The organism is Flavihumibacter cheonanensis (genome assembly GCF_022352215.1).
Taxonomy (GTDB): Bacteria; Bacteroidota; Bacteroidia; order Chitinophagales; family Chitinophagaceae; genus Flavihumibacter; species Flavihumibacter cheonanensis.
In genome coordinates this window covers 460,559-1,383,304 of record NZ_JAKRWF010000001.1, presented here as the reverse complement: position 1 = coordinate 1,383,304, position 922,746 = coordinate 460,559, and the positions used below count along the sequence as shown (strand labels likewise).

At 43.8% G+C, this 922,746-nt stretch carries 814 protein-coding genes, 11 tRNA genes, 1 other RNA gene and 3 pseudogenes (2 of these 829 only partly in view); 468 read left to right on the top strand and 361 right to left on the bottom strand.

Annotation, left to right across the window (positions count from 1 at the left end):
- On the top strand, positions 1 to 474 hold the end of the coding sequence (hisB, locus tag MD536_RS06165) for a bifunctional histidinol-phosphatase/imidazoleglycerol-phosphate dehydratase HisB (protein WP_239596784.1). 672 nt of this gene lie to the left of the window's left edge; 474 of the gene's 1,146 nt are visible here — the last part of the coding sequence; its start codon lies beyond the left edge, outside the window; the stop codon is at positions 472 to 474.
- A 1-nt stretch (position 475) separates the two neighbouring features.
- On the opposite strand, the gene MD536_RS06160 is transcribed toward hisB, so the two are convergent.
- On the bottom strand, positions 476 to 1,105 hold the full coding sequence (locus tag MD536_RS06160; protein WP_239596783.1) for an NAD(P)-dependent oxidoreductase: 630 nt from the start codon (positions 1,103 to 1,105) through the stop codon (positions 476 to 478).
- 10 nt (positions 1,106 to 1,115) lie between these two features.
- Positions 1,116 to 1,400 (bottom strand): GNAT family N-acetyltransferase, encoded by a 285-nt coding sequence (locus MD536_RS06155; RefSeq protein WP_239596781.1) that lies wholly within the window; start codon positions 1,398 to 1,400, stop codon positions 1,116 to 1,118.
- 222 nt (positions 1,401 to 1,622) lie between these two features.
- Here MD536_RS06155 and MD536_RS06150 point away from each other — a divergent pair, with 222 nt between their 5' ends.
- From MD536_RS06150 to MD536_RS06080, 15 genes are all read left to right on the top strand, one after another.
- The gene (locus MD536_RS06150) at positions 1,623 to 3,053 is read left to right on the top strand and encodes an anthranilate synthase component I family protein (RefSeq protein WP_239596779.1); all 1,431 of its coding nucleotides are present in this window, start codon (positions 1,623 to 1,625) and stop codon (positions 3,051 to 3,053) included.
- A gap of 31 nt (positions 3,054 to 3,084) precedes the next feature.
- Entirely contained in the window at positions 3,085 to 3,666 is a 582-nt protein-coding gene (locus MD536_RS06145) for an anthranilate synthase component II (protein ID WP_239596777.1), read from the top strand.
- Positions 3,667 to 3,704: 38 nt separating this feature from the next.
- Positions 3,705 to 4,697: an anthranilate phosphoribosyltransferase gene (gene trpD / locus MD536_RS06140; protein ID WP_239596775.1), complete on the top strand. Its 993-nt coding sequence runs from the start codon at positions 3,705 to 3,707 to the stop codon at positions 4,695 to 4,697.
- Between the two features lie 3 nt (positions 4,698 to 4,700).
- Positions 4,701 to 5,495, top strand: a complete 795-nt coding sequence (trpC, locus tag MD536_RS06135) for an indole-3-glycerol phosphate synthase TrpC (protein ID WP_239596773.1) — start codon at positions 4,701 to 4,703, stop codon at positions 5,493 to 5,495.
- A 79-nt stretch (positions 5,496 to 5,574) separates the two neighbouring features.
- Entirely contained in the window at positions 5,575 to 6,210 is a 636-nt protein-coding gene (locus tag MD536_RS06130; RefSeq protein WP_239596772.1) for a phosphoribosylanthranilate isomerase, read from the top strand.
- 13 nt (positions 6,211 to 6,223) lie between these two features.
- Positions 6,224 to 7,420 (top strand): tryptophan synthase subunit beta, encoded by a 1,197-nt coding sequence (gene trpB / locus MD536_RS06125; protein ID WP_438839264.1) that lies wholly within the window; start codon positions 6,224 to 6,226, stop codon positions 7,418 to 7,420.
- Positions 7,420 to 7,890, top strand: a complete 471-nt coding sequence (locus MD536_RS06120; RefSeq protein ID WP_239596769.1) for a GNAT family N-acetyltransferase — start codon at positions 7,420 to 7,422, stop codon at positions 7,888 to 7,890. Before trpB ends, MD536_RS06120 begins: the two co-directional genes overlap by 1 nt.
- A 10-nt stretch (positions 7,891 to 7,900) precedes the next feature.
- Positions 7,901 to 8,668, top strand: coding sequence for a tryptophan synthase subunit alpha (gene trpA, locus MD536_RS06115; RefSeq protein ID WP_239596768.1), 768 nt, complete (start codon positions 7,901 to 7,903; stop codon positions 8,666 to 8,668).
- Positions 8,669 to 8,677: 9 nt separating this feature from the next.
- Positions 8,678 to 9,295, top strand: a complete 618-nt coding sequence (hisH, locus tag MD536_RS06110) for an imidazole glycerol phosphate synthase subunit HisH (RefSeq protein ID WP_239596766.1) — start codon at positions 8,678 to 8,680, stop codon at positions 9,293 to 9,295.
- Positions 9,292 to 10,722 carry a pyridoxal phosphate-dependent decarboxylase family protein gene (locus MD536_RS06105; RefSeq protein WP_239596764.1) on the top strand — a complete coding sequence of 477 codons (1,431 nt, stop codon included), beginning with the start codon at positions 9,292 to 9,294 and terminating at the stop codon, positions 10,720 to 10,722. Before hisH ends, MD536_RS06105 begins: the two co-directional genes overlap by 4 nt.
- Positions 10,719 to 11,150, top strand: a complete 432-nt coding sequence (locus MD536_RS06100) for a GNAT family N-acetyltransferase (protein ID WP_239596762.1) — start codon at positions 10,719 to 10,721, stop codon at positions 11,148 to 11,150. The genes MD536_RS06105 and MD536_RS06100 overlap by 4 nt, the downstream gene beginning before the upstream one ends.
- Positions 11,150 to 11,881, top strand: coding sequence for a 1-(5-phosphoribosyl)-5-[(5-phosphoribosylamino)methylideneamino]imidazole-4-carboxamide isomerase (gene hisA, locus MD536_RS06095; protein ID WP_239596760.1), 732 nt, complete (start codon positions 11,150 to 11,152; stop codon positions 11,879 to 11,881). The genes MD536_RS06100 and hisA overlap by 1 nt, the downstream gene beginning before the upstream one ends.
- 1 nt (position 11,882) lies before the next feature.
- Entirely contained in the window at positions 11,883 to 12,644 is a 762-nt protein-coding gene (gene hisF / locus MD536_RS06090) for an imidazole glycerol phosphate synthase subunit HisF (protein WP_239596758.1), read from the top strand.
- A gap of 26 nt (positions 12,645 to 12,670) precedes the next feature.
- Positions 12,671 to 13,267, top strand: coding sequence for a bifunctional phosphoribosyl-AMP cyclohydrolase/phosphoribosyl-ATP diphosphatase HisIE (gene hisIE, locus MD536_RS06085; RefSeq protein WP_239596757.1), 597 nt, complete (start codon positions 12,671 to 12,673; stop codon positions 13,265 to 13,267).
- A 9-nt stretch (positions 13,268 to 13,276) separates the two neighbouring features.
- Positions 13,277 to 14,374, top strand: coding sequence for a TlpA disulfide reductase family protein (locus tag MD536_RS06080; RefSeq protein ID WP_239596755.1), 1,098 nt, complete (start codon positions 13,277 to 13,279; stop codon positions 14,372 to 14,374).
- 87 nt (positions 14,375 to 14,461) lie between these two features.
- On the opposite strand, the gene MD536_RS06075 is transcribed toward MD536_RS06080, so the two are convergent.
- Positions 14,462 to 16,897 (bottom strand): TonB-dependent receptor, encoded by a 2,436-nt coding sequence (locus MD536_RS06075; protein ID WP_239596754.1) that lies wholly within the window; start codon positions 16,895 to 16,897, stop codon positions 14,462 to 14,464.
- A gap of 176 nt (positions 16,898 to 17,073) precedes the next feature.
- Between MD536_RS06075 and MD536_RS06070 the strand changes: the two genes are divergently transcribed.
- Positions 17,074 to 19,257, top strand: a complete 2,184-nt coding sequence (locus MD536_RS06070; protein ID WP_239596752.1) for a carbohydrate binding family 9 domain-containing protein — start codon at positions 17,074 to 17,076, stop codon at positions 19,255 to 19,257.
- Positions 19,258 to 19,307: 50 nt separating this feature from the next.
- Here the strand turns inward: MD536_RS06070 and MD536_RS06065 are convergent, their stop codons facing one another.
- Entirely contained in the window at positions 19,308 to 20,831 is a 1,524-nt protein-coding gene (locus tag MD536_RS06065; protein WP_239596750.1) for a DUF4394 domain-containing protein, read from the bottom strand.
- Positions 20,832 to 20,900: 69 nt separating this feature from the next.
- Positions 20,901 to 21,620, bottom strand: coding sequence for a pyridoxine 5'-phosphate synthase (locus MD536_RS06060; RefSeq protein WP_239596748.1), 720 nt, complete (start codon positions 21,618 to 21,620; stop codon positions 20,901 to 20,903).
- On the opposite strand from MD536_RS06060, the gene MD536_RS06055 reads away from it, so the two are divergent.
- On the top strand, positions 21,614 to 21,769 hold the full coding sequence (locus MD536_RS06055; RefSeq protein ID WP_239596746.1) for a hypothetical protein: 156 nt from the start codon (positions 21,614 to 21,616) through the stop codon (positions 21,767 to 21,769). The two genes, MD536_RS06060 and MD536_RS06055, sit on opposite strands and share 7 nt — an antisense overlap.
- Positions 21,766 to 22,119 (top strand): four helix bundle protein, encoded by a 354-nt coding sequence (locus tag MD536_RS06050; protein WP_239596744.1) that lies wholly within the window; start codon positions 21,766 to 21,768, stop codon positions 22,117 to 22,119. Before MD536_RS06055 ends, MD536_RS06050 begins: the two co-directional genes overlap by 4 nt.
- A 60-nt stretch (positions 22,120 to 22,179) precedes the next feature.
- On the opposite strand, the gene MD536_RS06045 is transcribed toward MD536_RS06050, so the two are convergent.
- Genes MD536_RS06045 through MD536_RS06035 form a run of 3 tightly spaced genes read right to left on the bottom strand, consistent with a single transcriptional unit; the run spans position 22,180 to position 26,352 of the window.
- Positions 22,180 to 24,636 (bottom strand): carboxypeptidase-like regulatory domain-containing protein, encoded by a 2,457-nt coding sequence (locus MD536_RS06045; protein WP_239596742.1) that lies wholly within the window; start codon positions 24,634 to 24,636, stop codon positions 22,180 to 22,182.
- A 29-nt stretch (positions 24,637 to 24,665) separates the two neighbouring features.
- Positions 24,666 to 25,316: a ribulose-phosphate 3-epimerase gene (gene rpe / locus MD536_RS06040; RefSeq protein ID WP_239596741.1), complete on the bottom strand. Its 651-nt coding sequence runs from the start codon at positions 25,314 to 25,316 to the stop codon at positions 24,666 to 24,668.
- A gap of 25 nt (positions 25,317 to 25,341) precedes the next feature.
- The gene (locus tag MD536_RS06035; protein WP_239596738.1) at positions 25,342 to 26,352 is read right to left on the bottom strand and encodes a tetratricopeptide repeat protein; all 1,011 of its coding nucleotides are present in this window, start codon (positions 26,350 to 26,352) and stop codon (positions 25,342 to 25,344) included.
- 70 nt (positions 26,353 to 26,422) lie between these two features.
- Between MD536_RS06035 and MD536_RS06030 the strand changes: the two genes are divergently transcribed.
- Together MD536_RS06030 and MD536_RS06025 are read left to right on the top strand one after the other, a co-directional pair.
- Entirely contained in the window at positions 26,423 to 27,529 is a 1,107-nt protein-coding gene (locus tag MD536_RS06030; RefSeq protein ID WP_239596736.1) for a TolB family protein, read from the top strand.
- A 23-nt stretch (positions 27,530 to 27,552) separates the two neighbouring features.
- Positions 27,553 to 28,020, top strand: a complete 468-nt coding sequence (locus MD536_RS06025) for a hypothetical protein (protein ID WP_239596733.1) — start codon at positions 27,553 to 27,555, stop codon at positions 28,018 to 28,020.
- A 72-nt stretch (positions 28,021 to 28,092) separates the two neighbouring features.
- Here MD536_RS06025 and MD536_RS06020 read toward each other — a convergent pair whose 3' ends face one another.
- Both MD536_RS06020 and MD536_RS06015 read right to left on the bottom strand, forming a co-directional pair.
- The gene (locus tag MD536_RS06020) at positions 28,093 to 29,244 is read right to left on the bottom strand and encodes a pyridoxal phosphate-dependent aminotransferase (protein WP_239596732.1); all 1,152 of its coding nucleotides are present in this window, start codon (positions 29,242 to 29,244) and stop codon (positions 28,093 to 28,095) included.
- A gap of 46 nt (positions 29,245 to 29,290) precedes the next feature.
- Entirely contained in the window at positions 29,291 to 29,794 is a 504-nt protein-coding gene (locus MD536_RS06015) for a metallophosphoesterase family protein (protein WP_239596729.1), read from the bottom strand.
- A gap of 173 nt (positions 29,795 to 29,967) precedes the next feature.
- Here MD536_RS06015 and MD536_RS06010 point away from each other — a divergent pair, with 173 nt between their 5' ends.
- From MD536_RS06010 to aroQ, 12 genes are all read left to right on the top strand, one after another.
- Positions 29,968 to 31,125, top strand: coding sequence for a homogentisate 1,2-dioxygenase (locus MD536_RS06010; protein WP_239596727.1), 1,158 nt, complete (start codon positions 29,968 to 29,970; stop codon positions 31,123 to 31,125).
- Between the two features lie 187 nt (positions 31,126 to 31,312).
- Complete coding sequence (locus tag MD536_RS06005) at positions 31,313 to 31,708, top strand: hypothetical protein (protein WP_239596725.1); 396 nt, start codon at positions 31,313 to 31,315, stop codon at positions 31,706 to 31,708.
- Between the two features lie 186 nt (positions 31,709 to 31,894).
- Positions 31,895 to 32,113, top strand: coding sequence for a translation initiation factor IF-1 (gene infA / locus MD536_RS06000; RefSeq protein WP_234863970.1), 219 nt, complete (start codon positions 31,895 to 31,897; stop codon positions 32,111 to 32,113).
- Between the two features lie 10 nt (positions 32,114 to 32,123).
- Positions 32,124 to 32,240 (top strand): type B 50S ribosomal protein L36, encoded by a 117-nt coding sequence (gene ykgO / locus MD536_RS05995; protein ID WP_014220631.1) that lies wholly within the window; start codon positions 32,124 to 32,126, stop codon positions 32,238 to 32,240.
- A 52-nt stretch (positions 32,241 to 32,292) separates the two neighbouring features.
- Positions 32,293 to 32,673 (top strand): 30S ribosomal protein S13, encoded by a 381-nt coding sequence (rpsM, locus tag MD536_RS05990; RefSeq protein ID WP_234863969.1) that lies wholly within the window; start codon positions 32,293 to 32,295, stop codon positions 32,671 to 32,673.
- A 110-nt stretch (positions 32,674 to 32,783) separates the two neighbouring features.
- Positions 32,784 to 33,185, top strand: a complete 402-nt coding sequence (gene rpsK, locus MD536_RS05985; protein ID WP_234863968.1) for a 30S ribosomal protein S11 — start codon at positions 32,784 to 32,786, stop codon at positions 33,183 to 33,185.
- 130 nt (positions 33,186 to 33,315) lie between these two features.
- A complete protein-coding gene (gene rpsD, locus MD536_RS05980; RefSeq protein ID WP_239596723.1) occupies positions 33,316 to 33,921 on the top strand; it encodes a 30S ribosomal protein S4 in 606 nt (201 codons plus the stop codon).
- A 46-nt stretch (positions 33,922 to 33,967) separates the two neighbouring features.
- Entirely contained in the window at positions 33,968 to 34,966 is a 999-nt protein-coding gene (locus MD536_RS05975) for a DNA-directed RNA polymerase subunit alpha (protein ID WP_239596721.1), read from the top strand.
- 156 nt (positions 34,967 to 35,122) lie between these two features.
- On the top strand, positions 35,123 to 35,632 hold the full coding sequence (gene rplQ / locus MD536_RS05970) for a 50S ribosomal protein L17 (protein ID WP_239596719.1): 510 nt from the start codon (positions 35,123 to 35,125) through the stop codon (positions 35,630 to 35,632).
- 91 nt (positions 35,633 to 35,723) lie between these two features.
- Positions 35,724 to 36,833 carry a glutamine-hydrolyzing carbamoyl-phosphate synthase small subunit gene (gene carA, locus MD536_RS05965; protein WP_239596717.1) on the top strand — a complete coding sequence of 370 codons (1,110 nt, stop codon included), beginning with the start codon at positions 35,724 to 35,726 and terminating at the stop codon, positions 36,831 to 36,833.
- A 16-nt stretch (positions 36,834 to 36,849) separates the two neighbouring features.
- Positions 36,850 to 37,383 carry a GNAT family N-acetyltransferase gene (locus MD536_RS05960; protein ID WP_239596716.1) on the top strand — a complete coding sequence of 178 codons (534 nt, stop codon included), beginning with the start codon at positions 36,850 to 36,852 and terminating at the stop codon, positions 37,381 to 37,383.
- Between the two features lie 3 nt (positions 37,384 to 37,386).
- Positions 37,387 to 37,803, top strand: coding sequence for a type II 3-dehydroquinate dehydratase (gene aroQ, locus MD536_RS05955; RefSeq protein ID WP_239596714.1), 417 nt, complete (start codon positions 37,387 to 37,389; stop codon positions 37,801 to 37,803).
- Here aroQ and MD536_RS05950 read toward each other — a convergent pair whose 3' ends face one another.
- Positions 37,804 to 40,332 (bottom strand): VPS10 domain-containing protein, encoded by a 2,529-nt coding sequence (locus MD536_RS05950; protein ID WP_239596712.1) that lies wholly within the window; start codon positions 40,330 to 40,332, stop codon positions 37,804 to 37,806. It abuts the gene before it with no gap.
- A 43-nt stretch (positions 40,333 to 40,375) separates the two neighbouring features.
- On the opposite strand from MD536_RS05950, the gene MD536_RS05945 reads away from it, so the two are divergent.
- Positions 40,376 to 41,041 carry a toxin-antitoxin system YwqK family antitoxin gene (locus tag MD536_RS05945; protein WP_239596711.1) on the top strand — a complete coding sequence of 222 codons (666 nt, stop codon included), beginning with the start codon at positions 40,376 to 40,378 and terminating at the stop codon, positions 41,039 to 41,041.
- On the opposite strand, the gene MD536_RS05940 is transcribed toward MD536_RS05945, so the two are convergent.
- A complete protein-coding gene (locus MD536_RS05940) occupies positions 41,035 to 41,883 on the bottom strand; it encodes an alpha/beta hydrolase (RefSeq protein WP_239596709.1) in 849 nt (282 codons plus the stop codon). The two genes, MD536_RS05945 and MD536_RS05940, sit on opposite strands and share 7 nt — an antisense overlap.
- 127 nt (positions 41,884 to 42,010) lie before the next feature.
- Between MD536_RS05940 and MD536_RS05935 the strand changes: the two genes are divergently transcribed.
- Both MD536_RS05935 and MD536_RS05930 read left to right on the top strand, forming a co-directional pair.
- Positions 42,011 to 42,874 (top strand): SPFH domain-containing protein, encoded by an 864-nt coding sequence (locus MD536_RS05935; RefSeq protein ID WP_239596708.1) that lies wholly within the window; start codon positions 42,011 to 42,013, stop codon positions 42,872 to 42,874.
- 19 nt (positions 42,875 to 42,893) lie between these two features.
- Complete coding sequence (locus MD536_RS05930; RefSeq protein ID WP_239596706.1) at positions 42,894 to 43,151, top strand: type II toxin-antitoxin system antitoxin; 258 nt, start codon at positions 42,894 to 42,896, stop codon at positions 43,149 to 43,151.
- 901 nt (positions 43,152 to 44,052) lie between these two features.
- On the opposite strand, the gene MD536_RS05925 is transcribed toward MD536_RS05930, so the two are convergent.
- Complete coding sequence (locus tag MD536_RS05925) at positions 44,053 to 46,422, bottom strand: M1 family metallopeptidase (protein ID WP_239596705.1); 2,370 nt, start codon at positions 46,420 to 46,422, stop codon at positions 44,053 to 44,055.
- Positions 46,419 to 47,039 carry a HupE/UreJ family protein gene (locus MD536_RS05920; RefSeq protein ID WP_239596703.1) on the bottom strand — a complete coding sequence of 207 codons (621 nt, stop codon included), beginning with the start codon at positions 47,037 to 47,039 and terminating at the stop codon, positions 46,419 to 46,421. The genes MD536_RS05925 and MD536_RS05920 overlap by 4 nt, the downstream gene beginning before the upstream one ends.
- Positions 47,040 to 47,097: 58 nt before the next feature.
- Here MD536_RS05920 and MD536_RS05915 point away from each other — a divergent pair, with 58 nt between their 5' ends.
- A complete protein-coding gene (locus MD536_RS05915; RefSeq protein WP_239596701.1) occupies positions 47,098 to 47,586 on the top strand; it encodes a DUF6702 family protein in 489 nt (162 codons plus the stop codon).
- Here the strand turns inward: MD536_RS05915 and MD536_RS05910 are convergent.
- Positions 47,583 to 48,884, bottom strand: coding sequence for a hemolysin family protein (locus MD536_RS05910; protein ID WP_239596699.1), 1,302 nt, complete (start codon positions 48,882 to 48,884; stop codon positions 47,583 to 47,585). The two genes, MD536_RS05915 and MD536_RS05910, sit on opposite strands and share 4 nt — an antisense overlap.
- A gap of 11 nt (positions 48,885 to 48,895) precedes the next feature.
- On the bottom strand, positions 48,896 to 49,483 hold the full coding sequence (locus tag MD536_RS05905; protein ID WP_239596697.1) for a phosphatase PAP2 family protein: 588 nt from the start codon (positions 49,481 to 49,483) through the stop codon (positions 48,896 to 48,898).
- 79 nt (positions 49,484 to 49,562) lie between these two features.
- Here MD536_RS05905 and MD536_RS05900 point away from each other — a divergent pair, with 79 nt between their 5' ends.
- Positions 49,563 to 51,563, top strand: a complete 2,001-nt coding sequence (locus tag MD536_RS05900; protein WP_239596695.1) for an LTA synthase family protein — start codon at positions 49,563 to 49,565, stop codon at positions 51,561 to 51,563.
- Here MD536_RS05900 and MD536_RS05895 read toward each other — a convergent pair.
- On the bottom strand, positions 51,556 to 52,311 hold the full coding sequence (locus tag MD536_RS05895) for a class I SAM-dependent methyltransferase (RefSeq protein ID WP_239596693.1): 756 nt from the start codon (positions 52,309 to 52,311) through the stop codon (positions 51,556 to 51,558). The two genes, MD536_RS05900 and MD536_RS05895, sit on opposite strands and share 8 nt — an antisense overlap.
- 116 nt (positions 52,312 to 52,427) lie before the next feature.
- Between MD536_RS05895 and glmM the strand changes: the two genes are divergently transcribed.
- Both glmM and MD536_RS05885 read left to right on the top strand, forming a co-directional pair.
- The gene (gene glmM, locus MD536_RS05890; RefSeq protein WP_239596691.1) at positions 52,428 to 53,810 is read left to right on the top strand and encodes a phosphoglucosamine mutase; all 1,383 of its coding nucleotides are present in this window, start codon (positions 52,428 to 52,430) and stop codon (positions 53,808 to 53,810) included.
- 83 nt (positions 53,811 to 53,893) lie between these two features.
- Positions 53,894 to 55,021 carry a cysteine desulfurase family protein gene (locus MD536_RS05885; protein WP_239596689.1) on the top strand — a complete coding sequence of 376 codons (1,128 nt, stop codon included), beginning with the start codon at positions 53,894 to 53,896 and terminating at the stop codon, positions 55,019 to 55,021.
- Here MD536_RS05885 and MD536_RS05880 read toward each other — a convergent pair.
- A complete protein-coding gene (locus MD536_RS05880; protein WP_239596688.1) occupies positions 54,993 to 56,036 on the bottom strand; it encodes a glycerophosphodiester phosphodiesterase in 1,044 nt (347 codons plus the stop codon). The genes MD536_RS05885 and MD536_RS05880 overlap by 29 nt on opposite strands.
- Positions 56,037 to 56,053: 17 nt before the next feature.
- Positions 56,054 to 58,681: a DNA mismatch repair protein MutS gene (gene mutS / locus MD536_RS05875; RefSeq protein ID WP_239596686.1), complete on the bottom strand. Its 2,628-nt coding sequence runs from the start codon at positions 58,679 to 58,681 to the stop codon at positions 56,054 to 56,056.
- Positions 58,682 to 58,772: 91 nt separating this feature from the next.
- Between mutS and MD536_RS05870 the strand changes: the two genes are divergently transcribed.
- Genes MD536_RS05870 through MD536_RS05850 form a run of 5 tightly spaced genes read left to right on the top strand, consistent with a single transcriptional unit; the run spans position 58,773 to position 62,183 of the window.
- A complete protein-coding gene (locus MD536_RS05870) occupies positions 58,773 to 59,300 on the top strand; it encodes an RNA methyltransferase (RefSeq protein WP_239596684.1) in 528 nt (175 codons plus the stop codon).
- Between the two features lie 5 nt (positions 59,301 to 59,305).
- Entirely contained in the window at positions 59,306 to 60,193 is an 888-nt protein-coding gene (locus MD536_RS05865) for a UbiA-like polyprenyltransferase (RefSeq protein WP_239596682.1), read from the top strand.
- An 11-nt stretch (positions 60,194 to 60,204) separates the two neighbouring features.
- Positions 60,205 to 60,618: a Holliday junction resolvase RuvX gene (gene ruvX / locus MD536_RS05860; RefSeq protein ID WP_239596680.1), complete on the top strand. Its 414-nt coding sequence runs from the start codon at positions 60,205 to 60,207 to the stop codon at positions 60,616 to 60,618.
- Between the two features lie 26 nt (positions 60,619 to 60,644).
- Positions 60,645 to 61,223 (top strand): peptide deformylase, encoded by a 579-nt coding sequence (gene def, locus MD536_RS05855; RefSeq protein WP_234863942.1) that lies wholly within the window; start codon positions 60,645 to 60,647, stop codon positions 61,221 to 61,223.
- Between the two features lie 12 nt (positions 61,224 to 61,235).
- Positions 61,236 to 62,183, top strand: a complete 948-nt coding sequence (locus MD536_RS05850) for a hypothetical protein (protein ID WP_239596679.1) — start codon at positions 61,236 to 61,238, stop codon at positions 62,181 to 62,183.
- Here MD536_RS05850 and MD536_RS05845 read toward each other — a convergent pair.
- On the bottom strand, positions 62,163 to 63,239 hold the full coding sequence (locus tag MD536_RS05845; RefSeq protein ID WP_239596677.1) for an RluA family pseudouridine synthase: 1,077 nt from the start codon (positions 63,237 to 63,239) through the stop codon (positions 62,163 to 62,165). The two genes, MD536_RS05850 and MD536_RS05845, sit on opposite strands and share 21 nt — an antisense overlap.
- Positions 63,240 to 63,296: 57 nt before the next feature.
- On the opposite strand from MD536_RS05845, the gene lipB reads away from it, so the two are divergent.
- Positions 63,297 to 63,998, top strand: coding sequence for a lipoyl(octanoyl) transferase LipB (lipB, locus tag MD536_RS05840; protein WP_239596674.1), 702 nt, complete (start codon positions 63,297 to 63,299; stop codon positions 63,996 to 63,998).
- Positions 63,999 to 64,000: 2 nt separating this feature from the next.
- Here lipB and MD536_RS05835 read toward each other — a convergent pair whose 3' ends face one another.
- A complete protein-coding gene (locus MD536_RS05835; RefSeq protein ID WP_239596672.1) occupies positions 64,001 to 64,915 on the bottom strand; it encodes a hypothetical protein in 915 nt (304 codons plus the stop codon).
- Positions 64,916 to 64,954: 39 nt separating this feature from the next.
- Complete coding sequence (locus MD536_RS05830) at positions 64,955 to 65,854, bottom strand: 1-aminocyclopropane-1-carboxylate deaminase/D-cysteine desulfhydrase (RefSeq protein ID WP_239596670.1); 900 nt, start codon at positions 65,852 to 65,854, stop codon at positions 64,955 to 64,957.
- 40 nt (positions 65,855 to 65,894) lie between these two features.
- Between MD536_RS05830 and MD536_RS05825 the strand changes: the two genes are divergently transcribed.
- From MD536_RS05825 to MD536_RS05805, 5 genes are all read left to right on the top strand, one after another.
- The gene (locus MD536_RS05825; RefSeq protein WP_239596668.1) at positions 65,895 to 66,794 is read left to right on the top strand and encodes a nucleotidyltransferase family protein; all 900 of its coding nucleotides are present in this window, start codon (positions 65,895 to 65,897) and stop codon (positions 66,792 to 66,794) included.
- A 134-nt stretch (positions 66,795 to 66,928) separates the two neighbouring features.
- Positions 66,929 to 69,343, top strand: a complete 2,415-nt coding sequence (locus MD536_RS05820; protein ID WP_239596667.1) for a DUF1549 domain-containing protein — start codon at positions 66,929 to 66,931, stop codon at positions 69,341 to 69,343.
- Between the two features lie 14 nt (positions 69,344 to 69,357).
- The gene (locus tag MD536_RS05815; protein WP_239596664.1) at positions 69,358 to 70,797 is read left to right on the top strand and encodes a DUF1501 domain-containing protein; all 1,440 of its coding nucleotides are present in this window, start codon (positions 69,358 to 69,360) and stop codon (positions 70,795 to 70,797) included.
- Between the two features lie 14 nt (positions 70,798 to 70,811).
- Positions 70,812 to 73,457, top strand: a complete 2,646-nt coding sequence (locus tag MD536_RS05810; protein ID WP_239596661.1) for a c-type cytochrome — start codon at positions 70,812 to 70,814, stop codon at positions 73,455 to 73,457.
- A 1-nt stretch (position 73,458) separates the two neighbouring features.
- Positions 73,459 to 74,187, top strand: a complete 729-nt coding sequence (locus MD536_RS05805; protein ID WP_239596659.1) for a 3-keto-disaccharide hydrolase — start codon at positions 73,459 to 73,461, stop codon at positions 74,185 to 74,187.
- Here the strand turns inward: MD536_RS05805 and MD536_RS05800 are convergent.
- Positions 74,181 to 75,275 (bottom strand): S1 family peptidase, encoded by a 1,095-nt coding sequence (locus tag MD536_RS05800; RefSeq protein WP_239596657.1) that lies wholly within the window; start codon positions 75,273 to 75,275, stop codon positions 74,181 to 74,183. The genes MD536_RS05805 and MD536_RS05800 overlap by 7 nt on opposite strands.
- Complete coding sequence (locus MD536_RS05795) at positions 75,272 to 75,841, bottom strand: RNA polymerase sigma factor (RefSeq protein ID WP_239596655.1); 570 nt, start codon at positions 75,839 to 75,841, stop codon at positions 75,272 to 75,274. Before MD536_RS05795 ends, MD536_RS05800 begins: the two co-directional genes overlap by 4 nt.
- Positions 75,842 to 75,976: 135 nt before the next feature.
- Here MD536_RS05795 and MD536_RS05790 point away from each other — a divergent pair, with 135 nt between their 5' ends.
- The 5 genes from MD536_RS05790 to MD536_RS05770 all read left to right on the top strand — a co-directional run bounded on the left by MD536_RS05790 (position 75,977) and on the right by MD536_RS05770 (position 83,575).
- Positions 75,977 to 76,186: a hypothetical protein gene (locus tag MD536_RS05790; protein WP_239596653.1), complete on the top strand. Its 210-nt coding sequence runs from the start codon at positions 75,977 to 75,979 to the stop codon at positions 76,184 to 76,186.
- A 421-nt stretch (positions 76,187 to 76,607) separates the two neighbouring features.
- Positions 76,608 to 78,584: a T9SS type A sorting domain-containing protein gene (locus MD536_RS05785; RefSeq protein ID WP_239596652.1), complete on the top strand. Its 1,977-nt coding sequence runs from the start codon at positions 76,608 to 76,610 to the stop codon at positions 78,582 to 78,584.
- Positions 78,585 to 78,605: 21 nt separating this feature from the next.
- Positions 78,606 to 79,154, top strand: coding sequence for a T9SS type A sorting domain-containing protein (locus MD536_RS05780; RefSeq protein WP_239596650.1), 549 nt, complete (start codon positions 78,606 to 78,608; stop codon positions 79,152 to 79,154).
- A gap of 26 nt (positions 79,155 to 79,180) precedes the next feature.
- Positions 79,181 to 83,302: a beta strand repeat-containing protein gene (locus MD536_RS05775; RefSeq protein ID WP_239596648.1), complete on the top strand. Its 4,122-nt coding sequence runs from the start codon at positions 79,181 to 79,183 to the stop codon at positions 83,300 to 83,302.
- A gap of 6 nt (positions 83,303 to 83,308) precedes the next feature.
- Positions 83,309 to 83,575, top strand: coding sequence for a hypothetical protein (locus MD536_RS05770; protein ID WP_239596643.1), 267 nt, complete (start codon positions 83,309 to 83,311; stop codon positions 83,573 to 83,575).
- A gap of 66 nt (positions 83,576 to 83,641) precedes the next feature.
- On the opposite strand, the gene MD536_RS05765 is transcribed toward MD536_RS05770, so the two are convergent.
- Entirely contained in the window at positions 83,642 to 84,877 is a 1,236-nt protein-coding gene (locus MD536_RS05765; protein WP_239596642.1) for an isocitrate dehydrogenase (NADP(+)), read from the bottom strand.
- A 103-nt stretch (positions 84,878 to 84,980) separates the two neighbouring features.
- On the opposite strand from MD536_RS05765, the gene MD536_RS05760 reads away from it, so the two are divergent.
- Both MD536_RS05760 and MD536_RS05755 read left to right on the top strand, forming a co-directional pair.
- Positions 84,981 to 85,574 (top strand): Crp/Fnr family transcriptional regulator, encoded by a 594-nt coding sequence (locus MD536_RS05760; protein WP_239596641.1) that lies wholly within the window; start codon positions 84,981 to 84,983, stop codon positions 85,572 to 85,574.
- A gap of 4 nt (positions 85,575 to 85,578) precedes the next feature.
- On the top strand, positions 85,579 to 86,190 hold the full coding sequence (locus MD536_RS05755; RefSeq protein ID WP_239596640.1) for a Crp/Fnr family transcriptional regulator: 612 nt from the start codon (positions 85,579 to 85,581) through the stop codon (positions 86,188 to 86,190).
- On the opposite strand, the gene MD536_RS05750 is transcribed toward MD536_RS05755, so the two are convergent.
- Positions 86,191 to 86,865, bottom strand: a complete 675-nt coding sequence (locus MD536_RS05750; RefSeq protein WP_239596639.1) for a metal-dependent transcriptional regulator — start codon at positions 86,863 to 86,865, stop codon at positions 86,191 to 86,193. It abuts the gene before it with no gap.
- Between the two features lie 97 nt (positions 86,866 to 86,962).
- On the opposite strand from MD536_RS05750, the gene MD536_RS05745 reads away from it, so the two are divergent.
- The 3 genes from MD536_RS05745 (at position 86,963) to MD536_RS05735 (ending at position 90,081) form a co-directional block, all read left to right on the top strand.
- Positions 86,963 to 87,937: a hypothetical protein gene (locus tag MD536_RS05745; RefSeq protein WP_239596637.1), complete on the top strand. Its 975-nt coding sequence runs from the start codon at positions 86,963 to 86,965 to the stop codon at positions 87,935 to 87,937.
- A 69-nt stretch (positions 87,938 to 88,006) separates the two neighbouring features.
- A complete protein-coding gene (gene glgP, locus MD536_RS05740) occupies positions 88,007 to 89,671 on the top strand; it encodes an alpha-glucan family phosphorylase (RefSeq protein WP_239596635.1) in 1,665 nt (554 codons plus the stop codon).
- A 77-nt stretch (positions 89,672 to 89,748) separates the two neighbouring features.
- Positions 89,749 to 90,081, top strand: a complete 333-nt coding sequence (locus MD536_RS05735) for a PKD domain-containing protein (protein WP_239596633.1) — start codon at positions 89,749 to 89,751, stop codon at positions 90,079 to 90,081.
- A gap of 153 nt (positions 90,082 to 90,234) precedes the next feature.
- Here the strand turns inward: MD536_RS05735 and bamJ are convergent, their stop codons facing one another.
- Entirely contained in the window at positions 90,235 to 90,984 is a 750-nt protein-coding gene (bamJ, locus tag MD536_RS05730) for a BamJ family beta-barrel-assembly machinery protein (RefSeq protein ID WP_369075797.1), read from the bottom strand.
- 115 nt (positions 90,985 to 91,099) lie between these two features.
- Here bamJ and MD536_RS05725 point away from each other — a divergent pair, with 115 nt between their 5' ends.
- Positions 91,100 to 91,834 (top strand): DUF4197 domain-containing protein, encoded by a 735-nt coding sequence (locus MD536_RS05725; RefSeq protein ID WP_239596631.1) that lies wholly within the window; start codon positions 91,100 to 91,102, stop codon positions 91,832 to 91,834.
- A 65-nt stretch (positions 91,835 to 91,899) separates the two neighbouring features.
- Positions 91,900 to 93,120 carry an MFS transporter gene (locus MD536_RS05720; protein ID WP_239596630.1) on the top strand — a complete coding sequence of 407 codons (1,221 nt, stop codon included), beginning with the start codon at positions 91,900 to 91,902 and terminating at the stop codon, positions 93,118 to 93,120.
- Positions 93,121 to 93,124: 4 nt separating this feature from the next.
- On the opposite strand, the gene MD536_RS05715 is transcribed toward MD536_RS05720, so the two are convergent.
- Positions 93,125 to 95,017: an ABC-F family ATP-binding cassette domain-containing protein gene (locus tag MD536_RS05715; RefSeq protein ID WP_239596627.1), complete on the bottom strand. Its 1,893-nt coding sequence runs from the start codon at positions 95,015 to 95,017 to the stop codon at positions 93,125 to 93,127.
- A 56-nt stretch (positions 95,018 to 95,073) separates the two neighbouring features.
- On the opposite strand from MD536_RS05715, the gene MD536_RS05710 reads away from it, so the two are divergent.
- Both MD536_RS05710 and MD536_RS05705 read left to right on the top strand, forming a co-directional pair.
- Positions 95,074 to 96,132, top strand: a complete 1,059-nt coding sequence (locus MD536_RS05710; RefSeq protein WP_239596625.1) for a DUF4421 domain-containing protein — start codon at positions 95,074 to 95,076, stop codon at positions 96,130 to 96,132.
- Between the two features lie 4 nt (positions 96,133 to 96,136).
- Positions 96,137 to 97,531, top strand: a complete 1,395-nt coding sequence (locus MD536_RS05705) for a serine hydrolase domain-containing protein (RefSeq protein WP_239596623.1) — start codon at positions 96,137 to 96,139, stop codon at positions 97,529 to 97,531.
- Position 97,532: 1 nt separating this feature from the next.
- Here MD536_RS05705 and MD536_RS05700 read toward each other — a convergent pair whose 3' ends face one another.
- Positions 97,533 to 98,663, bottom strand: a complete 1,131-nt coding sequence (locus MD536_RS05700; protein ID WP_239596622.1) for a lactonase family protein — start codon at positions 98,661 to 98,663, stop codon at positions 97,533 to 97,535.
- A 9-nt stretch (positions 98,664 to 98,672) separates the two neighbouring features.
- The gene (locus tag MD536_RS05695) at positions 98,673 to 99,323 is read right to left on the bottom strand and encodes a J domain-containing protein (RefSeq protein WP_239596621.1); all 651 of its coding nucleotides are present in this window, start codon (positions 99,321 to 99,323) and stop codon (positions 98,673 to 98,675) included.
- 100 nt (positions 99,324 to 99,423) lie between these two features.
- Here MD536_RS05695 and MD536_RS05690 point away from each other — a divergent pair, with 100 nt between their 5' ends.
- Entirely contained in the window at positions 99,424 to 100,284 is an 861-nt protein-coding gene (locus tag MD536_RS05690; RefSeq protein WP_239596620.1) for a polysaccharide deacetylase family protein, read from the top strand.
- Here the strand turns inward: MD536_RS05690 and gcvP are convergent, their stop codons facing one another.
- Entirely contained in the window at positions 100,285 to 103,167 is a 2,883-nt protein-coding gene (gene gcvP / locus MD536_RS05685) for an aminomethyl-transferring glycine dehydrogenase (RefSeq protein WP_239596619.1), read from the bottom strand.
- Between the two features lie 147 nt (positions 103,168 to 103,314).
- Here gcvP and MD536_RS05680 point away from each other — a divergent pair, with 147 nt between their 5' ends.
- A complete protein-coding gene (locus tag MD536_RS05680) occupies positions 103,315 to 103,797 on the top strand; it encodes a YkgJ family cysteine cluster protein (protein WP_239596618.1) in 483 nt (160 codons plus the stop codon).
- Positions 103,798 to 103,840: 43 nt separating this feature from the next.
- Entirely contained in the window at positions 103,841 to 106,078 is a 2,238-nt protein-coding gene (locus MD536_RS05675) for a monovalent cation:proton antiporter family protein (protein WP_239596617.1), read from the top strand.
- Here MD536_RS05675 and MD536_RS05670 read toward each other — a convergent pair.
- Genes MD536_RS05670 through folK form a run of 3 tightly spaced genes read right to left on the bottom strand, consistent with a single transcriptional unit; the run spans position 106,075 to position 108,455 of the window.
- A complete protein-coding gene (locus tag MD536_RS05670; protein ID WP_239596616.1) occupies positions 106,075 to 107,331 on the bottom strand; it encodes an MFS transporter in 1,257 nt (418 codons plus the stop codon). The two genes, MD536_RS05675 and MD536_RS05670, sit on opposite strands and share 4 nt — an antisense overlap.
- A 9-nt stretch (positions 107,332 to 107,340) precedes the next feature.
- Positions 107,341 to 107,973: a deoxynucleoside kinase gene (locus MD536_RS05665; RefSeq protein ID WP_239596614.1), complete on the bottom strand. Its 633-nt coding sequence runs from the start codon at positions 107,971 to 107,973 to the stop codon at positions 107,341 to 107,343.
- Positions 107,970 to 108,455: a 2-amino-4-hydroxy-6-hydroxymethyldihydropteridine diphosphokinase gene (gene folK / locus MD536_RS05660; protein WP_239596612.1), complete on the bottom strand. Its 486-nt coding sequence runs from the start codon at positions 108,453 to 108,455 to the stop codon at positions 107,970 to 107,972. Before folK ends, MD536_RS05665 begins: the two co-directional genes overlap by 4 nt.
- Positions 108,456 to 108,514: 59 nt before the next feature.
- Here folK and sppA point away from each other — a divergent pair, with 59 nt between their 5' ends.
- From sppA to MD536_RS05630, 6 genes are all read left to right on the top strand, one after another.
- Positions 108,515 to 110,272, top strand: a complete 1,758-nt coding sequence (gene sppA, locus MD536_RS05655; RefSeq protein WP_239596610.1) for a signal peptide peptidase SppA — start codon at positions 108,515 to 108,517, stop codon at positions 110,270 to 110,272.
- Between the two features lie 17 nt (positions 110,273 to 110,289).
- Positions 110,290 to 110,745, top strand: coding sequence for an SRPBCC family protein (locus MD536_RS05650; RefSeq protein ID WP_239596602.1), 456 nt, complete (start codon positions 110,290 to 110,292; stop codon positions 110,743 to 110,745).
- A gap of 19 nt (positions 110,746 to 110,764) precedes the next feature.
- On the top strand, positions 110,765 to 111,253 hold the full coding sequence (locus MD536_RS05645) for a DUF2911 domain-containing protein (protein WP_239596601.1): 489 nt from the start codon (positions 110,765 to 110,767) through the stop codon (positions 111,251 to 111,253).
- A 167-nt stretch (positions 111,254 to 111,420) separates the two neighbouring features.
- Positions 111,421 to 111,993 carry an RNA polymerase sigma factor gene (locus tag MD536_RS05640; protein ID WP_239596600.1) on the top strand — a complete coding sequence of 191 codons (573 nt, stop codon included), beginning with the start codon at positions 111,421 to 111,423 and terminating at the stop codon, positions 111,991 to 111,993.
- On the top strand, positions 111,980 to 113,473 hold the full coding sequence (locus tag MD536_RS05635) for an outer membrane beta-barrel protein (RefSeq protein ID WP_239596597.1): 1,494 nt from the start codon (positions 111,980 to 111,982) through the stop codon (positions 113,471 to 113,473). The genes MD536_RS05640 and MD536_RS05635 overlap by 14 nt, the downstream gene beginning before the upstream one ends.
- 7 nt (positions 113,474 to 113,480) lie before the next feature.
- A complete protein-coding gene (locus MD536_RS05630) occupies positions 113,481 to 114,722 on the top strand; it encodes an LVIVD repeat-containing protein (protein WP_239596595.1) in 1,242 nt (413 codons plus the stop codon).
- Here MD536_RS05630 and queG read toward each other — a convergent pair.
- On the bottom strand, positions 114,716 to 115,657 hold the full coding sequence (gene queG, locus MD536_RS05625; protein ID WP_239596593.1) for a tRNA epoxyqueuosine(34) reductase QueG: 942 nt from the start codon (positions 115,655 to 115,657) through the stop codon (positions 114,716 to 114,718). The two genes, MD536_RS05630 and queG, sit on opposite strands and share 7 nt — an antisense overlap.
- A 38-nt stretch (positions 115,658 to 115,695) precedes the next feature.
- Here queG and MD536_RS05620 point away from each other — a divergent pair, with 38 nt between their 5' ends.
- Together MD536_RS05620 and MD536_RS05615 are read left to right on the top strand one after the other, a co-directional pair.
- The gene (locus MD536_RS05620) at positions 115,696 to 117,723 is read left to right on the top strand and encodes a DUF3858 domain-containing protein (RefSeq protein ID WP_239596591.1); all 2,028 of its coding nucleotides are present in this window, start codon (positions 115,696 to 115,698) and stop codon (positions 117,721 to 117,723) included.
- A complete protein-coding gene (locus MD536_RS05615) occupies positions 117,720 to 119,630 on the top strand; it encodes a DUF3857 domain-containing transglutaminase family protein (protein WP_239596589.1) in 1,911 nt (636 codons plus the stop codon). Before MD536_RS05620 ends, MD536_RS05615 begins: the two co-directional genes overlap by 4 nt.
- Positions 119,631 to 119,641: 11 nt before the next feature.
- On the opposite strand, the gene MD536_RS05610 is transcribed toward MD536_RS05615, so the two are convergent.
- Positions 119,642 to 120,700, bottom strand: a complete 1,059-nt coding sequence (locus MD536_RS05610) for a serine hydrolase domain-containing protein (protein WP_239596587.1) — start codon at positions 120,698 to 120,700, stop codon at positions 119,642 to 119,644.
- A gap of 208 nt (positions 120,701 to 120,908) precedes the next feature.
- Here MD536_RS05610 and clpB point away from each other — a divergent pair, with 208 nt between their 5' ends.
- From clpB to MD536_RS05560, 10 genes are all read left to right on the top strand, one after another.
- A complete protein-coding gene (clpB, locus tag MD536_RS05605) occupies positions 120,909 to 123,509 on the top strand; it encodes an ATP-dependent chaperone ClpB (protein WP_239596585.1) in 2,601 nt (866 codons plus the stop codon).
- Positions 123,510 to 123,521: 12 nt separating this feature from the next.
- The gene (locus MD536_RS05600; RefSeq protein WP_239596583.1) at positions 123,522 to 124,262 is read left to right on the top strand and encodes an SOS response-associated peptidase; all 741 of its coding nucleotides are present in this window, start codon (positions 123,522 to 123,524) and stop codon (positions 124,260 to 124,262) included.
- 9 nt (positions 124,263 to 124,271) lie between these two features.
- Positions 124,272 to 124,787 carry a YdeI/OmpD-associated family protein gene (locus MD536_RS05595; RefSeq protein ID WP_239596581.1) on the top strand — a complete coding sequence of 172 codons (516 nt, stop codon included), beginning with the start codon at positions 124,272 to 124,274 and terminating at the stop codon, positions 124,785 to 124,787.
- A 51-nt stretch (positions 124,788 to 124,838) separates the two neighbouring features.
- The gene (locus MD536_RS05590; RefSeq protein ID WP_234863890.1) at positions 124,839 to 125,387 is read left to right on the top strand and encodes a DsbA family protein; all 549 of its coding nucleotides are present in this window, start codon (positions 124,839 to 124,841) and stop codon (positions 125,385 to 125,387) included.
- A 36-nt stretch (positions 125,388 to 125,423) separates the two neighbouring features.
- Positions 125,424 to 126,113, top strand: coding sequence for a hypothetical protein (locus tag MD536_RS05585; RefSeq protein ID WP_239596578.1), 690 nt, complete (start codon positions 125,424 to 125,426; stop codon positions 126,111 to 126,113).
- Positions 126,114 to 126,122: 9 nt separating this feature from the next.
- Positions 126,123 to 126,302: a hypothetical protein gene (locus MD536_RS05580; RefSeq protein ID WP_239596576.1), complete on the top strand. Its 180-nt coding sequence runs from the start codon at positions 126,123 to 126,125 to the stop codon at positions 126,300 to 126,302.
- A 29-nt stretch (positions 126,303 to 126,331) separates the two neighbouring features.
- A complete protein-coding gene (gene queD / locus MD536_RS05575; protein WP_234863886.1) occupies positions 126,332 to 126,688 on the top strand; it encodes a 6-carboxytetrahydropterin synthase QueD in 357 nt (118 codons plus the stop codon).
- An 80-nt stretch (positions 126,689 to 126,768) separates the two neighbouring features.
- Positions 126,769 to 127,089, top strand: coding sequence for a hypothetical protein (locus MD536_RS05570; RefSeq protein WP_239596575.1), 321 nt, complete (start codon positions 126,769 to 126,771; stop codon positions 127,087 to 127,089).
- A gap of 63 nt (positions 127,090 to 127,152) precedes the next feature.
- Entirely contained in the window at positions 127,153 to 128,199 is a 1,047-nt protein-coding gene (locus tag MD536_RS05565) for a hypothetical protein (RefSeq protein WP_239596573.1), read from the top strand.
- A 2-nt stretch (positions 128,200 to 128,201) separates the two neighbouring features.
- Complete coding sequence (locus tag MD536_RS05560; protein ID WP_317208105.1) at positions 128,202 to 128,687, top strand: nucleoside deaminase; 486 nt, start codon at positions 128,202 to 128,204, stop codon at positions 128,685 to 128,687.
- On the opposite strand, the gene MD536_RS05555 is transcribed toward MD536_RS05560, so the two are convergent.
- Both MD536_RS05555 and MD536_RS05550 read right to left on the bottom strand, forming a co-directional pair.
- Complete coding sequence (locus MD536_RS05555; RefSeq protein ID WP_239596572.1) at positions 128,684 to 129,040, bottom strand: hypothetical protein; 357 nt, start codon at positions 129,038 to 129,040, stop codon at positions 128,684 to 128,686. The two genes, MD536_RS05560 and MD536_RS05555, sit on opposite strands and share 4 nt — an antisense overlap.
- Complete coding sequence (locus tag MD536_RS05550) at positions 129,037 to 129,615, bottom strand: RNA polymerase sigma factor (protein ID WP_239596570.1); 579 nt, start codon at positions 129,613 to 129,615, stop codon at positions 129,037 to 129,039. The genes MD536_RS05555 and MD536_RS05550 overlap by 4 nt, the downstream gene beginning before the upstream one ends.
- Before the next feature lie 63 nt (positions 129,616 to 129,678).
- On the opposite strand from MD536_RS05550, the gene MD536_RS05545 reads away from it, so the two are divergent.
- The gene (locus MD536_RS05545; protein WP_239596569.1) at positions 129,679 to 130,440 is read left to right on the top strand and encodes a C40 family peptidase; all 762 of its coding nucleotides are present in this window, start codon (positions 129,679 to 129,681) and stop codon (positions 130,438 to 130,440) included.
- Here MD536_RS05545 and MD536_RS05540 read toward each other — a convergent pair.
- The 7 genes from MD536_RS05540 to MD536_RS05510 form a co-directional block, all read right to left on the bottom strand.
- Positions 130,433 to 130,852: a TSUP family transporter gene (locus MD536_RS05540; RefSeq protein ID WP_239596567.1), complete on the bottom strand. Its 420-nt coding sequence runs from the start codon at positions 130,850 to 130,852 to the stop codon at positions 130,433 to 130,435. The genes MD536_RS05545 and MD536_RS05540 overlap by 8 nt on opposite strands.
- Entirely contained in the window at positions 130,852 to 131,397 is a 546-nt protein-coding gene (locus MD536_RS05535) for an inorganic diphosphatase (protein WP_239596565.1), read from the bottom strand. Before MD536_RS05535 ends, MD536_RS05540 begins: the two co-directional genes overlap by 1 nt.
- Positions 131,398 to 131,426: 29 nt before the next feature.
- The gene (locus MD536_RS05530; RefSeq protein ID WP_239596563.1) at positions 131,427 to 131,834 is read right to left on the bottom strand and encodes a nuclear transport factor 2 family protein; all 408 of its coding nucleotides are present in this window, start codon (positions 131,832 to 131,834) and stop codon (positions 131,427 to 131,429) included.
- Between the two features lie 51 nt (positions 131,835 to 131,885).
- Positions 131,886 to 132,857, bottom strand: coding sequence for a PhoH family protein (locus tag MD536_RS05525; protein ID WP_239596562.1), 972 nt, complete (start codon positions 132,855 to 132,857; stop codon positions 131,886 to 131,888).
- An 86-nt stretch (positions 132,858 to 132,943) separates the two neighbouring features.
- The gene (locus MD536_RS05520) at positions 132,944 to 133,345 is read right to left on the bottom strand and encodes an SET domain-containing protein (protein ID WP_239596557.1); all 402 of its coding nucleotides are present in this window, start codon (positions 133,343 to 133,345) and stop codon (positions 132,944 to 132,946) included.
- Complete coding sequence (gene cysM, locus MD536_RS05515; RefSeq protein ID WP_239596554.1) at positions 133,342 to 134,229, bottom strand: cysteine synthase CysM; 888 nt, start codon at positions 134,227 to 134,229, stop codon at positions 133,342 to 133,344. The genes MD536_RS05520 and cysM overlap by 4 nt, the downstream gene beginning before the upstream one ends.
- 40 nt (positions 134,230 to 134,269) lie before the next feature.
- On the bottom strand, positions 134,270 to 134,536 hold the full coding sequence (locus MD536_RS05510) for a hypothetical protein (RefSeq protein ID WP_239596552.1): 267 nt from the start codon (positions 134,534 to 134,536) through the stop codon (positions 134,270 to 134,272).
- A 92-nt stretch (positions 134,537 to 134,628) separates the two neighbouring features.
- Here MD536_RS05510 and MD536_RS05505 point away from each other — a divergent pair, with 92 nt between their 5' ends.
- Entirely contained in the window at positions 134,629 to 135,087 is a 459-nt protein-coding gene (locus MD536_RS05505; protein ID WP_239596550.1) for a DUF4268 domain-containing protein, read from the top strand.
- Here the strand turns inward: MD536_RS05505 and MD536_RS05500 are convergent, their stop codons facing one another.
- Entirely contained in the window at positions 135,088 to 136,980 is a 1,893-nt protein-coding gene (locus MD536_RS05500) for a beta-N-acetylhexosaminidase (protein WP_239596549.1), read from the bottom strand.
- A gap of 75 nt (positions 136,981 to 137,055) precedes the next feature.
- On the opposite strand from MD536_RS05500, the gene MD536_RS05495 reads away from it, so the two are divergent.
- A complete protein-coding gene (locus MD536_RS05495; RefSeq protein ID WP_239596548.1) occupies positions 137,056 to 137,562 on the top strand; it encodes a hypothetical protein in 507 nt (168 codons plus the stop codon).
- Between the two features lie 59 nt (positions 137,563 to 137,621).
- Here the strand turns inward: MD536_RS05495 and ahcY are convergent, their stop codons facing one another.
- From ahcY to MD536_RS05470, 5 genes are all read right to left on the bottom strand, one after another.
- The gene (ahcY, locus tag MD536_RS05490; protein ID WP_239596547.1) at positions 137,622 to 138,950 is read right to left on the bottom strand and encodes an adenosylhomocysteinase; all 1,329 of its coding nucleotides are present in this window, start codon (positions 138,948 to 138,950) and stop codon (positions 137,622 to 137,624) included.
- A 90-nt stretch (positions 138,951 to 139,040) separates the two neighbouring features.
- Complete coding sequence (locus MD536_RS05485) at positions 139,041 to 139,508, bottom strand: NUDIX hydrolase (protein ID WP_239596546.1); 468 nt, start codon at positions 139,506 to 139,508, stop codon at positions 139,041 to 139,043.
- 3 nt (positions 139,509 to 139,511) lie between these two features.
- The gene (locus tag MD536_RS05480; protein WP_239596545.1) at positions 139,512 to 140,450 is read right to left on the bottom strand and encodes a magnesium transporter CorA family protein; all 939 of its coding nucleotides are present in this window, start codon (positions 140,448 to 140,450) and stop codon (positions 139,512 to 139,514) included.
- A 12-nt stretch (positions 140,451 to 140,462) separates the two neighbouring features.
- A complete protein-coding gene (dapF, locus tag MD536_RS05475) occupies positions 140,463 to 141,275 on the bottom strand; it encodes a diaminopimelate epimerase (protein WP_239596540.1) in 813 nt (270 codons plus the stop codon).
- On the bottom strand, positions 141,253 to 142,128 hold the full coding sequence (locus MD536_RS05470) for a nucleoside phosphorylase (protein WP_239596539.1): 876 nt from the start codon (positions 142,126 to 142,128) through the stop codon (positions 141,253 to 141,255). Before MD536_RS05470 ends, dapF begins: the two co-directional genes overlap by 23 nt.
- Before the next feature lie 85 nt (positions 142,129 to 142,213).
- Between MD536_RS05470 and MD536_RS05465 the strand changes: the two genes are divergently transcribed.
- The 5 genes from MD536_RS05465 to MD536_RS05445 all read left to right on the top strand — a co-directional run bounded on the left by MD536_RS05465 (position 142,214) and on the right by MD536_RS05445 (position 146,536).
- A tRNA-Cys gene (locus tag MD536_RS05465) sits at positions 142,214 to 142,284 on the top strand.
- 699 nt (positions 142,285 to 142,983) lie between these two features.
- Positions 142,984 to 143,826, top strand: coding sequence for a vWA domain-containing protein (locus MD536_RS05460; RefSeq protein ID WP_239596537.1), 843 nt, complete (start codon positions 142,984 to 142,986; stop codon positions 143,824 to 143,826).
- Entirely contained in the window at positions 143,827 to 144,570 is a 744-nt protein-coding gene (locus tag MD536_RS05455) for a protein phosphatase 2C domain-containing protein (RefSeq protein ID WP_239596533.1), read from the top strand. It abuts the gene before it with no gap.
- Complete coding sequence (locus MD536_RS05450; RefSeq protein ID WP_239596532.1) at positions 144,570 to 146,249, top strand: hypothetical protein; 1,680 nt, start codon at positions 144,570 to 144,572, stop codon at positions 146,247 to 146,249. Before MD536_RS05455 ends, MD536_RS05450 begins: the two co-directional genes overlap by 1 nt.
- Positions 146,246 to 146,536 carry a DUF4236 domain-containing protein gene (locus MD536_RS05445; RefSeq protein ID WP_239596530.1) on the top strand — a complete coding sequence of 97 codons (291 nt, stop codon included), beginning with the start codon at positions 146,246 to 146,248 and terminating at the stop codon, positions 146,534 to 146,536. Before MD536_RS05450 ends, MD536_RS05445 begins: the two co-directional genes overlap by 4 nt.
- A 708-nt stretch (positions 146,537 to 147,244) precedes the next feature.
- On the opposite strand, the gene MD536_RS21920 is transcribed toward MD536_RS05445, so the two are convergent.
- From MD536_RS21920 to MD536_RS05435, 3 genes are read right to left on the bottom strand one after another with little or no spacing between them, the layout of a single operon-like run.
- On the bottom strand, positions 147,245 to 147,589 hold the full coding sequence (locus MD536_RS21920) for an ATP-binding protein (protein WP_262915899.1): 345 nt from the start codon (positions 147,587 to 147,589) through the stop codon (positions 147,245 to 147,247).
- A complete protein-coding gene (locus tag MD536_RS21915) occupies positions 147,570 to 147,893 on the bottom strand; it encodes an ATP-binding protein (protein WP_262915898.1) in 324 nt (107 codons plus the stop codon). The genes MD536_RS21920 and MD536_RS21915 overlap by 20 nt, the downstream gene beginning before the upstream one ends.
- A 17-nt stretch (positions 147,894 to 147,910) precedes the next feature.
- Complete coding sequence (locus tag MD536_RS05435; protein WP_239596528.1) at positions 147,911 to 148,957, bottom strand: Mu transposase domain-containing protein; 1,047 nt, start codon at positions 148,955 to 148,957, stop codon at positions 147,911 to 147,913.
- Between the two features lie 723 nt (positions 148,958 to 149,680).
- Between MD536_RS05435 and MD536_RS05430 the strand changes: the two genes are divergently transcribed.
- The 7 genes from MD536_RS05430 to MD536_RS05400 all read left to right on the top strand — a co-directional run bounded on the left by MD536_RS05430 (position 149,681) and on the right by MD536_RS05400 (position 159,693).
- Positions 149,681 to 150,244, top strand: coding sequence for a restriction endonuclease subunit S (locus tag MD536_RS05430; RefSeq protein WP_239596526.1), 564 nt, complete (start codon positions 149,681 to 149,683; stop codon positions 150,242 to 150,244).
- A gap of 5 nt (positions 150,245 to 150,249) precedes the next feature.
- A complete protein-coding gene (locus MD536_RS05425) occupies positions 150,250 to 151,779 on the top strand; it encodes a type I restriction-modification system subunit M (RefSeq protein ID WP_239596524.1) in 1,530 nt (509 codons plus the stop codon).
- 76 nt (positions 151,780 to 151,855) lie between these two features.
- Positions 151,856 to 153,085, top strand: a complete 1,230-nt coding sequence (locus tag MD536_RS05420) for a restriction endonuclease subunit S (RefSeq protein WP_239596523.1) — start codon at positions 151,856 to 151,858, stop codon at positions 153,083 to 153,085.
- 8 nt (positions 153,086 to 153,093) lie between these two features.
- On the top strand, positions 153,094 to 154,455 hold the full coding sequence (locus MD536_RS05415) for a hypothetical protein (protein ID WP_239596520.1): 1,362 nt from the start codon (positions 153,094 to 153,096) through the stop codon (positions 154,453 to 154,455).
- Between the two features lie 11 nt (positions 154,456 to 154,466).
- The gene (locus MD536_RS05410) at positions 154,467 to 155,690 is read left to right on the top strand and encodes a Shedu immune nuclease family protein (protein ID WP_239596514.1); all 1,224 of its coding nucleotides are present in this window, start codon (positions 154,467 to 154,469) and stop codon (positions 155,688 to 155,690) included.
- On the top strand, positions 155,687 to 158,992 hold the full coding sequence (locus tag MD536_RS05405) for a type I restriction endonuclease subunit R (protein ID WP_239596513.1): 3,306 nt from the start codon (positions 155,687 to 155,689) through the stop codon (positions 158,990 to 158,992). The genes MD536_RS05410 and MD536_RS05405 overlap by 4 nt, the downstream gene beginning before the upstream one ends.
- On the top strand, positions 158,992 to 159,693 hold the full coding sequence (locus MD536_RS05400) for a M48 family metallopeptidase (protein ID WP_239596511.1): 702 nt from the start codon (positions 158,992 to 158,994) through the stop codon (positions 159,691 to 159,693). The genes MD536_RS05405 and MD536_RS05400 overlap by 1 nt, the downstream gene beginning before the upstream one ends.
- Positions 159,694 to 160,084: 391 nt before the next feature.
- Here the strand turns inward: MD536_RS05400 and MD536_RS05395 are convergent, their stop codons facing one another.
- A complete protein-coding gene (locus MD536_RS05395; RefSeq protein ID WP_239596509.1) occupies positions 160,085 to 160,495 on the bottom strand; it encodes an XRE family transcriptional regulator in 411 nt (136 codons plus the stop codon).
- 127 nt (positions 160,496 to 160,622) lie between these two features.
- Here MD536_RS05395 and MD536_RS05390 point away from each other — a divergent pair, with 127 nt between their 5' ends.
- The 19 genes from MD536_RS05390 to MD536_RS05305 all read left to right on the top strand — a co-directional run bounded on the left by MD536_RS05390 (position 160,623) and on the right by MD536_RS05305 (position 176,969).
- On the top strand, positions 160,623 to 161,096 hold the full coding sequence (locus MD536_RS05390; RefSeq protein WP_239596507.1) for a hypothetical protein: 474 nt from the start codon (positions 160,623 to 160,625) through the stop codon (positions 161,094 to 161,096).
- Positions 161,097 to 161,106: 10 nt separating this feature from the next.
- Positions 161,107 to 161,718, top strand: coding sequence for a hypothetical protein (locus MD536_RS05385; RefSeq protein ID WP_239596505.1), 612 nt, complete (start codon positions 161,107 to 161,109; stop codon positions 161,716 to 161,718).
- Positions 161,715 to 161,957 (top strand): hypothetical protein, encoded by a 243-nt coding sequence (locus MD536_RS05380; protein ID WP_239596503.1) that lies wholly within the window; start codon positions 161,715 to 161,717, stop codon positions 161,955 to 161,957. The genes MD536_RS05385 and MD536_RS05380 overlap by 4 nt, the downstream gene beginning before the upstream one ends.
- A gap of 9 nt (positions 161,958 to 161,966) precedes the next feature.
- Positions 161,967 to 162,515, top strand: a complete 549-nt coding sequence (locus MD536_RS05375) for a hypothetical protein (protein WP_239596501.1) — start codon at positions 161,967 to 161,969, stop codon at positions 162,513 to 162,515.
- A 76-nt stretch (positions 162,516 to 162,591) separates the two neighbouring features.
- A complete protein-coding gene (locus MD536_RS05370) occupies positions 162,592 to 163,146 on the top strand; it encodes a hypothetical protein (protein ID WP_239596493.1) in 555 nt (184 codons plus the stop codon).
- Positions 163,147 to 163,765: 619 nt separating this feature from the next.
- Entirely contained in the window at positions 163,766 to 164,548 is a 783-nt protein-coding gene (locus tag MD536_RS05365) for a hypothetical protein (RefSeq protein ID WP_239596491.1), read from the top strand.
- Between the two features lie 529 nt (positions 164,549 to 165,077).
- Positions 165,078 to 166,037, top strand: coding sequence for an alpha/beta hydrolase family protein (locus MD536_RS05360; RefSeq protein ID WP_239596489.1), 960 nt, complete (start codon positions 165,078 to 165,080; stop codon positions 166,035 to 166,037).
- 132 nt (positions 166,038 to 166,169) lie between these two features.
- Positions 166,170 to 166,613, top strand: a complete 444-nt coding sequence (locus tag MD536_RS05355; RefSeq protein ID WP_239596487.1) for a hypothetical protein — start codon at positions 166,170 to 166,172, stop codon at positions 166,611 to 166,613.
- The gene (locus tag MD536_RS05350) at positions 166,610 to 167,221 is read left to right on the top strand and encodes a hypothetical protein (protein ID WP_239596485.1); all 612 of its coding nucleotides are present in this window, start codon (positions 166,610 to 166,612) and stop codon (positions 167,219 to 167,221) included. The genes MD536_RS05355 and MD536_RS05350 overlap by 4 nt, the downstream gene beginning before the upstream one ends.
- Complete coding sequence (locus tag MD536_RS05345; protein ID WP_239596484.1) at positions 167,218 to 167,454, top strand: hypothetical protein; 237 nt, start codon at positions 167,218 to 167,220, stop codon at positions 167,452 to 167,454. The genes MD536_RS05350 and MD536_RS05345 overlap by 4 nt, the downstream gene beginning before the upstream one ends.
- Before the next feature lie 634 nt (positions 167,455 to 168,088).
- Complete coding sequence (locus MD536_RS05340) at positions 168,089 to 168,877, top strand: trypsin-like serine peptidase (protein WP_239596482.1); 789 nt, start codon at positions 168,089 to 168,091, stop codon at positions 168,875 to 168,877.
- A 732-nt stretch (positions 168,878 to 169,609) separates the two neighbouring features.
- Positions 169,610 to 172,054, top strand: coding sequence for a hypothetical protein (locus MD536_RS05335; protein WP_239596480.1), 2,445 nt, complete (start codon positions 169,610 to 169,612; stop codon positions 172,052 to 172,054).
- 78 nt (positions 172,055 to 172,132) lie between these two features.
- Positions 172,133 to 172,918: a trypsin-like serine peptidase gene (locus MD536_RS05330; protein ID WP_239596479.1), complete on the top strand. Its 786-nt coding sequence runs from the start codon at positions 172,133 to 172,135 to the stop codon at positions 172,916 to 172,918.
- Positions 172,919 to 173,280: 362 nt separating this feature from the next.
- Positions 173,281 to 173,403 carry a hypothetical protein gene (locus MD536_RS21910; protein WP_262915897.1) on the top strand — a complete coding sequence of 41 codons (123 nt, stop codon included), beginning with the start codon at positions 173,281 to 173,283 and terminating at the stop codon, positions 173,401 to 173,403.
- A 66-nt stretch (positions 173,404 to 173,469) separates the two neighbouring features.
- Positions 173,470 to 173,760, top strand: a complete 291-nt coding sequence (locus MD536_RS05325) for an RNA polymerase sigma factor (RefSeq protein ID WP_239596477.1) — start codon at positions 173,470 to 173,472, stop codon at positions 173,758 to 173,760.
- An 11-nt stretch (positions 173,761 to 173,771) separates the two neighbouring features.
- Positions 173,772 to 174,641, top strand: coding sequence for a hypothetical protein (locus tag MD536_RS05320; RefSeq protein WP_239596476.1), 870 nt, complete (start codon positions 173,772 to 173,774; stop codon positions 174,639 to 174,641).
- Positions 174,638 to 175,105: a response regulator transcription factor gene (locus tag MD536_RS05315; RefSeq protein ID WP_239596474.1), complete on the top strand. Its 468-nt coding sequence runs from the start codon at positions 174,638 to 174,640 to the stop codon at positions 175,103 to 175,105. Before MD536_RS05320 ends, MD536_RS05315 begins: the two co-directional genes overlap by 4 nt.
- 112 nt (positions 175,106 to 175,217) lie before the next feature.
- A complete protein-coding gene (locus MD536_RS05310) occupies positions 175,218 to 175,721 on the top strand; it encodes a DUF4199 domain-containing protein (RefSeq protein WP_239596472.1) in 504 nt (167 codons plus the stop codon).
- Between the two features lie 729 nt (positions 175,722 to 176,450).
- On the top strand, positions 176,451 to 176,969 hold the full coding sequence (locus MD536_RS05305) for a hypothetical protein (protein ID WP_239596470.1): 519 nt from the start codon (positions 176,451 to 176,453) through the stop codon (positions 176,967 to 176,969).
- Here MD536_RS05305 and MD536_RS05300 read toward each other — a convergent pair.
- Together MD536_RS05300 and MD536_RS05295 are read right to left on the bottom strand one after the other, a co-directional pair.
- Positions 176,947 to 177,828 carry a nucleotidyl transferase AbiEii/AbiGii toxin family protein gene (locus MD536_RS05300; RefSeq protein WP_239596468.1) on the bottom strand — a complete coding sequence of 294 codons (882 nt, stop codon included), beginning with the start codon at positions 177,826 to 177,828 and terminating at the stop codon, positions 176,947 to 176,949. The genes MD536_RS05305 and MD536_RS05300 overlap by 23 nt on opposite strands.
- Entirely contained in the window at positions 177,825 to 178,463 is a 639-nt protein-coding gene (locus MD536_RS05295; RefSeq protein ID WP_239596466.1) for a type IV toxin-antitoxin system AbiEi family antitoxin domain-containing protein, read from the bottom strand. The genes MD536_RS05300 and MD536_RS05295 overlap by 4 nt, the downstream gene beginning before the upstream one ends.
- A gap of 132 nt (positions 178,464 to 178,595) precedes the next feature.
- Here MD536_RS05295 and MD536_RS05290 point away from each other — a divergent pair, with 132 nt between their 5' ends.
- The 5 genes from MD536_RS05290 to MD536_RS05270 all read left to right on the top strand — a co-directional run bounded on the left by MD536_RS05290 (position 178,596) and on the right by MD536_RS05270 (position 182,472).
- Positions 178,596 to 179,168, top strand: coding sequence for a Crp/Fnr family transcriptional regulator (locus tag MD536_RS05290; protein ID WP_239596464.1), 573 nt, complete (start codon positions 178,596 to 178,598; stop codon positions 179,166 to 179,168).
- Positions 179,169 to 179,252: 84 nt separating this feature from the next.
- Entirely contained in the window at positions 179,253 to 179,885 is a 633-nt protein-coding gene (locus MD536_RS05285) for a hypothetical protein (protein ID WP_239596463.1), read from the top strand.
- 104 nt (positions 179,886 to 179,989) lie between these two features.
- A complete protein-coding gene (locus tag MD536_RS05280; RefSeq protein WP_239596456.1) occupies positions 179,990 to 181,072 on the top strand; it encodes a serine hydrolase domain-containing protein in 1,083 nt (360 codons plus the stop codon).
- Between the two features lie 2 nt (positions 181,073 to 181,074).
- On the top strand, positions 181,075 to 181,617 hold the full coding sequence (locus MD536_RS05275; protein ID WP_239596454.1) for a hypothetical protein: 543 nt from the start codon (positions 181,075 to 181,077) through the stop codon (positions 181,615 to 181,617).
- A gap of 132 nt (positions 181,618 to 181,749) precedes the next feature.
- Positions 181,750 to 182,472 carry an energy transducer TonB gene (locus tag MD536_RS05270; protein WP_239596453.1) on the top strand — a complete coding sequence of 241 codons (723 nt, stop codon included), beginning with the start codon at positions 181,750 to 181,752 and terminating at the stop codon, positions 182,470 to 182,472.
- Positions 182,473 to 182,490: 18 nt separating this feature from the next.
- Here MD536_RS05270 and MD536_RS05265 read toward each other — a convergent pair whose 3' ends face one another.
- On the bottom strand, positions 182,491 to 184,392 hold the full coding sequence (locus tag MD536_RS05265; protein ID WP_239596451.1) for an MGH1-like glycoside hydrolase domain-containing protein: 1,902 nt from the start codon (positions 184,390 to 184,392) through the stop codon (positions 182,491 to 182,493).
- Positions 184,393 to 184,571: 179 nt separating this feature from the next.
- On the opposite strand from MD536_RS05265, the gene MD536_RS05260 reads away from it, so the two are divergent.
- Both MD536_RS05260 and MD536_RS05255 read left to right on the top strand, forming a co-directional pair.
- The gene (locus MD536_RS05260; protein ID WP_239596448.1) at positions 184,572 to 185,036 is read left to right on the top strand and encodes a VOC family protein; all 465 of its coding nucleotides are present in this window, start codon (positions 184,572 to 184,574) and stop codon (positions 185,034 to 185,036) included.
- Between the two features lie 79 nt (positions 185,037 to 185,115).
- Complete coding sequence (locus MD536_RS05255; RefSeq protein ID WP_239596446.1) at positions 185,116 to 186,780, top strand: alkaline phosphatase family protein; 1,665 nt, start codon at positions 185,116 to 185,118, stop codon at positions 186,778 to 186,780.
- Positions 186,781 to 186,786: 6 nt separating this feature from the next.
- On the opposite strand, the gene MD536_RS05250 is transcribed toward MD536_RS05255, so the two are convergent.
- The gene (locus MD536_RS05250) at positions 186,787 to 187,485 is read right to left on the bottom strand and encodes a hypothetical protein (protein ID WP_239596445.1); all 699 of its coding nucleotides are present in this window, start codon (positions 187,483 to 187,485) and stop codon (positions 186,787 to 186,789) included.
- 202 nt (positions 187,486 to 187,687) lie between these two features.
- On the opposite strand from MD536_RS05250, the gene MD536_RS05245 reads away from it, so the two are divergent.
- The 3 genes from MD536_RS05245 to MD536_RS05235 all read left to right on the top strand — a co-directional run bounded on the left by MD536_RS05245 (position 187,688) and on the right by MD536_RS05235 (position 190,489).
- A complete protein-coding gene (locus tag MD536_RS05245; RefSeq protein ID WP_239596443.1) occupies positions 187,688 to 188,122 on the top strand; it encodes a response regulator in 435 nt (144 codons plus the stop codon).
- A gap of 94 nt (positions 188,123 to 188,216) precedes the next feature.
- Positions 188,217 to 188,798: a YciE/YciF ferroxidase family protein gene (locus tag MD536_RS05240; RefSeq protein WP_239596441.1), complete on the top strand. Its 582-nt coding sequence runs from the start codon at positions 188,217 to 188,219 to the stop codon at positions 188,796 to 188,798.
- A 230-nt stretch (positions 188,799 to 189,028) separates the two neighbouring features.
- The gene (locus MD536_RS05235) at positions 189,029 to 190,489 is read left to right on the top strand and encodes a sigma-54-dependent transcriptional regulator (protein ID WP_239596438.1); all 1,461 of its coding nucleotides are present in this window, start codon (positions 189,029 to 189,031) and stop codon (positions 190,487 to 190,489) included.
- A 48-nt stretch (positions 190,490 to 190,537) separates the two neighbouring features.
- On the opposite strand, the gene MD536_RS05230 is transcribed toward MD536_RS05235, so the two are convergent.
- Positions 190,538 to 191,161, bottom strand: coding sequence for a response regulator (locus MD536_RS05230; protein ID WP_239596436.1), 624 nt, complete (start codon positions 191,159 to 191,161; stop codon positions 190,538 to 190,540).
- 18 nt (positions 191,162 to 191,179) lie between these two features.
- Entirely contained in the window at positions 191,180 to 193,111 is a 1,932-nt protein-coding gene (locus tag MD536_RS05225; RefSeq protein ID WP_239596435.1) for a tetratricopeptide repeat-containing sensor histidine kinase, read from the bottom strand.
- A gap of 162 nt (positions 193,112 to 193,273) precedes the next feature.
- Between MD536_RS05225 and MD536_RS05220 the strand changes: the two genes are divergently transcribed.
- From MD536_RS05220 to MD536_RS05200, 5 genes are read left to right on the top strand one after another with little or no spacing between them, the layout of a single operon-like run.
- The gene (locus MD536_RS05220) at positions 193,274 to 193,789 is read left to right on the top strand and encodes an Hcp family type VI secretion system effector (protein ID WP_239596434.1); all 516 of its coding nucleotides are present in this window, start codon (positions 193,274 to 193,276) and stop codon (positions 193,787 to 193,789) included.
- 12 nt (positions 193,790 to 193,801) lie between these two features.
- On the top strand, positions 193,802 to 194,263 hold the full coding sequence (locus tag MD536_RS05215; protein ID WP_239596433.1) for a hypothetical protein: 462 nt from the start codon (positions 193,802 to 193,804) through the stop codon (positions 194,261 to 194,263).
- Between the two features lie 23 nt (positions 194,264 to 194,286).
- Positions 194,287 to 196,347 carry a tetratricopeptide repeat protein gene (locus tag MD536_RS05210; RefSeq protein ID WP_239596432.1) on the top strand — a complete coding sequence of 687 codons (2,061 nt, stop codon included), beginning with the start codon at positions 194,287 to 194,289 and terminating at the stop codon, positions 196,345 to 196,347.
- Positions 196,348 to 196,358: 11 nt separating this feature from the next.
- Entirely contained in the window at positions 196,359 to 197,729 is a 1,371-nt protein-coding gene (locus MD536_RS05205; RefSeq protein WP_239596431.1) for a hypothetical protein, read from the top strand.
- Positions 197,730 to 197,746: 17 nt separating this feature from the next.
- The gene (locus tag MD536_RS05200; RefSeq protein ID WP_239596430.1) at positions 197,747 to 200,515 is read left to right on the top strand and encodes a TolB-like translocation protein; all 2,769 of its coding nucleotides are present in this window, start codon (positions 197,747 to 197,749) and stop codon (positions 200,513 to 200,515) included.
- Positions 200,516 to 200,773: 258 nt separating this feature from the next.
- Here MD536_RS05200 and MD536_RS05195 read toward each other — a convergent pair whose 3' ends face one another.
- From MD536_RS05195 to MD536_RS05180, 4 genes are all read right to left on the bottom strand, one after another.
- Positions 200,774 to 201,652, bottom strand: a complete 879-nt coding sequence (locus tag MD536_RS05195) for an alpha/beta fold hydrolase (protein WP_239596429.1) — start codon at positions 201,650 to 201,652, stop codon at positions 200,774 to 200,776.
- 101 nt (positions 201,653 to 201,753) lie between these two features.
- A complete protein-coding gene (locus tag MD536_RS05190) occupies positions 201,754 to 202,335 on the bottom strand; it encodes a Crp/Fnr family transcriptional regulator (protein WP_239596427.1) in 582 nt (193 codons plus the stop codon).
- Positions 202,336 to 202,377: 42 nt separating this feature from the next.
- The gene (locus MD536_RS05185) at positions 202,378 to 203,247 is read right to left on the bottom strand and encodes an alpha/beta fold hydrolase (protein ID WP_239596425.1); all 870 of its coding nucleotides are present in this window, start codon (positions 203,245 to 203,247) and stop codon (positions 202,378 to 202,380) included.
- Between the two features lie 32 nt (positions 203,248 to 203,279).
- Entirely contained in the window at positions 203,280 to 203,669 is a 390-nt protein-coding gene (locus MD536_RS05180) for a RidA family protein (RefSeq protein WP_239596423.1), read from the bottom strand.
- Between the two features lie 153 nt (positions 203,670 to 203,822).
- Here MD536_RS05180 and MD536_RS05175 point away from each other — a divergent pair, with 153 nt between their 5' ends.
- The 3 genes from MD536_RS05175 (at position 203,823) to MD536_RS05165 (ending at position 206,004) form a co-directional block, all read left to right on the top strand.
- On the top strand, positions 203,823 to 204,587 hold the full coding sequence (locus MD536_RS05175) for an SDR family NAD(P)-dependent oxidoreductase (RefSeq protein ID WP_239596421.1): 765 nt from the start codon (positions 203,823 to 203,825) through the stop codon (positions 204,585 to 204,587).
- A gap of 242 nt (positions 204,588 to 204,829) precedes the next feature.
- Positions 204,830 to 205,255, top strand: coding sequence for a hypothetical protein (locus MD536_RS05170; RefSeq protein ID WP_239596418.1), 426 nt, complete (start codon positions 204,830 to 204,832; stop codon positions 205,253 to 205,255).
- A 212-nt stretch (positions 205,256 to 205,467) separates the two neighbouring features.
- The gene (locus MD536_RS05165; protein WP_239596416.1) at positions 205,468 to 206,004 is read left to right on the top strand and encodes an STM3941 family protein; all 537 of its coding nucleotides are present in this window, start codon (positions 205,468 to 205,470) and stop codon (positions 206,002 to 206,004) included.
- Positions 206,005 to 206,040: 36 nt separating this feature from the next.
- Here the strand turns inward: MD536_RS05165 and MD536_RS05160 are convergent, their stop codons facing one another.
- Positions 206,041 to 206,580, bottom strand: a complete 540-nt coding sequence (locus MD536_RS05160) for a hypothetical protein (RefSeq protein ID WP_239596414.1) — start codon at positions 206,578 to 206,580, stop codon at positions 206,041 to 206,043.
- 96 nt (positions 206,581 to 206,676) lie between these two features.
- Between MD536_RS05160 and MD536_RS05155 the strand changes: the two genes are divergently transcribed.
- The 8 genes from MD536_RS05155 (at position 206,677) to MD536_RS05120 (ending at position 211,487) form a co-directional block, all read left to right on the top strand.
- Positions 206,677 to 207,126, top strand: a complete 450-nt coding sequence (locus tag MD536_RS05155; RefSeq protein WP_239596412.1) for a RidA family protein — start codon at positions 206,677 to 206,679, stop codon at positions 207,124 to 207,126.
- Positions 207,127 to 207,266: 140 nt separating this feature from the next.
- Entirely contained in the window at positions 207,267 to 207,545 is a 279-nt protein-coding gene (locus MD536_RS05150; RefSeq protein WP_239596410.1) for a hypothetical protein, read from the top strand.
- A gap of 59 nt (positions 207,546 to 207,604) precedes the next feature.
- Positions 207,605 to 207,943: a hypothetical protein gene (locus MD536_RS05145; RefSeq protein WP_239596408.1), complete on the top strand. Its 339-nt coding sequence runs from the start codon at positions 207,605 to 207,607 to the stop codon at positions 207,941 to 207,943.
- Positions 207,944 to 208,084: 141 nt separating this feature from the next.
- A complete protein-coding gene (locus tag MD536_RS05140) occupies positions 208,085 to 208,537 on the top strand; it encodes a YybH family protein (RefSeq protein ID WP_239596406.1) in 453 nt (150 codons plus the stop codon).
- A 183-nt stretch (positions 208,538 to 208,720) separates the two neighbouring features.
- A complete protein-coding gene (locus tag MD536_RS05135; protein WP_239596405.1) occupies positions 208,721 to 209,239 on the top strand; it encodes a hypothetical protein in 519 nt (172 codons plus the stop codon).
- Positions 209,240 to 209,336: 97 nt separating this feature from the next.
- Positions 209,337 to 209,906 carry a hypothetical protein gene (locus MD536_RS05130; RefSeq protein WP_239596404.1) on the top strand — a complete coding sequence of 190 codons (570 nt, stop codon included), beginning with the start codon at positions 209,337 to 209,339 and terminating at the stop codon, positions 209,904 to 209,906.
- A gap of 6 nt (positions 209,907 to 209,912) precedes the next feature.
- Entirely contained in the window at positions 209,913 to 210,638 is a 726-nt protein-coding gene (locus MD536_RS05125) for a hypothetical protein (RefSeq protein WP_239596403.1), read from the top strand.
- A gap of 105 nt (positions 210,639 to 210,743) precedes the next feature.
- Positions 210,744 to 211,487, top strand: coding sequence for a hypothetical protein (locus MD536_RS05120; protein ID WP_239596402.1), 744 nt, complete (start codon positions 210,744 to 210,746; stop codon positions 211,485 to 211,487).
- A gap of 192 nt (positions 211,488 to 211,679) precedes the next feature.
- On the opposite strand, the gene MD536_RS05115 is transcribed toward MD536_RS05120, so the two are convergent.
- Both MD536_RS05115 and MD536_RS05110 read right to left on the bottom strand, forming a co-directional pair.
- Positions 211,680 to 212,405 (bottom strand): hypothetical protein, encoded by a 726-nt coding sequence (locus MD536_RS05115; protein WP_239596401.1) that lies wholly within the window; start codon positions 212,403 to 212,405, stop codon positions 211,680 to 211,682.
- A gap of 53 nt (positions 212,406 to 212,458) precedes the next feature.
- Entirely contained in the window at positions 212,459 to 213,475 is a 1,017-nt protein-coding gene (locus MD536_RS05110; RefSeq protein WP_239596400.1) for a hypothetical protein, read from the bottom strand.
- A gap of 181 nt (positions 213,476 to 213,656) precedes the next feature.
- On the opposite strand from MD536_RS05110, the gene MD536_RS05105 reads away from it, so the two are divergent.
- Positions 213,657 to 213,935, top strand: a complete 279-nt coding sequence (locus MD536_RS05105) for a histidine kinase dimerization/phospho-acceptor domain-containing protein (protein ID WP_239596399.1) — start codon at positions 213,657 to 213,659, stop codon at positions 213,933 to 213,935.
- Positions 213,936 to 213,964: 29 nt separating this feature from the next.
- On the opposite strand, the gene MD536_RS05100 is transcribed toward MD536_RS05105, so the two are convergent.
- Together MD536_RS05100 and MD536_RS21905 are read right to left on the bottom strand one after the other, a co-directional pair.
- Complete coding sequence (locus MD536_RS05100) at positions 213,965 to 214,240, bottom strand: DUF2846 domain-containing protein (protein ID WP_239596398.1); 276 nt, start codon at positions 214,238 to 214,240, stop codon at positions 213,965 to 213,967.
- 2 nt (positions 214,241 to 214,242) lie between these two features.
- Complete coding sequence (locus tag MD536_RS21905; protein WP_262915895.1) at positions 214,243 to 214,377, bottom strand: hypothetical protein; 135 nt, start codon at positions 214,375 to 214,377, stop codon at positions 214,243 to 214,245.
- A gap of 163 nt (positions 214,378 to 214,540) precedes the next feature.
- Between MD536_RS21905 and MD536_RS05095 the strand changes: the two genes are divergently transcribed.
- Positions 214,541 to 215,884 (top strand): serine hydrolase domain-containing protein, encoded by a 1,344-nt coding sequence (locus MD536_RS05095; RefSeq protein ID WP_239596396.1) that lies wholly within the window; start codon positions 214,541 to 214,543, stop codon positions 215,882 to 215,884.
- A 6-nt stretch (positions 215,885 to 215,890) separates the two neighbouring features.
- On the opposite strand, the gene MD536_RS05090 is transcribed toward MD536_RS05095, so the two are convergent.
- Entirely contained in the window at positions 215,891 to 217,717 is a 1,827-nt protein-coding gene (locus MD536_RS05090; RefSeq protein ID WP_239596395.1) for an alkaline phosphatase family protein, read from the bottom strand.
- 54 nt (positions 217,718 to 217,771) lie between these two features.
- Positions 217,772 to 218,647, bottom strand: a complete 876-nt coding sequence (locus tag MD536_RS05085; protein ID WP_239596394.1) for a helix-turn-helix domain-containing protein — start codon at positions 218,645 to 218,647, stop codon at positions 217,772 to 217,774.
- Between the two features lie 120 nt (positions 218,648 to 218,767).
- Here MD536_RS05085 and MD536_RS05080 point away from each other — a divergent pair, with 120 nt between their 5' ends.
- The 5 genes from MD536_RS05080 (at position 218,768) to MD536_RS05060 (ending at position 222,907) form a co-directional block, all read left to right on the top strand.
- Positions 218,768 to 219,316, top strand: coding sequence for an SRPBCC family protein (locus MD536_RS05080; RefSeq protein ID WP_239596391.1), 549 nt, complete (start codon positions 218,768 to 218,770; stop codon positions 219,314 to 219,316).
- Entirely contained in the window at positions 219,306 to 219,899 is a 594-nt protein-coding gene (locus MD536_RS05075) for a Crp/Fnr family transcriptional regulator (RefSeq protein ID WP_239596389.1), read from the top strand. Before MD536_RS05080 ends, MD536_RS05075 begins: the two co-directional genes overlap by 11 nt.
- Positions 219,900 to 219,902: 3 nt before the next feature.
- Positions 219,903 to 220,727 (top strand): helix-turn-helix domain-containing protein, encoded by an 825-nt coding sequence (locus tag MD536_RS05070; protein ID WP_239596387.1) that lies wholly within the window; start codon positions 219,903 to 219,905, stop codon positions 220,725 to 220,727.
- Positions 220,728 to 220,810: 83 nt separating this feature from the next.
- A complete protein-coding gene (locus MD536_RS05065) occupies positions 220,811 to 221,623 on the top strand; it encodes an oxidoreductase (protein ID WP_239596386.1) in 813 nt (270 codons plus the stop codon).
- Between the two features lie 57 nt (positions 221,624 to 221,680).
- Entirely contained in the window at positions 221,681 to 222,907 is a 1,227-nt protein-coding gene (locus MD536_RS05060) for a glycosyltransferase (RefSeq protein WP_239596384.1), read from the top strand.
- Between the two features lie 8 nt (positions 222,908 to 222,915).
- Here MD536_RS05060 and MD536_RS05055 read toward each other — a convergent pair whose 3' ends face one another.
- Complete coding sequence (locus tag MD536_RS05055) at positions 222,916 to 223,566, bottom strand: hypothetical protein (protein WP_239596382.1); 651 nt, start codon at positions 223,564 to 223,566, stop codon at positions 222,916 to 222,918.
- Positions 223,567 to 223,585: 19 nt separating this feature from the next.
- On the opposite strand from MD536_RS05055, the gene MD536_RS05050 reads away from it, so the two are divergent.
- Positions 223,586 to 224,041 (top strand): hypothetical protein, encoded by a 456-nt coding sequence (locus tag MD536_RS05050; RefSeq protein ID WP_239596380.1) that lies wholly within the window; start codon positions 223,586 to 223,588, stop codon positions 224,039 to 224,041.
- 17 nt (positions 224,042 to 224,058) lie between these two features.
- Here MD536_RS05050 and MD536_RS05045 read toward each other — a convergent pair whose 3' ends face one another.
- From MD536_RS05045 to MD536_RS22040, 3 genes are read right to left on the bottom strand one after another with little or no spacing between them, the layout of a single operon-like run.
- Positions 224,059 to 225,255, bottom strand: coding sequence for an alpha/beta hydrolase-fold protein (locus tag MD536_RS05045; RefSeq protein ID WP_239596378.1), 1,197 nt, complete (start codon positions 225,253 to 225,255; stop codon positions 224,059 to 224,061).
- On the bottom strand, positions 225,252 to 225,893 hold the full coding sequence (locus MD536_RS05040) for a DUF1326 domain-containing protein (RefSeq protein ID WP_239596376.1): 642 nt from the start codon (positions 225,891 to 225,893) through the stop codon (positions 225,252 to 225,254). Before MD536_RS05040 ends, MD536_RS05045 begins: the two co-directional genes overlap by 4 nt.
- An 11-nt stretch (positions 225,894 to 225,904) precedes the next feature.
- Entirely contained in the window at positions 225,905 to 226,822 is a 918-nt protein-coding gene (locus MD536_RS22040) for a GlxA family transcriptional regulator (protein ID WP_239596373.1), read from the bottom strand.
- Positions 226,823 to 226,940: 118 nt separating this feature from the next.
- Between MD536_RS22040 and MD536_RS05030 the strand changes: the two genes are divergently transcribed.
- The gene (locus MD536_RS05030) at positions 226,941 to 230,027 is read left to right on the top strand and encodes a sensor histidine kinase (RefSeq protein WP_239596372.1); all 3,087 of its coding nucleotides are present in this window, start codon (positions 226,941 to 226,943) and stop codon (positions 230,025 to 230,027) included.
- A complete protein-coding gene (locus MD536_RS22035; protein WP_239596370.1) occupies positions 230,024 to 230,632 on the top strand; it encodes a response regulator transcription factor in 609 nt (202 codons plus the stop codon). The genes MD536_RS05030 and MD536_RS22035 overlap by 4 nt, the downstream gene beginning before the upstream one ends.
- A gap of 13 nt (positions 230,633 to 230,645) precedes the next feature.
- Here MD536_RS22035 and MD536_RS05020 read toward each other — a convergent pair whose 3' ends face one another.
- From MD536_RS05020 to MD536_RS05005, 4 genes are read right to left on the bottom strand one after another with little or no spacing between them, the layout of a single operon-like run.
- Positions 230,646 to 231,974, bottom strand: a complete 1,329-nt coding sequence (locus MD536_RS05020) for a metal-dependent hydrolase family protein (RefSeq protein WP_239596368.1) — start codon at positions 231,972 to 231,974, stop codon at positions 230,646 to 230,648.
- 2 nt (positions 231,975 to 231,976) lie between these two features.
- Entirely contained in the window at positions 231,977 to 233,695 is a 1,719-nt protein-coding gene (locus tag MD536_RS05015) for an amidohydrolase (protein WP_239596366.1), read from the bottom strand.
- A 12-nt stretch (positions 233,696 to 233,707) separates the two neighbouring features.
- Positions 233,708 to 234,226: a hypothetical protein gene (locus MD536_RS05010; protein ID WP_239596365.1), complete on the bottom strand. Its 519-nt coding sequence runs from the start codon at positions 234,224 to 234,226 to the stop codon at positions 233,708 to 233,710.
- 6 nt (positions 234,227 to 234,232) lie between these two features.
- Positions 234,233 to 235,021: a hypothetical protein gene (locus MD536_RS05005; RefSeq protein ID WP_239596363.1), complete on the bottom strand. Its 789-nt coding sequence runs from the start codon at positions 235,019 to 235,021 to the stop codon at positions 234,233 to 234,235.
- Between the two features lie 139 nt (positions 235,022 to 235,160).
- Here MD536_RS05005 and MD536_RS05000 point away from each other — a divergent pair, with 139 nt between their 5' ends.
- Positions 235,161 to 235,940, top strand: a complete 780-nt coding sequence (locus MD536_RS05000; protein ID WP_239596360.1) for a Fic family protein — start codon at positions 235,161 to 235,163, stop codon at positions 235,938 to 235,940.
- 10 nt (positions 235,941 to 235,950) lie between these two features.
- A complete protein-coding gene (locus MD536_RS04995; protein ID WP_239596357.1) occupies positions 235,951 to 236,340 on the top strand; it encodes a hypothetical protein in 390 nt (129 codons plus the stop codon).
- A 30-nt stretch (positions 236,341 to 236,370) separates the two neighbouring features.
- Here MD536_RS04995 and rocD read toward each other — a convergent pair whose 3' ends face one another.
- From rocD to MD536_RS04970, 5 genes are all read right to left on the bottom strand, one after another.
- Positions 236,371 to 237,606 carry an ornithine--oxo-acid transaminase gene (rocD, locus tag MD536_RS04990; RefSeq protein WP_239596356.1) on the bottom strand — a complete coding sequence of 412 codons (1,236 nt, stop codon included), beginning with the start codon at positions 237,604 to 237,606 and terminating at the stop codon, positions 236,371 to 236,373.
- 164 nt (positions 237,607 to 237,770) lie between these two features.
- Positions 237,771 to 238,583: a 4-(cytidine 5'-diphospho)-2-C-methyl-D-erythritol kinase gene (gene ispE, locus MD536_RS04985; RefSeq protein WP_239596354.1), complete on the bottom strand. Its 813-nt coding sequence runs from the start codon at positions 238,581 to 238,583 to the stop codon at positions 237,771 to 237,773.
- A gap of 17 nt (positions 238,584 to 238,600) precedes the next feature.
- On the bottom strand, positions 238,601 to 239,188 hold the full coding sequence (locus MD536_RS04980; RefSeq protein ID WP_239596352.1) for a bifunctional nuclease family protein: 588 nt from the start codon (positions 239,186 to 239,188) through the stop codon (positions 238,601 to 238,603).
- Between the two features lie 90 nt (positions 239,189 to 239,278).
- Positions 239,279 to 240,241, bottom strand: a complete 963-nt coding sequence (locus MD536_RS04975) for an electron transfer flavoprotein subunit alpha/FixB family protein (RefSeq protein WP_239596350.1) — start codon at positions 240,239 to 240,241, stop codon at positions 239,279 to 239,281.
- Between the two features lie 30 nt (positions 240,242 to 240,271).
- A complete protein-coding gene (locus MD536_RS04970) occupies positions 240,272 to 241,015 on the bottom strand; it encodes an electron transfer flavoprotein subunit beta/FixA family protein (RefSeq protein ID WP_239596349.1) in 744 nt (247 codons plus the stop codon).
- Between the two features lie 112 nt (positions 241,016 to 241,127).
- Between MD536_RS04970 and MD536_RS04965 the strand changes: the two genes are divergently transcribed.
- The gene (locus MD536_RS04965; protein ID WP_239596347.1) at positions 241,128 to 241,439 is read left to right on the top strand and encodes a tetratricopeptide repeat protein; all 312 of its coding nucleotides are present in this window, start codon (positions 241,128 to 241,130) and stop codon (positions 241,437 to 241,439) included.
- Here MD536_RS04965 and MD536_RS04960 read toward each other — a convergent pair.
- Positions 241,429 to 242,112 (bottom strand): hypothetical protein, encoded by a 684-nt coding sequence (locus MD536_RS04960; protein WP_239596345.1) that lies wholly within the window; start codon positions 242,110 to 242,112, stop codon positions 241,429 to 241,431. The genes MD536_RS04965 and MD536_RS04960 overlap by 11 nt on opposite strands.
- Positions 242,113 to 242,214: 102 nt before the next feature.
- Between MD536_RS04960 and tilS the strand changes: the two genes are divergently transcribed.
- Entirely contained in the window at positions 242,215 to 243,582 is a 1,368-nt protein-coding gene (tilS, locus tag MD536_RS04955; protein ID WP_239596343.1) for a tRNA lysidine(34) synthetase TilS, read from the top strand.
- Here tilS and MD536_RS04950 read toward each other — a convergent pair.
- On the bottom strand, positions 243,566 to 244,207 hold the full coding sequence (locus MD536_RS04950; RefSeq protein ID WP_239596341.1) for a rhomboid family intramembrane serine protease: 642 nt from the start codon (positions 244,205 to 244,207) through the stop codon (positions 243,566 to 243,568). The genes tilS and MD536_RS04950 overlap by 17 nt on opposite strands.
- 37 nt (positions 244,208 to 244,244) lie before the next feature.
- Positions 244,245 to 244,709, bottom strand: coding sequence for a 23S rRNA (pseudouridine(1915)-N(3))-methyltransferase RlmH (locus MD536_RS04945; protein WP_239596338.1), 465 nt, complete (start codon positions 244,707 to 244,709; stop codon positions 244,245 to 244,247).
- A gap of 30 nt (positions 244,710 to 244,739) precedes the next feature.
- On the opposite strand from MD536_RS04945, the gene MD536_RS04940 reads away from it, so the two are divergent.
- Positions 244,740 to 245,285 (top strand): DinB family protein, encoded by a 546-nt coding sequence (locus MD536_RS04940; protein WP_239596336.1) that lies wholly within the window; start codon positions 244,740 to 244,742, stop codon positions 245,283 to 245,285.
- 63 nt (positions 245,286 to 245,348) lie between these two features.
- Here MD536_RS04940 and MD536_RS04935 read toward each other — a convergent pair.
- From MD536_RS04935 to MD536_RS04925, 3 genes are all read right to left on the bottom strand, one after another.
- Positions 245,349 to 245,422: transfer RNA gene (locus tag MD536_RS04935), tRNA-Arg, on the bottom strand.
- A 79-nt stretch (positions 245,423 to 245,501) separates the two neighbouring features.
- A complete protein-coding gene (nagB, locus tag MD536_RS04930) occupies positions 245,502 to 247,415 on the bottom strand; it encodes a glucosamine-6-phosphate deaminase (protein WP_317208117.1) in 1,914 nt (637 codons plus the stop codon).
- A gap of 12 nt (positions 247,416 to 247,427) precedes the next feature.
- Positions 247,428 to 248,006: an RNA polymerase sigma factor gene (locus MD536_RS04925; RefSeq protein ID WP_239596333.1), complete on the bottom strand. Its 579-nt coding sequence runs from the start codon at positions 248,004 to 248,006 to the stop codon at positions 247,428 to 247,430.
- A 140-nt stretch (positions 248,007 to 248,146) separates the two neighbouring features.
- Here MD536_RS04925 and MD536_RS04920 point away from each other — a divergent pair, with 140 nt between their 5' ends.
- The 8 genes from MD536_RS04920 to MD536_RS04885 all read left to right on the top strand — a co-directional run bounded on the left by MD536_RS04920 (position 248,147) and on the right by MD536_RS04885 (position 265,450).
- Positions 248,147 to 249,157: a FecR family protein gene (locus MD536_RS04920; protein ID WP_239596331.1), complete on the top strand. Its 1,011-nt coding sequence runs from the start codon at positions 248,147 to 248,149 to the stop codon at positions 249,155 to 249,157.
- 35 nt (positions 249,158 to 249,192) lie between these two features.
- Positions 249,193 to 252,819 carry a SusC/RagA family TonB-linked outer membrane protein gene (locus MD536_RS04915; protein ID WP_239596329.1) on the top strand — a complete coding sequence of 1,209 codons (3,627 nt, stop codon included), beginning with the start codon at positions 249,193 to 249,195 and terminating at the stop codon, positions 252,817 to 252,819.
- A 2-nt stretch (positions 252,820 to 252,821) separates the two neighbouring features.
- Positions 252,822 to 254,417 carry a SusD/RagB family nutrient-binding outer membrane lipoprotein gene (locus MD536_RS04910; RefSeq protein WP_239596327.1) on the top strand — a complete coding sequence of 532 codons (1,596 nt, stop codon included), beginning with the start codon at positions 252,822 to 252,824 and terminating at the stop codon, positions 254,415 to 254,417.
- 10 nt (positions 254,418 to 254,427) lie between these two features.
- Positions 254,428 to 255,846, top strand: coding sequence for an alpha-L-fucosidase (locus MD536_RS04905; protein ID WP_239596325.1), 1,419 nt, complete (start codon positions 254,428 to 254,430; stop codon positions 255,844 to 255,846).
- A gap of 130 nt (positions 255,847 to 255,976) precedes the next feature.
- A complete protein-coding gene (locus MD536_RS04900; protein WP_239596324.1) occupies positions 255,977 to 259,069 on the top strand; it encodes a SusC/RagA family TonB-linked outer membrane protein in 3,093 nt (1,030 codons plus the stop codon).
- An 11-nt stretch (positions 259,070 to 259,080) separates the two neighbouring features.
- Complete coding sequence (locus MD536_RS04895) at positions 259,081 to 260,700, top strand: SusD/RagB family nutrient-binding outer membrane lipoprotein (RefSeq protein WP_239596322.1); 1,620 nt, start codon at positions 259,081 to 259,083, stop codon at positions 260,698 to 260,700.
- A gap of 131 nt (positions 260,701 to 260,831) precedes the next feature.
- The gene (locus MD536_RS04890; protein WP_239596320.1) at positions 260,832 to 264,116 is read left to right on the top strand and encodes a VCBS repeat-containing protein; all 3,285 of its coding nucleotides are present in this window, start codon (positions 260,832 to 260,834) and stop codon (positions 264,114 to 264,116) included.
- 5 nt (positions 264,117 to 264,121) lie between these two features.
- Entirely contained in the window at positions 264,122 to 265,450 is a 1,329-nt protein-coding gene (locus MD536_RS04885; RefSeq protein ID WP_239596319.1) for a vanadium-dependent haloperoxidase, read from the top strand.
- Here MD536_RS04885 and MD536_RS04880 read toward each other — a convergent pair.
- Entirely contained in the window at positions 265,415 to 267,286 is a 1,872-nt protein-coding gene (locus MD536_RS04880; protein ID WP_239596316.1) for a CocE/NonD family hydrolase, read from the bottom strand. The genes MD536_RS04885 and MD536_RS04880 overlap by 36 nt on opposite strands.
- Before the next feature lie 93 nt (positions 267,287 to 267,379).
- Between MD536_RS04880 and MD536_RS04875 the strand changes: the two genes are divergently transcribed.
- Together MD536_RS04875 and MD536_RS04870 are read left to right on the top strand one after the other, a co-directional pair.
- Positions 267,380 to 268,408: a glycosylasparaginase gene (locus MD536_RS04875; protein ID WP_234863710.1), complete on the top strand. Its 1,029-nt coding sequence runs from the start codon at positions 267,380 to 267,382 to the stop codon at positions 268,406 to 268,408.
- Positions 268,408 to 269,136: a copper homeostasis protein CutC gene (locus MD536_RS04870; RefSeq protein WP_239596311.1), complete on the top strand. Its 729-nt coding sequence runs from the start codon at positions 268,408 to 268,410 to the stop codon at positions 269,134 to 269,136. The genes MD536_RS04875 and MD536_RS04870 overlap by 1 nt, the downstream gene beginning before the upstream one ends.
- 80 nt (positions 269,137 to 269,216) lie before the next feature.
- On the opposite strand, the gene pyk is transcribed toward MD536_RS04870, so the two are convergent.
- Both pyk and pfkA read right to left on the bottom strand, forming a co-directional pair.
- Positions 269,217 to 270,707, bottom strand: coding sequence for a pyruvate kinase (gene pyk, locus MD536_RS04865; protein WP_239596310.1), 1,491 nt, complete (start codon positions 270,705 to 270,707; stop codon positions 269,217 to 269,219).
- 35 nt (positions 270,708 to 270,742) lie between these two features.
- Positions 270,743 to 271,729, bottom strand: a complete 987-nt coding sequence (gene pfkA, locus MD536_RS04860; RefSeq protein WP_234863703.1) for a 6-phosphofructokinase — start codon at positions 271,727 to 271,729, stop codon at positions 270,743 to 270,745.
- A 196-nt stretch (positions 271,730 to 271,925) separates the two neighbouring features.
- On the opposite strand from pfkA, the gene MD536_RS04855 reads away from it, so the two are divergent.
- Positions 271,926 to 274,034: a prolyl oligopeptidase family serine peptidase gene (locus MD536_RS04855; protein ID WP_239596308.1), complete on the top strand. Its 2,109-nt coding sequence runs from the start codon at positions 271,926 to 271,928 to the stop codon at positions 274,032 to 274,034.
- A gap of 1 nt (position 274,035) precedes the next feature.
- Positions 274,036 to 274,929, top strand: a complete 894-nt coding sequence (locus MD536_RS04850; RefSeq protein ID WP_239596306.1) for an SDR family oxidoreductase — start codon at positions 274,036 to 274,038, stop codon at positions 274,927 to 274,929.
- On the opposite strand, the gene ctlX is transcribed toward MD536_RS04850, so the two are convergent.
- The 3 genes from ctlX to MD536_RS04835 all read right to left on the bottom strand — a co-directional run bounded on the left by ctlX (position 274,918) and on the right by MD536_RS04835 (position 278,269).
- Positions 274,918 to 275,835 carry a citrulline utilization hydrolase CtlX gene (gene ctlX / locus MD536_RS04845; protein ID WP_239596303.1) on the bottom strand — a complete coding sequence of 306 codons (918 nt, stop codon included), beginning with the start codon at positions 275,833 to 275,835 and terminating at the stop codon, positions 274,918 to 274,920. The genes MD536_RS04850 and ctlX overlap by 12 nt on opposite strands.
- Before the next feature lie 17 nt (positions 275,836 to 275,852).
- The gene (locus MD536_RS04840) at positions 275,853 to 277,298 is read right to left on the bottom strand and encodes an arginine deiminase family protein (protein ID WP_239596298.1); all 1,446 of its coding nucleotides are present in this window, start codon (positions 277,296 to 277,298) and stop codon (positions 275,853 to 275,855) included.
- 149 nt (positions 277,299 to 277,447) lie between these two features.
- A complete protein-coding gene (locus tag MD536_RS04835; RefSeq protein WP_239596295.1) occupies positions 277,448 to 278,269 on the bottom strand; it encodes a universal stress protein in 822 nt (273 codons plus the stop codon).
- A 71-nt stretch (positions 278,270 to 278,340) separates the two neighbouring features.
- On the opposite strand from MD536_RS04835, the gene MD536_RS04830 reads away from it, so the two are divergent.
- Positions 278,341 to 279,933, top strand: a complete 1,593-nt coding sequence (locus MD536_RS04830) for a peptide chain release factor 3 (protein ID WP_234863685.1) — start codon at positions 278,341 to 278,343, stop codon at positions 279,931 to 279,933.
- Positions 279,934 to 279,950: 17 nt separating this feature from the next.
- Here MD536_RS04830 and purB read toward each other — a convergent pair whose 3' ends face one another.
- On the bottom strand, positions 279,951 to 281,294 hold the full coding sequence (gene purB / locus MD536_RS04825; RefSeq protein WP_239596293.1) for an adenylosuccinate lyase: 1,344 nt from the start codon (positions 281,292 to 281,294) through the stop codon (positions 279,951 to 279,953).
- A 65-nt stretch (positions 281,295 to 281,359) separates the two neighbouring features.
- Here purB and MD536_RS04820 point away from each other — a divergent pair, with 65 nt between their 5' ends.
- A complete protein-coding gene (locus tag MD536_RS04820) occupies positions 281,360 to 282,109 on the top strand; it encodes a menaquinone biosynthetic enzyme MqnA/MqnD family protein (RefSeq protein WP_239596291.1) in 750 nt (249 codons plus the stop codon).
- Positions 282,110 to 282,145: 36 nt separating this feature from the next.
- A complete protein-coding gene (locus MD536_RS04815; protein WP_234863679.1) occupies positions 282,146 to 283,366 on the top strand; it encodes a LamG domain-containing protein in 1,221 nt (406 codons plus the stop codon).
- A gap of 52 nt (positions 283,367 to 283,418) precedes the next feature.
- Here the strand turns inward: MD536_RS04815 and MD536_RS04810 are convergent, their stop codons facing one another.
- Positions 283,419 to 284,906, bottom strand: coding sequence for a polysaccharide biosynthesis C-terminal domain-containing protein (locus MD536_RS04810; protein ID WP_239596290.1), 1,488 nt, complete (start codon positions 284,904 to 284,906; stop codon positions 283,419 to 283,421).
- A 214-nt stretch (positions 284,907 to 285,120) separates the two neighbouring features.
- On the opposite strand from MD536_RS04810, the gene rfbF reads away from it, so the two are divergent.
- From rfbF to MD536_RS04765, 9 genes are read left to right on the top strand one after another with little or no spacing between them, the layout of a single operon-like run.
- Positions 285,121 to 285,897, top strand: coding sequence for a glucose-1-phosphate cytidylyltransferase (gene rfbF, locus MD536_RS04805; RefSeq protein ID WP_239596288.1), 777 nt, complete (start codon positions 285,121 to 285,123; stop codon positions 285,895 to 285,897).
- Complete coding sequence (gene rfbG, locus MD536_RS04800; protein ID WP_239596286.1) at positions 285,882 to 286,982, top strand: CDP-glucose 4,6-dehydratase; 1,101 nt, start codon at positions 285,882 to 285,884, stop codon at positions 286,980 to 286,982. Before rfbF ends, rfbG begins: the two co-directional genes overlap by 16 nt.
- Positions 286,970 to 287,503, top strand: coding sequence for a dTDP-4-dehydrorhamnose 3,5-epimerase (gene rfbC, locus MD536_RS04795; RefSeq protein ID WP_239596284.1), 534 nt, complete (start codon positions 286,970 to 286,972; stop codon positions 287,501 to 287,503). Before rfbG ends, rfbC begins: the two co-directional genes overlap by 13 nt.
- Positions 287,504 to 287,510: 7 nt before the next feature.
- Positions 287,511 to 288,743 (top strand): class I SAM-dependent methyltransferase, encoded by a 1,233-nt coding sequence (locus tag MD536_RS04790; protein WP_239596281.1) that lies wholly within the window; start codon positions 287,511 to 287,513, stop codon positions 288,741 to 288,743.
- Entirely contained in the window at positions 288,736 to 289,602 is an 867-nt protein-coding gene (locus MD536_RS04785; RefSeq protein ID WP_239596279.1) for an NAD-dependent epimerase/dehydratase family protein, read from the top strand. The genes MD536_RS04790 and MD536_RS04785 overlap by 8 nt, the downstream gene beginning before the upstream one ends.
- Complete coding sequence (locus MD536_RS04780) at positions 289,595 to 290,329, top strand: cephalosporin hydroxylase family protein (protein WP_239596276.1); 735 nt, start codon at positions 289,595 to 289,597, stop codon at positions 290,327 to 290,329. The genes MD536_RS04785 and MD536_RS04780 overlap by 8 nt, the downstream gene beginning before the upstream one ends.
- Positions 290,330 to 290,334: 5 nt before the next feature.
- On the top strand, positions 290,335 to 291,375 hold the full coding sequence (locus MD536_RS04775; protein WP_239596275.1) for a glycosyltransferase family 2 protein: 1,041 nt from the start codon (positions 290,335 to 290,337) through the stop codon (positions 291,373 to 291,375).
- An 8-nt stretch (positions 291,376 to 291,383) separates the two neighbouring features.
- On the top strand, positions 291,384 to 292,289 hold the full coding sequence (locus MD536_RS04770) for a glycosyltransferase family 2 protein (RefSeq protein WP_239596274.1): 906 nt from the start codon (positions 291,384 to 291,386) through the stop codon (positions 292,287 to 292,289).
- Positions 292,286 to 293,284, top strand: coding sequence for a glycosyltransferase family 2 protein (locus MD536_RS04765; protein ID WP_239596273.1), 999 nt, complete (start codon positions 292,286 to 292,288; stop codon positions 293,282 to 293,284). Before MD536_RS04770 ends, MD536_RS04765 begins: the two co-directional genes overlap by 4 nt.
- Here MD536_RS04765 and MD536_RS04760 read toward each other — a convergent pair.
- Positions 293,279 to 295,822: a YfhO family protein gene (locus MD536_RS04760; RefSeq protein WP_239596272.1), complete on the bottom strand. Its 2,544-nt coding sequence runs from the start codon at positions 295,820 to 295,822 to the stop codon at positions 293,279 to 293,281. The genes MD536_RS04765 and MD536_RS04760 overlap by 6 nt on opposite strands.
- A 41-nt stretch (positions 295,823 to 295,863) precedes the next feature.
- A complete protein-coding gene (locus tag MD536_RS04755; protein ID WP_239596271.1) occupies positions 295,864 to 296,781 on the bottom strand; it encodes a glycosyltransferase family 2 protein in 918 nt (305 codons plus the stop codon).
- Between the two features lie 29 nt (positions 296,782 to 296,810).
- Between MD536_RS04755 and MD536_RS04750 the strand changes: the two genes are divergently transcribed.
- From MD536_RS04750 to MD536_RS04740, 3 genes are all read left to right on the top strand, one after another.
- Positions 296,811 to 297,083: a hypothetical protein gene (locus tag MD536_RS04750; protein WP_239596270.1), complete on the top strand. Its 273-nt coding sequence runs from the start codon at positions 296,811 to 296,813 to the stop codon at positions 297,081 to 297,083.
- Positions 297,080 to 297,853 carry a queuosine precursor transporter gene (locus tag MD536_RS04745; protein WP_239596269.1) on the top strand — a complete coding sequence of 258 codons (774 nt, stop codon included), beginning with the start codon at positions 297,080 to 297,082 and terminating at the stop codon, positions 297,851 to 297,853. The genes MD536_RS04750 and MD536_RS04745 overlap by 4 nt, the downstream gene beginning before the upstream one ends.
- An 87-nt stretch (positions 297,854 to 297,940) precedes the next feature.
- Entirely contained in the window at positions 297,941 to 300,283 is a 2,343-nt protein-coding gene (locus MD536_RS04740) for a hypothetical protein (RefSeq protein ID WP_239596268.1), read from the top strand.
- On the opposite strand, the gene MD536_RS04735 is transcribed toward MD536_RS04740, so the two are convergent.
- Positions 300,280 to 300,780, bottom strand: coding sequence for a GNAT family N-acetyltransferase (locus tag MD536_RS04735; RefSeq protein WP_239596265.1), 501 nt, complete (start codon positions 300,778 to 300,780; stop codon positions 300,280 to 300,282). The two genes, MD536_RS04740 and MD536_RS04735, sit on opposite strands and share 4 nt — an antisense overlap.
- Positions 300,773 to 301,480: a PrsW family glutamic-type intramembrane protease gene (locus MD536_RS04730; RefSeq protein ID WP_239596263.1), complete on the bottom strand. Its 708-nt coding sequence runs from the start codon at positions 301,478 to 301,480 to the stop codon at positions 300,773 to 300,775. Before MD536_RS04730 ends, MD536_RS04735 begins: the two co-directional genes overlap by 8 nt.
- A 56-nt stretch (positions 301,481 to 301,536) precedes the next feature.
- Between MD536_RS04730 and MD536_RS04725 the strand changes: the two genes are divergently transcribed.
- A complete protein-coding gene (locus tag MD536_RS04725) occupies positions 301,537 to 304,338 on the top strand; it encodes a TolB-like translocation protein (RefSeq protein WP_239596262.1) in 2,802 nt (933 codons plus the stop codon).
- Between the two features lie 34 nt (positions 304,339 to 304,372).
- Positions 304,373 to 306,142 (top strand): glycoside hydrolase family 9 protein, encoded by a 1,770-nt coding sequence (locus MD536_RS04720; RefSeq protein WP_239596260.1) that lies wholly within the window; start codon positions 304,373 to 304,375, stop codon positions 306,140 to 306,142.
- 2 nt (positions 306,143 to 306,144) lie between these two features.
- Here the strand turns inward: MD536_RS04720 and MD536_RS22030 are convergent, their stop codons facing one another.
- Both MD536_RS22030 and MD536_RS04710 read right to left on the bottom strand, forming a co-directional pair.
- Complete coding sequence (locus MD536_RS22030) at positions 306,145 to 306,780, bottom strand: phosphatase PAP2 family protein (RefSeq protein ID WP_317208104.1); 636 nt, start codon at positions 306,778 to 306,780, stop codon at positions 306,145 to 306,147.
- A 3-nt stretch (positions 306,781 to 306,783) separates the two neighbouring features.
- Positions 306,784 to 309,486 carry a valine--tRNA ligase gene (locus MD536_RS04710; RefSeq protein WP_239596258.1) on the bottom strand — a complete coding sequence of 901 codons (2,703 nt, stop codon included), beginning with the start codon at positions 309,484 to 309,486 and terminating at the stop codon, positions 306,784 to 306,786.
- Positions 309,487 to 309,670: 184 nt separating this feature from the next.
- Between MD536_RS04710 and MD536_RS04705 the strand changes: the two genes are divergently transcribed.
- Both MD536_RS04705 and MD536_RS04700 read left to right on the top strand, forming a co-directional pair.
- Positions 309,671 to 310,981, top strand: coding sequence for an exonuclease domain-containing protein (locus tag MD536_RS04705; protein WP_239596255.1), 1,311 nt, complete (start codon positions 309,671 to 309,673; stop codon positions 310,979 to 310,981).
- Between the two features lie 297 nt (positions 310,982 to 311,278).
- Entirely contained in the window at positions 311,279 to 312,010 is a 732-nt protein-coding gene (locus MD536_RS04700; RefSeq protein WP_239596253.1) for an esterase family protein, read from the top strand.
- A gap of 1 nt (position 312,011) precedes the next feature.
- Here MD536_RS04700 and aat read toward each other — a convergent pair whose 3' ends face one another.
- The 5 genes from aat to mtaB form a co-directional block, all read right to left on the bottom strand.
- Positions 312,012 to 312,662 (bottom strand): leucyl/phenylalanyl-tRNA--protein transferase, encoded by a 651-nt coding sequence (gene aat, locus MD536_RS04695; RefSeq protein ID WP_239596252.1) that lies wholly within the window; start codon positions 312,660 to 312,662, stop codon positions 312,012 to 312,014.
- Between the two features lies 1 nt (position 312,663).
- Positions 312,664 to 312,963, bottom strand: a complete 300-nt coding sequence (locus MD536_RS04690; RefSeq protein WP_239596251.1) for an ATP-dependent Clp protease adaptor ClpS — start codon at positions 312,961 to 312,963, stop codon at positions 312,664 to 312,666.
- A gap of 58 nt (positions 312,964 to 313,021) precedes the next feature.
- Positions 313,022 to 313,096 (bottom strand) — tRNA-Val (locus MD536_RS04685).
- A gap of 10 nt (positions 313,097 to 313,106) precedes the next feature.
- Positions 313,107 to 313,181, bottom strand: a tRNA-Val gene (locus MD536_RS04680).
- A gap of 89 nt (positions 313,182 to 313,270) precedes the next feature.
- A complete protein-coding gene (gene mtaB / locus MD536_RS04675; protein ID WP_239596250.1) occupies positions 313,271 to 314,545 on the bottom strand; it encodes a tRNA (N(6)-L-threonylcarbamoyladenosine(37)-C(2))-methylthiotransferase MtaB in 1,275 nt (424 codons plus the stop codon).
- Between the two features lie 30 nt (positions 314,546 to 314,575).
- On the opposite strand from mtaB, the gene MD536_RS04670 reads away from it, so the two are divergent.
- From MD536_RS04670 to priA, 3 genes are read left to right on the top strand one after another with little or no spacing between them, the layout of a single operon-like run.
- The gene (locus MD536_RS04670) at positions 314,576 to 314,959 is read left to right on the top strand and encodes a DUF4258 domain-containing protein (RefSeq protein WP_239596249.1); all 384 of its coding nucleotides are present in this window, start codon (positions 314,576 to 314,578) and stop codon (positions 314,957 to 314,959) included.
- 12 nt (positions 314,960 to 314,971) lie between these two features.
- The gene (locus tag MD536_RS04665; protein WP_239596248.1) at positions 314,972 to 315,721 is read left to right on the top strand and encodes a lysophospholipid acyltransferase family protein; all 750 of its coding nucleotides are present in this window, start codon (positions 314,972 to 314,974) and stop codon (positions 315,719 to 315,721) included.
- Positions 315,721 to 318,213, top strand: coding sequence for a replication restart helicase PriA (gene priA, locus MD536_RS04660; RefSeq protein WP_239596247.1), 2,493 nt, complete (start codon positions 315,721 to 315,723; stop codon positions 318,211 to 318,213). The genes MD536_RS04665 and priA overlap by 1 nt, the downstream gene beginning before the upstream one ends.
- Here priA and MD536_RS04655 read toward each other — a convergent pair.
- Entirely contained in the window at positions 318,188 to 318,871 is a 684-nt protein-coding gene (locus tag MD536_RS04655) for an NAD(P)H-binding protein (protein WP_239596246.1), read from the bottom strand. The genes priA and MD536_RS04655 overlap by 26 nt on opposite strands.
- Before the next feature lie 22 nt (positions 318,872 to 318,893).
- Here MD536_RS04655 and murB point away from each other — a divergent pair, with 22 nt between their 5' ends.
- Together murB and MD536_RS04645 are read left to right on the top strand one after the other, a co-directional pair.
- Positions 318,894 to 319,919 carry a UDP-N-acetylmuramate dehydrogenase gene (gene murB / locus MD536_RS04650; protein WP_239596245.1) on the top strand — a complete coding sequence of 342 codons (1,026 nt, stop codon included), beginning with the start codon at positions 318,894 to 318,896 and terminating at the stop codon, positions 319,917 to 319,919.
- A gap of 48 nt (positions 319,920 to 319,967) precedes the next feature.
- Positions 319,968 to 320,879, top strand: coding sequence for a hypothetical protein (locus MD536_RS04645; RefSeq protein ID WP_239596243.1), 912 nt, complete (start codon positions 319,968 to 319,970; stop codon positions 320,877 to 320,879).
- Here MD536_RS04645 and MD536_RS04640 read toward each other — a convergent pair.
- From MD536_RS04640 to MD536_RS04620, 5 genes are all read right to left on the bottom strand, one after another.
- On the bottom strand, positions 320,840 to 322,378 hold the full coding sequence (locus MD536_RS04640; RefSeq protein WP_239596239.1) for a sigma 54-interacting transcriptional regulator: 1,539 nt from the start codon (positions 322,376 to 322,378) through the stop codon (positions 320,840 to 320,842). The two genes, MD536_RS04645 and MD536_RS04640, sit on opposite strands and share 40 nt — an antisense overlap.
- Before the next feature lie 63 nt (positions 322,379 to 322,441).
- Positions 322,442 to 323,539 (bottom strand): vWA domain-containing protein, encoded by a 1,098-nt coding sequence (locus MD536_RS04635; protein ID WP_239596237.1) that lies wholly within the window; start codon positions 323,537 to 323,539, stop codon positions 322,442 to 322,444.
- Between the two features lie 120 nt (positions 323,540 to 323,659).
- Positions 323,660 to 326,698, bottom strand: a complete 3,039-nt coding sequence (locus tag MD536_RS04630; protein ID WP_239596234.1) for a glycosyltransferase family 117 protein — start codon at positions 326,696 to 326,698, stop codon at positions 323,660 to 323,662.
- A gap of 85 nt (positions 326,699 to 326,783) precedes the next feature.
- The gene (locus tag MD536_RS04625) at positions 326,784 to 327,605 is read right to left on the bottom strand and encodes an SAM hydrolase/SAM-dependent halogenase family protein (RefSeq protein ID WP_239596233.1); all 822 of its coding nucleotides are present in this window, start codon (positions 327,603 to 327,605) and stop codon (positions 326,784 to 326,786) included.
- Positions 327,606 to 327,623: 18 nt separating this feature from the next.
- A complete protein-coding gene (locus tag MD536_RS04620) occupies positions 327,624 to 328,433 on the bottom strand; it encodes an SDR family oxidoreductase (protein WP_239596232.1) in 810 nt (269 codons plus the stop codon).
- Positions 328,434 to 328,619: 186 nt separating this feature from the next.
- Here MD536_RS04620 and MD536_RS04615 point away from each other — a divergent pair.
- Positions 328,620 to 328,692: transfer RNA gene (locus MD536_RS04615), tRNA-Lys, on the top strand.
- A gap of 205 nt (positions 328,693 to 328,897) precedes the next feature.
- On the opposite strand, the gene MD536_RS04610 is transcribed toward MD536_RS04615, so the two are convergent.
- The 3 genes from MD536_RS04610 to MD536_RS04600 all read right to left on the bottom strand — a co-directional run bounded on the left by MD536_RS04610 (position 328,898) and on the right by MD536_RS04600 (position 332,578).
- Entirely contained in the window at positions 328,898 to 330,358 is a 1,461-nt protein-coding gene (locus MD536_RS04610; RefSeq protein ID WP_239596231.1) for a serine hydrolase domain-containing protein, read from the bottom strand.
- Positions 330,359 to 330,733: 375 nt separating this feature from the next.
- Positions 330,734 to 332,065, bottom strand: coding sequence for a T9SS type A sorting domain-containing protein (locus tag MD536_RS04605; RefSeq protein ID WP_239596230.1), 1,332 nt, complete (start codon positions 332,063 to 332,065; stop codon positions 330,734 to 330,736).
- Between the two features lie 189 nt (positions 332,066 to 332,254).
- Positions 332,255 to 332,578 carry a hypothetical protein gene (locus MD536_RS04600; protein ID WP_239596228.1) on the bottom strand — a complete coding sequence of 108 codons (324 nt, stop codon included), beginning with the start codon at positions 332,576 to 332,578 and terminating at the stop codon, positions 332,255 to 332,257.
- A 281-nt stretch (positions 332,579 to 332,859) separates the two neighbouring features.
- Between MD536_RS04600 and MD536_RS04595 the strand changes: the two genes are divergently transcribed.
- From MD536_RS04595 to MD536_RS04585, 3 genes are all read left to right on the top strand, one after another.
- On the top strand, positions 332,860 to 334,200 hold the full coding sequence (locus tag MD536_RS04595; RefSeq protein ID WP_239596226.1) for an SWIM zinc finger family protein: 1,341 nt from the start codon (positions 332,860 to 332,862) through the stop codon (positions 334,198 to 334,200).
- Between the two features lies 1 nt (position 334,201).
- Positions 334,202 to 337,039: a DUF6493 family protein gene (locus tag MD536_RS04590; RefSeq protein WP_239596224.1), complete on the top strand. Its 2,838-nt coding sequence runs from the start codon at positions 334,202 to 334,204 to the stop codon at positions 337,037 to 337,039.
- Positions 337,040 to 337,665: 626 nt separating this feature from the next.
- On the top strand, positions 337,666 to 338,493 hold the full coding sequence (locus tag MD536_RS04585; RefSeq protein ID WP_239596223.1) for a hypothetical protein: 828 nt from the start codon (positions 337,666 to 337,668) through the stop codon (positions 338,491 to 338,493).
- 5 nt (positions 338,494 to 338,498) lie between these two features.
- Here MD536_RS04585 and MD536_RS04580 read toward each other — a convergent pair whose 3' ends face one another.
- A complete protein-coding gene (locus MD536_RS04580) occupies positions 338,499 to 339,389 on the bottom strand; it encodes an AraC family transcriptional regulator (protein ID WP_239596221.1) in 891 nt (296 codons plus the stop codon).
- Between the two features lie 180 nt (positions 339,390 to 339,569).
- Here MD536_RS04580 and galK point away from each other — a divergent pair, with 180 nt between their 5' ends.
- The 13 genes from galK to MD536_RS04515 all read left to right on the top strand — a co-directional run bounded on the left by galK (position 339,570) and on the right by MD536_RS04515 (position 353,564).
- Complete coding sequence (gene galK / locus MD536_RS04575; protein WP_239596219.1) at positions 339,570 to 340,769, top strand: galactokinase; 1,200 nt, start codon at positions 339,570 to 339,572, stop codon at positions 340,767 to 340,769.
- Between the two features lie 31 nt (positions 340,770 to 340,800).
- Complete coding sequence (locus MD536_RS04570; RefSeq protein ID WP_239596218.1) at positions 340,801 to 341,247, top strand: RrF2 family transcriptional regulator; 447 nt, start codon at positions 340,801 to 340,803, stop codon at positions 341,245 to 341,247.
- A 175-nt stretch (positions 341,248 to 341,422) separates the two neighbouring features.
- On the top strand, positions 341,423 to 343,279 hold the full coding sequence (locus MD536_RS04565; RefSeq protein ID WP_239596216.1) for an assimilatory sulfite reductase (NADPH) flavoprotein subunit: 1,857 nt from the start codon (positions 341,423 to 341,425) through the stop codon (positions 343,277 to 343,279).
- 81 nt (positions 343,280 to 343,360) lie between these two features.
- Complete coding sequence (locus tag MD536_RS04560) at positions 343,361 to 345,070, top strand: NADPH-dependent assimilatory sulfite reductase hemoprotein subunit (RefSeq protein ID WP_239596214.1); 1,710 nt, start codon at positions 343,361 to 343,363, stop codon at positions 345,068 to 345,070.
- A 1-nt stretch (position 345,071) separates the two neighbouring features.
- On the top strand, positions 345,072 to 345,869 hold the full coding sequence (gene cobA / locus MD536_RS04555; protein WP_239596213.1) for a uroporphyrinogen-III C-methyltransferase: 798 nt from the start codon (positions 345,072 to 345,074) through the stop codon (positions 345,867 to 345,869).
- Between the two features lie 11 nt (positions 345,870 to 345,880).
- Complete coding sequence (epsC, locus tag MD536_RS04550; protein WP_239596211.1) at positions 345,881 to 346,693, top strand: serine O-acetyltransferase EpsC; 813 nt, start codon at positions 345,881 to 345,883, stop codon at positions 346,691 to 346,693.
- 27 nt (positions 346,694 to 346,720) lie between these two features.
- Positions 346,721 to 347,632 carry a cysteine synthase A gene (cysK, locus tag MD536_RS04545; protein ID WP_239596209.1) on the top strand — a complete coding sequence of 304 codons (912 nt, stop codon included), beginning with the start codon at positions 346,721 to 346,723 and terminating at the stop codon, positions 347,630 to 347,632.
- A gap of 6 nt (positions 347,633 to 347,638) precedes the next feature.
- Positions 347,639 to 348,349: a phosphoadenylyl-sulfate reductase gene (locus MD536_RS04540; protein ID WP_239596207.1), complete on the top strand. Its 711-nt coding sequence runs from the start codon at positions 347,639 to 347,641 to the stop codon at positions 348,347 to 348,349.
- Positions 348,350 to 348,372: 23 nt separating this feature from the next.
- A complete protein-coding gene (gene cysD, locus MD536_RS04535; RefSeq protein ID WP_234863590.1) occupies positions 348,373 to 349,284 on the top strand; it encodes a sulfate adenylyltransferase subunit CysD in 912 nt (303 codons plus the stop codon).
- 105 nt (positions 349,285 to 349,389) lie between these two features.
- On the top strand, positions 349,390 to 350,079 hold the full coding sequence (locus tag MD536_RS04530; RefSeq protein ID WP_239596206.1) for a DUF2490 domain-containing protein: 690 nt from the start codon (positions 349,390 to 349,392) through the stop codon (positions 350,077 to 350,079).
- The gene (locus MD536_RS04525; protein WP_239596204.1) at positions 350,076 to 351,563 is read left to right on the top strand and encodes a TSUP family transporter; all 1,488 of its coding nucleotides are present in this window, start codon (positions 350,076 to 350,078) and stop codon (positions 351,561 to 351,563) included. Before MD536_RS04530 ends, MD536_RS04525 begins: the two co-directional genes overlap by 4 nt.
- 17 nt (positions 351,564 to 351,580) lie before the next feature.
- Positions 351,581 to 352,828, top strand: a complete 1,248-nt coding sequence (locus MD536_RS04520; protein ID WP_239596201.1) for a sulfate adenylyltransferase subunit 1 — start codon at positions 351,581 to 351,583, stop codon at positions 352,826 to 352,828.
- A gap of 46 nt (positions 352,829 to 352,874) precedes the next feature.
- Complete coding sequence (locus MD536_RS04515; protein ID WP_239596199.1) at positions 352,875 to 353,564, top strand: cell division ATP-binding protein FtsE; 690 nt, start codon at positions 352,875 to 352,877, stop codon at positions 353,562 to 353,564.
- Here the strand turns inward: MD536_RS04515 and MD536_RS04510 are convergent.
- From MD536_RS04510 to MD536_RS04500, 3 genes are read right to left on the bottom strand one after another with little or no spacing between them, the layout of a single operon-like run.
- Positions 353,545 to 354,672 carry a glycosyltransferase gene (locus tag MD536_RS04510; RefSeq protein ID WP_239596197.1) on the bottom strand — a complete coding sequence of 376 codons (1,128 nt, stop codon included), beginning with the start codon at positions 354,670 to 354,672 and terminating at the stop codon, positions 353,545 to 353,547. The genes MD536_RS04515 and MD536_RS04510 overlap by 20 nt on opposite strands.
- A 7-nt stretch (positions 354,673 to 354,679) precedes the next feature.
- A complete protein-coding gene (locus MD536_RS04505; protein ID WP_239596195.1) occupies positions 354,680 to 355,765 on the bottom strand; it encodes a glycosyltransferase in 1,086 nt (361 codons plus the stop codon).
- Positions 355,758 to 356,804, bottom strand: coding sequence for a Gfo/Idh/MocA family protein (locus MD536_RS04500; protein WP_239596193.1), 1,047 nt, complete (start codon positions 356,802 to 356,804; stop codon positions 355,758 to 355,760). Before MD536_RS04500 ends, MD536_RS04505 begins: the two co-directional genes overlap by 8 nt.
- Before the next feature lie 105 nt (positions 356,805 to 356,909).
- On the opposite strand from MD536_RS04500, the gene rpsO reads away from it, so the two are divergent.
- From rpsO to MD536_RS04470, 6 genes are all read left to right on the top strand, one after another.
- A complete protein-coding gene (gene rpsO, locus MD536_RS04495) occupies positions 356,910 to 357,182 on the top strand; it encodes a 30S ribosomal protein S15 (protein WP_234863579.1) in 273 nt (90 codons plus the stop codon).
- Between the two features lie 115 nt (positions 357,183 to 357,297).
- Positions 357,298 to 359,472 carry a polyribonucleotide nucleotidyltransferase gene (locus MD536_RS04490; RefSeq protein WP_239596192.1) on the top strand — a complete coding sequence of 725 codons (2,175 nt, stop codon included), beginning with the start codon at positions 357,298 to 357,300 and terminating at the stop codon, positions 359,470 to 359,472.
- Positions 359,473 to 359,531: 59 nt separating this feature from the next.
- Positions 359,532 to 360,353: a 50S ribosomal protein L11 methyltransferase gene (gene prmA, locus MD536_RS04485; protein ID WP_239596190.1), complete on the top strand. Its 822-nt coding sequence runs from the start codon at positions 359,532 to 359,534 to the stop codon at positions 360,351 to 360,353.
- A 77-nt stretch (positions 360,354 to 360,430) separates the two neighbouring features.
- Complete coding sequence (gene plsY / locus MD536_RS04480; RefSeq protein ID WP_239596188.1) at positions 360,431 to 361,078, top strand: glycerol-3-phosphate 1-O-acyltransferase PlsY; 648 nt, start codon at positions 360,431 to 360,433, stop codon at positions 361,076 to 361,078.
- 64 nt (positions 361,079 to 361,142) lie between these two features.
- Positions 361,143 to 361,955 (top strand): M48 family metallopeptidase, encoded by an 813-nt coding sequence (locus MD536_RS04475; RefSeq protein WP_239596186.1) that lies wholly within the window; start codon positions 361,143 to 361,145, stop codon positions 361,953 to 361,955.
- Between the two features lie 101 nt (positions 361,956 to 362,056).
- On the top strand, positions 362,057 to 362,728 hold the full coding sequence (locus tag MD536_RS04470) for a YdeI/OmpD-associated family protein (RefSeq protein WP_239596184.1): 672 nt from the start codon (positions 362,057 to 362,059) through the stop codon (positions 362,726 to 362,728).
- A gap of 6 nt (positions 362,729 to 362,734) precedes the next feature.
- On the opposite strand, the gene dnaG is transcribed toward MD536_RS04470, so the two are convergent.
- Entirely contained in the window at positions 362,735 to 364,669 is a 1,935-nt protein-coding gene (dnaG, locus tag MD536_RS04465) for a DNA primase (protein ID WP_239596182.1), read from the bottom strand.
- Positions 364,670 to 364,726: 57 nt separating this feature from the next.
- On the opposite strand from dnaG, the gene MD536_RS04460 reads away from it, so the two are divergent.
- Positions 364,727 to 365,479 (top strand): tRNA threonylcarbamoyladenosine dehydratase, encoded by a 753-nt coding sequence (locus tag MD536_RS04460; protein ID WP_239596180.1) that lies wholly within the window; start codon positions 364,727 to 364,729, stop codon positions 365,477 to 365,479.
- On the opposite strand, the gene MD536_RS04455 is transcribed toward MD536_RS04460, so the two are convergent.
- The 4 genes from MD536_RS04455 to MD536_RS04440 are packed head-to-tail and all read right to left on the bottom strand — an operon-like array spanning position 365,459 to position 367,244.
- The gene (locus tag MD536_RS04455; protein ID WP_239596179.1) at positions 365,459 to 366,154 is read right to left on the bottom strand and encodes a thioredoxin domain-containing protein; all 696 of its coding nucleotides are present in this window, start codon (positions 366,152 to 366,154) and stop codon (positions 365,459 to 365,461) included. The two genes, MD536_RS04460 and MD536_RS04455, sit on opposite strands and share 21 nt — an antisense overlap.
- 8 nt (positions 366,155 to 366,162) lie before the next feature.
- Positions 366,163 to 366,681, bottom strand: a complete 519-nt coding sequence (locus MD536_RS04450) for a YkgJ family cysteine cluster protein (protein WP_239596177.1) — start codon at positions 366,679 to 366,681, stop codon at positions 366,163 to 366,165.
- A complete protein-coding gene (locus MD536_RS04445; protein ID WP_239596168.1) occupies positions 366,674 to 366,943 on the bottom strand; it encodes a hypothetical protein in 270 nt (89 codons plus the stop codon). Before MD536_RS04445 ends, MD536_RS04450 begins: the two co-directional genes overlap by 8 nt.
- 34 nt (positions 366,944 to 366,977) lie before the next feature.
- Positions 366,978 to 367,244, bottom strand: coding sequence for a hypothetical protein (locus tag MD536_RS04440; RefSeq protein ID WP_234863567.1), 267 nt, complete (start codon positions 367,242 to 367,244; stop codon positions 366,978 to 366,980).
- A 358-nt stretch (positions 367,245 to 367,602) separates the two neighbouring features.
- Between MD536_RS04440 and MD536_RS04435 the strand changes: the two genes are divergently transcribed.
- From MD536_RS04435 to MD536_RS04420, 4 genes are read left to right on the top strand one after another with little or no spacing between them, the layout of a single operon-like run.
- Positions 367,603 to 369,498: a DNA topoisomerase IV subunit B gene (locus tag MD536_RS04435; RefSeq protein WP_239596166.1), complete on the top strand. Its 1,896-nt coding sequence runs from the start codon at positions 367,603 to 367,605 to the stop codon at positions 369,496 to 369,498.
- An 11-nt stretch (positions 369,499 to 369,509) separates the two neighbouring features.
- Positions 369,510 to 370,340: a DUF1835 domain-containing protein gene (locus MD536_RS04430; protein ID WP_239596164.1), complete on the top strand. Its 831-nt coding sequence runs from the start codon at positions 369,510 to 369,512 to the stop codon at positions 370,338 to 370,340.
- Positions 370,337 to 370,720 (top strand): SMU1112c/YaeR family gloxylase I-like metalloprotein, encoded by a 384-nt coding sequence (gene gloA2, locus MD536_RS04425; protein ID WP_239596162.1) that lies wholly within the window; start codon positions 370,337 to 370,339, stop codon positions 370,718 to 370,720. Before MD536_RS04430 ends, gloA2 begins: the two co-directional genes overlap by 4 nt.
- 13 nt (positions 370,721 to 370,733) lie before the next feature.
- Positions 370,734 to 373,256 (top strand): DNA gyrase/topoisomerase IV subunit A, encoded by a 2,523-nt coding sequence (locus MD536_RS04420; protein ID WP_239596160.1) that lies wholly within the window; start codon positions 370,734 to 370,736, stop codon positions 373,254 to 373,256.
- A gap of 75 nt (positions 373,257 to 373,331) precedes the next feature.
- Here MD536_RS04420 and MD536_RS04415 read toward each other — a convergent pair whose 3' ends face one another.
- The 6 genes from MD536_RS04415 to MD536_RS04390 form a co-directional block, all read right to left on the bottom strand.
- Entirely contained in the window at positions 373,332 to 374,303 is a 972-nt protein-coding gene (locus tag MD536_RS04415; RefSeq protein WP_239596159.1) for a hypothetical protein, read from the bottom strand.
- 68 nt (positions 374,304 to 374,371) lie between these two features.
- A complete protein-coding gene (gene smpB, locus MD536_RS04410; protein WP_239596158.1) occupies positions 374,372 to 374,806 on the bottom strand; it encodes an SsrA-binding protein SmpB in 435 nt (144 codons plus the stop codon).
- A 20-nt stretch (positions 374,807 to 374,826) separates the two neighbouring features.
- Positions 374,827 to 375,744: an acetyl-CoA carboxylase, carboxyltransferase subunit beta gene (accD, locus tag MD536_RS04405; protein WP_239596157.1), complete on the bottom strand. Its 918-nt coding sequence runs from the start codon at positions 375,742 to 375,744 to the stop codon at positions 374,827 to 374,829.
- 48 nt (positions 375,745 to 375,792) lie between these two features.
- Positions 375,793 to 376,101, bottom strand: coding sequence for a hypothetical protein (locus MD536_RS04400; protein WP_239596156.1), 309 nt, complete (start codon positions 376,099 to 376,101; stop codon positions 375,793 to 375,795).
- Between the two features lie 54 nt (positions 376,102 to 376,155).
- On the bottom strand, positions 376,156 to 377,805 hold the full coding sequence (pgi, locus tag MD536_RS04395) for a glucose-6-phosphate isomerase (protein ID WP_239596155.1): 1,650 nt from the start codon (positions 377,803 to 377,805) through the stop codon (positions 376,156 to 376,158).
- 29 nt (positions 377,806 to 377,834) lie between these two features.
- Positions 377,835 to 378,851: a threonine aldolase family protein gene (locus MD536_RS04390; protein WP_239596154.1), complete on the bottom strand. Its 1,017-nt coding sequence runs from the start codon at positions 378,849 to 378,851 to the stop codon at positions 377,835 to 377,837.
- A 293-nt stretch (positions 378,852 to 379,144) separates the two neighbouring features.
- On the opposite strand from MD536_RS04390, the gene smc reads away from it, so the two are divergent.
- Positions 379,145 to 382,663 carry a chromosome segregation protein SMC gene (gene smc, locus MD536_RS04385; protein WP_239596153.1) on the top strand — a complete coding sequence of 1,173 codons (3,519 nt, stop codon included), beginning with the start codon at positions 379,145 to 379,147 and terminating at the stop codon, positions 382,661 to 382,663.
- Between the two features lie 220 nt (positions 382,664 to 382,883).
- The gene (locus tag MD536_RS04380; protein ID WP_239596151.1) at positions 382,884 to 383,213 is read left to right on the top strand and encodes a DMT family protein; all 330 of its coding nucleotides are present in this window, start codon (positions 382,884 to 382,886) and stop codon (positions 383,211 to 383,213) included.
- On the opposite strand, the gene MD536_RS04375 is transcribed toward MD536_RS04380, so the two are convergent.
- The 3 genes from MD536_RS04375 to MD536_RS04365 all read right to left on the bottom strand — a co-directional run bounded on the left by MD536_RS04375 (position 383,214) and on the right by MD536_RS04365 (position 386,200).
- Complete coding sequence (locus MD536_RS04375) at positions 383,214 to 383,876, bottom strand: tRNA1(Val) (adenine(37)-N6)-methyltransferase (RefSeq protein ID WP_239596149.1); 663 nt, start codon at positions 383,874 to 383,876, stop codon at positions 383,214 to 383,216. It abuts the gene before it with no gap.
- Positions 383,877 to 383,952: 76 nt separating this feature from the next.
- Positions 383,953 to 384,954, bottom strand: a complete 1,002-nt coding sequence (gene tsaD / locus MD536_RS04370; RefSeq protein ID WP_239596147.1) for a tRNA (adenosine(37)-N6)-threonylcarbamoyltransferase complex transferase subunit TsaD — start codon at positions 384,952 to 384,954, stop codon at positions 383,953 to 383,955.
- Between the two features lie 4 nt (positions 384,955 to 384,958).
- On the bottom strand, positions 384,959 to 386,200 hold the full coding sequence (locus MD536_RS04365; RefSeq protein ID WP_234863547.1) for an ABC transporter permease: 1,242 nt from the start codon (positions 386,198 to 386,200) through the stop codon (positions 384,959 to 384,961).
- Positions 386,201 to 386,336: 136 nt separating this feature from the next.
- On the opposite strand from MD536_RS04365, the gene MD536_RS04360 reads away from it, so the two are divergent.
- The 8 genes from MD536_RS04360 to MD536_RS04325 all read left to right on the top strand — a co-directional run bounded on the left by MD536_RS04360 (position 386,337) and on the right by MD536_RS04325 (position 394,730).
- On the top strand, positions 386,337 to 386,714 hold the full coding sequence (locus MD536_RS04360) for a hypothetical protein (protein WP_239596145.1): 378 nt from the start codon (positions 386,337 to 386,339) through the stop codon (positions 386,712 to 386,714).
- A 107-nt stretch (positions 386,715 to 386,821) separates the two neighbouring features.
- Positions 386,822 to 388,957, top strand: a complete 2,136-nt coding sequence (gene fusA2 / locus MD536_RS04355) for an elongation factor G2 (RefSeq protein WP_239596143.1) — start codon at positions 386,822 to 386,824, stop codon at positions 388,955 to 388,957.
- A 106-nt stretch (positions 388,958 to 389,063) separates the two neighbouring features.
- Positions 389,064 to 389,309, top strand: coding sequence for a hypothetical protein (locus MD536_RS04350; RefSeq protein WP_239596141.1), 246 nt, complete (start codon positions 389,064 to 389,066; stop codon positions 389,307 to 389,309).
- A 42-nt stretch (positions 389,310 to 389,351) separates the two neighbouring features.
- The gene (locus tag MD536_RS04345; RefSeq protein WP_239596139.1) at positions 389,352 to 390,377 is read left to right on the top strand and encodes an AI-2E family transporter; all 1,026 of its coding nucleotides are present in this window, start codon (positions 389,352 to 389,354) and stop codon (positions 390,375 to 390,377) included.
- Between the two features lie 65 nt (positions 390,378 to 390,442).
- Entirely contained in the window at positions 390,443 to 391,624 is a 1,182-nt protein-coding gene (locus tag MD536_RS04340; protein WP_239596137.1) for an acetyl-CoA C-acyltransferase, read from the top strand.
- Positions 391,625 to 391,633: 9 nt separating this feature from the next.
- Positions 391,634 to 392,167 carry a GNAT family N-acetyltransferase gene (locus tag MD536_RS04335; RefSeq protein WP_239596136.1) on the top strand — a complete coding sequence of 178 codons (534 nt, stop codon included), beginning with the start codon at positions 391,634 to 391,636 and terminating at the stop codon, positions 392,165 to 392,167.
- 75 nt (positions 392,168 to 392,242) lie between these two features.
- Positions 392,243 to 393,625 carry a S41 family peptidase gene (locus tag MD536_RS04330; protein ID WP_239596134.1) on the top strand — a complete coding sequence of 461 codons (1,383 nt, stop codon included), beginning with the start codon at positions 392,243 to 392,245 and terminating at the stop codon, positions 393,623 to 393,625.
- 115 nt (positions 393,626 to 393,740) lie between these two features.
- On the top strand, positions 393,741 to 394,730 hold the full coding sequence (locus MD536_RS04325) for a pyruvate dehydrogenase complex E1 component subunit beta (RefSeq protein ID WP_239596131.1): 990 nt from the start codon (positions 393,741 to 393,743) through the stop codon (positions 394,728 to 394,730).
- A 144-nt stretch (positions 394,731 to 394,874) separates the two neighbouring features.
- Here MD536_RS04325 and MD536_RS04320 read toward each other — a convergent pair whose 3' ends face one another.
- Together MD536_RS04320 and MD536_RS04315 are read right to left on the bottom strand one after the other, a co-directional pair.
- Complete coding sequence (locus MD536_RS04320; protein ID WP_234863533.1) at positions 394,875 to 395,015, bottom strand: hypothetical protein; 141 nt, start codon at positions 395,013 to 395,015, stop codon at positions 394,875 to 394,877.
- Positions 395,016 to 395,123: 108 nt separating this feature from the next.
- Complete coding sequence (locus MD536_RS04315) at positions 395,124 to 395,915, bottom strand: DUF4846 domain-containing protein (protein ID WP_239596129.1); 792 nt, start codon at positions 395,913 to 395,915, stop codon at positions 395,124 to 395,126.
- Positions 395,916 to 395,995: 80 nt separating this feature from the next.
- Between MD536_RS04315 and MD536_RS04310 the strand changes: the two genes are divergently transcribed.
- Positions 395,996 to 397,159 (top strand): sigma-54-dependent transcriptional regulator, encoded by a 1,164-nt coding sequence (locus MD536_RS04310; protein ID WP_239596127.1) that lies wholly within the window; start codon positions 395,996 to 395,998, stop codon positions 397,157 to 397,159.
- On the opposite strand, the gene MD536_RS04305 is transcribed toward MD536_RS04310, so the two are convergent.
- On the bottom strand, positions 397,134 to 398,039 hold the full coding sequence (locus MD536_RS04305) for a MerR family transcriptional regulator (RefSeq protein ID WP_239596125.1): 906 nt from the start codon (positions 398,037 to 398,039) through the stop codon (positions 397,134 to 397,136). The genes MD536_RS04310 and MD536_RS04305 overlap by 26 nt on opposite strands.
- A gap of 148 nt (positions 398,040 to 398,187) precedes the next feature.
- On the opposite strand from MD536_RS04305, the gene lepB reads away from it, so the two are divergent.
- On the top strand, positions 398,188 to 399,744 hold the full coding sequence (lepB, locus tag MD536_RS04300) for a signal peptidase I (protein ID WP_239596123.1): 1,557 nt from the start codon (positions 398,188 to 398,190) through the stop codon (positions 399,742 to 399,744).
- A gap of 30 nt (positions 399,745 to 399,774) precedes the next feature.
- Positions 399,775 to 400,266 carry a cytidine deaminase gene (locus MD536_RS04295; RefSeq protein ID WP_239596121.1) on the top strand — a complete coding sequence of 164 codons (492 nt, stop codon included), beginning with the start codon at positions 399,775 to 399,777 and terminating at the stop codon, positions 400,264 to 400,266.
- A 3-nt stretch (positions 400,267 to 400,269) separates the two neighbouring features.
- On the opposite strand, the gene MD536_RS04290 is transcribed toward MD536_RS04295, so the two are convergent.
- Entirely contained in the window at positions 400,270 to 400,602 is a 333-nt protein-coding gene (locus MD536_RS04290; RefSeq protein ID WP_239596119.1) for a tRNA-binding protein, read from the bottom strand.
- A 114-nt stretch (positions 400,603 to 400,716) separates the two neighbouring features.
- On the opposite strand from MD536_RS04290, the gene MD536_RS04285 reads away from it, so the two are divergent.
- On the top strand, positions 400,717 to 402,138 hold the full coding sequence (locus tag MD536_RS04285; RefSeq protein ID WP_239596117.1) for a Gfo/Idh/MocA family protein: 1,422 nt from the start codon (positions 400,717 to 400,719) through the stop codon (positions 402,136 to 402,138).
- Between the two features lie 179 nt (positions 402,139 to 402,317).
- On the opposite strand, the gene MD536_RS04280 is transcribed toward MD536_RS04285, so the two are convergent.
- Both MD536_RS04280 and topA read right to left on the bottom strand, forming a co-directional pair.
- Entirely contained in the window at positions 402,318 to 403,193 is an 876-nt protein-coding gene (locus MD536_RS04280; protein WP_239596115.1) for a transglutaminase-like domain-containing protein, read from the bottom strand.
- Between the two features lie 163 nt (positions 403,194 to 403,356).
- Positions 403,357 to 405,966, bottom strand: a complete 2,610-nt coding sequence (gene topA, locus MD536_RS04275; RefSeq protein WP_239596113.1) for a type I DNA topoisomerase — start codon at positions 405,964 to 405,966, stop codon at positions 403,357 to 403,359.
- Positions 405,967 to 406,147: 181 nt separating this feature from the next.
- Between topA and MD536_RS04270 the strand changes: the two genes are divergently transcribed.
- Entirely contained in the window at positions 406,148 to 407,215 is a 1,068-nt protein-coding gene (locus tag MD536_RS04270) for a DUF4407 domain-containing protein (RefSeq protein ID WP_239596111.1), read from the top strand.
- Between the two features lie 68 nt (positions 407,216 to 407,283).
- Here the strand turns inward: MD536_RS04270 and MD536_RS21880 are convergent, their stop codons facing one another.
- On the bottom strand, positions 407,284 to 407,406 hold the full coding sequence (locus tag MD536_RS21880) for a hypothetical protein (RefSeq protein ID WP_262915891.1): 123 nt from the start codon (positions 407,404 to 407,406) through the stop codon (positions 407,284 to 407,286).
- Positions 407,375 to 407,803 (bottom strand): hypothetical protein, encoded by a 429-nt coding sequence (locus MD536_RS04265; protein WP_239596109.1) that lies wholly within the window; start codon positions 407,801 to 407,803, stop codon positions 407,375 to 407,377. Before MD536_RS04265 ends, MD536_RS21880 begins: the two co-directional genes overlap by 32 nt.
- 66 nt (positions 407,804 to 407,869) lie before the next feature.
- On the opposite strand from MD536_RS04265, the gene MD536_RS04260 reads away from it, so the two are divergent.
- Positions 407,870 to 408,322, top strand: a complete 453-nt coding sequence (locus MD536_RS04260) for a nuclear transport factor 2 family protein (protein WP_239596107.1) — start codon at positions 407,870 to 407,872, stop codon at positions 408,320 to 408,322.
- Here the strand turns inward: MD536_RS04260 and MD536_RS04255 are convergent, their stop codons facing one another.
- On the bottom strand, positions 408,323 to 409,639 hold the full coding sequence (locus MD536_RS04255; protein WP_239596106.1) for a hypothetical protein: 1,317 nt from the start codon (positions 409,637 to 409,639) through the stop codon (positions 408,323 to 408,325).
- Between the two features lie 142 nt (positions 409,640 to 409,781).
- A complete protein-coding gene (locus MD536_RS04250) occupies positions 409,782 to 410,216 on the bottom strand; it encodes an Hsp20/alpha crystallin family protein (RefSeq protein ID WP_239596104.1) in 435 nt (144 codons plus the stop codon).
- 218 nt (positions 410,217 to 410,434) lie between these two features.
- Between MD536_RS04250 and MD536_RS04245 the strand changes: the two genes are divergently transcribed.
- The 11 genes from MD536_RS04245 to MD536_RS04195 all read left to right on the top strand — a co-directional run bounded on the left by MD536_RS04245 (position 410,435) and on the right by MD536_RS04195 (position 423,481).
- Positions 410,435 to 410,848 (top strand): BrxA/BrxB family bacilliredoxin, encoded by a 414-nt coding sequence (locus MD536_RS04245; RefSeq protein WP_239596102.1) that lies wholly within the window; start codon positions 410,435 to 410,437, stop codon positions 410,846 to 410,848.
- Between the two features lie 106 nt (positions 410,849 to 410,954).
- Complete coding sequence (locus MD536_RS04240) at positions 410,955 to 412,115, top strand: prolipoprotein diacylglyceryl transferase (protein ID WP_239596100.1); 1,161 nt, start codon at positions 410,955 to 410,957, stop codon at positions 412,113 to 412,115.
- A 249-nt stretch (positions 412,116 to 412,364) separates the two neighbouring features.
- Positions 412,365 to 414,845 carry an outer membrane beta-barrel protein gene (locus MD536_RS04235; protein WP_239596098.1) on the top strand — a complete coding sequence of 827 codons (2,481 nt, stop codon included), beginning with the start codon at positions 412,365 to 412,367 and terminating at the stop codon, positions 414,843 to 414,845.
- 227 nt (positions 414,846 to 415,072) lie between these two features.
- Complete coding sequence (locus MD536_RS04230; protein WP_239596096.1) at positions 415,073 to 417,529, top strand: TonB-dependent receptor domain-containing protein; 2,457 nt, start codon at positions 415,073 to 415,075, stop codon at positions 417,527 to 417,529.
- A 108-nt stretch (positions 417,530 to 417,637) separates the two neighbouring features.
- On the top strand, positions 417,638 to 418,132 hold the full coding sequence (locus MD536_RS04225) for a YajQ family cyclic di-GMP-binding protein (RefSeq protein ID WP_239596094.1): 495 nt from the start codon (positions 417,638 to 417,640) through the stop codon (positions 418,130 to 418,132).
- A 130-nt stretch (positions 418,133 to 418,262) separates the two neighbouring features.
- The gene (locus tag MD536_RS04220; RefSeq protein WP_234863509.1) at positions 418,263 to 418,511 is read left to right on the top strand and encodes a type B 50S ribosomal protein L31; all 249 of its coding nucleotides are present in this window, start codon (positions 418,263 to 418,265) and stop codon (positions 418,509 to 418,511) included.
- Positions 418,512 to 418,558: 47 nt separating this feature from the next.
- Positions 418,559 to 419,746, top strand: coding sequence for a putative sugar nucleotidyl transferase (locus MD536_RS04215; RefSeq protein WP_239596092.1), 1,188 nt, complete (start codon positions 418,559 to 418,561; stop codon positions 419,744 to 419,746).
- 14 nt (positions 419,747 to 419,760) lie between these two features.
- The gene (tpiA, locus tag MD536_RS04210) at positions 419,761 to 420,525 is read left to right on the top strand and encodes a triose-phosphate isomerase (protein ID WP_239596090.1); all 765 of its coding nucleotides are present in this window, start codon (positions 419,761 to 419,763) and stop codon (positions 420,523 to 420,525) included.
- A gap of 3 nt (positions 420,526 to 420,528) precedes the next feature.
- Positions 420,529 to 420,996 (top strand): hemerythrin domain-containing protein, encoded by a 468-nt coding sequence (locus MD536_RS04205; protein WP_369075796.1) that lies wholly within the window; start codon positions 420,529 to 420,531, stop codon positions 420,994 to 420,996.
- Positions 420,997 to 421,036: 40 nt separating this feature from the next.
- Positions 421,037 to 421,600 (top strand): NAD(P)H-dependent oxidoreductase, encoded by a 564-nt coding sequence (locus MD536_RS04200; protein WP_239596087.1) that lies wholly within the window; start codon positions 421,037 to 421,039, stop codon positions 421,598 to 421,600.
- Positions 421,601 to 421,603: 3 nt separating this feature from the next.
- Positions 421,604 to 423,481 carry a monovalent cation:proton antiporter-2 (CPA2) family protein gene (locus MD536_RS04195; RefSeq protein ID WP_239596085.1) on the top strand — a complete coding sequence of 626 codons (1,878 nt, stop codon included), beginning with the start codon at positions 421,604 to 421,606 and terminating at the stop codon, positions 423,479 to 423,481.
- Here the strand turns inward: MD536_RS04195 and MD536_RS04190 are convergent.
- Positions 423,478 to 424,614, bottom strand: a complete 1,137-nt coding sequence (locus tag MD536_RS04190; protein WP_239596084.1) for a glycosyltransferase family protein — start codon at positions 424,612 to 424,614, stop codon at positions 423,478 to 423,480. The genes MD536_RS04195 and MD536_RS04190 overlap by 4 nt on opposite strands.
- A 38-nt stretch (positions 424,615 to 424,652) precedes the next feature.
- Here MD536_RS04190 and MD536_RS04185 point away from each other — a divergent pair, with 38 nt between their 5' ends.
- Positions 424,653 to 425,675: a glycosyltransferase gene (locus MD536_RS04185; protein ID WP_239596082.1), complete on the top strand. Its 1,023-nt coding sequence runs from the start codon at positions 424,653 to 424,655 to the stop codon at positions 425,673 to 425,675.
- Here the strand turns inward: MD536_RS04185 and MD536_RS04180 are convergent.
- Entirely contained in the window at positions 425,665 to 425,919 is a 255-nt protein-coding gene (locus tag MD536_RS04180) for an acyl-CoA-binding protein (protein WP_239596080.1), read from the bottom strand. The two genes, MD536_RS04185 and MD536_RS04180, sit on opposite strands and share 11 nt — an antisense overlap.
- Positions 425,920 to 426,047: 128 nt before the next feature.
- Here MD536_RS04180 and lepA point away from each other — a divergent pair, with 128 nt between their 5' ends.
- Entirely contained in the window at positions 426,048 to 427,841 is a 1,794-nt protein-coding gene (gene lepA / locus MD536_RS04175; RefSeq protein WP_239596079.1) for a translation elongation factor 4, read from the top strand.
- Here the strand turns inward: lepA and MD536_RS04170 are convergent, their stop codons facing one another.
- From MD536_RS04170 to MD536_RS04135, 8 genes are read right to left on the bottom strand one after another with little or no spacing between them, the layout of a single operon-like run.
- Positions 427,842 to 429,293, bottom strand: coding sequence for an oligosaccharide flippase family protein (locus tag MD536_RS04170; RefSeq protein WP_239596078.1), 1,452 nt, complete (start codon positions 429,291 to 429,293; stop codon positions 427,842 to 427,844).
- Positions 429,280 to 430,311 (bottom strand): hypothetical protein, encoded by a 1,032-nt coding sequence (locus MD536_RS04165; protein ID WP_239596077.1) that lies wholly within the window; start codon positions 430,309 to 430,311, stop codon positions 429,280 to 429,282. The genes MD536_RS04170 and MD536_RS04165 overlap by 14 nt, the downstream gene beginning before the upstream one ends.
- Positions 430,312 to 430,331: 20 nt before the next feature.
- On the bottom strand, positions 430,332 to 430,895 hold the full coding sequence (locus MD536_RS04160; RefSeq protein WP_239596076.1) for a D-glycero-alpha-D-manno-heptose-1,7-bisphosphate 7-phosphatase: 564 nt from the start codon (positions 430,893 to 430,895) through the stop codon (positions 430,332 to 430,334).
- Positions 430,895 to 431,470, bottom strand: coding sequence for a D-sedoheptulose-7-phosphate isomerase (locus MD536_RS04155; protein ID WP_239596075.1), 576 nt, complete (start codon positions 431,468 to 431,470; stop codon positions 430,895 to 430,897). Before MD536_RS04155 ends, MD536_RS04160 begins: the two co-directional genes overlap by 1 nt.
- Before the next feature lie 7 nt (positions 431,471 to 431,477).
- Positions 431,478 to 432,611: a glycosyltransferase gene (locus MD536_RS04150; protein ID WP_239596073.1), complete on the bottom strand. Its 1,134-nt coding sequence runs from the start codon at positions 432,609 to 432,611 to the stop codon at positions 431,478 to 431,480.
- 9 nt (positions 432,612 to 432,620) lie between these two features.
- Positions 432,621 to 433,568 carry a glycosyltransferase family 2 protein gene (locus tag MD536_RS04145; protein ID WP_239596071.1) on the bottom strand — a complete coding sequence of 316 codons (948 nt, stop codon included), beginning with the start codon at positions 433,566 to 433,568 and terminating at the stop codon, positions 432,621 to 432,623.
- Between the two features lie 9 nt (positions 433,569 to 433,577).
- On the bottom strand, positions 433,578 to 434,099 hold the full coding sequence (locus tag MD536_RS04140) for a DUF4199 domain-containing protein (RefSeq protein WP_239596069.1): 522 nt from the start codon (positions 434,097 to 434,099) through the stop codon (positions 433,578 to 433,580).
- Entirely contained in the window at positions 434,096 to 435,361 is a 1,266-nt protein-coding gene (locus tag MD536_RS04135) for a dihydroorotase (protein ID WP_239596068.1), read from the bottom strand. Before MD536_RS04135 ends, MD536_RS04140 begins: the two co-directional genes overlap by 4 nt.
- 115 nt (positions 435,362 to 435,476) lie before the next feature.
- On the opposite strand from MD536_RS04135, the gene MD536_RS04130 reads away from it, so the two are divergent.
- Positions 435,477 to 435,550, top strand: a tRNA-Pro gene (locus tag MD536_RS04130).
- Between the two features lie 155 nt (positions 435,551 to 435,705).
- A complete protein-coding gene (locus tag MD536_RS04125) occupies positions 435,706 to 436,206 on the top strand; it encodes a DinB family protein (protein ID WP_239596066.1) in 501 nt (166 codons plus the stop codon).
- Here the strand turns inward: MD536_RS04125 and MD536_RS04120 are convergent.
- The 3 genes from MD536_RS04120 to MD536_RS04110 form a co-directional block, all read right to left on the bottom strand.
- Positions 436,188 to 436,781, bottom strand: a complete 594-nt coding sequence (locus MD536_RS04120) for an SGNH/GDSL hydrolase family protein (protein ID WP_239596064.1) — start codon at positions 436,779 to 436,781, stop codon at positions 436,188 to 436,190. The two genes, MD536_RS04125 and MD536_RS04120, sit on opposite strands and share 19 nt — an antisense overlap.
- Before the next feature lies 1 nt (position 436,782).
- Positions 436,783 to 437,535 (bottom strand): SDR family NAD(P)-dependent oxidoreductase, encoded by a 753-nt coding sequence (locus MD536_RS04115; protein ID WP_239596062.1) that lies wholly within the window; start codon positions 437,533 to 437,535, stop codon positions 436,783 to 436,785.
- A gap of 66 nt (positions 437,536 to 437,601) precedes the next feature.
- Positions 437,602 to 438,918 carry a 4Fe-4S dicluster domain-containing protein gene (locus MD536_RS04110; RefSeq protein WP_239596061.1) on the bottom strand — a complete coding sequence of 439 codons (1,317 nt, stop codon included), beginning with the start codon at positions 438,916 to 438,918 and terminating at the stop codon, positions 437,602 to 437,604.
- A gap of 82 nt (positions 438,919 to 439,000) precedes the next feature.
- On the opposite strand from MD536_RS04110, the gene MD536_RS04105 reads away from it, so the two are divergent.
- Positions 439,001 to 439,504, top strand: a complete 504-nt coding sequence (locus MD536_RS04105) for a phosphoribosyltransferase family protein (protein ID WP_239596058.1) — start codon at positions 439,001 to 439,003, stop codon at positions 439,502 to 439,504.
- 1 nt (position 439,505) lies between these two features.
- On the opposite strand, the gene MD536_RS04100 is transcribed toward MD536_RS04105, so the two are convergent.
- The gene (locus MD536_RS04100) at positions 439,506 to 440,525 is read right to left on the bottom strand and encodes a DUF2279 domain-containing protein (RefSeq protein WP_239596056.1); all 1,020 of its coding nucleotides are present in this window, start codon (positions 440,523 to 440,525) and stop codon (positions 439,506 to 439,508) included.
- A gap of 99 nt (positions 440,526 to 440,624) precedes the next feature.
- Here MD536_RS04100 and MD536_RS04095 point away from each other — a divergent pair, with 99 nt between their 5' ends.
- Positions 440,625 to 442,349, top strand: coding sequence for a phospho-sugar mutase (locus MD536_RS04095; protein WP_239596054.1), 1,725 nt, complete (start codon positions 440,625 to 440,627; stop codon positions 442,347 to 442,349).
- 44 nt (positions 442,350 to 442,393) lie between these two features.
- Positions 442,394 to 443,053, top strand: coding sequence for a protein-L-isoaspartate(D-aspartate) O-methyltransferase (locus MD536_RS04090; protein ID WP_239596052.1), 660 nt, complete (start codon positions 442,394 to 442,396; stop codon positions 443,051 to 443,053).
- On the opposite strand, the gene MD536_RS04085 is transcribed toward MD536_RS04090, so the two are convergent.
- Positions 443,050 to 443,892 carry an alpha/beta hydrolase gene (locus tag MD536_RS04085; protein ID WP_239596050.1) on the bottom strand — a complete coding sequence of 281 codons (843 nt, stop codon included), beginning with the start codon at positions 443,890 to 443,892 and terminating at the stop codon, positions 443,050 to 443,052. The two genes, MD536_RS04090 and MD536_RS04085, sit on opposite strands and share 4 nt — an antisense overlap.
- 16 nt (positions 443,893 to 443,908) lie before the next feature.
- On the opposite strand from MD536_RS04085, the gene MD536_RS04080 reads away from it, so the two are divergent.
- Positions 443,909 to 444,718, top strand: a complete 810-nt coding sequence (locus MD536_RS04080) for a Rossmann-like and DUF2520 domain-containing protein (RefSeq protein ID WP_239596049.1) — start codon at positions 443,909 to 443,911, stop codon at positions 444,716 to 444,718.
- Here MD536_RS04080 and MD536_RS04075 read toward each other — a convergent pair.
- Positions 444,699 to 445,715 (bottom strand): SRPBCC family protein, encoded by a 1,017-nt coding sequence (locus MD536_RS04075; RefSeq protein WP_239596047.1) that lies wholly within the window; start codon positions 445,713 to 445,715, stop codon positions 444,699 to 444,701. The two genes, MD536_RS04080 and MD536_RS04075, sit on opposite strands and share 20 nt — an antisense overlap.
- Before the next feature lie 112 nt (positions 445,716 to 445,827).
- On the opposite strand from MD536_RS04075, the gene MD536_RS04070 reads away from it, so the two are divergent.
- The 4 genes from MD536_RS04070 to MD536_RS04055 are packed head-to-tail and all read left to right on the top strand — an operon-like array spanning position 445,828 to position 449,186.
- Positions 445,828 to 446,349, top strand: a complete 522-nt coding sequence (locus MD536_RS04070) for a KdsC family phosphatase (RefSeq protein WP_239596044.1) — start codon at positions 445,828 to 445,830, stop codon at positions 446,347 to 446,349.
- A 23-nt stretch (positions 446,350 to 446,372) separates the two neighbouring features.
- Positions 446,373 to 447,305 carry a geranylgeranylglycerol-phosphate geranylgeranyltransferase gene (locus tag MD536_RS04065; protein ID WP_239596042.1) on the top strand — a complete coding sequence of 311 codons (933 nt, stop codon included), beginning with the start codon at positions 446,373 to 446,375 and terminating at the stop codon, positions 447,303 to 447,305.
- Entirely contained in the window at positions 447,302 to 447,871 is a 570-nt protein-coding gene (locus MD536_RS04060; RefSeq protein ID WP_239596040.1) for a Maf family nucleotide pyrophosphatase, read from the top strand. Before MD536_RS04065 ends, MD536_RS04060 begins: the two co-directional genes overlap by 4 nt.
- Positions 447,872 to 447,914: 43 nt before the next feature.
- The gene (locus tag MD536_RS04055) at positions 447,915 to 449,186 is read left to right on the top strand and encodes a DUF2851 family protein (protein WP_239596039.1); all 1,272 of its coding nucleotides are present in this window, start codon (positions 447,915 to 447,917) and stop codon (positions 449,184 to 449,186) included.
- Here the strand turns inward: MD536_RS04055 and MD536_RS04050 are convergent.
- On the bottom strand, positions 449,174 to 449,578 hold the full coding sequence (locus tag MD536_RS04050; protein ID WP_239596036.1) for an OsmC family protein: 405 nt from the start codon (positions 449,576 to 449,578) through the stop codon (positions 449,174 to 449,176). The two genes, MD536_RS04055 and MD536_RS04050, sit on opposite strands and share 13 nt — an antisense overlap.
- A gap of 50 nt (positions 449,579 to 449,628) precedes the next feature.
- On the opposite strand from MD536_RS04050, the gene MD536_RS04045 reads away from it, so the two are divergent.
- From MD536_RS04045 to MD536_RS04035, 3 genes are all read left to right on the top strand, one after another.
- Complete coding sequence (locus MD536_RS04045; protein ID WP_239596033.1) at positions 449,629 to 450,432, top strand: hypothetical protein; 804 nt, start codon at positions 449,629 to 449,631, stop codon at positions 450,430 to 450,432.
- Between the two features lie 17 nt (positions 450,433 to 450,449).
- Complete coding sequence (lipA, locus tag MD536_RS04040; RefSeq protein WP_239596030.1) at positions 450,450 to 451,397, top strand: lipoyl synthase; 948 nt, start codon at positions 450,450 to 450,452, stop codon at positions 451,395 to 451,397.
- A gap of 215 nt (positions 451,398 to 451,612) precedes the next feature.
- The gene (locus tag MD536_RS04035; RefSeq protein WP_239596029.1) at positions 451,613 to 452,494 is read left to right on the top strand and encodes a phosphodiester glycosidase family protein; all 882 of its coding nucleotides are present in this window, start codon (positions 451,613 to 451,615) and stop codon (positions 452,492 to 452,494) included.
- A 362-nt stretch (positions 452,495 to 452,856) separates the two neighbouring features.
- Here MD536_RS04035 and MD536_RS04030 read toward each other — a convergent pair whose 3' ends face one another.
- Entirely contained in the window at positions 452,857 to 453,852 is a 996-nt protein-coding gene (locus MD536_RS04030) for an ROK family protein (RefSeq protein WP_239596028.1), read from the bottom strand.
- A 12-nt stretch (positions 453,853 to 453,864) separates the two neighbouring features.
- Positions 453,865 to 455,469, bottom strand: a complete 1,605-nt coding sequence (locus MD536_RS04025; RefSeq protein ID WP_239596027.1) for an MFS transporter — start codon at positions 455,467 to 455,469, stop codon at positions 453,865 to 453,867.
- Positions 455,470 to 455,610: 141 nt separating this feature from the next.
- Here MD536_RS04025 and MD536_RS04020 point away from each other — a divergent pair, with 141 nt between their 5' ends.
- The 4 genes from MD536_RS04020 (at position 455,611) to MD536_RS04005 (ending at position 461,798) form a co-directional block, all read left to right on the top strand.
- Complete coding sequence (locus MD536_RS04020; RefSeq protein ID WP_239596026.1) at positions 455,611 to 457,029, top strand: glycogen synthase; 1,419 nt, start codon at positions 455,611 to 455,613, stop codon at positions 457,027 to 457,029.
- Positions 457,030 to 457,074: 45 nt separating this feature from the next.
- Positions 457,075 to 458,352, top strand: a complete 1,278-nt coding sequence (locus MD536_RS04015) for a glucose-1-phosphate adenylyltransferase (RefSeq protein ID WP_239596025.1) — start codon at positions 457,075 to 457,077, stop codon at positions 458,350 to 458,352.
- A 161-nt stretch (positions 458,353 to 458,513) separates the two neighbouring features.
- Complete coding sequence (locus MD536_RS04010; RefSeq protein WP_239596023.1) at positions 458,514 to 459,923, top strand: MFS transporter; 1,410 nt, start codon at positions 458,514 to 458,516, stop codon at positions 459,921 to 459,923.
- A gap of 24 nt (positions 459,924 to 459,947) precedes the next feature.
- The gene (locus MD536_RS04005) at positions 459,948 to 461,798 is read left to right on the top strand and encodes a glycoside hydrolase family 13 protein (RefSeq protein WP_239596021.1); all 1,851 of its coding nucleotides are present in this window, start codon (positions 459,948 to 459,950) and stop codon (positions 461,796 to 461,798) included.
- A 6-nt stretch (positions 461,799 to 461,804) separates the two neighbouring features.
- Here the strand turns inward: MD536_RS04005 and MD536_RS04000 are convergent, their stop codons facing one another.
- A complete protein-coding gene (locus tag MD536_RS04000) occupies positions 461,805 to 462,554 on the bottom strand; it encodes a GLPGLI family protein (protein WP_239596018.1) in 750 nt (249 codons plus the stop codon).
- 4 nt (positions 462,555 to 462,558) lie between these two features.
- Positions 462,559 to 465,324 (bottom strand): outer membrane beta-barrel family protein, encoded by a 2,766-nt coding sequence (locus MD536_RS03995; RefSeq protein ID WP_239596016.1) that lies wholly within the window; start codon positions 465,322 to 465,324, stop codon positions 462,559 to 462,561.
- A gap of 147 nt (positions 465,325 to 465,471) precedes the next feature.
- Between MD536_RS03995 and glgB the strand changes: the two genes are divergently transcribed.
- Positions 465,472 to 467,427: a 1,4-alpha-glucan branching protein GlgB gene (gene glgB, locus MD536_RS03990; RefSeq protein WP_239596014.1), complete on the top strand. Its 1,956-nt coding sequence runs from the start codon at positions 465,472 to 465,474 to the stop codon at positions 467,425 to 467,427.
- Between the two features lie 28 nt (positions 467,428 to 467,455).
- Positions 467,456 to 468,481, top strand: a complete 1,026-nt coding sequence (locus tag MD536_RS03985) for a tetratricopeptide repeat protein (RefSeq protein ID WP_239596012.1) — start codon at positions 467,456 to 467,458, stop codon at positions 468,479 to 468,481.
- A 100-nt stretch (positions 468,482 to 468,581) separates the two neighbouring features.
- On the opposite strand, the gene argS is transcribed toward MD536_RS03985, so the two are convergent.
- Positions 468,582 to 470,360, bottom strand: a complete 1,779-nt coding sequence (gene argS, locus MD536_RS03980) for an arginine--tRNA ligase (protein WP_239596010.1) — start codon at positions 470,358 to 470,360, stop codon at positions 468,582 to 468,584.
- A 27-nt stretch (positions 470,361 to 470,387) separates the two neighbouring features.
- Here argS and MD536_RS03975 point away from each other — a divergent pair, with 27 nt between their 5' ends.
- From MD536_RS03975 to MD536_RS03945, 7 genes are all read left to right on the top strand, one after another.
- The gene (locus MD536_RS03975; RefSeq protein ID WP_239596008.1) at positions 470,388 to 470,885 is read left to right on the top strand and encodes a GtrA family protein; all 498 of its coding nucleotides are present in this window, start codon (positions 470,388 to 470,390) and stop codon (positions 470,883 to 470,885) included.
- A gap of 176 nt (positions 470,886 to 471,061) precedes the next feature.
- Positions 471,062 to 472,954: a molecular chaperone DnaK gene (dnaK, locus tag MD536_RS03970; RefSeq protein ID WP_239596006.1), complete on the top strand. Its 1,893-nt coding sequence runs from the start codon at positions 471,062 to 471,064 to the stop codon at positions 472,952 to 472,954.
- A gap of 138 nt (positions 472,955 to 473,092) precedes the next feature.
- Positions 473,093 to 473,248, top strand: coding sequence for a hypothetical protein (locus MD536_RS03965; protein ID WP_234863458.1), 156 nt, complete (start codon positions 473,093 to 473,095; stop codon positions 473,246 to 473,248).
- A gap of 129 nt (positions 473,249 to 473,377) precedes the next feature.
- A complete protein-coding gene (locus MD536_RS03960) occupies positions 473,378 to 476,050 on the top strand; it encodes a 4-alpha-glucanotransferase (RefSeq protein ID WP_239596005.1) in 2,673 nt (890 codons plus the stop codon).
- A 17-nt stretch (positions 476,051 to 476,067) separates the two neighbouring features.
- Entirely contained in the window at positions 476,068 to 477,099 is a 1,032-nt protein-coding gene (locus tag MD536_RS03955; protein WP_239596004.1) for a dipeptide epimerase, read from the top strand.
- 56 nt (positions 477,100 to 477,155) lie between these two features.
- Positions 477,156 to 477,229: transfer RNA gene (locus MD536_RS03950), tRNA-Pro, on the top strand.
- Between the two features lie 146 nt (positions 477,230 to 477,375).
- Positions 477,376 to 480,378, top strand: coding sequence for a beta-L-arabinofuranosidase domain-containing protein (locus tag MD536_RS03945; RefSeq protein WP_239596003.1), 3,003 nt, complete (start codon positions 477,376 to 477,378; stop codon positions 480,376 to 480,378).
- Between the two features lie 6 nt (positions 480,379 to 480,384).
- Here MD536_RS03945 and MD536_RS03940 read toward each other — a convergent pair whose 3' ends face one another.
- Positions 480,385 to 481,251 (bottom strand): AraC family transcriptional regulator, encoded by an 867-nt coding sequence (locus MD536_RS03940; protein WP_239596002.1) that lies wholly within the window; start codon positions 481,249 to 481,251, stop codon positions 480,385 to 480,387.
- Positions 481,252 to 481,374: 123 nt separating this feature from the next.
- Here MD536_RS03940 and MD536_RS03935 point away from each other — a divergent pair, with 123 nt between their 5' ends.
- The 3 genes from MD536_RS03935 (at position 481,375) to MD536_RS03925 (ending at position 485,968) form a co-directional block, all read left to right on the top strand.
- Positions 481,375 to 482,574: a Gfo/Idh/MocA family protein gene (locus tag MD536_RS03935; protein ID WP_239596001.1), complete on the top strand. Its 1,200-nt coding sequence runs from the start codon at positions 481,375 to 481,377 to the stop codon at positions 482,572 to 482,574.
- Positions 482,575 to 482,588: 14 nt separating this feature from the next.
- Complete coding sequence (locus MD536_RS03930; protein WP_239596000.1) at positions 482,589 to 483,416, top strand: phytanoyl-CoA dioxygenase family protein; 828 nt, start codon at positions 482,589 to 482,591, stop codon at positions 483,414 to 483,416.
- A gap of 167 nt (positions 483,417 to 483,583) precedes the next feature.
- Positions 483,584 to 485,968: an ABC transporter permease gene (locus MD536_RS03925; RefSeq protein WP_239595998.1), complete on the top strand. Its 2,385-nt coding sequence runs from the start codon at positions 483,584 to 483,586 to the stop codon at positions 485,966 to 485,968.
- Between the two features lie 7 nt (positions 485,969 to 485,975).
- Here MD536_RS03925 and MD536_RS03920 read toward each other — a convergent pair whose 3' ends face one another.
- A complete protein-coding gene (locus tag MD536_RS03920) occupies positions 485,976 to 486,557 on the bottom strand; it encodes a PhnA domain-containing protein (protein ID WP_239595996.1) in 582 nt (193 codons plus the stop codon).
- Between the two features lie 156 nt (positions 486,558 to 486,713).
- On the opposite strand from MD536_RS03920, the gene MD536_RS03915 reads away from it, so the two are divergent.
- On the top strand, positions 486,714 to 487,439 hold the full coding sequence (locus MD536_RS03915; protein ID WP_239595994.1) for a DUF4397 domain-containing protein: 726 nt from the start codon (positions 486,714 to 486,716) through the stop codon (positions 487,437 to 487,439).
- A 43-nt stretch (positions 487,440 to 487,482) separates the two neighbouring features.
- A complete protein-coding gene (locus tag MD536_RS03910; RefSeq protein WP_239595992.1) occupies positions 487,483 to 488,235 on the top strand; it encodes a GDSL-type esterase/lipase family protein in 753 nt (250 codons plus the stop codon).
- Here the strand turns inward: MD536_RS03910 and MD536_RS03905 are convergent.
- Positions 488,227 to 489,558: an MATE family efflux transporter gene (locus MD536_RS03905; RefSeq protein ID WP_239595990.1), complete on the bottom strand. Its 1,332-nt coding sequence runs from the start codon at positions 489,556 to 489,558 to the stop codon at positions 488,227 to 488,229. The genes MD536_RS03910 and MD536_RS03905 overlap by 9 nt on opposite strands.
- Before the next feature lie 73 nt (positions 489,559 to 489,631).
- Between MD536_RS03905 and MD536_RS03900 the strand changes: the two genes are divergently transcribed.
- Positions 489,632 to 490,873, top strand: a complete 1,242-nt coding sequence (locus tag MD536_RS03900) for a DEAD/DEAH box helicase (protein ID WP_239595988.1) — start codon at positions 489,632 to 489,634, stop codon at positions 490,871 to 490,873.
- A 1-nt stretch (position 490,874) separates the two neighbouring features.
- On the opposite strand, the gene MD536_RS03895 is transcribed toward MD536_RS03900, so the two are convergent.
- Positions 490,875 to 491,582, bottom strand: a complete 708-nt coding sequence (locus MD536_RS03895; protein ID WP_239595986.1) for a FadR/GntR family transcriptional regulator — start codon at positions 491,580 to 491,582, stop codon at positions 490,875 to 490,877.
- Between the two features lie 148 nt (positions 491,583 to 491,730).
- Here MD536_RS03895 and MD536_RS03890 point away from each other — a divergent pair, with 148 nt between their 5' ends.
- The 8 genes from MD536_RS03890 to MD536_RS03855 are packed head-to-tail and all read left to right on the top strand — an operon-like array spanning position 491,731 to position 503,280.
- The gene (locus MD536_RS03890) at positions 491,731 to 495,114 is read left to right on the top strand and encodes a SusC/RagA family TonB-linked outer membrane protein (RefSeq protein ID WP_239595984.1); all 3,384 of its coding nucleotides are present in this window, start codon (positions 491,731 to 491,733) and stop codon (positions 495,112 to 495,114) included.
- Positions 495,115 to 495,138: 24 nt separating this feature from the next.
- A complete protein-coding gene (locus MD536_RS03885) occupies positions 495,139 to 496,719 on the top strand; it encodes a RagB/SusD family nutrient uptake outer membrane protein (RefSeq protein ID WP_239595977.1) in 1,581 nt (526 codons plus the stop codon).
- 23 nt (positions 496,720 to 496,742) lie between these two features.
- Positions 496,743 to 497,684: a dihydrodipicolinate synthase family protein gene (locus MD536_RS03880; protein WP_239595975.1), complete on the top strand. Its 942-nt coding sequence runs from the start codon at positions 496,743 to 496,745 to the stop codon at positions 497,682 to 497,684.
- Between the two features lie 5 nt (positions 497,685 to 497,689).
- The gene (locus MD536_RS03875; protein WP_239595973.1) at positions 497,690 to 498,844 is read left to right on the top strand and encodes a tRNA wybutosine-synthesizing protein 4 beta-propeller domain-containing protein; all 1,155 of its coding nucleotides are present in this window, start codon (positions 497,690 to 497,692) and stop codon (positions 498,842 to 498,844) included.
- Position 498,845: 1 nt separating this feature from the next.
- Positions 498,846 to 500,072 (top strand): MFS transporter, encoded by a 1,227-nt coding sequence (locus MD536_RS03870; RefSeq protein ID WP_239595971.1) that lies wholly within the window; start codon positions 498,846 to 498,848, stop codon positions 500,070 to 500,072.
- Positions 500,059 to 501,264 carry an AGE family epimerase/isomerase gene (locus tag MD536_RS03865; protein ID WP_239595969.1) on the top strand — a complete coding sequence of 402 codons (1,206 nt, stop codon included), beginning with the start codon at positions 500,059 to 500,061 and terminating at the stop codon, positions 501,262 to 501,264. Before MD536_RS03870 ends, MD536_RS03865 begins: the two co-directional genes overlap by 14 nt.
- Entirely contained in the window at positions 501,246 to 502,112 is an 867-nt protein-coding gene (locus tag MD536_RS03860; RefSeq protein ID WP_239595967.1) for a DMT family transporter, read from the top strand. Before MD536_RS03865 ends, MD536_RS03860 begins: the two co-directional genes overlap by 19 nt.
- Position 502,113: 1 nt before the next feature.
- Positions 502,114 to 503,280: a sialidase family protein gene (locus tag MD536_RS03855; RefSeq protein ID WP_239595964.1), complete on the top strand. Its 1,167-nt coding sequence runs from the start codon at positions 502,114 to 502,116 to the stop codon at positions 503,278 to 503,280.
- Between the two features lie 6 nt (positions 503,281 to 503,286).
- Here the strand turns inward: MD536_RS03855 and MD536_RS03850 are convergent, their stop codons facing one another.
- From MD536_RS03850 to MD536_RS03840, 3 genes are read right to left on the bottom strand one after another with little or no spacing between them, the layout of a single operon-like run.
- Positions 503,287 to 504,306 carry a proline iminopeptidase-family hydrolase gene (locus tag MD536_RS03850; RefSeq protein WP_239595963.1) on the bottom strand — a complete coding sequence of 340 codons (1,020 nt, stop codon included), beginning with the start codon at positions 504,304 to 504,306 and terminating at the stop codon, positions 503,287 to 503,289.
- A 5-nt stretch (positions 504,307 to 504,311) separates the two neighbouring features.
- Positions 504,312 to 505,823 (bottom strand): NAD(P)H-hydrate dehydratase, encoded by a 1,512-nt coding sequence (locus tag MD536_RS03845; protein ID WP_239595961.1) that lies wholly within the window; start codon positions 505,821 to 505,823, stop codon positions 504,312 to 504,314.
- A 29-nt stretch (positions 505,824 to 505,852) separates the two neighbouring features.
- Positions 505,853 to 507,064, bottom strand: coding sequence for a serine hydrolase domain-containing protein (locus MD536_RS03840; protein WP_239595959.1), 1,212 nt, complete (start codon positions 507,062 to 507,064; stop codon positions 505,853 to 505,855).
- A 115-nt stretch (positions 507,065 to 507,179) separates the two neighbouring features.
- Between MD536_RS03840 and serA the strand changes: the two genes are divergently transcribed.
- Positions 507,180 to 508,412, top strand: coding sequence for a phosphoglycerate dehydrogenase (gene serA, locus MD536_RS03835; protein WP_239595957.1), 1,233 nt, complete (start codon positions 507,180 to 507,182; stop codon positions 508,410 to 508,412).
- A 169-nt stretch (positions 508,413 to 508,581) separates the two neighbouring features.
- Positions 508,582 to 509,868 (top strand): NAD(P)/FAD-dependent oxidoreductase, encoded by a 1,287-nt coding sequence (locus tag MD536_RS03830; RefSeq protein ID WP_239595955.1) that lies wholly within the window; start codon positions 508,582 to 508,584, stop codon positions 509,866 to 509,868.
- Positions 509,869 to 510,024: 156 nt separating this feature from the next.
- Here the strand turns inward: MD536_RS03830 and MD536_RS03825 are convergent, their stop codons facing one another.
- Positions 510,025 to 511,308 (bottom strand): hypothetical protein, encoded by a 1,284-nt coding sequence (locus MD536_RS03825; protein WP_239595954.1) that lies wholly within the window; start codon positions 511,306 to 511,308, stop codon positions 510,025 to 510,027.
- A gap of 37 nt (positions 511,309 to 511,345) precedes the next feature.
- Positions 511,346 to 513,919, bottom strand: a complete 2,574-nt coding sequence (gene gyrA, locus MD536_RS03820; RefSeq protein WP_239595953.1) for a DNA gyrase subunit A — start codon at positions 513,917 to 513,919, stop codon at positions 511,346 to 511,348.
- 209 nt (positions 513,920 to 514,128) lie between these two features.
- On the opposite strand from gyrA, the gene MD536_RS03815 reads away from it, so the two are divergent.
- Positions 514,129 to 515,124, top strand: a complete 996-nt coding sequence (locus MD536_RS03815) for a hypothetical protein (RefSeq protein WP_239595952.1) — start codon at positions 514,129 to 514,131, stop codon at positions 515,122 to 515,124.
- A gap of 4 nt (positions 515,125 to 515,128) precedes the next feature.
- On the opposite strand, the gene MD536_RS03810 is transcribed toward MD536_RS03815, so the two are convergent.
- The 3 genes from MD536_RS03810 to MD536_RS03800 are packed head-to-tail and all read right to left on the bottom strand — an operon-like array spanning position 515,129 to position 517,567.
- A complete protein-coding gene (locus MD536_RS03810; protein ID WP_239595951.1) occupies positions 515,129 to 516,421 on the bottom strand; it encodes a hypothetical protein in 1,293 nt (430 codons plus the stop codon).
- 46 nt (positions 516,422 to 516,467) lie between these two features.
- Complete coding sequence (locus tag MD536_RS03805; protein ID WP_239595950.1) at positions 516,468 to 517,157, bottom strand: SIR2 family NAD-dependent protein deacylase; 690 nt, start codon at positions 517,155 to 517,157, stop codon at positions 516,468 to 516,470.
- Positions 517,154 to 517,567, bottom strand: a complete 414-nt coding sequence (locus MD536_RS03800; RefSeq protein ID WP_239595949.1) for an EVE domain-containing protein — start codon at positions 517,565 to 517,567, stop codon at positions 517,154 to 517,156. Before MD536_RS03800 ends, MD536_RS03805 begins: the two co-directional genes overlap by 4 nt.
- A 90-nt stretch (positions 517,568 to 517,657) precedes the next feature.
- Between MD536_RS03800 and MD536_RS03795 the strand changes: the two genes are divergently transcribed.
- Complete coding sequence (locus MD536_RS03795) at positions 517,658 to 518,221, top strand: fasciclin domain-containing protein (protein ID WP_239595948.1); 564 nt, start codon at positions 517,658 to 517,660, stop codon at positions 518,219 to 518,221.
- A gap of 25 nt (positions 518,222 to 518,246) precedes the next feature.
- Here MD536_RS03795 and MD536_RS03790 read toward each other — a convergent pair whose 3' ends face one another.
- From MD536_RS03790 to pdhA, 4 genes are read right to left on the bottom strand one after another with little or no spacing between them, the layout of a single operon-like run.
- The gene (locus MD536_RS03790; RefSeq protein ID WP_239595946.1) at positions 518,247 to 518,969 is read right to left on the bottom strand and encodes a (Fe-S)-binding protein; all 723 of its coding nucleotides are present in this window, start codon (positions 518,967 to 518,969) and stop codon (positions 518,247 to 518,249) included.
- Between the two features lie 5 nt (positions 518,970 to 518,974).
- A complete protein-coding gene (ribH, locus tag MD536_RS03785) occupies positions 518,975 to 519,475 on the bottom strand; it encodes a 6,7-dimethyl-8-ribityllumazine synthase (RefSeq protein WP_239595944.1) in 501 nt (166 codons plus the stop codon).
- A gap of 5 nt (positions 519,476 to 519,480) precedes the next feature.
- Positions 519,481 to 520,161: a YfgM family protein gene (locus MD536_RS03780; protein ID WP_239595943.1), complete on the bottom strand. Its 681-nt coding sequence runs from the start codon at positions 520,159 to 520,161 to the stop codon at positions 519,481 to 519,483.
- Positions 520,162 to 520,178: 17 nt separating this feature from the next.
- The gene (gene pdhA / locus MD536_RS03775) at positions 520,179 to 521,174 is read right to left on the bottom strand and encodes a pyruvate dehydrogenase (acetyl-transferring) E1 component subunit alpha (RefSeq protein WP_239595941.1); all 996 of its coding nucleotides are present in this window, start codon (positions 521,172 to 521,174) and stop codon (positions 520,179 to 520,181) included.
- Between the two features lie 79 nt (positions 521,175 to 521,253).
- On the opposite strand from pdhA, the gene recF reads away from it, so the two are divergent.
- Both recF and MD536_RS03765 read left to right on the top strand, forming a co-directional pair.
- The gene (gene recF, locus MD536_RS03770; RefSeq protein ID WP_239595938.1) at positions 521,254 to 522,342 is read left to right on the top strand and encodes a DNA replication/repair protein RecF; all 1,089 of its coding nucleotides are present in this window, start codon (positions 521,254 to 521,256) and stop codon (positions 522,340 to 522,342) included.
- 379 nt (positions 522,343 to 522,721) lie between these two features.
- Positions 522,722 to 523,003: a DciA family protein gene (locus MD536_RS03765; protein ID WP_239595936.1), complete on the top strand. Its 282-nt coding sequence runs from the start codon at positions 522,722 to 522,724 to the stop codon at positions 523,001 to 523,003.
- A gap of 2 nt (positions 523,004 to 523,005) precedes the next feature.
- On the opposite strand, the gene MD536_RS03760 is transcribed toward MD536_RS03765, so the two are convergent.
- The 3 genes from MD536_RS03760 to MD536_RS03750 are packed head-to-tail and all read right to left on the bottom strand — an operon-like array spanning position 523,006 to position 525,813.
- Positions 523,006 to 524,145, bottom strand: a complete 1,140-nt coding sequence (locus MD536_RS03760) for an ABC transporter permease (RefSeq protein ID WP_239595933.1) — start codon at positions 524,143 to 524,145, stop codon at positions 523,006 to 523,008.
- Positions 524,146 to 524,154: 9 nt separating this feature from the next.
- Entirely contained in the window at positions 524,155 to 525,240 is a 1,086-nt protein-coding gene (locus MD536_RS03755) for a BT_3928 family protein (protein ID WP_239595932.1), read from the bottom strand.
- Positions 525,241 to 525,246: 6 nt separating this feature from the next.
- Positions 525,247 to 525,813: a DUF1599 domain-containing protein gene (locus tag MD536_RS03750; protein ID WP_239595931.1), complete on the bottom strand. Its 567-nt coding sequence runs from the start codon at positions 525,811 to 525,813 to the stop codon at positions 525,247 to 525,249.
- Between the two features lie 31 nt (positions 525,814 to 525,844).
- Between MD536_RS03750 and folP the strand changes: the two genes are divergently transcribed.
- Positions 525,845 to 526,675 carry a dihydropteroate synthase gene (gene folP, locus MD536_RS03745; protein ID WP_239595930.1) on the top strand — a complete coding sequence of 277 codons (831 nt, stop codon included), beginning with the start codon at positions 525,845 to 525,847 and terminating at the stop codon, positions 526,673 to 526,675.
- Between the two features lie 148 nt (positions 526,676 to 526,823).
- Here the strand turns inward: folP and MD536_RS03740 are convergent, their stop codons facing one another.
- The gene (locus tag MD536_RS03740) at positions 526,824 to 527,729 is read right to left on the bottom strand and encodes an FKBP-type peptidyl-prolyl cis-trans isomerase (protein ID WP_239595929.1); all 906 of its coding nucleotides are present in this window, start codon (positions 527,727 to 527,729) and stop codon (positions 526,824 to 526,826) included.
- Between the two features lie 3 nt (positions 527,730 to 527,732).
- Positions 527,733 to 528,746, bottom strand: coding sequence for a DHH family phosphoesterase (locus MD536_RS03735; RefSeq protein WP_239595928.1), 1,014 nt, complete (start codon positions 528,744 to 528,746; stop codon positions 527,733 to 527,735).
- A 58-nt stretch (positions 528,747 to 528,804) separates the two neighbouring features.
- Between MD536_RS03735 and MD536_RS03730 the strand changes: the two genes are divergently transcribed.
- Positions 528,805 to 529,224 carry a nucleoside-diphosphate kinase gene (locus MD536_RS03730; RefSeq protein WP_239595927.1) on the top strand — a complete coding sequence of 140 codons (420 nt, stop codon included), beginning with the start codon at positions 528,805 to 528,807 and terminating at the stop codon, positions 529,222 to 529,224.
- Positions 529,225 to 529,316: 92 nt separating this feature from the next.
- Here MD536_RS03730 and MD536_RS03725 read toward each other — a convergent pair whose 3' ends face one another.
- From MD536_RS03725 to thrS, 8 genes are all read right to left on the bottom strand, one after another.
- Entirely contained in the window at positions 529,317 to 530,195 is an 879-nt protein-coding gene (locus MD536_RS03725; RefSeq protein WP_239595926.1) for a TraB/GumN family protein, read from the bottom strand.
- Between the two features lie 2 nt (positions 530,196 to 530,197).
- Positions 530,198 to 531,064, bottom strand: a complete 867-nt coding sequence (locus tag MD536_RS03720) for a DUF6089 family protein (RefSeq protein WP_239595925.1) — start codon at positions 531,062 to 531,064, stop codon at positions 530,198 to 530,200.
- 126 nt (positions 531,065 to 531,190) lie between these two features.
- Complete coding sequence (locus MD536_RS03715; RefSeq protein WP_239595923.1) at positions 531,191 to 532,585, bottom strand: type III PLP-dependent enzyme domain-containing protein; 1,395 nt, start codon at positions 532,583 to 532,585, stop codon at positions 531,191 to 531,193.
- A 132-nt stretch (positions 532,586 to 532,717) separates the two neighbouring features.
- Complete coding sequence (gene rplT, locus MD536_RS03710; RefSeq protein WP_150847143.1) at positions 532,718 to 533,062, bottom strand: 50S ribosomal protein L20; 345 nt, start codon at positions 533,060 to 533,062, stop codon at positions 532,718 to 532,720.
- A gap of 35 nt (positions 533,063 to 533,097) precedes the next feature.
- Positions 533,098 to 533,358 (bottom strand): 50S ribosomal protein L35, encoded by a 261-nt coding sequence (gene rpmI / locus MD536_RS03705; RefSeq protein WP_438839263.1) that lies wholly within the window; start codon positions 533,356 to 533,358, stop codon positions 533,098 to 533,100.
- A 53-nt stretch (positions 533,359 to 533,411) separates the two neighbouring features.
- Positions 533,412 to 538,676 carry a S8 family serine peptidase gene (locus MD536_RS03700; RefSeq protein WP_239595921.1) on the bottom strand — a complete coding sequence of 1,755 codons (5,265 nt, stop codon included), beginning with the start codon at positions 538,674 to 538,676 and terminating at the stop codon, positions 533,412 to 533,414.
- A gap of 114 nt (positions 538,677 to 538,790) precedes the next feature.
- Entirely contained in the window at positions 538,791 to 539,381 is a 591-nt protein-coding gene (gene infC, locus MD536_RS03695; protein ID WP_234866102.1) for a translation initiation factor IF-3, read from the bottom strand.
- A 47-nt stretch (positions 539,382 to 539,428) separates the two neighbouring features.
- On the bottom strand, positions 539,429 to 541,366 hold the full coding sequence (gene thrS, locus MD536_RS03690; RefSeq protein ID WP_239595919.1) for a threonine--tRNA ligase: 1,938 nt from the start codon (positions 541,364 to 541,366) through the stop codon (positions 539,429 to 539,431).
- Positions 541,367 to 541,509: 143 nt separating this feature from the next.
- Here thrS and MD536_RS03685 point away from each other — a divergent pair, with 143 nt between their 5' ends.
- Positions 541,510 to 542,568 carry a hypothetical protein gene (locus MD536_RS03685; RefSeq protein WP_239595916.1) on the top strand — a complete coding sequence of 353 codons (1,059 nt, stop codon included), beginning with the start codon at positions 541,510 to 541,512 and terminating at the stop codon, positions 542,566 to 542,568.
- A complete protein-coding gene (locus MD536_RS03680) occupies positions 542,565 to 543,419 on the top strand; it encodes a hypothetical protein (RefSeq protein ID WP_239595915.1) in 855 nt (284 codons plus the stop codon). The genes MD536_RS03685 and MD536_RS03680 overlap by 4 nt, the downstream gene beginning before the upstream one ends.
- A gap of 229 nt (positions 543,420 to 543,648) precedes the next feature.
- On the opposite strand, the gene MD536_RS03675 is transcribed toward MD536_RS03680, so the two are convergent.
- A complete protein-coding gene (locus MD536_RS03675) occupies positions 543,649 to 544,257 on the bottom strand; it encodes a TetR/AcrR family transcriptional regulator (RefSeq protein WP_239595914.1) in 609 nt (202 codons plus the stop codon).
- 281 nt (positions 544,258 to 544,538) lie between these two features.
- Here MD536_RS03675 and MD536_RS03670 point away from each other — a divergent pair, with 281 nt between their 5' ends.
- From MD536_RS03670 to MD536_RS03655, 4 genes are read left to right on the top strand one after another with little or no spacing between them, the layout of a single operon-like run.
- Positions 544,539 to 545,171 (top strand): TetR/AcrR family transcriptional regulator, encoded by a 633-nt coding sequence (locus MD536_RS03670; protein WP_239595913.1) that lies wholly within the window; start codon positions 544,539 to 544,541, stop codon positions 545,169 to 545,171.
- A gap of 13 nt (positions 545,172 to 545,184) precedes the next feature.
- Complete coding sequence (locus MD536_RS03665) at positions 545,185 to 546,555, top strand: TolC family protein (RefSeq protein ID WP_239595912.1); 1,371 nt, start codon at positions 545,185 to 545,187, stop codon at positions 546,553 to 546,555.
- Positions 546,556 to 546,562: 7 nt separating this feature from the next.
- A complete protein-coding gene (locus MD536_RS03660) occupies positions 546,563 to 547,630 on the top strand; it encodes an efflux RND transporter periplasmic adaptor subunit (RefSeq protein ID WP_239595911.1) in 1,068 nt (355 codons plus the stop codon).
- 12 nt (positions 547,631 to 547,642) lie between these two features.
- On the top strand, positions 547,643 to 550,819 hold the full coding sequence (locus tag MD536_RS03655; RefSeq protein WP_239595910.1) for an efflux RND transporter permease subunit: 3,177 nt from the start codon (positions 547,643 to 547,645) through the stop codon (positions 550,817 to 550,819).
- A gap of 23 nt (positions 550,820 to 550,842) precedes the next feature.
- On the opposite strand, the gene MD536_RS03650 is transcribed toward MD536_RS03655, so the two are convergent.
- Entirely contained in the window at positions 550,843 to 551,901 is a 1,059-nt protein-coding gene (locus tag MD536_RS03650; protein WP_239595909.1) for an AI-2E family transporter, read from the bottom strand.
- A 66-nt stretch (positions 551,902 to 551,967) separates the two neighbouring features.
- Positions 551,968 to 554,325, bottom strand: coding sequence for a TonB-dependent receptor (locus MD536_RS03645; protein ID WP_239595907.1), 2,358 nt, complete (start codon positions 554,323 to 554,325; stop codon positions 551,968 to 551,970).
- Positions 554,326 to 554,416: 91 nt separating this feature from the next.
- Here MD536_RS03645 and MD536_RS03640 point away from each other — a divergent pair, with 91 nt between their 5' ends.
- The gene (locus MD536_RS03640; protein WP_239595905.1) at positions 554,417 to 556,357 is read left to right on the top strand and encodes an ABC-F family ATP-binding cassette domain-containing protein; all 1,941 of its coding nucleotides are present in this window, start codon (positions 554,417 to 554,419) and stop codon (positions 556,355 to 556,357) included.
- Between the two features lie 11 nt (positions 556,358 to 556,368).
- Positions 556,369 to 558,639, top strand: coding sequence for a patatin-like phospholipase family protein (locus MD536_RS03635; RefSeq protein ID WP_239595902.1), 2,271 nt, complete (start codon positions 556,369 to 556,371; stop codon positions 558,637 to 558,639).
- Here MD536_RS03635 and MD536_RS03630 read toward each other — a convergent pair.
- From MD536_RS03630 to MD536_RS03600, 7 genes are read right to left on the bottom strand one after another with little or no spacing between them, the layout of a single operon-like run.
- A complete protein-coding gene (locus tag MD536_RS03630; RefSeq protein ID WP_239595900.1) occupies positions 558,636 to 559,697 on the bottom strand; it encodes a formimidoylglutamase in 1,062 nt (353 codons plus the stop codon). The genes MD536_RS03635 and MD536_RS03630 overlap by 4 nt on opposite strands.
- A gap of 12 nt (positions 559,698 to 559,709) precedes the next feature.
- Complete coding sequence (locus MD536_RS03625) at positions 559,710 to 560,942, bottom strand: cation:proton antiporter domain-containing protein (RefSeq protein WP_239595899.1); 1,233 nt, start codon at positions 560,940 to 560,942, stop codon at positions 559,710 to 559,712.
- Positions 560,943 to 560,969: 27 nt separating this feature from the next.
- Entirely contained in the window at positions 560,970 to 562,205 is a 1,236-nt protein-coding gene (gene hutI, locus MD536_RS03620) for an imidazolonepropionase (protein ID WP_239595895.1), read from the bottom strand.
- A 1-nt stretch (position 562,206) separates the two neighbouring features.
- Entirely contained in the window at positions 562,207 to 563,583 is a 1,377-nt protein-coding gene (locus MD536_RS03615; protein WP_239595893.1) for a UDP-N-acetylmuramate--L-alanine ligase, read from the bottom strand.
- Positions 563,580 to 565,241 (bottom strand): urocanate hydratase, encoded by a 1,662-nt coding sequence (gene hutU / locus MD536_RS03610; protein ID WP_239595891.1) that lies wholly within the window; start codon positions 565,239 to 565,241, stop codon positions 563,580 to 563,582. The genes MD536_RS03615 and hutU overlap by 4 nt, the downstream gene beginning before the upstream one ends.
- Before the next feature lie 11 nt (positions 565,242 to 565,252).
- A complete protein-coding gene (hutH, locus tag MD536_RS03605) occupies positions 565,253 to 566,815 on the bottom strand; it encodes a histidine ammonia-lyase (protein WP_239595890.1) in 1,563 nt (520 codons plus the stop codon).
- Positions 566,812 to 567,294 (bottom strand): MarR family winged helix-turn-helix transcriptional regulator, encoded by a 483-nt coding sequence (locus MD536_RS03600; RefSeq protein ID WP_239595889.1) that lies wholly within the window; start codon positions 567,292 to 567,294, stop codon positions 566,812 to 566,814. The genes hutH and MD536_RS03600 overlap by 4 nt, the downstream gene beginning before the upstream one ends.
- 91 nt (positions 567,295 to 567,385) lie before the next feature.
- Between MD536_RS03600 and MD536_RS03595 the strand changes: the two genes are divergently transcribed.
- Positions 567,386 to 567,459, top strand: a tRNA-Arg gene (locus MD536_RS03595).
- A gap of 45 nt (positions 567,460 to 567,504) precedes the next feature.
- On the opposite strand, the gene MD536_RS03590 is transcribed toward MD536_RS03595, so the two are convergent.
- Complete coding sequence (locus MD536_RS03590) at positions 567,505 to 569,238, bottom strand: hypothetical protein (RefSeq protein WP_239595887.1); 1,734 nt, start codon at positions 569,236 to 569,238, stop codon at positions 567,505 to 567,507.
- A gap of 234 nt (positions 569,239 to 569,472) precedes the next feature.
- Here MD536_RS03590 and MD536_RS03585 point away from each other — a divergent pair, with 234 nt between their 5' ends.
- Complete coding sequence (locus MD536_RS03585; RefSeq protein WP_239595885.1) at positions 569,473 to 570,009, top strand: CAP domain-containing protein; 537 nt, start codon at positions 569,473 to 569,475, stop codon at positions 570,007 to 570,009.
- On the opposite strand, the gene MD536_RS03580 is transcribed toward MD536_RS03585, so the two are convergent.
- Complete coding sequence (locus MD536_RS03580) at positions 570,010 to 572,133, bottom strand: GDSL-type esterase/lipase family protein (protein WP_239595884.1); 2,124 nt, start codon at positions 572,131 to 572,133, stop codon at positions 570,010 to 570,012.
- A 6-nt stretch (positions 572,134 to 572,139) separates the two neighbouring features.
- Positions 572,140 to 573,186, bottom strand: coding sequence for a glycoside hydrolase family protein (locus MD536_RS03575; protein WP_239595881.1), 1,047 nt, complete (start codon positions 573,184 to 573,186; stop codon positions 572,140 to 572,142).
- 85 nt (positions 573,187 to 573,271) lie between these two features.
- On the opposite strand from MD536_RS03575, the gene MD536_RS03570 reads away from it, so the two are divergent.
- Positions 573,272 to 574,876: a DUF7133 domain-containing protein gene (locus MD536_RS03570; RefSeq protein ID WP_239595879.1), complete on the top strand. Its 1,605-nt coding sequence runs from the start codon at positions 573,272 to 573,274 to the stop codon at positions 574,874 to 574,876.
- A 12-nt stretch (positions 574,877 to 574,888) separates the two neighbouring features.
- Here MD536_RS03570 and MD536_RS03565 read toward each other — a convergent pair whose 3' ends face one another.
- The 3 genes from MD536_RS03565 to MD536_RS03555 are packed head-to-tail and all read right to left on the bottom strand — an operon-like array spanning position 574,889 to position 577,937.
- Positions 574,889 to 575,923 carry a DUF6807 domain-containing protein gene (locus MD536_RS03565; protein ID WP_239595872.1) on the bottom strand — a complete coding sequence of 345 codons (1,035 nt, stop codon included), beginning with the start codon at positions 575,921 to 575,923 and terminating at the stop codon, positions 574,889 to 574,891.
- Between the two features lie 8 nt (positions 575,924 to 575,931).
- Complete coding sequence (locus tag MD536_RS03560; RefSeq protein ID WP_239595871.1) at positions 575,932 to 577,287, bottom strand: Gfo/Idh/MocA family protein; 1,356 nt, start codon at positions 577,285 to 577,287, stop codon at positions 575,932 to 575,934.
- Positions 577,288 to 577,346: 59 nt separating this feature from the next.
- Entirely contained in the window at positions 577,347 to 577,937 is a 591-nt protein-coding gene (locus MD536_RS03555) for a DUF937 domain-containing protein (RefSeq protein WP_239595869.1), read from the bottom strand.
- A gap of 78 nt (positions 577,938 to 578,015) precedes the next feature.
- On the opposite strand from MD536_RS03555, the gene ung reads away from it, so the two are divergent.
- Together ung and MD536_RS03545 are read left to right on the top strand one after the other, a co-directional pair.
- Positions 578,016 to 578,687: a uracil-DNA glycosylase gene (gene ung, locus MD536_RS03550; RefSeq protein ID WP_239595867.1), complete on the top strand. Its 672-nt coding sequence runs from the start codon at positions 578,016 to 578,018 to the stop codon at positions 578,685 to 578,687.
- Between the two features lie 14 nt (positions 578,688 to 578,701).
- The gene (locus tag MD536_RS03545) at positions 578,702 to 579,442 is read left to right on the top strand and encodes a lysophospholipid acyltransferase family protein (protein ID WP_239595864.1); all 741 of its coding nucleotides are present in this window, start codon (positions 578,702 to 578,704) and stop codon (positions 579,440 to 579,442) included.
- Between the two features lie 67 nt (positions 579,443 to 579,509).
- Here MD536_RS03545 and MD536_RS03540 read toward each other — a convergent pair whose 3' ends face one another.
- The gene (locus tag MD536_RS03540; protein ID WP_239595862.1) at positions 579,510 to 582,218 is read right to left on the bottom strand and encodes a putative LPS assembly protein LptD; all 2,709 of its coding nucleotides are present in this window, start codon (positions 582,216 to 582,218) and stop codon (positions 579,510 to 579,512) included.
- 56 nt (positions 582,219 to 582,274) lie between these two features.
- On the opposite strand from MD536_RS03540, the gene MD536_RS03535 reads away from it, so the two are divergent.
- The 8 genes from MD536_RS03535 to MD536_RS03500 all read left to right on the top strand — a co-directional run bounded on the left by MD536_RS03535 (position 582,275) and on the right by MD536_RS03500 (position 593,640).
- Positions 582,275 to 583,255, top strand: coding sequence for an N-acetylmuramoyl-L-alanine amidase family protein (locus MD536_RS03535; RefSeq protein ID WP_239595859.1), 981 nt, complete (start codon positions 582,275 to 582,277; stop codon positions 583,253 to 583,255).
- Between the two features lie 30 nt (positions 583,256 to 583,285).
- The gene (locus MD536_RS03530) at positions 583,286 to 584,284 is read left to right on the top strand and encodes an MlaD family protein (RefSeq protein WP_239595858.1); all 999 of its coding nucleotides are present in this window, start codon (positions 583,286 to 583,288) and stop codon (positions 584,282 to 584,284) included.
- Position 584,285: 1 nt separating this feature from the next.
- Entirely contained in the window at positions 584,286 to 585,971 is a 1,686-nt protein-coding gene (locus tag MD536_RS03525) for an OstA-like protein (RefSeq protein ID WP_239595857.1), read from the top strand.
- 1 nt (position 585,972) lies between these two features.
- On the top strand, positions 585,973 to 587,160 hold the full coding sequence (gene nhaA, locus MD536_RS03520) for a Na+/H+ antiporter NhaA (RefSeq protein WP_239595855.1): 1,188 nt from the start codon (positions 585,973 to 585,975) through the stop codon (positions 587,158 to 587,160).
- Positions 587,161 to 587,248: 88 nt separating this feature from the next.
- Entirely contained in the window at positions 587,249 to 587,998 is a 750-nt protein-coding gene (locus MD536_RS03515) for a DeoR/GlpR family DNA-binding transcription regulator (protein ID WP_234866063.1), read from the top strand.
- A gap of 42 nt (positions 587,999 to 588,040) precedes the next feature.
- Positions 588,041 to 591,223, top strand: coding sequence for a SusC/RagA family TonB-linked outer membrane protein (locus MD536_RS03510; protein ID WP_239595854.1), 3,183 nt, complete (start codon positions 588,041 to 588,043; stop codon positions 591,221 to 591,223).
- Between the two features lie 21 nt (positions 591,224 to 591,244).
- Positions 591,245 to 592,879: a SusD/RagB family nutrient-binding outer membrane lipoprotein gene (locus MD536_RS03505; RefSeq protein WP_239595852.1), complete on the top strand. Its 1,635-nt coding sequence runs from the start codon at positions 591,245 to 591,247 to the stop codon at positions 592,877 to 592,879.
- 14 nt (positions 592,880 to 592,893) lie between these two features.
- On the top strand, positions 592,894 to 593,640 hold the full coding sequence (locus MD536_RS03500) for a DUF4397 domain-containing protein (protein ID WP_239595850.1): 747 nt from the start codon (positions 592,894 to 592,896) through the stop codon (positions 593,638 to 593,640).
- A gap of 64 nt (positions 593,641 to 593,704) precedes the next feature.
- Here MD536_RS03500 and MD536_RS03495 read toward each other — a convergent pair whose 3' ends face one another.
- Positions 593,705 to 594,943 carry a nucleoside recognition domain-containing protein gene (locus tag MD536_RS03495; protein ID WP_239595848.1) on the bottom strand — a complete coding sequence of 413 codons (1,239 nt, stop codon included), beginning with the start codon at positions 594,941 to 594,943 and terminating at the stop codon, positions 593,705 to 593,707.
- A 151-nt stretch (positions 594,944 to 595,094) separates the two neighbouring features.
- On the opposite strand from MD536_RS03495, the gene ychF reads away from it, so the two are divergent.
- Positions 595,095 to 596,195, top strand: a complete 1,101-nt coding sequence (gene ychF / locus MD536_RS03490; RefSeq protein WP_239595846.1) for a redox-regulated ATPase YchF — start codon at positions 595,095 to 595,097, stop codon at positions 596,193 to 596,195.
- A gap of 285 nt (positions 596,196 to 596,480) precedes the next feature.
- Here the strand turns inward: ychF and MD536_RS03485 are convergent, their stop codons facing one another.
- Together MD536_RS03485 and MD536_RS03480 are read right to left on the bottom strand one after the other, a co-directional pair.
- Complete coding sequence (locus tag MD536_RS03485) at positions 596,481 to 597,545, bottom strand: fasciclin domain-containing protein (RefSeq protein WP_239595844.1); 1,065 nt, start codon at positions 597,543 to 597,545, stop codon at positions 596,481 to 596,483.
- A 15-nt stretch (positions 597,546 to 597,560) separates the two neighbouring features.
- Complete coding sequence (locus tag MD536_RS03480) at positions 597,561 to 600,278, bottom strand: TonB-dependent receptor (RefSeq protein WP_239595842.1); 2,718 nt, start codon at positions 600,276 to 600,278, stop codon at positions 597,561 to 597,563.
- Positions 600,279 to 600,369: 91 nt separating this feature from the next.
- Here MD536_RS03480 and MD536_RS03475 point away from each other — a divergent pair, with 91 nt between their 5' ends.
- The 6 genes from MD536_RS03475 to MD536_RS03450 all read left to right on the top strand — a co-directional run bounded on the left by MD536_RS03475 (position 600,370) and on the right by MD536_RS03450 (position 606,647).
- Positions 600,370 to 601,296, top strand: a complete 927-nt coding sequence (locus MD536_RS03475) for a phosphoribosylaminoimidazolesuccinocarboxamide synthase (protein WP_239595840.1) — start codon at positions 600,370 to 600,372, stop codon at positions 601,294 to 601,296.
- A 5-nt stretch (positions 601,297 to 601,301) separates the two neighbouring features.
- A complete protein-coding gene (locus tag MD536_RS03470; RefSeq protein ID WP_239595838.1) occupies positions 601,302 to 601,877 on the top strand; it encodes a Crp/Fnr family transcriptional regulator in 576 nt (191 codons plus the stop codon).
- Between the two features lie 106 nt (positions 601,878 to 601,983).
- The gene (locus MD536_RS03465) at positions 601,984 to 604,374 is read left to right on the top strand and encodes a TonB-dependent receptor (protein WP_239595836.1); all 2,391 of its coding nucleotides are present in this window, start codon (positions 601,984 to 601,986) and stop codon (positions 604,372 to 604,374) included.
- A 34-nt stretch (positions 604,375 to 604,408) separates the two neighbouring features.
- A complete protein-coding gene (locus MD536_RS03460; protein WP_239595834.1) occupies positions 604,409 to 604,843 on the top strand; it encodes an ABA4-like family protein in 435 nt (144 codons plus the stop codon).
- Complete coding sequence (locus MD536_RS03455) at positions 604,833 to 605,606, top strand: hypothetical protein (RefSeq protein ID WP_239595832.1); 774 nt, start codon at positions 604,833 to 604,835, stop codon at positions 605,604 to 605,606. The genes MD536_RS03460 and MD536_RS03455 overlap by 11 nt, the downstream gene beginning before the upstream one ends.
- Positions 605,607 to 605,624: 18 nt before the next feature.
- Complete coding sequence (locus MD536_RS03450) at positions 605,625 to 606,647, top strand: WD40/YVTN/BNR-like repeat-containing protein (protein ID WP_239595829.1); 1,023 nt, start codon at positions 605,625 to 605,627, stop codon at positions 606,645 to 606,647.
- 5 nt (positions 606,648 to 606,652) lie between these two features.
- Here the strand turns inward: MD536_RS03450 and MD536_RS03445 are convergent, their stop codons facing one another.
- The gene (locus MD536_RS03445) at positions 606,653 to 607,225 is read right to left on the bottom strand and encodes a peroxiredoxin-like family protein (protein ID WP_239595827.1); all 573 of its coding nucleotides are present in this window, start codon (positions 607,223 to 607,225) and stop codon (positions 606,653 to 606,655) included.
- 206 nt (positions 607,226 to 607,431) lie between these two features.
- On the opposite strand from MD536_RS03445, the gene MD536_RS03440 reads away from it, so the two are divergent.
- The 8 genes from MD536_RS03440 (at position 607,432) to MD536_RS03405 (ending at position 619,182) form a co-directional block, all read left to right on the top strand.
- Positions 607,432 to 607,515: transfer RNA gene (locus MD536_RS03440), tRNA-Leu, on the top strand.
- 79 nt (positions 607,516 to 607,594) lie between these two features.
- The gene (locus MD536_RS03435; RefSeq protein WP_239595825.1) at positions 607,595 to 608,089 is read left to right on the top strand and encodes a hypothetical protein; all 495 of its coding nucleotides are present in this window, start codon (positions 607,595 to 607,597) and stop codon (positions 608,087 to 608,089) included.
- A gap of 284 nt (positions 608,090 to 608,373) precedes the next feature.
- The gene (locus tag MD536_RS03430; protein ID WP_239595823.1) at positions 608,374 to 610,701 is read left to right on the top strand and encodes a hypothetical protein; all 2,328 of its coding nucleotides are present in this window, start codon (positions 608,374 to 608,376) and stop codon (positions 610,699 to 610,701) included.
- Positions 610,702 to 610,719: 18 nt separating this feature from the next.
- Positions 610,720 to 613,446, top strand: coding sequence for a hypothetical protein (locus tag MD536_RS03425; RefSeq protein ID WP_239595821.1), 2,727 nt, complete (start codon positions 610,720 to 610,722; stop codon positions 613,444 to 613,446).
- Between the two features lie 11 nt (positions 613,447 to 613,457).
- On the top strand, positions 613,458 to 615,155 hold the full coding sequence (locus MD536_RS03420; protein WP_239595819.1) for a caspase family protein: 1,698 nt from the start codon (positions 613,458 to 613,460) through the stop codon (positions 615,153 to 615,155).
- A 40-nt stretch (positions 615,156 to 615,195) separates the two neighbouring features.
- Positions 615,196 to 615,873 carry a response regulator transcription factor gene (locus MD536_RS03415; protein WP_239595817.1) on the top strand — a complete coding sequence of 226 codons (678 nt, stop codon included), beginning with the start codon at positions 615,196 to 615,198 and terminating at the stop codon, positions 615,871 to 615,873.
- Positions 615,874 to 615,882: 9 nt separating this feature from the next.
- A complete protein-coding gene (locus MD536_RS03410; RefSeq protein ID WP_239595815.1) occupies positions 615,883 to 617,193 on the top strand; it encodes a sensor histidine kinase in 1,311 nt (436 codons plus the stop codon).
- Positions 617,194 to 617,229: 36 nt separating this feature from the next.
- On the top strand, positions 617,230 to 619,182 hold the full coding sequence (locus tag MD536_RS03405; RefSeq protein WP_239595814.1) for an LTA synthase family protein: 1,953 nt from the start codon (positions 617,230 to 617,232) through the stop codon (positions 619,180 to 619,182).
- Positions 619,183 to 619,193: 11 nt separating this feature from the next.
- On the opposite strand, the gene MD536_RS03400 is transcribed toward MD536_RS03405, so the two are convergent.
- Together MD536_RS03400 and MD536_RS03395 are read right to left on the bottom strand one after the other, a co-directional pair.
- A complete protein-coding gene (locus MD536_RS03400; RefSeq protein WP_239595812.1) occupies positions 619,194 to 620,330 on the bottom strand; it encodes an FAD-dependent monooxygenase in 1,137 nt (378 codons plus the stop codon).
- 58 nt (positions 620,331 to 620,388) lie between these two features.
- Complete coding sequence (locus tag MD536_RS03395; protein ID WP_239595810.1) at positions 620,389 to 620,985, bottom strand: Crp/Fnr family transcriptional regulator; 597 nt, start codon at positions 620,983 to 620,985, stop codon at positions 620,389 to 620,391.
- Between the two features lie 118 nt (positions 620,986 to 621,103).
- Between MD536_RS03395 and MD536_RS03390 the strand changes: the two genes are divergently transcribed.
- From MD536_RS03390 to MD536_RS03380, 3 genes are read left to right on the top strand one after another with little or no spacing between them, the layout of a single operon-like run.
- Positions 621,104 to 621,430 (top strand): ArsR/SmtB family transcription factor, encoded by a 327-nt coding sequence (locus tag MD536_RS03390; protein ID WP_239595808.1) that lies wholly within the window; start codon positions 621,104 to 621,106, stop codon positions 621,428 to 621,430.
- Positions 621,427 to 622,410, top strand: coding sequence for an SRPBCC domain-containing protein (locus tag MD536_RS03385; protein WP_239595807.1), 984 nt, complete (start codon positions 621,427 to 621,429; stop codon positions 622,408 to 622,410). The genes MD536_RS03390 and MD536_RS03385 overlap by 4 nt, the downstream gene beginning before the upstream one ends.
- Positions 622,400 to 622,777, top strand: a complete 378-nt coding sequence (locus tag MD536_RS03380; protein WP_239595805.1) for a DoxX family protein — start codon at positions 622,400 to 622,402, stop codon at positions 622,775 to 622,777. Before MD536_RS03385 ends, MD536_RS03380 begins: the two co-directional genes overlap by 11 nt.
- A 104-nt stretch (positions 622,778 to 622,881) precedes the next feature.
- Here MD536_RS03380 and MD536_RS03375 read toward each other — a convergent pair whose 3' ends face one another.
- Both MD536_RS03375 and MD536_RS03370 read right to left on the bottom strand, forming a co-directional pair.
- A complete protein-coding gene (locus MD536_RS03375; protein WP_239595803.1) occupies positions 622,882 to 623,499 on the bottom strand; it encodes a porin family protein in 618 nt (205 codons plus the stop codon).
- A 70-nt stretch (positions 623,500 to 623,569) separates the two neighbouring features.
- Positions 623,570 to 625,456 (bottom strand): CocE/NonD family hydrolase, encoded by a 1,887-nt coding sequence (locus MD536_RS03370; protein WP_239595802.1) that lies wholly within the window; start codon positions 625,454 to 625,456, stop codon positions 623,570 to 623,572.
- Between the two features lie 63 nt (positions 625,457 to 625,519).
- Here MD536_RS03370 and MD536_RS03365 point away from each other — a divergent pair, with 63 nt between their 5' ends.
- Positions 625,520 to 625,912: a putative quinol monooxygenase gene (locus MD536_RS03365; RefSeq protein ID WP_239595801.1), complete on the top strand. Its 393-nt coding sequence runs from the start codon at positions 625,520 to 625,522 to the stop codon at positions 625,910 to 625,912.
- Here the strand turns inward: MD536_RS03365 and MD536_RS03360 are convergent.
- Entirely contained in the window at positions 625,897 to 626,646 is a 750-nt protein-coding gene (locus MD536_RS03360) for an energy transducer TonB (RefSeq protein ID WP_239595800.1), read from the bottom strand. The genes MD536_RS03365 and MD536_RS03360 overlap by 16 nt on opposite strands.
- Positions 626,647 to 626,683: 37 nt before the next feature.
- On the opposite strand from MD536_RS03360, the gene MD536_RS03355 reads away from it, so the two are divergent.
- From MD536_RS03355 to MD536_RS03345, 3 genes are read left to right on the top strand one after another with little or no spacing between them, the layout of a single operon-like run.
- On the top strand, positions 626,684 to 627,559 hold the full coding sequence (locus MD536_RS03355; RefSeq protein WP_239598171.1) for a helix-turn-helix domain-containing protein: 876 nt from the start codon (positions 626,684 to 626,686) through the stop codon (positions 627,557 to 627,559).
- 36 nt (positions 627,560 to 627,595) lie between these two features.
- Positions 627,596 to 628,003: a hypothetical protein gene (locus MD536_RS03350; protein WP_239595798.1), complete on the top strand. Its 408-nt coding sequence runs from the start codon at positions 627,596 to 627,598 to the stop codon at positions 628,001 to 628,003.
- 9 nt (positions 628,004 to 628,012) lie between these two features.
- Positions 628,013 to 628,642: an HNH endonuclease gene (locus MD536_RS03345; RefSeq protein WP_239595796.1), complete on the top strand. Its 630-nt coding sequence runs from the start codon at positions 628,013 to 628,015 to the stop codon at positions 628,640 to 628,642.
- Here MD536_RS03345 and MD536_RS03340 read toward each other — a convergent pair.
- Positions 628,615 to 629,427, bottom strand: a pseudogene (locus MD536_RS03340) (SDR family NAD(P)-dependent oxidoreductase). The gene MD536_RS03345 and the pseudogene MD536_RS03340 overlap by 28 nt on opposite strands.
- Before the next feature lie 212 nt (positions 629,428 to 629,639).
- On the bottom strand, positions 629,640 to 629,810 hold the full coding sequence (locus tag MD536_RS03335; protein ID WP_239595795.1) for a hypothetical protein: 171 nt from the start codon (positions 629,808 to 629,810) through the stop codon (positions 629,640 to 629,642).
- A gap of 200 nt (positions 629,811 to 630,010) precedes the next feature.
- On the opposite strand from MD536_RS03335, the gene MD536_RS03330 reads away from it, so the two are divergent.
- Positions 630,011 to 630,388, top strand: a complete 378-nt coding sequence (locus MD536_RS03330) for a cupin domain-containing protein (protein ID WP_239595793.1) — start codon at positions 630,011 to 630,013, stop codon at positions 630,386 to 630,388.
- Between the two features lie 47 nt (positions 630,389 to 630,435).
- Here the strand turns inward: MD536_RS03330 and MD536_RS03325 are convergent, their stop codons facing one another.
- The 3 genes from MD536_RS03325 to MD536_RS03315 all read right to left on the bottom strand — a co-directional run bounded on the left by MD536_RS03325 (position 630,436) and on the right by MD536_RS03315 (position 638,303).
- On the bottom strand, positions 630,436 to 633,690 hold the full coding sequence (locus MD536_RS03325) for a GH92 family glycosyl hydrolase (RefSeq protein WP_239595791.1): 3,255 nt from the start codon (positions 633,688 to 633,690) through the stop codon (positions 630,436 to 630,438).
- 162 nt (positions 633,691 to 633,852) lie between these two features.
- On the bottom strand, positions 633,853 to 635,289 hold the full coding sequence (locus tag MD536_RS03320) for a RagB/SusD family nutrient uptake outer membrane protein (RefSeq protein WP_239595789.1): 1,437 nt from the start codon (positions 635,287 to 635,289) through the stop codon (positions 633,853 to 633,855).
- 17 nt (positions 635,290 to 635,306) lie between these two features.
- Complete coding sequence (locus MD536_RS03315; protein ID WP_239595787.1) at positions 635,307 to 638,303, bottom strand: SusC/RagA family TonB-linked outer membrane protein; 2,997 nt, start codon at positions 638,301 to 638,303, stop codon at positions 635,307 to 635,309.
- A 203-nt stretch (positions 638,304 to 638,506) separates the two neighbouring features.
- Here MD536_RS03315 and MD536_RS03310 point away from each other — a divergent pair, with 203 nt between their 5' ends.
- Positions 638,507 to 638,710, top strand: a complete 204-nt coding sequence (locus MD536_RS03310) for a dodecin family protein (RefSeq protein WP_239595785.1) — start codon at positions 638,507 to 638,509, stop codon at positions 638,708 to 638,710.
- Positions 638,711 to 638,727: 17 nt separating this feature from the next.
- Here MD536_RS03310 and MD536_RS03305 read toward each other — a convergent pair whose 3' ends face one another.
- Entirely contained in the window at positions 638,728 to 639,687 is a 960-nt protein-coding gene (locus tag MD536_RS03305; protein WP_239595784.1) for a D-2-hydroxyacid dehydrogenase, read from the bottom strand.
- A gap of 30 nt (positions 639,688 to 639,717) precedes the next feature.
- On the bottom strand, positions 639,718 to 641,847 hold the full coding sequence (locus MD536_RS03300) for an alpha-galactosidase (protein ID WP_239595783.1): 2,130 nt from the start codon (positions 641,845 to 641,847) through the stop codon (positions 639,718 to 639,720).
- 157 nt (positions 641,848 to 642,004) lie between these two features.
- Between MD536_RS03300 and MD536_RS03295 the strand changes: the two genes are divergently transcribed.
- The gene (locus tag MD536_RS03295; RefSeq protein ID WP_239595782.1) at positions 642,005 to 642,868 is read left to right on the top strand and encodes a dienelactone hydrolase family protein; all 864 of its coding nucleotides are present in this window, start codon (positions 642,005 to 642,007) and stop codon (positions 642,866 to 642,868) included.
- A gap of 13 nt (positions 642,869 to 642,881) precedes the next feature.
- Here the strand turns inward: MD536_RS03295 and MD536_RS03290 are convergent, their stop codons facing one another.
- On the bottom strand, positions 642,882 to 644,609 hold the full coding sequence (locus tag MD536_RS03290; RefSeq protein ID WP_239595781.1) for a phytoene desaturase family protein: 1,728 nt from the start codon (positions 644,607 to 644,609) through the stop codon (positions 642,882 to 642,884).
- A gap of 74 nt (positions 644,610 to 644,683) precedes the next feature.
- Here MD536_RS03290 and MD536_RS03285 point away from each other — a divergent pair, with 74 nt between their 5' ends.
- The gene (locus MD536_RS03285) at positions 644,684 to 644,932 is read left to right on the top strand and encodes an acyl carrier protein (RefSeq protein WP_234866023.1); all 249 of its coding nucleotides are present in this window, start codon (positions 644,684 to 644,686) and stop codon (positions 644,930 to 644,932) included.
- On the opposite strand, the gene MD536_RS03280 is transcribed toward MD536_RS03285, so the two are convergent.
- Entirely contained in the window at positions 644,929 to 645,375 is a 447-nt protein-coding gene (locus tag MD536_RS03280) for a DoxX family membrane protein (protein WP_239595780.1), read from the bottom strand. The genes MD536_RS03285 and MD536_RS03280 overlap by 4 nt on opposite strands.
- A gap of 170 nt (positions 645,376 to 645,545) precedes the next feature.
- On the opposite strand from MD536_RS03280, the gene MD536_RS03275 reads away from it, so the two are divergent.
- The gene (locus MD536_RS03275; protein ID WP_239595779.1) at positions 645,546 to 646,133 is read left to right on the top strand and encodes a diheme cytochrome c-553; all 588 of its coding nucleotides are present in this window, start codon (positions 645,546 to 645,548) and stop codon (positions 646,131 to 646,133) included.
- 62 nt (positions 646,134 to 646,195) lie between these two features.
- Here MD536_RS03275 and MD536_RS03270 read toward each other — a convergent pair whose 3' ends face one another.
- From MD536_RS03270 to MD536_RS03255, 4 genes are read right to left on the bottom strand one after another with little or no spacing between them, the layout of a single operon-like run.
- On the bottom strand, positions 646,196 to 646,939 hold the full coding sequence (locus tag MD536_RS03270; RefSeq protein ID WP_239595777.1) for a hemerythrin domain-containing protein: 744 nt from the start codon (positions 646,937 to 646,939) through the stop codon (positions 646,196 to 646,198).
- A 10-nt stretch (positions 646,940 to 646,949) separates the two neighbouring features.
- On the bottom strand, positions 646,950 to 647,630 hold the full coding sequence (locus MD536_RS03265; RefSeq protein ID WP_239595775.1) for a DUF8737 domain-containing protein: 681 nt from the start codon (positions 647,628 to 647,630) through the stop codon (positions 646,950 to 646,952).
- 32 nt (positions 647,631 to 647,662) lie between these two features.
- A complete protein-coding gene (locus MD536_RS03260) occupies positions 647,663 to 648,445 on the bottom strand; it encodes a DUF5602 domain-containing protein (RefSeq protein ID WP_239595773.1) in 783 nt (260 codons plus the stop codon).
- The gene (locus MD536_RS03255; RefSeq protein ID WP_239595771.1) at positions 648,393 to 649,775 is read right to left on the bottom strand and encodes a glycosyltransferase; all 1,383 of its coding nucleotides are present in this window, start codon (positions 649,773 to 649,775) and stop codon (positions 648,393 to 648,395) included. Before MD536_RS03255 ends, MD536_RS03260 begins: the two co-directional genes overlap by 53 nt.
- Before the next feature lie 73 nt (positions 649,776 to 649,848).
- On the opposite strand from MD536_RS03255, the gene MD536_RS03250 reads away from it, so the two are divergent.
- Positions 649,849 to 653,082, top strand: coding sequence for a ligand-binding sensor domain-containing protein (locus MD536_RS03250; RefSeq protein WP_239595769.1), 3,234 nt, complete (start codon positions 649,849 to 649,851; stop codon positions 653,080 to 653,082).
- 196 nt (positions 653,083 to 653,278) lie between these two features.
- On the opposite strand, the gene MD536_RS03245 is transcribed toward MD536_RS03250, so the two are convergent.
- The 4 genes from MD536_RS03245 to MD536_RS03230 form a co-directional block, all read right to left on the bottom strand.
- Positions 653,279 to 654,058 (bottom strand): LytR/AlgR family response regulator transcription factor, encoded by a 780-nt coding sequence (locus MD536_RS03245; RefSeq protein WP_239595767.1) that lies wholly within the window; start codon positions 654,056 to 654,058, stop codon positions 653,279 to 653,281.
- A gap of 89 nt (positions 654,059 to 654,147) precedes the next feature.
- Positions 654,148 to 655,194, bottom strand: coding sequence for a sensor histidine kinase (locus MD536_RS03240; RefSeq protein WP_239595765.1), 1,047 nt, complete (start codon positions 655,192 to 655,194; stop codon positions 654,148 to 654,150).
- 106 nt (positions 655,195 to 655,300) lie between these two features.
- Complete coding sequence (locus MD536_RS03235) at positions 655,301 to 656,206, bottom strand: DUF1338 domain-containing protein (protein WP_239595763.1); 906 nt, start codon at positions 656,204 to 656,206, stop codon at positions 655,301 to 655,303.
- A gap of 47 nt (positions 656,207 to 656,253) precedes the next feature.
- Entirely contained in the window at positions 656,254 to 657,324 is a 1,071-nt protein-coding gene (locus MD536_RS03230) for a saccharopine dehydrogenase family protein (RefSeq protein ID WP_239595761.1), read from the bottom strand.
- Positions 657,325 to 657,592: 268 nt separating this feature from the next.
- Between MD536_RS03230 and MD536_RS03225 the strand changes: the two genes are divergently transcribed.
- The 3 genes from MD536_RS03225 to plsX are packed head-to-tail and all read left to right on the top strand — an operon-like array spanning position 657,593 to position 659,350.
- Positions 657,593 to 658,153, top strand: a complete 561-nt coding sequence (locus tag MD536_RS03225; protein ID WP_239595760.1) for a YceD family protein — start codon at positions 657,593 to 657,595, stop codon at positions 658,151 to 658,153.
- A 26-nt stretch (positions 658,154 to 658,179) separates the two neighbouring features.
- Entirely contained in the window at positions 658,180 to 658,374 is a 195-nt protein-coding gene (gene rpmF, locus MD536_RS03220) for a 50S ribosomal protein L32 (protein ID WP_239595758.1), read from the top strand.
- Between the two features lie 34 nt (positions 658,375 to 658,408).
- Complete coding sequence (gene plsX / locus MD536_RS03215; protein WP_239595756.1) at positions 658,409 to 659,350, top strand: phosphate acyltransferase PlsX; 942 nt, start codon at positions 658,409 to 658,411, stop codon at positions 659,348 to 659,350.
- A gap of 6 nt (positions 659,351 to 659,356) precedes the next feature.
- On the opposite strand, the gene MD536_RS03210 is transcribed toward plsX, so the two are convergent.
- Both MD536_RS03210 and MD536_RS03205 read right to left on the bottom strand, forming a co-directional pair.
- Positions 659,357 to 660,736, bottom strand: coding sequence for an amidohydrolase (locus tag MD536_RS03210; RefSeq protein ID WP_239595754.1), 1,380 nt, complete (start codon positions 660,734 to 660,736; stop codon positions 659,357 to 659,359).
- Between the two features lie 16 nt (positions 660,737 to 660,752).
- On the bottom strand, positions 660,753 to 662,318 hold the full coding sequence (locus MD536_RS03205; protein WP_239595752.1) for an amidohydrolase family protein: 1,566 nt from the start codon (positions 662,316 to 662,318) through the stop codon (positions 660,753 to 660,755).
- 136 nt (positions 662,319 to 662,454) lie between these two features.
- Here MD536_RS03205 and MD536_RS03200 point away from each other — a divergent pair, with 136 nt between their 5' ends.
- From MD536_RS03200 to rnpB, 5 genes and pseudogenes are all read left to right on the top strand, one after another.
- Entirely contained in the window at positions 662,455 to 663,384 is a 930-nt protein-coding gene (locus MD536_RS03200; RefSeq protein WP_239595750.1) for a CPBP family intramembrane glutamic endopeptidase, read from the top strand.
- 52 nt (positions 663,385 to 663,436) lie between these two features.
- Positions 663,437 to 663,826: pseudogene (gene arfB, locus MD536_RS03195) on the top strand (alternative ribosome rescue aminoacyl-tRNA hydrolase ArfB); the annotation flags it as partial.
- 20 nt (positions 663,827 to 663,846) lie between these two features.
- Entirely contained in the window at positions 663,847 to 664,581 is a 735-nt protein-coding gene (locus MD536_RS03190) for an acetolactate decarboxylase (protein WP_239595747.1), read from the top strand.
- A 48-nt stretch (positions 664,582 to 664,629) separates the two neighbouring features.
- Complete coding sequence (locus tag MD536_RS03185; RefSeq protein WP_239595745.1) at positions 664,630 to 665,730, top strand: DNA alkylation repair protein; 1,101 nt, start codon at positions 664,630 to 664,632, stop codon at positions 665,728 to 665,730.
- Positions 665,731 to 665,806: 76 nt separating this feature from the next.
- An RNA gene (rnpB, locus tag MD536_RS03180) (RNase P RNA component class A) lies at positions 665,807 to 666,199 on the top strand.
- 5 nt (positions 666,200 to 666,204) lie between these two features.
- On the opposite strand, the gene MD536_RS03175 is transcribed toward rnpB, so the two are convergent.
- Positions 666,205 to 667,185 (bottom strand): GlxA family transcriptional regulator, encoded by a 981-nt coding sequence (locus MD536_RS03175; RefSeq protein WP_239595744.1) that lies wholly within the window; start codon positions 667,183 to 667,185, stop codon positions 666,205 to 666,207.
- 106 nt (positions 667,186 to 667,291) lie between these two features.
- On the opposite strand from MD536_RS03175, the gene MD536_RS03170 reads away from it, so the two are divergent.
- The 5 genes from MD536_RS03170 to MD536_RS03150 are packed head-to-tail and all read left to right on the top strand — an operon-like array spanning position 667,292 to position 669,517.
- Entirely contained in the window at positions 667,292 to 667,795 is a 504-nt protein-coding gene (locus tag MD536_RS03170) for a VOC family protein (RefSeq protein WP_239595742.1), read from the top strand.
- A gap of 5 nt (positions 667,796 to 667,800) precedes the next feature.
- Positions 667,801 to 668,094 carry an RNA polymerase alpha subunit C-terminal domain-containing protein gene (locus MD536_RS03165; RefSeq protein ID WP_239595740.1) on the top strand — a complete coding sequence of 98 codons (294 nt, stop codon included), beginning with the start codon at positions 667,801 to 667,803 and terminating at the stop codon, positions 668,092 to 668,094.
- The gene (locus MD536_RS03160; RefSeq protein WP_239595738.1) at positions 668,094 to 668,438 is read left to right on the top strand and encodes a nuclear transport factor 2 family protein; all 345 of its coding nucleotides are present in this window, start codon (positions 668,094 to 668,096) and stop codon (positions 668,436 to 668,438) included. Before MD536_RS03165 ends, MD536_RS03160 begins: the two co-directional genes overlap by 1 nt.
- 6 nt (positions 668,439 to 668,444) lie before the next feature.
- The gene (locus MD536_RS03155) at positions 668,445 to 668,939 is read left to right on the top strand and encodes a VOC family protein (protein WP_239595736.1); all 495 of its coding nucleotides are present in this window, start codon (positions 668,445 to 668,447) and stop codon (positions 668,937 to 668,939) included.
- A gap of 11 nt (positions 668,940 to 668,950) precedes the next feature.
- Positions 668,951 to 669,517: a dihydrofolate reductase family protein gene (locus MD536_RS03150; RefSeq protein WP_239595734.1), complete on the top strand. Its 567-nt coding sequence runs from the start codon at positions 668,951 to 668,953 to the stop codon at positions 669,515 to 669,517.
- Between the two features lie 98 nt (positions 669,518 to 669,615).
- Here MD536_RS03150 and MD536_RS03145 read toward each other — a convergent pair whose 3' ends face one another.
- The 6 genes from MD536_RS03145 to MD536_RS03120 form a co-directional block, all read right to left on the bottom strand.
- Positions 669,616 to 670,644 carry a Smr/MutS family protein gene (locus MD536_RS03145; protein ID WP_239595732.1) on the bottom strand — a complete coding sequence of 343 codons (1,029 nt, stop codon included), beginning with the start codon at positions 670,642 to 670,644 and terminating at the stop codon, positions 669,616 to 669,618.
- Positions 670,645 to 670,657: 13 nt separating this feature from the next.
- The gene (locus MD536_RS03140) at positions 670,658 to 672,337 is read right to left on the bottom strand and encodes an APC family permease (RefSeq protein ID WP_239595731.1); all 1,680 of its coding nucleotides are present in this window, start codon (positions 672,335 to 672,337) and stop codon (positions 670,658 to 670,660) included.
- 44 nt (positions 672,338 to 672,381) lie between these two features.
- The gene (locus MD536_RS03135) at positions 672,382 to 673,347 is read right to left on the bottom strand and encodes a polyprenyl synthetase family protein (protein ID WP_239595730.1); all 966 of its coding nucleotides are present in this window, start codon (positions 673,345 to 673,347) and stop codon (positions 672,382 to 672,384) included.
- Between the two features lie 51 nt (positions 673,348 to 673,398).
- Complete coding sequence (locus tag MD536_RS03130; RefSeq protein WP_239595728.1) at positions 673,399 to 673,695, bottom strand: hypothetical protein; 297 nt, start codon at positions 673,693 to 673,695, stop codon at positions 673,399 to 673,401.
- Positions 673,670 to 674,182, bottom strand: a complete 513-nt coding sequence (locus tag MD536_RS03125) for a class I SAM-dependent methyltransferase (RefSeq protein WP_239595726.1) — start codon at positions 674,180 to 674,182, stop codon at positions 673,670 to 673,672. Before MD536_RS03125 ends, MD536_RS03130 begins: the two co-directional genes overlap by 26 nt.
- A gap of 74 nt (positions 674,183 to 674,256) precedes the next feature.
- Positions 674,257 to 675,420, bottom strand: a complete 1,164-nt coding sequence (locus MD536_RS03120) for a tetratricopeptide repeat protein (protein WP_239595724.1) — start codon at positions 675,418 to 675,420, stop codon at positions 674,257 to 674,259.
- Positions 675,421 to 675,766: 346 nt separating this feature from the next.
- Here MD536_RS03120 and MD536_RS03115 point away from each other — a divergent pair, with 346 nt between their 5' ends.
- The 3 genes from MD536_RS03115 to MD536_RS03105 are packed head-to-tail and all read left to right on the top strand — an operon-like array spanning position 675,767 to position 678,396.
- Entirely contained in the window at positions 675,767 to 676,390 is a 624-nt protein-coding gene (locus MD536_RS03115; RefSeq protein ID WP_239595722.1) for a hypothetical protein, read from the top strand.
- Positions 676,391 to 676,405: 15 nt separating this feature from the next.
- The gene (locus MD536_RS03110; protein ID WP_239595720.1) at positions 676,406 to 676,948 is read left to right on the top strand and encodes a M23 family metallopeptidase; all 543 of its coding nucleotides are present in this window, start codon (positions 676,406 to 676,408) and stop codon (positions 676,946 to 676,948) included.
- 29 nt (positions 676,949 to 676,977) lie between these two features.
- Entirely contained in the window at positions 676,978 to 678,396 is a 1,419-nt protein-coding gene (locus tag MD536_RS03105) for a hypothetical protein (protein ID WP_239595718.1), read from the top strand.
- On the opposite strand, the gene MD536_RS03100 is transcribed toward MD536_RS03105, so the two are convergent.
- The gene (locus MD536_RS03100; RefSeq protein WP_239595716.1) at positions 678,389 to 678,949 is read right to left on the bottom strand and encodes an ankyrin repeat domain-containing protein; all 561 of its coding nucleotides are present in this window, start codon (positions 678,947 to 678,949) and stop codon (positions 678,389 to 678,391) included. The two genes, MD536_RS03105 and MD536_RS03100, sit on opposite strands and share 8 nt — an antisense overlap.
- A 128-nt stretch (positions 678,950 to 679,077) precedes the next feature.
- On the opposite strand from MD536_RS03100, the gene MD536_RS03095 reads away from it, so the two are divergent.
- The 3 genes from MD536_RS03095 to MD536_RS03085 are packed head-to-tail and all read left to right on the top strand — an operon-like array spanning position 679,078 to position 681,358.
- Entirely contained in the window at positions 679,078 to 679,875 is a 798-nt protein-coding gene (locus tag MD536_RS03095; protein ID WP_239595714.1) for a DUF3108 domain-containing protein, read from the top strand.
- Complete coding sequence (locus MD536_RS03090; RefSeq protein ID WP_239595712.1) at positions 679,872 to 680,465, top strand: hypothetical protein; 594 nt, start codon at positions 679,872 to 679,874, stop codon at positions 680,463 to 680,465. The genes MD536_RS03095 and MD536_RS03090 overlap by 4 nt, the downstream gene beginning before the upstream one ends.
- Positions 680,462 to 681,358, top strand: a complete 897-nt coding sequence (locus MD536_RS03085) for an alpha/beta hydrolase fold domain-containing protein (RefSeq protein ID WP_239595710.1) — start codon at positions 680,462 to 680,464, stop codon at positions 681,356 to 681,358. Before MD536_RS03090 ends, MD536_RS03085 begins: the two co-directional genes overlap by 4 nt.
- On the opposite strand, the gene MD536_RS03080 is transcribed toward MD536_RS03085, so the two are convergent.
- The 7 genes from MD536_RS03080 to MD536_RS03050 form a co-directional block, all read right to left on the bottom strand.
- Complete coding sequence (locus MD536_RS03080; RefSeq protein WP_239595708.1) at positions 681,345 to 681,929, bottom strand: Crp/Fnr family transcriptional regulator; 585 nt, start codon at positions 681,927 to 681,929, stop codon at positions 681,345 to 681,347. The two genes, MD536_RS03085 and MD536_RS03080, sit on opposite strands and share 14 nt — an antisense overlap.
- Before the next feature lie 10 nt (positions 681,930 to 681,939).
- Positions 681,940 to 685,104, bottom strand: coding sequence for an ABC transporter permease/M1 family aminopeptidase (locus MD536_RS03075; protein WP_239595706.1), 3,165 nt, complete (start codon positions 685,102 to 685,104; stop codon positions 681,940 to 681,942).
- Positions 685,101 to 685,976 carry an ABC transporter ATP-binding protein gene (locus MD536_RS03070; RefSeq protein WP_239595704.1) on the bottom strand — a complete coding sequence of 292 codons (876 nt, stop codon included), beginning with the start codon at positions 685,974 to 685,976 and terminating at the stop codon, positions 685,101 to 685,103. The genes MD536_RS03075 and MD536_RS03070 overlap by 4 nt, the downstream gene beginning before the upstream one ends.
- Positions 685,977 to 686,050: 74 nt before the next feature.
- Positions 686,051 to 686,257, bottom strand: coding sequence for a helix-turn-helix domain-containing protein (locus tag MD536_RS03065; RefSeq protein ID WP_234865984.1), 207 nt, complete (start codon positions 686,255 to 686,257; stop codon positions 686,051 to 686,053).
- A gap of 1 nt (position 686,258) precedes the next feature.
- Positions 686,259 to 686,774, bottom strand: coding sequence for a hypothetical protein (locus MD536_RS03060; protein WP_239595702.1), 516 nt, complete (start codon positions 686,772 to 686,774; stop codon positions 686,259 to 686,261).
- Positions 686,775 to 686,844: 70 nt separating this feature from the next.
- On the bottom strand, positions 686,845 to 687,981 hold the full coding sequence (locus MD536_RS03055) for a type 1 glutamine amidotransferase domain-containing protein (protein ID WP_239595700.1): 1,137 nt from the start codon (positions 687,979 to 687,981) through the stop codon (positions 686,845 to 686,847).
- An 84-nt stretch (positions 687,982 to 688,065) separates the two neighbouring features.
- The gene (locus tag MD536_RS03050; RefSeq protein ID WP_239595695.1) at positions 688,066 to 689,136 is read right to left on the bottom strand and encodes a helix-turn-helix domain-containing protein; all 1,071 of its coding nucleotides are present in this window, start codon (positions 689,134 to 689,136) and stop codon (positions 688,066 to 688,068) included.
- Between the two features lie 94 nt (positions 689,137 to 689,230).
- Between MD536_RS03050 and MD536_RS03045 the strand changes: the two genes are divergently transcribed.
- The gene (locus MD536_RS03045) at positions 689,231 to 690,337 is read left to right on the top strand and encodes a DUF5700 domain-containing putative Zn-dependent protease (RefSeq protein WP_239595692.1); all 1,107 of its coding nucleotides are present in this window, start codon (positions 689,231 to 689,233) and stop codon (positions 690,335 to 690,337) included.
- Between the two features lie 5 nt (positions 690,338 to 690,342).
- Here the strand turns inward: MD536_RS03045 and MD536_RS03040 are convergent, their stop codons facing one another.
- Positions 690,343 to 691,959: a serine hydrolase domain-containing protein gene (locus tag MD536_RS03040; RefSeq protein ID WP_239595690.1), complete on the bottom strand. Its 1,617-nt coding sequence runs from the start codon at positions 691,957 to 691,959 to the stop codon at positions 690,343 to 690,345.
- A 34-nt stretch (positions 691,960 to 691,993) separates the two neighbouring features.
- Between MD536_RS03040 and MD536_RS03035 the strand changes: the two genes are divergently transcribed.
- Entirely contained in the window at positions 691,994 to 692,170 is a 177-nt protein-coding gene (locus MD536_RS03035) for a DUF695 domain-containing protein (protein ID WP_239595688.1), read from the top strand.
- Positions 692,167 to 692,484: a ribonuclease E inhibitor RraB gene (locus tag MD536_RS03030; RefSeq protein ID WP_317208116.1), complete on the top strand. Its 318-nt coding sequence runs from the start codon at positions 692,167 to 692,169 to the stop codon at positions 692,482 to 692,484. Before MD536_RS03035 ends, MD536_RS03030 begins: the two co-directional genes overlap by 4 nt.
- An 11-nt stretch (positions 692,485 to 692,495) precedes the next feature.
- Here the strand turns inward: MD536_RS03030 and MD536_RS03025 are convergent, their stop codons facing one another.
- The 5 genes from MD536_RS03025 to MD536_RS21870 form a co-directional block, all read right to left on the bottom strand.
- Entirely contained in the window at positions 692,496 to 692,960 is a 465-nt protein-coding gene (locus MD536_RS03025; protein WP_239595684.1) for a phosphate-starvation-inducible PsiE family protein, read from the bottom strand.
- A 1-nt stretch (position 692,961) separates the two neighbouring features.
- Positions 692,962 to 693,726 (bottom strand): transporter, encoded by a 765-nt coding sequence (locus tag MD536_RS03020; protein ID WP_239595683.1) that lies wholly within the window; start codon positions 693,724 to 693,726, stop codon positions 692,962 to 692,964.
- A 10-nt stretch (positions 693,727 to 693,736) separates the two neighbouring features.
- The gene (locus MD536_RS03015; RefSeq protein ID WP_239595682.1) at positions 693,737 to 694,378 is read right to left on the bottom strand and encodes a TetR/AcrR family transcriptional regulator; all 642 of its coding nucleotides are present in this window, start codon (positions 694,376 to 694,378) and stop codon (positions 693,737 to 693,739) included.
- 88 nt (positions 694,379 to 694,466) lie between these two features.
- Complete coding sequence (locus tag MD536_RS21875) at positions 694,467 to 695,159, bottom strand: sulfatase-like hydrolase/transferase (protein WP_317208103.1); 693 nt, start codon at positions 695,157 to 695,159, stop codon at positions 694,467 to 694,469.
- 1 nt (position 695,160) lies between these two features.
- Complete coding sequence (locus MD536_RS21870) at positions 695,161 to 695,991, bottom strand: sulfatase-like hydrolase/transferase (protein WP_262915888.1); 831 nt, start codon at positions 695,989 to 695,991, stop codon at positions 695,161 to 695,163.
- A 119-nt stretch (positions 695,992 to 696,110) separates the two neighbouring features.
- Here MD536_RS21870 and MD536_RS03005 point away from each other — a divergent pair, with 119 nt between their 5' ends.
- Entirely contained in the window at positions 696,111 to 697,151 is a 1,041-nt protein-coding gene (locus MD536_RS03005; protein ID WP_239595681.1) for a SphA family protein, read from the top strand.
- Here the strand turns inward: MD536_RS03005 and MD536_RS22025 are convergent.
- Together MD536_RS22025 and MD536_RS02995 are read right to left on the bottom strand one after the other, a co-directional pair.
- Positions 697,075 to 699,612, bottom strand: a complete 2,538-nt coding sequence (locus MD536_RS22025; protein ID WP_239595680.1) for a carboxylesterase family protein — start codon at positions 699,610 to 699,612, stop codon at positions 697,075 to 697,077. The two genes, MD536_RS03005 and MD536_RS22025, sit on opposite strands and share 77 nt — an antisense overlap.
- Before the next feature lie 130 nt (positions 699,613 to 699,742).
- Positions 699,743 to 700,684 (bottom strand): hydroxypyruvate isomerase family protein, encoded by a 942-nt coding sequence (locus MD536_RS02995; RefSeq protein ID WP_239595679.1) that lies wholly within the window; start codon positions 700,682 to 700,684, stop codon positions 699,743 to 699,745.
- A gap of 53 nt (positions 700,685 to 700,737) precedes the next feature.
- On the opposite strand from MD536_RS02995, the gene MD536_RS02990 reads away from it, so the two are divergent.
- The 5 genes from MD536_RS02990 (at position 700,738) to MD536_RS02970 (ending at position 708,608) form a co-directional block, all read left to right on the top strand.
- Complete coding sequence (locus MD536_RS02990) at positions 700,738 to 701,769, top strand: FAD:protein FMN transferase (protein ID WP_239595678.1); 1,032 nt, start codon at positions 700,738 to 700,740, stop codon at positions 701,767 to 701,769.
- Positions 701,770 to 701,799: 30 nt separating this feature from the next.
- Positions 701,800 to 702,765 (top strand): formylglycine-generating enzyme family protein, encoded by a 966-nt coding sequence (locus tag MD536_RS02985; RefSeq protein ID WP_239595674.1) that lies wholly within the window; start codon positions 701,800 to 701,802, stop codon positions 702,763 to 702,765.
- A gap of 65 nt (positions 702,766 to 702,830) precedes the next feature.
- The gene (locus tag MD536_RS02980; RefSeq protein ID WP_239595673.1) at positions 702,831 to 704,165 is read left to right on the top strand and encodes a Gfo/Idh/MocA family protein; all 1,335 of its coding nucleotides are present in this window, start codon (positions 702,831 to 702,833) and stop codon (positions 704,163 to 704,165) included.
- Between the two features lie 284 nt (positions 704,166 to 704,449).
- Complete coding sequence (locus MD536_RS02975) at positions 704,450 to 706,069, top strand: amidase (RefSeq protein ID WP_239595672.1); 1,620 nt, start codon at positions 704,450 to 704,452, stop codon at positions 706,067 to 706,069.
- A gap of 10 nt (positions 706,070 to 706,079) precedes the next feature.
- A complete protein-coding gene (locus MD536_RS02970; protein ID WP_239595671.1) occupies positions 706,080 to 708,608 on the top strand; it encodes a cation-translocating P-type ATPase in 2,529 nt (842 codons plus the stop codon).
- Here the strand turns inward: MD536_RS02970 and MD536_RS02965 are convergent.
- The gene (locus MD536_RS02965) at positions 708,568 to 710,904 is read right to left on the bottom strand and encodes a PAS domain S-box protein (protein ID WP_239595669.1); all 2,337 of its coding nucleotides are present in this window, start codon (positions 710,902 to 710,904) and stop codon (positions 708,568 to 708,570) included. The genes MD536_RS02970 and MD536_RS02965 overlap by 41 nt on opposite strands.
- 101 nt (positions 710,905 to 711,005) lie before the next feature.
- Between MD536_RS02965 and MD536_RS02960 the strand changes: the two genes are divergently transcribed.
- Together MD536_RS02960 and MD536_RS02955 are read left to right on the top strand one after the other, a co-directional pair.
- Positions 711,006 to 711,563 carry a LemA family protein gene (locus MD536_RS02960; protein ID WP_239595667.1) on the top strand — a complete coding sequence of 186 codons (558 nt, stop codon included), beginning with the start codon at positions 711,006 to 711,008 and terminating at the stop codon, positions 711,561 to 711,563.
- An 11-nt stretch (positions 711,564 to 711,574) separates the two neighbouring features.
- Complete coding sequence (locus MD536_RS02955) at positions 711,575 to 713,710, top strand: DUF2207 domain-containing protein (protein WP_239595666.1); 2,136 nt, start codon at positions 711,575 to 711,577, stop codon at positions 713,708 to 713,710.
- 12 nt (positions 713,711 to 713,722) lie between these two features.
- Here MD536_RS02955 and rluF read toward each other — a convergent pair whose 3' ends face one another.
- The 12 genes from rluF to MD536_RS02895 all read right to left on the bottom strand — a co-directional run bounded on the left by rluF (position 713,723) and on the right by MD536_RS02895 (position 725,214).
- Entirely contained in the window at positions 713,723 to 714,661 is a 939-nt protein-coding gene (gene rluF, locus MD536_RS02950; RefSeq protein ID WP_239595663.1) for a 23S rRNA pseudouridine(2604) synthase RluF, read from the bottom strand.
- A gap of 4 nt (positions 714,662 to 714,665) precedes the next feature.
- The gene (gene rnr / locus MD536_RS02945) at positions 714,666 to 716,711 is read right to left on the bottom strand and encodes a ribonuclease R (RefSeq protein ID WP_239595661.1); all 2,046 of its coding nucleotides are present in this window, start codon (positions 716,709 to 716,711) and stop codon (positions 714,666 to 714,668) included.
- Positions 716,712 to 716,721: 10 nt separating this feature from the next.
- Complete coding sequence (gene lpxK / locus MD536_RS02940) at positions 716,722 to 717,798, bottom strand: tetraacyldisaccharide 4'-kinase (protein WP_239595659.1); 1,077 nt, start codon at positions 717,796 to 717,798, stop codon at positions 716,722 to 716,724.
- On the bottom strand, positions 717,788 to 718,360 hold the full coding sequence (locus MD536_RS02935) for a 5-formyltetrahydrofolate cyclo-ligase (protein ID WP_239595657.1): 573 nt from the start codon (positions 718,358 to 718,360) through the stop codon (positions 717,788 to 717,790). Before MD536_RS02935 ends, lpxK begins: the two co-directional genes overlap by 11 nt.
- Positions 718,361 to 718,362: 2 nt before the next feature.
- The gene (locus MD536_RS02930; RefSeq protein WP_239595655.1) at positions 718,363 to 718,905 is read right to left on the bottom strand and encodes an RsmD family RNA methyltransferase; all 543 of its coding nucleotides are present in this window, start codon (positions 718,903 to 718,905) and stop codon (positions 718,363 to 718,365) included.
- On the bottom strand, positions 718,893 to 719,738 hold the full coding sequence (locus MD536_RS02925; RefSeq protein WP_239595653.1) for a DUF3822 family protein: 846 nt from the start codon (positions 719,736 to 719,738) through the stop codon (positions 718,893 to 718,895). Before MD536_RS02925 ends, MD536_RS02930 begins: the two co-directional genes overlap by 13 nt.
- Before the next feature lie 32 nt (positions 719,739 to 719,770).
- A complete protein-coding gene (locus MD536_RS02920) occupies positions 719,771 to 720,529 on the bottom strand; it encodes a tetratricopeptide repeat protein (RefSeq protein WP_239595652.1) in 759 nt (252 codons plus the stop codon).
- 1 nt (position 720,530) lies between these two features.
- On the bottom strand, positions 720,531 to 720,887 hold the full coding sequence (gene folB / locus MD536_RS02915) for a dihydroneopterin aldolase (RefSeq protein WP_239595651.1): 357 nt from the start codon (positions 720,885 to 720,887) through the stop codon (positions 720,531 to 720,533).
- Between the two features lie 69 nt (positions 720,888 to 720,956).
- The gene (gene trxB, locus MD536_RS02910; RefSeq protein WP_239595650.1) at positions 720,957 to 721,910 is read right to left on the bottom strand and encodes a thioredoxin-disulfide reductase; all 954 of its coding nucleotides are present in this window, start codon (positions 721,908 to 721,910) and stop codon (positions 720,957 to 720,959) included.
- A 63-nt stretch (positions 721,911 to 721,973) separates the two neighbouring features.
- Positions 721,974 to 722,855, bottom strand: coding sequence for a DUF4249 domain-containing protein (locus MD536_RS02905; RefSeq protein ID WP_239595649.1), 882 nt, complete (start codon positions 722,853 to 722,855; stop codon positions 721,974 to 721,976).
- A gap of 91 nt (positions 722,856 to 722,946) precedes the next feature.
- Complete coding sequence (locus MD536_RS02900) at positions 722,947 to 723,804, bottom strand: sigma-70 family RNA polymerase sigma factor (protein WP_039132713.1); 858 nt, start codon at positions 723,802 to 723,804, stop codon at positions 722,947 to 722,949.
- Positions 723,805 to 724,038: 234 nt separating this feature from the next.
- Positions 724,039 to 725,214: an AIR synthase related protein gene (locus MD536_RS02895; protein WP_239595648.1), complete on the bottom strand. Its 1,176-nt coding sequence runs from the start codon at positions 725,212 to 725,214 to the stop codon at positions 724,039 to 724,041.
- 77 nt (positions 725,215 to 725,291) lie between these two features.
- Between MD536_RS02895 and MD536_RS02890 the strand changes: the two genes are divergently transcribed.
- Positions 725,292 to 726,242: a bifunctional riboflavin kinase/FAD synthetase gene (locus tag MD536_RS02890; RefSeq protein ID WP_239595647.1), complete on the top strand. Its 951-nt coding sequence runs from the start codon at positions 725,292 to 725,294 to the stop codon at positions 726,240 to 726,242.
- Here MD536_RS02890 and holA read toward each other — a convergent pair whose 3' ends face one another.
- Complete coding sequence (gene holA, locus MD536_RS02885; protein ID WP_239595646.1) at positions 726,243 to 727,241, bottom strand: DNA polymerase III subunit delta; 999 nt, start codon at positions 727,239 to 727,241, stop codon at positions 726,243 to 726,245. It lies immediately after the preceding gene.
- A 210-nt stretch (positions 727,242 to 727,451) separates the two neighbouring features.
- On the opposite strand from holA, the gene MD536_RS02880 reads away from it, so the two are divergent.
- On the top strand, positions 727,452 to 728,426 hold the full coding sequence (locus MD536_RS02880) for a DUF8428 domain-containing protein (protein ID WP_239595645.1): 975 nt from the start codon (positions 727,452 to 727,454) through the stop codon (positions 728,424 to 728,426).
- 34 nt (positions 728,427 to 728,460) lie between these two features.
- A complete protein-coding gene (locus MD536_RS02875) occupies positions 728,461 to 728,607 on the top strand; it encodes a hypothetical protein (protein WP_239595644.1) in 147 nt (48 codons plus the stop codon).
- A gap of 505 nt (positions 728,608 to 729,112) precedes the next feature.
- Here the strand turns inward: MD536_RS02875 and MD536_RS02870 are convergent.
- The 3 genes from MD536_RS02870 to MD536_RS02860 form a co-directional block, all read right to left on the bottom strand.
- Positions 729,113 to 730,873 (bottom strand): tetratricopeptide repeat protein, encoded by a 1,761-nt coding sequence (locus tag MD536_RS02870; protein WP_239595642.1) that lies wholly within the window; start codon positions 730,871 to 730,873, stop codon positions 729,113 to 729,115.
- 118 nt (positions 730,874 to 730,991) lie between these two features.
- The gene (locus MD536_RS02865) at positions 730,992 to 731,510 is read right to left on the bottom strand and encodes a hypothetical protein (protein WP_239595640.1); all 519 of its coding nucleotides are present in this window, start codon (positions 731,508 to 731,510) and stop codon (positions 730,992 to 730,994) included.
- A gap of 119 nt (positions 731,511 to 731,629) precedes the next feature.
- Positions 731,630 to 735,112: a DUF8818 domain-containing protein gene (locus tag MD536_RS02860; protein WP_239595637.1), complete on the bottom strand. Its 3,483-nt coding sequence runs from the start codon at positions 735,110 to 735,112 to the stop codon at positions 731,630 to 731,632.
- Positions 735,113 to 735,152: 40 nt separating this feature from the next.
- On the opposite strand from MD536_RS02860, the gene MD536_RS02855 reads away from it, so the two are divergent.
- A complete protein-coding gene (locus tag MD536_RS02855; RefSeq protein WP_239595635.1) occupies positions 735,153 to 736,031 on the top strand; it encodes a hypothetical protein in 879 nt (292 codons plus the stop codon).
- Here MD536_RS02855 and MD536_RS02850 read toward each other — a convergent pair whose 3' ends face one another.
- Entirely contained in the window at positions 736,032 to 737,672 is a 1,641-nt protein-coding gene (locus MD536_RS02850) for an ABC-F family ATP-binding cassette domain-containing protein (protein WP_239595633.1), read from the bottom strand.
- A 204-nt stretch (positions 737,673 to 737,876) separates the two neighbouring features.
- Here MD536_RS02850 and MD536_RS02845 point away from each other — a divergent pair, with 204 nt between their 5' ends.
- Together MD536_RS02845 and MD536_RS02840 are read left to right on the top strand one after the other, a co-directional pair.
- On the top strand, positions 737,877 to 738,614 hold the full coding sequence (locus MD536_RS02845) for a hypothetical protein (protein WP_239595625.1): 738 nt from the start codon (positions 737,877 to 737,879) through the stop codon (positions 738,612 to 738,614).
- Positions 738,615 to 738,711: 97 nt separating this feature from the next.
- Positions 738,712 to 738,948 (top strand): HP1242/YdcH family protein, encoded by a 237-nt coding sequence (locus MD536_RS02840; RefSeq protein ID WP_239595623.1) that lies wholly within the window; start codon positions 738,712 to 738,714, stop codon positions 738,946 to 738,948.
- A gap of 149 nt (positions 738,949 to 739,097) precedes the next feature.
- Here the strand turns inward: MD536_RS02840 and MD536_RS02835 are convergent, their stop codons facing one another.
- The 5 genes from MD536_RS02835 to MD536_RS02815 all read right to left on the bottom strand — a co-directional run bounded on the left by MD536_RS02835 (position 739,098) and on the right by MD536_RS02815 (position 745,220).
- A complete protein-coding gene (locus MD536_RS02835; protein WP_239595622.1) occupies positions 739,098 to 739,859 on the bottom strand; it encodes a succinate dehydrogenase/fumarate reductase iron-sulfur subunit in 762 nt (253 codons plus the stop codon).
- A gap of 28 nt (positions 739,860 to 739,887) precedes the next feature.
- Positions 739,888 to 741,861 (bottom strand): fumarate reductase/succinate dehydrogenase flavoprotein subunit, encoded by a 1,974-nt coding sequence (locus MD536_RS02830; protein WP_239595620.1) that lies wholly within the window; start codon positions 741,859 to 741,861, stop codon positions 739,888 to 739,890.
- A gap of 111 nt (positions 741,862 to 741,972) precedes the next feature.
- Entirely contained in the window at positions 741,973 to 742,674 is a 702-nt protein-coding gene (locus MD536_RS02825) for a succinate dehydrogenase cytochrome b subunit (RefSeq protein WP_239595618.1), read from the bottom strand.
- Between the two features lie 169 nt (positions 742,675 to 742,843).
- Positions 742,844 to 743,266 carry a DUF3276 family protein gene (locus tag MD536_RS02820; RefSeq protein WP_234865943.1) on the bottom strand — a complete coding sequence of 141 codons (423 nt, stop codon included), beginning with the start codon at positions 743,264 to 743,266 and terminating at the stop codon, positions 742,844 to 742,846.
- Positions 743,267 to 743,372: 106 nt separating this feature from the next.
- A complete protein-coding gene (locus tag MD536_RS02815) occupies positions 743,373 to 745,220 on the bottom strand; it encodes an ABC transporter ATP-binding protein (protein ID WP_239595617.1) in 1,848 nt (615 codons plus the stop codon).
- 142 nt (positions 745,221 to 745,362) lie between these two features.
- Between MD536_RS02815 and MD536_RS02810 the strand changes: the two genes are divergently transcribed.
- Together MD536_RS02810 and MD536_RS02805 are read left to right on the top strand one after the other, a co-directional pair.
- Positions 745,363 to 747,312, top strand: a complete 1,950-nt coding sequence (locus MD536_RS02810; RefSeq protein WP_239595615.1) for a peptide-N-glycosidase F-related protein — start codon at positions 745,363 to 745,365, stop codon at positions 747,310 to 747,312.
- A gap of 74 nt (positions 747,313 to 747,386) precedes the next feature.
- Positions 747,387 to 748,361, top strand: a complete 975-nt coding sequence (locus tag MD536_RS02805; RefSeq protein WP_239595613.1) for a sugar phosphate isomerase/epimerase family protein — start codon at positions 747,387 to 747,389, stop codon at positions 748,359 to 748,361.
- A 23-nt stretch (positions 748,362 to 748,384) separates the two neighbouring features.
- On the opposite strand, the gene MD536_RS02800 is transcribed toward MD536_RS02805, so the two are convergent.
- The 11 genes from MD536_RS02800 to fucP form a co-directional block, all read right to left on the bottom strand.
- On the bottom strand, positions 748,385 to 749,866 hold the full coding sequence (locus MD536_RS02800; RefSeq protein WP_239595610.1) for a TolC family protein: 1,482 nt from the start codon (positions 749,864 to 749,866) through the stop codon (positions 748,385 to 748,387).
- Entirely contained in the window at positions 749,841 to 752,987 is a 3,147-nt protein-coding gene (locus tag MD536_RS02795) for an efflux RND transporter permease subunit (RefSeq protein ID WP_239595608.1), read from the bottom strand. The genes MD536_RS02800 and MD536_RS02795 overlap by 26 nt, the downstream gene beginning before the upstream one ends.
- A gap of 8 nt (positions 752,988 to 752,995) precedes the next feature.
- Positions 752,996 to 754,108 (bottom strand): efflux RND transporter periplasmic adaptor subunit, encoded by a 1,113-nt coding sequence (locus MD536_RS02790; RefSeq protein WP_239595606.1) that lies wholly within the window; start codon positions 754,106 to 754,108, stop codon positions 752,996 to 752,998.
- A gap of 58 nt (positions 754,109 to 754,166) precedes the next feature.
- On the bottom strand, positions 754,167 to 754,550 hold the full coding sequence (locus MD536_RS02785) for a hypothetical protein (RefSeq protein WP_239595604.1): 384 nt from the start codon (positions 754,548 to 754,550) through the stop codon (positions 754,167 to 754,169).
- A gap of 139 nt (positions 754,551 to 754,689) precedes the next feature.
- The gene (locus MD536_RS02780) at positions 754,690 to 755,253 is read right to left on the bottom strand and encodes a Tll0287-like domain-containing protein (protein ID WP_239595602.1); all 564 of its coding nucleotides are present in this window, start codon (positions 755,251 to 755,253) and stop codon (positions 754,690 to 754,692) included.
- A 15-nt stretch (positions 755,254 to 755,268) separates the two neighbouring features.
- Positions 755,269 to 756,051 carry a carboxylesterase family protein gene (locus MD536_RS02775; protein WP_239595601.1) on the bottom strand — a complete coding sequence of 261 codons (783 nt, stop codon included), beginning with the start codon at positions 756,049 to 756,051 and terminating at the stop codon, positions 755,269 to 755,271.
- A gap of 53 nt (positions 756,052 to 756,104) precedes the next feature.
- A complete protein-coding gene (locus MD536_RS02770; protein ID WP_239595598.1) occupies positions 756,105 to 757,742 on the bottom strand; it encodes a UxaA family hydrolase in 1,638 nt (545 codons plus the stop codon).
- A 9-nt stretch (positions 757,743 to 757,751) separates the two neighbouring features.
- A complete protein-coding gene (locus tag MD536_RS02765; RefSeq protein ID WP_239595596.1) occupies positions 757,752 to 758,537 on the bottom strand; it encodes an L-fucose dehydrogenase in 786 nt (261 codons plus the stop codon).
- A 15-nt stretch (positions 758,538 to 758,552) separates the two neighbouring features.
- Positions 758,553 to 759,407 carry a fumarylacetoacetate hydrolase family protein gene (locus MD536_RS02760; protein WP_239595594.1) on the bottom strand — a complete coding sequence of 285 codons (855 nt, stop codon included), beginning with the start codon at positions 759,405 to 759,407 and terminating at the stop codon, positions 758,553 to 758,555.
- 2 nt (positions 759,408 to 759,409) lie between these two features.
- Entirely contained in the window at positions 759,410 to 760,177 is a 768-nt protein-coding gene (locus MD536_RS02755) for an SDR family NAD(P)-dependent oxidoreductase (RefSeq protein WP_239595591.1), read from the bottom strand.
- Between the two features lie 11 nt (positions 760,178 to 760,188).
- Positions 760,189 to 761,469: an L-fucose:H+ symporter permease gene (fucP, locus tag MD536_RS02750; RefSeq protein ID WP_239595589.1), complete on the bottom strand. Its 1,281-nt coding sequence runs from the start codon at positions 761,467 to 761,469 to the stop codon at positions 760,189 to 760,191.
- Positions 761,470 to 761,713: 244 nt separating this feature from the next.
- Here fucP and MD536_RS02745 point away from each other — a divergent pair.
- A tRNA-Ser gene (locus MD536_RS02745) sits at positions 761,714 to 761,798 on the top strand.
- Between the two features lie 62 nt (positions 761,799 to 761,860).
- Here MD536_RS02745 and MD536_RS02740 read toward each other — a convergent pair.
- The 3 genes from MD536_RS02740 to MD536_RS02730 all read right to left on the bottom strand — a co-directional run bounded on the left by MD536_RS02740 (position 761,861) and on the right by MD536_RS02730 (position 763,725).
- Positions 761,861 to 762,373, bottom strand: a complete 513-nt coding sequence (locus tag MD536_RS02740) for a nicotinate-nucleotide adenylyltransferase (protein ID WP_239595587.1) — start codon at positions 762,371 to 762,373, stop codon at positions 761,861 to 761,863.
- 67 nt (positions 762,374 to 762,440) lie between these two features.
- Positions 762,441 to 763,067 (bottom strand): phosphoribosyltransferase, encoded by a 627-nt coding sequence (locus MD536_RS02735; protein ID WP_239595585.1) that lies wholly within the window; start codon positions 763,065 to 763,067, stop codon positions 762,441 to 762,443.
- Between the two features lie 10 nt (positions 763,068 to 763,077).
- Entirely contained in the window at positions 763,078 to 763,725 is a 648-nt protein-coding gene (locus MD536_RS02730; RefSeq protein ID WP_239595582.1) for a dienelactone hydrolase family protein, read from the bottom strand.
- Between the two features lie 103 nt (positions 763,726 to 763,828).
- Here MD536_RS02730 and MD536_RS02725 point away from each other — a divergent pair, with 103 nt between their 5' ends.
- Complete coding sequence (locus MD536_RS02725) at positions 763,829 to 765,166, top strand: erythromycin esterase family protein (protein ID WP_239595579.1); 1,338 nt, start codon at positions 763,829 to 763,831, stop codon at positions 765,164 to 765,166.
- A gap of 20 nt (positions 765,167 to 765,186) precedes the next feature.
- Here the strand turns inward: MD536_RS02725 and MD536_RS02720 are convergent, their stop codons facing one another.
- Positions 765,187 to 766,338: an exo-beta-N-acetylmuramidase NamZ family protein gene (locus MD536_RS02720; protein ID WP_239595577.1), complete on the bottom strand. Its 1,152-nt coding sequence runs from the start codon at positions 766,336 to 766,338 to the stop codon at positions 765,187 to 765,189.
- Between the two features lie 82 nt (positions 766,339 to 766,420).
- On the opposite strand from MD536_RS02720, the gene MD536_RS02715 reads away from it, so the two are divergent.
- Positions 766,421 to 766,996 (top strand): DUF4256 domain-containing protein, encoded by a 576-nt coding sequence (locus tag MD536_RS02715; RefSeq protein WP_239595574.1) that lies wholly within the window; start codon positions 766,421 to 766,423, stop codon positions 766,994 to 766,996.
- A gap of 1 nt (position 766,997) precedes the next feature.
- Here MD536_RS02715 and MD536_RS02710 read toward each other — a convergent pair whose 3' ends face one another.
- The 3 genes from MD536_RS02710 to MD536_RS02700 all read right to left on the bottom strand — a co-directional run bounded on the left by MD536_RS02710 (position 766,998) and on the right by MD536_RS02700 (position 769,077).
- Entirely contained in the window at positions 766,998 to 767,207 is a 210-nt protein-coding gene (locus MD536_RS02710) for a helix-turn-helix domain-containing protein (RefSeq protein ID WP_239595571.1), read from the bottom strand.
- A gap of 3 nt (positions 767,208 to 767,210) precedes the next feature.
- Positions 767,211 to 767,759: a DUF2975 domain-containing protein gene (locus MD536_RS02705; RefSeq protein WP_239595569.1), complete on the bottom strand. Its 549-nt coding sequence runs from the start codon at positions 767,757 to 767,759 to the stop codon at positions 767,211 to 767,213.
- Positions 767,760 to 767,865: 106 nt separating this feature from the next.
- Complete coding sequence (locus MD536_RS02700) at positions 767,866 to 769,077, bottom strand: purple acid phosphatase family protein (protein WP_239595566.1); 1,212 nt, start codon at positions 769,075 to 769,077, stop codon at positions 767,866 to 767,868.
- A 32-nt stretch (positions 769,078 to 769,109) separates the two neighbouring features.
- Here MD536_RS02700 and MD536_RS02695 point away from each other — a divergent pair, with 32 nt between their 5' ends.
- The 6 genes from MD536_RS02695 to MD536_RS02670 all read left to right on the top strand — a co-directional run bounded on the left by MD536_RS02695 (position 769,110) and on the right by MD536_RS02670 (position 775,687).
- Entirely contained in the window at positions 769,110 to 770,210 is a 1,101-nt protein-coding gene (locus MD536_RS02695) for a Gfo/Idh/MocA family protein (protein ID WP_239595563.1), read from the top strand.
- A 12-nt stretch (positions 770,211 to 770,222) separates the two neighbouring features.
- Entirely contained in the window at positions 770,223 to 770,798 is a 576-nt protein-coding gene (locus MD536_RS02690; RefSeq protein WP_239595561.1) for a hypothetical protein, read from the top strand.
- A 94-nt stretch (positions 770,799 to 770,892) separates the two neighbouring features.
- Positions 770,893 to 772,053, top strand: coding sequence for an acyltransferase family protein (locus tag MD536_RS02685; RefSeq protein WP_239595558.1), 1,161 nt, complete (start codon positions 770,893 to 770,895; stop codon positions 772,051 to 772,053).
- A gap of 6 nt (positions 772,054 to 772,059) precedes the next feature.
- Positions 772,060 to 773,127 (top strand): sensor histidine kinase, encoded by a 1,068-nt coding sequence (locus MD536_RS02680; protein ID WP_239595555.1) that lies wholly within the window; start codon positions 772,060 to 772,062, stop codon positions 773,125 to 773,127.
- Complete coding sequence (locus tag MD536_RS02675; protein WP_239595539.1) at positions 773,124 to 773,825, top strand: LytR/AlgR family response regulator transcription factor; 702 nt, start codon at positions 773,124 to 773,126, stop codon at positions 773,823 to 773,825. The genes MD536_RS02680 and MD536_RS02675 overlap by 4 nt, the downstream gene beginning before the upstream one ends.
- Complete coding sequence (locus tag MD536_RS02670) at positions 773,822 to 775,687, top strand: alpha-amylase family glycosyl hydrolase (RefSeq protein ID WP_239595537.1); 1,866 nt, start codon at positions 773,822 to 773,824, stop codon at positions 775,685 to 775,687. The genes MD536_RS02675 and MD536_RS02670 overlap by 4 nt, the downstream gene beginning before the upstream one ends.
- A 6-nt stretch (positions 775,688 to 775,693) precedes the next feature.
- Here the strand turns inward: MD536_RS02670 and MD536_RS02665 are convergent, their stop codons facing one another.
- The gene (locus MD536_RS02665) at positions 775,694 to 776,980 is read right to left on the bottom strand and encodes a Gfo/Idh/MocA family protein (protein ID WP_239595534.1); all 1,287 of its coding nucleotides are present in this window, start codon (positions 776,978 to 776,980) and stop codon (positions 775,694 to 775,696) included.
- A 50-nt stretch (positions 776,981 to 777,030) separates the two neighbouring features.
- Here MD536_RS02665 and MD536_RS02660 point away from each other — a divergent pair, with 50 nt between their 5' ends.
- From MD536_RS02660 to MD536_RS02650, 3 genes are read left to right on the top strand one after another with little or no spacing between them, the layout of a single operon-like run.
- Positions 777,031 to 778,062 (top strand): SMP-30/gluconolactonase/LRE family protein, encoded by a 1,032-nt coding sequence (locus MD536_RS02660; protein WP_239595532.1) that lies wholly within the window; start codon positions 777,031 to 777,033, stop codon positions 778,060 to 778,062.
- 21 nt (positions 778,063 to 778,083) lie between these two features.
- Entirely contained in the window at positions 778,084 to 778,611 is a 528-nt protein-coding gene (locus MD536_RS02655) for a DinB family protein (protein ID WP_239595530.1), read from the top strand.
- Position 778,612: 1 nt separating this feature from the next.
- Positions 778,613 to 779,596, top strand: coding sequence for a Gfo/Idh/MocA family protein (locus MD536_RS02650; protein WP_239595528.1), 984 nt, complete (start codon positions 778,613 to 778,615; stop codon positions 779,594 to 779,596).
- Between the two features lie 2 nt (positions 779,597 to 779,598).
- Here the strand turns inward: MD536_RS02650 and MD536_RS02645 are convergent, their stop codons facing one another.
- Genes MD536_RS02645 through MD536_RS02625 form a run of 5 tightly spaced genes read right to left on the bottom strand, consistent with a single transcriptional unit; the run spans position 779,599 to position 787,538 of the window.
- Positions 779,599 to 781,929, bottom strand: coding sequence for a glycoside hydrolase family 20 protein (locus tag MD536_RS02645; RefSeq protein WP_239595526.1), 2,331 nt, complete (start codon positions 781,927 to 781,929; stop codon positions 779,599 to 779,601).
- A gap of 41 nt (positions 781,930 to 781,970) precedes the next feature.
- Entirely contained in the window at positions 781,971 to 782,957 is a 987-nt protein-coding gene (locus tag MD536_RS02640) for a helix-turn-helix transcriptional regulator (RefSeq protein WP_239595524.1), read from the bottom strand.
- On the bottom strand, positions 782,954 to 783,772 hold the full coding sequence (locus MD536_RS02635) for an aminotransferase class IV (RefSeq protein ID WP_239595521.1): 819 nt from the start codon (positions 783,770 to 783,772) through the stop codon (positions 782,954 to 782,956). Before MD536_RS02635 ends, MD536_RS02640 begins: the two co-directional genes overlap by 4 nt.
- Complete coding sequence (locus MD536_RS02630; protein WP_239595519.1) at positions 783,769 to 784,929, bottom strand: DmpA family aminopeptidase; 1,161 nt, start codon at positions 784,927 to 784,929, stop codon at positions 783,769 to 783,771. The genes MD536_RS02635 and MD536_RS02630 overlap by 4 nt, the downstream gene beginning before the upstream one ends.
- Positions 784,926 to 787,538: an MGH1-like glycoside hydrolase domain-containing protein gene (locus MD536_RS02625; protein ID WP_239595516.1), complete on the bottom strand. Its 2,613-nt coding sequence runs from the start codon at positions 787,536 to 787,538 to the stop codon at positions 784,926 to 784,928. The genes MD536_RS02630 and MD536_RS02625 overlap by 4 nt, the downstream gene beginning before the upstream one ends.
- Before the next feature lie 98 nt (positions 787,539 to 787,636).
- On the opposite strand from MD536_RS02625, the gene MD536_RS02620 reads away from it, so the two are divergent.
- A complete protein-coding gene (locus tag MD536_RS02620) occupies positions 787,637 to 788,068 on the top strand; it encodes a CBS domain-containing protein (protein ID WP_239595515.1) in 432 nt (143 codons plus the stop codon).
- Between the two features lie 109 nt (positions 788,069 to 788,177).
- On the opposite strand, the gene MD536_RS02615 is transcribed toward MD536_RS02620, so the two are convergent.
- The 6 genes from MD536_RS02615 to MD536_RS02590 form a co-directional block, all read right to left on the bottom strand.
- Positions 788,178 to 790,295, bottom strand: a complete 2,118-nt coding sequence (locus MD536_RS02615; protein ID WP_239595512.1) for an endonuclease MutS2 — start codon at positions 790,293 to 790,295, stop codon at positions 788,178 to 788,180.
- 70 nt (positions 790,296 to 790,365) lie between these two features.
- Positions 790,366 to 791,703 (bottom strand): sensor histidine kinase, encoded by a 1,338-nt coding sequence (locus MD536_RS02610; protein ID WP_239595509.1) that lies wholly within the window; start codon positions 791,701 to 791,703, stop codon positions 790,366 to 790,368.
- 110 nt (positions 791,704 to 791,813) lie between these two features.
- A complete protein-coding gene (trhO, locus tag MD536_RS02605) occupies positions 791,814 to 792,848 on the bottom strand; it encodes an oxygen-dependent tRNA uridine(34) hydroxylase TrhO (protein ID WP_239595507.1) in 1,035 nt (344 codons plus the stop codon).
- A 75-nt stretch (positions 792,849 to 792,923) separates the two neighbouring features.
- On the bottom strand, positions 792,924 to 795,392 hold the full coding sequence (locus MD536_RS02600; RefSeq protein ID WP_239595505.1) for a DUF5686 and carboxypeptidase regulatory-like domain-containing protein: 2,469 nt from the start codon (positions 795,390 to 795,392) through the stop codon (positions 792,924 to 792,926).
- A 2-nt stretch (positions 795,393 to 795,394) separates the two neighbouring features.
- Positions 795,395 to 795,739: a hypothetical protein gene (locus MD536_RS02595; protein WP_239595503.1), complete on the bottom strand. Its 345-nt coding sequence runs from the start codon at positions 795,737 to 795,739 to the stop codon at positions 795,395 to 795,397.
- A gap of 17 nt (positions 795,740 to 795,756) precedes the next feature.
- The gene (locus MD536_RS02590) at positions 795,757 to 798,222 is read right to left on the bottom strand and encodes a penicillin acylase family protein (protein ID WP_239595502.1); all 2,466 of its coding nucleotides are present in this window, start codon (positions 798,220 to 798,222) and stop codon (positions 795,757 to 795,759) included.
- A 201-nt stretch (positions 798,223 to 798,423) separates the two neighbouring features.
- On the opposite strand from MD536_RS02590, the gene MD536_RS02585 reads away from it, so the two are divergent.
- A complete protein-coding gene (locus tag MD536_RS02585) occupies positions 798,424 to 799,038 on the top strand; it encodes a MiaE family protein (RefSeq protein ID WP_239595500.1) in 615 nt (204 codons plus the stop codon).
- Here MD536_RS02585 and MD536_RS02580 read toward each other — a convergent pair.
- From MD536_RS02580 to MD536_RS02555, 6 genes are read right to left on the bottom strand one after another with little or no spacing between them, the layout of a single operon-like run.
- Positions 799,035 to 800,021, bottom strand: coding sequence for a GSCFA domain-containing protein (locus tag MD536_RS02580; protein ID WP_239595498.1), 987 nt, complete (start codon positions 800,019 to 800,021; stop codon positions 799,035 to 799,037). The genes MD536_RS02585 and MD536_RS02580 overlap by 4 nt on opposite strands.
- The gene (locus tag MD536_RS02575) at positions 800,018 to 800,893 is read right to left on the bottom strand and encodes a hydroxymethylglutaryl-CoA lyase (protein ID WP_239595495.1); all 876 of its coding nucleotides are present in this window, start codon (positions 800,891 to 800,893) and stop codon (positions 800,018 to 800,020) included. The genes MD536_RS02580 and MD536_RS02575 overlap by 4 nt, the downstream gene beginning before the upstream one ends.
- 35 nt (positions 800,894 to 800,928) lie before the next feature.
- Complete coding sequence (rlmB, locus tag MD536_RS02570) at positions 800,929 to 801,708, bottom strand: 23S rRNA (guanosine(2251)-2'-O)-methyltransferase RlmB (RefSeq protein ID WP_239595488.1); 780 nt, start codon at positions 801,706 to 801,708, stop codon at positions 800,929 to 800,931.
- A gap of 44 nt (positions 801,709 to 801,752) precedes the next feature.
- Positions 801,753 to 803,006: a methionine adenosyltransferase gene (metK, locus tag MD536_RS02565; RefSeq protein WP_239595487.1), complete on the bottom strand. Its 1,254-nt coding sequence runs from the start codon at positions 803,004 to 803,006 to the stop codon at positions 801,753 to 801,755.
- Between the two features lie 48 nt (positions 803,007 to 803,054).
- On the bottom strand, positions 803,055 to 804,482 hold the full coding sequence (locus MD536_RS02560; RefSeq protein WP_239595485.1) for a DUF4270 family protein: 1,428 nt from the start codon (positions 804,480 to 804,482) through the stop codon (positions 803,055 to 803,057).
- 44 nt (positions 804,483 to 804,526) lie between these two features.
- Positions 804,527 to 805,339, bottom strand: a complete 813-nt coding sequence (locus MD536_RS02555; protein ID WP_239595483.1) for a glycogen/starch synthase — start codon at positions 805,337 to 805,339, stop codon at positions 804,527 to 804,529.
- 88 nt (positions 805,340 to 805,427) lie between these two features.
- Between MD536_RS02555 and panC the strand changes: the two genes are divergently transcribed.
- Genes panC through rfaE2 form a run of 4 tightly spaced genes read left to right on the top strand, consistent with a single transcriptional unit; the run spans position 805,428 to position 808,196 of the window.
- Positions 805,428 to 806,282, top strand: coding sequence for a pantoate--beta-alanine ligase (gene panC, locus MD536_RS02550; RefSeq protein ID WP_239595480.1), 855 nt, complete (start codon positions 805,428 to 805,430; stop codon positions 806,280 to 806,282).
- Between the two features lie 48 nt (positions 806,283 to 806,330).
- The gene (gene panD, locus MD536_RS02545; protein ID WP_234865882.1) at positions 806,331 to 806,675 is read left to right on the top strand and encodes an aspartate 1-decarboxylase; all 345 of its coding nucleotides are present in this window, start codon (positions 806,331 to 806,333) and stop codon (positions 806,673 to 806,675) included.
- An 11-nt stretch (positions 806,676 to 806,686) separates the two neighbouring features.
- Complete coding sequence (locus MD536_RS02540) at positions 806,687 to 807,694, top strand: lysylphosphatidylglycerol synthase transmembrane domain-containing protein (protein WP_239595478.1); 1,008 nt, start codon at positions 806,687 to 806,689, stop codon at positions 807,692 to 807,694.
- A 7-nt stretch (positions 807,695 to 807,701) separates the two neighbouring features.
- On the top strand, positions 807,702 to 808,196 hold the full coding sequence (rfaE2, locus tag MD536_RS02535; protein ID WP_239595475.1) for a D-glycero-beta-D-manno-heptose 1-phosphate adenylyltransferase: 495 nt from the start codon (positions 807,702 to 807,704) through the stop codon (positions 808,194 to 808,196).
- 208 nt (positions 808,197 to 808,404) lie between these two features.
- Here the strand turns inward: rfaE2 and MD536_RS02530 are convergent, their stop codons facing one another.
- Positions 808,405 to 809,562 (bottom strand): Gfo/Idh/MocA family protein, encoded by a 1,158-nt coding sequence (locus tag MD536_RS02530; RefSeq protein WP_239595473.1) that lies wholly within the window; start codon positions 809,560 to 809,562, stop codon positions 808,405 to 808,407.
- Between the two features lie 145 nt (positions 809,563 to 809,707).
- Between MD536_RS02530 and MD536_RS02525 the strand changes: the two genes are divergently transcribed.
- Positions 809,708 to 810,313 carry a helix-hairpin-helix domain-containing protein gene (locus MD536_RS02525; protein ID WP_239595470.1) on the top strand — a complete coding sequence of 202 codons (606 nt, stop codon included), beginning with the start codon at positions 809,708 to 809,710 and terminating at the stop codon, positions 810,311 to 810,313.
- Positions 810,314 to 810,325: 12 nt separating this feature from the next.
- Here the strand turns inward: MD536_RS02525 and MD536_RS02520 are convergent, their stop codons facing one another.
- From MD536_RS02520 to MD536_RS02510, 3 genes are all read right to left on the bottom strand, one after another.
- Positions 810,326 to 810,979: a DUF4294 domain-containing protein gene (locus MD536_RS02520; protein ID WP_239595467.1), complete on the bottom strand. Its 654-nt coding sequence runs from the start codon at positions 810,977 to 810,979 to the stop codon at positions 810,326 to 810,328.
- A 66-nt stretch (positions 810,980 to 811,045) separates the two neighbouring features.
- Entirely contained in the window at positions 811,046 to 813,496 is a 2,451-nt protein-coding gene (ccsA, locus tag MD536_RS02515) for a cytochrome c biogenesis protein CcsA (protein ID WP_239595465.1), read from the bottom strand.
- Positions 813,497 to 813,508: 12 nt separating this feature from the next.
- Positions 813,509 to 813,913, bottom strand: coding sequence for a cytochrome c maturation protein CcmE domain-containing protein (locus tag MD536_RS02510; protein WP_234865874.1), 405 nt, complete (start codon positions 813,911 to 813,913; stop codon positions 813,509 to 813,511).
- A gap of 134 nt (positions 813,914 to 814,047) precedes the next feature.
- Here MD536_RS02510 and MD536_RS02505 point away from each other — a divergent pair, with 134 nt between their 5' ends.
- The 6 genes from MD536_RS02505 (at position 814,048) to MD536_RS02480 (ending at position 820,143) form a co-directional block, all read left to right on the top strand.
- Positions 814,048 to 815,088: an agmatinase family protein gene (locus MD536_RS02505; RefSeq protein WP_239595448.1), complete on the top strand. Its 1,041-nt coding sequence runs from the start codon at positions 814,048 to 814,050 to the stop codon at positions 815,086 to 815,088.
- Positions 815,089 to 815,105: 17 nt separating this feature from the next.
- Positions 815,106 to 815,660: a hypothetical protein gene (locus MD536_RS02500; protein ID WP_239595445.1), complete on the top strand. Its 555-nt coding sequence runs from the start codon at positions 815,106 to 815,108 to the stop codon at positions 815,658 to 815,660.
- A gap of 28 nt (positions 815,661 to 815,688) precedes the next feature.
- Positions 815,689 to 816,981: a radical SAM family protein gene (locus MD536_RS02495; RefSeq protein ID WP_239595442.1), complete on the top strand. Its 1,293-nt coding sequence runs from the start codon at positions 815,689 to 815,691 to the stop codon at positions 816,979 to 816,981.
- Entirely contained in the window at positions 816,981 to 817,883 is a 903-nt protein-coding gene (locus MD536_RS02490; RefSeq protein ID WP_239595439.1) for a DMT family transporter, read from the top strand. Before MD536_RS02495 ends, MD536_RS02490 begins: the two co-directional genes overlap by 1 nt.
- A gap of 72 nt (positions 817,884 to 817,955) precedes the next feature.
- Complete coding sequence (locus tag MD536_RS02485) at positions 817,956 to 818,834, top strand: hypothetical protein (protein ID WP_239595437.1); 879 nt, start codon at positions 817,956 to 817,958, stop codon at positions 818,832 to 818,834.
- A 19-nt stretch (positions 818,835 to 818,853) separates the two neighbouring features.
- On the top strand, positions 818,854 to 820,143 hold the full coding sequence (locus MD536_RS02480) for a bifunctional folylpolyglutamate synthase/dihydrofolate synthase (RefSeq protein WP_239595434.1): 1,290 nt from the start codon (positions 818,854 to 818,856) through the stop codon (positions 820,141 to 820,143).
- Here MD536_RS02480 and MD536_RS02475 read toward each other — a convergent pair.
- The 4 genes from MD536_RS02475 to fbp are packed head-to-tail and all read right to left on the bottom strand — an operon-like array spanning position 820,133 to position 822,918.
- The gene (locus MD536_RS02475) at positions 820,133 to 820,684 is read right to left on the bottom strand and encodes an NUDIX hydrolase (protein ID WP_239595431.1); all 552 of its coding nucleotides are present in this window, start codon (positions 820,682 to 820,684) and stop codon (positions 820,133 to 820,135) included. The two genes, MD536_RS02480 and MD536_RS02475, sit on opposite strands and share 11 nt — an antisense overlap.
- Positions 820,685 to 820,721: 37 nt before the next feature.
- The gene (locus tag MD536_RS02470; RefSeq protein WP_239595429.1) at positions 820,722 to 821,240 is read right to left on the bottom strand and encodes a YfiT family bacillithiol transferase; all 519 of its coding nucleotides are present in this window, start codon (positions 821,238 to 821,240) and stop codon (positions 820,722 to 820,724) included.
- Positions 821,241 to 821,297: 57 nt separating this feature from the next.
- Positions 821,298 to 821,798 carry a CAP domain-containing protein gene (locus MD536_RS02465; protein WP_239595426.1) on the bottom strand — a complete coding sequence of 167 codons (501 nt, stop codon included), beginning with the start codon at positions 821,796 to 821,798 and terminating at the stop codon, positions 821,298 to 821,300.
- Between the two features lie 37 nt (positions 821,799 to 821,835).
- Positions 821,836 to 822,918 carry a class 1 fructose-bisphosphatase gene (gene fbp / locus MD536_RS02460; protein ID WP_239595424.1) on the bottom strand — a complete coding sequence of 361 codons (1,083 nt, stop codon included), beginning with the start codon at positions 822,916 to 822,918 and terminating at the stop codon, positions 821,836 to 821,838.
- Between the two features lie 14 nt (positions 822,919 to 822,932).
- On the opposite strand from fbp, the gene MD536_RS02455 reads away from it, so the two are divergent.
- On the top strand, positions 822,933 to 824,225 hold the full coding sequence (locus MD536_RS02455) for an aspartate kinase (protein ID WP_239595420.1): 1,293 nt from the start codon (positions 822,933 to 822,935) through the stop codon (positions 824,223 to 824,225).
- Positions 824,226 to 824,877: 652 nt separating this feature from the next.
- Here MD536_RS02455 and MD536_RS02450 read toward each other — a convergent pair.
- Positions 824,878 to 826,077: a L,D-transpeptidase family protein gene (locus MD536_RS02450; protein WP_239595418.1), complete on the bottom strand. Its 1,200-nt coding sequence runs from the start codon at positions 826,075 to 826,077 to the stop codon at positions 824,878 to 824,880.
- An 88-nt stretch (positions 826,078 to 826,165) separates the two neighbouring features.
- Entirely contained in the window at positions 826,166 to 827,293 is a 1,128-nt protein-coding gene (hppD, locus tag MD536_RS02445) for a 4-hydroxyphenylpyruvate dioxygenase (RefSeq protein ID WP_239595414.1), read from the bottom strand.
- 213 nt (positions 827,294 to 827,506) lie between these two features.
- Between hppD and MD536_RS02440 the strand changes: the two genes are divergently transcribed.
- From MD536_RS02440 to purE, 5 genes are all read left to right on the top strand, one after another.
- On the top strand, positions 827,507 to 828,628 hold the full coding sequence (locus MD536_RS02440; RefSeq protein WP_239595412.1) for a 5-(carboxyamino)imidazole ribonucleotide synthase: 1,122 nt from the start codon (positions 827,507 to 827,509) through the stop codon (positions 828,626 to 828,628).
- A gap of 164 nt (positions 828,629 to 828,792) precedes the next feature.
- Complete coding sequence (locus MD536_RS02435; protein ID WP_239595405.1) at positions 828,793 to 829,863, top strand: efflux RND transporter periplasmic adaptor subunit; 1,071 nt, start codon at positions 828,793 to 828,795, stop codon at positions 829,861 to 829,863.
- A 6-nt stretch (positions 829,864 to 829,869) separates the two neighbouring features.
- Complete coding sequence (locus tag MD536_RS02430; protein ID WP_239595404.1) at positions 829,870 to 832,962, top strand: efflux RND transporter permease subunit; 3,093 nt, start codon at positions 829,870 to 829,872, stop codon at positions 832,960 to 832,962.
- A 16-nt stretch (positions 832,963 to 832,978) separates the two neighbouring features.
- On the top strand, positions 832,979 to 834,295 hold the full coding sequence (locus MD536_RS02425) for a TolC family protein (protein ID WP_239595403.1): 1,317 nt from the start codon (positions 832,979 to 832,981) through the stop codon (positions 834,293 to 834,295).
- 41 nt (positions 834,296 to 834,336) lie between these two features.
- Positions 834,337 to 834,864 carry a 5-(carboxyamino)imidazole ribonucleotide mutase gene (gene purE, locus MD536_RS02420; RefSeq protein WP_239595399.1) on the top strand — a complete coding sequence of 176 codons (528 nt, stop codon included), beginning with the start codon at positions 834,337 to 834,339 and terminating at the stop codon, positions 834,862 to 834,864.
- A gap of 68 nt (positions 834,865 to 834,932) precedes the next feature.
- On the opposite strand, the gene bshC is transcribed toward purE, so the two are convergent.
- The gene (gene bshC, locus MD536_RS02415) at positions 834,933 to 836,591 is read right to left on the bottom strand and encodes a bacillithiol biosynthesis cysteine-adding enzyme BshC (RefSeq protein WP_239595392.1); all 1,659 of its coding nucleotides are present in this window, start codon (positions 836,589 to 836,591) and stop codon (positions 834,933 to 834,935) included.
- Positions 836,592 to 836,654: 63 nt separating this feature from the next.
- Positions 836,655 to 837,902 carry an NAD(P)/FAD-dependent oxidoreductase gene (locus MD536_RS02410; protein WP_239595390.1) on the bottom strand — a complete coding sequence of 416 codons (1,248 nt, stop codon included), beginning with the start codon at positions 837,900 to 837,902 and terminating at the stop codon, positions 836,655 to 836,657.
- A 61-nt stretch (positions 837,903 to 837,963) separates the two neighbouring features.
- Between MD536_RS02410 and MD536_RS02405 the strand changes: the two genes are divergently transcribed.
- Entirely contained in the window at positions 837,964 to 839,223 is a 1,260-nt protein-coding gene (locus MD536_RS02405; protein ID WP_239595387.1) for a sterol desaturase family protein, read from the top strand.
- Here the strand turns inward: MD536_RS02405 and MD536_RS02400 are convergent.
- Complete coding sequence (locus MD536_RS02400) at positions 839,213 to 840,625, bottom strand: glycoside hydrolase family 140 protein (RefSeq protein WP_239595384.1); 1,413 nt, start codon at positions 840,623 to 840,625, stop codon at positions 839,213 to 839,215. The genes MD536_RS02405 and MD536_RS02400 overlap by 11 nt on opposite strands.
- A gap of 79 nt (positions 840,626 to 840,704) precedes the next feature.
- Between MD536_RS02400 and MD536_RS02395 the strand changes: the two genes are divergently transcribed.
- Both MD536_RS02395 and MD536_RS02390 read left to right on the top strand, forming a co-directional pair.
- The gene (locus MD536_RS02395) at positions 840,705 to 841,373 is read left to right on the top strand and encodes a DNA alkylation repair protein (RefSeq protein WP_239595383.1); all 669 of its coding nucleotides are present in this window, start codon (positions 840,705 to 840,707) and stop codon (positions 841,371 to 841,373) included.
- Positions 841,374 to 841,434: 61 nt separating this feature from the next.
- Positions 841,435 to 843,615 (top strand): xanthine dehydrogenase family protein molybdopterin-binding subunit, encoded by a 2,181-nt coding sequence (locus MD536_RS02390; RefSeq protein ID WP_239595381.1) that lies wholly within the window; start codon positions 841,435 to 841,437, stop codon positions 843,613 to 843,615.
- Positions 843,616 to 843,631: 16 nt separating this feature from the next.
- Here MD536_RS02390 and MD536_RS02385 read toward each other — a convergent pair whose 3' ends face one another.
- Together MD536_RS02385 and rimO are read right to left on the bottom strand one after the other, a co-directional pair.
- Complete coding sequence (locus tag MD536_RS02385) at positions 843,632 to 844,036, bottom strand: c-type cytochrome (protein ID WP_239595379.1); 405 nt, start codon at positions 844,034 to 844,036, stop codon at positions 843,632 to 843,634.
- A 15-nt stretch (positions 844,037 to 844,051) separates the two neighbouring features.
- Positions 844,052 to 845,368 carry a 30S ribosomal protein S12 methylthiotransferase RimO gene (rimO, locus tag MD536_RS02380; protein ID WP_239595376.1) on the bottom strand — a complete coding sequence of 439 codons (1,317 nt, stop codon included), beginning with the start codon at positions 845,366 to 845,368 and terminating at the stop codon, positions 844,052 to 844,054.
- Positions 845,369 to 845,483: 115 nt separating this feature from the next.
- On the opposite strand from rimO, the gene MD536_RS02375 reads away from it, so the two are divergent.
- Positions 845,484 to 845,987: a hypothetical protein gene (locus tag MD536_RS02375; RefSeq protein ID WP_239595374.1), complete on the top strand. Its 504-nt coding sequence runs from the start codon at positions 845,484 to 845,486 to the stop codon at positions 845,985 to 845,987.
- 15 nt (positions 845,988 to 846,002) lie between these two features.
- Here the strand turns inward: MD536_RS02375 and ftsY are convergent, their stop codons facing one another.
- The 4 genes from ftsY to rpmB all read right to left on the bottom strand — a co-directional run bounded on the left by ftsY (position 846,003) and on the right by rpmB (position 847,825).
- A complete protein-coding gene (gene ftsY / locus MD536_RS02370; RefSeq protein ID WP_239595372.1) occupies positions 846,003 to 846,965 on the bottom strand; it encodes a signal recognition particle-docking protein FtsY in 963 nt (320 codons plus the stop codon).
- Positions 846,966 to 847,141: 176 nt separating this feature from the next.
- Positions 847,142 to 847,315, bottom strand: coding sequence for a DUF4295 family protein (locus MD536_RS02365; RefSeq protein WP_234865845.1), 174 nt, complete (start codon positions 847,313 to 847,315; stop codon positions 847,142 to 847,144).
- Positions 847,316 to 847,357: 42 nt separating this feature from the next.
- The gene (rpmG, locus tag MD536_RS02360; protein ID WP_039132552.1) at positions 847,358 to 847,540 is read right to left on the bottom strand and encodes a 50S ribosomal protein L33; all 183 of its coding nucleotides are present in this window, start codon (positions 847,538 to 847,540) and stop codon (positions 847,358 to 847,360) included.
- A gap of 48 nt (positions 847,541 to 847,588) precedes the next feature.
- Positions 847,589 to 847,825: a 50S ribosomal protein L28 gene (rpmB, locus tag MD536_RS02355; protein ID WP_239595370.1), complete on the bottom strand. Its 237-nt coding sequence runs from the start codon at positions 847,823 to 847,825 to the stop codon at positions 847,589 to 847,591.
- A 226-nt stretch (positions 847,826 to 848,051) separates the two neighbouring features.
- Between rpmB and ppk1 the strand changes: the two genes are divergently transcribed.
- The 6 genes from ppk1 to MD536_RS02325 all read left to right on the top strand — a co-directional run bounded on the left by ppk1 (position 848,052) and on the right by MD536_RS02325 (position 855,921).
- Positions 848,052 to 850,190, top strand: a complete 2,139-nt coding sequence (gene ppk1 / locus MD536_RS02350) for a polyphosphate kinase 1 (RefSeq protein ID WP_239595368.1) — start codon at positions 848,052 to 848,054, stop codon at positions 850,188 to 850,190.
- A gap of 22 nt (positions 850,191 to 850,212) precedes the next feature.
- Positions 850,213 to 851,100, top strand: a complete 888-nt coding sequence (locus MD536_RS02345) for a Ppx/GppA phosphatase family protein (protein WP_239595359.1) — start codon at positions 850,213 to 850,215, stop codon at positions 851,098 to 851,100.
- Positions 851,101 to 851,160: 60 nt separating this feature from the next.
- Positions 851,161 to 851,976 carry a 3-methyl-2-oxobutanoate hydroxymethyltransferase gene (panB, locus tag MD536_RS02340; RefSeq protein ID WP_239595357.1) on the top strand — a complete coding sequence of 272 codons (816 nt, stop codon included), beginning with the start codon at positions 851,161 to 851,163 and terminating at the stop codon, positions 851,974 to 851,976.
- Between the two features lie 55 nt (positions 851,977 to 852,031).
- A complete protein-coding gene (gene amaB, locus MD536_RS02335; RefSeq protein ID WP_239595356.1) occupies positions 852,032 to 853,555 on the top strand; it encodes an L-piperidine-6-carboxylate dehydrogenase in 1,524 nt (507 codons plus the stop codon).
- A gap of 95 nt (positions 853,556 to 853,650) precedes the next feature.
- Positions 853,651 to 855,360, top strand: coding sequence for a S8 family peptidase (locus MD536_RS02330; RefSeq protein ID WP_239595352.1), 1,710 nt, complete (start codon positions 853,651 to 853,653; stop codon positions 855,358 to 855,360).
- 60 nt (positions 855,361 to 855,420) lie between these two features.
- Entirely contained in the window at positions 855,421 to 855,921 is a 501-nt protein-coding gene (locus tag MD536_RS02325; protein WP_239595349.1) for a DinB family protein, read from the top strand.
- A 97-nt stretch (positions 855,922 to 856,018) separates the two neighbouring features.
- On the opposite strand, the gene MD536_RS02320 is transcribed toward MD536_RS02325, so the two are convergent.
- Positions 856,019 to 858,184: a carboxy terminal-processing peptidase gene (locus MD536_RS02320; protein WP_239595345.1), complete on the bottom strand. Its 2,166-nt coding sequence runs from the start codon at positions 858,182 to 858,184 to the stop codon at positions 856,019 to 856,021.
- A gap of 187 nt (positions 858,185 to 858,371) precedes the next feature.
- On the opposite strand from MD536_RS02320, the gene MD536_RS02315 reads away from it, so the two are divergent.
- The 4 genes and pseudogenes from MD536_RS02315 to MD536_RS22135 form a co-directional block, all read left to right on the top strand.
- Positions 858,372 to 858,445: transfer RNA gene (locus MD536_RS02315), tRNA-His, on the top strand.
- Positions 858,446 to 858,488: 43 nt separating this feature from the next.
- A complete protein-coding gene (locus MD536_RS02310; protein ID WP_239595343.1) occupies positions 858,489 to 859,097 on the top strand; it encodes a DUF445 domain-containing protein in 609 nt (202 codons plus the stop codon).
- 156 nt (positions 859,098 to 859,253) lie between these two features.
- Positions 859,254 to 861,896 (top strand): TonB-dependent receptor, encoded by a 2,643-nt coding sequence (locus tag MD536_RS02305; RefSeq protein WP_239595340.1) that lies wholly within the window; start codon positions 859,254 to 859,256, stop codon positions 861,894 to 861,896.
- A gap of 3 nt (positions 861,897 to 861,899) precedes the next feature.
- Positions 861,900 to 862,304: pseudogene (locus MD536_RS22135) on the top strand (GNAT family N-acetyltransferase); the annotation flags it as partial.
- Here MD536_RS22135 and MD536_RS02300 read toward each other — a convergent pair.
- The 10 genes from MD536_RS02300 to MD536_RS02255 all read right to left on the bottom strand — a co-directional run bounded on the left by MD536_RS02300 (position 862,273) and on the right by MD536_RS02255 (position 868,721).
- Positions 862,273 to 863,064 (bottom strand): LysE family transporter, encoded by a 792-nt coding sequence (locus MD536_RS02300; protein ID WP_239595338.1) that lies wholly within the window; start codon positions 863,062 to 863,064, stop codon positions 862,273 to 862,275. The pseudogene MD536_RS22135 and the gene MD536_RS02300 sit on opposite strands and share 32 nt — an antisense overlap.
- Before the next feature lie 11 nt (positions 863,065 to 863,075).
- Positions 863,076 to 864,140 (bottom strand): ATP-grasp domain-containing protein, encoded by a 1,065-nt coding sequence (locus MD536_RS02295; RefSeq protein WP_239595336.1) that lies wholly within the window; start codon positions 864,138 to 864,140, stop codon positions 863,076 to 863,078.
- Positions 864,137 to 864,868, bottom strand: a complete 732-nt coding sequence (locus MD536_RS02290; RefSeq protein ID WP_239595333.1) for an NRDE family protein — start codon at positions 864,866 to 864,868, stop codon at positions 864,137 to 864,139. Before MD536_RS02290 ends, MD536_RS02295 begins: the two co-directional genes overlap by 4 nt.
- The gene (locus MD536_RS02285; protein WP_239595330.1) at positions 864,856 to 865,356 is read right to left on the bottom strand and encodes a DinB family protein; all 501 of its coding nucleotides are present in this window, start codon (positions 865,354 to 865,356) and stop codon (positions 864,856 to 864,858) included. Before MD536_RS02285 ends, MD536_RS02290 begins: the two co-directional genes overlap by 13 nt.
- Positions 865,357 to 865,417: 61 nt before the next feature.
- Positions 865,418 to 865,957, bottom strand: coding sequence for a YceI family protein (locus MD536_RS02280; protein WP_239595328.1), 540 nt, complete (start codon positions 865,955 to 865,957; stop codon positions 865,418 to 865,420).
- A 5-nt stretch (positions 865,958 to 865,962) separates the two neighbouring features.
- Positions 865,963 to 866,673, bottom strand: a complete 711-nt coding sequence (locus tag MD536_RS02275) for a hypothetical protein (RefSeq protein ID WP_239595327.1) — start codon at positions 866,671 to 866,673, stop codon at positions 865,963 to 865,965.
- A gap of 29 nt (positions 866,674 to 866,702) precedes the next feature.
- Entirely contained in the window at positions 866,703 to 867,119 is a 417-nt protein-coding gene (locus MD536_RS02270; protein WP_239595322.1) for a DM13 domain-containing protein, read from the bottom strand.
- Positions 867,116 to 867,505: a DoxX family membrane protein gene (locus MD536_RS02265; RefSeq protein ID WP_239595319.1), complete on the bottom strand. Its 390-nt coding sequence runs from the start codon at positions 867,503 to 867,505 to the stop codon at positions 867,116 to 867,118. Before MD536_RS02265 ends, MD536_RS02270 begins: the two co-directional genes overlap by 4 nt.
- 17 nt (positions 867,506 to 867,522) lie before the next feature.
- Positions 867,523 to 867,975, bottom strand: coding sequence for a YHS domain-containing (seleno)protein (locus tag MD536_RS02260; protein WP_239595316.1), 453 nt, complete (start codon positions 867,973 to 867,975; stop codon positions 867,523 to 867,525).
- Positions 867,976 to 868,025: 50 nt separating this feature from the next.
- Positions 868,026 to 868,721, bottom strand: a complete 696-nt coding sequence (locus MD536_RS02255; RefSeq protein ID WP_239595313.1) for a Crp/Fnr family transcriptional regulator — start codon at positions 868,719 to 868,721, stop codon at positions 868,026 to 868,028.
- A gap of 97 nt (positions 868,722 to 868,818) precedes the next feature.
- On the opposite strand from MD536_RS02255, the gene MD536_RS02250 reads away from it, so the two are divergent.
- On the top strand, positions 868,819 to 869,595 hold the full coding sequence (locus MD536_RS02250; RefSeq protein ID WP_239595310.1) for a (Fe-S)-binding protein: 777 nt from the start codon (positions 868,819 to 868,821) through the stop codon (positions 869,593 to 869,595).
- Between the two features lie 67 nt (positions 869,596 to 869,662).
- Here the strand turns inward: MD536_RS02250 and MD536_RS02245 are convergent, their stop codons facing one another.
- Both MD536_RS02245 and MD536_RS02240 read right to left on the bottom strand, forming a co-directional pair.
- Positions 869,663 to 870,304, bottom strand: coding sequence for a DUF6565 domain-containing protein (locus tag MD536_RS02245; protein ID WP_239595305.1), 642 nt, complete (start codon positions 870,302 to 870,304; stop codon positions 869,663 to 869,665).
- Positions 870,305 to 870,442: 138 nt separating this feature from the next.
- Positions 870,443 to 871,189, bottom strand: a complete 747-nt coding sequence (locus MD536_RS02240) for an MBL fold metallo-hydrolase (protein WP_239595302.1) — start codon at positions 871,187 to 871,189, stop codon at positions 870,443 to 870,445.
- Between the two features lie 72 nt (positions 871,190 to 871,261).
- On the opposite strand from MD536_RS02240, the gene MD536_RS02235 reads away from it, so the two are divergent.
- From MD536_RS02235 to MD536_RS02185, 11 genes are all read left to right on the top strand, one after another.
- Positions 871,262 to 873,631 (top strand): PDZ domain-containing protein, encoded by a 2,370-nt coding sequence (locus MD536_RS02235; RefSeq protein ID WP_239595299.1) that lies wholly within the window; start codon positions 871,262 to 871,264, stop codon positions 873,629 to 873,631.
- 146 nt (positions 873,632 to 873,777) lie between these two features.
- Positions 873,778 to 875,478 carry a hypothetical protein gene (locus MD536_RS02230; RefSeq protein ID WP_239595298.1) on the top strand — a complete coding sequence of 567 codons (1,701 nt, stop codon included), beginning with the start codon at positions 873,778 to 873,780 and terminating at the stop codon, positions 875,476 to 875,478.
- A gap of 70 nt (positions 875,479 to 875,548) precedes the next feature.
- The gene (locus MD536_RS02225) at positions 875,549 to 879,613 is read left to right on the top strand and encodes a PAS domain-containing protein (protein ID WP_239595295.1); all 4,065 of its coding nucleotides are present in this window, start codon (positions 875,549 to 875,551) and stop codon (positions 879,611 to 879,613) included.
- A gap of 6 nt (positions 879,614 to 879,619) precedes the next feature.
- A complete protein-coding gene (locus MD536_RS02220) occupies positions 879,620 to 881,134 on the top strand; it encodes an ATP-binding cassette domain-containing protein (protein ID WP_239595292.1) in 1,515 nt (504 codons plus the stop codon).
- Between the two features lie 15 nt (positions 881,135 to 881,149).
- Positions 881,150 to 882,295 carry an acetyltransferase domain-containing protein gene (locus tag MD536_RS02215; RefSeq protein ID WP_239595290.1) on the top strand — a complete coding sequence of 382 codons (1,146 nt, stop codon included), beginning with the start codon at positions 881,150 to 881,152 and terminating at the stop codon, positions 882,293 to 882,295.
- 76 nt (positions 882,296 to 882,371) lie between these two features.
- Entirely contained in the window at positions 882,372 to 883,241 is an 870-nt protein-coding gene (locus tag MD536_RS02210; protein WP_239595288.1) for a pirin family protein, read from the top strand.
- 121 nt (positions 883,242 to 883,362) lie between these two features.
- A complete protein-coding gene (locus tag MD536_RS02205; protein ID WP_239595286.1) occupies positions 883,363 to 884,271 on the top strand; it encodes an ABC transporter ATP-binding protein in 909 nt (302 codons plus the stop codon).
- A 1-nt stretch (position 884,272) separates the two neighbouring features.
- Positions 884,273 to 885,046: an ABC transporter permease gene (locus MD536_RS02200; RefSeq protein WP_239595284.1), complete on the top strand. Its 774-nt coding sequence runs from the start codon at positions 884,273 to 884,275 to the stop codon at positions 885,044 to 885,046.
- A 7-nt stretch (positions 885,047 to 885,053) separates the two neighbouring features.
- Positions 885,054 to 886,124 (top strand): sensor histidine kinase, encoded by a 1,071-nt coding sequence (locus MD536_RS02195; protein WP_239595283.1) that lies wholly within the window; start codon positions 885,054 to 885,056, stop codon positions 886,122 to 886,124.
- Complete coding sequence (locus tag MD536_RS02190) at positions 886,093 to 886,779, top strand: LytR/AlgR family response regulator transcription factor (RefSeq protein ID WP_239595281.1); 687 nt, start codon at positions 886,093 to 886,095, stop codon at positions 886,777 to 886,779. Before MD536_RS02195 ends, MD536_RS02190 begins: the two co-directional genes overlap by 32 nt.
- A gap of 58 nt (positions 886,780 to 886,837) precedes the next feature.
- The gene (locus tag MD536_RS02185; protein WP_239595279.1) at positions 886,838 to 887,350 is read left to right on the top strand and encodes a hypothetical protein; all 513 of its coding nucleotides are present in this window, start codon (positions 886,838 to 886,840) and stop codon (positions 887,348 to 887,350) included.
- Here the strand turns inward: MD536_RS02185 and MD536_RS02180 are convergent, their stop codons facing one another.
- Entirely contained in the window at positions 887,351 to 888,694 is a 1,344-nt protein-coding gene (locus MD536_RS02180; RefSeq protein ID WP_239595278.1) for a sensor histidine kinase, read from the bottom strand.
- Positions 888,684 to 890,039, bottom strand: coding sequence for a sigma-54-dependent transcriptional regulator (locus tag MD536_RS02175; RefSeq protein ID WP_239595276.1), 1,356 nt, complete (start codon positions 890,037 to 890,039; stop codon positions 888,684 to 888,686). The genes MD536_RS02180 and MD536_RS02175 overlap by 11 nt, the downstream gene beginning before the upstream one ends.
- Before the next feature lie 185 nt (positions 890,040 to 890,224).
- On the opposite strand from MD536_RS02175, the gene MD536_RS02170 reads away from it, so the two are divergent.
- From MD536_RS02170 to MD536_RS02085, 18 genes are all read left to right on the top strand, one after another.
- The gene (locus MD536_RS02170; RefSeq protein WP_239595273.1) at positions 890,225 to 891,475 is read left to right on the top strand and encodes an efflux RND transporter periplasmic adaptor subunit; all 1,251 of its coding nucleotides are present in this window, start codon (positions 890,225 to 890,227) and stop codon (positions 891,473 to 891,475) included.
- Between the two features lie 81 nt (positions 891,476 to 891,556).
- Positions 891,557 to 891,757, top strand: coding sequence for a hypothetical protein (locus MD536_RS02165; RefSeq protein ID WP_239595272.1), 201 nt, complete (start codon positions 891,557 to 891,559; stop codon positions 891,755 to 891,757).
- 15 nt (positions 891,758 to 891,772) lie between these two features.
- Positions 891,773 to 892,450: an ABC transporter ATP-binding protein gene (locus MD536_RS02160; RefSeq protein ID WP_234865806.1), complete on the top strand. Its 678-nt coding sequence runs from the start codon at positions 891,773 to 891,775 to the stop codon at positions 892,448 to 892,450.
- A gap of 19 nt (positions 892,451 to 892,469) precedes the next feature.
- Positions 892,470 to 894,836 carry an ABC transporter permease gene (locus tag MD536_RS02155; RefSeq protein WP_239595269.1) on the top strand — a complete coding sequence of 789 codons (2,367 nt, stop codon included), beginning with the start codon at positions 892,470 to 892,472 and terminating at the stop codon, positions 894,834 to 894,836.
- A 45-nt stretch (positions 894,837 to 894,881) separates the two neighbouring features.
- Positions 894,882 to 897,311, top strand: a complete 2,430-nt coding sequence (locus MD536_RS02150) for an ABC transporter permease (RefSeq protein WP_239595267.1) — start codon at positions 894,882 to 894,884, stop codon at positions 897,309 to 897,311.
- Positions 897,312 to 897,320: 9 nt separating this feature from the next.
- The gene (locus MD536_RS02145; RefSeq protein ID WP_239595265.1) at positions 897,321 to 899,681 is read left to right on the top strand and encodes an ABC transporter permease; all 2,361 of its coding nucleotides are present in this window, start codon (positions 897,321 to 897,323) and stop codon (positions 899,679 to 899,681) included.
- 9 nt (positions 899,682 to 899,690) lie between these two features.
- The gene (locus MD536_RS02140; protein ID WP_239595263.1) at positions 899,691 to 902,126 is read left to right on the top strand and encodes an ABC transporter permease; all 2,436 of its coding nucleotides are present in this window, start codon (positions 899,691 to 899,693) and stop codon (positions 902,124 to 902,126) included.
- Positions 902,127 to 902,163: 37 nt separating this feature from the next.
- Complete coding sequence (locus MD536_RS02135; protein ID WP_239595261.1) at positions 902,164 to 904,587, top strand: ABC transporter permease; 2,424 nt, start codon at positions 902,164 to 902,166, stop codon at positions 904,585 to 904,587.
- Between the two features lie 166 nt (positions 904,588 to 904,753).
- On the top strand, positions 904,754 to 905,425 hold the full coding sequence (locus MD536_RS02130) for an ABC transporter ATP-binding protein (protein ID WP_239595258.1): 672 nt from the start codon (positions 904,754 to 904,756) through the stop codon (positions 905,423 to 905,425).
- 12 nt (positions 905,426 to 905,437) lie between these two features.
- The gene (locus MD536_RS02125) at positions 905,438 to 906,889 is read left to right on the top strand and encodes a TolC family protein (RefSeq protein WP_239595256.1); all 1,452 of its coding nucleotides are present in this window, start codon (positions 905,438 to 905,440) and stop codon (positions 906,887 to 906,889) included.
- A 65-nt stretch (positions 906,890 to 906,954) separates the two neighbouring features.
- Complete coding sequence (miaB, locus tag MD536_RS02120) at positions 906,955 to 908,379, top strand: tRNA (N6-isopentenyl adenosine(37)-C2)-methylthiotransferase MiaB (RefSeq protein WP_239595255.1); 1,425 nt, start codon at positions 906,955 to 906,957, stop codon at positions 908,377 to 908,379.
- Between the two features lie 66 nt (positions 908,380 to 908,445).
- Positions 908,446 to 909,717 (top strand): sigma-54 interaction domain-containing protein, encoded by a 1,272-nt coding sequence (locus MD536_RS02115; protein ID WP_239595254.1) that lies wholly within the window; start codon positions 908,446 to 908,448, stop codon positions 909,715 to 909,717.
- Positions 909,701 to 910,222, top strand: a complete 522-nt coding sequence (locus MD536_RS02110) for an LptE family protein (RefSeq protein WP_239595253.1) — start codon at positions 909,701 to 909,703, stop codon at positions 910,220 to 910,222. The genes MD536_RS02115 and MD536_RS02110 overlap by 17 nt, the downstream gene beginning before the upstream one ends.
- Positions 910,223 to 910,243: 21 nt before the next feature.
- Positions 910,244 to 911,173 carry a DUF8458 domain-containing protein gene (locus MD536_RS02105; RefSeq protein ID WP_239595252.1) on the top strand — a complete coding sequence of 310 codons (930 nt, stop codon included), beginning with the start codon at positions 910,244 to 910,246 and terminating at the stop codon, positions 911,171 to 911,173.
- Complete coding sequence (gene secG / locus MD536_RS02100; protein ID WP_239595251.1) at positions 911,170 to 911,541, top strand: preprotein translocase subunit SecG; 372 nt, start codon at positions 911,170 to 911,172, stop codon at positions 911,539 to 911,541. The genes MD536_RS02105 and secG overlap by 4 nt, the downstream gene beginning before the upstream one ends.
- A gap of 81 nt (positions 911,542 to 911,622) precedes the next feature.
- Positions 911,623 to 912,663: an endolytic transglycosylase MltG gene (gene mltG / locus MD536_RS02095; protein ID WP_239595248.1), complete on the top strand. Its 1,041-nt coding sequence runs from the start codon at positions 911,623 to 911,625 to the stop codon at positions 912,661 to 912,663.
- A 12-nt stretch (positions 912,664 to 912,675) separates the two neighbouring features.
- Complete coding sequence (locus MD536_RS02090) at positions 912,676 to 913,641, top strand: YihY/virulence factor BrkB family protein (RefSeq protein ID WP_239595245.1); 966 nt, start codon at positions 912,676 to 912,678, stop codon at positions 913,639 to 913,641.
- A 44-nt stretch (positions 913,642 to 913,685) separates the two neighbouring features.
- A complete protein-coding gene (locus MD536_RS02085) occupies positions 913,686 to 914,291 on the top strand; it encodes a thioredoxin family protein (protein WP_239595242.1) in 606 nt (201 codons plus the stop codon).
- Here the strand turns inward: MD536_RS02085 and MD536_RS02080 are convergent, their stop codons facing one another.
- The gene (locus tag MD536_RS02080; protein WP_239595230.1) at positions 914,292 to 914,768 is read right to left on the bottom strand and encodes a TlpA family protein disulfide reductase; all 477 of its coding nucleotides are present in this window, start codon (positions 914,766 to 914,768) and stop codon (positions 914,292 to 914,294) included. It abuts the gene before it with no gap.
- 76 nt (positions 914,769 to 914,844) lie between these two features.
- Here MD536_RS02080 and MD536_RS02075 point away from each other — a divergent pair, with 76 nt between their 5' ends.
- Positions 914,845 to 917,925, top strand: coding sequence for an AsmA-like C-terminal region-containing protein (locus MD536_RS02075; protein ID WP_239595228.1), 3,081 nt, complete (start codon positions 914,845 to 914,847; stop codon positions 917,923 to 917,925).
- 133 nt (positions 917,926 to 918,058) lie between these two features.
- Complete coding sequence (locus tag MD536_RS02070) at positions 918,059 to 920,266, top strand: sodium-translocating pyrophosphatase (RefSeq protein WP_239595225.1); 2,208 nt, start codon at positions 918,059 to 918,061, stop codon at positions 920,264 to 920,266.
- A 126-nt stretch (positions 920,267 to 920,392) separates the two neighbouring features.
- On the opposite strand, the gene MD536_RS02065 is transcribed toward MD536_RS02070, so the two are convergent.
- Positions 920,393 to 920,827: a MarR family winged helix-turn-helix transcriptional regulator gene (locus MD536_RS02065; protein ID WP_239595223.1), complete on the bottom strand. Its 435-nt coding sequence runs from the start codon at positions 920,825 to 920,827 to the stop codon at positions 920,393 to 920,395.
- Positions 920,828 to 920,967: 140 nt separating this feature from the next.
- Here MD536_RS02065 and MD536_RS02060 point away from each other — a divergent pair, with 140 nt between their 5' ends.
- Both MD536_RS02060 and MD536_RS02055 read left to right on the top strand, forming a co-directional pair.
- The gene (locus MD536_RS02060; protein ID WP_239595220.1) at positions 920,968 to 921,351 is read left to right on the top strand and encodes a BlaI/MecI/CopY family transcriptional regulator; all 384 of its coding nucleotides are present in this window, start codon (positions 920,968 to 920,970) and stop codon (positions 921,349 to 921,351) included.
- Position 921,352: 1 nt separating this feature from the next.
- Positions 921,353 to 922,746 carry the 5' portion of a M56 family metallopeptidase gene (locus tag MD536_RS02055; protein ID WP_239595218.1) on the top strand. It continues 484 nt past the right edge of the window, so 1,394 of the gene's 1,878 nt are visible here — the first part of the coding sequence; the start codon lies at positions 921,353 to 921,355; the stop codon falls past the right edge of the window.

Genomic DNA, 922,746 nt, shown 5'->3' with positions numbered 1-922,746 from the left:
TTTGATCATATGCTGGATCAGATCGCGAGGCATGGGAAACTGGATCTTACTGTCGAAACAAACGGTGATTTACACATTGACGAACACCATACGATCGAAGATACCGGGATTGCATTGGGAGAAGCCTTTGCAAAAGCCCTGGCCGATAAAAAGGGGCTCGAGCGGTATGGATTTGCATTACCAATGGATGAAGCGGAAGCCAAAGTGCTGATTGATTTTGGTGGACGTAACTGGCTGGTGTGGGATGCAGAATTCAAGCGTGAGAAAATCGGTGAAATGCCAACTGAAATGTTCTTTCATTTTTTCAAATCCTTCAGTGATGCAGCGAAATGCAATCTGAATATTTACTGCCGCGGAGAGAATGAACATCATAAAATAGAAGCCATATTCAAGGCATTTGCAAAAGCTGTCCGGATGGCCGTAAAGCGTGATCCTTTCAGCAATTACTTGCCATCCACCAAAGGGATTCTTTAGTTCAAACGGCTGAAATACCGACCCGCTCCCGGATATGAGATTTTCTGTCCAGTTCCTGTAGCATGCAAAGTGCCAGGTCGCCTGCATTAATATGACCTTTTGCGCCTTCAGGTAACTGATTAACTGCTGTCAGAAATCTGCCTGAAACATCCGCATTAATGATATCCGGGGAGCAGACAAAGGTCCATTCAAGATCGGAGTCTACCAAGGTTTCCCAGGCTTTCTGGTGTTCTTTTCCTACTGGAATATATTCCGGAGGGTAGGACTCCTGATCTATGGCCAATCCACCTTCCGGATGATCCAGTACACCAGCACCTCCTAAGGCTACAATACGTTTCACGCCGGAAGCTTTCATCTGTTCAACAATGTTGCGAATCCCAAGAGAGCGGGTTTTATCCGTCCCATCAAAACTACCCCCCAATGCGCTTAAAACAGCATCCGTTCCCTTAATGGCGTTGAATACTTCACCGGGATCAAAAACGGCACCCTTAATTTTCTCCAGCAGGTGTGTTTCATCAGGTAGTTCATGTACATTTCTGCCAAAAGCCCTTACATGATGACCCATCAGGATGGCCTGTTGTACCAGATAACGACCTACCTGGCCGGTGGCTCCAAATATTACAACTTTCATAACTTTAATTTTAGTCCATTAATACATCCTGGTATTCAGGTTTCTTTTTAAAAACCGCATTAGCAAAGGGGCATAACGGAAGAATTTTAAACTGGTGCTGCCGGGCATACTCAACAGCGGCTTCAACCAGGTGATAACCTACATTCTGTCCCTTCAATTCTTCAGCAACTTCCGTATGTTCCAGGATCATTTTATCAAATGCCGGTTTGGTGTATACCAGTTCAGCAATCGGGGAATCACCATCACCAACATAAAATACGCCTTTGCTATCTCTTTGTGTATGATGAATCAGCATAACCGGATATTTTAGGTAAGCTACTGAAAAAAGTTTTGTTCATTCCAATTTGGTGCCTCATATTTGCAGTGATATGACAAAAAACATTCAAACTATTCAGTGGTGGTGGCATACAAACTCTTCCGGGGTGTTGTAATGCTGTGTCCATTGTATAGGATGACATAATTAAAGCCCCGATGTAACCCATCGGGGTTTTTTAATTTTTGCTGGAAATCAACAACTATGAGCAACGAAAAAAAGAAGATACGAATCGAAACAACGGTCAAAACGATGCTGGCGGATGTGTACACACCGGTTGGAATTTACCTCCGCCTGCGGGATCGGTTTCGTGATACCATCCTGCTGGAAAGTACGGATCACCATGCGGCGGATAATAGTTACTCTTTTATTTGTATCAATGCAATTGGAGGTATGGAGATCAGTGATCTGCAGCGCATCGAATACAAACTGCCGGGACAAACACCTGAAAGGGTTTCCATCCAGCGCCCGGAAGAAGTGCCGGATCAGCTCTGGAATTTCATGCAGCGATTTGAAGTGGTAGAGCCCGGAGATAAAATAAAAGGTTTTGCTCAGGGATTGTTTGGATACACCACGTATGATGCTGTTCAGTTTTTTGATACCATCCGTTTTTCAGAAAAAAAAGCAACTGAAACAACGATTCCGCTGATGCGTTATCGGTTATACCAGTACGTTATAGCCATCAATCACTTTAAAGATGAATTGTACCTCTGCGAAAACAAGATCAATGGAATTGAGTCAGACAGCAATATGCTGGAATCGTTGATCCGGGGCAAGGATGTGCCGGTTTATCCGTTTGAACTGAATGGTGCGGAGTCTTCCAATATGAGTGATGATGAATACATGGAAATGGTGAAAAAAGGAATTCGTTCCTGCCACCGGGGGGATGTATTTCAGATTGTTGTCAGCAGGCGTTTTCGTCAGCTTTTCAAGGGAGATGAATTCAATGTATACCGGGCGCTGAGAAGTGTAAATCCTTCACCCTATTTATTCTTTTTTGATTATGGCGATTACAAACTGATGGGGTCATCTCCAGAATCGCAACTTATTATCGATAACGGAAAGGCTGTTGTTCATCCCATTGCAGGTACTTACAAGAGAAGTGGTGATGACCTGCTGGATCAGCAGGAGACAGAAAAATTGCTGGCAGATGCAAAAGAGAATGCGGAACATGTAATGCTGGTGGATTTGGCTAGAAATGATCTGAGCAGAATCTGCGACCAGGTGGAAGTTGCCCACTATAAACAGGTTCAATATTTCTCCCATGTAATTCACCTGGTGAGCGAAGTAATCGGGCGTGTACCAAAGGATACCAATCCGTTTACTTTATTAGCAAAATCCTTTCCGGCCGGCACCTTGAGTGGAGCGCCTAAAATCCGGGCCATGCAATTGATTGATGAATTCGAACCTACTGCCCGTTCATTTTATGGCGGGGCACTTGGATTCATGGGATTCAATGGCAATTGTAATCATGCCATCATGATTCGTACCCTGTTGAGTAAGCAAAATACCTTAACCTACCAGGCAGGTGCCGGAGTTGTTGCCGCCAGTCAGCCGGCCAGCGAATTGCAGGAAGTAAATAACAAACTGGGAGCACTGAAAAAAGCTATTGAACTGGCCCAGTCCATCCATTAAACGCAATGAAAGCATAAGTACAAAAATTAACATGAAGATTCTAGTTTTTGATAATTACGACTCCTTCACCTATAACCTGGTACACCTGGTTGAAAAAATTACTGGTGAGAAGGTAGATGTTGTGCGCAACGACCAACTGCCACTGGAAAAGGCGGCCGACTATGATAAGATTATTCTGTCTCCTGGTCCGGGTATTCCTTCGGAAGCGGGGAGTTTGATACCGCTCATAAAACAATACGCAGCAACCAAGTCTATCCTGGGAGTATGCCTGGGGCACCAGGCAATCGGTGAAGCTTTTGGTGCTAAACTGATTAACCTGGCGAATGTTTATCATGGAGTTGCTACACCAATTCAGCGGGTGGCAAATCGGGAGAAAAAAGAAGGGGATGTATTTGCCGGTCTTCCGGACACATTGGAAGTAGGCAGGTATCATTCCTGGGTAGTGGATGATAAAGAATTGCCGGATTGCCTTGAGATTACTGCATTGGATAAATCGGGACAGATAATGGGACTTCGGCATAAAAGCTACGATGTACAAGGTGTGCAGTTTCATCCTGAAAGTGTGTTAACTCCAGATGGAGAGAAGATGCTGAGGAATTGGTTGGGGAAGTGAGATGTGAGACGTCAGACGTGAGACGAAAAAAAAAGGCAATGAAAAAGATATTACAGTTTTTATTTGAACACAAGTCGCTGAGCAGGGCGATGGCAAAGGATGTGTTGCTAAACATTGGTAAGGGATTGTACAATGAACATGAAATCACTTCATTCATGACGGTCTACCTTATGCGAAGTGTAACTATTGAAGAGTTGCAGGGTTTCCGCGATGCCTTGCTGGAGCTTTGCGTTCCGGTTCGGCTGGAAGCAGATAACCTCGTTGATATTGTAGGTACGGGTGGCGATGGCAAGAATACCTTTAATATTTCAACCCTTGCCTGTTTTATAGTGGCAGGGGCTGGTCAGAAGGTAGCCAAACATGGTAACTATGGCGCTTCTTCTATTAGTGGTGCTTCCAATGTGATGGAACAATTGGGATATCGCTTTAAAAACGATCCGGCTGCCCTTCAAAAAGAAGTGGCGGAAACCAATATTTGTTTTTTACATGCACCTATGTTTCATCCTGCGCTGAAAATAGTGGCGCCCATCCGGAAAAACCTGGGAATGCGTACTTTTTTCAACATGTTAGGACCGATGGTAAATCCGGCCACCCCTTCCTGCCAGGTAGTGGGAGTTTATAGCCTTGAAATGGCGAGGGTCTATAATTATTTATTGCAGCAGACCGGGGGAGCCTTTACTATTATTCACAGCCTGGATGGGTACGATGAAATATCCCTCACATCGGATGCCAAAGTAATTACCAATGAAGGAGAGCAACTGCTTACTCCTGAACAAATGGGTAAAAGAATGGTCCAGCCTTCCGATATTTACGGAGGCAATTCTGTGGAGGAAGCAGCCAATATTTTCCTGAAAATACTGGATGGAAAAGGCAGCTGGGCACAGAATGCAGTAGTATTGGCGAATGCAGCGATGGCGCTGAAAAGCACTGGCAATTACAAGACCTATGAAGATGCTTACCATGCGGCCGTTGAAAGCCTGGAAACTGGAAAAGCCAGAAACACACTTAAAAAACTAGTTGAACTTCAATAAGGCATGAATATTCTTGATACTATAGTAGCTGCCAAACGAAAGGAAGTAGAAGAGCGTAAGCGCAGGCAACCGCAGGATGTACTCGAAAAAAAAGAGCATTTTCACAGAACAACTTTTTCTTTGGCTAAATTTTTAAAAGATCCTTCCAAAACCGGCATCATTGCTGAATTCAAACGGAAATCACCCTCCAAAGGCATCATCAATGGAACGGCGGATCTGCGGGATGTTACAGCAGCTTATGCCAGATTGGGTGCATCAGCTATCTCTATTTTAACAGATACAGAATTTTTTGGAGGTTCTTCCCAGGATCTGATGGATGCACGGTCTCTGAACATACCCTTGCTAAGAAAAGATTTTATAATTGATTCTTACCAGATTTATGAAGCCAGGTCGATAGGTGCGGATGTTATCCTGCTCATTGCAGCCTGCCTGACACCGCAAGAAACAAGAAAATTGGCCATGCTCGCAGCTGAACTGCAATTAAGTGTGTTACTGGAATTACACGATGAGGAAGAACTGGGACACGTGAATGAGTTTACACCCATCATTGGAATCAATAACCGAAACCTGAAAACCTTTGAAGTCAATATTGAAAAAAGCCTGGAGATGGCAGCCAAACTGCCTTCGCATGCTATTAAAGTGGCAGAAAGCGGAATCGATAAAATTTCCACTATTCAACTGTTCAGGGAAAATGGGTTCGATGGGTTTTTGATTGGAGAGCAGTTTATGAAAGCTGCCGATCCTGCAAAAGCATTTGAACTATTTATTCAGGAGTTAAATACAACTAAAGTTGGTTAATCCTCTGGGACTGATACTCCCGTGATTACCTACTAACATGTCAATTGAAGAAAACTTAACACTTAAAAAAAGAAATTGCATGATGAGAGTAAAGGTTTGTGGTATGACCCAGCTGCAACAGGTAGATCAACTGGAGGAACTGGGGGCTACATTCGCCGGTTTTATTTTTTATCCAAGGAGCCCCCGATATGTGCTCCGGTACCTGACAACGAATGAACTGAAAAAAGAAAAAAAGATCAACAAAGTGGGGGTGTTTGTGAATTCGGGTGTGGAAGAAGTGATTCAGATGGTGGATGAATGCCGGCTTCATATGGTTCAACTACATGGGGATGAATCACCAAAGTACTGCGAAAAAATAGCAGATTATGTATCAGTGGTAAAAGCGTTCCGACTTAGCGAAAACGACAGCATTGAATGGATGATCAAACCCTATCTGGATGTGTGTGATATGTTTCTTTTTGATACAATGGGAGTGGGCTATGGCGGTACAGGAAAAAAATTCGATTGGAGCATGTTGAAATCACAACAGATCGGAAAACCTTATTTTCTGAGTGGAGGAATTGAACCGGATGATGTGGGTGCATTGAAAGAATTTTCAACCCAACCCGAAGCCAAAGCGCTTTTTGCTGTGGATATTAATAGCCGGTTCGAAACAAGTCCCGGTGTGAAAGACTTGAAAATGGTTCAAAAATTTATCAAACAATTGAACGACTAATACGAAAATGAATATGCAAACCTATCAACAGCCAGATGTGCACGGCTACTATGGACGATTTGGTGGTGCTTATATTCCAGAGATGTTGCATCCGAATGTGGAAGAATTACAGTCGCGTTACCTGGAAATCATGCAGGAGCCATCCTTCCAGTTGGAGTTCAGAGACCTGCTGCGCGATTATGTTGGAAGGCCAACCCCACTTTATTTTGCGAAACGATTAAGTGCTGCCCATGGTACCAATATCTACCTGAAAAGGGAGGATCTCTGCCACACTGGTGCACACAAGATCAACAATACCATTGGTCAAATCCTGCTGGCACAAAAGCTGGGTAAAAACAGGATCATCGCGGAAACTGGTGCTGGGCAGCATGGTGTTGCAACAGCTACGGTCTGCGCGTTGAAAGGGGTAGAGTGTATTGTTTATATGGGTGAAAAAGATATTGAAAGGCAGGCACCCAATGTTGCCCGCATGCGGATGTTAGGTGCAAAAGTAGTGCCTGCCACCAGTGGAAGTAAAACTTTGAAAGACGCTACCAATGAAGCTATCCGCGACTGGATCAACAATCCTTCAGACACGCATTACATTATAGGAAGTGTGGTGGGGCCTCATCCTTATCCGGATATGGTGGCCAGGTTTCAGAGTGTAATCAGTGAAGAAACCCGCTGGCAGCTAAAAGAAAAAACCGGTTCCGAGCTGCCCACCCATGTAATTGCCTGTGTAGGTGGAGGAAGTAATGCAGCAGGTGCTTTTTATCATTTTCTGGATGAACTGACTGTTCAACTGGTTGCAGTTGAAGCGGCTGGCCATGGCGTAAACAGTGGCCTGTCTGCTGCAACTACGGCTCTGGGTAAACCGGGGGTATTGCATGGCAGCAAGAGCCTGGTTATGCAAACGGAAGATGGTCAGGTGGTGGAGCCGCATAGCATATCAGCCGGCCTCGATTACCCGGGAATCGGGCCCTTGCATGCCAATTTATTTGATAGTGGAAGAGGACATTTCCTGGCTGTAACCGATGAGGATGCTCTGCGTGCTGCTTTTGATGTGGCAAGAACAGAAGGAATTATTCCAGCTTTGGAAACCGCACATGCATTTTCCGCTCTGTCTCAGTTGTCATTAAAACCGACAGACCAGGTAGTGATTTGCCTGAGCGGCAGAGGTGATAAAGATCTTGCCACCTATATGAAACAAATGGAAATGACGGGCATCTGATGAAAGAAATGATAAGGATAGAACCTTTTGAAGATCGCTGGGCACCCGATTTTAAACGGTTAAATGAGACCTGGCTGGAAACCTATTTCGAAGTGGAGCCGGTGGATGAAGAAATGCTGAGTAATCCTCGTACCTATTACCTGGATAAAGGAGGATTTATCTATTTCGCTTTGTTAAATGAGCAGGTAATCGGTTGTTATGCGCTGATCAAATCCGCTGCCGATTGTTTTGAACTGTCCAAAATGGCGGTGGATACAGCTTTTCAGGGCCGTCATACAGGACATTTGCTGGTTCAGCATGCCATCGCAATAGCAAAAGAAAAGGGAGCCAACCTGCTACAGTTGTATTCTCATTCCAAACTGGGAGCTGCCATTCATTTGTACAGGAAATTCGGATTTGTTGAAATACCGGTTGGTAATTCGATTTACAAAAGATCTGATATTAAAATGGAAAAAATACTGACGAGTTAAGAATATTGATATGAGCAGAATTCAAAGTTTATTTCAAAAAAAGCATAAACGGGTATTAAATGTATACTGCACTGCCGGTTATCCTGAACTCAACAGCACGCTGCCAGTAATGGAATCCTTAGAGGCAAACGGGGCCGACCTGATTGAGCTGGGTATGCCTTATAGTGATCCACTCGCCGATGGTCCTGTTATTCAGCATAGCAGTGCTATAGCTCTTGAAAATGGTATGACCATTTCGCGGTTGTTTGAACAACTGGATGGATTTCGGGATCGCATAACTGTTCCCGTTATACTGATGGGATATATGAATCCGGTATTGCAATATGGATTTGAACGCTTTTGCGCAGATGCAGCAAGTGTTGGAGTAGATGGGTTAATTCTGCCCGATTTGCCAGAATATGAATTTGAATCAGAGTATGGCGCCATTATCAGAAAATATGGATTGGATTTTATTTTCCTGGTAACCCCGGAAACGGCTGAAAATAGAGTTAAAAAGCTGGATGGTCTCAGTACCGGATTTTTATACGCGGTTTCTTCTTCCTCAACAACCGGATCCAACAAACAAATGACTAGTGTGAAGGATTATTTGCAGCGTCTGGAATCCTATCAGTTAACCAATCCCGTATTGGTTGGTTTCGGTATAAAGGACCGCGAAAGTTTTGATGCAGCCTGTGCACATGCAAATGGAGCCATCATTGGAACTGCCTATATCAAAGCATTGGAAGGAACAAGTGATGTAGGTTCTGTTACCAAAGCATTTTTAAGTACAATAATTTAGTCTGTGAGCATGAATATAGCCATCGTAAAATACAATGCAGGGAATATTCAGAGTGTACTTTATGCACTTGAAAGAATTGGTGCAACAGCAACCGTGACAGATGATCTGGATGTCCTGCGGAAAGCTGATAAAATTATTTTTCCGGGTGTAGGAGAAGCCAGTACGGCTATGCAGTACCTGCGCGAACGCAAACTGGATCAGCTGATCAAAGAATTGCAGCAACCTGTACTGGGTATCTGCCTGGGAATGCAATTAATGTGTACACATTCCGCAGAGAACGATACAGAATGCCTGGGAATTTTTGAAGAATATGTTCAGTCTTTTCATTCATTAAAAGCAGCCCTTCCGGAAGCGGAAGTGCATAACTATAAAATTCCACAGATGGGATGGAATACGATTACTGATTTACGGACCCGGCTTTTTGAAGGAGTGCCGGAAAACAGCTATTGTTATTTTGTACATGGTTTTTATGCAGCGATTGGTCCGGATACTATTGCCACAACAGATTACCTCAAGCCGTATAGTTCTGCCTTGCACCGTAATAATTTTTATGGCGTACAGTTTCACCCGGAAAAATCGGCGACTGTTGGAGAACAGATTTTAAAAAACTTTATCGAAAAGATATGAGCGTGGTTATTCAGGAAGACCTGCATCGGCTGGCTGAAATTCTGGAAGCTGCAAAAGATGCAGGTGCTGCTTATCTGAAAGAACTTCCGGATCGGGCAACTACTTCTCATCCGGGCGTATTAAACTGGCCTTCATTACCAGAAAGGGGGGCCGGTGCCTTGGATACACTGACTCAATTCAACCATCTTTTTTATCCTTATATCGTTGCGAGCTCGGGACCCCGATATTGGGGTTTTGTTACCGGGGGGGGAACGCCGGCAGCCATACTGGGCGACTGGCTTAGTTCCGTATTTGATCAGAATGCGCAATTATCCACCGGGATTGGAGATGCTTCCGCCTTATTGGAAATGCAAACGGTTACCTTACTGCTTGAGCTCTTCGGTTTGCCGGAAAATTTTATGGGTGCATTTGTAACAGGCGCTACCATGGCCAATTTCACCGGATTGGCCGTGGCCAGGCAGTGGGCCGGGCAACAAGTGGGTCAGGATATAGCCCGTGACGGTCTTCGGGTATCCATACCTGTTTATTCAGCAGCTCCCCATTCCAGTAGTCTGAAAGCATTGGCGATGTTGGGTATGGGCAGCGCCAACATAGAAATCATTCCCACTTTGCCGGATAGAGAAGCAATGGATGTTAAAGTCTTACTGGAAAAGCTGCCTGCTGATCCTACTCAGCCCTTCATCCTGATTGCCAGTGGTGGAACAGTAAATAGTGTAGATTTTGATGACCTGGCAGCAATTGCTCGAATCAAACAAACCCGTACTTGCTGGATTCATATTGATGCTGCTTTTGGAGCGTTTGCAGCGCTTTCTGAAAAGCATGCGCACCTGTTAACGGGCTGGGAAATGGCGGATAGCATCACCGTTGATTTTCACAAATGGTTGAATGTTCCTTATGACAGCGCTATGATCTTTACGCGGAAAGAACATGCCGTTTACCAGGTACAAAGTTTTCAGAACTCAGCAGCGCCTTACCTGGGAAATCCCTGGGAACAATTTTCCTACCTCAATTATGTGCCGGAGAATAGCAGGCGTTTCAGGGCTCTTCCGGTTTGGTTCAGCCTGATGGCTTATGGTAAAGCCGGTTACCGGGAGTTGGTAGAGAATTGCATTACACTTGCTAATGAATTCGGTTCCAGACTTTTGGAAACCGGATATTTTCGGTTACTCGCTCCAGTTAGATTGAATACGGTTTGCTTTCAACCGGATCCTCAAACAACCAACGGCCTGACTATTCCAGCATTATTAAACGAATTGAATCAGGATGGCCTGGTTTTTATGACGCCATCGGTATATAAAGGTGAGTCCTGTATTCGTGCGGCACTTGTTAATTACAGAACTACCGCGAAGGATATTGATATCGCTATAACTGCAATTGTGAAGACAGTAGAAAAGCTGCGTACTCTTAAAACGGCTTCTCCCAAATGATACAGTCTAAACTTGAAATCAAATCGATTCCGCTCGAATGGGTTTTGCCGATTCGCCAGGAAGTCATGTATCCCGGCCAAGCTGCAGAGCTGGCGCAAATTGCAGGCGATGAAGAGGCTATCCATTGGGGTCTTTTTGCAAGTGAGAAAATGGTGTCCGTTATCTCCCTTTTTAACAGTCTGAAATATGGCAGGTCCCTGCAATTCCGGAAATTTGCTACACTGGTAAAAGACCAGGGAAAAGGATATGGTTCACAATTACTGCAGGAAGTAATAAAATATGCAGTATCACAAGGCTATGCGGTTATCTGGTGTAACGCCCGGGTTTCTGCTCTTAGGTTTTACGAACGTTTTGGCTTTTGTCAGGATGGGGATACATGGCAAAAAAATGGAATTGATTATATCATCATAAAAAAAGCGCTGCGATAATGGAAATAATTCCTGCAATAGATTTAATAGATGGAAAATGTGTACGGTTGACCCAGGGTGATTATGCGCAAAAAACAATTTATAACGAACGCCCACTGGAAGTGGCGAAACAGTTTGAGGATGCGGGATTGGCAAGACTGCACCTGGTAGATCTGGATGGTGCGAAAGCAGGCGCTGTAAAAAACTGGAAAGTGTTGGAAGAACTGGCTGGAAAAACAGGCTTGGTAATTGATTTCGGCGGTGGAATTAAAAAAGAAGAGGACCTGAAAATAGTTTTTGAATCAGGTGCTGCATTGGCTACTATCGGGAGCCTGGCTGTAAAACAGGAAGCTCTTTTTGTTGAATGGATAAATACGTATGGGGCCGATAAGTTTTTATTGGGCGCAGATGTGAAGGAGGAAAAAATCGCCATTTCGGGATGGCTGGAAACTACGGATATTCCTATCCGTGAGTTTATTGGAAACTATCTGTCAAAGGGCGTTAAACAGATTTTCTGTACCGATGTAAGTAAGGATGGCAAATTGGAAGGTCCGGCTACCAACCTGTATGCGTCCATTCTTGAATTGTATCCTGATCTGGGGTTAATCGCCAGTGGAGGTGTGAGCAATAGGACTGACCTCGAGGCGCTTGCATCAATTGGATGTAGTGGAGCCATTGTGGGGAAAGCCATTTATGAGAACCGGATCTCGCTGCCTGAACTGACCCGGTTTAATGAACAAAAAAGAAACTGACATGCTTACAAAACGTATCATTCCCTGCCTGGATATCAAAGATGGTCGCACTGTGAAAGGAACCAACTTTGTTGACCTTCGGGATGCTGGTGATCCGGTTGAACTGGGAAGGCTTTATGCCGAACAGGGTGCCGATGAGCTGGTTTTCCTGGACATTACTGCTACGGTTGAAAAAAGAAAGACATTAAGCGAGCTGGTCAACCGAATCAGTCACCAGATTAATATTCCCTTCACGGTTGGTGGTGGCATCAGCAGTGTGGAAGATGTAAGCCTGCTTTTGCAAAACGGGGCAGATAAAATTTCGGTTAATACAGCAGCTTTTAAACGTCCGGCTTTGATAGCAGAACTTGCCAAACAATTTGGCAGCCAGTGTGTGGTGCTGGCTATTGATACCCGCCTGGAAGAAGATGGAGAATGGTATGTGTACCTCAATGGGGGGCGTACCAAAACCGACCGACGTTGCATTGACTGGGCGGAAGAGGCAGTTGCATTGGGGGCGGGCGAAATCCTGCTCACGTCCATGAATCACGATGGAACCAAACAAGGATTTGCATTGGATATTACCGGAACATTGGCAAACCGGCTACCGGTTCCGGTAATCGCAAGTGGGGGTGGTGGTACGGTGGAGCATTTCGTGGAGGTGTTTGAAAAGGCACATGCAGATGCTGCATTGGCAGCCAGTATTTTTCATTTTAAAGAAGTGGCTATCCCGGATTTAAAAAACAGCCTGGCTGTTTCGGGAATCCCGGTTCGAATCGGGTAGCTTTAAAATTGAGTACATTTGAAAGTATGAAAGTTGATTTTCAGAAATATACAGATGGCTTGGTTCCGGCAATTATTCAGGATCATACTACCCAAAAGGTATTAATGCTGGGATTCATGAACGAAGAGGCCCTCAGGCGAACAGAAGAGACCGGAAAAGTGACTTTTTATAGCCGCTCTAAAAACCGGCTCTGGACAAAAGGAGAGGAGAGTGGTCATTTCCTGGAATTAAAATCCATGGCAGTGGATTGTGATCAGGATACCTTGCTGATAAAGGCAAATCCCCTGGGACCAACTTGCCATACCGGCGCAGATACCTGCTGGAGTGAACGAAATCACGCGGAAGATTTTCTCTTTTACCTGGAAGATATTATCGATCTGCGTAAACAGGCTTCTCCTGATTCCTCCTATGTAGCGAAACTGTTCTCAAAAGGCTTGAATAAAATCGCGCAAAAAGTAGGAGAGGAAGCAGTAGAAACGGTAATTGAAGCCAAGGACAATAACGATGCGCTGTTCTTAAATGAATCTGCGGATCTGCTTTTTCATTACCTCATCTTGCTGAATGCGAAAGGTTTTAAGCTGCAGGATGTAATTGATATTTTGAAGGATCGTCACGCTAAATAAAGTACTCTTATGAACTTGTTATTCCGTATAGCGCCGCTGGTTGCCCTGGTTTTTGGAGGCGTCGAAAGCTATTCCCAGCAAGGTTTCCAGATTGAAGGAACTATAACCGGACTCCCTGATAAATCTGTCGTAGTCATTACTGATCCCGACAATCCATCGGATACCCTGGCCAGGGCTGTTTCCAGGCAAAACCAGTTCAAATTGAATGGAGCTATTGCAGATGTGAAATTGTATAACATTTCCTTCCTGCCTTCCGATAAAAAAGGATTGTTATTCCTGGAAAACAAAAAAATGAAACTTACAGGAGATGTCAATGCCATTCAGCAGTTGAAATTGGAGGGGTCTGTTGCGCATGATGGCTTTATCGCATTTCAGCAACAATTCGAACCCTATTTTAGAAAATATTCGGAGCTCTCGCAGGCCGCGAACAAGTCTGGTATTAACGATAGTCTGATGCAGTTGTATCGACAGTTGGTTGACAACCTTGCAGCAGCCGGTGAAAAATTTGCTGATGAAAAGAAAGACCAGGTTGTGGCTCCCTTTATGTGGGCAACCATTATGCAGGTAGTTGAAAATCCTGACCTGGTTGAAAAAAGTTTTACCAGATTTACACCTGAGGTAAAGTCCAGTTTTTATGGACGTTTCCTGGAAGCCAGAATTACAGACAGTAAGATTGGCCGGATAGGTTCACCTGCTCTTGAATTCACGCAAAATGATCCTTCCGGTACGCCGGTTAGTTTGTCTTCTTTCCGGGGCAAATATGTTTTGATTGATTTTTGGGCCAGCTGGTGTGGGCCCTGCAGGCAGGAAAACCCGAATGTGGTATTGGCGCATGATCGGTTTAAAAACAAAAATTTCACTGTATTGGGAGTTTCCCTTGATAATAACAAGGAGAAATGGCTGAAAGCAATCAAAGACGATAAACTCGACTGGACCCAGGTCAGTGATCTTAACTATTGGCAAAATGCAGTCGCACTTCAATATAAAATTCAATCGATCCCGCAGAATTTGCTGATCGACCCCAATGGTATCATCATTGGCAAAAACCTCAGGGGAGAAGAATTGCAGAGTAAGTTATGTGAGCTGTTGGGGTGCAAGGAGCAGTAAACACGGGAGTAAAGGAAGAGGGGAAGAGGGAGGAATGGAAGACTATCTTCCTTTCCTCCTTTCTTCGTTTCCCCCCTTCTCCCTTCCTCAAAACTCCACAATAAACCCTAAGGTCGGCAGTAACCTCCCGTCATTGTTAGCCAATATCACCGGAATAGCATTACTTCCATTTTGCCGGATCGGTTGACCATCCGTAGTCTGGAACCCGCTGTTATCGGCAGTTCGCTGGAAAGTATATTGTGGAATGCCCGGATTTTTTGAATTGTACCAGTTCTGGATATCCAGGTACAGATCCAGTGTAAACCGGCGCAGGTTCCATTTTTTATCAATCCGGATATCACTTGCATGAAAGGCAGGAAGTTCCAATGTATTGGTCTGACTAAAATCAAATACACCAGTTCCCAATGTTAAATAATTCAATTGGCTGGCGGTTAAGTCAAAGGGCGTGTAAGGTGCCGCACCCTGGTAACGGAATTTTAAGCCAATCTCCCAGTTGCGATTGAGCTTGTATCCTGCTGTCAAACTTAAGAGGTGACGGTTATCCCAGCTGGATCTGATCCATTCTGAATTCAATCCGGTAAACTCAGAACGGTAAAAAGTATAACTCAGCACTCCAAAGAATCGTTTACTTAGTTTTTGCTGTGCAAAAAACTCAATCCCATACGCTTTTCCTTCACCATCCTGCACAACTGGTTCATTGCCTACGGCTCCAAATTCTGTTCCCTTGTTGGCCAAACTGATTCCATCCAGAATGCTGATCGGATAATTGGAATATTTTTTATAAAATCCTTCCAGTGTAAATCGGGTATTGTTGGAGGGCAGCCATTCAAAACCAGCTACCAGGTGTCTGCTTCGGATATAATCTCCCGGGTTCATCCTACCTGTCTGGCTTGCTTCAAATGCAAGCTGGGTATAACTTGGCAACCGGTAATACAATCCATAACTGGCACTGAAATTCCAGTCGGGTGCCAACGCCAGGCTCGCACTGATGCGCGGACTCCATTGTTTCAATGGATTAGCGACACTGTTGCTGGCTGAGTTTCCATCTATCCGCATACCTGCACTTATTGCCAGCCGGTTTTCCCAAAATCTGCGGCCCGTTTGAACGAAGGCACCATATCGCAGAAAGTCTAATTGTGTATCCGTTCGCAGTTCTTCAGCAGGCTGAATCTGGTTACCCTGTTCATCCGTCAGCGCCGGACGAAAGAGCTGGTAAAAATCATTGCCGAACTGTACATACTGAGCAGAAGCACCATAGGTAATTTTCCATTTATCAATACTAACGGTCTGGTCGAACCGAAGTTTGTTCTCCGTTTCCTGGCTATTGATCCGAAATGTTCGGGTGCCCTCTGATGGGTTCTCATTGTCTTCATATTTATCTGCCCGGTTATTGAGGGTATTGCGACTAAGGGATAGCGTCCAGAAACCACGGTCTGTCAATCGCTTTAAGCTGGCTCCAACTGTATAGTTCCATTGATTGATCAACGGACTGCTGTTCACCGCATAGAGTTTTTCCGGAGTAGCTTCTTTAGGTGCAGCAAAGCGGAACTCATCAATAGCTCCTATGCCTAATACCTGCAACGTAGTTTTGTCATTGATCCGGGTGTTGGTTTTGAATTGAAAATCCCAGTAATTGGGACGGATCGGAAGATCAAGGGCCTGGAATAGCAATTGTAAATAACTGCGACGAGCACTTGCCAGGAAGGTTGTTTTCGGACTGATCGGACCATCAAAAGTAGCAGCCAGTTCAGTTGCACTTAGTCTGATATTTCCCTGCAGCCGGTTGGGGTTGCCATTTTTTTGTTTGAATTGAAACACACTGCTCAAGGCATTATCATACCTGGCATCAAATGCCGAACTGCTGAGTTTGACATCTTCAATAAAACTCACGTTCAGAATTCCCTGAGGACCACCACCGCTTCCCTGTGTGCCAAAATGGTTTATCAGTGGAACTTCAATTCCATCCAGGTAAAATACATTTTCACTGGGTGCGCCACCACGGATGATGATATCATTACGAAAACCACCTCCACCAACTCCACCTCCAACTCCTGGCAGGGACTGGATAACCCGACTAATATCAAAGTTGCCACCTGGGTTGGCCTTGATTTCTTCTGTAGTTAATCGTTGTATACTTAAAGGAGACTCGAGGCTGGTAGCCCGGGCCGATGCACGTTTGCCACTTACAATAACCTCACTTAAATTTTCCCCTGCAGGATCCAGTTCAATATTCAGGTTGTTTTCGTTTCCGGTTGTGATTACCAGGTTGGTCAGGGTTTTTGCTGCAAATCCTATTGCAGTTATGCGGAGAGAATAAGAACCGGGTGTTAAGCCGGTAATCCGGAATCTTCCGAGTGAATCTGTGCTGGTTCCTGTTTTGGAAGGTTGTACTTCAACCGATGCTCCGATTACAGGCTTTTGCGTATTTCTATCCAAAATGGTACCGCTGATAGAACCGGTGGATTGAGCCAGTACTGTGTTAGAAATCAAAAGACAACATAATAAGCTCAAATAAATGCGCATAGGAAAGGATAGTTTCATATCAAAATATAATAATCTGAGTCAAACAACAATCCGGCATGGATTAAGTTCAACAAAAAGTATCCAAGTTGCTGAATTACAGGATTTGTCCTAATTTCAGGCACACGCTGCATACATACACACTCAGGATTCCAGTACCAGCATAATTACAACCCGGCATGAATTTTTTAAGGTGGCTCCAGTTAGCAGGCAGCTGTTTACTATTGACAAATGTTGTTTTCGCACAGAAGGTTAATAACAAGTACAATCTTTCCATTCGGAAAACTTCGCAACCCGTTAAGATTGATGGTATCGTAAATGATGCAGCCTGGCAGGAAGCTGATAAGGCGCGTGATTTTTTCATGGTACTTCCCATGGATACCAGTTTTGCCAATATCAAAACGGAAGTACAGATGAGTTACGATGATCATTTCATTTACCTGGTTGCAGTGTGTTATCATGGCAACACTGGTAACTATGTAGTAGAGTCTTTGCGAAGAGATTTTGCTTTTCAGAAAAATGACAACTTCCTGTTTTTCTTTGATCCCTTTGAAGATCAGACCAGCGGATTTTCATTTGGTGCCAATGCAGCAGGTGCACAATGGGATGGTTTTATTTACGAAGGTGGTAAAATGGATCTCAGCTGGGATCATAAATGGATTTCCAAAGTTGTCAACTACGAGGATCGCTGGGTCTTTGAAGCAGCTGTTCCTTTTAAAACGATTCGCTACAAAAAAGGAATTACCAACTGGGGTATCAATTTTAGCCGGAATGATTTGCAAGCTTTTGAAAAGAGCAGCTGGGCACCCGTTCCCAGGCAGTTTCCTACTGTTTCACTCGCCTATACAGGTAATCTTGTATGGGATGCACCACCACCTTCAACCGGAGCCAATATTTCATTGATTCCCTATGTGCTTGGTGGTCTCTCCAAAGATTATGACAAGGGAACACCCACTGAGTATAGAAAAGATATTGGAGCTGATGCCAAGATCAGTATTACTTCTTCACTCAACCTGGATCTTACTGTTAACCCGGATTTCTCCCAGGTGGAAGTGGACCGTCAGGTGACCAACCTGGATCGCTTTGAATTGTTTTTTCCGGAACGAAGGCAATTCTTTTTAGAGAATGCAGACATCTTCGGCAACTTCGGTTATGCAAACATCCGCCCGTTTTTCTCAAGGCGAATCGGTCTGAATGTGCCCATCCAGTTTGGTGCCCGTCTCAGTGGTAAACTGAACAAAGACTGGCGCATTGGCCTGATGGATATGCAAACAAAATCAGTTCCGGAACGGGATTTGCCGGTTCAGAATTTTGCAGTGTTATCATTGCAGCGTAAAGTTTTTTCAAGATCCAATATCGGGTTCCTGTTTGTCAATAAGCAATCCATCAATTATGAACCGGATAAGGATCCTGTAACTCCGGAGCACCGGCAATACAACAGAACCCTGGGATTGGAATACAACCTGGCTTCTCCCGGTAACTACTGGACTGGTAAGGCGCTGGTGTTGAAATCTTTTAGTCCGGTTGGTGGTAATCGTACCATCACCACTGCTGCCAATCTGAATTATACCAGTCGCCAATTGTTTTTATCCTGGCAACATGAATATGTAGGAAAGGATTTCCAGGCCGAGGTAGGATATGTACCACGGACCGGCTACCTCAAATTCAATCCCCAGGCTGGTTATTTATTTTTTCCGAAAAAATCTCCTGTTCTCAGTCATGGTCCTTTGCTTCAAACCATTTATTATACCAATGAACAAGGTAGAAAAACAGATTATGAACACAGTCTGACCTATCGCACCAATTTTCGAAACCAGGCAGTGCTGAATGCCTACGTATCGAAAACCTATATTGAATTGCTGATGCCTTTTGATCCGACCAATACAGGGTCTGACTCACTGGCAACCGGCACACAGCACCATTTCAATACTGCTTATATCGAATATATTTCCAAGCCCAAGAGCCTGTTTACCTATGCTGCGAATATTCGATACGGTGGCTATTACAATGATGGAAGCCGACTCCAACTGACCAGTGAATTTGGTTATCGCTTTCAGCCCTATGTGGGTATCACGATGAGCAGTACCTATAATGATATTCGGGTGCCGGGTAGCTGGGGAAGGAGAAGTTTCTGGCTGGTCGGACCAAGAGTGGATGTCACACTCACCAATAATTTTTACTTTACTGCATTCGGACAGTATAATGAGCAAACCAAAAATGTCAATCTGAATACCCGATTACAGTGGCGTTATAAACCAGCCTCCGATTTTTTCATTGTATATACCGATAACTACCTCCCCGAGTATATGTCAGTTAAGAACCGCGCCCTGGTCGCAAAATTCACCTATTGGTTTAGTTTATAAAAATGCCGGTTCAGGAATGAACCGGCCTGCGTTGTGGTATCAGTGTAAGTCTAAAAACCTAGTCCTACTGTAAATCCATGGACGGTTCCGCTAAAACTGTAATTACCTGATGGGGTGGCTGCCCCGGTATTGAGATTGATTTCATAGAGTTTCGAGCTCCCGTTTACTGTCAGAATGGCCCATGCTTTGCCCGACTGACCGCCTATATCAAATCCATCCGCGTTTTCAAAATTGATTCCAACTGAACCTACTTCAACTAATGTTCCATTATTGGGAGGATCCTGCTTGTAGAGTTTATCAGTTCCGCAATCCAGATCGTACAAAATGGTAGCCGTAGCTCCTGGTATATTATTAGTATAAGCAGCACCACTCACGGAAGGCATTCCAGGATTAAGATTACCATCAACGGCAGCAACAGAACCATCATTGGGATTAAGGCGTAGATTCTGTCCGGTATTACTTACCACCCTGATTCTGTCTACAGTTGGATTAAAATCAAATCCAAAGTGCATTCCGGATAAGGCAGTACTGAAGGCTGTAGTACCAACCACCGTTGCAGCTCCATTGGAAGTGTTTAATACATAAAGTCTGCTACTGCTACCCAGCGCATATAGGGCACCGTTAGCTGGCCTGAAATCGATTCCTACAATGGTTTCATCTGGTTGAAGTCCGGTTATTGCTTTTGTTACAGGCATGGGATCGGTAGGGTCAAAGATGAGCAGGTTGATGCCACCACCGATAGCATATGCTACAGGATCTGTCGGGATGGCTAATCCCATCGGATTGTTTACTCCCATTAATTCACCAATTTTCATTGATTTACCTGTGGTCAGATCAATCCGGTACAGCTCTGCTTTGCCGTTTTTATTGTTGACAGCCAATGCAGCGCTGTTATCCGGACTAATATCAAATCCAACCTCACCACTAAAATCATTATTCAGTTTTCCAACAGCAACCAGGGTTCCGTTGTTGGGTGGATCCTGCTTGTACAGCATATCTGTTTCGGTATCGATGTCAAAAAGGGTAGTGGTGCTGGTTCCGGCTTTGCTATCGGTATAAGCCACTGCTGTAATCATTGCATTACTCACTCCATTTATTGCTCCATCCGTTGCAACAACAGCACCAGTTTCGGGATGTACGCGTAGGTTCTGTCCATTGCTTGTAACAATGCGGATGCGATCAACAGTTGGATTGAAATCAAATCCTGCAATTGTACTAGCTAACACCGGACTAAAGGGCATAGTACCGATGGCATTGGTATTGCCTGTAGTTTGATTGATTACCAGTAGCCTGCTTGTATTACTCAGCGCATATAGCTGACCGGTAGCAGGCCGGAAATCTATTGCCAGCAACGATTCTCCTTCCTGTAATCCATTAATAGCAAGGGAACTGATGGGCATGCGGGGCGCTGATGCATTAAACCGAACCAGTTTATTGCCTTCATCTAATACAAGAAATTCAACATCCGGTCCTTTGGGTTCCATACCCGGGCTGTCTTCTTTTTTACACGAACTAAAGCCGATAAGGGTTGCCAGTGCTGCACAGGCAACGAATTGTGTTGTTGTCCTTTTCATGGTATCCAGTTTATTGGTTTTGGATACCTACGAGAAAGGTTTTCTGTTGGATTTAATTTTTAAAAAAAATTAGGGTTGCAGTTGCCGACGGTACAACTGTATGGTGTTTTCCAGTCCCAGGTAGATGGCGTCACAGATCAGTGCATGCCCTATAGAAACTTCATCCAGGAAAGGAATCTGTTTGGAAAAATAGCCCAGGTTATGGAGATCAAGATCGTGACCGGCATTAATTCCCAGTCCCAGTTCCTTCGCCCGATTGGCTGCCTGCACATAAGGGCCAACCGCTTTTTCTTTGTTTTCCGGGAAGAGTCGGGCATATCCTTCGGTATACAATTCGATTCTGTCGGTTCCGGTTTCTACTGCACCTTCCACCATCTCCACTACCGGGTCCACAAAAATGGAAGTGCGAATACCGGCCTGTTTAAAAATCCGGATCATTTCTTTTAGGTATTCTTTATGCTCAAGTGTATTCCAGCCATGGTCAGAAGTGATTTGTCCCTCTGCATCAGGTACCAGCGTAACCTGGTGTGGTTTTACTTCTAATACGAGATCAATAAATTTTGCTTCCCTGCAATTGCCCTCAATATTAAACTCTGTAGTGATGATCGGTTTGATAGCCCGAACATCTGCATACCGTATATGTCTTTCATCCGGCCTTGGGTGTACAGTTACGCCATCCGCTCCAAATAATTGTACATCCTTAGCAACCTTCACCACATCCGGATTATTCCCCCCGCGGCTATTCCGAATAGTGGCAATTTTATTGATGTTGACTGAGAGTTTTGTCATGGGGCAAATGTATGGAAGATGGAACAATGGAAGAAAGGAGGAAGGGAAAAAAGGGGAAAGGAAGAATGGAGAAAAGGAAGAAAGGAAGGGGAAGATGGGTGGAAAAACTGTTTTTTGTAGCAATTGCAGGATTTAAATTACCTGCATGATTGCAAAACTTGAGGATATGGATGTTTATGTGAGATCTCTGGAATTGGCAATGGAAGTATTTGCTTTGACGAAACAATTTCCTGCTCCGGAGCTATATTCGTTATGTTCTCAATTAAATCGCGCTGCCAGATCAGTTTCTTTGAATATTGCAGAAGGATGGGGCAGACGTTTTTATCCAAATGAAACAAAGAAGGCATTTGTGTATGCTTTGGGATCAACAGAGGAAACTATTTCCGCACTTAAAATTTCGATGGATTGTGGCTATATTCCTTCAGAAAAATATGAACTTCTTCTTGGTAATTATAGAAAAATCGCGGCCCAACTCTATCGTCTCTATAAAAACTGGTAATCCTAGATCTCCCGTTGTCCCTCTTCCCTTCCTCCATCTTCCTTTCCTTCATCTTCCATGCTACCACCTCCCCACCAACTTCACATTCAATAACCTGGGTGTTAGCCGATTGGGTATGGCATAGGTGGTGTTGGAGAAATCCTTGATCAGCAGATAGGAAATCGTATTGGCGCGGTCAATTAAATTAAACACTTCAAGGGAGAGCCAGATGTTTTCAAATTCCCGGAAAGGCGCATGGCGGCGGCGGCGCGACTTGTCGCTATTGAGCAGCAGAGCACTGAAGCCCAGGTCAATCCGGATATACGGATCAATGAACAGCGCATTCCGGTAGCGCACAGAATTGGGAATATTATAAGGCAGGTTGGAACCGTACAGCCCATTGATATACACCTTGATATTTTTATTGGTGGACAAATAATCCTGAAAAAACATCCCAATAGTCAGCAAACGGTCGGTGGGTCTGCGCAGGTAACCATTTTGTGTCAGAGTGCTGTCAATAGGTTGGTTTTGTTCATTGAGTGTGTACTTGTAATAGAAATCATCCTTGATGTCTTCACGGGTGCGCATGAACCCGATACTCAGGTAACTCTCTGCATCTTTTACCAATTCTCCATAGAGTCGTGCTTCCAGGCCGGTTGCATAGGCGCGCGCATTGTTCTCTCCAAAATAACGCAATCGCACATTGTCAATATCATAGGGCACAACATCCCATAAAGATTTAAAATAAGCTTCGGTGCTCAATCGCAATACCTGGTTAAAAGCAGGAAAATGATAATCAAATCCACCACTTACCTGCCAGCTTTTTTGGGCTTTTACCTCGGTATTCAGACTGCCGTCATATCGTCGCAATTCCCGGTAAAAAGCGGGTTGCATGTAAATGCCTGCACTCGCACGGAAGATAATATCCTTTTCCCAGCGGGAAGGTTTCCAACTAATGCCTGCACGGGGTGATACCAGCCATTCTTTATTCAGGTCATTGTAATTGATCCGGGCTCCCAGTTGAAGGATGGTGCCTGATGAATCTCCCAGTGAAATATTATCCTGCCAATAAGCAGCCACCCGGTGAATATCCAGGTTGGCATCGGAACGAAGGCTTTTAAACAAGGACAGGTTGCCCGGCTGATAAGGCAAACTGTATCCAGCGGAATCCTGGTATTCAAATTCCCTCAACCGATCCCACACCTGTTGCCTGTCAACCGATATGCCCCATTGGTGAAAATGCTTTCCCCTGGTCAGTGTTCCTTTATGACTAAGATTGAGCACGCTAATTCTAAGTTGATTCCGGGCATATTGCTGAAATACGCCTGCACCCAATGGGTTCACGATTAAACCAAAATCCGGACGACTGCGATCAAAGGATCGCTCACCAAATAAGTATGCGCCTGTAATATCAATGGATTCGGCTTCCTTGTTTTCAAACCAGGAAGCCAGCCATTTCAGTCGCAGGTTTTTAGTTACCTGTTTAGTTACCGAAAGCCCGGCCATACTGGTTGAATACCGATCTTTTTCACGTCCTTCAAAATAAATATCCAATCCAATATTACTGGTGAAGAAAGGAGAGAAAACAGAGGTGCTGGGTTGACTGAAAGCCGGTTCCAGTTCAAAACGGGTACGGGAAAGATTGCCAAAAAACTCGGCCGACCATTTTTCTGAAAATTTCCAGGTAAACAATCCCTGCAGATCCGCAGAAGAGGGAACATAATTTCCTTTGGTTTCCTGGCTGCTTAGCAGGTTCCGGTTGTTGCGGTTACGCACTCCGATTAAATAGGTAAAGGGTTTTTTCTTCCCACTGCCTTCCAATTGTAATCCCTGCTCCAATAATCCTATATAGGCTGAACCACCATGTTCTTTTGGTTTCTTGTATTGTATATCAAGAACGGATGAGAGTTTATCGCCATACCGTGCCTGAAAGCCTCCATTGTAAAACTGAACCGACCGGGTCATTTCCGGGTTGATAAAACTAAGTCCTTCCTGCTGCCCATTTCTGACCAGGTAAGGCCGGAAAATTTCAAAATCGTTTATATAAATCAGGTTCTCATCGTAACTGCCTCCCCTTACATTATAATTGGATGTGAGTTCATTGTTGGATCCCACAAATACCTTGATCAAACTTTCGATACCGCCACCAGGAGAGGGAATATTAATTGCTTGTTTGGGATTGATGGTAACAAGGCCTGATTCTCTTCTGCTGCGTTCATCCGTTACCGTTACTTCTTCGAGTTCTGTCTTGCCTGGCAGCATCCGGATGGGAACAAATTCATTTTCGCCTGCATTTAATAGGAAATTCCGCTGGAGCGTACTAAATCCTGCGTGACTGAATACCAATGCAAATGCACGGTTAGCCGGAACCGTTAGTTGAAAGTAGCCGCTGTCGTTTGACTGAACTGCTTGTTTTTTCCCTAATACCGTGATGGTTACAGCAGGGATGGGTTTGTCATCCTGATCAATAATCCTGCCGCTCAGCTGTGCTGTTTTTAACTGAGCCTGTAATGCCAGACCGTTAACTAGGAATAACACCAGGAAAGAAATGAATGGCAGCCACTTCATCAGGCGTCACAATGCTTGAGCGATGAAATTACCTGGCGGGGATCAGGCGCATGAAATACAGCGCTGCCCGCAACCAGTACATGGGCACCTGCTTCACTTAACTGTTTGGCATTGGAAAGATCAACCCCTCCATCAATTTCAATTTTCACATCCAACCCAAACTGGTCGATCCGTTGCCTTAAGGTTTTTACTTTTTGGTAGGTATGCGGGATGAATGATTGACCGCCAAAACCCGGATTGACACTCATCACCAGTACCAGTCCGATATCAGGAAGTATATCCTGCAGCAGTTGAACCGGCGTATGCGGGTTGATGGCAACTCCGGGAATCATTCCAAGATCGCGGATCTGTTGAATATTCCTGTGTAAATGCCGGCAGGCTTCATAATGCACTGTCAGGATATCGGCCCCGGCCCTGGCAAACGCTTCTGTATACTTTTCAGGCTCTTCGATCATCAAGTGTACATCAAAAAGCTTCTGTGTTGTTTTTCGGAGTTGCTGTATGATGGGTAGCCCGAAACTGATGTTGTTTACAAATCTTCCATCCATTACATCCAGGTGAAACCAGTCTGCTTCACTTTCATTCAACATTCGTGCTTCAGCTTCCAGGTGGAGAAAATTGGAGGCTAATAAAGAGGGGGCTACGATCATCTTGGTTAATATTCCGTAAGTAAATTTATTCTTTTCCTTCAACCCGTTCAGCGCCTTCTATGGCTTCTTTAAAAGTTTTATCCAGTGAATAGGCCCTTCCATAATTGAGCAATGCCTCCTGTTTCATGCCGAGTGCTTCATAACACCGGCCCTGCCAGTAATAGGCTTCCGGATAGGTGTTAGTAACGGTGGCAGCCAGCTTAAATTGCTGTAAGGCCTCATCCAGGTTATTGGCTTCATAATAAATGATGCCCTTTTCCACATAGGCTTCCTGGAATTTCCAGTTCATCCGGATACAGGTATTGAAAAGTTCCAGCGCTTTGGATTTGTTACCGGTATTTACATAAAAAACTCCCTTGATGAAATAAGGGTCAGCCATTTCTCCCAAACTGTCGCGGGCTATTGCCCGGTCAGCCAACAACAAGGACCGGTCATTCTTCTGCTCAGCATAAATATTGGCCAGTGTTAGTCCGGTTAACAATAAGGGCTGTAGCTGATAAGATTTTTCCAGGTCGCGAATCGCAGCTGCCGTATCTGTTTGCTCCAGGTAGAGCAATCCTCTTTCATACCAGGCTTCAAAATTTGTAGAATCTTCGGCTAAGAGTTTGTTGTACGACAGGATGGCTTCATTTGTAGCACCATTGTTTACCAACGCTTCGCTTAAGCGTCGCTGAAAGCCTGTGTTTTCAGGGTACTTTTTTATCAGTTCCTCCAGGAAACGTACCGCTTCCCGGTTGTTTCCCAGCATAAAAAGCACATTCACCAATTGTTCAGCACTTTCTTCCGATGGATTAAGCTCCCATGCCTTAGTCAGATCAGCCTGGGCCAGCTGAAGTTCATCCTGTTGCAACAATAAAGCTGCCCTGCGCTTGTACAAAGCTGTATTGCCTGGATCTTCATTTATACTATCTGTAATAGTTTGATAGGGTGGCTGGGTCAGGATAGCAGCAACTTCCCCCTTTTCAGTATTGGAATTGTTACAGGCTACGCTGACTGCCCAAACACCAATTAGTAATCTGGCAAACCATGATTTCATCTGTCAAATCTATGGTTTTCAGTAAAAATGAGTTTATACCAATACATTTGCCGGGTAAATACTTGCTATTATGAGTTCGATTTCGTGGATCGCCGCAGGTTTTTTGGCGGTTATTTCAGGATTTTTTTCAAAAGAGAGTACCCCCGCCAGGAATCAACCTGCACCAATTGCCGATACCTTACATTATCCGGAAGAGACACATTTTAAAAATCTTCGGCAACTGACTTTTGGCGGTGATAATGCCGAGGCCTATTTCAGTTACGATGGCAAATACCTGATTTTTCAGAAAACCTATGCAAAAGAGGGTATTCCCTGTGATCAGATATATATCGGCAAAATCCCTACAAAACCAGAAGAGGTGTTTGTTCCCAAACTGGTAAGTACCGGAACAGGCAGAACCACCTGTGCCTACTGGTTGCCGGATGGCAAACATTTCGTGTATGCATCCACGCACCTGGGTTCAAAAGATTGTCCCCCGGTTCCGGACCGTTCCAAATATGGTAACAAATATATCTGGCCTTTATACCCTTCCTACGATATTTTCCTCGCAGACACCAATGGCGTTATTGTGAAGCAACTCACTAATGCCAAAGGATATGATGCAGAAGCCACCATTTCACCGGATGGTAAAAAGATGATCTATACCAGTGATAAGGATGGCGATCTGGAACTCTATATCATGGATCTGAAAACCGGTAAAGAAAAGCGCATCACCCATGATATCGGATACGATGGGGGAGCCTGGTTCAGTCCGGATGGCAAAAAAATCATCTGGAGAGCAAGCCGCCCGAAAACAGCCGAAGAAATCTCCTCCTACAAAGAATTACTGGCCGAACACCTGGTAGCACCTACCAATATGGAAGTGTTTACTGCTAACGCAGATGGTTCCGATGTCAAACAAATTACCAGCCTGGGACAAGCCAACTGGGCGCCCATATTCATGCCCGATAGTAAGCGCATTCTTTTTGCGTCCAACCATGAATACCGCAGGGGATTTCCCTTTAATCTTTATATGATGAATGGCGATGGCAGCAACCGGATCAAGATTAGTCGCGATAAAGGCTTTGACGCCTTCGCCATGTTCAGCTACGACGGTAAAAAAATTGTATTCTGCAGTAACCGAAATAATGGTGGTACGCGCGATACGAATATATTTGTAGCAGACTGGGTGGAATAATTGAATCATCAAAACCAAAGAATATGTACACGGGACTTTTGCATTTACACAGTTTTTTACGTTGGATCATCCTGATCCTGTTGCTGGTTGCCATTTATCGACATTATACTGGCATGACCAAGAAAGCAGGTTATACTGCAGCAGACAGAAAAGTAGATCTGTTCTTAATGATCTCAGCACATATCACCCTGCTGGTTGGTTTGTACCAGTGGTTTGTTGGTCCGTGGGGCTTAAAACTCATCCAGGCCAAAGGTTTTGGAGAAGTAATGAAGAACTCTGCGGAACGCTTCTTCGCAGTTGAACACTTTGTAGGAATGCTGGTCGTGATTGCCCTGATCACTGTTGGACGCTCCAAGGGAAAACCTGCTACCGCCGGTGCAGCTGAACACAAAAAAGCATTTGGCCTTTTCATTGCAGCCCTGCTGCTGATTCTGCTTCTTGTTCCCTGGCCGTTCCGGGAGGAACTGGGAAGAGGATGGCTTGCGAATTAGGAAGTGAGACGTCAGACGTGAGATGTGAGACGTGAGAAGCCCCCGATTACGATGTGATCGGGGGCTTTTTTATTAGGTGAATTTCATGCCTTCTATGGTTTTGAGGAAGGCTTTCATCTCTTCCAGGGTGCCAATACTCACCCGGCAATATTTGCCATCCGGCAATTCACTGGATCGCAATACAATGTTCTTTGCCAGCATATCCGCAGCAAAATCACCTTTGTATTGCTTTAAATGAAAAAAAATAAAATTAGTATAGGATGGTATCACGGTGAAGCCTGAACGCTTTAACGCATCTTCTGTATACTGTCGGGCTGCTGCATTCAGTTTTTTGGACTGAATACTGTGACTGGTATCTTTCAAGCTGGCCATCGCCGCCGTCAGCGATAACGCATTCATGCAAAAATTACTGTTGCCAAAATAGTTTTCCTGTAAGGATTTGATCGTAGATGGATCCGCCAGGATAAACCCTACCCGCATTCCCGCCATAGCGTGAATTTTGGAGAAGGTCCGGATGATAACAATGTTTTTATTCCCTTTTTTTACCAGGGAAAGCATTGACTCGTTATAAGGTGCATCCAGAAAATCGATATAAGCTTCATCGATCGTAACTACTGTTTTTTTACTGGCTTCTTCACAAAATGCTTTCAGTTTATCTGGATGTAAAACAGTGCCGGTCGGATTCGCCGGATTACAGATATATACCTGGGCGGTTTCAGTGTCAATAGCTTTTGACAAGGCTTCCAAATCATGAACCTGTTGACCATCCAGCGGAATTTCTTTTACCTGGACACCGATTTTCTTTGCCGTGTTGGGTAGGATGCCAAATGTTGGAGTAGCGGTAACCAGGTTGCCTTTTGAATAATGACGGGCCAGCAGATTGAGCGCTTCTCCGGAGCCGGGTGTCAGTAGCAGGTGATCTGTCGTTACATCATAATAATCCGCCAGCTGTTTTCTGAATTCCTGCACATGCGGGATATTATATTGATAACGGTGAGCCTGCCCGATCATTTCACTGATTGCTTTTTTCGCCAGGGGCGCTAATCCATAAGGATTCTCATTGGAGCCCAGGTTGATCAGCGATGGATTGGAATTGGGCAGGAGTTGGCTAAGCTCTTTGGGCAGATAATCTTCACCACCCAGGCTGTTAAGGGAAGCAGTAATACCCAGTGCTGCCAGTGTGGACTGTTTCAGCCAGTTCCTCCGGTTGATACTGTTAGACATAGAATAGCTGTTAGTTTGATGTAAAAGTTACATTAATTTCCGGAGATCAGCCACGCTTGCCGAGTTCAATCACTTCACAATTTCGCATCTCTTTATCCTCAATCTCAAACCGTATCATTGTCCTCACCTGGTGCCAACCCTGTTTGCCCGCAGCACCCGGATTCATGTGCAGGCAGTTCAATTCCGGATCAAACTGCACTTTTAAAATATGGGAATGCCCGGAGATAAATAAACCGGCCTTCGTTTCCTTTAAGCTTGCTTTTACCCCTGGTGCATAACGGCCCGGATACCCACCAATATGTTTCATAAAGACCACCACCCGTTCACAGGTAAAACAATTTTCCTCCGGATAAACCGAGCGGATATCATTGCCGTCAATATTGCCAAATACTCCTTTTAGCGGCAGGCCAGATTGTTGCTCCAGTTCTTTGGCTAATTGAAGACTGCCGAAATCCCCGGCATGCCAAACCTGGTCGCAGTTTGTAAGATGTGTAAATAGCTGCGGGTCGAGGTAACCATGTGTATCAGACAAAAGCGCAATTCGGGTCATGGGTAAAATTAGGATTTTGTACTTTCGCACAACGATTGTTATGCCTTACTTCCGAAATTTTACCTGGTGGATTGATAAGCGTCGCTGGAAATTTATTTTCCTGCTGGCGAGTCTGGCTATGGATAAAAACTAATCTATCCTGCCAGCTGATTATTCAACTTTAAAATTGATTTATGCCACATTATCATACACTGGGAAATATTCCCCACAAACGTCATACACAGTATAGAAAGCCGGATGGAACCCTCTATTCGGAGCAACTTTTTTCAACGGAAGGATTCTCCAACGATTATTCCATCTTATATCATTGTCATCCGCCAACCCAGATCATCCGTACTGATCCGCCGGTTTCGGTTATGCCTGAAATAGCGGAAGAAAAAATGCTGCAGCATCGCAGTTTTGAAGGATTTAAAATTCCTCCTGCGGATGATTACCTGGAAAGCCGGAAAGCCATCCTGATAAACAATGATTGCCATATCGTACTGGCTGCGCCCAGGAAAGGCACAACCGATTATTTTTTCAAGAATACGGATGCTGATGAACTGATTTTTGTGCATGAAGGTTCCGGCGTGGTGCTGACCCAATATGGCAAACTGCCTTTTTCTTATGGCGATTATATCCTGCTGCCGCGGGGTACTATTTATCAGATTGATTTTGCCACAACCGACAACAGGCTGTTTATTGTCGAGTCCTTTAGTCCGATACATTATCCCAAGCGGTATTTGTCCAAATATGGTCAATTGCTTGAACATTCACCTTTTTGTGAGCGCGATATCCGGCCGCCCCAGGACCTGGTGACCATTGATGAAGCAGGTGATTTCCTGATCAAAGCCAAAAAGAAAGGGGTGCTGTATGGATTGCATTACGGGCATCATCCCTTTGATGTGGTGGGTTGGGATGGTTGTTGTTATCCTTTCATTTTCAGTATCCACGATTTTGAACCCATAACCGGACGGGTACACCAGCCTCCACCGGTTCACCAGACTTTTGAAGCACACAATTTTGTGGTATGTTCATTTGTACCACGTTTGTACGATTATCATCCTGAGGCTATACCCGCGCCTTATAACCACAGTAATATTGATTCGGATGAACTGCTGTATTATGTAGACGGCGATTTTATGAGCCGAAAAAATGTTACCAGGGGGATGATCACCCTGCATCCTGCCGGGATCCCACATGGCCCGCACCCCGGAGCTGTTGAAAAAAGCATCGGTAAAAAGGAAACCGGGGAACTGGCTGTGATGGTGGACACCTTCCATCCCCTCCAGCTTACCAAAACCGCTCTTGAAATAGAGAATTTGGGGTATACGATGAGTTGGGCGGAGTGAGCATGGATGTGAGACGTCAAACGTGAGACGTCAAACGTGAGACGTCAGACGTGAGACGTGAGACGGGGAGGAGGGAAGAATGGAGGAAGGAAGAGGGGATACGGGGTATGGATTTGTGAAATTTCGTCTCACATCTCACGTTTCACGTCTCACTTTTTCCTTATATTACTCCTAAATTATCTGCCATATGATCAAATTCAATCAAATCAAACCAGGAGATTATGTGCTGGCGGAATATGAGGGGGAATTATGGGAAGGAATCGTAAATGAAGTAAACAGGGAAGACAAGGAGGTCTGTGTTCAGACCGAGGTGCAGGATTTTTGGTTTAAACCGGAAGAACTTCGTCCGATTCCTCTGGACGAGCATCAACTGACGAAATTTGGATTTGAGAAAGAGATTCCGGGCGATGGCTGGATCAAGTATAAAAAAGGCCCTTTCCGGATCCTGATGACAGAAAAAGATGGTTTCCAGGATTTTGAAATCTGGTACCGCGAAGACCGCCGCCATATCAAGCAGCCACTCTTCGTGCACGAACTCCAGAATCATTATTATGATATGACGAAGGTGGAGTTGGGGAGGTAAGGAAGACGGAGGAATGGAAGAGGGAGGAATGGAAGAAAGGGCATCCGATGTCCAATGCTCCATTTCTCCCTCTTCCATTCCCCCATTTCTCCCTTTTTCCTGCTGTTTTTCAACAAATTGTGGATTTTTCCCCATTTTTTTCATTTTAACTAATATTAATACTATCTTTGCGCTCCCAAAATCTGTATGGCAAAACAAGCACTCATTAAACAGGATGGAATTATTGTGGAAGCACTTTCGAACGCGATGTTCAAAGTGAAGCTTCAGAATGAACACGAAATTCTGGCAACTATTTCAGGAAAAATGAGAATGCACTATATCCGGATTCTGCCTGGTGATAAGGTAGGTGTGGAGATGAGTCCGTACGATTTGACAAGAGGCAGGATTATTTTTAGATATAAATAACATAAGCATCATGAAAGTTCGTGCATCCATCAAAAAGCGCAGCGCCGATTGCAAAATAGTGCGTCGGAAGGGAAGGCTGTATGTGATTAACAAGAAGAACCCCCGTTACAAGCAGAGACAAGGTTAATCCCAGCTTTGCATTTGTCAGTCATTTGTAAAATTGAAAATAGAATCAGATTATGGCTCGTATTGCCGGTGTTGACTTACCAAAAAACAAAAGAGGCGAAATAGGCCTGACCTACATCTTCGGAATCGGTCGTTCTACCGCCAAGCAAATTCTTGATCAGGCTGGAATCAGTCATGACAAGAAAGTGCATGAGTGGAACGATGATGAATTAGCGGCTATCCGTAACTTCATTACCGATGAACTGAAAGTAGAAGGCCAGTTGCGTTCTGAGGTTCAGATGAGCATCAAGCGTTTGCTTGATATCGCCTGTTACCGTGGTTTACGTCACCGTAAAGGGTTGCCGCTTCGTGGTCAGCGTACCAAAACGAACAGCCGCACCCGTAAAGGAAAGCGTAGAACAGTTGCTGGTAAGAAAAAAGCTCCTAAGAAGTAAGACATAGAGCTACCGCATCCGGATCCGGTCTTAGGAGGGGGAGGAGCGGTGCCGTCCTGGCTCAGGTGAACCAGGAAGAATTTTTTAAAGATTACCTCATTATCTAAGTAATGGCAAAACAACAAAACAGCGCAAAAGCCGCTGCCAAAAAAAGAGTAGTGAAGGTGGATGCATATGGTGATGCTCATATTTCAGCCACTTTCAACAACATCATTATCTCACTGACAAACAAAAATGGTCAGGTTATTTCATGGTCTTCTGCCGGTAAAATGGGTTTCAAGGGTTCTAAAAAGAACACTCCCTATGCCGCCCAGATGGCTGCTGCTGATGCCGCCAAAACCGCTCTGGATGCCGGTTTGAAGCGTGTTGACGTATTCGTGAAAGGTCCCGGTTCCGGCCGCGAAGGAGCTATCCGCTCCCTGAGTCAGTCGGGTATCGAAGTGGTAATGATCAAAGACGTTACTCCGTTACCACACAACGGTTGTCGTCCTCCGAAAAAGCGCCGCGTATAAATGTTTTTATATACCGAAACCCAAGGCCCGACCGGCTTTGGGTTTCGGATTTTGTATTTTCTAACATGGGTGTACAATTTATTTTAAGATTTTTACCGATTGTACATCGCAACTAAAAAATCAAGTTGATATGGCACGTTACACTGGTCCAAAGACCAAAATTTCAAGAATCTTCGGTGAGCCCATTCTCGGTAATGGGAAATGGCTGAACAAGAACAGCAATCCTCCCGGTCAGCATGGTGCTGCCCGAAAGCGTAAGAGCCTGGGTGAATACGCACTGCAGCTGCGCGAAAAACAAAAAGCCAAGTACACTTATGGCGTACTGGAGAAGCAATTCCGTAAAACCTTTGAAGAGGCTTCCCGCCGTAAAGGTGTTACTGGTGAAAACCTGATTAAATTACTGGAAGCTCGCCTCGATAATACGGTTTTCCGTATGGGTATTGCACCTTCCCGTCCTGCTGCCCGCCAGCTGGTTAGCCACAAACACATCATGGTAAATGGTGAAGTGGTAAACGTACCTTCTTTCCAACTGAAAGCTGGAGATATCATTACCTTCAAACCCGGATCAGACGAAAAAACAGGTCTGACCAGCCAGGTTCGTGGTAAGAATCAGAAGTTTAGCTGGATCGACTGGAATGAGACTACTATGACTGGTACTTTCATCACGTATCCTGAAAGGGAAAGTGTTCCTGAAAACATTAAGGAGCAACTGATCGTGGAATTGTACTCTAAGTAATAGTGTCGAATAAATAACCCATACAAAACGTAAATCGAACATACAAATGGCCATTTTAAACTTTCAGAAACCCGACAAAATCGTTTTGCAGAAAGCAAATGATTTTGAAGCACAATTCGAATTCCGTCCCTTAGAGCCAGGTTATGGTGTAACCATTGGTAACGCCCTTCGCCGGGTACTGCTCAGCTCTCTGGAAGGTTTTGCGATCGTGGGTATCAGAATTGAAGGGGCTGAACATGAATTTGCTACCATCAAAGGGGTTACAGAAGATCTGACAGATATCATTCTGAACCTGAAGCAGGTTCGTTTTAAGAAGGTGGTTGACACAGAAGTTACCAACGAGAAGGTTGTTCTTCATATTAAAGGAAAAAGCGAGTTTACTGCCGGTATGATCCAGGACGGTACCCAGAGCTTCCAGATCATGAATCCGGAACTCCTGATTTGTACCATGGATCCTTCCGCGAAACTGGAGATTGAACTGACCATCGGTAAAGGCCGCGGTTATGTTCCTGCAGAAGAAAACAAGCTGAAAGATGCTCCTCTTGGTTATATTCCGATCGACTCTATTTATACCCCCATCAAAAACGTAAAATACAGCGTTGAGAATACCCGGGTTGAACAGAGAACCGATTTCGAAAAACTGATCATGGATGTGGCTACTGACGGAACCATTCACCCTGAAGAGGCAGTGAAGCAGGCTTCCCGTATCCTGATTCAGCACCTGATGATCATCACCGATGAGAACATCACCTTCGATAACAAGGAAGAGAAAAAAGAAGACCTGGTAGACGAACAGACTCTGCAACTGCGCAAAGTGCTGAAGACTCCACTGGAAGATCTCGACCTCAGCGTTCGTGCATTCAACTGCCTGAAAGCTGCCAAGATCAATTCCCTTAGCGAACTGGTTCAGTACGAGCAGGAAGACCTCATGAAATTCCGCAATTTCGGTCAAAAATCGCTGGCTGAAATTGAGCAGGTGTTACATGAGCGTGGCCTTAGCTTCGGTATGGACCTGGCAAAACTGGGAATCGACAAGGAAGACTAAGGAAGTAAGAATTTTGAAGTAAGAAGTAAGAAGTAATATTCGATGTGAAGTAGATGAACTAGTGATTTCGGGATGTTTTTTTCACCTTTCACTTTTCACCTTTCACAATAATCAGGCTGCAATTCCTGACACGGTGCAGCCGTAAAACAACAAGTCATGCGTCACGGAGACAAAATCAACAACCTGGGTCGTAAGAAAGCCCATAGAGAAGCCCTGCTGGCTAACCTTAGTATCAACCTGATCGAGCACAAGCGTATTGTGACTACCCTGGCTAAAGCCAAGGCACTGCGCGTGTTCATCGAGCCACTGATCACAAAGGCTAAATCAAATGATACCCACAATCGTCGTGTAGTTTTCAGTTACCTGCAGAATAAAGAAGCAGTTACTGAACTCTTCAGCACCATCGCTGAAAAAGTTGGTGGTCGCCCCGGTGGTTACACCCGTATCATCAAACTGGGCGCACGTCCTGGTGATAATGCTGAGCAGGCTATGATCGAACTCGTAGACTTCAATGAAGTATACGGTAAAACCGCTGAAGCGAAAGCTGAACCGGCTAAGAGAACTCGTCGTGGTGGTAAAAAAGCGGCTGAGGCAAAAGCTGAAGCTCCTGCTGCAGAAGCCACTGAAACGCCCGCTGAATCAACCCCTGAAAAAGCGGCTGAATAAGGATGAATGATTGATTCTCAATAATGGGCAGAATGGTTTTTCCATTCTGCCTTTTTTTTACGGATATTTGCAAAACTTTTTCCCAATACACATGCAACAAACTCCTCAACAAAAAGCTATCCTCGTTCTGCAGGATGGCTCGGTTCACCATGGTAAGGCATTTGGTAAAATTGGTACCACTACCGGTGAACTTTGTTTTAATACGGGTATGACAGGTTATCAGGAAGTGTTTACAGACCCCAGTTACTATGGCCAGGTGATTATAATGAACTCTGTGCATATTGGTAACTATGGCGTTAAGGATGAAGATGTAGAATCCGGTTCTGTAAAAGTGCGTGGTATTGTCAGCCGTAACCTCGAAGAACATTTCAGTCGCCGCCTTGCAAAAGGTTCCCTGGATGAATACCTCAAAGAGAATAATATTGTTGCTATAGAAGGAGTGGATACCCGCGCGCTCACTGCTAAAGTGCGTACAGAAGGTGCCATGAACTGCATCATTTCTTCAGAGATCTTTGATGTGGAAGAATTAAAGAAACAACTGAGCCAGGTGCCTTCCATGGATGGCCTCGAACTGGCAAGTGTAGTTAGCACTACTGAACCTTACGAAATGGGTGATCCTAACAGTGACCTGCGGATTGCTGTTCTCGATTACGGTGTGAAGAAACATATCCTGCAGTGTATGGTAGACCGCGGGGCTTTTGTTCGCGTATACCCTGCCAAAACTTCTTTCGAAGAACTACAGCAGTTTGCTCCCGATGGATATTTTATCAGTAATGGTCCTGGTGACCCTGCACCCATGGACTATGCGGTTACTACTGTAAAATCGATTCTTGAAACAAATAAACCCATGTTCGGTATCTGCCTGGGGCACCAACTCCTGGCCCTTGCCAACGGTATCCCGACCTTTAAAATGCACCATGGTCATCGTGGTTTGAATCACCCGGTTAAAAATTTGATTACAGGTAAATGTGAAATCACTACCCAGAACCATGGCTTTGGTGTGGATCCGGAAGCAGTGAAAAAGGCCGATCATATCGAGATCACGCATGTGAACCTGAATGACCATTCCATTGAAGGTATCCGCGTTAAAGGCAAACCTGCTTTTTCGGTTCAATACCATCCGGAAAGCACCCCGGGACCTCATGACAGTCGTTACCTGTTTGATGAGTTCATCGGTATGATTAAAGCTTCGAAGAATTAATTCGTAGTTTTAATGCATGCTGCAGCTCAGTGCTTGTAAAGCAGGCGACTTTTTACTGGAACCTATTGTCAGAGCCGATCAGCCTTTTGTATTCAAAGGACTGAGTGATCCTGCCGTTATTCGATTCTATGGAGTTTCATACGATTCATTGGAGGCTACTGCAGAACAAATGGATTTCTATGAAAACCTGGTTAAAGAGGAGCGTGGTGCTGCCTGGAAGATTGTTGATGGGTTGAACCAACTGCCTGTTGGTGTGCTTGCCGGTTATGACTATCAACCCCAGCATGAAAAGATGGAAATCGGCTTCTGGCTGTTACCAGAATACCAGGGTAAAGGAATACTTCGAAAAGTGCTTCCTGTTTTCCTGCAGCAATTGCAAACCTTATTTAATCTGCACCGGCTGGAAGCTACTGTTGAATCTGAAAACCTGGCCAGTTGCCGGCTCCTTGAAAAAGCAGGTTTTCAAAAAGAGGGGTTGCTACGTGAGTGTGAAATCAAAAATGGAAAACGTATCAGTCTTTTCGTATATTCCTTATTGTTAGCGAACTGAATTATGAATATTGCCATCCTAAACGGACCCAATCTCAATCTGCTGGGAAAACGCGAACCCGGTATCTACGGCTCGCAGGATTTTGAAAGTTTCCTTCAAAGCCTGCAGGCAAAATATCCCGCCATTAGCATTAGTTATTTTCAATCCAATGTAGAAGGAGAATTAATTGATGAACTTCAGCGCCTGGGTTTTTCAGTGGATGGCATTATCCTGAACCCTGGCGGTTATACCCATACTTCTGTTGCCCTCGGTGATACCATCGCGGCCATTACCAGCCCGGTGATTGAAGTGCATATAAGCAATGTGCATGCCCGTGAGGACTTCAGAAAACTTTCCCATATCAGTGCCAAAGCAAAAGGTACGATTGCCGGGTTGGGACTGAAAGGCTATGAATTAGCCCTTCAGTTTTTCTTACCCTGATTATTTTTTTGCATCCGCAGACACCAGTTTTTGAATGCCGCTGAGTGAGCAGATATAAATGCTTCTGCCATGAGTTCCTACTACCAGTTCATTCGCCTCTTCCTGTATGGCCAGGTCATGTACAGGAATTGCTGCCGGTATATCTTTGGTGAAGGCATGAAAGCTGGTGCCATTATCCAGGCTGGCATACAATCCTCCATCTGTTCCTGCATATAAAATGCCTTTTTCTTTTGGATCTTCCCTAAGAACGTTTACTGGCTCAGCTGGCAGGTTCATGCCCAGTTGCTTCCAGTTCTGACCATAATCCTCACTCACATAGATATACGCTGTAAAATGATCATTGCGATAACCGTTCAGCGTTACATACACCCGGCCTTCCTTCCACTTGCTCGCAACTACTCTCGATACATACAATCCCTGTGGCAGTCCCGGTTGCTTCTTTGCAGGCTGACCAACTTTCGTCCAGCTATTACCCCCATCCTTACTCACCTGCACATTCCCATCATCCGTGCCGATATAGAGCAATCCGAAACGCAGCGGTGATTCTGAAATAGTGGTGATGGTTCCAAATGGCACATCGCCAGTTTTAGCCCCATTGGTAAGATCTGCACTCATGGTTTGCAGCTCTTCCCCACGATTCAGTGAACGATGAAATTTACTGGATCCATAATACAGGATATCCTGGTTGTGAGAACTTAGTAAGATGGGCGTTTGCCAATTAAAACGCAAGGGATATTCTCCCATTTTATGAAGCGGACGAATCATTTTGCGTTCGCGGGTAGCGAGGTTGATCCGGGTATAAAATCCAAATTGAGAACCTGTATATACGACCTGGTTGGTCCTGGTATCTACCTGGGCCTGCATACCATCTCCTCCACCAATGCGCTTGTACGCATACTCACCCCTTTCCGTCCAGTAGGTATTCTCTTTGTGATTGGATGGGCCATACCAGCTGCCATTGTCCTGCAAGCCTCCATAAATGTTATAGGGCTTTGCTTTGTCTACTGCGATGGCATAATACTGACCAACAGATGGCGCCTGAACCTTGAACCATTCCACACCGCGGTCATAACTGATATTACAGCCTCCGTCATTACCATTGATGATGTGATCATCCTTACGCGGATTGATCCATAAGGCATGATGATCCGAATGCACGTTGGGCTTATCAATTGATACAAATGATTTACCTCCATCTTCTGATACCATCAGATCAATTCCAAGAATAAAAACACGCTCCGGATTGGAAGGCGATACATAGATCTTCCCAAAATAATAACCATAACTGCTGTAATTGTCAATTGGCTTCAGGTTGGTTTTTGTCCAGCTCTTACCTCCATCTTCCGAACGATACACTTCACATCCCTTCACCGATTTATTCTGGAAGCCATCGTCAACAAACAGAAAATTATACAGTGCAGTTGGAGCAATAGAGTCCATGGCTACCATCCGCTTCAAACGTTCAACAGTATATTCTGCTGGTACGCGGTTCGTGCTTAGGAATTTTTTAAGCCGACTGCTGTCCAGTTGTTGAAAGCCAGCTTTATCAAGGTTCTTCAAGGCTGCCAGCTGATAGGTAGAATCGTTGTCTTTTTTTACCACTACTTCACGGGCATCCTGGTTGTCTACTACTGCATACACTATACTGGGTTGTTTCGGATATACGCCCAATCCAATTCTTCCGGTTCCCGCACCTGTTACAAATCCGGATCCCTCACCACTGATAAGCTGCCAGTTCGTACCACCATCCGTAGATTTATATATACCACTGGTTTTACCACTTTCTTCAAAATTCCAGGCAGAGCGGGTTCTGTACCACATAGCTGCATAGAGTTCATCCGGCTGCTGCGGATTGAGTTGAAGGTCGATGGCACCGGTGGTTTCATCTATGTATAAGGTCTGCTTCCAGCTTTTGCCGCCATCCGTAGTTTTATAAATGCCGCGTTCCTTATTCGGACTGTATAAATGTCCCATTACCGCCACCCAGGCAGTCAGGCTATCGGTTGGATGCAACACCACTTCTCCGATGTGATGTGAGTCAGCAAGACCGAGATATGTCCAGCTAGCTCCATTATCAGATGATTTATACATCCCAATGCCGGCATAGGTAGAGCGACTGCTGTTCACTTCGCCTGTGCCCAACCAGATGGTTCGTTTTGGACTGTTCCAGTTTATGGCGATATCTCCAATCCCGATAACCATTTCCTGGTCAAAAATAGGTGTAAAGGAGAGTCCGTTGTTCTTTGTATGCCAGAGTCCGCCAGTGGCATACGCCAGGTAGAATTCAGTCGGATCCTCAGGGTTCACTTCCAAGTCAACTACCCGTCCGCCCATGATGGCTGGTCCCACATTCCGGAAAGAGATGTCCCTTAACGGGCTGTTGTTCCTGGCCTCCTGCCGCTTTTGCAAAGCTTTAAGACGTTCATCGCCACTGGTTGGGCGGATTTGTGCATAGCTTTGTAGAGCCAGGAAAAGACAGAGGATTCCGGCATATTTATTGGGACGGATAAGAGAGCCTGAAAATACCATGGCAGTCGAGTTTGCGTTTTAGTTAAAATCAAACATAACAACAATGCGTTGGATTTTGATCATATCCCTGCTGATTTCCTTACCTGCTGCAGCCCAGTGGAAGGATTATATCATTGGTGTGAAGGGTGATACCCTGAACAAAGTGGACCTCCAGGGCAGAAAACAGGGGCCCTGGGTACATCGGTATGAAACCATTCGGGGAGAAAGAGGGTTTGAAGAAGAAGGGGAATATGTAGATGATCGCAAAGAAGGCATGTGGCGCAAATACAGCCTGATGGGTGATCTGATGGCGATTGAAAATTATCGCTGGGGCTTCCTAGATGGGAAGGCGCAGTACTTTAACAATGCCGGAAATGTATTCCGGGAAGAATCCTGGAGAGCTTTCAATCCGGATAAAGTATACGATACAATTGATGTGGAAGATGTTCTCTTACCCGGCAATTTCAAACAGGTAATTGTAAAAAATGAAGGGGCCTCCGTAAAACACGGAACCTGGAATTATTTTGATCCGGCAAGCGGACTGATTGTCAAAACCGAGACCTATACCTTAGGTAAGATCGAGAAAAACAACAATCCTTCAACTCTTGGTACAGATACGCTTTCTATGGGAGCAAAAAAAGTTCCAAAGCCAAAGGAAGTACTGGAATTTGAGAAGAAAAATGCTGGCAAGAAAAAGGTTAGAGTAAGAGACGGATCTGTTGGTTATTGATCCTGTTGTGTAAGCTTATCCCAACGTTTTCTGAAGAAGAGGAGTTGATAATCGATCGCATTCTGCCAATACTCCCAGTTATGCCTGCCCGGGCGTTCGGTATAATCATGCGCGATTTCCATTTCTGCCAGCCGTTTGCGGGCAGACCGGTTTGCCATCAGCAGATAATCATCTGTTCCACATTCCAGCGTTAAGGCAACCGTTTCCTTTAAGGTGGTATCACCGGCATTGAATTCCTTTAATTTATTCCAATTGATTTGACAACAACTGGTATCTACTGATTTATCTCCCGCCCTGGCAATGATTGATTTGGCGATGGGATCCACCATTAATGCTCCACTCATACTGCCTGCAGCCGCGAACAATTCCGGATAATGGGATGCCATAAACAAGGCACCAAACCCTCCCATACTGAGTCCGGCTACTGCCCGAAACCGTCGGTCATTGGCTGTGGGGTAATTTTTATCAATATAGGGGATGAGTTCCTTGATAAAGTGTGATTCAAACCGGTAGGAACTATCCAGCGGATTGTTGAAATAGAGGGTGGTTCGTCCACCATCCGGACAAACAATCAGGCAGTTAAAACGGTCAGCAGCAGCCTGCAACTCCGGCACTTTGGTGATCCATAAATTATAGCTTCCACCCATGCCGTGCAAGAGGTACAAAACCGGGAATCCCTTTTCGGGTGCTTTGGTAACCGGCTGGACTACTATGAATTTCATGTCCTTTTTCATAGCCGGACTATACAAACTCAGGGTATCCACTTTCCCGGCCATTAGGGAAAACTGGGCGAAGAGCAGAACTAATACCATCAGGGAACGAAACCAATAAGAAATCCGCATAAACTCAACAATAGGTTGAAAAAATTAACTGAAAAATACCTGATCTGGTTCACAAATAAATGATAAAGAAATTTTGAAAGATGTGTATTATGATTTAAATTTGATATCACTATAATATCATAACAATATGGAAAAGATCATTAAACCGATGTCAGGTTATTTAACCTTAATTCTTACGCTGGTATTATTAGCAGTAAGTATTGCCCTGTTCGCGAATAGCCATGGGAATGGCTGGATGATTACAGGTGGAGTGATTTTATCGCTATCGGGGATTTTCCTCTCGGCGGGACTGATTGTGATTTCTCCCAATCATTCCAGGGTGTTGACGTTTTTTGGTAAATATGTAGGTACTGCTAAGGAGAATGGCTTGTTGTTTGTAAATCCCCTCTACACCAAACAGAAGATTTCTTTAAGGGCCGAGAACCTGGAGAGTTCTCGTCTGAAAGTGAATGACAGTATGGGTAACCCTATTGAAATTGCGGCTGTAATTGTTTGGCGGGTTGCTGATACCTATAAAGCTGCTTTTGAGGTGGAGGATTACGAGCAGTATGTAAAAGTGCAAAGTGAGGCGGCGATTCGTCACCTGGCCACCAGTTTCCCTTATGATCAGTTTGAAGATGAAAATGCATCTATTACCCTGAGAGGTGGTGGTGAAAAAGTGAACGAGTTGTTGGAGAAAGAATTATCAGATCGATTGGCACCTGCAGGAATTCAGATTATTGAGGCGCGTATCAGCCACCTTGCTTATGCGCAGGAGATAGCCGGTGCCATGTTGCAGCGTCAGCAGGCCACCGCAATTGTGGCGGCTCGTACCAAAATTGTGGAAGGAGCTGTGGGAATGGTGGAACTCGCACTGGAGCAGTTGTCCAAAAAGGAGATCGTACACCTGGATGAAGAGAAAAAGGCTGCTATGGTCAGCAATCTGATGGTAGTATTGTGCGCAGAAAAGGCCGCAACGCCCATCTTAAATACCGGAACACTGTATCAATAATTCAATGAAATAAACCATTGTGGCAGATAAAAAGAATTTCATACTACGCCTGGATGCCGATGTGTATAAACTCCTGGAGAAATGGGCCGCAGATGAATTCCGCAGTGTGAACGGGCAGCTGGAATGGATAATTCACCAGCAGCTCCGGGCCGCGGGAAGGATGGCGGGGAAAATGGAGGAAAGGAGGAAGGGAGGAAGGGAAGATGGGGGAAAGGAGGAAGGGAAGAAAGGAGGAAAGGAGGAGGGGAAAAAGGAGGAGGGGAAGAAAGGACAATAGAGGAAAGAAAGGCCCAATTCAGATGTCTGGAAGTATCCTTTAGTCGGTGCATAGCAGTTCACTGACGGTTCACTAGTGCTTCCGGAATGGTGAAACAGTAGTGCACATGTGGTTGAATTTGACTGACTGGTTGTAGAAAAATGGTCGAATGATTGGAAAATAAAGGGTGAATGTAGAAAAGAGTATAGGAGTAACGCTTCTGGGACGGTTTTGGGTTATAGGTGGGTCAATTGAATAACGTAGGAAGACGTAGGATGGCGTAGGATGACGTAGGATGAAACAAAAAAATTGATCTTGACAGAAAGCTGACCAAGCGCTTGTTTTGCCTTTTAATGCACGCTGGTACTGCAATTGCGGGTTTTCGTTTCTGTTTCAGGAGCCACACCGAATTGGTTCATGAAAAGCTCGAATTGGCTCAAATTACCCTTAAACCAGCCCCAAAATCACCATAATTGGCTCACAACCTAACATAATTGGCTCATAAATACCCACAATTGGCTCATATATCAGGCTGATTGGCTCAGCCGCCACCAAAAGAAACATGGTTGCCAAGGCTTAAAACTGTTTGTTCAAATTATGGTAAACAATATTTGCCATGTATGGAAAGTAGGGTAAACTTTGATTGACAAATTCCATCTCCTTTTTTGGCAATTCTGGATTTGATTTTATCGTCTCAATGCCACTGTCTGAAAGTGTTATAAAAACCATTTTTCTATTCATGTCTGTTTGTTTATTCGGGTGGAGAATTATATTCTAAAATTAACGAATAGACTCAGCCTATTACCAAAAAAAGTGGGTACCAAACTTCTGGTACCCACTTTTCTATTTTTGGGTGATCACGTCTTCCATTCTCCATCTTCCATTCTTCCATCTTCCATGCTTCTGACGTCTCACATTTCACTTAAAATCCCTTCTTCTCTTTCTTCTCCATCGCTTTCTGCATTGGCGTAATACCAGTGCTTTGTCCGCGTGCAGCCTGCTTGAACTTGTACAACTGGAACTTGCTTGGAGCTGCGATCGTACCCCAGCTGTTGTTGCCTTCGTTGATGTCAGCAGTTTCCTTCATCGGATCCAGCTGGATGGATTTTACTTTCTTGTCCTTCACATAAACCTTGGTTACTTTGTTCTCATTCTTCCTCCAGATCTGGGCAGGAATGCGATCCACTTCCTTGGTACCATCTTCATAGGTAAACTCAACGATGATGGGCATTACCAGTCCGCCTTTGTTGGCAAATGCAACCTCATAAATGTGTTTACTTCCATACTTTTCCTGCAGCGCAGCATCAGCTTTCTCTACATTTACATTGCTCGGTACTTCGTAAGAAGTAGTATCATAAGGCTCCAGTCCGCGTGCATATCTCCAGTAGAAATCACGCAAGGTGGTATCGCGATCGGTTTCAAATACGATGCTCTTGTCTTCCCGGTTGCGAATCTTGGAGATATCCTCAAATTCATTCACCTGGGGTTTGGCCAGTTTAATCTTACGGGTGCCGCTTGCCTGTGCTGGCAGATCAGCAAACTCAGGTGTTAGGTATTTAACCGTATCAATTGCAATATCAGTTGCATCCGTGCTGTAGAACCAGCCTCTCCAGAACCAATCGAGGTCTTCACCACTTGCATCTTCCATGGTACGGAACAGGTCCGCAGGTGTCGGATGCTTAAACGCCCAGCGACGTGAATACTCTTTAAAAGCAAAATCAAACAACTCTCTGCCCATGATGGTTTCACGCAGAATATTCAATCCGGTTGCTGGCTTGGAATACGCATTCGGACCAAACTGGATGATGTTTTCACTGTTGGTCATAATTGGCTCCAACTGATCTTTGGGCAGCTTCATGTAATCCACAATGCCTACAGCCGGACCACGACGACTCGGAAACTTATTATCCCACAATTCTTCTGTCAGGTATTCTACAAAAGTATTCAGGCCTTCATCCATCCAGCTCCACTGACGCTCATCACTGTTTACAATCATCGGGAAGAAGTTATGTCCTACTTCATGAATGATTACACCCAGCATACCATATTTGGTACCCTCGCTATAGGTTCCATCAGGAGCCGTACGTCCATAGTTGAAACAGATCATCGGGTATTCCATACCGTTGGAAGCTTCTACACTTTGAGCAACCGGATAAGGGTAGGGGATAGAGAATTTGCTGTAGGATTTAATAGTATGTGCAACCGCTTTAGTAGAATAAGGGCGATACAATCCATATGCCTCTTTTCCGTAAAAGCTCATACACATTACTTTTTTGCCTTCAACCATGGCAGGCATGGCGTCCCATACAAACTTGCGACTGGAGGTCCAGGCGAAATCACGAACGTTATCTGCCTTATAAATCCATGTTTTTTTGGCCTTGCTTTTTGCCTTCTCCGCTTTTTTAGCTTCCTCCAGTGTCACGATTTCAACTACATCTTTAGCCGTTTGCGCTTTCTGGTAGCGAGCCATTTGAGTAGGGGTCAATACCTGAGCATAGTTCAGACATTCGCCGGTTGAGCCCACAACATGGTCAGCGGGAACAGTCATTTGTACTTTGAAATTGCCAAATGTGAGGGCAAATTCACCGCGACCCGTAAACTGGTGGTTCTGCCAGCCCTGGAAATCACTGTATACACACAAGCGGGGATACCACTGAGTGATGGTGAAAAGATGGTTACCATCCTCGGGGAAAAATTCATAACCACCTCTGCCGCCTTCTTTCATGCGATCGGTGATCTTGTAATTCCAGTCAATTTTCATTATGATCTTTTGGCCAGGCTTCAGGGGCGTAGCCAGATCAACACGCATCATGGTTTTATTAACAGTATACTTCATTGGTTTACCCAATGCATCGGTCAGTTTCAGGATATTGACACCATTGTCATTTTTTTCAGGTACCATACGGTCCAGTTGCATGTCAACAGCCTGTTTGCCCATGCTGCTCGCATCCTGGTAGTTGGCATTGTTTTCAGAGCTGTGCTCGTTCTCGTCCAGCTGAAACCAGAGATAGGACAATACATCCGGAGAGTTGTTGTAATAGGTAATAGTTTCACTACCCGTTAACCGGAGTTTTTCTTCATCCAGTTCACATTTAATGTCATAATCTGCACGCTGTTGCCAGTACTTTGGACCAGGTGCACCACTGGCGGTACGGTACTCATTCGGTGTTGGCAGGATGGTGCCCAACTGCTCGAATTTGTTCCCGTGATTGGAGCCGGGGTTGTTTTGAAGGTTCTGAGCCATTGCCGAACCTGACAATAAACCCAGGCATGCAAGTAGGAGATTTCTCATTGCTTTGTTGTTATTATTGCTGTTTGTGTTTTATTTAATAATTCCGGGAATCTTTCCCACGCAATTTTAAGTGCGAATAGTAGAATCAATAAAGACCAAACCCGGATCCACCATAGTTGAGGAATGTTCAACTTCTCTACAAAAATAAAGGATAGCGCCAAGACAACCGCTACCACTAATAATTGCGCAACTTCAATACCAAGGTTGAAAGCCAGTAAATGACTGGTCAGGTTCTCACCGCCTTCAAGGTCGAGCAGGAGGTTGGCATATGCCAATCCATGTATCATACCGAAAAACAACGCGAAAAAATAAATGATTGGTAATTTCTCAGGCTTTCCTCCCGGTTTGAAAAACAGGTTGATGCCTGCAGTACCGGCAATGGTGAGCGCAATCAGAAATTCAATCCATGGTACAGATACCGTTACATATCCCAAAACGCTTAATATCAGTGTAAGACTATGACCAATGGTAAAAGCTGTTACCAGGATGGCAACTTTTTTCCAGTCCTCCAGTTTGTACCGCAAACAAAGTGCAGAAACAAATAATATGTGATCCAACGCATCCCAGGTTAGGATATGTTCTACACCGAGCCCGAAGTAAAGGTTAAAATCCTGCATAAATTCGTAAGCTACCAAAATAAAACAGAGTTTTGTGCTGGAAAAATAAAAATGTTCAATGGCTGCAATTTTGTTTAAATGGATGTTGGTTTCCTGGATGAGCTGGATGCATCCATTTTTTGTGGGAGTAACCGAAGTGCAACACAATAAAGCCGACCAGACGCTGGAGATCAGTATCAAGTTATTTATTGATGATTTTGAAAGGGGGCTTTCTGCACAATACAAAACAACCGTAGACCTGACCAATCCAAAAGATCCCAAACAGACAGATGCCTGGATTTTTCAATATATTCAGAATAATGTTCATTTAAAAGTAAACGGCAAACCAGTTACATTTGAATATGTCGGATACGAAAAAGAAAGAGAAGCCGCCTGGTGTTATGTCCAGGTTTCCAATATTGCAGAAGTAAAACAGCTGGCTATTGAAAACACACTGTTGTACAATGTACTCGATCAGCAGATACATATTATGCACCTGAATGCAAACGGCCAGCGTAAAAGTGGAAAGGTCATGAATCCGGAAAGGCAGTTCAGTGCCAGTTTTTAATCTTCATCATCCATTCCTTCCCGGATATCCTGGGAAATAGTAACAAGGATTTTATCAATACGCAGGGAGTCCATATCGATAATTTCAAACCGGAATCCTTTCCATTCAAGCGTATCGCCGGTATGAGGAATCCGTTCCAGTTTGTGTAAAATAAATCCGGCAAGGGTATTGAATTCCTGTTCTCCTTCATGCATCCAGTCGGTCATTTCAAAGCGGGAAAGGAAATCATAGAAAGGAATCTGCGCATCTACCAGGTAGGAGCCATCATCACGTTTGATGATTTCATAATCTTCGATATCCGGCTGAGGCAAATCACCCACAATGGCTTCGAGGATATCATTCAGCGTAATCATTCCTAATACCGATCCATATTCATCCACGATAAAACAGGAGTGGAGCTGGGTTTCCTTGAATTTCTCCAGCACCCGGTAGGCGGTATTGTTTTCCGGAACAAACATGGCGGGTTTCATAATATGTTTGAACAGGGTGAGATCGCTGGTGATATAGAGGTCTTTAATGGAAACTACTCCTTTGATATCATCTATATCCCCATCACAAATGGGATAAATGCTGTGCGGTTCTTTTACAATTTTTTCCTTGATGCTTTGCTCATTGTCATTCAGATCAAACCAGATGATATCACTGCGGTGTGTCATCAGGGAGGTAATGTTCCGGTCGCCCAAATGAAACACCCGTTCAATGATTTCCTGCTCTGCTTCTTCAATGGTTCCCTGTTCCGTGCCCTCACTGATAATCGCTTTGATCTCTTCTTCCGTTACCTGTGAGTCATTCGGTTTTACACCCAGCAAACGCGTTAATAAATAGGTCGATTTGCTTAAGAGCCAGATAAAAGGGTGCGTTGCCAAACTGATGATGCGCATCGGGCCTGCTGCCAGCTTCGCGATTTTTTCCGGATTGGATAAACCGATTCGTTTGGGTAATAATTCACCCAGCACCATACTGAAATAGGTGAGCACAATCACGACTACTGCAGTTGCAAGTCCATTACTGTAAGCACTTAAGAAAGGGATGTCTTTGAAAAAGGCAGCCACATCAGATGTAACCGTATCTCCTGAGAAAATACCGGTTAAGATCCCAATGAGGGTGATACCAATCTGTACGGTTGATAAAAACGTGTCGGGGTGGTTGGCCAGTGCCAATGCTTCTTTTGCTCGTACATCACCTCTCTGTGCCTGTGCCTCCAACCTTGCTTTTCTTGCTGAAACCAGTGCTATTTCGGCCATTGAAAAAAGGCCATTCAACAGTATTAAACCAAATATTATAAAGATCTCTATCATGATTGCTTAGTTCAGCTTCCAGCCAGTTTGGGCAGGCCAATATTTTTATTGAAGATACTACTCATCAGCATACCCAGCAGGAATCCAAACAAACCACCTGCCAGTACATCCAGTGGGTAGTGCACTGCTACATAAACCTGTGCGAATGCTACCAAACCGGCAAATACAAAAAGGCAGTTGATCCATCTGCCCAGGTAGGGCCGCAGGGTGGTAGCAACAAAAGTGGCAAATCCAAAATGATTAGTCGCGTGAGAAGAGGTAAAACTGCTGCTGCGGGGACAGTATCGTACAAAAAAACGCAACTGATCCATTAATTCAGGATCTCTGCAAGGGCGTAAACGAATAATGTTATTTTTAATCAGGTTGCTGCTGAATTGATCTGTGAGCGCGATGGTACAGATAGCAAATAGAACCCACCACCAACCCTTTCTTCCAAAATTCTGGATCGCCAGGACAAGGAAAAACAGGTACAAGGGTATCCAGAAATAAGTTTCCCGAATATGCTGGAACAGGAAATCCAGCACCGGATACTGCCAGTGGGTATTGATCTCAAGAAGCAGGTGCTGATCCCATTCCACCAGCCGTTTAAAAAATTCCATATCTATTACAACTTACACAAAAATAAGTAGTTAGCAAGAATTAAACCGGTATGTGTAAATAATTGCGAAATTCGCGCACATGTTTCGATTGTCCCCATTGATTCGATGGATTTTATTGGTACTTATTTTTTTGTTGGTCACCATGAGTGTGGCAAGATTGTTTACTTATATGATCTTTGCCATACCCGGACAAGAAGCTGGTTCCAATTGGCCGGTTTTCTGGCTGGGAGTACGGTATGACCTTAGATTGGTATCTGTAATTGGACTGGTACTGTTAGTACTGGGGAGCTTTAAGCCACTGAATCCCTTTCAAAACAAGGCTGCTAAAAAAGGCTGGACCTGGATATTGGGCCTCGTGTTTTTGGTACTGATCATTTTCTATATCATTGATTTTCTTCATTTCCGCTACCTGAACCAACGCATCAATGCCAGTGCCTTAAGTTTCCTGCAGGATGCCGGTATTTCAGCCACCATGGTGTGGCAGACCTATCCGGTTATTCAATTGCTGCTGGCTATAATCGTGCTTACCTGGTTGATGGTTTTAAGCCTTCGACGCATGTTCAAATGGACAGAAAAGCCAGCTCAACCAATAGTATCTCCTTTCAAATGGATGTATCCGCTGCTATTGGGGATACTATTTGCAATTGGAATTTTTGGCCGGGTAGGGCAGTACCCCCTTCGCTGGAGTGATGCCTTTAACCTGGGCTCTGATTTCAAAGCCAATATCGCATTGAACCCCATTCAGTCGTTTTTCAGTTCATTTAGTTTCAGAACTACCTCCTACGACCTGGCGAAAGTCCGGGCTTCCTATAACCAGATGGCGGATTGGCTGGGAGTTACTGAAAAGGATAGCACGGCGCTTAGGTATACCCGTCAGGTTCAGCCCGATACGCTTGCAAACTGGGCAGGCACTCAAACACCCAATATTATACTGGTGATTTGTGAAAGTTTCAGCGGGTATAAAAGTTCCATGTGGGGCAATCCCCTGAATACGACTCCCTATTTTGCGGAACTCTGTAAAAATGGATTGTTTTTCGATAACTGTTTCACCCCAACCATTGCCACTGCGCGGGGCGTTTGGGCCACTTTAACTGGCATCCCGGATGTGGAACTGGTGAAAACTTCCAGTCGCAATCCTATGATGGTGGATCAGCACATGATCGTAAATGATTTTAAAGACCACAGTAAATATTATTTCATCGGGGGCAGTACCAGTTGGGCGAATATCAGAGGCATTCTCAATAACAATATTGCGGGCTTAAAAATTTTTGAAGAGCAGGATTATGATGCACCCAAGATTGATGTTTGGGGTATCAGCGATAAACATCTTTTTTTACAGGCCGATAAAATATTGCGTAACGAACAACATCCTTTTTTTGCAGTCATACAAACAGCCGATAACCATCGCCCCTACACGATACCGGAAGAAGACCGCGAAGCGCTGGGCGTTGTGAATTTCCCCCTGGATAGTTTACGTAAATATGGATTCGAATCCAACGAGGAACTGAATGCATTCCGATATACGGATTATTGTTTCAAAACATTCATGGAGCAGGCAAAAACGGCTCCATATTTTGAAAATACACTCTTTGTATTTGTAGGTGATCACGGCATCGCCGGAAATGCAGGGCCATTGTTCCCTGAGTCCTGGACAAAAAATTCACTTTCTTCCAATCATGTGCCCCTCCTGTTTTATGCACCCGGAAAAATTCCGGTAAAGCGGGTGCATGATCTAGCTTCCCAGGTGGATGTGCTCCCAACCATTGCCGGCATTGCAAATATTCCCTACCGGAATTCAACAATGGGCAGAGACCTGGCCAATATGCATTTCTCTGGAAAGGGTGCTGAAAGCAGGGCCTTTATTCTGGATATCAACAATAAAAACCGGGGTATTTTATACGATCAGTTTTATTATTCTAAATCATTGCAGGGTGATATTCAAAGTATTGTTTGGGCAGATTTTAATAAAGAACAAAACAAAGAGGAGCCGCCGGTTGACTGGTATGAATGGTGGTCGCAGGCTTATTTTGAAACGGCCCGCTATCTTTTGTTACACAACAAAAAAACAACGGCTAAATAGGTGGCAGGAATTTTTTCGCCAGCACAATCATACGGGGCGATTTTTTTACATCATAATGTCCGAAGAAATAATCTCCATACACTTCCTGCACCTGGAGATTGTGAAATGCGAGCATATCTGTCATATCCCCCAGTGAATACTTAGCCACCTGTTCAGTAAATATCAATGGTTCGCTAAGTTGTTCATCCATGATCTCGATTTTCTTATGAAAATGCGTTTCATCAAACCATTTAGTGATATAGAATTTGATACCCCTGTATTCTTCCTCTTGTGTGTACTGCAGGTTATCTTCCGTGTAGTGGGTATTTAAATAATCAATTACCAGGGTGCCACCTGGTTTCAGGGCATTGGCCATGGTTCGGATGGCATTGTAATTTTCTCTTTCCGTTCGGAAATAACCAAAACTGGTAAAGAAATTAAAAGCATAATCAAAATAGTTCACCCAAAAAGGTAAACGCATATCATGTAAATAAAAATGAAGGGTATCTGAACTGTATTGCTGGGCTGCTTCAATACTGCAGGGAGATAAATCAATTCCAGTAACATCAAATCCTTTACTGGCCAGGTGTTGCGCATGACGTCCCCGGCCACAGGCAATATCCAGCAGTTTAGAGCCCGCTGGCACGGGATTCAAATGGTTGATCAGCCGATCCACAAATGCATCCGCTTCTGCTTCATCCCGCTGGTGATACAGTACCGGATAGTAAGGGGAGTCGAACCATTTTTCGAACCATTCTACCGCTGCCATTAGAATATTTTTACCAAATGTAATCGGAGCTGGCCAATTTTTGATAAATCTTCAGGAATTAGGCTGCTCACCACAAGGCAGAAACGCTTATTTTTGAACTCATAAACCTTTGAATTGTGGCATTGATAAAAAGTATTTCTGGCATTAGAGGAACGATCGGCGGTAATCCTACTGAAAACTTAACACCTCTTGATATTGTTCGTTTTGCTGCCGCCTATGGCAGTGTTTTATTAGAGAATCAAAAAACTGCGAGGGTTGTAATAGGAAGAGACGGACGGATTTCCGGTGAAATGGTAAGCCAATTGGTAACACAAACCCTGGTGGGACTTGGTATCAATGTAGTTGACCTGGGACTGAGTACTACTCCAACTGTAGAAATGGCAGTGGTTTGGGAAAAGGCGGATGGAGGTATCATTCTGACTGCCAGTCACAATCCAAAAGAATGGAATGCACTGAAGCTACTAAACAGTGCTGGAGAATTCATATCCGCTGAACTCGGTGCACGTGTGCTGGAACTTGCGGCCAGTGAGAAATTTCAGTTCGCATCGGTTGATAAACTGGGTTCAGTTACTACCAATAACAGCTACTTCGAAAAACATATCCAGGCAGTACTGGACTACCCATTGGTGAATCGCGAGGCCATTGCCCAAAAGCAGTTTAAGGTTGTAGTGGACGCCATCAATTCCACCGGCGCACTGGCAGTTCCGCAACTGTTAAATGCATTGGGAGTGGAAGAAGTAATTGTGCTGAATGGAGAAGTAAACGGACGGTTTGCTCACAACCCCGAGCCTTTGCCCGAAAATTTATCTGCCTTAAGTGCAGAAGTAAAAAAACAGGGTGCTGCTTTGGGTATTGCAGTGGATCCGGATGTGGACAGGCTCTGTTTTGTTTGTGAAGATGGCAGCATGTTTGGGGAGGAATTCACACTGGTGGCGGTTGCTGATTATGTGCTTTCGCATCGGAAGGGAAATACGGTTTCCAATATGTCATCCACCAAAGCGCTTAAGGAGATCACTCTGCAACATGGTGGAGAATATTTTCCTTCAGCAGTAGGTGAAGTGAATGTGGTGAAGAAAATGAAAGAAATGAATGCGGTGATTGGTGGAGAAGGAAATGGTGGAATCATCGTGCCTGATTTTCATTATGGCCGCGACGCGCTCATCGGAATCGGACTTTTCCTGAGCGCGCTTGCACAACACAAAAACGGCATCAAATCTTTCCGAAACAGATATCCGGATTATTTCATCTCCAAGAATAAAATTGAATTGGAGAAAGGAATCAATGTGAAAGAAATTTTTGAGCAGATTCAGAAGAAATACAAAAAACAGCCGATCAATACGGAGGATGGTTTGAAGATTGAATTTGAATCCGACTGGGTACACCTGAGGACCTCCAATACTGAACCCATTATCCGGATTTATGCGGAGAGTAATTTTGAGACTACTGCCAACAATATCGCTTTGCGCCTGATGCAGGATATCAAAGAATTCATCCAATAAATCCGAACAGGGATTAATCAGAATAATTTTGGAAATTTGCGGCTCGCTGATATCAGCGGGCTTTTTTTATTTAAATCATACTTGTGCAACGCATATACCTGGATAACGCAGCTACCACGGCCCTCGATCCACTTGTTCTGGAAGCGATGATGCCTTACCTGACAGAGAAATTTGGTAATCCATCTTCTATTTATTCCTATGGGAGAGAAAGCCGGCTGGCTATTGAAAATGCCCGTAAAACCGTGGCTAAATTACTGGGTGCACATCCTGCTGAGATTTTTTTCACTTCCGGGGGTACAGAAAGCAGTAATACGGCTATACAGGCAGCCATTCTGGACCTTGGCTGCACCCATATCATCAGTTCACCTATTGAACACCATGCAACCCTGCATACGGTGGAATACTTCCAGCAGCGACATGGAATTGCTGTTAGCTGGATCCGGGTTTTACCAGACGGGCATGTAGATCTGGGACAACTCAGGGAACTGCTTGCTGCGCATGATGGGAAATCATTGGTTACCCTGATGCATGCGAACAATGAAATTGGTAACCTGACAGATATTCATAAAGTAGGAGAGATCTGTAAAGAGTTCAATGCCATTTTTCATTCCGATACCGTTCAAACCGTGGGGCATTATCCTTTTGATTTGCGCAATACACCGGTTCATTTTATTACAGGAGCCGGACATAAATTTCATGGCCCAAAAGGAGTAGGTATCCTGTACATCAATGAAAATGTACAGATCAAACCCTTTATTCATGGCGGATCGCAGGAGCGCAACATGCGCGCAGGTACAGAAAACCTCTATGGAATTGTTGGTTTTGCCAAAGCCCTGGAACTGGCAATGACCAATTATGAAAAAGACAGTGCTTATATCGGGGAATTGAAAGCTTATATGGCGCAGCAATTGCTGAAAGAAATTCCCGAAACCACCATCAATGGCGATTGCTTTGGCAAGAGTTTATATACTGTACTGAATGTGGCATTCCCCAAAACAGAGAAATCCGAAATGCTGCTCTTTAACCTCGATATCAATGGTATCTGTGCTTCCGGTGGAAGTGCCTGTACCAGTGGTGCTGATTTGGGATCACATGTAATACGTGCTTTCAACAACGACCCCAACAAAGTGGCGGTTCGCTTCTCTTTCTGCAAACACAATACTACAGCGGAAATCGACCAGGTTATTGCGAAACTGAAGGGGATGTTTTAAGGATGCTGAACAGTAATTCCGGTTCATTGGTAGTGATCATGGGAAAACCTTTTTCCAGGAAATACCGGAGCAGTTTTTCATCGTTTACTGTCCATACATTCAGTACCATGCCCTGTTTTTTGGCAGCTGTTATCCAGTTTTCATTTTTCTGAAATACTGAATAGTGGTAATCCAATCCGGGCATGCCATCTTTTTTCAATTCATCCGGTGATTTATTGCCATTCAAAAACTGTAGATGCGCTGTTGGATCCAGTTGCTGCACAGTGAGGAGAATGTTATAATCGAAACTGATATAAGAGACCCATGCCTGTGCCCCCAGTTCATGTACCAGCTCTACTGTCTTACGGGCACGAATAACCGCACGTTCAGCGCCCTTGTCTGTAGGTTTGATTTCCACAATCAGTTTGGTGCCATATTGTTTCATGCCTTCTTCCAGGTAGGAGCGGAGTGTTGGAAGCATTTCTCCATTGTCCAGTCTTTCCCGGGATAACTCTGCATAGGTATAGTCTTCAATAGCTTTTCCTTTAAAATGCGCATCATGATTCACTACGAGGCTATCATCCTTTGTCATATGTACATCAAACTCAGAACCTGCACATCCCAATTTAACTGCCTGCTGCAGGGCTTTGATGGAGTTTTCAGTAGTCGGTAGTGTTTTCCAGGCACCCCGGTGGGCAATGACCGGATTGCGATGAAACTGATCATGTAAAATCCGGAAGGCTTTCTTTTCGGGCTTTCCATCCAGCAGATAGGTCAGATCTACTGTGAGCTCCTTCTTTTCCCGAATGGCTTGTTCTCCTTTTTTGGTAAGTTGTAACTGCTCTTTTTTCCAGGTGAAATAGTCGCGGTTGGATACCACTTCCACTTTTTCAATAGTACCATTAATCAACCTGCCGATTTCAGCCTTGCCACTGAAGATATAATTGGAAAGTGTTACCATTTTTGCCGGTGTGGGGTTAGCCTTTACTGCTACTGTCAGTAACAGCGCTGCGATACCAAGGAGAACTGTTTTCATTCCGGCAAGTTAACCAATCAGCGGATCATGTTTTTGATTTCCTGCAATTTTAATAAGGCTTCAACAGGAGTAAGCCGATTGATATCCAGTCCTTCCAGCAGGGTTCGGATGCTTTCAAAGGTCTGGCTGTGTACATCAAAAATGGAAAGCTGCATTTTGGGGCCTCCAATTTCTTTTACCTTTTCATCCAGTGAGCCAACTCTGGGTGTTTTTTCATCTGTTGACTGAATATGCTGTGTTTCCAGTTGTGATAAAATTTCATTGGCCCGGCGGATTAGGGAAGAAGGCATGCCTGCCATCCTCGCCACATGGATACCAAAACTATGTGTACTGCCGCCCGGAGCCAGTTTGCGCAGGAAAATGATTTTATTACCAACCTCTTTGTTGGTGATATGATAATTCCGTACCCGCTCCAGGTTGTTTTCGAGTTCATTCAGTTCATGATAGTGCGTCGCAAATAAGGTCAGCGGCTGTTGCGGAATCTGGTGTAAATGTTCTACCATACTCCAGGCTATAGATATTCCATCGTAGGTAGATGTACCTCTGCCAATTTCATCCAGCAGGATCAGGCTGCGCTGTGTAACATTGTTTAGGATACTGGCGGTTTCATTCATCTCTACCATGAAAGTGGATTCCCCGCCACTCAGGTTATCGGATGCTCCAACGCGCGTGAATATTTTATCGGTTAGTGGAAGGTTGGCCCTGGTGGCAGGTACAAAACTTCCCATATGCGCCATCAGGGTAATTAATGCCACCTGCCTGAGTAGGGCACTTTTACCCGACATATTGGGACCAGTCAATATGATAATCTGCTGGTCTGTTTTGTTTAACGTAATCGTATTGGATACATATTGATCACCGGGGTTCAGGTAGCGTTCGATTACCGGATGGCGACCTTCTTCAATATACAAATCAACCTGCTCACTGAGTTCCGGTTTCTTATAACCAAATTGAATCGCATTGTTCGCAAAACAGATCAGGCAGTCCAGTATGGCCAGAATATTTCCATTCGTCTGAATCGGTGCCAGAAAATCCTGCAACTCATTCAAAAGGGATTCAAAGATCGAAAATTCCAATGCCAGGATTTTATCCTCGGCCCCGGTTATTTTTTCTTCGTATTCTTTTAACTCCGGCGTAATATAACGCTCTGCATTGGCCAGGGTCTGTTTCCGGGTCCAGCTTTCCGGCACTTTGTTTTTGTGTGTGTTGGTTACTTCCAGGTAATACCCGAATACATTGTTGAAACCAATCTTCAGTGATGGAATTCCAGTTTTAGCAGCTTCTTCCTGTTGCAGTTTAACCAGGTACTCCTTCCCGGTGCTGGCAATGGATCGCAATTCATCGAGCTCCGCATGCACGCCATCAGCAATATAATTTCCCTTGGCTGTGGTAGGGGCAGGGTTCTCCATGAGCTCCCGCACTATTTTATCAGCAATATAGGTACATGGATTCAATGCGTTCGTGAGTCTTCTCAAATACTCATTGCTTGCATCCGAACATGTTGCCTGGATTTCTTTCACCTGTTGCAATCCTTTTGCAAGGTGAATGAGCTCCCTGGGACCAATCTTTTTTAAGGGAATCTTACTCACCAATCGTTCTACATCTCCACATAGTTTAATACGATGGCTGGTCTGATTGCGCTCCTCCACCTGGGCGATAAAAAATTCTACAAGTCCAAGGCGCTCCTGGATCCTGGAGAGATCTTTCAAGGGGAATACCATCCATCTTTTCAATAACCTCGCCCCCATTGGAGATACTGTATGATCCAGCACTTTCAATAACGAATGTGCTTCACTGTTAGGAGCCCCCAGTAATTCCAGGTTGCGGATGGTGAACCGGTCCATCCATAAAAAATCATCCCGGTCGATTCGCTGCATGGAGGAAATATGCTGCAGGTTGGGATGTTCCGTATCCCGCAGGTAATGAAGGATCGAACCTGCAGCTACCAGTCCCAATGGCAGTTCTTCAACACCAAATCCTTTTAAGGAATGGGTCTGGAAATGTTTGAGCAGGGTTTCCTGCGCATAGGTTTCCTGGAAGATCCACTCATCCAGGGTATAGGTATAAAAGCGACTGCCAAAATTTTCCTTGAATGTTTTCAGTTTGTTGCGCTGAAACAATACTTCCGCGGGCTGAAAGCTCTGCAACAGTTTGTCGGCATATTCTTTGTCTCCCTGTGCCAGGAAAAACTCTCCCGTAGAAATATCCAGGAAGGCAATGCCAAACTGATCCTGGTCTGCAAAGAACAAGGCGCCCAGGAAGTTATTGCTATGATGTTCCAGTAGTTTTTCATTGGTCGTGGTTCCCGGGGTAACCATCTCCGTTACTCCTCTCTTCACAATGCCCTTCGCTTGTTTGGGATCTTCGAGCTGATCACAAATAGCAACCCGGTAACCGGCTTTCACCAGCTTGTGCAGGTAGGTGTCCAGTGCATGATGGGGAAAACCTGCCAGTTCCAATGAAGAAGCTGCCCCGTTGTTGCGTTTGGTCAAGGTGATGCCCAACACCTGGGAAGCGATGATGGCATCCTGTCCGAATGTTTCATAAAAATCCCCCACCCGGAACAATAAAACCGCATCGGGAAAACGCTGTTTGATTGCTTTATGCTGCTGCATCAACGGGGTATCTGCACTCGATTTCGACATAGGCAGCAAATATAGGGTCTTCCCTCAGATGCCCCTCCGGGTGAAATCACGGTGGGGAAAAGTTGGGAATCAATCTTTGTATATTTGCAGCATGCGTAAACTTCGCCTGGAGGAACTGGGAAGAAAATCAGTAGATGAGTTCAAACAATCCGAGAAAATTCCCGTTGTGGTGGTGTTGGATAATATTAGAAGTATGCATAATGTGGGGAGTGTATTCCGAACCGCAGATGCTTTCCTGATCGAAGCTATTTATCTCTGTGGTTATACCCCACAGCCACCCCACCGGGATATTCATAAAACAGCGTTGGGTGCAACCGAAACCGTTCATTGGCGTTATTATGCTACGACCAGAGAAGCAGTGGAAGAATTGAGGAACCAGGACTATGAGGTTTTCGCGGTGGAGCAGGTAACAGACAGCATACCACTGAACCAGCTTTACCAGGAACCCAATGAGAAAATTGCCCTGATTTTTGGCAATGAAGTAAATGGCGTTGATGCAGCAGTATTACCGATGTGCAAGGGATCCATCGAAATTCCCCAGTTTGGGATGAAACATTCTCTGAATGTTTCCATTGCAGCAGGAATTGTATTGTGGGAGCTGGTACGAAAAAAAATATAAGATCGATGTCAACCGTAAAGAATTACCTGAGCCTGATCAAATTTAGTCATACCATCTTCGCCATGCCGTTTGCGATGATTGGTTTTTTTCTGGCTGCTACCGGCTCCACCGGGTATTTTGGTTTATTAACCCAGGATTACCGACTGGTTATTCTGAAATTTTTGCTGGTGATCGCCTGTATGGTTTTTGCCAGGAGTGCAGCGATGGCTTTCAACCGCTACCTCGACAGACAATTTGATGCCAAAAACCCAAGGACCGCTATCCGGGAGATTCCTGCTGGCATCATCAGTGCCGATCGTGCCCTCTGGTTTACAATTGTGAATGCAGTACTCTTTATAGCAGCTACTTATTTTATCAATCCACTTTGTTTTTATTTGTCCCCGGTTGCCTTGCTGGTAGTGCTGGGGTACAGTTATACCAAACGTTTTACAGCACTTTGTCACCTGGTATTGGGACTTGGATTGTCCCTCGCGCCCATTGGGGCTTACCTGGCTGTTACAGGTTACTTCGACTGGCTGCCTGTGCTGTTTTCTTTCGCCGTGATTTTCTGGGTAAGTGGCTTTGATATTATTTATGCTTTGCAGGATGAAGAATTTGATCGCTCCAACCAGTTGCACTCTATACCGGCAGCATTGGGAAAAAAGAAAGCGCTCAGGGTTTCAGAACTGCTTCACTTACTAAGTACTACCAGTGTGGTACTGGCTGGTTTGGAAGGACATTTTGGTGCCTGGTACTGGATAGGGGTGTTGGTATTTACCGGGATGCTCATCTATCAGCATTCCATCGTGAAGCCAAATGATCTCAGCAGGGTAAACCTTGCCTTCATGACGGCCAATGGTATTGCGAGTGTAGTATTTGCCCTTTTTGTGATTGCGGATTTACTGGTCCGTTAAAATAGATAACCATGCCCAGAATAATGGCCATTGATTATGGCGGAAAAAGAACCGGAATCGCAGTCACGGATCCTTTGCAGATCATTGCAACCGGACTTACTACCATTGAATCCAAAGAATTGATTCCCTTCCTGAAGAAATACCTGGCGGCAGAGCAGGTGGAGCGTATCATCATAGGAGATCCCCGCAATTGGGATGATTCCGAAACACATGCAACGCCCCTTGTTGCAGCTGCCATAAAGGAAATCCAGAAAAACTTCCCGCAATTGCCAATTGAAAAGGTAGATGAACGCTATACTTCCGTAATGGCAAAGCAAACCATTCTGCAATCGGGATTAAAAAAGAAAGCCCGCCAGAATAAAGCCCTGGTAGATGAAATTGCAGCTACCATCTTATTGCAGGAATGGTTGGGCCGGATTTCGTAACTTTGCCCGCTAATCGTTTAAAATTCATGATATTACCTATTGTAGCATATGGCCATCCGGTTCTACGGGCAGTGGGCACAGAGATTGATAAAGAGTATCCGGGACTGGAGCAACTGATTGCGGATATGTGGGAGACCATGTACAATAGCAATGGGGTAGGTCTTGCTGCGCCTCAAATCAATCGTCCCATTCGTTTATTTGTGGTGGACAGTCTTCAAATCATTCATAACCTGGATGAAGATGAAAAGAAAGAATACCCCGGAGATGAAGGTATCCGCGAAGTTTTCATCAATGCACAAATTAAGGACCTGGATGGAGAGGAATGGGCCTACAATGAAGGCTGTTTGAGCATACCCAAGGTTCGGGAAGATGTCATGCGTAAAGAAACGGTTACCCTCACCTACCTGAATGATGCATTTGAACCCCAGGAAAAAACCTTCACTGGAATTACAGCAAGGGTCATTCTTCATGAATATGATCATATTGAGGGAAAACTTTTCATTGATCATATCAAGCCTCTGAAAAGGACCTTGCTGAAACGGAAACTGGATGATATTTCCAAAGGAAAAATCCGGGTTGATTACAGAATGTTATTTCCTAAATAAGATCGCATCCACTTGAAATTATCCTTATCCTCCCTGCTGTATTTTGGGTTGCTTTTGTTTGGTTCTTCTTTTACGGCAAGAGCCCAGGATTCCCTGCTTACAATAGATGATAAAATCGTTACCCTCAAAGAAGTAGTGGTACTATCCAACCTGGATGTGCCCGGTTTTGTGCGTAGAATCCAGCTCGATACCAGTTTTTACCGCGCGTTTAAAAACCTGCGGGAGATCAATTATACGGCATTAAATGATGTCCGTATGATGGATAAAAAAGGAAAGGTGAGTGGTTCCCTGCAAAGTCGTACTATACAAAGTTTCGAGAATGGGTGTAGAGAAATGCAGGTTCTGGAGGAAAAACTGGCAGGAGATATCAAGGATAAAAATGGCGACTGGAACTACACCACGATGGAAATGTATGCCAGTTTGTTTTTTACCAATGGAAAAATCTGTGGTGAAAACAATTCCGTATCGCAGGCAGAGCTTAGTCTGAAAAATAAACGGGGACTGGAAAAGCACAAGGAGCAATTAAAGATGCTCTTTTTTAACCCGGGAAGAAAAATACCGGGTATTCCTTTTATTGGAGATAAGATCAATATTTATGAACCACCGATGTCGGAGCTCTATGAATTTGTGCTCGATATGGAAAACTACAAAGGCGAAAATGCATACGTGTTTCGTATAGCGGCCTTACCTGACTTACCAGCCGGCAAACGTTCAGATATTGTGCTGAACCGGGTGGACACCTGGTTTCATCCTTCCGATATGCGCATACTCGCCCGCCGCTATGATCTTAGCTACCGGGCAGGAGTATACGATTTTGATGTACGCATGGAAGTGGAAATGACAAGAGTGGGAGAGCAGTTGGTACCCTCCCTGCTTCGGTATACCGGCGATTGGAAAGTTGCTTTCAAAAAAAGAGAACGGGGGATTTTTACTGCTATCTTATTTGGTTTCGGAAATTAGATCCCCTTTGGATTTTACATAGCGTCTCCATTTTTCTATCAATTCCTGCATATCTGCTGGCAGTTCCGATTCAAACTTCATGGCTTCACCACTGCGCGGATGCTGAAAACCAATACTCTTGGCGTGTAAAGCATGCCGGGGACAAACTGCAAAGCAATTATCAATAAACTGTTTGTATTTGGTGTAAACTGTTCCTTTTACGATTCGGTCGCCGCCATAAAAATCATCATTGAACAGGGGATGTCCGATATGCTGCATATGTACCCGGATCTGATGTGTTCTTCCTGTCTCAAGCCGGCATTCTACCAGGGATACATAACCGAAACGTTCCAGTACAGTATAATGGGTGATGGCATCCTTCCCATATTCCCCCTCCGGGTAAGCGTCAAAGAGTTTCCTGAACCGCTTATGGCGGCCGATATGTGCTATTACTGTACCCTCATCTTCAGTGGGGTCACCCCATACCAGGGCAATATACCGGCGGTATACGGTATGGTTGAAAAACTGTTTGGCCAATGAGGTGACAGCTGTATCTGTTTTGGCCAGCACCATTAATCCACTGGTGTTTTTATCAATTCGGTGGATGAGTCCGAAGCGCGGCAGGTTTTCTTCCGTAATGCCCGGGTTCTGCTGTTTCAGGTACCAGGCCACTCCATTGATCAGCGTTCCATCGGGGTTACCTGATCCGGGATGCACAACAAGTCCGGCAGGTTTGTTGATGATCATAATATCCGGATCCTCATAAACAATATTCAGGGGCATGGCCTGCGGTTCAATATGTTCCCCTCTTTTTTCGCGGTGTGAATACACCACGATTTCGTCTCCTGGTTTGATTTTGTAATTGGACTGGGTAGGTTTTCCATTCACCAATACCCTGCCTGCATCAATTGCTTTCTGAACTTTATTGCGGGTAGCATATTCGATACGTGCTACCAGGAATTTATCGATCCGTAAAGGTTCCTGTCCTCCATCTATTTTCAGGAAATGCTGTTCATATAACTCGTCGGAACTTTCCGACTGGTCTTCCAGTTCATCTTCTGCCGGATCCATCGCCATGTGCTCAAATTTTCGCAAAAATACAATTCCCGCTGCAGTCCGTTGTACATTTGCAAAATGCAGCCATTCTTCCTACGTGATTTAGGCCACCTGTCTTATCAAACCGCCTGGGATTACCAGGAAAAACTTCTACAGGAGAACCTGGTCCTGAAAGCTTCAGGTAATCCTGATGCCACGCGGCATTTTTTTCTATTGGTAGAACATCCTCCGGTTTACACAATGGGTAAAAGTGGGTTGATGGAACATGTCCTGATTGATGATGCTACCCGTATTCAGAAAGGAATTGAATTCTTTAAAACCAATCGGGGTGGAGATATTACCTATCATGGTCCCGGGCAAATAGTTGGTTATCCCATACTCGACTTGGAGAAACTATACACAGATATTGGCAAATACCTTCGGAACCTGGAAGAAGTCATCATTCGCACGATGGCCCATTATGGATTAAAGGGAGAACGCTCTTCGGGTGAAACAGGTGTGTGGCTGGATCCATCCATACCGGGGCAGGAGAGAAAGATCTGTGCCATGGGGGTTCGCTGCAGTCGCTGGGTTACGATGCATGGTTTTGCTTTTAATGTGAATACGGATCTTTCTTATTTCGATATGATCATCCCATGCGGCATTCGTCAGAAGTCAGTTACCTCTTTAGAAAAGGAGTTGGGTAAAAAACTGGATATGGAGGAAGTGAAGCTGGTACTCCTCAGGGAATTTGAACAGGTCTTTGAAATGGAAGCAAACAGGAGTTGGCCCATTTCCTGAACTCAGAAATCTTTTCCTATAAACAATTTGTTTTTCTCCAGCAGTTTTCCGTCTTCATAGATTTCAAAAAGATACCAGCCTGCCTGCATAAAATTGGCTTTGTCCAGAAGGAGTACCGCATCCCGTACATCTTTAATTTCAAAAAGAGGGGAGCGGTCTTCTTCAAAAAACTTTACCAGGTATTTTCTCCTGGCGTACCAGGGTAATTCAATATGAACCAGTCCGGCTTTATCTATAAATATATATTTAGAAACACTGTATACTTCTTTGGGCTGATAGGGTTTAATAAACAGGGTATCCCGATTGCTTAACAGAATGGTATCTTTTGTTCGCATACTCACGGAATCGCGAAACTGTTGCAGGAACCGTTCGTTCAACTCCCCTACAATTTCATCTCCTTTTTTGATAACGAGATATTTTTCAGGTTGGGGAACCGGAAGTTTAGGTTTTTCCGGCTCAACTGGTTTGGGTTTTTGCACCGGCTCCGTTTTTACAGGTTCCTGTTTTACGGGCGGTTCCGGCTTTCGGGTAACTGGTTCATGTTTAGGAGGTGGAGGAATGGTACGGGCTTTTTGCACCGGACTGAAAACATAATCTCCACCATCCAGCATAATATATACCCGGTAGTAAAAATTGGTATCAGGTAAATTCTGGTCTACAAACCCGTTTTTTAAAACTGTCGGATCCGGTATGCTGATGATTGTTTTGAACAGTCGGCTGCTGTCCCTGGAACGCTGGATACTCAGCTGCTTTATTTTAGTTCCATAGGGATTGGTCCAACTGATGATGATCCTGTTTTTTGATTTGATCTCTGCCGAAAAAGCAGGTAGGGTATCCTGTGCGCTCCCGGCAAATGAAATGAAAAATAATAGTAGAGTCGGACAAAGCCGGAATAATAAGCGTTGTGGATGCATCATCGGAACAAATATAAGGCAGTCGTCATGCTTTAAAAACAATTAAAATGTCAAAATACCGGGAGCCAGTGACCGGTTTCCCTGTAAGCCGCCACTGTGAATTATAAGCACTCGTGAACCGGGTTGAAAAAAATTATTGACATATAACTGCTTCCAGGCATAACATAATTTTGCAGTGTATACAATATCTGTTGGTATACCGGTTCGGTGGTAGAACAGATTCATAAAATCCGTTAGTTCAGTAGTATGGCGTGCAAATCCACCAAAATGGAAAGCTGTATTGATCTCAAATCTGTTTTCTAGTGATGGAAACCACTGCAGAATCAAAGCTGTTTGTTCTTCCTTCTCTTTCAGGCTACAAATTCCGATTACCTGCTGTTCTTTTCCGGCTGCCAGGGCTAGTCCCGCAAGCATTGTTCCTGTTCCAACTGCACAGAGGATATGCGTATAGCTATGCAGGTCGGGAACATAGCTAAGGATTTCAGCTGCTCCTTTTGCCCCGGTGGGGCCCTGACCACCGGCATCCACCACCAAATAATCCGGGTAGCTGGTGTTCAGGTCAGTTACTAATTGGGCCCGGTTCCGGTAAGCAGTCCGGCTAACAAAATCCAGTTCCATCCCCAGGCTCCTTAGCTCTTCTAAGGTTTCGCTGGGTTGGGCAGGGGCTTCTCCCCGAATGATTCCAATGCTTTTGAGACCTGCCTCCCGGGCGGCTGCAGCCACTGCCAGCAAATGATTCGACCAGGGGCCACCAAAACTGATCAGCCCAGAACGGTTTTCAAGGAATGCCTGCTCGAGGTAATATTTCAACTTAAACCACTTGTTACCACTGATTTGCGGGTGGATTTTGTCAAGCCGTAGCATATTTGTTTCCACCTGCTGATCTGCAAACAGTTGGATTTTATCAATTGTAACAAGGTCGGTATCAATGGATAAAGTCATTCTTATGGTTTATATTCGTGCCCGAAACAAAAATAGAAGAATGCAACCAACCTTAGTAATTCTGGCAGCAGGTATGGCATCCAGGTATGGAAGTTTAAAACAAATCCAGTCGTTTGGTCCTAGTGGTGAAACCATTATGGAATATTCCATCTATGATGCGATCCGTGCCGGATTTGGCAAAGTTGTCTTTATTATCCGGGAAGAATTCGTGAATGATTTTAAAGAAGTTTTTGGTTCCAAGCTGGATGGAAAAGTGGCTGTTGATTATGTGTTTCAGAGCCTGGATTCTTTTTTGCCCGATGTGACTGTTCCGGAAGGAAGAACCAAGCCCTGGGGTACCGCACATGCCGTTCTCTGTGCAAAAAATGCGGTACAGGAGCCTTTTGCAGTAATCAATGCAGACGATTTTTATGGCCGCGATGCATTTGCAAAAGCGTATGATTTCCTGACAACAGCTTGCAGTCCCGATAAATACGCTATCATTGGTTACGAACTCCTGAAAACCCTTAGTGAACATGGTACGGTAAACCGGGGTGTTTGTCGCGTTGATGCTGCCGGAAACCTGGAGTCTATTGCAGAGCGACTGAATATTGCTATGAAAGAAGGAAAAATTGTTTGTGATGATAATCAGGAGCCGGCAGAACTTCCCCTGGACTCTAGTGTATCCATGAATTTCTGGTGTTTCCATCCTTCCGTATTCTCTATCAGCCAGGAAATGTTCAACGATTTTGTAAAGAAACATTACCAGGAACCCAAGGCAGAATTTTTCATTCCGATAGTGGCCGATGATTTTATAAAGTCCGGTAAAGGCGTTATCCCGGTTATTCAGACCAGCTCCAGCTGGTTCGGAGTTACCTATAAAGAAGATGCTCCAAGTGTACAGGCCAGCCTGGATGCTTTGGTGGCAGCCGGAGAATATCCAAATAACCTTTGGAAATAAGAGCCGCGCATAAAAGGCATTACAGCCGGCAATAAATTGTCACACTAAAGGGAGAGTAGATTCGCTGTTCAGAACAGAACAGGACAGTGAATCCGCTTTCCCTTCTTAAGTTAAGTGCCAATTGATTGCCAGTAATGAAAGTAGTTTCCCTTTTATTGTTTGTTTTCCTGCCTGTTCTTTTAATGGCAGATCCGGTGGCCGAATCCAGTTCAACTGCCTGGTATTGGGTATTGATTGGTCGGCTACATCCTCTCCTGGTCCATTTTCCAATTGGATTGATTGCCATCGCTTTTTTGCTGGACCTGCTAAGAGTGTTTCGAAAAAAAACAGAATTCATCCCTGCTATTCGCATCATTTTGGTGGTGGCAGCCATAAGTTCGGTGTTAGCCGTAATTGCAGGATTATTATTGGCCAGTGCTGAATCCTATGGTGGTGAGTTATTAGGTGTACATCAGTGGACCGGTATAACAACACTTCTCTTATGTCTGCTGGCTGCTGGTTTGTATTATAATAACAAACGGCGCATGGGCTCTGTAATGCTGGCTCTTACATTTTTCAGTATGGCGGTAGCCGGACATTTTGGAGCTTCGCTTACTCACGGTGAAGATTATCTGACCAGTGTTTTTCCAGGAAAAGAGGATGACCCAGGTGCTGAAGCATCAGCCGGAATTAATTTTGCCTCCTTTACTGGCCCGCTGGATGAAGCCAGCACCGCTGAATTAAACTTCCAGGTACGCAGCATCCTTGCGCATCATTGTTACAGTTGTCACGGTGCCGCCAAAGTAAAAGGAGAACTTAGGCTCGATAAAAAAGAATTTGTATTTCAGGGTGGTGAAAATGGTCCGGTTATTCAGCCAGGCAATGCCAGCGCCTCGGAAATGATCCGGCGGATCAAATTACCAAGATCACATAAAGACGCCATGCCAGGCAAGGGTAAGGCGCTGTCGGCAGAAGAAATAAAGTTGCTGGAAGTCTGGATTGATAAGGGTGCTCCCTGGCCCGATGGTCCGTTGAAAAGTCTGTACCGGGTAGCTTCCCTGGAACCCCGGCTCCCTGAATTGCCCCCGGTTGAAGGAACCTTTAAACATCCGGTGGATCGGTTGCTGAATGCTTATTTTAAACAAACAAAGCAAAAATGGCCTGCCCGAATTGACGATCGCCTATTTATGAAACGGGTATACCTGGACCTGGTCGGACTTATTCCTCCTGCTGACTCTATTGATGCTTTCCTGGCTGATGTTAGTCCGGATAAAAGAGAACGACTGATCACCTCCCTCCTTAACCGAAAACACGATTATACGCAGCATTGGCTGAGCTTTTGGAATGATTTATTGCGAAACGATTATACAGGAACGGGATACATAACAGGCGGGCGCTTTGATATTACCAAATGGTTGTATCAATCCTTGTATGAGAATAAGTCCTATGATCAGATGGTAAAAGAACTCGTGAATCCCGGACCAGCTTCACAGGGTTTCATCAGAGGTATACAGTGGCGAGGTACCATCAATTCCAGCCAGAGTACAGAAATGCAGGCAGCCCAAAATGTTGCACAGGTATTCCTGGGACTGAATCTGAAATGTGCCAGTTGCCACGATAGTTTTATCAGTGATTGGAAACTGGAAGATGCCTATGGGTTTGCCAACCTTTTTTCTGATACGATTCTTCAAATTGCCCGTTGTGATGTGCCCACCGGCAAATGGGCGGATACCAAAATGTTATATCCCCAGTTGGGCGAAATCGATAAAACACTTCCCAAGCAAAAAAGGCTGGAGCAACTGGCAGATAAACTGGTTCAACCCAAAGACGGCCGCTTGTACCGCACCATCGTAAACCGGATCTGGGCCCAGCTTTTTGGAAGAGGGTTAGTGGAGCCGGTAGATGTTATGGACAATGAACCCTGGAACCAGGATTTGCTCGACTGGCTGGCCTATGATTTTGCTAACTCCGGCGCGGATCTTAAAAAACTCCTGTTCACTATCATGAGTTCGGAAGCCTACCAGCTACCCAGTGTTTCTGTGAAGGAGCCTGAAATGTTGCTGGCAAAAGATTTCAAATTCAGCGGCATGATCCGAAAACGCATGACAGCGGAGCAATTTGCAGATGCAGTGGCTATGGCCTTTGAACCGCTGTACCCGGATAGCGTGATCGTTACTAACCTGCTGCCGGATTCTGTGAGTACGATTATGACTTTTGCAAGGGCCGCCCTGGTCAGAAACGATCCTTTTCTTACTGCATTGGGAAGACCGGCTCGTGAAACAGTTACGACTAGCCGAAGTTCACAGGCCAACCTGATACAGGCCCTTGAACTAACCAATGGTTCCGTATTTCATGAAGGAATCAAAAGAGCTGCGGCAAAATGGGTTAGTCGAAATGCTACTACTTCTGCACTTATTGATGAAGTATATAATAACGCATTGGGTAGAAAACCAATGGCCGATGAAATGAAACTGGCCACTAAGGCCCTGGGAAATAAACCCGATCAGGATGCTGTTATGGACTTTTTATGGATTATGGCAATGCATCCGGAATTTCAATTAATTTACTAATTAAGCCCATCACCATGTCAAATTCAAAATGGAACAGGCGTGAATTTCTGAAACAATGTTCAGGTGCCAGTTTGGCTGCAATGGCAGCAGGTGCACCCATTGCCGGATGGTTACCAGGGTGTAAGCCTGTCAATAAAATCAATTCCTCCGCTGATACTGTCATTCTGCTCTGGATGGCGGGTGGTATGGCACATACTGAGACCTTTGATCCCAAAAGATACAGTCCATTTGAAAAAGGAATGGATGCCAACCGGGTCTTAAGTACGTTTCCGGCTATTCCAACCAAACTGGATGGGATTTATTTTTCAGAGGGACTGGAGAACATAGGACAGGTGATGGACAAAGGCACCCTCATTCGTTCCTATACGGCGGCGGATATGGGGCATATCCTGCATGCACGCCATCAATATCACTGGCATACCTGTTATGAACCTCCTCAAACAGTAGCGGCTCCACATATTGGTGCATGGATAGCTTATCTGCTTGGACCAAAAAATCCAGTGATTCCGGCTTTCATCGATATTGGTCAACGCTTTACAGTTGGAGAGGCAGAAGAATTAAAAGCGTTTCATACAGCCGGTTTCTTAGGGAATGAATTTGGACCCTTCCTGATACCCGATCCATCGCAGGGACTGGATGCTGTTCGTCCGCCGGTAGGTATGGATGCAAAACGTTTTGAAAAAAGAAACCAGCTCTACACAGAACTGGTCAATCAAAGTCCGCTTGGTGAGTTCGGAAGTGACTATCAGAAAGAATCCTTGAAGCGCTCCATGGAGCAATCGTATCGCTTGCTCAATTCTCCGGAGGCAAAAGCATTTAACCTGAGTCTTGAACCCAAAGAATCCTACGACATCTATAATACCGGAAGGTTTGGACTGGGTTGCCTGATGGCCAAACGACTTACCCAACAGGGTGCACGCTTCATCAGTGTCACCACGGAATATGAACCATTCTTTGGATTTGATACCCATGAAAATGGTCATACCCGGATGATTGATATGAAAAAAATGATCGATGCGCCTATTGCACAATTGATAAAAGACCTGGAGCAGTCCGGCCACCTCGACCGTACCCTGATCATTCTGGCAAGTGAATTCAGCAGGGATATGATGGTGGAAGGCAAGCCTGATTTCAAGGTTCAGGAACAGGTAGATCAGCCGGATGTATTGCATGATATCAAGTTTTATGGCATGCATCGGCATTTTACAGATGCCGGTTCTGTACTGCTTTTCGGAGGAGGTATCAAAAAAGGATTTGTATATGGCAAAACTGCTGATGAACGTCCCTGCAAGACCCTTGAAAATCCTGTCCGAATCGACCAGTTGCACCAGACCATTTACCATTGCCTGGGAATACCTGAAGAAACACAGGTCGAGATAGAGCAACGACCTTTTTATACCACTCCCGATGGTAAAGGCAAAGCGATTCCTGAACTATTAATTAAAAACGCCTGAAAATTTTTGAATACATGTATAACCGTACCGGTTCCTTCCTATTGCTGATTGTATTGTTAGGATTCGCAGCTTGTAAAGATAAAACTCCAGAATATACTGAACCCTCTGATCCTAAACTGGCAGCCTTACAGTTGCCGGAGGGTTTTCGGGCGGAACGGTTGTTTGGTCCCTCTGAAAAAGGTGAAGGTTCCTGGGTGGCCATGACCTTTGATGATAAAGGACGATTGATCGCTTCCGATCAGTATGGTGGATTGTATCGTATGAGCATTCCCGCTATAGGTGATACGGTCAGTAAAGTGGTAGCAAAACCCTTGCGTGTCGACAACTTCAACTTCGGTTATGCGCATGGGTTACTCTATGCATTTAACAGTTTGTACGTAATGGTGAATCATGGTGGAGATAGCAGTTATCCCAAAAGCAGTGGGCTGTACCGGCTCAGAGATACCGATAACGATGACCAGTATGATTCTGTTACCTTATTAAAAGCACTGGAAGGAGAGGGAGAGCATGGCCCTCATTCCATAGTACTTGCTCCAGATCAGCAATCGTTGTATGTAATTGCCGGAAACTTTACCAAACTGCCGGAAATGAAATCCTATCGCAGTTCTCCGGATGCTCAGTTGGATAATCTGATTCCTTTACTGCGTGATCCAAATGGACACGATAATTCGGTAGGCATGCTTGGGGGATGGATTGCTAAGGTTGATTCAACCGGGACAAACTGGGAACTCTATGCATCCGGCTTCAGAAATCCCTTTGATCTTGCCTTTAATGAGGCGGGTGATATGTTTACCTATGATTCCGATATGGAATGGGATATGGGTACACCCTGGTATAGGCCTACAAGAATCTGTCATGTAACGAGTGGCAGTGAATTTGGCTGGCGGCCTGGTACTGCTAAATGGCATCCTTCCCTTGCTGATTCACGACCGGCTGTTTTAAACATTGGGCAGGGTTCACCAACAAATATGGTATCTGGTAAAGATGCAGCTTTCCCGGAAAAATATCGCCAGGCCTTGTTTGCCTTCGATTGGAGTTTTGGAATAATTTATGCAATCTGGCCAACACCATCAGGCAGCAGTTATACGGCAAAAGGGGAAGAGTTTCTTTCCGGTTCCCCCTTACCGTTAACGGATGGTGTAATTGGTCCGGATGGTGCCTTGTATTTTTTAACAGGTGGCCGGCGACTGGAGTCTGATCTTTACAGGGTATATTACGGTGATGGTCACCTGAAAAAGGAACCAATTGCCAAACCAGCCATTACCCCGGAAAATGCGCTACGTCGGGAACTCGAAGCGTACCATGTAAATCCGGATGAGAAAGGCAGAGCGCTTGCCTGGACCAACCTGGATCATGCAGATGCCGGAATCCGGTTTGCAGCAAGGAAAGTGCTGGAACAATCTCCACAGGCAAGTTGGATAACCACCGTGAATGCAAGTAGCCAGCCTTCTAAACTCGTGCAGGCAACTCTTGCCCTATGCAAACAGGCAGGTAGTTCTACCAATTGGGACCTTGTCAAAAACATCCTGAATAAAATTCCATTCCGGGAGCTGGATCGGCAACAGCAACTTGATCTGATCCGGGCAATTGAACTTTTTTTAAGCCGGTCTGCAAAACCAGGTGAGGCAACCAGGAAAGAATTGGCCGCCTATTTTGCTTCAAGTTTTCCATTACCCAAAGAACCGCTATACAATCGCCAGCTCAGCAAAGTTCTGGTTTATCTGGAGGATACCACTGCGATTCAGTATACACTGAAGTTAATGCTGGAAGCTAAGGAAGAGGGATGGGTGGAAGAAGAAAATCTTACCAGTTCGGAAGACCTGATCATGCGGAACCCGGATTATGGAATGGGAATAGCAGGAACGCTGGCCAAATTTCCTCCGCAAAATCAAACCTATTATGCTATGGTGCTCAGCCAGGTTCGTTCTGGAATGAACGAATCCCAGCAAAAGGAATACTTCGCCTGGTTTGCAAAAGCTTTTCAGTTCCAGGGCGGACATAGTTATGCTGGATTCATCAACCTTGCCAGGAAGCAGGCGCTAAGTGGTGTTCCCAAAAACAGATTCACCTTTTTTAATGATTTGTCTGGCGATTCCATTGCCAATCGACCAGTGGTGGCGCAATCCGGAAAAGCAGTTCAGCCCAAAGGACCAGGCCGTGACTGGACAGTAGAAGCTGCTATGAAATATGTAGACAGCGGAATGGGAAATCGGAATTTTGAAAGAGGGCAGGGACTCTTTGTAACCAGTTTATGCGCGTCTTGTCATACGATGAAAGGAGAGGGAGGAGTAAGTGGTCCCGACCTAACGCAGTTGGGTACCCGATTCTCTTACCACGATATGCTGGAAGCCATCATTGAACCCAGTAAATCCATATCGGATCAGTATGGTGCAACTATTTTCTATTTGCGCTCAGGCAAAACAGTGATGGGACGTTTGATCAATGAGGATGAGAAGGGCTATACGATTGCGCAAAATCCTTTTGCGCCGCAGGAACATCGGGTGCTAGCCAAAGCAGAAGTAGTTCGAACCCGGGTATCAGAAATTTCTCCCATGTTGCCTAATATGATCAACCGCCTGAATGCGGAAGAATTAAAGGATTTACTGGCCTACCTGAAAACAGGAGGAAACCGGGAGGATAGTTTATTCAGAACCAAATAAGATGCAGATGTACCATAAAATTGGATCACGTGCCGCTTCAGGGTTATTAATTGTTCTGGTTGCTTTGGCAGGATGTGCTACACCTGCTGCAAAAGTGGAAAAGCCGAATTTACTCTTTGATGGAGTCAGTTTTACCAATTGGGAAGGGGATACCAGCTACTGGAAAATCAGGGATAGCTCAATTTATGGAGAAGTAACCCCTGAACATCCGTTGGAATACAACAGTTTTCTGGTTTATACAGGAAAATTACCCGCCAACTTTGAGTTGACATTGGAATACAGGATCAGTGAGCAGGGGAATAGTGGGGTTCAATACAGGAGCCAGGAAGTACCGGGTTTGCGTTATGCACTAAAAGGATACCAGGCGGATATTGATGGCGCCAACACTTATACCGGACAGAACTATGAAGAGCGGGGCCGGGGCTTTTTGGCGAAAAGAGGTGAGTCTGTTGAATTTAAAACAGGCATCGGACCAATTGTACTGGATACTCTGGGTTCACAGGAGGAACTCCGGAATACGATAAAAACCAATGACTGGAATGAAATGGTGATCAAAGTAGTTGGGTTCCGCTATGAGCACTTTATCAATGGGAAAAAAATGAGCGATTTGCTGGATGCTGACACTGTCAATAGAGCTGATAATGGTTTATTGGGATTGCAACTCCATGTAGCACCGCAAATGTGGGTAGAGTACCGTAATATCAGGCTGAAACCGCTTCCGGATCAATAACTCATTACATTGTAGATACATTCTTCAATCTTCTTGATCTGCATTACCCGATCAATACCTTTTACAGAAGAGTTGCTCTGGATACGTATCGTAGTACTGCTATCCTGTTTAAGTGAATCCAGGGCCCTGAAAATGTTTTTGCTCTGGCTGCTAAATACTACTCCCTCAGCAGTAACCTGTTTGCCGCTAAGTACTCCTATAACTTCACCGTGCTGGTTGAAAATTGGGCCACCTGAGTTACCCGGGTTGGCAGAAATAGCTATCTGGTAAGTTACCGTATCACCATTGTAACCTGTTTTGGCACTCAGGTATCCTTCGTTGTAAACAATTTCAGTACGGGGATAACCAAGCGTGAAGATCTGTTCACCCAGGTCCGCTTTTGCTTTGCGGATACCATAAGGCAGATGCCGAACCGGCTCAAAACGGGGATCTTCAATTTTCAGAATAGCGATATCGGTATTATCATTCACATGAACAGTTCTTGCTTTGAAGTATTCTCCTTTTGTATTCACAATGTATACAGAGTCTGCTTTCGAAACCACATGGGCAGAAGTAACCAGGTAACCTTTTCCGTCAATCAGGAATCCGGTACCACCAAATTTTCCGGGGGTAGCCGGACGATTGGGTGCATGTTTCAGCGTGTTGATTTCATTCTCGGTTTGTTTCTGGCTGATCTTAACCGTATTGATTTCCTTTTTAAGCTGAGCTATATCCGAAGGATTGCTTTTGGGCGTGAAGTAGGTAACCAGTCCCGAAATTGCCAATGCAGTAATACCGGCAATAGAAGCGGCCAGGGCAAATACTTTTTTATACTTATCAACCAGTTGAATGACTTTTACTTTAGGTTGAACCGTTTTGATTTCACCAGTAGTAACCAGGTCATTATGGATTTCGTTCAGCGTGCTCTGGAACTGTTTCCGGTTGCCGAAATGCTCCATCTGCTGCAGAAAGAGTTGATGCTCCACAACCAAATGATCCACTTCCGGGTTGGAAGCACGCAATTGTTCAAAATGCAGCTTTTCTTCCTGACTCATTTGCTGATTCAGGTAACGCTCAACGGCCTCCAGTAACTGCATGTCTTCTCTCATACTTCCAGGTTTTTATATTGGGCGAAGAATATTTTTTTCAATCGGGTAAGGCATTTATACTTCTGGGTCTTGGCATTATCGGCATTGGTATACCCAAAAACCGAAGCAATTTCAAGCATGGATTTTTTTTGCAGGTAAAAGGCATCCAATAAACTTCTGCAGGGCTCCCCAAGGCTGTTCATTGCTTTTTCCATCAAATGAAATGCCTGGTCCTGCTGCTCAAAATGTTCCAAATCGTCTTCTACTGCAATCCATGAATCTGATCCTTCCAATTCCGGTAAAAATCGCTGTTTTTGGGTCAACTTTTTTAGCCATAGCCTTCTACATATACTATATATATATGTTTTAAGCTGGCAGCTCAATTCAAATTCACCAGATTTCACTTTCTCATACAATACAACCATTGCTTCCTGGAACACATCCCGGGCATCATCCACTGTTCCGTTATTATTGAGAATCAGTGCCTGAATCATTCCAAAATGCTCCCTGTAAAGGGTAGTGGTTGAAGCTCTGTCATTCCTGGCCAATCCTTCCAATAAGGCTTTTTCTATCGGATCCGAAGTCACTATTCAGTATTTAATACCCAAAATAACAAATAGTAACCCTGAAAAAAATCTTGATTTTTTTTGAGATGAAAGGTTACCTTTTTTCAAATCCCGTATAAATGTCAAATCATTCATTCAAAACAAAACGAAGAACAAATGAAAAAGGTCCTGTTCGTACTGGCTATCGCCGCTTTCGCTGCTTGTAACAATGCTGCTGAAACTACAACTGAAGCTGCTGAAGCTACTGTAGATTCTGCTGCTGCTGCTGTTGAAGCTACTGTTGATAGCGCAAAAGCTTCTATCGACTCTACTGCTGCTGCTGCTGTTGACAGCGCTAAAGCCGCCGTTGATTCTCTGAAAAAATAAGAATTTTCATATGGCAAGCAATCGTTAGAGGCCGTCCTGTTCTCAGGATGGCATTCTTTAAACGATTGGATAAGAGGTCGTTACCTAAGGGTATCGACCTTTTTTATTGTTCTTAAGAAAAGGTACTTTCCTATTTTACGGATATCTACGAGAGAGTAAATGAAAATATACTAATTTCTAATATTTAATGGTAACTGGGTAGAATAATTAGAATATTTTCTATAGTTTGGCGTTAGTAACATATCCGATCCTTTGTCCAAAAAGTCCACTTATGAAAACAATTGTACCTAATTCCTATCCAGAAAACCGACAGCGAAGGGGACATAAAATACCCCTAATTGTAAATAGTAGCTTTTTTAGATTGAAGTAATCCGACGAATGCTTTTCGTCGTATTTGTATTTATTATCTAATCCTATTTCTATGAAAAAGCTACAATTTTTTCTGTTGCTGTTTTTCTTTTGTGCGGGAGCTGTCCATTCCCAGATCACAACTGCCAATCTAAAAGCTGCTTTTGGGATTGATGGAGAGCTTAGGGCTCCTTTTCTGGGGCCAACCCAGTTTCCAGCTTCAATGAGCCACGACTGGTTTACCAACTCCACTGGTACACAACGTTTTATGATTGATACCACCGGTGCTGCCTATTATGTAAAAAGATGTAGTACAGATGTTGCATTCCGGCGCCTTCCCTTTTTCCGTACGATGAGGTATCCTGCCCTTAGTATTTTGGATGGACGCAGATTGATAGATGCTGTATATATCCGGGACTATCATGGATCCGACTCTACCGTTTTCGCGTCTTCCAATAAAAATGGTGGAAGTCCGGGTAACTGGACAGGTGCTATTGAAGGAAATATTCCACAGAAAAATGATATCCTGGACATCATGGTGCATGTTAGAAGGTCGGGCAGTTCGAATTTTCATACAGTTGCTGATTCCCTTTTTTTTATTGGGGGCATAGCAATAGACGCAACTTCAGGAAGTCGTTATTTTGATTTTGAGTTATACCAGACTGATATTTATTATGATCGGGCTACTCAAAAATTCACCGGCTTTGGTCCGGATGCCGGTCACACAAGCTGGCAATTTGATGCTACAACCGGAGCTGTAACTGTTCCAGGTGATGTGATTTTTTCGGCTGAATTTGGCGGAAGCGGCTTGCAGGACCTTGTTGCGAGAATTTGGGTACATAGAGATGCACTTTTGATAAATAGTCCAAATTTTGACTGGGACGGAAGCTTTGATGGAGATAATAATGGTGCTACCTATGGATACGCCGGCATAAGACCCAAGAATGGTAAAAATTTTTATCTCGGACTCCAGAACACTACGGCTACCTGGGGTGGCCCTTATAAGGTAATCCGACGGGATGATAGTATGCAGGATACTTATGATGCGAACCAGTTTCTGGAGTTCTCTGTAAATATGGGTACACTTGGTTTGGACCCTATCAATCTGTTGGGTGGTGGTAGTCAGTGCGACATGCCATTCCGCCGTATTCTTGTGAAAACCAGATCTTCTGCATCGTTTACCGCTGAATTAAAAGACTTTGTAGGCCCCTTTGATTTCTTCAATTTTGATGCAACAGATGCTTTTGCAGATATTCCTATGATATGTGGGGATGAAACCGTAAGCACGTTATCCGTCATCAATCCCCTTCCTTCATCTATTTATACCTGGAGCACTCCCGATGGAAACATCATTAGCGACACTAATGGTTATAGCATAACTGTTGATACTCCAGGTACTTATATTGTTCGTCAGCAATTATTAAATGGATGTAATATTTATTCTCAGGATACAGTATTGGTCATGGAAACCCCCAATTGTGGTATTCTTCCGGTCAATCGAATACAGCTTTCAGGAAAGATGTCGGGAGAGATTGCGCAACTGAACCTGGATATTTCATCCAATGAACAAGTTGAGCAGTTGATAGTAGAGCAGTCTGTTGATGGCAAATCTTATTCAGAAGTTAAATCGTTGTTCGCCAGTAATTTAACTGGATATGCTAATTATAAAATAGATGATGATATCCGCGCCGTTATATCCAATCAGGTGTTTTACAGGGTTAAAATACTGCGTAAGGATGGAACGATCCGTTACTCGAATAGTATCAGACTAAATCTGCCTGATCGAGTTGCCCAGTTTCAATTATTTCCTAATCCGGTTCGTAGTTCTACGAGCTTATCCGTAGTAGTTTCTAAAAATCAATTGGGTACAATTAAAATTTTTAATGCAGTTGGTGCGTTAATGCAACAGAAACCTGTTCAATTGGTTGCTGGATTGAATACGATCATGCTCGATGGTTTTGGAAACTGGAGCAATGGTATATATCCGATCCAGCTAATTGCTGACGAACAGGTAATGACACAGAAGTTGATTCTGAGTCGAAAAAAATAAGGACCTCAAGAAATCCAAACTATGTTTTGCACCAAACAATTAAAACCATTGGTGGCGGCATGCGGACTACTGCTTTGTACTTCCCAACTGGCCCAAAGCCAGGATCTTTCCACTGCTATTGTGAATATAGGTGGTGGTCAGTTCAGCAATGACAAACTGGTCATTGAATGGAGTGTGGGAGAATTGGTTCGGGTTGATACCAGGCAGTCAGAAAACAAGGCGCTCATTTTAACGCAGGGACTACTTCAGCCTGATTTAGGTCGGCAGATCATCCTCGCTTCCGATCCAACATTTGCTCCGGGAGAAGTAAAGATTCTCCCCAACCCCGTAAAATCCCTTTTACATGTACAGTTATCTGGCAGACAGGCTGGGTATATTCGCTGTATGCTGTATGATGAAAAAGGAATCAGGTTAACCCAGGCCGGATTTCAATACTACGGCTATGGATATACGCAAACCATCAATATGACACGATTGGCAGCCGGTAATTATTTTTTATATGTCGAATTAGAGCCAGTTAGCGGCCCTCAAATAAAAAAAGGTTCCTACAAAATAGTCAAGATCAATTAACCTCTTAAACCGAAAAATCCAATTCCATGATAAAACAAGTTTTGCCATTTATGGTAGGCCTGTTTTTGTGCAGTTCCCTGATGGCACAGGTGCCAAAACAGATCAATTACCAGGGTATCGCAAGAAACACGTACGGTACCGCCTTGTCCAATCAAACCATTAATCTTCGTTTAACCATCCGGGAAGCTAATGCAACCGGAGCAGTTATTTACCAGGAAACCCGTTCTGTAACCACTAACCAGTTTGGTCTTTTTTCTACCGCAATTGGTGGTGAAGGCGCCAGCTCGGTTTCAGGTTCTTTAAACGGTATTAACTGGTCTACCGGTACTGCCAAGTTTCTCCAGGTTGAAATGGATCCTAAAGGAGGCAACCAGTTTATGGCAATGGGTACTAGTCCGTTGACCAGTGTGCCTTTTGCATTCAGAGCAGAATCTGCCAATCCTGTTGGTGCGGCCGGAGGGGATCTGAATGGAAGTTTTCCCAATCCAACAATAAAAGACGGTGCTGTATCCGGATCAAAAATTGCAACTGGTAGCATTAGTACGGATAAAGTAGCAGATGGTGCGATCACAGCAGCTAAACTGGCTCCGGGTGTTATTCCAAGCTCGCTTCCGGTGAGTGGAACAGCTGGTGGTGACCTTACAGGTACCTATCCAAATCCAACCATTGCTAACAATGCAGTTGGAACTTCTAAGATTGTGGATGGTGCAATAAGTACAACTAAATTGGCAGACAATGCTGTCAGCACTAATAAAATTGATGCCAATGCAATCACGAATGCGAAACTGGCAAACAATGCGGTAGCCACTGCTAATGTGCAGGATGGTGCGATTACGGCAGCCAAAATAGCTCCGGGTGTTATTCCTTCTTCAGTGCCAGTAAGTGGTACAGCAGGAGGGGATCTTACTGGTACTTACCCCAATCCAACCATTTCTAATAATGCGATCAACACAAATAAAATTGCTGCAAATGCAGTAACCAATGCAAAACTGGCAAACAATGCAGTTGCTACTTCCAATGTGCAGGATGGTGCAATTACGGCTGCCAAGCTTGCGCCTGGTGTGATACCCAGCTCACTTCCTGTAAGTGGAACAGCTGGTGGAGACTTGACTGGTACCTATCCGAACCCAACCATCGCCAACAATGCAGTGGGTGCAGCTAAAATTGCAGATGGTGCGGTTGGTAATACCAAACTGGCTGATGGTTCAGTTAGCACTGCTAAGATTACCGATGCGGCCGTGAACTCCAATAAACTGGCAGACAATGCTGTTAGTTCTAATAAAATTGCTGCGAATGCAGTGACCAATGCAAAACTGGCAAGCAACTCCGTAGCCACTACTAATGTGCAGGATGGTGCGATCACTGCAGCCAAGCTGGCGCCTGGTGTTATTCCAAGCTCGCTTCCAGTAAGTGGTACAGCGGGTGGTGATTTAACTGGTACCTATCCGAACCCAACCATTGCAAACAATGCAGTAAGTGCAACTAAAATTGCTGATGGTGCAGTGGGCAATACCAAACTCGCTTCTAATGCAGTAGCAACTACTAATGTACAGGATGGTGCTATTACAGCTGCCAAGCTGGCGCCTGGTGTTATTCCAAGCTCGCTTCCAGTAAGTGGTACAGCGGGTGGTGATTTAACTGGTACCTATCCAAATCCAACCATTGCAAACAATGCAGTAAGTGCAACTAAAATTGCTGATGGTGCGGTTGGCGCAGCTAAGCTTGCTGATGGTGCAGTGAGCAATACCAAACTGGCAGACAATGCTGTCAGCTCCAATAAAATTGCTGCAAGTGCAGTGACCAATGCAAAAATGGCAACCAACTCTATCGCCACTGCCAATGTGCAGGATGGTGCGATCACTGCAGCTAAGCTGGCGCCTGGTGTAATTCCTTCCTCTTTACCAGTTAGCGGCACTGCGGGTGGTGATTTAACTGGTACCTATCCGAACCCAACCATCGCCAACAATGCAATAGGTGCAACTAAAATTGCGGATGGTGCAGTAGGAGCAGCCAAAATCGCCGATGGTGCGGTAGGAAATGCAAAACTGTCCACCAATGCTGTAGCAACTACTAATGTGCAGGATGGTGCGATTACGGCTGCTAAGATTGCACCGGGTGTGATTCCTACCTCCTTGCCGGTAAGTGGCACAGCAGGTGGTGACCTAACAGGTACCTATCCCAACCCTACTATAGCAAACAATGCAGTGGGTGCTACTAAAATCGCGGATGGTGCTGTAGGTACTACCAAACTGGCAGACAATGCTGTCAACTCCAATAAAATTGCTGCAAGTGCAGTGACCAATGCAAAAATGGCAACTAACTCCATCGCAACTGCTAACGTGCAGGATGGTGCTATTACGGCTGCCAAGATTGCTCCCGGTGTGATTCCTACATCTCTGCCAGTTAGTGGCACTGCGGGTGGCGATCTAACGGGAACTTATCCGAACCCAACCATTGCAAACAATGCAGTAGGTGCTACTAAAATTGCAGATGGTGCGGTAAGTTCTGCAAAGATTGCTGATGGCGCAGTGGGCAATACCAAACTGGCTGATGGTGCTGTAAGTACAGCAAAGATTTTGGATGCGGCTGTTAACTCTAATAAACTGGCTGACAATGCTGTTAGCTCCAATAAAATTGCTGCAAGTGCAGTGACTAATGCAAAACTGGCAACTAATTCGGTAGCCACTGCCAATGTGCAGGATGGTGCAATTACGGCTGCTAAAATAGCGCCGGGTGTTATTCCAACCTCCTTGCCGGTAAGCGGCACTGCAGGCGGTGATCTATCCGGTACCTATCCCAACCCAACCGTAGGCAGGATCAATGGAGTAGCTGTATCAACCACTGCACCAACAGTTGGACAGGTGCTTAAATATAATGGAACCCAATGGGCTCCGGGAACTGATAATGCGGGTGGTGGTGGATTGACATTCCCTTTCACCAATACCACGAATGTTGCAGGAGAAATGTTTGGTTTGACTAATTCAGGTAATGGTACTGCTATTGCTGGAAGCAATAATTCAGCAGGCCCTGCAGCTATTGGTATAGCTGGTAGTATAACCAATGCAGCTCCCAGTTTTCTTGCCACAGGTCTGTTTGGAGAAGTGTCAAGTGCAACAACCAATAATGGATTTGCAATATTTGGCAGGCATCGTGGCGGTGGTACAGCCATTTATGGAGAATCGGTAGGGGGTGTAGGTGTATTCGGACAATCCACCTCAACTTATGGTGTCGTTGCGAGAAGTAATTCAGAACCTGCAATTTTTGCTACCAGTCAGGGAAATAATGCAGCGAGATTTGAGAATACAGAAATGAGCAATATGGGAGAAGTGTTGAATGTATACAACATGTATGGTGATGGAATTAGTGTTATTACCGAACAAGGAGCTGGATTGAAGATCCTTCATTTAAATAGTACGGCTCCTTCTATTGAAGTTCAGAATCTTACGAATGGAGTGGGTGTTTATTCGGCAACCAGTTCAGACTTCGCGGCTGCAATTGATGCAAGGAATACAGAAACCTTTGCAGCGATTTTAGGATATGCTCCTCAAGGTATTGGGATACAAACAGAAACCAATATGGAAGGGTTTACCGGAGGAATTGGTATCAAGTCTGTAATTGGACAGGCTGGTTCTGCCAGCCATGCTATTTTTGAAACAAATGGCGCCAACGTAGCACGTATTGATGAAAACGGCCGTGGTTTCTTTAATGGCGGTACCACTAATTCTGGCGCAGATGTTGCTGAATTATTCGCTGTTGTAGGCAATAGAAATGCGTATGAGCCAGGTGATGTACTGGAAATTTCAACTACGGATGACCGTAAGATGGTAAAATCAAGTGGTGCGTATTCTACTCTGGTTGCAGGCGTTTATGCAACTAAACCAGGTTTGTTACTGACAGAAGAAAATGCAACAGAAGGAGACCTTAGCTTCGGCGTTCCGATGGGGGTTATTGGTGTATTGCCAACCAAAGTTTGTATGGAAGGCGGTGCCATTAAAAGAGGCGACCTCATTGTTACCTCCAGCATTCCAGGAGTTGCCATGAAAGCAGATCCAGAAAAGGTAAAAGTTGGGCAGGTGCTTGGTAAAGCGCTGCAGGATTATTCTGGTAGCGGAATTGGTAAAATAAATGTATTAGTAAGCGTAAAATAATAACGTATGAAAAATATTCTGATACTGAGTCTTTCAATCCTTTGCATAAGCATTAGTTTGGAGAGTTCAGCACAACAAAAAAGACGATTGAGCCGGACTGAACTACAAGCCAAACAGGCCAACCTTCCTCATAAAAAGCCAATGCTGACCAAAGCTGAAGCAGATGCAATTTTAGCAAAACGCAGAATGGAAGCCCGGGAGAATAAGACCAAAATGGATCGAATGAAAGCGGAACTCCAGCAACGGGAAAGATCCGTTGGAAATCGTGAATAAATTCACCTGCAATAAAAAAGCGCCTGATCATTCAGGCGCTTTTTTATTTTAGTAACGTGAAGAAACCTATGCTCCAAGCTTCTTGCGAAGATTTTCATCAATCGCATCCAGGAATTCCTGTGTGTACAGGAAGTGTTCACCATGTTTAACTTTATTACCATGGATACAAACAGCCAGGTCTTTGGTCATTTTACCACTTTCAACCGTTTCAATACAAACAGCTTCCAATTTGTTGGCAAAATCAATCAATTCCTGGTTATTATCCAGTTTTCCACGGAATGCAAGTCCTCTGGTCCAGGCAAAAATCGAAGCAATTGGATTCGTTGAAGTTGGTTTGCCAGCCTGGTGGTCGCGGTAGTGACGAGTTACGGTGCCATGTGCAGCTTCTGACTCAAGGGTTTTGCCATCCGGTGTAATCAATACAGATGTCATGAGTCCGAGTGAACCAAATCCCTGTGCAACCGTATCACTTTGTACATCTCCATCGTAATTTTTACAAGCCCAAACAAAATTACCATTCCACTTCAGCGCACTTGCCACCATATCGTCAATCAGACGGTGTTCATACACAATACCAGCCGCATCAAAAGCTGTTTTAAATTCATTCTGATAGATTTCTTCAAAAATATCCTTAAAGCGACCATCGTATTTTTTCAGAATGGTATTCTTGGTGGATAGGTACAAGGGCCATTTTTTGCTGAGTGCCATATTGAAACAGCTGCGTGCAAATCCTTTGATACTTTCATCCGTATTGTACATGGACATAGCCACACCATCTCCTTTGAAGTTGAAAACCTCAAAAGTCTGTGGTTCTCCACCATCTTCCGGAGTAAAGGTCATGGTGAGTTTACCTTTTCCTTTAATCACGGTATCCGTAGCGCGATATTGATCGCCAAATGCGTGTCTTCCTACAATAATCGGGGCAGTCCAGTTGGTAACCAGCCTGGGGATATTATTAATTACAATAGGCTCACGAAAAACCGTACCATCGAGAATGTTGCGGATGGTACCATTGGGGCTCTTCCACATCTGCTTCAGATTAAACTCCTTCACCCGGGCCTCATCCGGTGTAATGGTTGCACATTTAATACCTACACCGTATTCTTTGATTGCATTTGCCGCATCGATGGTTACCTGGTCATTGGTTGCATCCCTGTGTTCAACGCCAAGGTCATAATATTTAATATCCAGTTCCAGGTAGGGCAGGATTAGCTTGTCCTTAATAAATTGCCAGATGATCCTGGTCATTTCATCGCCATCCAGTTCTACCACCGGGTTGGCTACTTTAATTTTTTGAGTCATGGTTGCCTGATTTATGTATGCAAGGTTGCAAACCTACTGCAAATGCGTAAAAATTCAAATGATAAAAATATCAAATGCCGGATTCCAGTAATTTTGTGATGTTATGAAGCTGATGGGGACGAATGTTTTTGCCTATATAAACCGGTTTGTGGAGTTGACTGATGCCGAGCGAAAAGTACTTCGTCAACAGATACAAATCATGACCTGTGTGCCGAAGCAGGTGCTGACCAATATCGGAGAACTGGAGCAACATACCTATTTTATTGAAAAAGGACTGGTGCGAAAGTATTTCTACCGTGGCCAGGAGGAAATTACAGTTCAGATTTCAAAGGAAGGTCAGCTTATCAGTTCATCCGTTTCCTTTCTTTCCGGTGTCCCTTCCGATTTTGTGATTGAAACCATGGAGCCCTGTACCCTTGCATTTATTACCAAATCCGGAATGGAAACCTTGTATGAATACAGTGTCAATTTTGAAAAAATGGGACGCCTCATTATCCTTGATTGGATGTTGTTTAAAGAAAAAACAGATACTTTTAGGATGATTAGCAGTCCAAAAGAACGATTTTCCCGGTTTATGAGTGAAAATCCGGATCTTCTTTCACGAGTACCACAAAAATACCTGGCATCCCTGTTAGACGTAAAACCGGAAACGTTCAGCCGGTATAAAAAACAGTACATCCAAAAAGGAGAGGAGTAGTTGTATGAAGTCTTCATCCTTACAACCCTACCAACCGGCAATCCAGGAACTCTTTGCCTACATGAATGCCTATTGTGGCATTACAAAAGAAGAGTTTAAAATCATGACCAGTTATTTTATTGTACGTAACCTGGATAAAAAAAGCCTGCTCATTCAGCCTGGAGAAGTGGATCATTATTTCAACTTTATCGTAAAGGGAGTGGTACGGAAATTCATGAGGGCAGGAAAGAAAGAATTCACCCTGCAATTATCAACAGAAGGACATTTCATTCATGCTGAGCTTTCCTTTCATACGGGCAAACCTGCAGATTGTTATATTGAAGCCATTGAAGCTAGTACTTTTCTTTCCATTCACAGAGAAGATCTTGAAAAGCTTTATACTGAAATTCCAGTGCTGAACAAGCTGGCCAGACTAATGGTATCGGAAATGTATATACGAAAAGAACTACGGGATCTGTCTCATTTTCGTCTTACAGCCAGGGAACGATTTTTACAATATATCCACAAGCACCCCGACATGATGCAGCGGGTGTCACAAAAATACATTGCCTCTTATCTGAATATCAAACCTGAAACCTTCAGCAGGCTGAAACACCTGGTCCGCCAGCGGAAGTGATCAGTCTGTTTCATCCTTAGCCCAGGCAACATATAAATGAGCCGCAAGTTGTTCGCTGATCGTAACCGGAGGCCCTCCCTGAACTGTTATCTGTAAGGAATGATCAAAACGAAACCGGTTCGTGATTTTCAAACGGGTTCCGATTTCTATCTGGTGATGCCTGAGTAAATCAAGCATATCGGCAGACTGGTTGGAGACACTTATAAGATCAGCAGAAACGCCTATCGGAAGGTCCAGTAAACAGCGTTTTTCTATTTTGGGAACTATACCTGCAGCATCTGGTATTGGATCACCATGGGGATCCGTCTTTGGTTTGCCAAGAAATTCATCCAGCCGGTCGATCAGTTTTTTACTGCTGATATGCTCCAACTCTTCGGCTATTTCATGCACTTCTTCCCATCCAAATCCCAGTTTTTCCACCAGAAAAAATTCCCACAGGCGGTGTTTTCGAATGATTTGCAATGCCAGTTTATTTCCCGAGTCAGTCAGTTTTACTCCCTTATATGGTTCGTAATGGATAAGTTCCTGCTCATTCAATTTTTTAAGCATATCTGTTACAGAAGCCGGTTTGGTGGCCAGTTGCCTCGCCAGTGCATTGGTGCTTACAACCGGATCTTCCTGTTCCAGGTGATAGATTGCTTTAATGTAATTTTCTTTACTGGTGGAGTACTTCAAAGGGATAAATTTTAGGCGAATCTAAAAAAAAATAAAGGACAAAAAATGGGAGCTATTTGAAATAAACTATTTTAGCGACTCAAGGAAAACCTGACCAATGCATTGGAAAAACCGTCTGCTTATTGTTTGTTTACTGCTTGGGATGGCTGCCTGTACCTCCAAAAAAAAGCAATTATTGGATACCGAAGAGGTGGTCGTTTCCGAATTCATTGATTTTTTCCCGGAGATCAAACTTCCTTTTCATTTGTCTGATACCATGTTGGTGAAAAAGTCGCCTGATTCTCTCCGGATCGGCAATAAAATCTTTTCCCAATTTGTGCCGGACTCTGTTTTGCAGCCCGTTTATGGCAAAAAAACCAAACCACAGTTGTATCCAATCGGAAAAATTGAAGTAAAAGATGCTGAAACCTATATCCTGGTGAAAGCTGTTTTGGGCACCAAAAGGGCGGCATATGCGCTTGTTTTTGAGCAGGATTCTTTCAAGTCAGCATTACCACTGGTGGTCAGTACTACCACTCCAACAAGAACTGAGCAGAAAGTAGCCAATATTGATAGTCGCCATACCATAACCACCGTTCGGCAGCGTACCGCACCTGATGGCCAGGTCCTGTACCAAAAAGATGTTTTTATCTACAATCCGGAAGGAATTTTCATGTTGATTCTTACTGAATCCAATGACCAGGCAAACAAAAAAGGAAAATTGATCAATCCGATTGATACCCTGCCAACTACTCATAAACATACGGGTGATTATTTGGGTGAAACCCGTAATCTGGTTTCCTTCCGCGACAGTCATAGAAAGGGATACCTTAGTTTCTTTATTCATTTTGAAAAAGATAAAGGAACATGTGTGGGAGAGTTAAAGGGGGATGCACAAATTACGGGGGCAAATTCCGCCCGGTATACGGAAAACAACGGTCCCTGCGTTATTGATTTTACGTTCTCGGGTAATACGGTTACTATGAAAGAACTGGAAGGCTGTGGTTCCTACAGGGATATCAAATGTTTTTTTGAAGGAAGATATACCCGTAAGAAAAAAGCTACCCCTCCTGCTTCCCGTAAAAAGAAGTAAATAACCTTAATTCCAGTGAATACTTTAAATTGCGTACTTAATACACATTCGACAAATCATTGATGCCATATGAGTTTTAGAAATTTCAGTGTTCCCTACCAGGGAGATGATCGTTATTCAAAGAAAGTGGCCTATTTCTCCATGGAATTTGCAGTTCATCAGCCGTTAAAAATTTACAGTGGTGGACTTGGTTTCCTTTCGGGCTCACATTTGCGGAGTGCATATGAGTTAAGGCAAAACCTGATCGGAATCGGAATTCTTTGGAAGTTCGGCTATTATGATCAGGCCCGTAACCAGGACCAGACCCTCCAGGTTACCTGGATGGAAAAACAATACAGTTTTTTGCAGGATACCCAGATAAAATTTCAGATCTCCATTCACGATCACCCGGTTTGGGTGAAAGTATGGTACCTGCCCCCAGATACTTACCAGACTGCCCCTTTATTCCTGTTGAGCACCGACCTTCCTGAAAACGATTATGTTTCACAAACCATTACGCATCGTTTGTACGATGCCAATGTGGCAACCAAAGTGGCACAGTTTATTCTTTTAGGAGTTGGTGGTGCAAAACTGCTGGATGAAATCGGATTCAGTCCGGAAGTTTACCACCTCAATGAAGCACATGGTATCAGCGCTGCCTTTTACCTGTACCGTCGTTTTGGGAACAACCTGGAAGAAGTGCGTAAAAGGTTGGTCTTCACTACGCATACCCCTGAAGAGGCCGGCAATGAAAAGCATGATATCTATCTCTGTCATAAAATGAGTTATTTCTGCGGATTATCACTGGATGAAGTCAGACATCTGACAGGCATCCAGGACGATCAGTTCAATCACTCCCTGGTGGCATTGAGATTCGCACGTAAAGCAAACGGTGTATCGCAATTGCATGGTCATGTATCCAGGGCGATGTGGGAAAAACATTCGGGAACCTGCCCAATCATTTCCATCACCAATGCGCAGAACTGGAGGTATTGGGCGGATAAGCAATTGTATCGTTTTATGGAAGAAGGGAATGATCATATGTGGGACGACCGGAAACGTTACCTGAAACATCGTGCATTTGAGATTGTGGCTGATCAGACCGGTAAGCAATTCAATCCGGATGTATTCACCATTGTTTGGGCACGTCGTTTTGCAGGATACAAACGTGCGGACCTGATTACCCGGGATGCCGAACGTTTCACCCGCCTGCTTGAAAACTCAAAATATCCGGTACAGATTATCTGGGCAGGTAAGCCCTATCCGATGGATTATCCGGCGATCAATGATTTCAATCACCTGGTTCATCTAAGCCGGAAGCATAAAAACATGGCCGTTGTTGTGGGTTACGAACTGGCCCTATCCAAAAGAATGAAACAGGCAGCAGATTGCTGGCTTAATAATCCCCGTGTTCCAAGGGAAGCATCCGGAACCAGTGGAATGACTGCCGCTATGAACGGAGCCGCGAATTTCAGTACTGACGATGGCTGGATCCCGGAATTTGTAAATCATGGTAATAACGGATTCGTCATTCCAAAGGCAGACTATGCCAACATGAATACGCATGAACAGGATGAATACGACCTTCACATGTTATACAGGATATTGGAGGAGCAAATCCTTCCGTTGTACTATCAAAACCGGGATACCTGGAGGCAGGTAGTGAAGAATGGGATGCGGGATGTTCGCTACCAGTTTGAAAGCAACCGCATGGCACATGAATATTATGAGCTGATGTACAATGCCGGATATTAAGAAGCTTTTAGCAATATGAACGGGGGATTGGCATAATAATAGCAACGGATCGGGCGTTAAAGAAAAAAATCCGTACTATGAATCTGATCCTTCTGACAGCTTCGCTGTTGTTATCTGCTACCTTTTCAAAAAAGGACAATATTCCCCCCACTGCAAATGCCGGAGAGGATGTAGTGGTTTCCAGCTCTGAGTTTATTCAGCTTGATGGAACTTCTTCAAGAGAACCGGATGGTATTATTTCCAGGTATCATTGGGTACAAACCGCCGGTAATCCCGTTGAAATAGTGAATCCAGGTGCTGCTATTACAGCCCTCAACAATATTCAAAAAGGTTCCTACAGTTTCCGCCTCACCGTGATGGATGATAAAGGTGGAGTTTCGAGTGATGAGGTTAGGATGGAAGTGAAGTAGGTGAAAGGTGAAAGGTGAGAAGTGAAAAAAAGTGAAAGGTGAAAAATCAAAAGTGAAAATAGGAAAGCCCGCAATTCTGCGGGCTTTTTTTATAGAGTACTTCTTATTTCACTTTTATCTTTTCACCCTCTTTCACTTTTCACCTTTCACCTTTCACTTCACTATCTCAATCAACTCCACATCAAATATCAACGTTGATCCCGGGGCAATTTTTGCTCCGGCCTGCTGATCACCATAGGCCAGGTCAGCTGGAATAAACAGCTTCCACTTACTGCCAACAGGCATTAGCTGAAGGGCTTCAATCCAGCCGCGAATAACCCCGTTAACTGGAAAATCAATTGGCTGTCCACGATCCACAGAACTGTCGAATACAGTGCCATCAATCAGGGTTCCATGATAATGGCATTTAACCTTATCGGTAAGTCCGGGTTTAGGACCAGTGCCTTCCTGGATCACCTGGTACTGGAGCCCACTAGGCAATTCAATTACGCCAGGCTTGCTTTTGTTGGAAGCCAGGAATTCAGCACCTGCTTTTCTGGCAGCAGCTGCTTTCTCTTTCTTTAACTGTTGTAAATAATTGGTAATACTCATATTCATTTGTTCTTCCGTGAGTAATGTTTTCTGATTCTTTAATGCATCGTTCAAAGCTCTGGAAACCAGTTGGGTATTGATGTCTGAAATACCCTGGTCTTTATAAAAATTGGCCAGGCTCATGCCGATGGCATAACTCATACTGTCTTTCGCATTTTTCAATACCGGAGCAGCTGATGCAGCAGGTTTCTTCACAGCTGCCGAAGTCGCTGGTTTTTTTGCAGGCGACGGTGTGGCTGGTTTTTTTGTTGTTTGACCAATGGATACGGCTGTCCATAGGAGTAAAGCGGAGGATACAAGAATTTTATGCATAGTTTCTATTGAAACAACGAAAATACTATCCTTTTTAACATTAATTGTTGGTCGTATACACCTATTCTTTCTTCTTATACGTTTATTTTAGCAGTACTGAATCAAAAATACACCTATGCGAAAACTATTACTTTCTATCCTGGCTATTTCCCTAATTAACGCCGCACAGGCACAAACGAATGAAAATGGTGCTGGTGGGATACTGAAAAAGGCAGGCGGACTTCTAAATAAAAACAAATCCGGATCAGGTCTTTCCTCCGACGAAATTATTGCTGGTTTAAAGGAAGCACTGGCTGTTGGTACCCAAAACAGTGCAGAGAGATTGTCGGCAGCTGATGGCTTTTTTAAAGACGCTGCAGTAAAAGTACTGCTACCGGAGGAAGCCCGGCAGGTTGAACAAAAACTCAGGGCGCTGGGCATGGGGAAACTGGTAGACGATGCTATTTTGAGCATCAATCGTGCTGCAGAAGATGCCTCCAAATCAGCCGCTCCCATTTTCGTGAGTGCAGTTAAGCAAATGACTGTTCAGGATGGGCTCACTATTTTACGTGGTGCAGATACAGCCGCAACGGGTTATCTTAGAAAATCAACTTCCCCTGAATTAATCAGTGCCTTTCGTCCGGTTATTGAATCTTCACTGGAGAAAACCGGTGCTACTAAATATTGGTCTGCCGTGTTCGACGCCTATAATAAAGTCAGTCTGAAAAAAGTGAATCCGGATCTTTCCAGTTATGTAACCGGCAAAGCCATTGATGGAATCTTTTATTATGTAGCAGAGGAGGAGAAAAAAATCAGAACCAACCCGGCAGCAAGGGTAAATGATATTTTGAAAAAAGTATTTGGTAGTTAATTTCCCTACAAACTTTTTAAACGGTAATTGCTGAAAGGCGGCACAGAATAATTTTGTGCCGCCTTATGCTTTCCAGAACAATTTCATCCTATAAAATTGCGTACACAGGTCTCTCCAAAGAAACCTGGCTGCTATCCCTGATCATGCTGATCAATCGGAGTGGTACCATGGTGGTTCCATTCCTGACACTTTATCTTACCAGTCCGGGTATGGGTTATTCCATCGGTGATGCAGGTTTGGTTTTTGGTTGTTTTGGTGCGGGCGCTTTTGCAGGTGCGTTTGTCGGTGGCCGTCTTACTGATAAAATCGGATTTTATAAAGTGCAATTGGCAGCTTTAGGTGGGGGTGCCGTACTATTCTTTGTGCTTAGTTTTATTCAGTCCTTTTATCTAATATGCCTCTTTACCTTTCTACTGAGTTTTGTAAATGAAGCCTTTCGTCCGGCGAACTCTACTGCTATTGCTTTTTACAGTACGCCTGAGAACCGTACCCGTTCTTATTCTCTCAACCGGTTAGCAGTAAACCTGGGTTGGGCGGTGGGCAGTGCCATGGGTGGTATTATTGCTAAATTCAGTTACCAATGGTTGTTCTGGGTGGATGGAATTTCCAATTTCATTGCGGCTGTTCTGATGGTGGTATTTTTAAAGCAGGCAGCTGCCCGTCACACGGAGGAACGAAAAGAAGTGCAAAAAACTGAACGTCCTCCAGAAGGCCCATCCGTTTACAGAGATTATCCCTATTATGTTTTTATTATCCTTGTAACGCTTTTTGCAGCCTGTTTCTTTCAGCTATTCACCACCTTGTCTGTGTATTTCAAGCAGGTATTGCATTTCACCGAACCCCAGATTGGCATGCTCATGGCATTCAATGGCATGTTGATTGTACTGGTTGAAATGATCCTTATCTATCAATTGGAAGGTCGCCGGAATCAACTCACGTATATTGCTATTGGGGTTGGACTGGTAGGAGTTTTTTACCTGCTGATGGGATTTGGAACCATTGCCCTTCCAATGGCTTTTGCTTTGATCCTTGTTATTACCGCAGGGGAGATGTTGTCGATGCCCTTTATGAATAGTTTCTGGATCAACCGAAGCAGTGCACATAACCGGGGACAATACGCCGCTCTTTATACCATGGCCTGGTCGGCAGCTCAAACACTGGGACCACTGCTCTCTTCCCAACTAGCAGAAACGGCGGGATTCCGGTTTACCTGGTTTGTAAATGGGACCATTTGTTTAGTGGTGGCAGTTATCTTCCTGCAACTAAAACGCAGGGCTTATTTTTAAATCCTCAGGCTCCCGTCAATTCACTTAATTCCAGCCAGCGCATTTCTTTTTCTTCCAGTTCCTCACTGATCTTTCCAATTTTGAGGGAGATATCCTGCAGTTCCTGGAATTCAAGTTGCCCGGAAGCCAATTTTTCACTCAACTCCGCTTTTTCTTTCTCGAGTTTGGGAATGTCCTTCTCCAACTGTTCAAACTCACGCTTTTCATTAAACGATAATTTCTTTTTGGCAGGTTGCGTTGCTGCTGTTTCTTGTAAAGCTTGTTTCGATACAGTTTCAACTGTTTCCGTAATGCTTTTCTGTTCCTGTTCTTTTTGCCAGATCCGGTAAATAGTATAGTTGCCCGGGAAATCGCGAATCTGTCCGTTACCTTCAAACACGAAGAGGTGGTCCACCAACCGATCCATAAAATACCGGTCGTGTGATACGATGAGCAAACATCCCTGAAACTCTGATAAGAAATTCTCCAATACAGCCAGAGTGGGCAAATCCAGGTCGTTGGTAGGTTCATCCAATATCAGAAAGTTTGGATTACGAAAGAGGATTGTTAATAATAACAATCGCTTCTTTTCTCCACCACTCAGGGCACTAATGTAACTGTATTGCTGATCCGGCGTAAACAGGAACAATTGCAGGAACTGAGCTGCGCTCAGACTCCCACCATTCGCCAGGGGAAAATTCTCTGCAAAGGTTTTGACATACTCAATCACGCGCATGTCTTCCTTATAGGTTAATCCCTGTTGAGAAAAATAACCGAATACGATGGTTTCACCAATATTTACCTTACCGCTATCAGCTTCCTCAACACCTTGCAGGATATTCAGAAAGGTCGTTTTACCCACACCGTTAGGTCCTACAATTCCGATCCGGTCTCCTTTTTTGAAAGTATAATCAAACCCTTTCAGGATCTCCTGATCACCGTATTTCTTGTACAGTTTTTTTAGTTCAATTACTTTTCCACCCAGCCGGTTCATTTTCATTTGCAATTGCAATGCCTGCTCTTCCAATTTTTGTTTGGCTTTGGCTTCCACATCCGCAAATGCATCAATCCGGCTTTTTGATTTGGTGGTCCGGGCTTTGGGTTGCTTCCGCATCCATTCTAATTCTTTCCGATAAACATTCCTGGCTTTATCTACGCTTGCAGCCTGCTGCTCTATACGGGCGGCTTTGCGTTCCATATAGGTTTCGTAATCGCCCTTATAAGTATATAACTCCGAGCCATCCAGTTCCCAGATTTCCTCACATACAGCATCCAGGAAATAACGATCGTGCGTCACCAGTAACAGGGTTACTTTTTCCTGGTTAAGAAAATGTTCCAGCCATTCCACGGTTTGAATATCGAGGTGGTTGGTAGGCTCATCCATGATCAACAAAGTGTGTTTATGATCAAACCCAATATCAATAAGGGTTCTTGCGAGAGCAACTCTTTTCCGCTGTCCGCCTGATAAAGTGCCCACAACCTGGTTCAACTGATGAATATTCAGTTTACCAAGAATCTGCTTCACTTTGGCTTCGAAATCCCAGCCCCCGGTTTCATCCATTTTTTCGATAGCAGCATTTAGTAAATCAGCATTCTCCAATTCGCTGGCAGCTTCATAAGCTTTGATCGCATTGAGTGTTGGATGTTCATGATGGAATATATTATCCAGAATAGAATCCTTTTCTCTAAACTCCGGTTCCTGGTCAAATAATGCTACTGTCACATCCTTGTGAATCCAGCAGGTACCGCTATCCGGAGTTTCCCTTCCAGCCAATATTTTAAGTAAGGTTGATTTTCCGGAGCCATTGCGGGCGATCAGTGCGATCTTATCACCCTCTTCTATGTGAAAGGAAATATTTTCAAACAAGGGTTTGATGCCATAACTTTTCCCCAATCCTTCTGCTGAAACATAATGCATTTTGCAAAGATAAGCAGGGGAGAACCAACTAATTCCTGCAAATTTGTAGTTCTTCTATGCATTTGATTGCCCGATTTCATACCTGGATTTTATGTTGCGCACTGCTTGCTTCCTGCCCTGCTGTACTGGCACAACAACATTCACAACTGGTTTCTATTGCGGAGCGTGCGGATTCCAGTTATATTCAAACCTACGACAGCCTCATAACGAGTCGTTTCTTTTTTTCCCGCAAATACACTTCCATATTAGTAGGAGGGCCGGGTAATCTGGCCAATCTAAAATATCGACCCAATTCCACCCTGAATATGGGTGTTGGTGCTACCTATCGTTGGTTTACCCTCAACCTGGCCTATGGGTTCCCCTTTTTAAATCCGGAAAGGGGTAGGGGTAAAACGAGGTACCTGGATTTGCAAAGTCATATTTATACCCGCAACTGGACCATCGATTTTTTCGGACAGTTTTATAAAGGTTATTACCTGAATCCAAAGGGACTAGGACATGCTGATCCGCAATCCTATTATTTACGTCCTGATCTTGGGATTTCCTTATTCGGCCTGGCTGTTTATAACCTGCGCAATGGTGAAAAATTCTCCTATCGCGCCGCCTTCCTGCAGAGTGAATGGCAAAAAAAATCAGCCGGCACTTTTTTATTTGGTGGCGAAATCTATGCAGGATCTGTTTCCGGTGATTCAGCCATCGTACCAACTGCACTTGCTGCTGATTATCCTCAACGCGATATCTGGCGGGTCCGGTTCCTCGAGTTTGGTCCGGGTGCAGGGTATGCGTACACGCTGGTGGTCAAAAAACATTTTTTTCTAACAGGTGCGGCAACGCTTAATATGGATCTTGGCTTATCCAGGGAATTTAAAAATGACAGGAGCAGTGATAAACTGACCATTAGCCCCAATTTTATTTATCGCGCAGTAGCAGGATATAACAGCAACGACTGGAACCTGAACTTTTCAATAGTCGGAAATACGATCCTGGTGCGGGGGGCGAGTTCCAAAAATGATTATCGCTTTAATACAGGTAATTATCGTTTCACCCTGGCAAGGCGCATAATGCCTTATGGAAGATTTAAACGCCAGTTGAAATTTTTTGATCCAAAAGAATGAGAACATGAACCGCATAAAAAGAATAGCTGCTGTTTTATTAGTTATTACCCTTTCCTACCTGGTCTATTATTGCTGGAATGCCTTTCCGATCTTAACAGGCTATAGTGCAAAAATGGCCTGCTCCTGTATGTACCTGGGAGACCGGACCTTGAAATCGGTGGAGGAACAGGAGCTGGGTAATTTTCCGCTGAAACTGGCTTCTGTTGAAGTGTTGCCCGATAGTTCTGTAGTTGCTACGGTTGCCGGTATGGCAAAACAAATTGCTGTTTACAGACCCGGACTTGGCTGTACACTGGTGAATGAAATCACCAAGGAAGCATTGAAAAAGCAGGTATGGCAATTACCAAGCGTACCCAGGTTGGATCCCGATACCATCGACTGGCCCATGGGAGATCGGATTCCTGTTCGCAATCTAGATTCAGCAATGCCAAATCAAAGGAAACTACTCCTGCAGCAAGCTGTTCAGGCCGCATTTGTGAATCTGCGGGAAGAACAGCCAGTGAGAACAAGGGCAGTTGTGGTGGTTCATAAAGGAGAACTGGTGGCAGAACAGTACGCACCCGGATTCGACCGGCATCACCGGCAGCTGAGCTGGTCGATGGCCAAATCCATTACCGGTACCTTAATTGGCATGCTGGTAAAAGAAGGAAAACTTTCCCTGAATCAACCGGCCCCTGTAGCTTCCTGGAAAACTGCTACGGATGGTAGAGCTGAAATCACGCTTCGTCATCTGCTGCAGCAAACAAGCGGACTAGATTTCGAAGAGAATTACAGTAAGGCAACCGATGCTACCAATATGCTGTTTCGCAAAGCGGATATGGCTTCCTATACTGCATCACATGCGTTGAAAGTTGAGCCCGGCTCCAACTTTTATTATAGCAGTGGAAACAGTAATATCCTTTCAGGAATTCTCCGCAATGCATTAGGTGATTCCCTCTATCATCGATATCCCTATGAAAAGCTGTTTTATAAATTGGGCATGTACAGTGCTGTGATGGAAACAGATGCATCGGGGAATTTTGTAGGCTCTTCGTATGTATTTGCCTCTCCGCGCGACTGGGCAAGGCTCGGCTTGTTGTACCTGCAAAATGGAAACTGGAACAATGAACAGTTGCTACCGGAAAATTGGGTTCAACTGGCTACTCAGCCAGTACCCGTTGCTCCTCAGGGGGAATACGGTTTTCAGATCTGGTTGAATGCCGGCAATCCTATAGGCTCTTCTAACCGGAAATATCCAAACCTGCCTGCAGATCTGTATTATTTCAGCGGATATGAAGGACAACAGGTATTGATGATCCCCTCCAAAGAACTGGTAATTGTTCGGCTTGGTCAAACAGCCAACAGTCAGTGGTTTGATACAGAAACTTTTGTAAATAGAATTCTTACAGCGCTTCAATAACTCATTTGCCAACAGGAACAAATTTCAGGCAAACCGGGCTTCCTGCTTTGATTTCAACAGGTAGTACCTGAAGCAAACCGGTCTCCTGGTTCCGCTGAAATACGGTAACCGAATCTGAATCCTGATTGGCAACCAGCAAGAGTTGCCCGGTTGGGTCGATGGCAAAATTCCTTGGCTTTTTACCTGGTAAATCCTGGAAACCCAGCAGTTTCAGCATCCCGGTTTTCGCATCAATAGAATAGATGACCAGGTTATTGGCCTCATAGCGGTTCGAGGCATAGAGAAATTTCCCATCTGGAGAAATATGGATATCTGCACTGCCCCTGGAGCCCTGGTAATTTTCAGGATGCGCATCGATGTGCTGAAATTTTTCCATGGTGCCACTGCTGTATTTCCATCCACTGATAGTTCCTCCCATCTCTTCAATCACATACACCCATTTTCCATTGGGATGAAAGTCCAAATGCCTTGGACCACTGCCATCGGTGATTTTTGCAAAGCCTTGCTGGGTGCCGCCAATGGGGAGATTTTTTTTCTCGTTGAAAGAATAAATCATCACCTTATCAGTACCCAGATCCGGAACCAGCAGGTATTTATTATCCGGGGTAAAAACAGTGGAGTGCACATGTGGTTTTTCCTGCCGCTTGGGATTGATTCCCTTGCCCTCATGATGTACCAGCTGGTACTGATCTGTCAGTTTTCCGTCCTTATCAATTGCATAGGCGATAAGGTTACCACCACTATAATTTCCTACGGTAATCCATTTTCTGTTTTCAGAAATGGAGATGTAACAGGGGGCTTCACCGCGACTCTCTTTCTGATTCAGCAATTGTGCTTTTCCGGTTTGCGGATCCAGTTGGAATGCATAGATCATGCCTTTGTGATCACTGGCCATTTCGGAAACAGCATACAGAAAACGTCCATCCTTTGATACCGCCAGGTAAGAGGGGTTCTCTATGTCTTTAACAATATCAACCAGGGTTGTTTGTCCGGATGGAACAGAAATTTTGAATATATGAATACCATCTTTACTGCCTTTGGTATAAGTGCCGGTATATAGATAGTAGTCCTGTGCGCTTGCCATAGAAGATAGGAATAAGGTGATGAATGCTAAGAATACCTGTTTTTTCATAGTGGTAATTTAGGCAATAATATAAATGAGGAGGCAAATTACTGTTACAATCAATAAGATGATCCAGGGTTGAAACCGGTTCCAGTTAAATTCCCGTTGTTTATTTTTTTCCGCAGTCCGTATCTCCTGTAACAACTGGTTATTGGTTCCGGCGATTCGTACCAGGTCCGGCACCAGTTTTTTCCAATAGGGGAAAGCAAGTGGGTGCATAGAAAACAAGATGGCGTCCACCAGGTCTCTGATCAATACCGGTTTACCGCAATCCACTAAAATAGACAGATGTCGTTCATTGAGTAATTGTGATAACTGTGTCGCCAGTGCCTCCTGGTTCATTCTGAATACGTCCAACTGGCGCACATAATTTTTAATTTTTACTGCTTCCTGGTAAATTAATTCTGCACTGGGAGGAACAGGGGAAGCAAAACGCGAGGTCTGACCGGAATTATGCCATCTTAACTGGTGGTATTCACTTCTTTTAACCGGGTTAGACAACACATCATAGGCTTCCTGGATCTCCCTGAAATGTTGAACAGCAAAAGGATTCCCCGTATTTTTGTCCGGGTGATACCTCATTGCCAGTCGCCGATAGGCTTTTTTAATCTCATCTTCCCTGGCAGTATAGGGTATTTCCAACACCTGGTAATAATCTTTAACCGGCATGCGAACGAAGATAAAGGTTTCCCCTTTTTTATCCACCGGGATAAGAATAACAGGCCCGAATCGTTATTGTTAGGATCCATAAGAATGAAAAACCAAGAACATGAAGAACTGGTGGATATCAGTAAGTATTTGTATGGCTGCAGCGGGATTATCAGCCTGCAATAATGTACAAAGTACAACGGATACAAAAGTGCAGGATAAGCCTTCGGCGAAGGCTGTTGCAGTAGCACCGGCTCCTTTGCCAGCTCCCAAGCTGGATAGCAGTGCGACATCTGTTTTTAATAGAAAACAAATTCCCATATTATGCTATCACCAGATCAGGCCGTATAAACCGGATGATAGTCCCACTGCAAAACCCTATATCGTTCCCCCGGATGTGTTTAAAGACCAGATGAAGGCCCTGCATGATAGTGGCTATCAAACCATTCTTCCTGACCAGTTGAGAAACTATCTGTTATCAGGTGAAGAACTTCCAGAAAAATCAGTACTGATCAGTTTTGATGATGGCTGTGATGAACAATTTGATGTTACCAAAGAGGTATTGGATCCTTATAAGATGAAGGCAGCTTATTTCATTATGACGGTTGCGATCAACCGTCCCAATTACATGAAAGCGGAACAGATAAAAGCCTTATCAGACGAAGGGCATAGCATTGGGCTTCATACCTGGGATCATAACAATGTAAAAAAATACCAGGGCGAGGATTGGGTTAAGCAGATTGAAAAACCCAAAACTGCCCTGGAGAAAATTATTGGAAAACCGGTGGAGCATTTTGCCTATCCCTTTGGCTTGTGGAACCCTGAAGCCATACCTCAGCTTAAAACCAGGGGTATGAAATCGGCTTTTATTCTTTCCACTACGCGGGATCAAAATGATCCCATGTATACCATCCGGCGTATCATAGTGCCGGGTACCTGGACAGGTACCCAGCTTCTGACAAGAATGCAATCAAGTTTTTAATCAGGCTGTTTCTTCCGCATAGGAGCTAACCGGTTCGCAGGTGCAAATCAGGTTACGATCTCCATGGGTATTGTTTACCCGGCTTACAGAAGGCCAGAATTTATTTTCTTTTACATAAGGCAACGGATAAGCTGCCTGCTGACGGCTGTAGGGAAGATTCCATTCATCCGCTGTAATTATATGCTGGGTATGCGGAGCATGTTTCAGCACATTGCTGGTACGGTCTGCTTTTCCTTCTTCAATCGCTGCAATTTCTTCGCGAATGGAAAGCAGGGCATCACAGAAACGATCCAGTTCTGCTTTGTCTTCACTTTCTGTTGGTTCAATCATGATCGTACCGGGAACAGGGAAACTCATGGTAGGCGCATGGAATCCATAATCCATCAGGCGCTTGGCAACATCTTCCGCTTCAATTCCGGCAGATGTTTTAAAGGGTCTCAGGTCTACAATGAATTCATGTGCGCAGGTTCCATTTTCACCGGTATACAGAATCGGATAAGCCTGCTCGAGTCTCGCCTTCATGTAATTGGCATTTAGGATAGCATACTCAGTAGCAAGTTTCAATCCGTGAGCACCTAACATTCTGCAGTAAGCGTAGCTGATGAGCAGAATAGAAGCAGATCCGTAGGGAGCTGCAGAAACAGCGCCATTGTTATTTGAACTGGTGGTATCCGTTGACCAATGTCCGGGCAGGTAATTTGCCAGGTGTGCCTTCACGCAAATGGGACCCATTCCAGGGCCACCGCCACCATGCGGAATCGCAAAAGTTTTGTGCAGGTTCAGGTGGCAAACATCCGCCCCAATCAAGCCGGGAGAAGTAAGTCCCACCTGTGCATTCATATTAGCGCCATCCATATATACCTGTCCGCCATATGCGTGTACGATATCACAAATCTCTTTCACAGTTTCTTCAAAAACACCGTAGGTGCTAGGGTAGGTAATCATGGTGCCGGCCAAGACATCTTTGTATTGTTCGGCCTTAGCTTTGAAATCAGCCAGATCAATATAGCCGTTTTCCAACGCTTTAACTACTACCACTTTCATACCGGCCATTACTGCAGATGCAGGATTGGTTCCATGGGCAGAAATTGGAATGAGACAAACATTCCTATGTGTATCACCGTTAGCCAGGTGATAACGACGAATGGTGAGCAGTCCGGCGTATTCTCCTTGAGCTCCACTGTTCGGTTGCATGCTGCAGGCATCAAAGCCGGTAACAGAACAAAGGAAGTCGGACAATTCTTTTATGATCTGTTGGTATCCACCTGCCTGGTTTGCAGGGGCGAAAGGATGCATCTTGCTCCAGTGAGCCCAGCTTAAGGGAATCATTTCAGTAGCTGCATTCAGTTTCATGGTACAGCTGCCGAGAGAAATCATGGAAGTATTGAGAGAAAGATCTTTGTTTTCCAGTGATTTCATATACCGCATCATTTGTGATTCACTGTGATGCGTGTTGAATACCGGGTGGGTAAGAAACTCAGAAGTTCGGGTGAGCGTAGCCGGTATCGTATCCAGGATGCTGTCGTAATTGAATGTCAGGCTTGAACTGTCTTTCCCCGCTGCATTGGCAAATACATGGAGAATATCCAGCAAATCATGTTGTGTGGTAGTTTCATCAAGGGAAATTCCTACCTGGCCAGGCTGGTAATGAAAATTGATAGTTTGTTGTTCAGCCAGTTCGCGAATTGTGGAAGCATCTTTCACAGCAACAGCCAATGTGTCGAAATAGCTGGTTGTTTTTAACTGATACCCCAGTTCCGTTAAAGACTCTGCCAGTGTTTTCGTCAGCAAGGCAACCCTTTTAGCAATGGCGCGAAGGCCATCCGGACCATGATATACCGCATACATGGCAGCCATATTGGCAAGCAGTGCCTGTGCGGTACAGATATTGGAAGTTGCTTTTTCTCTTTTGATATGTTGTTCCCTGGTCTGAAGTGCCATACGAAGTGCCCGATTGCCTTTGGCATCAATGCTTACTCCAATGATCCTGCCTGGAAGCGCACGTTTGAATTCTTCCTGTGAACTGAAAAAGGCAGCATGCGGACCGCCATACCCCAGGGGAACTCCAAATCGCTGGGCAGAACCGAGGGCCACATCTGCACCCAATTCTCCGGGAGGAGTAAGTAAGGTAAGTGCCAATAGATCAGTTGCCATTGCAACAAAACCGCCTTTGGAGTGAATCTCCTTTATAAAGGAACGATAATCTTCAATACTACCCTCATTATTCGGATACTGAACCAGCGCACCGAAATAACGGTCATCTGTAGTTGCTTTTTTATAATCACCCACCACTACTTCAATTCCCAGGGGTAAAGCCCTGGTGTAAATCAGATCAAGTGTTTGTGTAAAGATGGCGCTGTCTACAAAGAAGCAGGGCTTTTGAATATCATCGGTACGGTTCACATGATGAAAAAACATGTTCATGGCTTCCGCAGCAGCAGTTGCTTCATCCAGCAGGGAGGCGTTTGCCAGCGGCAATCCTGTCAGATCCGACACCATGGTTTGAAAATTCAGCAAACTTTCCAGTCGCCCTTGAGAAATCTCCGCCTGGTAAGGCGTGTATTGGGTATACCATCCCGGATTTTCAAAGAGGTTGCGTAAAATCACACTTGGGGTGATGGTATCATAGTAACCTTGTCCGATATAGTTCCGGAACACCTGGTTTTTCATGGAGATGTTTTTCAGCTCACGCAGGTATTGTGCTTCGCTTACAGCATCCGGAACAGCTAGTGTATCCTTTTTCCGGATACTGCCTGGAATGGTTTTATCAATAAGTTCTTCCAATGACCCCATACCAATTGCCGCCAGCATTTTATCTGTATCTGCCAGCGTTCCAATATGACGGCCAAGAAATTCATTCGACTGTGCTTGGAATAAATTCATAATGTGTGCGGTTAAGCTTTTTGGATGTGCAAAGTTACAATTTGGAAACCAGACGAACACTTGTTTGTGTAAGCATTACTCAATCGTTTGTGCACCTTTTCTCCACCCGTCGGGTAACCCGACGGGTGGAAGCAGTACCTTTGACAAATGGACAGCATAGCGCCTAATTGGAAGAAGTTATCGGCTGAGCGGCAAAAGGCATACAAACGCCTGCTGGAAACCGCGCCCAAAAACAAGCTGCTAAAATTAATTCCTGATTTACACGAGCAGGCATTTGAAAAGATCAATTGCCTGGATTGCGCTGCCTGTTGTAAAAACTATTCACCCCGGTTTAAAACAACTGATATCAAGCGGCTCAGCAAACTGCTGGGAATGAAAGAAAGCCAGTTTATCGAGCAGTACCTACGGCTCGACCAGGACGGCGATTATGTGACCAAATCTTCTCCCTGTCCATTTTTAGGATCAGACAATGCCTGCAGTGTCTATGAAAACCGGCCATCGGATTGTGCTCGCTTCCCCTATACCGATGAAGATGTGCTATTTAAAAGAATTCCACTCACCCTGAAAAACAGCAGTTTTTGTCCGGCTGTGTTTTTTGTATTGGAAAATCTTTACCTCAAATTAAAATAAGCCAGATATATAAAAACGGTTTCACTACCCGATATTTGCGCGTATGGCGCATTTACCTGTTTTAATTAAAGACCTGGCACTGATTCTTGGGGCGGCTGCCATAACCACCCTTTTATTCAAACGCTTAAAACAACCACTTGTATTAGGTTATATTATTGCTGGTTTACTCGTTGGTCCAAATTTTAATTTTTTTCCTACCATTGGAGACCTGGACAATATCAAAATCTGGGCGGAGATCGGAGTGGTTGTATTGTTGTTCAACCTGGGACTGGAATTCAGTTTTAAAAAACTCATGCGGGTAGGAGGGTCGGCCTCCATAGCAGGTATTTTTGAAATAACAGGTATGTTTCTGCTCGGTTATACTACCGGCAGTATTTTAGGATGGTCCACAATGAACTGTATTTTTCTGGGCGGGATCATTTCCATTTCTTCTACTACCATTATCATAAGAGCCTTTGAAGAACAGGGACTCAAATCTACCAGTTTCGCCAGTATGGTAATGGGCATGCTGGTGATAGAAGACATTGTGGCTGTACTATTAATGGTATTGCTCTCTACCGTAGCTGTCAGCCAGCAGTTTTCAGGCCTCGACCTCATGATCGAAGTGGTAAAACTGGTGTTTTTCCTTAGCCTTTGGTTCCTCTTTGGCATCCTGGTTATTCCCAGTTTTTTCAGATGGGTCAACCGATGGCTGAATAATGAAACCCTGCTGATTATTTCTCTCGGCATGTGTTTGGGTATGGTGATACTCGCCACCTATGTAGGATTTTCTGCTGCCTTAGGTGCTTTCATTATGGGATCCGTGCTGGCAGAAACTACCCAGGCGGAAGATATTGAACACCAGATGCAGCCAGTCAAAAATTTATTTGGTGCGGTGTTCTTTGTATCGGTTGGTATGTTGATCGATCCCAAACTGCTATGGGAATATCGCATTCCCGTACTGATCATAACCCTGGCAGTTATTTTTGGAAAAACCATCAATATTACCATCGGTTCCTTTATCTCCGGCCAGCCCTTAAAACAAAGTTTGCAGGCAGGGATGAGTATGTCTCAAATTGGTGAATTTTCATTCATTATTGCCACCCTTGGGGTAAGCTTGGGTGTTACGTCAGATTTTTTATACCCGATAGCAGTGGGCGTTTCGGTTATTACAACCTTCTCTACTCCCTTTATGATCAAGGCAGCAGTGCCGCTCTATAAATGGATTGATCAAACACTGCCTCCCAGGTGGAGAAACCGCCTCAACCGATACAGTTCCGGAGCACAACAAATACCAGCGGATGCCGATTGGAAAATGGTATTCCGAACTTATTTCAACATCATCGTTCTTAATTCGGTGATCATTCTGGCTGCCATTTTCCTGGCAGTAAAATTTGTGGATCCCTGGCTGGTGAATATGCTGGAGCAAACAATTACTGCGCATATCCTGACGGTTCTTCTGACTCTATTGGTTGCTTCTCCTTTTATCTGGGCGCTTACCATCAAAAAGCCACAACGTGGTGCCTATACCAGTCTCTGGTTAAATGAGCAGGTGAACCATGGTCCGTTGGTTATGGTGGAAGTGTTACGAAACCTGCTGGCAGTTTTTTATCTGTTCTTGTTATTGAGCCAGTTGTTTTCCGGATTAATTGCATTGATAGGTGCCATCCTTGTGTTAGCAGTGGTATTGTTTATTTTTTCAAAACGATTGCAATCTTTTTATGCCCGGATTGAACGCCGCTTTATGACCAACCTGAATCATCGTGAAATGGTGGCCAATACCGGTGCCACCAGTACCCTTAGTCCCTGGGATGCGCACCTCGCTTATTTCACTATTAGTCCGGAAGCTGCCTGCCTCGGAAAAGACCTGGAAACACTGGCCTGGCGGGAGCGCTATGGCATCAATATCGCGTCAATTGAAAGAGGGAAAAAAACAATCATGGCCCCTCAACGTACTGAAAAAATCTATCCCTATGATAAGTTGGCGGTGATTGGTACCGACCAGCAATTGCAACTATTCCGGCCAATTGTTGAACCGGAGTCCCTGCCACAGCTTGAAGAGGAAGAAGAAATCCGCCTGATGAAAATCCGTGTGGATGAACACAATCTTTTGAAAGGAAAAACCATTCGCAACTCTGGCATCCGGGAAAAAACAAACGGACTGGTAGTAGGCATTGAACGCGCCGGCAATCGTATCCTGAACCCGGATTCCCAAACAGTATTTGAATGGGATGATATTATCTGGATCGTAGGAGAACGCGAAAAAATCATGGAATTAATTCAGGCTGAACCCGGATCCTAATAGTGCATTTTCCTAAGGGAGGGTGCCTTAAACCAGGTAATGAATACGACCAGTAAGGTCATGGTTCCACCAAAAATCACAGAGGGTACAACTCCCAGAAAACGTGCCGCCACTCCACTTTCAAATTGACCGATTTCATTGCTGCTGTTGATGAACATACTATTCACACTCATCACACGCCCCCGCATTTCATCGGGCGTTTTCAATTGCAAAATAGTACCCCGAATCACTACACTAATTCCATCCAATACACCTGATAATAACAATGCCGTAAAGGAAATCCAGAATGTTCTGGAGAGGGCAAATAGAATAATACACAAGCCAAATCCGCCCACTGCAAAAAACAAGGTCCGTCCCTGATTCTTTTTCATCGGGAAAAAAGTTAGAGTAAGTATAATGATGATGGCCCCGATATCAGCGGCAGCATTCAACCAGCCAAAACCAATGGGACCCACTTTCAGAATATCTTTCGCAAATACTGGTACCATTGCTACCAAGCCTCCGAACAATACGGCAAAGAGATCCAGTGTCATGGCACCCAACACTTCCTTGGTACGAAACACAAACCTCAACCCTTCCTTTACACTCTCCAGTGTTTTTTGTTGTCCCGCTTTGATGGAAGCTGGTTTTGGAAGCAATTGAAACAAGGAAATGAGGGCGATTAAAATCAAACTGCAAATCACCCAAAGGGTACCACTGGCATGCACTGTTGCAATGATGAATCCACCTGCAGCATGACCTGTTACAGAGGCGGTCAGCCAAACACCCTGGTTCCAGGTGATGGCATTGGCCAATAGGGGGCGGGGCACCATCTGGGCAAGAATGGCAGAAAAAGAGGGACCTGTAAAGGATCGTATGATACCGGTACAGAATATAATGGTATAGATCCCTGCTATCAACAGTTTATTTTGACCCGTATTACCCAGCAAATAGGATAGTGTTAACAATGCTGCACCACAGGCCAGGTAAAAGGATACCCCTTTTAATAGCAAGCTTCGTTTATCGGATAAGTCAATAACATGACCAGCATACAAAGCCAGTGAGATGGCAGGAATGGCTTCCGACAATCCCACCAGGCCTATCGCAAAGGGATCGCCGGTGAGTTCATAGAGCCACCAGCCTACCAGGGTTGCCATCATTCTCAGCGCCATGATAAAAGTAAAGCGCCCTGCCATCAGGAACCTGAATTCGGGTAGCCGCATGCTGGCGAGTGGATCCTGTTTTGCCTGTTCAATGGATTGAAGTTCGGTCATACGCTGCTGTTAGGGTAATGCAATAAAATGCTGTCCCTCATCATATTCTTTATCCAGGGCATCCAGAATTGCTTTCAAATGTTTTTCATTACCCAGGAAATCCGCATTGGAAGCATCCACAAATAGTGTTTTGATATTGTGCTGTTTGATATAATGCGTATAGGTTTCCTGGATATTAAACAAGTATTCATCCGGTATCTGCTGCTCATATGGCCGGTTGCGTTTGCGGATATTTTTCTGCAATTTTTGAACCGGCGCATGCAGATAAATCAGGATTTCCGGCTGAATCATCTGCTGGTGAATGATTTCAAACAAACGCTGATACAAACGAAACTCTTCTTCCGGCAGGTTTACCTTGGCAAAAAGCAGGCATTTGGTAAATAGATAATCGGATATAGTTACGGAATGAAAGAGATCCTTGGTATGAATTAAATCCTTTAATTGTTTGTATCGCTCGGCCATGAAAAACAACTCCAGGGGAAAAGCAAATTGTCCGGGATTCTCATAAAACTTAGGCAGAAAGGGATTGTCTGCAAACTCTTCCAGTACCAGTCGCGCATTGTACTGTTTAGCCAGTAAATGCGCCAGTGTTGTTTTCCCGGCACCAATATTTCCTTCGATCGTTATATAGTGATACTTCATGTTGTCAGTTTAGTCACAGGCAGCGGATCCTCGCAATTCGTTAATAATTCACGTATCGTTTGATGCAAGATAGGATGCATCAGCATAGGTGCCAGTTCTTGCAAGGGCTCCAAAGCAAAGCGCCGGTTGGGCAATTCGGGATGTGGAATCCGCACATGCGGCGTTGCATGTACTTCCTGATCATATAACAATATATCAATATCAATAACCCGGGGCCCGTATTTATCGAGTCGCTTTCTGCCCATTTTTTCCTCAATCAGCAATAAGGTGGTCATGAGTTCAGGTGCAGTCAGAAGGGTATTGATTTGTACGGCCTGGTTCAGGAAAGCAGACTGGTTGGTATTTCCCCAGGCGGCGGTTTCATAGATGGAGGAACTTTTTTCCACCCTGCCGGCCAATTGACTGATCAATTGGCTTGCCTGTTGAAGGTATTCTTCCCGGTTTCCAATATTCCCCCCCATCAACAGGTAGGCTGTATGCATAGATTCTGTACTTTACAGGCTCAAATATCAGTTAATCCGTTTTTTAACCAAGCGTTCGTATGGCACAATTCTTTAAATACTTTTTTGCTGCATTACTTGCTTTGTTTGTTTTCAGTGTGCTGGCTTTTTTCGTGCTGATTGGAATTGCAGGTGCAGTTGCCAGTAAGGAAGCAGTACAGTTAGAAGCACATTCTGTCCTTTATCTTGATCTTGGCAAGGCATTGAAAGAGCAAACCAAAGAAGATCCCTTTGCATTGCTGGAAGGCGAGGAGCCCTACTCTCAGCCAGGTGTATACGATATGGTGCAACTGTTGAAACATGCGGCTAATAATGATCAGGTAGACGGACTCTATCTGAAAGCAGGAAGTAATGCCAATGGATTTGCAACCAATGCTGAAATCCGGAAAGCCATTGCAGAGTTTAAAGAAGCAGGAAAATTTGTAATAGCCTATGGAGAAGTAATTCCGCAACAAGCTTTTTATGTGGCATCTGCAGCAGAGAAATTGTACTGCCATCCAAAAGGCGGACTTGAATGGACGGGGCTTGGAATGGAATATGTATTCTTCAAAAAAGCATTGGATCGCCTCGATATTGAACCTCAGATCTTTTATGCTGGTAAATTCAAAAGTGCAACAGAGCCTTTCCGGGAGGAAAAGATGACGGAGCCGAATAAAATTCAAAGTCGCGAGTTGCTCGAAGGAATCTATGGCCATATGCTGGAGACAATTGGTGATCGCAGGAAACTGGAAGTTGCAAGGTTGAGAAACCTGGCCGATAGTAACCTGGTAAGAACTGCTTCCGATGCTGAAAAACTGGGCTTGCTGGATGGCATGCGTTATGAAGATGAAGTAAAAGAAGAGATTCGCCGCAAGACCGGTGCTGCATCCATCGATAAGATAAAATTTGTTTCCCTTGCTAAATATGCCGAAGCAGTATCTGCCTTAGCAGGAAAGGGTACAGATCGTATTACTGTAATTTATGCAGAGGGAAATATTGTTGATGGTGAAGGAGACGAGGGACAAATCGGCGGTAAGAAATTCATGAATTATATCCGCAAAGCCAGATTGGATGCCAAAACCAAGGCCATTGTGATCCGGATCAATTCGGGTGGTGGCAGTGCCATGGCAAGTGAGAATATGTGGAGAGAAATCGAACTGGCTAAAAAAGATAAACCGGTAATTGTCAGCTTTGGTGATGTAGCTGCATCCGGTGGCTATTATATGGCATGCGGAGCAGACAGTATTTTTGCACAGCCCAATACCATCACCGGCTCCATTGGTGTTTTTTCCATAGTGCCCAATATGCAGGGCTTTTTCTCAGATAAACTGGGGGTAACCTTTGATGGGGTGAAAACCGGGCCATATGCCAATTCCCCCTCTGTAACGGAACCCTTGAGTCCCCTCCAGAAAAAATTCTTCCAGGAAGGCGTTGACAGTATCTATCAGACTTTTTTGAGCAGGGTAGCAGAGGGCAGAAAGATGCCGGTTGCTGCTGTTGACAGTATTGGTCAGGGTAGAATCTGGACCGGTACCCAGGCCCTTAAACTGGGACTGGTAGATCGCATGGGAGGTATGGAAGATGCCCTGGCTGCAGCAGCGAAACTGGCAAAGCTGGATGGCTATCGCATCAGGCAGTTTCCGGAACGTGTGAACTGGCTGGAGCGACTCACCGGAAACATCTCAAAAGATGTTTCTGCGAAATCCATTCGTAAAACTATTGGGGAGGATTGGCATCGGGTATATGAGCAATGGCAATCACTGCAGGAAGGCATTGGTACCGTGCAGGCCAGACTACCCTTTGAACTTATTTTTCATTAATCAATTCGAGCACCGGCATGCGCCTGATCAAGTTACTGCTCATCAGTATTGTATTCTTTTTTCTTCTGCTCACTGCCTTTACCAGCCTCATACCCTCGTCTGTAAGAATTTCCAGGGCGGTTGATATCCTAGGCTCAAAAGAACAGGTACTGCCTTATTTGCAGGAGGAGCAACGCTGGCCGGAATGGAATCGCTGGTTTCAGGACAGTGCTATCAAAATTGAAGTGCAATTCAGGGAACAAACAGATTCCAGTCTGCAATATCAATGGGCAGCCGGCGATCGCCAGTTCACCAGTAATTATATGTTATATGAAGTAAGAGAAGGCACCACCACTGTTCAATGGTATTTTGAATTTGAACTGGCCTGGTATCCCTGGGAAAAGCTGGGCAGCATTGTATATGATAAGCAGATGGGCCCGGTTATGGAAGAAAGCCTTGGAAATTTAAGAAAGCTTGTGGAATCGAATCCTTAATTTTAATAAAAGCATTTATATGAAATCCTTACTATTGGCATTGGTAGCAGTTAGTTTTATGCTTCCCGCCTGTGCACAAAACCGGAAAAGTCCGCATGAAACGGTTAGTTCAGACAACGTTAGTGTAACCTATGGCAGGCCTGCTAAAAAAGGCAGAGATATCTTTGGTGCCCTGGTTCCTTATGGAAAAGTTTGGAGAGCCGGTGCTGATGAAGCAACCGAAATCACTTTTAAGAAAGATGGCACCCTGGGTGGCCAGCCGGTAAAGGCAGGTACCTATACGCTGTTTGTAATACCAAATGAAAAAGAATGGACCCTCATCCTGAACAGTCAGCTGAAGCAGTGGGGTGCCTATGAATACGAGAAGCACAAGGATAAAGATGTGTTGAAAGTAGCTGCCCCGGTAGGCAAAACCAGTGCGCCGGTAGAAAATTTCACCATACGTATAGCTGGCGGAAAGCTGATCATGGAGTGGGATACCACCCAGGCATCCATTCCTGTTTCCTGATTGACAAGAACTTATAAGAAAGCCTCCACGAAATGGGGGCTTTTTTCATTTCCGGCAAACCGGTTATCCTCTTTAAAAGCCATCCCGGTAGGGAATATCATGATAAAATAGTTTTAACAGGGATGCAACGAAGGCGGACAGTACCTTGTCAGCTTTATTGTAAGGATATGACCAATGAACACCAACTGGTGAGGGACTGCCTGAAAGGGAAGCCGGCCGCGCAAAAAGCGCTGTACGAGCAGTTTGCTGCACAAATGCTGGGGGTCTGTTACCGGTACACCAAATCCATGAGTGATGCAGAAGATGTTCTGCAGGAAGGATTTGTAAAGGTCTTCCATTACCTTGCGCAGTTCAGGGGAGAGGGAGACCTGGGAGCCTGGATCAGACGAATTATGGTTACCACGGCGATCAATTACCTGAAGAAAAACAGTCGCTATCAGTACGACCTGTCCTTCAGCTCTGATCAAACCGGCCATTTGCACCCGGTATCGCCTGATAACCCGGAAGTAAGGCTGGATGCCAAGCAGCTCGCTGACCTTGTAAGACAATTGCCACCAGGATACCAGGCAATATTTAACCTGCATGCAATTGAAGGATATACGCATGTGGAAATCAGTACCATGCTGGGAATCCATGAAGGAACTTCCCGCTCGCAATATGCACGTGCCCGCAGCCTGCTGATGACCTGGCTGCAAAAAGAATCCGAATCAGTAAAATCAACTCACTATGCCCGATCGTGAATTTGATAAATCCATTCAGCGTAAGGCAAATGAACTTCGCCTGGAGCCATCCCCCGAGGTTTGGGAAAAGGTGGCTGCGCAAATAAAGGAAAAAGACCGCAGAAGAGGTTTCGCCTGGTACTGGCTGGCTGCAGCCATGCTGGCCGGAGGTCTGTCTATCTGGTTTTTAAGCCCGGATTTATTCAACAAATCTGTACCCACAACCGTAACTCAAACAACTATCAATGATTCGAATGCTACTCCATCAGTTTCAAACAGTTTAGAGAATAATAAGAATAATAACGATATCGCTTCAGCCCAACAGGAGCGGCCTGCAAAAGAGGAAACAGTGTCTGTTGCAAATGGTGATCCGCTAAAAAGTTCCCAGCCAGTTATAACAGCCAACAAAAAATCGGAGAATACCAGTTTTTCTACTGAAACCAAAAGTAAAAATCCAACCTCCCCCGAAAAGCGCATTGCCCCAACTGATAACGCATCCTATGCAATCAAAGCTCAGGGTCAGCAGCAGCGCCAGCTTGCAAAAGTTCAAAAAGATAAAAAAACTGAGAAAACTGCCATCGCAACAGAACCAACTGAACAGCCAACTCAATCTCCTGCTATAGTTGAAGCAACTGAAAAAGAACTCTTTGGAAAAACAATCGCCGGCAATAACAATGCACCCGAACCCGGAGAGATAGAACCCAATGATGCAACAGCCGGTGATACCAAACTCAATGCTGATTTATTAGCAGCTGTAGCCAAGCCTTCAAAAACAAAAGAACCCTGGAACCTGGCCATGCAAATTGGAGGAGGATCCGGATCCATGCGAGATGGATTGACTTCCGCCTATTCCCCGGTAGCTGAAAATTTTTCCGGCAATATTGCTTTGCAACCACCCGGTACCGCCACAACCCTTGATCCAAGACCCTCCGATGTGAAAGCAGGTCCATCTTTTCAGGCAAGCATTGGTGTTAGTAAACCCATCAGCCGTAAACTGAATTTCATTACGGGCCTTCAGTATGCGTATTTTTCCAACCGGATTGAAGTAGGCCGCAAGATGGACAGCAGTGCGCTCTTCTCTAATTTCCGCCTTCAGAATATAGCAGCAACTACTGCCTACACAGGTGCAGGCAACGAAGGAAAAGCTTATTATAACGCTTACCATTACCTGCAGGTGCCTGTTGAAATCGGATGGTACCTCGACAATCGCAAACGGTTCTCCTGGAATAATGGATTCCTGTTTGGTATACTACTGCGCACCGATGCCCTGCATTATGACCAGGCAGCAGGCGCTTATTACCAGAACAACGACCTGGTGAATAAATTCCAGACCAGTGCCCAAACCAGTTTGAATTATCGCTTGTTTAATCTCGGAAGTGGAAACCTCTCTGCTGGTCCCTTCCTGAATTATCAGCTTTCCAATATTGATAAAACCGCCGGCAACAAACGACTGCTGACAGTTGGTCTGAATGCCCGGTTCCTGTTCAATAAACAAAAATAGATGGCTTATGAAACTGCTTATGGTAAAAGGAAAAATCTTCCTTGCTCTAATCGCCTGCCTGTCCTTTAGCGCCTGTATCAAGGACAAAGTAACCAGGACCTACACGATTCAGACGCCGGTATTTGCTTCCAAAGCTTCCGTGCTCGCAGGTATTTCCGCGGCACCAGCCAGGGAGATCAAAGAAACCGGAAAAATATTCTGGTTGGGCAGCTGGATTTTCATGAGCGATCCTGCACGCGGCATTCATATCATCAATAACAGTAATCCGGCTGCTCCAAAACCCGAAGCCTTTATCGCGCTGCCAGGTAACATTGATATTGCAGTGAAAGGCAATACGCTGTATGCTGATCTGTTTACCGATTTACTGGTGTTGGATATTAGCAATCCCCTGAACCCAGAACTGAAAAAAACAATTAAAGATGTTTTCCCGGAAAGAGCCTGGGTAAATGGTTATTACCTGGATTCTACTAAGGTAATTGTGGACTGGATCAAAAAAGATACCACCGTTGATATTGAAGATGGTTCAAGGCCTATGCCTGGTTTCGGTTGTATCAATTGCTCTTTTGCAGAACTGAATGCAGGAGCAGGTAAGAGTCAGGATGGGAAAGCTGGTTCAATGGCGCGACTCTCCATCGTCAATGACAATCTATTTGTTGTAAATACTGGTAAACTGATGTCCTATTCCCTCTCCAATTACCTGAATCCAACAATCCAGGGAGATCTTGTATTAGGCTGGGGAATTGAAACATTGTATCCTTTCAAGGACAAATTATTTATTGGTTCCAGCAATGGCATGTATATCACCGATATTCAAAATCCTGCCAGTCCGCAACTCTTAGGTTCGTTCATACACGCTACTGCCTGTGATCCGGTGGTGGCGGATGATAACTATGCCTATGTTACCCTACGTACCGGTAATTTTTGTGCAGGCAATTCAAATCAGTTGGATATCCTGGATGTCAGCAATGTAATGCAACCTAAACTGATTAAAACCTATCCTTTAAGCAATCCACACGGACTCGCTTTAAAAGATCCCTTCCTTTATATCTGCGATGGAAAATCCGGGTTGAAAGTGTACAATGTTTCCAACAAACAGTCCATTCAATTAAAACAACAACTGGATGTTGAGGATGCATTTGATATCATCATCCGCGAAAACCTGGCCCTGGTGGTTGGAAAGAAAGGATTGTCCCAGTACAAAATCCAGGCGGATGGTAAACTTGCTTTCCTGAGCCGCTATGGCTATTGATCACCCTGGTTATTTATAAACCGAAGATTCCGGAGTAAACCTTTGTATTTTGCTCTCTTGATGGGCGAATGACGAAAGATGTTCCGGAATTTTTCTTCTCCTAATTGCTCCCAGTCTGCAGCAGTCAACTCGAATAACTCATGTATGGGCTGGAAGGCAGGTTCTTTAGCAGGAGCTGAAAAACGATTCCAGGGACAAACATCCTGGCAGATATCACAACCAAATATCCAGTCCTGGTAGCTACCCTTCTGTTCTTCTGGTATCAACTCCGCTTTTAATTCAATCGTAAAATAGGAAATGCATTTGCTGCCATTGATGACCTTATTGGGTTCAATCGCATCTGTCGGGCAGGCATCAATACATTTGGTGCAGGTGCCGCAATAATCTTTCGCATAAGGATCATCGTATTGATCCAGTTCCAGGTCGGTAATCAGGGTGGCAATGAAAAAAAAGGAGCCGGACTTTCGGGTAATCAGGTTCCCGTTTTTGCCTATCCAGCCAATTCCGGATTCTCTGGCCCAGGCTCTTTCCAACACAGGAGCAGAGTCCACAAAACCTCTTCCTTCTACCGCTCCAATTTCTTCCCGGATGCGCTCCAGGAACAGGTTCAGTTTCGCCCGGATAACCTCGTGATAATCCTGACCATACGCATATTTGGAAACTTTGGGCAACTCAGCAGGTTGTTGGGTTGCCGGATAATAATTCATCAGTAAGGTGATAACAGATTTGGCACCCGGAACCAGTTTGGAAGGATCTACCCGCAAGTCAAAATGATTGGCCATGTAGTGCATGCTGCCATGATAGCCTTTGTTCAACCAGTTTTCCAGTCGCCGCGCATCCTCGTTTAAAAATTTAGCGGGTGAAATGCCACAATAACTGAATCCCAGCTCTGTAGAAATCTCACGAATTTTTGCAGCCCTATTTTGAATTTTCACTAAATTTTATATTTTTCGGATTTTAAACGCTAAACCTTATGCTATCTAAAGTCCATTATCTGGCGCTTTTTGTGCTATCCGTATTCAGTTTTTCTGCACTTGCTCAAGACAAAGTCGCCTTTAAATTCGGTAAAGTTAGTCCCGAAGATTTCAAACAATCCCTTCCATCTTTCGATACCGGTGCACATGCCATTATCCTGGGCGATGTTGGCTATTCTCGCGTTGTTCCCAACAATGATGGAGGATTTGGTTATGAATTCGAGCGTAAAATTCGGGTTTATATTGTAGATAAAAATGGTATTGATGCCGGGAAATATTTAATCCCCCTTTATTCCAGTGCGAGCAATGATATGAAGGAAGAAATCCGGCGCTTCAATGGCGTTACCTATAACCTGGAGAATGGGAAGGTGGTAGAAACCCAACTTGAAAACAACCAGGTATTTACTGAAAAGTTCTCAAAAAATGTCAGTCTTAAAAAGTTTTCGCTTCCTGCTTTACGCGAAGGGTCCATATTTGAATTAAGCTACATGCTTAAATCGGATTACCTGTTTCAATTCCGTGACTGGGCATTTCAGAATGAGTATCCAACCTTGTGGAGTGAATACGAAGTGGAGATACCAGAATATTTTGACTATGTGTACCTGACGCAAGGATATCATCGCTATCATATCAATACCACTAAAGATGTTTCCCGTACCTACCGGATCAATGTAGGAAGAACGGAATTCATTGGTGGCACCAGAAACGATATTGTGTTAACAGGATTGGCCAAAATGAAACGCTGGGTAATGAAAGATATTCCGGCCTTGAAATCTGAGAGTTATATTACAACGCTGGAAAATTACAGAAGTAAAATTGAGTTCCAGTTATCCAGTATCAGGTTTCCCAATCAGGCACCCAAACTGGTAATGGAGAACTGGCAAAAAGTATCTTCCGATCTGCTGAAGTCCGAGGATTTTGGACAAGCCATGGAGCGGGTGGATGGTAGCCTGGAAGACCTGATCAAACCACATGTTGCCGGAATCAATGATCCAACTGAAAAAGCCAAACGCATCTATGAATATTTCCGGGATAATTTTTCCTGGAATGGTACAAACGGATTTACTGCCAGTGGCAATCTTAAAAATGTGATCAAAACAAAAACAGGCACGGTGGGTGATATTAACCTGATGTTAATAGCCGCACTGAAATCTTTCGGTTATACGGCATACCCGATCATTCTGAGTACACGTAGCAGGGGTTATACCCATGAACTCTATCCACTTATGGATCGCTTTAACTATGTGGTTTGTGCTGTATTGATTGGCGATAGTGATTACCTGCTGGATGCCTCAGATCCCGACCTGGGTTTTGGCTACCTTCCTTCCAAATGTTATAATGGACATGCACGGGTACTGATGCAAGATCCACTTCCCATCAGCCTGGCTGCCGACTCCCTGCTGGAAAGAAAAGTTACCCTCGCTACTCTGGTAGCTTCACCCCAGGATCTAAAAGGAAGTATACAATCCAGTCTGGGATATATCAGCTCTACCAGTTATCGTAATCTGGTGCGTGAAAAAGGAGAGGACGCGGTTTTCAATTCCATAAAAACCAGATTTGGCTCAGCATATGAAATCAGCAATACGCACATAGATTCTTTAAAGAAAAAGGAATTGCCGATTAAAATCACCTATGATTTTGTTGCTAAAAATGAAGAAGCGGAGGTGCTTTACATAGATCCCGTATTAGAACCATTCAGTAAAGAGAATCCTTTCAAATCACCCAACCGCTTTTATCCTGTAGAGATGCCCAGTCGCATTGACGAAACCTACCTGTTGAATTTTGAAATTCCGGAAGGTTATAAAGTGGATGAAATGCCTAAATCGGCCAAAGTGGGACTCAATGATGGCGATGGTTATTTTGAATACCTGGTATCTACAGAGCCTGGTCGCATTCAATTGAGAACCCGTGTGGTGTTGGCAAAAGCTTATTTTACACCGGAGGAATATGAATCACTGCGCGAGTTTTTTGGTTATGTAATTAATAAACAAGCTGAACAAATCGTATTGAAAAAAGCCACTCCATGAAAAACAGATTAACACTCCTGCTGCTGGTTCAACTGGTACTAGCCGGAACAGCCTGGGCAGATGAATACCCTTCTTTTACTATTCCCAAAGGATTGCTCAAATATGCCAATTCCGTGATCCGGAAACAGGAAACCATCCTGGAAATTCACTCAGAAAAAAAAGTAACCATCAGGGAACATTTTGTATTGACTGTGCTGAATGAAGCCGGCAGCAGGTATGCGTACTGGAGTGATACCTATGATAAAATGTCCAGCATCGACAAGATTGAAGGCAACCTGTACAATGCCATGGGACAAAAAATCCGGAGTCTGAAAAAATCAGAAATCACGGATTTGCCTGTGCAGGGAGCCGGACAAATGATTGTAGATGACAGGGTAAAGTATCATTCATTCGAACACCGGGAATACCCTTACACGATTGAGTATATCTCTGAAACCACCAATAATCAAACTATGTTTCTGCCAGGCTGGAGCCCGATCCGGGGAAGAGGTATGGCAGTGGAAAACAGCAGTTTTGTTATCATTTCAGATCCGGTTTATACCTATCGTACCAAGACCTGGAACATTTCAGGCAAAGGAATTTCTACCAGTAATGGAAAGAAGAAAACAGAAAAATGGGAAGTGACTCAGTTGAGTGCGGTGCCGTCTGAATATGGTGCGCCTCCAATCCATGAAGTAGCTCCTTATATTGCTTTAGGTGCTTCAACTTTTAAACTGGGGAATTTCAAAGGCGATATGTCTACCTGGGAAGATTTCGGAAAGTTTGTAAAAACACTGATAGACGGACAGGATGAACTTCCGGAAGAAGAAAAACAAAAAGTAAAGGCAATCGCTGCTGCCTGCAAAACCGATCGTGAAAAGGTAGATAAGTTGTATCGCTATATGCAATCCAAAACACACTATGTAGGTATACAGTTAGGTGTTGGTGGATGGGTTCCCTTTCCTGCCAAATACGTTGCGAGCAAAGGATACGGCGATTGTAAGGCCCTCAGTAATTATATGGTGGCCATATTAAAAGAAGTTGGCATCAAATCTTATTATGTATTGATCCGTGCGGGTAAGGATGAACGTGATATTCCTCTTGATTTTCCATCTTCTCAGTTTAATCACGCCATTTGTGCTGTTCCGCTGGGTAAAGATACTGCCTGGCTGGAGTGCACAAGCCAGACTACTGCACCTGGTTATATGGGAAGTTTTACCGGCAACCGGCACGCCTTGCTGATTACGGAAAATGGAGGTGTGTTGGTTAAAACTCCGAAGTACGATAAAACAGCCAACCAGTATCATTCTAGCATAGAAGCTACGCTTAACAAAGAGGGCCAGTTATCCATCACTGCAAACAACCGGTACAAGGCGATGGTGGGAGATGACCTGCATCAGTTTGTGCATGGCTATTCCAATGAGGAAAAACAAAAAGTACTTCAGCGGGCGCTGGATCTGCCTCAATATACCATCCGCGCTTTTGATTACAAGGAAACGCCGGGTGATATTCCTTTCATTGATGAACAGCTGAGCATTACCGCTGATCATTATGCGCAGTTTACGGGCAAACGCCTGTTCATTGTTCCCAATGTATTAAACAAGTGGGAGCACAAACTAACCGCCGATACCAACCGCCAGTTTGAAATCATCCTTAATGAAGAAAAGATAGAGATCGATACGGTGCGCATCAATTTGCCGGAAGGATATAAAATTGAACGGGATCTTAAAGTGAACCAACTCAATACTCCTTTTGGAAGCTATGAAGTAAGCACCCAGATCCAGAACAATACCATTTTATACATCCGCCGGCTGGAATTGTCGAAAGGAAGATTTCCTGCCAAAATGTATAACGAACTCTTGCTCTTCTACGAAAAAATCTACAACGCAGACAGATCCAAACTGGTGTTCGTAAAGGAAGAAGCTTAAAAGAAAGAAGCTTAATTAATATGCTGCTCGATCAGTTCCCGGATCTCTTCAAAGACCATCCGCTTCTGATCGGGCAGTTCTCCTTTGGTGAAGACAATGGCAGCATATCCTTTTGATTTGTTGATCCAGGGCCAGGTTCCATTGATACCCGGACAGTTCACCAATGTCCCGTTTCCGGCAGCATCTTTTTCCTGGATCCAGCAACCAAAACCATAATCGTTGCCTTGTGAAATAGGAGAGGCATAAGCGATGCTGGCAGCACCGGTTTGTTTTTTCAATATCTCATTTACTGAAGCTTCCTTGAGCACCTGTACAGTACCTACCTTACCATTGTTCAGCAACATGGTCAGAAACTTCATGTAGTCATCCGCAGATGATTTGGCACCTGCAGAAGGGTTTTCAGCATATACACCATCACTCATGAAATTGGTTCTTTTCCAGCCCAGCTGTTTGCCCAGGCGATCGCGCATCACGCGATCAAAAGGACGCTTTGCCACCAGCTCGAGTACACGGCCGGCGATATTGGGACCAATATTTCCATAATAAAACTGGGTGCCCTGGCGACCTTTCATATTCCGGTCTTTTGCATAACTGGCCACTTCATCTTCCAGGGTATCGAATTTTTTCTTTTTCAACGCGGTTCGGAAAACCGGTAAATCAGATTCAATGGTGGTTGTATGCGAAAGGCACATGCGCAGGGTGATATAACCCTTGGAATAACTTTGATAAATAGGTAGGAAATCGCCCAGTTTATCATCCAGGGAAAGTTTGCCTTCATCCACATAACTCATTACGAGGGCAGCTGTGAGCCACTGACTTGCAGCACCGATCGGTTCCTGGCTGGCTGCTCTTAACTCGCCAAATTCTCTTCGGTATACATCCTTTCCATCTTTGTGCACAATTACTACAAAATCATTGCCCAGGTCTTTTTTATACTTCTCAAGTCCCTCTGTGATTGCGGGGATATCAACCTGGTTGTTGCGAAGCGGTTTTGCCTGTGCGGCGGGCGTTTGTGCAGAACTTGAAGCTGCCATCAGGAGCGCAAAAGAGGATAATAGAATGGATCGCATAGAATTGAATAATGTCTAAATTATCAAAGGGATTCGAAGTCTTAACGTTAAAATTCCCTTCTGAGTTTATAACCTGAAAAATTTTCAGCTTTTTTCTACAGAACCGGCGTATTCGTCAGCATATATTAAAATTTACTGTCATTATTGCCTGATTTTCAGGCTGGTTTAGGATTTGAAGGAGAGAAGAGAACCTTGAAAAGAAAAAAATATGAACCTGAACAATTTTACCGTCAAAGCCGCGGAAATCATACAACAGGCCCAGCAGTTGGCCTTCAATGCCCAGCATACGAATATTGAAACAGAACACCTGTTAAAAGCCTTGCTGGAGCAGCAGGATTCTCCTATTGAATACCTGCTGAAAAAAAATGCAGTGGCGGTGAATCAGCTCTCGCAACAGCTGGATCAGTTGTTGTCCAAATTACCTGCTGCCCAGGGCGGTGAACCGGCCCAGTCTATTAGTCGGGATGCCAACAATGTCATCCTGCGTGCAGGTGCAGCCCTCAAATCCTTTGGTGATGAATTCGTAACGCCTGAACATTTATTACTGGCCATCCAACAAGGAAATGATAGTACAGCCAAACTCCTGAAAGATGCCGGCCTCACTGAAAAAGGATTGATTGCCGCCATTAAAGAATTGAGAAAAGGTGGCAGCATCACGTCTCAGACACAGGAAACACAGTTTAATACCTTAAGCAAATACGCGAAGAACCTCAACGAGATGGGCCGCAATGGCAAACTCGACCCGGTAATTGGACGCGATGAAGAGATTCGCAGAACCCTGCACATCCTTTCCCGCAGAAGTAAAAACAACCCCATCCTCGTAGGTGAACCGGGCGTTGGTAAAACAGCTATCGCGGAAGGATTGGCCATGCGTATCGTAAATGGTGATGTGCCCGAGAACCTGAAAAGTAAAATCATTTTTGCACTCGATATGGGACAACTGATCGCAGGTGCCAAATATAAAGGGGAGTTTGAAGAACGCTTGAAAGGAGTCGTGAATGAAGTTGCTAAAAGTGATGGAGAGATCATTCTCTTCATTGATGAAATCCACACTTTGATTGGAGCCGGTGGTGGTGAAGGTGCCATGGATGCCGCCAACATTTTGAAGCCTGCATTGGCAAGAGGAGAGTTGCGTGCGATCGGTGCCACTACCTTAAATGAATACCAGAAATATTTTGAAAAAGATAAGGCACTCGAACGTCGCTTCCAGAAAGTGATCATTGATGAGCCAAGTGTGGAAGATGCGATCTCTATTCTGCGTGGTATCAAGGATCGGTATGAAACCCACCACCATGTACGAATTAAAGATGAAGCAATTATTGCTGCCGTGGAATTATCACATCGCTATATCAGTGATCGGTTCCTGCCAGATAAGGCGATTGACCTGATAGATGAAAGCGCCGCCAAACTCAGGCTGGAAATGAATTCCATGCCGGAAGAGCTGGATAAACTGGATCGTCAGATTCGTCAGTTGGAAATTGAACGCGAAGCCATCAAACGGGAGAACGATGAAGAAAAACTAAAAGAATTAAGTATCGAAATAGGCAACCTCAGTGTGGAGCGCGATACCCTGAAAGCCAAATGGCAACAGGAGAAAGAAATGGTGGAGAAAGTGCAGACTGCCAAGGCAACCATTGAAAATTACAAACTGGAAGCTGAGAAAGCCGAACGGAATGGTGATTATGGGAAAGTTGCTGAGATCCGCTATGGAAAAATCCAGGAGCAGGAAAAAATCATTGCTGATTTATCCGCAGAACTCGAAGCCTACGGTAAGCATAGCAGTCGCCTCATGAAAGAAGAAGTAGATGCTGAAGATATTGCTGAGTCAGTAGCAAAAGCAACCGGTATTCCGGTAGCAAAAATGCTGCAGAGTGAAAGAGAAAAACTGCTGCAATTGGAAGATCATCTGCATGAGCGGGTAGTGGGACAGGAAGAAGCCATCACAGCAGTAGCTGATGCCATCCGCAGAAGCAGGGCCGGGTTGAGTGATCCTAAAAAACCAATCGGATCCTTCATCTTCCTGGGAACTACCGGTGTGGGTAAAACGGAGTTGGCAAAAGCATTAGCTGCTTACCTCTTTGATGATGAACACATGATGACGCGGATCGACATGAGTGAATACCAGGAGAAGCATACGGTGTCCCGCCTTGTGGGTGCACCTCCCGGTTATGTTGGATACGATGAAGGCGGACAACTAACGGAAGCGGTTAGACGCAAACCTTATAGTGTGGTATTGCTGGATGAAATTGAAAAAGCGCATCCGGATGTTTGGAACGTGATGCTGCAGGTATTGGATGATGGTCGCCTTACCGATAACAAGGGCAGGGTAGTGGATTTCAAGAACACCATCATCATCATGACCAGCAATATTGGTAGTCATATTATCCAGCACAATTTTGAAACTGTAGACGAAGACAATAAAGAGGAGATCGTAGACCGCACGCGGGTGGAAGTAATGGAATTGCTGAAGCAGACGATTCGTCCGGAGTTTTTGAACCGGGTAGATGAAATCATCATGTTCCAGCCGCTGATGCGCAATGATATCCGGAACATCATTAAGATCCAACTGGAGAACCTGCGCCAGCTCATTGCTAAAAATGGCATAGAACTCAAGTTCAGTGAATATGCAATTGATTACCTGGCCGAGCATGGATTTGATCCCGTATTTGGTGCAAGGCCACTGAAGCGCCTGATCCAGAAGGAAATTGTGAACCAGTTGAGCAAACGCATCCTGATGGGAGATATTGAGAAAAATAAAACCGTACTGGTAGATGTATTTGATGGAGTAGTGGTATTTCGAAATGAATAAGTAAATTCCGGTATGTGTTACTATAACAGGCTGATTGTTCCGGAAAGCAGGGTGTTCACGATAGGTGATATGACCCTGAGCTTGCCGGATCAGTCGGCCTTAACCTATGCCATGCAGAGTGGGTTCGAATATGGAAGCTGGCCGATTGTGCGGGCAGCTGAAACAGGCGGACTGGAAATCGTGCAGGCACATTGGGAATTTTTGGCGCCCTGGGTGAAGAGCTGGAAAGATGTAGAGACGGCGCGCCAGAAATATACTACCCTCAATGCGATCGGGGAAAAAATGCTGGCCTCCAACCTGTATAAGGAGGCGGCGATGAAACGTCGCTGCCTGGTGCCCTCTTCAGGGTTTTATGAATGGCGACATGTAAGGCTGGAAGGTGCGAAAAAAGAAACCGCAGTGCCTTATTTTGTATACCTTCCGGACCAACCGGTTTTTTATATGGGGGGCATCTGGCAAGACTGGACAGACAGAGAAACGGGAGAGCATATAGTGTCATTTGCGATTGTAACTACCGCAGCGAATGACCTGATGAGCAGGGTGCATAACAAGAAGCAACGCATGCCTTTGATCCTGCCGGATGAGCTGGCCCTGGAATGGATGCAGCCTGATTTGAATCTGAAGCGACTGAAGGAATTGACCCATTACCAGCTGGATTCGGAGCTGATGGAAACGTATACGATTCCAAAAGATTTCCGGCAGGCACTGGACCCGGTGGAGAAAGTAGAGGTGGAGGGATTACCTGCTCTTTAGATACACAACATGATCAAAGCAACCCTTACAATTGAAAAATTCGGGCAGCAGGGAGAAAAAACCGGCTGGTCGTACCTGGCTATCTCAAAAGAGATGGCAGAAAAGCTTAACCCGGGCTGCAGGGTATCTTTCCGGGTAAAGGGCAAGCTGGATGAGCTGGCCATAACCGGGCAGGCATTGATCCCCATGGGGGAAGGTGCATTTATTCTCCCTTTAAAAGCCGATATTCGCAAAAAACTGGGAAAGCAAAAAGGGGCAAGGGTCCACCTGAACCTGGAATGGGACCCCGCAGATCCTGAATTGGACCCCGATCTGCTGGCCTGTTTGGAAGATGAACCAGCTGCTTATCAATGGTTTAATTCATTAACTCCGGGACACCAGCGCTATTTCAGCAAATGGATATCGGATGCCAAAACAGAGACCACCCGGGCCAAACGAATCGCCCAGGCGGTGGATGCTTTGGTGAAGCAGTGGGATTATGGCCAGATGATTCGCGCCAACAAGAAACAACTATTTGACAAGTAAGATTGTCTTATACATATACCAACTAACTGCTCCATTAAAAAAAGGAGCAATATGTCAATACAGAACAAGATAGAAATTATCGAACCCCGGACCATCTGGATAGGTAATGAAAAGGCCCCCGTGCGCGTCATCATGTACGGCGATTATGAAAGTGAAGCCTGTGCCAAAGCCCAGGAAGCAATCGATTTGTTATTGAAACAGTATCCTGAGCAGATCCGGTTTCAATACCGCCACTTTCCTTTAACCAGGGTGCACCAGCATTCTCATAAAGCCGCCGAGGCAGCAGTAGCAGCCGTACAGGAAGGCAAATTCTGGGAGATGCATCACCTGTTGTTTGCGCATCGCAGAAGACTGGGACCGATCAGCCTGAAAGAATATGCCAGGGAAGCCGGCGTAATGGATAAAAACCTGATCCCCAAACTGGTAGATTCTGTCTATGGCTGGACAGTAAGAGCTGATTTATTGGAAGGCGTTGACAAAGGCGTGCGGGATGTGCCTGCCATCTTTATCAACGATGAGCGCTATGAAGGCAAGCCTACGCATTCCGCACTCGTCAAGCATTTGCAGGAATACCTGCCTGCCAAGAAAAAGAGAGCCTGACAAGAAGGATCAATCAAAAAAAACTATATTGGAATCATGAAAAATTCATGGTTCCTTTTTTTATGCCTGCTCTTCTCCGCAAGCCTGGCAGGCCAGGTGAAAATAGTAGGCGTACAGGCGGTGCTGGCAACCGATCGCGATGGACGCGGCATGATCATGAGTGCCAAAGAAATCCAGGGCTCGCCTTATGTGGGTGAAAACTGGTATGATGGCTCGGTGGTGTACAGCAATGGGATATCAGCTAAAGTCGGCATGCTCAATTTTGATTTGTACAGCAACAAACCCACTTTCCGCGAAGGGGATGGTTTCTTTCATTTCAGGGACCCTGTACGCGAAATCCGGTATGAAGCTGAGCTCAATGGCAAGCCCAAAACCATGATATTCAGAAATGAATATCCGCCTGTTGGCAACCAGGATAAAACCTTTTACTACCGGGTGGAAGAAGACGGTCCGAAGTTTCAGCTGCTCCAGTTGCTGGAAAAAGTGGTGTACCAGGAGATGGTCACCATCGCCGTATATGAAAAGAAATTTGTGCAGCAGGAAGAATGGTACCTCTTTGATGCCGCCGCCGGAAAACTGATTAAGCTACCCAAGTCGAAAAAAGACCTGGCACAGGCGGTGAATGGATTATCGCCTGCGTTGGCAGCCTATATCAAAAGCAAAAGTCCCAATCCCAAGGACGCAGAAAGCATGGCAGTGATGGTGAGGGTGCTGAATAGTCAATAAAGTTTAGGTATGAAAAGATGTTCATTAAAATCAAAAGATGAGATCTTCCTGAAGGCAGAAGAAAAAACTTCTAAAATGAAGGCTGCCCGGGACAGACGTCGGATGCTTAAAAAACAACTTGCTAAAGAGGCAAAATTGATAGGAGAGGATTCTTTAGAAATACTAAAGGAATTTGAAATGCTTCATTAATCCTAACTTCGCGGCATATTTCGAAGAATATGTTGCTGTTTAAGGAGTTTACATTTGATTCCGCGCATTTTTTGCCCAATGTACCGGAAGGACATAAGTGCAAGGAAATGCACGGACATACCTATCGCCTGCGGGTTTGGGTAGAAGGACCGCTGGACCCGGTGCTGGGCTGGGTAATGGATTTCGCTGACCTCAAGAAAGTGGTAAAGCCTGTAGTTAACAGGCTGGATCACAAATGCCTGAATAACATAAAAGGACTTGAAAATCCTACCTGCGAACGCATCGCAGTGTATATCTGGGATGAGGTGAAACCTCTGCTGCCCCTGCTGGCAAAAATTGAACTGCATGAAACCCCTACCTCCGGGGTGATTTACACAGGTGCTTAACGATTAATTATTGTTGCTGGTAGCCTGAAAATTCAGTAATTTAAAGCAGACCAAAAACAGTAACCGTTAAAATAGTATCTATGAGCACAAATGCAGAGAACCTGAAAGACAAGGCAGAAAATGCCTGGGAGAAATTTGAGGACAATGTAGAAGAAGGCTGGGACAAGATCGAAGACAAGGCAGAGGCGCTCTGGAAGCAGTTCCAGGCCAAGACAGGATTCAGTGATGAAAAAATTGCTGAGCTAAAAACAAAAGCCAGCACGAAAATTGATGAGTTAAGTGCAGAAGTGGACACCTGGGATGATGAAGCAAAAGAAAAGTGGGAAGAGCTTAAAACCAAGGCCAGTGGCTGGTGGGCAAAGCTGAAGGACAAGTTCGATGGTGATGAGACGCCCAAATAAAATACTAAACAAGCCTTCAACAACGTTGAAGGCTTGTGTTTAAAGACCCTGAATAAAGTGTTTATGAAATCTAATAACCTGTTTACAACCATCGCAAGTATTTCTATTGCAGCCAGCTTATTTGCCTGTGATAGCGCTCCCACTACAACCGCTGCCATTGCAGCAACCGGTGATACTACCAAAGTTCCCGCAACAGCACAGGCAGCTGAACCAGCTCCTGCAGCACTCACCCTGGATACTGCCCTTTACAATGAGCATATCCAACACATGGTAAATGGCGATAGCTCTGGCAAATGGCCCGCTAAAACGGATTACCCTAAAGCAGGGGCGATCCTTCCTTTCAAACGCATCATCGCCTATTATGGCAACCTCTATAGTACCCGGATGGGTATCCTGGGAGAATTACCTCCCAAACAAATGATCGACCGCCTCAAAGTGGAAATCAAAAACTGGGAAGCAGCGGATCCCAAAACCCCTGTTCAACCTGCCTTGCATTATATCTGTGTTACGGCACAGGGTAGTCCCGGTGCTGCTGGCAAATACCGCCTGCGCATGCCTTTCAAACAAATCGATTCGGTATTGAACATCGCCAAGATGATTGATGCCATCGTGTTCCTGGATATCCAGGTGGGATTAGGTACCCTGCAGGAAGAAATCCCCGAACTGGAAAAATACCTCGCCATGCCGAATGTACACCTGGGTATTGATCCCGAGTTCTCCATGAAAGGCGGACAGGCACCTGGCAAGGTAATCGGCTCTTTTGATGCCGCCGATATCAACTATGCAACCGAGTACCTGGCCAATATGGTGAAGAAATACAACCTGCCTCCTAAAGTGCTGGTGGTACATCGTTTCACCCGCCCAATGGTGAAAAACTATCAGCAGATCAAAACCCGTCCGGAAGTGCAAATTGTAATGCATATGGATGGCTGGGGCGCACCTGCCAGAAAGATCGGCACCTACAAACATTTTATCTACACCGAACCGGTTGAATACACCGGCTTCAAAATCTTCTATAAAAACGACCTGAAAGAAACACCCTCACGGTTACTGACAGCCGAAGAACTGATGAAGTTGAAACCACGTCCGCTCTATATTCAATACCAGTAAACATGGAGTTAACCGGGAACAACGATCTGTTTTTTCTGGAGCTGGCGATTGAAGAAGCCATAAAGGGCATGGAAGCCGGAGAAGGCGGCCCCTTTGGTTGTGTGATCGTGAAAGACAATGAAGTATTGGTGCGCGCTCATAACCGGGTGCTCTGTACCAATGACCCCACAGCTCACGCTGAAGTGGTAGCCATCCGCGAAGCCTGTAAAGCACTGAATGATTTTCAGTTAACCGGCTGCACAGTCTATGCTTCTTGTGAACCCTGTCCCATGTGCATGGGTGCACTCTATTGGGCAAGGCCGGAACGCATCGTGTACGCGGCTTCCAAACAGGATGCTGCTGCAGCGGGTTTTGATGATTCTTTCATTTATGAAGAGATCGCAATCCCTCATGCAGAACGACAGATTCCTTTCATTCATGTAATACATCCTGAAGCGGGCTCTGTATTCGAGAAATGGAAAGCGATGGAGAATAAAACCCTCTATTAGCGATTCAATAATTGAAGCACTACATAGGCTAAAATAAGAAAGGCAAGGATCAGGAGAATCGCCAGGTAAGTCCAGGGATTTTCCCTGATCCTTTTCTTTTCCCGGCGTTGTTTTTTGCTTTGCAGGTAGAGCTTCAATTCCTTATTGAGCTGGTTCACATAGCGCTGCAATTCTTCCTTGTTGCCAAAGGCTTCCAGTCCTTCCAATGCATCGGATTCAAATTCGTTTTCCTGCAGCCAGGCTTCTACGAGATGGCGATCGGAATGCGACAATTTCCCACTGATATAATCCATCAGCAACTGATTGTCGATATCCTTATTGCTATTGGCTAATATGTTGAGTAAATTGCTCATTTGCTGCTTTCATTTTCCTTCCGCTTGCGCTGTATCATCAACCGCAGGTTCCGTTTGCCATTTTGAATACTGCTCTTCACCTGCAAAATGCTGTACCCCGTTTCCTCCGCCACCTGCTGATAACTTTTCTTTTCCAGGTAGAATAAAGTTACACATTGCTGCTGCTCCGGATTCAGGTTTTTTATACTCTCGTGCATCCAGTCGAGCATCTGGTCTTTTTCTTTGATCGATAATTTCTCATCACTGTCCTCAGTCTCCGCCATTTGTTCTGATAACTCTACCAACTGCCGGTTTTTATCCCGGAACTGCATCAGGCAATGGTTTTTCGCGATCATATACAACCACGACTTGATAAATTCCACCTCGTATTTCTCCAGCTCCGTAATGGCTTTCAGAAAGATCTGCTGCACGGCATCGCGGGCTGCTTCTTCGTTCTTCAGGTACTTCATACACACACCTAAGAGTAGGAGAGTGTACCGCTGCAACAGGATACCCAGCCATTCCTTATTACCCTCCTGGTAATAGCGGCGCAGTAGTTCCTGTTCGCTGATATGGTTGTACTTGTCGTTATTCACTGGTACAATTTATCATTTTTATAGAGATGCCAGTTGGCGCGTTTTCCATAATTTGTGCGGAATATGTTTAGCGAAGCGATTTATATCCCAGTTGTATCTGTTTGCCCCGTGCGGGAAGCACCTAACCATCGCAGTGAAATGACCAGCCAGTTGCTCCTGGGAGAACAGGTGCATGTGCTGGATAACGCTGTAGATGGCTGGTTGCAAATCCGTTCCCTGCACGATGGGTACGAAGGCTGGTGCCAGGCCATTCAACTCGCAGAACTGGTAAACCCAACCGAACCAATTGGTTATTACGATCACGAACTCGGCTTTGCTAACGTAAACGGACAACCGATGCCGGTATTCATGGGCACGCCAGTACACAAAGAAACCATCCAGGCCGGTGTGTTTTCTATTTCCTTCACTGGGCTCACTACCAACACAACCGACGAAGACAAACAGGTACAGGTAGCCGAAATTGCCTTACAATACCTGAACACACCCTATCTCTGGGGTGGCAGAACCTTTGCAGGCATTGATTGCAGTGGCTTCGTGCAGATGGTCTACCGCCAACTCGGTATCCACATGCAACGCGATGCCTGGATGCAGGCAGCAGAAGGAGAGTCCGTTGGTTTCCTGCAGGAAGCACAACCCGGCGATCTTGCCTTCTTTGATGAACCGGATGGCCGCATTACCCATGTTGGTATTTTGCTGAATGATCATGAAATCATTCATTCATCGGGCAAAGTAAGAATTGACGATATCGATCACCAGGGAATTATCAGTCGCGACCAAAAGAAAAGAACCCATAAGTTAAGAATCATCAAACGATATTTCAGCTAAAGACAGATTTGATCCAGCGTATCACTACCTGGTCCCAATGCAGTAATTTAACCGCTGAGTACAACATCAGCACTGCGAAGATTTTCTTCATCAGCTCCCCATCAATGCGGGTAGCAATTTTTCCGCCTAGCAGTCCGCCTAAGATAAAACCAATAGCCAGCAAGCCCACCACTTTCAAATCAATCGGAGTGCCCTGGGCCAGGGCATATTTGTAGTATTGATAGAAGCCCAAAAACACCACCGGCAACATCAGTACACCGAGGGAAGTGCCCTGGGCCTGGTGCTGGCTGTATTTCAAAAAATAAACAAGGGCAGGCACCAGCACGATTCCTCCACCGATGCCTACCAGTCCGCTTAAAACGCCAGCCAGCAAACCGATCCCAATAATCAATATGAGTTCGGAAGCGGGCATTATGATTTTTGGAAAGTTTCTTTGTAAAAGGCGATACCATCCTGGATGATCTTCAGGGCAGTCGCTTTATCCTGGAATTCATTCACCACCACACTCTTGTTTTCCAGGCGCTTGTATTCTTCAAAGAAATGCCGCAGTTCATCAAAGAAATGTTTGGGCAGCTCTTCAATATTGTTGTAATAATTCACACTGGGATCATGGGCTGCTACCGCGATGATTTTATCATCTGCATCGCCGCTGTCGATCATGCGCATCACCCCAATTACCTTGGCTTCCATCAGGCACATGGCTTGTACGGGCTGACTGGTAATCACGAGGATATCCAGGGGATCCTTATCATCGCCATAGGTCTTGGGAATAAACCCGTAGTTACAGGGATAATAGAAAGAAGAGTAAATGATCCGGTCCAGTTTTAATAAACCGCTTTCTTTATCGATTTCGTATTTGGCTCTTGAACCCTGTGGAATTTCAATTACCGCAGTTACCACTCTGGGGGCATTTTCACCGGTAGGAATACCATGCCATGGGTGTGATACAGTTAACATCTTTGTTGTTTTTGTTTCAGTTGGTTTGCTTAATGTAATTCTTTCAGATCTACCTGCCAGATGCCATTTACTTTTACAATTTTGATGACAGTAGTGTCCTTGCTTTTGTAAGAATTGGAAAAGGAATAGTGAACCGTAGAGTCGTTTTCATTCTCAATCTTGATCGGCAGGATATTCGCGTTCTTGAAGGAGACCCGCTCTTCGGTGGAAAGCTTATTGTAGTAATCCTTTTTCCATTTTTCAAACAGCATGTTATTGGAAGAGTCTTTCAGGAGATAAAACTCTGCTTTGCGCATATTGCCATCCAGGGAGGCGCGGATAAACTCGCGACCAGCATCCTGCGCATCTTCTGCCGGGGTGAAACTGGTTTCATCGGAACAGGCTGCCATAAAAATGGCACAGGCCATGAAAACTTGAGCCAGGATTGTTTTTTTCATAGCTGCAAACATAAAGAAAAGGCGCCAGTTGCGAAACTGGCGCCCAAAGGTTTACTGAGCTTGCTGTTCCCGCTCTTTTTCTCTGTCATAAGCCCGGATAATGGCTTTCACCAGGCGGTGACGTACCACATCCTCCTCATCCAGGGCGACATGGGAGATGCCATCCACGTTTTTCAGAATGCGGACTGCTTTTTCCAGTCCGCTTTTCTGATTCTTGGGAAGATCTACCTGGGTCAAATCGCCGGTGATAATAGCTTTTGCATTGGCACCAATCCGCGTCAAAAACATTTTGAGCTGCAGGTCGGTGGCATTCTGGGCTTCATCCAGAATTATGAAAGCATTGTCGAGTGTACGTCCGCGCATGTAGGCGAGGGGCGCAATCTCAATGGTTCTGTTACTCATGTAGTAACCAAGCTTGTCTGCCGGAATCATATCATCCAGGGCATCGTATAATGGGCGTAAGTAAGGGTCGATCTTTTCTTTGAGATCACCGGGTAAGAAACCCAGGCTTTCTCCCGCTTCCACAGCCGGACGGGTCAGAATGATTTTCTTGACGATCTTGTTCTTCAAGGCACGCACTGCCAGGGCAACTGCGGTATAGGTTTTACCCGTACCAGCCGGACCAATCGCAAAGAGGATATCATTCTTGTCGGCACCTACCACCATCTTCTTCTGGTTGGCTGTACGCGCGCGCACTGTTTTTCCATTCGGACCGAATACCAGAATATCATTGGGATTGCGGTCAACAAAATTGTCTACAGTCTCAGCATCATCGCCACCTAAAATCTGCTCAAAATAATTTTCACTCATGTGGCCATTGCGCTCTAAGTATTGCACAATGAGATCAATTTTTTCTTTCGCTGTATCTACCTGTTCAGGAGCGCCGCTTAATTTGATCTGAGTTCCGCGTGATAATATTTTGAGGAGAGGAAATTTCTTTTTTAGGATATCCAGTTTACCATTGTTAACACCGAAGAATTCAATTGGGTTAACGGTTTCGAGGTTGATTATTTTTTCAGTCAATGCACACAGGTTTATGTTTCACAATTTAAGTTTCCCTCAAGGAAAAACAAAGTTACTTATACACAGATTGTGGATATGTTAATTCTTCAAATCTTTCCGATGCAATTGGGTGCGCCACAAGTGCAGCGGCGTTTTCCTTCGTGATGTGTTTCGCCATAATTGCAGGTGAGTTCTTCGCCTTTTTTGATCGGCCTCAAGCTGTAGAATTCTACTTTCTGATAACAGCAGCGCATGTAGGTATTCGGCGCGCAGGAATGATTCACAAAACGTAGGGCATTGGCATTGATGGAGGCATCGAGTGCAAAGCCATCGCCGAATTCCACCATCGCCACTTTCTTTTGTTGTTTGATGCGTTGTCTTGCTACACGCACTGAAACAATTTCACCACCCAACTGACCGATTTTTTTTCTGGCAGGAATGCGCTGCGCAGCAAAACATCCGGTACCGTCGATATTGCTTTTATGATTTTCTACCTTAAAACGAATCATTTCTTATCAAAGAGATCAGATGAGAGATAACGATCGCCCCGATCGCAGATGATACAAACAATAACACCAGCGTTTATTTCTTTGGATAATTCAATGGCCGCATGTACTGCACCACCACTACTCATGCCACTGAAGATGGCTTCTTCTCGTGCCAGGCGGATGGCCATTTTACGCGCATCTGTTTCTGCTAATTCAATGATGCGATCCACTCGGCTGCGATCAAAGATTTTAGGCAGATAGGCTTCCGGCCATTTGCGGATGCCGGGAATTCTTGAACCATCTGTAGGCTGACAACCTACTATCTGTACAGCGGGATTTTGTTCTTTCAGATATCTTGAAACCCCCATGATGGTACCGGTAGTGCCCATCGCGGAAACAAAATGCGTTACGGTACCATTGGTATCTCTCCAGATCTCCGGACCGGTAGTGCGATAATGCATATTGTAATTATCCGGATTGGCGAACTGATTCAACATTAGGTAACCACCTTCTGCTACGCGCGCATTGGCATAATCAATCGCGCCTTCCATAGATTTTTCTTTGGGGGTAAGAATCACTTTGGCACCAAAGGCTTCCATGCCCAGCACGCGTTCACGCGTGGCATCTTCGGGCATCACGAGTTCAATCTCTACATTGAATAAACTGGCAATCATAGCCAGTGCAATACCGGTGTTACCACTGGTTGCTTCAATTAATTTGATGCCGGGTTTTATTTCTCCACGGTCGAGTGCACCCTTGATCATGCCATAGGCGGCTCTGTCTTTCACACTGCCACCCGGGTTGTTGCCTTCGAGTTTGGCGAGGATGGTTACATTGGGATTAACGATAACGTGCTTCAGTTCAACGAGGGGAGTATTCCCTACCAGGTCCAGGATTCCAGCCATTGCTTGTATTTGTGATTTGCAGACTGGAAAGTTATAAAACTTAGGCCAATTCCTCTTCAATCATCTCGCTCATGCGTTTTTCCTGGTCGGTAATCCATTGAGGAAGGGGTTGAGGTATGATGGTCCAGTGCTGGTCGTCCTTGCGCATGCGGAACATGATCCGGTTGCCGCGATCATCTACCACATCAATGGAAAACAAGGTTTCCTGCAACACCCTCATTTTTCTGAAATTGAATTCACGTAGGCGGCCATCCGCCTTGATCAGACGGGTGAATTGAATATTTTTCACAAATTGTATCTGCTGCATATGATTTCAGTAAGCAATTCCCGTGCTAAGTATTTCTAACACCCTGCTAATTTCCTGCTTTTTTTCCCCATTTCCGCATTTATTTTTGCCGCATGTATTCAAAACAGGAAGCATCGGCACTGCGACAGGCATTCTACACTGCATTTGGGGCTTATATGGCACCGGTTTTATCGGCGGATGCCGAACCGCAGAACTGGATCAATTACAAAACCGGTGTCAAACATATTCATATTCGCATGGATACCCCAAACCGGGGTGCCAGTATTGGCATCGTATTAACAGATCCGGATCCTGTAGCCCGCCTGCAGGTGTATGAACAGTTGCAGCAATTGCAGGGCATTTTAAACGAAACTACGGTCTTTGAGGACTGGAGCTGGGAGCCAATAACCTACAATCAAACCGGACAGGAAATCAGTCGCATTTTCGTAAGCCTTGAACGCGCTTCCGTGCTGAACAAAGCAGACTGGCCCGAGCTGATCAGCTTTTTCAAAGCGCGCCTCATTGCACTCGACCAATTCTGGCGACTGGTAAAATTCCAGTTCGAAGCCTGATTATTTGCGAATGCGTTTTCTCAGGTCTGCGAGTGGTAAGATCATCAGCTTGCCAATTGGTTTTCCATTGCGATAAGTTTGAACGCGCAAGGTGCTGGCACCAGCAGGAAAAACAATCGGACTCTTGTATTCCGGATAATAATTATCGGGCGGAAATTCATCAAAACTGTAATGAATGTTCAGATTGGGTACTTCTGTTTGCATGCTTACTTCCACAGACGTATCCTTCAAACGCACTGAAACTATGGGGTCATACATACTGGTGGAATAATTGATGCCTGCCTGGTCAAAGCGATCAAAATGTTTTTCTATTCTGTTCACAAAACTGGTCCAGTCTTTTTTCTGCTGCGGACTCCAAACTGATTCCGCCACCGCAAAAGCTCGAGGCCATAACATGTACTCAGCATGCCGTACCGTATGCAAGCGTTCACTCCAGAGATTGGCTTGTCCGCCTAATACATAAGCCGGATCAGCGCCCTCCGGAACTGGGTTGAATTCATAGGTTTTTTTCAACCGCAGCATGCCATAGGTAGGCGGCTCCGACAGTGGATCACCCTGGTACAAATCCACATAGGTATAACTATTGGGAGACATCACCACCGGATGTTTCATTTTGGAAGCTGTTATGCCTCCTTTCTCACCCTGCCAGCTCATTACTGCCGCACCAGGTGCGAGTCCGCCTTCCATGATCTCATCCCAGCCCATCATCTTCTTGCCCTTGGAGGCGATGATCTTGCCCACGCGCTTCACAAAATAACTCTGCACTTCGTGCATGTCTTTCAGTTTTTCGCGCTGCATGAGGGCTTTTATTGCCGGCGATTTCTCCCACCAGCCCTTGTAGGCTTCATCACCACCCATGTGGATGTATTCCATCGGGAAGAGGGCTGCTACTTCTGTGAAGATGGTATCCAGGAGGGCGTAGACTCTTTCATTAGCCGGACATAAATTATTATCGATATCACTGTAAAACTTGCCACCACCGGGCCAGTGCATAAACCGATCGCCGCCATTCACCTGGTATTCGGTGCCGGGAGTACAACTAAGGTCTGGGTAAGCAGCTAAGATCGCCATGCTATGCCCCGGTATATCAATCTCCGGCAGAATGGAAATATGTCGCGCTGCTGCATAAGCCAGCAGTTCCTTGATATCTTCCTGGGTATAAAAACCTCCATAGGTCTTAGCTTCTTTAGGATCCTGCTTGCCGAACTCTCCCCAACGGCCAGTACGTTCACCTCTGAAAGCACCTACTTCCGTTAACTTCGGCAGGGCCTTAATTTCTAAACGCCAGCCCTGGTCGTCGGTTAAATGCAGGTGCAGACGATTGTATTTGTAGGCCGCCATATGATCGATGAAATCCTTCACCTGCTGCTTGGTGAAGAAATGGCGAGCCACATCCAGCATCAGTCCGCGCCAGCCAACACGGGGCGCATCTTTGATGCTGCAATAGGGGAGCGACCAATAATTTACACCAGTTACTTTTGATTTGCCTTCAATAGCAGGCGGTAATAATTGCCAGAGCGTTTGCAAACCATAGAATAATCCCGCTGAAGAAGGGGCTTCAATCAACACGCCCTTCTCATTTACAGTTAACTGATAGGACTCCGGAGAACCAGCTGATTTGGTTAGTTTAATCTGGAGCTGCGCCTGGTCGGCCGAACTTTCTTTTACACTGATCCCCGCTGCCGTAGAGAATTTAGCGCCCAACTGCTGCAGCAAAAAGCTTTTATCCTTAATCCCTGCATCAAAAGAAACATTGAGAGTAGCAGGCAAACTATACCTACCTGCACTGTACCTTGCTTCCACCGGAACCGGAATCAATGCCGGTTCTGCAACCTGCGCAAAAGAAGCAACTGCCAGCAACAGCAGGCCCAGCAATCCATAACCTTTAACCATTTCAAAACTGTTTAAGCCTGAAAATTACTGGCTATTTTCTTAACTTGACCCCAAAAGCAACAGAAATCCAACCGTATGCGAAATATACTCTTCGGAATTTTATTTGTACTAGCAGGCAATACCCTCAGCGCACAACAATCCGATTGCAAACTCATCATAGGCAACGATGAATTCAGCAATGCACCCAAACTTTCTACCGGTTTCGTACAACTGCAAAACGTGCAATTGAATATCGATGCCAATGGTAAAGAATTTGATCTCTTTTTCATCATCAACAATCCGGCTGCCAACTGTATTGGTGAAGAATCCGAGGCCCTCTTTGTATTCGAAGGTGGCAAACAGAAAATGGAAATCAGAAATACCGGCGGCGATAATTGCAATGGATTTTTTCACATCATACTACGTGGCGGACAATTCACGCCGGCCAACCTCACCAAACTGGCTACCAAAAAAGTAGTCACCATCAGTTTCAGTGATCGCAACGATAAAAAAACCATTGTAAGTTTGCGGCCGGAAGAGCAGGATCTGCTCATGAAGATGGCAGACTGCATCGCTAAAGAAGCTAAAACATTGGGTAAGTAAGACAAATAAAAAATCCTGGTACAAGACCAGGATTTTTTTATTGCGATAACCTTCAACTATTAATAACGATACATTTCCGGCTTAAACGGACCTTCTTTTGGAATACCCAGGTACTCAGACTGAGCAGTAGTCAACTCATCCAATACCACTCCAATTTTCGCCAGGTGCAGACGAGCTACTTTCTCATCCAGGTGCTTCGGCAACACATACACTTTGTTTTCGTAGGCACTGGTATTGGTCCAGAGTTCAATCTGAGCCAGGGTCTGGTTGGTGAAAGAGTTACTCATTACAAAGCTGGGGTGACCAGTAGCGCAACCCAGGTTTACGAGGCGACCTTCAGCCAACAGGATGATGTCTTTACCATCTACATTGTAGATATCAACCTGGGGTTTGATGGTGTCTTTGGTATGACCGTAATTGTCGTTCAACCAGGCCACATCAATTTCGATATCAAAGTGACCGATATTACAAACGATCGCTTTGTCCTTCATCAGTTTGAAATGTTCGCCAGTGATCAGATCACGACAACCGGAAGCAGTAACAACAATATCAGCTTCTTTCACAGCATCAATCATCTTCTTCACTTCGAAACCATCCATCGCAGCCTGCAGGGCACAGATCGGATCAATTTCTGTAACGATTACGCGGCAACCGGCACCAGCCAGGGAAGCAGCAGAACCCTTACCTACATCACCGTAACCACCAACCACAGCTACCTTACCGGCCAGCATGATATCAGTAGCGCGACGAATAGCATCCACCAATGATTCTTTACAACCATATTTGTTGTCGAACTTGCTCTTGGTAACAGAATCGTTCACGTTGAAAGCAGGAACAGGAAGGGTGCCATTGGCCATGCGCTCATACAGACGATGCACACCAGTAGTAGTTTCTTCACTCAGTCCCTTGATATGCTGAATCAGCTCGGGATATTTATCAAATACGATATTGGTCAGATCACCACCATCGTCGAGGATCATATTCAACGGACGCTCGGGACTACCGAAGAACAGGGTCTGCTCAATGCACCAGTCTGCTTCTTCGAGGGTCTGGCCTTTCCAGGCATAAACACCAATACCGGCAGCAGCAATAGCAGCAGCGGCATGGTCCTGTGTAGAGAAGATATTACAAGAACTCCATTTCACTTCCGCACCCAGGGCAACCAGGGTTTCAATCAACACAGCCGTTTGAATGGTCATGTGCAAACAACCGGCAATGCGCGCACCTTTCAGGGGCTGGCTGGCGCCGTATTCTTCTCTCAATGCCATTAAACCGGGCATTTCAGCTTCGGCTAAACGGATTTCTTTACGTCCCCATTCAGCCAGGCTGATATCCGCCACTTTATAGGGAAGAGTAAAATCAATAACTGATTTTGTGACAGTAGACATGCTTATACTTTTATTTGGGTGCAAAGATACAATAAAGGATTTTTATCTGAAACCTTTGTGTAACTTGTTATATCCTTGCTTATCAGTAGGTTACACAGGGATTCCGCCATTTTTTAACAGTTTGGCCACAACTTTATCGATCGGTAAGTGTACAGCGTCTTCACCAAACTGGTCCCAGTCGATAAACCGGAAGGATTCAATCTCCTGGGTGGTTTCATAGAGCTTGTGCTGGTCCTCATCAAATTCAAAAGGCGTCAGGCGAAGGGGCACCGCAATCGGCTCCAGGGCTTTGGCATAATAATAAATGGAAATGATCTGCTGGGTGGGATTGAACGCACTCATCTGGTAAAAGTCGGTGGTATAAATATGATCCCCCACTTCTACCTTGAGATTCATCTCTTCCAGGAATTCACGGCGCAGGCAATCGCGGGTGCCTTCTCCAAATTCGAGTCCGCCCCCAGGGAATTTGGTAAAAAAATCGCCGCGAATCTTTTCATCACTCACCAATACCTGGTTTAGCTCATTTAAAAGAATACCATAAACCCGAATCGTAAACATAGATCAGAATAATTTTTTCTTGAGAAAGAACCAGCCGATGACCAGGGAAATCGCCAGGGACAAAAAGACCGGAATATAAAAAGCGAAGGGCGAATTGGCGTAGGGGATGGGCACATTCATCCCATAGATACTGGCCACCAGTACCGGGAAACTCAGGGTGATGGTGATCACCGAAAGGCGCTTCAACACTTCGTTCTGGTTATTGGCGATGATACTGGCAAACGCATCCAGGGTACTGGAAAGGATATTGGTATAAATATTCGCCATTTCCAGGGCCTGGGAATTGTCTACAATTAAATCGTTCAGGAATTCGCGTTCCTCTTCATTGAGGCCCATGAAATTGGTGCGTTCCAGTTTGATCAGCAGGAGTTCGTTGCTGCGCAGGGCGGTCACAAAATACACCAGGCTTTTCTGGATCCGCATGAGCTGGAGCAGTTCCTCGTTCCGGTTGGCATCGTAGAGTTTTTGTTCCAGCAGGTTGCGCTTGTGGTTGATTTCCTTGAGGAATTCCATATAGTTCTGCACCACTTTCTCGATGATCTTGAGCACCATCATTTTCCGGTTATCGGGATGGCGATTCTGGAAGGTATTCAGGAATTTCTTGATGGCATCGTTCTCAAAGGAGTTCACCGTAACGATCTGGTTGTGGGTAAGGATAATACAGATCGGGATAGTGATATAAAAGGCATCGCTGTCGTTGAAGGAATTGTTCTCCGTAGGGGTTTTGATCACAATCAGCTTCACATTGTCCTCTTCCTCGAAGCGGGTACGTTCATCGATATCCAGGGAGTCGGTCAGGAAGTCGAGGGGAATATCCAGTTCCTCCGAGAGCTCGGTAAACTCTTCCTGTTTCAGTGGCGGGAGCACATTCACCCAAACGCCATCTTCTGGTTTGTGGATCGATACAGTCTGATGGTTGATATTTTTGAAGTATTGAATCACTCCGCTCGTTTTTTAGGGAAGTAAAAGGGTACCGGTAAATACTTTTTCGGCGGGACCAACCAACCAGATATTGGAATAGGCGCCATTGGGATTGCGATCAAATTCAACAGAGAGTTTGCCGCCGCGGGTTTGCACCGTGACCTCATTAAAGCCCTGTTCATTGTGGTAATTCACCAGGGCGCTGGCCGTAACACCGGTGCCACAGCTCAGGGTTTCATCCTCTACGCCGCGTTCATAGGTGCGTACCGCGATTTCGTGTTCATCTTCCACCTCTACAAAATTGACATTGATACCGGAGGGCTGGAAGGCTTCCTTGTTGCGGATCTCCCGCCCCTTCGTGAAAGCATTGTATTCATCGAGGCGATTAACCATTTTCACATAATGCGGGGAACCGGTATTGAGGATATAATCGCCGGCGCTCTCCTCAATGGAAGGCACATCCTGCATTTTGAGGCGAACCAGTCCGCGTGCATCGATCTCTGCTTCATGCGGACCGTCGATCGCAATGAATTTATAAACCGTACGCACAATACCCTGGTGGTAGGCGAACATGGTAAGGCAGCGGCCCCCATTACCACACATGGTGCTTTCGCGGCCATCGGCATTGAAATATTTCATTTCAAAATCGTAGCCGTTGGCGGCATTAAGCAGCATGAGGCCATCGGCACCGATGCCAAAGCGGCGATCGCAGAGAAAGTGGATCTGTTCCTGGGTAAGGTGGTTGTAAACACCCTCGCGGTTATCGAGGATGACAAAATCATTACCCGTGCCCTGATATTTATAGAAGTTGATCTCCATGGGGTTAAGTACCAGCGATAATTTCAAGTGAGCGCACAATCAATTTTTCTACGGCTGCCTGTCCATCTAATGAAAAGGTTTTGTTGACCCGGTTGGCGACGATTACATTGAGGCTCAGGCAATGGTGCCCCAGTAAACGACTCAACCCATAGATGGCGGAGGTTTCCATTTCAAAGTTAGTGATCCTATGCTGACCGTACTGAAAATCTGTGAGGCGATCTACCAGTTGGGGGGCAGCCAGGCCGAGGCGGAGGATTCTGCCCTGGGGACCATAGAAGCCGGGACAGGTAACAGTGATACCCTGGTGATAACCCTCGGTAAAATGTTTGAGCAGGGAAGGGGCAGCGGCGGAAATATAGGGCTGGGTGATGGAATGGTGGATCTGGGTTTGGGTAAGGAAGGACTGGAGCAGTTCCTGTTCCTCTTCATTTTGTTCGAGGCGATAGAAGTGCAGGAGGTTATCGAGCCCGAGGCCATGGGTGCCGGCCACAAAGGAGTCGACCGGGATATCGGCCTGGAGGGAACCACTGGTACCGAGCCGCAGGATGGAGAGGCTGGATAAGTTGGGTTTAATGGTACGGGTAGAGAAATCGATATTGACCAGGGCATCGAGTTCATTGAGCACGATATCTATATTATCTGGGCCGATGCCGGTGGAGACAACCGAGATGCGTTTCTTGCCGAGGGTGCCGGTATGGGTGACAAATTCTCGGTGCTGTCTTTGAACCTCGATTTTGTCAAAATATTTGCTGACTACCTTGACGCGATCGGGATCACCAACCGTGAGCACGATAGGGGCGAGCTCATCGGGGTGGAGGTCGAGGTGATAGATTGCGCCGCGGTTGGTAATAATTAATTCGGAGGGGGCAATAGGTTTCATTCGGTGGCGTTATTAGAAAGAATTTTTTATGGTGGAATTTGTAACGAATGTATAAAAATCCTACATTCGTGCCCGATTCAAAAATGGTCCTGTGGCCGAGTGGTTAGGCAGAGCTCTGCAAAAGCTTCTACAGCAGTTCGAATCTGCTCGGGACCTCAGAAAAGAAGAAAGTCCGTATAGGTGAAACTACCTTTGCGGACTTTTTGATTATACCGTTCGGGTATGTTTGATCGTCCATTCGGGTATTTGCAAGCGTTGTGTCACCGTTCCGGCATCGTTCAACCACCGTTGTTTCACCGTTCCATCACCGTTCTTCAACCGTCAGTGAACCGTTCAGCAACCGCTCCAGCCTGGTTTCCCAACTCAAAATTTACAAATTACGGTTTCCCGTAAGCGAAACTGTTTAAGAATTATTATATTGGTGTTACTTGTCCTGTGATTCCCAGCCATGGGACTCATGTGGCGAAGCAATGGGGGGGATTCAAGTCTTTAAGAGAAATCCGTTTAAACGAAAGGGTAAGTTTCAGTCTTAATATTTCAAACAATGTATTGACACACATTCAATCAATCTGAACGCGAAGAATGCAATTAGTTTTGAGTATTTATTATCGATTTGCACATCTAATTGCGTAAACAAATGTGTTGTACGTCACCCTGTTTGACACACCCTGCAAGTTCTGGCAAACAGGACGACGACCCCAACTGCCAACGCTTCAGCAAAAGCAAAAGAGGTGCAAGCCAACACACAAGGCGATGCTAATGCACCACATTTGCTTTTGCGCCGACGCACAGGGAGACAGTCCGACAAATTCTAAAACCTTATATTCACAACCCAATCTTAAAACCAAAACTGAAATGGCATACACAGCAGAAATTAGTAGAACAAATCCTAGTTGTTTTCTTTTCGTAATTGACCAGTCAGGTTCTATGTCTGACAATTATGTAAGTGTTGGCAAACCCAAATCTGAAGCACTTGCCGACGTCATCAACCGAATGCTTCAACAGCTTGTAATAAAATGTGCAAAATCAGAAGGAGTGAGAGACTACTATCATGTTGGCGTACTTGGATACGGAGCTAATGGAGTGAAGCCAGCATTTGGAGGAGCTCTTTCAAACAAAAAACTTGTTCCTATCTCTGAAATCGCAGATAATCCTGCAAGAATTGAGGAAAGAACTAAAAAGGTATCAGACGGAGCAGGAGGGCTTGTTGATACAAGCATTAAATTCCCCATTTGGTTTGACCCTACCGCAAGTGGAGGCACACCAATGACAGAGGCATTCAAACAGGCTAACAGCATCATTGAAGATTGGTTAAGTTCTAATCCTCATTGTTTTCCCCCAGTTGTAATTCACATTACTGATGGAGAAAGTACTGATGGTGACCCTACGCAAGAAATGAACAGATTAACAAGACAGTCATCTAATGATGGAAATGTAATTCTATTCAACCTACACACTAATGCAAGAAGCACTAACGCAATTTCTTTTCCAGGTCCTGAAACAACGCTTCCAGACCAATATGCAGAAAAGCTTTTTAATGGAGCTTCATCTCTTCCAAGTTTCATGCGTAATGTAGCTGCACATGAATTTGGTCTAAGCCTTTCAGATGGTGCAAAAGCATTCGTTTTGAATGGTGACATTGATTTAATTATCACAGCGATAGAAATTGGAACAAGACCAAGTCTTCAATTACGATAAATGTTAAAGTGCAATTTTAAGAGTATTACTACGTCAAAATTTGGAAATACGGCAGATGAAAACGAAGACAATCTTTTAACTCCCAGCAATGCCGATGAAACTCTTTTACGGTTTGCTATTTCGGATGGCGCTACTGAAACTTCATTTTCAAAAGAATGGTCTGATCTCTTAGTTACTTATTATAAAGACAACTCTTTTGAGCAAGACCATTTTGGTTCTACGTTGGACAAGGCATCCAAATCGTGGCAATCAATAGCTACCGCTATTGAATTGCCTTGGTATGCTCAACAAAAGGCAGAGATTGGGGCGTTTGCAGCATTTCTTGGCGTCACAATAAACAGAGAAGAATTTATTTTTAATTCTGTGGCTATTGGAGACTGCACATTGTTTCAGGTAAGAGGAAATGAACTGATGCTGTCTTTTCCTATGTTGAAAGCAGAAGAATTTGGGAACACACCACATCTGCTTTCAAGTAATTCAAAATACCAGAACGGAGTAGAAACGCAATTGAAATATTATAAAGGCGAAATTCTTCCTGATGATACTATAATTCTTGCAACAGATGCAATAGCAGCGTGGGTACTTAAACGAACAGAAAAAGGCGATAAGCCTTGGAACAGTTTACAATGTCTTTTATCTTTTGAGGATTATAAAACCGACTTCCAAAATTGGCTTAACAACAAACGACAGGAGAGTGAAATCAAAAATGACGACGTGACGTTAATAGTCATAAACTTTCAGTAATGCTGCTTCCAAGAGGTGATGAATATAATGTTGCGGTTCAAAATCCTAAAATCGCTTTTACAGACCTTGATTTAAAGAGTAGTCAGGTTGAAACTACTCCTTTAGGTTTACCAAAACCCTATTCAGGTGGGTTCACCATAACTTATAAACTTGCAAATCATCAGAAAGGTTGGGCTGTACGATGCTTTCACAGAGATATACAGGATTTGCAAAGAAGGTATCAGGCAATTGGAAACTTTTTAGCCAAAAACGGTTCTCAATACTTCGTTGAAGCAAAATATTTATCGGAAGGAATAAAAGTAAATGGTAAAGGATACCCGATAATCAAAATGCTTTGGTTAGAAGGAGAGCCTTTAAATATTTATTTAAGCAAGGTTTACAACCAAAAGGCAAAGATTGAAAAACTATTAGCCGACTTTACAAATCTAATCAGTGAGTTAGAAAGGTTTGGAATTGCTCATGGCGACTTGCAACATGGAAATATAATCGTAAAGAATGACAAGCTTTATTTGATTGATTATGATGGAATGTATTTTCCTGAATTAGCCTCACTCAAGACAAATGAGATAGGTCACATAAATTATCAGCACCCTAAACGTTCTGCTTCTCATTATAATCAGTACATAGATAGGTTTTCAGCTAATGTTATCTACGTTGGCTTAAAAGCTATTTCTATTAATCCAAATCTTTGGAAGAAGTATGACAACAGTGAGAACATTCTTTTCAAAAGCCAAGACTTTGCCGATTTACAAAACTCATCGCTAATAAAGGATTTATCAGCAATACCAGAACTAAAGCCTTTAGTTGAAAGATTGGTTGGCTGCTGTCATTTGGAGTTTGAAAAAATACCTTCTCTTAAAGAATTTTTATCAGGCAGCTTTTCCTACAATAAAAATGCTGCAGGAACAATTTCAATCACAAGAAGTCAATACGAAATAATTGATGCAACAAAAAAGGGAAGTCTCTTAGAACATTTTGGAGAAAAGATAGAAGTGGTTGGAAAGATTTCGGGAAAATTTTCAGGGAGTACTTATAGTGGTTCACCTTACATGTTCTTGAATTTTGGTTTATATCCAAGTCAAACATTTACACTTGTGATTTGGTCAGAAGGTATTTCAGCTTTAACAGCAAAAGGATTATCGCCCAGTTCTTTAGTTGGCAAATGGGTTAGCGTTACAGGAGTAATAAGCAGCTACAGTAATAAACCACAAATGATAATTGAGCTGCCATCTCAAATACAAATATTGAATAGCGAAACGGAAGCTAATCACAGATTGAAATTCAAACCTGCACCTGCAACGCCTAAAACAACTGTAACAACTACAACACCACCTAAAAAAGTAATTGACAAAGAAGCAGACATTTTCAACGACTTGTATAAACATAAACCCGTTTATACACCACCAAAACCAGTTGTTTCAACACCGCAAACCACGTCTAAACCTGCAACAAGAAATACTTACAAACCGCCAACCTATTCAAACACCAGTAATCAGCCAACTAAAACAACTTCAAGTAGTAGTAGTTCAAGTGACAATAGTGGATGTGTCGTGCCAGTTATTTTTGCAATTATCGGAGCAGCATTACTTGGCGCAGCTACAAAAGGAAAGTTATGGTTTGTAGGTGCTATCATTGGAGGAGTTATTGGTGCATGGATTTCAAATGCTTTCAAATCATGAGTTGGAGGTTTAGAAAAATGTTTCGGTTTGGTCCAGTAAGGACTACTATTTCCAAAAAAGGAGTTGGTGCAAGTTGGGGAATACCAGGCATTAGATTAGGCGTTTCACCTGATGGCGGAAAGTATATTAGTTTGGGCATCCCTGGAACAGGCTTGTATTTCATTAAATACTTATCAAGTCAACAGCAGACAAATACAAAGCAAAACGACAGACAAAACAAAGCAAAACAAACGCAGATTAAAAAGAATAACCAAGAAGAGCCTTGGTGGAAACAGAAAGATTTGTGACACCCAAGCTTTTGCAAGCACATTTGCAATTCACACCAAGCCGACACATAAGGCTAAAATTGCAAAAGAGCTTGCAAGCCAACGCACAAGGTGACACACCCTGCTCTTGTAGGACATAGTGTTTCAAGTGACACACCCGACAGAAGGGCGAACGTACAACAGGGGGGGTGTACAATAGCGGCAGACGAAACGTAGCATCAGCTTTTGTTTCGCTATTCATTAGAAGTTTCGGCTGACCCAACGCTGTTGAACAAAAGAATTTAATTTCATCAGCAAACCATTTTTGAGCTGCAGTTGTCGGTAGACGGAACACGGAATACCGCTACTGCACAAAGCCCTGTTCGTAGGTCGTAATACTGAAAAAAACCTCAAATGATAGTTCCAGTTAAAAATATTGTAGAACAAGTTGACCTGACATCAGAAGATGTTTTACTGCTACTGTTAGAGTGTGTCGTCAACTCAATTATTAACCTTGAGCAATCGCCGAAACCTAAATCAGAGAGAAAAATACAAATACAAACAGAGCGAGGCGCTTACCCACAGACACCTACTATAGACAATTTAAAAACAATATCTGCTTGTAAATTCCGATGATCTTGACCCCGGTATTCCGGGTGATGTTGACCCCCTTTTTCATAGGGCCTAAAAGTGCAGTAATGTAAAGAGCAGTTGTAGGATTCAAAAGTATTTATCTTAAGCGATACCTTGTTATTTTTTTCTCCTCAAGGAGTCGCCTTTCAATTCTATCCGATTTGCTTTGGCTGTCAATCTGTCCATTATGGCATCAGCAATCGTAGGTTCGTTGATATACTCGTGCCAGGCGCTTAAAGGTAACTGTGGGGTTATTAGTGTTGCATGTTTGCCATGGTGTTCTTCCAGGATCTGCAGCAAAGCGAGCTTTACATCCTGTTGCATGGGTTGCAGTCCAAAGTAGTCGAGTATAAGCAATATCTGGCGTTCCAGGTGGTTCAGCAGTTTAAGGTAAGATCCAGCCAGTTTTGAGAGCGTGATTTTCTCGATGAACCGGTTCATGCTATAGTAGGTTGTTTTCATGCCCATAAGGCATGCCTGTGACAAAATGAGGAAGTAAGGTGGCCAGTTGTTGCTTGGTTAGGTTCCTGGCTGCGGAGCAGCTGAACTGTTCCGGGATTGCGGGGAGCCTGAGTTTAGCCAGCTTGAGGTAATAGGCGGTTTTCTCCTGCTGCAGGAAGGGTTGTTCACTTTTCAGGAGCTGACCAACCAGTTCATGAGCATCAAGTTGTTGATGGATGGGTAGTTCCAGTTGCTGGCCGTACGTATGTGCCATGCCATGTAAGCGCAGTTCTTTCATTTGTTGCAGTGAAGCGGTTGTATTCATATTTGTTTGATAAAAGCTTATTGATACTGTTGAGCGCCCCGGATATTATCGTGTAGGGGTAAGGGTTGGTCTATGGTTATCCGAACCTGCTTGTCAATACCCGCAGTCAATATGTTTTTGATCATGGTGTAGGTAACCCTGGAGCCCGGCAGGGCCAGGCTGCAGGCAGCTTCGAGACGCTGCTTACCATAGCGCTTCTCAAACATCAACATCCCGAAGCAGGCATTGTAGTTCTGTTCCATATAAATGCTGTTGCCCAGCATGCTTTCTGTTACGGCTGCAGTAGCAGCTCCGATATGCCGGGCCTTGGTTAGCAACTCTTCTTTGGTCCAGCCTTTTGCAGACTTAGCCTGCTGGTGATTGAGCGGCATGTGCTCTCCAATAGTATGGTATCCGCGACCAGCTACCCGGATGTGCAGTGCAATGCGCTGGTAATCGTGATAGATCTCCACGGTTTGCTGATCGTACCAGACTTTGACTTTGCTACCCACATATTGCCAGGGTACACTGTAATAGAGCCTGTCTTCCCGAAGCTGGATATGATAGTTGCGCTGCATAGTGAGGATCGTACATTTTTTCAGCAGACAGGGCTTGGAAGGTAATCCGCGCAGCAGCGGACGTTCGTATTGGTCGAACAGCTCTCTTCTACTAAATGAAGAACCTTTGTAGTTGCGCAAGTTCAGTTGATCGAGCTGGATCCGGAAGTAATAATTAATCTCCGATAAAGAAGTAAAACGCTGGTTCCGCAACGGCGCATACACATACTTGTAAACCAGGTTGACGGCTTTTTCAACCATCGCTTTGTCTCTGGGTTTACCCGGTCTAGTGGCAGAGAAGGTAGTACCATAGTGTTCACTGATCTGATAACAGAGATCCGTAAATACAGGTTCGTATCGGTCTGCTTTAGTCACGGCCGTACGCATGTTATCACAGGTGATGGTTTGTGTTACGCCTTGCAGGTAGCGGAGCAGTTCATTGATGCCATGTAAGAGGTCGGCTGTTTTCTGGTGTTCCAGCGCAATACAGAAAATCAGGCCACTGTAAGGAAGAGTGGCAACAAACACATGATCTCTTCACAAGGATTTTACTACAGGTGCATATCCACATCCTTTTGTTCAGGAACCGGTTCAGGTGTTCACAATACTGGCTGTAGGCATATCCATCCAGATGCTGTTCCTTATACTCGCCAAAGAGCAGTTGCCGCGTAACACCAGGCCGGTCAATCGTTTTATACTTTTAATGGAGTGACCTTCCTGCTTCAATTTAAGAACTTGTTTGAGCTATTCCATTGCAATTGATTTTGCTGCCATTCTTAACGCTGTTTTTAAAGAGGCAAGTTTACAACTACAACTGCTCTTTTACACATCCTTTAGGGGGTCAACTTGTGCCGGAATGACAGTGGATAAAAACAACCCTAGGGGGGTAAGATCATCCGGAATAAGTTGGCAATCTGATGGGTCAATATCCCAGAATGCCGCCAATCATGAAAAAATCCCGGGGGTCAAGTTGCTCCGGAATAAGGGGGTCAAGTTAAATCGGAACAGGGGGGCAAGATGGTCCGGAATCTACAGGTTGAGTAAAAAAATGAAGACAGTTTAGACTAAATAAAAAGTGATTACTTTAAATGAATATCACTCCTGGAAGCTAATTACTTGGTAATCAGATAATTATGTTCAAGATGCATAATATCGCTTACTCTTTAAAGAACAAATTTGAAGAGATCTACAAAAATAAAATTGAGTAAAGCCATATTATTCTCTATCTTTACAGAACTGAAACGTTCTACAATGATAAAAATGACAAGTGTGGCTTCCATTTCTGACATCAGGTTCGGGCTTTATGCTCAGCCTGATCCCTCAGGTTCAACAGCCTATCTGCAAGTCCGCCAATTTAGTGAAGATGGAAGACTGACCACACAGGCTGATGAGTATATAAATATAAATAAAAAAACAGAGCCTCATCTGTTAAAAGGTGGTGATGTGCTTTTTACCGGGAAAGGTAATAGGTTGTTCTCCTGGTGTTACACCCTTACTGACCATCCAGCCGTAGCTTCTTCCATATTCTTTGTATTACGACCAGATCAACGGTTGGTATATCCGGAATACTTGGCTGCAATATTAAATGCACCTCAAAGCAAAGCTGCCTTTCAGCAGTTAGGTAGCGGAACGAACATTTTTTCCATTCGAAAATCAGAGCTGGGTGCATTTGAAATTCCGTTACCGTCTATGCAACAGCAAAAGAGTATAGCTGCATTAGCTGCTTTGCATCAGGAGGAGATCGAACTGTCTCAAAAACTCATTGCAGAAAAGCGAAATTTATATACCGCAATCATTTCTAAACTGATTAAATAATTATTATGGAGAAGAAACTCACGCAAAAAGAAATCAACGGTATCGTCTGGAAAGCATGCGACACATTTCGCGGCACCATCGACGCCACACAATACAAGGATTACATCTTAACGATGCTATTCCTTAAATATGTTACTGATGTATGGAAGGACAAAAAAGCAGCTTATGCAGAAAAGTACAATGGTGATGAAGTTCGTATTGAAAGAGCGCTGCGTAACGAACGTTTCCAGGTGCCTAACGAATGCACTTTTGATTACCTGTTTGAACAGCGCAATGAAAATAACCTGGGTGAGCTGATCAACATTGCTTTGGAAAAGTTGGAAGATGCAAACCGCAGCAAGCTGGAAAGGGTGTTCCGTAACATTGACTTTAATAGTGAAGCAAACCTTGGTCAAACTAAAGACCGTAACCGTCGATTGAAAAACTTGCTGGTTGATTTCTCTGCTCTTAATCTACAGCCTTCACACCTGGAAGGGAATGATATAATAGGTGATGCATATGAATTTTTGATTGCACAGTTTGCAGGTGACGCCGGTAAAAAAGCTGGAGAATTTTACACCCCGGGAGAAGTCTCAACACTGTTGGCAAAGTTGGTAGATCCGCAGCCAGGCAACCGGATCTGTGATCCTGCTTGTGGTTCTGGTTCCTTATTAATAAAAGTAGCAAGAGAGGTAGGTAGCAACAACTTCTCATTATACGGGCAGGAAAACAACGGAAGCACCTGGGCTTTAGCTCGTATGAATATGTTCCTGCACGAAATGGACAATGCAGACATAGAGTGGGGCGATACATTAAACAACCCCCGTTTGCTGGAAGGCGATCAGCTAATGAAATTCCATATTGTGGTAGCAAATCCGCCGTTCTCATTAGATAAATGGGGTGCGGATAATGCTTTGGCAGATCAGTACAACCGTTTCCATCGTGGTACACCACCCAAGAGCAAAGGTGATTATGCATTCATTACACACATGATTGAAACCACCTATGAAGATGTCGGCAAAACTGGTGTGATTGTTCCGCACGGTGTTTTATTTCGTGGTAGTAGCGAAGGGAAAATAAGAGAGCAGTTGATTAAAGAAAACCTGCTCGAAGCAGTGATTGGCTTACCTGCTAACCTGTTCTTTGGTACTGGCATTCCTGCAGCCATACTCATTTTCAACAAAGGCAAAGGGGATAATAAAGATGTACTGTTTATTGATGCCAGTCGTGAATACCAGGAAGGTAAAAACCAGAACCGGTTGAGAGAAGATAAAGACATCAAGCACATTGTTGATACCTACAAAGCATTCAAAGCTGCGGCACCGTTAACAACTGAAGAAGGTCTTGTAATGGAAGAGAAGTATGCGTATAGGGCTACACTGAAAGAGATTGAAGAGAATGATTACAACCTGAACATCCCCCGTTATGTGGATACGTTTGAAGAAGAAGCACCGGTTGATATTGCCACTACCCAGGCTGAAATAAAGAGATTGAAAGTTGAATTGGAAACAGTTGAAAACAAAATGGAAGCATATTTAAGAGAATTAGGATTTTAATGAACCTGGCTGCAGTGCTACTAAATAACTTCGTTGCGTCGCACTCTTATACGACTAAATCAATACTGAGCAAATTATGAGCATCAACAACCAACAAAAGCCGGGCTACAAACACACACCATTAGGATGGTTACCGGAGGATTGGGAAGCTGTTAAGCTAAAATCCATTTGTTCTGTCAATCAAGGCTTGCAAATTCCCATCGAAGATCGTTTGAAGGAACAGGTGGATGGAGCAAAAGTATACATTACAATTCAATATCTAAACAATGGCAAAGATGCTGAATTCATAAAGGCAGCCTCTAAATCTGTTTGTTGCGATGAGGACGATGTTTTAATGACTAGAACAGGGAATACAGGTATTGTAGTTACAGGTGTTCACGGGGTATTTCACAATAACTTTTTCAAGATAAATTACGATAAGCAAAGGATAAATAAAACCTACTTGATTGAGTACTTAAATGATCATAAAACCAAGCACACAATACTTGTAAAGGCTGGAACGAGCACAATTCCAGATCTTAACCACAAAGATTTCTATTCGATTTATTTTCCACTTCCACCACTATCCGAACAACGCAAAATCGCCGCAATTTTCTCAACCTGGGATGAAGCCATCACCAAAACCCAGCAACTCATTGCCCAACTGCAACAACGAAACAAAGGGTTGACGCAGCAGTTGCTGACGGGCAAAAAAAGGTTGAAAGAGTTTGAAGGTGATATTGACTTGCATCATCTAAAAGAATTTATCACTGAAGTATCTGAAAAGAACAGTAACCGCCTCGTTGAAAGGGTTTTGTCAGTTACTAACTCGAGAGGATTTATCAACCAAGCAGAACAATTTGATAGGGAGGTTGCAAGTGAAGACCGTTCAAACTATAAAATTGTCCGCAAAGGTCAGTTCGCCTATAATCCTTCCAGAGTAAACGTAGGTTCATTGGATTTATTAAGAAATTTTGATGAAGGTATCCTAAGTCCAATGTACGTGGTGTTCGAAACAGACCACAACAGGTTGCTGCCGGCATTTCTATATTATCATCTGAAGTCGCATTGGTTCTATGGTCATATACCCATGTATGTACAAGGTAGCGTAAGAGATAGTTTATCATTCGACGGACTTACAGCCATGAAGTTTTTTATTCCTACAGTCGAAGAACAATCGACAATCGTTCAAATACTGGATAGTGCCCATGACGAAGTAAAGCTTTACGAGCAAAAGCTTGCCGTCTTGCAGCAACAGAAAAAGGGGCTAATGCAAAAATTATTGACAGGTGAGGTAAGAGTGAAGATTGATAACAACCAAAATTAAAAAGCAACATGAACATCTCTCAAAAGCAAACCATTCTAACAGAAATCGAAACTATGCTGAGTTTTGATTTTGACAACATGATCATCAGTCAATTGCCGGAAAACACGGACTTTAATTCGATCATGTTTGGAAAGTATCCTGTTTTGGAATTTAAAGCTTTGTATTATAAAACCATTCATCAACTGAAAGCGGAAGTTGAAAATGGTTTAGGGCTTCTGCTGCCGAACCAGGAGAATTTTTATAACGATTTTGGTTCAGTTACTCTGGATAGTGACATGCAAAACCTTCGGGCATATGTCTCAAATGTTAATAGCAGGAACGATGCAGCTGCAATCCTCGAAAGGTTAATGTACTACCAAGTTAGACAAGGCTTTTGGGATAGGTCCGCAATAAAACTTCATGATGTAAATACGGATAAGATAAATGCTGCCCAACAACAATTGCAGCTAGTACAGAAAAGCCTCTCAGAAAATCTCAAAAAATTTGAAGAATTAAAGAAGCAGTTCGAAACGAAGCAGGAGGAAGTCAATACATTCTTTGAGACGAAGAAGCAAGAAATGATTGAGGTAAACAGGCTCCTGGCAGAAGCGACTTCATCTAACACAAGAATTACAGAACTGGCATCGTCAGCCACAAACAAGGACACAGAGATAGCCGGAGTTTTAAAAAATGTAAACGATAAGGTAACTACAGTAACAGAAAATATTGGCACCTATCAAACCTCATTTAGCACTATTGAAACCGAAGCTGCTACTCTGAAACAACAGTTAGAAACAACAATATCTACTGCATTGCAGAATTTAGATAAAGCAAAACAGGGAGTTGAGTTTGTGGACAGCAAGCGTGAAGAAATAGTAAGGCTTACCGGAATGGCTGCAGACGGATCATTAGGCTCAAAGTTCGATCAACGTCAAGGTACGTTGGCTAATGGCTTATCATTTTGGAAATGGGGTGTACCGATTGTTACAGCTCTTTCTATTTTATGGGTTATTGCAGTCTTCACTTGGCTTCCGGCACATACTGATAATGTTTGGATCAATTTATTAGTCAACTTGCTTAAAACAACACCAGCATTCATTTTAATGGGTTTTGTCTTTAGCCAGTACGGTAAAGAGAGAAACCTGCAAGAAGAATATGCTTTCAAATCAGCTGTAGCAATGACCCTTACGGCTTACTCAAGCATGTTGGAAAAAGGAGATGATGAAGGAAATAAGACAAGGCAGGAAATGCTATTGAAGTCAATACAACAGGTGTATTTGCAACCCAGGATACATCCTGAAAAGCCTGAAAGAATTTATGCTATGAATGGGAAGCATTTGAAAGATGCTATACAAACGTTATCAGAGGCGGTAAAAAATATTAAAGCTTAACCAATTTATATATGGCTTATCATTCAGAGACGGTGAACATACCTGAAGGTATTCGTGAAATCTACACATTTACTGATGAGAATCCAGAAGATAGACATCTTTCCTATAGAATAGATGAAGAGACTGAGCGGATTGACTTTTATCCGATGCAAATGGAGAATACTTATTTAACTCATGTTATACTTAATGGTTTTAGTCGGTTACCGGCGGAGTTTACTGAAACAGGGTATGTGAGAGGCGGTTGCTTTTATTACATCGACAAAAAATGCGAAGAAGCTGAGATTACGGAGCTCATTATAGATCGTAATGCCAATAACCAGTGCAGAAATTTTAGGGGTGGTGCCAAAAGAATGGTATTGTCTTATAACTCGTTCCAAAGTTTAAAAGAAAGGCTGACAACTATCAATACTGAGGCAAAGAGAGAAAGAAGCGCTTACGCAAATGAATTTTTTCATAATCTATTTCCGACAAAGTTTCAAGAAGTAGATACTACTGTAAATATCAGAAAGAACAGATTGCTGGAAAACCTTGACGTAGAGTTAGTTGGACACCTTTCTCCAGAAGAATTACAATCCTTAGAAAACTTCTATGGGGAAATTTTGGAACGCAGATATGTCTCAGTGCCACACAAATTACGATTGATAAACAGAACCAAGTTGATGGTCGATTCTATCGCATTAGATACCGTCATCGAACGCTATGAGGAATTTTTAGAAGATGATACTAAGTCAGAGTCGGATTGGGGGACATTTTTGAAAGAAAATATCTTTCTAATAGACTCTAAGTACGTTAAAGTAATACCAGAAATTATCATTTCGATGGTAAGGGAAAGGAGAGCTGATTTCGGTTTACTCGATTACAATAATTTTTTTGACATTTTTGAAATAAAGAAACCAGCGACCCAGCTTCTTGCCGCGGCAACAGATAGAAATAATCATTATTGGAATACTGATGCAATCAAGGCAATTACGCAGGCTGAAAAATATCTTCATATCGCTTCAACAAGATCAGACGTTCTACAGGCAGACTTGAGACGTCAGCCGGGGTTTGAAGATGCCCGAATTGTTAAGCCAGCAGTATCACTTCTTATTGGGCATTCTAATCAATTAGATACTCCTCAGAAAATTGAGGATTTCAAAATACTCCGAGCTTCATTAAAGAACGTTGAAATCGTACTTTATGATGAACTGCTTACAAGGATCAAACTTCAGAGAGAAAAAATAATTCAACGATGATTCCGTCATTTAAAGAAGATCACATCTCCCAAATACCTGCACTGCAAATGCTGATGAAGCTTGGCTATAGGTACTTAACACCCAATGAAGCTTTGGAAGCAAGAGGTAACCGGAGCTCAAACGTGTTGCTGGAAAAAATTCTGAAAAAACAACTCAGGGAGATAAACAAGATTGAATACAAAGGTAAAGAATTTCCTTTCTCTGATATAAATATCAATACTGCTGTTCTTGCCCTAAGGGATTTGCCGTTGCAAGATGGATTTATGGCAGCAAGCCACGCGTTTTACGATCTGGTAACGTTGGGGAAAAGTTTAGAACAAAATGTATTGGGCGATAAGAAAAGCTTTTCACTTAAGTACATTGATTGGGAGCATCCGGAAAATAACGTTTACCACGTCACCGAAGAATATTCTGTTCTTCGTTTTGAAAGAACTGACACCTATCGTCCTGATGTGATATTGTTTATCAATGGTATTCCAATGGTGGTGATTGAATGTAAAAGCCCGAAAATCAAACATCCCATTGACCAGGCAATAGAGCAACATCTACGTAACCAACAAGAGGACGGAATTAGATCATTGTATTATTATTCAAACTTAGTCGTTGGCTTAGCAGTTAACGAAGCCAGATACGCCACTACAGCTACATCAAAAGAGTTTTGGAGCGTTTGGAAAGAACAATTCAGGCATAAAGATGATGAGCAGCATTATTTGCAAACGTTACAGCAAATTAAAAACGCACCGTTACCAGACAATGACCGAACAGTATTATTTAAAGAAAGGTTTCAGTATGTGCTTCAGTACTTCAATCAACTGGAGAAAGAAGACTTAACGATCACTGAGCAGGATAAGATGTTGTACAACTTATGCCGTCAGGATCGATTATTAGACATCATGTATCATTTCATTTTGTTTGATGATGGAGTAAAAAAGATTACCCGCTATCAACAATACTTTGCCGTAAAATGGACGCTGGAACGTATCACTAAAGTGCAACCTGATGGTAAGAGGCAAGGCGGGGTTATTTGGCATACGCAGGGTAGCGGCAAGTCATTAACCATGGTGATGCTGGCTCAACTCATTGCAATGCATCCAGACATCAAGAACCCACGAATAGTATTAATTACCGACCGGGTTGATTTGGACGATCAAATAACCGAAACCTTCAAAAAATGCCATAAGATAGTAAGACAAGCAACAAAGGGGGCATCTGCAGAAGCAATAAAAAAGTTTAAGGGCGAAGAGCTTACAGAAAAAGAGTTGGAGAGTTTCAAAAAGGATGCAAGCTTGTTGGGCTACCTTCTTCAATCGGATGATACAATTATAACGACCATTGTTAACAAGTTTGAAACTTTAGTAACTAAGGCTTCAGCATCATTTGAAGCTAATAGCATCTTCGTGCTGGTAGATGAAGGGCACCGCAGCCATTACGGTCCAATGGGCATCAAAGTCAAAAAAGTGTTTCCTAATGCAGCATTTGTTGCTTTCACTGGTACTCCGTTGATGAAAAAGGAGAAGAGTACATCCGGGCAATTCGGTGGCATTATTCCCGGAACAATTTATACTATTTCGGATGCAGTAGAAGACAAAGCCGTTGTTCCCCTATTATACGAGGGAAGGCACAATATTATGCACGTTAATGAAAAGCCACTGGATACTTTTTTTGATCGTGTAGCTGAGCCGCTTACTGAGTATGGCAAAGCTGCTTTAAAACGCAAGTTCTCTTCCAGGAACAAAATAGTTCAGTCAGCCTCGTTCATAGAAAATACAGCATGGGATATTGTAAAGCATTTTACAGATAACATACAAGGCACGGGGTTTAAAGGTCAATTAGTAGCTCCCAATAAGCTATCAGCTATCAGATACAGGGATGCTTTCAAAGATATTAGTAGGGTGTCGGTTGAATTGCTCATTTCTGCCCCTGATGATCGGGAAGGTGAAGAAGATGCATTCGAAGAAAGTGATGATAAAGTAAAAGCTTTTTATAATGCTATGATGGATAAATATGGCAACCAGGAGAAGTATGAAAAAGCCATTATTAGCAGTTTTAAGAGGCAGGACGAACCTGAAATCATCATAGTTGTAGATAAGTTGCTGACAGGTTTTGATGCACCACGTAACCAGGTGCTATACCTTACAAGAAATTTAAAAGAGCATACGTTGCTACAGGCAATTGCAAGGGTAAACAGATTGTACCCTGGTAAGGATTATGGTTACATTATCGATTACTACGGCAATCTTGAAAATCTCGATGATGCATTACATACTTATGCAGGGCTGGAAGAGTATGATCCTGAAGAATTATTTGGTACACTCACAAACATCGCAAAGGAAATAGAAAAACTACCACAAGCACATTCTGAGTTATGGGACATCTTTAAAGAGGTGAAGAACAAGTACGATGAACCTGCATACGAGGAACTTTTATCTGATGAAGCAAAGCGGCATGGTTTCTATGACAAGCTATCGGCTTATCTGCGAATATTGAAGCTGGCTTTATCAAGCTTAGACTTCAACAATAACACACCGGAAAAGCAGATTGAAAAGTATAAGAAAGATGCTGCCTTCTTTTTGGCACTAAGAGTATCTGTGAAAAGGCGATACATGGATGAAACAGATCACAGGGACTATGAAGCACAAGTGCAAAAGTTAATTGATAAGCATATCACATCAGAAGGAGAAGTTTTGAAGATTACAGACTTGGTAAACATTTTTGATAAAGAGGAACGACAAGCAGAACTGGAAAAACTCACAGGTAAGGCAGCTAAGGCAGATCACATTGCCAGCCGTACTTTAAAAGCGATAAGCATTAAGTGGTACGATGATCCTGTCGAAAGTAAGCGGTTGTCTGAACTGATCAAGAAGACAATTGAAGACTACCATCAGCAAAGAATAAATGAAGCAGAATACTTAGCAAAAGCGAAAGACTTTGAAGACGCATTCTTCAATGGAAGACGTAGTAATGTTCCTTTATCCATAAAAGACAATCCCACTGCTATTGCTTTTTATAATTTAACCTCAGAAGAGCTGAAAGATGGTTTAGCATCAAAAACAAATAGAATGGATATAGCAGCAGAAATAGCTGCTATTATCGATGATATTGTAAAGGCAAATATTTTCGACAATGGAAATCCCGTAATAGATTGGCAGAAGAACGATGACATCAAGGGAAAGATGCGTATAGAAATAGATGATCTTCTTTTTGAAATAAAAAACAAGTATGATCTGGAATTAAGCTTCGACCACATAGATCAATTGATAGCTGAGTGCATTAAAGTGGCTGAAACTAAATACAAAAGCTAATGCAGCATGAGATTAAATTTGGTAGCAGGATGGTTGTTTTCAATCTTGAATACAGAAAGCGCAAATCGCTGGGCATAAAAGTCCATCCCGATAACTTGGTAGAGGTATTAGCACCAGTTGATGCAAAGGAACACAAGGTATTGGAAAGATTGAAAGAGAAAGCCCCTTGGATATTAAAACAAATTGATCACTTTAATACATACAAACCATCAACCCCAGCCAGACGTTTTATTAACGGTGAAACACATCTTTATTTAGGTCGCCAGTACCGGTTGAAAATAGTACCTGACAAGATAGATGCAGTTAAAGCTTACAGGGGACAGTTATGGATGCACTCCCAAAATCCAGAACCCGAAGTTCTAAAAAAGCAATTGGAAATATGGTATAAGCACAAGGCATCTGTAGTTTTTACTGAATTGTTGGAAGAAGTGTTGCCAAAGTTTAAGCGTTACAAGATTTCAACACCCGTGTTATCCATACGAACTATGTCCAAGAGATGGGGGAGTTGCACACCTGCTGGTCGCATCATTTTGAATACAGAGTTAATTAAAGCACCTAAAGGGAGCATTGAATATGTAATCATTCACGAACTGTGTCACCTGGTCCATCACAATCATACGAGAGCATTTCAAAATCTTCAAAGTCGAATAATGCCAGATTGGAGTAAGTGGAAGGATAGGCTGGAATACAGTTTAGCTTAAAATCTAATAAACTAAAATGAATAAATGGATTGAACGCATTCGTCAGATTTTCGATAACATGAACAAGCTCAGACGTGAAGACTATTATTATTATGGCTTCAAAAGAAATTAATCATCAATCTTGGAGGCAATAAACGGCTTGATTGCTGAAGAGCAAGATGGTAAAAGAAAATGTACTATCAAAGTGCTAATTCAGCTTCACCTTATACGAACAACAAAGAGGTTGAGTATCTTAAATATCATCAGGATTTGATGCGTAAGAAGAATTCGGCAAAAATTTGTTTGTATATCGGATTATTTTGATGCTGTTTAAATAGTATATGGTTACGTATACAGGGATTTAATTCTCATTTTGATTTGAATCTTATTAGCTAAGACTTAATCAAAGAATTTATTTATGCTTGTCAAGAAGTTTTTGCAATATCTCTATTTTTTCCTTTTCTGCTTGAAGTAATCTTTCGTATAATTTTCTGTTTTCAACAATTTCTTCTGCCCACTTATCAAAAGGATTAAAAGTGCATTTGTAATTTTCAACATAAGCAACAGATTCATCTGTAAATGTATTCGCCACAATACTTATCGCCGCCTCCTCATCAAAATTCTTAATCGCATCCACCGGAATTTTTAACGCGCGCGCTACATCATCCAGAATCCCATCCTCAATTTCTTCTTTTGCTTCCAGTCGGGAGATCTTTAATTGGGTCCATTCTTCACCCAGTAAGGAGGCCAACAGATCCTGCTTCATTCCCAACATTTGCCGAAAGCGCGCAACATTTTTTCCGTGATGAATTTTCTTTTCCATAAGGACAAATATAAGGTTTTAAACCGCTGATTAAAATATGCCAGAGCCCGACTAATTTAATCATTTCCGGATTATTTTATACAATCCGGTAGCTGTTACTTTACCATTTTATCATACACCTTATTCCATGGAAAATACCACGCAGTTGATTAATTTTCCCCCTTTCAATGAAGCTGAATGGATCCGGCTCATCTTCCTGCTCAGCGATACCCAACAATGGATGAATCAGATGATCCTGAACGCCTTCTTCCAGGTGCCCCTGAAGGATCGGAAAAAACTGTTCCGGAAATCCTATTACATTACTGTTACCGCCCTTGCACATATCCTGGAACGGCATTACTATACCATTCCCCGACATCCGGCTGCCAGTAAATTCACAGTTCCGCTTATCGAACTGCTTTCTTATCTCCGCGATGCCTCCACCGAGCCAGCTTCTCCCATTCCGGGTACCCTGCAGTTCAAACGTACCCTCGCGCTGGATAAAACCATCGGCATCGATCTCGATCATGTACCCACCTGCCTGCTCACCATCCTAACGGATGCCGGAGGTCGGATCATCACTGCCTTTCCCGGTTCCTATAAATCGATTCCTAACCTCTAACTACCTTCTTATGAAACACGAGTACCTGGAAACATCGGTTTGGTTTAAGGATAAGATTACCGATCCCTATCAAATCATCGCCGCCTTCTTTGATGCCGCGGATATCGCTCATCATCGGAAAATCATTAAAAACATCCTCCAGGTAGCCTGCTCCGATCGGTGCTGGGAGAAGCAGGAGCCAGGTCAGCTGCTCTATGAATTCAGCTTGCTGGAATCGGTGATCAATGCAGCCTGGTTGTTGGACCAGGAGAAGAAAAAAGATCCGCTCATTATCAATCCGGAGGATGTGTTTAATCCCAATCTCTTTGTGGGATGGCATGGTAAGCTGACCAAATGGGATTTCTTACCCCGGTCGCTCAGCTATAAAGAGTTTGCCAATCCCTACAGGGTGTTCAAGCGCTTTTTCCGATTCCAGGATATCACCAACTGGAAAGAACAACTGCAGTTGCTGATGGACTATTCCCTGCGCTCTATGAACCTGCTGGAATTAGAAGATATCAGGCCGCTATCCCTCTATTTCCAGCTCACCAAACTGGTGGAAGCCGCGCATTTGATTGATGTTCGGGAAGTAAACCATGTGGGCGGGCATGTTAAAAACAGGATTAGTAAAAGGCATTTATGAAATCTTCGCGAGATGATAGATTAGCCCACCAGCAGGCGATATTGGAGTTCCTGGATGCGTTCGGGTTAGCCAAATCTGAAGAGCGATTGTGGCAAATGTTTCGATTAACCCTAAGCAGTGAGGAAGGGAACGACTGGAATGAAATAGATAGGGCGAACTGGTTTCATTTTTATGAGTTGTTGAGGGGGCTGGTGAGAGCGAATTATGTGTTGGTGAAGGGGAGGGGTTCAAACCATTAAACATAGGTTATGAAACATGGCTATAGAAAGACATCCATATGGTATAAGGAAAGGATTACGGATCCCAGGCAAATCATTAGTGATTTCTTTATTTATTCAGAGCTGGAATTTTACCGGAAAACGATTAGACAGGTAGTTCGGGTGGCCAGTTCAAAGCGGATCTGGACAAAATCTGAGCCGGGGGAACTGGTGGATGAATTCAAATGGTTAGAGTCAGTGATCAATGCTGCCTATATCCTGAATAGGAAGGGCAAGCGGGAGTTTCCTAAAATAGCCCCGGTTGCTGTGACGGAGATCCGCCAGAATTTTACTCCCCGGTTCCTGACAGCAAAGGAATATGGAAATCCATACCGGGTATTCAAGCGCTTTTTTAGATATCGGTCAATAGGCAGCTGGAAGCAGGAGTTACAGGGTTTGCTGGATCATTGCATTCGGTCTACCAGTATAATGGAGGAGGATAAGGAGGTGGATATTATTGGTTTGTATGTTTATCTGACGAAGTTGGTGGAAGCGGCGTATTTGATTGAGATGAGGGAGAATTATGTTCGACCAGAATAGTTGGGTTTTACCATGCCACATGTGAAATATCCATTACCCGATATGGAAAACCATAGAAAATGCATCATATCCAATTATGACTAAAAAAGAGTTGGATTATAAATTTATTATTCGACAAGTACTACTTCTGATTGTTGTTTTTTTTCAAAATGGCTGCAAGAGCGATAGCAAAAATGTAAAGGATCTAGAGGCATTTATGGGAGACAAGAATATACAAGTCATCATTCAGCATGCGCAATCCTATAAAGTGGATGTAATGAATGGTATTTATAGTGTATTTTTTATCAGTAAGCCAACGTTGGAAGTAAAATTTGAATTGAGTATAGAGGAAAAAAGGCAAATAGTAGAAAAGTTTTATTCACTGGATCTACCTAATCTTTTACCGGAAAAAGAGGAAGTACTCCATATCGAAGATGAATGTTTTATCATGCCGAAGATTTATACGTACCTTTCTGTAAAGGGGGATAGTCTTACCCGGCAAATTGAAATCGACACTTCTTGCGACGATTTTAGTCAATTTAATGCTGATAAGGCAAATAGAATTAAGTCGTTTCTGGATTATGTAAGTAAAATTATTTACGAAAAACCACAGGTAAAAAATGCTCCGGAATCTGATATTTTTTATTTATAGTCTTTTGTGTTTACAATTAACAGGATGTGTATACGATCCACCCCCTATAGGGAAAACGATTTCCCTACATAATCAGACAGATCGCTCGCTATTTGTTTCTGATTCATTAACGGGTAAATATTTCAGGTTATATGATACCGTTCGCATCAATGAACGTTCTTATATACAAAAATCTTCCAGGTTTTTAAACGCCTACACTTTTGTAGAGCTATTTTATTCAAACAATGAATTAGCTAGTTTTGCGAAATACCGAAACAATCAGCTCAGTTTTTATTTAATTGATGTAAGCGATCGACAAGAGATGTCAGTAACAGGTTTGACTAATAATTCATTCCGTTCTTTTATAATAAATATCGATACTATTAAAAAATATGAATTAAATCATCTATTTATTACAAAGGATACAATTCTATTGGAGCATTCATTTCGCTATTATAATAAATGAATATTTTAAATGTAATATGTTTCCTGGAGATCCGGTGAAACTTGAACTAACAGTTGATAAATCTGGAAAGAGAATTATTTTATTCAGAATCTGTTAAGAAAACTTAGTTTATTTAACCTGTTTTCTAGTTCTGGTTAAAAACTACGAGTTTTAGTAACATGATTTCATGCTTATATGGAAAAAACCGGATATATAGAGATTAGAATTACCGGCTCAAATGGGAATCTTGAGCTTACACCGGAAAACTATGATATTCATGAAATAATTTCTATTCTGGAAAATGCTGAACACCTGTTGTTCCCTGACGAAAAAAGAGAAAGATCGCCCATAAGCTACCAAATAGAACAAGGATCCGTCCGGCACATCTTTAAAACATCTATTCAGTACATTATTGGTTTCAATGCCGTTATCGGACGGGTTGATCAAACCAAAAGCATTGACTTTTTGGATTTACCCACCTCCAGGGCATTTGAAAACATACAGAAAATAGCAGCAAAAAAGGATTATTCGCTTCGCATTTTTACATCAGTTAAGAATACCAACGAAGTTAAAATCGACAGAACGACTCATTTTTATCGTACTGATAATAATTGGGCAGACGCGGAATTTTACCTCTATGGGAAAGTTACCAATGCCGGCGGAAAGGATAAGGCTATTATTCACATCAATACGGATGAATGGGGAACCCTCAGGATTGAAACTCCGATCTCATTCCTCGAAAAATACGAAGACAACCTGCTTTATAAAATAGTTGGTATACGAGCCATTGGAAAGCAGCATGCCAAAACAGGAGAAATTGACAAAACCTCGTTGAAATTTCGGGAACTGATAGATTATGAGCAAACCTATGACGAACGATATTTGAAATCTTTGCGTGATAAAGCAAAAAAATCCTGGCTTAGCCAAATAGATGCAGATACATGGCTTAGAGATATAAGAGGAGGTTATGAAGAATAGTGCAGTACTTTTAAATACCAGCTTTTTCCTGCGATTTTTTGAATGACGATGACCCACTGTTCAAAAACGCTGACGGTTATTTTAAGTACTTTATTCAGAATAAAATTGACTTATTATTTCTACCATATCAATTGCTGAGTATTGTGTAGGTGGGGAACAAGATCAATTGCCACTAAAGAATCTTCAAATACTCCCATTTAATAATGACCATGCAAAACGAACTGGCGAATTTGCGAAATTAGTTTTCCAGCAAAAAGGTAGATTAAATCTGCGGGAGCGAAAAATAATTCCGAATGATACAAAGTTATTTGCGCAGGCTGGCGTTGAAAATTCAGTGGAATTTTATTTGTCCTCCGATTCCGATAGCTTAAAAATATATAATCTGCTAAAGCAACTAGATAAACCAAAATTTCAATTTATTGACCTGAACATCTCTTTTTCGGAAACATTTGGGGTGTTAGGCCTTTGAAAATAGAGGCATATTATTTAAATTACAGATATCAATTGCTGTCAAATACAACATGCTAAAATGCAAAAAATAATTTCGATTTTAATTTTGCTAACAAGTATATCTTGCCTGGGACAGAAAGTGGAGAGAGTTGTTGTATCTAGTGAAGACCCATATGATTTATACGCTACCTTTGACAAAGACAGTACAACACTTTTTTATGAGAAAATTGTGCCAAAGAATAAACCTATTGGTGTTCTAGTCATTTTACCGGGTTCGGGTGAGCTACTTGAAGATGTTAGAAAACAAATTTCTTTGCACACACTAGCCGTACAACAAAACTTATTGGTGATCTTTCCTTCTATCAATTGGGGCACAAATAAACATATACCAGAACATCAATTTCTTGATACCATTTTTAAGCAGGTGGTAACACAATACAAAGTACCCAAAGACAGATTTGTAATTGGTGGATTTTCAGGGGGTGGTATGTTGGCATTAACTTATGCGGAAAAGGCAAATAAGTATGCTGATAGTACATTCATAAAACCAAAGGCAATTTTTGGAGTTGACCCACCGTTGGACTATGCGCATTTATGGAAGCATTGTGAAAATGACATTGAAAGAAATATATCAGAGGCAGCCGTAATGGAAAGTAAATGGATCATTAATATGTACACTAAAGAATTTGGTGGATCGCCGGAAAAATATAAAGATAACTATGTTAAGTATTCTATCTTTTCGTATAGTGAAAAAGATGGCGGAAATGCAAAATATCTGAAAACAACACCTATACTCTTATATACCGAGCCAGATGTTATTTGGCAAATGCAAAACAGACAAAGAGATTATTACGATTTAAATTGCGTTGACATAGCGGCTATGATTAATTTATTACAAATTCAAGGTAATAAAGATGCCAAACTTGTTATTACAAATAACAAAGGAAGGCGTTTAGATGGTAGAAGGCACCCACATTCCTGGAGTATAATGGACTCGCAAGAATGTATTTCTTGGATATTGGAGCAGCTTCGTAAATAGTATAGTTTTTTTGCTGAATTCTCGCATCGTTATTTCCATGATTATTTTTTAGTTGAGTAATTTAATCATCACCGGATTATTTTATGCAAACCGGTAGGTGTTACTTTATCCGTTCATCAAGCACCTTATTCCATGGAAAATACCACGCATCTGCACAATTTTCCCCCTTTCAATCAAGCTGAATGGATCCGGCTCATCTTCCTGCTCAGCGATACCCAACAATGGATGAATCAGATGATCCTGAACGCCTTCTTCCAGGTGCCCCTGAAGGATGGTAAAAAACTATTCCGCAAATCCTATTATATTACAGTTACCGCCCTCGCACATATTTTGGAACGACATTACTTTACCATTCCCCGCCATCCGGCTGCCAGTAAATTCACTGTTCCACTTATCGAACTGCTTTCTTATCTCCGCGATGCCTCCACCGAGCCGGCTTCTCCCATTCCGGGTACCCTGCAGTTCAAACGAACCCTGGCGATGGATAAAACCATCGGCATCGATCTCGATCATGTTCCCACCTGCCTGCTCACCATCCTAACGGATGCCGGAGGTGGAATAAAATCCTTCTTATGAAACACGAGTACCTGGAAACATCGGTTTGGTTTAAGGATAAGATTACCGATCCCTATCAAATCATCGCCGCCTTCTTTGATGCCGCGGATATCGCTCATCATCGAAAAATCATTAAAAACATCCTCCAGGTGGCCTGCTCCGAACGCTGCTGGGAGAAGCAGGTGCCAGGGCATCTGCTCTATGAATTCAGCTTGCTGGAATCGGTGATCAATGCAGCCTGGGTGTTGGACCAGGAGAAGAAAAAAGATCCACTCTTTATCAATCCAGAGGATGTGTTTAATCCCAATCTCTTTGTAGGATGGCATGGTAAGCTGACCAAATGGGATTTCTTACCCCGGTCGCTCAGCTATAAAGAGTTTGCCAATCCCTACAGGGTGTTCAAACGCTTTTTCCGATTCCAGGATATCGCCAACTGGAAAGAACAACTGCAGTTGCTGATGGACTATTCCCTGCGCTCTATGAACCTGCTGGAATTAGAAGATATCAGGCCGCTATCCCTCTATTTCCAGCTCACTAAACTGGTGGAAGCCGCGCACCTGATTGATGTTCGGGAAGTAAACCATGTAGGCGGGCATGTTAAAAACAGGATTAGTAAAAGACGGTTATGAAATCTTCGCGAGATGATAGATTGGCGCACCAGCAGGCGATACTGCGATTTTTGGATACCTACGGGCAGGCCAGCACCGAGGACCGGCTGTGGCAGCTATTTCGGTTAACTATGAGTAGTGAAGAAGGGAATGACTGGAATGAAATGGATAGGGCGAATTGGTGTACTTTTTATGAGTTGTTGAGGGGGCTGGTGAGGGCGAATTATGGGTTGGTGAAGGGGAGGGGTGGGTAGAGTAGTGAGTGTAGTTGCGTTTGATTAAACTTGTTTGTATAGGCGAAACAAAATGGAAATGGATTTTAGTTTTCTAGTAAAATATTTTTTGGTTCGCTATTGTATTATTCAAAAATAATATATAGATTAGTAGTACTTATCCTGTGACTCCCCTCTCATGGGACTCACGTGGCGAAGCAATGCCAATCCTCCTCCCAACGAAACATTTTCTTGTTTTCGAAAATCCCTAATTAGACTTGCTAATTCACTTAAAATAATTTCATATAGAAAGATAAATTCATTCAAATAAAAGTTCTAATTGAATTCGAAAAGCGCATCAAATCCCAATTTGTATGTCAATTGGATAGTAAGGCTGATTGATCCTATACTAAATACATACAATCCATAGAGGAATTGGAAAGCTAATCAAAATGATCGGATACCTCATTATCTTGTGATTCTATGCAACCAAAGGAACTATAGAATATTATTAACTGAGCGCCCTCTGAGTCTGAATCATTTGTATTGCACTATTAACCAGCATAACAGTTCTATCGTTAATCTAATCTTACTCCCTTACATAGATACTAGTTCCTGATGCGCATCCTTGATTGCTGCATAAAATCACTAATACCATTCAAGCCATATTATGACTATGGAGAATAATCAACCCGTTCGAACCTTTTCGAACAGAGATTCGAACAAAAAAGAAATCTTTGAGCTCCACAAGCAATTATTGTCGGTCAAAACGCATAATAAGGTTCTTAAAGCGGTAAAGGAAAATCCAGGAAAGCAACCTGTATTTCTAGATACAATTAATCATGAAGCAAGTCCTTTTAAACATAAGATGTTGCTTGAATCTGCTCCATTGGAAAAGAAAGTGAAGAATGCAATTTCTGGCGCATTCGGTACTGCCATGTTGGAAGTTGTCATTGGCGACGATGACAGGCAGATCGTAACTAATATTTTGGAAAGCCCCTGGCGTAAGATTGCTGCACTCCGCATACAAGCGGGAGATGGTCGCTACTTTGCAGGTACAGGATGGTTTATCAGTCCCACTGTTTTGATTACGGCTGGCCATTGTGTTTACATGCCCAAGGCGGGCGGTTGGGCCAGTAAAATCGAAGTTATTCCTGCACTTAATGGAACCTTGAAACCTTTCGGCAGCGCTATTCCTACCAATTTTGATACCAATGAAGAATGGATATTGAAAGGTAATACACTTTACGATTACGGCGCCATATTTCTCGATAGGGCTATCTCAAACAACATCGGTAGCTTTAACTTCGGGGCTGCACCTGATATCTACTTTTCAGATTACGAAGTCTCCATTTGCGGTTACCCTATCGATCGTAGTGACGGATCCCAACAATATTATCATACCCGCAAAGTAGCAAGTGCATTCCCTCAACAAATTTTTTACGAAATCGACACCTTTGGTTGATCACGTCCCATTTTAATTCCGTGTTCCTTAATTTGATTATTAAGTATGTAAAGGAGATTTCTAGTTCCAATCATCGGCATAATACCCCTTGTTTCCTTTACTAAACACAGCAAGAATGAGCTATAGTAGTTTTAATTTCATGAAACTGGGCTTCATAAAATGCCTGTCTCGTTACACCAAACAGTGCACAGAGCGTACCTAAACCAATAAATGGATGACTGTTTGGTACCATACTTTTTTCGGATCTTAATATTTAAATCTTCCTCAGCAACCTTAATCATGGTTTCGAGGCCAAGTATTTATAATTTAGCGTATTCGAGTGACTTTTTTAACTGTTTAATCTGACAATTCAGGTCCTGTTTCTTGTGTTCATCCGCCATACTAGATGTTATGGGATTTTTCTTATTATCACTCAAAGTACGAATACTTAATCTGGTCATCCATAATTTTAGCGTATTCCTGTTTATCCGTACTTAAAACAAGCAGTTCTTATTCCAATACTCCCAGATTCAATTTCTGCTAAAGTTTTCGGTTCTCATTTTCATCTCGCCGAGCATGGGGATTTCGACTTAAAGGACTCGATCTTGATTTTTTCTTTTCCTGCATAATAAATTGTTGGGTGACAAGCTATTTCAGGACAAGACATATTACACATTAGCAATCAACTTCCTGCCCCTTCGAGAACCAACTTTTCCGTCATTCTACGAAAAATTTACATCAAAAATTATTGCCATGCTAAAATTTGTCGTAATCATTGCTATCACCATTTGCTCCTCAACAGCTATTGCCCAATTTCCTTATAGCGAAATATTCCACGCCGGTGCAACCAATATTACATATACTGCCAGCAAAAACGGAAGCAAATACATTCTTCAAATTTCCGGTGGCGCTACAGGGCGTCTGGAAAAGAAAACCACTGATCCTCATTCCTTTTTTTACCATGCTATAAAGACAGATTTGGATAAACGATTTGGTAATGATGCTTCGCTTGTACCACAGATTTATGTTTTTGCAGAAAAGTTTGCGAAGCGTGCAAAGCCAACTAATACCACAACATCTAAGAGCGACCGGATGCTGGACTTAGGTGCCTTCGAGGTAAGCGAGTTTGTTTTGGCCAACGGTACCTATACCTACGCCTTAATAGATAAAAATGGTGTTGTAGCACCTCTTAATATTCTCTCAGCTGTGACAGGAGGCGTTTATAAGTATAATAATGCCGGCATCAGCAGCAGTAACGTTATTAAGGATAACTTTGTTGTTATCAAAACTTTTATCCAAGCCAATCAAAAGATAAAAGTACCACAAGTAAGCATAAAAAAGGACCAAAGTACAGGCACCGACCAACTTTATTTTGAAAATTCTGATGGTTCAGTAGAATATATTAACCTGACACCAGTACAAGCAAAAGATTTTAAAGAGAAAGACCCTGACAATAAAAGCAGTGCGGGCAACAATACAAGTGCGGCCTCCCCTACAATAAAGACAACATCAGTCGAAAATAAAAATCCCGTTCGCTTACTTGAGCCACAGTTGATTGCCTGCGCTGGTAAAGTATCCTTTGAATTAACACTTCTCAGTTATCCTAATGCAGACGGAGACTCTTTGCAACTTGAAATCAATACCAAAAACGCCAAAAAACTTGACTCCATTCATCAACAAATTGGTCTTGTTGAATTTAAACGAAAGATTATCGAGAATGCGGAAGTTAAAAAGCTTGATTGCGCCGATAGCCTTATGTCGCCGTCATTGGACGTTTTTTATGCAAAATTTAGCGAAGTGCTGAAGTACAAAAAATCACAGTCAGTCAATCAAAAATTGTTGGACACTGCGAATAAATTGTTAACGGAGTTTCGCACCATAATAAACAACCGAATTGATGCTTTAGCGACCGAAAAAGGATACTCTGCTCGCATCCAACTGCAAGACTCAATGATTCCGATAAATATTGATTGCGGTGATGAATTCCAACAACAGGAGAAGGCAGCCATCCCTAAACTGAAAATTGATTCCCTTGTTATACGGGTAGAAAACAATCTTATTTATCAAATTGATATTGTTGGTCGCTTAAATGGCAGGCCAATTCAAACTATTTCCAACAATAACTACGGTTTGGCCTTACGTGAACTGATTGACTGGCCAAGTAGCATTTCTTTCTATGAAGGGGGTGTAAAATATTGGATTTGTTACCGGAACCTTGTTTTTGTCCGACCGGCTGACGGTGATGCTATCAATTATTCGATTGCCGACGGCGTCTATACTCTAGTGCCTAAGAAGCAAGAGTCGCAACTATTATTGCAAAAACCTTTGCTCGATTTCGTTTCAGCATCAGTGTTTCTTGACCTTCAAGCTTTCAATGAAAAAAATCCGAACAAAAATTTGCTGACAGAGTTGTATTTTAATTTCAACATCAACAATCACAGGCTGCAGTTAGAAAAATTACCTTGGTTGAAAAAAATTACCTTATTCCGCCAACTTTATACCAATATTACATTGGCAACTAACATTTTTAAGGAGCCCAACTCCCTACCCACTTACCGTAATAGAGAATTCATCACCCGAGATTCAACCCGTATTGATACCGCTACAGTGCCACCTTTTTATCGGTATGACTCGCTTTTTAATAACAAATACTACCTCAAACATTTCGATTTAGTGCGTCATTCATTTTTTCAAGTAAAACCAGCACTTACCATATTGTCTCTGGACTATAAAGAAGCGAGGACTTTTTTTGAATTTAATACTGGCTTGATGTTAATGGGTAGTAACGTCCGGGTGATTGATCCAAACTTGGGCAGAGATTCGCTTACATCCACGCCGATATTTTCATTCAGTCCTCTTTACGAACTGCGAGGCCGTATCAGTCCAAAACCTCGTTTTGGTATTGATATGCATCTTTTGTACGTGCCAAACTTGCGACTGTTAAACGAAACCTACCAATCTATTACCGGGTCTTATGATGCTGAAACATTAGTAAAAGCAAAAATGACCAACGAAAACAAGACCGGTTATATTCAAGGAGAGATGAACTTTTTCTTCAACCCAAGGTCCAATCCCTCACCCACTGACAGAGGTGGTTTATATTTTAAACTCAACATTTTCAAGGCAACCCAAAAACCTGACGGGTTCTTTATGTTTTTAGTAGGTTATTCCACAGATATTAAAAACTTTTTCAAATAACCTAGCCACTATTCCACAGTTTAAACATGTAGCGGTAAGTTGTTCAAACATTTTTTTATTTTCGAAAATCTAAATGGTATGAGACATATTATTATTATAAGTTGTTTTTTATTTTTTTGCGTAATTCGTTTATTAAGTCAAGAATGTGCTCCAAACGATAAGATACGAAGGGAGGTTACAAATACACTTGAGTCACCCTACAAATACATTTGTCAACTCTCAATCAGAAGGCAGAGGGGGACTTTCAACGCAACAGGATTCCTAATTGCTCCAAGAATCATTTTAACAGCAGGTCATAACATTCATCGATTTAGTATGTTTAGTTTTCCTAAGCATATAACAATAATACCTGGAGCAGTTTACACAAGCAATAACAAAACGCCCTATGGTAAATATGAGTACGATAGAAAAAAACTTAAAATTATAACACATCCTGCCTATAAGGGAATTTCAACTAGAAGAAGTGACTTTGGTATTATAATACTACCCGATGATTCAATATTTAAGCAAGTAGGGGGCTTTTTAGATATAGACGACTATGACCAAGTAAAGCATGAAATAGATACGCTCATGATAAGTGGATATCCTGGTGATAAAGATTATGGTACACAATGGACAGAGATGACAGAAAAAATTAATGATAAAAATGGAATGATTATCTATGGGTTGTACACTCATACTGGACTTAGTGGCGCACCGATTTTATATAAAAGAAAAATGCAAAATCAGTATTTCGTTGTTGGCATACATAATACAGGCAGTTTAAATGGCACAACACATTGTAATGCCGCAACTAAAATCGATAATGATATTGAAAATTTGATTACAGATTGGATATTTAAGTATAGCAAAATTCTTGATTAAGACATTTATTTTATTAAATACAACACTAAACTTACTGCGAATCGAGTAGATGGCCTCACAGCAGGTTGGCAATGCGGTGAGGTTTCTCAATCCACTATAAAAGTGCCAGAATCTGGGCTTTTGTATTTAGTTGCATCAAAACTTAAAGACAGAGTTTTATTTCCCAAAAAGGTTGAAGATGTAAGAAAGTTTTTACAAAATTTAAAAAAAGCTAATTCATAAAAATTCTTCCAATAATTTTGAAGGTGTCATATTTGACACCTTTTTTTATTTGTGTCGAGATCTGATTAATTTAATCACCCCCGGGTTATTTTATTCACCAGGGTGTTGGTAATTTAGGGTACTCTTTTTCACCTTGTACTATGAAGAATTCCAACCCATTTTTAAACCAGCAATTCCTGGCCCAGGCTTTTTGCAAGGATAATGAACAGGCACTTGCCATTCTTTACGAGGAATTTCATCCGGTGCTGAGCTATTATGCCTAAAATATTCTGAACAATCGTTCCATAGCTGACGAAATTGCCTGCGGCGCGTTTATTAAATCCTGGAAAATGAATTGGAAGCTGGATACTTATGGGGCGACCGAAACGGCTTTTGAAAAATTGGTGCGTACGGAAATGTACCACCTTTTATACAATGCGATTAAAGCATTGTCACCAGGTAATCAAAAAGTGATTACCATGTATTTCCTGGAAGATAAAAACACCAATGAAATTGCCAGGGAACTCAACCTGCATCCCAGTACCGTAAAAACGCAAAAATCACGCGGACTGGAAGCGCTGCGGAAACTGCTTATGAACCAGGAAAATATTGTTAAAGGTTGTAACTTTAGTGACACCTAATTTTACAACCAGTGAAATGTCATATTATAGTACTGCTTGTAGTTAGTATGGCAGTTTCCGGTAGCTCATCCATTAATAAATCATCTTTTAACTTAGTAGGAAGCACACCTGGTGATAGTGCTATTAAAAAAATGCTGGGTATAAAAGCGGATGCAGTGATCGATTTTATTCGCTGGGATTTGCTGATTAATAAAGATGAAACATTTAGACTTTCCATCCAGTACGGTGAAAATCAACCCAACACCCTTGGTTTCAAACAGGGAGGAACAGGCCAAATTATTGAAGGAAAATACCGGGTTTCAGCTAGCGAAAACTGGGAACAGCTCTATACCTTACAGCGTAAGGACGGTAAATCAATGCTGAATCTAGTAGCTATAACCGCCAATATATTCCATGTTCTGGATGATCAAAGCCAGCTGCTGGTTGGGAATGCTGGCTGGAGTTATACGCTGAATCGGGAATTCGTTGAGGCAGGGGAGGTTGCTACATTCAAATCCAGTGGTGCCCAATTGGCTGATACAAAACTGATATTCGAGGGACGTACCCCTTGTCGGGAAATTGCTCTGCTGCATCCGGAAATGAAGGCCTCCTCCGATTGCTTTAAAATAAAATGGCGGCTCATCCTAAACAGAGACGCCCAATCAGGGTTGCCAACTACCTGTACCACCCGAAACATAGTTGATAATCAGCCCAGAGATGTGGTAGGAACCTGGCAACTTCTAAAATCCCCCAGGGCAGTTATTTACCAACTTAAGTTACCGGGCCTCAAGGATCCCATTTTACTGATGCAGGCAGATAACAACATCCTTTATTTTCTGGATGAAAAACAGCACTTACTGATTGGTAATAAAGATTTTAGTTTTACCCTGAACAGAAAATGAAGAAACTAAAGGATTTTCAGCATGTCATTTTGTATGGACTGGTTTTAGCGATGCTGGTTTTCGCGCTGAAATGGATGCAATGGAAATTCGTACTCGTCGATAATGCGATTGATATCTATATAGGCGCCATTGCACTGTTTTTTACCATCCTGGGGGTTTGGGTGGCATCGCAGATCATGCGGCCCAAAGTTGAAACGTTGATTGTCGAGAAAGAGATAATCGTACAACCACCGGAAACATTTACTCTCAATACGGCTGAACTTCAGAAACTCAATTTAAATAATCGGGAGTACGAAGTATTGCAACTCCTGGCGAAAGGACATAGCAATGCGGATATCGCTGCCAATCTCTTCCTGTCGGTTAGCACGATAAAAACACATGTCTCCAATCTCTACTTCAAAATGGATGTAAAAAGCCGGACGCAGGCAATCACCAAAGCCAAACTATTGAAAATCATAGAATAAGCGTTTAGGTACTTTGGTGCCATTTCGGGTGAAAAGTAATTTTGGTACTAAAGTATGAGAGTATACAGCACCCGATCCTATAGATTTGAGTCAATTGAAACTATAATCGCACATGAAAAATATTGTATTGGTTTTTGGTATCATCATCGGTTTGGTGTTTTGTGCCAATATCGGCTTTATGGTTTACTGGATGTATCATAACCCTGATCTGAAAGGGAGTGAACTTGTTGGGTATGCCGTAATGGTGGTTGTTTTTTCGCTCCTTTATATTGGTGTCCGGAATTACCGAAACAAACAGCTGGATGGTTTTATCAGCTTTGGCAAGGCATTTAAAACCGGCGCTTTAATCGCCCTGCTAGGTTCTGCCATCTATGTGGCCGCCTGGCTGTTCAGTTATTATTTGTTTGTTCCGGATTTCATGGATGTCTATTCTGAGTATGCGCTGAAAAACTGCACCCCAGAAGACCTACCGGCTAAAACAAAAGAAATGGCGGATTTTAAGGAGTTGTACAAAAACCCGCTTTTTGTGATCTTAATTACTTTTTCGGAAGTCCTGCCGATTGGTTTGGTGGTAGCGCTGGTGAGTGCGTTGATTTTGAAGAGAAAGCGGAAATGAGAGAGATCTGTAGAGGCTACTTGTACCTCGATAGCTTTCTGCAGTCCTAGCGCTATTTTTGTTATTTTGTAATAACAAAGTAAGATATCCCTTGTCACAAACAGAACATTTGAAGAAAATACTAAAACCTGGCAAGGTGTACCACAGGGAAAACCTTGAATAGTATTCTTCTTCTGTTGACCGTGATCTTAGTAACCTGGTGAAGGAAGGTACATTGCGTAAAGCAGCTCGGGGTGTTTATTATGTACCCCGAAAAACGGCTTTCGGGCAAGCCCCTCCTGATTATAAGGAATTGGTTCGAGGGTTTTTAAAAGACAACCGTTTCCTGCTTACTTCACTAAATGCATATAATAGCCTTGGGGTAGGACGTTTACAATCACAAGCGGCATGGCAATTTTAAACTTGGGAACCGTACCTATTGTTTTCGAATAAAACCACACTTTCCCAGGCAACTAACTCAGGAGTTCCTGCTGGATGACCTGGTAAATGACCTGGATCAACTGGCTGAAAATGGAACAGAGGTATTAGCTAAAGTGGGAGGCAAGGCAAAGGAAATGGAAGGTCCATAACTGCGAGCTGCTGTGAGGCAGTATGGCAATGTGCGTACACAAAAGTTGTTGTCATCCTTTTTGCAGAATGACCACTGATGGTTGCTATATTGCTGAACCAGCATTTAAAAAACCATAGATTTTAAAAGGTGCAATACGCCATTACTTTATTTCATCGATTATGATTGCAGAGTTTATTGAACAGCCAATATCAGGGAAATTTACAGAAAAGCATTTTGGTCAGGTAACTTCTAATGCTACCTGGATTTTATTTACAAATAATAAATATGAACAATGGGTAGCGTCCTTTGATAGTGGCTGGAGTGGGTATAGCAATTTTATAATTCCCCTGGAGGAGCAGGAGAGCGCATTTGTTGTTGTAGGCGGAGTTGGTTATTTAATTGATATTTCTAATCAGGATGTCACGAACTTTCAATTTCATTCCGGAATTAAAACTATTATTTATGATGAAGTACGAGTACGAGCTATTTATTCTGATGGATTGGATATACGGTTTATAAATTACGAAGGTGTTGTTTCAATTTTGTATGATAGCAGATACTTTGATGATGTAGAACTACTAGAAATTAAGGAGAATACTTTGCACGCGCGATATTGGTATTACCAGGGTGCTGATACTCCATTTTCATTTGAAATGAACTTGGTTACAGGAGAGTTTAAGGATAGTTATGATGACTAGTAGATTTTTGCGTGATCTTTATTTTATCTGCCAGATCTATAAAATATTGCGAACTCCAAATATCAAGTACCGATGCATCTGGAATAAATCGTACAATATCTTCCCGGATTCTTTCAAAGGATACCATATGAATTTTATCCTTTAGTAACTGTATCAATTGATCCTGAGTGATTGTATTTTCCGTCCAATCACTAGTATCCTTTGCGCGAAGAAAAAAGTGGTGCAGGTCAAGTGCTACACCGTTCCTTACATACCATTCCAGATCAAACCAATCCCGGCCTTTGACTCTTGTTCCCCACTTCCGGAAGAGCAGCGCATGCATTTTTCCGGCAAATAAATTCGGTAACGTAAAGCATTTTACATAAAATGAAAATGGCTTTAGCAAAAGTTTCTCTTCTGTTTCAAAACCCAGGGGAGGTTCGCAATCCACTTCAATTTTAATCTTTATTCCTGGAGATGCCTGAACACCTACCTGTGGTATAATTCCATCAAGTATCAACTCTCTCCAAACGGTTTCAGATTTCAAAAAAGCAGAGTCTACTTTGGTTTGTTTGGTTTTCTTTTTCTCCCGAATGCTTACACTCATTCCGATTGCCTCAAATTCACTGATAATCCCTTCAAAGTAAGGTTCCAATGAAAAGTCAGGATTGATTTCAAGTAGCGAAAATTCCAGATCTTCTGAGTACCTGTTTAAACCATAGAATATTCTTAAGGCAGTACCTCCGTAAAATGCTGCTTTTTCAAAAAAACCTGTTCGTTGTAAGCCTGCCAGGGCAACTTCCTGCATGATTTCACGCAATGCTGCTTCAGCCTGCACTTTGTTTTGTGGTTTATATTCCTGAATCCATTCCCTGATCATAACCCGCTGATTGTTTTTACAAGCATTGACAAACTTGCTTTCTTAGGAGCATCTTCAATCCAGGAACGAATAGCATCCAGGTCAAGTTTTCCTAACATTTCTTCTTCTATTCTTACATCCTGAATTAGGTATTCCCGTGCCTGCTGTTGGCTACGCAATAAAACGCCCGATGTATTAATAATCATATCACAAATTGCTTTTTCAGGCGAGGCAAGTAAAACAACCTGCTTGGGTGTTAGCTGAACACGCTTAATCCCAAAAGAATAATAGGGTAATGGCAAGTGGAAATAACTAAATCTACCGACGGGTGTTTGGTAGTTTTTGGCTGTTTTGGTTGTCATAGAACTTATTTCATATACTCTTTCCGGTATTAATCCCCAGTACGAAAGTGCAGCTTCCAATGACACATAACTTGGTCCCCAAAGGTGATTGGCAATAAGAAAGGGCTCTGGCTTTGCAATGTTGATCCTGGGCCCTGCCATATAAAGACCTTTCTTTATGGTAGTCAGCTCACCCTTTTTGACCATCTCATTTATTTTATCGTTTGGGCGATTGTATTCCTTGAGTAGGTCCATCATGATTTGCCTGGTAAGCGGCTCTTCGGCATATTCATGAACTTTATCTTTATAGGTCATATTGTCAAATATTGGCACAAAAATCGGATAAATTCCGATTTTCTATGCCAATGGTTTTGCAATGCGTATCGCAGCAGGACAGTTTTTTACTACCTTTATTTATTGTAAACCAGGGATTTATATTATCTAAACATGCAGCAATTACTATTTGACTTTATAGCTAAATATATTTCTCTCACCGATGATGAAAAGAACGTATTACTCTCCCTAAACCTGTTTCATTCATTCAGGAAAGGAACGGTTATACTGAAAGAGGGACAAAAAACAAATAACAGTTATTTTGTTTTAAAAGGCTGCATCAGATCCTATTACCTGCTGGATGGTGATGAAAGAACCACTGCTTTTTACACAGAAATGGAAGCTTTGACACCACCTTGTGCAATAACTAATACACCTTCCGAATATTTTATAAGTTGCCTGGAAGACACTATCCTTACCATTTCAAATGCTGATATGACGGAAGAAGTAAACAGTAAATTCCCAAAGTTTGACATCATGTGCAGACTATTTTCAGCAGAAATGTTGGCCAAACAAAGAATAGATTTTGATGAGTTTAAAACATCCTCACCAGAACAACGATACCTGAACTTGCTACAAAAAAGACCTGACCTGCTTCAGCGGGTTCCTCAACATCAATTAGCAAGCTATTTGGGTATCACGCCTCAATCTCTTAGCAGGTTAAGAAGCCGGATTGTAAAGAAATAACAGGCTACCATATCTTAACTTTAGTGAACGAATGCTAGCTTGTCGCCACTCTACTTTTGCAGCATCATTTAATTGTAAACAGATATGCAAAAGAAAATTCTATGTATTGCCTTTATCATAGGGTTGGCAGGCAACATTCAGGTAAATGCACAATATTCTAAAACAGACAGCAGTTATCATAAGTGGTTTATTGGAACTTCATTATTTGTAGTTATCGGAAATTTTGACACAAAAAACCCTCCTAACTTTATTCAATTAGATATTGGGTATCGGATTACTGGTAAAGACATAGTCAGGCTCTCTCCAAAGACATGGAAATATGCCTGGCCGAATGGTATACACCCATTTTTAAATAAAGCTTATAAAAAACCGGAAGAAAAATTTCCTGGCTATATACGGGAGTATGGGGTAACGGCTTCCTACGCCAGGTTCTTTGGGAATTCTTTCTATGCCCAACTTGATGTAATGCCTACCTACCAGATTTTTGCGAATGAAAATGGTAAGAGAATAGATAATGGTTTTCAGATTTTTAATTCCTATCGAATCGGCTACCACATCAAACTCTTCAAGGACAAGTTATTCCTTCAGCCTTCCATTTGTATGACCCACCGTGCCTATCATACCCCATTGCCAGATGGTTTTAAACAGTTGGATGACAAATGGTCTAAATTCATCTTTCCTGAGCCGGGACTTAATATCGGATTTAACTTTTATTAACTTAAGTTAATGGATTAAACCTCCAGTCAGTATATAATTGTCTGTTCAGAAGGGCAATATTCTAAAACTGGTAAGGATCAACTAAAAAAGAAAGTTTAAAAAAATTGAATAAAATTACCACAATATTTCTATTAATTATTTCGACTGTAAGCTATGGACAACAGACCGTTCAATTTGCTAACTCCATCCGTAACACGTATAACATTCCAGAAATAAGTTATGCAGTAGTTAATTCTAAATCGATACTGGAAATTGCTGCAGTAGGGCGACATTCAATTGACTTGCCAGATACTGCAACCTTAAATGACCGTTTTCATATTGGCTCAAATACCAAAGCGATGACGGCCTTCATAATCGCTAAATATGTGGAAATGGGAAAACTTGACTGGGCTACCAAATTTTTTGATATTTATCCGGAGTGGAAAAATGGTTCTCTGGCAGCATATCACCATATTACACTTCAGGATTTGCTTTCACACAAAGCGGGGATACAACCCTTTCAGGGAGAAAACGATCCTGAAATTCCCGGATTTAAAGGGACTAATCCTGAAAAAAGAAAACAGTTCGGTCAGTTTGTGTTAACGTTGGATCCAGTAAAACCTGACAGCCTAAATCCATTTGTCTATTCAAATGCTGGCTATACATTGGCAACACTAATGGTTGAAAAAGTGGCCCGTAAAAGTTGGGAAGAACTAGTTGAGAAAGTCCTTAATAAGGATTTGAATTTAAACATAAAGTTATCCTGGCCTGAAAATCAACTAACAAAAGAAACCTGGGGGCACCTTACAGAAAATGACACCCTCAAACCTGTTCCCTCTGATTGGGATTATCATTTAGACTTTACAGAACCAGCAGGTGATATAAACATAAAACTGGTTAACTATGTCAAATTTATCCAACTCAATTTACGGGGACTTGAAGGTCGGGATAATTATTTACGTTCAGAAACCTATCAATTTATACACAATGGCATAAAAAATTATTCATTAGGGTGGTTTAACGTGTATGAAAATGGTAAAGAATGGTCGGTTCATTCAGGAACTGGTGCCTTCACTTATTTTACAATTGCACATATTGACAGAACCAATAACATCGCTTTCATTATTTTCACAAATTCTTTCAATCAGGGAACGCAACAAGGCGTGAGGCTATTAATGCGAAAACTAAAAGAAAATTACGGCAACTAACAATGGCCAATCTGAAATCATATAAAAGTTTGCAACTGCTCACCATTTTTACCCGCTATCTGCTTGGTACCGCCTTTGTTTGGGCAAGTATTTTAAAAATCAAAGGGATTCGATTTGAGCCGCAATCGGGTGAGCATGCACCGATTCATTCCTTGTCTCATCTTTTAGAGTCGATGTATCGGTCCGGGTTTTATTGGTCTTTTATCGGTTGGGGACAATTTCTGGCTGGTTTTCTTATCATGTCACAGGTTTTCAGCACATTGGGTGCCGTGGTATACTTCCCGATTATGCTAAGTATTTTTATGCTTACTACTGCTTTTGAAGCACCTATATTTGTGGTAATGACATCCTCGATGCTGCTTGCCAATATTTACCTCCTGTTGTGGGATTGGAATCGAATAAAATTTATAGTAGTAACTAAACCAGGTGTATATGTGGAGCAGGCTGCTGGTTTATCCAGTCACAAAATTTGGACATACACCGGCTTTGTATTATTTCTGATCATTACAATTTTTCGTTTCGTAAGTACAAGGCATTTGGCTTAAACAAATTGCAGAAAACTTATCTTAGTCCCCTGCTAATTGTTTTATTAACTAAAGTTAACTATTGCCACGTTGATTATTATTGAAATTACACAGAAAATACAAATGCGTTTGAAATTCCGGCTTTTGCAAATAATGATGGCAGTTCTATTAGTAGGGGTGTCTGCCATGGCTTTTGCTCAGGATACCATCTGGTTCTCCAAGCCAGGAAAATTGGTTGTATCCAGGGATTCGGCTGAACGATTTAATGTTATTTATAAAGACCAGGCTGATACTCAGAAGGTAAGAGTGATGCGTTACTTAATAGATGGCACCCTACACGAAGAATTGAATTTTTATCCATATGTACCGGATAAGGTACTGCAGGGAGTTTTTAAACGCTACAGCGGCGGCCAGTTAGCAGAGGAACGGAACTACGCAAAGAACCAGCTCGATGGGTCATTTAAAACCTATTGGGAAAATGGTCAGTTAAGAAGAGATGACTGGTATGAGAAGGGAACATTCATTAGTGGCAAGTGTTACGGTATAAGTGGAGCAGATACTACCTGGTTCGAATATCAGAAACAAGCAAGCTATCCTGGTGGCGTAGACAGTTTACGAAAATACCTGGCAAGGAATCTTCGGTATCCGCCCTTAGCGAAAGCAGAAGAAAAGCAAGGAAGTGTGAGAGTGCAATTCACTATTACGAAAGATGGGAGTTTAGAAGATATATTTGTAGTAAATAGTGTAGATCCATATTTGGATCAGGAAGCCATTCGCCTGGTAACCCAGATGCCAAAATGGATACCAGCTACGCAGGATGGTAAGTTGGTAAACATGTATTTTATTCTTCCGGTGGTGTTTCAGTTGAGGGAATAAATATTTTAGAGATTTCCTCTACTTCCCCTTAGGCGCCATATACCCTTTTTCTACAAATTCCATAAACGTGAGCAGTGCACCCCAATGATAAAAGGCATCCGCGCTCCCTACATCGCCGCCTTCACCGGTTACTGCATTGTAGTTTTCATATATGCCACCTTCTTTTTTCCAGTTCTTCATCAGCAAGGCCTTTGATCTTGTGATGAGATCGGTCCTGGCCTCCGGCAATTGGTATTGCTGCATCCCCATATATGTTAGGAAATTCATGGGTCCCCAGATCCTGCCCCGCCAATAATCATTGTCTTTAAAGGCCGAATCATTGCGCGCAATAGAAGGAATTACATATTCACCATGAAACTCATCCGGATTAAAATAATGTTCTTTCATCATCCGCGCTGCTTGTGCCTGGGTACAGACACCTGCCAGCAGGGGATAGAAATTGGTAGGGGATAAGCGATAGCTTTTCTCCTGGGTATCAATCCGCTGGTTCAGATAAATTCCGCTTTTTTCATCCCACATACCCTGTAGCTTTTTGCTGTATTGGGCCGCCCTTTTTTTGAGCTCGGCTGCATCCTGCTTCAAACCTAATTCAGTTGCCATAGCTGCCAGTGAATTACAATCCATAATATACATGGCCATCAACCCAACATCAGCCAGTTCCATGGTATTGGTTTCGGCATTGAAAGGAATATCTTCGTACATGGGGGAGTTATCCAACCCAGATTCAAATGCCGCCGCCTGCCGGTTATGGCTTTCAATGGTCTTCACGCCCTCCGCAACCGGATTGGACCCCCAACATAGATATACATTTCTATCGCGGTTTTTTGGCCACCACCGGTTCCAGGTTAACAGTTCCTGGTATACTTCTTCCAACAGCCATTTTTCCCTATACTTTTTATAGATCTCCATAATCACTTTACTGCCAATGGGTGGCTGCGAGCGATCAAAAGATGTCTGACCATAGGGCGACTGATAATTCGGAATAAATCCATCCGGTGTTATTGCCTTGGTAATTTCAATCGCATTAGCATAAGCCAGTTCCTTATTGAAGAGAGCATACATATAACTCGCGAAATAGGTATCCCAATCAAATAGTACAAAGCCGCCCCATCCTGCGCTCCAGCTTCTACTAACGGGGGAGATCACCCGCTCATTGGGAGCATCGTAGGTGGCATTCCAGGCCAGGATCGTTTGCATGGCCTGAAAGGATTCCGATAGGGGTCCATAACTCGCGATGCGTTGCTCTACCACCCTGCGCTGTTTGGCTACCACAGCGCTGATTTCAGCAAGACTACGTTGTTTGCCCGTGCTAATACCCAGGGCTTTTGCAGTAGAAAAAGCAAGATGAGGAACACTGGTTACGGAATAAGCATCGGCCACCGGAGTTTCAGTAGCAAACACTGTTATGGTTCGATCACCTAAATTGGCGGTTAATTGATCCCCACTTCTGCCTATACTTCCTTTCCGGTTCCAGAGTAAACCGGCTTCCACGACCAGGTAATTCTCTTTGGATTGTACAGGAGATACCAGAATATATTGCTCACCACCTTCAGCAGCAGTCTGGATAAAAATAGTTTCTCCCTTATAGATCACCGTTATACTGGTATAACTGCCATCATCGGATCGTAGTCCGGGTATTATTTTTTCAGGTCTTTTATGTATATCCGCTGCCTTGTAGAAATTTCGAACATATTCCTGATTTCCGGGTTGCGTTAAACAGAGGTTAATAGAAAATCCTTCCGGCAACAATACATGCGATAAAAAACTGTTGGCATACCAGGTATTCCATCCGGAACTGAGTTTTTGCTGTAATTCCTTATACTGCGGTGTTACGATTTTCCGGTTGACAGGTTGTGCTATTACGAAAAATTGCAAGAGTAGTGCCACTACTAACAGGCAAAGGGGTTTGGTTTGGTTCATGGTGCAGGTAAAAAAGTGAGTAATGAAAATAGTGATTTAAAAATGACTTCATTAGGTAGTAAACAGGTGCTACTGCTATTATGCGGAATTTGTATAGTTTTATCCGGCTTTAGCAGTATAGTTAGTAGCTTCACAATGGTTTGTGTACAAGTTTAGAAATCATGTAAAAAACGAAAGCTATGTTTACTCAAAAAATTACTCCCTACTTGTGGGTAGAAAAAGATGCCAAAGCAGTAGCTGATTATTACCTTTCAATTTTTAAAGATGGTAAATTGAAAGATTTTCGAAAGTTTGATAGTGATGAAAGTGGAAATGATGCCGGTATAGAAACAGCTGTAATTGAAATTGCAGGAATGGAGTTTAGTATTTTGGCGGCAGGTCCCTTGTTCAAATTTAATGAAGCGGTTTCTTTTGTGATCAATACAAAAGACCAGGCTGAAACGGATTATTTTTGGGATGCGCTTACAAAAAATGGTGGGGAAGAAGGCGCTTGCGGATGGTGTAAAGATAAATATGGTTTGTCGTGGCAGGTGGTGCCGACTGAATATTTCGAATTAATACATAGTGATGATCCTGTAGTGAGAGATAAAGCAATGAAGAATACATTGAAACAGAAAAAATTGATACTTGCTGAGCTTAAGTGAGTGGGTCGTTATGCGGAATTTGAATAAGGAAGTCCGGTTTTAGCAGTATAACTCTGCTTCTTTGTGGATAGATTTGGCTATGAAGAATCTAACGCTAATGCTTGGTGTAGTTGCCACGATTGCATTCACCTCCTGCCAGCAAAAAGAGCAGCCACCGGACGATATCAAACATGTAGTTGTAATTGGTATAGATGGATTCAGCGCATCCGGTTTAAGAAAAGCGAATCCTGCTTTTATGGATAGCCTGATGTCAGTTGGAGCCTATTCTCTTTCGGTTCGCACTGTTTTGCCAACAGTTAGTAGTCCCAACTGGGCTTCTCTCATAATGGGTGCGGGCCCCGCGCAACATGGTATTACCAGTAATGATTGGGAGTTGGATGACTTTCAGATAGATCCGGTAATTTCTGATTCCAATTATCGGTTTCCCTCAATATTTACCATATTCCGGGATCAGCGTCCAACCGATGAAGTAGGTACTATTTACAACTGGAGTGGCTTTGGAAGACTTTTCGATAGCAATGACGTAAATCTGAGTAAAACCTATCCTACACAGGATGAAACGGTGCAGGCATTTGCCAATTATATTGTGGATAAAAAACCGGTTTTCTCCTGGGTTCACTTTGATGAAGTGGATCATTCCGGTCATGATCAGGGGCATGGTACGCCAGCTTATTTCGAAGCCATCCGTAAAGCAGATTCCTGCGTGCGGGTAGTATATGAGGCCATAAAAAGAGCTGGTATGGAAAAAAATACGCTGCTACTAATTGTTGCCGATCATGGCGGTATAGGTAAGGGTCATGGTGGGGAAGACATAGAAGAACTTACGATTCCCATGATTTTTTATGGTCCCGGTGTAAAAAAAGGCCATGCAATCCAGCAACAGATTTATCAGTACGATGCTGCTGCCACCATTGCATTTGCGTTGAAGCTGAAACAACCCTATGAGTGGATCGGTCGCCCGGTTAAGGCTGCATTTGAAGGTTTTGATGAACCAGCTATTAACTGGAAAGGGGTGAAAAGACAAGTTGCACCCACTATCTATCCAAAGCCTGTCAGTTATGCACCTACTGGTGGATTGTTTATTGATACAGTTGCTGTCGTACGCATCAGTGACTACAATGAGCAGGAAAGTGAAAACATCTATTATACTACAGATGGAACTGATCCTGATCTATCCAGTAAAAAATATACTGGCCCTTTCACATTGGATCAAACGGCTGTTGTTAAAGCCCGGATGATTGAAAACGGGGCGGCAGGAAAGATTGCCACAGGCTATTTCCGGGTGCTGAAATCCGGTCAGGGTAATGGTGTACGATACAAACAATACCAGGGCAAAGGATGGAAGGATATTCCAAACTTCGATGCATTACAACCTGTTGCTGAATATACTGGCCATGAGTTTCAGGTGGATGACGCCAAACTTAGTCCGGCTCAGAAAGATGGATCCGTGCAATTTGGTTTGGTTGCAGAAAGTTTTCTGGACATCCCGGTAGAAGGAGAATATCGGTTCTATACCAGATCTGACGATGGAAGCAAATTATATGTCAACGGGAAACTGGTAGTGGACAATGGTGGCGACCATGGGGTACAGGAGAGAGTTGGTAAGATTGAACTGACCAAAGGCAGGCATCTCATCCGAATTGAGCATTTCAATGGCAGTGGGGGTTATTGGTTGGAAGCTTATTATAATGGTCCCGGTTTGGCAAAACAAATCATTCCGGCGGATCGGTTGTTTTTGAGATAAGAATCACTATTCAAATTCGGCTAAACAGCTATCTAAAGGATTTCCTTTTTCATGAATACACTCGCAAAACCGGTATCCGGCAGCTTCCTTCGTGGTTCCTTTAAATTGTGCTTTACAGTCTTTTAGTGAGTTTCTGGGCATCACTTCGTAGCCATATCGCGCAAATAAAACGGTAGCTATTGCTATCAATACAACCCCTGTAAAAAACATGAAGGGAAATCGATTGTTATAGGTGGCGGGTTTCTTTAGAATGGCCTCACTATTTAGCGATTTAATTGGAAAGAGGTATTTAAGTCGGTCATAATTCCAAAAAAGTACATACAAGTTAGCCAGCACCATTAATGGGGAGGTTACAAAGGAACCCTCAAATCGAAAGGCAAATGATAGCAGCCAAATATTGATAATGATTGGTAAATAAAGAAGTGCTCCCAGTGTTACGGTAGCCGGTATTAATAGCAAAATAGCAGCAAGAACCTGCGCTATTCCAATAAAAGTGTAATAATAGCCTGTATGATGCAAGGCTTCCAGGTAAGCTCCCATCGGATGCTTATTCGATAACCCACTGGCAAATCGTTCCCCAACTATTTTTACCATTCCTGCTACAAAAAATGCATAGGCTAATAGGATCCGGCAAAAAATCGAAAAGTACCAGTACCACCTGTTATGCCTGATTTTAAGATGAAATTGCTCGATTGCAGTAAGCATCCCGGACGGTTATAATTACATTGTAAAAGCACTTTGAATAACAAAGTAAATATATACTTTTTGCAATTCCAAAAGGGATTGGAAGCTCTTTTTTTGCAGAAAATACTGAAGAAGAGTTCATAAGCTATTGGTTTTCAACGACATTTAGTCAACATCCAGATACTTGTGAAACAAGTGTACCTTACCCATCTAAATTTCCACCATGAATAAAAGCGGTCCGATTGTCATTATAGAAGACGATGTTGATGACCAGGATATTTTGACCGAGATATTCAATGAACTTAATTATGACAATAAGCTCATTTTCTTTGGGGACAGTATAAAGGCTTTGGAATACCTGACCGATACAGCTATTGAACCGTTCCTTGTCCTCTCCGATATAAACATGCCTAAACTGAATGGGATGGAATTACGAGAAAAAGTTCACAATAATGAAGACTTACGATTAAAATCCATTCCATATCTTTTCTTTTCGACCTGCGCGGAACAGAAACATGTAATTGACGCTTATTCAAGATCCATTCAAGGTTTTTTCGTAAAACCGGGTAATTATGATAAATTAAAAATGGTGATCGTAAAAATTGTTGAGTATTGGAAAGAATGTGAATCGCCTAATTATATTAAAAACGCGCAGTAAGAAATAGGTATTGTTGCTCTGCAGCTTCTTCTATTTGTTGATTTATTACACAGTTTTTTTTGTCTACTGCAGTGGTATAGTCTTTGATTAAAGCATGTTGAATCATAAAATAAATATTATCATGCCAGTATCAAAATCCACTACAGTAAAAGGCCCCGGTATTTCGAAATCCTCTTTGGGTTCATCCTCATTGGAAAAATTCTTTCACAATTCACTCAAGGATCTTTATTGGGCAGAAAAGAATCTCTTAAAAACACTTCCGAAAATGTCTAAAAATGCCACAACTGAAGAGCTTCAGTCGGCACTGGATGAACATCTCGTTCAAACTGAAGAACATGTAAACCGTTTGGAGAAGATTTTTGAAATGATCGGTGAGCGTGCTCAAGCTAAAAAATGTGAAGCTATGGAAGGACTGATCAAAGAAGGTGAAACTATTATGGAGGAAACTAAAGAAGATTCCCTGACCCGGGATGTAGGCATCATAGCCGCCGCTCAAAAAGTAGAACACTATGAGATCTCCTCCTATGGCACCCTCACTGTTCTTGCTAAAACACTCGGTTTCAATGAGGCTGCAGAATTGTTAGCAGTAACCCTGGAAGAAGAGAAGCAAGCAGATATAAAGCTTACGTCGATCGCAGAAAACAATATCAACATCGAAGCCGAACAGGAAGATTAAATACTACTGAACTGTATTTCAAACTACAAAGATGCCAGCAAATTCTATCTGCTGGCATCTTTGTGGCTATTTGGCATAGTGGCCGGGTTATTGCATTACCCAATTGATCCTATCGCTTAGTAAGTCCCTACAAAATCCTTTACAAGTAAACTGTAGAATCAATTCTACACTAGATCCCACATATTTAGCAATGTGCTACTTATAATGATATTTTGAGTTTTAAAGGGTAAATGTATCTGTTCCTTGAAAATTTACTTTTTTTAAATCAAATCATGAGTAGAATTATCCTATTATCAGATGATCCTTACCAAAGGAATTTGTTTACTGCCTATTTAAAGAGAAAATTATATGAAGTTGAAACAGTAGTATCAATTAATGCCTGGAATCAGTTTTATGCTCCGGAAGATTGTATTATTCTCAGCCAATGCTCCTGGCCAAAAATGACGACACCGGAATTGGTTCATTTTATTATGAAAAAGACAAATGCACCGATTATTATTTTTACTTCGGATATCAATAATTTAAAGCAGGCGGTTTCCACTATCCAAGCTGGAGCAGTGGATTATTTATTGATACCAATAATACCCGAGGATCTGTTGTCGGCCGTAAGAGGAGCATTTAATCAGCAGGGGCTGATAGGTACAGAACTAACAATCAAAGCAAACCGGCAATCTTCTCCAATTGGTTTGCTTACATTAAATAACATGTATGTAGGGACCAATGTCAGTTTTCAAAAAGCGCTACAGCAAGTAAAATTGGTGGCCCAAACCACCTTTTCAGTAATTATTTATGGAGAAAGTGGAACGGGAAAAGAAATAATTGCCAAGTTAATTCATGAACAAAGTAATAGACGGGCCAAGCCCTTTATTGCAATTGATTGTGGCTCACTTACGGAAGAATTGGCCAACAGTGAGTTGTTTGGTCATGAAAAAGGTGCATTCACTGGAGCCCACCAGTTAAAAAGAGGTTGTCTGGAACAAGCACAAGGTGGAACCGTTTTTTTGGATGAAATAGCCAACCTTTCCTATTCCATTCAGGTTTCATTGTTACGAGTACTGCAGGAAAGAACCATAAAACGTATTGGAAGTTCATCAGATATTCCGATTGATGTACGGATTATTGTTGCCAGCAATGAACATTTGAAGGCTAAAGTTGAGTCGGGATTGTTTCGGAATGACTTGTATTACCGGCTTAATGAATTTTATATCGAGCTTCCTGCCTTAAGAGACCGAAAGGATGAAATACCCAATATGGTTAGCCATTTTATAAATAATTCCAACAAGGAACTTGGGAAAATTATAACTGGTTGTTCTACAGGTGTATTAAATACCCTGTTGGACTATGATTTTCCAGGTAATTTACGGGAGTTAAAAAATATTATTCGAAGAGCCTGTTTGGTTGCCAGCGAAACCATTATGATTACAGACCTCCCGAGTAATCTTATAAATTCAATTCAGAATGAACCCATTACACAAGAAGCGGCTATAGTAGAATCAGTGTTGGCAACTGGTATTAAACCTATCTATGCACTTAAAGATGTGTTGCAGTTGAAAGAGTTTGAACTGATTGTAAAAACCATGAGAGAACACAAATATAATAAATCAAAAGTGGCCCGCTTGCTTAATATTGATCGAAAGACCCTATACAATAAGTTAGCCATTTTTGAATCTAAAAATTTAAAAATGGAGTAATGCATAATAACAATCCTGGAAAAGAGTTAAACTGGTGAATAGCAATCATCAAATCACCTGCATGCGCGTTGCTATCATTATCAAGGCCGCCACATTGCGGGCTTTGAATTTAGCCAACAGGTTTTTGCGGTGGGTATCCACAGTAGTGCTGCTGATGAATAATTTTTCGGCAATCTCCTGGTTGGTGAGACCTTCAGCAATTTGTTCTAATACTTCTTTTTCCCTCCGGGTGAGCAAGGGTACACCTTCCGATTGCTGATTGGATATTGATTGAGCGGCTTCCAGACTTAAATAGGTTTGTCCCAGCCGTACGGTTTCAATTGCCTGCAGTAATTCCTGCCTCGTTGCATTCTTCAACACATATCCCGATGCGCCATGCTCCATCATTTTTTTGATAAAACTTTGCTGGTTAAAGGTGCTCAGTCCGATTATGAAAACAGCCGGATACAATTCCTTTACTGTCTTGCATAAATCAATGCCGCTGGTTTCTCCCAAACTTATATCCATAAACAGGATATCGGGTTGACGGACCCGCAAAAATGCCAGGCAACTGTCGGCATTGGTGGCATGTCCCATCCACTCCAGCTGGGTTTCCTGTTGCAGGAGACTATAAATTCCTTCAATCACCATATGGTGATCATCCACAATAAACAGTTTTATCGTTGCTGCCATTTCGCCTGTTTTATAGCATCAGGAACTGCTGAATTCAATATGCACTGATGTGCCCTTTCCCGGTTGTGAATCTACATCCCAACGCCCTTTTAAAAATTCAATGCGATGCTGGATATTTGTCCAGCCAATTCCCCTGGATTGCCTAAGTATTATAGGATCAAATCCTTTTCCATCATCTTCTACGGTTATTGATAATTGGTTTTCATTATTGCTGATCTGCACCAAAGCATGCCGGGCGGCTGCATGTTTCATGCTGTTGTTCAGTAATTCCTGTACGATCCGGTAAATGGTGATGGCTTTTGTTTGTTCCAATTCAGTGTCTTTTAACCCGATCGACTGATAACTTACCTGTAAGGCGCCGCTTTGATTGATATCGTTACAAAAATCCTGTAGAGCTGTATCCAGTCCAAATTTTACCAGGGCTTCCGGCATCATGTTATGTGCCACACGCCGCATTTCCCGAATGCTGCTATCCAGCATATCCAGACTTCTTTCAAACGACTGAGCATTTTCAGGTGTTAACACCAGGTTGCCTTTTACTGTGTGGAGGGTATATTTTATGCCGGATAACATCCCGCCCAATCCATCATGCAGGTCTTTGGCCAAACGGGTTCTTTCCTGTTCTTCTCCTCTTAATACGGCCCCGGTTGCTGCTAATTGTTTTTCTGTTTCGAGTTCTGAAATCCGTTGTTCCTGGATGCGCTGCCGCTGCCTATAGTTTCTGTACGTGAGCAAGGACAACAGTAACAAAGCTGCAGCACCTCCTGTCAGTGCGTAATTCCAACTCGTTTTAACTTTCAGCGATGCCTGTTGCAAACTGATTTGGCTGTCTTTAAGCGCGCTCTGGTATTTTTTATCCATCTCAATTGTTCGTTTCTGGATGGATTCATTTAACAGGCTATCACTTATTTCGGCTGCTTTGATAGCGTATTGGTCGCCTTCCTGATGTTGCTGTACAGCATAGGAAAGATTGGCTAAATGCGCATAAGTCTTCTGCAGTTCCGGTTTTAATTGATGTTGCAAGGCAAGGGCTAGAGAAGAGTCGGCAAATTTTCTTGCAGATTCATATTGCCGGCGATAAAAATGGCTATAGGATATACCACGATAAGCAATTGCCTGTGAAGAAAAAGATCCCAGTTCTTTTGAAAGCAGCAATGCCTTCCTCATGTAAGATTCAATCTTATCGTATTGCAATGATTTCAGGTATACATCACCGATATTCAGGTAAGCTGCCGATTCCAGGTGTTTGTTTTCCGATTCGAGGGAGAGTTGTAAGGATTCCTGGTAACAGATGAGTGCGGAATCGTAGAGCCTAAGTTTTGTGTAGTTCATCCCCAGGTTGTTAACGGCAATTGCCAGCAATATGGGATGGCCTTCTTTCTGAAGCAGTTCAACGGCCTGCTTTCCATAGTTGATAGAACGGCGGTATTGCTTCAGTTCGGTATAGAGCCCCTGTATAATGTCCAGCGCCTGTGCCATCATAAAGGGATTGTCGAGGCGCTCCAACAGGGGATAGGTATCCAGGTATTTGGCGAGGGCCTTTTCATATTCTTCCAGCAAGCGGTAGGAATTACCGGTATTGAAGGCTGTTTTGGCCATGTATTCTTCGTGCCGGATTTCATTGGCTATGCGTTCTCCCTCCAGGTTGAATTGCAGGGAAGAGTCATAATATCCCTGCATGTTCAGCAGGAAAGTATAGTTGGTGACAAATTTTATTTCTCCCAGGCGGTATCCGATTTTTTTGCTCAGCTCGCGCGCCTGCCGGTAATACTGTTTGGATAGTTCCGGCTCACTTCCTTCATATTGTTGTCCGATTTGAATCAGGAGTTCTACCCTGGCCGAATCCCGGCTTTGGGGCAGTAATCGCAAGAGGCTATCCCTGTTCAGGAGTTCCTGTGCGGCAACGGAAATGGACAATAGAATCGAAACCGATAGCAATACTCCTTTCATGAATGCCAATTTGATAAATGCAGTACAAAAGAATAAAATCAATCACAGCTACCAGCTCCCTTTTTTCCATGATTTTTTTCAAGATAGTTCAAAAATCCTGTTTTTACAGGATACCGGAAGGGTAGGGAGAGCGCTAGGTTTACAGCATTAAATCCCCTCAACATGAAACGAATCTTCAAGTTCTGCCTGCTCTTCCTGGTAAACGGGCTGATGCTGGTAGCAATGGCTCCTGTAAAGGAACCGGTTTTTCTTCAACTCATGGATGCCAATGGTAAGTTGGTAAAAGGTACCAGTGTTGCCCGTGGTTATGAGCGCCAGATTGAGGTGCTGCAATTTTCCGGTGTCAGCAGTGGTAATCCGGAACTACGGTTTAGCATGCCATCTGGTGGTGCCAGTTCCATTTTGTCGGCTGCAGCTGGTGAAAAGGGTGGTTTTGTGTGGGCTGTTTTCAGTTTAATGACCCAGGGTTCAGAAAAGATGCTGCTTCGTTCTACGGTTAGGCTAGAGGGAGTAACAATACTGAATACAAGAGATACGAATGGCACAACTGAAGTTACCCTTCGGGCAGATCGGATTGGTACTACCCATTATGAATGGAACCGAAAATCCGGTGTGGTAACTATAGCCGGTAAAACCGGATACGACTTTAAGGCTGGTGCTAGCTGGAATACATTTTAATCAATACTTAGCATGAAAACAAATCTTTATTTAGCTCTGATGTTGGTGTTGCCAATACTGGCAATTGCCCAAACCAAAGCTAAGTCCCCAATTAAACCTGAACCCTTTCGGCTGGAGAAATTAGTAGCAGAGTCAGGATTGCCCTACAGGATGGTACACGATAGTTTGGCTGTGATTCCCTATACAGGTGAGTATGTGAAAGAATTTGACCTGGTTGTACAAAAAGCCAGTGACCTGCTCCTTATCTACACCAATCTTTCAGCAGCTGTTTCGGGTAAATTAGATAGTACTGCCTATCCATTTTTGTTGCAACAAAATCATCATTTTGATCTGGTAAAAATTGGAATGGATGAATCTCACACTGTCTTTGTACGAGCCGATGTGTACCTGGCTGCTACCAATGTAAAACTCTTAACCCGGATGATTAAACAGGTAGCCAATGTGACCAATATTTTAGGTGGCAGCCTTCAGTAATTTATCTCCATAAAACAAAAACTATGAAACGAATCCTTATACTGATCGTGGCGTGTTGTAGTCTTGCTGGTACTGCGCTCGCACAAAAGAAACCGGTCAAAAAAGAAAAACCTCCTACCAAGGAAGAAATGGCAGAAATGATGAATGCCATGCAGGAAGGCATGTCAGGTATGCCTAATCTGCAGGACATGCAAAAAATGGCGGCATTTGCAATGGCTAATGAGCAAAAGGCAACAAGCCAAACCGCTGTTCCTAAAAAAGATGCAACTCGTATTGCCGCCATTCCCAAAGCGGTGCTTACCTCTGCAACCATAAGTTCCTATATCCAACAACTACAGCAGCAACTGCGTACTAAACTACCCGCGGAATGGCAGGAAAAAACCCGGCAACAACTGCAGGAACTAAGAAAAGAAAATCCGGGTAAGTCCATTACTGCAATTGCTGCCGCAGGTTATCTGGCTTTTGGGAATAGTAAGGCGGCTCTGTTTGTGATGACAGAAGCCTGCAAGGAAGATCCTGCGGATGGCAATAAGCTGAACAATCTTGCAGCCTTATTGAATATGAACGGAGGAGAACACCTGGCTATCCCCATTCTCCAATTGCTCAACAAACAATATCCCCGTAATAGTACCATTTTAAATAACCTGGCACATGCCTGGTTCGGATTGGGAGATCTGTTGAATGCAAGTAAATACATCGACAGTACGATCCGCTTATGTGCCTGGCATCCACAGGCCAACCAGATTAAAGCTGCCATTGAAGAAAGCAAAGGCAATACTGCAGCAGCTGTGAAAGCTGCGAAACAGGCAATCAGTCGCATGTATTCACAGGAAAAACAGGATAAACTAAACGACCTGGATTATGAGTTGAAAGCTGAAGATATCAATTGGAAACCAGCTAATGCTACCGATCAATTGGGACTCTCCAAATTTTCCTGGCCCGGCATTCCAAAAACTGTTGCTGAAAGTGCGGATATGGAACCTGTATGGAATCGATTCCGGCAGGATTGGGATATTCTGGTGAATCAACTATCACAAAAGCAGGAGGTACTGGCAGAAGCTGCCCGGCAGGGATGGGAGCGGAGAATGCAACAAGATATGATAGCAGCAGTAGTACCTAAGGCTGTCATCAAACTTCGTCCCTACGTGGAAGAGCTGTTGGAGAGAGAAGCCAGAGATCCGTTGGGACTGGCCCTGTTGGCATTCCAGGATACCTTGAACCAGATGAAGGCAGCACATGCAGAAGAGCTCCGCAAGATTTATGAAAAAATCAAACCTGGCAGGGAAGGAGAAGGCATCAACGAGGGGTATTGTGCAGCAATTGATGCAGCCAATGATAAACTGCTTCGCGATGTTAATAGTCGGGTGGAAGCTTTTTGTTTGCGGCAACGGGATCGCGCAAAAAAGCGCATTTCCGAACTCGTGAATTATAAATTTTACAGTGAGTTTCCGGAACAATTTGAGTTATCGGTTAATCAAGCCAAAATTGAATGGTTGTCCTACATCATGTTGCCGAAGGATATGCTCATTTTTCGCTCACCTGAACAACTTTGTTTCAAAAAGGAAGAAAAGGAGTTCATAAAACATGGACTGGCCGACTATGATGACATCAACTGTACCAACCGGAGTGTATCTGATTTTGGTTTTGGTTCCATTGAAACAATTTGTGGTCGAACAATTGCAAAAATAGATGTAAAGGGTATCAAACTGGATTGGGAAACCAGGTCAGCAGATCGCGAAGAGAACCGGAATTTCTGGGATGAATTTCAACGCTGCACAATTGAAATTACTGCAGGAGACAGTAAAAAAATCGGAAGTGGTCCCTTACAGCTGGAAGCTTCCGTACAGGCAACTGGCTTCCTGGAATTTGATCGAACCGGATTAAAAGATGCCGGCATCAAAGCAGAGGTAGGGATTGGTGTTACCACCAATGTACTAGATACAAAAGTTCAGACAGGTATCGGAGAGGTGAATGTTGGTCCGTCTGAACAGTCGATATCTTTTGGTGGAGCAGAAGCAAGCTTCACTATCAACAATGGGTTTACGGCAGGAGGAAAAGGAATCTTTCAAGGCGTACGTCTATAATACAACTAAAAATGAAACAGCTTATAACAGGTATACTACTGTTGGTAGTTACTACTGCATTCGCGCAACAACAACACTATGAGATGTTTAGTTTCAATCCGCCGAAAGGCTGGAAAAAACAAGAACTGGAAAATGCCACCGTTTATTCTGTGACGAATGAAGTTAAAAAATCCTGGTGTCAGTTGGTGCTTGTAAAAAGCACCGTCAGTAAGGGGAATGCAGCAATCGATTTTGAAAGTGAATGGAAACAGTTGGTGGTGGATTCTTATAAGGAGTATGGGATAACAGACCAGCCAATCGAACAAGAAAGTAGTACCATGAATGGATGGGAAGTAAGATCGGGGATGGGGAAATTTCTGTTTAATAAAGACACGGCCACTGTTGCACTAATTATGTTCAGTAATGGGCAGCGTTGCGGAAGTGTAAAAATTGTCAGCAATAGCAGTTCCTATGGAAAAGAAATAGGTGCATTCCTGGAGTCTGTTCAGCCCGAAAAATCTACAGCAAAAGCCGGGGAAGAAGTTGCGCCCATTGTTGCAACAGCACAACCGGTTCCGGATGGCTATACATTTACCACCACCAATTTTGATGACGGCTGGACAAGTGTAGTGAAAGAAGATTGGGTAGAAGCAACGAAGAACAATGTAAAAGTATTGTTGCATTACCCTAGGCCAGAAAACAGTAAGTATTATTCAAACCGGGAGGAAGAGCGCAGACTGTTTTGGGATCTGCTGGTTGCGCCACGCTATAGCAACCTGCGGCAATTTGAAGACTGGCCCAGCAATCTGCCTGAAACTGCTTATTTCTCAGGTGGGTTGTTAACGGATAATACTACAGGGAAGGATGTTTGGGTGACTCTTTTCAGCAAGGGTAAATCGGGCTGGATCGAAATCATCACGCCTGATAAAAATGCATTTGTGCAGGCTTTCGGTATACGTGATCCCCATTTCTATTTTACCGATTGGGAACCCTTGTTAAAATTATCCGGATTAAACCGGTTTGCAGTAGGCGAAAAAGACCTGGCTGGTAAATGGTCCAACGAATTCCAGGGATCCACGAATTACTATAATCTTTACACCGGATTATATACCGGGTCAACAACCTTTGCCTCGCGTCAATATTTTGAGTTTCGAGCAAACAAATCCTATAACTGGGATCTGGTGATGGCTAATGGAGCAAGCGGAAGTTCTATGAAAGTAGACAATGCCAAAGCCAGTGGCAGCTGGAAAATGCTGAACAACTGGCAGGTCTGGTTCTCTGAAATTGAACGCAGTCAGAAAACCTATAATGCCTACTTCTCCTGTTTTAAAGGAGGAAGAATATTATGGCTGCAGGATGTTAGCTATGGAAGTTATACGGCTTATGGAAAAATCAGTAACTGACCAATTAATTCATCAACATGAAACGAATCGCAATATTTATAGGAATCTTCATTTGCAGTAGCTGCTTTTCTCAGGATGATGCCTGTATGGAACGTATCCTCGCCAAAAATGGCGGGTGGAAAAAGGGTCGGAGTACCCAACGGGCCAATGCTGCCAACTATGCCATTCAAAAGCGTTATACCGATGCTGTACATACCATGCTGACAGCCTATCAGCCACGAGGTGTGCAGGCAGAATGGTACAGTCTACATGGATCATTGGAACCGAACACACCCGTATCCGCTTATAGTTATGTATTAATGGGAATGCGATACCAGTGCAAGGGCGATAGTTTATCGCTGGCACATGAAACCTATAATGTTCTTAACCTGCAGATCAATGGGAATTTCAACAATATGTTGTATGATAATTCAACGGATTACCAGGGCCTGGGCTTTCATGAATTGCGGGAAGGTATACCGGAAGAAATACAGCCGGGAATTTGGAAGTTTACTGATATTCCTACGCCGCTGGGATTTGGTATAAACGGGTTAAGAAAATGTTGGCTGTTAACCTATCCGGGACAGTTACCCTGGAGTTTTGTAACGCGTCGAGAGTTTTTACAAACCAGAAGAAAGAATCTGTTGCGTATCCTAAAAGAGGAGGAAGAAAATCTTCAGAAAAATCTGGCTGATCTGGAGCGACAGAAAAAGGACATTGAAAAGATCCTGAAAAATGAACCGGAGAAGTGGGCGGCCTATTTGAAAAACGACTATGAGCCAGCGCCCCGACGATATCAGGAAGGACACAATAAAACCAAAAGCACCTTAGACCGTGCCATTGAAAGAGTAAATGAACAATTGGAAGCGCCGGAATCGGAATTGAATCAACGGGCCGTAGTTGCACAAAGCAGTACGCATGTGTATGATTATAATTTTGTAAAGGAAGGCACACAATTCTCGCGTATACCGGTAAAACCCAATCCCGCTTATTACAAAAAAGGAATCGGTCCATCGGTACCGCAGTTTATAGAGTTGGGTATTAAATACAATCCGGAGGATCAGGTATCCTTGTTATTTGCGCAGGAAATGGAAAAGTTGATCAATTTGCAAGAACTCAGGAGTTGGATTGCTGAAAAAACAGGTACAGCAGCAGCTGTAGTTCCCGTAAGATCAACTGTAACTACTGCTACAGAAAAAAAAGCAGTGCCAGCGCAACAAACTAGTGTTCAGTCGGGACAGCAAAAATCATCTACTGCAACAGGGAAAAACGGATTTCTAAGTGGAAAACTAAGTGCTCCTGTTGGATTGTCGGTAACGCTTAGCAATAATGGAAGCAATGACCTTACCCTAACAACTGCGAAAGACAAAACCAGTTTATATACAATCACGCCGATTAAATTTACTGTGCCGGTAAAGGAAAAGGATGACTACCAGGTAGTAATCAAAAAGATCCCCTCCAATATGAAGGGTGTGGTATATCACGGCAGTGGAAAAGCACCGGAGGGAATTACTTCCATTAAAGTGGCAATTGATTATACCTATGAATTGGTGAGTCGCGCTAGCGAGGAAAGCTTCAGCAGTTTTTATGAATCCAGTGATCCGGCAGTAGGAGGTATGGGGCCTGAGGAAGGGAGGTATATTGTTTTTGTATCCTGGACCAAAGGATTTGCAGGAAATGATGGCAAGTACCGGCAGATCTTTTGGCGAGATCGGAATACCGGAATAACCCGGATGGTATCAACCGCGCTTGATGGAACGCCGGGTAATGAAAGCAGTACGCAACCAACTATTTCGGCAGATGGACAAACTGTAGTTTTTGAAAGCAAGGCCAGCAACCTGGTACCCGGTGATGAGAACAAAGTACGTGATGTGTTTAGTTGGAGTGCCAAAACAGGAAAACTAGAACTGGTAAGCAAATCAGGGAAAGGAGGGTGGAGTGATGGAGATAGTTATGATGCCATGATTTCTGGGGATGGACAACAGGTTGTGTTCACCTCTGATGCACCCAATATGACCAGTATCCCGAAAGGTCGGTCCCAATCGAATGTGTTTATACGCAACCTGGCAAATGGTAGTACAGAAATGGTAAGTATGGAGCCTGCAACGCAAACAGGAGGTAATGCGCATAAGGGCAGTATCTCTTTTGATGGCAGGAGGGCAGTATTTTGTTCTCCAACACCTACGCTGGTACCCAATGATAAAAACAATCTCTGGGACATATTTTTATGGGAACGTGGCAAGCAAGGGCTTCGTCGAATAAGCATGACCCAGGATGGCAGTGAACGCAACCAGGGGGAAGAGTCGGGTTCGCGCAGAGTAGCGGCAACGATATCTGGTAATGGACGATTTGTTGTGTATGCTACAACTGCCACTAATATGGTTCCGGGGGATCAGTTGAAATATCAGGATGTATTTGTGTATGATATTGAAACCGGAAAGTTGCAGGTAGCCAGTTTTACAGAAGATGGAAAGCCTGGTAATCATGATAGTCCCATTGAGCAGGGCGAACGGCTGGCTATCACCCATGATGGCACCTGGGTAGTTTTCCCAACCAAAGCAACCAACCTGGGCGTACACGGTTCTAATCTACTGTTGTATAATACGCAAACGGGGGGCAAGCAACTAGTAACAAATACAAAAGGTAGTTATGTGGGTCGGCCGGCGATCAGTTATGCGGGAAGTTATGTGGTGTTTGGGAAAAGTGAGGCCCTTGACCAGCGATCGGGTGTTGCGTTTGGGAGCAGTGGAGGAGGCATTTTTGCGCATTATACTGGCTTGGGATCTTGCAGGGCATGTGAGGAGTGAAGTAATTATCTAAAAAAATCGCTATTGTAACCCTAATAATCGTACCTGTTAACGGTTTATTGTTTCAATACATCTCCTTTTGATGTAAAGGTTAAAATTTAGCAGCTTAGTTAGCTTACACAAAATAGTAACAATAAATACTGTCCCGGCAACTATTTTGCTATGTCGGGACAGTTTTGATTACTATTACATGTTTTCGGTAGGCTTCCACAAGTTGGTCAGATCACCTGTTTTGTACTCATGCTTTCCATAGGTTGCTTATTTTTGAAGGAAGGAGAGTAGTTCATTATTGAATTTTTCCAGCTCCTCCAAAAAGAGTCCGTGGCCACTGTTTTCAAACTTTACAATATAGGAGTTCTTAATTCCTATGTTCATTTGTTCAGCCAGGGCAAACTCGCAAATGACATCTTTTGTACCATGGAAAATAGCTGTTGGGATGTTTATATTTGACAGTTCCTCTCGAAGGTCGGTATCACGTAAGGCAATCAAACTTTGGGTAGTGGCATAAGGGGAGGCTTCTATATTGATACCACCTAACCAATTGCCCAGTCCAGCACGGATAGATGTTTCAGATGCGCCGAATATTTTACCGAAATTCTCCAGCAGTTGGGGCCTGTTGGTTTTACTCAGCGCAATCAGGTCATTTACTGCTTCCGGGGTGAATCCAAAGGCATAATCGGCTCTTTTAGTCCAACTAGGTGCTGCTGCACCGAACAATGCCAGTTTGCTAACCCGGTTGTTATTGTAGTTGGCTATATAATGGATGGAAATAGCCCCACCCATGGAGAATCCTCCCAAGGTTGCATCCTGAATGTTCAATTTGTCAAGGACAGTTTTTATGTCCTGCGCATATACATCGTAATTGTAAACGCCATAAGGTTTATCAGATTTTCCGAATCCGCGCAGGGTTATGCCTATTACCCGGTAACCTTTCTCTACCAGAAACTGATATTGGTATTCATACATGGCATCACTTAAAGGCCAACCATGAATTAATACTACTGGCTTTCCTTCACCCCAATCGGTTACATGAAGTTTGACCTGTTTATCTACGGTTATGTATTCTTCTCGACCATATGAGTTTGACTTGTTTTGAGCATCGGCTGTTGCTGATGCCAGTGCGATGGTTGCTGACATAAAAAAGGTTTTAATTGATTTCATTTTTATTTTCAAAATTAGGCCAATCAATACCTGGGGAACGAAGACAAAAAGCTATAAATGAAATAGACAAAAGTCAACTACTGTGTTGCAGCTTTTTTACGAATTCGACTAAGGGTGTCTTTGGTAATACCAATGAAAGAAGCAATGATATGGTTGGGAAAACGTTCTGAAAAATAGGGATAGCTTTCCAAAAAGTTCTTATATCGTTGTTCTGCCGTCATACTAATCATGGATGTGATCCTTTTCTGACTTGCAATAGTGTTGCGTTCATCTAATCTTTGCAATAGTTCATTGAATGCAGGAAACTGCTTACATAGTTTTTGTTTGTTTTCATAGGTTATCAGTAATACTTCCGATTCTTCCCATGCTTCAATATAATATTTACTAGGGGTAACCAGGACATAACTTTCCTGATCTCCTGCCCACCAGTTTTCTATGGACAGGTTTACTACATGCTCCACTCCATTATCATCCAGGTAAAACTGACGCATCGCTCCTTTAAGTATAAAAGCGAAATGTTTACAAACTTCTCCTTCCTGTAGGAGGTATTGTTTTTTTCTTATTTTTTTGAAGACAAAATGGCTTAGGAGTACTGCGAATTCTTCCTCCGTGAGTGAAGTGCTGGTATAGTGAGTGACATACGCAAACAGAGGATGCATGCAGCTAAAATTAGGGAATTTTATCATAGGTGCTGCACAGTTTTATTTGTAAACTGCATCCAGGAATTGCAGGATCTCTGTACCAATTTCCGTTGCGTGGGTTTCAAGCGCAAAATGGCCTGTGTCATAAAACCGGATCATTGCATTCGGAAGATCCTTTTGGTAGGCTGTTGCTCCAGCGGGTAAAAAGTAGGGATCTTTGTTTCCCCATAGAATCAGTGCAGGCAGTTGATGGTTTCTGAAATATTCCTGAAAACTGGGATAAAGGGCTATGTTGTTTTTATAGTCGCCAATGAGATCCAGCTGCTTTTCATCTGATTCAGGCTGGTCTAGGAAATATTGGTCCATTGTGTAAGTTTCTGGTGCAATTAGTTCTGGATTGTTGACACCGGTGAAATATTGAAACCTTAGTTCTTCCTGTTTTACAAAACCTCTTAATGCATTTCTATCTTCTGGTGAATTACTGGCCCAGTATTTTTTTACAGGATCCCAAGCCGATCCCAACCCTTCCAAATAAGCATTTCCGTTTTGTGTAATGAATCCTTTAATCCTTCCCGGGTTATTGAGCATAAGCCGAAAACCTGTAGGAGCTCCGTAATCAAATACATAAATGACAAAATCATAAAGCTTCAATACGTCGATAAAATCTTGAAGTGCCTGGGTTAGATTGGCAAATGTGTAATTAAATACATCTCTGCTGGGTGAATCGGAGAAGCCAAATCCAGGCAAATCAGGTGCAATAATATGATAGTTTATGTTCAGTAAAGGAATGAGATTACGGAACATATGGGAGGAAGTTGGATAACCATGCAGAAGTAAAATGACTGGATCGCCCTGGTTTCCGGATTCCCTATAGAAAATGGTTTGTCCCGCTGCTTTAACCTTTCGGTAATAGATGCGTTTATCTTTCATTTTTATTTATTTAGGTAGAATATTCCAAAAATTTATTTCACAACAGTAGCTTCAAGTTCCACTGTTAAAGTTTCAAACAGGCTGGCCACTTCAATTACAGTCAGGGCTTGTTCTATTCCATGGGTATTTACCCAATTTTGGAAAGTTTGAAAATGTGGTACTAAGGTTTCTGTGGAGGTAGTGAATATGGTAATGCGGACGATATTCTTACATTCATAACCAGCTGTTGTAATTACTTTTTCCAAATTCCGGATAGCCAGTTCTAATTGGGTTTTCATATCAGCAGTACTGGAAATTCCATATTCATCAATAGCCGTTTGTCCGGATACATAAAGCGTTCCTGTAACATTTTTAACTTCAACTGCCTGGTGATAACTGCGCTCTTTCTGCCAGGTCCATGGGTTATACACTTGTTTTTCCATTTTGATTTTTTAAGGGGACAAAACTATGATTCCCGTTTTCCGTAAAAGTTGATAAAAGTCTATTTATTTAATTGCCATTTAGCTTCTAATTCAGCTAGTCTGTGTTTATACTTTTGAACTGTTGAAACTAATTATACAACCCAAAAAAATACAATGGTACAAACAAAAATTGCACTGGTAACTGGTGGAGGTCGTGGACTAGGAAAGGATATGGCACTAAAAATTGCAAAAAAAGGGATAGATGTGATTGTGACATACAATAGCAATAAAAATGCTGCTGAAGAAGTAGTGAATCTAATTAAAGCCATTGGTCAAAAAGCTATTGCTATTCAATTAAACGTAGAATATAGTTCGAGCTTTGCGAGTTTTCTGGCTGAATTGCAATCATCTTTACAAACGACATTTATAACCGACAAAATTGATTATTTGATTAATAATGGTGGATTTGGATTGGATAGTTCCTCTTTTGAATCAACTACGGAGGAACAATTCGACCGACTGATGAATGTTCACTTTAAAGGGGTGTTCTTCCTGACACAACATCTCTTACCCATACTGAATAATGGCGGTAGCATTGTAAATATATCTTCAGCTGTTACCCGGGTTTCGTTTCCAGGAAGGGGGGCTTATGCCAGTATAAAAGCAGCAGTAGAAACACTAACTGTCAATCTGGCTAAAGAGTTGGGGAGCCGTAATATCAGAGCAAATGTGGTGGCACCAGGCGCAATAGCCACCGATTTTGGAGGAGGGCGCACCAGGGATAATCTGCATATCCAGGAGTACCTGAAATCCCAGACAGCCATCCCAAGAATTGGTCAGGCAGATGATATTGGTGGGGTAGTGGCATTCCTATGTTCAGAGGAAGCTAAATGGATTACGGGACAACGAATTGAAGTGTCCGGGGGATTTATGTTGTAGGTGTAAGCATATCAATTTCAAGAATGACTTAAATAATATAGGTAGAACAAAATAATAATCGTATATTGTACAATAAGGTTCAAGTTAAACCAGTTCAATTGCCTGAACAACGCATCTTCTTGTTGACTACTTAGACGAATCGATCGATTTTCCAAAAAAGCCTTCAATTAGTTCCGCTAAAACGGTGTTTCTACGCAAAACATGTTGGAGTTGCTTATCGATAACCACTTAAATATAATACAATGAAAAATTTTATTCAACTATCAATACTATTTATTTTATTAGGTACATTTTATGCCTGTTCAAAAAAAGTAGCATTTGGCATTTCAGAGGTTGTTCCTGCAGCGGAGGCTACAGCAAAAATTAAAAAAGACAAAAATAAAAACTATGAAATCGACCTTAGAATTAATCACCTGGCAAGTCCTGATAGATTAGTTCCACCAATGAAATTTTACGTAGTTTGGATTTCTACTGAAAATAATGGTATAAAAAATATTGGTCAGATCACAAGTACATCAAGTTTTATGTCCAGTACTTTAAAGGGCACATTAAAAGCGGTTACTTCATTTAAACCAAGAGAGATATTTATAACAGCAGAAGAAAATGCATCTGTTCAATGGCCAGGTAGTATGGTTGTTGTAAGATCTGAATCAATTGATATTAACTAATTCTATACTATCTTTTTCTGCTTGTGGAACATTAAAATTACCTACTTTTAATCATCCGGCCAGGACAAGAATCCTAATACTGTTCTGGTACCGGACTGTAATAACCACAGGATAAGGTTAAAGCCCCGGCTGATCTCAGTTGGGGCTCTATTTTTTTCACCTTATTTGTTTTCTGGATTTATCCTATTTTAGGTAGAGTTTATATGTAATCAATGAAGCCAGAAATTATAGAAATTCCTTTAAGTAAAAAGAAGCTCGTATTAATGTTAGCCGGGTCCATCGGTTTTGTAGCTGCTGGAATCTGGTTCTTACTTAATCCGCCGAATATCAACAATGCCCTCTTTGGAAACCCGACTTTTATTTTGGTAATCAGTATAGCAGCCATTCTGTTCTTTGGAATCATTGCCTTTTATATTATTCGCAAACTTCCTGATAACAGACCGGGACTTATTATTGATCAGTTGGGAATTACAGATAATTCGGGGGGACTATCAGCCGGACAAATACTATGGACAGATATTGAAAATATTTCGGTTTTTGAAATCAATAGGCAAAAATTAATCCTGCTGCAGGTAAAAAATCCGGAGGACTATATCAACAGGCAGTCCAGTGCTTTCAAAAGAAAATTAATGCAAATCAATTTCAATTCCTATGGCAGTCCCATTAGCATATCTGCCAACTCCCTTCAGATTGGATTTAATGAATTACTTAGTATTCTGACTGATCAGTTCGAGGCAAACAGTTGGTGAGTCTGTTCAGCCTTTGAGGGGGTGGGTACAACAGTCTTACCATTTTGAGGTAAGATAATATTCAACAATTCGTACAAGAACAAACAGCATTGCGGTAATAAAAAAAACTAGTAAGCTCTCTTTAAGGCTACGAGGTTTATCCACTTTTTGGGTAAGCAATTTCCAGGTTGCCACCAGTTTGCTTCGGTTGAAATAGAGAATCAGCACGATCAAAACCTGGTAAAAAATAGCGGCTCTCAAGGCACCCTTATTCACCTCATAGAATATATCTTGTAGAATGATATTTATCAATATGGTGGAAACAAATAAACAGCCAATTATTCTGGTACGGTTAAAAAGTAGCAGTATCCCGCCAATTACCTCAAGCGCGCCTATTGTATAAACAAAGGGTTTCGAATAGCCATAAAATGCCCACATCAATTGCATACCAGTCATTTCTGAAACCCGTAATGGTGTTGATGCTGCACCAGTAAATTGTACAATTTTCCCAAAACCATAGATTAACATGGCAAGAACTACCACATAGCTGAAAGCATTCTCCAGTATCTTAATCTTGTATTTTTTAAAAAGATCCATATAGGTAAGATTCACTAGATTATGAAAATATGATGGGGGATTAATTACCCTTTGGTAATTAAATTTGCTGTGACCATTTTAAAAACTATTCTCATCATGATAAATAATAAATTATTATTCGCGCTGATGTTGATGTTATCTCAATCTTCCTTCTTACTTGCGCAAACCAGGGACATAAATAAAGAAAAATGGCATTGGGATAATCCGCTTAAGCAGGACACAGCTGCCGGTTACGTTCAGGTAGTAAAAGTGGAAAATGTATTATATATATCAGGTGCAGTGGCTTTAGAAGTTACACCGGAAGGAATCACAAATGTTTACAAGGCATTGGAACGTTCCCTGAATAGTTTTGGTGCAAGCTTTCAGCACGTGGTGAAGGAGAATTTATATACCACCGATATTGAAGCAATGAAGAAATTCAATTTTGCAAGAAAATCTTTTTACAAAAACGATTTTCCAGCAGCCACCTGGGTACAGGTTTCCCGGTTATATATGGCGGAAGCAAAGTTGGAAGTGGAATTAATTGCTCATATGCCAAAAAATTAGGCAAAGGTAAGGACGAGGTTTCCATGAGGTTTCTATGAGGTAAGAAAAAGGTAACAATTAGGTAGGAAAAAGGTTAGGATGAGGTAAGGAATTAATTTGGGCATTTATTGAAAAATACTAAGTAATTTAGCATTTTAATCATGCCCTGGTATTTCATATCATATCATTCTGAAGCCGGAAAGCTGGTCAAAGGCTTTAAGGAATTCCATATCAAGAATGTGGACGATGCCTTTGTTTACTTTCTGGGTAAGGCAAGGATGGCTGATCCGGGGCTTACTGGATTTAACTGTGTGATGGTATCCACCAAATGGGAAGACTGGCAGGAATGGAACCGGAATCGTTATAAAACCAGGTATGGGTATACACCACCTGAGCACAGATCCGGGCCTGGGAAGTATAGGAAGCCAAAAGAGGGGTAATTGGATAGTTAAAAATGGTTAGTTAACTTTTGACTTAGATTGAGATTAATAAGGTTTGAATGAACCCGACAGCAAAACTCAGGTTGATTAAGTTATTGCACACCATCATCTGGGTGTTCTTTAATGTTGTGATATTTTATATTCTCTATGCTGTCATTGTAAACCGGATCGATTTTTGGTTGTGGCTTTGTTATGGATTAATCATACTGGAGGGAATTGTATTGCTACTGTTTAAAATGTATTGCCCTTTAACAGTTTGGGCCAGGAAATATTCCAATTCAACGAGGAATAATTTTGATATCTATTTACCGGAATGGCTGGCCAAATACAATAAGCTTATTTACACATCAATAGTTGGAGTTTCAATTGTAATTCTTATTTATAGATTAATTCAATAGAAACTAAGAGTGCCTTAGGGTAATTTTTTAAGACAGGAAATGCTGATCAACAAAGAGGGTTTCACAATTGGAAAATGGGTTGGAGAGAGTGATGAAAATCGAATTGTAATAAAAAACTAATTAAATTCAGATATGAGAACCTTGTCACTTTTTATAGTCATACTACTGGCTTGTCGTATTTCATATGGACAATCAGAAAAAGAAACTCATCAAATAGTAACTGAAATTCTTGCTATTACCGACAAGTATAACAAAACCTGGGAAACAGTAAATATGCTGAAAGTGGCTGAATTCCACTCTGATAATTCTTTTCGGTATTACCGTAATATGGAATTATCAGTTGGCAATAATGAGGAGTTTAGAAAAATATATCCCCAAATTCTGAAGGGAACCAAAAGTTTTAAATTGCAAATAGCGAATCCGGTCGTTCAGGTTCTATCCCCTGATGCAGCATTAATTGGTTTTACAGCAGTAGCAGAATTGATAACCCATGATAACAAGGTGTTAGATATTGGAACTGGCGCCTATACCTATGTTTGGAAAAAAATAGATGGGCAATGGAAGGTTGTTCATATTCACGAATCAGCTAAATAAAATAGCTGACGGCTGGTCGAATTTTTGTTGCCTGAATTTAGAATAATCACGAAATCCCTTTATATTGATAATAATTAATATAGTAACGTATCTATGATTTTTTACGGAAGTAAGGCAACACAAATCAGGACAGAAAGCCTCTTTGACAAATGTTCCAATTGCGGAACGCCGAATAGTTTGGAAATGGTAGTATTCCAGAGATATGCCCATGTTTATTGGATCCCATTATTTCCAATAGGTAAAACAGGGGCCACCCAATGTTCTAATTGTAAACAGGTTTTACAAAAAAAGGAATTTTCAGAAAACCTGAAAGCCAGTTATAACAACTTAAAATCCGGCAGTAAAACTCCCGTTTGGACGTTTTCCGGCATTGCCCTGATTGCGCTTTTAATTACTTGGGGCTCGGTTGTAGGGAAGCAAAATGATAAAAAATATGCTGAATTTATAGAGAATCCCATGCGAGGAGATATTTATGAAGTTAAGTTGGCAAACAAGCATTATACACTATTTAAAGTTGACAAGGTGGTTGGAGATACGGTTTTCCTTTTTATGAATGAATATGAGACGAATAAATCCAGAGGACTTTCAGAATTAAAGCGAAAAGGACAAAAATCATTTATTCAGGAGCACGTGCCAATGTTGAAAGCAGATTTAAAAATTAGATTAGAAGAAGGGGAGATCATAAGAGTAGAGAGAGACTGAAATTTTGCCAGCCATGTTCTATAAATTAGTGATACTTATTTCTCTCTTCTGTTTTTTGAATAGGTTAAATGTATTCGGACAGTATGATTTACCTGGCATGGAGAAAAAACTGATGGAGGAAATAAAATCTGATTCAGCTATTTTCTTTACCTGTTTTCACAAAGATCGTTATTTTAAAGAGCGTGTTAAAGGGTTGGGGGAAGTGCTTATATTTTCTAAGGGTTATGTATTCTATTGCAAGAATGGAAGTTTTTATTCCAGACAATTTATGGAAATATTGATTGATGATGGGTCCGATCTAAAATATTTCGTTTCACAACCTATAAAACTGGAAGATCAAGAGTTGTTTGATTTTGCAAAAAATAGTTTTAAGGTTATAACAAAGGAAAGAATTCGTCCTTTTGTATATCAATATCATGATTCAAAATCAAATACATCCATTTATCAAGAGTTTCAGATTTCGCATCCAGATGGAAAAAGTATATTGATTTTATTTGGCAATCAGCATGTATATGCTGACATCAATGAACATCATCTTAAATTTAAAGAAAATCTTCAGAATCGTCAAAATTTAAACTTTGAGTATAACAATCAGACGAAGCAAAAAGCTTTGTATCAAAAGGTTGTTAAATTGATTGATAAGTTGGATAATCAATATGAGTATTAAGGTAATATGAAGCCTCTAAAAGATGGAATAGAAAGTTTGTATGATGTATTCAGCCAATACACCGCCTCTGGGATGGAGTATTGTGATTGTGGATGTATTGATCCGGAGGATGTAAAAAGATTGTATTCCAAACCCCTAAGGCAACTGGAAGAAGCAGATTTGGCGGCTTATCATGGTAGTGCGCTCTTTACCATTGGAGAATTAGAGCATTACAAGCATTTCCTGCCCCGATATTTTGAAATATACGCAACTAAAAGAAAAAGTGCACTCAATGATCTGTATGATATCAGTGCTAAGCTGTTGTATGCAAACTGGCAGGATTGGCCAATAAATGAAGTGCAGGCAATCAGGGATTTTGTACTCGCAGATTGGTGCGAATTTGTAAATAAATCTGAATCTGATATAAGCACCAGTGATCTGGAAGATTATCTTCATTTTTTTGGAATCGAACAGTTAATCCAACTATGGGATGTAGTTCATTCGGAAAATGGATTAAAAAATTTTGTATTGTTTTTCTTTTATTATGGTAACCAGATTCTGGATCTAAAGCTGATTCTCAATCAGGAGAATGCTGCAGCAGCGTTAAGAAGTATGATTGATGTGGAGAACCTTATTAACTTACTTGAAGAAGAATACTTCAAAAATGAAGAAAACGACAAAGCTTATGCTGAAAAAGTTTCGGTTGTTTTACAGATGATTGAGCAGCAGTTAAAAGTTGATCAGATTAGGTGAACTAAAGAACAATAATATGAGCATTTCCATTTTGGAGACCCTTCATCTTTTTCCTATTCTGGACGCAAAACTGATGGAGCTTTTACAATCATTAACAGCAGATGAATGAATATGCAAACAGTTGCCAAACATTGGAAGGTAAAGGATGTGGCGGCTCATTTGCTGGATGGTAATTTAAGAGGCTTATCTACTTCAAGAGATAATTATTTCGGGGAAAAACCTGAAAATATTCACTCGTATCAAGACCTTGTAGATTTTCTGAATCAATTAAATATGTCCTGGACTAATGCAACTAAAAGATTAAGTCCGCAGGTAATTACGGATCTTTTAGAGAGTACAGGGAAAGCATATTATGAACATTTGAAAACACTTTCACCTTTTGATGACGCCATATTTTCTGTTGCCTGGGCGGGACAAGCAACTTCTCCCAACTGGTTTCATATAGCCAGAGAATACACGGAAAAGTTTTTACATCAACAACAAATCCGCGATGCCGTTGGCAAAACAGGTATTATGACCAGGGAATTGTTTTATCCATTTATCGATACCTTAATATTTGCCTTGCCACATACCTTCAGGGATGTAAATGCAGAAACCGGAACAGTTGTTTCCATTGAAGTCGCAACAGATATAGGTGGAATTTGGAGTATCATCAAAACAGAAAATGGCTGGAATCTGGATAAAAGCAACAACCTCCAGGCAAACGCTAAACTCTTAATTGATCCTGAAACAGCCTGGAAGTTGTTTTCAAAAAGTTGGAGGCCAGAACAGGTAATAGACAAAGTAAAATTAGATGGTGAGCGTAAGCTGGCAAAACAAGCATTAAACCTGGTTGCAGTTATGGCATAAAAATGGTATTATGGCGCTCGATAGTGTAGACTGGATTTAGTAACTGTAAATCAATTTATAGATGCTATTTGTGCTATGAGATCTATGAAGCAGTGTGTTCTATCACGGTCAATAAAACAGGAGTGAACTATTATGAATTCACTCCTGAAAAATCGTTTACAGCTGATCTGGGAATTGATTAAACTGTACTATTTATGGTTTCATCTGCTGTTCCCAGACCAGTTTTCCCTTGTTGTTGAAATACTTGATTCCAGTAAAAGATTCTTTGTTTTGGAAGAGTTCCCCAGGTTTCTGAGACATACCAATCCGTAGACTTCCTTTTTCGTCCGCTATGATGAGCGCTTTACTGCCATCTTCCAGGGTTACCATGTGCATAGCTTCTCCAGATTCATCATCAAAACCAACACCTTGCCGGGTTTTGCCATCTGCGCTGGTATTAACTCCGGCGCCACCGCGTTCCCATCCTTTTTTATTGTTAAAGAGGATACCTGATATTTCGTACATCCGCACACCCACATTGGCATCCGCTAAATTTTCTCCAATCAATACCTCATCAAATCCTTCTTCATTCATAAAGATGATGCCATTGGAAGAGTTTTTATACTTTTTATACCATCCCATATATTGATTGGGGTCATCGAATTGGCTGGCCCAATGTTTTCTTACCAATGCGGTATCTGTTCGTACCCGGTTTTTGGAAAAGGGGACAGGTGCTCCTATTAAAATTCGATCTTTTCCATTGGCATCTTCTATGATGATACCTTTTGCACGTATGAGATCAAATCGATTGAGTTTAGTAAAGGATACCGTTACTATTGCAATAACCATTAAAAGTAAGGATCCCAAATAGAGTTGCTTAGTTCGTGCATGCGATCTTTTTAATTTGATCAGTTCGTTTTGGAGGGATGTATTGTCCATGTTTCAATAGGTTTTTTCTAGGACGATACAACTCCATTTTTGTTACATTCATTTTATAATTTTCGGAAATAGTTTTCGATAAAAAATTTATCAGTCATATAGTGTTGTCGCCAATGTTCATTTTCTTTATCAAGTAATAATGCTTCGGCAAATCCGATTGAATAAAAACAAACTCTTTTATCTGCCGATAGGCTCATTTTATTTAGAAAGCCTGTTTCATTTTTGAAGAGTTTATTCCTCAGGTCAGAAAAAGGGATAAAGTCAGTAAGCGATTTCATTTCAGTAGAAGGAGTGTAGTCATCCAGCAAGGTTAGAAATTTATATTCAGTATACCTGGCAATACCTTCCTGCCAAATCTGAAAGGATAAGTAGTTATAATCAGCAGGTTTGAGAATCGATTTCAACTTGTCCCTTTCTTTCCGGTAATTTTTGAAATACCGGTTAAAGCTTTTATTCATTCTATTCAAAACAGCTTCCTGCAAAGCAGTTCTAAATCGGTTAAATTGAATGGCGATTTTTTCATCCTCATAAGGGAAGGGATAATTTAATTGCCAACTACCGGTTGAGTCGCCGCGGGATAAATTCAATCCTTCAATATCCTGGTAATACCCCTTTGACGAAAATTGATACTGATGAAAATGTTCATGTAATAATGTGATGGTCCATTCACTGGATGATTTATTTGTTTTTTCAGGTAATCCAATAACGATGCATGGTACTCCTTTAACGGCCGGAAAGGTTGCCAGAAGTTTATCTGAGAATCGTCTGCTTCGGAAATAAATTTTTGTTTTTAAAATGGTGTCATTTTCCGAAAGCTGAAAATCAGAGGAAGGGTAGGGATGATTAACCAAAAATTCTGTATTGTCTGATACCAGCAATACTACAAAAGGCAATTGCTCCAGGTTTTTCCAAATCTGCTCTCCATACTGTTCTGAAATCAGAATGGCTTCCCGAATCCGTATCTTATCCTGATAACGCATCAAAGGGGGAGAATAGCTAAAAGAGTAACTAGAGCAGCTTAATAGAATTAGTAACAGAATTCCATTCCGGATGATACTCCTTAGTGCCATTAAAGTACAATTTTTATCAAGGTAGAACTTACGGTAATTCAATAAGTTACCTAAAGGTAAAATCCAGGGGGAGCCAGATGGGAAAGGGTATTCGCCTTGTTACCAAAATCATAAACTGCCATGATTTAAATTAATAGCGATTTCCTTTAAATAATGGTAACTTAGGTTAAACCAGCCGAAAATGAAAAGGGATAAACTTACCCAAATAGACAAGTTTGGGAAAGTTGAAGATTGGGTATCTCAAAAGTTAGTGGCTAATGATGCGTCAGTTGTAACCATTCTGCAAGAGGTTCGTAATCCATTGACTAGTATCAATTTAGCTATAGGCTTGCTGGGAGATTTGTCATGCAAAGAAGATAAAGAAATGTTTCTTTCCATCATCGGCAAATCTTCACTTAAAATAGAGAAATTAATTAACAGCCTACTTATCTTTTGTGAAGAAAAACAAGCCATTGTCTAATATCAAAAGGCAAGGGCACTTCTTCTTTATTACAGACATTTATCATCGATCTTAAGTAAGGGCTCCACTGTTTTGAAGGTATTTTCCGTTACTTCAATCAGACCTATGTAACCATTGAAGGCCTTGGCAACGGAGTTGAATTTGATGTAGTAGGTTTTGCCGGCTTCCAATGTAATCTGAATATCTCCTCTTTTATCTTTGTTGGGTTTTTTACCATTCCATTGTGTATGGAAGGTATAGTTGCCGGGTGCCACATCGTGTGTAGAATATCGTTTGTTATTCAGCTTACAGAGCAAGTTCCTCATCTTTAAAAATGGAGCAGGGGGACAGCAGATCCTTCATGCATACCCTCCCGGATGAGATAAATTTTAGCCGTTTCTGTTTGTGCCTGACCGTTGATGGAAAAACTTAAGAAGAAAACGATTCTCAGCAGGAATTTCATAACCTTTGTTTGAACTGAAAATAATTGGAGGGCAGTCAAAGTGCTTTTCTTGTTTAATAAATTTGGCCATTAGGGGTCTTTTTCGTGAACGATTGTTTTCTGTTCCCAATAACCAGTTTACAATATTTTTACAATCTGTATCGTTTTGACTGCAACCCCTTATATGAAGAAAATTCTACTCGTCTTTTTGTGTTTTGTGACTGCCTTGTCCCTTAGCAGTCAAACCAAAACCAAGGAACAGCTATTACTGGACAAGTACGCTTCAGCGTATGCAAAAACGTATAATTTTAATGGTGCTGTTCTGATTTCAAAGGACAGTAAAATCATTTACCAGAATGGGTTTGGGTCAGCCAACCGGGAATGGTCTGTCCCCAATACAACCTATTCAAAATTTCCTATTGCTTCTTTGACCAAGCAATTTACTGCAGTGGCGATTTTGCAATTGGTGGAACAGGGAATGCTGTCCTTAAACGATCCGATTGTCAAATTCTTTCCCGACTTCCCAAGAGGTGATAGCATTACCATTCATATGTTGCTGAATCATACAGCTGGCATAAAAGATTTTTCTCAGTATCCTGAACTATTTGACCGGGAGTTTTCCTATCCACATGAGGTTTTACGAGATACCATTATTAATCTTATTAAAAAGCTGCCATTAAATTTTACGCCAGGCAGCTTTTGGGGCTACAGCAATACGAATTATGTGTTACTTGGTTACATATTGGAACTCATCACTGATGAACAATATGACCGGTATATTAAAGCAACATTTTTCAAAGAGCTGAATATGAAGCAGAGCAGGGTTTTATACCAGGATTCCATCCTTCCCAATAAAGCCTACGGATATAGCGGAATTTTTCCCCTATTAAGGACAGAATCTAATGTACCGTATAGCTATGTCCATAGTCACGGGGGATTGGTTTCAACTGTAAAAGACTTATTTAGTTGGAATCAGGCACTACATGGTGGAAAATTGTTGAAACGTGAATCCTATACCAAAATGCACACACCCAATCAGCCTGGGAGAGGTGCAGGATACGGTATTTTTGTAGATAATTTTATGGACCATAAGGTCTATTTACACAATGGAAATATCCCCGGCTACAGTTCTACCATGATGTATTTCCCACACAATAAAAGCTCGATTATAATTCTTTCAAACCGGGAAACAAATCTTGACTTTTTTGCAAAGGGCCTTGCGGGTATATTATTTGATAAACAAATTGTTATTCCTTACAAGCACAAAAGGATAAACATTCCCAAACTGAAGGACTTTGAAGCTAAGTTTGAAGCGCCTTTTCCTTTTGAAGTTGTTGAAAAGGAGGGAAGACTGCAGCTGAATATGGGAAGAGAGTTGGAACTGCGACCTGAATCAAAGAATAAATTATTCGTTTCGGAACCTGATATTGATATCCAACTTGAGTACGCATTTGATGCAAACCGAAAAATTCAACAGGTTTACCTGATTGAAGGAGGCGTGAAAACAAAAGCTACGCTTCGTCCTTAAACACAATTACCAAATCACTTTTGCTTTTGCTTGCAGGGGTGGTTCTATGCCTAAGATCCGGGCGATGGTGGGAGCAATTTGTAAGGCGCTTATCGGTTTAAGTTTTTTTGATGGAACACTTGGACCTAAAGCATAAAATACAGACTGCCCTTCTCGTAAGGAAGCCAGATTTCCATGAACCCCTCTTCCGGTTTCATTCATGGTTCCTTTTTCTAGAAAGTTGCGGGTGGCTAGTTGTTGGTCAGCTACCAAACTTAGATCAAAGCTATTGTTAACCAGGTAAGGAACCTCAGGCAGTAATCTGTCGGATATAGAATAACCGCTTTTGCAACTCACAAACAGCTCACCGGAATGGGTAGGATGGTAGAGCCCATACTTTTTTTGTTCTTCCTGGTTGGCGACCAGCTCAAAAATTGATAGACCGGTTACGGAATCTTTGAGTCTTTTCAACAGGTTGTGTAATCGTTCCAGGTACTGCTTGCGTTGCGTTTCCGGAATCATTTCCTTATTCAGGTAAATATGCGCTGAATTGCCACTTGAAATCACTTTCAGTTCCCCCCTGGATACAGAGAACTTTTCCTTTTCCAGGTAATTGGAGAGTAACAAGGTGCTGTGAACCGGTATCATGCCATGATCTGAAACTATCATAATAGTTGTTCCCGCTGGCACAGCCTGCATAATTTCCAACAGGTATCGGTCGATTAGTTGTAGGTATTTTGTCACATAAGCAGCATACCGTTCTACCCGCTTCCCATTTTCCGCCGAATAATCCAGTTGACGCGGATGCCGCAAGGTGTACCTGTGCTGAACATCATCGAGCGTAGAAAAATATCCAAAGAATAAATCCCAGTCCGCTGCTTTCATTCCTGCCAGGATGCAATTTTTAAAATAGAGCGCCAATTGGTCTACCTGTTCAAACCAGGTGGCTTCGGATATAAGTCCGGCTGTTTGTTTTAGGTTCTCCGGCTCACCGGGCCAGCAACCACAGGTTGATTGTACCTGTTCTTGAAAACTTTGCGGATACAGTACCACTTCGGCCGGTGCATTTATAAATAATTGGTACGCTTGAGTGTCTTCATCCAGTAGCTGAAATCGCAACGATGTGGAATATCGTTTTTCCTGATGCTGAAATTGCAGTGTGGTCCAGGTATCAGCCACCAGCGCAGCTACATGCCCGTTAGTTGGATTTGTATCAGTATCAATAAGCAGTTGCTTTCCTGGCCGAAGGATATTAGCCTCATTAAAAGCAGAATCAGTTAAATAGCAATACAAGGGTATTGTATAGGCACTACTTACTTTAAGAAGAACTGTTTGCCTTGGGTGGGAAGGTAGGAAATTGACTGATTGGGAAGCGCCGGTTTTGATTGGATACATCAGAAAGTAGTTAGTCATCCTGGAAACATGGCTATTGTCAACGCCCACACCACCCAGTACCATCACTTTTTTACCCTGCCGCATGGCTGCCTGAAAAATGGTCTCAGCTGCTATTGGATGCCGGAAAGCGGATAGGGAGGGGGCGTTCCAGGACTGGTTGAGCTGTCGGAAACTGTTGCCAACAATGCCTGTTTGAGCGGGACTGGCACCAGTAAAAATGGAAATATGAGAAGGGCCGGTGGAAGCAATATTGACAGGTAAAACTGTTTCCGCATAGGCACCCTTCTTTCGGATGGTGGCAAATGCTCCGTTAGCAGGTAGCAGGCCATGGTCGAGATGGTGGTCTAACAGATAGTCTGGTAGTCCATCTATGGAAATCAAAACAACGCGGGGTTTGGTAAGCTGGGCAAAAGAAGTTAGCTGTACTAACAGTAGAATAACGAAAAGAGAACGAATCATAACAATAGTTATGTCAGCAAACTTCCTTGAAATATGGAGTTTGAAACCTACCAATCAGGAAACAGACCTACCATTTTGATAAGTGTTTCTGAATTCGTTAGGTGATAGTCCCGTTGCATTTTTAAAGAAACGCGTTAAATGCTGTGGCTCGGAAAAATTCAAATGCGCTGAAATTTCTTTAATGCTGAGATTCGTGTAGGTTAGTTTTGATTTGATTTCCGCTATGGTGTATTCCTGAATCATTTCAGAAACGGTAATACCAAATTGTTTTTTGATTTGGGTATTCAGAGAAATGCGGCTGATTCCCAGCTGTTGGGCATAATAATCAATTCCTCTGTTTTTAGTTAATTGTTCCTGCAGTAGCTTTTTAAACGCGACCGCAATGGTATTGCCTTCCATTTGTGAAGAAAGCTGGTATTGGGTGGCATAAGCCCTGTTCAGTTTGATTAAGAGATAATAGAGGATAGAGCGGGTCATGTGTTCGCTATCGGGACGATATTGTTTGATTTCCGCTTGTAAATCCTGCAGTAGGCTGTGCAACTGATGGATAAATTCTGGTGCTGGCTGAAGGAATAAAGGGTTGGATTTATTATAGAAAAACTGAAGTTTATAGGTGAATAGTTTGTCTGAGAAAAAGGTCGAGAGAAATCCATCCTGGAATAGTAAAAAGTAACAATCTATTTTGCTTTTATCGACGAACCAGCGTCTTTTTTGAAAAGGAGAGAGGAAGAGGATGGTATGATTCTTTAGTTTTAGTTGCTGGTTATCCAGTTCCAGGTAACCATTCCCTTTCAGAAAAAAAACAATCTCGTAAAAATCTGTGGTATGTAAGTCGTGCTCAAAATAATAGGCGGGGATATCTTTATACTTGCCTATATCCATGAGGATTTCCGCTCCGTATTTATTTTTAAGGAAATGGAATGTTTTCATTTAGTAAAGATAAAAGCAGCCCGGAATTATTGTCAAATGACAACTCAATTCATTTTTACTTGGTTGAAGTTTGTATGATACAAAAACTAATCAATGATCAATAAAACTATTTTTTTTATTATGACAACCATGATTTCCACTCAAATAGCAGCACAAATTCCTGAAAAATGGATAAAACACAGCGTTGAAGACACGATAAATATTCCCATTGAAATGTATTGGGACTTATCATTTAAACTTAACCTGGAAGAAATTGGGAGTACAGGCAATTACGAGAACCTGCCAAAAATTATTAAAACCATACCAGTTAAGGGAGCCTTTACAACCGTTGGCGAAAGCCGTCGGGTAATATTTGATAATGGAAAAACCTTATTGGAATCAATTCTTGAGTGGCAAAAACCTGGAAGATTTACTTATGAGTTGACCGAATTAGAAATTGATTTAAAACGGGTAGCAAGGCGCGCAAGGGGAAATTTCAGTCATTTTCAACTCCCCGATAATAAAACCAGAATTGTATGGACATATGGATTTGATCAAAAGAACCTTATCTTTAAATGGCTGATTAAACGGTATATAAAGCGGACCCATCAATTTTGGATGCGTGATACATTGGCTGAAATGAAAAGACAGGCGGAAGCGATGTATAAAGAGTTGTCCAATGGAAAATGAACAATTCATTGATTACCTGCTGCAATATGATATGTTAACAAAGCAGCAGATTGAATTAATAAAAAGCGTACTCTCTTTTAAATCTTATAAAGAGGGAGAATACTTTCTTACTGCAGGGGCTGTGTCACGTGAAATTGGTTTCATTTTAAGCGGCGTAATCAGGGTATGTTATTATGATCATAATGGAAATGAGATCACAAGGTATTTTCTTGATGAACAAAATTTTTTGGTAGATCTGAATAGTTATAACACCGGCATACCGACAACAGAATATATACAGGCTGTAACGGATTCGCAAATTCTTATTTTGACTAAGGCATCAATGGAGGTATTATCGAATACCATTACCAGATGGGATGCAATTATTTCAAAAATAACAGTAAAAGCATTATCTGATAAAGTAGCAAGGGTAAGTATTATGATGCCTCAAAATGCAACTGAACGATACTCTTATTTTTTAGAAAAATTTCCTTGTATCGCTAACAGAGTTCCATTGCAATATATTGCATCCTATATAGGAGTGACAAAATCCTCACTGAGCAGATTACGGGCAACATTATCTAAAAACAGGATAAGGGATTAATAAATGAATTCTATACAATACAATCAAAAGTCAAATATTTTTTTCTCTTGTACAGAACAAGAATATAAAACTGTTGAAAATAATATTGCTGAGACAGTTGTGATACACATTTATTCCGGTAGCTTGAGTGTTACGGATGGCAATGGCAGTTATTTGGTTCAAGAAGGTGAGACTGCCTTGTTTTACAGAAATATGTTGGCAAAATTTGTAAAATATCCCGCTAAGGACAAGCCATTTACTTCAGTTGCTATTGCATTCTCTCAGGTTTTTTTAGAGAAGTATTATCTTTCCATGAATTTTAATACTATTGTTAAGCCTGTATTTGAAGTTCACAAACTCAGTAAACATCCCTTGCTTAACAGTCTTTTTGATTCTATTCTTCCATATTACCAATTAGATCAGGTTAATCTACCATCCTTACTAACGGATTTAAAATTACAAGAAGCAATAACTGTATTGCGGACAGTTGATGCTGGAGTTGACAATCAACTGGCAAACTTTGCAGTACAGGGTAAATTAGATCTTGTTGATTACATGCAAAAAAATTATGTTTTCAATATTCCATTGGAACGATTTGCTTATTTAACCGGAAGAAGTCTGGCTACTTTTAAAAGAGATTTTCAACGGCTCCTTGGAACGACCCCTCAGAAATGGCTGTTGGAAAAAAGATTGAAAGAAGCTCACTTCCTTATCAGTCAAAAAAAACAAAAACCGTCTGACGTATACCTGGAGGTAGGTTTTGAGAATCTTTCCCATTTTTCAAGATCTTTCAAGCAACATTTTGGGTATAATCCTTCTAAGCTTGAAATGAGCTATTCAGCAAAGTGATATTGAGCTATTGAGAAAAACAGTAGGGTAGGTGAAGTAAGTAGTTTTGTATTATAAAAATCTCAAACAAATACAAAATTACTATGAACAAAGTTGTCCTTATTACTGGAGCTTCAACAGGTATTGGAAAAACTACTGCCATTTTACTAGCTCAAAACAACTATATAGTATATGCTGCTGCCAGACGAATTGAAAAAATGAAGGAACTTGAATATTGGGGAATTAGAATAATTGGAATGGATGTAACGGATGATTTTTCATTGAATTTTGGTATACATCAAATTCTTAAAAAGGAAAAACAGATCGATATTCTTATTAACAATGCCGGATATGGGGGCTATGGTGCAATCGAAGATGTAGCTATGGAAGATGCCAAAAGACAGTTAGAAGTGAATTTATTTAGTGCGGCCCGACTAATGCAATTGGTTTTACCCAAAATGAGAGAAAACAAATTTGGAAAAATAGTCAATATATCTTCCATTGGGGGGAAATTTGCGACTCCATATGGAGGATGGTATCATGCCAGTAAATTTGCATTGGAGGCGCTGAGTGATAGTTTACGCAATGAGGTAAAGCAATTTGGAATAGATGTAATTGTAGTTGAGCCAGGGGGAGTGAAATCGGAATGGGCAAGCATAACAATTGACAATCTCAAGAAAAGCTCAATTGATTCTGTGTATAAAGAGGGGGTAGATAAGTTTGCGCAGTTTTTAGAAAAATCAAGTAAGAACAACAGTGAGCCGGAAGTAATTGCTAAATTGATTCTCAAGGGTATTGAAAGTAAAAAGCCAAAATTCCGGTACGTTGGTGGATATAATGCTAAGATGGCGGTAGTTGCCCGAAAATTATTATCCGATCAAGTTTTTGATACTGTTATTTTAAGTCAAATGAAATAAAGAAACTATAATTCGGGTGTATCTTTACTAACGACTCAATTCTCAAACTTATACACCTTGAAAATCGCCATTTTAACCATGGGTACCCGTGGAGACGTTCAGCCCTATGCTGTATTAGGACAGGCACTTAAAGAACAGGGGCATGAAGTTAGCCTGGCTACAGCTAAAAATTTTGAACAACTGGTTCGGACCTATGGAATCGATTTTGTACCGGTTGAGGCAGATTTTCAGGAGGTCTTAAATTCAGAGGAGGGCAAAAAAATGATGAAAGGGAATCCTTTTGTGATCCAGCGTAATTTAAACACCTGGATTTATCCGCTTATCACTAATTCCCTTATTGAATTTTATCAACTGGCAAAAGAAAGCGACCTGGTTTTGTATCATGTAAAAACATTGGCTGATAGTTTTGCTGATCAGTTTCCGCATAAAATGATCCGTGCTTCTGTTTTGCCAATTGTTGAACCCACAACGGAATTTGCAAACCCGGCATTTAGTGGGTTACCTATTCCATCCTTTCTTAACCGGATCAGCTATACCTTTTCCAATTTAAGTATTAGGTTGTTGTCCAACCCTATTGGTAAGTTTCGTACAAAATTTAATCTGCCTAAAAAATTTAAGGTGCCAGCAGTTAAAAATATATACGGAATTAGTCCGGGGTTTTTACCCGTGCCGAAAGACTTTCCGGCTCAATCTAGTTTTACCGGCTTTTGGTATGGGGTGGCAAAGGAAGAACTCTCAAAAGACCTGTTAGATTTTATTCAAGCCGGAAATCCACCATTGGTGTTGACTTTTGGCAGTATGCCATTTAAAAGCAAGTTTGATCTGCAGGATGCCATACTTCAATCCGTGGAACAAACTGGTTGCAGGTTTATCGTAATAAAAGGGTGGGGACTGGAAGAAACTACCCGATTGGAGCATAATCCCAGTGTAAAAGTAATTGGTGCTGCTCCTTATGAAAAGTTATTCCCATTGGCCAAGGCGATCATTCATCATGGGGGCATTGGAACCACTTCAGAATGTTTAAGAGCCGGAAAACCCTTTCTGATTTGCCCTATTTTGCATCCAATTGGGGATCAACAGTTCTGGGGAGTTCAGGCATATAAGAAAGGTCTGGCGGTTAAGCCCATCCCTTTGAGTAAATTGAGTCGGAAACAGTTTTTGGAAAGTGTGCGCGAGTTGTTGAGCAACGAGGCATTATATACAACGCAAAACAATTGCAGGTTGTCATTAATAAGGAGAATGGGCTGGAAACAACGATTGCTGAACTTTTCAACTAGTTTATAACCCCTATCTCAATTCGTTGAATAAACCAATTTTCTGAAAGATCCACCACTACCGGAACCCAGGAAGATGCCGATTTTACCTGCTTGAGCAGTTCGGAGGCGCTTTACCTTTAACGCAGGATTCGCATTTCCATTAATCAGTGCTATGACTTCTTTTTCAGTAACATGTATGGTCATGCTAAACCAGTTATTGGGCTCTGGTGGAAATTGGATAGGATTTTCAAATTCGGCATTTCGTTCATCTCTCAGTCTCTTCCAGGTAAATTCCGGATGAGCGATGTATTGGATAGCATGAATTTTCCGAACTGAATCAGAAGCAAGGAAATTGAATGGACGGCAATACACCGCTTCGTACGTTGAATCATTTTGTCCGTTGAATGCCAGGCCAACAAAACTTTTCTGCAGCTCATCTTTCCCCCTTAACTCTAAGGTGAAAGAGCCAGTTGTACTATTTTCAATTGGCAACCAGATTATTCCTTCTCCAGTTGCTTCCGAAATTTTGATATAATCGGATTGTGCATCGGTTTCAATACTGATTACCCGATTCATCGCAACCAATTTTCCTTTTTTATGCAATTGCGAGAGCCGAAGTGTTTTTTGCGCGGATACGGAACATGTAATCACCATCAATGCAAGAAGAAAAGAAATTGTCTTACTCATAGGTTTTAGTTAACCTCAAATGTATCTCTTAAAAAAATTGCAGGAATTATCCTTTGGTAAGTTCCGATTTAGCGATTTACTTAATTTCACCAGCAAAAATATCCTGTTGGCAGCTTTACTATATACCATTGCGACCTTGCTTCTTGTTCTTTTTCAATTATGTTTAGCCATCGGTCTTCCCTGGGGGGCAGCTTCTATGGGAGGTAAATTCCCGGGAAAATACCCGCCCAAAATGAGATGGGTTGCCATTCTGAATGCTATCGTTTTGTTGGCGCTGATTATGATAGTAGTAATCAGAGCTGGATTTATCTTGCCTGAGTTCCTATTGTATTCCAGGATTGCCATTTGGGGAGTTGTTCTGTTTGCCCTCGTAGGAACTATTTTAAACTCAATCACCCCTAGCAAAATCGAAAGGATCTGGGCACCTGTTGCACTGATTCAACTAATTAGTAGTGCCATGGTTGCATTCAGTTAGTTTCAGGGTTCTTTAACCTATTTATTCAATGCCTCCAACTTCTTTTTTGCCTGGCTGTTGCCGGGTGAAAGCTTGAGGATTGTTTCATAACATTTTCTGGCTTTGTCTTTATATCCTTTTGCCAGGTAGGCATCAGCAAGACTGTCCCACACGTTTAATGATTCCGGATAATTTTTAGTATTGATCTCGAAAATAGATACCGCTATATCCGGAAGCTGCCGGTCGTGCAGGGCTACATATCCAATTGTGTTTACAAAACGTTCATCAGGTTTGGTATCGAGGAATAACTCTTTTTTCATAGTGGCTGAATAATTAGCCAATACACCGGGGTCTTTTGTCACCTCATTTAAATCAATTTCGAAGGGCCGAAAAATGGAACGAAGTCCATAATAAGTGGCAGGCACGGTTACTGTCAGGTGTTTTTCATCATCAAAATATTTGAGGTCTGCATACAAATCCGGCGATTTATTTTCCTTGAGTAGTTGGTAAAATTCCTGCCCCCATTCATAATGCCTTTTATCATCCTGGAGATTGTTGGCTAGTGCGATAAAGATCCTTGCCTTCAAGTCCTTCTTTTTTGCCAGGATTTCCTTCCCTCTTTTTCCTATATAGTTACGGTCCCAAAACCAGGCAGGATCAATCAATAAATAATAGCTGAACAGGTCTGGATTTTCCAGGAGGCAATGTAAACCAAAGAGTCCGCCTGCAGAATGGCCAATAATCATAGATTGCGGTACCGTACGATAGTTTTTATTAATCTCCGGCATCAATTCCTTTTCTATGAACTGCATGAAATTAGTTGCTTTGCCACTGGTTTTAAAGGCAGCTATATCATCCCGATCCAGGTAGTTCGTGGAGTTGGTGGGTGTGAAATCCCGGGTACGATCGATGTTTTCTATGGAAACAAGGATGAGTTCAGGGATTTGTAATTTGAGGTTCATGGCGGAGTGCATGGATTGAGCGATTCCGGCAACTTCCAGGAATTTTATTCTTTCCCCATCCAATACATAGGCAACTACATAGGATTTGCCTGGGTTTCTTTGGTAGGATTCTGGCAGGTACACAGAATAGGTACGATTTTCCTTCAAAATGGCGGAATGAATAGTATGACGCTGGCCTATAACAATTAAACTATCGGATGGCTGCGTAAACGCTTTAATGGAAAGTACGAGCGCAACTAAAATGAGCGCGATTGTTCTGATTTGCTTAATCATTGATTTTGAAAGTTTGTATCGGTTAAATTCCATACAGCAGTAAATCCTGCTTTCTTCTTAAAGGAAAAATTATTAGTGGTATCTGAAAAGGAGCGGATATTAGTATGAGATAAATGAGGGATATAATTCTCAAAGAGTTTTCCCTTTAAGTTTTGCACAATGACCGGTTGGTTATTATTGCCTTTCACCATACTCATGTCAACTTTGATATGGGAAGTTGAAAAACTGATTTTATCTTCCGTTTTCTCATAGTTAATGGTAGTCCGTTTGCTATTCAGTACGGTATCAAAACTCGCGATTCGAACAATTTTGAGAATGGTTTCTACTGCCTCCTGTTGTTCCTTACTGGTTGTTTCAGCAAAATAGTATTCTCCCCATTGCCCTGCTGAACCGCTGAGAATTACCTGAACACTATCCAGTTTAATGTTATTGTAGTATCCCTCGTGAATATCCAGTAAACTGTTCAGTTTGCAGAATGAATTGGTCATCGGTAGTCCAAATGGACAGGGACAGGGCGCATTGCAACTGCAGCTTTCATGATAGGTGGCTTTGAGTGCCCATTTAGGTGCTGGCTTTTTTTGCTGAAATCCTGCCAGCAGTAATAGCATCGCTGTACAGAGTAATGTAGTCGTTTTCAAACAGGAAAAATTTAATCAGTTGATTTTAAAATTCGTTGTAATTGCCGGGGTGATTTAAAGCCACATGCTGCAGCGATATATTCAATCGTATAATCTGGATTATTTTTCAGTGTTTTAGCCTTTTCAATCCGTATTTTGGTCAGGTAATCGCCAATGGTTATACCAGTGGCTTCTTTGAATATTCTGCTCAGGTTCCTCGGACTTGTATTCACCAGGTTGGCTAGTTTTTCCAGGGATAATTCGCTGGCCAGCTGTTCCACCAAATAATCCTGCACCTGGTGAACTTTTGGGTTGATATGGTTTCGGTAATCCAGGTAAATATTTTGCTGTGTGTGTTGATGACTTCTGCGATAGTAGACCACCAATCCGCGCGCCACTTTATTGACAAAAAGCGGATCGGTCAGTTCTTCCAGTATGGAGAGCGCAAGGTCTATGCCAGCGCTGATTCCGGCACTTGTATAGATTGAATCAGTTTTTACAAATAAAACATCATTTAATACCCTGGCTTTGGGGTATTGTTTCTGAAGTGCATCCACTCTTCGCCAGTGGGTGGTACATTCCCGGTTGTTTAGTAGTCCCGCTTCTCCCAGGAAAAATGCAGCATTGCAAATGGAACAGATATTGATACCCCTTTGCGTGGTATCCCGGAGCCAGTGGAAAAATGCTTTTTCCCAGCTGATAAGGACTTTCAGACTTTCAAATCGCACCCCTGGAATAATAATAAAATCCCCGGCCTGCAAAGCTGCTTTTGAATAAGGTTGCAATTTTCCGAAAGGAAGTCCTACTGAACTGGCAGTATCGGGTTGGATGGAATAAAATTCCAACTGTACTTCGAAACCATAAAAGCTGGCTTCAGAGAAGACCTGCATGGGTCCCGCCAGGTCCAGCAGTTCTACAGCAGGTGGTATGATGAAAGCGATCTTTTTCACGTAAGGTGAGGCAAAGATAAGGAGGGCAAGTTTCCTGATGTGGACAATAAAACGTCTTAAAGGGACAAGCTTATTTTTACAATGATGGCAAGACCGATTGAAATTTGTAAATTAATACATGTTTCGTGGTATAAGTCTGCTTTTTCTTATTGGTTTATGCTTTCAACTCCCTGTAACCGGGCAGTATACCATTAGTCATTATACAACATCCAATGGGTTGCCTTCCAATGGAATTAAAGGCTTGCAATGGGATGATACCACCGGTTTTTTATGGATTGGAACTGAAGCCGGTTTGCTTAGGTTCAATGGCCTGACCTTTAAAATATTGGATATTTCTACCCATCCTGATTTTGGCTCCAACCGGCTGTTGTTTGTTAAGAAAAATAACAAGGGACAAATTCTGGTTGCCACCGAATCGGGTAACCTGCTGAGTGTTGCGGAAAATGATATTTACACCCTAAGGAAAGATAGTGGATATGCCCGGAATAATTACAATCGTTATGCTGCCATTGAGGTATCTGATACACTCGCCCGACATTGTTATCAGAATCCCTGGCCCAAAAAGGGTTTTTCAATTTATTCGAATACTGCTGTTGCCATAAACGATACGGCTTGTTTAACCTGGTCCGATGGAAATCTGTATTATTTTTCGCTAAGTAATCCTTCGCTACAGTTGCTTCCTGTTTCCGGATTTGCAATTAATAGAGTTTTTAAGAGTGCCAGTAACTTTTATTGTTTTACGAAAGCATCGCAGGTTTTTGCCTATGATGTCGAACAGCAAAAAATGACACGGCAAGAACTGATTGATGAACATGGGAAGCCGTTAACTTTAAAAACGTACAGTAATTTTATCTGGGAAAATGGAATGGAATTTCCTTTGCTGGTACAGGATGGTAATGCCTGGATACTCGAAAAAAAAGATCCGGCTCATTTGCAGTTGAAGCAGGTTGCATTTGGCCTGCCAGCCGATACCTATTTCCGTTATGCATGGTATGAAAAAAGGAGCGGTTACCTGTTTTTAGGTTCCTATTCGAAGGGGTTATATATCAGCCAACCGGATCGGCTGACTATTAAAAAACCATCCAGCAATTCCCCTTTTGAAAGTAGCGCAGTATATGGCCAGGTTGAGTTGCCCAATGGTAATGTTATAACTGACAAGGGTAAAATCATTGGAGACCAACCAACGCGTGATTCCTTCAACCTGGGTAAGGGGTTTTCAAAGCGGATATTTTCCATCAATCCAACAGAACTGGTCTATGCCCGCAAGGATAGTATTCTGAATTATGATAAAAAGCATTATTCCGAAACATTGCTTTTCAAAACAACCTATACGGAGCACGATTTTGCTTATATCCAATCCGGTGGCAGGAACTATTTTCTGAGTCATACAGGTATCGGCACCGTAAAAGATGGAAAACTAGTTAACGAGAAACTGCTGGAAGAAGGAATACCCGGTCATCATACCTCGCGAAATATGATAGAGCTGGAGCCTGGAAAATTGCTGTTATCCACCTGCAATTATCTGCTTTTATATGAAACAGGTTCCAGAAAATTGGATACGATTTTGTATACTGCTTCCAACTGTATCCGCGATTTGCACAAAGAGGGCAAATATATATTAATTAGCACCTATGGTGGCGGTTATTATGTATTAAAGGATGGGTTGATCTTTCCCATGCCAATGGATACCAGGAAGTACCTGAAATACACACACTGCTTTATAAAAGATGCTGCCGATTTTATCTGGATCAGCACCAATAATGGACTCTTCAAGGCAGCGCTTTCGGATATCATAGAATCATTTGAATTCATGAAAATTCAAAAAGGAACAATAGTACCTCCGGTTTATTATCATTATTTTGGCCCCAATGACGGACTTGAAGCTACTGAATTGAATGGAGGATGTACTCCCTGTGCAATCCAATTAAAAAATGGTCAGTTTTCATTTCCAACCATGGAAGGCTTGTTATGGTTTGATCCCTTAAGCATTCGAGAAATTTTACCTGCCGGAGAAATATATGTCGACAAATATCTCCTGGATGGTAATGAAGTTCCCAATCCTCCTGAAAATATACTTTACCTGCCTTCCAGGCCCGGCAAGCTGGACATTGTGCTTGGAGTGAACGCCTGGAGTAAAAGAGAAAACCTGTACATGGAATACAAACTGGATCAGGGAGAGTGGCATCCGCTTTCTATTGTAGCAGGTGAACCCCGGTTGGAATTCATCAACCTGGATTATGGAAAACATAACCTGCAAATCCGAAAGTTAAATGGGTATGGTATAAACAATTTTTCTTACAGAAACATCCTGCTCGATGTTCATTTACCCTTTTACCGGCAATGGTGGTTCCAGTTGCTGGGGGTTCTGGCTGTTTCAGGGATCATCACTCTATATGCCGTGTATCAGTTACGTTTGTCGCGGTTACGGGAAACCAAACTGGCAGCCCTGGTAGCTGCCAAAACAAAAGACCTGCAGGCAAAAAATGAGCAGCTGGAAAAGAATGACGAAATCAAAACAAGGTTGATTTCGGTAATCAATCACGATGTAATCACACCACTCAAATTCATGAATTATGCAGGGAAGGCCCTGCTTGAAAGCAAACGTCTGATTTCATCGGAAGAACAACTAAAAACGATTGCTGAAATTACGCAGACCGCCAAAGAACTGGAGTTGTTATCGTCCCAGGTATTGAACTGGATCATTTACCAGCAACCGGGAATACAAATGCTGAAGGAGGAATTCGATTTACATAAGTTAGTGGAAGCTATTTTCAGGACCCTACAATTTTCTGCCAAACAGAAAAAACTGCAATTGCTGAATGAAGTGCCTGCTCCATTTATGTTGTATCAATACATGGAACTAATACAGGTAATCATTTATAATTTAGTGCTGAACAGTATTAACTTTACGAAGCAGGGATCGATTTCTGTAAGCAGCAGTAGGGAGGAAAATAATATTGTAATAGAAGTAAAGGATACGGGTGTGGGCATGATAGAAGAGCAAATCAACAATATTCTATCAGATGAGCGGACGATTGCAGCAGCCAATGCAAGCAACCGAAAAGGAACCGGACTAGGGTATGAAATAATCAAGGATTTGTTGAAAATTGTAAAAGGACGATTGAATATTATTAGCAATAAAAATCTGGGGACTACCGTGCAATTGATACTACCAATAGATACGATTGAAAATAATTCAGTGTGACAGAACCCAAATTATTAATAGCAGATGATCATGGAATGATCCGAAGGGGATTGTGCATGCTGATCCAGGGTGATATTGGTGAAATAGAATTAGCCGAGGCCGATTCCCTTTCCAGTGTGATGAGTAAACTGAGAAAAGAGCAGTTTACGCACCTGCTATTGGATGTATTGTTTGCGGATGGCAATGCGCTGGAAATTTTACCCAATATCAATCAATTGTATCCGGCGCTAAAAATCATGTTATTTTCTATGCAGCCCGTGACCCTTCACACCCGGGCATTGCAGTCGCTGAATATTTATGGGGTTCTGTCTAAAGCATCAGATAATGATACGGTGATCAGGGTGTTGACAGATTTTCTAAATAGTGCCTCTACCAGTTTGGAAATGCCGGTTGTGGCAACAAATCCTTTTCAGGAACTAACCGTAAGGGAGTTGCAAATTCTTCATCATTTATTAAATGGGATGGGTACCAAACAAATTGCTGATACCCTCAACATCAAAATGAATTCGGTATCTACACTCAAGAAACGTATTTATGAAAAAACAGCTACCAATAGTTATAAGGCATTGGTAGATCTTTGTACCTTATATAAAATCAATTTTTAATTCGGTATAAAAATCATTTAAGCGTGTTTTTATAGATGATTCCATCTTTCATAATCAGCAGAAATTTTTTATCCGGATCGGCGACGAGTTGAATGTTTTCCAATGGATTTCCATCCACCAGGATCAAATCCGCATAAGCGCCTTCTTCAATCACACCCAATTTTAACGGATATGGATTGCGTGGACCACTGAGTGCCAATAGTTCTGCATTGTTGGAAGTTGCCATACGCAACACTTCGAAGGGAGTGTACCAGCGAACCATTTTTGCCAGTTGCGCACCCTGGCGGGCAGCAAGTTTGGGATCAAAGAGGCAATCGGTGCCGAAAGCTGTTTTGATGTTGTATTTTTTGGCCAGCGCATAGGCATTGTCGGTGCCCTGTACCATGGTCAGCTGTTTTTTGCGTGCATCTGACCCTTCCGGAAAAGGGATGGCATCTTCATCATCCAGAAATGGCTGGAGACTCCACCAGATGCCTTTTTCTGCCATCAATTTTGCAGTTGCTTCATCGGCCAGTTGTCCGTGTTCAATGCATTTTACCCCTGCCTGGATGGCAGCCTGCATAGCCGTTGGCGTATAGGCATGTACGGTAACATAGGTATTCCAGGCAGTTGCTGCACTTACAGCTGCCTTGATTTCAGCTTCTGTATATTGATTTACATCCAGGGGATCATAATTAGATGCTACTCCACCACCTGCCATCACTTTAATTTGCGTAGCTCCTTGTCGAAGTAATTCCCTGGTACGCATCAATACCTGGTCGGCACCATCCGCAATAATGGTAAGTCCGGATCTTTCGAGATAAGATAATTGTCCGGGTACCCGGGGCACATCAGTATAGCCGCCAAAATCTCCATGTCCTCCTGTTTGTGAAACAGTTGCTCCACTTGGATAAATACGCGGACCTTTTACCAGTCCTTCATCAATGGCGCGTTTCAGACTAAAGGAAGGTCCGCCTACATCCCGAACGGAAGTAAACCCGCGCAATAATTGTTTTTCGGCTGAAGCTGCTGCAAACAAATTCAGATAGCCGATATCGCTGGTAAGTCCGACTTGTAAGGGAATCGCATCCATAAGCGTATGTGCATGGGCGTCAATTAATCCCGGCATTAAAAATTTCCCTTTCCCATCAATGATTGATGTATTGGTGCTTTTGTTTACAGGAATGGGTTTGTCTGAAATTCGGGTGATTTGATTGCCCGTAATCAATACATTGCCAGGACTGATTTGATTGTCGCGGCCATTGAAGATTTGGACATTGGTAATCAGGATGCTTTTTTGTGCGAAGGTGCTGCCTGCAAAGGCCATGCAAACAATCAACACCGGTAACAACTTAAATTTCATATTTACTTATTGTAAATGGTTTTACCCTCCTTAATGGTGGCATTGATCGAAATATCAGTGATTGTTAAGGGATCGATTTTCAGGGGGTTCTTATCTAATATAACAAAATCTGCCAGCTTTCCGGCGGTTATGGTTCCTTTTAAATTTTCTTCGAAGCCCTGGTAAGCAGCCCAGGCAGTAATGGACTTTAAGGCAATATAGGGAGATACGCGTTGATCAGGCCCAATGATATCACCCGAGCGACTCACGCGATTAACGGTAGCATGTAATACTCTGAGCGCATCCGGGAAAGCAACCGGCGCATCGTGGTGCTCAGTAAAGATCATATTACGGCTACGGGCAGACGCAGTTGGTGAAATGCGATAGGCGCGTTCTTTGCCCAGGGTTTCATCGCGATGCCAATCTCCCCAATAATAAGTATGCATGGAGAAAAAAGAGGGAATGATGCCTAGTATTTTCATTGAGTCGAGTTGATCTTCCCGTACGGTTTGTGCATGAATCATCACAGTTCGGCGGTTTTCATTTCCGTGTTTATCAGCAGCTAATCGTACCGCATGGATATAGGCATCAGCAGCAGCATCGCCATTGCAATGGGTAATAATTTGCCAATTGTTTTTAAATGCTTCTTCCACGAGGTTATTGATTACAGCTGTATCCGGAATAGCCGGGTAACCCCTGTAATCTTTTTTCATACCGGGCGGAGGCACTTTGTATGGTTTGGTCAAATAAGCCGTTTTGCCGGAAGGAGAGCCATCCAGACTTAATTTCACTCCAGCTATTCTGAAATGATTTTTATAATCGGATTGCACGCCATTGGTTTTCATATAGTCGAGTCCCATTTGAATATCGGGATAGGCATAAACATCCATGAGTAATGTTCCGGCTTCACTCATGCGTTTGTAGGCATCACAAACTACACTGGTAGCGCGACCTTCCTGGGCAGTCGTAAAACCATAGCGGGCATAGGATTTTTGTCCGGCTTGTATTAGTGCCTCATTGCCTTTGTCGTCTACTTTTTTCAGGAGATCCATAGCAGGAGCAAACAAAGCAGTTTCTTCCAGCACACCACTGGGTTGCTGGCTGCCTTTGAGACGTTGAATAACCCCGCCTTTGGGGTCCTGGGTAGCAGCAGTTATACCTGAAATTTCAAGTCCTTTTGTGTTAACAGCCGCCAGGTGTCCTGATTGGTGCAGAAATAGCACCGGGGTGTCTTTGGAAATTTTGTCGAGATCAGCAGCTGTAGGATGACGTTGTTCTTTGAGTTGGGCTTCATCGTAACCGAAACCTAAAATCCAACCGGTTTTATTTATTACATCGGTGTTGGTTGCTTTCCATTGATTCGTGATTTCGATTAAGCTGGCGATATCATTTCCTTTGCCATCCGGGGCTGGCAGCAGGTTGGCGGCAATTGCCTGAATACCCGACATCCAAAGATGCCCATGCGCATCGATAAATCCGGGTAGCAGGGTTTGTCCTTTTAGGTCAATCAGTTCGGGGTTTTCGCCAGCGGTGTTGATGGCTTCTTCCTTTGGGCCTACGAAGAGTATTTTGCCATCGCGAATTAAAACAGCTTCTGCGTATTGGGCGCTATCGCCTTCCATGGTTAGAATATCGCCACCAAAATAGATAGCATCGGAAGATGTACTGGAGGCTTCTTTATTTACCCGTTCACTGCAACTTGCAAAGAGCAGCAGGGAAAAAATGAAGATGGTTAGTTTCATGATTACTGATAGTTAATGTGATGTATTACGAGACAAAATTTTGCTGACAGTTAGGGCGAGTCCCCAGCTGTTGTAGTTGTTCCATTTGTTATCCCAAACACAGGCTGCTCCTAATTCCCAATTTTTGGGAAGGTGATACCCATATTCAATACCAAGTCGCGTTAACCAAAGACTTGTATGTCCGTGGGATGTTTCTGTTCCAATACCTGCAAGAAAAGAAAAATGCTTACCGGGTTTGTAGAGAACAACAGGCACAATGGCCCAGGGATAATTCCTTTCGATTTCCTTATTTTTTGAATTGTTAATGACAAAGGATTCAAGGATGATATCATTTTGTAATCCGATGGCCCATTTGGAATTGATCCAGTAATCATAGTTCAGCGACCAGGAAGCCAGTGCCAGCCACTTCGTATCATTGTCAATTTTTCCCTGGGATACATGTGTATGACCCAGGCCAAGAGTGAAACGATTTTGCTGAGCTTTGGCAAAGCAACTATAGAGTAGTAGTACATAAATCAGTTGTGATCGCATAGCCGGTTATTTCGGGAAAATGAGTGAGATGCCTGCGCGTATACCAAAATCAGGTTTGTTATCAGGACTAAGATGTATTCGGGGACCAATACCAAGGCTCACAGTCTGGCTGCCAAACTTTGTAACAGCACTGGCGGTGGGAACAAACACAATAGCATTGATATCATTTTCCCAATCGCGGGTGTACTCAAAGCTGGCAGCAATACCGGCCCCGCTTTTCCAGTTATAGGTCAGGAAAGGGTTAAGGAAGGTAGCATTGATAGCAGACCTGTTCTTATCTCCTGCGATAGAAACAAGATGGTTGACAAGTCCGCCATAGGTCCATCCATTCTTTTGGGAAAGAGCAACCAAAGTTGGACCAATCGCCCATTTTTTTGATCCCAGAAATTGATTGGTAGCCATCGGTACTACTATAACCGGACCGGCGCCCCAGGTGAGTTTACTATTTTTGGGACTCAGAAATCCACTTATCACGGCGTCACCAATTCCGGTTTGTTGGGAAGAGGGCCCGGTATAATTGTGTTGAGTAGTAACCGGAACAATCCAGCGGGTGATAAGATTAAGGTTTTTAGAAACGGAGAAGGGAATAACCGGTTGCACATTAATCACCATACGGGAACCATTGTTGGTGCCAGCTCCAAAATCGGTATTGGTTTGAATGGGGACTGAAATCAGATTGGCAACCGGGTTGGCTAATTTCTTGGCGAGTTCTTCTGCCTCGGAGGAGGGTTGTTCTTGGGCATCAGTAGCTGAGCTAAACAGGAATAAAGCAAGTAGCGAAAACAAGAATTTCATAGAAAAGCAGCTGGTGGTTATTAAAATATTAATAAAGTTAATATGTGTTGGTATAGCAATTGGAGGATAAAGGAGTTGGTAGAATAAGTTCTACAGAAGAAAGCCCTATTTTTAAGCCGGCGTAATAAGCAATTGCAGCATGGCAAACCTGATAAAATCGGAATATTTTAAACTATGGAAATCTAACCTTACAATAGATATTCAGAAGGAATTTGCTGCTATTGAGCAATTGCAACTGGAGCCACACAGTTTTACCTTTTATACTTCTGTTTCAGTAATGTCTTCTTCAAGAATTGAAGGTGAGCAGCTGGAGGTGGATAGTTTTGTGAAGCACAAAATGTTGAATATTGAATATCTGCCTGAATTGACTGAGAAGCCAAATGATTTATACAATGCATACCTGTTTGCTAAAGAAAACAAATTAAACCCTGCCAATTTTTTACAAACACACAGACTTGTTTCTGCGCATTTGTTACCAGAAAACCAGCGTGCATCCATTCGGAAAACAGAAATGCTTGTAATGGAGCATGCAACTGGTAGAATTCAATACGAAGCAGCGCCTTTAACCATAGTAAAGGAGCAATATGGAACGTTGTGGGATGAAATTGAACAGCTGCTCCAACTGGAATTAACTATAGAAGATCTATTTTACTATGCGGCATTTATCCATTTGGTATTTGTAAATATTCATCCTTTTAGCGATGGGAATGGCCGAATGGCTCGGTTATTGGAAAAATGGTTTTTAGCTGAAAAATTGGGAGAGAGAGCCTGGTACATTCAATCAGAGAAATTTTACTATAAAAATGTATCTAATTATTATAAGAACCTTTCAAGATTGGGATTGTATTATGGAGAGTTGCAGTATGAAAAATCAATACCCTTTCTACTTATGCTTCCGCAATCCTTAATTGTACCCTAATTTCGCATCCATGAAATACGCAAATCAGATTGGAGCCTTATTAGCAGCGGTGGTAATTGCCAGTTGTTTTATTACCTGGATTAAGATTCCTGATACAGCCATTACCATTTCAGGATTTGCGACGGAGGGTACACGTTATGGGAAACCCGGCCTCGTAAATGTGGTGATGAGCTCCATAGCAATTTTGCTTTTCCTGATTCCGAGGATCTGGGCAAAGAGAGCCAACCTGTTTTTTTCCGGCTTTAACCTGGCCTGGGCGTTTCGGAACTTTATTTTGCTGAGCACTTGTCATGCTGGTGATTGTCCCGACCGGCAACCAGCCTTTTTCATTTACATTATTGCCGCCTTGCTGCAATTGGTGATGTCCTTCCTGCCCAACCAGGCTATCGCCAAAAAATAAAAGCCCCGAAGGGCTTTTCTTAATTAAGTTTTATAGTTGTTTCAGACAGCTGCCTATAATCTCAACAGCTTCCAGCAACTGCTCCTTTGTAATGATTAACGGAGGTGCAAATCGGATCTTATCTCCATGCGTAGGCTTGGCCAGCAAACCAGCATCTTTCAAGAGTAAGCAAAGCTGCCAGGCGGCATCCGGATTGGAATGTTTGATCACAATCGCATTCAACAATCCTTTTCCACGAATGGTACCAATATAGGGTGAATCCAGTTTGGCCAGTTCCAGCCTTAGTAATGCTCCCATCTCTTCAGCACGTTCCGCCAGCTTTTCATCTTCCAGCACCTGCAGGGCTGCCATCGCCACCTTACAGGCCAACGGGTTGCCGCCATAAGTAGAGCCATGTTCACCCGGATGAATATTATTCATGATGAAATCATCCGCCAATACCGCACTTACCGGCAGTACACCTCCACTCAGGGCTTTTCCTAATATCAAGATATCAGGACGTACGTTTTCATGATCACAGGCCAGCATCTTTCCCGTACGTGCAAGACCGGTTTGAATTTCATCCGCAATAAAGAGGACATTGTATTTCGTACAGAGTTCGCGCACGCTGCTCAGGTAGCCTTCCTCCGGCACTACCACACCTGCTTCTCCCTGGATGGGTTCAACCATAAAGGCAGCTACATCAGGGTGTTGCAAAGCTTTCTCCAATGCCGGCAGGTCGTTATACGGAACCAGGTCAAAGCCGGGCATAAAGGGACCAAACTGGTGATAACTGCTGGGGTCAGTTGAAGAGGAGATTGCCGCCAGGGTTCTGCCCCAGAAATTATTTTCCGCAAATATGATCCGGGCCTTGTTTTCAGTAACTCCTTTTTTTACATAAGCCCATCTGCGCGCCAGTTTGATAGCCGTTTCTCCACCTTCCACCCCGGTATTCATCGGCAATACTTTATCGTAGCCAAAGAGTCGGGTAATATATTGTTCGTATTCCCCAAGCAGGTTGTTATGAAAAGCCCGGGAAGTGAGTGTGAGATCCTGCGCCTGCTCAATCAGGGCCTGAATGATTTTGGGATGGCAATGTCCCTGGTTAATGGCACTATAGCCACTCAAAAAATCAAAGTAACGATTACCATCCACATCCCAGAGAAATACTCCCGAGCCTTTAGACAATACGACCGGAAGGGGATGATAATTATGTGCTCCATACTTGGATTCCAAATCGAGATAATACTGCGTCTTTTCAGACAGCGCAGTTACAGCAACTGACATGAGTCTTGTATTAGAAGAGTTAAGTAAGAAAATTAAAAAGGAGAGGGCATACAACGCCCATGTAAAAACGATCAATTCCTTCAATGATTGAGGAAGTCCAGGTTGAAAGCCAGAAAGGCTGGTATGTGTTTTTGAGCTCGCATGAACACTGGCAAGATAGCCATTTATTTTGATTCCAAAAGGGTGTAGTGCGAGGGAAATTGCTCTTTCCAGTCAGCCGGAGCAGTATCAAAAATTCCATAGACTGTAGAACCGGTACCGGTCATAGCAGCATAGGTCGCCCCCATGGCATAAAACCTCTCCCGGATGGATGCAATCTCCGGATGGGCGTTGAAAACTACGGGTTCGAAATCATTTAGCAGGATATCCTTCCATTGATCCAGGGGAAGAGCTGAAAGGTCGGGAAAAGCTGGAGCGGGTTTGCTCAGATCCAATTGGCTAAAGGCCCAGCCAGTTGAAATATGAATACCTGGATTGGCTAACAGGATGGTTTTGCCTTTGAGTTGGGGTAGTTCAATCTGGGTTAATTCCTCACCTCGACTAGCAGCATATGCTGGTTGATTTAGTAAGAAAAATGGACAATCACTACCAAGTTCGAGTGCAAAAGCTTTTAGTTGCTCATCCGGACAATCCAGCTTGAATAATTGGTTGATCAACCGCAGCGTAAAAGCGCCGTCTGAAGATCCACCACCAAGTCCGGCTCCCATAGGAATAATCTTATGCAGGTAGAGGGAAATGGGAGGCAGGTCATAAGCTGCCTGCAGTTTTTGCCAGGCCCGGATACAAAGATTGGTTTCGGGATCTCCACTAATCGGCAAGCCGCTGGAATGAAAACTGAATTCATCAGCTCGTACGGCTTCCAGCATATCGGAGAGTTGGATGGGGTAAAAGACAGTACGAAGGTTGTGATAGCCATCAGCCCGTTTACCGGTAATCTGTAAACCAAGATTGATTTTTGCATTCGGGAAGACTATCAAAACAGGTGTTTGGGTAGTTATTTTTTCCGGCTGTTGATTTCATCGCGGATGGCGATAGCGCGGATATAATCTTCCTGTTCCAGCACTTCATTCAATAGGGTATGAAGTTCCTCCACACTAAGTGTTTTCAGATCTTCATGTGCGGATTCCTCTCTCTCCGGAGCTGAAACCTGCTTTTTCTTTTTGCCGGAAGTGTCTTCCATCAGAATGCCTGCGTTTTCGAGGATGTTCTCATACGTATAAATAGGACATCCAAAACGTACCGCTAGTGCCAGGGCATCTGAAGTGCGGGAATCAATTTCAACGGTATCGTGTTCGCCTACGCACACAAGCTTGGAATAAAAGATGCCTTCCTGCAGATCACTGATGATGATTTCAGTTAGCTCTACATTAAAAGCACTCATGAAATTTTTCATCAGGTCGTGGGTCAACGGGCGACTGGGCTGCATTTTCTCCAGGGCCACGGCAATCGCCTGGGCTTCGAAACCGCCAATAACTATAGGCAATCTGCGCAATCCGTTAACTTCTCCCAGCACCACTGCATAGGAATGCGTTTGGGTAATGCTGTGGGACAGGGCCACTATTTCCAGTTCTATCTTCCTCATAATGAAGGCACGAAACTACGGGATTTTAATAAAAAATTGAGAGGGATTTACCCTCTCAATTATCAACCTTCCTTAAACATTCAGGTTAGCTTATTTTCCCTTGAGTTTTTTAACGGAGTCAATGATTTTGGGCATCACTTCGAAAGCATCTCCTACGATTCCGTAATCAGCTGCTTTAAAGAAAGGTGCTTCGGGATCCTTGTTGATCACTACAATCACCTTGCTTCGGTTAACCCCGGCCAGGTGTTGGATGGCACCAGATATACCTACCGCGAAATACAGATTCGGTGCAACTGCACCGCCTGTTTGTCCCACATGCTCATGGTGCGGGCGCCAGTGTGAATCAGCAACAGGTCTGCTACAGGCAGTTGCTGCTCCCAGCAGATCGGCCAGTTCTTCGATCATACCCCAGTTTTCCGGGCCTTTCAAACCGCGACCACCACTCACTACCAGTTCTGCTTCACTAAGGGGGATCTGACCTTTTATTTTATTGGTACCGGTTACTTTGATTTTTGCAGCTGGTACGGTTAAGTTGATGTCTGCCACTTCTGCACTGCCATCGCCATTGGAAACAGAGAAGGCATTCGGCGTAAGGGCTATGATTTTGATGGGAGAACTAACTGCTACCTGTGCAAAAGCTTTTCCACTGAACACTGCTTTCTTTACAACAAAACTATTGCTGGTATCGGGCAGAGCAACTGCGCCAGCCACCAGTCCGGCTTTGAGCCTTGCTGATAAACGCGGACCGAGGGCTTTACCAGTTACATTATTTGATACAACAACAACCGTCGCCGCGAGACTGGTAACAGCTTCCGCAACCATAACAGCCTGTTGACCGGGATCAAACTGGTTGAGGGAATCGTTTTTTACCTGGTGAACTTTCTGAAGTCCCTGTTTGCCGAGGGCGGACAGGTCTGCATTCAGCGTGCCTAATACCAGTCCGTGTGCTGCAACCCCCAGCTGACTGGCGAGTTGAGCGCCATAACTGGCAGCTTCGAGGGAAGATTTTTTTATTTCTCCATCTGTATGATCGATATATACAAGTACTGACATAGAATCGTTTTTAAAAGTGGGTGCAAAAAATTAAATAACCTTGGCCTCTTCGTGAAGCAGTCTCACCAGTTCTTCCGGGTTGTCGGCTGGAACCAGTTTCACTCCGGCTTTTGCTGGAGGAAGTTCAAATCCGGCTATAGAAGTCAGGGCCTCCACAGCAACCGGCTCCACAACTTTCAGGGGTTTGGTTCTGGCCCCCATAATGCCCTTCATATTAGGAATGCGCTGTTCAGCCATGCCTTTTTGTGCACTTACAACCAAAGGAAGGCTTGCTTCAACGGTTTCTTCGCCACCTTCAATTTCGCGGGTCAGTTTAGCATTGCTGCCTTCTATATCCAATTTGGTAGCCAGGGAAACATAGGGCCAGTCGAGCAATTCGGCAACCATCCCGCCAATAGAAGAACCATTGTAATCGATGGTTTCTTTACCAGTAAATACCAGGTCATATCCTCCATCTTTTGCAACCTGTGCGATCTGGCTGGCGATGGTAAAGCTATCCTGGCTTTCGATATTGACGCGAATGGCTTCATCACCACCCAGGGCAAGTGCTTTGCGTATAATGGCATCATTCTCTGCACCACCCACATTTACCAGGTGTAAAACAGTGGTGGGATCTTTTTCCTTTAATTCGATGGCGCGCACCAGGGCATACCATTCATCATAGGGATTGATGATCCACTGAACACCCTCTGTGGCGAATTTCGTGTTATTGTCTGTGAAGGCTATTTTTGCCGTAGTGTCCGGCGTTTTACTAATACAAACTAGAATTTTCATACAGCGCTCGTTTCGTAAAGATTAAAAGTTGTTTATGCAACTACTTAACACAAATATACGTTTGTTAGTTTTGCAGCAAAGCTTTTACGGATAAAAAATTTATTAATTCTATATGGATCGAATTCAGCAATTGAAAGCCTACCTGGCTGCCAGTCCGACTGATTCCTTTTTGCAGCATGCACTGGGATTGGAATATATCAAACTGGGAGAAGAGGAGCAGGCAAGGGTGGTTTTCCAGGAATTGCTGGCTGCCAATCCGGGGTATGTGGGAACTTATTACCATTTAGGGAAATTACTGGAACGAACCGGCAATACGGAGGAGGCCATCCGGGTGTACCAGGAAGGCATGCAGCAGGCGATGAAAGCTGGTGATCAGCATGCATTGGGTGAGTTAAGAGCGGCTTTGGAGGATCTTATTTATTAAAGGCCATCTGGTTATTAGCAGCCCGGGGGTGATAAAACCAGGAAAGAATGCCGGTCAGTAACATCAGGCGGAAAATAAAATAACTCCAGAAGTTGATATTCCAGGCATCTTCGGCGCCATCGGACTGTGCAAAAACGATATAACACCCTTCGATGATGAGATAGACGAAATTATAAAAGAGGAATCCGGCAATGATCAGGAATTTACTAAGATAATGCGCGTTTTCCTGGTAGAAGGAGTTTTTATAGAGTAGGGACATGGAATAAATAGAGGCCAGTAAAAACCAGGTGGCGGGAGCAACCAGGTTCCAATAATACGTCTTTTGCGGACCCATAAAAAAGATGGTGACCAACCAGGCGAGTAAAACCGGGATAACGGAGACGATTAAAAATTTCCGGTAACGATTTTCCGGCCAGATATGAAAGAGAACGCCGAGCCCGGTTAGGGTATCAACATGAATGCTTAGGTTGGAGACCAATTCATATTGAACGGAGAATAAGCCAAAGATCCAGCCTATGATAAAGAGCAATACACTGTACAGGATATTGAGGGTTAGGAATAAAAAAATGGGATTCGTCCATGCTTTTTTCAAAAGGATAAAAAACAGGGAGATGATCAAGGTTGCAAAAGTCAGCTGATCGATCAGCTGTAGTAAGAAGCCCTGGTTTGGCATAGCTTCGGATACGGTTAATGGTTATAAAATCAAACACTAAACTAAGTGGATATATTTATTTTCGGAAGGTAATCTTACGAGGGAAAACACTCGATTTTAAACATGCAGACATTACTAAAACAAGTAGAAAGCTTTATTGAGAAGGAACAACTGTTCACCAGGATCGATCGGTTAGTGGTAGGCGTTAGTGGCGGATTGGATTCGGTGGTGTTGGTCCATGTACTTCAACGTTTGCAATACCAGGTGGAGCTGGCGCATATAAATTATGGATTAAGAGGAGCGGAGAGTGAAAGCGATGAACAGTTTGTGCGGCAGCTGGCAGAGCAATGGGGATTGACTTTACAAGTGAAGAAAATTGATCCGGTTGTGTTTAGTAGGGAAGGCAATCTGCAGGAAACAGCGCGTAAGCTGCGTTATGCATGGTTTGAAGAATTGGTATACATCGAGAAGCCCCTGCGGCAAGGTCAGCCATCCGCTTATATGGTAACAGCCCATCATGCCAATGACCAGGCTGAAACCATCCTGATGAATCTGTTTCGGGGTTCCGGATTGAAGGGAATCAAAGGCATGCAGCCGAAAAGAGGCAAGCTTTGCAGGCCTTTACTGTTTGCAGAAAGAGCCAGCCTGGAAGCCTATGCTGCCGCTGAGGGCTTGAACTGGGTAGAAGACAGTTCCAATCTAACGGATAAATACAGCCGAAACAGGATCCGGCAGCAGGTGTTGCCAGCCATAACAGCATTGTATCCTGATAGTATTCGGAGAATCTACCTGAACAGTAGAAATTTTCAAAGTCTGGCTGCTTACACGGAACAACAGGTGCAGCGAAGCCTGGTTAAATTAATTGAACAAAAAGGAACAGAGCAGTGGCTGCCTATTTTGAAATGGAAACAAACAGTGGGCGCGGACTATTTGCTCTTTGAATGGTTGCAGGGGGCAGGATTCAGTGCGGAGCAGGTTGAACAGGCGGTTGCACTGATGGAAAGCCAAACAGGTCAGTATATTCAAAATGAAGAATACCAACTCTTGAAAAACAGGAATTGGTTGATTCTGTCGAAAAAGGAGCCGGCCCTGAATGAGTGGTTGGTAATAGAAACGCCTTCGGGTGAACTTGAGTTCCCGGGAGGCAGGTTGAGTTGGTCCAGTCAAAGCGGGGAGGAGTTTACCATTCCAACCGAATCTTCCATTGCAGTGCTTGATAGTAGCCGGTTACCATTCCCTTTATTACTGCGTAAATGGAAAGCGGGAGATTATTTTTATCCCCTTGGTTTAGCCAAAAAGAAAAAGATAGCGCGGTTTTTGACTGATGAAAAGCTTTCCAGGAATCAAAAAGAAAACACCTGGGTGCTGGAAGCTGATAAAAAAATCTGTTGGGTGGTTGGCTTGAGACCGGATGACCGCTTTAAAGTAAAAACATCCACCAAAAAGATGATTCGGTTTCAGTTACACCTGCCTGTTAGTAGCGGGCTTTGATGGTTTCGATAAAAGCGGGAATGATATCAATATTGGCAATGAGCTTTGCCATAATGATAGTATATAGTACCCCAAAGATAGCACCGCTAAAGTGAGCCCGGTGACCTATATTTCCTCCTCCGCGTTTTGCCAGGAAAGCTGATAAGGCAAGGAAGATCACGCCAAAAATATAACCGGGCATGCCGGGTAAAAAGAAGACAGAAATTTTCTGTGCCGGGTCGAGCATGATGAAAGAAAATATCACGGCAGAAACAGCGCCCGATGCACCCAATGCTCGGTAGGCGTAATTGTTTCTGTATTGAAAATAGTCGGGTAACACGGAAACGATCAGTCCAAATATATACAAGCCCAGGTAAACCAGTTTGGCTTTGGATCCAAATAACATCGGGTTGCTATATAAATAACCTTCTACATATTCACCAAAGGACCACAAGGCCAGCATATTAAAAGCCAAATGCATCACGTCCGCGTGCACAAATCCATTGGTGAAAAAACGATAATATTGTTTCTGGCTATCAATTTGTGCCGGCCAGAACAGTAAATCTTCTTTTATTTTTTCCTTACTGAAGGCCGAAACGGAGATTGCTATAGTTAAAATGACGATCGACAGAGTAATGCTAATCATGCTCGAAAGATACAAATTTCAGTGAGTCCCCAAAAGGTTAGGAATGGTGGTATTTTTCATTGCGCAGGATGGTGCAGGCCCGGTACACCTGCTCTGCCAGCAGCAAACGAACCAGTTGGTGCGGGAAAACCAGTTTGGATAAACTCCAGGTAAAATTGGCTCTTTGCTGAACACTGTTATCCACCCCATAAGCACCTCCAATTAAAAATATCAGTTGTCGCCTGCTTTCATTAGCTCTGTCCTGTATTAGTTGGGCCAGGTCAGGTGAACTGATGTTTTTTCCTCTTTCATCCAGCAATACCAGGTAGTCATCCGGCTGCAACTGCTGCAGGAACAATTGAGCTTCCTGTTTTTTGATCTGGTTCGGTTCTGTGAGTTTGGAAGGGGGCAACATTTTCCATTCGCAGGGAAAATAACGTGTCACCCGACGGGTAAAATCATCCAGCGCCTCTCTGGTGGAAGCTTCCTGTTGTTTACCAAAACTCACCAACCAGATTTTCATAACTTTAAAATTGCCACAAATAAAGGAACTATGCAGCAAAAACGAATGATAAAAAAGTTAACCAGCTTGGTATCAGGTCTTCTTGTATTGATTGCTTCCGCAACGGCTCAAACTACTGATCGATTGTTTTTGGAAGCTGCCATCACCAAAATGCGGCATTCTAAGGAGTATACACTAAATGTGGCCCGGCTGATGCCGGACGAAAAATTCGACTTCCGGCCTACCTCAGGAGAAATGACATTTGGAGAACAGCTCATTCATATCAGTTCGAATCTGGGATGGCTGTCTTCTGCCTATCTACGTGTTGGAGAAAATCCGGTTAGTTCAGCGGCAAAAAAAGCAACGAAAAAAGAGGAGATTATTCAAGTGGTAACCAGCACGTATGAGTATGTACTTGAAGTGTTAGAAAAGTTTGAATTGGCGCAACTTCAGGATACGGTTTCTTTTTTTGCCGGACCAATGAATAAATTACAAATCATCAATCTGATAAATGATCACCAGACCCATCACAGGGGACAATTATTGGTTTATTTGCGATTGAATGGTATAAAACCTCCGGATTATGTTGGATGGTAGGGGTAGAAACAAAAAGAGTTAGCATCTTAAAGATACCAACTCTTTTACAACTATTCTAGTCTGTGACTCCGTCAGGATTCAAACCTGAAACCTTCTGATCCGTAGTCAGATGCTCTATTCAGTTGAGCTACGGAGCCATTCCCGTTAAGGGAGTGCAAAGATAAGGGAATCGATCTTTACATTCCAAAAATTTCAAGACCGATTTCCCTGATTTTTTTAATAATGCCAGCGCACAAATGCCTCCATAGCAGCGTATTGCGTTAAGCCGAGTTGCGCATACTGCTTGGCAGTTTGCGCATTCCGGTCTTCCGCACGCTGCCAGAATTCGCGGGAGTCGGAGCCCTGGAAAGGCACCATATCTTTCTGCGACTGGTGGATAAAAATGCCATGCCTTTTTTTAATCACCTGATCCGGACTCATCGGGATGGCCATTTCAATTTCTTCAATGTTCCACTCCTGCCATGCACCTTTGTACAACCAAACCCAGCAATCCTTGATCCACTCATCACCTTCTGCTTTGATGCGACGCAGGCTTTCAAACACGATATCCAGGCAAACCTTATGCGTTCCATGTGGGTCCGCCAAATCACCCGCGCAATACACCTGGTGCGGTTTTACTTTTCTCAGCAGTTCCATGGTTATACGCACATCTTCTTCGCCCATGGGCATTTTCTCTACCCGACCGGTTTCATAAAAGGGCAGGTTCTGGAAATGTACATTTTCATCCTTGATACCAACATAACGACAAGTTGCTTTAGCTTCTCCTCTGCGGATCAGTCCTTTGATGGCTCGTATCTCGGCAGTATCGCTTTCACTTGGTTTTTTATTCGCAAGGAATTTATGGGCAGCGGTCAGAATTTCGCGCGACTTACTGCTATCAATACCCGAAATTTCTTCAAAGCCTACGGCGAAATCAATAAAGCGGGTTACAAATTCATCTGTAACAGCAATATTACCACTGGTTTGATACGCCACATGCACATCATGACCCTGATCGTGCAAACGCATAAATGTGCCACCCATGCTGATAATATCATCATCCGGGTGCGGAGAGAAGATTAGACAGGTTTTGGGGTAAGGCAGCGAACGCTCCGGGTGAGCAGGAATAACGGCATTGGGTTTGCCTCCCGGCCAGCCTGTGATACCATCGCGCAGCATATAAAATACCTGGAGGTTGATCTCATAAGCATCCCCTTTTTCAACTAGCAGATCACCCAGGCCATATTCATTGTAATCGCTATTCGTCAGGCCCAGTATAGGTTTGCCGGTTTTCAATGCCATACTTACCACGGCTTTTTTTACCATAGCAGGTGTCCATTCAATATCACCGGTCAGCCAGGGTGATTTAAAACGGGTAAGTTCAGATGCCGCCATTTCATCCAATACATAAATAGTATCGTTGTGTTGTTGCAGCAGGGAGGCGGGTATTTGTTCGATGACAAGTTCCTCAACAGCTTTTTGCACCACTGGCGCTTTCATTGGCCCCCAGGCCATCAGGTAAATTTTGCGGGCTTTGAGAATCGTATCAATTCCCATGGTAACCGCCAGTCGGGGTACTTCTGAAATATTCGGGAACTCAAAAGAGTTGGCAATACGGGTAGAATTATCGAGGGTAATCATCCTGGTTTTAGAATACCGGCTGGAGCCGGGTTCATTGAAACCAATATGACCATTGTTACCAATACCGAGGATCTGAACATCAATACCGCCTTCTGCTTCAATCATGGCTTCATAATCGGCACAGTGTTTTTTGATTTCATCCTTTGGCAGTTCGCCATTAGGGATATGAATGTTTTCGGGCTTGATGTCAACATGATTGAACAGGTGCTCACGCATGTAACGGTTATAACTTTGCAATGCATCCTGATCAATTGGATAGTATTCATCCAGGTTAAAGGTTACCACATTGCTGAAACTGAGTCCTTCTGTTTTGTGCAGCCGAACCAATTCAGCATAAACAGTTTTGGGGGAGGAACCGGTTGCGAGTCCCAATACACATTTTTTCCCTTCCGCCTGTTTTTGACGGATGACAGCTGCAATTTCGTTGGCAATAAACAGGGAGCCTTCCTTCAGGTTGTTGAAAATCCTGACTGGAATCTTCTCGAATGAATCTACCATGGTTGTTTTAATTTGGTCTTTTGCTTAATGAATGAGCGAAAGTATAAAAATTAGCAACTTTACCATAGAAATCATTTTTTTCATGGATCGAAGCGCCAGGTATAAGAGGTTCCTGGCAACCTGGTAATTGATTTCCATGATTTCACTCACTTCTTCATAACTGAGACCGAGATAGTATTTGAGGTAGATCACCTCTTTCTGGCGATTGGATAATTTATCAAAGGCCCTGATGAGTTGTTTGGCTCTTTCGGTTTCATCCTCCCGGTGGATCATGAAGGTATCGTGGCTCAGTTCAAAAACCATGTCTTCCTTTAAAAAAGCTTCGGAAGTGATCTTGCGCTGGCTGAGCTGGCGGTATATTTTATATTTCAGGGATTTGAAGAGGTAGGCTTTGACGGATTTGACTTCTACCTGGCTGCGACTCTTCCAGAGTTCCATGAAAAGTTCCTGGATACAGTCTTCCAGGGCATTCTGGTCCTGCATGATTTTGCTCCCGTACAGGAAAAGCGGACTGTAATATTTCCTGAAAAGGAAGCTAAATGCCTCTTTATCACCATTTTTATAGGCATCCCACAGTTTGCTATCTGACTGAGCAGCTTTCAAATTAAATTTTCGTTTTGGTTCCGGGGGCAATCGTTTGGTATGTAATTTATTAACAAATTTGCATCTTAATGTAAAAAAAACACTTCAAAAAAGTTACAACTGTGTTAGGAATGTAACTATAACTGTACGAGAAGATCAACATGAACAATTCACGTGAGAAATTGGAAGAAGTACTTTTGGATGAGCAGTTTTTATCCTGGTACTATAAAAGCGACCAGGAAAAAGGCCGGCTTTGGGAAGAACGTCGTTCCAGGGGCGAGATAAACCCCTTTCTGCTGGAGGAGGCAATCGAAATATTGGAGCAATTGAAGATCAGTGAAGCCGTCCCTTCTGCGGTACAGATAGCAGCTGCTGAAGCCAGGCTTTGGGAACAACTGGAAGAGGAATCGGAAGAGCTGGTAGAAACTTCAAAAATTATCCCCTGGTATAAAAAAACATTGAGCATAGCTGCGGTGGTTATCCTGCTCGTATCAGCCGCCTGGCTGGTTCGAGGATATCTGCAACCCAATCTGCTGGATGTAAAAACCGGTTTTGGAGAAATTTCAACGATAGAACTGACAGATGGATCGGATGTAACATTAAATGGGAACTCAGCATTACAATATCGCCATCCTGATTTTTTTCATAAGGATCGCGAGGTTTGGTTGGAAGGAGAAGGTTTTTTTGAAGTTCAATCAACTCCGGATAAAAAAGCTTTTATTGTTCACTTAGATGGACTGGATATTCATGTAACCGGCACCCAATTCAATGTTTACAAGCGCTCCGATAAAACCGAAGTGTTGTTGACCGAAGGAAGTGTTATTGTAACGTCAAAGTTAAACAAAGATACTGTACACCTTCTTCCGGGTGAACTGGCCAGTCTTGAAAATGGTAAAATACATAAGAAAACGGGTAATACTCCACAAGTAATTGGCTGGAAAGAACGTAAATTCATCTTCGAAAATACCAGCCTTGAAGAAGTTGCCCGGTCCGTGGAAGCCCTATATGGTATTGACGTTCAGTTAGAAGGTGATACAACATCCAGAATGACCATCAGTGCGATTTTACCATCGGATAATCTGGATGTGTTTATTCAATCACTGGAAGCCACCCAGGAATTTAGTGTGAAGCGGGATGGAAAAGTGGTGACAATTGGACCGGCAGTTCGCTAGGCTTTGGTAATACCAAAGACTGCTACTGCTATTGAATGCGTAAATCCTGTGCCACCAATATAATTGATGTAGGGCTCCTATTACTCTTGCTCATCGCGAGTTGTGGAGGTTTTTCTGCTTTTGCACAGGAGTCCCAGCAAAGACCCCTTTTTGCTATTCTTCGGGAGCTGCATGAGAAAAAAGGTGCCTATTTTTTATTTGCACACAAATCATTTGGAGATAAAAAAGTTACTCCTTGTCCGGATAAAAACCTGCCTGTAGAGAAAATTCTTAGCTGTCTGCTAAGTGAATCAGGCCTGAGTTTCAAGCAGGTAAATACCAATACGTTTGTAATTATTGAATCACAGGAAACTACCCTGTCGATTGGTTCGGCTCCAGCTGTTGCTGAGAAAAGCAATCTGCAAGGCAAAGTGATCTCCTTCCAGGGTGAGGCCATCCCCAATGCAAGTATTGAAATCTACCAGGATAATCGCTGGATTGGGGTTACCACCGATGCAGAAGGAAAATTTTCCCTTCCTTATATTGGGGCAACTGAAATCAGGATCAGCTCTATTGGATATGAAACTGAGCGAATGCCGGTTAAATCGAACCAGTTTTTGCAGGTAATGCTCAACCCCGTGCAGAAAGAAATGGCCGAAGTAGTGATAACCTCCCTGGGTGTACATCGTGAAAAGAAAAGCCTTGGTTATTCTATCAGTACCGTTGATGCAGAAGATCTCAACCGGGTGGGTAATACCAATTTTGCTGCAGCCCTGTATGGAAAAGCAGCTGGGGTTCGGATTACTACTGCTCCAGGAGGAGCTACCAGTGCTGTTCAGGTGCAGATCCGGGGACTGAATTCCCTGAATTTTAATGCACAGCCCTTATATATATTAGATGGAGCAGTGATCCGCAATATCAATGAGAAAGGAACTGAAGGTATCAATAACCAGGGTTACTGGATCGACCAGCGAATCCGGGGAAATGGTATACTGGACATCAATCCATTGGATATTGAAAGTATCACCATTTTGAAAGGAGCAAGTGCTACTGCTTTGTATGGCTCGGAGGCTGCCAATGGTGTGGTGGTTATCACTTCCAAAAAAGGTGCGCAAAGGAAAGGGATGGGCATTGACTTCAATTATTCTTTTGGAGTTGAAAAAGCTGCTTTTTTACCAAAGTTTCAAAATGAGTTTGGTCCCGGGCTGGACAGGATCAGCAACCTGGCAGCGGGGGCAAACGAAGATGGATGGATTCCGGTAGATACAGATGGTGATGGCAAAGAAGATGACCTGCGACCCAATTTTTTGGCCTGGGCGCAATTTGGCCCGAGGATGGAAGGCCAGCAAGTACCCTGGTGGGATGGCACCCGGCAACGTTTTAGTCCACAGCCCAATAATTACCGGGATTTTTTCCGCACGGGAATGAATTCCATCTTTAATATATCCTTTGCTGATCAAACAGAGAAAGCTAGTTACCGGCTGGCATTAACCCGGAATGATTACAAGGGAATCCAGGTAGGGGGCAATCTCCAGCGAACCACTTTTTTCCTGAACACGCAATATAAGATATCGCCCAAACTCAGTGCTGATGTGGTGTTCAGCTGGGTGAACAGCAGGGTGTTGAATCGTCCACTCCAATTAACCAGGGTAGTGGCAGCTTATGATGGTTTTTTAAGCCGGGCAGACAGAACCGATTTGTTGTTCGACAATTATAAAACCAGCCAGGGATATAAATGGGTACCCTGGGATCAGTCGGTTCGTAATCCCGATGAGGCATTTCGATACCCGGTAAAAGTGGAAGCACTTAATCTATTGTGGACGCAGCTCAGAAACCGGGAACTGGAAGATCAGAACCGCCTCTTCAGTGTAGCCACTGTTAATTATAAATTCAATGAAGCGTTGAGTTTCAGGGCGCGGGTGGGACAGGATTTTACCAGTCTGCAGATTGATACCCGCAACTTCAGTGAATATCCTGAGGAGTTTAACGGAATAACCAGCACAGGCCATTATGGTAATTCGGAAGGAAGGTATAGTTTGATTTATGGAGATGCGCTCGCAACCTATGAAAAGAAACTTGATGCCAATTGGCGTGTCAGTTTAAATGCGGGCTACCAGGTGAGAGAGGAAAAGTATACGGATCAGACCTCCACCACTTCCGCGGGCCTGGTAAAAGAGAACTGGTTTAATCTGAGTAATTCATTCGGGCCCTTGATCAACCGAACAAACCGGATCAATAGTTTGCGCTATGCCTACCTGGGATTTGCACAGGCTTCCTGGAAGAACAGTTATTTCCTCGAGCTAACTGCGCGGCAGGAGTATTCATCTACATTGCCGCCAGGAAAGAACAGTTATTTCTATCCATCCTTAAACGGAACTGTGTTATTGCATGAAGCACTGAAACTGCCTTCCTTTATGAATTATGCCAAATTCCGCGCGAGTTATGGTTTTGTTGGAAATGCACCACCTCCTTATACGGCAGCTATTACGTATAACCAGCAGGTATTACCCACCCAAAGTGGAAATGTTTCTGTTCAGCAACCGCAGACGAGATATGGTAATAACTCCATACGTCCGGAGCGTAAACAGGAAGTGGAACTGGGAATAGAAACAGTTGCCTTGAATAACCGGTTGGGAATAAATTTCACCTGGTATCAGAACCAGACACATGATCAGATATTACAGTTAACCGTACCTGTTAGTATGGGCGCTGGTTCCAGGTTGGTAAACAGTGGAGCTTTAAGGTCATCCGGAATTGAACTGGGATTGGATGCGATACCTGTATCAGGCAAGCAGTTTCATTGGAAGACTGGCATCAATCTTTCGTATGTATCAACTCGAACCATGAAACTGGCGGAAGGAGTGAAGGAAATGGTTTACCAGGAAATGGAACAGGGAGCTATTAGGATCATGGCGGAAGAAGGAAAAAAGGTAGGTAACATTTATGTATACCCGAAAAAAACAAATGCACAAGGGCAGCCAATCGTAGGGGCAAATGGTCTATATATAATTGATAATACCCGCTATAAAAAAGCAGGTAATATCATGCCGGACCTGATAGGAGGCTGGATGAACAGTATCCGGTATCGGTCGTTCAGCCTGGATTTGATGATGGATTACCGCATAGGCGGACAGTTGGTATCACCGGCGCTGAAGTATAATTTAGGTGCAGGCATGTATGAATCCACCCTGAAATACAGAAATGAAAAATATGGAGGTTTGCCCTATTATATAGATCCAAACGGGCAGAAGGTAGCTCTGGCCAATCACCAGCAGCAAGCTCCGGGTGGTGCAAAAATTTTCAGGGATGGAATGATCCTTCCCGGTGTAGGATTGGATGGTAAGCCAAACACACAAATTGTGGACGCTGCCTATTATTATATGAACATGTTTTACTGGGGCCCCAACGCATTAAATGAAGAAGGAGCGATTTATGATAACAGCTATCTGAAAATGAGAGAAGCTTCCTTAAGTTATTCATTGCCTGCAAAGCAATTGACAAAATGGAAAATTCAATCCATGCGGTTCTCATTGATCGGAAGAAATTTATTTTATCTATGGCGTACCCTGGAAAACTTGGATCCGGAAACACCTATTGGAACAGCCTGGACCAGGCAGAGCATTGATGACGGAACCACAGCAGCTACCAGGAGTTTTGGCGTATCTATTCAAATGGGTTTTTAGAAATGAGAAGGATTATTCATCATATAGTATTGCTGTTGGTAGCTGGACTACTTGGAACCGGTTGTTCCAAGAAGCTGGAGCGCTTGTATAATGATCCGGATCAGCTCACAACGGCACGGGTTGAAAAGCTGTTTACAGAAATGCTGAATAATTACCGGATCAGGCCCTCTTACTGGGAGATGAGAACCTTTGTGGTGATGCACTCAGGAATCTACAGTCAAACAGTTGGTTTTTTAAATACACCCGGCGTTTATCTTCAGAATCCTAGTTATACAGAAAGCAGGTGGAATGATTTTTATCGTCCGGTGGGAAGTGGAACAGGAACCATGGCACTTTACAGGGAGATGCAAAAAATTCACCGCGATTTGCCTGCATCGGATAAGGATAAAGCGAGTCTGTTTTTAAATGCAGCCAAAGTTATTTTTTATGATCAGGCCTGTCAGATGGTCGATCTCTGGGGCGATATTCCCTTCACCGAAGCCGGTAGTCTGAATGCTAGCGGAGAAGCTAAAATGGCCAAATTCGACAACGCAGCCGATATCTATAAAGAGGCCATCGAACAGTTAAAAGCGCTGAATGCATATTTTGCTGCCCTGGCGCCTGACCCTGCAACTGCTAATTTATTCCGGACGCAGGATATCTTATTAAATGGAAATCTTCAAAAATGGCAACGTTATGCAAATGCCTTACGCTTGCGCCTGCTTATGCGGATTTCCCATGTAAATGAAACCTATGCAAAAGTGCAGGTAACTGAGCTGCTAGCCAATAAAGAAATTAATCCTCTTTTAAGTGAAGAAGCAGATTACAATGTGGAGCAGGAAGATATCTTACTGGCTCCCTTAGCCGATAATACCCTGGACTTACGTTTTGCATTAACCGAACTAACGAATTATTCCGCACCGCAGTATTTGCTGGAAGAAGTGTTACTGCCGGCAGCTGATCCACGAATACCGGTATTGTTTGATAAGTATGGTGTGAGTACAGGAGCTGGATTTGTGCCAAATGAAGAATACAGGGCACTGCCGGTGAAATGGTCACTGGAGCAGCAACAGGTAAACCTTGGCAAGTTTGCCATTTTGGATTCCGCCACCTTTATCTTCAATCCGCATATTCCCGGGATTCTGATGACGGCAGCTGAAGTTAGTTTTTTAAAAGCGGAAGCTTATCTGCGTTGGGGAGGAGGTGATCCCGATACATATTATGATCTCGGCATGCGGCAGTCGACCCGCTTTTATTATTACCTGAACAGGCTGAACAGCAGTTTTAAAAAACCGGAGCCGAAGCCGAATCCCGAAGCGATGGAAGCTTTTTTACAAAATGAAAATGTTCAGTTAACCGGAACAGCGGAAGATAAATACCGAAAGATTGCCATTCAACGATGGGTGCATTTTGGATTGTTACAATCCAACCAGGCATGGGCGGAATTAAGAAGAACCGGTTATCCAAAACTGGAATTCCGAGTGAACAGTCAGCCACAGGCCCCCTTACCGCCCAGGCGTTTATTGTATCCGGGTAATGAAGTAACGTATAATGTGAATTATGTAGCAGTTCGGGATAAGGATAAAACGTACTTTCCCATTTTCTGGCAAGTCCGTTAAATAGGAGTATATGAAATCGTTTTTATTAAGTATCACCAGTTTATTGGTATCTGTATTAGCAATTGCGCAAGGAAATCTGCATCATCAGTCATCACAGTATGAATGGCCAACAGATCCACAAGTAAAAGAAAAACTGGAAACCTGGCGGGATCAGAAATTTGGTATGATTATCCACTGGGGTGTATATGCTGTACCGGGCATGATTGAATCCTGGGCACTTTGTTCAGAAGACTGGATTACCCGCGACAGTACCTCAGATTATGGTGAATTCAAGAAATGGTATTGGGGGTTAAGCAAGCAATTCAATCCGGTACAGTTCAATCCTGAACAGTGGGCTTCTGCAGCAGCTGCAGCTGGAATGAAATACCTGGTATTTACCACCAAACATCATGATGGCTTTGCGATGTTTGATACCAAACAATCGGATTATTCTATAGCCAAGGGGCCTTTTGCGTCTAACCCCAAAGCAGATGTGGCAAAATATGTGTTTGAAGCATTTCGGAATAAAGGCATGATGATCGGAGCTTATTTCAGTAAACCCGACTGGCACTCTGAAAACTATTGGTGGCCGATGTATGCTACTCCCGACAGGAACAACAACTATGATATCAGGAAGTTTCCCTGGAGATGGGACGCCTTTAAAAAATATACCCACAACCAGATTGATGAGTTGATGAGTAATTATGGAAAGGTGGATATCCTCTGGTTGGATGGGGGGTGGGTTCGTCCACTCGAAACCGTGAATGATGAAGTACGGAACTGGGGTGCCGCTATTCCTGCCTGGAGCCAGGATATTGATATGGCAACTGTTGCGCGGAATGCAAGGGCCAAGCAACCCGGCTTGCTGGTGGTGGACAGAACAGTTCATGGTCCGTATGAAAATTACCAAACACCGGAGCAGCGCATCCCTGCTACCAAGCTGGATCATCCCTGGGAAAGTTGTATTACCCTGGGAGGTGCATGGGGATATGTACCAAATGAAAAGTATAAGTCAACCCGCCAGGTGGTACATACTTTGGTAGAAATTGTTGCCAAAGGAGGCAGTCTCTTGCTAGGTGTTGGGCCAACAGCGGAGGGCTTGTTACAGGAAGAAGCCATCGACCGGTTAAAGGAAATCGGCGACTGGGTAACTAAAAACGGGAAGGCGATTTACGGAACCCGGACCATGGATCATTATGCGGAAGGCGACCTGTTTTTTACCAAAGCAAAGGATGGATCAGCCAGTTATGCGATCCAACTAATAAAAGGAGAGGAGATACCGGCTACCATCAGCTGGACAACCAATTTGCCCGGGAAGGCGGGCATACGGGAGGTACAAACCGGTAAGAAATTGAAATACAAGGTTTTAGGCAACCAGGTGACGGTGGAATTACCTGCTAGCTTGAGAAAAGAATTGGGCGCTACTCCGGCACTTGCCCTGGTTTTTTAAAAAGATCAAAAATCTAAAAAAAATTCTTTAACAACTTGTTACAAGATCTCATTATGAGTCACTTAATGATGTAACACGAAAATATACTTGGCAATCAAGTCCATTTTTTCATCATTAAACCAATTGCATAATGAGAGAATTAAGACTGCTCGTGCTGATGCTGTTATTCAGTTCGGTACTGTCAGCACAAACCAGGCAATTATCCGGCTTATTGAAAGATTCTAAGTCCGGAGCAGGAATTCCTTCTGCTACACTAAAAGTGAAAGGGAAGAATTTCTCGGCGGTGACCGACGCCAATGGCTCCTTTACCATGACGGTACCTGAGGGAGCATTTCAATTAGACATTAGCTCGGTTGGCTACACCACCAAAACCGTTTCGGTGGATGCCAACGAAAACAGCTTGATGCTGTCACTTGATCAGGGTGAGGGATCGCTTGATGAGGTGGTAGTAACTGCGCTTGGTATCGTAAAAGAGGCCAGGAAAGTAGGTTACGCAGTAACAACTGTAAAAAATGACGCCCTTTCAGTGGGACGTGAAACCAACGTAGGTAATGCCTTGGCTGGTCGCGTTTCCGGTTTGAAAGTGTCCAGCACATCTTCTGGTCCGGGTGGTACATCCAAGTTGTTGCTTCGCGGTATGCCTTCTATGAACGGTGCAGGTGCTCCCCTGATCGTAATCAATGGTGTTCCCATGCAGAACGCGCAACGTGGTGCAGCCGGTGAGTGGGGTGGTGCAGACAACGGTGATGGTCTGGGTAACCTTAACCCGGATGATATTGAAAGTATGACCGTGCTGAAAGGCCAGTCAGCTTCTGCGTTATATGGTAACCGTGCCACTAATGGTGTAATTGTGATTACTACCAAGAGTGCTAAAAGAGGTGATTATAATATTGATTATAACCTCAACTACATGTCTGATCGTGCACTGGATTTCACTGATTTTCAGACTGTATATGGTCAGGGTGTTGGTGGTCAAAAACCTGGTAGTGCTGCAGCGGCACAAACAACTGCCCGTTTGAGCTGGGGTGCTCGTTTGGATGGTTCTCCAATTACTCAGTTTGATGGTTCTACCCGTCCTTATTCAGCAGTAAGCGGAAATATCAATAACTTTTATCGTGTAGCTCCAAGTATGACCAATACCGTTGCTTTCTCAAGAGGCGGCGATATGGGTAATTTCCGTATTAGCTTCTCCAACCTGGATAGCAAATCTATTTTGGAAAACAGTGGATTGAAGCGTAATACGGTAAACATGAACTTCACGCAAAGAATTACCGATAAGCTAAGCATCAGCATGATTGGTAATTATATTGATGAACGTTCACAAAACCGCCCTTACCTGAGTGATGGTCCATTGAATGCCAACAATGGTTTCTTCCTGGCCAACAACGTAGACATTCGCTGGCTGGCTCCCGGATTTGATCCAACTACAGGCAACGAAGTGGTATTCAGTGATGATATCTTTGTTACGAACCCTTACTTCGTAGTAAATCAATTCAGAAATGACCTGGGCCGTCGTCGTATAATCGTAACTCCATCTGTTAAGTACGACATATTCAAGTGGTTGTATGTTCAGGGTCGTATGGGATATGACAATTCCGATGACAATAGTTTCAGTGTAACACCCTGGGGAACTGCCTACTCGCAGGATCGTCGCGGTGGTTTGAACGGCATCGGAAAATCTCAGATTACTGAGATTAACTATGAACTGTTGGTGGGTGGTAATCGTGACCTGACTGATGATATTTCCATGGACTTTACACTTGGTGCCAACAAGCGGGTTAACAGAAATGAAAACATTTCAGTTGGTGGTGGTCCGTTCATCGTACCCTACCAGTACACGTTCAACAACGTAGTTAACTTTAACAGGGGTTACGGTTATTCTAAACAGCAGGTAAACTCAGCGTTTTATTCACTTGATTTCGCTTATAAGAACCTGATTACCCTGAGTACTACAGGTCGTTATGATGCGTACTCAACTTTCCCAACAGATGTTGCAGGTATCTTCACACCCTCTGTTTCTGCGAGCTTTGTATTCCATGATTTGCTGAATGCGAAAGCATTGAATTATGGTAAGTTCAGAGCATCTTTCGCACAAACCAGTGGTGAGCCGCAGCGCCCTTACACTACCTCTTTGTATTATAGCTTAGGTAATACTTACAATGGTCTTCCATTAGGTAACTATAGCCAATCACTTCCGAATGGTCTGTTGCGTCCATTTGCAGTAACAGAGTTTGAAGTTGGATTTGATTTGCGTTTCTTCAACAGCCGTTTGAACCTTGACTTCGCTGCTTATACCCGCGAAACAAGAGACGAGATCATGCCTGCTTCTTATAGTATTTCTTCTGGTTTCACCAGTGGTTTCGTTGCTACCGGTTCAACTCAGAATAAAGGCGTTGAAGTTCAGCTGACCGCAATTCCGGTTCAGACCAAGAACTTTAGCTGGACATCCTCTCTGAACTTTACTTATGTGAAGAACAAAATTCTGGCTACCAATCCAAACGGAACCAACCTGAACCTGGGTACTAACCGTGCCGTAATTGGAAATGCGGTTACTGCTTATGCCGTAGGTTTGGCAGGTCCTCAGATCTTTGCATTTGATTATCGTTATGATGCCAAAGGTGATATCCTGGTGGATGGTTCCGGATTGCCACTTCGTGGTAACCTGATCCCAATGGGAAGCACATTGCCTACTCATTATGGTGGATGGAATAACGAATTCAACTACAAGCGTTTCACTTTCTCTTTCCTGATTGATTTCAACTACGGAAACAAGATCCTGTCAGCTACCCAGCACTATGCTATGACTCGTGGCTTGCACAAGATGACACTGGAAGGTCGTGAAACTGGAATTACTGTAGGATTCCTTGAGAATGGTCAGCAAAACACTACTGCAGCTGATGCGCAGTCTTACTATACTGAGCTTGCTCGTAGAATTACCAAAACCAACGTACTGGATGGTGATTTCGTAAAACTGCGTCAGGTTAACCTGGCTTATAACTTCCCGGATAATCTGTTCAACAAGGTTCCCCTGTTCAGAGGCGCAACCCTTTCACTGGTTGGACGTAACCTGTTTTACCTTATGAAGAAAACCGATAACATCGATCCAGAAGCGTCATTCGGTGCAAACATCAACTATCTCGGAATTGAAGGAACCAGTTTGCCAACAGCTCGTACGCTTGGATTTAACCTGAACCTCCGTTTTAAAAATGGAAGTAAAAACTAAAATTTTAGAACATGAAAAAACTACTCATATATTCTGGAATTCTGCTGGCTGGCTTGCAGGTTGGCTGTACCAAAGGATTTGAAGAGCTGAACACCGATCCACTTCGAATTTCCCCGGGCAATTTTGACGGAGCCTATTTATTGCCTGCAGCGCAGCGTAGTTATGTAGGAACCATGACTGGATATGCAGGAAGCCTCCTGTTTCAGGCAGGCTGGGTACAATTACTCGCTTCCACGTCAACAGGTGGTGCAACCTACTACTCCAACATGGACAAGTATGTTCCATCCAGTAACATCAACTCTTATACTGCGAATAGTTGGAACAATAGCTTTAGTGGGGCAACTCAGGCGCAGCAATTATTAAAATTGCTGGGTGATGATCCTTCTAAAGTAAATGTTAGAAGTGCAGCGAAAATTGTACAGGTAATGCACCTTGCCTTTATTTCGGATCTGTATGGCCCTATTCCCTACAGTGAAGCATTGAGAGGAGATGAGGGTATTAACAATCCTAAGTATGATAATCAGAGAGATGTTTATCTCGGATTGCTGGCAGAGTTAGAAACAGCTATTAACAGCTTCTCATCCTCAGCACCAGCCTTCACAAATGATATCTCAACATATGGTGGAAATATCGATAAATGGAAAAAACTAGGCTATAGCCTCATGTTGCGTATGGCCATGCGTATGACAAAAGTAGATGCAGCAGCAGCCAGACAGTGGGCTGAAAAAGCAGCAGCTGGCGGACCAATGTCAAGTATTGAGGATAATTATGTGTTGCGCATGGATTTTGCTAACGGCTACGGTAACCCGAATTCCTCCGCTATTCGCGTATCGGATGATTTCTACCAGGTTCGTTGGAGCAAAAACTTCATTGATTTCCTGAAAGCAACCAATGATCCCCGTTTGACTGCTGTGGCCGAAATTCCACCTGCAGGTATTGCAGCGGCTTCGAATGTTGCTATTGCTGGTGACAACACAGCTGGGATTCAACTTGGACTGCCAAATGGTTATGACATGAACGAAGGTGACAAGGACATTACCAATGCTCCTGGTTATCCGGGTGGTACTGGTACTGGTGGCGATTTCTCTCCAATCGGAAGATATAGCCGTCCTCGTGCAGCCCTCACTACCAATCTGAATGCACCATTGGTTGTGATGACTTCTGCTGAAACCTCCTTCCTGCTGGCAGAAGCGTCTGCAAGAGGTTGGACAGTACCAGGAAATCCAGCGCTGCATTACCGGAATGGTCTGTCTGCAGCTTTGCAAACATTGGCTACCATGGATGCTTCTGCCGCCATCTCTGCAGCAACGGCAGATGCTTTTGCAGCAGCCAATCCGCTGGATGTTTCAAGCCTGAACGCATCATTGAAAATGATCAACGAACAATATTGGGCAACCACTGGTTCCTACTTCAGCTTTGTTGAAGCCTGGAATAACTGGAGAAGATCAGGATTCCCGAATCTGACTCCGGTTTCCTTCCCTGGTGGTTTCTCCAGCGGTCAGATTCCCCGTCGCCAGATTATTCCATTGAATGAAGCTGTTCTGAATGGCCCGAGTTACCAGGCTGGTATCGGTGATATTCAGGGTGGCGACAACTGGACTGGCAGAGTTTGGTGGGATGCTGCCAACTAATATATTGCTGGTTAGCTAAGCAGAAAGATGCAGTTCTCTTAGTATGTAGCGTAAGACAGGGCTGTCCATGTGACGGTCCTGTTCTTTTTTTAAGAACCTGATTGCAATTAGTTTCTTAAATTGAATGTATCATGAAAACCAATTCGAACCGACTGCTTTCTTTTACCCTGCTGCTGGTTTTCACGCTTGCCGCGAATGCCCAGGATACCCGTTTCAAAGTGCTTCCCGCCGAACAAACCGGATTGAAATTCAGCAATCCCATTGTGGAAACCGAGGCGCTGAATGTACTTTCCTATGAATATTTTTTTAATGGAGGAGGTACTGCAGTAGGAGACATCAACAACGATGGATTGCCCGATCTTTTTTTTACCGCCAATATGGGCGATAACAAACTCTTTCTGAACCTGGGTAACCGGAAATTCAAAGACATCACCCAGCAGGCTTCACCCTTGTTAAAAGGAAGACAGGGTGGATGGAAAACCGGTGTTACCATGGCCGATGTAAACGGAGATGGCTGGCTGGATATCTATGTATGTTATTCCGGTAAAGGCGAAGATGATCTGCGCCGCAATCAATTGTTTATTAATAATAAGAATTCCACTTTTACTGAGTCCGCTGCCGCATACGGACTGGATGATAAAAGTCTGAGTACACAGGCAGCTTTTTTTGATTTTGATAATGATGGCGACCTGGATATGTTCCTGCTGAATCACAGCAATAAGAAAATAGACAATATGGAACTGGCCCGGTATCGAAAAGATGTGGATGAACTGGCCGGCAGTAAACTCTATCGCAACGATAATAATAAATTCACCAATGTATCTGCCTCTGCTGGCATCAGACAGAATCCACTTACATATGGATTAGGTATTGTGGTGGCGGATATCAACCAGGATGGATGGCAGGATGTCTATGTTACCAACGACTACAATGAACCGGATTATTGTTATCTCAATAATAAAGATGGAACGTTTAAAGATGTAGCGGGCGACTGCTTTCGTCACCTTGCGCAATTCTCAATGGGCGCTGATATCGCTGACTTCAATAATGATGGACTACCCGACCTGATCAACCTGGATATGTTGCCGGAGGACAATAAGCGACAGAAATTATTACAGCTCCAGGAGAACTATGAATCCTTTGAACTTATGACCAGTCAGCAATTGCACAAGCAATACATGCGCAATATGCTGCAATTGAATAATGGAGATGGAACTTTTAGTGAAATTGCTCAATTCGCAGGAGTATCCAATACCGACTGGAGCTGGTGCCCCCTCTTTGCCGACTTTGATAATGATGGATACAAGGATCTTTTTATCACCAATGGATATCTGCGTGATTATACGAATAAAGATTTTCTTCGGTACTGGGGTGATTATAAAGTAAGAAAAGCCATCGACCGGGAGCCTGCGAAACTCATGGACCTGGTGCAGGCAATGCCTTCCACCAACCTGTACAATTATATGTTCCGGAATACCGGGAACCTCCGCTTCACCAATCAGAAAGAAGCCTGGGGCATCACCAGTTCGGGGATATCCAGTTCGGCAGTTTATGCAGATCTGGACCTAGATGGAGACCTCGACCTGGTAGTGAACCGTATCAATCAGGAGGCCCTTGTTTATGAAAATACTTCCGATAAAAAAGGACCTATAAATTACCTGAACATCCAGGTGCAGTATAAAGACAAAAATCAATTTGGCATAGGAACTAAAATCCTGGTCTATACCAAAAACTCCAAACAATATGTTGAAGTAAATCCTGCACGCGGTTATTTGTCAAGTCTGCCTGCTAATCAACATATCGGTTTGGGTACCGCTTCACAGGCAGATTCTGTAATCCTCATTTGGCCGGATCAAAAAAAGCAGGTACTAACGGGAGTAAAAGCAGGTTATCATACTATTTCTTATGGAGCCAGTACAGTTCCAACTTCACCTGCTCCAGGTTTTCAACCCCTCTTTAGTTCGGTTTCTAAATCCTGGATTGCCTATCAGCATCAACCCGTTGAAATCAATGATTTCAAAAGACAATTGTTGATGACATTTATGTATTCGCAAACTGGTCCGGTTATCAAACAGGCAGATTTGAATACCGACAATCGAATGGATCTTATTCTGGCAGGAAATCCCAATACAGGACCGGATCTGTACCTGCAACAGGCCAATGGGCAATTTGAAAAAAGACAGCTAGCACTTCCTGCTTCTGATTTTAACCGCTTTATCAGTGATATGGAATTCGCCGATGTTAACGGTGATGGACATGCGGATTTGTATCTCGCCATGGGAGGGTATGCTTACCAGGAACCCGGTGATTCCAGTTTGCAGGATCTACTTTACATTAATGATGGAAAAGGAAAATTCATCCTGGCTCCAACTGCATTACCTGCTACCAATCGTTCCGCCAAATCAGTTGTAAAAGCACAGGATGTGGATGGGGATGGGGACCTGGATTTTTTTGTAGGAGGTCGGATTGTGCCAGGTGCTTATCCGGTAAATCCTGAATCTTATCTCTTGATCAATGATGGCAAAGGTCAGTTTTCAAAAGCCAGTATTCCATTTGCTGAAATCGGCATGGTAACCGATGCAGCCTGGGCAGACCTGGATAAAAATGGTCGCGAGGAACTGGTATTGGTAGGAGAGTTTATGGGTATTCATGCATTTGAGTATGACAAGGGCAACTGGATTGATAAAACCGATAAGTTATTTCCTGAAGGTTTAAACGGACTCTGGTTTTCACTGGCCATCAGTGATCTGGATAAAGATGGATATGAGGACATCATTGCGGGCAATGTTGGTACCAATACCCAATTGAAATTTGATCCGGCTCAGCCAATGGAACTCTACTATGCCGATTTTGATCAGAATGGATCCATTGATCCCTTCCTGAATTTTTATATACAGGGTGTTTCTTATCCTTTTGTAAGCAGGGATGAACTGAACGACCAGATGTACAGCATGCGAAGAAAGTTTTCTTCCTACAAAGATTATTCAACTGCAACCATGAAGGACATAATAAGTCAGGATCAATTGGAAAAAGCAGGTAAAAAAACCGCAACAGAAAGTAAATCCCTGGTACTCTTGAATAAGAAAGGTCGATTTGAAAAGCAGGACTTACCTGCGCAGGCTCAGTTTTCCATTATAACTGAAATCCTAACAGAAGATTTTAATAAGGATGGCCAACCTGATTTGTTACTGCTTGGTAATAAATCAGACAACCGGCTGAAGATTGGAAGTATAGAAGCGAACTATGGGTGTTTACTAGCTGGTGATGGAAAAGGAGGATTCAGGTATATTTCCCAACCTCAAACTGGTTTGAAAATAAAAGGCGACTGTAAATCTGCACTGACCTTTCAAAAAGAGGGAGCTTCTTATCTGCTGGTAGGATTAACAGGAATGCCACTACAATTATTAAAGTATTGATCCGTATGCGCTGGATAATTAGTTGTATTTTTTTCTTTATCGCCGTTGAATCAAAATCGCAGGGAAAAGGTTTTGAGCAAGAATTGCAACCGGCTGTTTTTTCTTTGACCATGGTGATGATGCACGATGTGGTCAACCCTCCTGCAGCAGCCCGTTTTTATACCTATGCTACCTTGGGAGCCTATGATTTTATGGCGAGTTTGAACAAGGAACTTCCCCGTCCGTCAAGTTTTTTCAGGCAGTATCGCGAATTGGATATCCATCCGGATGTGAAAAAACTGGATGTTGGATTCACTGCCATCTATTGCATTTATGAAGCCGGAAAGGAATTATTGCCTTCCGGATTTATGCTGGAAAAACAACTAACAGCTTTTGAAGAAAAATATCGGAAAAAAGGAATAACGGCGGAAAAGCTGGAGTATTCCAAAGAGATCGCACGAAAATATGTAACACATGTACTGGCATTTAGTAAAACCGATAATTACAATAAATTAAGTGCACGCATCCGGTATACGCCTTCCAAACAACCCGGTAGCTGGTATCCTACACCTCCCGCTTATATCGAGGCAGTAGAGCCTAACTGGAGAATAATCCGTCCAATGCTGCTGGATTCAGGAGAACAATGTAAGCCTTTGCCGCCGGTGGCATTCAGCCAGGATAAAACAAGCGCCTTTCATCAACTGGCTATGGAAGTATACGAGGTTTCCAATGCAGCCAGCCAGGAGCAAAAGGAGATAGCTGCCTTCTGGGATTGCAATCCCTTTGCAGTAGCCAGCTCCGGCCATATGAATGTGGGATTCAAGAAAATCAGTCCGGGTGGCCACTGGATGAATATCGCCTCCATAGCCAGCACCAAAGCCAAACTGCCTTTAGACAAAGCTATTTTTGTACAGGTTATCACGGCCGCCACTCTAATGGATGGCTTCATCAGTTGCTGGGATGAGAAGTACAGGAGCAATCGTATCCGTCCGGAGACTTATATCAACCGTCAGATTGATTCCAAATGGATGCCTTTGTTGCAAACACCTCCCTTTCCGGAGTATACCAGCGGGCATAGTGTAATTTCGGCAGCAGCAGCAGAAGTGCTAACCCATTTACTGGGAGATGATTTTGCGTACACGGATGACACCGAAATCATGTTTGAGTTACCGGCCCGTAACTTTACATCCTTCCGGCAAGCGGCACAGGAAGCTGCGATATCAAGACTCTACGGAGGCATTCATTTCAGGGATGCAATTGAAAATGGGGTAACCCAGGGAAAAGAAATCGGTACCATCATTGTCACAAAATTAAAAGGCTCAGTTCTTGCCAAAGGACCCGGGAACAACCGGTAAAAGAATATTGGAAGCCTGTTCTCCATCATGGTGGATCCGGATGGTAGCTTTTTTAAAATCATCCGGCTTCGCTTCATAAATATTCATGAATTGCTGAGGATTGCGATCCATTAATGGGAACCAGCTGCTTTGGATCTGGATCATCAACTTGTGTCCTTTTTTAAAGGTATGCGCCACATCCGGCAACTCAAACTTCACGCGCTCCGGTTTATTCGGTTTGAAGGGAATCGGTACTTCAAAACTCTTACGGTATTTGCCCCTTATAATTTCACCTCTTACCAATTGTTGAAAGCCACTTAATGAGGCAATTGTATCATCCGGAAATACATCAATGAGTTTTACTACGAAGTCGGCATCTGTGCTGCTGATGGAAACCAGGAGATCGGTAATTACCGGTCCGGCCAATGTAAGGTTGCTATCCAGTTCAGGTGTCACAAAACTTACCACATCAGGTCTGCGATCCGCAAAACGCTGGTCGTCGATCATATACTCCCTTGTTCTGTTGAAATGAATACCATCTGCATACGGAACCGGTTTATTGGGATCGCTTATGTATTCTGTAGGTGCTTTTTTCCCAAACACCGGCAACCAGTCGAGCCCTCCATTAGGTTGTAAATAAAGTGGAGTTGGGTTCATTTCCCGGGGTGGCCACTGCTCCAGTTTTTTCCAGTTGTTTTCACCGGAAAAAAAGATAGTTGCCTCCGCCAGGTTGTCCAGGCTTCCTTTGCCTTTGAGGTGGTATTGAAAAAAAGGAAGTTCAATATGGTTCTGGTACCATTCAGATGTTTTACTGCCAAAGTGAATGGCGCCCAATGAACCCCCATCACCTCGTGCCCACTGGCCGTGATACCAGGGACCCATGACCAGCTTATTATTGATTCCCGGATTCTGTTTTTCGATCGCTTTATACAGGTTCCAGGCACCGTAACAATCTTCTGCATCGTATAAACCGCCAACCGTTAATACAGCAGGCTGGATGTCAAACATAGCTGTTCTGGCATCCCGCTCTTTCCAGAAATTATCATAATCGGGATGCGCAAACAAGTCATTCCAAAATTTGATTGAATCGCCGGTAAGTTTTAAAAAATTGGATAACGGACCTATGGAAAGAAAAGTGGAATAATTATCCGTGCGGGGAATACTCAGCTTGTTTACTGGAGGAATTTGCGTTGGTAACGGCCTGGGGTAACCGAATCCACCTGCATAAAAAAGAAAACCATCCATAAGGGCGAGTGCACCATTGTGATGGAAATCATCTCCCATATACCAGTCGGTAACAGGTGCCTGCGGACTCACGGCTTTCAGAGCAGGGTGACCACTGGCTGCAGCCATGGTGGTATAAAATCCTGGATAGGATATCCCCATCACGCCAACCCGGCCATTGTTATTGGGTAGATTTTTTACCAGCCAGTCAATTGCATCATAGGCATCGCTGGCTTCATCTATTTCACCGGTGGCTGATTTATTTTTTTTGAAGGGACGTACGTCTTCAAAACTGCCTTCACTCATCCAACGGCCACGCACATCCTGAAACACGATGATATAACCTTCGCGCATGTAGTATTTGAGGTGCGTATCCCAGAAAGCACGCCAATTTTCGATTCCATAAGGAGCACAGGAATAAGGGGTTCGGGAAAGCAATATGGGATGTTTTTCAGTACTGTCGTTGGGCATGTAAATAGATGTAAACAGTCGCACCCCATCCCGCATGGGGATATAATTTTCCATTTTACTATAATGGTCCCGGATCCAGGAAGAGTCCTGGCTGAAAGGAGTTTGTGCAACAGATGATATCGAAATAAAAAACAATATCAGGGCGGAGTAAAGCAGCTTCATATCAGAGCGTGATAATTAAAGAATAAATGTACAGAATTGGATAAGCATTTAACAGGTTAAATGTTTTACTTTGATTTCTAATCTGAATCGAATATGCTTGAAAGGAGACGTTTTTTACAGCATTCCATTCTGGGATCACTCGGAATTTTGGTAGGCAAACAAGGGTTTTCGGGTATTTCAGGAACCAATAAAGTAAGCAAGCCGGTTGTGATATCAACCTGGGCGCCCAATCAAAAAGCCAATGCTGCAGCCTGGAAGATACTCGCTGCCAATGGAAGAGCATTGGATGCGCTGGAGAAAGGAATTCATGTAACAGAAGCCGATCCAACCGACCAGAGTGTAGGTTATGGTGGTTTGCCAGACCGTGATGGTCGCGTTACCGTTGACAGTTGCGTAATGGATGAATTTGGTAATTGTGGAGCCGTGATGTGCCTGGAGCATATATTACACCCAGTGTCTGTAGCCCGACTGGTAATGGAAAAAACACCCCATGTTCAGTTGGTTGGAGAAGGAGCTTTGAAATTCGCTTTATCAGAAGGTTTTGAGAAAGTGAACCTGCTAACTCCGGAAGCAGAAAAAGCCTGGAAGAACTGGTTGAAAACATCCAAATACGATCCCATGATTACAGTGGAACATTTGGAAGAAAGAAACCGTAAACAAAAAAAGCAGGTGCCTGGTCAGCAGGATAATCATGATACCATCGGTATGCTTGCATTGGATATGAAGGGTAATCTGAGTGGCGCCTGTTCCACCAGTGGTATGGCATATAAAATGGCTGGCAGGGTAGGAGATTCACCTATTATTGGAGCCGGCTTGTTTGTAGACAACGAAGTAGGAGCAGCCACCGCAACCGGCGTGGGAGAAGAGATTGTGCGCATTTGTGGTACGCATACCATTGTGGAAATGATGCGCAATGGTTTGTCGCCGGAAGAAGCCTGTAAAAAAGCAGTAGAGCGGATTGTAAAAAGAAATGGGATAGAAAAAGCCAAAAACCTGCAGGCCGGGTTTATTGCAGTTAATAAACAAGGAGAAGTGGGAGCCTATTCCGTAATCAAAGGGTTTAACTACGCGGTACAGACTAACGAGGGTGCCTATACGAAAGATGCTAAATATTTGATCTGATGTCCATTTTACTGGAAGTAATAGCGTTTGACATCAACAGTTGTAAACTGATTGAAGCCAATGGTGGTGGCCGGATTGAATTATGTGCCAATCCACCTGAAGGAGGAACAACCGTATCCTATGGCATGATGCGTGCGGCAAGGGAAGCAGTTCAGATCCCGGTATTTCCTATTATTCGTCCCAGGGGTGGAGATTTTTTATATACACCGGAGGAAATTGACGTAATGAAAAAAGACATCCAGCTGGCAAAAGAACTGGGCATGGATGGAGTGGTTATTGGATGTTTGGAGGCCGATGGCCAGGTGGATTATGAAACCACCGCCAAACTGGTAGAGCTGGCCTATCCAATGGATGTTACTTTTCACCGGGCATTTGACCAGGTACCCAATCAGCTGGAAGCATTGGAGGTTATCATAGCCGCAGGCTGCCAGCGCATTTTAACTTCCGGAGGGGCCAATACGGTGATGGAGGGATTGAGTTCCTTACTGGCCTGTATCAAAGCAGCGAAAGAGAGGATTATTATTTTACCTGGCTCTGGCATCCGGTCGGGCAATATTGCGCAATTGCAGCAATTAACCGGACTCAATGAATTCCATAGTTCTGCCCGCAAATTAACAACCGGCAATATGGAGTATAAAAATCCATCTTTAAGCGAAGGTGCTCAAACCTGGACAGTAGATCCGGAGGAGATCAGGGAGTTGCTACGCAATGTGAAAAGTGAAAGGTGAAAAGTGAAATAAGAGACGGGATTCCTTCTCACGTTTCACGTTTCACCTTTCACAACATTTCACTTCTCACCTTTCACCTTTCACTTCACTACTGATATCTTCAATATATTCGTCGGCAAATGTTCTTTCACCGGTGTGCTTCCCGTATTAACCACTACATCTCCAACCTGGATAAAGCCACGCTCTTTCAGGATTTCATGCTGATCAGAGTGGATATCATCCAGGCTTTCCTCTTCTTCATAGAAGAATGCACGAACGCCCCAGCTTAAACTCAACTGATTCACGAGGGAACGCTCTTTCGTGAAAATATAAAGGGGAGATTTTGGACGATAGCTGGACAACATAAAACCGGTATAACCGCTCTGAGTCATGCCGATCAGTGCATGTGCATTTACATCTTTGGCGATTTTACAGGCATTGTAACAGATCGCATCACTCAGGAAAGAAGGAGAGTGGGGCTGTGGAGTCAGGTCTTCTTCGCGGTTGTAATAATAGGCTTTGGTTTCTATTTCGCGAATGATCTTACTCATGGTTTCAATAACCAATACCGGATACTGACCGGTTGCTGTTTCACCACTTAACATTACTGCATCTGCACCTTCCATTACTGCATTGGCCACATCGGTTACTTCAGAGCGATTGGGCTTCACGCGGTCGATCATGCTTTCCATCATCTGGGTCGCAACAATTACCGGCTTCGCACGGTGCATACATTTGCGGATGATATCTTTCTGAATCAGCGGAACCTGCTCCATGGGGATTTCAATACCGAGATCGCCACGGGCAATCATAACACCATCACTCTCGAGGATCAGATCCCGCAGATTAGTGATGGCTTCCGGCATTTCAATTTTTGAAATCACCTTGGTCTTGCTCTGGTGACGATTCAGTATGGTTCTTAACTGGATAAGGTCTTCTACTCTTTTTACAAAAGATAGCGCTACCCAGTCAAGTTTTTGTTCAATTATAAAATCAAGATCAAGCAGGTCTTTTTCGGTTAAGGCTGGCAGTGAGATCTTGGTATCCGGAAGGTTGATTCCTTTCTTGGAAGATAATTTCCCGCCAACTGTTACTCTCACCTTTACATCATTGTCATCGGTGATTTCAGTAACCTCAACCTCAATTTTACCATCATCAATAAAGATCCTGTTTCCTACCACTACATCGGCATGCAGGTTAGGATAACTAACGTAGATCTTTTCCAGGGTGCCGAGGCATTTGGTATTGGTAAAAGTCAGGATATCTCCTTCATTTACCTGGATGCCGTTGTTTTCAATTTCACCCACCCGAAGTTTGGGCCCCTGCAGGTCACCCAGGATAGCAATATTATAGGGTTCAGTTGAATTGATCTGGCGGATATGTTCAATGATCTTAGCTTTATCTTCATGTGATCCGTGAGAGAAATTCAGTCGGAAAACATTCACACCGGCACGAACCAGGGCAAGGAGTTTATCGTAAGTATCACAAGCCGGACCTACAGTGGCTACAATCTTGGTCCTTTTAAAAGCATGTTGCCTGCCTGCTTCTTTATCCATTTCCTGGTGCAGGTATTTAGAGGCGTGTTTTGACATATGTTAGATTTTCGTTGCTTGCTTTTTTGATTGGATCAGGAGGCGAGGATCTTCACGATCTTCATCCATTCCTCATTGATTTTTTGTTTTGCCTTCACTGCATTTTCAAGTGGTGTGTAATGCATTTTATTATTCTGAATGCCCACCATAACATTATTACGACCAGTCATCAGGCTTTCAACCGCGTGGTAACCCATGCGACTGGCAATAAGGCGATCCAGGCAGGTGGGTGATCCGCCCCGTTGAATATGTCCGAGTATACAAACCCGGGTATCAATATGGGGAAGTTTTGCTTTAACGTGTTTGGCAACTTCTTCCGCTCCACCAAATTCATCTCCTTCAGCAACTACAATCAGGTTCACCAGTTTTCTGCGCTTTTCTTTTTCCTGCAGACTTTTTACCACCTGGTCGATATCGGTTTTCTTTTCGGGGATCAGAATATGTTCGGCTCCGGTAGCAATGCCACTATGCAGGGCGATATAACCAGCATCACGACCCATCACTTCAATTATAAAGAGACGGTCATGCGCATCTGCAGTATCCCGGATTTTATCAATTGCTTCAACTGCTGTATTTACTGCAGTATCAAAACCGATAGTGAAATCAGTACCTGCAATATCTTTATCAATGGTGCCGGGTAAACCAATGCAGGGGATGTCAAATTCCTGGCTGAATTTCAATGCACCATTGAAACTGCCATCGCCCCCAATCACCACCAAGCCATCAATATTTCTTTTCTTTAGATTTTCGTAAGCTTTCTTACGGCCTTCGTATTCAAAAAATTCTTTACAACGGGCTGTTTTAAGAATGGTACCACCCCGCTGAATGATATTGGCCACCGAACGTGATTCCATCTTGAAAATATCATCGTCTACCATGCCTGCATATCCTCTGATAATTCCATACATTTCCAAGCCATGATAAAGTCCGGTTCTGACTACTGCCCTTACCGCGGCATTCATACCTGGAGAATCGCCACCGGAAGTCAGTACTCCTATTTTTTTAACCTTGCTGTCGCTCATCGAATTAAATTAAGGTAGTTTGGTTTTACATATGCTAAATTACATGACAAGCTTTCCTATTTTTAGGCAGTCGTTTGATAAGGCGCGCCAAAAATAAGGATTTGACTTGATTATGTAGTCACTACATACCCTTACAACCACCGCTTAACATTGAAAATCAATAAACAATTCACATATGTGGAATAAATATCTGTGTTTGGTCATACTTACAAATGTTAGTATTGGAGCTGCTGCACAATTATCTTATCCAACCACCCGAAAAGTTGAAACCGTAGACAATTACCATGGAACCCAGGTAGCGGATCCCTATCGCTGGCTCGAAGATGATAACAGTGTCGAAACCAAGGCCTGGGTGGAGGCACAAAACAAAGTCAGTTTTGGTTACCTGGAACAGATTCCTTTCCGGGAACAATGGAAAGACCGGATGCTGGAAGTGAGTAATTATGCGAAATATTCAGCACCAGGCAAAAAGGGCGAGTACTACTATTATTATAAAAACGATGGCCTGCAAAATCAGTCTGCTTTATATCGTACCAAGGGCCTCAAAGGAAAGGAGGAAAAGGTATTGGATCCGAACCGGTTTTCTACAGACGGCACTACCCGGATGGCTAATTTTTCACTTTCGAATGATGGAAAATATGCTGTGGTAGCACTCTCCCTTGGGGGATCAGACTGGCAGACCTACCTCGTCCGTGATATGCAGACCAACCAGTTTTTACAGGATACTATTTCCTGGGTGAAAGTGTCTGGCATTGCCTGGCAGGGGGATGGGTTTTATTATAGTCGCTATCCGGCTCCTGAAAAAGGGAAGGAACTGTCTACCAAAAATGAAAACCACCAGGTTTTTTATCATAGAATCGGTACCCCGCAGTCCAGTGATGAACTCATTTATGAGGATCCTGCCAATCCGCAGCGTTTTCATACACTGCAAACAAGTAAAGACGAGCGATTCAGCATACTCACTATCAGTGATCGGGGCAAAGGTTTTCTGGGCAATGCACTATGGATCAGAGATACTAAATCTGGTTCTAAAAACTGGATTCCTCTGGTGAAGGAAGTAAGTAACACCAATTATGATTTCATAGATAATGTGGGCGAACGGATCCTGGTTTCTACAGATGATGGAGCTCCCAACTACCGGATTATTGAAATGGATCTTAAAAATGGGAGTGTTTCCAGTACTCGGACCCTGATTCCGGAAGCAAAGTTTCCCATCAGAAGCGCTTCAACAGCAGGTGGTTCCATCTTTATAAACTACCTGGAAAATGTTAGCAGCCATGTTTACCAGTACGATCTCAATGGAAAACGAATCCGCGAGATTAAGCTTCCGGGCATTGGGAATGCTAGTGGTTTCAGCACCGAAAAAAAGAGTGATGAAATCTTCTACACGTTTAGTTCTTATACCTATCCGCCTACTATATTTCAACTGGATCCTGTTTTAGGAAAAAGCACCGTATTCCGGGCACCTGTAATTCCGGGTTACCAGGCTGATTTATTTGAAACGAAACAGGTTTTTTATACCAGTAAAGATGGCACCCAGGTGCCGATGTTCATCACGCATAAGAAAGGATTGGCGCTTAACGGAAACAATCCAACCATCCTCTATGGTTATGGCGGATTTAATATCAGTCTGACTCCTTCCTTCAGTGCTGTGAATCTCACCTGGCTCGAGCAAGGCGGCATTTATGTAGTAGCCAATTTGAGAGGTGGATCGGAGTTCGGTGAAACCTGGCATAAGGATGGCATGCTGGATAAAAAACAGCATGTCTTTGATGATTTTATCGCGGCAGCTGAACACCTAATTAAAAATAAGTATACCTCGCCTTCTTATCTGGCCATCCAGGGTGGATCCAATGGCGGATTGCTGGTAGGGGCGGTAATCAATCAGCGCCCTGAACTATTTAAAGTAGCTATCCCGCAGGTAGGTGTAATGGACATGTTACGCTACCAGAAATTCACCATCGGCTGGAACTGGATTGCAGAATATGGTTCCAGCGAAAAACCGGATCAGTTTGGGTTTTTATACAAATACTCTCCCCTGCATAATATCAGTAGTGATTTGAAGTATCCATCCACACTGATTACCACTGCTGATCATGACGACCGCGTAGTGCCAGCTCATTCCTTTAAATATGCTGCTGCCTTGCAGTCGGCCTATAAAGGTAAAAACCCAGTAATCATCCGGATTGATACAAAATCTGGTCACGGTGCCAGCAATCTTACCAAATCCATTGAGCTCTCGGCAGATATTTTTTCTTTTATTTACCATGAAATGGGAATAAGACCCAAACAAATCAGCAAATAGCATGGAAAAAATATTGGTAACAGGTGCCAATGGGTTTGTAGGACAGGAATTAGTGCAGGTATTGGCGCAAAGAGGGCATACTGTAATAGCTACTGGCAAGGGCCCCACTAGATTGGCAGTAGAAACAAACGGAGTACGATATGTTGCTGCTGATATCACGCATCCTTTTGAATTACAGGCCATCATTGAATCAGAAAAACCGACCGCTATTGTTCATTGCGCTGCCATGTCGCAGGTGGATGAATGTGAAAAGAAACAAAAAGAAGCGCACAATATCAATGTGGAAGCTACAGCCCGATTGGTATTGGATGCAGAAGAACACAATTGTTTTTTCCTGTTTGTATCAACTGATTTCGTTTTTGATGGAGAGAAAGGGATGTATACCGAAGAAGATGAAGTGAACCCGATCAGCTGGTATGGTCAAACGAAGCTGGAAGCAGAGGCGATTGTACAAACAGCCGAAGTTCCCTGGGCGATTGTCAGAACCTGCCTGGTGTATGGAAATGCGTATAGTCATGGCCGTTCGACAATCTTCAGCTGGCTTCGGGATAACCTGAAAGCCGGTAGACATTGCAAAGTAGTGGACGACCAGTTTCGAACTCCCACTTATGTGAATGACCTGGCAATAGGAATCGCATTGGTATTGGAGCAACGAAAAACAGGCATCTGGCATATCTCCGGTGAAGAGGTATTTACGCCGTATCGAATGGGGCTGGCAATTGCAGAACTGGGAGGCTGGGATGCCGGACTGATGGAAAGAGTCACCGCTGCAAGTTTTACACAACCTGGAAAACGTCCGGCTAAAACCGGCTTTGATATACAGAAAGCAAAAAAGGAACTGGGTTATCAACCCCGTTCCTTTTCGCAGGTAGCAGCTCAGTTATTAGCTGGCTGATTCCGGTAAAAATATTTCCGCCATCATACATCGGGCACTGCCACCACCATTGGTTTCAATAGTGCGTAAATCCGAGTGCAGAATAGGATTGAAGGATTCCAGTTGACTGATTTGTTCGGGTGTTAGCGAATGATAGGCCTGTGAACTCATCACGAGAAAGGTTTGTCCGGCTGCATTGCGCACCTGGAGCATATTACCGGCAAAGGAATTCATCTGATCAAGGCTAATGGTGATCAGTTGCTTGCTTGAGTTTTTAATGGCATCTTCAACCAGTTGTTTTTCGCTGGCATCAGGAATCGAGTCCATACAAATAACTGCATAGCGATCTGCAATGCACATCATCACGTTGGTATGATAAATTTCCTGGCCGTTTTTGTCAACCGACCTGAAACAAACCGCTGTATAACCCAGTTTTTCAGCAAAGTCTTCTACCAGGTTTTTTTCTGTACGGGGCGATAAACAGGCATAGGTGATTTTATTTTCTCTGTCCAGTACCATACTGCCAGTACCCTCAAGGAAACGATTTTCTTTTTCCGCTTCCGTTAAATCAATGATCGTGGAATGTGAGAAGCGTTTAAAGATAGTCGTTAGTACCCCTGGTTTTCTTTCAGCACGTCTGTTAGGAGCAAACATGGGATAGAGAACCACCCGGCCATCTTCATGGAAACTGACCCAGTTATTGGGGAAAATGGAATCAGGGGTATAAGGCTCCGGACTATCATTAATTACCGTTACATCAATTCCGTTTTGCTGAAGCAGGGCCACAAAGCGATCAAATTCCTGTTGCGCTTTTTCCTGTGCCTGCTCAGCCGCGCCTGCCACCTGGAAGGCATTGTTGACCGCCGTTTCAGCATTGAAGCTGAAATTGACAGGTCGAATCATCATGATATGATTGGTAGTCTGCATAGAATGATTGGTTTAATTTAATACGCTTCCCGCAACAAGGGCATACTCATACAATGGAAACCACCTCTTGCCCTGGACAATTCTGCAGAGGGCATCAGGATGATGCAGTTTTCTAATGAATCGGGAGATTTGGTACCATTTTCAAACTCTTCCAGCAGTTCCTTCACATGCAACACACTGAACCCGGCTTTCTGGAAGGCAATAGAAGTTTTATCATTACGATCATAACCAAGTACAACACCTTCTTTTAGTGCCAGCACATTACAGGAGTCTGTCCATTGTTCACGGGCATCAAAAGGAAACTCATTGTTACCGGAATAAATAAAACGAACCTTTTCATCACAATCCAGGTCATTCCGGCTGATATCCGTTAAGAGATCTTCCAGGTTATCGAAATAAACGGGGTTGTCCAGGTCCTTTTTACGAAACTGAATCACCTGGATTTTATTATCGGTTTTTTTCCCTTCGAGAATCCGCTGAACAATATCAGCATCTTCTTTTTTGATAGCTTTTTTGGAGAAGCTGCCCAGCATTACCCATACATTTCGCTTCACCTGGGTGAATACAGTATCAATGTGCATATAGTCCCTTTTCTTTGGGATTTTTACAATGGATACTTTTTTCACTACGTTTTTCTCAAACAAGGCGTGAACAGCCTGGTGAGCTGCTTCCAGACTGGTTCTTTCAGAAACACCAATCAGGACATGGTCTTTACTCACCACCATTACATCCCCACCTTCAAGGGTAACCTTTTTATCATCTCCCTCTTTGGGAAGCAGGAAGTGCTGATGTGTATCTGGCAATTCGATTATGTTTTCCCGGAGGTCTGCGAACAGCGGATGATGGAAGAAAATATACCGAACCAGCAGTGCTTCCCGGGTGCGGGCTTTTTTTGCCGGTTTATTTAAAAGAATGTGATTGTTAATGGTGATCCCGATATCCCGCGTAAAAATAAAGTTGGGAATGGGAGGGAAGAGCATGGTCTGGTCGTTGGCAGTGCCACTGATGAAAATCTTGGCAAGATCAGTCGGATTGTATTCCTGCAGTTCCATTTGTTTGGCATGAGAGCAACCCTCAATGGCACAAACAGAGGCAACCAGTTTGAGGCGGATATCGCGATCGTACAGGATTTCTTCCAGTAACCACTGAAGTTCAATCACTTTATCGGAGCGATGGAAATCAGGATGACCGGGTTTATAAAAATTACGGGTGTTTTGGGGATCATCAATCTCCGAAATCCTTCCTTTTACCTTTTGAGGATCAAGGAAATAGAGGAGGATTTTGGTATAATAATCATATTCGTCCCGGCGAATGGTATCCAGGTGCACAATGTCTTCAAAAAGCCAGTCCTGGGCTTTGGAGGGAACCACTTTTCCCAGGCCGCTATCCGGACTATGTACCAACAAACGTTTTAATGTACCAATTTCACTGGTTACATTGGCAAATGCAATGTCTTTAGGCATAAATAGTTTAATTAATTACGAAATCAAAACAGCAAACAGAGGCGCTAATCCGGTATATAATAATTTACCGGTAATACCATTGAGGCAAAGGATGGTATGGCTGCTTTGCGAAACATGAATGCCAAAAGTAATGAAATTAAAACGAATCCTTATTCATGGATGGCGATCAGCGGAACATGGGTATGGTAGAGCAGTTTCCGCGTATGGCTGGGTTTGAATAAGGAGGACAGGAAGCTGTGCTTTCTGGGAACCGTAATGATGACATCGATTTTTTTATCCTCCACAAAGGTTTGAACGGCATCCAGGAAATCGTTGATCCGGACAAAATAATAATCGGGATTAAATCCATCCAGGATAGACTCCATATTGGCACGTTCGGCCTTGTATTCTTCGGTCAGTTCCACATAATGATCGGCATCCACATTTACGACATGCAGCTTCGCATTGAAAATGGATACCACCGAGCGGAGGGCTTTGATGGGGGTGGTTTGTTTTACATTTTTCATATCTGTGGCAAACAGAATATTTTTAACCGGGCTATAACTGGCCTGCGGGGGTACAATCAGCACAGGGCAAACTGCAGCATGCGCCATGTTCAGGGCATTGGTACCCATCAGGAGTTGTTCAATGCGGGAGGCGCCTGTGAGTCCCATTACCACCAGGTCGGCACCATTATGGCGAACATATCGCGCCAGGTTCTCAGTCAGGGATTCTCCTTCTTCTGCCACTACTTCAATAGGGGAACTGTGCGCGAGTTCACTGATCAGGTTGTTCATGGCGATCTCAGCTATGTCTTTCCGGGTGGTATTGGAAAGGTCCAGGGGGGTGCCATCGGATCCGGCAGCAATTTTTCCGAAAACATGGTAAAGAACCAGCTTCACATCAGGGGTTTCATTGGCAAGGGCAACCGCATAACGGGCTGCATTTTTGGAAGTTTCGGAAAAATCGATGGGTAACAACCAGGTTTTCATGCGTAATAGTTTGTCTAAATATATATAAAATGTCAGCATAAAGCACCCATAATTGTACCTTTGCGCCCGTTATGAAATATCAGACCGAGATTGAGAGAAGGAGAACCTTCGCCATTATATCACACCCGGATGCCGGTAAAACTACCCTGACAGAGAAACTGCTGTTATTTGGTGGTGCAATCCAGACTGCAGGAGCGGTTAAGAGCAATAAGATCAAAAAACATGCGACCTCCGACTTCATGGAAATCGAACGTCAGAGAGGTATCTCGGTGGCCACTTCGGTTATGACCTTTGAATACAAAGGCATCCTGATCAACCTGCTGGATACTCCCGGCCACAAGGATTTCGCGGAAGATACCTATCGTACGCTGACAGCTGTGGACAGTGTTATCCTGGTGGTGGATAGTGTGAATGGGGTGGAAGACCAGACCCGCCGGCTGATGGAAGTCTGCAGAATGCGGGATACCCCTGTTATTGTGTTCATTAATAAAATGGACCGGGATGGTAAAAACCGGTTTGAACTGCTGGAAGAAATCGAAAAAGAATTATCCATTCATCTGCATCCCATGACCTGGCCCATCAATAGTGGCAAGGATTTCAAAGGAGTATATAACCTGGCAGAAAAAAATCTTCGCTTATTCACGGCCAATACAAGGGCAGATGAGAGTGATATTGTTCAGATCAGTGATCTTGCTGATCCGGTCTTGGATGAAAAATTAGGTGAACGCGATGCTGCTACCCTCCGGGAAGATGTGGAACTGGTGGATGGTGTACATGGAGAACTGGTAGTGGAGGATTATCTGCAGGGGAAAGTAGCTCCCGTATTTTTCGGAAGTGCTGTAAATAATTTCGGGGTGAAAGAAATGCTGGATACGTTTATCCGGATTGCGCCCATCCCGCGCGACAGGGAAACCACCAAACGGCCTGTGGCTGTTGACGAAGATAAATTCAGTGGGTTTATTTTTAAGATTCATGCCAACCTGGACCCCAAGCACCGCGACCGGATCGCCTTTTTAAGAGTTTGCTCCGGTAAGTTTGAACGCAATAAATATTTCCATCACGTTCGGCTGGATAAGGATGTACGCTTTAATAACCCGTACAGTTTTTTGGCGCGCAGCAAGGATGTAATTGAAGAAGCCTATCCAGGTGATGTGGTAGGTTTATTTGATACCGGCAACTTTAAAATTGGTGATACCCTAACCGAAGGAGAAGAATTTTATTTTACCGGGATTCCCTCCTTTTCTCCTGAAATCTTCAAGGAAGTAATCAATAAGGATCCGATGAAGACCAAACAGCTGGAGAAAGGGCTGCTGCAATTGACGGATGAAGGGGTGGCGCAACTGTTTACCCAGTTCGGTGGCAATAAGAAGATCATTGGATGTGTGGGAGAATTGCAGTTTGAAGTAATTCAATACCGGTTGTTACAGGAATATGGCGCATCGGTTGAATTCCGCGCCCAGCCTTATTATAAAGCCTGCTGGATAACCAGTAAGAACCCAGAAAAACTGAAAGAATTCACACGCTTTAAATCAGCCAATATTGCCGAGGATAAAGATGGGCACCTGGTTTATTTAGCGCAGAGTGAATGGTTCCTGAATACAGAGCGAACCAATAACCCGGATATCGAATTTCATTTCACGTCCGAAATCCATAAAACAGATTAAAGGCAACGCCCGTCTACTTAGTAGTCGGGCGTTTTTCCTGTATAGTTGGAAGGTGTAATCGCCAGTAATTCCTTTTTCAGTTCTGAGCTTATTTTCAGGCTTCTGATAAAACTGTGAATCGCCTTTTTGTCAATAGCCGCCTTACCTCTTGTGAGCTCTTTCAATGCTTCGTATGGGTTGGGATAATTTTCCCTGCGCAGAATGGTTTGAATGGCTTCAGCAACTACCGCCCAGTTGGCTTCGAGATCGTCCTGTATTTTCTTTTCATTCAGAACCAGTTTACCCAATCCTTTTTCAATGGATCGGATGGCTAGTATGATATGAGCAAAAGGAACACCGATATTTCTCAAAACGGTTGAATCGGTCAGGTCGCGCTGCAAGCGGCTAATTGGAAGTTTGCCAGCTAAATGCTCCAATATTGCGGAAGCCATACCCAGGTTGCCTTCTGCATTTTCAAAGTCGATCGGATTTACTTTATGTGGCATTGCAGAAGAACCGATTTCTCCTTTTTTGGTTTTCTGTTTGAAATAATCCATGGAGATATAGGTCCAGATATCGCGACAAAGATCAATTAGGATGGTATTGATTCGTTTGAGAGCATCAAAATGAGCAGCGAGGTTGTCATAGTGCTCAATTTGAGTGGTGAATTGCTGACGCTGTAATCCCAATGATTCCACAAACTGGTTACCCAGCTGCAGCCAGTTTTTCTTCGGGTAGGCGATATAGTGAGCATTGAAATTTCCAGTAGCACCGCCGAATTTTGCAGCATAGGGAACCTGCACCAGTAGTTCCACCTGGTTTTTGAGTCGCTCTACAAAAACCATGATTTCCTTACCTAATTTGGTAGGACTGGCAGGCTGTCCATGTGTACGCGCCAGCAGGGAAATGTTTTTCCATTCGGTTGCAAGGGAGTGCAGGTTATTAGTCAGATTTAGCAGGGCAGGCAAGTATTCAAATTCCATTGCCTGCTTCCAGCTAAGAGGAATAGAAGTATTGTTGATATCCTGGGATGTGAGTCCGAAGTGAACCCATTCTTTCAGGTCTTGCAATTGCAGGGTTTCCAGTTTGGATTTGATGAAATATTCAACCGCTTTTACATCGTGGTTGGTGATTTTTTCTGTTTCCTTGATAGTAGCAGCATCTTCCACGCTGAAATTTTCAGCAATGGCTTTTACACTGGCTCTTGCTTTAGCAGGCAATTTGAAAAGGCGGGCATCTGCCAGGAAGAGAAAGTATTCGATTTCAATCCAGACCCTGTATTTGATCAGGGCATATTCAGAAAAATATTCATCTAATTGCTGCAACTGATTACGATAGCGGCCATCAATGGGGGAGATGGCAGTGAGTGATTGAAGTTCCATGGTTGTTTATCTTGGCCATTCCAAACTGGAATTAGCAGTACATTTGCGAAATTAAATCAAAGCGAGTGGACAGAAAAATCAGAGTGGGAGCGGTACAATACCTGAATACAAAGCCCTTGATTTATGGCCTGCAGCAAGGAATGATGCAGGAGGAGCTGGACCTGGTAATGGATTATCCGGCCAATGTTGCAAAAATGCTGATTGAAGATCAGGTTGATATCGGACTGGTGCCTGTTGCAACCATTCCAAAATTGAAAGAATATCATATCGTATGTGATTATGGAATCGCCTGTGATGGGGAAGTGGCATCGGTAGGTTTGTTTTCGGATGTTCCTATGGAAGAAATCTCAACTGTTTTACTGGATTATCAAAGCAGGACATCCGTAAGGTTGGCGCGTATACTGATGAAAGAGTTTTGGAAAATCGATCCGGAAATAATTGATACCCGGGATGATTTTCGCGGACAGATCAAAGGAACCACTGCCGGAATTGTAATAGGAGACAGGGCATTGGAGCAAAGAAAAGATTCTGCCTATGTATTTGATCTTGGGCAGGCCTGGAAAGAGATGACCGGTTTACCCTTTGTATTTGCGGCCTGGATAGCTAATAAAAAAATTGCACCTGAATTTGTAAAGGGATTCAATGAAGCCAACCGGTATGGGTTAGATAGATTGGAAGAAGTGGTAGAAAAATATCCTTATAAAACATATGATTTATTTACTTACTATAAAGAAAATATTGACTACAAACTGGATTCAAAGAAGATGGAGGGGCTGGAACTGTATTTAAAATACCTAAGCCAATTTGGATTGTAATCTTTTTTTTCTATTTTGTCCGGAAATTCTCTTTTAATGAAAAAAATTTTCGGAACCTTATCCACTTTCTTAACATTCCTTGTATTAACTAGTTATCAAGTTACAACTACATCCTGCTCAAAAGAAACCGAAATAATACGGGATACCGTAACAGTTACGGACACTTTAAGAGATACTGTTATTGTTAGAGATACCATCCTTTCTGAACTGGAAAAAATCAGGAGGACGATTAATGAAGGCTTATGGGCATACTTCCCAGTCAATGGATCCACATTTGATTCAAGCGGAAATGGTAGACAACTAAACCTGATGAATGGAGCTGCTTTGTCGCATGATAGATGGGGCGTAACTGGAGGAGCAATTAATTTTGATGGAATTAATGGTTACGCAACCATCCCTGAAGGAGAGCAGTTCAACAGTCAGAATTTCTCTGTTTCTTTTTATGTTCTAACCAAAGATTACAAAGGTTTGATGTTTGGTAAACAGGATTATGCCACAGCTAATGGAGCAACTTTCAATGTAGGTTATGATGCTGTAATTGACGGTGATAAAATGCGCTTTTCAGTTACTCAGAATCAAGCAGACATATGTAATGCAGAGCCATCAGGAAGCTTTAAGGCCAAGCAGAATGGAGTCCTGAATTATTATCAGTGGTACCATATTGGAATTACTCATGAAAATAAGAAGATGAAGCTTTATATAAATGGTGTTGTGGTAGATTCCATTACACATACAGCTCAAAATCTTAATTTCTGCAATAATGGAGAGTTTATCCTTGGCTCCTGGTGGAATGGTGACAAGCAGTCATTTAATGGTAAAATGGATAATATTCGGATTTATTCAAGAGTGCTTAGCGCTAAGGAAATGAATTACCTGAGTAGTTGTGATAAATCTCCAACTTATGTTGAGAAGACCAAAACCGACCTTCTGACATCAAAAACCTGGATTTACAACGAATACTATGATCAGGTTGGTAGCCAATTCGCAAGACTACTGTATAAAAGAGGTATGGCAAATAATGCCCTCAACCTGTCGGGTGATTACATAAATTTCAGAAGTAATGGAACATTCTCAAGAGTTGACTTGAATGGGATTACACAAACAGGTACCTGGAGCTTTATAGAAAATGAAACAAAAGTGAGATCTGTTGAAAATGGTCAGGTACATGCATCGACCATTATTACGCTTACTGAAGATCAATATGTTTTCTATGATATACCATATGGCACATATGGTGAGATGATACCCAAAAACTAAGCTGGTACTCATATAATTTCAAAAACTCCGGTAGCTCAGAAGTTGCCGGAGTTTATTTTTTTACTCTCTTCAGCATCGAGGTAATAGATGTATTAATCTCTTCCGAGATGTTAAAACGATAAATGACAGGAATGAACAAAAGGATGAATAGAACAGATCTGATAATGGAATCAATATAAATATTCAGCATAAATGGCAGCAAATAAGCGCAAAGCCCACAAACAAAAGCTATTACAACCACCAATAAATTTTTTAAAGTATAGGGCTGGAGTTTAAATTTATAATATAAAAATCCGAATCTCATTAGGTTATAAAAACAAATTGAGATCAGGGAAGAGTAAGCCGCTCCTTTAATACCATATTTACTTATTAAAACGTAGTTCAAAGGCAGTGCAAGTAGTGTATAAATCGCTGTAGTTGTGAAGTCAACTTTCCAGTAACTGGAAGTTCCCAGTATTTGCGTATTAGCGCCGGTTCCGAGATCAATCAATTTTCCAATTCCAATGATCAGAATTGCGAAACTGACACCGTAAAATTTATCTCCCAGGAATTGTTCAAGATTACCGCTATTCAATACAAATAGAATCAGCATTGCCAATCCAATGACCAACAAATTACTGACACTTTTATTGTAAATACTTGAAATTTTGGGCAAATCCCTGTTCTTCCAGGCATCGGCCAAAATAGGAATGGTAACAGAATTCAGACTTCGCTGAGGCACTTCCATTAAAGTAACTACATAGGTAGCAATTGTAAAAATGGCTGCATCTGCAAGGCCCCCTTTACTTACGGAAGCGAGAATAAACGTGTCAATAGTTCTTGCTAGCAGATTTAAAAAATGAGCGCCAAAAATAAACAACCCAAAATTTACCATTCTGGGTTTAAGCCTTCTTGTTACATTACTTAATTTAAAAGTAAAGGCAAACTTGCCTGATTTCCTCAAAAAACGATACAATAAAACACCCGATAACAAATAGGAAAAAGAAAAGAAGAGAAGGTATTGTTGCTCAGACAAAAAGGAAACGGACAGCAGTAGAGTAAGAATGGTAAAAAATATTCTTGGAAGGATCTCCCTTAAGCCATTCGTAAGAACACTTAACCTGAATGACCAGCCAAAACTTTCCAGCCACATAAATGCTAACATAAAAAAACTGAACGGGTAAACCAGATAACTATATTCTACAAATAAGGGAGACTTTTCTGAGTATTTCCTAACAATGATATCCTGACTAAAATATCCAATAATACATACCAAAATAAAGCCACTCAGGCAGATGAATCCGGTAATAGCTGGTAAATCACTTTTTTTGGAACTGAGATAATCGTTATAAAACGGGAAAAACTTATAAATAACCGGAATAGTGCCAAAAGTTGAAAGTGTAGCAAGTGTAATACCGGCATCGGTAATGATCCTGGTTAGTCCTAAAAGTTCCGGTCCCAGTATCTTTGGGCCTAAAATCAACATATTTACAGCACCAAATGCGAATCCAATGTAGATTAGGATAGATGACTTGATGCTTTGCTGTTTGATTAAACCCATTCAATAGAACTTAAATGCTATTAAAATCCTCTAAAGTAATGTAATAAGTCAAACTGACTGGATTCGAAATATAATATTAGCAAATTGAATCTATATTACATTGAAATTAAATAAGTTGTAGAGTTGAAATTTATTTCAAAGACTGGTAACGTAAATTCTAATAACACACGTAATCTTGTAAACGAATTAGCCGTATATATTAATTTTATATTTAATGAAAGTTGTGATTTTTGCAGGTGGTCTTGGAACCAGGATATCTGAAGAAACGGAAACGCGACCAAAGCCGATGGTGGAAATTGGTGGTCGTCCTATTCTTTGGCATATTATGAAGATCTATGAAAGCAACGGTTTCAATGAATTCATCATTTGTCTGGGATATAAGGGGTATGTAATTAAAGAGTACTTTATGCACTATTACTTGCATAATTCAGATATTACCATTGAGTTGAAAAATAACAAGGTAGATGTTCACTTTACCAATGCGGAGTCGTTTAAGGTCACGTTGGTAGATACTGGTTTGAATACCAAAACTGCAGGACGACTAAAAAGAATCAGACAATACCTGGATAATGAGGACTTCCTGCTTACTTATGGTGATGGAGTTGCTGATGTTGACCTTTTGAAACTGGTAGACTTCCATAAATCCCATAATAAAATAGCTACAGTAACAGCTGTTCAGCCGGAGGCCAGGTTTGGTGGTATGACTATTGATCCTGCCGGTGTAGTAATGAATTTTAAAGAAAAACCAACAGGTGATGGCAAATGGATCAACGGTGGTTTTTTTGTTCTAAAGCCGTCTGTTTTTGAATACCTGGCAGATGATATGGATAATGTGATGTGGGAAGATGCACCAATGGAAAATCTCACAAAAGATGGCGAACTGGTTGCTTATCGCCATACTGGTTTCTGGAAATGCATGGATGCTTTGAGAGATAAAATTGAACTGGAAAATCTTTGGGAAAGTAATAATGCCTTATGGAAGAGATGGTGATAACTAACTTCAGGGACCTCATGCGGTTTTATTCATCAAAAAAGGTGTTTATTACTGGTCATACCGGCTTTAAAGGCGCATGGTTATCCATGTGGCTCTCACAAGCAGGAGCTATCATTAAAGGATATTCACTGCAACCTCGATATGATCATGGATTATTTAATTATTTGCCATCCGAACTGTTTCAGGATTCTGAAATAAATGATATAAGAAACGCTGAATCGCTTGAAAAATCCATTTATTCCTTTCAGCCAGATATCATTTTTCATTTGGCGGCACAACCATTGGTGCGGGCATCTTACGATAATCCAATAGAAACAATTGAGACCAATGTACTGGGTACTGCCAACTTGTTAAAAAGCATCAAATCTGTACATTCCAAATGTGCTTGTGTTGTGATTACAACTGATAAAGTATACAAGAATAGTGAAGATGGAAGATTATATAAAGAATCCGATCCGCTAGGCGGGTATGACCCTTACAGTTCCAGCAAAGCTTGTACGGAAATTGTTACAGAGTCTTTCAGAAGTTCTTTTTACAATCCGGTTAATTATGCTGCTCATACTAAATCAATAGCAACAGCAAGAGCAGGAAATGTTTTCGGGGGTGGCGACTGGAGTGAAGATCGCCTTGTGCCTGATATTGTAAAAGCTCTCCAGGAAAATAAAGAAATCAAGTTGAGAAACCCTGATTCAGTACGGCCCTGGCAGCATGTACTCGAGCCGATTTCCGGTTACCTTATCTTGGGACAATTACTTTATGAGTCACCTCTGGAGTATTCTGATGAATTTAATTTTGGTCCGGAAAAAAGCGATCATTTTACAGTTGGCGAACTCACGCAATTATTTGTGGACGCATGGGGGCAGGGAAAATGGACCAATATCAGTAATGATCATCAAAAACATGAAGCATCACTGCTTCAGCTGGATATTTCAAAGGCCAAGTCCAGGTTGAATTGGAGGCCTCGTTTATCAGGAAAGACTGCAGTAGAATGGACAGTGGATTGGTATAAGGCTCCCGCCAATGAAAAACTTAACCTTACGAAAAAGCAAATTCAGGACTATACCGGATTATGGAATTTATAAAAACATCATTAAACGGCGCTTTTCTAATCATGCCAGAACCAAAATCTGATTCAAGAGGCTGGTTCGCTCGTTTTTTCTGTAAGGAATTATTCAAAACCATCGGCCACAATAAAGAATGGGTGCAGATGAATCATTCATTCACATCAGCAAAAGGCACCGTGCGTGGTATGCATTTTCAGAGACAACCACTCAGCGAAATAAAACTTGTAAGATGTATAGCGGGTAAAATAGCAGATGTTATTATAGACCTCAGACCGGAATCTCCAACTTATAAACAACATGCAGCATTTGAACTCTCTGCCCAAAATAAACACATGATCTACATTCCGGAAGGTTTTGCACATGGCTTTCAAACACTGGAGGATAACACTGAATTAATTTACCTTCATTCCAATTATTATAACCCGGAATTTGAATCTGGAATAAGGTATAATGATCCTGCCATTAGTATCAACTGGCCATTGGAGATAACCAATATTTCAGAGAGGGACTTGAATTTTCCGGATTTCCAAGAAAAATAATGTAAAGATGAATTGCAGATTTTGTAAAAATCAACTTTCCGATATATTAATTGACCTGTTTAATTCGCCGGCATCCAACTCATTCCTTACCAGAGAGCAGTTAAATGAACCGGAAGTATTTTATCCGTTAAAAGTATTTATCTGTAACAAGTGCTTTCTCGTTCAGATTGATGAGTACAAGAAGTCTGATTCCATATTCAATAATGAATATGTATATTTTTCATCCTTTTCAAAAACCTGGCTGGAGCATTCCAAAGCGTATACGAGGATGATGGTGGAAAGATTTCATTTAGATAAGAATTCAAAAGTGATTGAGATCGCCTCCAATGATGGCTATCTTCTGCAATATTTTAAAGAATTGGACATTCCGGTATTGGGAATTGAACCTACTGCCAATACTGCTAAAGTGGCCATTGAAAAAGGTATACCAACTATGGTTGCTTTTTTTGGTCGCCAGCTTGCCCGGCAATTGAAAGAGGAAGGTAAATCTGCTGATCTGGTTTTGGGAAATAATGTGCTGGCTCATGTTCCGGATATAATTGACTTTGTTGGGGGACTCAAAATCGTTCTCAATCCATCCGGCATCATTACCATGGAGTTTCCTCATTTAATGGAACTTATCCGGAATAACCAGTTCGATACCATTTACCATGAACATTTTTCCTACCTGTCTTTTTATACCGTAAGAAACATTTTCAAATCCCTTGATCTGGACATTTTTGACGTCGACAAACTTTCAACGCACGGTGGATCAATCAGGATTTATGCAAAGCACAGCGACGATTCAAGTAAAGAAATTTCGGATAGGGTGGAGGCCCTCATAAAGGAAGAACTGGAATGGGGACTAACTAAAATGGATACCTATTTCAATTTCAAACAGCAGGCCTTAACTATAAAAATTGACTTACTGGATTTCCTGCTTAAGTGCAAATCTAGCGGAAAAAAAGTTGCTGCATATGGTGCGGCCGCAAAAGGAAATACATTACTGAATTATTGTGGTATCAAATCAGATATGATTGATTTTGTGGTAGACCGGAATCCAAATAAACAACATTTATATCTACCCGGCAGTCATATTCCTGTTGTGGATGAAATTCATCTAAAGCAATCCCGGCCCGACTATGTACTTATACTTCCTTGGAATCTGAAATCAGAAATAACTGAGCAACTGAAATACATTGCTGAGTGGAATGGGAAATTTGTTGTTCCAATACCCCGACTTGAAATTCTAAATGATTAAATCACAAAAAATACTGATTACGGGTGCTACCGGGTTTATAGGCACTAATTTGATTCCGATTTTATTGGAAAATGGGTATGCCGTTGTTGCCAGTTCCAGGGATATTGAAAAAGCTAAAACTCAACCTTGGTTTAAACAAGTGGAATATATCTCCTGGACGATCGAAAATAATCCAGCCAGTATCAATCTTTACAACCATTTTAACCAGCCGGATCTGTTGATTCATTTAGCCTGGGAGGGACTTCCCAATTATGCTTCTTCGCATCATATTGAAACCAACATGATGGCTAATTATTTTTTTTGTAAAAATTTAATTCACCATGGTTTAAAGGACCTGACAATTGCCGGTACCTGTATGGAATATGGTAAAGTAAATGGGGAATTATATGAAGACATGCCCTCCAATCCGTCGAATGCTTATGCAATTGGAAAGGTTAATTTGCTTAACTGCCTGCATGCGCTAAAAAATCAATTTGATTTTGATTTAAAATGGCTTCGATTGTTTTATATGTATGGAGAAGGGCAACACAAAAATTCTCTGTATGGACAATTGATGGAAGCCATTAAAGAAAGAAAGGAATACTTTAATATGAGCAAAGGTGACCAAATCAGAGATTACCTTTCTATACAGGAGATGGCTTCATTCATTATGAAAGTAGCCGTACAAAACAATATTACGGGTATAATTAATATTTGTAGTGGCCGTCCCATTACAGTAAAATCATTTGTTGAGACTATTATCAAACAACACAATTCATCCTTACAATTAAATACCGGGGTATTTCCTTATTCAGAGCACGAAGCAATGTATTTCTGGGGGAACAATTCTAAACTATCTAAAATAATTACCAATGAATAACCCAATTGCGGAATTCTTAAAAGAGCGCGAGCAGAGAATTGAGTCGAACGGAAGCAATTCCCCACTCAAACAGGCTGCTGAACAATTTAACCTGGAATCCAACAAAAGTCAGTATTCCTATAATTTTTCCTGGATGGGGCGCCCCATTATTCAATATCCACAAGATATGATCGCCATGCAGGAGTTGATTTGGGATATTAAACCAGATCTGATCATAGAAACGGGTATTGCACATGGTGGTTCGCTGATTTATTATGCATCACTGTTGGAATTAATTGGAAAAGGGGATGTACTGGGTATTGATATCGATATAAGGGCACATAATAAAGCTGCTATTGAAGCTCACCCAATGTTCAAGAGAATCACAATGATCGAAGGCTCATCCATTGCTTCCGATACGGTTGATAAAGTGAAAGCTTATGCTGCAGGAAAGCAAACCATCATGGTCTGCCTTGATTCTAATCATACACATGAGCATGTGCTGAATGAACTGAAGTTATATGCACCATTTGTAACGAAAGATTCATACCTGGTTGTTTTCGATACTATTGTTGAAGACATGCCAGATAATTACCTTCCTGGCAGACCCTGGAAAAAAGGGGACAATCCAAAAACAGCGGTATGGGATTTTGTGAAAGAGCATCCTGAGTTTGAAATTGACCACAGTATTGATAATAAACTTCTGATCAGCGTAGCTCCAGAGGGATATTTGAAACGTGTGAAATAATTGGAATGCTTCAGGAAATCTCTACTTCGCAACCTGCCGTATCCTTTTGTATTTCTACATACAAAAGAACAGATTACCTGCAAAAACAATTGGAGGCGATTCGTCAACAAACTATACCCGACTGGGAAGTTATTGTATCGGACAATGATGCAGAAAATCACAGTGCAAAACAGGTAGTTGAATCTTTTGAAGACAGCAGATTCCGTTACCTGAGCAATTATGAAAATCTGGGAATGGTCAAAAGCTTTAACAGAAGCCTCGCCCATGCAAATGGTAGATTTGTTGTTATGCTGACAGATGACGATCCCGTTTATCCTGAAATGCTGGAAACATTACTGGATTTGGAACGCCAACATCCCGGATATGGAATGTACATGGGTAGTCATGATACCTATTATGAAAAACTCTGGCTCTCCCAACTGGCCAATCGTTCACCCGGTATATATTCAGGGTTAGCAAATCTGGAAATGGGTGCCGTCAGGGAATTTAGTGCCGATACTTTTTTAAGGGAATTTTGTACGGCTGATTTTGGAGGGGGAATACTTTGGTCAGCTGGTATGGTAAAACGAGAAATTGCACAAGCAATGGGTGGTGTGCCTGATTATGGAACGCCCTTTCTTTCTGATGCTGCTTACCTGATCCTGGCAGGAAGTCAAAATGGGGCAGTTTTTACAAATACGGCAGTTGGCTGTCAAACCATTCATGGTTCCAATTATAGTTATGCAAATAGCAACTATTCTTATCTTGAAATTGCACCCAGAGCCTTTCATGAATTTATTGTTCGAGAGCTAAAGCTGCAATCAAATTCAGAAGATATGGGAGTTTTGAATAAATATATTGGACAAACGCTTACCACCTATTTTATATTTTTAAAACGAGTTCTGGATTTATCCAATACTACCAATGAAAGTTTTACCAACAGCATTCGTAACATTTATAGCTGGTCCATAATGCGCAAATGGCATATGAAGTATAAAATTGGTGTAAAATATCCTGAGCTTTTTAAGTTGGCTGTTCAATTCAAAAAGGTTGTACTTCCCAAATAATATATAATATGGATCGTACTGAACCTTTTTTTTCAATAATTATCGTTGTATACAATGGTGCAAAAACAATTTCATCAGCTATAGACAGTGTGCTGGCTCAAGTATTTACAAATTTTGAACTGGTTATTATTGATGGCGGCTCCAAGGATAATACTACTTCCATAATAAAAAGTTATAGTAATAAAATCCACTTCTTCAGCTCTGAACCAGACCACGGTATCTATGATGCCATGAATAAAGGTATTGCGGCGGCAAAAGGAGAATACCTCTATTTCCTAGGATCAGATGACACCCTTTTCAATGAAAATGTATTACAACAAGTGGCTGATTCCATCAACCGGCACCCGGCTGATCTTATTTATGGTAATGTGCTCATGTCAAAATCCGGCCAACGCTATGATGGAGCTTTCAACTTTGCAAAACTGCTTACCAAAAACATTTCCCACCAGGCAATTTTCTATAAACGTACCATTTTTCAGCAGTTGGGCGGGTATAACCTGGAATACAAACTGCATGCAGACTGGGACTTCAACCTGAAATGCTTTACCACTCCAATAATCCGAACACATTTTATCGATGTACTTATTGCACGGTTTACCGAAGGCAATACCAGTTCAAAACCAGATCAGAATTTTATAAAATATGGATTAATTCCAGAAATCATACGTTACAATTCCCAAAACCGGCATTTCCTAGAGTCAGTTGCCAATTTTGATTTTCTATGGCGACAAATCAGAAATGCATCTATAAAAAACGCGCAGGAAATAAATCCCGCTGGTCTCAACGTTCCCTACCTGGACCCAATGATCAGGTTCCAAAATAAACTACCGCCAGCTCTTCTTGCCTCGGGAATTATTTCAAAAAGCATGATGACGCTCTGTTACCTATATTGTAAATTGAAAAAAGCAATATGAAACAATTGAGTATCATATATGTCAACTACCATAGTGAAGCTTACATAAAATCCAGCATTTTATCCTATATCCATACCACTCAACTTGATCTGGAAATCATTATTGTAGATAACTCCGCCTCAGAAGAAAAATTCATTCAGCTTCTGCAGGAGTTTCCTGCAATCCGATATATTAATGCAGGATACAATGCCGGTTTCGCCAGAGCAAACAATATTGGCATTTCCAATGCTTCTGCAACAAATTTGCTGTTATTGAACCCGGATACTTTATTGCCCAACAAGGTGCTGGATGAAATTTTCCACGACTTTAGCAACTCCACCTATGTTGCCGCAGGTGCCCAGCTCCTGAACGAAGACAAAACACCTCAAATCAGTGGAAATTATTTTGTTAGGGGAGGCCTCAACCACTTTCTGCCTTTACCAATTCTGGGTCAACTGCTCAAAAAAACGGCACTTCTTTTCAATGCCAAAAAAACCAATTTACCCGATTCCAATTCATTGGTAGATGTTGACTGGATCAATGGTGCGTTTATCCTGGTCAAAAAAGAGGTGATCGCTAAAGCAGGCCTGCTGGATGAAGATTTCTTTTTATACGCCGAAGAAATCGAATGGTGTTCAAGAATCCGGCAACATGGCAAGCTCGCCATTTTTGGCCAACATAAAGTTATTCATCTCGAAAGTGCATCAGCAAACGAAGCTTTCCAATCTTCCGGTAAAGGTTATTACAATCTCTACGACAAAAAAGGACTCCAGATTATGGTCTCCAATTTCCTGCGGATCAGAAAACAATATGGAATAACCTGGTTTCTGATTCACCTTGCAGTTTACTCATTGGAGTTGCCTTTATTATACATATCCAATGCAGTTCGCTTAATTCTGGGACGTAACCCTTATCCAAAAGGACTTGTCGCCGGTTATCGTAAAAACCTGGCCAGCCTTTACAAACTCAGTCCGAAAATGATCCGGAATCAACCCTGGTTTTACAAAGTGCTATGACACTGCGGGTGTTTCCTTCTTCTTCCGGTTTTCAACAACTGCGCCTGCTACCAGCAAGAGGAATAAGAGAATCGTACTCACAGTTGTAATTGTTTTACTCAACGCTACCGCCTTGGGTTCAAATTTGAATTCGATGGTATGCTGACCAGCCGGGATTGCCATCCCCCTCAACAGATAATTCGTTTTCACATGCGGAACCAGTTGGCCATCCAGGTAAGCGTTCCAACCTTTGTCATAATAGATCTCACTGAATACGGCGAACTGCGGACTCGCGGCTGAGCTCTTGTAGACTACCACATCGTTCTTGTTTTCAACCCAGGTGATCGTTGCTGTTGAATCGTATACAGGAGCCGCGCCTGCTGCTTCTTTAAATTTCTCCTGCACCACCGCAACCTCTCTTAAATTGGTACTGTCAAGCGCCTGGATCTCCGCATTTCCATCTGCCACAAACTGCAACTGCTTCACCAGCCAAACCGGTCCGTATGCATTCGGGTTCATTTGCACCACCGGCTGTCCATCCGCCGGATTTTGCATAATGAAATACCGGGTATTGAGCATATTGTACACTTCCATATTACCCTTGCTCAGCTGATGCTCGATCAGATCCTGGTACAGTCCCAGTTTAGCCGGACTATAACCTCCAATAGAATTATGGAAATAGGAAGCGCGTGCAGATTCAAATGGACTACCACCTGTTGCCCGGTCAAATACCCGATAAGGCTGTTTGGTGTCCTGCAGGATCTGCAGATCCGCAGCATTCGGACTCAATCCTGCTTCAAACTCTTCCTTGTCTACAAAATTATCAGCATTCAAATACCTGCGACCAACAGTAATCAGGTCCAGGGAAGATAAAGCCACAAGTGCAAGCAACACAAAAGATAACTTGATACTGCCTTTCGCATAATAATACAACAAGCCAACCGCTAATAATATCAAGGCAAGCGCGCGTAGCAAATCCTTGCCATAAATTGTTTGCCTGTCATCCTGCAAGGCTGATACCACCGATTGCGCAAAGGATTGAGCCTGTTGCTGTATTTCCGGACTCTGTTGGCCTTGCGCCATCATGCCGGTCAGCTGCTGTTTCAACTGGCTATCATTAGGGGAGGTGAAATCAGCCATCACATAAAAACCTATGAAAAGCACCAGTACGCCACCCAATATATAGCCTGCCAGTTTCAACTTCTTCCAGTCAAGTGTTCCTGCTTCTTTGGCTTCAATAAATTGCTGTAAACCAAGTCCCGCCAGCAATGGGAAAGTCAACTGCGGTATGATCAGTGCCATGGAGGGAGCCCTGAACTTGTTATACAAGGGCAAATAATCAAACAGAAAATAATTCAGGCTGGAAAAATTCTTTCCCCAGGCTAAGAAGATCCCAATTATCGTTGCGGCTATGATCCATCCTTTATGCCAGGATTTTACATTGATCAAACCCAATATAAACAACGCGCAGATGATCGCACCCAAATATACTGGTCCCGATGTGCCAGGCTGATCTCCCCAATAAGCAGGTAGCTGTTGAGCAAATCCATCCGCCTGATCCTCCGACATACCGGTTTTCTCCTGTATCACTTGCGATACTTTGGTGTCTTCCCCAAATTCACTGCGCGGTTTCCCTGCTACCACAGTGGAGGAACTGCCTCCGTATACTCTCGGCACCATAAAGGTCATGGTTTCACTGATCCCATAACTCCAGCCAAATGCATAATCCTTATCAAGCCCTCCTTTTGTAAGGTTGGTTGAATCTTTTCCAATGGTGATCTCGGACCTTCCGCCACGCATGGTTTCCTTCGCATAATCCTGCAGGGGATACCAGCTGATCGCATACGATGCAATCCCCAGCAATCCTGCCCCCAGTGCTACCAGTCCGCTTATGATTACTGGCTTAACATTCTTCGTGCGTATGGAATGCACGAGATACGCTACACTCATACAAGCCATGATGATCGCTGTATAATACACCACCTGGACGTGCTGTGTACTGGTTTGCAAGCCGAAAAACAAAGCCAGCAATCCCGCACCCAGCAAATACCTGCCCTGGAAAATCAGCACCAGGGAGGCGATCACTGCAGGCATATAGGCAATCGCCCACATTTTAGTATTATGTCCCACCGCAATGATCACCGGATCATAGGTCGCCCACGCAAATGCGATGGCTGCCATTGCTGCGATCAGTGGCTTTAGCCTGAAAACAATCCCCATGAAATAAAAACTGATACAGGCGAGGAAGAAAAAACTTACCGGCACCGGCATCCAGAGTGTTAGCAAGTTCTGTAAATAAATGGTTTGGATTACTGTGCCTTCAAATGCAATTGCAAAGGCCGGCATTCCACCAAACATACTATTAGTCCACAAGGGAAAATATCCATATTTCTCTTTGAATTCAAACGACTGTTGTGCCATACCCCTCCATCCCAGGGTATCATGCTGCTCTACTACCTTTCCCATCAGGGCAGGCTGACAATAGATGATAGCAATTACAAGAAAGGCAAGGACAGCATACAGATGTGGGGCGGCTTTTTTAAACCAGGCTGAATTCATACGAGCTTTTCAGTTTTAAGCCGGCAAAATAAGACATATTTTCAGAACCATAACCGCGCTTCCACAGCTTTGAGATAGTTCCTGACCAACCGGCTCACGGGTGTTTTCTTTATCCGGAAGGGTATTTTTAAAATAGCCGCGATACTCGAAAAGAAAAACCTGAAATCAAAGCCGGATTTCCGAAGGTAAAATCCAGACCATAAAAAAGCTGTTGTGATAAAATAACCTACCGGCAGGTATTTCCAGGCCACTTTGGATTTGTTCACCCACATCATGGATAACTGTACCGGCCTGGGTTTCCGGCCAAGTGGTGATTCCTTGTGAAACAACTCTGCGCGCCCATCATAACCGATGCAATAACCTGCATCCAGGATCCGGTAACTCAAATCATATTCTTCCATCCCGTAAAAAAAATCAGTGGGATAATCACCCGCCGCACGCCAGGCTTCCTTTTTTATGACATGTGCGCAGCCTACATAGTAGGCTGTTAAAAACCGATCCCTGTCTTTATACTTTTCAAAATTCTTATGTGGAAAGGCAGTTACCTGTATTTCGCGGTTATCATAATACCGCACTTTACAACCCATGGCTCCCAATGCACGATCTGCCGCAAAGGGTTGGTTCACTGCTTCCCAAAGTTTAACCAGGAACTGCGGATCTTCAACCACCACATCATCGTCCAGGAACAACATCCATTCTGCTTTGCTATGCGGCACTGCAAAATTTCGTCCTCCCGCCACACCCAAATTCCCCGGTGCATCTATAAACTGAACCGGCAGTTCCGGATGTACCTGCAAATACCTGTGCACTAAACCGTAATCTTCTGTGGATGCATTGTTCAGCAAAACAACATCTGATAAATATCGTTCCCGTTGATCCAGCCGCAGCAGGCTGTCCAACAGCTCCAGGGTATCACCCGGACGGTTATACGTTATAATTATTATGCTGAATCCCAACATGAAACACAAATTAAACTGATTTTTGCCGTATGGCTTTTTCTCAATTGAACAAATTAGCGGCGATTGGCAACCTGGCTTTCCTGATCTCCTTCCTGATGCGCTATTTCCCCCTCTTACAGGGAAGTGTAACCGAATCAATGATCCTGATAACCGGATTGGTTGTTTCTGTCGCACTCAATCTCGCCTGGATGGCCAGTTTTGTTTATCTGGGACTGGTAAAGAAATCCCGTCCCGAAATAAACATAATCAGCATACTGAATGTAATCGTTATTTTAGTTCAATTGTATTTACTCCTTGTATGATCCACCACATCGTTAAAGATAAATCTTCCCGATTGTTCATCATCCTGGCAGGCTTCTTCATTGCCAATGCCGTGATTGCTGAAATTATCGGGGTGAAAATCTTTTCACTAGAATCCACCCTGGGTATTGAAAAAGCCAATTTCACACTGCTGGGGGAATCCGGCCTTGCGTTTGATCTTTCAGTGGGAGTGCTGCCCTGGCCGGTGGTGTTTATCATGACCGATATTATTAATGAATATTATGGAGTCAGGGGAGTTCGGTTTCTCTCTGTGCTTACAGCCGGACTCATCAGCTTTGCCTTTTTTGTTTTTTATTTCTCCATTTCCATGGCGCCCGCTGATTGGTGGCAGGTGTCTCAAACCGATAAAGGCGTACCCGATATGCAGGCTGCCTATACCCAGATCCTGGGCCAGGGCATGAATATTATCATCGCGTCTTTAACAGCTTTCCTGGTGGGACAATTAACCGACGCTACTGTTTTTCGCCAGATCAAACGATTCACGGGAGAAAAAAGAATCTGGATGCGCGCTACGGTCTCCACTCTCTTTTCTCAACTCATTGATACTGTTGTTGTATCTTATATCTACCTGTATTTTTCGTTGGGTTTCAGTTTTCCCAGAGTCACCGCTATCGCGATGGTTGGCTACACCTACAAGTTCACCATCGCTATTCTTTGCACGCCGCTGATTTACCTTATTCATTACCTGATTGAACGGTATCTCGGTAGGGAAAGAGCTGCCAGCATGAAGCAGGCCGCCCTGGGTTTGTAAAATCTACGTTAAAGCGTCATTTGCTCTTAAACGCTGGCCATCAATGATGGTCTATTGAAGTACATTGGTTAACCTAAAGCTTCAATTATGCGCCAGCTTTACCTATTTTCCGGTTTCCTGTTTGCCTTCCTCGTGACTGCAACCGGAAGTTTTGCCCAATCCTGGCCGGTCAGCTTTGACCTTTCAGGGGGCGATCGCCTTAAAGTGTATGAACCTCAGCCCACCAGGCACAACTCCGGTGAACTGGTCTTTCAATCTGCGGTAGCCTACTATCGCAATGAATCCGGCGAACCGGTTTTTGGGACCTTATGGGCAACTGCCTACACCCAGGAACAAGGTTCTTATGAGCGTTTTATGCGGATGACGGTCTCGGCTTTGAAATTTCCAGCCGAAATAGACGAAGCTACAACAGGCCGTCTCTCCAGGGATCTCGAGCAGGCTATTCCTGAACAGCGCGTCCTGTTTTCCAAAGACCAGCTGAAAAAGGGATTGGAATTGCAACAGCAAAAAGAAAAACTGGCCGGCGATTTCAATAACAAACCTCCCAAACTCATCTATCGGGATAAACCCAGTTTGCTGGTAATCGTAGATGGCAATCCCATCTGGCAAAAGAATGAGAACTGGGGCGTTGAAGCAGTGGTGAACTCACCCAATACCATTGTGAAAAGCAATGGGAAAATCCATATCTACGGAGGCAATTACTGGTATTCAGCCAACCGGCTGGATCAGTCCTTTACCTATACTGCCAATCCACCTTCTAACCTGGATCGCATTGCTGCGGATGTTAAAGCAAACGCTGAAAAGAGCCAGGAGACTGCTGAAAAACCAGAATTTGATTCAGAGTTTGATGAAGATGAATACAAAGGTCCGGTTGCAGAAGTGCTCGTAAGTACCGAACCTGCTGAACTGATTCAAAGCAGGGGAGAAGCTGACTTTAGTCCTATCTCCAATACCAATCTATTATACGTAGAGAATTCACCGAATGAATTGTTCATGGATGTGAATTCACAACAATATTATGTTCTCCTTTCTGGAAGATGGTATCGTTCTGCATCTTTAAAAGGAAACTGGCAATATATTCCTGCCGAACAGTTGCCACAGGATTTTGCCAATATTCCCGTAGGTTCTCCTAAAGACAATGTATTAGCCAGTGTGCCGAATACCCCTGCATCCCGCAATGCGCTGATGGATGCCGAGCTTCCTCAAACGGCCAAGGTTGACCGAAGAACTGCTACCGCTTCGGTTGACTATGATGGTGATCCGGAATTTCAATCCATTGAAGGTACCCGCATGGATTATGCAGTCAATACAAACGCAACTGTAATTCGCTATAAACGCAGGTATTACCTGGTAGACAATGGAGTATGGTTCCAGTCAGGAGCTCCTAATGGTCCCTGGGTAGTGAGTACTGTTCGTCCGGATGAAGTGGATCTGATCCCTGCCCGTTACCCGGTTTATCCTGTCAAATATGTGTATATCTATGATGTGCATCCGGATTACATCTATATGGGATATACCCCGGGTTACCTGAATACTTTTGTTTATGGTCCTACCGTAGTATATGGTACCGGATTTTATTATCGTCCCTGGTTCCGCCGCTATTATTATCCAAGACCTTTTACCTGGGGTTTCAATATGCACTATACCCCCTGGTATGGCTGGTCAATCGGTTTTGGCTATCGTACCGGCTGGTTTAATGTGGGATATGGTTACCATCGCCCCTGGAATCACTGGCATGGTGGCTGGTGGGGTCCTTCAGTATATCGCCCCGCTTATTGCGCACCCCGCTATCGTCACTATGGCTATTATGGATACCGAAACAACACCCTGATTGTAAACAATTATTATTACGGAAACAATTATCGTAACTACCGGTACAACAATGTCTATCATTCGAGGCCTGCTATAACTACCAGGGATAACCGCAGATATTACGGTGGTAATTATTCCGGTAATTACAATAACAGGAACAACAATGATCGCTACAATGGTAACTCCAATCCAGGTGTAAGGCCCAACCGGAATTATTATGGTAGCAACAGAGATCGCGAATACAATAACCGGAACAATACTCCTAACAGAACTACAGAACCTGGCCGGGTGAATCCCAACCGCAATAATAGTTATGGCAATACCAACCGGCCCGACAGAACTTATCGTCCGGGTAACCAGGGGAACCAGGGTAATACAGGAAACCGGCCACAGAATCAACCGGGACAACGAGCTCCAATCACCCGGCCTAGTGGTCCGGAGAGAATGGAACGTTCAGGTCGCCCGCAGATCAGCCGAAATGAACCTCAACAACGCAGGCCGGAAATTAGAAGAGAAGCACCATCTCGTCCATCTGGTGGTAACCAGGGCCGGCCGAATGGTGGTGGTGGACAAAGGAATCCAGGAGGAAACTCCCGACCAGAACGCAGAGGAAACTAAACATCCTTCCCCATGATATAATCATCCATGACGAACCCATTACCAATATCAAGGACAACTTCCTCTTCAATTTCGAAGCCCATGGAAGTATAAAACCGAACAGCTTTGTTTTGTTTGTTCACATTCAGAACCAGGTGCGCGCCCTGATGGGTGCGCACTTCTTCTTCTACCATATCCAGTAAAGCGCGACCAATTCCTTTCCCATGCATGGAGGGCAGTACATAGAGCTTGTGTAATTTCCAGGTTGCGTCCTTCAATTTACTATAGGCTGCAAAGCCAACTTCCTGGCCTTCAATTTCAGCAATGATAAACTGGTGTTCCTGGGTTCCCATCTGCTGCTCCAGCGAATCCGGACTATACATCAGCTTAAGCATATACTGAATCTGCTCTTGTGGAATAATGGAACTGTATACTTCCGGCCAGATGGTATGTGCCAGGTAACCGATGGTTGGAATATCATCCTCGTCCGCACTTCTAATAACTAATGCTTCACTCATTTTTTAACGCAATTTCCTGATGCAATTTAATGGCTTGCCAGGAAAGTTTTACTGCCACCAAAAAGGAAAGTACCGCTGTTCCAAAAAGCAGGCCGGAGGAGACCCTGGCGGTGATCGTATTGTCCTGCTGAACCAACAGAAACAGATCGTACAGGCCATGAAATAGAACAGCTAAGAGAAGTCCCCTGATCTTGAGGCCCCATTCCCTTTCCTTTCCCACGAATCGCGCCAGCCCAAAATAATACCCCATCAATACACCAAAGGTGGCATGGGCCGGAACCGCCAATACCATTCGCATCAAACCGGTTTGCCAGCCAAACTGTAATACATAACCGATATTTTCAAGCGTGGCAAATCCCATAGAAACCATCACGCCATACACGATGCCATCAAAGGGTTCATTGAAAAAAGCGCGCTTGTAGGCATACACACGAACCATCAGCCACTTCATCAGTTCTTCTGTAAAAGCCACCACTACAAAAGCGAGTAAACTGTAATAAAGCCATCCCTCTTTGGGCAGAAGCTGATCCAGCAGGTGAACCCCGGCAGTTTCAGCCAGCAAAGTGGGCAATATTGCCAGCATCCCTAATAAAAATGAAATAATCAACGCTTTCAGTGGTTCCTTTTCCAGTTTATCTGCTGAATAAATAAACCACATGATCGCGATACCGGGAGCCAATGCAAGGGCCAACAATTCCATAGAAGAGGTTTGCTCTGCTGAAATTAGTGAATTAATATTGAGATAGAATTTACAACATGCGAGGGCTACTGCTTTTTTTATTCGGATTTATGTTCTTAACTGCTGATGCCCAGCAATTCGGTGGCCATCCCCTTAACCAGCGCTGGTTACAGATTAAGTCGCCCCGTACCCAGGTCATCTTCCCAACCGGATGGGATTCCACCGCCTTGCGCGTGGCCTCTATCATGGATAAGATTGACAGTGCTGCTGCTTTTCCATTAACCAGGAGAGTCCCCGTTCTACTTCAACACCATACCACCCAATCAAACGGGTATGTGGCTTTGGCACCTCTGCGCAGTGAATGGTATATGACTGCCCCCATCAATGGGTTTGAGTTGGGCAGTCTGAACTGGCCGGAACAACTGGCTCTGCACGAGCAGCGACATTTTCAACAATACCTTCGGTTTAACCGGGGTGGTGCAAAAGTTTTCAGATTCCTGTTAGGGCAACAGGGACAGGCACTCGCGAATGCTATTACCATCCCCGACTGGTTTTTTGAAGGGGATGCCGTGTTTCAGGAAACCCTGTTAAGTGAGCAGGGCAGGGGGCGTATGCCTTCTTTCTTCAATGCCTGGAATGCACTTCAGGAAGCAGGCAAACAGTATTCGTATCAGAAACTGCGCAATGGATCCCTGCGCGATTTTACCCCCAATCATTACCAGTTGGGTTACCTGTTGCTTCAATATGGCCAACAACAATACGGACTTTTTTTCTGGGATAAAGTAAGCAATGATGCTGCCGCCATGAAAGGTGTATTTTATCCTTTTCAAAAAGCGGTTAATCAATATAGCGGTATAACATTCAAAGAGTTTCGGAAGAAAGCCTTGGAACTGAATCAGGACACCGGAAAGTTTCAGCCGGTTGTCAATGAAGAAAATCCGGTGTACACAGAAAATGGCGACTTGCTGTATCTACGCTCTAGTTATGCTGAATTACCTGCATTTTATTTGAGGTTAAAAACAGGTGAGGAGAAAAAGATCCGCGTGCGCGATCAAAGCCTGGATTCCTATTTTTCCTATGCCAATGGTAAGATCCTCTATGCGGCATACCAGCCTGATACCCGCTGGGGATGGAGAGATTATTCAGATTTGAAATTGCTGGATATTCAATCCGGCAAACAGGATCGTATTACCACCCACGCCACTTATTTCACGCCAGCGCTTTCCTCAAGCGGAGATTCCATTATTGCCGTTCTGCAGGATGCGACCGGTAAATCCTCCCTTCATTTATTGACTGCCGATGGGAAACTGCTGAAAGAATTTCCGAATGATTCAGGTTATATCTATTCCTTTCCCCGATTTGCTAAAAACACAGTACTAACGGCCAGCAGGAACCGAAAAGGAGAAATGACCATTCATTCTATTGACCTGGTAACCAGTGAACACAAAGCTCTCTTTAACTGGTCCAACCATATTATCGGTTATCCTATGCCGGTAGGCGACTCGGTTTTCTTCACCATGTCGGTCAATAACCGCGATCAGACAGTACTCTACCATGATGACAAACTGGCTTTGCTGGAAACCGTCAACCGGCTTACGGGCAACTACCAGCCAACTGTACTTAATCAGGCCTTCACCAGCATGCAGTTTACAGCGCATGGCTATAAGCTAAATACAAATCCTGTTACAGTAAAGGAATGGATTCCTGCAGAACAAGTCCTGGCCCTGCCCATGATTCAGCAGGAAGGTTCTCAATATAATGAGGCACCTATATCCTTTCTAAGTTATCAAACAGATACATCCCTGAAAATCAAACCTTATAAAAATATCAGTGGTTTTTTAAATTTTCATAGCTGGACACCCTGGTACGAGGAACCTGAATTCAGTCTGACTGCCCACTCCCAAAACTTGTTGAATAATTTCCAGACCAATCTATCTGCCACCTACAACCGAAATGAAGGCTTTACCAGGTTGGGCGTCCAGTCGGTCTTTGGTGGTTTCTTTCCTTATATCCGGGCAGGTTTCGATTACACCTTCAACCGGCAGGCCCTTTTTCGCAATCGAACCATCCGCTGGAATGAACTGGAACTAACTGCCGGTTTACAATTGCCCCTGAACCTGAGCAGCGGCAGGCAGTTCAGTTCCCTTATTGTTTCATCCGATTTTGTTTTCAATCAACCCTGGTTCCGGTTACCGGAAAAAGATTCCCTGGGCAATCGTTCCTATTCCTACCTGAATAACCAGTTGGTTTTTGCTATTCAATCACAGCAAGCCCGACAGCAGATCTTTCCCAAGTGGGCCGGTACCATTCGCATACAATTCAGAAATGCCATTAATCGGTACTCCTCACGGCAATGGTTAGCTGCCGGTAATCAGTATTTCCCGGGATTCGCACGCAATCACAGCCTGGTGCTGGGTTGGGCAATTGGTGGTCGCGATAGTCTGCCAGGTATTCGATTCAGCAATAATTTCCCTTTTGCACGGGGATATGAAACCCTCAACCTGTTCCGCATGCAGCGCAGTGGAATCAGTTACCATTTCCCGATTGCTTATCCGGATGCCGGACTCGCACAAATTGTCTACCTGCTTCGCGTGCGGGCAGCTGCTTACTTCGACTGGGCCAGGGCAAAAGATCCGCAACTGTTCAGGCAATCCGGTTGGATTAATTTTAGATCAACCGGACTCGAATGTTATTTTGATACCCGGTGGTGGAACCAGTTACCTGTTAGCTTTGGTATTCGCTATGCCTACCTGTTAGATCCCGATCGCATGGGTGGTATGGGCTCCAATCGCTGGCAGTTTATTCTGCCTATTAACCTGATCCCATCCGGGGCAGGCAAATCAGTACAGGAGAAAAAGAAGCAATTTTCAGTATTTTAGTCTTTCTTTTGCCCAATCCCCCAAAGCTTCCAGTATGAAACGATTGCTTTTTCTTTTGCCCCTTGCACTGCTTTTTATTGGCTGGATGGCCACCCAACAGTCCAATCCAACCAGCTGGATCCGGATCAACCAACTCGGTTATCTTCCCCAGGGTACCAAGGCTGCTGTATGGGCATCCAAAGAAAATCAATCGATCTCCACTTTTCAACTGGTGGATGTGGCTACCGGAAAAAAAGTCTTTACCGGTAAAGCCGGCACTGCATTCGGTGCCTATGGTCCCTTTCAACAATCCTATCGCCTGAACTTTTCTGCTTTTAAAAAACCAGGCCGTTATTACCTGGAAGCAGGGCAGGCCCGCTCACCGGAATTTGTAATTTCCGATACGGCGTATAAAGGAAGCGCTGATTTTTGCCTGCGTTACATGCGCCAGCAACGTACCGGTTTCAATCCCTTCCTGAAAGACAGTTGCCATACCAGGGATGGTTATACGCTGTATGGTCCCATGCCCGACAGCACCCATATTGATGTTGTTGGTGGTTGGCATGATGCCACGGATTACCTGCAATATGCCACCACCTCCGCCAATGCTACCTATCATCTCCTGATGGCTTATCGCGATTTTCCAACTGCCTTCACTGATTCCAAACAGGCAAACGGACTCGATGGCAAAAATGGAATTGCGGATGTGATGGATGAAGCCAAATGGGGATTAGACTGGTTGCTTAAAATGCACCCGCGGCCAGACTGGATGTTCAACCAGATCGCCGATGACCGTGATCATATCTCATTAAGAATGCCAGCTCTTGACAGCCAGTATGGCCGAGGTTATGAACGCCCGGTATATTTTATCAATGGTGAACCACAACAAAGAGGAAAATTCCTGAATAATACAAAAGGCACTTCTTCCACCGCCGCCAAACTTTCTTCTGCTTTTTCATTGGGAGCAACCCTGTTTCAGCATAACAACCTATCCTACAGTAAGCTGCTGACTGAAAAAGCTACTACCGCCTACCAATACGCGCTGATCAAACCTGGGGTTACACAAACTGCTTCTGTAAAAGCTCCTTATATCTATGCAGAAGATAATTGGGTTGATGATATGGAACTGGCAGCCGCCCAACTCAATAAACTTTCTGATGCGTTATCCTATGCGCAACAGGAACCCATCACTCCCTGGCTGGGAAAAGATACCGCGCATCATTACCAGTGGTATCCTTTTATCAACCTGGGACATTTTGAACTGGCCAAAAGAGCAACCGGGACAGAGCGCGCAACTGTATTATCTTATTACCAACAGGGACTCGAATCGGTTTGGCAGAAAGCAAAACAAAACGCTTTCCACCGGGGCGTACCTTTTATCTGGTGCAGTAATAACCTGACTACTTCACTCGCCATCCAGGGTATCTGGTACAAACAACTGACCGGTGATGCCAAATACGATGCACTCACGCAAGCCAATATCGACTGGCTCTTTGGCATGAATCCCTGGGGCACCAGCATGGTGTATGGATTGCCTTCCTGGGGTGATACACCCGTGGATCCGCATTCCGCTTTTACACATCTGAAAAATTATCCCATAGATGGCGGACTGGTAGACGGACCTGTTTATGGTTCCATCTATGGTAACCTTATCGGTATCAAATTATTTAACGAGGATGAATATGCGCCTTTCCAAAGTTCCCTGGTAGTGTATCATGATGATTATGGTGATTACTCCACCAATGAACCTACCATGGATGGAACAGCATCTCTTATCTATTTGTTAGCTGCGCTTGAATCGCAGTTGAAGTTCGCAAAGCCCTGAACTTAAAAATGAACCACATGTTCCGTGTGTTGCGGCTTCTTGTGAATCCAGTGATTGATCTGCCGATTGAGCAATGCAGATCCACTGCCCACCAGGGCACCTGCCAGCACATCTGTAGGATAATGCACACCTAAATACATCCTCGAATAACCTACCGCGGATGCCCAACCGAAGGCTGGAACCGCCACATACCATTTGGGATACTCCAGGTAGAGTGCTGTAGCAGTTGCAAATGCCTGGGAGGTATGTCCGGATGGAAAAGAGGGACTGCCACCTGCCCCCGCTTTTGGAATATCTGCAGGATACTCATTAAAGGGTCGGTTTCGATTCACAGAAAATTTCAAAGCAGCTGTAATCCCGGTTGAAATCACAATTGTTTTGCCCACATTCCAGACAGCTAATTTCATGTCTTTGTTTCCGGAAAGTTGTCCGCCTATCAACAATCCCGCCGGTACTCCCAAACTGATCCAGTTGGTGCTGTTGGAAATAAATTGCTGGAATTCCAGCGGTTCATGCCTTCGATGCTCCGCCAGCTCCACTAATGTTGAGCGATCAAATGCAGGAGCCTGGGCAAAAAGACAAACAGGTAGCCAGCAACCCAGTTGCAACACTACCTGTTTCCAAATACGATTATTCATACACTAAGTTAAATTCGCCAGACTGGTTTCCAATACTTCAATCTTGGCAACCGCGTCGGCTCTTTTCTTCTTCTCCATTTCAACTACTTCAGGTTTCGCATTCTGCACAAAGCGTTCATTGGTCAGTTTCTTATCGCAACTGGCTACAAATCCTTTCAGGTAATCCAGTTCTTTCTGCAAATCTTCTTTCTGCAAGCCTGTATCCACTGGCTTTTCTGATTCAATATAAAACTGATCCTTCCCAATTACCGCAGCAATGGTTTGTGGTACCGCTTCCGAAACATAACCAATGGATGCAGCATTTACCTGCTTCAATAAGATCGACTGTATCGTATTAAACAATTCCGTCTGGGTCGTATTCACAAACAAGCGAATGCTTTCCTTTGGCTTGAGCTGTGCCTTATTCCGCTGATCCCGAATGCCACTGATTACCTGCTTTAGCAATTCGCCTTCCGCCAGGAAACTTACCTCCGATTTAGTTGCTGCTGCTGTTGGCAATGCGTCTAACGGAAGAAACTGTCGCACACAAAGTTCATCTCCCTCTTTCCGATCCGCCAGCAAATGATAAATTTCTTCCGTAATGAATGGCATATAGGGATGCAACAACTGCACCAGCTCTTCATAAAATGCAATGGCCTGTTGCAGGTGCCATGCATTCACCGGCTCATCCACTCCTGGTTTGATCCATTCCAGGTACCAGCTGCAATAATCATCCCATACCAGGGAGTAAATGGTTTTCAATGCTTCACTCAGGCGGAACTGCTGCATCAACTGATCCACCTCTGCACGCACCTGGTTTAACCGGCTGCGGAACCAGGCATTGGGCCAGTTCATACTCGCAAACTGCTCAGTTTGTTTATCCGGATGGAAGCTCTCCCGATCTTTCCACATCGTGATCAGTTTGAGCGCATTCCACATTTTGTTGTTGAAATTCCTTCCCTGCTCCAGCGCCGCTTCATCAAAGAGCAAATCATTTCCGGCAGGAGAGGAGATCATAATTCCAAATCGAACGGCATCTGCTCCATACTTATCAATCAGCTCCAGCAGATCTGGTGAGTTACCCAGACTCTTACTCATCTTACGTCCCTGCTTGTCACGAACCATGCCGGTGAAATACACATCGCGGAAAGGAATCTGTTTCTCGTATTCCATACCTGCCATCACCATGCGCGCTACCCAGAAGAAAATAATATCCTGGCCGGTTACTAACACAGATGTCGGATAGTAATATCGGATTTCTTTATTACCGGGTTCCGTAATTCCATTGAAAACTTCAATTGGCCACAACCAGGATGAGAACCAGGTATCCAGTACGTCTTCGTCCTGTTTCAAATCTTCCGCACTGAAACTTACAGCACCATTGGATTGTACAAATGCCTGGTAGGCTTCCTCTCTTGTTGCTGCCACCTGGAAACTTCCATCGGGCGCATAGAAAGCCGGGATTTGTTGTCCCCACCACAACTGGCGACTGATACACCAATCCTTCACATTTTCCAGCCAGTATTTATAGGTAGCTAAAAACTTATCGCCCGGATGTATTCTGATATCACCACTTACTACTGCATTCAAAGCAGGTTCAGCGAGTTCTTTCATGCGTACAAACCATTGGGTAGAGATCCGCGGTTCCACTACCACACCTGTACGCTGACTGTAACCCAGCCTGGTACTGTATTCTTCTTCCTTCACCAACTGCCCGTTTTCACGCAATGCTTCCACTACCAGTTTACGCGCCTTGAAGCGATCCACACCTATATGAATCTGTGCAGCTTCACTTAAAGTGCCATCTGCATTCAGGGTGTCAACCACTTCCAACTGGTGTTTCAATCCCAGGTTGTAATCATTGATGTCATGTGCCGGCGTCACTTTCAGTGCACCGGTTCCAAAGGCTGTATCTACGTATTCATCAAAGATGATGGGTATTCTCCGGTTGATGAGGGGCACATAAGCAAAAGCTCCTTTCAAGTGCGCATAACGTTCATCGTTAGGGTTCACACAAATCGCCGTATCTCCCATAATGGTTTCGGGTCTTTGTGTTGCGATAACAATTCCTTTGCCGGCAAAAGTTTCCAAAGGCTGACCATCTGCAGCTTCCAGCCGGTAACAAACATGATACAATTTGCCCTGGATATCCTTGTATTCTACTTCCTCGTCACTTAACGCTGTTTTGGCAGATGGATCCCAGTTGATCATACGCGCACCACGATAGATAAGTCCCTTTTTATAGAGATCAACAAATACTTCAATTACAGCTTTATAATAATGATCATCCATGGTGAAGCTCACCCGGTTCCAATCCACACTGCATCCCAGTCGCTCGATCTGGTTATAGATGATACCACCATATTTTTCTTTCCATTCAAAAGCATAACGAAGGAATTCCTCCCGGCTCAGATCTGCCTTTTTGATGCCTTTTTCTTTTTCGAGCATCTGTACCACTTTGGCTTCAGTGGCGATGGAAGCATGATCGCTACCAGGCACCCAGCAGGCATTGAAACCACTCATCCGGGCTTTGCGAACCAGGATATCCTGCACCGTTTCATTCAGCGTATGACCCATGTGTAATACTCCCGTTACATTGGGAGGGGGGATGACCACCGTAAAGGCCGGACGCTCATCCGGTTTGCTGGTGAAATACGCCTTATCCTTCCAAATTTGGGTCCACTTGGCCTCCGCTTCCGCGGTCATAAAATTCTTAGTCAATTCCATATGCTTGCCTTGCTTTCGTGCAGGGTCGCAAAAATAAGAAAAGCTACCCGTGCTACCTAAGCCCTCCTTTACGCTACTAAAATTTTTAGTATTTAATTTGTTTATGTTTGGTGTCCATACTAAATTTGAGTGTTCATTTGACGTCTCACGTCTCACGTTTGACGTCTCACATCTCACATCTCACATGTTCGCCATCGTCGACATAGAAACCACCGGCGGCTTTGCCTCCAGCAATGCCATCACCGAAATTGCCATCATCCTGCACAATGGCAGGGAAGAGGAGGGAAGGTATAGTACCCTGATTAATCCCGGCCGGCCAATTCCCCGTGCCATCACAGCACTTACCGGCATATCAGATGAAATGGTGATCAATGCACCTTCTTTTGACAGCATTGCGCCACATATTCACAACCTGCTGCAGAACCGGATTTTCGTGGCGCATCATGTGAACTTTGATTATTCCTTTGTGCAAAGCCACCTAGCTGAAGCCGGCTTCCCGTTGCGATCAAAAAAACTCTGCACTGTTAGACTGGCCAGACAGGTGTTTCCTGGTCTCGCCAGTTATAGTTTAGGCAATCTCTGCAGGTCCTTGTCTATCCCGATTGAAAACCGGCATAGGGCAGAAGGAGATGCTGCTGCCACCAGTATTCTCTTTGCACGCATGGTAGAAGCCGATGAAGGAAAGATCCTAACGGCTATGACTAAGGGAAAAAATGCGGAACAGTTTTTACCTCCCAATTTACCGGTGGAAGAACTGGACCAATTGCCGCAGGGACCTGGTGTCTATTATTTTGAATCAGCCAAAAAGCAGGTGCTCTATGTAGGCAAGGCCGTGAACCTGAACAAAAGAGTACGCACGCATTTTTCGAACAACGATAAAGGCAAACGAAAGCAGGATATGATGCGCCAGGTGCATCATATCCGGTTCACGACCTGTGCCAGTGAACTCATGGCACTGATCCTGGAAAGCCAGGAAATCCGGCAGCTCTGGCCTCCTTTCAACCGGAGCCAGAAAAAATATCACCATCGGTATGGACTCTATTGTTATGAAAACAGGCATGGCCTCATGCAACTGGTGATTGAAAAAAAGCGAACCAATTTACCGGCCCTGCACACCTTCAACTGGTTGCAGGAAGGGCACCAATTTATTCGCCGCGTAAAAGAAAAAGTGGAACAGGAAGGCAACCTGGAATTACAGGAGCCCGTTCTATACAATCAATACCTGACGCGTGCCATAGAAGAATACCAGCAACAATTCCCCACCGTTGCCCTGGTTGAAAAAGATCATTATTTCACCAAACGCTACGCGGTATACCTGCTGGAAAAAGGAAAATTTTGGGGAATGGGTTACCTGGAAGATCCCTATGCACTTGGAAACCGGTTGGATTCCTTTAAGGAAAAGATCTCCCCCTCTCCTGATAATGACTTTATCAGGGGGCTACTCTATCAGTCGCTCTCTTCCGGATCGCGAATCAGTATCCCGTTGGAAGAGTGATTATTAGCTGCTCCAAACCACAAAAGTAACCACTGCTATGGCTGCGTAAAGAGCAAGAACGATTACCACCAGTTTAGCAGTGCTTGCCTGTGACAAATCGAACAATCGTTTCATAATTAACCGTTTAGTCCTTCAAAAAATGTTAGATGTGGATTCAGGTTTCAACGGGCCGGGGTAAGCATCGCTTAATTAATTGCGACCTTTAAATATAATAAATTAAACAGATTTAACCAATTTTTGTGTTACCCCATCCAGGCGGAAAATTTTTAGCTTATTTTCATTTAAACAACAGACTTTATGAAACGAGAGCTCAGCTCCTGGTACAGTCCGGCGCTTCAAAAAGAAATGCCCATCGCCAGTTATGGCCATTACGGTTTTGCCTTGTTGCTGATTCCCACTGCGGCAGCCGATTACCTCGAGTACGAACGTTTCCAACTGATTGATGCTATCGCCCCTTTTATTGAATCAGGTAAAGTGAAAGTTTTTTCCATCGATAGTATCAACCGCGAAAGCTGGATGAATAACGAGATGGATCCCCGCCATAAATCCATCCGCCACCAGCAATGGAATGATTATGTCTACAATGAAGTGGTTCCTTTTATTAAGATGAACACTTCTTTTGATACCCCCATTATCGCTTGTGGCGCTTCCTTTGGCGCCCTGCACAGCGCCAACCTCTTTTTCAAGCGGCCCGATCTTATCAATGGCATTATTGCTATGAGCGGGGTGTACGACCTGACGGAATACACCAAGGGCTATTTTGATGAAGATGTTTATTATAACAGTCCGGCTCATTATATGCCCAACCTCACCGATCATGCCATCCTGGAACAGATCCGCGCCAGTCATCATATCCACCTGCTCTCCGGCAGTGGAGCACATGAAGCGCCTGATGCAGCTCGTAGCATGGCTTCCATCCTTTATAATAAGGGTATCTGGTATGAACTGGATATCTGGGGATCAGACATGACCCACGACTGGCCTACCTGGCGCAAGATGTTACCCCATTACCTGGGTACGCGGTTTTAATTCAGGAAGAGAGTCCCCGGTTCAGCAGTTGAATAAATTCAGCCCGGGGAATCATTCGTGCACCTAACGACTCCAGGTGTTCCGTATACACCTGGCAATCGATCAGCTCTATGCCTTCCGTTGCCAATTGCTGCACCAGTTTGATAAAGGCAAATTTGCTGGCATTAGGTTTCAATGAAAACATGCTTTCGCCAAAGAAAAAAGGCCCCAACCGCAGGCCATACAGGCCACCTACGAGCTCTCCCTGCTCCCAGGCTTCCGCACTTATTACAAAACCCAGTTCGTGCAGTCGCGTATACGCTTCAATTAATTCAGGCTGGATCCAGGTTCCCGGTTGGTCCCTGCGTGGCACTTTCCCGCAGGATTCAATTACCCGGCGAAAAGCAGTATTGTACCGATAGTCATATTTGGGCTGGTTCAGGTAGGGCCGCATGCTTTTCTGAATCCTTAATTCAGCAGGAAATAATACAAATCGGGGATCCGGACTCCACCACAGGATTGGGCCTTCATCATACCATGGAAAGATGCCGGAACGATAGGCGAGCAGCAATCGTTCTACTGATAAATCACCCCCAACCGCCAACAGGCCATCTTCATTTGCCAACTCCACAGGGGGAAATAGCAGTGCTTCTTCCAGCAGGAAAACAGGCATATCAGGCTGTGATTTCTACAGTAGCACCAATGCCTCTTTCAGTAATGGCATCACACATGGTTTTCAATTCTTCGTATTCACCATTTTTCACTGCGTATTTGCCTTTGGTATGAATAAAAAGGGCACACTGTTCGGCCTGCTCAGGTGTATGTCCGCATACCGAAATAAGGGTTTCAATCACCCAGTCGAAGGTGTTTACTTCATCGTTCCATACAATCAGCTGGTAGGGCGTTCCGGTATCTGTTAGTACATCCACCTCCACCTTGAATTCATGCTCCTGACCTTCTTTGTAATTGAACATAGATCGATTCTTTACTGTAAAAATAAAAAAGCCCCGCAAAAATGCGAGGCTTCTTTTGTGGGAGCACACGGATTCGAACCGCGGACCCTCTGCTTGTAAGGCAGATGCTCTGAACCAGCTGAGCTATGCTCCCGAAAGGGATGTGGAAGCACACGGATTCGAACCGCGGACCCTCTGCTTGTAAGGCAGATGCTCTGAACCAGCTGAGCTATGCTTCCTTCTGAAAAGATCAACCCGTCGTTTAACGGGATTGCAAAGATAAGGGCTGAATGATTTCCGCAAAATTTTTTTCGCAGTTTTTATAAAATCAAAGCGACCATTCCACCAATTGATTCACCCATTCCTCCCGATACGGTGTTGCTACTCGGATATAATTATCTGTATATCCTTCCATCATCCCGTTTTTTGCATGCCCCTCAAACAATACTTTTCTTTTTTGTCCACTATGTTGTTGTTGAAAATACTGCTGCTTCATGTAACTCAGGTTGCGCAGGGTTTTATTCCGCTCATTGCGCACCTGCACAGGCACCACCGGTTTTATCTCCAATGCATGCGTATTCGGCCTTTCAGAATAGGTAAACACATGCAGGTAACTCACTTCCAGTTCATGCAAAAAATCAAATGTTTCCTGGAACTCCTTTTCTGTTTCTCCAGGAAATCCGACAATTACATCCACTCCAATAGAAGCATGCGGCATTAATGTCTTGATCCGCTGCACCCGGTCTGCATACAATTCTCTTTTATAACGCCTACGCATAAGCGCCAGTAGTGTATTGCTTCCGCTTTGCAATGGTATATGAAAATGCGGCATAAACTTTTTACTGCCTGCCACAAATTCAATGATCTCATTGGTCAGCAGATTCGGTTCTATGGAAGAGATTCTGTACCGTTCAATTCTTTCTACTTCATCCAGCACACGAACCAGTTCATAAAAACTTTCTTCGTGCTTTTTATTTCCATCCGGCCCCTTTCCAAAATCACCCAGGTTCACACCTGTTAACACGATTTCTTTCACTCCTTCCGATGCAATCTTCTTTGCATTTTCCAATACATTCTGAATCGAATCACTCCGGCTCTTTCCTCTTGCCATAGGTATGGTGCAGAAGGAACAACTGTAATCACATCCATCCTGCACTTTCAAAAAGGTCCTCGTGCGATCATTGACCGACCAGGAGGCATTGAATCCACTTACTTCCTCTATATCACAACTGCAGATTTTAGCCTGGTCCGATTTGGTCAGCGCCTCCAGGTGTTGCGCAATATTGAATTTCTCAGCAGCTCCCAACACCAAATCCACCCCCGGAATCTGAGCAATCTCTTTGGGCTTTAACTGCGCATAACAGCCCGTGATCACTACCATGCTTTCAGGTGCCCGGCGTTGGATCCGGCGCACCAATTGCCGGCATTCCTTATCCGCATTATCCGTTACCGAACAGGTATTGATTACATACACGTCGGCTGCTTCATCAAAGTTTTTTTTGACAAAGCCTTCCTTCTCCATCAACCGGCTGATCGCTGAGGTCTCTGAAAAATTAAGTTTACACCCGAGTGTATGAAATGCCACTGATCTTTTTTCGGCCATAGGGCCGCAAAGATACGTAGATTTGGCCCCATGCGGAAAGCCCCGATCCTTTATTTCCTTCTTGCGCTGCTGCTCTTGGCCGGCTGGTTTTTAACCCGGACTAACAATTCACAACCCACTGAAAATAACCGATTTGCGAATAAAATCACCAAACTCGTTTATACCAAACATGGCCGTTGCCGGATGGATTGCCGCCAGATCACAGAGGCTGAAGTGAAGGAAATCATCCTCCAGGGCAGGATCAACCAGCAGAAATCCGACCCGGCTGATAAACCCTGTCCCACCTATGCCATTGAAGGCTATTCCAGCCAGGATAACCAACATATCCGCGTAGTAGTGGCCGATTGTCAGTCTGCGCTCAAGCTGGTTACCTGCATCGACCTGGATAAAGATCACCGCTGTTCCTGTTATTAATGCCTGAACCCCATGCTTAAAAAGATCCTGCAAACCATTTATAGTGTCTACGGTTTTTTGCTTTTTGTTATCCTCCTGCTCTTGTTGCTGCCCCTGTTTTTTATTGCTTCCCTTTTGGGAGAGATCAAGGGCGGGAATATGATTTATAAAGTCTGCAGCTGGTGGGCCGATGCCTGGCTTTTCCTCATCGGTATTCATACCAAAATCATTCATGAACAACAACAATCAGAAATACGCCCCTGCATTTTTGTGGCCAATCATATTTCCTATATGGATATCCCGATGATTGTAAAAATCCTCCGGGAACCCATCCGGGTATTGGGCAAACAGGAGATGGCAGGCATTCCAATTTTCGGTTTCGTGTATCGAAATGCGGTAGTCATGGTTAACCGAAAAAATCCGGAACAAAGACAAAAATCTGTGAACCGCTTAAAAGCAGTACTTCGACAAGGCATCTCCATTTTTATTTTTCCCGAAGGCACGTTTAATGAATCAGATGCGCCACTCAAATCCTTTTACGATGGCGCATTCCGGATTGCCCTGGAAACCAATACACCTATCCAGCCCATTATCTTTCCCGATACCGTGAAAAGACTGCATCATAAGTCGGTGTTTTCCCTGAGTCCGGGTAAATGCCGCGCTGTATATTTGCCCATGGTTGATGTAAGTGCCTACTCACAACAAGACCAGGAAGCGTTGAAGCAGGCTGTGTACAACCAGATGGAAGCAGGTTTGCTTCGCTATACCAATAATGCTAGCTAGTGGATTCTCTTTTCACAGACATAGATCCTTCCTCCACACCCACGCACTTCGTAGAGGTGCTGATTCCGCTTGCCCTTCCCAAAAACTTTACCTGGAAAGTGCCCCCGGAACTGGTTGCCGCTGTACAACCCGGTGTGCGGGTTGAAGTGGTATTTGGAAAGAATAAAAAATACGCCGGCATTGTAAAAAGGGTTCACCAGGAAGCGCCTGCCTCCTTTGACCCCAAACCCATCCTGAATGTACTGGATGATGCCCCTATTGTTTTTCTCCAGGAACTGGCTTTCTGGGAATGGATTGCCGATTACTATATGTGTTCAGAAGGAGAAGTGATGCAGGCTGCCCTTCCTACGCATTTTAAACTCAGCAGTGAAACCATCCTGCTCTTTAATGAAACCATAGGAGAAGATTTCTCCCACCTGGATCTAGACGATGAAGAATTCCTCGTAGCCGAAGCCCTGCTGCTGCGCAAGGAATTAAAACTGCTGGAAGTTCAGCAAATTCTGGATGCCACTCATGTGTATCCCGTCATCAAACGCCTGCTCGAAAAACAGGTCTGTTTTGTTTGGGAAGAACTCAAACATACCTACAAGGAAAAGAAAGAAACTTATGTTCACCTGCAGCCTCAATTCCAGCAGGAAGAACAACTGGCTGAACTGATGAATTCCTGGAGCCGCGCTCCCAAACAACTGGAACTCCTGCTCGCTTATCTCCACCTGCTCAAAACTGAAGGAGAGGTGAAGCAATCGGAACTCCTGAAAAAATCCGGAGCCAGCAGTGCACAGCTAAAGGGACTCATTGAAAAAAACGTGCTCTGGACAGAAAGCCGGTCCGTAGACAGACTCGCAACTCTTCCTAAGAACATCCAGATTCCTTTTACCCTTAGCGAACAACAGGAAACCGCCCTGCATTCCATACGCGAACAGTTCAATCATAAACAGGTCTGCCTGTTAAGAGGCATAACTTCCAGCGGTAAAACCCTGCTCTACACCAAACTGATGGAAGAGATGCTGCTTCAGGGCAAACAGGTACTGTACATGCTGCCGGAGATCGCACTAACGGCCCAGGTCATACGCAGACTCCAAAGTTATTTCGGCGGTTATATTGTGATCTATCACAGTAAGTTCAATTCCAGTGAACGACTTGAACTCTGGAACAAAGTGAAATCAGGAGAAGCCAGGATTATCCTGGGGGCACGCTCCGCCATCTTCCTGCCTTTCCGGGAACTGGGACTCGTTATCTGTGATGAAGAACATGATCCTTCTTACAAACAACAGGATCCTGCCCCTCGCTACAATGCAAGAGACGCGGCTATTTATCTTGCCTCCCTTTTTAATGCCCGGGTGGTATTGGGTTCTGCCACACCTTCTCTTGAATCGTATTACAATGCCATGCATGGGAAATACGGACTCGTAGAACTTTCCCAGCGCTACGGTGATATCCAGCTACCAGAAATCCAACTGGTGGATACCAAACTGGTCTATACGCCTGATCGCTCCAAACCGATTATCACACCCCAATTGCAGGAAGCCATCGAACTGGCCATCCAGCAAAACAAACAGGTCATTCTCTTCCAAAACAGAAGAGGGTATTCTCCCTACCAGGTTTGCCAAACCTGTGGCTGGATTCCCCATTGTAAAAACTGCGATGTATCCCTAACCTTTCATAAAATTCAGAACAAACTGGTCTGCCACTATTGCGGTACTTCCTATCCAATGGTTTCAGTTTGCGAAGCCTGTGGCAACCACCAGTTCACCCAACAGAATTTTGGTACCGAACGCATTGAAGAAACCCTGCAGGAAATCTTTCCCAAAGCGAGAATTGCCCGTATGGATGTGGACGCCGTCAAGGGCAAACATGCACATGATGCGCTCATCCAGCTTTTTGAGCAACACCGGCTTGATATCCTGGTAGGTACCCAAATGGTGGTAAAAGGTCTCGACTTCGACAAAGTAGCCCTTGTTGGTATCCTGGATGCAGACGCCATCCTGGGTTTTGCTGATTTCCGCGTGAATGAAAGAGGTTTCCAGTTAATGGAACAGGTGAGTGGGAGAGCTGGCAGAAAGGGCGCGCAGGGTTTGGTGCTGATCCAGGTACGTAACCTGCAGCATCCTGTTTTATTGCTGGTTCAGCAACACGATTACAAAGCCTTTGCAGAATTTGAACTGAACAACCGCCATCAGTTTGGATACCCGCCTTTCAGTCGCATGATCCAGCTCAGCTTCCGGCACAAAGATCAAAATACAGTCAGACAGGCTGCCCACCAAATGGCCAACTGGCTCAACCCTCATTTTGGACAGTACCTCGTTGGCCCTGCTGCCCCGGTTGTAAACCGTGTACGCAATCAATATCGCATGGAACTGGTGATCAAATTACCCAAGGAAGCGGGATTGCTGCAACACTGCAAGGAACAGATTGAACTCTTAACTGCACACCTGCACCAGCAGCCTCCGTTTAAATCGGTTACCGTTATTCCGGATGTAGATCCTTTGTAAAGTTCAGGATGCTTTCATATTCGTGAATGAATATTCCCTTACCACCAGACTTGGCCGACTCTAACATAGCCAACGCCACTACCGATGCATTGATGGGCTTGTATTTCTTCCAGCTTCCTACCATAAAAAGAGAATATACCGGCGCCAACACCTGCGCTATTTTTTCCCCAAGTCTGTTCTCCTTTCGTTGGCCCAATAGCAAAGAGGGCCGGAAGATATGTACCTGGGGAATCATCAGCCTGGAAACAGCTTCCTCTACCACTCCCTTTAACTTGAGGTAAAAATTATTGTTGTTATTGGCATCGGCCCCTATAGAAGAAACCAGGATGAATCCATACACGCCCGATTCCGCAGCCACAGTAGCCGCCGTCACAGGGATATCATAATCTACTTTACGATATGCCTCCCGATCTCCTTTCACTTTTTTCAGGGTAGTTCCCACCGCACAAAAGAGGGTCTCGGCTCCCTGGATGGCAGGCCGGTACTCCGACACCACACTGAAATCGATCACATGCTCCACCAGTTTGGGATGCTGCTGGTTCAGCGATCGGCGCACCAGCACATGCACTTCCGAATAATAAATATCCTCCAGGAGGAGTTGCAAAAGATGTTGACCAATTAATCCGGTTGCTCCTAACAAACAGGCTTTTCTGCTCATACCTTTGGTGTATTATTGTTATATGAAAGTCCTGGAAAATAGTTCGCTGAAACCATACAATACCTTCGGAATCGATGCCAGCGCCCGGTGGCTCGCGGCCTTTGAAGATACCGAAAGCCTGGAAGAAATCCTCTATGAGGTTCAACAAACTCCGCTCTCGCAACAGGCCGTATTGGTATTGGGAGGTGGCAGTAATATCCTCTTCACCCACAACTGGCCGGGCTGGGTACTGCGCAATGAGATCCGCGGCATTGAGGAAGTACACGAAGATGCAGAATATGTCTATATCAAAGCAGGAGCAGGGGAGAACTGGCACGAGTTTACGCAGTATTGCATTAACAAAGGCTGGGCGGGACTGGAAAACCTCTCCCTCATTCCAGGTAAAGTGGGGGCTTCTCCCATGCAGAATATTGGTGCTTATGGCGTAGAGTTAAGAGATGTGTTTTGGGACCTCGAAGCCTATCACAAACAGGATAAAGCAGTACATACCTTCACCGCATTGGATTGTGAATTTGGGTATCGCGACAGTGTATTTAAAAACCGCTACCGCGATCAGTTTATCATACTTTCTGTTACCTTTCGCTTACGCAAACACCCCATCTTTCACCTGGAATATGGTGCCATCAAACAGGAACTGGAAAAAATGGGCGTTCACGAAATTACCATTCAGCGCGTAGCCCAGGCCGTTATGAATATCCGGCGTTCCAAATTACCTGATCCGGCACAGATTGGTAATGCAGGTTCCTTCTTTAAAAATCCTGTGATCAGCCAGGAAAAATTTGAAGTGTTGAGAGGCCATTACCCTCAAATCGTTTCCTATCCCGCTAAAGAGGGTTTTGTAAAACTGGCGGCCGGCTGGCTGATTGAACAATGCGGCTGGAAAGGCTATCGCAAAGGCGATGCCGGTTGTCATGATAAGCAGGCACTGGTGCTGGTAAACCATGGCGCTGCCAAAGGAGATGAGATCTTTAACCTCAGCCAGGAAATCCTGGAAAGTGTGGAGTTCAAATTCGGTGTTATCCTGGAGAGAGAAGTAAATATTATTTAAAGCAGATGCAGCAGTCAAACAGGTTCTTTGGTCAAGCAAAGAAAAACGATGAGAACCTGCCTTATCCTTTTCGCTTTTTTACTTGGAAGCCTTGCCCTGCAAGCCCAGGATCGCATTTTCAAAAAAGATGGTCAGATTATTGCCGCTAAAGTAACGGAAGTAGGTGTAGACGAAGTCAAATACCTGTTGCAGGAAGACCCAACCGGACCGGTTTATGCCATCGAAAAAATCCAGCTGATAAAGATTGTATTCGCCAATGGCAGAGTAGAAACCTATCACCAGCAATTGAAAGATCCATCCCTCTACGCTGATCAGAAAAAATCCGCCCTCAAACTGAATTTTCTCTCCCCGCTTTTTGGTCACACTTTACTGACCTATGAAAAAAGCCAGGCACCTGGACGCTCCATTGAAATGAGTTTGTCTTTAATTGGTCTTGGTAAAAATATTTCCTTCGATGATTATTACTATGATCCTGTTACCGGTCTAAGTATGGAATACCGTCGCGGTGCAGTTGGTGCTGCAGTCGGATTTGGTTACAAATTCATCAAAACTCCGGATTTCCTCAACCGTAACATTCGCTACGCGCATATTCTTCAGGGTTCCTATTTCAAACCGGTTGCCTATCTCGGAACATACAGTGAAAACATTATTGTCCAGAAAAACAACAGTGTTGAAAAAGATCGCCGCACACTTGTTTATGGCACCTTGATGATGGAATTTGGCAAACAGTGGGTAGTTGCTGACCGGGTTGTGCTGGATATGTTTTTTGGTGTTGGTTATGGGTTTGACAATGTCAATGACAACGGCAGCTACAACTCCTACGCAGATGAATATGCTGCGTACCATTATACCAATATCAAGCTTGGAAAAGCCCCGGCATTGGCACTCAACACCGGGTTCCGGATTGGTATCTTATTAGGTCAGGAAAAATCTTCACTGTCCAGTTCATCATCGCGGTAAGAACTACTTCCCAGGTTCACCATGGAACCAATCAGATCCTTGAATTCAATTTTGTTTTCAATGATCTTTTTGCTGATGAGGGAGTAAGCAGATAATCCGTGTAAGACAAATTCCATCAGCAAGGCGCTTTCTTTTTCATTGGCCTTGGGATAGAATTTTTTCACCAGTGCATGCAGCCCGTCTACTGCGTATAACCGTAACAGTTTGTCTGCATCTTTCTGTTGGAAAAACAGATCCAGCTGGTTGCCATTATCAAACCAGCGAGTGATAGCTTTATACGGATTTTCTTCCTCTTTCATGGATTCCTTGCCAGTATTCCTTCTCTTCTTCATTGTTTCCGGGTTAGGGAAATACTGAACAAATAGGGTACGGATGGATTTATCCAATAAGTTCATTGCCACCTGGAAAGGACCTTCCTGCTCTCCTTCATACACCAGTTCGATTTTTCCGGTGAGCGAGGGAATGATTCCCAGCAGATCACTCATCCAGACCTGTGTCTTTTTCTCCTGGTTTACCAGGGCTCTTAACTCAGCAGCACTGATCGCATTTTCAAAGGCGCTTATGGTGAGGCGGGCTGACACCCCGCTTTTCTTATCTACATACTCATTATTCCTTGCTTCAAATGCCACCTGCTCAATGATCCGCTTTACCATATCACTGATCTCCACTTTCTTCAGTTGCTCTTCTTTCACGTCCGCTTCCTGCTCTGTAATGGCCATAGAAGTTTCGATGGATTTCGGATAGTGGGTCAGGATCTGGCTTTCAATCCGGTCTTTCAAGGGGGTTACAATAGATCCCCTGTTCGTATAGTCCTCGGGGTTAGCTGTGAATACAAACACGATATCCAGTGGCATGCGCAGTTTAAATCCACGTATCTGGATATCTCCTTCTTCCAAAATATTGAAAAGTGCCACCTGGATTCTCGCCTGTAAATCCGGGATTTCATTGATCACAAATATGCCCCGGTTGCTCCTGGGAATGATACCATAATGGATCACTTGTTCATCTGCGAAATTGAGTCGCAGGTTAGCAGCTTTAATCGGATCAATATCTCCAATCAGATCAGCCACACTCACATCCGGCGTAGCCAGTTTCTCACCATACCGCTCGGAGCGATGCACCCAGTGAATCGGGGTTTCCTCTCCATGCTGCGCGATCAGATCTTTTGCATGTTTGGAGATGGGCGCGTAGGGATCATCATTGATTTCAGATCCCGCAATGGTGGGGATGTATTCATCCAGCAGGTTCACCATCTGCCGCGCCATCCGGGTCTTGGCCTGTCCGCGTAAGCCGAGGAACAATATATTATGCCTGCTCAACAAGGCTCTCTCTGTGTCCGGTATCACCGTATCCTCATACCCGATAATGCCTTCAAATGGCTGTGTGCCCGCCTGGATATGTTTGATCAGGTTCTCCCTGATCTCCTCCTTCACCGACCTCGCCTTATACCCCGACTTCCTCAATTCTCCTAATGTTGCTATGCTTGTAATATTTTTCATCTTTCCTTAATTCAATGTTCTTAATTGCTTTTGTTTTACTTCTAAATTCTCACTTCATACTTCTCACTTCAGAATGCTTCTCTTCCCACTCTCAAAATCCTTAAATAAAAACGCTCCCAAATGATCCAGCGAAGCAAAAAACGCTTTCCCCTGGTTGGTTTCTGTAAACTCATTTACAAAGCGCTGCAGATAAGGATCCGATGCAATCATAAAAGTGGTGATCGGAATTTTCAACTTCTTACACTGCGCAGCCAGGTTCAGACAGCGAGTTGTAATCTTTCTATCCAACCCAAAGCTGTTCTTATAATAACGCCTACCCACCTTCAAACAGGTAGGCTTGCCATCTGTGATCATAAAGATCTGCTTATTCGGATTTCTCCTACGCCTCAATATATCCATCGCCAGTTCCAATCCGGCTACTGTATTGGTATGATAGGGGCCTACCTGCAAATAGGGCAGGTCTTTGATCTCAACCGGCCAGGCATCATTTCCAAACACCACAATATCCAGGGTGTCTTTGGGATATCTCGTAGTGATGAGCTCACTGAGTGCCATCGCCACTTTTTTAGCAGGCGTAATGCGATCCTCACCATACAATATCATCGAGTGGGAGATATCAATCATCAGCACCGTAGAGGTCTGTGTTTTGAAATCCGTTTCCCGGATCTGCAGATCATCTTCCCTCATTTGGAAAGATTCCACCCCGTGATTGATCTGGGCATTGCGGATGCTTTCCGTAAAATCGATTTGCTCCAGCATATCGCCAAACTGGAAGGGGCGGGTATCCGGACTCACCTCATCTCCTGCACCGGTTTTGAAACTGTTGTGATTGCCCTGGCGGGTTTTCTTCAGCTTACCAAAGATTTCTTCCAGTGATTTCTTTCGAATCCCCTGTTCTGTTTTAGGCGTGATTTTGATATTGCCATTTGCGGGGTCTTCATCGATATATCCTTTCGCTTTCAGGTCCTCAATAAAATCACCCATCCCATATTCTTCACTTGTAAGTTCGTATTGCCGGTCGAGTTGATTGAGCCATTGCAAGGCTTCTCCTACATCACCACTGGTATAGGTCAGCAGCTCCAGAAATAATTTTAAGAGTGTGTCGAAGGTAGTTTTGCCTTGTTCGTCAGGTCGGAACCCACTAAACTTGAATCCTTTCATAGTTATCTGATCTCCTCCAGTATAAATTACAACTTATAACCTAAAAAGTTAGCAATGCCGCCTAAAAAAGAAGACCGCCCAATTCCAGGCGGCCTTCGTATGCAAAGATAGTTGTATGTATTACTTTGAACTGTCCTGCGGCTGCCCAATAGTACCACCAGATTCAATGGATGGCTGAACAGTAGATCCCTGTTTGTAATTGTTCTCCAGCATCTGCAGCATTTGAACCAGTTGCTGTGCACCGGCAATCTCATTACGCATGCCTTCCTGCTTGCGATCCGGCAATTGCGCATAGTATTTCAACTGCTGATCGAAATCCCTGTGCAGCGCCTTGGATACTTTATCAGCAAGTGCTGTATGTCCGGCTTTGTAAGCAGCTTCCAGGAATCGGAAGGTGAAATAGTTGTGCTGATTGCTTCTGCTTGGCATAGCATAGGGCATATTTTCCTGCAGGATTCCCTTATCCGCCATATCCAGCAACTGCTTGGCTTCGTCTTTGCGGTTCGCATCTGCCAATGCACCTGCTCCGTCTGCATATGCAGCACGGATGGTATTCAAATGGCGACGGTTTTCTTCATCAAAATACACCCCGGCAATATCAGCGCTTCCAAATCCAAACTTGTTCTTCAACTTGTCTACCATCCAGTCGGTATTGAAACCGGTATTGTTGGAGATTGGCACCAGGCGATAGGTCAATCCATCCTTGCGCATGAAATTACCGAAGCCCAGTTCAGAAGCGGTATACGGTGCTGTAAAGCAGATCGGGCGCTTCCATTTGTTGGCTGCAATAATATTCAGGATCGCGAGGTCATTTTTCAGCAGGGTATTCTTGTTCTCGGGAATAATCACCGGTACTGCTGTTACCACGCTGTCGCCAGGATTCACGGTTCCATTGGAACGCACCACCTGCTCATCCACCGGCAATACATATTTCTTGGCAGGCAGGTAGTTGATGTTTTCTCCGCCGGTAAGGGCTACTTTGAATGCAGGATCCTCACTTCCTACCACGTTCTTCATTACATCATACAGGTCGTAGAAGCGCTCCTGGTTTACATCGGGACGTGGATTATAGATCACATAATCACGATTGCGGCCTCTGATCTGATCTTCTGACCAGATTACATCAATCGGATCACTTTCATTCACTTTATAGCGAAGCTGGTTGATATACCAGTCGATGCCCAACAGGCTGTTGTTGATTACCCTGATATCCGGACGAATGCCTTCGACTTCCTGGGCATACCAGAGAGGATAGGTATCGTTATCGCCATAAGTGAAGAGTATCGCGTTAGGCGGACAGCTTTCCAGGTAATCCTTCGCCAGGTCGCGGGCCAATACTTTTTTGCTACGATCATGGTCATCCCACTCCTGGAAGCCCATCAGTACTGGTACTGCCAGCAAACATACCAGGGCAGCACTCATATTTGCAATGCGCTCACCTGATTTTTTCATCAGCCACTCACGCACCTGCAATACGCCTAAACCAATCCAGATCGCAAAGGCATAGAAGGATCCCACATAAGCATAATCCCGCTCCCTTGGCTGGTTGCCCGCCTGGTTCAGGTAGAGCACAATGGCGATGCCGGTAAAGAAGAACAGCAATCCCACCACAATGAAATCTCTGCGGTTGGCGAAATACTGGTAGATCAATCCCATGATGCCGAGGATCAGGGGAAGGAAGTAAAGTTTGTTATTGGCTTTGTTGTTTTTCAAGGCTTCGGGCATGGCATCCTGGTTGCCAAGGCGCCAGTTATCAATAAAGGACACACCCGAAATCCAGTTACCATCACGCACATTGGTTGGAGTGAAGCCCTGTACATCATTTTGTTTACCGGCAAAATTCCACATGAAATACCGCCAGTACATCCAGTTCATCTGGTAACCCATAAAGAAGCTGACGTTGTCGGCCATATTGGGTTTTTCACCATCTGCCAGTCCCAGCCAGTCGCGGTAGAAATCCGCATGTCCCTGGTCGTTACTTGCATCCCACACACGCGGGAACAACATCTTGTCTTCATTGGCATATACCGGTTTGATATCATATCCAATGAATTCGTATTTGTCTTTCCCTTTGGAATATTTTTTCTTGGTCTCCGCGTAATCCTTTGGAGAAGCGGTGAACATTTGTCCATATAAAAGAGGAAAATCACCATATTGATCACGACCCAGGTAACCTACCAGTGAATGCGGGTTGTCCACATTGTACATATCCACTGCAGGGTTGGCATTGGAGCGAATCATGGTAGTTACATAACTGCTGTAACCCAGCAACATGAAGATCGCACACCAGATACCAAGGCGCAGGAAGTTCCAATGGTTCTTCTTTGCGGTGTACAGACCATAATAGAATAATACACTCAACAGTATAAAGAAGGCTATAAAACCAGAGAAGAAGGGCATTCCCAGTCCGTTTACAAACTGGATATCAAACCAGCCGGCAGCTTTCACCGACCACTGAATTACTACCACCTGTACAAAACCGGTGATCAGACAGCCTACTATAAAGGCCCAGAATGTTCCCCAGGCAGTTGGCTGATAGCGCTTGAAATAATACACCATCACAATCGCAGGAATGGTGAGGAGGTTTAGCAGGTGTACGCCAATAGAGAGACCCATCATGAAAAAGATGAATACAATCCATTTATCTGAACCTGGTTGATCGGCACTGTGTTCCCATTTCAGGATGGCCCAGAATACCAGGGCAGTGAACAGGGAGGAGAGGGCATATACTTCCCCTTCCACGGCGCTGTACCAGAAAGAATCAGAAAAAGTGTAAGCCAGGGCACCTACAGCACCGGCACTGATGATGGCAAAGATCTGCTGACCGGTAGGTTCAGCGTTGTTGGTTACCACCAGTTTGCGCGCAAAATGGGTAATGGTCCAGAAAAGAAAGAGAATGGTAAATCCACTGGCCAGGGCACTCATGATGTTTACCGCAATGGCAGGATTACTGCCGCCAAAGATCACAACGAAAATGCGACCCAACAATACAAAGAGGGGAGCTCCGGGCGGGTGCGGGATCTGTAACTTATAAACGCTCGAAATAAATTCACCGGTATCCCATAAACTGGCGGTGGCTTCCATTGTCAGCAGGTACACGGTGCAGGCAATTGCGCAGATGACCCAGCCGGCAAGGTTGTTCACTTTCTTAAAATTCATACAGCATTGGTTTATACAAGGCGTGGCAAATTAAAGTAAATGCTTTTAAAAGCCGCCACGGCCCAAAAATTTGTGAAAATAGTTGTTATTGGAAGAAAATCCTGACTGTCTGGTAAAAAAGGCGGTTTTGCAGGTAGGTATTCTGGCTTTGCTCACCATAGCCCTGCAAACCAAAGAGCCCGGCTGCATTGCCTTTATTGATAGATATCTCCAGGTAACCCGCCGCATTAAAATGCGCCAGCTTTTCTCCCTCTGGCACATCTGCATAGTTATTGGAGAGGCGTTCGATGGTTTCATTGCGTTTGAAGAGAATCGTGAATCCCCTTCCTTTTCTCTGGGCTTCAAACTGCTCCCTGGTGATATTGACCACCACATTTTCGAACTGATCAATATAGATAATTTGTCCCTCAATAGTGTTTTCCTGTAGCAGGGGCTTGAGTGGATTCTTCTCCAGGTAAGGAAAATCAGGTTCTCCGATATCCGTAATTCGTTCGCCCCGGTTCAGTGCCGCGATGGCTTTACCAAACACTTCGATGCAATGCAGGGTATGCCCCTGTATCTGTGGATCCATCGGCAGACCGATCACCAGTTCCGGTTTTTCTTCCAGGATCATGGGCAGCAGGCCATTGTCGGCACAGAGATAATACTGGTTCTTATGATACGCCAGCAAAAGGTGACTGTTCCTGCGCTCAAAAAGATTGACCAGTATTAAGTGGTACGACAATTCAGGAAAATGACGGATGGCATTTCTGCAGATATAAGCTGCCTGCGGATAGTTGAAAGGTCGAATACCATGACTGATATCCACCAGGTTGAAAGAAGGATCGATCCTCAGGAGCAACCCCTTGACTGCGCCTGCCAGGTAATCCTGGGTGCCAAAATCGGATGTAAGTGTGAGTACCGCCATGAACAGTTTGCGAAGGTACTACTTCACCAGTTTGCCTTCTTTGAAAAAAAACTTATGAGTCAGTTTATCTGCCAGTGAAGGGAAGAACCGGTTCATGAATACCGCGCGTTTACCCGTGTACGTTAGAACAAGCGTACGTTTCTTTTTTTCCATGGCATCCAGGATATGCTGGGCACATTCATCGGCGGTCATCAGTTTGCTTTCATCCATAGGAGAGGAGCCCTGTGATTTAGCCTCCGCATTGAGGGCGGCGTTTCGGATATTGCTGGCCGTGAATCCCGGTGCGATCCACATCACGTGTACATTATGATCCAGCATTTCGGTGCGCAATGCTTCGAGCCAGCCCTGCAGGGCAAACTTGGAAGCGGAGTAAGCACTTCTGCCTGGCAGTCCTCGGTACCCGGCGATGCTGGAGATGCCGAGGATCATACCCTGGTTTTGGATGATGCTGGGCAGTGCGTATTTGGTGCAATAGACGGATCCAAAGAAATTGATCTCCATAACCTGGCGGAATACATTCAGGTCGGCATCTTTAAAAAGGGCGCGCATAGAGATACCGGCATTATTGATAAGGATATCAATTTTGCCGAAGGTGTCGAGGGTAGACTGGATGAATTTTTTACAGTCTTCTTCTTTGCTGACATCCGCCACTACAGTGTGGAGCATCACATTGGTGTATTCCATCTGCAGGTTATACAGTTTATCATAACTGCGTCCGCAGGTAGCAACTTTAGCTCCGAGGGGGATGAGTTGATCGATCAGGGCTTTTCCGATTCCTTCACTGCCACCGGTGATGGCAATCACTTTATTGGTAAAAAAATCACGCATGTTGTTCACTATCTTTTGCAAACCTATCTAAAAAAAAGCACCTTTGAATAAGCGGCAATTGGTTTGCAGCCAATTTGTTAGCCAAAGAAAAAAGAACGGAAAAAAAATAAAAAAAATTTGGGGCGAAACGATTAATCCCTATTTTTGCACTCCCAAAACAAACAATACAGTTGTTAAAACGGGTAAGATCCTGTAGCTCAGTTGGTAGAGCAATACACTTTTAATGTATGGGTCCTGGGTTCGAGTCCCAGCGGGATCACTGGAAGCCCCTCAATATTGAGGGGCTTTTTTATTCGGATTATTTCAATTCTTGTTGCTTATTGGAGCACCTAGGTGCGATCAGTTAGATTTTAATAAAATAGTCTGTTGAAAATGACTAAGATCGTTTTCAGAACAAGCGTATAAAAAGTAAGCAGCATACCGGGCAGAATAAAAAGAGGATATAAACCCAGTTTGAGGGCAGCTTACCTTATCCGGGGTAGTACAAAAGTTCCACCACCCTGTTTCAATTCCAGTGAAATTATTTCTCCGTTCGCGTTTCGGATTACCTTAAAATTTGCACCCGGAACTTCTTCCAGCGTAAATGAATTAAGGTCACTGAAAATTGTAGTATATCCACCTGCTGGCTGACCATTTTGCTGAATAATTAATGTGCCGCCAGATAGTTTCAGGGAAATCGTATCCGAATTCAGTTTATAATTACCCACATAAAGAGCAGCACTATCAAGTGGTAGCTTAATTTTTTTTCTAAATTCCGGATTAAAAAATCCAGCCCAGTTGTATACCTGTGCAATGCTGTTCGTTAACTCTGAGATAATAGCATAGTTATCGCCATTGATCATAATAACAAATCCCTTCCCATCTTCCAGTGAACCGTAAGAGGTACAGAGAAATGCTTCATTGCCACCATTGTGGTTAAAATAGGTAATGTTACCTTTCTTTTGGATGAACACACCCAGAGCCGATACCGAATCAATATAGGGAGTCATTCTTTTTCGCATCATTGCCTGCGATAGCACTTTCTTTGACTTACCCTGGTAAGCGAGTTGACATTCGATGATATATCGGGCGAGGTCAGAAGGCGTAGTCCAAAGTCCGGCAGCTGCCTGTTCGGGATAGACATGAAAATTTCCATTTACAGAAGATCCGTTTTGTGCATAATAACCGGTGGCCAATTCAGCATGATCAACCGGTGGTTGTTGGTAAGAACTGTTTTTCATGCCAAGTGGTTTCAGTACGTTCTCCTGCATATACTCGGCATAGGGTTGTCCGGTGATATCCTCTACCAGCAATTGGGAGATGGTTGTGCCTCCGCCAGAGTATTGGAATTTTAAACCCGGTTCAAAAGCCGAGCGGACAGCTCCACTGTTGGCAGGTTTTTTACCATCCAATAGTTCAGGGAGTGTTGGCAATTTATCTGATCTTTTATACCCCCGGAATCCATGAACGGTTAGTCCGGCAGTGTGACTCAGTAAATGAAAGCTGTTGATTTTTTTTCCTTTGGAAACGCTGTCATAGGGAAATCGCCATCTCTTCAAGTACTGGTTGACATCTGCTTCGGGATCGAGTTTTTTTTCCTCCACCAATTTCAATAGGCCCAGGCTATTCAGGCTTTTACTAATAGAAGCTGCCTGGAACCGGGTTTCTGTAGTAGCTTTTTTTCCGGATGCCACATCGGCCCAACCATAGGCTTTAGCCCATTGAATTTCATAGTTCTGGATAATAGCGATGCTCAGTCCTTTAATCCCCAATTCTTTCATGCGTACTTCCAAGTTATTTTTGGGGATGCTGTCGCCATATATAATGGTGGGCGACAAGGAGTTTTCCACTTTTTTTATGAGGGATTCGACATGGGGATCTCTGACTTGTGAATGTAGATGCAGGCTATGAAATACGACGAATCCAATAAGGAGGAGGCTGCGCATGGGATAGGTTTAATTTGACACTGTTAGAAATAAAAGTAGCACCAAATTAATTAATACATAGTTATGTTTACTCGCATTCTTGGATTACCACATGTACTGCCTTTGTTCATCCTCTCCGATTGTTGAAAGGGCAATGCTAGCAAATCAATTCAAGTAAAAAAGCCATAACGCACAAAATCTTACTCATTTCTGACCAGTAACCAGGCGCTTATATTTTCAACTAACTTTTCCATGGAATCCCCATCAATGGCAGCAAGTTATAACCAGTAGCTTATCAAGCCGGAATATCTTGATTGAATATACCCATTGATGAAATGCCTGACCCCCTCGCTTCTAATGAATACAAACTATTGGCCGTATGCTGTTATGTTGCTTCTACCTTGTTTTCACAAGTTTTACCTGCTTTCGCTCTTTTCCTTGTATCAGCTCCACCATGTACATGCCGGGTGAATAATTTTCCCCGAAGCGGAAAGTAGTTGTAGAGGGCATTCGCTCCATTCGTTCAATAACTCGACCGTTCATATCCATCACATTCAGATAGATCTTTTCTTTCGCATTGCTTTCCACCAACACTGTAAAAGCACCTGCAGATGGATTCGGCATCGCTTTCAGATTCAATGCAGAAGAACCTTCTGTCAATTCTGAACTTGTTCTACCTGGGAAACTGGCCATTGTTTTTGAAGCGCTGAGCTTGCATTTCAAATTATTGAATGTATCAAAAGTAGTAGCCAACTGCAACATCGAATTTCTGTTTCCACTTGCAAGTGCCGTATTGGTGCTGGAAATAAGTTGCTGCGAACTCCTTGGATAATCCACATCCGGATGTGCCGCATTAAGTAGAGCTGCAACTGCTGCCCGGAGCAATATTTTCGCAGTTCCTACTGTTCCTGATCCACCCGTACTTTCCAATGCCTGTTGTAAGGTAAGATTATCCAGTCCGTATGCATCTGGAACATTGAAGACAGATTCCACCGTTTGTGTGGATGAATAGCCTGTTGTTTGCCAGGCCCTTTTATTATTCTTCCAATAACCAGTTCCACAACCTTCCGTGCCAATGGTTTCACAATTGAGGTTCACTGTAATAGATCCTGAACAGATTTGATTCTTTTCTACTTCCAATTTGTAAACACCTCCGGTAAGGCCTACGAAAGTTGGGTTGCCCGCGATAAGCGTCCCGGATTCCTGTACCTCGAAATTGCCATTTACCTCTTTCAATAAACGGTATTTGTAAGGGGCTTTAATACCGCTTGCCTGAACTACAAAACTACCATCATTTCCTCCACAAACAGGTGGATTGATATTGGCAGGTGTAAGCGTCAGAGCTGCCTGTGGTAGTGCCACTGTTGTATTTCCGCTACATGTGCCACCTTTTTCTATCTCTACCTTGTAAGTGCCACCCGTCAACCCGATGAAAGTTGGATTTCCTGCTAGCAGTGTGCCCATTTCCTGAACCACAAAGCTGCCATTCGTTTCTTTTAGCAGGAGATATTGGTAAGGAGGTATAATACCACCGGCCTGAACTACAAAACTACCATCATTTCCTCCACAAACAGGTGGATTGATATTGGCAGGTGTAAGCGTCAGAGCTGCCTGTGGTAGTGCCACTGTTGTATTTCCGCTACATGTTCCGCCTTTTTCTATTTCTACCTTGTATGTGCCGCTCGTCAGCCCAATGAAAGTTGGATTTCCAGCTATCAGTGTGCCCATTTCCTGAACCACAAAGTTGCCATTCGTTTCTTTGAGGAGACGATATTGGTAGGGAGCAACAATACCGCCAGGCTGTACTACAAAACTTCCATTATTTCCTCCGCAGGAAGGATACGTTAAATTAGCTGGAGTGAGGGATAATGCTGATTCAGTGATTTCTACAGAAACATTGCCCGTACAGGTTCCATCTTAGTTAAATTCCACTTTGTAGTTGCCGCCTGACAACCCAATAAAGGTAGGCGTACCGGCTAGCAATGTGCCTACTTGCTGTTCTACAAAACTGCCGCTTATTTCTTTCAGCAGCCTGTACTGGTATGGCGCCACTATACCGGTTACCTGCACCTGAAAACTTCCTTCCTTACCCCCGCAAGTTGTATTTGTTATATTGGCTGGTGTGAGTGTTAAGTCGCATTGGGCAATGGCTGGTGTAAAAAATGAAATACTGAGTAAAAAGGAAAAAAGAATGGCTAGCCAATTCCTGTTAAACGATTGGAAAGGGTTAAATTGGTCCATGATGTTAAAGGTTAAGATGGTGAATAAATAGAACCTTAAACCGGTCTTGGACAGGAAATTGGTGGGAACCTTGCTAAGTAAACACAGAGCGGATTGTGTATCGTTTTAGAGAAAGAAAAAGCCGGATTTCATATCGGATGATGTTTGATATTGGCTAGATAAAGGAAAGAACGCTAATAAATTTAAATTAAAAATTTACTAGTATACAAATTTAATTCCGGGGAGCTCTTATTCAGATGCACCAAAGGAAAAAAACAGGATTCTTTTTATACATTTATCGGATGTCCGATCTCATAACCTATTCCTACAACACCCCCTCTTCCTTACTAAAGGACCAGCAGGGTGATCAACTCTTCCTGTCCAACTACAGCGAAGTGCAAAAGAAAACGAACCCCTGCTTTTTCTGGGGCAGACTCAAAGACCCGCATACTACCGCCCGCTGTTTGATCGCGCTTTCCAATGTGGTTCAGTCGAGCTTTAGTTTATCCCCTTTTGAAATGGCCAAACTCAAGGATCCTATTGTTACCGCCGGTAATGAAAAGATTCGTTTCGAAGGTTTTTCCCATTGCGCAGGCGTTTATGCAAGAGTGGATGTGCTGCCAGATGGCCATGATGGTGAATTCATTGATACCGGAACCACCAATGTGGATTTTAATCAGCCCATGATCTCCTCCCTGAGCAGGATAAGCAAAAGCGAACACATGCTCTTGTCGGTGGGCAGCAAGGAAGTTAGCATCATTGCCGGAAACAGGAAAGTGGTTGAACGCAAAGTACCACTACCAGTGAAATGGATCAAGGGTCTTACTTCGGTGCAACTCTTCCTGGCAGATACCGAACATCGATTTACTTTCAACAGAATGCAGGCCCTCCAACTTTTTCAATCATTGCCTTCAGGTTCGGTTAAAACAGACTATTACGTATTGGTTCGGGGTGGGAGAGCGCAGTTCACGCCGGTGAAATCAGCAGAAGCAGTATGTGTGGGTGGGATACACCGACTTAAATTAATAGCTCCCCTGCTTCCCATGGCGGATGAACTCAAAGTTTTTGCCCACCCGGATATGCAGTCCACTACCTGGCAGCTCTATTTCGGTGCAGTACGATTTAGCCTCACCATCTCCCGCGATAGCTGGAGAGGATTCTCCGGCGAAGGCGCTGCACTGGAAGAGCTGTTGGAAGATATTCCCCAGCACTGGGTTGACCTTACCGACAACTACAGCTATGCCAATCACGAATTCAATCCTACGCTGTTTGCACTGGAGGAAGATATCGACATGCAGAAACTCTCGTCCATCACTGCCCGACTCTCTGCCATGGGCCTGCTTGGTTTTGATGTAGATGAGAATAGATTCTTCTATCGTCAATTGCCTTACAAACTTGAAAGAATTCTGAGTCTGAATCCCAGGCTTAAAGATGCAGAGAAATTGCTGGAAGAGGGTAAGGTGGAGATCGTGGAAAATACATCCGACAAATTGGAGGCACGCGTTCAGGGCAGTGGCGTAAAGCACGTTGTTATTATAGAAGGAGAGAAGAGCCGTTGCACCTGCACCTGGTTCGCTAAACACCAGGGCGAGCGGGGCTTTTGTAAACATGTACTGGCAGTCAAAAAAATGAATGGAAGTTGATATGACGAAAGAAGAAAAATTCAAGCAAATAGTAGAGGACGGACTGGAAAAGGAAATCCTTCCATTTTTACAGGATTGCTCAGCGGCAGAACGCAAGGCATTTGTACCCAACCTTAAGAAGCTTTCTAAATATTATCTGGATTATACCCACCAGAATGGCAATTGGAAGCAACGAGGAAATCCAATGCAGGCACTTGTACTGAAGCGAGCTCATTTTGTTTGTTATAACCGTAAAGAATATGAAAGTTCTGGTGGTTCCTGGTCCGTGGAAAAGGATATTCTTGGTGAAATCCTGCCCTGGTATTGCCCTTCCTGGTTCAGCGATTATATCAATGGGTTTGCCTCCAGGGATTTCCTGCCTACAGAACTGCGGTATGATTATATTCTTTTATTAGAGCACCAAGGTTACCTGGAACCTCAGCCTTTATTGATAGCAAGATCACTTTCAAGATGGATCTTTGAAAATGACCAGCATGGAAATGGCTTTCATCCTGAAAAATTGACGGCAAATAAGGTTACGCTGGAAGCGCATATCTGGCATATGTTCCAGACTGAATCAAACATACATGCCGCCAACCGCTGGATTTGGGTAGATGGGAAGCAGTTGGAAAAGGGATGGCTTGAAACATTGATCGCCCATTGTGAAGCTGGCAATATCTCCCGAACCCGTTTGCTGCAGGAAGCGGTACTTGCCTCCAACAGGAACTTCGACAAAAATTTATCGGGTTGGTTCATCACGCTTTTTGAAACCTTACAACCAGCTGATGATGAACTAATGGCCCTGCAGGAAGAGCTGTTAACCCTGCTTTCATCCCCGCACAGCAAAGTTGTGAATGGGAGCCTCAAAGCCATTAAATCCATAGTTGAAAAGAATGGTTTTGCAGTACAGTCCTTTCTTGATTATATCCCTGTACTGCTTAGTTCCGAAACTAAAGCAACTGTTACGTTGGCCTTACAGTTGATGGAGAAGATCGCCAAAAAAGAGAAGGCCTACAGCGAACAGGTTGCGCTTCTTGCTGCATCCGCATTTCTTCAAAAAGACGACGGATTACAGACCCGCGCAGCTAAGCTGATTCAAAAATTTGGAAAGCCTGAGAATCCGGAGATAAGAGATGCAATTTCACTGAGTGCTGGATTTATGTTATCCGGTCCGCGTGAGCTGCTTGTATCTTACATGGACAGCAATATGCAAGGTCAAGAAGTAGAAGAGCAGGAGGTGGGTGAAATGAATTTGAATAATTTTGAGCCTTTAACTCGTATCAAAGATGTTGATGAGCTGGTTTTTCTTACCGCGCAGTTGTTTGACAACAACCAGTCCTGGCATGCTGACCAATTTCTGGATGCCATCGTTCGCCTGCAGGATACAATCAGGGAAGAAGACCTGGAAAAGTTTGCTCCTGCCGTGCAGCGGGCATTGAAATTCTTTTTTGGTGATTGGCGGAGTGGCCAGGGCATTGTGGATAGTATGCTGGCAGGTGTATTCCTGGATTTTATCCTGCTGCAGGCAAAGAAGTATCCCACTGGCAATGGAGCTATCCTCAAACTCTATGCATCATTTTTGGGAAAGTCGGAGAAAAACAAAAAGGTATGGGAAGAACATGGTGTTGCTACAACTTTTTATACCGATCCCGATAAGTATACCGCGCTCCTGTATCAGCCCTGGAACTTTTTGTTTAAAGGAATACTGGCATCCTTGCGGGCGGAGCGGGAGCGTATCATCCTCTCCACACCTACCCACCTGCCGCACTGGATCGATCCGGTAATACTGATACAACGACTGAGCCAGTGTCAGCAAAAAAAGTTGGAATTGGAACCCATGGATTTACAAATCTCCCTCTGCAGATGCTGGCTCCAGGAACCATCTGAAGCCATTGCTCTTGCTGAGCGTATCTTACAGGGGGAACTTAAGCAGCTTATGCTGTTCCTGCTGGAACCTGATCGGAAACCAACAGGACCATTTTTGCTTCAAGAAGGATGGATGACAGCAGCTTTGTTAAAGCGACCGGATGTGCTCTATCCTGAATTATCCGCACTTCCATATTTGGATAAGCCGCTTGTTGTATTTACTGGTCAATATAACTGGCAAACGAAGGAGGAAGAGTATGAATATGTAAACTACGAATGGACGGATGGCAAAATGAAAGATGTGAAAGCTAAAGCCATACGAAAAGTGATCAGGCTGGATTTTCCGGAAAAAAATCAACCCAAAGAAGAAACCGGATTGAAAAAGATTGTCGCTCTTTTCAAGCGTGCAAAACTTCGGGTAGATGACTTGCCCCCCTTGATGGTTGAATACATGAAGATTGACCAGACTTTTCTGTCGAGGGAAGATTTTGACATGCGCCGGCTGCATGGGTTAGCACCAGGTTATCCGGAACCGCTGATGGCGGCCATACTTCATCAATGCCTTAAAGAAAATCAATTTACTGGCGAAACCGATAAGCGCGCGGTCATAGCCTTGCTGCAGGCTTATTATGAATCCCTTGTTAGATTGGGCGAAATGGGCCATTTGTTTTTATCCGCCAGCCTCTTGTGTTCAGATAAAACTGCTGCTACCTATGCTGCTGAAATATGGATCCGTGACCATGGCAGGCTGAATAATAAACTGTTGGGGGAAATGTTGGGCAAACACCAGCGCATTGAGTTTGCGCCTATGAAACGTTTTACTGACCTGGTGGTGGCAAAGATGATGTCGGTATCTGCTTCTGCCAATGCTGCACTGGAGGTGCTGCTGGATTCGATGATAGAACAATTGCCCAAGGAACCCGTGAGAGGACAAAAGAAGTTATTGGAAATACGTACTGAACTCGGCAAACAAAAAAAACATGGTTTAAATTGATGGACATGAAATTTTTTGTAGTTTAGTTTCTACGCATTGATCTTCTATCATCTTTTCAAGAAACATTTCCATTTCTCTAACAATCCTCAGAACGATTCACGAACGGCTCACTGACGGTTCAATAACGATCCCGGAACGATCAAACAGTAATGCCCGAACGGTACTTGTTGACTGAATGGATAGACCAAAGTACCCGAATGGACGATGAAAAGTACCTGAATGGTAAAAAAACAAATGGGCGCAAAACCTGTTCCTTAGAACAAGCTTCGCACCCTTTGTCTCATTAAACCATTAAACCAATTCTACGGACGGATCGTTGAATCCTGTTTCATTCGGGACGGACCTGGTTTTTTCAACATGGACGATTGGACTATACTGGTTTTCCAGGGATTGGATCGTTGGATATTGTAGAGCCATTAACACCACAAAGATCTCTACTTATCAAACCCTGGACAATAGACAAACTTGACATTTCATGTAGAAAATAAATTACAGATTTGTAAGATTCTATATACCCTCTCACCTGGGCTGTTTTCCACTCTTGATAAGTAACTGTGATTTTCTTCCCCGCCGGTACAACGATTTTGGATCCCGAACGGTCACTGATTTACCTTTAAACCGTTCTTATGCAAAAATGCCCGCTCTTTCTTTGCCTGTTTGTACTGCTCACTGGTTCTGCTTGTCAGAAAAACGATCCGGTTCCTGCACCACCTCCCCAGGGTTCAATGATTCCGAATACAGGTGAGCTCGTGCGTTCCATTCAATGGAGCAATGGCACCCTTGCTCAGGTGCAATACAATGCGGATAGTTCCCTCAAACAAATCAATTTCAGCTTGTTGAATTCAGTTGGTTCCACCATTTTTGAATGGGAGGGCGGAAAGATGAAGGGTATGTACGACAACCGCTCTCTTTATAAAAATACCTATCACTACGATGGCAATCGAGTATCCTATTACATCAATACCACCCGCGATTTTGTGTCGGCCACTTCCTATAAGATGGAATACCTCTATAACGCCAATGGACAAGTGTCAAAACTCAATTACCTGACCACCAACGAAGCGGGTTCCAAATTAAAAACCACCACTTCCTATGAATACAATACAGCAGGTGATCTGGTAAAAGCTACCACCACATCAGACAATTCTGTGATCACCCATACCGTTGACAGTTATTCCGACTCCGCAGATTTTAACCCGCTGCTGTTCATTGAAGTCGGACTCTATGAATATTATACTCTTTATAACCTGGCAGTTTTCAGCAACCTGAAAAAATATCCGGCTAAAATTACCCGCACTATCAAAACCGGAGCCAATGCCGCATATATTGATAGAATTGTTGAACATGTTTGCGACATCACAAACCGCCGGATCAATAAAATAACATCTCATTCCACCTATCCGGCCAATCCGCAATACAATAGTTCTATTGAAGCAATTTTTAAATACGATTAAGACGATCAGCTTGCTTCCTGAAGTGGCACATTTACAATAGCCTGCTCACGGTAACGCTTAGGTGATAAGCCGGTAGTTTCCTTGAAGAGTTTATTGAAGTTGGAAATCGTCTTATAGCCACAGTTGTAAGCAATCTCGGAAATGGTCCAGTCGCTATCAAGCAATAACCGGCAGGCATTGCTGATTCTCACCTGGTTGAGATATTCTACAAAATGCAGGTTGTTTCTCTTTTTGAAAAGCCTGCAGAAACTCTGGGGAGTAAGATTGGTGAGCCGTGCCACATCTTTCAGCTGAATATCTGATCGGAAATTTTCATGCACATACCGGTACACTTCACAGAGGCGATCCTTTTCACTCTTATTATCGTAATGCACAAATTCCGTTGCATTAATCTGGGCCAACTCGGTGGATTCAGCCAATAATTGCAATATTTCCAACAAGAGCAGGATCCGCTGAAATCCCTGCGCATGTAATATCTGTTCTATTTTCTCTGCAACCTTGTCGCGGGTTTCATGCTGGATGGCAATACCCAGCTTGGATACCCGAAGCATATTTTTCAGACTCTCCGCTTCCGGTAAATCAAATAAACCGCATTCAAATAATTTGGGATGAAAATACAATACTATAGAGGTGGCTGTGGTTCCTGCCTGCCCATTGATAAAACTGTCGTCATTGATCCAGATATGGGGAAGGGATGGACCAATCAGCACCATGTCACCCGCTTCAAAGCGTTCGATCTGGTTTCCAACAATCCGTTTCCCATAACTCTCTTTAATGTACACCAACTCAAATTCCGGATGTACGTGCAGGGGAGCACTGAAAAAAGATTCTTTTCTTTCCATTACCGAGAACATACTGTTGATCTTCGGTGCAATTTCAGTTTGTAGAATTTTCATGTTGCAAACAATCGGGGTGAGAAATAAGATCCTTCTTAAATATTCACTTTAAATTTACTGAATTTTAACCTAATGACGTTTCAGGAGGTTAAAATAGAGGAAGAAACAGGGAATAAAAAGAAACCAATCCGGTCTTGCCCTTTTGTTTTAATTTAGGAGGTTTACTGCAATCAACGATTCATGGATTCTTCGAGTACTACCCGGACAACTAGTTCATTGGCGGCCCATTCCCATATTGCCAGGGAGTTTTCTAGCCGGTTTGGCCATTCTCCTGATATTTTGGTCAGCTCTCCCGGCCGGATTAACCTGATTGGAGAACATACCGATTATAACCTGGGATTTGTTTTACCCGCCGCCATTGATAAATATATTCATATCGCGATCCGCAAACGCAAGGACAAAGAACTGCATTTTTTTGCCGCGGATTTTGCCAGCTCCTATACCGGAAAACTGGGAAATTGGGAGAAAAGCAGCCTGCAATGGCCGGATTTTCTCCTGGGTGTCCTCAAGGAATTTGATGAACACGGTGTTGAGCTTTTTGGGATGGATCTCTGTTTTGGGGGCGATATTCCCTCCGGAGCCGGACTTTCTTCCTCTGCAGCCATTGAATGTGGACTGGCACAGGCGATCAATGAGCTAAAGCAATTGAACTGGCCCAAAATCGAACTGGTTCAATTAGCCCAGGCCGCTGAAAATCGATTTGTAGGTGTTCAATGTGGCATCATGGACCAATTCGCTTCCATGTTTGGCATGAAGGACAAAGCCATCCTGCTCGACTGCCGCAATCTCAAGTACGAATACATTCCCCTTGCATTGGACCAGTATGCCATTCTCCTGCTGGATTCACAGGTAAAACACAGCCTGGCCAGCAGTGAATACAATGTGCGCCGGGAACAATGTGAAATGGGCGTAAAGGCACTCCGTAAAGTATATCCTCATGTAAATAGCCTGCGCGATGCCAATCGCGCGATGATTGAATATACCCTTAAAGACCAGGTTCCTGACCTGGTTTACCATCGTTGCAAATATGTAGTAGAAGAAAACCTCCGCCTGCAGGTAGGTTGTGAAGCGCTTCGGAGAAACGACCTTGTATCCTTCGGCAAGAAAATGTTTGCATCCCATGTTGGTTTGAGTAAACTGTACGAAGTTTCCTGTCCTGAGTTGGATTACCTGGTTGAACTGGCTCGACTCGAACACAGTATCATTGGTTCCCGGATGATGGGAGGAGGCTTTGGTGGCTGCACCATCAACCTGATCCGTAAGCCCTTTATTAATGAAGTGGTAGAACGTATCACAACAGCCTACGAACAGAAATTTGCAAAAACACCAACGCCCATCATCTGTCAGCTTTCCAACGGAACGGCTACTGTTTCTTCCTAATTGAAAAGAAATAGTATTTTGCTGCCAGATCATGCTGTCTGCAAAAGCTCAATATGCCATTCATGCCCTAACCTATCTGGGAGAACATTACCAGCAAGGCTTCATTCCTATTAATCAGATTGCCGAAAAAAGAAGAATACCTGCCAAATTTCTGGAAGCCATTTTACTGGAACTCCGAAAAGCGGGTATACTTGGCAGTAAGGCCGGCAAAAATGGAGGATACTATCTGCTGAAGCCCCCAAGAGAGATTCCCATGGTTACCATACTACGACTGATGGATGGCCCCATTGCATTACTTCCCTGCGTGAGCAAGAAATTTTATGAACCCTGCCGGCTTTGTCCTTATCCGGAATCCACCTGTAATATCCGGCTGATTTTCCTGGAAGTCAGGGATGCCACACTGCAGGTAATTGAAGGTAAGACCCTCCAGCACCTGATGCAGAATGATTACCAGGATCCTTCCGATTTTGTTATTTAACAATTTATAATTGATTATAAATCAATTATTTGATCTTATTTTTTCCATTTATCTAAAACATCTATTAAAACTATAGGAATTATCGTTAATAGTGTATAATTTTGGTCCGGTAAACAATCTGAGCAGCCCTCCTGCGTTTAAGTGGAACTGCTTAGCAGAAAAACACCTCTGAACTATGAGTAATGCGAGCGTAGCCCTTCCGTCGAACCTATTTTCCTCCCAGGAACAAAAAAAGGTGCAGGAAATCATTCAGCATTTCAATTCCCAGCAATTGCAATGGCTGGCCGGTTATCTGACTGGACTCCAGCACAGCAACCAGCAACTGCTTCAACTGATCAACCGGATCCCGGTACCACAGGAATCCATTACCACCGAACCCATTGCAGCACAGGATAGTATTACCGTGCTCTATGGTTCTAAAAGTGGTAACTCCAAAAAAGTAGCCAAAAACCTGCATGATAAACTGATTGCACGTGGATTTACCACTGTATTGCAGGACATGAACGCCTACCAGGGCAATCGCCTGAAGGACGAAAAATGGCTGCTCGTGGTAGTCAGCACCCACGGTGAAGGAGATCCTCCTCCCGCAGCGGAAGACCTGCATGCATTTATCAATAACAGGAAGGCGCCCGCACTACCCAATACCAAATTTGCAGTGCTCGCTTTAGGAGATAAGAGTTACGCCAGCTATTGCCAGACAGGTCGCGATTTTGATAATCGCCTCGGTGCCCTGAAAGCAACCCGCCTGCTGGATCGTTTCGAAGCAGATGTGGATTATGAGGATACTGCCGAAGCCTGGATTGAAGCTGTAATTAATAAGGTACAGGAAAGCTTTGGCACTGCTCAACCTGCAGTCAGCGCTATTACACATGTGAATGGGAACGGGCAATTAAAAGAAGCCACTGTTACCTATAACCGAAAAAATCCTTTTTCCGCCACCGTGCTAGAGAATATTCAGCTGAATGGCCGCGGCTCCGCAAAACAAACCTATCACCTTGAGTTATCACTCGAAGGCAGCGGACTGCAATACCAACCGGGAGATACCCTGGGTGTTTGGGTGGAAAATCATTCCAGCCTGGTGGAAGGATTGCTCGCCTATAAGAAATTCAATCCCGATACCCGCCTTCAAATAAAAGATACAGATATCAGCCTTTTTGAATTCCTTCAAAAACAGGCAGAGCTTACTACAGTGAGTGGCTCCTTCCTGGCAGCTTACTCAGCGTTTGTAGATGATCCGGCTCAGGCACACCAGTTGAATTCTATTCTGGCAGATAAACAGGCGCTTTCTTCCTTTGTATATGGGAAGGATGTTTGGGATGTATTACAGGAATTCCCCAGCACCCTGAATGAAGAACAGCTTGCTGCTATTTTATTGCCCCTGCAACCCAGACTCTATTCCATCGCTAGTTCTCTCGAAGCACATCCCGAAGAAGTCCACCTGACTGTAGGACGGGTAGTTTATAACAACAACAACCGCGAACACAGGGGAGTAGCTTCCAATTTCATCGCTGATGTGTTGCAACCCGGGCAGCAGGTTTCCGTTTTCATTGATACCAATGAATCCTTCCGCCTTCCGGAAAACCCAGATACCCCCATTATTATGGTGGGACCCGGAACTGGTATTGCTCCCTTCCGCGCCTTTGTAGAACAGCGCGCTGAATCAGGTGCTTCCGGAAAAAGCTGGCTCTTCTTTGGGGATCAGCATTTCACTACCGACTTTCTCTATCAGACAGAGTGGCAACGTTTCCTCAAGCAGGGTAACCTGACGCTCATGAATACTGCCTTCTCCAGAGATACCGATAAAAAAATCTATGTACAACACCGGATGCAGCAACATGCACAGGAGCTCTACCTGTGGTTGCAGGAAGGCGCTCATTTTTATGTCTGCGGGGATGCCAAACGCATGGCCAAAGATGTAAAACAAACGCTCATCCAAATTGTGCAGGAACAGGGCAAACTTGAACCTGAAGCAGCTCAGGACTACGTAAAACAATTAGTGAAAACGGGGCGCTACCAGGAGGACACCTATTGAAGTGAGAAGTGAGAAGTGAGAAGTGAGAAGTAGGAAGTGAGACCCAATTCAAAATTCATAATTCATAATTCATAATTCCACATGAATCAGGATAAATCCAAACTCAGTGAAGTTGAACACATAAAGGAAAGAAGCCGTTTTCTGGAAGGCACTATTCAGGACAGCCTGAAAGATGAGGTTACCGGTAACCTGTATGCGCAGGACCAGCAACTCATCAAGTTTCACGGCAGTTATGTGCAAAGTGATCGCGAACTGGACAAAGAAAGAAAGGCACAGAAACTGGAGCCCCTGTATTCCTTTATGATACGGGTGCGCGTGCCAGGTGGTGTTGCTAGTCCGGCTCAGTGGATTACCATGGATAACCTGGCTACCAAATATGGGATGCCTACCCTGAAACTCACTACCCGCCAGGCTTTCGAGCTGCATGGTATTCTGAAACACAACCTGAAACCTACCATTAAGGAGATCAATGAATCCCTGATGGATTCCATTGCAGCCTGTGGTGATGTAAACCGGAATGTGATGTGTACCGTAAATCCGTACACCTCCAATATTCATGAGGATGTTCAACAGGTAGCCCTGGCCGTTAGTGAACACCTTACTCCAAAAACAAAAGCTTATTATAAAATTTGGGTGAACGATGAACAGGTGGCGGGTCCGGTTGAAGATATCACCGAAGAACCTATTTACGGTAAAACCTACCTGCCCCGGAAGTTTAAAATCACGTTTGCCATTCCTCCTTATAACGATACCGATGTGTACGCACATGACATTGGTTTGATTGCAATTGAAGAAAACGGGAAACTGGCCGGATTTAATTTCACGGCTGGTGGTGGTATGGGCATGACTTTCGGCGATGAAAATACCTTCCCCCGCCTGGGTAACCTGCTGGGTTATGCGCCGGTAGAGAAGGCAGTGGATGTATGTGAGAAACTGCTTACCATCCAACGCGATTATGGCAACCGGGAAAACAGAAAACTGTCCCGCTTTAAGTACACCATCGAAAGAGAGGGACTTGATTTTGTCAAAACAGAACTGAATAAACGATTAGGATACGACCTGGAACCTGCTAAGCCTTACACCTTCACTACCAATGGCGACAGCTATGGCTGGGTGAAAGGCGCCAATGGTAACTGGTATAATACACTCTATATTGAAGGTGGTCGGGTTAAAGACACCGAGCAGTTTCAATTGCGTAAGGGACTTCGGGCAATTGCTGAAATCCTGGAAGGTGGTGATTTCCGGCTGACCGGAAACCAGAATATCGTGATCGGAAATGTATCCGAAGCGCTGAAACCCAAAGTACAGGAACTCCTTGTACAACACGGATTGGAAGCACACCAGGATGTAACCCCGCTTCACCAGCATTCTATCGCCTGTGTGGCATTGAATCTATGCCCGCTTGCCAATGCTGAAGGAGAACGTTACCTGCCCAGCCTGATCACAAAAATTCACGCGATACTCGAGAAATATGGCATTCCAGAGCAACCGATCACCATACGGATGACAGGTTGCCCGAATGGTTGCGGAAGGCCCTATCTTGGAGAAATTGGATTTGTTGGCAGAGCACCTGGCAAATACAACCTGTATTTAGGCGCAGCGTTTAATGGTGACCGTATGAATGTATTGCATAAGGAGGCCCTTAGTGAAGAAGAGATACTGGCAGAACTGGATCCCCTGATTGCTCAATATGCAGCAGAACGTACACCCAATGAGCATTTCGGAGATTTCCTGGTGAGAAAGGAAATCATTCAACATAGTTATTCCAAAGCTGATTTTCACCTGGCATAGTATGAAACCCGCAACCTCAAAATCTGGAAAAGTGTATATCACAGGGGCTGGTCCCGGTGATAGCCAACTGCTAACCCTCCGCGCTAAAGCTGTTATTGAGCTGGCTGATACCATTCTGTTTGATAACCTGGTTAACCAGGACATCCTTGATTGGGCAAAACCCGGAGTGGAAAAGATATTTGTCGGCAAATTGCCTTATTGCTCTGTGATCACACAGGAAACCATCAACCAATGGATGGTAGACAAGGCACTCGAAGGAAAACAGGTGGTTCGTTTAAAGGGAGGAGATCCCATGATCTTCGGCAGGGGAGCAGAAGAAGCAGCTTTTCTGAAGGAAAATGGAATTGAATTTGAAATCGTGCCGGGCGTTACCAGTGCTCTTGCAGCTGGCGCCTACAGTGGCATTCCTATGACACACCGGGATGCATCCCAAATGGTGCTCTTTGTAACCGGGCATACCAAGAAAGGCAAAAAGACCGGATTGAATTTCGACTGGCCCATGTTGGCAGCCTTTGACGGCACCATTGTTTTTTATATGGGGGTGAAAAATATTGGCGAAATTGCGAGCCACCTGGTAAATGCCGGGAAATCGGTTGAAACATTGGTGGCCGTTGTTGAAAATGGAAGCCTTCCTCAACAAAAAGTGGTAACCGGAACGCTCACTACAATAGGTCAGGAGGTGGAAGCAGCCGGCATCGGAACACCGGCCCTCATCATCGTGGGTGAAGTAGTCAAATACCACCAGGAAATCAATTGGTTTGCCAGCATACAGGAACAATATCATCAACGAATTGCCTAAATCAAAAGCGAATGAGTTTACAACAAGGATATATCCTGAGTGCTTCAGTACCACAGAAAAAAAGAGTGATTGAATTTTCACTCGATCTTTTCGAATACCTGTTCCCGGTAGTTGAAAACGAAAAGAATTATGAAAACAAACACAAGCGAAAAGCGGACAGCCTGAGAAACAGCCTACTGGAAATTTTGTATGCTTTTAGCGAAGCCTATCAACTGGATGAAGAAAAAATTGCCAGCGCTTTTTTTGAAGAGCTGGAAGCCTGCAAATCCTGCTTGTTGGAAGATGCCACTGCCATGCTGCAGTTTGACCCCGCTGCCAAATCGATTGAGGAAGTGGTAATTACCTATCCCGGTTTCCAGGCTATTGCTGCCTACCGGGTTGCCAATATCCTGTATCGCCTGCAGGTTCCACTAATCCCCAGGATCATTAGTGAACATGCGCATTCTACCACAGGTATTGATATTCACCCAGGTGCCACCATAGGCGTGCCCTTTATGATTGACCATGGTACTGGCGTGGTAATTGGAGAAACTACTGTGATCGGAAAAAGTGTCAAAGTTTACCAGGGTGTAACTTTTGGTGCCCTTGCTGTCAAGAAAGAAGAAGCAGAAACCAAACGTCACCCTACTATTGAGGATAACGTAATCGTATATGCGAACAGTACGATCCTTGGTGGAAAAACAGTTATTGGACGCGATAGCATCATTGGCGGTAACTGTTTCATTGTTGAGTCAGTGCCTGCGATGAGCATAGTGTATCACCAGCCCATCATTACTGTTAAGAACAAAAAAGATTTTACAGAACCATTAAACTGGGTTATATAAATTATCCTTCACCTTAAATCAGAAACCATGATTGCACAAAACATCCTTGAAACAATTGGCAACACGCCGCATGTAAAATTGAACCGCCTTTTTGGTTCGGACCATTCTGTATACATCAAACTGGAAAGGGCAAATCCGGGTGCCAGTATTAAAGATCGAATTGCGCTTGCCATGGTGGAAGACGCCGAAAAGAAAGGCTTGCTTCACAAGGATAGTGTAATCATCGAGCCAACTTCCGGTAACACTGGTATTGGGCTGGCTATGGTTGCAGCTGTGAAAGGATATAAACTGATCCTGGTAATGCCTGAAAGCATGAGCATCGAAAGACGCCGCCTGATGAGTTTGTATGGAGCCAGTTTTGAATTAACCCCTCGGGAAAAAGGCATGAAAGGTGCTATTGAAAAAGCAAAGGAACTGGTTGCCGCCACTCCGCATGGATGGATGCCCCAGCAATTTGATAATCCTGCCAATACGGAAGTGCATCGTCGTACTACGGCCCAGGAAATCATTAAAGATTTTCCTAACGGGCTGGATTACCTGATAACAGGTGTAGGTACAGGCGGACATATAACAGGTTGCGCAGAAATCCTGAAAGAAAAATTCCCCAACCTCAAAGTGTTTGCCGTTGAACCGGAATTATCACCGGTATTAAGTGGTGGTTCTCCTGCTCCACACCCAATCCAGGGTATTGGTGCCGGTTTTGTTCCGGGTATTTACAACGCAGCAGTAATAGATGGCGTGATTGGCGTTTCAAAAGATGATGCTTTTGCTTATGCGCAACGTGCTGCTAAAGAAGAAGGCATTTTTATGGGCATCTCTTCCGGCGCATCCCTGGCAGCGGTTGCAAAAAAACTGGCCGATATTCCTGCAGGCAGTACCGTGCTCACGTTCAACTACGATACCGGAGAACGTTATTTATCAATTGAAGGACTTTATTAAGAACTCATGGATGTACAGCAACTAAATGAACAACTGGCTTCACTCAGTGCCGCAGATCGATTGAAATGGATGAGTGCGCAGTTTCCGGAGGGGATGGTATTTTCAACCTCCCTGGGACAGGAAGACCAGGTCATTACACACCTGATCGCCCGGCAGGCTTTGCCCATCCAGTTGTTTACACTGGATACCGGCAGGCTCTTTCAGGAAACCTACGACCTGCTGGATAAAACCATCGCACGATACAAAGTGCGTATTCAGGCATTTTTTCCTCAGGCCGCTGCGGTTGAGCAGTTACTCACTGAAAAAGGTCCCAACAGTTTTTACGAATCTGTTGAAAACCGGAAAGAATGTTGTTTTATCCGAAAAGTGGAGCCGTTGAATCGTGCACTCAAAGGTGCTAAAGTTTGGGTTACCGGTTTGCGCGCCGATCAAAGTGAAAACCGCGCCAACCTGCCATTTGCAGAATGGGATGCCGCCCACCAGTTGATCAAAATACATCCATTGCTGGATTGGTCTTATGAACAATTACTGGACTTCATCAAAGAGGAAAACATTCCCTACAATACCCTGCACGATAAAGGGTTTCTGAGTATTGGTTGTGCGCCCTGTACCAGGGCCGTTGAACCGGGAGAAGATATCCGCGCCGGCAGATGGTGGTGGGAAGCTTCCAAAAAAGAATGTGGATTGCACCAGGAAACCAGTATAAAATTGAATTAAACAGAAAGAAAAGAAGAACAACTATGTCAGCCAACAGTATCATACCCGCCTTTCCGAGAATGTTAGAGGACGAGAGTATTTATATCATGCGGGAAGTAGCTGCCCAATTTGAAAGACCGGCATTGTTATTCAGTGGAGGAAAGGATTCCATTACCCTGGTTCGCCTCGCACAAAAAGCATTCTGGCCCGGAAAAATACCATTTCCACTCTTGCATGTGGATACAGGACACAATTTCCCGGAGACCATTGAATTCCGCGACTGGCTCGTGCGTGAAACAGGTGCTGAACTCATTGTACGCTATGTACAGGACAGCATTGATGCAGGTAAAGTGAAGGAAGAAACCGGCAAATATGCCAGCCGGAATGTGCTGCAAACAGTAACACTCCTGGATGCTATCGAGGAGTTCAAATTTGATGCCTGTATCGGTGGTGCCAGGAGAGATGAGGAAAAAGCCCGCGCTAAGGAAAGAATCTTCTCCGTACGGGATGATTTCGGTCAGTGGGATCCGAAAAAGCAGCGCCCTGAATTATTTGAAATGCTCAATGGCAAAATCAATATTGGAGAGAATGTTCGCGTATTCCCCATCTCCAACTGGACCGAGCTCGATGTATGGACCTATATCAAGGAAGAGAACATGGCCATTCCCTCCATTTACTATACACACAAGCGCCAGGTAATTGAAAGGGATGGCATGATCTGGCCTTATTCGGATTTCTTGAATACCAGCGAAGATGAAGTTCCTTTTGAAGAAATTGTACGCTTCAGAACCGTCGGGGATATGACCTGTACGGCTGCAGTAGCTTCCACCGCAAATGAAATTGATGATATCATCCGGGAAATTCTCTCTGCAAAAATCTCTGAACGCGGTGCGCGCATGGATGACAAAAGGAGTGAAGCTGCAATGGAACAGCGAAAAAAAGAAGGATATTTTTAAGGAAGCTACGTAACGGATATGCTTTCTTTCACCCAAAAACTGGCAACACTGGCCACATTCACTTACATATTGTCCCCCTTAGTGAGCTCAGCCCAAACAAGCAGCTTGCACGACCATAATTCCATTGGATGGTACCAGCTCAATACTACTACCAACCTGGGAAAGAAGTGGGGCTTGCATATGGATTATAACCAGCGCTACGCACCTTTTTCAGGCTCACTCTTTCAGCGCCTGATCAGAATCGGTGTTAATTTCAAACCCTCTAACAAATGGCATTTCAGGGCTGGTTATGTATGGGTTGAAAACCGGCCTTATGGAGATTTCCCTTTCAATACAGAAGGGCTGTTCGCCAATGAACACAGAACCTATCAAATGGCCGCATACCGGCACCAGTGGAGTCGCATAGATATCCGGCATCGCGTAATGACTGAGCAACGCTGGCTCGAAAGGACCAACAGTTATCAGTATGCGAACAGGGTGCGTTACCAGGTAAAAGCACAGTTACCGATTACCTGGAAAAGTGGTCAGTCCAGTTATCCTTACCTACAAGTATATGATGAAATCATGGTGGCATTTGGCAAAAATGTACCAACCAACCGGTATGATCAAAATCGTGTCGGAGTATTGGCGGGATTTCATTTCTCAAAAAACTGTCAGCTGGAAGCAGGTGTGATTCATATCCACCAGCAACTTCAGCGGAAGCAAAACAACCAATCGATTTTTATTCACAATACCGGCTTACAGGCAAACCTGTATGTGCAGGTAAACAGTTATAAAAAAGCTAAAGGAAAATGACACCCACAGCAGTCAATAATTTATATCCGGTCTTTCTCAAACTCGATCAGCTTCAGGTGCTGGTTGTGGGAGGCGGTTATGTGGGTGAGGAGAAACTCAATTCCCTGCTGAAATCTTCTCCTAATGCCAGCATTAAACTGGTTGGGAGAGAGATCAGTCCGGCTATCAAAGCATTACAACCAAACTTTGAAAAACTGGAGCTGGTAGAAAAAGTTTTTGAACCTTCCGACCTCGATGGACAAGATATCGTAATTGCTGCAACCAATGATAAGCATCTCAATGCTTCGGTAAAAGAAGCAGCTGCAGCAAAAGGTATTCTGGCCAATATCGCCGACACGCCGGATCTCTGTGATTTCTACCTTGGCAGTATTGTGAATAAGGGAGACCTGAAAATTGCTATCAGCACCAATGGTAAATCACCAACCGTAGCCAAGCGCCTGAAAGAATTGTTGAATGATGCCATTCCATCTGAAATGGACCAGGTGTTGGATAATATGCAGGTGCTTCGTTCCCGTATGAACGGGAATTTTTCCGAAAAAGTAAAACAACTTAATGATATCACCCGGGTACTTGTAGATGATAGTCAACCAAGGAAAATTAACGAAGAAAAAAAATGGAAATCCATTGCAACCAAACTGATTATTTTGTTTGCTGCAATGATTGTTGGACATCTGATCCTGTCCTCCATACCACTTCCTCCCTTACCTGAAATCTGGGCAAGCACCCGGGAATATATCAATCAAAATTTCCTGTATTTCATGCTGGCTGGTTTCCTCGCGCAACTGGTGGATGGTTTACTGGGCATGGGATATGGAGTTACTTCCGCTACCTGCTTAATCACCGCCGGGGTTAATCCTGTTTCGGTGAGTGCAGCTATCCATACCTCAGAAATATTTTCTGCCGGTGTAAGCGGATACAGTCATTATCGCTTTGGTAATGTGAACAAAAAATTATTCAAGCACCTTGTGATTCCAGGCGTGTTGGGTGCTATCCTGGGAGCAGCCATGCTGGTATTCCTGGGAGAAACTGCCGGCGATTGGCTGATGCCCGTCATCGCGCTCTACGCCATGTTTCTTGGATTTAAAATATTCAGCAGGGCTTTTCAGAATTCAACCCCGAATAAAAAAATCAAACGGGTAGGCTGGCTGGCCTGGTGTGGCGGTTTTCTTGATTCTTTTGGTGGTGGTGGTTGGGGACCCATTGTTACCAGTACCCTGATTTCAAAAGGGAAAAGTCCCAGGTATACAATTGGTACGGTTAGTCTGACTGAATTTTTTATTACCATGGCCAGTGCAGCAACTTTCTTTTTCACAGCAGGTTTGGGACATTGGCCGGTAGTGGCAGGATTACTCATCGGAGGTGTTATTGCTGCTCCGATTTCAGCCCGGCTCGCAGGTAAACTGCCAGCCAAAACCATGATGATTGGGGTAGGCATTATCGTTATGATCTGGAGTATTCGTTTAATTATAAAATCATTTGTTTAATATTTAATGTTTCTTGTATGGATATCGTAAGAATTGCAACAGCGGGTAGTGTGGATGATGGGAAAAGCACCCTGATCGGAAGACTGCTGTATGAAACCAACAGCATCACCGCGGATAAACTGGAAGCAATTGAAAGAGCAAGTAAGAGAAGGGGAGTGGACTATACAGATCTATCTCTTTTAACAGACGGACTCATCGCTGAAAGAGAACAAGGCATCACTATTGATGTTGCCCATATTTATTTCTCAACGCCTACCCGTAAATACATTATTGCTGATACGCCCGGCCATTTTGAATATACCCGCAATATGATCACCGGTGCCAGTAATGCACAGGTAGCCATTATCCTGATTGATGCCCGGAATGGTATCGTGGAACAAACCCATCGCCATTTCTATATCACTCAATTATTGCGCATACCCTATGTAGTGGTTTGCGTGAATAAAATGGACCTGGTGAATTATGCAGAAGAACCTTTCAACCAGATTCGTCAGCAGTTTGAAGAACTTTTTGAAAAAGCAAACTACAAGGAACAAAGCCTGCAGTTTATTCCTGCATCTTCCTTATATGGTGATAATATTTCAACCCGCTCCTCGCAACTCGACTGGTATGATGGCCCGTCTTTGCTGGAGTTCATGGAAGGTATCGACTGGCATGCAAGCCAGAACCAGCTTCCGGCCCGCTTCCCGGTGCAGTATGTGATCCGCCCGAAGTCGGACCAATGGCATGATTTCAGGGGATTCGCTGGCAAACTCAGCAGTGGCACCCTGTCCAAAGGAGATACTGTTGTAGCATTGCCCTCCCTGCAGGAATCGGTTATTGAGGATATTTTCAAATTTGAAGAATCACTCAACCAGGCAGAATCCGGTGATTCTGTAGTAATCACCCTTAAAGATGAAATTGATATCAGTCGCGGTGATATGATTGTAAAAAAATCAGAACAACCGGCTGCTCTTAAAGAAATTTCCGCTCAGGTTTGCTGGCTGGATCATACGCCACTCAAAGCAGGAAAGACTTACCTGTTGCAGCATGGAAGCAACCGGGTGAAAGCCAAAATTACCAACCTCTATGCCAGTATCAATGTACTGGATTATAAGACCATTGATGATGTGCAAGAAATCGGACTCAATGAAATTGGTTATATCTCCCTGAAAACTGCCAAACCGGTAAATGCGGATACCTATGCCGCTAACAAACGCAATGGCAGTTTTATCCTGATTGACGAGGGTTCTAACAGCACGGTAGGGGTGGGCTTTATTGGTTAACTTATCATTTACCGTTACATTTGCCCGTATCAATCAGGTACCAGCTATGGCAGAAAAGATAATCGAACTTAGAAACGCGAATATATACCAGGGCAGCAATCTCATTCTTCAGGATGTTAATATCACCATCAACCGGGGTGAGTTTGTATACCTGGTTGGTAAAACAGGAACGGGCAAATCAAGTCTGTTAAAAACGCTATATGGCGATCTTCCATTGAAAGAGGGAGAGGGCCAGGTAGTAGGTTTTAATCTCAAAGACATGGATTGGAAAAAAGTTCCTTTCCTGCGCCGTAACCTGGGAGTTGTATTCCAGGATTTTCAATTGCTGACCGACCGGAATGTCAACAACAACCTCAAGTTTGTGCTGCGTGCAACCGGCTGGAAAGATGAGCAGTTGATGGATGAAAAAATCGCAGATGTGCTCGATAAAGTTGGCCTGAAATCAAAAGGGTTTAAGTATCCTTTTGAAATGTCGGGTGGAGAGCAACAGCGGGTTGATATAGCACGCGCCTTATTGAATTCACCCAAACTCATCCTTGCAGACGAACCAACAGGAAACCTGGATCCTGAAACATCTGATGAAATCATGCAGTTGCTGTTTCATATCAGCCGTGATTATGGTGCAGCGGTAGTGATGGCAACACACGATTACCCGGTTATCCAGAAATACCCGGCAAGAACATTAAGAACGGATAGAGGAAGAGTTGAAGATAATGCTACGATAAATATGCTATAAGCGCTTTAGCGTTGGTTGCTGTATCGTAATGTTGTTGCAAGAGATTCTTGCGGAGCCGAATTTCTTCCTCCCCAAATGGCAGATGATACAACTGTTGTACGATTCGCTGCATCCCAGTAGCGGTTTCAGCCAGGTGGCAAAGAGGTGCTAACGGACTTCCTTCCACTGCTGTCTGGTTCACTATACAATGCCGGCCATTATACAGGGCATTCAACAGTTTTAGTTTAATACCGGTTTTATTGAAAGAGGGCAGAATATTGATTTGAGCCTTCCCAATCAAATCCTGTAATTCTCTTTCCTCAGGATTCGCAACAAGGCAGGTATGCGTGTTTTGATGAGCAATCCGCTGTAACCTGGATGATGGATTTTTTCCAGCTACCACAAATGGGATTTTCAATTTGTCAAACACCTCTGTTAATAACCAGATTGCGGCTTTTTCATTTTCTGCCACACTCAGATTGCCGTGATACAGGCAAAAAGAACCGACACCCTCTGCGGACTTTACTTCGCGGAAAGGATGAAAAACAGGCAGGTAATGCACCCATTTTCCATGAAACTCCTTATTGTAATGATCCTGATCTCGTTCAGACAACGTGAGAACAGGCCAGGAAGCAGCTACTTTTTTTTCCTGTTTAGCAAGCAGGCGGCTTTCATTCCAGAAATAGATTCGCTTGAACAAAGAACGTTCGTGACGGGATAGTTCCTTATAATAAGTTGTTTCTACATTAAATAACCGGAGAATTATTTTACGATTTTCAAATCGGGCATCGTCCAACATAGCTGAACAATGAATGCCCTCCAGCAAAATCGGATGGTTGTCCTGACTGAGTCTGTCCAGCAATTCCTTACTGCTTCTTGAGCATACAATATAGGGAAGATGAAAACAGAAACCCTTGTGGCCTTCCAGTCGCTTATAATAATGCACTTCCTTACAATACGTATTCAGTATGGGTTGCGCACTTCTGCCATATTCAAAACAATGCAGAATGATTTGTACGCCTTGTTCATGAAGCGCCTGGAGGGTTGAAAAAATATCCAGCACGCCACCATAATCCAGGGGATAGGGTACGTCATGGCTAACGATATGTATGGTCTTTCCTTCTGACACCAGGACTTTATATTGATTGATAAATAGCCAGTAATGCTTTTTCTTCCTTCTCCCAGTTCCATTCCTGGCGCATTTTCAGGCAGTTTTCTTGTAGTTGCTTATATAGTAACCGATCTTGGAGCAAATTGTTTATGGCTGCAGCCAATTCAGCCGGATCCGTGGTATTGATCAGTACTGCCACCGGAAAATCCCTGTTTAACTGTCTATATACAGGAAAATCAACTGCCAGCTGTGGGGTCCCTGCATGAACATAATCAAAAAACCGGTTGGCCAGGGAATAATAATTGCTGAGTCCCCGGTCTTCAAAAAGGGTAAATCCCAGGCTAGCCCTGGCAGTGATAAGCTTTAATTCCGATGGACTAAGTTTGCCTTTCAGCAGCACCTTGTCTTGCAACCCGTACCTGCTGATCAGTTCCCTGGTTTGATCCAGGAAATTTCCATCGCCATAGATATGCAGCGGTAGTTGTACATACTGCATGGCGGGTATGAGCACTTCAAACAATCGCCCTTCATTCACTGCACCCTGGTATACTAAAAAGGGCTCTTTCTCCAGTGAAAACTGGCTGTCCGATAATTTGGGTACATTTCTGATAACACCATATCGCACCCCGTAATCCTTCTCAAAAATGTGAGCAATGGGTTCATTCACAGTGTAGCCTATGCGAAAACGGGGAACGCAGAAAGCCTCAATTTTTTTCCAGGTTTTATAAATCATTGGGCGACTGACCACTTCCTTCATTTCACAGAAAAGTTCATGGGCATCATATACTCTAGGAATGCCTCTCATCTTTGAAACCAGGTAAACAGGCAGGATAGTATCCAGGTCAATTGCGCATAGAATCTGTGCCCGTTGAAACAATAACCAGCAAAATAGTTTCAGCATGTATTCCAGGTAAAACAATTTGCCTTTCTCAAACCAGACAGGGATGCGTTTTTGATGGAAGGAGAGGGTAAGCAAAGGTGGACTGTTTTTCTTCTTTACCCCCACCAGGCAAACATCATAACCTGCTGCGGCCAGTGAACCGGCAATCCGTTGCATGCGCTGGTCAAAATTCAGGTCGTTGGTAACGGTAAAGATGATGCGCTTATTCATGCTCCTTCCTCCGGTTTCCCATTTTGGCATAAATGGCTTCAATGATAGCTACCGACTGCAAGGCTTCTTCAGGCCCGAGAAAACGATTGGCCGGATTTTCAAGGGCTTTTAACATGGCTTCATAAACCAGGTGGTGCTGACTGCTGCTGCCTTCATACGTTCCATATTGATTTGATTCCAATACAGGAAATGTCGGCACCTCAACACCTTCAATATTGCAGTAAGCAATCTCATTTAAATAAGATCCTCCGATTTTCACGGTTCCCTTTTCCCCGAAAAGTGTAATAGAGCCTTCCATATTCTTTTTATGGGCATTCAGGCTGTATTGAACAGATCCACTGATACCGCATTCGAATTCAAGAACAACCATTCCCTGGTCCTCAAATTCAATACAGTCAGGATGCAACCAGTTTTCAGCAGTTGCAAATTTCACTTCTTTCAAGGGCCCCAGGTACCAATAAAGCAGATCTACGAAATGGCTGAATTGAGTGAACAGCGGGCCGCCGTCCAGGTTTAAACTGCCCCGCCAGGCAGACTGCCGGAAATAAGCAGGATCTCGATTCCAGAAGGCATTCAACTGAAACCCAACCAGGTTGCCAAGTTGTTGCTGTTCCAGCAATTGCTTCACCCAGGCAACAGGCGGATTGAATCTATTTTGTTTAACTACAAATAGTCTTTTATTAAACAATCTGGCAGTTTGGATCATTTCAGCAGCATCCTTACTGTTCAATGCCATTGGTTTTTCACACAATACAAGGGCATTGCTTCTTAATGCTTCCAGGCTGTGTTGGGCATGTAAGCCATTCGGTGTGCAAATGACAACAATTTCAGGTTCAGCCTGAGCCAATAGTTCTGTCAGATTGCTGTAGGCAGATACCTGGTATAGTTGTGCAATAGCCGTAGCTTTCTCCTGGTCTCTATCAGCTACTCCCACCAGCTTGCCATAACGCGCAGCCAGGGCAGCATGTTTCCGTCCAATATGTCCACATCCGAGAACAGCAATCCGGTACTGCATGGTTGTTTTAGAATAAGGAAGCAAAATCCAAAAAAATTAGGAGAACTCAAGTGAATTGTCGGATTTTTAGTAGCTTTGCCGCCAATTTAAGAAGTTTATACAATTGGATGTTTCGTAAAAAACACAAAGATGTCTTATTTAACTAAAGAAAAAAAAGCGAATATTTTCGCTGAATTTGGGGGTAATGCTGCGAACACTGGTTCTATTGAAGGACAGATTGCACTGCTGACTGAGCGTATCAGTTCAATTTCAAAGCACCTGCAGGCTAACAAAAAGGATTTCTCAACTCACCGCGGTCTGATGCAAATGGTAGGTAAGCGTAAGCGCTTGTTGACCTACATGAGCAAGCACAATCTGACTGGTTATCGTCAGCTGATTGAAAAACTCGGTATCCGCAAATAAGAGTAAAGATGATATTGCTGTACTATTCCCAACTGAAAATCTCATGTTGGGAATAGTTTTTTGCATGCCATCCCTTTTTGACTTTTACTAACAGCATTAAACCATCCGAATTAACATGTTAACACAACCTATTTCTGTCAGCATCGACCTGGGTGGAGGCCGCACGGTTTCCATCGAAACAGGTAAGCTGGCACGCCAGGCCGACGGCGCCGTTACAGTTCGCCAGGGCAACTGTATCATTCTTGCCACCGCCGTTGCCAACAAAGAACCCAAAGAGGGTCAGAGCTTTTTTCCCCTTACGGTAGATTACCAGGAAAAATTTGCCTCAGCCGGTAGAATCCCCGGTTCCTTTTTCAAACGCGAAAGCAAACTGAACGATTATGAGGTTTTAACCAGCCGATTGATTGATCGTGCTTTACGCCCCCTGTTCCCGGAAGATTATTTCTGCGATGTGCAGATTCTGGTTACCCTGATTTCCAGTGACCCGGAAGTAATGCCCGATGCACTGGCCTGTCTGGCTGCATCAGCAGCGCTCGCTGTTTCAGATATTCCGGTTCAGGAACCTATTTCTGAAGTACGGGTTGCCCGCATCGACGGACAATTTGTAATCAACCCTTACCGTTCCGAGCTCGCAAAAGCGGATATGGATTTCATCATTGGTGCTACTGAAAAGAACATCATGATGGTGGAAGGTGAATCCAAAGAGTGCAGCGAGGAAGACCTGGTGAAAGCAATTGAAGCTGCTCACGAAGCCATCAAGATCCAGGTTCAGGCTCAGAATGAACTGCGCGCTAAAAAAGGCGTAACCGGCAAACGTGAATACAAGAAGCCTGAAGAAAACGAAGAACTGCTAGCGAAAGTGCAGGCTTTTGCAAAAGATAAAATTTACGAGGTTGCCAAGTCGGCACTTCCCAAGCATGAGCGCAGCAATCGTTTCGAAGCGATTGGCACCGAACTCATGGAGCACCTGAAAACAGCTTACAATGTTGCCGAAGGTGAAGAGCTGGAAGATTCCATTAAAAAGCTGGCCAAGAAATACTACAGCGATCTGCAGTACTACGTAGTTCGGGATATGATCCTGAATGACCGGGTGCGCCTGGATGGTCGTGGTTTGGAAGATGTTCGTCCGCTTGCTATGGAAGTAGACGTACTGCCTTCTCCCCATGGTGCGGCTCTGTTCACCCGTGGTGAAACCCAGTCTCTTACAACAGTTACCCTCGGTACTCCACTGGATGAATTGCTGGTAGAGAGTGCTGCGGTATCTGACTATACCAAATTCATCCTGCATTATAATTTCCCTCCCTTCTCAACTGGTGAAGTGAAAATGATGCGCGGTCCCGGTCGTCGGGAAGTTGGTCACGGTAACCTGGCCATGCGTTCCCTGAAGCAAATGATGCCAGGGGATGATTTCCCATACACCGTGCGCGTGGTAAGTGATATCCTGGAATCCAATGGTTCTTCTTCCATGGCAACTGTTTGTGCCGGATCCCTGGCGTTGATGGATGCCGGTGTACCCCTGCCCAAACACGTTTCAGGTGTGGCAATGGGACTCATCACCAAGGAAGGAAAATTTGCTGTTCTGACCGATATTCTGGGAGATGAGGATCACCTGGGTGATATGGACTTCAAAGTAACCGGTACCAAAGAAGGTATTTGTGGAGTTCAGATGGATATCAAAGTGGATGGTCTCAGCATGGACATTATGCGTCAGGCGCTGATGCAGGCAAAGAGAGGTCGTCTTCATATCCTGGATGCGATGTATGCTACCATGGGTGGTGCCCGTGAAGATGTTAAGCCCCATGCACCTCGTATGGTTAAGATAATTATCGACAAAGAATTCATCGGTGCGGTAATCGGTCCGGGTGGTAAAGTGATCCAGGAAATGCAGCGTGAAACCGGAACTACCATCAATATCGAAGAAAAGAATAACCAGGGCGAGGTTTCCATCTTCGGAACCAAGAAAGAAAGCGTGGATCGCGCAGTTGCCTGGATCAAAGGCATCGCGGCTCAGCCAACCGTAGGGGATACCTATGAAGCGACCGTTAAGAGCATTCAGCCTTATGGTGCATTTGTTGAATTCCTCCCAGGTAAGCAGGGGCTGCTCCACATTTCTGAAGTAAGCTGGAAGCGTCTTGAAACACTGGAAGGTGTACTGAAGGAGGGCGATGTGGTAAAAGTAAAACTTACCGGAACCGACCCCAAATCAGGCAAGTTCAAATTGAGTAGAAAAGTGTTGTTGCCAAAACCTGAAGGACAGGGTGCTCCCCGTCAACAGGAAGGTGAGAACTGATTTCTCTGATCAAATAAACTCCAAACCCCGGTCCTGTATCGGGGTTTGTTATTTAAATTATGGCAAATTCATATCAACAGATTCGGATTCCGGTAAAAGAGCAGGAGACAAGGGAAATTTTAATTGCACTACTGGCAGATGCGGGTTACGAAGGATTTGAAGAAAGCCGGGAAGAGCTGTTGGCCTATATCCCGGAAGAACAGTATGATGCTGCAATACTATCCGAATTGCTGCATCCGTTTGGGCTTACTTCAGAAACAGAAACCATACAGCAACGCAACTGGAATGCGGAGTGGGAGGCTGGCTTTCAACCCGTTCAGGTGGGAAATTTCTGCCTGATCCGCGCCGATTTCCACCCTGGCTCGGACAGCGTTCGCCACGACCTGATCATCACACCAAAAATGAGTTTCGGAACAGGCCATCATGCCACCACCTATCAAATGGTGGATGCGATGCAGGAACTCGATTTTACCGCTAAATCAGTACTCGATTTCGGCACCGGTACGGGCATCCTGGCAATCCTGGCTGCCAAAATGGGGGCTGCTTCTGTGGTGGCGATTGATAATGATAGCTGGAGCATTGAAAACACAAAAGAAAATATTGAACGCAACCAGGTGAAGGGGATTTCAGTCTTAGAACTGGACCACTTGGATGACATGCCGGTTTTTGAAATTATACTGGCAAATATCAATAAAAGGGTGATCCTGGATCAGATCGGAAACATGTTAGCTCATTGCGCACCGGGTGGGAAAATTTTAATCAGCGGTCTGCTGGTAAGTGATGAACAGGATTTGCGTACCGCAATAGAAGAACTGCCAGTTTCGTTACAAAAACAAACAAATAAGGATAGTTGGTTGTGTTGGTGCCTTGAGCGGAACTGACGCCGGATAAATGAAATTGAAACGAAGGATTTTCGTATCTTAATTTCCTTATTTTTGAAATCCAACTCAACACTCGCATGAAAGAGGCTCTTCTGATTATACTTGCCTATTGTATTGGCTCTATTCCAACGGCTGTTTGGGTAAGTAAATACTATTTTGGAATTGATATTCGTGAATATGGGTCCGGAAATGCCGGAGCCACGAATACTTTCCGCGTACTGGGTTCTAAATGGGGCACCCTTGTAATGGTGATCGATGTGCTCAAAGGACTGGCTGCAGTTAAATTGGCGCTTCTGCTTCCTTATTATATAGAAAACGATCTCGCACTTACGAACTTCCAGATCGGCTTGGGTATGGCCGCTGTACTGGGGCATATTTTCCCCATCTGGGCACAGTTTAAAGGGGGAAAAGGGGTTGCTACTTTATTTGGACTGGTCATCGGAATTTCTCCCTGGACTGCACTGTGTTGCTCAGGAATCTTCTTACTTGTTCTCTACCTGACACGATTTGTCTCACTTAGTTCGATCCTTGCCAGTATTGCTTTCCCCATTTTTATCCTGGTCATTTTTAACGTCGATAACCATGCTTATCGGGTTTTTGCAATTGTAGTTGCACTACTGGTGATTCTTACCCATCAGAAAAATATCAGCCGTCTGCTCAAGGGTAGTGAAAGCAAGGTTCCTATTCTCAAGTACCGCGACCGGAAACGAAAAATGAAATCCTGATCGTAGCTTTGTACCCATCATCTGGTACAAGAATTGAATATACCGGTATAAACCCGCTACAACAATGAAAAAAATACTGTTGTCCCTATTGGTCATTGGCAGCCTTGCTTCCTGTTCCCGTAACCCGATTACTGGCAGAAATCAGTTGTCCCTGTTTTCTGAATCAGAAATCCAGACCATGGCCGCATCCGAATATCAGTCCTTCCTCAGTCAGAATAAAGTAGTGAGTACATCGGTAAGCAAAGATGCTGAAATGGTTCGCCGGATTGGCACCCGTATTTCAAATGCAGTTACCCAATATTATACCTCAAAAGGACTTCAAAGTGAATTGGCGGGTTACAAATGGGAATATAACCTCGTAGATTCCAAGGAGGTTAACGCATGGTGTATGCCCGGGGGAAAGATTGTTGTGTACACGGGACTTTTACCCATTACTCAAAACGAGGCGGCGCTGGCAGTAGTTATGGGTCATGAAATTGCGCATGCACTTGCCAAACATGGCAATGAAAGAATGAGCCAGGGTATGGTTCAACAATTGGGCGGGGTAGCCCTGGCAGTTGCTACAGCCAATAAACCTGCCCAAACGCAGCAATTATTCATGACAGCATACGGACTTGGTTCTACTTATGGAGCAATGCTTCCTTTTTCAAGAAGTAATGAACTGGAAGCAGATAAATTCGGTCTTATTTTCACTGCCATGGCAGGATACAATCCTCAGGAAGCTATTCCACTTTGGCAAAGAATGGCTGCAGCAAGTGGTGGCAATCGTCCTCCGGAATTTGCCAGTACCCACCCCGCAGAGGAAACAAGGATAGAAAAATTAAAGGAATTGATGCCTGAAGCGCTCAAATATTATAAACCGGTTAGCAATAAATAAATTTATCGGGTCAAAAAATACCTGGTTTACCCGCCAAAGGCGGGTATTTTTTTTACCTTTGTAGCCGGTTCATTGATCTTTTATATTAAAAAGTTTCTGATATGTCGCAAGCTTTGTTAGAAAAGCTCCAGTACAAAGAAGAAAAAAATCTGCTCATTCAAGGATTGCCATCCTCCATCGAAAAGCAATTTAACAAGCTCACATTCGCAAAAAATGTCACTCCACTGCTGAAAAGCAGACGGATTGATTTTGCGCTGGTGTTTGCGATCAATGAAAACCAGCTTAATAATATTCTGGAAGATGTGCTTCCGGCCCTACACGAGGAAAGCAAACTCTGGATCGCCTACCCGAAAGCCGCATCCAAAATTGCTACCAATCTCAACCGCGATTGCAGTTGGGATCGGGTGGTGAGTGCAGGGTACCAGGAAGTTCGCCAGGTTGCACTGGACTCTGTATGGAGCGCTTTACGCTTTAAGAAAAATGAACAAATTCCTCAACTAAGCAGAGCTTCTGCCAATGGCGGAGTACCGGCAGCAGTTGAAGGAGTTGATTTTGTTTCGCGTACGATCGAAATTCCTGAAGCACTTCAGAAACAACTACAGCTAAAGAAACATAAAAAAGCACTTGAAAATTTTGAACAACTTTCTTTCACGAACAAGAAAGAATATGTACAATGGATAACTAGTGCCAAAAAAGAAGAAACACGTCAGAACCGGTTAAGCGCTACTGTTGAAAAATTACTGGCTGGAAAAAAGAATCCCTCTGAAAAATAAAGAGGGTTATCGCACGATCACCGTTCCCAGCTGTTGTAATAACTCTTTTTCCATCTGCTTTAAGGCCTGATGTGTTTGAAGCAGGGTAATTTGCTCATCCTCACTATGTGGTTGTTCAAGGTCTTTCTGGTTCTCTTCCATCATACGTTTGATCTTACGTAGTTTTAGATAACGCAAGGTTGCCAGCACTTCCTCCTTGTACGTTTCGTCCCTGCTCGAAACCGGTAAGCGGAATTTATTTTTCCATTTATCACTCACTTCATAGGGGAACTCCATGAGCGAAACCACCAGTGCACTCATAGCCTGATTCTCCATATAATAGAAATGCCGTGGAGTAGGTTCCATACCTGCCTGGTACCAGGTTTTGTATGTTTCAGCAATTTCCCATAATTGTTTATTGTCAAAAAACTCCTCATCATCCAGCTCTTCAAAGAGGAAATCTGCCACCCGTTTCTCATTCTCCCAGGGCTTTAAGCCAAATTCGATTAATGCACGGATAACCGCTTTTTCCTGCAATTCATCTTTCTGGAGCAGGAAAAAACTTTCATCGTAGGGTTCGACCGCTTCTTGATTCCCGTCGAAATAAGGAGCATCTGTATCAGGTGCGGCCTTCGCTTCCAGCTTCTGGATTTTCTCCCGGATAAACTTATTCACCAGGTTGTTTAATCCGGCTTCTTCAATTTTCAGTAAAGCAGCGCATTGCCGGATATAATCCTGTTGTTTGGTGAAATCTTCCGCTTTGTTGATCCTGGATAAGGTTTCTGCAATCTGATTCACAACCGCCGCTTTTTTCTGACTATCATTACCGGCATCCTGAAGGGAAACTTCGACCTGGAAAAGGATAAAATCTTTTTTATTATCAGCAACAAATTGACGGAAAGCTTCCGCACCCACCTTTTTTACATAACTGTCCGGATCTTCTTTATCAGGAATCAGCACCAACTTAACATTCAGACCTTCTTCGAGCGCCATATCCAACCCCCGAAGTGCTGCTTTTACTCCAGCCGCATCGCCATCATAAACAATGGTGAGATTATTGGTGTATTTTTTTACGAGTCGGATTTGATCCGTAGTAAGGGAAGTCCCCCCACTGGCTACCACATTTTCAACTCCTGCCTGGTGCAGAGAAGTAACATCCGTATACCCTTCCACCAACAGGCATTCATCCAGTTTATCCATTACCTGTCGTGCGAAATACATGCCATATAAAATCCTGCTTTTGACATAAATTTCATTTTCAGGCGTGTTGATATACTTGGGAGCCCGATCGTTCTTCTTAATGATCCGCGCACCAAACCCAATCACTTTTCCCGTGGTATTATGTACTGGGAAAATGATCCGGCCGCGGTAGTTATCCACCAGCTCCTCGTTTCTGAGTGCCGCCAGTCCGGATTTAATAAGTAGTTCGCGGTTGTATTGTTTGGCTACTGCTTCCTGCACAAATGCTGTTCGATCCTCTTTGCAATAGCCAATCTGAAATTTTTCTATGATCGCATCAGTAAACCCTCGTTCTTTCAGGTAAGCAAGACCAATAGTCTGACCTTCTTCATCTTCCAGCAGTGTTTTGGAGAAATACTGCTGAGCAAAATTATTCAGGATAAAAAGACTATCGGCAACCTGTAGCTGCTGGCGCTTTTCGGCACTTACTTCCGTTTCTTCTACTTCTATATTGTATCGATTGGCCAGCCATCGTAAAGCCTCCACATAGGAAAACTTCTCATGCTCCATCAGGAAACTGATCGTATTACCACTTTTGCCACAACCGAAACATTTATAGATCTCTTTATTGGCAGAAACAGTAAAACTGGGTGTCTTTTCATTGTGAAATGGGCAGAGGCCCAGGTAATTCGTTCCCCTCTTTTTTAGTTTCACATAAGAGCCCACCACATCAATAATGTCAATTCTATTCAGAATTTGCTGTATGGTAGTTTGAGAGATCATGGGGGAGGGCAATTTACACCTTATTTCAACTAGTTTTGCGCTTCAAATTTTGTTGCTATGATTCCTTACTGGATGTCGAGAACCCAGCTACTATTGGGTGATGAACCGATTGGAAAACTTATGGCTAGTCACGTGCTGGTTGTCGGGTTAGGAGGAGTTGGTGGAATTTGCGCTGAAATGATCGCGAGATCCGGGGTAGGAAAGATGACCATTGTAGATGCTGACACAGTTGACCTCAGCAATGGCAACCGACAGATTCCGGCCCTGCATTCCACCGCAGGGAAATTGAAAGCGGAAGTAATGGCAGCACGTCTTCGGGATATCAACCCGGAGTTGGATCTGACCGTTCTCCCAACTTATATGGAAAAAGAAAAAGCTTCAGAACTGGTTCAATCTGCCCCATACGATTATATTGTCGACTGCATAGATACCCTGTCCCCTAAAGTGATACTGCTCAAAGCCTGCGTAGAAGCCGGAATTCCGGTGGTAAGTTCTCTGGGAGCAGGAGGGAAACTGGATCCCTCACAGGTTACCATCGCGCCGCTGGAAGAGTCAAAAGAGTGTACGCTGGCCCGTTATGTGAGAAAGCGTTTGCATAAACACGGCATTTACAAAGGAATCACAGTGGTTTATTCCCCCGAAAAAATCGATCCGGAAAAAGTAATCGTAACTGAGAAAGCCTATCCCAAAAAATCCCTGATTGGCACCATTTCCTATATGCCGGCAATTTTTGGATGCCAATGCGCGAGTGTTGTTATTCGGGCATTAATCCAATCAGAAAAAAAGAGATTAAAGGATTTTGGATTTTAAGTCTTCCAGGCTCACAATTCCCTGCTGTTGCCAAACCAGCTGCCCCTTCTTGTACACAAAAAAATGTGGTAACGCATCTACTTTGAGTTGCTTCATCAATTCCGTATGAACGCCAGCGTCAATTTGCGCCAGTTTGAATTGAGCAGGGAGATCCTGTTGTAATTGTTTTAATACCGGTTCCATTTTACGGCAGGGAGGACACCAACTGGCTCCTGCATCTACCAAAACCACATCCGCAGAGCGAATCAGATTCTCAAACTCTGCACTGCTCATTTGTTTGGTTGCTTCCTGTTGCTCAACCGGGAGTCCCTGTTTTTTCCAGGCATTCAATCCGCCTACCATTTCCGTAACCTGGAACCCTTTTTTACGTAGCATTTTTGCCGCATCCGCACTCCTTACACCACTTGCACAATAAATATAAATGGGCTTAGCCAGGTCCAGATGTTGCGTACGTGTTGCAAATTCCTGGCTATTCAGCCAGTCTGCCTGCAAAGCTCCTTTTATATAACCACCTTTGAATTCTTCTGCAGTACGAACGTCCAGCAATTGGTAATTCTTACCTTCCTTTAATAAAGCCTGGAATGCTGCAGGCGAAACGGATTTTCCGGATTGCCCATTCAGGTTGCAGCTCCAGCAAACAGCAGCCAGCAAAAAAATACCTAACCAGGTTTTCATGTGTGTTCTTATTTTTCAGCTACAAAGTTAGTGATCCCTTTCAGCTCTTCAATCACATGGTATACTATCGGACATCTGCCATAATGCATGAGGGTGCTGAAAATACGATCGCGGAACCCACCCTTGTGTAGTCCGGGAAATTCACGGCATTCTGCAAACCGGTCTTCATAAACCGTGCACTTATTTTCATGCAGAAAATGGCAGGGAATGGTATTGATGATCAATTGTCCGCCCATACTTTCTTCCAAATGAGAATCCTTTAACTCAGCAAGTGTACAACCCAAACGATCTGCCAGGTTACTGGCTTCCTGCGGGGTTACATTGATCATCAGGCTCCTGCAACAATTGCCACAGGCCGTGCAATCAATTTTTTCTGATATCCGGAAATTCAGGTCATGAACCAATTCATCAAGGTTACCAGTATAGGCTCCAAGAAAGCGTCTGAACTGTTCATTCTCCAATAACCGATCATCTGACTCTGTAGCTATAAATCCGAGGTCGATGGGGTAGGTGGAGGAATTATTCATCCTCCTCCTCCCATTCTTCTTCTTCCTCCTCTTCGTCGTATAGAGACAAGACAGCAGATGCACTTTCATAATCCAGCTCCTCCACAATTTCTTCTATCGGGTCGGTTCTCTTCTTCCAGAAATCCTCCTCAATTTGTCCGAAACTCCGGAGCAGCATACACTTGTCAGTCAGTGCCAGTACCGAGATCAATTCAATATCGGTATCTTTTTCGCCTCTCAGCAGGTAAAAATTACCTGGTTGTAAGTCAGCATAAGTTGCCATATAATTTGTTTTACGGGTCTCTACCTAATCCGGCTTATTCCTCCCCATCCTCATAATAGGCATCTTCACTGCTGTAATAGGCCGCTTGCCATTCTTTAATTTTCTCTTCCGACAATAACTCCAGGATTTCATGAATGGAATCCTGTTTTTTTCTCCATTCAGTTGTTTCCGTCTCCCCAAACCTGGTTATGAACAGACAGTAATCAGTTTCCAGATTCACTTTAATCAGTGAAATAGGACCTTCCGGCTGCTCCTGGATCAGGTAATAACAACTCGTCTCCAATAAGGAATAGTTATACATACGCTACAATTTTTCAACAATTAAACTAATATAACGGGTTGTAAATCAGAACTATACGGGTTAGTATCGGGCCGTATGGTTAAGGCTCTGCCGTGGGTTAGTAAGAAGGCAGTTGAAGCTTGTTAACCGGTGCGGGAGATCAAAAATAGGATTAATCCTGCAGCTCTGCAACGGGGTTTTAACCTTGCTTCAAATTTAATTAAGAGTTAATTTATCTTCCTTGATTTTCAATTAGTTAGTTCTAATTGTGGGTTATCCACAGCCGTGCAGAAAGCTGGTGTGGCCAGATGGTCCTACTTTTTTATATTTGCCCGCTTGAGCAGTATAGATCGTAAGGCAGCTATAAAATCGAAAGTGTATGGCAGAAATTAGTAAAAAAGGAGCGGAGTATACCGAAGATTCAATCAGAAGCCTCGACTGGCGGGAACATATCCGGCTACGACCCGGTATGTATATTGGTAAGCTGGGAGATGGCAGTAGTGCGGATGACGGTATATATGTTTTAATCAAGGAAGTGCTCGACAACTGTATCGATGAACACATGATGGGGTATGGAAAGCAGATCGAAATTACTATCAAAGACCGTTCTGTAACGGTTCGAGACTATGGTCGTGGCATTCCTCTGGGAAAGGTTGTAGATGTGGTAAGCAAGATCAATACCGGAGCCAAATACGACAGCAAAGCCTTTCAGAAAAGCGTAGGACTAAACGGCGTTGGTACCAAAGCAGTAAACGCGCTCAGCACCTATTTCAAAGTAACTGCCTTTCGCGAAGGCAAAGAAAAGACAGCGGAATTTGAACGCGGTGTGCTTACCAAAGAACATAAGGAAAGCAGCACCCAACAAGCCAATGGCACCCAGGTTCAGTTTTTTCCGGATGATACTGTCTTCAGAAATTTTCATTTCCAGGAAGAGTATATCGAAAACCTGCTTTGGAATTATTGTTTCCTCAATGCCGGACTTGTGATCGTTTTCAATGGCAAAAAATTTGTCAGCAAAAACGGTTTGCTGGATCTGCTGCAGCGTAAAACCAATGAAGATGAATTGCGCTATCCAATCATCCATCTGAAAGGTGAGGATATTGAAGTGGCGGTTTCTCACAATAATGATTACGGAGAAGAGCTGTTCAGTTTTGTAAACGGTCAGCATACCACGCAGGGAGGGACCCATCAGCAAGCATTTCGGGAAGCCTATGTAAAAGTTATCCGTGATTTTTTTAAGAAAGATTACGAAGCTGCAGATATCCGGGCCAGCATTGTTGCGGCAGTCGCAGTTCGCGTAGTGGAACCCGTTTTCGAATCACAGACCAAAACCAAACTTGGTTCGCAATACATTGAAGAAGGTGGACAGAGCATGAAGAATTTTGTTCTGGAATTTCTCGCCAGGGAACTGGATAATTTCCTGCACAAACATCCTTCAACCACAGAAGCGCTTAAGAAACGAATTGAACAAAGTGAGCGGGAACGAAAAGAACTCGCCGGCATCAAAAAGCTCGCCAATGAAAGGGCCAAGAAAGCCAATCTGCATAACAAAAAGCTGCGCGATTGCCGGTTTCATTATAATGAGGAGCCCACAGGAAAAGACAAGGAAGCTGTTGCACAGAAACAACGTGAGAGTACCATCTTTATCACGGAGGGTGATTCAGCAAGCGGCTCCATTACCAAGGCGCGCAATGTGGAAACCCAGGCTGTGTTCAGCTTAAGAGGTAAGCCCCTTAACTGCTTTGGACTTACCAAAAAAGTGGTGTATGAAAACGAGGAATTCAACCTGTTGCAACATGCGTTAAATGTAGAAGATGGGATCGAAAACCTGCGCTATAATAATATAGTAATTGCCACCGATGCAGACGTGGACGGTATGCATATCCGGTTGCTGCTGATGACATTTTTCCTTCAGTTTTTTCCTGACCTGGTAAAAAACGGGCATGTCTATATATTGGAAACACCCTTATTCCGTGTCCGGAATAAACAGGAAACCATTTACTGTTATGATGAGTCCGAAAAACAGGCAGCTATCAAAAAACTTGGGAACAAGCCCGAAATCACCCGATTTAAAGGTTTGGGTGAAATATCACCGGATGAATTCGCCCGTTTTATCGGCGAAGACATGCGCAAACAACCTGTGCTGGTGATGCCGGAAACCCATATCCAGCAATTGCTGGAATATTATATGGGAAAAAACACACCGCAACGGCAGGATTTTATTATCGACAACCTTAAGATTGAACTGGACCTGGCAGAAGAACTGCCTCAATAATTTATGGAATCATGATTCATATTGTTTTCAATGAACCGGATATCGCTGTTTTGAAACAGGCGATTGAAATGGACGAAAGCCTGCAGGGTGAAGTATTGCTGATCCGCGACGACTATGCTGTTGGACCTATCCAGGATTTATACCGGGGGGAAGGGCGGGAAGCCCGATTAACCTGGTGGAAAGAAGTATTGGCGGGTGGCGACTATGAGAGTAAAATAGAATCATCCGAAGTAGACGATTACAAAACTGTAGCAGAGCTGGTCGGCACGCTCCGCCGTAATCCGGAAGAAATTGTCTGGATCTGGGCCGCCCAGAATAAACATGATGTAAGCGGATACTACTGGCTGCTGCATTTCATGAAAGAGTTCCAGGCAAGAATATTTATTTTGTATTTGAACAACCTGCCATTCCTGAATGAAAAAGGTCAGTTATTTTATCCAACCTGGCTAAGCACCATCCCCCCCAAAGAATACTTAAAAGCAAAAAAACTGGCCAGACCCATTACCTTAAGTGAATTTGAAGTGGATCCGGATGAATGGCTGAAACTGGCTGCCGAAAATAAAGGTGTACGTATCCTGGAAGGAGGTAAAAAACTGACTCAGTATGAGTACGATTATTATGATGCCGACCTGCGTAAATTCATAACAGCGGATTGGCAGAAAGCCAGTAAAATCATCCACCAGTTTCAGTCCAAAAACAAACAGACTACCGGTGATGCATACCTGCTTTGGCGTTTGAAAACACTGGTTGCAAAAGGTGGCCTTGAAGTACAGGGCGAACTCAAAAACATGAAAGATTTTGAATTGAAACTGACAGGCGCTCCTGTTACTGAAACAGCATGATTCAGGCGGTTCACCATATAGCCATTATCGCAGGTGATTACCAGCGCAGTAAAAAATTTTATACGGAACTGTTGGGTTTGAAGCCAATAAGGGAAGTATACCGAAAAGAACGTAATTCCTGGAAACTGGATCTGGCACTAAATGATCAGTATATAATAGAACTTTTCTCTTTTCCGGATCCGCCTGCAAGGCCAAGTCAGCCGGAAGCCAGGGGCTTGCGTCATCTTGCTTTTGCGGTCAAGGACCTCGAGCAGGTAGTCGATTTCCTGCAACAAAAAGGAGTACAAGTTGAACCCATCCGTACAGATGAATACACCGGAAAAAGATTCAGTTTTTTCCAGGATCCGGACGGTTTACCATTGGAACTGTATGAACAATAAATAAGAAAGGACAATGTCGAAAGGGAAACAAAACGAAAGCTATTTGCAGGATTCAGGGGTACAGGGACAGTACAAAAACTGGTTCCTGGACTACGCTTCCTATGTTATATTGGAACGTGCGGTACCTGCTATTGAAGACGGATTAAAACCAGTGCAGCGCAGGATTCTGCATGCCATGAAGGAAATGGATGATGGCCGTTTTAACAAGGTAGCCAATATCATCGGGCAAAGCATGCAGTACCATCCCCACGGAGATGCCAGTATTGGAGACGCACTGGTGAACATGGGGCAAAAAGACCTGCTCATTGAAACCCAGGGAAACTGGGGTGATGTGCGCACGGGAGATGATGCTGCCGCGCCACGTTATATTGAAGCCCGACTGAGCAAGTTCGCCCTGGAAGTTGCCTTCAATGCAAAAACTACGGAATGGCAACTGAGTTACGATGGTCGTAAAAACGAACCCATCACCCTTCCGATGAAATTCCCATTGCTGCTCGCTCAGGGTGCGGAAGGGATTGCAGTAGGGTTATCCACCAAAATTCTACCCCATAACTTTTGTGAGCTGATAGATGCATCCATCAAATACCTGAAAGGAAAGCGATTTGAAATCTTTCCCGATTTTCAAACAGGGGGTATGATTGATGTTACCAACTATAACGAAGGAAAAAGGGGAGGAAAAGTAAGGGTTAGAGCTATCATTGAAGAGTTTGATAAGAAGACGCTGCTGATTAAAAGCGTTCCTTATGGGGTTACCACATCCGGATTGATCGACTCAATCATTAAAGCCAATGACCAGGGTAAGATCAAGATCAAAAAAGTAACAGATAATACAGCCGCTGATGTAGAGATCCAGGTAGATCTTGCTCCAGGCATATCACCGGATATTACAATTGATGCCTTGTACGCTTTCACGGATTGTGAAATCAGTATTTCTCCCAATGCCTGCGTAATTGTAGATCAGAAACCACGATTCCTCAGTGTACAGGACCTGCTCATTAATGCCACAGATAATACCAAAGAGTTACTCCAAAAGGAACTACAGATCAAACTGGGAGAACTGGAGGAAAAGTGGCATTATACCTCCCTGGAAAAAATCTTCTTTGAAGAAAAGATTTACAAGGAGCTGGAAAAAAAACATGAAACCTGGGAAAAAGTACTGGAAGCCATTTCCAAAGGATTCGCCCCCTTTAGAAAACAACTGAAGCGGGATATCACACGGGAAGATATTCTCAAACTAACAGAGAAGCCTGTCCGCAGAATTTACCGGCTGGATATTGAAGAACTAAACAACCAGATAAAAGGACTGGAAGGAGATATCAAACAGGTTAAATACGACCTGGATCACCTGACAGAATTTGCTATCGCCTATTACGAAAACCTCCTGAAGAAATTCGGAAAAGGCCGCGAACGCAAAACAGAGATCAAACCTTTTGAAGCGATTCAGGCCAAGCAGGTTGCCATCGCCAATACCAAAGTCTATGTTAACCGGAACGATGGCTTCATTGGCACCTCCCTGAAAAAGGACGAACTGGCATTTGAATGTTCCGACCTGGATGATATCATTGTTTTTACCCGCAGAGGCTTGATGAAAGTGGTTCGTGTAGGAGAGAAAGTCTACATTGGAAAAGACATCATTCATGTAGCTGTCTTCCAGAAAAACGATGAACGGACAACCTATAATATGATCTATGTTGATGGTGGTACTGGAACCAGTTTTGCAAAGCGTTTCAATGTAACAGGTATAACCCGCGACAAAGAATATGATCTCACTAAGGGATCAGATAAAAGTAAAGTACACTATTTCACTGCTAATCCAAATGGCGAAGCGGAAGTAGTAAGCATTGTTTTGAGTCCGAACTGTTCCGCCCGAAACAAATCCTTCGAATTCTATTTTGAGGAAATGGAAATAAAGGGCAGGGGTGCTATCGGTAACCAGGTAACCAAATACCCGATCAAATCTGTTAAACTGAAAGAAGCAGGCAAATCAACCCTTAGTGCCATCAAACTCTGGTTTGATGATAAATTCGGACGCTTAAATACGGAAGAAAAGGGGCAGTACCTGGGTAATTTTGACGGGTCTGAAAAGCTGTTGGTTGTATATGAAGATGGTAATTATGAATTGACCGATCTGGAGATGACTCAACGTTTTGATCCGGAGAAAATCCTGCTGTTGGAAAAATTTAATCCGGAAAAAGTCATTACTGCAGTGTATCTCGACAATGAAAAGCTTCAATTTAACATCAAGCGATTCAAAATTGAAACGTCCACATTGCAGAGTAAGTTTCTCTTTATTAAAGAAGGAAAAGGAAACCGACTGGAAGCTATAACCACCCAGAGCAAACCTGTACTATTGATCCATTCAGGCAGGGGAGCGCAAAGTCGTACGCAGAAAATCAAAGTAGCCGACTTCATTGATGTAATGGGTTGGAAAGCGGTTGGAAATAAACTGGCCGATTTCACTAAAACCACCGAAATGGAGTGGGAAAAGCCCCTGGAAGATGATGGTCCGCAAGGAAATCTTTTCCTGGATAATTAAGTAATCCTCCAATAAAAAGGCCGGCCTTCCATCAGAAAGCCGGCCTTTTATGTCTCACGTCTCACATCTGACGTCTCACTTCTTCACCTCTTTCTTCCTTATCCTCACCGAACCATTCTGCTGCAAGTTACTGGACAGGAATACTTCTTGCGGCGTATCACCATCATATACTACCATGAGTGCTGTATTTGGTGGAATTCTTCCCAGGTTCTCTGCAAACATGGCAAGGTCATGGAATTCTTTTGTTGGATCCAGTTTAATGTAGATGGTTGTCGCTTTTGCAGAGATCATTTGTTTCTCCAATATCGGCGTTCCATTCAGGAATACAGATATACTATCGCCGTCAATATCTCCATTATCATAGAAACTCACCCGTATTGAATCTGAGGAAACTTTCAGTTCAGAAGTAACGATGGTCTGGCGTTGTTTAAATCTTGAGATCAAAGAATTAGCATCCAAACTTGGGCCTTTAACAGTTTCTCTGGCAAGTCCCGGTAAGGTAGTTGCTTTCCGGATCTCCGGACCATCTTCATCATCCATAACAATTACATCTTCCACAGATGGTTGCCAAACCTTTTTGGCAAGTCCTTCATTGATCACGGAGTCCTCCTGTACAAGAGAATCAAGCGAGAATAACACCCTTAACTCCGGGCAAGTATATTTATACTGGCCCTCCGACAAAAAATTACCACGTACGAAACTACCTACCTTGGATACCCGAAGCGTACCTTCAAAACTCATATTACAGGTTACACCATCAATGGAGTTTTCCTTATAAAAGACAACCGGTATGTCTTTGATAGTAACCAGGCGAGTCTTGGGATCATAGGTCCCTTTTACATAAAAGCTTTGGTAACCATTCCGGAAATAATATCCGAAAATGCCCTCTACTTTATTCCCCTTCTGTTTGATGATAAGTTGGGTGAGATAGTTGTTGAACGTGCCATCCAGCACCACGTCGGCCTTTCCATACCAGCTACCAGCCAGCGTTTGCGCCTCTGAACGAAGGCCAATACACAATAAGGATATCAGAATTAAACGATGCATAGGGTCAAATTAATGAAAAAACACAGTAATAATGGACTTTTACTATAGGATATTTTACATACAATAAATTACTTTACGTAACGTTTTAGGTCGCGCTCCACGTCTCTTTTTTTGATTGTTTCCCGCTTATCGTAGAGTTTTTTACCCTTTCCTAAACCAATCTCGATTTTGGCCAGGTTATGGTCATTGAAAAAGATTTTAAGCGGTACAATAGTGTACCCCTTTTCCTTGATTTTAGCCTCCAGTTTGCGTAACTCTTTCTTTTTCAATAATAATTTTCTCTCCTGAGTAGGCTCATGGCGTTGGGTAGTGCCAAAAGCATAATCAGAAATATGAAGGTTTTTAACGTATAACTCCCCCTTGTGAAACTGGCAATAGGCATCATTGAAACTGACTTTGCCGGCTCTAAGCGATTTTACCTCCGTTCCCACCAATACAATACCTGCCACATAGGTGGTTTCAAAAAAATATTCATGAAAGGCTGACCGGTTCCTCAATTCCACAACAACTCCTTTCTTTCTACTTAATTATTAAATAGGACAAGCAGGGTATTCAGCCGCTCTTTCAGTTCTTTGCGGTCTACGATGAAGTCCAGGAATCCATGCTCCAGCAAAAATTCACTACGCTGGAATCCTTCCGGAAGATCTTTTTTGATGGTTTCCTTGATTACGCGCGGACCAGCAAAGCCAATTAAAGCACCTGGTTCTGCTATATTCAGATCTCCCAACATACCAAAAGAGGCGGAAATACCACCAAAAGATGGGTCTGTAAGGAATGATATATAGGGAATGCGGGCATCTGTCATTTGCGATAATTTTCCAGATACTTTGGCTAACTGCATCAATGAAAAGGCGCTTTCCATCATACGGGCACCGCCTGACTTACAAATGATCATGAGAGGTGTGGAGTGATCCAGACAATAGTCCACTGCCCTTGAGATTCGCTCGCCCATCACACTTCCCAGTGATCCGCCGATGAATTCAAAATCCATACAGGCAATTACAATGGGTTGATCATTTATCTTTCCGGCAGCCACGCGGATAGAATCAGTAATATCGGTTTTGCTCCAGATTTCCTGTAAGCGCTTCTCATAAGGTTTGAGATCCGTAAAACCAAGGTAATCTTTGGAACGGATGTTTTCAAACATCACCTGCATGGTTCCTTGATCAAATACAATATCAAAATACTCGTCGCTGCCTATACGGTGGTGGTAATTACATTTCGGACAAACGAATAACTGCTCCCGCAGCTCATTCATGGTACAGATAAAATTACATTCCGGACATTTGGTCCAAAGACCTTCCGGTGTTTCCTTCTTCTCTGCGGTACTAGTCAGAATTCCTTTCTTTATCCGCTTAAACCAACTGGACTTTGTTTCTTCAGATTGACCTTCTTCGCCAGCCAGGTTCGCATCAAAATCTTCTTCATGTTGTGGTGCCATGCTACGAAAATGTTTTGAAGCGGCTAAGATAAGAAACCTCCGCCTATTTTATTTTCTTTCAGTCGGTACCACTGGAATACTATTTGGAATATAGGGCTGAACCCACCCTTTACGCCAGCTATTAGGAATGAAATACGTTACCGTTTCGGGGATTTTTACCATCGGCATTTCAACCGGTTTTAGTTTTCCTGGATCACTATCCAATAGGGACAGATTCCCCCATTGTCCGGGTCTGAAATAAATAGGGATGCTATCTATCACCTTGTATTTTTCAGATGGAAACTGATAACCGGTCTGGCTATTTGCATCTAAAACTAGTAAGACCAGACCTGGTAGTAACAACCAGGATCGAAACATGCGTTTCTTTTAAAGAGTACAAAAGCAGCTTACGAGCTGCTTTTGAAAACTTAATTACCTCATTTTTTTATACAGATTAATAAGCCCATTGGTACTGCTGTCGTGTGAATTCACCGGGGCATCATCCTCTAATTCCGGCAGAATTTTATTTGCCAGCTGTTTACCCAATTCTACGCCCCACTGATCAAAACTGTAAATGTTCCAGATAATCCCCTGTACAAAAATCTTATGCTCATAAAAAGCAATTAATTGTCCTAATGTAAAGGGATTCAGCTCTTTAACTAAAATTGAATTGGTTGGTTTATTACCTTCAAAAACTTTGAAAGGCAGCAGTTCGGCAATCTTTTCCGATGGCATTCCAGCTTTCTCCAGTTCTACCCGGGCTTCTTCTTCCGACTTTCCATTCATCAACGCTTCCGTTTGGGCAAAGAAATTGGAGAGCAGTTTCTGGTGGTGATCACCAATCGGATTGAATGATTTCGCTGCTGCAATAAAGTCACAGGGGATAAGAGGTGTACCCTGGTGGATCAGTTGATAAAATGCATGTTGCCCATTGGTACCTGGTTCTCCCCAGATAATCGGCCCAGTTGCATAGTTCACTTTATTTCCGTTGCGATCTACCGATTTACCATTGCTTTCCATATTCCCTTGCTGGAAATAGGCAGGGAAGCGGTGCATGTACTGGTCATATGGCAGAATAGCTTCCGTTTGAGCTCCAAAAAAATTTGTGTACCAAATTCCGGTTAAGGCCATGAGCACCGGTATATTATTTTCAAACGGAGTAGTACGGAAATGCTCATCCGCAGCATAGGCTCCTTTCAGTAATTCCTCAAAAGCAGGGTAACCGATGGTCAAGGCAATAGATAACCCAATGGCACTCCACAAAGAATAACGACCACCCACCCAATCCCAGAAGCCAAACATATTGGCTTTATCAATCCCGAATTTTACTACTTCTTTCTCATTGGTGGAGAGGGCAGCAAAATGACGGGCAATATCCTTTTCGGATGCTCCCGATTGTAGAAGCCAATTCCTGGCAGTATGCGCATTGGTCATGGTTTCCTGCGTGGTAAAGGTTTTGGAGGCAATCAGGAAAAGGGTTTGTTCCGGATCAATTTTCTTCAATGTTTCAGAGATATGCGTACCATCAACATTGGAAACAAAATAAGGCTGAATGCCTTCTTTACAGAAGGGCTTGAGCGCTTCCGTTACCATTAATGGTCCTAAATCACTCCCCCCGATACCAATATTTACAATGAAACGAATCTTTTTTCCGGTATATCCTTTCCAGCTTCCCGTATGGACCTCCTCACAGAACCTGCGCATCTGCTGCTGAACTGCCAGCACATCCGGCATTACATCCCTGCCTTCTGTTAGTACCAGCCTGCCGGAAAAATTACGCAAAGCGGTATGCAACACAGCCCTGCCTTCGGTTTTATTTATGAGTTCACCATTGAACATGGCCCTGATAGCCTCATCGAGTTGGCATTCGGTTGCCAGCTCAAGGAGCAATTGCCAGGTTGTTTCGGTAATCCTGTTTTTGGAAAAATCAATCAATAACTCCTGATGGCGACGTGAAAATTTGTCAAATCGCTGCGGATCAGCCTGAAACAGGCTGCGCATGGTTTGGTCTTTAATGGATTCAAAATGTTGCTTAAGCCCTTTCCAGGCCTTGGTAGAACTCGGGTTAATGGTTGGTAACATGTTGTTAGTTTGCTTGCAAAAGGACTAAGTTACAATTCATTCAATACTTGCAGCAGGCGATCTGTCATAGCTTGGGTGATATCCAGATGAGTTACCATCCGGATCTGGGTTGCAGAGATCGCCAGGCAATGAATGTCATACTGCTTTAAGGTATCTACCAGCGTCGCTGCCGTGAACCGCCCCTTTACTTCAAAGATGACCAGGTTGGTTTCAACAGGTAGGATCGTACCGATATAATCTTTGCTTGCCAGCAATGCTGCAATTTCACGGGCATGCTCATGGTCTTCCTCCAGGCGTTCAATATGATGATCCAGCGCATAAATGGCTGATGCTGCCATAAAGCCTGCCTGCCGCATACCACCACCAAATACCTTGCGAACTCTCCGTGCCTGGCGAATGAAATCGCGGCTTCCCAGTAAAACTGAACCAATCGGACACCCCATCCCTTTATTGAAGCAAACTGATATACTGTCAAATGTTTCACCATATTGCCTGGCTGTTTGTCCGGTTGCTACCAGGGCATTAAACAACCTGGCACCATCCAGGTGCAAGGCCAGTCCATTGATCTGACATACCTGTTTAATGGCCATGATGTAATCCCAGTTATAGCAGGATCCGCCACCCCGGTTACTCGTATTCTCCAGACAAACCAGGGAGGTTCGGGCTTTGTGCACATCATCCGGATTTATGGCCGATACTACCTGGTCGGCAGTTATTCGTCCACGGTTACCAGCCAGGGCTTTTACCTGTGAGCCGGAATGAAAGGCAATTCCTCCACCTTCATATATGTAAACATGAGCCTGTTGTTCGCAGATGACTTCATCACCCGGACGGGTATGAACTTTTATAGCTACCTGGTTACTCATAGTGCCGGTAGGACAAAAAAGCGCGGCTTCCATGCCAAAAAGGCTTGCCATACGAGATTCCAGTTCATTAACGGAAGGGTCTTCCCCAAAGACATCATCACCCACTTCTGCACGGGCAATAGCATCCAGCATGCCAGGGGTAGGTTTCGTAAACGTATCAGAACGAAGATCAATTTTCATGGGCCAAATATACATTTCGAATGCTTTTTGATCGTGGAATTAGTGATTGCATGTCATATCAAAAGCAATAAAGTGCTTAATTAATCGCCATATTTTTAAGCGTATATTTATCACTATATTTTTATTTTACAATAAGATTAGATATTTTATATATTTTATTTATTATCGATATTTAAATAGGAGCCTCAATATTGTGCAAAAGAAGTACAGAATTATCCTGTCAGATTGAACATTGACCTCCTCCAAGTTGAAATCAATCCTATATATTTGCTTCCCTCTAAAATTGGATAATTGTGCGCCTTAAGAGCTTAGAAATAAAGGGTTTTAAAAGTTTTGCCGATAAAACCGTCGTTCATTTCGACCAGAATATCACAGGTATTGTGGGTCCGAATGGTTGCGGCAAGAGTAATATCATCGACAGTATCCGGTGGGTAATTGGCGAACAGAAGATCAGCCAGTTGCGCTCGGAGAACCTGGACAGCCTGGTGTTTAATGGCTCCCGTACCCGTTCTGCATCTGGTTTGGCGGAAGTAAGCCTGACTTTTGAGAACACAAAAAACCTGCTACCAACCGAGTTTAATACGGTTACCATTACCCGAAAATTTTATAAAAGCGGGGAAAGCGAATACCGCCTGAACGATGTTAGCTGCCGGCTGAAAGATATCCAGAACCTATTTATGGATACCGGTGTAAGTACCGATAGCTATAGCATCATTGAATTGGGTATGGTGGATGACCTGATTAAGGATAAGGATAACAGTCGACGTCGTATGCTGGAACAGGCCGCCGGCATCTCCATCTACAAAACCCGAAAAAAGGAAGCCCGCCAAAAACTGGATGCCACTGAACAGGATTTGGCCAGGATTGAAGATCTCTTATTTGAAATCAACAACCAGTTGAAGACCCTGGAAAACCAGGCAAAAAAAGCTGAGAAGTATTACGAGATAAAAAAAGATTACAGGGAGATTTCCATCGAGCTGGCAAAAGCAGCATTAGAAGGATTCAATCTGACCTATCGTGATCTGAACGAGCAGACCAATGCCGAAACGGATAAGAAAGCACAACTGGATGCAGTTATAGCCCAGGAAGAAGCAGCACTGGAGCAGGAAAAATTGGATTTCATTGAAAAGGAACGGCAATTGCAATCCCTTCAATACACGTTTAACGAATTGCTCCAACAATTACGGACAAAGGAAAACGAAAAGAACCTGGCCTCACAGCGCTTGAATTTCCTTCGCGAAAAAGAAGGCAGTCTGCAGGATTTTCTGCAGAAAAGTGATGGCCAGTTGAAAGGGCTGGAAGAAAGCATCACATTCAGTGCCAAACAGGTAGAAGAGGAGGAAGGCAAACTGGAAACCTTTGAATCACAACTGGAAGGATATAAAGCAGATGTAGAGGAAAAGCGCAGCCAGTTTGATGCCCAGCGGCAGGCTGTAGATGCCATCCGAAGTGAAAACCTTCAGATCCAGCGCAGCCAGTTTGAAGCAGAAAAGAAAGTGGCTGTGGCAGATACATCCATATTAAATTTACAACGAAGCATTCATCAGATAGAAGAGGAGCGCGAATTAAGAGGTAGTCAGTTAAAACAACTGGAAGAAGAAAGAACAGAGAAAGAGCAGGAATTAGAAGGAAAACAAAAAGACCTGCAGCAGTTGCAGGAGCATCATGAGCGTACGCGTGAACAAATCCTGCAAACCCAACAGGAACTGGAACAATTGAGACAGAAGCTGGCAGAAGAGAACAGGCTGCTGGATGCACGCAAAAACGAACATGACCTCCTGAAAAGCCTGATTGATTCCATGGAAGGCTATCCGGAAAGTGTCAAATTCCTGCACAACAATCCGAACTGGAATCACCAGGCACCCATTCTATCCGATATTATTTATGTTAAGGAAGAATACCGGGCAGCAGTAGAAAACGTACTGGAACCTTATCTTAACTATTACGTAGTTAACAACCTGAAAGAAGGATTGCAAGCCATTCATTTACTGGACGAACACAAAAAAGGGAAGGCAAATTTCTTTCTGCTCGATCAGTTTGGAGATGCCGCTACCAATACGAGTGTGCCAGCAGGAACCTTACCGGCCTTATCTGTAATTGAAGTTGATGCCACGTATCAATCACTGGCCTATCATTTACTGGGTAATGTATTTATTGCGGAGGATGAATCCGCTTTGGAAAACAGCAATGGACATATCATCCTGGAAAAGACAGGTAAATATGTAAAAGGAAAATACTCCATCATTGGAGGTAGTGTTGGGTTATTTGAAGGGAAAAAGATCGGTCGCGCTAAAAATCTGGAAAAACTCAGTGAAGAAATTCATTCCCAGGAGCAGGTGGTTGCTGGTATCCGTCAAACTATCCAGGAGAAACACAACGAAGTGATCGGGTACAATGAACAGCTGAAAGAACAGGCGATTAAACAAACCCAACAGGAAATCAACCAATTGACCAACCAGGTTTTTGCCTTGCAAAATAAAGTAGAAAACCTGCATGCCTTGCAATCCACCAGTCGCAATCGGCTGGAAGAATTACAACAGCAGTTGGAAACAAGTCAGCAATCCATTTCAGGAACCCGTTCCGAATTAACGGAGTTGCTGCAATCAATTGAAGAAACAGGCTCCCGGCTGGTTGAGATTGAACAATCCTATAAAACCGCAGAGCAGGAATACAACAGTGCCAATGCGGTGTACAATGAATTCAACTTATCACTGACAAGACAGCAGAGCCGGATTAATTCGATCAAACAGGAACTGGAATTTAAACGCAACCAGTTGAACGATCTGACCAACCAGATCGAAATCAACAGCAGCCAGTTGAAGCAGGTGTCGGAAGATATCACTGCAAGCGAGAGCTTACTGAACCAGGCGGAAGAAGGATTACTGGAAATGATGAGAAAGAAGGAGGAAGATGAGAAAGTATTGAACCAGGCGGATCAGGCTTATTATACTATTCGTAATCACCTCAATGAAAAAGAATCCGCACTTCGTAGCAAAGTCAAGGAGAAAGACCAGCTGGAACATTCACTGGGAGCCATCAAAGACCGGTTGAATGAATTGAAACTTCAACTGGCAGGTATGAAAGAGCGATTACAGGTAGAGTTTCGCATCAACCTGGATGATATCATTGATCAGCCAAGAACTTCAGAAATACCGGCTGAAGAATTGCAGGAAAAATCCGAGCGTATGAAAAAGCGCCTGGAGAACCTGGGCGAGGTAAACCCGACAGCAATTGAGGCGTTTACAGAAATGAAAAAGCGCTATGAATTCATACTGGAACAAAAGAATGATCTCGTTTCTGCAAAAGACAGCCTACTGCAAACCATTGCAGAAGTAGAAAGTACTGCCAATCAGAAATTCCTCGATACGTTTAATCAGGTAAAAGAGAATTTTATAAAGGTATTTAAAGCCCTGTTTACGGAAGAAGACCAGTGCGACCTGATCCTGGAAAATCCGGAGAACCTGGCTGAAACAGGAATTGATATTATCGCAAAACCAAAAGGGAAACGTCCTTCTTCCATCACCCAATTAAGCGGGGGAGAAAAAACACTGACAGCAACTGCCCTGCTCTTTGCAATCTATCTGATTAAACCGGCACCCTTCTGTATTCTCGATGAGGTGGACGCACCATTGGATGATGCAAACGTGGGCAAATTCACTAATATGATTCGTCGTTTCAGTGAAGAAAGCCAATTTATTATAGTAACACACAACAAAATGACCATGAGCGCCGTTGATGCAATTTATGGCGTAACCATGCAGGAACCGGGAGTAAGTAAATTAGTACCGGTAGATTTTAGAAATTTGAATTAAACTCCTATATTTAAGTATTAGTAACCGTCCAACCTGTTAAAGCATCTCCCTTAGGAGGTGCTTTACTTTTTTAGAAATCGAGGAATTTTACGATTGCAGGAAAAGCAGCTCCATTGTATTTTGGTACTGGAGGTTGTATCTTGTTTTTCACCAGTTCATAACCGCACGCCACAGGTGTGCGGTTTTTTTTAATTTTAACGCCACACCAAAAGATCAAGCTATGCGTACTATCGTACTGCTGCTCCTATCCAATATTTTTATGACCATTGCCTGGTATGGACACCTGAAGCAAAAAGGACTCCCGCTTTGGAAAGCCATTCTGATTGCCTGGGGTATTGCCTTCTTCGAATATTGCCTGATGGTACCGGCTAACAGGATGGGATATGCGAACGGATTTTCCGGGTTCCAGTTAAAAATGACACAGGAAGTAATCACGCTGGTTGTCTTTGCTGTGTTTGCTGTCCTCTATCTGAAAGAACCGTTTCGCTGGAACTACCTGGTTAGTTTTGTCTTCTTGCTCGGAGCCGTTTATTTTATGTTCAAAAAATAATCAGAGATAGAGGTAATAGGGTCTTAATAGACGGCTGAATGCTGCTGAATAATTTCCATTTTCCCTGATGTCAATGGTTGTTACCTGGATCTTGCAGGCTGTATTTTTTTGAAACAGACAAAAAGACCGGAAGGGTGCATGTTTTTCTGTCTGGCACACATTCATCCGCTTATACAGCTGGAAGTTGCTGGTTGCATTTTTCGCCAACAGTGATTCAGCTCTCAGATAAGGAAGCAGGATTGCGAAATAACCATTCTCAGTTGTTAGCTCCTCCGCCAGTTGAAGGAGAGAAGAAAGATCCAGGTTGCTTTCGTGTTTTGCCTTGTTGAGTCGTGCATCCGGCGATAATAAAGACTGTTCAAAAAAAGGCGGATTGCTAAATACCAACGAATAGGCGCGGGGAAAGGAATACCCGAGAGCATCACCCTGAAAAATCTGTAATCTTGAGGTCCAGGGCGATATTTCAAAATTTGCTTTAGCCTGTTTTGCAGCTGGTATATCCAGTTCGATGGCATCCAGTTTCGCAGTGGTTGTTTCCTGGGCCAGCATCAGGCTCAGCAACCCCGTTCCGGTTCCAATATCAAGAGCTGACCCCATGTCTTTGCCACGAAATTCCTCTGCCAGCCAGGCCCCAAACAAACTGGCTTCCGTACATACTTTCATAGCACAATCTTCCTGATTGACACGAAAGGATTTGAATTGAAAATAGGTATTCGCCAAAATAGAGCAGGGTTGTGTATTACCAGCCAGCGCGGGCGGTTGGGGTTACAGAAAGATCGGCAAAATCCTTTCCCAGGAATTTGTAGTAGGCAGCCAGCGCAATCATAGCGGCATTATCTGTACAGTAGGGCAGGGCCGGGTAATAGGTTTTCCATCCATATTTTTTTCCCATTTGTTCCAGGCCGTTTCGCAGTCCGGAATTGGCAGAAACACCTCCTGCCAGGCATATTTCCTTAATACCAGTTTCGAACGCGGCCTTTTTTAACTTGTTCAGTAAAATAGATACGATGCGATCCTGAATAGAGGCACAGATATCAGGCAAGCGGTCTTGTATAAACGAAGGATTTGCTTGTTGGTGTTCCTGGATAAAATACAGAATGGCTGTTTTCAATCCGGAGAAGCTGAAATTCAGACCAGGGATTTGTGGTTCTGGAAACCGGAACGCTTTCGGGTTTCCTTTTTTTGCGTATACATCTATCAGTGGTCCGCCAGGGTAAGGAAGTCCCAATAGCTTGGCCGATTTATCAAATGCTTCACCAGCAGCATCATCAATGGTTTCACCGATAACTTTCATAGTAGTGGGTGATTCCGCCAGCACCAGTTGAGTATGCCCCCCACTAACCGTAAGGCATAAAAACGGAAAGCGGGGTTTGGGGTCATCGATCAGGTTAGCAACTACATGCGCCTGCATATGATGAACAGTAATAAGCGGCTTATTAAGAGCCAGGGCAATTGACCTGGCAAATTGTGCCCCTACCAATAGCGCACCAATCAATCCCGGTGCCTGCGTAAACGCGATAGCATCCAGTTCTTCCAGTGCGACACCTGCCTGCTGCATCGCCTGGTCTACCACAGGAACAATGTGTTGCATGTGCGCGCGACTTGCCAATTCGGGAACTACACCGCCGTATTGCTCATGTACCTTTTGGGTGGCAACAATATTGGAAAGTACCTGCCCATCTTTACAAATCGCTGCAGCTGTTTCATCACAGGAACTTTCAATAGCTAAAAGAAGTGGCATACAATTATTTACTGCGAATGGCGACCACAGGATCCATTTTTGAAGCGATGGATGCTGGAATGATTCCAGCAAGCACCCCCACAATGATACAGATCGACACGGCGATGGTCATAATTTTTATGGAAATAGTAATCGGGAAACCGATGGAACTGGAAATGGCGAGTGTCAGCAGGAATACGAGTAACAAACCGATCATTCCACCTAAAATGCATAGGAAGGCGGATTCCATCAGGAATTCCATCATGATGGTCATTTTTTTAGCTCCAATCGCTTTTTTAAGTCCGATTTGCGGAGTTCTTTCCCGAACGGTTACAAACATAATATTGGCAACACCAAACATACCAACGAACAAAGAAAGAATGGCAATGAAAAAACCTCCCATATTGATACCGGAAAAAATTCCGGCAGCAAATTCACCAAATGCATCTACATCATTAAGAGAAAAATTATCAGCCTGCGTGGGTTTGAGTTTACGGATGGATCGCATGGCGCCGGTCACCTCATCCCGGAGGGCTTTCATAGGAATCATTTCCTTTCCCTGCAACATGATCACAGGATCAGAACGGTCTTCTCTCACCAGCGTTTTCATAAAAGCATAGGGTAGTAGCACACAGTTATCAAATTCCCAACCGCCTATGATGGAAGAACCCTGTTTTTTAATCAGTCCGACAATGTTAACATTCCTGTTATAAATGTTAACCATTTTTCCAACCGCACGTTCCGGTTTACCAAATAGTTCTTCAGCTACTTTATAACCAATAACCGCAGAGTTGGACGCATAATCAAAATCTGTTTGTTGAAGGTAGCGTCCGTCAATCACCTCTATGGTCTGAATATTGGAGAAATCTTCTGAAATGCCGTACATCCTTACATTGTCCAGTTTTTCATCCTGGAACTCCACTTTATCCATCCGTTGCAGTGCAAATGCAATATTGGCTGCTTCGGGTACCGCTTTTCGTAGCAGATCCATTTCATGGTATTTGGGAGAGGGGCGGTTGAGCAATTTCCAGTAAGGAATCTGACCGCTGTAATCCCATTTGTCTATAAAAATGGTATTGCTACCGAGGGCCTTGATATCTTTCTGAACATTTTTCTCCAGGCTATTTACCGTAGCCAGAACACCAATGATACAGAAGATACCAATGGTAATTCCAAACAGGGACAGAAAGGTTCTGAGTTTATTGGAACGAAACTCTCCCAGTGCCATTTTTAATCCGGTTCCCAGAATTTCGAGGGTTTTACGCATAAATCAAAAATACTGCATCCTGATGCAACTAGTATGAAAAAAGAAGCTTAAATTAGAAGAGAACAATCCGCCCGGGAAACAATCTGTACCAGCGTTGAATCAGAGGAAATTATTTCATCACTTAAATATACTTCCAATGGTTACTACAGACATCTCCCAGTTGGTTGGAGAGTGTGCATCCTGGATCACTACTCTCCGTACAAAAAGAGCCGGCTTTACCTCTCTCAGGGAAAAACTCCAGCAGCTTTCCACCAATCTCCAGGACCAGGATACACTTAAAGACCTGGAACACCTCCAGAACCAATTCTACATTCAACTGATCAACATCCACGACCTGAAACATGCCATCAAAGAGCATGAACAGATCGCCCGCTGGGAAAAAGAAAACAAGGGTCAGGTCTCAGACGCAACCATCTCCGCGCATGAAGACATACTGATGCAGTACGAACAACTCAATGACACCCTCGATCATGTGGAGTATGAATTCCGACAGTTCGTCCGCAAAATAGAATGATAACAAGTTAGAAGTATGAAGTATGAAGTAGAATCCCTGCTTCTCACGTCTCACGTCTGACTTTTCACATTTTTCACCTTTCACCTTTCACCTTTCACTTCTTCATCATGCCTGCAGAATTCGACACCTCACATGTCAAAAACATTGTCTTGCTCGGCCATGCCGGTTCCGGCAAGACCACTTTAGCGGAAAGCATGGTTTATGAAGCCGGACTAATACCCCGGCGGGGAACCATTTCCAGCCATTCCACCCTGGGAGATTACCATGAATTGGAAAAAGAAAGAGGCAATTCGATTTTTTCCAAGCTTCTCCACACCCGATGGCGTGGATATAAGATCAACATTATTGACACACCCGGTTACGATGATTTTTGCGGGGAAGTGATTGCTTCCCTGCGTGTAGCCGATACTGGCGTGATGGTCCTAAATGCGGCTATGGGAGTGGAAGTGGGTACTGATATCATTTGGCAATACACAGAGTCATTTAAGACACCCATGCTTTTTGCAGTCAATCAACTTGATCAGGAAAAAGCCGACTTCGATAAAACTGTCCAGGAGGCAAAAGATCATTTTGGTAATAAAATCGTGGTAGTGCAATACCCATTACAACAGGGTGCCGGCTTTCATGAGATTGTAGATGTACTCAGGATGACCCTTTACAAGTTTCACGATACAGGTGGGAAACCAGAAAAGCTACCTATTCCTGAGCAGGAGCGGGAAAAAGCGGAACAGTTGCACAAAGAACTGGTGGAAGCGATTGCCAGCAATGATGAAACACTCATGGAACATTATTTTGAAAAGGGTGAGTTAGATGAAGATGAAATGAAGGAAGGCATGAAAAAAGCCATGATCAACCATGATCTCTTTCCACTATTTTGCGTATCGGCAGAACGAAATATGGGTAGTGGTCGCCTGATGGGATTTATAGATAATGTTTGTCCCAGCGCCAATGATATGCCCGCACAGCAAACCGTACAGGGTAAAGAACTTCCCTGCCGGTCTGATGCTGCCACTTGTCTTTTTGTTTATAAAACAGTTTCTGAACCGCATGTAGGTGAGCTGTCCTTTTTCAAAGTTTATTCAGGAGTGGTCAAATCAGGAATGGAACTAATGAATGCCAATACAAGGGCAAGTGAAAAGATTAACCAATTGTTTATTGTGGAAGGAAACAAGCGAACTGCGGTGAATGAACTGGCTGCCGGCGATCTGGGTGCGACCCTCAAATTGAAAAATACCCATGTCAACAATACACTATGCGATAAAAACAATCCTGTGGAGTTGGTGCCAATCCGATTTCCAGCACCCAATCTTAGCGTGGCTATTGACCCATTTGTAAAAGGAGAGGAGGAAAAGCTATCGCAAGCCCTTCACATGCTGGTTGAAGAAGATCCCACCATTCGGGTGGAAGTTTCCGCAGAACTGAAACAGACCCTGTTGCATTGCATGGGAGATATGCACCTGGCAGTCATTAAATGGAAATTACAAAACCAGTTTCGGTTGGAAGTGCGTTTTTCCAGACCCCGAATTGCCTACAGGGAAACCATCCGCAAGCCGGCAGATGCCCAATATCGCCATAAAAAACAATCTGGTGGAGCTGGCCAATTCGGTGAAGTACATCTAAGAATTGAACCCTGGTATGAAGGAATGCCAGACCCAAACGGTTTAACTGTCCGGAACCGGGAAACGCATCAACTGCCCTGGGGTGGAAACCTTGTTTATTACAACTGTATTGTTGGAGGTGCCATAGACACCCGCTTTCTTCCTTCCATTCTGAAAGGAGTGATGGAAAAAATGCAGGAAGGCCCCTTAACCGGAAGTTATGTTCGGGATATAAGGGTTTCAGTATATGACGGGAAAATGCACCCGGTTGATTCGAATGACATTTCATTTAAGCTGGCTGGATTGCAGGCTTTTCGCCAGGCTTTTCAACAGGCCGACCCACAACTACTTGAACCGATCGGGAAAGTGGAAGTTACTTGTCCGGATGACCTAACCGGTTCGGTAATGGGAGATTTACAAACGAGGAGGGCTATTGTAGAGGGACTCGAATCTGAAGGGCATTTCACCAGGATCAGTGCAAAAGTACCGTTGGCTGAACTGTATGAATATGCCTCTTCTCTTCGTTCCATCACCCAGGGTAGAACAAGGTTCAGTATTCAATTTGATCACTATGCTCCCGTTCCTTATGAATTACAGAAAAAACTTATGGAAGAATACAACAGGCAGGCAGAGCTGGTCGAATAGCTTATCAAAGTAGCTTTTCGATGAATGGAACAATGAATTTATTTTCTGCATCGTTTATGCTTTGTTCCGTTTTTAATCGACGTACCCATTGAAAATTTCCACACCTATGAACGAACAGTTGTACTTCAACGATCAGGCACATATTGCCGAAAAGTTTCAGTTGATCCAGGAGCATTTGCAGGACACCAGTAAAATGGCAGTACTGAAAATCCGCAACTGGAAATTAGTGGAGCATCTGCCGGAAACCAGCCAACGCTATCAAAAGCACATGCATCAGACACTATTCAACATTGTTCCAAACGAGTTCATTCTTTGCGAAGTGGGATATTATTTCTCCCCACTGAACAACTGATAAAAAAGGGCCGATATGACGGCCCTTTTTTATCTTTATATCATGCCAAAACTAAATCAGGTTTTACTTTTTGTAGTTCTCTCCTGTATAATTTTATATGCAGGCCGTTCCCTCTTCATTCCCCTCAGTTTCGCCTTGCTGATCAGTTTCATTCTCTATCCAATTTGTAAATGGATGGAAGAAAAAGGACTTTCCAAATCAATGGCAATTCTGATCAATCTGACTTTTCTAACCTTGCTGCTTGGAGGAATCGTATTCCTGCTTGTATATCAGTTAAAGCAGTTTGGATCGGAATGGCCACTTTTAAAAGAGAAGATCAATCAATCGATCAGTCGTCTTTCTGTCTATCTCAATGATGAATGGCAAATTGATAGTGTAACACAACAAACCTATACCGATCAGTTGCTGAAAAATGCACCGGGTTACCTGTTCAATTTTTTACAAAAGACCATCGCCAGCTCTGCTGTTTCATTGGTTCTATTATTCCTGATTCCTATTTACAGTTTTCTCATTTTGTATTATCGAAGCCGGTTGATGAAAGGTCTTGTTTTACTAATTCCTGATATATACCGGCCACGTATAACCGAAATCGTTCAGTTGGCAATACAATCTTATTATAATTTTATCAAAGGTATGCTGGCTGTTTACCTAATCGTTGGTATTTTAAACAGCATCGGCCTGTTACTGCTGGGGGTGCCTCACGCCATCTTGTTTGGTGTTATTGCCGCCGTCCTTACTTTTATTCCCTATGTTGGCATTTTGGCGGCTTCGCTTTTTCCGATTACTTTATCCTGGGTCACCTATAATTCCATCTGGTATCCGATTGGTGTGATTGCTGTCTTTGGTGTTGTACAATACCTGGAAGCCAATATCATCTTCCCCTGGGCTGTTTCCCGCAAACTGGAATTAAATACCCTTTTTACAATCATCGCCATCATTGTGGGTGGAATTTTATGGGGAGCGGCAGGTATGATCCTCTTTGTGCCTTTTGCTGCTATACTGAAATTAATTGCCGAAAGAATAGAAGGAGGTACACCGTTGGTATTGTTATTGGGAGACGACAAATAGAAAACTATCAACTGTTAGCATTTGAGCCTGTTTCCGTATTTTCGTCATTTAACTGAAAAAACCATATGAAGGAAGTTTATGTTGTTGCGGCCGTTCGTACTCCCATGGGAAGTTTTGGCGGCACACTGAAAGACATTAGTGCTACCCAATTGGGGTCGATTGCCATTAAAGGAGCCCTGGCGAAAGCAGGCCTTTCCGCAGATCAGGTAGAGGATGTTTTGATGGGTTCTGTTTTACAGGCAAACCTGGGACAGGCTCCAGCCCGACAGGCTGCAAAATTTGCCGGCTTACCTGATACCGTTAACTGTACTACAATCAATAAAGTTTGTGCCAGTGGTATGAAATCTGTTGCGTTGGGTGCCCAAAGCATTATGCTGGGTGATGCATCTATTGTGGTAGCTGGTGGAATGGAAAGTATGAGCAATGTTCCATTTTATGTTGAACAACTTCGCTGGGGTAACAAATATGGTAATACTGCCCTGATTGACGGGTTGGCAAAAGACGGCTTGACAGATGTATACGATGGCCTGGCTATGGGAAATGCAGCGGAAAAGTGTGCGAGAGAATGTGGAATCAGCAGGGAAGACCAGGATCAGTTCGCGATTGCAAGTTATAAAAGAAGCCAGGCAGCCTGGAACGAAGGCAAATTCGATGCTGAAATTCTTCCGGTACCCATTCCGCAACGAAAAGGTGAGCCAATCCTTTTTTCAAAAGATGAAGAACCCTGGAATGTAAAATTTGAAAAGATCCCAGAACTGAGACCGGCCTTTCAGAAAGATGGTTCTGTTACCGCGGCCAATGCTTCTACTATGAATGATGGAGCTGCAGCACTGATCCTTGTAAGCAAAGAAAAACTGGATGAGCTCGGACTAAAACCCATTGCCAGGATTCTCTCTTATGCGGATGCGGAACAGGCGCCTGAATGGTTTACCACCACACCTTCTCTGGCAGTTCCCAAAGCCGTAGCAAAAGCAGGCCTGTCCATGCAGGACATTGAATACTGGGAACTAAATGAAGCCTTTGCCGTGGTAGGTATTGAGAATAGTCGCCGTATGCAACTCGACCCTGCCAAAGTAAACGTTCACGGTGGTGCCGTTTCCCTGGGTCACCCCCTTGGTTGTAGCGGAGCGAGGATTCTGGTTACCCTCATCCATATCCTGAAAGATAAAAAAGCCCGATACGGAGCTGCTGGAATTTGCAATGGCGGTGGTGGTGCTTCTGCTATGGTAATTGAAAATCTGGCATAACTTGCCAGGATGGATATTTTACCTGTTACAAATGAACAAAAAGCTTTGCTGGCTGACCTGAGCCGGCAAACCTTTGTTGATACTTTTGCGTCTTACAACAAGGCGGAAGATATGCAGCTGTTTCTGGATAAGCAATTTACCAGGGAACAGTTAATGGCGGAACCCGACGAACCGGACAATTATTTCTTTATTGCCTGGGAGGATGGAGAGCCTTTGGGATACATGCGACTGAAGTTTTGGCAATCACAAGCCTATAGTTGTTTGCCTTCAGCACCCACTGTAGAAATAACCCGTTTATATGCTACTCAGCTTGCCATTGGGAAAGGTGTTGGAAAAGCCATGATGCAGTTTGCACTGGACTTCGCCAGGTCAAAAATGGTAAAACAGGTTTGGTTGGGAGTTTGGGAGCACAACGAAAGAGCCATCCGATTTTATCAGAAATGGGGCTTTGAGAGAAAAGGAGATCATCCCTTTTTATTAGGCACTGACCTCCAAACTGACTGGTTGATGGCTAAGGAACTGGGGGATTTGGTTAAAATTTGAACTAAAAACCTATTTTCTCGCTGAACAGAGCAACTGAAAGTGAAACTTAAACGTAAATTGAAAATAAAATCCCATATGAAACGAATACTGTTGCTATCTCTGATGGCGGGTTGGGTATTGGTGGCCTGTCAGAAAAAAGTGGACGACCCGGAACCAAACCCAAATCCGCCCGGCCCAACACCTCCTACAGCTGAGCAAAAACTGAAGGATTCCGTAATGCTGTATACCAGGGATATTTACCTCTGGTACAACCAGATACCGGCTACCTTTAATGCGCAAAGTTATGCAGATCCTAACAAGATAATGGAAGCCATCCGGCCTTTCAGTAAAGAAAACGGATTTACCAACCCGGTTGACCGCTGGAGTTTTGCCGTAAAAAAAGCAGATTGGGATAATGCCAGCAGTGGTATTTCCGCGGACCTTGGCATGGGTATTTTTTTCCGTTCCAACAATGATCTACGGGTTACCTATGTTGAAAAGGACGGAGCTGCTGGAAAAGCAGGTGTTCAGAGAAGCTGGAGGCTGTTAAAAATTAATGGCAACAGTAGCATTAATACCTCCGATGCCAGTATCAATTTTATCGTGAATGCGATCTACGGAGGAAATGCCGCAACGGTTGAATTTCAAAAACCTGACGGAACCACTCAGGAGATAACGCTTTCTCCCATTACCTACCAGGAATATCCTTTGGCATTGGATACCGTATATACAAACGGAGGCAAAAAAATCGGGTATGTGGTGTTGAATTCTTTCCTGGGAGATCAGGATCAGATCAAGCAAGCAATGGCATCCACCTTTTCCGATTTTGGTGCTCAGGGCGTAACAGAACTGATTGTTGATCTGCGCTACAATGGAGGTGGATTTGTGTCCTTATGGGAAGAAATGGGCAACTTCCTTGCACCAACAGCCGCAAATGGAAAGGTTATGTATCGGCAAAGTTTCAACAACAAATATGCCAGCCAGTTCGATGAAACCGTGAATTTCGAGAAAAAAGGTACCGTTAATCCGGCAAAAATTGTTTTCATTATTTCTCAAAATACAGCGTCTGCCAGTGAAGGTCTTATCAATAGCCTGACTCCTCATACGGAGGTGAAAATCGTTGGACCAAGTGCCTCCAATGGTAAACCGGTTGGTTATTTTCCGATCCCGGTTGGTGATTGGTATATTCTTCCTGTTAGCTTCCGGACAGTGAACAGTAACAATCAGGGAAGTTATTTCAACGGATTTATCCCTGAAAGTCAGGTTCCGGATGGGCTGGATAAGGCCTGGGGAGATCTGACGGAAGACTGTTTGGCAAGTGCGATGAAGTACCTGACTACCGGTTCTTTCAGGGCTGCTACACGCGAATCAAGCCGCCTGACGGCTGATTATTTGGAAAGTTACCAGCGACTCCCGATGAAAAAAATGAAAGTATTGGTAGAAGACCGTTATAACTTGTCAGAAAAACTCAAAAATTAAGAATAACTAGTTTTTATCAAAAGCCCCCTTACCGGGGCTTTTGGCATTTATGGGGGATTTTTTGCGCATTTGGAGTGTAACCAATAAATTTGCCACTCCTTATAAAAACAAAAGAATGGCAAGATCAATTGCATTTAGAGAAGCGCTGCGCGAAGCAATGAATGAAGAGTTCCGTCGCGATGATCGCGTATTCCTGATGGGAGAGGAAGTGGCTGAATACAATGGAGCCTACAAAGTTAGCCAGGGTATGCTCGATGAATTTGGTGAAAAACGAGTGATCGATACCCCAATTTCTGAACTTGGATTTGCTGCAGTTGCAGTTGGTGCAGCTCAGAACGGCCTGCGTCCCATTGTTGAATTCATGACCTGGAACTTCGCTGTTCTGGCACTTGACCAGATTCTGAATACAGCTTCTAAAATGCTTGCGATGAGTGGAGGTCAGATTTCCTGTCCCATCGTATTTCGTGGACCCAATGGTTCAGCCGGACAATTAGGAGCCCAGCACTCTACTGCATTCGAAAGTTATTATGCCAATATTCCGGGCATCAAAGTAGTATCCCCATCTAATGGTTACGATGCAAAAGGATTGTTGAAGCAAGCCATTCGTTACGAAGAGGATCCCGTGATTTTCATGGAGTCTGAATTAATGTACGGCGATAAGTCGGAAGTTCCTGAAGAAGAGTACTATATCCCGTTAGGTAAAGCAGATGTAAAAAAAGCAGGATCCGATGTTACCATCGTTTCATTCAATAAAATGATGAAAGTTGCTTTAGGAGCAGCTGCTGAACTGGAAAAAGAAGGTGTAAACGCGGAGGTGATTGACCTAAGAACCATTCGTCCGCTCGACTGGATGACCATCCTTGAAAGTGTAAAGAAGACCAATCGCCTGGTTATTGTTGAAGAACAGTGGCCATTTGCATCCATCTCTTCTGAAATTTCCTACCGGATCCAAAAAGAAGGATTTGATTACCTCGATGCACCGATTCGCAGGATAACAGCTGCAGATGCACCGTTGCACTATGCTCCCAATCTGGTAGCTGCTGCTTTACCAGATGTTGCAAGAACGGTAAAGCTGGTAAAGGAAGTGATGTATATGAAGAAGTGAAAGGTGAAAGGTGAAAGGTGAAAAGTGAGACGTCAGACGTGAGACGTCAAAAAATATAAAAACCCGTAGGAGAAATTCTCTTACGGGTTTTGATTTTTTTGGGCGTTAGCTCCACGTAGCTTCTCACATCTCACGTCTGACGTCTCACTTCAGCATGCTTCCAACAGTAAGCAGAAAGCAATACGAGTAGGCCATTAGAACGCCTGCCAATAAAACAAGTTTGGTTGTCAATTGCCACACGCTGATCTCGCGGGTGTTTTTCAAAGGGTGACGTAGTCTGTTCATAGGTGGATATTTTTGGATTTTGGATACTTCAAAAATACAATCCCTAACTACTCCTGTCAATCACAGTTCTACCCGATTTTTTTAGTACAATTACGAAGCGTTTCCACTTTACCACTGGTACAAACTGCCAGCCGGAAAATTCCATTCAGGCGTTTGAAAGCTGCCGCCTGTAAAGTGCTGCCAGGGTTGCGGGTATTGTGTTTTGACGGATTTAACCAGGTGAATATCCTGAGCTGGCATGAACCCCTGCAACAGGATAAAAACAGTTTCCCCTTTTGCATTCTTTGCCAGGTCCACAACCTGCATAACATGGCCTGGATAACCGGGCTGAAGAAATACATCACCTGCTTCGGGACTTGAGTTGGCTGACTTGCGCCTCATCTGCCTTGAAAGAGAAGCTGTACCACAATAGACAAACACTTGCTGAAGAAAACGATCCAGGTTTGATCGTACCCCCGGCGAAACTGATTGAGCACTACGCCTTACCGTTAGCAATTTATTTCCCTTCAGTATATATCGCCCCCCCTTGCACCAATCGGAATAATTCAACAAGGTACCGTCTGTTGCGAAAAAATGAATCTGTTCATATTGCTGCTGTTCAAACAACCAGGACGCCCGTATGAGCATAACCGCATCCGCACATTGTAACAGGGAATTATTCCGAACCGGTAAGTCCAGCACTGCATAAGTAGCCTGCTGGTTTGGCTTGGGCAGACCAGTATAATAATATACCGTCTTGTTTTGCTTTAATACGAGTTTCCGGAGATAGTCTGAATAACTTCCTGTTGCAGCCACCGGTCTGACAAAGCCCGACGGAACAGCAATGGATTCAATTGACCTCAGTTTATCTGCACGTTGAAAAAATGGCAAAATAATTGCCAATATCAGGGGCAATTGCATTAATCGGTATTTTTGGTACAGTTGAGATGCAATTCCAAATTATTTACACAATCGATACCACAGCATAAACTGATTTTAACATGTCCCAAATATTAATAATTGACGACGAAAGAGCCATTCGCAAAACATTGGGAGAGATTCTATCCTACGAGGGATATAAGGTAGAAGAGGCATCGGATGGGGAAGAAGGATTGAAAAAATTTAAGGAAAAAAATTTTGACGTAGTACTCTGTGATATCAAAATGCCGAAACTGGATGGAATTGAATTTCTGGATAAAGCAAGGGAAGCCAATCCGGATATACCCATCATTATGATTTCTGGTCACGGCACTATTGAAACCGCTGTTGAGGCGGTTAAAAAAGGCGCCTTTGATTATATTTCCAAGCCACCGGACCTTAATCGCCTATTGATTACTTTACGAAACGCAATGGATAAAACCTCCCTTGTTACGGAAACAAAAGTGTTAAAACGCAAGGTAGGCAAGGTGCAGGAAATGATTGGAAATTCTCCTGCTATCCAACGAATCAAAGACACCATTGAGAAGGTAGCACCTACTGATGCCCGTGTATTAATAACAGGCGAAAATGGGGTAGGAAAAGAGTTGGTAGCCCGCTGGCTCCATGAGAAAAGCAATCGCTCTTCCGGTCCGTTAGTAGAAGTAAACTGTGCTGCAATCCCAGGAGAATTGATCGAGAGTGAACTTTTTGGACACGAAAAAGGCTCCTTTACTTCTGCCATTAAGCAACGTATTGGCAAATTTGAACAGGCCAGTGGAGGAACATTGTTTCTGGACGAAATTGGCGACATGAGTTTATCGGCACAGGCAAAAGTATTGAGGGCATTACAGGAAGGAAAAATCACAAGGGTAGGGGGTGATAAAGAAATTTCAGTAGACGTTCGAGTGGTAGCTGCTACAAACAAGGACTTGCTTAAAGAAGTGGAAGAAAAAAACTTCCGGCTAGATCTGTATCATCGTTTGAGTGTTATCCTGATTCATGTTCCATCTCTTAATGATAGAAGAGATGATATTCCGCTGCTTGTAGATAAATTCCTTGAGAATATCTGTATAGAATACGGTATCGCCAAAAAAGAAATTGAGGCAGATGCCTTGGAAGCGCTGCGCGATTACAACTGGACTGGTAATATACGGGAATTGAGAAATGTTGTGGAGCGATTGGTTATCCTGTCAGGTAAAACAATAGTGAAGGAAGATGTCGTCAATAATGTGGTGCCAAGGAATTAACCTGGTCAGCTGCTGAAAATTTCAGCATGGCCTCACAGTCTTTTAACCAGGTAAAAGATGGGTGAGATGGAAGCGATTGGTTTTGCAGGGCAGGGCCGGCTGCAACTATTTTCTTGTCAGGAAAATGATAGAGCAGTTCCTGAAGGTAGTTTTCCAACGGACGATCATCCAGGTGTGTGATCAGGTGAAAAAACAGATGAGACGGATGATGCACTTCACAGATATCCTTTAACACATGGAGGTTGGCATTTTTGCCATAGTAAACGCATTTTGAACCATTCTTTTTTAACAGGTAGTGCATAAAAAGAATAGGAATCTCATGAGATTCTCCAATAGGTGTAAATAATAAAACAGTTCGGGCATTTTCGGCATTTTCCGTTTCCAGTCCATCTATTGCAAGCAATAACTTTTTCATTACAAGCGAACTGCAAAAGTGCTCCTGGGCAGGAATTACCCGGTCACAAAGCCAATTATTTCCGATCAGGTTCAGTAACGGAAAAATGATTTCCAGCATTGTCTTTTGAAGTCCTATGTGCAAAATCTGCAAATGAACTACCTGGTTAAACGTTTCCTCGTCAAAATTGGAAACGGCTTCCAAAAGTTGGCGAAATGGTTCAGCATATACGCCTGCGTTTAAATCCTGCATGCAGTAAGAAGCCAGTTGCTCCTGATCAATTTCCAGCAATGATGAAATCTTGTTTCCTCTTTTGTACAGGATGGAAAGTCGCAGTATTTTCTTTAAATCCTCCCCGTCATAATAGCGATGCCCACCCTCTTTTCGCTTCGAGAAATCATACTGGTACCGCTGCTCCCATACCCTGAGTGTATGTGCTTTAATACCTGTAAGCTTTTCTATATCCCGAATGCTGAACCTGTTCATAACGGTTGCAAGAATGCGGTAAAAATTCCGATTAACAAAAATTTGGGGGCTATGCTGTCATAATTTACATAAAACAGTTACAAATAGTGCAGGAAACTAGTATTATTACCTTATAATGGTATTTTTGCCCACATCTAAAATTGCCTGAATGACAACGAATCAGATTTTGATCGTATCCCTGATTTCACTTTTACTGGTGATGTTACCGGCTTTTGGCCTTTCGAAATTGTTTCAGAAAGCAGGAGTGCCTGCATGGAAAGCCTTTGTTCCCTTTTACAATACCTGGACCATGCTGGAAATCGCCAAACGTCCGAAACACTGGTTTTTCTGGCAGTTTATTCCAGTGGTAGGTTGGTTCGTTACAATGGGTATCCTGATTGAATTTGTAAAATGTTTTAATAAGTTCAGCTTTTGGGAACATACGTTGACCTGCTTACTGCCATTCGTTTATTTTCCAATGATTGGGATGGACCCCAAGACCCGTTTTATCGGCCCGGAAGGAGTGAAACATTATAAAAAAACACCCGTACGGGAATGGGTGGATGCCGGCATCTTTGCCATTGTTGCCGCTACACTGATCCGCACCTTTATTTTTGAAGCATACACGATTCCAACCGGATCCATGGAAAAGACGCTTTTGGTAAATGATTTCTTATTTGTTAGCAAACTGAGCTATGGCCCCAGGATTCCAAACACACCACTGGCGGTTCCCTTCGTACATCATTCATTGCCGGGTAGTACCACTAAATCCTATTCGGAACTTATCAAATTGCCTTACAGCAGGTGGTTTGCCAGCCCGGTTAAAAGAAACGATGTAGTTGTATTTAATTTTCCGGATGGAGATACCGTTATCAATAAGCCGGAGTTTCAGTCGATGTATCCATATTACAATGTTGCCCGTCAATTTGGAAACGGCAATATGGATTTGGGGAGACAAATGATTCTAAGCGACCCTGAAACCTATCCGCTGGTAATACGGCCAGTAGATAAGCGTGAAAATTATATCAAACGGTGTGTAGCAATCGGAGGTGATACCCTGGAAGTTCGCGAAGGACGTGTCTATATCAACGGTGAGCCGGGATTCGTTCCCCCCAAATCACAGTTGCTCTATGAAATTGAAACAAACGGACAGCCGCTAAATGCGGAGTTCATGAAAGATGAATATGATATCGATATCAACGATGAGCAGGAATTTGCCAGATTGAGTGGTAATGTATTCAATATGTTACTCACCGCAGAAGCAGTTGATAAGTTACAAAAAAGCGGTTTGGTGAAACGGATAACTCCTCTGCTGATTCGTCCGGATGCAGTGCCTCCAACCAAATTTACCATTGATATTTTTCCGCATGACGGAAAGCACAAATGGACAGAAGATTTTTATGGCCCGATCTGGATACCAAAAAAAGGGGCAACAATTACACTTACGGCAGATAACTACTCCATTTACGAAAGAACAATACGTGTTTTCGAAGGCAACCAGTTGGAAAGACAGGGCGATCAATTTATTATCAACGGAGAACCAACCAACCAATACACATTTAAGATGAATTATTTCTGGATGATGGGGGATAACCGCCACCAATCGCAGGACAGCCGTTTCTGGGGCTTTGTTCCGGAAGATCATGTGGTGGGGGAAGCCTGGATCATTTGGATGAGCCTGAACAAAGGAATACGCTGGAATCGTCTTTTCAGAACGATTCATTAAACTAATTGGAAAGCGCTCCAAACGAACAGTATGAAAACCAACTCCTTTGAATTTGCTTATGAAGTTTACGATTCCATTGAGGAATTGCAGAAAGGGGATGCCGCTTTACTGGAAACTGCCCGTGCTATAACGGTTCAGGCTTATGCACCCTATTCCAGGTTTTTTGTGGGGGCATCAGTAAAATTGGACAATGGCCAATTGTTGAGTGGAACGAACCAGGAGAACGCATCTTTTCCTGCCGGAATTTGTGCAGAACGTACTGTACTGGCTGCTGTGTCCTCTGTTTATCCAGGGGCTGTAATCCATGCCATGGCAATTAGTTTTCGTTCAGCCGGAGCAGCAAGTAACCACCCCATTTCACCTTGTGGTATTTGCAGGCAATCACTCATTGAGCAGGAAAAAAGGCAGCAGGCTCCTATTAGAATTATCCTGGGCGGACAAGTTGGACCTATATTTATAATAAGTTCAATGAATCATTTGCTGCCTTTTAGCTTTACAGGTGAGGAGTTGGATAAAGGATGAGTACTATCCGATCTTAGAACCATTTTTTACCGGACGATCTGGTTGTAATAATACTACTTCATTATTGGGTGTATATACTCCTAAAACCAGGCATTCACTATTGAAATTGGCAATTTGTTTGGGAGGAAAATTAAGGATGACAATTACCTGCCGGCCAGCTAATTCTTCTTTTGAATATAGATCAGTAATCTGCGCCGAGGATTTTTTTATGCCGGCTTCCCCAAAATCGATAACTAACTGGAAGGCGGGTTTTCTGGCTTTGGGAAAATCCTGCACTTCCAGAATGGTCCCAAGACGAATATCTATTTTTTCAAAATCAGACCAGCTTATGAACATATTTTCAAGATATTAACGCAAAATGATCGTTTTTTTTTGATTCAATGCGTAATCGGTAAACAAACCTACCGTAAATTCAGGCATCTTTTAATTTTTATCAAACCGATTGTAATTATGCCCCGTTTATCGCCATCGCGTAGAAAATTCCTTCGGAATTCGACTGCAGCAGCCGCAGGTTTTTTCATTGTACCCCGCCATGTTTTAGGAAAAGGCTTTGTTGCACCCAGTGATACACTGAATGTTGCAGGAATTGGTGCCGGAGGTAAAGGCACCAGCGACCTTGCAGAGTTTTACAAAACCGGCAAAGTAAATATTGTTGCGCTCTGCGATGTGGATGACAGGGCAGCGGCCAAGTCACGCCAGGCACATCCCAAAGCGCCTTATTATAAGGATTTCCGGGACATGCTGGAAAAACACAAAAACCAGATCGATGCGGTTTCCATTTCTACTCCTGACCACACGCATGCTAATGCTACCCTTGCAGCCATGCAGTTAGGAAAGCATGTTTATACACAGAAACCACTAACCCACGATATTTATGAAGCACGTTTGTTAACCGAAGCTGCCAAAAAATACAAAGTGGTTACCCAAATGGGAAACCAGGGAGGTAGTGGGGATGGAGTTCGAAGAGCAAAAGAACTCATTGATGCGGGCATGATTGGGGATGTTCATACGGTACATGCCTGGACCAATCGTCCGGTTTGGCCACAAGGTATTCCTACACCTTCCGGTAAACATGATATTCCAAAAGAACTGAATTGGGACCTTTGGCTTGGTCCTGCACAGCACATTGATTATAACCCAGCTTACCTGCCCTTCAATTGGAGAGGCTGGTGGGCGTTCGGAACCGGTGCCCTGGGTGATATGGCCTGTCATATTTTGGATCCGGCATTCCGGATATTGCCCATTCTTTATCCAAGTTCAGTTGAGTGCAGTGTTGCCAATATCTGGCAGGATATGTGGGTTGAAAGCTCCAATCCGGATGGATGTCCTCCTTCTTCTATCATCCACCTGGATTACCCCAGAACGGATGGAAAAGGTAATATTAAAATTTCCTGGTACGATGGTGGCCTTCTGCCAAACCGTCCGGATGAATTGTTACCGGGAGAAGCATTTGGCAATTGGGATGGTGGAATCCTCTTTGAAGGAACTAAAGGGAAACTTTTGGCTGATTGCTATGGTGAAAATCCGCGTTTGCTGCCTACAACCAAAATGCAGGAAAGCCTGCCAGCGCCAACCATCGCAAGAGTACCAGAAGGGCATTATGCACAATGGGTATATGCTTGTATTGCAGGTCATGGAAAAGGAAAAACCAGTTCTCCTTTTGAATATGCGGGACCATTTACAGAAAGTATTCTCATCGGTAACCTGGCGATTCGCAGCTGGATGATGAAAAATCCCAACCTGAAAGGTTGGAACGACAAATACCTGGGTCGTAAGAAATTGTTATGGGATGCGAAGAATATGAAAATCACCAATTTCGAAGAAGCCAACCAGTTCGTGAAACGTGAAAGAAGAAAAGGATGGGAGCTGTGAGGAAGGTGAAACGTCAGACGTGAGACGTGAGACAAATCTCTAAAATAAAAGCCCGCATTTCTGCGGGCTTTTATTATTTTATTTGGATGCTTAAACCTCAGAGAACTCATGTTTCACCTTTCACTCTCTTTCACCTTTCACTTTTCACGTCTCACGTCTGACGTCTCACGTCTGACGTCTCACGTTTCCAACAGCTGCGCCAATTTCATCAGTTCCTCCTGTTTATATCCATCTTTATCTGACTCATAGCAGCGGGAAAATTCTTCGAGTAAATGCTGAATGATACGGATGGTATTCATTGGTTTGAAGAAGGAAGCGGTAGGCGGAACAGATATCCTTTTGAAATAGGTATCCACATCTTTTTGTGTAAATACCTGGCCACTCATGGGATCAATATAAAATTGAATTTGATGCATCGGGTTAGAAGCAGGTTCCTGCCAAACACCCGGTTCCATATCAAAATAAGCAAGTATAAACTGCCGGGGAATAGGAACAGCACGTATGGGAATATCGAGCAAATCGCAAAGTACCAGGTACAGAATACCATTGCTAATGGCATTTCCTTTTTTGGTTTCCAGGACTTTATTTAATAGAAAATCATTCGGCTCTGAATAATTAATTTCAGAACCTTTCAGATGGTAGTAATTATAAAGAATTGTGGTGAGTACGTTGGTTTGTTCCAGCGGCGTAAGGTAATTATTGAGCTCCAACCAGATATTTCGTCGCATTTTTTCAATATCCTGCAGAATAGCGCTGACATTAAGGTCGGGGTATTGAAATTTACAAACCAACAGGGCCCCACCTAGCAGATCTGGAGCAGGTTGTGCTTTCCATCGTTGAAAATCATTGGTTAACTCACAGTAGTGCAGGCGATGAATAAGCATTTCAATCCGCTCCTGAACAGCCTCATCCGGAGTCGTTTCCCACAAATGTTCCAGGTTTGGAATGATATTGGTTCCAAGCGAGATAATCCGGTCGCTCACTGTGGAAAACACCTCGATATCGGGGTCATCAATGAGATGAAAAAGGGCTGATATTTCTCGGGTTTCTTCCATTCCTTGGTTGGGTTCAGATTAATAACAATCTTAGGACGCTTAAACCACCCAAAATATTGTTATTGTTCCGCCAATAAATTTCGCTGGAAAGCAGGTATAATGCCTCGATACTTATCCACTACTGTGGATAAGCGGAAGTACTGCCAGTAAACGGATTTCCTTGCTATTTTTTCCCGGGTGAGGATTTTTTTGCTGCCTTTTTGGGCGCGGCTTTCTTAGCCGGAGCTTTCTTTGTGGCCGCTTTTTTTGCAGGTGCTTTTTTGGCTGCTTTTTCAAATGCTCCCGGAATTTCAGCTTCGATCATTTTTTTGATTTCTTCAAGGGAAATGCCAGTTAGTTCCTCCTCGGTAAATTTGGAACCATCCGCCTTTCGGCCCATCTTCAGCATTTTTTTGCCAAACCGGATAAAAGGACCCCAGCGACCGTTTTCAAGAGAAACTTTCTCAGCAGGCCATTGCTGGATAAATCGATTGGCTTCCTTCTCCAGTTTTTTCTGAATCAATTCATTGCAATCAGACTGTTTGAGTGCATCAAAATTATATGCCTTCGGAACATTGATAAACAGGTTATTCCATTTGATAAAAGGACCAAATCTGCCTTTGCCTTTTGTAACAGGTAGTCCTTCATACGTTGCGATCGGTGCATCAGCCTGCTTTTTCTCATTAATGAGCTCAACTGCTCTTTCCAAATCCACAGTTAGAGGCTCTTCACCTCTTGGGATAGATACAAATTCCTCACCCCATTTTACATAAGGACCAAACCGGCCAACATTCACAGATACTTCCTGCCCTTCGTATTCTCCAATGGTTAAGGGCAATTTGAATAATTCCATCGCCTCCTCATAGGAGATGGTTTCAATACTCTGACCGGATTTGAGCCGGGCGAATTTTGGTTTTTCTTCCTCACTTGCATCCCCAATTTGTACCATTGGACCATAACGGCCCATCCTGGCAACAACTTTACGACCCGTTTCAGGATCTGTTCCCAGTTCACGTTCACCTTTAATCCGTTCTGCCGTTTCGATGGTTTTATCTACATCCTTTTTGAAGGGATTGTAAAAAGCATCAATCATTTTATGCCATTGCCGTTTCCCATTGGCAACTTCATCAAATTCTTCCTCAATTTTGGCCGTGAAACCATAATCCATTACATCATTGAAATACTGATTCAGGAAGTCAGTAACAACCAGTCCCAAATCAGTTGGAAACAGTTTAGCTTTTTCAGCTCCTGTTGTTTCCTGAGACATTTCTTTTTTGATCTGATCCTTTACCAGTTTCAGTATCCTGAAATCTCTGCGAACCCCTTCTTTATCGCGCTTCTCAACATATCCTCGTTTGAGGATGGTCGTTATAGTAGGCGCATAGGTAGAAGGACGTCCAATTCCCAACTCTTCCAGTTTCTTAACAAGTGATGCTTCTGTATAACGGGGGGCCGCCCGATTGAATCGTTCAGTGGCTGTCATTTCTTTTAACGGCAATACCTGTTTTACCTGCAAAGGAGGTAACATGCTATCATTGCCCTCTTCCTCGGTCAGGTCGTCATCATCCCGATCCTCCCGGTATACTTTCAGAAAGCCATCAAATTTCAACACTTCACCAGTTGCAGTGAGTTCCTCCTTATTGGTTGAAATTGAAATTTTGGCTGTAGTTTTTTCCAATTCGGCATCAGCCATTTGGGAAGCCATGGTACGCTTCCAGATCAGCTCATATAAGCGCTTGGTTTCCGGATCATCCACCGTACTGTTTTCCATGTAGGTTGGGCGTATGGCTTCGTGCGCTTCCTGGGCAGACTCATTTTTGTTTTTGAATTTGCGCGGTTGAAAATAACGCTGCCCATATTGCCCGGTAACCTGCTGACGGATTCCATCCATGGCAGTATCACTCAGGTTAACGCTATCGGTACGCATGTACGTGATATTACCACTTTCATACAGTTTCTGCGCCAGCAACATCGTCTTACTTACAGAATAACCAAGTTTACGGCTTGCTTCCTGCTGCAGGGTGGAAGTTGTGAATGGGGCAGCGGGAGATTTCTTACCCGGACGCACCTGGATATCCGTTACTGTATAACTGGCCCCCTTGCAGGATTCAAGGAACTTCTCTGCATCCTCCTGCTCATTATATTTTTGTCCTTCAGCCTTGAAAAGAACAGGTTTATTGGACAGGTCATTGGCCGTAAAAAAGGCATCAATACGGAAATGACTCTGAGACTTGAAGGCATTGATCTCGCGTTCGCGTTCTGCTATCAACCGAACCGCAACAGATTGAACCCGTCCGGCACTCAGGGAAGTTCCCATACTCATTTTACGCCAGAGAACGGGACTCAGTTCAAAACCTACGATCCGGTCGAGCACTCTTCGCGCCTGTTGAGCATTTACCAGGTTCATGTTTACCGTACGGGGCGACTGAACCGCTTTCTGAATAGCAGGTTTGGTAATTTCATGAAAAACGATCCGTTTGGTGTTGCTGGGATCTAAACCGAGTACTTCACACAAATGCCAGCTAATGGCTTCTCCTTCCCGGTCCTCATCCGTTGCCAGCCATACTTCGTCACTTTTTTTAGCCAGTTGTTTTAATTCTTTCACCACTCTTTCTTTCTCATCCGGTACTATATAGCGAGGTTTGTACTGGTTGTTAATGTCGATTCCCATTTCACCCTTTTCCAGGTCGCGGATATGGCCATAACAGCTCTTCACCTCAAAATCTTTCCCGAGGATTTTCTCAATGGTTTTGGCTTTCGCCGGCGACTCCACTATCAATAAATTCTTAGCCATGTATCAATAAATCGTTTTAAAAAGTAGATCCAGTCCTTGCAAGTTTACAGTATAAGACCGAAAATACCAATTCAGGAAATTTCTGCGTCTTACCAAAGCTTTAAGAAATACTATGCTCAAATAGTCGTTATTTGTGTCGTTCCACTTCTACCTTTTTTTGATTCCTTAACTGAATAACGCTATGGCGAAGCCAACAGACGCGCCGGAAACCTCTATTTCCGGCTATGAATCATTTTCTGGTAGTAAAGGTAAAAACACCCATTTTTTTTGGTGGTGTGCCGGGGTACATCAACCTACGCTGGCACAATATCCAACGGAACACCCCAAATACCATACACTGGGTGGGGTTTTACTGGCCACCTTTGCCCTTGCGGCCCTTTCGTCCGGATATGCTTTTTATACCATTTTCCAACATATTGGATGGGCCTTTGCATTTGCCCTGCTTTGGGGGGCAATCATATTCAATCTCGACCGGTTTATGGTGTCCACTATCCGTAAATATGGAATGTCTTCTTCCAGCCAATGGAAAGTAGCCTTTCCACGCTTATTATTGGCCATCTTTATCGGGGTGACGATCGCCCGACCTCTGGAATTAAAACTCTTTGAAAAAGAAATCAATGTAGAGGTAGAATCACATATCCAGGAACAAATTAAAGCCTATAACCTGAAACTGGATACGATCCACCAGGCCCGGGTGGCTGCAGCCATGCTGGAAAGAAACCTACTGCTGCAGCGAAGAGCATCCATGCAGGATACGTTGCTGAAATTGCAACAGGCCTACCTGATGGAGGCTGATGGTACAGGTGGGTCAGGCAGGAGAGGGATTGAACGGATTACCCGGCTTAAACAGGGCGCATATGAGCAAACCGCCAGCAATTATGCGCAGCTTTTTCCCGGACTGGATACAGCGCTGGCCAGGCAAACCAGATTTCTTGAGAATGCTGCAAAGGAGCTTAAGTCCGATCAGGATAAGTATGCTCAATCTGCATATTCCAACATCGGATTTTTGGCCAGGAACAAAGCCCTGCAAAGTTTATCGGATCGGGAAGACAGCGTATTTATGGCGAATCTTTTGATCACCTTGCTAATCATTTTATTGGAAACAGCCCCCATTCTGGCTAAACTACTCCTGCCTGTTGGTCCTTATGATATTGCTATTGCGAAAGAGGAACTGGTGCCCATGCATCATCTTGAAAAATCCATTGCCCGCGAGCAGGATGCCAGCCCAAAGATGGAAGTGGTGGGGTAGGGAAGAATGGAGGAAAAGAGGATGGGGGGAAAGGAGGATGGGGTGTTCATCTACCTGTCTACCCTCTTTCATTCCTCCATTCCTCCATTTCTCCATTTCTCCCTCTTCCATTTCTCCCTCTTCCATTCCTCCATCTTCCATTCCTCCCGTACCATTGAATCACCATCCATACCCTCTTTCCCAATACGCATACTCACGGTCGGTACATAGGTTCCGGTTTATGTACTTGACATCCAGGTAGAGATAACCATTGCGGCCGAGCCAGTAGTGTAAGCCGGCCTGGCTTCGATAGTAATACCTGTTATTGTTGTACCTGCGAATTGGCAGGTTCCGAGTATCCATAATAACAAGTGGAGGATGACTGATCCGTCCCCTCCGGTTTCCCGGATGTTCCCAATGGCGGGAATGTTTCCCCTTTTTATTCTTTCTGTAATGATGACCTCTTTCATGCCAATCGTCATCATCGTCGTTTATTACAATAACCGTTGTGTTGGAACGATTCTGATACCTGGGGCCCTGTGCTTTTGTGGAAAGACTGATCAGGCCAAAGGTTGCGGTAAGTATAACCGCTGGTACAATTCTTAACATAGGGATCATTTTTGGTTATACATTAGTAGACTGGTACAAAAAATAACCGTTTAAATGAGTAAGCACATGAAAGCGCTATTTGGCTTGATATTAACACTTGTTAGTTTTTCCGCCTGGGCACAAACAACTGATGAATCCGGCATCAAAAACACCATCAACCAGTTATTTTCGGCTATGCGAAGCCGTGATACTGTTCAGTTACGGGATGCTTTTGCACCTACGGCCGTTCTTCAGACAATCGGAAGAACTAAGGATGGGAGTATTCAGGTTCGTACTGAATCTATTGACGGCTTCATCAAATCGGTAGGAACGCCTGGTAAAGAGGTGCTCGATGAACGCATTGAATTTGGTACTATACTGGTAGACGGTCCACTAGCCACTGCCTGGACACCCTATCAATTTTATTTGGGGAGCCAGTTTAGTCACTGCGGTGTAAATTCCTTTCAACTGGTAAAGCTGAATGGAACATGGAAGATTCAATATATCATCGATACCCGTCGTAAAAAGGGATGTCAGTAATTAATTACGTGTAAGCTTATATTTTTTGTTGACGCGCGGACTATTGAAATACTGGTTGAGCTCTTCTTCACTCATGCCACCGGTATCTACCATTGGTACGTCAATCAACTGAGTTTGAACCTGCTTAAGATCGCTGCGTAGTTTAGCGAGCTTGGTAAGAATTTCGGGGTCTGTTTCGCCAACAAGCGCATTATCAGAGAGGCTGTATTCAAGTCGTTTGATACTTGTTCTAACCTGTGCGGCGGAATTGGATTCATATGCTTTAACAGGACTAACAGCTTCCTTCACCGGTACAAGTGCAACCCCCACACTGGGCATTACCTTACCAATGTTTTTATCAGCATCAGCAGAGCTGGTAGACAATACAGTTCCAGCAAGGGCGGAGGAACCTGACATCAGGTCAAAACCGGTACGGGTTCCTTTAGTTCGCTTTACATTTTTATCCAGCTCTTTAAAGCTAAATTTTAATTGTAAAATATACCGTTGTATTTCCTTTACTACACGGCCGTATTCATCTTTCCGGAAGGGATAATTAAGTGCATCGCGCACCACAACAGTGATTTTTGCTGTATCCCTGTTATAAAACTTATCCGCTCCAACAAATGTGATATGGAATGTCTTTTGCTTTTCCTTATCTCCGTCTTTCACAAAATCATAAGGGATAGCCCAGGTGAAAATATCATCACATTTACGTACGGATTCATAGCCCTTAATGGAGGCATCCGTTAAGGTTGAAATGGACTCAATCGGAAAGCTTCCACGCTCACATTGAACCGGAATGGAAAGTGTATCCCCCTCATCAATGAAAATGGTTTCACTCACGCCGGGCTTCAAACGTGATATTACAATTTCAGTATTGTAAAACATCAGTGTGAAAAAAGTATCAACTCTCTCTTTAGGATCTGAAAGATTCTGAACGCCCATCTGTACCTTGTATTCCTGGTCATATCTTAGTCGGCCTGATAAAAACAGGGATTTTTCAGCCTTAAATGTGAGTCGCCCATCATCTTTGCCGATTTTCAGTCCGACTGGAGCATTTCGCAAATACCAGAAATAATTCCCAGGTACCCGGTTTATTTCAAGTTTGTAATTGATGGATGAATCTACATGCAGGGTCAGGTAAGGAGATAGGTTAAGAATCCGTAGGGTAGTATCAATCGGCGCCACAGGTAAACTGTCTGGCCCTAGGGGGATAGTGTCCAACAGATGAAGTGTATCCTTTCTGGGAAGGGTATCGGTTACCTGTGCATACAATTCACCCTGGCTGATCAGGAGAAAAAAGTTCAGCACCACAATTGCGGATATTCGTCTTAACATTCTCTGGTTATTTAAGGATCATGCTGAAAATCGTGGCAATATTACTTCATTTTCAGCGGAGATAGCTTTAACAGTATGTTAGAAAAAGTCCCGAAGTAGAAACATCGGGACTATACCAAAACCAACTGCTTATGAGAAACACTTATTGAATTGAAATTTGCTTGGGCTGATTGGCAACTATTTCCTTTTTTGGAAGATAGAGTTTGAGCAGGCCCTGCTCATATTTTGCCTGAATGCCATTTTCATCAATCTTGTCGTCCAGTGTAAAACTGCGTTTGAATGAAAGTTGTGAAAACTCACGGCGGATTTGCTTCACACCTTCCTGCTCCTTGCTTTCTTTCTGATCGTATGAAATAGTCAGAAGCCCATTCTCTACCTGTATTTTAAATTCTTCCTTTGTTCTGCCAGGAGCATTTAACTCAAGGTGATATGCATCAGAAGTTTCCAGAATATTTACCGGTACAGCGTGAATGCCATTTACAATTTCTTTCGGATTACGTGTTGGAAACTCCTGGAACCAGTCATCCAGTAAATGAAAAAAAGGACGTGCCGGCTGATTGAATTTTACTCTAGTCATCTTATTTAGTTTTATTGTTTTTGTGTTTAATGATTAGTATTCAATTGGCATACCACCCCTTTATTTCTGCCATTACTTGAAGAAAACCCATAAATGGACTAGGCCATAAAGACATTATGACACTACTCCTGATCAATAAGGCGCCATATTGACAGCTACGAACCAAATAAGCTTTCTTATGTTTTTAAAGTAGATTTGCAAATTCAAAAAACAACATAATGTATCCAGCAGAGATAGTAATGCCCATGAAAGAGGAGTTAACTGAACAGGGATTTGTTGAGTTACTGACTCCTGAAGAAGTAGATAGTCATTTAAAAAAGGCCGGAACAACCCTGGTGGTAGTAAATTCCGTATGTGGATGTTCGGCAGGTACAGCCCGTCCGGGTGTTTTGATGGCTGTACACAACAGTCCTAAAAAGCCTGATTACCTCGCAACCAGTTTTGCGGGATTCGACATTGAGGCTGTTCGCAAATTAAGAGAGCATTTACTGCCCTATCCACCATCCTCCCCATCAATTGCCTTGTTTAAGGATGGACAGTTGGTTCATTTTATTGAAAGGCATATGATTGAAGGTCGTTCGGCACAAATGATTGCCCACAACCTGATTGCAGCGTTTGAGCAATATTGTTAAGCTTTCAGAAAATACCAGGTAACCCCTCCTTTTAAGGAGGGGTTATTTTTTTGCCGGCTCCATATTTCTTATCATTGCGCAGAAATAGGCCATTAATCAACAATTCATGTATCCCAATTTATATTACGCTTTTAAGGATCTGTTTGGAGTTAATCTGCCCGGATTACGATTCATCAATTCCTTTGGTTTCTTTGTTGCGCTTGCTTTCCTGGGAGCTGCCTGGATACTAACCCTTGAGCTTAAACGAAAAAGCAGGGAAGGGCATCTTCAGTATGAAGAAACAACTATCACAGTAGGAGAGCCCGCCAGTATTGCGGAATTGATTACCAATTTTATTCTTGGTTTTTTATTGGGATATAAAATTATTGGTGCCTTTGTATTGGGACCGGAAGATCCTCAGGAGTTTATATTTTCCTCTCAAGGTTCAGTCGGCTCTGGCATATTACTTGGATTTTTATTTGCCGGGTTGAAATGGAGAGAGAAGCAGAAACAGCGTTTACCCAAGCCTGAAAAAAGAGTAATCCGAATCTGGCCACATGACAGGGTAGGCGATTTTGTAGTATTTGCTGCGCTCTTCGGATTTGCTGGTGCCAAGATATTTCACAACCTCGAAAACTGGAACGAATTTGTAGCCGATCCAATCGGTGCCTTACTCTCCTTTAGCGGACTAACCTTTTATGGGGGGTTGATATGTGCGGCTATTGCAATTATTTGGTATGCAAGAAAACATAAGATCGGCATCCGGCATCTCTGTGATTCGGCTGCACCTGCACTGATGCTCGCATATGGAATTGGGAGAATCGGATGTCAGGTTGCGGGAGATGGTGACTGGGGTATAGTTAACAATCGACCGAATCCTTATTCCTGGTTGCCAGACTGGGTTTGGTCTTATACCTACCCCCATAATGTTATTAATGCCGGAGTTCCTATTCCAGGTTGTGAGGGTAATTATTGCAATGAATTGCCATTACCCGTTTATCCGACACCACTATATGAGACGATCGCCTGTTTGATTTTGTTTGCATTCCTTTGGAGCCTTAGAAAGAAAATCCCAGTACCAGGCCGGCTCTTCGGACTCTACCTGGCAGTTAATGGTATTGAGCGATTCTTTATTGAAAAAATCAGGGTAAATACCAAGTATACTATATTCGGATTTCAGCCTACCCAGGCGGAAATTATCTCCTCACTACTGGTAATTACCGGAATCATCATCTGGTTTTGGGCCAAAAAATACCAGCAAACTCATCCCCAAAAACTCAAAAGCTAACTGATTTCTTTGTAAAAACAGGAAGAGCGGCCAATAGGCCGCTCTTCCTGTTTTACTACCATTCATCAGGAAACTTCCAATCCTTGTAACCTAATTCAGACTTAATCGTCCAATGTTCATGTGGCCTTTTGCCGTAAATCAGTAAAATAAGCCATCCAACACAAAACAATGTACATTGCATAACATAGTACCTACTTTTGACTTGTAATTAACCTTAAACGGTACCAAACTAATTAAAGAACCTTAGACATGAAAAAGACACTCTTTCTGCTGACAATTGCCTTATCCACCTTATCCTTCGTCAGCATGGGCCAAAGCACTACCTCAGTTAAGGGGAATGTGACGGACAAACAGCAAAAGCCGGCAGAAGCTGTTACCATTACTGTACTGCTGGCAAAAGACTCTTCTGCAGTGAAACTGCAATCAACTGACAAGTCCGGGAATTTTGAATTCCTGGACCTGTCCTTTGGCCGTTACCTGCTGCTGTATTCTGCCATTGGTCATGAAAAAGCGTATTCAGCCGAATTTGAATTAAGTGCTGCCAATGCTGCTATTCAATTACCATCAATTCAACTCAATCCTGTTTCCAGTGAAATGCAAGGTGTTACGGTTGTTCACCGTAAACCATTCATTGAGCAGAAAATAGACAAAACTGTTGTGAATGTGGACGCAGCTGTAACCAATGTTGGCGCAACCGCCCTGGAAGTACTGGAAAAATCACCTGGCGTTATGGTAGATAAGGACGGTAATATCAGCCTGAAAGGAAAACAAAGCGTCATGGTAATGATGGATGGCCGTCCAACTTATCTTACTGGTGAACAGCTGGCTAATTTATTGAAATCCATGCCAGCCAGTTCCATCGATCAGATTGAACTTGTAACCAATCCTTCTGCCAAATATGATGCAGCTGGTAATTCCGGAATTATCAACATCAAAACCAAAAAGAATAAGCAAAAAGGTTTTAATGGCACATTAACCCTTAATTATGGACAGGGAGCTTATTGGAAAACGAATAACAGTTTGAACCTGAACTACCGCACCGGCAAATTCAATTTTTTTGCCAATGGAGGATATAGCATCTGGAACAGTTTCCAGGAATTGAACATCAACCGGAAATTTTCGGATGCCAGCTCAAAAGAACTTACCGCCATTTTCGAGCAAACTTCCTTCATGAAGAATGAGAACAAGAATTATAACATGAAAATTGGCGCGGATTATTTCCTGAATAAGAAAACTACATTGGGTATCGTACTTAACGGGAACTTTAGTCCGGAGAAACAAGCTGGCCTCAATACCAGCTACATGATGAACGCCGCAGCCCAAAATGACTCTATCATAACTGCTACCAGTTCCAACAGGGATCTCTGGAAAAACAAAAGCATCAACGTGAATATGCGTCACCAGTTTGACTCCACCGGAAGAGAATTGACTGCTGACCTGGACTATGTCACGTACGGATCCAATAGTGAACAATTATTTGTAAACACTATATATGATCCAAACTGGTCTCCCAAAACAGTCGAACACCTGAAAGGCCGTCTGCCAATTGATATTGATATTTATTCCGCTAAAATCGACTATACCCAGCCATTGAAAAAAGGCGCAAAAATGGAAGCCGGATTAAAAACCAGTTATGTAAATACCAATAACGTCGCTGGTTATACGAACCTGATCAATGGTGGATGGGTACCGGATTATGACAAATCAAATAATTTCGACTACAAGGAAAATATTATTGCAGGTTATCTGAACTACAATCGCCAGATCAAAAAATTTGGCATACAGGCCGGCCTTCGATACGAACATACCAGTTATGAAGGCTACCAGTTTGGGAACCCGCAAAGAGCAGACTCCAGCTTCAAACGCAATTACGGCAGTTTATTCCCAACATTATTTGTCAGTTATGCTGCCAATGACAAAAACCAACTGGCAATGTCTTATGGCAGGAGAATTGACCGTCCGGCTTACCAGGACCTGAATCCCTTCCTGTTCTTCCTGGATAAATACACGTATGGTCGTGGTAACCCTTACCTACAACCGCAGTTCACACATAACATAGAATTTACGCATACCTATAACAGTTTTCTGACAACCACCCTGAACTACAGTTATACTAAGGATTTCTTCAGTGAAACCTTTTCCCAGGGAAACCCACAATTCAATGAACCTGAGTATGCAACGATTGTTCGCCAGGGAAACATTGGTTCCCGTCAGAATGCTGGTATTTCAGTGAGCGCACAGATTCCGGTTCAAAAATGGTGGACAGCAATTGTATACACCAACTACAATTACAATCAATTCAAAGGGGAACTCAATAATGAAACCATTGATGTATCAGCAGGTACTTTCATGGCTAATATCAACAACCAGTTCAAGTTTAAAAAAGGCTGGAGTGCGGAACTCAGTGGCTGGTATAGAAGCAAAGGGGTAGAAGGACAAATCCTGATTGATCCCCTCGGCGCTGCAGCTGCAGGAATTTCCAAACAGATATTGAAATCAAAAGGAACGCTTAAGCTGAATGTAAGAGATATGTTCTACACGCAGAAAGTAAAAGGAACCATTAATTTCCAAACAACCAATGCGAGCTTTATAAACCTTCGCGATACCCGTGTAGTAAACCTGTCGTTTGTTTATCGCTTTGGAAAACCAATTAAAGGAACACAACCCCGTCGTAAAATTGGTGGAGCCAATGATGAACAAAACCGTGTAAAAATGGGAGGTAGCAATTAACTGAATTCATCCATTACCATTAAACCTTTCTTACTTTTCACGTTTCACGTCTCACGTCTCACCTTGTTAAACGTTCCGCTTCAGCGGAGCGTTTAACAAAACCTTACCTACAAGATAAGTTTATTACGTACTCTTTCGTACTTGATTTGAACCGTTCGCCCCAATTCACTTTTTTGCACTACACAGAAATATCAATTTCGATTTCGGAACCGCATTAAACCTTTCACATGAAAAAATTTATACAAACACTCATTCTTTTCCTGGCAACCATTACTACACTAATGGCCCAGCAGGGCGCAACATTGAAAGGGAAGGTGAAGGATCCAAGCGGACAACCTCTTGAAGCTGCAACCATTACTTTACTGGAAAGCAATTCCAAAAAACTGATAAAAATCGGTACTACTGATAAAGAAGGGAACTTTGAAATTATTCAATTACCGGCAGCAGCCATATTGGTACAGGTATCAGCTGTAGGGTTTGAATCCTTTAATAGCGATGAAGTTAAATTAGGCGATAATGCAACTGTAGAACTGCCAGCTGTTCAGCTGAAAGCGGCCGAGAAAAGCCTTCAGGGAGTAACAGTAACCGCCCGCAAACCCATGGTGGAAGTAAAAGCCGATAAAACCGTAGTGAATGTGGATGCTTTTATTTCGAATGCCGGAGGAACAGCCCTGGATGTTTTGGAAAAAGCTCCCGGAGTCTCCGTAGATCGGGATGGAAATATCAGTCTTAAAGGTAAGCAGGGAGTAATCGTTTTGGTAGACGGAAAGCAAACTTATTTAGGAGGTCAGGACCTTGCCAACCTGCTACGTAACACTCCTTCCAATCAATTGGAAACGGTGGAGATCATGACCCAGCCCTCCGCCAAATACGATGCTTCGGGCAACAGTGGAATCATTAATATAAGAACGAAAAAGGGCCGTCAAAACGGATTTAATGGATCTATTAATCTTGGTTTTGTTCAGGGTGTCTATCCAAAATCGCCGAATAGCATCAATATCAATTACAAAAAAGATAAACTAACAATCTTCAGTACGGCAAGTTATTCCTATTGGGCAGGTTTCAATGATCTCGACCTGGTTCGCAAATTTTCTCCCAAAGCGAATGAAACGATTGGTTCAGTGTTTGATCAGACTTCAAAGGGAAAATTTCATAGCCATAATCTGAGCCTCCGTACCGGACTTGAGTATTCCATAAACAAAAAGACAACTATCGGCTTTCAGGTGAATGGAACCTATAATCCCCGTGAGTTCAAAGCAAACAGTGTAGCGTTGATTTACAATGGAGGATCGGATCCCGAATCATCCAATGTGGCCTCCAGTCTGAATAAGGATACCTGGAAAAATTTCGGATCCAATTTTAATTTCCGCAAACGATTGGATACAACAGGCCGGGAACTTACAGCAGATCTTGACTTTATCTGGTATGGCACCAATGCTTTACAGACTTCTGATAACTTTACTTATTTACTCCCACAGAATTCAGTAGCTGATTCCTTTTTATTAAGAGGAGATCTGCCTTCAGATATCCGGATCTACAGTTTCAAAACGGATTATGTGCATCCACTCAATAAAACCTCCAAACTGGAAGCTGGAATTAAATCAAGTTATGTTACAACAGATAATGATGCGGCTTTCAGAATATGGGATAATCAGGGTAAGGATTGGGTAGCGGATTTTTCCAGGTCCAACCAGTTCATCTATGAAGAGAATATCAATGCAGCCTATCTTAATTATAACAAGGAGTTTAAAAAATGGGCACTGCAAACCGGCCTTCGCCTGGAACACACGTATGCAAAAGGTAAACAAATCGTGAACAATGATCGGTTCATTCGAAATTACGTACAACTCTTTCCTACCATATTCGCCAGTTATAAACTAAATGAAAAAAATACCCTCACCGCGAACTACGGAAGAAGGATTGAGCGCCCTAATTACCAGGACATGAATCCTTTCCAGTTTTTCCTTGATCAGTATACATTCCGGATGGGTAACCCCAACCTGCAGCCACAATTCACCCATAATGTGGAACTTTCTCACAACTATAAGGGAATCATCAATACTACGGTAAACTATACCCGAACTACAGATGTGATCAACGATATCCTGAAGCAAAATGATACAACCAAAGTCACTTTCCAGACCAAAGAGAATATTGCCACCCGGAGAAATATTGGTATTGCACTCAGTTATAATCAATCCCTTACCAAATGGTGGACAGTTTCACTCTACGGCAACTTGTTTAACAACTATTTCGAGGGATTTGTAAATAATACTCCCCTGGATGCATCCATTACGTCTTTTATGGGTAATGTGAACAACCAGTTCAAATTCGCCAAAACCTGGGGTGCCGAACTGAGTGGATTTTATCGCACCAAAATGCAGGATGGCGGTCTGATCATTGCCAGACCAATGGGTATGTTTTCATTCGGCTTGTCCAAGCAGGTGCTGAAATCAAAGGGTACGCTCAAACTTTCCGTAACGGATCCTTTATTTCTTATGCGTTTCAGCGGTTATACCCAATTTGGGAATATCGATACAAGGATAAACGCCCGGTGGGATAACAGAAGGGTAGCATTGAACTTCAGCTACCGGTTTGGAAAAGCGAATGGAGGTCCGCAAAGAAGGCGCACGGGCAGTGCAATAGATGAACAAAATCGTGTTGGAAACAACAGTCAGCAATAGTTTTTTCTCTATGAGTGTTAGTTTAAGGTTCAAACGTCCTGTTTCTACAGGACGTTTTTTTACATTTGTACCCGTCGGGTACCCGACGGGTAGTTAAAAAAGTAAGCCATGGCATCATTTGACATTGTTAGCAAAGTGGATATCCAAACCCTGGATAATGCTATAAATACGGTAAAAAAGGAAATCACCAACCGGTTTGATTTTAAGGGCTCCCCGGTGGAGATTGATCTGAATAAAAAGGAATTTCGACTAACCATTGAAGTGGAAAGTGAAATGAAACTGAACCAGGTGCTGGATGTACTGATCAGTCGTTCTATCAAACAAGGACTCGACGCCAATATTTACGATTTCGAAGCCAAGGCGGGCTTTCAAAGCGGAAAAAACTGGAAAAAAGAAATCCCTGTCAGGAATGGACTCAAGCAGGAGGATGCCAAGAAGATCGTAAAGCTGATCAAAGACAGCGGTTTGAAGGTGCAGGCTGCCATTATGGATGATATCGTTCGGGTAACGGGCAAAAAGATCGATGATCTCCAGGCAGTTATTCAGGCAAGCAAAACCTGGAACCTGGCGATTCCCCTGCAGTACATCAATATGAAAAGCTGATTTTCAGTCGGTTATAATTCGAATCTTTTTTTGGACACACTGCTCAAAATCCATCGGAAAGTTCTAATTTTGCAGTTCCAAAAAATTAAAACAGTACGGCAAAATCCGTACGGCCTTAAAAATAGAAATTATGAAACAAGGTATCCATCCGCAGAATTATCGCTTTGTAGTGTTCAAGGACATGAGTAATGGTTTTGCTTTTCTGAGCAAATCAACTGCCTCTTCGAAAGAAACCATTCAGTGGGAAGACGGAAACGAGTATCCGCTGATCAAACTTGAAATTTCCAACACCTCCCATCCTTTCTTCACTGGTAAGAATGTGATGCTGGATACAGCTGGACGTATCGACAAATTCAAAAAGAAGTACGCAAAGAAATAATCAGAAAGCCGGCAAGTGCCGGCTTTTTTATTTATTATCTTTAATGCATGCAATGCATTATTTTCTCTGCTGAATACTGTCAACCGGAAAACCTGTACCCGTTTCATCTTACCCGTCACCTTCAGGATATCCGCTTAGGAATTCTCACTATCAGGGAAAAATGGGAACAAGCATTGCAGCTTTCCTCCTTTGACAAATGGGAAGGTGACTATAAGGAATCGGATCGGTCCAGGATTATTGACTCAAACCTGGAGCCTGGAGACTATCTTTTACTTCATGCCAACATTCTTCCAACCCCTGAATTGGTAGCAGCCATTCAAAGGCTACAAAGTGGTCAGGCGTTGATTCACGCAGATGCGGGTGCGATTGCACTCCATTTTAATGCCGAAGATGTTACCGGCCTCCATCGGATAAAAGTTAGAGATACCATTCCATATGATGGTGAATTACTTGCCATAAAATTTCCCTGGGATATTTTTAGAATAAATGATCGCGCCATCCGCGAAGATTTTGAGCTGTTAACAACGGGTAGAATTTCCCAACCTATATCAGGCAGCAATCAGATAATCGGGACCTTCCCGGTATTTCTGGAAGAAGGGGCACAATTGGAGGGCTGTATCATTAATGTAAAAGAAGGTCCCGTATATATTGGCAGGAATGCTGAAATTATGGAAGGAACCTGTATTCGCGGTCCTGTTGCTATTGGTGAACAGGCCATTGTCAAAATGGGAACCCGAATCTATGGGGGTACTACCATTGGTCCACATTGCATTGCAGGCGGAGAAATCAAAAACGCTGTACTGATGGGTTATTCCAATAAAGCACATGATGGTTATCTTGGTGATGCTGTGATAGGAGAGTGGTGTAACCTGGGTGCCGGTACTTCCGCGTCCAATGTTAAAAACAGCGCAGGCCCAATACTGGTCTATTCTCCTTCCAGTGAAGGAGGTAAAGCTGCAGTAGGAACGAAATGCGGGCTTATAATGGGCGATTATAGCCGAGCTGCCATCAATACGTCCTTCAATACCGGTACGGTTGTGGGCATTTGTTCCAGTGTATTTGGAAATGGTCTCCTTCCTAAGTACATTCCTCATTTTTCCTGGGGAGCGGAGGGCATCCGCAGGTATGAATTTTCCAGGGCGCTGAGAGACCTGGAGAATTGGAAGAAATGGAAAAATTCTTCTATTAGTCCGAGAGAACAGAATATCCTTAGATATATTTACGATAATTTTTAAATCAGTCTGAAAGAATGAGAAAACAAATCGCAGCGGCCAACTGGAAAATGAATCTTACTTACCAACAGGGTGAAAAACTACTGGATGAAATTTTACATGAAAAAATTGAACTAACACATGAGCAGCAGGTGGTTTTTGCTGTTCCTTTTCCATACCTGATTATGGCTAAGAGTGCGGTAGCCAATGAGCAGTACTATTTTATCGCAGCACAAAACTGTCACCATAAAAAATCGGGTGCCTATACCGGTGAAATTGCAGCAGAAATGCTTCATTCGATGGGAATTCCATTTTGTGTGATCGGACATAGCGAGCGAAGGGAATATTTCAATGAATCCAATCAACAATTGGCTGCAAAACTAAATTTATTACTGGAACAGGATATTCAGCCAATTTTTTGTTGTGGAGAACCGTTATCAGTACGTGAGGCAGGAGAGCAGAACCAGTATGTAGAAGTTCAGTTAAAAGAAAGCCTGTTCCACCTGGATGCCAGCCAATTGAAAAAAGTGGTAATTGCCTATGAACCAATCTGGGCAATTGGCACAGGCAAAACAGCCAGCTCTGACCAGGCACAGGAAATGCACGCTCATATCCGGCAGGTGTTAAGTAAACAATACGGAGCGGATGTGGCGAATGAAATTTCCATTTTGTATGGAGGAAGTGTGAAAGCAGCAAATGCAGAAGAAATCTTCTCCCAGCCTGATGTGGATGGGGGCCTGGTCGGTGGCGCTTCCCTCGTGGCGGCAGAATTCACAGCCATTATCAAGGCACTAAAAAAATAAGATATGCAAAGAGCGGTTAGCCTTCAGCCACTGTCAAGGCAACACAAATCTTCATTAATGACCTGTTTACTGATTCGCAAAGGAGTCAGTAAACAGGCATCCATATCCGTAATGGCTGATTTTCTGCTGAAGTGCTGGCAACAGGAAATTAAACCGCATTTTGAACAGGAGGAGCGCAGTCTTATTCCGGCCTTAAGAACTTATCCGGAGGGAAGTAATTATGCAGATGCCATTCTGCGAGATCATGAACTTTGGCGAACTGCCATGACTCATCTTGTTCAGGCCAATGTTACTCATCGCCTTCTTGGAGACCTTGCAGATCAGTTGGAACAACATGTTCGATTTGAAGAGCGAATTGTTTTCCCATCCCTCGAAACCAATCTCTCTGCAGAACAATTAAACCAACTACAGTTGAAGGACGACCAGCACAGCGCTATCTGCAATACCTATCCCGTTAAGTTCTGGGAATAACCCATTCTCCTCAATTACTACTATTTCAGTAAATTCAGGCATGGCCAGAATTTTACTGCTATTTACACATCCGGTACTTGAAAAATCAAGGGTGCACCGGGAATTCCTTAAGCAAATTCCCCGACATGATGCAATTACTTTTCACGATTTATATGAAACCTATCCTGATTTCCTGATTGATGTTCACAAAGAGAAGAGACTGTTATTGGAACATGATATCATCCTGTTTCAATTTCCATTTTACTGGTATAGCGCACCTGCCTTACTCAAACACTGGATGGAACTGGTTCTTGAACATGGATGGGCCTATGGAAAAAAGGGAACAGCACTTAGTGGAAAAACATGGATGAATATCATCACCTGCGGAGGTAGTTTTGAAGCATACCAGCCACAAGGAAAAAACCGCCGTACAGTAGAAGAATTCTGTTACCAGTTTGAACAATCCGCGCACCTTTGCAACATGAACTACCGGAATCCGTATGTGATTTACGGAACTCACAGACTGGATACTGAAATGATACAGACGGAAGCAATCAAGTACCGGCAGCTTCTGCTTAATCTACTGACCGAAGAACCTGTTACACTTAACACCTTACAAATCTGATTAATGGATCAAAGTTCCTTTTTATACCAGGCTCTGGTTTATCTAACTGCAGCTGTAGTATTGGTTCCATTGGCTAAAAAAGCCGGCCTTGGATCTGTCCTGGGCTACTTGGTAGCGGGTATGGTGATCGGACCTGCTTTTCTTAATTTGGTGGGAGATAGCTCCGATGTCATGCATGCAGCTGAATTCGGTGTGGTTTTAATGCTTTTTGTAATTGGGCTTGAACTGGAGCCCAGATTACTCTGGAAAATGAGAAAACCCATTCTGGGCTTAGGTGGCTTGCAGGTACTATGTACAATGGCCATAGTCATGGTACTGGCCATGACGATGGGGTACGATTGGAAAATTTCACTTGCTATCGGGATGATTGTTGCACCAAGCTCAACTGCCATTGTATTACAAACACTTCAGGAAAAAGGCCTGATGAAATCAGAAGCTGGTCAAAGTAGCTTCTCCGTATTATTGTTTCAGGATATCGCTGTTATTCCCATGCTGGCTATACTGCCTCTCCTGGGATCAGGACCCACAAGCCCCACAAACGGCTCTCACCAATCTTCTGCCTGGATTGATCACCAACCTGCCTGGATACAGACCCTGCTGGTATTGGGTGCCGTTGTTTTTATCATTTTCGCAGGCCGGAAACTGGTGCGCCCCCTTTTGCGCATGGTAGCAGCTGCCAGGGTTAGAGAAGTATTCACTGCCACGGCGCTCTTACTGGTGATCGGTATAACCTTGTTAATGACACAGGTTGGATTAAGTCCGGCGCTTGGAACCTTTCTGGCAGGGGTGGTACTGGCAGATTCGGAATACCGGCATGAATTGGAAAGCGACATCGAACCCTTTAAGGGGATGTTGCTGGGCCTTTTTTTCATTGCCATCGGGGCCAGTATTAATTTTCAATTGCTGATGAATCTTCCTGTTTTATTATTGGGAATTGTATTGGGACTGATGATAGTAAAGGGGCTGGTTTTGTTCCTGTTGGGTCGATTCTTTCGTTTAGGTACAGATCAAAATCTACTCTTTTCGCTCGGACTATGCCAGGTGGGAGAATTTGCTTTTGTATTGCTCTCGTTTTCGCGCCAGGAACAACTTATCAGCAATGAAATTACAGATCTGATAATGGCAGCTGTTGCATTAAGTATGGCGCTTACCCCCATCCTTTTCCTCCTGTTTGAACGAATTATTCAGCCCAGAGTTGGTACCAAACAGGCGCTGGAAAAGGCGCCGGATAGTATCCACGAAAAAAATCCGGTTATCATTGCCGGATTTGGCCATTTTGGGAATACAGTGGGTCGATTTTTAAGGGCTAATGGAATTGGCTGTACCGTATTGGATATCGACTCTGACAGAGTTGATTTTCTGCGGAAATTTGGATTTAACGTGTATTATGGAGATGCATCCCGGCATGACTTGTTACATGCAGCAGGCGCAGCAGATGCCAAAATAATTTTGATTACTATCGGGGATAATGAAAAAAGACTAGAAATGATCGAAACCATCAAAAAGCACTTTCCTCACCTGCAGATGATGGTAAGAGCTGCTGACCGTACAGATGCCTATGACCAGATGAATGCGGGCATGCTTCATATTTACAGGGAAAACCTGGATAGTTCGCTACGGATGGGAGTAGATACACTCCGTTTAATGGGGCGGAGAACCTATACTGCTACCAGGGCTGCACAAACTTTCCTTCGTTACGACGAACTGGCGATGAAAAAACTATCTTCTATCCGTGATCCAAAACAATACATCAACATATCAAGAGAATTTATTGATGAGTTGGAGCGAATTATTCAAACCGACACCCATGCTTCCGATATTGGTCAGCAAAAGGGATGGGATGAAGAAAGCCTGATAGAGGAAATGAAAAATCCTGGTTAGATCGAATCCATAGTTTCAAAAAGTGGGTAATTTGCCTGCCTGATTTTATCGATGGTAAAATGTGTTGAATTTTCTTTTGCTAATTGTAGGAGTTTCAGTAAGATTTCCGGCTTCTGAACCAAGTCCGCCAATATAACTTTCAGCTCATCAAGGCTGGAATATCCAATTCCAGAGCTTTTCAACAAGTCAGGTATGCTTAATTCAGCAGGATACAAAAACGGCCTCGCATACCTAACAATATCAAAAATTATTCCCGAGGATTTTGTTTTACCATAAATTTCCGGAATAGAGCCACAAATTCTGGTATGAATTGCCAAAGGCATCCATATTAAATGAGCCTGTTTCATTACCTTATCAAATTCAGCCTGTGGAACTGTTGCTTCCTTGTAGAAAACAAGTTGGTTGCTAAACTCCGATGCATGGTTCCGGATAAGATCGGCCACTTCATCCGATCCACCACCAAGTAATGTCATTTTTATTGGCATTTTTTTTACCTGGTTGAGCAGCTCAAATACAGCTTCATAATTCCTTCGTTTGGCATCTAATGTTCCCGGCACCACAATATGGATAATATCCATGGATGAAAAAGCTGTAACCGCTTCTTCAGCAGTTGTTTCCTCAAATAAACCACCTGGAATTACCCATACCTTTTTGTTAGCTCCGGCAGCCAGATGCAGGGCGGGTTCAACAGTCATTGAAATCGTATTAAACTCCTTAACAACTCCTGTTAACGCTTTTTTCCCAATATACTGGATCAATAATCGAGGACGAAGCGAGAAAGTCGGTCTGAACAGGCAATTCACATCATGAACCGTAAGTATTACTTTGCAGGATAACCGAAAAACAAGAAATGCAAAAAACAGATGGTGTTTTGAAATGGTATTTAAATACAAAAGAGAGATCTCTTCCTGCTGAACTGTCCGTAATATTCTGTTACAATAAGCCCAGGTTGAATCACCCTCTTCATGTAATATCCAGTGATAACGACACATTTCACCGTGTAGTATTTGCTCTATCTGCAGATAGGTAGTACGTGGAACAAAAAGGAAAACCCTGTTATGTCCTGTATCGAATAAACGAATGAGAGTATATAGGTTTTCAACGTGTTCAACTTCCTGGATTCCTACATTCATGTATATATTTGTATAACTCCAAAAATCATTAAATCGAGTTGAATTTAACTGAATCTGAAAAATATTTTTTCGAAGTCTATTACCCACATGAATTTCATCACGGAGGGGTAGGAAACAAGGATATTGAATCTATCTTAAATAAGGATGGGTTTATTCCAATCCGACTACCCGAAAGGTTTAAACCTATTAATTTCCTGATTCGTTTAATCTCGATGGCATCATGGGTGTGGAAGATTAAGTCTAATTCACTGGTCGCTTTTCAATTTCCAGTTTATCCGCGCATGTTTAGGATACTGCTGTACTTGCTGGCCAAGAAGAAAGTGAATCTATTAGTAATTCTATCTGATATTGATGGACTAAAAACAGACAATCAGCAATTACTGAAAAATGAACTTAAATTATTAAAACTATGTACTCATTTTGTTGTTCATGGTGGTACTATGGAGAGATGGTTGCTGGAAAATCTTCCTGAAGCAGTAACAGCAAAAATTGCACAGCTTGGCCCCTTTGATTTCCTTACTGCCCCATTCCGGGAAAATAGACATCTCCAACCTTCCGTTTGCTTTGCAGGAAACTTGTCTAAAAGTGGTTTCCTTGTCCACCTTCCACAGTCAGAAAGCATTGAATACCATCTGTATGGAGAAAATCCACCAAAAGGTTGTTTACATAACTCAAGTATAAATTATCATGGAGTATATAATCCCTATCAACTTCCATCAATAATCGAAGGAAGTTTTGGGTTAATTTGGGATGGAGAAGGTGCAGATGGACCATCGGGCGCCATTGGCAATTATCAGCAATATATATTCCCCCATAAACTATCCCTTTATATCCTCGCTGGCATGCCAGTAATTGCTCCCAAATTTGGTGGATCTGCAGAATATATCCGGTCGATGGGTATAGGGTGGTTGATTAACAGTTTGGAAGAAGTACCTGAACTGCTTCTCACCATGGATGAAATATCCTATCAACATGTTAGAAAAAAAATCCTTTCACTTCAGCTGGAAATATCTGGAGGGGAGCATCTCACTGAAGCCATCAACAAGCTTATCAGGATTTAAGCTTGCGAATAAGTTCAATGTACTCGCGCTGGGCGTCTTCTTTTGATTTACCCTGAAGAGATGACCATGCTTCATATTTTGCTTTTGCAACAAAATCAAAAATATTGGGAGCATCCCCATTCACATCGCCTTCTGTTGCTTGTTTATAAAGAGAATATAATTGAAGCAGAGTTTCGTTACTGGGTCTTTCAGAGAGATTCTTACTATCTGCAACAGCCTGTTCAAATTGTTGGGTAAGCTCCATATATAAGGTCAATTTTCAGCGAATCTAACCGATTTTTATACATCTCCAAATAGTTTGCTGAAAGCCTCCACCGAACGCTGGTATCTGCCTGCTTTTCGCTAATTTTGCCCCCTTATTCAGTTGAATACATGAAGAATATCCGGAATTTTTGCATTATCGCACATATTGACCACGGAAAGAGTACCCTGGCAGACCGACTTTTACAATCCACCAATACCATCAGTGAACGGGATATGATGGACCAGGTATTGGATGACATGGACCTCGAAAGAGAAAAAGGGATCACGATCAAGAGTCACGCTATACAAATCAACTATAAACATACTGATAATCAGGACTATGTATTAAACCTGATTGATACTCCCGGTCACGTTGACTTCAGTTATGAAGTTAGCCGTGCGCTTGCCGCCTGCGAAGGTGCGTTGTTATTGGTAGATGCTACCCAGGGCATCCAGGCACAAACCATCAGCAACTTGTATCTGGCTATTGATAACGACCTGGAAATCATACCGGTCATCAATAAAATTGATATGGATGGAGCCATGATCGAAGAGGTGAAAGACCAGATTGTGGAATTGATAGGTTGCAAACCGGAAGATATTCTGTTGGCCAGTGGACGCACAGGGTTGGGAGTAGATAAAATTCTGGAAGCAATTGTGCAAAAAATTCCGGCTCCCAAAGGTGATCCGGAAGCCCCTTTACAAGCATTGATTTTTGACAGTGTGTTCAATAGTTTCCGCGGTATCATCGTGTATTACCGGATTCTGAATGGCACTATCCGAAAGGGGGATAAAGTAAAATTCGTATCTACCGACCAGGAATACTTCGCTGATGAAATCGGTATTCTAAAACTTAAAATGACCGAGCGCAAAGAAGTTTCCGCAGGAGATGTAGGGTATATTATCACGGGAATCAAAAACGCCAAAGAAGTCAAAGTAGGGGATACCATCACCCTGGCGAACAACCCCACTCCAGAGCAAATCAGGGGGTTTGAAGAGGTAAAACCAATGGTATTCGCTGGTATTTTCCCAGTGGAAACAGACCAGTTTGAAGAACTGCGGGAGTGTATGGATAAACTTCAGCTTAATGATGCCTCCCTTACCTACGAACTGGAAACTTCCCAGGCCCTGGGTTTCGGTTTCCGTTGCGGATTCCTGGGGATGCTGCACATGGAAATTATCCAGGAACGATTGGAACGGGAATTTAATCAAACTGTAATCACGACAGTTCCGAACGTAAGCTTTATTGCTTATACAAGTAAAGGAGAAAAGGTAATTGTCAACAACCCAACTGAAATGCCGGATCCAAGCCGGATCGACCGGATTGAGGAGCCCTTTATCAAAGCACAGATCATTACCAAACCTGAGTATATCGGAAATATCATGACACTCTGCCTCGGAAAGAGAGGTATCCTGATCAATCAAAGTTACCTGACCCAGACACGTGTGGAACTGATTTTTGAAATGCCGCTAACAGAGATCGTTTTTGATTTTTATGATAAGCTGAAGAGCCAGACCAGAGGTTACGCCTCCTTCGACTATCATCCAATCGGTTACCGGGAAGCGGATATCGTAAAAATGGATATTCTGCTCAATGCTGAAAGAGTGGATGCATTGAGTGCATTGATTCACCGGGGCAGGGCCAATGATTTCGGTCGCAAGCTTTGCGAAAAACTCAAAGAATTATTACCCCGCCAGCAATTCCTGATTGCTATTCAGGCTGCCATCGGAGCTAAAATTGTGGCGCGCGAAAATATCAGCGCCATGCGAAAAGATGTTACTGCCAAATGTTATGGTGGTGATATCAGCCGTAAGCGTAAACTCCTGGAAAAGCAGAAAGAAGGTAAAAAGCGGATGCGTCAAATCGGTTCAGTAGAAGTTCCACAGGAAGCATTTCTGGCTGTTCTCAAACTGGACGATTAATCAGGCGGCCTTCCGTTTTATTCTTGCTTTAAATGCCATCCAGCCGATATTCCAGATACGGCTCTTACATATTGTTATCTGCAGCAGAATATGTAGGACCAACGTGGTGCCTGTTCCTGAAATAATTTTTAGCAAAGGTAAACTGAACAAATGGCTTGTTAGCTTATAAACTCCATATGCAATTGGAAAAACTACCAGAACACCCATAATCTCCAACCATTGCTGTTTATTGATGAAAAAATAATTCCGGGAAAGATAAATCCCCAAAACACCAACAAGGGTTTCTGAAAAGACAATGGCCCATGCAGCACCGGTACTGAACCAGATCGGTATCAGAAACAAGTTCAACAGGAAGGAAACAATGGTAGCAGCCAGATAGATAAGCAACACCCACTTTTCTCTGTGATTCAATACCAATACCTGCATGGTAAAAAAATCATGTAGAGGTACAACAAGCCATAAAAGAGAGAATATTTGCAAGAGATGAACGGATGGCTGGTATTCAGATCCAGAAACGAATAATATAACAGGCTCCGCAAAAAAAAATAAAATGGCGCCAATAGGATAACTTAGATGAATTGTGGTGAGCAGGCTGTCTGCCTGCAAAGTTTTATTTACTGAGGAACGAAACAGCTTTACAAAGAATACTACTGATGCACCAGAAAATACATTTATGCCGATCCGTACAACTTTTGCAGCAACCGTATAATAACCCAGCTCATCCAACTGCCCCAACCTGGCCAATAAAATTGTGTCAAATGCAAAATAGATTGACCCCAGTACACCTAAAAGGGCAAAGGGAGCAAGTGCGCTCAACAACTTTTTAAAAAGTGCAAAATCCCACTGCCAGTATTTGAACAGATCCCGGATATGGTAGATAGCAACACCTGATATAAGCATATAATTACAGGCAGATATAATAATATAGTAAATAAGATCTTCGGGGTTTCTCACAAAAACAATAGAGGCAACCAACACCAGCAAACGGGCGACTAATGTTCGTGCAAACAATAGTTGATAACGCTCCTGGGATTGAAAATACCAATCCATATGAAGCATATATTGAAGCATTATAAAACCATATATAACAGCGATTGTACCTGAACCAATTAATACTGGCTTGGAAAGCAGGTAAACAGAATAAAAAACCACACCAATAAATCCCATAGCCAGGTTGATCAATACCAAATGGAGAATGGTGTTTGCTTGTCTTGAATCGCCAATGGCTGATTTACTTAGTAATCGTAGTCCATAATAACGAACACCGAAAGCGGAAAGAACGATTACTACCGACATCAGCGATTCATAAAAACCGATAATACCGTATCCCTCCGGACCAAGCGTTCGGGTCATGTAAGGGAAAAGAATCAGCGGGAAAAGTATATTGATAGCAGTATTACTATACTGCAGCAGTAATTGCCTGAACGGTATGTTGCTGTTATTGTCCGCCACCCGGTTTCTTCGGTTTGGGTTTCTCTTTCTCGGCTGCTTTTTCTATGTTTTTCCTGGAACGTTCTTCCAGCTTCTTTTCATTGATGGTGCCATCCTTATCACGAATGGCATCCTCTGCAGGTGCATTCCCTAATAATGGATCGATTCGTTTGAATTCATCAGGAACATAAGTGAATACCTTGGGTACATGCACCCAAACCCCGTTTTTCCACTGAAATCCCTCAAAATCACCATCGGGAATATAAGTCTCCGGCCGATGGGGTTCCTGTGTTTCAGAGATCAGGTGGTCAACAATGACCATATCCATTTCAGAATTGTAATTGAAGGTAGTACTGGCTTCCTTTTTATATTCAATAACAAACCTGTTTAGCACCTGTTCAGTTTTGGCTGTATCATGCTTTACTTTAAAAAATGGTCCGCCAAACCGGGGTTCACCGGTTGACTCATCAAAAGTCAGCACTTCCATCCATTTTCGGTTACTGCCCACAGTGAATCCATCAAAACCAAGCAAGGTATAGTAGTTTCTACCATTCCAGGTTTTCTGGATCACTTTGTAATAAATAGCACCTATCCAGTTATTTCTGCTACGAACGGAATCCAGCGGATTACTGGTGAACATAGAGGCATCAAAAAGGGGATAAAGCCGTAGCGATCCATCATTTGTCCGCAACTGAATAGCTCCTTTCTGGTAATAGAAGTATTCATCCTTTTTTAACTGCCAGGTGAAGATCCGAAAACTGCTGTCAGGTGCATACAATCTTGAAATGGTCTGAAGGGAGTCAAATGAATAATGAAAAGAATGAGGTATTCTCAATGCACGGACCAGTGTACGCACAAAAAAGCTATCACTTAAAAAACGTTTACCCGGACTCAAAGCATTGATCATACTATCTGCCTGAATGCGCAAGCTGTCTTCTCTTGACTGAAGTTGTTTCAGCTCGATTTCAGAAAATGTATGTTGTGCGTTTAGCTGAACACTTCCAATCGCCAATACAGCTATAAATATTAGTTTTTTCATATTTCTCAGACCCATCTAAGTTACCATTTTAATGCCGGCTCCAGCAACTTCGCAAAATTTAACAGGTCCTTGCACGCGAGATCTACCGCAGGGTGGGGGAGCGGAAGATCAGGATGGGTTGTTTGTACATAAACTGTTTTCATGCCTGAATTCCTGCCAAAATACATATCACTCAGGTTGTTTCCCACCATAACAGACTTTGTGAAATCGATCTCAGGATATTTATCCAGGGCTTGGTAAGCCATTCCCGGCTGCGGCTTACGATTCGGATGCTGATCATCCAGCGAACTGCAGTAAAATATAGCATCAATAACGCCGTCGACTTTTGCCAACTCCTGCTGCATATACCGATGAATATCCTGCAAATCTTCGACAGTCATCAGACCTTTTTCAATCCCACGTTGGTTGGTTACCACGATGATCCTGCCAAATAGCTGACGGAAAATATGCATGGCGTCCAATACACCTTCGTAAAACTTAAACTCACCCGGGTTGTAGATATAATCATTTACTTTCTCGTAATTAATTACACCATCGCGATCCAGAAACAGCGTCCAGGTTTTATCTGGCTTCAACCAATCCATCAGGCGAAAAATTTTGCTTCTACTAACTGGCAAATGATATGTCCCACCATAATATGACTTTCCTGAATTCTCGGTGTATCATCAGAGGGCACATTAAATAAAAGATCACTTAATCCTGCCAGTTGTCCTCCCTTGCTTCCGGTAAATCCAATCGTGGTAATGGAGAGCAACCTCGCCGATTCAAACGCTTTTACAATATTGGGAGAATTGCCGGAAGTGGATAAACCAATCAACACATCACCGGGCTCCAGTATACCTTCAACTATCCGTGCGTAAATTTCATCGTAGCCGAAATCGTTGGCCACAGCAGTGAGATAAGAAGTATTACAATGCAAGGCTTCTGCTGGAAGCGCTTTTCTGTTTTTATAAAAACGACCGCTGAATTCTGCTGCCAGGTGTTGAGCATCAGCAGCGCTGCCTCCATTACCACAGAAATAAATCCGCTTCCCCTGTTGAAATGCAAGCAGTATGCTATTTACCGCCTCTTCGATTCGTTGCAGGAACGCATCATCCAATAAAATCGACTCCTTCACCTGGATCGAAGCTTCAATAGATTCCTGGATTATATTTTTCATAGTATCATTATTTTAGCCTGTGAAAAAGCTTCAGTAGCTGGTCAATAAATGCGGGCCAGCTGAGTTCTTTTTTCTTCTCACGAATTTGCGTGCTAAACCGGTCTTCTCCAAATTCAAAAAAACGGTTGATAGCATTTGCCAGTGAAGAAGGTTCCGGTTCTGCAAGTAGGCCGGTCACCCCATCCTCCACATAATCAGGCAATCCTCCCACATTTGTAACCACCATGGGTTTTTCAAAATGATAGGCCAGTGGCGTTACGCCGCTTTGTGTTGCATTTCGATAGGGCTGTACTACCAGGTCTGCCGCACTGAAATAGTACCGAACCTGGTCTGACGGAATAAAATCCGCCATCAGCTTTACCTTCGTTTCAATTCCAAGTTCTTTAATTAGTTTGTGGTAAGCAGCCGGATCTTCGTAGAATTCACCTGCCACCAGCAACAGCATATTTTGTTCCCGAATCAATGGCAAGGCTTTAAGGAGCAGGTCAAGTCCCTTATAGGCCCGGATGAATCCAAAGAAAAGCAGGACTTTAGTATCAGAATGAATGTTTAATCGTTTTCTTGCACTATCCTTTTCAACAGGCAAACCAAAATTATCATACAGCGGATGTCGAACCTGGAGAATAGGTTTATTGTCGACAAATGCCCGGAGATCCTGCTCCACTTTTTTACTCATGGTTATAAATGCATCGCAGGCAGGCAGAAAATAGCGGGTAAAGAGTTGATCACCCAACCGTTTTTCATGCGGTTGCACATTATCTGTAAGCGCAATGATTTTTGTGTAGTGATTTTTACGAGCCCTTCTTAATACGGTTCCAAATGCCGGCCCCATAAAAGGAAGCCAGTAACGAACCAATATCAGGTCGGGTTTTTTCTTTCGAAGGTATTCACCGGTGGTCCACCAGTTAAGTGGATTCATGGAATGCAGCCGTTGCTCAATGATAAGATCTGAAGGAGCTGCCTCATCGGTTGTTTGCGATTTCCCCGGGAACAAAAAGGCCGGATATTGCACTGTGAAGTTGAGTATTTCCACCCGATGACCAGCCTCCTGCAAAGCTCTTGCCAATCGTTCATTAAAGGTGGTAATACCACCTCCTCTGAATGGATGCGCCGGTCCGAGTATGACAATGTGCAAGGCCATTTACGCCGATTAATCCAATCCGATTTTTTCTTCTACCAGGTAATGGTTCCTACCTGGAGAGTTTCTGGAAATGAGTTCTCCCAGGAATCCGGCAAGGAACAACTGAGAGCCAATGACCATCGCCGTTAGTCCAATATAAAAAGCAGGCCGGTTACTCAGACTTACTTCCGGGTTCATGATTTTTGCTACCAGTAGATAAATAATGGAAACAAAACCGATTCCAAAACTCAGACTGCCCCAGGATCCAAAGAAATGCATGGGCCTTTTACCATATTTCCCCACAAATGTAATAGAAGCAAGATCCAGAAAACCATTAATAAAACGGTTGAGTCCAAACTTGGTAACACCGTATTTACGGGCACGGTGTTCCACTACTTTCTCTCCGATTTTCCGGAAACCCGACCATTTGGCGATAACAGGAATATAACGATGCATTTCGCCGTACACTTCTATGCTTTTCACCACTTTTTTCCGGTAGGCTTTTAATCCGCAATTGAAATCGTGCAGGTAAATACCAGACACCTTTCGGGTGGCCGCGTTAAATAATTTGGAAGGCAGATTTTTAGTAAGTGTATTATCGTACCGAATTTTTTTCCACCCGCTCACCAGGTCATAATGCTCATCCAGAATCATGTTTCGAAGACCTGGAATTTCATCCGGAGAGTCCTGCAAATCCGCATCCATGGTGATGATCACCTCGCCCTTTGCGGCTTTGAAGCCTTCATTCAGCGCGGCTGATTTACCATAATTACGTTGAAACTTGATGCCTTTGATATGCTCGGGATCTCCTTGCCGTAACCTGGAAATAATCTCCCAGGAACGATCTGTACTACCGTCATCTATATACAGGATTTCATAACTGAATCCATTTTCAACCATGATGCGTTGTATCCAGTCCGTTAGTTCCGGAAGGGATTCCTCTTCATTGAGTAAGGGTATCACAATTGAAAGATCCATGTAATAACTTTAGCGTTTTACCTGTTTAATTATAAAGCCAATCAGTACAGATTTTATAAAATCGATGATCAGGTTTTGTCCGATTGCAACCAGTCGCTGTATCCAGGTGATTGGCTGTTTGGCATATTCACCCATTTTGATCAGCTCTTTGATTTTTTCTTCCGGTGCATTTGCCTCTTTCAAGCGCTGCACGTCTTCCTGATTCAGGGTGTCAACCATGCGAAGATAAGCCGAGGGATCAACTATGTCAAACAGTAGGTAATTCGCCATAGCGTAAAAGATTTCAAAAATGATATAGCTGAGAAATGCAAATCGGATGATAAGTTTCCAATCGATGGTCCAGTTCTGTTTTTGCTCTATTAAATAGGCGGCGCCCAAAACTGATAAAAAAACAAGTGGCAGCAAGGCATAATACTTATGAAAGCTTACCATGAAATCAATTCCCTGGTTCCAGCTGAAAAACAGGAAGCCTGTAAACAAAAGGCCTATCAGGGTACCAGTTAGCAGGGCAGAAGCGTAAATCGTTTTCAATTGTTCAGACTGATTTTAGTACCCAGGATGGTTCCAACTACCTTTCCCTTGAATTGTTGGCCAATAAAGGGACTGTTACTACATTTAGACCGGATCATCGCCCTTGAAAATTCGTACTCCTGATCCGGTTGGAAAAGGGTAAGGTCTGCACAGGTTCCTTCTTTAATGATTGCCTCAGGCAAGTTGAAGATCGTTCTAGCATTCAGGGAGAACAGCTTTACCAATTGCTCCTCTTTCAGTTCTGGCAATGCTTTTTTTACTACACTATAAGAAGATTCAAGTCCAATCATTCCAAACTTTGCGTATTCGAATTCAAGAATCTTGGCATCGTAATCATGTGGCTGGTGATGAGTGGCAATACAATCAATCCATCCTTCCAGTACCGCTTTTTTCAAAGCATCCCGATCAGCTGCAGTGCGCAGGGGAGGGTTAACTTTCAGATTGGTATCATAGTTAACCAGGTCCTCATCGCAAAACATAAGATGATAGGGTGTGATGGAACAGGTGATATCCAGTCCGCCTTCTTTTGCTCTGCGGATGTATTCGAGTGATTTAGGTGAACTTACTGCTGTAAAATGAAGCCGACTTCCGGTGTAGCGGGCCAGTTTGATATCCCTGGCTACCATCAGTTCTTCTGCCATCATTGGTTTACCGGGAAGGCCCAGTTGGGTGGAAATAATTCCTTCATTCATCAGTCCATGGGGAGCCAGACTGATATCATCAGGGATCTGGATTACTAATCCCCCAAATGCTTTTACATACTGCAGAGCTTTCACCAGCAGGCCAGATGATTGCACTGGTTTTAGGCCATCGCTGAAAGCAATAGCACCACTTGCCTGCATATCATACATTTCAGCCAGTTCCTTGCCTTCGGTTCCTTTGGTAATAGCTCCGAGGGGCAGTACCTGCACGGGAAGAGCTGCAGATTTTGCCATAATGTATTCTACCTGCGTTTTCGCATCGATGGCCGGTTTGGTATTTGGCACTACGAAAACCCGGGTAAAACCTCCGGTGGATGCAGCAGCAGCACCGGATTCCAGTGTTTCTTTATGTTCAGATCCCGGATCGTTAAAGTGGGCGAAAGGATCTACCCAACCCGGACTCACGACCAGTCCATCCATTTGTATACGGTGGGCATCAGCGGCTGTCAGTCCTTGACCAATAGCGGTGATTTGTCCATCCTGGATGAGAATATCTTGTCGGGAACCGTTAAAGGGAGAGCGGGGATCGTTGATTACAACCTGTTCTAATAAGTGTTTCATCAGCGTAGAATGCTGCGAAATTAGCATTGTTATTTCATTTTTGTGAAATCAAATTTTGGTGTACTTTTGCCACCCCGCAATTGAAAAACGCTGAGCGTTAAGCAGTTGTAAATTTCGGGACGTAGCGCAGCCCGGTAGCGCGTTTGCATGGGGTGCAAGAGGTCGCTGGTTCGAATCCAGTCGTCCCGACAAAATCAAAAAGGCAGCCCTCCAGCTGCCTTTTTCACTTTTCACTTTTCACCTTTCACAATTTTTCACCTTTCCCCTTTCACTTTTCACTTCTCCTGACATACTGTTGTCACAACCCCCTCTTTTCTTTGCTTTATCACTAAAATAAGTTTACCATGAATGCAACAATGAACCATCCTGTCAAAACGGAGATCCTATCAGCCAACGAATTACTGGAGCACTGGCAGGGACATCGCCGCCTGACCCGAAAGGCAATCCTGGCTTTTCCTGAAAAAGAATTGTTTGAATTTTCAGTAGGAGGTATGCGCCCATTCTTTGAACTGGTAATGGAGATGGCTACCCTTGCCGTTCCTGCTATTGAAGGAGTGGCAACCGGAACCTGGCCTGCAGTTGATCATACAGGTGGTGCAAAGCGTCCCAAAACCAAAGAAGAACTACTGGATTTTTGGGATGAAGTAACAGAAGAGATGAATGCCAAATGGCCAGCTATTGATCCCGCCAGATTTGCGAAAGTGGAAATGGCATTCGGGCAATACGAAGGGACCAACCTGAGTACTGTTCTTTACCTGATCGATAATGAAATTCACCATCGCGGACAAGGATATGTTTACCTGCGGGCACTTGGTATTGAACCACCTTATTTCTGGGAGAGATAAGGCAACAGTCGTACTGCCCAACGCCGGTATTCTTTTGCGGAAGGATGAAGTGCATCCGCCGCAAGTAAGCTGCTGTCTGTAGCAGCCTCCCGGGTACCTGGAGTAATATCTATATAACCAACAGCCTGCTCTCTGGCAAGCTGTTGGTTTATTTCATTAAAACAATTGATCGCTGCTGTAATTTCCTCCCGGTTGCGATCTGCTGCAAAAGGAGTTATCCCCCAGTCGGGAATGGATAACACCACAACCTGCTGTGGTACTCCACCTGCCAATGCAATCGCCTGAATGAGAAGTTGCCTAAACTGATGGGCGTATTCTTCGGTTGTGCGTCCCCGGTATTGATTATTTACACCGATCAGCAGACTGACAAAATCATAGGGTGGCTGAAATTGATAGGCTTCCATCGCCGCCTGCAATTCATCGGTAGTCCAACCGGTTCGGGCAATAATTTCCGGAGCAGCAAGGGCAAGTCCCTGCTGCCTTGCCAGCTGAACCAACTGATAGGGAAAAGATTCAGTAAGCAAAACCTGCTCCCCAATCGTATAGGAATCACCCAATGCGAGATAACGGATCATATTATTGTGCAAGATATCCTCCGTCTACCGCATAATAAGAACCCGTTACAAAAGAAGCTTTATCCGAACTCAGCCAAAGTGCGAGCTCAGCAACTTCTTCCGATGTTCCCAGGCGGCCAATAGGATGCAGTGATTTTACCTGTTCCAGTGTGGCTTCATCCAAAGCATTAGTGAGTAGCGGTGTTAGTATATAACCCGGGCCAATACTGTTCACCCGAACACCCTGACTGGCATACTCAAGTGCAGTAGCTTTGGTAAGCCCAACCACTCCATGTTTGGCTGCTACATATGCTGGAGAAAACCGTGTGCCCACCGTGCCTAAAATAGAGGCAATATTAACTATGGCACCACCTCCGGATTTCAGCATTGCTGCCACCTGGAAATGCATGCCATAAAAAACGCCACTCAGATTTATTCCAATCACTTTGTTCCAGCCATCAATCGGATAATCTGCTGTTGGCCCCATTGGTCCGCCAATGCCAGCGTTGTTGCAGGCAATATGTAAGCCACCATATTCCTGCACTGCTTTTTCTACAAGGAGTCGATTGTCTTCAATGGATGAAGTATCCGCTTTAAAAAATAGAGCAATACCTCCGTCAGCATGGATCTCTTTCACCGTTTCTTCACCACCTGCCTGGTTGATATCGGATACCACTACTTTGGCGCCTTCGCGGGCATAAAAACGGGCAATCGCTCTTCCAATTCCTGATCCGGCACCAGTTACAATAGCAACTTTGTTTTCCAGTATAGCCATAATTGATTTTTTTATAAAACTACGTGGTTGAGGTACGGGAAAAACTGATAAGAATCAGGTCGGTACTTAATTTTGAGTCCAGGCATCCCGCTCATCCGGACTAAATTTCCAGGGAGCGAAATTGTTTTCCACGTTGGAGAACATAGCATTCCATTCCTGGGGAGCATTGCTGGCTTCCATGATCAGCGAGCGACGCAGCTCCAGGATAATCTCCAATGGACTGATGCTAACCGGACAAGCTTCCACACAGGCATTACAGGTAGTGCAGGCTCTTAATTCCTCGGTAGTGATATAATCGTTCAGAAGTGACTTTCCATCCGGAACAAACGCTCCGTTCTTATCAATATTTTTTCCCACTTCTTCCAGGCGATCTCGGGTGTCCATCATAATTTTGCGGGGGGATAATAATTTTCCCGTGATATTAGCCGGACAAGCAGCAGAACATCGGCCACATTCGGTACAGCTATAGGCATCGAGCAGGTTTCTCCAACTCAGTTCCATTACATCCTTAGCACCAAAAGAAGGAGCTTCACCTGCCTCTGTTGGAGCCAGCTCCGGTTGCATGGCATATAATACTTCATTTTGAATAGCCGGCATATTTTTCATTTTACCCTGCTCTTCCAATCGTGCATAATAGGCATTGGGAAAAGCGAGCAGGATATGCAGGTGTTTGGAGAAAGGCAGATAATTCAGAAAAGAAAGAATACCGGCAATATGCAACCACCAGCAAATACGTTCCAACAATATAATACTGGTATCACTCCAGCTGGTTAACAGGGGCTGAATAAAGTAGGATACAGCAAATGCACCTGTTGCATGCTCCGTATAACCTGACACACCACGTTCCTGTAATACCACATCCGCGGCATTCATAGTGAGGAAAAGCAGCATCAGAATGATCTCGGTAATCAAAATATAATTTGCGTCCGAGCGTGGCCATCCATCCAGGTCATGTGAAATAAATCGCCGGATCTTCAGCATATTTCTCCTGGCCAGGAAAATCACACAAACCACGAGTACCCCCAAAGCCAGCCATTCAAAACTGTTGATCAGAAAGCGATAAAATCCCATGCCAAGGAATCCGGTAAAAAGTCGGTGTGTACCAAGAATACCATCCAATACAATTTCCAGGACTTCCAGGTTGATGATGATAAAGCCGGCATAGATCACAAAATGCAGGATAGCTACCAGTGGGTTTTTAAACATTTTCTTCTGGCCAAAAGCCAGGAGTAACACATTTTTCCACCTCAGGTCAGGATGATCGCTGAAGTTTTCATCTTTTCCCAGCAGGATATTACGGCGAATGAATTTGACCTGCCTGGAAAAAAACCAGACAGCAGCAAGCAGTAACAATACAAAAGCAATTTGTTGCAGGTAATGCATAAGATCGGTATTGTGCAACTAAATTAAGTGATTTCGCATAGGCTCAATGATTTGTTGTAATTTTTCGCCCTGAAATTCAATTATGTCTGCGAATCGAAAATATATTCTGGATGCCCCGACAGCAGCCAAGAAACTGGAAAGAATGGCCTATGAAATGGCAGAAGAACTGATTGGAACCAGGGAACCTATCGTCATTGCCGGAATACGAGACAATGGTGTAGTAATGGCCCGTCTGCTGGCAAAACTGATTCATGAAATTGCGGAAATACCTTCTGAGATCATAGAAATAAGCCTTGATAAACGTCACCCAACTACTATCACACTCAGCAAAGAACTGAATTTTGCCAATCGTACGATCGTACTCGTAGATGATGTAACCAATAGTGGCAAAACTATTTTATATGCTATGCAGCCGTTCTTGTCGCACCATCCGGAAAGAATCCAGATTCTAACCCTGGTGGAACGCACCCATAAAGCCTATCCGGTAAAAGCGGATTATGTAGGGATCAGCCTCGCGACTACGATGCAGGATCATATTTATGTAACAGTAGAAGGAGATACAATAAGCGGAGCCTACCTGGAATAATTTACTGGTGCAACCAATGGAAGCGGAAACCTCCACCGTTGTTATATTCTAGGGCAGGAGCAGGTATCTTGATGGCGTTGAGAGCTGTGAAAATGGTTCGCACCCATTTTTTTCGGGTAGGGATGCGCGTTAAATCAACATCAGCAGATAGATAATATCTTCTGAAACGGACAATATCATTCCGGTTCACAGGGGTTCCATCCGCTTCGGTCCAGTTGTTACTCATTCCACCCAGCATCAGATCACTGCTATAGCCAACCGAAAGATTCAGCCATTTGGGGAGTTTCGCAGCAGGGAAAAACCGGTCCAGATTCGCACTTAGCCAATAAGTTTGTCCATTATAGTCTTTGAGTATTCTTTCCGCAAAGCCGGCACCGAACAATTCTTTCTGCCGATTTTTCAGTTCTGACGGATAACGATAAGGGAAATAACCCATTTTAATCTGGATGCGCTGTTCTTTCCAGCCTAATTCCTGTGAAACATAGGCCGCAGCACCTACGGTATTGGCAGCGATATCCCACCAGCTGAAACCCCATTTAGCGGAATAGGCATCCTGCAATTCGATGATGCTCTGGAAAGCCATGGCACTGGCGCCGCCCAGCCATACTGCCTGGTTATGCCTCAATCCCGCCCATTTCCAAACCTCACCTGATAAACGGCCCAACTGATAGGTGGTCCAGATATGTCCGGCTTTATCCATCTGGTTCCATTCCTTACCATCATCAAAGAGGTGGAAGCCCTGGCGTTCATAACCATCGTACCAGGCTTTATTGAGGGCGATGTAGGTGCCGGCCCAAACAGCTGCATGCCCCCCGGCTACCCACCACTTGCGGGAGGGGGGGATGAAACGGCCTATCCGGCATGGTCCTAATTTAGTGAGGGTAGTTGTACTAGTATCAAGAATTAGCCATGATTTTCTCAAAATGCTATCCGGTAATACTTGTGAAAATGCACAGGCCCATCCTGCTAAAAGCAAAAACAGTAAAATACTTCCTGACTTCAACAAAGCTTTTATTCGCACTAAATCAAATTATTTCAGCCCTAAAAATACGTTTTACCCGGCTAAACAGATTCCATCCAGATTCTATATCTTCAACCCCGATTAAATAAAGCGAACCATATGGATGCAACAATACAAGCAAAAGTGGACCAGTGGCGAAATGGCAATTACGATGCCGATACCAAAGCCAGCATTGAAGAGCTGATCAAAAACAATCCTACAGAACTGACTGACTCTTTTTATCGCAGTCTGGAATTCGGAACCGGCGGCCTTCGGGGTATTATGGGGGTGGGTTCCAACCGCATGAACAAATACACCGTAGGCATGGCTACACAGGGATTTTCTAATTACCTGAAAGCCTCTTTTCCGAATACGGAAATTAAAGTAGCGATTGCCCATGACAGTCGCAATAACAGCCGCTTTTTTGCTGAAACCACTGCCAACGTGTTTGCGGCCAATGGTATCAAAGTATATCTATTTGAAGCCCTTCGCCCTACTCCTGAACTGAGTTTCAGTATCCGCCACCTGGGCTGCCAGGGGGGAGTGGTTTGTACCGCTTCGCATAATCCTAAAGAATACAATGGCTATAAAGCCTATTGGAACGATGGTGGACAACTGGTTCCCCCACACGACAAAAACGTTATCAAGGAGGTAGAAAAAATTGCTTCTGTAGATGAAGTAAAATGGTCAGGAGGGGAAGCTAATATTACCCTGATTGGAGCAGAAATGGATGCCGCCTACCGCAAAATGGTAAAAAGCCTGAGCGTTTATCCGGATGTGATTGCCCGTCAAAAAGACCTGAAAATTGTTTACACACCCATTCATGGAACGGGCATCAAACTGGTTCCGGATGTACTGGCGGATTTTGGTTTCACCAATGTTACCATTGTGCAGGAACAGAGTGAACCCAATGGAAATTTCCCTACTGTAAATTATCCCAATCCGGAAGAAGCTGATGCAATGGCGCTGGGCTTGGAAAAAGCCAAAGAAATTGATGCGGATATTTTGCTGGGAACAGATCCGGATGCAGATCGGGTAGGCATTGGTGTGAAAGACAGCAATGGCAACTGGGTGCTGATGAATGGCAACCAAACGGCCGTGCTTGCATTTAATTACATGATTGAAGCCAGAAAAGCGAAAGGCTTAGCACAGCCAAATGATATGGTGGTAAAAACCATTGTAACCACCGAACTGATTGATGAAATCGCCAGGCGGAACAATATCTCCTGCTACAATGTACTGACCGGATTCAAATGGATCGCTGAGCTCATCAAGGAAAAAGAAGGAAAAGAAAATTATGTAATTGGTGGGGAAGAAAGTTATGGGTTGATGATTGGCCCGCAATTGCGCGACAAGGATGCCGTAAGTGCGGTTGCGCTTCTCTGTGAGATGGCTGCCTACGAAAAAGACAAGGGCAGAAGTCTCTATCAGAAACTGATCGACCTCTATGTACAATATGGATTCTTCAAAGAACATTTGATTTCCATTACCAAAAAAGGCATGGATGGACAACAGCAGATTGCCGCCATGATGGAAGGGTATCGCTCCAACCCTCCAAAAACGATAAATGGATCTGCAGTAGTTCAGTTACTGGATTATGAATTGCAGCAAGGTAAAAACCTGCAGACAGGAGAAGAATGGAAAATTGAACTGCCTAAAAGCAATGTGTTGCAATTTATACTGGCAGATGGCAGCAAAATTTCTGCAAGACCCAGTGGTACCGAACCAAAAATCAAGTTTTACTTCAGCGTATCTACACAGCTTCCAGACAGCGCAGCCTTTGCAGCTAAGGAAGCTGAGCTGGATACTAAAATCAAAGGCATTATCAGCGACATGAAATTATAAGCGATGGTTTGGCATCCGATCCTTTTCAATAACTTGCGGGCGGTATGAGAAGATTTGAAGATACGTATCGCCATAAAGGACTTCGGAAAAAACTGGTGGATCTTTTAAAGGAGAAAGGCATCACAGACGAACGCGTGCTGGATGCCATTCTCCAATTGCCCCGTCATTATTTTCTGGATTCAGCCTTTGATGATAAAGCGTATGAAGACAAAGCCTTTCCGATTGCGGTAGGACAAACCATTTCGCAACCGTATACCGTTGCTTATCAATCGCAGTTACTGGAGATCAAACCATTTGACAAAGTGCTGGAAATCGGTACCGGAAGTGCCTACCAGGCCTGTGTATTGGCGGAAATGGGAGCACAGGTATTTACCATCGAGCGACAGAAAGCACTCTTCGATCAGAACAAGGGCTTCAGTTACCTGAAAAAATATCCCAATATCAAATTCTTTTACGGTGATGGATTTGAAGGCCTTCCGACTTTTGCTCCTTTTGATAAAGTGATCATTACAGCAGCCGCACCCTTCATTCCAGAGAAACTCATCGCCCAACTAAAAACCGGGGGGTATATGGTAATTCCGGTTGGAGAAGGAAAAGTTCAGCGGATGTTGCGACTCACCAAAAAATCCGATGGTAGTTACAGTGAAGAAGTCTTTGACAATTTTTCTTTTGTACCCATGCTGGGTGGGAGAGAAGGTGTTTAAAGAAACTCCACTACCTTTTTCACTACTTTATTTTCCCGGTAGATCTTCCGATGCCCCAGCTCTTTGGTGATCATAAATTCAATATTGGCCGGCGCTTTTTTGATAATTGGCTTTACATCTTTGAGGGGAGTTACATCGTCGTCTTCATCATGGATCCATAAGATGGAGGCATGAATGTGCTGCAGTGCCCGGGGTATTGAATAATAGGCAGAAGACACACCCCCTCTTTCAAGAATAATCTCTTCAAATGACTGCTGCACATTTTCATCCAGTTGCAGCATTTTGTACAGACTTTTTATAGCTGTAGTAGTTTCAGTAGCGGGTGCAATCAATGCAACCCGAACCTGGTCGTCGTGTGACACCTGTTCCAGAAAATGCATAATAGCAAGTCCACCAAAAGAATGCGCCATAAAGCTATAAATGGGACCAAATTCCTGGTAGATAGAAGCAATAGTTTTAACATAGAGCGGCAATGTGATCTGGGTTCCTTCCGAAGCACCATGTGCAGGGGCATCGGCAGCAATCACTTCGTATCCCTTTTTAACAAGCGGACTAATATACCGATCAAAATTCCAGGAGGAAGATTCAAATCCGTGCAGGATCATTGCTTTTCGAATACCACCCTTATTCCACCTATAGACAGCCACCCGCTTGCCTTCCACCTGAACAAATAACCTGTCTGCCTTTTGAAAAACAGGGGCTTCTTTTTTCTTGGAGCGCCGAAATGGAGTTGAAAAAATCTCAAAAGCCATTTCCGCAGCCTTGCGTTTGGAGAACACGGCTGTAAAATTCAATTTAGCCCGCAGGTAATTCAGGGCCAGCTTTTGTGCTAATTTCATGCTGTAAAGTTACGATATGAAAATTGTTTTGATCGGAGCAGGAAATGTGGCCGGGTCATTAGGCAGAATTTTCGTTCAGCAGGGTCACCAGGTTCTGCAGGTCATGAACCGGACACAGGAAAAGGGGGAAAGGTTGGCAAGAGACCTTGGCGCAGCCTTCACACCTGATTTTTCTTCCATTATACCTGATGCTGATCTTTACATAGTAGCCCTGGCAGATCGTGCCTTGCCGGAACTTATGTTGAAATGGCAACTACATAACCGTTTGGTGGTGCATACAGCAGGTACTGTACCAATGGCTGTATTGCATGGAGTGTCCAACCGTTGTGGAGTGTTATATCCCTTACAAAGTTTAAAAGGAACTCTACCAGCAAGCGGTTCTGTGCCTTTTCTGATACAGGCAGCCCATGCAGATGACCTGGTTCAATTAGAAAAATTCGTACGCTCCATAGGAAGTTCCTGCCAGTCAGTCAGCGATCACCAGCGTTTACGCATGCATGTTAGCGCGGTTTGGGTAAATAATTTTCCTAACCTGATGTTTAGCATCGCCTATCGCTTATGCCAGGAACACCAGCTTTCCTTCGAATTGCTTTTACCATTGATAAGAGAAACTGTCCTGCGGCTGGAACCAGCCAATGAGCCTGCAAAAGACCCCTTCAACTGGCAAACCGGTCCTGCCATGCGGGAAGATCACTCTACCATTCGAAGGCATCTGGAACTGATGAGTCCGCACCCCGACTGGAAAGATCTGTATGAGCACCTCACGGAAGAAATCATCTCCTACAAATCACAGGTCCTGGATACCATTACTCAAAAGGCTGAATGATATCGGTACGTACTTCATACATGGATTTTTTTGTGGTTGGATCATCCATATACACATCGTAGGGAGCACCTTTCGCCTTTTTATTATTGGCTTTCAGCCAATCCTGGATTTTGGCATAAGCTAGTTTTGTTTCTTCATAAGGACCGTAAAAATGCACCACGACGGCATTTTCAGCGGGAACCGTTTTGTATTTGATCCGGCCAGAAGTAGTGCTAGGTGCCTTATTTACGGGGATTGCTGCCTCCAGAACATATGGTGCTGAGTTAGAGTAAAACCAGGCAAGAGGAGCGCTTGTAAAGGTCAGTTGATCTTTATTAATCAATTCGCCGATCTCTCCATAGGCTTTTTGTAAAACCGGACCAATATCGGATTGCACAGCTGCAGTGTCCAGAATAGTTAATACCTGGAGGGGAGCTGTTTTAATTGTTTCAACCATCATTTTTGGTTCAGGTAAACGGAGTTCACCTGTTTCAATTTTTTGCTTTAGCTGGGCAAGTCCCTTCTCAAAATCAGGTGCTATCATGGATTCTGCAAATAATCCAAACCATCGACTAATGGGATTATGGCCGAAATGCGCATGCATGGTCCAGGTAGTTTTGGTCTCATTTCCATCCGGCTCCAGTTTCCATTCTGCTTTGTTGATTTCATCCGAACCGCCAAAAACAAGATCGGTAGTAATTGACTGATTCGGTACCACAGCTGAAATTTCCAGTTTGCCTTCCCCTACTTTCCAATTTTCACTTGACCAGGAATACCAGGCTCCTTTTCCTTTTGTAAGAGGGCCAAACGTCTTTTTCATGTTGGTATCAATTTGGTTCCATGGCATCCAGGCATCGTAAGTAGTAAGATCGGTAAGAACTCCATAAACAGTTGAAGCCGGTGCTTTTATACTGGTAGATCTTGAGACAGTAACAGATCCGGGAAGGAAAGCGCCAATCAGCAATAACAGACCTATGATTGCCACAATCCAGATCAAAATGCGGATTCCCCTTTTCATATGTTGGTTTTAGGACTATTAAAGTAGTGAAAATCCTGTTAGTCTAATCACCATTTGCTAGTTTTGCTCGCTACCCTCAACTAAATTAATTGTCCGCTGAAATAAACTTATCATGAACCTGCTGGATCAGTTTCGCAAGATCACCACTATAGTGCTGGACGTAGATGGCGTATTAACCGATGGAACCCTATGGCTGATGGAAGACGGACAAATGGTACGTCGCATGAACATCAAGGATGGCTATGCATTGCAACTGGCGGTAAAGAAAGGGTATCGGGTTGTTATCATCTCCGGTGGCCAGTCGGAAGCCGTACGGGAACGCTTACAGAAACTCGGCATACAGGAGGTTTATCTCAAAGTGGAGAACAAAGCTGCTTTACTGGAAGAATACAGAAACAGGCTACAGTTACATTGGGAAGAAATCCTCTTTATGGGCGATGATATTCCGGATTTTTCAGTGATGCAGCTGGTTGGATTACCATGTGCTCCTGCAGATGCTGCTCCGGAAATCTTGCAGGTAGCCACTTATATCAGTCAGCAAAAGGGAGGAGAGGGCTGTGTTAGAGATGTATTGGAAAAAATTATGAAATTAAGAGGTGACTGGCAGATCGATACTACCGTATCAAGCAAATAAATTGAAAAACTGAAAGCGTAAATTTGAAAACAATCGCTGCATTTCTCCGACTGGTTCGATGGCCTAACCTGGTTTTTATTGTTGTAACACAGCTGTTATTTTACTACTGTGTCCTGCAGCCAACCATTGGAGTTAACCTGAAGCTGAGCCTGCCGATCTTTGGTATGCTCGGGCTCTCATCGGTTCTGATAGCAGCAGCCGGTTATATAATCAATGACTATTTCGATCTGAATATTGACCAGGTGAACAAACCGGACGCAATCGTAGTACAGCGTTTTATTAGCAGACGCTGGGCAATCTTCTGGCATTTTATTTTTTCCAGTATAGGTATCGTACTTGCCTTTTATGTCTCCTGGGAACTTCGTAATCCGATCATCGGTTTTGCCAATTTCGGTTGTGTGATCCTGTTATGGTTGTACAGTACCACGTTTAAAAAACAATTGCTGATTGGTAATATCCTTATATCCTTATTAACTGCCTGGGTTATTCTTGTTCTTTATTTTGCCGAAATGCGTATCAGCCGGTTTGACGATCCAGATTATATCCTGGCGTTCAAGAATGTATTCAAATACGCGGTTTTATACAGTGGATTTGCATTTATTATTTCTTTGATCCGGGAAGTGGTAAAAGATATGGAAGACCGGGAAGGAGACGACAGGTATGGTTGTAAAACCATGCCGATAGTATGGGGGCTTCAGGCTAGTAAATTATTTGTTGGCATCTGGACAATTGTATTACTGGCCAGCCTGGGGATTATCCAGGTGATCGGGTTGTTTAAAGGCTGGTGGATTGGCGTATTGTTTTCCCTATTAGCTGTTATCTTTCCTTTAATCATGTTTTTGCTGGATCTGAAAAAAGCGCAAACCCCATCCGATTTTCACAGGCTCAGTTCATTGATAAAGGGTATTATGCTGGCAGGCATACTGACACTGCTGTTTTTTAAGTGGTATTTATGATGGAAAAAATTATACTCGCATCGCAATCGCCAAGAAGAAAACAATTATTGGAATGGGCAGAGATCCCGTTTGAAATAAAAGTGAAAGAGACCGCTGAAACTTTTCCACCTGATTTAGCTATTGAAGAAGTGCCCGTTTTCATAGCAAGGGAAAAAGCCAGGGTAATTCAGAAAGAATTATTAGATGAAAGAATTGTGCTGGCTGCGGATACCATTGTTGTATTAAATAAACAGATCATTGGAAAACCTAAAGACAGGGAGGATGCAATAAAAATTTTAAGTAACCTTTCCGGTGAAACACACCAGGTTATAACGGGTGTGGTCATTCGAAAAGGAGAGAAGGAATGGTCATTTTCAGATATCACAAGGGTACAGTTTCATCCGTTAACACTGGAGCAGATTACCTATTATATAGACCATTATCTTCCATATGATAAGGCAGGCGCTTATGCCATCCAGGAATGGATTGGTGTGGTCGGGATTCATTCCATTGCAGGTGATTTTTACAATGTAATGGGATTACCAGTTAGTCGCGTTGTTCAAACCCTGCAAACTCAGGTGTTTTAACGCTTGACCAGCAAGCAGAAGGAACTTAGTTTTCATCAAAAAAATGAAAGAGCGACTCTTGCAGTTTATCTGGCAGGAAAAATATTTCCAGCTGAATAATCTGGTGCTGGAAAGCGGTGAGCAATTGATCATCCGTGATCCCGGCACATGGAATCACGACCAGGGACCTGATTTTCTCAATGCGCGTATTCTGCTGGATGGTACTACCTGGGCGGGAAATGTAGAGATACATGTAAAAAGCTCTCAATGGTACCAGCATCGCCACCAGACAGACCCATCTTACAACAATGTAATCCTGCACGTAGTATGGGAAAATGATGCTCCGCGCTTATCAGCCAGTTTACCGACCCTGGTTTTGCAAGACCGGGTATCGGCTATACTGTTAGAAAGGTATGAACAACTTATGCAATCGGGTGGGCAATTGGTTTGCCAGGAATGGTTGCCCGACATAACGAATGATTACTGGGCAAACTGGAAACAGCAGTTGATACTGGAACGGATTCAACGCAAGGCAAAAGATTTACTTAACCTGTATAAATCATGCAACCATAACTGGAACGATGCCTCCTGGTGTTGGATGGCCAGGTATATGGGCTCAGTAGTGAACGGTGATTTTTTTGAGCAGGTAGCGAAAAGTCTGCCATCCCGTATTATGGCAAGACACAAGGATCAGGTGATACAACTCGAGGCCTTATTATTGGGGCAGGCAAATCTCTTAAAGGAATCCAACCCCGACCCCTATGTGCAGTTATTACAACGCGAATATCAATATCTGCAACACAAGTATCAGTTACCGGAATTACATGGCAGAATGCAGAAACTACGAATGCGTCCAACTGCTTTTCCGGAAGTACGGCTGGCACAATTGGCCATGCTCTGGCATCAGCAAGGTATGTTCAGCCGGAGCTGGCTGGAAGCAGAAAAACTTCCGGACATTGCCAGAACACTCGATATAACCGCCAATGATTTTTGGCATTATCACTTTACGCTCGATGAAGCTTCTCCCTACCAGCCCAAACATACAGGTGAAGAACTGATCCAGCAGCTACTCATAAATGTGATTATTCCATACCAATATGCAGCAGGAGTTTATCAACAACAGCCGGCTCTTCAGCAAAAAGCGATCAACTGGCTGAGTAGTCTGCCGGCTGAGCGAAATGCGCTGATTAAACAGTGGCAACGTGCGGGAGCCACCTCCGAAACAGCGCTTGAAAGTCAGGCTCTCATTGAACTTAAAAAGTATTATTGCGAGGCTAGACGCTGCCTGGATTGTTCCATTGGTCGGTATTTGCTAAAAGAACCTCACCATACATAAACCAGGTTCATGTTAACATCGGGAGATAAACTTTTGAACACCGGGCAGTTGTTTCCAACCCTTTCCAGGATGACCCGATCTTTTTCACTTAGGTTTAACGTTTGCGGGAAATGCAGAATAACATCAATTTTACCTATCCTTCTGGGGTCACTGACCATGTGTTTTTGAATATCTATGGTAGTACCAGCCAGTTCTATCCCCATATCCTGTGCTTTAATGCCCATTGTAGTAATGGCGCAGGTTCCAAGCGCTACACAAACCATATCGGTAGGTGAAAAACGCTCTCCCTTTCCCCTGTTATCCGTTGGGGCATCTGTTTCAATTGATGTACCGCTCTGCAGGTGTGTGGCCTTACAACGTAAATGTCCTTCGTAAACAACGGATGCTGTCATGCTGTTATTTTTGTATAAATTTACGCTAGCAGGTACCTAAAAAAATGACTGTGAAAAAAATCTTGTTATTGCCGATAGGAATTGTGATGACAACCATGGTATGGGCCCAATCCAATCCCGCGTCCTCCAGGAAGGACAAGAAAGCTGAAAAAAAAGAAAGAATCAATGCCTTATTAAAGATGGAAGAAGAAGGGCAATTGATTTTCGATAAACACAATGTATTTGGATTACGACTAAATAGCGATGGCTGGGGTATCTTCTTTGAAAAGGGGAAATTTATTACGCCGCGCAAGACGAGGTTAATCCAGATTGAATTCAACGAAAAGAAACATCCCAAAGAAGATAAGGATGCCGGAAGTATTGACCTGTTCACCGGAAACGTAAATCAATATGTTTTTGGGAAAGCAAACAATTTTTATCAATTAAAAGGAGCTTACGGTCAGCAATACCTGATCGGTGGAAAAAGCAATAAAAACGGGGTGTCGGTAACTGGCATCTGGGCAGGAGGTATCAGCTTCGGACTAGAAAAGCCTTATTACGTAGATGTGGTAGATCGTACCACAGAGGAAAGAAGTCGTAAACGTTTTACAGAAATTGAGGATTTCCGCCAGTATGCTTACCTGGGAGCATCCGGTTTCACGGTAGGATGGGGAGAGTTAAAATTCAATCCGGGTGCGCATGCTAAAGCAGCACTTCGTTTTGATTATGGCCGCTTCAACGAAGTGGTTTCCGCTATTGAAGCGGGGGTAAACCTTGAATATTACAGCCAGTCCGTACTTCAGATGGTGAACAATAAAGAAAGGAACCTGTTTTTTAATGCTTACGTAACCGTACTCTTTGGTAAGCGTAAGTAATGTAATTTTGTTCCATTATGCAGGAATTACCCGTAGTTGCAGCTGTTCCGAAATCTGAGTCTGCTATTAAAAAGCCTAATTGGCTAAGAGTTAAACTTCCTACCGGGGAAAGTTATAAACATGTTCGTTCTCTTGTAGATACACATAAGCTTCATACAATATGTGAAAGCGGTAACTGTCCCAATATGGGAGAGTGCTGGGGTGAAGGCACAGCCACTTTTATGATCCTGGGCAATACCTGTACCCGGAGTTGTGGTTTTTGTGCAGTTGCTACAGGACGGCCCGACCCGATTGACTGGGATGAACCCCAGCGGGTAGCGGAAGCCATCTATCTGATGAAAGTGAAACATGCGGTAATTACTTCTGTAGACCGGGATGAATTAAAAGATGGTGGTTCAACCATTTGGTACAATACCATTAAGGCGGTGAAGCAGTTGAACCCGGAAACTACCCTGGAAACCCTGATCCCTGATTTTAAAGGCATAAAAGACCAGATTCAGCGTGTAATTGATGCTGCCCCGGAAGTAGTTTCGCATAATATTGAAACTGTAGAGCGACTCACCAAACGCGTCCGTATCCAGGCAAAATACTGGAGAAGTATGGACGTGCTGAGAACGCTGAAAGAAGGCGGTATGCGCGTGAAAAGCGGTATCATGCTGGGACTGGGAGAAACCAAAGAAGAAGTAATTCAGACATTGACCGATTTGAGGGATAACGGAGTGGATGTGGTAACGATTGGGCAATATCTTCAGCCTACAAAAAAGCATCTACCGGTAGATCGGTTCGTACACCCGGATGAATTTGCCGAGTACCGCGAAATTGGTTATAACCTGGGATTGGATTATGTGGAAAGTGGTCCGCTGGTTCGTTCTTCTTATCACTCCGAACGTCATGTTATTCCCGGTTATGGAAAGCAGAAGTGGATGGAAGAAAAAGAAGGTATAGAAGTTTATAAAGCATCCTGATGGAGTCGTTAAATAGCATGAGCAACTTATTTTTCAAGGCCTTAATCGGCCTTTTATTTTTTCCTATTGTTAGTAGTGCCCAGTTAACTGGTTCAACCGGAGAAACCCATAAAGAGGTGCAACCTTTATTTGTCAAGCCTAACACAGATTTCCAAAGCGAAGCTTCAATTAACTGGCAAAACAGGTCTTCTGATTTCGGTCCAATACCCCCAGGTATGGAAGTATATTCCTTTGAAGGGATGTACCAGAACAAAGCCTTCCGTGCATTTTACGTGATTGCTGATCCAGGTTCCGGTTCGCTGCAAATGGAGCATGATACCACCCAAAACCGGCGACTCACTCCTTCCGGATTCTATGAGAAAAATAATCATCCGGTGCTGGTTGTGAATACCAGTTTTTTTTCTTTTAAAGACAATCTGAATCTGAACGTTATTGTAAACAGAGGAAGGTTACTGGCTTATAACCAGCATACCATAACAGGCAGGGGAGTTGACAGTGGGCAATACTATCATCCATTTGTAAGTGCGCTTGGCATCAATAAGAAAGGAGAAATGGACGTAGCCTGGACCTTCACAGCGAAGAACAAACGAAAGCCATATGCGACCCAACTGGTTCCGGATTTGTACAAAGACAGCCAATATGAATTCAATTTTGCCACAGCAAAAAAGTCCACCACCACACTGAGTCATTTTTCCTCCAGTATGCAATTGAAACGATGGAAAATGCAAACGGTAGTTGGCGGTGGTCCAGTACTGGTTCAAAACAGCTCAGTTAACATAACCAATAACGAAGAGCGAAAATTCGCAGGTAAAGCTATCCATGATGCTCATCCAAGGACAGCCATTGGTTATACAAAAGAAGGTAAAATACTTGTGCTGGTCATAGAGGGTAGAAATCCTGGTGTTGCAGCAGGTGCCACTCTAACCGAAACCGCAGCTCTTCTTGTACAACTTGGTTGTGTGGAAGCGTTGAACCTGGATGGAGGCGGCAGTTCCTGTTTGCTGATAAACGGAATGGAAACCATCCGGCCATCCGATAAGGAAGGTCAACGGGCAGTGCCGGCGGCGATGGTATGGAAGGTGAAAGGTGAAAGGTGAAAATGGTAAAATGTGAGACGTGAGACGTGAGACGTGAGAAGAACTCAAATCTTTGAGCAGCCTTATCAAACTCAAACACAAGGAACAATTGTAATTATACCCTACACAAAATGATTCAACTAGTATCGTTACTTACAGGCAATGCTTTGCTTGGAAGCTGATACATATAACCACCAATAAAAATCTGGAAAGACTGGTTTATTTAGGACTTAATAATAAAAAATCCCGGTCAAGTTAAATTTGACCGGGAAATTATTTGAATCTGAGCCGCAAATCCCGACTCCGTTTTCACCTTTCACCTTTCACAATCTTTCACGTTTCACCTTTCACTTTTCACGTCTCACGTCTGACATCTCACTTCCTCATAGCGACGAACTACTCTGCTTCATCTCCCACACCAATGCGCTCGCTCCCAGAATGGCGGCATCTGCCTCATGAAGGTCACTCTTGATTACCTTCACTTTATTCTTGAAGATGGGCAGCAGGTTCCGCTCCATGTGTTCAATCGTTGGATCAAAAATAAGATTACCGGCTTTGATTAGTCCACCGAACAGGATGATCGCTTCCGGAGAAGAAAACATTACAAAATTGGCCAGGGATTCGCCGAGAATCTGTCCTGTAAACCGATACACCGATTGGGAAATCTCATCTCCCTGCATAGCACAATCGAAAATTTGTTTGCTGGTTAACTCCTCTAAATTGTACTTGCGCAACATACTGGGTTTCTCCGGTTCTTGCTGTAGCATTTCTTTTGCAGTTAACACAACACCAGTAGCGGAAGCATAGGCTTCCAGGGAACCTTTGAGTTGGGTTGACCAGTGAGGTCGGCCACCCGGACGAATAATCGTATGTCCCAGTTCGCCGGCAAAACCATCGTGGCCATAAATAAGCTGACCGTTTGCCACAATGCCACTTCCAACACCGGTACCGAGGGTAATGGTGATGAAATCGCGCATGCCTTTGGCCGCTCCATATTGCATTTCACCCACTGCTGCCGCATTGGCATCGTTAGTAAGGGCAGTTGCCAGGCCCATGCGCTGGCTAACCATATCTGCCAGGGGAACTACGCCCACCCAGCGCAGATTCGGAGCGTATTCAATAGTTCCGGTGTAATAATTGCCATTTGGCGCACCAATACCAATACCCTTGATCAGCTCAATTCCTCCGACTTTTTCAATCATCAGATTCAGCCGTACACAAAGTGCATCCACAAAGGCCTCCGGATTTTCATATTCCGGTGTTGATAACTGTTCATACTGCAGTACTTCACCACGACGATTCACAATACCACACTTGGTATTAGTGCCACCGATATCCACACCAATGGCGTATTCTAAAGGAATTTTAGTCATGCTCATGTTCGCTTGCAATTAATGTCCACCACCAATCTGGCTGTCGAAATCCAGCCCCTGGGAGGTTAATACGTTTTTAAGTTTGATCGCAAGATAAGCAAGGAATGCAAAACAGGCAGCCGCTAATAAATAAGAAAAATGCATATCCTTAATATCTCCAAGTACCCCCTGTAATGGCGGTATAACGGCCCCACCTAAAATCATCATTATCAGGAAAGCAGAACCCTGGCTCGTGTATTTGCCCAATCCGGCAACAGCCAGCGAAAAGATCGATGGCCACATTACCGAACAACACAAACCGCCTGCCATCAGGGCATAAACAGAAATAAGTCCTTTTGTAAAGACTCCAATCAGCATAAAAATGGTAGCCAAAACTGATACTGTCAGCAAGGTTTTAACAGGTTTTTCCTGACCATAGAAAAACGCCAGGATCATGATTACTACAACTACTGAATAGCCATAAAGATCACTGATATTATTTCCCTTGAGATGATTGGCAAACAAGACCACAGCAAAAGCAATAAAGGGAACTACGATCGTTGCAATTCGTTTACCCATCGCCGAGAGATTGAATACACCAATGGCACCTGTCCAGCGACCAATCATCAAACTCCCCCAATACAGGGATATAAAATGCGAGATTTCACTTTCATCCAGTCCCACTTCATTGAAATATCCGGGCGTTTTCAGCAATGCACCGAAGTTGTTGTCAATGGTTACTTCCACACCTACATATACAAAGATCCCCAGCATCCCATAGATCAATTGCTGATAACGCATGGCGCCCCAGCCTTCAGGGCTCTTAACCGCTGAAGCATTGGAGTAAAAAAGAATAGCAACAACTGCGATCAGGGTTAGCAATAGCAACACCAGTTTGCTGGTATCTGTAAACTGTCCTACCAGGATGATTGCCAGGATAACACCTGTCATCATCAACAGGGCACCAGCCGCCTTATTGGCCTTTTCAAACCGCTCGTCGTTTTTGCCATCCGGCAGATTTTTTGAAAAAGAGAAAAACAGGGCAACTGCTGCAAATACAGCGGCAACAATTATGTATAGTGTATTAATGTTAGTGATGGTAACTTCTTTCCCTACATCAGAAACCGATCCGAAAAGGAAAAAGCTCACGATGATGGGGCCTAGGGTAGTACCCAGTGAGTTCACACCACCACCCAGGTTCAGACGCTGTGTACCTGTGGATGGATCACCTAGCACAATGGCGAACGGCTGAGCAGCTGTCTGCTGCAAAGAAAACCCTAAAGCCACTACAAACAATGACCCAAGTAGCGCAGGAAATGAGTTGGCATTGGCAGAAGGAATGATTAGCAAGGCGCCCAATACGGATATCCATAATCCGTATATAATGCCTTTTTTATAACCGATCTTGTTTAAAATATCATATCCCAAACTATTGGAAACGATGAATAAAATCAGACTGCCTATAAAATAGGCCCCATAAAACGCTGAGCCGATCAACTGGCTCTGAAACTGATTTAATTCAAAGTGCGTTTTACAGAATGGAATCAGAATACTGTTGGAAGCGGCAATAAAGCCCCAGAAAAAGAACACCATTACAAGCGTCGCTAGAGCACCTGTATTGGTTGGTTGTTTGGTTTGCGACATGATAAAATCCAGATTTTTGGTTTGGCAATTAAATCTTGCACTGAATCAGTGAAAATAGGAAGAATTTCATTTGCCTGAAATTTTTTCAATTGATCGTCCCCCCAATCTATTTTCTTATTATATTCAATCGTAATTATTTATATGGAGATTCTTCATGTTTCAGCCGAATGTTATCCCGTGGCAAAGGCAGGCGGTTTAGGTGATGTGGTAGGCGCTTTACCTAAGTACCTGACAGAAGCCGGTCATATCAACAAAGTTGTGATGCCGATGTACCGGACCAAGTTCCTGTATGAAAACAAATGGGAGGTAGTTCATAAATCAAGTGCCTACCTGGGTAATACCTGGTTTGATTATACCATCATCAAAGAAACTACCAATAAACTCGGATTTGATTTATACCTGGTTGATATAAACGGACTGTTGGATCGGGAAAAAATTTACGGTTACGCGGATGATACCGAGCGGTTCACCTCCTTTCAGATCGCAGTAGTTGATTGGATCAGTTCCTGGAAACATCGTCCGGATATTCTGCATGTGCACGATCATCATACAGCCCTTATTCCTTTTATGGTGAAATACTGCTATCAGTATTCAAACCTGGAAGATATTCCAACCGTGCTGACAATCCACAATGCTCAATACCAGGGCTGGATGGATTGGAGTAAGTCGGACTATATCCCGCATTGGGATGGTTGGCGCTGGGGTATACTGGACTGGAATAATATGATCAACCCGCTTGCTGCAGGCATTCGAAGTGCCTGGAAGGTAACCACCGTTAGCTGGAGTTATCTTTATGAAATGCGGCAGGACAGTAATGGCCTGGAAGCGCTGTTTGAATACGAAAAAGGGAAATGTGCCGGTATTATTAATGGCATTGACAGCGATGTATGGAATCCTGAAACCGACAGTTATCTGACTGATCACTACTCTATTGAATCCCTTGCAGCAGGTAAGAGAGCAAATAAGGAAACATTGTGCGCTGAATTTAATCTCAATCCGGACAAACCGCTGTTCGTTTTCATTGGACGACTGGTAGGTGAGAAGGCTGCTGATTTATTACCCCGTGCCATCGGAGATTCACTCTATTATATCGATCAGCGTATGAACTTCCTGGTACTGGGTAGTGGGGAAAGCCATGTTGAACAGGAATTAGAAAATATGCGTTCCTACTGGATGGGGTTCTATAATTCCAAAATCGGTTACAACGAGCAACTCAGTCATCGTATGTACGCGGGAGCAGATTTCCTGTTGATGCCGAGCCGGGTTGAACCCTGCGGACTCAACCAACTGTACGCCATGCGCTATGGAACCGTACCTGTTGTTCGTCGTACTGGCGGGCTGCGCGATACGGTCATTGATATCGGAGAACCCGGCGGTTATGGCATTTCCTTTAATAATGCCAGTGTGGGCGATATTACACATGGTGTATACCGGGCGGTGGAATTGTACGAAGACCAGCTTCGCTTTGACGGCATCCGGCGCAAACTGATGGAACTTGATTTCGGCTGGGATGTAAGCGCGAAACAATACATCGATTTATACAAATCTTTATTACCTTAATAGGCCCACAATACCATAAACCAGTCTTAATCCAAATTTTACGATATGTCAATCAGCAAAGAAATACTTGCCGTTATTCTCGGGGGTGGAGCAGGTACCCGCCTCTACCCACTGACCGCCAGCAGAAGTAAACCCGCCGTTCCGATCGCAGGGAAGTACCGACTCGTGGATATCCCTATTTCCAATTGTATGAACTCCAATATCAACCGGATGTTCGTACTAACCCAATTCAATTCGGCTTCCCTGAACCGACATATCAAAAACACCTACCACTTTAGTGCGTTCAGCGCCGCTTTTGTGGATATTCTGGCAGCAGAACAAACCCCGGATAACCCGACCTGGTTCCAGGGAACTGCAGATGCTGTGCGTCAAAGCCTGCGACATATCACACCCTTTGAAAGTGAATATGTTTTAATTCTTTCTGGTGATCAGTTGTACCAGATGGATTTCAGCGAAATGCTGGAGAATCATAAAAAATGCGGTGCTGATATCTCCATCGCTACCATTCCGGTGGCGGAAAGAGAAGCTCCTGAATTTGGTATTCTGAAAGCGGCAGACGGATTTATCACCTCATTCGTTGAAAAGCCCAAAAAGGATGTCCTGGCAGACTGGATCAGCGATACAGGTGATGAGATGCGCCATCAGGGTCGAAATTACCTGGCTTCTATGGGTATCTATATTTTCAATCGCAAGTTGCTATTCGATTTGCTGGAAAACGAGAAAAAAGATGCCACTGATTTTGGAAAGGAAATCATCCCGGAGTCCATTCATAAATACAAGGTTTGTTCTTATCAATATGATGGTTACTGGACAGATATCGGAAATATCTATTCCTTCTTTGAGGCCAATATCAGCCTGACTAAGGACATTCCCGAGTTCAATCTTTTTGATAACAAAAATGCAATTTATACCCGTGCACGGATGCTGCCTCCGGCAAAAATCAGTGGTTCTACCCTGGAAAAAACAGTAATTGCTGAAGGCTCCATAATTAATGCCTCCAGAGTGGAAAATACCGTAGTTGGAATTCGTTCCCGCATTGGAAATGGTTCAACGGTAGTGAACAGTTACCTGATGGGAAATGATTATTTCGAAACCATTCCGGATATGAACCTCGCCCGCCAGAACGGACAACCAATCCTTGGTATTGGAGATCGTTGCTATATTAAAAATGCGATCGTAGACAAAAATGTTCGCATAGGTGATGATGTTCGTATCAATGGTGGCTCTCACCTTGAAAACTGTGATCATGCCTTATACACGGTGAAAGATGGAATTGTAGTAGTTAAGAAAGGTGCAGTGATTCCAAATGGATTTGTGATATAAAAGTAGTGAAAGGTGAAAAGTGAAAGGTGAAAAGGGTTTCCTGAATGCGGGGACTTTTTTCACCTTTCTTATTTCACTTTTCACCTTTCACCTTTCACTACTCGTCTTTTTTCCTTATTTTCGGACGTTGTGTAATACATACACATTATAAAACGATTGCTATGGCGGTAACGGCTCCATCAGGCGGGCAACCTAAAACGGGATTAATTCCCAAACCTACGCTTTCCATTGCCCAGATTGTCACCATGAGTTTTGGCTTTCTGGGAATCCAATTTGGCTTTGCTTTACAAAATGGTAATACCAGCAGAATTCTGCGCTCTTTTGGAGCAGATGTAGAACACCTGCCGGCCTTTTGGCTGGTGGCACCGGTTGTAGGCATGATTGTTCAACCCATCATCGGTCATTATAGTGATAAAACCTGGAACAGGATAGGCCGTCGGAAACCTTATTTTTTAACAGGCGCGATTTTATCATCCCTGGCACTGATCTTTTTACCAAATTCCGGCAGCCTTGCCGGCCTGATTCCTGCACTCTGGATTGGTGCCGGTATGGTGATGGTAATGGATGCTTCTTTTAATATCGCGATGGAACCCTTCCGGGCCCTGGTAGCGGATAATTTGTCGGATAAACAAAGTACGCTGGGGTTCAGTATCCAGACTTTTTTAATCGGACTGGGTGCCGTGGTAGGATCCATACTTCCCGAATTGCTTGCTGAATCCGGATTCAGTAAAGAAGCCGGTGAATCCGGTGTAGCTGATAATATCAAATACTCCTTTTACATCGGGGCCGCCGTTTTCATGGCCGCCATTCTGATAACTGTTTTTTATTCGAAAGAATATCCGCCCGCAGAATATGAAAAATATCACGGGAAGCCGGATCATTCGCAGGAGAAATCCAGCCTGCTCGATATCTTCAAAGATTTTGGAAAAATGCCCAGGACTATGAAACAACTGGGACTGGTTCAATTCTTCAGCTGGTTTGCACTATTCAGTATGTGGGTATTTACAACAGATGCTGTAGCCACCCATGTTTACGGATTATCGGGTGACTATTCAAAGTCTGTTGAATACAACGATGCCGGAAATAAAGTTAGTTCGGCTTTTGGCGTATATAATTTCGTAGCGATGATATACGCATTGATGCTTCCAATCGTAGCCCGCCAGTTTGGTCGTAAAATGACCCATGCAATTTCTCTATTTGCAGGGGGCATTGGCCTGATTTCCATTTATTTTCTGAAAGATCCTACGATGCTGAAATTTTCAATGGTAGGAGTGGGACTGGCCTGGGCCAGTATTCTCGCCATGCCCTATGTTATTTTATCAGGATCCATTCCGGCAGGCAAACTGGGTATCTACATGGGCATTTTCAATTTCTTCATCACCCTCCCTCAAATTGTAAACGGTTTGGTCAACGGATGGATTGTAAAAAACATTTACGATGGTCAGCCAATCTACGCCATCGTACTGGCAGGCTTTTTCATGATTTGCGCTGCTATCAGTGTGCTGTTCGTGTACGATGAAGGCTGGATTAAAATCCAACAGGAGAAAAAACGAATACTAGCCGAATCCTGATCTTATATTTTTTAATTGCTTCATATGTTGAAAAGAGTTTGTCTTTTAATGGTGGTGGTATTGGCAAGTTTTGTTGCCATTGCCCAGGAAATCAATTGTTACCCAACGAACTGGTGGGTGGGAATGAAAAATCCGAAAGTGCAGGTAATGGTTCATGGTAAGGATTTTGGAAAAGGGATTATTACTGTTGCAGACTACCCGGGTGTTGTTGTGGAGAAAATACAACCTGCCGAAAACCCAAATTATGTGTTCATCGATTTAATAGTTTCCAGTGCCGCCAAACCCGGCAAACTGGAAATCAGCAGTAAACTGGGTAAAAATACAATGAAAGCAGCCCTGCCATTAAAAGCACGCCGTACAGGTAACGGTGTCACCTATGCGCAGGGAGTTCGTTCAGAAGACCTGGTGTATTTATTAATCCCGGATCGTTTCAGCAATGGCAATCCTGCCAATGACAAAATGCCCGGACTACTTGATCAGACACTGAACCGCGATTCTATCTTCCACCGCCATGGAGGGGATTTACAAGGTATCATCAACCATCTTGACTACCTGCAGGACCTGGGTATAACTGCTCTTTGGAGCCTGCCCGTTTGGCAGAACAATATGCCGGATCGTACCGAGCATGGCTATGCCATCACCAATCATTATAAGGTGGAACCACGGATAGGCACAAACGAAGATTACCTTCGACTTAGTGATGAGTTACATAAACGCGGCATGAAGTTGATCCAGGATGTCATCTACAACCATACAGGGCTTTATCATTTCTTCGTGCAGGACAAACCAATGAAGGACTGGTTGCATGAGTGGCCATCGTACACTGGAACCAATTACAAAGACCAGGTATTATTTGACCCGTATGCCAGCCAGGCTGATAAAACGAAAATGCTGGATGGCTGGTTCACACCTATGATGCCCGACCTGAACCAGGGCAATCCCTATGTAGCGAATTTCCTCATCCAGCATGCAATCTGGAGCGTAGAGGAATTCGGGGTCGATGGATGGAGAGTGGATACCTATATCTACAATGATCTTGATTTTATGAATCGTTGCAACAAAGCATTGCTGGAGGAATATCCACGAATCAGTATTTTTGGTGAAACCTGGGTTCACGGTGTTCCCAACCAGGCTTATTTTACTGAAAACACGCTGGGTGATGTACCCTTCAAAAGTAACCTGCCCGGCACCACCGATTTTCAAACCCTTTTTTATGGTATTCAGGAATCTTTGACCAAACCATTCGGCTGGACTGACGGTGTAAATAAGCTCTATACCACAACAGCGCAGGATTATATGTACAAGGATCCGATGAAACAGGTAATCTTCCTGGATAACCACGACCTTGCACGTTTCTACAGTGTAATAGGAGAGGATACGGCAAAATACAAAATGGCATTGAGCTGGTTATTGACTTTCCGTGGAATTCCTCAATTGTATTATGGAAATGAAATTCTGATGACAGGTTTTACCAATCCGGACGGTTGGGTTCGCCTGGATTTTAAAGGTGGGTGGCCCGGTGATAAGGAGAACAAGTTTACCGCCGCTGGTCGAACAGATAAAGAAAATGCGATTTTCAACCATATCCGCAAGTTGGCACAATTCCGCAAAAAATCAACAGCCCTTCAAACGGGCAAACTGATGCAATTTGTTCCGGAAGATGGTGTATATGTGTATTTCCGGTACGATGGCAACCAAACCATCATGTGCATCATAAATACCATGACGGAATCCAAAACCATTGAAGGGAAACGCTTCCATGAACGTACAGCAGGCTTCAACCAAGGGATCGATATCCCCACTGGAGCTAGCTATTCCTTAACAGGATCCATTAGCTTACGCCCTTTATCAATGCTGGTGCTGGAACTAAAATAAGCCGGCTCAAAGCAGGCTCCACCAAATGAACTTCTCGCCACGTTTACCCCAATCGGTGAACGTTGACTGAAGAAAGGGGGCCAATTCTTTACCTGCAATCTTTTTGCCCTTTTCATTCACTTTAAATGCAGAGGCAGGAGCTTCGGTGATTTCAACTTTGGTAGCAAACCAGGTGGTATATAAGCGTGGAACAGCTAAGCCCAGAATCATACCGGGTAATCCGCCAAAGGATTCTGGACCGCCACTTACTGGGATCTCATCCGTATAAAATGCCACCACATAAACAGAATCACTGATCACAGCAACTGCTTTACGACATTCAAAACCTGCTATTTCACGGGTTTCACTGCTCAGTTTCCATTGCAGCCGGCTCAAACTGTCAGTAACAACAAAATTTTCTTCAAATACTTTCCGTCTGCTGGTAAGTAAGCCACTTGCATACTCCGTTAATACTACATTTTCCTTTGCAGGTCCCAATAACCAGGGTTCCAGTTTTTTATCTGGTTCCCGGCCAGGTTGGTATATACCTTTGTTTTGATTAAATGCAAGATTGAAATAGGAATTCTGGAAACGGGGTTGCTTGGACATGAATTCTTTCCAGAAATCACTCTGCATTTCTTCGTTATCCATTTCCATTTGGCGATGAATATTTATTCTACGTTCATACTCAATGGTACCGGCTCCCAGGAAACGGGCCTGGCCAAAACTCATCGAGCCTGTGAAAACCGCTATACCAAAAACAAACAGCTTTTTCATATTCTTATTTTTGACCGGGATTACGACTAAAATTCCAGATTACACCCAGTAACCAATACCGGCGCAGAGTGCTATACGTATTTTCTGAAATGAAATTGGAGTTAGCCGTTCGCTGGAAACCAATATTCTGATTCAGGATATCATTGATGGACAATCGAATCTCTGCAGTCTTTTTCTTCAGGAACTTTTTAGACACAAAGGCATTCCACAAAACCACATTTCTGTCTTCACCGAAAACATCCGTTTTCTGACGCCATTGATAGGTGGCATTGGAATTCAGTTCAAAATCCTTCAGAAAGAAAATGGAACCCCCGATTCTTGTATCTGTCGTCCAGAATTTCGTTACTATATCAGGGCGAAGGGAGGAAACGTTTCGCGTATAATTGGGTCCAAAGGACAACTCTACATAATATTTCTTTTCCTTGTTTTTGTAAAAAGATACATTTCCACCTATAGACGAATAGGTGTTGGTATTTTTCACACTGTTCACAAAATTATTGTTCTTTCCACCATTCCAGTTGAGGCCCATATTAAAACTGGATTTGATTTTTTTCAATTCCTTCCAATACCCTGTGTACATATAATAATTGAAATTCCCATCCACATTTACAAAGCTGAATTGGCGTCTGCCCTGCGCATCCACATTATCTGCCCTGCTGATCGCATTATCAATAAAATTTAATCCAAGGTTAAAGTAGATATTCCGCCCGGTCAATACTTTATAATCATTATAATTCAGATTCAGGTTATGCCGGAATTCCTGTTTTAAATCCGGATTTCCTACCTGGATGTTAAGCGGATCAGTATTCTCCAATATGGGTTGAATTTGCTGCAGTGTTGGTTGTGCTGTTTGTCCATTGTACCGCAGGTTCAAACCGCGCTGGGCGCCCATTTTAAAGCGAATATTCGCTTTGGGAAAAAAGTTGGTAAATCCATACTTGTAAACTGTATCACGCACCAGGTCCTTCTGGCGGAAATCTGCAAAGTTGATATTACTACCAAAAGAAGCCATGATTTTGGAACCATTGAAACGGAAATTCAGTCCGGTGCTATGGGTATTAAAATCAAAGGCATAATCACTGCTGAACAGGCTGTCCAGTACTTCGTACTTGCCGTTGAAATCCTTCACAAAGGAACTGCGCAGGGCTTTACTATTATTGATGCGGTATCCATAATTTGCTTCTACAAACCATTTCTTGGATAACGGTTCTGTATAGGATATACGTCCACCCCAGATATTCGACTGGGAATAATTGCTTTTCACCTGATCCACCGTATCGGTATTCGTCAGATTGCCATTTCCATCAAAGAACCGGTTAACCGAAAAGAGATTTCCATTCGTCGCATTGTTCTGGTATTGCTGATCCAGGTTAACGGAAAGTGTACGTCCCGCTTTCATGAATTTCTTTCTCCAGATGGCGGAAGTTTTCATTTGCTGGCGGTCTCCAGCTGAACTTAGGCGGCGATCCTGGTTATTGATTAATTGTTCAAGATCTCCCAATGATTCAGAACTGAATATAGAGGAATTATTGGCCTGCCCCTGCATTCCGTTCACATTTATCTTCAAACTGGACAAGGAATCCAGTTTTACATCATAAAAGCCTGACAACTGATGTTTCAGATTCATCGTAGATGTCTTGCGGGTACTGTTATTATAAAATAACCGGTCTGCCAAAATTGACTGACTTGTATTAGTGCCTTCGTTTTCTATGTTTTGCTTATAAAACTGGTAATTACCGTTAACATGAGTTTTATCATTATTCAGTTTATTCGAATAATGCGCTCCGGCGGTCCAGGCTTTGGGTAACCCTTCTCCGTTGTATTGTCCACCCCAGGTATTAAACTCATCCGATTCCGAAAAGGAATAAAAATAACCGTCCTCTTCGTTGTATTCCATATTGGATCCACCGCCAAACCGGTCATTGTCCTGCCAACTCAGTCCCGCCTTTCCCGTATTTGCCATGGTGCCATAAGCAGCTAACTTACGTTTACCCTTAAACGCATTGATCATTACTTCGTTCTCAAAATAATCCGGTAGTCCGCCGCTTAACTTAGCCTTGCCGAAATACCCCTTTTTCCGGTCTTCCTTAAGGGTCAAATTAATCGTCTTTTGTTTTTCACCATCATCAATTCCGGTGAAGGTGGCCTGTTCACTTTTTTTATCAAAGACCTGCACTTTTTCAATCGCATCTGCCTGGAGATTCTGTGTAACCACTGCAGGATCATCGCTGAAGAATTCTTCTCCGTCTACCAAAACTTTTTGAACCCGTTCACCCTGGGCCGTAATTTCACCTTTCTGATTTACCTGTATGCCGGGTAATCGTTTCAGCAATTCTTCCACATTCGCTCCCTGGCGAACAGCGAAACTATCTGCCCGAAACTCCAATGTATCGCCTTTCATGCGGATAGCACCGATTTTCTGAGAAACGATTACTTCTTCGAGCAGCACGGATTTCTTGATGAGGTTAATTTTTCCAAGGTCGAACTCAGATCCAATCGGTTTCACCACATCCAGAAAATCTGCAAACTTGGGGTAACTAACCAGTAATAAATGGGGCTTGCCGTCTGCAGCTTTCAACACAAAATTTCCCTTTGCATCAGTTCGTGCATGTTGTAATAAAACAGAATCGGGAGAGAGTAAAGCAACCACTGCATTTACAAGTGGTTTTTTTTCAGAAGTGTCTGCAATTTGTCCCCTGATAGTGGTTGTCTGGGCCTGTAGTATTCCTGATATTAACAGAGATGCCCATACGATCAGTAATTTTCTCATAGTAAGGTTTAGCTGGCAGGGTCAAAATTTGCTAATTATTTCCACAATACCTTACCGCTGATCACTAATACTTCGTTAAAAGCCAAACAATTTAAAAACACCCAATTACCCGCATTTTCCCTTAATTTTAAAGACAACCAGAACTTTATGTCTTCATTACCAGGACCTTCCTACGAACAAGATAACTTCATCGATACATCAAAAAAAGTCTGGAACTATTCCTTACTAACGGAAGAGGATATACGTAATTTTCAGCAGGGCACACATTACCGTTTGTATGAAAAATTAGGATCACATTCGATTCAGGTAGTGGAAACCTGGGGCATTTATTTTGCCGTATGGGCCCCCAATGCAACCAGCGTTTCGGTTAAAGGAAATTTCAACGACTGGCGCAACAATGAATACGAGCTATATCCGCGCTGGGATAAAAGTGGTGTTTGGGAAGGATTTATTCCTAAGCTCGGATTGGGAGAAGTTTACAAATATCGTATCAAAGGTTTCCAGGGAATTGAATTGGATAAGGGAGATCCCTTTGCAAGATTCTGGGAGAAAAGACCTTTAACGGCTTCCATTACCTGGGATACGTATTATAACTGGCAGGATACAGAATGGATGAAAAGCCGCAAACAGCACAATGCACTGAATGCGCCCTGGAGTGTATATGAAGTACATCTGGCCAGTTGGATGCGACCGAACAAACACGATGAAGAAACGTATAACACCTATGAACAGATCACAGCCAGACTCGTTCCCTATGTAAAAGAAATGGGGTTTACGCATGTGGAGTTTATGCCGGTAATGGAACACCCTTTTGACGGGAGTTGGGGTTACCAGGGTACCGGTTATTTCGCACCCACTTCCAGGTTTGGATCACCACAGGAATTCAAAGCAATGATCGATGCTTTTCACCAGGCAGGAATTGGTGTAATACTGGACTGGGTACCCTCACATTTCCCCTACGATTCGCATGGTCTTTATATGTTTGATGGTACGCATACCTATGAGTATGCCGATATGCGCAAGGGCTATCATCCCGACTGGAACTCCTATATTTTCAATTATAAAAGAGGAGAAGTAAAATCCTTTCTGATCAGTAATGCACGGTTTTGGTTTGATCAGTTTCACATAGATGGATTTCGGGTAGATGCTGTTTCCTCTATGTTGAAATTAAATTACAGCAGAAACGAAGGACAGTGGGAACCTAATGAATTTGGTGGGGATGGTAATCTGGAAGCGATTGCCTTCATCAAAGATTTCAACGAAACCATATTCCGTGATTTTCCGGATGTGCAGACCATTGCAGAAGAAGCAACAGACTGGCCTGGGGTATCCAAACCAACTTTTGAAGGCGGCCTCGGTTTTGGAATGAAATGGATGATGGGATGGATGCACGATACCTTGCGCTTCTTCAAAAACGATCCGCTGTTCCGACAGTTCAATCAGGATCTATTTACGTTTAGCATGATGTACTACTACGATGAGAATTTTATGCTGCCACTTAGCCACGACGAAGTAGTACATGGAAAAAGTCCGATGCTCTATAAAATGCCGGGGGATGAATGGCAGAAGTTTGCCAACCTGCGTTTATTGTACACCTACATGTTCACGCATCCGGGGGGTAAATTGTTATTCATGGGCAACGAATTCGGTTCAACCTCGGAATGGAATTACAAATCAGAACTTCCCTGGGAACTGCTGCAATTCGACAGTCATGCAGGTATGAAAAATTGCGTAAAAGCACTTTGCCATCTTTTAAAAGCCGAACCTGCACTATATGAAAAACAGTTTGAGCAGGGAGGATTTGAGTGGGTAGACCTGAACCATCGTGCAGAATCAGTAATGGTGTATCGTCGGAAAGGAGAGCATCCGGAAGAAGATATTTTAGTAGTTTTAAATATGACACCTGAAGTGCGGCGGAACTGGAAAGTGGTAACCTATGGGAAATCAATATGGAAGGAGATTTTCAACAGCAATGAAACCGACTATTGGGGAACAGGAGATGTTTTCAACCCGGATCCGATTGTAACCGAGGTGGATAAAAACAACAAACTGTTTGAAATAAACCTACATCTCCCTCCGTTAGGGGCTATAGTACTCAAATAAAAGGGCTCTTGCCCACCGTCCATTTACTATGAAACAGCTGATTACCATTCTTGCATGTATTGCTGTCGTGCAGTTTGCCCGGGCACAACAGGACAGTGTATCCCATTATCTGCAACAGGGAGAAGCAGCAGCTTCCCGTCGCCAGTATCTACCCGCTTACAATGCTTATAAACAAGCTACCAGTTTCGATGATTCCAATGCGGAGGCACTCAAAGGAATGGCAGATATGGCATTGGAACTTCGCTACTATGTGATTGCCAGGGAAACGTATAAAAAATTACTGGCTATTTCTCCAAAAGATACTTTGTTGGTGCGCCAGCTTGCAGAACTGAATTTCCAGACCCGCCAGTTCCAGGAAACCGTCAACCTCGTGCAGCAGGCCCGGGTAATGGGTTCCAAAGCCAATCTCGATTGGCTGGCAGCCCGTGCTTATTACGAAATGGAGCATTATGGTAGTTGCCTTGAGTCTATTGAAAAAGCCTGGAAAAAAGACAGCAGCATCGCTCAAATGCCCTTTATCGCGGCCCGTTGCTACATTGAGATGAATAATTATCGCCGGGCGGCCGGTTGTTACGAGCAGGCCATTCGACTGGATCCAACCAATAATAAATGGATGTATGAAGCGGCCATGACCTATTCAGCCATCCCGGATGAAGTTCGCGCCATTCCCTGGTTTGAAAAGGCGCTGGCAGCAGGACATCCGCGCAGCAATGATTTCCTCGAAAATTTCGCCAACTCCTATTACGGAAACAAACACTTTGATAAAAGTATTACCCTTTACCAGGAAGTGTTGCAACGCAAACCCCAGGACCTGGAATTGTTATTCAGCCTGGGTGAATCTTATTATTATTCCGGAAAGGCCGACCAGGCAATTGAAACCTGGGACAAAATGCTGGCCATTGATCCGCAGCAAGCCCGGGCTGTGTATATGATCGGCATCGCTTACATCAAAAAAGGAGAGGACAATAAAGGCAAAGACCTCTGCGAAAAAGCCATCCGCATGGACCCTTCCTTAGCGAAACTGAAGGAGAAGAAGTCGATGTTTGGTTTGTAATACAGGAGGAAAGGAAGAGGGAGGAAAGGAAGAAAGGTTATCGGATGTCCCTCTTCCATTCCTCCCTCTTCCTTTCCTCCATCTTCCTTTCTACCCCTTCTCACATCTTCTCCGGCACGCGAATCCCCAGCATTCCCATACCCGCCGACAACACATGTGCCGTCATAACTGCAATGCGCAGACGAAGTTCTTTTTTAGCGGGAGTCTCAGCGCGACTAATCTGATGTTGTGTATAAAATGAATTGAATAATTGCGCCAGTTTGAAAACGTATCCGGCCACAGCTGAGGGATTGTGTTCAGTCGCAGCCTGCTCAATTACAGTTGGAAACTGTTCCAGATTTACCAGCATTGATTTTTCCAAAGGCAGCAGCGGCTCATTCATCCAATCTGAAGCATCTGAAGGAGTTTCCTTTCTCAAAATGGATTTGATACGTGCGTGCGTATATTGTATAAACGGACCGGTAAAGCCATGAATATCGATGGATTCCTCAGGATTGAAAATCATTTTCTTTTGGGGATCCACCCGCAACAGGTAAAACTTCAGTGCACCCAGGCCAATGGTATTGTATAATTCGCTTAGCTCTATATCTGAAAAATCATCCACCTTCCCCAACGCCTTCGTATTCACTTCCGCGATGGCAATCATTTCGGCAACCAGGTCATCTGCATCCACTACGGTACCTTCCCGACTCTTCATTTTACCGGTCGGTAATTCCACCATCCCATAGGAGAGGTGATAAATCCCGTCGGCTTTGGGCAATTGCAATTTTTCAGCAATCAGTTTCAACACCTTGAAATGATAGTTCTGTTCATCGCCAACTACATAGATGCTTTGATCCATGCCATATTCTTGGTATTTCTGTTGGGCCAGACCGATATCCTGTGTGATATAAACAGAAGTGCCGTCTTTTCTTTGTACGAGTTTTTCATCGAGTCCGTCTGCTGTCAGGTCAATCCACACACTGCCATCGTCTTTTTTATAAAAAACACCTTTTTCCAATCCTTCCTGAACGATCTTCTTACCTAATAGATAGGTATTGCTTTCATAATAAGTGATATCAAAATCTGCACCTATGGCATCATAGGTAGCGGCAAAGCCATCGTACACCCAACCGTTCATTTGTTTCCACAGATCGATCACTTCGGGTTTACCGGCTTCCCAATCCACCAGCATTTGCTGAGCTGCCTGCATGATGGTAGCTTCCTTCTCGGCCTGTTCTTTGGTTTTGCCTTCCGCCATCAGGGATTCAACTTCTGCTTTGTAGGCATCGTTGAATTTCACATAATAATCGCCTACGAAATGATCTCCTTTCTGACCTACCAGACCTGGCGTTTCTCCGTTTGAATAACGTAACCAGGCAATCATGCTCTTACAGATATGAATACCCCGATCGTTCACGATACAGGATTTTACCACTTCATATCCCGCAGTTTTCAGGATTTCCGCAATGCTCCAACCCAGGAAAATATTTCTCAGGTGACCCAGGTGCAACGGTTTATTGGTATTGGGAGAAGCATATTCAACCATTACTTTCTGGTCATTTGGGACTGCTTTTCCATAGGATGGATTGTAATAATGTTCCTCCAGCAAGGTATTCCAGTAAGAATCTGCAATTGTAAGATTCAAAAATCCTTTAATTACGTTGTAGGCCGTGAAGAATCCACCATTTTGAGTAACAAGGTATTGCCCCAGTTTTTCGCCCAGTTCTTCCGGTTTCTGACGGAGTGGTTTGGTCAGTCCGAATAATACGACGGTATAATCCCCCTCGAATTCAGGTTTGGTCTGGTTAATTTGAAAATTGGCCGGGCCATCTAGCTGGGGGAATAAGTCGCTGATTGCGCTGTTAACAATGCTTTGGATCTGTTGTGTAATCGCCATAGGCGGCAAAAATATATATTTGCGCCCATGTTAGCATGGGTGAGTCAAAGCATTAGTCGGGTGATTGATTTCTTTTATCCTCCGTTTAAACGGTTTCTTCCAATTCAAACCTTCCGGTATATTGCCTGCGGTGGTGGGAATACGGCGCTTGATATCCTCATCTATTTTATCTCCTACAATTATATATTAAACAAACAGGATGTACATCTTGGATTCCAGGTATTCGGACGGGAAGCGTTGATTACTCCACATATTATGGCTTTTATCATCGCCTTCTGCATTAGCTTTCCACTTGGGTTTTTCCTGAACCGAACCGTGGTTTTCAATGATTCCGTGCTCCGCGGAAGGGTGCAGTTATTCCGGTATGTGCTGCTTGTAACGGCCTGTATCTTCCTAAACTACATCTTTATTAAACTTTTTGTGGAACAGTTTGGCATTTACCCCACGCTGGCCAAAATCTTCACAACAGTGATCGTGGTAACCTTCAGTTACCTTGCCCAGCGCAATTTCACGTTCAAAAAATAGGTCATTTTTTCACCCGTCCGGTGCCACCGGACGGGTGGCACCGGACGGGTGAAGCGAGATTTGGCAGGTCGAGTGCGGTCAACCTGACAAAACTGCCATTTTAACACTTGAAATGGGGCTTGGCATATTGATTGTCAATAGAAAATACATTCATTCATTAAAGGAAAATTATTCATATGGGAAAGATAATAGGCATCGACCTGGGAACTACCAACAGTTGCGTTTCGGTTATGGAGGGGAATGAACCCGTAGTAATCGCGAATGACGAAGGACGTAGAACGACGCCTTCCGTGGTAGCCTTCCTGAAAAACGGAGAAAGAAAAGTGGGCGACCCGGCTAAACGCCAGGCCATTACCAACCCGCATAATACTATTATGTCGGTTAAGCGTTTCATGGGCCGTCGCTTTGATGAAGTAACTGAAGAAATCAGCCATTGGAGCTACAAAGTAGCCAAAGGCGATAATAATACGGTGCGCATCGATATCGATGGACGCCTTTACACTCCACAGGAAATCAGCGCCATGATTCTTCAGAAAATGAAGAAGACGGCCGAAGATTACCTCGGACAGGAAGTAACAGAAGCGGTGATCACCGTACCGGCTTATTTCAACGACGCTCAGCGTCAGGCAACCAAGGAAGCGGGTGAAATCGCCGGACTGAATGTTCGTCGTATTGTGAACGAACCAACCGCTGCCGCTTTGGCGTATGGCCTGGATAAAAAAGGTAAGGATCAGAAGATCGCTGTATTCGACCTTGGTGGTGGTACGTTCGATATTTCCATCCTCGAACTGGGTGATGGTGTATTCGAAGTGAAATCTACCAATGGTGATACCCACCTGGGTGGAGACGACTTCGATAAGGTAATCATGGACTGGCTGGCAGATGAATTCAAGAAAGATGAGAATGTGGATCTGCGCAAAGACCCCATGGCCCTGCAGCGCCTGAAAGAAGCTGCAGAAAAAGCAAAAGTGGAATTATCCTCTTCTTCTGAAACAGAAATCAACCTGCCCTATATCACCGCTGTAGACGGAGTGCCCAAACACCTGGTGAAAAAACTGAGTCGCGCTAAGTTTGAACAACTGGCAGACAACCTCTTCACCCGCTGTCTGAAGCCCTGTGAGCAGGCGCTGAAAGATGCTGGCATGAGCACTTCTGATATCGATGAAGTAATCCTGGTAGGTGGTTCCACAAGGATCCCGAAAGTGCAGGAAATAGTAGAGAAATTTTTCGGTAAAAAACCCAACAGGGGAGTAAACCCCGATGAGGTGGTGGCAGTAGGTGCCGGTATCCAGGGTGCGGTTTTAACAGGCGAAGTGAAAGATGTACTCCTGCTGGACGTTACCCCGCTGAGTCTGGGTATCGAAACCATGGGAGGAGTTATGACTCGATTGATTGAAAGCAATACTACCATCCCAACCAAAAAATCGGAAACCTTCTCTACTGCCGCAGATAACCAACCTGGCGTGCAGATTCATGTACTGCAGGGAGAGCGTCCAATGGCGAATCAGAATAAGAGTCTGGGTATGTTCAACCTGGATGGTATTCCTCCCGCTCCCCGTGGTGTTCCGCAGATCGAAGTAATTTTTGATATCGATGCCAATGGTATCCTGCATGTAACAGCCAAGGACAAAGGAACCGGTAAAGAGCAGAAGATCCGGATCGAGGCAGGTTCTGGTTTGACTAAAGACGAGATCGAAAAAATGAAGGCAGAAGCAAAAGCGAATGAAGCATCTGATAAAGAAGCGAAGGAGCGGGTTGAAAAAATCAACCAGGCCGACAGCCTGATTTTCCAAACGGAAAAACAACTGAAAGAGTTTGGCGATAAGATTCCTGCTGATAAAAAAGCACCCATTGAAACAGCCCTCAATAAATTGAAAGACGCACACAAGAGCCAGGACCTCGCTGCGATTGATACCGCGGTAACGGAGATGAACACTGCCTGGACGGCCGCTTCTGAAGAAATCTACAAAGCCCAGCAGGCCGGTGGCGCACAGCCCGATGGTACTGCAGGTGCCCAGGGAGCAAACGGCGAGAATGTTACAGATGCGGAATTTGAGGAAGTAAAATAAAATACTGAGACGTCAGATGTGAGACGTCAGACGTGAAAAAGCGGTCGAAATTTCGGCCGCTTTTCCTTTTGGGTATGTTGAAGAATTGTCTATTTTTGCCGCGTATTAATTTTTACTTTTTAATTTTTACAATCTATCATGGAAACACAAAAGAAAAATACCGGGATGTGGTGGTTAGGTTTTTTTGTATCAACTGCCGCTTTATTGGCCGCCATTTACCTGCATTGGGAATACCTGACCATGATTATCCCATTTGTGTGTACCAGCTTTGTAAAAGCAATGGATATTATCTAAGTGTTTACAAGTAACTTATATTAGCTCCCTGCCAATGGCAGGGATTTTTTTTATGCCCAAACACTAACAAATGTGTAAAATATACACAAATAAATTATTTTTGTTACGACCAGCCCAAACAACGATTGCATGACAATTCAGTTTTATCTACGATTTACGACAGTAGTCGGACAAGAATTATTTATAACCAGCCTTCCCAACAGGAAAGATCCGCTTCGCATGTCCTGGTTCAACCAGGAATATTGGTTCGCTCAACTGGAACTAGATCCTGCTACATTGGAAGGGGTAACCTACCAGTATCAGTTGCAGGATGTGGATGGTAAAATTGTAACTGAATGGGGAGAAGACCGGCATTTGCCTACCGGAATAAAAGGGTTCACCGAAATTCAGGTAGTAGATACATGGAACCATGCAGGCTCCTTCGAAAATGCCTTTTACACAGCACCTTTCCAGGAAATTCTACTGCCGGAAACAGGTAAGAAAAAATACAAATACCCCAAACAGTTCAGTCATATTTTCCGGGTGAAAGCACCCTTGCTGAAAAAAAATGAAGTAATCTGTTTATCCGGTGCCGGCACCGCCTTACGGGATTGGTCAACCGAAGATCCAATTCTGTTGCAGGCAGAGGGAAACTGGTGGACAGTTGCCATTGATTTACCAAAGGAAGAATTCCCCTTACAATACAAATACGGAATTTATCACACCAAACACAAAACATTTGTACAGTTTGAAGCAGGAGAGAATCGTCACCTCTTTGGCGATGCCGGTCAACATCTGACCATTGTACACGATGGTTTTGCCCAACTCCCGAATACAATCTGGAAAGGTGCCGGCGTAGCGATCCCCGTATTTAGCCTACGCAGTAAAAACAGTTGGGGAATTGGCGAGTTCACCGATATCCAGGCACTGGTAGATTGGGCCGGATCCGTTGATATGAAACTGATCCAGTTGTTACCCATTAACGATACAACGGCCACACATACCTGGGTAGATTCCTATCCGTATGCAGCCATCTCCGCCTTTGCCTTACACCCGATATTTCTGAATCCGGATGAAGTGGCAGGAAAAAAACAGGCAGCTTTATTAAAACCCTATCGCGATCAACAAAAAGAACTCAACGAACTCGAAACAGTTGATTACGAAGCCGTGCTAAAGCTCAAACTGAACGTACTGCATCAGCTTTTTGAAGTCCAGAAAGAAAGCTGGTCATCGGATCCTGAGTATCTGGATTTTTTTGTCCGAAACCAGGATTGGCTCGTGCCTTATTCTGCCTTCTGTTACCTGAGAGATAAAAACGGCAGTTCTGATTTTACTGGCTGGACGGAATATAGCCAGTATGACCAGGAAGCCATTGAAAACCTGGTGGCACCAGACAGTGAGGAGTATGCGCAAATCCAGTTTCATTATTACCTTCAATACCAGTTGCATGTTCAACTGAAAGCGGCTACCAGGTACGCGCATAAAAAAGGTATCATCGTAAAGGGCGATATTCCAATTGGTATCTACCGGTACAGTTGTGATGCCTGGGTAGCGCCGGACTTATACAATATGGATCAGCAGGCCGGTGCACCACCAGATGACTTTGCTATCAAGGGACAGAACTGGGGATTCCCTACCTATAACTGGCAGCAAATGCAAACGGATGGCTTCAACTGGTGGAAACGACGCTTTGCCCAGATGAGCGATTATTTTGATGCCTTCCGAATAGATCATATCCTTGGTTTTTTCCGGATCTGGTCGATACCCTATCATTCAGTGGAAGGTATCATGGGCAGATTTGTACCTGCCATTCCTGTGCATAAAAACGAATTCCAGGAGCGTGGTATCTGGTTTGATCATACCCGTTACACACAGCCTTATATAACCGAAAATCTTTTGTATGAACGATTCGGGGAAGTTGCCGGATTTGTAAAGGAAACATTCCTTGATCCTACAGGCTACGGACAATATTTTTTCAAACCTGCATTTGACACGCAACGTAAAGTTGAAAACTGGTTCATAACAGAAGAGGTAAGAGACACCAATAACTGGCTGCGCCAGGGATTATACGACCTGCAAAGCAATATCATCCTGTTTGAACAGGAGGGCTCCAATGGTACCCAATACCATTTCCGATTTGGTATGGAACAGACCAGTTCTTTCCAGTCGCTGGAATGGGATACGCAGGCCAAATTAAAGGAGCTCTATGTAAATTATTTCTATCGCCGCCAGGATGGATTCTGGATGGAAGAAGCTATGAACAAATTACCTGCGTTAAAAGCCTCCACCAATATGCTGATTTGTGGTGAAGACCTGGGAATGGTACCGGGTTGTGTACCGGAGGTGATGAATCAACTCGGTATCCTCAGCTTGGAAATCCAACGCATGCCGAAAAATCCGGAACGCGAATTTTTCCACCCGGACGATGCGCCATATCTGGCAGTGGTAACACCTTCTACTCACGATATGAGTACCATTCGCGGCTGGTGGGAAGAAGACCGCGCTAAAACCCAACGCTTTTTTAATAATGAACTCGGTCAGTGGGGTGATGCACCTGCCTTCTGTGAAGCATGGATTAACAAACAGATCATCATTCAGCACCTTCATTCTCCTGCCATGTGGAGTATCTTCCAATTACAGGATTTATTGGGGGGCGATGACCGGTTGCGCCATACCAATCCGGGTGATGAACGGATCAATATTCCATCCAATCCCAAACATTACTGGCGCTACCGGATGCATATATCACTGGAACAATTGATGAAGGAAAAAGCGTTTAACCAGGATTTGAAAGAGCATATTAAGGTGAGCGGAAGAGGATAAAAATGTAGGTTTGTGGTATGCGTGTGAGTTATACTAAAACCAATCTTCCTTTTATACACCCTTTTACCATTTCAAAAGGAACCAAAACCCATCAGCCTGCACTGGTGGTGGAGCTTGATTTTAATGGCATCAAAGGGTACGGTGAAGCACCTGCTATCGCCTATTACAATATTCCGGTTGAGAAGATGGAGGCAGATCTGCTGGCAAAGAAAATTTTTGTAGAAAAGTTTGCCTTCACCACACCTGATCGTTACTGGCATTACCTGCATCATCTTTATCCCGCCAACGGATTTTTGGTAGCAGCACTCGATATCGCTGCATGGGATCTGTTTGGTAAAATCAAACGCCAGCCCCTGTATCGGTTGTTCGGGGGAGATCCTTCCAGGATGCCCATTACAGATTATACCATTGGTATTGACAACATCGAAAAGATGGTAGCCAAAATGAAGGAAAAACCATGGCCTGTATACAAAATAAAATTGGGTACCCAGCAGGATATCGAAATTATGAAAGCCCTCCGCGAGCATACGGATACACCCTTACGGATTGATGCCAATGCTGCCTGGACCAAAGAAGAGGCATTGGAAAAAATAACCGCCTTTGCAGATATGAATGTGGAGTTTATTGAACAACCGCTCGCTAAAGATGACTGGGAAGGTATGGCATGGTTACACGAACGCTCCCCCTTACCACTGGTGGCAGATGAATCCTGTGTGTTTGAAAAAGACGTAGCGCGTTGTGCCGGACATTTTCATGGCATTAATATCAAGCTGACCAAGTGTACAGGAATCACTCCAGCTCTGCGTATGATAAAGGAGGCCCGTGAGTTGGGACTGAAAGTAATGTTAGGCTGCATGAATGAAAGCACTATTGGATCTGCCGCTCTTGCGCATTTGGCCCCGCTGGCCGATTGGCTGGATATGGATGGTCCGCTGCTATTGGCAGAAGATATCGCCACCGGACTGCAGTATGATTTTGGAAAGGTCACCCTGCCCGAAACACCAGGGTTAGGTATTACCCTCACCAGACCGGTGGCACCTATCGGGTGAGTGCATTGATTTTGGAAGAAATTAGGTGGAATAGTAATTTTGTCAACCTTTCACAACGGGATGTAGCGCAGCCCGGTAGCGCGCTTCGTTCGGGACGAAGAGGCCGCTGGTTCGAATCCAGTCATCCCGACAATTAGCCAACATTATCAGAATAAGCCCTGCAGGTACTCATGGATCTGCAGGGTTTTTGTTTTAAAGAATTCCCCTGTTAAAATCATTTGAGCATCGGCTAAAATAGGTCCAACCGAACTTCCCGGTTCTTCCTAGTTTAGGTGCATGAAAACGATTCAGCTTTTCTTAAGGGGAAGTCTCTTATTTGTGCTGTTTGTTCAGCAGGTTACTATCGCGCTCGCACAGAATGGTGATCAGATATTAGATGGAATTGGCGAAACTGGTTTGATTGCCCGCTATATTTTTAAAGGAGATGCCAGGGATTGGTCGAGAAATAATTTACATGCCAGTATCGCTGATACAACCACATCATTCGTCAACGATCCTCGATTTGGAAAAGTTCTTTCACTCCGGGGAACGAATCAGGCTTTTGTATCAGTTCCCGCTGATGTTCTGAAGGACATGGAATCCTTCAGCATATCCACCTGGATTCTGCTGCGTTCTGAACAACATGCACAAACTCTTTTCGCTTTTGGCAAAGAGGGTAACCAATATTTTTCAATTGAACCAATTCAACATGCACCTGTAATTGAATTGAATAAATGGGCGCACCTTGCAATTGTAATTGACATTGCCTCCAAATCCCTTTTTACCTATGTTAATGGCAAACAGGTGGGAGAGGGGAAATCCCTCCCTGCAGAAATCAGGAAGCTGCAGCGGCAACAGGAAGGGGATAACAATATTGTTTACATCGGTAAATCAATTCTATCAGCAAGATCTAATTTAAATGCCCTGCTGTATGATTTCCGAATTTATCGTGTTCCGTTAAGCACTACTCAGGTAGCCGGCATCTTTAACAATGCTCAACATGGAATGAATGATGGTGCCGTTAACGTTCGGAAACAGACAGAAGAGCTTCCCAAATTCTCAGCAGATCATCCTCAACTCTACATGCCTTATTTAATGAAGGTAGAAGATGTAGCAATTGAAACCAGCACGGGAAATTTACCCCGTTTACCCGCTTATTTAAATGGCACTTACAGAAATGGAGTGAAGGGCCCCAAAGTGAAAGTGATCTGGCCGGCGGATATTGATAATTCAACAGTTCTTATCCCTGGAACATATACCATTACCGGTCGGGTTGCAGGTAGTACCCTGCAACCCAAGGCGGTAGTTACCGTTAAAGAAAACCTTCCAGTTAAAACGCCCAAAGCCAACCTGGAAAGTTTTAAGCTTAACCAGGTCTCCTTACAAACTAACGCTGATGGACAACCGACTAAATTCATTGAAAACCGTGACAAGTTCATCAATACGCTTGCTAAAACAGATCCTAATTCATTTCTGTACATGTTTCGCCATGCTTTCGGCCAATCACAACCCGAAGGTGCCAAACCGTTGGGGGTGTGGGACAGTCGCGATACCAAATTAAGAGGACATGCAACGGGTCACTATCTAACTGCCATCGCGCAAGCTTATGCCAGTACGGGTTATGACAAATCGTTGCAGGCCAACTTTGCTCAGAAAATGGACCAGCTCGTGGAAACACTCTATGAACTATCACAATTATCAGGAAAACCCAAAGAAAGCGGCGGAGCTGCAGTTGCTGATCCTGCCGCAGTTCCTCCCGGTCCCGGAAAAACGGGGTACAATTCCGACCTCAGTGATGAAGGCATCCGCACCGATTATTGGAACTGGGGTAAGGGATTTATCAGCGCCTATCCACCGGATCAGTTTATAATGCTGGAGCAGGGTGCCAAATACGGTGGACAAATCAACCAGGTTTGGGCTCCTTATTATACACTGCACAAAATCCTGGCCGGACTACTCGATGTTTATGAAGTGAGTGGAAATAAAAAAGCATTGGAAGTGGCAAGTGGAATGGGGGATTGGGTGTATGCGCGGTTAAGTAAACTACCAACAGATACGCTGATTAAAATATGGAATACCTATATCGCCGGTGAATATGGTGGCATGAATGAAGTAATGGCCAGGATGTATACAATAACGGGCAATCCGGATCACCTGAAAACAGCCCGGTTATTTGATAATATCAAACTATTTTACGGCGATTCAAAGCATTCACACGGGCTCGCAAAAAATGTGGATCTGTTTCGTGGTTTACATGCCAATCAGCACATTCCTCAAATGGTAGGAAGTATCGAAATGTATGGGGCAACTCAAAATCCGGAATATTTTCAAATCGCGGATAATTTCTGGTACAAAGCTTTTCATGATTATATGTACAGCATAGGAGGTGTGGCAGGAGCTCGCAATCCTGCTAATGCAGAATGTTTTATCAGTCAACCCGGAACACTTTATGAAAATGGGTTTTCCGCAGGCGGACAAAACGAAACCTGCGCAACTTATAATATGCTCAAGCTAACTAATAAACTGTTTTTGTTTAGTCAGAATGGGGAGTACATGGACTATTACGAACGCGCCCTGTACAATCATATACTGGCTTCTGTGGCGGAGAACAGTCCGGCTAATACCTACCATGTACCCCTTAACCCCGGCTCCATCAAACAATTTGGTAATGCCAACATGACCGGCTTTACTTGCTGTAATGGTACAGCGATTGAAAGCAATACCAAATTGCAACAGGCTATCTACTTAAAGTCTGTTGACAACCAGTCGCTTTATGTAAATCTTTTCATTCCATCCACACTCAAGTGGTCAGAAAGAAACATAGAAATTCAGCAGCGTACTAGTTTTCCTAAAGAGGACCAGACACTCCTAACGGTAACGGGTAATGGAAAATTTGATTTATTCATACGTGTTCCAGGATGGGCAACCAGGGGGTTCAAAATAAAAATCAATGGCAAAAACCAGTCGCTCGAAGCCAAACCGGGAACCTATATCAAACTGAGCAGAGCCTGGAAAACCGGCGATACCATCGAGGTAAAAATGCCTTTTCAGTTTCACCTGGATCCGGTTATGGATCAGCAGAATATTGCGAGTCTTTTTTATGGTCCTGTTTTACTGGCCGCACAGGAACCGGAAGCAAGGAAAGAATGGCGGAAACTTACGTTGAATGCAAAAGACCTCAGCCAATCCATTATGGGTGATCCAAAGAAACTGGAGTTCACTATTGATGGAGTATTGTTCAAACCGTTTTATGAAAGTTATAGCCGTCATTCTGTATACCTGGATATTAGTCTTAAATAAAACAGGTTATTTACCCAATTGCTTTAAGAAGCTGGATCTGAAATCACGCGGAGTCGTTTTTTTCAATTTGTAAAACTGTTTATTGAAATTTACCGGTGAATTGAACCCGCTATCGTAACTGATTTCCAGAATCGTTTTATCGGTTCCCTGTAACTGTTGGCAGGCATAACCGATCCTGATTTCCGTAAGAAACTGAACATAGGATTTCTGGGTTGATTTTTTGAAATAGCGGCAAAAGGCGGTTACGGTCATATGCGCAATTTCCGCCACCTCTTCCAGAGTTATTCGTTGCTGAAAGTTGCGTATGGTAAAATCAAACACATCATCCAACCGCTGTTTGTATTTATCATTCCTGGTAAATTGTTGTTGTGAAGACAGGTAATTTTTATCACAGGACTCCTCCATCAGTTTTAAACAATGTAACAGGGTAAGTATCCTGCTAATACCCTGATCAGCTTCCAACTGATTGAGCAGACTGGCTAATTTTTTTATTCCGGAACCGGTAAGCTGAATGCCCTGCATAGAACCATCCAGCAGGTTTTTGATGAGTTGGTTCTCTGGGATCCGCAGGAAATCTTTACCCCAGAAATCTTCTTTAAACTGCACCACCATGGAACTGGCTACTTCCAGGCCCTCCGCTTTATAAAATGCATGCGGCACATTGGAACCAATCAGAAAAATATCACCTTCCTTAAACTCACCCACATAGTTACCTATAAAACACATTCCATGCCCCTCTTTAAACAATGCAATTTCAAATTCCACATGCTGGTGCCAGGGTGTTTCAAAATAAGGAGTACGAAAGGTTTTAGCAATGAAGGAAGTTTCACTGGCTAAGGGCAATTTTTGAACTATCGGACGTGTACCTAACATATTTTGAATAAAATTGGCCTATATGCTACAATATTCTGCTAATATAGTTTAGGTAAAGAACAAAAAACCGTGTCAGAATTATTTGAATAAAGTTTAACTATGTAAAACGAATGCTTTCTGCTTATGAAAATTGCCATGCTTGGTGCGGGCTTTATTGCCCGATTTTATGCTACTGCGCTTCATGCCCAGAGAAGAAAGGACAGGATCCACCTCGTTTATTCAAGGTCTCAACAAACAGCTGAGCAATTTGCCAGAGATTATCAACTTTCCCACGCAACCGATGATATGGAAGCGGCTATCAACCATCCCGATACAGAGGTGGTGGTCATCGCATTGCCCAATCACCTGCATGCCAAAGCTGTTGAGTTAGCTGCCCAATCCGGAAAACATGTACTATGTACCAAACCATTAGGCAGAACGGCTAAGGAAGCCAAGATAATGCTCGACTGTGTGGAGAAAGCAGGCGTTTTTGCCGGTTATCTGGAAGACCTGTGTTATACCCCCAAGATGCTAAAATCAATCGAAGCTGTTGCGAATGGCGCGATTGGAAAAGTTTTATGGACAAAATCCAGGGAAGCACATCCGGGTCCGCATAGCGATTGGTTCTGGAACAAGGAATTGTCTGGTGGAGGAGCCATTATAGACCTGGCCTGTCATTGTGTGGAAATTGGCAGAAACCTCATAGGAAAACAGATCAGGCCGGTTGAAGTCATGTGCTGGTCGGATACCCAGGTTCATCCAATTGATGCAGAAGATCATGCCATCGGGCTGGTAAAATATGCCAATGGCGCAATCAGTCAGTTTGAAGTGAGCTGGACCTTTCGGGGAGGAATGGACCTGCGGGATGAAGTTATGGGAACAGAAGGTTCGATCTGGCTGAATAGTTTTTTACGAACCGGATTTGAAATGTATGTAGCCGGCAACAAACAGGGTTATGTAGCAGAAAAAGCAGAACAACAGGCAGGCTGGTTATTTCCGGTAGGAGATGAAGCTCATGAATTGGGTTATCCCCATATGTTCTCCGATATGTTTGATGCCATTGAGGAAAATCGCGCTCCAATGGAAACTTTTTATGACGGGTATGTGGTGAATGCTATTCTGGATGCTGCTTTTTTATCAGCTCTGTCCAAAAAATGGGAACCTGTTTTGCTGGATGATTGGCGGGGTGAGGATGTAACAGTAACGGATAAAGCAAGTAATTCCTATAATGAGCAATATGATCTTGTCAAGAAAGAAATTTTACCAACTGGTGTTACCAAACTGATCCTCAAAGACAAAAATTCCGGGGTCATTATTCAAAAAGAAATCCCAGCCAACTCATAACGAAAACCTTCAAAATGAAAAAAGTACTGACGGATGAAGAAAAGGTAGCTTATCAGCGTGATGGCTTCCTGATTCGCAAAGCGATGTTCTCCCCCGAAGAAATAGCACTGTTGTATAACACGGCAACGGATGATTCCATTACCGCTCATTCGATGGATTTCAGGGATACAACCGGAAAAGACACCAAACTGACACTTTGGTTTACACCAGGTGATGATCCCTTTGGTTTAATGTCAAGGTCCGAAAAATTGGTTTACGCAGTAGGGGAGTTATTGCATTCAGAGCCAACAGATGTTTGTCATTTTCATTCTAAAGTAATGCAAAAACAACCGCTAACCGGAGGTGCCTGGGAATGGCACCAGGATTATGGTTACTGGTATAAAAACGGCTTCCTATACCCGGAAGCGATGATATCTGTGATGGTGGCATTAACCGAGGCGAACAAAGAAAACGGTTGTCTTCAGGTGTTAAAAGGCTCTCACAAAATGCAGCGCTTCGAACACAATTTCGTTGGTGAACAACAAGGCGCCGATATGGATTTTGTAGAGCAGGCAGCAACTATGTGCGATCTGATATATTGTGAACTGCAACCAGGGGATGTGTTGTTTTTTCACAGTAATATCCTGCATCGGTCGGATGCCAACAATTCCGAAAAATCAAGGTGGTCAGTCATATCCGCTTATAATATGAAATACAATAAACCCTTCCGCGAAAAACATCTCTCCTGTATTGAACCCATAAAAATAGTGGATGATGCTGCCTTACTTTCTTCCGGAACCAGGCAACCGGTTGTGGCAGATTTTCTTAAAAAAGAAGAAGAAATCACACTACATGTAAAGTAAGAACCCCTGAGTGTATCGAAAACGGACAATACCTGTATCATTTTCGGATATTCAAATACCGCCTTTTCTATCTGCCGATATGAAAATCAGGCCTTTAAAAAGTTGGCATCATATACGTTGAGTGATTGGGGGAAAACGTAATACCCAAAACCAACAACCAACTTATCATGATCAGAAACTATTTCAAAATTGCCTGGCGCAATTTGATGAAAAGCAAAGGTTACAGTGCTATCAATATTGGTGGGTTAGCAGTTGGGATGGCCGTAGCGATGATGATCGGATTATGGGTTTACGATGAACTAACCTTCAATAAATACCATACAAATTATGATCGCATTACCCAGGTAATGCAGCATGCCAGCTTCAATGGCAGAATCGGTACACAGGTAGCTAACCCGGCTATCATGGGACCGGAGATTCGTACCAAATACGGCAATGATTTTAAATATGTAGTACAAACTTCCTGGAATGGCACTCAGTTACTGAGCGTGGGCGATAAGCATATTAAAAGCGAAGGCTTATACATGGAACCGGATGGTCCGGCTATGTTAACACTAAAAATGATCAATGGATCTATTTCCGGCTTACTGGATCCTTACTCCATTATGCTATCAGAATCAGTTGCAAGCACCATTTTTGGAAACGATGACCCGATTAACAAAACCATCAAATTAAACCGAACCTATGATGTAAAAGTGACTGGTATATATGAAGATCTGCCGGACAATACAACTTTCCGGGATCTTAAAGTAATACTGCCATGGGAACTTTGGTTAATTGACAACCCCTGGGTAAAAAGAATGAACGATCCCTGGGATAGCAATTTCAGTCAAACTTTTGCACAATTAGCAGACAACGCAGATCTGGAAAAAGTTTCTGCAAAAATCAAAAACGTAAAACTGGATAATATAAATGAGGAGGCAAGGAGGTACAAATGGATTGTTTTTCTGCAACCCATGAGTAAATGGAATCTGTTTAATGAATTTAAAGACGGTAAAAATAGTGGAGGAAATATTCAATATGTATGGCTCTTTAGTATCATCGGAGTCTTTGTATTGCTATTGGCCTGTATCAATTTCATGAATCTTAGTACCGCGAGAAGTGAAAAAAGATCAAAAGAAGTTGGTATTCGGAAAACTATCGGTTCTATGCGCTGGCAATTGATCGTACAGTTTTTTGCTGAATCCTATCTCATAGTATTTATTGCCTTTCTGCTATGCCTGGGATTGGTGCAACTATTTATTCCTGCCTTTAATGAAGTAGCAGGCAAAAAATTGACTATTCCCTGGCAAAGTAGCTTCTTCTGGATCTTTAGTATTGCTTTTATTTTACTAACGGGCTTACTGGCAGGTAGTTATCCAGCTCTCTTCCTTTCGTCTTTCCAACCATTAAAAGTATTGAAAGGAACGTTCCGCATGGGTCGTTTTGCTGCGATGCCAAGAAAAGTGTTGGTTGTTGTACAATTTACAGTGTCGGTTATGTTGATTATCGGAACCATCATTGTTTATCAACAAATTCAATATGCGAAAAACCGGCCGATCGGATATACCAAAAACGGATTGATCAGCCTCGACCTGGAACCTGAGGTGAGAAAACATTTTGAAGTGGTGAAGCAGGAACTCATTCAGGCGGGAGCCATTGAAGAAATGGCCGCTTCTCAAAGCCCGCTTACCGATGTTTGGAATACGAATGGTGGATTTGACTGGGAAGGTAAAGATCCCAACCTGGCTATTGACTTCCCCAATAATGCGGTCACCTTTGATTATGGAAAAGCTATTAAGTGGGAAATCAAAGAAGGAAGAGATTTTTCCCGGGAATTCGCATCTGATTCTGCAGCCTTTGTGATCAATGAAACCGCCGCCAGGTTCATTGGAATGAAGGATCCGGTAGGTAAGACCTTACGCTGGGGTAGAAGACCTTATACCATTATCGCAATAGTTAAGGATATCCTGCAGGAATCACCTTTTTTTCCGGTGCGACCCTCCCTTTATCATATCGGCGAGTATGACAACATGAGTAACCTGATTCTGAAACTGAATCCGAATCAAAGCACCAGCAATGCGATCAGCAGTATTGAAAAAACCTGGAAAAAATATACACCCACTGTACCTTTTGAATACCGCTTTGTAGACGAGGCATTCGGTAATAAATTTCAGGCAGAAGAAAGAATTGGAAAACTCTCAACTTATTTTGCCGTCCTTGCTATTTTCATTTCCTGCCTGGGCTTGTTTGGAATGGCAAGTTTTGTTGCAGAACAAAGAACCAAAGAAATTGGTATCCGGAAAGTGTTGGGAGCAAGTGTATTCAACTTATGGGGATTATTATCCAAAGAGTTTGTTACTCTTGTAATTCTTTCCTGTATTATAGCTGCACCTGTTGCCTATTATTACCTCAATAACTGGTTAACCAATTACGATTACCGGATCAGTATCAGTTGGCAGGTATTTATATTAGCTGCAATTGCTGCACTAGTATTGACCATTCTAACCGTCAGTTTCAAAGCCATAAAAGCAGCTATGTCAAATCCGATACGGTCTCTTCGAACAGAATAAGTCGAAATTATCCCTGCTTCCGGACATACTTAGTAAGAATAACAATCTGTTGTCCTTCTACCCGTCCTTCAATCTGTTCTGTATTGTCTTTAACCAAACGGATGTTTTTCACTACTGTACCTAAGCGTGCTGTTAAGGTTGAGCCCTTTACATCAAGGGATTTTATCAAAACAACAGAATCACCATCCTGCAACTGTGCGCCATTGGTATCACGGTGAAGCTCCACCGAACCATCATTTACATGATCTCCGGTTGCTTTTGCCCAGGCTTCATGTTCTTCAGGCAGGTAGAACATATCCAGTAAATCGGCTGCCCAACTATCTGCCCGCAGTCGATTCAGCATTCTCCAGGAAAGCACCTGGATGGCTGGAATTTCGGACCACATGGTTTGTTCCAATATCTTCCAGTGGGCTGAATCCGGCATTTCTTTTTTCTCCAGCTGGGCTTTGCATTTCGCACATACATATACAGCAATCTCTTCTTTTGTAGCAGCATCCGGACCAACTTCATAAATCGAGAGATTGGAAGTGGAAGTACACAGTTCACATGCCTGTCCACTTCTGGATTGCAAGTCTTTTTCAGTTAACATATGGGATGTTTTAGGGAGCGCAAAGTTAACTGATTAAATCAGATTCAAATTTTAACATAAAATTCCGGCTACCGTTAAAGAAGGGCTAAGGTTTAATATTGACGCAACTCTGGTGTCTCATTTGCATCTCAACTAGGAACAAACAAAAGTCAAACTATGATAACTGTAACCAGAAAAATCTCTCTGCTGCTAGTAGCGGCAACAATGGGATTGGGATTAGTATCCTGCATGAAAAACAATGATGATCAGCCTGAAATTCCAAGTGCGGGATTGATGGCTTTTAACCTGGCACCCGATCAAGATGGTGTTTTCATCCGTTTATCCGGAAACACATTAAATAACCAGGCATTTGCCTACTCTAATTTCACCGGTGGCTATTTACCTGTTTTTACCGGAAATCGGGACATAAAAGGAATTAATGCATTGACAGGTTCTGAAATCAGTACAACTGCCGGATTCAATTTTGAGCCGAATAAATACTATTCGCTTTTTATAACAGGAGCAGACAGTATATATTCCAATCTGATAGTAAATGATCACCTGGACACTTTACTTCCAGCAACAGGGGAAGCATTGGTTCGTTTTATCCAGGCCATACCTGATTCTGCAGCGTATGCTGTTAAGCTGAGCTCCGGTTCTAAAGAAGTACCGGCTACTGCACCTTTTAATACAGTGAGTGAATTCAGTTCCATGCCTGTTGGAGATTTAAATATTACAGCATCCAACGGTGAAGGGTCGGGGCTAGAAAGAACCATCCAGATTGAAGCGAGCAAGGCTTATACCATTTTGATCATGGGTAATCCAACTGCATCAGACGATACCCGTAAGCCGCAGATCAAATTCATCGTAAATGGCACCTTGAAGCCGGATGATACTGAATAAGTGAATAACTGAACCAAAAAGGCAGGCTATCCGTATAATAGATATGCCTGCCTTTGTTTTTTCAATAAGATGGTCTTCCTGGTTATTGGCCGGATCTTTTTTCATAGCTGCCTGTTCCAGAACCGGAACACCGCCAGCAGCCCCTCCACCACCTGCCAATCCTATAGTAATTAACCCTCCGCAGGTGTTGCCGGATTCACTTTCCTACCTGGCGTTGGGCGATTCCTATACCATTGGGCAAGGAGTTGTTGAAATGGACCGTTTTCCGGTTATCACAACTGCCATGCTTCGGGATAAGGGAATTAAAATGAAAGCGCCCGAAATTATCGCACGAACAGGGTGGAGCACGGGTGATCTGCTTGCAGAACTTAGTAAACGTACTATCTCCAATAATTTTCAGTTGGTAACTTTACTGATTGGTGTCAACAACCAATATCGTCGACTCCCGCTTGCAGAATACGAAGCTGAATTCAGGCAACTTTTAACGTATGCAGTAAACCGTGCCGGAGGAAATCCCAAACAGGTGATTGTATTATCTATCCCGGATTACTCCGTTACACCCTTCGCACGCTTTTCCAACCGGGATCAGATTAAACGGGAAATCGATCTGTTTAATGAAAAAAACCTGAGTATTACAGCAGGTGCCGGAATTTCCTATATTGAAATTACCACGTTATCCAGGCAGGCCGCCAATGATCTCAGCCTGCTTACTTATGATAGTTTGCACTATTCAAAAAAGTATTATGAGCAAGTAGCGGCACGGGTAAGTACACTTGCCCTGGAAAAATTAAAGTGATCCTTTACGACTCATCTTCAGAAAACGCGCGATCAAAAACAGGGAGGCAAAGGTCAGTCCCGCTATTAACCCGATCCACATTCCACGGGCACCCATATCAAAATAAAAGCCCAGGAGATATCCCAATGGAATGCCTATTACCCAATAGGCAATTCCAATCAATACAGTGGGCGTTTTTACATCTTTAATACCCCTTAAGAGTCCTGCACCAATTGCCTGTGTACTGTCGGAAATTTGAAACAAACCGGCAAATAGGAGGAGGGTGGCTGCCAGCGCAAGCACGTCTTCATTTTTATTAAAGAGTAAGGGAATATGATTCCGGAATACTACAAAGCTTACCGCACATATACAACCATAAATAAGAGCGGTCAGTAGGGTAGAGCGCCCAATCACGGATATCTTTGTCCAGTTCCTGCGTCCGTAGGCATTACTCACCCGAATGGATCCGGCCTGTGCCAAGCCCATCGACACCATAAAGGTGAACGATGCAGTACTCAATGCAATCTGATGACTTGCCTGAGCAACCGCTCCAAGTGTACCAATGATGATGCCCGATACCGCAAAAGCCCCGGCTTCCATGCCCACCTGTAAACTACTGGGGATTCCGATGTATAACAATTCGCGAAGTGTTCGGCTTTTCAGTTTCCATTGTCTGCTGCTAACAGCAATGTATCTGCGAAATGTTTTATGTCGCAGTATAATAATGGCCAGTATAATAAATAGTATTGAACGGGTGATTAACGTAGACCATCCCGCACCCAATAATTCCAGCCTGGGGAAACCCCAGTTGCCATAAATCAGTAACCAGTTCAAAAAGATATTGATCGGCATACCAGCGAGCGATAACATCATGGCCGTTTTCGTGTATTCAAGACCGTCAGTAAACTGTTTGAGTGTCATAAACAGCAGCATAGGGATGATAGACAACCCCATCAGCTTCATAAAAGGTAGTGCATATTCCACCACCTCAGGATCCTGGCCTAAATGATGTAAAATACCGCGACTCCCGATTAACACAAAAGAAATCAGCAGGGCTGTCAGCGCACAGAGAAAAAATCCATTGTAGAGATAATGCGATACCAACTGGGAATCCCTCCGGCCATGCGCCATAGAAACCATTTGTGAAACGGAGATAGTCATTCCGATACCAATTACAAAGGGGATACCCATCGCATTGATCACCAGGGAAGCGGCTGCCAGTTGTTTATAACTGATAGCCCCCACCATAGCGGTATCAATAATATGCAAAGCCATCTGTGCCAGTTCCCCAATCACAATGGGAAATGCCAGTTGAATGGTTTGTTTCGCTTCCTGCCGCATCATAACCTGGTTTTTTCGGGGGCACAAATCTACGGGGAAAAACCACGACCTTTGACCGTTATTTACAGGAAAGGTCATGCGATTTGAACAATACCATATTTCGGAGGATATCAAGGAAAGTTTGGCGGAACTGGGATTTAAACGCCCAACTGATATTCAATACAAAGCAATTCCCAGTATATTGAAAGGGGAGGATGTACTTGCAATTGCACAAACCGGAACAGGCAAAACAGCCGCTTTCGCCATTCCCATTCTACACCTCTTACAGCAGGAACAGGAACGTAGACGCAAACCCAAACACCTGCTGCAATGCCTGGTAATGGTACCAACCCGGGAGCTGGCCATCCAGATCGCTGGTGTATTTCAACAAATAGGGCAATACACCGAACTAACTACACTGGCCCTGGTGGGAGGGGTGGACCAGGAGCAGCAAATCCGCTCCTTAAAGAAAGGTGTGGATATTGTGGTGGCAACCCCCGGAAGGTTATTTGACCTGCATCATCAACGGGTGCTGGACCTGCAATATGTTTGGTTACTGGTACTGGATGAGGCAGATCATATGCTGGATCTGGGCTTCAATAAAGATATCGTTGACATAAAAAAACGCTTGCCCAAAAAACATCAGACCCTGTTTTTTTCTGCCACCATCGATACCCGCATTAAAGACCTTGCATATGCCATGGTGCACAATCCGATCCGCATCCAGGTGTCTCCCCAGGATCCTGTTTCCAAAAACATTGATCATGCGGTGACCTATATAGCGATGGATGACAAGCGCTTCTTCCTGGAGCGACTGGTAAAGGAATTACCCGGGCAAAAAATCCTTGTCTTCGCGCGAACGAAAGTTCGTGCGGAAAGAATACAGGCAGCCATGAAAAGAGTGGGAATTGACAGCCTGGTGATGCATGGAGGGAAGGAGCAGGGAGACCGGCTCCAGGTAATGGATCAATTCCGTGAAGGCAGTATTCCCCTTTTGATTACAACTGATGTAAATGCGCGGGGTATTGATATTCCCGATGTGGATTATGTAGTGAACTATGATTTACCTGAAGAACCCGATAAATACGTACACCGCGTTGGCAGAACCGGCAGGGGCATGAAAAAAGGCCAGGCCATCAGCTTCTGCAGCGAAGAGGAGAAGCCATTATTGGCAGCAATTGAAACGTATACCGGAAACAAAATCAAAGAGAGAATTATTGGTACCGCTGAATACCGGGAAACCGTTGCACTTTCAGAAGATCTGCCCAATGAAAACTGGAAAGAATTACTTAAACAGGCCGAGCAGGAAACAACCAAAAAGAAACGCAAAAAGAAATAGCTTACTCAAACAAACGGGAGAAATGATTCTCCAGGTGATTGCGCATGGCGTTGCGAAACATTTCCGGACTACCGTTTTCGATGATATCAACCAGTCCTTTGTGAGAAACGAATCGTTTGATGCTTACCTGCTTCTTTAATAAACCACTGTGGTGTACGTAATCAAAGACAGGCAATAACATTCGCTGAAATTTCTTCAGGGTTTCATTGCCAGTGATTTCATAGAGCTTGCCATGAAATGCTATTTCATGCTCAATATTGAACAAATAATCCTGTGTTGCATCCGGCTCTTTACTCACAATTTGCTTTAATTCCTTTATATCGGCGGGGGTTATACGCTGAAAAATAAAATCTGCCATCCCGATTTCAAGAATCAGTCGCAGCTCAAACATTTCTTTAAGCGTGGACTGGTCAAGGATATGCGGATTAACACTTTTACTGATGATGCCGAAGATATCCGGACTCGTAATCACCGCACCCTTTTTCTTTTTTGATTCAATCAATCCCATGACCCTCAAGCGAAGTAAGGCTTCCCGGATTACAGTTCGGCTTACCCCCAAACGCTCAGCTAATTCCAGTTCTTTAGGAATGCTGTCACCCACGTTCAGCTTCTGATCCTTCAGCAACTGAACCAGTTTTGCTTCCACTTTATCCACCAGTGAACTGGTGTCCAATGAACTGAAATCTTCCATTAAGGAATTGATTGCCATACAATTATTATGTAATACTAAATTCCGACAAAACTAGGGATTTCCAGCTTATCCACAAGAAAAGGGAAATCAGGGGAATTTTTTCTTGGTGGATTTAAATTTATCATTAATTTTATTATGTCATACATAATGCATAACTAATTTAATTATGAGAAACACGATTCCTTGCCGGCTATTGCTGATCTTATTGATAGCATTGCTAGGCTCCACCCAGGGATGGGCACAAAGCCGGACCATCTCAGGAACTGTACGGTCTTCCGAAGACGGAACTGTCTTATCTGGCGTTTCAGTGCTGGTAAAAGGTAGTTCCACCGGCACTCAAACCGATGAAAATGGTGTATTTCGCCTGAATGCTGTCCCGAATGCTGTGTTGGTGTTCAGTTCTCTTGGCTTTGAGACCCTGGAAATCAAAACTGGTAACCAACTCAGTTTTACAATCAGTTTAACGCCCGCAAATCAGAAAATGGATGAAGTGGTTGTTGTGGGCTATGGAACAATCAAACGTTCCAAAGTAACCTCCTCCATTTCCAAGCTCGATAACAAAGTGCTTGAAACTGGTATCCGCTCCAACCCTGCGCAGGCACTTGCTGGAACCATTCCGGGATTGAGGGTTTCTACAGGTACTGGCCGTCCCGGTGCACTCCCTACTATTGTTCTCAGAGGAGGTACCGGATTTGATGGAAGTGGTAGCCCGCTGATTATCATGGATGGGCAAGTCCGTTCCTCTTTAAGTGATATCAACCCGGAAGAAATCGAAAGCCTGGAAGTGCTGAAAGATGCTTCCTCAACAGCTATTTATGGTGCACGTGCCAGCAATGGTGTTATTCTCATCACCTCCAAAAAAGGAAAAGCAGGAAAAGCTTCCATTAGTCTGAAAGCCCGCACTGGTTGGAATTACCTCAACGTTCCCTACAATTTCCTTTCCGCACAGGACTATATAACCTGGCAACGGAGAGGGGTAGTCGAAGCCATTAAAAATGGAACACTGGCCCCTTCTGTATTAGCGGCTGTAGGTCCCCGTGGTACCGGTAATCTCTACAAGGATGCCAATGGAAATGTGCTGGATGGTAATTATGATAGCCGGGCAGTATGGAGCACGATGCGCCTCACCGATGCCAACCGCGAATTGCTTAGCCTCGGACAAGGCTGGAAAACCATGACGGATGCTGTACCAACCAATTCAGCCGGCGCATATGATCCGAACGGAACTTTTGCCGAACTGCTTTATAAAGACTTCAGTTATGGTGATTATGGTTTGAATAAGTCTGCGCTGGTACAGGATTACAATATCGGTATGACCGGCGGTAATGATCGTGGGAAGTACTATGCGAATATAGGTTACTATGACGAAGGGGGCTTATCATTGGCCACTTTTTATAAGCGGCTTAACCTCGCATTAAACGGAGAATATAAAATCAAGGATTGGTTGAAATCAGAAAGCAGTGTGCAATTCATCAAAGCAAACTGGCGCGATCAATCGCTTCAAAATGGTGAAGCCAACTATTGGGGCCGAATGCTTTCAGCACCTCCAACCATGCGTGGAACCAATATGAATGGAGAATTACTGCTTGGCAGGGATGCCAGTGATGGTAATCCCGTAATCAACATAGATAAGTACCATCGTAAAAATCAAACGGATAAATTAACACTTGGACAGGCCTTCACGGTGAATTTTCACAAGGATCTATATGCGAAAATTGGTGGTATTATGATGTATGATGAAGGATTGTACGAAGCCTTTAACCGCGATTTCAGAACCGGTTTGTTAAGTTATACCAACCCGAACACAGGCTGGAACAGAACCCGCTCCAGCAGTAATTCCTTTAATCGCACAACCCGTCAAACCTACAATGCCATCCTGAATTATACGTCCAGTTTTTCTGATATGCATAACCTTGGCGCGATGGCAGGTTTTGAATATTATACCGTTTACAATACAGGCTTCTCAGCTGGTGGAGCCCTCGCTCCGACAGATGATTTCCAGGATCTCGGGTTAACGCTGAACAACGCAACAACGCAAACAAGAAATATGGGATCTTTCCATTCGAGGGAGCGGATCATGTCTGGTTTCGGACGTATCAACTACGATTACGATGGGAAATACCTGGCCACCTTCACTGTGCGAAGGGATGGATATTCCCGGTTAATCGGAGACAACCAGTATGGTACCTTTCCTGGACTATCAGTAGGATGGATGGCTCATCGTGAAAATTTCCTGGCATCAACTGAAAAATGGCTGTCATACCTCAAACTAAGAGCCAGCTGGGGTAAGAACGGAAATATTGGAATAGGCACCAATGAAGGGATCGGTTTGTATGAACTGCAGGGTTCCTATGGAGCACAAGACGCTTACAATGGTGTGATTGGATTTTTGCAAACAGGAATCACCAACCCGCAACTCACCTGGGAAAAATCAAATACGGTTGAAGTAGGTGCCGATATGGCTTTCCTGAATAATAAGATAAATGCTTCGATCTCGTATTACAACAGGTTAACTACCGACAAATTGGCTTTTATCAATTTACCGGTTTCATCTGGCTTGTCCTCACTACGTACCAATAATGGGAGTATGCGAAATAAAGGCGTGGAAATGGAATTGTCGTATCGCCTGATAAAAGGAAAAAATTTTCGCTGGACCATTGGAGCCAATGCCGCGTGGAATAAAAACATTATCGTCAAACTTCCTTCCAATGGCAATGAAAACAATCGCCAGGGTGGAACCCAAATTTATGATCCTAAAACCGGAAGGATCATCTGGGTTGGTGGATACCAGGAAGGCCAGGAGTACGGAGAAATATTTGGATATGTAAGTGCGGGAATTATCCGTACTCAAAAAGATCTGGATGCCTATAATGTAATTGATATCGCAGCCGGTGAAGCACAATATGGTTCAGCAGCCGGAAAGCGGGTTGCCAGTCAGGCACTTATCAGCCAATTAGGACTCACCAATCATATTTCAACCAAACTGGGTGATATGATGTGGAAAGACCTGGATAAAAACGACACTATTGATTACCGGGATCGTGTATCACTGGGCAGAATCATTCCCCGGTGGACTGGAGGCTTAAATACTACTGTATCTTATAAAGGTTTATCACTCTTTGCAAGAGTCGATTTTGGGGCAGGTCATATCCAGCAGGACTTCATGCAGATGTGGGCACTGGGAAGTTTCCAGGGCGAATTCAATGCGACCGATATTGTAAAAGACACCTGGACACCTGAGAATCCGAATGCGAAGTATCCACGTTATACCTGGGCAGATCAGTTGAATACTAAAAACTTTGATCGCCCGAGTGATATGTTCTGGGTGAATTCCAGTTACCTCGCATTCCGGGAAGTATCGCTAAGTTATACAGTACCCAAAGGAATATTGCAGAGATTTAACGTGGAAGGCCTGACTTTGACGGTTACCGGTCAGAACCTTGGCTATATCTCTAATAAAATGCTGAATCTGCCGGAACGTACCGGTTCTCAAAACAGCGCCTACACCATTCCAACCTCCCTGGTGTTCGGAGCCAACCTAACCTTTTAATTCACATTGAAGAAACATACTTGTATGAAAAAAATACATTCACTTCTATGGTTGCTGATATTTATTATCAGCACGCAGACTGCCTGCCGTAAAACACTGGAGCTAGCTCCGGAAGATTATTTCGGTGATGGAAACTTTTGGCAGAATGAAGCCCAGGTTACCAATTTCATGGTAGGACTCCACAAACAATTCCGCGACAATAATTTTATGTTTATTCGCCTGGGGGAAATGAGGGGTGGCGCTTATAGTAATGTAGATGTGCAGAACACCTCCCTCAATGAATTAAATATTATTGAACACCGGATTGAAGAAAATTCAGCAGGTGTGGGCAACTGGGCAGGTTTTTATAATCCGATTCTACAAATCAACTTATTCATTCAGCGAGTAACTGCCATTGAATTTCTGCCCGCTGAAAAAAAATCCTATCTGCTGGGACAAGCATATGCCATGCGTTCTTATTATTATTTCCATTTACTGAGAACCTATGGTGGTGTTCCCATCTGGCTGGAACCTGAAGTATTAAATGGAAATACCAACCAGGAAACATTGAGAAGAGCCCGCTCTTCAGAAGCTGAAGTACTGGAAGTAGTCAAGAATGATATTAACAGTGCAATTGATCTTTTTGGTAGCAGTTCCGCTCAGGATAAATACCAATGGAATCCAGCTGCTACAAAATTGCTGAAAGGAGAAATATTCCTCTGGTCTGCAAAAGTTTATGGCAACACGGCGGATTTGGCCGATGCAAAAAGTAGCCTTTTGTCTGTAACCGACTATTCCTTGCAGCCAAGTTTCAAAGATGTATTTGCTTATAACAAAAAACGGAATAGTGAAATCATTTTTGCACTACCTTATCGGGTAGGGGAGGCTGAAATGCCTGGTGTTGCCGCTTACACCTATTCCACCTTTAATTTTGACGGACAGCACTACAAAGATTCAACGGTTAGTTCAGGTGTTGGCAATTTCCTCGTTGACCCACTGGTAATAGCAGCAACCAATTCTCAACAGATTATTCAGCGATACCGTTATACGTTCGAATTCTTTCAATCCTACGATGTAGCAGATCAACGTAGAAATACCACCTTTTTTGACTATTACAAAGTGACCACTTCCACCACACCATATACAGTAACAGTGAGAAACACTGCACTGGTTAAATTCCTGGGAACGATTGATGCGAATAAGCGTTATTTCGCAGACGACTGGCCGGTTTACCGGGAAGCAGACCGGTTGCTGATGTTGGCCGAAATATCGAATGCAGAAGGAGCAGATCCATCTGAATATGTACAGGCAATCCGGAATCGTGCTTTCGGTGGAGTTGGTAATGATCCGAATCCCTTTGTTTCCGGAACAAAAGACGCAAACGAACTGGCGATTTTTGAAGAGCGTTCCAAAGAGTTTGTATTTGAAGGTAAACGCTGGTATGATTTGCGCAGAATGCAGGTAAGCAATGAACCACTGGTGTATAAAAACTCAGCTCATCCATATGGAGTATTGGATAAAGCCACTAATGGATATAAAATTCTCTGGCCGATTCCACCTGCTATCTGGACCAATGATCCCCTTGTTGATCAGACACCTGGATACCAGACAGCTAAACCAAAATAATATAGAATACTTAAATTCGAAATATGTCCAGCCAACATTTAAACGGGTTGATCGCTGCCCCTTTTACACCTTTTCATGCATCGGGTGAATTGAACCTTGCTGTCATTCCCGATTATTATGCACTCCTGAAAACAAATGGTGTTACCGGAGCCTTTATAGCAGGATCAACAGGAGAAGGAGTCTCACTTTCACTGAAGGAGAAAAAACAGGTAACTACCGCATGGGCTTCAGCTACCCGACAGGATCCGGAATTCAGGGTGATGTGTTTTCTTGGAGGCACTTCTATTACGGATTGTATAGAGCTGGCAAAACATGCCCATCAGGAAGGAATATTCGCAGTATCTTTTACAGCGCCCTTTTATTTCAAACCGTCTTCGGTGAAACAACTGGCTGCCTGTATTGCTGAGGTAGCAGCCGCTGTTCCTGATATGCCCTTCTATTATTATCATATTCCGGTTTTAACCGGGGTCGGATTTAGTATGATTGATCTGTTACAGGAAGTGGACGGACATATTTCGAATTTTGCAGGTATTAAATATACCCATGAAGATTTTATGGATTTTCTCAGTTGTCTTCGCTTTCAGCAGGGGCGGTATGATATGCTCTGGGGTAGAGATGAGAATATGTTGTCGGCACTGGTATTGGGAGCGAAAGGATCAGTGGGCAGTACCTTCAACTATGCAGCACCGTTATACCATAAACTAATCGATGCTTTTGAACGCAATGACCTTGAAACCGCGAGGGCAGAACAGCAACGAAGTATTGATATGATCCGGCTACTCGGAAAATATGGAGGTATTGCTACCGGCAAAATGTTCATGAAAACCATCGGACTGGATTGCGGTGAATTCCGGCTTCCGGTACGCAATATGAACCTGGAAGAAAGACAGTTATTCACCAGGGACCTGGAACGTATTTCATTTCAGGACTATTGCTCCCGCTATCCGGTTGCAAAGCATAGCTGAACGCCATGCGATTACTTTATTTACCAGCAATACTGATGATTCTGCAAATACCCGTCGGCAGCTGTCGATCTAGTGCCAAAATGGTAGAGATTGAATGGAAAGAACCTGTAACTCTTCCGGCAACTGAAGATGGAAACTCCATAGGAATAGCAGGACCTGTTACCGGAATCATTGATGATTTATTACTAGTAGGAGGTGGAGCGAATTTTCCTCAAGGATTTCCATGGGAAGGAGGAAGTAAACAATTCCAGCAGCAGTTGCATCTATATCAACTAACGGAAAAAGGTGACTGTACCTTTTGGAAAACAGGCAGTATTCCGGAACTGACCTCTTATGGTTGTACCTATTCTACTTCAAAGGGCCTTGTATTGGCAGGAGGAGAGGGAGGAAAAGGAATCAGTTCAGCTGTATGGCTGCTTGGAAAAACGGATACCGGAATTACTTTGAAAGCCCTACCCGCATTACCCATTCCCCTGACCAATGCGGCAGGAACAGCTATCCAGGATCAGCTTTTTATAGCCGGAGGAGAAACTACAACTGGAATGAATAACCGATTTTTTAGTTTCTCGCTGAACGATCCTTCCAAGGGCTGGCTGGAGCTACCTTCATTGCCATACGCTGTTTCACATGCAGTACTGCAGGCTCGTTCCAGAAATGGCAGGCAGGAACTTATTCTGGCAGGAGGCCGGGCGCGAAATGGTACAGATACCAGCAAGCTTTATGACGAAACCTGGGTGTACTCGCTGGATCATAAAACCTGGAAAAAACTGGGCAAACTGCCATATGCATTGGCTGCCGCACAGGTAATAAGATTGGAGGATGAAAGCATTCTGTTATTGGGTGGAGACGACGGTTCAACGTTTACCCAGGTAGAAAAATTATTGGGGGCCATCCAACATGAAAAAGACAGTACAAAAAGAATAGCACTTATACATCAAAAAAACGAGCTGCAACGAAACCATCCCGGTTTTAGAAAAGAAATACTGGTATTGCCTGCGGATGAGAGTCAATGGCAATTTGCCGGATCTGTTCCCTTTGATGCGCCAGTAACTACAACTCTTATTCGATGGAACAACTATCTCCTGTTGCCAAGCGGTGAAGTAAGAGCGGGTATACGTTCCCCCTATATTCAAATTGGTCAACTTAACAGAAACCGATAATATGAAAGGAAAGAAATATTCCTGGGTGGTAGTAGGGCTCTTATGGCTTGTTGCTCTCCTTAATTATATGGACCGGCAAATGCTGGCAACCATGCGTCCTTCCATGCAGCTGGATATTGCTGAATTGCAATCAGCCGAAAACTTTGGCATCCTCATGGCAATATTTCTTTGGATATACGGTGGTATCAGTCCCGCTGCCGGTATCATTGCCGATCGGTTCAATCGTAAAAGTCTGATTGTTGGAAGTTTGTTTGTTTGGTCAGGAGTTACATTTGCCATGGGATTTGCCACCAGTTTTGACCAGCTCTATCTACTGCGGGCAATCATGGGCGTTAGTGAGGCGCTTTATATTCCAGCCGCCCTTTCCCTGATCGCCGATTATCACAATGGGAAAACAAGGTCGCTGGCCATTGGTATTCATATGACCGGATTGTATATGGGACAAGCATTGGGAGGTTTTGGCGCAACCATTGCCGCTACTATGTCCTGGCAGTTTACATTCCAGTCTTTTGGATTAATTGGAATATTGTATTCGTTTGTACTGCTTATTTTCCTGAAAGAACTCAGTGGAAAAACATCAACATCCGGCAGAATAGGAGACGCTGTTGCACCAGGCAAAGCGATTCGTTTTTTATTGGGAAATCCTTCCTTCTGGATCTTACTCCTCTATTTTACTTTGCCCAGTTTACCCGGATGGGCCGTTAAGAATTGGTTGCCTACACTTTTCTCTGAAACCCTGCATATTGACATGGCTACAGCAGGTCCGCTTTCCACGATAACCACTTCCGGATCTTCTTTAATTGGGGTCCTGGTTGGTGGATACCTATCAGATCGATGGGTGCAGAAAAACCTGCGGGGACGTGTATACACCGGAGCAATCGGACTCGCCCTCACCATTCCGGCGCTCGTTTTGATCGGGTTTGGAAGTTCGCTCCTACATATTGTAATGGCCGCTTTTTGTTTTGGATTCGGATTTGGTTTGTTTGATGCGAATAATATGCCGATTCTTTGCCAACTGGTGCCCTCCAGGTACCGTGCTACCGGATATGGACTCATGAATCTTACCGGAATATTCTCAGGCGCACTTATTACTGACTGGTTGGGCAAATCCAGTGATGCCGGTAACCTCGGACAAAGTTTTGCCTGGCTGGCATTAGTGGTGCTTATCATCCTGACAGTCCAACTTTATTTTCTTCGTCCAAAAACCATCGACTATGTACAATCCTGATTTAGCATATTTCCAGGAATTTTATTCCAATCAATTACTCAAGGATACCATTCCCTTCTGGTTTCCCAGATCCTATGATCAGGAATACGGAGGTTTCCTGCTGATGCGGGATGCAGATGGGAGCCTGATCGACGATGATAAAGCAGTCTGGATTCAAGGCCGTGCCACCTGGCTGCTGGCAACCCTTTATAATACAGTTGAGCAAAGGGCGGAATGGCTGGAGGGTGCAAAACTTGGATACGACTTTCTGGTGAAGCATTGTTTTGATTCAGATGGTCGCATGTTTTTTCATGTTACCAGGGATGGAAAACCTATCCGGAAACGCCGGTATTTCTTTTCTGAAACTTTTGCTGTGATTGCGATGGCAGCTTATGCAAAAGCCAGTGGAGATGAAACTGCAGCTATTCGTTCCCGTGAGTTATTTGGAAAATGTATTCAATATGCTACTATACCCGGATTATTGGAACCAAAATTCACGGATACCCGTCCGGCAATAGGAATTGGCGTTCCCATGATCATGATTAATACAGCGCAACAAGTTCGGGAAACAATTGGAGATGAGCGCTGCGATGAATGGATCAGTAACTGGATCCGCACCATCGAACAGTATTTTGTAAAAGATGATATCCGCTGTGTAATGGAGCAGGTGGCTCCGGACGGATCGATCATCAACCATATTGACGGCAGAACGCTTAATCCCGGTCATGCTATTGAAGGTGCCTGGTTTATATTAGAAGAAGCCAGATATCGTGGGAATGATCCGGCACTTATTAACCTGGGTTGCCGGATGCTGGATTATATGTGGGAGAGAGGATGGGACAATGAATATGGTGGCATCATCTACTTCCGCGATGTTTTTAATAAACCGGTCCAGGAATACTGGCAGGATATGAAATTCTGGTGGCCGCAGAATGAAGCCATTATTGCTACCCTTTTGGCTTACCTCATGACAGGAAATAAAAAATATGCCGAATGGCACCGTATGATTCACGAGTATGCCTATGCGCATTTTCACGATACTCAATATGGGGAGTGGTATGGTTACCTGCACAGAAATGGATCAATTGCGCAAACAGCCAAAGGGAACCTTTTCAAAGGCCCTTTCCACCTACCGAGGCAGGAATGGTATTGCCAAAAAATACTGAAGGAGTACCTTGCAGTTAAATCAACTCAATGGATGGTAAATTCATAACGGTGGGCATTGTTTTTGCCATACTTTGGTCCTCAGCAGCCACGGCAACCAAGATTGCATTGGAAAGTGCTCAACCCCTGGTGATTGCGGTAACACGCTTCCTGCTGGCAGGCAGCCTGATGTTATTGATAACACATGTTTTCCTGGGCAAAAGAAAACCAAGGGCAAAAGAATGGAAACAACTCGCTATTTATGGATTACTCAATGTAAGTCTCTACCTGGGCATTTATGTAATTGCCATGCAATTTCTGGGAGCGGGGATCGGAAGTCTTGCCATTGCCGTGAACCCGGTTTTCATTAGTTTACTGGCTGCCATTTTTTTTCGTTATCGCATTACAGGAAGTGCCATTTTCTCACTGATTGCCTGCTCCGCGGGCGTGCTGATCGCAGCCTGGCCCTTACTGCAAAACAGTACAGCTAAGCCAATCGGAATTGTATTACTACTCAGCAGTATGCTCATCTATTCAATTGCAGCGATTTATTATACCCAACAGCAATGGAATGGATTGGATAGCTTAACCATCAATGGGTGGCATACCCTGATGGGTGGATTGTTTTTGTTACCGATTGCGGCAGCAGGATTCGATCCGGCCAAAAACAGGTTGGACACAGATTTCTGGACCGGCACTTTATGGCTTACTATCCCGGTATCAATAGGTGCGGTACAAGCCTGGTTGTATCTGCTAAAGAAGAATACAGTAGCAGCTTCCTATTGGTTGTATGCCTGCCCTGTATTTGGATTTTTGCTGGCTTTTATTTTTCTGCATGAACCCTTAACCTGGTTTACCCTCACAGGTATTCTGCTGGTGACTGGTGGATTATATATATCTCAAAAACAAAAAAATTGACATGAAAAAACTTTTATTGGTGTTGGCAGCAGGATGGTTCGTTGTGTCAACCGTTCAGGCACAACAGGAAGTACCGGTTTTTGTATCGGGAGAAGAGGGACATAAAAGTTATCGAATACCCGCTATTATTGGATTGCCGGACGGAAAACTGCTTGCTTTTTGTGAAGGCAGAGTGAATCATGCAGGTGATTTTGGTGATATCAATATTGTATTGAAAACCAGTACGGATGGTGGCAATTCCTGGTCTGCTTTACAAACTATAGTAGATTATGATAAACTGCAGGCAGGTAATCCTGCACCGGTGGTAGACCTGCTGGATCCTGAATATCCCAAGGGAAGGATCTTTTTATTCTATAATACAGGGAACAATCATGAAGGAGAAGTCCGAAAAGGGCAGGGGCTTCGGGAAGTATGGTATATCAGTTCCACGGATGGTGGCAAGTCCTGGTCGGAGCCGGTAAATATTACTACGCAAACCCATCGGCCCAATCAACCAGCTCTAAACACTGCTTACCGTTTTTCTGAAGACTGGAGAAGTTATGCGAATACTCCTGGTCATGCCTTGCAATTGACCAGTGGTCCGTATAAAGGTAGAATTTTTATTGCGGCCAATCATTCTGCAGGAGCGCCAAAAGCCCAGTTTCAAGATTACCAGGCACATGGATTCTTTACGGATGATCATGGCAAAAGTTTTCGGCTAAGTGAGACCCTGAGCATACCCGGTAGTAATGAAGCCATTGCTGCAGAACTCTCAGAGGGACGCTTGATGCTAAATGCACGAAATCAGAAGGGAGATATCCGGGCACGCATCGTTGCTATCAGTTCCAATGGTGGAGAAACATGGGATACCACCTACTTTGACCGGCATTTGCCCGATCCGGTTTGCCAGGGAACACTTCTGACTATTGGGAAAAAGAAAAGGAAAAACATCCTGGCATTCTGCAATGCAGCCGATGAGAAACGCAGAGATAACCTGACCCTACGCATCAGTTATGATGATGGTAAAACCTGGTCGCGCTCCCTTTTGGTGTACAAAGCTACAGACCCTAAACAATCAGATCCAACTGCCTATTCGGATATCGTCTTGTTGAATAAAAAAACAATCGGGGTACTCTATGAAAAGAATGGTTACTCCACGATTCAATTCAAGGCGATGCGCTGGAAATAACTACCCTTACAATTTTTTCAGAAAATCCAGCAACCCTTTGAAATAAGTGGCCTGATCATCATAAAAACTCATATGGCTGCCCTTTGCACAATGAAGGTAGGTTCCTGACTTAACCTGGGTAGCCATCCATTTCATATGTTCCGGATCCATGGTATCATAAGCGCCTCCAATAGTGAGAGTAGGTACGGTGATTTTCGGCAGATCTGCTTTGCGATCCCAGTTCACCAGTTTACCTGCAATCCCGAATTCACTGGGGCCCTGCATGGTTTCATAAAGGGAGTGATTCATTTTAGCGAAGGAACGGTTTACAGGTTCCGGCCACTGATCCAACGGCATACGCAACAAATGTTCGGTATAAAAATTTGGCATGAGCAGTTCCATATATTTTGGATTGCTAAAATCTTTGCTGGCTTCAATCTGACGAATGGTATCCAGAACCTTTGGATCCAATTGTTTGGCTAACACATCCTGTGCATATTTCCCATAATCCGGACAACTGGACATCATATTGGAAATGACCAGTGCCTTTAAATTTTCCTGATGTGCAAGTGCATATTCCATGGCAAGAATACCTCCCCATGAATGACCCAGTAAAACAAAATTATCTTTATTGAGCCCAAGCGCGGTACGAACCTGCTCCACTTCACTGACATAGCGGTTGAGATCCCAGAAACTGGTATCATTAGGATTATCCGAATTTCCACAACCCAACTGATCATAATAAATGAATTCAACCGAAGCTGCAGGGAGGAAGTTTTCAAAACACTCGAAATATTCGTGTGTAGCACCCGGACCTCCATTGAGTAATAATACTTTTAGCTGGGGATTGTTTCCAAATCGCTTGGTCCAAACCTTGAAATTGCCTTTCGGAGTCTGAATCGGAATCATACGTACGCCGCCTGTCTGCAACCCGCTATCCGAGGGTTGAAAATAGCTAAGATCAGGCGATTGTACACCAGGTTGATTTTGCTGGCAGGCTGAAAAAATAAAAACAAGTAAAAGAACAGACAATAATCGTGTATACATAATAGTTAGTTCGTTGATTCCAATTCTAGAAATGCGGGACCTATAGAATCGATGATATCAGAAGCAAGTACGGATTCTTTACCCAGTTTCCGGCTGGCAATTTCTCCTGCAAGTCCGTGCATATAAACACCAAGCAAGGCAGCCTGTTCCGGCGCATACCCACGCGCCAGTAATCCCGTGAGCATACCTGTCAGGACATCTCCACTACCTCCTTTGGCCATGCCGGCATTGCCACTGGTATTGAACCAGGCACGTCCCCCGGGCATGGCAATAAAAGTCCGGTGCCCTTTAAGTACCACAATAACCTGGTGTTGTATAGCCATTCGCGTGGCTGCTTTAAGTCTTTCAAAATCATTGCGGCAGGAACCATTCAGCCGGTCAAACTCTTTGGGATGAGGGGTTAATATGGAAAAAGGAGGGATGCCTTCCAACAATCGAACGTCCGCAGCCAGCATATTGAGTGCATCAGCATCCAACACCATGGGGTTACGGAAATGAGTAAGTAAATGACGTAACCAATCCCGGGATTGCGACTCTTGTCCCAAACCAGGACCAATCCCTATTGTTTTGAAAACAGCTGTACTAGAAAGAAGCTCTTCCGGCTTTCTGCTATCATACAAAATACTCATTGATTCCGGAATGGCTGTTGGGAATATCAATTGTTCCTGTTCCGGAACCAGGCTTGTAAGCAAACCTGCTCCACTACGTAAGCAGGCTTTGGCTGCCAATACAGCTGCACCCATTTTACCTGGACTGCCGGCCAGAAGCAAGGCATGACCGAATTTGCCTTTATGTGAAAATGCAGGCCGGGGCTGAAGAATGGCTTTGGCCAGCGCACCATCCGTCATTTCATACAACGGAGTGCAAGAAGTAAGAAATCGTTGATCCAGGCCAATATCCAGTATTACTGGTATGCCAAAGTAGGATGCATTTTCTGCAACCAGCAGCGCTGTTTTAAAACATTGAAAACTGAGCGTGATGCTGGCATGAATGCAGGGGTGGGGCAAGCTTGACTGATCTGCAAACAGACCACTTGGCAAATCAATACTGATTACGGCATTGGGATATTGATTAATGTGGGAAATCAGTGCAGCCATCCGTCCATCAACCGGGCGATTTAATCCGGTGCCCAACAAAGCATCAATGACCAGCACCGACTCCGGGATATCCGGTAACGGAGCGTTTTCCTGGAGAAAATGAATGGTTACAGGAAGGGTATGGAGACGGTGTAAGTTTTGTTGAAAATCGGGACTTCCAAGTTGACCGGTTTCAAAAATAAACACATCAACCGGACGGCTGAATTTCTGCAAGAGCCTTGCAATGGCAAGGCCATCTCCGCCATTATTCCCTTTACCACAAAAAATATAAAATTGTTGCTGGTTTACAATTCGGTTGGTTTCCATCCACTGAACACAGGCCATTGCAGCTTTTTCCATCAGATCAATGGAAGCGATGGGCTGCTTTTCAATGGTGAAGCGGTCCCAGGAACGCACCTGTTCGGCAGATAATACAACCATACCGAAATGTACAAAAAAAAGAGATCGGCTTAATCGGTGCCACCGCCCACAGAAACCGTGGCTTCGTTCTCCATATCCTGGAAAAGATTATTGCTTTGCTGATAATCGCCAAACATATCGCAGAGTTGTTTGGCCTTGTAGATGTTCCGGTTGTAGCGGTTACCCAGCATGATGATGGTTGCTTTTTCTTCCGGCAGGCGGATGAAAACCGTGTTATTGCCATGCCACCAGCCATTGTGGTAAACGATTTTCTTACCGTTCTTCAATTCGGTGAGCCGCCATCCCAAACCATAATTACGGGTGCCTGACTTTTCATAACTGTAACCGCTAAACGCAGCCTGCAATGTTTCGGGTTTAAAGAGACTATCACTATACAAAGCCTGGTCCCATTTCAGCATATCGCGAACGGTGCTGTAGATATTTTTATCACCATATACCAGGTCCATGAATTCCAGGCCATAACGACGGTTATTAGCTTCAAAAGAAGGGAGAGAAGCACTGGCATCCTCCGGACGGAATACATAGGTATCATTCATCTGAAGAGGAATAAAAAACTTTTCCTCCATATATTCAGGAAATGACTGTCCGGATACTTTTTCAACAATCAATGCCAACAGGGCATAATTTGTATTGCAGTAATTGAAGCGTTTACCTGCGGTAAACTGAATGGGAGGCTTCATTTTGTAAAGGGAAGCAAGAACGTCCAGGTTGGTAGCCAGTTTTTTCTTATCCCATCCGTAAACATCCAGATAATTGGTATAGTTTGGCAGGCCGCTGCGATGATTGAGCAGCATCTTCACCGTGATATTTTTATAGGGAAACTTTTCGAAATATTTCGACAGTTCATCCTCCAGGGAAAGCCTGCCTTCTTCCCATAATTTTAAAACGGCCATCCCGGTAAAGGTCTTGGATACGGAAGCCAGGTGAAAGGCATCGTGCTCCTGAAGTTCGCTGTCCTTGAGAACCGGATCTCTATAACCCAAATAAGCTTCCGAGATGATTTCCCCGTCCTTGGCAATCAGATAGGAGCCATTAAACCCTCTGGTACCAAAGGTCCTTTCCATAAAAGACTGAATAGCAGACTCATAACGATCTACCACAGCTTTATCAGCATGTGTAAAAGAGGCTTTAATAACGGGGGCTGATAAGTTGGAACCAGGGGTATTTCCCGCGGGTTCAGCATTTCGGCAACCTGCAAGGCTTGCCATCAGGACCAACAGTTGTACGAATCTGTGTTTCAAATGCTACTTATTTATTTTCAACAAAGGATATGGATAGCTCAAATATAACGAAAAACCTGTCGCAAATGGTATGCCGTAATTTTATGATATTTGCGCAGCAAGCAAGAACCAAACAATGGAACCTAAAACAAGTTACCCCAAAGACAAAATCAACATTCTTTTTTTAGAAAACATCAGCGACAAAGCCGTACAGCATTTTAAACAGATGGGCTATACATCGGTTCGAAAACTAGCAGGAGCACTTTCTGAAGAGGACCTGATCAGGGAAATCAAAGATGTACACCTGTTGGGCATTCGTTCCAAAACACAGATTACCGAAAAAGTAATAGCCGCTGCCTCCAAACTACAGGCTATCGGAGCATTCTGCATTGGCACCAACCAGATAGATTTGAAAGCCGCAACCAGGGCGGGTGTTGCTGTATTCAATGCGCCCTATTCCAATACCCGTTCTGTAGCCGAGCTGGTTATTGGATTATCCATCATGCTCATCCGCAGAATTCCGGATAAAAACAAAGCGGCACACGATGGCATCTGGATGAAAGATGCAAAAGGAAGTTTTGAATTAAGAGGAAAAACCCTCGGAATTATCGGATACGGAAGCATTGGAACCCAGGTAAGTATTTTGGCGGAAGCATTAGGCATGAAAGTGATCTATTACGATGTGCTGACAAAATTACCCTTAGGCAATGCGGTTGCCGGAAAAAACCTGAAAGATGTAGTATCTCAGGCCGATGTAATAACCCTGCATGTTCCGGATACGCCAACCACCAAAAACATGATCAATAAAGCGACCCTTAAGCATTTTAAAAAAGGTAGTATCCTGCTGAACTATGCCCGTGGGGAAGTGGTAGACCTGGATGCGTTACGAAAGTGCCTGGTGGATGGCCAACTCAGTGGGGCGGCCATCGATGTGTTTCCCTGGGAACCGGAAAAAAACGGAGAACGTTTTCAAACCCCTTTGCAGGATCTGCCCAATGTAATTCTGACACCACATATTGGAGGATCAACTGAAGAAGCACAACAAAATATCGGGGAAGATGTAAGTATGAAACTATACCAGTACCTCGAAATGGGAACAAGTTATGGTTCCCTGACTGTGCCACCGCTGAGCTTACCACCACAGGAGGGTACACATAGAATTCTGCACATCCATCGAAACGTACCTGGAGTTTTATCAGCAATCAACACTGAATTGTCCAAGCATAAGATCAATATCCTGGCACAGTACCTAAAAACAACTGAAGAAATTGGTTATGTTGTATTGGACGTAGACAAAAAACTCTCTGCTCAAGCTCAGAAATTATTACGCGATGTGAAGGAAACCATCAAAGTGCGTTTGTTATATTAATAGTAGTGAGGCTGCTGGCATGCTTACTGCATAATCAGATAGCCGGAGGTACCATACAAAACGAAACAGCCGGATTACCATACAAACCGTACCCGGAGGTTTCGTTTTATTTAACAATTAAACTTTCAATAATATTTGAAAGTTTAATAACTTTGTAAAAACAAGCAAGATGAAACTAGTAATTGCAGGCGGGGGATTTGGCGGATTAAGGTTGGCAAGAAAACTAAATAATAAGAAAGGAATAGAGGTGTTACTGGTAGACCGATTCAATTATCACCAGTTTCAGCCATTGTTTTACCAGGTGGCAACAGCTGGTTTGGATGCAAGTAATATTTCCTTTCCCTTACGAAAAGTGTTTCAGAAAAGTAAGAATGTACGCTTACGCCTGGCCGATATACAGCGGGTTGATCCTGAAAATAAAAAACTAATCACGAATACGGGGGAAATACTCTACGACAAACTGGTAATTGCAACCGGTGCGGGCACTAATTTTTTTGGTAATACCGAGCTCGAAACGCATGCATTTTCCATGAAATCAACGGTGGAGGCCTTACAGATCCGCCACAGGCTGATGGAGAATTTTGAACGAGCGACCATTGAACAGGACCCTGTAGAAATTGAGCGACTGATGAATATTGTAGTGGTTGGTGGCGGTCCAACAGGGGTCGAATTATCAGGTGCCATTGCAGAAATGCGTAACTATGTTTTACCCAAGGATTATCCGGAGCTGGATTTCAGCAAAATGAAAATCTACCTCCTGGAAGGATCAGGTAAAGTTCTTGGAACGATGAGTGAGAAGAGTTCAGAACAGGCTTTAAATTATTTAAAGCGATTAGGGGTCACTGTTATAACCAATTACCTGGTGGCTAACTATGATGGTAAAACGCTTACCAATAGGGAAGGCAACAAGATCGAAACTGCTACCGTTTTATGGGCAGCCGGTATCAAAGGCCATGTTCCGGATGGTATTACAAAAGTGGAGCCAGTTCGTGGAAACCGGTTACCAGTAAACGAATTGAATTTATTGGAACCGTACAATGATATTTATGCCATCGGGGATGTGGCAGCTATGGCTACCTCGGAGTATCCAAACGGGCATCCGCAGGTAGCACCGGTAGCGATTCAAATGGCTGATAACCTGGCCAGTAATTTGCTGGCTCAACTTTCCGGAGCTGGTTCCGCTCAAAAAACATTCCAATACCGGGATAAAGGTGCCATGGCAACGGTTGGCCGTAACCTGGCCGTTGTAGATGTGCCCAAACCTAAATTGCATTTTGGTGGTTTCCTGGCATGGCTGGTTTGGATGGCATTACACCTGATGCTGATCCTGGGAGTGAAGAACCGGCTGTTTGTATTCCTAAACTGGCTGTACAATTATGTTACTTATGATCAATCCCTGCGCCTGATCTTCCGCGAATTTCACCGGTCGGGTGATCGACAACCTCAGAATTCTTAAAAAGTGAAAAGGATCTTTACAACTTCAAAAGAGGAACACAGATGAATTAATAATCAGAAAAGAAGAAATTCTATTTAACATAATATAAATTATAAGACAATTTGTAGATGAAAAAAGCCGCTTCATTGAAGCGGCTTTTCATTGATTATCAATTGATTAGTGAACTTTGTCCACGTTGTTGAATTTCTCTTCGTAGAACTTCAATTTCTCCTGGTTCTGCTTGTTATCGTAGATCGTGATCAGCAGATCATACGCATCCTTCAGGTAGGATTTCTGCTCCATTTTTAATTTGCCTTCTTTTCCAAGCAACTCATCCACTTTCTCAAAATATGGAATGGCAGCATCAAATTTTTGGGCAATCAAACCGCGCAGTTCTTCTTTACGCTTCAGTTCTTCCGGCTTCAGACGGCCACCCTGAGGCGGACGGATTGCTTTGTTGATGGTATTGTAATCTACGCCTTCATTGTACTGAATTTGCCCGAGTACCAGGTAAGCTGCCGCATAATCAGGTTTTTCAGCCACCACCTTTTTTAGTTCTTCTTCGGCCTTTGATATGAGCTCCTTGGAATTTGCCGGACGCTGTGCTACATCAGGTTTGTAACCCTCAGAATACAATTCCACTGCATAATTATATCGGATAGACGTATTGGTTGGATCTCCAGCCAGTACCGCTTCGTATTTTTTGAAAAGTTCTGCTTTGTCGCCACCATCGCGCGCTATGTCCAGCTCGTATGCAGGCCAGAATTTATCTTCCGGATAAACTTCTTTACCAAGCGTAAGGTATTTTTTGGCAGCTTCTGTATCTTTTTTCTGGTTATAGTTATAATCCACCAGCCACTTATAAATTTCCACCATGCCTTCACCATTCACTTTGGCATCTGCCAGTTTGGAATAATAAATAGCAGCATCATCGCGCTTGTTGGACTTTTCGGCACTGATACCGGCATATAAAACAACGGTAGTATCCAGTGCGAGATTAGACCATTTTTTGCTTACCATATAATCACTTACTTCCAGACAATTTTTGAAGTTGCCATAGGCCTCTTCAAATTTGTTGCCATTGTAAGCATCTGCACCAGCTTTGAAATAACCCTGATACACATCCATGATGGGTTTGTAATTATCCAGTTGCAGGAATACCAACTGGCCTTTATCATCCATATCCACATATTTTTTCAAAGTCTCATATGCTACAGCACGGGCATCTGGAACGCTTGCTGCCAATGCAGGATCCTGTGAAATTTCTGCATAAATTTTAGCTTTGGTGTACCAGGCTTCTAGATTCTTGGCATTTTTTTCATTCGCCAGGAAAGTCTCAATCTGATCCTTAGCCTCAGTATATTTCTTGGCTTTCACATTGTTCTTGATCTTTTCCAGGTTCTGGGCAGATAAACCCAGTACCGTGGTGGCGAGCATTGCTGTTAGTAAGAGCTTTTTCATCAGTCCTATTTTTGTTAGAGGTTTAGTTTACTAATATTTATTCAGATGGATTTTCAACAGGTTCGGTTGTCTCTCCAGTAGCCGGAGTTTCAGGTGTTTCGGGATTTTCAATAGATTCCGGATTTTCTTCTTCCATTTCATCCAGTTTGGTAATTGCCGCAATCGAATCGTTAGCCTGTAAGTTAATCAATTTAACACCTTGAGTCGCCCGACCTGCCTCACGGATATCCGCAATAGAAGTTCGGATGGTCATTCCACTTTTACAAGTGATCATCAGGTCTTCCTTCTCGGTAACATCCAGAATTCCTACCAAAGGCCCGGTTTTGTCTGTTACGCTGATGGTTTTCACCCCTTTTCCTCCCCGGTTGGTAATCCGGTATTCATCGATCTGGGTACGCTTACCAAAACCATTTTCACTTACCACCAAAACCGTTTTTTCCGTGTCCTCTTTCTTGACACATATCATGCCAATTACTTCATCATTTGCGTCATCCACTTCAATGCCGGCCACACCAATGGCACCTCTTCCGGTTGGACGAACTTTTTCCTCCGGGAACCGGATTGCTCTGCCTGATTTTACTGCCATCATAATTTCGCTGCTACCATCCGTTAGCCGGGCATCCAGTAACTGATCCCCCTCCATAATGGTAATCGCATTTACACCGGTCTGGCGAGGGCGACTGAAATCTTCCAGCAATGTCTTTTTGATGACCCCTTGTTTAGTACAAAGCACGATATAATGAGACTGAACAAAATCTTTATCCTCGAGGTTGGCAACATCGATAATTGCTCTGACCTTATCATCCGTTGGCAATTGCATCAGGTTCTGGATCGCCCTTCCCTTGCTGCTCTTTTCTCCTTCCGGAATCTCATATACTTTCAACCAGTAACAACGTCCTTTTTCCGTAAAGAACAGCATGGTGTGATGCGTGGACGCCACAAAAATGTGTTCTATAAAATCCTCTTCCCTGGTTCTGCTGGCCTTGGCTCCCCGACCGCCGCGACGTTGCTGGCGATACTCGGTTGCAGATGTCCGCTTGATATAACCCAGATGAGAAATCGTTATCACCACATCCTCTTCAGCAATAAAATCAAGCACGTTCATTTCATTAGCGAGGTAGGTAATCTCAGACTTCCGCGGAGTGGCGAATTTATCTTTTACTTCGATCAGTTCTTTTTTAATTACATCATAACGCAGGCCTTCATTCCCCAATAATTCCTGCAAATGCGCAATCAATTTCATCAGTGAATCGTATTCGTCCCGGATCTTTTCACGCTCCATGCCGGTGAGTCGCTGCAATCTCAATTCCAGGATCGCTTTCGCCTGAATTTCATCCAGTCCCCAACCTGCATTAACGAGTGCTTCTTTTGCGCTATCCGGTGTTGCCGAACTACGAATCAATGCAATTACTTCGTCCAGGTGATCCAGTGCAATCAGGAACCCCTGTAAAATATGAGCTCTTTTCTGTGCCTCACGCAGTTCGTATTGAGTACGGCGCACTACTACTTCATGACGGAATTCCACAAATTCCTGAATGAGCTCCCTCAGGTTCAGCGTTCTTGGGCGACCCTTAACCAGGGCTACATTATTGATGCCATATGATGTTTGCAGCTCTGTAAACTTATAAAGCTGGTTCATTACCACATTGGCAACCGCATCCCGCTTAAGATCAATCACTATGCGGGTACCTTCCTTCTCATTAGATTCGTTGTTCACATGGGCAATTCCCTCGATGGTTTTGGAAATCACCAACTGACCAATTTTATCACAAAGCGAATCCCGGTTTACCTGGTACGGAACTTCTGTGATAACAATTTGCTCCCGACCACTTGCCTTGGTATCAATCTGCATTTTGCCACGCAGAACAACCCGGCCGCGACCTGTAAGGAAACCTTGCTTCACTCCATCAATTCCCCAGATAGTTCCACCGGTTGGAAAATCCGGAGCTTTTACATACTTCATCAAATCCTCAGCTGATATCTCCCGGTTATCAATAAACGCAATACAGCCATCTACTACTTCTCCCAGGTTATGAGGCAGCATATTGGTGGCCATCCCTACTGCAATACCGGTAGAACCATTAACCAGCAATTGAGGAATTCGGGTAGGCAGTACCGTTGGTTCTTCCAGGGAATCGTCAAAGTTGAGCTGGAAATCCACCGTTTCTTTTTCGATATCTTCCAGCATTGCTTCCGCGATTTTTTCAAGCCTTACTTCCGTGTAACGCATGGCCGCGGGACCATCACCATCCTGGCTACCGAAATTACCCTGCCCATCGATTAAGGTATGACGCATACTCCATTCCTGGGCCATGCGAACCATGGTATCATATACAGAGGCATCACCGTGCGGGTGGTATTTACCTAACACTTCACCTACAATCCTGGCAGATTTTTTATAGGGTTTATTGGAATTGATACCAAGGTCATTCATGGCATATAACACCCTGCGGTGAACGGGTTTCAATCCATCCCGTACATCGGGTAAAGCCCGACCTACAATCACCGACATCGAATAATCGATGTAGGCGGTTTTCATCTGCTCCTCAATATTGATCTGAATAATCCGGTTGCTGTCGTTGGTTTCCTGTGGCGTCAGATTTTCTTCCATGCTGTAAAAAAATTAACCTTTTGAAAGGGTTCTTTGTTGTTTTATAAAATGCCTTAAAGAAAGTGGGCAAATCTACCGTTTTTAAAGGGCAAAACCTTAACAATTCCCTCAATTTTACCCCAATTTTTCCACCATTTGGTGGCTATCTTTTTTGTATTTTTAGCATCCCTGACCAACCACCAGTAAAGCACAACTAAAACCCGCAAACTATGCAACAGTACCGCTTGTTGCGCAACAATAAAGAATCAGGCCCCTATACCTGGAAGGAACTGGCACACCTTCCATTAAAACCCTACGACCTGGTTTGGGTGGATGGCAAGAGTGCGGCCTGGCGGTACCCTTCCGAATTACCTGAATTCAAGGATGTTGCTCCCGGGGTAGAGGAAGATTTTTATGAACAGTTTCACCGCCGGCCTGCTGAAAAAAAAGAAGCCATTGCTACAGTCAGCTCTGGCGTAACCGAAAAAGCGGAACTAACTACACCAATGGTTTCCGCCATTGCCTCTGCTCCTGCTGAGCAACGAAAGAAAGTAGCAGTAATTCTTCCGGAGCGTGTTCCTCCTCCAAAACGGGAGCCCGTCTTAAGAGTAGTTAAAAAAGAGGCTGCTCCCCTTATCGAACAAGCTCCCGAATTAAGTAAAGACAATCCGGCAACCGAACAGGTTATAGACCAGCTCCAGCTTCCTCAGCTAAAACATTCCAGGAGTAAAATTTCTATGAAACCTTTTTATTGGGCAGCTGGTGTTGGAGTTATTGCCATAGTAACATGGATATTTATTCAATTTTCAACCGGCAACCGTTCAGCCAATCCAGTTTCTGATTCAAACGCATTGCCAGTTTTGCAAACGGTTGGAGAACCCATTGATGCTTCCTCCGATCTCCCTGAAGCCTTACCAGAAAATCCGGCACTTGAATTTGCTGCCTTGAAAAGATTTTTGTCCGTAAGCCTGGATCAGATCAACGTGGGTATGTTTGGCGGTATTAACAGGCTTCAACTGACCATCCAAAACAAACACACAAAGCCAATTGAAAACATCACCATTGCAGTTGATTTTCTGGAAAAAGACCAGTCTCTTCACCATACTGAAATTGTGGACATAAATAAAATAGAAGCACAGTCATCCCAATCTGTTCGGGTACCTGCAAATGGAAAAGGCAGGGCAGTTCAAACCCGAATTATCGGTATTGGTAAATACAAACCCTGACGACCTATTTCACTTCCAGGTCACGTTCCGCTACAGCCTGGTAATGGAGATCCCTGAAAATTAGGGTGTATTTGCCAGGTTGCAGGTAGAGCCTGTAATAGCCATCCCGGTCGGTTAAATAGGTCTGATCCGCAGGTATTAGAGTAGGCAACAGGTTTCGAAACGTTTCTTCCTTATAAAATGCCTGTACGAGAAACAAATCCCGGTGAGCCGGTTGAACAGCGGCTAATTTTCGGCTACCCATAAGCGTTAGCCAATCCGCTCTTCCGTATTTTTCCTGCACTGGTGGAAAGAGCAATTGAATATCATAGAGATCATTTTCCAAAAGGCTGACCGGCTGTTTACCCCGGGTAACCACTGATACCTGATCCACCGTAATTCGTTTTACGAGTTCTTTATAAAAGTAACGGCCATATTCAAAACTACTGCCACTGCACAATTCAGTCTGATCAATGGTAAAAGGATCAATGCCGCTCAGTCGTTGTAATACCGTACCCATTGGCGTAAAATTGCCAATTGGCCGCTCTGCGATATGCGCCTGTTCATCAAGCACCAGAATTTTTGCTGTGGTATCCTGTTGCAACAAAGCCGCTAATCGGGTTGCCTGTACTGCGTCCTGCACATTGCCGGTGTTTCGGGTCATGGAGCTATCACCATATGCAATCAGCGTAAATCCAAGTTGTTTTGCTTTTCGTACGATCTCTCCTGCAATGGGATCAGCCACCTGGTAACCAAGAAATTTGGTGACCGGAGCCGTTGCAGGGTTAACCAACGGACTCAGCCAATAAATCGACAGATACCGAAATCCCAGCTTATAAAAATCTTCCAGTAAAGTATAGAAATAAGCCCGCTGCTGTAATTGAGCTGCACTCTCATTGAATAATACAATACGCTCCTTGGCAGCCTGTTGCAGTATGTAGGAACGCGCGTCCAGCAATTGCAGCTTTCCCATCGTATCGAGATACTTCTTCACATCCTCATATCCGATGGGCATCATGGAATCATACGAATGTTCCAGGTAATAGTTTGCGAGTAAATGATCTCCTGCCATAGCAAGATGCCTGGCCAAACGATTCTTATCAGAACCGCTTACAGTTTGTTTGAAGTATTCATACAGGGGTTGCAGGTAATGGAGCCCCTCTCCTGCATACAAAGCCGGTGTTCCTGCTGGCGTTAAACGGTAATTGCCCGCCGTATCCAGTGGATACTCTTTCAACTTCAGTGCTGGTCCGGCTGGTTGTGCTTCAACCAGCCCATATAAAAAAACAAACAGCGAAACCAGCCAGATTTTTTTCATGTTGCAAAGTGAATGGTTTTGATGCATCCCGGCTGTTAGGGAAAGATTAAATATGCTGGTTAAGCAGCTGGTTTTTTAGCTCCTCCATTCCAATGCTGGCAAGGTTTTCAAATACCTGCAAGCGGGCTCCAGCAACGGAATAGGGGATCTTTTTATCCACCACAAATAGCGGGCAATCAGGCGCAACATAATCAATCAAGGAAGCTGCAGGATAAACAACCAGCGAAGTTCCAACAACCAGGAATAAATCAGCTTTTCTCACCAGCGGAACAGCTTCCATCATTTTCGGAACAGGTTCTTCAAACCACACGATGGCAGGACGCCAGCGACCGCCATCTGGGGCTAATTCCCCGATACGCATATCCTCATACACTTCTTCTATCAGTTCCGTATCAAACTCACTGTGTTTTTTGAAGATTTCCCCATGAAGGTGCAATACTTTCCGGGAACCGGCTCTTTCGTGGAGGTCATCGATATTTTGAGTAATGATCTCCACGTCAAAAAAATCCTGCAATTCTGCCAGGATCTGGTGTGCCCGATTCGGTTGTGCATGCCTGACAGCCTGCCTGCGTTCGTTATAAAACTTCAATACCTGTTCAGGATTCCTGGCCCAGGCACGAGGAGTTGCTACTTCTTCAATGGAATACCCTTCCCACAGCCCATCACTGTCGCGAAAGGTCTTAAGGCCGCTTTCTGCGCTGATTCCTGCTCCTGTTAAAACCACCAATTTTTTCATTTCTTCTCTCCTGCCAGTTCAAGTATTACCTTCCACTCTTGCTCTGTTACGGGTTGAACACTGAGTCTGCTCAATTTTACGAGGGCCATATTGGCGAGCCGCGGTTCTGCTTTGATAGCACCCAACGGAACGGGCTTCTTTAATTTTTTCACCGGCTTAAGGTCTACCACCACCCAGGCTTCTTCTGTGGTTGTTGGATCCTGGTAAAATTCCTTCACTACTTCAGCAATGCCTACTACTTCCACTCCTTCGTTGCTATGATAATAGAGTACCTGCTCACCTTTTTTCATGGCTTTCAGGTTATTTCGTGCAGCATAATTCCGTACCCCATCCCAGAAGGTTTTCTTGTCTTTTTCGAACTGGTCCCAACTGTATTTAAACGGTTCTGATTTTACTAACCAATATGCCATTACCAATGGTTTTTACAATTATTCGTAAAAATAACAGTTCAACAAATCCAAAGTTTAATTGGAAGCGTAGATCTGGAATAAAAAAATCGTATGAAAACTTTTAAAAAATTAGCAGTAGTAGTTGTTGCGGGAATCATTAGTTTAAGTGCATCCGCTCAAAATGGCAAACAGGAAAAAACGGTAGAAGTTGGTGGAGCCCCCATGTATCCATCCAAAAACATTGTGGAAAACGCAGTCAATTCAAAGGATCACACCACGCTGGTTGCAGCAGTAAAAGCAGCCGGTTTGGTTGAAACATTACAAACACCCGGACCATTTACTGTTTTTGCACCTGTAAATAAAGCATTTGATAAACTGCCCAAAGGTACAGTTGATCAATTATTACAACCGGAAAACAAAAATCAATTAACCGCAGTTCTCACCTATCATGTAGTAGCTGGTAACCTTAGTGCCGAAGCAATAACACAAAAAATACAGGAAGGAGAGGGCAAAGCAGTACTTACTACGGTACAGGGAGGAACGATAACGCTGTTGAAAAAGGGGAAAAAATTGATGCTTTCGGATGCTAAAGGCAATGTTGCTACCATCACGATAGCTGACGTTCAACAAAGCAATGGCGTGATCCATGTAATTGATACCGTTATTCTGCCATAACTGCTGAAGGTTTTATTTAACTCTCCTACCAACCCGATGCCAGGACATCTGCTAGGTGAAAGGTTTGTATGGGGAGTTGTTTTTTTTGTATGTAACCATCCAGGTGCATCAGACAGGATAAATCAGTACTGATGATGGCTTCGGCTCCGGTTAGCATTGCATTGTTCACTTTCTGATCAGCCATAGCAATGCTGATTGGTTCATATTTTACAGAAAACGTACCGCCAAAACCGCAGCAGGTTTCCACATCATTCATTTCAACCAGTTCCAGTCCGCCTACATTCGATAAGAGCTTTCTCGGCTCTTCTTTTATTTTGCATTCTCTTAGTGCAGCACAAGAATCGTGATAAGTTGCTTTCATTGGAAAGCTAGCGCCAATATCTTCCACCTTCAACACATTAACAAGGAAGTCTGATAATTCAAAGGTGCGGGATTTCAAATCCCTGATCTGGTTATGAATGGAAGAATTATCAAACAATTGCGGATAATAATTACACACAAACCCGGTGCAGGAAGCACTTGGTGCCACGAGATAATCGGAATGAGTTATATTTTCCCGGATAAATTTTTCTGCAACTACTTTTGCCTCGTTTTGAAAACCAGCATTAAAAGCGGGCTGACCGCAACAGGTTTGTTCTTGGTTATACGCCACCTCGCAACCAAGTCTCTCCAACACTTTGATCATGTTCAGGGCAGTTGAGGGAAACAACTGATCCACAAAACAGGGAATGAACAACTGTACTCTCACGGTCTCTATTTTTTAAAACTTCGTTGGAGCGCAATCATTTTTAAGGCCGTGATGGCGGCTTCTTCTCCTTTGTGTCCATGTGGTCCGCCAAGTCTTTCCATGGCCTGCTCTTCAGTTAAAACGGTAAGTACACCAAAAATGGTAGGAACAGGAAGTTCATGATTGAGTAGTACCACGCCATCCGTTACAGCTTTACATACATAATCGAAATGTGGGGTATCTCCTTTAATCACACAACCAAGAGCGATGAAAGCATGCGGACGATCATCCCAATACTTTTTGGCTTCCCAATAAGCACGAATTGCAAAGGCGATTTCCACAGCACCCGGAACGGTGATAGTGGTTACCTTATCGATGCCCTGTTCAGCCAGTAGTTTCCGGGCACCGGCTTCCAACTCACCTACAACAGAATCATTCCATTCTGTTCTTACCAGAACAACACAGGCATCCTTGGGTAGGATGCCTGCTGGTATCTTTACAACATTGGTATTTCCAGTTGCTGCCATATTGATTATAATTCTCCCAGTCGCGCCAGGTATTTATCCACTTCAAATCCTCTTTCTGAACGAGGATATTTTTCCTTTATCAATTTATAAGACTCAATCGCTTCCTTATTTTTTCCAAGGCTTTCATACAGATAACCACTACGGAACAGGTATTCAGCAGAATTGAATTCATCTTTTTCAAAGATGGCGGCTGCTTCGCGGTATAGTTTGGCAGCTTCTTCTTTTTTACCCTGCTCAGCATAAGTATCAGCTAATAAGGATTTAGCCCTCGCACTGATTTGTAAAGAAGAAGTTGAAAAATCTTTCAGGTGCTTTTCTGCATTGGCGAAATCACCCTGCTTCAAATAAATAGCACCAGCGTAAAAATGAGCCAGATTAGCTGCCTTTGTACCGCTGTATTTATCCATGATCTTGAGGAAACCCGGATTGGTTGCATCTCCATTCAAAGCGAGTGCAAGAGAATCCTGCTGGAAATATTGCTGTGCTCTGAAAATAGCATCATTGGCACTCTTTTCTTTTGGCTCGGCAACCAGGTATTTATACCCTACAATCCCACCTGCCACCACGATGATGACAGTTAATCCTATCAGGATGTTTTTACTGTTCTGCTGCCAAAATCCAGTAACCTTATCTACCACCTCCATTGAGGCATCCGGCTGTACCGGTACATTCGTATTTTCCGCCATGTTTTAGTTGTATTCTGTTAGTCTACGATATAAGGATAGTTCTGATCCACATAAATGTCTTTCAACACTTCGCTGTCGTCTGGCCAGGGGCTTTCCTCAGCAAATTTCACTGACTCTTCCACTTCCTGTTCAACGCGTTTGTCAATTGCAGCGATCTCTTCTGCAGTGGCGAATTTGTTGTCAAGCAGTGTTTTTTTCACCATTTCAATCGGATCTCTTTGTTTGTATTCTTCCACTTCTTCCTTCGTGCGGTATTTCTGTGGGTCAGAGATGGAATGGCCTTTGTAACGGTATGTCTTGATTTCGATCAGGGTCGGACCGTCACCCTCACGGGCACGCTTAACCGCTCTTGCAACACTTTCGTGGACCGCTTCCGGACTCATACCGTCGATTGAATCAGCCGGCATTTCGTAGGCATCTGCCAGTTTGTAAATATCATGTACGTTGGAAGTACGCTCAACGGAGGTACCCATCGCATAATTATTGTTTTCACAAATGAAAATAACCGGGATTTTCCAAAGCATGGCCAGGTTAAAAGTTTCATGCAGGATTCCCTGGCGGGCAGCACCATCCCCGAAGAAAGTCAGGCAAACCGCATCAGTCCCTTTGTATTTTTCAGCAAAGGCGATACCGGCACCCGTACCGATCTGTGCTCCAACAATACCATGCCCACCAAAGAAGCGTTCCTTAATACCAAAAAAGTGCATGGAACCACCCTTCCCTTTGGCACAACCAGTGGCTTTTCCATAGAGTTCGGCCATACAGGCTTTGGCACTGATACCTTTGGCAAGTGCCAGACCATGATCACGATAAGCGGTAATGAAGGCATCCTCAGCCTTTGTAGCTGTCATACATCCGGCAGCAATTGCTTCCTGCCCAATATAAGCATGAAAGAAACCGCGGATTTTTCCTTCCATTTTGTATTTCTCTTCAGCCTTCAGTTCAAACTGGCGAATCAGCTGCATCAGCTCATACCAGTAGAGATAGGTCTCCTTTGAAAATTTTGTTGCCACTTGTTAAGTTTTGAGACGGGCAAAGATAAGGGAAAATTCAGCTAACCAAGCAGTTAAAGGGTGTAATATTGCATCCATCTTGCTGCACCTGGAATCCATATCGGTCTATCAGTTTAAAAACTATGGAATGGCACAATGGGCCTTCCGGGATCGTATCATTGCTATCAGTGGAAGAAACGGGATTGGAAAGACCAACCTGCTGGATGCCATCTATTTTCTTTGTTTTACCAAGAGCTATTTTCAGCGTTCCGATGCCCACCTGGTATTGCACGGTGCCCAGGGACTACGAGTAGCAGGAAAATTCATTCGCGATGGAAAAACCATTGAGGTAACGGGTGTGATACGGGAAACCGGGAAAAAAACCTTTGCAATTGACGGGCAGCCCTATGATCGTTTATCCGATCATATTGGTCAGTTTCCGGCTGTTTTTATTGCTCCGGATGACGTCCAGATCATACTGGAAGGCAGTGAAGAAAGACGAAGATTTCTGGATGCCCTGCTTTCCCAGGTCGACCCTGTTTATCTGCAGGAACTTATGAAATACAACAAATTGCTGCAGCAACGCAACAGCCTCTTAAAGCAACAGCTGGAAACCGGACGACAAGAGCCTGAATTACTGGAAATCCTGGACCAACAATTGGTGCAGCCAGCTCAGTATGTATTTGAAAAGAGAAGCCACTATTGCACTGAATTGCTAACCCGCTCCATGGAGCGATATGGCTCAATCGCGGGCAACCGATATGCACTACATTTAAAATATGAGAGCCCGCTTCAGTCAGGATCAATGGCGGACCTGCTGAAAATCAACAGACAGCGGGATCTTGCCAGTGGCAGAACCCAGGCAGGAATTCATCGCGACGATATTATCATGTTGCTGGGCGACCAGCCTTTTCGGCAAACCGCCTCTCAGGGACAACGAAAAAGCCTGCTCTTTTCCCTGAAACTGGCGGAGTTTCAGCTCTTGAAAGAGAAAAAGGGATTTGCCCCTCTCCTTTTGCTGGATGATGTATTTGAAAAACTGGATGCAGAACGGATGCACAACCTTTTACAGGAGGTATGCCACGAAAACGATGGTCAGGTATTCGTAACGGATACCCATTCTGAACGGTTAAAGGAAAGTTTTGACCGGTTGGGTATAGGGTTTCAGGAAATTCGGTGCACGGAATAATAAAGAATCTCTGAATTTCAGACCGGAAATAATTTAAAATATTGGCAGCCAGGTAAAAAATTGGGTACGGATTTTCCATTCGTAATCTGGATACAGAAATTTGGTTTTCCTCGGATTGTTTGGCAAGAGGAGGGCTTCTATTCCCTCCCCGCCAAACCCTTCTGCCACTAACCAGAAATAATATTTCCAACTTCTAAAGTCATAATTCCTACTTCTTACTTTCCAGGTTTGGATATAAAAACGGGACCAATAACAGCACAAAGATGCGACAAGTTCTTTATTAGTTGCATCAACAACTAGTTGAATTGTGTAAATTTTACATATTTAGCTGAATGGGTTACTCCGCTTGCCGAATCGGTTCGACACCTATCTTTGCTTCATGGGAGAATTTTCATTGGGAGAAGCGATTCAGCAGTTTTTGCAGAAGAGCCGTTTAAAAGGTTCTGTGCAGGCTTTGCAGATCACAGATGTGTGGGAACAGATCATGGGTAAAACGGTAGCGCGGTATACGGAAAGTATTAAAATTTATGGTGATAAGCTTTATATCAGTACCTCGGTAGCGCCTCTTAAACAGGAATTATTGTTTCAAAAAGAACATATCATCAACCGGGTGAATGAAGCCCTGGGAGAAAAGATTATTAAGGAAGTGGTCATTCAATAAGGTCAATTGATTCGGGCTCTTGGGTCCACCCATCCATATAGCAGATCTGCCAGGATATTCACCAATACAAAAAAAGCAGCGGACACCAGTACGGCACCCATTACAACAGGGAAATCGAGTTTTTCGAGGGCATCTACCGTCAGTTTTCCCAATCCCTTCCATCCGAAAATGTATTCAACAAAAAATGCTCCGGCAAGCAATTCCGCGAACCATCCGGTAATAGCTGTTAAAACAGGATTCAAAGCATTGCGCAGTCCATGTTTCCAGATTATTTTTCGTTCTGAAAGTCCCTTTGCACGGGCAGTACGAATAAAGTCCTGCTCCAGCACATCCAGTAAAGAGGCCCTGGTTAATTGGGCGATAATTGCCAGCGGACGAATACCTAAAGTCAGCGCTGGAAGTATCAGGTTTGCCAGACTTAAATAGGGCTTCCCACTTTCGGTATCCAGGTCAAACCAGGAACCGGTCATATGCAGGCCGGTAAATCGACTCCATACAAAGCCAAATAAATAGGCGATAGCAATCGCCATGAAAAAAGACGGTGCTGAAATTCCCAGAATGCTGGTTAAAATAGTGGTAGTATCGAGCCAGATACCTTTTTTCAGTGCGGCTAACACTCCAAGTGATATACCTGCAAATGTTGCAAACAACATGGCTGCAACTGCCAGCATCAGTGTGCCAGGCAAAGCTTCTGCTATGATGGTGCCAACTTCTCTCCTGCTTTGATAAGAGGTACGTAAATAAGGGCGTTTCATTCCAAGTTCACGCGAACCAAGATCCAGGAAAATTCCTTTTAAATTCTTGCGCTGAATTTCTTCTTCTGTATGTAATCCGATTGGAGAAACATCATTCAGGTATCCCAGGAATTGTTTCCATTTGGGTTGATCCAGGTAGAGATCACGGCGAATATTTTCCTGGGTGGCCTGATCGGCTCTTTGTCCCAGTACAAGTCGTGAAGGGTCTCCGAATCCCTGGAACAGGAAAAAGACCAGCACCACCACTCCCAGCAGCACCAGCCCCCCATAAAATATTTTATTAAATATATACCTGATCATATTCCGTATCCCTTCTCCTTTATCTCCTTTGTCTCCTTTGTCTCCCTTCTTCCCTTCTTCCTTTCCTCCTTTCCTCCATTCCTCCATCTTCCATACTCACCTCACAGCCCACTTCTCCTTTACTACTCCATCCTGTAACCTATACAATGTTACGGGATAACGGGCGGCTGTTTTCACTGCCACAGCATCGCAGCGAAGCAGTAAAACCGGTGTTTCCACGGTAGCTAGCAAGGGCTCAACCTCACCAGCCAGTGATGTGATCACATATATTGGTTTACCTGTCTTTTCTGTATCCTTCTTCAGCTTGATCAATTGTTCCAGGATAGCGGGTTTATCGGTTTCATTCAATGCCTGAATAAACAGCCAGTACATTTCCCCTGATTGATTGATAATGGCGCTGGTGGTATCAGCCCCGCTAGGTGCAAGCAATACAAAGTCCTTAATTTTCGGTTCTGCATTACCCTTGCGAACCAGTTTATCATATCTGCGTACAAAGCTGTAAACGGATTCATCAAAATCATCCGGAAACTGATCTGCTGTAAATTCGACTTCTTCTCCTCCTTTATTGTATACAAACGTGATGACGGTACTATCTGGAATGGCACCTGCCGGTATTTTCATCTGTTCTTCAATCCGGGCTCCTTTTTTATAGGGCAGACAATCCACAATCGGAAGAAAGTTCAATACATACCATTGCAGGCCAAAACTGAATATGGTGGCAACCGCTAAAGCGATGATTGAATTTCGGGTACTCATCGCCGTAACAATCCGATTCCTGTTTACAAAAAGCAATACTATCAGTCCCAGCAGCAGCAGGTCTTTAAGAAAGGATTGATCTGCTGTCAGCGGGATGCAATCTCCAAAACAGCCACAGGTTTTGATCTTTCCGGAGAAGAGGGCGTACCCGGTTAAGAAGGTAAAAAAAATGATCAATACTAAAAGAAGCCAGCTGAATAACCGCATCTTCCAACCTATGATGACGGCTACCCCGGCAATGATCTCAAAAGCGATCATTAAAACGGAAAAGGCCAGCGTGAAATCATTCAACTGATGAAGCCCCCATACTTCAAAAAACTCCTGCATTTTATAGCTGAGGCCGAGTGGATCATTGGCTTTTACCAGTCCGGAAAAAATAAACAGGAGTCCGACAATATATCGGGTAATTGTTTGGATGAGTTTCATACTTTCTTAGTGTTTTCCTTCCTTTAAAAGGATCAGTGCAAATGCTGCATAATTGAAGATATCGAGATAATTGGCATCAATGCCTTCGCTGATAATGGTTTGTCCGTCGTTTGCCAGAATCTGCCTGATCCGCATCAATTTGGCCAGGATAAGATCGGTAAAACTTGCCTGACTCATATCTCTCCAGGCTTCTCCATAATCGTGATTCTTTTGGGCCATAAGGGAGCGCGCCCGATTCACCTGGTCGTCGTAAAGTTCAGTTACTCTTTGAGCAGCCAGGTTTTCTTCCGGATCTCCGGCCAGTTGCAATTGCATGAGACCAATTACAGCGTAGTTCAGTATACCCATAAATTCCGACTGGATGCTATCGCCCACCAGTTGTTTTTTATTTTCCTGGATGGTGCGAATCCGTTTGGCCTTTATGAAAATCTGATCCACAACGGAAATCGGACGGTAAACCCGCCAGGAAGTACCGTAGTCACGGGTTTTATGAATAAATATCGCTTTGCATTCCCCGATCACTTCGTTGTACTGTGCTGTTGTATTGGACATGGGTTCGAATAAAATGTTCATCTTTATCGTTCAAAAATAAGGATTCACGAGCATGTATACCCTGAATTGCCGAGGACGTTTACTGGTATTGGATCAGCCTGTTGTGATGGGCATCATTAATCTTACTCCTGATTCCTTCTATGCGGAAAGCCGTTCGGCTCAACTGGATGCCGTATTGCATAAAGCAGAGGAATTATTGACAGCAGGTGCTCATCTACTGGATATCGGGGCTCAAAGTACAAGGCCCGGCAGTACTTTTTTAACGGCGGATGAAGAATGGGCAAGATTGGCTCCCATTTTACCTACCCTCATTGAACATTTTCCCAAAGCTTATTTTTCAGTAGATACATTTCATGCTTCCGTTGCAAAACAGGCTTATGAAGCAGGGGTACACCTGATCAATGATATCAGTTTTGGTATGCTGGATCCTGAAATGATTCCTGTAGTGGCAAAAAGCGGTTTACCTTTTATCGGAATGCACATGAAAGGGACTCCTCAAACCATGCAATCGCTGGCACATTATGATGATTTACTACTGGAGCTATCCGATTTTTTCAGGGAACGGATTGCTGCCTGCAGAGCAGCAGGAATTAAAGATTTAATCCTCGATCCGGGTTTTGGCTTTGCCAAAACGATTGAACACAATTTCAAATTATTGAACAGATTGGAGGAACTACAACTATTTGGACTTCCGCTGCTGGCAGGTCTCTCCCGTAAATCCATGATCACTAAAACTCTGGGCATTACTGCCGGAGAGGCCCTGAACGGAACCACTGTGCTCAACACGGTTGCACTGCGAAAAGGCGCTACCATTCTTCGCGTCCACGATCCCAAACCCGCTCTTGAAGCCATCCAACTCCTCGCAAAACTGAATGAGTCTTAATCGAACGCATTCCTTTTTCACCTTTGACCTTTCACATTTCACCTTTTCAAGTCTCACCTCTCACGTTTCACGTCTCACATAAAAAGCCCCCGTTTTACCGGAGGCTTTTCTCATGTGTGTGTTTAATTTTAGTAACAACCAAATGTTACTATTGTTTACCATCAACCGGCGGCATCATTGGATTTTGCTTTGGCTGAGGCATGGTATCATGTACATCTACCACTTCAATGTCGAACATCAGGGCCTCATTCGGTTGGCCACCCGGACCCGGACGAGAACCATAGGAAAGGAATCCTGGTATGTAAAGGGTTCCTTTTCCTCCTTTTGAAAACTGGCGGATACCTTCATCCCAGCCTGGAATCACCTGGCCTACTCCCAATGGGAACGTAATTGGATCCTTCCCAGGTTCCATAGTGGATTCGAATTCCTTACCGGTCAGCATCAATTTTCCGCGGTATTTAACTGATACATATTTTCCGGAATCCGCTTTGGGACCAGTACCTGCCTCATCAATTTTCACATAGGTACCTTTTCCAATTTTATTGGCAGAAATATTATTCTTCCTGATGTACTCATCTACGATTGCCTGATCACGGTCTTTTTGTCCGGCCATTTCTTTGTCCTGGATAGCCTGTACCTGCTGTTCATTGTCCAGTACATCTGCAACACGCAAATGCAGGTAAAGCTTATCGCCCTTTTTCATAAAAGGAGGCAACATGGGGTTTTGTTTCATGAGGCTGTCAACATCCTGAACAACCACAACACTGTCACCTTTGTGAAGGAAACGAAATACTTCTGCTGCATTATAAACGGGGCCTACACTATCTACCCGAGTAAAAACGGGCATGCCGCCTTCAGAAGTCATAAGGGTAGAGTCATTGATTTTTTGTGTATAATGAATCTGGAGAAACTGGCCGATTTTTACCTGCGGACCGCTGCCTTTTTCCACAATCTTATACGTTATACCGCTGGGAGTTTTGCTGTAGTCGGTACTACCACAGGCTGCAAATAAGGAGGCAGCAATTGCTGTTGAGAATAGAAGCGTTTTTGTCATTTTTTATATCAGTTGAAATTCTGATGCGTTTTCTTTAACCACCTGTCTGAAGGTCTTTAAGGTTTCTTCCAATGAGGCACTGCTTCTGCCGCCGGCAGCATTAAAATGGCCTCCCCCTTCAAAAAAGCGACGGGCAAAGGTATTGACATCTACATTACCCTTGCTTCTGAAGCTCCATTTTCTTTCTTCATCCCGATCAATACAGATAGCCGCCATTTTGATTCCGCCTATAGAGAGCGGGTAATTAACCAATCCTTCCGTATCTCCTGTTTTAATGTCGTAACGCAACAGGTCGTTTTTCGGAACATATATCAATGCTGTATTGTACTCATAAAAAACTTCCATACGATTAGTCAGTACATGACCAATAAACCGCAGGCGGTTTTCCATGAAATTATCATACAGGTTTTCGTGAATAACCGTATGATTAAGCCCGGTTTCCTTCAATCTGGCAGCCATTTTATGTACACTTACGGAGGCAGCAGGGAAACGGAAGGAACCGGTGTCACCAATCAAGCCGGCATACAGGCAGGCAGCTACATCTACATTTAGATATGTCTCCAATTGTGCCTCCAGAATGAAATCATAAATCATTTCACAGGTGCTGCTTTTTGAAATATCGCTGATGCCGAAATCAAAACTTTCTACTGCAGGTTGCTGATGATGATCGATCAAGACCTTGGTAGCCGTTGCGGCTTCCACCACAGGAGCCAGGTGCTTTGTACGGATCAGGGTATTGAAGTCCAGGCAGAAAATCCAATTCGCTTCTGCTATTATTCGGGCCGATTTATCACGGGTTATTTCATAATTAAGCACTTCCTCGGTACCAGGCATCCAATCCAGAAAAGCAGCCCAATTGGTGGGGGAAATAACGGTAACCTGATGACCCAATGCTTTTAAAACCTGCGACAAGGCAAGAGAAGAGCCCATTGCGTCGGGGTCCGGTTTCTGGTGCGTAGTGATAACAACCCTGGCAGGTGTTGCCAGTTTCGGATAAATATGATGTATTGGTAGCATAAAGCCGGGCAAATGTAGGTAAAATTAGCTACCTTTGCGCCCCAAAGAGCAAGTATATATGAGTAACAGAACATTTACGATGATCAAGCCGGATGCTATGAAAAATGGTCATGCCGGTGCTATCCTGGACCGTATCATCAAGGAAGGATACCGTGTAGTGGCCCTGAAAATGACGAAGCTGAGTGCTGAAAAAGCAGGTGAATTTTATGCTGTTCACAAAGCTCGTCCTTTCTATGGCGAACTGGTTGATTTCATGAGCAGTGGCCCGATCATTGCCGCCATCCTTGAAAAAGAAAATGCTGTTTCCGCTTTTCGTACGCTAATCGGCGCAACTGATCCCGCGAAAGCAGACGAAGGAACCATCCGTAAATTGTTTGCCACTTCCCTTGGTGAAAATGCCATTCACGGTAGCGATAGCGATGAAAATGCTGCGATTGAAGGAGCCTTTTTCTTCAGTGGGCTGGAGGAAGTGAAGTAGGAAGTGAGATGTGAGTTGTGAGACGTCAGATGTGTAAAAAGTGAAAAAATAAGGGCCTCCCGGTGGGAGGCTTTTTTGTGGGCTGGAGTTTATTAGCGGACCGGGTTTGACACTGGTTCAACCTTGTATCCGGCTTTTTTCAATAGGTTCAATACCCCTTTTTCTCCCGGCAGGTGAGCCGCACCAACGGCAAATAAGGCCGGCTGCTTTTTCATAGCGGCCTCCATTGCAGGAATCCAAATGGCGTTTCTGCCATATAAAAAAAGTTCAAGATAGGAACTCACTCCACCCTCTTCTTCAAGAGTTAATTGTTCAATCTGGTCCAAATCCTGCGCTAAATAGATTGCAGCCATTCGGTTGGTAAAACTATCCTGTTTTGCTTCTTCATCAATTGCTTTCAGTAATTCTTTCGCCTGTTCTTCATAAGGAATGCTATCAAAAACGCTGGCCTGAAATTCAATCGATTCCAAGCCGCTGATCAGTTTCCCTTCTTTCTTTGCCTGTTTAAGTATCAATTCTTCCATACCCGTTTTAGTAGCACAGGGCATTTTGGCTTCACTAAGCATGGCAGCTACAAAATACGGTTTGAATCGCTCCATCATGCTAAGTGGCAACACCGTTTTGTTATTGGAAAAATAGTTTTTGACGCGCTGGTATTCATCCGGACTAAGCAGGTCGCCAATCTTTTTGTTATCCTTCATCCGGATGAATTTGAAAACACCCAACATTTCGCCAGGGTTATCCATATCAATTTCGAAAAATACCTGCTCTGATCTGGACAATGCCGACAGCAGGCTATCACTCATCATCTCTTCCGCTGAACAGAGTAAATGCATGGTACCAAAAATAAAAGACGGCTTACTTAATCCGTTTCCACTAACCTGCCATAATAAGGTTTTGGGTTGTTGAGCTGATATGGACAGGTTCAAAACCAAAACGCTGATAACGCTAAAGAACAATCGAAATTTCATATTCAGTATATATTACGCGGACAATCGAGTTGCCGTCCCATGGATTTACCATTATATCCGGAGCGGCCTCCACCTCCCAACCGGAAATTTACAGTGATTCCCTGGAAATAATACCAGTCTTTGAATTCAGGTCCGCCACGAACAGCACCCGTAGGATAATTCGGATTAGCACCTCCGTTTTTTAGTTCATCTGTGCGATAGGCCAGCTCAACGGCAAGCGGTCCCCTGGCTGCCAGCAATTGATCCGGATCCGCATAAGTGATACTTACATCGTCCAGGTAATCTGTAAACGTTTTACGTAGACCAACTTCGTAACCCAGCGTAATTCGCTCGTTTACTCTTAACATAACGCCACCTCCAAATGGAATAACCAGTTGTACCCGTTTATAAAATTCTCTTTCCGGATAAGCAGCCAGTCCTTGTCCTTCTGTACCCAATGGCTGGAGGTAAAATTTATTGCCGAGTGTATCATGCGTATAGGGATCAAATCCAAATACGCCTACACCTGCTATCAGATAGGGTGACCATTTTTTTGTTTCCAGATCCATAAACCGAAATACCGCCTGAACACTTCCCTCCAGGATCTGGCTTTTAAAATTCAGGTTTCGGTTCCGCAAGCCGGCGTCTTTATTGTACCGGTCATCAGCACTGATTCGGCCATAATTAGCTATCCCACGAACCGAAAAATATTTGTTAATATCGTATTGTATGCCCAATCCGAGAGCAATCTGGGCCTGTTGGGTAGTAAAACGCCGGTCCTGCAAATCGCCCTGGTAATTGGCCACTCCACCAAAGCCCACCAATTGCCAGCCTTGCGCCATAAGGGATACAGGTAAAAAAGCCAGTAAGGCCATCAGAAAATTTCGCATAAAGTCGGTTATAAACTAAAATTAGCAAGTTTTGAGCCAAGCTCTAAGCGTTAAAACACGGGACTTTAGTATGGGAAATTAAAAAAGGACCTCATGTAAGGTCCTTTTGAATTCGGTAGCGATTGATCAATACCCAAGTATTTTCAGCATACTCTGAGCAGACTGTTCTTTGGCATATACCCAATCTACCAGTTTTCCATTTTTGTCGTGGCCCACAATGATATGCTTCGGAGATGGAATCATACAGTGTTTGATACCTCCATAACCACTGATCTGGTCCTGATAGGCACCGGTATGGAAGAAGCCGAGATACAGCGGTTCCCCCGTCCCAACCTTGGGAAGAAACACTTCGTTGATATGTTCTTCTGAATCGTAATAGTCATGCGAATCACAGGTGATGCCTCCCAATACGACTCGCTGGTATTCTTCATCCCATTTATTAATGGGTAATAACAGGAAGCGTTCACCAATACCCCAGGTATCGGGAAGTGTAGTAATAAAAGAAGAATCAATCATGTACCAGATCTCCCGATCATTCTGGGTTTTCTGGGCTATAACCGAATAGATATGTGCCATGCTCTCCCCTACCGTATAACTTCCAAATTCGGTGTAAATATTCGGCATAGGCACTTTCGCCTTTTTACAGGCAGCCTTGATATTACTTACAATTTCATTAATCATGAACTGGTAATCATAATCAAATCCCAATGAGTGTTTAATAGGGAAGCCGCCACCGATATTAATGCTGTCCAGTTCAGGGCAGATTTTTTTCAGCTGACAGTAGAGGTTGATTACCTTATTCAATTCAGACCAGTAATAGATATCGTCTTTAATACCCTTGTTCAGGAAGATATGCAACATCTTCAGCTGGAATTTATTTTCATAACCTTCGATCTGGTCGACATAAAATTCCAGGATATCTTTTGCCCTGATACCTAAGCGGGAGGTATAAAAGGGAAAATTAGGCTCTTCTTCTGCGGCTACCCTGATCCCGAGTTTAAATGGTGCACGAACCGATTTACGGTAGTCTTCCAGTTCGTTTACATTATCCAGTACAGGAATTACATTTTTAAATCCGCTGTTGATCAAACCCGCAATCCGTTTGGTATACGTCTTCTGCTTGAACCCATTACAGATGATAAAGGTTTCCTTATTGATTTTTTTTCTGGCGTAGAGTTTTTTAATGATGTCTATGTCATAAGCATACGATGTTTCCAGGTGGATATTATGCTTAAGCGCTTCTTCCACCACAAAGGAAAAGTGAGAACTCTTCGTACAGTAACAATAAAAATACTCCCCTTCATACTTATGCTTTTTGAAAGCATTCGCGAACATTTGCTTGGCTTTGTTGATCTGCATGCCAATTTTCGGCAAGTAAGACAACTTAAGCGGTGTCCCATACTTATCGATAAGTGCTTTCACATTAAGGCCATTGAATTGGAGGTAATCGTCTTTTACCTCGAAACCTTCCTGGGGAAAATTGAAGGTTTGATCTACCAGGTCGAAGTAGGTATTGTTCATCTAGCGGAAAACGTGATTAATTGGGTGATACATATAAGGCACAAACCTATAAGAAAATCATGAATAATAGGGAAATAAAAAAACCGGCTCCCTAAGGAACCGGCTAATTCTTATGGAGTATATCCTGATAGCTTATTTTACAGAAGCAACCAGGGCCTTGAACGACTCGGGATTGTTCATTGCCAGGTCGGCCAGTACTTTACGATCCAGAGTAATTCCTTTTTCATTCAGTTTGTGAATGAATACGGAATAAGTCAGACCTTCTTCACGTACTGCTGCGTTGATACGGGCAATCCAAAGAGCGCGGTATTCACGCTTCTTCAATTTACGGCCTACATAACTGTAGGTCATCCCTTTTTCAACCAGGTTTTTGGCTACTGTATATACATTCTTACGTTTACCATAGTATCCTTTGGCTTGGTCAAGAATCCTTTTTCTGCGTGCTCTTGAAGCTACTGCGTTTACTGAACGAGGCATATGCTAATGAGTTTAAATTTGGTGGTTAAATAAAATTATTTAAGACCCAACAGGCGTTGAACAAAGAATAAATTGGGTGCTGCAACAACGCCGTCCTTGCGCATAGCTCTTTTCCGTTTTTTGGATTTCTTGGTGAGGATGTGACGCTTGTGAGATTTCTGGTGTGTGATCTGTCCGGAAGCTGTCACCTTGAAGCGCTTCTTTGCGCTTGAATTGGTTTTTACCTTTGGCATTTTGATAACTAAAAAAGTTACGCCCTGCTGGCGCCCCACACCGGTGGGAACTTTGTGAGCCATTTGGGCAATACCACCATGTTGCCATGATGCCCCTAAGGGAGCGCAAAGGTATATCAGTTTGCCGAAATAACCAACCGCAATGTCTTTTTTTGTTGTCCGGCACTTACCCTCAACACATAAACTCCGGCTGGAAGCCCCCTGGTTAGGGGTGCCAGGCTAATCCAATTCGATCCTGCGACTATACTGTTTTGCCTAACAGCCAGGCGTTTTCCCGCGATATCGGTTAATTCAAGCTGGAGCTGAGCACCATCCAACCGGTCCAGTTTCAATTTCATTTGATCACCCGGACCGGGATTCGGATATACCTGAACATTCAAGTCCGACTCAAACTGAACGATCCGAATTGCGGAATAACGCACGGTTCCGTTTGCATAAGTAAGTTTCAAACGGTAATAATAAGTTTCAGGCACCAAAAGTTCTGGGTCTGTGTAGGTACCAGTAAGCGGACTGCCTGCATTCATATCCCTGGTGTATAGAGTTTCAAATCCTCTGTCGGAACTAGTGGAGCGTTCCAATTCCAAACGACTTACCCCGTTCCAGTCTGCTATTGACCAGTCCAGCCGCGCCTCCCGCTCTTTACCGGAACGAACTGCCATAAAATCCAGCACCGCCATCCGGGTATTAAGGCCCATATAAAACTCTCCGTATAATCCGGCAGGAAGCTCTATGTAATAACCTTTGTCATACGGCACGAGATCAAAACCTTCCGGATCCCATACCGTTTCATACCCTTCCGCATTATCAGACAAGCGCTGATTAACAGTTGATACAGGTCCCGCGTAGCGGAAAACAGAAAGGTCATACGCACTTAAGCTTTTTGAACAGGTATCACAGGGATTGGTATTTAACCAGGACTGGATCTTATCATCCGAAATATACAGGCGCACCCTGCCATTTTGAGCAAGAGAACTGATTCCTGTTTGAAGAGACCAGTTATATGGAATAACCGGATTGCCGGATAGCCCGGACGATCCTTCCAACTGGGCAAAGCGAATTTGTACATTCCCGGCTGCCCCCTGCTCTGGCTTCAGCTCCGCCAACAATTGATTTGAACTAAGCGCAGGAGTAAAACCGGAATCCCTTACCGATAGATTCAACAGTCCACTGGAACTACCTATAAAAGAAGGATAATTCCTATTATAGATATGAAAATCATCTAGTAAGAAACCACCAGGCGTTCTGGGCATTACGTTTGAAAATCCATTTCTGGCCAGTGATAGCAATCGGAATTGGACCCTGCCCAGGTTGTTTGGCAAGGAGGTAGTAATCAATCTCCATTGATTGCTACCAACCGGATCACAATCTGTCCAGGCTGATTTTGCAGTGTTGTTATACCAGTTCACTTGGTCGGGCTGTTCCAGCAGTCGAATCCAGGTGCGACCAGTATCAATAGAATATTCAAGGAAAACTGAATCTCTGCCTTCACACAATTGTTTATTTACGGATGCAGATAAATATGGCTGTTGCAAACCAGTCAGGTCAAAAACCGGACTCACCAGGTATCCTGATGGAACGATAAAACCGATTCCCTGAATAGACGCAATCCATTGGGTGCCCCAGAAAGCTTTTCCATTTGCTGCCTTATATGGAGCGATGGATTCCGTTAATCGGGAAGAATGCTCATACAGGAAGGTGGATCCCCAGCCCGATTTCCCCTGCTCAAAGCCCTCGAAATAGGGAAATTGGTTAATTTTTCGCGCATAGGCCCAGGTTGCACTCAAGCTGTCATCAGCAGCATTTTCATCCCCTTCAGCATGGACCCAGGCTTTTACAGTTGCTACAGCATCAGGCCAGTTCAAAACAGGAATCCCAAAGCTTACTATAGCAGTGTCACCTGCAGGAATAGATGGCACCTGCAGGAATTGCCGTTTCCCATCCGGCGTTTCGATCCCAAATGCTACTGCTGAACTGGGAGTTAACCTGTTGTTTCTTGCCCAGAGGTAACTGAGCACAGAGTCCCCATCTGTAACGTTTTGTTTTTGATAAGCAAAATAAACCAGCTTGATGTCTTCTGAAACTTTAAAGAAACGAAGCTTTTTAAGCACCTGCAATTGTTGCTGGTAACTGGAATGAATAAACCTTAACCGGATCTGAAAACTGGAGCTGAATTCCTGACCGTGTTTAGCTAAAACATCACTAATATTCAGGTAGTCAATAACCGGTTGTTGGGTCATTGGATCCAGCAGTGCAACACCCAACCAGGAGGAAGTATCATTTCCCCTTATAAAACAATCCATTTTTAGCTGGCCAAAATCAGGAATATCCAGAAACATTCGAATATCATCAGTAACTGAATAATTCTCAAAATTATAATTACCAATAAGTTGCAATATTTGGCCTTCAATTTTACTACTAATAAATAAGCCCTGATTTGGACGAGTATTTAATTTCAAAGAAGCTGCTGTAATTCCTGCATCCCAGGCAGTTAAACCAGTAAGGCCAGGGTATCCGGGAGAATTAATACTGGTATCTGAAATACTTTCCAGATTTTCTTCAAATGGGAGTGTTAAAGGTTCTGTAGTAAGATACCGCCAATTTATGGCGGTGGTATCATTTGTTGGATTGATATCGTTTGCAGCCTTTAAAACTAACCTGAGATTGGCCGATTCTCCCGGAGCTCCTATGGGTCTCAACCGGGAAGTCCAGGTAAAGGGCTGTGCCGGATTCCATTTCCTTACGATCGTATCAGATCCCAGCAGCACTTCATTTTTATAGAGGCGCAGGAATACAGTATCGCTAATAGCCAGGCTACCTTCATTACGTACCACCACTGTAAGGGGGTCCAACGAATCTTTAACTGAAGGAGCCCTGCTTACCAGGAAGGCTTGTTGTACAGAAACAGACAGGTCTCCATTGGTTCCCGTACCTGAACAAATCCCAGAACCAGTTAGTAGTCTTTTCGCAATGGCGCGCTCTCCAAATAGTCCGTTCAGAATCGGTTGAACCGTAAACCAATAGGGTTTTCCAGTACTTAATCCATCCACCTGGTAACTGGTATCGGAAGTAATTCCGATCCGTTCCATTTCCGTTCCATTATACTTAAGTACTGCAAAGGAATCGATTCCGGCGGGTTTGGTCCACCGCAACAGGCCGCTGGATTCACAGGTACTTGAAACTGTAAAATTAATTTCAGGCATAATGCGGAAAGGGGCCGAAATACGTTCCAGTCCGCTTGGAACATGTGTTACTTTTACCAATACCGAAGTGTTGGTACTGGAAGGAATGGTCCAGGACCTCCACCCTGGTTGAGACACTCCGCTGGTAATGGGTGTCCAGCTAATACCATTATTCTGAGAAAAAGAAAAACTGTATTCGTCGTTTTCATGACCAGGAAACCGCCATTGTATTACGCGGCGCTCTGCATGTTTAAACAGTTCTCCTCCGGCTGGCTGTAAGAGTTCGAATCCTGCTTCTTCCCAATTGTATACGATTTTATATGGCTGAGGACCAAAAGGGACTTCAAAGCCTTTTACTCTCACACGATATCTGCCTGGGAGCGCACGATCAATTACTACCTGCTCAATATTATTCAACCGATCTTTTCCCCTCGTTGCCTGTGCCAGCACTCCTGCTGCGCTGGTATCCAGAATAAATGGATCATATACGGATCCATCGGGCAATTCAACAGTTATATCAAGGTCGTTTACCAATGCTTTGGCGGAGTAAAAAGAAGCGGGGCGATCATGCCAGTATAGCATAATCCGAAAATCAGTGACTTCCTGGTCAAGTTGGATTTCCATAACCTGCTCCTGCTGGTGATTAACTTCTCCGGAAAACCACTGCTTTTTGTTCATCGTCTCCAGGGCTTTGTAAGTATTCAGCCAGCCAAAGCCATTGGCAAAATCAACATATGGCGTTCCAAGATCTGTTGCGGTATTGCAAAGCAGGGCCTTCATAAGCGCACCCTCCGGATCTGCTCCATTAAAAAGTTGGCGATAACGTTCATAGAGTAATGCCAGTCCGCCTGAAACCTGAGGACAAGCCATGCTGGTTCCATCCAGGCGCCCATAATTATTATTGGTTGTGGTAGATAAAATATTGGTACTAACTGCCACGATTTCGGGTTTGACCCTGCCATCGAGCGTAGGCCCTTTGGAATATACATTTACTGAACCATTGTCGTTGGTACCACCTACAGTCAGCACATTTTTGGCAGCCTGAAATGCATTGTCGATGGTCCGGTAACTAACGGGAAAGTTACCGCATTGAAGCGTTCCGGCATTGCCTGCCGCGAACACATGCATCAGGTTTGGCATATCGAGTAATTGTTGATCTGCCTGGCCACAGTAACCTGAGTATTGACCTGAATAAGGCAAACAGGAACTTCCTGCACCATAGGAATTATTCGTAATGACCATCCGTTTCTCCTGGTAGAGCCGAGGTGTTTGAAAAATAATCGTATTGAAATAATCTACCTCAAGCTCGGCATTAAAAGCGTAACCGCGCATAACTGGATTAATATTCCCTTTTCCAGCCATCGTTCCGGCCACATGTGTCGCATGGGTGTTACCGTTATACAATTGCCCTTCCTCATAAAAGTTATGATCTATATGGTAGATTCGGCCTCCATCACCAATTCCCATGGTCACACCTTTTCCAGTTAATCCAGGCAAGCCATTTGCGCCCAGTTGAAGCAGGTTCCCAAAATGAGATTCAGTACCAATCAGATTTAGCTCAAAAAGTTCGGGTGCGGGCAAAGCATACAGGGTAAAAGGTTCGGCCAGTAATTTTTCAAGGGCAGGGCCATTCAATTTCATCTCCAGCATTCGGTTGTAGAGCTGTCGGATTTCTCCGGATGCAGGCGCATCTTTTCCAAGTAAGGAGTTGATCTGGCGGACAGCAATTGCTGAATCCATTCCTTCTGTAAACCAGATATGCCAGTTGGTTTTTGTCTGGTTGTTTTGAAGTGTTGCTTGTTTTGAATATCCGGATTCCTGTTTCAGGCTGGTTGGCAATATAAAGAGACCGGTTATACCCAAAGCCCTGAGCTCCGGTTCTGAAACAGGCTGACCCAACCTGGCCAGGTAGGTCTTGCCCGGTACATATTCAAGTAATTCAATACCCTTTGAGGTCAGGTATTTTATATTTTCCTGGGTTGGTATATCCTGAAACCTGAGAAAAAAGGTTTGCTTACTGGAATTGGCATGAAAACTTTTCCAAAAGGCAGCCGATGGTGGAGCCGAGGCAAAAAATTGATTGGCCAACGGATCTTTGAACAGTACGGTTTGGGCGCCTGGAGCCGGGTGCTGCGCCCAGGTTGCCGTATGACAGCTGAGCAAAAAAAGCAGAACCCTGACGAACAGCAGGGGTTTAGGCATATAAAAGATATCTTCTTAAATATAACCCCTAATTCGACATTTTCGTATGTGTGTGGAAGGATTTTAACGACAACAGCCCGCAAATGCGGGCTGTTGTATCTTATCCGGAGGCAATTATTCGCCACCTTCCTTTTTCTTTTTCTGACTTTTTGGTGCCCAGATAGCAAGCATCCGCTTTCCTTCCATCTTGGGCATCCCTTCCAGTACACCGAATTCAGACAGTCGCTCTGCAAACTTCAGGAGCAACAATTCTCCGCGGTCTTTAAACTGGATCGCCCTACCCCGGAATTGCACATAGGCCTTTACCTTATTCCCTTCTTTAAGGAATTCTTCCGCATGTTTAGCCTTGAAATTGAAGTCATGGTCATCCGTATTAGGTGTAAAACGGATCTCCTTCACTTCACTCTGCTTGGCTTTCGCCTTCATTTCCTTTTCCTTTTTCTTCTTCTCGTAAAGGAATTTATTATAGTCAATGATCTTACAAACCGGAGGATCTGCCTGGGGGGAAATCTCCACCAGATCAAGTCCCTGATCCTGGGCCATTCGCTGTGCTTCCTGGATGGAATAAATACCTACTTCTACATTATCCCCAACCAGTCGGACCTGTGGTACACGAATCATCTGGTTGGTTCTGTGTTCCTGCTGCTGTTCTTTTTTGAACCTGGGATTAAAAGCCCCCCTGGGAGGCCTGGGTGGAAATGCCATTTACTTTATTTGGTTAAACAATTTACTTCCCGAAATTAAATCATTTTTTAATCTCCGCTACTCCGTTCCTTAATTTCCCGTGTAATAACGGTTACAAATTCTTCAATACTCATCGTGCCGGCGTCTCCCTTGCCCTGTCTGCGAATGGAAACCTTGCCTTCACTCACTTCTTTCTCACCTACAACTAACATGTAAGGTACCCTTTGAAGTTCAGTGTCTCGGATCTTTTTTCCGATTTTCTCGTTTCTGTCATCAATAGATACTCGTACCCCCGCTGCCTTCAACTGATTTTTAACCGTTTGGGCAAAGTCCATGAACTTATCACTAATTGGCAGGATTTTTACCTGTTGCGGGCTCAGCCATACTGGCAGTTTACCTGCATAGTGCTCCAGCAGGAAGCCAATAAACCGCTCATGGGTGCCAAGCGGAGCACGGTGAATAATCAATGGAGTATCGTGATTGTTATCAGCTGTGGTATAGCTCAGTTTGAAGGAGCGGCCCTGTGAAAAATCAACCTGGTTGGTAGCAAGGGTAAACTCACGACCGATTACACTATAGATCTGAACATCTATTTTAGGACCGTAAAAAGCCGCTTCATCCTGGACTTCTACAAAAGGAATTCCGGATTCAATGAGTACCTGCCGAACCATTGTTTCGGTCTCTTTCCAGAGTTCCGGTTCATTTACATATTTCTTACCCAGCTTTTCAGGAGAATGCAAACTGAGTCGCATGATGTATTTATCAATTCCGAAAATCTTAAAATACTTCAGATACATTTCATTCACCGCGCGGAATTCCGATTCGAACTGCTCCTTGGTGCAATAGATGTGTGCATCGTTCATATGCAGGCAACGTACCCGCATCAATCCAAATAATTCACCACTTTGCTCATACCGGTATACGGTTCCATATTCGGCTATGCGGTAGGGTAAGTCGCGATAACTCTTTGGCTCCGCTGCAAAAATTTTGTGGTGGTGCGGACAGTTCATCGCGCGCAGGTAATATTTCTCTCCTTCAAGTTCCATTGGCGGATACATGCTATCGGCATAATACGGCAGGTGACCACTGGTGAGGTACATGCTTTCTTTAGCGATATGCGGAGTAACTACCCGATGGTAACCAGCTGCTTCCTCGGTTTCCTTGGCCAGTTTTTCCAATTCTTCAATGATGATGGTACCGTTGGGCATCCACATGATAAGCCCCTGACCTACATCATCGTCCATAGTATAGATGCCAAGCTCTTTACCCAGTTTGCGATGATCACGTTTTTTAGCTTCTTCCAGCATTGCCAGGTATTCATCCAACTCTTTCTGGCTGGGGAAACTTACGCCGTAAACGCGGGTAAGCATTTTGTTTTTTTCATCTCCTTTCCAGTACGCGCCGGCAATGTTGGTGAGCTTCACTGCTTTGATCAAGCCGGTATGCGGGATATGGGGTCCGCGGCAGAGATCAGTAAATGCTCCCTGGGTGTAAAATGTAATCTCACCATCCTGCAGGTTTTGCAGCAGGTCAAGTTTGTATTCGTCTCCTTTCTCTTCAAAATAGGCAATCGCATCGGCCTTTGAAATTTCTTTCCGGAGGAAGGGGTTGTTTTGTTTGGCCAGCTCTTTCATTTTGGATTCGATCACCTTCAGATCTTCTTCATGTAGCGGCCTGCCTCCTAAATCAATATCATAGTAAAATCCATTCTCAACGGGAGGTCCCACCCAGAATTTAACCCCGGGAAAACGATCTTCAATCGCTTCAGCCATAAGGTGAGCAGTAGAATGCCAGAAAGTGCTTTTAGCATCTTTTTCTTCCCAGGAAAGAAATTTAATAGAGGCATCCTGATAAATCGGGCGATTCAGGTCCCATACCTGTCCGTTTACGCTGGCAGCCAGAATTTTACGCGCCAGGCCTTCGCTTATTGATTTGGCGATGTCAAGAGAAGAAGTACCGGGGGCATATTCGCGCTGGGCTCCATCCGGAAAATGAATTTTGATCATTGGTTGTACAGTGTTTTAACTTTGCAACTCCTACGAACGAGTTGAAAGGAGTGCAAAATTAACGAACTATTGCCACAATAACTGGTTGAGTGGTATATAATTGAGGATCCTTTTTTCTTAAATTGAACGACTAACAGGAATTCATGAGATTGATTTTTACGTTCTTGATTTGGATAATAACGGCTCAGGTTGGAAGCACACAGGATATCAGCGGTGTTTGGCGGGGACATTTCCGTCAGAACAACCGGTCCTTGCAAATGCTTAATCTGGAAGACCGGTATCGGTTTGAAGTACAGTTACTCCAGGAGGGTAAAAACTTCAAGGGGGTAACTTATTCCTATAAAACCACTGAATTTTATGGAAAGGCCGATGCAAAAGGCTCCATTCATACCGGTACGAAAAAAGTTTACCTGGAGGAATTGAAGATTGTGGATGTCCGGATGCGGCAGGGAAATGATGCCTGTATCATGACCTGTTTCCTGCAGTACACCCGAAATGGAAACGAAGAATTTTTGGAAGGAACCTATGTTAGTATGAATACCCGCGACTCATCCGATTGCGGGCGAGGCACGGTATTCCTGAGAAAAGTGCCCACCTCCGATTTTTACCTGGAACCTTTCCTGGCGGAACGTCAAAAAAAGCCGAAGGGAGAAGAAAATATTCGGGTTAATGAAGCGCCACCATCCAGGCCACCAGCTCAAAAGCCGCCAACCCAGCCTGTAAAACCGGTAAAGCCACCGGTAAAACCAACAACACCGGTTGAGAAAGAAAAAACGCCTGAACCCTTACCCGCTCCATTACCGCAGGAAGAAATCAGGAAGCCGGTAGCTCCTGTGGTGGTTCCTCCGGTGCTTAAAGAACGGGCAAATGAAATAGTGAAAACCTTTAGTGTAAATACCCGGAAAATTTCCATTAGCCTGTACGACAATGGCACTATAGATAAGGATACGGTATCTGTGTACCTTAATAATCGCCAGGTGGTATCGCGTAAAATGTTATCCCTTTCTCCCATTGTAGTAGAAATAGACCTGGAGCAGGAGAACGACTATGTTGAACTGGTAATGGTTGCAGAAAACCTGGGTGAGATTCCACCCAACACCTCGCTCATGATAGTAAAAGCCGGTAGCAAACAATATGAGGTTCGGATCACGTCCACTGAGCAGAAAAACGCGATGGTCGTGTTTAAATTCCAGTGCGAATGAGAGTTCTCTTCTTGATGGCAGGAATGCTGCTGTACCTGGTATCGGATGCACAGGACCTGAACGGGATCTGGAGAGGCTCGCTTACCCAGGAACCTGGGGGCTGTTTTCCTGTTTATAAACTGGAAATCCAGTTAATCAGCAGCGGAACAAACGTTGAGGGATATGCATTTGATTACTATGACAAAACCCGTTTTGTCAAACATCATTTTAAAGGTACCTATAATGCAACCGATAAAAAACTGATCCTTAAAGAAGATCAGCTGCTGGAAGTTCAGATACCCTATGATTGTGTAGTGTGCACAAAGACCTATGAATTGGTCTATACAAAAGAGCAGACCAGGGATGCTTTATCAGGAAGTTGGACCGGTGTAGAAGCGGAAAGCAAAAGACCTTGTCCGGCTGGAAAAATAACATTATTCAAAGAGTTCCAGCCTGATTTCCCGACCTCCCTAACCGATTCTTCCCAACTCGTGAACCAGCAAAGCCTGCTGAAAGTTAAGCAGCGTACAACGGAATTGGTGCAGACACTGGTGCTGGATAGTCCGACTATTAAAATTGACCTCTATGACAATGCTGAAATTGACAATGACACCGTAACGATTTTTCTGAATGACCGGTTGTTGCTGTATCAGCAGCGACTCACCAACCAGGCCCTGAGTGTAACCGTGAAAGCGGTTGCGGGAGAAGTGTACGAACTCATCATGTACGCAGATAATTTAGGCAGCATTCCTCCGAATACGGCGTTAATGACAGTAAGTTCAGGGCGGGATAAGTATGAAGTGCGCTTATCAGCTTCAGACAAAAAAAATGCAGCGGTCAGGTTTCGGGTACGGGAGCGCGCTAGGAATTAATTTAGTTGAAAGGTTTTCTTTTTTTAGCAATTTGTGAATTAGCAATCAGAATAATAATTATTACCAATACAAACGTTCCTATTAGTTGTAACCAAAATTCAGTAGGAAGAATATGGCCAGTTCCCAATGCCATTACACCTAATAAGGGTAACCCAATCAGGAATAAAATGGCTAGCACTTTAATTAATTTCCAGAATATCAGCACCTATTGCATTTTCTAACATTAAAACTAAACAGTAATTCCTGTAAACAAGGAATCCGCAATAAATCCCAGGTGGTCTTTGAAGAGTTCCTGATCATTGCCGAGGAAAAGCCTCGAACCAATACCCTTTAAGGAAACATTGATGGCTTTGGCCCATATGTCAATCTCTTCATGCGTCAGTTCACGAATCTCTCCTCTGCGGATGCCATAAAGCACGAGGTCTTTCAGGAAACTCTCCATATAGGCATTGCGCTTTTCAGTGATATTGACAATCAGAAAAGGGTTTTCCATTACTTCTGCTTTGAATACGGAATATTGCTGGTTGTTTTCAATCAGATGACGTAAAAGGGAAACCACAAAAGAACGAAACCGATCCTGCACCGTTATATACTGGTTCATACTGGTAACGGCATTCTGGTGCTGCTGTTCCATATCTTCCAGGGCCATTGCCTCAAAAATATCCTCCTTGGTTTTGAAATAATAATAAAGGGAACTTTTGGATTTGCCGATCTTTTTGGCAATGTCTTCCATGGTGGTTTTTTTGAATCCGAAATGAATAAACAGCTCCCTTGCTCCATGCAGGATATCTTTTCGAATTGGATCCAGTTCCGTACTATTTGTTTGACCATTTGACATTTTGAGTCGATTTTCGATCTGTTACAAATCTACAAAAAACTTATACCCTCCTGATTTATCCCAAGCAGAACACGACAGAAATACCGGAAGTTTCGGGCGTATTTTCTGTTTCTCATTGATTTACAATTCATAAAACCTGAATTCAAACAACCTTTCAGCAAACCTGGCCGAAGATTAACCTACTTCTTTCACAACTCCTTAACAAGATTTTCGACCATTTAATCTTTTTGGTCGAATATTCATACTAATTTTGACCTCTCAAACAAAATAGTCGAAAATTCATGGAGCACCAAATTCTGGATTCGGTACACCAGGTGTTTACTACCCAAAGTATCAGCCGGTATACCATGGACGACCTCTCCACACAAATGGGGATCTCCAAAAAGACACTCTATCGCTTTTATCCCAGCCGTCAGGAACTGGTAGACCAGGTTTGTAAGCGGGTAGCGGAGGAATACGAGGAATCCATGCAACCCTGGGATGATCCCGGGATCAGCAACCTGAAAAAACTGTTGGGACTCATTTCCAATGTGGTCGGTTTTTGCAAGAGGGTAAGTCCTGATTTCTTCCTGGACCTGCGTCGTCACTATCCAGTTCAATACATCGAGCTCAACCTCAAACTGGAACAGAGCCTGACCGGCCGGATTCAGCAATTACTGCAAGACGGCATTCAGGAAGGGGTTTTTCGAAGCAGCCTGCATCCGGCCCTGGTGATGAGCATCTGGCAGCAGCACCTGCAGAAAGACTTCGAATATGCGGCACAGTTAGTTAATGATTACTCCAAAGACGAAGTATTTCGCCAGGCGGTATATCTCTTCCTCTATGGCATTATTGCCCCCGCTGCGATTCCCGAAATGGAAGGCATGCTGGCCAGTTATGATTGGAAATCTCCTTTATCAACTCAGACAATTTAATACAGCATAAACTATGACAACGAGAACAAACCGGTTATCCGTCTTTCTCGCATTTGCACTCCTTCTGGTGGGCAAGAATATGAAAGCACAGGATCCGGAGGAATCACTGACCTTATCAAAAGCCATACAGTATGCGCTTAAGCATCAGAACGATGTTCGCAAAGCAAAACTGGATGAAGAAAATTCCGAATACCAGATCGAAGAAGTAAAATCGAGAGCCCTGCCACAGATAACCGGCACCAGCGGGCTCACTTACAATCCGATTCTTCAGTTAAGTGCTGTACCAGGCGACCTGGCGGGACAGCCAGGTACTACCCTTTTGATTCCATTCGGACAAAAATGGAATGCCAATGCGGTAATTTCTTTAAGTCAGAACATATTTGACAAATCTGTATTCACAGGGCTTAAAGCTGCCAAAACCACCCGTGAATATTATCAGGTAATGGCAAAGCTCACCGACGAACAGGTGATTGAACAGGTTGCACAGAACTATTACCAATTATTGGTGCAGCGACAAAAAATGGCCGTGGTGGATAGCACCATATCCAATTCCAGAAAAGTGCTGGATGTAATCGATGGGCTCTATAAAAACGGGCTCGCAAAAAAAATCGATGTAGACCGCACCCGCGTGAATATATCCAACCTTCAGGCACAACGCCAGCAATTATTGAATGTGGTGCAGATACAGGAAAATACCCTGAAGTTTTTTATGGGTATGGATATCGCCAGTACTATCAATGTGCCTGCTACCAGCATGGAAGCCATTCAGCCAAGTGTTGCAATGATTGCAGAAGCACCGGAAGTGAAAAACATGACGGATTACCAGTTGCTGAAAACGCAGGAAAAACTACTGGAATACCAGAAAGAAAGTGTGAAAGCGGCCGCCTTTCCAACCATCAGCTTAAATGGGAACTATGGTTACCAGGGACTGGGTGGAAAATTCCCAATCGGAAAAGGTCCATCACAAAATGTGAACTGGTTCGACTATTCCAATGTAGGCGTAACCATGCGTATACCAATCTTTACCGGATTTGGGAACCGGGCCAGGATCAGACAGGCTGACATTCAGGTTAGAAAAATTAAGGAAGACCTTCAGCTTCAGGAACGGGCGCTGAACCTGGCGTATGAAAATGCCAAAGCACAGCTGGTGAATGCCATCACCACCCTGAATAACCAACTGGAAAATGTGGAACTGGCCAAAGAAGTGTATGCGAATACCCGCAATAACTACGACCAGGGACTGGCACCACTAACCGATTTACTGGATGCTGAAAACTCACTTACCACCTCACAAAATAATTATTCAACCGCCCTGCTTGATTACCGCCTTGCAGAAATTCAGGTACTGAAAACACAGGGTAAACTCAATTCACTCGTAAACTAAATCGTATATGAAAAAGTATAGCAAAATACTGCTGACTGTGTTGATCATTGGTGCTTCCTTATATGCCATCGTAACTGTACTTAAAAAAAACAAAGCCGAAGCAGCTGAAAAAACTGCGATAGTAGCAGCCACCAACGCCACTGTTGCAGTAAGAGTGGACACCGTTCAATTTTCCAATCCGGCTATTGCGCTTACTGCGAATGGAAATTTTGAGCCCTTCCAGGAATTATCATTTTCGGCAGAAAAGCCTGGAAGAGTAGTGAATGTACTGGTGAAAGAAGGAGATTATGTTAGAAAAGGCCAGGCACTTGCAACCATTCGTGTTGACCAGTTAAATGTAGACCTGCAAACTGCTGAAGCCAATTATAAAACTGCGGAAACCGATTTGCAGCGATATGAAAATGCTTTCCGAACCGGTGGCGTTACACAGCAACAACTCGATCAGGCCCGATTGAACCTTTCCAATGCCAAATCCAGATTGCAGCAGGCTGGTATCAACCTGGGTGACGCTACTATCCGTGCTACCATTGATGGGCTTATTAATGCACGTAAAATCGAGCCCGGATCTGTTGTATCACCGGGAACACCCCTGTTTGATATTGTAAATATTTCAAAGCTGAAATTAAAAGTGCATGTAAATGAAGCACAGGTAGCACAGCTTAAGGTGGGTAAGCAGGTGAAGATTACCGTTAGTGTTTTCCCAGATAAAAACTTCACCGGAAAGATTTCATTTATCGCGGCCAAAGCCGACCAGGCGCTGAATTTCCCCGTTGAGATTGACCTGGGTGCCAATCCGGGTAACCTCATTAAAGCCGGTATGTTTGGTACAGCTGAATTTGATTTTGAGCAACAAAAACCCGTATTGTTGATTCCCCGCTCCGCATTCGTAGGCAGCGTGAACAGTAATGAAGCATTTGTTGTACGCAATAATAAAGCAACCCTGTTAAAACTGACCAGCGGTCGGGTGTTGGATAACCAGGTTGAAATTCTGGATGGCCTTCAGGAAGGTGACCTCGTAATCACAAGCGGACAAATCAACTTAACCAACGGAACCGAAGTATCCATTATTCCGTAAAAAAGAAGGAACATGAAAATTGCAGAATTATCGATAAAAAGACCCTCATTGGTGATCGTATTGTTTACGATCCTGACCCTGGGTGGTCTCTTCAGCTATACTCAACTAGGTTATGAGCTGATCCCGAAATTTGAGACCAATGCGATCACGGTTTCCACTATTTATCCCGGGGCCTCTCCCAGTGAAGTGGAAAATACCGTGACTAAAAAAATTGAAGACGCAGTTGCCTCTTTGGAGAATATCAAAAAACTGGAATCCAAATCACTGGAGAATGTATCTCTGGTTACGATTACGCTTAACAGTACAGCAGATGCCGACTATGCTTTGAATGATGCACAGCGCAAAATCAATGCAGTACTAAAAGACCTACCGGATGATGTAGACCCTCCTTCTCTGAATAAATTCTCATTGAGCGATCTGCCAATTATGACCCTGGCAGCATCCGCCAAACTGGAAGAAGCCCAGTTCTTTGACCTGGTAGATAAACGGATCAGTCCGGTTTTATCAAGGGTTAACGGTGTGGCGCAAGTGAACCTGGTGGGTGGACAGGAACGCGAGATCCAGGTGAGTCTTGACCCACAAAAGATTAAAGGTTTCGGATTATCCGTTCCCCAGGTTCAGCAGGCCATTCTGAGTTCCAACCTCGACTTTCCTACCGGTAACGTACAAACGAGGGAACAAAGTATACTGGTTCGACTGGCCGGAAAATATAAAACCGTAGAAGAGTTACGCAACCTGGTGATTGTTTCCAACAATGGAATCCAGGTTCGGCTTGGTGATGTAGCAGATGTGCAGGACAGTCAAAAGGAGGTGGAAAAAATCGCTAGGGTAAACCAGCAGAATGCCATCACTATTCAAATTATCAAACAATCGGATGCCAATGCCGTGGCAGTGAGTGAAGAAGTGCAGAAACAGATCCAACGACTGGAACAGGATTACAGTGCCAATGAACTGAAACTGAATATCGCGAATGACAGCACTGTATTTACATTGGAAGCGGCTGATTCAGTTGTGCATGACCTCCTGCTGGCAGTTGTGCTGGTTGCTTTCGTAATGTTATTCTTCCTGCACAGCTTGCGGAATGCGGTCATTGTGATGGTGTCCATCCCGGCATCCCTGATCGCGACCTTTATTGGCATGGCGCTGTTTGACTACACACTGAACCTGATGAGTTTGCTTGGTCTTTCACTGGTTGTTGGTATCCTCGTGGATGATGCAATCGTTGTACTGGAAAATATTTATCGCCACATGGAGATGGGTAAAAACCGGGTGCGTGCCTCCATGGATGGAACCAAGGAAATTGGCTTTACTGTTACAGCCATTACACTTGTAATTGTGGTGGTATTCCTACCGATTGCACTGAGTACCGGACTGGTATCGAATATCATCAAACAGTTCTGTGTAACCGTAATTATTTCTACCCTTTTATCACTGCTCTCTTCCTTTACAATTGTTCCGTGGTTATCGTCCCGTTTCGGTAAACTGGAACACTTAACAGGTAAAACAATCTTTGGACGAATCATCCTTGGTTTTGAAAAAGGACTGGACAGATTTACCCACTGGATCAGTGGAATCCTGACATGGAGCCTGCGTCATAAGCGCATAACCCTGGGAGTGGTATTGGTGATGTTCCTTTCTTCCTTCTACATTGTAGGCGCCGGATATGTGGGTTCTGAATTCTTTTCAAAAAGCGATCGTGGGGAATTCCTGGTGCAGCTTGAATTACCCAAGGATGCAGCAATTGAACAAACCAATCAGCTGACACAAAAAGCAGAGAAATACTTACAACAAAAAATTGAAATCGTAGACCTGATCACTACTGTTGGTCAAACCAGTGAAGGACTGGGAGCATCCCAGAGCACTGCATATAAATCAGAGATCAAAGTTAAACTGGTACCCAAGGAACTTCGGAAGGATGACAGTTATGTATATGCCGCGAAGATCAAACGGGAACTGGAAAACGTATTGGTTGGTGCCAAGATCAAAACTACACCCATCGGCATGTTGGGTACAGCAGACCTGGCACCACTTGCATTGGTGGTAACCGCATCGGATCTGGACAGTGCGCTGGCCTTTGCCAATGAAGCACATGCTTTGTTGAAAAAAATCCCAGGCGCAACTGAAACCAAATTAACCGTGGAATCGGGTAACCCGGAGATCAATGTTCAGGTAGATCGTGATAAGATGGCAGCGCTTGGATTGAATATGCAAACGGTGGGACTGACCATGCAAACTGCCTTCAACGGCAATACTGATGGAAAGTTTCGTGCCGGAGAATATGAGTATGATATTAATATCCGTTACGGCAGTTTTTCCCGTTCGAATATGCAGGATGTAAGTAATCTTGAGTTTGTGAACAATATGGGACAGACGGTTAAACTATCCCAGTTTGCAACCGTACGGGAAACATCCGGACCAAGCCAGTTGGAAAGAAGGGATAAGAGCCCCTCTGTAACCGTACAGGGACAAAGTGTTGGGCGCCCTACTGGTACGATTGCGGCTGAATGGGAGCAGGCATTTTCTCAACTGCGTAAGCCTACGGGTGTGAACTACCTCTGGGGTGGTGACATGGAAAACCAAAGTGAAGGATTCGGCACACTGGGTATTGCCCTTCTTGCTGCTATTCTGCTGGTATACCTGGTGATGGTGAGCCTGTATGATAGTTTTGTATATCCATTTGTGGTATTGTTCTCTGTACCCCTGTCCTTTATTGGAGCTTTCCTCGCATTAGGTCTGACCAACAATTCATTAAACATCTTTACCATTTTGGGTATCATCATGTTAATTGGATTGGTAGCGAAGAACGCCATCATGATTGTAGATTTTGCGAATCACCGGAAAGCCGAAGGCGAATCTACTTTCCAGGCCCTGGTGCAGGCCAACCATGCGAGATTACGTCCGATCCTTATGACTACCATCGCGATGGTATTTGGCATGTTACCTATTGCAATTGCATCGGGCCCTGGTGCGGAATGGAAAAACGGCCTGGCCTGGGTAATCATTGGCGGATTGGTAAGCTCCCTGTTCCTTACCCTTGTTATTGTACCGGTGATCTACGCCATATTTGATGGCTGGCTGGAAAAAGCAAAGAATAAAAAGAAAGGACAAAAAACAGTAGATGAGTTGATCGTGGAGGACTTTACCCCTTCTCCCACACAGGATGGATTTACTCCCACGCATGTGGTTTGATGAATGAAAAAGAGAAGCAGTCGCTACACGGCTGCTTCTTCTTTCTCTCTACGGTTCGAAGCGTGCTCTATTTTACGGATATAAGTTTCCTGAATAATGATTAACAAAGCAGCGAGCATCGGGCTTGCCAGTAACAACCCAATTGCACCAGCCAGAATTCCCATCAATACCTGCCAGAACAATGCCAGGGCAGGAGGCAATTCAACCATTTTCTTCTCAATCATAGGAGTAATAAAATAGCTCTCAATAATCTGGATCGAGAAATACAGAATAACAATATAGAGAGCCATTTGCTGGCTTTCAAGCAACCCCACCAGAACGGCAGGAACGAGTGCCAGGTATGGACCGATATACGGAATGAATGTACATCCTGCAGCGATCAATGCAAGAATAAAAGCCAGTGGTACTCCCAATAGAGCCAGCCCGATACCGGTAGCAAGTCCCACCACCAGCATGGATGCGAATTTGGCAGCCAGCCAGGTTGCCAGAGTTTGATACACTTTACGAATCAGGTTGCTGACAGCCTTTTTTTTATTGTCAGGAAACAGGCGAACCAATCCATTAAAATAGTTTGTTGGTGATGCAGCCTGGAAGATTGCTGCAATTAGAACAATCAGCATATTTCCTAAAACGCCAAGAAAAGAACCTACATAAGAAGCGGCTTTGGTCAGCAAATCCTTGTTTTCAGTAACTGCTTTACCCGGGTCTTTAGGCAATTCTTTGATGAGTTTTTTTCCAACCGGATGCGATTGAATCGCCTTTTTAAGCTGATCGATCGATTTTGGAAGGGTCGAAGAAATTTCATCCAGTTGTTTGGATACAGAAGGCCCGGCAATCAGAAAAAATCCGGTTAGTACAAGTGCAATAGAAACAAGTGTGATAACCAGTGCCCAACTATATCGAAGTTTCAGCTTTTTTTCAATCCATACAGAAATAGCATGAAATAATATGGACAGTAAAATGCTGGAAAAGATCAGTAGAAAAAAATTGAACTGCCATACGAAAATCGCCAGTAATCCACCGGTAACAAACACCAGTAAACTGTATTGAAAAAGAATGGAAAGGGAAGGCTTGGGTTTCATACTAAGCAGTCCCTCAAAAAAATCATGCCCGGTTAAGCAGGTTGAAAACCGGAACAATTTTCCCCATTACAATTTAAAATTCCAGGTAACACTGGGTATGATCGGGAACAGACTTACCTGTCGGGCATCTACTTTCAGTGTGCCATCAAGCGCAGAACCTGTCTGATCGAAATAAAGGAAATAAGGATTTAGGCGACTGTAAACATTGTAAATACTGAATACCCAATGTCCTTTGATGCGGCGAGGCTTTTTAGGAATTGGGGTATAGGTAGCTGAAAAATCCAATCTATGGTAAGCTGGTAAACGATACTGATTAATTCTGCTAAACTCCTGTGTTAGTACCCCGTTTACGAGGTAAAATCGTTCTGGCAAAGTTGTGGCGTTACCTGTTCCATACACAAATACGGCTGACAATTTCCATTTTTTATTGAGCTCATAGGAGGCAACGGCAGAAAGATCATGCCGTCTGTCGTAACGTGCAGGATACTTAAGGCCATCATTCAAATCAGGAAATTTCCTGTACGTCCAGCTAAGTGTATAACCCAGCCATCCGGTCATTCTGCCGGTGTTTTTGCGAACAAAGAATTCTGCTCCATAACTCCAGCCATCTCCAAAAACAAATTCTTCTTCCGGATCTGCCAGCGAAGGGGTATAGCCCTCCCGATATTCGATCTGGTTTTCCATCTGCTTGTAGTAGACTTCTACCGAGGTTTCGTACGTATTGTTCTTAAAGTTTCGAAAATAACCTGCAGCATATTGCCAGCTTAATTGTGGTCGCACAAAAAGCGTACTCGGTACCCAGAGATCAGTAGGCAGTGTGTTTCCTGCATTAGTAACCAGGTGTATGTACTGGTAATTCCTGGAGACCGATGCTTTTACGGAACTGGCATCATTGATACTATAACGCATGGTGAGCCGGGGTTCCAGGCCTCCGTAATTCTGGACCCGATCTCCTCTACCATATTGAACACTGTCTATTTTATTTCCATTTTCGTCTCGCTGGTAACGAGTATAAGCACCAACCTGTGTGAAATTACTGTAACGTAGTCCGGCGCTGATACGAAACTGATCCGTAAGATCCCAGTCGTCCTGGATATAGATAGCCGACTCTCTAGCAAATTTGCGCTGCGCATTGTTCGGAGTAAAATCAATAGAATCAGATCGTCCTGAAACCAGGTTCGGTTTAAATGTATGATGCGTGTATTGTGCTCCAAATTTCAATTTGTGTTGAGATCCGGGATAATAATCCATATCGAATTTGGCGGAGAGATCACGAATACCCGACTGCACATTAAATGTCAGGTTGTTCTGCGTGCCATTGAAGGCGAAATTATAATCGTTGAATACGAGTGTGGTATTGGAGAATAATTTTCTATGAAAAAGATGGTTCCATCGAAGGGTTGCCGTTGCATTTCCCCAGGGGATATTAGCTCTGAAGGAACGCTGGGTATTGTTGAAAGTGAATACATCCCTGCCAAAATAACCACTCAGGAAGATCCGGTCTTTATCAGAAAACTTATAATTCACCTTGGTGTTCAGGTCATAGAAATAATAGCCTGATCCATAAAAAGCACTTTCTCTTTTGACAAAAGGTTTTACCAATGCGTCAATATAAGTTCTGCGGGCAGAAATGATAAAAGAGGCTTTGTCCTTTTTAATGGGTCCCTGGATATTTATCCTGGATGCAATGGCTCCAATTCCTCCTTCTATCTCCATTTTTTTCATGTTGCCGTCTTTCATGGTGATGTCCAGCACAGAAGAGAGTCTGCCTCCGTACTGTGCCGGCATTCCTCCTTTGATCAAACTGACATTTTTAATGGCATCCGAATTGAAGATGGAAAAGAATCCGAACAAATGACCTGAATTGTAGACTACTGCATCATCCAGCAGCACCAGGTTTTGATCGGGTCCTCCTCCCCTTACATAAAAACCGGCGTTGCCTTCGCCGGCATTTCTTACACCCGGCAGCAACTGGAGGGTTTTGAGTACATCCACTTCCCCAAAAATGGCTGGCAGGGATTTGATCTGACTAATACTTAGGTCCACTTTACCCATTTGTGCGTCTCGCACATTCCCATCTTTCCGCTTGGCATACACGATTACTTCTTCACTTGCAACGATCCTGGGAGATAAATTGATTGACAGATTAACATCCTTATCAAGTTGCAGGCTGCTGGTTTGGGTTTCATAACCGGTGTAGGAAATACTTACCTGGTAAGTTCCGGCTGCAAGAGTAATGGAAAAAAAACCGTAGGCATTGCTGTTAACGCCTTTGCCCTGACCATTAATGGCGATGGTGGCTCCAATCAGGTTTTCACCGGAAAGAGCATCTTTAACATAACCGCTAAGCGTGAACTTTTGTTGGGCGCGGATGGTGCCGAAACCGGCAATGGTCAGGAAAAAACAGAGGATAAATCGGTTCATGATTGTAAAACTACCTGCTGTTCAACAAAAACCTAGATACATGGTTCATATTTTACACCGGAAAGCGGCAATTATTTTAACTTTGCGGCCCATGTTAGTAGGATTACAGAATGTTACGTTTGAATTTGGTGCGCGGGTCATTGTATCCGAAGCTACCTGGCATATCCAGCCCAATGAGCGAATTGGCCTGATCGGTTACAATGGCACCGGTAAGTCCACCCTGCTCAAGCTCATTGTTGGTGAATACCAGCCTTCTGCCGGAACTGTAGAAAGAAGCAGGGGTACCACTATTGGTTACCTGCACCAGGATCTGCTCAGTTTTGAAACCACGCAATCCATCCTGGAAGTGGCCCTGACTGCTTTTGAACGGGTTCAGCAACTGGAAAAGGAAATTGAAGAATTAGGCAAAGAGCTGGAAAGAACCGGGGATGAAAAAACGCTTCACCTGTATTCCGATAAACTGCACGAACTCGAAACCCTGGGTGGATATGATATTCACCATCGGACAGAAGAAGTATTGCACGGACTAGGCTTTTCACAGGAAGACCTGGCCCGGCCCTACCAGGAATTCAGCGGAGGATGGCGGATGCGGGTTCTACTGGCGAAGATGATCCTGCAACAACCGGATTTATTATTACTTGACGAGCCGACCAACCACCTTGACCTCCCTTCTATTGAATGGCTGGAAAAATATTTGTTGCATTATAAGGGTTCTGTGGTAATTGTAAGTCACGATAAGTTTTTCCTCAATCGTATGGTCACCAAAATCGTGGAAGTGTACCAGCGGCAATTGCATATTTATTCCGGCAACTACGAATTCTACGAAACTGAAAAGGCCCTTCGGGTGGAATTACAGCAAAGGGCATTTGAAAACCAGCAGGAATACATCCGCCAGCAGGAACGATTCATTGAACGTTTCCGTGCTAAAGCTACCAAGGCTGCACAGGCCCAGAGTGCAATGAAGCGACTGGATAAGTTGGATCGGATTGAGGAGGTAGAAATTGAACGACCCAATATCAAGATCAATTTCAGAATTGATAAAACTCCGGGTAAAATCCTGGTAGAACTCAAAAATGTCACAAAAAAATACGGCAATAATATTATTGTTGAAAACAGTTCTGCTGAAATTGAACGGGGCGACAAAATTGCATTAATTGGTGCCAACGGAAAGGGAAAATCAACCCTGTTGCGAATCATCGCAGGCATTGAAAAATTTGATGGCGAACGCAAGTGGGGGCACAATGTGGAAGAAGCGTTTTATGCCCAGCACCAGTTGGAAGCACTGGATATCAACAATACACTGCTGGAGGAAATGAAAACCTGTGGCAGTCAGAAAACCGAACAGGAATTACGCACACTGCTGGGATGCTTTTTATTCAGTGGTGATGACACCGATAAAAAAATCAGGGTACTCAGTGGAGGTGAAAAAGCCAGGGTAGCGTTGGCTAAAACCATTGTGAGCAAAGCCAATTTCCTGATGCTTGATGAACCGACCAACCACCTGGATATGCATTCTGTGGAATTGCTGGTTGAGTCGTTAAATAAATATGAAGGGAGTTTAATCCTGGTAAGTCACGATCGTTATTTTATTTCCAAAGCGGCGAATAAGATCTGGGAAATCGAAGATCACCAGATCAAGGAATTTAAAGGAACCTATGCTGAATGGGTAGACTGGAAAGAACGCATGGCAATACAGCGGGAGCAGAAAGAAGTGAAGGTAGTGGCGGCTCCGGTTGTTCAGCAGATAAGCGAAATCAAACCTGCTGCACCGGTTTTAAATCGTGAGCAGAAGAAGGAATTACAGAAAGTACAGCGACAGTTTAACCAGGTGGAGGAAAAGATCGCCCGACTGAAAGAAGAAAAAGTCAAACTGGAAGCAGCGCTGGCAGATCCGTCTACGTATTCGGATAAACAGAAATTCGCAGCAGCGGAATCGGCATACAAAAAAAACGGCGAGGCATTAGAACTGCTGAACCAGGAGTATGAAACTTTGTTTGAAAAGATCCTTTCGATGGAAACGGAAATGGACTAACTTCATGGTGTATGAAACCATGGTGGATCTTCGGGATTATCCTTCATCTCCTATTTACTCCTTACTATAACCTGCAGGCTCAAACAGGCAAGCAGCGACCAAAAATCGGGCTCACACTCAGTGGCGGTGGAGCAAAAGGACTGGCGCATATTGGTATTCTTAAAGCAATAGATTCAGCAGGCTTACAGATTGATTATGTAACCGGCACTTCAATGGGAGCCATTGTGGGAAGTTTGTATGCTATCGGATATTCCGGTGATTCCATCTTACAAATTGCCCGCAACATGGATTGGAATGTGTTGCTCAGCAACCGCTCCTCTCTGCAGGCTTTTATCATGGAAGAAAAAAATGAGTATGGACGGTACGCGCTGGAACTACCCATGGAAAATGGCAGGTTCCGTATTCCATCCGGTGTATTGGAAGCGGAAGAACTCTGGCTAAAATTCAATGAACTCTACAATCCGGTTTATGGGGTCAAAGATTTCAACCAGTTTAAGCGCCCCTTTAAATGTATCGCAACGGATCTGGAAACTGGAGATGCGGTTGTGCTTGATCGGGGCGATCTGATATCTGCCGTTCGTTCCAGCATGGCCATTCCTTCCGTATTTACTTCAGTAGAACTAGGAGGTAAAAAGCTGGTGGATGGCGGACTGATCCGCAATTTCCCGGTTAGTGATGTGCGGAATATGGGTGCGGAAATCGTAATCGGTAGCAGCGTAAGCAGTGGACTGTTATCAGCAGAAAAAATCACTTCCCCCGTTCAGATCCTGATGCAGATTGCCTTCTTTAAAGAAGCAAATCTGAGTAAGCAGGAAGTGGCCTTGACAGATTATTATATTGAACACCCGGTATCCAACTATACAGCAGGGAGCTTTAACTCGAGCGACAGTATCCTTGCCATAGGTTTGCTGATGGGAGACCTGCATTATCCCTATTTTAAAAAACTGGCTGATAGCCTGAATGCAATTTATGGTCCGCCTGCAAAAGTGGAATTCCCTCTGGTACGAGAAAAAGTCACCATCCGTCACATAATCAACGATAGCCTGCGCTATATTACTAAACCCTTTTTACGAAGGATGCTGGGACTGAAAGAAGGTTCTGCATATACGGTGAAAGAAATGGAAGATGCCATCAGGCAGGCATATGGGACCCGCTACTTCAATCGCCTGTATTACCAACTGGAACCTGTTGAAGGAGAAGAAGGTGTAGCGGATATGCATTTAATTGCGGAAGAAAATGCTCCTGTTACTGCGAAACTGGCTGTTCATTTCAACACCTTAAGCGATATGAGCCTGATCGTGAACCTGAGTTTTCGCGATTACCTGGGCAAACAAAGCCGAACCTCGATCGGGGCTGCTATTTCGGAAAATTTCCGTTTTCGGGCTGAACACAGCCAGGTATTTGGCACACCTAAAGTGCCATTGGCCTGGATATCGGAGTATTACTTTGAGCGACAGGAATTTCCCACCTACAACAATTATAAAGCAAGCGGGCTTGGTAGAGAGTTGAGTACTTCGATTGATACCCGCCTACAACTTGCCTATAAAAGAAGACAGTCATATGCCCTCGGAATTCATTGGGAAAGAGCCTCCTTTAAACCACTGACAGAAGCCCTGCAAACGGTTGAAGGCAGAATTCGTTATTTGCAAGGGTATCTCCGATATGAATACAATTCACACGACCGGCTTTTTCTTCCAAGGAGAGGCACCTATACCCTTTTTGAGCCTTCCATTATTTTTGCACAACAACCCAATGCTATTTTTTATGTGGCAGGTGAGCCAATACTTAATATTGATTCCATCGGTTTGTCTTTCGGAAGTTTTGCCCGACTCCGTTTCCAGGTTCAAAAAGTAATACCGATTCGCAAAAGATCGTATTTAACACTGCAAGGTGAAGCAGCGGGCAATTTCAATGCTTCGCAATTTTTATTCCACGACTTCCTGGTGGGTGGAATGAAACCCATTATGCGCAACCAGGTAAGTTTTGCCGGTATTCAGGACGCCGCTCTTACTACCAACAGTTTGATAAAAGGGGCTGCCAACTGGCGTTACCAGATTACGGGCGCGGTTTATACCGCTCTAACCTTCAACCTGATGTACACCAGTTTTCTGAAACAACCTATTGAGGCACAAACGAACCGCCTGTTAAGCGGTTATGCTTTTACGTTAGGGATAGATTCACCGATTGGTCCACTTGAGTTCAGCCTTATGTATGGTGATCAGTCGCGGTTTATACGTAACTACGTAAATCTGGGTTTCAGGTTCTCCCGGCAAATGTTCTAGATTGCTTTCAGGTCCAGCCTTGCTTTTATAAAATCTGAAACCAGGTAGGCGATTAATTGTCCAATGGTATCATTTTTTCTTCCATCGCTCAATTGGGCAGCGCCCTCGCAGATGTGAAGATAGGCCGGTTTAAGATCCTGTGCCGTAAACTGAATGTATTTCCTGGCTTGCAATACGGTAATACCAGAGGCAGAGCAGGCACTGGAAAGTGTTTCTTCAATTACATCGAGGTCGAGTTCAATGCCGCAATAATTTTCGTCCAGGAAGTTGGTTGCATGCGCCACTGCCTGCAAGAAATTTCGTTTTTCCTGCAGGAAAATATCTTCGTATGTAATCAGATCAAGGAAAGGATTGTTGACAAAATCCAACCATACATTCTGTTGTATATAAGCTTCTTTTACTCCAATCACGCAGTATTTCTGTAGATAGCCATCTTCCTCTGCATAACGAAAACCGTTGCCGGAATGACGGCCTTCAGCGGGACGAAAATCGGTATGTGCATCCAGGTTGATGGCATTGATCTGGGCAAGCGGAAGGCGACCAGATTTCAGCAGGCCTTTGGCTGCTCCTTTGATCAGCGGGTAAGCATTGTTGTGACCACCCCCTATTGCAATCGGGATTTTTCCGGCTGCAGTGATTTGTTTAGCAAGTTGCTCCACTTCCTCATCAATCTGGTTTACGGCATGCCGGTATGCTTCAATTTTTTCTTCTTCTGAACGGGCATGATTTTCTATGAGGTATTGAAGATCACCAAAATCAAAATGTCCCAACAGAAGAATCTCTTCCCCCGATAGAAAATCATTACTCTGCATATTCAGCAGACTGCTGAGAAAAGGAAGCCAGGCGGAATCCGTTCCACCTTTGCCATAATTAGCCTTTACACCAATATCTTCCGGTATGCCGAACAGAATATAATTCGCCTGGCATTTATGTAATTTTTCTTCAAACTGATCGGGATGCGTTATTACCTGCAAACGTTCCCCCAATTTGGTTTCAAATCTTCGAAGGCGAGTCAGATATAGGATATCTTCCTTGTTATAAAATTTAAAATGATTCATATGGCAGCATGGTTAAAAAATGTCAGTTCGATCTGAAAAAGCCGGTTCTTCCACCAATTCTGATGGTTTTTTCTTGTAAAACAGCATACCCAGGGTCATAATCGCTCCAGTAACCAGAATAATAAAAAAAAGTATCCCTTCATTGAAATTGGCAAGTTTCATTTCCTGGGGAATCTTATAAAATAGTACAATTGTTATGAGTCCACGCGGAATGAAAAAAACTTCCGGGAATACATTGGTCTTGAGAAAAAAGCGGAAATACAGAAAGCGGACGGCAAAGAGACTAAGAACGATTACCCCTCCTACCTGCATTACTTCGTTCTGCAGCATCATATTGAAGTCAATGGAAAAACCAAACAGGATGAAAAAGAAAGTACGTATTAAAAAGGAGGACTCAGCCGTAATGGAATGAAGTAACTGGTTTAAATTATTCACCTGTTCCTGAGGAAACTGTTGCTGGATCCAGGGAACTGATTTAAACAGGTGCCAGTTGTTGATCATAAGACCAAATGCAAGGATAATTATCAGCGAAGGCAGGTGCAACATTTTCCCCCCCGCGTAGATCAATACTAAAAGTGAGAAAACCAGGAAAAATTTTATGGACAGTTTGGTGCGGGTCATAATGAACAAAAGCAGGATGGATACCAGTCCGGATAAGAGAATACTAAGCAGCAGGTTCCCTGAGAAAACACCAATTGATTTTAGGGAAAAGATCTCCGGAGATGCGAAATAATTGAACAACATGATACCCAGGATATCCGAAAAGGAGGCTTCATATACGAGGAAATCCTTTTTTTCTTCTGTCAGGGCATGCAGGCTGGGTAACACAATGGAACTGCTGATAATAGATAACGGTATTGCATATACGATACAGTTCAAAAGAGGTTGTTGAAGGTATTCGTATAATATATAACTTATAAGTGAGGTAGATAAGAGAAGTATAATCAAAGCCGAAAGAAAAGAATCGCGAATTAGTTTGATTCGCGAGGATTTAAGTTCCAGATCCAGACCTGCTTCAAGTACGATCATGATAAGTCCCACCACTCCCAAAGATTCCACTACCAGAAGAGGTACATTTAATTCATATTCATAGGCCTCTGCAATCAGTCGGATACCCATACCAGCCAACAATAATAAAAGTACAGATGGTACTCTTATATAGCGGCTACCTATTGAAAAAAGGTATGATACCACAACCACACAACACAGAACGATCAATAATAATTCGGATTGAATGGATTCCATATTGTAATATACAGAATGGAGATGGTATTATTTTATCGGGCTGCCTTTCAGATAAACCTGGTCGATGCAGGATTCACCAAAAGCATAGGGCAAATATGCAAGGGAAGGTATGGTTCGGGTGAGCAACAGATTCGCCCATTTTCCAGGGTAAATTGAGCCGGCTTGCTTTTCCATTTGCATGGCAAATGCGCCATTGATGGTAGTTGCCTGCAATGCTTCTTCGGGCAACATGCGAAGCTGGATACAGGCCATTGAGAAAACCTGCTGCATATTGAAGGAAGGTGATGAGCCCGGGTTATAATCTGAGGCAAGGGCTAGGGCTGCACCGGCATTCAGCAATTCACGCGCCGGAGGATAGGGCATCCGGAGAAAATAGGCTGCACCGGGCAGAAGGGTACCAATCGTTGAAGAAGCAGCCAAAGCTGTTATCGCTTCTTCATCCATTGATTCCAGATGATCCACTGACAGGGCTCCTACTTGGATACCTGCCTGTACCCCTCCTGAAACGTTTAACTGGTTGGCATGTATCTTGGGAATAAGTCCGATGCTTTTACCTGCTTCGCAAATCCGGATGGTTTCTTCCGGTGTGAAAAATCCTTTCTCACAGAAAACATCCACATAATCTGCCAGCTTTTCCTCACGGATCACTGGCAATATATCGTTAATGAGTAACCGGATATAAGCTTCACGATCCTCTTTGAACTCCGGAGGAATTGCATGAGCTCCAAGAAAAGTCGCTTTTATTGGCAGGCGGTGATGAACTTTCAATTGTTTGATGACCCGAAGCATTTTTAATTCAGCATCTACCGTTAACCCATATCCGCTTTTAATTTCAATTGCCCCTGTTCCGGCTGCTGCGATTTTATCCAGTTTTATCATCGACTCCCGAAACAGCTGTTCTTCCGGCATGGCTGCCAACTTGCCTGCGGATGCATGAATTCCGCCACCTTTTGCGGCTATCTCAGCATAGGTTTTTCCATTGATTTTATCTACAAATTCAGCTTCCCGGCTACCGGCAAACACCAGGTGCGTATGCGAATCACAAAACGAAGGCAGGATAAACCGATTGGAGCAATTAAGTATCCGATCCGCTGCCGGAGGTGCCTGCTCTACTTCCTTACCGTAACTATGAATGTATTCGTCTTCAATAAGCAACCAGGCATTTTCAAGGGATGGAAGCATGGCAAGTTCATCACCCCGTAGCGGCGCTTCCGGTTGACCAATGCCCACTAATGACTTGATATGACGAAACAGTATTCGCATTTTATAATTCATTCCAAACCTGCTGAGCAAAATATTCGAGACTGGGATCACGAGCGCCCATTAACAACAGAACCGTATTTTCGGTTAAGTGTGACCGTACAGTATGCACAAAATCATTTCTGTTTTCCACAAAAAAAGCTGCTTTACCCAGTTGCCGGATATCATTGATTAGGTCATTCGCTGTAATATCTTTGGTAGCAGTTCCTCCAGCATAAAAGATCTCACTCATCCAAATCTCATCCTGTGGACGCAGTGCTTCTGCAATTTCTTTTACAAAATCTGCACGCAGAAAACGAGTGGGGCCATACCCATGAGGCTGGAACCAGGCTACGACTTTATCCGCAAGTGGTTGGCAGGATCGGATACTTGCCGCACATTTAGCAGGGTTATGTGCATAATCGTCCATCAGCCACACGCCGTTTTTTTGTCCCAATACCTGGTTACGCCTGTAAATTCCTTCATATTGTTCCAGTGCTTCCGCAGCTTTTGTCAGGTCCACACCAACATGTGCTGCAACCGTAGCAGCAGCCAGTGCATTCTCCATATTGTGTCTTCCAACCAACTTTAATTGAAAGGGAGTATTGTTGATTGTGAAGGATATGCTGAGTCCCTCCTGTTTGAAATCACGTGCCATGTAGCCGGCAGTCCGCTCAGCATCCCAACTGAAATCCAGGCTGAGATCCTTTGATAAGGGAGCAGCCAATGGGTGCGACTGATTCACTACAAACAACTCACTGTTACGTTTAAACGTAGCAAAGATGTCCAGCAGGGATTCAATTTCTTTATGGTCTTTGTCTACGTTTAAGAGCAGCCCTATGGATGGATAATATTGCACAATGGAGCCATCACTTTCATCCGCTTCGATTACCAGCCAATCGCCTTTACCGACTTTTGCATTCCCGATCTTTCCTTCCCGTATGATGCTAACCAGGCCGGCGCCACTTATGATACTAGGTTCGAGACCCGCATATTGCAGGATATCAAACAACATGGCACTGGTTGTCGACTTACCGGAAGTGCCACCAACGGCAATGGTTTTTTTACTTTTTGCGATTATTGCCAGTAATTCACTGCGACGAATAATCGGAATATCCAGTGATTTTGCCTTGATCACTTCAGCAACGGTGTCCTCTACTGCTGTGGAAACCACCACCAGGTCAGTGGTAGGAAGAATTCCGGAGCCATCCTGTTCAAAACAGAGAATGCCTTCGGCTTCCAGACGGGTGCGGGTTTCATTGTTTTCACCGGGTTTGAAATACCGATCGGAACCCGCTACTTCTTTACCTATACCCTTTAGGTATTGCGCGATGGCACTCATGCCTGTACCGGCTACACCTATAAAAAAGACACGTTGAAAATCATTAATGGTCTGAATCATTTCGAGGATTTGGAAGGCGTGAAGATAGCAAGCTTTTCTTTCAGGTCGAGCCGGTGCTTTCGGGCCACATCTTTGGCGATATCATAACCCGCATCGGCATGCCGGATGACACCAATGCCTGGATCATTCCGTAATACACGGGCCAGTCTTCGCTCAGCAGCATCCGTACCATCCGCCACAATTACCATACCCGCATGGATGCTATACCCCATCCCTACTCCACCACCATGGTGCAGGCTGACCCAGGAAGCTCCACCTGCGGTATTCAGGAGCGCATTCAGAATCGGCCAATCGGCCACTGCATCGGAGCCATCCAGCATGGCTTCGGTTTCACGATTGGGGCTTGCTACCGAACCGGTATCAAGGTGATCACGACCAATCACGATCGGAGCTTTTACTTTTCCGGTTCTAACTAATTCATTGAAAGCAAGTCCGGCTTTCTCCCTTTCTCCCTGTCCCAGCCAGCAAATGCGTGCCGGAAGTCCCTGAAAAGCGATTCGTTCTTTGGCCAGTTTCAACCAGCGCTGTAATGATTCGTTTTCCGGGAACATATCCGCTATAACCTGGTCGGTTACTGCAATATCAGCCGGATCTCCACTTAGTGCAGCCCAGCGGAATGGTCCTTTTCCTTCACAGAAAAGGGGCCTGATATAGGCAGGAACAAATCCCGGGAAATCAAATGCATTTTCCAGCCCATCTTCTTTTGCCCTGGCACGGATATTATTGCCATAGTCAAAGGTGATGGCACCATGTTTTTGTAAATCCAGCATATAAGCCACATGCTGGTGCATGCTGGCATAGGATAACTTCAGGTAGGCATCGGGGTTGGATTGACGAAGCTGATTGGCTTCGGCCAATGAAATAGTATGCGGAATATAACCAATCAATGGATCATGCGCCGAAGTTTGATCTGTCAACGTATCTGGCACTACATTACGTTCAAGTAATCTTGCAAGAAGATCAACAGCATTGGCATGAACACCAATGGAAAGGGCTTCTCCTTTTGCCTTTGCTTCCAGGGCCCGGTCGATGGCTGCATCCAGGTCCTTTATTTTATAATCCAGATAACGGGTCTCCAGGCGCTTATCTATCCGCCATTCTTCCACTTCTGCAATCAGAGCCACACCTTCATTCATAGTAATAGCGAGCGGTTGTGCACCTCCCATACCACCTAATCCGGCGGTAACGTTAAGGGTTCCTTTCAAACTCCCTCCAAAATGTTTGGCTGCCACCGCGGCATAGGTTTCATAAGTGCCCTGAACGATCCCCTGTGAACCGATATAAATCCAGGAACCCGCCGTCATCTGGCCATACATCATGAGGCCCTTTTTTTCAAGTTCATCAAAATGTTCCCAGGTGGCCCAGTTAGGTACCAGTTGGGAGTTGGATATCAATACCCGGGAAGCATCTTCATGCGTTTGCAGGATCGCAACCGGCTTGCCGCTCTGGATTAGCAGAGATTCATCGTTTTCCAGGTGTTCCAGTGCTTTGATGATAAGGTCCAGTGCTTCCTGGTTACGGGCTGCTTTGCCACGGCCTCCATAAACAATCAGCTCTTCAGGGCGTTCGGCAACATCCGGATGCAGGTTATTGAGTAACATCAGCAGGGCGGCTTCCTGGAGCCAGCCTTTACAACGTTTTGGAGCAGCTATAGACATAATGGAACGTTTTAAATGTTGAAAGATGGGAAACCTTCGGTCATTGATACACCCCTGCTTTCTGCAAACCGATGAACTTCTTTTACAAACGACTGATTCCGGATCAGTTCATTTATACGTTGAATATCGCGGGCGAAAATCCGGTCTTCTGAGGCAAAACTTACATACTCACGTACATAATCATGCGCAAACTCCAGAACCGGACTGCTTTTCAGCGGCCTGCGGAATTCTATTGCCTGGCAGGCACTCATGAGTTCAATGGACAGAATCGTTTCCAGGTTATCGATCACCTGGTTGAGCTTGCGACCGCTGATGCTACCCATGCTCACATGGTCTTCCTGTCCCAGTGAAGTGGGAATACTGTCGGCACTGGCCGGAAAACAGAGGGTTTTGTTTTCCGTAACAAGGGCGGCAGTGGTGTATTGAGGAATCATAAAGCCGCTGTTCAGTCCCACGTTGTTCATCAACAACATAGGTAAACCCCATTTCCCTTCCAGCAACAGATAACACCTGCGATCTGACATATTACCAATTTCCGCAGCAGCAAAGCAGTTGTAATCCAGGGGAAGTGCAAGCGGTTGTCCGTGGAAATTACCACCACTGATGGTATGGTTGGCATCCAGCACGATGGGGTTATCCGTTACGGCATTCAGTTCAATTTCCGTCAATTCTTTCAGGTGCAGCCAGGCATTGCGGGAGGCTCCATGCACCTGGGGCATACAACGCAGGGAATAAGGATCCTGCACCCGACCGCAATCAATATGGCTATCCATAATGTCAGAATCCTTTAACAACAAGCGTAGGCGATGCGCTACATACTGATTTCCTGCAAAGGGCCTCAACTTATGAAGGGCTGCTTCAAAAGGTGCTTTTGTACCGGTAAGTGATTCAAGACTCATGGCACCAATAATATCAGCGGCATCGAGGCTGTTTTGAAATCGTTCTACTGCTTTTACAGCATGGGCCAGAATAAACTGGGTGCCATTAATTAGTGCCAGACCTTCTTTTGGTCCCAGCTGAACCGGTTCCAGGTTATATTCAATCAGCACATCCGCAGCAGTTCGGCGTTTACCCCTCACAGTTAGTTCACCCAATCCGATAAGCGGCAGGCAAAGATGGGATAAGGGGGCAAGGTCGCCACTGGCACCAACGCTACCTTTTTCCGGTACAATGGGAATAATATCGTTATCAATCATCCAGCAGAGTCGTTCCAGGGTTGGTAGCTGCACACCGGAAAAACCTTTAGCCAGGGCATGTACTTTGGTGATCAGCATGAGTTTGGCAATTTCCGGAGCGATGGGATTGCCTACCCCCACACTGTGACTTTGTAAAATTTTATACTGCAGGGTGCGGGTGTCTTCTTCTGAAATGGACGTATTGGCCAGGATGCCGAAACCTGTATTAACCCCATACACAGTGCGCCCCTCCTGAACGATTTGATTAACAGCGGCTGCGCTGGCCTGAATTTTCTGCATGGATTCCGGTCCCAGGTACCCCTGTATCTGTCCGTTGGCAATCCCCATAGCGATAGCAATGGTCAGGTGGTCGACTCCATATTGAAAGCGTTTATTCATGCCAGATGTTTTTCGATTCGGTTAAAAATAGATTGCTCCCGGAGGGCTGTTTCAGTTTGTGAAATAGCCTCCATGAGGTGGGCAGTATACTCAGCTTGCTGCAACAGTTCTTCCATCGCAGTTTGCAGGGCCGTCCATACGGGTTCCACCTGCTTCAGCAGTTTTTGCCCTTTGGGTGTGAAACTCACCACTTTTTTCCGGCCATCTTCTTTGTCGGCATTGGTTTTAATAAGTCCCTTTTCCTGTAGTTTACTGATCAGTTGGCTGGCAGCAGAGTGAGACACTTCCAGCTCTTCGGAAATATCGCGGATAGTGAGACTTTCCTTTTGCGATAGCATATAAAATACCGGAAACCACGCAGCATCGAAGTGGATCTGGTGTTTTTTATACACTGCATTCACATCAGCGAGGAATGATTCACTGATCCGTCGCAAACGGCTGCCAAAGAAGAGTACACCGGTTTGTTGATAGAAGCTCAAGCGATCGTAGTTTAAATTTATATAAGCGCTTATACAAATATAGAACATTTTTTTTCCTGAAAACCGCTTTCCATTATCTTTGCGCCCCGAGGGACCGGTAGCTCAGCTGGATAGAGCAACTGCCTTCTAAGCAGTAGGTCATTGGTTCGAATCCAATCCGGTTCACAAAATCTATTTAACAAGAAACCCGCTTTTCAGCGGGTTTCTTGCTTATTTTGAGGTAATTTTTCCAATTGCGATTTTTGTTTTGCCAATCATCCGATCTGTCTTTCCTACCATATAGAGGTTTTTGCCAATAATCGTCCCTTTTCTGGGCATGGCTGTGGGTTGATTATCATTAGAAAATAATAAATTTCGTTTCATCGTACCAGTAGCAATATCCAGTTTTACCAAATAGCAATCTGACTTGGCATATTTTGTTATTTTACTTACCGATTGATTAGCATTTGTCACATTTGCATTTTGATGATGATCATTAAAGTATAAAAGGATTTGATCGTTTTTTTGCGTTGCCATAAAGCCTGCATAATAGGGGCGGCCATCAGGAAAAAAGAAATTAGAAAAATAGACACTTAAACCAGGACCACCACCAGAGGAAATCTGGGATTCACTAATATATTCTTTTTGTGCTTTTGGCAAAACCTGTAACCAGCTAATCTGGTTCGCAGAATCTAATTTGCATGCAACTACTTCTCCACATTCGTACAAATGAATTACGGTGTTGGTTCTTTGTGATGGGGTGGTAGAGGTACCGCTATAATAATGCGAGCTTTCATAAATAGTAAACCGATAGTTTTCAGCCATGATCACCAATCCTTTATCCTGAGTATAAAATATATCCCTGAATTTCATAAATGAAGAAAATCCTTCCTCATCATTCTCCAATTTTGCCATTCGCTCCCTTTCTTTTCGTTCTGCTTTGCTTTCATCCTCATCAACCTCTTCATTCTCACCTGATTCTTTCATTACCATAGAATGATTTATTTCTTTCTCAGCAGAACTGATTACATTTCCAGAAAGCGGATCTATTCGCTGGACCAATAAGCCATTTGTTTTCCCTTTCTTTTCCTTGCTATAGAAGCTGGCAAGCAGTAGTTCATCATTTTTCCCAAGCATCAGCTTCGTGGAAGCTATCCATTTGCCATTTATATTAGTATTGATTTCCCCGGTCTGTTTTCCTTTTTCGTCATACAATCGGATATTGTAATTGACAAAATCAAGAAACTTTGATTTTTTCTTTTTTCCTGTCTCGAATGTAAATACCCTTCCTACCAATATAATTCGTTTATCCTTCGTATACATTACATCTTCCAGCTGATAGGTTTTGGATTCAAATTCATTTGAAATAGTGGCAACTTTTGAGCTAGGTTTCATTTTAGCGTCAAATTCCTGAATCTGAAACGTATTCTTTTCCTTTCCGGTAGAGGTACTGATTAAAATAAGTTTTGAACTATCTGCATTTGGAAACAATCTGAATTTAATCTGGTCTTTTTTGTCTGCTTTGGGGAGAGAAGCCAATGTTTTCCAGGCACCCATCATATGTCCGGATTTTTTATTGATTTCTCCAATATGAATAATTAATTCCTGGAGACCACGATTGTATTCCGATGCAATAATCCACAGTTTATCCTGAATTGGTAAAAAATTTTCAAAATTCTTTCCCTTTAGCTCCTGATTAAAATCAGATCTGTAAACCTCCTGTAAGCGGTGATCCAGTTTCACCAGTGTAGCCGATTCCCGCACAGTATATCCAACAACAAAATAAGTACCCATTGTAATGTGCTCTTCCTCTACATATACACCTGTTTCATCACTAAATAAAACATTAATATCACCAGACCCTTTCTTTAATTTAAATTCTTCGCCCCAGGTTACCTGCTGTTTTTGAGAATAAGAGTAACTACCTAAAATCAAAAAAGAAAAAAAGAACAATACCCGGATCATTTAATATATTTTTTGATCCAAACGAACTTCATGCTCCTTAATTGCTTATCTTTTATTAAAAACAAATAAACTAAAGAAATCACCCTTGTACATTCACTAAATACCCAAATAATTCAATCAATCACTAGGATATAGTATTAATAAAATTCCCAATTATCGAAATTTTAGCATGTTTATACAGCACAGGCATACTAATTGTAAGTGATAAACCGATTAAGTATCAAGCTGTCCACTATGAAAAAGCTATTGGTTATTGCTTCTTTATTTGCATTGGTCGCCTGCCAGAAAGAATCGGAGCCACCAACAGATAATACCACGGATGAATCAATGTCCACTCCAGGCACATCCACCGGCAGCACTTCCATCGTTTATAATGTAAATAAAAACACGATGCTGCAATTGATAAATGATGTTCGCAGCAAGGGATGCAATTGCGGCAGTACCGTTATGCCCCCCGTTGGAAAACTGGAATGGAATGATAAGTTGGCAAAAGCTGGCTACCTGCATTCGGTGGATATGAATTCAAAAAACTATTTCTCCCACACCAGCCAGGATGGCCGTAGCCCTGGCGACCGTATAACCGCCCAGGGTTTTAACTGGAGTGCTTACGGCGAAAACATCGCACGCGGACAATCCAATGAAGCAGCTGTCATGAATAGCTGGCTCAACAGTGAAGGTCATTGTAAAAACATTATGAATGGACGGTTTAAGTATGTGGGTGCCGGTATGCAGAATAAATACTGGACCCAGGTATTTGGTACATTACGTTAATTAGTTGCCGTTGCTTAATTCTTCCTGAATCACAGGAAATAGCGCTTTAGCCCATTGAGCATAACCGCCTTCCACCAAATGAACTCCATCCCTGGAATAAAACCGCGTATCCAGTTCTCCTGTACTGGTAAAGAAAATTTGATGTAGCGGCAGATAGCGAATCCCCTCCATAGGTTGGTTTTCCAGCAGGAGATGAATGCTTTCATATTGCTGTCGCCTGAACTCATTTTTTTCCATTCCTGCCGGCAAAGGCCCGATCAGGATCAACCGGGTATTGGGTAAGTTGGTCTGAATCCAGTTGTAGCAGGCTTTAATACCAGCAACAATTTCTTCCGGACTGTCATCGGGCATATTATTTACCCCAATAGTCAGTACAATCAACTTTGGATTGGCTTGAATAAATCCACTGTTCTGCAAACGCCACAAGATATGCTGGGTCCGGTCTCCGCTGATTCCTGCAGACATCCAACGATAACGGGTAAACAGAGAATCAAAAGCAGGTCTACCAGGCTTATGGGTCACATTCGGGCGATTGCCTCCAATTCCCTGGGTTATGGAATTGCCAAGCAATACAATATCTGCGCCTGCTCCAGCTTTCAGCATAGAATCAATATCCTCGTGTTGCTTCCACCAATCAGTTCCCTCTTTCCATCCGGCAGCAGAACGGAACTCACTGCCAGGCGCAGATAGGGAAGCAAAATTGATTTTATTCCCCGTGGCCCGAAGAATAAAATTTAATATGGGAGTTGGGTTTGGCAAGCTATGAGGATGATGCCTGATGCCCGGTTTTCGAATTACGGAAATATGCCCTCCCGCAGCCCGAATCCGTTCTTCAAATGGTGCCGTATTTTCATCTAGTGGCACAAGCTCGTCTTGCTCGCCAACCACATGAATCAAAGGAATTCGTAAGGACGCAATCTGTTCCGCCCTATCCAGTGGCGATTGGGCAAACTTTCGGGCATTGGTTTCCGTTAGATTATACGCTTTCTTGAAAAGCTCCCAATCCGATTTGTTCCCGGGTCCTTTTCCCAAACCTCCGGGCCAGCTTTTCAGATCGAGTACTGGCGCATCCGCATAAATACAGGCCACTTTTTCCTGGTTCTGTAATGCCCAATTGTAGGCATAAACGCCTCCCCTGCTCATCGCTTCCAGCACTGCTTTGGGAGCCATTCCCATTTTTTGCAGGGCGGTATAAAAATCATTCCAGATGCTGATCGCTCTGGCATTTCCAAATAATTCAGCCACATCACAATAAACGATATGAAATCCTCTTTCCAGCAGTGCCCGGTCAAGTTGGGGTTCATGCCCCCAAAACCGTGCTCTCCAGACCCAGGGTCGACCGATAGCAGTTTTCTTAGGCACCACTACATGGATGTTTCTGCCTTTAAACACCCCGTTCAACTGGCTGTAGCCATAGAAATTCGAGGGAGTTGCAGTAAGAAAAGAGAATTGCTTCCAATCCGGAGTTTCCTCTTCTTTGAATTTCACCACCTCATACAATCGTTTCGCCAGTACCGTTGCCCCTAATGAATTCGGATGAATTTTGTCCGGTAGTAAGTTGGGCTGATCGATGAACAACTGATAAAAATCAACCAGCTCAACGCCCGATTCCAAAGCTACCTGTTGAATTCCCGGATGTATTTGCTGTACAATCACCGGATCATAAATACCCATACTATCCGAAGAAAAGGAAGGCAGGGGAAGCAGCAATACTATTCGTGGATGCGATGCTAAATCCTGGTATTGTTTAATCAGTGCGTGCAGGTCTTTATTAAGTTCTTTTAAAAAAGGCCGGTTGACCGACTTACTGTCATTTGTTCCCAATTTGATGAAAACAATATCCGGTTGAAACTCCAGTGATTGCTGAATTTGCGCACTTGACCAATACGGTTTATTGCCATTTTTTAACAGGGTAGTTCCACCCAGGCCAAAATTCCGGACAATATAGTCTGCACCAAGCATGGATTGGAGCTGAGCTGGATAACTATTTTTCTCCCTGTTCACGACTCCGGAACCGTAGGTTATACTATTACCAACGCAGGCAATTCGTATGGGTGTAGCGTATCCTGCTATTACAAAAAGATATCCCGCCAGAATACAGCTCAGGTATTTAAGTATTGACATGTTTGCCTACAATTTTAACGGTTTTGAAGTGGCCAGTGCGATCACTCGCCCCTCCTTCCCAACTGCATTGTAAAAATGATACACTGTTCCCTTCCAGTTAATCACCATGGGTTTGTGAGCATAGGTTTCATCGTAAGGTTCCGAAGACTCCACCAGGCTGCCACCTTCCCATTCGGTCCAATTCTTTAGGTCATAGGAACTGGCAAAACGTTCAAATGCGCCAGGCCTGTCGGGCCAGAATGCACCAAAATAAAATAGTACGTATAGGTTTCCCATCTTACTCAATTGTGCATCTCCACAGATACTTCCCTTTATTTTTTTTGTGATGATTGGATCCTTTCCTAATCGGGTCCAGCTTTTCAAATCTTTAGAACCCGCCATGGCTATACTTTCATAGTTTGCGGTATCGCCTGCTGCATTGTAAAACATCAGAAAGGGATAACCCCGGAGCTGTTCAGGATCTTCAATAATCGTGGATTTAAATATTGTTCCATTATCATACCAACGGGCATCTTTATCCGAAGCTGCCAATACAGGCTCTTCCAGCCTTGTCCATTCGATTGGATCAGTTGGATTTTTCGCATAGGCGATACCGGTACCTAACCGCCCAGCTTCATAACCTTTCTCCGATCCTCCGAGATAAGACATCCAATAATTTCCTTTATAGGACTGAGGAGAATAGGTTCCGTCCCAATTAATATCCAGCAAACCCAGGTAACCCGCCTTCTGCTGGGCATCCCAACCAGCATCTGTAAACGAAAGTAATCGTCCCCTGGTGGACCACTTGAGAAGATCCGGGCTTTCAGCCAGCCAGGTTTCATAGCCTCTCCCATCAAATACGATATAGGTCATAAACCACTTGCCCTCCCATTGAAAGATAGTTGGACTGTCAATCATTTTTGTAGTATCCGGATGTCTGAATACCACCCCGTATTTATACGGGGTCTTAATTTTCTCATAAACCGAATCCATGGTAGCTGCTTCCACCTTAACAGGCTTTGGAGAATGGCAGGAGACCAGAAAAAACAAAACACCGGTTATAAGCAGTCGCATAGATCTTTTTCAGTTTATCATTAAATTATGTAAATTCCAATTACTCTGATTCGTGCATTCTTCCCTTCTCTAATTCTTTTTTAACATGAAGATGCGATTTCAACAGCTCGTACTGTGCAGTTTATTCCTGTTCATACAGAGCCTATTTATTTCCTGCAAAGAGAATGCACAGCAGGATACATATAGTCAGTATGAAGATAGTTCGGCCATCGCCTATGGTCCCTATCGAATTTTAAAACTCCCGATTACCAAAGGAGTAACCATCCAAAATCCGATTCAGATCAGTGCTGGTCCGGGCGGATTTATCTATGCCGCCAATGCTTCAGGTGCTATTTACCGCCTACTGGATTCAAACGCCGATGGCATAGAAGATGAAGCAGGTTTGTATTGTTCAGTTGCGGATAATGGGTTGCATAATCCAGGTGGGTTTGCCTTCCGAGGGGATACGATTTTTATTGGCACCCGGGAAGAAATCAGGGCGTATGTAGACCTGGACAAGGATGGCAAGGCCGATAGCAGCTGGACTTTTTTCAGGGATATTCCACAAAGCGAACATCCCTATGAATGGATCAGCGGATTGTGTTTTGGAAAAGACAATTGTTTATATGGAGCAGTAACGACAGACTCCTGGAATGCAGGAGCTTCACCAGATCCCAACGGATACCGGGGTGCAATTCTAAAAATTTCCCCTGATGGGAAACAGGCAGAACGACTGGCAACAGGAATCCGATCGGTTTATGGAATGAGCTTTCATCCGGATGGTGATCTATATTTTGCCGATAATGAAGGCGGCGGTAATCGGACGGAAGAATTAAACCGGCTGGTACCTGGAAAATTCTATGGGCATAATGCTAAAAAATTCAACCCCACAGACTCCACTGAAAAACCGGTTTTGTCCTTCCAAATGGAATTGGCTCCAAGTGGAATTGAGTTCAACTCAACGGAAAATGATTTTGGTGGAACAGCCGGTGATTTATTTGTCGCGTTTTATGGACCGGCGGAACGATGGAAAAGAGGAGGTATTGCAAGAGTAAGGATTTCAAAAGCGGAATCAGGTAAGATAGAACTTACCGAATATCCCGTGGCTGATATTCCCAAATTAAGCGATCTTGCTTTTGGCACAGACGGATCACTGTATGCTGCCACACATGGAGTTGCTGATTACTGGTATAATCCGATCCAGGAAAGCTCGGGAGGTTTTTATAAACTCGTCTATGATCCACAACTAAAAATCAAAACTCAACAAAAACGATCTGTTAATCAGGAAACATTCAGCAGCAGTTCCCTGGAGAAAGGAAAAGACCTGTATAAAACCACTGCCTGTTTTGCCTGTCACGCAACAGAGGATGGGCAGGAGTTATTAGGTCCCACATTGAAAGGTCTTGGCAATCGCATGTCGCGCGAAGAAATCTATGAATCCATCATGAATCCATCAGCAATCATTAAACCAAGTATGGATGGAACAAAAATCACCTTAAAAGATGGCAAGGTACTACTTGGAAGAATTGTAAATGCCAATGATCAGCAATTCGATCTGATGTTGATCGGCAACCACATAGTACAGGTAAACAGAATCGAAATAGCAAGCTTTGAAAAACAGAAAAAATCATTGATGTATGAGGGGCTCATAAAGAGATTATCCCAGGCAGACCAGGAATGTTTATTGGATTATTTGCAAAGTCTGAAGTAAACTTAGGGCCGACTAATCAGCAAATCTATCGGCCAATTGGTTCATTTCCGCCGCACTCAGGTTTTTACCCCCCTGTATAACAACCTTGTAGGTGAAATGTATGGATTGTCCGGGTTCCAATACCAGGTTGCGGCTTTCTTTTCCATTGCTGAATATCGCAGCACCCAACGGATTCAATGCAAACAAACCGTATCCCCGGGCATGCCAATATGTTGGATAACCAATATTAGCAGGATGATCTATCATGGCAACAGTTACAGGATCTGCCTTAATTTTCCCGTTTAACATCACCCAGCGTGCCCGACTGCTCCAAACGGCATCACCGGTAAGTCCTTCACTGCTGGTATACAAGCCAGTGATATTTTCAGTTGGCAATTGATCTACTTTGGTAACAATGCCATTGGCATCCACAAAAGAGCTGGCTTCTTTGGAAGGTTGTTCCAATTCACGGGCTACCCGGATGGCCAGCATGCCGTCCTTAACGTCTTTGAAAACTACTTTTTTATCAGCAGCCATGAGAGTAGTACTTCGTTGTACCTGCCATTGATCACCTATTACGTTAAACCGAAACTCCGTTTTTTCATGTAACTGCAGTTCGCCTGCTTTATTCTTCCATAGCGCACGTACTACTAATACTGCCTGATCACCACGCGCCTCCTGTTTCAGTATCTCCTGGTGGAAAATGGAACCATAGGATGCTCTTTTTTCAAAGGGAATTGCGGTCGAATTATTCCAGAAATCAAGTCCGTTTACCGATTCATAATTCAGCCATAACCCAACATGGTGCGGATGATCGGTACGATCGCCCTGCCTGGGCGCAATCGGGAACCCCCTGGTAACGGTAGTTCCCGAAACTGTATTTAAGGGATACAGCACCGGTTTCATAATGGAATCATCGTACCGGTAGGCTGTCAGTAACCGGTTCTTGTAATGTAGTTCGTGAATTTTCTGATCCGGTTTATTCACCCATTTCAAACCGGATGACTGAGCATTGGAAAAGGTTGGCAGTACTAACAGCACTGCACAACCGATAAAAAATGAATTCATGGCAACTCTTAATATTTGAACACTTTACCATCCACCAAAACCTGTTTGGTTTTTGAATCGAATACCGCTTTGCCACCCGTCCGAACTGCAGCATTGGTCATAATGGTAGCTATGGAATGATTATAGCCCGCTTCAACCGGAGCATTGGGCTGCTTCCGGCTCCGGATACATTCCATCCAGTTTCGCATATGCGCACTTGTTAGCGGATCCCCGCCGGTATTGGCAGAAGCAGCCACTTCTATTTTTTCTGCAACCAGGTCCATTTCCGGTAAAAGATTGGGTTGCATTTTCATGGCATCGGCATGGTTCTTACGCAATCCACCGGCTGGTGAAACTTTATTGGTAATCAGGTTCAATTCGCCCCCATTGGAAAAATACAATTCAGCAGGACGTTCATCACCGTTATGCATACGTGAAGAAAAGATTACCTGAAATCCGGATGCAGCATCGTTCTCCGGACCATAATCAAACACGGCAGTAGTAGTGTCCCAGTTCGTTCTTCCATCTTTCCACATATAAATACCGCCGTTGGCAACTACACTTCTCGGATGCGCGAGTCCGGAGAACCAGTGTACAGTATCAATCTGGTGACTCATCCATTGGCCGGGCATACCGGAGGAGTAGGGCCAGAACAGGCGATACTCCAGGTATTTTCGCGGATCCCAGGCTTCATAAGGCCGATTCAATAAAAAGCGCTTCCAATCTGTATCCTGTTCACGGATGGCTGCCACCAGGTCGGGCCTCCGCCATCTGCCGGGCTGGTTCACATTCCAGGTTAGTTCCACCATGGTAATAGGACCAAATTTGCCTTCACCAATAAATTTCGCCGCAGCTTTGTAATTGGGTCCGCTTCGTCGCTGGGAACCGATCTGAACAATCTTACCAGCCTGTTTTACTGCAGCCAATGCTGCATTGTTATCATCCATCGTTTCCGCGAAGGGTTTTTCTGTGTACGCGTCTTTACCCGCTTTCATGGCTTCGATCGTATGCAGCGCATGCTGAAAATCAGCAGTACTGATGATAACCGCATCAATATTTTTCAGCGTATATAGCTCTTCGTTATTAACACAGGCTTTGATATCGTGTCCAAATCTTTCTTTCAATTGGGAGGCACCTTCTTCCCTTCTTCGTTTCCAGATATCGGAAACAGCCACCATATCAAAATTCAACTCCTTGTAATGGTTCAGGAAACTGGGAAGTAGGGATTGACGAAAACGATCGGAATAGCCAACCACTCCAACATTTACACGGTCGTTTGACCCGATAATACGGGCATAGGAAGCAGCACTAAGTCCCATGGTGCCGAGATAAACCCCGGCCCCGGCTTTTATTGATTGCCGGATAAAATTTCTTCTGTTGGTCATCTTGCTGAATTAAAAAAACCGGAGCATTGAATAGCTCCGGTTCAGGGTTATATTGAAAATTATCTTCCGAAAATACCTTTAAGCGCATCTAGTGCATTACCTCCTGCCATACCACCACTATTATCTCCTGCATTGCTACCTCCTGTAAACATACCGGCCAAATCCTGGAAATCAACATCCCCATCTCCATCGCGATCCAGTCCACCACCTGCCAGTTTTCCTACCATTCCTTCCAGGTTCATACCGGAAGTTCTGCCACCGCTCAATTGCCCAAATAATCCATCCAGGCTGAATCCATTATTGGAAGGATCATTGGTTTTACGAACCAGTTGATTCAGGATCATTGGTAACAGGCTCCCTACCAGGGAACCAGCCTTTCCCTGGTCCATACCAAATCTGCCCATCATATCACTTATTACATTACCGGAAAGGTTTTGTACAACCGGATTTTGCTGGTCCACCTCTCCCTGTGCAAACATTCCCAATACCTCTTTTACATTACCCTGGGCCATCATGCCTTGCAGGCCGGTAAGGATGGAGGCACCGGTTGCCTGAATAGCTTCATCGTTGCGTTCATTGGGAATATCGGGGTTGTTGATAATGCTGTCCCCGGCATTTTCGCGAATAAGGTTGAGTAGATTCTCTATCATAATTGCTGATTTTGGAAATATAATTTACGTTGATTTTCGTTCCATCCTAACTTGTGTTCAGAATTAAACCAAGATTTAATGGAGGTAAAAATTGAGGCTGGCTGGAAATCTTTTTTGAAGCAGGAGTTTCATCAACCCTATTTCCTGCAGGTAGTGACACATTTGAAAACGGAGAAAAGTGCCGGGAAAATCATTTATCCACCCGGCTCGATGATATTCAATGCCTTTGATAAAACGCCACCGGACAAACTGAAAGTTGTAATCCTGGGGCAGGATCCCTACCACAATCCGGGACAGGCACATGGCTTAAGTTTTTCCGTACCGGATGGGGTTGCACCGCCACCCTCCCTGCTCAATATCTACAAAGAAATAGCGGCGGATATCGGCTTACAACTTCCACGAAAAGGCAACCTGGAAAAATGGGCCGAACAGGGGGTCTTGCTCCTGAATGCCGCACTAACGGTTCGGGCAAATGAACCTGGAAGCCATGCTAAAATTGGCTGGATGGACTTCACGGACGCGGTGATTCGTGCCATCAGCGACCGTAAAGAACACATCGTATTTCTGTTGTGGGGAAAATTTGCACAGGAAAAGCAGGTATTGATTGATGAAACCAAACACCTGGTATTAAAAGCGGCACACCCCTCTCCCTTCAGTGCGGATAAAGGTTTTTTTGGTTGCCGGCATTTTTCCAAAACCAATGAGTACCTCGTTAAAAACGGTATTGATCCCATCGATTGGTCTTTGTAAACTACCTTCGCAACATGAATTGGTTCAAAGAAGTTTTTGGCAGGATATGGGCTTTATGGGCAATGCTTTTATTCACCCTAACCATGTTGGTATTTCTGATTCCGGTGGCCTTATTTTGTATGACCATCGGAGAACCCAGGAGGACAGATCGGTTCATTCGGTATTCGCGCATCTGGATGGGTGTATTCTTACCGGGCATTGGTTGTCCGCTTTTTGTAAAAGGTAAAGAACATTTCAAAAAAGGGCAGCCTTACATTGTAATCTGCAATCACAATGCTTTAATGGATGTACCAATTTCCTCTCCTGCCATTCCCGGAGGCAATAAAACCATTGCAAAGGCGGAGATGGCAAAGGTTCCGGTTTTTGGGATCATTTACAAATTGGGCAGCGTGCTGGTGGATCGCAAAAGCGATAAAAGCCGGAAAGAAAGTTATGGCCGCATGAAAGAAGTTTTGGCGATGGGTTTACACATGTGCATTTATCCGGAAGGTACACGTAACACCACTGACCAGCCATTAAAGCCTTTCCATGATGGTGCTTTTCGTTTGGCGATTGATACCCGGACACCTATTATTCCCGGTGTAATATTTAATACCCGTAAAGTAAATCCGCCTCATAAATCTTTTTACCTGATGCCTCATCCCCTGCGTATCGAATTCCTTGAACCCATTGAAGTATTGGATACCGATACAGTGGATAGTTTGAAAGAGCGGGCGTATGAATTGATGAGCGACAAAGTGAAACGTGAGACGTGAGACGTCAGAAGAGACAAGTGAAAATTGTTTTCTGTCTCACGTTTCACGTCTGACATCTCACTTCCTCTTATTGCGTATAAAAGAATTTTGACCGGTTAATTTTCAAATCTCTCAACAGCCCTGATTTCGGGTTGATCGTAATATTAAAGGTGCGATACAAACCAACCGGGGTGATATTGATACCTAATTGCCAGCAATGCAGTTCGCGGCTAAGGAACATCGTTAGCTGCTGTATGGAAGCGCCCCGGAAATCATAAAAGGTACTTGCACCCAGTTTCCATTTGGGCGTAAGATTGAAATCTCCGCTTACATTGACACTGGAATTAATCTGGGTTTCATAACCAGAATAATCTCGTTTTAAAAGACGGCTGAAGCTCAGTGAATAGGATAGGTTCACCGACCAGGGGATATTGAAATCGGCGTATTCAGCCGGATTGTTTCGCACATTGTTGATTAATGCCTGCTGTTCTTCATTGGTCATCGGCAGTCCGATTCCACTCAGGTCTTCATCCGGTGGAATTTCTTTTTTCTCCTTCTGTTTGCTGGTAAAAGATGTAGATACGGCAATGTTTCCCGAAGTAATCCTACCCAATGAAAATCCATCTCCCGACCAGGCCAGTTCATTGATCCGGTACCCCTGGCGGTCTGTCTTGTATGGATCGAGGCTCGCAGAAGCCGTGATATTGATCTTTTCAAACAAGGTGCTTCTCAGGTACAGGCTGATGGGAGACAACTGAAAACTATCCGCCAGGAAGTTATAACTGCCGGTTAGACCGAAACCATCAATGAGTCGGACTTTTCGGATACCATCCTCTGAAGTAGTATCTTTCTTCGAACGAACTTTCATTTCGAGGTTATTATCCAGGCTGAAACTGAGACCACCGAATTCCCCTTCGCCGAAGGCGCCAAACAAACTCCCGGCATACCTGCTGAAACGAACCTGCCTGCCGGTAGTATCTACCTGGGTGGAATAATAATCCTTACCGTTCAGGTCAGGTTTATAACTGGCTGAAACCGATGGGCGGATCACATGGCGAATTGCACGTATGCTGCTGTTTTTACCAAACTTATCATAGGTACCAAATAGTGCGGTATTCAGGCTCATGCTGAATGACATGTCGCGGGCAGTGTAAAAACCCCGATTGATGGAAGTATCAATTTTATTGGTGGCAGGATTCCAGGTACGATCAAATTGCTGGGCATACCAACGTTCTGAATAACTTATACCCGGTGCAATCTGGATGGGTCCCAGGGATGGAAGCGAAAGCGTAATCGGAATATTGTGCTGGGCGCCCCATTGCATGGTATCAATCAACTGGGTAAAGCTGAATGCACTGTCATAAAAAGAAACCTGGTTCCGGAATTGAGAGTTCAAACCAATCCCCAGTTTTTCATACCATTTCGGTGTACCCACAAATTCTTTCTTCTGAAAAGGATAAAAGTTATTGACGGTGAAAGATCCATCCGGGAGACGAACATTTACCTGGCGGGTCCGGTTATTCTGATCATGCCCGGCGGTTAAACTAAGGTTGAATTTGTTATTCCAGTTTTTGGTGTAGGCGATGGAAGAATACATCTGGTTCTGGAAGTTGATGGATGGGTTGGCTCCAACAAAACGGTTGTACTGCGTAGAACCAGCATTTACACTGGCCTGGAAACTGGTACCGGGCCTGGCTTTGGCATCTGCCACATGACTCCACTGAATGTTGAAACTCCGGTTAACATCAAATTCCTTTGTAGCATCCCGACTCAGGATCCGGGTATTCTGCAGGGAAAGGTTCAGCCTGCCCGAGTACCGATAGCGTCGTTTATAGGTAGGTGTTAGTACGGCCCGCCAACCACCATAGGAATAGATATCGCCCCGAAGCATGACATCAAATTTTTCTCCCAGGACTTTATAATATCCAACCCCTTCCAAACCCAGACCAAATTGTTCATTGGCAACAAACTGAGGTGGTAGTATCCCGGATTTGCGCCCCTGGGATAGCGGGAAAAAACCAAATGGGATATAAATAGGCACCGGAACACCTTCAAATTCAGGATGGATGGGTCCGCTCACTGCCAGTTTTTTATTAACCAGCTTCAGTTTTTTGGTACGGAATGCAAAATGTGGAGTATCCAGGTTACAGGTAGTAAACCGGCCATCCAGGGCAAAGAAATCATTGATATTAACTTTCTTGATTCTGCTACCGTATACAAACATTTCCCCCTGCTGGGTGAAGGTGCTTTTGGTGATCCCTTTCTGGGTTTTGAAATTGTAAATGATGGAATCTGCATCCATATTACTTTCTCCCTGTACAAAATGCGGCTTACCCTGTTTTTCACCTAAGCTGTCCAGCATAAAGGTAGCCACCACAATCTGGGTCGGCTGATCCAGTTCAATGCTATAGGCAGTCAGATCCAGGTCTTTGTACTTGGTACTGGCTTTATTATAAAGCGTTATTTTTTTTGTAGGCACATCCAGCACCATGGAATCGGAAGCTGCATATTGAACAGGGGCATCCAGGGAATCCGAAGAAATCTTAACATTTAAAGTATCAATTTGCTGGAACAGTTTGCCAGTAGTATCCCTGATTGGGTTGCCAAGACTGTCTTTTTTGAGTGGCAGGCTATCCACTTTGGAAGGAACTGTATCGCGCTGCTGATGCGTTAAAGGGGCATTAAATTTTCCGGAAAATGGATAATTCGCCTTGGAAGCGTGCGTTAATATTACAAGCAGCAGTGCAAAAAGCCCGATAAAAATGTATTTTAAACTAAATTTGCCGCCGTCCTTCATACTATTGAATGGGGGCAAAAATAGGGATTCGATACCCATTATTCAAAGGTTATTGTATGATCAGATTGTTCAAGACCCGACTCTATATAGTTATCGCTGCCGGCGTGTTGCTAATATTTTCAAAAAACAGCATCGCACAGGCTACTAAAAATGCGCTGAAGACAGTAATCATTGATGCCGGCCATGGCGGAAGGGATCCGGGAGCACGGGGACTTATTTCCACAGAAGCCGAAGTAGCATTATCCATTGCACTGAAATTGGGTAAGGAATTAGAACAGGCTTATCCTGAAATTAATTTCATTTACACAAGAAAAGATGCCAATCTTCCAAAAGGAGTAACCGACCCCAACCTGGCGAACCGGATCAGGGCTGAAATGGCCAATGAAGCAAAGGGTGATCTCTTTATCTCTATTCACCTGAATGCAACCGGTCAGAAAGCCGGGGGATGGTATCAGAAGAAAATTGTTGGGTATAAGAACAAGGTGGTTTATGTAGGAAAAGGAAAAACCAGGAAGAAAAAGCTGATCAAACAACCGATTTATCAAAGTTATTATGTTAAAAATACCCGGATAGGTACTGAAACCTATATTTGGGCGGCTGACCGATCCAGTGCGAAAAGTGAGAATATCGTGCTGGATGAAGAGGAAAGCGGTGAAGAAGAACCGGTGGATGATCCCAACAACGTATTGGATCTGAATTCCCCCGAAGCGAAAATCCGGGCACAATTATATACCAAGTATTTTTTCCGTAATTCAGCCCTGCTGGCACAATTTGTTGAAGAAGAATTTGCCAGTGCGGGAAGAAAAAGCTTTGGTGTGAAGCAACGAAATCACAAGGGAATCTGGGTTTTACAGGCAACTGGTATGCCCAGCATCCTGATTGAGACCGGGTTTATTACCAATAAGGAGGAAGAAGAGTACCTGGTAAGTGAAGCCGGACAGCAGGAAGTAGTTACCAATATCGTAACTGCGTTCAAACGCTATAAAGAAGAATTGGAAAACCCACGGCATTTGCCCCGAAACACAACTGGAAATTAAATCCTTACATTTGACTCCAATTCTTAGTGCATGAAAATATCTAATGAAACCAAGATCGGAATCCTGGCAGTGGTAAGTATTACCTTACTGATACTTGGCTTCAATTTTCTGAAGGGAAAAAGTTTCTTCGACAAAAACGATCAGGTATATACGATTTTTCCAAAAGTTACCGGGCTTGCGAATTCTAGTCCCGTTTTACTCAATGGGCTACAGATCGGGATGGTTTCTGAAATTCGCGAACGCAGTCCGAATATTGAAGATGGCATAGTAGTAACCATCAACCTGGCCCGCCATATTAACATTCCAAAAAATTCCGTTGCCTTTATTGATGCAAGTCTTTTAGGTACCTCCAACCTTGTAATTGAACCAGGCAACGCCGGTGAATTCCTGGCAGATGGAGATACAATTGGCAGTAAAGTCAAAATCGCCATGCTGGATGAAGTAACCGGTACGCTGAATCCCGCTTTGCAATCCCTGGATGGCACACTGGTTTCCCTGGATTCGCTGATCCAGGTAGTAGGGACCTATTTTGACCCTAACACAAAAAATAATTTCCATACCATCATTGCCAATTTAGCAAAAGCCTCTGCTGCATTAAATCAGTTGATTGCATCCCAGAACAGCAATCTTAATAAAACCATGGCCAATCTGGAATCGGTTAGTGGTAACCTTGCTTCGAATAATGAAAGTATCACCCATACCCTGGGTAACCTGGAAAAAACCACTGATCAATTGGCTGCTGCCGATATTAAAGGAATGGTAGATAATCTGCAGTCAACCATTGGCAATTTAAATGGACTGGTTGAAAAAGCGAATAGTAAGGATGGGTCTTTGGGACTTCTGTTAAATGATAAACAATTATATCAGAACCTGGAAAACACAACCAGAAGTTTGAATATTTTGCTCGATGATGTAAGGGTGCATCCGAAACGGTATATTAATGTATCTGTATTCGGACGTAAAGACAAGAATAAACCCCTGCAGGCGCCCTTAAATGATTCTACACAAACGACGCCACAATCTCAATAAAATGCGACTGGTTGGACTACTGTTAAGCTGGTTGCTTTTGCTGGCAATGCTGCCTGCAATTGCGCAGGAGCCTGTTCCGCCTGCGAATCCGGCTGATACCATGGATATTGTTCTCGTACGTAAAACCGATCGCTTTCGTTATCTGAAAAAAGATTCAGTTACCGAACTCCAGATGCTGGCGGGCAATGTTTTCCTTGAACAGGGCACTACCAAGTTTTACTGCGACAGTGCAGTGATTAATCCGGCTACAGGGGTAGTGGAAGCCTTCGGAAACGTACATATTAATGACGCCGACAGCATACACACCTATGCACAATACCTGATCTATTATTCCAATGAGAAAAAAGCCTATCTCAAAAAGAATGTAAGGCTGACGGATGGCAAAGGTGTACTCACTACCAATGACCTGGAATACGATACCAATTTAAAAATCGGCACCTACACCAATGGAGGAAAAGTAGTTAGTGATAAAACGGTACTGACAAGTAAGGAAGCGATCTATTACGGCGACATGAAGGACGTCTATTTCAAAAAGGACGTAAAGATGAAAGATCCGGAATATGACCTGGCAACAGACTCGCTGCTTTTTAACACCGATAGCCGGATAGCTACATTTATTACCAAAACAAGAATCCTTTCAGATAGCGGTAGACGTGATATCACTACATCGGAAGGGTATTATGATATGAAAAACAAAGTGGCCAAATTTGGTCGCCGGCCGGTCATTAAAGACGGAACCACTTTTGTAACGGGAGATGATGTTGGTTTTGATGATAATACCGGGGATAGTTATGCGAGGGGAAATGCGGTATTTCGCGATACAGCCCAGGGTATCTCCATTCTGGCAAATGATTTGAAAGCAAATAAAAAAACCAATACCCTCCTGGCAACGCAACGACCGCTGATGATCATCAAACAAAAAGAGGATTCCATATTTGTATCTGCGGACACTTTGTATTCAGCCCGATTAACGGATAAGACAGATTACCAGAAAACATTTATCCGCCCCGTGCAAGTGGTAACGGATAGTTTGGGTACCGATAGCACAGCAATTTCTGACAGTTTATGGCGACTTACTGTGCTGGACCCGGCAGATACGACTAACCGTAACCGTTATTTCCAGGCCTGGCACCGGGTAAGGATATTCAGTGACTCTTTGCAGGCAGTTTGCGACAGCCTTTTTTATTCAGGCGTGGATTCCATATTCAGAATGTTTACTGATCCGGTAGCCTGGGCCAATGGGACGCAGGTAACAGGAGATACTATTTTTTTATATACCAAAAACAAAGACCCGGAGCGGCTACATGTATATGATAATGGGCTGGTAATAAACCGGACAGCAGAAGATTTTTACAACCAGATTAAAGGAAATACGATCAATGGCTATTTCACAGATGGAGTGATCAATTACATGCGGGCAAAAGGTTCCGCTGAGAGTATCTATTATGCACAGGATCAGGATTCGGCCTATTCCGGAGTAAACCGATCCACCGCAGATATCATTGATTTTTATTTTGCAAATAAGGAACTCAACCGGGTAGTATTCCGAAGCTCCGTGGAAGGAACCATGTACCCCTTTCGCCAGGTAAATCATGGTGAAATGCGCCTGCGTGGATTTAAATGGTTGGAAAAAAGGCGCCCAAAAACTAAATTTGAACTTTTCGAGGACCCGGTAATAAACGAATAGCATGGCAACAATACCCACCATACGGCAAATCATCAGAAAACAACTAATCAGTCCGATTCAGGAGTTTATCAAAGACAGCCGGGCAGTGGGAATTACCTTGTTGGTCTGTACAATTATCTCTCTACTCTTAGCCAACAGCCAATGGAAAGATGCCTATGTGCACTTTATGGAAAGGGAAACACATATTCTTCCGTTCCTGCATCTCCCCCACTCCATCCTGCATTGGATCAATGATGGGTTGATGACAGTTTTCTTCTTCCTGGTAGGAATGGAAATCAAACGGGAATTACTAATTGGCGAATTGTCCTCCATAAAAAAAGCATCTCTCCCAATTGCTGCCGCTGTGGGTGGAATGCTGGTACCGGCGGGGATATACGTAATGCTTAATGGATCTACCCCCTACCATAGTGGTTGGGGCATTCCAATGGCAACCGATATTGCCTTTTCCCTGGGAGTTGCCTCTTTATTGGGAAGCCGGGTACCGGTTACGTTAAAGATCTTTTTAATGGCGCTGGCAATTATTGATGATCTGGGAGCCATACTCGTGATAGCTGTATTTTACGGAGGTGATATATCCTGGTATTATTTGCTTGGAGCTGCCGTTTTACTTGGCATACTGCACTTGTTGAATAAACTAAGAGGCAACAAATGGTGGGTAACACTTCTCATCGGTCTATTGGTTTGGTACTGCATCTTCAATTCTGGTATACATGCAACCATCGCCGGGGTGTTGGTGGCATTTCTTGTTCCGCTTGAACGTTTATCCAATTATGAGCATGCCCTTCATGATCCTGTGAACTTTATCATCCTGCCGCTTTTTGCACTTGCTAATACAGCTATTGAAATACCAGGCAATTTTAGCGAAGCAATAACTACCAGCCTGAGCTGGGGAGTGCTGGCAGGACTGGTATTAGGCAAACCGCTGGGCATTACATTGGCATCCTGGATAACAGTAGCAACCGGACTTGGGGAGCGGCCCTCCGGCACCAACTGGATGCAATTGATAGGAATGGGGGCACTCGCTGGCATTGGTTTTACCATGTCAATCTTCATTACCATGCTTGCATTTAAAGATCCTGCAACGCAAAACATAGCCAAACTTGCCATCCTTATAGGAGCTGTGGTTTCGGTAATTGCAGGATTACTATTACTGTATTTCAGCGGTAAACCCAAAAAATCCCAGCTTTAGCGCTATCCTGCAATTTTAATGCGGTTTTAAAAGAATGTTTGCTTGTTTCTGCGGTTTTCTCGTATATTGAGGTCCCAACCAACAAACTATGCTTAAACGAGAGCGACAAGCTTATATTTTGCATCAGGTAAACTTGCACAATAAGGTTTTATCAGCTCAGCTTTGCCAGGAAATCAATGTATCAGAAGATACTATCAGAAGGGATCTTCAGGAATTAGCTGATCAGAACAAACTGATCAAAGTGCATGGAGGAGCCCTATCACATTCTTTCAGCCAGGTTAATTTCACTCCGGTCGAAATCTATTCACAGGCCAATAAACAGGAAATTGCCCGCAAAGCAGCAGCCCTGATCGAAGACGGTATGTTCATCCTGACAACAGGTGGAACAACAATTCTGGAAATGGCAAGAGCATTGCCGCCCGGGCTAAAAGCCACATTTATTTCAGGAAGTATTCCGGTAATTATGGAATACAGCAATCACCCCAATATTGATGTAATTGTAATTGGTGATAAGGTAGCTAAAAACTCCAAGATTACCGTTGGTGCAGATGCCATTCAACAGATAAAAAGTATCCGTGCAGATATTTGTTTTTTAGGTATTAATGCCATTGACATACAACATGGAGTTACTGATAATGATTGGGAGGTTGTGATGGTAAAAAGAGCCATGATTGAATCAGCAAAACGGGTTGTTTGTCTCACTATTTCTGAAAAAATGAATTCCACCCAACCTCTGCATGTTTGCGATATTTCAAAAGTAAATACATTAATAACTGAACTAAATGCAACAGATCCTGCCCTTCAGCCTTACGCTGCAGCTGGAGTTCAGGTACTATAAACAGATACACTACATACTAAATACTAATCAAAACGCGCAATCATGAGAACTGCAAAGCAGGCCTTTATGGCCTTGTTTCTCCTATGCATGTCGGTACTGGTATGGGCCCAGGAGAGGTCCATTACCGGCAAGGTACAATCCGCATCCGGCGGGCCGTTATCCGGTGCAACAGTCACCATTAAAGGAACAACCCGGTCTGTACTCACAGGAGACAATGGATCTTTCACCATCACTGCCAAAAACGGCGATGTACTGGTGATCAGTTATGTTGGTTACTCCGGCAGGGAAATCCGGGTAACTGAAAATGCCAATTACGCCATCAGCCTTACCGAACAGGACAACACTATGGATGAAGTAGTGGTTGCTATGGATCTGAAAAGAAAACCCCGCGAGCTGGGATATTCTACCCAACAGGTAAAGGGTGCGGAAATTCAGCAGACACAGCGGGAAAATTTTCTGAACAGTTTACAGGGTCGCGTTGCCGGTCTGACAATCAATCAGACCTCTGGTATTGCTGGTGCCTCATCACAGATTGTTTTACGTGGATTTAATTCGCTTTCTCAGAACAACCAGCCGCTTTTTGTAGTTGATGGGGTTATTATCGACAATACGACCCTCGACGAAACGAGTGGTGGTGGTACGGGTGTTGGATTGGCATCTGATCGTCCAAATCGCAACAACGACTATGCCAACCGGATTTCCGATATCAACCCGAATGATATTGAAAATGTAACGGTATTAAAAGGACCGGAAGCTACGGCACTTTATGGTAGCCAGGCTAGCTCAGGTGCTATTATCATTACTACTAAAAAGGCGAAATCAAACAAACTGGCCGTTCAGTATGACAATTCATTCCGCGCGAGTAAAGTAGCAAGATTGCAGGATACTTACGATAAGTATTCCAATGGTACCAATGGAAATGCATCCAACATCTTCCGTTATTTTGGTCCGGAAATTCCAGCAGGAACGGCAACTTATAATAATGTTGATGAATTCTTTCGTACTGGCTTTTCACAGACACATAACCTTGGTGCAGATTTTGGATTTGGAAAATCCATTTTCCGGGCCAGTGGATCTTTCTTCGATCAAAAAGGAGTAGTACCCAACAATGATTTTCGCCGTTATAACCTGAGGATCTCCAACACTACCAAGATTGGAAAAAAGATTGAAGTTATACCGTCTTTAGCTTTTGCCCGTTCTGAAAATGATAAGGTATTAAGAAGTGCGGGAGGTTACCTTCTTGGATTGTATGCCTGGCCAGTAACAAATGATATCAGGCAGTATGAAGATGAAAACGGAAATAAGCTTCCCTTACTGGCAGCCAATGCAGGTAATACGGAAATTGACAACCCATTCTTCAACGTATATAAAAACCCAAGTCGGGATGTAACGGATCGTTTAACTGCCACCCTGGGTATCAATTACAATCCAACCGATTGGTTAAGTATTGCTGGCCGCTTCGGTTATGATACATATAAACAAGATGGTTACACGAGATATCACCCACTTTCCTTCTTTATTTCTCAGGGTATCCGGGGCCAGCAGGATAATTATTTCCGCCGTTATGCTGGCTATAACCATACCATCACCGCTACTGCCAAAAAACAAATTGGTGATTTCAGCCTGCGGGTAATGGGCGGTACCATGTGGCAGGATTATGAAACCAAAATGTATGCGGTTGCAGGAAATGGGCTTGTTGACTCCATTGTAAATGGTATCATGTATAAAAATGGCACCATTGTAACCAATGCCAATATGGACCAATTGGTTGGACTTCCTTCCGACTCAAATGCAACTACTCCGGGTAGTCGTACACGTTTGTTGCAGAATAATTTTGGCCGTTATAATCAATCCATCGTTCGTCAGTTGGCTTATTTCGGAGAGGTGGCGATTGGATATAAGAATCTGGCATTCCTGAACTATACCCACCGCTTTGAATCAGCTTCAACCTTACCAAGGAAAAACCGGAATTATAATTATCCGGGAGTAAGTGCCAGTCTAATTATGAGCGATATCCTTCCTTTCCTTAAAGGCGGGTATGTGCTGAATTACTTTAAACTGCGCGGATCTGTGGCAAGCACAGCCCGATTGAACTCACCGTACTCTACCCAATCCGTTTTTGTAAACAACTTCGCAAGTGGAGGAGGATATTCTTACGGATTTGTGAATGCCAATCCCAACCTGGCGCCCGAGAAGCAAAGCACCTTTGAAATTGGAGCCGAGTTCAAATTGTTCAACAACCGTGTTTCCCTTGACGCGACCTATTACAATACCCTGAACAAAGGACAGATTGTTGAGAATTTCCGTTTGAGTTATGGTACCGGCTTCGTGTTGAATACACAGAATGCCGCCAGCACCCGCAACCAGGGTATTGAAGTGACCCTCGATGCAAATATGGTTTCCAATAATAAATTCAGTTGGAACCTACTACTGAACTTCAACAAAATGTATAACAAGGTGATTAAAATGCCAGCCATGTTGTCTGAGTTCTACTTGGCTGATACCTGGTTATATGGCAACGCAAGAGGTGGCCTCGTACTAAACGGACCAACGACCTCCATCACTGCTTATGGTTACAGAAGGAACGATGCGGGTCAGATCCTGATCAACCCGACAACTGGTCTGCCTGTTTTAGAAGGTGTGTTCAAAGTGCGGGGAGATCGTAATCCTGATTTCACGCTGGGAATCGGTAACCGATTGTCCTATGGCAATTGGAACCTGAACTTCATGTTTGATCTCAAAGTAGGCGGTGATATTTTCAATGCAACGAAAATGTACCTGACTTCTATCGGTCGCAGTAATGTAACTGCAGATCGTTTTGAACCCCGTGTATTGGAAGGTGTGTTGCTGGATGGAAAAGAAAATACAGCCAATCCAACTCCCAATACAATCAGCGTAATCCCTGCTTACAATGATGCTTATTATACCTCTACCAGCATGCCGGAAGAAGCTTTCATCCAGAAAGATGTAAACTGGGTGCGCCTGCGCGACCTGACACTTGCCTATACATTCCCCAAATCAATGTATGCAAGATGGAAATCGGTGAAAAACCTGAGTGCCTTCCTAACAGGAAACGACCTGATCCTGATTACCAACTATACCGATGGAGATCCTTCGGTTAGTGGAAACACAGCAGGTAGTCGTGGTGTAGGCGGCTTTGGATTTGATTATGGCACACTGCCTCCGCCGATTAGTGTGAACATCGGATTCAGAGTAGGATTTTAATGATTAAAAAAGCAGACAACAATGAAACGTACTATTAGAAATACAATATTAGCCGGCTCACTGGTTGCCATGGTATCCAGTGGCTGCTCGAAATTAATTGACGATGCCTACCCAAATCCCAATGCGGCAGTTCGTCAGCCTATTGAAGAAATAATGCCAGGTATTATCGGAAACATGGTAGGTAGTTCCTCTGCGGCAGGTAGTGCTTATGGAACAGCTAATGATGGGTTATATATTGGCAGATATGTTCAGTTTTGGGCAACCAATACAGCAGGAAATCAGTATGATCAGATGGGAGGGGCTACCGGTGCATCAGATGTATTGGGATCCGTATGGGCCATGCATTATTACGGCATGGGGCAAAACCTGAACCGGATTGTAGAATGGGGAACAGAAGAGCAAAAATGGGATTATGTTGGCGCAGCCCTTGCAATCCGTGCATGGAGTATGTTAACGCTTACAAATGTATATGGAGAAGCAATTGTAAAAGAAGCATTCAACACAAGTGCACTTACCTTCAAGTACGATGCTCAGCCGTTTATCTATGACACCGTACGCGCTATTGCCCGCACCGCCATTGCGTACCTGGATCGTACAGATGGTAACGTGAGTCAGCAAAATCTGGCGAAAGGGGATGCCTATTTTTATAACGGTGATGTGAGCAAATGGAAAAAATTCGCTTACTCAGTCATTGCGCGCTCTTTCAACCAACTCTCCAATAAGAGTGCTTACAATGCAGACAGTGTGGTGTATTATTGTGATCTGGGCATCAATTCCAATTCAGAGAATGCAACAGCGAAATTCGCCAATACCGGAATCACCGGAACATCCAACTTTTACGGGCCTTTTCGTTCTAACGTAGGTACACTGCGCCAGACAGCTTATGTTGCCAACCTGGTTACCGGAAAAGGAACCATATTTAATGGCGCCTATGACCCCCGTGCGCATTATTTATTGCGCGAAGATTCCACCGGAGAAATTACCGGTATCCTTCCAAACCGGGGAACCAGTTCATTGCCAGCGAACAAGCAACCCTTTGGCTTCTGGGGACGTGGGTTTGCACTGACAGCAGCCCCTTCTTCAGATGCGGAAGCCCGTTATATTTTCAAGAATGGTGCAGAGTTCCCCATCCTGACAGCCAGTGAAGTGAAATTCATGAAAGCCGAAGCACTACTGCGCAAAGGAAGCCGCCCGCAGGCCAAACAGGCTTACCAGGAAGGTATCGAACTCAGCATGAATATGCTGCGAACAACTTATAATGAATCAGTACCTGCAGATAAACAAATAACAGATCAGGCGATCGCAGATTACCTGGCAAACCCGGCAGTGGTACCAGCTCCACAAGACCTTACACTTTCTCATATCATGCTGCAGAAATATATCGCATTGTTTGGATATGGTATGATTGAAACCTGGACGGATATGCGCCGTTTCCATTATGTTGATCTGGATCCGCAGACTGGCAATCAGGTATATGCAGATTTTGTGTTGCCAACCGGCCTGGATCTCTTTATCAACAACAATGGCAAACCGGTACAGAGAGCACGTCCTCGTTATAATTCAGAATATCTCTACAATGTCGATGAGCTGAATCGGCTTGGCGGACTGGATCTCGACTATCACACCAAGGAACAGTGGTTTTCAATTACTGAATAACAAAAAACAGAATCATGTTAGCTAATAAACTCATTTATACGACAGGTGCGTCTGTGTTGGCCATCAGCCTGCTGATTGGATGCCAGCGCGAGAAATTCGCACCCCCGGTAAAAGAAAATTTTGAACTGAGCGATAAAGCATTTGTTCGTTTGTACAATGGAGCAATAGGTACTGCCAGAAATTTCCTCTATTTGAATGAAACGCCTCTGACCGGCGCTGCGGTTGGTTATGGTGGGCTCTTTCCGGCAACCGGAGGTTTTTACAGTGCTATTCCAGCCGGACAACTGAACCTGAATGTCAAAGATACCATTACCGGAGCCGTACAACCGGTTGTTCCGGTAGCGGGAACTTTTGATGCAGGGAAGCGGTATACTATTTTCACTTACGATACCGCTACCCAGGCAAAACAGCTAACCATCGAAGACAGGGTTGAAGTGCCTGCAGATACATCTGCAAGGGTTCGTTTTGTGAATATCCCATTTTCCCGAATCGCAATTCCTAACGTTGATGTATATTCGAAAAGAAGAGGCACGAACGTTTTTTCCAATATCAGCCTAAACAGCGCGACGGATTTTATTCCCTATGAAGCAGCTCAGACAGATACTTTATATGTTCGCGAAACAGGAACTACCACCAACCTGGCTACAATGAACACGTTTGCTCCTGCCAGGAAACGTTCTTATACGATCGTTTTCAGAGGTGCCTACGGAGCCAGTTCCGGTGCTACAGCCAGAACGCTTACCAATTTTCTTACATACTAGGCAGACTAAGCACACAAGTGCCAGCCACCCTTACGCAGGGTGGCTTTTTTTTGCTCTTTTATTTTCAGGCGAAGAATATATACGCGATAAAAATGGCAGCGATCACCCCGATAAAATCAGCAATCATACCTGCCCAGATGGAATACCTGACATTTTTGATGCCCACGCTTCCGAAATAAAGCGCAATAATATAGAAAGTTGTATCTGCAGAACCCTGGAAGATACTGGCTGTTAAACCGGCAAAAGAATCCGGACCAAGTTCTGGATTTTTGAAGATATCGAGCATCATACCTCTTGCTCCACTCCCGCTGAAGGGTTTCATAATTGCTACCGGTAATGCATCCACGAATTTGGTATCAAATCCCAAAGAACCGATGATCCAGGAGAAAAAGCGTACCACATAATCCAGCGCACCGGAATCGCGGAATACCCGGATGCCTACAAGCATACCCACCAGATAAGGAATGATTTTTAACACCACCTCCCATCCTCCTTTGGCACCTTCAATAAAGGCATCAAATACATTCACTTTTTTCCACAATCCTCCAAGGATAAACCCAAGAATAATCACCATCAGCAATACATTTCCTACGACCTTTCCAAAAGTTTCCTTTCCGGCTGTATCTAATCCGCCTACATAGTAAAGCAGCAGCCCTACAAATGCGATTGCCGATGCCACCCATGCATAGAGTACCCAATCCCATTTGATGCGTTGCCAGATACTGACCACAATTACAGAAGCGAGGGTAGTCATCATAGTACCCAGCACGCAGGGAATAAAGATCGCTGCAGGTTGAACGCTTCCAACAGAAACCCGGTAAGCAATAATTGTTAAGGGAATGAGGGTAAGTCCGGATGTATGCAGCACCAGGAACATAATCTGGGCATTCGTGGCCTTTTCCTTCTGTGGATTGAGCTGTTGCAGGCTTTCCATGGCCTTAAGTCCGAATGGGGTGGCCGCATTATCGAGCCCCAGCAGGTTGGCAGAGAAATTCATAACCATTTGTCCCTGTGCCGGGTGACCGCTTGGCACTTCCGGAAAAATGCGCTTCATCAGGGGGTTCAGAAAGCGGGCCAGGAAACGCACCGCCCCTGCTTTTTCTGCAATGTTGAGCAATCCCAGGAAAAATACCATGGTTCCCGCCAGGGGGAAAGCTACATCCAGTACCGAAGATTTCGCCGAATCAAAGACCCCATCTGCCAGGCGTTTGAAAATATCCACGTCCCCTTCAAAAATCAGTTTAATCAGGGCAACTACAAAAGCTATGACAAAAAATGCGATCCAGACAATATTTAAAGCCATCCTGGGAAGTATGAAGTTTGAGTTATGAAGTATGAATTGGGAAGATAGGAATTTTATCTACCCGACGCTTCACCCGACCGGTGGCATCCGCCGAGGTGGGTGAAGCGGGATTTCCTTATCTTCGCGCGCGAAAAACGTAAACACAGGCAGCATGGGATTACAAGCAGGAATAGTAGGATTACCGAATGTGGGCAAATCCACCCTTTTTAACGCAGTGAGCAGCAGTGCTAAAGCGCAGGCGAGCAACTATCGCTTTTGTACAATTGAACCGAACGTAGGATTGGTTAATGTTCCTGATGAGCGTATTGACAAACTGGCCGAACTGGTAAAGCCCAATCGTACCGTTCCCACCCAGATTGAAATTGTGGACATTGCCGGCCTCGTAAAAGGAGCCAGCAAAGGAGAAGGACTTGGTAATAAATTTCTGGCCAATATCCGGGAAGTGGACGCTATCGTACACGTGATCCGTTGTTTTGAGGATGAAAATATCCTGCGTGATGAGGGCCCCATTAATCCGGTTGGCGATAAAGACATTATCGATACGGAATTACAGCTGAAAGACCTGGACAGTGTGGAGAAAAAATTGCATCGGGCTGAAAAAATGGCCAAGACCGGTGATGCCAAAACAAAGGCTGAACTTGAAATACTGAAACGCTGTCATGCTCACCTGGAACAAGGAAAAAATATCCGCGAGTTAGGCTTGAGCAAAGAAGATCGTTCTGCTATTGCAGATCTCTTTCTACTAACTGAGAAACCTGTGCTATATGTTGCCAACGTGGATGAACCATCCATGCATACCGGTAATAAATTTTCCGAAGCCCTCAAAGCAGCCGTAGCCAAAGAAGGCGCTGAAGTAATTGTAATGAACAATTCAATTGAACAGCAGATTGCAGAAATGGAAGATCCGGATGACCGCGCCCTGTTCATGGACGAATACAAGATGAAAGAACCCGCATTGAACAAACTCATTCGCGCTACCTATAAACTACTGAAATTACAGACTTATTTTACAGCCGGAGTGCAGGAAGTGCGTGCATGGACCATATTGGAAGGCTGGAAAGCACCGCAGGCCGCCAGCGTCATCCATACTGATTTTGAAAAAGGATTTATCAAGGCCGAGGTAATTGCGTATGAAGATTTCGTTCACTACGGCTCAGAAGCTGCCTGTCGCGATGCCGGCAAACTGAGAATCGAAGGAAAAGAATACCTGGTGAAAGATGGAGATGTGATGCATTTCCGATTTAACGTCTAACGACGTTGAATCGGAGGTGAAATGTGAGACGTGAGAAGTGAGACGGAAAACCCCTAGATTTGTGCCTTCATTATAATATCTGACTCCCATAATCGAATAGCATCTGCTGATGCAGCTTTGTTGAAACGACCCGATAGAAAATAACGTTCCCCATGACGAAGGCCCCCCGCAAGGAGGGCCTTTTCAATTATGAACTTTGAAGTATGAATTATGAAGTAGTTTTTCACATTTCACTTCTCACCTTTCACCATTTTCACTTCTCACGTTTCACGTTTCACATCTTCCTTACATCTGCGGTATCAATACCTGGTCAATTTTATGTAATACTCCATTAACCGCATTCAAATCAGCTGCTACCACATTGGCAGGTGTAGGGTTAATCCGACCTTTTACGGTTGGTGCCATCGGGTTTGTAGCATCAATGGTTAATTGCGGCATGGGCGATGGACCAATCAGGGTTTCAACTGTACCACTTACCAGGTTCGGACTAAATACACGGAATGCCGGTGTACCATTAACCGCCAGTACATGATAAGCCAGAATACCACGAACGGTTTCCGGAGGCAGTGCAGCAAAAGCTTCTATTACCGGAGGTGCTCCCAACAAAGTCAATGCTGCTTTAAATGCATCATCATTGGGTGCAAACAGTGTAATATTCGGGAAGGGATAGTTCAGCAGCGAATCAATCCTGTTCAAACCAGTCTGACCTTCATCAGCGCGGGCAATCGCCGCACGTAAGAAACTCAGATCAGGCTGTGCTGCAATTAATCCTTTCATTGTTGTTTGAGGAGGCGCTACCAATGCAAACACATCGTGGATATAACCATTCGCAGCACGTTTATCCACTGCCGTGATAGGAATATTGTTTACGAATGCACCGGTTGGCCTTTTTGATGGGAAGATGGGCATTTTAAACAAGGGCTGACTTGCCAGCGGTTGCAGTAAACTGGGCATCTGGATATTTGGCAACGGCAACCCGGGAATCGCAGCAGAAGCAATCTCCTGTGGAATCACATGATAACTCAGAATAGCAGCCAGCTGTGCAGCAGGCAGCACACCAATTACAGCTTCCGAAATACCGGAGCGGGTCATGGCATCGTTATTGGGTGCAAACAGTGTGAGTTTGTTATCGCGTTTGTTCAGCAAGGGGCCCACTCCTGCCTTGGTTACAGCTGCTTTCAGAATAGAATATTGAGGATCGGTATTAACGATCTCAAATATGGTTTGACCTGCGTTCTCTTCCGGGGCAATCTCTTCCACTTCCGGAATCTTGTTACAGGCTGTGATCTGTCCAAGCAGCAACAGGGACATCAGCCCGATACCTGTATATTTTTTAAATGACGTAAGCATAGAATAATTTTTCCATTAATAAATGTTGTAACCAAAGGATACATAGTAAAGTCCACCTACAAAACTGTTACCAAGTGCATTGAAGTAGTACTGGTTCAGGATATTGTTTCCACCCAGTTTAACCACACTTTTCACTTTTGGCAGTTTGTAAGACACCTGTGCATCTACTGTATGGATGGCTGCTATATCACCGTTTGCGAAATCACCTTCATAAAAGAAAGCATCCTGCCAGCGGTAGCTAACATTGAAGCCTATACGCTTGTCTGTACCAAAACCTGAATTAGACAAAGTAGCATTGTAGCGGTATTTAGGCGCATTGAAGAACGCGATATACCCTGTTGGCACATCCTGTAAACGGTCAGATGAAAGGTTCATGCTGAGCGTCCAGGCACGTACAAAACGATAGTCAATTCCAATACCAAATCCATATGTGGTAACATCGTCTTCAATGTTCACGGGAACAGAAAACTTACGATCCGTTGCCGGGTTTGGTGTTCCTCCAACAGTAGCTGTTTGCCCGATGAGGGTACGCGCAATAAAATTCTGATATCTGCCATAATATCCATAAGCATCCACCAGTATTTTTCCATTTGCCAGCAGACCTTTGTAACCCAGTTCATAAGATGTAACAGACTCTGGTTTGAAGGTTTTAAAATCATGCAGTTGGGACGGATTCGTCAAAGTATAAGGACGATTCCGGTCGAACTGGTAGAAGTTCTGGAAACTCTTGTCGCCTCCAATTAACTGTACACCTCCACCCACGTTCAGGTTGATAAATTGCTGCTGCGTAGAGGGGAAACGATAGGCTGTCTGGTAAGACAAACGGATATTGTTGTTCTTCGCAACCGTTACAACGGCAGTAGCCCTGGGTGTAAAACGACCTTCGAAGTTTTCATTCTTATCATAGCGACCCGAGAAGGTCAGTTTCAACACGTCATTGAACAGACGGCGGGTAGCCTGGATATAAGCACCCACTTCGTTGATCTTGATGGGAGCAGCAGAATCCGTAAACAGGGTACCTTCTGAATTCAGTACGTACTGACGCCAGTTACCCCCAATCAGGATGTCAGCAAATTTGCCGGTCCAGTCAGAAAGGTTGTATTGTGCTTCTGTAAAATACAGGTCAGATTTCTCGATAAACAAACCACCACCGCTGGAAATCGGAATGGAACGAACCCGGTCGAACAATTGCTTGAACTGGTCAGAACCAGGTGCAGGGCGATTGCGATCCGCAAAAGCACGTGCGTTATTGTGAGCAGTCTGGTTGTCCTGTCCGGCTAAGAGATTCGCCAGGTAGGTCTGGCTGTACTCCGGATACCAGGTGGTGGAAGGTTTCCACGCTTCATTCAGCAAACGTGCTGTAACGGTAGCATTATAGGATTGTCCGGCATTTTCCTGCGTGGTGTACGTGCGGACAAACCAGTTCTTCGCATTCAATTCCAGTTTGTATTGACCCATTTTGAAATCCCGGAAAGAATACCGGTCAGATCCGGTGTACACGGAGTTACCAGTACCCCAGCTACCAGCCAGCATTGCTTCCAGTTTGGGAGTAATTTTATAATGAAGCGCACCGCCCAATTTGAAATTCAGGGTATTGGGGTCAATGATATCGGATTCATTGTAACCGGTACGGCTCACATTGATCGGGTTGTTACCCAGGGATTGAATATAAGGTGCGAGGAATGGTGCAGCCTGTGCAATCGCAGGAAAAACAGCTGACCGGATATCAATCGTGGTTTCATCACCATAGATATTAATCCCATCATAGTTGGGGTCTGTTGTACGGGTACCAGGACCAGGTAAGCCACGACCGCTCTGGCGACCCACGAAATTTCGCTGATCAGCTGCCAGCCAGTCTTTTGCATGGATGAATTCTGCATTGATCTTATAAGCGAATTTATCCTTAATATTCTCAGCCCAACGAACCGCCCAGTTATGATAACCGGAAGCGCCCCGATAACGACTATCGGTATTCATAATACCAGCTTTGGCCTGGAAGGACAAACCGGTATATTTAAATGGATTCTTACTGGAAACCAGCAGGGTGCCGTTCATACCACCCGGACCATACAAAGCAGAAGACGCACCTGGCAACAATTCCATGTTATCAACATCCAGTTCTGATAAACCAATGATGGCACCCACGGAGAAGTTCAAGCCTGGCGCCTGGTTATCCATTCCATCCACCAACTGGTTGAAACGGGTATTACCACTACCGGCAAAACCACGGGTGGTAGGCGTTTTAAACGTGAGGGAAGAAGTAACCAGGTCCACCCCTTTCAAACTGCCTACGATATCGTAATAACTGGCAGCAGGTGAAACTCTGATTGCAGCGGAACTAACTCTTTCAATAGATACGGGGGATTCCAGGATTTTTTCCGGAACCCGGCTGGCGGATACTACCACTTCAGTACCCAGGGAACTTGAGGGAGCCAGGTTTACATTCACGGCATCACTGGCATTGTTCAACACCACTTCGAGCGGATCAAACCCAATAGACGTGAACACTAAGGTAAATGGGGGTTTTTGGGAAGTTGTCAGACTAAAATTTCCTTTGTCATCTGTAAAGGTACCAATGGAGGTTCCTTTGATCGTAACTGATACGGCTGGCACCACGTCAGCGTTCGAGCTGTTTTTTACGTTTCCTGTTACAGTAACGGTTTGGGCAAATGCAGCAATCGAAGTGAACAGAGCCAACAGCATCATGGCAAGATAGCTGTTGCTTTTTCTCATACCATGTAGGTTTTTATGTGTTAATCGTGAGCAAAATAAGGATTTATTAATTCCGTACCGTTTTTTTCCAAACGGATTATAACTTCGTGAAATGGCACCATTTCAATTCCCTTCTCAAACCGCCTTTTACAAAGGAAAAGTGCGGGATGTTTACACTATCCAGGACCGTTTATTGGTAATGATTGTATCTGACCGGATCTCCGCTTTTGATGTCATCTTACCAGAACCCATTCCCTATAAAGGACAAGTATTAAACCAGATAGCTGCATACATGTTGAAAGCTACTGCCGACATTTGCCCCAACTGGTTACTGGAAACCCCGGCTCCACATGTTTCGATAGGAAAAAAATGTGTTCCCTTCAAAATTGAAATGGTGGTACGGGGCAATCTTACCGGACATGCATGGCGAACCTATAAGAGTGGAAAAAGATCTCTTTGTGGTGTCGCCTTACCGGAAGGATTAAAAGAAAACGACTACTTCCCTACCCCTATCATTACGCCTTCCACCAAAGCCTCCGAAGGCCATGATGAAGACATTAGCAAGGAAGATATCATTGCGAAAGGATTGGCAAGCGCCGAAGACTGGGCCATGCTTGAAAAATATACCCTGGCCCTATTTGAAAGAGGTAAACAGATCGCAGCCAAACGCGGACTAATACTTGTTGATACCAAATATGAATTTGGGAAAATTGGGGATACTATCTACCTGATGGATGAGATACATACACCCGACTCCTCCCGGTATTTTTTTGCCGATGGATTTGAAGACCGCCAGGCAAAAGGCGAAAAACAGCAACAGCTCAGTAAAGAATTTGTGCGGGAATGGCTGATCGCGAATAATTTTATGGGTAAGGAAGGTCAAACGGTTCCTGAGATGAACCCTCAATGGATTGACACCATCAGCAAAAGATACATTCAATTGTATGAACAGGTGATCGGCGAAACCTTTATTCCACAAGCCTGGACAACCGAAGAAACCAAGGCCGCCGTTGAAAAATCACTGGAACATTTGTTGTAAGCAAGATGTTTGATGGCATCCGACAATATTACCAGGAACTGATTCCGAAACTTTCTGATGAAGAATGGCAGCAGTTGGAAAACCGGCTGGTAATTGAATCCTATCCCAAAGGATCCCTGGTTTGCAGGGAAGGAGAAAACTGCAAAGGCGTTTATTATATCCATAAAGGGTTAGCCCGATTATATTATACAGTAGACGGACGGGAAATTTGTACGGGATTTGCCAAAGAAGGGGAATACCTAAGTGAATATGATAGCTTTCTGACCCAGTCACCTGCCTCTCAATCCATGGATGTATTGGAGGATACTATTGCTATCAACCTGCCTTATGAAAAGATGCAGGATCTCTACCGGAACTATCCCATTTTTAACCAGGCCGGCCGAAAAATAGCGGAAGGATTGTTTATTCTGATTTCCCGTTACAATACGCGCTTACTCACACTGAGCCCGGAAGACCGGTATCAGTATATCATAGACAATCAATATCATCTTATCCAGCGTGTTCCCCAATACATGCTGGCTTCCTTTATTGGGATCAGTCCGGAGCACCTCAGTCGTATTCGTAAAAAAATGACCCGCTAGGCATCTGATTGATAAATATCAAGATCGTTCCTGGCATTTGGCTTCTTGATATATGTTAATGGAAAAGGGTATCGCCTGGAAATAACTTGCTTTCAAAACCAGCACCATGTTAGCAAGACTCTTCCTATGGCTATTCATCAGCCTATCTATCACCAGCTTTTCACAAACTCCGACCCAGACCATTCGTGGCCGGATCACTGACCGTATATCGGAACAGGCACTACAGGGAGCAACTATTCAGATCATTGGAACTTCCTTACAAACACTTTCAGACAAAGATGGAAGGTTTGTTATCACAGGTGTTCCTGTTGGACGTATTCAACTTAGGGTGGATTATATTAGCTACAGCTCCTCCCTGTTGAATGAAATCCTGCTCACTACCGGTAAAGAAGTACAATTGGACATCCGTTTGGAGCAGCAGGTCAATACGCTGGCGGAAGTAACCGTAAAGGCACCAAAACTAAAAAAGGGAGTCGCCTCTAATGAATATGCAGTAGGTAGCAACCGTTCCATCAATATGGAAGAAGTAACAAGGTTCAGCGGAGGTCGGAATGATCCATCCAAAATGGTAAGCAATTTCGCAGGTGTGATTTCAAATAATGATAACCGCAATGATATTGTGGTAAGAGGCAACTCTCCTACCGGCGTATTATGGCGACTCGAAGGAGTACCCGCAGCGAACCCGAATCATTTCGCAAGTCTGGGTACAACCGGCGGACCGGTAACCATACTCAATACCAACGCCCTGAAGTCGGCTGATTTTTACACGGGAGCTTTCCCTGCTGAATATGGTAATGCAACTGCGGCAGTATTTGATCTGCAACTCAGAGCAGGCAATGCCTATACACATGAGTTTACAACACAACTTAACCTGTTTAGTGGCCTCGAACTGATGGCAGAAGGACCGCTGGGTAAACAGCGGAAAGGAGCTTCATACATGATAGGCTATCGCTATTCTTTTGTGCAGTTAGCACAATCCATTGGATTGAACGTAGGAACAGATGCGGTGCCCAAATACCAGGACTGGGTATTTAATTTTCAATCGGCAAAAGGCAAGTGGGGACAGCTCTCGCTTTATGGAATGGGAGGTGTAAGTGCCATTGATTTTATCGGAAAGGATATCGACACCAGTGATTTTTATGCAAGGCAGGACCAGGATGGATATGTGCGCAACCGGATGAATACCGCAGGCATCAAACACCAGCTGGATCTGAATGAACGTACCTACTGGAAAACATCCGTTGCCTATGTGTACCAGAGAGATCAGTTTGACAATTACCAATACCCTGCACCTGTTCCGCCTTACCAGGGCAGATGGCAGATTACAGAACGAAAGAATACGTTGAATTCGGTTAACCTTAGCAGTTATATCAATCAAAAACTGAATGCCAAACTTTCCTGGAGAGCGGGTTTAACTGGAGAAATGAGTCGGCTGAACTCCTTTCTTCAAGATCGAGAAGGACAGGATGCGAATGCCCCTTTTCAATTACTCAATCAATATGACCAGCGTTATAGCTTGGGGCAGGTATTTGCGCAAACCAGGTATAAGCCGGCGGAACAATGGCTTATTACGGCGGGCTTACACGGACAGTATTTCAGCTTTAATGAAAGTTCCCTGTTGGAACCAAGGGCCTCGGTGAGCTGGTTACCCAAAGGCGGCTGGAATCTTTATCTGTCTTACGGTTTACATGCGCAAACCCAGCCCTTCCCGGTTTATCTCTATCAGGAATACGATGAAACTACAGGAAAGTACAATAACGGCAATGCACAGCTCGATTTCACGAAAGCACATCATTTTGTAGCCGGATTGGAAAAACGATTTGGAACTAACTGGAGAGCAAAGGCGGAAGTTTATTATCAACAGCTATTTGATGTACCAGTTGAGACAGTTGCATCCGGCTTCTCTATCCTGAACAGTGGTGCCGACTTTGCCTTTCCAAGAAAAGCAGGATTGATAAATGAAGGAACCGGCAGAAATTACGGATTGGAAATTACCCTGGAAAAATTTCTTCAGAAAGGCTGGTACATACTGAATACAGTTTCGCTTTTTGATTCCAAATACAAAGGAAGTGATAACATAGAACGAAATACCAGTTTCAATTATGGTTATGTATGGAATGTATTGGGAGGAAAAGAATGGAAGACAGGAAAAGACAAACGCAATGCCTTTACAGTTGATGGTCGCTTCAGCACTGTTGGTGGACGATATGCCACACCGGTAGATCTGGCAGCTTCCCAACTGGCTGGCAGGGAAATCCTGGATGAAAGCAGTTACAACAGCGAGCGGCTGGATGCCTACCTGCGGCTCGACCTGAAGTTTGGCTATCGATTCAATAGTAAAAAGCGTAAGCTGAGCCAGACCTTTTATCTTGATTTGCAAAATGTGACCAACCGGGAAAATATTTTCCTGCGCAGGTACAATGCCCAAAGAGGTGGAATCGGCAATGTTTACCAGTTGGGCTTCTTTCCGGATTTACTGTACCGGGTACAATTCTAGAGTTACAAATAGTACATTCGAAAAAACAAATCACATGCATGCCGATCAGTTGTTTCAAATCAGCAGTACCCTGGCCCTGATAGGCTGGATTCTGCTTGCCATTTTTTACAAAACTCTTTGGATATCCAGGGCTTTAATCGGAACCATCATTATACTTATGTGCCTGCTCTATGCCTGGTTGATCGCCAAAAATTTCGGAGGTATGCAGCCCGATAGTTTTGGATCTCTTGATGGTGTGGCGGCGCTCTTTGTCAATCGGGAAGCGTTATTGGCGGGTTGGATTCATTACCTGGCCTTTGACCTGCTAACAGGTATATTTATTGTAAACAATGCACGTAAAAACGGTATCGGGATAGCCTTACTCCTGCCCTGCCTGTTTTTTACTTTCATGCTGGGACCGGTAGGCTTATTGCTGTATCTCCTGATCCGTTGGGCGCGTACCAAAAATTATTGGATCGATGTTGAATAAATTTATACTAAAACTGAAAAGCCGGAACAAAGTCTTGTTTTATGTGGGTGCTGTGAGTTTGACCGGTGCCCTGATTTGCGGGTTGCTGGCAGTCGTGAGTCCGCTTGAAGTGGGAGGAGTTAGGGCCTGGATCAAACCGATGAAGTTTTACCTTTCGCTTGCAATAGCCATGTTTACTATGGCCTGGCTGATGGTGTATCTTAAAAATCAAAAAGCGGTTAGGCGATATAGTTGGGTAGTGGTATATACCATGATCGTGGAGCTTGGTATCATCACCTACCAGGCAGCAGTTGGACAGGCTTCTCATTTCAATATCAGCAGCTGGACCAATGCAATTTTATACCAGGTAATGGGATTGGCAATCACTATTTTCACCTTGTGGACGGCCTATATCGGGTATTTGTTTTTCAAACAAAAAGAGTTTCCCCTCTGGATGAACCAGGGGTATATCTGGGGTATCCGACTGGGCATATTGTTTTTTGTAATTTCTGCCTTTCAAGGAGCGCATATGTCCATCATCAATCAGCACAGCGTAGGCGGATTGGATGGCAGTGAAGGCTATCCGATATTGAACTGGAGCAAGGTGCACGGTGATCTGCGGGTGATTCATTTCTTTGGAATGCATTCGTTGCAACTCTTTCCCCTGCTTGGATTTTATATGATTCACAGCAAACGATCCATGCAGGTGATAGCAGCCAGCTGGCTGCTATTTCTCGTATTACTATATGTACAGGTATTGAAAGGTTACCCGTTGATAGGATAAATTTCCCAACTTTGGGAGATGAGGAAAATTGCTTTTCAATTGATATGCATGCTTTCATTGGTGCTGTTGCTACAGGATGTGGTAGCACAGAAAATCCAGGACTTACCCGGCAGGGAAGGCGTTAGTTTTCGCGGCTTAAGCGTAGTGAATGACCGGCTGCTGTGGGTGAGTGGAAATAAAGGAACGGTGGGCAGAAGTACGGATGGCGGAAAGAGCTTTCAGTGGATGACCGTAAAGGGGCATGAGAAAAGAGATTTCAGAGACATTGAAGCATTTGATGCAGTAACCGCCGTGATATTAGCAGTGGACTCACCCGGATTGATCTTGAGAACCTTTGATGGAGGAGAAAGCTGGCAGGAAGTGTATCGGGATAATCGATCCGGAATTTTTCTGGATGCCCTGCATTTTCGCAATAAAGACGAAGGCATGGCAGTTGGTGATCCCATAGATGGAAAGATTTTACTCTTGCGCACAGCAGATGGTGGCAGAAGCTGGCAACCCTATCCTAACACGTATCCTGCACCGATAGAAGGCGAAGCGTTTTTTGCGGCAAGTGGAGGAAACATGGTGACACTAAAAAAAGCCGAAACGATATTTGTAAGTGGCGGAAAACAATCGCGGGTCTTTTATGCTGGCCAGGCTTTTGAGTTGCCCTTAAAACAGGGGGAAACCAGCACGGGTGCGAATGCCATCGCCCTGAAATATCCCAACCGCAAACGGGGTGGACGGCATTGGGTAGTTGTAGGCGGTGATTTTGGAAAAGACAAAGAAAAGGATGGCAACTTTTGTTTCACTCAGGATGGGGGTGCGAGCTGGCAGCAGGCAACAGCCCCACCACAAGGCTATCGATCCGGCATAAGTTATGTGCGGGGCAATCAATTGATCGCCTGTGGTACATCGGGCGTGGATTGGTCGCGGGATGGGGGCCGTAACTGGACATTGTTTTCCTCAGTAGGCTACCATGTGGTTCAAAAAGCAAAAGACGGCAAAGCAGTCTACCTGGCTGGTGGCAATGGTCGCATTGGGAAACTGGTGCGATAAGAAAACTAGAGATGTTCTACTAATTCCCGGATACTGGGACGTTTAGTATAATCTTCATTGAAATAGCGATAACTAATCACCCCGTTTTTGATGATATATACTGCCGGGACAGGCAGTTTAGCTCCATTCGTTCCATTCACCTGATTAAAATCAATGTTGAATTTTTTGTAGCGGTCAATGGTAGCCGAATCAACGGCATAGGTAACTTTATAGGCATTCATGATGCGCAATCCTTCATCATGGAGCACAGGAAATTCCGCCTTCGTTTTGGAAACCGTTTTAGCGATATTCTCCTGAATTTCCGGGCTCACGGCCAGTACACTGGCACTTTTTGTGGAAAGTAGCTGAAGGGAATCCTGCATCTGTTTGATTTGTTTGTTACAGTAAGGGCACCATTGACCCCGGTAAAAGAATATCACCACCGGTCCTTTTTCCAGCAGTTTTTGTAACTGAACCAGTTGACCATGCTGATCTGTTGCTGAGAAATCAGGTGCCTTCTCTCCCACCTGGAGACCGGATGGCTGGGCATACAGAACCTGGGCTCCAAGCAGCAAGATTCCGATAAGTAAATGCTTCATTTTTTTAAGTTGTGGTGTTAAAACTAAACCAGCTGATGCGTTTATATTGTCAGCTGGCGGACGAATTGGTAACTTTGGGCATGTTTTTAAAAAAAATAGTCAGTTTCATCGTAAAGCTTCTCCTGCCCCGGAAATCATGTTGCAAATAAATTTTGGCTGAAACTGGAGCAGACCGTAATATTGCAACCCGGTTCAGACCGGAAAAAGCCCAGATGGCGGAATTGGTAGACGCGCTAGACTCAAAATCTGGTTCTCGCAAGGGAGTGCAGGTTCGATTCCTGTTCTGGGCACGAGTTAAAAAGATAAACCCCTGATAGTGTAACTGTCAGGGGTTTTTTGTTTCTTGTTTTAACTTATTACAATTAGTATATGGCAAAATTTAAATTGAATTTAAAAGATCTGGTTGAAAAGGGTGACTTTGGAAAAATCGAAATAGGAACTTCAAAAAAAGAATTATTAGAATTGGGATTGAAGCCGGAAGATTGGTTTCCAAATAAGAGCATGGAAGATTCTTCATGTTGGAGATATGGAAATTTTGAGTTTTATTTTGATTCGAACAAGAGGCTGGAATCTATATTCTCAGACTATGTTCCACAAAGATTAGATGGAGGGAAAAAGATAAAAATTACAGATTGGTGGCTTTTTGATAAAAAAAAGATTTCACTTAAACAAACCATAGAGGAATTGCTTAAGTTAAAACTGGATTTCGAGAAAAAATATATTCAACCCGGCTTCATAGTTCTCAGTATTCCCAAGGGGATACATTTTGGATTTGATTTTACTGAAAACAGTGTAAAGGATCATAGCAAATGCACAATGACTTTTATTGAAAAAAGAAAGGATGGATCAATTTATCAGTCGTAAACTTTAGTATAAATAAAAATAACGCATTCATGAATATTGCTGGAAAGTGAATTGGAACATATAATCACCGTATTTTCCGAAATAAACACTTCATCTTTTACGATTGAAGCAGGGTCTTTTTCCCGGGCAAATGAGGATGAAAACAACCGCTTGTTCTGCTCCAATTTTCGTATCTTTATAGTCTTCCGCCCTATTCCAAATTCATCTATTTAACCCCCACTCTGGTTCCTAGCTGCAGCTGTATTTAGTCCGCCCGCTATTTACCAAACATTAAACTTATTGTTATGGCAACTACCGCTTTGGGTCCTACCATGGCCGGTGGGATTCAACCTATTATTAAAGATGGGTATGAACTCATCTATTATCCTGATGTAAATAATGATGCACTACAAAATGAAGGCAAGCCCCCGGTTTTTTACTGGCTACCCAACTATGTTCATATTGCGCGCAAAAATGGCAGGGAAGATGGAGACCTGATGTTTCTGATGTTGCGCTTTGCCGGAAAACAAACCAGTGAAGGCAATATCGGACTGGAAGAAGGTGAAAGCAGAGAAGTAGCCGGTGGTGTTTTAGGAGTAACTACTACTGCAGCACCTCCCGACCATGTGCTCGAGGAAGGACAGCAGGAAATCATCAATATGTACCAGGGAAAAGTAGATTATTTCTGGGGCATCCGCTCCCGTGTTAAACCTATTTTCCGGCCGGTGGTGATCACTTCCAATCATACCTCTATTTCCAACCTCTCTCCCAACGCCGATGGATCTGTAGTACAACCCGTTTCCGGAACACCTGCCAATCCTACACCTGTTAATCCGGGTACGCCTGCCGGACCTGCGGGGCCGCCAGCACCCAACCGGCAACTACGGTATGAAACTGTTCCGGTTCCACGTTTTATAACTGAAAAAGGATTCACTACCCGTTCTTTTGACAAACGAAATGTACGAGATGGAAATCTTGATCCCTGGTATTTCAATATGCAGGGGCAGGGTAATGGATCCATTGATCCCATGGGACAAAATGCCTACTCCGGATTGATGGGTGTTTATCCTGCCAGTATTCTATACCAGGCATTCAAAATGGCCTATACGCCTGTAAGGGTATGCCAGGCTATGAAAGTGAAATTTTGGGTACCCATTATTGAGATCACTATCAAAGGAAATTGGGACCGCATTTTTGAACATTTCTCCGCCAATGCAAAAGGCAAGTTCTTATGGTTCTCCGCAGATATCAAAGCCGAGTTCAACAACATGCGCATCAGCGGTGGCATTGAAGTGGATGTGAAAGTGGATCCAACCATTCCCGGAGCGGAAAAAATCCAGGAATATGTTGACAAAAAAACCGATCTCATTTCGCAAAAATTTATGGAACAGGCGAAGGGCATCATCTTTGATCCGCCACAACCAACTGTGCAGGCAGCGGAAGCCAGTTCATCAGGTGGATTATTCGGACTTTGGGGTGGCGGTGTAGCATTGAAATATCGTCGCGATAGCACCAAACTCAATCTCAATTATCACGAGAAAAGGCAATTGGCTTATCTGCAGGATCATGTCATTTCTTCCAACCTGGAAGGAGCTTTTGAAGAAATGAAAAAAGATCCGGAAGCAGAGAAGAAATATTTTGTGACTGTTTACATGGATGATTGGCCAAGAAAACTGGCACGTATCATCAAGCCGGTAGTAAACTGGCCACAACCCGCCAATAATTGGGCTGGGGAACCGGTCTCCTTTGTATCCGTTGAAGTTGGATATCCCAACACCTCCGGTGAGATTAACTGGGTAGGCCATTATTTTGACAGCAGTTCCTCCCCTACAGACACCTGGAAAGTGGAAACCACACAGAAAGCGGCGGCTGATGTAAGCAATGCTCCAGCCAACTGGACACCCGATAAAACCTTTATCAGGCGGAAAGTACATATGTTGGAACCGCCGGATCCAATTGCCAACCCCTTTGTGCGGGTGCAAATTGAAGACAATGAAATTCTGTTGGATCCGGGAGAAAACGGAAGCCTGGTGAATGATGTTACATTGGAACTGAGAGCTGACGAAGCAGGTCGCATCCGGGTAGGACCACTAGGATTAAATGTGGCACTGGAAGACAACAAACAACTGGTAGAAGTAACCTTCCAGGCGATCGATGAAAATGGTGCTGATCTTACACGCTTTCCACCACAAAAATTCAACTGGAACCATCTTGACCAGGAAACACCCAGGTTTTGGTCGGTATTCAGTTCAGATGCCACTATCCGTTCATACTTCAAGTACCAGGTAAGGGTCATCGTTAAAGGAAGTTTATTCACCAAAGGAATGGAATGGACAGGTCCATGGGTTAACACAATTGGAAACGGTCCGCTTACCATCAGTGTACCATCCACAGAAGATGAAGGTGTTGTAATCAAACGCGATATCCAATCCAAAGCGCGTGAAATCACCCCGCAGCCACCGGTTTCAGCAACTACCCGCGAAATAAGTCAACCAGCTGAACCGATCAGGGGAACCTACTCTGTGGAAGAAGGAGGAAGAATTCACCAGCCACCATCCGGCAGTAAAACGCCACTCTCCAGAAAGATCGTACAGCGTGAGGTGAGTGAAAATGGTGGATGGAAACAAGTATAACCCTAAAGCGTTGTTGCCATGTCTACAGCACTATTGCAGGAAAAAACCATGCGCCTGCCAAACGGTACGGGTTGGCCTTACCTTGAAGAAGATCTGGGCAGCATCAGTATTTATCCAAGTCTGATAGGCAGCAACAACGCTTTTACTTTTTTCCAGGATCAATACCTGCCTGAAAAGGATCCAACTACTTACAGGAAACTTGAACGGGCAACACTGCAAATCCGGCTGTCTATGCAACTACCGGAAGCTACTGAGCAGAAAACCTTTATTCGAACCAATACAGAACTCAAATTACTGCTGAAAGAAGGTACAACCAACCGTCTGCTGCTTGAAAAAACATTTTCCGGAACAGCAACCAGTTTGCAGGGGGTATTGGATGCCAAAGCTGGCAATGCGTTGTTATTGGCTATACAACAAAAGAAATCTGGTCTAAGCCTGCACCTCGTATCGGATGTAGTTGATCCAGGCAGTCAACATCAGTACAGGATTAACAGCAAGCTGCAATTGGAAGAGTTGATCCGGGCATTTGATCAATTCCAGGTACAGTTCAAGTATTTTGATCCGGCCTATAACAATTACCGGCTGATCCCTGAACAAATCAAAACAAGTGATAAAACAAGAGCCATTCAAACCACGGCAGCAGGAAAGATGGAAAAAGGAAAAATCCTGAATGCATCCTTTGCACAGGTAGCTGCTGTAGCATTGCCATTACCGGTGCTTCAAAAACAGGATCAACTGAAATATGATAACAGGATCAAACTGCATCTGCTGAACAATTGGAGTATTGCTATTTCCGGAGCTGAAACGATTAAAAATTATCCAATCGTTACGGATGATTCATCACAGTACTGGTTGAATAGGTGGAATCAACAGGAGGTGCTGATATTGACAGAACCCCTACTCGCAATACCCAACCTTCAAACACCGCCGGAACAGGCTGGTTTTCGTTTTCTATTCCGGAATACCGGGTTGACAGACAGCAATGGGAAACCAATATTGGAAGGATCACTCCAGGTAACATTGAGCCATATCATTTCTGAATCAGTGAAAGCAAAAGCGGAAGCAGCATTTCCCGGAAAAGGTATTTCCGCCATTCAGTTTGATCAAATCAGCTACCTGTTGACAATTCCATATGTGAATGACGCACAGGAAACCGTAAATCTGCAACTATCTCCAGGCAAAATAACAATGCTGGATAATGGACAAACGCAACTGGTGTTTCATTTACTCAACAATGCGATCCGAATGTGTTATGCAGCGATTTCCGGCACCCAGCCGAAGTTGAAGTTGCAGGTAGCAATGGCATTTTCAGGATACTCAAAACTGGAACCCCAATTGTTGCAATTAAACTCAATAGTTGGAACAAAATTATCCTTGACGAAATTGAATCGTGGAGTGAAACCAGCCTGGAACAACCGAATCGAAACCCTACTTCAACCGGTAGTGCTGGCACAACTGATAGAACCTGCAGTACAATATAAAATTCAAAGTTATGTACGATCCAAAGAGGTAGATCTGCATTTCCCCTGCACTGAATTCGGAGCGTATTTCCAGGAGGAATCAGGTGGTGTTTTAACAGCTGTTGGATGTAAAGAAGCCTATAAACTGGGAGAAGTTTCCGCGGTACTCTACACCCCGATTCCTTCACTTGAATCTGATCAGTATAAGGTGTACCGTTCCACCAATGTGCCCAATGAATTCCTGGTTGTTCCTACGCAATACATAATCGGAAGGCAGTCGGTGGAAGATAATGGAAGGCAATTGCTTAAACCTATGATCCTGCTCTATTCAACATTGGATGCAGTTTCCGGAACAAGTAAATGGGTACTGGATGCCACCCTGATACCGGATATGAGCCTGATTCAACGGCATACTTTAAAAAAGGCCTGTGCGAAACTGACACCCTATCCACCCCAGATCCAGTACCTGACGGAGATCCCAATGGGTACAAGTGAAGCAGTAGTGTCATTGGATCAAATGACGGGCACAACCACCAACATTTATCCATACGGTGAATACTTGCGAATGACCATTGAAACTGATATCAGTTCCATTTTGATACTTCTGGAAATGCTAAAGCGGGATGCCATCAACGGTCTTCTTAGCATTAACCTTCCGGAACAGGAAAAATACAGCACCCGAATAGTGCCAAGTCTGCAGCAAATCGGAGGAGAATGGAACATGGGTCATTGTGTGTTTTCGTATGATGGTAAGGGTAAGTTAAAGCTGAGTAATCAAACAGAATGCAGGTTGCAGCTTTCAGGAATTACCGGGCTGCTCGACTTAGAAGAAGAGGAAGAAATGGAACTGGCAGCAGAAATGGATGCCTTCGGAGAACTTGAAAAAACGGTACCAGAACTGGGTTACCAGGGATTCATCGCAGATTATAGGCTGGTAGATCCGGTACCCGTGGAACTGGAACAGATTAATCAATATATAGAGGACGTGCAATGCCAGGTTATTTTTATTTGCACATCGGATTTAAAAGAGGCGGGACTAGCAACAATTGAAATAAGCTTTAAACTAAAAGGACAAACGGAGCCGCAAAAAATAGAATTATCTGCGGAAGAACGCAGCCAGGAAGTATACATTCAAATGCCGGTAACCCATTTTCTGATGGAGCGAATCATAGAATATAAAATCAGCAAACTTGTCAAAACCGACAACTCTGAAACGATACCAACAACTGGCTATTCAGAACAAGACCTGAGCGAAAAAGGAAACTTCATATCAATCAACCTTTAAAAAATCAAATTATGTCAAGAGGAATTTCCCTCCACATCGGGCTCAACCGGGTGGACAACAGCCAGTATCCCGGATACACTATTCCGGACTTAGCGGGGTGCATCAATGATGCCAACTCCATGAAAAGTATTGCGCAACAAGCCGGATTCAGTACCATGGATCAATTACTTGACGGACAAGCAACTGCCATGAATGTATTGCAAAAAATAAACGAAGCATCCTCGCAACTCTGCAATGGCGATATTTTCCTGTTAACCTATTCTGGTCATGGTAGCCAGGTACCTGATGAAACCGGCGAAGAAGAAGATGGCATGAATGAAACATGGGTATTGTACGACCGGCAATTAATCGACAATGAGTTATTCAGCTGTTGGAAAAAATTTGCGGCAGGTGTTCGGATTTTTGTAACATCCGACAGTTGTCATAGTGGCTCCATGGTACGCATGTTATTGTTGAATTATATGCATGATAAAAATCCGGGTAAACGATCCTTGCGAAAAACTTTTACCGAATCGGACATAGAAATTTTCAATCGTCAACTGGAAAAACATCCTTCCCGGTCTGTGCTGGTTGGACCAACCAGGAAAAGCATACCGATTGCTGCAAGCCTGCAGAATTATGTCAGGAATAAAACCCTATACCAGAACATACAGTTTTTGACCCGTAATGCAAAAGCCGCCAATGAATTTCCTGCTTCCCTGATTTATATTTCCGGGTGCCAGGATAACCAGTTAAGTGGCGATGGCGCAACTAATGGCGTGTTCACAGGAAGGCTACTGGAAGTTTGGAACAATGGTGCCTTTACAGGTCATTACAAATCATTTTATGATACCATTATTGCTGATATGCCGGCAGATCAAACCCCCAACTACATGACACTTGGTAGTAATATTGCGCCATTTGAAGCACAGCGTCCCTTCTGTGTAATAGGAACAGCCAGTGGCACTTCAACAAACGCAACACCATCCGCCTTACCCTCCATGCAGGCGCCGGCCAGTTGGAATGCAGCCAGTATGCCACCAAGTTTCCAGGTGGATAAGGCTGGGAATCCTCAATACTATGTTGAATTTGCGACCGACAATCAATTGTTTGATACAGCCAATCAAGAAAGCAGGAGGAACAGCAGTAATTTTTATGCCAGTTATTTGGACGAACAAAATGGCTATGCATTGGAATCCGGAAATACTTATACCATGAAATCCTATGCATGGGATGCGTTGAAAAACGCACCGGTAATCTATTTCAGAATCGGATCAACGGTTGACTATAGCTGGAATGGATGGAAAGTTTCTTTCCCTGACGACCAATATGCAAGTGCTCCTTCCTTCCAGGTAATCAGTGAGGCAGTGGAAGATAGTCCAAAACTGGATACAGATACTGGCAATGAACCGATTTCCGGCGGAGAAGAAAGCACCAATAACAGGATCATGCAATCGGTTGGGTCCGGTGGCAGCAATCAGGCTGCTGATGTCAGACTGATTCAACAGTTATTAAGTCAGATCTCAACAGAAGATGGCGGCACACCCGGAATTCTGGTTGATGGAATAGCTGGTTCAGGTACTATCGCCGCTATCAAAAAATTCCAAAAAGCCAATGAATGTTCACCATCGGGTATATTCCGGCCGGAAAAAGGGTCTGTCATATTGCTCTACATCAAAGCTGGTGTGGCAACATATTCAATGCGGATGATGGAAGAAATGGAGTATTGATATTCAAAATTTATTCTAATTTCTACCGGTAATTTGCTGAATGAAAATATTACTGGTAGAAGATGAAGTTGAATTGGCCAGGAGCATAATCAAATTCCTGACTGAGCAGGAATATCTGTGTGAATGGGCAGCCAATTTTGAAGATGCAACTGAAAAAATCGGTCTGCATCTGTATGATTGCATATTGCTGGATCTGAATCTTCCAGACGGCAATGGCCTAAATCTGCTGGAATTATTAAGAAAAGAAAAAAAGGAAGACGGAGTTATCATCATTTCGGCTAATAATTCTCTGGAGGATAAAATCCGGGGGCTACAAATCGGTGCCGATGATTATCTGACAAAACCTTTTCATTTGTCAGAACTGGCAGCCCGGATTTTTTCTATTGTCCGACGGAAACAATTCAGTCATACAAACATCATTCGGCAGAACGAACTGGAAATCGACCTATTGGCCAAATCTGTACTGGTAGGAAAAAAAACGGTAACCCTCACCAAAAAAGAATTCGATTTATTAATTTACTTTATCGGAAATAAGAACAGGGTATTATCTAAAAGTACACTTGCTGAACATTTGTCCGGGGATTTTGCAGACATGCTCGACAATCATGACTTTGTATATGCGCATGTAAAAAACCTAAAGAAAAAATTAACCGAAGCGGGATGTGACAATTATCTAAGAACAGTTTATGGAACAGGTTATAAATGGGAATCGAACTAATCAACAGGAATGAAACCATTACTTCGGAAAACACTCCGGCCCTATCTTAGCTACATTATAGTGGTATTGGCGATCAGTATTCCAATCTATTACTGGGTAATAGATGCCATCTGGGAACATGAACTGGATGAGTATAATTCCATAGTAGCGAAAAAAACGGCATATTCCTTTAAAAGGCTGCAGCTTTCACCAACTGAACTGACCAACAACCTGGAATTATGGAATAAAATTCAACCATCAACTACCATACGAAAAATACAAGTTGGAGAGTCTTTGCTGGATAGCAGTTTCAATATCAGTCGTAAAGAACCTTTTAACAAAGCAGAAAAACAGGACCGCTTCCGTTACTTATCTAAAGTAATTTATTTACAAAACCAACCCTATCGCTTTACTATTCAAACCAATATCGAAGAAACCAGGGAAACCATTGGCCACCTGGCAACTGTAACACTGCTATTGGTATTGTTATTAGTAAGCGGGCTGCTTTTCCTGAATAGAAAATTATCGCAACAAATCTGGACACCCTTTCAAAAAACGCTTGACAGCCTGAAAAAATTCCAACTTAATCAACAACAACTACCTGCATTTGTAAAATCGGATATTAAGGAATTTCAGGAATTGAATACGGCCATCGAAACCATGGTGGAGCATAGTATCAGTGTTTATAAAACGCAGAAAGAATTTACAGAAAACGCATCCCATGAATTACAAACACCTTTGGCGATCCTGAAAAACAAACTGGATTTATTATTACAGAGCGAAGGCCTCACTGAACAACAATATCAATTGGCAGAAGAAATGAACGCAGCCCTCTTGCGGAGCACCCGGATCAATAAAAACCTCCTGTTGCTGGCTAAAATTGAAAACAATCAATTTGACAGTTCAGAAAAGATCTCAATAGATACCATATTGCTACAATCAGTTGATACCCTAAAAGAATACATGGATCAAAAAGATATCCGATTGATTCAACACATAGTATCGCCTGTTGATAAAAATGCCAGCAGCGGATTAACTGAACTACTCTGCCATAACCTGTTATTAAACGCCATCAGGAATACCCGGGAAGGGGGTCAAATTTACGTACAGCTTGACAACCAGCAGCTTGAAATCTCCAATTCCGGGCAACAGGCACTGGATCCCCAACAGCTGTTCACCCGCTTTTCAGGTATTTCAAAAGCTACCGGAGGAACCGGACTTGGACTTGCCATCGTTCAGGAAATCTGCAAATTTCATCAATGGGAAATCACCTATGAATTTCAAAATGGCAATCATTCATTTCGGGTACGGTTTGGCAATTCAACTTTTCTTCAAAATTGAATCGGTGCTTTGCATTAAATAAGCACTTAAACCCACATGAAACCAGGCCGATATTCCCTCTTACTGAACCTGTTGGTTACCTATTTAGTAAGTTCCCTGATAGTCAGGATAGCCCTCTTTATCTGGGCATTCCGGGATATTGAGGTTCATTTCCTGCCGCTGCTCAGGGCACTGGGAATGGGGTTTCTTTACGACCTGGCAGCCGGATTGGGATTTCTGTTGCTTTACCAACTGTATTTGCTGCTCTTGCCAAAACGCTGGACAGGAAGCCGGTTCGATAAATCGATAACCTATTTTTATGCAGGTATTATCCTGTTTATTCAATACTTCAGCCTGCTGGCGGAATTTCCTTTCTGGGATGAATTTGGAGTTCGTTTTAATTTTATCGCCGTTGATTATTTAATCTACACCTATGAGGTGGTGAACAATATCAATCAGTCCTACCCCATCCCACTGATCCTGCTTGTTTTGTTCTTTTTAACCGGATTTAGTTTTTGGTATTTAAAGCGAACAGCTGCTTTGAAACAAACCTTTAACAGCCAGATCAGCATTCGAAAAAGAGTACAAACCGGGTTGCCGCTATTACTTCTTTCTGTCGTACTGCTCAGCTGGCTGAAAAACAAACAGGCAGATTTCAGTAATAACCTGACCATTAATGAGATCAGCAAAAATGGGGTTTTTTCCTTTTTTGCTGCCTATCGATCCAATGAGCTGGATTATGATCAGTTTTACCGGCACTTACCCAGGGAAAAGGCCTACCAGCTAGTTAGGGAACAGATACGGCAGGAAAATCAGCTTTTTCCATCTGAAAGCGCAGAATACATTCTTCGAGTAACCAAGGACTCAACTAAAGAAACAAGGCCCAATATCATCCTTGTCACGATTGAAAGTTTCAGCGCCGATTTTTCCGGATTATTTGGTAATTCCAAAGGACTCACTCCTAACTTTGATCAATTGGCAAAAGAAGGTATTCTGTTTACCAATTTGTTTGCAACCGGAACACGAACAGTAAGAGGAATGGAGGCATTGACATTATGTGTTCCCCCAACTCCTGGTAACAGTATTGTTAGGCGACCAGATAATGAAGGATTGTATTCCATTGCAACCATCCTGAAAGAAAAGAATTACCATCCCTGGTTTATTTACGGTGGTGATGGCTATTTTGATAATATGAATAATTTCTTTGGGGGACAGGGTTTTGACATAATTGACCGCGACCGGGGCAACCCCTTGGCGGATGACATTGAATCTACCCGCATTCCTATTCCAGACGAAGAAGTGAGTTTTGAAAATGCCTGGGGTATTTGCGATGAAGACATCTACCAGCAAGCCATTCGGTATGCAGATAGCAGCAGCAAAAAGCAACCGTTTTTTCAGTTCATCATGACAACTTCCAATCACAAACCTTACACCTTTCCTGCCGGTAAAATTGATTTACCTCAAGGAAGCAGAGATGCTGCTGTGAAATATACAGACTACGCATTAGGAAAATTCATCGAGGCAGCAAAAACCAAAGACTGGTTCAATAATACAGTATTTGTGATAGTTGCCGATCATTGCGCCAGTAGCGCAGGTAAATGGGAAATCAATATCAACAAACATCATATACCAGCGTTGATATATAACCTGCACCAGCCTACCAGTCAAATCAACCGTTTGACATCTCAAATTGATTTGATGCCTACACTGTTTGGTTATTTACACTGGAACTATTCAACTGAGTTGTATGGAATGGATGTATTACATCGGTCAGTAGAAAAAGATCGTGCCTTTGTTGGCAATTACAGAACACTCGGCCTTCTAAAGGGGGACATATTTACACAAATTGATGATCGCAAAAGAAGCAAACAGTTTCAGGTGCTTGACAAAGGAAAATCACTCCGGGAACTGACAAAAGGTGACAGTGCCCTGGTCTCAGAAACGATTTCTTATTACCAAACTGCCAGTGACCGATTTAAAAACGGTAAAATGAAAACGACTGGAAGATAAGTTTCGGCTAATCAATTCACCGTATCCAACTTAAACAACTTGTCCAATTGTCTGCGATTGACAAAATCTGGTGTAAGGTATTTCAGCACAAAGTTTCGCAAACCCATTCCAACAGGATTCGTCAGATGAGAAATTTTTCCCAGCTGCCAGGATGTATTCACTACATAATGCGCTTTTCTCATTCGGATAGCAGGATAGCGCTTCATTGCTTGTTCCAACGTTCCTGTTTTTAGTAATTCACCCAGCACAAACGCATCTTCAATGGCCTGGCAGGCTCCCTGTCCCAGGTTGGGAGTGGTGGCATGTGCAGCATCACCCAGCAAGCAGACCCTGCTTTGATTCCAGGTAGTGAAAGGCTGAATATCATATAGCGGTCCCCTGATCAGTTTATCAGGTGAGGTTTGGTCAAGCAAATCCATTACTATCGGATGAAATTCCCTGAACAGAGCTGGTAAATCCATAGGTTGATCCGTTACTACCATATCCTCATTAATAACCGCATACCAATAAACTTCCTGCTCATTGATTTGCACAAATCCCATCCTTTTTCCTTTTCCCCAGGCTTCAATTGCGCCATGCTTGTAGCTTGCAGGTAGTTCATAATTTAAAACTCCTCTCCAGCAAAGCTGTTTGGCAGATCGGTATTGAACAGCCGGAAATAAGAGCTCCCTCACTTTTGATTTAATGCCATCTGCCCCAATGATATGTGTAACCAGAGAAGTACTGCCATCCTCAAAACTGAGTTCAAAATTGGTTCCGTTCCGACTAACCGAATGGAGTCTTTTATTCAGCTTGATCTGTTGACCTCCCACTTCTTTCCAAAGTATTTCATGCAAGTGCGCCCGATGAATGGCCAAATTTTGTAATCCATATTGCTGCTCGAATCCTTTTAGCGAAAATTGAGAAAGCGTTCCAAGGCCAGCATCTGTTATCAGCATATTTTCTATGCGATGCCCTTTTGAATACAGTAGTTGATCAATCCCATACATCGCTAAGACCTGCATGGCGTTACTGGCCAGAATAATACCTGCGCCTACCTGCCTGATTTCGGAGGCAGCTTCGTACAGTGTAAATGGGATATTTGCGTTTTTAAGTACCAGCGCAGTGGTTAGTCCGCCTATTCCTCCTCCAACAATTGCAACCTGCATATCTAATTTTTTTACAAAGCTACCGGCAGGCAACCGATACCGCGTTAACCATTGTTAATTAGTCAGCTCCAGCAGCCAGTCGTTTTCGTATCCTGCTTAAAGATTGAGGTGTAATTCCAAGATAACTTGACAAATATTTTTGTGGAATTTTCTGAACAATCTCCGGATTCTTTGTGAGCAGATTGAGGTATCTTTTTTCAGGATTATAGAACAACAGCTCATTAATTCTTTCTTTTGCATCCAGAAAGGCCAGGTCTGCGATTCTTGATTTAAACCCAAGCCAGAATGCCTCCCGATTAACAAGTGTAAGCAAACTTGATTTGGTAAAATAAAAGAATTCGGAATCAACCATTACCTGAATCGTAAACCTTGATTTCTGTCCGGTAATAAAACTTTCATAATCACCAAAAAAATCTCCATTTACCTGTAAAAGATAACTTATTTCCTCACCCATATCAGTATAATAAAAGGTTCGAACCGCACCGTCTACGATAAAATAAAGCCGATCAAAACACCTTTTTCCAGGATATACCAATTGATTCTTCCCTAGTTTTTCAAACACACATATACAAAGAAATTCCTCCAACCGATCCATAGGAAGTCCAAGTTGAATAGAAAGTGATTTTTTTAGTACCGGAGATAAACTACTGCTCATGTATTACTGCTGTATACGGAAATGAAATTAGTCTAGATCGAAAAATAAAAATGAAAAAATATTGCGCAACCAATTAATTGCATATATTTATGCAACCATTTGGTAGCATTTAAAGACCATGAACAGCAGAAGAGATGTTTTTCAGGCGATAGCCGACCCAACCCGCAGAGCAATTATCTTATTACTGGCAGCTGGGGCGATGACACCCAATGCCCTTGCGGAGCATTTTAATTCCAGCAGGCAGGCTGTATCAAAGCATTTGCAAATTCTGTCGGAATGTGAAATCGTTATACAGGAACAACAGGGAAGAGAAATTCACTATCACCTGAATACAGTAAAAATGAAAGAGATCGAAAAATGGCTGGAGCAATTCAAAAAACTATTAGCCAGACGATTTGATCAATTGGATGATGTACTTAAAAACCTAAAAAATAACAAACGATGAACAAAACCATCCTATTTGAATTCACAACAGACAAGGAAAACAAAAGGATCCATGTGGAACGCTCCTTTGATGCGGATGTGAAACTGGTGTGGGCTGCCTGGACGGAAGCCGATATTCTTGACCAGTGGTGGGCCCCCAAACCCTGGCAGGCGGTCACCCAATCAATGAATTTCACAGAAGGCGGACGCTGGTTGTATTATATGCAGGGACCTGAAGGCGAAAAACACTGGTGCCTTTTCGATTTTGAAAAGATAATCCCACTGAAACATTTTTCAGGAATGGATGCTTTCTGCAATGAAGAGGGCATTATTAATGATACTAAACCCAGGGTTCAATGGAGCAATGATTTTGAACCAGCCGAAGGGCAAACCCTGGTGCGTATACAACTGCAGTTTGAAAAATTGGAAGACCTGGAAACCATCATTCAGATGGGCTTCAGGGAAGGCTTTACAGCCGGACTGGAAAATCTGGATCAATACATTGCTGCACAATTTTCTCTGCGAAAGCAAAACCGAACAGATTCCAGCGCCAGGGTATCAACCTATCTCAATTTCGCAGGAAACACAGATGAGGCTTTCTATTTTTACCGGGATGTTTTTCAATCAGAATTTATTAATGGTATCACCAGGTTTGGCGATCTTCCTCCTGATTCCTCGCACCCACCAGTAGCCGAAAACATAAAAAATATGGTCTTGCATGTAGAGTTACCTATACTTGGTGGACATATCCTGATGGGTACAGACGCGCCAAAAGAAATGGGATTTATCTTATCACAAGGTAACAACATGCATATTCAGCTGGAACCCGAATCAAGAGCTGAAGCAGATCGGATTTTCAAAGCGCTTTCGGAAGGTGGTGTCATCGAAATGCCCATGCAGGATATGTTCTTTGGTGCGTATTTCGGAAGTTTCACGGATAAGTTTGGTATTAACTGGATGATTCATGTTAATAATAAAAAACAACCTACCCATGAAAAATAAAATTTTCAATATTGTTTCTGCTTTATTCGGATTGCTCCTGATCAATGGAGGCCTGAACAAATTTTTCAATTACCTGCCGGTACCTGAAAATCTGCCGGAACCATTATTAAAAGACAGCAAGGCACTTATGGAGATATCCTGGTTGATGCCGCTGATTGCGACTGCCGAACTAACAGGCGGACTGCTGATCCTTTTTCCAAGGACCCGCGCAATGGGATTGTTAATTGTTTTGCCGGTAATGACAGGAGTACTTTTGACGCATCTAACGGTTGCCCCGGACGGACTTATTATGGCATTGATAATATGGATAGTAATTGGCTGGATTATCTGGGAAAATCGCAATAAATTTCTTCCATTACTTCGCTGATTTCCTTTCATAAAAAAACCAACAGAAAAGTCAGGTGGTACTGGGTTCAAGCCTGACTTTTCTGCTCGCGTACATATCTATGCGAATAAAATGAAGGTGGGGAATTATTCAGACGAATGACTGCCAAACATCCAACCTACGGAAAATCCTACGGCATCCAGAGAGCGGAGTTTTTGACCGTCTACATTTGACAAATTGGTTGTTCCGAAGTTGAAAAAAGTACTAAGTGCAATACCATTTGCAAACTGGTAACCCCCTTTTATCTGAACGCCAATATCCATTCTTTTCATTTCATCCTCACCCTTGCCAAATTGAATATCTTCTGTAAACCCATCATAGGAATATTTACCGGACAGTGTATACATAAAATTCGGCCCCAGACCAGCAAAGATTGTACTGTTATTGTTGAAAACATGAGAATACATAATGGGAACAGGAACAGAGATGCGGTTCAGCTTAAACTCATCCCATCCTTCATAAGACAATTTACCCGCACGATATAAAACCGATGGACGAACAGCCAGGAAATGATTCAATTGAAAATGTGCAGTTGCCCCAATCTGATAATTCAACCCTGCATACGTATTTGCATCCTGATCATACAAGCCAGAAGCAGTAAAACCAGCTTCAGGACCTACACTAACCTGAGCGAAAGAAGCCGTTGAAATAAGAAAAAAGGAGGAACAGGCCACTACGAGTGGTTTAAGGAAATTGTTTTTCATAGAAAAAGTTAGTTTTTAATGGGCTCAAAAATAATAGAAGAAAAACAAAATCCAAATTTCCCGCGAAAAATCATTTTCCAGCTTTGATGACTGGCAGCCGGATCACAGAAGGATATTGTGCAGAATGGTGAATGCTATTCTCTACCACCCTGCCTTCCGATTCATCATAATTATTTCCACCGGTATTCAGGTTGCGTTCAAATCGGGGGAAATTGCTGCTGGAAACTTCTATTCGGATCCGGTGACCAGGAGCAAAATAATTACTGGTAACCATCGGCGTTAGATCCACCTTATATACTTTCCCATTCTCCATCATCACTTCTTTTTCGTAACCTTCCCGGTAGCGAAGCCGCTGAATGGTTTCATCCAGGTTATAGGCTTTACCATCCGGATATACATCAATCAATTTAATTGTGATATCCGTATCCGGGCCGGTGGATGAAACATATAATGTACTTTCAATAAAGCCTGTTATCTCCACTCCTTCTTTCAATTCTTCAGTTGTATAAACCAGAATATCTTTTCTCAATTCCATGGCAGACTGATCAAAGGAACCACCCTGAATGGCATTACCCGTACAGCAAACATTGCCTCCATAAGAAGGAACCGGGTTCATGGGATCATAGGTGAAGGTATCGGATTTACTTTTTGCATTTGGCTTTTTGGTGCTCAGGGTGCCATCTCCAAGGCGACTGTTAGCGCTGCCACCACTATTTAAATAAAAGCTGCGCATTTCGGTATTGGGCAAAGGAAAACTTTCCGCCTGCTGCCATTTGTTGCTACCCATGGTATAATACCGGACACGCGGATTGCTGGCCTTAAAATTATTCTGCTCTCCTGTCAGGAGCATATCAAACCAGCCCCAGGTTAGTTCATCATAATTCAATCGGGCATCTCCCACACTCCTTTCTCCTACAACTGTATTTTCAGAAGCACGTTTATAAGAACAATGCAAAACCGGTGCAATGATCAGGTATTGGTTATCAGCAACTCCTGGCTTCTTTGCTGTATTGCGCACATGATTAAAAAGTGCAATATTGGGAGCTGAGGATACATCGTACCAGGAAACAAACCAGAATGTTGGCACTTCCATCGGCATATTATCATGGTACAACCCTCCCTGGAACCAGGCCGGATCATTTGGTTTTCGAACTATCATCTTATCATAAATGCCGGTTGAGCCCTGTGCATTTTTAATGATATCTTTTACCGGTAAGTGCTTCAGTTTTTCCGCCCAATCAACTCTTGGCATTTCCGGACCCATATCATAAAACCGTTGAATACGTTGCAGGTCCTGTTGACTGATTTCTTTAGGAAGCCTGGGCCGGTACAGATCATGCTGTGTTCCATACAACCAGGCGGTAAACAACATTTGTTGGGCCCCACCCCGGTACCAGTTCCCCTGCTCGTAAAATTTTCCTACCCTGCCGACTCCGGCGCCAAATCCCTGTGCTACCATTGCCGCCAATGCAGGATGGTTCAGCGAGGCCGCAGCCATCTGCCATTCAGCAGTTGAGGAACAACCAATCAATCCGATTTTTCCATTGCTCCAGGATTGCTTCGACATCCATTCGAATGCATCATAACTATCGGTTAGGGGCGTACCCAGGATATCCCATTCCCCTTCTGAAAAAAAGCGTCCACGCTCATTCTGTACGACATAAGCATACCCCCGGCTAACGGCAGCATAGGCATCTTCCAGGGTACGTGTGGTCATCTTACCATCTACCCAGGTATTGAAATTATAGGGTGTCCGGCTGAATACAATCGGTACTTTCTGATTGCCTTTAGGGCGATAAATATCCGTAGCAAGCCTGACTCCATCACGCATGGGCATCATAACCTTCTGGTCAATGATGGCGATGGAATCGAGTTTCCTGTATATAGTTGCAGTATCCTGAGCCGACAGTTGCAATACCAGCAGAATGGCTATAATGAGCAGGGAAATCTTTTTCATAATCCGAATGTAAGAATTTGAAAGCAGCTTTCCATTAAAGTAACTTAGCAGAAATGCAACCGAATGAATAAGTACTATTTTTTGCTAGCCTTGTTATTGGGTATACATCTCTTCACTATTGCTCAGTCTTCTCAACGAATGGTTCGCCTTGCTAAAATTGAAGTGGACCCCAAACAATTGGAAGCGTACAACCAGGCACTAAAAGAACAAATGCAAGCAGCAATAAAAAAAGAACCAGGGGTGCTAACCTATTATGCAGTTGCTGAAAAAACAGCTCCGCACCGGATCACCATTCTTGAAATTTATGCTGATAGCAGTGCCTATTTGTCGCACATCAAAACAGCTCATTTCCTGAAATACAAGGAAACGGTCAAGGACATGGTAAAATCGCTGGAGCTGATTGATGTTTCGATCATACGAGTTGCGAGAAAACCGGACAATTATTCCAACCGGTAAACAATTGGCTGATGTTTGTAGGTTTTTACATTTTTCCCATCCTTTACAGCTGGTATCCATTTTCCGGAGATGGAAATCATACGGATAGATTCATCGTCCAATGTATATTCGATCGATTTTCCAATGAAAGGTTCGATTACCTGACCTGATTCATTTACCATAAAAAAGACAGTCACCCTACCTTGAATGTTGAGATCAACTGCTCGTTTGGGATAGCTTAGGTTTTTTGACAAAAATTTGCTCCAGCTACCAATGCCGCCCGGATATTCAGATTCTTTTCCATCAGCTGAATTACTGTTATCTTTATCATTATCCAAAAAATTGATGGTTTTCATCAGCTGGTCTTCATGGTAAACGTATAGCGTTTTAAATGGAAGACTGTCAACTGGAACCAGCTTATAAAAGTTCCCGTGTTTTTTTCCGTTTACATAAACACCGAAAGAATCCAACAATCCTTTTCCGTTGTAATACCTCGCCGCACCATGTAATTGTTTACCCTCCCGGTCTTTGTATTGCTCTGTTTTGATTAATGGACCTTTAAAATTGTAATAATCAAACTGCCAGCAGGTATCGCTTCGCTGTTGCACCCGTAACATGTATTCAGCAGCCTCCAGAGTAGTACCATTCCAGTTTTTATCAAATACATAAAAATTTTCTTTGCTTTTTTTCTTTTGAGCAAAAGCAGCATTTCCGAAAATTAGCAGGAAGGATAAGGTAGTCAGCAGTATTTTCATATAGCCAAAATAGAAAAAATTATGAGATTTGCAAACCATGATCGCTCAACGAGAGATTTTAAAAATCAACGGACAGGTTATTTTTGAACGACTAACCATTGAACCTCCTTTCAAGCACAAGGCTATTTTCCCGAATGAAGCCTGCCTGCTTTTTTTAAGCAACGGCAGCCTGGAACTTGAATCCATAAATGGAATTCATAACATGCAATCCGGGGAGAACCTGTTGCTTAAATGTGGAATTTATTTTGCCGAAATACTGCAACAGACAGATCAAACTCCAGCAACCGTCATAGCCATTCACTTGCCAAAAGATCTTTTAAAAAAACTAATTCAGCAGGATAATCAATTATCTATTAAAAGTGCCTTAGCCCCGTCAAATCTAGCACCAGTAACCAGTTCGCAGGTGTTAGCGGCATTTATACAATCGCTTGCTGTTTATTTTGAATCACCTGAATTAGCCAATGCTGCAATTTTAACCTGCAAAATTCGTGAACTGGTTTTACTGCTGGTGCAAACTAACTATGCCGTATCTATCAACGATTTAATTGATCAACTCTTTTCCCCTCAACTGGCCTCTTTCAAAGAAACCATTGAGGCTCATATTTTTTCACGTGTAAGCATCAATGATCTCGCCTATTTAACCGGCATGAGCCTTTCAAGCTTTAAACGACAGTTTGAAAAAATATACCAGGATAGCCCAGCTCAATACATACAATCACGGAAAATCAGGGAAGCCTGCAATTTACTACAACGGTCCTCCCTTAGCATTCAGGAAATAGCCTACCGTACCGGATTTCAGGACCCGTCTCATTTCACCAAAGTTTTTCGGAAATGGACTGGCCATTCACCAATGGAATTCAGAAACAATCGCCCGGATCCTGAACCAAACAGACCAGCTTTTGGGCAAAACTGACCATTCTTTCCGATTGGCCACCAGTAGTTTTGCTTTATGAAACAGATTCATTTTCTTGCTGCCTTCTTAGGTGTTTCAATTTTTGTTTTTGGTATCCTCAAATTTATAGATCCCTTTCGTTCCTGGTATCAGACACAGATTAGTTCAAGCGGACTTGGAACTGCCGCTTACTGGCTGGGCATTATTGGTGAAATAGGTGTAGGTGCTATGTTGCTGCTTACAGTGATCAACCGCGAAAAATTTAGCCCCGGAAATCTCAGATTCATAGGAATCACTTCAACATCACTGCTTGTATTCATGATGGCCACCGGCATATATGTACACCTGCATCCGGGAGTTCCTGCAGCTGTCTTACCGTTGAAAATCAAACCACCGTATATACCGGCATTTTTTCTTCTGGCTGCCTTGATACATTTACGATTACTGATAAGGCAAATCAAGTAAATTACAGCGATGGCTACCTGCTATTCCTGTCATGCGTTGTTAAATCGTAAAAACCAGTCCTGGGAACATATTATCCCCAGTGCATTGGGTGGCTCAACCAAAAGCCGGCGAATTCTCTGCAAAACCTGCAATGAAAAAGCGGGTAGTACAATTGACCAGGCACTTGTAGCCTACTGCAGGAATCAATTGGAAAAATTTGGTATACAACCCGACAGAATCAATTCCAGCCAGGATTGGAAACGGCAGCCATTCACAATAGAAATGGTGATGATGGCAGTGCATAAAATAATCGCAAACTTCTACTATTGGGAATGGAAACCTGCAACCAGCATCCTACACTATGATTCCATACAAAAGCATTTCCGGGTAGTACCCCATTTTTATAATGAATTGCCCCTACACCTCATTTATTTGGAAGCCCAGGAGCAGAGTCGTTGGATGAATGGCTATATCGAACTGTTTGGCGAAATTGGCTTTATAGTCAAATTTGAAACAGCGCTTTCAGGAAAAAATACAACAGCTCTTTTTCTCCAGGATCCCATTCAGAAAAATGAATATCAAACTACGGAAGAAGATCGGAATCAAATTATAGAATTTTTAAACCAACAACTTCAGGCCAATGAATCGGACTTTCGCTGAACCATATCTTTCATAACTTTTTCCATTATGCGAATTTTTCCGGCCCTCGGTAACATTGCCAACGAATAATATAACAGTTTACTTAACCAACCCGGCTTCAAGGTGCTTTTTTTTCCAAGATTGTTCAGGCAGGCTCTTGCCACATCTGCCGGTAGCAAAGCTTGCTTCATTTTCATTTGCGCCCTGCTAGCAAATCCCGTATGAACAGGTCCGGGTGCAGCAACAAGTATGTCTATACCTTCCTTTTTAAGTTCTCTTGATAAGCCCTCTCCTAAAGTTTGTACATATGCTTTGGTGGCAGCATAATGAGCAGCTTATGGTACGCCCTGAAAGCCCACGATAGAGCTTATTAAAATAATTCCACTTCGCTTTCTGCCTTTGAATCGCTGTATAAAGCTATGTACCTGTGTCAGTACGGCCTGCACATTAACCTGCAGCATATCAATCTCTTCATCCAGCTTGCTGCCAGCAAACAAACCAGAAGTAGCATATCCCGCGGATGCCACAAAAAGCCCGATTTGCAGGTGGGCCGTACGCTCCAGCATGAGTTCATTGTCATGAGTCAGGGAAAGATCACCTGAAAGCACAAGAACTTCCCTTCCTCCGGACCGAATTTCATTGGCCAGTAATTCCAGGGCAGTTGTATTGCGACCATGTATCACCAGGTTCAAACCCATTTCACTTAATTGCAAAGCAATCTGGTTACCTATGCCGGAAGATGCTCCGGTTACCAGTGCCCATGGACCATAATCCTGTACAAATCGCTGCTGAACTGAAGTAGTCATTATCCAATTGTTTGGGCAAGATTAAATAAGTTCCCACATCACACAAATGATAATTATCAAGATATAGATTTTCGCTCGGATGTTTCCATTTTCCAGCTGGCGGTAGGAAATTTTCTATACCCATGCTGCAGTAGAATGGTCCCGGTATGGAGACCCTTCAATTTCCAGCTAAACTGAAAAAGGAACTATCGCACATTATTTTGTGCGGCAGATCACCTTGAAACAATCAATTGCTTGGGTACTGTTTGAAATAGTTCAGGGTACAGTTGCAACAACTGATCGTATCGTTCTTTTGCACTGCAGCTTAACAGGGAAAATATGCGTTGCTGCAGCGCTACATTTCTGCGATTGGTTTTTTTCTGAAAATGTTCCATCTTTTCCATTTCTCCGCATAATTTCTCCCGATTTGAATATGACAAACAAAGTACTTCACTGGCTTCTGTTGACGCAGTAACCGACTCATGAAATTTTTCTTGACAATTATGTATTAGAACAACTTCAGGAAGCATAAATTTTAATCGGAATCAGTACCCAAAGTTTGGTATCTTTATTTTTCTTTTTGATCACCATTAAATTATTGGTTATGAAAATCAAAAAAGAAGACATTCCACTTAAGATGGAAGGACCGGATACTACCATGCGAGGTATTTCCGGGTTTGGCGGAATGACCGCATCTTTCAATGTTCTTCCTGAAGGAACAGATTTTACCCCATTGCTTCATGGACTTAAAAACGATAGTTGCCACTGCCCCCATTGGGGCTATTTAGTCGAAGGCGAATTATTGATTCAATACGACAACGGAACAACAGAAACACTTACTGAAGGGGATCTTTTTTATCTCCCTCCCGGTCATACCGGTAAAGTTCTTAAAAACCTTAAGTATGTTGAGTTTAGCCCAACGAAGGAAATGGATGAAGTACTGGCCCATATTTCCCATAAAATGGCTGCCATAACAGCCTGATTCAGCAACCAAAACTGGCCGGAAAAAATATTTCCAGCCAGTTTTTTTTATTCCATTGGCAACATCTCTTCCTCGATTTCCTGCCCACTCAGTGCAGCTGCAAATACTTTAAACCCATTGATTTTCCCATTGAAATAACGCTGATCCGGAAACTCTTCATTGCCTCCCATTACCCATCGCAAACGACTCGACAAATTCACTGCCCTGTCTACTTCAAAAGAACCTGCTTTCACACCATCAATGTAAAGAGTAAAGACTCTTCCTTTGCAAACACCGGCAATATGATGCCATTTGTTTTCCCAATCTTTTGGCAGTGACACATCACAGGAACCTTGTCCCCAGCCACCCGCAAAAAAACTTAGCGATTGCCCAGTTTGCTGCAGTACAATAAAATCTCCCTTTGCAAGTATATCCGCCATGCCTTTTTGTTTTCCTGGCAATACCCAGGCCATCACCGTGATTTCATCCTGCAATTCATCCAGGCTTGGAGAATTTTCAAACTGTACATATTGAATGGTTTGGGTTGTATTATCTGCCATAAGTCGGGTTTCCTGTTTGAATAATCCATGATTTCCAAGCCCCGATCCATCCTTGACTTGCTCTCCTGGCTTTGCTTTACCCATCGCTATATCCAATATTATTTTCTCCCTTGCATGCTCCACTACTTTTAACTGGGCAGTCTTATCTCCTATCTGAACCTGCATAATTCCAGGCAGATCAGCGGGCACCTGAACAGATTGCGTTTTTTCTTCGCCAGCTTCCAGTAGAACAGTTTCATCTTTTAGTTTTTGGCCATTTACCATAACTGGCAGCAACACAGTTTCTGTTTTACCTGTTATATTTTGAACAATATAATCTAACCGATGTGCTGTTCCATATTTAGCCAATGGTACAGTCCGCAATTCCTTTACCAAAAATTTTTGATTGGGTGTTTCTGCAGGAAGTTTCACCGAGAATGGAATTAGGTGTCCCGCATTTAATTGAATCGTATGCTCACCAGGCTGATAAGCCTGTAGAAGTACAGAATCTGTGACGGTTGCTCCTTCCGGTAACCAGCTCATTTTTGAAGTTTTCGGTTGCCCGTCAACCCGAAGCTTAACGGAAGCATTTCCATCAGCACCGGTATTTCGCATTGTATAAATTACCCAAACTGAATCATTGGGTTCAACCTCCTGCTTCCTGGTATAATAACCAAGTAATTCTGGTTGTACCGGATGAATCGTTGCCGACCTGCCATCAAACCGTGCGGATTTGAATTTTTCATCCGCCGGTTTTGACCAAAGCTCAAAAACCAATTCACCCCCCATAACAAGCTCATCGTGGTATAGAAATAACTTATTTAATGGTTTGTCGCGGAGGCTTAGTCCCTGTACATATATATTTTCTGCAACATTCGAAGGCGCCTTGATTTCAACTGTTTTTCCGCCGGGCAATTGCAGTTTAACCTGCTTAAAGAGGGGCGATCCAATCTCATAAACAGGAGCGCCTACGACTACCGGATAAAAACCCATGGCACTAAAAACAAACCAGCTCGACATGGAACCAAGGTCGTCGTTGCCGGGAATACCACCCGGACCAGCAGAAAACTTTTCCTGCATAATTTCGCGTATCCATGCCTGTGATAGGGAAGGCTGATTAGTAAAATTGAATAAATAAGGCACATGAAATGCAGGTTCATTATCAAATAGCAAAAGTCCTGTTGCGAGTGCTGAATCAAGTTTAGCAATAAAAGAAGAATCCCCTCCCATCAGGTTTACGAGGCCCCGTGCATCATGAGGTATCACATAACTATAGATCCATTTATCTCCTTCTTTATACCCGTTACTCTCCGGCTCAACTATAAATTCCTCCTGCTTTTTGGGCAGGATAAATCCACTGGGTGAATGAAAAAGGTTTCGGTAACTGTATGCAAGCGGGCCAAAAAAATGTATACCAGATGAATCCTTTACTTCTTTTGCCATTTCAGCCATAACCCAATCGTTGTAAGAGTACTCCACCGTTTTAGTAACGGATTCTGAATAGGCTGCTGAGACATATCCTTTCTTCCGGTATTCCGCGAAATCAGGTTCCTGCATGGTGGAATCCAGCGAAGCCAGCATAGCTTTCCAGGCTAGTTGCAAATCAAATCCACGAATTCCCTTGCGCCAGCTGTCCAGTATAACCGGAAGCGAGTGGTAGCCGGTCATCGGCCCCTTAGGTAGTTTTCCTGTTTGTTCAAAATGGTCCAGCATTGAACGAATCATATCTTCCTGAACAGAAGGCACGAGCAGTGCCAATAGTGGATGTAAACTTCGGTAGGTATCCCAGGGAGAGAATTTACTGAACTGATGAATTCCCTTTGTGAAGTAAACCTTACCACGAGCTCCTTTGTAACGGCCATCTACATCCGAAATAATCCAGGGTACCAGGAAAGAGTGATAAAACGCCGTATAAAACTTTGTTTTATTTTCTTCAGAAGGATCTTCCACCTGGATGAGGTTGAGCAGATTTGTCCATTGCTGCTGGTTCGCAGTCCGGAAAGCGTCAAAATCCCAACCCGGGCACTCCTGTTGCATATTTAGCATACTCCCGGCTTCATCAATGGAGGATACTGATAATTTCATCAACACCGAATTATCAGAACGGGGTGAAAAAGTCAGGACCACACCATCTTCCACCGGTTCCATACCCATCATATCGGTTGGAAAGGCAAGCACCAGATTCTGGCGTTCACTATATAGAAGGCGCTTGGATCTTGGTATGAGTTTACCCATATCGCCCAAAAAAATGCGTGGTAAAACACCATTAGGAAAACGAAAGCGAAAAAGTCCGGTTCGTACGGCAGTTGTCATCTCAGCAGTACCCTGGTCATCTGTAAACTGAACCCGATAATAACCTGGCTGAGCCTTTTCCTCCTTATGACGAAAAGGCCTTCCGGCACTTGGTTTCTTCCGAAACCTGGAATCAGCAAGTGGCAGCACTTTAATATTTCCTGCAGAGCCATTCGGGTAGCCGCTGCTATGATTGGTACAACTGAAGAAATAAATGATGGAGTCTCGGTAATCATATCCCTTGAGCCCGCCGGTTTTAGTTTCCGGACTCAATTGCACCCTTCCCCAGGGAGCTACGGCACCCGGATAGGTTCCACCTTCAGCCCCCCATTTGGTTGGTTGTTCGGCATTGGTAGTACCAATAAAAGGATTGACGAGATCCAGTACAGTTTTTGACTGGGTTGTTTCTGCGGCTTGCGCAGTAGCATAAAAAGGAAAAAATACGCATCCCGCTATTGCAGTTGCTACTAAAGAAAAAAGGGCCTGTTTCATACGGCCCTGAAAATAAGCAATCTGCTGCACCCGAAACAGAAGCTACGCCTCCCCCTCCCCTCAATTTGCGCAAAAGCCTCAATTACCCATCAGGCAATTGAGGCTTTTCGTTCCAGGTCTCACTTCTCACTTCTCACTTCTTACTTCTCACTTCTTACTTCTCTAATATCCCTGGTTCTGTACCAGGTTCGGATTCACCCGTATATCGTTGAACGGAATAGGAAATGCCCAGGAGCGGGAGTTGGCTCCAATTGAACAATTGTTGGATGAAGAACCACCAGCAGTACCACATTCAGTTCTGTTGATGATGCGCGTAGTACGTTTGATATCAAACCAACGGTGTCCTTCACCAAGTAATTCAACTCTGCGCAACAACAAGATCGCGTCAAGCAGTGCTGCACCTGTTTCATTACCTTCATCCACACCGCGTGCAGCACGTAATGCATTCAGATCTTCCAGGGCAGTAGGGTTTCCAAGACGCTGTTTGGCTTCTGCCCGAATGAGCATCATCTCCCCTGCACGGAATACTTTGAAACTGTTTACGCCTGGGTATTTATCAACGATGGTTCGTTGAAAACCACCAATACCGGTTTGATTAAAGAGAATAACTCCGGGTTCGTCATAAGCACCACCCAGGTCTTCAATAATATTGCTGATCGGCGTGGCTACCCGGTAATTCGGATTACCTCCCGAAATACCACCACCAGGCGTAAGTATATTGTCAGAAGGAATCGCCCAATACACTTCACTGGAAGGAGCAGCTTCGGTATCAGTTGAAAATACCTCAACATAACCATCGGCATCTGTGAGTCCGCGAGCATCCAGTGCTGTAGTTGCTTCATCAATTGCAGCCTGCCAGTTGCCGGCATATAAATTGATTCGGGCCTTCATTGCATGTACGACTGTTTCATCAATATAATAGCGGGCAGTATTCCCTGAAGGATTACCTCCCTGTTCAAATGCAATCAGAGCGTTATCGAGATCTTCAAAAATCCGGTCATACACTTCTTTTACTGTATTCCGTGCCGGCAATATGGTCAGCGGATTTAAAGGATCAAAACTGGTTACATAAGGAACAGCCAGCTCTGTAGAATTACGATCGTATTGTGGAGCAAAATAACGCAGCAGATCAAAATGTGCATGCGCACGAATAGCCAGTGCCTGCCCGCGAACCGTTTTTGCATCCGCCTCAGTATCTCCCGTCTCATATGCAGGTAAGGCCTGCAGTACATTGTTCACCCGGGAAATGATTTCATAACCCTGGCGAAACGCGAGTTGAACAGCACCATTATCCGCGTTGTAAGCCAACTCAGACAGGATGCGCCAGTTACCGAGGCTTTCCAATGCCTCAATCATATCATCACCCATCATATCGGGTAATGCACTCCAGGCACTTGCTGAGCCGCTGGCAGCTGGATTATTATAATACCGGGTACTTTTAAATCCTTCATAACTTCCCTGAAGAGCAGATTGCACATCTTCAAAGGTCTTCAATTCGGTAAGCTCTGTCTGCGGTTCTGTTTCCAGCTGTTTGTTACAGGCACCAAGTACCAGCAGGCCTCCCGCTAAAATGGTTATATATAAAAAACTACGTTTCATGTGTTCTGTTTTTTGAATTAAAGGGTAAGGTTAACGCCTACGGTTACACGCTTTAAAGAAGGATATTGTGCTCCGCTCACCGAGGCATTGGAGTTCGGATCTGCATCGTTCACACTGGACACTTCCGGATCCCATCCCTGGAACTTGAATTTGGTATACAGGTTCTGACCCTGTACAAAAATCCGGAAGCCCTGAATCTTAAGACGACTTACTACTTCTGCCGGTAAAGTGTAGGCCAGTTGTACATTTCTCAACCGGAAGAAATCTCCTTTTTCCAGGAAGCGGGTTGTACTACCTTCTGTTGTTTCACTTAAGCGTGGAAAATTGGTGATTTGCCCTGGTGTGGTCCAGGCAGTCAATCCACTTCTTGCAAATCCGGAAGTTGTATATCCATTATACTCAACATTGAATCTCGCATTGTTATAGATATAGTTTCCTGCAGATAAAACACCGAAAGCAGAAAACTCGATTCCTTTATAACTAACTGTAGTAGTTAAACCGGCATTGTGTGGAGCATCACTGGTTCCCAATACCACCAGGTCATTCGCATCATACTGCTCAGTAATTGTTTTTCCATCGGCTTTGTAATACTGTGAGTTTCCGTTGGCCGGATTCACACCTGCATACCGTACCAGGTAAAAACTATTGAAGGGTTTACCAACCTGGAGGGCCTGGAAGCTCTTGTACAACTGGAAATCCTGGCCATCCGGGAGCGACTTAATCGTATTCTTATTATACGCATAGTTCGCATCAATTGACCATTTGAAATTTCGTTTATTGATAATCTTCACACCAATGGAAGCTTCAATACCACGGTTTTGCATGCTACCATTGTTGCTCAGCAAGGTTCCATTTCCTCCACTTGTACTTGGAACAAAGGGAGAGAAATACAATCCCTTGGTTAAGCTGTTATACCATTCAACAGATGCCCGCACCCGCGATTGGAAGAATTCCATATCAGCACCAATGTTGAGTGTGCTTCTGATTTCCCAGGTTAGCAGGTTGTTTCCCAGACGATTTACACTCAGCGAACCACGACCACCATAACTACCTCTTCCATATTGTTGCAGGTAAGGGAAATCACCAATACCATTCTGATTACCCACAGATCCGTAACTCGCTTTGAGTTTGAGGAAATTCATTGCGTTGAACTTGAAAAAATCTTCATCACTTACAATCCAGCTCGCACCTGCTGATCCGTATTGTGTCCAGCGATTCTCCGGGCTCAGTTTTGATGAACCATCGGTTCTTCCTGTTAAAGTCAAATAATAACGACCCTTGTACGCATAATCTACTGATCCGAAATAAGACATCAGTGCATTGTTCTCCGGAAATCCACCACCTACTACCGGAATGAATCCATTGTCAACAGTGCCTGGTACCAAACCTGCTTCATTCTCAAAAGGCAGTAATAAGCCATAAGCTGTGTAATTAAATGAACGCGAAGTATTTTTTACGAACTCCGTAAACAGCGATACTGACAAGTTATGATCTCCATCCTGATCCAGGTCAGTTTTATAATTCAAACTGTTGGTAATGGTATACCGGAAACGTCTGTCAAGGCTTCTGGCGATCTCACCATTCCGGCGGAAATCCTGACCAAATGCTTCATTCTGACGAGCCGACTGTGTACCATTCTTGATGATACTAAATCCTTCCAATTGAGAATAATCGCCACCTGCATTGATGCGATAGGTCAGGTTCTTTACCCAGGGTAATTTGTATTCAAGATAAATATTTCCTGAGCCTTTTAGCTGCCAGCTGCGATTGGGATTTTCAATCAGGTCTTCAGCCGGATTAATCCAGAAAGGAAACTGAACAGACTCTCCATATGAACCATCCGCATTATATGGACGCTCATATGGCAAGGCCCAGATTACGGTATTCAGTGGAGAACCAATACTCTGGTCTCCTTCAAAAGTGCCAGTATAATTGGACCAGCCGCCAGCCATATTAGCACCAATTTTCAGGTTATTATCGGTATGTGCGATATTGATCCGGCCATTGTATTTTTTAATCCCCGTTCCAATCGCGATACCTTCTTCATCGTAGTAACCCAAAGAAGTATAAAAGGTTGTCTTATCAGTACCACCAGAGGCAGAAATCTGGTGCGATTGCATTCCCGCATTGCGGAAAACAAAATCATTCCAATTGGTATTAACCTTGCTGAACTCTTCCACCTCTGCAGCTGACCAACCCCAGGGGTTTCCGGCAATATTCATTTCGAAATCCAGTTTTTCCTGGGTATTCATCAGTTTCAACTGATTTTCCGGAAGTCTGGCCGTACCAATCTGGCCATCATAGCTAAGACGCATACGTCCCGCTCTTCCCTTTTTGGTAGTAATTACAATTACCCCATTGGCACCACGTGATCCGTAAATTGCAGTGGAAGCTGCATCTTTCAAAATGGTTACCGACTCAAAATCATTTTGGTTCATGCTGCTGAAATCACCAGCGCGGATTTCCACTCCATCCAGAATATACAAGGGCGCATTGGATCCATTGATGGAACCTTTACCACGGATGATCACATCCGCATTTCTACCCGGTTGACCGGATCCCGTTTTCACGTTGATTCCAGGTGCCTGTCCCTGCAACATCTGATCAAAAGAAGCATTCGGCTGTGTCCGGATATCATCAATTGACACTACCGATACAGATCCCGTATTAGCGCGCCGCGTACGTGTTGCATATCCAGTTACCACCACTTCGTTTAAGGAGCGGCTGGCCTGTTTCATACTTACCAGCAATTCATTTCCTGTAATTGCCACTTCAATTTCATCGTATCCAACATAGGTGAATACCAATGCACGTGCATTGTCTGGAGCAGAAACCGAGAAGCTTCCCTGCTCATTGGTAGTGCCCAGAATGGCACCATTTTTTACCCGGATGGAGGCTCCTACAACCGGACTTCCATCTTTTTCATCCACCACTTTTCCTGTAACAGCTTTTTGTGCAGCTGCAGTTGTACTCAACGAAATCAATACCGTCAAGTACAAGATAATTTTCCTCATAATGCTGTTTTTTCGTTAAATATTTGATCTACTTTTCGTGAAGGCAGAGACAACCAAAATTACCATTGCGTTGCAGGAACACAGTTAACATGTGTTGAGTGGTGAATTATCAGGATGTAGCAATCAAACTAGATGATTAGAGATTCAGAGAAGAAGTCTACCTTTAGTTGGTATTCCATTCACTCACCATTAAATCAAATTCTATGTCAGTTGTAAAAGTGTTGGAATTGATGGCCAACTCCACTAAAAGTTGGGAAGATGCCGCCCAGCAGGCTATTACCGAAGCTTCCAAAAGCCTGCATAATATCCGTTCCGTTTATATCCAGGATATGAGTGCCTCAGTTGAAAATGGTAAGATCACTGAGTATCGTGTGACGGTTAAGTTGAGCTTTGAAATAGAGAAGTGAGAAGTGAGACGTGAGAATTACTGACCGATTACATTTCTTGGTTTACCCTCAATGAAAGCCTTTACGTTTGCGATGGTTTCATTTAGCAAGCGCGTGCGTGCTTCGACGGAGGCCCAGGCAATATGTGGAGTGATCAGGCAATTTTTGGCGCTTAGCAAAGGATTTTCTGCAGTCGGTGGTTCAACACTCAAAACATCCAGTCCGGCTCCTGCTATCCAGTCCTCATTCAATGCCTGCGCCAGGTCTGCTTCCACAATCAATGGCCCCCTGGCTGTATTTAAAAGGTAAGATGTATGCTTCATCTGTCGCAACCTTGCTGTATTAATAAGGCCTTTTGTCTGCGGTGTTAACGGACAATGTAAACTCACCACATCTGCCTCACGAAACAACTCATCCAGCTCTACCCATTTGAAACGTTCAGATTCCAGTCTTCCTTTGCGGGTTCGACTGTGAGCCAGCACTTCCATGCCCAGCGCTAATGCCATATCTGTCATTTTTTGACCGATATCACCCAATCCGATTAATCCCATTTTTTTTCCTGCCAACTCCACCAGAGGTTGTTTCCAGAAAGAAAAATCGGAAGAACTAACCCATTGCCCCTGGTGCACCGCATCACTGTGCTGCTGAACCCGATGCGTTAATTCAAACAATAAGGCAAAACACAATTGAACCACGGAATAACTGCTATACCCCGGAACATTACTAACGGTAATGCCTAATTGCTTAGCTGCCTCTATGTCTATTATATTATATCCTGTTGCCAGTACGCTGATGAATTTCAGCTCAGGTAACTGCGCCAGTTGATCCGCCGTCAGGGCTGTTTTATTCGTCAGTACAATAGTGGCTTCTTTTGCCCGCTCCACTACCTGATCAGGGGCTGTCCGGTCATAAACAGCTAGCGTGCCCTGGGCTTCCAGGCCTGTCCAGCTAAGGTCACCCGGATTCAACGTATAGCCATCCAATACAACGATCTTCATCTTTACCTGTTTGAACACCAAATATATTATTTATGGTTGGCTAACTGTCATCCAGGTATAGCCATTTGCAGGAATCGTTACGGTAATTTTGGCAGTAAAATCACGATTAAGCGAAACGTTTTGTTTTCGGTTATCCGCCCATGTTAGTACAACTGATTGCTGCAAACCTGTATAATACAAGGGCAGCTGAATGGTACGCGTAATCGGCTTCCCGGTCGGATTGTATAAGATCGCCAATCCTTTAACAGGAAGTCTGGGATCAACATGCAGGATTCCATCCCAATCTCTCCCATCAGCCCGCCTCAAATGAATCACATCGGCATTCAGAATTTCCCTGTACTTCTTATACCAATTGATTACTTTGATTACAGTTGCTTTGGTTGTTTCTGTATCATACAGCCGCGGCCCGCGGTAACAGGCCTGTACTCCTGCTCCATAATACTGCATCATCAGTTGCTCGTAATCCTTCAAATGCTCTGAAAGTGGCTCCAGGATTGCTTCCGGCCCGCCTCCCTGGTATTTGATCAGGGGAACAAAACCCCATCCCATAGAAGGTGTTTTTTCCCAGGTACCATCATATATATTTTGTCGGTTGAGGATTTTCTGTTGCTCGCGCGACAAAGAAAAATTCACCTCTCTGTAACCAATCGCGATCTTATGAGTACCATCCAGGAAATACCAATCAGGTGCATTTACATAAATCCCATTTTCATTGCACCACCGATACAGGCCTTTTTGTAATTCCATTTGTTTCCATTGTGAATCATCCAGCCCCGTATGGCCGGGATGTTTGGTGGATGCGCAACGATCACCTGGATAAGGACCGTCATTTTCAAACAGATCAAATCCTGTTTGGATCATAAAGGTTTTTAACTTCTGAATGTAATCCAGTCCCCACCGGCTTCCCAAACAGGGTGCATTGCCAAACATGGTGCCACCGGGTTTACCGGTTTTAGGGTTGATCACATCTTCTTCATCATTGATCCTGCGTGAACTAAAGAGCGAATAACTACCAATCAGGATCTTTTTACTGTGTGCATACTCAGCCAGTTCCTTCCATTTCCGGATATTGGTCGCACTTGTATCTTCCATATTACAGTGACTACCAAAGCTCAGGATCAGCGCCTCATAACCGGTTGCCGCACATTGGTCAACTGCCGTTTTCACTTCTTCATCATTATTGCTCACCAGGTGCATAAAAATCGGGTTGGCGGTAACCCAGGGAGCAATGGTGCGATACATTTTCCGGATAGCCAGGCCATTTCGTTCCCTGTCTGCATTATCCTGGGCAAGTTCATAGGTTTTTACAGACTGAAGCGTGTCGGCGGGATGTAATTGCACACCCGGACCATGATCGGGATAGATCTCCAGCAAACAGGGTGTTTCATAATTATAATTTACCTGTGAAGTATATCCCGGATCCGTTTTCCAATGCAGGGTTTGATCACTTAATGTGTACCGCATCGCATTGTTGAATGCATAATTCGTTTCAAAATAAATGCCCGTTGGTTTTTTCATCTGCTCAGGACTTCCTATTACTGCACTCTCCTCTTCTACCATCGCCAATACTTCATGTACCAGGCTGTCTATCAGCAAGGTTCGTGAGCTGTTATTAATAACCTGCAAGGATTTGCTAACCAATGGCAGGCCGCTGTACAGTTCATAACTAACGAGGATCTCTAGCCCTTTCAGCTCAGCTAACGGCGACCGATACCTGAAGATCAGTTTCTTTCCCTTAGCGGGTATCGCACCGGATGCCCAGCCTCTGGTTTTCCAGTTGAGAACAGGTTTTATCTCTTCTATCCGGTGCTCCTGGTATAGAAAGCTGCTGTCTGTAGCAGCCAGCCCATCCAGCCATTCTGGCAAAAAATAGGCTTTCTCATCCGGTGCTTTTAATCCGCCTATTTTATAGGTTTTACCATTTATAGTAATACGTGCTTCCTCCCGGATGGACCGTAATAATTGTCTTCCATTGGACTGATTGGTATAACTGTAACAAACCAGGTTGGGTTGCAGGCGAAATTGCCGGCTTATCAGTCCATTGCTTAATTCAAGGTCTTTCCCATCCTTACTGGTTTTTACGCTGGCTACAAAGGACTCCGGTTCTAGCAACCAATCCGTGGCTGGCACAACCTGGGAACCTGCATGGAGTGATAACATCAAAAGAAAAAAAGGTAAAAACCGCATACACAGTTGAATTTGTTGAAATATAAGCCATTGGGGGCGAAGCGCCCGACGCAATCGTTTGAGCTAATCCGGCTATTAGCTTTGAACAATGCGTCCTGATCCTTGTTAACTTTTCCTAAATCGAGACGATATGATAAAGTTCTTAGTACTTCCCATCAGCTTTTTGCTGGCATCCATTAGCTGGTGGAAACCTGTTGATTCAACTGCACATTTAAAAAATGCAGTCGTTTGTCATCCCCTGGCCGATGATATGGTAAACTTTGCAAATGACCCTGCTTTCCAGGCCCTGCATCCGATTCCTGTTGCCATTCAATGGGATGCAAAGGGTAGCATGATCAGCTATCCTACCAATGATGGAAAAACTGCTTCTGCCTACCTGATTAAAGCTAAAAAATCAAGCACTAAATGGCTGTTTGTATACCAGGAATGGTGGGGACTGAATGACCAGATCAAACAGGAAGCGGATCGCTTATATGCAGATCTCGGAGAGAAAGTGAATGTGATGGCCATTGATATGTATGATGGAAAAGTAACCACTGACCCAAAGATGGCCGGACAATATATGCAGGGTACAGATCCTGCACGACTGGAAACCATCGTGAAGGGTGCATATAGTTATGCAGGTTCAAAAGCTCAGGTTGCAAATATCGGTTGGTGCTTTGGTGGCAGCTGGTCGCTCCGCTCTGCACTTATTGGTAGCAAACAGAATATCGGATCCGTAATTTATTATGGCATGCCGGTAAAAGATGTAGAGTTATTGAAGACCCTGAATTCCGATGTACTTGGTCTTTTTGCAACAGAACAATATATCTCCAAAGAGATCATCGAGCAATTTGCAGCCGATATGAAAGCAGCAGGTAAATCCCTGGATTATAAAATTTTTGATGCAGTTCATGGTTTTGCGAATCCCAGCAATCCCAAACATGATCCTGCCAAAACACAGGAAGCCAATGCCATGGCACTGACTTACCTGAAGAAAAAATTTGGTGTGTAAGTTAACCGGAGGTTTATTCCTGGGGAGCAGATGTAAGTTCTGAAGCTTTTTGGGCAGCCCTTTCAGCAGGAGTTGGAAAAGCCTTGAATGGAAATTCTTCCCTGCTGAAAGAAGGATCTGTTAATACCTCCTGTAAATCCGATTTTCCGTCCATATAACGAGCCAGCTTTTTAAAAAGAGCTGGCTTTTCTTTTTTCAGGATCAGGAAAGCAGCATTCGCACCTGCTTTTACAGCAATCGGAACACCGCCACCCAGTTCAGCCCAATGACCACCCAGGATCAGGTTTTGCACCGGTGTCTGATAATGCGCGATTTTAGCCTGCATGTTGGCTCGCCCGGGCCTTGCACCCATCATCGTACCATTTTTATTACCTGTATAACGATAATGTGTAACCGGAGTTGCCACTTCATAAAAAAGTATATGCTCCCGTAAGCCCGGTGCCACTTTTTCCTCTACTCTCCGAATCAGTTTCTCTCCTATCTCTTCCTTCAATTGACGGTAGGCTTCTCCGCGGATATAATTACCGTCGGCATCTTTGGTAGTAAGCCATTCATTTCGGTAGTGCATCTCTGCAGGCATGTAAACTGTGAGTGTACCCTGGTGTTCGGGACAAAGTGATTTGTCACGCACCGTTGCTGCCAGCACACTCATTTCAACCGTATCCGGATCACCATTGGAATGCGCCTCGAAAGGCTGTCCGTCGTTGATGATATGAATCATCTCTTCACCAAAACCAAGTGCTTCAGCCGGACAATCCAATGCAATGGATAAAGTAACGGAGGAGGTATACAATTCTGCCTTCCGAAGTTTGTCCTTCAGTTTAGCAGGTATCACGTGTTCCGGTAACATTTTCTCATACACCGTTTCAATATCATTTGCTGCAATCACATACCTGCTCTTAAACGTATAGGGCTTCTTGCGATGCGTAAATTGCACACCAGTAGCCTTGTTGTTCTCCACCAGGATCTGATTGACGGTGCTTTGAAACAGTACCTGTCCGCCTCGGGATTCAATATTATGCTGCAGCCATTTCGGGATCATTTGACTGCCACCTTTAGGCGGACTTTGAAAATCACCATAATAAGCCCAGCCAATAGGAACAAAACAACCGATGAGTTCGTGTTCTGCAGCAAAAATTTTATGCAATCCCGGATCCTTAAAAAATTTATTCAACCCTTTTTTCAATCCTTTTTCACCACTGTACATTACATAGGGAATAAAGGGCATTACAAAGCGAAAGGTGTTATACCCGGATTTTACTCTATCCCAGAATGACATATTTTCTTTCGCACGAAATACGGTATTGAACTCCTTAAAAGAGCGGCCTACTTTTTTTGCGCTGGCAAAAAAGCGCCGGATTCCTTTTTCCTCATGAGGGAATTCGCGAATCAACTGATCACGCCATTCATCCGGATTATTGGTGAGCAGGTAACTATGCGAATTACCCTGATAGCGACGAATCCGTTGCTGGGGAACAGCTACCGGATAATCTGAGCCAATTAGGTCGAAAATCCGGCAGATTAAACCACCCGGACCATACTGGTTCAGCCAGTGAATGGCTGTATCAAATAAGAATTGTTTGCGCCGAAAGCCAGCCAGGTAACCACCTGCATGGGGCTCTTTTTCCAACACACAAACAGCATAACCGGCCTTACTCAAGAGTGCTGCTGCGGTCAGTCCGCCCACACCTGATCCGATTATAATAACATCATAGGAGTCGTTTAAACCTGGTTTTAGCATGCGAGAAAATTACTAAACACTTGGCATTAGTTGTACTTTTGAATAGGATATTGAATATATTTATTTCTATGAGTATGACAGAACAAGAAATCATAGAGAAAATAAACCACTTTCTGGCGGAAGAATTTGAAGTAGAGCCGGAAAAAATCACCCCTGATGCCCATCTCAAGGAAACCCTTGAATTGGACAGCCTGGATTATATTGACCTGGCGGTAGTAATAGAACATCACCTCAACTTTAAAGTAAAGCCGGAGGACTTCACCCGCATGATAACCGTGCAGGATTTTTACCAGTATGCCTTTAGCCGCTGCGGAGTTTCTTAAACGGGTTTCTTAGGTATTTCGTCATCTGCCCGGATCGACCAGGGACCATCACCTGCTACCAAAAAATAAACTAATAATACCAATACTACCAGGGAAACCAATAGTTCCGGAAAAGGTCGCCACAACTCACGCGAAGTATTTACAAAAAAGATTGCGCCCAGCAGGATAGGGATTTGAATAAGTGCAGCAATCCTGGTATAGGCACCCAATATCAGCAGAATTCCACCTAATAAATGCGCCACGAATACATAATGCCCCAGTACTACCAGAGCAAATTCGGGCATGGGTAGTTTTGCATCCACCTGGGCCATGAGGTGGCTCATGTTATAGACAAACTGGATACCCTTCACGCACAAAAAAATACCAAGTGCAATCCGGACAATGTCCATCCATCGGGGATGATGCCTGTCACCCCACAATTCAATTCGTTGTAGGAGATTCATAACACTGCATTTAAGCTGGATAATAAAAGAACTTCCCTATAAGTTACGAAAATTCATTGGAACACACTTCATCCTGAAATTTGTACAGTTTATACTGCTCATCCTTGCCTTGGGAGCCAGGGGAAATTACCTTGCCCCCAATTCATTAATCTTCAAACAACCTATCAACAATGAAAAAGATCTTGTTAACAGCAGCAGGATTGGCAGCAATCGTTGCGATTACAGCTATTGCCTGCCAGGCTCCGGTTACAGATTCCAAGGCTGCGGATACGACTGCAGCAACCGAGGATCCGGTTAAGCGCGGAGAATACCTTGTAAATACCATCGGATGCGACGATTGTCATACTCCTAAAAAAATGGGGGCTCATGGCCCTGAGCCAGATATGGAGTTCCGTTTTGCCGGGCACCTGGCTACACAACCAATCGGACCAATTGATACATCGGTATTATCAAAAGGATGGCTATTATTCGGACCTTCTTTAACTGCCGCTGTTGGCCCATGGGGTGTATCTTATGCTGCTAATATCAGTGGTGATACAACTGGTATTGGTGCCTGGACAGAAGAGCAATTTTTCCGTGCTATGCGGGAAGGAAAATACAAGGGACTGGAAGGCAGTCGACCTTTGTTACCTCCAATGCCCTGGCCAAATTTTGCCAAGTTAAAGGATGATGACCTGCGGGCTATTTTTCTTTACCTGAAAGCAAGCAAGCCCATCAACAACGTGGTACCAGCTCCCAAGCAACTAAGCGCACTCTAAACTGGACCAAACCAAAAAATAAACCCGCCAACCGGCGGGTATTTTTTTATCACTTCACCACACTACAGCACAACTCCATATTCCTTCTTCCATTCTTCCCTTTTCCATTCCTCCTTCTTCCATTCCTCCCTTCTCCTTTCCTCCCGCTTCCTTTCCTCCACCATATCCCATTTCAGCAAGGGCAACTGCCCCAAAATCTTCTCCAGCAACAGTTCAAAAACTGGCGCAGGCAAACCGGATTCCATCGAATTCAGCCATATTGCAATGTCTTCATCATCCATATCTTTAATCATCCAGGAACAAAGCTCCAGCCATTCCGATAAAGGTTGTTTGCCTTCAATGCGGAGCTGCAACATATAAAGTGCATCATCCGAATAATGTTTCCACAACAAGGGGTTCAACATTTCTTCCTGCCGCTGCATGGCCTGAATCACCCAATCTGACAATTTCCGGAAACTGGCCCTGAAAAGAACACCAGCCCATTTATTGGCACGGTCAGATCCTGCTTCTTTATCAAAAACCAGCATATGATCCAGGATTCGGTCCAATGGAGAATTACGTACTTGCTGGCTCGCAGCAAAACATTCCGGTACTTTTTTCTCAAAAACGAGTAATGCAGGAATGATATACCTGCTTTCTTCCTCAGCCTGCCGCTGACAGGCAAGCACCAGTTCGATCACCTGATCGAACCGATGCTGCACCTGCTGGGGTTTGGTAAAGTTGGTAAACTGCAATTGCAGGCTGGCATCCAGCAACTGCGCCCGAAGCGCGCTGTGTGATGTCTGAAATATATTGAACCTGCGCATAAAATTATCTTTAAACTGATTTATTCGTCAAGCGCTTAATTGCAATTAAATGAGCAACCAGCACTAATGGAACTATCACGGTTGGTAGTAAATTGAAAGGGAAATACAGTACAGCCAGGTTGGGCTGTTCAAATGCCCATCGCTGCAAGGGTGAAGGAGTTGATAAAATAGCCCTTGCAATAACATTGAACAGCAGTAACAGACAAACAATATTCCACCATAAAAGCAGTTTCTTTTTTTCTGCTCCAGTCTGTCCTGCAACTAGTGCAACAGCCACTGCCGATACACCTGAAAGTATATCATAATTATGTCCTTCCACAATCATATAAATGGAAGTCATTTGGTAATAAAAAAGAAGCAATAACACGATTTCAACCAGGATCCGGATGCTGTGAAATCCGGTCAGGGTACTAAGATTGGTTTGAGCAATCAACCTTTTTCCCTTTCCAAAAAAGAGGTACAACACCAGGATGAGGAGTGCAGGAAAGAACCCAAATGCCAGTATTCTTGGGGGTAACCGATCTGTTTGCTGGTAAACGCCAAGCAGTCCGAGTATGGTCTGCAGCACCGTCCAACCGGTCAGCATTAGCAATAAACTACGCGACTTTGTTGCCTGGTAAAACCATCCAATAGATATAATTACCGTCAATAAGAACAAAACGGGCACATATACAGGTAGTTCCAACATCATGTTATTACTTTTCTGATATCAATTATCAAGTCTTAATTGCTTGCTTCGCGGTACACAAAGTTTTCAAGTGTGATCTCCCGGCTTGTGCCTACGCGCGTAATTTTCATTTTGGTGGGATAAAAACCAGCCACTTTAAATTTCTGCGGTTGAGGAATCGCCCTTTCAAAGAGATTTGACTGCTCAATGAACGCTTTGGTTACCATTGGTTCCAGGAAATTAACTTTCCCATTGTAGGAACCATAGATAAATGTTTCCGTAAAAGTTGACCCGTTTAACTCTGGTGCCGTTGCATCCAGCCAATGTTTTCCCATTTGAGGAACTCCACCAGGAGGCGCGATATAAGTTGCCGGCAGGAAAGCTGCATCGGGCAGGTTATCAAATCCGGTCGGGTTCGTTTCATATGGAGGAATGGCCAACCGCTCTGCTTCACTGATCATGTAAAAGTGAAAATCAAAATGAGGTTTGGTATATACATTCTCTGGTTCATGTCCTGCAGGATTCCAATCCAGTCCGATATGTTTGAATGGAGTAGCCAGTTCCGCATTTGCATGCAAGGGAAGGGTTACACTGTTGGCATGATTATGCCCCTGATCACCACCAACCGGTAAATTATTCCAGGCCTGGTCATTGATTGAGATACCCATTTTTTCTGGTTTGCCATCCTTTCCTACCTGGATAAACGAATGAGCTTTGCCTCCGTGAAAGGCGACCTGCGGACCTTTGAATACTCCGCCTTTTTCGTCCTTGTCTTTACTACAGGCACTAAATCCGATAATCGCTGCCAGTAGCAGCAGCTTTGTTGCTCTTTTTTTCATGTTGGTTGTTTTTATGGTTAATGGTTAATGAATTTTTCAATATCAGTTCCCGTACATACAAGGCCGTTAGTGCCTGGGGCTGGTATTGCAGGAACTCCCGCAACATTTCTTTCACGCGCTGGCGATAACTTTCCTGCTGCAGGATTTCTTCAACTGCTGCACGAATCTTTCCAGGTTTGGGTCGTTCTGTTTTCAGGTTGATGCCCAGGCCGAAATATCCCACCCTTGCATTGATCTCATTCTTACCCTCATGGATACCTGCAACTACCATGGGCACTCCATGTTGAATTGATAGCAGTACGCCACCATATCCTCCATTCGATACATATACATCAGTATAAGGCAGGACTTCATCAAAAGGGATATAATCTTCAATGATAATATTGGGAGCGCTGTATTTTTTCAACAGTGCCTCGCGACCAAAACCACCGGTAGTAACTACCAGCAGGCAGTTGCTGTCTTTTAATGCTTCAATGGCCGGTTCCAGCAATTTGGAACCATCTTTTTCAAAGGTGCCCTGCGTGATGAGCACTACCCGGTTGTAAGAGGACAACCTGGCATCGTACCAGGGTTCCCGGTTCTTCCATTTCTTCAGAGGTAAAACCGGACCTATATACCGTATCTGCTCACTCAAATCCGGGCGCTCATATTCAAACCCGGGTGTACCACTTTGCAGGTAGAGATCGGATTTTGAAATACACATGTCAAAGAGATACTGGTTTCCATGTTCAATGCCATGCTGCTCCAACAGTGAATGCATTAACCGGAAAGAGGGCTGAAAAAGAAAATCCAGTACCAGGAATCGCAAGAACCGATGAAACAACTTTCCCAGAAAGGTATTCGAAGGTGTTAGTCCAAGGCCCATCGGGGGAAGCTGCCGGGAAGTTTCAACCAGTGGTACAATACCAATTGAAAGCACCGGAATGTTCATTTTTTCTTTCACATAGGGAATACCCATGAATGCACAGTCCGCTATCAGCAGGTCAAAAGGAAATTCAGCATATACTGCTTGTAAATCGAGGTAATATTCCGGCCCTCTTTTGATGAAAAACTCCTGCATGTCAAAATTGAGCTGCGCGATTTTGCCTTTCTTTTTGGAACGCTCCGGAAGCAACACATCAATATTCTGCACATTGATATCCAATGCTTCCCGGAAAGGGAAAAAGCGAATACCGAGTTGCCGGATTTTTCCTTCGTATAACTCAGAACTGTACCATGCAATTTCATATCCTTCGTTCAGCAGATGGGCTGCCAGTGAGGTGAGTGGATTGAAATGCCCGTCTGCCGGTACATTCGCAAACAGAATCTTCCTGCCGGTTGATACTATCATAGCTGATCGATAAGGTTATTAAAAGCGTCTGCAATATTAAATTGCTGTAAGCCCCAGGGAAAGGCTTTGCTGCATGAAACCGCAAAAACTTGCACCCAATTGTTACCAGCTTATCTTGATTACAACTGATCCAAAGAATTCATCAATCCATCCAGAATTCTGGCATATTAGTAAAGGCATTCCTTTTGGTACCTTTCACCGGAGTATATTTGAGTACCTGAACAAACGAATGTTGAAGCAATCCCTCCTTTCAGTACTGCTGTTTTTTGCAGGATGCATCTCATCCCTGCTGGCACAACAGGCCAGGCAGTATTCTTTTACACAATACAGTACGGCAAACGGACTTGTATCCAATCATGTGAATGCGGTTGGCCAGGATAAAAAAGGATATATCTGGCTGGCCACTACCAATGGGTTGCAGCGATTTGATGGCAGGGAATTTATCACCTTCAAACACCATCCAAACCAGCCCAAAAGCATTCCTTCCAATAACCTGGCCACCATGTTCTGCGATTCAAAAGGCAGAGTCTGGATTATTAATGAAGAAAACCAAATTGGGCTGTTTGACAATGAACGCTTCACTTATAAGGACGTAGAAGCTGAAATGCCTCCGAGATCACTGAATATTTTTCATACCTCTATCTTTAAGGAGGACTGGAAAGGAACCCTCTACCTGCTGATGATTGGAAGAGGCGTATTCCGCCTGGATGAAAGCCAACAGCGCTTCCTGCCAATCAGCAGGGAGGTAACGCTTCCTGCAAACTGGACCGTTCTCTATTTTCAACCGGATGCCAATCGTAAAGTGCTCTGGCTGGGATGCGACTCGGGGTTGGTCAAATACGAACCGGATCTGAAACGACTCTCCTACCCCGGGAACAACCGGTCCAGGGACCCAATCATCGACAGCTTTGCAGGCATACATAATATCCAGGGAATTGAACCCATTCACAATAGTAAAAGCCTGGCACTGTTTCACTGGCCTTATCGACATCCGGTTCCTTATTTCTATTGGTACGATGGCAATACGGGCAAAAAGACCCGCCATTATATTGGACCTTACATTCCAAGAGTCTATCATGAATACAGAGGTATGTCCCAACAAAAAAACGGAACGATCTGGGTGTATGGGCTGCCCTTTATTGCTGAGTTTGACACCTTACAACAACGATTTCAGTTTGTACATCAGACTGCCCCTTACACAGAAAAATTTCGGTTTGATGTAGGTCTGCAGGCATATGAAGACCGACAAGAAAATCTTTGGTTGGCAACTACAGACGGCCTGTTTTTATTCAATCCAACAGCCCAGGCATTTAATGCCTATTACCTCGTAAGGCCGGGAGAAAAAAATGTACAGGACGGTCCGGTTGAACATGTTCAACAATTAAAAAATGGCCAGCTCATGGTAGCCACCTGGGGAGCGGGATTGTATCTCTATGATAAGCAGTTTCGGCCACTGGACCTGCCGGTTACTTTCAATCCCTGGAAGAATACTATGACTGTTTGGAGTATCCTGGAACACAGCAAAAGCGGCTTGATCTTTTTAGGTGAACAAGGAGGTTTTTTAAAAACCTACAATCCTAAAACTGGCTCTGTGCGAAATGACCAACCGGCTATTTTCAAAGAACGAACCATCCGGCAAATGGTGGAAGACCGGGAAGGAAATATCTGGTTTGGTACCCAGGGCGGACGTCTGATCAAATGGGATTTTAAAAAATCGGGAGGTGATCCCACTAAAGGATATGAACTTATACATGAAATCGGACTGGTTCATAAATTGTATATTGATTGGGATGGTAGTTTATGGGTTGGTACACTTGGCTGGGGCACCTATCATATTGACCCGGTTACCGGGGTTATCCTTCATCATATTAAACGCTCCTCCGAAAGCGGCTGGAAAACAGGGAACGATTCTCCTACTGATATCATCCGGTATAATGATAGCCTGCTGCTGCTGGCTACCGCCAACCTAACGGTACTGAATACACGTAGTATGACGCACCGGATTATTTCTGCAGATGACGGGCTTCCATCCAATTCCGCATCTTACCTGCAAATTGACAGAAGAGGCCGTGTATGGATAGGTTTGCAGGATGGTTTGTGCCGCTGGAATCTTTCCCAGAATTCCTTTACTGTGTTTGACAGAAGAGACGGTATTCAGTTTGACAATTTTACTTCCGGTGGCGCCTATCGTATCAGTGATTCTCTGCTTGCCTTTACTACCGGTCATAATTTCCTGGTATTTGATCCTGATAAGGTGATGCATTCCACCCGCCCACCTCAGGTAACCATCACTGATTTGAAAGTAATGAACAAAAGATTGAATTACGATTCAATCATGCGGGAAGGACGCCTGGAATTAAATCATCGAAACAATTCTATTACCATCGATTATGCTTCGCTTCAATACCTGGAACACGGACAACTTACGTATTATCATAAATTGGAGGGACTCGATGAAGACTGGGTTCGTTCCACCCGAAATCAGGCTATTTATAACTACCTTCCCTATCGCAATTATACCTTCCTGGTAAAAGCGGTTAATGGTGATGGTGAGGAGTCAGAAGCCGTTACCCGTCTGGCCATCTTGGTTCGCCCTCCTTTCTGGCGATCTTATTGGTTTATGGCGATGATGGTATTTATTCTGCTGGCTTTTCTTTACTGGCTCGACCGCCTTCGGATGCAAAAGCTACGAGCAACAGAAAGTATCCGGACCCGGATAGCAACGAGTTTAACAGAAGATCTTACCAATTCACTTAGCAGCATTAATATTTCAAGTGAACTCGCGAAAAATAAAATTGAACAGGACCATGAGCGTACGCGGGATTATATTCACCAGATTAGTGAAACCAGCAACCGCATGACACAGGCGATGTATGATATGGTTTGGAGTATAAATCCGCAGAATGACCAGATGGTGAAAACCCTTGAGCGGATGAAACAGTTCGCACTGGAACAGGAATCCTTTAATGATGTCAATATCCAAATTGAAGCTGATCCGCATATCGAGGATAAACATTCAGATATGGAACACCGTTATGAACTGCTTTCCATCTATAAAGAAGCAATCACCAATGCAGTGAAACATTCCGGTGCTCGTAATATCCAGGTACAATTACGCTTGCGCAAACAGAAACTGCAACTGCTGATCCAGGATGATGGTAAAGGCTTCAATACATCCGGCGTAGCCAAGGGCCGCGGTATCCTTGATATGAAACGTCGAGCTGCCGCCATCAATGCCAACCTTGAAATTTTATCTGAAAAAAATACAGGAACCCTGGTGCGGCTGGAGATGAGGCTGAAGACGTGAGACGTATGGATCAGGAGACAAAGGAGACGGGAGACAAAGGAGACTGGAAGCGGGAAACAAAGGAGACTGGAGGAATGGAAGAATGGTCCAAAAAAATCCTACCCAACAATTTGAGATTTTAAGTTCGCAAAGCCTAAGGTGGCCCGGTCTCCTTTGTATCCCCTTCCTCCCTCTTCCTTTCCTCCTTCTTCCTTTCCTATTTCCCCATCCACCTCTTAAAATCTGTCACTTTCTCCCGGCTTACAATTGCTTCCTTGTCCACTACAGGTTGCAAATGCAACAACAGACGATTACCAAAATAATCATGAATCTGCTCTACGCTTTCGATGGAAACATAAAATGAGCGACTGATCCGGAAATAACGATCCGGATCGAGCATGGCTTCCAGTTCATCCATGGTATAGTCTACAATAAACTTTCGGTTATCCTGGGTCTTGAAAAAGTTGACGCGGCCATCACTATAGAAATATGCAATTTCATCCACCTCCACGCTAACAAGTTTTTGCCCCTGTTTCACCAGGAAACGTTTCCGAAACTCTTTGGGTTGCAATCGCTGCTGCAGTTCTTTTACCAGGCTATCCATATTCAGATTGCCGGAAGGCTCAGTACCCTGCAGCATTTTTTTCATGCGGTGGTATTTGTCCAGGGCTGCTTCCAGGTCCTCTTTCTGCACCGGTTTAAGCAGGTAATCTACGCTGTTCACCTTAAAAGCTTTCAACGCATACTCATCATAGGAAGTGGTGAAGATGACTGTTGTATTTACCTCCACCTTGTCGAAGATTTCAAAACTCTGTCCATCTGCCAGTTCTATATCCATCAGGATCAAATCCGGCGTTGGATTTTCCTGCAGCCACTTAACCGAAGACCGAATGCTATCCGTAATACCTACCACTTCCGCGTCTGTTGTCACAGATTGCAGGGTCTTCTGCAGCTTTTTTACTGCCAGTTCTTCATCTTCTACAATGAGTACTTTCATAAAAACGATATTACACAAAAATAATATGCCCCATCCGCCTCTGTTATAAGAAGCGTATTAGTTGCTAAAATCAGTGCATGAACTGTAAATCACGGCTGAATCAGCGGTACAATTACCGCAAACTCTTTCCCGTCATCCCGGATCAGGATCTCCTCCTGCTTCATCAGCCGGTATTTGTTATGGATATTATTGAGTCCCACTTTGTTGGAAAAAACCATCCGGTTTTTTCGTTGCAGGTTATTGGTGACAATCAGTTTGCGACTATTGGTAGTGAGCAATTGTATTACAAGCGGACTATCGCGCAGGATCATATTATGCTTAACCGCATTCTCCACCAGGATCTGCAACGTAAGTGGAGGTATCAGGTAGTGCAGGAGCTTTTCATCGATCTTCAGTTCCATATCAAGGCCATCGCCATAGCGTGTTTTGAGCAGATGGAAATAACTTTGAATGAATTGTAATTCCGTTTCCAGGGTGGTGAGCCCATCTTCATTTGTACGCAACATATACCGGTACACCTTACTCATTTCATCCAGGAATTTCTCTGCTTTTTCCGGGTCCTCACTAATTAAACTGGATAGGGAATTGAGACTGTTGAACAAAAAGTGTGGATTTACCTGCCCTTTGAGTCCCTCCAGCTGGCTTTGCAGGTTTTCTTTTTTTAGTTGTTCTGCCTCATCCACCAGTACCCTCCATTTCTCGTAAAAAGTAGCTCCCTCATTGAAACTGGTAGCCAGCAAATTACAGGCAAAACCAATCATCAGGGTCCAGAAATAACTTTTGTAATCCATAGTAAATCCCAGGAAACCCAGGTAATCATAGCCCCAAAACAATAGACTTACCCCTGCTGCCATCATTAAGATATAGGCAATTAAACTAAAACCAATCCGCTTGAAGGTTTGGCTGTACTTGGGATACTTATGTAAAAAAATAACAGCTACCATGCCGCAGGAAACATACACCAGGAAAATTACAGCCAGTGTAATCAGGGTGGCCGTCAGAAATCCGGATAAAGACTGGAAATACCGGCTCCCAAAGAGTAAAATATTCGCTATAACAGCAAAAGGTGGCAGCAGTAGCACTGCTATCCACCTTTCACTTTTGGAATATTTCAGGAAGGCCATACTGTTCAACATCCAGACTTTTTTTTCAAGATAACCCATTGGGGGTATCGTCCAAAGTCAGATGGTACAAAGTTGCAGGATTAACGATGAATTGCAGTTTTTGCCGGTTGAATTGTGATTAATTCACCCGGCTCGTCTGCGCACTGTAAGTGCTTTCGAAAATTTTATCCGCATTACCGGCCTCAAATCCTTCACGCCGATGTTCCCTGCGAATCTGGTCAGCAGGTAAATGCTGGAATTCTTTCAGCACCCCACGCTCGGCAAATTCGACATAGGAACCCGCGATCAGATGGGTCTCCCCTCCTGCAAACTGTGCTTCCACTTTGCGGGCAACATTAGAAGACTGGCGCAGGTAACCATCCGGACTCGCCTTGATCTTGCCTCCCGAATCATTTAATACAAAACCATTGCGCTCCAGGAATTCATTAAACGCCTCCAGGCGATTGAATTCTTCCGGCAGGTTATGTACACTCACAGTAAAATGATTCAAATAATAACGGTTATAGATAACCCAGGCAGCGTATTCACTTTCCTTGCCGAGTTCGAGGAAATCAGCATAGGTAGGCGTGCGCCAGAGCCCACTGTGCAGGAATTGATCCACTGCAACTGCATCATTCAGGTCCAATGCATCCACCGGATCACTGGTCACTTCATCTGTGTAGGAACGAATGATGGCCTGTGTGGTAGCGCTCAGCTCCTGCACGCGTAATTCACTGATGAAAATACGCGGGTACTGAGGAGCCGGTGGGGCATACCAGTAGGCGTCCAGCTTTTTCTCCTTGAACACATAATGATCCATCCGTTTGTATCCCAGGTGCAGGAAGATTTTTTCCAGCGACTGGATACCTAAATGAGGAACACCCATGGTTCTGAAGGCAATATGATCATTCTCAATATCATCCGCATTTTCAATCAGCCCTTCTTTCACCATGGCGGCAATAATACCCTGCACATCGGGTACCCTTTCCTGGTAGCGGCGCATGAGTCCGCCCAGTACTTGTTCTAAAGCACTATACTCTGTCATAGTTCAACATTTTACCCGTCCGGTGGCACCGGACGGGTGAGGTAAGTTTATTTCGCGGATTCGTGGTTTAGGTACAGCGATCCGTTTTTGGTTTTGAGGAAGGCATCAAATGGAATTTCTTCCTGCTTAATGAAACCCTGTTTTGGCAGGGTGCCATTCGCTACCATTTCAACAACAGCAGCCACAGAAGCAGCAGTTGTCCAGCTGATTGCTCTCCACTCTTTACCATGAATCAGGATCGGATGATAGGCCTGGTAAAATTCTTCACGGGCCAGTTGCTCACCCTTCCATCCTTCCACTACCGCGTACACATATACAACATCTTCCCGCACAGGAGGTTTGGCTTCCGTCAGGATTTGCTCAACCAGTTCACGCTTTTCTTTCAGGATCAGTTCATATAAAAGGAAGCGCATCAGCTTGGCATGCCCCGGATAACGCATGGTTTTGTAGTTCAGGGTATCCACTTTACCAGCCAGGGTTTCACACATAGTGCCCAAACCGCCGGATGTACTGAATGCTTCAAATTCCTGTCCCTCGATATTGATCATCTCTATACCATCCAGGGAGGGTACCATTTTGCGCTGACCATTATGAATCACTTCAGCATCATTGATATACTCATTGATCACACCAGCGGGCGACCAGGTAAAGGAATAGCCCATCAGGCCGTTTGGATAACGGGGAAGCGCTCCCACCCGCAGTTCCACATCGCGAAGCTTTGTAAAGCGATTGTAAAGATCTGCACCTACAATTCCAATAAATCCGGGTGCAAGGCCACACTGAGGAGCCATCACTCCTTTGGAAGTTTTAGCCATTTCACGAATTGCAGCCGTAGTAGGCACATCTTCTGTCAGATCGAAATAATGAATACCCAGCGCATGTGCAGCCTGGGCCACCGGCAGGTTCAGGTTGTAAGGCAAACAGGAAACCACGGCATCCTTATCAGCCAGGAAGGAACGCAGTTGTTCGGCATCATTTACCGAACCAGTAACTACTGCAAAAGGAACTTCAGTAGCCGGTTGTTGACGATCCAGACCGGTAACTGTGAAAACATTGCTCAGCAGGGTCCCAACGAGGGAACCAACCTTACCGAGACCAATAACAGCAACATTCTTCATTAGAAGGAAGTTTAATGTATGAATTAATGGAAATCAGTGAAAACAATAAATAAAAGGGGAACTTGCGAAGTGCGCTCAGGGATCAGGGAATATTGGCACAGGCAGACCGGAGGAAGGCCAGGTAAGCACCAAATATGTTAATACGTGCATTCATGCCTGTGAAAAATGTACTTTTGGATACGCCGACGAAAATACGGGATTCCTTTAAAAATTTCCCGTTTAATCTGGAATATTTTATTACCTTTGCCAACCTTTTAAAAAGGTAGTCATGAGTAGCAGACGGGAATTTGATATCGCTTTTGTGGGACTGAAGCCCGGGATTCATGAATACCAATACGAAATCGGCGACCGCTTTTTTGAAGCGTACCAGTCAACAGAATTCAGGAATTGCGCCGCGCAGGTGAAACTGTCGCTGGATAAGAAGAACGGATTCATGTTGTTGAAGTTCGAGATCGGCGGAAAGGCAGAAGTGGTTTGTGATCGATGTGGGAGCAACAGTTTACCGTGGAATCTGTGGGATGAGTTTAATATAGTGGTGAAACTGGTAGATAACCCCGAGGAGATGAATGAGCAGGAAGAAGATCCGGATGTGTACTACATCTCAAGAGGCGAAAGCCATTTGCATGTAGCAGACTGGATTTATGAATTCTTACTGTTGAGTTTACCCATGCAAACCATGTGTGACGCGGCCGAAGCGGGAAGCCATCCCTACTGTAACCAGGAAGCCCTGGCCATATTGAAGAAGATGGAAACCGGCGAAGCGAAAGAATCAGAGAGTACCAATCCACTCTGGAAAGGATTGGAAAAATTTAAAGACCTGGATAATTGATTTTTGTATTTATAAATTGTTGAGAGATGCCAAATCCGAAACGCAGACATTCACAGCAACGTAGTGCCAAAAGAAGAACGCATTACAAGGCTTCAGCCGCTACACTCAGCACAGATAGCGCTACTGGTGAACTGCATGTACGTCACCGTGCTCATGTGAGTGAAGGAAAATTGTTCTACAAGGGTAAGCTGGTGAGCGAAAAATCGCCCATCAAGAAGTAATTAACCTGTATACAATACAAACGCTTTGCCGGAGATGAAAATCGGTCTGGACATGATGGGTGGAGACTTTGCACCGTTAGAAGCGGTTAAAGGTTTGCAACTGTACCTGTCTGGCGCGACTTCTCCGGCGAACCTGTTTTTATTCGGGGACGAAGCCCAGTTAAAACCGCTGCTGGAGGAATACAATATTCCCCTGGAAGCGGTTAAAATTGTGCATGCACCTGAAGTAATCGGGATGCATGAACATCCTACCAAAGCGCTCAAAGAAAAACAGCAGTCCTCCATTGCAATTGGATTCGGATACCTCGGTAAAGGGGTAATTGATGCCTTTATCAGTGCCGGTAATACCGGAGCGATGCTGGTAGGTGCTGTGTATTCCCTCAAAGCGATGGAAGGTGTTTTAAGACCCACCATCTCTACCATTATTCCAAAAGAAAATGGTGGTACCGGCTTATTACTGGATGTGGGTCTGAATGCCGATTGCAAACCGGAAAACCTGAACCAGTTCGCACTGCTGGGTTCATTGTATGCAAAGCATATTTTGGGAGCTGAAAATCCCCGGGTGGCGCTGATCAATATCGGCGAAGAAGAAGGCAAGGGCAATTTACTGGCCCAGGCTACCTACCCCATATTGAAGGAAAATACCGCGATCAACTTTGTAGGTAATATTGAAGGCCGCGATGTATTGCTGGACAAAGCAGATGTAATGGTTTGCGAAGGCTTTACCGGAAACATTATCCTGAAGCTGGCAGAATCCATTTATGAGATCACTGATCGCAAAGGCATTCACCACGACTATTTCGATCGCTTCAATTTTGAAAACTACGGTGGCACCCCTGTTTTGGGTGTGAATAAACCAGTAATTATTGGCCATGGAATCTCTCAGTCCAGAGCCTTCTCCAACATGATTACATTGGCGGAGAAAATGATCAACAGCAACTTACTGCAGATTATGCAGGAAAGCTTCAAATCCTGATTTGTTTCACTTTTTTGTTAGCTGAAAGGCTTCTAATACACCCAGAATAGCCAGTTTTGTGCCCAATGGAATACCAGCCAGATCAACCTGAAAATCACCGTTGTGCGCGTTAAAGGGAAGTGCTTTCCCTTCCTTAATAGCCTGTGCAAAAACATCCGGGTTCGCAATGCCTACATTGTAATAGCAATAAACATTTCTTTTATTATGAATTACAAGGTGATGAAAATCTTCTGAGCCCATCATAGCTGGTAACCGGTTTTCACGTAGAATCTGCTTATCTGGAAGCAATTTTCGTACACCGGCAAAAACAGCTGCCGTAAGTGCCGTATCGTTGTTCAACGGATATGCAAATCCCTTCATCTTCATTTCAGGATACAATTCCTTGGGCAGGTTATAACTGTGCGCGATGCCTTCATTGATTCTTTTGATTCCTTCAATCATCAGATTTCGGTCAGCCTCATCAAACCAGCGCAAATTGATTTTAACCAGTGCAGTTGCGGGAATAACATTGTTATCACTACCCGCCTGTACGCTGCCTACAGTTAATACTGCTGCCTTTTGAGGATCAACAGCCCGACTCACAATTACCTGGTACTGCATAATTGCAGCAGCTGCCATCACAATAGGATCCTTGCTCAATTGAGGATTACTTCCATGTCCACCTATCCCCTTAAACACCACATCAATCTGATCTGTGCCCGCCATGCGCACTCCACTTGCAACTGCAACTACACCTACCGGTATAGGGGCACTGTGCATGCCCAATAAATAATCTGGTTCGGGAATGCCATGTTTGGTATAGAGCCCATCTTTCACCATAGCCTCTGCTCCTAAGATAGTTTCTTCAGCTGGTTGCCCTACAACGATCAAGGTTCCCTTCCAGGCATTTTTCATTTGTGCCATGGCCCGGGCCAAGCCAATCAACCAGGTTACATGTGCATCATGCCCACAAGCATGCATAACGGGTGATTCAGTTCCATCGTCCCGTTTCACCACTTTTGTACTCGCATACGGTAGACCGGTAGTTTCCTTTACAGCATTACAATCCATATCACCCCTCCACATGATAATAGGACCTTCCCCGTTTTTTAATATGCCTGCCACTCCTGTACTACCAATACCTGTTGTTACCTCATATCCGGCTGCCTGCAATTCCCTGGCAATAATTGCTGCCGTGCGGGTTTCCGTAAAGCCCAGTTCCGGATTGGCATGGATGTCTTTAAATATCTCTACAAGCTTTGCGGAATCGGATTCCACCAACTTGTTTAGTTGAGTTAAATGATTGTCTGCAGCTGCTGGTTTAGTTGTTTTTTTCTTTTGTGCCGGAGCATTGAGAAAAAAGAGCATTGCAATTAGTACCCATAAAAGCCGGATGAAAAAACGCATAAAAAAATCATTTGAATTAGTTGGTAGTTACTATCGGCCGCCGAATGGGCTGCCCTGGTTTCGCCTGCAGGTTAAGTTGTTCTTTTTCAATTAGCAGTACCCCATTCACCAATACATATTTCATTCCACTGGAGACCTGATTGGGTTCCGTAAAACTTGCATTGTCTTTTACTGTAGCAGGATCAAAAACAATGATATCTGCATCCATTCCTTTTTGCAGTCGACCTTTTTTTCTCATCTGTGGCACTGACTTTTCCAGTATCTGTGCAGGAATAGTAGAACATTTACGAACTGCTTCCAGTAAACTGATGACTTTGCGCTCCCTTACCCAATGTGCAAGTAGCCGTGTATAAGTGCCGGCACTTCTGGGATGGGCAAACGCATTGGCGGGTAATGGCCATTGATTGTCATCGATCGGTCCACCGGTTTGTTTATCCACCCAGGGCATAGCATCACTTGCAATGGCTCCTCCTGGAAAAAGTACCGACTCATCCAATACTGCTGCTTCTTCCGGCATGTTTAAAAATTTAAACACAATGACATTTCCAGGAGTTTCCTTGCGTACCTGTTGAAACTGCTCTTCACTCAGTGCTACACCGTTTAGTTCGATTTGAGAAGCTTTAATATTTTTTCTTCGTCTCGCTTCTTCCGTAAACAATGCTGCCCCGATAGTAGTACTGGATGCTCCGTATGTATATGCTTCCACACTAACTGGCAGGCCTTTCTTCTGTGCAGTCAACAACATGTTGCGGGTTGTCCGGATATCACGCAGACTACTGCTATTAATATGGCATATATGTTCCTGGCTGCCAGCAGCAGCAGCAAAAGAAATGATTTGCCCCACATATTCTGCAGCACTGTTTGGATCATCAGGAAAATCGCCGCTGATATGAGTGAAACAGGGCACTTTATACCTGGCAGCCAGTTGATGAACAGCCAGTAATTCCTTGTACCCTCCTCCCGGAGCATATCCGGCATTGATTCCAATTCCAATTGCACCTTCTTTCAGTCCCTGTTCAATCTGTTCTACGATCCGCTGCACCTGATTGGGACTAGCTGCATCGTTAACCCATTTGTTAAGTGAAAACGCCTTCTGAAACCAGAGGAGATCTGCTTCCGGCTTAAGGCCTTCCAATTCAGCAATCCGGGCAAATGTCCAGGCAGCCGAAGCGCCATAGTTTAGTACCCGCCCGGTTTTTGCCTGCGTTTGATACCAATTGGCCGTAGGAAGGATACCCGATTCAAGTTCCAAAGCAGTAGTGACCCCATCGAAAGCCTGCATCCGGTCCGCAGCAATAGTCTGACCATGTGCATGCAAGTCGATAAAGCCAGGAGCAACCACCAACCCTTTTGCATCAATCGTTTTTTTTCCTTTTATAGGAGTACTGGTTATGATAGCAATTGACTTCCCGTTGATTCCAATATTTCGTACTGCGTCCAGTTTGGTTTCCGGGTCCAGCACTCTGCCATTAATAATGACAATATCATAAGTGGTTTGGGCAAAGCCTGACTGATACAATAGCAGGCATACAACGGCTAATAAACAGATCGGTTTGGTAACTGATTTGAACAATTTTTTCATACTCAACATCTTATTTAAGATGCTACTGTCAGATCTGCCTTAACTTGTGGAATGCTTACCAGCTATAAATTACGTTTCTTGAATATATGAAATAATTATTGCAAGTCTATATTAAAATACTGAACTGATTTACCACATGTTATTCAATTATATTTCAGAATATTTTTCACAATTAAACAAACCACATTTCCTGATTTGCACATTATTAACTGCGCTGTTGATCACAGGCAATTATTACTTTGGCTGGGAGAAACAGTGGATCTATAACTTACCATCCAGGCCACAACGCGTTCTTGGATTTTATCTCGTATATGCATTGGCGTTTACCCTCCCCTATCTCCTATATTGGATATTGGTTCCGGGTTTCAACTGGAATCCTGCATTGGTCTCGATAATTGCCTTGGCTCCCCTGGTATTTGCCCTGAAATCAGGTATGGGCGGATGGCAGGAATGGGTGCAGGCAGCCCGCCCGGGTATTGAAGGTCATCGTATGAATGTTTTAATCAACTGGCCGATTCGATTAGTGGTAACTGTTAGTATACTGATCCTGATCTATACAATACTTTATGGTCGCTTGACCGGGTTTACTGCTGCAACCGGTTTAAAGTTGGCAGGCGTTAACTGGACACCCTATCTGATTATGCTGGCAGTAATTGTTCCCCTGGTAAGTTTCGCAGCTACACAGGCGGATTTTTTGCAGACCTATCCCAAGATGAAACTATTGCAATTGAGTACAGATCCCGCTCCAACGCTCTGGCAAAAGATCGGATTTCAACTTGCCTATGGTACTGATTTTTTTACCATTGAATTGTTTTTTAGAGGATTCCTGGTTGTTTTGTTATCGCGCTATATTGGTCCGGCTGCTATTTTACCGATGGCGGTGTTTTACTGTTCCATTCATTTTGGCAAACCCCTGCTGGAATGTATTTCTTCTTATTTTGGCGGTCTGCTGCTTGGCATTTTTGCTTGTTATTCACAATCCATTTACGGGGGCATTGTAGTACACCTGGGACTTGCCTGGATGATGGAACTGGCAGCTTCTATTGCCTTGTACTGGAAGAAATAAACGCCTCATTTATTTGCCATAATTTTGCGAGATGGCACCTGATATCAGCAAGGAAATAGAATTTCAAACTGCCCGTAGCGGTGGCAAAGGCGGACAGAATGTGAACAAGGTGGAAACCATGGTTCAGGGCCGATGGATTCCTTCCGGTTCGGTTGCCTTAAGTGAAGAGCAGCGCGCACTGGTGCTGCAAAAGCTACAACACCTGCTGAATAAAGATGGCAGCATCTTATTAAAATCCCAGGAAGAACGTTCTCAATCCGGTAACAAAGAACGCGTGCTGCGCAAATTCCAGGAATTGTTAGAAAAAGCCCTGGTTAAAAAGAAAGCCCGGATCGCCACCAAAATCTCCAAAGCCGTCCACGAAAAGCGCATCGAATCCAAAAAGCAGAAAGGTACCGTAAAAGCTACCCGAAAAAAGATTCGTCCCGGGAGTTGGGATTGATCCTTCTAAAATTTCATCACATGAAGTATCTATTCAGCTTCGTATTGATTTTACTGATTCAGGTATCTTTTGTTTCTTGTTTAGCGCAGGCTCGTCCGGGCCAGGTAAAATTGGTCGGACAGATGAAGGATGTTATGTGGAAAGGAGAGCTAAAAGGAAAGATTTTGCTGGATACCATTGCAAACAAACAACACTTGTATGGAATAGGTCCTGTTGAATATTTATCGGGTGAAATTCTGATAATCGATGGCAAGTCTTATACATCAACTGTGATTTCTAAAACAGCCATGCGTGTGGAGGAAACTTTTAACCTAAAAGCTCCTTTTTTCGGCTATGCACAAATACCAGCATGGCAGGAAATAGTGTTGCCGCCTTCTATTCAAACAATACAGGAGTTGGAAGTTTATTTAGATCAACGAACCAAACAAGCGCCACGCCCCTTTCTGTTCAAGCTCTCCGGCATTGCTGAGGAGGCGAGTATTCATATTGTCAATCTTCCTAAGGGAGCCACTGTTCGTTCACCACAGGATGCTCACCAGGGCAATGTCAATTATGTAATTTCTAATCAGTCTGTTGATATAATTGGATTTTTTTCTACAGAGCACAAAGCAATTTTCACACATCATGATACATTTTTGCACCTGCATTTGATCACAAGCGATCGCCAAAAAATGGGACATCTTGATCAAGTTAGGTTGAAGAGCGGATCCGCTAAGTTGTATTTACCAATAGAAAACACAAATACCGAATATTGAATTTGACTACTGACATAGGGTTGTCAATTCCTCTACTATTTTTACACCATGAGCACGTTATTGAAGGACATTTATTCCGAAGAATTTTACAAGGCATTTGGCAAGCAGGTGAAAGCTGTTCTGCCTTCTTTTTCTTCTTCACGATTTAGTAAAAAGATTCAGTCGCCCGACTGGCAGCAAAAAGAACTCAAGGATCGCATGCGGCATACGGCGGATATACTGCACCGTGAGTTACCTGCAGATTTTACCCAGGCGGCAAAATTGCTTGATAAGTTAACTGAACAACTGAATGGATTCCACTTTCCCAATGGAAGCCTGGCTCTGATGTTTTTACCCGATTATGTGGAGCGCTACGGTATTGATCATTTTGAGGAGGCGGTTATGCTCTTTGAAAAAATCACCCCCATCACCAGTTGCGAGTTTGCAGTGCGGCCTTTTCTGATTCGGTATCCGGATGCCATGTTGAAAAGAATGATTGCCTGGTCCAAACACGACAATCATCATGTAAGACGATTAGCCTCTGAAGGAAGCCGGCCACGTCTGCCCTGGGCGATCGCCTTACCAGCGTTCAAGAAAGATCCTCGCCCCGCACTACCTTTATTGGAGAATTTACGCAATGATCCATCTGAATATGTTCGCCGGAGTGTGGCCAATCATTTGAATGATATCGCCAAAGACAATCCAGGCATTGTGCTGGAAGTTGCGCATAAATGGAAGGGGATATCCCTTGAAACAGATGCCCTGATCAAACATGCTTGTCGCACTTTATTGAAAAAAGGCGATACAGCTATTTTGTCTTTACACGGATTGGATGCCCGCCATCTTGAAGTAAGCCAGCTGCAGCACAGCCATAAACTTCGTATGGGTGAGTCCCTCACTATGGAATTTACAGTTAGCAATAAGAGCAAAAAACCGGTATTGACCCGATTGGAATACGCCCTGTATTTTCTCCGCCAAAACGGACAGTATGGCAAGAAGGTGTTCAAGATCAGTGAGAAAACAATTCCGGGTAACAGTTCCATTGAAGTATCCCGCAGTCATGCATTCCGCCCCATCACCACCCGTGTTTATTATGCCGGCATCCAGCGACTCAGCATCATCGTCAATGGTAAGGAAACCGAACCTGTTGAGTTCCGGTTGATCCTGTAACTCCCTCCTCCATTCCCCCTCTTCCTGTTTCACGCCTCCATGCCTCCTTTGTCTCCTTTGTTTCCTATCTTCGTACCCTTCTCTCCGCGCTGCCGCGGTGCGCTTTGGCGTATCGAGGAAAGTCCGGACAGCACAGGGCAATACACTGGCTAACGGCCAGGGGGTGGGTAACCATTCACAGACAGTGCCACAGAAAATAACTACCCTTGCAAGAGGGAAAAGGTGAAAATGTAGGGTAAGAGCCTACGGCATTCTTCAGTAATGAATGATGCGGGTAAACCTTGTATGCTGAAATGCCATGTATACCGGTGGTTGAGAGCGGCCCGTTCAAGAAAGCAGCAATGCGTTCACGCCGGAGGGTAGGCAGATAGATCGCCCCAGTAATGGTGCGGCCAGATAAATGGCAGCGACCAGGAAACCGGGAAACCGGCTCCTGGAACAGAATCCGGCTTACAGGAGAGAAGATTTTTTTTCTTACAGTGGGAGATACTGTGTGTATTTCTTCCGATACTCAAGCGGACTGATTCCTACATGTTTTTTAAACACGTCCCGGAAGGCTTTGGAATCAGTATAGCCGCAATCATACATCACATCTGAAATGGATTTGCGTCCGCGTTCCAGTTCTTTCTTAGCAGATTCCACCCGCACTTTTTGTGTATATTCTATGATGGAGTTGCCTGTGGCTGATTTAAATCGCCGCTCCAATGTTCTTCTCACCAGGTTGTGGTTCATAGCGAGTTGATCAATCGTAAACCGATCCGCATAATGTTGTTCAATGTATTCCTGGATCTGCAGAACTGCCTCATCTGCATGATCTTTCTGCTCCATAAACATAAAATAAACCGACTGCTTTAATTTATCAAGGTCAATCATGAAGAGCTTTGAAATTACAATTGCCAATTCTCTGCTCCCAAATTTTTCCACCAGGTACAAAATCAGATTGGTGAATGCATAAGCTCCTCCACTGGTAATGACCCCCTGCTGCTCTGTTATGATACGCTCTTCCTGCACCTGGATTTTTGGAAACAATGCTTTCAGATAATTCGCATGCTGCCAGTGAATGGAACAGGCTTTCCCATTCAGCAAACCAGTTGCAGCCAACAGGTAAGCACCAATACATAGCGATGCAACAACTGCTCCTTTTTTATACTGTTCTTCAAGGAAATAAATTAATTCCTGGTTTTGATTAATAACCGTTTGCGGATCCTGATGTACGGCAGGAATGATAATCAGATCCGTTTGCTCAATTTCCTGCCACATTTTAGTGGGCAGTACAACTGCAGAACCAGGACTACCGGTAGTTGATGGAGCAAATCCAACCAGATCGAATTCAAACAGTGGTGCACCTGTTTGTTGCTGATAGGTATCACTGGCGGCGGCCAGCATCTGATAACTACCCATGATGTTGACAATACTGGGCTCGCCTTTCGGAATCAGGATGGATACATGTTTCATGATCTGAAATTTACTCAAAATTAGTTGGATTGCTTGTCGCGATCAACCCATCAAAATGTCGTATTTCCGACTGTTGAGATAGGCTAGATTGAATCAATTTTAGATTATGAAACAACCAGATCGATCTCTACATCAACTTCAATTCACTCAAATTGCCTGGGTAGTAAAGGATTTGGAAAAAGCGAAACACTATTTTCAGACAATGCTTGGACTGGAAAGGTTTTCGGAAACTACAACTATTCACTTAAAAGATTATGCCGCCACCTATTACGGAGAAGCATCAGATGCGATCAACCTATTAACCATGGCGTATTCTGGTGGTAGTTTTATTGAACTCATTCAGCCGGTATCCGGTAAAAGTGTTTTCCAGGATTTTATCGATGAGCATCCATCAGGCGGAGTGCAGCATATCGCCTTCAGTACATCTATCATTCATTTAGAGGAAGTCATCAAAGACTATGTGAGCAGGGGTTACCCAGTCATCAGCAGCTTCGATACCCCAATTGCAAAAATTGTATTTTTTGATACCCGGAAGGAAATTGGCGTGATGACAGAAATCATGGGTATTACTGAGCAAGGTGAAAAAGCAGTGGAGGAAATGAAAAAATAAATTGCATGGCAAAATTGCATCTTAAAAAATGTTTTAATGGGCATTCATTTTACAAATCAAGTGACTGTCCCACCTGCCCGGTTTGTGAGGCAGAAAGAAAACCGCAAGGTGGATTTATGTCTGAACTTGGTGCACCGGCAAGAAGAGCGCTGGAAAATGCCAAGATTGATTCAGTTAGGGAACTGGCACGATACACAGAAAAAGAAATACTCCAACTGCACGGGATGGGCCCCTCTTCCTTACCAAAACTGAAAAAGGCCCTCCAACAGGAAGGTTTAAATTTTAAAACCACAACGTGATGAAATCAGCAATCGCAACTGCCTTTTCCAGAGGAAATTTTGATTCAACCTATGAATACTTGGCTGAGGACATCTGTTGGGCAGTGCCGGGAGAAGCTACTTATACTGGCAAAGAGGAAATTATCAAACATTGTACTGACGTAGCCGCCTATTTCAAAACTGTTACTACGAAATTTGAAGTACATCAAATTATAAAAGAAGAAAATAAAATAGCCGTTACCGGAACAGCAGAATTCATTCGGAATGGCCAGCGGGTTTCGTTTGTTCATGGCTGCGATATATACCTGTTTAACGATCAAGGAAAACTTCAATCCATCACCTCCTATTGCATTCAACTTAAATAATCGGATATGAAAACACAAGCAATGTCCATCTGCCTATGGTTTGACGACCAGGCCGAACAGGCCGCCAACTATTATCTGTCCATCTTCAGGAATGGCTCCCTCGGAAAAATCAGTCGCTATGGCAAGGAAGGTTTTGAATTCCACAAAAAGCCGGAAGGCACTGCTATGGTAGTTGAATTCACCCTGAATGATATGCAGTTTATGGCACTCAATGGCGGCCCCAAATTCAACTTCAATGAATCCATTTCTGTGGTGGTCAATTGCGATACCCAGGAAGAAATTGATCACTACTGGAATAACCTGACCCTTGAAGGCGAAGAAGGTCCCTGTGGCTGGTTAAAGGATAAATTCGGCCTTTCCTGGCAGATTGTACCTTCTATTCTTGCCCGCTATATGTCCGACCCTGATTCAACCAAAGTTCAACGCGTAACGGCGGCCTTTCTCAAAATGAAAAAATTTGATATAAAGGAATTGAAAAGGGCGTATGAAAGTGTAGGTTAACTATACGCGATATGAGAAAGATAATAGCACTATCAATGATCAGCCTTGACGGAGTAATGCAGGCTCCTGGCGGACCAGCAGAAGACCTTTCCAATGGATTTACTCATGGTGGATGGACCAGGCCCTTTGGTGATGATGTTTACAGTAAAGTGGTGAGGCAGGAATTGGATCAAGCTGCGGACTATCTGTTGGGACGAATAACGTTTGAAATCTGGGAAGATTACTGGCCCTATCATGCCGACTTCTGGCCGAGAATTAATTCCGGTAAAAAATACGTCTATTCCAACACCAGAAATAAGTCCGAATGGAAGAATACCAGTTTCATCAATAGTATTGAGGCAATAATGGAACTGAAAAACTCCGGAGGACCCAACATTCATGTTTGGGGCAGCAGTCAGTTGGTTCAATTATTACTGGAGCAGGATTTGGTTGATGAACTTCGCCTTAAAATTCATCCTTTAATTTTAGGAACCGGTAAGCGTCTGTTTGGTACCGGAGCTCCACCTATTAATTTTAGACTTGAAAACGTTCTAACCACATCAACCGGTGTTCTCATCGCCCATTATGCGCGAACCTAAAAATCAAATTCACCAAACCCTTAATGCTCATCCGTCATCCAACCTCCATACCCTTCTCACATCTCACGTCTCACATCTCACGTCTCACGTCTCACTTCCTAATATTGAAAATATATCTCCGTCGCCCCATACCCATAATTCGGATGATACTGATTCACAAAATACTTTACCGGCTTGCGGAGACGCAGCAGAGAGTGTATCTCATCACGCAGCCTGCCTGAACCAAGGCCATGTATCACCGTTAACATGGGCTGGTAATGTGCCAGTGCCAGCTCATAATATTTTTCAAATTCATCCACCTGGAATTGCAGGATCTCTGCATTGCTCATATTCTTCCAGTTGTCTGTCAGCTTTTCGATATGCAGATCCACCACCGTACGGGCAGGAGGTAAATGTTGCCGGGCCTTCGCAGCTTCATATACTTTATAACCGGCAGCAGCCAGCTTGCCCAATTCCATTTTCTCCTCCTCTACTTTATCGGGATAGGTCTTGAACAACTGGTACGAAAAAGTTGGTTCCCCCTTCTCCTGCAACTGCTGGATGCGTTGAAACAATTGCTTCGGCTTCAGTTTCAAAGAAGCCTCATAAAATGGCGCTTTGTTTTTAACCGGTGTCAGCAATTGGAATTCAAAATGATAAGAGGGAGAATCATTCAGGTTGGCGAAGGGAATATCGTGCAGGTAAAAATCCTGGTGACTCAATACCTGGTTCTTCAACTCGAAATCAGGCTCCCCGAAATAATTCAGTTTATAGGTAAACGCGTATCCCTCATCATTCTGGTTATGGAGATGGACTTTCAGCAGGCTCACTACTTCATCCCCAAAATCATCCTGCTCAAATACCGGGATAAACGTAATCCAAACTCCGTTGGGATCACGTTTGGGCAATTGTTTGATCTTCTCCGTTGGAACCTGATCAATATAGGTTTTGGGAACCGGCTTTTTTTCCGGCACCAGCTTTTGCTTGGAGAATTGTTTAAAATACGGGTAATCGAGCTGATCGGTATAGGCAGGAAATTTCACACCCCGCACATTAACCATCACCATCCGTTCATTGATGACTTCCACTACTTCCGCGTCCTCATTGGTAAGTCGCACTACTACTTTATCGCCCACTTCAAATTTCATGGCGCAAAGATAATCAACTTCCCGCCAGCTTGCTCTTGCGATACCCGTAGAGGAAATAGATCAGCAGCCCGGCTGCCATCCAACCGAAAAATACCAGCCAGCTCTTGGCCGGAATCTCTATCATCAGGTACAAACAGCAGAGCATGCCCAGTACCGGGATCAGGGAATAGTTGCGGATAAAAGAAAATACGGCAATCAGCCAGGCCACTACCATAAACACGAGGAACAGCACTTCCTGGTACCCTTCATTGTTGATATTACTAACGGCGAGCTGTATCCGCTCCCAGAACAAAATCGTAAACAGTAATACAACTACCGGAATGATAAACTTCGCATTGATATAGGGCAGGTTGAACCGTCCGGGTTTATTCGCCATACGAGGCAGAATCAGCACGCCTCCGCACACCAGCACAAAGGCGAATAATGTACCGATGGAGGTAAGATCCGTCATTAGCAGGTCATCCACAAACAAGACAGGAATACCTACCACCAATCCGGTAATAATCGTCGCGAACCAGGGTGTCTGGTATTTCTTATGAATTTTACCGAAGGATTTGGGCATCAATCCATCTCGGCTCATACTCATCCAGATCCGGGGCTGACCAATCTGGAAAACCAGCATCACACTGGTGGCGGCTACCACCGCGGAGATGGAAATAAAGGTACCCAGCTTCTGCATGTTGATGCTGTCGAATACAAATGCCAGGGGATCCGTAACACCCTTGAAATTCTCGTACTTTACAAGGCCGGTGATCACCAGGGTAGTGATTACATAAATCACCGTACAGATGATCAGCGAATAAATCATACCGCGGGGCATATCGCGCTGCGGGTCCCGGCATTCCTCTGCGGTTGTGGAGATGGCATCAAAACCGATATAGGCAAAGAAAACCGCAGACACTCCTTTAAGCACTCCTGCCATGCCGTTGGGCAGGAAAGGCGACCAGTTACCTGTGAGGTCATCCGTAAAGATGATCCAGATCCCGATAGCCGCGATCAGGAGCAGTACAGCGATTTTTAATCCCACCATAAAATTGGCGGTGTTCTTACTTTCCTTGATCCCTATATAGGCCAGCATGGTTACCAGTACCACAATGACAAAGGCGGGCAGGTTGATAATGAAGGGAATCCCGGCAATTTTTGGCGCGGTTGCGTAGATCATATCCTGCACCGGTTTGCCTTCCGCCAGGGCTGCTTCGTAGGCATGCTTAGCGGTTTGGTATCCGACACTCAGGTGATCAGGCAGATCAAATCCAAAAACATTCTCCAGGATATTTTTGAAATAGGAGCTCCAGCTGATCGCCACCACAATATTGCCGATGCTGTATTCGAGGATCAGGGCCCAGCCCAGGATCCAGGCGATAAGCTCACCAAAAGTTACGTAAGAATAGGTATAAGCACTCCCGGATACAGGTACCCGGGAAGCAAATTCAGCGTAACATAGGGCTGTGAAACCACAGGTAATGGCAGTGATGATAAAAAGAAAGATCACACCCGGACCTCCATTATATGCTGCCGCACCGATAGTGGAAAAGATCCCGGCACCAATTACAGCAGCGATCCCCATCAGGGTAAGATCCCGCACCCCCAGCACTTTTCGCATGCCACCCTGACCGTGGTCATCGGCCAGTCCCTGTTCGTGATCCGCAATAATTTTCTCAATCGACTTTTTCCGGAAAAAAGAATTCGACATGCAGCGTTAGGTTTTAAAGGGCCAATATAGGGATTTCCTGTTGATCAGTAATCGCGTTGCACCAGGAAATGCGCCAGTTGGCGGAGGGGTTCCTTGCGTTTACTGAGTACGGCGATGTCATCCAGGTGCTGCAATGCTTTCTCCATGAACTCATTTTTGAGTTGCACCGCCCATTGGTCGACCCCGGTATTTTTATAGATACGCAGGACTTGTTGCACTTTATCAGGCGGGTTGGATTGCAAAAGCGCCTGCAGGTCCTGCTGGTCTTGGCCCTGGGCAGTTTCCAGCGCCCGTATTAAGAGGAAAGTCTTTTTATTGGAAAGAATATCGCCCCCAACCTGTTTTCCGAATTTGGCCGGATCACCGAAACAATCGAGGTAATCATCCTGTACCTGGAAAGCGATGCCCAGGTTTTTTCCGAATTCATAGATATGATGAAGATTGCCCTCTCCTGCCCCGCCGAGGATGGCGCCGAGTTTGAGACTGGCGGCCAGGAGCACGGAGGTTTTGAGTTCGATCATGTGGAGATAGGCATCCAGGGAAACAGTATCCTGTTTTTCGAAATCCATATCCAACTGCTGGCCTTCACACACCTCTTTGGCAGTGGTATTAAATAGAGAAACCAGCCGGTGGTAATGGGGTGATTTGACCTTGTTGAGATAATCGTACGCAACCACCAGCATCACATCTCCGGCTAATAGCGCGGTAGGTTCCCCATATTTGATGTGCACGGTCTCCAGTCCGCGACGCAGGGGCGCTTTGTCCATAATATCATCATGGATCAGGGTGAAATTGTGAAACAGTTCAATGGCAGTGGCCACCTGCCAGGTATCGGGCAGGATTTCATCAAACAGTTCATTCCCCATGAGGCAGCAAACCGGCCGCACGCGCTTGCCTCCGAGTCCCAGGAAATACTCCGCCGGACGATAAAGGCTTTCCGGCTGTGCTGGAAAATGTGCCTGGTTAAAAAAACTACTGAATTGGGAAGAAAGCTGTTCGAATGATTGCATACCTATAAATTGCGAAGGGCTAAAATAGGTGTTTAATAGGTGATCATCCAACTATTTTCTGCATCTCACCTGTAAAAAGTAACTCACCTCTCTAGCTCCTTTTAATGCGGGTTTCTTCAGGACAGTTTCCTCGTCGGGGTATGGTTCATGCACTTGCTCAATAGAGAAACCAACCGATATTAGGGTATTCATCCACCAACTCAATGTGCGATGAAAATTGGGTATGCTGAATTTTGGCAGACGGCTTTTTAACTCTTCCGGCGCATCACCAAATATCCACTCCTCAATTGCCCCATCTGAACCTTTAAAGTATTGGCCAATCTCAAAACTGATCCCCCCCCTGCGCATGCTGTACTTTTTTCATGTACGGCGTTTTGAAACAGGGATGCTCAATCGAAAACTGGAAAAAACCACCCGGCTTAAGTACCCTGTAAGCTTCAGCTATTGCTTTTTCCTGATCAGGTAAATCCATCAGACACATGAAAGAAGTAGCAAAATCAAAGCTGTCATTTTCAAATGGAAGCCTGGTCGCACTTGCAAAACTGTAACTAATCCCTAACGGAAATTGCTTTTCCATTTGTTGGGCGCTTTCAATAAACAGGTCAGAAATATCAATGGCATCCAGAGTAGCTCCCTGTGCTGCCAACAACCTGGTATTATGCCCTTCCCCACAGCCGATATCAATTCCCTTTAACCCTTTAATAACTGGCAGGATATTGAAAAATGCAGGGGTATTCAGATAGTCGCGGTAAATATCATATCCTGCTCTTGAAAGTTCAATCCAGGCAGGTGCATTGCTATTCCAGTAATTGGCTAGTTCCATTTCATTCATCATTAGTAGCATTTTGTACGCTCCAAAAATCGGGTAGTAAGATCATTTCATTTCTTGATCGTAATCAAGAACAAGTGCTAATTGCAACTTTTCTCCAAAAACTCAAGAATCTCTTTTTCAGTATGTTCCTTTACTCCCAGCGCTTTTGCTTTGGCAAAATGTTCACATGCTTTTTCTGATTGCCCTGTTTTCAGATAGGCATAAGCAAGCATGCCTATCAATGCAGCATTCGTTTCATCCTGCTGTAATTCCATTTCAAGCTGCTGCACCATTTCACCAGCTTTCCCGGTTTTGATGGAAGCATATGCATATACCAATTGATAATACAGATGCTGTGGAGTAATTTCAAGTAAGGATGCTGCCAGTCTTGATGCATTTTCATACCGGACTGTATCCCCTGTTACCAGCCAGTGATTGATGCACATGACCTGCAAGAATGGAAACTCTGGTCGCAATGCGAGTGCCTGATCAAGAAACTGTCCGCGTAGGTTGTCGCTACAAGCAGGATAGAGCCATTTATCAATTCCAAATAGCATACTGTACAATCCTTTCAGTTCAGTAGATCCCAAGGGTTTGAAATATTCATACGTAATTTCTTCAGCTAAACTGATTCTGTATTTTTCACGATAGAGATCCTCGCTTTGACTGATGCGGCCGCTTTGTGTTTCAACCAGCAGACTGCTTTTATCCGGTAACTCCCATCTCAAGATCATGTGCTTGGGAAGCCATATTGCAGTTACTGGCAGCTGCAGCGTTTCCCCCAAGGCCATATACAAGAGTACACTGATATCACAATCGGCGAGGAAATAGGCAATTGGTTTACGTTTAGCAGCCGCTCGGCGTTCAGCCGGACGAAGATTGGCCAGGTATTTTGGTATTTCAGGAGAATCGGGAGATATGGGTGTCAGTGATTCATAAAAACTACCTTTCGATCGGTTGAAAATGAATCCTTCATCCAATAATAAATCGTGTATACTTTTCAGCAAATGCCTCGCTGTAGAGTTGGAATTATCAACCGCACTATACGAGCATTCAGTTTTGGCCCGGTCTATCAGGTGGTCCACGAACCTGAAGATGGAATCATATCGGTTTATGAGATCGCTGCGGCCCATCCGAACTTCCTCCATCTTCAACACTGCATGCAACGTAGAAGAATAGCGTGGCGTATACCGATCCTGCTGAGCAACCGAAGGCAAAACTGATCCAAAATAACAGAGGCAGATAAATAACCAATTGTTCATCAGCTGAAACTTATGTCATTTCCTTCTACCTTCCAAAGCTTGTTTCTCAAATGAAATTTTCTTTTCATTTTCAGAAAAAAATAGTAAAATCACGGTAGCAAATCAGATTTGTGTTCTAGTTCTAATTTTCAGATGAACGGTTGGGAACGATTCCAGAACGGTTTACTAACGGTTCACTGACGGTCAAATAACGGTGCCAGAACGGTCAACTAACGGTACTTGGACGGTTGTCGGATCCTAAAATAACTATACAGTATGGATTTTTAATAGTGCTATAACTATACAAAGCTAGGGTTTTGGTTCATGATAAGTTTAGATTGCATTTTTCTTACCTTATTGTTACCTCATGGAAACCTCATGGAAACCTCATAGAAACCTCATGGTTACCTCATCCTATACTCAGGTAATTGATCAACCTCCCATTACAGAGTGGTCGATCAACTATTTAAAAAAAAATATTTTACGATCTAATAAGATTTTTTTTCTAATCTCACTGCTATTATCATGCAACAACAATGATACAAATAGTCATACTGTTCTAGAACCTATTTCTAGCACACATCAATATGAAGAACCACCTCCTCCACTACCTCCCGATTCAACCTATCCAACATTGAATCAATGGCTAACTAACATAAAACCAGTTAACCCATTTGATACATCAGAAAAAATTATTGTCTTCCGTGTTGCAGAAACCCCAACAAATTTTTACTTAACATTAGGTTACTTTAGTATCCATTCAAATGATCTAAATGAATTAGTGAACAAAATGAAAAACATGCCGATTTCAAGCCAGCCCAATATTCAACTTCAAGAGTACCAAAAGATGCCCATGAATCAAATTATCGATTCACTAAAAAAGGATATAAAAAAATCGATAGCATCCAGCAACTTTTTAGACAATAATAGCAACATAAATAAAATAATACTCGTTAGACCGGGAAATGATTATTTTGAACTTTATCCATAATATTCAAAAAATCAAATGATCATTCGCATCTTCATAATTTTATTAGGTTGCTTTCTTACCGATTGCGTTCATGCACAATTGGACTCCAATAAAACATTTGAACTTAGTAAGGGTAAATGGAGGATGCCGATAGATAATTTAAATAAAATTTCACTTCCTAATAATGGTGATAAAGGACTTACGATATCTTGTTCTTTTTCCAATTCGATTATATTTATCTCTAACCAACCATCTGAAGTATACAGCGTTGCAGACGGAAAAGTAGCAGCAGTTTTTACAATAGGAGATATAAAAGCAGTTATTATTAAATACGGGGACTATTATTTAATCTATTCTGATTTGGAAGAATGTTATGTTAATAAAAATGATCTTGTCCTGGCAAATACAAAAATAGGTCGTTTAAGTAAAGGCTTTGATGATACATATGAACTAGAATTTTTAGTTGCCTTTAAGTATAAAGAAATTGAATCCATTGAAGACTGGTTCAATCCCGACTTAATTAAATATTATTCGGAAGAGCAGAGGGAACTGATGAAAAAAGCTTCACCTTTACGGTAAGATTTTACAACCTGGCCAGTTAATCAACCATGAAAATCATTACCGACTATTTCGCTACAGATCGATCTCCTCTACTGCCTGTCAGCCTAAAGCTACAATTGGATACGCTGGAAGAACAAGTATTAAACAGTAATCAACCAGTAGTACATAAGCTGAAATTACTAAGGAGCGACTATCCAGGTTTTCCTGAACCTTCCTGTACGTTGGCAAGAGTCTACCATTACCAGGGGAAATCCAGGCAGGCTCTTGATCTTTTACTACCGTTAAAAGAATCTTATCCCCGTGACCCAATAGTTCTCACTTCCCTTGGTGAAATTTTACTGGAGCTGGAAGAATTTGATATGATGGAAGTTTTGGCAGATTTCTCCCTACCCTTTGAGCAACAATTCCCTCACAGACTATCAGTTGCCCTGGAAGAATGGTTGCCATATGAACAATTAGTTGCAGAGTGGCTGTTTGTTAACAGTGAATTTCATCTGGGGTTTGATCAATTCCAAAAAATTATTCAGGTATTGGAGACCATGCCGAAAGAATTCCAGGAATACGAAGAGCTCATTGAACTACTAGACGATTATATTGAGCCGGAAGAATATGATGCTCCTACACACGAGATGCTGCAACTCCTTTATAAAAAAGTTGCAGGTACTCAGTATTACAAACTGCCATCCTTCCGACACCCGGAACTATCTATTTTGCAACGGGAATTATTTCCGGAAGATATACCTGCTCTGCTCCAATTACTAGAGTTGCCGCGTGAAAGTTTAGTTCCTGATTTGCGTTCAGCTATTCGTGAAATCTATTTTAACGACTTTTATTATCGTGAGTTTATTCCGGAATCCATACAACCGGATTTGGCTCTTGCGGGATTTCTTTTACTGGCAGAACTGGAACAGCCAGGAGATATAGAGGAATGGTTAAGCTTCCTTCGCAAGCCTGCCGACTTAATTGAGTTCTGGATGGGAGATTTTTTGCTGGAAATGGCCTACCTGGTAAGCTGGAAACTGGGTCGAAAGGAACTCAGCATCATGGAAAATGCTTTAAAGGAAAACTACGCTCACGAGTGGTCAGCCATATCGCTTGCCGAAGGGCTTATATTAACCAGTACCCATGAACCTGATAAGAAGCCTGAAATACTTAATATTTTTGAGCGAACCATACGATTTATCCTGGATTCCAAACCTCAAAGAGGTACAGAAAACCTACTTCCCAATTTATTGGAATACGGACTTGCAATGGACCGTGAACGATTTACACCTTTAATGATGGAAGCCTATAACAGAAAGCGAATCGTGACAGCAATCTATGCAAAAACACCAGAAGAAATGCTGCAGGAATCTACCTATTGGTCTGATAAACCAGAGCAAAATATTGAATACAAAAGATCCCTTCTTTCACTCGAAGAACTGTTACAGTGGTGGTTGAATCTAAGAACTGAAAATATTAGTTAGATGGTTTAAAATGCCCGTACTTTCTTTTCTGAAATAAACGCTGCAATTTTTTATGCTCCTGCCGGATGGTTAAATCAATGGGAGTAACTCCACTATTATTCCCTTTGTAGGGATTGGCTCCCTGTTTCAGCAGTAATTTTGCAGCCCGGATATTACCAGTCCAGCCTGCCCAGTGCAAGGGTGTCTCCTGTATACCATCCAATACGTTGATGTCTGCCCCGTTATTCAAAAGCGCCTTAACAATAGCAACATTATCATATTCAACAGCATAATGCAAGGGATATATATGATCGTTATTCGGACTATTAACCGTTGCTCCTTTTTCAATCAGATAAGGAACCAGAAATTCATAACTCAATTTACAAACCATATTCAGGGCAGTGGCTCCCTGTTCATTTTTTGCATTGATATCGGCACCCAGCTGAACTGCCTTTTTGATATCCTGTACATTGCCATGAAGGGCTGCTGCGAGCAACAACTGATTCGCACTATCCTTTAGTTGTGCACAAACCGTACTACTAATAAAAAAACTGATTAGTACCAGATATTTCATTTGAATTCTTTGATGAAAATTACATCATACAGACAAACCCAAACTTATCAAGAACTAAATTTCTTGATAAATTACCATAAGGTAAGAAATAGAAATTGGTGCGATTTTACCTTTCCTAAAAATTAGGTATGCGCTTTTCAGTTCTTGCTTTTGCACTGTTATTACACCTGTCATCATTTGCTAATCCAGGGGATACTCTGGACATCACTTCTAAGCATATTTCAACTGCTGTCCTGAAACAAGGAACTAACCAGTATCTCGTCTATTTCAAAATGGGTAAAGATAAACCGATTTCCAAACCCCAATTCTGGACCAGAACCATCCAACTTCAAAACACCAATGGAAACAATCAACTGGTAATCGACCAGCGCTGGGTTGCTGAAGATACAATCGTTCATACAACCCATTCTGTTTGTGATGCCAAAACCTTTGCACCTGTCACCCATGAATTCTGGTGGAAATCAGGCAGTCAATGGATCAATGCAGGCACTACAAAAGTTGATTTTCCAGCCGGTAAATTAATAGTTAATGATCGTGAACTTTCTGATCAGGATACCGCACAACGATTTAAGGAAATGTGGCAGGGATTTACGAATAGCCGTAACCAAACAAATTTCAACTGGCATCTCGACCTGGAAGTATTCTCCACATTACCGTTTAAAAAAGATGCTGTATTCAGAATCCCCTTTTATGATCCAGCCACCCGAACAGGTCTGCAACAGGTAGTGTATGCAGTTACGGGATCGGCTCAACTGGAAGGATATGACCAACAAAAAATAGATTGCTGGTTACTGGTTCATGAAACAAAAGGAAACAAAGAAACTTTCTGGATCAGCAAAAAAACCAAAGAAGTGCTGAAACTCGAACAGGTTATTAATAATCAGTTTTATCGATACAAAATAAAAATAGCTACGGCATCATTATGAAATCACTGTTTTATCCTGCCCTTATTTTGTTAGCGGCAGCCTGCAGTCCGGTTAAAAGTGCAGACAAGCGTGCCTCCAAAAATGAAATCCAAAACCTGTATCCGCAACAGGCTTTTGATTCGTTAGCAGCCAAGAAAATGCTAACCTACGGAACAAGTACCATTAAAGGAATCATTTTTAAAAAAACAGATAAAATGACTATTGGAGGTGGTAAGACCTATGGTGCGGGTGTCAAGATTACCTTGTATCCGGTTACTCCCTATTTTATGGAATGGTATGAATTACGAGAGAAAAAAGAAGACAAGCGGACCCGTGTATATATTTCAGATGAAGCCTTCCGGTATCGGCTGGAAACTACTTCCGATAACTATGGACGTTTTGTTTTTGAAAAAATGAAACCAGGCAAATATTTTCTTCAGGCCTTTATGACCACCACTCAACGCTATTCCCAGGATGTAGAAGTAGGTACCAATTCCTATGGCACCCGCTTTTATCAGAAAGAACGATACAGCGTATCCAAAAACCACCGCCTGGAGAAGTTCATTGAGGTGAAAGATGAAAACGAAATAATGGAGGTTGTTTTAAGATGAGTCGAAGTTTATCCTTTTACCTGTTTTTGGGCATGCTCAAAATCAAGGGAATCAAAAAGCAATTCAGTGAAAGTCCGATCAACTTCAGGAAAATAAGAGAAAACGATGTGCATCGGCCTACCAATGGTTTGCTTAGAAAATTTGAAACCACGACATTTAAAATAAACGAAAGCTCCATAACAGTTATCAGAAAAACCAGCCGACCGGAACGATTGCTCCTCTATGTTCATGGGGGAGCTTTTGTTGCTGGTCCGGGGCGGCACCACTGGGATTTTTTGGAAACACTGGTAGATAAAACCACTTTCTCCAGCTGGCTCTGCAATTATCCCAAAGCTCCTGAGCACCGGATTAATCTTATTTCAGAAAACCTGGACGAAGTGTATGCCTTTGCGTTATCTCACTATGCGCCTGAAAATATAGTATTGTTGGGGGATTCAGTTGGTGGTACCCTGGTTATTGCATTGGTACAGCGACTTATCAAAAAGAAGCAACCGCTTCCATCAAAGCTCATTCTGCTATCACCAGTACTGGATGCCAGTTTTAGCAATCCTGCTATTGCAGCAATTGAACCCCATGATCCTATGCTTTCTGTTGCTGGTGCAAAAAGTGCCAAACAACTTTGTTCAATTGCGGGTGATCTCAGTGACCCTCGACTCTCACCGCTCTACGGATCCTGTAAAGGATTTCCTGAAACGCATTTATTTGCAGGGGAACTCGATATTACCTATCCGGATCAGGAACTTTTTGCTCAGCGATTAAAAGAAACCAATGAAAATTTTTATCTGGTTATTGGAAAAGGAATGCCGCACATATGGCCTTTGCTACCGGTTATGAAGGAAGAAAAACAGGCCAGAAATCAACTTATTACCTTACTGAACACTAGTGCCGGATAATACTTTTTTTTCTGATCCGGCTCAGGCTTTGAGGTGTGATGCCCAAATAGCAGGCAATGTATTTCTGAGGTGTTCGCTGCAGGATTTGAGCTTGTTTTTTCTTTAGATTTTCATATCGTTCTTCAGCGGTTTTACTGATCAAATCTATCTGCTGCTGTTGTTTATGCATAAACAATGATTCCGCAGCATATCGAAAGAATTTATCACCATAGGTACTCGCTTTTTGCAATTGCTCAAAGCTGCTTTTGGATATCCGAAACAATTCTGTTTGTTCAAAGGTTTTAATTTCCAATTCAGTAGGCTGTCCAGATAAAAACGACATATAATCGCCAAAGAATTCATACTCATAACAAAGATCAATACAGAATAAACTGTTTCGCTTGGTCAGAAATACTCCACCTGATCCCTGAATGATAAAACTCAGGTAATATTCGGAGCTGTTGGGCCGCTTCAGTATTTCTCCTGAACTTGCGGTATACCATTCCCCCAGCTCTACTACCCGCTCCCATACCTGTTGGGACGCAGAAAAATAAGGATCAAAAGCCTGTTTCAGTTGTGCTGCTAATTCCATAGTTGGTTTTTTAATCCATACTTGTAAACAATGACAAGATATGCTGCTGCATCGTGGCAGGAACCCTGCTTTTTAGTAACTCCAAAAAATCCAGCGTAGTTGCCCGGTGAGGATACTTATATCGCTCCAGAAATTCTTTCAAAAAATGATTCAGCTTTTCTTCACCCAGCAATTCAGAAAGTTTTACCATCACAAGAGCACCTTTAGAATAAGCCAGGTGAGTGGCTCCGGGACTAACCTTATAAAGCGGCGCTGGTTTAAAATATCCTTTTTCAGCCTGGTAGATCTGCTCATGCAGGGCCAATCGGGCTTTCATTTTTACTGCCCCGTATTGCTGTTTATAAAGCATCATTTCCGTATACATAGCCAGGCTCTCTGTTAACATACTTGCCCCCTCGCGATCATCCGGCGAAAGCTGGTTATTTCCCCACCAGTAATGTGATAATTCATGCGCTGCCAGTTCCATAATCACATCGTTATCAGGCTCTGCCTGCAGATTGGAATGAAAGGCCATACCCTCATTCATAAAGATTACACCCGGATAAGCAGTGGCATTGAATCCTTGTACGAAAGAAGGAATTTCCGCGTAGGTGATTTGCTGAAATGGATAGGTTCCAAAATATTGCAGACAGTAGTCCAGGCTCTTTTTAGTTTGCGAGATCAGTGCCGCTACATTTTCATGATGCAGCGGATGATGATACACCTGTATGGGGATACCACTGTGAACTGTTTTGCTTACCGCATAACTGGCTGATGATAACGCAAAGCGAAAAGGGATTTTTTCTGCATGGAATTGAAAATAATTCCGGCCTTCCTGCTCCCATTGTTTCAGCAACTTACCGGTACCAATCACCTGCTCCTGCGCACTGGTGGATACCACCATATCGAGTCCTATAAAATCTTCCCCATTGTCTTTTGGAGCCTCCAGTTTTTTAAGCTGGGTTGCTGGTCCTAATCCATATTGAATACGTTCCAATGAATCTTCCAGTTCAATCGCAGCATTGTAACCAATAATTGGGAAATAGCGACTGATCCGCATGAAACTTCCATTTTCCTGGATCAGATTCACCGGCTGGTGCGCATTAACCGGATGCCATTGATAGTGCAAGCGGAATTGCAGATAAGCACTGTCGCCGGGTTGAATAACTTTTTTTAACCGAATAGCTTGCACCTCTTCTTGAATAGACACCAGTTCCTCACCATAGCTGAGTGCTGCTGATTCAAGCTTCAATCCATCCGGAAAATTCACCAATACTGTCGGCATTTCAAGTGAAGTTGTATTACGCAACAGATAGGTTCCTTCGATTTGATAACACCGTTTTTCAGGATACAGATCTATTTTGGTTGTTACATGCTGTATAGTTGGCTGAGGCAGTTCCTGGAATCTTCTATAACCTTTCTCATAGTTGACAGCTTTCTGCTGCTGCTCCTGTTTATCCAGGTTCTTATACCCTTCGATGTAGTTGGGTATGGCAAAAGCGAGTAGTATAGCTATTGGTAAGATTCCCAATAAAATCCTACGCTTCTTCGAAATAACTACTCGTACTAACATCCATAAAATCGCAACTACACCGACTCCTATCATCACCTTTTGCAGAAATGTACCAAGATACCCACCATAGCCGCTAAAATCTGTCCAGGTGGCTGAATAACCAGTTAGTAACAACGCTAAGGGATGTTTGAACAGATTCAACGCTAACGGACTTGCTAGCAGCAAAGCAAACAGGAAAGACAATCCCAGTGCGATATACTTGTGAGGCAGTATGAAATTGATGAGCAGTAATAAGCAACTTAGCAATACCAATGGAAGGCTGTTGAATATCAATACTCCCAGGTAAGCACCTGCATCAACTATCGTATATTGATAGGCTAGTTGGAATAGCAACCCTTCTCCAATAAGCAGTAGTGAATAAAACAGGATCAGCGCCGATATACTGAATGCATGTGCCACTACTTTCGTATGTGCAAAACCCGTACTGCCTTCCACCAAATTGAATCGGAAAGCCGCACTCCTCCAATAGAGATCATTGATAAAATAGGTAATCAGAAACAATCCCAACACCTGGAAGTTTTCATTGATTACACCTGCCAATAACCCTGAACTGGCGTAACGTTGTGGCATACGGATTCCTTTTTCAATCTCACCAATCATTTCCATTCCCACAGCAAATACCAATAGTAAACCAGAGGCTGGCAGAACTACGCTTTTAAATACATACACCAGGTCAAGTTTCACAAAGGAATAAATCGCTTTTAATTGTTGTGGCAACTTAAATTTTACCTGTGCCGTCAGGACCGGACTGAACCCAATAGGTTTATTTTCAGAATGAACAGCAGTGCTTTTTCCTGCGCGACTCTTTTTACCCTGTGTAACCGAAAAAGAGAGGTACGAAAAATAAATAAATACAACAGCCAGTGCACTATAAAGCAACCGGTTCAATAAAAAGAAACCGGTTAATGGCACCAGTTCCTGGTTTCGCTGATTAACTGAAAAATCTCGTGCTGCATAATAATAAGCAGAGAGTCCGAATGGATCCAATAGTGCCGCCAATTTTTGAGCAGCCACCGATTGTGGAGAAGTGGCATTCATAAAAGGCGAATTGGAATAGACCAGCACTACCATATACAAGACATACACTAATAAACCGGAAATTACCAATAACAACTTACGCTTTGAACGCATGGCAACAAACAACAGAAATGAACAAACGAATAACAAGGAAGGCAGTACCAGCACCATAAATGCATACAGGTAACGAACCAGGTACAATCCAGGCTGTATTTCGGAACCGGTACGATTGCTTTGTCCGATTACGAATCCGGTATAAAGAGAAAGAAAAATAAACAGTACCACCAATACATAGGAAAGAGCCCTCCCTGTAAGGAATGCAGTCTTTGAAAGAGGTGTAGTAAAAACTAAGCTGTCCATCCGCGCATCCCACTCCTTAAAGAGTAACTGACTTCCAATGATACTTGCAATAAAGATCACAGCCAGGCTGAGAAAACCTGTAATATATCCAATGGAAAAGGGAGAGTTTAGATATATCCCTTCTCCTACTGAAATATTGAAATTGGAGCCGGCATAGAGGCCCATCGCGGCACAGAGCAGCAGCACTAAATAAGACACATAATTTCTTATAGAGGAATGGATATCGAATAACAATACGGATCTCATGCTGCAGCCTGCTTGATGGTATAAAAATAAAAATGCTCTAAGGTGGGAAGGACTGCATCAAAGCCTTCCGGCTGTTGGGTCGCATAAACAGAAACAACCAGTTGCGTCTCCACCCACTGATGACTAATTACATGAAATCGTTGTTCAACATCTGCCAATTCAGTTTTGCTGATCTTTTTTGCCCATATTTTTCCTTGCAGGGTGGATACCAGTTCACCCGGACTACCAACAACGCGGATCCTTCCATTTTTCAAAATAGCCATCGAACTGCACAGGTTGCGTACATCCTCTACCAGGTGCGTGGAGAGCAGCACTATCACCTCCTTGCTGATTTCACTTAAGATTCCATTGAAACGATTTCTTTCTTCCGGATCAAGTCCGGCTGTTGGTTCATCCACAATGATAATGGATGGATTACCCAGCAATGCCTGCGCAATTCCAAATCGCTGTCGCATTCCTCCCGAAAACCGAAAGACTTCCTTATTCTTCACAGCAGTCAGATTGACTTTTTCCAGCAGTATTTCAATCTGTTTTTTTCTTTCTTTAGCATCGGCTACTCCTTTCAGCACAGCAAGATGATGTAATAACTGAAGGGCGCTGGCACGGGGATAAACCCCAAAATCCTGGGGCAGAAAACCGAGTTGTTTCCGGATAAATTCAGGTTGTTGAATGATATCAATTCCATTGAAAAGCAGTTTCCCTGATTGCGGTTGTTGCAGTCCCACTATGGTTTTCATCAGGGAAGATTTTCCTGCTCCATTGGGTCCCAGCAAACCAAACATGCCATTTCGTATGGTAAGACTGATATCATCAATGGCCTTTACGCCATTCTTATACTGAAGGTTGAGCTTTTCAATGCTGAGTTGATTCATATCGATAAGGTTTAGACAATAGTTTAGCAGGCAACCTGATGGTTGCAATTTTTTAGAGCTGTATGGTGATTGATTTATTCTTCCCGATACTCAAGGATATCACCTGGCTGGCAATCCAAAATTCGGCAGATCGCTTCCAGTGTATCGAACCGGATACCTTTTGCTTTTCCTGTTTTTAAAATAGAGAGATTCACTGGTGTGATGTCCAGTTTCTCTGCCAATTCCTTGCTTTGCATTTTCCGTTTCGCAAGCATCACATCAAGGTTTACTATAATCGGCATTTCAGATAAATAAATCTTGTTCGTTTTGCAATTGGATTCCCTGTTTGAATATGGCTGCTACAAACCATACAAAGATGCCCATGATCAGGTGCAGCACTACCAATACGCCGATTATAAATTCAATTTCTACAAAGAAAAAAGCTATAGCAACACTCAGTGGCGGTACCAGCAAATTGAAGACATAAAATCGTTTCAACTGCAGGTGATTGGGAGCCGTAAACAATCTTGGACGTTTGAATACCCCGAACATTCTGGCGGTCAAAAAAAAGAAAACGGTATATAATAAGCAGGGCAACAAAAATGAAAAAACAATATAAAGACCATTGTTATCCAAAATCAAAAAGGGCTTTCCTGAAAATGGATATAGAATATTTAGTTGCTTTCCTTCACTAAACGGAACCACATTCCAACCTGTAATAAGACAGATCAGGGAGTACAAAAAAGTCAAACCATACACAGCTCCAAGTAGTAAAAAAAGGAAAGACACCAATTTCGAAATCAACCTGGAAGGGTTCATACCAATTACGATTTAATTATACAAATGTATATATTAATTATCGTAAAACAATAATTTATTATCTTTTTGACTAATTAATTTCTTCCAATAAAGTCTTTGCTTCTTTAAAGGAAGGAGTTTTTGCCACCACCTGTTGTAAAATCGTTTTGGCTTTCTCTTTGTTGTCCAGTTTTAAATAGCCTTTTGCCATTTCGTACTCCAGGTTTTCATTAGAAACCCAGGGTTTTACCAGTTCAATCATACCGAGAGCAGAGGTTATGCCTTCTTTACTTCCGTCTCCTTTGATTAGGCCATAGTATCCGTATACAGCAATCAGTTCAAGATCATATGCTCCGTGATTCTTTTTAAGCTCCTCCGCTGCCCAGGATGTTGACCCTTTCAGGTATTTATCTACCAGGTTGATACTGCGCTCATCGGGATACAGGGTTCTCGACACAGGCTCTATGCCAACCGCCCTTACCAATTCTTCAGCCAGCACTGTGGTACTAAATGGATTTTGCCCCGTTATGAGTTTACCATCCCTGGTTAACTGAGGCAACATGGCAGCATTTCGTTCATACTGAGCCCCTCTTGCCTTCAATTTATCTTCCAGTAAAAACGGAAACTCAGCCTTCCAGGTCTTGCCGAACTTATCCTCTTCTTCATTACAGAACCCGGTGATCTTCCTGTTGGCAATTAAATAAGAACCATCTTCCAGTTTTACGTTTACAAAAGCAGCCGGACCATGACAAACAGCAGCAACCACTCCATCCAGTTTTTTATAAACCGCGCTTATAAGTTCCTGTAGGGATGGATCGTAAGGCAAATCGAACATGGCCCCCTTACCTCCTACCACATAAATGGCCGAGTACTGAGCAGGATTCACCTTTGCCGTTGGAAGGGTTTGCTGCAATTTGGCCATCGCCACTTTATCCTCCAGCACCGCCTTGTTATAGGGTTTGGCGCGATTGAATTCATCCGCTTCGGCGGGGCCTCCTTTGGGACTGGTAACATCAATCTCCAATCCATTTGCTTTGAATATCAGGTAAGCTTGTGAGTACTCGTCGAATTCGAAACCGGGGCGCAGTTTACCCTCTTTTTTGCCATAACTGCTTACTACGATGAGCACTTTCTTACCCGCTAAGTTTGATTTCTTAGCGATGGGATTGGATTGCCCAAGCAGCAACATTGGCAACAGGGCAAATAACAACAAGACCTTGATTTTCATGCAAAAAGATTTGTTTGATAATCTTTCGAAAATCAGGTTTGTCCAACTAAAAGAGGTATTGATTCCCTGTTTTCAGGTCAACATCTATAAATCAGTACCAGAATCTGACTGGATTTGCTCCTGTTTAAAGAGGTTCGGGGTTTTGCCTGTGAATTTTTTAAAGGCACTGAAGAAAGCTGATTTAGAATTGAAACCAACTTCATACCCCACGGCTTCCAGTTTCAGGTTCCGATCTTTCCGGATTATTTCACAGGCCCGCCGGATCCGGTATTCGTTGATATAGGTATTGAAATTTTTCCCGAGACGCTCATTCAGCAATTGGGAAAGCTGGTGACCAGAAAGGTTCAGCAGAGCAGCCAGGTCATTCAATTTTAGATCGGGATTGGTATGAACCTCCTGGTGGAGCATCAGTTGTTCGAGCTTATTTAAACTATCCCCGGCCAGTTGCTCATCGAGTTTTTTGTTGGCATATTTCTCTGGCTCCGACTGGAACAACTCATCTGTTCTTTTACGATACAGCAGGATCAGGCTGTTTAAATACAGTAAAACAGAAAAGCTAATGGGACCGGCAATATAGGAAAGCCGGATATTGAAATATGACAATAAATAGGCAGTAGCAGTTACCAGACTGCCGATATAAATGCCCAAAATCCATTTTTCATTGGGCTTTAGCGATACCCCCTTCCTGATAAGTTTAAGAACTACTGACCGAATCAGCCAACCACTTGCAATTATATAACCGAACCATTGCAGGTAAATAAACGGGATAATAAATTTTCGCCAAATTGGAAGATAAGGTCGGGCTGAAAAAAACAACAACAGCACCAGGGAAACAAGCGCATATCCCAACAAAGTGTAGGTCCACCTGGCTGGCATTTCTTTTATACCATCCATAGCCGCCTTTAGAAAATAATACAAGAGCGGTCCGATAAAAATACAAGCCACCAATCCAAGCTGCACCCAAATAACCGGAAGTTCCGGATTAAACCACCAGATCACGGACTTGGCTACCCGCAGACTTAGGGCCAGCAGCATGGCGCCGAACAGGAGTCCGGATAATTTTCTGTTTTTATAGAAAAACAGGAAATAAGCGCTTAACAGCAGGCCATTGAACCATCCGATCGTACTGATAAAAAAAACTAGTTTGTCACCCATATCAATCCGGAAATTAAGACTTGAATCCGGTAATTAAACCAGCATTTGGTTTTTTGGATCTTTTATCTATCTTGACAACTTCAAAACCTTATTGATGAAGTGGAAATTAGTATTCCTGTTGCTTTTTATTGCCTACCTTCCTGCCTACAGTCAGGACAACTCAATCAAAAATCGGTATCTGAATATTTCTATTGATATTGAAAGTGCCGAGGCCATTATTGAATTATTGTCTAAACCTAAAGCAGATACCATTCAGCTTAGAAAAGTTGCGGGTTTATATGGAAATCAGTTACTGATCAAAAAAGTGAAAGGATACAGTGGTGCAGGAGAAGATGTGTTCATCCAAACATTAAAAGAAATTATAGAAACAGGTACGGTAAAGGGGAATGATGAATATAATTGGAAGCTGGTAAAATCAAGGCTGCCAGAAATAAAGAAGCTACTCGCCCATATAATTTCCAATAAGGAAAACTTTATCAGTGAAGTAAAATCAATCATTGAACCTTATACACCAGCTGATCTTAACGCGACTGCCAAAGCCTGCTTCCTGGCAGGTGGTGGTTCCCTGGGATTTACAATCGGCGATGATCCAACTTTTAATGTAGCACTACAAAAAATCGGCAATGATCTGAATGGATTGCAATATCTGGTTGCGCATGAGTTATACCATACGCTTCAGGATGTAGGGCAGAAAACGAGATCGTACAAAAAAGAAAGCGATGGAATCACTTATACCTCAAAAGCTTCCTATTACCTGCTATATAATCTATGGGCAGAAGGTATTGCCACCTATGTAGCCGACATGTCGAAATTGAAAAAGAATGCTGCTTTTTCAGAAGAACAGATTGCCCATTACCAGAAAAACAGGGAGCGCCGCTATCAGAATTTCCAATTATTTGAAGCCCTGGTCTACAGGCAGTTTAATGATACCAGTGCTGATTATCAGTCCAGTTATGACATTGCATTTTCTACCGCCTTTGACGAAACTGGCTATTTTGTCGGCTATGAGATGGCCCGACAAATCGCCAAACATCAGGGGAATCAGGCAATTGCCAGCCTCCTGATCGGGGATCCAATTCGGTTTACAATCGATTATATCAGCTTATACAAATCCCAACCGGAGGATAAGAGCTTTATACGATTTAGTAAATCTTTTGAAGATATCGTTTCAAAATTGAAGGAGCTGGAGAATAAACTATAAGGACCTCAATTCATTCTCTTAAACTCAATGCGCCTGGCCCTGCCAACTGATAACATAAACCCGGCAATCGTTCCTTTTTTATCTCTTACAAATCGAATGCTGGATCCAGGTGCTGCAAATCCATTTTTATAGGTTGCACTGTATTGTACCGGAGCATTGGGTTCCTGTATGTATTGTAAATTATTACCGCTAACTTTTATCTGAATGGAAGTGTTTGCATCTGTACTGCTGTAAGTCCCTTCAAATTGTTTCAATTCAGACGGCGACCAGGTAGCAGCGGGTTCTTTTATGAAGAGCAAGGTATCAGCAGGCGGACCGAAATCAATTCTTTTGAAACCTGATTTTTTAAACAGAAGCTGATATCCGTTAGCTATTAACTTTCCATCTGTAGCAACATAAACAGGTTTTTTATTGGGCATTAGTAAAACACTATCCGATGCCTGAAGAAATATTCCTTCATCTGTTCTGTCATCGCGATACCAGCCTGCCAGCTTTTTTTGCGCTGCCGGGTCGGCTTTATAAACAACCGGTCCTGAAGCAGCAGAAATCTTCAGCTGATCTGGAATAAATATGCTCGCTATTTTTTCAGCTATTTGTACCGGGGAGAAACCACTGGTATTAGATAATAAGGCGATGGACAAACCCATTTCAGGAAAATAATCCAGGTTGGCCCGATACCCGGCAGTAGCTCCACTATGCGTTACCTGATCCCGCCCATTAAACGTACTGAGCCTCAATCCAGCCGCATACGGATGGAATATTCCATTCCTGAAGCGCCCTTTTTCCAACTGCCGGTCCAGCAATGCTTGTCCGCCTAACTTACCACCATGCATAAACGCAGTCCATTTTACCAGGTCTGAGGCGGTTGTCAGCAAGCCGCCATTTCCATGGGCATCTTCAAAGGGCATGGATAATTTTAGTGCCATCGGCGTTTGCTGATAAGCGATTGCACGTTTCTTTACAACCTGCCGAAAATCACTCCGCCAACTGGTATGGGTCATGCCCGCCGGAATAAAAATGCGATCCTTGCAGAATTGCGCAAAACTTGTTTTGGCCACCCGCTCCACAAGGATGGCCATCAGATTATAGTTGCTGTTGCTGTAAATGTATTCAGTGCCCGGAGGGTTGTTGAGCGCTGTCTGTCGACAGATAATCTGCAGTGCATGTGCATTTGTGTGTGCTCTTGAACCGCGCCCCCAACCCTCAACTTCTGCAACCGATCCCCAGTCTCGCAAACCACTCTGATGATGAATCAGATCGTATATTTTTATCACCGATCCATAATCCGGCAATTCGGGTATATATTTCCGTACATCGTCCTGCTGGCTGAGTTTACCATCCAGCTCCAGCAATAAGATGGCCGTAGCTGTAAATTGTTTGGAAACAGATCCTGCTTCAAAAATGGTAGCAGTATCATTCAGCACATCGTGCTCCAAATCAGCAGATCCGAATGCCTGTGCATAGATCAGTTGCCCATGCCGGCTAATCGCTACCGACACCCCAGGCAAGTTTGGATTTGACCAGGGCTTCAATACCGTTTCAATCTGGCGGGCAGTGTCCGAAAAGTTGGATTGTGCCAACAGCTGCAGGGGAAAGAATCCCAATAAAAGCAGTAGTTTCATTCCCGAATCTACATTGTTTAGACAAAACTTATCCATGAAATATATCGTAGCATTCATTGGCCTTTTACTAATCAATCAACTCCAGGCGCAGGAAGAAAACTGGCAGAACTATATTGCAACCTTTGAGAATAAGCCTGGTTCGGTTATAGTGGATATGCAACTTACTACCTTGATTTTCTTTATCCAAATGAATATTATGAAGAGTTCATAAGAAATCAACAGGTAGTTCTCCAACTTATGAAGTCCGGAGATGCATTGACCAAAGAACGAATCGTTGAACATTGGATTTACTTTTCAACTGACAAGGATCGTAACTGTTTCATGGAACAGATAAAATCAGACGGATTTACAATTGATGAGAAAAATATCAGATCTGATTTAAAGCATCCCTACCAGCTTAAAATTTCCAGAATAGATTCTGTGGATCCCTATAAAATCACAACAGTAACCCTTGCACTTAGAAAAAAAGCTGCAACCTGCAAGGGAAAATACGATGGATGGGAAACCGTATTAATAAAAAACTAGGCTATACTTATTTAAGGATTTTCAGATGATTTATTGATTCCAACATGAATTGTTTTTGTAGCCATAAAATAAAACAATCCCAATACCAAAATCAATGCAGCCAATCCCACCAGTACAAGAGGATTGATATGTTCGAAATCCAGCGCAAGCAAATGCCTGATGGTTGCAATCAATGCAATTTCATTGATTACTTTGACATAATTCGTACTTCCCAACTTTAAATACTCAATCAGGGAGGCAATTAACTCAATCAAAATAGTCAATAGCAAGATCGCAGCAATGAATCCCTGCAATTCATTAAAATACAGTTTGTCTCTATCAATTGGAGTTGCAGAAAATGAAAATGCTTCCTGTCGAAGCAGCATCGCTCTTCCAGCCAGAAAAAGAAATTCAACCAAGGCATACAATAACATACAAAGCAGTAAAAGAATCAGGATTCGAATGACCCACTTGGTACTTTTTTCCACCAGTTCCATATTAAAAGTTTTTGTTGAATCCAATTTGATAAAGAATAGTTCGTGTACCCGGATCAGCAAGAACCAGCGGAATTTCAGCTAAACCAATCAGGTTAAAGCCACCACCCAGGGATTTTCCAAGGATGGGAGAAAATACGAACTCGACCGTTCCCCTTTTTAAATCAATCACGGGTCGGGGTTCTGCAACCAAAAAATAACCACTCTTGCTAAAACGTGCCAGAAAGGTTCGGATGGTTATAATTTGTAAAGAAGGATAATCCGGATTTTTTAAGATACTAGTAGTGAATTGCGGTTGGATAGCAAAAAATGTACTTGGGTTGATGGTATAGGAATAGGTAAGCGATGGAGTTGCTGTAAAATACTGGGAACCGTACCCAACCTTACCTGTAGGAATGGAAAACTCCACGGCTCCTGCTAGTGCATGAGCGTCCTTCACCCAGAAGGCATTCAAAACAGAAAACTTGATGTCACCAAAACCGGAATGAAAACTACTTCCGGGCTCTCCAGTTGATCTTGTAACCACCTCATACTTGAGACTGAAATTCCATTGATTTACACCCAAATTCAATCCTACCCTATTGGTAAGCTGAACAGCAGGCCCCTTAAAGTCCCTTACCAAAATACTATATCCAATCCTGGATTGAATCCTTGTAGGATCAATACCCGATTCGCGCCGGATCTGCTCCAGTTGTAATGAATCAACTTCCTGCTGTGCTTGAATTGCAGAGCAAAAAGCCAAAAGCAAACATGGCAGCAGCCACCTCATGGTTATGTTTTTATCCTGACAATGCCCTGAACTGTTTCAACCCTTTACTGGTAAAATAAGGCATTAACGATTCCAGTATTCCTTTTTGATAAACGGGTTTCATTTTTTTGTAGGATTGCTTAGCATCGTAAATGGTATAGGATACCAGCCAGGTTGTAAACAAGTTGATATATTGAAACCGCAATTGAATAAACGCGTTTTCGTCCCGGGCATTCTCCTTTATCAATCCTGCATCAATTAGCATTACTATTAATTTTTCAAATCCCCCCAAATTTGACTTCCAGGTTTTTCCAATCTGACTGATCATAACCTTTTGGTTGATACTGGTACCGCAGGTGTACAACAAAAGACAACGGTGTTTATACTGCAAATCCATGATCTGTCCGTTCAACTGGTACAATTGGTTTAAAGAAATTTTTGATTCCCATTTAAAATTGCTTACAAGTAGTTCGTATTCTTCCTGATATACTTTCGACATTCCTGCAAACAAATAATCCCTGGTCGGAAAATAATTCGTTATCCGTCCTATGGTTACCCCCATTTTGTCAGCCAGTTCCCGAAGGGTAAGATTGATTCCATCTACATTATAGATTTTCCTTGCTTCTTCAAGAATAAATTGTTGCGTAATCTGGCCTTTTGATTGTTTTTCCATGCTACCCGGTAAATTTAAAATAAGCCCTGGTTGTATTCAATTCTGAATTTCCAATTTAGCTTATTAAAAGATGCTTCGGGCTGCTAATTTATTCTCCTGCCCGCAAAGATCCTCCCTTTTGCCTCGGTGGATACATTTTTAAACTTGCATAATGTTCTGCTAAAATATCCTGAATTTGTCCACCCCAGGCTACTCCGAGTTTCATGGCAATTTCTCTGGACTTCCATTGATCGTGGCGTTCAAAGGGGTCTGCCCTTAAATTAAAGAGCAATGCACTGGGTTTATTATAATCAAAAAAACCATCCCGCTGCAGCATATGAGATTTCCAGGGTCCAATGCGGATTGCTGTTAATTCCTTTTCATTGTAATAAATTTCGAAATTGCGATTGGAGGAAGCAGAACCGGTCCAATGAGCAAGATTGTTGATGCCATCGATATACACTTTATGTGTTTGCTTTAATCGCTCAGCCAGGTTCTCTACTCCCGCCGCAGCAGCCAGGGTGGTAAAGATATCCGTATGATCCTGTATACCGTTTGAAACAGATCCCGCTTTGATTCTGGCTGGCCATCTGATCAGTAAGGGAACTCTTACACCACCTTCCCAGGTCGTTGCTTTTTCTCCTCTGAATGGTGTTGTACCAGCGTCCGGAAACCAATCCACCATTGCCCCATTATCAGAAGTAAACAATACAATGGTATTGTTTGCAATACCTAATTCATCCAGCTTTTTTAATAACAACCCAACCATTTTATCCAATTCCATCATACCGCTTCCATACACATCAAATTCGGATGAATAAGGGGTTGCCAGTTGCCTGTTGCCTGTTCTCCGGCCGCAGGTGCGTGTAGATATGCATGCGGGTAGGATTATGCCAAATAAAAAAAGGAGTTCCCGCCTTTACTGCTCTTTCCATAAAATCGATCGCCCTGTTATTAAATTCATCATCTACTGTTTCCATCCGTTTAGGATCGAGTGGTCCAGTATCTTTTATGGTTTGCTTTCCAACTTTACCAAACCTGCCGTCAACTGTTGGATCATCCCGATCACTTGCTTTGCAATCCAGTACACCCCTCGGCCTGTAACGCTGATTGAATCCCGGATCCTTCGGCCAGGCTGCCAGAAAGGGTTCTTCCTCCGTATTCAAATGATACAGGTTGCCGTAGAATTCGTCAAACCCATGCACGGTTGGCAAATGTTCATTTCTGTCACCCAGGTGATTTTTTCCGAACTGTCCGGTTCGATATCCCTGCGCTTTTAAGATCTCTGCCAGGGTAGGATCCTTTTCACTCAAACCAATCGGTGATCCTGCCATTCCTACTGTGGTTAGCCCAGTTCGAATCGGGAGTTGGCCTGTTATCAGCATAGCTCTACCGGGAGTGCAGGTTGGCGCAGCATAATGATCCGTAAACAACATTCCTTCTTTGGCTAACCTGTCAATATTGGGTGTAGGAACCATCATTCCATGACTATATGCCCCTACATTCCAAACGCCAACATCGTCTGTACATATCATCAAAATATTTGGTTTTCCTGATTTTGACTGGGCAACTGTGCATTCAAAACTTATGGCCAAAACCAGGAGCAATAAACCTGATCGTATTTCCATTGCCATATATAAAGGTTTAGGAAAAGTTACCCTTTTGTATTAAAATAAAAAAAATATTTTTTTATTAAAATGCTTTACCTTTTGAAAGACAGGGAAATTTGTTGCTCATTTTTTAATTGTTGTTTATGAACTGCCGGGAAGTTTATATGGTCATATTACTTGGCATTCTTACACATTCCTTTTCAACAAGTGCTGTTGGCCAGGGACACTACAATGGAAGTAGTTTCAATCCAAATGATTATTTCATTCCTCCCAGTACCGGATGGATATTTTCCCTGTATTATTCTTACTCGCAAATGAACTATTTCAATGACGATCGAGATAAGTCAGATAAAATAGAAATCAGCGAGGACCCTCCTTTTTCTGTTTCTATCGGACAAAAAGTTAAAACACAATCCATTATTCCGATGGTAATTTATTTTGGAAAGAAAAAAATCCTGAATGCTAATTGGGGAGTATTGGCTTTACCTATGATCAATAATCCAAATGCCAATATTGCGCTGGATTTCTATTCCGGTCAAACGGCTGCAGGAAGTACTAACCTAAACATCCATTCATTTGGGTTCGGAGATTTTTATCTGCAACCCATCTGGCTAACCTGGTCAAAACCAAAACTATCCTTCACCTTTTCATATGGAACCTGGATTCCTATCGGCAAATACCAAGTGAATGACCCGGAAAATGTGGGGCTCGGATACTGGTCTCACAATCTGAGAATAGCTGGCCGATACCAACCTGTACCGAAATTTAGCTTCACGTCTGCGATTACCTTAGAAATCAACAGCAAACAAAGAGGGGCTGATTTTAAGGAATCACCCCACTTTAGTTTCGATTATGGCGGTTCCTATAATTTCAGGAAAGGCCATGAACTCGGCTTCTTTGGTTTTGGAACCTGGCAAACAGGGCGTGATCAAGGTGAAAAAGCAGTACTCCCGGGCGATCAGATTTTTGGTGCAGGCATATATGGTGCCTACTGGTTGCTACCCGGTAAGTTGGGTGGCTTATGCAGACTTACCCAAAACATTGGTACCAAAAACAGATTCGGAGGTACTGCTTTTCAAATAGGAATCAATTATTTACTCTTTCCTCCTACAACTTCCAGTTCTCATCAAAGAATCCGCTCAGCTTCAAATGCTTCGCGCCTTCTTTCAGCATATCGAAACTGAAAATCATGTAATCCGGAAATCCGCTGGCACCCGCGAAATACTGATTTGCATACGCAGCATTGTTACCCTTCATGCCGGTACCTGTTAATACGGCTACCGAAGCTTTGGACGAGTTTTTCAACGGCCATACAAAATAGGTAGCCAGGTCATCTCCTTCCCAGCGCTGCTCACCTGCAGTGATCAGGTTGCGCTCCACCTGAATCGGACAATCATCCAGCAACAGATTCCAGGCCGCATTGGTACTCTTATTGCCGATCAGGATCACTCCCCTGTCTTTGTATTTTTCCAGTGAATATTCCTTATCAGTAATAATATCTACTGCACCGTTACCTCTGTAATACCAGGTCTCCGCATCATACCGCGCCTTGTTCCAGTTCCAGGCATTCTCCTCTTTATTGCCAATAGTTCCAACTACCAATACCATCCTGTTGTTGAATGCATCTTTCAATGTTCCATACCGATGTGGACCTTTCTGCGATGCAATTGGTGCAACCCCTTTTTCCCATCCGGATGCTGTACGCTGCAATACAATTTTATCCGAGGAGGTTCCAACAATATGTTTCACCATGGATAAACTGTCCAGTCTTATTTCCACCGTGGTTCCTATTGAAAAATCAGATAAATCCAATTGCAGTAATTTGATATTGGTGGTGGTCCCACTGATCAATCCCCTTACTCGATTGCGATTCAACTGCATCCTGCTATACTCCAGGATCTCCTGTTGCTGCAAGATGGTTGCCCAGCGTGAACTGGCTGATATTCCCGGATGCGCTGTAGTGAAATCAATACTGCTCACACTGCTGTCCGGTAACCGCTCATGCCACTGGAAATAATCAAACAAGGGTTTCCAGTCCACACTGTGATCTCCAAACCAGTGACTTCCTCCCGGATACTCATAGTGTACAAAATCAGGCTGGAAGCCTCCCAGCAACTCTCTCATCTGGCGTGCATACCGAACCGGTACAGTGCGGTCATCATCTCCATGGAAAATATAAACACCAAGGTGTTTATAATTGGTTGCCAGCTTAATTACATCACTCTGGTTACTGGCCCGCAGCAATCGTTGCTCATACAGGTTACCACTGCTATCAGGTATCAACCCATCTGCTGAACCATACCCTTTCATGGTTGGATAACCTGCACAGGGCGCAATCGCTGCCCATTTATCGGGATAGGTTGCTCCTAAAAACCAGGTACCATGGCCTCCCATGGAATGCCCTGTCAGATATACTTTTGCCGGATCTGGCTGGAATCGTTGTTTTGCAATACTTAATACTTCCAACGCATCCAGGCGGCCCCAGTCCTCCCAATTAAAACCACGCGGCCTTCTGTTGGTTGCTGCTACCAGCGTTCCCCAATCTTTGGATTTATAAGCTCTTGCCTGGCTGATCGCTTCCACGCCTGCTCCATGCACAGATAAAAACAGTGCATTTTTTCCTGGCTCCCATACAGAACCTGGTGTTTGCGGACGTACCGAATAATATTGCAAACTTCCATCAATCTCACTGATAAAAGTGCTGCTATAGGCTTCACCCGGATTCATACTTTCCACAGTAAAGGATCGCTGGTCCAGGCTCGTTCTGCCATTCAATAAATTCAGGGTTCCGGTAAATGCTCCTTTGGTAGTGATACCTGATCCATCAAAGCGAAATGCCACTTTTCGGGTACTCATCGCAGGTATATCCGGTAAAATTGTCTCCTGGCTTTGTCCGGATACGATGGCCTGTATACGCAATCCCTTTAACACTTGATTGCCTGTATTCACGATCACAACGCCTCCATCCTGCATTCCGGTTTGAACACCAGGTACAATATGTGGCAAGGTCATATCTTCTGCCTGCAACTGCACCGGTTTGGATGGAAACAATAAACTGGCCACAGCACTTGACCCACGAAGGAAAAACTCATTCTTCCCTTTTTTCAGTTGAATCGGTATAAACAGAAATCCCATGTTGTACGGATCACCAGTATGCATTTCTCCATTGATCAATACACTGCTGTTTCCTTTGACTGATAAAATCGCAGTTTGTGCTTTGGCTGCTGTATAGGTCAGATAAATAATCCGGCTGCCCCAGGATAAGCCCCCCCGGGTTGCTCCGGCACGTACACCCGGACCAGCAGGTGCTCCTCCCAATGCCCGTCCTCTCTTTGGACGAAGCCGGCCTGTGCTGTCGAGATCCAATGATTCCCAAACTATCGGTTGTCCGTCTGCGGTAGTTCCAACATTAGCGCCTTCCTTTGGTTCCTGCAACTGCTTGTTAAAATACAGATAGGCCAACTCATCACTGTATACCGCTTCCCTTCCATACCTGGATGGAAAAGGCGCAATCAAACCAAATGTAAACTGATGGCTAGAACGGATATGGTTAAACGAAGCAGGAGGATTTTCATTTTCCTGTGCTGTGATCCTGCCGGCAGTCAGTGTCATCGCTGCCGCAAAAAAAAGAGTAGAAAACTTCACTTGCGCTTTTTTGATGAAGGTTTATTGTTTCGCCTTCAATTTAGTCCTTTTACGCTTTTGCTTTCTACCCTTCACCTTAAGAAGGTTAATATTTAAGCAGGATTAGTCCAATTTCTGAAAACTTTACCTGCTAGATAAAATTATCTGCATCGCGATAGGCTTTTATCAACGCCAGCTCGCCCTCTTTGCCAGGTTTCGCATTTCCATGCTCCATTCCCAATATTCCTTTGTATCCTTTTGAATGAATATGTTTGAAAATATTACGGTAATTCATTTCACCTGTTCCCGGTTCATTTCTTCCGGGGTTATCACCAATCTGGAAATAGGGAGTTTCTGTCCAGGTACGGTCAATGTTTTTGATGATATCTCCTTCGTTGCGCTGCATGTGGTACATATCATATAAAAACTTGCAAGCCGGACTATTAACCGCCCTGCAGATCATATATGTCTGATTGGTATAACGAAGAAACAAATCCGGGTTATCACTCAACGCCTCAAGTACCATCACCAATCCATGCGGTGCCAGAATATCTGATGCGATACGTAAAGCTTCAATTACATTGGCGGTTTGCTGATCATGAGGCAGGCTGCGATCATAGTTACCAGGTACTACGGTCATCCATTTTGCGCCACAGCGCTTGGCTACTTCTATTGCTTCATAACAATCCTTTTTCATCCGGTCAATATGCTCTTTCTTACCGGTTGTCAAAGATGTTTTCCAATGCCAGCTGTCCGAGGTAATCACAAATACCCCCATCCGCATGCCCAGCCTGGCCAGTGTTTCGCCTATCTTTTTCTGCTGGTCCACCGAACGCCCCATCATACCATTGTCCTCAATGGACCGGAACCCCATGCTGTGCCCAAACTTGATCTGCTCAATAAAATCTTTGCCGGCATGGCTTGAAAACATACCATCGTGAAAGGCATAATCCAGGTTGAAGGGCTTATCCGATAAAGAACTGGTATCCACTTTCTCCCCGGCTGCTGCCAGGGCACCGGTTCCTGTTAAAACCCCTCCGGCCAGAGCTCCCCCGGCCAATAAAGACTGGCGAACAAAATTTCTTCTTTGCATGGAAAACAATTTGATGACTAAATTTACCGGAATCCCGATCAAAAACGACCAATTTGACCCAGAAGTTAATTTTTTCCCTGTCCTGGTTAATTGCCGGCTATACCAGTTACGCACAACCGAAACGCTTCGAGTTTGTGGAAACCAAAATGGCCTCTCCTTTTACCATTGTTTTTTATCATACCGACAGCCTGAAGGCAGAACAGATTGCTGCACAGGCTTTTCACATCGTCGACAGCCTGGCTGCCATCTTTACAGATTATGATCCAAACAGTGAGCTCAACCAGTTCTGCGCAAGGGCTGCTGATACCGCCACCTACCATCCAATTTCCCCTGCACTTTTTGATATCCTGCTGCTTAGCAAAAGAGCCCACGCCACCAGTAAGGGCAGTTTTGATATCTCCATTGGCCGGTTAACCAAACTCTGGCGCGCTGCCCGCCAATCTGATAAATGGCCTGCTAAAGAAGCCGTTGCTGCCGCCAAAGAACTGACAGGCATGAAATACCTGCAGCTGGATCCCAAAACCGGTACAGCCCGCATGCTCAAAGCAGGTATCCAGCTCGATCTGGGTGGCATTGCACAAGGATATATTGGTGATAAAGTGATGCGCTTTCTGCTAACCCAGGACATTACAGCCGCTCTGGTGGATGTAAGTGGTGATATCACTGCAAGAGGTAATCCGCCCGGTAAAGATGGCTGGGTGGTGGCAATCAATACCCCGCATCACGAAGCAGAATGGCTACACGAACACTTGCTGTTGAAAAATCATTCCGTTACTACTTCAGGTGATCTGTATCAATACATGGAACATGAAGGCAAGCGCTATTCCCATATCCTGCATCCTAAGACAGGGTATGGTATTACAAAACGCTTATCCGTTACCGTTATAGCAAAGGATCCCGTAGTAGCTGATTGGCTGACCAAGTCCGTCAGCCTGCTGTCCCACAGAAAAGCGAAACGACTGGCCAGAAAGGTCAATGCCGAATTCCTGGTAGCAGAATATAAAAATGAGCAACTGCAATTCCGGCACACACCTGACTTTGAAGAATTTATGAAAACGTTTGCGTCACATGAACCCGAACATTAATCCTAGATTTATAGCTTAGTTGTCATGAATATGAAGAAATTTCTCGCAGCAGGTGGATTGCTGCTTTCGCTTTCACAAGTTACCCTGGCCCAGGAAAACAACCCGGATTTCAAACCTTACAAACAAAACATCCCGGGCACCTCCCTGGAAATGTCCATGGTGCCAATTCCCGCCGGCTCCTTTTTAATGGGCAGTCCGGATGCTGAGAAAAACCGCCAGCCGGATGAAGGTCCGCAACAAAAGGTTCAGCTCTCCGCCTTCTGGATGGCCAGCTTTGAACTCAGCAGAGATATATTCGATGTCTATTTCAAAGATGCCAACACCAGCCAGAACTCAAAAGTAGATGCAGTTACCCGGCCAAGCGCCCAGTACATTGATCTTACCTGGGGCATGGGTAAGGAAGGTGGGTTTCCGGTTAATTCTATGTCGCAGTTTACTGCCTTGATGTTCTGCCGCTGGCTCTATGAAAAAACCGGTATTTTCTATCGCCTTCCAACTGAGGCAGAATGGGAATATGCCTGTAAGGCAGGTAGCACTACGGCTTATTATTTTGGGGATGATCCCAAACAACTCGGCGACTATGCCTGGTTCAAGGGCAACAGCAAAAACAAGTTTCAGAAAAGCGGACAGAAAAAACCAAATGCCTGGGGCCTCTATGATATGCTGGGTAATGTAAGTGAATGGACCCTGGATCATTACCAGGAAGATCGCCTGCAACAATTAACTGGTGAACCACAGGATCCCCGGGTTGCCGTGAACCCTGTCAAATATCCCAAGGTTTTAAAGGGAGGAGGCTACACCGACCTGGAGCCAGCCCTGCGCTGCTCAGACCGTCAGCAATCTGACCCTTCCTGGAATAAAAGGGATCCACAAATCCCTAAAAGCCGCTGGTGGCTGACAGATGCCGCATCTGTCGGGTTCCGGGTAGTACGCCCAGTTCAGCAACCCACAAAAGAAGAAGCTGCTGCCTTCTTCAAGGAAATATTAGGCAACTAATGGATAAAATTGTAACATAATTTACCAGGGAAACCAACTACATTCAAACCTCTAAACTTCCGATAATGATACACGATGCTTCTAAAGATGCCGGCAAAAGCCGCCGCGAGTTTGTAAAGAATTCCGGTTTACTGGCTGGCGGACTGATGGCCGCGCCCCTTCTTTCACAGGCCAATTTTTTCTCCGGTTCTTCAGACGTTATTAAAGTTGCACTTGTAGGTTGTGGCGGTCGTGGTACCGGTGCTGCCATTCAGGCGCTTCTTACCAAACAAAATGTAAAACTGGTGGCGATGGCGGATGCCTTTCGCGACAACCTCGACAATTCGCTAAAAGCTATTATGGGTGAAGCAGAAGAAAACCCAACTATTAAAGCAAAAATTGATGTTCCGGAAGAAAGACGTTTCAGTGGCTTTGATGGTTATCAGAAAGCCATACCGCTGGCGGATGTAGTTATTCTTGCAACTCCTCCCGGTTTCCGTCCTATTCATTTTGAAGAGGCAGTTAAACAGGGCAAACATATTTTCATGGAGAAGCCCGTTGCAGTTGATCCTGCCGGGGTACAGAAAGTACTGGCTGCTGCTGCCATCGCCAAACAGAAAAAACTGAATGTGGTAGTTGGATTACAGCGTCACTATCAAAACTCCTACCGCGAACTCTTCAAACGCAAAGACCTGATTGGAGAGATTACATCGGCACAAGCCTGGTGGAACAATGATGGCGTTTGGGTGCGGGAGCGTAAACCCGGACAAACAGAAATGGAATACCAGATGCGCAATTGGTATTATTTCAACTGGCTTTGCGGTGACCACATTACTGAGCAGCATATTCACAATATTGATGTGATCAACTGGTTCAAAGGTGGCTATCCAGTAAAAGCCCAGGGTATGGGCGGCCGCCAGGTACGGAATGGGAAAGATCATGGTGAGATTTTTGATCACCACTTTGTGGAGTTCACTTATGCAGATGGTTCCATTCTCAACAGCCAGTGCCGCCATATTCCCGGCACCATGGCGCGTGTGGATGAATTACTGATCGGTACCAAAGGAAGAATCGCCACCGGAGCCGGCAGCATCACAGACAATAAAGGAAAACAACTTTATAAATTCGACAGTAATACAGAGAACAATCCCTATCAGACGGAACACGATGAATTGTTTGAAGCCATCGCAAAAGGTCAATATAAATTTGCTGATGCAGAAAATGGTGCAAAGAGCAGCATGACTTCCGTATTGGGTCGTATGGCTACTTATAGTGGTCAGGTGATTGAATGGGATAAAGCCATCAACTCCGGACTGGATATTATGCCGAAAGAGTTCAGCTGGACGGCTGCGCCACCAATTGTTCCCGGCGCTGATGGATTCTATCCAATTGCAGTTCCAGGTAAAACAAAATACATTTAAGTCTTTATATTAGTAGCAGTATACAAAGCCCCCGCATCAAAAATGCAGGGGCTTTTGTATTGTTCTGATTGTAGTTCAAGATTGGGGGCAGTATAGACATACACCCCGTTTTTAAATCCAATATCCTATGAAAAACTAGCTATCTGAATTCAATTCCTGTGCCAGCACCCTATAACGGTAACGTTCAGGGTTTTATACCCCAGGAGAGGAATCGCCTCAACAGGTTGTAGAATTCTCACCCCAACCTGCTCCAGATAACTGATAGATTCAGTACATTCAGTGTTATGAATCGTCGCAATTTTTTAAAAAGTGGTAGCCTGGCCGGACTCTCCGTTACGGCCGCCAGCCTGGTAGGCTGCAAAACCGAAACGCCCAAAGAAACCAAAACATCGGAGGATCAGGAAGACCGGTTTGAACTCCTTGAGTGGACGATCCCTCAATTACAGGAGGCGATGGCTTCAGGAAAATATACTGCTGCAGCCATCACGCAGTTGTACATAGACCGGATTCATGCTATTGATAAAGATGGGCCTTTGTTAAATTCCGTACTTGAAATCAACCCCGATGCATTGGCAATTGCCAAAGGGCTCGACAAAGAAAGAGAAGATGGCAAGCTTCGCGGTCCACTTCATGGCATTCCTATTCTAATCAAAGACAATATTGATACGGCTGATAAAATGCAGACTACCGCCGGTGCCCTGGCACTGGAAGGAAATATCGCATCCAAAGATGCCTTTATAGTACAACAGTTAAGAGCAGCAGGAGCCATCATCCTGGGTAAAACCAACCTCTCGGAATGGGCAAATTTCAGGTCCAATCGTTCCTGCTCAGGCTGGAGCAGCAGGGGCGGACAAACCCGCAGTCCCTACCTGCTCACGCATAACCCCTGTGGTTCCAGTTCCGGTTCCGGTACTGCAGCAGCAGCCAACTTAGCAGCTATCACCATAGGCACAGAAACAGATGGATCTATCACCTGTCCTTCTTCGGTAGCGGCTCTGGTGGGATTGAAACCTACTGTGGGATTACTTAGCAGATCCGGCATCATTCCAATTTCTCACACGCAGGATACTGCAGGTCCTATGGGGAGAACTGTAACAGATGTTGCCATTACCTTAAATGCCTTAACAGCTACTGATCAGCAGGATCCTGCTTCAGTTGCGGCCCAGGGAAAAGCGGCAAAGGACTATGCGCAATTTCTGGATGCAAAAGCATTGGCAGGCAAACGAATTGGCATAGAGAAAAAACCCCAGGGAACCAATCATTATATTATTGCTTTATTGGACAAATGCAAGGCCCTTCTCACTGCCCAGGGTGCCACCGTTGTAGAAATAGAATACCTTGATAAAATAGATGAGCTGGGTCGGCATGAATACAATGTGCTGAAATACGAATTCAAGGAAGGTGTCAATAAATACCTGTCTAGCGGTAATGCGAAAGTGAAAAGCCTGGCGGAAGTAATTGCTTTCAATAAAGCCAATGTAGATCGCGCCATGCCCTATTTCAAACAGGAAACCCTGGAAGCCTGTGAAGCATTAGGTGGACTGGATTCCAAAGAATATAAAGAAGCCCTACAAGCTTCGCATATCGGGTCCCGTAAGATTCTGGATGACGTGATTAAAGCCAATCAGCTGGATGCCATTGCCGGTATTACCATGGGACCATCCTGTGCCATTGATCTCTGGTACGGAGATCGCTGGGGAGATGTGTCGCTGACTTCTCCTGCTGCAGTTTCGGGTTATCCGCATATTACAGTGCCGGCCGGACTGGTATATGAACTCCCGGTAGGTTTCTCTTTCTTTGGTCCGGCTTACTCAGAGCCCGTATTGCTTGGTCTTGCTTATGCATTTGAACAGGCAGCCAAAGCGAGAGTTAAACCAACATTCAAAAAACTTTTTACCAGTTAGCAATTTCTGAATGGCCGAGCCTTCCTCCATCCAATTTTCAGGTCTGAATGCAGATGAAGTAGCAGCAGCCAGGGAAAAATTTGGTTTGAATGAACTGGAGAAGGATGGTGAATCGCCCGTCTGGAGAGCTCTAAAGGACCTCTTTAAGGAGCCGATGTTTCTTCTGCTGCTGGCCGCCTCTATCCTCTATTTTATAAGCGGACAAACAGGAGAAGGAATTTTTATGCTTGTCGCGATTGCTTTGGTCAGTACCATTTCTCTTTACCAGGATGCCAGAAGCAGGCATGCCCTTGATGCCCTCAAAAAACTAACCGAACCTTTAACACAGGTAATCCGCGATGGGCAGCATCAAACTATTCCCTCAAGCGAACTGGTTCCGGGAGATATATTCATTGTGGAAGAAGGCAACCTGATTCCGGCAGATGGAATCATTCTGCAGGCTAACGACTGCTCGGTAAATGAATCCATCTTAACAGGGGAATCTTTTACAGTTAGCAAATCAATTGATAGCAATGGAGAACACAACAATGAACTCTACCAGGGAACACTTGTTACTGGCGGATTAGCAATTGCACGGGTAGCAGCAACGGGTAAGCGAACCCGGATGGGACAAATAGGAAAACAACTGGTCAGCATTAAAGAAGAACCCACCCCGCTGCAAGCTCAGATCGCCTCTTTTGTCAAAAAAATGGCGCTTGCTGGTGTAGTGGTATTTGCAATTGTATGGCTGATTCATTATCTGCAAACTAAAGTTCTGCTCGATAGCCTGCTGAAAGCCCTTACACTTGCGATGAGTATCTTGCCGGAAGAAATTCCGGTTGCCTTCACCACCTTTATGGCGCTGGGCGCCTGGCGTCTCCTGCAAAAAGGGATCATCGTAAAACAAACTACCACGGTTGAAGCACTTGGTTCTGCTTCTGTTATCTGCACTGATAAAACCGGTACCCTTACTGAAAACCGGATGTCGCTGGCTGGCTTGTATACCTGGGAGGATCGCAGTTTTCATGATCCAGCAAATACCCACTCGGCTGCATGTAAAGAACTGATCCGGGTAGCCATGTTTGCTAGTGAACCCATCCCCTTCGACCCGATGGAGAAGGCACTGCACGAAGCGTATATACAAGACTGTGAGCAGGATGAACGTGCCGCTTATCAGATGGAAAAAGAATATCCACTGGAAGGCAAACCTCCAATGATGACACATATTTTCAGATCGGTTGATGGGCAACGTATAATCGCCGCCAAAGGTGCTCCTGAAGCTATTTTAAATGTAAGCCAGATTTCGGCCAGCCAACAATCCGACTATCATCAGGCTATTGAAAAATTCGCCAGGCAGGGCTACCGCGTGTTGGGAATTGCAGAAGGAATTTTTGATCCGCAATCCCGCACTTATCCGGAAACACAGCAGGAAATTCAGTTCCGGTTGGTAGGACTGATCGCTTTTTATGACCCACCGAAGCCCGGTATCCAAAAGGTACTGGAAACCTTTTATGATGCCGGTATCAAAGTGAAGATTTTAACCGGAGATAATGCCCTGACTACCCAGTCCATTGCTAAAGAAATTAATTTTCGTGGTAGCGATACCGTTATAGAAGGAAATGAACTGGTAAAACTTTCCGATGCTGCATTAAAACAGGAGGTGGAACAATACCAATTGTATGCGCGCCTCTTTCCGGAAGCCAAACTGCGAATTATTGAAGCACTGAAAGCCAACCAGGAAGTGGTAGCCATGACGGGTGATGGAGTGAATGATGGTCCCGCTTTAAAAGCTGCTCATATTGGCATTGCTATGGGCGACAAAGGTTCCGAACTGGCCAAAAAAGCAGCCTCCCTTGTTATTACCGACGATGATCTGGGCAAGATGGCAGAAGCGGTGGCTATGGGCAGGAAAATTTATACCAATCTTAAAAAAGCCATCAGGTACATTATTTCTATTCATATTCCGATCATCCTCACTGTATTAATTCCGCTGGCTTTAGGCTGGGCTTTTCCCAGTATTTTCACTCCGGTTCATGTGATTTTCCTGGAATTGATTATGGGTCCCACCTGTTCCATCATCTATGAAAATGAACCAATGGAAGCTGGTACCATGCAGGCCCCTCCACGTCCCTTTCAAACCACATTTTTCAGCTGGCGCGAACTCAGTGTGAGTGTAGTACAGGGCTTGGTTATAACAGCGGCCTGCCTTGGTATATATCAATATGCCTGGCGGTTCGGACTGGATGAAACAGCTACCCGTACGATGGTGTTTCTGACCCTGGTTACAGCAAATATTTTTCTTACTCTGGTCAACCGTTCCTTTCGCTTTACCATTTTTACTACGATTCGGTATAAAAACCGACTGATCCCCCTTATCATCTCACTTACTGTTTTGCTGACAGTTTTGCTTTTATGGATTCCAGCCTCCCGCAACTTCTTTGGGTTCCGTCACATCGACTCCAACCTGTATCTCTATTGTGTGTTGGCTGGTGCTGTTTCCGTTTTATGGATGGAGCCAATTAAATATTGGAAGGGCCTTCAGAAGAAAAATTGGGAATAAATATGGTAAACATAGCCCCTTTGCCAATGGTACCACTGGCTTTGATTAGGCCCTGGTGATTATCGATGATCTTTTTACAAATCGCCAACCCGATTCCGGTTCCAGGAAATGTATCTTTTCCATGAAGTCGTTGAAATACCTGGAAAATTCTATCCCGATATTCATTATCAAATCCGATCCCATTGTCTTCCACTTCAATTTTATGATAGGTCCAGTTATTATTCAATCCTAGTTCGGTGTGTTTACCTGCATGCAGGTATTGGTATCGAATCTGAATTTTAGCCGATTTACCCTGATCTGAAAACTTTATGGCATTGCTTAGCAGGTTGGTAAATAGCTGTTCTATCTGAAAAGGTACTGCCCATATAACAGGCAAGGTATCAAGTTGTATTTTGATTTGACGATGATCAATACTTTCTTCCAACTGCTGAAGTATGGTATGAACCAGGTAGTTTAAATCCGTTTTGGTAAAATGATTTTCCATCTTATTCACCCTGGAATAGGATAACAGATCAATTACCAGTTGCTGCATACGTTCTGCGGTTGACCGTAAGCGTTGGAGAATTTCTGCTCCCTTTTCAGAAATCCGGGAACTTTCAAGGTCAGACACCATCGTTACAAAAGTCTGGATCTTACGCAGCGGTTCTTGCAGATCATGACTTGCTACATATGCAAACTGGGCCAGTTCCGTATTGGATTTTAACAGTGCTTCATTGGAATCGATTAACTCCTGTGTGCGTTGATTTACCTGCTGCTCCAGTTCATCCGCAAAGATTTTGTGCTCGTGAATATCCGTACTGCTTCCAACCCACATTTCTACCTGCCCGTTTTCATTGTATTGAGGAACAGCCCTGCTCAATTGCCAGCGATAGGCACCATCCTGCCTGCGAAAGCGATGTTCAAACAAAAAGGGTTCTCCAGTTTGGATGGAATGCATCCATTTTTCAATGTTTTCCTTTCTGTCCTCCGGATGCACAATCTCGATCCATCCAACGCGGGCCAGGTCTTCTGGCGTAAACCCGGAATACTCATACACTGATCGGTTATAATAATACAGATTACCTTCCGGATCACTTATCCATACCATGGCTGGCAGTGTATCTGCGAGGGTTCTGAATCTTTTTTCGCTGCTTCTTAATGCCAGTAAGGTGAGTTTCTCTTCTGTTGTATCAAGGATAGTCCCGGTTAATCGAATAGGCTTTCCTGCTTCATCGAATAATACCCTGCCCCAGGCTTTGATCCAACGCCATTCATTGTCTCCCCTGTTGAGCCTGAATTCATAAGTTAGTACTCCTGTTTGCAAGGAGCGTTCATGCGCCTTGCGCCGGATTTCAAGATCATCCGGATGGATCCTGCTTACCAATGCTTTTCGATCCACCGGCAAATCCGGATTCATACCAAAGATTTGAAGAAAACTACGGGAATAGGTCATTTGATTATCAACCAGGTCTACCTCATAGGTACCCATTCCAGTTGATTCAATCGCTAGTTTCAGTCGTTCCTCAGCCTCTTTTGCCGCGCGCTTTGCCAGCACTGTTTCAGTAACATCATAAGCACTTACCATAACACCCGTTACCCCTTCTCCCGATTCTTCCATAAGGGGCGCATATTCAAAATCGATGAAAAATACTTTACGCCCATCTTTTGCATCCACAATTGCTTCCGCCTCTTTATCCCGGCATACCTCCCCTGAGTCCAAAACATGCATTAAAAGATCCGGAAATCGCTGCCCTTCCAGTTCCGGAAATACTTCTAATAAGGGTCTGCCATTTACCTCTGCTGCTGTCCGCCTCCAAAATTTGGTTAACATCAGCTCATTCGCCATTTCGATTATTAATTCCCGACCTCTCAGTATCGTCATAGCAATGGGAGATTCCATCACCATCTGGCGAAAATTCTTCTCCCGGTGCTCCAGTTTTTTCCTGGATACTACCAGGTCAGTAACCTCCATCGCAATGACCATGATGCCTGAAATGCTGCCTTCATCGTTGCGCAAGGGCTGGTATATCAGGTTAAAATAGGCCGTTTGAAGTTTCCCGCTTCTATTCAAATCAACCTTATAGTCCGTTGCTGTAAAGGGATTACCGGTATGGTACACATTTAATAATGCGGGCTCCACCAATTCCCGAACTTCCGGAAAAACATCAAATATTCTCGTGTTTAAAATCCCCTCTTCTGTTTTATCCGCCATTTCGAGAAAGGCTTCATTCGCCATTTCTACAATAAATTCATCCCCTGTGAGTATACAAAATCCTACAGGTGCTTGTTTAGCAATTTCCCAAAACCCTCTCTTCATCCCTGAACAATTATTTTTGCAATAATACCAGTTACTTGTCTTGTTTAATCCTTTTGGGCGAATTTCACGAAAAACCTTATTATTATAAATAAATTTAATTCATGGCAGTTTCCTACCTGGTTATTCTCCTTATTGGTCTACTTGGAATTGTATTGATTTATTTTTACAACCGCCTGGTTAAACAACGTATACTGGTGCGCGAAGGCTGGAGTGGTATTGGCACTTTCCTGCAACAAAGGAACGATCTGATACCCAACCTCGTTGAAACAGTAAAGGGATATGCGCTCCATGAAAGCAGTACCCTTACAGATGTTATCAAATGGCGCAATCAACTGCAGATAGGTACTTCCCCTGCTGAGCAAATGGAAGCAAGTAACCAGCTAAATGCAGCACTGACAAAGTTTTTTGCTTTGGCTGAAGCTTATCCCGAACTCAAAGCCAATCAGAATTTCCTGCAACTTCAGCAAGATCTCAAAGAAATTGAAACCAATCTGAACCAGAGCCGCCGGTACTACAATGCCACTGTCCGCAATCTCAATTCTTCTGTGGAAGTGTTTCCGAGTAATATCGTTGCCTCCCTTTTCGGTTTCAAAGCCGAACCCTTTTTTGAAGAAAATCCGGAAAGCCGGGAAGTACCAAAAGTAAAATTCGGTTCCTAACTGCTCTGCTTATGCGAACATTCAGATTGCTTTTCCTGCTTGGCTGTTGCTGCCTGTTACTTCGTTCTGCCGTTGCGCAGGAAGGCTTCACCATTACCGAGTATTCTGCTAATTATATTCCACCTTCCCTGGTGGATTCTATCACCAACTCCACACTTCGGGCTGCTGCTGCCAATAAAGCTGTGGGACCATCACTTTTCAACGACCGTTACAATGCCTACCGGCCGCGTATAGCCGAATTAGTGAAATCCCTTTCCCTGTTTTCCTTCCGGGAACTGGATATGAAATTCAGGCCCGGCATCCCAGCCCCTGGTTCAGCTGCTTTTCAATCCAGGCAAGCCGCCTATCTCTCAAAGCTGAAGGAGGCATTAGAACGTATTGTAACCACACCCGCTTCAGTTCATCCCTTATTAGAAGGGGATGAATCAGACCGGGTTTTGAATTTTCATTCCAACTTAAAGATCCTGCCCGATGGCAAGATTGAGGTTACCGAAACCATCAGAATTTACAATGGGGATGGCGGCATGCTCAGTGAAAACGATGATATCAAAAGAGGCATCCTGCGCGATTTTCCAACCAAATACCTTCATCAGAAAGGCTATTGGGTCAATACCGGATTTAACCTGAAATCGGTTACCCTTGATGGTAAGGAAGAAAACTATACTACACAATCTCTTGACAATGGTACCCGTGTTCAAATCGGCAACGCGGATGTTGTTCTTCCAAAAGGGATCTATACCTATGTGCTGAAATATGAAACCAATCGCCAGTTAATATTTCACCCCGACCGCGATGAACTCTATTGGAATGTAAATGGCAATGGCTGGGGATTTCGGTTTGATACGGTTGCTGCTACTCTTGAATTTCCACAACAGGCAGAAATCGGTGCTCAGCAATGTTATACAGGTGTGATGGGCTCTACCGAACAAAACTGCAGCTTTACCAAACCAACCAGTAATACGATTCTATTTCAGACAACCCGCGGACTCCAACCCTACGAGGGACTCACCATCGCTGCTGATATCCAGAAAGGGGTTCTTATTCCTCCCGGCTCAACAGATGATATCCTGAATTTCATGCGTGCCAACTGGCTGGTGCCCTTGCTGCTGGCCGTGCTTTTTTTAGTTCCTATCTTTTACTGGAATATCTGGCGAAAAAAAGGAAAAGACCCTGAGAAGAGTACCATCTTTCCGCAGTTTGAACCGCCTGCCGGTTTACGTCCCGCTGATGTAGGATATATCCACCAGCAACACTATGGCTCTCATCTGTTTGTTGCCAGCCTGGTAGATGCCGCAGTTCAAAAACAACTGGAAATCGAAGTAAACAAAGGCAGTTCCTGGTTTGCTGGTACCGAATACAATTTTAAAAATGTCAGGCATGTTGCCAGTCCCAGTGCCAGTGTGTTGATGCAAAGATTCGGTCTGGATATTTCCGCGCTCTATGGCATGCAGTTAAAAGCAGGTACTTATAATAGCACACTGAGATCACTTTATACTTCCCTGGAAACCCAACTGAAGAATAAGTTCCAATTAGAAAAAGGGCACAACAAAAAAGAGGGTTATTTTTCTTTAAACCGCGGTGTTATTTTCTGGGGAGCTTTTCTGCTTTTCATTTGTTTTGGCGCCAGTATTGTGTTCCTGGTTCAAAACTTTACCGTACCTCTTGGAATTTTTGCAGCCAGCAGCCTGATACTATTGCTCATTATCCTGATCGTTTTTTACAGGATACTACCGGCTTATACAATAGAAGGCAGAAAGATCGCCGACCACATTGAAGGCTTTAAAATGTACCTGGAACATACCGAGCAACGAATGTTCAATACCCTCGCTCCTCCTGAAAAAACACTGGATCTTTTTGAACGCTACCTGCCCTATGCAATTGCATTAAAAGTTGAAAACGAATGGGCGGAACAATTTGATTCCATCCTGCAAAAAGCACTGGAACAGGGCTATCAACCCGGTTATTTTCATGCCGGAAGGGGCTTTTCACAAAACCTGCAATTTGCCGATCTAACCAGGGGCGTATCCTCCGGTTTATCCAGCACCATTTCTTCCTCTTCCACCCCTCCCAGCAGCAGCAGTGGCGGCAGCAGAGGAGGTGGATCAAGTGGCGGTGGTGGTGGTGGCGGAGGAGGCGGAGGATGGTAATTCCATCCCCTGTTATCGCTGGCGACCTTTCTGTCGAAACGCTTTATAAGAGCCCTTTTTTGCGGGCTCTTTTTCAGTTTTGGGTCCGGGTTTGGAAGCCGGTTTGGAACCTTTATTTTCCGACTTACCAGATGCTCCGGATGTTTTCGGCTTTACTGAATCTTTAGTTTCAGGTGCTGGTGCTTTTCCTCTTATTAACCGCTCCGGTCTAATTCGTTTGCTCTTCACCGGTAGTCCGGACGAATCTTCTATGGCTTCATTCAGTTTCTCCAGTTCAACCGCATTCAGCATACGCCATTTTCCTATAGCTAGATTTCCGATAGTGAGATGCATAAAACGCACCCTTCTCAAAGCCGTTACCTCATAACCAAGGTATTCACACATACGCCGGATTTGTCGGTTAAGCCCCTGCGTTAGTATGATCGTGAATTGCTGCTTCCCGGTTACCCGAACCTTACAGGGTAGTGTTACCGTATCAAGGATAGGTATGCCTTTTTCCATTTGGTCCACAAAACCCGGACCAATCGGCTTATTCACTCTTACCTGGTATTCTTTCTCATGCGCATTACCCGCACGCAGCACTTTGTTAACAATATCGCCATCATTGGTAAGCAGGATCAATCCCTCCGAATCTTTATCCAGCCGACCTATGGGGAACACTCGCTTGGGATAATTCAGAAAGGAAATAATATTACCGGCCACGTGTTCTTCGGTAGTAGTTGTTATGCCTACCGGTTTATTGAGCAGGATATATACCGGCTTCTCTTTTTGCTTACGCGTGATCAAACTGCCATCTACTTCTACTTCATCGCCTGGCTTTACCCGGTTTCCGGGTTTGGCCTTACGGCCATTCAACAACACTCTTCCTGCTACAATCAGGTCATCGGCTTCTCTCCTGGAACAATAACCGGTATCACTGATGAACTTATTTATACTGATGGATTCTTCCAATGGCTTATTTTTTCTTTCCCTGTTTTTTATTTCCTACTGCTTTTTTACCTGCTGCCTTTTTAGCTCTCGCCTCCCCGGTTTCTTCTCTGATAGCTGTAGCGATTACCCACTCGTAATCAAGCTGGCGCTTCTCCAGGTTAGCTGCCACCACCCTAATGCGCACTTTATCGCCCATCCGGAAGGTCCGGCCCGATCTCCTGCCTGCCAGCATATAATCCGACTCCACATGCCGGAAATCATCATACTCCGACAAACTAGTGATACTTACCAATCCCTCACATTTATGTTCAACCGTTTCCACCCAGAAACCAAAGGAAGACACCCCACTAATCACACCATCAAATTCATCCCCCAGGAAATTCATCAGGTATTCCACCTGCTTGTATTTGTTGGATGCTCTTTCTGAATCCATTGCTGCCCGTTCGCGCTCACTGCAATGTTTACACTTCTCTTCCATTTTCTTATCCGGCAGGTATTGTTCATCCAGCACCTGCTGCAACACGCGATGTACCAATACATCCGGGTAGCGGCGAATGGGAGAAGTGAAGTGTGCATAATGCTCAAACCCTAATCCGTAGTGGCCTATATTCTTGGTCGTATAAACCGCTTTTGCCATGGTACGGATGCCTAATTGCTCCAACACATGTTGTTCGGGCTTGCCCTGCACATCCTGTAACAACTGGTTAAAAGATGCTGCAATCTGCTCCGGTGATTTGGTCTGAAAGGTATGTCCGAATTTGCGCGCAAATGCTGCAAAGGGTGTAAGTTTTTCCTCATCCGGCTGGTCATGCACCCGATATGGAAAGGGCAATGGCTTTTTATTGACTTCAATCTTACTGATGAATTCTGCTACAGTGCGGTTAGCCAGCAACATGAACTCTTCAATCAACTGATGCGCTTCCTTGCTCTCCTTGATCATGATGCCTATCGGCTTTCGGTTCTCATCCAGTTTGAAACGAACTTCCTGTGAGGAGAAATTAATCGCGCCTTTTTTAAATCGCTGTTTGCGCATGCGTTGCGCGAATTTATTCAGCAGCAGGATCTCTTCTTTATAAAGGCCATCTTCATTTTCAATAATCTCCTGTACTTCTTCATAGGTAAAGCGATGATCCGAATGGGTCACGGTTCTGCCCAGCCAGCTTTCTTTCACATCCCCCCTTGCATTGATCAGGAAAACCGCCGAGAAAGTAAACTTGTCTTCATGCGGCCGCAGGGAACAAAGTTCATTGGATATCTTTTCCGGTAGCATGGGATTCACCCGGTCGGGTAAATACACAGAGGTTGCCCGCAGATAAGCTTCCTTATCCAACTCGGTATCCGGTTCTACATAATAACTCACATCCGCGATATGTACCCCGATTTCGTATCCACCCTTCACCGATTGTATCGATAAAGCATCATCAAAATCCTTTGCATCCATAGGATCTATCGTAAAGGTCAATACCTCCCGCATATCCCTGCGTTGTGCAATCTCCTTTGCATCCAGCGTTTCCGGTATGCGGGCTGTTTCCTCCAGCACATCTTCCGGAAAAGAAAGTGGAAACCCATTTTCCAGCAGGATCTCTTTCATCGCCGTATCATTGGCCGCCTCTTCTTTCAGCACTTCCATCACTTCCCCTACCGGCTTCTTATTATTCGACCATTCCACAATTTTCACTACTGCCCTTGCGCCATTCTCAGCCCCATGCAGTTTATCCAGCGGGATATAAATATCCGGCATCGGTTTGTCTGTTTCAGGAATGAAAAATGCAAAACTTTTACTCAGTTCTATTTTACCCAGGAAAGATTGTTGCTTACGCTCCATTACATCAGTAATCATTCCCTGCAGGCGTCCGCCACCTCTTCCGGAGGAACGCATCACCTGCACTTTTACTTTATCTCCATGTAAGGCGGTATTGAAGTCATTTGGCTTGACCAGTATATCCTGTTCCAGTCCCTCAATGATCACAAATCCCATTCCACTTCTGGTTATATCCAATCTACCGACCGGCAATTCAGGTCCAGTTCCCTTTGCCTTATTTTTCTTTGAAGAAGATTTCTTTTTACTCATTTTTTCATAGTTAAGCAGAAGGTAAATACTGTTTACTAAATGTACCGATTATCGTGCGAACCCGCTCCCCGGCATCAAATAAAAATACCATTTCGATGGGCAACACATAAATCGGCCAGTCCCTCAACTCCTGCTGGAATTTTATTAACCGAACCGCATCCTTTTCAGTGGTCAGGATCATCTTCTGATCTCCTCCCAACTGATTAAACCTGCGCTGGATTTCTTTTACATCATCAATCGTGAAAATATGGTGATCACTGTACGCCAGTTGCTCATAACTGCTCACCTGATTGGCCAGGTACCGTTTAAGCGGCTTGGGATTCGCAATACCAGTTACCAGTAATACTTCCATTTCAGCACCTAATACTGTTTCCTGTCTTTCTACCAACTGATAGGGTTTGCCATAAGTGATGCCAGCAAAATAAACCTGCTGATGAGAAGCCGGATTCAATTCCTGCCGGATTTGTTCTGCATCTTCCTGGCTCAGGTTAAGCGGACATTTAGTTACCACAATTATATCCGCTCTTGCAGCACTTCGCTTTTCATCTCTCAAATCTCCTGTTGGCAGGTACCAGTCGCGCGTGTATAAATTACTGTAATCCGTTAGCACAATATTCAACCCCGCCTCAATTGCCCGATGCTGAAATGCATCATCCAGCACAATCAGTTGGGTATCCGGCCGATCATGCAGCAGTAAAGGCACTGCCACTACCCGTTCTTCTCCAACCGCTACTGAAACCTCCGGAAACTTCAGGTGGAACTGCATGGGTTCATCCCCAATTTCCAATGCCGTGGTGGTATCATTGGCCAGCGCATAACCCCTGGTTTTGCGTTTATACCCTCTGCTGAGGGTGGCCAGTTTCATCTCTTTTTCAAACTGTCGCAGAATCCATTCCACCATGGGGGATTTACCGGTTCCGCCTGCGGCAATATTGCCCACGCATATAATGGGAATATTAAACTTTGCTGCTTTCAGGATATTCGCATCATAGAGTTTGTTGCGTACAAAAATGACCAGCCAATAAACCAGTGAAAACGGAAACAACAGCATCCGCAGGGGTTTCAGCAAGGGAAAATTAAAATTCATACAATGCATCCGGGGTTAAACAGCCATTCAGCGGCAGGTCATAGTCATCTCTTTCAGGAATCTCTTCTACGGGTTCAAAGTAACTAATTCCAAGAGTATAACAATCAGATCTTACCTGTGCCAGGTAGCGATCGTAAAAGCCTTTTCCATATCCTAACCGATACCCTTTTTTATCCACCGCCAGCAAGGGTACCAATACCAGGTCCAGTTCAATTGGCGATATCACCTCTTCGGTTTTCGGTTCTGCAATTCCATATTGATTTTTCACATAATCAGTGTCCATATCCACCATCCGTGCTTCCATAGTGGAAACTTTGGCGTTGATAACAGGATAACATAACCGCAGTTCCGGAATCCGGAATTCCATAAAATCTGTCAGCAAAAAAGTATTGGGTTCTGCTCTTTCCCTAAGTGGCCAGTAAGATAAAACCGTTTGCAGCTGATCCGGCCAATACCATTGCTGAAACCGGATCAAGATCAGATCATCCAGCCTACTCCTCTCCTGTTCCGCCAGTGTCGTGCGGCGTTTCAGGAATTCGGCTCTCAGGGCTGCTTTTGTCATGACTACCGATTGATGAAAAAAGAGAATACCGTAGTTCCGTAATTACGCTCCTGCACAAACCATTCATATCCCTGGTAATTATTACGGGGGGTATGTTCCAATACGAACATGCCTCCTGGTTTGAGTAATTGTTTCTCTACTACTTTTTTGGGAAGTTCATCAATTGTGGTGAGAGCATATGGCGGACCGGCAAATATAAAATCATACTGATCGGTACAACTGTCCATGTATTTGAACACATCCATTCGCACCACCCGAACAGTGTCAGTTAGTCCCAATAGCTCCACTGTTTTGGAAATAAACGCATGCATCGCAGGATCCTTCTCTACAATCACCTGTTCCGCAGCCCCTCTCGAAGCCAGCTCATAACTGATGCTGCCGGTACCTCCAAACAGGTCCAGTGTTTTGGCGCCTTCAAACTCAATGTTGTTCTGGAGTATATTAAAGAGTCCTTCTTTCGCGATATCTGTTGTTGGACGGGTATAGGGCATGTTGGCAGGTGGACTTATTTTTCGTCCCCCGAATTTTCCACTTATGATACGCATACCGCTGCCTGCATTAGAGGAGTGAAAAAATGAGGTTGCATTCCCTGCAACTGGCGTTCATTCAACTGAAGCTTTTCCGGTTGAACTGCCAGCTCCAGCTTGCCAAGATACTTGTATAAATCCAGGTAAAGGGCACTTGAGGAGTCCATCCAGCCCGACCAAACAACCGGGGTCGTTTCAGGCGATAAACCGGCTTGCTGCAGCAACGACAACACCAGGTAACTTACATCATCCGGAGCATGATATTCAAACTGCTGAAAGAACTTCCATCCTCCGTGATGCAGGGCGACATATATTAGATGCTGATCAATCACCAGGTAAAGGATGCCTGTTTCAGGATGTTGCAACAGATTCAATTGCTGCATCCAGCAGGTTAGTTGGTGCCGGTGCGTGCTATTGGGATGCGCACCCGCAAAAGCCGAATAAACGGTGGCGGACAACCGAAAAACGGTATAGTGAGATGCATCTGCATGAAGATCGGTTAGCGTGGTGCCTTTGAACAGATCTCCAAACTGGCAATCGAGCCATTCCTTTCCATTATCATTTCCATACAAGGCGGCTGGTATCAAAACTGCCTGGGGTGATTGATAGATGAAATCGACCTGCTGCCATTGCCGCAACCAGTCTTTCTTTTCTGCAATCCAGTCTGACAAAACTGCCCCCATATCCTCCCCCCCCTCATCAAACTGGATCACTTCCAGCAACAGTGGCTGATGATTTGTTGTGTAGCCAAAGAAACGAAGTCCCGCTTCCGTCTGCTGAACCAGCAATCGTTTATCCGTCATTGCCCCGGGGCCTTCAAATTCAATACTATAGTTGGTTGTATAAGACATAACCTATGCTGCAATAATACGCCATTATGGGGTCAGGCACTTAATTTCTGCAGCAGTTTTTTGCCCTCCTCCTTGATACGCTGATCATCTTCCATCCTGGCCGGGAGGTATTGCAGTTTCTTTAGCATTTCAATGGCCCTGCTGCGTTGATCGAGTTGATCGTAGGTGCGCGCTAGTTCCAGGTAGTTCAGAATAAAGGAAGGATTTAAGGATAAACTTTTTTCATACGCTTTTGCGGAAAGTTCAAAACTGGCATCCGGAAATGCTCCGTAAAATAGTTTCACTGCGCCCCTTTTGAAACTTCCCAAACTGGATATTTCATAGTACCATCTGCCTAATACATGATAAGGCCTGAAGTCCGTAGGATTGAGCTGTATCCCACGGTCTGCATGGTATTTGATTTTTTTAACCGATTCCACCAGTTCTTTTCCTGAACTCATCAAAGCCACCCTGCCCAGGGATACCGACATCGCAAAATGGGCATCTGCAGATTGGGGATACAATTGCAAGGCTTTGGAGGCGTATTGGTAGGCCGTTCTGTAATAGCGGTTTCGCTGCTCTTTATCGTGCAGGCGATTGCCTAACCGATCGGCTAAAATACTCGCTTTATATAAGGCCGTATGATTGTTTGGCTGCAATTCCAGCACTTTCAGGTATTGCTGATAAGCTGCCTGATCTTTCAAGCCGGCTTCGAATTCTTCTCCTTTTTGAAGCAACTGCTTCACATCCTGCGACCAGCCAACTACCAGCAAACAACAGGTACAACAAAAGAGTAACAGGATTTTCTTCATGTCAGTCAAAAATACGATCTATACTGATTCCAATTTTTCCATTGAATCGCTGAATCGGCGCATTTAGTTTGTGAATGCTGATCGTAATCCGGGTAACATTCCCAAAACGATGATGAATCTTGTGAATGATAGAATCAGCTACCTCTTCCAATAGTGGGGTTGGAAGCGCCATTCTGGACTGTACAATTTCATACACTTCTTCGTAATTCACGAGGTGTTTAAGACTGTCGTACTTGTCTTTTTTTACGTGGTATTCCACATCCAGGTTCACTTCAAAATCATTCCCGATTTTTTCTTCGCCCGGATACAATCCATGGAAGCCATGAAAAATTAACTGATGAAGATGAACGGTTACCATAAAAAGAAATTTGGCGGCTTTACAGGCCGCCAAATTATTGATTCCGGCATAGACTGCCGTATTAATTTTTTAAACGATTCCGGTTGCAGACAGAAAACGCTCTGCATCCAGGGCTGCCATACAACCACTACCCGCGGCCGTTACAGCCTGGCGATAGATCTTATCCTGTACGTCGCCCGCCGCGAAAACCCCTTCCACATTGGTTTTGGAGGTTCCGGGCACTGTTTTGATATAACCGGCTTCATCCATATCCAGCCATCCTTTGAAGATATCTGAATTGGGCTGGTGGCCGATTGCTACAAAGAAACCTCCTACCGGGATTTCTGTCTTCTCTCCGGTCAGGTTATTTTTGATGCGTACACCTTCCACCTTTTTATCACCCAGGATCTCATCTGTTTCACTATTCCAGTAGATGGTAATATTGGGAGTTGCTTTTACGCGATCCTGCATCACTTTGGACGCCTTCATACCATCTTCTCCCTTGCGCACGATCATATGCACACGGGTAGCCAGTTTGGAGAGATAGATCGCTTCCTCACAGGCAGTATCACCCGCACCTACAATGGCCACTTCTCTTCCTTTGAAGAAAAAGCCATCACATACCGCGCAGGCACTCACACCAAATCCATTGAGACGCTGCTCACTCTCTATGCCCAGCCATTTGGCAGAAGCACCGGTTGCAATGATCACCGAATCTGCTGTAAGGGTTTTCTCTTCATCTATTACCACGCTGAAGGGGCGTTTTGAAAAATCCACGCTGGTTGCTAATCCATAACGGATATCAGTTCCCATGCGCTTGGCCTGCTTCTCAAAATCAACCATCATTTCTGGTCCCTGTACGCCCTCAGCATAACCGGGATAGTTTTCTACTTCTGTAGTGATGGTTAATTGTCCGCCTGGCTGAATTCCCTGATATAATACCGGTTTAAGTGCAGCACGGGAGGCATATATAGCGGCTGTGTATCCAGCGGGACCAGAGCCTATGATTAAACAGTGTACGTGTTCGTTTGCTTGATTGTCCATACGGTTGAAAAATTTACGGCCTGCAAAAATAGGGGCAAATATGTTAAATCAGTGTGAGGGAAATCACCTGGGGATAACCAGTGTATCAAACTGTACGGAATAGCCCCCAAAATACCCCAGGGCACCGCCACTGATATTGCTTAATACCTTGGTGGGGTTTCCAAACGGACTTCCAATCGAACCATAATTGTATTCCATGGTACGCCAGAAATCATAGTTGGCTTTATCAATATTGGTGAATTTCAAAATGACCGTATCTCCTTTATCAAAGAAAGAATAGGTTTCGAAATCAATTTCTTCATTGCGATTGATTCCTTTCTCTACCTGGATATCATACCTGCTGCCATCCACAATCTGGTCATCAAATACTGAATTGAATCCCGGATTAAAAGGACCGCCATTAGTAGAGGTAAAAAAGCGGATATAATTTCCAAAGCCAGGAGGATCTGTTACCCTGGCCCACAACACTACCTTATTGGTATCCGGGTTGTTCTCAGAGGGCTTCCACCAAATTGAATCCACTGTTTTGGCATGCACCGGGATCGTGGTAGTGGCTGTATAGGTTTTTCCATCCACTTCAATCTCGAGCCGGTAAGAAGTTCCTTCCACACCCGGGAAAGCAGTTGCCAGGTTGGATGAATCGATGGAATAATAAATGATGGTGCCGGCCGGCGTTGGTATGCTGTATTCCTTCAATTGATGTGTTCTGGATCCATTGGAGATGCGCACAATTGCATTTCGTACAAATGAGGCCGTCAAGATTTCGGGATTGATCTCACTGAAAAAATCAAGGCTGCGGGATAAAAACACCAATGGCGCCTGCCTGGCTTCAATGGTAGCTTCCACCACCAGTTTGGGCTCCTGTTCATCCAGGTCGAAATCAACCGACCGTTCACAGGCCACCAGGGTGGTAAGAAAGATAAGGGTTAATAAAAGAATGCGCATATGCGGTATAACAAGAAGCTCCGGAAAAGGTTAAAAACAAAAGCCATCTCCTTGGAAAGAGATGGCCCGTAGTTATCTTGAATCCTGGATATTATCCCAGGTATGCTTTCAGTGCATTGCTGTAGCGGGCCTTCTGCAGGCGCTTAATCGCTCTTTCTTTGATCTGGCGGATACGCTCTTTGGTAAGATCGTATTTCTGACCAATCTGCTCAATGGTTACACCATTTTCACCATCCAGACCGAAATAAGCATTTACGATTTCTGCTTCGCGGGGACTCAGTGATTTTAATACGCGACGGATTTCATTGCGCAGTGAATCCTGCATCACGTCTTCATCGGTATCATCACTACCTTCCAGCAGATCACCCATTGCTACATCTTCTGCTTCGTGAACAGGCGCGTCGAGAGAAGTGTGACGGGTATTGCTCTGGAAAATATTATTGATCTCCGTTTCGCTCATCTCCAGGATCTCAGCCAGCTCTTCTGTTGAAGGCTCCCGCTCATGCTCCTGTTCGAAAGCCATATAAGCTTTATTCGCTTTGTTATAAGTTCCGATTTTATTCTGGGGCAAACGAACCAGACGTCCCTGCTCAGCCAAAGCCTGCAGAATAGACTGACGAATCCACCATACAGCGTAAGAAATGAATTTAAAACCTTTGGTTTCATCGAAACGCTGTGCAGCTTTGATCAAACCGAGGTTTCCTTCGTTGATGAGGTCACTCAGGGACAATCCCTGGTGCTGGTATTGCTTAGCCACAGATACTACGAAACGAAGGTTGGCCTGAACCAATTTGTCCAGCGCTCTCTGATCACCCATTTTAATACGCTGCGCAAGGGTAGTTTCCTCTTCCGGCGTAATCATGGAGATTTTTGAGATTTCCTGTAAATACTTTTCTACCGCCTGGGAGTCCCGGTTGGTAATCTGTGTAGCAATTTTTAGCTGCCTCATGCCTGTCTATTAAGTTTATGAATAACGCTCGTAAGACGCTTACGGTTCGCCGATCGTTGTCGAGGTGTACGTTAAAGATAGGCGAAAATGGTCCAGAACTGTCTGCAAAGTTACATTTTGCCTTTCAGATCTCATAGCTTTTGTGGATAATTATCTGCTTATCAAGGCTAAAGCACGACTTGTAGCGCCTTGAAATGCAGGCTGGGCCTACCGAAAACGGTTGCGTAACCGAAATTAATAGGTTACGATGCTTCCATCCGGACTGTGCAGAACTAATTCTTTCTTGTCCGAGGCTTCTACTCTACCTACGATTTTGCCTTCCAGGCCCAGGGCTGCTCCTGCTGCCAGGAGTTGATCCGCCGCTTTTTCAGAAGTAAAGACTTCCAGGCGATGCCCCATGTTGAATACCTGGTACATCTCCCGCCAATCGCTACCCGAAGCAGCTTTGAGCAGGTCAAATACAACTGGTGGTGCAAAGAGGTTATCCTTTATTATTTTGAAAGGTGCAGGCAGGTATTTCATACACTTGGTCTGTCCTCCTCCACTGCAATGCACCAATCCGTGAATATCGCTGAAATGCTCATCCAGCAATACTTTCATCAGGGGAGCATAGGTTCGGGTCGGACTCAACAGCAGATGCCCGATATCGGTAGTCGGGAAACCGGGAACTTCAATAGAATCGGTTAACCGGTGCGGCCCGATATATACAACTTCATCATTCAGTTTGGTATCAAAGGATTCAGGAAAATTGCGGGCATAGTCTTTATGCAGAGCGTCATGGCGGGCACTGGTCAGTCCATTGCTTCCAATGCCACTGTTATAAGCCGTTTCATAGTTGGCCTGGCCGGCGCTTGAAAAACCTATAATAACATCACCTGCTTCTATTAAGTCATTGGTAACCAGTTTGTTTTTGGGCCACCGGGCAGTCATGGTACCATTTACCGCGATGGATCTCACCACATCACCCACATCCGCGGTTTCCCCACCCAGGTAATGAATGTTCACTCCATAGGTCTTCATCTGATCAAAGAATTCCTGTGTGCCGGAGATAATGGCTTCCAGCACTTCCCCGGGGATCAGGCCTTTGTTGCGATCGATGGTAGAGGAAAACAGCAGGTTATCATGAATACCCACACAGAGCAGGTCATCTATATTCATTACAATGGCATCCTGCGCAATGCCTTTCCACACTTCCAGGTTGCCGGTTTGTTTCCAATACAGGTAAGCCAAGATACTTTTGGTACCAGCTCCATCTGCATGCATCAGGTTCACCCAATCGGCATCATTTCCTAAATAATCCGGATAAATTTTACAAAATGCATGGGGATAGAGACCCTGGTCTAGTTTTTCTGTTGCTTTATGAACTTCTTCCTTCTGTGCAGAAACGCCCCTTTTTGAATACAAACTCATGATTGGTTATTCGAACCGCGAAGATAGTGAAACGTGAGACGTCAGACGACTGACGTTTCACTATATTTGCGCCTCCTATGCAGGTACATCGTAACATAGAACAGTTACCCTCCTTCCGGAATGCCATTCTTACCATCGGCACTTTTGATGGTGTGCACCTGGGACATGCATCTATTATTGCGCAACTAAAAAGCCTGGCAAAGGAAGTGGATGGGGAAACTGTAATCCTGACGTTTCACCCACACCCACGGCGCATTGTTGGCAAAGAGCCGCAGGCAGTTTTGTTGCTGAATACCCTGCCTGAAAAAATCAGGTTACTTGAGGAAGCCGGGATTAATCACCTGGTTGTTATACCCTTCACGCCGGAATTTGCCATTCAGCCTCCCAAAGCTTATGTGGAGGATTTCCTGATTCGCTATTTCAATCCGCATACTGTTATTATAGGATACGATCATCGCTTTGGCCATAACCGTGAAGGCGATTTCAAATTGCTGGAAACCTATGCCCAAAACAAGGCATTCGGACTCGTAGAGATCCCTGGTAAATTGCTGGAAGCCTCTACGATCAGCTCTACCCGCATCCGCCAGGCCCTGCTCCAGGGCGATGTACAGCTTGCTTCCAACCTGCTGGGTTATGATTATTTTTTTGACGGACTGGTAGTAAAAGGCAACCAACTGGGTCGAACCCTGGGTTATCCTACCGCCAACCTGCAGTTGACCGACAACGAAAAACTGATTCCGGCAAATGGCGTATATGCCGTTACTGTGCGGTTATCCGATCCTGTTAGTAACGGAGATGCACAACTGAAAGGTATGATGAATATCGGGGTGCGACCAACTGTGGATGGTTTAAGTCGGGTTATAGAGGTAAACATTTTTGACTTTGATGCCGATATATATGGGCAAACCATCCAGGTTACCCTCAAGCATTGGCTAAGGGCAGAACAAAAGTTTAGCGGACTGGATGCACTGAAAGAGCAACTGTCAAAGGATAAAGCCACCAGCATCGGCCTCCTGAACAGCCTGTGATTACTGCATGATCTTAACCAGCAATTCCTTCATCAAGGCACTGTCGGAAGTACCTCCATCATTAATACCGATCGAACGCAGGTTGTATTGATGTAAAAGCAGCAGGATCTTTTCGACCCCTTCATAACCGTAGCGTTGGGAACATTGAATATAATCCTTCACGAAAAAAGGAGAAGTACCAATAGTAGAGGCAATCAGCTTTTCATCGTTGGTGCGTGCGCCAAAAATCATGAACACCTTACTGAAGTAGTTATAAAGCGCCGGCAGGATCATCTGAATGGGACCGGCTTTGGGATTGCTCTCAAAGTATTGAACAATCCGGATGGCCTTGGGCAGATCCTTCCGTGCGATGGCATCCTGGAGCTCAAACACATTAAACTCCTTGCTCACTCCAATGAACCGCTCAATATCATCTTCGGTGATGGTGGTTCGTCCGCCCAGGTTAATTAATAATTTATCAATCTCGTTTTCAATCCGGCTGAGATCATTGCCGATATGATCCACTAATAATAAGCAAGCCTTTTGCTGAATGGAATAGCCCTTCGACTGAACCAGTTTTTCTGCCCAGGCCGGCAACTGGTTTTCATACATTTTTTTGGTTTGTACGAAAACTGTTTTTTCTTTCAGCAGTTTGGCAAGTTTGCTTCTGCCATCTATTTTTTTTTCTTTGTGTGCCACTACCAGGATCGTAGAGGCAAGCGGATTGGCTATATAGTTTTCAAGTTTATCCAGGTCTTTCATTTGTTGTGCTTCTTTTAAAAGCACTACCTGCTTTTCTGAAAACATTGGATACCGCATACAGGCATTGATCACATCCGCCCAGTTGGCCTCACGTCCGTAAAAAATGGAAAGATTGAAACTTGCTTCCGATTCGGTCAATATCTGGTGCTCTGCCACCTGCACCACTTTGTCAATATAATAGTCTTCCTCTCCTTCCAGCCAATAAACCGGCTGGTATTGTTTTTTCTTCCAGTTCTCCAGAATTTTTTCTACCGACATGCTTTTTTATTCAGGATTGCAATAATAATTGAAAGCTGGGAAAAAAATCGGAAATTCGCACAGCGCCTGCATTCTACCCTTCCTGGAGACTACTCCGTTTACCCCCTTTTATTTTTTTGGCACGGTTTTCGAAATGCCTTCCATATCAAACACCAAAAACCTTGTTAACCCGGTTACAGAACCAATTTAAAAACTGAAAAACAATACATAATGAGCACATCAAACTATCCTTCAGCCACCCCTACGCAAGAACCTAAAAAAGATTATAAAGGGTTGATCATTGCCCTCCTGGCAGCAGGTCTGTTGGGAACATGGGGTTATTTGTTATGGAACAATAACAAAAACGAACAAACCATTCAGCAGAAAGAAGCAACCATCGCTCAGGTTACAGATGAAAAAACCGAGCTGCAGCGCAACTTTGATGCTTCTCTGGCACGTCTGGATTCCGTTACCGGTTACAACAATCAACTGGAAGGAAAACTGACCGACAGAAACAGTGAAATTTCTAAACTGAAAAAAGAAATCCGCAGCATTCTGAACAAGAGCAATGCAACCGCTTCTGAACTAAAGAGAGCAAAAACGCTGATCGCAGAAATGAACGAGAAGGTTGCTAACCTGGAGCAGGAAGTTGCCCGTCTGACTGCTGAGAATACGCAGTTGAACACGGACCTCGGTACAGAAAGACAAAAAACAACCCAGCTGACCAGCGACCTGGCAACTACCACTTCTGCCAAGCAGGAACTGGAAAAAACAGTTGACATCGCTTCTACCCTGAATGCTTACAACATTGCGGTAACTCCGATCAATGAAAAGAACAGCGGTAAAGAAAAAGTAACATCAACTGCAAAGCGCGTTGACAAACTGGTTATTTCCTTCGATGTTGATAACCGTATCGCTCCTGCAGGTACTGCTGAAGTATATGTAGTAGTAATCGGACCTGATGGTAAGCCTGTATCACAGGAGAGCCTGGGTTCTGGTTCATTCACTACCCGTGAAGATGGTGAAAGACCATTCACTGCTAAGGTTCCTGTAAAGATCGAAACCGGTAAGAAAACCCCAGTTGAGTTCGCCTGGAAATCTAATAACGACTTCCAGCGCGGTAACTACAAAATTGAAATCTACCACAATGGTTTCAAGATTGGTGAAGGAACCCGCGAACTGAAGAAAGGTGGTCTGTTCGGTTAATCTAGTGTGCAAGTAACATCCTCATAAGTCTAATGTGTGGAAGGCCGTCTCAATTGAGGCGGCCTTCTTTGTATGGAAGGGAGACAAAGGAGGAAGGAAGAAGGAGGATTGGAAGAAAGGCGACAAGGGAGACATGGATGCCTGGATAGAAAACCATAACCGAACCCCACCGGAACAGTAATAAAATAGTTCCAGAGTGCTTCACTGACGCTTCACTGACGCTTCACTGACGATTGAAGAGTAATCAAACAACAGTATTATAACGGTCCCGAATGACTGAATGGACAGAGAAAAGTGCCCGAATGGTTGGTGAAAATCTGCCGAACGGCATAAATAAAAAAGAAGCCATCCTGGAAAGGACAGCTTGATTGATTAACACATAAAACAGTCAGCAAACGGTTTCGCTAATACATGCTTAGGTTTTGCTGAAAGACAATTTTCATTCGAAATATTCTATTTAGGGGTATGCTAACGTTTATGGTGTTTTCTTTTTACATCGTTGATGAATCGATCAACTGGAATCACGCAAACCAAAAAAATCCTGGTAACAGCGCTGAACTAAAATAGGTCACTTTGTTGCTTTTCCAGGAAAAAGGAGGAGGACAATCGGCTGACGGGGACCTGACAAAAACCTGACAGCATTCTAATTGATTAAAAAGCAGAGGATTATACAAACGGCAGGACAGTCAGATAGCTGCGATAAATGCCTCAATGTTGACTTCTTTGGTAATATTAAACCGCTGCCTCAGGCGCTGCCTTGTCTTATGTACACTGTCAACAGATATGCCCAGCATGGAAGCGATCTGTTTGGATGTTAATTGTAACCGAATCAATGCCGCCAATCGTTGTTCGGCAAGGGTGATATCGGGCACCTGCTGCTTTAGTTGAGCAAAGAAGGTTGGATAAATCGTTTGGAACAGTGACTTAAACTGAAACCATTCCTCTTCTGTCAAAATGGTTTGTTGGGCCAATTCAATTACTAAAGCTTGCTGATCTTCCGTATTGGTTTTATGCTGGATCTGCTTTTCCAGCTTTTCAATCAGATTTGTTTTCTCTGCTACTTTTTCGGTAATGATGGATAATTGATTCCTCGCAGACTCGATCTCTACTTCCATGGATCGTTTTTCGCCCTCCAATTGTTCCAGTTTTAACCTGCTTTTTAATTGGTGCCGGTTAAACAGCAATAAACCAATTAAGCAAAGCAGCAGAAGGACGATAATCAGGATATTTCGCTCCAACTCCTTTTTTTCCTTTTCCCGCTGGAGGGTCATCACCTGGTACCTGTTTTTTTCATCATTCGCCTTAATTTTGGAAACTTTGATACTACTCAGCGCAATTACACGATCCAATGAGTCTTTCAGGAACTCGTATTTCTTATTGTAATACAAAGCGCTATCATAGGCTCCAAGTGCTTTGAATACTTCAAACGCTGTGTTATTTGCGTTTCTTTCATAAAATGGCTCTCTCCTGTTTTTTAACAGGCCAAATGCCTCCCGAATGAATTCCAGTGCTTTTGTTTTGTTTCCAAGCGCCAATTGAGTTCGTGCCGCCCATTGTAAGGAATTCGCTGAATTGTCTAAGAAATCGGCTTCTTTACTGATTGAGTAATCAAATAGTAACAAGGGCAATGCCTTATCAAATTGCTGAAGTTCAAAATAGACCTGGCCCATATTACCGCTGATAATTCCCCTCCAGAGCTCCATGTTCAGCATGTTTGCATAATCTAGTCCTCTGTTGTAGTAAAAAAATGCTGAGTCGAACTGCTGCAAACGATGGTAAGAAAGTGCCGTTGTATTGTGTGCCCACATAACGCTTATCGAATCCATTGTGCTTTGCATTGGCCTGGCTACCTGAATGGATTTGACACTATAATGTATACTTTCCTGATATTCTTTAATCTTGTACAGCAGCTCGCCCAACATCCGGTAGTAGAAAGGATTAATGGGAATACCGAGTTTTTCTTTTAATTCCAATCCATTAATAAAGTACATCATAGAAGCTTCATATTGCTTCAGTGCATAGGCTATTTCCGCATAATTGATACTGATTTCGGCTATTAAATAATCATTTTCAGACTTGTATGCCAGTTGAATGGCTCTCTCCAGCAGATTTACGATTTCAGTTGGAGAACCGGATTTCATCATTGGTTCAGCTTTCAACCCATCTTCAAGTGATGCCATATATGCGGCATGTGCCTTCAGGATTAATAACCTCGCATTAAAATAATCACTCGTTCCCGCTGCTTCCAATTCAGCTAAAAAAGCTGCCCGTTTCGAAACAGGAACTAATTCAAACTGCTGCAAAAACTGACCGCTATAAACTGAATTGTCGCTGAGCTTTCTTAACCACTCTTCTTTAGTGAAGATGGTATCTTCTGCATATGTGATAAAGGGGAAAATAAAGAACAGACAGATAAAACCAATTAAAATCCTGGGTTGAAATCTCATATGCTAGAGTGGATATTCAAAATAACAATACCTGCGAACAAAATCAAATAATGTTGAAGTCATAAAAAAGTGCCCCGTCTAAGAAGAGGCACTTTTAAATAAACTTTCCGATTCAGGATTATCTGAAGGTATAACGGGCAGAGATACCGAAGTTATCGCCACGGAAGCTGCGGTATCCTCTGTAAATATCGTTGTCGAAAGGATCAACAATACCAAATGTAGGACGTACATCCGCAGACAGGTTTAAAGGGATTTTTTCAAACTTATAGTCAATACCGCCGGTTGGGAAAATACCCAGACCAAATCCTCTTAATTCCTCATAATCAGAAAAAGAATTGTATGCAGTCAAACCACCTCCTACGTACCAACGCAGACCAGGTACAGGTTTGATTTCAAAATGATGCTGATAGGCTGCGCTAAAGGCTGCAGTTACCCAATCAATTCCGCCACCTCTGTAACCCCGAAAACCAAGGTTAAATTCCAACGCCCCCGGCTTGGTTACATGTGTTTTATACGATGCGGATACCAGGTCGTAATATCCCCCAATTCTAAGACCGATGGCGCTGTTGTAGTCGCTCTGTGCTTTTGCACTCATAAGTCCGGCTGCCATTGCAAAGGATAAAAGTAGTTTCTTCATAAATGAGATTTTAGATGTCGCAAATTACAACAAAGAAGGTATATGCAAGTATCGTACCCAGACTTACAAATGCTTTAACAAATGCAGGTAATCATCCCAGTTATAACGTTGGATACAACTTACAATATTGCACGAAGGGATGCCCTGCCGATATGAATTACTCTATTTTCTCCGGGCTTACGGCCCTCATACTGAATATTCATTTCCAGGTTTTTGCCCAATCTTTTCGTGAGGTCTATCGACCATAACAAATTCTTTCCTGGCTGCAATCCATCCAGCATAATATAACTAACAGTAGTGTTGGTCGGGAAAGGAAACTGGATGGTGTTGTACGTAAACTTTCCTTGAAGAGACGCATTCTGCAGCAGGTTGTATTTCACATCCGCATTCATGGCATGAGAACTTAGGTTTTCAGATAACCCAAGTTGATTCTCTTTATGCTGGTAGCGATACCCTCCTCCTATTCTGAAATTGGCTCCTTTTGTGAAACTTAGTTTCGGCTCTACAGAATATTGCTGCACCGAATAGTTCCGGTTATCAAATTTTTCATTGCCTGTGGCCAGTTGTGTTTGGCCGGTTTTTCCAATTAACTCCAGCGTATATCGTTTGGCGAAATTCAGGCGGCTGCGGATATTCCATTCCTCCTGCGAACGGCTTTCCAGTCCATAGGTCAGCAATATTTTGGCATTGTTACGGATATTGCTGATATCAAATCCCCAGCGTGAACTAAACCGATTAAACGCAAGGCTATTGATCCAAACACTGGTTAAACTGATCAGGGTACTGTCCACTAGTTTATTATCAAACGGATTGAACTGAATGGATCCATCTGCCAGTTGCTTGCGGTACAATTGCAAAGAAGTTTGGAGGTTGAAGCGTGTGAGCATTTTTTTGAACCCTTTCGTGGAGAGTGGATCCAATGCTGCCCTGGGATTGATCGCCATACTATAATTGAAACTATTGTAGGCCGCTTTTACAAATTCATTGGTAGGCGTGAAAATTCGGATGTATTTGGCCTGGTCCTGGAATAATGCAATCTCAAATTCATTGAGTTGCTGCACGCCATCGTTATTGTAATCAAACCAGGCATATTCTCCCTGGCCGGCAGGTACTTCGAGAAATGCAAAATCACGCTTCTGCTCCTGCCCTGCGCCCAATTCATACAACACATTGCCGGTTACCAATCCCTTCCATTCATTGATCTGATACTCCACCCTTCCCAACAAGGATTTATCCGACTCAGAATTAGTATTTGTCTTTTGGAATACCTGCAGGGTTCGATAAGTAGCATTCACCCGCAGCTGGTGTGCCGGACTCGACATCAATTCTCCTGTTAACGTAAAATTCTGGCTGCGATCGGTTCTTACTAATTCACCTCCTATTGGCAATTGATCACTTCGGGTATAATAACTGAAGCCCCATTTGTTGGCTTTCTGTTCATCGGATTTCAGGTAAATCTTCAGGATATCAAAGGAAAAACTATAGGGCGTAACCGTATCTCTTTGTTTGTTCCGGGCTTCATTGTGTTCCAGTTCATAACTCATGCCAACTGTGTAGTTGCGCAATCCTGCCAGCGTTTTCGCAATATTCAAACTGGGTCGGAGAAAATATCCATCATCAAGTAAGCTGCTCGATTTCGTAATGTTCAACTGATTATTGAAGCTCCATCCTTTTGTATTCTGCTGGTGAATCAAACTGTTCCTGCCTCCTTTGAAGCCATCACTGCGTTGGTACCCGGTAAACTGGTAGCGCAGGCGATTGTTCTTCTTATCATTCAGTTCCAAGCCTGCAGCATACATGGTTTCATCAGCAGGCAATACCTGCAGCGGCAATCCCCAGTCGCGGGTGAACTCTACATTTCGTAAACGTTCCAATGGCCGAAAGCTATGCTCCACCCATTCAAAGGATCCATCTCCCTGCAGGTTCAACGTTGGATTTAGTTGTTCGATATGTTTGAATTGAAATCGCGAAGCAAAGCCTTTATCATTTCCTTTTTGCCGCGTTGAAAAAGTATTGATATCGAAATTACTCATGCCGATATCCGCACTGATGGTGGTTTTACCACTGACGAAATAATCACCTCCAAACGTTAGTATCTGTTGTTTTTTAGGTGTGATCAGTAAGGTAGCTGCTTCAAAATTCCCCTGGGGCACACCATTGATGGGTTCCACCCAACGATACACTTTGCCGTTGGCAGCATTGAGATCAGGAACATAATTTCCCCTGCCCTGTCCTACTTCAATAAAATTCAGATTATACCGTGCACTGTCAGGATTCGTTGAATACACATAGATGGAATCTGCTGCTCCATTAACCAGCACTTCGATTTTCTTGTACAGGATTTTACCCGGAGAGAAGGTATCAATGGAAGCAATTGGATAAAACGCTGACTGGATACTGTCTCCCACCAATCCCAGGAATCGTTTTTGTTGTGGATCCAGTGTTTGGTTGATGGGAGAGTTTTTTGCATCGTTATTGGAGAAAGCTGCCATCCGCAATCGAAAGCGCTTACCTATGTCCGTTTCATTCGAAAGATAGAGGTTGGTGTTAAGGTAGTTCCGGTCGGCATATTCAAATTCAACCTGGATCCTGCGATCCTTATTGATCATACGGCGAGGGGTAAACGTAATTTCAGCTGTATTGTAATTGATCACATAATCACGGTCTTCTCCACGTTGCAATAATTCTCCATCGAGGAATACTCTTTCCGTACCTGCCAGCACTACAAAATAGAGTTCATTATTTGCACCTGTCAAACGATAAGGGCCCTGGTTGCCTTCCAATCCGTCGAATATATTTCTCGTGAATTTTCCTTTGGCGATAGAGCCACTGAACATGGTTCTATTTACCACATTGTTGCCCAGGTTGCTGGTGTTTTCGAAAGCTCCGCCTTGTAGACGTTTGTAAAAATTCAGGAAATAATTCCGGTTCTGCCGGATATCGATATCACCCAGGCTAAGCTGCCATCCTTTCTTTTTGAATTGCAAAAAGATACGGTCAAATTCATTTAACTGTTGCGTGGTGCCATCGGGCTGGATAGGAATATTGTTATCGGTGATGGCTGCCGCAATTTCGATGCTATCGCCCAGAAAGCCATTGATTTGAAGGTTGAGGTTGGAAGTAACCACCGCATCCTGTGCATTACCGAAGGATATCCCTCTTCCAAAACTTCCGCTGTAATTGATATTGCCGAAATTGAAAAACTCCTCATCGCGGCGGCTGGATTCACCCATACTGCGGATGGTTTGCTGTGATACGTAGGAGTTCAGTATACTGTCAAAATTCAGGTCCTGTTTAACCTTATTAAGTCGCGTTGAAAAACTGCGCCACTGCACCAGTACCGAATCAAATGGAGGCGGTTGTTTGAAGGTGATACTGCCATCCAGCCAGTCGATGGTGTACAAACTGTCTGCGATTCCGGGTATACGAACCGAACCAGGAATAATGGTGAGTGAATCAAGTGTGATTTTTCCTGCTTTTACAGGTATGCGGGCCTGCCGGGCATTCGAGGTTTTGAGCTGCTTCAAAGCTGAAGGCTCCTGTGCCAGGAGTAACTGTCCCCACAATACGATCAACAACGATATCAGCAGTTGTTTTAGCAAAAGGCCCGTTTCCACTTAAAGCGATAAAATTAACTGATTATTGCCCAATATAGCCATGCAGCGCTCTTCCTGGCGCAATTGTCAAAGATGGATGCGTTTGACTCCTTCCAACACCCTGTTTAGCCTGTTTTTGTGTCTGCTATTCGGCGCTTCCTGTACTACCCGAACAATTTTTAGAAGTCCGTATACCAATCAGCAAAATACTTACCATGTGATGCCGACTCTTTCGGATGAGAAGAAAACAGCTCATTATCTCACAGCTTCAGCAACATTGGGCGGCTCCAACGACTGGCTGGCTGATGCGATTTATATTTTCCAGGGCAAGTATCATGTAGCCGGACAATTAGGAAAAAATCTCCAGGGATATGCGGGATTGCATGGCAGTGTGGGCAGTTATGATATTTCCGGTGGCGCTTATGACAACAACGTCAAATACGATCCGGTAACCGGGGAGCCTATTTACTTTGATGGGCCAACAGGTAATAAGTTTACCGCTTCTGTGGGCTCAACAGCCGGATTGGCAGTAGTGATTCCTCTTGGAACCCGTGTGGAATGGCGGGTTTTTGGCCTGGAAACCAGCTTCGGCAGAGAGTTCGGCGATTATTACAAAACAAGACTGGCATTACCTGATTCGGTAGTAGAAATTTCAGACCGCCGAAATACACATCTAACGCTGGGTGGATTTACTGAGTGGATATTCAAGCCCCGAAATCCGGATGTGCGACTTGGTTATCAGTTGGCGATAGGGTCCTCCTTACATCGTTTGCTCAACTATGAACAATTCACCTATAATAACTTCACACCCTTTTATATCAATAACACCTTCCATTTTACCGTACGCCGTACTACAGGATTTGTGCGTTTATCAGCTGGCAATTTCTATGGTGCTGTTCAATCAGGAGTCAGCTTCCGGCTTTAATTAAGCCGGAACGCCTTCGCCATATAGTTCAGCCTTCAGCTTCTTAACCCGGTCATCTTCCAGGTATTCATCGAAGCTCATCAGGCGGTCAATAATACCATTGGGTGTAAGTTCAATGATCCGATTGGCCACAGTTTGCATGAAGGTATGGTCATGTGATGTCAGCAATACAATGCCTGGGAAGTTCTGACAGCCTTCGTTGAAGCTCTGGATACTTTCCAGATCGAGGTGGTTGGTAGGCTGATCCAGCATGATCAGGTTGGGATTCTGCAACATCATGCGACTTACCATACAACGCACTTTTTCACCACCACTGAGTACATTGGTTTTCTTCATGATATCATCTCCGCTGAACAGCATTTTGCCCAGGAAGCCGCGCAGGAAGGGTTCATCCGCATCTGTAACATGTGGTGGCACATATTGACGCAGCCATTCCAGCAGACTCAAACCTTCTGTGAAGAATTCATTGTTTTCAACCGGCAGGTAAGCACTGGTGATGGTAGTACCCCATTCGAAGCTACCCTTATCCGCTTTGCGCTTATTGTTGATGATTTCGTAAAAAGCAGTTGCTGCCAGGGGATCCTTACTCAGGATCGCGATCTTATCATTTTTATTTACACTGAAGCTTACATTGTTAAACAGCGCACGGCCATCAACTGATGCACTCAGTTTTTCCACATTCAGGATCTGGTTTCCAACCTCACGCAGGGGCTGGAAGATAATACCTGGGTAACGACGGTTGGAAGGTTCAATCTCTTCAATGGTTAGTTTCTCGAGGGCCTTTTTCCGGCTTGTTGCCTGCTTGGATTTGGAGGCATTCGCACTGAATCGGGCGATGAATTCCATGAGCGCGGCACGCTTCTCCTCAACCTTCTTGTTCTTATCGTTGATCTGGCGACTCATCAGTTGGGAGCTCTCATACCAGAAGGTATAGTTACCTGTGAAGATTTTGATCTTCTGGCGATCCACATCGGCAACATGGGTACAGATGGCATCCAGGAAGTGACGGTCGTGGGATACAACCAGTACGATATTTTCATAATCTGCCAGGAAGTTCTCCAGCCAGCTGATAGTTTCAATATCCAGACCATTAGTCGGTTCATCGAGCAGCAGGATATCCGGGTTTCCGAAAAGAGCCTGGGCCAATAAAACCCGAACTTTGAGGTTACCGGGGATGTCTTTCAGCAAGCTCTGGTGGTATGATTCAGGTACACCCAGTTCACTGAGCAGGCTGCCTGCATCACTTTCGGCAGTATATCCGCCCATTTCTCCAAATTCACCTTCCAGTTCACCGGCACGCATGCCATCTTCTTCACTGAAATCAGCTTTCGCGTAGATGGCATCCCGCTCCTGCATCACTTCCCACATTTTCTGGTGCCCCATTAATACGGTGTTCAACACAGTGACATTGTCGTAAGCAAAATGGTTCTGCTTCAGAACGGCCAGGCGTTCACCGGGACTAATACTCACAGATCCCTTAGAGGGTTCGATTTCCCCGGAGAGTATTTTAAGGAAGGTCGATTTGCCGGCACCATTGGCACCGATCACACCATAACAGTTCCCCTTGGTGAAATTGAGGTTTACTTCATCGAATAGAACCCTTTTGCCGAATGATAATGTGACGTTGTTAACTGAAATCATGATAGAATCTCCTTCTTTGGAGGCGCAAAGGTACGGAAGAAGGAGGAAAGGAAGAATGGAAGAGGGAGGAAAGGAAGAGGAAACAAAGGAAACTGGAGACGAAGGAGGCTGGGAAGTATGTCGTTGGGCGAAGATTTGGGGGGATTGGTCGAAAATCAGGGAGGCCCTAAGTGGAATATTTAGATATTGCCGTTGAAATCAGTTATGAACCCGAACCAGCTAATATTTTCTGGAGCTATCCTAATGGGACTAGCTGCCATTCTCCGGCTGGTGCTGGGGTTCCGAAAAAATGGACTCTGTTGCCGTTTCCTAGGGCTGTATTTTTTGCTTTTCACCTTGTTCTCGATCAATAACCTGCTGATAGAAACAGGTGGTATCCGGTCCTGGCCGATTTTCTGGGGCAGCATCCTACCCCTTTACTTTGTACCCGCACCATTGATTTATCTCTATGTGCGCTCCGTTAGTACTGGGAAAGCGTTTACCCCAAAAACCGATTGGATTCATTTCCTTCCAGCTATTCTTTCTGTGGTATACCTTCTGCCCTTCTACGTGGCAGCTAAGGCAGAAAAAATAGTACTTATGGAATCTTTTCTTGCTGGTGATGAACCCTCCTTCTACCAGCCGGCACTTATTCTGTTTGGATTATTTTACCTCCTGCTCATACTTGCCAGGTTGGCTGCCTTCAAACTGGATGTTGAAAAATCTCAGACCGAAGACAACAGAAGCATGTTCCGCTGGCTTGTCTTCTTTGCTGCACTCTATACCCTATTCTGGTTTGGCAACAGTATTTACTTTATCAGCAATTCCTTTCCGGATCAACAAACTTTTGTGCGGCTTAAAAATATCGGAACCTCCATCACACTGATTGTTTCAGTATTCGCCTTCCTGCTGAACACAAGGCCGCAACTACTCCAAAAACTGGATCGCAAACAGATCGTATAAACATGTCAGTGAACCTGACCAAACTCACCCCTCCGACCTATTAAAGTCAGTTGCCATGCTGGATTATAACCTGATCTTAGCCATCTAAACAGTAGTTATGGATAAACATTTTTTTCTGAACGAGTTCCCAGAATTGAAGGATAAAATCCAGGAATTAAAAGCCAGTGATGCCCATTTCAAAAAGCTCTACGAAGACTATAACGAAACCAATCACCAGGTAGAAAGAATAGAAAATGGAATTGAACCCGCCGACGATCATTTCCTTAATGAGTTGAGGATGAAACGTGTGAAGTTGAAAGATGAGCTGTATCAGAAAGTGAAAGGTGAAAAGTGAAAGGTGAAAGAAGAGAAGACACCCTAAAACAACCAATAAAAGGCCGCCTCCAGATTTGGAAGCGGCCTGGTTTTTTATTTGAATCTCTCCAATAAAAAAGCCGCCCCACCTGGAGCGGCTAATATCTTTCACCTTTCACTTTTCACCTTTCACTCTACTACCAATCCCGCACCAATATACTCAGCATTCAACCGCGCAATATTGGTAATGGAAATTTCTTTCGGACAAACTGCCTCACAGGCACCTGTATTCGTACAGGCACCAAAACCTTCCCGATCCATCTGCGCCACCATATTCAGTACACGGCCTTTGCGCTCAGGTCCACCCTGGGGGAGTAATGCCAGGTGAGAAACTTTGGCGGAGAGGAACAACATCGCCGAACTGTTCTTACAGGCAGCTACGCATGCACCACATCCGATACAGGCAGCTGCTGCAAATGCATTATCTGCCTTGTCTTTTTCAATCGGGATCGCATTCGCATCCACCGCGTTACCAGTGTTTACGGAAATGTATCCACCCGCCTGGATAATGCGGTCAAAAGAACTGCGATCCACCACCAGGTCTTTTACCACTGGGAAAGCATTTGCTCTCCAGGGTTCTACCACGATGGTATCGCCATCTTTATAAGCGCGCATGTGCAACTGGCAGGTAGTATTCGCATGCCAGGGACCATGGGGCTTTCCATTGATATACATAGAACACATACCACAAATTCCTTCGCGGCAATCGTGATCAAAAGCAATGGGTTCTTTTCCTTCACGGATCAATTCTTCATTCAACACGTCGAACATTTCCAGGAAAGACATTTCCGAAGAAATGTTTTTAACCTGATAGGTTTCAAATCTTCCTTTCTCCTGGCTATTCTTTTGTCTCCACACCTTCAGGGTGAGGTTCATAGTATAGTGTTCCATATCAACTATGGTTGTTTAATAATTCAGATTATTTATAAGAACGTTGAGTTGGCTTGGCCACATCAAAGTTGAGTTCTTCCTTATGCAGGTTCCAGTTGTGCTCACCTGCATATTCCCAGGCAGCTACATAAGAGAAGTTCGCATCATCACGCAGCGCTTCTCCTTCTTCTGTCTGGCTTTCTTCCCGGAAATGACCACCGCAGCTTTCTCTTCTGTTCAGAGCGTCAATACACATCAATTCACCCAATTCGATGAAGTCAGCAACGCGATTGGCTTTATCCAGCTCCGGATTCATTTCAGTAACGCTACCGGGTATACGAACATCAGACCAGAATTCTTTTTTCAGCTGGCGGATTTCTTCAATTGCCTGCTTCAATCCTTCTTCACTACGCGCCATACCGCATTTGTCCCACATGATCTTACCCAGCCGTTTGTGGAAACTTTCTACTGTTTGAGATCCTTTAATGGACATCAGTTGGTTGATGCGATCTGCTACTTCTTTTTCTGCCTCTACAAATGCCGGATGATCGGTTGGTATGGCTGGTGTACGAATTTCATCTGCGAGATAGTTACCAATAGTGTAAGGAATCACAAAATAACCATCTGCCAATCCCTGCATCAGTGCTGATGCACCCAGGCGGTTCGCTCCGTGATCAGAGAAGTTGGCTTCACCCAGGGCATATAATCCCGGTACCGATGTCATCAGTTCATAATCCACCCAGAGACCACCCATTGTGTAGTGTACCGCGGGGTAAATACGCATCGGAACTTCATAAGGATTCTCTCCGGTAATCTTTTCATACATGTCGAAAAGGTTACCATATTTTTCTTTTACTACATCCTTACCTAACTGGGTAATCTGATCAGCAGTTGCACCCTGGATATTACGCTTGTTTACTTCTGCTTTTCCATAACGCTGGATAGCATCTGCATAATCAAGGTAAACAGCCTGGCGGGATGAACCTACGCCATAACCTGCATCACAACGCTCTTTGGCGGCACGGGAGGCCACATCACGGGGAACCAGGTTACCAAATGCTGGATACCTTCTTTCCAGGTAATAATCCCTTTCTTCTTCCGGAATTTCATTCGGGCGACGGGTATCGTTCTGCTTTTTGGGAACCCAGATACGACCATCATTACGAAGTGATTCTGACATCAGGGTTAGCTTACTCTGGTGGTCACCACTAACCGGGATACAGGTAGGGTGAATCTGCGTAAAGCAGGGGTTTCCAAAATAGGCACCTTTTCTATGAGCTTTCCAGGCAGCTGTTACGTTGCTGCCCATCGCATTGGTTGAAAGATAAAATACGTTTCCGTAACCTCCGGAACATAACAGTACAGCATGACCGAAATGACGTTCCAGCTTTCCGTTTACCAGGTTACGAACAATAATACCTCGTGCTTTACCATCTATTTTTACAACATCCAGCATTTCATGGCGGTTGTACATCGCAACATTACCCAGGGCGATTTGGCGCTCCAGGGCCTGATAGGCACCAATCAGGAGCTGCTGACCGGTTTGTCCGGCAGCGTAGAAGGTCCGCTGTACCTGTGTTCCACCGAAAGAACGGTTGGAAAGCAGGCCACCATATTCACGGGCAAAGGGAACACCTTGTGCTACACATTGGTCGATGATGTTCACACTCACTTCTGCCAGCCGGTGTACATTTGCTTCACGTGCCCGGTAATCACCACCTTTAATTGTATCATAAAAGAGACGGAACACGGAGTCTCCATCATTCTGATAGTTCTTGGCAGCATTGATACCACCCTGCGCCGCGATACTATGCGCCCTGCGGGGTGAATCCTGGAAACAGAAAGCTTTCACTTTGTATCCCAGTTCTCCAAGGGAAGCAGCAGCAGAAGCACCTGCCAATCCGGTTCCCACAACAATCACTTCCAGCTTTCTTTTATTCGCCGGGTTCACCAGTTTACAATGTCCTTTAAATTCTGTCCATTTCTGATCTAAAGGTCCGGCAGGAATTTTTGAGTTGAGCATATATCGACAATTAGATAAGTTATCCTGAAAATTAACCGGCAATTTTTGTTTGCCTCGCTTTTGTTGATTTTATTCTCTCTTTTTCACTTTTCACCTTTCACCTTTCACTTCTTATCCTACCCATCCGAAGTACATCGCTACCGGCATAAGTGCAAAAAGAAGAGAAACGAGAATGGAAAATCCATATCCCAGATTAACCAACAGCGAATTGTATTTATTGTTGTGTACTCCTACTGTTCGGAAAGCACTTTGGAATCCATGCGCCAGGTGATAACCCAGGGAAATACAACCGAGCAGATATACTGCAATTACCCATCCTTCTGAGAATACAGCTTTCATTTCGCTGAACATATCGTGCATTTCAACTCCATTATAAGTAACTGGAGCAAGTGTATGCGTAATCCTGGCCTTTACCCAGAAATGAGCCATATGAATGATAAGGAAAAGGAGGATGATGGTTCCCAACAGGCCCATAGCGCGACTGTACCACTTACTGCCCCGATTGCCCAGGTTCACTGCATAACCAACTGAACGGGCACTGCGGTTTTTGGCTTCCAGCATGTAACCCTGTACAATGTGGAGAATGATTCCGGCAAATAGTCCGATTTCAAGGATACGTATCAATACAGTTGAACCCATGAAATGAGCTGCTTTATTAAACATGGCACCATTTTCATCGGGATCAACCAGATCGGCAAAAATGGTTGCATTAATACCAACATGAATAACAAGGAAAGAAATCAGGAATAAACCGGTAAGCCCCATTACGAATTTCTTGCCAACCGATGAGGTGAAGAATTCAGACCATTGCATACGGCACTAGTGTTTATGATTTGTGCAAATTTAGCTATTGAAGGCTTCCCTTTAACAATATTGTTAAGAATTTATTGTGGTTACTGCTTGTATTACAAACATTTATAACGCAAAAAAAGCGGCCCGCAAAAAGCAGGCCGCCATGAATAAGCAATTGGTTGGTCAAACATTACCACTTATCAACCTCTTCATCTGCGCCTGCAGATGGGGGAACACTGGATACATTGTTTACCACAGGTGCAGCAGCAGCTACGGCAACAACTTCCTGGTCACCATTTTCAAGGCCTTCCCCTTCTTCAAGGTTGTCGTGGTTATACGCATCAAAATCAAAATCGGGCATGAGATCGGTTTTCACGAAATCAACCGCCTCAGTCAATGCTTTTAAGAATTTATTAAAATCTTCTTTGTACAGGAAAATCTTGTGACGATCATACCCATTATCATCAAATTTCTTACGACTCTCGGTAATGGTCAGGTAGTAATCATTACTACGGGTAGCTCTTACATCAAAAAAGTACGTTCTTCTTTTACCGGCTCTGATGCGCTTACTGTAAACGCTCTCCATCTTTTTGTCGTTATTCTCGTACGCCACAGTTGTTATTTTATTTGCAGTTTAAAAAATATGCTTGCGAATAATGTAGGAGCAAATATAGGGTTGTTTGTGAATTAGCAAAATTTTAGAAAACTTTTATGCTACACTAAGTGTTTTCTCGTACCCCGGTTATTTCGGTCTCATCTTCTTTTTCTTCCTGCTGATGTTCATATAGATACTGATAATATTCACTTGTTTTCAGCAATTCTTCGTGTGTTCCTGTAGCTGCAATCCGGCCATTTTCCATAACTATAACCTTATCAAAGGAAAACAGGGAAAAGATCCGGTGGGTGATAATAATGGATGTTTTTCCTTCCAGGTAACCAGCCAGGTTGGCAATAATGGTTTTTTCTGTTTTGGCATCCACTGCACTCAGACAATCATCCAGGATAATGATCGGAGCATTTTTTAATAAGGCCCGCGCGATGCTGATGCGCTGTTTCTGACCACCACTCAGTGTAACGCCACGTTCTCCAATCACCATATCGTACTGCTGACTGAAACTCATAATCTCCTGGTGGATGCTGGCTGCTCGGGCAGCTTGTTCTACCTCCTGCTCATCTGCCTCGTCCTTTCCAAAAGCAATATTATTTCGGATCGTATCACTAAAGAGGAAAACATCCTGGGGAACATAGCTGACCTTTTCGCGTAGGTGTTTCAAATCAATCTCCGTAACCGGCACATTATCCAGGCTGATGGTTCCTGCATTGGTATCGAATAATCGCAGCAACAACTGGGCAAGTGTGGTTTTTCCACTTCCGGTACGACCTATAATAGCCACTTTCTCTCCCTGGCGAATCTCCAGGCTCAAGCCTTTGATTGCTTTAATTCCGGTGTGATCATACGTAAAATCAACCTTATCAAAGCTGATATTGCCTTTGATTTCGGGATGCTTTGCGTCAACCGGTTGTTGTATCCGGGATTCTGTATCCAGAAATTCATTGATTCGTTTCTGGGAAGCAGCAGCCCGCTGGATCATACTGGCTGTCCAGCCAATAGCACTGACAGGAAAAGTAAGAATGTTGATATACATCACAAATTCAGCCAGCATACCGGTTGTTACATTCGAACCCGGTTGCATGGCATAGATGCCTCCTATAAGTATGGTCAGCAGGGTACTGATCCCGATCATCAGGGCCATGGTGGGGAAATAGATCGCTTCCATTTTAGCCAGCCCGATGGTATTCTGCCTATACTCCTCACTGTTTTTTTCAAAATAATCCTGCTGCGCTTTTTCCTGCACAAAAGATTTGATGACCCGGATACCCGAAAAGGATTCCTGCGCTGTAGTTGTCAGTTTGGAAAGCAATGCCTGGATTCGTTCGCTTTTGCGGTGAATGATAGTATTCACTTTGTAAATAGTGATTGCCAGTAAGGGTAAAGGAGACAATACGATCAGGGTTAATTTGGGATTGGCCTGTAACATGTATACCAGGCAGAAACTAATGGTAAAGGCCAGGTTGACAAAATACATGATAGCCGGTCCCGTATACATCCGAACCCGACTTACATCTTCGGCTATGCGATTCATGAGATCCCCGGTCCGGTTCTTTTTATAAAAGCTGAGATCGAGCTGCTGGTAATGACGGTAAATCGCATTCTTCTGATCAAACTCGATGTGGCGGCTCATCACAATAATCGTTTGCCGCATCAGGAACATGAAGAAGCCACTCAAAATAGCTGTAGCCAGCAATACGATTCCGCACAAGAGTACCAACTGGCCAAAATCTTTGTTGCGGGTATGTTCCACCAGGAAATAAACCACCCAGTCGTAGGTTGTTTTCTTAGCGCCCTGGTATCCCGGCAGTTGCTGCTCCACCGCATCTATAACAAATCGGGTAATCTGGGGTGCAAGAATCCTGAAATAGTTCGATAATATAATAAACAATATGCCCAGGAAAAACCGCCAGCGATACTTCCAGAGATATTGATTGAGACTTTTGAGGTGTTTCATGAAGGGGCAAATTTAAGGGAAAGGGGAAGAATGGAAGAGGGAGGCATGGAAGAGGGGACAAAGGAGAAGGGAGGAAAGGAGGAATGGAAGGATTGAGCAAAATTAAGGAGGCGGAGTTGAAAGGGGTTTGGGATATTGCGGTATGATGAAACGCTACTATACTACCCTATTGTTACTGGGAGTCCTCTCAGTACTGTTGTCCATGAATGCTGTTGCACAGAAAACTGCGATCCAAACCATCACCACTCATGATAAGATCACAGTGGTTACCGATCCTTCAAAAGGCATTAATACCTACCTCGGATGGGGAAAATTTCCTGCCACCACTATACCCATTCGTAAAATCCGTATGGTTGTAAAGTTTGGTTGTCCGGATACGCTGAGGTGCGCCGACTGGGATTATATGGACCAAATACTGATCCGGCGTAAAGGAGGACAAAATGCACCGGATCTGAGTTATGAAATCGGGCGCATGCTTACCCCTTATGGTGGCGCTTTTGGGAAGAATTGGAATTTTGAATGGGCCACAGACCTTACTGATTTCAGCCTGCTTTTGCGCGATAGCGTGGAAGTGGAATACCGGCATGCGGGTTATGAACCCAATAACGACCGGGGCTGGAAGATCACCGTACAATTTGAAATTACACCCGGACCTCCTGCCCTTCCCCCGGTTGCCATTCACCGGGTTTATGATGGTCATTATGCCTATGGCGATAGCAGCAAACCAATTGAAGCGGCACTCAAACCGGTCAGCTTTACCTCAGATTCAAAAACCCGGAATGCCCGCCTGCTGGTTTACCAGACCGGTCATGGTATGGACCCTGCAGGATGTGGGGAATTCTGCAGCCGGTACCGCGAAGTGCTATTCAATGGTCAGTTGATCGACAAACGGGATATCTGGCAGAAATGCGGAGATAATCCCCTCTATCCACAAGCCGGCACCTGGGTAATTGATCGCGCCTACTGGTGCCCGGGAGAGCTGAAACATGCCGACAGTTATGAACTAACCATCCAGCCTAACCGAAAAAATGTAGTGGATATCAACATGGAGCCATATCAATCACCCAAGCCCAGCGCAACTGAAGTGATCTCCGCCTATGTGGTGGAATATGGAGCCTATCGAAGCAAGCAGGATGTAGCTATGGAAGATATTATCGTTCCCTCCAATAAAGACATTCATTCAAGGATCAACCCGGCTGGTGTACACCCGGTAATTGCTTTTCGCAACCTGGGTGGCGAATTGCTAAAAACCCTGCAAATCAGTTATGGCACAAAGGGTAAAGTTCGCCAGCTCTTTCAATGGAAAGGAGAACTCAAGCCAGGCGAAACAGCGATCGTGAAATTGCCTGGTATTATTGTATCAGGTCCAGGTGAAAATGAGTTCCAGGTTGAACTTAATCGCCCTAATGGAAGACAAGATGGCTACCTTCCGGACAATAGTATGAGCAGCGTTTTCAACGCCATACCAAAGCATGGTGCCAGCCTGGTTTTCCAGTTTAAGACCAACCGGCAACCGGAACACAATTCCTATACCCTGACCAATTCAACTAATGAAATTGTTCAGCAACGAAAAGAAGGTGAACTCAAAGCAGACAGCCTGTACCAGGAGCAATGGCAACTGCAACCGGGAATCTATACCTTACAGGTAAAAGATACTGCAGGAGACGGACTGGAATTCTGGTTCAATCGCCGGGGCGGTCGCGGTTATGCCAGACTGTTAGATCACCAGCGCCGGATGTTGCATCCCTTTGAATCGGATTTCGGAACCAGCCTGTTTTATGCATTCGAAGTGGTCCAGGATTCCACCCAACACCAGGCTCCTGTGGAAACACCCGCTGTTGGCCTCTACCCTACCATGAGTGCCGGACCCACTACCCTCGACTATTTCAGCAATACTGCAGAAAAAGTGACAGTTCGTTTTATATCCGACCCTGGTAACCAACTGGTGGAAGAACATGTGTATGAAAACCTGAAGGAAGGTGTTTTCCAGTACGATATGAGTTACCTGCCGGCACAGCGCTATTATGTTCAGGTATGGGTGAAAGGGAAAATGGTATTTAATAAACGATTACGAATTGTTTTTCGTCAATAATTCCGGAACTTGAACATCGTCAATAAAAATAGTTGTAAATTCTGTCCTTATTTATCACCAACAACTCAACAAACATGCAATCGCAACGCAGACAGTTTCTTAAGTTAATGGGTGGCCTTGCCATAGGAGTTACAGGAGTATCCTGCCTGGACAGTTCGGATGAGAAAAAAACCGAAACTGCTGAATCCGGCACTACTGAGGCTGCCAAAAAATTATTCTTTGAGATTTCCCTGGCTCAATGGTCGCTGCACAAAACCCTTTTCGAAAAGAAAATGGACAATCTTGATTTCGCCGCCAAAGCCAGAAAAGATTTTGGTATCGGTGTAGTGGAATATGTAAACCAGTTCTTCAAAGACAAGGCCCAGGACACCAATTACCTGAATGAAATGCTGAAGCGCTGCAGTGACAATGATGTAAAAAATCACCTCATAATGATCGATGGTGAGGGAGATATTGGTCACAAAGTAGAAGCAGAACGCATCAAGGCAGTAGAAAACCATTACAAGTGGGTGGATGCTGCCAAACACCTGGGTTGTGCCACCATTCGGGTGAATGCCGCAGGTGAAGGAACCGCAGAGGAAATTGCCAAAACAGCAGCCGACGGATTAAGCCGCCTGGGTGAATACGCAGAAAAAGTAGGTATCAATGTAATTGTTGAAAACCATGGGGGATATTCTTCCAATGGTGCCTGGTTGGCTGGCGTGATGAAGGCTGTCAACAAACCCAATGTGGGAACCTTGCCAGATTTCGGCAACTTCTGTATCAAACGCGAACCGGGCAACTGGCGCAACTGCCTGGAAGCGTATGACCGCTATCAGGGTACTACCGAACTCATGCCTTTTGCCAAGGGCGTAAGTGCCAAATCACATGATTTTGATGCACAGGGAAATGAAACCGAAACAGATTATAAGAAAATGCTGCAGATTGTAAAAGCTGCTGGATTTACTGGTTATATCGGTATCGAGTACGAAGGAGAAGTGTTAAGTGAAGATGAAGGCATCCGTAAAACCAAGGCCCTGCTTGAAAAAGTTGGCATGGAACTGGCCTGATAAACTACATGAGCGAGGATGGCTTATTGCCATCCTCCTCCTAATGCTCTATAAAGATCAACTTTAGCCTGCATCATTTTTAAGCGGGTATCCACCAATTCCAGTTCGGCATCCAATACTCCTTTCTGTGCTGTAATCACTTCCAGGTAATTCGCATAGCCTCCCACATACAAATCCCTAGCTGTTTGCACCGCAGTTGACAACACATTAAATTCCTTTTCTTTCAGATAAAACTGCTGACTCAGATTCGACCAGTTATTCATCTGTGTACTAATTTCATTATACGCTACCACCAGCGTTTGCTGGTAACTGTTGAATGCAATTTTCTGCTCAGCCGTTGAAATGTTGAAATCGGCTTTCAACTGCCGGCGATTTAACAATGGCGCAGTTAGTCCGCCCAGTATGCCCCAGGTCAATGATTCCGGATTAATCCACTTAGAGGCATTGTATGAATGTAACCCAACCATAGGTTGCAATGTGAGGGCGGGTAGGAAGGCAGCCCGGATGGCTTCAATATCACTTTTAGCCGCCTGCAGTTTTAATTCTGCTTCTTTGATATCCGGGCGACTTAACAATACATCCGCTGGAAATCCAATAGGTAAAGGTGAAGGAGTAATATCCTGAAAAGAAAACTTCTGCCGCTTTATCGGTTGATCATACTGGTTAGCCAGCACACTCAGTTGATTTTCGATAGACACCACCCGCTGTTTCATCATCCACTCGAGTGATTGTGTACGATACAACTGTGCTTCAAACTGTTGTACCGCCAGTTGGGTAGCACGGCCACCCTCCTTCTGCACTTTCACCACTTCCAATGCCTGTTGTTGCAGTTTGATATTATTTTGGATGATATCCAGTTCAATATCACTGGCAGCCAGCTCATAGTAAAGGGATGCAACCTGTGCTACCAGTTGCGTGGTAAGATAACGTCTGCCATTTTCGGCTGCCATCAGCCTGGCGATGGCTGCTTTTTTCTGGGCTTTGAGTTTACCCCAGATATCAATTTCCCAATGACTACGGACTCCTATAAATAAATCAGGTACCGGGTTAGGAACAATCTGCTCTTTACTAAGATTGGGCGATAAATTCATATCAAAATTACCCACACCATTCATTGTATACTCACCAAATCGATCCAGTCCACCACTTAACACTCCCTGGAAAGAAGGCAGAAAAGCGGCTCTGCGCTGGTTTACCAACTGGTTCATGATTTCCACCCGCTGCAATGCAATTTGCTGGTCCGGATTATTTTTCAATACCGTATCGATCAGTTGCAACAACAATGAATCACTATAAAAAACATCCCAGTGAAAATTACCCGCAGAGGTACTGTCCATCATGGAGGCACTGGTATCCGTTTTGGGCAGAAACTCTGGTGGTAAAGGTTTTACATCCGGTAAAGCCGGAGGAGCAGCCACTTTGCAGGCAGCCATAAAAAGGACTGCCACCAGGGTGCCACCCAGGAGTTTCATACTTCGTTTATGCATCACCGTCAATTGTTTCATTTTCTGTAATTTTTTTCTTAACCGGCGCTTTGAGCAAACTTGCGAAAAGCACATACAATCCGGGAATTACCAGCACACCAAAGAGTGTACCGATCAACATACCACCAGCTGCTGCAGTACCAATGGAACGGTTACCCATAGCACCGGCACCGGAAGCAAGACAAAGCGGCAATAAGCCCGCAATAAATGCAAAGGAGGTCATCAGGATCGGACGCAGACGTGATGCAGCACCTTCGACTGCCGCCTCCAGCACAGAGCGACCTTCTTCCCTGCGCTGAATCGCGAATTCAACAATCAGGATGGCATTCTTGCCAAGCAGCCCAATCAACATTACCAGGGCAACCTGCGCATAGATATTATTTTCCAATCCGAGTGCCCACAATCCAAAAAAGGCTCCGAATATCCCGGCAGGCAAGGACAACAACACCGGTAATGGCAACAGGAAACTTTCATATTGAGCTGCCAGCAGCAGGTATACGAAGACCAGACAGATCAGGAAGATATATACAGCCTGATTCCCCGAGAGGATCTGCTCGCGTGTCATACCACTCCATTCGTAACTAAAACCTCGGGGTAAATCAGCTGCTGCTTCTTCTATCGCTTTGATTGCATCACCACTACTGAAGCCCGGTTTTGAATCACCCGTAACCATTGCGGAAGTGTACATGTTATAGCGAGTCAATTGTTCAGGTCCGTATACTCGTTCGAGTTGAACAAATGTTGAATACGGCACCATCTCACCCTGGTTATTCTTCACATAGAGCTGCAGAATATCATCCGGATTTTTGCGGTATTGCGGGTATGCCTGCACCATCACTTTATACATCTGACCAAAGCGGATAAAGTTGGTAGCGTAATAACTACCCAGCAGAGTTTGCAGGGTACTCATCGCATTGTCCACTGTTACCCCTTTTTTGGCAGCCATTTCATAATCAATATGAATCAGGTATTGCGGGAAACTGGGGTCAAAGCTGGTGAAAGCTCCACTGATTACCGGAGAACCTTCCAGCTTTTCAATCAACTGGTTGGTTACCGCAGCAGTTTGCTGCAGATCACCGGTTCCGGTTTTATCCAACACCCGGAATTCAAATCCACTTGCGTTACCAAAACCTGGTACGGTTGGCGGCGGGAAGAATTCTATCTGTGCATCCTTGATATGTTTGGTTTTGGCAACCAGTTCCTCCATCATGTCCTGTACAGATTCGGTACGTTCATCCCAGGGCTTGAGGTTGATCATACCCATTCCATAAGAAGCCCCTGCCACATCATTCATCAGGCTGAATCCCGCTAGGGTAGCGATGGTTTCAACAGGTCCGAGGTCATTGGCTACTTTTTGAATTTCATCCAGCACTTTTTCGGTACGTTCAACAGTAGCACCCGGCGGTGTGGTTACATTCACATAAATCATACCCTGATCTTCTGTAGGAATAAAGCCGGATGGCAAAACTTTGATGATACCAAATGTCAGTACACAGAAGAGCAGGAAAAGGGAGAAGGTCAGCACCCGTTTGCCGGCGATACGTTGAATCAGCCTGGAATACCAGCGTTCTGTTTTATCATATTTGTTGTTGAAGCCTTCGAAGAATCGTCCTAGCAGGTTGCGTTTTTTCACTTCATCATGTCGCATGAGCAAAGCACAAAGTGCTGGCGTAAGTGTCAGGGCATTCACGCCCGAAATCACAATTGAGATAGCAAGCGTAATAGAGAACTGACGATAGAATACTCCCACCGGTCCGCTCAGGAAGGCAACCGGAATAAACACCGCAGACATTACCAGGGTAATTGCCAGAATCGCGCCTGTAATCTCTTTCATCGCCTTGATGGTAGCTTCCAGTGGCGGCAGGTGCTCCTGTGTCATTTTAACGTGCACGGCTTCTACTACTACAATCGCATTATCCACCACAATACCAATCGCCAATACCAATGCAAAGAGGGTAAGCAGGTTAATAGAGAACCCAAACAGCTGCATGAATGCCAGAGTACCGATCAAAGCAACTGGTACTGCAAGCGCTGGAATTAAAGTAGAACGAAAATCTTGCAGGAAGATAAACACCACGATAAACACGAGGATAAAAGCTTCTAACAAAGTTTTGAGTACTTCATTAATTGAAGCATCCAGGAAACGCGATACATCATACGAGATATTGTATTCCATTCCCGGCGGAAAACTGGTTTCCTTCAACTCTCCCATCCGGTCTTTTACGGCCTGGATTACATCCCGTGCATTGGAGCCCGGGCGTTGTTTCAACATGATGGAAGCAGCCGGACGGCCATCGGTCTTCGAAACCATGCTATAGGTCATCGCTCCAAACTCCACGTCTGCAATTTCTTTCAGACGCAGCAGGGATCCATCTTCCTGGGATCGAATTACTACTTCCGCATATTGTTTGGGCTCGAAAAATTTTCCGGTATAACGCAACACATACTGGAGCGGCTGGGTCTGCTTTCCGGAACTCTCTCCTACTTTACCTGGAGCAGCTTCAATATTCTGGTTGCGCAATGCCTGCACCACATCATCGGCCGATACATTGTAAGCCAGCATGCGATCAGGCTTTAACCAAACACGCATGGAATATTCTTTCTGACCCATGATCTCGGCAAAACCAACCCCATCAATCCGTTTCAATTCCTGTAGGATATTGATATCTGCAAAGTTGTAGATAAAGTCTTCATCTGCTGCAGGATCGGAACTCATCAGGTTGAGATAAAGCAACATACTGTTTACTTCTTTCTCTGTCGTAACACCGGCTTTGATTACTTCTTCCGGTAATTCATCGAGGATAGTTGTTACCCGGTTCTGCACGTTTACTGCTGCCAGGTCAGGGTCTGTCCCCACCTCAAAATATACCTGGATCAGCGTATTACCATTGTTACTGGATACAGAAGACATATAGGTCATACCCGGCACACCATTGATGGCACGCTCCAAAGGCGTTGCCACCGCTTTCGCACATACTTCGGCGTTAGCACCTGTATACTTGGCACTAACTACCACGGAAGGCGGTACGATATCCGGAAACTGGGTTACGGGCAGGGTAAATAATGCCAGCAAACCCAGAAGCGTTATTAGCAGGGAAATTACCAGCGACAATACTGGTCGCCGGATAAAAGTTTCTACCATTATTGTAGTTAATTAGAAGTAGTCACCGAAGTGAAAAGTGGATTAATAGTCATACCATCCCGCAGGTTCTGAATACCCTCATAGACGATGGTATCTCCTGCATCCAAGCCGGACGCCACGATATAATATTCTGCCACCCGACGTGCCGGCATAAATGGTTTTTGATGGATTTTTTTATCCGATCCCACCACGTAAACAAAATGTTTGTCCTGGATTTCAAAAACAGATTTCTGTGGCACCATTACAATGTCGGAAGCAATGTTGCTGAGTCGTACCCTGCCGGATGCGCCATGTTTGAGCAGGCGCTGCGGGTTCGGGAAACGGGCCCGAAAAGCAATGGATCCGGTACTTTCATCAAATTCACTTTCAATAGTTTCGATTTTTCCTTTTTGCGGATAAACCGTTCCATCTGCGAGAATGAGGCTTACGATCTCGGTTTCTGTTAATGATTCTTTATTCCCTTTTGTCAATTGCAGGTATTCTATTTCCGACACATTGAAGTAAGCAAAAACCGAGCGATTATCTGAAAGAGTGGTAAGCAATGTTCCAGATTCAATCAAGCTTCCTCTTTTCAGCGGAATCCGGTTAACAATACCATCAAAAGGCGCTTTGATTGTGGTGTAATTTAATTGCAGGTTGGCCAGGTCATGGGCCGACAGGGCTTCTTTCACTTTTGCCTGAGCTGCCATCAACCGGGCTTCTGCCAGTTTCAATTCTGAAGTAGCTACTACATTTTTATCGGCTAGCGTTTTTACCCTGCCAACTTCCAATTCTGCTGCATGCGCTTCAGCATGCGCGTTGGACAATTGTGCCTCCGTTCTCGCTACTGCATTCGTATATTCTGCTACATTGATTAGAAAAAGCGGTTGGCCCTGTTTTACAAACTGTCCTTCATCTACTAAAATCTGTTCCAGGAAGCCATCCACTTTGGCACGGATTTCTACGTTTTGTACGGCCTGAATGTCGGCTACGTACCCAGTATACAACGTTGTATCAGACTTAGCCAGTCTAACTACCGGAATCTGGTCTGGTTCTTCAATTTTTGTTTTATTATCGTTTGTACTACAACCAAATAAAAAAAGAACGATGCCCCACGCTGCTGCACGGAAATGTCCAGTCATGTTGAATTATTAAAATGATCACTTAAAAAATACTTGCTTCACAATAGGCAAGTGATCATCAAAATGGTTTCAGGCGAAATAGATATCCAACAAAATCAGGTTTGATAGAAAAATCTTCCGGCTGGTGGAGTGGAAAGATAACCAGCGCAGGTATAAATTTAATGAAGATATCAAGCCCATTATCCGGAAAGGCAAGGTGAGTCATCCGGATAGTAACACTCCGGATTGCTTCCGGAATCCAATTTCCAAATTCAAATCTCAGGGAAGAAAAACTCAGATCTGTTTCCAGGTTTTCATAATTCTCCAGCACCACAGCATGACTTATTGCGTCAAGATTATTTTTGACTGCTGAATGCTTTACCAATGTGCCTGCTAACGGTAACATCAGTAACAGGAACATGCCAATAAAAGCCCTTAACCCTTTTTGTAAAGGTAATTTCATTATATCGGTCCTGGGTTTGTTGAATCGTTTCAAAGTTAAACCGCGGAAATCACTATTTGACCAATGATATCATGAAAAATTCCTTAAAGTTTTCTTAAGGACAGCGGTATATAATTGATATACAATTTGTTTTAATACATCAAGGCAATTGAAAACGGATCTGCCAAAGGCCTCTCAGCTCACCTACGGAAAAACCCTTAGCAAGATCATTCGGATACAATGAATCAATGGTTGCAACCAGCGAAGCAGGAATATTGGAGTTGGGTTGACCATGACAGGTAAGACACATTGGCTGAAGTAAAATCGGCTTATAATAATCAACCTGATTGGCCGTACGAACAACTACAGGCTGAAGTGAATCCCCCGCAGCAAGTTTTGTCTTATAAGTATCCCAGATTGCTTTGCTTTCATCCGTTAATTGGTTCTGAGAATTGCGGTACCGTTCCGTCAGACGTTCTATTTTAATAAAATCTGTATTTAACTGGTGGGTTAATGCCAGGGCATTCAGCTGACAGAATCGGATAGCTTTATCCACTCCGCTATCTGCTATCGCAGTTTGCAAAGCACCCCGAATCGTTTGAAAAGCTGCAGCGGAAAGACTGTCTCCGGTTTTCAGGTAATATGCATCCGGCCGGCCCTTGGGCTCCGACTGGCAAGCCACCAGTACTACCAGTAGCCAGGCAATATGAAACCTGTTTCTCATATACTGTCAGGCTGATTATTTTTTTCGATTATAAAACCAACTGATAAAATCGGGTTCTGCAAATGCATTGTCCCAACTGTTATGATTCACACCCGGATATTCAAAATATTCAACTGTTGCATGTAAGTCTTTCAAACGGGCTACCATTTCCTGCGATAGTTTTACATTCACTACCGCATCTGCTGCACCATGAAACACACGGAAGGGAACTCTGGCTGTTTTTTTATTAAATGCCTGGGTATTTCCACCTCCAGAAATGGGCCCGGCAGCCGCAAATAATTTAGGTTCTCTGTAAACAGCTTCGAAGGTCCCCATGCCCCCCATGGATAAACCGGTAACATAAACTTTTCTTTTATCAACCGATCCTTCCTTTATCAATTGACGGGTCAATTCAATCGCTGCATTCAAAGGTGCGCTGGCGGAACCACTGTAATCAAAGCTGATCTCAAAAGGAGTGGTGTTTCGGTTTACATTGGCTTTGGCCCAGAAACTATTTTGTGGACATTGCGGGAATACAACTATGGCCGGGTAACGTGTCCGGTTGGAATCCGCGAGGAATAATCTGGCACCATGTGTGAGCTGGGCTTCATTGTTATTACCTCTTTCTCCTGCTCCATGTAAAACGAGGAACATCGGATATTTTTTTGAGGCATCATAATTCAGAGGATAAAGAATCCTGTAGGGCAGCGTATCACCGCGACTGCTAATAAAGGTTTTCTTTTCATATTGGGTAAGATCCTGCGCACGAACGCCGGTGCTAAGAAGTGCAAATGAAATTAAAAAGAGGAAGATACGCATCGTTTAAGCTTATGCTTAAAGATACCTAATCTTCCTCTTTTGTGACAGGTAGTTTATAGGCTTACGCCTCTTTTCCAGGGGATGAAATCATCCTGATTTAACTGAACCGCCTTTGGAACCACTTCTCCACTGGCCGCGCGAATACAATATTCGAGAATCTCCTCTCCCATCTGTGCAATGGTTTTTTCTCCTGTAATGATGGGCCCGGTATCAATATCGATTATATCTGCCATACGTTTGGCAAGTGCGCTGTTGGTAGCGAGTTTAATAGTGGGGCAAACAGGATTCCCGGTTGGCGTACCAAGCCCCGTTGTAAATAGAATAAGTGTAGCACCGGAAGCAGCTTTCCCCGTGGTAGCTTCTACATCATTACCTGGCGTACAAACCAGGCTCAGACCTGGTTTAGTGGCTGGTTCCGTGTAATCAAGCACATCTACAACAGGCGAGTTTCCTCCTTTTTTGGCTGCGCCCGCACTTTTAATTGCATCTGTGATAAGACCATCCCGGATATTACCCGGAGAAGGATTCATGAAGAATCCAGAACCCGCCTGGTGGGCCAGTGCATCGTAGGATTCCATCAATCGGATAAATTTCCGGGCAGTGGCTTCATTCACACTGCGGTCAATCAGATCCTGCTCAGCACCACATAATTCAGGAAATTCAGCCAGCAATACTTTTCCTCCAAGGGCCACCAGCAGGTCGGAACAATACCCAACAGCCGGATTAGCAGAAATTCCGCTAAAGCCATCACTGCCTCCGCATTTTACACCAATACATAATTTATCAAGCGAAGCCGGTTGCCGTTGCTGTTGATTGATCTGCTGCAGGCCTTCGAAACTGGTGCGGATAGCACTTGTAATCAACTCTTCTTCAGATTGTGATTGCTGCTGTTCAAAAACAAAAAGCGGTTTATCATAATGAGGATTGAGTGTTTTCAATTCGTCCAGCAATTGCCGGGTCTGCAGGTGCTGACAACCCAGGCTTAGAATGGTAACCCCGCCTACATTGGGATGATTGGCATAAGCAGCGAGCAATTTTCCCAGCATGTCAGAATCCTGCCGGATGCCGCCACAACCACCATCGTGGTTCAGGAATTTGATTCCATCCACATTTGGAAAAACCCGGTGCTGAGATGCTCCATTTGAGTGAAGCTGCACATTGAGCAGGCTTTCTCCATTTTCCATTGCGTTTACCAGGTCCCTCGTATAGCGTTTATACTTCTCCGTTACACCATATCCCAATTCATTTATAAGGGCTTCTTTAATTACCTGCAGGTTTCGGTTTTCACAGAAAACGGTAGGAATAAATAGCCAGAAATTAGCAGTCCCCACCCTTCCATCTGACCGGTGATAACCCAGGAAAGTACGGTTACGAAATTTCTCGACGTTCGGCGCTTCCCAATCCAGGTGTACGTTTCTAAAAGCATAGGGATCTGCTGCGTGTTTCAGATTTTCGGTTGTTAGGAGTGCACCAGTTGGTACAGCTGTTTGAGCTTTACCCACCAGCACGCCATACATGATAACAGGATCTCCCGCATTCAAAGCAGCTATGGTGAATTTGTGTTTGGCCGGAATATCTGACTGAAGCGGAATAGTTTGCCCATTCCATTCAATCAGTTCCCCCCTGGTAAGGTTTGTAAGTGCTACCAGTACATTGTCTTTGGGATGTACTTGCAGTATTGATGCATTCATTGTTGCAGGTTATTCAGTAATAATTTTATCCAGGTGAACGTAGCCACCATCTACATGAATCAGTTGCCCGGTAGTATGACTTGATTTATTCGAAAGCAAAAATGCCGTTGTGTTGGCAATCTCTTCCGGTGTAGTCATCCGGTTTTCAAAGGGTATCCGCTTGTTGATGCTATCCAGCTTTTCTTTTGGATTCGGTAAGGTTTCAATCCAGTTTGCATATTGGGGTGTCCAACATTCAGCTACAATGATGGCATTCACACGAATTCCGTATTTCAGCAATTCAACAGCCCATTCGCGGGTGAGTGCATTACGACCACCATTAGACGCCGCATAAGCAGAGGTATTTCCCTGGCCTGTTTCAGCAGTTTTGGAACTGATGTTTACGATGGAACCTTTGGATTTGATCAGTGCCGGTAAGGCATGATGAGCCATCAGGAAATAATGAACAAGATTGCGATGCAGGGAAGCCATGAAATCTTCATAATTGCCCTTCTCTAATCCCACACCGTCATTCTTGCCTGCATTGTTTACCAACCCGTCTATTCTGCCAAACTTGAGCAATACATAATCCACCGCGGCTTTACAGGCTTTGGGGTCTGCTAATTCAGCCGCAAACTGATCCGCTTTCTGTCCGGCGGCCAGTAATTCATCAACCAGTTTCTGGTTATCTTTTGCATCTCTTCCTATAATTACCGGGTGAGCTCCCTCCGCAGCCAGCACTCTAACAATGCCTTCACCAATACCTTTGGCACCACCGGTAACCAGGATCACTTTATGTTGCAGTTCTAAATTCATGTTCTCTTATTGTAGTTAGCGATTAAAAGCAAAACATTCCTGCCGGGAAGTTCCGAGCCCATCAATTCCCAGTTCCATCACATCTCCAGGCTTCAGGTATACCTGTGGATTCATGCCCAGTCCCACTCCTGCAGGTGTTCCCGTTGAAATGATATCTCCCGGCAGCAGGGTCATAAACTGGGATGTATAGGCAATCAGGTGCGGTATTTTAAAAATCAGGTTGCTGGTATTGCCATCCTGCATTTTTTTTCCATTCACGGTTAGCCATAACCGAAGATTATGAACATCATTGATTTCATCTTTGGTAACCAGCCAGGGACCGATGGGAGCAAACGTATCACAGCCTTTTCCTTTATCCCAGGTACCACCCCGTTCCAATTGATAGGCTCGTTCACTGATATCATTGTGCAACACATAACCTGCTACATAATCCAGGGCTTCCGTTTCTTCCACATAGCTGGCTTTCTTTCCGATAACGATAGCCAGTTCCACTTCCCAGTCGGTTTTTTCGGATCCGCGGGGGATGGTTACTTCGTCATTTGGTCCAATTAATGCCGTGGTTGATTTCATGAAGATCACCGGTTCGGCAGGTGGTGTAGCGTTTGTTTCGGTTGCATGGTCAATGTAATTGAGGCCGATGCAAACAATTTTCGAGGGTCTGGCAATAGGAGCGCCTAACCGGGTACCGGAAGGTATTTCAGGCAGTTCCGCACCCAGTTCCCTGATCACATCAGCCAGCCGATTGAGACCATCTTCAGCAAAAAAAGCTTCATTATAATCATCAAAATGCGCGGAAACATCCAGTTGTTTTCCATCTATAAGAACCCCCGGTTTTTCATGGCCCGCGTTACCAAATCGAATAAGTTTCATTTCTAGGTATTTAGCGTAATAAATCCTCCATCAATCGGATAATCTGATCCTGTGATGAAAGAGGCTTCATCAGAACAGAGATAAATCATCAGGTTGGCGATTTCCTCCGGTTTTCCCATTCTTCCAATAGGCTGACTGGCCGATAATTTTTCAAACATTTCTTTTTCTTTTCCGGGATAATTTTTAGCTATGAATCCATCTACAAAAGGAGTATGAACTCTTGCAGGCGAAATGCAGTTCACCCGGATATTATCTTTCAGGTAATCTTTTGCAGCAGATAATGTCATCGCCAATACGGCTCCCTTGGTCATGCTGTAAGCAAACCGGTCTGAGAGTCCAACTACCGCCGCGATGGAACTCAAGTTCAGGATAGCTCCTCCTCCTTTTGCCTGCATCTGGGGGATAGCACCCAACATACAATTGTATACACCTTTCACATTTACCCGGAAAAGGCGATCAAAATCTGCTTCCGTAGTAGTAGTAACACTACCTACATGAGCGATACCTGCATTGTTGATGAGTACATCAACCGGACCGATTTGCTGAAAGATTTCAAGCATTCGGGCCTGGTCAGATACATCACCTGTATGAATAAATGCTTTTGCAGCATACTCCTGCAGTTCCTCCTCCAGCGATGCCCAGCCGTTTTCATTGAGTTCAATCACATGAACCGTTGCTCCCTGGCTGGCAAAGGCAATAGTGGCCGCCTTCCCGATACCGCTGGCACCCCCGGTTATAACAACTGATTTATTGGAATAATTGAATAACATTTTTTTTATAATTAGTGTCCCGGTTGCAGGGCAACCACTTCGTTTTTATTTGACTGTGAGTAACCGAAAATTCCAACAACTATAAAACAGATCAACGGAATCAGGTAGGAAATCTGAATGTTTCCTCCGGTCAGATCAGAAAGTTGTCCCATCAATACCGGGAAGAATGCTCCTCCCACTATTGCCATTACCAGCAAAGACGAAGCCATTCTTGCAGCAGCACCCAATCCTGCGATTCCCAATGCAAAAATGGTGGGGAACATGATCGACATAAAGAAAGGCACCGCCATTACGGCATAAACTGCTACGGGGCCTGAAACAAAGGATGCGAGCAATAACAGCACTACACAAATGGCGGAGTAGATTACAAGCAGGCGAGCCGGACTGATAAACTTCATAAAAAAGGTACCGGTAAACCGACCTACCATGAATCCAACCATTGCCAGTGACAGGTATTGTGAGGCGGGAATTTCAGGAAGATCCATCGTGTATTTGGAAAAACGAATGAAAAAACTACCCACTCCTACCTGCGCACCTACATAAAAAAACTGCGCCAATACAGCCCAGCGAACCTGGGGAATAGCTAATACAGAAAAGGAGAATTTATCCTCTTTTTGACTGGCATCAACGGTGGTTTCTTCCCCTTCCGGCAATTTCACCACCAGGAAAAGTGCAACCAGAATAAATACCACAATTCCTATAACAAGGTAGGGCACCCGAACAGCATTGGCTTCCTCCTGCAGGTAGGTCTGGAGGGTACCGCTTTGTTCCATGGCTTTTAAGGTATCGGGACTGTGTTCAATGCCGGTAAGAATGAATTTACCACCAATCAACGGGGCGAGGAAAGCACCTACACCATTGAATGACTGCGCAAAATTTAATCGTTGGGTAGCAGTTGCAGGGTCACCAAGCTTGGTGATATAGGGGTTGGCAATTGTTTCCAGGAAGGTTGCACCCGCAGCAATAACAAACAGAGCAATTAGGAAAAAGGTATAGGACCGGGTATCAGCAGAAGGTAGAAACAGGAGGGCTCCTGCACCATACAGTACTAACCCAAATAGGATACCTTTTTTATATCCATATTTATTCATGAACCATCCGGCAGGTAACGCAATTGCGAAATAACCCATATAAACCGCAAAATCAATCAGTGCAGATTGTGTATCGTTTAACTGGCAGGCTTTTTTCAGATGGGGAATCAGGATCGGGTTGATATTGTGTAAAAAGGCCCAAAGGAAAAATAACGAAGTAACCAGGATAAACGGTAAGAGATACTTGTTTTTGGATGACATGCAAGGTTGATTTATGGATAATCCATTTAATTCTGGAAAATTACTGGCTTACCAGGCTGATGGGGCCGTCAAATTGCGCAAATTATTCGAATATATTAACAAGTTATTAGCACACAGTCAATTATATATTCCCGTCGGGTATCCGACGGGCCAGACAACCATTGATTTTCAGGAATTTCGAAGAAAATAGCCTGTATCTGAAAAAAAATTTTGGCAATTGAACTCAACCCCTAATTTTGCGCCCGGAGAGATGGCAGAGCGGTCGAATGCGGCGGTCTTGAAAACCGTTGACTGTAACAGGTCCGGGGGTTCGAATCCCTCTCTCTCCGCATCAAAAAAAACCCGCAATTAGTATTGCGGGTTTTGGTTTGTAAGCTCAGGCCATAAAATACTATTCAATAAATTCACCTTTTTCATTCGTTTTGATTCGTAATCGCTTACTACCATTTTCCAGAACAATTTTATATTCTTTTTTGGCACCTTCCTCATTTCCATACTTTACGACGTAGACGTCTTTTGATATAGCCCATTTAGGATATCTTTGACCAATTGCATTTTGTATGGCAAAAGGTAATGCAACATCATTAAATCGTTCTGCAGTGCGTATAATTTTTCCGTCCTGATCATAAACAGCAAGTATAAATCCATTAGGAAGATGGAATCTGATAGAATAGGTATCGTATTCATCGTCATAATATTCAGAACTCTTTACATCATATGCGGCCGCTTGCCTTTCCAATAGCTTAATGGGTTCAGCTGCTCCTTTATTATCAACTGATTTAAGATACTTATAGTTTCTGGCTAATACAGTCACTTCAGGAAGCGTTGTAACCTGTGCCCTGGATTGTATACTGATTCCGGCAATGAAAAAACCGAAAATCAATAATGATTTTACCTGTTTCATGCGATTTAAATTTTAGTATAGAAAGGTACTACTGCTATTTCCGCAAATGACTGATCTAAATCATTCATTAAATTGATTTTTTCTGTGATTTATTCAGCCAGCCAATTACCTCTTCATCACTCACCTGGCTGAAATCCTCATAAAACCCTCCTACCCCATAAAACATATCCGGAATCAGCAATACAACCATATCATCTACCTGCTTAGTTAATTTTCTTACCGCCTCTTCGGGTGCAACCGGAACTGCGATTATTACTTTTTTCGGACGGCTTTTTTTTATCAGCTGTACAGTAGCAAGCAAGGTATTACCAGTTGCTATTCCATCATCCACAATGATCACGGTTTTACCTTCTACGTCTGCGGCCTCCTTTGTTGCTTCAAAACGATCATGCATTTCCGTCAAACGTTCGCGGACGCGTATCAACTCTTTTTCGACATATTCTGCTGGCACTTCCTCATGAGGAACAATAAAATAATCAGTCAGGCTGGCTGCCCCGATCGCATATTCCTTATTATTCGGATGCCCTATCTTTTTGGTTAATACTAATTCCAGGGGAAATCCCAGTTCGCGCGCTACGGCATATCCAACAGGAACCCCTCCCCGGGGTATTGCCAGCACAATGCCATTGTCGTCTTTATACTTGCTTAATTGTTGAGCCAGCGCCAAACCGGCTTCTATCCGATCCTGGAACATTTGACTAGTATTAATGTGAGAACAGGTATTTTTCAAACCAACTGATGGCCAGTTCACCTACTTTTTCCATTGCTCCTTTTTCTTCAAACAGATGAGTGGCACCCGGCACGATTTCAATTCTTTTTTCACAAACCATCCTTGCGGCAGCCTGTTCATTCAACTGCAGCACTTCTTCATCGAGGCCACCTACAATCAGCAACACAGGAGTTTTCAATAGGGAAAGCGCTTTAGCTCCTGCCAGATCCGGTCGGCCACCTCTAGACACAACCGCCCTGATCTGGGGAAGCTTGCTCGCCGCATTAAGAGCAGATGCAGCACCCGTACTGGCACCAAAATACCCGATACTGAGTTCCTGCATAAAGGGTAGACTTTCCAGCCATTGGGTAGCCCCGATCAATCGATTGGTCAATAAGGCAATATCAAACCTGTTCTGGTAAAGTAAATCCTCTTCCCAGGTTAACAAATCAAATAAAAGGGTACCGATTTTATGCTGGTGCAGGTAACCGGCCATTAACCGGTTGCGCGGACTCATTCTGCTGCTGCCACTCCCATGCGAGAATATCACCACTCCTCCTGCCTGCTCCGGAATCATTAATTCACCTTCTACTACAACATCCTGTATGGGAATACTTACAATTTTGTTGAAGTTCCAATTCATCTTTAAATGTATCTAAACGAATTCCAAAAAACCTTGACGCTTCTCAACAAAAGCCTTGACTGTGCTCATTGGCAGTGGGTAATAAAAGGAGTTGATTTGATGTATGCGACGCCATCATACAACACCCCCGGATATCAATGAAACAGAATTGATAAGCCTTATTAAACAATGGGCTTATTCTCTAAATAGCAAAGCCGACTTGCAGCCCTTGTTTGACAGAATTGGGGATAGCAGAATTGTGATGCTTGGAGAAGCAAGCCACGGAACCCATGAGTTCTACACCTGGCGTGCCCATATTACCAGGCGGTTAATTCAGGAAAAGGGTTTTCAATTTATTGCAGTAGAGGGCGACTGGCCGGATTGCTACCGGCTCAATCGGTTTATCAAAGGATTGGATGAAAAGGACAAAAGCGCTTTTAAAGTACTGCAGGCTTTTAACCGATGGCCAACCTGGATGTGGGCCAATTGGGAGATGGTTGCATTGGCCGACTGGCTGTTTGAGTTTAATAAGAGTAAACCGCTCAATAAGCGGGCAGGATTTTACGGATTGGATGTATATAGTTTATGGGAAAGTATGGAAAGCATAATCCGATACCTGGAAAAAACCGACCCGGGTGCTTTAACAACTGCATTGGAGGCTTTCCGTTGTTTCGAACCCTATCAGAAAGATGAAGGTCGCGGTTATGCAAGAGCTTCTCAATTTGTACCTGAATTATGCCAGCAGGAAGTGGTTGAGTTACTGAAAGAAATTCAGGCAAAATCCATCCTATATAATTCCGATCCTGAGAATGTTTTCAGTGTGGAACAGAATGCACGAATTGCAGTTAATGCGGAACAATATTATCGTGCCATGATAAAAGGTGGTCTGCATAGTTGGAATCTGCGCGACCGGCACATGGCAGATACCCTGGATGATTTATTGGAATACCATGGAAAGGATGCCAAAGTAATTGTATGGGCCCACAATACTCATATCGGAGATGCAAGAGCTACGGATATGGCAGCTGATGGCATGCTTAACTTGGGAGAACTGGCCAGGATTAAATACGGCGAGCCCCATGTTGTACTGGTAGGATTTGGCTCCTATAAAGGGACTGTTATTGCAGGCAAAAACTGGGGCGCTCCCATGCAGGCACTGAATTTACCGGATGCTGCAAGAGGAAGCTGGGAATATCTGCTGCACAAGTCGGGCAATCAAAATCTACTCTTACTAATGGAGGATTTTATATCCAATGATACACTGCTTGAGCATCCCATTGGACATCGGGCCGTTGGTGTTGTGTATAACCCGCAATACGAAGCTTATGGCAATTATGTTCCCAGCATTTTACCACTCCGATACGATGCATTTATTCACCTGGATCAAACCAGGGCGCTCCATCCACTCCATGTTGATACTGCAGTAGCCCAAATGCCGGAAACTTATCCGTTTGGGGTGTAGAAAGCAGCAGCACAACCATTTTAATAAAGCAAATGTGCTTTCATTGTCTGTTTCCAATCCATCTCTACATTTAATTCAGGTAATTGATCGGCGCAGATTTTTGAGAACGCACCAGGTATTCCCAATAATTTATCCAAATGCCTGGTGCCGTCAGGATTGGCTGCCGTATAATACCTGCGCTCCAATACCTGATCAGGATATAAACGAATCAGTAGCCGAATCAACTCAATACCCATGTGTACCGGACGAAAATGAGTTTCATCAGTTACACGGAATTGAAGTCCCTGACATATTTCTCCCTGGTAAATACTGCTATCCGGAATGTAACGGATAGGTTGACAGACTACACCTGGTAGTTTCAATGCAGTAAATGCATTAGCCAGCATTTCGCTATTTATCCATGGCGCCCCGAAGCAAGTAAAAGGACGATCAGTGCCTCTGCCTTCATTTATGAATATACCTTCCAGCAGACCAGTGCCGGGATACAAGAGGGCTGTTTCAAGATCACGTATGGCAGGAGACGTAGGAATAAACGTCCAGCTGGATGAAGCAGTAGTAGTTAACCGGTTCCAATTCTTTACAGGAATCACTTTTACATCCAGTTCAGGCAATCGGGTTGCAGCAAAATACAGGGCCAGCTCACCAAGCGTGCAGGAATGCCGGATAGGAATAGACCATCGACCAATAAAGGAAGAACACTGATTTTCATCTAACATCGGACCTTCTGACCTGCCAAGATCTCCACCCAGTGGATTAGGCCTGTCCAAAACAAACAATGGCTTCTGCAAACTGGCACAACGCTCCATCACATAGGTCAGGGTCCACAAATACGTATAAAAGCGACATCCCACATCCGGAATATCAAAGAGCACGGCATCAAGATCAGTCAGGTCTTCAGGGGCAGGAGCCATCTTATCTCCATACAAACTAACAATGGGTAAATTAGTTAATGCATCTACTCCATCCAGTTGGCGTGCGCCATCTGCTCCCATTGCCCCAAGTCCATGTTCCGGAGCAAACAAACGGATAAGATTGAATCCTGCATCCAGTAACGCCTGCCTGCTTCGTTTACCTGTAGACGTTAGCGCCACTTCATTGGTAACTAGTCCCCACCTTTTAGCCTGCTGTTGTTCAAAACCGGTTATAAACCGGTCAATTCCCATTTGTACCATACTTTAGCTTGTACACCAATTTAAGGATTTAGATTTTTCTTCTATTTCCTTATTTTACATACACAACCTTAAATTTTGATCTATGAAAAAAAGCCGTCATTCAGACAAGACACTATCCACAAAAGAAAAACAGCAATTGCTTGCTACCCTGAAAGCAAGGTTTGAAAACAATCCAGGCCGCCATGAAGGATTGGAGTGGAATAAACTGGAGAAAAAGCTGGAGACCCAGCCAGAAAAATTATGGTCGCTTCAGCAAATGGAAGCATCAGGAGGTGAACCGGATGTAATAGATTATGAAAAACAAACGGATAGGTATTGGTTTGTTGACTGCTCGCCTGAGAGTCCGACCGGCAGAAGAAGTTGCTGTTATGATTCCGAAGCACTGGAATCAAGGAAAGCAAACAAACCTGCTGACAGCGCTACCAATATGGCAGCAGAAATGGGTATTGAGTTGTTAACGGAAGAGGAGTACCATTTACTGCAGAAAACCGGCAGTTATGACCTTAAAACATCCAGTTGGCTACTAACTCCTGCGCCTATACGAAAATTAGGAGGCGCCATTTTTGGGGACAGACGATTTGAACGTGTTTTCATATACCATAATGGCGCAGAATCTTACTATGCAGCAAGAGGATTTAGGGGTTCATTGAAAATTTGAGCTAGGGCTTGTCCCGGTATTCTAATATATCAGCTGGCTGACAATCCAACGCCTTACAGATGGCATCCAGCGTGCTGAATCGGATGGCTTTTGCTTTACCCGTCTTAAGTATGGAAAGATTAGATAAAGTAAGTCCCACTTTTTCAGATAATTCATTCAGCGACATTTTTCGCTTGGCCATCATAACATCCAGGTTTACAATAATTGCCATGGCTTAAACAGTTAGATCATTTTCAGTTTGTATTTCTATACCTCTCTTGAATATCAATGCAATTACAAAAAGTACCACTCCCATAAAAAGCCATACGTCGGCACCCCCAAGTCCCATGTATTGGATTTCCGGCATGCTTATCCCCTGCTGTTCCAGCCAATCCGTATAACGTGTACCCCAATTGGCAAAAAGTCCAATACCAAAAGACACATAAGACATATTAAAAATTGATTGACCGATGCCAGGTTTAAATGGTTCTGAGAGATCCAGTTTTTGATCGTGCAATACTTTTATTATGATGTAAAAAAGCACTGCTTTCAGAATAGCAACAATTGTCATCAGAGTGGTGATGGTTAAGAACTGTACTTTGTCGGATCGAAACAAAGCCGACAAATCAACATTAGACCAATACATTCTGGCTTCGTTTTGATTGAAGAAAAATGTATAAATGGTATTAAATAAAAATCCCCCTGCTTCCATACAAACACCCACAAAAATGATCCAGGAAATAACCTGGATAACTACGAGTAACTGCTTGGTACTAACTTTCATATTGGCTGGTCTTTATCGGTTTTACCACACAAATATAGTGATATTTATTGTTTTTCAATAAATATTTAGTCTTTATGAAAACAATTTTATCGTAAGACCATCCAAATTAACGGCTACTGATTGTATACTCACCAAGTTCCGCACCTGTATCCCCTAATATTTTTACCGCTAACTGGTTTGCATTAGCACTTACTTGAATAAGGGTTCTTTTCCCTTCTTTTGGTCCGCCTCCAATAACAATGGGATACGAATGTTCACCTTTCACCGGTGGATGGATACCGTGTTTATGCGTATGTCCGGCTATAACGAGGTCCACCCGATACCGATCAAACAAGGGCGAGAACAATTTCCTGCAATGCATCGTGCCATGCCAATCACCCGAGTAAAATGGTGGAATATGCATCATCACCACCCGAAATCGCGCCTTCCTTGCTTCTTTCAACTGCAATTGTTTTTCCAGCCATATTGCCTGCTGCATTCGGTAATGATCAAAATCCACAATACCTGCATATACTGGCTCCGTATCCGGTTTATCTTCTCCGGTATCCAGAGCAACCGCAAATACAGGCCCTGCCTCTATGCTGAAATACTGCCCGCCCGGATTGGTAAAATAATCCTTCAGCTGCCTTGCAAATTTACCTCGCGTTTCATGGTTTCCACGAACAAACAGAAAGGGCTTTTTTCTGGCAAATGCTTCCGTGCACGGATGAATCAGATGATCAATCAGTTGTTGTTCATCCGTCTGGTAATCGAACATATCACCATTTAAAAAAACAAAATCATAAGGAGCATCTCCATTGTGCCGGATCAATTCACCAAAAGAATGCGGCCGGTCATGAATATCATTCAGCACCAGCCAGTTGGTTTGAATAGCCTTCGGATCAACTGTTTGCAGCGTATATACGGCACTGTGAGCAGTTTCTCCGTACATCAGTTTATAGGGTTGAAAGTCCAGAATCTCCTTTGATCCGATTCTGTAATAATACTGCCTGCCCGGTTCCAGTCCGCTCACTACCACCTCATGAATCCTGGTATGAGCATTTACCAATCCATCCGTTACAGCATGAGCTTTATTGCCAAGCGCTTCTGTTTCGCCATACTCAACCCATCCGTAAGAATTAGTACTAGTAATCCACCGGATGCTCATACTGGTTGGACTTACTGCCTGCAAATAAGGTCCGGTTATAATTGAAACGGATGCATTGCGCAAGGGAGCGGATAAGACCTTAAAAGGCGACAAACTAATTGCACTTAAAGCACTCAACTGCGCAAGGGCATATATAAAACCACGGCGATTACTGGTTGAAAAATCAGACATGTTTAGTAGCTTGGATGTATAAATATAATACCATGAACTCCGCTACGCGCAGAAATGCCATCAAAACCCTGGTGACAGGCAGTGGATTACTGCTGTTTTCTCCAAATAGCTTACTGGCTGCTACCGGTAATAAGAAAGATCGGTTGGGGGTTGCATTAGTCGGACTTGGGTATTACAGTACAGATTTACTGGCACCCGCGCTGCAGCAAACCCGGCATTGTTATCTCGCAGGAATTGTTACCGGAACTCCCTCGAAAGCTACAGCCTGGCAGAAAAAATACAATATCCCGGATAAAAATATTTACAACTATAGCAATTTTGATCAGATCGCTAATAACCCCGACATCGATGTAGTGTATGTAGTCTTACCTCCCTCTATGCATAAGGAATATACCATTCGTGCTGCGAATGCCGGCAAACATGTTTGGTGTGAAAAACCAATGGCTATGACGGAACAGGAATGCCGGGATATGATTACTGCCTGTAGCGCAAATAAAAGAACTTTAACTATCGGATATCGCTTGCAACATGAACCAAATACCAAGGCCTGGCGTAAGCTGATCAAAGACCAGGCGCTCGGTAAAGTGAGATCACTCAACTGTGCAGCCGGCTATCGCGATAACCGTACGGATCACTGGAAACAGAAAAAAGAAATGGGAGGAGGCGTGCTTTATGACATGGGCGTATACTCCATACAGGGTGCCAGACTTGGTACCGCTATGGAACCCATCAATATACTATCCGCTACCACCTCCACTACCAGGCCCGAGATTTATAAAAATGGACTGGATGAAACCACCGTAGCAAAACTGGAATTTCCGGGTGGTGTGATTGCTGATATCAAAACAAGTTTCGGTGAAAACATCAACTTCCTGGATATCCGCTGCGAAAAAGGAGCAATCAGTGTAAATCCGTATCAGGCTTATAATGGACAAACAGTAACAAGTCCGTTAGGGAAAATTCAACATTCCTATTCCGTACCCATGCAACAGACCATGCAAATGGATGCCGATGCACTTGCCATCCTGACTAAACAGCCGGTTGCAGTGCCGGGGGAAGAAGGCCTGCGGGATATCCGGATCGTGGAAGCTATCTATCGTGCTGCGGCGACGGGAAAAGCAATTACTTTATAAAACATTCACATTATGTGGACCTGGATTCTTCTTACAATTGGATTATTTCTTGGGTTTATTTCCCTGCTGGTGATCAGCATCTACCAAAAAAGAAAGAGCCTTGCGTTAATATCGCTTGTTCCACTGGGGCTTTCCTTTATTACAGGAAGTATCAGCTTATATCATATTTTTTCCAAAACCTACCATAAAGTTGCCGGAAAAGTGGAACAAGCAATTGAACCCAGACCAGGCGTTGCAATCTATACTGATCTTTTTGGCAACAGTAATCAATCCTGCTTAGGGATTATCAATTCCAAAGATCGTGCAGTGCCTTTAGTTGATTGCTGTATCTGGCTGGAATTTACCACCTGCCCGGAAGAAGCTGCCAGAATTATCGCACAGCATCCTTACCAATCTACCAAACTGAACAAAGAAGGTCTGCGGTTTACAGAACCCGCGGTGGACGAAAAACCAACCTGGTTTGCCCCAGTGTCACTCGGTGATTCTGCCCTTGCCTTTAAGTTTACCAACCCAAAAGGTAAAACAGAAGAGCTCCTGTTTCTATCAGCTGATAGCATGCGTGGCTATTATTGCAACCTCCGTTTCTAAGCTTTTTCTGTTTTTCGTCAAAGAATTCAGACAGTTCGTCAAACGCTGCCATTCCCCTCACCCGGTTCTGTTAGGTTTGTGAAAACATTTCTTCATGAACCAACCTGCTACGCGTCTTGCCTACATCGACTGGCTCCGGGTTTTCGCTATTCTCGGTGTATTGTTTTATCACAGTGCTCGTCCCTTTATTCCGGATGATCCCTGGCATATCAACAACCCCGACAAAAGTAATCTCCTCGATGAATTTAATTTCTTTCTCAGCCGGTTCAGAATGCCCCTGCTCTTTTTCCTCTCCGGTGCAGTTACCTGGTATATGGTCAAAAAAAGAACAGCCGGTTCTTTCATATTACTCCGGCTCAAACGACTGTTCCTGCCATTGGTTGCGGGCATGTTGCTCATCATTCCTCCCCAGGTTTATATGGAGAGAAAACACCAGGGTTATACAGGCAGCTTGCTGGATTTTTATAGCCAGCTCTTCTCCTCAGGCCCATATCCGGAAGGAAATATCAGCTGGCATCACCTCTGGTTTATTGCTTATCTTTTTTTGTATGATATACTGTTTGCACCTTTTTTTACCTGGTGCAAAACTAGTGGTGCTGATGGCTTCAAACGATTCCTCTCAAAGCTGTCAAAAGGAAAGTGGATTTATTTACTGATGGTCCCCTCCGTACTTATTTACACTGCAGGTATTTTACACTATCCTGAAACAAACGCACTTGTTGATGATCCGGTTTACTTTATTTACTGGTTGCTTTTTGTGCTGGCAGGTTTCGTTTGTTTGGTTGAACCAACCTTACTGAATAGCCTGGAACGCAACCGCCGGCTTTCCTTAAGCCTCGCCTTTCTGTTATTACTACTGATCAATTCTCTTCGCTGGAATGATTACAACTGGTTTGATGGCAGCCATGATACCAACTCCTGGTTTACCTGGCTTTTCCTGGCCCGACAGCCGGTACATACCTGGCTCTGGGTATTTGCACTGGTAGGCTATGGCAAAAAATACCTGAACCGATCCCACTCCATTTTGCCCTATATAAACCAGCTTATTTACCCATTCTATATTTTACATCAGACAATTATTGTTATCCTGGCCTATTATGTAGTCCAGACCCCCGATACAATATTCTTCAAATGGGTTTTTCTGACACTGACCACCCTCTTTCTTTGCCTGTTTATTTTTCATCTCTTTATCCGACCTTTCCCCGCAATTGGAATACTTTTTGGCATGAAATCCGATTCAAAGAAAAAATCCTGAAGCCATATGCTGCTCATTCAATCTCAAACGTTTAAAAAGGTCGCTAAACAAAAATGGTCCCTTCGACGGATCCTGTTCATCCTCCTATATGGGTTGATGACCTATGGTTTTGTTCGGTTACTTAATGACGTTATTTCTGAAACCAAATTCTGGCTAAGACCCATCCAAACCAATTTGGCGGAAATACTAGGTTGTATGCTGATCAGTTTCATTTTTGAATTTGTGACCAATAGCTTTCTTCAGCAACTGGCAGATGACAACAAAAATCAACCGGGACCATCCGCCTCGCTTAAACAGTTTTTATCACTTGCGGTTTATCTTGAACTGGTTGTAATCTGTTTTGTGTTTCCGCTTGCTCAATGGACTGATGATGGTTTGCAATGGTATGATGTAGTTATTCTGAGTTTTACCATCGTCAGCTTCTGGTTGTTTTATTTCAGCGTTAAACAGGGACAACAATACATTCATACTACCTATGAACAGGCTTTGCAACTGGAAAGAATCAATAAGGACAAACTGGAAAATGAATTGCAGTTGCTGAAAGCACAATTTCACCCGCACTTTCTCTTCAACGCTTTAAACACACTCTATTTCCAGATTGAGGAACAGAATACAAGCGCCCGCTTTACACTGGAAAAACTGTCTGATTTACTTCGCTATCAGTTGTACGACCAGGATGCGAAAGTACCATTAGAGCGCGAACTTGCCCATTTAAAGAATTTCATCGACCTGCAACAACAACGCGCGAACAGTCAGCTGGATCTGGTCATCAACTGGCCTTCATCCACCCATCAGGCACAACTATATCCGTTGCTGCTGCTGCCCCTCGTAGAAAATGCCTTTAAATATGTTGGGGGGGCCTACAAAATAAAAATAGATATCAAACTGGAAAACGGACAATTACAGTACCAGGTTACCAACTCCATACCTGCCATTGCTCAACACCACAAGAAAGGAGGCATTGGGCTGACAAATCTGCAAAAACGGTTACTTTTACTGTATCCAGGCAAACACCGGTTTCAACATCACCAAACGGATAGCCTGTTTTACGCAGAACTTAGTATCGAATTATGAAAATCACCTGCCTCATAACAGATGATGAGCCTATTGCCAGAGCAGGCCTTCGAAACTATATTGAAAAAATTGATTTCCTGACCCTCGTGGCTGAATGCGAAGATGCTGTCAGCCTCAACAACCAGCTTCACCAGTCGCCGGTTGACCTGGTATTCCTTGACATAGAAATGCCCTATATAAGTGGGATTGAGCTTTTGCAATCACTCGCCCACCCACCAAAAATCATTTTCACAACTGCCTATGAACAATATGCCATAAAGGGATATGAACTGGATGTGCTGGATTACCTGTTAAAACCAATCTCATTCGATCGTTTTTTAAAATCCGCCAATAAAGCCCGGGACTATTTTAATAAGAAGGAAACTTCTTCCGCGACAGATGAATTTTTTATCAAATCAGATGGAAAATTCCTAAAACTCAAATGGAATGAGATCCTGCTACTGGAAGGCATGGAGAATTATATTTGCATTCATACCTCCACACAAAAACACCTGGTTCACATGACCATGAAGCAAGTCCTGGAACAGTTACCCGACCAGTTTATTCAGGTACATAAGTCAAGTATCATTAACATGAATAAAATTTCAGGCATTGATGGTAATATGATTCAATTGCAGGAGCTGGAAGTGAGCGTTTCAAGATCCCTGAAAGAAAGTGTGCTGGAAAAAATCCTTCACAACAAACTCTTGAAAAAATGAAAGCGACCATACTTTTTACAACACTGATTCTCCTGACTGCTGGTTGTAAACAAAAGCCTTCTGATCAGCCATCCGGATCCATTGCTGGCAATGAAGGAAAAATTGTCATCTACCAGGTATTCACCCGGCTCTTTGGCAACACCAACTCCACCAATAAACCCTGGGGAACCATTGAAGAAAACGGAGTCGGTAAATTCAATGATTTTACAGACACGTCACTTCAATCCATCCGCAACCTGGGTGTTACCCATATTTGGTATACCGGTGTGCCTCATCATGCAGTAATCCGCGATTATTCCACGGTTGGCATTTCGGCAGATGATCCGGATGTGGTAAAAGGAAGAGCCGGCTCCCCTTATGCTGTAAAAGATTATTACAATGTAAATCCTGACCTGGCGGTTGATCCTGCCAAACGTTTGGATGAGTTCAAAGCACTTATAGAAAGAACTCATAAAAACGGATTAAAGCTCATCATCGATATTGTTCCCAACCATGTTGCCAGGCATTATGTTTCCCTTTCCAAACCAGATAGTGTGCGAGATTTTGGAGCAGATGATGACATTTCCAAAGAATACCATCGCGAAAATAATTTTTATTACCTGCCCAATGATAGTTTTCGGGTGCCCGTTGCCGTTGGATATAAGCCCCTGGGTGGCGCTTCTCATCCTTTAAGTGATGGTAAATTTCACGAACAACCTGCTAAATGGACTGGCAATGGGAGCCGGCTTGCACAGCCGAAACAAGACGACTGGTATGAAACTGTGAAAATAAATTATGGTATTCGTCCAGATGGCAGTAAGGACTTTGACACGCTTCCCGCTACCTATGCCAATCTTGGAATTGACGATCACCACCAATTCTGGAAGAACAAATCCGTCCCCTCTTCCTGGAAAAAATTCCGGGATATTGCTTTGTACTGGCTAAATATGGGTGTAGACGGATTTCGCTTCGATATGGCTGAAATGGTACCGGTTGAATTCTGGAGTTATCTGAATTCCTCTATCAAAACCAGCTATCCCGAAGCTTTGCTGCTGGCGGAAGTATATAACCCTGGCTTGTATCGCCCTTATATCCAGTTGGGTAAGATGGATTATCTCTATGATAAAGTTGAATTCTATGATACACTGAAACATATTATTCAGGGACATGGATCTGCAGATAACCTCGCAGCTATTCAAAAGGGCATGGCGGATATCGAACACCATATGCTACATTTCCTGGAAAACCATGATGAACAACGGATTGCGAGTCCCGCTTTTGCTGGCAACCCCGAAAAAGCCAAACCTGCAATGGTTGTTTCTGCTTTGATATCAACCTCTCCTACCCTTGTTTATTTTGGCCAGGAACTCGGAGAACCCGGCGCTGAAACAGGTGGGTTCGGGCAACCTACCCGCACCAGTATTTTTGATTATGTAGGTGTTCCTCATCACCAACGCTGGATGAATAAGGGGAAATTTGATGGCGGACAATCCAGCAAGCAGGAAAAGAAATTGCGTAGTTTCTACCAGGAATTATTGCAGTTTACGATCAGTCAACCTGTTTTAAAAGGAAATTATGCAGCCATTCAATACCATAACAGGCAGCATACCTCCGGTTACCACGATAAACTTTTTGCATTCAGCAGATGGGACATGGATACCAAATTGATCGTACTAAGTAATTTCTCCAATCAACCCTATCAAGGCAAACTGGTGATTCCTGCCGACCTGGTACAAAAATGGGCGCTTAAAGACGGGACTTACTCCATGAACCAGGTGCTTTTTGGAAAAAATCAAATGTCCCATACTGTTAGCAAAGGAGAAGGCAGTATCAATGTTCAGGTACCAGCTTATGAATCATTGGTATTGAAATTGGAAAAATAATCAGTTTCAAACCGGATAGGCCCAGGGCCCCCGATAAGGACGTTGTAAAAGTTTGGCAGCTTCCGGATCATTCAATATCTGTTCTGTATCCACATTCCATTGGATACTTCTTCCTGCCTTGGCTGAAAGTATTCCCAGCAAACTCATATTGGTGGATCGATGGCCGATTTCAATATCGCAAACGGGTAATCGTTTGTTTTCAATAGCAGCAATAAAATCCGCCCATAACTCCTTCACGTTGTGATTATCCACCGTGTGAAGCTTTGGTTCTTCATGAATAACTGCCTTGTTTTTATTGGAGGGATAGAATGTCCATCCATCCAGCCACCCCAGGTGGAAAGTTCCTTCTGTACCATAGAAATAACAGCCTACATTGGTTTTCTCCGCTTCATTAGCTGCATACAACCGATGTTCCCAAACCGCCTGAAAGGATTCAAATTCATAATTGACTACCTGGGTGTCCGGTGCATCCGTTGTGTCCTTTCTGATTTGCCGTGAAGCGGTTGAAAAGATCTTACGCGGGCCCTTTTCTTCTGTCCACCAGAGAATCTGGTCCATCCAGTGAATGCCCCAATCTCCTAGCTGCCCGTTGGCATAATCCATGAATTGCCGGAACCCACGCGGATGTATAGCCGAATTATACGGCCTGTAAGGAGCTGGTCCGCACCAGAAATCCCAATCCAGTTCGGCAGGTGCTTCTGAATCCGGGATTTTCTCTCCCGGCCCGCCTCCATAATGAACAAAAGCTCTTACCATTCCAATCTTACCAGCTTTTCCGGATCGCAAAAATTCCATGGCAGACATATTATGCGGGGATACCCTTCGATGGGTACCCACCTGAACCACTCTGTTAGCAGTTCTTGCTGCTTTTACCATTGCTTTGCCTTCATTGATGGTATGACCAATTGGTTTCTCTACATACACATGGGCTCCTGATTCAATAGCAGCAATACAGATCAACGGATGCCAGTGATCCGGCGTGGCAACAATTACGATCTCCGGTTTTTCCTTCTTCAGCAATTCACGGTAATCTTTATACGTTTTTGGCTGATCACCATTCAGTTTGTTGATTTCCGCGCCCGCAGCTTTAAGATGCCGGCCATCCACATCGCAAATTGCCACTACTTTGGAGGAGCCCACTGCGATTGCTTCCCGCAGGATATTCATGCCCCACCAGCCACAACCGATCAGGGCAGTTTTATATTTTGCATACTGGGTAAGCGGAATAATCCCAGGTAACATCGGTACCAGTAACCCTGTGGAAGAAAGCTTCAGGAATTTTCGACGTTGCATCAGCAGGCTTTTTTAGAAGTTGTATTTTCAAGCTATCAAACACGAATGCCATGCCACTCTTTACAGAATTAAGTTACCGAAAAATTATTGTGAAAGTCCTGACTTCCTGCTGTATTGGTTTTATCCTGGCCTGCTCAGGCACGCAAATCTATGAACAGATTGGTGCCATCGAAGAATTGGATCCGGCCTTTCGGGACCTGGTAACGAAAGATGCAAAAGTAGAAATCATTGCAGACGGCTTTGAATGGAGTGAAGGCCCCCTTTGGGTTGAATCTGAACAAATGTTGCTCTTCTCTGATATTCCCAATAATGCCATTTTCAAATGGACTGAAAAAAATGGTAAAGAACTTTACCTGAAGCCATCCGGATATACCGGTGAAATACCCCGTGGTGGTGAACTTGGCTCAAACGGATTACTGCTTGATAAAACTGGTTACCTTATTTTATGCCAGCATGGTGATCGCCGCATAGCCCGTATGGAGGCGCCAATCAACAAACCCGAATCCAAATTCACAACCCTTGCAGGAGAGTACCAGGGGAAAAAATTTGATAGTCCCAATGACGCAGTCTTACATCCCAGTGGTGATATCTATTTCACAGATCCACCCTACGGCCTTGAAAAATATATCGACGACAGTACCAAAGCGGCTCCCTACCAGGGTGTCTACCGTGTAGGTACAAACGGAAAGGTTGACCTGCTGGTAGATAGTATCAATCGCCCGAATGGAATCGGTTTAATGCCCGATGGTAAAACCCTGCTCGTTGCCAACTCAGAATCTGAAAAAGCGGTTTGGTATGCATTTGATCTTGGAACTGGCGATAGCCTGACAAATGCCCGCATCTTCTTTGATGCCAGCAGTTATGCAAAAACTACTCCAGGCGGACCAGATGGTTTCAAAATTGATAAGGCCGGTAATATGTATGCTACCGGTCCGGGTGGTATCTGGTTTTTTAACAAGGATGCCAAACCACTGGGACGCATCAAACTACCCGTAGCCAGCTCCAACTGTGCATTATCCGCAGATGAAAAAACACTGTACATTACGGCTGATATGTACCTGTTAAGGGTAAAGCTTCGCTAACACCAACAAACAAACGAAATCATGGCTGAATCAACCACGCCTGCACTGGAATGGTGGCAAAGGGGTCCGATTGAGGGTATTGCTCCCATTTTTCAACCTGCAGCCCATGCCCTGTTACAATCGAGGGATGAATTGAAACAGGCACTTCAAAACTTTCCCAGTGCCTTACTTTGGGAATCGGTTTATGGTATGGCATCCATTGGTTTTCACCTGCAGCATATTGTTGGAGTACTGGATCGTTTGTATACCTATGCCAAAGACAACAGTCTTTCGGATGCGCAGCTAAGTTACCTGAAAACCGAGGGTGTCCGAAATGAACAAATAACCCTGGAGCAGTTATTAGAGGCAGTACATGCCCAGGTTGAAACCTGTTTACAGGAACTTTCCACAATGAGAGAGGATGCACCAACCGCAATGAGATACATTGGCAGAAAAAGAATACCAACCACCCAACTGGGACTGATATTTCATGCCGCAGAACACATGATGCGTCATACGGGACAAACACTGGTAACTGCTCGTGTATTGCAGGAACAAAGCAAAACATAACATGAACGAATCAAAAACTATTCGCTGGGGAATTTTGGGAGCCGGAAAAATAGCCCGGGCCTTTGCTACCGATTTCCAATACCTGAAGGAAGCTGAACTACTCGCAATTGGATCCCGTGAAGTACAAAAAGCACAGGGATTTGCCAATGAATTTGCTATCCCCCATGCCTTGAACTACGAAGATCTGATCCACCATCCTGACATCGACGCGGTTTATATTGCTACGCCCCACCCTTTTCATTTCAGCCAGGCCAGTGCAGCCTTACAAGCTGGAAAAGCCGTACTCTGCGAAAAACCCATTTGTGTGAACAAGGGTCAATTAAAGGACCTGATTGCAATTGCGAAGACGAACAATCAGTTTCTGATGGAAGCGATGTGGACCTATTTCATTCCCGCACTGGAAACAGCCAGAAACTGGGTTCGCGAAGGACGAATTGGTGACTTAAAATTAATCCAGGCTGATTTCTGCTTTCCTTCTGAACCCACTGTGGAGAGATTGTGGAACCCCGTACTGGCAGGGGGCGCATTACTGGATATTGGCATCTACCCTATTGCTTTCGCCAATTATTTTATGGATCGGTTGCCATACAAAATTACTGCCTCTGCTCATCTGGCTTCAAGTGGTGTGGATGAGCGTACCGGTATCCTGCTCGAGTTTGGAAGCACCAGCGCCAATTTGTATACCTCTATCGTTTCCAAAGGCACCAATACCGGTTACCTGTTTGGCAGCACCGGTTATATCAAATTACCCAGTTTCTGGCGCTCCACTACAATAGAACGCTATTCCAATGAAGATGAACTACTGGAAACCTGGTCGGATGGCCGTTCGACGAGAGGCTTTCATTTTGAAATGCAGCATGTTACAGATTGCTTACGTAAAGGGCTAACCGAAAGTCCGGTTATGTCTTTCGATCAATCCCTCCGAATACAGGAAATCATGGATACTGTACGCCGTCAAATCGGGCTGAAGTTCCCCTTTGAATAAGTTTATTTCACCAGGATCTCATCCACAAACAACCAGGCAGCCTGCCCTTCTCCTGGATGCCCCTTCGGACAGGCAGGCAAAACTTTCGCAGTTACCCTGATATAACGGGCCTGCCTAGGGGAAAATGCAATTCTGAAATCTTCCTGCATTGATTTGGTTTCATCCGCTGAAATCCTGTTTGAATAGGTGCCAACCGGTTTAAACGTTTTGCCGTCTGTTGAAAGTTCAACACTTACACCAGTCGGGAAAAAGATCCAGTCCTTATAGTGCTGCATCACCCCAACACTTATCTCCCGTACAGTTTGCAATCGTTGCAAATCAATGGTTGCTACCATATCCTTTCCACTGAAGCCATGCCAGTATTTACCAACCTGCCCGGTTCCGCGAATACCATCTGTAAGCGAATTAGGTCCATCCGCCATATAAGAATTGGAATTGGGGAATTGATAAGAAACGGTTTTCCCTGTTGCCAGGTGTTTCACAAACTGTTGCACTGCAGATTCGTTTCCTTTCACCCGTCCATTTTTAACCGTTATGGCTTTTAAGGTTGTATTGCCATGAATGGTAATCGGACCTGTATAAAACGGGCTTCCGGTGGTAGGATAAGATCCATCCAGTGTATAATGAATAGTTGCATCCAGCGCCTCCGTTTCCAATGCAACTTTTAATTGTCCGTCTGTTATCAGCGGCTTGATACCAACAGTAAAATTTCCTTCACTAAACCGAAATCCTTTTTGTGCCAGTCCGGTGAAATGTGCTTCCAGCCGGGTGCGAAAATCTACCCAGTTGCGCGCCTCGGGTTTTGACCAAACCACTTCAGCCAGCGCCATCATTCTGGGTAATAACATATATTCCAGGTGCTCGCGGCTTTCAATGGATTCTGTCCAGAGATTAGCCTGTGCACCCATCACATAGGCAGCAAATTCAGTGTTTTGGAGTTCCTGCGGAATTGGCTCATACGCATATACTTTCTTAAGCGGATTAAACCCTCCAAACGCGATAGGCTCTCCTGCGGGACCAGCCTGGTAATGATCAAAATACAAGGGCGAGCCGGGAGTCATCACCACAGGATGTTTCATTTTTGCAGCTTCAATTCCGCCTGCTTCTCCTCTCCAACTCATCACCGTTGCACCGGGAGCAAGTCCGCCTTCCAGTATTTCATCCCATCCGATGATCTGTCTTCCCTTTGCATTCAGGTATTTCTCTATCCGCTTGATAAAATAACTCTGGAGCTCATGTTCATCCTTTAAACCTTCTTTTTTGATACGTGCCTGGCATTTGCTGCACTGCTGCCAGGGTCTTTTATCAACTTCATCACCGCCGATATGAATCAGGCGGGACGGAAACAATTCAAGTACTTCATCCAGCACATCCTGCAGAAATAAAAATGAACTGTCGTTCCCAGCACAATAGTTGGTTTGAATACCGGTTGGATATTGGCCTCCTGTGATCAGTGCCTGTTGTTGTCCGGTGCAGGATAAAAAAGGATAGGCAGAAACTGCTGCCACAGAATGGCCTGGCATTTCAATTTCAGGAATGATTGTGATATTTCTTTCTGCAGCATAGGCAACAATTTCACGTATCTGCTCCTTTGTATAATATCCGCCATATGTTGCCTTCTCCCCGGTTTGGGCAGCTTTTCGTTCATTCCAGGGGATACCTGAACGGTCAACTCTCCAGGCCGCCATATTGGTTAAGGCAGGATATTTATCAATCTGAATCCGCCAGCCCGGATCATCCGTAAGATGCCAGTGAAACACATTCATTTTGTAAGCCGACAAGAGATCGATGATGTCTCTAACAGCCTGGGGCGCAAAAAAATGACGGCTCACATCAATCATAATACCCCGATATCCAAAGCGGGGTTGATCCCGGATTTCCATAACCGGTATTTCCAGACGGGCATTGGTTCGAATAACCGGTAAACATTGCAGCAGGGATTGCATGCCATAAATCAGTCCGGCTTTGGATGGAGCAGCCAACCTGATTTTGTCTGGCTGTACAGACAAGGTATATCCTTCCTTGTTCAGTGCCTGGTTATCCTCCAACAATAACTCAATGCTATTCGAAGCAGCAATTCCTACCGGCAAAGAATAACCGCAAATCTCCATTATTCTTTTATTCAGGAAAATCCCTGCTTCTGCCAGATCCGAATAAGCAGGGTTATACCTGATTTGCGTATTGGGAAGAATGGTAAATTGTCCTTTTCCCCTCACCAATTCGAGTGGTTTTGGAATTATATTGACAGGCTTGTCTGTTACGCTTTCCTGGGCTGATACAGCATTATTCAGAAATAATATCAGCAGGATTCTCAACCAGGCAGTTTGCTTCATACTCAGAAATTAAATCCTGTAAAATTAGGAGGATACAAGCCTTAAATGCTCGTGGAGGGCTGCTCTAAAGTATCAGATGCTGCTTCTATTTTACCCTGAACTCCGGCAGCGATGGTATAAACGTCCTGCTTCAGCTTTTCCGGATGTAAAATGGTTGCAATATCTCCGAACATGATCACCCAGCGGGCAAATCCCATTAAGGAGGGACACATGAATTGCAATTCCATTTCATCCCCAAGATCTGTTTCGCGAATCAGACCCATATAAAATTTCTGATCGCCCAGGTAATGGAGGTATTTTTTCGGAATACGAATGATGATTTCCTCTATAGGATGTTCTGATTCTGATTTCCTGATATATTCCTGGAGACTGATATGCTGTTTGGTAAATGAATCGTCTGTAAGTTGCAGGCCTTCGATGCGGTCAAGCCTGAAATCCCGGTAGTCGGCCCGCATCCTGCAATAAGCAATCAGATGCCATTGTCCGCCCATAAAAAACAACCCCAGCGGTTCGATAATCCGAGTGGTCTTTTCTCTTTTATAGTTGGAAAAATAACGGATGGAAACTGCTTTTTTTGAAGCCACACTGTTTAAAATAGTTTGCTGTAATTTCAGATCCGGTTGTTCTGATAAGGAACCACGCTGACTCAATACCTCTATATACCCTTCCATATTTTCAAGCAGGTCTTTTTCACTGGATCGCAAAACAGCCCTCACTTTGTACATTGCTGATTGAAAAGCATTTCTGGATCCAGCATCGGTAAACTTCTCCATCAGCTTTTCTGCTGTAAGAAAAGAGATTGCTTCTTCCTTGGTGAACATAACGGGAGGAAGCCGGTATCCTTCCATAATACTATATCCCTGTCCTGCTTCCCCGATTACGGGTACGCCTGATTCTTCAATTGCTTTGATATCCCGGTAGACTGTGCGCAGGCTGATACCAAACCTGCTGGCAATGTCCTGCGCCTTTACAAGCCGCCGGGATTGCAACTGGATTAATATAGCTGTTAGTCGGTCGATGCGATTCATGCCGGTAGTAACTTGGAGTATTCATCAAATAAAACGCGGCTTAGTTCACCCGGACCGCCAGTTCCTACCGGTATTCCGTCTACAACAGCAACCGGAGTTAGCAATTTGGTGGTACTGGTAATAAACGCTTCCCTTGCTGTTTTGAACTCATTCAGGTGAACAGGCCGGGTTTCAACGCTGGTGACCTTTTCAGCCACCTCCAGAATTTTTTTTCTGGTTATTCCCTGTAAAACCTGCTCACCAGGTGTAACCAGTACACCTGCTGCAGTAACCAGGAAGATATTGGCCCTCGGACATTCACTGATCCAGCCCCCCTGATGATAAAGCACCTCATCGGCTCCTGCTTTTTTCACTTCATCCTGTATCCAAACGGCCATCAGATAATCAATGGATTTTATCAATGGCAACTGGCGCTGATGTGCATACGAAAATAACCGGATGCCCTTTTCTGACAGGGTATCCGGCAGTTGAACAGATTGTCCACTCATCAATAGATTCGGCTCATGAATGGAATAACCATCCGGTGCATATCCCGCAGTAAGCGTCATCCGGATGCCTGCATCCACCCATTGATTCATCTCAATCAATTGGTAAATCTGTTTGGTTAACTCTTCCCTGCTAACAGGTAAGGGCAACCGTAATAAACGTGCTGATTCCCAAAAACGTTCCAGGTGGTCATCCAGAAATACCGGTTGTCGACCCATTACCTTGAAGAAATCAAACATACCATATCCTCTTTGCAGGGCCATATCCTGGATACCGATCATCGCATTATCAGTGTTGCAGAATTCTCCATTGATGCAGGCGTAGTTCATTTGGGTATTTTATGATAGGTTTTTAATAGCTGCTGCATTTTGGGCAGGGGTATAGCCGATATGGTTCTTCCTTTATACCCTTTGACTGTTACTGCCATGAATAGGGAGTTAAGAATAGCTTCTTCAGTGGCTTCTATAGCAGCCATAAAAAGGGGCGACATTCCTTCATTACTAAGGTTTTGGATGACTTGCACCGGGTTGTCTGAGATATGGGAAATCCGATTGCCTTTGTATGTGGAAAAAGCAATTACGTAATCACCGCTTCCATTGGAAGCTATTCCACCGGTTTTGGCAAGTCCCATAAATGCCCTTTTGGCAAGTCGTTCCAGGTTACTGGCATCAATTGGTGCATCAGTTGCCACCACAATCATGCAGGAGCCATCCACCCGATTCTGCAGGTGATTACTAAATGAAAACTGATTCCAGATTTCCCCAACCGGGATACCATCCACTTGTAACACACCCCCAAAATTGGTTTGAACCAAAACACCCACTGTATATCCCCCCAAACTGGAGGGAAGTGCCCGGGAGGAAGTACCAATCCCTCCTTTAAAATTAAAACAAACGGTTCCTGTGCCAGCTCCTACATTTCCCTGTGCCACTTTCCCGGAATCAGCTGCCGCAATTGCTTTGAAAACATGTTCCTCTTTCAGATGCATGCCCCGGATATCATTTAACCATCCATCATTGGTTTCTCCAACCAATGCATTCACCGACTGCACCGATTCATTGCCGGTTTGCCGCAGCGTATAGTTTACCAATGCCTGCATCGCAACCGGAACACTAAGTGTATTAGTGAGCGCGATCGGAGTCTCCAAATTACCGAGTTCCATTACCTGTGTTGAACCAGCTAGTTTACCAAATCCATTGCCAACAAAAATGGCTGCCGGAACTTTTTCCTGGAACAGATTGCCACTATGTGGCAGGATAACGGTTACACCTGTCCGAACTGAATCACCCTGAACAAGTGTATGATGCCCTACTTTAACTCCAGTAACATCTGTTATGGCATTCCATTTTCCGGTTGCCATTACACCAATTTCCAACCCCAACTCGCGGGCTGTTTTTGGTGCAGTAGGGTCCGGCTTTTCCTGCGCATGCAGCAGCAAAGGAAACAACATACTCACAGCCGGGAGTAACCGAATAATTAGTCTCATGTTCCGGGATGCCTTGGGTGTAATAATTTAGATACAAGTCCGGTCCACCCGGTTTGATGGGAAGCACCCACACCCCTTCCATTATCGCCATGGAAGTACTCATAAAATAGCATATAATCCTTGAAATAGGGATCTTTCTGCAACAGGTCATAGTGACCAAATACGGCTCTTCTTCCCTGATCATCTCTTCTGAATATTTTCAGAAGGCGACTGGAAATTTCATCTGCTACCTGGTCGAGGTTCAGGAATTTTCCGCTACCGGTTGGATATTCAACTTTTAATGCATCACCATAATAGAAATGATAGCGTTGAAGCGATTCAATCAACAGGTAGTTAAGCGGAAACCAGATTGGCCCCCTCCAGTTGGAATTGCCTCCAAACATGCTGCTGTCCGATTCTGCTGGCAGGTATTTCACACCAAAGCGATTCCCGTCCACCCTGATCTCATAGGGATGATCTTCATGGTATTTGGAAAGCGCTCTTAATCCGTAGTCACTCAAAAACTCTGTCTCATCCAAAAGCCGGGTCAATATTGCAACCAGTTTATCCGCCCGGATCAGGGAAAGCAGGTGCTTGGAATTGGAAAGCATATTTGACCATTCGGAAATTACAGAGGCATACGCGGATTTATTTTTCAAAAACCAATCCATCCTTTCCACGAATTCCGGGATTTGCTGAAAGAGCTCATGCTCGATCACTTCTACTGCAAAAAGAGGAATAATTCCGACCATGGAACGCACTCTGAGTGTTTGTTCCGACCCATCCGGTTTTTTAAGCACATCGTAATAAAACTGATCCTCCTCATCCCACAAGCCGTTTCCTTTGGCTCCAAAACTGTTCATAGCTTTGGCGATATAAACAAAATGTTCGAAGAACTTCGTCGCCATATCTGCATACACATGATTGTGCTTAGCCAGTTCCAGTGACATGCGCAACAGGTTAAGACAATACATCGCCATCCAGGAAGTGCCATCGCTTTGCTCCAGGTGTCCGCCACCGGGCAAAGGCGCACTGCGATCAAAGACACCAATATTATCCAGTCCAAGGAATCCTCCTTGGAAGATATTATTACCATCGTGGTCTTTTCGGTTAACCCACCACGTGAAATTCAGTAGAAGTTTATGATAAACTGATTCCAGGAATTTAAGATCACCTACCCCGCCATTATTAATCTTATCAATTTCATACACCCGCCAGGTTGCCCATGCATGAACGGGTGGATTTACATCACCAAAATTCCATTCATAGGCAGGTAACTGTCCATTGGGATGCATGTACCATTCCTTTGTAAGCAAACTGATCTGACCTTTTGCAAAACTGGCGTCCAGGTATGCCAGTGGTATGCAGTGAAAAGCCAGGTCCCAGGCTGCATACCAGGGATATTCCCATTTATCCGGCATGGAAATAATATCCGCGTTGTTTAGATGCGTCCAATCATTGTTCCGGCCCCAGGCCCTGTTAAAGGGTGCTGGCTTATTGGGATCCCCCTGCATCCATTGCTCCACATCAAAATAATAGAATTGTTTGCTCCAGAGCATGCCGGCAAATGCCTGCCGCTGAATCATACGATCTTCCTGCGATAAAACCACGCGCTGTTTATCTGCGTAAAAACCATCTGCTTCAGCAAGACGCTGCCAGAAGATGGCATCAAAATCATGAAAAGGATAATCCAGCGCTTCCTTACTCAACCTTAATTGCAAACTAACGGTTTCGCCTGCCCGAAGCATTAGGTTGTAATGGGCTGAAGCTTTGGTTCCGGTTTTAGCTTTATTTACTACGGTTCTTTTTCGCTGAACGATATAATCATTGATCCCATCCTTTGCATAGGATTGAATTCCTTTTTTTCCGTAGAGTCGTTTTGCATTGGTTTCATTTTCACAAAACAGTAGTTCCGGGTTCCCATTGCAATAAAGGTGATAGGTTCCCATCTTACGGTGATTGGCGATGATATTGCTGCCCTCCGCATGCATATCTGGTTTGTAGTCGTCGCGTCCCCAGGACCAGGTATTTCGAAACCAAAGAGTGGGCAACAAGGAAATCCCGGCGGCTTCCTTGTGGCGGTTCGCTACTGAAATTTTGATAAGAATATCAGTCGGACTAGCTTTCGCATATTCAATGAAAACATCAAAATAGTCTCCGTTGTCAAAGATGCCCGTATCCAGCAATTCATATTCTGCTTCTTCCCTGCTTCTGCGATCATTTTCAGCATACAATAAGTCGTATGGGAAGGGCTGCTGAGGATATTTATACAACATCTTCATATAGGAATGGGTAGGGGTGGAATCCAGGTAATAATAGAGTTCCTTTACATCTTCCCCATGGTTACCCCTCGGACCAGTAAGACCAAACAAGCGCTCCTTAATCCAGGGATCTTTTTTATTCCAGAGCCCCAATGAAAAACAAAGTGTCTGGTGATGATCCGATATGCCGCCAATACCATCTTCTCCCCATCGATAAGCATAGGATCGGGCCATATCGTAGGTAACATATTCCCAGGTATTTCCATCTTCACTATAATCTTCTCTAACTGTACCCCATTGACGATCAGACACATAGGGGCCCCACCTTTTCCATTTCGGATCATTAAGTCGTTGCTGCTCTTCGTTCATCTATTCTCGTTTCGGTTCAGCAGTAAAGATAAGGACTCCCCTGCGTTTCGTATTATCGGAATAAATATGTAACTTAAAGGGAACTCTAAAGTTTCGATATGAAAAAAGTAGCAGACATCCTCGCCCGAAAGAACAGGCACCTGGTTAGTGTGGTTCCCAACACAACCGTACTTGATGCGCTCAAGATCATGAGCGATCACAACATTGGATCCATCCTCGTTATTGATGCCGATGGACAATACAATGGAATTCTTACCGAGCGTGATTATGCGCGTAAAGTAATCCTCAAAGGTAAATCCTCCACAGATACCCGCGTACATGATATTATGTCTACTGACCTGCCGCGTATTAGTCCGGATAGCACCATTGACGAATGTATGCAGCTAATGTCTGCCAACAACATCCGCTATCTGCCGGTATTCAACAATAATTATTTAGTTGGTATTATATCCGTGAACGACGTAATCAAAGCGGTGATTGCTAACCAGGAAGAAACAATTTCGCATTTGCAATCGTATATACACTCGTAAACGTGAAAGGTGAAAAGTGAGAGGTGAAAGATCGTGAAAAGTGAAAGGTGAAAAGGGGGTAGACTCCTTTTTCACCTTTGACCTCTCACCTTTGACTTACTTTCACTTTTCACCTTTCACCTTTCACTTTTTCCTCCTTCTCCCTCACCATCACCAGGTCCTTCAGATCTACCTGCATGGGCAAGAGCCCTATTTTTACAACCGCGCGTTTACCCCGGAGTTCAATTACCTGCCCAACCTGGTGATTGCGTTTCATTTTAACCTTGCTGCCGACAGCAATCTCACCAGTGATTTCATCAAATTTGGATTCAATTTTTTTCTGCAGTTTATTGACTACCTTCTGATCATCCTTCTTAAAGAGCAGGGAGAACATTTCCTTCATCACTTTCTCCTTGTTTTCTGTTTTTTTCCATTCCAGCAAGATCTGTTTGATCTTGCGCTCCATATCTTTAAGATAAGCGATGCGGTCTTCTGTGATCTTGTTCTGCTGCTTCAGTAACTCTACCTGCTGGCGATGTTTTTCTTTATCCATCACCTGCTCCATTTCCTTTTTCAACTTTTCATTTTCACGCAGCAGTTTGTTGAGTTCCTTTTCTTTTTTTTCCAGCTCCCGAAGGTCCTGTTCAGTTCTGTTCAGCAATTTGTCCAGGCGGAAATGATCTTCATCCACCATACTCCTGGCCCGGTCAATCAATCGCTTATCCAGCCCGATGCGCTGTGCAATTGAAAAGGTATAGGAAGAGCCCGGTTTGCCGATGATGAGTTTGTACATAGGTAACAGATTCTCCTCATCGAAGGCCATCGCTCCATTGATAATACCCGGCGTTTTATTCGCCATTACTTTCAGATTCAGGTAATGCGTGGTTACTATTCCCATGGCATGCTTACGCGCAAGTTCTTCCATGATCACTTCTGCAAAGGCGCCTCCCAGGTTGGGATCGGATCCGCTTCCCAGTTCATCAATAAAGAACAAGGTTTTGCCATTCGCTACCTCCATAAAATGTTTCATGTTTTTGAGGTGCGAACTATAGGTACTCAATTCAAATTCGAGACTTTGTGTATCTCCGATATGAATCATGAGCTGTTTGAAGATGCCAAAAACTGAGGAGGGGTGCACAGGCACTAGTAATCCGGCCTGCACCATCATCTGGGTTAGTCCAACCGTTTTCATGGTTACCGTTTTTCCTCCGGCATTGGGACCACTGATTACCAGTATCCGGTTTTTATCATCCAGAGTCAGTGTTACCGGAATGGTTGGTTTTTCCGTGCGTTTATTATAGAGATACAGGAGCGGATGATAAGCATTCACCAGGTGAATATGCGCTTTGTCCAGCACCACCGGGTACTCTCCGTTATAATCCTGAGCAAACCTTGCTTTTGAACGGATAAAATCAAATTCACCACAGATCTGCAAATAGGTATTCAGCAAGGGTGCATGTGATGATAATTGCGCTGTTAAGCTGCGTAGAATACGGTATACTTCTCTGCTTTCTTCATTTTCCAGTGAATACACTTCGTTATTTAGTTCGATGGTTTCTTCCGGTTCAATGAAGGCTGTTTTCCTGGTATCGCTTTCGCCGTGCAGAATTCCTTTAATCAATCGTTTTTGCTCAGCAAATACAGCCACTACTCTTCTGCCATTCAGAAAGGATTCTTCGATATCTGCGAGGTATCCCTGTTTATTCAATTTCTGTATGATGCGTTCAAAAACTCTTCGCAGATCGTTTCGTTTTTTGTAGAGGCTGATCCGGATCCTTCTCAATTCCTCGGAGGCATTATCCAGCACATTGCCATTTTCATCCAGCACCTCATTGATCGCAACCTGAATTGACTTTTCGTAATAGCTGTTTTCAATTACCTGGGTTAAACCGGGATAAGTTTCTCTGCGTTCTTTGTCAAACCAGCGAAAGAGACGCTCCATATTCTCGGCCAGTTTTCTCACCTGCACAAACTGCTCTCCGGATAAAACCGCACCCGGGATTCCCAGCAGTTTTAATTCTTTGGATAGGTTGGCGATAAACTCATTGGGAAAATAAACAGCGTGCTGCAATAATCCCCGGTATTCATGCGTCTGACGCAATTCTGTTTCTATATAAGATAACCTGGTATGGATGCGAAGATCCTGCGCTTTCAGGCGGGCATATTCAGTTTTACAATGCGCTTCTAAAAGGGTCCTGATTTTATCAAACTCCAGCTGTACAATTGCCGACTCCGGGAACAATTTCATAGGCCGCAAAGTTAACGAATTACTTCACTCCGCCTTGACGGATGCCATATGCAAGAGCGGAGAAAAAAAGTCAGCGTTTGGGAAGCGTAAAGCAGAACTCACTGCCCTGGCCCTCTTCAGAATGGATGGTGAGCCAGCCACCATTTCGGTGCAGGTATTCCCGGCATAACATCAGGCCGATACCGGTTCCTGCCTCCTTATTGGTGCCCTGGGTAGTGAAAAAGGCATTTTCCTGGAGTTTGGAAATGGTTTCGGCAGACATACCGGCACCATTGTCTTTTACATACACTTCAATATGGCTGTCCAGTTCCCTCGATCCGATTTCAACCTGGCCGTTTTCTGGTGTAAATTTCAGCGCATTGGTTACCAGGTTGCGCAGCACCAGTTGAGTCATATCCTTATCCGCCCAAACCAGCTTATTTTCCTGTAACCGATTTTTTACCTGGATAGATTTCCCTGAAGCCTGCAAGCGTACCTGTCCTACCACTTCCTGTGTAACTAGTGCCAGGTTCAGTTCCTCCGGATGCGCCGCAGCAGCCTGTAACTGACTCTTTGCCCATTGCAACAGATTTTCCATCAGGTTGGTAGTAAACTGCATTTCCTGGTTGATATCCGGTATCATCATCTTTACTTCCTCTGCGGGCATATCATACTGCTCAATATTTCGAAAGAGGTTTTTTAATGCATACATAGGTGTACGAAGATCATGCGCAATCACAGAGAACAGTTTATTCTTGAGTGAATTCAAATCACTCAACTGGGCAGATTGTTGTTCCACCAGTTTTTTCTGTGCCTGCAATTTTTGATTGGACTGCAGGAGTTCCTGCTGGTAACCCGTATTTTCCTTTTTGATCAGGTAAAGGGCATAAAAAATGAAGAAGAGCGCTAATAAATGATTACCAATAAAAAAAGGAAAATTCAAATCGGATAACTGAACGGCATAATCCCGTTTTAAGACATAAACCAGGATATAACAAAGTGCTGCAATTGATCCACAAAAAATGGCCTGCCAGATTTTTGGTAAAAAGAATACCGATAAAACACCATACAGCACAAAGAACAATTCTATTCCAAGATCAAGGTCAGCCGCATATACCATCGTACTTAATACCGGATAACAGGTGAAATAAGTCATCAGTCCGGTTGTCGATTTACCGTAAAAATTAAACAATAATACGGTACCACTTATAAAGGCAGGAGAAAAGGCAACGATCCAGGCAACGAATGGTAGTTGGTCATTGTTTAACAACCCGGCTATCGGCAGGCATATACCGGTTAACAGTCCCAGCCAGTTAAGTCGGTTAAAGATGCGCATTTTACGAATCTCCAACGGATCTACTGTGGTTTCTGTACTTTCTACCTTAACTTTCTGAATCCAACCTGATTTCGTCAACAGCAAATTGATCATGGCACGGCGGTTTATTCGGTCTTGCACAGGATGCCGGTAATTAAACGACAATCAATCACTTGTATTGTACCTACGAATTTTCCATACTACCAGTTTTATGCCTGATCATTTTAAGAATTGATCCGGGGGCGCAGGCGCGCGCGGGATTTATTAAAGATATTCTGGTCTTTAGTTATGCCTTTGCGTAATGCCTTCTGCTCCTCCAGTGGTAAATGGATCACCTCCTGGCACGCTGTACTGCAACAACCCTCATATTTCTCAGCACATTTTTTACACTGAATAAACAGGAGATGACAACCCTCATTGGCACAGTTGGTATGATCATCGGCTGGTTCCCCGCACTGGTGACAACGAGCAATAATCTCTTCTGTTATCCGCTCTCCTAGGCGGTTATCGAACACGAAATTTTTACCCCTGAATTTATTCGGAAGGCCTAATTCTTTCGCCTTGTTTGCATATTGAATGATACCGCCTTCCAGGTGAAAAACATTCCTGAATCCTTTATGCAACAGATAGGCACTGGCCTTTTCACAACGAATACCTCCGGTGCAATACATAATGATATTTTTATCCTTATCCTCCTGCAGCATATCTGCCGCCATGGGTAATTGCTCCCGGAAGGTATCACTTGGTACTTCAATGGCACGTTCAAAATGACCTACTTCGTATTCATAGTGATTGCGCATGTCCACCACGATGGTATTGGGATCATCTGTCAACTTATTGAAGGTAACCGCGTCCACATAGCGCCCCTTATTTCGCATATCAAATGCAGGATCCTCAATTCCATCTGCCACGATCTTATCGCGGACCTTAATTTTCAGTACCCAAAAAGATTTCCCATCATCATCCACCGCGATATTCAGACGTAAGCCAGCCAAAGGCTCAATGCTGTACAAATAATTGCGGAACGCTTCAAAATTGGGCGTCGGCACACTGATTTGTGCATTGATCCCTTCCTGCGCCACATAGATCCTTCCAAACACTTTCAATGCATTCAGGTGTACATACAACTGATCCCTGAAAGCCTGAGGATCTTCAATAAAAAAATACTGGTAAAAGGAAATGGTGGTCCGGGGTTCGGTTTCCTCCATCAAACGACGTTTCAGCTCCTCCTGGGAGATACGATTGTGTAATACGGGCATTTTAGTTGAAATTTTAAGGACACTTGCCTGGTGAACAAAATTTCTGTTGCGCCGCAAAGGTAGGGAAATAAGGTCTTAATCAGTAGCGCCAAAAGAAAAGCCCCGGATAGATAAGCGACCGTAAGTTCCTGTAAACCGGCCCTGGTCAAAGGTGAAAACCATATCCACGCGCAAGATTTTCAGGATATTTTCCAACCCTACGAGCACTTCGCCATAATGCCGGTTCCCATCCAGCCAAAGAGCATTAACACCTCCCACCAGGAACCAGTTCAATTGGCGGAAGCCTGGAATTTTATTTGTCAATAAGCCATTGAGGTGGTGTTCAACATGACCTTCCATCCACAATCTGGATGCATTACTAAACTTGTAATAGGGCAACCCCTGGAAGCTAGTCATATACGGTGTAGCAAACAGGAGCTGGTTTCCATTAAAATGTTTGAAGTCCGGAATCTGTACCGCATCGCGCTGCAGGAACCCTCCCACAGCAACCGAATATTGGAACAATCCGCCAATCTTCAAATTCAGATCATCCCGTATACCAGTTTCCCATTTCAGGTAATCAACATCCGAACCAAGGATGCCTTTCCAGCCTTTTGTTAAACCCAGCGACATAGATGGATATTTTGACCCCAAATTCAATTTTCGATCAGGAAATTCCACAAAACGCAGTCCTGGCTTCCAGGTGATATTCAATTCAGTGGTAAATGCCTGGTGCGCCTCCATAGGAGCCAACAGTAAATCACCCGGCAAATTGGGCGTATACTCACGGTCATTCAGATTCCTCCATTTGTAGTTCGTGGTATTATTCACCGACCATCGATCCTGGTACTGTACCCCTCCCATCACCGTAAACCCGTTATTCAACTCTTTCCTGTATTGCATTTTACCATACCAGGCTTCATACAGTTTCAGATAGTTCAGTTCCCGCCATAGGGTTGCAAAACTGTTCACCAGTGGTCCCACCGGGGCCTCATTGTTAAACTGAAACACATATTTACCTCCGGCAAAACTCAAACTGGAGGGATTACGCGTACCAAAATTGTAAATACCCTGAACCCTGGCATTCAGATGTCCGTTACTGAATCCATACCGGACAGTTGGCTTAATACTGATGGAGCGGCCCGTGTTCACCGAATCCAGTCGTTTTGTCCAAACCCCCGATGCAGCTATAGCCAATCCTTCTACGGTATTAAAACTCACCGATTGTAAAACCGGATTCACACTGATGCTTACCCGCTTTTTCTGAATACTGAAATTTTCTCCTGTCAATAACAAGGCAACAGGAGAAACTTTATTGCGGATCCGATCCAGCGAATCAAGATAACGGGGATCCTTACGCGCCTGCTCCAAACTATCCTTCCTTTGGTAATCAAGTATCTCCTCCGGCTGCAAGGGTAGCGGTCGGATGGAATCCCAATATTCTACTGATTTCCGGTTAGATCCCTCATTGTACTTCATCACAATATTGTTGAAATGCTTGGGCGCAAATTCCGGCTCGAGATTAAAATCCGAATAAACTGTTACCGAACTGCCTATTACATCAAATCCAAATCGTTTCACTGTTGGATATAATACTTGTTTGCGGATCACCCAACTCCTGGTATCATAGGGTGCATATAACTGTTCAACCTGCAGGGTATCCAGAATTTCCATCTGCGATGTTTTCAGCAGTTCCAGCTGCAGACTATGTATCCGCCAGTCATTTTCCGTTATAAAAATGGTTCCCGAAAATACCGGTTCATATTTTCGTTTAGGGATCACCTTTATACGGTTGATTTCCCTGCCTTCCTCCCAGAAACTGCCTTCATATTGATACCTGTAATAGTACAGGGCATTATTGGCAATCGGACTGATAAATCCCCGTTGGTTCAACCCCTGTACCACGATGCTGTTCTGGTAAAAATTAATGATGCGTGGCAAACTGAGTCCGAATGAATTACTGTTTCCACTTACTCTTGTTGACAATACTTCCAGTTTATCCAATCCCGCTTCCTTCACAGAATATTTAGATACCGTTTCGCTCAGATAAAGAATTTTCCGCTTACTGGTATCGCCATCTTCGAAATCAACTTTTTGTCCGAAAAATTTGGTGGGGTAATCGCGTAACTGCAATTGTTCCTTTGTATATACCATACACTGAAAGCCGCTTAATTCTTCCAGGTGTTCCTTTCTTTTGCGAATAGCATTCCTGATAATTTCATAAGCAGGATCCTCCGCCCCCGGTTTAACTACCACTTCTTTCAGGCTGGCCTGTTGTAGAGCAAGGGTAAAGTTCAATTGCATGGCTACATCCTGAACCATTATTTCCCGTTCCTGTCGGGTATAACCTACGTGCTGCGCTACCAGGGTGAGTTTGCCTTCCGGTAAATTCAATTGAAAAAATCCATTTACTCCTGAGGTAGTACCCTGTTGTCCATTTTTGACATAAACCGATGCATACGGCAACGGCTTTCCCTGTTCATCCCGTACATATCCGCTTACCATTCCGGCATGAAGCAGTGTCTGCTGCAGGAGCAATAAAAAAACCAACCCAATTTTTTGCATACTTAAACGATCTTCCGGGCAAGGCTTCCGGTAACTGCTGCCAACCCGGCTACCAGGGCTCCTGTCAATCCGGTTACCAGGATCAACAGGAAAGGGTTTTCTATGTTCAGTATCAACACAGAAATTTTCTTAGCCAGCAAACCTTCATTGGCTTCGCTGATCAACCAGGCATGGCCAGACCATAAGAGAAAGAGGGAGATAAAACCCGACAAAAATGCCTTCCATCCTGCCTGGTGAACGGCGAGTGCAACAATAAAAGCACCTATCGCAATGCTCCACCACGGTAAATATAGTCCGAGAACAAAGCACAACAGCGCTGTCAGTATCGTTGAGATGATAAATTTCATGTTAAAGTTGTTTTGGTCTATCCTTTCCGGAATTCCATCGTCCATTTGATTTGCGGGTCACTGGTTGTACCCCGCTTCATGAAAAGCAAACGGTAATGCTTACCCGCAGCCCAATCGTCCACAAAACTATCATAATACCTGCTGCCAGGGTTTCCGCTTTGCCCGCCTGGATAGATTCCATAGGCTTCAATATCATCTGTCATATGAATTACCATACGCCAACTCTGCCCATGATCTGCAGCCGTAGCATTAATTACTCCTTTACCTCCACCGATTGGTAAATTACTGCGGTTAAAGGGTGTTATTACTTTGAGCAAATGATTCACGCGGGTAGCTTTTACTTTCTCCCATGCCAAACCGGTTGTTGCAGCAATTTTATCCAATGTGTCAGAAGCCAGGTTCAGCGATTGAGCAAGCAGATCTTCCAGGCTTTCTTTCTGACTGGTTGAAATATTATCAACAAATGAATATGCAGAGTCACGTTTCAAGCTTTCCACCAGTGTAAATTCGGAAGGCCAGGGCATCATCAGGTCGGTCTGTTCAAACTCATCCATCCAAACAGCCCGTTGCAACTGCTGCCACCAGAATTCAAATACAGTGGCACCTTCAGATCCTACTGCTTTCCTGAAATCCCAGTTCCGGAAGAGATCAAAATACTTCCTGGCGGATTCATTCAGACTGGCCGGATTGGTCCGCAGCAGGATTGGTTTGGCGAATTCCGCTTTTGCATCATAATCGTTCATCTGTAATTCCATCATCTGCTGGGGTGTAATCCCCTGCATCGAATCCAGCAGCCGGTTGATCATATAACCCCGGTAGATGGGAAATTCAGTTCCCGTATAATAGGGATAGGATCCATCCACCGCCAGTTGATTGGCACTGCTAACATAGGACCGCTCAGGATTGATCATCCGGGGATTTTCCTCCACAGGTATCATGCCCCTCCACATATAGGAACTGTCGGTTCCTTTCATGATGAAATCTCCCTGGCGGCGCCATTTGGCAGGGAATACGCCCTGTTGTGTCAAGGCGATATCACCTGTTTTGGAAGCAAATATGCAGTTCTGCCCCGGACAGGTAAGGTATTGTATCGCAGCTTTATAATCTTCCAGGTTTTTAGCATGATTGAGTTCATAAAAGGCACGGCCATCATTACTGGGATCATGGGCTTTCCACCTCACCGCCAGGTAGCGTTCCGCCTGGTCATCTGCCCGATAGTTCTCATCATACATAACCGGCCCAAACAGGGTGTAACTCACCGTATCCAGCAAGTCCGGCTGTCCTTTAACCCGTATTATTTCTACCCGCTTCTCCGCTTTTTTCCATTCTCCGTTAAACCAGTATTCGGATTTGGTACCGTCTTTGAATTTGATTTCATAATAATCCTTCACATCCCTGCCAGCATTGGTGAAACCGAAAGAAATATGTTCATTAAATCCAATGATTACATTGGGGGAGCCTGGGAATGTTACCCCATATGCACTGAATTCCGGCGTGGTGAGTTGCATTTCAAACCAGAGTGCAGGCAGGTTCAGTGATAAATGGGGATCATTGGCAAGTATCGGTCGGCCTGAGGCTGTTTTTGCTCCTGAAACCGCCCAGTTATTACTTCCATTTTCAGGATTTGGCTTATTCTCGGGTACATTGCTCACAGTATCTCCCGCATTTAAAAAAGAGAAATAAAGAGAGTCTGCATCCGCAGGTGGTTCCAGATTCACCGCCGGCACTGATGGATATGGATTCAACACTGTATTGGGAATAACCGGCTTCAGGGAATCTGCCAGGAAATAATAGAGTTGCTCATAATCCATTTGTGAAAAATTTGCCCTTGCATTCGTAAACTCAAGGTCCGATTCGGCACCTGCCAGGTCATAGCTCATGTACTTGAGAAACAACGCGGTTTTCAATAACGACCATTTTTCCGGGAAATATCCCAACAACTTGTATTCGATAGGCAGCTCTGAAATTGTCAACTGATCAATATAGGCATTCACTCCATCTGCATAGGCCTGGTATTGGGAAAGTGATTCCGGTGATTTCTCTACTTCCTTTACAGATTGCTCTGCCGCATAGACCATGCCCAGGCGCCGCATGCTCCGATCGTAATTTAAGATTCGGTTATCCGGACCAGGCCCCAGGATTTCACTGATCCGTCCGGCTGCAGCATGGGTCTGAAACTCCATTTGCCAGAGCCGAAACCTGGCATGGAGATATCCCTGTACAAAATAGAGGTCGGGCTCGTTTTGTGCAACCACATGGGGCACCAATCGCTCATCAATATAAACAGATACAGGTTCTGATAACTGTGGGAAGGACAGGTTCAGGTTAAAAGACTGGTTGGCAGGCTCCGCATTTTGCCAGATTCCATGTTGCGGGCTCAATAACTTACCTAATGGAGCAGGCAGTACCTGCCGGCTGTCCAGCGTATAAACAAGTCCGATAGTAGCAAGCGCCGCGGCGGCAAAACTCAGGTATCTCCTCATAGCGCGTTAGGTTAAGAGGCTTAAAAATAATATTAATTTCTATTTAACACCTTTTCATGAAACCAGGCGGCCTTTTTGTATGTCAAATAAATATGAAAACAAGATCAGTCATATCATCTTACCGGCCAAAATTGTATCTGGGTATTTTATTCATGATACTGTTTGTTTTGATGCTGATGAAATAGGATTTTTGCACCTATTATGGATGCACCTGTTTCTTCAGAAGTAAAAAATATCCTTGGCCTCCAGTTACCTACGGATCCCAGGTGGGTTGACCTCGCCGCCATTTCCATAGCGGATATCCTTAGCGACCACGCCTACTGCGAACAAAAAGCTGCCACAACCTGCATCTCCCTTATTCAACGTTACCCGGATAAAACCCTGATGGTAAAAGAACTTGCTCCTATTGTGACTGAAGAATGGGGACATTTTCGGCTTGTCCTACAGGAACTGGAGAAAAGAGGCGAACAATTGGGGCGCCAACGCAAAGACGAATATGTAAATCACCTGCTGACCTTTCAGAAGAAAGGCGGTCATCCGGAGGATCGCTTTCTCGACCAACTGCTGACCATGGCCATGATTGAAGCCCGGAGCTGCGAACGTTTCAAAAGACTGAGCGAAGGATTGCAGGATGAATACCTACGTAAATTTTATCGCCGCTTTATGGAGAGCGAAGCCGGGCATTACAAACTTTTCATTGAGCTGGCAGAGCATTATATCGACAAGGAAAAAGTACGCAAACGCTGGGCTGAATGGCTGGATGCAGAATCCGTAATCATGCAGCAACTAACAGTAAGGGGCGACCGAATTCATTAATCTTTTCGACCCCGGAAATAAGCCAGCTCCTCCGACAGATCCAAAAAAGGATAGGTTTCCGCCAACGCTGCAGTTTTGGCTTCAAAGCTGGCCAGGAAGTTTTGATGGGCCTGCGTTTCAGACTGAAAGGCCTTATGCCGCCGCGCAAGTATGATTTGCTGTATCTTATCCATCAATTCCTGTGCAGCAGTCTGTATGTAATGTGTTTTAAACTGTTCCAGCACATAACTGGTAGCCTGGTAATTCGGGTGTGCCAAATCGATATCATAAAAACGATAATCACGCAACACATCAATTACCAGCTCATAAGCCGGGAAGTAATACAGCCTGTTGAATTTTCCTACCAGGTGATGTACCGCTTCCAGTAAACGTGCCTTGCTTCGGTTGTTTTCCACCACCCCATCTCTCAAATGACGAACCGGACTAACAGTAAAGATTACCTGCAGATCTGGGTTTAGGTGAAAGAGCCGGTGCAACGTATTATCCAGTGCAGCTACGGTTTCATCAATCGTACATAAATGTTTGCGGAACCATGGTGCCGGAGCTCGATGGCAATTGGCGACCGGCTTCTCCCCCTCCTGTACCAAACGATACGAATAAGAAGACCCCAGGGTGATAATCAGCCATTTGGTAGTTCGCAAAAAATCGGCTGCCCTTAACTGTGAGGCATTAATTTGTTTTAAAACCTCGGCCTGGTCCATTCCCGAAAACCGCGAATGATGTGACCAGCTCTGCCAGAGTTCATTGTGAAAAAATAAATCTGAAGGGCCGTATTGTCTTCTTTCAATATAACTAATTAAACTCTGACAAACACTTATGGGATCAAACAAAATTCCATGCGGATTTTGACAGATGGAATACTTCAGTTCTTGTAATTTATTGCCAATATGTTCTGTAAAACAGGAACCAATCAGAAAGATCGGATCCTGGTAGGCAATTCTTGTTTGAGGCCCCCTGATATCAATATCCGCCATCCATTTCATAAAATCACGGGAGAAAAAACTTCTTTGGAAAGCAGGTTGGCTTTCTGCAAAGCACCTTTGTGAATGCCGGTTTCGATGCCCTGGGCCTCAAGGAACTGAATGATAAACTCGGTATCCATATTGCCGATTAGTTTATCGCCCGCCATGGGACAGCCCCCGATTCCTTTGAGTGCTCCGTCAAATCGACGGCAACCCGCATTGAAAGCAGCTTCCAGTTTCGCGAGACGGTTTTCTTGCTTAGCATGCAGGTGTACGCCAATCCGCACTTCAGGCAATGAAGCAATCAATGCGCCGGTTAATTGTTTGATCTGGTCAGGCTCCGCCAGTCCGACTGTATCAGCCAGTGAAATGGTTCGAACACCTACCGCTGCAATCTTTTCGGCCCACCTTAGTACCAATTCCTCCGACCAGGGGTCGCCGTACGGATTACCAAATCCCATCGACAAATAAATTACCAGGTCCTTTCCTTTTTTCATACAGATTTCCTGTATTTCACTTACGGTTCCAAAGGAATGTTCAATCGTACTGTTGGTATTGCGGCGCTGAAAGGTTTCAGATACAGAAAAGGGAAATCCTATCGACTGAATAGTATCATATGTAGCTGCATCCTGTGCTCCGCGGGTATTGGCAACTATTGCCAGCAGTCCGGATCGGGAGGCGCTCAGGTCCAGCGCTTCCAGTACTTCCCGCGTATCTGCCATCTGTGGTATGGCTTTAGGTGATACAAAACTTCCGAAATCAATAGTATGAAATCCTACATGTAACAGGGCATTCAGGTAAGCCACTTTCTGGAAAGCAGGAATCATTTGCGGCCATCCCTGCATGGCATCCCTCGGACATTCTATTAGCTGCAAAGTCTGGTTGTTAGACATAGACAAGTTTGGTACGTTAAATTCGTTCTTTTTCCTCAATTTTTGCCGGATCGCTGTCGCATGGCTTCATAAAGGATCATGCCAGTCGCAACTGACACATTCAAAGACTCAAAGCCACCCGCCATGGGTATGCGAAACGGAGTATCAGAAATCTTCATTAATGCCGGAAAAATTCCTTTGTCTTCACTGCCCATGATGATAGCCGCCGGCGCTGCAAAATCACAATCGTATACCAGTTTTTCCGCAGTCATTTCACTGGCGAATACTGCAATTCCATTAAGGTGCAGTGTGTCTACTGCCTTCATCAGACTGTTCACCCGGCAAACCGTGATTTTTTCCAAAGCACCTGCAGATGTCTGAATAGCATCATCATTCAGCGCTCCCACCCCTTTATCAGGTATAATGATCGCCTGCACGCCGCAGCAATAGGCGGTACGCGCTATCGCCCCTATATTCCGGATGTCTGTAATGCCATCCAGTATTAACAGGAGGGGCGTTTCACCTTTCTCAACTATAAAACTGATGGTGTTCTGGAGGTCCTGGTACTGAATCTTGGCAATCAATCCAACAGCCCCTTCATGATCCGTAATATTAAAACCGTTCAGCTTTTCAACCGGCACTTTGTTGATAGGAACCTGCAGGTTGGTTGCCAATTTTTTGATTTCCTCAATCTCAGGACCATGGGCCGTATTCATCAGGTAAATCCGTTCCAATTGACGACCTTCTTTCATGGCAGCAATCAATTTTACACGGCCTATGATAAGGGATGATTTTTTAGGACGATTCTGTTGAGGCTGGGAACGAAATGATTTCATCCGGTAAAGTTAATTAAAAAGCCACCCGGAGGTGGCTTGCAGTTTTATTTAAGTCCAAAGGCTTTTTTCACTTTGGATACATAATCCAGTTTTTCCCAGGTAAAGAGTTCCACTTTTTTCTTTACAACTTTACCATCCGGGGATTTAAAGCTTTTCTCCACGATCTCAGGCTTACGACCCATATGTCCATATGCTGCTGTTTCACTATATATCGGAGAACGTAGTTTCAATCTTTTCTCAATGAAGAAAGGACGCATGTCAAACAGCTCTGATACCTTCTTCGCAATTTCACCATCCGTCAGTTCCACTTTGGCAGTGCCATAGGTGTTGATATAAAGTCCCATTGGCTGGGCTACGCCAATCGCATAGGAAACCTGCACCAGTACTTCATCACACAATCCTGCTGCCACCAGGTTCTTAGCAATATGACGGGTTGCATAGGCAGCAGAACGGTCTACTTTGGAAGGATCTTTTCCACTGAAGGCTCCACCACCGTGTGCCCCTTTACCACCATAGGTATCTACGATGATCTTCCGGCCGGTTAAACCAGTATCACCATGCGGACCACCAATCACAAATTTTCCGGTTGGATTGATGTGGTACTTGATTTTATCGTTGAACAGTTTGGCGTATTTTTTATACTTTGATTTGATTCTTGGGATCAGGATCTCGATCATGTCCTGCTTGATTTTTGCCAGCATTTTGGTTTCCGAATCAAAATCATCGTGCTGAGTAGAGATAACAATGGCATCGATACGGATCGGCTTATTGTTATCATCATATTCAAGTGTTACCTGGCTCTTTGCATCGGGCCGCAGGTATTTGATCTGTTTATTCTCGCGGCGTAAAGCAGCCAGTTCCTGCAGAATTTTATGTGCAATGTCCAGGGCCAGCGGCATGTAATCCTCTGTTTCGTTGGTTGCATAACCAAACATCATTCCCTGGTCGCCAGCCCCCTGCTCTTCTTTCTTCTTTTTATCTACACCCTGATTGATATCAGGTGATTGTTCATGAATTGCTGATAATACACCGCAGGAGTTGGCCTCAAACATGTACTCACTCTTGGTATAGCCAATTTTTTTAATTACTCCGCGGGCAATTTCCTGTACATCCAGGTAGGCTTTACTTTTCACCTCACCTGCCAAAACCACCTGTCCGGTGGTTACCAGCGTTTCACAGGCAACTTTGGATTGAGGATCAAATGCGAGAAAATTATCTATCAATGCATCTGAAATCTGGTCAGCCACTTTATCCGGATGTCCTTCTGATACACTCTCGGAAGTAAATAAATACGGCATGTAATAAGATAGTTTAAAAAATTCGGAGCAAATATAATTGTCTATTGCTTATAACCTTGAATAAACGAGGTAGAGACGCATTTTTTGTGTAGGATGCGCACCACCGCCAATCACCGTCCTGCCGGAACCTAACCTGTTACTGATCGTAAGCGGAATCTGATTGGTACCAATGGAAGTAACTACCGGCCTGGTTGTAAATGGCGCATACAAGCGAAGAGCAAACGATTTTTCCTTCCTTGTTACAATTCCCTGAACATAAGAGGTAAGATCGAATTCAAATCGTTTGTTGTTCAGAAAACCTCCAAAAGTTCCTGGATCATAAAAAAGCGGACTATTATTCTGAAGGAAGACCCATGAATTAGGGACTGTAATAAACCTTGAGTTGGCACTGTCGACTGCATCGAGGAACAGGAGCCCGGGTGTAGGGAACATGGCATCATCATAACCCTCTAATTGTTCAGCAATCAAAACGGCCTTATACAATAAACGGTTATTCAATTCCTGTAAGCCAGGTATTTTAATCAGGCTGTAAGAACCAGGTGTGCTTTGAATAAACACCTCGGATTGATTTTCACCTCCATTTGCCAACTGGTTTTCAAATGGCGTACCTGATGGATCTTTCCTCACAATATTTGCAGTTGCACGGTAATTGGTTCGCAAGACAAAATCAGTTACAGTAGTGTCCGGTTTACCATTTCGGGTAGTACGATAGTGAAAGCTTAAACGAGTACCGGCTTGATCCGCCAGGTTAAAATACGCAATCGCTTTTTTAAGTGCAGATGCATCATCCGGTAGAATTGCCAACCCTTTGAAATTAGTATTGAAAGCCGAGTCTGTCTTGTAAATAGTAGTATCAAAATTCATCAGGCGCATCCCGAATTCATTCGGTAATACAATGCGTAATTCATTGGCTGTTTTTACTGTATCCTTTGCGCGGATGTACTGCAAACTATCATTCAATGTCAGATAGGAAACATTGCTTTTCTCACCTATCAGGTTGGAAACTGCAAAAGATGGATGACTTATCAGGTACCCGGTGGAGGAATCACGAAAAGGGGCAGACTGATCAATTTCATAGATTTTGAACCCCTGCACGGAATTCGTATCGCCATAAATGGATTTATAGCGAAGTGATAAAACCACAGAATCCAGCCCAATCAGACTATCGCGTGAACTGCCGAATGGATAGGTTCCAAACAGGTTGGGATGCAACTGAACATACATTTCTCCTGTGGTAGTCCCAAAAAAGGGATCTTCCAGAATTCCAAATAGATGATCTGCATCACGGGTCTGGCGGGTACTGTCAGGAAGACCATAAACCGAAGTGATGACCTCCAGCGTAGTATCAAAAACCGTTACGTTATCAACAGCGGGTATTAATCCACCGCCGAGCTCGGTTGTCCGGATTTTGGTACAGGACTCAATCAGTAATACGAGAGCGATTACAGAGGAAAGGCTCAACAGAAGTTTCTTCACAAACGATCCGGTTATTAATCTTAAAAAGTTAGATTCAGCAATGACTATTTAGCAAGGTCGGTATACAGTTGTAAATAGTCTGTTAAATCAGACTCCGCATTGTATGCCAGAATTTTCTTGCCTTTTGCTTTAGCGAATTCTTCCGCCAGCTTTTTATCTACTTTCTCAGCACCAAATGTGATGGCATCTGAATAAGTAGCTCCGCCTTTAAACATGGCAAGATTGGTTCCTTCCTTGAAAGGTTCCAGGTCTTTTTCCTTTATGTTGGTATGAATGATAGCCTGCTTCATAAAATCCGATCCCAGTTTTTCCTTGAACGTATTCTGTCCAATGGTAAATACCGTTTTACTATGACTGAATACCGGCTCTTTTTTATAGGCAGTTTTCAGATACAGGGGTATCAATCCACTCATCCAGCCACTACAATGAATAATATCAGGAGGCCATCCGAATTTTTTTACTGTTTCCAATGCTCCTTTACAGAAAAAGATGGTTCGCAGGCTATTGTCTTCAAACCATTCTTCCTTTTCGTCGTGGAAAACAAATTTTCGCTTAAATAAGTCCTCATTGTCCAGGAAATAAACCTGCAAACGGGCATTGGGTAAAGAAGCTACTTTAATCTGAAGGGGAAAATCATCGTTATCAACCGATACATTAATTCCCGAAAGACGAACTACTTCGTGCAAACGATGGCGACGCTCATTGATGGTTCCAAACCTTGGCATAATGCAACGCACCTCAAAGCCATTGTCGTTCGATTTGATTGCCAGCCTGTTCACCATTTCAGAAAATTCTGTCAGTTCCAGGTACGGCGACATCTCGTTAGCAATGAATAAAATTCTTTTCTTTGTTGACATTTGATCGGTTACTATTGGTGAAAACCTTCTGTTTTTTCGTTCAAATAGTGTGCAAAGGTAGTATTTTTCCGGCTAAAACCCGCAACACATGATCCTTTTTAAGCAGGTGGAGCCCCTTCAGCAGGTACTGGATAAGTTCCGGCAAGAGGGCCGCAGTATTGGATTTGTACCTACTATGGGAGCACTTCACCAGGGCCATTTGTCCTTGCTAGAAGCTGCGCGAGAGGAGAATGACACGGTTATTTGCAGCATTTTTGTTAACCCCACTCAATTCAATGATCCGTCGGATTTTGAAAAATACCCGATCACACTGGAAAAGGATATTGAACTCTTGATTCAAAGTAACACCAATCTTCTTTTTTTACCATACGTTTCAGAAATTTACCCGAACGGAACTAGTAATCTTCCGAGTTATGCGATCGGGTTTCTGGAAACCATTTTGGAAGGCAAATACCGTCCCGGACATTTCCAGGGAGTTTGCCAGGTTATGCATCGCCTGCTTGAAATAGTGAAAGCTGATATTCTTTACATGGGACAAAAAGATTACCAGCAATGTATGGTGGTAAAGCGTTTGCTGGAACTTACCCGTATTCCCACCCATTTGCATACCTGCCCCACCCTGCGTGAAACAGATGGCCTCGCTATGAGCAGTCGAAATACCAGGCTCTCCCCTATTCAACGGGCACAGGCCGTTACGATTTCACAGGTGTTGAAAGAAATCAGCAAAAACCTTCAACCTGGATTAACAAGTTCATTGTTACAAACAGCCGAACAAAAACTGGAGAACGCAGGTTTTAAGGTAGATTATGTAGCACTGGCAAATGCTGACAACCTTGAATTATTGGACCGTTGGGATGGCCAACAACCAGTGGTTACTTTGGCAGCCGCGTACCTGGGAGAAGTGCGACTTATAGACAATATGTTAATCCACAGCGGGAAGTAAACAAAAATCCTACCTTGCGAAGCGTTTTACCGTTTTAAAACTGAACAAATGGACATCGAGATACTTAAATCCAAAGTACACCGTCTTACCATAACAGAAGCCAATCTCCACTATGTTGGAAGTCTTACACTGGATGAAGACCTGATGGATGCTGCCAATATGATTGAGCATGAAAAGATCCAGGTAGTTAATGTGAATACAGGCTCCCGCATTGAAACCTATCTGATCAAAGGCAAACGAGGATCGGGTGTATGCTGCCTGAATGGTCCAGCTGCGCGCCAGGGGGCCGTTGGCGATGTGGTGATCATCATCTCCTATGCAAGGATGCCATTTGAAGAAGCAAAGACATTCAAACCCTGGGTAATTTTCCCGAAAGAAGGTAATTTGTTATAAATAACGGTCCTATGCAAAAGAAGATCAACAGCCTGCTTCAATATGCTTTTTTCCTGGGGCTGGCGATCTTTTTAGTATGGTGGAGCCTCAGTAAAATTTCCGACGCTCATTGGGAGGAAATGAAAACCGCCATGCGCGAAACCAATTACTGGTTATTGGTTCCTGTTGCCATTGCCTTACTGGTCAGCCATCTCAGTAGGGCTATCCGCTGGAAGATTTTGATGGAACCAATGGGCTACAAGCCATCGCTGATCAATACCTACCTGGCAGTTCTCATCGGGTATTTTGCCAACCAGGGGGTACCCAGATTAGGAGAAGTACTGAAATGTACCATCTTAAGCCGGTATGAAAAGGTGCCTGCTGATAAACTGATTGGCACCATTGTAGCGGAACGCGCTTTCGACCTGCTCTGCCTGATCCTGGTTTTTGCCATTACATTTTTTTCGCAGATTTCAGTTATTGGAAAATATGCAGGCGACCTGTTGAACCAATTGCTTTATGGCAGTGCAGAAAAGGCTGGCAATAAGGGGCTGTATATCGGGCTTGGTATTGTTTTTATTCTATTACTCCTTGTTTGGTGGTTGCTGCGCCGCTATGCGGATAGCGGTTTTGTAAAAAAAATCAAAGCGGTGGTTGGCGGAATCTGGCAGGGCATCAATAGCATTCGTTACCTCAAGCACAAAGGCTGGTTTTTATTTCATTCTTTTCTGATCTGGTTTCTCTACCTGGCCAGTATCCGGATCGGGTTCTATGCCATGACCGCCACTCAGCCATATGGATGGTTACCCTCATTTTCTGTTTTATCTTTAGGAAGCGTAGGCATGATAGTTACTCCCGGTGGCATGGGCGCTTATCCGATTTTGGTACAGGAAACCATGTCTTTATATGGATTAAGTGAAGGGATCGGCAATGCCTTCGGCTATATTCTCTGGCTGGCACAATTTGTTCTGGTGCTGGTAGCAGGTGCCGTATCATTGATGTTGCTTCCCGTGCTCAATCGAAAAAAAACACCTAAATAAGACCTATATGCGAAATGCCAGTATCATTCACCAGAAAGTGTACGGTCGCGATGCCCTGATCCGCCAGGTAGCTGTTTGGAAATTTCTTGGAAAACGCATTGCTTTTACCAATGGCGTATTCGACATCGTGCATCATGGTCATATATATTCACTCACGCAAGCCGCACAGGAAGCTGATATCCTGATTGTTGGTATCAACAGCGATGCTTCCGTCAAACGCCTGAATAAAGGTCCTGAGCGCCCAATCAACGACCAGGAATCCAGGGCCTTGCTAATTGCTTCAATGGTCATGGTAGATGCGGTGGTGGTATTTGAGGAAGATACTCCCTACGAATTGATCCTTTCCATTATGCCGGATGTTCTTGTAAAAGGCGGTGATTACCGCGTAGAACAAGTCGTAGGCCACCGCGAAGTAATTGAAAACGGAGGGCAGGTGATCATTAACCCGATTGTAGAAGGTTATTCCACTACTAGTATTGTACGGAGAATAAGTCAGAAATGAGGGGCATGGAAGAGGGAGGAAGGGAAGAATGGAGACAGGAAACTGGAAACGGCAGGCGGGAAACTGAAACTGAAAAGCCCTCGCAAAGCGAATCCTAAGCTAATTGAATACAATTCCTGGTTGGCGCTTCATAGAGCCGGGAAGATTGCTTAAAAAAATTGGAGCCACTGTTCCCAGTGCCCCCAATTCCTACTTCAAACTTCATACTTCAAACTTCATATTTGACCCACTTCTCACTGCTCTCATTGCTTTTCACCACATTCTCAATAAAAGCCATCCCGCGAATACCTTCTTTAACGGAAGGGAATTCCACCACATCAGCGTTTACTGAAGTACCATTGATCCTTGCTGCCAATGTCAATGAAAAATTACGATAGATATTAGCGAACGCTTCCAGATATCCTTCAGGATGGCCGCCCGGAGTGCGACAGTTATGACGGCCTATATCACTCAGATAACCAGATCCCGCACGCAGGGTTTCCATGGGTTTGTCGTACCATTTCAGCAGCAGTGAATTCGGTTCCTGCTGGTGCCATTCAATACCACCCAATTCGCCGTAAATGCGGATAGATAAATTATTCTCCTCTCCTGCCGCTACCTGAGTGGCTATCAAAACTCCACTGGCTCCGGAATTAAACTTAAGCAATACAGCGCCATCATCATCCAACGCCCGGTTTTCCACTACCACATTCAGATTGGCGCACAGCTCTGCTACTTCCAGGCCGCTGATATATTCTGCCAGGTTGAAAGCATGGGTGCCAATATCGCCCATTACCCCACTCTTACCTGATTTTTTCGCATCGGTTCTCCAGGCTGCCCCGGCATTTCCTTCGCGTTCCGATAAGCGGCTAAGCCAGCCCTGGCGATATTCGACGTATACTTTACGAACCTTTCCTATTTTTCCGCTTTGAATCAAATTGCGTGCTTCCTTCACCATCGGATAACCGGTGTAGGTATGCGTCAGGCAAAGAACAAGCCCGGTTTCTTTCACTTTCTGATCTAGTGCAATCGCCTCTTCAAGAGACAACGTAATCGGTTTTTCAATTACCACATGGAATCCTTTCTCAAGGGCCATCATGGCTGGTGCGAAATGCGCAAAATTGGGAGTCACTATCGTTACAAAATCCATCCGTACATCTTCCGGTAGTGCGGCTTCCTTTTCCAGCATTTCATCATAACTGGTATAGGTGCGCTCCGGTGCTAAAAAAAGTGATTTTCCACTCTCAATTGCAATGTCCTTATTAATACTAAGGGCTCCGCAAACGAGTTCAATTTTTCCATCCATATTGGCAGCTAAGCGATGGATGGCACCAATAAAGGCATCGTTTCCACCACCAATCATTCCCATTCGAAGTTTTCGGTTCATTGTTGCTTGTTTTTGAGATTAGGATTCTAAAAATAGGAATTCTACCATGAATTTTCCACAAGCTGTGGAAAATAGCAAAACCAATACCAGGTTACTATTTCTCTGGCACAGTATTAAGGGTGTCTATTCATTAAAAAAAACTATCATGGCAACAAAAGTAACCTTTACCCTGAGTCCGGAAATTGTTGGAGAAGCAACAGAAGCGATTCTGGTGGGTGATTTTAATAACTGGAATCCCAATGAGGGAATCGGATTGAAAGTCCAGAAAGATGGCACCCTGAAAGCCACTGTAACGCTTGAACCCGGACAAACCTATCAATACCGGTATTTCCTGAATGATGGTCGCTGGGTAAACGACGGCAATGCAGATTACTACTATTTTGATCCAGTATATCATGTCGACAATTGTGTCATTACCGTTCCTGAAAAAAAAGCAACTACAAAAAAAGCAGCAGTTCTAAAAGAGACGGAAGCTGAACCCGCATCAAAAGCAACAACCAAACCGGATGATCTTACCAAAATCGAAGGCATTGGAAAAAAGATCGCTGAACTCCTGAAAAATGCGGAAATCGAAAGTTTTGAGCAACTTTCAAAAGCAACCCCCAAAAAATTAAAAGCCATCCTCGAAGCTGCAGGATCAAAATTCAAAGTACACGATCCAGCAACCTGGCCCAAGCAGGCGAAACTGGCTGCCAACGGCAAGTGGGAAGAATTGAAAAAATTGCAGGCTGAATTAAAAGGCGGAAAATAAGTTCAAAGCAGGTCACCGGTACATCCGCTCTACTTCCTGTACGATGAGTTCAATTTCTTTGTCTTCATCAGAAGGATCATAGGGCTGTTTCAGACTGGATCCAAAAAAGAAGGCAACGGTCTGCCAGAACCGGGCAGAAACACCACCCCTGTACTCTTTGACCAACTCATAACAGTTGTTACCGGTTTGGCGGTTAATGAGTTTCATTAGCACCCTACCCTGGTAAACGGATAACTTGGTAAGCGGGCCAGAAAACTCTTTCTTGAGTTCTTCTTCCCTGCTTTCCAGGTATTTTCGCCTTTCTTTTTTCGACATATTCGCCATTTTGGCATTGATATCATTGATGATATAGCCTGCCTTTCTTGCATATGGATATGTCACATATACCGCATTGCGAAGTCTTGTCCATTTGGCATATCGCTTCCGCATGGCAGGCGGCATGGGAGCGGTTACGTAAACATATTGCAGCCAGCCAGATGGCAGGGTATCCCCCTCAATAACAAATATGGGAACGATTATAGTATCATTTGGGCCCCATTTGGGATTGTAAGGGATCGGTCCGGGTACAGGTGCCGGAAGTGGAGCCTGGGCCTGCGCACCCAGTGACCCCAATACCATTCCCAGTATCAGAAAACTTACAACAGTATGATGGAGAACTCTCTGCATGCGCTGTTAAACTATCAATAACGACTCTAAGACACAAGTATTGAGCTATCGGCTGTTACGGCTTTCCTAAATTTTGTTGATAGCTTTCAGACGCCCCTGTTTCCTGCGGTAAACCATTGATACGCCGAAACCCATTGTCATAATAATAATGCCGGCCCAGAGCAAATTGATGTGTGGGAACTCATACACTTTCAGCGCGATAAACGGTACCATCCGGTTGCTTTCCTTCACCTGCAACTCGATTTTCTGATTCTCCAGCACGCGGCTAAAAGCGATGGCTATATTTTGCGCAAAGACTGTATCTACAATATATCGGGCTTCATTTCCCTCTACATAAAATACCGGCTGTGCAGTAAATCGTGTACCCTCTTTGGAAAATACGGTGATATCTGCCATCAACGCAGTATCTGTTGGCTGGAACTGATATTTTTTGTTATTGGGGTTTGGAACAACGTTATTCAGGGTGAAGAAGCCATTGGAATAATATACCGTATCCTTCACATTGACGGTGTAGCGTTTGAATTGTGCCGTATCATCGCGGTTATCCATATCCGCCGCATACGTAATGTAACTAAAGATATCCCGGTTCCAGTAATGTTTTGAATCAGGGTTATTGGAAAATCCTTCCATACCCTTGGTATTTCGGATCAGGTTCGGATAAAGTGTAAAGTTCTCCGCACTATCCTTTCGCATCATATCAATCCGGTAAAAACTGATATTGCCGTTTGCATTGGTACTGTCGGCATTTACAAAAGTGGCCATATAATCACCCATATCGGTCGGCACCCCTTTAATCAGGGTCAGGTTCTCAAGTGGCTTTTCTTTGCTGCGTTCATCCCATTTGAGATTGATACCTGTCGTATTGAAACTTAATACTTTCCGGTTGGAAGCAGAGATCAGAATGCCAACGAGACTGAGTGCAAATCCGACGTGGGTTATAGATCCGCCTGCAGCTTTCAACTTACCATTCAACCCGGACCATATATAAATCGCATTGGCTACCAACGCATAAACACCTGCCACAAATGCCAGGTAAATGGCAATCTGGAAACCGATGCCTTTTTTGTCGTAATCCAACCCGCTAACCAGGAAATAAATCACACAAATTGCTGCTGTTATCACAGTTGGTACCACGAATTTCTTCAGCCATCCTTGACCGGTTTTCTTGTACTTCAGATACTGTGCGAAAGCCGTCAACAAGCCAATAACGATGGCCACAAATATCTGGATCTTGTTATAGGAGAATTCAACGTCCTCCGGAGCAGCAGTACTCTGACCTGTAATCTTGTTATAAATCGGGTTGAATGAGTTCTGCCAGGTAATGACCATGGCACTCAGGAATAATACCAATGAGCCGATAAACATCCAGAATTCCCTGGAAGAAGTTTCCTCCTCACGGGCAATATGAGGAATTTGTTTGTACCGCACCAGGTAAAGTGCCAGGGAAGGAATAGTAAAAATCAGCAGGAACAGCAATAACTGCGTATTCATTCCCAGGTCAGTAAAGCTGTGAACAGAACTGTCACCAAGCACACCACTCCTTGTCAGGAACGTAGAGAATACCACCATGATAAAACTCAAAAGAAAGAACAGATAGGTGGTCCTGAGTGAATGTCCGGTTGCATTAAATATCACCTGTGTATGAACACCGGCCACCAGGATCAGCCAGGGTACCAATGATGCGTTCTCCACCGGATCCCAGGCCCAGTATCCTCCGAAGGTGAGCGACTCATAAGCCCAGGCCGCACCCATCATAATTCCCAGTCCGAGTATACCAGCTGCAAAAAGTGAATAAGGCAGCGCTTCGCGGGTCCAGGTACCATAATCCTTTTTCCATAATCCTGCAATTGCGTACGCAAATGGAATAATAGAGGCTGCAAATCCAAGGAATAATACCGGCGGATGGATCACCATCCAGTAGTTTTGCAACAATTGATTCAATCCCTGGCCATCCTGCATCTGTGGCAAACTCAGGTAATCGGCCCTGGCAAATACAGGTGCATCTGCAAACTTTTCCCGCACCAGTAGGAAGGGGTTACTTCCAATCATCGTCTCCCCAATGTAAAGTCCCAGCACCATGGTTGCCAGACAGATCTGCGCAATTGCGATGACTGACATGATTGGTGCTTCCCACTTGGTTTTGCGGGCAATAATATAAAGTCCGATTACCACATACCAGAAAGACCAGAGCAGAAAACTTCCCTCCTGACCTTCCCAGAAAGCGGCCAGCAGGTATTCCGGATTCATATCCCGGCTGGTATGGTTCCAGGCATAATAGTACTCAAATTTGTGAGTTGCCATTATGTAAACAAGCAGGATAAATACGGAGAGTATGGAAAATGCATTTATACTAAAGGCAACCCGGCCCAGCTTTTTCCAGCTTCCTTCATCTGAAAGATCGCGGTTATTGGTTGCTTTGAAATACGAAATGGTTGCTACGAGAGCGGAAACCAGGGCCAAAACGATAAAAAAATGGCCCAGTTGCCCGGGCAATAGGTGTTCACCAATATAATTCATGAGAGAAAGACATTAATTAGAGCTCAGGTTATTCTTATTTGCTTCCACATCCTCCTTATACTTGGACGGACATTTCATTAACATTTCATCACATTCAAATGTTCCGTCTTTCATACTGCCTTTCAAAACCAGTCGTTCACTTTTTTCAAAGTCGGTTGGCTTTGCATTGTGATAAATAACCGGAGTTGAATTTCCAAGTGTATCAACCGCCACAAACCGCATGTAATTGGGGTTGGTAATTGGATCGTATTCCACTGGCTGAGACTTGTCCAGTTTGGCAATCAGGTGAACAAATTTACCTTCCTTCTGACGGGCGGAAGCAACGGTATCATAGGTGGTCAAATCCCCCATGAAACTGATGAGTACGGCAATCGCTACGGCAATGAAAATCAGGATGATTATATGTGTCTTTTTCATACTCGCAATTCTAACTTCGCAAAGGTAGGTCAATTTAAGATAGTCAGGTCAATTGTTTACCCCATACAACTTATGGTTTTAATTTTGCATCTATGTACGGCTGTACTAACTTGCGGCCGTTTTAATTATTCAGTATGGACCTTTCCCAACACGACGCCAACAGCCTTGGCAACCCCAATAATAACCTCTTTGGATTGCCAACGGATGAGCAAAATGCCCGCCTGGTCATTGTTCCAGTGCCATGGGAAGTTACCGTGAGCTATAGTGCAGGTACAGCCCGTGCAGCAGATAACATCCTGAAGGCCAGTCTCCAGGTAGACCTGTACGATCCTGAGTATCACGACTGCTGGAGACAGGGCTTTTTCATGCGGGAAGTCGACAAAAAGATTTTGTTAAAAAGTGATTACCTCCGGAAAGAAGCGGAACTCTATATCGATTATATCTCCAATGGAGACGATGTAGAAAAAAATAATTTCATGTGTCGCTCTCTTAAGGATATCAATGAAGGAAGCCTTTTTCTCAATAATTGGGTATACGCTCAATGCCGGGAACTTCAATCCAAAGGAAAACTGGTAGGACTCCTAGGCGGCGATCATAGTACACCATTCGGTTTTATCAAATCCCTTGCTGAACAACACGAAGCATTCGGCATTCTTCAAATTGATGCTCATTGCGATTTGAGAAAACAATATGAAGGTTTCAACTATTCCCACGCAAGTATCATGTACAATGTGCTGGAAGAACTGCCACAGGTAAAAAAACTGGTGCAGGTAGGCGTTCGGGATTTTTGTGATGAAGAAGTTGATTATATCCAAAACAGTAGTAACAGGGTCCAATGTTTTTTTGACCACGACTTAAAAAATCGGTTATACGATGGCGATAGCTGGAAAAGCATCGTGGAAGATATCGTTGCAAGCCTGCCGCAAAAAGTTTATTTAAGTTTTGATATCGATGGCTTGGATCCAAAAAACTGTCCCAACACAGGAACCCCGGTATTCGGCGGACTCGAAGCAGACCAGGTATTTTACCTTTTCCGGAAAGTACATGAAAGCGGCCGAAAAATTATTGGCTTTGATCTCAATGAAGTAGGCGTGGGTGACAACGACTGGGATGCCAATGTGGGCGCCCGTGTATTGTTCAAGCTTTGTAATATCTTAACGGCTGCGAACCTCTAAACCCTATTTTCGCAGCCATGATCTACCAGTACGTTGTAACCTTAAAAAATAAATTCAGCCACACGATTGACCGCTTCAGCATGCTGGTCTGCGGTGTCTCTGCCCTGCTTTTCCTGGAAGCTTATTTCTCCGGCAATGAAAAATTATTGATCCTGGTTTTAGGAGGTGTTCTGGTGTTATTGTTAACAGCATTTAATGCATTCCGTATTTTAAAATTGAATAAACGAGTAAGGTTCAATTACCTGCTGATGTTAACCGGACTGGTATGGGCCGGTATGCCGGTCTATCCCTGGTTGAGTATTCCGCTTATTCTGATGGGATTGATTGAACATCAGGCAAAAAAAGACCTGGAGATCGGTTTTTCAGATGAGGAAATCGTATTTAACAGCATTCCCCGTAAACATTACAGTTGGAATGAATTTACCAATATTGTACTAAAAGACAACCTCCTCACCCTGGATTATGCCAATAACCGGCTCTTTCAGCGCGAAACGGTGGACGATGACGAGGATGATTGTGAAGAAGATGAATTCAATACCTATTGCCGCCAGCGCCTGAACGCCAGCCTGTAAATCCCCTGTATCTCTCTATCTTTGCGGGATGGCAAGTTCTCCTTTTCTCCTTTATTCTGATGGTAAAGGAAATATTTTCGAAGACGATACCCTCTATGCAACAGGCCGGTCCGGCTGGGATGTGTACCCTGTTCCTGACGAAGACTGGATCACCCTTCCGGATGGGGGCAATTTATATGAATTACCCGGCAGAAGAGGGATTGGTATTGATGTGGTGACAGGTGAGATGAGGTTATGTGAAAAAGGTTGGGCAGTAGCGGCCTTTATACCGCCCGCCCATACCGGATTATTCCTGGCAGCTTATGAAACCCAGCCCGATGCCCCCACACTGCCACTGTTCTGTTATACTGCAGCTGGCTGGATCAATGATCAGTTTGTGGTTCCTGCCGTTCGAATTGAGGCTGATATCCGGCAGGAATGTAAAGGCTATGATGATGTCATCATTCAATCCGGGCTCTCGAAACTGGTAACCGCTTTCCCGCATAATCGCCTGGTACAACACCTGGCTGATAATTGTTGTAATACCTATCACTGTCCGGCTGCCCGAAATTATTTTATGGGGCGATGGGAATGCCCCGTTCCCGCCTCCCCTGCCTGCAATGCAAACTGTGTTGGCTGTATTTCTCTTCAGCCGGATGAGGAAACCATCGTTTCTACCCAGGACCGACTGAGTTTTCGTCCAAGTGCGGAAGAAATTGTTGAATACACGGTACCACACCTGGAATCTGCCCCCTATCCGATCATCAGTTTTGGTCAGGGTTGCGAAGGAGAACCCTTGCTGGTTTGGGATACCTTACGGGATGCCATAACCGAAATCCGTAAGCACACTTCCAAAGGCAGTATCAATATAAATACCAACGGATCAAAGCCCGATGCCGTAAAAGCCTTGTGTGAAGCGGGACTGAACAGTATCCGAGTGTCGACGAACAGTGCTCGCCGGGAAATATATATGCCCTATTACCGGCCGAATAATTATGATTTTGAAGATATTATCGAGAGCCTGAAAGTAGTGCGCAGTTACGGCGGGTGGACATCCATCAATTATTTTGTGTTCCCAGGCATGACCGACAGTGTGGAAGAATACGAGGCATTGAGAAAGCTCATCCGGGAAACCGATCTTTGTATGATACAGTGGCGCAATTTCAACATTGACCCCGACTGGTACCTGGGAAAAATTGGTGTGACAGATACAGGAGAGTGTATGGGTGTAAAACAACTGATGGAGCTAATCCGGGAGGAGTTTCCCAACCTGAAATTCGGTTATTACAATCCGCCGATTGAACGGATCAAAGGAAATTATGAACTGGATTTTGCGCATTGATGAAAACTGAAACAAGATCCTGGCTGGGTGTGCTGCTGGCAGTCATCGCCACCCTGATCTGGAGTGGAAATTTCATCATTGCCCGATCGGTACATAATTCAATACCACCTGTATCCCTGGCGTTTTATCGCTGGCTTTGTGCAACCCTTATCTTGTTTCCTCTGGTATGGAAAGACCGCACTGCTATTGTCATGGCAGTTCGTGAACAACCGGGTTACTACCTGGCCATCGGGATAACGGGTGTAAGTCTGTTTAATACGTTGGTATATGTAGCTGGGAAATATTCTCCGGCTATCAACCTGGCCCTGGTTGGTACGACCAGTTCACCATTGATGGTTATACTGCTGGGCAGGTTTGTGTTTAAGGAGCGAATCAGTTGGATACGCGCAATTGGTCTCTTGCTTTGTATGAGTGGGATACTTTTCCTGATGGCCAAAGGAAGCTGGGAAAACCTGCTGGCCTTGCGGTTTGGAAAAGGTGATCTCTGGATTCTCGCAGGAGCCCTCGCTTTTGCGATTTACACCCTGCTGGTGCGTAAGAAAAACGATTCGGTGAAGCCTGACTCCTTTCTTTTTCTGGCCTTTTTGATCGGCACCATTTGCCTGGTTCCATTTTATGTATGGGAGTTGAAAAGTTCGGTACCGGTGCATTGGAATCCAGGATTGGCGGGTATCATTCTTTACCTCGGACTTGGGGCATCGGTGATTGCTTTTTTATGCTGGAATGGAGCTATTAGCCGAATTGGGGCGGTGAGAACCTCCCTGTTTGGAAATCTTATCCCATTATTCAGCAGTATTGAAGCCTTATGGTTATTAAATGAACAACTGGGTTGGGTACACCTGATCAGTGGATTGTTAATTTTATCCGGATTGGTTCTGGCTAACCGGATCCAAAAACTTTAACAGGCTTTGAAACTTCACCTGCTCCAAATCACGTAAAATTGTATCGTACCTTTAGCAGACTAACCCAACACTATGGCAACCGAATTTGAAGTACAAAAAAATATCAGAGCAGGAGGATATACAGCACTAGTAGTAGTGCTGCTATTGATTGTTCTGTTTTTTATAAGGTGGACGATTCCTGTACCACCTCCTCCCCCATTGGATGAAGGCATTGAAGTAAACCTCGGCAATAGCGATGAGGGATTGGGTGATGATCAGCCTATGTCTCCTGAAAGTCCGGCTCCTTCTACTCCCGTTACGTATACCCCTCCGCGAGCAAGTGCTGCAGCAGCAGAAGATACACGCGATGTGGAAACAGATGATAGCGACGAAGAAGCACCCGTGGTAAAAACTCCTGCGAAACCAAACCCCAATGCAACCAAAATCCCGGAGAAACAAGAAGCTGTAAAACCGACCAAAGCACCCGCTAAACCGGTGGAGAATCCAACTCCTGCACCTGCAAAACCCAAAGCAGTATTTAAAGGCGTAAATGGTACAGGCGCAGGTGGTAATGAAGCAGATTCCTATCAGAAAGGAGGCAACCAGGGAATTGCAGGTGGCACAGGCGACCAGGGCAAGCCTGGCGGCAATCCGAATTCCACCAATTATGAAGGAAATGGTGGAACAGGAAAATCCGGGGTATCCATCTCCAGGGGCTTGCAGGGCCGAAGAATAATCACCCAGCCAAGCTTTGAGGATGATTTCAACGAAAATGCAAAAGTGGCTGTAGATATTCGCATTGATGCTGCTGGCAAGGTAATTTCTGCTGTTTATCAGCCAAAGGGATCAACCACTTCCAATAATAATTTGAAATCCATTGCAATTCGGAAAGCTATGCAATTGAAGTTCAATAGTGGCAATGAAGAAGAACAAATAGGAACCATTGTCTTTAATTTCCGATTGAGGAATTAGAACTCCTAGTTTTGCATTGATGAACTACGCGGAAACCATTGACTTTCTGTACACCCGCCTGCCCATGTTCAGCAAACAGGGAGCAGGTGCGCTTAAAAAAGACCTTCATAATATCAAGGCTCTGGAACAGGCAAACGGCAATCCACATACGAAATTCAAAAGCATTCATATTGCCGGTACGAATGGGAAAGGCTCCACCAGTCATATGCTGGCAGCTATTTTGCAGAAAGCCGGTTATAAAACAGGTTTGTACACCTCCCCGCATCTGAAAGATTTCCGGGAGCGTATCCGCATCAATGGTCATATGATTCCGGAACAACGGGTGATAGAACTTACGGAAGATTACATCCCTCTCATGGATGCAATAGAACCTTCTTTCTTTGAAATTACCGTAGCCATGGCATTTCAGTGGTTCGCGGAAGAAAAGATAGACATCGCCGTGATAGAAACAGGCTTGGGAGGAAGACTGGACAGCACCAATATCATCCTCCCGGAATTATCCGTAATCACCAATATTGGATGGGATCACATGCATATTCTGGGCAGCGATCTGCCTACAATTGCTTCGGAAAAAGCAGGCATTATCAAACCGGGAATTCCAGTTGTAATTGGGGAAGTGCTTCCGGAAACCCGTCCGGTATTTGAGCAGGTGGCCCAAGCAAACCAAGCAAAAATTCATTTTGCAGAAGAGGATCAGGAATTGATAGAATGGAATTTTAGCAATCATCATCTACAGGTTACCGTTAGACACCGGAATGCGCTGGACGCTTTGCACCTGGAACTGGATTTGCCCGGTTATTATCAGTTAAAAAACATCCGCACCGTTTTACAGGCTGTTGAATTATTGAAGCAGCTGGACTGGAAAATTCCTGCAGATGTAGTTAGAGAGGCACTTCGCCATGTGAAAAAACTGACGGGACTGCATGGTCGTTGGGAATTGATTGATCAGTCGCCCGATCTCGTACTAGATGTTGCCCATAATGAAGATGGTATCCGGGCAATTCTGAAACAACTTGAACTTTGCAATTTTCATCACCTGCACCTGGTAATTGGTATGGTTAAGGACAAGGATGTTGCCAAAGTATTGTCTCTCTTGCCTCATACTGCCTCCTACTATTTTACCCAGGCCCAGATTCCCAGGGCTATGCCAGTTGAAGAACTAAGAATAAAGGCTGCCGGCTTTCAGCTTACCGGGAATGCCTACCCGAATGTGAACCTGGCTATTACGGCCGCAAAAGCAGCAGCGGATAAACGGGATCTGATCCTGGTATGTGGCAGTGTTTTTGTAATTGGTGAAGTCAACCGGTAAAAGCCAGTTTTCCAGATTTAAGCAAAGCAAAAAACAGGCAGCTTACATGTAATGCCTGGACCAGTTCCTGTTTCCTGACTTTTTCCAGGAACTCTTCCATTGGCATCTCCAGCACTTCGATTTCTTCATTGTGATCCAGTTGTTGTTCCTGTGTTTTTACTCCACCGGTTGCCAGGAATAACTCCGTGTAATTGGTGAGCACCCCGGGGTTGGCAGCCACTCTTCCAACCCATTCCACCTTATCAAAACGATAACCTGTTTCTTCCAGCAGTTCACGGTGCATGGCTGTGGCAAAATCTTCCCCAGGATCTACGAAACCTCCCGGGAATTCAAGCACCACATCATTAATTGGATGCCGGTATTGATTTACCAATAATACCTTGTTATCTGCCGTCATTGCCAGCGCTGTAGCAGAAGTTGGCATCTCCACCACAAAATAAGGATCAATGATCGTACCATCCTCCCGTTGGCAGCGATCGCGCCGGGCGGTAAAATAAATATGTTCACTGATATACTCAGATTCGAGTGTCTTCCATTTCATAGAACAAAGAAACACTAAATGAGTCAGTTGCGGTTGACTACCAGCCCATTCTTTCCCTAAGACTGGTAATATGTGCCACATGATGCCGGCCGTGCCAGCTATACATACCTAATAAATGCCAGCAAGTCATCACCTTACCATGTTCAGGGTGTATGACAGATCGATTCATCAGGGTTGCTTCATCTAATCCTTTTACCAGTTCATACCAGCGACTGTGAAGCGCATGGAGCAGCGTTAGTGATACATTCACCGGCAGGGCTTCCACATCCTGTAAGTTGGCCCAGGCTTCTTCATCATAGGGTTTAATAGTTGGCTGCTCTTCTGTCAGAGCCAGTTTAAACCGGATAAGTGCATTCATATGACTATCGGCCACATGATGCACCACCTGGTGAAGGGTCCATCCTCCTTCCCGGTACGGTGTATGTAATTGAGCTGCATCCAGATTCAGAACAGCATTTTCCAGTAGTTGCGGGAGATATTTAATATCGGTAATCCATTCCTGAAATTTTTTTTCAGAATAAGGCATTGGCTCGAAGTGACCGATCGGATAACGCATGATATGAAGTGTGAATTATGAAGTATGAATTATGAAATTGAAAGTATGAAGTGGGAATTATTTACGGATGAAAAGTTGGGTATAGTAGAAGCGGCCCGTTACATCTTTTGAAACACCGATACCTGTCAGGTTGTAGGGACCTTCAATATTTTTCCGGTGTTTCGGACTATTGATCCATCGCTTCACAACTTCTGCTGCACTCATGTTTCCGAAAGCCACATTTTCTGCAGATCCTACGATTCCTTCCAGGCGCTGGCTGATTCGTTTTACCCTAGCCCCATAACCACCATGGCCGAATGCTACCTGCTTTCGGGCCATCGCCTGGCTGTGTACACTCGCTTCTGTTGCGATTACCGAATTCGACTTCAAAGCAGACAATCCTTTTTTCTTCCGGTAATCATTGACTTCCTTAAGAATATCCTGCTCAAGAGAACCTGCTGAAATTGTTGTGGTTACGCCACCGCCTGTTTTTTCTGATTTAATACCAGGATTTGTTTTACAGGAGATAACACCCGCAATCAATAACAGGAAAACGATCCGGATAACTGATTTCACCATATTCACAGATTGCTTACAAGGCTAAAGATATTAATAATTATCCCGCCATGCAGCCTTCCAGTTCGGCCATCATGTTACTGCTGCCGGCAAAGAAAGGGGATCGCTGATGCAGGCTCTCCGGTTGCAATTCGAGGATTCTATTTTTACCATCTGTAACCTTGCCACCAGCCACTTCAAGGATAAATGCAAAGGGATTGCATTCATACATCAGCCGCAGCTTCCCGTCCGGCTTTTTGAGAGTGCCCGGATACATAAAGATCCCACCCTTAATGAGATTTCGGTGTACATCACTTACCATACTACCAATGTACCGCTGCGTATAGGGTCCACCGTTAGTTTCATTCTTTTGCTGGCAACGCGTGATATATTGTCTCACGCCCTCTTCATATTGAAAGAAATTACCGTGATTGACCGAGTATATCTGGCCATCAGCAGGACATTTCATATCTGGGTGGCTAAGGCAGAACTCGCCAATCGAAGGATCAAGCGTAAAGCCATTTACCCCTCGCCTGGTAGCATAAACCAGCATGGTACTGCTTCCGTAAATAATATATCCAGCTGCCACCTGGTGAATGCCTTTCTGTATGAAATCAGCCTGGGTACAGGGCTTACCAACTTCGCTGGTGCGACGAAAAACCGAAAATATGGTCCCGATAGAAACATTCACATCAATATTACTGCTTCCATCCAGCGGATCATAGAGAACCACATATTTGGATTGATTACTAACCTCATCATCAAAGACCACCACCTCATCCATTTCCTCACTTCCGATACCTGCACAGCTTATCCCATGGCGCAGTACACCCATCATCTGGTTATTGGCAAAAACATCGAGTTTTTTTACTTCTTCTCCCTGCACATTTACACTTCCGTTATTGCCGAGGATGTCTACGAGTCCGGCTTTGTTGACTTCCACATTGATCCGCTTGGCGGCTAAACCAATATCACGAAGGAGGTTACTAAGCTGGCCGGTGGCCTGGGGAAAATTGCGTAATTGCTGAATAGTGAATTCGTCCAGGGTAAGGACCTGTCTGTTTACAGTTAGCATGGTAGCAGTCGTTTGTCGTGCAACAAAAATAGAAGGATTTAACTGACCCAACGCTGTTATCTTTGGCAAAATTTCCAGTTTTCATGCAGGTATTTAAATTCGGGGGAGCCAGTGTCAGTACCACTGAACGAATCCGCGCCCTGGTTCCTATTTTTCATCAATTCCGGGATCAGCAACTTTTGGTAGTTATTTCTGCAATGGGAAAAACCACCAATGCCCTGGAAAAAGTAGCCCACGCATTTTATAATGGCAATCGAGAGGCCGCCCTTCAATTATTTCAGGAAATAAAGCAGCAACACCTGCAAACAGCCGGCGAGTTATTAATTAAAGGATATGGTCCATGTGAAGAACAGCTAACAAATTTTTATACTGAAGTGGAATGGCTGTTGCATGATCAGCCGGTGCAATCATTCGATTACTATTACGATCAGATTGTTTGTATTGGAGAATTGCTCTCTACGGCTATTGTCAGTGCATTTCTGAATGAAGCAGGAATTCCTAACCAATGGCTGGATGTCAGAGACGTACTCCGCACAGATGACAATTTCCGCGATGCAAATATCGACTGGGAATACAGTGCTCTTAAAGTCAATCAGGTGGTTAAGCCACTGTTCAGTAAAACCAGCATTGTACTTACGCAGGGGTTCATTGGCTCAACGGATGAAAACGAAAGCACCACCCTTGGTCGTGAAGGAAGTGACTACAGTGCTGCTGTATTCGCCAACCTGCTGGATGCCAGTGCACAAACCATTTGGAAAGATGTTGCAGGTGTAATGAATGCAGATCCCAAACGGTTCCAGGATGCAAAACTCATCTCCACGCTCAATTATACCGAAGTAATTGAAATGGCCTATTATGGAGCCCAGGTAATACACCCGAAAACCATCAAGCCGCTTCAGAATAAAAGCATCCCTTTACAGGTAAAGTGTTTTCTTGATACCAGTTTGCCTGGCACCCTCATTCACAACAAGCCGGTGAAAGATCTTCCACCCATCATTGTATGGAAAGAGAACCAGGTGCTCCTTCAATTTAAATCCAAAGATTTCTCCTTTGTAGGAGAACAACCCGTTGCGCAATTGTATCAAACATTTGCTCATTTATCGCTTCGGCCTAATATGACACAGAATGGGGCCATTAGTTTTACCTGCGTGCTGGATGATAACCCGGAAAAAATGGATGAACTGGCACATTCAGCAGCGGGCCAGTTTGAAGTTTCCTTAGAAAAAGGGTTGTCGCTGCTTACCATCCGTCACTTTGTACCAGAGCTTTTCGAAAAACTAAGCACCGGAAAAAAATTGGTACTGAAACAGGAAACTACAGAGACAGTGCAGGGGCTTTTCAGAAGTGAGAAGTCAGACGTGAGAAGTCAGACGTGAGAATGGAGGAATGGAAGATGGAGCAAAGGAAGAAGGGAGACAAAGGAAACGGGAGACAATCTTTTATTGTTTTTGAGCGGATGTCCCAAGTCGGTATGCAAAGAATACAGTTGTGATCAAAATCAGCAGCTGAACCAGTAGCAAAAAAATGGTTAGGGTATGGGATATTGGGTCTGGTTGCGGAACTGGAAAATGTTGCTGTCCAGATTCAGCTAACCGCGGATATACGGACCAGCAAGCTGATGCAACCTGTGAGAGTTTTTTTATCAGGAAACTTATTGATCCCATCAGGAAAATTCCGGAAGCAAGGAGTACCCAATAGCTTTATAGGGATGAAAATATCCGGATGCTTGTTTTGATGATAAATAAAAAAAACGTAGTGAATAACATCATGGGGGTCAGCAATACCCAACTCTGAATTATATAATAGGAATCATGCAAGTGGATATCTATCGAACCCGCTAAATGAAAAGCACCGAATAAGATCCTGGTTAGTAGAAAGGTCAATAAGATAGAAAGTATGACCCAAACCAATTCCGGTAATAGCTGCCGCACCCTTTTTGCCATCAAATGGACTATTCAAATTAGATTATCCCCAATCAAACTTCTAAATTCTTACTTCTAAGTTCTCACTTCATACTTCACACTTCCATTAGCTTCCTACCTGTACCCCCGGCAGCTTATTTTCAATTACGATGGTCTGCTTAAGTTTCATTGGAACCGATTTTCCTTCGCGGACCGCAGGTAACCAGTCGGGCATTTCTTCAAGTGCATCCAACAGGTGTTCATTGAGCAAATCATTGCCGCCGCGAATGATTCGGGGGTTTAAAACCTTGCCCTTTCCAGTTACGATGAATTCAACCAACACATAAGCGGTGTGCTGATCGTCGTTAAGATAGGGACCTAATTTTTTATTCAGATCCCTTAGGTATTGACGGAAGGCATCCGAACCACCGGGAAACTCTGGTAATTTATGAACAGTGGTGGGAATTTCTGACTCATCAAATTCGGTATGCCTGCGTTTCTTTTTTACCACCGGTGCGGGCAGCACCTTTTTTTCTGCAGATGGCAGCGCATTCTTTACGTCTTCATCCAACACATAACTGCCACGGTTATTAACCATGATCAATGGCAATTGCTTGTGTTTTTCGAAATAATAAAACACTTCCTTCAAACTGTTGGCGAGATGAGCATAATCTGCGAAGTCACGCACATATCTGCCCAGGTAATCTGCACTCTTTTTTACATTGAAGCGTACGGGGAATATATGAACCGGTATGAAGTCTTGCCCGGATGATTTGGCATAAGTAGCCAGCGCATACAACTCTTCGATTTGGGAATCAGTAATCGGGATACACCCTGTAGTAACACAACTGCCATGAATATAGATGTCTCCACCAGGCTGAATGGCATCACTCAGGTAACGATCCGACGCGTTGGGATAGTTTAAACCAAGAGATAAATGGTAAACACTGCGGGGATTAAATTCATTGATATAATAAAATCCTTCAGGCACCTGGTAATCACCCTCCATACGCTTGGGACCGAGCGTACCTGCCATTGCACAAACCTTGTAGGTTTTAAATAGCTGGAAAGGTTCTTTTTTATCGTTTTTTACCCATACTTCGAGCTGGCTGTCATATTTGAAGGAACGCAGGTAGATATATTTAGCTGGCCAGGATAGTCCCTTTTCCATAAACTGCCGGCGAAGACTGTCTTCTTTTTTGCGAAGGATATCATGGAGGCGGGGAAAATTTCGCTGGTAATCTGCAAAACTGGCATTGTAGGCAGTTTGGGAGAATCCAGCAAGTACCCAGCTAAGGATCAATAGGGTGATGCTGATTTTTTTCATAGTTGATCAGAACTGCACTAAAATAATACAAACAATTGATAAGAAAGCCATAAAATAATCCCCGGAAACGCTCTTCCGGGGATGTTTATTATAAATTCCCTCTTTTTTCCTGCTCACGTTCAATGGCTTCGAACAAAGCCTTGAAATTTCCCTTACCAAAACTTTTTGCCCCTTTTCGCTGAATGATCTCAAAAAACAGGGTAGGTCTATCTTCCACTGGCTTGGTAAATATCTGCAATAAATAACCTTCCTCATCCCGATCAACCAGGATACCCAACTCACGTAAAGGTGCCAGGTCTTCATCTATTTGTCCCACCCGATCCAGCAATTCATCGTAATAAGACAGGGGTACCTTCAAAAACTCCACCCCTCTTTGCCGCAATGCCGAAACCGTTTCAATAATATTATTGGTAGCCAGGGCCACATGCTGGCATCCTTCCCCATTGTAATAATCCAGGAATTCTTCCACCTGGCTTTTTTTCTTACCCTCTGCAGGTTCATTTATGGGGAATTTCACATATCCGTTTCCGTTAGACATCACCTTGCTCATCAAGGCGGAATATTCTGTTGAAATATCCTTGTCATCAAAACTCAGAATATTCCGGAAGCCCATTACATTTTCATAAAATCCAACCCATTTCTCCATCTGGTTCCAACCCACATTTCCAACGCAGTGGTCAACATACAACAACCCCGTTTCTGTGGGATTGTATTCCGATTTCCAGTCCCGGTAACCAGGAAGAAAAGGTCCTGCATAATTGGTGCGTTCAATAAAAAGATGAACCGTATCACCATAGGTTTTAATACCACTCATTATCAGTTCGCCGTATTCATCTGTAAAAAGCTGTGGTTCCATATAGGAGTCTGCTCCCCGCAAAGTCGTATCATTCCAGGCTTTTGTGGCATCATCAACCCGAAGCGCCAGCATTTTAACACCATCTCCGTGGCGATAAATATGATCCGCAATAGGATTATCGGGTCTCAATGGGGTAGTAAATACGAAAGTCAGTTTATGTTGCCGAACGGCATAACTCGCGCGGTCCTTTACGCCGGTTTCCGGTCCTGCATAGGCCAGGCTCTGGAACCCAAAGGCGGTCTTGTAAAAATGGGCGGCCTGTTTGGCATTCCCTACATAAAATTCAACATAATCCGTTCCCTGCAAGGGAAGAAAATCAGTTGCAGCATGCTGCTGAAGTTTGGCTAATACCTGGTTCATTTTGCGGGTAAGTATAAGAAATGAAGAATGGGGCCCGGAAACCCGGACCTGTTGAAAACTTAAACCAGTGAAGTTGAATCCATCGCCAATGACTCCATCAGCAGACAGTACTGCTGTCTGTGATCCGAAAAGAGTTTATGTGGATAATCCGGAGTCATGGTACAAATATAAGAATCCTGAACCTGCAGGCAGCGGAATCATTATTTTTGCGCCATGAAAAAAGTTGGAATACTTGGAGGCGGACAATTAGGTAGAATGTTGTTACAGGAAGCGGCCAATTACCCTGTCGAAACCTGGGTAATGGAAAACGATCCCACTTGCCCCGCAGCACATCTCTGCCATCATTTTGTAACCGGAAATATTCGCTCCTTTGATGATGTATACCAATTTGGCAAACAACTGGATGCAATTACCATCGAAATTGAATCCGTAAACGTCGATGCACTGGAACAGTTGGAAAAAGAGGGTGTAAAAGTGATTCCGAAGCCGTCTGCGTTGAGAACCATCAAGAATAAAATAATACAGAAAGAATTTTACCAGGCCAATGGAATCCCAACGGCTGCATTTGTAACGGTGCCCAATAAGGAAGCACTCAAATCCCATTTGGAATTTTTACCGGCTGCTCAAAAACTGGGCGAGGGTGGTTATGATGGAAAAGGTGTCCAATTGCTTCATTCATTTGAAGAATTTGAGCTGGCCTTTGATGCGCCCAGTGTACTTGAAAAGAAAGTAGCCATTGAAAAAGAAATTGCAGTGTTGGTAGCTATTAATAATAAGGGAGAGCAGGCCATCTACCCTCCTGTTGAAATGGTATTTGACCCCAATCTGAATTTGCTGGATTACCAGATTGCTCCGGCAGATTTGGAAGACAAAACGCTCTGGAGAGTGGAGGCTATTGCACTGAAACTGGTGAAAGCACTTGAATCTCCGGGTTTGTTTGCAATTGAACTCTTCATAGACAAAGACGGAGAAGTACTGGTAAATGAAGCCGCACCAAGGGTGCATAACAGCGGTCATCATACTATTGAAGCCCATTCCTCCTCCCAGTATGATATGTTATGGCGGATCCTGTTGGATTTTCCACTTGGGTCTACCACTGCCCTCCTGCCCTCTTCCCTGGTCAATCTGATTGGTGAACCCGGTTATTCAGGAGACGTAAACTATGAAGGTTTGGAGGAAGTATTGAATATGGAAGACGTATATGTTCACCTGTATGGTAAAAAACAAACGAAGCCCGGTAGAAAAATGGGGCATGTTACGGTGCTTGGAAAGGACAGGCATGACCTCGTAAGAAAAGCCCACCAGATCAAACGCATTTTAAAGGTGAAGAGTTAATCGTCATTTCTAATTTGTTTTTTCCAATCATCCTGATTAATTACCGTTCATACCAAGAAAGTAGGAATCTGTAGTGATTTGACGACTTCTGAAAAGCCAGCCAACATTAGGCAGGATTTATCTGTTAATTTTACCATTGACCCACATTAAATCAGGGAAACTTCATGCGATCAATATCCAGTGTGTTCACTTTTTTACTGCTCTCCGGCCTTATTGCAGGATTGAATTCCTGTAAATCAGATGACAAGAAAAAAATTGCTCCTCCAGCTGCAGGAACATCAGCACGGCCATCGCAAGTGATAAAAGTGGAGGCATTTATTCTCAAACCCGGATCCGTAAGTGAAAAACTGGAAGTACCGGGTACTCTGATGCCCTATGAAGCAACTGAATTAAGGCCGGAAGTTTCCGGAAGGGTAACTCAATTGAATATCCGGGAAGGTCAACAGGTTGGTAAAGGAACTTTGCTGGTTAAATTGTATGATGATGATCTCCAGGCACAATTAAAAAAACTGCAGGTGCAGTTAAATATTTACGAACAAACAGCCAGTCGCCAGGCTGAACTCCTAAAAATAGATGGTATCAGCAAGCAGGAATATGATTTGAGTGTACTGCAGGTAAACAATATCAAAGCGGATATGGAATTAATCCGAACCTCTATTGAAAAAACTGAAATTCGAGCCCCCTTCTCCGGTCGCCTTGGATTACGTAATGTGAGCCTTGGTGCCTATGTAACACCAGCTACGCTGATTACGAATATCCGACAGGAAAATGAATTGAAACTGGAGTTCACTGTGCCGGAAAAATACAGCAGCCGCATCAAAGCAGGCTCAATGGTAAGATTCAGTGTTGAAGGACTGGACAAAACGATACCGGCAAAAGTACTGGCAACTGAAGAAGCAGTCATGGAAGAAAGCAGAAGCCTGCGCATCCGTGCTGTAGTGCAGGGTAAAGCTCCCCAACTGATACCAGGTGCTTTCGCTAAAGTGCAACTTGATTTCGGAAAAGATAACAATGCGCTGATGATCCCAACCCAGGCTGTAATACCCCAGGCGAGATTCAAAAAAGTGATTGTTTACAGGGATGGTACTGCCGTATTTGAAACCGTTACAACCGGTGTAAGAGATAGCAGTTATGTCCAGATTATTGACGGATTGAAAGTGGGAGATACCATAGTAACAACCGGCCTGCTTTCCATTAAACCGGAAGCCAAAATTGCCATATCCAAACTTAATTAAGCAGCCATGAATATATCCGAACTGAGTTTGCGGAGGCCGGTTCTGGCCATCGTGATGAATGTGGTGATCATCGTTTTCGGATTGATCGGTTACAAATTTCTGGGGGTTCGGGATTACCCGGCAATTGATCCTCCTGTTGTTAACGTTCGAACCTCCTACCCCGGGGCCAACGCTGATATCATTGAATCACAGATAACAGAGCCCCTGGAAAAAGCCGTGAATGGAATTGCCGGTGTAAAAAATATTACTTCCAGCAGCAGCCAGGGCACATCGAATATTACCGTTGAGTTTGATTTGTCCATCGACCTGGAAGCCGCCGCCAATGATGTGCGGGATAAAGTTTCACAAGCTGTGCGCTCATTGCCAGATGATCTGGATGCCCCCCCGGTTGTATCCAAAGCAGATGCAAGCTCTGATGTGATTATCTCCATGACTGTTCAGAGTAATACACGCAACCAGTTACAGGTAACAGAATATGCCACTAATAACCTGTTGGAGCGACTGCAAACCATTCCTGGCGTAAGCGGCATCCAGATCTGGGGGGAGAAACGATATGCCATGCGGATTTGGTTCGATCCGGCTAAATTATCTGCCTATGGTTTAACGCCGGGTGATGTGCAAACAGCTTTAAGAACCCAAAACATTGAATTACCCTCCGGTAAAATATCCGGTAATGCTACTGAACTTTCCGTTCGAACCTTTGGCTTGCTTAATACTGAAGAAGAATTCAATAATATCATTGTAAAAAATGTGGGAGGCTCCGATATCAAACTAAAAGATATTGGTGAAGCTGTATTAGGGCCAGAGAATGAAGAAACCGTACTAAAAGAAAGTACTATTCCAATGATAGCCCTGGCCCTGGTACCACAGCCCGGTTCCAATTATGTAGCCATCAGTGATGAGTTCTACAAACGTTATGAACAGATTAAAAAGGATGTACCGGAGGATATTTCACTTGACATCGCACTGGATCAGACGAAATTTATCAAGCGCTCCATATTGGAAGTGGAAGAAACACTGATCATTGCATTTGTATTGGTGGTATTGATTATTTATTTCTTTTTCCGCGACTGGATCATAGCCATTCGTCCGCTTATTGATATCCCTGTGTCATTGATTGGAGCCTTTTTCATCATGTACCTGTTTGGGTTTACCATCAATGTACTGACCCTGCTGGCAATTGTACTGGCAACCGGCCTGGTGGTAGATGATGGGATTGTGGTTACAGAAAATATCTTCAAAAAAATGGAGAAGGGCATGGATAAATGGCAGGCTGCAAAGGAAGGCTCAAAAGAAATTTACTTTGCAGTAATTGCTACCTCCATTACACTCGCCGTGGTATTCCTGCCGATCGTTTTCCTGGAAGGATTTGTTGGAAGACTCTTCCGAGAATTTGGAATTGTAGTTGCTGGGGCAGTATTGATTTCGGCATTTGTTTCGCTAACCCTCACACCTGTACTAAACGTAAAGCTCACCCGAAAATCTCAAAAACCATCCTGGTTTTATCGGAAAACAGAACCTTTTTTCGTGGGAATGGAAAATCTGTATCGCCGCACCCTGACCGGTTTTATGCGGGTGCGCTGGATTGCCTTCCTGATCATCGGCATATGTTTTGCCGCCATATATTTTATTGGCACTAATATGCAGTCGGAACTTGCTCCTATGGAAGATCGCAGCCAGTTCAGGCTATCTATAACCGCACCCGAAGGAACCTCCTTTGACTATATGGATAGTTATATTGACCGGATCGGAAGATTCATGCTCGATTCTGTTCCTGAAAAGCGTGTAATGATCACCGTTACTGCTCCCGGTTTTTCAGGAACAGGTTCAGTAAATACCGGTTTTCTGCGGATGACCCTGGTGGATCCAGATGAGAGAGTTCGAAGTCAGCAACAGATTGTAGATATGGTAAACCGTAACCTGGGAAGGTTTAATGAAGGTCGCGCTTTCGCAATCCAGGAGCAGACTATTCAGGTGAACAGAAGAGGCGGCTTACCGGTTCAATTTGTAATTCAGAACGTAAACTTTGAAAAAATCCGGGAAGTACTTCCAAAATTCCTGGAAGAAGCCAACCGCAGCCCGGTATTCCAGGGAGTAGATGCCGATTTGAAATTCAACAAGCCTGAACTGCGCCTGAATATAGATCGTCTTAAAGCAAGTCAGCTTGGTATTTCAGTCGAAGATATTTCATCCACACTGCAATTGGCGCTCAGCAATCGTCGACTCGGCTATTTTACCAAAGACGGTAAACAATACCAGGTTATCGGACAGCTTGCCAGAAATGATCGGGATGAGCCAACTGATTTGAAAACAGTATATGTACGCAGTTCTACCGGTCAGGTAGTATCCCTGGATAATATTGTAAGTTTTGAAGAAGAGACTACCCCTCCTACAATCTATCACTTTAACCGATATAAATCAGCAACAGTTTCAGCCGGACTCGCACCTGGCAAAACCATCGGTGATGGGATAAAGGAAATGGAGCGTATCGCAGATGGGCTACTGGATGAGAGCTTCTCAACAGCTCTATCCGGATCATCCCGGGATTTCCAGGAAAGCTCCAGCAATACCAGTTTTGCATTCCTGCTGGCGTTGGGATTGATTTTTCTGATCCTTGCTGCGCAATTTGAAAGTTTTATTGATCCATTCATTATCATGTTTACCGTTCCGCTAGCGATTGCCGGGGCACTGATTGCCTTGTGGATCTTTGACCAAACCCTCAATATCTTTTCACAGATCGGGATGATCATGCTGATCGGACTGGTTACCAAAAATGGTATCCTTATCGTGGAATTTGCCAACCACAAACGCATGGAAGGAATGGCAAAAGCTCCGGCAGTGATTGATGCGGCAGTAAGCAGGCTGCGCCCCATTCTGATGACCAGTCTGGCTATGGCACTGGGAGCTTTACCCCTGGCACTTTCCCTGGGAGCTGCTTCCACCAGCCGTATTCCATTAGGTATTGTAATCACCGGAGGGATCATGTTTTCACTGATCCTGACTCTTTATGTGATTCCAGCCATGTATTCCTATTTATCTTCCAAGAAAAAAATGCATAGTGAACTCGATGAGGTTGTTACCGTTCCGGTATCTGCCTGATCAATCGAACAGTTTTATGACACGCAGCTTACTTTTAATACTACTTGCTATTCTTTCCCTGAACCAAAGCATGGCACAGCAGGTGCTGACAGTGGATGCAGCCGTAGACCTCGCACTCCGGAATAATTATGATATCCGGTTGGCAAAAAACGACTCCAGTTCCTTTGCATTGGACAACGATTATGCATGGGCCGCCTTTCTCCCTAGATTCAATGGTACAGCTACCAAAGTCTGGAATACCAATGCCCAAAAACAGGAATTGGCCAATGGTTCAAAGAGAGATACTTCGGGATTGCGTTCTAGTACCCTGCAGGCATCCCTTAACATGAACCTTACGTTATTCGATGGATTCAAGATGTTCGCAACACGGGAACGAGTAGCCGAAATTGAAAAACTGGGCATCCTCTCATTGCGTAACCAGGTGGTGAATACAACGGCAGCGGTGATCAGCAATTACTATAATATTGTTCGCCAAAAGCAACAATTGAAAGCCATTCTAGAACAAAAGAGTATCAGCGAGGAAAGAGTGAAGCTGGCTGATAAAAAATTGAGTGTTGGACTTGGAGCAAAACCAGAATTATTGCAGGCCAAAGTAGATCTGAATGCATTTACCGCCTCGCAATACCAGCAAAACACCTTAATAGAACAATTAAAAGAACAGCTTAACCAATTGATTGGGTTCGATAAGAACGCTGTGTACGAGGTAGTGGATTCCATCCCTATTAGGCAGGATCTTACGCTCGATGAAATCCGGACCGATCTGGAAAATCAAAGTCCGCAATTACTTCTGGCCCGCAAAAACATCGATATTGCCAAACTGGTATATAAAGAAAGGGTTGGAGACAGATATCCTGTTGTCAGTTTCAATTCGGCTTATAACCTGAACCGATTGACCAACCAGGCTGTTATCAATAACTTTACACCGCTCTTCAACCGAAACCTGGGCTTTAATTACGGACTTAGTGTAACCTTACCAATACTGAATGGCTTGAATGCCAAACGGCTGCAACAACAAGCCAGGATCGGTATCATGCAGCAGGAATTGTTACTGGATAATACCCGTACGCTGCTGGACGTGCAGATCAACAATGCGTTTCGCGATTATGAGTTGCAAAAGAAGAACCTGGCCCTGGAAGAGGATAACATACTACTGGCCAAGGAAAATGTATTCATCGCATTGGAACGATTCAAACAGGGAGTTAGCACCTACCTTGAATTAAGAGAAGCACAAATCAGCCTGGCAGATGGTTATAACCGGCTGATCGCAGCCCGATTCAATGCCAAACTGGCTGAAATTGAATTAATGCGCTTAAAAGGTGTGACTGAATACTAGAAATTCCGGTTCTTTGCGCAAACAAAAACCCGCCATTCTATATGTCAACTTCCACCAATCCACAGGTAGGCATCATTATGGGATCCGATTCTGATCTTCCCATTATGCAGGCTGCAGCAGATATTTTAACTGAATTTGGAATTGCCTATGAACTGACCGTGGTTTCTGCTCACAGGACCCCGCTCAGAATGGTTAGTTATGCGCAAACCGCAAGAGAAAGAGGACTGAAGATTATTATAGCAGGAGCAGGTGGCGCAGCGCATCTTCCTGGAATGGTAGCTTCCATCACCTCCCTTCCGGTAATAGGTGTTCCGATCAAATCATCTAATTCCATCGATGGATGGGATTCCGTTTTATCTATACTTCAAATGCCAAATGGTATACCGGTAGCAACGGTCGCCCTTAATGCAGCTAAAAACGCAGGTATTCTCGCCGCTACCATGATCGGTGCCTTTGACAGCTCTATTGGTGATAAAGTAACTGCCTACAAGCAACAACTCGAATCAGAAGTATTGGCAAAAGTGGAAAAACTAAAGCAAAACGGAAACCCCAACAAGTATGATTTATGAAGTAAGAAGTGAGAATTATGAAGTATGAATTGAGAATCAGGATTACGTGTTAGGTTCTAATTCATACTTCACAATTCATACTTCACAATTCTAAATGCCTGTTCCAATGGCGGGCTTTCAGAATAGATTTTATCAATAAATGCCGGCCCATGCTGCGCATAGTAAGGCAGAAAATTCTCTACTCTTTCCTGTAATGCATTATTGGGAAAAAGGATGTTTCGAATAGCTTGTAACTGGCGCGACTGATCACTGAATTTTCTTTTTTCAGCACGAAGCATTTTTTTCTCCAGTTCCTTTAACCGATGCAGCATTTGTTTTTCCAATGCCTGCACATGGGGCACCAACGTGGTATCTATTTTTCCGGCAAGGTTTTGAAGATGCTGATAAAAGGCTTGCGAATCACGCAACTCTGAACTTAAATGCACCTGTACAGAACTATCACGTTTCACCAGTTGATTCATCAATTCATCCGTTGGCTGAAAAAAATCAGGAAGGGTAAAGCCCATGCGATCAATTTTGGCCGCCAGGTTTTCCGGTACCAGTAAAAATGAATTACGCAACACCTGAACAGGATAGGGAACTTTGTAATGCTGAAACAACTCTTTCAATTCAAGCCAATAAGCCAATTCTCCCCCACCCCCTATAAAAGCGATATTGGGTAGAATCGTTTCCTGGTACAAACCACGAAGGATTACATTCGGACTGAACCGTTCAGGAAATTGCTCCAACTCGTTTTTCATTTCCGCCACTGTAAACTCAATTCCGGTATCTACTACCGCAAACCCATTCTCCGTTCTTTCAATCCGGTTTCGGATATCATCTTTCAAATAAAATAAATTAATGGAACGAGGATTGGCCTGTACTTTATAGGAAGTTGTTAAGCGACTAACCGTATCCGTTACTATGGCAGATGCCGTTTGATTAAAGAGATCATCTTCAAATACCGGCTGCATGATTCTTTTTAAATCCGGTTGATCAGCGATCAGCACCACCAATCCATATTGCCTGAATAATTCATGCACCAGGTGGAAGGTGGCGGTTTGTATATCCTTTGAACCAAGATAAGCTGTTCGTAGCAGTTCCATTAATTGCGGACCATAAGGAAGAACAGAAAGTTGCCCCTCTATTCGTTGAAGTAAAGGTTCAAGCCCTTTTGTTTGCATACGTCCAACAGCTCCCTTCTGATTTGTATTCCAAACAAGCTTCTCCCCGCCCAGATTGATTTTTCCCAGTTCATCCAGGTCTGCATCCTCACTGCCCATATAAAAAACCGGTACAAAAGAGGACGTTGGATAACGATCCCTCAAACTTTCAGCAAGCCTGATCGCATGCAGAATTTTATATATGAAATATAAATATCCCGTAAAAATATTGGGCTGATGCGCCGCACAAATTGTATAGGTAGTGGGCTGTGCCAATAATTGGATTGCCGAATCAACTGCTGCATCACCATTTAGTCCGGCCGATTTGTATTGCTGTTCCAATGCTTCCACCAGTACCTTCCGGTTCACAGGAGCCAGGGCACGTGCTTTCATTGCTGCATCCACACCCTCCCAGCTAACAGGATGCTGATAAAATGGACGAAGTTTTTCATCTCCACTTACATAATCCAGTACGATATCGTTATAAAATCCGGTGGCTGCATACGGCAGACTACTAACAGAAGACTGACTGGTTGTATGGGTCATGTTATTATAATCAGGTGTAAAAGAAGCACGAAGTTCCACGCAGATAGAACAAGTTGCTGACAATAAAGTTATAAATCCTTGTTAGGATTCGATGAACCGAACCTAGTTAAATCGTTCGGGATCAAATGGCCTCAAATCCATAGAGGGTTTCTCTTCATTCGCCAGTTCACTGATTAACTGTCCCGTACCTGCTCCCAGGCTCATGCCAACCATGGCATGCCCTGTGGCAAATAAGAGGTTTTTATAACTGGAACTTCTCCCTATATAAGGTAGGCCATCTGCCGAACAGGGGCGGAAACCATACCACACATTTGCCTCTTCGGCCCTTGGTAATTGAAAATCGGGGAAGTAACGCTGAACGGCATTTAATATACCTTCTACCCTGCTTAACCGGGGTGGTTTATTCAGAGATGTTATTTCCATAGTGCCACCAAAACGGATTTTATTTCCATCCATGGGAGTTAACGCTACCCTGCCCTCCATCAATACGGCAGGATGATTGAGTTTATTGGGTGAATCTTCCAGTGTAACAGAGTAACCTCTTCCACCAACCATGGGAAGGCGGGTATTCAGTTGCGCCGCCAATTCACGACTCCAACTTCCAGCTGCCAGTATTATTTTATCTGATTCGTATACCCCTTTGGTAGTTCGAACATGCGTAATTGTTCCTGCTTTTTTATCAAATCCAGTTACTTCTTCATTCGAACGAAACACCACGCCATTTGCAAACAGGTATTGGCGCAAGCTGATCATAACTTTGTTAGGGTACAAATGAGCATCACATTTGAACCAGAGTGCTCCTTTTATATTGAGCCGGGTTTGTGGTTCCAGAGCCTGTACCTGCTCATAACTGAGCAGCTCTGCTTCCAATCCCAGTTTCAGGGCATCCTCGCAAAAATGATGCGCGTGTTCCTCTTTTTCAGGAGTCTGGAAATATTCCATCAACCCCTTGTGCTCATAGGCCATTTCAATCCCCGGAATTGACTGCCAGGAAAGATACGCCTGCTGGCTTAGCAGCCCGATATCCCGAAGGGGAATGGCCGCCGCTTTCACTTTCTCCGGAGTGGCAGATTTCATGAACAGCAGGCCCCAGTCGATCAGTGATTTACTAAGCCGGGGCTGAACATAAAACGGACTTTTGCTATTCCACATCCATTTGAACCCCTGTTTGATGATACCCGGAGTTGCCAGGGGTACAAAATGCGATGGACATACATATCCTGCATTGCCATAGCTACAATTATCGCTCAGGTCGTTCCGGTCAATTACTGTAACCTCCCAACCGGAACGACGCAAGTACAGCGCTGAACTTAGTCCCACTATACCCCCTCCAATGATGATTGCTTTCATAGTTTGACAAAATGCAACGAATGTACAGAATTGCCTAAATTAGTAGAAACGATTCCTGCACATGGAAACTTACGGAAGGATATTGCTGATTGCTATGCCGGTCTTTTTACTGCTTGTTCTTTTTGAAAAATGGTACGGATGGAGAAAGGGTAAAGAAACCGTACGTACGATGGACATGATCTCGAGCCTTAGTTCAGGCATCACTAATGTTACCAAAGATGTATTGGGTTTAAGTATTGCAATTATCAGTTATGGATGGCTGGCAGATCATCTTGCGATTGTCAAGGTTCCGGATGGATGGCCTACCTATGTTATTGCTTTTATAGCACTCGACTTTGCCGGCTACTGGACACACCGCATCGCACATGAGTATAATTTTTTCTGGAACAATCATATCATTCACCATAGTAGTGAAGACTTTAACCTGGCCTGCGCTCTACGGCAAAGTATATCCTCCATTGTGAAATTGTTCACCATATTTCTCTTACCGGCTGCTTTTTTCGGTGTACCGGAACAAGTGGTGGCAGTAGTTGCTCCACTTCATTTATTCGCGCAATTCTGGTATCATACCCAGCATATCAACAAAATGGGATGGCTGGAAAAAATCATTGTAACACCTTCCCACCATCGGGTGCATCATGCATTGAATCCCGAATACCTGGATAAGAATTATGGACAGATTTTCATTTTTTGGGATAAACTGTTTGGCACCTACCAGGAAGAACTGGATTCGGTTCCTGCAGTATATGGCATCACCCGACCGGTGAGAACCTGGAATCCCATCAAGATTAATTTCATGCATTTATGGCTGCTGATCCAGGATGCCTGGAGAGCTCAAAGCTGGAAAGATAAATTCCGGATTTGGCTGATGCCAACAGGCTGGCGACCAAAAGATGTGGAAGAAAAATACCCGGTTTTTAAAATTGAAGACCCTTATCATTTTGAAAAATATGAACCGGTTGTTCCTGCCACTTTACGATCGTGGAGCTGGTTTCAGATTCTGATTTGCCTCTTGCTGATCAGTTATCTTTTCGGTTATATAGCACAGATAGGTTCACCTGGAATATTTCTCTACGGTCTGTTTATTTTCCTGATGGTTTACGCCTATACCGAACTCATGGACAACCATAGAGATGCGCTTTACTGGGAAGTTGCGAAAAACCTGCTGGGCTTATCCATCCTTTATTACCAGCGAGACTGGTTTGGATTGAGTTCACTTGGAACTTTCCTGCCGGTTTTACTGGCAAGTTATTTTATCGGCTCAACCCTGGTAGTATATTATTTTGTGAAGCAGCAATCACGGCCTTCTCTTACTCCATAGGAGGGCGGTATTGTGAATCGGGGTTATCCAGAACGATTACCCAATCCTGACCGACACCGAGGGTGGGAGGCTTGATTTCAAGCACATCTTTGCGATAGGTAGATATACCTCGCACAACATGCCCGATCCTTGGATCCACAAACCAGATCTTGACATCCGAACTTTTCATGAAACGGGTATCCACTTTGATTGTCTTACCGACCGGCATATAGATCATGGCGAAATCATTGTCCTTGCCACGAAATGCGGTGATGAATTCGGAATTCTTCTGGCTTTGTCCTTCTACAATCATCTTAGGGTCATATACCCTTCCAAGGTATGGACGTGATTCAACGATCTTGCGCAGATAACCTACCTGGTAGGCACCTGGGCGATCCATTCCGGCCGTCCAGCTCCAGTCTGCATACGTGATAGGCTCTTCGCGTTCGCTGTAAAACTGCCATACACCATGATGGCCGTAGGTAACTCCGCATCCGCCAGCAAATACCGACCGATAGGATTGCTTACGTACATCATATTCCGTGAAATACCCCTTTTTTTCATCCCATTTTGGCCAGGGATCCACCGGGTGATCTTCATAATTCGGTTCTGCATCCAGGGTGGGTTTTGGCGAAGGGAGATTAAAATCGCGCTCAATCCATTTCCACACAGGCACATCATGGCCGCTGCCGTGACCGCTTTGCATGGTATTCATGTTCAGCCAGGTTTCTTTGTGCAGGTATTTGGAAGTGGATTCTCCACCCGAAATATGATAGGTAATAAACGCTTTGTAGTCAGTAGCTTCCTGTATTCCCCGGGCCATTGCTCTCCAGATGGGTCTGAAGTCATTGGAATCCTTTACAGGAAGGCGATCGCCTCCCAACATCCAGATAATGTTTTCATCATTTCTGTACCGGTTTCCCAGCCATTTACCATAGAGATAGGCATTTCGCTCGTTGAAGATAACCGGGCCTTTTCCCCATTCTTTGGATACCTTATCACCCCAGGTTGGCAGAAGCGCAACAAACATATCTATTTCAGCTGCCATACGGATGGTGGTATCAATCAGCTGAAAATATTTTGGGTTAGGCTTAAGCGGATCGTTCTGAAAAAGCGGCAAGGCAGAATAGCGATTTACCTTTGTAAGTCCATCTTGTTCAGCCAGAACAACGGCCTGGATCACATTAAATCCTTTTTTGTGGCGATCATTCAGGTATTGTACGATCTCTTCAAAACTGAGTCGGTGAAACAACTCCCATCCGGTATCGGCCAGCCAGAAAAACGGGCGACCGTTAGTAGTTTCAAGATAATGTGCGTCTGCACTCACTCTCAATCTGCCGTGCTTCCATTGATGCTGGGAGAAGCCGGAAATTGAAAACAGCACTGCCAATAAAAGCAGGATCGGGTATTGGATTTTATTCATCAACCGGAGTTTATCGCGGTAAAATACATATAGAACGATAGAATTACTATCTTAATTGTAATCTTATCCAAAGAAATAAATGAAAACCAGTACGGCAGTAAAAGAATTGCAGGAGGCCATGGAATTTCATAGGGATCCTGAAAAAGCAGAGCAAATGGCCCGCTACATGAAGGGTAAATTTATATACCTGGGTATAAACCAACCGATCCGGAAAGAGTTATCAAAGCCATTTATTCAGGCGGCGAAAACACTGGATATGGCTGACATTCTTCAGTATGCTGCTGAACTTTGGAAATTACCGGAACGCGAATATCAATATGTGGCGATGGAATTGCTCTATGCGGGACGTAAAAAATGGAATCCGGCAGCAGAAAAGTTCTTCCTTTCTCTGGTAACGGATAAATCCTGGTGGGATACTGTCGATTATATTGCGGCCAAATTAATAGGTGGCTGTTTGCAGCATCAAACCGATCGGAGTATCATGAAAAAATGGGTTGCAGCCGATAATATCTGGAAAAACCGGACGGCTCTCCTTTTTCAATTGTTTTATAAAGAAAAGACAGACCCTGATTTTCTTTTCTGGGCCATCAACGAACTGAAGGGGAAAAAGGAATATTTTATTCAAAAAGCCATCGGCTGGTCCCTCCGGCAATATTACCGTGTTGCACCAAAGAAAGTGGAAGCTTTTGTTGAAGCAACAGGCATTCATGGGCTCGCCAAAAGGGAAGCCTTAAAACATGCTGGATAAACGGTAAGAAACAAATCAGTAGAATCAGTAACTTTTCAGTACCAATTTAAATCGACTGAATATGAGCGACCAGTCCTCTTCTTCACTCAGCAGGAGAAATTTTCTTCGACTTTCCGGTATGACCGGAGCTGCATTGACAATCGGTTATTTTATGCCAGCACTTGCCAATGGAAAACCAACCATTATCAGCACAGCCGATGCAGCAGGTGCGGGAATTGATCTAACGGCCTGGATACGAATCGACAAAACAGGCCTTGTAACGATTTTTAGTCACCGTGCCGAAATGGGCCAGGGCGCCTACCAGAGCATTCCGCAAATTGTGGCAGAAGAACTGGAAGTTGACTTATCAAAAGTGAAGGTTGAATTCGCTAAAGGCCACCCCTCCAAATACGGCAGCCAGATAACGGGAGGCAGCTCAACTGTAAGAGGGTCATTTAAAGCACTCCTGAATACAGGTGCTGCTTCCAGGGAAATGTTAATTACCGCAGCAGCCCAAACCTGGCAGGTGGACGCTGGAACCTGTTATGCATCGGAAGGTCAGGTAATTCATCGACCCACTGGAAAAAAATTGGGTTATGGCGAACTGGTGGAAAAAGCATCCGGCTTAACTCCTCCTGCATCCGTAAAATTAAAAGCAAGAAAAGATTACAAATACATTGGCAAGCCGGTTGCGAGGTTAGATAATCCCGATAAAATAAACGGTAAGGCGGTTTTTGGAATTGATGTCAGTTTACCCGGAATGAAATATGCTGCAGTGGAACGCAGCCCACGCTTCCATGGAAAAGTCAAGTCCTTCAATGACAAAAAAGCCAGAGCGGTCAAAGGAGTGATTAATGTAATCAAAGTGGAAATGCCTGTTTTTTCAGGGACCCGTGAAGGTATAGCAGTAATTGCGGACAATACCTGGGCAGCTTTGAAAGCAAAAAAATTGCTCGAGATTGAATGGGACGATTCCGGAATTGAACAGTTTAGTACAGAATCACTTTACCAACGAATGAAGGAAGATCTGGCTAAACCAGGACTTCCACAAAAAGCGCTGGGAGATCCGGTTCGGTTTTTTGATAAGGCAGAGAAAAAACTGGACCTCATTTATGAAACGCCCTATGAAAGTCATAGTGCGATGGAACCCCTGAATTGTACTGCTCATTATACTTCAGAAGGCATACGGGTTTGGGGACCTATCCAGGGGCCCGACTGGATCCAGTCGGATTTATCCACGCGGTATAAACTGCCCATTGAAAAAGTGGAAGTAAATATGACGTTTCTGGGTGGTGGATTTGGCAGAAAAGCATTTACCGATTACCCAGCTGAAGCGGTATCTATTTCCAAAGCGATCAATGCACCGGTTCAGGTGGTTTGGACAAGGGAAGATGATATGACCCAGGGACCTTTCCGTCCGGGTGGTATTTATGGATGCAGGGCAGTTTTACAGGGTGACCGCATAAATGCGCTGGAGATCAAACTGGCCGGACAAAACATGGACCATCAATGGTCGCCCAACCCCGATAAAATGGATTACAATCGCAGCACAACAGAAGGTTGGTTGGAGCCGTATTTTGAAAGCATACCAAATTATCGCTTTGCTGATATTCCAACAGAATCGCCTGTGCCTGTGATGTGGTGGAGATCTGTTTATTCATCCACCAATGCTTTTGCATTTGAAAGTTTTTGGGATGAGATGGCTGTTGCTGCAGGAAAAGATCCGCTGGCATTCAGAAAAGCACATATATGGGATAACCATGACCGTTACCATAAACTGATCGATAAAGTAAAGGAGGTAACGAACTGGGAAAACCGGGGCAAGGGATATGGTGTGGCATTTGCCGAGTGTTTTGGTTCCATCATCGGAGAGGTAGTGCAGGTATCCAAAAACGGAGAGAATGGCGTGAAAGTGGATAAGGTAACAGTGGTGATTGACTGCGGCTGGTATGTAAACCCAACCATTATTGAACAGCAAGTGGAAGGTAGTGTAATCATGGCCCTGGGTGCGGCTACCATACATGCCACCAATTTCAGGGATGGCAAGGCAGTAGAAACCAATTTCCATCAATATCGCTTATCAAGAATACAGGATACGCCTGAAATTGAAGTGATCATCATGGAGAACGACGAAAAAGCAGGTGGCGTTGGAGAACCGAGTCTGCCTCCGCTGGCACCTGCTTTGTGTAATGCGATTTATGATTTAACGGGAAAGCGCATTCGTAAACTTCCTTTTTCGCTGACCAATCTGCCGGAAGCATAAGCAACGGCAGATTGATTTATTTGCGCGCCGCTTTTACCTGGGCTGGAGTGAAAACTGCTTTGGATTTATTTCCCCAACTGTTAGCAACATAGTTGGTAACATCGGCAATCTCTTCATCTGAAAGATAAGATTGCTCGGGCATCATCATGTTGTAGGTTTTACCATTCACTTTTATTTCTTCATTTAGGCCATTCAGAATAACTGTGATGATTTTTTTCGGATCCTTTTGGAAATAATCAGATTTGGCAAGTGGAGGAAAACTTCCTTCAATTCCTTCCCCGTTTTCCTGGTGACAACTCATACAATTGTTGTCATACACTTCTTTACCGCGTTTTATACTGGCTTCTTTTGGATTCTGAACAAAGGCAGAAAGTGTTATTACGCTCAACGTAAGTACGGATGCAACAGCAATTTTTTTCATATGCGTTTGGTTATGCTAGATTTTAGTAATCAGTTCACCCTCAAGGTCGTAATCATAGGCTTTGGTAATTTTTACCTGAACGAATTGCCCGGGTACCAGTTTTTCACTGGTATTAATCACCACTTCGTTATCCACTTCCACACTATCAAATTCCGTTCTTCCAAGATAACGACCTGCCTCTTTTTTATCAACTATTACCTTAAAAATCTGACCCAGTTTTTCCTGGTTTTTTTCCAGGCTGATTTCCTGCTGTACTTCCATAATTTCCTGCGCACGCGCCTCTTTCTCTTCCGCCGGGATATTATCTTCCAGGTCGTGAGCCGTAGTATTTTCTTCGTGTGAATAGGTAAATATACCCACTCTGTCGAACCGCATCCGCTTTAAAAAATCTTTCAGTTCTTCCACATCCTCCCTGGTTTCTCCCGGGAATCCGGTGATCAGGGTGGTCCGGATACAGATTCCCGGCACCTGTTCACGTATAGCAGCAATGAGTGTCTCCATCTCCTCTCTTGTAATCTGCCGCTTCATGGCTTTTAACATATTGTTGGAAGCGTGCTGAAGAGGCATATCCAGGTAATTACAGATATTGGGATGGGCTTTGATAGCATCCAGGATTTCCATTGGGAACTTGGATGGGTAAGCATAATGCAGGCGGATCCATTCGATGCCAGGCACGGCAGCCAATTGATGCAGCAGCTCCGGCAGTTGTCTTTTTTTATAGAGATCAAGTCCGTAATAGGTCAGTTCCTGCGCAATCAGCATGATTTCCTTCACGCCTTTTTTAACCAGGGATTCCGCTTCTTTTACCAGATCTTCAATCGGCCGGCTAATATGACCACCCCGCATCAGTGGAATGGCGCAAAAAGAGCAGGTGCGATTGCAGCCTTCCGAAATTTTCAGATAAGCATAATGTTTTGGCGTAGCCAGCATACGCTCTCCCAGCAACTCAGCCTTGTAATCTGCTTCCAGCTCTTTTAAAATCAGTGGCAGTTCCATGGTGCCGAACCAGGCATCCACTTCAGGGATTTCTTTTTCAAGATCCTCCCGATAACGCTGACTAAGACAGCCGGTAACATACACTTTATCCAGTTTGCCTTTCTGTTTAAGGGCAACCTGGTCGAGTATGGTATTGATGGATTCTTCCTTGGCCTTATCAATGAAACCACAGGTATTGACCACTACAATGTTATGATCCAGTTTTGCGTTTTCATGCACTACCTGGATATCATTGGCAAGCAACTGACCGCTGAGCACCTCACTGTCCACCATGTTTTTACTACAACCCAGGGTAATGATATTCACTTTGTCCTTCTTCAGCGTTCTGGCTTTCATGTACTATTTTAATAAGGCGCGAAGTTACGCTTTTCCCCTCGCTGGGGAAAGGGGCGGTTCCCTTGCTGCAAAACAGTTTGGCATAATTTTTTGTTTTAGCGGCAAAACCGTTTGTATGAAAACATGGATAACTACAGCCTGCATAGTAGCAGGGCTAGCTATTGCAGGGCAAACACAGGCACAATCATTGGGAAGTACGTATCGCACAGCACTGGGAGTTAAGTTATGGCCAGCAGGTATTACTGTGAAACATTTTGTCAAAAACAACAGGGCACTGGAGGGAATTGGCTATTTCTGGAACCACGGATTTCGTTTCACCGGGCTTTATGAATTTCACGGCGATATAAATGGCGCACCAGGTTTAAAATGGTATGCAGGTCCGGGTTTCCATACCGGGGTGTACAATGATCGCTGGGGCTATTACAAGCGTCGGGGAGATCGTTACTATTATTACGAAGAAGGCGATTTTTCTCTCGGAGTAGATGGTGTGTTAGGCCTGGATTATAAATTCAAAGGTGCTCCCATCAACATCAGCCTGGATATCCAGCCTTATGTTGAACTGGTTGGAAGTCCGCATATGGATGTATGGGGCGGAGCAGCGGTGAGATTCACCTTCTAAACTACCAGGAAGACCTCAGGAATTAAGGCTGAAGAGGCTATCAACAAATTCGTGTTTGTCGAAAACCAGGAGGTCTTCCATTTTTTCACCTACTCCAATAAACTTCACGGGTATTTTGAACTGGTTGGCAATGGCCAGTACCACTCCCCCTTTTGCGGTTCCATCCAGTTTGGTAATGGCAAGTGCGCTTACCTCTGTTGTAGCAGTAAAATGTTTAGCCTGTTCGAGGGCATTTTGTCCGGTTGAACCATCTAATACAAGCAGCACTTCGTGTGGAGCATTCGGAATTACTTTCTGAATAACCCTCCGGATTTTGCCAAGCTCATCCATCAGGTGAGCTTTGTTATGAAGGCGACCAGCTGTATCAATTATAATGACATCCGTACCCCGCGCAACACCACTTTGTACTGTATCAAATGCAACGGCAGCCGGATCAGAACCCATATCCTGCTTTACAATTGGAACTCCTACCCTTTCACTCCAGATGGTTAACTGGTCAACCGCAGCAGCACGGAAAGTATCAGCAGCCCCCAGTAAAACCGATTTTCCTGCTTTCTTGAAATTATAAGCCAGCTTTCCAATAGTAGTGGTTTTCCCTACGCCATTCACACCAACTACCAGAATTACATAAGGTTTATTGGGAAGATCTGATTGGAAGGAGTAAGAGTTACTTTCCGGAGCATCCACTAATACGGCGCGGATTTCATCCTGTAGGATATTGTTGAGCTCCGAGGTATTGAGGTATTTATCGCGGGATACTCTTTTTTCGATTCGCTCAATAATCTGAACAGTGGTTTCGATTCCTACATCTGCTGTAACCAGTGCTTCTTCCAGGCTGTCCAGCACTTCATCATCCACTGAACTTTTTCCAGCAACCGCCTTGGTGATTTTGCTAAGAAAACTTTCCTTTGTTTTCTGCAACCCCTGGTCAAGCGATTCCTTTTCTTTCTTCCCAAATAATTTGTCGAAAAAACCCATATCCGATATTGTAAAGTGGTAGTTGTAATGTTAGGCATATGCCTTCCCATAGTGGGATGCCAAAGGTAAGACTCCCAGCCGGTTTTTCAGGAATAGCTTCTGAACAGGAATTGGATAAAACAGAAAAAGCTGTTCCGGATATCAGAACAGCTCATCAGGTAAAAAAGTACCCGGAATTATTTTTCGCCCAGGAATTCTTTGATTTTGTCCTTGTGAACGATCGCCTCTTTGAACGTATAGGCACCGGTCTTAGGACTGCGAACAGCCTTGATCACTTTAGTCCAGTTCTTAGCTTCAGCTGCTGCCTTCTGGTCTTTGGTCTTGATCGCGGTTTTTGCTGCTTTTGCCATGGTATAATAAATTAGAAAATTTGTAAATCAGGTTTAAGCGTCTTATTTGATTTCTTTATGTACAGTCACTTTCTTCAGAATGGGATTGTACTTTTTCAACTCCAGACGCTCGGGAGTGTTCTTCTTGTTCTTGGTGGTGATATAACGGCTGGTACCAGGCTGACCACTGGTCTTATGCTCGGTACATTCCATAATCACCTGAACTCGGTTACCTTTCTTTGCCATTGTAATGCGTTTTATAAGGATCGCCACCGAAGCGGCAATTAATTTCTTTTAGATTTTAACTCCTTTTGCTCTCAATTCCTTTACTACTGCATACAGACCATTTTTGTTGATGGTCCGCAGTCCTTCAGCAGACAGTTTCAATGTAATCCACTTATCTTCTTCAGCGATATAAAACCGCTTTGTCAGCAAATTTGGTAAAAATCTGCGCTTTGTCTTAATATTTGAGTGAGATACCCGATGACCAGTGATCGGAGTCTTACCCGTAACCTGACATATTCTAGCCATGACTGTCAAAATTTAGGACGGCAAAGGTAGGAGTAAATCTCAATAAAATCAAAACTAAAACTAAAAAAATAAAAAGCCAGGTTTGGATGAGGTAACCATGAGGTTTCCATGAGGTTTCTATTAGGTTACCTTTAGATAACCAGTTTAGCCAACGGTTGGTTCGCTAACAATTCCTTAATTTGGGTACATCTGCCAGATCCTGAATTTTGGATATAAATGGCTGATTATGACAGATATGGATGGAAAAAGAAAGACGATACCCCGGGATATTAGCTGGCTTGCCTTTAATGCCAGGGTTTTACAGGAAGCAGCAGATCCGACCAACCCATTACGGGAGCGCATTAAATTCCTGGGTATTTTCTCCAACAATATGGATGAATTTTTCCGGGTACGAGTAGCCACTCTGAAGCGTATGATTGAGCTGGGTACTACAAAAAAGGCCAAACTGAATATGCACCTCGAAATCTTACCGGAAAAAATCCTGGAAGAGATCATGATTCGGGTTTTGCAGCAGCAACATGAGTTCAACAGGATCTGGGGAATGGTCCAGTCCGATTTGAGAAAAGAAAAAATATTCCTGATCACAGAAAAACAGCTCAACCGTGAACAGAAGCAGTTTGTTAAACAGTTTTTTGAAGAAGAAGTGAGGGTAAATACCATCCCCCTTATGATTGATCAGGTTCCGAATTTTCCCTACTTACGCGATAAGTCACTATTTCTCGCCGTACTGATGAGCCGGAAATCTGCCGATTTTGCACGCAAATATGCCTTGATTGAAATACCGACAAAAGCTGTTGGCCGTTTTATTCAGCTCCCCTCCCCCGATGGTGAAAAACACATCATCCTGCTGGAAGATATCATCCGTTTTAATCTACCTTCTATTTTCTCTTATTTTGGTTATGAAAAATTCGAATCCTGGATTTTTAAAATGACCAGGGATGCAGAAATTGATATTGATAATGATGTATCCACTACGCTGATTCAGAAAATTGAAAAAGGCGTAAAGAACCGTCGAAGAGGAAAACCGGTACGATTCGTTTATGAAAAAGAGATGGATGCAGCACTGCTGGAATTTCTGATGCGCAAAATGAACCTGACCAGTAAAGACAATCTAATACCGGGAGGGCGCATTCACAACTTCCGCCATTTTATGGATTTTCCAAATGTCTTCAGCAAAAAATCACAACGGAAAAAACCCTTCCAGCATCCCCTGCTGGCAGGCACATCCAGGGTAACGGATATCGTATTGGAGCAGGACATTATGCTGCATTTTCCCTACCATTCCTTTAACCCGGTGATTGATCTTTTAAGGGAAGCTGCTATTGATAAAGATGTGGTGTCGATCAAGATCACCGCTTATCGACTGGCTTCCAATTCCAAAATTATTAATGCCCTGATCAATGCTGTCCGAAACGGGAAAGAAGTAACCGTGATGATGGAACTACGGGCAAGATTTGAAGAAGAAGCCAATCTGGAATGGAAGGAAAAACTGGAAGAGGAAGGTGTTCGCGTACTGATCGGCATACCTAACATGAAAGTACATGCGAAATGTTGCATTATCCGCAAACGAATCAATAACCGGACCATCCAATACGGATTCGTAAGTACCGGCAACATGAATGAAAGTACGGCTACTATCTATGGAGATCATTGCCTGCTGACAGCTCATCGGGGTATTATGGCGGATATTAACCGCGTGTTTTTGTACCTCGAGAAACATCGCACTTCACCTGACATTCTTAAAAGCTGTAAATCGCTGATTCCTTGTCCCGGTACACTCAGAAGAGAACTGATTAAACTTATTAACCATGAAATAAGGGCAGCAAAGAAAAAAAAACCAAGCGGAATTACACTCAAAATGAATTCGCTATCCGACGAATTGCTGATTGAAAAATTGTATGAAGCGGCTAGATTGGGTGTGCCGGTACGCTTGATTGTAAGAGGTATTTTCTGCATGTATTCAGAGAGCAAAAAATATAGGAAACCCGTGCAGGCGATCAGTATCGTAGATGAATACCTGGAGCATGCAAGGGTGTTTTGGTTTCACAACGGAGGCAAAGAGAAAGTTTATATATCTTCGGCCGACTGGATGGTTCGCAACCTGGATCACAGGGTAGAAATCACTTGTCCGATTTTTGATCCGGATATTCGAAAAGTATTGAAAAACATGTTGGAAATTCAACTGGATGATAACGTGAAAGCGAGGGTACTGGACAATCACCTGCAAAACCAATATGTCATAAACAAAGGGAAAAAAGTAAGGTCACAAGTGGAACAATACAACTACCTTCAATCCAAGCGAAGTCGCCAGCAAGTTACAGACAGTCTCAATCAACTGTCTGCAATCGAATCAACCGAAACATAAGTATTTCTGAAAATCAGCAGCCTTGAAATTAGCCGCTATCGATATTGGAAGTAATGCCGCACGTTTACTGATAACAGAGGTAATCACAGACGACCAGGGCAATGAACGTTTTAACAAGTTAAACCTGGTCAGGGTTCCGCTCAGGTTAGGGTTTGATGTTTTTGAAAATCAGACAATCTCTCCGCAAAAAGAAGAGCATATTATCAAAACCATCCGTGCCTACCGGGCATTGATAGATGTTTACGGTGTGCAACATTATAAAGCTTGCGCTACCTCTGCGATGCGGGATGCAAGTAATGGTCCGGCGATCATTGATCATATAAAAAAAGAAACCGGTATCCAGATTGAAATCATTTCCGGCGATCAGGAAGCCTCCTTCATATACGAAAATCATATTGCTGAGAATATGGATAAGGAGCAGTCCTATCTTTATATTGACGTAGGTGGCGGTAGTACAGAATTAACCTTTTTCAACGAAGGTAAACTGGCGTACAAAAAATCCTTCAACATAGGAACGATCCGTATCCTGAAAGATCAGGTAACAGAAGCGCATTGGGAAGACATGAAGGAAACGATCCGCCAATTCACTAAAGGAGCAAAATCTGTTACCTGTATAGGATCCGGTGGGAATATCAACAAAATATTCTCTATGTCCAAGAAGAAAGATGGCAAATCACTTCCACTGGAACTTCTAAAAGATTATCACCGCGAACTCAGCAGTTTCACCGTATCACAACGGATGCGGCTCTACAATCTGCGGGAAGACCGTGCGGATGTTATTGTTCCCGCCCTTAGTATTTACATCAATGTGATGAGATGGGCCGATGCAAAGGAAATTTTTGTTCCTAAAATTGGTTTAGCAGATGGGTTGGTGCATATCCTCTATGAGGAAGTGAAACGTGAAACGTGAGACGTCAGACGTCAGAAGTGAGAGGAACGATCAATATTCAATTTATAATACCAGTATTTCATGTCGGTTCATAAAGAAGTTAAAAAGGTTACGACCAATACCCTGCTGAAAATGAAATCTGCAGGAGAAAAGATAGCCATGCTTACGGCTTATGATTATTCTTTCGCCCGGATTTTTGATGAAGCAGGGGTAGATGTGTTGCTGGTAGGTGATTCTGCCAGTAACGTAATGGCTGGCCATGATACAACCGTTCCCATTACACTGGAGCATATGATCTATCACGCACAATGTGTGGTACGAGGGGTAAACCGATCACTCGTAGTGGTAGATCTCCCATTCGGATCTTACCAGTCAAATTCTGATATAGCACTGGCAAGTGCCATTCGAATCATGAAAGAAACCGGCGGCCATTCCATTAAACTGGAGGGAGGTGAGGAAGTGGCAGAGAGTATCCGGAGGATTGTTCATGCAGGCATACCTGTAATGGGGCATCTTGGACTTACACCGCAATCCATATACAAATTTGGAACTTATACAGTAAGAGCAAAAGAAGAAGCCGAAGCTGAAAAACTGAAAAAGGACGCATTGCTATTGCAGGAAGCCGGATGTTTTGCTATTGTATTGGAAAAAATTCCAGCCACTCTGGCGAAAGAAGTGTCCGAATCACTTACCATACCCACTATCGGTATCGGAGCAGGCAACCACTGTGATGGACAGGTACTCGTAATGCATGACATGCTGGGCATCAACAATGATTTTAACCCCCGCTTCCTTCGGAAATACCTGAACCTGCACGATCAGATCCTGGGAGCAGTTGGTAATTACGTGAAGGATGTACGCAGCGGTGATTTCCCCAATGAACAGGAACAATACTGAGGTCACCTCATACTGATCGGGAAAACTGTACCTTTGCCGGCTAAAACAGCTTGCAATGGAATTTTTACGCGCACTTGGGGTAGATGCTCAAAATATTGGCAGCTCTACCGGAACAAACTGGCTTGAATCAACCGGCCCATCCATCTCGTCTTATTCACCCGTTGACGGTAAATTGATAGGTTCTGTACAAAGCACCGACAAAGCTGCCTATGAGGCCATTCTTAAGCAGGCGGGTGCTGCTTTTCTGGAATGGAGACAGTGGCCGGCTCCCCGCAGAGGAGAAATTGTTCGGCAAGTGGGTGAAGCACTTCGGGCGCAAAAAGAAAACCTGGGCAAACTGGTATCTTATGAAATGGGAAAAAGCCTGCAGGAAGGATATGGTGAAGTGCAGGAAATGATCGATATCTGCGATTTTGCAGTAGGTTTATCACGTCAATTGTATGGCCTGACCATGCACAGTGAAAGACCCGGTCACCGTATGTATGAACAATGGCACCCCTTGGGTATTGTTGGAATTATTTCCGCTTTTAATTTCCCGGTAGCAGTCTGGAGTTGGAACGCAGCACTGGCTTGGGTGTGCGGTGATGTCTGCATTTGGAAAGCATCTGAAAAAACCCCGCTTTGCTCCATCGCCTGTCAAAACATCATCAATGAAGTTTTCAAAAAGAACAATGTACCCGAAGGTGTTAGCTGCATCGTAAATGGCGGTCGTGATTTGGGTGAATGGCTGAGCCATGATACCCGCATCCCGCTGATATCTGCCACCGGATCCACCCGTATGGGTAAAGCCGTCGGAGCAGCAGTTGGTGCCAGATTGGGTAAAAGTATTCTGGAGCTGGGAGGCAATAACGCGATCATCATCACTCAGGACGCAGACCTGGATATGTCTCTTATTGGTGCTGTGTTCGGAGCTGTAGGTACAGCCGGACAACGTTGCACTACTACCCGCAGATTGATTATTCATGAATCGGTGTATGATACTTTCAAGAACAAACTGGTAAATGCTTATAAACAATTACGGATTGGAAATCCGCTCGACCAGCAAAATCATGTTGGTCCGCTGATTGATAAAGATGCCGTACAACAATACCTCAACTCCATCGAGACCTGTAAAAAAGAGGGTGGCAACTTTGTAGTAGAAGGAGGTGTACTGGAAGGAGAAGGTTATGAAAGTGGTTGTTATGTAAAGCCCTGTATTGCTGAGGCTGAAAATCATTACCAGATCGTGCAGCACGAAACCTTTGCCCCCATTTTATACCTGCTGAAATACAAAACCATTGATGAAGCAATCGCCCTTCAAAATGGGGTTCCTCAGGGCTTATCCTCAGCAATAATGACACTCAACCTCCGGGAAGCGGAACAATTCCTGAGTGCTGCGGGAAGTGATTGTGGCATCGCCAATGTGAATATCGGTACCAGTGGGGCTGAAATCGGGGGAGCATTCGGTGGAGAAAAAGAAACAGGCGGTGGACGTGAAAGTGGTTCCGATGCCTGGAAAGCATATATGCGCAGACAGACCAACACTATTAATTATACCACAAAACTGCCTCTGGCTCAAGGTATTAAATTTGATCTTTAACAATATCCATTTAACAGGATGCAAAATTTACGCAAGCGGCAAACTAAATACCGTCTTTTTGCGTCATTTTGTATCAGAAACAAAATAAGCTCTGCATGAATTTTCTACGAATCTTGCCAGCCACCGCAGCCCTGGCGATAATTAGCCTCGGAAACGCCTCTGCACAGGGAACGACTGCAACCGTGAACAAAGAACTTCCCAAAGGTTGGCACCTGGCTGACCGTGCCAAAGATGGATTTTATGGTATCAGCCTGGATCAGGCCTATGAATTTGTGAAGAACCGTCCCAGTAAAACAGTTGTGGTTGCTGTAATTGACAGTGGCATTGACACACTGCATGAAGATCTGAAGCCTGTTCTCTGGAGAAATCCGAAAGAGATTCCCGGGAATGGAATTGATGATGATAAGAATGGATATATAGATGATATCTATGGATGGAATTTTATCGGAGGCAAAGATGGCCGGAATGTGAAGCAGGACAGCTATGAAGGTGCCCGTGTATATCACAAGTACAAAGCAAAATACGGAGCGGCGGATTTCAATCCCGAAAACCTGCCTGCAGACGAGAAAGCCACCTATGAAATGTGGAAAAAAGCCAAGGATAAAGTAGAAGGCGATGCTGGCGGTGGTGGTGCGGATCTGATTTTCCTGAAGCGTGCCCTTGAGAGCAGCCAGAAAAACGATAGTTTGCTGCGTGTTGCCATGGACACATCTTCCTATACCGGAAAAGAACTTGAAAAATTTGCCCCCTCTACTCCAGAAGCGCAGAAAGCGAAAGCTGGTATGCTCTATATTCTGAAAGCCTTCAATATGATGGAAACCGGTAATGGTGAGTTCCTGGAAGGCTTTGCTGATTTTGTAAGCGGAGAAGAAAGAAAAAAAGAAGCAGCTGAAAAAGCACCGGAAGACTACCGCGGAGCAATCGTTGGTGACAATTACAACGACATCAACGACCGTTTTTATGGAAACAACGATGTGATGGCAAATACGCCTTTCCATGGCACACACGTGGCTGGTATCATTGCTGCAAAACGTAAAAATGGCGTTGGAATAGATGGTGTGGCTGACAATGTTCGCATCATGGCGATTCGTGCTGTACCTGATGGCGATGAGCATGATAAAGATATCGCACTGGCCATCCGCTATGCGGTAGACAATGGAGCAAAAGTGATCAATATGAGCTTTGGCAAAAGCTTTTCACCAGAGAAAAACTGGGTGGATGATGCCGTTAAATATGCAGAATCTAAAGGTGTATTGTTGGTGCATGCAGCAGGAAATGATGCATCAAATATTGATTCCGTTGACAATTTTCCAAATCCAGTTTTCCTGAAAAACAAATACAGAGCTACCAACTGGATTACTGTGGGTGCAAGCTCTGACCCGCTGGCAGAGCCCGGCTTTAAGAGCCTGACTGCTTCTTTCTCCAACTATGGAAAATCAGAAGTGGATGTTTTTGCACCTGGCACCAAGATTTATTCTACCATCCCGGGTGGGAATACCTATGGAAATGCCCAGGGCACCAGTATGGCTTCCCCTGTTGTTGCAGGTGTAGCTGCTTTCCTGATGAGTTATTATCCTACGCTGACTCCTCAACAGATCAAGGAAGCTATTGAAAAATCTGCTGTTGGTCCGGATATGGTAGTAAAAATTCCAGGTTCTGACGAGGAAGTAGAATTGGCGGAAATAAGTAAAACCGGAGGTTTGTTGAATGCATTTGAAGCTGCCAAACTTGCCGCCACACTTGAAAACCAGAAAAAAGGCAAACCAGCTCCAAAATCAACCCTGAAAAAAGATAAAAAAGGATAACCCTTTTCACCCGACCGGAGGTATTTGCCGGTCGGGTAAAATCATACCAAATCAACTGACATGTACAACCTGATTTACGCTCCATATTTTGAGAACTATGTACAATTGGTGAAGTCCGATAATCTTCGGAAAACCTTAAAAGAGAATACCGAAGAGATGCTCGAATTCCTGGAAACCATCCCGGAAGAAAAGCTGGATTATGCGTATGCCGAAGGAAAATGGACTATTAAACAGGTAGTACAACACCTTATTGATGCGGAACGCATTTTTGCTTACCGGGCATTACGCATTGCCCGCCTGGATACTACTCCTCTTCCTGGTTTTGACGAAAACCTCTATGCAAACAATGCAATAGTATCTTCGAGAAGCTGGGAAGACATGCTTAAGGAGATGCGCCAGCTCAGAAAAAGCAACCTGAGAATGATCAAATCCTTCACGGATGAACAACTAAATGCCGAAGGGAATGCATCCAACAACCCGATAACAGCGGTTGCGATTGGTTTCATTATGGCCGGACATGTAAAACACCACCTTACGATTTTACAGGAAAGATATTTATAAAAAAAGCCGGCTAATGCCGGCTTTTTTTGTGAAAGGTGAAAAAGTGAAAGGTGAAAAAGTTTTCTCTCACTTCTCACTTCTAACTTCTTACTTCTAATTAATTGTCCTGTTTCGTCTTTTCAAGCTTGCTGTCAGCACTTTTCTTCATGGCCAGGTTCTGCTGATAAATCATGTCATTTACCGCATTGATTGTTTCATCCAGGTAAATATCATTGCGGAGATTTTTCTTCCATGCTTTATAGCGGGTCAATTTATCCGGATCTGTTGCAAACTTTTCTTCATCACCCGGAATACTTTCCACTTCGAGCTCCTGGCTCAATTTATAAAGAGTCTCAATTTGTTTAACTGTTGAGTTCACCTTTTTCTTTTCCTCTTTGAACTTCTGCAGATTGAGGGAATAAACGCGATCGTTTTGTTCAGCCAGCCAATCTGTATTTGTTTTGATCAGGTTGAATGCCGGATTCTGATTTACCCGTTCCTGGCTGTTGCGAACAACCTGGTTTAGATCATAAGGTGATTTCCAGGTATTGTATTGCGCTTTCGCGATTTCATCCCATCCAAGCGCAGTAGGCTCGTCTTTTTCACGGACCTTACTTTTTTCCAATACATCAGGAACTACAATATCCGAAGCCACGCCTTTAAGCTGGGTTGAACCACCATTTATACGATAGAATTTTTGCAGGGTTAATTTAATCGTACCCAGTTCACTGTTGGAACTGAACATTCCGGTTTCCTTATCCAAACCGATATTGCGCTGTACAGTTCCCTTACCATAGGTTGAGGTACTGCCAATCACAACCCCTCTTTTATAATCCTGTATGGCGGCAGCAAATATCTCAGAAGCGGAAGCACTGAATTCGTTTACCATTACAGCAAGCGGACCATCATACAATACACTCTTGTCCCGATCCTTCAAAATGCTCGGTTTTCCGTCACGGTCCTTAACCTGGACAATGGGACCGTCTTCGATAAAGAGTCCGGCCATTTGAACCACATCATATAAAGATCCACCACCATTGTTTCTGAGATCAATTATGATTCCATCAACTTTCTGTTCTTTCAGTTTGATCACTTCTTTAGCTACATCAACTGCACTGCGAGCCCCACGCGGATTTTCAAAATCAGCGTAGAATTCCGGAAGCATAATGTATCCAATTTTACTCTTCCCATTGCTGACAATCGTACTTCTTGCAAAACTTTCATCCTGCACTATTTCATCCCGGATGATAGATACCACCTTTACAGAACCATCCGCCTTGCGCAGTGTGAGCCGAACTTCAGTTCCTTTATTGCCCCGGATAATTTTAACGGCATCCTCCACATCAAAGCCTGTAAGGTCAACGGGCTCATTCGCACCCTGGGCCACTTTCAGCACCACATCACCCACTGTCACCTCGTTTGTCTTCCAGGCCGGAGATCCGGTAATTACAGAAGCAATTTTTATATTTCCTTCCTGTGAAGTCAGAGAAGCACCAATACCAAAAAAACGTCCGCTCATCTGTTCATCAAAATAACGTTTGTCGCGGGGAGGAAAGAATGTGGTATGCGGATCCATGGTGCTGGTGATGACATTTACAAACTGGTTGAAACGTTCATCATCGTTGTATTTAAGTTTAAGCCTGTCAAACATTCGACCAACAACTTTTGCTACGCCTTCACGTGCACTGGCTTCCATTTCAGCAGCTGTTTGTGCTTTGAAACCCTCCTTGCCCTTGTTTTTTTCCTGGTTCTCCTGCATATCGGCAAAACGCTCCAGGGTCATATATTTGAGGCGTTTTCTCCACCTGTCTTTTTTCTCATCCAAGTTTTTGGGAAACTCCAGTTTTTCACTGTCTCGAATGATCGTTTCATCCGTCTGGAATTCGAAAGGTTTAGCAAGAATCTCTTTGGTGAGTTGCTCAGCTTCCAGTACCCTTTTTTTGTATATCTCAGAAAGAGCAGGTACAAATTCTACATTACCTCCCAACAATTCTTCATCAATTTTGAGTTCATATTTTTTCAATGCCTGGATATCGCTCTGTAAAAAGACATTTTTCTCAACATCCACCGTTTCCAGGTACTTGGAAAAAATTTCTTTTGAAAACTCATCGTTTATCTTCTTCGGGTTATAGTGAACCTGTTGCAGGATATCTGCAACATTGTGAAGGATTTTTTCATATTTACCAGGCGGATCTGCATGGTTGGTTCCCATTGAACGGAAACCGATAAACAAGGCACAACACAACAGTACCAACAACACGGGCAGGCTTCTTTTACTAAACATAATTTTCACCAGATTTTGCATTATTCCAAAAATAACGATAAAACAACCAGGCTTGTTGCCAACAGCACCAATTAACATTGGATTATGATGAGTGGTTTCTGACATTTTTTTTAGCTCCTGTATCAGGATTCGATTTTTTACTTATTTTTGTGCCCGCTTTGAAAAAAGCATTGCGATAACCCGCATGGAGGCTGTAGCTCAGTTGGTTAGAGCATCAGATTGTGGTTCTGAGGGTCGTGGGTTCGAGACCCATCAGCCTCCCTCCCATCCCCCACTGTTGTGGGGGATTTTTAATTTTATTATTATGTCGCCCTGGCTTTTATTACTACCGCTGATTTCTGCATTTATTGGATGGTTTACCAACTGGATTGCCATAAAAATGTTGTTTCATCCCCGGGAGCCCCGAAACATCCTTGGTATTACCATCCAGGGGATTTTTCCCAAACGTCAGCAGCAGTTTGCAGAAAAACTGGGGAAACTGGTCAGCCAGGAATTATTATCCTTTTCTGACATTTCTACTAAACTTACCAGCCCGGAAAACCTGGACCGCCTTTCTCCCCATATTGAAGAACACATAGATCATTTCCTTCGGGTAAAATTGAAGGAAACCATGCCGATGATCAGCATGTTCATTGGAGACAAAACCATCGCCCAGTTAAAAGCCGTTTTCCTGGAAGAACTACGCCTCTTATTCCCGGTAATTATGGAAAAATATATGGGAACACTTAAAGATCAACTGGATCTTGAAAAAATCGTGGTTGCGAAAGTAAGCGCCTTTTCTTCCGATAAACTGGAACAGATCCTTTACCAGATAATGGCAAGAGAATTCCGATTTGTAGAAATAATTGGGGCGGTTTTAGGCTTCCTGATCGGCTTGGTGCAGATCGCCATTACTTTTTTAGCAGGTTCCTGATCCATTTCCCTTACCGCTCATACCAAAAAAAGTCCACCGGTCCCAAACTGTTAAACTTAGTTGCCGTTCAATTGTCATATACCATTCATCCCAATCGCAACGTTTAGGCATCCATATTTGCCCAATTTTGCACACACTCAGAGAAAAAAAAGAAGAATGAAACATGTTTTGGTCTTACTGACCATTTTTATCGGAACCTTCAGCTATGCACAAATACCTGCCGGGGTGGGTGCTCCCGGAGGCCGGCCAGGCGGTGGCAACATGAATATCGGCCGGTTTTACGGACGGATTATTGACGCAACAACTAATAAAGGGGTTGACGCAGCTTCCGTTCAATTGATCCAGAACAAATTTGATGCCGCAACCAAAAAAAGAAAAGATACCGTCATTGCGGGAATGCTTACTGACCGAAGAGGTGAATTCAGCTTTGAGGGGCTGCCTGTGGCCGCATCCTATAAATTAGTGATATCGGCAATAGGGTTCAAAGAAATTGAACAAAAAGTAGGGTTTGAATTAAACATGGCAGGTGGCGATATGCAAAAAGCTCTGGCCGGTGTTGATAAAGACCTTGGAAATATCAAATTGGAGGCCGATCCGAAAATGCTGGAATCCGTAACAGTTACTGCGTCCAAACCGTTGATGTCGATGGGCATCGACCGGAAGGTTTACAACGTAGATAAAAACCTGGTTTCTACCGGTAATACTGCGGAAGACATCATGCGCAATATTCCTTCCCTGCAGGTAGATATTGATGGAAGTGTAACACTCCGCAATGCTGCTCCACAAATCTTTGTAGATGGCCGTCCTACAACTCTTACACTCGATCAGATTCCGGCTGACGCTATTGAGAGTGTGGAATTGATCACTAACCCTTCTGCCAAATTCGATGCCTCCGGAGGTACTGCCGGAATTCTGAATATTGTTTTAAAGAAAAACCGAAAAGCAGGTTATAACGGAAGTATCAGGGCAGGTATTGACAGCCGCTGGCAACCCAATGGTGGCGCTGATATCAATGTTAAACAGGGTAAGGTAAATATGTTTGCAAGTGCTAATATCCGTACCAGGAAGTCTATTTCAGAAGGTAATACCTCGCGAACCACCTTTATCAAAGACCCGGTAACGGATCTGGACCAGGATGATTACAGTGTAAACAAAGGTCAATTCATGTTTGGAAGAGCCGGACTCGACTATTTCATGAATAACCGAAATACAGTTGGTTTTTCCGTGAATGCAGTTCGGGGAAGTTTCAACTTTGATAATGAAAGTAACATCCGGACAGACAGTCTGTTTCCGGGAGATACCCAATCCAGCTTCAGCCGTCGTTTATCTGATGGAGAGCGTTCCTTCCGGAATCTCGGATCTTCGGTTTATTACAAACGTCTTTTCACTAAACCCGGTCGCGAATTCACCGCGGATATCAATTATAACCGTAGTAAAAACGATAATAACACCACGATCAATAACGATGTATTAGCTGCTCCCAATGGATCTATTACACGCCGGTTTGGTCAGTTGAATACCGGTAATGGCAGCAGTTCCAATATTACATTCCAGACTGATTTCGTAAATCCCTTAAGTGGTAATGCAAAACTGGAAACAGGTTTGCGGCTGAATGTCCGCAGCCAGGAAAGCGTGAACAATATCAGCCTCGTAGATGGAAATGGGAATGCTGTTTTTATACCTTCACTTTCTTCCCAATTTGATTATACCGATCGCGTTTATGCCGGATATGTAACCTACACTAACAAATGGAAAAAACTTGGCTACCAGTTGGGACTGCGGGCAGAAAGTTCAGATTATGATGGAGAAGTTCTGACTACCACGCCTCCTCCAGGAAGCAAGGATACACTTATGACTTACGGCAACAGTTTTCCGCTTAGTCTTTTTCCGAGTGCATTCCTGACTTATCAACTCACTGATGATGATGAACTGGCTTTCAATATCACACGCCGGATCAACCGTCCAAATTTCTTCCAGCTCTTTCCTTTTACGGATTATTCAGATACATTGAACCTAACCCGTGGTAATCCAAACCTGCGGCCGGAGTTTACTGCATCTTTTGAACTGAGTTACCAGAAGAAATATGGAAATGGTAATTCATTTATTGCAAGCGCCTACTATAAATATACAACGAACCTTATCACCCGCAATCAGGTTGAACTGATCAATCCTTTCAATGGTAACGAGGAACTGGTGATCAGTTATATCAATGCAGATAACAGCCAGATCGGGGGTGTTGAGCTGATTGGGCGGAATAAACTGACCAAGTGGTGGGAACTGATCTCCAACTTCAACCTATATCAATCAAAGATTAATGCCAATCAGCCAGGTATTCCAAACCAGGAAGCGATAACCTCTTATTTTGTCAAAATCAATAATAATATCAAACTGGCCAAACAGCTTACGCTACAGTTGAGCGGAAGTTATACTTCCAAAACCATTCTTCCTCCAGGTGGAGGTGGCGGTGGTGGCTTCATGTTTGGCGGACCGCAAACCACAGCGCAAGGCTTTATTCGTCCGCGTTATGAAGTGGAAGCGGCTCTTAGATATGAATTCCTGAAAGAAAGAAGAGCAAACCTGACCCTGGCCATCAATGATATTTTCCGCACTAACCGCTATGATCAGTTTAGCTCCTCTCCCAGTTTTGAACAAAATACCTGGAGATTGCGTGACCCGCAGATCCTGCGTCTTAATTTCAGCTGGAGATTTGGTAAATTTGACACTTCACTCTTTAAGCGTAAGAACATTAAAGGAGATATGCAGAACATGCAAAATATGAGTGAAGGGGTTCAATTCTGATGTATGAATCAATATGAAATTCGATACGCAATGGCCCCTGATGCAGGGGCCATTGCTGCTTTATGCAGTGCCGGTTTCGCCAGGGTACATGAGAACGGTTTTGTGCCTGAAGACCTGGCATTGTTTTGTGAGCTGCACTATTCAGCAGCAGCCATAGAAGCAGATCTTGAAAAATCGGATCGGTTTTACCTGGTATTGGTTCATCAGGGTAAAGTTGTTGGATGCCTGCGTATGGGTAGTCCGACGCTGGCGCTTTCAAAACCAGATTTGACAGGAATTGAACTGGCACGATTTTACCTCGATGGAGCTCATCGTTCAGGGGGTTGGGGTTCAGCCATGCTTAAAATGGCTGAGGAAGAAAGTAGTAAGCGCGGCTTCAGACATATCTGGCTTCACGTTTATATTCCCAATACCAGAGCACAGGAGTTTTATTACAGGCATGGATATACGAAAATGGGGGAAGAACAACTGGTATTCCGGCAATCGAGTCCAACCGGGCTGGTTCTGAGAAAGCAGTTGGTTGAAGCCGCTCCTGCATCGGCTTATTCAGTACCCGGAACAACTGAATAATTGCCGATAGCAGAAAAATGGCAGCTACCAGTAAATTGATGATTCGCTGGGAAGCATTGATTCTGTTCACAAGCCACCTGCCCCCGAAAATAAAAAGCAGCAGGCCGCCTACCGTTCCCACTGCAATCCCAATGGTATACACGTTGAAATGCAGCGAATCAGACTGCAAGAGTTTTGTACTGAACAAATAACTGCTCCATAAGAACCAGAAAGGAATCTGAACCGGGTTGATTGCACTCATGGAAACACCCAGCCAGAACCGGTGCATCCTGTTGTTGAGCTGGATGGGTTTTGCGGTTCCTGTTTTTTTCCTGGCGGCAACCAGACTGCTTAAGCCAAGAAGTAAGAACAGCGCCACTGTTGCCCATTCCATATAATAAAAAATCCTTTGGTTGGCAAGAATCCAGTCGATTCCTTTTAGTGAAAGCCGAACATACATCAGTTCAACTATTGCAACCCCAAACGCATAGGAAAAGGCACGACGCGTGCTCTCCTGGATTGCAATCTGCATGGCGGTTATATTCAGTGTTCCCAGCGGAAGACTTCCGAGAAAACTGATCAGCAGTCCGGCACCAAAGAGTAGTATTAATGCACTCATGAAAAAATCGGCTAGATATAAAGTTGCGCAATCGTCTTTTCAAATTGGGCATTCTCCCGAAACATTTTTCGCCCATCCCGGAAACTCATGAAGGGTATTCCTTTCCGGTGATTGATTTTACTGATGCGATAACACCAGTCCCAGTGACGGATGATCTCCTTCCAGGCAAAAAATATGGAATGCCTGGGATCGTACATATGCGTGGGTTCCGATCCGGCACCATTTAATTCAATGATGGAAAAATGAAGGCCTTGCTCCAGTTCTTCCCATGAACGAAACCGTATATCCATTCGCCCATAATAAAAACCGGGTACCTGCTGCAGAATCTTATCTATTTGCATTTCTAAAGCAGCTGTGGCCCGGTGTGAATCATCAATGAATTTGGCCCCCCTGGCATGATTCCCATAGGGAACCAGTTCTTTTGCAATTCCTTTCGGCAATACTTCGTTCAACATTTCTCCGTGCATTTTTTCAAGTGCAGCGAGTTGCAGAATAAAACGTTTGTCCTGCTGGCAGAGTTCCCGGATGGTGTGTTGTCCATCGCCATGAACGGTTAAAAACTCTTTGGTGACAATACCGGTGATACGCCCCTTCTTTTCACCAGGCAGCCGGCAATAAAAGATACCGGCTTCCAGAGGCAGATCGGCATATTCCTGTACCAGGAAAGCCAGGGGTGATTCAAGACAATATTGTTCTAAATCTGCTGGTTGATTTAATTTCCGCACTCCCATTCCACGGGCACCAATATCCGGTTTGGCTATAAGAGGAAACAGTAGTCCTTTGTTTTTGACCTTGTTCACCACATTTTGGGGATCAGCAGGTAGTTCAACATAAATTGTCTTTGGGTAGTAGGCTTCCGGGATCAGATCATAGATTTTCTTTTTCGATTCCATCAGGAATCCCCCATTTTCAATGGATGGATTGGAAGCAGAGAAGAAGAAGAATGATCGGGCACGGAGACAGTACCAGAACCAGATAGGTATAACTGGTGTGTAAACTGTTCCAAATGACCAATATTCCCAATTAAACAGCCGTATAAAAAAGGGTCGGTGGAGTACCTTTTGCAGTAAATTCATGAAGAGATTTCAGAAAGTGAAAAAGCATCCAAGCGGCATTCAAATTGTTCCCGACTTTGCAGGTCAGTATAATACATACAGGCTGTATCCCGGTTCCATTCCATGCAGGTAATACTAACCGTTAGCATTTCATTGCGTCGGTTCATGAGCAGGTCGTTTTCCTGGTCTCCATCACCGCCGAATTCGTGAAAACGCTGAATAGAACTGGCGTTGGGTTCAGGATTTTCGCTAAGCCAATTGGTGAACCAGGATTTCCTTTTTTCAATAGTAGAAGGGTCGTACAAAGTAACAGAGGACCAGATATGCGGATCGGAAGCAGGTAATTGCCGGCTATACTTCTGAACACCATCCCAACGATTTTCATGGAGAATTCCATCCTGAAAAATGATCACCGTAAATGGCTCGATTTTGTCAAGTTGAACAGCTTCAAAACCATCCAGCAACTGATCGGCTGAACAGATTTCGAGGAAAACCAGTCCCCGGCTTTTTCTGTAGGGATAAGCCGGTTCGTGTTTGACCCAACCTCCATTTAGCAAAACAGCCATCTGGCCATTTGGTTTCATGGCAATCCAGGAACCTTGTGCATCTGGATCCTTTGGAAATAAGAGTGAACTACCGTTTACCTGGTACCATTTGGGAGGAATGGCACGGGCTCTTTGTATTTTTTCATCCCTATTGGAACAGATCAGGGCGCCTCCGGGCACGGGAATGAAGCTCACTGTACACATGAACGTCTGTACTTGATGGTGGAAGATGCAACGCCAAAGCCTTCGGGAATAGCAATTCCTGAAATCTCCAGTAGTCCAACCTTAATAAGCGCCATATGATGAATGGTATGTTCAAGGTTATATGCAATTTCCCGGTAAAAATTGGTATCGAGTTGAACCTGTTCCCGGGTATCGGTATCAAACCCGGCACAGAGAGAAAGGGAACGGTTGGGCTGATCAACCGCTTTTTCTATCGTTGCGAGTAATTGGGCTGCAAATTCCTTATCCGATTCGATCCGGATATCCCGTTGCCGGGCCTCATAATTTACTACACTGTCCTGCAGTCCGACCAGTAAACATTGGTACATTTCAATAATATGGCGGGTATGCTGACCAATTGTAGCACCTGATAAGTTTACACAGGGTTGGGTGTATTGGGCATCGGTCAGTTGATCCATAACATCTGTCATCTGACCAAATGCATTCTGAACAGCTAACTGTAAATGCATGAATTTAAAATCTTGGTTTCGAATTTAGTCTTTTTATTATTTCCATAATTTTTCGAATGAATTATTGTTGGGCCAGTACCTTTAGCCGAACAGTCACCTCATCTGAAAGGGTAAGGCTACCGGAACCAACGTTAAAATCCCTTCGGTTTAGGGTAAAAATTCCTTCAAAAAAGAAGCCATTTTTTTGGGGTTTGGCAGTAAAGGTCAAAGGAATTGTTTTGCTGACTCCTTTAATTGTTACCCTGGCTGTCATAGTATACGTTTCCGGTTTACCGGTAGATTTAACCTGGGTGCCCAAAATGGAAATAGTCGGGAATTTGTCTACAAAAAAATACTTTTCACCCCGGAGGTGGCGGTTTCGCATATTGATACCTGTTTCAATGGTAGCAGGGTCAACCGTAACATTCATAGTCGATTCGCTGAGTTTGGTGGGATCAAACCTGATTTCGCCTTTAAGCCCTTTAAAACTGCCATCTACCCCCGACCCAAAGTTATTTATGACAAAACTGACAGCACCGGGGGCATCAACAGGATGTAGTACCTGCTGCGCCACCAGGAAATACGGTACCAGTATCAAAAAAACAAACAGAGTCCTTACCATATGCACTAATTTAAGGAATAACTGAGTCCGATACCCAGAAGATTCGCTTTGTTCCTGAACCGGTCATTGGGTTCGGGTAGTTGCTGGATGCTGGTATTGGTTTTATACTCAACAAAATAAAACTGGTAAACAGCTCGAAGTCTCCATTTTTCGTTCAACCTGTATTGTACGAAGAATTCTGAGTTAAGAGAACCCTGGTCAAGGTCTCCTGTTAGCAGGAGGTTAAATGGTACGGGCTTTGCTTCCGTTGTCTCTTGACTTCCATCCGACGTAAATACTGCACCTGAAGTTCTCCCAACAGAAAAACCGACCAGGTCGATATTAATACCAGCCCGAAACCGTTTGCCGATCTGGTGTGCAACCTGAACGGCTGCATTCATTGAAAAAACAAGGGGACGCTGCACATTCAGGGTGTCCCAATTTTGTGTCTCCTGGGATGAGAATACAACAAGGAATGGTGCAGAACTACCACGTGCAATACTTGCCGGTGCCGTCCAGAAATCTTTTTTATTTCCAACGTAGGACGTTATTCTGGGTCCAATTCCTATGGAAAGTCGCTGTTTTTTACCCAGCTGCCATTGATGCCACCCAGCAATACTAAAGGTTGCCTGTGAACTTCCCGCAGCTATAGAAAGATCAACAGAAGGTCTGAGTCGGTTCTGAGCCTGAACCGTGCCTATCATAAAAACCAATAAAATGGTGAGAAGATGTTTCATACTTGAGGTTTAAAAATTGATATAATTAATTAAGAAAGCCTCGCGACTCCAAACAGAACGGAAAACTGCTGACACCAAATCAGCACATAGGGATATTCATTTGGATCAGGCATACCTGATATAGCATAAACCTGCTGACCTTTAGAAGATTTTAGATTTCCCAGATTCACAAACTTAGCGGCAGCCTGATTATTCGCCAGGTAAAGTTTCAAGTCGGGTCCGGGATCTGTTGAAAAATTCTCTAAAATCATATACCATTTCCCCTGTGACGACACTAATCTGGCTTTTCCACTGGTGGGATGTGCTGCACTAACAAAGTCGCCGCCATATAACTCAATGCTATTTGCCGGGATGATATCATTTAATGTATCAGAAGCAGTTTCTTTTTCCTTTGAACAGGAAATGAACAAAAAAGTATACAATACACAAAGCAGTGCTGATTTCATGACTTTTTTATTTTTAGTAGTAAAGAATAAAATTTCTCTCTTTCCAACCATAGTAAAACAAAACAACAACCAAATACCAGGCATGCATAAACGAAAAGCAGGACATCTCCGTTAAATGCAATTCCCAGGATTGTGAGATGGGAAAAAATGGCTCCTGCCATTGTACCTGCTCCCAGAAGGGCACCATAACGTGTATAGGCTGGCCAGAGTAAGAGTATCGAGGTTATCAGTTCCAATATACCGGTTAGAATACGCCCCCAGGGTTCGATTCCGAGTGTTGTAAACAATAAAACGGATTCAGGATCTGCAGTAAATTTGAAGAAAAGCGTTTGTAATAGTAGAAGGGCTGCAATAATTCGGCAGCTCCATTGTATCCAGTTTTTCATACCACAATGCATTTAAATTATTGAATGAGCTTTGCCCAGTTATTATCTCCCTGTCTTTTTAAAGCAGCTTCATTTTTATTCCAGCTGGTCAGGGTATTATTGAAATATTTATTGTAAAACAGGTAGAGTTTGCCATCAATTAGTTTAAAGGTTTCGGGGTCAACTTCCACTTTTTTTCCATAATCGCCCATTGCAAAGGCACACCAGCCACCATAAGCCGGTTCATAGCTTGCCGGCGATTTACGAAAGAGCTCGCGGTTAGCTGAACTTTCAAAATACCATAGAGCACCGCCATGCGACAAGGAAAAGGTTTGTTTGCCCCGGACGGCTTTTTTTTGCGTATGATAGGCGACTGCATCGTACCCTTGCAAGGCGATTCCTTTTTCCAGGTTCCAATGAATATTTTCAGACTGGGCACTCGCAAACTGGTTGAATATGAGAACCAGTATCATAACAATAATTGACTTCATAGCTTTAGTTTATACTAAAACTAGCAAGCTTAGGATCGATTCCATGTCAGCTAGCCGACAGATGCCAGCTTTTGCAGGGCATTAACATCCCTAAGAATAATAAGGCTGCGTGAAAATGTGAGTAGTCCGGCTGTTTCGAGTTCTGAGATGGTCATACTTACGGTTTGGCGGGAGGCCCCTATTAACTGGGCAATATCTTCATGTCGCAAAAAATTGGAGATGCTGGCTGTATTCCCCTGAAGATTTTCTTTTTCCAGTATCAGCAGAAAAAAACCGGCAAGCCTTGTTTTTACATCTTTATGGAGCAGACTGATCAATCTGCTTTCCACCCGTCTCATTTGTTGACCTACTAGTTTGCTATAGCGCAATGCAATACGAGGTTTGCGGTTCAGTAACTTTTCAAAGTCATCAATATTAAAAGCACATAAACTAACATCCCCCTTATAGGCCTGGGCAAACTCGCCGTTAAGATTGTGAGGTTCCAGGGTAATTTGTCCAAACACCTCACCTTTTCGTATGATTTCTTTTACAACCTCCCTACCATGTTCATCTATATACCCAATTCTTATAAAACCATCTTTCAAAAAATAAATTTTGTTGTGGAGATGAGATTCAAAATAGAGGTATTCGTTTCGTTTTGCTTCCTTAAAATGATGAATAAGATTTAACTCCTCATACTCCTCATCTGACAAATCAGACCAAAGGTTGTAATTACGTATTAGCAGCAGCTGATCCGTTGCACCCATTCATTGAACAGTTTACGGCAATTTACCTAAATTCTGCTCTACAGTTGCAGGGAGATTTCATTCAATTCCTCTAGATTTACATAAAATTGTGTTTACTATGCAGGTACCAACAATGGCAGAATTGATGGCAAGCGGCGAACAACCAGAAATCTTATTCTGGGTAGGCTGTGCAGGAAGTTTTGATCAGCGAGCTCAAAAAATCACTAAAGCTTTTGTTCACATATTAAACACGGTTGGTGTTCGTTTTGCCATATTAGGAAAGGAAGAAATGTGTACCGGTGACCCTGTCCGCAGAGCAGGAAATGAATTCATGTTTCAAATGATGGCTTACCAGAATATACAGATCCTGAATGGATATGCCATTAAGAAAATTGTAACCACCTGCCCTCATTGCTTTAACACACTTAAAAATGAATATCCCGAGCTGGGCGGAAACTATGAAGTCGTACACCATGCCACCTATCTACAGGAACTGATTGATACCGGAAAAGTGCGGGTAAAGGATGGTGGCGGTTATAAAGGAAAAAAAATCACTTTCCACGATAGTTGTTACCTGGGAAGAGCCAATAATATTTATGAAGCACCACGTAAAGTATTGGAAGCTCTGGATGCAGAACTGGTGGAGATGAAACGATGCCGAAGTAATGGACTTTGCTGTGGTGCCGGTGGTGCGCAGATGTTTAAGGAAGAAGAAAAAGGAACAACCCGGGTAAACTGGGAACGAACCGCAGAAGCCATAGAAACCGGTGCTGCGGTGGTAGCTTCAGCATGTCCCTTTTGCAATACCATGATGACAGATGGTATTAAAAATAAAGAGAAGGAAGACAGTGTGCAGGTTTTGGATATAGCCGAATTAATTGCATCGAGTTTATAAAAAAAGCCCCTTATCCCGAGAGATAAGGGGCTAAACCAACCGTCCTGCTAAGCTTTTATTTACCTACTTATTTTTTGGAGTCTGTATTTTCATCCATTTTTGCGGTTAGGCGATTGACAGCCTTTATTCCCGCAAATCTTACTTTTTGTTTGGCAATCTCACGGTTATCCGCACCTGCAAGATCTTTTTCAATTTCATTTTTACGATTATCAAGAGCTTCGTAAAGTACTTTTATCTCGTCCCAGTCTTCCCGTGTATAACGATCCTTATTTCTTTCTACTGTATTTACAAAGTTCACATATACTTCTTTTGCATTGGCGGCGGTTACCCAGGCAAATGACAAATCATTACCAACTTTACCTGCGCCAAAAAGCTCATCCCGCATGGCCTGCTTTGATTCTATGGCTTTTATATTCGACTCAAATTTGGTTCTGAGAGCAGCAAATTTTTGTTCTGCTTGGTCCATTTCTTCTTTCACTTCAGCGGATAATTCACGGCCCTCGGCTTTCATCTCAGCTTTTTTTGCGGCATAGGTAGCACTGATATCATCCCAGGTTTCCTTTGTATAGTTAGACACATTGGTAGAAACAGAATCTACATAATTTTCAATATCAGCAGCCAGTTGTTCATCTTTTGCACTGTTATTCTCGCAGGCAACCAGGGAAGAGGCTGCTATTCCAATAAGAATTAAATACTGTTTAGATTTCATAATGTTGTATTTAGGTTCACGTACACCTATTCAACGATTATGCCATGCCTGAATTTGATAATTGTTAAAGCCAATATGAAACGAAATGGGGAAAGGAATACCCATTTGGCTATCCTTTCCCCAATAGTAGTAGTTGTATTAGTACCAGGACCTTAACCTAACCTCAATGGCAGTATTGCCTTCCATTACCAGTCGGGCAAACTCTTTAACATCACTAAATCCTCCGGGCTGGCGGAAATGAAAAGGATACACAATAGCCGGTTGGAATGCCAAAGCGGCACTTGCAGCCTGGTGAATATCCATTGTATAGGGTTTGTTCATGCATAAAAAAGCTATATCTATTCTTTTCAGATTCCGCATTTCGGGAATATCTTCTGTATCACCGGAAATATAAATCCTCTTTCCCCCCAAGGTTAGTACATAGCCATTTCCGCGCCCCCTGGGATGCCTGGACCCTAAGGTATCTGGCAGATTATACATTGGTATAGCATGAACCCGGATGCCATTCCATTCCAGGGAATCACCATTCGCTAAATCCAGTATTTTCTGATCCTGTGGCAGAAATTTTACCAATCGTTCTTTTACCGCCTTGGGTACAACCAGCACAGTATTTGTCAGGTCCAATTTAACCAGTGTGCTGCTATCCAGGTGATCTCCGTGTATATCCGTAATCAACACAAGGTTGGCTTTACCCATTTCTTTGTAGCGCTCTGCCCCGCCATAAGGATCAACAGCGATATTCACATTGTTCCAGTTCATCCAGAAAGATCCATGGTAAACCGGATGGATTTCAAGTATTCCTTTACTGGTAGTAATGGCATCCGTTTGAGCGCGGCCGGATATGGCCAAAATCAGGAGCATCAAAAGCAGGCAGACTTGTTTCATAAATGCAAATAATTATCGATTTTTCTCCAATTACAACTCAACTGATGAACTGTTCATTATTTTGTTATCCTTATGAAGGTAAAAGAAAAACTAGTTCCATTTTTTACAACCACCTGCTGTTTGGCGTTGCTGAGTGTATCGGCCTGGGCTCAAACAAGCTTTTATATAGCTCCAACAGGAAATGACGGCAATAGAGGTACAAAGGAACAACCGTTGAAAAATCTAACCGCTGCCATTTCCCGGATTGCTTCAGCGCCCTCCGGTTCTGTTTACCTGATTGTAAGGGAAGGAACCTATTTCCTGCCAAAAACAATACGGATCACTCCTGCTGTTTTAAAAGAACATAACGTAAAAATTATGGCAGCGGAAAATGAAAAAGTAGTACTCAGTGGAGCAACTCCTCTTTCCTGCAACTGGATTCCGGATAGCCATGGAAGATGGAAAACCTTCATAGGGAAATCCAAAAAAGTTGACCAGCTATTTTGCGAAGGCAGCTCACTTCCCATGGCAAGGTTTCCGAACCTGGACTCCAACGCCCGCTTTTTTAAAGGAACCTCTTCGGTTGCATTGCAACCTGAGCGGATCAAAACATGGACAAATCCCGCAGGGGGATACATACATGCCCTTCACCAGGCTGAGTGGGGAGACCTTCATTTCAGGATTCTTGGTAAAACAGGTACAGACAGTCTGAAAATGGAGGGAGGTTGGCAAAACAATCGCCCATCCCCCATGCACAAGCAACACCGGTTTGTAGAAAACATTTGGGAAGAACTCGATGCCCCTGGCGAATGGTACTACCATTCAAAATCTGGCTTTCTATATCTCATTCCACCAGTTGGCATAAACCTCTCAACCACCCGTTTTTCAATTTCCCGTCTGGATGAGTTGTTTCATATTGAAGGGACAGCAGAAAAGCCTGTAAAAAATCTGACTATAACCGGCCTAACCCTTACAGGAACCAACCGTACGTTTATGCATGACCGTGAACCACTGCTGAGAAGCGATTGGACAATCAATCGAAGTGCTGCTGTTTATTTGGAAGGCACGGAAGATATCCGGATTGAACACAATGAGTTCACTGAATTGGGAGGACATGCAATTTTTTTCAGCAGATACAATCGCAGAGGTCAGATAATGTCAAATCATATCCACTCTATCGGTGGAAATGGAATTGCATTTGTCGGAGATCCCGGTGCTGTTCGTTCACCACTTTTCAGATATGAACAAACTCAAACGCTGGAGGAAATGGATCTTACTCCGGGGCCAAAGTCGGTGCATTACCCGGCCGAATGCAAGGTTGAAGACAACCTTATTCATGATATCGGAACCATCGAGAAACAGGTGGCAGGAGTTCAGATCAGTATGGCAATGGATATATGGGTGCAATCAAATACTATCTACAACGTACCAAGGGCAGGTATTAATATTGGAGATGGTTGCTGGGGCGGACATATAATCAATCAAAATGATGTATTCAATACCGTGCTGGAAACGGGAGATCATGGAGCTTTCAACTCATGGGGAAGAGACCGCTACTGGCTACCTTCCATTGAAGCTGTTGACAGCCTGGTTCAAAAACATCCGCTGCTTCCCTATCTTGATGTAATTAAACCTATAACCATCAGCAATAATCGCTTTCATTGTGCTCATGGATGGGATATAGACCTGGATGATGGTAGCAGTCGCTACAGGATCTTTAATAATATTTGCCTCAATGGAGGTCTGAAATTGCGCGAAGGATTTGATCGCATCGTGAGCAATAACTTTATGATCAACAATAGTTTTCATCCTCATGTCTGGTATGCCAACAGCAAGGATGTATTTACACGAAATATCGTAACCACCGCCTACGCACCTATCCGTGTTCGCAACTGGGGATTGAGAGTTGATTCCAATTTTTTCATCCATCCCCAGGGTTTAGAGGAAGCCCGCAAGCTGCATACAGACGCCCACAGTATCAGCGGTGATCCATTATTCAATAAACCTCAGGAAGGAAATTACGGACTACAGCAGAATTCACCTGTTTTCTCTTTGGGTATTCAGTCAATTGATCAGCATCAATTCGGTGTTCGCTCTGCAGAACTGAAAAGGGTGGCACTTCAGCCACCTGTACTGCCTGTTTTGTTTCTACAGCAGAATACCTCAACTGGTACCATGAACTGGCTTGGAGCCAGTGTTAAAAACATTGAGACCCTTGGAGAACAATCCGCCTCTGGAGCCACTGACCGAAATGGAGTTTTACTGGTGGAAGTTCCCGCCGGATCCCAGGCAGGCAGCAATCAACTGGAAGCCGGAGACATTATCCTGGCCATTAACGGACAAGCTGTTAATAATCTGAAAGATCTCTTTACAGCCATGCAGCAAAACAGCTGGCAGGGACAACTTGATTTGAAATTGTTGCACCATCAGCAGATCCATCAAAGGAGGATTCAGCTCAAATAATTCTTCGTATTTCTACTATAAATAAAACACTTAATTCCATTTAAAGAAAATATGTAGCCTGCCGTCGAATAAGTTTAGACAACAGAAGGAATAAGTGCAATTTTGTATTGCAATTACAAAATTCTACTTAGAAAACCGTACCCGCTGTGAAAAAACTTGTACTTATTTGCTGGATTCTCCTGCTGCAACTGGCAGTCTTTAGCCAGGCCAGGGTAACCAGGATAATAACAGATTATAACGGTTATTTTTCATCGCAGTCAAACAATATCAACTCCATCTTACCGGATAACAGTCATAATCTGCTTGGCTTTACTTATAACGGTACTACTTACTCAACTGGTGTGGATGATTCGAAACTAACTTCTAACGGTGTAAGTTTTGTACCTCAAACATTTCGTGCTATACCGCTTAACAATGTTCCTGTCAGCGGGGGCGGTAGCTATTTCGTAGGACTGGGACAATTATACGATGGTATTAATAACGGTGTAAATAACAGTTCCAGCCAACCGTTTCAGGGTAGTCCGGTGAGTGCCAGCACACTGGCCTCATTTCTCACAGATGGTATCAATGGGCTGAATATAGGTACAGGACTTGCCAATATTCCGGCAGGATCAGTTTTGCAATTCAATTTGGGTGCCAGCGGTATATCTGCAAGTGCAATAGGTGATGGTATTCCAGATATATTATTTGTTCAGATTGCTGATCCTAGCTCAATTGGCGACCGGTTGAAATTCGTTAATAGCAGTGGCGCTACAGTTGGAACCGAGTTTACCTTTAACCTGACAAGTAATACATTATTCCCAAGACTTGCTAACTGGCGGGCAGATTTTTACAATGTAAATAGTACACAAAATAGCACCAGCTTTATCAATACAATCCGGCCAATTGTGATGCTGGCACTGGATCTTTCACAACTCGGTATTACTGCCACTAACTATACGCAGGTAACTCAGCTGGTATATACAACATCCGGGCAATCAGATCCTGCATTTGTTGCATTTAATGAGCCTTCTGTAAACTTGCCAACGCGACTGGGTATCTCTGCACAACCAACCATTTATCAAACAAACCAGGTACTGAATCCAGCATTCCAGGTGCGACTACTGAACAGTTTTAATCAACCGGTTCTTCAACCTAATGTGGCCATAACTGTTACCGTTGAATCAGGCAACGGACAAGTTGCAGGAACCCTTACTCAAGTTACGGATGCAAATGGTATTGCCTTCTTCCATGACCTCTCACTAAATGGAAACAATACGCATACCCTGCGTTTCAGTTCCTCCAGTTTGAGTCCGGCTATTTCAGACCCACTTATTTACAGCACGCTTTTGCCATTAAACTGGCAAAGTTTTAGTGGCCAGGATAAGGGGGACTTTATTCAGTTGAACTGGAGCACCAGCCAGGAACAACAAACCTTCGATTTTGTTATTGAAAGAAGTACCAATTCACAACAATGGCAGGCCATTGGACAGTTGCCTGCAGCGGGTTCTGCGCAGGTAGTAAGACAATATACCTGGAACGATCAACAACCCTTGAAGGGCACTAATTTTTACCGGATTGTTCAACGTGATCTGAACGGTCGCCAAACAACCAGTAAAACAATTAAGGTGCAGTATCATCGGGAGGCAGCCATTCTGGTTAGAGTACTGTCTAATCCGGTTATTGGAGGTCAGCTTCAGTTGGAATTAAGCATGCCGACCACTATTCAACTCATTACCAGCGGGGGGGCGCTGATATTGACAAAACCCTTACCAGCAGGCCGATCCAGCATTTCACTTGATCATCAGGCAGCTGGAATATATTATCTGAAAGCTGGCAAAAAAATAGTTCCCCTGGTTCTGCAATAAGACACCCTTATTTGGGTTTAGAATTTGTACATTTACCTTGTCCAATTCCTAAACCCTTTCATCGAAGGATATGTCAAGTATTGTAAACAATCCAATTTCTACTGAACTAACTCAATTGCATCATGTAGAAACGCTGATTAAAGCAGGCACCTGGGTCTTTGATCTGCAAGAGAATTCGATATATTGGTCCGACGGTGTTTTTAAGATGCTGGGCTATGAGCCCCAATCCTTCTCTGTTGATTTTGAAGTAGGAACGGCTACCATCCATCCCGATGACCGCAAACGGGCTGTACAGCACATGCAGGATGTACTTCAGAAAAATCTGGAATACAACATAACCAAAAGACTGATTAACAGCAGCGGCCAGGCGATACTGGTGCAATCCAAAGCATCTATCATCAGAGATGATATGGGAAAGCCGATCAAGTTAATAGGTGTTTTTCATGACATAACTGAGTTTGTTGAAATAAGGCAGCAACTGGAAGAAGCCCGCCATACCAGTCATCTTTTGCTTGAAAATGCGGATGGAATTTTTTGGGAAGCGGACGCAACAGATTTTCGTTTTACCTATATATCTCCCCAGGTTGAAGAAATAACCGGATATTCTCCCGAAGAGTGGCTGGCGGATCCGAATTTCTGGAGTAACCACATTCATCCGGAAGACCGGGAAACAGCCATTCGATTTTGCCACAGTGAAACTGCCGCTCTTAACAATCATATTTTCGATTACCGTTTTCGAACCCGTTCTGGCTCCTACGTATGGTTTCATGACCGGGTAAAGGTTATGTCCAAAGATGGCAAACCAGTCAAACTCACCGGCCTTATGCTGGATGTTTCTTCCAGTTACTTTTACAGTGATCTGGATAAAATTGAAAAAAAATTACTGGAAGCTGCCATTCAGCAGGATACCCGGCTAATTAATATAATTGAAGCTTACCTCCTGGATCTGGAAAAACTATTTCCAGATATGAAGGCATCGGTTATGAAAATTCAGAATGGCGCTATGTATATACTGGCAGCCCCTTCACTTCCACCGGCCTATTGTAAAGCTATTAATGGGATAAAAATCGGAATCAACCAGGGTTCCTGTGGTACTGCTGCCTATCTAAAAGAAAAAGTTATCGCAGGAAATGTATTTGATGATGAGCATTGGGCTGACCACATTTCATTACCTGAAAAATTTGAATTTGCTGCGTGCTGGTCGCATCCTTTATTAAATGACCAGGGGGAAGTTGTTGCAACACTCGCCCTATATTTCTCAACTCCCCGGTGGCCAAACGCATTTGAAGAGTTTGCCATTGAAAGATCGCAGCGCTTATTATCGCTGGTGATTACCAAATTTGACAACCTTGAAAATCTTAAAATAAGCAATGATCGCTTTGAACTAATCAACCGCGGTACAAAAGATGCCATTTATGATTGGGATATAGAAAAGGATCACCTGGTATTCGGAGAAGGATATGGTCGTTTATTTGGATATACAGAACAGGTTAACAAGCCAATTGAACTGGACAGATGGATGGAAAGGATACATCCGGATGAAGTTCAACAGGTATCCGAGAGCCTGGCCTTGTTTTTGGCTGATCCGCAAATGGAGAGGTGGGAATACAGTTACCGTTTTCGAAGAAAAGAAGGGATGTATGCCAGTGTGGAAGAGATAGGCCATATCATAAGGGAAGCGAATGGTAACCCTGTGAGAATGGTTGGACTTATGCGCGACATTACCGAAACCAAAGAACTGCAGAAGTTGCTGGACAATGCGTCCAAACTGGCTCTTGTCGGGGGCTGGGAACTGAACTTCAGCCATATTGACAAGCCTGAATTTACCTGCTCTGAGATAGCCCGGCAAATTCTGGAAACCGGCCCCCTGCTTTCCCCTGGCTGGCATGACTTCCTGAATTTGGCAGCAGGTCCATCAAAGGAACAACTCAGGCAGGCTGTGGAAAAATTAATGCAGGATGCCCTTGAATTTGATCTTGAACTTCCTGTAACGACCTATACAGGCAATATAAAATGGGTCCGGATTATTGGGCAAGCTGAATGGATTGACAACCAATGTAACAAGGTATATGGAAGTATCCAGGACATTCACTATAAAAAGACAAATGAACTGGAACTATCAAGAAAGAACCGGTTACTTGACACACTTTCTATAATAATCAGTGGGTTTCTGCAGGTGGAAGACTGGACAACCATCCTTCCGGGAATCTTTGAAATAACCGGACAAACAGCAGAGGTTGACAGGGTGTATTATTTTGAACTACACCAGGATACACAAACGGGTACCTTACTTTCAAGTCAGCGCTATGAATGGACAAAGGATGATATTTCAAAAGAAATTGACAACCCATATCTTCAACAGGTGCCCGTCCGGAATTATCCAGGATTTTTTGATCCATTATTGAACGGATCTCCGGTACAACTGGTTACTGCAAATGTGAAGGATGAAGACCTTCATTGGATTCTGGAAAATCAGCAGATCAAATCCTGCCTGGCTTTGCCTGTAATGGTAGAGAATCAATGCGTCGGTCTTATAGGTTTCGATGCCTGCCGGGAAGAACGTTTCTGGGAAGAGTCTGAAATCAGTTTTCTTACGAACGTTACTGTAAATCTGGCAGCAGCCATTCAGCGTAAAAACAATCAGTTACAACTGGAACATGCACTGTTTGAAAGGAATACGATTTTAGAAAGTATTGGTGACGGATTTTGTGCCATCAATCAGGAAGGGAAGATAACCTATTGGAATAAACAGGCGGAGTCTATTTTCAATCTTCCAAGACAGCAGGTTGAAAAAAGAGCCGCAGCAAATGTACTGGTGGAAGCATTACAGTTACAGGAGTCGGATATTCTGCTTAACAGTTTTTACAGCCGGGAAAAAAAGTCTATAGAAATTCATAAAGGGTCAACTAACCAGTGGTTTGATATTGAAATTTACCCTGCAGGTAATGGTAATTCAGTTTTTATACGTGACATTACCAATCGTAAAATTGCGGAAGCCCAAATCCAGCAATCCAATGAACGATTTGAAATAATTACGCGGGCAACCAATGATGCCATCTGGGATTATGATGTAGAAAAAGATAAATTATTCTGGGGACAGGGATTTTATTCTCTATTTGGATACAACCCTCAGGAAATCAGACCAAATTTTCCCCTTTTGATAAGCCTGATTCATCCGGAAGACAGGGAACAGGTCGTTACAAAAATTCAGGGATATATGAGTGGAAGTATTGCTTCCGAAACCTGGGATGAAGAATACCGTTTTTTAAAATCAACCGGAGAATATGCATTCGTATCTGATAAAGCCATCTTTATCAGAAATGAAAAAGGCCATGTGATTCGTGCCCTGGGTGCCATGTCTGATATATCACATCGTAAAGAGTATGAAAGCTCTTTGGAAAATCTGAACCAGGAGTTAGAGAAAAAAGTAAAGGAACTGGCTATCTCCAACCAGGAACTTGAACAGTTTGCCTATGTTGCGTCGCATGATCTGCAGGAACCTCTTCGTATGGTAACCGGATTTCTTACGCAATTGGAGAAAAAATATCATGGATACCTTGATGAGAAAGCGCATCAGTATATTTATTACGCAACCGATGGTGCAAAGCGTATGCGGCAAATCATCCTTGATCTGCTTGATTTTTCAAGAATAGGAAAGCTGAATGAAAAATGCACTGCCCTAAACCTGAACCGGCTGGTGGAAGAAACCATCACCTTAAACAGGAATTTACTGGAAGAGAAAAAAGCACAGGTGGAATTGAACGACCTGCCGGTCATATCAAGTTACCACTCTCCGCTCCGTCAGGTTTTTCAAAATCTTATCACGAATGCTGTAAAATACAGCAAACCAGATGTGCCACCAACCATTCGTATTCGGGCAACTGATGAAGAAACCGAATGGAAAATTGCCATTGAAGACAATGGTATTGGTATTGCTAAGGAGTATCACGAGCGGATCTTTATCATTTTTCAGCGCCTGCACAAACGGGAAGATTATGGAGGAACTGGAATTGGTTTGGCTGTAGTAAAAAAAATAGTTGAGAACCTGGGGGGAGCCATATGGGTAGAATCAACACCAGGGGAAGGCAGTACGTTTTATTTTACATTGCCTAAAAACCCGCCATTCCAAGCCTGAGATAAAATGGAATCAACTGTACTGTTCAAAATTGAAAAAGGCTGCATACAATACCAGAATAAACGACTGTTCCAGGAATTGGATTTTACGATACGTCAAGGCGAAACCTGGGCGCTAACTGGTGATAGCGGATCAGGAAAAACGAGTTTACTGAAAGCAATTGCAGGCCATTTACCCATTACCGGGGGAAAATGGGAGGCCCCATTTTTTGAGTCATTTAAAATGACCAGAAATATTCCTGAAGACCCTTTGTTTTCCTGGCGAAACCTGGTAGCCTTCATTGATGCCAGGCATCGGTTTACCAACCTTTCCCATACCCCTACTTTTTATTACCAACAACGATACAACTCCTGTGATGCTGAAGATGCGCCCACCGTATCAGAGATGCTAAACCAGGAAGCCAGTCATCCGGACTGGTTTGGGTGGACGGTTGAAAATGTTATAGCCGTTTGCAGGCTTGAAAAACTACTCGACAAACAGGTAATACTGTTGTCAAATGGCGAAACCAGAAGATTGTTAATCGGTCTGGCACTATTAAAAAATCCTGTCTTTTTATTGATGGATAACCCGACTGCCGGACTTGACAGGCTCACACGAATGGAATTTGAACAATTGCTTGCCCAAATTATTGCATCCGGAATTCATGTAGTATTGAGTTTATCACACCATGAATTACCCGCTTCAATAACACATATCGCACAATTAAAAAATGGACGAATCCAGGCCATTTCCACTTGGGAACAATACCAGGAGGTGATGGAAAAAAAACAAACGGCAGGCAGTCATCAGCTGCTACTAGATGACTGGTTAAGATTAGGTCATTTTGCTGAATTTGATGAAATCGTTGAGATTCAAAACGGATGTGTTCAGTACGGAAACCGGATCATACTGGATAACATTAACTGGAAGATCGCCAAAGGCGAGCGTTGGTCAATCAGAGGTCATAATGGAGCCGGAAAGTCAACCCTGATCAGCTTGATAACAGGAGATAACCCCCAGGCATATGCGAACAACATAAAATTGTTTGGAAGAAAGAGAGGATCTGGAGAATCCATCTGGGAAATCAAAAAAAAGATTGGCTTTGTTTCACCTGAACTGTTCCAATACTTCCCACAAGAAACAACAGTTGCTCAGGCGATTGAATCTGGATTCTACGATACTATCGGATTATACCGGGCTCCTGTAGTGGAAAATGAACCCTTACTGCTTGCGGTTATGAATGCACTGGGTATTGGGGATTATGCGAAGTACAGATTGCAAGAGGTAGCAACCAGTGTACAGCGACTTACATTAATAGCAAGGGCCCTGGTTAAGTATCCGCCCCTCCTTATCCTCGACGAACCCTGCCAGGGACTTGACCCTAACCAAACCGAACGCATTAAATGCCTGGTTGATGAACTATGCCGTCAAACGCATATCAGTCTGATCTATGTGAGTCACTATGCAGATGAAATTCCCGCATCCGTAAACAGGGAGCTGGTACTTGAGAAAGGTAAATTGGTTACCTTTCAGAATTCCTAAATAAACCATGCAACCATGGCGGCCTTATCTCTTAAAAGGATTCATTCCATAGATCAATTGAGGGGACTGGTAATGATTATTATGGCATTGGATCATACGAGAGATCTGTTTCATGTTGGTGCACTCACGGAAGATCCACTCAACCTGGAAACAACAACCCCTCTCCTGTTTTTTACCCGATGGATTACACATCTTTGCGCACCAACATTTGTTTTTCTTTCCGGTCTTTCCATTTTTCTTCAAAAGGATAAAATACAGAACGCTGCTGCACTTCAAAGCAAACTGCTGAAACGCGGTTGCTGGCTGGTATTGCTGGAGCTTACGATAGTTAATTTCGGTATCTGGTTTAATATACATTTCAACTCAATATTGTTCCAGGTTATCGGAGCTATTGGAACCGGTTTTATTGCGATGGCTTTTCTTCAGCACATTGCACCCCGATTTCTCTTATTGGCAGGACTGGTCCTGATCATGATTAATCAATATATAAATATCCCGGGACTATCCTCTCAGCTTTTTCAGCCCCTTGATTCGGATCATTCCCTACTAGTTGCTTATCCTCCTTTGCCATGGCTGGCCATCATGCTGATTGGATTTGGGATGGGCCCTTATTTTAAACCCGGTACCAAAAACACCGCTTGGTATGCGAGTCTTGGATTAACCCTGCTTACAGGTGGGATCCTACTGCGCGCTTTTTCCGGATTTGGTGATCCGAATGGCTGGACAATTCAGAAGAACACCATTCTGACCGGATTATCCTTTATTCGCGTGGAAAAATATCCCCCATCTCTTTTATTTACCGTGTTTATGCTTGGGATAGCCTTTCTTCTTTTTGCAATCCTAAAAAAACAAATATTGCCAGAATCAATAAACAACCTGCTGGAAGTATATGGTTCAGTGCCATTGTTTTATTATATCATTCATTGGTATCTCATTCATGGAGCATTAATTCTTATTTTATTGCTTGATGGATATTCTCTGAATCAATTAAATTTCGGAGCCTTTGGATTTGGTCGCCCGGTACAGCAACCCAACGGTTATTCACTCGGAGTCGTCTACCTCGTATGGATATGCGCAGTGGCTCTGCTCTACCCAGCCTGCGTACGTTACCGAAAGTTTAAGCAGAACAACCCAAAAAGCTTCCTGGCAAGGTACCTGTAGGCCATAAAAATGTATTAAATATCCATTAACATCATTTTCAATGTTTAAACATTATATTTGCATAAATCAATCTATCATGGAAAAAGCAATTGAAAAAATTATATCCAGACCAGTACAACCGGGAATGGTGGGTGACGGTTTCCGTGTTTATCATTATTTCCCCGGTGGACCTATATCCCAAAGGAGGATCAGCCCTTTTTTGATGCTTGATTTTGCGGCGGAATTTGAATTCCCCCCATCCCAACAACTCCGTGGTGTGGATGTGCACCCGCACAAAGGTTTTGAAACAGTAACGATTGCTTACCAGGGTGCGGTAGAACACCACGATAGTGCAGGAAATCATGGTATCATTTATCCGGGTGAAGTGCAGTGGATGACAGCCGGATCGGGTATTCTGCATAAGGAATACCATGAACGGGAATTTAGCAGCAAGGGGGGCAAGTTTGAAATGATTCAGTTATGGGTGAACCTTCCAGCCCGTTTTAAAGGTGAAGCACCGCACTACCAGGCACTTACAAATGATATTATCCGGGAGGTTGCTTTACCTGAAGACCAGGGGGTTGTCAGGATTATTGCAGGTAACTACAATGGCATTAATGGTCCGGCAAACACCTACACTCCAATAAATTTGTGGGATGTCCGAATAAAAAAGGGGACCGATTTGCAGGTATCCATAGAGGAAATTCATACAACCGCCATTCTTATTCTTCATGGCCAGGTAGCGATAAACGGTACGACTGTACCAGAACATCATATGGCATTATTTGGTCAGGAGGGAACTGAAATAAATATCCATGCTTCTAAAGATGCAGTGCTCCTTGTTATGAGTGGCGAACCAATTGATGAACCAATTGCCAGTTATGGTCCGTTTGTAATGAATACCCAGGCTGAATTAATGAAAGCAATGGAAGAGTTCAGGGCTGGAAAATTTGGAACACTAGACTAAACATGCAGAACCTTTTTACCCTTTTGCAGAAAGTAAATAGGCCTTTGCCGATTCAATTCGAACTGTAGAAACAGCAGGCCTAATTTTACAGCAGATACCATTAACCATTCAACCTATTACTATGTATCTGCTGGAAACAGAAGGGCTCACTTATCAATTTCGAAAAGAAGAAACAGTATTAAATAATATCCAATTGCAAGTACCCGATGGTTCCATATATGGATTCCTCGGACCTAACGGCGCAGGCAAAACCACTACCCTCAAACTGGTTTTGGGTCTGCTTCGCAAGCAGAAAGGCAGGGTCAGCATCTTTGGTAAAGATCTGGAATTTGATCGCCTGTCTATTCTGCAACAAACCGGTTCCCTAATTGAATCTCCTTCGCTCTACCTGCATCTCACAGCACGGGAAAACCTGTTGTTATATCAACGGATTTATCAATGTAATCCCAAGCGGATTTCCTATGTACTTGAACTCACCGGGCTTTCGCATACGGGCAATAAACGCTGCTCCTCTTTTTCTCTTGGCATGAAACAGCGATTAGCCATCGCCATTGCATTGTTACACAATCCGCGGTTATTGATTCTTGATGAACCCACCAATGGTCTGGATCCTGCTGGCATTATCGAAATGCGGGAACTGCTTCGCTCAATCAACCGAAACCTGGGTATTACGGTCCTTATTTCCAGTCACCTGTTATCGGAAATTGAAAAACTGGCAACTCATACCGGTATCATTAATAATGGGAGCCTGGTTTTTCAGGGAACTTTTTCCCAACTCATGCAACAACAACAAGCCACCTGCAGCCTGTTTTATAAAACCAGTGATAACCTTGCGGCTCAAACCTTTCTCAGACAACTTAACATTTTGGTGGACATGGAACAGGACACCCTGATTCTGCCTTTGTTACCCCGTGAGGAAATTGCCCGGATTAACCGGGAACTTATGAAAGAAGGAATTGACCTCTTCCAGATTCACGCACCAGAAACCAGTCTTGAACAAACCTTCATGAACCTTATCAATCAGAATTAATATGAAACTTTTGACGGCAAGCCTTCAGGCTGAATGGATGAAAACAAAAAGATCCGCCGCCTGGTGGTTAATCCTCACCGGCGGACTCCTTATTCCAATTATATTACTCATAGGCCGATTTTATAACCATGAAATTATTCCGGCTGAAAATGCAGCACCCATTGTTTGGACGAAATTCTACTCAAGAGCCTGGACCTATATGGGAAACCTGCTCCTGCCCATGGGCGTTATATTGGTTACCAGCCTTGTGGCACAGGTGGAAGTCCGGAATAACACCTGGAAACAACTTCATACAGCCCCATTGCCCTACGGCTTTATCTTCCTAAGCAAACTAACGGTAATACTTAGCTTACTTTTACTTGGATTTGTTTTATTCAACCTGGCGACATTTGGAATGATCACCTTGCCAGCAGTTTTTTATCAGGATGTATTTTTTCCCACAGCCCCCTTTCCTTTCAAAAAGCTACTTATTGGGAATGCTAAATTTCTGCTGGATATGCTTCCAATAGTTGCACTTCAGTTCCTGCTGAGTCTGCAATTCCGGAATTTTCTGATACCCATCGGAGCCGGGTTTGGTCTCTATGTTGCTTCCATGATAGGCATGAACTGGAAATACGGCTTTATACTCCCCTATATTTACAGCAGTTATGAATTTTCCGGCAAATCCACCATCGGAACAACACAGTTTAATTTTCATTGGCTCCCTGCAATATATTGCCTGCTATTTACAGGTATCAGTTATATAATTTATCTTACCAAGGCAGATAAAACCTAAGCACTGCATGAAACGATCCATTAAAATTCTGCTGCATGCAGGATACTGGATATTGTATCTGTTACTGATCAGCAGTTTCCTGATCATCCTTGGTGCCAGTTCCAAACAGCCAATCTCAGCCACTTTTAAAATCATTGCATTTGAAAGTCCGTTACTCCTGATGACCATTCTTCCAGGCGTCCTCTGTTTTTACAGTTGTTATGCGGTTTTATTTCCCCGGTGGTTAACACAACAAAGACTATTTCCGTTTTTTGTAGGCATCCTCATTGCTGCTCTTATAAGCGGAGTCATTCCCATTCTGTTGCTGTACTTACCCGGGTTTCCCTGGAAAGTCACCGAAAGGTTCGATAAATGGCTGATTATTTGGGGTATGCTCTCTCTTCTTGCCATTATTCACGGTGTAATCGGATTGGTTCTTCGGGGTTTCATCACCTGGTACGGAGAAATCAAAATAAAAGCGGACCTGGAAAAGAAAAACATGCAAACTGAACTCGCTTTAATAAAATCACAACTTAATCCGCATTTCCTGTTCAATACTATCAATAATATTGATGTACTGATTGAAACAGATGCGTCAAGAGCCTCTGTCTATCTTAATAAATTATCCGGATTGCTTCGCTTTCTTCTCTATGACGCACAGCCGGAGTGGATTCCGCTTGAAAAAGAAATCAGCTACATCGAACAATACCTGGATTTGCAACGAATCCGAACGGCCAATCCGGATTTCATTCAATACAAGGTTACGGGAAACCCTGCTAACCGAACCATTGCACCCGTTCTTTTTATATCCTATATTGAAAATGCATTTAAACACGGTGAACAATTAAAAGCAACCAGTCCAATCATTATCAATATTGATATACTTGAGAACCATATCCATTTCTTTTGCAGTAATAAATATCGAAAAAACAACACACCAGGTGATCATTCAGGACTTGGTAATGAATTGTTACTAAAAAGATTGGAGCTGCTTTATCCTGGAAGTTATGAGTTAAAGATCAACAACCTGGATCAAACCTATTTTGTAGACCTGCTTATATTTGATCATGAACCTGGAATGTATAGTAGTGGAAGATGAACCCCTGGCATTGGAAAGGCTCTGTACCTATATCGCGCGTTTCCCCTGGCTAAGCATCCGGGAGAAATTCTCAGATGGCGCAGCGGCATTGGTTTACCTGCAAACACATTCTATTGATATTGTTTTTCTGGATATCAACCTGGGAGAACTTTCAGGCATCCAGCTCCTGGAAACTACAGGTAAAAAATTTGAAGTAATTCTGATTACCGCCTATTCAGACTATGCTCTAAAAGGATACGATCTTCAGGTGACGGATTACCTGTTGAAACCCTATAGTTTTGAGCGTTTTGCCCAGGCAGTGGAAAAGGCAAGGAAAAATGTAAACAAACATCCTTTACAGGAAAAAAAATGGCTTTTTATTAAATCGGCTCATCAGATTGAAAAAATTAACCTGGACGATCTCCTGTATATCGAAGGTATGCGCGATTACCGTAAACTCCATCTGGCTAATAACCGCAAAATCATGACCCTCCAAACCTTCCGTGAACTGGAAGAAGAGCTGGCCGGCACTTCTATCTGCAGAGTACATAAATCCTTTATGGTTTCCCTGAGCAAAATTGAGTCCATTGATAAAGAGGGTATCCGCATTGGATCTGTTTCCATACCCGTATCGGATACCTATCGGGCAGCTTTTTTCAAATTATTAAAAGGATGATAGCTGAACCAGCCCAGTATTGCCCTACTGTTTCTGCCCAAGTCCCTAACTTTGCAGCATGAATCTCGAGTACAAAAATCTACTACCGGTCAATTTTGATGCCGGCTCCCGAGTGTGGATATATCAGAGTAACCGCCTTTTTGGTATGATGGAAGCACTGGAAGTTGAAAAGATATTAACCGCATTCACCGATCAGTGGCAGGCTCATGGTGCGCCTGTTAAGGGGTTTGCTACGCTTTTCTTCGGTCAGTTTATTGTGTTAATAGCAGATGAAACTCAAACTGGGGTGAGTGGCTGTTCAACCGACAGTTCGGTTCGCATGATCAAGGCAATTGAAGAACAGTTTGGCGTAAACCTGTTCGACCGGCAACTGCTTGCTTTTGTGGTAAAGGATAAAATACAGCTGATTCCAATGGCACAACTGGCTCCAGCAATACAAGGCGGTTTTATAACCGGGGATACACTTTATTTCAACAACCTGGCAGGCACAAAAGATGAGCTGGAAAATAACTGGATTATTCCGGTGAAAGAAAGCTGGCTGAAGTCCAAACTGCCGCTGCAATCTGCCTGATCAAAACTGAAGGAGAAAGGCCGTCCCCTCGCCTTCCACACTTTGCACACTGATATTGCCTTTGTGTAACATCATGATCTGCTTGCATAAACTCAGGCCGATTCCGCTACCACTTTTTTTCGTGCTAAAGAAGGGGATGAATATTTTATCCATGATCTCCGCTGGCATACCTATGCCATTATCTGCCACTTTAAGCAGGGTCCGGTTATTCGGCCCCTTACTGGCTGATAGGATAATTCTCGGTTGCTCACGCTCGCGAACAGCATCCATTGCGTTTATCAGCAGATTGATGAGAACCTGGTCCACCAGGTTGGTATCTGCTTCAATGGTTATGCCCGGTTCTTTTAATATGATTTCCAGCTCAATGTGCAACTGCTCCAGCTTTGGCTGCATCAGCTGTTGGAGGTTTACAAAGAGATCCAGCACCTGTACTTTCTGAAGGTTCAGTTTAGTAATCTTATTCAGGTTACGGTAGGTTTCAGCAAATCGTAACAGCCCTTCACTTCTTCGTTTGATGGTTTCAATACCCAACTCAAGATCCTCATACCCGCCGTTACCTGATTTATCAGCTGAGGCTTTCTGCAAACTTTTTTTCAATGTATCTGCAAGAGATGAAATCGGCGCAACCGAATTCATGATCTCATGGGTCATTACACTCAGCAAGCGTTGCCAGGCCTTGCTCTCGGTTTCATCCAACGCTTCACTTACATTCTGAAAAGCTATCAGTTTGTAGGTTTGAGATTCCGTTTGAAAAGCCGAACAACTGACCAGTATTTTAAATGCATCTTTTTCCCTGTGAGCCGTCGCAATTTTCCCCTCTCCCGGTTTGATATTTTTTACTACTTCCCCCAACTCGGCGTCTCTCCTGCTAAGCGAATCAAGTGATTTCAGGTAAGGGATTTGTAACATGCGCTTCAATGCTTCATTCATCCAAACTACATTACCGGTCGCCAGTTCATAAGATAGTATACCGGTATCCACCAATTCCAGGATTCGTTGCAAATACTGGTACTGGGTTTCCTTTTCCTTACTGATTACTTTAAACGCCGTGTTAATTTCATTAAATCCCTTTCGCAGGGGTTGCAATTCAGTTGGGGCATGTTTCACGTCAAAGTACCTGGTAAAGTCGCGGTAATGCACACTTTCTACAAACTGTTTCAATTCAACTTCCGCTTTTTTTTGGTATCGGTATAAATCATATACCAGGTAGGCAGCCACGGGAATTACCAGTATCAGAAAACGATAATGCCCAGCCACAAACAACCAGGAGAGTAGGCATAACACCACAAATAGCAGTGCTATCTTGATAAAGAGTTTATTATTTTCCCAGAATTCAGATATCATATTTACTGAGTCGACGGTATAATGCGGTCCTGGTTAAGCCCAATTCTTTTGCGGCTTTGGTTATGTTTCCGTTGTGTTTTTCGATTACTTTTAAGATGGTATTTTTCTCCACCGTACTTAAATTGGTTTCTTTGGGTTCTTCCCCTTCCTCCGCAGCAAATTCAATCGGTGAGAACAACAGATCTGCTGCCTTCAGTTCATCTCCCTCTGCCATGATCACCGCTCTCTCAATTGTATATTGCAATTCGCGCACATTACCCGGAAACGGATAACTCAGTAATTTTTCACGGGCTGATTTATCAAAAGGCAATTGCGGCTTCATGTATTTCTGACTATACAATTCATTAAAATGATCAGCCAGCAATAGAATGTCCCTGCCTCTTTTTCTAAGTGGTGGTACAATAATTTCAACGGTGTTAATCCGGTAGATCAGATCCTTACGAAACCTGTTCTCATTAGCGAGTTCCTGAATCGGAAGATTGGTGGCACACACCAGTCTTACATCTATTGGTGTTGCCTTATTGGATCCAAGGCGGGTCACGGTTCGGTTCTGCAATACGGATAGTAATTTAGCTTGTTGCTGTAAACTGATATTTCCGATCTCATCAAGGAAAATCGTACCACCGTTGGCTGCTTCGAAACGCCCCATCCGGTCCTCACGGGCATCTGTAAACGCTCCTTTCACATGCCCGAACAATTCACTTTCAAAGAGGGATTCTGTGAGCGCTCCAACATCCACTTTTACAAAGGGTCCGGCTGCACGTAAAGAATGCTGGTGAATGGCTCTCGCAATCAGGTCCTTACCGGTACCATTTTCACCTAACACAAGGATATTCGCATCTGTGGGGGCAATCTTTTCAATTTTGTAAAATATCGCTTCCATCTGCTCTGATTCACCCAACAGTTCAGATCCAATAAGCGTTTTTGCTTCTGCAGGCTCTCCTGCATTTTTTCCCGCCCGCTTTTTCAATACTTCTTTGATAGTAGCGATCAGCCGATCGTTGTGCCAGGGCTTCACTACAAAATCAGATGCACCTTCCTTAAGTGACCGTACCGCGAGATCTACGTCGCCATAAGCTGTTATCATGATCACTCCTGCATCACTTTTCAATTCCTTAATCCGACGCAACCAAAAGAGTCCTTCATTTCCGGTATGCAGGGAACTGTTGAAATTCATGTCCAGCAAAATGACATCAAAGCGGTTGCCAGGCACCAGGTGATTGATTTCCTGGGGATTTTTTTCCGTTACTACCTCTTTGACTTCAGATTTCAGTAACAGACGTACTGCTGTGAGTACATCCGTGTCATCGTCGATTACTAGTATGGATGCGTTTTTCAGTGTCATAATTCAGAGACACAAGTATAGGATTTATTTCTGCTGTACGTATATCTCAATTGCGGACAGTAATTGTATCAAAAGCGAACACCACCTGCTCAGGATAGGTTTGCTATTTTTTGATAATCAATGATTTACATTTTGGCACAGGGTTTAGACTACCTGTATGAGCCTAACAAGAAAAATTTCAGAACGTGGACAGAGTCATCGAAAAAAAGAAATGGTCATCCAAAAAGCTGGTAACAATCGGCGGCGTGTTTGCGCTGGTAGCCCTGTTAGCAGGCAGCTATTATTTCACCCAGGGTGCAAGCCGCCTGAATGTGGACCCAGCACGAATTACCATCAGCGAAATCACAAAAGGTGTTTTTCAGGAAAATATTCCGGTAAATGGAATCGTGTTACCCGTAACCACCATCTATCTGGATGCTACAGAAGGTGGTCGGGTCGAAGAAAAATATGTGGAAGATGGCGCGATGATGACAAAAGGTCAACCCATTCTCCGGCTGAGCAATACGGATCTTGAATTGAGCTTATCCAACCAGGAGACCCAGGTATTCAATGTATTAACGCAGATGCAGATCTCTAAAAACAATGCTGATCAGAATACCATTACCCGTCTGAATCAGATGGCAGAAGTAGACAATGCACTGAAAGAGGCCGAGCGTTTATACAGAGTTAATGAGCGCCTCTTTAACCAGAAAGCCATCGGTAAACAAGAATATCAGTCGAGCAAAAACCTTTATGAATACCAGGTACGAAGAAAAGCCCTGACAGTAGATATTTTAAACAAAGATTCTGTTTCCAACCGTCAACAACTTTCTCAAATGCAGCAAAGTTTTGAGCGTATGCAAAACGCATTGCAACTGATGCGAAAGAAAGTAGGTGACCTTATAGTGAGAGCGCCCGTAGACGGACAGCTTACTTCCCTGGATGCAGAAATCGGTCAATCTAAAAACAAAGGCGAGCGACTCGGGCAACTGGATGTCATGAGTGGATATAAGGTACGGGTGGATATAGATGAGCACTATATCTCCCGTATTTTCACTGGACTTCGCGGTACGTTCACCTTTGCCGGTAAAGAATATGCACTTGTTATTAAAAAGATTTATACCCAGGTAACAGGGGGGCGTTTCCAGGTTGATATGGAATTTGAAAAAGATGTTCCGCAAGGCATCCGTCGCGGTCAAACCTTGCAGATTCGCCTGGCATTATCCGATGAAAAGCAGGCAATCCTGCTGCCCAAAGGAGGATTCTACCAGCAAACCGGTGGTAACTGGGTTTACAAACTAAACGGAGCGGGTACAATGGCCTACAAGGTAAATGTACAGTTGGGAATGCAGAGTCCGGATACCTATGAAGTGCTTGAAGGCCTTCAGCCTGGTGATAAAGTCATCACTTCCAGCTATGAAAACTTCGGCGATAACCAGGAACTCATTTTAAAGTAAGAAGTATGAAGTTGGAAGTAAGAAGTAATACATCTATTTCCAAATTCAGAATTCACAATTCATAATTCATAATTCCATACAATGTCTTCAACCCTAACAAAAATATTTCTGCTGCTGGTTGTTGCGATTTCCAGCACTGCTCCTCTTATGAGTGGAGAGCGTTGCAGGGTGAATCCATTTAAGCAAGCAGCTTGCAAAGCAGAACCATTAAACCTTGTCCAGGAGGAATCTAAAAGCACGCTCGAAGAGTCCTCCCCTCTTTTTATTCTCACAACCATATAATAAATCATCCCTTGTATGATCAAGATCAGTAATCTCGAAAAAATTTACCGCACTGAAGAAGTGGAAACGGTTGCCTTAAATAAACTTTCGCTGGAAGTGAAAGAAGGAGAATTTGTAGCCATCATGGGTCCCTCCGGCTGCGGTAAGTCCACCTTACTCAATATACTGGGGCTCCTGGATGACCCCGATGCAGGTTCCTTCCTCTTTAATGGTATTGAAGTGGCCGGATTCAATGAACGCAAACGGGCAGACCTGAGAAAACACAATATCGGTTTTGTTTTTCAGAGCTTCAACCTCATTGATGAACTGACCGTTTATGAAAATGTTGAGCTTCCCTTGATCTATACCGGAGTAAAACCTGCAGAAAGAAAGAAGATAGTGGAGGATGTATTGGACAAAATGGTCATTATGCATCGCCGCAATCACTATCCTCAGCAACTGTCAGGCGGACAACAGCAAAGAGTTGCGGTAGCAAGGGCCGTTGTAAATAATCCTAAACTGATACTAGCGGATGAACCAACCGGAAACCTTGATTCTTCCAATGGTAATGAAGTAATGCAACTGCTAACCGACCTGAACGAGCAGGGCACCACCATTATCATGGTAACCCACTCCGAACACGATGCCCGCTATAGCCATCGCATCGTCAGGATGCTGGATGGCCAGACAGTTATGGAAAACATCATGGTCTAACACCCGTCGGGTAAATGTAATGTCAACAATGCTTTTCAACTATTTTAAACTGGCGTATAGAAACCTGCTCAAAAACAGGTTCTTCACTTTCCTGAATATTACCGGGTTATCCATCGGCATGGCTGCAACCCTGCTTATTTTCCTTTGGGTGTATAGTGAGCGCTCCTGGGACAAAGACAATGAAAAATACAACCGGATTCACCATGTAATGGTTAACCGGAATTTTAATGGGGAGATTAATACCGGAAACGATATGATGTTTCCCCTTTCGGCAGCAGCCATGACTGCGATACCCGAAGTGGAAAAAGCAAGTGTAACGGGTTTCCCATCTACAGTACTGCTGACAGTTGGAGATAAAAAACTGAACCGGCAATCAGTGACCACAACTCCTGAGTTCCTGGATATTTTCACTGTTGAATTCCTGGAAGGTGAACCAGCTGGATTGCAGGATCCGGATGGTATTCTGGTTACCGAATCCACTGCCCGTAGTCTGTTTAACCGTACCAATATTGTTGGCGAAGCGGTAAAATTAAATAATGACCGCACAGTTTATGTTAAAGCAGTTGTGAAAGATCTTGCACGAACCAACACGGTTCAATTTGACCTGCTCCAATCCTTTAACCCCTCCGCACAATGGGTAAAAGATGCACAATCCGATTGGGTAAATTGCGGCAACCGTGTTTTTTTCCTGCTTCGGCAAGGTGCTGATAAAAAATCAGTGGAAGCCAAAACACTGGCATTGATCAAACAAAAAACCGGCTCTGAAAATCCTACTACTCGCGGGGAGATCATACTTCATCCCATGAAAAGGTGGCGGTTATACGAAGAATTCCGGGAAGGTATAAATACAGGCGGAAGGATTCAATATGTGCAACTTTTCACCTGGATTGCAATAGTGATTTTATTGATTGCCTGTGTTAATTTCATGAACCTTTCTACTGCCAGATCAGAAAAAAGAGCTAAAGAAGTAGGCATCCGGAAAACATTGGGTTCCATGCGCAAGCAGCTGGTATTTCAATTTATAGCAGAATCCTTACTAATGGCAATTGCTTCTTTCCTGGTTGCTGCATTAATAGTTTGGATCACGGTTCCACCCTTTAGCAGTCTTCTGAATCAACCCATCCGTTTACCATTCCAGGATCCTTATTGGTGGCTACTTGGAGGAGGCGTTGTATTGTTAACTGGAATCATCGCAGGCAGTTACCCCGCATTTTATCTGTCTGGATTTAATCCTGTAAAAGTGCTGAAAGGTAGTTTTTCAAGGGGAAAATCCAACCTCACACCACGTAAAGTATTGGTTACGGCACAATTCACGATATCCATCCTGCTGATTTCTGCAACCTTATTAATATATCAGCAAATCAACTTCGTACAACAAAGAGACCTTGGTTACAAACAGGAAAACCTGCTTATGGTGAACTCTTCAGCACAGTTAGACCGGCAGCTCTCTGCTTTTAAAAATGAACTGTATGCAACAGGATGGGTGGAATCTGTCAACCGAACCGGCAACCAGATAACAGATCTTTTCGGTTATACATCCGGTATTCGAATGAGTGGTATGTCACAATCAGATAACCTGGTAATTGGTTTTATGTTCACGGATGCCGATTTTGCAAAAACAGTACAGGCAAAAGTGCTGGACGGTCGCGACTTCCTGGCAAGTGATACACACCAGGTAATTTTCAACAAAGCGGCAATCGAAGTAATGGGTATTAAAGAGCCCATTGGTAAGGAGATTGAATGGGCTGGAAGAACCAGAAGAATTGTCGGAGTTATTGATAATATGGTAATCAACTCCCCCTATGCCGCACCAGACCCCATGATGCTGGTACAAGGTGGCGGATGGGCAGGCCGTATCAATATCCGGTTTAAAGAAGGAGTCGATATTAAAAAAGCAGTTGCAAAAATAGAACAACTGCACAATCAGTTCAGTCCTGATTACCTCTTTGAATACCGTTTTATTGATGACTTTTTCAACGAGAAATTCAATAATGAAAAACTGGTGGGAACCCTGGGTGTAATATTTTCAGGATTAGCCATTTTTGTTTGTTGTCTTGGTTTATTTGGACTGGTATCCTTCGCCATTGAGCGACGTAAGAAAGAAATCGGTATCCGAAAAGTCCTGGGAGCTTCTGTACAGCAATTGTTACTCCTTCTTTCAAAAGAGTTTGCCATTCTGATTGCCCTGGCTTTCCTGATTGCCATACCCATGACCTGGTGGATGATGAATGGCTGGTTGTCGAATTACGCGTACCGTATCAGTATCAATCCCTTAGTATTCCTGCTGGTGGCAGCCGCGGTGGCCATCCTTGCATGGATTACCATCAGCCTGAATGCCTCCCGTACCGCCCTAAAAAATCCGGTAACCTCATTGAGATCAGAATAGTTGGTGCCACCCGACCGGTGGATGAAACGACATAAAAATAATAACATGTTGACGAATCATTGGAAAATCGCTTATCGTAGCCTGGTAAAGAATAAATTCTTTACAACGCTGAATATTGTGGGACTTGCAGCAGGCCTCACCTGTTTTCTCTTGATCATGTTATATGTAACCAATGAATTGGGTTATGATCGCTATCATGAAAATTCAGATCGCATCTATCGGATCAATTCAGATATTGTAATGGGAGGAACAGAATTGAATCTGGCGGTTGCATCTGATCCAATGGGAGAATTATTAAAAAAAGACTATCCCGAAATCGAAGAGTATACCCGAATTTATAATAGTTCAGGTGCCAAAATGATCAAAAAGGGATCGGCATATTTAAATGAAACTAAAGTAGCTCATGTAGACTCCACTTATTTCGATGTCTTTTCCGCAAAAGCGGTGGCCGGAGATTTAAAAAATGCATTGGATGAACCCAACACAGTAGTCCTTTCCCGTTCCATGGCTGAAAAATATTTTGGAACTACAGATGTTATTGGGAAAAACCTTGAAACCAATGAAAATGGATCGACGCTTTATAAGATTACCGGGGTAATGGAAGATGTACCTAAACAATCGCATTATCGCCCGGACTTTTTGTTTGCCATGGAAAACTGCGGTTATCAGTTCGGGCAAATCCTGAGCCACAATTTCCAAACCTATCTGCTGCTAAAAAAAGGCACCAATCCAGCCAGCCTGGAAGCAAAATTCCCGGGATATATCATGCGCCATGTATTACCAGTAGCCCAACAGGAAATGCAGATCAAAAGCATAGAAGAATTTGAGCAGTCCGGAAACAAACTACAATACAGCTTAACAGCTCTTACCGATATACACCTGCATTCCAACCGATTTCCGGAATTGGCGGTAAATGGTAATATTCAATATGTTTATGTATTCTCTGCTGTAGCGCTGTTTATATTAGTGATCGCCTGCATTAATTTTATGAACCTGGCTACCGCAAGATCGGCTAATCGTGCCCGTGAAGTTGGGATACGTAAGGTGCTGGGTTCCGGGAAAGGAACATTGATAAAGCAGTTTCTGACTGAATCCACATTGCTGGCCTATGTATCTATAGGAATTGCATTATTGAGCGCAGTATTGCTACTTCCATTGTTTAATGAGCTTTCCGGTAAACAATTTATACTACGAGACCTCTTTACCCCAGAATTAATCAGTATTTATTTACTCCTGCCTTTACTGGTGGGATTACTCGCTGGAACTTATCCGGCATTTTTCCTCTCTTCCTTTCAGCCATTACAGGTATTGAAATCAAAATTCAGTACAGGAAGCAGCAAAGCTGGTCTGAGAAGCACACTTGTTGTAGTACAATTTGTTACCTCCATCATCCTTATTGTTGGAACCATTATAATTTATCGCCAATTAAATTATATACAAACCAGGAACCTTGGTTTTAATAAAGAACAGGTATTGGTGATAAACAATACGTACACATTGGGTACGAAGAAGGAAGGATTCCGGAATGAAATCATGAAATTATCAGGTGTAACCGGAAGTACGTACAGCGGCTTTATGCCAGTTGCGGAAAGTGCAAGAACCGACCGCACGTTTTCTACCCAGGCAGCAATGACCTCCAGCTCCAGTCTGAATATGCAAATCTGGGGAATTGATGAAAACTATATTCCACTACTTGGTATGGAAATGAAATACGGCAGGAATTTTTCAAAAGAATTTGGAACAGATTCAGCTGCCATCATCATCAATGAAACGACAGCAGCCCTTATGGGATTGAATAATCCTGTGGGTAAAAAATTATTTGCAGGGAATAATGGTGGTGCAACCGAACCGTACACGATTATTGGCGTAGTAAAGAATTTTCATTTTCAGTCGATGAAGCAGCAGATTGGTCCGGTTGCCTTCTGGCTTAAACCGGCCGACTGGTCAATTGCTTTCAAAGTGAATACCAGCCAAATCAAACCATTGATATCCCAGATCGAAGGAGTATGGAATAAGATGGCTCCGGGAATGCCATTTGAATACAGCTTCCTGGATGAATCCTTCTCCCGCATGTACGACGCAGAACAGCGTGTTGGACAGTTGGTGTTGAGCTTTGCGATACTGACCATTCTGATTGCCTGTCTTGGTTTATTTGGACTGGCAGCTTTCATGGCTGAACAACGGAATAAAGAAATAGGTGTACGTAAAGTATTGGGAGCCTCTGTTCAACAAATTGTGAGCCTGCTCACACGCGACTTCCTGAAACTGGTGAGTATAGCAGCCCTGATTGCTTTCCCCCTGGCCTGGTATGCCATGAACAAATGGCTGGAGAATTTCGCTTTCAAAACATCACTGGGCTGGTGGGTATTTCTACTGGCAGGATGTATTGCTGCCTTGATTGCATTGCTAACAGTAGGTGGACAAGCAATAAAAGCCGCCATCACCAATCCGATCAAAAGTCTTCGTTCAGAATAAACTAGTTGTATGCTGTTTAATTATTTCAAGATCGCTTTTCGAAACCTCGTTAAATACAAGGGGTTCTCGGCCATCAACATCCTGGGCCTTGCTGTTGGAATGGCATCTGCTATTCTGATTTTTCTTTGGATCAGTCATGAAATTAGTTTCGACCGGTTCCATGAAAAAAAAGACCGGATTTTTGAAGCCTGGAATAAAGGAAATTTCAACGGTAAGGTTTCCTGCTGGAATACAACTCCAAAAATTCTGGCGAGCGCCTTAGAGTCAGATATACCCGAAATTGAAACCACTACCAGGGTAAACTGGGCTGACAACTATCTTACACGATTTGGGGATAAGACCATTATGATGAAAGCATCCATGGTGGATTCAACCTTCCTGCAAATTTTCAGTTTCCCAGTGCTGAAAGGAAATAAGCAAAATGCTCTTATGAATCCGTCTGGTGTGGTGTTAACAGCATCGACTGCAGCCAAATTGTTTGGAACAGATAACCCGATTGGCCAGACCCTGGAGTTAAATGAAAAATTCCAGTTAACCGTTACAGCAGTAGTACAGGACCCGCCAAACAACTCCCGTTTTCAGTTCGAATGCCTCTTGCCCTGGGCCTTTCTGCGTGCACAAGGATGGGATGATAACTATTGGGGGAATAATTCAACACGTACTTATGCTTTACTCAAACCAGGTTCAAAAGTGGAGAGTGCCAATGCAAAACTGGAAAATTTCCGCAAAAAATACGATCGTGATGATCCCACCGGTGGATTTTTTCTGTATCCAATCGAGCGTTGGAGACTTTATTCCAATTTTACTGAAGGTGTGGAAGAAGGAGGAATGATTGAGTACATCCGAATCTTTACCATCGTTGGTGCTATTATATTATTAATTGCCTGCATCAATTTTATGAACCTCAGCACTGCCAAAAGTGAGCAGCGTGCAAAAGAAGTTGGCATTCGTAAAGTAATAGGTGCCATGCGGCATAATTTGATGGGACAGTTCCTGGGTGAATCCATTCTGATTGCATTTTTGGCCGGAATACTGTCCCTTATTTTGGTACAACTAACCCTACCCGCCTTTAATACATTTACCGGTAAACTGGTTGAAATCGATTATACAAATCCGTTAGCATGGGGCTTATGGGCAGGATTTATTTTGCTAACAGGACTTATAGCAGGCAGTTATCCGGCTTTTTTTCTATCAGGTTTCCAGCCTACCAAAGTATTGAAAGGAACATTCAAAAAAACACAATCAGCAATCAATCCAAGAAAAGTGCTGGTGGTTTTACAATTCACATTCGCCATTATTCTGATTATTAGTACACTGGTCATAAAAAAACAGATCAATTATGCTCAAAACCGCAACAATGGGTATAACAAGGACCAGTTATTGTATTATTTCCTGACTGGCACGGCTGAAAAAAATTATGATTTAATAAAAAACGAGTTGCTCTCTTCAGGTGTAGCCACCTCTGTTACCAAAACGAGCGCTCCGCTAACCGAAGGCTGGAGTAATACCTGGGGTATCGGCTGGAAGGGAAAACAACCAGACGACCGTACGTTATTTGATCGCTTTTGTGCTGATCAGCAATTTGTAAAAACGGCCGGACTTGAACTGGTGAAAGGCAGGGATTTTGATCTGGCTGCCCATCCATCTGATTCAGCTGCCGTACTGTTGAATGAATCAGCTGTAAAAGCAATGGGATTTTCGGATCCCATTGGTCAGGTTATTCAGGATAATGGCCAGGATTGGACCGTGATCGGGGTTATCAAAGACTTTATCCTCCATTCTCCGTTTGCCAAAACCCAACCAATGGTAATTGAAGGTGCACATGGATGGTTTAATGTGATTCATTTCCGCCTGAATCCAACTAACAGTGTAAGCACGAATCTCAAAAAAGCAGAAACTATATTCAAAAAATTCAATCCCAGTTATCCATTTGATTACACATTCGTTGACCAGGCTTACGCTTCCAAATTTGAAGAAGAGAAAAAAATGGGTTCACTGGCTGCCTTGTTTGCCGGGCTGACTATATTCATTTCCTGCATGGGCTTGTTTGGATTGGCCACTTATATGGCAGCCACACGGTTCAAAGAAATTGGCATCCGTAAGGTATTGGGCGCTTCTGTTTCATCGATAACCAGCTTATTGTCCAAAGATTTCCTGAAACTCGTGCTGATTTCCTTCATCGTTGCTTCACCAATAGCCTGGATACTAATGAACCAATGGTTGAAAGGGTATGCTTATAAAACTTCCATAGATATATGGGTGTTTGTTGCAACTGGCTTTTTAAGTCTGACAATTGCACTGTTAACCACCAGTATCCAGGCAATTAAAGCAGCTGTATCCAATCCGGTTAAAAGTTTGAAATCAGAATAAACCTAATTTATGATAAGCAACTATATTACCATAGCTATCCGGAATATTCGCCGTTATGGGACCAATTCATTTCTCAATCTTGCGGGACTGGCCATTGCACTAGCTGCATGTCTGGTTATTTTCCTGGTAGTTAAGCACGAATATAGTTTCGACACCTATCACACGAATTCAGAAAGGATTTACCAGGTAGTAAAAAAAGAAGTTAAAGAGGGAAATGAAGATTTTTATGGCGGCATTGCCCTTCCGGCTAAAAAAGCACTCAGCAATGATTTTCCAACGATAAAGTTTACTGAGCTTTTTACTTCATTTGGCGCTCAATTCACTGTATTGGATGCAGCCGACCAGGTAAGCAATAAAAAATTCCTGGAAGAGCAGGGAGTATTTTTTGTAGAACCGGGGATCGCAGATTTCTTTTCCTTTTCATGGGTTGAAGGATCTCCGGAAATCTTAAGTAAACCCGATATGATCGCCCTATCACGCTCCAAGGCTATCAAGTATTTTGGTTCCGAAAGTAATGCTGTGGGACGATCCCTGTTGTTTGAAAACAAAATCAGATTACGGGTTGGGGCCGTATTTGCAGAACCACCACCCAACACGGATTTTAATTTTCAAATGCTGCCATCCTATGCCACATTAGAATCCAATCTCGATTTATGGGGTTATGAACAGAACAAAGAATCCTGGGGATTTTCCACCTCCAACCATCAGGTATATGCACTATTGCCACAGTCAGTTCAACCAGAACAGGTAAATAAGCAATTACAGGATTTTGTAAAAAAATATTACCGTCCTGAAGCCGTTGGTAAAATTTTTCATTTTTTACTCCCACTGAAAGAAATCCATTTCGACACAAGATTTGGAAACAATGGAACACATATCACCAGCAAATCATCCCTGATGACGTTGCAGTTAATTGGTTTGTTGATCCTGTTAATGGCCTGCATCAATTTTATCAATCTTTCCACCGCCCTGGCAGTAAAAAGGAGCAAAGAAATCGGAATCAGAAAAGTAATGGGCAGCACCCGTGTACAATTACGCATTCAATTATTGGCGGAAACATTTTTGCTTGTATCATTCGCGATGATAATAGCGCTCCTTATAACCTGGCTAACACTTCCCTATCTTAAATACATTACAGATATTCAGGAAAAGCTTCCGCTTTTTCAGTCAAATGTGCTCCTGTTTTTAGTAATTATATTGTTGGCAACTGTATTACTTTCCGGATTTTACCCTGCACTTGTTTTAAGCAGATTCAACCCGGTAGAAGCTATAAAAAATAAAATTCATGCTCATTCAATAGCCGGACTTTCCCTAAGAAGAGTACTGGTTATACTTCAATTTGCATTCGCACAGTTGCTTGTCATTGCAACCATTATTGCAGTTTCACAAATGAACTTTATCCGAAAAGCAGATCTGGGTTTTAATAAAGAATCTACACTGCTGCTTTCAGGAAACATGGATAGTACAAGTATCGCAAAACACACCGGATTCAAAGCTGCGCTGCAACAATTACCTGAAGTAAAACATATTTCCTTTTCCATGGATGCTCCATCCAGTGATAATAACTGGACAATGAATTTTGCGTTCAATCAGATCAATGAGGATCTCCCTTTTGATACGCACATTAAGATGGCCGATGGATCCTATGTTGAAACGTTCGGATTAAAGATGGCAGCGGGTGAATTTTACAGATCAGAGGACTCTCTCCGTAAAGTGGTTATTAATGAAACAATGGTGAAAAAACTGGGATTAAAAACTCCAGAGGAAGCCGTCGGAAAAACAATCCGTATTGGTATTTCCGAATGGATGCCCATCGCTGGTGTAGTAAAGGACTTTAAAAACAATTCACTCAGGGAATCTATTAAACCTACTGTTCTTTTCCATGCGCCGGGTAAATTGGGGAATTATATGGCCCAAACCAATATCCGGCTGGAAACCAGCAACCCCGGACAGGCGCTGAGTAAAATTGAAAAAGTGTGGAATCGGTTTTATCCTGAATATGCCTTCCGTGCCAGTTTCCTGGATGAAACCATTAACAACTTTTACCAGCAGGAAGAACGACTCAGCAGATTATATAAAGTATTTGCTGCTCTTGCAATTGTGATTTCCTGCCTGGGGCTGTACGGACTGATATCTTTTATGGCCGTACAGAAAACAAAAGAAGTTGGCATTCGCAAGGTACTCGGTGCTTCTGTTGGAAGTATTGTGGTTTTATTCTCAAAAGAGTTTACTATTCTCATATTAATAGCTTTTGCAATGGCGGCCCCGGTAGCCTGGTATATGATGAGTGGTTGGCTCGAGAATTTTGTCTTCCGAATTGAAATAGGCTGGTGGATTTTTTTAATCGCGGTTGTTATAAGCCTTTTTATTGCATGGCTCACCGTTGGTTACAAAGCTATCTCAGCTGCTTTGGCAAACCCTGTCAAAAGCCTTAAAACTGAATAAGGTCACACATTTGCGAGGGCATACCATACCACTTATTATGACCAATGACCTGATTATCACCATTCGGCATATTACCCGTAATAAAATTTACAGTGTACTGAACATAGCAGGTATTGCACTTGGTATCGCAGCCTTTCTGCTCATACTTGAATTTATTTCAACAGAAAAAAGTTACAATCTATTCCATGCAGACAAGGAGCAGATGTATCGCCTGGTGTATAGCAATCCGGAAGGTTCAGCCTGGTCGGAAATGGAACCCGGAATTGGTCCGTTGATTAAAGAAAAACTCCCGGTTATTACAGACTATTGTCGTTATGAAACGGGCATCGCTCAGGGAGTTGTGAAAGTGAATAATCCTGCCGCAGACCCGTTTCGGGAATCAGCCATAGGATATGTGGATGGAAACTTCTTTAGTTTTTTCAGCTTTCCGGTCAAGGCAGGAAAAGCCGCTAAATTAAACCAACCTTTTACCTGCTTTCTCTCAGAAAAGGCGGCTGTGAAATATTTTCCAAATCAGAATCCTGTTGGGCAAACCATTTTGCTCTACAATCAATTTGGTGAGGGTATTTTTCGAATCGCTGGAGTCTATTCGATTCCCGACAACTCCGATATTCAATACGACATGGTTTTTTCGCTAGAAACACTCGGTGTTGCTTCCTACATGCAAGGAAACGATTGGGTAAACATCAACAACCTGTCCTCCCAGTACATTCAGACTATGGTCAAATTAGTTCCGGGAACTGACCCGGCAACGTTGGAAAAGCAAATCAATTCTGTCCGCCAATCTGCAATACCGGAGAATGATGGCACCCTGCTGCACCTGCAACCTCTAACGCAAATGCACCTGACTATCAGCTTTGACGACTTCTATCCTACCTATGGAAACCTCCGCTATATTTATATTTTGGGATTAGTGGCACTGCTGATTTTATGCATGGCCTGGTTTAATTACATAAATTTGTCCACTGCACAATCTATTAAACGATCACATGAAATAAGCATCCGCAAAATTATTGGAGCGAGCCGCTCTTCGCTTGTTCAACTGTATCTTACTGAATCCATCGCCATCAACCTGTTGGGACTATTTTTTGCTCTCTTTTTGGTCTATCTTATTCAGCCTTTTTTTAACACCCTGATTCAAAAAGAACTTTCACTGACTACTATACATTGGAATACAATCACATTAATAGGGTCACTGATCTTTATTTCAGGAGCACTACTGTCTGGCTGGTATACCGCACTTGTTATTACCCGTTTCCAGCCTTTGGCAGTTATTAAAAGCAGGATGACTATATCCGGTAAAGGTGTTACCCTTCGAAAATTATTGGTTGTAACCCAGTTTGCTATTTCAATCGGACTGGTGTTGACCACGTTTATTATCTATAAGCAAATAGGCTTCATGCAAAAGAGTGCACTTGGGATGGATATTGAAAAAATGTTGATCGTTCGGGGACCTTCCATTACTACCGATAGCAGTTTTTCAATTCAAAAAAGCGGATTTGTTCAGTCCCTGGAGTCCAATCCGCAGATACAGGAATTCACCCTTACCGGTTCCGTTCCCGGTTATTACTATAATTTTCGGACAGCCGGCTTTTCACAACCAGGCTCCTCCGAAAGCGTGAAACAAAAATCATTTGCATTTTCGATTATAGACCACCGTTATCTCTCAACTTACCGAATACCATTGGTTGCTGGCAGAAATTTTACTCCTGCAGAAACAGCTGTTGAATGGAATAAAAATGACAGAGTGTTAATGAACGAGCGGGCTATAGAACAACTGGGTTTTAGTTCCCCGGAGGAAGCACTCACAAAAAGAGTTACCTGGGATGAACGGACCATACAGGTAATTGGTGTGGTTAAAAATTATCATCATACAGGTTTACAAAATGCCATCGACCCAATCATTTTTTATCCTCAGAACAATAATGTATTTTATTCCATTAGATTGGCTCCTGGTAACCTAAAGCATCAGATTTCCCTGATTGAAAAAACATACCGGGAAAGTTTTCCAAATAATCCATTTGAATATTCATTTGCAGACGAACAGTTTAACCGGCAATATCTTACAGAAACAAAATATGGTTCACTCTTTACTACGGGTGCGGTATGGGCCATTCTGATTGCCTGTCTGGGATTGTTTGGGTTAACGAACTATTCCATTCAATCCCGGATCAAAGAAATTGGTATCCGGAAAGTAGTAGGTGCAAGTGTAAACAATATAGTTGCTATGCTAGCGAGTGATTTTATCAAACTAATAGTAATAGCAGGGATAATTGCCTGTCCGGTTGCCTGGTGGGCCATGCAAAACTGGCTGGACAATTTTGCTTACCGAATTGAAATCAGCTGGTGGTTATTGCCATCCGCAATTGCAGTTGCCCTAATTATCGCAGTTGCGACTATCAGTATTCAAACTATCAGAACCGCTCTTTCCAATCCTGTCGATGCACTTAAGTCAGAATAACTATCCTGCGGGACTCAGACATATGATGGGGCACAACCGAACAATGATTGTATCATTACCGAACAGTTACATGTCAAACAAAGGCCCCAACAAATTGATAATCAATATTTTAAAGAATTGGCACAATATTTCATTTTGTCTTAGCAGATAATTTAACCGACGAATCATGATTAAACTGGAGCATATTTCAAAATGGGTTAACCAGGGTAACAACCGCATCTTTCTACTTAAAGACATCAACCTGGGCATTGAAGAAGGAGAATTTGTTTCGATAATGGGACCATCTGGTTCAGGAAAATCCACCCTGCTTAATGTAGTCGGCATGCTCGATACGGCAGATGAAGGCTCTTATCAGTTTTATGATCAGCCCGTACATACCTTAAAAGAAAAACAACGGTCCCAGTTATACAAACAACATATCGGTTTTGTATTCCAGGCCTACCACCTGATTGATGAACTTACGGTTTACGAAAATATTGAAACACCGCTGCTCTATCAGGATACCAAATCCTCCGAACGAAAAGCATTAGTTGCGGATATGCTGGACCGGTTCAATATAGTGGGTAAAAAGGATTTATTCCCGGCACAGCTTTCAGGAGGTCAACAACAGCTTGTAGGCATTGCGAGAGCCCTGATCGCAAAACCCAAACTTATCCTGGCAGATGAACCAACCGGCAACCTGAATAGCAAACAAGGCGAAGAAATCATGGACATTTTTACCCAACTCAACAGAGAAGACGGCGTTACCATCATCCAGGTAACCCACTCGGAAAAAAACGCAGCCTACAGCAATCGTATCATTCATTTATTAGACGGAAGAATTGAACACAACAGATAAGCGACCTTTTTTATGAAGAAGAATAGAACCTCACTCCTATGTGTATGCGCAATAAGCCTGGTCCTGCTATTAGCAGGTACCAGTCTGTTGGCGCAGACGGACAGCAGTCGCCAGTTATCACTGAAAGAATGCCTGGATATTGCATTTGCCAATAACCTCGAGCTCAAGCAGGCAGAACTGCTGGCGGCAACTACAGGTATTGATTACCGACAGGCCAAACAAAATATGTTACCCCAGGTAAATGGGCTGATTGAACATGGTTCCAACCAGGGTAGAAATATCGATCCGTTTACCAACAGTTACCTGAATCAGAAAATTGACTATGCAAACTATGCTGTTAATGGTGGTGTAGTACTATTTAACGGACTGGCAACGCAGAACAATATCCAGCAACAACGCCTTGCCCTCGCAGCTGGCAAGGAAGAGATTCAACAGGCTAAAGACAATCTGACCCTGAATCTAATGAACGCCTATTTGCTTGTATTAAGTACAAATGATCTATTACAACAAATTCGCCTCCAGGCTGAGTTGAGCCGCCGACAGGTAGAGCGCCTGGAGATTCTGCATAAGGAAGGTGCTGTTCAGCCCTCCCAGTATTTCGACCTGAAAGGACAACTCGCCAATGACGAAATCAATCTTGTTAATACCCAAAATCAGTTGGACGCAGCCAGGCTTACCCTCTGTCAGTGGATGAATATTCCCTACGATACCAGCCTGGAACTCGAACCTATCCGACCAGAAGATTTTCTTCAATCCTACCAGGGAGATGCCAATACCATTTACCAGGCAGCAATCAATGAATTGGCCGTGGTGAAGGCAGCCCGGCTTCGCACTGAAAGCGCTGAAAAAGGAGTTAAAACCTGGAAAAGCCAGCTTTGGCCAACACTGAGCCTGAATGGTGCATTATACACAAACTATTCCAGCGCAGCACGAACTGCCCAGTTTCTCCGGACGGTTGAAACAACCACTGGCGACTATGTTCAAATCAATGGTACACAATCTCCTGTCCTGACCATGCGGGATGAATTTGATATGCAAAAAATCACTTACAGTGATCAGTTCAAAAACAATTATGGTACCAATATTAATCTGGCGCTTCGGATTCCCCTCTTGAACTCCCTGCAAACACGCAACCGGATCGACCGGGCAAAAATCCAACTTAAAACTGCCGAGCTGGTTGAAAAAAACACCCGGATTCGTTTGCAACAACAGGTGGAACAGGCCTACCTCAATATGAACGCAACCTATAACAGGTACAAAACCTTGCTGCTACAGGTTGACGCATTCCAGGAATCCTTTCGTACGGCTGAAGCCCGATTTAGTGAAGGGGTATTGAATTCAGTAGAATACCTGACTGCTAAGAACAACCTCGACAGGGCAACTATCAACCTGATCATCGCTAAATACGAATATGTATTCCGTACCAGGGTGCTGGATTTTTACCAGGGAAAAACAATCTGGTAATCCTTCCTGTCAATTTGGCACAATTGCTTGTTTTTCGCTAATTTTGCTCCCTTAAACTGATTGGGATGCTGGATTTTTTGACGCAAAAAGTACATGACGAAAACAGGCAGGGAGAAGCGTATGCGCCTTTTGCCGTGGATGAAAACCAATACAAAAAACATTTCTATATTGAGAGTTATGGTTGCCAGATGAACTTCGCTGATAGCGAAATAGTGGCTTCCATTCTGCAGGAGCAAGGCTTCGGAGCTACCCGAAACCTGGAACAGGCTGATCTGATCTTTATCAATACCTGCTCCATCCGGGAAAAAGCAGAACAAACCGTTCGTAAACGACTGACCGATTTCAAAAAAGCAAAGAAATCCAACCCGGGATTGTTGATTGGCGTACTGGGCTGTATGGCAGAACGCCTTAAAGCTAAATTCCTGGAAGAAGAAAAGCTGGTGGATATGGTCGTGGGGCCAGATGCCTATCGATCGCTTCCGGCGCTAATTGAAGAAGCGGAAACAGGTCAGAAAGCCGTAAAAGTGCTGCTTAGTCGCGATGAAACCTATGCTGATATTGCTCCCGTTCGCCTCGATTCCAACGGGGTTTCTGCCTTCGTTAGTATCATGCGTGGCTGTAACAATATGTGTTCCTTTTGTGTGGTTCCCTTTACCCGGGGCCGCGAAAGGAGCCGGGATGCCGCCAGTATCGTTGCAGAGTGTGAAACGTTGTACAGAGACGGTTATAAAGAAGTGACCCTGCTGGGACAAAACGTAGATTCTTATCATTATTTTGATGAATCCGTCGGAGAGGCTGTGACTTTCGCTCGTCTGCTGGAAAAAGTAGCGATGATAGCGCCTGATCTGCGTGTTCGTTTCTCCACCTCACATCCAAAAGATATCACGGAAGAGGTATTGCAGACCATGGCACGATATGAAAATATCTGCAAATACATACATCTCCCGGTACAAAGTGGCAGTTCCCGAGTGTTGCAACTCATGAATCGTACCTATACCCGCGAGTGGTATATGGCTAAAGTGGACCGCATCCGTGAAGTACTTCCCGATTGCGGCATTTCATCCGATGTAATCGCCGGCTTTTGTACCGAAACGGATGAAGACCACCAGGATACCCTCAGCATCATGGAGTACAGCAAATACGACATGAGTTATATGTTTTTTTACAGTGAGCGACCTGGCACCCTGGCCGCCCGCCGCTACACTGATGATGTACCCCTGGAAACAAAAAAACAACGGCTTAGCGAGATTGTAGCCTTGCAGGGAAGATTAAGCCGGGAAAGTAATGAAAAAGACCTTGGCAAAACATTCAAGGTGCTGGTGGAAGGGCCAAGTAAAAAAAATCCGGATGAATGGATGGGGCGAAACAGCCAGAACAAAGTAATCGTATTTCCAAAACCAGCGGAACTAAAAAAAGGTGACTACCTCGAGGTAACTGTGACCGATTGTACGCAGGCGACATTGATTGGAAATGTGAGAAGTGAGAAGTGAGACGGGTAAAGGAGGAATGGAAGATGGTTACGGGGAGAAAAGAGAAAGGAAAAACTAAAAGAAAACATGGACATCCAAAGCATAAAAAACAGATTCGGCATTATTGGTAATACACCGTCATTGAACCACGCACTGCATGTAGCAGCCCAGGTAGCGAATACTGACCTCAGTGTGTTAATTGTAGGTGAAAGCGGTGTGGGTAAGGAAGCATTCTCTCAAATCATTCATGCATTATCCGCCCGTAAGCACAATCCTTTTATTGCTGTAAACTGTGGAGCCATTCCGGAAGGAACCATCGACTCCGAATTATTTGGTCATGAAAAAGGTGCTTTCACCGGGGCTGTTGACAGCCGGAAAGGCTATTTCGAAACAGTAAACGGAGGTACCATTTTCCTCGATGAAATCGGCGAAATGCCACTGGGTACCCAGGCCCGCCTGCTTCGGGTATTAGAAACCGGAGAATTCATCCGGGTAGGTTCTTCCAAAGTGCAGAAAACAGATGTTCGCGTAATCGCTGCTACCAACCGGGAACTACTTGAATTCACGCAGAAGGGCAAATTCAGGGAGGACCTTTATTATAGATTGAGTACAGTGCCCATTCGGGTTCCGGCACTTCGGGACCGGAAAGAAGACATTCCCCTCCTGTTCAGAAAATTTGCAGTGGATTTTGCTGAACGATATAAAACTCCTCCAGTTCAACTGGAAGAAGATGCCCGCCAGTTGCTGATTAATTATTCCTGGCCGGGTAATGTAAGGGAGCTAAAAAATATAGCAGAACAAATCAGTGTGCTAGCAGGAGACAAATCAATTAGTGCACTTGAATTAAAACGTTTTCTGCCCGAACAGGCAAACAATCGATTACCCATGCTAATTGGTAATGGTCAGGGTTCGGGTGGTCATGAATTCAATAGTGAAAGGGAAATCCTGTACAAGCTCTTTTTTGATATGAAAAAGGATGTAACCGAACTGAAAAAAATGTTCGTTGAAATCCTTCAAAATCCCGGAGAAGCTGCGGCTGCTGCCGCCTATACTAAAGAAAGCCTGTTACGCGAATATCCATCACCGGTAGAATATACCGCTCCGGCTACGGTGCTGCCCTCTCCTGCAACTTATGTACAGCCAGCTGCGGCTACCTCCGTTCTGATGCCTCATACGCACGATGAAATTCATGAACATGAAGAGGTGGAAGAGTCGCTTAATATTATGGATAAAGAAAAAGAACTCATATTAAAGGCATTGAAAAAACATAAAGGAAAGCGTAAAGATGCTGCCGCTGATTTGGGCATCAGCGAACGTACACTTTATCGTAAATTGAAGGAGTATGACATCAATGAATAAATCCAATCCACTTTCATTTGCCAGCGTTCTGCTGATCAGCCTGATGCTGCTATTCAACGGCTGTTATTCCTTTCGCGATGTATCAATTCCGCCGGAAGTTAAAACCGTACGCATCCAGTATTTCGAGAACAAAGCAAGACTGTTCAACCCGGTATTAAGTCCGCTCCTCACAGATAAACTTCGTCAGAAAGTAATCAGCCAAACCCGACTTACACAGGTGCAGGGAGAAGATGCAGATTATGATATCGCAGGAACGATCACTGATTGTTCGGTATCAACTACCGGTATCTCCAATCAGCAGGCAGCCAGTAACCGTTTAAACATTACGGTACAGATCGAATTCAAGAACCGCCTGGATGAATCCAAAAATTTCGAAGCTTCCGTAACCAGAAACTTCGACTTCAGTGCCAGTCTGACGCTCGACCAGGCACAACTCCAGCTACAGGATGAGATCATTCGAAACCTGAGTGATGAAATTTTTAACCGCATCTTCTCCAACTGGTAAATACCTTATCTTGGCAGCGGCATGGAGCTTAACAAAACCATACAACATTATTTTCATCAGACCGGATTGCAGGGAGTAACCGTTTCCGAACTGGAACAACTGGCGGCGCGGTATCCATATATTGGTACCCTGCAATACCTGCTCCTGAAAAAAATGAAGGAGGAAAAATCAGGAGATATCAATAAACAATGGCAGAAAACCCTGCTCTATTTTCAGAATCCTTATTTTTTACACTCCCTGGTGCAGCGATCAATAGCTGAACCAATAACCCAAATATCCAGGATTCCGGAATCTACGGAAATTGTTATTGCTCAATCGGAGCCAACCACCTCTGCTGCTGAACCGGTCAAGGAAAAACTCGTTAAAGAACTTACCACCGAACTGGCGGATGCACTAGCCCTCGCAAAAGCCATCGCCCAATCAGCCACTGAACCGGAATCCCTTACTGTACTTCCCGCGGAACAGGAGCTACCCTCGCTGGAAGAGGAAGGGCCGGCATTGCGGGAAGATCTCCTCCAAAAAGAATCGCCGATCCGGATCCCTTCTTTGAAAGACTTGGGACCTGTAACCGACGATATGCCCAGTTTTGAACCCTACCATACCATTGATTATTTCGCTTCCCAGGGGATCAAACTTGGAAATGAATTGCCGAAGGATAAGCTCGGCAAACAGCTAAAATCCTTTACGGAATGGATCCGTACCATGAAAAAGCTGCCCCAAACTGCTATAGAAGAAAAACTGCTTAAGTCGGGCCATGGAGAAACGATTGAAGCCCTGGCAGCAGACTCCATTGAAACCAGGGAAATTCTGACGGAAACCATGGCGGAAGTTTTGCTGAAGCAGGGAGATAAAGCCCGGGCAGCAGAGATTTTCCGGAAATTAAGTTTGGCCCATCCCGACAAATCCGCTTATTTTGCGACTCGAATTGAACAATTAAATAACCGATCATGACCCTCTTTTTTCTGATTCTCATAATTCTGGCAAGTGCGATTCTTGGATTTATCATCCTTGTTCAAAGCCCCAAAGGTGGCGGACTGGCTGGTAATGTGGGTGGATTAAGCAACCAGTTCATGGGTGTTAAACAAACAACCGACCTGTTGGAAAAAGGTACCTGGACATTTGCGCTTGTGGTTGCCCTGCTTTGCCTGTTCTCTGCTGTATTTATTCCAACTTCAACCGGCAAAACCAATAACATGCTGGATGAACTGAATACCAAGCCGGCTGTAACAACCCCGCTTCAAACTCCTGCCACCCCTGGTAATCAGTCGCTGACGCCAGCACCTGCTCCTGCCGATAGCCAGGCAAAGCCCGCGAATTAATACAAGCCAACCTTTTACGATATTCAAAACCCTGCTCTACCAGCAGGGTTTTTGCTTACTTTAGCCTCTAATCAGGCATCCATGAAAAAAATTCTGATCATCCTTCTTGCAGTGGTTGCAATTGGACTACTTGTTACCCTCTGGTTCTTCAGTGGATCAGCCACCGATTTCAGTAAAAAAACCTATTACCTCGAGATTCCGACAGGCAGTACCTATGAAGATGTACTTGCAATTATGAAAAGGGATACGGTGCTCAAATCACCCGCACTTTTCAGTTTTGTAGCCAACCGCCTCAACTACCCCGAAAAAGTCAAAGCCGGCCGCTATGCGATTTCAAAAGGCAGTTCCATACTCTCTATTGTACGTAAACTAAGAAATGGGCAGCAGGACCCGGTGAACCTGGTGATCAATAAACTTCGAACCCGGGAAGACCTTGCCTCCCTCGTTGGAAGAAGACTGGAGATTGATTCCGCTGCTTTCATGCAATATGTTTTAAATCCGGATTCTCTGAAACACTGGGGCCTCGACACGAATACCCTGATAAGTACCGTACTTCCGGATACCTACACGTATTTCTGGAATACTACACCTGCACGGGTAATGGAAAAATTGCTGGCTGCAAGGAAAAATTTCTGGAATGATACCCGGAAACAACAGGCTGCTAAACTGAGTCTAACCCCGGAGCAGGTAGTAACACTTGCCTCCATCGTAGAAGAAGAAACCAATAACAACCAGGAAAAAGATACCATTGCTTCAGTATACCTGAACAGGTTAAAAATAAACATGCGACTGGGAGCGGACCCCACTGTTAAATTTGCTTTGAAGGATTTTTCCTTACGCAGGATTTATAACAAACATCTTGCAGTGGAATCCCCCTTTAATACCTATCGGGTTGCAGGATTACCACCTGGTCCAATCTGCACACCCCAGCAGGTAACTATTGATGCTGTATTAAATCCGGCGACCACTAAATACCTGTATTTTGTAGCCAGTCCTAAATTTGACGGCACCCACATTTTTGCAGAGAATTACCAGCAACACCTGGCCAATGCCCGGGTGTATCAGAAGGCATTGGATATTTATCTGAAAAAGAAAAATCAACCGGAGGATACCGGTAGCTGATTTACCTGAAACATGTTTAACCTAAATCATATCCTTCGTAAGCTACCAGTAATCCGGTGGATCATTGCCAAAAGCAAGAAAATTGTGCTGCCAGGATTTGAGGGTCTTCCCCTTTATGATGTGACGATCTTTTTTATGCAACAGGTAAAAAAGGTAGGATTAAATGACCGCGCCGCCGCCATCTCCTTCAACCTGCTGATGGCAATTCCGGCTGCAACCATATTTCTTTGTACCCTCCTGCCCTATATGCCCTTCAGCCGTCAAATAACAACCCAACTCTTACTGGTTACTCGGGATGTTACCCCCAACATGAATACTTTTTTGCTGGTTAAAGATTTCCTGGAGGATTTCCTGGAAACGCCAAGAAGCGGACTGCTTTCCATTGGTTTTTTCCTGGCAGCATTTTATGCTTCCAATGCCGTTTTGGGTATCATGAGAACATTCAACAAATCGCTCATGTACACGCGCGACCGAAACTTCTTACTGGAACGCTGGGTAGCGGTGCGTATAACGACCATCTTAATTCTGCTTTTTATTATATCGATGGGCCTGATCCTTGCCCAGGGTACCATTCTTAATTGGGCGCTCACGAAAATGGAAATCAATACTCCCTTGGTCCGTTGGCTGGTCAAAAACCTGCGCTGGGTTTTTATCCTGGCAATGGTTTATTATTTCATCGCGGTACTTTATAAATATGCTCCTGCTATCCATGAACGATGGCAACTATCTTCTCCAGGTACCACGCTGGCAACCATACTAGTTGTATTAACAGCAGGTGGTTTTTCGCTCTGGTTACAATGGTTTGATAATTTCAATAAAGTATATGGCTCTATTGGAACCATTCTCATTTTGATGTTACTGATTTATTTTAGTTCACTTGTTTTATTAATTGGATATGAATTGAATGTCAGTATTCATTCACTCAAAATGATGGCTGCCGAAAGAGCCAGAAAAGAAGCCAGTCAATCGGCCGTTTAAAAGAAAAAACCGAACTTTAAGTTGCTTACCAAATGCCTGCACATATGAAACTGATTTTTACCACTGTTTTCACACTGCTGGTTACACATGGTTTGATAGCCCAGGTTCAACCACTGGAGCTGGGAGCTTCCATTCCCAAAGCTAACATCCGCATGAAGGATGTTTCAGGCAAGCTGATTTCGCTTGCAGATGTACGAACCCCCAAAGGATTGCTGGTTATGTTCAGTTGCAATACCTGTCCCTATGTTGAGAAAAACCAGGCACGTACAAGGGCGATAGGCTCTTTCGCACAGGAACATGGAATTGGATTTATTGTTGTGAATTCCAATGAAGGCTCTCGTGATAGCGATGATTCCTATAAGGACATGCAGCAATATGCACATGCACAACAATACGCCTGGCCCTATACCATTGACAGTAAAAATGAACTCGCGGACGCATTTGGCGCTTCAAGAACTCCTGAATGTTACCTGTTTGACAGCGAAGGAAAACTTGTCTACCAGGGAGCAATTGACGATAACCCGGCAGATGAAACCAAGATTAAACGAAAACACCTGGAATTGGCCATTACTGAAATGATTGAAGGAAAGGAAGTGACCGTCAAAAAAAGCCGGTCTATTGGATGCAGCATCAAACGAAAAGGAAAATAATCAATAGGTCAGTTCCTGGAATGCGAGTTTGATCTGGGCATCGGTCATAGCTCTGTTTATAAACTTTCTATATTTTTTTGCCGGGTTGATCCAGAGCGTAACGGGTATCGCTCCGTCCCAGGCAGGATCAATGCGGGGACAAAAACTATCTGCATTTGTTTCATTAAGCCAGAATTGGGTGGCTCCCGTGAAGTTCCTGGAACTTAGAAACTGTTCTATTTTGCCAGGATAAAATCCAGGCAGATCCAAACTAACCATTACGAACTCAACCTGCGGATATTGCTGACGAGCCTCCAGAAAATGAGGTAATTCTTCAATGCAGGGACGGCAAAAAGTAGCCCAGAAATTTACTACCATCGGCTTTTGCGATGTATTAATGTAATTTTCAAGTTCGTCAATTGAAAGTTTTCTCACGGATTGCGCAGTAGCAATTCCAAACACAAAAGAAAAGAGTAAAAAACAAAGTAAATTTTTCATAAACCGGACGCTGGTCCCGGATAGATTATATTTGCCGGGCACGATATTTTAACGCTAAGCTAAAACCTTTCCAACTATGCTAAAAAGAATACTGGCAATTTTAGGAATTCTATTGGGATTGTTGTTGATTGCGGCAATTGCCATTCCCCTTCTTTTTGGTGATAAATTAAAAACGCTGGCCAAAGAGGAACTAAATAAACAATTAAAAGCCCCTTCCGGCTTTGAAGATGTTTCAATTTCCTTTTTCCGCAATTTTCCAAAGCTGAGCGTTGGACTGGATAAATTATACATTACCGGTCCCGGACAATATGCCAGCGATACCCTCGTAAGTGCCAATAGAATTGATGTAGCCGTAAATCTTTTCAGTTTGCTGGGCGGTGGTCCCATTAAAGTAGCTCGTGTAGTCCTTGATGAACCCCGGATTCATGCAATTGTCGGAAAAGACGGAACTGTTAATTGGGATATCATGAAAGAGTCAGCAGAAGAGGAACCGGTTGATACCTCTACCAGCAGTTTTAGCCTGGACCTCAAAGAATATGAAATAAAAAACGGACTAATCCGGTACAGTGATCAGGAGGGGAATATGTTTGCTACCATCAGCGGACTAAACCATACAGGTAGTGGAAATTTCAATGCAGATCAATTTCTGTTAGAAACCAAAACAAAAGCGGAAGAAGTTAGTTTCAGCTATGAAGGAATCCCCTACCTGGCCCGAACCAAAACCAGGCTGGATGCCAATTTTGATATCAATAACACTACCAGCAAATACAGCTTTAAAGAACTGAAAGCTGTATTGAATGAAATGCAAGTCAACGCAGACGGGTATTTTCAACTGGTTAATGATTCCACTTATGGTATGGATATTCAATTCAATACCCCTTCGAATGAGTTCCGCCATATATTATCACTTGTTCCTGCAATTTATACCAATGATTTTGCTTCTTTGAAAACAAGTGGTACTGCAGCTTTCAAAGGATTTGTAAAAGGTGAGTATGCGCCTAACCGGATGCCTGCTTATGCTGTAGAAGCGATCATCAAAGAAGGATTTTTTCAATATCCTGAATTACCCCAGCCTGTTCAGCATATCAACCTCGACCTGAAAGCTTCTAACGCAGACGGTCAACCGGATAATCTGGTGGTTGAAATCCCTACCGCCAATCTGCAGTTTGGAAAAGAACCCTTTTCCTTCCGGGTGATCTATAAAAATCCGGAAACCATTCAGTACCTGGATGCTGCCGCAAAAGGGAAATTGGATTTAGGAACAGTTGGGCAGTTTATCAAACTTGAAGAAGGTACCAAAATAGACGGCCAGGTAAATGCCGATATCGAAGCAAAAGGTAATCTGAACGTTGTATTGCAGCAAGAGCCCGGCCCTTTCCAGGCAAAAGGCTTGGTTCAGCTTTCGAATATTTATTATGCATCCAAAGAATTCCCTCAACCCATACAAAATACAAGTGCTACTATTGAAGTGAGCAACCCGGATGGAGTACCTGATCATACCGTGGTACGGATTCCGGTTGGTCACGCTGAATTTGGTGCTGACAAACTGGATTTTAACCTGGTTCTCACACAACCCGCTTCTGATCCCAATTTTGATGCAGGACTTAAAGGAGGGTTTGATCTCGGCAGGGTTAAGCAATTTTATAGCTTTGATGCCGGCACCAGCCTGGCAGGTCACCTGGATGCAGATGTACGCATCAAGGGTAAAAAATCCCAGATAGATAAAGAACAGTATGATGCTATTCAATCGAGCGGGGTGGTAAACCTTCAGAACATCGAATTTAAAACCCCGGATTATACAGAGGGACTTACATTAAAATCAGCTGAACTGGAATTTACACCCAAGGATATCGCACTACAAAATGCGACCGGCAGTTTCCAGCAAACCAATTTTTCGGCAAACGGAAAAATTACGAATGCTATTGGATATGCAATTAAGGACGAACCTCTTGCGGGAAGTCTGAACCTTACTGCTGATAAAGTAGATCTAAATAAATGGATGGGGACCGCTTCAGAAGAAGAACCTACCGCCGGCAGCAGCCAACCCTTTGCTGTTCCCTCCAATATACGTTTTGCTGTGAATGCCAATGTTGACCAGGTAATCTATGATAAAGTCAACTATAACAATGTGAAGGGTCAGTTGAATATCGCCAATGAAACCGTAACGCTTCAGAACCTGAGTATGCAGGCACTGGATGGTACAATCGGGCTTAATGGTTCCTACTCCACACGGAATAATAAATTAAAACCTGCCATCAGTTTCTCATACAATCTGCAGAATCTGGATGTTGCCAAGACCTTCCAGGCCTTTAATACTGTAAAATACCTGATGCCGATTGGTGAATTCATTTCCGGAAAACTGAATTCTAGTTTAACGGTTAATGGCCGGCTGGGAGAGCAAATGATGCCCGAACTCAGTTCACTTACCGGAAACGGGGTAGTGATGCTGATTGAAGGTTTTCTTGCCAAATTTAAACCGATTGAAATGCTAGCCAGTAAACTGAAGCTTACGGAACTGGAAAAGATCAGTGTAAAAGACATCAAACAATATTTCGAATTCGTAAACGGGAAAGTGCTGGTTAAACCATTTACGGTTAAGATCAAAGACATCGACATGGAGATTGGAGGCATGCATGGTTTTGACCAAAGTATGGATTACCTGATCAATATGAAAGTTCCTCGGGCGAAACTGGGAACAGAAGCCAACCAGTTGATTAACGGACTGGCTGCAGAGCTGACAAAAAAAGGGCTGGCGGTTAATCCGGGTGAAACAGTGAATCTGAAAGTGAATATGGGCGGAACGCTGACCAATCCACAATTGAATTATAACCTTTCGCAGGCGGGCACCAGCCTGGCCAGCGAACTTGAGTCTAAAGTGAAGGACATTGCCGCTGAACAGAAAGCCAAGGCGGATTCTGCCCTGGATGTTGCTAAGCAGCGGGCAAAAGACAGCCTTGCCGCGATCAAAGCGGAGGTATTAAAAGATGCTCAAAAAGAGCTGGCCAAAAAATTGCTTGGGGCGAAGGATTCCACCACTGCAGGCGATTCCGGAAAAACGAGTACCCCCAAACGGGCAGAGGAGGCCGCAAAAGGCATTCTAAACGATCTGCTCAGGAAAAAGAAAAAGCCCGCCACCGACTCTACTAAAAATCAATAACCCCAGCTTCACCCGACCGGTGGCACCGGTCGGGTGAAAATAAAAGGCGCCTCCGAAAGCCTTCGGGGTCGCTTTTTTGCGTTTTCTCCCCTATTTTTGCCCACTCTAAAATTTTGTTAACAAGTACTTCATTATGGACAAATTGTTTTACCTGGTTCCGGCAATGGGTGTGATCGGCTTGCTTTACACCTTTGTAAAATTTGCCTGGGTATCCAAACAGGATGCAGGTTCCGACCGCATGAAAGAAATCAGTAATTACATCGCTGAAGGTGCCATGGCTTTTCTGAAGGCAGAATGGAAAATCCTTGGCTACTTCGTAGTGATTGTAGGCATTCTTTTAGGTTTTATGGCCAGCAGAAATGAACATTCACACTGGACCATCGCGCTTGCTTTTGTGGTTGGTGCCGTATTCAGTGCACTTGCAGGATACATTGGTATGCGGATCGCTACCAAATCCAATGTGCGTACTGCACAGGCTGCAAGAACCAGTTTATCAAAAGCGCTGAATGTGTCTTTCACCGGAGGTTCTGTAATGGGACTTGGCGTTGCCGGTTTAGCAGTGCTGGGGCTTGGCGGACTCTTTATCGTGCTGGTGCAGGCATTTGCTCCTGGAGTAGCAGCAAACGATCTGTTGGTTGCCAAAGCAATTGAAGTATTAACAGGGTTCTCGCTGGGTGCAGAATCCATCGCCCTTTTTGCCCGTGTAGGTGGTGGTATTTACACCAAAGCTGCTGACGTAGGTGCTGACCTGGTAGGTAAAGTGGAAGCAGGTATTCCCGAAGATGATCCCCGTAACCCGGCAACTATTGCTGATAACGTAGGAGATAACGTAGGAGATGTGGCTGGTATGGGAGCTGACCTGTTCGGTTCCTATGTGGCAACCGTATTGGCAACCATGGTACTCGGACAGGAAACCATCGCTGTAGACGCATTTAATGGTTTTTCTCCTATCCTGCTACCGATGCTGATTGCCGGCGTTGGAATTCTATTTTCTATTGTTGGTACTTGGTTCGTTAGAATCTCTGATAGCGCAGGTATCAGTACAGATGCCGTACAGAAGGCATTGAATATGGGTAACTGGGGTTCCATTATTCTAACAGCTATTGCTTCTTTTTTCCTGGTTCAATATATATTACCGGAAACTACAATGAGCCTTCGTGGTTTTGAATTCACCCGTATGGATGTATTCTACGCCATTGTTGTTGGCCTGGTGGTAGGAACCCTGATGAGTATTATTACCGAATATTTTACAGCAATGGGAAAACGTCCGGTATTGAGTATCATTAGACAGTCTGCAACCGGTCATGCTACCAACGTAATTGGTGGTCTCGCAGTAGGTATGGAATCTACTTTCCTTCCCATCCTTGTATTGGCAGGTGGTATTTATGGCTCTTACTGGTTTGCCGGATTATATGGTGTGGCGATTGCCGCTGCCGGTATGATGGCTACCACTGCGATGCAGCTGGCTATTGACGCATTCGGTCCGATTGCTGATAACGCCGGTGGTATCGCCGAGATGAGTGAATTGCCCAAAGAAGTTCGCGAAAAAACCGATGTACTCGATGCTGTGGGTAATACTACTGCTGCAACCGGTAAAGGTTTTGCTATTGCCTCGGCAGCTCTTACAGCACTTGCTCTATTCGCCGCTTTCGTAGGAGTATCCGGCATTAGCGGAATTGATATTTATCACGCGGATGTACTTGCCTGTCTGTTTGTGGGCGGGATGATTCCCTTCATCTTCTCTTCTCTGGCTATTCGCGCAGTAGGTGAAGCTGCCATGGCAATGGTGGAAGAAGTGCGCCGCCAGTTCAAATCCATCCCAGGCATTATGGAAGGAACCGGTAAACCGGAATACGATAAATGTGTGGCTATTTCAACCGAAGCTTCCATCAAAAAAATGATGTTGCCGGGTGCTATCGCGATTGTTTCACCGCTGATTATTGGTTTCCTGATGGGCCCCGAAGCACTAGGCGGATTCCTGGCAGGGGCAACCGTTAGTGGCGTATTGATGGGAATGTTCCAGAACAATGCCGGTGGTGCATGGGACAATGCAAAGAAATCCTTTGAGAAAGGCGTTGAAATCAATGGCGAGATGTATTATAAAAAATCTGAGCCACACAAAGCTTCTGTTACTGGTGATACTGTAGGTGATCCATTCAAGGATACATCTGGTCCCTCCATGAATATTTTGATTAAGCTGATGAGTATCGTTTCCCTGGTTATTGCGCCTACCTTGGCCGACATGTTCGACACCAAATCTCAGAACCATGCTGGTCCGGTTGAGCAGAAAATTGAAGTTACCGTAAGCGAAGCGCCCAAGGTACTCGTTAAGAATGACTAAAATTTCTTAATTCTGATCAAGAAAATAGAGTAACTGACAACCAGATAGATATTTATTCTATCTTTATCTCAGAAACTAATCAGATCCAAATACCAAAAGTCCCGACGTGTCTACGCCGGGGCTTTTTTATTTCGAACAATTCTCAACAATTCTTGCAAGTACTTTCCGGGCAATTGCCATTTCCTCCTCTTCCACTCCTTCCAAAGCGATCCGTCTGTTTTTTAGTATTCGGGGTCTTACCTGAATAAGCAGGTCTTCCCCTTCAGAGGTTAACGTCAGCGCAAAACGGCGCCGGTCGGTAGGATGATCAGAACGTTTCAGATATCCTTTCCGAACAAGTAAGTCAATAATCCGGGTGATGGAGGCAAAATCTTTGAATACCGCTACTGCAATTTGCTGCTGGGTCAATTCCGGCTGGTCTTTCATCGTTTGTAAAACCAGGAGCTGGTCAACTGTAATACTCCCAAATTCATCTGAAATAGTACGCTGAGCCATCTGGCGATAAGATTTGATCGACTTCTCCAGGATATAAAAAAAAGTCGCATTCAGTTTTTCTGTCATAATAATATTGATAAATCATTATTTGATATATCAATATTATGACTTAAATTTGATTCAAAGAAATCGCCATGAATAAAATTTTCAACACCTTAACAAGGCTTTACGAAAACAATCGTATATTCGGATTCAAATCTTTTACCATGGCTTCGACCAAGTATATCAAACCTACCGAAAGTGAACTGGAAATTCTTCAGGTACTCTGGACAAAGGAGTTGGCGAGTGTTCGGGAAGTTCATGAAGAACTCTCAAAAACCAAGGATGTGGGATATACTACTACGCTAAAGTTGATGCAGATCATGAATGAGAAAGGCCTTGTAAAAAGAGATGATTCTGTAAAAACACATATTTACCAGGCTGCCGTTAGTCGTGAAAAGACGCAAAAGCATCTCCTGAATAAAATGATTGACGGCCTTTTTGGTGGATCCCCTACCCAGCTTGTATTGCAGGCATTGGGTAATCACAAAGCCTCTGAGGCAGAACTGGAGGAAATCCAGCGCTTATTGAATAATCTTAAAAAACAATAATATGGACCTGCTCCCCCAGAATGCCTGGTTAGAGGCACTGGGATGGGCTATAGTTAACAGCTGGTGGCAGTTTGGAATCCTGTGGATTGTATGGTTGCTTGTTCAAAAACTCTGGCCCCTACCCTCATCCGCCTCAAAATATAACCTGGCAATGGCGCTGCTGTTGCTTGGCACCGCATGGGTTGTTTCAACCGGATTCGCCTTTGAAGGCAGTGTTCAATTTCATACAGGTCTTACAAAAGACAAATCTGCTCTTTTAGGAGTGTCATGGTCGGAGCAGCTTCAAGTAGCTTTATACCAACTTTTTTCCTTTATTTCTCTTTTTTACCTGGTATGGCTGGCTTATCGTTTTGTCCAGCTGGCGTTTCAATACCAGGATCTGAGGAGAGATGCACGGATGGGCCTTCACAAATCGCCTGCTACCTGGAGGATATTTATTGATACGATGACCAGTCGTATGTCATTGGGCAAAAAAGTTGAGTTATGGCTTTCTGATAAAATCGACAGCCCCCAGATTATGGGCTGGATAAAACCCGTCGTGCTGCTTCCTGTTTCAGCCATAAACCAATTAAACCCCAAACAGGTTGAAGCTATTTTGATTCATGAATTAGCCCATATAAAAAGAAATGATTATATATTTAATTGGATAGTATCTATATTGGAAAATCTCTTTTTTTTCAATCCGTTTGTGAAATTATTCATTTCTGTTATTCGAGAGGAAAGGGAGCATGCATGTGATGATTGGGTGTTACAGTTTCAATTTACTCCCAGTGAATATGCAGAAGCCTTATTGCTCCTTGAGCAAAAACGCAACAGCCGATCCTTGTCCCTGGTTTTGGCTGCCGGTGGCTCTCACCGCACTTTATTGTTGAACCGGGTAAAACGAATGCTTCAACTTCCGTTTAAAAAGCAACAAAAACAATTATCTGCCGGGCTCCTATTTTTGATCCTGGCAAGCACATTTGTGGGTCCGTTTTACCCTGGACAAGGCAAGACAACTACCGGCGCAATCGCCAAAAAGGAGGTTGAAAAACAGCTTTTGACCGGATGGAATGCCTCAACATCAGCCTTGAACCGTCTTTTCCCAGCCCATCCAGCCTACTTAACAACCTTTGAAAAGCAAGCTACTGATAACCCTGAAGTTGTTCGAGCTCCAATCATAGAAAATATCGATAAATCAAATAATAGTATTTATAATCAATTAATTGATGATATCAATATAATAGAAGATAAACGATCTCCCGATGAATTTACCTGGGTCAGCCAGGAAACTGTAGGAGCCCCTGTTATACACTCTGCAGCTTCCGAAGTAATAAAGGAGGCGAATGCTTTCACTTTCGAAAGGTCGCAGGCAACCCTGAGTATTCCCGAAGAAGCAGCCAGTTTTTATATGTT

What these genes read in the sequence shown, in the direction of transcription:
- MD536_RS03585 (WP_239595885.1), top strand. Translation starts at nt 569,473, where the DNA reads ATGAAAAAGCTATTGGTTATTGCTTCTTTATTTGCATTGGTCGCCTGC.
- MD536_RS04415 (WP_239596159.1), bottom strand. Translation starts at nt 374,303, where the DNA reads ATGCATCGTTTAATTCTGATATCCTTATTGTGTATTGGCCTTCGTTCA.
- MD536_RS02690 (WP_239595561.1), top strand. Translation starts at nt 770,223, where the DNA reads ATGTGGACCTGGATTCTTCTTACAATTGGATTATTTCTTGGGTTTATT.
- MD536_RS03510 (WP_239595854.1), top strand. Translation starts at nt 588,041, where the DNA reads ATGAGAACTGCAAAGCAGGCCTTTATGGCCTTGTTTCTCCTATGCATG.
- hppD (WP_239595414.1), bottom strand. Translation starts at nt 827,293, where the DNA reads ATGAACCAGGTATTAGCCAAACTTCAGCAGCATGCTGCAACTGATTTT.
- MD536_RS02135 (WP_239595261.1), top strand. Translation starts at nt 902,164, where the DNA reads ATGACCAATGACCTGATTATCACCATTCGGCATATTACCCGTAATAAA.
- MD536_RS04525 (WP_239596204.1), top strand. Translation starts at nt 350,076, where the DNA reads ATGACACCCACAGCAGTCAATAATTTATATCCGGTCTTTCTCAAACTC.
- MD536_RS05905 (WP_239596697.1), bottom strand. Translation starts at nt 49,483, where the DNA reads ATGGAATTTTTTAAACGGCTGGTGGAATGGGATCAGCACCTGCTTCTT.
- MD536_RS02175 (WP_239595276.1), bottom strand. Translation starts at nt 890,039, where the DNA reads ATGACACTGAAAAACGCATCCATACTAGTAATCGACGATGACACGGAT.
- MD536_RS02680 (WP_239595555.1), top strand. Translation starts at nt 772,060, where the DNA reads ATGCTGCTCATTCAATCTCAAACGTTTAAAAAGGTCGCTAAACAAAAA.
- MD536_RS03385 (WP_239595807.1), top strand. Translation starts at nt 621,427, where the DNA reads ATGAACAAAACCATCCTATTTGAATTCACAACAGACAAGGAAAACAAA.
- rpe (WP_239596741.1), bottom strand. Translation starts at nt 25,316, where the DNA reads ATGATCGTAGCCCCCTCTTTATTAGCCTCCAATTTTCTCCACCTGGAA.
- MD536_RS04070 (WP_239596044.1), top strand. Translation starts at nt 445,828, where the DNA reads ATGAACCTGCTGGATCAGTTTCGCAAGATCACCACTATAGTGCTGGAC.
- MD536_RS03295 (WP_239595782.1), top strand. Translation starts at nt 642,005, where the DNA reads ATGATAAAGTTCTTAGTACTTCCCATCAGCTTTTTGCTGGCATCCATT.
- MD536_RS04105 (WP_239596058.1), top strand. Translation starts at nt 439,001, where the DNA reads ATGTCTGCGAATCGAAAATATATTCTGGATGCCCCGACAGCAGCCAAG.
- MD536_RS03240 (WP_239595765.1), bottom strand. Translation starts at nt 655,194, where the DNA reads ATGTTGAACAGTATGGCCTTCCTGAAATATTCCAAAAGTGAAAGGTGG.
- MD536_RS04750 (WP_239596270.1), top strand. Translation starts at nt 296,811, where the DNA reads ATGGCTTTTTCTCAATTGAACAAATTAGCGGCGATTGGCAACCTGGCT.
- MD536_RS05345 (WP_239596484.1), top strand. Translation starts at nt 167,218, where the DNA reads ATGAAATCTTCGCGAGATGATAGATTGGCGCACCAGCAGGCGATACTG.
- MD536_RS03660 (WP_239595911.1), top strand. Translation starts at nt 546,563, where the DNA reads ATGAAAAAGTATAGCAAAATACTGCTGACTGTGTTGATCATTGGTGCT.
- MD536_RS05010 (WP_239596365.1), bottom strand. Translation starts at nt 234,226, where the DNA reads ATGCGATCACAACTGATTTATGTACTACTACTCTATAGTTGCTTTGCC.
- MD536_RS05635 (WP_239596597.1), top strand. Translation starts at nt 111,980, where the DNA reads ATGCCCGATCGTGAATTTGATAAATCCATTCAGCGTAAGGCAAATGAA.
- MD536_RS02555 (WP_239595483.1), bottom strand. Translation starts at nt 805,339, where the DNA reads ATGTCAACAAAGAAAAGAATTTTATTCATTGCTAACGAGATGTCGCCG.
- MD536_RS02615 (WP_239595512.1), bottom strand. Translation starts at nt 790,295, where the DNA reads ATGAAATTGTTCCCGGAGTCGGCAATTGTACAGCTGGAGTTTGATAAA.
- MD536_RS06065 (WP_239596750.1), bottom strand. Translation starts at nt 20,831, where the DNA reads ATGAAAAGGACAACAACACAATTCGTTGCCTGTGCAGCACTGGCAACC.
- rfbC (WP_239596284.1), top strand. Translation starts at nt 286,970, where the DNA reads ATGGAATTTATAAAAACATCATTAAACGGCGCTTTTCTAATCATGCCA.
- MD536_RS03395 (WP_239595810.1), bottom strand. Translation starts at nt 620,985, where the DNA reads ATGAGCAGTAGTTTATCTCCGGTACTAAAAAAATCACTTTCTATTCAA.
- MD536_RS05405 (WP_239596513.1), top strand. Translation starts at nt 155,687, where the DNA reads ATGATTCCGTCATTTAAAGAAGATCACATCTCCCAAATACCTGCACTG.
- MD536_RS02660 (WP_239595532.1), top strand. Translation starts at nt 777,031, where the DNA reads ATGCCACTCTTTACAGAATTAAGTTACCGAAAAATTATTGTGAAAGTC.
- MD536_RS05690 (WP_239596620.1), top strand. Translation starts at nt 99,424, where the DNA reads ATGAAGAACTGGTGGATATCAGTAAGTATTTGTATGGCTGCAGCGGGA.
- MD536_RS03930 (WP_239596000.1), top strand. Translation starts at nt 482,589, where the DNA reads ATGAAAAAAGTACTGACGGATGAAGAAAAGGTAGCTTATCAGCGTGAT.
- MD536_RS04665 (WP_239596248.1), top strand. Translation starts at nt 314,972, where the DNA reads ATGCTTAAAAAGATCCTGCAAACCATTTATAGTGTCTACGGTTTTTTG.
- MD536_RS04270 (WP_239596111.1), top strand. Translation starts at nt 406,148, where the DNA reads ATGGCGAAGCCAACAGACGCGCCGGAAACCTCTATTTCCGGCTATGAA.
- clpB (WP_239596585.1), top strand. Translation starts at nt 120,909, where the DNA reads ATGAACCTGAACAATTTTACCGTCAAAGCCGCGGAAATCATACAACAG.
- MD536_RS05895 (WP_239596693.1), bottom strand. Translation starts at nt 52,311, where the DNA reads ATGGCAGCGGTAGAATGGTTCGAAAAATGGTTCGACTCCCCTTACTAT.
- MD536_RS03040 (WP_239595690.1), bottom strand. Translation starts at nt 691,959, where the DNA reads ATGAAACTACTGCTTTTATTGGGATTCTTTCCCCTGCAGCTGTTGGCA.
- tilS (WP_239596343.1), top strand. Translation starts at nt 242,215, where the DNA reads ATGCAGACATTACTAAAACAAGTAGAAAGCTTTATTGAGAAGGAACAA.
- MD536_RS02295 (WP_239595336.1), bottom strand. Translation starts at nt 864,140, where the DNA reads ATGAATTTACTGCAAAAGGTACTCCACCGACCCTTTTTTATACGGCTG.
- MD536_RS04720 (WP_239596260.1), top strand. Translation starts at nt 304,373, where the DNA reads ATGAAACGATTGCTTTTTCTTTTGCCCCTTGCACTGCTTTTTATTGGC.
- MD536_RS05450 (WP_239596532.1), top strand. Translation starts at nt 144,570, where the DNA reads ATGCTGCTTCCAAGAGGTGATGAATATAATGTTGCGGTTCAAAATCCT.
- MD536_RS02740 (WP_239595587.1), bottom strand. Translation starts at nt 762,373, where the DNA reads ATGAAACAGGTAAAATCATTATTGATTTTCGGTTTTTTCATTGCCGGA.
- MD536_RS04310 (WP_239596127.1), top strand. Translation starts at nt 395,996, where the DNA reads ATGTCCCAAATATTAATAATTGACGACGAAAGAGCCATTCGCAAAACA.
- MD536_RS05900 (WP_239596695.1), top strand. Translation starts at nt 49,563, where the DNA reads ATGTTTCGATTGTCCCCATTGATTCGATGGATTTTATTGGTACTTATT.
- MD536_RS02590 (WP_239595502.1), bottom strand. Translation starts at nt 798,222, where the DNA reads ATGAGGAGATACCTGAGTTTTGCCGCCGCGGCGCTTGCTACTATCGGA.
- MD536_RS03570 (WP_239595879.1), top strand. Translation starts at nt 573,272, where the DNA reads ATGAAGATGCGATTTCAACAGCTCGTACTGTGCAGTTTATTCCTGTTC.
- MD536_RS05085 (WP_239596394.1), bottom strand. Translation starts at nt 218,647, where the DNA reads ATGAAAACATTCCATTTCCTTAAAAATAAATACGGAGCGGAAATCCTC.
- MD536_RS04585 (WP_239596223.1), top strand. Translation starts at nt 337,666, where the DNA reads ATGCAAAAATGCCCGCTCTTTCTTTGCCTGTTTGTACTGCTCACTGGT.
- nhaA (WP_239595855.1), top strand. Translation starts at nt 585,973, where the DNA reads ATGGCAACAATACCCACCATACGGCAAATCATCAGAAAACAACTAATC.
- MD536_RS04335 (WP_239596136.1), top strand. Translation starts at nt 391,634, where the DNA reads ATGGATATTTTACCTGTTACAAATGAACAAAAAGCTTTGCTGGCTGAC.
- hisF (WP_239596758.1), top strand. Translation starts at nt 11,883, where the DNA reads ATGCTTACAAAACGTATCATTCCCTGCCTGGATATCAAAGATGGTCGC.
- MD536_RS03075 (WP_239595706.1), bottom strand. Translation starts at nt 685,104, where the DNA reads ATGAGATCCGTATTGTTATTCGATATCCATTCCTCTATAAGAAATTAT.
- MD536_RS04725 (WP_239596262.1), top strand. Translation starts at nt 301,537, where the DNA reads ATGCGAGGGCTACTGCTTTTTTTATTCGGATTTATGTTCTTAACTGCT.
- MD536_RS03935 (WP_239596001.1), top strand. Translation starts at nt 481,375, where the DNA reads ATGAAAATTGCCATGCTTGGTGCGGGCTTTATTGCCCGATTTTATGCT.
- MD536_RS03110 (WP_239595720.1), top strand. Translation starts at nt 676,406, where the DNA reads ATGATCATTCGCATCTTCATAATTTTATTAGGTTGCTTTCTTACCGAT.
- MD536_RS03530 (WP_239595858.1), top strand. Translation starts at nt 583,286, where the DNA reads ATGAAAATATCTAATGAAACCAAGATCGGAATCCTGGCAGTGGTAAGT.
- MD536_RS21870 (WP_262915888.1), bottom strand. Translation starts at nt 695,991, where the DNA reads ATGGCAATGGAAATACGATCAGGTTTATTGCTCCTGGTTTTGGCCATA.
- MD536_RS04150 (WP_239596073.1), bottom strand. Translation starts at nt 432,611, where the DNA reads ATGGCCTTGCACATTGTCATACTCGGACCGGCGCATCCATTCAGAGGA.
- MD536_RS04440 (WP_234863567.1), bottom strand. Translation starts at nt 367,244, where the DNA reads ATGTATAACTATTCCTTATTGGAGACGAGTTGTTATTACCTGATCCAG.
- MD536_RS02725 (WP_239595579.1), top strand. Translation starts at nt 763,829, where the DNA reads ATGCGACGCCATCATACAACACCCCCGGATATCAATGAAACAGAATTG.
- pyk (WP_239596310.1), bottom strand. Translation starts at nt 270,707, where the DNA reads ATGTCAAAACACGCCTCTAAATACCTGCACCAGGAAATGGATAAAGAA.
- MD536_RS02195 (WP_239595283.1), top strand. Translation starts at nt 885,054, where the DNA reads ATGAAACGATCCATTAAAATTCTGCTGCATGCAGGATACTGGATATTG.
- MD536_RS02285 (WP_239595330.1), bottom strand. Translation starts at nt 865,356, where the DNA reads ATGCATTTACAGTTAGCTGTTCAGAATGCATTTGGTCAGATGACAGAT.
- MD536_RS03470 (WP_239595838.1), top strand. Translation starts at nt 601,302, where the DNA reads ATGTTTGATGGCATCCGACAATATTACCAGGAACTGATTCCGAAACTT.
- ppk1 (WP_239595368.1), top strand. Translation starts at nt 848,052, where the DNA reads ATGACAGATATGGATGGAAAAAGAAAGACGATACCCCGGGATATTAGC.
- MD536_RS05710 (WP_239596625.1), top strand. Translation starts at nt 95,074, where the DNA reads ATGCATTTGATTGCCCGATTTCATACCTGGATTTTATGTTGCGCACTG.
- MD536_RS02980 (WP_239595673.1), top strand. Translation starts at nt 702,831, where the DNA reads ATGATACACGATGCTTCTAAAGATGCCGGCAAAAGCCGCCGCGAGTTT.
- MD536_RS04265 (WP_239596109.1), bottom strand. Translation starts at nt 407,803, where the DNA reads ATGTTAAGAATTGTACCAGCGGTTATACTTACCGCAACCTTTGGCCTG.
- MD536_RS05455 (WP_239596533.1), top strand. Translation starts at nt 143,827, where the DNA reads ATGTTAAAGTGCAATTTTAAGAGTATTACTACGTCAAAATTTGGAAAT.
- MD536_RS02640 (WP_239595524.1), bottom strand. Translation starts at nt 782,957, where the DNA reads ATGAATCGCATCGACCGACTAACAGCTATATTAATCCAGTTGCAATCC.
- MD536_RS05510 (WP_239596552.1), bottom strand. Translation starts at nt 134,536, where the DNA reads ATGCAGCAGATACAATTTGTGAAAAATATTCAATTCACCCGTCTGATC.
- MD536_RS04115 (WP_239596062.1), bottom strand. Translation starts at nt 437,535, where the DNA reads ATGGCTATACTGGAAAACAAAGTTGCTATTGTAACTGGTGCCGGATCA.
- MD536_RS03255 (WP_239595771.1), bottom strand. Translation starts at nt 649,775, where the DNA reads ATGATAGTATCAACCGGCAGGAAGATTCTGTTTGCGAATGTACCGGCA.
- MD536_RS05585 (WP_239596578.1), top strand. Translation starts at nt 125,424, where the DNA reads ATGAAAAATTCATGGTTCCTTTTTTTATGCCTGCTCTTCTCCGCAAGC.
- MD536_RS02795 (WP_239595608.1), bottom strand. Translation starts at nt 752,987, where the DNA reads ATGGTAGAAACTTTTATCCGGCGACCAGTATTGTCGCTGGTAATTTCC.
- MD536_RS02835 (WP_239595622.1), bottom strand. Translation starts at nt 739,859, where the DNA reads ATGGAACACTATACTATGAACCTCACCCTGAAGGTGTGGAGACAAAAG.
- MD536_RS03065 (WP_234865984.1), bottom strand. Translation starts at nt 686,257, where the DNA reads ATGCCGATTATAGTAAACCTTGATGTGATGCTTGCGAAACGGAAAATG.
- MD536_RS02870 (WP_239595642.1), bottom strand. Translation starts at nt 730,873, where the DNA reads ATGAGATTTCAACCCAGGATTTTAATTGGTTTTATCTGTCTGTTCTTT.
- MD536_RS04280 (WP_239596115.1), bottom strand. Translation starts at nt 403,193, where the DNA reads ATGGAAGAAACCCGAGAAATATCAGCCCTTTTTCATCTCATTGATGAC.
- MD536_RS05445 (WP_239596530.1), top strand. Translation starts at nt 146,246, where the DNA reads ATGAGTTGGAGGTTTAGAAAAATGTTTCGGTTTGGTCCAGTAAGGACT.
- rplQ (WP_239596719.1), top strand. Translation starts at nt 35,123, where the DNA reads ATGCGTCACGGAGACAAAATCAACAACCTGGGTCGTAAGAAAGCCCAT.
- MD536_RS03810 (WP_239595951.1), bottom strand. Translation starts at nt 516,421, where the DNA reads ATGAAAAAAATCTGGCTGGTTTCGCTGTTTGTTTTTTTATATGGGCTG.
- MD536_RS03050 (WP_239595695.1), bottom strand. Translation starts at nt 689,136, where the DNA reads ATGGGTGACAAACTAGTTTTTTTTATCAGTACGATCGGATGGTTCAAT.
- MD536_RS02730 (WP_239595582.1), bottom strand. Translation starts at nt 763,725, where the DNA reads ATGAATTGGAACTTCAACAAAATTGTAAGTATTCCCATACAGGATGTT.
- MD536_RS02905 (WP_239595649.1), bottom strand. Translation starts at nt 722,855, where the DNA reads ATGCGCATTCTTTTATTAACCCTTATCTTTCTTACCACCCTGGTGGCC.
- MD536_RS02815 (WP_239595617.1), bottom strand. Translation starts at nt 745,220, where the DNA reads ATGAAACACCTCAAAAGTCTCAATCAATATCTCTGGAAGTATCGCTGG.
- MD536_RS02165 (WP_239595272.1), top strand. Translation starts at nt 891,557, where the DNA reads ATGTCTTCAACCCTAACAAAAATATTTCTGCTGCTGGTTGTTGCGATT.
- MD536_RS04325 (WP_239596131.1), top strand. Translation starts at nt 393,741, where the DNA reads ATGGCAAGATCAATTGCATTTAGAGAAGCGCTGCGCGAAGCAATGAAT.
- murB (WP_239596245.1), top strand. Translation starts at nt 318,894, where the DNA reads ATGAAAGTCCTGGAAAATAGTTCGCTGAAACCATACAATACCTTCGGA.
- MD536_RS02955 (WP_239595666.1), top strand. Translation starts at nt 711,575, where the DNA reads ATGCGAACATTCAGATTGCTTTTCCTGCTTGGCTGTTGCTGCCTGTTA.
- lepB (WP_239596123.1), top strand. Translation starts at nt 398,188, where the DNA reads ATGACAACGAATCAGATTTTGATCGTATCCCTGATTTCACTTTTACTG.
- MD536_RS05620 (WP_239596591.1), top strand. Translation starts at nt 115,696, where the DNA reads ATGCTATCTAAAGTCCATTATCTGGCGCTTTTTGTGCTATCCGTATTC.
- MD536_RS03405 (WP_239595814.1), top strand. Translation starts at nt 617,230, where the DNA reads ATGAAACCAGGCCGATATTCCCTCTTACTGAACCTGTTGGTTACCTAT.
- MD536_RS03625 (WP_239595899.1), bottom strand. Translation starts at nt 560,942, where the DNA reads ATGGAATCCATTCAATCCGAATTATTATTGATCGTTCTGTGTTGTGTG.
- MD536_RS05225 (WP_239596435.1), bottom strand. Translation starts at nt 193,111, where the DNA reads ATGAAAGGAGTATTGCTATCGGTTTCGATTCTATTGTCCATTTCCGTT.
- infC (WP_234866102.1), bottom strand. Translation starts at nt 539,381, where the DNA reads ATGGCATTTCCACCCAGGCCTCCCAGGGGGGCTTTTAATCCCAGGTTC.
- MD536_RS06015 (WP_239596729.1), bottom strand. Translation starts at nt 29,794, where the DNA reads ATGACCCGAATTGCGCTTTTGTCTGATACACATGGTTACCTCGACCCG.
- MD536_RS02310 (WP_239595343.1), top strand. Translation starts at nt 858,489, where the DNA reads ATGTCGCCCTGGCTTTTATTACTACCGCTGATTTCTGCATTTATTGGA.
- MD536_RS03290 (WP_239595781.1), bottom strand. Translation starts at nt 644,609, where the DNA reads ATGCTAAAACCAGGTTTAAACGACTCCTATGATGTTATTATAATCGGA.
- purE (WP_239595399.1), top strand. Translation starts at nt 834,337, where the DNA reads ATGTCAACTTCCACCAATCCACAGGTAGGCATCATTATGGGATCCGAT.
- MD536_RS02585 (WP_239595500.1), top strand. Translation starts at nt 798,424, where the DNA reads ATGGATGCACCTGTTTCTTCAGAAGTAAAAAATATCCTTGGCCTCCAG.
- MD536_RS03200 (WP_239595750.1), top strand. Translation starts at nt 662,455, where the DNA reads ATGTTATTCAATTATATTTCAGAATATTTTTCACAATTAAACAAACCA.
- MD536_RS05045 (WP_239596378.1), bottom strand. Translation starts at nt 225,255, where the DNA reads ATGATTAAGCAAATCAGAACAATCGCGCTCATTTTAGTTGCGCTCGTA.
- rpmB (WP_239595370.1), bottom strand. Translation starts at nt 847,825, where the DNA reads ATGGCTAGAATATGTCAGGTTACGGGTAAGACTCCGATCACTGGTCAT.
- MD536_RS02125 (WP_239595256.1), top strand. Translation starts at nt 905,438, where the DNA reads ATGAAGAAGAATAGAACCTCACTCCTATGTGTATGCGCAATAAGCCTG.
- MD536_RS03815 (WP_239595952.1), top strand. Translation starts at nt 514,129, where the DNA reads ATGCAACAGTACCGCTTGTTGCGCAACAATAAAGAATCAGGCCCCTAT.
- MD536_RS04900 (WP_239596324.1), top strand. Translation starts at nt 255,977, where the DNA reads ATGAGAGAATTAAGACTGCTCGTGCTGATGCTGTTATTCAGTTCGGTA.
- MD536_RS05230 (WP_239596436.1), bottom strand. Translation starts at nt 191,161, where the DNA reads ATGGCAGCAACGATAAAACTGTTTATTGTGGATGATCACCATATGGTG.
- MD536_RS05290 (WP_239596464.1), top strand. Translation starts at nt 178,596, where the DNA reads ATGCAGCAATTACTATTTGACTTTATAGCTAAATATATTTCTCTCACC.
- MD536_RS03355 (WP_239598171.1), top strand. Translation starts at nt 626,684, where the DNA reads ATGATCGCTCAACGAGAGATTTTAAAAATCAACGGACAGGTTATTTTT.
- MD536_RS05215 (WP_239596433.1), top strand. Translation starts at nt 193,802, where the DNA reads ATGAAAACAAATCTTTATTTAGCTCTGATGTTGGTGTTGCCAATACTG.
- MD536_RS04315 (WP_239596129.1), bottom strand. Translation starts at nt 395,915, where the DNA reads ATGCAATTGCCCCTGATATTGGCAATTATTTTGCCATTTTTTCAACGT.
- MD536_RS02485 (WP_239595437.1), top strand. Translation starts at nt 817,956, where the DNA reads ATGGCAACCGAATTTGAAGTACAAAAAAATATCAGAGCAGGAGGATAT.
- gyrA (WP_239595953.1), bottom strand. Translation starts at nt 513,919, where the DNA reads ATGGAAGAAAATCTGACGCCACAGGAAACCAACGACAGCAACCGGATT.
- MD536_RS03955 (WP_239596004.1), top strand. Translation starts at nt 476,068, where the DNA reads ATGCGTGTGAGTTATACTAAAACCAATCTTCCTTTTATACACCCTTTT.
- MD536_RS05400 (WP_239596511.1), top strand. Translation starts at nt 158,992, where the DNA reads ATGCAGCATGAGATTAAATTTGGTAGCAGGATGGTTGTTTTCAATCTT.
- def (WP_234863942.1), top strand. Translation starts at nt 60,645, where the DNA reads ATGATATTACCTATTGTAGCATATGGCCATCCGGTTCTACGGGCAGTG.
- ung (WP_239595867.1), top strand. Translation starts at nt 578,016, where the DNA reads ATGGAGGTAAAAATTGAGGCTGGCTGGAAATCTTTTTTGAAGCAGGAG.
- MD536_RS05080 (WP_239596391.1), top strand. Translation starts at nt 218,768, where the DNA reads ATGACAACCATGATTTCCACTCAAATAGCAGCACAAATTCCTGAAAAA.
- tsaD (WP_239596147.1), bottom strand. Translation starts at nt 384,954, where the DNA reads ATGCCACTTCTTTTAGCTATTGAAAGTTCCTGTGATGAAACAGCTGCA.
- MD536_RS04320 (WP_234863533.1), bottom strand. Translation starts at nt 395,015, where the DNA reads ATGAACAGACTACGTCACCCTTTGAAAAACACCCGCGAGATCAGCGTG.
- MD536_RS02145 (WP_239595265.1), top strand. Translation starts at nt 897,321, where the DNA reads ATGCTGTTTAATTATTTCAAGATCGCTTTTCGAAACCTCGTTAAATAC.
- gcvP (WP_239596619.1), bottom strand. Translation starts at nt 103,167, where the DNA reads ATGAATTTATTCCAAGCACAGTCGAATGAATTTCTTGGCCGTCATATT.
- MD536_RS03735 (WP_239595928.1), bottom strand. Translation starts at nt 528,746, where the DNA reads ATGCTACCAATACATCATATTTATCCGAAACTGGCAACACCTGCCAGG.
- MD536_RS05815 (WP_239596664.1), top strand. Translation starts at nt 69,358, where the DNA reads ATGTCAAATTCAAAATGGAACAGGCGTGAATTTCTGAAACAATGTTCA.
- MD536_RS02215 (WP_239595290.1), top strand. Translation starts at nt 881,150, where the DNA reads ATGGCGGCCTTATCTCTTAAAAGGATTCATTCCATAGATCAATTGAGG.
- MD536_RS02255 (WP_239595313.1), bottom strand. Translation starts at nt 868,721, where the DNA reads ATGGGTGCAACGGATCAGCTGCTGCTAATACGTAATTACAACCTTTGG.
- MD536_RS03205 (WP_239595752.1), bottom strand. Translation starts at nt 662,318, where the DNA reads ATGAAAAAATTGTTCAAATCAGTTACCAAACCGATCTGTTTATTAGCC.
- MD536_RS04190 (WP_239596084.1), bottom strand. Translation starts at nt 424,614, where the DNA reads ATGAATGTAGGAATCCAGGAAGTTGAACACGTTGAAAACCTATATACT.
- MD536_RS04590 (WP_239596224.1), top strand. Translation starts at nt 334,202, where the DNA reads ATGACGAAAGAAGAAAAATTCAAGCAAATAGTAGAGGACGGACTGGAA.
- hisA (WP_239596760.1), top strand. Translation starts at nt 11,150, where the DNA reads ATGGAAATAATTCCTGCAATAGATTTAATAGATGGAAAATGTGTACGG.
- MD536_RS04710 (WP_239596258.1), bottom strand. Translation starts at nt 309,486, where the DNA reads ATGGAATTGACTAAGAATTTTATGACCGCGGAAGCGGAGGCCAAGTGG.
- MD536_RS05975 (WP_239596721.1), top strand. Translation starts at nt 33,968, where the DNA reads ATGGCCATTTTAAACTTTCAGAAACCCGACAAAATCGTTTTGCAGAAA.
- MD536_RS03870 (WP_239595971.1), top strand. Translation starts at nt 498,846, where the DNA reads ATGAAAGGAAAGAAATATTCCTGGGTGGTAGTAGGGCTCTTATGGCTT.
- MD536_RS03310 (WP_239595785.1), top strand. Translation starts at nt 638,507, where the DNA reads ATGTCAGTTGTAAAAGTGTTGGAATTGATGGCCAACTCCACTAAAAGT.
- tpiA (WP_239596090.1), top strand. Translation starts at nt 419,761, where the DNA reads ATGAGAAAACAAATCGCAGCGGCCAACTGGAAAATGAATCTTACTTAC.
- MD536_RS03540 (WP_239595862.1), bottom strand. Translation starts at nt 582,218, where the DNA reads ATGAAGGACGGCGGCAAATTTAGTTTAAAATACATTTTTATCGGGCTT.
- MD536_RS04200 (WP_239596087.1), top strand. Translation starts at nt 421,037, where the DNA reads ATGGCCAGAATTTTACTGCTATTTACACATCCGGTACTTGAAAAATCA.
- pfkA (WP_234863703.1), bottom strand. Translation starts at nt 271,729, where the DNA reads ATGAGCGACAGCAAGGTTAAAAAAATAGGAGTACTGACTTCCGGTGGC.
- MD536_RS03410 (WP_239595815.1), top strand. Translation starts at nt 615,883, where the DNA reads ATGAAACCATTACTTCGGAAAACACTCCGGCCCTATCTTAGCTACATT.
- MD536_RS02235 (WP_239595299.1), top strand. Translation starts at nt 871,262, where the DNA reads ATGAAGGTAAAAGAAAAACTAGTTCCATTTTTTACAACCACCTGCTGT.
- folP (WP_239595930.1), top strand. Translation starts at nt 525,845, where the DNA reads ATGTATACCCTGAATTGCCGAGGACGTTTACTGGTATTGGATCAGCCT.
- MD536_RS03900 (WP_239595988.1), top strand. Translation starts at nt 489,632, where the DNA reads ATGCGATTTGAACAATACCATATTTCGGAGGATATCAAGGAAAGTTTG.
- MD536_RS02810 (WP_239595615.1), top strand. Translation starts at nt 745,363, where the DNA reads ATGATGAAACGCTACTATACTACCCTATTGTTACTGGGAGTCCTCTCA.
- MD536_RS04595 (WP_239596226.1), top strand. Translation starts at nt 332,860, where the DNA reads ATGTCCGATCTCATAACCTATTCCTACAACACCCCCTCTTCCTTACTA.
- MD536_RS05005 (WP_239596363.1), bottom strand. Translation starts at nt 235,021, where the DNA reads ATGAAATTCTTGTTTTCGCTACTTGCTTTATTCCTGTTTAGCTCAGCT.
- MD536_RS02645 (WP_239595526.1), bottom strand. Translation starts at nt 781,929, where the DNA reads ATGAAGCAAACTGCCTGGTTGAGAATCCTGCTGATATTATTTCTGAAT.
- MD536_RS03375 (WP_239595803.1), bottom strand. Translation starts at nt 623,499, where the DNA reads ATGAAAAACAATTTCCTTAAACCACTCGTAGTGGCCTGTTCCTCCTTT.
- MD536_RS05135 (WP_239596405.1), top strand. Translation starts at nt 208,721, where the DNA reads ATGGTAGTATTCCAGAGATATGCCCATGTTTATTGGATCCCATTATTT.
- MD536_RS05260 (WP_239596448.1), top strand. Translation starts at nt 184,572, where the DNA reads ATGTTTACTCAAAAAATTACTCCCTACTTGTGGGTAGAAAAAGATGCC.
- MD536_RS03830 (WP_239595955.1), top strand. Translation starts at nt 508,582, where the DNA reads ATGAAACTAGTAATTGCAGGCGGGGGATTTGGCGGATTAAGGTTGGCA.
- MD536_RS03455 (WP_239595832.1), top strand. Translation starts at nt 604,833, where the DNA reads ATGTTGAATAAATTTATACTAAAACTGAAAAGCCGGAACAAAGTCTTG.
- MD536_RS03580 (WP_239595884.1), bottom strand. Translation starts at nt 572,133, where the DNA reads ATGTCAATACTTAAATACCTGAGCTGTATTCTGGCGGGATATCTTTTT.
- MD536_RS21910 (WP_262915897.1), top strand. Translation starts at nt 173,281, where the DNA reads ATGAAGAATTCCAACCCATTTTTAAACCAGCAATTCCTGGCCCAGGCT.
- MD536_RS04360 (WP_239596145.1), top strand. Translation starts at nt 386,337, where the DNA reads ATGGTTACTACAGACATCTCCCAGTTGGTTGGAGAGTGTGCATCCTGG.
- MD536_RS02785 (WP_239595604.1), bottom strand. Translation starts at nt 754,550, where the DNA reads ATGAAATTACCTTTACAAAAAGGGTTAAGGGCTTTTATTGGCATGTTC.
- MD536_RS02720 (WP_239595577.1), bottom strand. Translation starts at nt 766,338, where the DNA reads ATGGTACAAATGGGAATTGACCGGTTTATAACCGGTTTTGAACAACAG.
- MD536_RS03330 (WP_239595793.1), top strand. Translation starts at nt 630,011, where the DNA reads ATGAAAATCAAAAAAGAAGACATTCCACTTAAGATGGAAGGACCGGAT.
- MD536_RS02710 (WP_239595571.1), bottom strand. Translation starts at nt 767,207, where the DNA reads ATGGCAATTATTGTAAACCTGGATGTTATGATGGCCAAGCGAAAAATG.
- MD536_RS05335 (WP_239596480.1), top strand. Translation starts at nt 169,610, where the DNA reads ATGCTAAAATTTGTCGTAATCATTGCTATCACCATTTGCTCCTCAACA.
- rfbF (WP_239596288.1), top strand. Translation starts at nt 285,121, where the DNA reads ATGAAAGTTGTGATTTTTGCAGGTGGTCTTGGAACCAGGATATCTGAA.
- MD536_RS02960 (WP_239595667.1), top strand. Translation starts at nt 711,006, where the DNA reads ATGGCAGTTTCCTACCTGGTTATTCTCCTTATTGGTCTACTTGGAATT.
- dnaK (WP_239596006.1), top strand. Translation starts at nt 471,062, where the DNA reads ATGGGAAAGATAATAGGCATCGACCTGGGAACTACCAACAGTTGCGTT.
- MD536_RS05250 (WP_239596445.1), bottom strand. Translation starts at nt 187,485, where the DNA reads ATGCTTACTGCAATCGAGCAATTTCATCTTAAAATCAGGCATAACAGG.
- MD536_RS02375 (WP_239595374.1), top strand. Translation starts at nt 845,484, where the DNA reads ATGAAAACATGGATAACTACAGCCTGCATAGTAGCAGGGCTAGCTATT.
- queD (WP_234863886.1), top strand. Translation starts at nt 126,332, where the DNA reads ATGTTGCTGTTTAAGGAGTTTACATTTGATTCCGCGCATTTTTTGCCC.
- MD536_RS02430 (WP_239595404.1), top strand. Translation starts at nt 829,870, where the DNA reads ATGAATATATCCGAACTGAGTTTGCGGAGGCCGGTTCTGGCCATCGTG.
- MD536_RS03420 (WP_239595819.1), top strand. Translation starts at nt 613,458, where the DNA reads ATGTCAAGAGGAATTTCCCTCCACATCGGGCTCAACCGGGTGGACAAC.
- trhO (WP_239595507.1), bottom strand. Translation starts at nt 792,848, where the DNA reads ATGCCCGTATTACACAATCGTATCTCCCAGGAGGAGCTGAAACGTCGT.
- MD536_RS05200 (WP_239596430.1), top strand. Translation starts at nt 197,747, where the DNA reads ATGAAACGAATCGCAATATTTATAGGAATCTTCATTTGCAGTAGCTGC.
- MD536_RS04005 (WP_239596021.1), top strand. Translation starts at nt 459,948, where the DNA reads ATGTTGAAAAGAGTTTGTCTTTTAATGGTGGTGGTATTGGCAAGTTTT.
- MD536_RS06150 (WP_239596779.1), top strand. Translation starts at nt 1,623, where the DNA reads ATGAGCAACGAAAAAAAGAAGATACGAATCGAAACAACGGTCAAAACG.
- MD536_RS04960 (WP_239596345.1), bottom strand. Translation starts at nt 242,112, where the DNA reads ATGCCAAACCAGGGCTTCTTACTACAGCTGATCGATCAGCTGACTTTT.
- cysM (WP_239596554.1), bottom strand. Translation starts at nt 134,229, where the DNA reads ATGGCTGGAATCCTGGACCTGGTAGGGAATACTCCCCTCGTTGAACTG.
- MD536_RS05235 (WP_239596438.1), top strand. Translation starts at nt 189,029, where the DNA reads ATGTATCTGTTCCTTGAAAATTTACTTTTTTTAAATCAAATCATGAGT.
- pgi (WP_239596155.1), bottom strand. Translation starts at nt 377,805, where the DNA reads ATGTTACCAACCATTAACCCGAGTTCTACCAAGGCCTGGAAAGGGCTT.
- MD536_RS03465 (WP_239595836.1), top strand. Translation starts at nt 601,984, where the DNA reads ATGTTAGCAAGACTCTTCCTATGGCTATTCATCAGCCTATCTATCACC.
- MD536_RS04780 (WP_239596276.1), top strand. Translation starts at nt 289,595, where the DNA reads ATGAATAACCCAATTGCGGAATTCTTAAAAGAGCGCGAGCAGAGAATT.
- MD536_RS05520 (WP_239596557.1), bottom strand. Translation starts at nt 133,345, where the DNA reads ATGATTCGTTTTAAGGTAGAAAATCATAAAAGCAATATCGACGGTACC.
- MD536_RS02090 (WP_239595245.1), top strand. Translation starts at nt 912,676, where the DNA reads ATGTTTAACCTAAATCATATCCTTCGTAAGCTACCAGTAATCCGGTGG.
- rpsM (WP_234863969.1), top strand. Translation starts at nt 32,293, where the DNA reads ATGGCTCGTATTGCCGGTGTTGACTTACCAAAAAACAAAAGAGGCGAA.
- MD536_RS05925 (WP_239596705.1), bottom strand. Translation starts at nt 46,422, where the DNA reads ATGAGAAATCTCCTACTTGCATGCCTGGGTTTATTGTCAGGTTCGGCA.
- MD536_RS02290 (WP_239595333.1), bottom strand. Translation starts at nt 864,868, where the DNA reads ATGTGTACAGTGAGCTTCATTCCCGTGCCCGGAGGCGCCCTGATCTGT.
- MD536_RS05790 (WP_239596653.1), top strand. Translation starts at nt 75,977, where the DNA reads ATGAAAAAGGTCCTGTTCGTACTGGCTATCGCCGCTTTCGCTGCTTGT.
- MD536_RS03985 (WP_239596012.1), top strand. Translation starts at nt 467,456, where the DNA reads ATGAAACAGCTGATTACCATTCTTGCATGTATTGCTGTCGTGCAGTTT.
- MD536_RS05785 (WP_239596652.1), top strand. Translation starts at nt 76,608, where the DNA reads ATGAAAAAGCTACAATTTTTTCTGTTGCTGTTTTTCTTTTGTGCGGGA.
- MD536_RS05015 (WP_239596366.1), bottom strand. Translation starts at nt 233,695, where the DNA reads ATGAAACTAACCATCTTCATTTTTTCCCTGCTGCTCTTTGCAAGTTGC.
- gloA2 (WP_239596162.1), top strand. Translation starts at nt 370,337, where the DNA reads ATGATTCAGGCGGTTCACCATATAGCCATTATCGCAGGTGATTACCAG.
- MD536_RS02190 (WP_239595281.1), top strand. Translation starts at nt 886,093, where the DNA reads ATGAACCTGGAATGTATAGTAGTGGAAGATGAACCCCTGGCATTGGAA.
- MD536_RS05115 (WP_239596401.1), bottom strand. Translation starts at nt 212,405, where the DNA reads ATGGACAATACATCCCTCCAAAACGAACTGATCAAATTAAAAAGATCG.
- MD536_RS03700 (WP_239595921.1), bottom strand. Translation starts at nt 538,676, where the DNA reads ATGCCTAAACCCCTGCTGTTCGTCAGGGTTCTGCTTTTTTTGCTCAGC.
- MD536_RS05145 (WP_239596408.1), top strand. Translation starts at nt 207,605, where the DNA reads ATGAACCCGACAGCAAAACTCAGGTTGATTAAGTTATTGCACACCATC.
- MD536_RS03500 (WP_239595850.1), top strand. Translation starts at nt 592,894, where the DNA reads ATGTTAGCTAATAAACTCATTTATACGACAGGTGCGTCTGTGTTGGCC.
- MD536_RS04610 (WP_239596231.1), bottom strand. Translation starts at nt 330,358, where the DNA reads ATGCGCAGCCTCCTCCTTATTGGATTCGTCGTATTTCATAGCCTGCAT.
- MD536_RS02180 (WP_239595278.1), bottom strand. Translation starts at nt 888,694, where the DNA reads ATGATATCTGAATTCTGGGAAAATAATAAACTCTTTATCAAGATAGCA.
- MD536_RS04975 (WP_239596350.1), bottom strand. Translation starts at nt 240,241, where the DNA reads ATGTCAGTACTTGTATATATCGATCATACAGATGGAGAAATAAAAAAA.
- MD536_RS05425 (WP_239596524.1), top strand. Translation starts at nt 150,250, where the DNA reads ATGGAGAAGAAACTCACGCAAAAAGAAATCAACGGTATCGTCTGGAAA.
- MD536_RS03130 (WP_239595728.1), bottom strand. Translation starts at nt 673,695, where the DNA reads ATGCGCAGGGGGGGGATCAGTTTTGAGATTGGCCAATACTTTAAAGGT.
- MD536_RS03995 (WP_239596016.1), bottom strand. Translation starts at nt 465,324, where the DNA reads ATGAGAAAATTACTGATCGTATGGGCATCTCTGTTAATATCAGGAATA.
- MD536_RS21905 (WP_262915895.1), bottom strand. Translation starts at nt 214,377, where the DNA reads ATGAAATTCCTGCTGAGAATCGTTTTCTTCTTAAGTTTTTCCATCAAC.
- MD536_RS03285 (WP_234866023.1), top strand. Translation starts at nt 644,684, where the DNA reads ATGACAGAACAAGAAATCATAGAGAAAATAAACCACTTTCTGGCGGAA.
- MD536_RS03715 (WP_239595923.1), bottom strand. Translation starts at nt 532,585, where the DNA reads ATGAACAATACCTACTTCGACCTGGTAGATCAAACCTTCAATTTTCCC.
- MD536_RS05220 (WP_239596434.1), top strand. Translation starts at nt 193,274, where the DNA reads ATGAAACGAATCTTCAAGTTCTGCCTGCTCTTCCTGGTAAACGGGCTG.
- MD536_RS05870 (WP_239596684.1), top strand. Translation starts at nt 58,773, where the DNA reads ATGCGTAAACTTCGCCTGGAGGAACTGGGAAGAAAATCAGTAGATGAG.
- MD536_RS21920 (WP_262915899.1), bottom strand. Translation starts at nt 147,589, where the DNA reads ATGAAAACAACCTACTATAGCATGAACCGGTTCATCGAGAAAATCACG.
- MD536_RS02610 (WP_239595509.1), bottom strand. Translation starts at nt 791,703, where the DNA reads ATGATCAATTTGCTGTTGACGAAATCAGGTTGGATTCAGAAAGTTAAG.
- MD536_RS03480 (WP_239595842.1), bottom strand. Translation starts at nt 600,278, where the DNA reads ATGAGAAAAAGCAACAGCTATCTTGCCATGATGCTGTTGGCTCTGTTC.
- MD536_RS05265 (WP_239596451.1), bottom strand. Translation starts at nt 184,392, where the DNA reads ATGAACCAAACCAAACCCCTTTGCCTGTTAGTAGTGGCACTACTCTTG.
- MD536_RS02635 (WP_239595521.1), bottom strand. Translation starts at nt 783,772, where the DNA reads ATGAACTACGCCTGCATCAATGGAGAATTCTGCAACACTGATAATGCG.
- MD536_RS02150 (WP_239595267.1), top strand. Translation starts at nt 894,882, where the DNA reads ATGTTGACGAATCATTGGAAAATCGCTTATCGTAGCCTGGTAAAGAAT.
- MD536_RS02630 (WP_239595519.1), bottom strand. Translation starts at nt 784,929, where the DNA reads ATGAGACTAATTATTCGGTTACTCCCGGCTGTGAGTATGTTGTTTCCT.
- MD536_RS02475 (WP_239595431.1), bottom strand. Translation starts at nt 820,684, where the DNA reads ATGAAATGGAAGACACTCGAATCTGAGTATATCAGTGAACATATTTAT.
- dnaG (WP_239596182.1), bottom strand. Translation starts at nt 364,669, where the DNA reads ATGATCTCTCAAACTACCATACAGCAAATTCTGAATAGAATTGACATT.
- MD536_RS04910 (WP_239596327.1), top strand. Translation starts at nt 252,822, where the DNA reads ATGAGAAGGATTATTCATCATATAGTATTGCTGTTGGTAGCTGGACTA.
- MD536_RS04915 (WP_239596329.1), top strand. Translation starts at nt 249,193, where the DNA reads ATGCGTAAATCCTGTGCCACCAATATAATTGATGTAGGGCTCCTATTA.
- MD536_RS02200 (WP_239595284.1), top strand. Translation starts at nt 884,273, where the DNA reads ATGAAACTTTTGACGGCAAGCCTTCAGGCTGAATGGATGAAAACAAAA.
- MD536_RS02975 (WP_239595672.1), top strand. Translation starts at nt 704,450, where the DNA reads ATGAATCGTCGCAATTTTTTAAAAAGTGGTAGCCTGGCCGGACTCTCC.
- MD536_RS04670 (WP_239596249.1), top strand. Translation starts at nt 314,576, where the DNA reads ATGCGGAAAGCCCCGATCCTTTATTTCCTTCTTGCGCTGCTGCTCTTG.
- MD536_RS05180 (WP_239596423.1), bottom strand. Translation starts at nt 203,669, where the DNA reads ATGGAAAAACAAGTGTATAACCCATGGACCTGGCAGAAAGAGCGCAGT.
- MD536_RS05325 (WP_239596477.1), top strand. Translation starts at nt 173,470, where the DNA reads ATGAATTGGAAGCTGGATACTTATGGGGCGACCGAAACGGCTTTTGAA.
- MD536_RS03155 (WP_239595736.1), top strand. Translation starts at nt 668,445, where the DNA reads ATGAAAACACAAGCAATGTCCATCTGCCTATGGTTTGACGACCAGGCC.
- MD536_RS04090 (WP_239596052.1), top strand. Translation starts at nt 442,394, where the DNA reads ATGAGAAGATTTGAAGATACGTATCGCCATAAAGGACTTCGGAAAAAA.
- MD536_RS03325 (WP_239595791.1), bottom strand. Translation starts at nt 633,690, where the DNA reads ATGAAACAGGCCCTTTTTTCTTTAGTAGCAACTGCAATAGCGGGATGC.
- MD536_RS05370 (WP_239596493.1), top strand. Translation starts at nt 162,592, where the DNA reads ATGACTAAAAAAGAGTTGGATTATAAATTTATTATTCGACAAGTACTA.
- MD536_RS02245 (WP_239595305.1), bottom strand. Translation starts at nt 870,304, where the DNA reads ATGAAATCTAAACAGTATTTAATTCTTATTGGAATAGCAGCCTCTTCC.
- MD536_RS04840 (WP_239596298.1), bottom strand. Translation starts at nt 277,298, where the DNA reads ATGCCTAAAGACATTGCATTTGCCAATGTAACCAGTGAAATTGGTACA.
- MD536_RS03560 (WP_239595871.1), bottom strand. Translation starts at nt 577,287, where the DNA reads ATGACCAACAGAAGAAATTTTATCCGGCAATCAATAAAAGCCGGGGCC.
- rnr (WP_239595661.1), bottom strand. Translation starts at nt 716,711, where the DNA reads ATGAGTAAAAAGAAATCTTCTTCAAAGAAAAATAAGGCAAAGGGAACT.
- MD536_RS05270 (WP_239596453.1), top strand. Translation starts at nt 181,750, where the DNA reads ATGATGGCAGTTCTATTAGTAGGGGTGTCTGCCATGGCTTTTGCTCAG.
- MD536_RS04015 (WP_239596025.1), top strand. Translation starts at nt 457,075, where the DNA reads ATGTCAATCAGCAAAGAAATACTTGCCGTTATTCTCGGGGGTGGAGCA.
- MD536_RS04700 (WP_239596253.1), top strand. Translation starts at nt 311,279, where the DNA reads ATGAAACGAGAGCTCAGCTCCTGGTACAGTCCGGCGCTTCAAAAAGAA.
- MD536_RS02130 (WP_239595258.1), top strand. Translation starts at nt 904,754, where the DNA reads ATGATTAAACTGGAGCATATTTCAAAATGGGTTAACCAGGGTAACAAC.
- MD536_RS03165 (WP_239595740.1), top strand. Translation starts at nt 667,801, where the DNA reads ATGGCAAAATTGCATCTTAAAAAATGTTTTAATGGGCATTCATTTTAC.
- MD536_RS02275 (WP_239595327.1), bottom strand. Translation starts at nt 866,673, where the DNA reads ATGAAACATCTTCTCACCATTTTATTGGTTTTTATGATAGGCACGGTT.
- MD536_RS21880 (WP_262915891.1), bottom strand. Translation starts at nt 407,406, where the DNA reads ATGCGTATTGGGAAAGAGGGTATGGATGGTGATTCAATGGTACGGGAG.
- lipB (WP_239596674.1), top strand. Translation starts at nt 63,297, where the DNA reads ATGCAGCCATTCTTCCTACGTGATTTAGGCCACCTGTCTTATCAAACC.
- MD536_RS03135 (WP_239595730.1), bottom strand. Translation starts at nt 673,347, where the DNA reads ATGCAATCATTCGAACAGCTTTCTTCCCAATTCAGTAGTTTTTTTAAC.
- MD536_RS05755 (WP_239596640.1), top strand. Translation starts at nt 85,579, where the DNA reads ATGAAGTCTTCATCCTTACAACCCTACCAACCGGCAATCCAGGAACTC.
- MD536_RS02205 (WP_239595286.1), top strand. Translation starts at nt 883,363, where the DNA reads ATGTATCTGCTGGAAACAGAAGGGCTCACTTATCAATTTCGAAAAGAA.
- MD536_RS04885 (WP_239596319.1), top strand. Translation starts at nt 264,122, where the DNA reads ATGCGCTGGATAATTAGTTGTATTTTTTTCTTTATCGCCGTTGAATCA.
- MD536_RS04375 (WP_239596149.1), bottom strand. Translation starts at nt 383,876, where the DNA reads ATGAAAGTATGTACGGAAGCCAGTTTGTTTGGGGCCTGGCTGGCAGAG.
- hisH (WP_239596766.1), top strand. Translation starts at nt 8,678, where the DNA reads ATGAATATAGCCATCGTAAAATACAATGCAGGGAATATTCAGAGTGTA.
- MD536_RS06145 (WP_239596777.1), top strand. Translation starts at nt 3,085, where the DNA reads ATGAAGATTCTAGTTTTTGATAATTACGACTCCTTCACCTATAACCTG.
- MD536_RS02965 (WP_239595669.1), bottom strand. Translation starts at nt 710,904, where the DNA reads ATGAAGAGAGGGTTTTGGGAAATTGCTAAACAAGCACCTGTAGGATTT.
- MD536_RS02760 (WP_239595594.1), bottom strand. Translation starts at nt 759,407, where the DNA reads ATGAAACTTATTCGATTTGGTAACGCGGGCCATGAAAAACCGGGGGTT.
- MD536_RS04850 (WP_239596306.1), top strand. Translation starts at nt 274,036, where the DNA reads ATGGAAAAAATATTGGTAACAGGTGCCAATGGGTTTGTAGGACAGGAA.
- MD536_RS03085 (WP_239595710.1), top strand. Translation starts at nt 680,462, where the DNA reads ATGAGTCGAAGTTTATCCTTTTACCTGTTTTTGGGCATGCTCAAAATC.
- MD536_RS03890 (WP_239595984.1), top strand. Translation starts at nt 491,731, where the DNA reads ATGAGAAACACGATTCCTTGCCGGCTATTGCTGATCTTATTGATAGCA.
- MD536_RS04205 (WP_369075796.1), top strand. Translation starts at nt 420,529, where the DNA reads ATGCAAAGAGCGGTTAGCCTTCAGCCACTGTCAAGGCAACACAAATCT.
- lpxK (WP_239595659.1), bottom strand. Translation starts at nt 717,798, where the DNA reads ATGAATTTTAATTTTCCCTTGCTGAAACCCCTGCGGATGCTGTTGTTT.
- MD536_RS02080 (WP_239595230.1), bottom strand. Translation starts at nt 914,768, where the DNA reads ATGAAAAATTTACTTTGTTTTTTACTCTTTTCTTTTGTGTTTGGAATT.
- MD536_RS05670 (WP_239596616.1), bottom strand. Translation starts at nt 107,331, where the DNA reads ATGACCGAACTTCAATCCATTGAACAGGCAAAACAGGATCCACTCGCC.
- MD536_RS04215 (WP_239596092.1), top strand. Translation starts at nt 418,559, where the DNA reads ATGCAATGCATTATTTTCTCTGCTGAATACTGTCAACCGGAAAACCTG.
- MD536_RS02405 (WP_239595387.1), top strand. Translation starts at nt 837,964, where the DNA reads ATGGAAACTTACGGAAGGATATTGCTGATTGCTATGCCGGTCTTTTTA.
- MD536_RS03115 (WP_239595722.1), top strand. Translation starts at nt 675,767, where the DNA reads ATGGAAACCTCATGGAAACCTCATAGAAACCTCATGGTTACCTCATCC.
- MD536_RS02735 (WP_239595585.1), bottom strand. Translation starts at nt 763,067, where the DNA reads ATGTTCCAGGATCGGATAGAAGCCGGTTTGGCGCTGGCTCAACAATTA.
- MD536_RS04890 (WP_239596320.1), top strand. Translation starts at nt 260,832, where the DNA reads ATGAAAACCAATTCGAACCGACTGCTTTCTTTTACCCTGCTGCTGGTT.
- MD536_RS03370 (WP_239595802.1), bottom strand. Translation starts at nt 625,456, where the DNA reads ATGAAAAAGATTTCCCTGCTCATTATAGCCATTCTGCTGGTATTGCAA.
- MD536_RS04505 (WP_239596195.1), bottom strand. Translation starts at nt 355,765, where the DNA reads ATGAATAAGCGCATCATCTTTACCGTTACCAACGACCTGAATTTTGAC.
- MD536_RS03120 (WP_239595724.1), bottom strand. Translation starts at nt 675,420, where the DNA reads ATGAACAATTGGTTATTTATCTGCCTCTGTTATTTTGGATCAGTTTTG.
- MD536_RS05390 (WP_239596507.1), top strand. Translation starts at nt 160,623, where the DNA reads ATGGAAAATACCACGCAGTTGATTAATTTTCCCCCTTTCAATGAAGCT.
- MD536_RS04095 (WP_239596054.1), top strand. Translation starts at nt 440,625, where the DNA reads ATGGATGCAACAATACAAGCAAAAGTGGACCAGTGGCGAAATGGCAAT.
- MD536_RS05700 (WP_239596622.1), bottom strand. Translation starts at nt 98,663, where the DNA reads ATGAAAAAACAGGTATTCTTAGCATTCATCACCTTATTCCTATCTTCT.
- MD536_RS03450 (WP_239595829.1), top strand. Translation starts at nt 605,625, where the DNA reads ATGAGGAAAATTGCTTTTCAATTGATATGCATGCTTTCATTGGTGCTG.
- MD536_RS03175 (WP_239595744.1), bottom strand. Translation starts at nt 667,185, where the DNA reads ATGAAACATGTATCCATCCTGATTCCGAAAGGCGAGCCCAGTATTGTC.
- ykgO (WP_014220631.1), top strand. Translation starts at nt 32,124, where the DNA reads ATGAAAGTTCGTGCATCCATCAAAAAGCGCAGCGCCGATTGCAAAATA.
- MD536_RS02395 (WP_239595383.1), top strand. Translation starts at nt 840,705, where the DNA reads ATGAAAACCAGTACGGCAGTAAAAGAATTGCAGGAGGCCATGGAATTT.
- MD536_RS04145 (WP_239596071.1), bottom strand. Translation starts at nt 433,568, where the DNA reads ATGGATCTTTCAATTGTGATACCCTTACTCAATGAAGAGGAATCCCTT.
- MD536_RS02575 (WP_239595495.1), bottom strand. Translation starts at nt 800,893, where the DNA reads ATGTCTAACAACCAGACTTTGCAGCTAATAGAATGTCCGAGGGATGCC.
- MD536_RS02085 (WP_239595242.1), top strand. Translation starts at nt 913,686, where the DNA reads ATGAAACTGATTTTTACCACTGTTTTCACACTGCTGGTTACACATGGT.
- MD536_RS02830 (WP_239595620.1), bottom strand. Translation starts at nt 741,861, where the DNA reads ATGCTCAACTCAAAAATTCCTGCCGGACCTTTAGATCAGAAATGGACA.
- MD536_RS03905 (WP_239595990.1), bottom strand. Translation starts at nt 489,558, where the DNA reads ATGATGCGGCAGGAAGCGAAACAAACCATTCAACTGGCATTTCCCATT.
- mtaB (WP_239596250.1), bottom strand. Translation starts at nt 314,545, where the DNA reads ATGGCCGAAAAAAGATCAGTGGCATTTCATACACTCGGGTGTAAACTT.
- MD536_RS04470 (WP_239596184.1), top strand. Translation starts at nt 362,057, where the DNA reads ATGTCGCAAGCTTTGTTAGAAAAGCTCCAGTACAAAGAAGAAAAAAAT.
- serA (WP_239595957.1), top strand. Translation starts at nt 507,180, where the DNA reads ATGGAACCTAAAACAAGTTACCCCAAAGACAAAATCAACATTCTTTTT.
- MD536_RS05705 (WP_239596623.1), top strand. Translation starts at nt 96,137, where the DNA reads ATGAACCGCATAAAAAGAATAGCTGCTGTTTTATTAGTTATTACCCTT.
- MD536_RS03740 (WP_239595929.1), bottom strand. Translation starts at nt 527,729, where the DNA reads ATGACAAAAACGCTTCTATTCTCAACAGCAATTGCTGCCTCCTTATTT.
- MD536_RS05485 (WP_239596546.1), bottom strand. Translation starts at nt 139,508, where the DNA reads ATGTTTACGATTCGGGTTTATGGTATTCTTTTAAATGAGCTAAACCAG.
- MD536_RS02540 (WP_239595478.1), top strand. Translation starts at nt 806,687, where the DNA reads ATGCAAAAGAAGATCAACAGCCTGCTTCAATATGCTTTTTTCCTGGGG.
- MD536_RS02695 (WP_239595563.1), top strand. Translation starts at nt 769,110, where the DNA reads ATGAACTCCGCTACGCGCAGAAATGCCATCAAAACCCTGGTGACAGGC.
- MD536_RS05505 (WP_239596550.1), top strand. Translation starts at nt 134,629, where the DNA reads ATGTATTCAAAACAGGAAGCATCGGCACTGCGACAGGCATTCTACACT.
- MD536_RS04135 (WP_239596068.1), bottom strand. Translation starts at nt 435,361, where the DNA reads ATGAAACACTTATTAGAACAGGTTGTAATCAACGATCCCCGCTCTCCC.
- MD536_RS05340 (WP_239596482.1), top strand. Translation starts at nt 168,089, where the DNA reads ATGGAGAATAATCAACCCGTTCGAACCTTTTCGAACAGAGATTCGAAC.
- MD536_RS05165 (WP_239596416.1), top strand. Translation starts at nt 205,468, where the DNA reads ATGAAGCCAGAAATTATAGAAATTCCTTTAAGTAAAAAGAAGCTCGTA.
- MD536_RS05190 (WP_239596427.1), bottom strand. Translation starts at nt 202,335, where the DNA reads ATGCATCCTCTGTTTGCGTATGTCACTCACTATACCAGCACTTCACTC.
- MD536_RS02705 (WP_239595569.1), bottom strand. Translation starts at nt 767,759, where the DNA reads ATGAAAGTTAGTACCAAGCAGTTACTCGTAGTTATCCAGGTTATTTCC.
- MD536_RS03265 (WP_239595775.1), bottom strand. Translation starts at nt 647,630, where the DNA reads ATGATGTTGGAACTACCTGTATATGTGCCCGTTTTGTTCTTATTGACG.
- MD536_RS03250 (WP_239595769.1), top strand. Translation starts at nt 649,849, where the DNA reads ATGAAACCGCAAAAACTTGCACCCAATTGTTACCAGCTTATCTTGATT.
- MD536_RS04875 (WP_234863710.1), top strand. Translation starts at nt 267,380, where the DNA reads ATGCTTGAAAGGAGACGTTTTTTACAGCATTCCATTCTGGGATCACTC.
- MD536_RS05075 (WP_239596389.1), top strand. Translation starts at nt 219,306, where the DNA reads ATGGAAAATGAACAATTCATTGATTACCTGCTGCAATATGATATGTTA.
- MD536_RS05315 (WP_239596474.1), top strand. Translation starts at nt 174,638, where the DNA reads ATGAAGAAACTAAAGGATTTTCAGCATGTCATTTTGTATGGACTGGTT.
- MD536_RS03960 (WP_239596005.1), top strand. Translation starts at nt 473,378, where the DNA reads ATGACAATTCAGTTTTATCTACGATTTACGACAGTAGTCGGACAAGAA.
- MD536_RS03565 (WP_239595872.1), bottom strand. Translation starts at nt 575,923, where the DNA reads ATGAATTCATTTTTTATCGGTTGTGCAGTGCTGTTAGTACTGCCAACC.
- MD536_RS04655 (WP_239596246.1), bottom strand. Translation starts at nt 318,871, where the DNA reads ATGAGCAGAAAAGCCTGTTTGTTAGGAGCAACCGGATTAATTGGTCAA.
- MD536_RS03080 (WP_239595708.1), bottom strand. Translation starts at nt 681,929, where the DNA reads ATGGAATTAGCAGCACAACTGAAACAGGCTTTTGATCCTTATTTTTCT.
- MD536_RS02070 (WP_239595225.1), top strand. Translation starts at nt 918,059, where the DNA reads ATGGACAAATTGTTTTACCTGGTTCCGGCAATGGGTGTGATCGGCTTG.
- MD536_RS05310 (WP_239596472.1), top strand. Translation starts at nt 175,218, where the DNA reads ATGAAAAATATTGTATTGGTTTTTGGTATCATCATCGGTTTGGTGTTT.
- MD536_RS03730 (WP_239595927.1), top strand. Translation starts at nt 528,805, where the DNA reads ATGAGTAACAGAACATTTACGATGATCAAGCCGGATGCTATGAAAAAT.
- MD536_RS02755 (WP_239595591.1), bottom strand. Translation starts at nt 760,177, where the DNA reads ATGTTATTCAATTATTCCAATAAATCAGTTGTTATAACCGGGGGTGCC.
- MD536_RS04085 (WP_239596050.1), bottom strand. Translation starts at nt 443,892, where the DNA reads ATGAAATTAGCACAAAAGCTGGCCCTGAATTACCTGCGGGCTAAATTG.
- hutH (WP_239595890.1), bottom strand. Translation starts at nt 566,815, where the DNA reads ATGAATAAACGCTTTCAATATGGAGTCGACCACCTGACCATTGCTATC.
- MD536_RS03860 (WP_239595967.1), top strand. Translation starts at nt 501,246, where the DNA reads ATGGATGGTAAATTCATAACGGTGGGCATTGTTTTTGCCATACTTTGG.
- MD536_RS03885 (WP_239595977.1), top strand. Translation starts at nt 495,139, where the DNA reads ATGAAAAAAATACATTCACTTCTATGGTTGCTGATATTTATTATCAGC.
- MD536_RS02850 (WP_239595633.1), bottom strand. Translation starts at nt 737,672, where the DNA reads ATGATTTCAGTTAACAACGTCACATTATCATTCGGCAAAAGGGTTCTA.
- cysD (WP_234863590.1), top strand. Translation starts at nt 348,373, where the DNA reads ATGTCAGCCAACAGTATCATACCCGCCTTTCCGAGAATGTTAGAGGAC.
- MD536_RS04305 (WP_239596125.1), bottom strand. Translation starts at nt 398,039, where the DNA reads ATGAACAGGTTCAGCATTCGGGATATAGAAAAGCTTACAGGTATTAAA.
- MD536_RS02840 (WP_239595623.1), top strand. Translation starts at nt 738,712, where the DNA reads ATGGATAAACATTTTTTTCTGAACGAGTTCCCAGAATTGAAGGATAAA.
- MD536_RS05630 (WP_239596595.1), top strand. Translation starts at nt 113,481, where the DNA reads ATGAAACTGCTTATGGTAAAAGGAAAAATCTTCCTTGCTCTAATCGCC.
- MD536_RS04225 (WP_239596094.1), top strand. Translation starts at nt 417,638, where the DNA reads ATGGCATCATTTGACATTGTTAGCAAAGTGGATATCCAAACCCTGGAT.
- MD536_RS03005 (WP_239595681.1), top strand. Translation starts at nt 696,111, where the DNA reads ATGAACTGCCGGGAAGTTTATATGGTCATATTACTTGGCATTCTTACA.
- MD536_RS02715 (WP_239595574.1), top strand. Translation starts at nt 766,421, where the DNA reads ATGAAAAAAAGCCGTCATTCAGACAAGACACTATCCACAAAAGAAAAA.
- MD536_RS04540 (WP_239596207.1), top strand. Translation starts at nt 347,639, where the DNA reads ATGGATGTACAGCAACTAAATGAACAACTGGCTTCACTCAGTGCCGCA.
- MD536_RS05910 (WP_239596699.1), bottom strand. Translation starts at nt 48,884, where the DNA reads ATGATAGAGATCTTTATAATATTTGGTTTAATACTGTTGAATGGCCTT.
- MD536_RS05675 (WP_239596617.1), top strand. Translation starts at nt 103,841, where the DNA reads ATGGCGCATTTACCTGTTTTAATTAAAGACCTGGCACTGATTCTTGGG.
- MD536_RS02890 (WP_239595647.1), top strand. Translation starts at nt 725,292, where the DNA reads ATGCAGGTACATCGTAACATAGAACAGTTACCCTCCTTCCGGAATGCC.
- MD536_RS04445 (WP_239596168.1), bottom strand. Translation starts at nt 366,943, where the DNA reads ATGGCAACTTATGCTGACTTACAACCAGGTAATTTTTACCTGCTGAGA.
- trpD (WP_239596775.1), top strand. Translation starts at nt 3,705, where the DNA reads ATGAAAAAGATATTACAGTTTTTATTTGAACACAAGTCGCTGAGCAGG.
- lepA (WP_239596079.1), top strand. Translation starts at nt 426,048, where the DNA reads ATGAAGAATATCCGGAATTTTTGCATTATCGCACATATTGACCACGGA.
- metK (WP_239595487.1), bottom strand. Translation starts at nt 803,006, where the DNA reads ATGCCGTATTTATTTACTTCCGAGAGTGTATCAGAAGGACATCCGGAT.
- MD536_RS03940 (WP_239596002.1), bottom strand. Translation starts at nt 481,251, where the DNA reads ATGTTAGGTACACGTCCGATAGTTCAAAAATTGCCCTTAGCCAGTGAA.
- MD536_RS05380 (WP_239596503.1), top strand. Translation starts at nt 161,715, where the DNA reads ATGAAATCTTCGCGAGATGATAGATTAGCCCACCAGCAGGCGATATTG.
- MD536_RS02845 (WP_239595625.1), top strand. Translation starts at nt 737,877, where the DNA reads ATGAACCCGAACCAGCTAATATTTTCTGGAGCTATCCTAATGGGACTA.
- MD536_RS04420 (WP_239596160.1), top strand. Translation starts at nt 370,734, where the DNA reads ATGTCGAAAGGGAAACAAAACGAAAGCTATTTGCAGGATTCAGGGGTA.
- MD536_RS02075 (WP_239595228.1), top strand. Translation starts at nt 914,845, where the DNA reads ATGCTAAAAAGAATACTGGCAATTTTAGGAATTCTATTGGGATTGTTG.
- MD536_RS05055 (WP_239596382.1), bottom strand. Translation starts at nt 223,566, where the DNA reads ATGAGTAAGACAATTTCTTTTCTTCTTGCATTGATGGTGATTACATGT.
- MD536_RS03445 (WP_239595827.1), bottom strand. Translation starts at nt 607,225, where the DNA reads ATGAAGCATTTACTTATCGGAATCTTGCTGCTTGGAGCCCAGGTTCTG.
- MD536_RS05820 (WP_239596667.1), top strand. Translation starts at nt 66,929, where the DNA reads ATGAAAGTAGTTTCCCTTTTATTGTTTGTTTTCCTGCCTGTTCTTTTA.
- MD536_RS04620 (WP_239596232.1), bottom strand. Translation starts at nt 328,433, where the DNA reads ATGCGTGATTTTTTTACCAATAAAGTGATTGCCATCACCGGTGGCAGT.
- MD536_RS03895 (WP_239595986.1), bottom strand. Translation starts at nt 491,582, where the DNA reads ATGGCAATCAATTCCTTAATGGAAGATTTCAGTTCATTGGACACCAGT.
- MD536_RS02880 (WP_239595645.1), top strand. Translation starts at nt 727,452, where the DNA reads ATGAGCACATCAAACTATCCTTCAGCCACCCCTACGCAAGAACCTAAA.
- MD536_RS03925 (WP_239595998.1), top strand. Translation starts at nt 483,584, where the DNA reads ATGATCAGAAACTATTTCAAAATTGCCTGGCGCAATTTGATGAAAAGC.
- MD536_RS03485 (WP_239595844.1), bottom strand. Translation starts at nt 597,545, where the DNA reads ATGCTTACGTCATTTAAAAAATATACAGGTATCGGGCTGATGTCCCTG.
- MD536_RS04455 (WP_239596179.1), bottom strand. Translation starts at nt 366,154, where the DNA reads ATGAAAACCTGGTTAGGTATTTTTTTGCTGGCTGCTGTTTGCTGGAGC.
- MD536_RS03415 (WP_239595817.1), top strand. Translation starts at nt 615,196, where the DNA reads ATGAAAATATTACTGGTAGAAGATGAAGTTGAATTGGCCAGGAGCATA.
- MD536_RS02140 (WP_239595263.1), top strand. Translation starts at nt 899,691, where the DNA reads ATGATAAGCAACTATATTACCATAGCTATCCGGAATATTCGCCGTTAT.
- ruvX (WP_239596680.1), top strand. Translation starts at nt 60,205, where the DNA reads ATGCCCAGAATAATGGCCATTGATTATGGCGGAAAAAGAACCGGAATC.
- prmA (WP_239596190.1), top strand. Translation starts at nt 359,532, where the DNA reads ATGGCAAATTCATATCAACAGATTCGGATTCCGGTAAAAGAGCAGGAG.
- MD536_RS05720 (WP_239596630.1), top strand. Translation starts at nt 91,900, where the DNA reads ATGCTTTCCAGAACAATTTCATCCTATAAAATTGCGTACACAGGTCTC.
- MD536_RS02600 (WP_239595505.1), bottom strand. Translation starts at nt 795,392, where the DNA reads ATGCAAAAAATTGGGTTGGTTTTTTTATTGCTCCTGCAGCAGACACTG.
- hisIE (WP_239596757.1), top strand. Translation starts at nt 12,671, where the DNA reads ATGAAAGTTGATTTTCAGAAATATACAGATGGCTTGGTTCCGGCAATT.
- MD536_RS04080 (WP_239596049.1), top strand. Translation starts at nt 443,909, where the DNA reads ATGAAAATTGTTTTGATCGGAGCAGGAAATGTGGCCGGGTCATTAGGC.
- MD536_RS02620 (WP_239595515.1), top strand. Translation starts at nt 787,637, where the DNA reads ATGAAAAAAGTAGCAGACATCCTCGCCCGAAAGAACAGGCACCTGGTT.
- argS (WP_239596010.1), bottom strand. Translation starts at nt 470,360, where the DNA reads ATGGCGATTACACAACAGATCCAAAGCATTGTTAACAGCGCAATCAGC.
- MD536_RS02220 (WP_239595292.1), top strand. Translation starts at nt 879,620, where the DNA reads ATGGAATCAACTGTACTGTTCAAAATTGAAAAAGGCTGCATACAATAC.
- MD536_RS04430 (WP_239596164.1), top strand. Translation starts at nt 369,510, where the DNA reads ATGATTCATATTGTTTTCAATGAACCGGATATCGCTGTTTTGAAACAG.
- mltG (WP_239595248.1), top strand. Translation starts at nt 911,623, where the DNA reads ATGAAAAAAATTCTGATCATCCTTCTTGCAGTGGTTGCAATTGGACTA.
- MD536_RS03800 (WP_239595949.1), bottom strand. Translation starts at nt 517,567, where the DNA reads ATGGCATATTGGTTAGTAAAATCAGAACCGTTTAAATACAGTTGGGAC.
- MD536_RS04515 (WP_239596199.1), top strand. Translation starts at nt 352,875, where the DNA reads ATGGCAGAAAAGATAATCGAACTTAGAAACGCGAATATATACCAGGGC.
- rpsO (WP_234863579.1), top strand. Translation starts at nt 356,910, where the DNA reads ATGTCTTATTTAACTAAAGAAAAAAAAGCGAATATTTTCGCTGAATTT.
- MD536_RS03845 (WP_239595961.1), bottom strand. Translation starts at nt 505,823, where the DNA reads ATGGTTGTATTATCTGCCGAACAGGTGCGTTCCTGGGACCGCTTCACC.
- rpsD (WP_239596723.1), top strand. Translation starts at nt 33,316, where the DNA reads ATGGCACGTTACACTGGTCCAAAGACCAAAATTTCAAGAATCTTCGGT.
- amaB (WP_239595356.1), top strand. Translation starts at nt 852,032, where the DNA reads ATGGAATTTTTACGCGCACTTGGGGTAGATGCTCAAAATATTGGCAGC.
- MD536_RS04075 (WP_239596047.1), bottom strand. Translation starts at nt 445,715, where the DNA reads ATGAAAAGGGGAATCCGCATTTTGATCTGGATTGTGGCAATCATAGGT.
- MD536_RS05920 (WP_239596703.1), bottom strand. Translation starts at nt 47,039, where the DNA reads ATGCAGGATTTTAACCTTTACTTCGGGCTCGGTGTAGAACATATCCTA.
- MD536_RS02450 (WP_239595418.1), bottom strand. Translation starts at nt 826,077, where the DNA reads ATGAAAAAAATCAGCATCACCCTATTGATCCTTAGCTGGGTACTTGCT.
- MD536_RS06020 (WP_239596732.1), bottom strand. Translation starts at nt 29,244, where the DNA reads ATGTCTAACAGTATCAACCGGAGGAACTGGCTGAAACAGTCCACACTG.
- MD536_RS02595 (WP_239595503.1), bottom strand. Translation starts at nt 795,739, where the DNA reads ATGAAATTTATCATCTCAACGATACTGACAGCGCTGTTGTGCTTTGTT.
- MD536_RS02390 (WP_239595381.1), top strand. Translation starts at nt 841,435, where the DNA reads ATGAGCGACCAGTCCTCTTCTTCACTCAGCAGGAGAAATTTTCTTCGA.
- MD536_RS04765 (WP_239596273.1), top strand. Translation starts at nt 292,286, where the DNA reads ATGAAACAATTGAGTATCATATATGTCAACTACCATAGTGAAGCTTAC.
- MD536_RS05120 (WP_239596402.1), top strand. Translation starts at nt 210,744, where the DNA reads ATGAATATGCAAACAGTTGCCAAACATTGGAAGGTAAAGGATGTGGCG.
- MD536_RS03680 (WP_239595915.1), top strand. Translation starts at nt 542,565, where the DNA reads ATGAGAGTTCTCTTCTTGATGGCAGGAATGCTGCTGTACCTGGTATCG.
- mutS (WP_239596686.1), bottom strand. Translation starts at nt 58,681, where the DNA reads ATGTCGAAATCGAGTGCAGATACCCCGTTGATGCAGCAGCATAAAGCA.
- MD536_RS04125 (WP_239596066.1), top strand. Translation starts at nt 435,706, where the DNA reads ATGAATGCAACAATGAACCATCCTGTCAAAACGGAGATCCTATCAGCC.
- MD536_RS03210 (WP_239595754.1), bottom strand. Translation starts at nt 660,736, where the DNA reads ATGCGTTTTTTCATCCGGCTTTTATGGGTACTAATTGCAATGCTCTTT.
- MD536_RS06030 (WP_239596736.1), top strand. Translation starts at nt 26,423, where the DNA reads ATGAGTTCGATTTCGTGGATCGCCGCAGGTTTTTTGGCGGTTATTTCA.
- ccsA (WP_239595465.1), bottom strand. Translation starts at nt 813,496, where the DNA reads ATGAATTATATTGGTGAACACCTATTGCCCGGGCAACTGGGCCATTTT.
- MD536_RS04490 (WP_239596192.1), top strand. Translation starts at nt 357,298, where the DNA reads ATGTTAACACAACCTATTTCTGTCAGCATCGACCTGGGTGGAGGCCGC.
- MD536_RS03335 (WP_239595795.1), bottom strand. Translation starts at nt 629,810, where the DNA reads ATGGAAAAGATGGAACATTTTCAGAAAAAAACCAATCGCAGAAATGTA.
- MD536_RS05105 (WP_239596399.1), top strand. Translation starts at nt 213,657, where the DNA reads ATGAAAAGGGATAAACTTACCCAAATAGACAAGTTTGGGAAAGTTGAA.
- MD536_RS02425 (WP_239595403.1), top strand. Translation starts at nt 832,979, where the DNA reads ATGACACGCAGCTTACTTTTAATACTACTTGCTATTCTTTCCCTGAAC.
- MD536_RS05430 (WP_239596526.1), top strand. Translation starts at nt 149,681, where the DNA reads ATGATAAAAATGACAAGTGTGGCTTCCATTTCTGACATCAGGTTCGGG.
- MD536_RS06160 (WP_239596783.1), bottom strand. Translation starts at nt 1,105, where the DNA reads ATGAAAGTTGTAATATTTGGAGCCACCGGCCAGGTAGGTCGTTATCTG.
- MD536_RS02650 (WP_239595528.1), top strand. Translation starts at nt 778,613, where the DNA reads ATGAACGAATCAAAAACTATTCGCTGGGGAATTTTGGGAGCCGGAAAA.
- MD536_RS03760 (WP_239595933.1), bottom strand. Translation starts at nt 524,145, where the DNA reads ATGGAGGAATGGAGGAAAGGAGGAAAGGAAGAAGGGAAGAAGGGAGAC.
- MD536_RS03300 (WP_239595783.1), bottom strand. Translation starts at nt 641,847, where the DNA reads ATGTTATCACTCCATGCAGGTTCCCAGGTTGTGCCAGCCACGGATTGG.
- aat (WP_239596252.1), bottom strand. Translation starts at nt 312,662, where the DNA reads ATGCCTGTTTTCCTGCTGGAAGAAGCACTGCTATTTCCCCCTGTGGAG.
- MD536_RS04110 (WP_239596061.1), bottom strand. Translation starts at nt 438,918, where the DNA reads ATGCATTACCTGCAACAAATTGCTTTTGTATTGTTACTGCTTGCTGCT.
- MD536_RS03650 (WP_239595909.1), bottom strand. Translation starts at nt 551,901, where the DNA reads ATGAAACCCAAGCCTTCCCTTTCCATTCTTTTTCAATACAGTTTACTG.
- MD536_RS04250 (WP_239596104.1), bottom strand. Translation starts at nt 410,216, where the DNA reads ATGACTAGAGTAAAATTCAATCAGCCGGCACGTCCTTTTTTTCATTTA.
- MD536_RS02105 (WP_239595252.1), top strand. Translation starts at nt 910,244, where the DNA reads ATGGAGCTTAACAAAACCATACAACATTATTTTCATCAGACCGGATTG.
- MD536_RS03185 (WP_239595745.1), top strand. Translation starts at nt 664,630, where the DNA reads ATGAGCACGTTATTGAAGGACATTTATTCCGAAGAATTTTACAAGGCA.
- MD536_RS04380 (WP_239596151.1), top strand. Translation starts at nt 382,884, where the DNA reads ATGCGTACTATCGTACTGCTGCTCCTATCCAATATTTTTATGACCATT.
- MD536_RS03190 (WP_239595747.1), top strand. Translation starts at nt 663,847, where the DNA reads ATGAAGTATCTATTCAGCTTCGTATTGATTTTACTGATTCAGGTATCT.
- MD536_RS03140 (WP_239595731.1), bottom strand. Translation starts at nt 672,337, where the DNA reads ATGTCGAATTCTTTTTTCCGGAAAAAGTCGATTGAGAAAATTATTGCG.
- MD536_RS03350 (WP_239595798.1), top strand. Translation starts at nt 627,596, where the DNA reads ATGAAACAGATTCATTTTCTTGCTGCCTTCTTAGGTGTTTCAATTTTT.
- MD536_RS04520 (WP_239596201.1), top strand. Translation starts at nt 351,581, where the DNA reads ATGGATATCGTAAGAATTGCAACAGCGGGTAGTGTGGATGATGGGAAA.
- rfbG (WP_239596286.1), top strand. Translation starts at nt 285,882, where the DNA reads ATGGAAGAGATGGTGATAACTAACTTCAGGGACCTCATGCGGTTTTAT.
- MD536_RS02670 (WP_239595537.1), top strand. Translation starts at nt 773,822, where the DNA reads ATGAAAGCGACCATACTTTTTACAACACTGATTCTCCTGACTGCTGGT.
- MD536_RS05935 (WP_239596708.1), top strand. Translation starts at nt 42,011, where the DNA reads ATGGAAAAGATCATTAAACCGATGTCAGGTTATTTAACCTTAATTCTT.
- MD536_RS06005 (WP_239596725.1), top strand. Translation starts at nt 31,313, where the DNA reads ATGATCAAATTCAATCAAATCAAACCAGGAGATTATGTGCTGGCGGAA.
- MD536_RS03825 (WP_239595954.1), bottom strand. Translation starts at nt 511,308, where the DNA reads ATGAAAAAGCTCTTACTAACAGCAATGCTCGCCACCACGGTACTGGGT.
- MD536_RS05830 (WP_239596670.1), bottom strand. Translation starts at nt 65,854, where the DNA reads ATGACTTTATCCATTGATACCGACCTTGTTACAATTGATAAAATCCAA.
- MD536_RS03260 (WP_239595773.1), bottom strand. Translation starts at nt 648,445, where the DNA reads ATGAAAAAAAGAGCAACAAAGCTGCTGCTACTGGCAGCGATTATCGGA.
- MD536_RS03720 (WP_239595925.1), bottom strand. Translation starts at nt 531,064, where the DNA reads ATGCGAAATTTTCTGATGGCCTTACTGGCTTTTTTACCTGTATCCCTT.
- MD536_RS05665 (WP_239596614.1), bottom strand. Translation starts at nt 107,973, where the DNA reads ATGAAGTATCACTATATAACGATCGAAGGAAATATTGGTGCCGGGAAA.
- MD536_RS05535 (WP_239596565.1), bottom strand. Translation starts at nt 131,397, where the DNA reads ATGTTAACTGTATCACACCCATGGCATGGTATTCCTACCGGTGAAAAT.
- MD536_RS03425 (WP_239595821.1), top strand. Translation starts at nt 610,720, where the DNA reads ATGTCTACAGCACTATTGCAGGAAAAAACCATGCGCCTGCCAAACGGT.
- MD536_RS02210 (WP_239595288.1), top strand. Translation starts at nt 882,372, where the DNA reads ATGGAAAAAGCAATTGAAAAAATTATATCCAGACCAGTACAACCGGGA.
- MD536_RS05300 (WP_239596468.1), bottom strand. Translation starts at nt 177,828, where the DNA reads ATGATCAGGGAATGGATTCAGGAATATAAACCACAAAACAAAGTGCAG.
- MD536_RS04340 (WP_239596137.1), top strand. Translation starts at nt 390,443, where the DNA reads ATGAAGGAAGTTTATGTTGTTGCGGCCGTTCGTACTCCCATGGGAAGT.
- MD536_RS04255 (WP_239596106.1), bottom strand. Translation starts at nt 409,639, where the DNA reads ATGTTAAGACGAATATCCGCAATTGTGGTGCTGAACTTTTTTCTCCTG.
- MD536_RS04775 (WP_239596275.1), top strand. Translation starts at nt 290,335, where the DNA reads ATGCTTCAGGAAATCTCTACTTCGCAACCTGCCGTATCCTTTTGTATT.
- MD536_RS03145 (WP_239595732.1), bottom strand. Translation starts at nt 670,644, where the DNA reads ATGAAATTTGAAGTGGGCGATAAAGTAGTAGTGCGACTTACCAATGAG.
- MD536_RS02505 (WP_239595448.1), top strand. Translation starts at nt 814,048, where the DNA reads ATGGACCTTTCCCAACACGACGCCAACAGCCTTGGCAACCCCAATAAT.
- MD536_RS05305 (WP_239596470.1), top strand. Translation starts at nt 176,451, where the DNA reads ATGATTGCAGAGTTTATTGAACAGCCAATATCAGGGAAATTTACAGAA.
- ychF (WP_239595846.1), top strand. Translation starts at nt 595,095, where the DNA reads ATGGGATTACAAGCAGGAATAGTAGGATTACCGAATGTGGGCAAATCC.
- ribH (WP_239595944.1), bottom strand. Translation starts at nt 519,475, where the DNA reads ATGGCAGCAACTGGAAATACCAATGTTGTAAAGATACCAGCAGGCATC.
- MD536_RS03230 (WP_239595761.1), bottom strand. Translation starts at nt 657,324, where the DNA reads ATGAAGAATGTTGCTGTTATTGGTCTCGGTAAGGTTGGTTCCCTCGTT.
- MD536_RS03100 (WP_239595716.1), bottom strand. Translation starts at nt 678,949, where the DNA reads ATGAAATATCTGGTACTAATCAGTTTTTTTATTAGTAGTACGGTTTGT.
- MD536_RS05150 (WP_239596410.1), top strand. Translation starts at nt 207,267, where the DNA reads ATGCCCTGGTATTTCATATCATATCATTCTGAAGCCGGAAAGCTGGTC.
- thrS (WP_239595919.1), bottom strand. Translation starts at nt 541,366, where the DNA reads ATGATCAAAATTCATTTTCCGGATGGAGCCCAGCGCGAATATGCCCCC.
- MD536_RS02435 (WP_239595405.1), top strand. Translation starts at nt 828,793, where the DNA reads ATGCGATCAATATCCAGTGTGTTCACTTTTTTACTGCTCTCCGGCCTT.
- MD536_RS03535 (WP_239595859.1), top strand. Translation starts at nt 582,275, where the DNA reads ATGATCAGATTGTTCAAGACCCGACTCTATATAGTTATCGCTGCCGGC.
- MD536_RS05285 (WP_239596463.1), top strand. Translation starts at nt 179,253, where the DNA reads ATGCAAAAGAAAATTCTATGTATTGCCTTTATCATAGGGTTGGCAGGC.
- MD536_RS04050 (WP_239596036.1), bottom strand. Translation starts at nt 449,578, where the DNA reads ATGACAGCATCCGTTGTTTACGAAGGACATTTACGTTGTAAGGCCACA.
- MD536_RS04035 (WP_239596029.1), top strand. Translation starts at nt 451,613, where the DNA reads ATGGAAGTATATTCCTTTGAAGGGATGTACCAGAACAAAGCCTTCCGT.
- MD536_RS03045 (WP_239595692.1), top strand. Translation starts at nt 689,231, where the DNA reads ATGAAGTGGAAATTAGTATTCCTGTTGCTTTTTATTGCCTACCTTCCT.
- MD536_RS04785 (WP_239596279.1), top strand. Translation starts at nt 288,736, where the DNA reads ATGATTAAATCACAAAAAATACTGATTACGGGTGCTACCGGGTTTATA.
- MD536_RS04560 (WP_239596214.1), top strand. Translation starts at nt 343,361, where the DNA reads ATGAATCAGGATAAATCCAAACTCAGTGAAGTTGAACACATAAAGGAA.
- MD536_RS03125 (WP_239595726.1), bottom strand. Translation starts at nt 674,182, where the DNA reads ATGATGAATGAAATGGAACTAGCCAATTACTGGAATAGCAATGCACCT.
- MD536_RS05175 (WP_239596421.1), top strand. Translation starts at nt 203,823, where the DNA reads ATGGTACAAACAAAAATTGCACTGGTAACTGGTGGAGGTCGTGGACTA.
- MD536_RS05615 (WP_239596589.1), top strand. Translation starts at nt 117,720, where the DNA reads ATGAAAAACAGATTAACACTCCTGCTGCTGGTTCAACTGGTACTAGCC.
- MD536_RS05555 (WP_239596572.1), bottom strand. Translation starts at nt 129,040, where the DNA reads ATGAGCAATTTACTCAACATATTAGCCAATAGCAATAAGGATATCGAC.
- rfaE2 (WP_239595475.1), top strand. Translation starts at nt 807,702, where the DNA reads ATGCGAAATGCCAGTATCATTCACCAGAAAGTGTACGGTCGCGATGCC.
- MD536_RS03280 (WP_239595780.1), bottom strand. Translation starts at nt 645,375, where the DNA reads ATGAATCTCCTACAACGAATTGAATTGTGGGGTGACAGGCATCATCCC.
- MD536_RS02060 (WP_239595220.1), top strand. Translation starts at nt 920,968, where the DNA reads ATGGCTTCGACCAAGTATATCAAACCTACCGAAAGTGAACTGGAAATT.
- MD536_RS02495 (WP_239595442.1), top strand. Translation starts at nt 815,689, where the DNA reads ATGGCAAGTTCTCCTTTTCTCCTTTATTCTGATGGTAAAGGAAATATT.
- MD536_RS04165 (WP_239596077.1), bottom strand. Translation starts at nt 430,311, where the DNA reads ATGAAAAAACTAATATTTATAGCTGTATTGGCGATTGGAAGTGTTCAG.
- fusA2 (WP_239596143.1), top strand. Translation starts at nt 386,822, where the DNA reads ATGCCTGCAGAATTCGACACCTCACATGTCAAAAACATTGTCTTGCTC.
- MD536_RS04220 (WP_234863509.1), top strand. Translation starts at nt 418,263, where the DNA reads ATGAAACAAGGTATCCATCCGCAGAATTATCGCTTTGTAGTGTTCAAG.
- MD536_RS05600 (WP_239596583.1), top strand. Translation starts at nt 123,522, where the DNA reads ATGTGTTACTATAACAGGCTGATTGTTCCGGAAAGCAGGGTGTTCACG.
- secG (WP_239595251.1), top strand. Translation starts at nt 911,170, where the DNA reads ATGACCCTCTTTTTTCTGATTCTCATAATTCTGGCAAGTGCGATTCTT.
- hutU (WP_239595891.1), bottom strand. Translation starts at nt 565,241, where the DNA reads ATGTCTATAGCTGCTCCAAAACGTTGTAAAGGCTGGCTCCAGGAAGCC.
- carA (WP_239596717.1), top strand. Translation starts at nt 35,724, where the DNA reads ATGCAACAAACTCCTCAACAAAAAGCTATCCTCGTTCTGCAGGATGGC.
- MD536_RS04030 (WP_239596028.1), bottom strand. Translation starts at nt 453,852, where the DNA reads ATGAGCATGACTAAAATTCCTTTAGAATACGCCATTGGTGTGGATATC.
- MD536_RS22030 (WP_317208104.1), bottom strand. Translation starts at nt 306,780, where the DNA reads ATGAATAATCGTATTTGGAAACAGGTAGTGTTGCAACTGGGTTGCTGG.
- MD536_RS04230 (WP_239596096.1), top strand. Translation starts at nt 415,073, where the DNA reads ATGAAAAAATTTATACAAACACTCATTCTTTTCCTGGCAACCATTACT.
- MD536_RS02765 (WP_239595596.1), bottom strand. Translation starts at nt 758,537, where the DNA reads ATGAATTTAGAACTGCAACATAAAGTGATCCTGGTTACCGGTGGTGCC.
- MD536_RS02995 (WP_239595679.1), bottom strand. Translation starts at nt 700,684, where the DNA reads ATGCAAAGAAGAAATTTTGTTCGCCAGTCTTTATTGGCCGGGGGAGCT.
- rlmB (WP_239595488.1), bottom strand. Translation starts at nt 801,708, where the DNA reads ATGAAATCATTTCGTTCCCAGCCTCAACAGAATCGTCCTAAAAAATCA.
- MD536_RS05245 (WP_239596443.1), top strand. Translation starts at nt 187,688, where the DNA reads ATGAATAAAAGCGGTCCGATTGTCATTATAGAAGACGATGTTGATGAC.
- MD536_RS03655 (WP_239595910.1), top strand. Translation starts at nt 547,643, where the DNA reads ATGAAAATTGCAGAATTATCGATAAAAAGACCCTCATTGGTGATCGTA.
- MD536_RS04155 (WP_239596075.1), bottom strand. Translation starts at nt 431,470, where the DNA reads ATGAAAAATATAATCCAGGAATCTATTGAAGCTTCGATCCAGGTGAAG.
- MD536_RS03460 (WP_239595834.1), top strand. Translation starts at nt 604,409, where the DNA reads ATGCATGCCGATCAGTTGTTTCAAATCAGCAGTACCCTGGCCCTGATA.
- MD536_RS02895 (WP_239595648.1), bottom strand. Translation starts at nt 725,214, where the DNA reads ATGAGTTTGTATTCAAAAAGGGGCGTTTCTGCACAGAAGGAAGAAGTT.
- MD536_RS03575 (WP_239595881.1), bottom strand. Translation starts at nt 573,186, where the DNA reads ATGCGACTGCTTATAACCGGTGTTTTGTTTTTTCTGGTCTCCTGCCAT.
- MD536_RS06100 (WP_239596762.1), top strand. Translation starts at nt 10,719, where the DNA reads ATGATACAGTCTAAACTTGAAATCAAATCGATTCCGCTCGAATGGGTT.
- MD536_RS06035 (WP_239596738.1), bottom strand. Translation starts at nt 26,352, where the DNA reads ATGAAATCATGGTTTGCCAGATTACTAATTGGTGTTTGGGCAGTCAGC.
- MD536_RS05565 (WP_239596573.1), top strand. Translation starts at nt 127,153, where the DNA reads ATGAAATCTAATAACCTGTTTACAACCATCGCAAGTATTTCTATTGCA.
- MD536_RS03920 (WP_239595996.1), bottom strand. Translation starts at nt 486,557, where the DNA reads ATGTTAACTGAAAAAGACTTGCAATCCAGAAGTGGACAGGCATGTGAA.
- MD536_RS06105 (WP_239596764.1), top strand. Translation starts at nt 9,292, where the DNA reads ATGAGCGTGGTTATTCAGGAAGACCTGCATCGGCTGGCTGAAATTCTG.
- MD536_RS05170 (WP_239596418.1), top strand. Translation starts at nt 204,830, where the DNA reads ATGAAAAATTTTATTCAACTATCAATACTATTTATTTTATTAGGTACA.
- MD536_RS03975 (WP_239596008.1), top strand. Translation starts at nt 470,388, where the DNA reads ATGTTAGCATGGGTGAGTCAAAGCATTAGTCGGGTGATTGATTTCTTT.
- MD536_RS04260 (WP_239596107.1), top strand. Translation starts at nt 407,870, where the DNA reads ATGAAAGCGCTATTTGGCTTGATATTAACACTTGTTAGTTTTTCCGCC.
- MD536_RS05880 (WP_239596688.1), bottom strand. Translation starts at nt 56,036, where the DNA reads ATGAAAACAGTTCTCCTTGGTATCGCAGCGCTGTTACTGACAGTAGCA.
- MD536_RS04880 (WP_239596316.1), bottom strand. Translation starts at nt 267,286, where the DNA reads ATGAAGCTGCTTTACTCCGCCCTGATATTGTTTTTTATTTCGATATCA.
- MD536_RS04565 (WP_239596216.1), top strand. Translation starts at nt 341,423, where the DNA reads ATGAGTAATGCGAGCGTAGCCCTTCCGTCGAACCTATTTTCCTCCCAG.
- MD536_RS03060 (WP_239595702.1), bottom strand. Translation starts at nt 686,774, where the DNA reads ATGAACCCTTCCAGGTTGATTTCGAAATTGGTGTCTTTCCTTTTTTTA.
- MD536_RS04000 (WP_239596018.1), bottom strand. Translation starts at nt 462,554, where the DNA reads ATGAAAAAGCTGTTTGTTTTTGGTATAGCGGTTTTCACAGGCTCGATG.
- folB (WP_239595651.1), bottom strand. Translation starts at nt 720,887, where the DNA reads ATGGTAACCGTTCATCTTCATCAGTTAATTTTTCATGGCTTCCATGGA.
- MD536_RS04770 (WP_239596274.1), top strand. Translation starts at nt 291,384, where the DNA reads ATGGATCGTACTGAACCTTTTTTTTCAATAATTATCGTTGTATACAAT.
- MD536_RS06155 (WP_239596781.1), bottom strand. Translation starts at nt 1,400, where the DNA reads ATGCTGATTCATCATACACAAAGAGATAGCAAAGGCGTATTTTATGTT.
- MD536_RS05610 (WP_239596587.1), bottom strand. Translation starts at nt 120,700, where the DNA reads ATGCGATCCATTCTATTATCCTCTTTTGCGCTCCTGATGGCAGCTTCA.
- MD536_RS02160 (WP_234865806.1), top strand. Translation starts at nt 891,773, where the DNA reads ATGATCAAGATCAGTAATCTCGAAAAAATTTACCGCACTGAAGAAGTG.
- topA (WP_239596113.1), bottom strand. Translation starts at nt 405,966, where the DNA reads ATGGCTAAGAATTTATTGATAGTGGAGTCGCCGGCGAAAGCCAAAACC.
- MD536_RS06130 (WP_239596772.1), top strand. Translation starts at nt 5,575, where the DNA reads ATGATGAGAGTAAAGGTTTGTGGTATGACCCAGCTGCAACAGGTAGAT.
- MD536_RS02470 (WP_239595429.1), bottom strand. Translation starts at nt 821,240, where the DNA reads ATGCGTTATCCGATCGGTCACTTCGAGCCAATGCCTTATTCTGAAAAA.
- MD536_RS04735 (WP_239596265.1), bottom strand. Translation starts at nt 300,780, where the DNA reads ATGAGTGAAGCATTAGTTATTAGAAGTGCGGACGAGGATGATATTCCA.
- MD536_RS05545 (WP_239596569.1), top strand. Translation starts at nt 129,679, where the DNA reads ATGTTTAGCGAAGCGATTTATATCCCAGTTGTATCTGTTTGCCCCGTG.
- fucP (WP_239595589.1), bottom strand. Translation starts at nt 761,469, where the DNA reads ATGTCATCCAAAAACAAGTATCTCTTACCGTTTATCCTGGTTACTTCG.
- MD536_RS05065 (WP_239596386.1), top strand. Translation starts at nt 220,811, where the DNA reads ATGAACAAAGTTGTCCTTATTACTGGAGCTTCAACAGGTATTGGAAAA.
- galK (WP_239596219.1), top strand. Translation starts at nt 339,570, where the DNA reads ATGGATTCTTCGAGTACTACCCGGACAACTAGTTCATTGGCGGCCCAT.
- MD536_RS03400 (WP_239595812.1), bottom strand. Translation starts at nt 620,330, where the DNA reads ATGCAGGTTGCAATTGTTGGAGGAGGAATAGGCGGACTAACCACTGCG.
- MD536_RS04195 (WP_239596085.1), top strand. Translation starts at nt 421,604, where the DNA reads ATGGATCAAAGTTCCTTTTTATACCAGGCTCTGGTTTATCTAACTGCA.
- MD536_RS04605 (WP_239596230.1), bottom strand. Translation starts at nt 332,065, where the DNA reads ATGGGCACACTGATAGCTGGAAATCCAACTTTCATTGGGCTGACGAGC.
- accD (WP_239596157.1), bottom strand. Translation starts at nt 375,744, where the DNA reads ATGGCACCACAACATGAAGAAGATTTTGATGCGAACCTGGCTGGCGAA.
- MD536_RS05940 (WP_239596709.1), bottom strand. Translation starts at nt 41,883, where the DNA reads ATGCGGATTTCTTATTGGTTTCGTTCCCTGATGGTATTAGTTCTGCTC.
- MD536_RS05130 (WP_239596404.1), top strand. Translation starts at nt 209,337, where the DNA reads ATGGAGAAAAAACTGATGGAGGAAATAAAATCTGATTCAGCTATTTTC.
- MD536_RS04635 (WP_239596237.1), bottom strand. Translation starts at nt 323,539, where the DNA reads ATGAAAGGATTCAAGTTTAGTGGGTTCCGACCTGACGAACAAGGCAAA.
- MD536_RS02625 (WP_239595516.1), bottom strand. Translation starts at nt 787,538, where the DNA reads ATGAACGAAGAGCAGCAACGACTTAATGATCCGAAATGGAAAAGGTGG.
- MD536_RS04365 (WP_234863547.1), bottom strand. Translation starts at nt 386,200, where the DNA reads ATGCGTAAAACCCTCGAAATTCTGGGAACCGGATTAAAAATGGCACTG.
- MD536_RS04450 (WP_239596177.1), bottom strand. Translation starts at nt 366,681, where the DNA reads ATGAATAATTCCTCCACCTACCCCATCGACCTCGGATTTATAGCTACA.
- MD536_RS02455 (WP_239595420.1), top strand. Translation starts at nt 822,933, where the DNA reads ATGCAGGTATTTAAATTCGGGGGAGCCAGTGTCAGTACCACTGAACGA.
- plsY (WP_239596188.1), top strand. Translation starts at nt 360,431, where the DNA reads ATGAAAGAGGCTCTTCTGATTATACTTGCCTATTGTATTGGCTCTATT.
- MD536_RS05845 (WP_239596677.1), bottom strand. Translation starts at nt 63,239, where the DNA reads ATGGCGATGGATCCGGCAGAAGATGAACTGGAAGACCAGTCGGAAAGT.
- MD536_RS05410 (WP_239596514.1), top strand. Translation starts at nt 154,467, where the DNA reads ATGGCTTATCATTCAGAGACGGTGAACATACCTGAAGGTATTCGTGAA.
- MD536_RS05255 (WP_239596446.1), top strand. Translation starts at nt 185,116, where the DNA reads ATGAAGAATCTAACGCTAATGCTTGGTGTAGTTGCCACGATTGCATTC.
- MD536_RS02530 (WP_239595473.1), bottom strand. Translation starts at nt 809,562, where the DNA reads ATGAACCGAAAACTTCGAATGGGAATGATTGGTGGTGGAAACGATGCC.
- MD536_RS02655 (WP_239595530.1), top strand. Translation starts at nt 778,084, where the DNA reads ATGGCTGAATCAACCACGCCTGCACTGGAATGGTGGCAAAGGGGTCCG.
- MD536_RS02300 (WP_239595338.1), bottom strand. Translation starts at nt 863,064, where the DNA reads ATGAGTGCATTAATACTACTCTTTGGTGCCGGACTGCTGATCAGTTTT.
- MD536_RS03665 (WP_239595912.1), top strand. Translation starts at nt 545,185, where the DNA reads ATGACAACGAGAACAAACCGGTTATCCGTCTTTCTCGCATTTGCACTC.
- MD536_RS05050 (WP_239596380.1), top strand. Translation starts at nt 223,586, where the DNA reads ATGTATCTCTTAAAAAAATTGCAGGAATTATCCTTTGGTAAGTTCCGA.
- MD536_RS02385 (WP_239595379.1), bottom strand. Translation starts at nt 844,036, where the DNA reads ATGAAAAAAATTGCTGTTGCATCCGTACTTACGTTGAGCGTAATAACA.
- MD536_RS04970 (WP_239596349.1), bottom strand. Translation starts at nt 241,015, where the DNA reads ATGAAAATTCTAGTTTGTATTAGTAAAACGCCGGACACTACGGCAAAA.
- MD536_RS03670 (WP_239595913.1), top strand. Translation starts at nt 544,539, where the DNA reads ATGGAGCACCAAATTCTGGATTCGGTACACCAGGTGTTTACTACCCAA.
- MD536_RS03365 (WP_239595801.1), top strand. Translation starts at nt 625,520, where the DNA reads ATGAATAAGTACTATTTTTTGCTAGCCTTGTTATTGGGTATACATCTC.
- MD536_RS03275 (WP_239595779.1), top strand. Translation starts at nt 645,546, where the DNA reads ATGAAAAAGATCTTGTTAACAGCAGCAGGATTGGCAGCAATCGTTGCG.
- MD536_RS05125 (WP_239596403.1), top strand. Translation starts at nt 209,913, where the DNA reads ATGAAGCCTCTAAAAGATGGAATAGAAAGTTTGTATGATGTATTCAGC.
- MD536_RS05580 (WP_239596576.1), top strand. Translation starts at nt 126,123, where the DNA reads ATGAAAAGATGTTCATTAAAATCAAAAGATGAGATCTTCCTGAAGGCA.
- MD536_RS05590 (WP_234863890.1), top strand. Translation starts at nt 124,839, where the DNA reads ATGTCAATACAGAACAAGATAGAAATTATCGAACCCCGGACCATCTGG.
- MD536_RS02250 (WP_239595310.1), top strand. Translation starts at nt 868,819, where the DNA reads ATGCAGGTACCAACAATGGCAGAATTGATGGCAAGCGGCGAACAACCA.
- MD536_RS04435 (WP_239596166.1), top strand. Translation starts at nt 367,603, where the DNA reads ATGGCAGAAATTAGTAAAAAAGGAGCGGAGTATACCGAAGATTCAATC.
- MD536_RS04120 (WP_239596064.1), bottom strand. Translation starts at nt 436,781, where the DNA reads ATGATCCGTTATCTCGCATTGGGTGATTCCTATACGATTGGGGAGCAG.
- MD536_RS03160 (WP_239595738.1), top strand. Translation starts at nt 668,094, where the DNA reads ATGAAATCAGCAATCGCAACTGCCTTTTCCAGAGGAAATTTTGATTCA.
- MD536_RS03315 (WP_239595787.1), bottom strand. Translation starts at nt 638,303, where the DNA reads ATGAGGAAAATTATCTTGTACTTGACGGTATTGATTTCGTTGAGTACA.
- sppA (WP_239596610.1), top strand. Translation starts at nt 108,515, where the DNA reads ATGGCACAATTCTTTAAATACTTTTTTGCTGCATTACTTGCTTTGTTT.
- MD536_RS05540 (WP_239596567.1), bottom strand. Translation starts at nt 130,852, where the DNA reads ATGCCCGCTTCCGAACTCATATTGATTATTGGGATCGGTTTGCTGGCT.
- MD536_RS05030 (WP_239596372.1), top strand. Translation starts at nt 226,941, where the DNA reads ATGTTTCGTGGTATAAGTCTGCTTTTTCTTATTGGTTTATGCTTTCAA.
- MD536_RS04475 (WP_239596186.1), top strand. Translation starts at nt 361,143, where the DNA reads ATGAAAAAAATACTGTTGTCCCTATTGGTCATTGGCAGCCTTGCTTCC.
- MD536_RS02780 (WP_239595602.1), bottom strand. Translation starts at nt 755,253, where the DNA reads ATGAGAAACAGGTTTCATATTGCCTGGCTACTGGTAGTACTGGTGGCT.
- MD536_RS02270 (WP_239595322.1), bottom strand. Translation starts at nt 867,119, where the DNA reads ATGAAATCAGCACTGCTTTGTGTATTGTATACTTTTTTGTTCATTTCC.
- MD536_RS02825 (WP_239595618.1), bottom strand. Translation starts at nt 742,674, where the DNA reads ATGCAATGGTCTGAATTCTTCACCTCATCGGTTGGCAAGAAATTCGTA.
- rpmF (WP_239595758.1), top strand. Translation starts at nt 658,180, where the DNA reads ATGCCAAATCCGAAACGCAGACATTCACAGCAACGTAGTGCCAAAAGA.
- MD536_RS02155 (WP_239595269.1), top strand. Translation starts at nt 892,470, where the DNA reads ATGTCAACAATGCTTTTCAACTATTTTAAACTGGCGTATAGAAACCTG.
- MD536_RS02065 (WP_239595223.1), bottom strand. Translation starts at nt 920,827, where the DNA reads ATGACAGAAAAACTGAATGCGACTTTTTTTTATATCCTGGAGAAGTCG.
- MD536_RS03915 (WP_239595994.1), top strand. Translation starts at nt 486,714, where the DNA reads ATGATAACTGTAACCAGAAAAATCTCTCTGCTGCTAGTAGCGGCAACA.
- MD536_RS04630 (WP_239596234.1), bottom strand. Translation starts at nt 326,698, where the DNA reads ATGAATTTTAAGAAAGTGAACAACCTTGCCGGCTGGGTCATCTGCGCA.
- MD536_RS04815 (WP_234863679.1), top strand. Translation starts at nt 282,146, where the DNA reads ATGAAAAAAATTTTCGGAACCTTATCCACTTTCTTAACATTCCTTGTA.
- MD536_RS02675 (WP_239595539.1), top strand. Translation starts at nt 773,124, where the DNA reads ATGAAAATCACCTGCCTCATAACAGATGATGAGCCTATTGCCAGAGCA.
- MD536_RS05195 (WP_239596429.1), bottom strand. Translation starts at nt 201,652, where the DNA reads ATGTCAGCAACCATCGCACTGGCATCAGCAACAGCCGATGCTCAAAAC.
- ahcY (WP_239596547.1), bottom strand. Translation starts at nt 138,950, where the DNA reads ATGTCTACTGTCACAAAATCAGTTATTGATTTTACTCTTCCCTATAAA.
- MD536_RS04690 (WP_239596251.1), bottom strand. Translation starts at nt 312,963, where the DNA reads ATGTTCAATTACAAAGAAGGTCAGGAGCATGAATTCAAGGTGGAGGTG.
- MD536_RS05240 (WP_239596441.1), top strand. Translation starts at nt 188,217, where the DNA reads ATGTTGAATCATAAAATAAATATTATCATGCCAGTATCAAAATCCACT.
- MD536_RS03675 (WP_239595914.1), bottom strand. Translation starts at nt 544,257, where the DNA reads ATGTCAAATGGTCAAACAAATAGTACGGAACTGGATCCAATTCGAAAA.
- ftsY (WP_239595372.1), bottom strand. Translation starts at nt 846,965, where the DNA reads ATGGGTTTTTTCGACAAATTATTTGGGAAGAAAGAAAAGGAATCGCTT.
- MD536_RS03055 (WP_239595700.1), bottom strand. Translation starts at nt 687,981, where the DNA reads ATGAAAATCAAGGTCTTGTTGTTATTTGCCCTGTTGCCAATGTTGCTG.
- MD536_RS04460 (WP_239596180.1), top strand. Translation starts at nt 364,727, where the DNA reads ATGATTCCTTACTGGATGTCGAGAACCCAGCTACTATTGGGTGATGAA.
- purB (WP_239596293.1), bottom strand. Translation starts at nt 281,294, where the DNA reads ATGGAACTTCAATCACTCACTGCCATCTCCCCCATTGATGGCCGCTAT.
- MD536_RS04895 (WP_239596322.1), top strand. Translation starts at nt 259,081, where the DNA reads ATGAAAAAACTACTCATATATTCTGGAATTCTGCTGGCTGGCTTGCAG.
- MD536_RS02225 (WP_239595295.1), top strand. Translation starts at nt 875,549, where the DNA reads ATGTCAAGTATTGTAAACAATCCAATTTCTACTGAACTAACTCAATTG.
- MD536_RS05835 (WP_239596672.1), bottom strand. Translation starts at nt 64,915, where the DNA reads ATGATGCATCCACAACGCTTATTATTCCGGCTTTGTCCGACTCTACTA.
- MD536_RS05725 (WP_239596631.1), top strand. Translation starts at nt 91,100, where the DNA reads ATGCGAAAACTATTACTTTCTATCCTGGCTATTTCCCTAATTAACGCC.
- MD536_RS04830 (WP_234863685.1), top strand. Translation starts at nt 278,341, where the DNA reads ATGAAATATCAGACCGAGATTGAGAGAAGGAGAACCTTCGCCATTATA.
- MD536_RS04060 (WP_239596040.1), top strand. Translation starts at nt 447,302, where the DNA reads ATGATGGAAAAAATTATACTCGCATCGCAATCGCCAAGAAGAAAACAA.
- MD536_RS02685 (WP_239595558.1), top strand. Translation starts at nt 770,893, where the DNA reads ATGAACCAACCTGCTACGCGTCTTGCCTACATCGACTGGCTCCGGGTT.
- MD536_RS05500 (WP_239596549.1), bottom strand. Translation starts at nt 136,980, where the DNA reads ATGGTTAAAGGTTATGGATTGCTGGGCCTGCTGTTGCTGGCAGTTGCT.
- MD536_RS04965 (WP_239596347.1), top strand. Translation starts at nt 241,128, where the DNA reads ATGGATCGAATTCAGCAATTGAAAGCCTACCTGGCTGCCAGTCCGACT.
- MD536_RS05185 (WP_239596425.1), bottom strand. Translation starts at nt 203,247, where the DNA reads ATGAAAGATAAACGCATCTATTACCGAAAGGTTAAAGCAGCGGGACAA.
- MD536_RS02410 (WP_239595390.1), bottom strand. Translation starts at nt 837,902, where the DNA reads ATGAAAGCAATCATCATTGGAGGGGGTATAGTGGGACTAAGTTCAGCG.
- MD536_RS03865 (WP_239595969.1), top strand. Translation starts at nt 500,059, where the DNA reads ATGTACAATCCTGATTTAGCATATTTCCAGGAATTTTATTCCAATCAA.
- MD536_RS03630 (WP_239595900.1), bottom strand. Translation starts at nt 559,697, where the DNA reads ATGAATCATTTTAAATTTTATAACAAGGAAGATATCCTATATCTGACT.
- trxB (WP_239595650.1), bottom strand. Translation starts at nt 721,910, where the DNA reads ATGGACAATCAAGCAAACGAACACGTACACTGTTTAATCATAGGCTCT.
- MD536_RS03245 (WP_239595767.1), bottom strand. Translation starts at nt 654,058, where the DNA reads ATGAAAGTACTCATTGTAGAAGATGAAGAACTGGCAGTAAAAAAGCTG.
- MD536_RS03795 (WP_239595948.1), top strand. Translation starts at nt 517,658, where the DNA reads ATGAAAACTTTTAAAAAATTAGCAGTAGTAGTTGTTGCGGGAATCATT.
- MD536_RS02700 (WP_239595566.1), bottom strand. Translation starts at nt 769,077, where the DNA reads ATGTCTGATTTTTCAACCAGTAATCGCCGTGGTTTTATATATGCCCTT.
- MD536_RS05360 (WP_239596489.1), top strand. Translation starts at nt 165,078, where the DNA reads ATGCAAAAAATAATTTCGATTTTAATTTTGCTAACAAGTATATCTTGC.
- MD536_RS05560 (WP_317208105.1), top strand. Translation starts at nt 128,202, where the DNA reads ATGGAGTTAACCGGGAACAACGATCTGTTTTTTCTGGAGCTGGCGATT.
- MD536_RS02490 (WP_239595439.1), top strand. Translation starts at nt 816,981, where the DNA reads ATGAAAACTGAAACAAGATCCTGGCTGGGTGTGCTGCTGGCAGTCATC.
- MD536_RS03170 (WP_239595742.1), top strand. Translation starts at nt 667,292, where the DNA reads ATGAAACAACCAGATCGATCTCTACATCAACTTCAATTCACTCAAATT.
- rimO (WP_239595376.1), bottom strand. Translation starts at nt 845,368, where the DNA reads ATGAAAGCCAGAACGCTGAAGAAGGACAAAGTGAATATCATTACCCTG.
- MD536_RS05770 (WP_239596643.1), top strand. Translation starts at nt 83,309, where the DNA reads ATGAAAAATATTCTGATACTGAGTCTTTCAATCCTTTGCATAAGCATT.
- MD536_RS04740 (WP_239596268.1), top strand. Translation starts at nt 297,941, where the DNA reads ATGCGCCAGCTTTACCTATTTTCCGGTTTCCTGTTTGCCTTCCTCGTG.
- rpmG (WP_039132552.1), bottom strand. Translation starts at nt 847,540, where the DNA reads ATGGCAAAGAAAGGTAACCGAGTTCAGGTGATTATGGAATGTACCGAG.
- MD536_RS03615 (WP_239595893.1), bottom strand. Translation starts at nt 563,583, where the DNA reads ATGATTCAGACCATTAATGATTTTCAACGTGTCTTTTTTATAGGTGTA.
- MD536_RS04345 (WP_239596139.1), top strand. Translation starts at nt 389,352, where the DNA reads ATGCCAAAACTAAATCAGGTTTTACTTTTTGTAGTTCTCTCCTGTATA.
- MD536_RS02805 (WP_239595613.1), top strand. Translation starts at nt 747,387, where the DNA reads ATGCAATCGCAACGCAGACAGTTTCTTAAGTTAATGGGTGGCCTTGCC.
- MD536_RS05775 (WP_239596648.1), top strand. Translation starts at nt 79,181, where the DNA reads ATGATAAAACAAGTTTTGCCATTTATGGTAGGCCTGTTTTTGTGCAGT.
- MD536_RS06080 (WP_239596755.1), top strand. Translation starts at nt 13,277, where the DNA reads ATGAACTTGTTATTCCGTATAGCGCCGCTGGTTGCCCTGGTTTTTGGA.
- MD536_RS05415 (WP_239596520.1), top strand. Translation starts at nt 153,094, where the DNA reads ATGAACATCTCTCAAAAGCAAACCATTCTAACAGAAATCGAAACTATG.
- MD536_RS05810 (WP_239596661.1), top strand. Translation starts at nt 70,812, where the DNA reads ATGTATAACCGTACCGGTTCCTTCCTATTGCTGATTGTATTGTTAGGA.
- MD536_RS03270 (WP_239595777.1), bottom strand. Translation starts at nt 646,939, where the DNA reads ATGCGCAGGTTCAATATATTTCAGACATCACACAGCGCGCTTCGGGCG.
- MD536_RS02800 (WP_239595610.1), bottom strand. Translation starts at nt 749,866, where the DNA reads ATGAAACAATTGACGGTGATGCATAAACGAAGTATGAAACTCCTGGGT.
- MD536_RS05420 (WP_239596523.1), top strand. Translation starts at nt 151,856, where the DNA reads ATGAGCATCAACAACCAACAAAAGCCGGGCTACAAACACACACCATTA.
- MD536_RS03780 (WP_239595943.1), bottom strand. Translation starts at nt 520,161, where the DNA reads ATGGCGGAAAATACGAATGTACCGGTACAGCCGGATGCCTCAATGGAG.
- MD536_RS05460 (WP_239596537.1), top strand. Translation starts at nt 142,984, where the DNA reads ATGGCATACACAGCAGAAATTAGTAGAACAAATCCTAGTTGTTTTCTT.
- rplT (WP_150847143.1), bottom strand. Translation starts at nt 533,062, where the DNA reads ATGCCTCGTTCAGTAAACGCAGTAGCTTCAAGAGCACGCAGAAAAAGG.
- MD536_RS05070 (WP_239596387.1), top strand. Translation starts at nt 219,903, where the DNA reads ATGAATTCTATACAATACAATCAAAAGTCAAATATTTTTTTCTCTTGT.
- MD536_RS02365 (WP_234865845.1), bottom strand. Translation starts at nt 847,315, where the DNA reads ATGGCAAAAGCAGCAAAAACCGCGATCAAGACCAAAGACCAGAAGGCA.
- MD536_RS04580 (WP_239596221.1), bottom strand. Translation starts at nt 339,389, where the DNA reads ATGAAAATTCTACAAACTGAAATTGCACCGAAGATCAACAGTATGTTC.
- MD536_RS03345 (WP_239595796.1), top strand. Translation starts at nt 628,013, where the DNA reads ATGGCTACCTGCTATTCCTGTCATGCGTTGTTAAATCGTAAAAACCAG.
- MD536_RS03640 (WP_239595905.1), top strand. Translation starts at nt 554,417, where the DNA reads ATGTTAGTAGGATTACAGAATGTTACGTTTGAATTTGGTGCGCGGGTC.
- MD536_RS05495 (WP_239596548.1), top strand. Translation starts at nt 137,056, where the DNA reads ATGCGAAATATACTCTTCGGAATTTTATTTGTACTAGCAGGCAATACC.
- MD536_RS04745 (WP_239596269.1), top strand. Translation starts at nt 297,080, where the DNA reads ATGATCCACCACATCGTTAAAGATAAATCTTCCCGATTGTTCATCATC.
- epsC (WP_239596211.1), top strand. Translation starts at nt 345,881, where the DNA reads ATGAGTTTACAACAAGGATATATCCTGAGTGCTTCAGTACCACAGAAA.
- MD536_RS03070 (WP_239595704.1), bottom strand. Translation starts at nt 685,976, where the DNA reads ATGAATCAACTCAGCATTGAAAAGCTCAACCTTCAGTATAAGAATGGC.
- infA (WP_234863970.1), top strand. Translation starts at nt 31,895, where the DNA reads ATGGCAAAACAAGCACTCATTAAACAGGATGGAATTATTGTGGAAGCA.
- MD536_RS04980 (WP_239596352.1), bottom strand. Translation starts at nt 239,188, where the DNA reads ATGAGGAAGATAGAACTGGAAATAGTGGCCCTGTCCCACAGCATTACC.
- MD536_RS03805 (WP_239595950.1), bottom strand. Translation starts at nt 517,157, where the DNA reads ATGAAAAAATTGGTGGTTTTAACAGGAGCAGGAATCAGCGCAGAAAGC.
- MD536_RS04245 (WP_239596102.1), top strand. Translation starts at nt 410,435, where the DNA reads ATGTATCCAGCAGAGATAGTAATGCCCATGAAAGAGGAGTTAACTGAA.
- MD536_RS03685 (WP_239595916.1), top strand. Translation starts at nt 541,510, where the DNA reads ATGAGATTGATTTTTACGTTCTTGATTTGGATAATAACGGCTCAGGTT.
- MD536_RS06120 (WP_239596769.1), top strand. Translation starts at nt 7,420, where the DNA reads ATGAAAGAAATGATAAGGATAGAACCTTTTGAAGATCGCTGGGCACCC.
- MD536_RS05645 (WP_239596601.1), top strand. Translation starts at nt 110,765, where the DNA reads ATGAAATCCTTACTATTGGCATTGGTAGCAGTTAGTTTTATGCTTCCC.
- MD536_RS02525 (WP_239595470.1), top strand. Translation starts at nt 809,708, where the DNA reads ATGGCAACAAAAGTAACCTTTACCCTGAGTCCGGAAATTGTTGGAGAA.
- MD536_RS04810 (WP_239596290.1), bottom strand. Translation starts at nt 284,906, where the DNA reads ATGGGTTTAATCAAACAGCAAAGCATCAAGTCATCTATCCTAATCTAC.
- MD536_RS02480 (WP_239595434.1), top strand. Translation starts at nt 818,854, where the DNA reads ATGAACTACGCGGAAACCATTGACTTTCTGTACACCCGCCTGCCCATG.
- rpsK (WP_234863968.1), top strand. Translation starts at nt 32,784, where the DNA reads ATGGCAAAACAACAAAACAGCGCAAAAGCCGCTGCCAAAAAAAGAGTA.
- MD536_RS02110 (WP_239595253.1), top strand. Translation starts at nt 909,701, where the DNA reads ATGACATCAATGAATAAATCCAATCCACTTTCATTTGCCAGCGTTCTG.
- MD536_RS03380 (WP_239595805.1), top strand. Translation starts at nt 622,400, where the DNA reads ATGAAAAATAAAATTTTCAATATTGTTTCTGCTTTATTCGGATTGCTC.
- MD536_RS04705 (WP_239596255.1), top strand. Translation starts at nt 309,671, where the DNA reads ATGTTCGCCATCGTCGACATAGAAACCACCGGCGGCTTTGCCTCCAGC.
- MD536_RS05735 (WP_239596633.1), top strand. Translation starts at nt 89,749, where the DNA reads ATGAATCTGATCCTTCTGACAGCTTCGCTGTTGTTATCTGCTACCTTT.
- MD536_RS03430 (WP_239595823.1), top strand. Translation starts at nt 608,374, where the DNA reads ATGGCAACTACCGCTTTGGGTCCTACCATGGCCGGTGGGATTCAACCT.
- MD536_RS05470 (WP_239596539.1), bottom strand. Translation starts at nt 142,128, where the DNA reads ATGAAACCTATTGCCCCCTCCGAATTAATTATTACCAACCGCGGCGCA.
- aroQ (WP_239596714.1), top strand. Translation starts at nt 37,387, where the DNA reads ATGAATATTGCCATCCTAAACGGACCCAATCTCAATCTGCTGGGAAAA.
- MD536_RS03105 (WP_239595718.1), top strand. Translation starts at nt 676,978, where the DNA reads ATGAAAATCATTACCGACTATTTCGCTACAGATCGATCTCCTCTACTG.
- MD536_RS02115 (WP_239595254.1), top strand. Translation starts at nt 908,446, where the DNA reads ATGGACATCCAAAGCATAAAAAACAGATTCGGCATTATTGGTAATACA.
- MD536_RS05800 (WP_239596657.1), bottom strand. Translation starts at nt 75,275, where the DNA reads ATGAGAGAAGACATGCAGTTACTGGAGGCCGTTGAGCGTTACCTGAAT.
- MD536_RS03635 (WP_239595902.1), top strand. Translation starts at nt 556,369, where the DNA reads ATGAAACCATGGTGGATCTTCGGGATTATCCTTCATCTCCTATTTACT.
- MD536_RS02325 (WP_239595349.1), top strand. Translation starts at nt 855,421, where the DNA reads ATGTACAACCTGATTTACGCTCCATATTTTGAGAACTATGTACAATTG.
- MD536_RS05095 (WP_239596396.1), top strand. Translation starts at nt 214,541, where the DNA reads ATGAAGAAAATTCTACTCGTCTTTTTGTGTTTTGTGACTGCCTTGTCC.
- MD536_RS03965 (WP_234863458.1), top strand. Translation starts at nt 473,093, where the DNA reads ATGGAAACACAAAAGAAAAATACCGGGATGTGGTGGTTAGGTTTTTTT.
- MD536_RS03035 (WP_239595688.1), top strand. Translation starts at nt 691,994, where the DNA reads ATGAAATATATCGTAGCATTCATTGGCCTTTTACTAATCAATCAACTC.
- MD536_RS02440 (WP_239595412.1), top strand. Translation starts at nt 827,507, where the DNA reads ATGAAAAAAGTTGGAATACTTGGAGGCGGACAATTAGGTAGAATGTTG.
- MD536_RS02520 (WP_239595467.1), bottom strand. Translation starts at nt 810,979, where the DNA reads ATGCAGAGAGTTCTCCATCATACTGTTGTAAGTTTTCTGATACTGGGA.
- MD536_RS02510 (WP_234865874.1), bottom strand. Translation starts at nt 813,913, where the DNA reads ATGAAAAAGACACATATAATCATCCTGATTTTCATTGCCGTAGCGATT.
- MD536_RS03025 (WP_239595684.1), bottom strand. Translation starts at nt 692,960, where the DNA reads ATGGAACTGGTGGAAAAAAGTACCAAGTGGGTCATTCGAATCCTGATT.
- MD536_RS05715 (WP_239596627.1), bottom strand. Translation starts at nt 95,017, where the DNA reads ATGCATTATGTTTCAGCAGAAGGATTGGGGAAAAGTTATGGCATCAAA.
- MD536_RS04020 (WP_239596026.1), top strand. Translation starts at nt 455,611, where the DNA reads ATGGAGATTCTTCATGTTTCAGCCGAATGTTATCCCGTGGCAAAGGCA.
- MD536_RS02500 (WP_239595445.1), top strand. Translation starts at nt 815,106, where the DNA reads ATGATCTACCAGTACGTTGTAACCTTAAAAAATAAATTCAGCCACACG.
- MD536_RS04870 (WP_239596311.1), top strand. Translation starts at nt 268,408, where the DNA reads ATGTCCATTTTACTGGAAGTAATAGCGTTTGACATCAACAGTTGTAAA.
- MD536_RS03390 (WP_239595808.1), top strand. Translation starts at nt 621,104, where the DNA reads ATGAACAGCAGAAGAGATGTTTTTCAGGCGATAGCCGACCCAACCCGC.
- MD536_RS04755 (WP_239596271.1), bottom strand. Translation starts at nt 296,781, where the DNA reads ATGTTGGGATTCAGCATAATAATTATAACGTATAACCGTCCGGGTGAT.
- MD536_RS03150 (WP_239595734.1), top strand. Translation starts at nt 668,951, where the DNA reads ATGAGAAAGATAATAGCACTATCAATGATCAGCCTTGACGGAGTAATG.
- MD536_RS02330 (WP_239595352.1), top strand. Translation starts at nt 853,651, where the DNA reads ATGAATTTTCTACGAATCTTGCCAGCCACCGCAGCCCTGGCGATAATT.
- MD536_RS05350 (WP_239596485.1), top strand. Translation starts at nt 166,610, where the DNA reads ATGAAACACGAGTACCTGGAAACATCGGTTTGGTTTAAGGATAAGATT.
- glgB (WP_239596014.1), top strand. Translation starts at nt 465,472, where the DNA reads ATGTCTTCATTACCAGGACCTTCCTACGAACAAGATAACTTCATCGAT.
- MD536_RS04730 (WP_239596263.1), bottom strand. Translation starts at nt 301,480, where the DNA reads ATGGAATTGTTGGCCCTTGCATTGGCTCCCGGTATCGCGATCATGTGG.
- MD536_RS02925 (WP_239595653.1), bottom strand. Translation starts at nt 719,738, where the DNA reads ATGTCTTATACAACCAACTATAGTATTGAATTTGAAGGCCCCGGGGCA.
- MD536_RS06050 (WP_239596744.1), top strand. Translation starts at nt 21,766, where the DNA reads ATGATTGCAAAACTTGAGGATATGGATGTTTATGTGAGATCTCTGGAA.
- MD536_RS03880 (WP_239595975.1), top strand. Translation starts at nt 496,743, where the DNA reads ATGTCCAGCCAACATTTAAACGGGTTGATCGCTGCCCCTTTTACACCT.
- MD536_RS05100 (WP_239596398.1), bottom strand. Translation starts at nt 214,240, where the DNA reads ATGAGGAACTTGCTCTGTAAGCTGAATAACAAACGATATTCTACACAC.
- MD536_RS04010 (WP_239596023.1), top strand. Translation starts at nt 458,514, where the DNA reads ATGGCGGTAACGGCTCCATCAGGCGGGCAACCTAAAACGGGATTAATT.
- MD536_RS06060 (WP_239596748.1), bottom strand. Translation starts at nt 21,620, where the DNA reads ATGACAAAACTCTCAGTCAACATCAATAAAATTGCCACTATTCGGAAT.
- MD536_RS05205 (WP_239596431.1), top strand. Translation starts at nt 196,359, where the DNA reads ATGAAACAGCTTATAACAGGTATACTACTGTTGGTAGTTACTACTGCA.
- MD536_RS05915 (WP_239596701.1), top strand. Translation starts at nt 47,098, where the DNA reads ATGGCTGCAATTTTGTTTAAATGGATGTTGGTTTCCTGGATGAGCTGG.
- MD536_RS02465 (WP_239595426.1), bottom strand. Translation starts at nt 821,798, where the DNA reads ATGGTGAAATCAGTTATCCGGATCGTTTTCCTGTTATTGATTGCGGGT.
- MD536_RS02400 (WP_239595384.1), bottom strand. Translation starts at nt 840,625, where the DNA reads ATGAATAAAATCCAATACCCGATCCTGCTTTTATTGGCAGTGCTGTTT.
- MD536_RS02935 (WP_239595657.1), bottom strand. Translation starts at nt 718,360, where the DNA reads ATGACAAAAGCAGCCCTGAGAGCCGAATTCCTGAAACGCCGCACGACA.
- ctlX (WP_239596303.1), bottom strand. Translation starts at nt 275,835, where the DNA reads ATGCAGACTACCAATCATATCATGATGATTCGACCTGTCAATTTCAGC.
- MD536_RS02985 (WP_239595674.1), top strand. Translation starts at nt 701,800, where the DNA reads ATGAAGAAATTTCTCGCAGCAGGTGGATTGCTGCTTTCGCTTTCACAA.
- MD536_RS04180 (WP_239596080.1), bottom strand. Translation starts at nt 425,919, where the DNA reads ATGGAGCTTACCCAACAATTTGAACAGGCTGTTGCAGATAGTAAGAAT.
- MD536_RS03435 (WP_239595825.1), top strand. Translation starts at nt 607,595, where the DNA reads ATGGCAAAATTTAAATTGAATTTAAAAGATCTGGTTGAAAAGGGTGAC.
- MD536_RS05650 (WP_239596602.1), top strand. Translation starts at nt 110,290, where the DNA reads ATGCGCCTGATCAAGTTACTGCTCATCAGTATTGTATTCTTTTTTCTT.
- MD536_RS03320 (WP_239595789.1), bottom strand. Translation starts at nt 635,289, where the DNA reads ATGAAACGTAGTTTTTTATATATAACCATTTTAGCGGGAGGCCTGCTG.
- MD536_RS04055 (WP_239596039.1), top strand. Translation starts at nt 447,915, where the DNA reads ATGAAAGAGCGACTCTTGCAGTTTATCTGGCAGGAAAAATATTTCCAG.
- MD536_RS02775 (WP_239595601.1), bottom strand. Translation starts at nt 756,051, where the DNA reads ATGCGTATCTTCCTCTTTTTAATTTCATTTGCACTTCTTAGCACCGGC.
- folK (WP_239596612.1), bottom strand. Translation starts at nt 108,455, where the DNA reads ATGCATACAGCCTACCTGTTGATGGGGGGGAATATTGGAAACCGGGAA.
- MD536_RS21915 (WP_262915898.1), bottom strand. Translation starts at nt 147,893, where the DNA reads ATGAATACAACCGCTTCACTGCAACAAATGAAAGAACTGCGCTTACAT.
- MD536_RS05355 (WP_239596487.1), top strand. Translation starts at nt 166,170, where the DNA reads ATGGAAAATACCACGCATCTGCACAATTTTCCCCCTTTCAATCAAGCT.
- MD536_RS04645 (WP_239596243.1), top strand. Translation starts at nt 319,968, where the DNA reads ATGAGAACCTGCCTTATCCTTTTCGCTTTTTTACTTGGAAGCCTTGCC.
- MD536_RS05295 (WP_239596466.1), bottom strand. Translation starts at nt 178,463, where the DNA reads ATGACCTATAAAGATAAAGTTCATGAATATGCCGAAGAGCCGCTTACC.
- MD536_RS02900 (WP_039132713.1), bottom strand. Translation starts at nt 723,804, where the DNA reads ATGAGGCAGCTAAAAATTGCTACACAGATTACCAACCGGGACTCCCAG.
- MD536_RS05865 (WP_239596682.1), top strand. Translation starts at nt 59,306, where the DNA reads ATGTCAACCGTAAAGAATTACCTGAGCCTGATCAAATTTAGTCATACC.
- MD536_RS04920 (WP_239596331.1), top strand. Translation starts at nt 248,147, where the DNA reads ATGAACAATTCACGTGAGAAATTGGAAGAAGTACTTTTGGATGAGCAG.
- MD536_RS04625 (WP_239596233.1), bottom strand. Translation starts at nt 327,605, where the DNA reads ATGGCGGTACTCACACTTACATCCGATTTTGGCACCCAGGATTACCTG.
- MD536_RS03095 (WP_239595714.1), top strand. Translation starts at nt 679,078, where the DNA reads ATGCGCTTTTCAGTTCTTGCTTTTGCACTGTTATTACACCTGTCATCA.
- panB (WP_239595357.1), top strand. Translation starts at nt 851,161, where the DNA reads ATGTCGGTTCATAAAGAAGTTAAAAAGGTTACGACCAATACCCTGCTG.
- miaB (WP_239595255.1), top strand. Translation starts at nt 906,955, where the DNA reads ATGCTGGATTTTTTGACGCAAAAAGTACATGACGAAAACAGGCAGGGA.
- bamJ (WP_369075797.1), bottom strand. Translation starts at nt 90,984, where the DNA reads ATGCATAAAATTCTTGTATCCTCCGCTTTACTCCTATGGACAGCCGTA.
- MD536_RS05595 (WP_239596581.1), top strand. Translation starts at nt 124,272, where the DNA reads ATGATCAAAGCAACCCTTACAATTGAAAAATTCGGGCAGCAGGGAGAA.
- MD536_RS02305 (WP_239595340.1), top strand. Translation starts at nt 859,254, where the DNA reads ATGAAACATGTTTTGGTCTTACTGACCATTTTTATCGGAACCTTCAGC.
- MD536_RS04350 (WP_239596141.1), top strand. Translation starts at nt 389,064, where the DNA reads ATGAACGAACAGTTGTACTTCAACGATCAGGCACATATTGCCGAAAAG.
- MD536_RS03225 (WP_239595760.1), top strand. Translation starts at nt 657,593, where the DNA reads ATGAGTAGCAGACGGGAATTTGATATCGCTTTTGTGGGACTGAAGCCC.
- MD536_RS04790 (WP_239596281.1), top strand. Translation starts at nt 287,511, where the DNA reads ATGAATTGCAGATTTTGTAAAAATCAACTTTCCGATATATTAATTGAC.
- MD536_RS03910 (WP_239595992.1), top strand. Translation starts at nt 487,483, where the DNA reads ATGCCTGCCTTTGTTTTTTCAATAAGATGGTCTTCCTGGTTATTGGCC.
- MD536_RS04940 (WP_239596336.1), top strand. Translation starts at nt 244,740, where the DNA reads ATGCAGCAAAAACGAATGATAAAAAAGTTAACCAGCTTGGTATCAGGT.
- MD536_RS05000 (WP_239596360.1), top strand. Translation starts at nt 235,161, where the DNA reads ATGGCAAACCTGATAAAATCGGAATATTTTAAACTATGGAAATCTAAC.
- MD536_RS05945 (WP_239596711.1), top strand. Translation starts at nt 40,376, where the DNA reads ATGCGTTGGATTTTGATCATATCCCTGCTGATTTCCTTACCTGCTGCA.
- MD536_RS03495 (WP_239595848.1), bottom strand. Translation starts at nt 594,943, where the DNA reads ATGGCTTTAAATATTGTCTGGATCGCATTTTTTGTCATAGCTTTTGTA.
- MD536_RS05385 (WP_239596505.1), top strand. Translation starts at nt 161,107, where the DNA reads ATGAAACACGAGTACCTGGAAACATCGGTTTGGTTTAAGGATAAGATT.
- MD536_RS03875 (WP_239595973.1), top strand. Translation starts at nt 497,690, where the DNA reads ATGCGATTACTTTATTTACCAGCAATACTGATGATTCTGCAAATACCC.
- MD536_RS02280 (WP_239595328.1), bottom strand. Translation starts at nt 865,957, where the DNA reads ATGGTAAGGACTCTGTTTGTTTTTTTGATACTGGTACCGTATTTCCTG.
- MD536_RS04945 (WP_239596338.1), bottom strand. Translation starts at nt 244,709, where the DNA reads ATGAAAATCTGGTTGGTGAGTTTTGGTAAACAACAGGAAGCTTCCACC.
- MD536_RS05765 (WP_239596642.1), bottom strand. Translation starts at nt 84,877, where the DNA reads ATGACTCAAAAAATTAAAGTAGCCAACCCGGTGGTAGAACTGGATGGC.
- MD536_RS04640 (WP_239596239.1), bottom strand. Translation starts at nt 322,378, where the DNA reads ATGAAAAATATTACAAGCATAGCAACATTAGGAGAATTGAGGAAGTCG.
- lipA (WP_239596030.1), top strand. Translation starts at nt 450,450, where the DNA reads ATGCAGGAATTACCCGTAGTTGCAGCTGTTCCGAAATCTGAGTCTGCT.
- MD536_RS04400 (WP_239596156.1), bottom strand. Translation starts at nt 376,101, where the DNA reads ATGTTTCGATCCTGGTTGTTACTACCAGGTCTGGTCTTACTAGTTTTA.
- MD536_RS05090 (WP_239596395.1), bottom strand. Translation starts at nt 217,717, where the DNA reads ATGATTCGTTCTCTTTTCGTTATTCTACTGTTAGTACAGCTAACTTCT.
- MD536_RS04950 (WP_239596341.1), bottom strand. Translation starts at nt 244,207, where the DNA reads ATGATTAGCATTACTCTGTCGATCGTCATTTTAACTATAGCAATCTCC.
- MD536_RS02260 (WP_239595316.1), bottom strand. Translation starts at nt 867,975, where the DNA reads ATGAAGTCAATTATTGTTATGATACTGGTTCTCATATTCAACCAGTTT.
- MD536_RS04285 (WP_239596117.1), top strand. Translation starts at nt 400,717, where the DNA reads ATGCCCCGTTTATCGCCATCGCGTAGAAAATTCCTTCGGAATTCGACT.
- MD536_RS06025 (WP_239596733.1), top strand. Translation starts at nt 27,553, where the DNA reads ATGTACACGGGACTTTTGCATTTACACAGTTTTTTACGTTGGATCATC.
- MD536_RS02790 (WP_239595606.1), bottom strand. Translation starts at nt 754,108, where the DNA reads ATGACTGGACATTTCCGTGCAGCAGCGTGGGGCATCGTTCTTTTTTTA.
- MD536_RS04995 (WP_239596357.1), top strand. Translation starts at nt 235,951, where the DNA reads ATGAAATACGCAAATCAGATTGGAGCCTTATTAGCAGCGGTGGTAATT.
- MD536_RS03755 (WP_239595932.1), bottom strand. Translation starts at nt 525,240, where the DNA reads ATGAAACTCATCCAAACAATTACCCGATATATTGTCGGACTCCTGTTT.
- MD536_RS03015 (WP_239595682.1), bottom strand. Translation starts at nt 694,378, where the DNA reads ATGGAAAAACAATCAAAAGGCCAGATTACGCAACAATTTATTCTTGAA.
- MD536_RS06010 (WP_239596727.1), top strand. Translation starts at nt 29,968, where the DNA reads ATGCCACATTATCATACACTGGGAAATATTCCCCACAAACGTCATACA.
- cysK (WP_239596209.1), top strand. Translation starts at nt 346,721, where the DNA reads ATGATTGCACAAAACATCCTTGAAACAATTGGCAACACGCCGCATGTA.
- MD536_RS03645 (WP_239595907.1), bottom strand. Translation starts at nt 554,325, where the DNA reads ATGAACCGATTTATCCTCTGTTTTTTCCTGACCATTGCCGGTTTCGGC.
- MD536_RS04835 (WP_239596295.1), bottom strand. Translation starts at nt 278,269, where the DNA reads ATGAAAACCTGGTTGTTACCCATCGATTTTTCCGAAACTTCCAAAAAT.
- MD536_RS04570 (WP_239596218.1), top strand. Translation starts at nt 340,801, where the DNA reads ATGCTGTCTGCAAAAGCTCAATATGCCATTCATGCCCTAACCTATCTG.
- MD536_RS05530 (WP_239596563.1), bottom strand. Translation starts at nt 131,834, where the DNA reads ATGAAAAAAACAATCCTGGCTCAAGTTTTCATGGCCTGTGCCATTTTT.
- MD536_RS05275 (WP_239596454.1), top strand. Translation starts at nt 181,075, where the DNA reads ATGGCCAATCTGAAATCATATAAAAGTTTGCAACTGCTCACCATTTTT.
- MD536_RS05375 (WP_239596501.1), top strand. Translation starts at nt 161,967, where the DNA reads ATGAAACATGGCTATAGAAAGACATCCATATGGTATAAGGAAAGGATT.
- MD536_RS05330 (WP_239596479.1), top strand. Translation starts at nt 172,133, where the DNA reads ATGAGACATATTATTATTATAAGTTGTTTTTTATTTTTTTGCGTAATT.
- MD536_RS04240 (WP_239596100.1), top strand. Translation starts at nt 410,955, where the DNA reads ATGTATCCCAATTTATATTACGCTTTTAAGGATCTGTTTGGAGTTAAT.
- MD536_RS04330 (WP_239596134.1), top strand. Translation starts at nt 392,243, where the DNA reads ATGAAACGAATACTGTTGCTATCTCTGATGGCGGGTTGGGTATTGGTG.
- MD536_RS04295 (WP_239596121.1), top strand. Translation starts at nt 399,775, where the DNA reads ATGAAAACCAACTCCTTTGAATTTGCTTATGAAGTTTACGATTCCATT.
- MD536_RS02580 (WP_239595498.1), bottom strand. Translation starts at nt 800,021, where the DNA reads ATGAAATGGATGGCGGATATTGATATCAGGGGGCCTCAAACAAGAATT.
- MD536_RS02240 (WP_239595302.1), bottom strand. Translation starts at nt 871,189, where the DNA reads ATGAAACAAGTCTGCCTGCTTTTGATGCTCCTGATTTTGGCCATATCC.
- MD536_RS05695 (WP_239596621.1), bottom strand. Translation starts at nt 99,323, where the DNA reads ATGCCGGTTAAAGATTATTACCAGGTGTTGGAAATACCCTATACTGCC.
- MD536_RS05805 (WP_239596659.1), top strand. Translation starts at nt 73,459, where the DNA reads ATGCAGATGTACCATAAAATTGGATCACGTGCCGCTTCAGGGTTATTA.
- MD536_RS03850 (WP_239595963.1), bottom strand. Translation starts at nt 504,306, where the DNA reads ATGTATACACGATTATTGTCTGTTCTTTTACTTGTTTTTATTTTTTCA.
- MD536_RS03855 (WP_239595964.1), top strand. Translation starts at nt 502,114, where the DNA reads ATGAAAAAACTTTTATTGGTGTTGGCAGCAGGATGGTTCGTTGTGTCA.
- MD536_RS04290 (WP_239596119.1), bottom strand. Translation starts at nt 400,602, where the DNA reads ATGTTCATAAGCTGGTCTGATTTTGAAAAAATAGATATTCGTCTTGGG.
- glgP (WP_239596635.1), top strand. Translation starts at nt 88,007, where the DNA reads ATGAGTTTTAGAAATTTCAGTGTTCCCTACCAGGGAGATGATCGTTAT.
- MD536_RS02920 (WP_239595652.1), bottom strand. Translation starts at nt 720,529, where the DNA reads ATGAAGAAAATCCTGTTACTCTTTTGTTGTACCTGTTGTTTGCTGGTA.
- MD536_RS05680 (WP_239596618.1), top strand. Translation starts at nt 103,315, where the DNA reads ATGGACAGCATAGCGCCTAATTGGAAGAAGTTATCGGCTGAGCGGCAA.
- MD536_RS03235 (WP_239595763.1), bottom strand. Translation starts at nt 656,206, where the DNA reads ATGACAGAGTATAGTGCTTTAGAACAAGTACTGGGCGGACTCATGCGC.
- MD536_RS03525 (WP_239595857.1), top strand. Translation starts at nt 584,286, where the DNA reads ATGCGACTGGTTGGACTACTGTTAAGCTGGTTGCTTTTGCTGGCAATG.
- MD536_RS05365 (WP_239596491.1), top strand. Translation starts at nt 163,766, where the DNA reads ATGGAAAAAACCGGATATATAGAGATTAGAATTACCGGCTCAAATGGG.
- rpmI (WP_438839263.1), bottom strand. Translation starts at nt 533,358, where the DNA reads ATGGCTCACAAAGTTCCCACCGGTGTGGGGCGCCAGCAGGGCGTAACT.
- MD536_RS03545 (WP_239595864.1), top strand. Translation starts at nt 578,702, where the DNA reads ATGAATTGGTTCAAAGAAGTTTTTGGCAGGATATGGGCTTTATGGGCA.
- MD536_RS05950 (WP_239596712.1), bottom strand. Translation starts at nt 40,332, where the DNA reads ATGGTATTTTCAGGCTCTCTTATCCGTCCCAATAAATATGCCGGAATC.
- MD536_RS02665 (WP_239595534.1), bottom strand. Translation starts at nt 776,980, where the DNA reads ATGCAACGTCGAAAATTCCTGAAGCTTTCTTCCACAGGGTTACTGGTA.
- MD536_RS05210 (WP_239596432.1), top strand. Translation starts at nt 194,287, where the DNA reads ATGAAACGAATCCTTATACTGATCGTGGCGTGTTGTAGTCTTGCTGGT.
- MD536_RS02970 (WP_239595671.1), top strand. Translation starts at nt 706,080, where the DNA reads ATGGCCGAGCCTTCCTCCATCCAATTTTCAGGTCTGAATGCAGATGAA.
- MD536_RS03305 (WP_239595784.1), bottom strand. Translation starts at nt 639,687, where the DNA reads ATGAAGATCGTTGTATTGGATGGCTATACGTTGAATCCGGGTGACCTT.
- trpB (WP_438839264.1), top strand. Translation starts at nt 6,224, where the DNA reads ATGCAAACCTATCAACAGCCAGATGTGCACGGCTACTATGGACGATTT.
- cobA (WP_239596213.1), top strand. Translation starts at nt 345,072, where the DNA reads ATGAAACCCGCAACCTCAAAATCTGGAAAAGTGTATATCACAGGGGCT.
- MD536_RS05780 (WP_239596650.1), top strand. Translation starts at nt 78,606, where the DNA reads ATGTTTTGCACCAAACAATTAAAACCATTGGTGGCGGCATGCGGACTA.
- MD536_RS05825 (WP_239596668.1), top strand. Translation starts at nt 65,895, where the DNA reads ATGCAACCAACCTTAGTAATTCTGGCAGCAGGTATGGCATCCAGGTAT.
- MD536_RS02320 (WP_239595345.1), bottom strand. Translation starts at nt 858,184, where the DNA reads ATGTTTAGTAAAAGAAGCCTGCCCGTGTTGTTGGTACTGTTGTGTTGT.
- MD536_RS02930 (WP_239595655.1), bottom strand. Translation starts at nt 718,905, where the DNA reads ATGCGTATCATAAGTGGAAAATTCGGGGGACGAAAAATAAGTCCACCT.
- MD536_RS03590 (WP_239595887.1), bottom strand. Translation starts at nt 569,238, where the DNA reads ATGATCCGGGTATTGTTCTTTTTTTCTTTTTTGATTTTAGGTAGTTAC.
- MD536_RS05155 (WP_239596412.1), top strand. Translation starts at nt 206,677, where the DNA reads ATGATAAATAATAAATTATTATTCGCGCTGATGTTGATGTTATCTCAA.
- MD536_RS03750 (WP_239595931.1), bottom strand. Translation starts at nt 525,813, where the DNA reads ATGAACATTTTATTCGAACCCATGTCCAATACAACAGCACAGTACAAC.
- MD536_RS02185 (WP_239595279.1), top strand. Translation starts at nt 886,838, where the DNA reads ATGAATCTCGAGTACAAAAATCTACTACCGGTCAATTTTGATGCCGGC.
- MD536_RS04160 (WP_239596076.1), bottom strand. Translation starts at nt 430,895, where the DNA reads ATGGATTGGTTGAAGCCAGATAAAACCTGGACGCTGTTTCTGGATCGC.
- MD536_RS04600 (WP_239596228.1), bottom strand. Translation starts at nt 332,578, where the DNA reads ATGGACCAATTTAACCCTTTCCAATCGTTTAACAGGAATTGGCTAGCC.
- holA (WP_239595646.1), bottom strand. Translation starts at nt 727,241, where the DNA reads ATGTCGGTAGAAAAAATTCTGGAGAACTGGAAGAAAAAACAATACCAG.
- plsX (WP_239595756.1), top strand. Translation starts at nt 658,409, where the DNA reads ATGAAAATCGGTCTGGACATGATGGGTGGAGACTTTGCACCGTTAGAA.
- MD536_RS05760 (WP_239596641.1), top strand. Translation starts at nt 84,981, where the DNA reads ATGAAGCTGATGGGGACGAATGTTTTTGCCTATATAAACCGGTTTGTG.
- MD536_RS06070 (WP_239596752.1), top strand. Translation starts at nt 17,074, where the DNA reads ATGAATTTTTTAAGGTGGCTCCAGTTAGCAGGCAGCTGTTTACTATTG.
- MD536_RS05110 (WP_239596400.1), bottom strand. Translation starts at nt 213,475, where the DNA reads ATGGCACTAAGGAGTATCATCCGGAATGGAATTCTGTTACTAATTCTA.
- MD536_RS05395 (WP_239596509.1), bottom strand. Translation starts at nt 160,495, where the DNA reads ATGGAAAAGAAAATTCATCACGGAAAAAATGTTGCGCGCTTTCGGCAA.
- MD536_RS02865 (WP_239595640.1), bottom strand. Translation starts at nt 731,510, where the DNA reads ATGAAGAAACTACTTTTATCCTTTGCAATGGCAGCCGGACTTATGAGT.
- MD536_RS04025 (WP_239596027.1), bottom strand. Translation starts at nt 455,469, where the DNA reads ATGTCGCAAACCAAACAACCAACCAATACAGGTGCTCTAGCGACGCTT.
- rocD (WP_239596356.1), bottom strand. Translation starts at nt 237,606, where the DNA reads ATGTCAGTTGCTGTAACTGCGCTGTCTGAAAAGACGCAGTATTATCTC.
- MD536_RS02770 (WP_239595598.1), bottom strand. Translation starts at nt 757,742, where the DNA reads ATGAATGCATCAATACTGCAAGTACATCCCAAAGACAATGTACTGGTA.
- MD536_RS03515 (WP_234866063.1), top strand. Translation starts at nt 587,249, where the DNA reads ATGCTTAAACGAGAGCGACAAGCTTATATTTTGCATCAGGTAAACTTG.
- MD536_RS05745 (WP_239596637.1), top strand. Translation starts at nt 86,963, where the DNA reads ATGCATTGGAAAAACCGTCTGCTTATTGTTTGTTTACTGCTTGGGATG.
- MD536_RS05960 (WP_239596716.1), top strand. Translation starts at nt 36,850, where the DNA reads ATGCTGCAGCTCAGTGCTTGTAAAGCAGGCGACTTTTTACTGGAACCT.
- MD536_RS04390 (WP_239596154.1), bottom strand. Translation starts at nt 378,851, where the DNA reads ATGAAAATTGATCTTCGTTCTGATACGTTTACGAAACCTACCCCTGGC.
- MD536_RS03020 (WP_239595683.1), bottom strand. Translation starts at nt 693,726, where the DNA reads ATGAGGTGGCTGCTGCCATGTTTGCTTTTGGCTTTTTGCTCTGCAATT.
- hutI (WP_239595895.1), bottom strand. Translation starts at nt 562,205, where the DNA reads ATGCGAATACTGTTTCGTCATATCAAGTCATTAGTGGGCATTGGTCAA.
- MD536_RS03725 (WP_239595926.1), bottom strand. Translation starts at nt 530,195, where the DNA reads ATGAAATTTCGATTGTTCTTTAGCGTTATCAGCGTTTTGGTTTTGAAC.
- MD536_RS03360 (WP_239595800.1), bottom strand. Translation starts at nt 626,646, where the DNA reads ATGAAAATACTGCTGACTACCTTATCCTTCCTGCTAATTTTCGGAAAT.
- MD536_RS05160 (WP_239596414.1), bottom strand. Translation starts at nt 206,580, where the DNA reads ATGGATCTTTTTAAAAAATACAAGATTAAGATACTGGAGAATGCTTTC.
- MD536_RS03765 (WP_239595936.1), top strand. Translation starts at nt 522,722, where the DNA reads ATGGGAGAATTTTCATTGGGAGAAGCGATTCAGCAGTTTTTGCAGAAG.
- MD536_RS03555 (WP_239595869.1), bottom strand. Translation starts at nt 577,937, where the DNA reads ATGATAGAGAATCTACTCAACCTTATTCGCGAAAATGCCGGGGACAGC.
- MD536_RS03505 (WP_239595852.1), top strand. Translation starts at nt 591,245, where the DNA reads ATGAAACGTACTATTAGAAATACAATATTAGCCGGCTCACTGGTTGCC.
- MD536_RS03090 (WP_239595712.1), top strand. Translation starts at nt 679,872, where the DNA reads ATGAAATCACTGTTTTATCCTGCCCTTATTTTGTTAGCGGCAGCCTGC.
- MD536_RS06075 (WP_239596754.1), bottom strand. Translation starts at nt 16,897, where the DNA reads ATGCGCATTTATTTGAGCTTATTATGTTGTCTTTTGATTTCTAACACA.
- MD536_RS02265 (WP_239595319.1), bottom strand. Translation starts at nt 867,505, where the DNA reads ATGAAAAACTGGATACAATGGAGCTGCCGAATTATTGCAGCCCTTCTA.
- trpA (WP_239596768.1), top strand. Translation starts at nt 7,901, where the DNA reads ATGAGCAGAATTCAAAGTTTATTTCAAAAAAAGCATAAACGGGTATTA.
- MD536_RS04235 (WP_239596098.1), top strand. Translation starts at nt 412,365, where the DNA reads ATGAAAAAGACACTCTTTCTGCTGACAATTGCCTTATCCACCTTATCC.
- panD (WP_234865882.1), top strand. Translation starts at nt 806,331, where the DNA reads ATGGACATCGAGATACTTAAATCCAAAGTACACCGTCTTACCATAACA.
- MD536_RS04760 (WP_239596272.1), bottom strand. Translation starts at nt 295,822, where the DNA reads ATGAATTCAGCCTGGTTTAAAAAAGCCGCCCCACATCTGTATGCTGTC.
- trpC (WP_239596773.1), top strand. Translation starts at nt 4,701, where the DNA reads ATGAATATTCTTGATACTATAGTAGCTGCCAAACGAAAGGAAGTAGAA.
- MD536_RS05640 (WP_239596600.1), top strand. Translation starts at nt 111,421, where the DNA reads ATGACCAATGAACACCAACTGGTGAGGGACTGCCTGAAAGGGAAGCCG.
- MD536_RS03475 (WP_239595840.1), top strand. Translation starts at nt 600,370, where the DNA reads ATGGCACCATTTCAATTCCCTTCTCAAACCGCCTTTTACAAAGGAAAA.
- MD536_RS05570 (WP_239596575.1), top strand. Translation starts at nt 126,769, where the DNA reads ATGAGCACAAATGCAGAGAACCTGAAAGACAAGGCAGAAAATGCCTGG.
- MD536_RS05020 (WP_239596368.1), bottom strand. Translation starts at nt 231,974, where the DNA reads ATGAAATTTAAGTTGTTACCGGTGTTGATTGTTTGCATGGCCTTTGCA.
- panC (WP_239595480.1), top strand. Translation starts at nt 805,428, where the DNA reads ATGATCCTTTTTAAGCAGGTGGAGCCCCTTCAGCAGGTACTGGATAAG.
- MD536_RS03945 (WP_239596003.1), top strand. Translation starts at nt 477,376, where the DNA reads ATGAAAACGATTCAGCTTTTCTTAAGGGGAAGTCTCTTATTTGTGCTG.
- MD536_RS04905 (WP_239596325.1), top strand. Translation starts at nt 254,428, where the DNA reads ATGAAATCGTTTTTATTAAGTATCACCAGTTTATTGGTATCTGTATTA.